We start from the raw sequence: 914682 nt of genomic DNA on the forward strand, positions 1-914682 counted from the left end.
CGCGTACAACTCCGTTGTGGAGGAGCGGGAGCAGGGGGTTCGGTGAGCGTCGGTACTTGGGTGCTCCGGGTTGGTGTGAACCTCTGGGGGCTGGGCCCCCAGGCCCCCCTTCGGCCCTGAAGGGGCCTCGTCCTCAAACGCCGGACGGGCTGGATCGTCGGCGGCGTTGCAGGGTCGCGGTATGCCGAGTGCCGGACGGGCTGGGTGTCGGGCGGTGTTGGAAAGACGCGGTATGCAGAGGGGCCCACGCGTCGTGTCCGACGCGTGGGCCCCTCTGTGGTGCGGCTGCGAACTCAGTCGTTGAGGCAGGTGTTGCCGAACGCCGGGTTCAGGGCGCCGATCGCGTTGATCGTGTTGCCACAGAGGTTGATCGGGATGTTGATCGGCACCTGGACGACGTTGCCCGAGATGACGCCCGGCGACTTCACGGCCGCGCCTTCGGCACCCGCGTCGGCGACGGCGGCACCGGCCGAGGCGCCCGCGGCGATGCCCGCGACGGTGAGGGCCACGGCAGCCTTTTTGGCGATGTTCATGGGAAGTGTTCCTCCTGCGTTTGCGTGTCCGACCCGGCCGCGGGTCGTGCGCTGCCCAACGCGGGAGTGATCGGGAACGATGCGGGGCCCGCCGCGAAGACACCTCGTTCGGATCATTGGAGCGACAAACAGACCGGCCTCCCTCGGTGGGGGCCGAGGAAGGCCGGAGGTCACCGCGGGTGCGGGCGGGACCTCAGTGGTTGAGACCCAGGTTGCCGAAGGCCGGGTTCAGCACGCCGATGACGTTCACGCTGTTGCCGACCACGTTGACCGGGACGTGCACCGGGGCCTGGACGAGATTGCCCGAGACGACGCCCGGCGAGCCCTTGGCCTCGCCGAGGGCGGTGGCGCCGTCGGTGGCGGAGGCCATGCCGGCACCCGCGGCCATCAGCCCGCCGGCCACCATCGTCACGGCCGCTGCCTTCTTCAGGTTCTTCACTTCTGACCCCTCCTAGCGATTGCCGCGGCAGTCGCCGCGGCACGCACTGGAGAACGGCGGCGAGCCACGAAGGATGCGCCATCCGGGGGACATTCCCACGACGGTATGAATCTCGGATCGGAAGATGACCTTCCGCGTTGCCTCAGCGGGTCACGCCATGGCGTACGGCCCAGAGCGCGGCCTGGGTGCGGTCCGCGAGGTCGAGCTTCATCAGGATGTTCGAGACGTGTGTCTTGACCGTCTTCTCGGAGAGGACCAGGGCCCGGGCGATCTCGCGGTTCGAGCGGCCGTCCGCTATCAGGCCGAGCACCTCGCGCTCGCGTTCCGTGAGCGCGCCGCCTCTGCCCTGGCCCGAGGTGCCCTCGTCCTGGGAGAGGAGTGCCCCGGCGACCTCCGGCTGGAGCAGGATGTGGCCGGCGTGGACCGAGCGGATGGCGCCGGCGAGCGCGTCGGGGTCCACGTCCTTGTAGACGTACCCGGCGGCACCCGCGCGCAGGGCGGGGACCACCGTGCGCTGTTCGGTGAAGCTGGTGACGATCAGCACGCGCGCGGGGTTGGCGAGGTCGCGGAGTCTGCGGAGGGCCTCGACGCCGTCCATGCCGGGCATCTTGACGTCCATCAGCACGACGTCGGGCTTCAACTCCTCGGCGAGTGAGACTCCTTCGGCGCCGTCGGCGGCCTCTCCGACGACCTCGATGTCGTCCTGCACCTCCAGGAAGGTGCGCAGGCCCCGGCGGACGACCTGATGGTCGTCGACGAGCAGCACCTTGATTGCGTCAGCCACCGGGAGCCTCCATCTCGATCGTGGTGCCCTTGCCGGGCACCGATTCCACTGTGAGCGTGCCACCGACCCCGCTCGCCCGGTCCCGCATCGACACCAGCCCGAGGTGGCGGCCGGCCCGGCGGACCGTCGTCGGGTCGAAGCCGCCGCCGTCGTCCGTGACGCGCAGGACCGTGCCCGGGCCGCGCTTGCCGAGGCTCACCTCGACGTGCTGCGCCCCGGAGTGACGCAGTGCGTTGTGCAGTGCCTCCTGGGCGACCCGCAGCAGGGCCTCCTCCTGCGCGGCGGGCAGCGCGCGGACGCCCCGACTGGTGAACGTCACGCGCGCGGTGTGGGCGCGGTCGAGGACCTGGATGTGGGTGCGGAGGGTGGCGACGAGGCCGTCCTCGTCGAGGGCTGCGGGGCGCAACTCCACGACGGCGGCGCGCAGTTCGTCGGCGGCCTCGGCGGCGAGCACGGCGACCTGCTGGAGTTCGCCCTTCGCGCGGGCGGGGTCGCGGTCGACGAGCGCGGTGGCGGCCTGGGCCGTCAGGCGCAGGGAGAACAGCTTCTGGCTCACCGCGTCGTGCAGTTCGTGGGCCAGCCGGGAGCGTTCCTCGGCGATCGTCAGTTCACGGCTGCGCTCGTACAGGCGGGCGTTGGTGAGGGCTATCGCGGCGTGCTGGGCGAGGATCGAGAGCAGTTCCTCGTCGTCCTCGGTGAAGCCGCAGCCGCCTCGGGGCTTGGCGCAGTTCTTGTTGGCCAGGAACAGGGCGCCGAGGACCTCGTCGCCGTCCCGGACGGGCAGGCCCAGGAAGTCGGACATCTCGGGGTGGGCGGACGGCCAGCCCTCGAAGCGCGGGTCCTTGCGGACGTCGGCGAGGCGCTGGGGCCGCGCCTCCTGGAGCATCGCCGCCAGGATGCCGTGCTGGCGGGGCAGCGGGCCGATGGCCTTCCACTGCTCCTCGCCGACACCGTCGACGACGAACTGGGCGAAGCCGCCGTGGTCGTCGGGGACGCCGAGGGCGGCGTACTGCGCGTCCAGCAGTTCACGGGCGGAGGCGACGATCGTCTTGAGGACGTCGCGGACCTCGAGGTGCCTGCTCATGGCCAGCAGCGCGGAGCTCACCGCGGCGAGGCCGGACCGGGGGCCTTGACTCATGCCCTCACGGTACCGGCGGGGTGTGACAGCGCGGATCGGACCTGTGACGGCCAGGGGCTGGGGCGGAGGACCTAGGTCCGAGGTCCCGGGTACCGCGGCCTAGGGCGAGGGGACCGGGTGCGCGGGCGTACGACGAAGGGCCCGTCCGGCTTGCGTCCCGCGTCCGAGGCGCGGGCCGGGGGCCGGTTCCTACGTTGGGATCACCGCCGGACGGAGGCGGTCGGACGAGGGGACGGTTGTCATGCCGGTTGCGATCATCACGGGTGCGTCGAAGGGGCTGGGGCGGGCGCTGGCCGAGGCACTGGCCGCACGGGGCTGGGATCTGGTGCTCGACGCCAGGACCGCGGAGGTGCTGAAGGAGACGGCGGCGGCCGTGGCGGCGCACGGGACCCGGGTCGAGGCCCGCGCGGGGGACGTCACGGATGCGGCGCACCGGGCCGAGCTGGTGGCGGCCGCGTGGCGGCTCGGAGGCTGCGACCTGCTGGTGAACAACGCGAGCGCGCTGGGCGCCGAGCCGCTGGTGCGGCTGGCCGAGCTGCCCCTGGACGGGCTGCGGCGGGCGCTGGAGGTGAATGTCGTGGCGGCGCTGGGCCTGGTCCAGGAGGCGCTGCCGCTGCTGCACGGGGCGCGGGAGGGCGCGGTCATCACCGTCAGTTCGGACGCGGCCGCCGAGGCGTACGAGACGTGGGGCGGCTACGGGGCGTCCAAGGCGGCCCTGGACCATCTCGCGGCGGTGCTCGGTGCGGAGGAGCCGGGGCTGCGGGTGTGGGCGGTGGACCCCGGGGACATGGCCACGGACCTGTACGCGGCGGCCGTACCGGAGGACGACGATCCGCGGCCGGATCCGGCCGGTGTGGCGCCGGCCTTCCTGCGGCTGCTGGACGAGCGCCCGGCGAGCGGGCGGTACGGGGCTCCGGCCCTGCTGGAGGGACGGCGATGACGCTGGCCGTGCAGCGGGTTCCGGAGGAGCTGTCGGCGCGGGTGCCGGCCGAGCAGCGCGGGCCGGGGCGGGACCGGGACGACGTACGGCTGCTGGTGTCGCGGGGGACGGAGGCGTCGCATCACGCGTTCCGGGAGCTGCCGTGTCTGCTGCGGGCCGGGGACCTGCTCGTGGTGAACACCTCGCCGACGCTGGCGGCGGCCGTGGACGGGCGGGTCGGGCACGCACGCGTGGTGGTGCACTTCTCCACGCGCGGTGACGACGGACGGTGGGCCGTGGAGCTGCGGGACCCGGACGGGAAGGGCACCACCCGCGCGCGTGCGGGCGGGCCCGCGGGGATCGAGGTGCGGCTGGCCGGGGGTGTGCGGCTGGCGCTGGAGGAGCCGCTGAGCCCGGGGAGCGGGCGGCTGTGGTGGGCGCGGGTGTCCCCTGCCGGGGCGGTGCCCGGGCTGCTGCGGGAGTACGGGCGGCCCATCCGTTACTCCTACACGGAGCGGGATCAGCCGCTGTCCGTCTACCAGACGGTGTTCGCGCTGCCCTCGGCCGACGGGTCGGGCAGTGCGGAGATGCCGAGTGCGGCGCGGCCCTTCACCGCGGGGCTGGTGGCGGAGCTGGTGAGCCGGGGGGTGCAGTTCGCGCCGATCACCCTGCACACCGGGGTCGCCTCGGCGGAGGTGCACGAGCCGCCGTACCCGGAGCGGTTCGCGGTGCCCGAGGAGTCGGCGCGGCTGATCAACGCCGTGCGGAGTGGTGGGGGGAGACGGGCCGGCGGGCGGGTGATCGCGGTGGGGACGACCGCCGTGCGGGCCGTGGAGTCGGCGGCCGGGGCGGACGGGGTCGTACGCGCGCGGGCGGGATGGACGGATCTCGTGGTCACCCCCGCGCGCGGGGTGCGGGTGGTGGACGGGCTGCTGACCGGGCTGCACGAGCCGGAGGCCTCGCATCTGCTGATGCTGGAGGCGGTGGCGGGGCGGGCCGCGATCAGCCGTGGCTACGACGAGGCGCTGGGCGGGCGCTATCTGTGGCACGAGTTCGGGGACGTGCACCTCGTCCTTCCGGAGGAGAACACTGACACAGAGCATTGCTCGGGCAACTATCAGTGAGAACAGGGTGGGGCCCGTGTGAGCCCGCACATAGGGCGCGGATCACGTACTACGGGCAATAGGAGATAAAGGGGACGCGGTGAACGGGGCAGATGGTTCCATCTGTCCCGATTTGCCCTTCCCTGATCCACTATCGGGGATCGTACGTCACACCTTTGCCTGCCCTTTTTGCGGCCGCTAACAATGGCTCTCGTCGCTCAGCGCCGTGGGTTCTCCCCCGGCGGCGCCCGTGCCAAAAGCACCCGCTGTCCGCCGTCGGACGAAGAGAGCGACCTCCGCGCTATTCGAAGAGGTCCATCCGCATGCCCAAGAACACTCGCAAGATCGCGATCGCCGGTGCCGCCACGCTCGGTGCCGCTGCCCTCGCCTTCTCCGTGGTGCCGGCCGACGCGCAGACGACCACTACGGACGCCGTCTCCTCGGCCCGGGTCGCCTACAGCTCAGCGCCGGCGCAGGTCGTCAAGGCCAGCGTGACCGACCAACTGGCCGCGACGAGCGTGAAGGTCGACGCCATCGAGGCCAAGAAGAAGGCCGCCGCGGCGGCCGCCGCCAAGAAGAAGGCCGCCGCCGAGGCGGCCGCGAAGGCGGCGGCAGCGAAGAAGAAGGCGGCCGCAGCGGCCGCCGCCAAGAAGGCCGCCGCCGCGCGCAAGGCCAACGAGGCCGCGAGCCGGTCCGCCAAGCGTGTCGCGGTCAAGAAGGTCGCCACCAAGAGCTACGCCAACAACCTCGACGGCTGGATCAAGCAGTCCCTGGACATCATGAAGTCCAAGGGCATCCCGGGCTCCTACAGCGGTCTGCACCGCAACATCATCCGGGAGTCCTCGGGCAACCCGAAGGCGATCAACAACTGGGACATCAACGCCATCAACGGCATCCCGTCCAAGGGTCTGCTCCAGGTGATCCCGCCGACCTTCGCCGCGTACCACGTCGCCGGGACGTCCTGGAACATCTACGACCCGGTCGCCAACATCACCGCCGCCGCGAACTACGCGGCCGACAAGTACGGCACGATCGACAACGTCGACAGCGCGTACTGAGCGACCTCCGCACGCCGATGGGCGGCACCCCGTACCGGGGGTGCCGCCCATCGGCGTACTACGGCAACGACTACTTGCGCATGACCTCGGGCTCGTGGCGGCGCAGGAAGCGGGCCACGAAGAACCCGCAGATCACACCGAGGACGATCAGCGCGGCCATGTCCAGGCCCCAGGCGCCGACGGTGTGCTCCCACAGCGGGTCCGTCTCGCCGCCGTCCTTGGGCGGGCTGATCTTGTTGAAGTCCAGCGTGGCGCCCGCGGCGGCGACCGCCCAGCGTGAGGGCATCAGGTACGAGAACTCGTTGACGCCGACCGCACCGTTCAGGGTGAACAGGCAGCCGGTGAACACGACCTGGATGATCGCGAACATGACCAGCAGCGGCATGGTCTTCTCGGCCGTCTTCACCAGCGACGAGATGACAAGGCCGAACATCATCGAGGTGAAGCCCAGCGCCATGATCGGGATGGAGAGCTCGACCATGGTGGCGCTGCCGAGGACCAGGCCCTCCGTCGGGATCTCCCGGCTCGCGAAGCCGATCACGCCGACCAGCAGGCCCTGGAGCACGGTGACCACACCGAGCACGAACACCTTGGACATCAGGTACGCGGACCGGGACAGACCGGTCGCGCGTTCCCGCTCGTAGATGACCCGTTCCTTGATGAGCTCGCGGACCGAGTTGGCCGCGCCCGCGAAGCAGGCGCCGACCGCGAGGATCAGCAGGACGGTGGTGGCCGTGCCGTTGGGGATGATCCGGCCGGTCTTCGGGTTGACCGGGTTGGGCAGCAGACTGTTCCCGGAGTCGATCAGCAGGCTCACCGCGCCCAGGACGGCCGGCAGGATCACCGTCAGGGCCAGGAAGCCCTTGTCGGAGGCGATCACCGAGACATAGCGGCGCACCAGCGTGACGAACTGGGACATCCAGCCCTGCGGCTTCGGCGGCTTCATCGCCTGCATCGGCGGCATCTGTACGGACTGCGGCGCGATGGCGTCGATGTCCGCGGCGTACATCTGGTAGTGCTGCGAGCCCTTCCAGCGGCCCGCCCAGTCGTAGTCGCGGTAGTTCTCGAAGGCGGAGAAGACGTCGGCCCAGGTGTCGTAGCCGAAGAAGTTCAGCGCCTCCTCGGGCGGGCCGAAGTAGGCGACGGCACCGCCCGGCGCCATCACGAGCAGCTTGTCGCAGATCGCGAGTTCGGCCACCGAGTGGGTGACGACCAGGACCGTGCGGCCGTCGTCGGCGAGGCCGCGCAGCAGCTGCATGACATCGCGGTCCATGCCCGGGTCGAGGCCGGAGGTCGGCTCGTCCAGGAAGATCAGCGACGGCTTGGTGAGCAGCTCCAGGGCCACCGAGACACGCTTGCGCTGGCCGCCCGAGAGAGAGGTGATCTTCTTCTCTTTGTGGATGTCCAGCTTGAGCTCGCGCAGCACCTCGTCGATGCGGGCGTCGCGCTCGGCGCCCGTGGTGTCGGCGGGGAAGCGGAGCTTGGCCGCGTACTTGAGAGCCCTCTTGACGGTCAGTTCCTTGTGCAGGATGTCGTCCTGCGGGACCAGACCGATGCGCTGGCGCAGCTCGGCGAACTGCTTGTACAGGTTCCGGTTGTCGTAGAGGACATCGCCCTGGTTGGCCGGGCGGTAGCCCGTCAGCGCCTTGAGCAGGGTCGACTTGCCGGAACCGGACGGTCCGATGACCGCGATCAGGGACTTCTCCGGGACGCCGAAGGAGACGTCCTTGAGGATCTGCTTGCCGCCGTCGACCGTGACGGTCAGGTGGCGCGCCGAGAAGGAGACCTCACCGGTGTCGACGAACTCCTCGAGCCGGTCGCCGACGATCCGGAACGTCGAGTGGCCGACGCCGACGATGTCGGAGGGCCCCAGCTGGACCGAGCCGCCCTTGGGGATCGGCTGGCCGTTGACGTACGTGCCGTTGTGCGAGCCGAGGTCGCGGATCTCCATGCGGCCGTCGGGCGTCGAGTGGAACTCGGCGTGGTTCCGCGAGACCTGGAGGTCGGAGACGACCAGCTCGTTCTCCAGGGCACGGCCGATGCGCATCACACGGCCGAGGGAGAACTGGTGGAACGTGGTCGGGCTGCGGTCTCCGTAGACCGGCGGCGCCCCCGCGCCTCCACCGGGCACCTTCTGCACGTACGGCTCGCTCGGCCCCTGCTGCTGCGGGACGTGCGGCGCGCCCTGCTGCGGCGGCTGCCATCCGGCCTGCGGTGCCTGCTGCGGCGGGGCCTGCTGGGCCCAGCCCGGGTTCGCGGCCTGCGCGGCGTACGGCTGCTGGGGCTGCGCGGCGGGCGCCTGCGCTCCCGAGAGGTTCACGCGCGGCCCGTCGGTCGCGTTGCCCAGGTGCAGCGCCGAGCCGGGGCCGATCTCCAGCTGATGGATCCGCTGCCCCTGCGCGAACGTGCCGTTGGTGCTCCCGTGGTCCTCGACGACCCAACTGCGCCCGTTGAAGCTGACCGTGGCGTGACGCCAGGAGACCCTGGCGTCGTCGAGGACGATGTCGCCCTGCGGATCACGTCCGAGGGTGTATGGCCTGGACGGATCGAGCGTCCAGGTGCGTCCGTTCAATTCCAGTACGAGTTCCGGCACTCCAGCCCCACTGAGTTGTCCCCCGAGTTAGCCCCATCAACGGGGAGTCTAGGGATGTCGAACATCGGGGGGAACTATTTCAGTAGCGGCCCCCTGATCGAAAGTCGGGCCTTGTGAAGAGCGTGCGCGAGCGTATCGGCCGTTCCCGTTGACGGGGTTGAAACCGGCCCGGAGAGTGGTAAAGGCACGCGAGGGGGACGGAAGCGGCGATCTTCGCCGCTGCGCGCCGCGGATCGGGGGGTCTGCATGAGTGCCGGCACGGGTGTCGAAGGCAGTGGGAGCGCGGCGCGCGGCAGGGGCGTGCCGTGGATCGACGTGCTGCTGGCCGCCGTCGCGGCGGTGAGCTGGGCGCTGATCGGGATGGCCGGGACGGCGGCGCTGGGGCTGCACCTCCTGGAGGCGGACTCCGCGGGCTCGTTGGGCCCGATGACGGCCGCGGTGGTGGCCCTGGCCGCCGGGGGCTCGGTGACTCCGTCGGGCGATGTGTCCGCTTTCGGGCTCACGGGCGCGGAGGCGAACACGGCCATCGAGATCACGCCACTGGGTGTGGGCCTGGTGGGCGCGCTGCTGCTGTCGTGGTTCTTCCTGCGGTCCCTGCGGACGGCGGGAGTTGTGATCGCTCCGGCCGAACTCCTCGCGCGCGTCGGCTCGGTGGTCGCGCTGTACGTGGCGATGCTCGGCGGACTGGCCTGGGCGGGGCACGACGTCATCACGCTCGACGGGGGTGCGCTGGGGTTGGACGACCTGCCCGGCGGCGGTGGGGGCGGTGGCGGTGGCGGCCTGGAGATCCCCGGGCTCGGGGACATCGGCGGACTGCTGCCCGACCGGCTCGGCGACCTCGTCGACGCGAAGGCCGCGGTCGGCTTCACCGTCGACACGGCGCCCACGCTGCTCGGCGGCCTCGGCTGGTCCCTCGGCATCCTGCTGATCGCGCTGCTGGCCTCGCGCCGTACGCCGCTGCCGGGCGGCTGGGAGGCGGTGCACCGTGTGGTGCGGCCGGCGGTGTCCGCCGTGGTGACCGTGCTGCTGGTGGCCGTGGCGGCCGGGTTCGCCGCGGCGGCGTACGCGGCGATCGGCGACGACCATCCCCGGCGGATCGCGGGGGCGGCGCTGCTCGGCGCGCCGAACGGGGTCTGGCTGGGCATCCCGATCGGCCTGTTCGTCCCCTGGGACGGACGGGCGACGGGCGCGCTGACGAGCGTCCTCCCGGACCCGCTGGACGATCTGCTGGGCGTCGGCACCGAGCAGTCGGTGACGCTGGGCCGCCTCGCGGAGCTGGACGGACGGGTGTGGCTGCTGGGTGTGGCGGCGGCGCTGATGATGCTGCTGGCGGGGGTGCTGGCGGCGGTGCGGACGCCGGTGGGGTCGCCGGGGTTTCAGCCGGACTCGAGGGCCGGGTCGGGGGCGGGGTCCGAGGGCCGGGGCGGGCGCGGGGCCGGTGCGGTCGGGTTCGCCGGGCGTTGCGCCGTGCGGTTGGGGGCGGCGACCGCCGTGGCGTTGCCGTTGATCGCCTGGTTGACGAACGTGTCCGTGGACGCCTCGCTGTCCGTGCTGGGGTTCGACGCCTTCGGGGCCGGGATCGAGCTGCACGGGCACCTCGGGGCGGCGTTGCTGCTGGGTGCCGGGTGGGGCGCGGGGGCGGGGGCCGCCGGTGCGCTGCTGGCGTGGGCCACGGGCGCCGCGGGGCGGCGGGCGGCGCCACTGGCACGGAGTGACCCGAGGGGCGCCGCGGGCCCCGGCGAGGGCCGTGGGCCTTCGGGGTACCCGGGCGACCGGGCCGGGCCGTACGCGCCGGGTGCGCCCTCGTACCGGCCGCCGAATCCGGCGACCAATCCCTATCTGCGGGTCCCGGAAGCGTTGCGGGAGTCGCGGGACGCGGGGCCGGAGCGGGCTCGGCCCGAGCGGGCCAGGGGGGACGGGAGCGGGCAGTCGAGGCCCTACGAGAGCTCCCGGCGGGCCGAGCCCCCCTCGGGCGACGGGCGGCCGCCTGCCGGGCCGCCGGGAGCGGACGACGTCTACGGCGCTCCGACGGTGGTCCGGCCGTTCGGGCCGTCTCCCCGCACACCGCGCCGGCCTCCCGGCCCGCGGCCCGGTGAGCGGCCGCCGCCCGGGCCGGAGGAGGGTCCGCCGCCTCCGCCACCGCCCCCTCCCGCTCCTCCGAGGGGCCCCAGGACGCCCGGCGGGCCGCGGTGAGCGGCGGGGTCCGAAACGCCCGCGGAACGCCCGCAGCCGACTGTTGTGGCGCGCGCCACCTCGCTGACATCCACTGTTCCCCGTCCGTCAGGCGGACCTCGGCGGCGCGCGGCACTGGGTGCCGGATACGGTGGGTACACCATGAGCGCTTTGCAGACTTCGTCCTCTGACGTCCCCACGCTCCTTGTCAAGATCTTCGGCAAGGACAGGCCGGGCATCACGGCCGGCCTTTTCGACACCCTCGCCGCCTTCTCCGTCGACGTGGTCGACATCGAGCAGGTCGTCACCCGAGGCCGGATGGTGCTGTGCGCGCTCGTGACCGAGCCGCCGGCCGGCCTCGAGGGAGACCTGCGGTCGACGGTCCACAGCTGGGCCGAGTCGATGAAGATGCAGGCCGAGATCATCTCCGGCATCGGTGACAACCGCCCGCGCGGCCTCGGCCGGTCACTGGTCACCGTGCTCGGGCATCCGCTCACCGCGGAGGCCACGGCAGCCGTGGCCGCGAAGATCACGAAGGCCGGCGGGAACATCGACCGTATCTTCCGGCTCGCCAAGTACCCCGTCACCGCGGTCGAGTTCGCCGTCTCCGGTGTGGAGACCGAGCCCCTGCGCACCGCCCTGGTCACGGGCGCGGCGGCGCTGGGGGTTGACGTCGCGGTGGTGGACGCGGGCCTGTACCGGCGGGCCCAGCGGCTCGTCGTCATGGACGTCGACTCCACCCTGATCCAGGACGAGGTGATCGAGCTCTTCGCCGCGCACGCCGGCTGCGAGGACGAGGTCGCCGAGGTGACGGCGGCCGCGATGCGTGGTGAGCTCGACTTCGAGCAGTCACTGCACGCGCGCGTGGCACTGCTGGCGGGACTGGACGCCTCGGTCGTGGACAAGGTGCGCGCCGAGGTCCGGCTGACGCCGGGTGCGCGCACGTTGATCCGGACGCTGAAGCGGCTCGGATACCAGGTGGGGGTCGTCTCCGGCGGCTTCACGCAGGTGACCGACGATCTTCAGGAGCGGCTCGGGCTGGACTTCGCGCAGGCCAACACGCTGGAGATCGTCGACGGCAAGCTGACGGGCCGGGTCACCGGCGAGATCGTGGACCGTGCGGGGAAGGCGCGGCTGCTGCGCCGGTTCGCGGCCGAGGCGGGCGTACCGCTCTCGCAGACCGTGGCGATCGGCGACGGCGCCAACGACCTCGACATGCTCAACGCGGCCGGTCTCGGGGTCGCCTTCAACGCCAAGCCGGTGGTGCGCGAGGCGGCGCACACGGCGGTGAACGTGCCGTTCCTGGACACCGTCCTGTATCTGCTCGGCATCACCCGTGAAGAGGTCGAGGCCGCGGAGACGCACGACGAGCAGTAGCCCCGCACGGGCGTGGCGAAGACACGGGGGCACCGGCGCACGGCCGCGCGGGCCCCGATGGACGGAGAGGGCCCGGCACCAGAGCGGTGCCGGGCCCTCGCGTGTGCCGGGTGGGTCACTCGGAGGGCGCCCAGTAGTCGATCAGTGTGGCCACACCCGGCTCCAGGGACTTCCAGGAGCCGTCGAAGGAGACGACGGCGAAGGCGGCGGCCGGGAACCCGCGGCGGCGCATCCGCTCGCCGGCGTCGCCGTCGCTGCGGCCGGAGAGGATGTCGGCGAGACCCTGGATGCCCGGGTTGTGGCCGATCAGGACGACGTCACGCACGTCGTCGGGTGTTTCGTTGAGCAGCGCGATCAGCTCACCCGGCGAGGCCTCGTAGATCCGCTCCTCGTAGACGGTTTTCGGCCGCTGTGGGAACTCCTGGACGGCGAGCTTCCACGTCTCGCGGGTGCGGGTCGCGGTGGAGCAGACGGCCAGGTCGATGGGGATGCCGCTGTCGACCAGCTTGCGTCCGGCGACGGCGGCCTCCTTGCGGCCCCGCTCAGCGAGCGGACGCTCATGGTCGGTCACCTGCGGCCAGTCGGCTTTCGCATGGCGGAAGAGGACGATCCTGCGGGGTTCTGCGACGCTCATGAGTCCCAGCTTCGCATGAAACAGGCCATGGGGCGCAGGGAGTTGACATGCGGCTTCACCAGCGGTCCTGAGCTCCGCCCTAGCGGGTGACCAGCTGTTGCACGCGCTCGACGAGGTGGGTGATCGCCGGGTCGCCGGTGGCCGCGTGGGCGTCGGCGGGGTTCAGTATCAGCACCAGCAGGGTGATGAAGGCGAGCGTCGGGAGGGCGAGGGCCCACCAGGGCAGCCAGGTGTCGACGCCGCCCGAGGTGGCCGGGTGGGGCCGGGTGTGCGTAGGGGCCGACATGGGTGCCTCCGCTGTCTTCGAGTGGTCCGTGGACCTTGGCAGGTGATCCGCGTCCTGCGGCCACACCTCGAAGTTACGGAATCGGCGGCCCTCAACCCATCCGGTGATCCACCCACTTGACCCTGACCCTCACCCCCTAGGGGACAGGGGGGTTAACCCCACCCCGGCGCTCGGACGGGATCGCGGCAGGGCCGATTCGGCCGGTCGTCGCGGCCGGGGCGTCACGGCGCCAGGGCGTCAGGACGTCAGGGCGTCACGGCGTCAGGGCGAGGCGATGGTCGCGATGACGGCGATGACGACGAAGATGGCGAAGAACGAGCCGAAGACGATCAGCATCTTCTTCTGACCGTTCTGGGGGTTCGGGTCGAGCAATGGCATACGGCAAGTCTCGCACCCCGCGTCCCCGCGATGCCCCCGGGGGTCAGCGGGCGGCCTCCTCCTCCACCGTGCGGTCCCGGCCGGCCAGGACGCCCACGACCGTCTGGGGGACCATCAGGGCCGCCATGAGCGCGAGGGGCAGGCCCCATCCGCCGCTGTGCTGGTAGAGCACCCCTACGAGGAGCGGGCCGGGGATGGAGATCAGATAGCCGGTGCTCTGCGCGAACGCCGACAGCTGAGCCACACCCGCGCCGGTCCTGGCACGCATCCCGACCATCGTGAGGGCCAGCGGGAAGGCGCAGTTGGCGATGCCGAGCAGCAGGGCCCAGGCCCAGGCGCCGCCGGCCGGCGCGAGGTACAGGCCGGCGTAGCCGACGAGGCCGCAGCCGCCGAGCGCGAGCACGATCGGGCCCTGGTGCGGCAACCGGGTGGCGACGCGCGGGATGACGAAGGCCAGCGGCACGCCCATCGCCATCGTCACGGCGAGGAGCAGCCCGGCCGTGCTCGCGGGCACCCCGGCGTCCCGGAAGATCTGCGGCATCCAGCCCATGGTGATGTACGCGGCGGTGGCCTGGAGGCCGAAGAACACGGCGAGCGCCCAGGCGGTACGGCTGCGGGTGATGCACAGCGGGGCGGCCGACGACTGCGGCACGCGCGCGTGGGCCTGCCGGGCGGGCCGCGGGCCCCGCTCCTGCCGCTCCCCCTCCGTACGCGCGCCGCCCGGTGCCGTCCCGCGGTCCCGCGCGAGCGGCAGCCAGGGCAGGACGGCCGCCGCCGCCAGGCCCGCCCACAGCGCGAGGCCGGTCTGCCAACTGCCGCCCAGCGCCTCGGTCATGGGCACGGTGATCGCGGCGGCGGTGGCGGTGCCGAGGGCGAGGGCCATCGAGTACAGGCCGGTCATGGTGCCGACCCGGTCGGGGAAGTGGCGCTTGACGATGACCGGCATCAGGACGTTGCTGACGGCGATGCCCATGAGGGCGAGGGCGCTGGCGGCGAGGAACCCCGCCGTGCCGCCCGCGTAGGGGCGCAGGAGCAGTCCCGCCGTGATGGCGGTCATGCCGGCGCACACCACCGCGCCCGGCCCGAAGCGGCGGGCGAGACGGGGTGCCATGACGCCGAAGACGGCGAAGCAGAGCGGGGGCACGGAGGTGAGGAGCCCGGCCACGCTGCCGCTCATGCCGAGTCCGTCGCGCACCTCTTCGAGGAGGGCTCCGAGGCTCGTGATGGCGGGCCGGAGGTTGAGGGCGGCCAGCACGATGCCGACGACGAGCAGCCGTGTGCCCCACGCGCGGGTGACCGTTCGCGGGGGCTCGCCCGTCGCCGAGGTGCGTAGGGGCGGGGGTGTCGTCGTCCGGGTCTGCTCGCTGGCCATGCCGACCATCATAGAATCATGGGATGATTGGTTGTCCATGCCCGGGTTCCCCTCGGCCGCCCCACCCGTGCGAAGGTGTGCCATGCCCCTGAGCCATCCCCGCCGCTCGGCGCTGTCCGAGCAGGTCATCGCCGCGCTGCGCACCCAGATCACCTCGGGCGAGTGGCCGGTCGGCGCACGCATCCCCACGGAACCCGAGCTGGTCGAAGAGCTGGGTGTCGCCCGCAACACGGTTCGGGAGGCCGTGCGGGCGCTCGCGCACAACGGACTGCTGGACATCAGGCAGGGCTCGGGGACCTACGTCGTGGCGACCAGCGAGCTGGCGGGCGTGATGCACCGCCGCTTCGCCGACGCCGACCCCGGACACATCGCCGAGCTGCGCGCCACGCTGGAGTCGAGCGCGGCGAAGCTGGCGGCCGGGCGGCGCACGGAGAAGGACCTCAAGCAGCTGGACGCGCTCCTCGTGCGGCGCGAGGAGGCCTGGGACTCGGGCGACACGGAGGCGTTCGTGACAGCGGACGCGACCTTCCACCTGGCGGTGGTGGCGGCCTCCCACAACGACGTCATGACCGCGATGTACGCGGACCTCGGCGACGTGCTGCGGGACTGGCTGCGCGAGGACGTCGGCGAGGAGCTGACGCCGGAGACGTACATGGACCACACCCGGCTGGTGGACGCGATCCGCGCGGGCGACGCGGAGGCCGCCGCCGTCGAGGCGGCCGGCTACCCCCTGCTGTGCCGGCCCGGACGGTTCACAACTTCTGGTGGCTGACCCAGGCCGAGCGGACCTCCTTCCAGCAGCGGCCGGTGAGCCGTACGGTCTGCGCGGGGCCCGCGTCGGCGGGGGTGCCGTCGGTGTCGAGATCCCACCAGCGGTCGCACTCGATGTGCAGGCGGACGCGGTCGGTGTCGGCGTAGGGGTTGTGGCAGTAGGCGACGACGCGGGAACCGCGGACATCGGTGCGGCACTCCGCGCCGAACGGCTCCTCGGGTGCGGCGGTGGCCTGCCGGGCCGCCACGCGCGCGTGGGGCAACGCGTCGTACGGCAGCGACAGGACGAGACAGACGGCGACGGTCACTGGGGCCAGGCTGCGAGACAGGCGCACAAAGGGACCTCCTCGGCCGTGCTGGGGAGGAAAGCGCGGTAAGGAACCCGCACTTCAGAGTGCCTTGCCGGGACACTCCCCCGCCTGGCCGGGTGAGCCGAACGGGTGACGCCCCGCTCCCCGCGCGCGGGCGGAGGAACGGGGCGTCGACGGCGTGTCGGTGATCAGGCTCCGATGGCGTGCAGGCCGCCGTCGACGTGCACGATCTCGCCCGTGGTCTTCGGGAACCAGTCGCTCAGCAGGGCGACCACACCGCGGCCGGCCGGCCCGGGGTCGTTGAGGTCCCACTCCAGCGGGGAGCGGTCGTCCCACACCGAGGCCAGCTCGGAGAAGCCCGGGATGGACTTGGCCGCCATGGAACCGATGGGACCGGCGGAGACCAGGTTGCAGCGGATGTTCTGCTTGCCCAGGTCACGCGCCATGTAGCGGCTGGTGGCCTCCAGGGCCGCCTTGGCGGGGCCCATCCAGTCGTACTGCGGCCAGGCGAACGAGGCGTCGAAGGTGAGGCCGACGACCGAGCCGCCGTTCTGCATCAGCGGCAGACAGGCCATGGTGAGCGACTTCAGGGAGAACGCCGAGACGTGCATGGCCGTGGCGACCGACTCGAACGGCGTGTTGAGGAAGTTGCCGCCCATGGCGTCCTGCGGCGCGAAGCCGATGGAGTGCACGACGCCGTCGAGACCGCCGAGCTCCTCGCCGACGATGTCGGCCAGCCGGCCGAGGTGCTCGTCGTTCGTCACGTCGAGCTCGATGACCTTGGTGGGCTTCGGCAGCTTCTTGGCGATGCGCTCGGTCAGCGTGGGCCGCGGGAACGCGGTCAGGATGATCTCGGCACCCTGCTCCTGGGCCAGCTTGGCGGTGTGGAAGGCGATGGAGGACTCCAGCAGCACGCCGGTGATCAGGACGCGCTTGCCCTCGAGAATTCCGCTCATGGTGATCAGTGACCCATTCCCAGTCCGCCGTCAACGGGAATGACGGCTCCAGTGATGTACGAGGCGTCGTCCGAGGCGAGGAACCGCACCGTCGCGGCGATCTCCTCCGGCTGCGCGTACCGGCCGAGCGGGACCTGCGAGACGATGCCCGCGCGCTGCTCGTCGGTGAGCACCTTGGTCATGTCGGTGTCGACGAAGCCGGGCGCGACGACGTTGAAGGTGATGTTGCGCGAACCCAGCTCACGGGCGAGGGAACGCGCGAAGCCGACCAGGGCGGCCTTGGAGGCGGCGTAGTTCGCCTGCCCGGCGGAGCCGAGCAGTCCCACGACCGAGGAGATCAGGACGACACGGCCCTTCTTGGCGCGCAGCATGGCGCGGTTCGCGCGCTTGACCACGCGGAAGGTACCGGTGAGGTTGGTGTCGATGACCGAGGTGAAGTCCTCCTCGGACATGCGCATCAGGAGCTGGTCCTTGGTGACGCCGGCGTTGGCGATCAGAACCTCGACGGGGCCGTGCTCGGCCTCGATCTCCTTGTAGGCCTGCTCCACCTGCTCGGAGTCGGTGATGTCGCACTTGACCGCGAAGAAGCCGGCCGGTGGCTCGCCCGAGCGGTAAGTGATCGCGACCTTGTCGCCGGCATCGGCGAACGCGCGGGCGATGGCGAGGCCGATGCCCCGGTTTCCTCCGGTGACGAGAACCGAGCGGCTCAACGGATCACCCTTTCGATAGGGGTCTGACGCACCCGCCCGAACACGGAACGGCAGGTGGCTTCCCTCGAAACCTATCGGTCTGCCTCGTCCGACGGACATTCGGGCACCGACAGTGGCTCACCGGACTGGCTGTGGGGTCTCTACAGAAAGTTTGCGGAAGCGGGGCGGAAACGTGTGGTCCGGGGCTGCCGGGCGCGACATGATCGAGGCCTTCACACGTGACGACACCAGGGAGAGACGTAGGTGCCCCACAGCATCGATGAAAGTTTCACGGCCCTACCCCTACGCGCCCTCGCCGACGCCGCTCTCGCACGCGCGCGTGCGCTGGGGGCGGAGCACGCGGACTTCCGGTTCGAGCGGGTGCGCAGCGCGTCCTGGCGGTTGCGGGACGCCAAGCCCTCCGGGTCGTCCGACACGACCGACCTCGGGTACGCGGTCAGGGTGGTGCACGGCGGTACGTGGGGGTTCGCGTCCGGCGTGGATCTCACGATGGACGCCGCGGCCCGGGTCGCCTCGCAGGCCGTGGCGATGGCCAAGCTGTCCGCGCAGGTGATCAAGGCGGCCGGTTCGGACGAGCGGGTGGAACTGGCCGACGAGCCGGTGCACGCCGACAGGACGTGGATCTCGTCCTACGAGATCGACCCGTTCACCGTGCCGGACGAGGAGAAGGCGGCGCTGCTCGCGGACTGGAGCGCGCGGCTGCTGGCGGCGAACGGGATCAACCACGTGGACGCCTCGCTGCTCACCGTCCACGAGAACAAGTTCTACGCAGACACGGCCGGGACGGTGACCACCCAGCAGCGGGTGCGGCTGCACCCGGCGCTGACCGCGGTGTCGGTCGACGAGTCGAGCGGCGAGTTCGACTCGATGCGCACGATCGCGCCGCCCGTCGGACGCGGCTGGGAGTACCTCACGGGCACCGGGTGGGACTGGGACGACGAACTCGACCGGATCCCGGAGCTGCTCGCCGAGAAGATGCGGGCGCCGAGCGTCGAGCCGGGGCTGTACGACCTGGTCGTCGACCCGTCGAACCTGTGGCTGACCATCCACGAGTCCATCGGGCACGCCACCGAGCTGGACCGGGCCCTCGGCTACGAGGCCGCCTACGCCGGCACCTCCTTCGCCACCTTCGACCAGCTCGGCAAGCTGCGTTACGGCTCGGACCTGATGAACGTCACGGGTGACCGCACCGCCGAGCACGGCCTGGCGACCGTCGGCTACGACGACGAGGGCGTCGAGGGCCAGTCCTGGGACCTCGTGAAGGACGGCACGCTCGTCGGCTACCAGCTGGACCGGCGCATCGCGAAGCTGACCGGGTTCGAGCGGTCCAACGGGTGCGCCTTCGCCGACTCCCCCGGCCATGTCCCGGTGCAGCGCATGGCCAACGTGTCGTTGCGGCCGGATCCGGCCGGGATGTCGACCGAGGGTCTCATCGGCAGCGTCGACCGGGGCATCTACGTCGTCGGCGACCGTTCCTGGTCCATCGACATGCAGCGCTACAACTTCCAGTTCACCGGGCAGCGGTTCTTCCGGATCGAGAACGGGCGGATCACCGGCCAGCTGCGGGACGTGGCCTACCAGGCGACGACCACCGACTTCTGGGGGTCGATGGCGGCGGTCGGCGGCCCGCAGACGTACGTCCTCGGCGGCGCCTTCAACTGCGGCAAGGCCCAGCCGGGCCAGGTGGCGGCGGTGTCGCACGGCTGCCCGTCGGCCCTCTTCAAGGGCGTCAACATTCTGAACACCACGCAGGAGGCCGGTCGATGAGCGCGGGCACCAACAAGGCGCAGCAGCCGCACGAGATCGTCGAGCGCGCCCTCGAGCTGTCCCGGGCCGACGGCTGTGTCGTGATCGCCGACGAGCAGTCGACGGCGAACCTGCGCTGGGCCGGCAACGCGCTCACGACCAACGGCGTCACGCGCGGGCGCACGCTCACCGTGATCGCCACGGTCGACGGCAGGGAGGGCACCGCCTCCGGTGTGGTCTCGCGGGCCGCCGTCACCGCGGACGAGCTGGAGTCCCTCGTACGGGCCGCCGAGGCCGCCGCGCGTGGCGCCGGCCCCGCCGAGGACGCGCAGCCCCTGGTCAGCGGTGTGGCTCGGTCCCCCGAGTTCACCGAGGCGCCCGCGGAGACCTCGTCGGCGGTGTTCGCCGACTTCGCGCCCGCCCTGGGTGAGGCGTTCGCCCGCGCGCGGGCGGGCGGTCGCGAGCTGTACGGGTTCGCCAACCACGAGCTCGTCTCGACCTACCTGGGCACGTCGACCGGGCTGCGGCTGCGGCACGACCAGCCGAACGGGACGCTGGAGCTCAACGCCAAGTCCCCGGACCGGACCCGCTCGGCGTGGGCCGGGCGCTCGACCCGGGACTTCAAGGACGTCGACCCGGCGGCGCTCGACGCCGAGCTGGCCGTACGGCTGGGCTGGGCGGAGCGGCGGATCGAGCTGCCCGCCGGGCGGTACGAGACGCTGCTGCCGCCGACCGCGGTGGCCGACCTGATGATCTACCAGCTGTGGTCGGCGTCCGGCCGGGACGCCACCGAGGGCCGGACGGTGTTCTCCCAGCCCGGCGGCGGCACCCGGCTCGGGGAGAAGCTGTCCGACCTGCCGCTGACCCTGCGCAGCGACCCGAACGAGCCGGGCCTGGAGGCGCCGCCGTTCGTCATCGCGCACTCCTCCGGCGGCGACCAGTCGGTCTTCGACAACGGCCTGCCCGTGCGACCCACCGAGTGGATCGGGGCGGGCGAGCTGAAGCACCTGACGACCACCCGGCACAGCGCGGCCCTGACCGGCCTTCCGGTGGCGCCCGGGGCCGACAACCTGATCCTGGACGGCGGCGAGGACCGCTCCCTCGAGGAGATGGTCGCGGCCACCGGACGCGGGCTGCTGCTGACCTGCCTGTGGTACATCCGCGAGGTCGACCCGGCGACCCTGCTCCTCACCGGCCTGACCCGGGACGGCGTCTACCTGGTGGAGAACGGCGAGGTCGTCGGCGAGGTGAACAACTTCCGGTTCAACGAGTCGCCGGTCGGCCTGCTGGGGCGGGCGACGGAGGCGGGGCGTACGGAAAAGACGCTGCCCAGGGAGTGGAGCGACTGGTTCACTAGGGCTGCGATGCCCGCGCTGCGGGTGCCGGACTTCAATATGAGCTCTGTCAGTCAGGGCGTATAACCTCGTAGCCGGTGGTCGCTCGACCGCCCGAACACAGTCTGAAGATCATCAAGGAGATATGAGAACCGTGACGGACATCGTCGACGAACTGAAGTGGCGCGGGCTGATCGCCCTCTCCACTGACGAGGACGCATTGCGCAAGGCGTTCGCGGACGGTCCCGTCACGTTCTATTGCGGCTTCGACCCGACCGCGCCCAGCCTGCACCTCGGCAACCTCGTGCAGATCCTGACGATGCGCCGGATCCAGCAGGCGGGCAACCGTCCGCTGGGCCTGGTCGGCGGCGCCACCGGGCTGATCGGCGACCCGAAGCCCACCGCGGAGCGGACGCTGAACTCTCCCGAGGTCGTCGCCCAGTGGGTCGAGCGGCTGCGCGCGCAGATCGCGCCGCTGCTCGACTTCGAGGGCCCGAACGCGGCGGTCATGGTCAACAACCTGGACTGGACGCAGGGCATGTCGGCCATCGAGTTCCTGCGGGACGTCGGCAAGTACTTCCGCGTCAACAAGATGATCGCCAAGGAGGCCGTCTCCCGGCGGCTCAACTCCGACGCCGGCATCGGCTACACCGAGTTCAGCTACCAGATCCTCCAGGGCATGGACTTCCTGGAGCTGTACCGGCGGCACGGCTGCACGCTCCAGACCGGCGGCAGCGACCAGTGGGGCAACCTGACCTCGGGCACCGAACTGATCCACAAGGTGGAGCCCGACACCGTGGTGCACGCACTGGCCACCCCGCTGATCACCAAGGCGGACGGCACCAAGTTCGGCAAGACGGAGTCCGGCACGATCTGGCTCGACCCCGAGATGACCACGCCGTACGCCTTCTACCAGTTCTGGCTGAACGCGGACGACCGGGACGTGTCGAAGTTCCTGCGCATCTTCAGCTTCCGGTCCCATGCCGAGATCGAGGAGCTGGAGCGGCAGACCGAGGAGCGTCCGCAGGCCCGGGCCGCTCAGCGCGCGCTGGCCGAGGAGCTGACGACGCTGGTCCACAGCGCCGACCAGACGGCCGCCGTGGTCGCCGCGTCCAAGGCCCTCTTCGGCCAGGGCGAGCTCGGTGAGCTCGACGACCGGACGCTGGCCGCGGCCCTCTCCGAGGTGCCGCACATCCAGGTCGCCGAGCTCGGACCGGTCGTGGACCTGTTCGCCGAGGTCGGTCTGGTGGCCAGCAAGTCCGCCGCGCGGCGGACCGTGAAGGAGGGCGGGGCCTACGTGAACAACGTCAAGGTCACCGCGGAGGACGCCGTCCCGGCGAAGGAAGAGCTCATCCACGGGCGGTGGCTGGTGCTGCGGCGCGGGAAGAAGAACCTGGCGGCCGTCGAGGTCACCGACGTCTGAGTGGCGCGCTTCCGCTCCGCGGGTTGCGCGTAGGGGGTGCGCCGTAGGGGTGCGGGTTTCTGCCGGCCGCGGCTTTCGTCGTGGTTTGTCGCGCAGTTCTCCGCGCCCCTCCCGGGCGCCCGGCTCAGGCGCGGGTCTTCCTCTTGCCCAGCGTCGCCATGTAGAGCATGTCGCCCAGGGCGACGATGATGATCGCGGCGATCAGCTGGAACGCGTGGCGGCTCCAGTCGATGCCGGACGTCGACTCGACCCCGGCCGCGCGGGCGATCGAGTTGCCCACGATGGCGCCCAGCATGCCGAAAATGGTGGTCAGCCAGAGCGGGCTGTGCTGCTTGCCCGGGATGATCGCCTTCGCGATCAGGCCCAGCACGAATCCCACGATGATCGCCCACAACCAGCCCATGGCTGCCTCCTTGTACGGCTCTACGTGAGCATTGCCCCCAAGTCTCGGGCCGCTCGCCGTACGGCGCATGTCGGGTGCGGCCATACGCGGCACGGCGCAGAACGTTCGCCCGGACGGCAGGCGACCCGGTCTCGAAGGCGACGCAGTCGCGGCGTAACGTGGACGGTGTCCGGGCCCGGCTCCCCGATCGGGTGCGGTCCGGAGAGGGGCCGGGGCAAGGCCGATGCGGGCGGACGGTGGAATGTGATGCGGAAGCAGGGTGGCGGCGGCAACGTCCAGGTGTTCCGGATCACCGGTGCGCGCCAGGGACTCCAGGACGACGTGCGGGGCCGGCAACGGCGGTACATCATCTCGATGTCGATCCGTACGGTGTCGGTGATCCTCGCGGCGACGTTGTGGAACGTGGAACGGCATGTGGCGATCGTGGCGTTGGTCCTGGGGGTGGTGCTCCCCTATATCTCGGTGGTGATCGCCAACGCGGGTCGGGAGAACGTGCCTTCGCTCCCCTCCACTTTCCTGACCGTGCCGGTGCGAACCATGATCGCTCCGCCGCGGGACGAGGGTGAATCCGCGGGCTCCGTCCCGGAAGAGGAGGGCTTCGCGGAATCCCTCCGGAAGGATCCGGCGCCCGATCCGGCTGAGCGTCAGCCGTGAACAGGCCATGAACAGGCTGTGCTCCAAGCTCAGGAAAAGCTCAGATCAATCATGTTGTTCCAGTGCCGTGCGGACCGTGAGCCATGACATACTTCGTACGCGCTCCGCATCCCCCGTCGGAGCGACGGACCGACGCCGGGCAGCTCCCCCCGTGGCTGCTCGGCGTCGCCTTTGTGTGCGTGTGGTGAGACAAGTCTGTGAGTGACGAGACCCCGATCTGTTCTGCCAAGGGCTGCCGTGTCGACGCGGCGTGGGTACTGGCATGGAACAACCCGAAGCTGCATACGCCGGAGCGACGCAAGACGTGGCTCGCGTGCGAGGAGCACCGGGAGCATCTGTCGCAGTTCCTCGGAGTCCGGGGATTCCTCAAGGACGTCGTCCTGCTGACCGAGTGGCAATCCCCGGAAGCTCCCTAGCCGCCGATCGCCGACATGGGCCTGTCCGGCTGGAGGAACGTCGGGTCGTCCAGGCCCGAACCCGCCTTCTTGCCCCACATCGCCAGTCGCCAGATACGGGCTATCTCCTCGTCGGGGGCACCGGAACGCAGGGCCGCTCGCAGGTCCGTCTCCTCGCGGGCGAAGAGGCAGGTGCGGACCTGGCCGTCGGCCGTGAGGCGGGTGCGGTCGCAGGCGGCGCAGAACGGGCGGGTGACGGAGGCGATGACGCCCACCCGGTGCGGGCCGCCGCCCACCAGCCAGCGTTCGGCCGGGGCGGAGCCGCGCTCCCCCTCGCCCTCGGCGGTGAGGTCGAAGCGGGTGCGCAGGGAGGCCAGGATGTCGCCGGCCGTGACCATGCCCTCGCGCTTCCAGCCGTGCTGGGCGTCCAGGGGCATCTGCTCGATGAAACGCAGCTCGTAGTCGTGCTCGACGGCCCAGGAGAGGAGGTCCGGGGCCTCGTCCTCGTTCAGGCCGGGCATCAGGACCGAGTTGACCTTCACCGGGGTGAGGCCTGCCTCGCGGGCGGCTTCCAGGCCTTCGAGGACGTCCTTGTGGCGGTCCCGGCGGGTGAGGGTCTTGAAGACGTCGGCCCGCAGGGTGTCGAGGGAGACGTTGACCCGGTCCAGGCCCGCCGCCTTGAGCGCGGTGGCGGTGCGGCGCAGGCCGATGCCGTTCGTCGTGAGGGACATCTGGGGGCGGGGCGTCAGGGCCGCGACCCGCTCGACGATGCCGACCAGGCCCGGGCGCAGCAGGGGCTCGCCTCCCGTGAAGCGGACCTCCTCGATGCCGAGCGTGGAGACCGCTATGCCGATCAGACGGACGATCTCGTCGTCGTCGAGCAGGTCGGGCTTGGCGAGCCACTGCAAGCCCTCCTCGGGCATGCAGTACGTACAGCGCAGGTTGCACCGGTCGGTCAGCGAGACCCTCAGGTCGGTGGCCACTCGGCCATAGGTGTCGATGAGCACGTGGGCCCCCTCCCTCGTAGCGATCGCTTGTTCTTCTCCGTCACTTGCGAGCCTACGTGACACCGGTGACAACAACAGGGCCCGATCCCACGAGATCCCATGAGACAGGACGCGGCCGCGTCGTAGGGATCTACGACGCGGCCGCGGGGGGGGGGGGGCGTGGTCAGCGGTTGCTCAGTGGGCTCCGGTGCCGGTCAGGGAGCGGACCTCCAGTTCGGCGTACTTGCCCTTGTCGGGCTCCTCCTTCGACAGCAGGGTGCCTACGACGCCCAGCAGGAAGCCGACCGGGATCGAGATGATGCCGGGGTTCTCCAGCGGGAACCAGTGGAAGTCGACGTCCGGGAACATCGAGGTGGGCTTGCCCGAGACGACCGGCGAGAACAGCACCAGGCCGACCGCGGTGACCAGGCCGCCGTAGATCGACCACAGGGCTCCGGAGGTGGTGAACCGCTTCCAGAAGAGGCTGTAGAGGATCGTCGGGAGGTTGGCGGAGGCGGCGACCGCGAAGGCGAGGGCGACCAGGCCGGCGACGTTCAGGTCGCGGGCGAGGGCGCCCAGGAGGATGGAGACGGCGCCGATGCCCACGGTGGCGTAGCGCGCCGCGTTGATCTCCTGCTTCTCGGTGGCGGTGCCCTTCTTGATGACGTTGGCGTAGATGTCGTGGGCGAACGACGAGGACGACGCCAGGGTGAGGCCCGCGACGACCGCGAGGATGGTGGCGAAGGCGACCGCCGAGATGGTGGCCAGCAGGATCGCGCCCCAGTTGGAGTCGACGCCGCCGAGATGGAGGGCGAGCAGGGGCGCGGCGGTGTTGCCGGCCTTGTTGGAGGCGGTGATCTCGTCCGGTTTGATCAGCGCGGCGGCGCCGAAGCCGAGGGCGAGGGTCATCAGGTAGAAGGCGCCGATCAGGCCGATGGCCCAGAGGACCGACTTACGGGCGGCCTTCGCGGTGGGCACGGTGTAGAAGCGGATCAGGATGTGAGGCAGGCCCGCGGTGCCCAGGACCAGGGCGATGCCGAGCGAGATGAAGTCCAGTTTGGTGGTGCCGGTGGCGCCGTACTTCAGGCCGGGCTCCAGGAAGGCCGCGCCCTTGCCGCTGTTGTCGGCGGCCGAGCCCAGCAGGTCGGAGAGGTTGAAGTCGAACTTCAGCAGGACCAGGAAGGTGAGCAGGAGGGCGCCGGCGATGAGCAGGACCGCCTTGACCATCTGGACCCAGGTGGTGCCCTTCATGCCGCCGATCGTCACGTAGACGATCATCAGTACGCCGACCAGCGCGACGATGCCGATCTTGCCGCTGTCGCTGGTGATGCCCAGCAGCAGGGAGACCAGGACGCCCGCGCCCGCCATCTGGGCCAGCAGGTAGAAGATCGACACCACGATGGTGGAGGTGCCGGCCGCCGTGCGGACGGGCCGCTGGCGCATGCGGTACGCCAGGACGTCGCCCATGGTGTAGCGGCCGGAGTTGCGCAGCGGCTCGGCGACCAGGAGCAGGGCGACCAGCCAGGCGACCAGGAAGCCGATGGAGTACAGGAAGCCGTCGTAGCCGAAGAGGGCGATGGCGCCCGCGATGCCGAGGAAGGACGCGGCGGACATGTAGTCGCCGGAGACGGCGAGGCCGTTCTGGAAGCCGGTGAACTGGCGGCCGCCGGCGTAGAAGTCGGCGGCGTCCTTGGTCTGGCGGCCGGCCCAGACGGTGATGACGAGGGTCGCGGCGACGAACACCGAGAACAGGATGATGATCAGCGTGCGGTGCTCGCTGGCCTCGCCCGCGGCGAGCAGGGTGTGCTGTGCGGGGCTCATGCTCCGCCCTCCATCCGGGACTTGATGGCCTCGGCCTTGGGGTCGAACCGTGCGGCGGCGGTCCGCGCGTACCACCAGGCGATGAGGAAGGTGGTGAGGAACTGGCCGAGGCCGAGGGCCATGGCCACGTTGAAGTTGCCGAAGAGCTTGGTGCCCATGAAGTCGCCCGCGTAGTTGGACAGCAGGACGTACAGCAGGTACCAGGCGATGAAGGCGACCGTCAGCGGGAAGGCGAAGCCGCGGTAGGAGCTGCGCAGTTCACCGAACTCCGCGCTCTCCTGCACCGCGACGAACTCCTCGGTGGACGGGAGTTGGGTTGGGGATTTCGAGGGGGGCGGTGTCTCGGTGGCCACGAAGTCTCCTCGTTGCGGATGCGGGTCGGACGGCGAAAGGAGGCGAGTGTCCTCTCGCTCCCTGCCCAAGGTCACGGCGCCGCACAGGGACGGGTTCAACGCGTCGGGCGGGTTTGTCGAAGTGGCCTTCGGCAGGTCATGACCAACGAGCGGGGGCCGCGTCAGGTCATGGGTCGGCAAACTCGCCGCCTGGAAGTCATTGCTGGCCGGTGAGTCAGGGAGATAGCTTCGGGCGAGTACCACCCGTCATGTACCTGCCCAAGCAGCACCTGCGCTTGGGTCAGGTCCCGTTTCCGGATGATGTGGAGACCCCATGGCTCATCTGCCTTCCAGACGCCGCCTCGCGCTCGCGGTGCCCGTCGTGCTGTCGCTGACCGCTTCCCTCGGCTTCCTGCCGACGGCGGCCTCCGCGGCACCCGTCACGACTTCCGCCACCCAGACGGCCGACGCCGGAACCCTGGCGTACGTCGTCAACACGAAGGTGGACCACCGCACGATCGGGTCGGTGAAGAAGGCGATCGCCGCGGCCGGCGGCACCGTCGTCGCGGCGTACGAGAAGATCGGCGTGCTCGTCGTCCATTCGGCGAACCCCGACTTCGGGCCCCGGATACGCGCGGTGCGCGGCGTGCAGTCGGCGGGTGCGACCCGTACCGCGCCGCTGAGCGCCGCGGGGACCACCGACGAGGGGGCCGCGCAGGTCCTCTCCAAGGCGGAGGCCGCGAAGATCGAGAAGGCGTCCGACGCGGCGGGCCAGAGCGAGCCGCTCGAGGCCGACCAGTGGGACCTGCGCGCGATCGGCGCCGACAAGGCCGCCACGATCAACCCGGGCAGCAAGAAGGTGACGGTCGCTGTCATCGACACCGGCGTCGACGACACCCACCCTGACCTCGCGCCGAACTTCTCCGCGTCCCAGTCGGCGAACTGCGTCGGCGGCGTCGCGGACACCAGCGAGGGCGCCTGGCGCCCGTACACCGCTGACGACTACCACGGCACCCATGTCGCGGGTGAGATCGCCGCGGCCCGCAACGGCATCGGCGTGGCGGGCGTCGCGCCCGGTGTGAAGGTCGCCGGCATCAAGGTGAGCGACCCCAAGGACGGCCTCTTCTACCCGGAGAACGTCGTCTGCGCCTTCGTGTTCGCCGCCGACCACGGCGTCGAGGTCACGAACAACAGCTACTACGTCGACCCGTGGCTGTACAACTGCATGGACGACCCCGACCAGAAGGCGATCGTCGACGCGGTCAACAGGGCCCAGCTGTACGCCCAGAAGAAGGGCACGATCAACGTCGCCTCGGCGGGCAACTCCAACCACGACCTGGACTCCGACTCCCTGGTCGACGCCTCCAGCCCGGACGACTCCACGCCGGTCGAGCGGACCGTCGACCCGCACGAGTGCTTCGACGTCCCGACCCAGCTGCCGGGTGTCGTCACGGTGAGCGCGACGGGCGTCAAGGGCACCAAGTCGTACTACTCCACGTACGGCCTGGGCGCGATCGACGTCGCGGCTCCGGGCGGCGACAAGTACCAGATCCCGGACACCCCGTCCGCCAACGGCCGCATCCTGTCGACGCTGCCGAACAACACGTACGGCTTCCTCCAGGGCACCTCGATGGCGTCCCCGCACGTCGCCGGTGTGGCCGCGCTGCTGAAGTCGACCCACCCGCACGCGAGCCCGGCCCAGCTCCAGGCGCTGCTCAAGCTCCAGGCCGACAGCACGGCGTGCCCGACCGAGCCGTACGACGGCGACGGCAACGGGGTCGTGGACGCGACCTGCGTGGGCGGCAAGCGCCTCAACGGCTTCTTCGGCTTCGGCGTCGTGAACGCGCTGCGTGCCGTGAAGTAGTCGCCTGAAGGGCGGTTCGAGGGCCGGGCGGACATCCGCCCGGCCCTTCGTGCGTGCGAGCGCGCGTGTGTGCGTGCGGTGATGAATCCGGTGGTGCTTCCCGCGTGCGTACTGCCGTGCATATGTTGATTGAATCAATAATGCATAGTGCAGTCATGACTGGAATCAAGTTCGCCTGGTCGGAGCTGGGCGGCGATCCCGCCCTCCTCGCGCGCGTGTCGACCGTCGTCCGGGAGGGCGCCCTGCCGGCGCGCCTCCCCGTGCGGGAGCTGGCGCGCGCCTGTGTGGGCGTGTGCGCGCTGGCCGGCGCCGAACTGGGGGCGCGACGGGCCGGCCTGACGGAGGTGCCCGGGGTGCGGGTGGACGACGCGGCGGTGGCCACCGCGTTCGTCAGCGAGCGACGGCTGCTGGTCGACGGGCGGGCGCCGGTCGCCTTCGCCCCGCTGTCACGGTTCTGGCGGACGGCCGACGGATGGGTGCGCACCCACGCCAACTACCCGCATCACCGTGAGCGGTTGCTCAAGGCGCTGGCGCTGCCGGAGGGCGCCGACGCGGCCGCCGTCGAGGCGTCGCTCGCGGAGCGCTCCGCCCTGGACATCGAGGACGCGGTGTACGCGGCCGGGGGCCTGGCCGTCGCGTCGCGCACGCCCGCGGAGTGGGCGGCGCAGGAGCAGGCGGCCATGATCACCGCTCGCCCCCTGGTGGAGCGGGGCCGGTCGGACGAGGCACGCGCGCGTACGTTCACGCCGCCGACGGGTGGCCCGCTGCTGCCCGCCGCCGGGCTGCGCGTCCTGGACCTGACCCGGGTCCTGGCCGGGCCGGTCGCCACCCGCACCCTCGCCCTGCTGGGCGCGGACGTCCTGCGGGTCGACGCACCCCATCTGCCCGAGCTGCCCGACCAGCACGCCGACACGGGGTTCGGCAAGCGCTCGACACTGCTCGACCTGGCATCGGACCGGCGCACCTTCGAGGAGTTGCTCGCGACGGCGGACGTCGTGGTCACCGGCTACCGGCCGGGCACCCTGGACCGGTTCGGGCTCTCCCCCGAGGCACTGGCCGAGCGTCGGCCCGGGCTGGTCGTGGCGCAGGTGTCGGCATGGGGCGCGTACGGGCCGTGGGGCGGGCGGCGCGGCTTCGACAGCCTGGTCCAGGCGGCCACCGGCATCGCGACCGTCGAAGGCTCCGCCGAGCGGCCGGGCGCGCTGCCCGCACAGGCCCTCGACCACGGCACGGGCTATCTGCTGGCGGCGGCAGTACTGCGGGCGCTGACCGAGCAGTCGTACGACGGCGGCAGCCGGTTCGTACGGCTGGCGCTGGCCCGGACCGCGGCATGGCTCACCGAGGGAGCCTGGGCGAGCGAGGGCGAGGACGCCCACGGCGGGGACGCCGGGAACGGGGGCGCCGGGAACGGGGGCGCCGGGAACGGGGACGACCGTCGTGAGGGCGTCCGGATGGGCGAAGGGGAGGGCAAAGGGATGACCAAGGCGCGGAACCGGGAGGTGAGCGGGGGCGGGAGCGTCGACCCCGGCCCCTGGCTCGCGGAGACCGGCAGCCCTCTCGGGCGGCTGCGCTACGCCCTTCCGCCGGTGTCGTTCGACGGCGGGCCGGGCGACTGGGCACGGCCGCCGGGGCCTTGGGGAGCCGATCCGGCGCGCTGGCTCTGAACCCCCGGACGATCCGCTCCTGTACCGGCACCGCACCGCCCTCGACCGCTTCAGGATGAGTTGCTCGGATTTGCCGGGAATGGTGAAGATCCTGGCATGACCCTCATACGACCGACCGACGCAACCGAATCCATACGCCGTACCGGCCCCGGCCGGGCGGTGGCGCTGCTCGTCCTGGTGGGGCTCGCGGCCCTGATCCCCTTGCTCGGGCCCTCCGTCGCCGCGCACGGCACCGGGGAGGCCGCGGACTCCGGGGTGGTCGCGCTGCTGCGGACGCTGCTGTTCGCGGCGCTGTGCGTGCAGGTGGGTGAGCTGTTCGCGGCCGGTCTCACCCGATGGGTGCCCGCCGCCCCGCCCGGCCGACCGGTCAGCTGGGCGCCGTACGCGGCGGTGGTGGGGTTCTCGGCCGCGGCGGCCGCCGGTGAGCTGGCGCCGCACGGTCATGGCTCGCGGGGCGGCGTTCTCGCGCTGCTGGAGGCGATCGCGTTCGCCGTGGCGGGGCTGTGCGCGCTCACGCGCCGGCCGAACCGTCAGGTGTGGCCGCTCACGGCGGTGATCCTGGCGGAGGCGCTGCGCGCGCATCCGCCGACCGAGTCCATGCCGCTGATCGGCTCCGGGCTGACGATGGTGCATCTGACGTGCTCGGCACTGTGGGCGGGCGGGCTGCTGAACGTGCTCCGCACGCTGCGGAGGTGGGACGACACCGAGGCGGGCGCCGCGCTGCTCGGGCTCTACGCGCGCGTGGCGGCCGTCCTGTTCGCCGGGGTCACGGCGACCGGGCTGTGCAGTTCACTGCGCCGGATGCCGTCGGAGGCGGCGCTCGACCAGCTGACGACGACGGCGTACGGGCGCGTGCTGCTCGCCAAGGTGCTTGTCGTGGGCGCGGTCGCGCTGCTCGCCGTGTGGGCGCGGACACGGCTGCGCCGGGCTCCCGACCCGCTGGCCGCCTGCTCCCCCGCGCGCGTGGAGATCGTCGCGCTCGGGGTGGTGGTCGCGGTGTCGGGACTGTTGACGGCGTTGCCGCTGCCGATCAAGGGTTGAGGATCACGGCCTGAGGATCAATGGTTGAAGCACATGGGCTGAGGATCAAGGGTTGAGGATCAAGGGCCGAGGGTCAACCGTCGGGTGACGGCGGCTTGTTGCGCCGAGGACCAGCAGGACCTGTGCGGCGAGGTAGGTGAGCATGATCCACAGGTCGGGACGCGGGGGCTGCGGCCAGTCGGCGACGCCGGTGGCGATGAGGGTGTCGGAGAGCAGGAACAGCGCGCCGCCGACACCGGCGACCGGGCCGAGCCGGGTGGTGGCGGCGTACGCCATGGCCGTGAGCAGGGTGCTGTAGACGGCGACGGGGAGGCGCAGGTCCGCGGGGAGGTCGGGCCACAGCAGGGCGACGGTGGCGATCAGGGCGGTGGCGTAGCAGGGGGCGAGGAGGGCGCCGCGCGCGTGGGGTCGGCCGATGCGGGCGAACAGCGCCAGGTAGCAGACGTGACCGGCGGCGAAGGACGCCATGCCGGCGAGGAAGGCGGGGTCGGCGTCGAGCAGCAGGAGGGTGTCGCCGCCCCAGCCGCACAGGAGGGCGGCGACCAGGAGCCGGGGCGCGCCGCGCAGGGCCGCCCAGGCGGCGAGGAGGGGCATCAGAAGGGGCTTGGCCACCGTGTGCCCGGCGTCGAAGCCGAGCGCGAGGCTGAGCAGGTCGACGACTGCGGCGAGGACGAACAGGGCGAGGAAGGCGCGGGAGCGGGTCACGCGGCCGTGGTCTCCTCGACCGCGGTGGCGGTGGCGGTGGCGGTGGTGGCTTCCGGAGCGGACGCGGGTTGCCAGCCCGGCCCGCGGAACACGCGTCCCGTCCGCTCGCGCCAACCGCCCGCCGCCTTCACGTCCTTGACGATCGCGACGTACTCATGCGTGGCCACCTTGATCGGGTTGAACGTGTTGATGTTCTTGGTCAACCCGTAGACGGGCCGGTCGACCTCGGGCACGAACGACCCGAAGAGCCGGTCCCAGACGATGAGGATGCCGCCGAAGTTGCGGTCCAGGTAGCCGCCCTGGGAGGCGTGGTGGACGCGGTGGTGGGAGGGCGTGTTGAACACGAACTCGAACCACCGGGGCATCCTGTCGATCCGCTCGGTGTGGATCCAGAACTGGTAGACGAGGTTGGCCGAGGAGCAGAACGCGAGCGCGGCCGGGTGGACGCCGAGGGCGATGAGCGGAACGTAGAACGGCCAGACGGTCAGCGTGGTCCAGGGCTGGCGCAGGGCGGTGGTGAGGTTGAACTTCTCGCTGGAGTGATGGACGACGTGACAGGCCCACAGCACGCGGATGACGTGGTGTCCGCGGTGGGACCAGTAGTAGAAGAAGTCCTGCGCGAGCAGCATCAGCGGGAGTGTCCACCACAGGACCGGGACACGGAGCGGGGTCAGCTCGTAGATCGCGGTGTAGATCGCGACGATCGGGATCTTCCAGACGAAGTCGAACACGAGACTCCCGAGCCCCATGCCGACGCTCGTCGCGGCGTCCTTCGTCTCGTACCCGGCCGCATCCTCGTCGGGATGGAGCCGGACGCCGATCACCTCGACCACGGTGAGCAGCACGAATGCGGGTATCGACCACAGCACGACATCGGGCAGGTTCGGCATGGGGGCACCGTAGAACGGCTGATGGGCTGCGGCTAGACGTTGTTACCCACAAGTATTACCGACGGTACGCGCTTGCTTGTTGGCGATCTCCGCCAATCGGCGCCGAGGGCGGACGCGACTTCGCGCCATGATGTTCGCCGGTAACCCTCTCGATGCCGTCGGCGGGCGTGGCCACACTGAAGGATCGTTTCGGCAGTCGGACAGGGGAGGGTGTCGACGGCGAGCAAGACGTTGCCGGGCGACGGAGTGCACGGCAGGGGCAGCAAGGGCCTGCCGGTCGGGGAACCGCACCGTGGCGCCGTCACCTTCGTGAAGGAGCTGGCCCGCGGTGTGCTCGCACTGCGGCGCAGGTGAGAGTGGCTCCACTGTTCGCGGACAAGGCCGGCCGGAGGTCGGCGGACCCGCTGCGGCTGACCGGGCCCGCTCCGGTCGTCGACCTGCATGCTCTCGCGCTGCTGCCGGCGCCGCCCGCATTGTGGGGTGAGTTCGTCCCCCGCTCCCCCTGGCAGGGGATCGAGCGTGTCCCGGCTGGATCCGGTGGCGCTGGCCGCCGAGACCGATACGGCTGTGCTGCTGACGGTGGGCGCCCTGGAGCGGTGGCCGGCCGGGGCGGAGCGGGAGGCCGCGGTGGTCACGGCGGGCTGATCCGCCGTCAGAAGCCCACCCATTGAGTACAGGGCGGCGTCGTCTCCGTCCTGCCCCTCACACCCCCGCTGCCCCCAGCAGCGATCCGACGAGATACGTCACCCCCATCGCCAGTGCCCCGCCCCCCACGTTGCGCAGTACCGCGCGTCCCGGTGCCGCTGCTCCCAGGTGGGCGCTGCTCCATCCGGTGCAGGCCAGGGCCGCCAGGACCGATGCGACGGTCACCGGGAGGCGCCAGTCCGTCGGGGGCAGCACGATGGCGAGCAGGGGGAGCAGGGCGCCGGCCGTGAAGGCGAGGAAGCTGGCCCAGGCCGCGTGCCAGGGGTTGGTGAGGTCGTCGGGGTCGATGCCGAGCTCCACGCGCGCGTGGGCCTTCAGGGCGTCCCGTTCGGTGAGCTGGACGGCGGCCTCGCGGGCCACGTCCCGGGACAGCCCGCGTTCCTCCAGCAGCCCGGTCAGCTCCGCCAGCTCGGCCTCCGGCTGCTCGCGCAGCTCCCGCCGCTCCAGCGCGAGGGCGGCCTTCTCGGAGTCCCGTTGGGTCGACACGGAGACGTACTCCCCCGCCGCCATGGACATCGACCCGGCGAGCAGACCGGCGAGGCCGGCCGTCAGCAGGGCCGAGCGGTCGTCCGTGGCACCGGCCACGCCGACGACGAGGCCGGCGGTGGAGACGATGCCGTCGTTGGCGCCGAGGACCGCGGCGCGCAGCCAGTTCAGCCGGGATCCGAGCGAGCCTCCGTGGGCCTCGGCGTGGGTGGGTTCCGTCACAGCACGGAGGATGGCACCCCGGGAGGCGCGTACCCCGTACCGACGCTCGTCGTCGCGGGAGCGGGCGTGGGACCGGGGCGCGACCGGTCGGGTGGACCCGGGCGTGAACCGTCGCCCGGCAGGTCGGAGTTGGCCGGGCCTCAGCCGACGTCCGCAGGCACACGCGCGTGCGCTCCGCGAACTCCCGTACGGTCCGAAGGGCTTCGCACGCCCTCTCTTCGGGGCGGGTGCGGCGAGGTGTCAGTGGGGGCCCGTATCCTCAGTGACCATGCTCGAAGACCACACGACGACAGCGTCCTCCCCCACGGAGTGGCCGACCGCGTATCCCCAGGGGTACGCGGTCGTTGACGTGGAGACCACCGGCCTGGCCCGGGACGACCGGATCATCTCCGCCGCCGTCTACCGGCTGGACGCACGCGGTGAGGTGGAGGACCACTGGTACACGCTGGTCAACCCGGAGCGCGACCCGGGCCCGGTGTGGATCCACGGTCTGACGAGCGACGTGCTCGAGGGCGCGCCCCTCTTCCAGGAGGTGGCCGCGGAGTTCGCCGCCCGGCTCGACGGGCGGGTGCTCGTCGCGCACAACGCGGTCTTCGACTGGCAGATGATCGCGCGGGAGTACGCGCGCGCGGAGCGCGAGGCGCCGGTGCGGCAGCGGCTGTGCACCATCGCGCTCTCCAAGGAGCTCGGCCTGCCGCTGCCCAACCACAAGCTGGAGTCGCTGGCGGCCCACTTCGGCGTGGTGCAGCAGCGGGCGCACCACGCGCTGGACGACGCGCGCGTGCTCGCGGAGGCGTTCCGGCCGAGTCTGCGGGCCGCGGCGGCGGGCGGTGTCCGGCTGCCGCTGCTCGAGTGCCGGCCGCTGACCGAGTGGGCCGACCGGCCCGCGCCCCTGATCGGCCGGCAGGCGGGCGGTTCGGGCGGCGGCTACGGCAGCTATCGGCCCGGCAGTTGGCGACCGTCCCGCAAAAGGCCCGCATGCCCCCATCCCAACCCCGGTCGGTACGAAGACGGCAAAAGGCTCAAGCAGGGCATGCGGGTCGCCTTCTCGGGCGACACGTCGGTCGAGCGGGAGCTGCTGGAGGACCGCGCAGCCGAGGCGGGGCTGCACGTCGCCACGAGCCTTTCCCGACTGACCAGCCTGCTGGTCACCAACGACCCCGACTCGGGTACCTCGAAGGTGGTCAAGGCGCGGCAGTTCGGGACGCCCGTCGTCGACGAGGCCGCCTTCGGGCAACTCCTGCGGGATGTGGAGCCCGCCGACGAGTGACCCGTGCGTACGGGTGATTGCCACGCGACTCGCCCGCCGTCCGCTCGCCCGCGCGCGGGTGACGGCTCACCCTGTGGCGCATGGCGAGATGCGAAGTTTGCGGCAATGACTACGGAATGACCTTCGAAGTGCACGCGCAGGGCGCGATCCACGTCTTCGACTGCTTCTCCTGTGCGATCCACCGCATGGCCCCCATCTGCGAGCACTGCCGGGTGCAGATCATCGGCCAGGGCGTCGAGGTGGAGGGCCACTGGTACTGCGGCGCGCACTGCGCCCGCGCGGAGGGCAGGGTGGGCATCATCGACAAGGTGTGAGCCGACCCGACATCCGACGGCTTCCGGGGACCGACACCTGACGGCACCGCCTTCCGGTACCCGGCCGAATGCGCCCCACGACCGAGTTGTACGGTCGTGGGGTGTACCGCTTCCTGTTGTCCCGGCAGTGGGTGATCCTCACGCTGGTCTCCCTCCTCCTCATCCCCACGATGATCAGGCTGGGCTTCTGGCAGATGCATCGCTACGACGAGCGCACCGCGCGCAACCAGCTGGTCTCCGACGCGCTGACCGCCGAGGCGGTGCCCGTGGAGCAGCTGACCACCCCGGGGCACGCCGTCACCCGCGGCGAGCGGTACCGAAGCGTCACCGCCACCGGCTCCTTCGACACCGAGCGCGAAGTCGTCGTCAGGCGCCGGGTCAACGCCGACGAGACGGTCGGCTTCCACGTCCTCACCCCGTTCGTCCTGACGGACGGCAAGGTGCTGCTGGTCGACCGGGGCTGGATCCCGGCGGACGCCCCGAGTCAGACCTCGTTCCCCAAGGTCCCCGCGCCGCCCGCCGGCCGGGTCACCGTCACCGGGCGGCTGATGCCCGACGAGACGACCGCCGCGAGCGGCATCAAGGACCTCAAGGGACTGCCGGACCGGCAGGTCATGCTGATCAACAGCGAGCAGGAGGCCCAACGGCTCGGCGCGCAGGTGCTCGGCGGCTACATCGCGCAGACCGCGCCCGAGCCGAAGGGCGACAGCCCCGAGCTGGTCGGCCGGCCCGGCAGCGAGGACGCGGCCCTCAACTACGCGTACGCCATCCAGTGGTGGCTGTTCTCCGTGGGCGTCCCCGTCGGCTGGGTGATCCTGGTCCGCCGCGAGACCCGCGACCGGGCCCAGGCCGCCGTACGAGAGGCCGAGCAGGCCGAGCCGGCGACGGTCTGACGGACGCGCCACGCGGACACGGGCGCGGCCCCAAGCCCGGGCCCAGGCGCGGACACGGCCCCAGGCGCCGGCCCGGACACGGGCGCCGGCGCGACCCCAGGCGCCGGCACGGACACGGGCGCGGCCCCAGGCGCGGGCGCGACCCCAGGCGCCGGCACGGACACGGGCGCGGGCGCGACCCCAGGCGCCGGCACGGACACGGGCGCGGGCGCGACCCCAGGCGCGGGCGCGCCCCCAGGCGCCGGCACGGACACGGGCGCCGGCCCGGGCAGCGGCGCGGGCGCGACCCCAGGCGCCGGCACGGACACGGGCGCCGACACGGCCCCAGGCGCGGGCGCGACCCCAGGCGCCGGCACGGACACGGGCGCCGGCCCGGACAGCGGCGCGGGCGAGGCCCGGGAGCTCGCACACGCCCGCCGCCCACCCGCCTGTCCACCGGTCCACCGGGCGGCCGAAGTCCGGTGACGGCACCCCGACCGCCCGACGGCTGTCTGCCCGACTGCTCGACGCCCGGGCCGCCCGACTGCCGACTGCCCGACGCCCCAGCCGCCCGCCTGTCCGGCTGCCCACTCACCGGGCCACGCCGGGTGGCCGGACACCGGCGACGGCACCCCGTCCGCCCGGAACTCCGGCCACCCAGCCACCTCGTCACCTCGTCACCTCGTCACCTCGGCACCCGGTCACCCGGCCACCCGGCCACCCGGCCACCCGGCGGTTCAGCAGCAGCGGCTCTGCGGGTGTTCCTCGCGGTGCAGGCTGCGCAGCGTCTGGTACTCGCGCCGGGTCGGGATCGGAGCGAGCGGGTGGTGGCGCCGGTGCCGCTCGCAGTAGCGGTCGTACTCCGCCTCCCCGGTCAACTCCCGTAGATACCAGCGCACGGCCCGCAGCCAGCGCACGCCCCGCGCCCCACGCATGCCCCGCGCCCCGTCGGCGGCGGCCGTCACAGGTGGGCCTCTGTCAGGAGTTCTGTTTCCGTCTCCCTCGCGGGTACGTCGATACGGGACTCGACATAGGGCGCCTCGGTCGTCGGCAGCGGAGCCGGCGATCGTACGGCTCCTACGCACACCACCGCCGCGTTCACGATCACCACGGCGACCAGCAGCAGGAACACGGCGATCAGCACGCCGTCCACCGTGGAGTTGGTGACCACCGTGTGCATGTCGGCCGGTGACTTGGCGGGCGGCAGCACCTGGCCGACGTCGAGGGCGTCGGCGTACCGCGTGCGCTGGGCGAAGAAGCCGATCCTGGGGTCGTCGGAGAAGATCTTCTGCCAGCCGGCGGTGAAGGTGATCGCGACCACCCAGGCCAGCGGGACACCCGTCACCCAGGCCCAGCGCAGCCGGCCGGACTTGACCAGGACCGTCGTGCAGACGGTCAGGGCGATGGCGGCGAGCAGCTGGTTCGCGATGCCGAAGAGCGGGAAGAGCTGGTTGATCCCGCCGAGCGGGTCGGTGGCGCCGGAGTGCAGGAAGTAGCCCCAGGCGGCGACGACCAGACCGCTGCACAGCCAGATGCCGGGCTTCCAGTTCACGCGGCCGATCGGCTTCCAGACGTTGCCGAGCATGTCCTGGAGCATGAAGCGGCCGACCCGGGTGCCCGCGTCCACGGTGGTCAGGATGAACAGCGCCTCGAACATGATGGCGAAGTGGTACCAGAAGGCCTTCATCGCGGTGCCGCCGAAGATGCCGGAGAAGATCTCCGACATGCCGACGGCAAGGGTCGGCGCGCCACCCGAGCGGGCGATCAGGGTCTGTTCCTCGACCGCTTTCGCGGCCTGGGTGAGCTGGTCGGGGGTGATGGTGAAGCCGAGGCCCGCGACCGCGTGGGACGCCGACTCGGCCGTCGTGCCCAGCAGGCCCGCCGGCGCGTTCATCGCGTAGTACAGGCCGGGCTCCAGGGTGGCGGCCGCGATGAGCGCCATGATCGCGACGAAGGACTCCATCAGCATCGCGCCGTAACCGATCAGCCGGACCTGGGACTCCTTCTGGATCAGCTTGGGGGTGGTCCCGGACGCGACCAGGGCGTGGAAGCCGGACAGCGCGCCGCAGGCGATGGTGATGAAGAGGAAGGGGAACAGGGAGCCGGCGAAGACCGGGCCCGCGCCCGACGACGCGAAGTCGCTCACCGCGTCCGCCCTGAGCACGGGCGCGGCCACGACCACCCCGACGGCCAGCAGGGCGATCGTGCCGATCTTCATGAAGGTGGAGAGGTAGTCGCGCGGGGCGAGGAGCATCCACACCGGCAGGACGGACGCGACGAAGCCGTAGCCGATGAGGCAGAAGACGAGGGTGGTCGGGCTCAGGGTGAAGGTGTCGGCCAGCGAGGAGTTCTGCACCCAGCCGCCGCCGACGATCGCCAGCAGGAGCAGCGCGACGCCGATGAAACTGGTCTCGACGACCCGGCCCGGGCGGATCCGGTGCAGCCAGAAGCCCATGAAGAGGGCGATGGGCACGGTCATCGCGACCGAGAAGGTCCCCCAGGGCGAGTGGGCGAGGGCGTTGACCACGACCAGCGCCAGCACGCCCAGCAGGATGATCATGATGGCGAACACGGCGATCAGGGCGGCCGCACCGCCCGCCCGGCCGATCTCGTCGCGGGCGAGCTGCCCGAGCGACTTGCCGTCCCGGCGCATCGACAGGAACAGCACGACCATGTCCTGCACCGCCCCCGCGAAGATCACGCCGGCGACGATCCACAGGGTGCCGGGCAGGTAGCCCATCTGGGCCGCGAGCACCGGTCCCACCAGCGGGCCGGCGCCGGCGATCGCGGCGAAGTGGTGGCCGAGCAGGACCCGGCGGTCGGTCGGCTGGAAGTCGACGCCGTCCTCGAGGCGTTCGGCGGGGGTGGCGCGGCGGTCGTCCGGCTTCAGGACGCGCCGGGCGATGAGGCGGGCGTAGAAGCGGTAGGCGATGGCGTACGAACCGAGGGCCGCGACCACCAGCCAGACCGCCGATATCCGCTCGCCCCGGGCGAGGGCCAGAACGCCCCAGGCGACGGCGCCGACCAGTGCGACAGCGCTCCACAGCAGGATGGATTTCGGGGTGATACGGGATTTTTCCGGCGCCGGGAGGCCGGTTTCGGGCAGGGCTGACGTACGCATGGCGGCTCCTCGCCGAGCTGACGGAGGTTGCGGGGATCACGGAGATCAGCGGCGGGCGGCTCTCCCGCACGCTGTCGGTCTGTGCAAGAGTTGCCCACCCCCCGGAAGCGGTTGACAGCGAATTTCCAGAGGATTTCCCGCCGGTTCCCCGTCAACCGAAACCGCCGTTCGCGCAACCAACCGGTGAGGGCACAGGCACACCAAGGACGGTGACCCATGGCCGACGGCGCCATGACGACGACGTTCCTCGCCGTGATCGGCGGGGCGTCGCTGCTCGCAGTGACCGCGCGGCGGCTGCGCCCCAGCGACCGGCTGCCCTCCCTGGAGGGCTGGGCACTGGCCGACCGAAGCCTCGGCCCGGTGTGGACCTGGCTGCTGCTCGGCGGCACGATCTTCACCGCGTACACCTTCACGGCCGTCCCGGGGCTGGCGTACGGCAACGGTGCTCCCGCGTTCTTCGCGGTGCCCTACACGGTGATCGTCTGCCCGCTCGCCTTCGTCCTGCTGAGCCGGCTGTGGAGCGTGGCCCGCAGGAACGGCTATGTCACCGCCGCCGACTTCGTGCGGGGACGGTACGGGTCGCCGCCACTGGCCCTGGTGGTGGCGCTCACCGGGATCCTCGCGACGATGCCGTATCTCGCGCTCCAGCTGCTCGGGATACGGGCGGTGCTGACGGCCGGGGGCGTCTATCCGCGGGGCGCGGCCGGGGATCTGGTGATGGTGGCGCTGTTCGCGGGGCTCGCGGTGGCGACGTACCGGCACGGGCTGCGGGCGCCCGCGGTCATCTCGGCGCTGAAGGCGGTGGCGGTGTTCGTGTCACTGACCGCCGTGTGCTGGCTGGTGCTCAGGCGGCTCGGCGGCCCCGGGGCCGTGTTCGAGAGCGCGGCCCACCGGCTCGGCGGGACGGACGTCGCCCACTCCCCGCTGGTCCTCTCCCCCGCGCAGCAACCCGCGTACGCCACGCTCGCGCTCGGCTCCGCGCTGGCGCTGCTGATGTATCCGCATGTGCTCACCGCCGGGTTCGCCGCCGACGGCCCGCGCACCCTGCGCAAGGTCTCCGCGGCGCTGCCCGCCTGGACGGGACTGCTCGCCCTCTTCGGCTTCCTCGGGGTCGCGGCCCTCGCGGCGGGCGTGCGGGCACCGAAGGGGAGCGCCGAGGCCGCCGTGCCGATGCTCGTCGACCGGCTGATGCCGGGGCCGCTGGCCGGTCTGGTGTTCGCCGCGATCACCGTGGGCGCGCTGGTCCCGGCCGCCGTGATGTCGATCGCCGCCGCCACCTGCTTCGTACGGAACGTGTACGTCGAGTACGTGCATCCGACGGCCACGCCCAAGCGTCAGGTGCGGATCGCCAAGGCGGTGTCGCTGACCGCGAAGGCGGGCGCGGTGGCGTTCGTGTTCGGGCTGCGCGACCAGGACGCCGTCAACCTCCAACTGCTGGGCGGGGTGTGGATCCTCCAGATCTTCCCGGCCGTGGCCGTCGGGCTGTTCACCGGGCGGCTGCATCCGCGCGCGCTGCTCGCCGGGTGGGCGGCCGGCATGGCGGCCGGGACCTTCCTGGTGGTGCGTGAGGGGTTCTCGTCCATCGTGACCCTGGGGTTCGGCCCGCTGGAGATCTACGCGGGGATCGTGGCCCTGCTGCTCAACCTGACCGTCGCGACGGCCGGCACCGCTGTCCTCGAACGCCTCGGCGTCCCGCGCGGCGCCGACACGACCGACCTGCCGTCCCGCCTGACCGTCAGGCGGCGCCCCGAGACGGGAGCGAACCACCCGTGAGACGCAGACCCCCGATACCCGTACCGGAGCCGTTCGTCGAGGAGCGGGTCCTCGCCCCCGCGGTGAGCGACCCGGCCGAGCTGGAACGTGAGGCCGGCCTGGCCCGGCTCTTCGAGCTGCACTACTCCTCGATGCTGCGGCTCGCCGTGCTGCTGGGCGCCGACGATCCGGAGAACGTGGTCGCCGAGGCGTACTACCAGATCTACCGGAAGTGGCGGCGGCTGCGGGACGTGGAGGCGGCGGAGGCGTATCTGCGGTCCACCGTCTGCAATCTGACCCGGATGCGGATACGCCATCTCCAGGTGGCCCGCCGGCATGTGGAGAGCCCACCGGAACTCCCGGACGAGACCGTGGCGTCCGCGGAGAGCGCCGCGCTGCTGCGCGACGACCAGCGGGTGCTGATCGACGCCCTCCAGCAGCTGCCGGCCCGGCAGCGCGAGGCGCTCGTGCTGCGGCACTGGCTCGGCCTGAAGGAGAGCGAGATCGCCGCCGCGATGGGCATCTCCTGCGGGTCCGTCAAGACCCACACCTCGCGCGGCCTCGCCGCGCTCACCCAGGCGATGGAGGCCCGGCGATGAACGACACCGGCCCGGACCGCGTCCGGCAGGAACCGCCTCCGCCGTCGGCGGAGGAACGCACCCGGCGTGAGCTGAGCGAGGCCCTGGAGGCGCTGGCCGACGGGGTGCGGCCGGCCCCGGACGCCTATCGCACGGCGCGCGGAGAGTGGCTGCGGCGCGAACGCCGGCGACGGCTCGTCCTCGCCGTGCTGATCGCCGTCGTCTTCGCCCTGGCCACGCTGATCGGCCTGTGGGTGCTGAACCAGGCGCCGTCGGATCCGGGGGTCGTCTTCTCGGGCGCCGGCGCACCGACGGCCTTGCCGTCACTCGCCCGGCCGCAGCCCTGATTGCCCTCAGGGCCCGCCGGGAACCCGGAACTGCGTGCACCCCCGCATCGAGAGCTACGCGCTCATCGGCGACGAACAGACCGCCGCGCTGGTCGGCATCGACGGTTCCGTCGACTGGCTCTGTCTGCCCCGCTTCGACTCCGGAGCCTGCTTCGCGCGCCTCCTCGGCGACGAGGAGAACGGCCACTGGCGCATCGCCCCGCGGGGCGTGCAGGGTCCCTGCACCCGGCGCGCCTACCGGCCCGACACCCTAGTCCTGGACACCGAGTGGGAGACCGACGAGGGCGCGATCCGGGTCACCGACCTGATGCCCCAACGCGACCAGGCCCCCGACGTCGTACGCATCGTCGAGGGGCTGCGCGGCCGGGTCACCGTCCGCAGCACCCTGCGGCTGCGCTTCGACTACGGCTGGATCATCCCGTGGATGCGCCGGGCCGACGGTCATCGCGTGGCGATCGGCGGTCCCGACGCCGTCTGGTTGCGCAGCGAGCCGAAGGTGCGCACCTGGGGCGAGGACTTCACCACCTACTCGGAGTTCACCGTCGCCGAGGGCGAGTCGGTCGCCTTCGTGCTGACCTGGCACCCCTCGCACGAGTCGCGCCCGCCGCTCGTCGACCCGTGGGAGGCGCTGCGGGTCAGCGTCGACGACTGGCAGGCGTGGGCCGCCCGCTGCCGCTACGACGGGCCCCACCGGGACGCCGTCGTCCGCTCCCTGATCACCCTCAAGGCCCTCACGTACGTCCCCACCGGCGGCATCGTCGCCGCGCTCACCACCTCCCTTCCCGAGGAGATGGGCGGGGTCCGCAACTGGGACTACCGCTACTGCTGGCTGCGCGACTCCACCCTCACCCTCGGCGCCCTCCTGGCGGCCGGCTACCAGGACGAGGCCGAGGCCTGGCGCAACTGGCTGCTGCGCGCCGTCGCGGGCGATCCGGCGGACCTCCAGATCATGTACGGGCTGGCGGGCGAGCGCCGGCTGCCCGAGTGCGAGCTGCCCTGGCTGACCGGCTACGCGGACTCCAGGCCCGTACGCATCGGCAACGGCGCCGTGGACCAGCTCCAGCTGGACGTCTACGGCGAGGTCATGGACTCGCTGTCGCTGGCCCGGACCTCGGGCATGTCGCCCCGGCCGCACATGTGGTCGTTGCAGTGCGCGCTGATGAAGTGGCTCTGCGACAACTGGCGGCAGCCGGACGAGGGACTGTGGGAGGTGCGCGGTGGCCGGCGCCAGTTCGTGCACTCCAAGGTGATGGTGTGGGTGGCCGCCGACCGGGCCGTCCGGGCGATGGAGGAGTACCCCGACCTGAGCGGTGACCTGGCGGGCTGGCGGGCGCTGCGCGACGAGGTGCACCGCGAGGTGTGCGAGCGGGGCTACGACCCGGAGCGGGGCACGTTCACCCAGTCCTACGGCTCGCGCGACCTGGACGCCTCCCTGCTGCTCATCCCGCGCGTCGGCTTCCTGCCGCCGGACGACCCGCGCGTGGTCGGGACCGTCGACGCGGTCCGTGCGGAGCTCGGGCGCGGCGGTCTGCTGCGCCGCTACAGCACGGACGGCGCGACCGTCGACGGCCTGCCGGGCGACGAGGGCACCTTCCTGGCCTGCTCGTTCTGGCTCGCGGACGCCCTGCACATGACGGGCCGTACGGAGGAGGCGCGGGAGCTGTTCGAACGGCTCGTGGGCCTGGCCAACGACGTGGGTCTGCTGGCGGAGGAGTACGACCCGACGACCGGCCGGCACCTCGGCAACTTCCCGCAGGCCTTCAGTCACATCGGCCTGGTGAACACCGCCCTCGCCCTGTTCGGCACGAAGGAGGCAGGATAGGGGCCATGGATCTTGGACTGAAGGACCGGGTGTACGTGGTCACCGGGGCGACGCGCGGCCTCGGCAACGCCGCCGCGCGCGAGCTCGTCGCGGACGGCGCGAAGGTGGTGCTCACCGGGCGGGACGAGAAGCGCGTCGCGGACGCCGCCGCCGAGCTGGGGCCGAACGCGGTCGGGCTCGCCGTGGACAACGCCGACCCCGGGGCGGCGGCGCGGCTGATCGCGGCGGCGCGCGATGCCTTCGGCGGCTTCGACGGGGTGCTGGTGAGCGTGGGCGGTCCGCCGCCCGGGTTCGTCGCGGACAACACGGACGAGCAGTGGCAGACCGCGTTCGAGTCGGTGTTCCTCGGGGCGGTCCGGCTGGCGCGGACGGCCGCCGCCGAGCTGGAGGCGGGCGGGGTCATCGGATTCGTCCTGTCGGGGTCGGTGCACGAGCCGATTCCCGGGCTGACCATCTCCAACGGCCTGCGGCCGGGACTGGCCGGGTTCGCGAAGTCGCTCTCCGACGAGTTGGGGCCCCGGGGGATCAGGGTCGTGGGACTGCTGCCGGCCCGTATCGACACCGATCGGGTGCGGGAGCTGGACGGGCTGTCGGCCGACCCCGAGGCCACCCGGGCCGCGAACGAGTCCCGGATTCCGTTGCGGCGGTACGGGACCGCGGCGGAGTTCGGCCGGACGGCCGCGTTCCTGCTGTCGCCGGCTGCCTCTTATCTGACGGGCCTCATGGTGCCGGTCGACGGCGGGATGCGGCACGGGTTCTGACCGGTCCGGCGCCGGGCGGGCGGACCGGTCACGGCCACGCGGCAAAGCCGCGGACCGTCACCGCCCCCGCACTCCCGGGCCGCTCAACTGACCCTTTCGGCCTTGTGCTTGACGCCCTTCATCCGCACCTCCGCGGGCAGTGCCTCGAGCGCCGCCGAATCCCGCGCGTGGGTCAGGGCCTGCGCCGTCAGGTGGTCCAGCGCCGTCGCCGGATCCACGTGGGGCTCCAGCACCAGGCGGACCCGCGCCTCGGGCGCCTCCCTCCTGCCCTTCAGCGCCACATGGGCGTGGGCGACGCCGTCCAGCCGCTCCGCCTCGGCGGCGAGTACGCCCTCCAGGGCGCGGCCCCGCAGCAGCGCGCCCGCGCCGTCGCCCGTGTCGACGAGGAGCTCGCCGAGCCGGCGGCGGCGCAGCACCGCCGTCAGCCACCACAGGGTCAGCAGGACGAGGAGCGCGAGGACCGCGATCACCGTCGGCCACCACCAGGCTTCGTCGCGCCAGCGGGTGCGTTCGGCGGTGGTGAGAAGGGCGTCGTGCGGGCCCTGGTGGAGCCACCAGGAGGGTGCGGAGGCGCCCAGGCCCACGGCCAGCACCGCACCGCCGACGGCGAGCAGCACCAGCCCGACGCCTCCGATGAGCACGCGGTTGACGGTACCGAGCATCGTCCTCACCCCTTCTTCGCGGGTCGCCGCACATGGACCGACAGGGCGAGCGGCCGGACCAGGCCCAGGCCCCGGATCGCGTCGGTGAGGACGGCGTCCAGGTCGGCGTGTACGTCGTCCAGGTCGCGGAAGTGGGACAGCGCGCGGACGTCGGCCTTCCGGCGGCCCGCGCGCACCTTCACCGACTGCACGCCCGCGACCTCCATGGCCCGGTCGCGCAGCACCAAGGCGGCCGCGTCCCGGTCGAGGCCCGCCCGTACGTCCGGGTGGGCGCGGCGCATCGGCAGGACGCCCCTGAGGCCCGGGGTCACGGCCAGGAGTATCAGCCACAGGCCGAGGGCCGCCGCGACCCCGGCGCCGACCAGCACCCAGATGTCGTCGAGGGGGCGCTCGGCGAGCTGCCGGGCGAGTCCGCTCCGCCAGGCCATGGCGGTCCGGTGGGCGCGTACGGCGGCCACGTCGTAGAGGAAGGCAGCCGCGACGACCAGCAGCAGCGCCGCGACGACACCGGCCGGAACGCGGCGCGCCGACCAGAAGCGGTGGTCGGCGGGGGCCGCCGGGCCGGGGCCGTCTTCTTGCGTGGGTTTCTCCAGAACGGGCAGTGTGCTGCCCTGCAAGCCTCCGGGCTCGCTCATCGCGCCCTCCCGTGCGCCACTCCGGGGGCCGCTGTCAGGTGCAGCCGTTCCACCTGGACGGCGACCTCCGGAACCTCCATTCCCACCAACGCGCCTACCCGCTCGGTGACATGTCGACGCACACGGTGACAGCGTCCGCCGATATCGGTCGGGTAGTCGAGTTCGAGATGGACCCGGATGTGCGCGGCCTCATGGTGGACTACGACGGTGGCGTGCGGGCCGGCGGCGTCGGGCGGCAGGGGGCCGACCGCCTCGCGCGCGGCCTGCGCGGCGATCTTCGCCACGACCCGGTCGGCGATGCGGGTCGCGCCGCGTGCACCCGGAGGAACGGCGGACGTGCGCCCGCCGACGGCGACGCCCCCCTCGTCCACGGAGGTCACCGGCGCCGGTCGCCGCGGGTACGGAAGAGGTCGCCGAGTTCCAGGTCCCCCTCCAGGAACCGGCCGACGACGAACCCGACGGCGCCCAGTGCCGCCACCAGGAGGAAGGCCCCGAACCCGCCGAAGTATCCGGCGAAGCCCAGCGCCATGCCGGCGATCATGCCGACCACGGCCATGCTCAAGGTGTTCTCCCCTCGGCGGTCCGGTCACCCGGCCGGCGGTGTGTCACTGGATCCGGGGCTCCGGCTCCTCGTCCTCTTCGTCGGGCAGCTTGACGTCGCTCACCGCGATGTTGACCTCGACGACCTCCAGTCCGGTCATCCGCTCCACGGCCGCGATCACGTTCTCCCGCACGGCCTGCGCCACGTCGGCGATGGCCACGCCGTAGTCGACGACGATCTCCAGGTCGAGCGCGGTCTGTACCTCGCCGACCTCCGCCTTCACGCCTCGGGACACCGACTTCGTGCCGCCGGGCACCCGGTCCCGTACGGCGCCGAAGGTGCGGCTGAGCCCGCTGCCCATCGCGTGGACGCCCAGGACGTCCCGTGCCGCGAGGCCCGCGATCTTCTCGACGACCCCGTCGGCGATGGTGGTCCGCCCTCGGGTCGCCGGATCCCCGCCGCCACGTTTGGTCGTCCTGCGGGTCCCCAGCGGCTCGGTGCCGCCGTCGGGAGTCTGCGTCCGGTGCTGCTCCGCTGCTGCCTCGGTCATCGCCGTACGTCCTTACGTCCGGTTCGTTGTCGTTCCTTCCACCACGGTAAGCGCGGTTGCCGGACCGCGCGCCGGGGATGCGGCAGGCTGGAGCAATGACGGCGGACGGATGGACGAGCGCGGTACGGCATCAGCTGGGCCTCGGCAGGCTGCTCCCGCTGGGCGGGCCGCGGGACGGCGCGTGGATCACGGAGGCGGCGGCCGAGACGGTGCTGCGGCGGGCGGTGCGAGGTGTGGAGGGCGTGCGCATGGGCGCACTGCGGATCGGGGTGGCCGACCCCACAGGGGTGTACGAGTCCGCCGTGCCGGCTCCGCCGAGCGCCCTGCCGCCCGGGCCGCTGCGGGTGACGGCGGACATCGCCGCGTCCTCGTCCGAGCCGCTGCCGACGACGGCGTCCCGCCTGCGCACGGCGCTGGCGGCGGCCTCGACGGATCGCCTCGGCCTGGTGGTGGCGGAGGTGGACCTGCGCGTGACGGCTCTGCTGGACGAGGACCCGCAACCGGAGGCGGTGCCGTCTGTTCCCGAGCCGTCGCACGTGGGGGCGGCACAGCACGGCGACGAGGCACGCGCCACCGTCGCCGCTCTGTCCGTGCCGGGGGTGACCCGATTGACCGACGTCGTCGACAGGGCGGTACGCATCGAGGAACGACAGCACACGACCGCCCTGCCGAACCGCCACGCACGCGTGGAGATCGCGGTGAGTGCGCACCACCGGGCCCTGGAGGTGGCCCGGAAGGTGCGCGGGGTGGTGTCGGAAGCGCTACGGGATCACCCGACGGTTTCCGTCCTGGTCACGGCGGTGGAGTGACCGGGACCCGCGAGGACTCGGCTCATTCACCCACGCCGGCCAGGTCCCGCAGACGGCGGCCCTGGGCGGCGCGCTCGGCGGCGCGCTGCTCGTCGTAGGTGCGATCGCCGGCGCCGCGCAGCAGCGCCTTGGTCTCGATGACGGCCTCCCGGGGCGCGGCCAGGATCGCCGCGGCCAGCTCACGCGTCGCGGTGTCGAGGTCCTGCGCGGGCACGGCGATGTTCGCGAGCCCGGAACTCACCGCCTCCTCGGCGTGCACGAACCGGCCGGTCAGGCAGATCTCGGCCGCGCGGCCGTAGCCGACGAGGGAGACGAGGGGATGCGTGCCCGTCAGGTCCGGTACGAGGCCGAGGCCGGTCTCCCGCATGGCGAACTGCACGTCGTCGGCGACGACGCGCAGGTCACAGGCGAGAGCCAGCTGGAAGCCCGCACCGATGGCGTGGCCCTGGACGGCGGCGATGGACACGAGGTCGTTGCGCCGCCACCAGGTGAAGCCCTCTTGGAACCCGGCGATGGCGGCGTCGAGTTCGGCGTCACCACTGCGTGCGAGATCGATGAAGGACTGCTCGCCCTCGATCCCCTCGGGCGTGAACATCTGCCGGTCGAGCCCCGCGGAGAAGGACTTGCCCTCGCCGCGCAGCACGACCACGCGGACGGAGCCCGGCACCAGCCGCCCGGCCTCGGCGAGCGCCCGCCACATGGCGGGGCTCTGCGCATTGCGCTTGGCCGGGTTGGCCAGCGTCACCGTGGCGAGCGCGTCGTCCACGGTGAGCCGTACGCCGTCCTTGTCGAGCAGGGGAACGAGTTCCTGGTCGGGCTTGGCCATGAGGCGCCTCCGATGTGTGCGGTCAGCCAGCGGTCAGCTAAGTGACTGCACAGTAACCACCCGGCCGGTCGGACAACCGACCGGGTGGCCACCATCGAAAGCGGTGGGGCCGGCCGCCCCGGGTCAGGACGAGGCGGCCTTCTTGCCTCGGGTCGCCCCGCCACGCCCACGCAGCGTGACGCCCGACTCGCTGAGCATCCGGTGGACAAAGCCATACGAGCGACCGGTTTCCTCGGCCAGCGCCCGAATGCTCGCACCGGAGTCGTACTTCTTCTTCAGGTCTGCCGCGAGCTTGTCGCGCGCGGCGCCGGTCACCCGGCTGCCCTTCTTCAGAGTCTCGGCCACCCGTGCCTCCTCATGGGAAGTGCGCTCTGGTCATCCTCATGATCACCCCTCCGGCGCGCGATGGCCACCCATTCGGCAAGGTCCGTGCGACAGGGTTTTGACGACAGGAGCGCGTCCCCACAAGTGGAATATGTGATTCCACGCGGTGGTGTTCGTGGGACCGAACGGGTTGTCGGGCGAAGTGGCAGGTCAGAGACGCGCGACGGCCGATCCCTTGTCGACAAAGGGATCGGCCGCGAAATCGATGTAGGACACACCTCGATACGAGGAGATCTCACACAGATGATGGATCACCGGTGGGCCGAATGATCCAGACGAATGATCCAACATCGTGGATCACGACGTGGATCACCTCCTGGATCACCTCCTGGATCACGCCGTTGGATCACGTCGTGGAGCCCGCGTTCGATCAGGCCAGCGCGACCAGATCCGCGTAGTCGGCGCCCCACAGGTCCTCGACGCCGTCGGGCAGCAGGATGATCCGCTCGGGCTGGAGCGCCTCCACGGCGCCCTCGTCGTGGGTGACCAGGACGACCGCGCCCTTGTAGGTACGCAGCGCGCCGAGGATCTCCTCGCGGCTGGCCGGGTCGAGGTTGTTGGTGGGCTCGTCGAGCAGCAGCACGTTGGCCGAGGAGACCACGAGGGTGGCCAGGGCCAGCCGGGTCTTCTCACCGCCGGAGAGCACACCGGCGGGCTTGTCGACGTCGTCGCCGGAGAACAGGAACGAGCCGAGCGTCTTGCGGACCTCGACCAGATCCAGGTCGGGGGCGGCGGAACGCATGTTCTCCAGGACCGTACGCTCCGGGTCGAGCGTCTCGTGCTCCTGGGCGTAGTAGCCGAGCTTGAGGCCGTGGCCCGCGACGACCTCGCCGGTGTCGGGCTGCTCCGCCCCGCCGAGCAGACGCAGCAGGGTCGTCTTGCCGGCGCCGTTCAGACCGAGGATGACGACCCGGGAGCCCTTGTCGATGGCCAGGTCGACGTCGGTGAAGATCTCCAGCGAGCCGTAGGACTTCGACAGGCCCTCGGCCATCAGGGGCGTCTTGCCGCAGGGCGCGGGCTCGGGGAAGCGGAGCTTGGCGACCTTGTCGGACTGACGGACCGCCTCCAGGCCGGAGAGCAGCTTGTCGGCGCGGCGGGCCATGTTCTGCGCGGCGACCGTCTTGGTGGCCTTGGCGCGCATCTTGTCGGCCTGCGAATGCAGCGCGGCAGCCTTCTTCTCGGCGTTCTGGCGCTCCCGCTTGCGGCGCTTCTCGTCGGACTCGCGCTGCTGCTGGTAGAGCCGCCAGCCCATGTTGTAGACGTCGATCTGGGAGCGGTTGGCGTCCAGGTAGAAGACCTTGTTGACGACCGTCTCGACCAGGTCGACGTCGTGGCTGATGACGATGAAGCCGCCGCGGTAGGTCTTGAGGTAGTCGCGCAGCCAGACGATCGAGTCGGCGTCGAGGTGGTTCGTCGGCTCGTCGAGGAGCAGGGTGTCCGCGTCCGAGAACAGGATGCGGGCCAGCTCGACCCGGCGCCGCTGACCGCCGGAGAGCGTGTGCAGGGGCTGGCCGAGCACCCGGTCGGGCAGGTTGAGCGCGGCGGCGATGGTGGCGGCCTCGGCCTCGGCGGAGTATCCGCCCTTGGTGAGGAACTCCGTCTCCTGGCGCTCGTACTGGCGCATCGCCTTGTCGCGGGTGGCGCCCGAGCCGTTCGCGATCCGCTGTTCGTTCTCGCGCATCTTGCGGATCAGGATGTCCAGGCCGCGCGCGGAGAGGATGCGGTCGCGGGCCAGCACGTCGAGGTCGCCGGTGCGGGGGTCCTGCGGGAGGTAGCCGACCTCGCCGGAGCGGGTGACCTGGCCCGCGGCCGGGATGCCCTCGCCGGCCAGGACCTTGGTCAGCGTGGTCTTGCCGGCGCCGTTGCGCCCGACCAGACCGATGCGGTCACCCTTGGCCACACGGAAGGAGGCGTTCTCGATGAGGATGCGGGCACCGGCGCGCAGCTCGATGCCGGAGGCGGAGATCACGGACAGACTCCAGAGCGGGGGTCGTTGGCGGGATGGACGGCCGAGGACGTTCCCGCCGTCTAATGCGCGAGGAGAATGGCCATGGGGGCCAGTCTAACGGGACCGTGCAAGCATTTTTTCTGGGTTCAGGTGTTCGATCTTCCCGCGCTCCGGCCGGAGCTCCCGCCGGATCTTGCTCCCGGGGGCGCTGTCGGTGGCGGGTGCCAGACTGGGCAGCGGGTGACGAATCCGGCATTGATCACAAGGGAGTGATCGGCATGGCAGGCACGAACAGCGGGCGGCCCAGCATCTATCCGACGGTGCTGTACACGGACGCGAAGGCGGCGATCCGGCAGCTCACGGAGGCCCTGGGGTTCACGGAGCTGTCCGTCTACGAGGGCGAGAACGGCTCGGTCATGCACGCCGAACTGGTGCAGGGCAACGGCGCGGTGATGCTCGGCTCGAAGGGCCGCGGCGGGATCTTCGACACGGCGATGAAGGACGCGGGTCCGACCGGGGTGTACGTCGTGGTGGACGACGTCGACGCACACCACCGGCGGGCCGTGGAGCACGGCGCGGAGATCCTGATGCCTCCGACGGACCAGGACTACGGCTCCCGGGACTACATGGCCCGCGACCTCGAGGGCAACCTCTGGAGCTTCGGCACGTACGCGCCCGAGATACAGGGCTGAGAGCCCCACGGGAACCCGCGCGGGGCCCACGCGGAGCCCCTGGGGATCCCGTGCCGGGCTCGTTCAGCTGCCCCCGGTGTGCACCTGGAAGGCGGCCCGGCGGACGGCCTTGGCCAGCGCCGGGTCGGGGTGCGCGGCGGCGAGCGCCACCAGCACCTGCACGGTGCGCGGATGCCCGACGGCGCGCACCTCGGTCAGCAGGGCGGGGACGGTCGGCTGGAGCGCGGACTCCAGGTGGCGTACGAGCATCGGCGCCTCCCCGTGGTCGGCGACGGCCGCGGCGGTGTCGACCCACAGCCAGGTGGCCTCCCGCCGGGTGAGCACCTCGTGGGCGTCCTCCGGGTCGACGCCGTCGTGCTCGGCGAGCCACAGCAGCGCGTACGGCCGCAGGGCCGGTTCGTCGACGACCGCGCGGACATCGGGCTCGGCGGGGGCGCCGACGACGCGCAGCGCCTCGAAGGCGAGGCCGCGCAGCAGGGCGTCGTCGCCGCGGGCGGCGAACAGCAGCTCGGCGACGGCGCTGCCGACGGTCCGGGCGGCGAGCCAGGCGCGGTACTCGGCGCGGGCCGCGTTCGGGCGCAGCTGGGCGCAGCCGCGGAGCATGGCCTCGGCCGACTGCTCGATGTTGCCGGCGGGGCTCTGCGCGGCGACGCAGATCTGCTCCAGCTTGACCCAGACCGCCCAGCTGCCCAGCGGCGTGAGCGTGGCCTGGCCGGCGCCGTAGGTGAGAGCGCCCACGGCGGCGAGGGCATGCAGGGCCCAGTCGAGAAGGGGGACGAGTTCGGCGTCCTGGGCGGGCTCCGCCGGGTCGGCGTCGGCGGAGAGGACCGGGGCGAGGGGGGTCGCGGGTTCCGAGCCGGCACCGTAGGGCACCTCGCAGCGCTCGGTGCGCAGTTCGGTGACCCGCTGGCGCAGCAGGTCGAGCAGCTGCTCCACGGGGACGGGCCCGGCGGAGAGCTGGAGGAAGGAGAGCACCTGGGGCATGGCCGAGACGACCTCGGCGACGGCGGCGGGCTCCTGGTCCCCGGGTTCCGGGGAGGCGAGCGACCAGGCGTCGAACAGGGCGACCCAGCCGCGCAGGACGGCGCTGTCGTCGCGGTTCCAGGCGCGCAGCCGCCAGCCGGGGCGGGCGCTGTCGCCGTGCACCTCGACGAGGCCGGCGAGACGGGCGGTGTCCCAGTCGGCGCGGATCCGGTCCGTGGTCAGGCCCAGATCACTGGCGGCCCGTTCGGCGGTCACGTCGGAGAGGGTGGCCTTGCCGTCGGTCGTGGCGGCGTCTCGGCCGGGGCCGAGGGCGTTGTCGGCCCAGCGGGCGACACGGGCCGCGGCGGCCAGTCCGGAGCGCGCCATTCTGGCCAGCTCCGCGGGGGCCGGGGTGCCCTCCGGCGGGCGGGGTGCGGGGCGGCGCAGGCGCCGCTCGTTCACAGCTGAGGGGGCGGCGGCCAGGGGTCGCGGGCGGACGAGTCGAAGCCTGGAGTCGCGCGGGATACGGGACGTCACGGGTGCAGTCTTCCGGTTGACGGTCCGAAAACCCAAACGGAATGTCACGGCGGGCTACGGGACTGGCCAAGGCACGGGGTTCCGTGACGGGCGGGGAGGCGCCTTCAGGCCAGTGGTACGGGCTTAAACGGAACCAGCGACACCGTTCCGGCCGCCTGTCGGAGCGCACCTGAGCGGGTCGCATCAGCGCGTCACATCACTGGTCACATCAGCGGGGTCAGGAAGCGGCGCAGGGCCTCCTCGTAGGCCGCGGGGTCGGGATTCCACATGGCGCCGTGCGGGGCGTGCGGGACGGTGTGCAGGGTGACCAGCTCGGGGCGGAGGCGGGCGAGACGGCGGGAGGCGCCCCAGGGGGCGACGGTGTCGTCGGGGCCGTGCAGGACGAGGGTCGGGACCCTCAGCCGGTCCGGATCGGCGGCCGCGTGACCGTGGCCGCCGGGGCCGGCGTGCAGGCCGGTGCGGCCCTCGGCGGCGCGGACGGCGAGCGGCAGCAGCGCGCCCGGGGTGCGCCGGGCGGCGGCGAGGGCGCGCACCGTCGTCCGCCAGTCCAGGACCGGGGAGTCCAGCACCAGCCCGGAGACGAGATCGCGCAGCCCCGAGTCGGCGGCGGCCCGCAGGGCCATGGTCGCGCCGGTGGACCAGCCGAGCAGCACGACGCGTTCGGCGCCGTAGCGCACGGCGTACCGCATCGCCGCGTCCAGGTCGCGCCACTCGGTCTCGCCGAGATGGTTCAGACCGTCCGGGGAGCGGGGCGCGCCGAGGTCGCCGCGATGGGCGAGGGCGAGGACAGGGAAGCGGCGGTGGTGCAGGAAGCCCATGAGGTTCAGGGCGTGTTCCCGGGTGGCGCCCAGGCCGTGCACGGCGATCACCCAGGTGCGGCGCGGGCCGGGCACGAACCAGGCGGGCAGGTTGCCCAGCTCGCCGGGGATGTCGATGTCGGCGTGGTCGAGACCGAGGGCGCTGCCGGGGTTGCCGACATACAGGTTGGGGGTGAGCCAGACCGCGTCGCCGCGGCTCAGGGTGCCGTGGGTGACCCGCTCCAGGCGGCGCACGACGGTGTCGGCGGAGTGTGGGGCGGCGGGCAGGACGGGGCCCACGACCGCGTGGGAGCCGTTGCCGGAGAGGCCATAGGTGCCGGGGCGCAGGGCGGCCAGGTCACGGGTGAGGGTGATCCGGCCGGCGGCCGTGCCGTGCACGGTGAGCCGGGGTTCGGTGGGCAGGGGCCGGCCGGGCGGCGCCTTCAGCGCGGCGTCGCTGGCCATTCGGCCGGCGGCGACACTGACGGCGCCGGCGGCCAGGGCTGCGGTGACGGCGGCGGCCGTCGCTTTGACAGTGCGCACCCGTCCAGTGTCCTGGCCCGCCCTCCTCCCGGCCAGTGGTGGAGCCGGTCGGGGGACGGCGGGTCACTCCCGCTGCCCGTACCCGCGCAGTCGCTCGCCCGCCTCCGCGACCTGTTCCTCCGTCAGGAGCGTGGGGTTCAGGCCGGGTACGGACGAGGCCGTCAGCCACAGGCGGCACATCCACTCCAGCTGGGCCGTCCGGTCGTAGGCCTGGTCGAGGGTGGTGCCGTGGGTGAGGGTGCCGTGGTTGCGTAGGAGACAGCCGCTGCGGTCGACGAGAGCGCGGAGCATGTTCTCGGCCAACTCCTCGGTGCCGTACGTCGCATAGGGGGCGACCCGGACCGGTCCGCCGAGCGCGCCCGCCATGTAGTGGACGTGGGGAAGCTCCGTGACGAGGGTCGAGACGGCGGTCGCGTGCACGGCGTGGGTGTGGACGACCGCCCCGGCGTCCGTGGTGCGGTAGACGGCGAGGTGCATGGGCAGTTCGCTCGTCGGGCGCAGGGTGCCGAGCACCTGTCGGCCGGTGAGGTCGACGCCCGTGACGTCGTCCGGGGTGAGCCGCTCGTAGGGTACGCCCGACGGTGTGACCAGCACGGTGTCGCCGACGCGCACGGAGACGTTGCCGGAGGTGCCGACGACCAGTCCGTCGGTCACGGTGCGGCGGGCCGCCGTCACGAGCGCCTCCCAGGCCCGCGCCTCCTCGAGGACCGCATGCCTCCCCCGCCGCTCCGCCACGTCCTGTACGCCGTCCCGGTGACCCCGGGCGTCCCCCTGCTCGCGTCGCTGCTCAGCCATGCCGCGATCCTGCCAGCAGGTACCGGGGGCCGCCGCCGGGCGCGGGCACTCCAGGCCGGAATCCGCGCCTCCGAAAGACCGCATATCGGCATACATCACCCTCTTGAGGTGATTGGCCGGAGATCGACCGGCATTCACCGATGCCTGTGGACCTTCCCCTAGCCTCTGGACCGCTCACGTGCACGCCGTCGTTCCGGGGGGAATCATGGCCCGCGCCCACACTCCGTCACCGCGTCGCCGCGGCCGCGCCTGGGCGGCCTGCGCCGTGGCGCTCGCCGCGGCGGGCACCGCGCTCGCGCAGCATCCCGCCCACGCGGCCGAGCCGCCGAAGGGGCACGACATCTCGTCCCACCAGAGGACCGTCGACTGGACGAGGGCGAAGGCCGCGGGGGCGAGATTCGTCTACGTCAAGGCGACCGAGTCCACCGCCTACCGCAATCCCTACTTCGCCGCGCAGTACGACGGGGCCGGTGCCGCCGGACTGTTCCGCGGCGCATACCACTTCGCCCTGCCGGACAGGGGTTCGGGCAAGGAGCAGGCCGCGCATTTCGTACACAATGGCGGCGACTGGAGCACCGACGGCCGCACCCTGCCGCCGGCCCTCGACGTCGAGTACAACCCCTACGACCGGGGGCGCCGGTGCTACGGCCTGACGAAGGCCCGGATGGTCGCGTGGATCAGGGCCTTCAGCGACGAGGTGCACCGGCTCACCGGCCGTCGCCCGGTGATCTACACGACGACCCACTGGTGGAATCTCTGCACGGGCGGCAGCGACGCCTTCGCCGCGGATCACGCCCTGTGGATCGCCCGTCACCGGGCGTCCGACGCCGGGACACTGCCCGCCGGATGGCCGACGTGGACCTTCTGGCAGTACGCAGACAGCGGCAGTTTGCCGGGTGACCAGAATCTCTTCAACGGCTCCGGGACGCAGCTGCGCAGGCTCGCCAAAGACCGGTGACCGTACGGCGCTTGACCCCGGTCCCGGCGCCGCGACGGAAGACCGCTCCGACCCCTTCGCACAGACACCCGGATGCCCTCCCCAGTTCATCTTCCGTTCACCCAGATTGCTTACGGTCAACGCGCCAATGACTTCGAACGATTGCCTGGGTAAATGGAAAACTTCTCGCTGATCCTCGCGATTGTGGTAGTAACCGCACTCGCGTTCGATTTCACGAACGGTTTCCACGACACCGCCAACGCGATGGCCACCACCATCTCGACCGGTGCACTCAAGCCCAAGGTTGCGGTGGCCATGTCCGCCGCGCTGAACCTTGTGGGAGCTTTCCTCTCGGTGGAGGTCGCCAACACGATCTCCAAGGGTCTCGTCGACGAGACCGGCATCCGTCCCGAGGTCATCTTCGCCGCCCTGGTCGGCGCGATCCTCTGGAACCTGCTGACCTGGCTGGTGGGCCTGCCCTCCAGTTCCTCGCACGCCCTGATGGGCGGTCTGATCGGCGCCACCATCGCCTCGGCCGGCATGGGCGCGGTGCACGGTGACGCCCTGGTCACCAAGGTGCTGATCCCGGCGATCGCGGCACCGATCGTCGCGGGCGTCGCGGCGATGCTCGCGACCCGCCTGTCCTACACCCTCGGCAAGAAGGCCGACGGCAAGGCGGCGGCCAAGGGCTACCGCGCGGGCCAGATCGCCTCGGCCGGCCTGGTCTCCCTCGCCCACGGCACCAACGACGCGCAGAAGACGATGGGCATCATCACCCTGGCCCTGGTGGCCGGCGGTGCCGTGGCCCCCGACTCCGACCCGCCCACCTGGGTCATCCTCTCCGCCGGCCTGGCCATCGCGCTCGGCACCTACCTCGGCGGCTGGCGCATCATCCGCACCATGGGCAAGGGTCTGACCGACCTCCAGCCGCAGCAGGGCTTCGCCGCCCAGACCAGCGCGGCCACGGTCATCCTGGCCTCCTCGCACCTCGGCTTCTCCCTCTCCACCACCCACTCGGTCTCCGGTGCGGTGATGGGCGCGGGACTGGGCCGCAAGGGCGGTGTGGTCCGCTGGTCGACGGCGACCCGGATGTTCGTCGCCTGGGGCCTGACGCTCCCGGCCGCCGCCCTGGTGGGCGCGCTCGCCGAGTCCGTCACCGGCCTGGGCGACTGGGGCACGGCCCTCGTCGCGGTCTTCCTGATCGCCTCCAGCGCGGCCATCTGGAAGATCTCCCGGCGCGAGGTCGTCGACGCCTCGAACGTCAACGAGCCCGAGGAGCCGGCGGGCGTCGTCACGGCGGCGATCGCCGCCGTCACCCCGCCGCCCGCGGGCACCCTGGCCGAGGACCTCACGGACCTGACGGCCACGATCCCCGCCCCGGCCGCGGAGCCGGCGACCCCCGCCGCTCCCCCGGCCGCGACCGTCTGAGCCCGCGCACCCGGTACGAAGGAAGAGAAGCAGCATGAAGATCGACTGGGCAGCCCTGGGTTCCGTCTTCGGCGTCAGCCTCGTGGTCACCGTAGGCCTCGTCGCCCTGTTCACCCTCGGCGTCATGGGCCTGTCGCGGCAGGAACGCGCGTCGGCGCAGGGCGACTCGGCCACCCTCGCGGTGACCGGCGCGTACGCGTGCTTCGCGGCCTGTGCGGCGGCGGTGGCGTACGGGATCTCACTGATCGTCGCCTGACGCACCATCCGAACACCCCAGGGGTGCGGGACGGAACACCGTCCCGCACCCCTTGTCGTTCGCGGCCCCGTCGCCCGGCCCTGTGTGGGGTTCTGCACACTCCAGCCTCGCAGGTCAACAGCAAGTTGACGGCTCTTGCGGGCCGTGGTGGACTGCCCGAGCCATGTACGGCGGCAGAAGAGGAAGCCGGTGCGAATCCGGCGCGGTCCCGCCACTGTCACCGGGGTAGAAACCCCCGGGAGCCAGGAACTCTCGCCGCCGGTCTCGTCGAACCAGGGCGTGGACACCCTGAGTGAGGACATATCGCCATGCTCGCTCGGCCGTTGAGGTACAACACCAGGTCGCTTCCCGACCCCACGGCCGGCTGAGCCGATGCGTGCCGATCGCCTCTACGCGTACGGCGCCGCCACCGGCCTTCTGGGCGACCTGCTGCTCGGCGATCCGCGCCGAGGGCATCCCGTCGCCGCGTTCGGGCGGGCCGCCGGTGCCGTCGAACGGCTGCTGTGGCGGGACCACCGGGGACGCGGTGCCCTGCACGCCGTCGTGTGCGCCGGCGGGGCCGTGGCCCTGGGGGCCGTCGCCGAGCAGGCCGTACGCCGTTCCCCCGCCGCTACCGTCGCTCTCGTCTCCGCCGCCACCTGGGCCGTCGTCGGGGGCAGTTCCCTGGTCCGTGAGGCCCGGGCCGTCGGGCGGGCGCTCGACGCGGGGGACGTCGAGGCCGCCCGGGAGCGGCTGCCGCATCTGTGCGGGCGGGATCCGCAGGCGCTGGACGCCGACGGGATCGCCCGGGCGGTCGTGGAGTCCGTCGCCGAGAACACCTCCGACGCCGTCGTGGGGGCGCTGGTGTGGGGCGCCGTGGGCGGGGTGCCGGGCCTGGTCGGGTTCCGGGCCGTCAACACCCTGGACGCCATGGTCGGTCACCGGTCGCCGAGGTATCTGCGCTACGGCTGGGCCGCCGCCCGGCTCGACGACGTCGCCGGATGGCCGGGAGCCCGGCTGACCGCCGTGCTCGCCGCCGTCGCGGGGGACGATCCGCGGGGCGCCGTACGGGCCTGGCGGGCCGACGCCCACCGGCATCCGAGCCCCAACGCCGGGCCGGTGGAGGCGTCCTTCGCGGGCGCCCTCGGGGTGCGGCTGGGCGGGACCCTGTCGTACGGCGGGCGGGTCGAGCAACGGCCCGTGCTGAACGGCGCGGCCGGGCGGCCCGTCGTCGCGCGGGACATCGAACGTGCCGCGCGGCTCTCCCGCCGCGTCGGTCTGCTCGCGCTCGGCGTCACGGTCGCCGCGCGCCTCGTCGCCACGAGCGTCGTCGCGAGGAGTCAGAGGAACCAGGGAAACCAGGGGAACCAGCTGAAGGGGCGTACGACATGAGCGGGGGTCTCCTCGTCGCCGGCACCACCTCCGACGCCGGTAAGAGCGTCGTCACGGCCGGGATCTGCCGGTGGCTGGTGCGGCAGGGGGTGAAGGTCGCGCCCTTCAAGGCGCAGAACATGTCCCTCAACTCGTTCGTGACGACGGAGGGCGCCGAGATCGGGCGGGCCCAGGCCATGCAGGCCCAGGCCTGCCGGGTGGAGCCGACCGCGCTGATGAACCCCGTGCTGCTCAAGCCGGGCGGTGAGCAGAGCAGTCAGGTCGTGCTCCTCGGCAAGCCGGTGGGCGAGATGAGCGCCCGTGGGTATCACGGGGGGCGGCAGCAGAAACTCCTCGGAACCGTTCTCGACTGCCTCGCCGAGTTGCGGGGCACGTATGACGCGGTGATCTGTGAGGGGGCGGGCAGTCCGGCCGAGATCAATCTGCGGCGGACCGACATCGTGAACATGGGGATCGCGCGGGGCGCGCGGCTGCCCGTGCTCGTGGTCGGCGACATCGACCGCGGGGGCGTCTTCGCCTCCTTCTTCGGCACCGTCGCCCTGCTCTCGCCCGAGGACCAGGAGCTGGTCGCCGGGTTCCTGGTCAACAAGTTCCGGGGAGACGTCTCCCTGCTGGAGCCGGGCCTGGACATGCTGCACGGGCTCACCGGGCGGCGGACGTACGGCGTGCTGCCGTTCCGGCACGGGCTCGGGATCGACGAGGAGGACGGGCTGCGGGTCTCGCTGCGCGGGACCGTGCGGGAGTCGAACACCGCCCCGCCCGTCGGCGAGGACGTGCTGCGGGTCGCCGTCTGCGCCGTCCCGCTCATGTCCAACTTCACGGACGTGGACGCGCTGGCCGCCGAACCCGGCGTCGTCGTGCGGTTCGTGGACCGGCCGGAGGAACTGGCCGACGCCGACCTGGTGGTGATTCCGGGGACCCGGGGGACCGTGCGCGCCCTGGAGTGGCTCCGCGAGCGGGGATTGGCCGAGGCCATCCTCCGCAGGGCCGCCGAGCAGCGGCCCGTCCTCGGCATCTGCGGTGGCTTCCAGCTCCTCGGCGAGCACATCGAGGACGAGGTCGAGAGCCGGCTCGGACAGGTGGAGGGCCTCGGAGTCCTCCCGGTCCGGGTGCGGTTCGCCCGCGAGAAGACCCTCACCCGGCCGGTGGGCGAAGCCCTCGGCGAGCGGGTCGAGGGGTACGAGATCCATCACGGGGTCGCCGATGTCCAGGGGGGCGAGGCGTTCATCTCCGATGACGACGGACACAGCCTGGACGGCTGCCGGGTCGGACAGACCTGGGGCACGCACTGGCACGGCTCACTGGAGTCCGACGGATTCCGGCGGGCCTTCCTGCGCGAGGTGGCGGCCGCCGCGGGCCGTCGTTTCGTGCCCGCCGCCGACACCTCGTTCGCCGGGCTGCGCGAGGAGCAGCTCGACCGGCTCGGCGACCTGATCGAACAGCACGCGGACACCGACGCGCTCTGGCGGCTCATCGAGTCGGGCGCGCCGCAAGGACTGCCTTTCATTCCACCGGGAGCGCCCGCATGAGCACAGTGTTGTTGTTGTCGACCGCCGACACCGATCTGCTGGCGGCCCGGGCCGCTTCCGGCGCCGCGTACCGGATCGGCAACCCCACCCGGGTGGACGTCGCCGGGGAACTCCCCGCGCTCCTCGACGGCGCCGACATCGCGGTCGTCCGGCTGCTCGGCGGCAAGCGTGCCTGGGAGGACGGGCTCGCCGCGCTCAAGGCGTCCGGCGTGCCCACCGTGCTGCTGGGCGGCGAGACCGTGCCCGACGCGGAGCTGATGGCCGAGTCGTCCGTGCCCGCCGGTGTGGTGGCGGAGGCGCTGCGGTATCTCGTCGAGGGCGGGCCGGCCAACCTGACCGAGCTGGCCCGGTTCCTCTCCGACACCGTGCTGCTGACCGGTGAGGGTTTCGTCGAGCCGCAGAAGATGCCCGAGTACGGCGTCCATGGCGAGCGTGCCTTCGTCGAGGGGCGGCCGACCATCGGGGTGCTCTTCTACCGGGCGCACGAACTGAGCGGCAACACCGCCTTCGTGGACACGCTGTGCGACGCCGTCGAGGCACGCGGTGCCAACGCCCTCCCCGTGTACTGCGGTTCGCTGCGCGGGGCGGACCCGGGGCTGTACGAGATCCTCGGGCGGACCGACACCCTCGTCGCCACCGTCCTCGCCGCCGGCGGCGCGCACGCCTCGCAGGCCTCGGCGGGCGGGGACGAGGAGGCCTGGGACATCGGCGCGCTCGCCGAGCTCGACGTCCCCGTGCTGCAAGGGCTGTGCCTCACCTCGTCGAAGGCCGCCTGGGACGAGTCCGACGCCGCCCTGTCCCCCATGGACGCGGCGATGCAGGTCGCCATCCCGGAGTTCGACGGGCGGATCATCACGGTCCCCTTCTCCTTCAAGGAGCAGGGCCCGGACGACGTGCCGGTGTACATCGCCGATCCCGAGCGGGCCGGACGCGTCGCCGGAATCGCCGTACGGCACGCCCGGTTGCGGTACAAGCCGAACAGCGAGAAGAAGCTCGCGCTCGTCTTCACCGCCTACCCGACCAAGCACTCGCGGGTCGGCAACGCGGTCGGCCTCGACACCCCCGCGTCGGCCATCCGGGTCCTGGACGCGCTGCGGGACGCCGGATACGGGGTCCAGGGGCATCCGGACAACGGCGACGAGCTGATCCACCGGCTCATCAACGCCGGTGGCCACGACGTCGAATGGCTCACCGAGGAGCAGCTGGCCGCCGCGCCCGCCCGGGTCCCGCTGGCCGACTACCGGGCGTGGTTCGACAAGCTCGACCCCGGGCTGCGCGACGGCATGCTTCAGGCGTGGGGCGAGCCGCCGGGTTCGCTGTACGTCGACGGGGACGACGTCGTGCTGGCCTCCCTCCAGTTCGGGAACGTCGTCGTGATGATCCAGCCGCCGCGCGGCTTCGGCGAGAACCCGATCGCGATCTACCACGACCCCGACATGCCGCCGTCGCACCACTACATGGCGGCCTACCGGTGGCTGGAGAACAGTTTCGGCGCCGACGCCGTCGTGCACATGGGCAAGCACGGCACGATGGAGTGGCTGCCGGGCAAGGGGCTCGGGCTGAGCGGGGGCTGTGCCCCGGACGCCGTCCTCGGGGATCTGCCGCTCGTCTACCCGTTCATCGTCAACGACCCCGGCGAGGGCACCCAGGCCAAGCGGCGCGGGCACGCCACCGTCGTCGACCATCTCGTGCCGCCGATGGCACGCGCCGACACCTACGGCGACCTGGCCAAGCTGGAGCAGCTCCTCGACGAGTACGCGCTCGTCTCCGACCTGGATCCGACGAAGGCGCCGGCTGTGCGCGCGCAGATCTGGACGCTGGTCAAGGCGGCCGAGCTGCACCACGACCTGCACGTCGACGACCAGCCGGACGACGACGCGTTCGACGAGTTCGTCATGCACATCGACGGCTATCTGTGCGAGATCAAGGACGTGCAGATCAGGGACGGGCTGCACATCCTCGGCGGCGGCCCGGTCGGCGAGGCGCGGGTGAACCTCGTACTGGCCGTGCTGCGCGCCTCGCAGGTGTGGGGCGGACAGGCGAACGCGCTGCCCGGGCTGCGGGCCGCGCTGGCCACGCACTTCGGGCTGGTCGAGAAGGAGCTGCTCGCCGAGCCGGGTGCGCCCGTGAAGGTGCCGGTCGAGCTGACGGATCTCGTCGAGGGCCCCTCCCGTACCGGCGCCGACGCCATCGACCTGCTGGAGCAGCTGTGCCGGCGGATCGCGGAGGGCGCGGAGGAGCGCGGATGGGCGGTCGACGGGAGCCGGGCGCTCGTCCGTGAGGTCCTGGGCACCGAACTCCCGGACGCCGTCGCGGTGCTGGAGTTCGCGTGCACGGAGGTCGTACCGCGGCTGGAGCGGACCACCGACGAGATCGGGCACATCCTCAAGGCGCTGGACGGCGGTTACGTCCCGGCCGGTCCGTCGGGCTCTCCGACGCGGGGGCTGGTCAACGTCCTGCCGACCGGGCGGAACTTCTACTCGGTCGACCCCAAGGCCATTCCCTCCAGGCTGAGTTGGGAGGTCGGGCAGGCTCTCGCCGACTCCCTCGTGCAGCGGTACCTCCAGGACACGGGCGAGTACCCGAAGTCCGTCGGCCTCACGGTCTGGGGCACGTCCGCGATGCGCACGCAGGGCGACGACATCGCCGAGATCCTGGCGCTGCTCGGCTGCCGTCCGGTGTGGGACGACGCCTCGCGCCGGGTGACGGGCTTCGAGGTCGTGCCCCTGGACGAGCTGGGCCGGCCGCGCATCGACGTGACGGTCCGCATCTCCGGGTTCTTCCGGGACGCGTTCCCGCACGTGGTGGGGCTGATCGACGACGCGGTGCGGGCTGTGGCCGAGCTGGCCGAGCCCGCCGAGTCCAACTTCGTGCGCGCCCACGTGGACGAGGACGCCGCCGCGCACGGCGACCGGCGCCGTGCGACGGCCCGGATCTTCGGCTCCAAGCCGGGGGCCTACGGGGCGGGGCTGCTGCCGCTGATCGACGCCCGCAACTGGCGCTCGGACGCGGACCTCGCCGAGGTGTACGCCGTCTGGGGCGGCTACGCCTACGGGCGCGGGCTCGACGGGCGGGCGGCGCGCGGGGACATGGAGACGGCGTTCAAGCGGATCGCCGTCGCGGCCAAGAACGTGGACACCCGCGAGCACGACCTCGTCGACGCCGACGACTACTTCCAGTACCACGGTGGCATGGTCGCCATGGTGCGGCACCTGACGGGCGCCAACCCCGAGGCGTACGTGGGTGATTCCGCGACACCGGACCAGGTGAAGACGCGAACGCTCGGCGAGGAGACGCATCGCGTGTTCCGGGCCCGGGTGGTCAACCCGCGCTGGATGGCGGCCATGCGCCGGCACGGCTACAAGGGCGCCTTCGAGATGGCGGCGACCGTCGACTACCTCTTCGGGTACGACGCCACCGCCGGAGTCGTCGACGACTGGATGTACGAGAAACTCAGCGCCGAGTACGTCTTCGACGCGGAGAACCGGGACTTCATGAAGAAGTCCAACCCGTGGGCCCTGCGGGGCATCACCGAGCGGCTCCTCGAAGCCGCCGAACGCGGACTGTGGGCCGAGCCGGACGCCGACACGATCGAGCGGCTGCGCGCCACCTATCTGGAGCTGGAAGGCGACTTGGAGGGCGACGAGAAGTGAGTACTCCTTTCCCGTTCACGGCCGTCGTCGGCCAGGACGACCTGCGGCTCGCGCTGCTGCTGAACGCCGTCTCTCCGGCGGTGGGCGGGGTGCTGGTCCGTGGTGAGAAGGGCACCGCCAAGTCCACGGCCGTCCGCGCCCTCGCGGCGCTCATGCCCACCCTGGACGTGGTCTCCGGCTGCCGGTTCTCCTGCGACCCCGACTCCCCCGACCCCGCCTGCCCGGACGGGCCGCACGAGCCGGGGGCGTTCGAGACCCGGCCGGCCCGGATGGTCGAACTGCCCGTCGGCGCCTCCGAGGACCGGCTGGTCGGCGCCCTCGACATCGAGCGGGCGCTCGCCGAGGGCGTCAAGGCCTTCGAGCCGGGCCTCCTCGCGGACGCGCACCGCGGGATCCTGTACGTCGACGAGGTCAACCTCCTCCACGACCACCTCGTCGACCTGCTGCTCGACGCGGCCGCGATGGGTGCCTCGTACGTGGAGCGCGAGGGTGTCTCCGTGCGCCACGCGGCGCGGTTCCTGCTCGTCGGGACGATGAACCCCGAGGAGGGCGAGCTGCGGCCGCAGTTGCTCGACCGGTTCGGCCTGACGGTGGAGGTGGCCGCCTCGCGCGAGCCCGACCAGCGGGTGGAGGTCGTACGGCGCAGGCTCGCACACGACGACGATCCGGCCGGTTTCGCCGAGCGGTGGGCGGACGAGGAGAGCGCCGTACGCGGGCGGATCGTGGCCGCGCGGAAGCTGTTGCCGTCGGTGCGGCTGGGCGACGGGGCGCTGCGCCAGATCGCGGCGACCTGCGCCGCGTTCGAGGTGGACGGTATGCGGGCCGACATCGTGATGGCGCGGACGGCCACCGCGCTGGCCGCCTGGGCCGGGCGCACGGACGTGCTCGCGGAGGACGTACGGCAGGCGGCGCTGCTGGCGCTGCCGCACCGCCGGCGCCGCAACCCCTTCGACGCGCCGGGAATCGACGAGGACAAGCTCGACGAGACGCTGGAGGAGTTCGCCGGCTCGGACGACGAGGATCCCGACCCCGACTCCGACCCCGACGGGCCCGGCGGTGGGGACGGCGGTGAGCCGCCGCCGTCCGACGGTGACGGTCCGCGGGACGACGACACCGCCGCCCGTCCCGAGACGGACGACAGCGGCGCGAGCACGGAGAGCGGCGAGGGCGGGGAGCCGCAGCCCGCCGGTTCCGGTGCCGGGGAGCAGTCCCCCGTACGGGCCGCCGAGCCGTTCCGTACGAAGGTGCTGAGCGTGCCCGGGCTCGGTGAGGGTGCCGCCGGACGGCGCTCACGGGCGCGGACCGAGCACGGGCGCACGACGGGCGCGCGGCGGCCCCGGGGCACGCTGACCAAGCTGCACCTGGCCGCCACGGTGATGGCCGCCGCACCGCACCAGCGGGAGCGGGGGCGGTCCGGGCGCGGGCTCGTCGTGCGCCGGGACGATCTGCGGCAGGCGACCCGGGAGGGGCGTGAGGGGAACCTCGTGCTGTTCGTCGTGGACGCGTCCGGGTCGATGGCGGCCCGGCAGCGGATGAGCGCGGTGAAGGGCGCCGTGCTGTCGCTGCTGCTCGACGCCTATCAGCGGCGCGACAAGGTGGGGCTCGTCAGCTTCCGGGGGACGACCGCGGACGTCGCGCTGCCGCCCACCTCGTCGGTGGACGCCGCCGCCGTACGGCTGGAGTCGCTGCCCACCGGCGGGCGCACGCCGCTCGCCGCCGGGCTGCTCAAGGCGCACGACGTGCTGCGGGTCGAGCGGCTGCGGGATCCGGCACGGCGGGCGCTGGTCGTCGTGGTGACGGACGGCCGGGCCACCGGCGGCCCTGAGCCGGTCGCTCTCGCCGGGCGGGCGGCACGGTTGTTCGCCGCCGAGGGGATCGCGTCGGTGGTCGTCGACTGCGAGTCGGGGCCCGTGCGGCTGGGGCTCGCGGGGCAGCTCGCGGGCGAGCTGGGGGGTACCGCCGTGACGCTGGACGAGTTGCGCGCGGACTCCATCGCCGGGCTGGTCAGGGACGTGCAGGGGACTTCGAGGAGGGCCGCGTAATGCCTCAGGGACAGCCGAGTGTGGTGCCGGACGACGGGCTGACCACGCGTCAGCGACGCAACCGGCCGCTGGTCGTCGTGCACACGGGAGTCGGCAAGGGCAAGTCCACCGCCGCCTTCGGGCTCGCGCTGCGGGCCTGGAACCAGGGGTGGCCCATCGGGGTGTTCCAGTTCGTCAAGTCGGCGAAGTGGAAGGTCGGCGAGGAGAACGCGCTGCGCGTGCTGGGGGCGTCCGGTGAGGGCGGTTCCGTCGACTGGCACAAGATGGGCGAGGGGTGGTCCTGGGTCCAGCGGGACTCCCAGATGGACAACGAGGAGAAGGCCCGGGAGGGCTGGGAGCAGGTCAAGCGGGATCTCGCCGCCGAGACGTACAAGCTGTACGTGCTCGACGAGTTCGCGTATCCGATGCACTGGGGCTGGGTCGACACGGACGAGGTCGTCGACGTGCTGCGCCATCGGCCGGGCAACCAGCACGTCGTGATCACCGGGCGGAACGCGCCGGAGAAGCTCGTCGACGTCGCCGACCTCGTCACCGACATGTCCAAGGTCAAGCATCCGATGGACGCGGGCCAGAAGGGGCAGCGGGGTATCGAGTGGTGACAGCGTGCTGACTTCCCCGTCCTCCGTCCCCCGGCTGGTCATCGCCGCGCCCTCCTCGGGCAGCGGCAAGACCACCGTCGCCACCGGGCTGATGGCCGCGCTCACCGCGCGGGGGTTCGCCGTGTCCCCGCACAAGGTCGGGCCGGACTACATCGACCCCGGGTACCACTCGCTCGCGACCGGGCGGACGGGACGCAACCTCGACGCGTATCTGTGCGGGCCCGGTCTGGTGGGGCCGCTGTTCGCGCACGGCGCGCGCGGATGCGACATCGCCGTGGTCGAGGGGGTCATGGGGATGTTCGACGGGGCCGCCGGGGAGGGTGAGCTGGCGTCCACCGCCCACGTGGCGAAGCTGCTGCGGGCGCCGGTCGTCCTCGTCGTCGACGCGTCGTCGCAGTCGCGGTCCGTGGCCGCGCTCGTGCACGGGTTCGCCTCCTGGGATCCGGAGGTCCGGGTCGGGGGCGTGATCTTGAACAAGGTCGCGTCCGATCGGCACGAGGAGTTGCTGCGGGAGGCTCTCGAGTCGGCCGGGGTGCCGGTGCTGGGTGTGCTGCGGCGGGTGGCTCAGGTGGATACGCCGTCCCGGCATCTGGGGTTGGTGCCGGTCGCCGAGCGGCGGGCTTCTGCGGTGGACTCCGTCGCGGCCATGGGGGCGCAGGTTTCCCAAGGGTGCGATCTTGAGGCGTTGGTTGCGCTGGCGCGGTCCGCGGGGGGCCTGTCGGGTGCGGCCTGGGATGCGGCCGAGGCGCTTGGTACTTCGCCCCCGCCGCCCCTTCCCGTCCCGTCCCTGGGGGCTGCGCCCCCAGACCCCCGCTTTCGGCCTGAACGGCCTCGTCCTCAATCACCGGACGGGCTGAACAGGAAAGTGCGGGTTGCCGTTGCGGGTGGGGCTGCCTTCACCTTCTCCTATGCCGAGCATGCCGAGTTGCTCGGCGCCGCCGGGGCCGAGGTTGTCGTGTTCGATCCGCTTCGGGATGAGGGGCTTCCGGAAGGGACCCGTGGGCTGGTCATCGGGGGTGGGTTTCCCGAGGTGTATGCCGCCGAGCTGTCCGGGAACGAGGCGCTGCGCAAGGAGGTCGTCGCGCTCGCGGAGTCCGGTGCGCCCGTCGCCGCCGAGTGTGCCGGGCTGCTCTATCTGTGCCGGGAGCTGGACGGGCAGCCCATGTGCGGGGTGCTCGACGCCACCGCGCGGATGAGCGAGCGGCTCACGCTCGGGTATCGGGACGCCGTGGCCGTGAGCGACAGTGTGCTGGCCGTGGCCGGGACGCGGATGCGGGGGCACGAGTTCCATCGGACCGTCGTCGAGCCCGGCTCGGGGACGGCTCCCGCCTGGGGTGTGCTGGCCCCGCGGCGGGTCGAAGGTTTTGTGGAGCGCGGTGTGCACGCGAGTTATCTGCACACGCACTGGGCGTCCGAGCCCGGTGTGGCCCGTCGGTTCGTGGAGAGGTGCCGGACGTCATGAGCAGCAAGCTGGTCGGAGTCGGGGTGGGTCCCGGGGATCCGGAGCTGGTGACCGTCAAGGGTGTCAACGCGCTGCGGGCCGCCGAGGTCGTCGTCGTGCCCGTGATGGACAGCGGGGAGCGCGGGCGGGCCGAGGCCACCGTGCTGCACTACGTGCCGGCGGAGAAGATCGTCCGGGTCGTCTTCGCGCTCAACGAGCGGATCGACCGGGCGCGGCGGGAGGCCGCCTGGGACGCCGCCGGGGAGCGGGTCGCCGCGTTGCTGCGGCAGCACGGCGTCGTCGCCTTCGCGACCATCGGCGATCCCAACGTGTACTCCACCTTCACCTACCTCGCGCAGACCATCGTGGAGTCGGTGCCCGGCGTGGTGATCGAGACCGTCCCGGGGATCACCGCCATGCAGGATCTCGCGGCGCGGTCGGGTGCCGTGCTGACCGAGGGCACCGAGCCGTTGACGCTGGTGCCGGTGACCGCGGGTTCGGCCGTGCTGAAGGACGCGCTCGCCGGGCCGGGGACCGTCGTGGCCTACAAGTTCGGACGGCAGGCCGCCGAGGTCGCCGAGGCGCTGCGGGAGACCGGGCGGATCGGGGACGCCGTGTGGGGGTCGGCGCTCGGTCTTGCGGAGGAGTCCATCCGGCCCGCCGGGGAGCTGGACGGCGAGCCGCTGCCGTATCTCTCGACGCTCATCGCGCCCGCGCGGCGCGAGGGCGGCCGGGGCGGCAAGCTGTGAGTCCGTCCGCCGCCCGGTCACGACGCCAGGCCCACCACCAGCCAGATGAAGGCCGCACCCGCGATCGTGCACAGCACGGTCGAGCGGGCGGGGTGTTCGTGGTGCGCCTCGGGGAGGATCTCGGCGGCCGCCAGATACAGCAGCGCGCCGCCGAAGAAGCCCAGGTAGCTGCCGAGCAGCTGCTCGGGGATGGTGACGAAGGACGTCGAGGCCGCGCCCACGACCGGGGCGGCCGCGTCCGCGAACAGCATGAACAGGGCCTTGCGGCGGGCGTTCCCGTACAGGCTCGTGATCGTGTACGTGTTGAAGCCGTCCGCGAAGTCGTGGGCGATGACCGCCAGGGCCACTGCGGTTCCCATGCCGCCGCCCACCTGGAAGGCCGCGCCGATCGCCACGCCGTCCATGGCGCTGTGGCCGACCATGGCCGCGGCCGCCGTCAGGCCGACCTCGGGGGCCCTGCCGTCGTGCTCCTCGGCGCCGTGCGCGGCCTGCCGTACCGCCAGCAGACGTTCCACCAGATGGGCCAGCAGGAAGCCCGCCACGAAGAGCAGCAGCGCGGCCGGGACGCCGAAGACCTCCGTGCCGGCCGCCTCCAGGGCCTCCGGCAGCAGATCCAGGCCGACGACGCCCAGCATCAGGCCGCCGGCCAGGCCCAGCACCAGGTGGCGGCGGTCGGTCACGCGCTGCGCCGTCCAGCCGCCGGCCAGCGTCATGAGGAACGCGCCGAGCGCGACGAAGACCGCCATAGGCCCTTGCTATCCGATCAACCCCCGATCGCGCACATCCGCGTCGCCCGCTGACGCCGGAAAACACGTACAAAGCCCGCTATGAGAGGACCCGAACCCATGGCCGATGCCCCCACCGGCAAGGTGACCTTCGTCGGTGCCGGCCCCGGCGCCGCCGACCTGCTGACGTTCCGTGCCGCGCGTGCCATCGCCGACGCCGACGTCGTGATCTGGGCCGCGAGCCTGGTCCAGGCGGAGGTCCTCGAGCACGCGCGCGAGGGCGCGGAGATCCTCGACTCGGCGACCATGTCCCTGGAGGACGTCGTCGCCGTGTACGAGCGGGCCCGCCGGGAGGGGCTGAAGGTCGCCCGCATCCACTCCGGCGACCCCGCCCTCTGGGGCGGTACGCAGGAGCAGCTCGACCGGTGCGAGGAGATCGGCGTCGAGACCGAGATCGTGCCCGGTGTGTCCTCCTTCTCGGCCGTCGCCGCGCTCGCCCGGCGCGAGCTGACGATCCCCGAGGTCGCGCAGTCGGTCGTCCTCACCCGGCTCGGCGGTGGCAAGACGCCGATGCCGCCCGGCGAGGAGGTGCGGGAGTTCGCCAAGCACGGCACGACCATGGCGATCTTCCTGTCCGCCGCGCGCAGCGGTCAGCTGGTGCGGGAGCTGCTGGAGGGCGGCTACCCGACCGCCACCCCGGTGGTCATCGCCTACCAGGCGACCTGGCCGGAGGAGCTGGTCGTGAAGTGCACGATCGAGACGCTGGAGGAGACCGTCAAGGAGCACAAGCTCTGGAAGCACACCCTCTTCCTGGTCGGCCCGGCCCTCGACGCGCACGGCACCCGCTCGCACCTGTACCACCCCGGTCACTTCCACGGCTATCGCAAGGCCGACCCGGAGGCCCGCCGGGCGCTGCGGACACGGGGTGCCAGTACGTGAACCGACCGATCACCGGCCGACCGATCACCGTCGTCGGTACGGGCACGGGGACGGCGCCCGGCGAGGAGGTCCTCGCCGGCGCCGAGCTCGTCGTGGGCGGACGGCGTCATCTGGACGCCGCGGGGCTGCCCGCGACCGTCGAGCGGATCGTGCTCGGTCCGCTCGCGCCGGCCCTCGACGCCATGGAGGAGTACGTCGGCAAGGACCGGCGCGTGGTCGTGCTGGCCTCCGGCGACCCCGGGTTCTTCGGGATCGTACGGGCGCTGGCCGAACGGTTCGGGGCGCACCGGCTGGACGTCCGGCCCGGTGTCTCCTCCGTGGCCACCGCCTTCGCACGGCTCGGGCTGACCTGGGACGACGCCGTCGTCGTCAGCGCGCACGGGCGCGATCCACGGACGGCCGTCAACGTGTGCCGGGCGCACCCGAAGGTCGCCGTCCTGACCGGGCCGGGCGCCGGACCCGCCGAACTGGGCGCCGCGCTCGCGCGCAGCGCGCCCGGGCGGGTGCTCGTCGTGGCCTCCGCGCTGGGCGACCCGTCGGGCGAGCACGTGGAGCGCGTCTCCCCCGACGAGGCCGCCGGACGCGACTGGGGTACGACGGTGAGTGTCGTCCTGTGCCTGGACGAGGCACGGACGCTCGGTCCGGTACGGACGCTGGCCGGGCCCGGGGTCCGGCCCGCCGGGTGGGCGCTGGACGAGGGCGACTTCGCCCACCGCGACTCGATGATCACCAAGTTCGAGGTGCGGGCGCTGGCCCTGGCCCGGCTCGGGCCGCGCTCCGGCGACCTGGTCTGGGACGTGGGCTCCGGATCGGGGTCCGTGGCCGTGGAGTGCGCGCGGCTCGGCGCCGCCGTCAGCGCCGTCGAGAAGGCGGCGGACGGGGTCGCACGGATCCGCGCCAACGCCGAGGCGCACGGCGTCGACGTGCACGTGGTGCACGGCAGCGCGCCCGACGCGCTGGCCGGACTCGACGATCCCGACGCCGTGTTCGTCGGCGGGGGCGGGCGCGAACTGCCCGCCATCGTCGGCGGGTGCGCGCGGCGGGCCCGGCGGACCGTGGTCGTCGCGATGGCCGCGCTGGACCGGGTCCCGGCGGTACGCGCCGCGCTCGGCGACGCCGGGTTCGACTGCGACGGTGTGCTGCTGCACTCCTCACGGCTCGCGCCGCTGCCGGGTGACGTGACCCGGCTGGCCGCGACCAATCCCGTTTTCCTGCTGTGGGGTGTCAGAAACGCCGTCGGCGCGCACCCTGTTCATCGAGAAGGAGTAGCCCTGTGATCGGCCTCATTTCCGCCACCGCGGCGGGGGCGGCGGCGCGCGACCGGCTGGCCGCGGCCTGGCCGGACCGCACGCGCGTGTACGACGGCCCGGTCGGGGACGCCGTCCGGCGGGCGTTCGCCGAGTGCGAGCAGCTCGTGTGCTTCCTGGCGACCGGGGCGGTCGTCCGGCTGGTCGCGCCCCTGCTGTCCGACAAGACGTCCGACCCGGGTGTGGTGTGTGTCGACGAGGCCGGGCGGTTCGCCGTCCCGGTGGTCGGCGGGCACGCCGGCGGCGCCAACGAACTCGCGCTGGCCGTCGGTGAGTTGCTGGGTGCGCAGCCGGTGGTGACCACGGCCACGGACGCCGTCGGCATCCCCGGTCTCGACACGCTCGGCCTTCCCGTGGAGGGCGATGTGGCCGGCGTGACGCGGGCCCTGCTGGACGGCGAGCCGGTCGCGCTGGCCGCCGAGGTGGCGTGGCCGCTGCCGCCGGTGCCGTTCGCGGAGCGGGGGTCGTACACCGTGCGGCTGACGGATCGTGCGGTCGCGCCCGCGTCCGGGGAGGTGCTGCTGCGTCCGCCGTCGCTCGTCGTCGGTGTCGGCGCGTCCAGGGGCGCCCCGGTCGACGAGGTGCTCGACCTGGTCGAGGGCGTGCTGCGGGAGGCGGGACTGTCCGTCCGGAGTCTCGCCGAGCTCGCCACCGTCGACGCCAAGGCGGACGAGCCGGGCATCGTCGAGGCCGCCCGGCGGCTCGGCGTGCCCGTGGTGACGTACTCCGCCGAGGAGCTGGCGGGCGTCGAGGTGCCGAACCCGTCCGACGCGCCGCTCGCCGCCGTCGGCACACCGTCCGTGGCGGAGGCGGCGGCGCTGATCGGCGGGGGCGAACTCCTGGTCCCCAAGCGGAAGTCGGAGCGCGCGGACGGGCGGCCCGCGATGGCCACCTGTGCCGTCGTACGGCGCCCCGCGCGCGGGCGGCTCGCGGTCGTCGGGCTCGGGCCCGGCGCCCGGGACCTGCTGACGCCGCGCGCGAAGGCGGAGCTGCGGCGCGCCTCGGTGCTCGTCGGCCTCGACCAGTACGTCGACCAGATCCGCGACCTGCTGCGGCCCGGCACCCGGATCCTGGAGTCGGGGCTCGGCGCCGAGGAGGAGCGGGCCCGGACCGCCGTCGAGGAGGCCCGGCGCGGGCAGAGCGTCGCGCTGATCGGCAGCGGGGACGCGGGCGTGTACGCGATGGCCTCCCCCGCCCTCGCCGAGGCGTCCGACGACATCGACGTGGTCGGGGTGCCGGGGGTGACCGCCGCGCTCGCGGCCGGTGCGATCCTCGGCGCGCCGCTGGGCCACGACCATGTGTCGATCAGCCTGTCCGATCTGCACACGCCGTGGGAGGTCATCGAGCGGCGGGTGCGGGCGGCGGCCGAGGCGGACATCGTCGTCACCTTCTACAACCCCCGTTCCCGGGGCCGCGACTGGCAGCTCCCCAAGGCGCTCTCGATCCTCGCCGAACACCGGGAGCCGACGACACCGGTGGGTGTCGTGCGCAACGCCTCGCGCCCGGACGGCACCGCGCGGCTGACGACGCTCACGGAACTCGACCCGGCCTGGGTCGACATGATGACGGTCGTGACCGTGGGCAACACGGCGACCCGGAACATCGCGGGGCGCATGGTGACGCCCCGCGGCTACCGCTGGCAGGAGAACTCCCCGGAGAGCTCCCGGGAAGGCTCCCAGGAGGGCGCCCTGTGAACCGTGTGGTCCATCCCATCGAGCAGGAGTCCTTCCGGCGGCTGCGTGCCCGCCTGGACACCTCGCACTTCGCGCCGCTGAGCCGGGCGGTGGTGGAACGGGTCATCCACTCCGCCGCCGATCTGGAGTACGGACACGATCTCGTGCTGGACGAGGGCGAGTTGACGAAGGCGCACACCGCGCTGCACGCCGGGGCGCCGGTCGTCGTCGACGTGGAGATGGTGGCCGCGGGGATCACCCGGCGGGAGACCGTCTGCCGTCTCAAGGACGCCAGGTCCGGCCCCGGTCTCACCCGGTCCGCCCACGCGATCCGGCTGGCGTACGAGGAGGTCGGGCCCGGCGCCCTCTGGGTGATCGGCTGCGCGCCGACCGCCCTGGAGGAGCTGCTGACGCTGGACGCCTCCCCCGCGCTGGTCATCGGCCTGCCCGTCGGCTTCGTCGGGGCGGCCGAGTCGAAGGCCGCGTTGCGCGAGAGCGGGCTGCCCGCCGTGAGCAACGTGTCCGAGAAGGGCGGGTCGGCGGTCGCCGCCGCCGCGCTCAACGCCCTGCTGTACACCCCCCTTTCGCCCTCCGAGGAGAAACAGTGATCACCCCGCCGCCCGCCCTGCTCATCGCCGGCCATGGCACCCGGGACGAGGCCGGAGCCGAGGCGTTCCGTGACTTCGTACGGGAGTTGGGCCGCCGCCACCCCGAACTGCCCGTCGCGGGTGGCTTCATCGAGCTGTCCCCGCCGCCGCTGGGCGACGCGGTGACGGAACTGGTGGAACGTGGCGTACGGCGGTTCGCCGCCGTACCGCTGATGCTGGTCTCCGCCGGGCACGCCAAGGGCGACATCCCCGCGGCGCTGTCCCGCGAGAAGGAGCGGCACCCGGGGATCTCCTACACGTACGGGCGTCCGCTGGGCCCGCACCCGGCGCTGCTGAAGGTGCTGGAGCGGCGGCTGGACGAGGCGCTGGGCACCGTGGGACGCACCCCCGAGGATCTGGCCGACGTGACCGTGCTGCTGGTCGGGCGCGGGTCGACGGACCCGGACGCCAACGCCGAGGTGTACAAGGCGGCGCGGCTGCTGTGGGAGGGACGCGGATACGCCGGCGTGGAGACCGCGTTCGTGTCGCTGGCCGCGCCGGACGTGCCGAGCGGGCTCGACCGGTGCGTGAGGCTGGGGGCGAAGCGGATCGTCGTGCTCCCTTACTTCCTGTTCACCGGGATCCTGCCCGAGCGGGTACGGCACCAGACCGAGGGCTGGGCGGCCGCGCATCCGGAGGTCGAGGTGCGCTCGGCCGACGTCATCGGTCCCGAGCCGGAGCTGCTCGACCTGGTGATGGAGCGGTACGAGGAGGCCGTCAAGGGCGACCTGCGGATGAACTGCGACTCGTGCGTGTACCGGATCGCGCTGCCGGGCTTCGAGGACAAGGTGGGGGCGCCGCAGCAGCCGCACTTCCACCCGGACGACGAGGGCCACCACCACGACGGCCACCACCATCACGGCCACGCGCACTCCCATGCGCACTGAGGGACCCGCCGACGGGCCCGCCGAAGAACACGCCGACGGCCACGACCTGCGCCACCACGGGGACGCCGAGGTGCGCGACGACGGCTCGGCGCTCGTCGACCTCGCGGTGAACGTCCGCGCGGACACCCCTCCGCGCTGGCTGCGGGAGCGCGTCGCCGCGTCCCTGGGCGGCCTGGCGGCCTACCCGGACGGGCGGGCCGCGCGGGCGGCGGTCGCGGCGCGGCACGGGCTGCCCGTCGAGCGGGTGCTGCTGACGGCGGGTGCGGCGGAGGCGTTCGTCCTGCTGGCGCGCGCCCTGAAGGTCCGGCGGCCCGTCGTCGTGCACCCGCAGTTCACGGAGCCGGAGGCGGCGCTGCGGGACGCCGGGCACAGCGTGGACCGGGTGGTACTGCGCGCCGAGGACGGCTTCCGGCTGGATCCGGCGGCCGTTCCGGAGACGGCCGACCTGGTGGTCATCGGCAATCCGACGAACCCCACGTCGGTGTTGCACCCGGCGGAGACGATCCGGCGGCTGGCCCGGCCCGGACGGACGCTGGTGGTCGACGAGGCGTTCATGGACGCGGTGCCGGGCGAGCGGGAGGCCCTCGCCGGACACACGGACGTGCCCGGCCTGGTGGTGCTGCGCAGTCTGACCAAGACCTGGGGGCTGGCCGGGCTGCGGATCGGCTACGTGCTCGCCGCCCCGGAGACCGTCGCCGACCTGGAGCGGGCACAGCCGCTGTGGCCGGTGTCCACGCCGGCGCTGGTGGCGGCGGAGGCGTGCATGGGGGCACAGGCACTGGCGGAGGCCGCCCACGCCGCCCACCGCGTCGCCGCGGACCGTGCGCATCTCGTGGCCGGTCTCGAGGAGTTCGCCGTCGACGGGGTGCGGGTCGTGGGGCCCGCGGAGGGGCCGTTCGTCCTGGTGCGGCTGCCCGGGGCCGACGCCGTCCGCCGGCAGCTGCGCAGCCTGGGCTTCGCGGTCCGGCGCGGTGACACCTTCCCGGGGCTGGACGAGGAGTGGCTGCGGCTGGCGGTCCGGGACCGGGTGACGGTGAACCGTTTCCTCCAGGCGCTGGACCAGGCGTTGGCCCTGACTCGGGGATGAGGGCGGGGTACGGACCCGGGCGGGACGTCCCGGGTCCGTACCCCGCGCTCCGTCCGGTCAGCCGCGGCGGCGGGCCAGTACCACCGCTCCCCCGCCCGCCGCCAGCAGCGCCACCGCGCCGCCCGCGATGTACGGGGTCGTGGAGCTGCCGCCGGTCCGGGCCAGGTCGGCCTGGGCGGGCGCGCCCTGTGCCTTGACGTCACCCGCCGGGGCGGCGCTCGGCTCGGCGGCCTGCTCCTGTCCCTGGTCCTGTTCCTCGCCCTGCTCCTGTCCCTGGTCCTGTTCCTCGCCCTGCTCCTGTCCCTGGCCCTCACCCTGGTCCTGGTCCTGGCCCTGGTCCTGGCCCTGGTCCTGGCCCTGCTCGGCGGGGGCTTCGCAGGTGGCCTTCGCGAGGGTCAGGGTGCCTGTCACCTCAGGCGACGTTGAGGCTCAACGGGTTGACGGAGACGGTGAGTTCGAGGGCGGTGGCGGCGGCCGTGCGGGAGGTGGTCTCGCGCTTCGACAGGTCCAGGCGGACTTCGCCCACGCCCGGTACCTTCACGTCCGTCGTGCCGCCGGTGCTGACCGACACCTTCTGTGTCACAGCGCTTTCAGCTCACCACCGTGCCGTTCAGTACCACCCGGCGCGGTGCCGCCAGCACCCGCACGTCGGCGCGCGGGTCCGTCTCGTAGACCACCAGGTCCGCCGGAGCACCCTCGACCAGACCGGGGCGCCCGAGCCACTCGCGCGCGCCCCAGGTCGTCGCCGAGAGCGCCGCCAGCGGCGGGATGCCCGCCGTCACCAGTTCAGCGACCTCCGCGGCCACCAGACCGTGCGGCAGCGTGCCGCCGGCGTCCGTGCCGACGAAGACCGGGATACCGGCGTCGTAGGCGGAGCGGACCGTGTCGTAACGGCGTTCGTGGAGCCGGCGCATATGGGCCGACCAGCGCGGGAACCGGGACTCGCCGCCGGCCGCGAGACCCGGGAAGGTGGCGATGTTGACGAGGGTCGGCACGATCGCCACGCCTCGTGACACGAACAGCGGGATCAGCTCGTCCGTCAGGCCCGTCGCGTGCTCGACGCAGTCGATGCCCGACTCGACGAGGTCGCGGAGCGAGTTCTCGGCGAAGCAGTGCGCCGTGACCCGCGCGCCCAGGCGGTGGGCCTCCGCGATGGCCGCCTCGGCCGCCTCCCGTGGCCAGCTGGGGGCCAGATCGCCCACCTCGCGGTCGATCCAGTCGCCGACCAGCTTGACCCAGCCGTCGCCGCGCCGGGCCTCCCGCGCGACGTACACGACCAGGTCGTCGGGCTCGACCTCGTGCGCGTAGCCGCGGATGTAGCGGCGGGTGCGGGCGATGTGCCGGCCCGCGCGGATGATCTTCGGGAGGTCCTCGCGGTCGTCGATCCAGCGGGTGTCCGAGGGCGAGCCGGCGTCGCGGATCAGCAGGGTGCCCACCTCGCGGTCGGTCAGCGCCTGCTTCTCGGCGACGTCCGGGTCGACCGGGCCGTGCGCGCCCAGGCCGACATGGCAGTGGGCGTCGACCAGGCCGGGCAGCGCCCAGCCCTCGACGGTCCGCACGTCGCGGGCGCCGACGGGACGGTCGTAGGAGATCCGGCCGTCGACGACCCACAGCCCGTCGCGGACTTCGTCGGATCCGGTCAGGATCCGGCCCTTCACGTGCAGCACCGCGCGATCGCTCATGCAGTGCACCCTAGCTACTGCCCCGGCTCGCCCTTCCGGTCCCCCACCTGGCCACCCACCTGGTCGGAGGCGCCCTCCCCGTCTTCGGCCAACTCGGCCATCGCCGGGTCGAGGAGGCGGGAGAGGAAGTGACGGGTGCGCTCGTGGCTCGGGTTCCCGATCACCTCGGCCGGGGTGCCGTCCTCCACGATCACACCGCCGTCCATGAAGACGACCCGGTCGGCGACCTCGCGGGCGAAGGTCATCTCGTGGGTGACGACCATCATCGTCATGCCCTCGTCGGCGAGCATCCGCATGACCGCGAGGACATCGCCGACCAGCTCCGGGTCGAGCGCCGACGTCGGCTCGTCGAACAGCATCACCTCGGGGCCCATGGCCAGCGCGCGGGCAATCGCGACGCGCTGCTGCTGGCCGCCGGAGAGGGAGGCGGGGTAGGCGGCCGCCTTCTCCGACAGCCCCACCCGCTCCAGGTTCTCGGCGGCCACCCTCCCCGCCTCCGCCTTGCCGCGCCTGAGCACCCGGCGCTGCGGCAGCGTGAGGTTCTCGGTCACCGACAGGTGCGGGAAGAGGTTGAACTGCTGGAAGACCATCCCGATACGGCGGCGGACGGCGTCGATGTCGACGTCGGGGTCGGTGAGTTCGGTGCCGCCGACGAAGACCTGGCCCTTGGTGGGCTCCTCCAGCAGGTTCACACAGCGCAGCAGCGTCGACTTGCCGGAGCCGGACGGGCCGATCACACAGACGACCTCGCCCTGGCCGATCTCCAGGTCGATGCCGCGCAGCACCTCGTTGGTTCCGAACGACTTGTGCAGGTCGCGGACTTCGATCTCCGGTCGGCTCATTTCACGGCCTCCTGGGCCTTGGCCTCCATGCGCCGCACGACGAAGCCGAGCGGGATGGTCACCAGCAGGTAGCACAGGCCGGCGACCAGGATCGGCGTGGAGTTGGCGGTCGTGCTGGCCAGGTCACGGCCGTACTTGGACAGTTCGCGCTCCTCCAGCGTCACCCCGAGGAGCAGGACCAGGGAGGAGTCCTTGAAGAGCATGATCAGCTCGTTGGTGAGCGGCGGGAGGATGATCCGGAACGCCTGCGGGATGATGACCGAGACCATCGCGCGGGCGGGCGAGAAGCCCAGCGACCGGGCCGCCTCCAGCTGTCCCTTGGGGACGGCCTGGATGCCCGCGCGGAACGTCTCCGCCATGTACGCGGCCCCGATCAGGCCGAGCCCGAGGGCCGCCTTGCCGTAGGTGCCGCCGACGATCTCCGTGCCGGGGAAGGCCAGCGGCACGGCCACGCCGATGAAGACGAAGATCAGCAGGGCGGGCAGACCGCGGAAGATCTCGATGTAGACACCGGCCACCCAGCGGTACGGGCCCACGGAGGACAGCCGCATCAGGGCGATGACCAGACCGAGCACCAGGCCGAGGACGAAGCCGGACGCCGTGTACAGCACGGTGTTCTTCAACGCCAGCGTGATGACGTCCGGGAACATCTCCTTCGCGATGTCCCACTGGGCGAACTGGTTCTTCAGCCTGCCCCAGTCCGCCGTGACCGCGAAGACGATCACGGCGGCGCCGAAGACGACGTACTGCGCGCCGCGCGAGAGGCTGCGCTTCTGCCGCCGGGTCAGGCCCTTCTTCTTCGGTTGGAGTCGTACGTCGCTGTCGGCCATGGGGTCAGGAGGCCGAGGCGGCGGCCGACGGGGACGCGGCCGACGCGTCGTACGGACCGATCCACTTCTCGTACAGCTTCTTGTAGGTGCCGTCGGCCTTCGCGTCCGCCAGCGCCTTGTTGATCGCGGCGACCAGCTTGGTGTTGCCCTTCTTCACCGTGAAGCCGTACTGCTCACCGGTGTTGAGGTTGTCGACGACCTTGAAGGCGTCGGCGTTGGCCTTGTCCTTCAGCCAGCCCTGGACGACCGGGAAGTCGATGATGACGGCCTTGACCTGGCCGGTGCGCAGACCGTTGAGGACGGCGTCGGAGGACTCGAAGGAGACCGGGTCGAAGCCCTGCTTCTTGGCGTAGTCCTCGCCGGTGGTCTGCGCCTGGGCGCCGAGCTTGACGTCCTTGGACTTCACGTCGGCGAGCGAGGTGACACCCGCGCCCTTGTCGACCAGGACGGCCTGGGTGGCCTCGAAGTACGGGTCGGAGAAGTCGACGTTCTTCTTGCGCTCGTCGGTGATGGTCATGCCGGCCGCGGCCAGGTCGCACTCGCCGGAGTTCAGGAAGGCACCGGTCTTGAAGTTCTCGAACGGCGTGTCGAGGATCTCCTGCTTCACGCCCAGGTCCTTGGCGGCCAGGTCGATCAGGGCCACGTCGAAGCCCTGCACCTTGCCGTCGATCTCCGACTGGAAGGGCGGGTAGGGCAGATGGGTGCAGGTGGTGAGCTGGCCCGCCTTGACGAGCTCGACCCCGCCGGCGGCGGTCTTGGAGCCGCTGCCGCCGTCATCGGTGGAGGTGCAGGCGGCGACGAGCATCAGCCCGGCCGTCACGGTGGTGGCGGCCAGGACGCGGGTCCGGCGGCCGGGGAGGGTGTTCACGGCGGGCCTTCCTGTAAGGGAACTGTGGGTTCCGATTATAAGGAGAAGTTTGAGGCTCTCAAATCAAACTGATGGTTACGGGGCCGCGCGACCTACGAAGTCACCGGTGGGGAGGACGAGGGGGGTGGGACACGTGCCGGTTAGTCTCGTCACCTCTACCCCGTGAGTGAAGAGAGCACCGCCGTGACACACCCGTTCCTGGACCTCGCCCCGCTGAGTGCCGCACGCTTCGCCTCGATCGAGGACCGGGTGGCACGGCTGCTGGACACCCGGCAGGACGTCGTGATCATGCAGGGCGAGGCGCTGCTGCCGCTCGAGGGCGCGATCCGCGGTACGGCCGGTCCGGGCACGACCGCGCTGAACGTGATCACCGGTCCGTACGGGCAGACCTTCGGGGACTGGCTGCGGGACTGCGGCGCCACGGTGATCGATCTGGCGGTGCCCTTCCACACGGCGGTGACGGCCGCGCAGATCCGGGAGGCGTTCGCCGAGCACCCCGGGATCGACTTCGTGTCCCTGGTGCACGCGGAGGCGGCGACCGGCAACACCAACCCGGTCGCGGAGATCGGCGAGGTGGTGCGGGAGCACGGCGCGCTGTTCTACCTGGACGCGGTCGCCTCGATCGGCGCGGAGCCGGTGCTGCCGGACGCGTGGGGCGTGGACCTGTGCGTGATCGGCGCGCAGAAGGCGATGGGCGGCCCGGCGGGCGTCTCGGCGGTGTCGGTGAGCGAGCGGGCGTGGGCGCGGATGGCCGCGAACCCGAGGGCGCCGCGCCGGTCGTACCTGTCCCTGCTGGACTGGAAGGAGCGGTGGGTCGACGGCGGTCGCAAGGCGCTGCTGCACGCGCCGGCGCAGCTGGAGATGCTGGCGCTGGAGGCGTGCGTCGAGCGGATCGAGGCGGAGCGGCCGGAGACGGTGATGGCGCGGCACGCGTCCGCCGCCGCCGCGACGCGCGCGGGTGCGGTCGCGCTGGGCGGCGGGCTGGAGCCGTATGTGCGTGACGCGGCGGAGGCCGCGCCGGTCGCCACGACGCTGCGGACGCCGTCGGGGGTGGCGGCGTCGGAGCTGGTGGCCCGGGCGCTGGCGAGCGACCCCGCGCTGCCGCTGGCCGCGGGTGGGGGCGCGCTGGCCAAGGAGATGATCCGGGTCAACCACTACGGGGGCGACGCGACCGTCGGCGTGGTGCAGGGGTGTCTGGCGGCGTTGGGCGCCGCGCTGGCGGAGAAGGGGCTGGACGTCGACCTGGAAGGGGCGCGGCGGGCCGTGGAGGGCGTCTGGCGGTAGGTGCGCCGGTTCGCCGCCGGTTCGCCGCCGGACCGACTGACGAGACCCGTTGTCGGTGCCGCCTGTCATGCTGCCCCGCATGACCACCGACACTCCCCTCACCCTCCCCGACGGCCGCCCCGTCCCCCTGCTGACCGGTGACGAACTCCCCATGCTGGAGAGCTGGTTGGCGTTCCACCGGGCCACGCTCGAGCTGAAGTGCGCGGGGCTGGACGACGAGCAGCTGCGGCAACCGGCGGCCGAGCCGTCCGAGTTGACCCTGCTCGGTCTCGTCCAGCATCTCGCCGAGGTCGAACGCAACTGGTTCCAGCGGGCGTTCGCCGGGCTCGACGTGCCGCCCGTCTTCGGGGAGGAGACCGGGTACGTCCTCGACTCCGGGCGGGGCCTCGGCGAGGCGCTGACCGTCTGGCGGCGGGAGATCGCGCGCGGGCGTGAGCTGATCGCCGGGCGGCCGCTCGAGGCCACCGGGCGGATCGCCGACGGGCCGATGGCCGGGCTCGAGGTCAGCCTGCGCTGGGTGCTGATCCACATGATCGAGGAGTACGCCCGGCACAACGGCCACGCGGACATTCTCCGGGAGCGTATCGACGGGGTTACCGGAGCCTGAATTCCAGGTAATTCGCGAATTCCCGTCGAGTCCCCGTCGAGTTCCCGTCGGGCCTTTTCTCGGCTTCCTTCTCGACGATCTTCTCGACCATAGGTTTCCTGAGTTCTTCTGCCCGGATTCCCCGCACCTAAACGCGGGGAATTTCGGGCAGGTTTCGAGTGCGTGACGCATTGCACAAGCAGGGCGATATGCCCCATTCGCGGGGTGCAAAAGCGGATGAAACGGCAACCCATCCCGGTGGCATCACGGAATCACCACGGCCTCTCCATGCGTTTTTGAATTTCCCTGGGTAAGTTCAATCCGCATGACTGCCGCACAAGCAGACCTACGTATCGACCGCCCGTCGGTGGAAGACGGCGCAGCGCTCTGGCGTCTCGCGAAGGAATCCGGGACGCTCGACCTGAACTCGTCCTACAGCTATCTGCTGTGGTGTCGCGACTTCGCCGCCACCTCGGCGGTGGCCCGCGCGGAGAGCGGCGAGCCGATCGGGTTCGTCACCGGGTACGTACGGCCGGAGGACCCGCAGACCCTGCTGGTCTGGCAGGTGGCCGTCGACGCCGCGCACCAAGGCCGCGGCCTCGCCGCCGCCCTGCTGGACGGGCTGACCGCGCGGATCGCCGCCGAACGCCCGCTCACCGCCGTGGAGACCACGATCACGCCGGGCAACACCGCCTCCGAGCGGTTGTTCACCTCGTACGCCGACCGGCACGGGGCGACCGTCACCCGTGAGGTGCTGTTCGACGCCGGTCTGTTCCCCGACGGCCCGCACGACCCCGAGGTGCTGTACCGGATCGGCCCCCTCGCCTTCTGACCCGCCCGCCCCGCCTCCGCCCGCCTCTCCTTCCGACCCCCACTCCGAGGAGCGTTTCGTCGTGACCATCACCCAGCCCGACCTCAGCGTGTTCGAGACCCTCGAGTCCGAGGTGCGCAGCTACTGCCGCAGCTGGCCCGCGGTCTTCGACCGCGCGCAGGGCAGCCGTATGTACGACGAGGACGGTCACCGCTACCTGGACTTCTTCGCCGGTGCCGGATCTCTCAACTACGGTCACAACAACCCCGTGCTGAAACGGGCGTTGGTCGACTACCTGATGCGGGACGGCGTCACGCACGGGCTCGACATGTCGACCGTGGCCAAGCGGACCTTCCTCCAGACCTTCCAGGATCTGGTGCTGCGGCCGCGCGACCTGCCCTACAAGGTGATGTTCCCGGGCCCGACCGGCACCAACGCCGTGGAGTCGGCCCTGAAGCTGGCGCGGAAGGTGAAGGGACGCGAGGCCATCGTGTCGTTCACCAACGCCTTCCACGGGATGTCCCTCGGGTCGCTCGCCGTGACCGGCAACGCCTTCAAGCGGGCCGGTGCCGGGGTACCGCTGGTGCACGGCACGCCGATGCCGTTCGACAACTACTTCGAGGGCCAGGTCCCCGACTTCCTGTGGTTCGAGCGGCTGCTCGAGGACCAGGGGTCCGGCCTCAACAAGCCCGCCGCCGTGATCGTCGAGACCGTACAGGGCGAGGGCGGCATCAACGTCGCGCGTCCGGAGTGGCTGCGGGCGCTCAAGGCGCTGTGCGAGCGCCAGGACATGCTGCTGATCGTCGACGACATCCAGATGGGCTGCGGGCGCACCGGGGCCTTCTTCTCCTTCGAGGAGGCCGGGATCGTCCCGGACATCGTGACCGTCTCCAAGTCGATCAGCGGCTACGGACTGCCCATGTCGCTCTGCCTGTTCAAGCCCGAGCTGGACGTGTGGGAGCCGGGTGAGCACAACGGCACCTTCCGCGGCAACAACCCGGCCTTCGTCACCGCCACCGCGGCCCTCGAGACGTACTGGGCCGACGGGTCCGCGATGGAGAAGCAGACCCGGGCTCGGGGTGAGCAGATCGAGCAGGGGCTCATCTCGATCACCGAGGAGAACCTCGCCGACGTCAAGGAGTACCGCGGCCGCGGTCTGGTGTGGGGCCTGGAGTTCCACGAGAAGGCGCGGGCCGGACGGGTCGCCGAGCGAGCGTTCGAGCTCGGGCTGCTGATCGAGACGTCGGGTCCGGAGAGCGAGGTCGTCAAACTGCTGCCGGCCCTGACCATCACCCCCGAGGAACTGGACGAGGGCCTCAGCGTCATCGCCCGCGCCGTACGGGAGACCGTCTGACGCCCTCGGGCACCTGTCCCTTCCCCCTACCTAGGAGGCATCGCACCACCGTGATCGTCCGTTCGTTCAAGGACATCGAAGGCACCGACCGGCATGTGCGGGCGGCGTCCGGCACCTGGGAGAGCAAGCGCATCGTGCTCGCCCAGGAACGGGTCGGGTTCTCGCTGCACGAAACGATTCTGTACGCGGGCACCGAGACGTCGATGTGGTACGCGAACCACATCGAGGCCGTCGTCTGCGTCGAGGGCGCGGCCGAACTGACCGACCACGAGACCGGGCGGACGCACACCATCACGCCCGGCACCATGTACCTCCTCGACGGGCACGAGCGGCACACGCTCCGCGTCAAGGAGGACTTCCGCTGCATCTGCGTGTTCAACCCGCCCGTCACGGGGCGGGAGGACCACGACGAGAACGGCGTGTACCCCCTGTTGACCGAGCCCGAGGAGGTGTAAGCATCGTGACCACCCTCACCGATCTCTACCCCACCCGTGGCACCACCGAGGTGTCCGTACCCCGCCAGGACCCCGTCGTCTGGGGCTCCCCCGACACGCCGGGCCCGATCCCGGCGGCCGGCCTCCAGGAGTACGAGCGCGACGGCTTCCTCGCCGTCGACCAGCTGATCAGCGACGACGAGGTCACCGTCTGCCGACGGGAGCTGGAGCGGCTGGTCGCCGACCCGGAGATCCGGACCGACGGGCGGTCGATCGTCGAGCCGAAGTCCAAGGAGATCCGCTCCGTCTTCGAGGTGCACAAGCTCAGTCCCGTGTTCGCCGCGCTCGTCCGCGACGAGCGGGTCGTGGGGCGGGCCCGGCAGATCCTGGGCTCGGACGTGTACGTCCACCAGTCGCGGATCAACGTCAAGCCGGGCTTCGGGGCAGGGGGCTTCTACTGGCACTCCGACTTCGAGACCTGGCACGCCGAGGACGGTCTGCCGAACATGCGGACGGTGTCCGTGTCGATCGCGCTGACCGAGAACCTGGAAACCAACGGCGGGCTCATGATCATGCCGGGCTCGCACCGGACGTTCCTCGGCTGCGCCGGGGCGACGCCCGAGGACAACTACAAGAAGTCGCTCCAGATGCAGGACGCGGGCACGCCGTCGGACGAGGCGCTGACCGCGATGGCCGGCGACTACGGCATCAAGCTGTTCACGGGCAAGGCCGGTTCGGCGACCTGGTTCGACTGCAACTGCATGCACGGGTCCGGCGACAACATCACTCCGTTCCCGCGCAGCAACGTGTTCATCGTGTTCAACAGCGTGGAGAACACGGCCGTGGAGCCGTTCGCCGCGCCGGTCCGCAGGCCTGAGTACATCGGCGCGCGGGACTTCACACCCGTGCGGTGAACCGTCTTCCCCCCGCCGGCCGCGTCGGCAGGCCCGGACGCCCCCACCCGGATCGGGTGGGGGCGTCCGGGCCTGCCGGGCGTCGGGAGCCTCAGGCCGACAGAGCGTTCAGCAGACGGTCGACGTCGGCAGGCGTGTTGAACAGGTGGAAGGAGGCGCGCAGATGGCCGGAGCGGTCGGAGACCTGGATGCCGGCGGCGGCCAGCTCGGGCTGGCGGAAGCCGAGTCCGGGCACCGAGACGATCGCGGAGCCGGGCGCGTCGACGGGGCGATGACCGAGCCCGGCGAGTCCGGCGCGGAAGCGGTCGGCGAGGGAGAGGTCGTGGGCGCCGATCGCCTCCACGCCGAGTTCCTCGACCAGTTCGAGGGAGCGGCGCAGTCCGGCGTAGGTGAACAGGGCGTGGGTCAGGTCGAACCGCCGTGCCGAGTGGGCGAGTTCGGCCACCGGGCCGTAACAGCTGTCCCAGGGCTTTTCGCCGGCCACCCATCCCGCGAGGACCGGTGACAGCCCGCCGAAGTCCTCCGGGACCACCAGGAAGGCCGCACCGTGCGGGCCGAGCAGCCACTTGAAGGAGACGGCGGCGGAGAAGTCGTGGGCGTCGGCGTCCGCCGGAAGCCAGCCGGCGGACTGCGAGAAGTCGACGTAGGTGCGGGCGCCGTGCGTCCGGGCCGCCTCCCGCAGGGCGGGCAGGTCGGCGATCCGGCCGTCGGCGGACTGGGCGGCGCTCACCGCGACCAGCGCCGTGCCTGGGCGGACGGACTCGGCGATCCGCTCCAGCGGCACGGCGCGGACCTTGAGGTCCCCGCGGACGTGGAACGGGTTGAGCACGGAGGTGAAGTCGTCCTCGGCGGTGAGCACTTCCGCGCCCGCGGGGAGCGCGGCGGCGATCACACCGGTGTGCGCGGCGACCGAGGCGCCCAGCGCCACCCGGGTGACCGGGACGCCGGCCAGCCGGGCGTACGCGGCCCGGCATGCCTCCACGTCCTCGTACAGCGGGGTCAGCGGTCTGCCCTCGGCGCGCAGTACCGCCGCCTCGTGCAGGGCGGCGACCGTACGGGCCGGCAGCAGGCCGTTGCTCGCCGTGTTCAGGTACGTGGTCTTCGGGGTGAACTCGGCGCGGACGAGGCTCTCGAAGGTCTCCATGGGTCCACTCTGCGACCCCGGGAACCCCTCGTCCATTGCCGATCTTTACGTGATTCCGCTAAGGAGAACTTATAGATCGGCTCTCACCTGCGGGTTTCACTGCTGCGGGACCGCGCATCCGTCCGGGCCGCAGGCCTCCGCGCCGCCGTCGTCGATCAGCTTCAGCGGGGAGCGGTCGCCCCAGGCCTGGGTGAGGGCCTGGGTGAAGACCTCGGCGGGCTGGGCCCCGGAGACGCCGTAGGCGCGGTCGAGGACGAAGAAGGGCACGCCGTTGGCACCGAGCTGGGCGGCCTCGCGCTCGTCGGCGCGGACCTCGTCGGCGTAGCGGGCAGGGTCGGCGAGGACCTCGCGGGCGGCCTCGGCGTCGAGACCGGCCTCGGCGGCCAGTTCCACGAGCCGCTCGTCGCCCTCGGAGAAGACGGACCGCTCCTCGGCGAAGTTCGCCCGGTAGAGGATCTGGATCAGCTCGTCCTGCCGACCGTGCTCCTTGGCGAAGTGCAGCAGGCGGTGCATGTCGAAGGTGTTGCCGTGGTCGCGGTCCCGGGTGCGGTAGTCGAGGCCCTCGGCGGCGGCCTGGGCGCCCAGGTTCTCCTCGCCGGACTGCGCCTGCGCCTGGCTCATCCCGTACTTCTTGGTGAGCATGGCCAGTACGGGCTGGACGTCGCCCTTGGCGCGGCCCGGGTCCAGCTCGAAGGAACGGTGCACCACCTCGACCTGGTCACGGTGCGGGAAGGCCTCGAGCGCCTTCTCGAAGCGGGCCTTGCCCACGTAGCACCAGGGGCAGGCGATGTCGCTCCAGATCTCGACGCGCATGTCTCGGCTCTCTCCAGGTCGTGCGGCTGGTACGGAGCTCCCCCGCGGGAGGTCCGCACGGAGGTTCCCTCCGGCGAGTGCATGAACGTTCAAGCAGGGCGTTTCATTCCCCGGTCGTTCCCCGCTCCTTCCCGGGTCGTTCCCCGGGCACCGCGTACCTCAGCCAGAGGTGGTGGTCGCCCTCGGCGGGCGGGTTCTCCGGGTCCGGGCTCCAGCCCTGCCGGGCGTAGAAGGCCTGGGCCCGCCGGTTGTCGACGTGCACGTCGAGTACGGCCGTGTGCCGCCCGTCCGCCCGCCACTGCTCGACGCAGGCCGTGTGCAGGGCCGTACCGATCCCCGAACGCCAGTGGTCGGGGTCGACATGGAACTGGAACAGCTTGACCGTGTGCACGGGCGCGCCCTCCGGCGTACGGAAGGACGCGAGGCCGACGAGCCGTCCCTGCTCGACGACGCACAGCACATGGCCGTCGGGCCGCTCGATGGCCGAGCGCCAGGCGGCCAGCCAGTCGGTGCCGTCCTGCGGGGCACCGTCGGGGTAGTACGTCGCCCGGGCGCGCGCGTGCAGCGCGACGACCCTCTCCGCCTCGGCGGGGACGGCGGTGCGGATCACCCGGTGTCCCATGACACGATCTCCGATCATGCAGGAGAGGACGAGCGGGCCCTCTTTGCGGTTCCGGCCGGCTAGCTTCCGTCGCGCAGGTCGTCCGGCCACTCGGTCCTGAACTCGAGATGGTCGTACGTCACGACGCACCCCTCGCCCATCGGCGACTGCGTCATGAAGCCGACCAGGGCCGCGCCGGTCTCCTTCTCCTCACCCAGCGTGAACAGGCGGACGAAGGTCCACCGTCTGCCGTCCCGGGAGGCGTGGAAGGCGAAGGCACGACCGGTCCTGCTCACCCGGAGCCAGACCGAACTTCCGTCCACGGTGAAGGAGTTGGCGTCGTCGGAGTGTCCCCGGGTGACCACCGTGCAGACGGTGGCCACGTCCGGGGAGTACTCCAGACACAGCTTGGCCCAGGCCCGCTCGCCCACGTGGACGTACAACACCCCCGCGTCGAAGGCCGAGTTGAACCCGACGGTGACGCGTGCGATGAGCTGGAAGTCGCCCTCCGGCGCCCCCAGCAGCCGGGGCGCGTCGGCGGCGGATTCCACGCCGTCACCGGTGGGCGGCACGAACCGGTCCTGCCGGGCCCCGGCCCACCCGGTGAGCACCCCGTCCTCATGGAACCAGTGCCCGTCGGGTCCGTAAGTACGGAGGGGAAAGGGCAGTTCGGGAAGCGAGACGTCCATGACCTCATCATCTCAGGGGAGCCGCGCCCCGAGGGGCGCGGGCCTGCATCGATGTGCGGCTCCGCCGCGTGGGCGCGACAAGCCACGACGGACGTGCACGCACCGATCCACCGCACCCCACGACGGCACCCGAGCGGAGCGCTACCGCTCCAGACGCCCGTTGAACCGGCGAGGCAGCCCCAGCTCGTTCTCGTCCCGCAGCTCCACGGGCAGCAGCGCCGCGGGAGCGTTCTGGTAGGCGACCGGCCGCAGCCACCGCTCGATGGCCGTCCCGCCCACAGAGGTGGACGTGGAGGTGGTGGCCGGGTACGGCCCGCCGTGATGCTGGGCCGGCGCGACGGCGACACCCGTGGGCCAGCCGTTCACCAGCACGCGTCCGGCCAGCGGGGTCAGCTCGGCGAGGATCTCCCCGCCCCGGCCCTCGCCCGCGGCCTCCCCCTCGGACAGCTGGACGGTCGCCGTGAGGTTTCCGGGCAGGCGCGACAGCACCGCCTTGACCTCGCCCTCGTCGTCGTAGCGGACCACGACGGTGACCGGCCCGAAGCACTCCTCGAGGAGCAGGTCGTGCGCGCCCTCGGCGGCCAGCCGGGAGGCCGGCACGGTCAGGAAGCCCGCGCTGACGGTGTGCTCCCCGCCCGCACCGGGTGTCACCGGCGACTCCACGTCGGGCAGCTCGGCCCGCTCGGCGACCCCGGCGATGAAGTTGTCGCGCATCCGGTGGTCGAGCAGCACGCCCGCGTCGGTGTCGCTCACCGCGTCCGTGAGCGACTTGACCAACCCGTCGCCGGCCGCGCCGGACGGCACCAGGACCAGCCCCGGCTTCACACAGAACTGGCCGACACCCAGCGTCATGGACCCGGCGAGGCCGGTGCCGATCGCCTCGGCCCGCTCGGCCGCGGCCGCCTCGGTCACCACGACGGGGTTCAGCGACCCCAGCTCGCCGTGGAACGGGATCGGCACCGGACGGGCCGCCGCCGCGTCGAACAGCGCGCGCCCGCCCCGGATCGACCCGGTGAAACCGGCCGCGGCGACCAGCGGGTGCTTGATCAGCTCGACGCCGGCCTCGAAGCCGTGGAGCAGACCCAGCACACCCGCCGGGATGCCGTGCTCGGCGGCGGCCGTGCGCAGCACCTTGGCGACCAGCTCGGACAGGCCCGGGTGGTCGGGGTGGGACTTGACGACGACCGGGTTGCCCGCCGCGAGCGCGCTGGCGGTGTCACCGCCCGCCACGGAGAACGCGAAGGGGAAGTTGGACGCCGAGTACACGGCCACCACCCCGAGCGGCACCTTGTAGCGGCGCAGGTCGGGGATGGGCGGGGTTGCGGTGTCGTCGGGGTGGCTGATGACGACGTCGAGGAACGCTCCCTCGTCGACGATGTCGGCGAACGCGCGCAGCTGGTAGCAGGTGCGGGCGAGCTCGCCGGTCAGCCGGACCGGGCCGAGCGCGGTCTCGGCGTCGGCCACCTCCACGAGCGTGTCCTTGGCCGCCTGGAGCCGGTCGGCGGCGGAACGCAGGAAAGCGGCGCGGACGGTACGGTCGGCGAGGAAGCCGCGCGCCTCATGGGCGGCGCGGACGACGGCGTCGACCTCCTGGGCCGTGGCCTCCACCGCAACCTGCTCACGCTGCTTCCCGGTTCGGGGGTCGACACTCCAGACTGGTGCTGCTGCCACCGCGGGTCCCTCCACGCTTGGTTCTGACCACGTTTGGTACTGGCTCATCCACCAGGGTCGTTCGATATACTGAACGCTGTCTCTGATGATGAATATGCTGTCGGAGAGTATTTCCCGTCGAACGAAGGGGTCAAGGGCGATGTCGGCTGGCGAGACGGGGGGCGGGGCGCAGGTCAAGTCCGCGGTGCGGACGGTTGAGCTGCTGGAATACTTCGCCGGCCGCCCCGGAATGCACTCTCTGGCGTCGGTCCAGGAGGCCGTCGGCTATCCCAAGTCCAGTCTCTACATGCTGCTGCGCACGCTGGTGGAGCTGGGCTGGGTGGAGACGGACGCGACGGGCACGCGGTACGGCATCGGGGTACGGGCGCTGCTCGTCGGCACCTCCTACATCGACGGCGACGAGGTGGTCGCGGCCGCCCGCCCCACCCTGGACCGGCTCTCGGACGACACCACCGAGACCATCCACCTGGCCCGGCTCGACGGCACGAACGTCGTGTACCTCGCCACCCGCCAGTCCCAGCACTACCTGCGCCCCTTCACCCGGGTCGGACGCCGCCTCCCCGCCCACTCCACCTCCCTGGGCAAGGCGCTGCTGAGCACCTACACCGACGAGCAGGTCCGCAAGCTGCTGCCGGAGACGCTCCCCGCGCTGACCGAGCACACGATCACGGACCGCGAGAAGCTCATCGAGGAGCTGCATCAGATCCGCGAGCAGGGCTTCTCGGTGGACCGCGAGGAGAACACGCTGGGCCTGCGCTGCTTCGGCGTGGCGATCCCGTACCGCACGCCGGCCCGGGACGCGATCAGCTGCTCGGTGCCGGTGGCGAGGCTCACCCCCGCGCACGAGCAGCTGGTGAAGGACGCGCTGTTCGACGCACGCGACCGGCTCACGCTGGCCACCCGTAGGCTCTGAGGCATGCTGATCTCCCTGCGCCAGGTCCACGACAGCGATCTGCCGGTGTTCTTCCGGCAGATGAACGACCCCGAGTCCCTGCGGATGGCCGCGTTCACCGCGAAGGATCCGGCCGACCGGGACGCGTTCGACGCCCACTGGTCGAGGATCCGCGCCTCGTCCGCCGTGCCGCGCACGATCCTGGCCGACGGGGACGTCGTCGGCAGCGCGGCGGTGTACGGGGAGCCGGGCGAGCGCGAGGTGACGTACTGGGTGGACCGCGCCTACTGGGGCCGGGGCATCGCCACGGAGGCGCTGCGGGCGCTGGTGTCCGAGGTCCGGGAACGGCCGCTGTTCGCGCGGGCGGCGGCCGACAACGCGGGCTCCCTGCGGGTCCTGGAGAAGTGCGGCTTCCGGTCCACCGCCCGGGCCACCGGCTACGCGAACGCGCGGGGCGGGGAGATCGAGGAGATCGTGCTGCGGCTGGAGACCTGAGCCCCGCCGGAGCGCACGGACCCCGGGTGAACCGGCCTCAGTGAACCGGCTTCAGGTGAACCGGCCTCAGATGAACGGTCGATGAGAAATCGGGGCGGATGGGAACGATTGCCTCCGTCCCGTTCGTCTTTCTGTTCGCAATGAACAAGACGATCAGGCGCGCCTCGGTCTTCGCGCTGCTGCTGGTGTTCGCCCTGCTGCTCCGGGCGACCTGGGTGCAGTTCTACGAGGGCCAGGCACTCGCGGACGACAAGGACAACCGGCGCAACGCGATCGAGACGTACGCGGAGCCGCTCGGGAACATCATCGTGGCCGGAAAGGCGATCACCGGCTCGGCCGTCACCACGGGCGGCGACCTCAGATACAAGCGCACGTATACGAACGGCGAGCTGTACGCGGCGGTGACGGGCTACGCCTCGCAGAGCTACGCCCCCACGCAGCTGGAGGGCATCTACGCGGACCTGCTCAACGGCACGGACACCCGTCTGAAGACCGCGCTGGACACGGTCACCGACAAGCGGGCGGACCCGGGCACCGTGATCACCACGATCGACCCGGACGTGCAGAAGGCGGCGTACGACGCGCTCGGCGACAAGAAGGGCGCGGCCGTCGCGGTCGACCCGACGACCGGCCAGATCCTCGCGGTGGTGTCGACCCCGTCGTACGACCCGTCGACGCTGACCGACGCCAACACCGCCGGGACGGCCTGGAAGAAGCTCAACGCGGACTCCGACAAGCCGCTCACCAACCGGGCGCTGCGGCAGCCGCTGGCACCGGGCTCGACGTTCAAACTGGTCGTGGCGGCGGCCGCGCTGGAGGACGGGCTGTACTCGTCGGTGGACGAGAAGACCGACAGCCAGGACCCGTACACCCTGCCGGGCACGCGCACCGTCCTGAAGAACGAGAACACGTCCGCGCCCTGCGAGAACGCCACGATCCGGGTCGCGTTGCAGTACTCCTGCAACAACGTGTTCGCGCACATGGCCGTCCAGCTCGGACAGGACAAGCTGAGGGCGACGGCCGAGAAGTTCGGCTTCAACGACACCGGCCAGGACGTGCCGGTGCGGGCGTACCCGAGCGTGTACCCGTCCGACATGGACGAGTCGTCCACCGCCCTGACCGGCATCGGCCAGTTCGACGTGACCGCGACGCCGTTGCAGATGGCCATGGTGTCGGCCGCCATAGCCAACGGCGGCAAGCTCGTCTCGCCGCACATGGTCTCGCAGATCACCGACGGCGGCGGCGACGTCCTCGAGGACTACGACGAGGAGGCGTCGGCCACGCAGATCGTCAGCTCCTCCACCGCCGAGCAGCTTCAGTCGGCGATGCAGACGGTCGTCGAGAAGGGCACGGGCACGAACGCGATCATCGACGGCGTCACCGTCGGCGGCAAGACGGGCACGGCCCAGAACGGCGAGAACAACAGCAAGGCGCCGTACGCCTGGTTCACGTCGTACGGGAAGTCCGACTCCTCCGGCAAGGAGGTCGCCGTGGCGGTCGTGGTCGAGCAGTCCGACGCCGCGCGGTCCGAGGTCAGCGGGAACGGACTGGCCGCGCCGGTCGCGAAGGCGATGATGGAAGCGGCGTTGAAGAGCTGAGGTCGACTGCGCGACCGGTGGGCGGGTCCGCCGGCCGGTCGCGCAGTTCCCCGCGCCCCTTCGGGGCGCTCTACTTCACGCCGAGGATCTGCTCGATGGGGTCGATCGCGAAGTACACCACGAACAGCGCCGAGGCCCCCCACAGCAGCCAGTGGACCTCCTTCGCCTTGCCGAGCACCGTCTTGATGACGACGTACGCGAGGAAGCCCGCGCCGATGCCGTTGGTGATCGAGTAGGTGAACGGCATCACGGCGATGGTGAGGAACGCCGGGATCGCGATCTCGTACTTGTCCCAGTCGATGCTCTTGACCTGGGTCATCATCAGGAAGCCGACGGCGACCAGGGCGGGGGCGGCCGCCTGGAGCGGGACGATGGTGAGGAGCGGGGTCAGGAACAGGGCGAGCGTGAACAGTCCGCCGGTGACCAGGTTGGAGAAGCCGGTGCGCGACCCCTCGCCGACGCCGGCGGCCGACTCGATGTAGGAGGTCGCGGAGGACGACGAGGCCGCGCCGCCCGCGACGGCCGCCGCGCCGTCGATGAGCAGCACCCGGCCGAGGTTGGGCACATCGCCCTTCTCGTCCAGCAGTCCGGCCTCCGCGCTGATGCCGACGACGGTGCCCATGGTGTCGAAGAAGTCGGACAGGATCAGGGTGAAGATCAGCAGGACGACGGTGATGACGCTGGTCTCGCCGAAGGCGCCGAACAGACTGAAGTGACCGATCAGCCCGAAGTCGGGGGTGTCGACGATCTTGTCGGGCCAGGAGGGCGTGGTCAGGCCCCAGGACTTGATGTCCGCGATCGAGTTGATGACGATCGCGAGGACCGTCATCGTCACGATGCTGATCAGGATCGCGCCCTTGACCTTGCGGGCCAGCAGACCGATCGTCAGCAGCACACCGAGGCAGAAGACGAGCACCGGCCAGCCGGTGAGGGTGCCGGTGCCGCCGAGCTGCACGGGGACGGTCGTGTTCGCGACGTCGGGGATGCGGCTGACGAAGCCGGCGTCGACGAAGCCGATGAAGGCGATGAACAGGCCGATGCCGACACTGATCGCCTGCTTCAGCGGTTGCGGGATGGCGTGCATGACGGCCTCGCGCAGACCGGTCACCACCAGCACACAGATCAGCAGGCCTTCGAGCACGATGAGGCCCATCGCGTCGTCCCAGCTCATCAGCGGGGCGATCTGGAAGGCGACGACCGCGTTCAGGCCGAGGCCCGCGGCGAGGGCGAGGGGCAGGTTGCCGCCGACGCCCATGATGATCGTCATCACCGCGGCCACCAGGGCGGTGGCGGTGGTGAGTTGGACGGCGTCGAGCTGGTGCCCGAACTTGTCCTTGGCGCTGCCCAGGATGATGGGATTCAGGACAAGGATGTAGGCCATGGTGAAGAACGTGGCGAAGCCGCCGCGTATCTCCCGGCCGAAGGTGGACCCCCGCTCGGAGATCCTGAAGTACCGGTCGACGCTGTTCGCCGCGGGTGGCGCGGTACCTGGCCGGTCGGCCGTCTTCTGGGTCTCGGACATGGCTGGTGCTCCTCATTGCCTGAATGATCTGTGTGCGGATGCTGGCTGGATTGTTCCTGCGTTGAACCGTCTTCAGGTTTTCGTCGTGTTACGGAATCGGACTCCGGAGTCGTTCGGCCTGCCACATGATGTTCGAACCCCTGTACAAGAGCCAGTAGTCGATCACTGCTACGCTTCCCGATCTCGCCCCGGCCACCTCCTCGGGGCATCCCCATGTCATTCACATGACACGCACAGGCACACCAGTCGTTCCGAGAAGAGGTCAACCCGTGGGCACAGTCGTCGACGACGCCGCCTCCGTGGAATTCCATGCCTTCTTCGACCGCCACTACGCCGAACTGTCCCGTCTCGCCCACCTGCTGACCGGTGAGGCGGACGCCGCCGACGATCTCGCGGCGGACGCGCTGCTCGCGCTGTGGAACCGCTGGGACCGGGTACGCGCGGCCGACCATCCGGTGGCGTACGCCCGCGGTGTCGTCGCCAACCTCGCCCGCACCCGCATCCGCAGCGCCGTCCGGGAGCGCCGCAGGATCGCGCTGTTCTGGTCACAGCGCGAGGAGAAGACGGAGAACCCCGACATCGCGGGCGTGGTGGACGTCCAGTCGGCGCTGCGTAGACTTCCGTTCCGCAAACGGGCCTGTGTGGTGCTGCGGCACGCCTTCGACCTCTCGGAGAAGGACACGGCGCTCGCCCTGGGGGTCTCGGTGGGTACGGTGAAGAGCCAGACCTCCAAGGGGATGGCCGAGCTCCAGAAGCTGCTCGGCCCCAAGGGAGCACCGCTCAAGGTGCCCGCGATGGTGCGCACCGGTGAGGCCTCGGCCTCAGGAAGGGACCGATGACGATGCAGCGGGACGTGCACGACGAGCTGCGCGCCCGGCTGCACGGGGCGGCCGAGGCACACGAACCCGACCGGGCGCGCATCCTGGCCCGTGTCGAGCGCGGCATGGCGGGACAGGGACAGGGACTGGAACGGTCCGATCACCGGGCGAGCCGTCCGGTCCTGTGGGGCTGGGCACGGATCGTGGGCGCCACGGCCGCGGTCGCGGGCATGCTCGCGGTCGGCGGCTACGCGGTGGCGTCCGCCGTGAAGGACGACACCCCGGCGCAGCAGACGGTCTCCGTCTCCTCGCCGCCGGTGGAGTCCCCGGACGCGACGAGCCGGCCGCCGGCCTCGCCGAAGGCCACGCCGAGCTCCGGCGGCGGCGCGAAGGACCCGGCGAAGCCGAGCACCTCCCCGTCGCGGAGCTCCGCGGCGACGCCCTCCGCGCCCGCGGCCACGCTGCTGCCGGCGACGAACGACGACGAGGACGGCCCGCTGTGGTCGGACGGTTCGGTCGACCCGCACAGCAACGACTTCTGGGCACAGAGCAACATCACGATCAAGGCGTCCGAGGCGCTCACCGGACTGACCGTGCAGTTGAAGGTCGCACAGACCGGCGGGGTCTCGTCGGCGGGCGCCTGGCGCTCACTGCCCGAGGACGACTTCACGTTCTCGGTGGCCGAGCAGGACGGCTTCCTGGTCTACACCTGGGTGCTCAAGGAGGGCCGTACGGTCGCCAAGGGCGAGTGGGTGTTCGCCGGGCAGTACGACCATGACCGCGGCGGCCGCGACGCCAAGGACGACACCTACGCGGTCACGGGCCGGTCGGACCGGCAACAGGGCGCCGTGGGCGGCGACTTCGCCTCCGCCGAGGACGACGAAGGCGACTCCTGACCGCCGGGACCCGGGCCTAGTTCATCGTCGAGCCGATGGTGGTCGAGCCCGTGGTCAGGAAGGTCGTCGCGGGCAGCGAGCCGTCCGTCTTCCGGGCGCCGTACGCCGTCGTCGCGTCCGTCGAGGTGAACGCCGGCGTGGACACCCCGCTGTCCCAGCTGTTCGCCGCGGAGACCGCCCGCGAACCCAGCTTGTCCGGCCCGCCCTTGTTGCCCACCGCGAGATTCCGGGCGAGCCTGGCCTTGCCGGTGGCGAAGTAGAACCCCGCCTCGGTGTTGGCGTAGGCGGTGTTGCGGTTCAGCACGATCGCCCCGGTGTTGGAGTTCTCGGTGAACCCGTTCAGCGTGTTGTCCCAGGCCGCGTTGTTGTTCACGACATGCGCGACCGCCACGCCCCCGCCGCCCAGCTTGAAGCCGTTGCCGTTGCCCTCGAACGCGGAGTCGCTCCACCGGTTCTTGCCGTTGCCGAAGGCCCACGAGTGCTCGATGGTGACCGCCGTGGAGAACTGCCACAGGTCGAGGCCGTCGTCCGAGTTGTTGTACAGACGGGCGCCGGTGATCCTGTTGCCCGTCCCGGAGCCGAACTTGATGGCGATGCCGTCCGCGTTCTGGCCGTGTCCGGCGGCGTCGTAGTTGCCGTGACTGTCCAGGTTCTGGACGAGGTTGTTCACCGTGTTGTCGCCGCGCAGGGTGAAGCCGGAGTCGCCGTTGTTACCGGTGACCAGGTTCTTGAAGATGCCGCCGGTCGACGAGGTGACGACGAAGCCCTGGGCCGGGGAGGACTGGAAGGTGAGGTTCTGCACGGTCCAGTAGCTGCCGTAGATCCCGGCGAGCCAGGAGCCGGCGGGCAGCTTGGAGCCGTCGATCCTCACCTTCTCGGCGCCGTACGCCTGGAGCGTGATCCGGGCCGAACTCGTGCCGCTCGCCGTCGACTTGAGGGTGGCCGTCGGGTAGTACGTGCCGCCGCGGACCTGGATGACGGTGCCGGCGACCGCGTTGCGCACGGCCGACTCCAGCTGGGCGGTGGTGGAGACGGTGACCGTCGAGGAGGCGGCTTCGGCACCGCCGCGGGACAGGCCGAGGTAGACGCCGCCCGCCCCCGCCGAGACCGCCACCGCGGCGGCGATCGAGAGGGTGCGGGTCCTGCGGTGGCGTCCGGTGCTCATGCGCACGGGGCGTTCCTTTCGGTGAGGGAGTGAGAGAGGAAACGGGCCGGAGGGGCCGCCCCGGCCCGTTTCCGCACCTCAGTCGTCACCGTGACCGCAGCAGGTTGCCGCGCCACCGAAAGAGATCGAAAAAGTTGCGTCAGCTCACGTAGTACGTCGGGTTCGGCAGCTTGTACGTCCGGTCGGCGTAGCCGCCCTCGAGGTCGGAGTACTGGTCGCCGAAGTTCGCGATGATCTCGTAACCGAGGTCGCGCTCGATGTGCTTGCGGGTGCCGGACTTGTACTGGACGGTCGTGCAGGTCCAGGTGCCCGGGGTGGCGCAGCCGCTCAGGTACGACGGCGGGGTGGCCGCGTTCTTGAGGAACATGTGGTCGGCGTCGAGGTTGATGTCGGCGCCGACCTTCTTCAGGTTCTCCACGGCGGCGGAGCGCTGCGCCTCGGCGAGGCCCGAGTTGTAGAAGACCTCGACGCCCTTCTTCTCGGCGTACTGCACGAGTTCGGGGCTGCCGAACACCGCCGGGCGGTCGGCCTTGTTCACGTACGCCGCCCAAGTGGCGGAGTTGTACGTGTAGTTGTACCGCTTCTCGTAGTCGAGGCTGAGCAGCAGCGTGTCGTCGATGTCGAAGACGACCGCGGGCTTCTCGCCCTTCCTGACCGCCTTGCGGGCGGCCTGGTCGATGTACTTCTTCGCGGCCTTGTCGATGCTCGCGAGGTCCTTGGCGTACGGGCTGGTCGAAGACGCCTGGTACACGCCGTTCGCGTCCGGCGCGGTGCCGTAGTAGGTGTCGATGTCCTTCACCAGGAGCCCGATGTTGTAGGGCTCGTGGGTGGAGTTGGCCGTGGACTGGCCGGCCGTGGCCGCGCCGGCGCCGTAGAGGGCGGCGCCGGCGACGGCGCAGGCCGCGGCGACGGCCGCGATGCGCTGTGGCTTATGCATGACACGTTTTCTACGCGCGTCACGCGGCCGAGCGCGAGACCCGTTGCCCGATCGATACCCGTTCACGGGCAAAAATCGGGTCAAGCGAACGGGTCGGGCGCCCGGACGGCTCGGTGGGTACCCGGCCGGTCAGTCCATGGTCGCTCCGATGGTCGTCGAACCCGTCGTCAGGAACGTGGTCGTGGGCAGGGTGCCGCTCGAGCTGCGCGCGTTGTACGTGGAGCTCGCGTCGGTGGACCTGAAGGCGGGCGTGGAGATGCCGGAGTCCCAGTTGTTGCCGGCCGAGGTGACCGACGACCCCTTGCTCACCGAGCCACTTCCGTTGCTGACGGCCAGGTTCTTGCCGAGCTTGGCGGAGCTGGTGGCGAAGTAGTAGCCCCACTTGCTGTTGGCGTACGCGGTGGTGCGGTTGATGACAATGGCACCGGTGTTGGAGTTCTCGGTGAAACCGTTTCCGGCGTTGCCCCAGGCGGCCGAGTTGTTGACGACGTGCGCGACCACCTCGCCGTCGCCGCCCAGCTTGTAGCCGTTGCCGTCGCCCGCGAAGGCCGAGTCGGACCAGCGGTTGACGCCGTTGCCGAAGGACCAGGTGTGCTCGATGGTGACGGGCGAGGAGAAGGACCAGAAGTCGATGCCGTCGTCCGAGTTGTTGTAGAGACGGGCGCCGGTGATGAGGTTGCCGGTGCCGGAGCCGTACTTCACGGCGACGCCGTCGGCGTTCTCCCCGTGGTTGGCGGCGTCGTAATGGCCGTAGGAGTCGATGTTCCTGACGGTGTTGTTGACCGTGCCGTCCCCGGTGAGGGTGAAGCCGGAGTCGCCGCCGTTGATGGTCTTGATGTTGTTCCAGTTGGTGCCGGTGCAGGACTGGCAGACGACCGCGCTGTCCGGGGAGTTCTGGAAGGTGATGTTGGAGACGTTCCAGTAGTCGGCGGTCAGCTTGAAGATCCAGTCCCCGTCGGGCAGCGAAGAGCCGTCGATCTTCACGGTCTCCGAGCCGTACGCCGTGAGGGTGACGGGCGACGAGGAGGTGCCGTTGGCCGTGGACTGGAGGGTGGCCGTCGGGTAGTAGGTGCCGGCGCGGACCTGGATGACCGTGCCGGCGGTGGCGTTCTTGATGGCGTTGGACAGGTCGGTGGAGTTGCTGACCACCACGGTGGCGGCCTGCGCCTGGGTGGGCAGGACGGCGAGCCCGGCGCCCAGGGTGAGGGCGGCGACGGCCGTGAGAGCGGTACGACGAGACATGGAGTGCGGGTCCTTTCCGTCGTTCAGGGGGATGGGACGAGGGAGCGGTTCACAGGACGGTGTCGAGCCAGCTGAAGACCTCGTCCTGCATGCGGTCGACGAAGACATGGCCGAGGTCGGGCCAGCTCTTCAGGTGCAACCGCTCCTCGGCGTGACGGGAGCGCCAGACGCTGCGCAGCCGGTCGTGGGCCGCGCGGACGCCGTCGGCGGGGAACAGCAGGTCGAGCCCGCCGTCGAAGAACAGCATCGGCCTGGGTGCGGCGATGCTCGCCACGTCGGGGAAGTCGAGGAACCGGGGAAGCCCGGGGTGGAGCATGTAGTACGAGGACTGCCCGCGCAGGGTGTTGTTGCCGGGCACCATCATTTCCTTCAGGCCGGTCATCCAGCAGACGGCCGCCGCGGCGGCGAGGTCGTCGCTGAGCGCGGCCGCCTGCCAGGCGCGGAAGGCGCCCATGGAGAATCCGACGGCCGCGACCCGGCCCCGGTCGACCCGGTCGAGGCCGGCCAGGAATCCGGCGGCCCGGGCGTCCTCGCGGGCCATGAGTCCGGCGAGCGAGGAGCCGAGGTTGTAGAAGTTGGAGGCGAGGGCCTGCTGCTGGTCGTAGGCGAGGGGCCCTCGGTCGCCCCAGCCGAGGGCGTCCGCGCACAGCACGACATACCCCCGACGGGCCAGCTCGTCGCCGACGAACCGTCCGCTGAAGTACCGCTCCGACCAGCCCTGCGCGGAGGCGAGCCGGGTGTCGTCGTACCAGGGCCGGACCAGTTTCTCCTTCCCGATGTCGAACTTCGCCCCGTGGTCGTGCAGGAGCAGTACGGCGGGGAAGGGGCCGGGGCCGTCCGGGGTGAGGAGTGCGGCACGGACGCGTTCGTGGCGGGTGAGGGAGAGCGTCACCAACTCGCCGGTGTAGCCGTCCTGTCGGCGCCGGTCGGTGAACTCGGGGGCGTACGGGGTCCGGTCCTGCGGTCCGACGACCAGCAGCTCCTCGACCTTGGCGCGGGCGGCCCGACGCCAGGCGCGGAAGTCGCGGATCGGGGACTTTCCCCAGGCCAGGGGGAAGGTCAGCTCGGCTTTGAGCGCGGGGTGGAAGTCGGGCAGCGGCCCGTCCACGACGGCTGCCTGTCCGTCCACGGCGGCTGCCCGCGCGTCGGTGGTGGCGGCTGCCCCGGTCAGGAGCGCGGCCCCGGTGCCGGCCACGAACGCCCGCCGGCCCACCGCCGGGTCACGGGCGCCCATACGGCCTCCAGTCCCCGAGATACGTCCGCCGGGTGTGGGTGGCCGCCTCCCCGGTGGTCAGCTGCGGCCGGTTCTCCGGCACCGAGATCACCGCGCCGGGGCCGGAGTTGGCGTGTTCGCGGAAGCGCATGGTCTGCCAGGGGTAGGCGTCGCGCATGTTGGTGTACGGGGTCACCGCGTCGATGCCGGGGCCGATCCAGGTGTCCCGTACGACCAGCGAGGGCCAGGCGGTCGTCTCGTACGAGGGCACCCAGGGGCGGGCGATCTTGTACGCCGCGTCCTCGGCGCCGGAGGTGATCCGGCCGCGCAGGGCGAGGAAGCCGTAGGGGTTGGCCCGGGCGGTGGCGGGGGCGAAGACCATGCCCTTGGGGGTGAAGGTCACGTCCCGCTGGAGGGTGTGGAAGTGGCAGGCGTCGAAGACGGCCCTGCCCCGCCCGAAGACGAAGTCGACGTCTCCCTCGATGTAGCAGCGGTGGAAGTACTGCCGGTCGAAGGCGTCCAGCGCGGTGGTGTCGGCGAACAGGGTGTCCTGGTGGGCCAGGAGGCGCACGTTGTCGAAGTGCGTGCGGTCGCCGGTGACGTAGGCGGCCACCGCCTGGGTGCCGGTGATCTCCGGGTGGTCGGCGCGCAGCCAGTCGTTGGCGAGGGTGAGGTCGCGGACGGTGAGGCCGGGCGCGGCGGAGGTGAAGGTGGCGGAGCCCGCGGTGCCGTAGGTACCGGACCCGTCGGGCTTGGCGGTCCCGTTGGCGTTGTCGTACACGAGCACGGCGGCGCGCGGGTCGCGGGAGGCGCCGCGTATCGTCAACTCACCTTTTTCCGCCGGTACGTCGACGACTTCACGGTACGTACCCGGGTGCACGACGATCGTCCCGCCGGGGCCGTCGACGGCGTCCACGGCGGCCTGGAGGGAGTCGCCGGGGCGGACGTGCACGATGCGGCGGGACCGGGCGTGGGCCGGGGTCGCGGTGATCAGGGCAGCGCCCGTGATACCCGCGAGGAGGGTGCGTCGGCGCAGCATCTCAGCACTCCCCCTTCCAGGGCTCCCAGTCGCCCAGGTAGGCCCCGCGGGTCGCCGACCGGGCCTGTTCGGCGGTGAGTTGCGGGCGGTTCGCGGAGACGGTGATCCGGGCTCCCGGCCCGGTGTTGCGGTACTCGGCGAACCGCTGGTTCTGCCAGGGGAAGGAGGCCGACATGTCGGTGTACGGCGCGACGGCGTCGATCCCGGCATCCAGACGGGTGTCGCGGACGGTGAGCATCGGGCGGGCGGTGGTGTCGGAGCTGGGGACCCAGGGGCGGGCCAGCTTGTAGAAGGCGTCGGGCGCCTCGCTGCTGATCCGGCTCCGGACGACCAGGAAGCCGAGCGGGTTGGCGCCCGCCGTCGAGGGGGCGAAGACGAAGCCGTAGGGGGCCGCGGCCAGGTCGGTGCGGTTCAGGGTGCGGAAGTGGCAGTGCTCGTGGACGGCCGTCGCCCGGCCGAAGACGAAGTCGACGTCTCCCTCGACGTAGCAGTGCGCGTAGTACTGCCGGGCGAAGGTGCCGAGGGCGAGGGAGTCGGCGTACAGGGTGTCCTGGTGGCCGAGGAAACGGCAGTGGTGGAAGGCGGAGCGGTCGCCCTGGACCTTGATGGCGACGGCCTGGGTGCCGGTGATGTCGGGGTGGTCGGCGCGCAGCCAGTCGTTGGCGAAGGTGATCCAGCGGGCGGTGAAGCCGTCGGCCTGCACGGTGGTGGTGGCCGACCCGGTGGTGCCGTAGGTGCCGCCGCCGGGCTTGGCGGTGCCGGCCGCGTTGTCGTAGACGATCACGACGTCACGGGGGTCCTCGGAGGCGCCGATCCAGGTGGCCTCGGTGCGGGTGACGTCGAGGGCGACGGTCTCCCGGTAGGTGCCGGGGGCGAGGACCAGGGTCCAGCCGCTGCCGGTGGTGGCGGCGACGGCGTCCCGGACGCCGGTGAAGTCGCCCCGGCCCAGCGGGTCGACGTACAGGGTCTGCGGGGTGAGGCGGGCGGCCGGCGAGCCGTGGCGGCCGAACGGGCCGCGTCGGGCGGTCGCGGCCCGCGCGGGTGCGGTGGCGAGGCCGAGGGCGGCGACCGTGCCGGCGGTCGCCGTCAGGAATCCTCGTCTGGAGAGCGGGAGTCGGGGGTGTCGGGGATCTCGGGGGTGTCGGGGCGAGGACATGCGGGTGCTCCTTGGCAGTGCGGCTCTGCTGAGGGGGCCGGGGCGGCGACGGGTGCCGCCCGCCCCGGCCGTCGTAGGAGGGGTCAGCCCAGGCGTCCGGCGCCCGCGCCGCAGTCGACGATCCGGGGGACCGCCTTCGCCGGGTCGACCTTGGTGCGCAGGGTCGGCGTCCAGCCCGCGCCGGACTCCAGGACCTCGGCCGGGATCTCCGCGTTGTGCACGGCGATCAGGTCCGTGAGCCTGCCGTTGACGTAGTTGTCGTCGGCGGTGAGCGGCGCCACGTTCCACCGCTTCAGCACCTTGGCCGCGCTGACCCCTGCCGGCAGCGTGAACGCGTTGTGCTGGGCGACGAGTTGGGACTCCTTGCCGATGCCGAAGCTGTAGGCGAAGGAGTCGTCGCCGACGAAGTGGTTGTTGTAGGAGTCGACCTGTCCGAAGCGGACCCGGGGGGCGCGCTCGACCAGGTCGGAGAACTGGTTGTGGTGGAAGGTCACCTTCAGGTGCCCCCGGTCGCCTACGGCCGTCGACTCGCTGTCGCTGTTGCCGATGAGGATCGTCTTGTCGTGCTCGGTGAAGACGTTCCAGGAGGCGGTGACGTAGTCGGCGCCCCGCACGATGTCCAGCTCGCCGTCGTGCTGCTGGTACAGCATGCCGAAGTAGGTCGGCGCGGCGCTGTCCGGGTGCGATCCGTCGGTGAACGTGTTGTGGTCCAGCCACACGTGCGTCGAGCCGTAGACGACGGCCGTGTCGTACTCGGAGTTCCAGTTGCCGTTCGTGCCGTCGGTCGGGTCCCACTGCGGGAAGCAGTCGATGGGCGACTCGAAGGCCAGGTTCCGGATGATCACGTTGTCGACGGCCTTGATCTGAAGGCTGACGCCCTTGAATCCGGCGTTCTTCCCGATGCCGACGATGGTGGTGTTGGCGGGGATGTTCGCCTTGATGGCGGTGTCCTGGGCGGCGGCGGAGGCGCGCCGCAGTCCCTCCGGGCTGTCGGCGGGCTCGGCGCTCAGGTCGGTGTCGAGACCCCAGGTCTCGGGCGCGTACTTGGCGAGGTAGGCGTCGAAGTCGTAGCCGGGGGCGGCGAAGGCGTCACATCCCTCGGCGACGGCGTCGATGACGCCCTTCACCTTGATGATCTTCGGCGCGCTGCCGCCGGCGGCGAGGGCGGCCTTGAACTCGGTCCAGGTGGTGACGGTGTACACGTGGTCGGCGTCGGCGGCCGACCCGCCCGTGGTTCCGGTCCCGTAGGAGGCCCAGCCGTCGTTCGCGCCCAGGACCTGCCGGCCGAGGTCGCGGGACGAGGAGCGGGAGTGGGCGTCGGCCTGGGCGGACGCCGTGCCGGTGACGGACAGCACCAGCGCGGTGCACCCCACCAGGGCAGCTATGACGCGTCCATGACATATCTGTGTACGCACTGTACGGGTCTCCTCTTGTGGCGAAAGGCGTGCGGGTCCTGCGCAAGCGGTACGGGTGCTACGCGAGCGGTGCGGGCCAGGTGATCCAGGACGTGGGGATCTCGTCGTGCAGCCGGACCACGTCACGCGGCCCGAGCACCCGCGTCCGCAGCAACTCCCCCACGACGAGCCGCGCCACGGCGATCGCGCCCGGCGGATTGAAGTGCGTGTTGTCCTGCTCGGACTCGGTCCAGTTGAAGTACGTCTTCGTCTCCTCGACGCCGAGTCGCTGCCACAGCGCGAGCGACAGCGCCTGCACGTCGAGCAACGCCACCCGCTCCGCCTCGGCGAGCGCGCGCATGGCGGCCGGGTACTCGCCGTGCGTCGGCACGGCGTTCCCCTCGGCGTCGAACCTGCGGCGCTCGACGGGCGTGGCGAACACCGGCCGCGCGCCCTTCGCACGGGCGCCGTCCACGTACATCCGCAGGTAGTCCTGGTAGGTGGTCCAGGGCTCGGTGTAGCGGGTCGGATCGGTGGTCTTCTCGTCGTTGTGCGCGAACTGGACGAGGAGCAGGTCCCCCGGCCGGATCGCGGCGAGGACGGCGTCGAGCCGGCCCTCGTCGATGAAGCTCTTCGAACTGCGCCCGTTCACCGCGTGGTTGGCGACGGGCCGGTTTTTGTGCAGGAAGAAGGGGAGCGCCATGCCCCACCCGGTCTCGGGAGCGGCGTCGGAGTACTTCTGGGCGGCGGTGGAATCACCGGCGATGAAGAGCGTGCGGGGCCGACGGGCCCCGGCCTGGGCGGGCGCGGCTGCCGCCGCACCCAGCGGAACGGCGGCGAGCGCCGCCGAAGTGACCTGTCTGCGGCTGAGGGACACGAAGTGCACCTTTCAACAGAGGTTCAGGGGATTCCCTAGGGGCGCGGGGAACTGCGCGACCGGCCCCGACCGGCCGGCAGCCCCCCGCAACCGAAACCGCGAACTACGCGTGGTTCTTCTTCCAGTCGGCCTGCGCGGCGTTCAGCTGCTCGGCCAACGTGTCCAGGAAGTCCTTCGCGCTGAGCTTCCCGAGCAGCACCTTCTGGAAGTTCGGCTCGTTGTCCGCCTTGGAGATGGTGTTCCAGTCGGGCAGGTAGTAGGGCAGCTGCACGATCTTGGTGGTGGTGCCCGCCAGCGCCTCGGCGGCCAGCTTCGTCGGCTCCGACGACTGCACCCAGCTGTCCTGCGCCGCCTCGGAGTTCGCCGGCACCTGCCCCGCCGTCTCGTTCCACTTGCTGTTGGACGCGTGCGACGCGGCGAACTCGATGAACTTCCAGGCGGCGGTCTTGTTCTTGCTCGCCTTGAACAGCCCGAGCCCGTCGACCGGGTTGGACACCTGCACCCGCGTGCCGTCGTCCTGCGTCGGCGCCGGAATGCCCTTGAACTTGCCGGCCAGCGCCTTCTGGTGGTCGCCGTACGAGCCCAGGTTGTGGCTCAGCATGCCGATGGTGCCGGAGTCCCACTGGGCGACCATCTTGGTGAAGTCGTTGTTGACGTCGGCGGACGGGGTGTCCTTCTTGAACAGGCCGACGTACTTCTCCAGCGCGGCCACGTTCTTCGGGTCGTTGACCGTGGTCTTCTCGCCGTTCCAGAACTCGGTGATGCCGCTCTGCCCATAGGTGGCGTCCAGCGCCTGGGCGATGGACCCCGCGCCGCCACGGATGGTGTACCCGAACGCGTTCTTGTCCTTGTTCGTGAGCTTGTCGGCGGCCGCGTAGAACTTCGTCCAGGTCGTCGGCGCGTCGAGACCGGCCTGCTGGAACAGATCGGTCCGGTACCAGAGCGTGCCGTTGTTCGCGGAGGTCGGCACCGAGTACGTCTTGCCGTCGATGCCCGCCGCCTTGACGCCGTCCAGGAACTTCTGGTTGAGCTTGCCGTTCAGCGTGCTCTTGGAGATCCGGCTGTCCAGCGGTTCGAGGGCGCCCTGGGCCGCGACCTCGGCGAGCATCGCGGTGCCCACGCCGCCGACGTCGGGCAGACCGCCGCCCTGGATGGCGGTGTCGTACTTGGACTGGACGCTGTCGGCCGGCACACCGACGTAGTTGACCTTGATGTCGGGGTTCGCCTTCTCGAAGTCGGCGATGATCTCCTTCCAGACGTCGGTACGCACACCGCCGTTGTTGTCCCAGAAGGTGATCTCCCCCTTGCCGGAGCCCTCGCCTCCCTTGTCCCCCGCGCCGCCGCTGCCGTCGTCGCCGCAGGCGGTGGCGGTCAGCGCGAGCACGGAGCCCAGGGCGACGGCCAGGGCGGCGCGCCTGCTTCTGCGGATGCTGCTCTTCATGTGGTCGGCTCTCTTCTTCTGGATCCCAACGGAGATATGAAGTTGTGGGGGGTCAGTGGGTGGTGGCGGCACGGGCGTACGGTTCCCAGCCGTCCGCGCCTGCGAGGTAGTCGGCGACGGTGCGGGCCTCGGCGTCGGCGTCGCTCAGCTGCGGCCGGTCGGCCGAGGCCGCCGCCCCCGGCCCGTGGTTGCGGTACTCCGCGAACCGGGCGTCCCGCCACGAGAACCCGCTCATGTCGGTCCACGGCGAGGACTTGACCGCCGCCGGCAGCTCGGTGTCGCGGATCAGCACCTGCGCGACCGCAGCCGGCTCCCCGCCCGGGTGCCACGGGCGCCCCAGGTGGAAGGACTGCTCCGGCGCGTCGCTGACGACCTTCGACCGGGTGATCAGGAACCCGTGGGGATTGCCCGTCCATGTGGAAGCGGCCGTCAGATAGCCGTTGTCGGTGGTCGACCCCCGGCTCAGCAACCGGATCACCGACCGCTCGATCACGGTGGTGGCCCGCCCGTAGACGAAGTCGACGTCGCCCTCGATGTAGGAGTCACGGACGTACACCCGGCTGACGGCCGTCAGCTTGGGGCTGTCGGTCATCAACGTGTCCTGGTTGCCCAGGAAGGCGGTGTTCTCGAAGACGATCCGGTCTCCGGTGGTCTTCATGGCGAGGGCCTGCTCGCCGTTCAGTTCGACCGCGGCCTCGTCGAAGTCGTTGCTGAAGGTGAGGTTGCGGGCGGTGACGTCGTTCGCGGCGATCCTGACCGTGGCACTCCCCGTCGAACCCCCGTACGCGGCGGGCGTGTCGTAGACGATGACGGTGTCCGAGCGATCGTGCCCGGTCCCCCGCAACAGGATGTTCGGCTTGGTGGCGGGGATGAGGACCTTCTCGCGGTACGTGCCCGGCGCGACGGCGATGGTGACGTCGTCGGAGTTCCCGTCGGGCACGGCGTCGACGGCGGCCTGGACGGTCGGGTAGTCGCCCGGTACGTGCAGCGCGACCGCGTCACCGATCTGCTTCTGCGGCCCGGAGAACCGGGTGACCAGCGCGGGAACGGCGGCCGCGGGATCCAGCCGGTAGGTGTAGAAGTCCCGCGGGTCGAAGGCCGTACCCCACGCGTCGGTGCGCCCGCTCGTGTTCCGCAGGATCGACCCGCGCTGCACCAGCTCGGCGGTGGCGTCGGCCTGGTAGGGATGCTGGATCCCGTCGAAGTAACTGTTCTCGATGACCATCTTCGTGTGGCCGCGCGACCAGTTCCCGTACGTCCACACCGGGTCCCCGTCGGCCACCTGAGCCGAGAGGTAGTTGTTGTAGAGGTGGGCGTACGCGCAGTTGTCCGCGGAGGGGTTGCGCTGCTTGGTGCCCGTGAACCAGTTGTGGTCGATGGTGATCTGGGTCAGGACGTTGGTCGTCCAGCCGATGCCGAACGCCTTGTTGTGGTCGTCGAACCGGTTGGCGGAGACGGTGATGTACTGGCTGTCCTTGCGGATGTCGAGCAGCCCGTCGCCCATGTGTGTGAAGCGGTTGTGGTCGATCCACACGTGGTCGACGGTGTCCATCTGGATCGCGTCGAAGTCGGTCGTCTTGCCGTCCCAGTCGCCCTCGACGTACGAGTCCCGGATCGTCAGATTGCGGATGATCACGTTGTGCGTACCGGGGTTCAGGTGCAGCTCCCCGTGCACGATCTCGCCGGTGTCGCCGGCGCCGATGATCGTCTTGTTCGAGGTCACGACGATGTCGGAGCCGAAGGGCTCGACGGCCACGGCGCCCTTGACCCGGATGACGTACGGCTCCTCGGCCGCCGCGTATCTCGCGAGCGAGGCCTGGTCGGTGACGGTGACGACCCTGCCGCCGGCGCCTCCGGTGGTGCCGCCGGCGAGCGAGGCGAAGCCGTGGGCCCGGTCGGTCCAGGGCGAAGCCGAGGAGGCCGGGGCGACGGCGGCCGTCCCCGGTTCGACGGCGGCCTTCGCCTGCCCCGCGGCACCGAGGCCGAGAGCGGCCAACAGGCCGGCGACGGCCGCCAGGACCACACCCGGTCTCGGCAAGCGCTTGCTAGGGAAGTGCGTCATTGCGGCTCCCAACAGGCGTACGGAAGTGATGAGTCAGAGCGGTCGGAGCGGGCTGATCCGGAACTCGCCGAACGTGGCCGCTCCCGCGTGCCCGGTTCCGGTGGGCGCGAGCGCGAAGAGGCCGAGCAGGGCACCGACCCAGCGCCAGGGCGTGGCGGCGAACACGGGACCCGACCAGCGCATGCCGTCACCGGTGTCGTACGCGAAACGGCAACGTGCTCCGGTGCCGATCTCGATCCGCAGACGCGCCCGTCCCCGGGGGGCGAGCCGCGGGTGGGCGGCGTCCCGTTCCCGATCGGCGACCGGTTCGGCGAACCGGTGCACGAGGTGGACGGCCCCGTCCGTACCTCGCTGGAGCCCTATCCAGCCGAAGGCGTCCCCGAGGACCGCGAGCCCGGCGCGGGCTCCCGGCTCCTCGCTGTGCAGCTCCAGCTCCACCTCCACGGCCGACGGGAGCCCGGGCAGCCGTTGCGTGAGGATGCTCGGCAGCCTGCGCAGGTCGTGCGCGTCGGCCGTCCGCACGCAGGTCAGGCGCAGTCCGTCGGCGGAGTGCTGGGTGGCGAGGCCGTCCTGCGGGTTGGCCGTCCACGACCACTGGCGGCCGAAGCGCCCGCCGGGGAAGTCGTCGTCGGTGGCGGGTGCGGCGGGCGGTCCCGCGGGCAGGTCGGGCCGCCGGTGCTCCGCCACCGGGGCGCCCTCGTCGCCGATCACCGGCCAGGTGTCCGCACCCCAGCGCATCGGCTGGAGGTGGACGACACGGCCGTACGCGCCGCGCTGCTGGAAGTGAAGGAACCAGTCCTCGCCGGACCGGGTGCGCACCCACCCGCCCTGGTGCGGGCCGTTGACCTCGGTGTCCCGCTGCTCCAGGACGATCCGTTCCTCGTACGGGCCGAAGAAGTCCCGGGACCGGAAGGCACCCTGCCAGCCGGTCTCCACTCCCCCGGCGGGCGCGAAAATCCAGAACCAGCCGTCGTGCCGGTAGAGCTTCGGCCCTTCGAGGGTGAACCAGCCGGGTATCCGGTCCCCGTCGACGATCACCTTGCCCTCGTCGAGGACGGCCGTCCCCTCGGGGTGCATCCGGTGGCCGGTGAGCCGGTTCTTGACGCCCGCGCGGGACTTGGCCCAGGCGTGGACCAGATAGGCCTCGCCGGTCTCGTCGTCCCAGAGGGGACAGGGGTCGATGAGCCCCTTGCCCTCCTTCACCAGGTACGGGCGGGACCAAGGCCCCCTGATCTGCGGGGCGTTGACCTGGAAGATGCCCTGGTCGGGGTCGCCCCAGAAGATCCAGAAGCGGTCGTCGTGGTGCCTCAGGGAGGGCGCCCACACCCCGCAGTCGTGCCGCGGAGACCTGAACTCGCCCGCCGGTTCGAGGCGTTCGAGGGCGTGGCCGATCAGCGTCCAGTTGACCAGGTCGCGTGAGTGCAGCAGGGGCAGGCCGGGGGCGCGGCCGAAGCTGGAGGCGGTGAGGTAGAAGTCGTCGCCGACCCGCACGACGTCCGGGTCGGACCAGTCGGCGTTCAGGACGGGGTTGGTGTACGTCTCGTACGTCACTGGCTGACCGCCTTCCGTACCAGTGCCGCCGCCTCGCCCCGGTCCGGGCGGCCGTCGGCGACGACGGTGACGATCCGGCGTACGGCCGTCTCGCCGGGCGGAATCCGCAGCCTCTCCTCCGAGGCCAGCGAGGAGCCGACGCCCGGGTACTCGCCGGTGCGGACGAACCAGGGGTCTCGGCGGGTGGCGGCGGTGGCCCCGGCGAAGACGAGCGTCCAGCCGGCGCCGGCCAGGGCGAGCCAGTCGGCGCGGGCGCCGTGGACGGACGCCTCGCCCTCCGTGCCGGCGGTGAAGACCTCGGGGGCCGCGTCCTCCTTCCGGGCCCGCCAGAAGAAGCCGCCGTAGGCCGCTCCGGGGCGCCCGTTCGTCGCCGGGCTGCCGATGGACAGCGGGCCGGAGGTGACGTTGGTCAGGGAGAAGGTGAAGTCCAGCGCCCAGGCGGTGTCGGTGAGTTCGGTGGCCGCGACCGTACGGCGCTCGCGCAGCAGCTCCGTTCCCGAGGCGACCCAGCGCAGCTCCTCCACGAAGCCGTCCGGGTCGCGGAGCTGGAAGGAGCTGTGCCGCTGGGCACCGTGGTTGTCGAGCTCGGTCGGGCCCAGGTCACGGACGTAGGTGCGTCCGCCCCAGAAGTTGTGCCCCTCGACGTCGGGTACGGCTACACCGACGCCGAGGTGGTGTGTGTGGTCGGCCGGGCTCAGTTCGGTGACCGCCGTGCCGGCCAGGGTGGTGACGGGGTGCAGATAGGGCCGCGGGGAGAGCCGGGCGGGCAGCTCGGGCCTGGTGACGTAGCGGGCGACCGGGCGGCCGGCGACTCGCAGGACGACCGGTGCGTCGGGTGCGGTTGCGGTCATCAGGGGCTCACCTCTTTCGGATGCGCGGTCGTGAACGCCCAGGGGGCGCCCAGTTCGGAGTAGAGGGCGAGGGTGTCGGCGGCGGCCGCGACGAGGCCGTCGATGCCGGGGACGACCCGCCGCTCCTCGTCGGGCAGCAGGCGCCAGGCGTCGTCGGGCACCCGCACCGGGTCGGGGGCGACCCGGATCGCCTCGACGACCCGCATGAACGACTCGGTCACGGCGGGCGGGACCAGCAGTTCCGTTCCGTCGGTGAGGTGCTCGACGAGGTTCTCCAGCAGATCGGTGCGACCGTACTCGAACTCCTCGGGGCCGTGGCCGGCCCGCTGGAGCAGGACCCGGTCCTGCTTGTACCAGTAGGTGATCCGGCCGCGGTCGCCGTGCACGATGACGTACGGGTCGTCGGGGTCCTCGGCGCACAGCGTGGCCGCGACGACGATCTCGCGGCCGTCGACCGTGGTGACGCGGACACAGGAGGTGTCGTCGGACTCGATGGCGTTGGCGTGCGCCAGCTCGGTCTCGATGCCGGTGACATCGGTGGCGCGGGTGGCGCCGGCCAGCGCGAGGGCGGTGGCGACGGCGTGCGCGAGCGGGTTGGTGAGCGCCCCGTCGATCACGTCGACGCCGTTCAGCCGTCGCCTGCCCGCCCAGGGCGCCCGCCGGTAGTACGCCTCGGGCCGGGCCCAGGCCCCGGCACCGCCGACCCCGGAGATCTCGCCGATCACCCCGTCGTCGATCAGCTCGCGGATCGCGGGCACGGCGTGCGAGCCCAGCGACTGGAAGCCGATCTGGCAGACCACTCCCGCCTCGGCGACCCCGTCCGCCATCCGGCGGAACTCCGCGTAGGAGGGCGCGGGCGGCTTCTCCAGGAGCAGGTGCACACCCTTGCGCGCCGCGATCAGGGCCAGGTCGGTGTGGGTGGGGATCGGGGTGCAGATGACGGCGATCCGGGCGCCGGTCGTGTCCAGCAGCGCGCCGAAGTCGGCGGACTGCTCGGGCGTGCCGAGGCCCTCGGGGATCTCCACCGGGGTCAGCGGGGTCAGCTCGCAGACGCCCGCCAGGCGGACGATGCCCTTGTCCTGGAGCCGGCGGATGTTGTCCAGGTGCCAGCGGCCGTGGCCGCGCGCGCCCGCGAGGACGATCGGGACCGGGCTGCTCATCGGTTCGGCGGTGCTCATGGGATCCTCCCTGCGCCCGCGCCGCGTGCCACCTCGCGGTCGGCCACCGCGGCGCTGTCGATCTTTCCGTGCAGGGTAGGCGTCCAGCCGACGTCCGCCGTGAGGTCGCGCTCGCTGCCGCTGTTGTAGGCGTTGTGGATCGCGAGGAGGTCCACGGGCCAGCCGTTGAAGAGGGTGCCGCTCTGGTGCAGGGCGGTGCCGTTCCAGCTCTTGACCAGGTCGGCGATCTCCACGTGGCCGGGGGTGTGGAAGGCGTTGTTCTCGGCGTACACGGCCGACTCGGTCGACACACCCAGCGAGTAGCGGTACTCGGCGCCCTCGGGGACGACGTACCGGTTGTCGTAGACGTGCACCTGCCCGAAGCGGACGCGCGGCGCGCGCTGTACGACGGACTCGAACTGGTTGTGGTGCAGCGTGACCCGGAGCTTCCCGCGGTCGCCGGTGGCCGTGTCGCCGCTGCCGATGAGCATTGCCTTGTCGTGTCCCGCGAACCGGCTCCAGGAGACGGTGATCAGGTCGGAGCCGTTGGTGATGTCCAGCAGTCCGTCGTGGCGCAGGTAGTTGCGGGCGAACCAGGTGGGCTCGGCGGAGTCGGGGTGGCCCTGGTCGGAGGCGGTGACGTGGTCGACCCAGACGTGTGTCGCGCCGGTCAGCCAGATGTTGTCGTACGCCGTCTTCCAGTCGCCGAGGCCGCCGGTGTTGGGCTGCCAGACGGGGAAGCAGTCGTAGGCGTCGCGCAGGTCGAGGTTGCGGAGGATGACGTTGTCCGCGTTCTTCACCTGGAGGCTTGCGCCCTTGAGGCCGGCTCCCTCGCCGAGGCCGACGATGGTGGTGTGGGAGCCGACGGGGAGGACGATCCGCTCGGCCTGCGCGGCCGCCGACGCCTGGCGGGCCTCCTCCTGCGCGCCGCTCGGCTTGGCGGCGCCCCAGGTGCGCGGGTCGTAGGCGGCCAGGTACTTCTTCAGGCCGTAGCCGTCGGTGGCGTAGTCGGCGCAGTCCAGGTGGTCGCCGTCGTCGTCGGTGTTGGCGTCGATCGTCCCGGCGATCTTGATGATCTTCGGGGTGTCGCTGCCGCCGTCGAGGGCGCGGACGAGTCCGGCGCGGTCGGTGACGGTGGTGACGTGTGCGTCGTCGGCGGCCGCGCCTCCGGTGGTGCCGGTGCCGTAGGCCGCCCAGCCGTCGTCGGCGGCGAGGGTGTCACGGGAGATGTCCCGGGCCTCGGCCTGCGCGGGGACGCAGAGCAGCCCCAACGCGGCCGCTACCACCGTGATCTGACGGAGTCTCATCCCTTCACCGCCCCCGCGCTGAAGCCGGTGATCAGCCACTTCTGGATGAAGGCGAAGACGAGCACCACGGGGACGGCGGCGATGATGCCGCCCGCGGCCAGCGCGCCCAGGTCGACGCTGTCCGCGCTCATCAGGGTGTTGAGGCCGACGGGGATCGTCTGCTTGGTCTGGTCGGACAGGAACATCAGGGCGAACAGGAAGTGGTTCCAGGCGTGCACGAAGGCGAAGGAACCGACGGCGATCAACCCGGGCCGCAGCAGGGGAAGGACGACGATCCGGAAGGCGGTGAGCCGGTTGCACCCGTCGACCCAGGCGGCCTCCTCCAGGGAGTACGGCACGTTCCGGATGAAGCCACTGATCAGGATCATCGACAGCGGCAGCTGGAAGACCGTCTCGGCGATGATGACGCTGCCGAGCGAGTTGATCATCTTGAGCTCGGCGAAGATCTGGAAGAGCGGCACGAGAAGCAGCGCGCCCGGCACGAACTGCGTGCACAGCAGGGCGAGCATGAAGCCGCGTTTGATCTTGAAGTCGAAGCGGGCGAGGGCGTAGCCGCCGGCCAGGGCGACGCCGGTGGTGAGCAGCAGGGTCGCCACGCCGGTGAGCACGCTGTTCTGGAAGTAGACGGCGAAGTCCCGCTCGTTCCAGACCTTCTCGAAGTGCTCGAAGGTCATCGGCCAGGGCACGAGCGAGGTCGAGCCGGCCGGGCGCAGCGCGAAGAGGAGGATCCAGTAGAAGGGGACGAGGGTGAAGACCAGGTAGATCCCCAGCGGGATGTAGATCTGCCAGCGGGGGGCCTCGTCCCAGGCACGCTTGTGCCGGGACGGGCGCCGGTCGGGCGCGCCGGTCACGCGCACGGGGACGGGTGTGACCTCGGTGGCCTCCTTGGTGATCACTTGTCGCCTCCTCCGAACTTGCTCAGCCGCAGATAGACCATCGAGCAGAAGAGCAGGATCACGAACGCGACCGTGGTGAGGGCGGACGCGTAGCCGAAGTTGTGTGCGTCGACGCTGGTGTTGGCGATGTAGAGCGGGAGGGTGGTGGTCTCCCCCGCCGGGCCGCCGCCGGTGAGCGTGTAGAGCAGGTCGACGTTGTTGAACTCCCACACCGCGCGCAGCAGCGTGGACAGGACGATGGCGTCCTTCAGGTGGGGCAGGGTGATGTGCCAGAACTGCTTGATCCGGCTCGCGCCGTCGACCTCGGCGGCCTCGTACAGGTCCTTGGAGACGGACTGGAGGTCGGCGAGGATGAGGATCGCGAAGAAGGGGACACCGCGCCACAGGTCGGCGACGATCGCCGCCGGGAAGACGGTGGAGGTGTCCGACAGCCAGCTGGTGCCGTACTCGCCGATTCCCATGTCCGCGAGGTAACGGGTGATGCCGGTCTGGGAGTTGTAGAGCAGCACCCAGATCGCGGAGGTCAGTACCCCGGAGACGGCCCACGGCGAGAAGACCAGCGCCCGGCCGAGCGAGCGCCCCACGAAGGTCTGGTTGACGATCAGCGCGAGCGCCAGGCCGAACAGCAGCTGGAGGCCGACCTCGACGAAGACCCACTTGGCGCTGAAGGTCAGCGTGTCCCAGAACTGCGGGTCGTCGGTGAAGGCGTGGACGAAGTTGTCGAAGCCCGCGAAGCCGTTCCGCCACGGTTTGGTGGGGTTGTAGTTCTGGAGGCTGTAGTAGAAGACGCTGATGACCGGGTAGGCGATGAAGCCCAGCATCAGCAGGGCCGCCGGCGCGATCAGCAGGTACGGCAGTCTGCGGGGCGTGGCGGAGGCACGGCGCCGCCGGGGTGGCGCGGGCGGCTTCGCCACGGCTGCGGCTTGGGCCATGACTGTTCTCCGTTCTCGGTGTACGTCGTGCGGGAAGCGCTTTCTCTCCGTGCGCGGTGCGTTCTTGGCCGTGCCGGACGTGCGGTGGTTCAGCCCGCGTACGGGTCCGCGACCTTGCCCGGGCGGGCCAGGAACTCGAAGTCGCAGCCGGTGTCGGCCTGGGTGATCTGCTCGTTGTAGAGCGCGCCGTAGCCGCGCTCGTACCGGACGGGCGGCGGCGTCCACTCCGCCCGACGCCGCTCCAGCTCCTCGTCGTCCACGTTGAGCCGGAGCGAGCGGGCCTCGACGTCGAGGGTGATGGAGTCTCCCGTGCGCACCAGGGCGAGCGGGCCGCCGACGTACGACTCGGGTGCCACGTGCAGGACGCACGCGCCGTAACTCGTCCCGCTCATCCGGGCGTCGGAGATCCGCACCATGTCCCGCACCCCCTGCTTGAGCAGGTGGTCGGGGATGGGCAGCATGCCGTACTCGGGCATGCCCGGGCCGCCCTTGGGGCCGGAGCCCCGCAGCACCAGGACGGTGTCGGCGGTGATCCCCAACTCCGGTTCGTTGATGGTGCGTTGCATGGTCCGGTAGTCGTCGAAGACGACCGCGGGACCGGTGTGCCTCAGCAGGTGCGGCTCGGCGGAGATGTGCTTGATGACGGCGCCGTCCGGGCAGAGGTTGCCGCGCAGGACGGCGACCCCGCCCTCGCTCGCGACCGGGTCGTCCCGGCGGCGGATGACGTCGTCGTCGTGCACCTGGGCGCCGGCGAGCTGCTCGCGCAGCGTGTCGTACGAGACGGTCGGGCGGTCCAGGTGGAGCAGGTCCGGGATCCGGGAGAGGAAGCCGGGGAGTCCGCCCGCGAAGTGGAAGTCCTCCATGAGGTACTTCTGGCCGCCGGGCCGCACGTTGGCGAGCACGGGGACGGTCCGGGCGACGCGGTCGAAGTCGTCGAGGGTGAGCTTGACGCCGGCGCGGCCCGCCATGGCGATGAGGTGGATCACGGCGTTCGTCGAACCGCCGAGACCGAGGACGGTCGTCACCGCGTCCTCGAACGCGTCCCGGGTGAGGATCTCGCTCAGCCTGCGGTCCCGGTGGACCAGTTCGACGATGCGCAGGCCCGCGGCGGCCGCCATCCGGTCGTGCCCGGAGTCCACGGCCGGGATGCTCGACGCGCCCGGAACCGTGACACCCAGCGCCTCCGCGGCGGCCGTCAGCGTGGACGCCGTACCCATCGTCATGCAGTGGCCCGGCGAGCGCGCGAGGCCGCTCTCCAGCTCGGCCAGCTCGCAGTCGCCGATGAGGCCGGCCCGCTTGTCGTCCCAGTACTTCCACATGTCGGTGCCCGAACCGAGGACCTCGTTGCGCCAGTGGCCCGGCAGCATGGGCCCGGCGGGGACGAAGACCGTCGGCAGGTCGACGCTGGCCGCGCCCATGAGCAGCGCGGGTGTCGTCTTGTCGCAGCCGCCCATCAGCACGGCCCCGTCGACGGGATAGGAGCGCAGCAGCTCCTCGGTCTCCATCGCGAGCAGGTTGCGGTAGAGCATCGGGGTCGGCTTCTGGAAGGTCTCGCTCAGCGTGGAGACCGGGAACTCCAGCGGGAAGCCGCCCGCCTGCCACACGCCCCGCTTCACGGCCTGCGCGCGGTCGCGCAGGTGGACGTGGCAGGGGTTGATGTCCGACCAGGTGTTGAGGACGGCGATGACCGGCTTGCCGAGGTGCTCCTCGGGGAGGTAACCGAGCTGGCGGGTGCGGGCGCGGTGGCTGAAGGAGCGCAGGCCCTCGGCGCCGTACCACTGGTGGCTTCTGAGGTCCTCCGGGCGCTTGCGAGCTTGATCTTCGAAGCGCTTCATATGGACCATCCGGCGGCTATCGCGGCGACCTCGGCCCGCTCTTCCTCGGGCAGCGGCCGGCTCGGCGGGCGGACCTCGCGACGGCACAGGCCAAGGGAGGCAAGGGCTTCCTTGACGACGGTGACGTTGTTGGCGGAACCGTTGGCCGCGCGGAGCTCCTCGAAGCGTCTGATCTGTTCCCACACCTTCATCGCGGCCGGATAGTCCCCTGATCGAAGCGCTTCGATCATGTTCAGCGAAACGGCCGGGGCGACGTTCACGAGCCCGGAGGTGAAGCCGGTGGCGCCCGCGGAGAAGTAGGAGGGGGCGTACGGCTCGGCGAGGCCGGCCACCCAGACGAAGCGCTCCAGGCCCGCGTCCCGCGCGAACGCGGCGAAGCGCGAGGCGTCCGGGACGGCGTATTTGACGCCGATGACGTTCGGACAGGCGTCGGCGAGTTCGGCGAGGCGTTCGCCGCGCAGCTGCGCGTTGCGGATGTACGGGACGACGCCCAGCTCGGGCACCGCCGCGGCGATCTCCCGGTGGTAGTCGACCCAGCCGCTCTGCGACACGTACGGGTGGACGGGCTGATGGACCATCACCATCTGCGCGCCCAGCTCACGGGCGTGCCGGGCGGAGGCGACGGCGGTCGGTACGTCGTGTCCGACGCCGACCAGGATCGCCGCCCGTCCGCCGGCCACCTCGACGGTCAGCTCCGTGACCAGGCGGCGCTCTTCGGGGGTCAGGGCGTAGAACTCGCCGGTGTTGCCGTTCGGGGTGAGGGTGGTGATCCCGCCGTCGAGCAGCCGGCGCAGCAGGGCCCGGTGGACTTCGCCGTCGACGGAGCCGTCCTCGGCGAACGGGGTCACCGGGATGGCCACCACGTCGGCCAGGGCCGCACGCTGGGTCTCGAACGCCACGCTGCTCATTCCTGACCTTTCTCTGCCCGGGGCCCTTCATGGGCCTCCTGGGCGGTCTCGGGGAACGCCCGGTGCACGAACGACGCGATGTGGGCGTGCAGGGCGCCGGCCGCTCCGTCGGAGTCGCCGGCCAGGGCGAGCCGGAGGATCTCGCGGTGCTCACCGGCCTCCCGTTCCCAGGAGGGCGAGGCGGCCCAGGCGACGGCGGAGACCAGAGCGGCCTGGTCGCGCACCTCGTCGAGCATCCGGCCGAGCAGCGGGTTGCCGCACGGCAGGTACAGGGCGCGGTGGAACTCACGGTTGGCCAGCGACCGTTCGGCGGTGTCGGTCGCCTGGTCGGCCCTGGTCAGCGCCTCGCGGGCGGCGTCCAGGGAGGCTCCCCGCCGTACGGCCCGCTTGAGCGCCTCGGGCTCGAGGAGCAGGCGTACGTCGTAGACCTCGCGCGCCATGTCCGCGTCCACCATGCGCACCGTGACGCCCTTGTACTGGCTCATCACGACCAGTCCGGTGCCGGCCAGGGTCTTGAGCGCCTCGCGCACCGGGGTCTTGGAGACCCCGAACTGTGCGGCGAGCTCCGTCTCGACCAGGGCCTGGCCGGGCGTGAGCCGACCGGTGAGGATGCGGCGTTTGATCTCCTCCAGCACGTACTGCGTGCGGGACGGGATCGGCGTGGGCACAGAGGTCATGCGCGCCTCTCGGATGTCGCGTATCTGATCTCGGATCTCGCGTATCGCGTCTCATATATGACGTACGAAGTACGACGCGTTGAAGGTAGGAGGGCCCCTGTGTTTCGTCAATGCTTCTGACAAAGGAAGTTGAGGTTGCCGAAGTGAGGCTGCCGGGACGGACGCGCCCCGAGTGGGGTCAGAAGGGGAGGGTCTCGCCCTCGCGAGCGGTCCGGGCGGGGCCCCCGAAGGCGACGGCGGCCCGGGCGGTCGCGGCCTCCCGGGTCAGCGTGGGCCCGACGTGGGTGATGTACAGCTCGCGCACCCCTGCCCTGCGGGCGGCGTCGCCGGCCTCCTCCGGCGTGAGATGCACCTGCTGCTCCCGTTCGCCTTCGCGATGGCTGTCGATGTCCGCCTCGCACAGGAACAGATCGGCGCCGGAGGCCAGTTCGGTGAGGGCCTCGCACGGTCCGGTGTCGCCCGAGTACGCGAGAACGCTCCCCTGGCACTCGGCCCGCAGTCCGTAGGCCTCGGTGTCGTGCACCACCGCGCGCGAGCTGAGGCGCAGGTTCCAGTGCCGCACGGTGTGCCCGTCGAACAGGGCCCGGAAGTCGAAGACCCCGCTCAGGAACCGTACGTCCGGCCGGCCGAAGAAGCCTGCGAGACGCCGGGCGCAGTCGAGCGGCGCGTAGACCGGGATCGGGGCCGGCGGGGTCATCCCTCCGTAGGCGAGGGCGTAGGCGGCGGCGAGCAGGTCGGCGCTGTGGTCGGCGTGCAGGTGCGAGATCCAGATCGCCGTGAGCCGGTCCGGATCCGTGTGCCGCTGCAACTCCGCGAACGTCCCGGGCCCCGCGTCCACCCACACCTCCGCCCCCGCACCGCGCAGCAGATAGCCGGAGCAGGGGCGGCCCGGCCTCGGGTGCGGAGAGGCGGTACCGAGGACGGTGAGGCTCAGGGGCATGGTGGGGAGCGTACGTTTCGGGGCCGCGGGACGCGCTGTGATTACGTTTGTCCACGGCAACCGCAGGGGCCGTCCACGCCCCGGCTAGCGGGTCCACCCCGGATCACGTCCGCTCAGTCCGACCGCCCGGTCGAGCAGCGGGGCGTCCGCCGGCACGGGCACGACGGGGCCGAAGATGCCGTCCCCACGGTCCGACTCCTCGGCGGCCGCCCGCAGGAAGCCGTGCGAGACCCGCAGCGCGGCCGGGTCGGGCGTGTACTCCTGGCCCGTGGCCCGGGCCAGGTCCCAGCCGTGGATCACCAACTCGTCGGCGGCGACGGCGCCCCCGACCGCGCCGGGCAGGTCCACGGCGCCCGCGCGGGTCATGCCGGTCCAGGCGGCCGGGTCGCGCCAGGCCTCGGCGAGTTCGTCGAGCACCTTGGGCAGCTCCTCGCGCCAGCCGGGGCCGATGTCCGGCGCGGCGGCGTCCGGCGCGGTGTCGGTCGTGGGGCCCAGGTCCTTGCGGGCGGCGTCCCGGAAGGCGACGGCGAGGCCGGTGAGGTGCCCGAGCATGTTGCGGACGGCGCAGCCCGGGCAGGGCGTCCCGTCCGCGAGCTGCTCGTCGCGGACGCCCTCCGCGAGACGCGCCACGATCAGGGTCTGCGGGCCGAGGTCGAGTGTGCTTGTCGTGTCGGTCATGAAGGGTGGACCGGTCGTGTCCTTGAAACTCATCGCACCCCGGCCTGCACGGGCGGTCCATGGTCTCGGCCCCAGGGCGGATGCCCTAGGCGCCCCAGGGGCGTGACCGACAGACTCCCGCGGATTCCGCCCCGCGGACGGTCGCGTACGGGGCAGTTGCCCGATGCCCGGGTGGCCGCCTCAGATCCACGATGACCAGGTATGACGAAGAACTGGTCCGTGGTGCGTGTCCTGCGGGACCGCGACGCGGCGCTCTACCTGGCCGCGTCGTCGGTATCCGGTTTCGGCACCTCGGCGCTCTGGCTGGCGTCCGGGGTGTGGGTCAAGGACCTCACCGGCTCGAACGGGCTCGCGGCGCTGTGCATGCTCGCCCTGTGGGCGCCCACCCTGCTCGGCCCGCTGCTGGGCACCCTCGCCGACCGGGTCCGCCGCAAGCCCCTGCTGATCGCGCTCGATCTGCTTCCGGCGGCCCTCCTGCCCACCCTCCTCGCCGTCGACTCCCCCGACGGGGTGTGGCTCCTGTTCGCGGTGCTGTTCGTGTACGGGGCGGCCTCGGTCGTGCACGACGCGGCCGAGTCCGCGCTCGTCGCCGCCGCCGTCGCCCCCGGCCTGCTCGGCGACTTCAACGGGCTGCGCTTCACGGCCGCCGAGGGCATGAAGCTGGTGGCCCCCCTGGCGGGCGCCGGCGTGTACGCGGTCTACGGCGGCCCCGCCGTGGCGCTCCTGGACGCGGCCTCCTTCGTGTGCGCGGCGGGGCTGTACGCGTGCGTGCGGGTCGGCGAGGAGCGGCCGCGGCCGGCCGGCGGACACTGGCGTGCGCAGACCGCCGAGGGCGCCCGCTTCCTGTGGGGCCACCCCGAGCTGCGCCCGCTGGTCCTGGCGGGCGGTGCGACGATGCTGTTCTCGGGCCTCGGCGGCCCGCTGGTCTACGCCGTCGTCGAGGGCCTCGGCCACTCCCCCGCGTACACGGGCACGCTCTACGCCGTCCAGGGCGCCGGTTCGGTCGTGGTGGGGCTGTTCTCGGGGCCCGCGCTGCGGCGGCTGGGGGAACGCCGGTTCGCCGGATGCGGGATCGCCCTCACCGCCGTCGCGGTCGCCGCACAGGCCGTTGCCTCGGATCCCGTGGCCCTGGTGTGCAGCGCGGCGATCGGGGCGGGGCTGCCCTGTGTGCTGATCGCCGCGCTGACCGCCGTACAGCGGGAGACGCCGGACGCGCTGCTCGGCCGGGCCACCGCGACGGCCGGCACGCTGATGTACGCGCCGACCGCCGTCGGCCTCGCGGCGGGCGCGGGCCTGGTCGAAGTCGTGCCGTACCGGCCACTGCTGGTGCTGCTGGCCCTGGCCCGGCTGACGGTCCTGCCGCTGCTGCGCGGCGCTCAGCGGGCGGCCAGCGCCTCGCGTACGGCCGCCAGGTCCCCGTCCGACGCCAATCCCGCGTGATAGAGCCGGACTTCGGTCGCGCCGAGTTCGCGTGCCCGCGCCATGTCGGCGGTGAGTGTCCCCGGGCTGCCGCCCATGCCGGAGACGACTCCGAAGTTGGCGGCGATGACCGCGCCCGCCCGGCCCTGCCCGGCGAAGGGGGCCAGCAGGCCGGGGCCGCCCGCGCAGGGCACGACGACCCCGTCCGCGACGGACAGGATGTGCGCCGGGTCGACGCCCGGGTTGGCGCCGACGTGGTAGGTCACGGGGTCGGCGTGCAACAGGACCTGGAAGCCGGCGGGCGCGGCGTCCCGTACCGCCCGCACGGCGCTCTCCTGGAGCGTGCGGGCGGTTTCGTCGCGCCACGCGCGCGTGGCCGCCGCCGTCTCCTCCCCGAGCAGCTTCTCGATCTCCGCCCAGCCTCCCCCGCCGTCCGGCGCCCCCTGCCACAGCGGCTCCAGCGCCTCCCGTACGGCGGCGGAGAGCGCCTCGGCGTCCAGGCCCCGCTCGCCGTAGCCGGCCCGGCAGGCGGGGCAGAAGCAGAGCGCCATCAGGTACTGGCCGGCCTCCCCGAGGCCGACGCCGCCGGTCTTGTCGTGGGCGTGCAGGTGCTGGAGCCCGTACCAGCCGAGGGACTCCAGTTCGGTGCCGCCCGCGCCGGGGCGTACGGCGGCCTCGGCGGCGAGGTCGACGAGGTACGCGCGCGTGGCGGGCTGGGCGATGCAGGGGGCCCACGGGTAGCGGTCGCCGTAGGCGTTGACGACCGAGGTGTCCGGATGCTCGGCGCCCAGCCGGGAGTTGTGCGCGAGGACCACCCAGGTGTGCACGTCGAGACCGGCCCGCGCGAGCGCTTCGGCGGCCTCGCCGTAGGCGTCGCCGGGGGCCCAGTCACCGGCCGGGTACGGGTGCAGGGCGCGGCCCTTCCAGCGGTCGCCGGCCGGATCCGTCGGGTACAGCACGGCCGCGTGCTCGGCGGTGACGATGCGGTGGCGCGGGTGGCGGGGGGTGAGGGCGCGGGTGGAGTGGTAGGCGGCGGCGAGGGTCACCTGATCCACGCCGAGCGCGGCGATCCGGGCGGCCGCCTCGGGGTCGCCGGTGACGTCCCAGGGATAGACGAATGTCGACGCCTTCACTTACTTGTCCTCCTCCAGCAGCGCGTAGCCGCGCTCGATCACCTGGGCGAGCTGCTTGACATGATCCTCGCTCGGTTCGTGCAGCGGCGGGCGCACCTCGCCCACGTCGAGGCCGCGCAGCCGGACCCCGGCCTTGACGAGGGAGACGGCGTAACCGCGGCCCTGGGCCCGCAGTTCGACGAACGGCCGGTAGAAGCCGTCGAGGAGTCGGTGGACGGTGGTGTCGTCGCCGGTGGTGAGGGCCCGGTGGAAGGCGAGGGCGATCTCGGGGGCGAAGCAGAACACGGCCGAGGAGTAGAGGGTGACGCCGAGGGCCCGGTAGGCGAGCTGGGTCTGTTCGGCGGTCGGCAGACCGTTGAAGTAGAGGAAGTCGCCGGGGACCTCGGTGCGGACGGCGCTGACGGTCCGCTGCATCAGGTCGAGGTCACCGAGGCCGTCCTTGAGGCCGATGATCCCCTCGGTGCGGGCGAGTTCGACGACGGTCTCGGGGGTGAAGACGGCGTTGTCGCGCTGGTAGACGATGACCGGAAGGGCGGTCGCGGCCGCCACCTCCCGGTAGTGGCGCAGCAGGCCCTCCTGGGCGGCGACGACGAGGTAGGGCGGCATGGCGAGCAGGCCGTCCGCCCCGGCCGACTCGGCCAGCCTCGCGTAGCGCACGGCGAGCGCGGTCCCGTAGCCGGCGCCCGCGACGACCGGCACCCGCCCGGCGGTCTCGGCCACGGCCGCCCGCACACAGGCCTCGAACTCCTCCGGGGCGAGCGCGTGGAACTCCCCGGTCCCGCAGGCCGCGAAGACTGCGGCGGCGCCCGCCTCGACGCCGCGGCGGACGTGCGCGCGGTAGGTGTCGAGGTCGAGGGAGCCGTCGGGGCCGTAGGCGGTGACGGGGAAGAACAGCGGTCCGCTGGGGACGCGCAGACGGTCGGCGAGCGGGGCTGACGTCACGGGCTCTCCCGGGTCCATAACGGGTCCATATTCTTGAGCAGCGTCCATATTCCTGAACGAGCTCACGCTAGGGTGCCCGATCGAGCCGGGTCAAGCGCGCCAACCCGCGAGACACCAGCAGTTTTGCCACTCCTGTAGGACACTTGACGGGCGCCGCCACCGCTCCTTAGCGTGTCCATGCATGTGAACCGTGGCCACACATGCATCCGCTTCTTCCAGTGATCCAAGGAGACCCGAGGATGCCCGCTCCGCGCACCGTCCTGCTCACCGGCGCCGCCGGCGGCCTCGGCACCCTGATGCGGGACCTGCTGCCCGACTACGGCTACGAGCTGCGCCTGCTCGACCTGCGTCCGATCGAGGACGCGCCGGAGGCGATCGTCGCGGACCTGGCCGACAGGGACGCGGTCCGGGAGGCCGTGCGGGGCGTCGACGCGATCATCCACCTCGCGGGCATCTCGCTGGAAGCCCCCTTCGAGAAGATCCTCGGCGCGAACATCGCGGGCACGTACAACCTGTACGAGGCGGCACGCGAGGAGGGCGTGCAGCGCATCGTCTTCGCCTCCTCCAACCACGCGGTCGGCTTCACCCCCCGCCCCCGGGCCGACGTGTCGCCCGACGAGGGTGAGCTGATCCCGATCGACACCCCGCGCCGCCCGGACACCTTCTACGGCCTGTCCAAGTCCTTCGGCGAGGACCTCGCCCAGCTCTACTGGGACAAGCACGGCCTGGAGAGCGTGTCGGTTCGCATCGGCTCCTGCTTCGCCGAGCCCACCAGCGTGCGCATGCTGTCGCTGTGGATGAGCCCGGCCGACGGCGCCCGCCTCTTCCACGCGGCCCTGACCGCCGAGAACGTCGGCCACACCGTCGTCTACGGCTCCTCCGCCAACACCCGGCTGTGGTGGGACCTCGGCACCGCGCGGGCGCTCGGCTACGAGCCGCAGGACGACTCCGAGCCGTACGCCGAGAAGCTGATCGCCGAGCAGGGCGAGCTGGACCCGGAGAACATCGCCCACGCCTACCTGGGCGGCCACTTCGTCAGCGACCCGCCGATCTGGCCGTACTGACCGGAGAACGGACCTCGGCGGGCGGGCACCGAACGGGCCCGCCCGCCGCCGTATCCGGGCACGCGCCCTGCCCTATCCCACCCGCCGCCCGGCTGCCCCGCAGGTCCGAGCCGGGCAGGCCGCACGGCAGACGGGCCCACCCGGGCGGTATCGGGCCCGCAACGGGCCTGGTCAGTGCCGCGCCCCCGCTGTAGAACTTCCCCCATGGGCCCCACCGGGCCCGAACGGGCAGGACAGCGGGAGAGCGAGGTGACGACATGACCCCCAGAACGGCGGAGGAGCGCCAGCGCGAGATCGTGCGCGCCGCGCGCGCCACCGGCGCGGTCGACGTCGCCACGCTCGCCACCGAACTGGGCGTGGCCAGGGAGACCGTACGGCGGGACCTGCGCGCCCTGGAGGAGCACGGCCTGGTACGCCGTACGCACGGCGGCGCCTATCCCGTGGAGAGCGCCGGCTTCGAGACGACGCTGGCCTTCCGCGCCACCAGCCATGTGCCCGAGAAGCGCCGGATCGCCGCCGCGGCGGCCGGGCTGCTCGGGGACGCCGAGACGGTCTTCGTCGACGAGGGCTTCACCCCGCAGCTCATCGCCGAGGCGCTGCCCAGGGACCGGCCGCTGACCGTGGTCACCGCGTCCCTGCCGGTCGCGGGCACGCTCGCCGAGACCGAGAACATGTCCGTACTGCTGCTCGGCGGCCGGGTCCGCTCCGGCACCCTGGCCACCGTCGACCACTGGACGACGAAGATGCTGGCCGGCTTCGTCGTCGACCTCGCCTACATCGGCGCCAACGGCATCTCCCGCGAACACGGTCTGACCACTCCGGACCCGGCCGTCGGCGAGGTCAAGGCGCAGGCCGTGCGGGCGGCCCGCCGGGTGGCCTTCGTGGGCGTGCACACCAAGTTCGGAGCGGTCAGCTTCTGCCGGTTCGCCGAGGTGGGCGCACTGGAGGCGATCGTGACGAGCACGCTGCTGCCGGCGGCCGAGGCCCACCGGTACTCACTGCTGGGGCCTCAGGTCATCCGGGTCTGAACCCCCGGGACCACCGACCCACGCGCGGCTGGAGACCGCGCGCCGGCCGGCCGTCTCCGGGACGGCGGCGAACGCGGACGGGCTGGAGCGGGTGGCGAAGGCGGGGTGCCGTAGGCCCGTGCCCCTGCCATGTCCCTGCCCGGACCCGTTCGGGTCCGGGTAAGGGAACGGCAAAGTGGTCTCGCTCGTTCACCCGGCATGACAGCTATGACCCCCGGCTCGAACATCCCTCTCTCCACCGCGCGCGTGACGGTGGACGTCGCCGCTCCGGTGCGGCTCGACGTTTCGGGCCTGCTGCTCACCGCCGACGGCAAGGTGCGCTCCGACGACGACTTCATCTTCTACAACCAGCCGAGCGGCCCCGGCGTGACCTACCGCTCCGGTGGCGGTGCGGCCCCCGACGCGATCATCGTCGACACCGCCGCGGTCCCGCCGGGCATCGAGAAGATCGTCGTCACCGCCAGCCCGGACGCCGCGGGGCAGACGTTCCAGGGCGTCGAACCGACGGCGACGATCCGCAGCGCGGACGACAACAGCGTGCTGGCCACGTTCACGCCCCCGCAGCTCGGTTCGGAGACAGCTCTGGTCGTCGTGGAGGTCTATCTCCGCAACGGCGCCTGGAAGGCCCGCGCGGTCGGCCAGGGGTACTCCGACGGCCTGGCCGGCATCGCCACCGACTTCGGGGTGACGGTGGAGGAACCGGCACCGGCCGCCCCGCCGCAGCAGGTCGCCGCACCGCCCGTGCCGCAGTCACCGGTGACCCCGGCGGCCCCGCCGATGCCCCCGGCACCGCCCGCCGCGGCACCCGCCGCCACCGGGAAGATCAACCTGGACAAGGGCCGGGTCAGCCTCCAGAAGAACCAGACCGTCTCCCTCGTCAAGGGCGGCCGCCCGCTGCTCTCGCAGGTCAAGATGGGTCTGGGCTGGGAGCCGGCGTTCCGCGGCAAGGACATCGACCTGGACGCCTCGGTCATCGCCTACGGTCCGCAGCGCAACCACATCGACAGCTGCTACTTCGGCAAGCTCTCCATCGTGAACGGCGCGATCAAGCACTCCGGCGACAACCTCACCGGCGAGGGCGGCGGGGACGACGAGGTGATCGTCGTCGACCTCGGCCGTCTCCCGCAGGAGGTGACCGGGCTGGTCTTCACGGTGAACTCCTTCTCCGGCCAGAAGTTCACGGAGGTCGCCAAGGCCTACTGCCGTCTCCTGGACGCCTCGACCGGCGAGGAGCTCGTCCGCTTCGACCTCACCGGCGCCGAACCGCAGACGGGCGTGCTGATGGCCAAGTTGATCAAGCAGTTCTCCGGCGAGTGGGAGATGACGGCCATGGGCGACTTCGTGAAGGCCCGCACCGTACGGAACATGGTGAAGCCGGGCGCCCAGGCCCTCTAGCCGCGCCCGGGCCTGCCCCGGCCCGCAGTCGTTCAGCCACGGGCGCCCGCCACCACGGGGGCGCCCGCTGTCGTCACCGCGCGGGCCGCAGTCCCTCCGTCAGCAGCGACACATACCGGCGGATGGCGCTGCGGTCCCCCTTCGCCAGCTCCGACGCCGTCGCCACCCCGTGCGCGAGGCGCAGTACGTCGATCGGCTCGATGTCCGGCCGCAGGGTGCCCTCCCGCTGCGCCGCCTCCACCAGCCGGGCCGCCGCCTCCTTCATGTTCGTGCCGCAGGCGGTGACCGCGGCCGCGCTGCCGTCCGTGACGGCGGAGCCCAGCAGGGACTTCATTCCGCGGACCTGGATCGTGCCGACGCACAGCTCGTTGAGCCACTCCACCAGCGCCTCGCCCGGCGGGAGCTCCTCGCCGAGTTCGTCGGCCCGCACGGCGAGCGCCTCGATCCGGTCGACGTAGGCCGCCTCCAGCAGCGCCTGACGCGTCGGGAAGTGCCGGTACAGCGTGCCGGATCCGACGCCCGCCCGCTTGGCGATGTCGTCGAGGGAGGCGCCCTCCCCATGCTCAGCGAAGGCCTCCGCCGCCACCTTCAGCAAGCGCTCGTAGTTGCGGCGAGCGTCCGCACGCATGGGCCTGACCTGCGTCATCCAGTTACTCCTTGCAAACCGGGGACTCTCTCCGTATTTTGGCAGACAATAAACGGAGACAGTCCCCGCTTACTGCGCTCGTCTCTGCGGGTCCACGACCAGGGTCTCTTCGTGCTGCCCGCATGTTCCACCACTTGACGCGGGGACACCAGACAGGGAGCACCCCATGTCCACGCCGTCCCCTTCCGCCTCGGCCGCTGACGCCTCGGCCGCTGATGCCTCGGCCGTTTCCGCCTCGGCCGCTTCTTCCCTTCCACCGGCGCCACCCGGACCGGCCGCCCGGCCGGGCGCCGTCCTCCTCGTGATCGTCACCGCCTATCTCATGGTCGGAGTCGACTCCACGGTCGTCAATGTCGCCCTCCCCGACATACGGCGTGACCTCGGCTTCTCCCCCACGGGGCTGTCGTGGGTGCTGAACGCCTACACCCTCGCCTTCGGCGGACTGCTGCTGCTCGGCGGACGCGTCGGCGACCTCCTCGGCCGCCGACGCACGCTCACCCTCGGCGTCCTGCTGTTCGCCGGCTCCTCTCTGCTCGGCGGCCTGGCCGGCGACGGCGGCTGGCTGCTCGCCGCCCGCGCCCTCCAGGGGGCCGGCGCCGCCCTCACCGCGCCCAGCACCCTCGCCCTGATCACCACCAACTTCCCCGAGGGCCCCCGCCGCCACCACGCCCTCGGCGTCTACTCCTCCACGGCCGGGATCGGCGCCTCCCTCGGCCTGGTCCTCGGCGGCATGCTCACCGCCTGGGCGTCCTGGCGCTGGGCCCTGCTGATCAACGTGCCCATCGGGATCGCGGTCGCCCTCGCCCTGCCCCGCTTCGTCACCGAGACCCCGCGCCACGCGGGCCGGTTCGACGCGGCGGGCGCCCTGACCGGCACCGCCGGGACGACCTCACTGGTGTACGCGTTCATCCGGGTCTCGCAGGAGGGGTGGAGCGACACCCTGGCGCTGCTCGGCTTCACCGGCGCGGCCGCCCTGCTCGTCGGTTTCGCCCTGATCGAGGCCCGCGCCGAACAGCCGATCATGCCGCTGGGGCTCTTCGCCGACCGCGACCGGGCGGGCGCCTACCTCGGCGTCCTGATGCTGCCCGCGGGCATGTTCGGCGCCTTCTACTTCCTCACCCTGATCAGTCAGGAGGTGCTGCGCTTCAGCCCCTTGCGCGCCGGTCTCGCCTTTCTGCCGATGACGGCGGTGATGTTCACGACCGTACGGTTCGTGCCGCGACTGCTGGCCCGCCTCGGCGCCAAGCCACTGATCCTGACCGGTATGACGCTGCTCGCCGGCTCGGGAGTCTGGCTGTGGCGGCTCGGCCCCGACGACGGCTATGTGGCGGGTCTGCTCGGCCCGCTGCTGCTGTTGGGCGTCGGCGTCGGCCTGGCCCTGATGCCACTGAACGCCACGATCCTCGCGAAGGTCGGGCCCGCGGAGGCCGGCGCCGCCTCCGGCCTGCTCCAGAGCTTGCAGTGGCTCGGCGGCACGCTCGGTCTGTCCGTGCTGGTCACGGTGTACGGCACGGCCACCCGGCACACGGCGGGCAGCCCTGCCGAGATCCTCACCCACGGCGCGACCCGGGCATTCGGCGCGGCCGCCCTGATCGCGCTGGCGGCCCTGCTGACGGCGGCCCTGGCGATCAGGGGCAGGCGGAGGATCCCGGCCCTGGGCGGCTAGGGGCGGCCGGCCGGACAGACCCTGGGCGGCTAGGGCCGACCGGTCGGACAGACCCTGGCAGAGCGCGCCGTGACAGGTCCTAGAACAGCGCGCTGTACGCGTTCAGTGCCGGCTGCCCGCCCAGGTGCGCGTACAGCACGGTGGAATCGCGGCCGATCTCGCCGCGCGCGACCAGGTCGACGAGCCCGGCCATCGACTTCCCCTCGTAGACGGGGTCGGTGACCATGCCCTCGGTGCGCGCGGCGAGCCGCATCGCCTCCAGGGTCGTCTCGTCCGGGACGCCGTAGACGCCGGCGTGGTACCGCTCGTCCAACTCGACGTCCTCGACGGTCAACTCGCGCTTGAGCCCGATGAGTTGCCCGGTGCGCTGCGCGATGCGGGCGATCTGCCCGCGGGTCTCGGTGGGCTTGGCCGAGGCGTCGATCCCGATGACGCGCCGGGACCGCCCGCCCGTCTCCTCCAGCGCGGCGAACCCGGCGACCATGCCGGCCTGCGTCGACCCGGTCACCGAACAGACGATCACGGTGTCGAAGAAGACGCCCGACTCCCGCTCCTGCTCGGCGACTTCGTACGCCCACCCGGCGAAGCCCAGCCCGCCGAGCGGATGGTCGGAGGCCCCGGCCGGGATGGCGTACGGCTTCCCGCCCGACTCCTCGACCTCCCTGAGCGCCAGCTCCCAGCTCTCCTTGAAGCCGATCCCGAACCCGGCCCGGACCAGGCGCACATCGGCCCCGGCCAGCCGGCTGATCAGGATGTTGCCGACCTTGTCGTACACGGAGTCGGGCCACTCCACCCAACTCTCCTGCACCAGCACGCACTTCAGTCCGGCGCGGGCGGCGACGGCCGCGACCTGACGGGTGTGGTTGGACTGCACCCCGCCGATCGACACGAGTGTGTCGCAGCCCTGCGCGAGGGCGTCGGCGACCAGGTACTCCAGTTTGCGGGTCTTGTTCCCGCCGTACGCGATCCCGGAGTTGCAGTCCTCCCGCTTCGCCCAGAGGGCGGCTCCGCCGAGGTGGGCGGTGAGCCGTTCCATCGGGTGCACCGGGGAGGGACCGAAGAGGAGGGGGTAACGCGCGTACGAGGAGAGGGACATGGGGCCTCCTGGAGCAGTGGGTCGCCTGGAGCAGTGGGTCGGTCGGTCACTCGGTCACTCGACCTCTGGGTCGTGGGAGTCGTCGGAGTCGGCGAGGTCCGCGAGGGTGCGCCAGATCTCCGCCGTGACGCGGACCGCCTCGTCCACGTCGCCGCCGGCGCAGGCCTCGATCAGCCGGCCGTGCAGTCCGGCCGAACGGCAGGTGCCGCCCTCGCCGAAGCGCCGTCGCTCCAGCCGCCGGATGAGGGGGGTGTAGCGGGCGACGGTGGCGGCCGCCGCGCGGTTGCCGGCGGCCCGGACGAGGACGTCGTGCAGCGCGTCGTCGGCGCGCAGGGCGGCGTCCACGTCCCCGGCCCGTACGGCGGCGGCGAACCGCTCGTTGGCCGCGCGCATCCCCTCGACGTCCGCCGCGAACAGCCGGGGTACCGCCACCCGGGTGGCCAGCTCGTGCATCGCGCCGACCACGGCCGCCGCGTCCCGTACGTCGGCGGCCACGACCGGGGTCACCCGTGTGTAGCTCTGCGGCTTGCTCTCCAGCAGCCCCTCGTCGACCAGCCGGGCGAACGCCTCCCGCACCGGCGCCCGCGACAGCCCTAGCCGCTCGGCGAGATCGGCGTCGCGCACCACCGCGCCGGGGGCGATGTCCCCGGCCACGATGGCGTCCCTGATCGCCGCGTAGGCGCGATCCCTGAGCAGAGTGCGTGGCACAGCCTCCATGAACTGAAATGTTAGATATCAGTCCGCCGGGCACGCAAGGCTCCGACGCACCCGGGAAAGTAGACGACCGGTCGTACACTCGGCCTCATGGGACGGACCAGCGATGCACGCGAGAAGATCCTCAGCGCCGCGCGGTCACTGATCGAGCTGCGCGGATACTCGGCGCTGGGTGTGGCCGAGATCTGCAAGACGGCCGGGGTGCCCAAGGGCAGCTTCTACTACTTCTTCGAGTCCAAGGAAGCTCTCGCGCTGACCGTCGTCGACGAGCAGTGGGCGGGCCAGCGACGCGCGTGGGAGCGGGTGCTGCACGGTGGGGCGGCACCGCTGTCCCGGCTGCGCCTGCTGTTCGAGGAGACCGAGGCCGGGCAGCGTGCCGGACAGCAGAGCTGCGGCACCGTGGCGGGGTGTCTGTTCGGGAACCTCACGCTGGAGCTGAGCAACCAGTCCGAGGCCGTCCGCGACCGCCTCCAGGGGATCTTCGAGGCGCAGGTCGAGATGGTCGAGTCGGTCGTCGCCGAGGCCCTCGGGCGCGGCGAGGTCTCCGTGACCGACACCCGGGCGGCCGCGCGGGCCCTGGTCGCGCAGCTCGAGGGGCAGGTCATGTTCGCCAAGCTCTACAACGACACCGACCGGCTCGGCCCCCTGTGGGCCAACTGCCTGGCGCTGCTGGGCGCCCCCGCACCGCGCGTGAGCGCGGCCGGCGCCTGAAAAGTCTCCGGCCCCGCTGCGGTCCGCGGCCACCTCTCCCGAGGCGGACCGCCGCAGCACGGCGGTCGGGTGCCGTCACGGTGTGCCGTCGGCACGGTCCGGGCCCGGGTCGTTGGGGTGGGACTGGAGCGCGGTGACGGTGAGGGTCATCCACGGGCGCAGCGGCAGCGTCCCGAGCACCTTCTCGTGGAGTTCCGCCTCGTCGGCGGCGCGCCAGACACCGATGCTGCGCAGTTCGCCGACCGGCCGCCAGAGCCGGGCCAGATGACCGGAGGCGGCCAGTTCGCGGGCTCGGACGGCTTCGGCGGCGCGCCGTTCGTCGACCTCGTCCTGCCCGGTGCCCTCGGGGACGGTGGTGGTGATCTCGACCAGGAACTCTCGCATGGTCCCGCTCCGCTCGGTGAGGATCGTGGCGGATCTCGGCGGCCGGACGCCGTCGCGCTCGCCCACCTCCATCGTCCGCCCGCCGACGCGCGGGCGACCACGTCCGCCTTTCTCCCGGCTGGTAGGAACAGCCTCCTACCGGCCCGCCCCGGACGTAGCATGGCGGGCGTGGAGCTGCGCCAACTGCGGTACTTCGTCGCGGTCGCCGAGGAACTGAACTTCGGACGGGCCGCCGCGCGGCTCCTGATCGCCGGTCCGTCCCTGTCCCAGCAGATCAAGGCGCTCGAGCGCGACCTCGGCGTACGCCTCTTCGACCGCGACCGCCGGTCGGTCTCGCTCACCCCGGCCGGCGCCGACCTGCTCCCGCACACGCGCGCCCTGCTGGAACGGGCCGACGACCTCCGCGGCCGCGCCCGCCGGCTGTCCGGCTCGCAGGCGGTACGCCTCGGGTACGTCAACTGGCTCCCGGCGGACCTGATCCGGCGCACCGCCGCGGTGGCCCAGGTCCATGTCGACGCCTGGGTCGCGCCCTCGCACACCCAGGCCGCCCGGGTCGCCGACGGCAGTCTCGACCTCGCCGTGTGCTGGGTACGGAACGAGGACCTGAAGCGGCACGGGCTGCGGGCCCGGCTCCTCGGCGCCGACCGGCTGTACGCCGTCGCCAGGAGTACCGACACCGGTGAACCGTCCGCCGCACCCGACGTGTCCACCGTGCCCGTCGGGGACACGGATGTCCTCATCGACGACGACGTCACCTCCTGGGCGTCCTGGAACGAGTACGCCGAAGAACTGACGCGGGCCACCGGCGCCCGTGCGGTGCGCATCGCCGACGGTGCCGTGACCGGTCCCGCCTTCTTCGACCACGTCCGCCGCTGCCGCCGTCCCGTCCTCAACTCGCCCAAGGGGCAGACGACTCCGCTGCCGTCCGACCTGGTCCGCCGCGAGGTCGTCGCGCCGAAGGTGTACTGGACCTGGTCCCTGGTGCGGCGCGAGACCGAGGAGCGCGCCGGGGTCCTCGCCGTCGTCGACGCGCTCTGCGACGGCGTCGGTGCCGACGAGCTCGGGATCCACGCCCCGGACGCCTGGCTGCCCGCCGACGACCCGTACGCGCTCCCCCGCTGACCTGCGCTGGGAGCCTGTTCCTCCCAGGCGGGAGGAAACAGGTCCCGGGGAGGACCCTCCTGACCTTTGACGCCGCCCAGGCGACCGGCCTACCTTCCAAATAGTCGACCGGTCGGCTAGTAACCGGTCATCGTGTCCCCTCGGAGAAGATCACCATGAGCGTTCAGCACCAGAAGGTCGCCGTCGTCACCGGCGCGTCGCAGGGCATCGGCGCCGGGCTGGTCGACGCCTACCGCAAGCTCGGCTACGCCGTCGTCGCCACCTCACGCACCATCGCCCCCTCCGACGACGTCGACCTCGTCACCGTCCAGGGCGACATCGCCGACCCCGCCACCGCCGAACGCGTCGTCGCGGCGGGCATGGAGCGGTTCGGCCGGATCGACACGCTGGTCAACAACGCGGGCGTGTTCGTCGCGAAGCCCTTCACCGACTACACCCCGGACGACTACGCCACCGTGACCGGCGTGAACCTGGCCGGCTTCTTCCACCTCACCCAGCTCGCCGTCGAGCGGATGCTGGCCCAGGGCGGCGGGCACATCGTCAACATCACCACCAGCCTGGTCGACAACGCCGACGCCAACGTGCCCTCCGTGCTGGCCTCGCTGACCAAGGGCGGTCTCCAGTCGGCCACCAAGTCCCTCGCCATCGAGTACGCCACCCGGGGCATCCGGGCCAACGCCGTCTCGCCGGGCACCATCAAGACGCCGATGCACGCCGAGGAGACGCACGACTTCCTCGCCGCCCTGCACCCCGTCGGCCGGATGGGCGAGCAGAGCGACATCGTCGACGCGGTCGTCTACTTGGAGAACGCCCCGTTCGTCACCGGCGAGATCCTCCACGTCGACGGCGGCATGAGCGCCGGCCACTGACCGGCGGACAGGAGCACAGCGATGAGCAGCGGTACGACGGACGACGAGGCGATCCTGCGCGGCGTCCTGGACCGGTGGAAGGCCGCCGTCGACGCGCACGAACCCCGGAAGGTCGCCGCCCTCTTCACCGAGGACGCGATCTTCCAGGGCCTGCACCCCTACAGCGTGGGAAGGCCGGGAGTCGCGGACTACTACGACTCCCAGCCCCTCGGCATGACGGCCGACTACCGGTTCCTCGAGACCAGACGGCTCGCCGACGACCTCGTCCTCGGCTACCTGAACGTGGAGTTCTCGTTCACCGACCGGCCCACGATCGCCGTGTATCTCGGTGTTCTGCTGAGGCGCGAGGCCGAGGACTGGCACATCGGCCACTACCAGGTCTCACGGCTCGGCTAGTCCTGCCGGCTCTCAGGCCGCCCACGGCCAGCGGGTGTCGTCGGCGGCCTCGAGCAGCGGCACCATCCGGAAGGCCGCGTCCGACAGCCCGCCGAAAGTGTGCCGGTTCCCCTTGCCCGACGGGCCGTGGCCCGCGCGGTGGCCGGCCAGGTTCCAGGTGTAGACCGGCACGTTCGCCGGGACCTGGTCGGTCGGGTCGCCGTGGCGGCTCGCCGCGTACTGCTCGTCGGTGACGATCAGCACCCGATCGTGGTCGCGGTAGTGCCGGCGCACGGCCTCGGTGGTGTCCGTACCACCGAGGTCTCCGAAGCGCTCCAGAATCTTCAGCATCGACTCCTCCTCACGGAACTTGATCGTGTTGCTGCTGGTGCCGAACTCGACGAGGTCGGCGTCGGCCGCCCGCAGCGCGAGCGCCGTGCCGAAGATCGCCGCCGCGTCGGCCCGGTTGAGCTCGGAACGGTCCGACAACCGTGCGTAGAACATCGAACCGGACCGGTCGACGAGCACCAGCGTCCGGCCGGGCAGCGCGGGCACGTTGGCCAGCGAGTGGCCGAGCGCCCGCTCCAGCGGGTACGCCCAGCGCAGCGACGGCGCGTGCTGGTACGCGGCGAGGTACCGGAAGGGGAACTGCCGCGAGCGCGCGACCTCCGCCGGATCGCTGATCTTCGCCGCCACCCGCGCCGCGACCTCGTCGCAGACACCGGCCTCGTCGAAGTTGCGCAGGTTGCGGGTCGCGGCCATGGCCCCCATGGAGGGGATGACCGCCTCCCAGGCCGCCTTGTCCATCGGCCCCTGGAGCCAGCCGGCCAGCGCCTCCCAGGTCATCCCGGCCGTCGCGAGCCGCTCGGCCCCGGCTTCCGAGGTGACCACCGCACGCCGGTCCTCGACGGGCAGCGCCATCAGCTCGCGGTGCGCGGTCAGGACGCGGTCCGAGGCGGGCGGCACGGCGGTGTCCGGGTGGTGCCGGCGGTCCAGGGCGTACCGGAACAGCTCGCCCTGCCACGGCTTGTCCGGGTCCGGCGCCGCGTGCACCAGGTTGAGGACGTCACCGAAGCGGTAGCCCTTGGAGGCGGTGTCGTACTTCAGCAGCGACCTGCCGTTGTACAGCCGCCGTACGGCGTCGGCGATCCCGCGCTTGACGGGCTTGGGGATGTTGCGGCCGTACGTCGCCGTCCAGTACGCGAGGAGCTCGCCGGGCTCGTCCGGCCGCTGGAGCACGGAGTCCACGACCTGCCGGTTCGACGGGCCGTCGGTCGTGCCCGCGGCCAGGCGCGCGCTGACGTACCCGGCGGCGCCGACGAGCGCGGCGGTACGGAGGTTTCCCTCGCCGCGCAGCCAGCCGAGCAGGCCGGCCGTCCAGGACGGGTCGCTGACGGCGAGTTCGCGCACCAGCTTCGTGAAGCGGTCGTCGCGGGCGGCGCCGGTCTCGTAGAAGGTCTGCTGGGAGACGAAGTTGGCCACCGCCAGCAGAAAGAGCTCGGAGCGGGCGTCCCGCTCATGTCCTCGGCCGCCCTGGTGGGTGCGGAGCGTACGGACCGTGGTGGTCACGGGCGAGGTGGGCTGCGATTTACGGGCACGGACATTGAAGCGCGCCATCATGAATTCCCCCGAATTCAATGCTGATTCAGTCGTGTATCGGGGAGTGGCGCAGCATGGGGAAGGTGCCCGAGATCAGGAGTCGGCGACGGACTTAGCCAGATGCTCTACCGACTGAGCTACATCGACCCTGAGTCGATGACGGGACTCGAACCCGCGACCGTCCGATCCAATGAAGTAACCGTTGCCTGCGCACCGGGCACCCACCGCATGCTGCGCCTCCCGAGATCGAGTCGGCGGCGGCGTCAATTTCTGTTACAAAGAAGTAGCCGCAGCCTGCGCACCGGGAGGTGCGTTGTCGTGATCTCAATCTAGGAGACGCAGCACGGAAGTCGCGAGCGAATTAACGGGTGCCGGTGAATTACCGCTTCTGGCGCTTCCAGGGCCCGGTGATGGCGAGCATGATGCCCGGGGTCTGGATGTTGGCGAACAGGGTGTGGCCGTCGGGCGAGAAGGTGACGCCGGTGAACTCGCTGTACTCCGGCTCGTCCGCGGTGCCGATGTTCAGTTCGTTGCGGGCGATGGGGTAGGTGCGGCCGCTGTCGGTGGCGCCGAACAGGTGCTGGACGCCCTCGCCGTCCTCGGCGATGACGAGACCGCCGTACGGGGAGACGGTGATGTTGTCGGGGCCGTCGAAGGCGCCGTCGACGGACGGGTCGGGGTTCACGCCGAGCAGGACCTTCAGGGTCAGGGTGCGGCGCTTGGGGTCGTAGAACCAGACGGCGCCGTCGTGCTGGACGGGGCTCTCGTCACGGGCGTAGGAGGAGACGATGTAGGTGCCGCCGTCGCCCCACCACATGCCCTCCAGCTTGCGGGCGCGGGTGACCTGGCCGTCGGTGAACTGCTTGCGGACGGGCACCGTCCTGGCGTCGCGGTCGGGGACGTCGATCCAGTCGACGCCGTAGACCGTGCCGATCTTCGTGGCGCGGGAGAGGTCGTCGACGAACTTGCCGCCGGAGTCGAAGCACTTGAAGGCCTGGAGGACGCCGGCGTCGTCGGCGAGGGTGCGCAGCTTGCCGCGCCCGTGGCGGAAGCCCGCCGGCGGGGTCCAGCGGAAGAGCAGGCCGTTGGGGCCGGAGGCGTCCTCGGTGAGGTAGGCGTGGCCGCGCTTGGGGTCGATGACGACCGCCTCGTGGGCGTACCGGCCGAACGCCTTGATCGGCTTGGGGTCGCGGTTGGCGCGGCGGTCCTCGGGGTCGACCTCGAAGATGTAGCCGTGGTCCTTGGTCATGCCGTTCTGGCCGGCCTTGTCCTCGGTCTCCTCGCCGGTGAGCCAGGTGTCCCAAGGGGTGGTGCCGCCCGCGCAGTTGGTGGAGGTGCCGGCGATGCCGACCCACTCGGCGACATGGCCGCCGGGGCGCACCTCGACGACCGTGCAGCCGCCGGCCGCCGCCGGGTCGTAGACCAGGCCCTCGGTGAGCGGGACCGGGTACGGCCAGCTCGCGCGCGGGCCCTTCAGCTCGTGGTTGTTGACGAGCAGGGTCGCGCCGCGCGGGCCGCAGAAGGTGGCGGTGCCGTCGTGGTTGGACGGGGTGATCTCGCCGGACTCCAGCTTGGTCCTGCCGCTGTAGGTGATGACGCGGTACTTGAACCCGGCGGGCAGCGCGAGGAGGCCGTCCGGGTCGGGCAGCAGCGGTCCGTAGCCGACGCCGTGGTGCCCGGCGGCGGACGCCTGTTTCGCGTCGGCGGTGTCCGCCGCGGACTCGGTCTCCGTGGACGCGAGGGCGTTCGGCGCGGTGGCGAGGGCACCTACGCTGCCCGCCAGCGCGACCCCGGCACCGGTGATCGCGGATTGTCTGGCGAAGTCCCTGCGGGTGAGCGACATGGTGTCTCCTGAGACGCGGTGGAAGTGCCGTGGAGGGTGGCGGACCTCGGTTCGGCGTCACCGTCCCGCCCACGCCTGAACGGGAGTTGAACGGAGGGCGACTTCAGGGGACCCCCTTCCATGAATCCGTACGGATCAGGCCACGGGAACCCCAAGGCGTCCGCGCCGCGGGAGACTCATCCGCCCTGCTGCGACCTCGCCTTGAACGCGGCCTTGCGTGCTTCCTTCGCGATGCGCTTGTCCGGATGCAGACGCCCCATCGCCTCCAGGACGTCCGGGGTCGCCGGGTGGTCGACGCGCCAGGCCGCCGAGAAGAATCCGCTGTGCTGCTGGGCCAGCCCCTCGACGAGGGCCTGGAGCTCCTCGGAGTTGCCCTCCGCGGCGAGCTGCGCCGCCACCGTGTCGATGGTGAGCCAGAAGACCAGGTCCTCGGAGGGTGCCGGTACGTCCGTCGCGCCGAGTTCGCTGAGCCACACGCGGGCGAGGCCGCCGAGTTCGGCGTCGTCGAGGACCTCACGGACGGCGGGTTCGGCCTGGCCGCCGACGAGGGAGAGGGCCTGCTGGCAGCGCAGTCGACGCAGCGGGGCGCCGGGGTCCGAGCCGCGGGCGGCGGCCAGCAACTCCCGTGCGGCGTCGAGGGGTTCGCGGCGCACCAGCCATTGCTCGGTCTCGGCGAGGGCGGCGCCCGAGCCGTAGCCGGAGCTGCCGTCGAGGAGGACGTCGGCGCCCTTGTCGGCGAGGTCGCCGACGGCCGGGGCGTGGAAGCCGGCCTCCAGCAGCCGGGCCCGCAGCCCGTACACGCCGAGGGGGGTGAGCCGGACCATGCCGTAGCGGGAGACGTCGGTCTCGTCGACGGGGGCGGCGGGCTCCTCCTCGGGGTCCGCCATCAGGTCCTCGTCGACGGGCCGGTAGGCGACGATCCCGATCGGCTCCAGGAGCCGGAACTGGTCGTCGAGCCGCATCATCGCGTCGGAGACCTGTTCCAGGACGTCGTTGGTGGGCTCGTCCATGTCACCGGGGATGATCATCGACGCGGCGAGGGCGGGCAGCGGGACCGGGGCGTCGCCGGGGCCGTCCTCGCTGGCGGTGAGCAGGTAGAGGTTGCCGAGGACACCGTCGAGGAACTCGGCCTCGGCCTCGGGGTTCCAGTCGAGCCGGGAGAAGTCGACCTCGCCGCCCTCGTCCATCGCCTCCATCAGCTCGTCCAGGTCGGGGACGGACGCGTCGGCGAGCACGGTCTCCAGGGCGCCGAGCCAGACGGCGAGGATGTCGTGCGGGGAACCGCCGGTCAGCAGGGCCAGGTCCTCGCCGGCCGTGACGGTGCCGGCCTCCTCGTCGACGACCTCCACGAGCCCGGCGTCCAGGGCGACCCGCCAGGCCTCGCTCGCGTAGGCGGCGGCGTCCTCCCCGGTCAGCCCCAGTACCTCGGCGGCGGGCGCCAGCTGGCCCTCGACGAGTCCGCCCCCGGCGTCGACCCGGGTGTCGGGGCCGGCCCAGCGGGCGAGCAGGGCGGCCCGGGAGAGCAACGGCGTGGACAGCGCGTCGCGCGCCAGCTCCGCTTCGGGGTGCAGCCGCACCGGCGGGAGGGGGGAGCTGTCTGACATCGGCTGGTTCTCCTAGGGCGCGTGGTGCCACCGGCCCGCTGGGGGCACTGGGCCACTCAGCCTAGACGGGTATGGACCCATGCCGCCCGGTTCATCTCCCCGCCGGGCTGCGTACATGGCCGAAACCTTGACAAGTGGCGTGACCAGGCAGGAGATTGACGCGCGTAGAAATCCGATGGACATGTGTTCACTGTATTTTCTACGCGCGTCGCGTCCGCCCCGCGGACCGCGACCCCTCGTTGCACGCTCCACCCTCGTTCCACGCTCCACCCTCGTCCCGGCGCTCATGTACGTCCCCGGAGGGATTCCGTTGCCGAGCAAGAAGTCCGCGCGTCTCGCCGCGCTCACCGTCGCCGCCGTCTGTTCCGCGGCCTCCACCGTCGCGCTGTCCGCGCCCGCGCACGCGGAGACGGTGGCCATTCACGACATCCAGGGCACGACCCGGCTGTCGCCGTACGCCGGCCAGGCCGTCACGGGTGTGGCCGGAATCGTCACCGGTGTGCGCACCTACGGCTCCTCCAGAGGCTTCTGGATCCAGGATCCGAACCCGGACGCCGACCCGGCCACCAGTGAGGGCGTCTTCGTCTTCACCAGCTCCACTCCGAAGGTCGCCGTCGGTGACTCGGTCACGGTCACCGGCACGGTCTCGGAGTTCGTCCCGGGCGGTGCCTCGACCGGCAACCAGACCGTCACGGAGATCACCAAGCCGACGGTGACGGTCGTCTCCAGCGGCAACGCGGTCCCGGCCGCGACGGTCGTGAACGCCAAGTCGGTCCCGGCCGCCTACACCCCGGCCGGCGACACCGCCGCGAGCAACTCGGTCAACGGCCTCACCCTGCGGCCCGGCAAGTACGCCCTGGACTACTACGAGTCCCTCGAGGGCATGAACGTCCAGGTCGCCGACGCCCGCGTGGTCACCGCCACCGACCCGTACACCGAGCTGTGGGTCACGGTGAAGCCGCGCGAGAACACCAGCAGCCGCGGCGGCGCGCTGTACGGCTCCTACACCTCGCAGAACACCGGCCGACTCCAGATCCAGTCGCTCGGCGCGACGGCGGACTTCCCCGTCGCGAACGTCGGCGACTCCCTCACCGGCGTCACCGCGGGCCCGCTCGACTACAACCAGTTCGGCGGCTACACCCTCGTCGCGAACCGGCTCGGCACGCTGAAGAGCGGCGGCCTGGAGCGGGAGACGACGCAGAAGCAGAAGAAGGGCGAGCTGGCGGTCGCGACGTACAACGTCGAGAACCTCGACCCGTCCGACGCCACGTTCGAGGAGCACGCCTCCGCGATCGTGAACAACCTGAAGTCGCCCGACATCGTGTCCCTGGAGGAGATCCAGGACAACAACGGCGCGACCAACGACGGTACCGTCGCCGCCGATGTGACGGTCGGTAAGCTGATCGACGCGATCGTGGCCGCGGGCGGCCCGAAGTACGACTGGCGCTCGATCGACCCGACGAACAACACCGACGGCGGCGAGCCGGGCGGGAACATCCGTCAGGTGTTCCTGTTCAACCCGGAGCGGGTCTCCTTCACCGACCGCGCGGGCGGCGACGCGAGCACGGCCGTCGGTGTCACCAAGGTGCGCGGCAAGGCCCAGCTCACCGCCTCCCCCGGCCGCATCGACCCGGCCGACGCGGCCTGGGCGAGCAGCCGCAAGCCGCTGGTCGGCGAGTTCGTCTTCCGTGGCCGCACGGTCTTCGTGATCGCCAACCACTTCAACTCCAAGGGCGGCGACCAGGGTCTGACCGCGCAGTACCAGCCGGTGGTGCGCAGCTCGGAGACCCAGCGCCACCAGCAGGCGACGCTGGTCAACGCGTTCGTCAAGGGCATCCTCGACACGCAGAAGAACGCGGACGTCATCGCGCTGGGCGACATCAACGACTTCGAGTTCTCCGGCACCGCGCAGCTCCTCGAGGGTGACGGCGAGCTGTGGTCGGCGATCAAGTCGCTGCCGAAGAGCGAGCGTTACACCTACGACTACCAGGGCAACCAGCAGGTCCTGGACCAGATCCTGGTGAGCCCGTCGATCCGGCGCGGCTGCGACTTCGAGTACGACAGCGTGCACATCAACTCGGAGTTCCACGACCAGATCAGCGACCACGACCCGCAGGTGCTGCGCTTCGAGCCGTAACACCTCCGGCCGCGGTCAGCGGGGCCGGCTGAACACTCCGTCCAGCCAGCCCCGCCAGGCGGTCTCGTTCGCCTTGGCGTCGGCGTCCGGTGCGAAGTCATGGACGCTGACGCCGACCGGGTAGCCCCAGTGGTTGCGGCCGAAGAAGCGGACGAGGGCGCTGTCGCCGCGCAGTCCGACGAAGTACGGGTTGCGGAAGTCGACCACGGCCTCGAGGAGCCGCCCCTCGGGGGCGCCGGCCCGGACGCGCGCGCCCTCGGCCGTGTCGTCCGCGAGGCCGAGCGCCCGTGCCACGGCGGTGAGGGCGTCGGGCGCCTTGGACGCGTCGGGCCCGTCGAAGGTGACGAAGGCGACCGGACGGCCGTCGAAGTGCGTCAGGTACTCGCGCAGTGTGTGCAGGTAGAAATCGGTGTGCCGGCCCGCCGCGTCGTACTGGTTGTCCCAGTCGTCGACGAAGATGCCGCTGTGCACATAGCGCACCCACGCGCGCCGGCCCTCGTCGCGCGGCTCGACGGTGTAGTCGAGCTGGTTGAGGGTCTGCTCGGAGATGCCGTCGACGTTCTCGACCCGGTTGGTGTAGCGGTGGGGCGGGTCCCAGACGGTGACCGTGGAGCCGAAGGGGCCCTTGCCGCCCTCGCGCGGCTCCGGCTCCTCCATCGGCCACAGCCAGCCGCCGGTCCCGGCGGTGAAGGCGTCCCACACCTGCTGTGGCGTGGCGTCGACCTCGAACTCGCGGGCGATCTCGAATTCCTTGGACATGGTTGGCTCCTGTTACCGACTGTCTGGTTCCTGGGTCTGGGTCTGCGTCTGCTTCTCGGTCTGCGGCTGCGGCTGGGGCAGGGGCAGGGCCTGCGGCTTGACCGTGGGATGGACGGCCACGACGATCCGGTGGTCGCGGCCGCTCTCGGCGTCGGGGGCGTCGTACTTGTGGATGAGCGCGCCGACGCCCGCCGTCAGCTCCTGGATGAACGCGGCCCGGTCCGCGGCCGAGGCGAAGCGCACCTCGCCGTCCAGCGCGTATGTCGCCAGGCCCTTGCGGGCCTTCGCGGCACCGGTGATCAGCGAGCCGACATCGCGCACCAGCCGGGCGCCGAGCGCGAGCAGCCAGCGCGCGGACAGCTGGTCCCGGAAGCGGTCCGGGTCCGGCTGCACCGCGGCGAGCGCGAGCGGCGAGATCACGTACGACGCCGCGGTCGCCCGCATCAGCCGCTCGGTCACGTTGCCCTTGCGGCGCTCACCGGCCAGCTCGACCAGACCGTGCCGCTCCAGCGCCTTGAGGTGGTAGTTCACCTTCTGCCTCGGCAGCCCGACCTTGCCGGCCAGCATCGCCGCCGACGCGGGTCCGGCCGCCAGCTCGGCGAGCAGCCTGGCCCGTATGGGGTCCAGGGAGACGGCGGCGGCCTCGGGGTCCTCGATCACGGTGACGTCCAGCATGCGTCCACCGTCCCACCGAAAACTTTTTTTGTCCAGGACAATCGAGTTTTCGGTATCGGGTCTTCTCGGTATCGGGTCTTCGGGGAGGCGGCGGCAGCCTCGGTCAGTCTCCGGTGGGGCCGACGCCGTGGCCCAGCCGGTCCGCGAGACAGGCGAGGTAGAGGGCCATGGCGGACCGGTGGTCGCGCAGGGGACGGCCGGTGATCTGCTCGATCTTGTTCATCCGGTAGACGACCGTGTTGCGGTGGATGTGCAGGGCCGTGGACGCCCGTACGAGGTTGAACCCGCTCTCGCACCAGGCGGTGATCGTGTCGCGGAGCACCGGCCAGTCCGGCTGGGTGCGCAGGTCCGCGGCGGTGCGCGCCAGCAGGCGGTTGCGGGTGGGCTGGCCGACCGCGGCCAGGAGCTGGTGGACGCGCAGGTCCGTGATCAGGTGGACCGGGATGTCGGCGGCCTGGCGGGCGGCGGGAGCGTCGCCCGCCAGACGGGCGCCCAGGCGGAGCGCGTCGCACGCGTCCTGGTAGGAGTCGTGCAGACCGCCGACGGACGCCGCCGGTTCGCCGATCCCCACGCGGGTGCGCAGGCCGTCCTGGGCGGCGATGACGTCGACGAGGCGCCGGCAGTCGTCGGCCAGGGAGGCGGCCGGGGAGGTCGCCGGGGAGCCGGCCGGGCTCCGGGTCGGGAGCCGGTGCAGTACGCCGATCCAGCCCGGCGCGGTACCGGCGACGATGTCCTGGGGGTCGGCGAAGACCTCGCGGATCGTACGGAGCAGTTCCGAGCGGACCAGCGCCATGTCGTGCACGGCGGGAGCGGCGTGCCGGCGGGCGCCCGGCTCGGGCACGGGCGGCACGGTCACCTCGAACGCCACCGCGACCCGCGGCAGTCGCAGGTCGAAGCCCAGTTCGGCCGCCCGGAACTCGAGGAAGTCGCCTTCGACGACATGGGGGTCGTACGAGGCGATGTCGGCGAGCAGTTTCTCGGCCGCCCGTTCGCCGAGCAGGCGGGAGCGCAGCATCACGGACTCCCTCAGCAGGATCTCCGTCTGGCGCTTCACCAGCAGCCCGAAGCGGCGCACCTGGGCGGGGGTGCCGGTGATGCCGACCGTGCCGACCGCCTGTCCGTCGGTGATCAGCGGCAGGGTGACCCCGGGGCGCACTCCGCGCAGCAGCTGTGCCTGCGACGCGCTGTGGGTGGCGGGCTCCTTGGTGCGGATCACCTCGACGGACGCCTCGTGGAAGGTCCCGACCCGACTGCTGTCGCCACTGCCGATGACCGTGCCTTCGGCGTCGGTGATCAGCACGTTGAAGCCGATGACCGCGGAGGTGTCTCCGGCGATCTCCTGAGCGAGCGACGGACTCAGCATCTGCGTTCCTTCCGCCCCCGGGGCTGGACGCACCGTACAGCCGGGCAGGCGATTCCAGCCATAAGTCCGTACGAAGTGACCGGTGACGTACAGCGGGCGTGTCCCTAGCGTATGAGCCCATCACCTCCCCGCCGGGCGCACATCGTCGTGAACGGGCGGGTTCGTTCAGCGCCGTTCCGGAAGGCCCAAGCCGATGACCCGTGTGCGTTCGCTCCTTGCCGCTTTGTCGGCAGTCCTCCTGATACCGACCGCCGCCGCCTGTGGTTCGGGCGACGACGACGCCCCGAAGAACGTGTCCGCGAAGACCGCCGCGCTGGGCACCCTCACGCCCGGCGTGATCAAGGTGGCCGTCCAGCCGTACGCCCCGTACACCAGCGTCGAGGGTGGCAAGATCGTCGGCCTGGACGGCGACATCCTGAACTACGTGGCCGAAAAGCTCGGCCTCGAGGTCAAGCCCGAGGTGACCGATTTCGCGGGCATGCTCGCCGGGGTGCAGTCCCGCCGGGTGGACATCACCATCGGCGGCGTCGCCTGGTCCGCCGACCGGCAGAAGCAGGGGCTGTTCACGGATCCCCCCTACTACTCGCCGCCGGCCATGGCCGTCCGGTCCGGGAAGACCTACAAGACGGTCGACGATCTGAAGGGGCTGAGCCTCGGAACCGTCGAGGGCTACGTCTGGGTCAAGTCCATCCAGTCCGTCCCCGACGCCGAGCTGCACGCCTACCCCGACGCCAACGGCGTCTTCGACGACCTCGGCGCCGGCCGGGTCGACGTCGGGTTCCTCGACCCGCTGCTCATCATCGCGGCACAGAAGGAACGGCCGGAACTGAAGATCGAGACGGAGTACCTCACGCCGCCGACCGCCGCACAGGTCGAGGCGAAGCCCGCCTACCAGTACTTCCAGCCGTACCAGACCGGCTTCTACCTGCCCAAGAAGGCCACCAGGCTGGAGAAGGCCGTCTCCGCAGAGATCGACGCCATGTACACCGACGGCGAGATGGCGAAGCTCGTCGAGAAGTACGGCGGTGACCCCGGGCAGTTCCTCGAGCCCTCCGCCGACGTCGCCACCGCGCGCCGGGGCGTGGACCGGCCCCAGGACTGGACGCCGCCGTCCATCGCGCAGTGAGGGGATGAACCGTGATGCATGACATGTCGTCAGCCGTCTTCCAGGTCCCCTGGTCCGACTACCGTCCCGACCTGCTCGACGCGCTCGGGCGCACCGTCTCCTACACGGTGGTGAGCTTCGTCGGCGCGGTGGTCCTCGGCCTGGCCGTGGCGCTGCTCCGGCTGAGCCGGGCCTGGCCGGCCCGCGCCGTCGCCGCCGTCTACACCGAGGTGTTCAAGAACGTCCCGCTGCTGGCCATCATCTTCCTGACGTACTTCGGCCTGGCCTCCGCGGGCATCCGGCTGGATGTGTTCACGGCCGGCTGCCTCAGCCTCGTCGTCTTCTACGCCGCCTACCTGTCCGAGATCTTCCGCTCCGCGATCAGCGGGGTGCACGCCGGACAGACCGAGGCGGGCGAGGCGCTGGGCCTGGGCAGGGTGGGCATCTTCGGCCACATCATCCTGCCGCAGGCCCTCCGGCAGGCGCTGCCCGGGACCAACACCATGCTGGTCGACCTGCTGAAATCCACCTCGCTGCTGGTCACCGTCTCCGCCGCCGAGCTGATGTCCGAGGGACGGCTCATCACCTCGGCCACCTTCCGGGCACTGGAGGTGTACCTGGTCATCTCGGCCGTCTACTTCGCCCTGTGCTACCCCCTCTCCCAGCTCCTTCTGCTGCTGGAGCGGAAGGTACGGGCGGGCGTGCCGTTGTCTCCGTGGCGACGGCGCCGGGTGCGCGCCGCACGCGCCCTGCTCGCCGGCGACGCCGGCCGGGACGTCCGAGTGAAGGAGGCGGCATGACCGAGCCCGTCACCACGGCGAAGGCCCCGGCCGAAACAGCCGGACCGGCGCCCGCCGAAGCCGCCGAAGCGGTCGTACGGATCGAGGGGCTCAGCAAGTCCTTCGACGGCCGGCTGGTTCTCGACGATGTGCACCTCGAGGTCGGCCGCGGCCGCATCGTGAGCGTCATCGGGCAGAGCGGCGGCGGGAAGACGACCCTGATGCGCTGCGTCAACCTGCTGGAACGCCCGGACCTGGGCACGGTCGAGGTCGCCGGGCAGGTCGTGCACAGCGGCGGCCGACTGGTCTGCCGCGACCTGCCCGCGCTGCGCCGCACCGTGGGCATGGTCTTCCAGCGCTTCAACCTGTTCCCGCATCTCACGGCCGTGGAGAACGTCGTGCTGGCGCAACGCAAGGCGGGCGTGCCCGAGCAGGAGGCGCTGGAGCGGGCCGTCGCCCTGCTGCGCCGGGTCGGGGTGGCCCACCGCGGTCTCGCCCAGCCCGACCAGCTCTCCGGCGGCGAGCAGCAGCGGGTCGCGATCGCCCGGGCCCTCGCCCTGCGACCCGAGGTGCTGCTCTTCGACGAGCCCACGTCCTCCCTCGACCCGGAGGCCACCCGGGAGGTGCTGAGCGTGATGCGGGAACTCGCCGCGGAGGGAATGACGATGCTGCTGGTCACCCACGAACTGCCCTTCGCCCGCGAGGTGTCCGACCACGTCGTCTTCGTCGACGGCGGCCGGATCGTGGAGGAGGGCAGGCCCGAGCAGGTCCTCGACGACCCCGGGCAGGCCCGCACCCGCGCGTTCCTCGCCTCGTACGGATCAGCGTCATGAACCGTGGCCTGGTTGCCGGTGCGGGACCCGTCGTGGTCGTCGGGGGTGGCGTCGTGGGGCTCTGCACCGCGTACTACCTGGCGGCGGCCGGTGTGCCGGTGGAGATCGTCGAGCGCCGCGGCCTCGGCTCCGGGGCGTCCCGGGGCAACGCCGGCTGGGTCTGCCTCAGCCATTCGACGCCCGTACCGGCACCGGGAGTCGTGCGCTACGCCCTGCGCTCGCTGGGCCGCCCGGACTCGCCGCTCTATCTCCGGCCGCTGCCGGACCCCGCGTTCGTACGGTGGATGTGGCGGTTCTGGCGCAGCAGCACACCGGCCGCCTTCCGGCGCGGGTACGCGGCCGTCGCCGAGCTGAACCGGGACACCTTCGCCCTCTTCGACGGTCTGCGCGAGGCCGGGGTCGACACCACGCTGACCCGGCCCGGCATGGTGCACGCCTTCCTGTCGGAGGCCGAGGCCCGTCATCACCTCGCGATCCAGCGGGAGATGGCGGACGGCCACTACCCGATGCCGGCCGATGTGACCACGGGTGCCGAGGCCCGTCTCCTCGACGACGCGCTGTCGCCCGGGGTGCGCGCGGCATACCTGGTCGAGGGAGAGGGCGTGGTCGACCCGGAGGCGTTCGCCCAGGCGCTCGGGGAGGCACTCGCCGCCCAGGGTGTGAAGGTCCACGAGAACGCGGAGGCCATCGGTTTCCGGTCCTCGGCCGGCCGGGTCACCGCGCTGCGCACCACGCAGGGCGAGATTCCCTGCGGGGGTGTCGTCATCGCCGCCGGAACACGCTCCCCGGCGCTGCTTCAGTCGCTGGGCCGGTCACTGCCGCTCCAGGCGGGCAAGGGCTACAGCTTCTCGGTGGACCTGGATCCGGCGCCCCGGCACACGCTGTACTTCGGGGAGCGCAGGGCCGTCGCCTCACCGATCGGCGGCACCACGCGGATCGGCGGCACGATGGAGTTGAGCGGCAACAACAACCGCCTCGACTGGCGCCGCATCGTGGCCGTCGCCCTCGCCAGCCGGCACTACCTGGGCCGCTGGTTCGACGATCCGGACGACCTGGTCGGTCTGATCCGGGACCCCTGGGTCGGCGGACGGCCGTTCCTCCCCGACGGGCTCCCGGTGATCGACCGCGTCCCAGGACACGACAACGCCTTCGCGGCCACCGGCCACGGCATGCTCGGCGTCACGCTGGGCCCGGTCACCGGGCACCGACTGGCCCAGTACGTCGTCACCGGCGAGCGGCCCGAGGTACTGGCACCCTTCCGCTTCGACCGACTCCGACGCTGAACGTGCCGGTCACGAGCGTGCTCGACGCTCGTGACCGGCACACCTACTGCTGCGACACCTACTGCTTCGCCCTGCGTCGGCCGATCACCCCGGCCACCACCAGTGCCACCGCCGCCGCGCCCACGATCACCACCGGCCGCGGGTGCCGGAGGGCGAACCGCACGGGTACGCGGACCGGGGCGGGCGCCGAGCGCTCCGCGGTGCGACCCGCGCGGGCCGCGTTGTCCCGGAGGTCGTGGCGGGCGGGCAGCGCGTGGTCCTGGGCGGTGCGGCCGACGCGAGCGGCGGCGTCCCGCACGGCGTGCCTCGCCCGACCCCCTCGCCCCTGAGCCGTATGGCCCGCCCTTGCCTGCGCCGCGTGCCCCGCACGGCCCGCCCGTTCCTGAACCGCGTGCCCCGCACGGCCGGCCCGTTCCTGCACCGCGTGCCCCGCACGGCCGGCCCGTTCCTGCACGTGATAGCTCGCCTGGGACGCCGTGCTGCGCAGTTGTACGGTCATCGCGCCGGCGCGGTCCATGAGGTCGGCGGCGCGGGCCCGGGTGCGGCCGCGGACGTCCGCCCTGGCCGCCAACTCCTCGACCGTGGCCCCCAGCCGGTGCCGGGTCCGCTCGATCTGCCGACGCAGGTCGGCCGCTGTCCTGTCCGTCATCGGTGTGCCCTTTCCCTGATCTCCTCGACATCGGCCCGGACGCTGCCGAGGGTCTCCTCGGGGGTGGGCGGCGCGGCCCGGCGCAGTTGGCCACGGCCGACCGCGGCCAGCACGCCGGCGATCGCGAAGAGCACCGCCGTCACGATGAGCGCCGCCGCCCAGACCGGCAGCGTCAGCGAGAGGGCGGCGACGGCCGTACCGGCGAGCGCGAGCAGTCCGGCGTACGCGAACCCGCCCGCGGCGCCGAGCAGACCTCCGCCGCGCCCGGCACGCCGTCCCTTCTCGGTGAACTCATGCTTGGCGAGGGCCAGTTCCTGCCGTACGAGCCGGGAGAGCTGTTCGGTGGCCTGGCCGACGAGTTCGCCGGTGCTGTGGTGCCCGTCGCTGTGGCGCCCGTTGCGGACGGGCCGGATGTCGGTGGTCCCGGTCACGGTGTTCCGCCTCCTCTCGGTTCCGGAACACCGGGTACCCCGGCCGGTCCCCGCTACCCCCACGGCGGGCCTTCCTCACAGGAACACTTACCTGTATCCCGTAGAAGAATTAAGTAGAGCTTCACTGTCGTACGCCCGACACTACCCGTATGACGACAGCTCTCACCTCACCCCCGAGTCCGACCACCACCCCGCCCCCCGCCCCGGCCTTCGGCCGCGCGCTCTGCGCGATGGTCACGCCGTTCACCGGCGCCGGCGCGCTGGACCTCGACGGGGCGCGGCGGCTCGCCGACCGGCTGGTGTCCGCCGGCTGCGACGGACTGGTGCTCTCCGGTACGACGGGTGAGTCGCCGACCACGTCGGACGCCGAGAAGGCGGAACTGGTGGCCGCGGTACGGGAGGCGGTGGGCGGCCGGGCGTCGATCGTGGCCGGGGTGGGCACCTCCGACACCCGGCACACCGTGGAACTCGCCCGGGCCGCCGAGAGGGCGGGCGCGGACGGGGTGCTCGTCGTCAGCCCGTACTACAGCAGGCCTCCGCAGGACGCCCTGGAGGCGCACTTCCGGGAGGTGGCGGACGCGTCCGGGCTGCCGGTGATGCTGTACGACATCCCCGGCCGCACGGGCACCCGGATCGAGCCGGACACCATGCTCCGGCTCGCCGAGCACCCGCGGATCGTCGCGGTCAAGGACTGTTCCTACGACTTCCTCGGCGCCCAGAAGGTGCTCTCCCGCACCGAGTTGGCGTACTACGCGGGCTGCGAGGAACACAACCTCGCGCTGTACGCGGTGGGCGGGGCCGGCTACGTCAGCACGGTCGCGAACGTGGTGCCGGACCGACTCCGGTCCGTCCTGGACGCGTTCGACGCGGGCGACTCCACCCAGGCCGCGAGACTCCAGCAACAGGCAACGGAACTGGTCGAGTCGATGATGGCCTCGGGCCTGCCCGGAACCGTCACCACCAAGGGGCTCCTGGGCGACCTGGGCCTGCCGGCCGGCCCGGTCCGGGCACCGCTGCGACCCGCCGACCGCGAGACGGTCGACGGGCTGCGCGCGGCCTACGAGCGGCTCGTGGCCCGACCGGCTTCCTGAGCGCCGGGCGAGGGCCAGTCAGCGGTCCGCAAAGATCGGCGTCCAGCGTCCGAGGGTGTCGTCCTTGGTCGCCCGGAAGTCGCTGAGCGGGACGACCTTGTCGCTGTCGAGGGTGACCAGCACCAACCGTTGGTGGTACTCGTTGCCGTCCGGGCCGATGTCCCAGGCGACGAGGGTGGAGTCGCCGGCCCAGGCGAGCAGTTGCTGACCGTGCGTCTCGACGAGGTTCTTGCCGGTGCGGGGGTCGACGATCCAGGAGGACGTCTTGTACTTCTTGCCCGCGAAGTCACCGGCGAGCTTCTTGCCGTCGGGCGAGAGACCCGCGTCGACGAACCACGACAGGTACTTCTCGCGCGCGGGCGGGTCGACCTTCCTGCCCTGCCGGTCGTAGAACTGGTAGCCGGGCTCCGAGGGCATACCGGACCAGATGCGGCTGCCGTCGTGACTGAAGGCGAAGTCCTGGCGGCTGTTGAGGAAGGCGGTGGGGTCGTTCATGTCCGTGCCGGCCTTCACCTCGCTCCAGGAGCCGCTCCCGGAGGCCACGTCGAAGACGTAGAACCCGGTGCGGTACGACTGCTCGATGTTCGCGTCCCAGCCCCCGGTGCCGCCCTCGGACTTCACCCTCAGGTCCGGGTTCGCGTTGTACGCCGTCGCGACCAGCTCACGGCCGTCCGGCGAGAACGCGAGCCCGCCGACGGCCCGCTCGACCGGGATCCACCGCTTGACCTCGCCACTGGCCAGGTCGAGCAGGCCGATCCGGCGGACGGGCAGGTCCTGCTCCAGGACGGCGGCGGTCCGCAGCCCCGGCGCGACGGCGACCCACGACCACTTGGTGGTCTTCACGTACTTCTGCGTCGTCGGGTTCAGCAGCCAGTAGGTGCGCGTCGACACCGCCCGGTCGGCGCTCTGCGGGACGACGGTCGTCGCGTAGTACGCGGCCAGCGCCGTCCGCCCGGCGGCGATCAGATCGCGCGGCGGCGACTGGTCCGGGTGCGCGGTGATCCGGGTGGGCTCCGTGACGTCGGCGGGGCGCACATCGGTCGTGCCGCCGGAGTCCAGCCTCGGCACCACCACGGCCACGGCCACCACGGCGACGGTCGCGGCCGCCACGGACACGAACCGCCGGGCGCGGCGCCGCCGGCGCAGGGCGAGAACCCGGTCGGCCAGTCCGGCCCCGGCCGGCGGCTGCTCGTCGGCCTGCTCGCGCAGGGAGTCGCGTACGAGTTCGTCGACGTTCACGGACGCACCTCCACAGGCGAGAAGTCACTGGACGGCGCCTGTTCGGCGTCCGCGGGGCCGAGGGCGGCCAGTTCCGGCGCGAGGGTGCGCAGCCGGGCGAGGGACCGGTGAGTGGTGGACCGTACGGTGCCCACGGAGCAGCCGAGGAGTCCGGCCACCTCGGCCTCCGGCAGATCCTCGAAGTAGCGCAGCACGAGCACGGTGCGCTGGCGCGCGGTCAGCCGGGACAGAGCCGCGCGCATCACGACCCGCAGTTCGGCGGCCGAGGACGCGTCGAGTCCGGCCCCGCTGTCCGGCGGCTCGGCCACACTCACCTCACGCCGGGGCCACTTCAGACGCCAGCGGCTGATCTGCTGCCGATAGAGAACCTGACGGACGTAGGCCTCGGGTTCCTCGATGCGGTGCCAGCGGCCGGCCGCCTTCGCCAGGGCGTTCTGGAGCAGATCCTCACCGGCGTGCCGGTCGCCGCCACTGAGCAGGACGGCCGTCCTCAGCAGCGCCGACGACCTGCTGTCCACGAAATGTCGGAAGCTCTCCAGCGCCTCGGCATCCATCGTCACCTTCTCTTCCCCCGGAACCGGACCCGCTGCCCGCCCCTGTACCTCTTGAGACGCGGACCCCCCGCCCCCGCTATGCCGACGACCCCCCACGAAATTCCACCGGCCACCCGACCGTGCTCACGTACGGTGAGTGCATGAGCCGGCCCCTGCTCTACCTCGACGTCGACGGCCCCCTCAACCCGTACGCCGCCAAGCCTTCGAAGCGCCCTGCGGGCTATACGACCATCAGGGCGTCCGTGGGCCGTGAGCGGCCGCTGCGGGTCTGGCTGCACCCCGGGCACGGCGCCGCCCTGCTCCGCCTTCCCTACGACCTGTGCTGGGCGACCACCTGGATGGCCCAGGCCAACCGCTGGATCGCGCCGGTGGTGGGGCTGCCCGAGCTTCCGTACGTCGACTTCGGCGAGACGCTCTTCGCGCACCGGGCCGACGGGGTCCACTGGAAGACGGAGGCGATCGTCGCCCACGCGGCAGGCCGCCCCTTCGCCTGGGTGGACGACGAACAGTCCCCCGCCGACACGGCCTACGTCACCGCCCACCACCCGGCACCGGCCCTCCTGCACCACGTCAGCCCCCGACTCGGCCTACGCGAGCAGGACTTCACGACACTGACGGAATTCGCGGCAACACTGCCCGCATGAGGAAGCATTGTTCCGGGGCACCTCTGCGTGGTTGGGCTTCTGCACGGATGGTGACGCGCGGCCGGCGCTGGCAGGTCACCCTGCTTGGCCATCGACGAAGCCCGACCGTCGGTTAGGTCCCGGACATGATTCCGGGCCGCCCCCAGACAGGCCGGGGATGCAACCATTCCCTTCAGAGCTGGAACCCCCGGAAGCCGACCGCGCGCTCGCGACCATATCCGCACCCACTGACAACGAACCTGCCGGTGTCCCTCCGCCCGCCGCAGTCCCGACCATGGTTGGGCCATGGGGGCCCGGCTTGGCAGGGAGGGGTCAGCCATGGGGCTGTTCCAGAAGTGGGCGCGCAAGCGCATGACTCAAGGGGATCCATGAAGATCCCTCACGCCCCGAGGAGCGCTGGGTGATGACCTTCGAGCGCACAGGCGAGGCGAGTGGGACAACTACCCGATCCTCCGGGCACGCCTGGTACACCCTCCTGACCTAGAAAAGGCCCCTGGAGAATCCCAGGGGCCTCAGGCGCAAGCAAGGAGCAACAACCGTCGACGGCTGAGAGTTACAACTTTTCTCTACGGGTTCGAGGCGGCTCGCTCCGCTCCCCGCGCGGCCCGGCCGACGCCCGTGCCGCACACAGCACTCAGGTGCTGACGAGTACCGGCCAGTCGTCGTCGTACCAAGCGTTGACGGTGTTGAGCTTCAACATCGCGTTGCCTACGGCGTAGCCACCAGCGGCGTAGTGATCCGTCTTCCCGTAACAGCCGCGCGTGAACCCGGGGTTCAGAGGGGAATCGGCGCACGTCACAGTGCTGAATTGGGATTTGACTTGCCCCCCGATCGCCACTGCTACGGTCGCTACGTTTTGCACAACCAAGACCGTTTGTGCGTCGTTGTTCTCATTGAGAACGACGCACACCTTGAAGTTGACGTAATCAGACACCGGGTGGTGCTTGTAAGAGGTGCAGGCCCACTCAGAGTTGGTACTGACCGTCTTCCACCCTTCCGCCGCATTGGCTGGCGTGGAGGCGAATGCAAGGGTGCTGACGGCAGCGGTAGCCACTGCCAGGGCTTTGTAGCGCACTGGGATAATTACCCTTCACTCATGACTCCCGCACCGAGGTTGCGGGGCGGGATGCGCACGGGACAGAAGGCGCTTGTCGCGCAATCGATCTCGACCTTAGACGTGACTGAGCGCAATCGTCCAGTCACTTGTTCGACTGGAGGCCGGGGCCGGCTCCCACGACATCAGTGGGGCGCCGACAGCCGTCAATGGCCGACTGACCAGCCCACCAGACCCCGACAACCTCCCAGCCGAGAGTTCGGGACGAAGTGGCCGTGCCGGACGTGTGCCAGATCGTGCGGGGAACCGGGGGGAACACCGGGGAACCAGAGGACCCACCTACCGGCCGCCAGCACCTTCCATCGCAGGTCAGGTCACGGCAGGTCCCGGATCACCTCAGCTACCCAAGCCGAGGTCCCCGATACGTCGGCGCCGCCGGCACTCGTATAGTCGCTGCATGGTGACTGCGACTGTCCGTGAGTGGCACGACGAGGAAGGGTGGGGGGTACTCGACTCTCCCGAGACACCCGGCGGTTGCTGGGGCCACTACTCCGTCATCCAGACGAAGGGCTTCCATACGCTGTCGCCGGGACAACGTGTAGACCTCCGGTGGGAAGCCCCTGGCTACAAGCAGGACGGCTACACCTACCGCGCAGTGAACATAGTGCCTCGGCCGGCCTGACATCCACATCTGACATCAACAACGGCAGACAGCAGCAGCTACGAGCGGCCCCTGACGGCCATGCCTTCCGGACATTCGAAGCTCCTGAAGCCCCGTTGATCGAACTCCTGAAGCGGGTGTCGCAGGTTCGAATCCTGCCGGGCCCAACCTGCACAGCAGGTCAGAGGATCGAGCCTGGGCCTCCCCATCCCAGCTTCCGAACTCAGCTTTGTGCAGAGGCGTTGGGGTGTCGCCCTCGCCGCTTCTCCTGGGGGACCCGTGAAGCTCATCTGGCTACTGCTTGGTCTGCTCCTCGCCGGTCTCGCAATCGGGGGTGTCGTCAGCGCCACCAACGTGGCCGACACCGTCTCCGTCGTCGGCGACCTGTTCATAGCCACCCTCCTCGGCGGGGCGGCGATCGCTGCCTTGAAACGCGCCCGCTGAGGCGGCGCGGGCCGTCGCCACAGAGGTGTTGACGGGCGGGCCCACGTTGCTCACCAGTTGACAGCCAACCCGGCCTCGACAGCGAGGGCGGCCACGAAGACCGCCCGACCGGCCAGCAGCGGTCGCCGCCGTATCAGCGTCCGCGCCGGCCGACGCCAGTCGCTCGTGTCGCGATCACCCAGCCTTCCGACCGGACTTGCCCGCACCGGGTGCAGCGCGAAAGCGGTCGGCCTTCGCCACCGTGGACGTCGTGTCTGCCATCCCCGGAGGCGGCCGGCACGCCTACCGGAAAGACGAGGGACCGGACAACGGCTCCTTGACCGAGCAGGTGCTTGCACGGCTGGTCACGTCCGAGGGACGAGCCACCCCGATCACTGTCGACCACGGGGAGTTCGCGACAGCAGCCTACGTCTGCCCCGGCTACGCTCCTGCCTTGTCATGCCCGCCGCCACTCGCGGGCAGACTCGAACAATTGACCGAGTTTTTGGAGGTTTGATGAAGTCCGTCATCCGGAAGGTTGCAAGCTTCGCGGGGGTGAGCGTGGCCGTCGCAGCCATCTCCGTGACCGGCGCATCCGCAGCCCATGCGGAGGCCCCCACCCACGGCTGTCCGTACCCCTACGTCTGCTTCTACGTGGACAACAACGCCCTGCTCGCGGGCACGCCGATCTCGAAGTACAAGGACGTCACCAGTACCTACCAGGCCGTCACGCCCCGGCCGCACTACGGGGTCATGAACACCCGGAACGACGACGTGGTGTACCTGCGGCTCCAGGACGGCACCTCGATCTGCCTTCCGCCGAACAACTCAACCGTGTTTGCCAACGCCTACAGTGTCACCGGAATAAAGATCTCCAGCAGGTCCACCTGCTGATTCGCTGGAAAGGCCAGCAGGCGCGCCTGATCGCGCCCGCTGGCCGGACGACGGGCAGGGCTGCGTCGTTCTCGCGATTTCACCCGGTTTGATCACGTGATGTCTGGAGTGGTGAGCAAGTAGGCGGGGTTGCGGGCGCGGTAGCGAAGGCCTCCGATGTCGGTGCGGCCGGCGAGTCGGAGTGCGCCGATGGCCAGGCGCCTCAAGGCGGCCATCGCCCGGGACGGGGCGCCGGTTCTCACGCGGGAGGCAACCTTCTCCGTAGTTGGCGTCTCTGGCGTGACGGAGATTTGGGGTACTGCCGCCGACCCTGCACACCTCATGCACCACCCATGACAGTGGCGCCATGGTCTCTGTTCCGGCCGTGGGCTATCCGTGGACTCGTCCCGCCCGATCCGGCGCACGCAGGGCCGTGACCTGCCGCGTTGCCCGGCTACCAACAGGCCTCCGGAGCCGTTGCAGTACAGCACCGGAGTGCAGCAACCACCGCAACCGCAGCCGACCGTCAGAAGCCGTCGATGGCCGGCTGTCCAGCCCACGCACCTCAATGACCACTCAGCCGAGAGTTCGGGACGAAGAGGTCGTGCCAGACCGTGCGGGGAACCACGGGGAACACCGGGGAACCAGCCAGCCTCGCTCCAGACGCCGATTCCGCTCAGCAGCAGGTCAGCCACGGAGTAGGCCCCAGATCACCTCAGCTTCCCAAGCTCAGGCTCTCTCCCGAGAATGCTGCGGCCCAGCACTTAACGAGTCCGTGAGTAGTCACCGGAGCAGGCCGTAGCGGAAGCGGTGGTCCACGGCACCCCTGTTGCCCTCCAGAACACGAAGCAGCATCCACCGACCGGAGGTGGTGCGTACGCAGACGCTGTGGGTTTTCCAGTCGTGATCCTCGTCGTGCAGGGAGATTCGCTGCCCCAGCTTTTCTCCGAAGTCCGCCCTTCCGGCACAGTCGGGCAGATCATCATTATTAATCCATCCCACGCGAACTGTATCGTCCATTCGGTACTGCCTCCCGTACTGCAGAGAAGCAAAGCTCAGCCATACATCATTGTCGGTGTCTGCCTGGTTCAGACGGCCGCTGTCGAGGTCGAACTTGTTGCCGTCTCCGATGGTGATCTCGTCGACGCCCGTGACGAACTTGTCGAAGTCGTCATGCCGGACCGCATCGGCGTTCACCTCGGAAGCGGGCGGCGAGCTGGTCACCTCAGCGGTCGGCTGCTCGGGTGCCGGCTGCGACCAGGATGGCTCCGGGGGCTTGCGGTCCGCCGAAGCGCCGTCCCCTCCAGGTAGGAAGACCGCACAGATCAGACCGGTCAGAATCGCCAGTGCGTTCCCTCCGATGATGATGATTCGATCAACGACAACGCTCGCCGGACGCATCCGGCGCACGATGAGCCACATGGCGAAGCTTGTCGCGATCAGGCCGACGCAGACGACCGCTCCGATGAGCCAAGGTTCCACTTCCCGCCCCCCAGGGTAGTTGTGCAGCTACCGTCAGTATGGACTGTTCTCGTGGCTCTTCAGTTCCCTGCCTCCAATCACCTCATTGTTTCGCGATCGTGCGGCCGCACCCGGTCTGGAACGTGTACGGCACCGCGTGATCATCGATTGCTGGTGTGGACAAACGAAGATCGTGCGGTAGCCGCAGCCTTGCGGTGTTCCGCACCTGTGGTGCCTGGTGCTACCGCCTTCCCACTGAGGTGACCGGAACGGGAAAACATCGCTGCTGTGGCTGACTGTCATCGGCCGAGGCTCAGGGCGGCGGTTCTCAACCAAGGCACGAGGCTAGTGACGTCGGCGTGAGCGATGACCACAAGGAAGAGCTACGCAGTTTCGTCAGTCACTTGGGTGCGCCGGCATCCGTGACTCGCACTATCGACCCGCGTTCGACGCAGCCGCGAACGTCCGCTCCGGCATCTTCGACACGATCACGACGTCGTATCCGAGGCGGTCATGGCCGGATACGCAGCTGCACTGAGCGACCTGGAGGAAGGCAAGCTGGATGACCAGGTTCGAGAGCGGTCCGAGATCATCGAGTGAGACTCCACGCTGCGGGCCGTCTCAGTTGCCGTCTCATTCAGCACCGTTCACGATCGTTCAGGCGAGACCCGGAGCCGTCCCCACGCTAGTGGTCAACCGCGGTTGAACCCAGGTGAACGGCCCCGACCGACGCCCACCGCCCCACCACCACAGTTGGAAATCGTGCGCCGTGTCTGGACAGCACACCTAGGCCGCCGCTTCCAGGACAGGTACGCGGCTAGGGTTGCCCGGTCGCGGCCGGATCGGGATGGGGGTACACAAGTGCCAGGGCTGGATGAGTTGACACGGTTGCTGGGTACGCCGTCTCCACATGCCTACGCCCCACCTGACTGGAGCGAAGTCGAACGCTACGTCGGATCTTCGCTGCCCAGGGACTTCAAGATATTCCTAGACTCCTACGGCCCCGGAGTCATCGCAGACGAGCTCGTTGTCTTCCACCCACAGGGGCGCACTCCGCTCCTGGAGCGCATGCATCGGATCCACAACACCTGAACCGAAGCACGGTCTCAATATTCGGATGGCTTCCCCTACCCGTTCCACCCGCAGCCTGGCGGTCTCATCTCGTGGGGCTATGACTACGGCGGTGACGAGCACTTCTTCCTTCCCTGCGACCACCACCCCGACAGTTGGAAGATCGTGACGATGGCCCACGAGGAAGGCTGCGAAGTCTTCGATGGACCCTTCTCAGACTTCGTCATCGCGTTCATGAACCGACTACAAGTCATGGACGAGGCCGACGACATCAGGCCCGCGGTCCCCGGCTTCGAGCCGTACTGAGCGCCATAGTCGTTCTCGTCGCTGCGGCGGCCACCCAACGCCCAGGCCCACACCACAAGCGCACCAGATAGGGCGGGGAACAGCGGGGAATCACGGTGAGGGCCGCCGAGAGCGGCATGGCAGTGCCCAGGCCATGTGCCCAGGTCAGCCCTTGAACCGCCCCACATGCTCGCAGCTTCCCAAGCTGATGTCACGAGCCACACAGGCTAGGGACGCTCAGCCAGCGTCGACCAGTAACCTGCGACGATCAATCGTGGCACCTCTGGAGGCTTCGTGGAAGCTACCGCGCTCGTCAGTCCCGATCGGTTGTGGTCGGCGCAAGAGATCCTGGTGCGTCCGAGCCCTGTCCCGGCGGCGGCAGGGGTCTACGGGTGGCACTTCAAGCAGCCGCCCCACCCGGACCTGGACGCTGGGCGCCTGCTCTACGTCGGGATAGCCCCGCGGTACATGGCGAATCGAACAAGCGCGCAGAACCTGCGCAAGCGGGTGCGCTACCACTACCGGGGCAACGCGGCCGGCTCGACGCTGCGGCTCACCCTCGGATGTCTGCTCGGACTCGATCTGCGCCGCGTGGGCAGCGGCAAGCGGATGACCTTTGGCAAGGCCGGCGAAGCAAAGCTGAGCCAGTGGATGGCGGACAACGCGCGGGTGTCTTGGATCGAGCAGAGCGAACCGTGGGACCTGGAGTCGCAGCTCATCTCCCAGCTCGACCTCCCGCTGAACCTCGACCAGAACCACCACAACGCGTTTCACAGCCGCTTGAAGGAGCTACGGGCCCAAGCACGTCAGCGAGCGCGGGAGTTGCCTATCAGCTCGTAACGGGCCGATGTCTGGGCCGTCCCTGGGCCGTCCGACGTCCCTCAACAGCGGCCAATGACGACCAACGACGACCACCAGGCGCACGATCCCACCGCCCCTGACCAGCAAAAACCCAGCCCATCAAGATCCCCGGCAAGACCCAGGGCAAGAAGAAGCAACCCGGTTGCATCTGACATGCAAACGCAAAGCGTCAAGCGTGGAACCGCGGCTGGCGGTTTAGCCGTTTTGTACTCACAGAGCATCTTCGGTTCCTACGCTAGGTCACCCGAAGAAGCAGGGTGACGTGTAGTCAGGAGTGTTTGTGAGTACCGAGATCGTCGATTTGGTGGAGCAGGCCACGCCGTATCTGTCGGCCGCGTTGACCGCGTACGGGGCGGCGGTCCTCAGTCGGGCCGAGGACACGGCGGTGAGTGCCGCGGTCGAGGGGACAGCAGGTCTGGGTCAGCGGATTCTGCAGCTTGTGTGGCGCCGACGGGACGAGGAGGGCCGGGCGGCCCTGGAAGAGGCAGTGCAGACGGCTGCTGAGGAGCCGGACGACACGGACGCGGCGGGGGCGTTGCGGCATCAGCTCAAGCGGGCGTTGCGGGAGGAGGCGGAGCTGGTGCGTGAGCTGGCGGCTTTGCTGCCGGAGCAGGCCTCGGTGACGGTGAACGTGTCGGGGACGCGGGCGATCGGCGCGCAGCACATCGGCATCGCGGCTTCCGGCGACAACACCACCATCCACCCGCCACAGCAGTGAGCCAGCAGGGCCCGCAGGAGCGGGTGCGGGTGGAGGCGACCGGGGATCGGCCGGTGGGAGCGGGGTCGATCGGGGTGGCGATCAGCGGTGACAACGCGCGGATCGTGGTGCTGCCGAACGAGGCCGTGCACTGGGCGCACGCCGTTGAGGCCCCGGCGGAGGCCGGGTTCCTGCCGGCATCGGCGTCGGGGGTCTTCGTCGGCCGCGAGCAGGAACTAACCGGGCTGCGGGAGATGCTGACGGGCGCAGGGTCGGCTGCGGTGGTGCAGCCGTCCCAGGTGCGGGCGCGGGCGATCCACGGGCTGGGTGGGGTAGGGAAAAGTGCTCTTGCGCTGCACTACGCCGACCGTTACCGCAGCGCTTACACATTGGTGTGGTGGATCACCGCCGAGTCCCCCGAAGCGATCGTGAACGGTCTCGCCGGCATCGCGGCGCAGTTGTGCCCGGAGTGGGCGCAGGCGGTCGGGCCGGACGAACGTGCGGCGTGGGCGATCACCTGGCTCCAGGCCCACCCCGGTTGGCTGCTGATCTTCGACAACGTCGAGACTCCCGCCGACTTGCGCCCCTACCTGGGCACCCTGAACCGCGGGCACCACCTGGCCACCAGCCGCAAGTCCACCGGATGGCACAAACTGGCCCCCAAAATGGCCCTGGGCCTGCTCCCCCTGGACGAGGCCACCGACCTGCTCTGCGCCATCGCCTTCCAGGACTGCGCCCCCACCGGTGAGCAGCGGAATGCGGCGCGGCAGCTCGCCGCGGACCTCGGATGCCTGCCACTGGCCCTGGAACAGGCCGGCGCCTACGCCTACCGGACCGGCACCGACCTCGACACCTACCGCCAGTCCCTTGCACTCGTCCTAGACGAAGGCGACGACGTCGACGACCGCGAACGCACCATCGCCCGGATCTGGGACCACACCCTCACCGCAATCAACGCCCGCAAGCCCCTGGCGGTCACCCTCCTGCACACCATGGCCTGGCTGGCCCCCGACGAGATTCCCGTACTCCAGGGATGCCGGGCCACGGCGCCCAACCCGCTTGACATGGTTGGGGTGTCGTGAGGTGATCCACACACCGTAATTCCATGGGGGAAATGTTGTGTCGTACGTGGCCGTGACGCTCGCTGGTGCCGACTCGCCGGGTGAGCATCTCCAACTCGCGGCCTTCACGGCCGCGGCTGCGGTCTTCTTCATCTGGGTGGGGCGAAGGCAACGCAGCACCGGGCGCAGCCTGATCGCTCCGAACGAGACGACGAGAACCGCCGATCGGCTGGTTCCACCGCCGCCGCCGACCCGCGGTCACCGAACCGCAGGGTGCGTGTGGATCGGCGTGGGGGGCGTCTTCGTCCTGCCGGCAGTGTTCAACGTCGTGGCGGCGATCCGGGGACTCATCGGCTAGAGGTTGTCCGGTATTTGCCGAGGTCCCTGTCCGGCCCAGGCGCAGCGACCGCGCAAACGCGGGAGCGCCCTCCCGAGCCGCACCAGGGCGGCTCGGGAGGGCGCTCGAGGGTGATCTAGTTGTGGCTGTGCAGGATTTCGTTCAGGCCGCCCCATACCGCGTTGTTCGGGCGGGCCTCGACCGCGCCGGTGACCGAGTTGCGGCGGAAGAGGATGTTCGAGGCGCCGGAGAGCTCGCGGGCCTTGACGATCTGGCCGTCGGGCATGGTGACCCGGGTGCCCGCGGTGACGTACAGGCCCGCCTCGACCACGCACTCGTCGCCGAGGGCGATGCCGACGCCCGCCTCGGCGCCGATGAGGCAGCGCTCGCCGATGGAGATGATCACGTTGCCGCCGCCGGACAGCGTGCCCATCGTGGAGGCGCCGCCGCCGATGTCCGAGCCGTCGCCGACGATGACGCCCGCGGAGATGCGACCCTCGACCATCGAGGTGCCGAGCGTGCCGGCGTTGAAGTTCACGAAGCCCTCGTGCATGACCGTCGTGCCCTCGGCGAGGTGGGCGCCGAGGCGGACCCGGTCGGCGTCGGCGATCCGGACGCCCTTCGGAGCGACGTAGTCCGTCATGCGCGGGAACTTGTCGATGGACGTGACCTGGAGGTGCAGGCCCTCCGCGCGCGCGTTCAGGCGGACCTTCTCGACGTCGTCCACGGCGACCGGACCGAGCGAGGTCCAGGCGACGTTGGCGAGGTGGCCGAACATGCCGTCCAGGCTCTGCCCGTGCGGCTTCACGAGCCGGTGGGAGAGCAGGTGCAGGCGCAGGTAGACGTCGTGCGCGTCGAGCGGCTTGTCGTCGAGCGAGGCGATGACCGTGCGGACCGCGACCACCTCGACGCCCCGGCGGGCGTCCGGACCGATCGCCTTCGCCGCGCCCTCGCCGAGCAGCTCCACGGCCTTCTCGGCGGACAGGCGCTCGGTGCCGGACGGGCCGGGCTCGGCGACGAGCGCGGGCGCGGGGAACCAGGTGTCGAGAACAGTGCCGTCGGTGGCGATCGTTGCGAGGCCGGCGGCCGCGGCGCCGGTGGTGCGGGGAACAGTCGTGTCGGTCATGAGGGCAACCTAACCGGCAGGGGGCCGCAGAGGCCAACCCGCACAGCGGTGTCTCAGGGGACGGGCCGCGCGCCCCCGCCGACCTGGTGAGTTTCTCTTGGGAACCAACTGTGTCAGCATGGCTGTCAGCGACGGGAGGAGGCCCATGGCCCGCAGGACGAGCCTGGAGGATTCCGGCTGCGCCATCGCGCAGGCACTGGATGTCGTCGGGGACTGGTGGACCCTGCTGATCGTCCGGGACACCGCGCGCGGAGTGCACCGGTTCGACGAGCTCCAGCGCGAACTCGGCCTGTCCCGGAAGGTGTTGACCGAGCGGCTGCGGCTTCTCGTCGAGGCGGAGGTGCTCGCGCGGGTGCCGTACCAGGAGCGCCCGGTGCGCCACGAGTACCGCCTCACCCCGCGCGGCCGGGCCCTGCTGCCCGTGCTGGTCGCTCTCCAGGACTGGGGCGACGCCTGGGTCCTGGGTGACGGCAGCACCACGGCCACGGCCGAGCAGGCGTCCGCGGAGGCCCGGCGCGTGCACGCGCTGGCGGGCACCCGGCTGCCCGGGCTCCGGCTGGTCGACGACCAGGGCTCGCCGCGCGATCCGGTCGCCGACGACGCGCTCCACACCGTTCTCTACTGCTTCCCCGGCGCCTACGCCCGCCCCGACGCCTACCCACCGGGCTGGGCGGACATCCCGGGCACACCGGGCTGCACGCTGGAGTCCCGCACCTACCGCGACCGGCTCGCCGGGTTCCGCGCGGCGGGCGCGGCGGTGCACGGTGTGTCCACCCAACGCCCGGACGAGCAGCGCGCGTTCGCGCAGGACGAGCGGCTGGGCTTTCCGCTGCTGTCCGACGCCGAGTTGACGTTGATCACCGCGCTGCGGCTGCCGACGTTCCGGGCGGCGGGGGCGAGCCGGCTGAAACGGCTGACCCTGGTCGTGGACCGGGAGCGGGTCGTACGGCATGTGCAGTATCCGGTGACGGACGTGGCGGGCAGTGTCGAGGAGGCGCTCAGCGTCGTCCGGCGTCTGGGCGGGGACGCCGATCCGGAGCGGAACCAGGGGTAGCGGGGGAACCAGGGGTAGCGGGGGCAGCGGGGGGACAGGGGGCGGCGGGGATGAGCCGTGTCAGTGCTTCTCGCGCGTACTCCTCGTCGTAGGGCGCGTCCGTCAGCAGCACCTGGAGACAGATCCCGTCCATCAGCGCGACCAACGCGCGGGCGGTCAGGGGGTCGACGCGCTCGGCGAGGAGGATGGCGAGGTTCTCGGCCCACTCGGCGGCGACGGGGCGCAGCGCGGGCCGCCGCAGGGCGGCCAGGTACAGCTCGCACTCCAGCTCGACGCCGGTGCGCTCGCCGGCCAGCCATTCGCCGAGCAGTCCGGCCAGTTCGGCGGCCAGGTCGAGGCGGGTGTCCGTCAGCCCGCCGTGCGCCGCGACCGCCTTGGCGAAGCCCTCGTTGGCCTGCCGCAGGGCGGCGGTCATCAGTTCGTCGAGGGTGGCGAAGTGGTAGGTGGTGGAGCCGAGGGGCACGTCCGCCTCGGCGGCGACCGAGCGGTGACTCAGCCCGGCCAGCCCCTTCTCCCCGACGACCCGGATCGCCGCGTCGATGATCCGCTGCCGTCGCTCGGGGTCGTGGCGCCGGGGCATCAGTGCGCACCTCCCAGGTTCAGTACGACCACTCCCCCGACGATCAGCAGGATGCCGACGGCCTTGGTGGGCGTCAGGGACTCCCCGAACAGGGCCAGCCCTATGACGGCGATGACCGCGGTGCCGACCCCGGCCCAGATCGCGTACGCCGTGCCGATGCCGACGGTCTTCAGGGTCTGGGCGAGAAGCAGGAAGGAGACGACATAGCCGGAGGCCGTCAGCAGCGAGGGCCAGAGCCTGCTGAAGCCGTCGCTGTACTTCATGGCGGTCGTCGCGGCCACCTCGGCGGCGATGGCGCCGGCGAGCGTCAGGTATCCCATGCGTACAAGCGTACACAGTGATGCGTACGACCGTACACATCGACGCCCGATCACCCCTTCACCCACCCCTCCGCCCGGCCCTCCGACCACCCCTTCACCCGCCCCTTCACCCGCCCCTTCGCCCGACTCTCCGACCACCCCTCCCTCTGCCCGCCCCCTACGATCCCCGCCGCCCTCCTCATCCCAAGTCGCCCCAAGTCGCCGCGAAGTCGGCAGTGTTGTCGCCGTGGAGTCGAAAGCGTTATGGAAAGCGCTCACCCAAACGGCTGAACCTGAGCCACAGGTTCCACTACTGTTTCACCGTTCACACACCGGGTCATCGCAGCCGCGGCCGCCGTCAGGGGCGCCGCTGGAGGAACAGCGCATGCCAGACAACAAGTCCCGGCCCTCTCAGGAACAGCCCTGGGAGAACGGCTGGGCCCCGGACACCTCCCGGGCACCCGGAACACGGCGCCTCTGGCTGGCCGGCGGTCTCGCCGTGGCCACCATCGTGGCGTGCGTGACCGCAATCGCCTTGAACGACAAGCCCGTTGACGACAAGTCGGAGGCCGGTCAGGGACAGACGCTGTCGGACGACGAGACGGGGGGCGGCCTGATCTCCTTCGCCACCCCCTCCGCGAGCGGGTCGACGACACCGACAGGGAAGAAGAGCACGACCGCGTCCGCGTCCGCGTCGCCGAAGACCTCCTCCTCCCCCGAGGCGCAGGGCAGTTCGACACCGCACGCCCCGGCCTCGCCCGCCGCGTCATCGACGACGAAGCCGTCCACCCCCAAGCCGGCCGCCACCCAGCGCTCGGTCCGCTCGGTCAACTACCCCGACCGCTACTGGCACGTGAGCGGCGGCCTGGTGAAACTCGACCAGGTCGGCGGCTCGGAGTCCCGTGAGGACTCCACCTTCACCGTGGTGAAGGGCCTGGCCGACAGCTCCTGCTCCACCTTCGTCACGGCGGACGGAAGGTACCTGCGCCACCGCGACTTCGTCCTGCGCGCCGAACGCAACGACGGCTCGACCCTCTTCAAGCAGGACGCCACCTTCTGTGCCGTCCCCTCCTCCTACTCCTCCGGCGCGGTCATGCTGGAGTCGGTGAACTACCCCGGCCGTTTCCTGCGCCACAAGAACTTCGCACTGCGCCTGGACGCGTACGGCTACGGCTCCAACCACCGCGAGGACTTCTCGTTCAACCTGGTGGACGGGCTGGCCTGAGCACACACGAAAGCGGCGGCACCCGGTGGGTGCCGCCGCTTTCGTGTACAGGGAAGATCTCGGGCGAGATCTCGGGCGAGATCTCAGACGTTGAACCCGAGCGCGCGAAGCTGCTCGCGGCCGTCGTCCGTGATCTTGTCCGGGCCCCACGGCGGCATCCAGACCCAGTTGATGCGCAGCTCGTTGACCAGGCCGTCCGTGGCGGACTTCGCCTGGTCCTCGATCACGTCCGTCAGCGGACAGGCCGCCGAGGTCAGGGTCATGTCGATCGTCGCGATGTTCGCGTCGTCGATGTGAATGCCGTAGATCAGCCCGAGGTTGACGACGTCGATGCCCAGTTCGGGGTCGACGACGTCGTACAGCGCCTCGCGGACTTCCTCTTCGGAGGCCGGCTTCATCTCAAGGGTCTCGCTCATGCCGTCTTCCTTTCGGCGTCGGCTCCGCCCAGGGCTTGGGCCGTCGCGTCCTTCCACGCCATCCAGCTCAGGAGGGCGCACTTGACCCGGGCCGGGTACTTGGAGACACCGGCGAACGCGATCGCGTCCTCCAGCACCTCCTCCATCGCGTCGTCGGGTTCGATCCTGCCCTTGGACTGCATCAGCTCCAGGAAGGTCTCCTGGATCTTCTGCGCCTCGGCCAGGTCCTTGCCGACCAGGAGGTCGTTCAGGACGGACGCGCTCGCCTGGCTGATGGAGCAGCCCTGGCCCTCGTAGCTGACGTCCTCGATCTTCGTGCCGTCGTACTTCACACGGAGGGTGATCTCATCGCCGCAGGTCGGGTTCACATGGTGCACCTCGGCGTCGCCGTCGCGCAGACCACGCCCGTGCGGGTGCTTGTAGTGATCCAGGATGACTTCCTGGTACATCGAGTCCAGCTTCACGGTCTCAGCTCACGCCCCTCAGCCGAAGAAGTTCCGTACGTGCTCCAGACCGTCGACCAGAGCATCGATCTCGGCCGGCGTGGAGTACAGATAGAACGACGCTCGCGTGGTCGCCGGAATTCCGTAGCGCAGGCAGACGGGCCGGGCGCAGTGATGCCCCACCCGGACCGCGATGCCCTGCTCGTCCAGCACCTGGCCCACGTCGTGCGGGTGGATGTCGCCGAGCGTGAAGGAGATCGCCGCGCCCCGGTCCTCGGCCGTCGCCGGGCCGATGATCCGCAGGTCGGGGACCTCCGTCAGGCGACGCACCGCGTACTCGGTGATCGCGTGCTCATGGGCGAGGATCTTGTCCATGCCGATCGCGGACAGGTAGTCGATGGCCGCGCCCAGACCGACCGCCTGCGCGATCGGCGGGGTGCCCGCCTCGAACTTGTGGGGCGCCGGGGCGTACGTCGACGAGTGCATCGACACCGTCTCGATCATCTCGCCGCCGCCGAGGAACGGGGGGAGGTCCTCGAGCAGCTCCTGGCGGCCCCAGAGGACGCCGATGCCGGTCGGGCCGCACATCTTGTGGCCGGTGAAGGCCACGAAGTCGGCCTGGAGGGCCTGCACGTCCATCGGCATGTGCGGCGCGGCCTGCGAGGCGTCGATCAGGACCAGGGCCCCGACCTCCTGCGCACGGCGCACTATCGCCTCGACCGGGTTCACGGTGCCGAGGATGTTCGACACCAGCACGAAGGAGACGATCTTCGTCTTCTCGGTGATGATCTCGTCGATGTTGGAGAGGTCGAGCCGGCCGTCGTCGGTCAGGCCGAACCACTTCAGCTTCGCGCCGGTGCGCTGCGACAGCAGCTGCCACGGCACGATGTTGGAGTGGTGCTCCATCTCCGTGATGACGATCTCGGTCTCGGAGTCCACCCGGTAGGGCTCGTCGGCCCAGCCGAGCATGTTCGCCACGAGGTTGAGCGACTCGGAGGCGTTCTTGGTGAAGATCACCTCGTCGCGGCTCGGTGCGTTGATGAACGCGGCGACCTTGTCGCGCGCGCCCTCGTACAGCGCCGTGGCCTCCTCGGCGAGCACATGCACACCGCGGTGGACGTTGGCGTTGTAGCGCTCGTAGTACTCGTTCAGGGCGTCCAGTACCTGGCGCGGCTTCTGCGAAGTCGCGGCGTTGTCCAGGTACACGAGCTTCCGGCCGTCGTGGACCTGTCGGTCCAGGATGGGGAAGTCCTTGCGGATCGCCTCGGTGTCGAGGAGGCCCGGCAGCTGCGTCACGCGGATACGCCACCCTTCGTGTATGCCTCGTAGCCCTCGTTCTCCAGCTTGTCGGCGAGCTCGGCGCCGCCGGACTCGACGATGCGGCCGGCCGAGAAGACGTGGACGAAGTCGGGCTTGATGTAGCGCAGGATGCGCGTGTAGTGCGTGATCAGCAGGGTGCCGACCTCGCCGGTCTCGCGAACGCGGTTGACGCCCTCGGAGACGATGCGAAGGGCATCGACGTCCAGACCGGAGTCCGTCTCGTCGAGGATCGCGACCTTCGGCCTGAGCAGCTCCAGCTGGAGGATCTCGTGGCGCTTCTTCTCACCGCCGGAGAAGCCCTCGTTGACGTTGCGCTCGGCGAAGGAGGTGTCCATGTGGAGACGCTCCATGGCCTCCTTGACCTCCTTCACCCAGGTGCGCAGCTTGGGGGCCTCGCCGCGGATGGCGGTGGCGGAGGTACGCAGGAAGTTCGACACGGAGACGCCGGGCACCTCGACCGGGTACTGCATGGCGAGGAACAGGCCCGCGCGGGCGCGCTCGTCGACGGACATCTCCAGGACGTCCTCGCCGTCGAGCAGCACGGTGCCGCCGGTGATCGTGTACTTCGGGTGGCCCGCGAGCGAGTAGGCGAGGGTCGACTTGCCGGAGCCGTTCGGGCCCATGATGGCGTGCGTCTCGCCCTGCTTCACGGTGAGGTCGACGCCCTTGAGGATCTCCTTCGTGGCGTTGTCGGCCTCGACGGTGACGTGCAGGTCTCGGATTTCAAGCGTTGCCATGGGTGCCTCAGGACTCCTGGGTGAGGGAGACGAGCACGTCGTCCCCTTCGATCTTTACGGGGTATACGGGGACGGGGCGCGTCGCGGGAAGGCCGGACGGCTTGCCGGTGCGGAGGTCGAAGCTGGAGCCGTGCAGCCAGCACTCGATCTGACAGTCCTCCACCTCGCCCTCGGAGAGCGAGACGTTCGCGTGGGAGCAGATGTCGTGGATGGCGAACACCTCCCCCTCGGTACGGACGACCGAGACCGGCGTGCCGTCGAGTTCCACCCGCGTCGGGGTGTCCTCTTCCAGCTCGCTCAGCCCACAGGCGCGTACGTAGGCCATCAGACGGTGGCCTCCAGCTCGGTCTCGATCCTGGCGAGCAGGCGCTCCTCGATGTCGTCGACGCCGATCTGCTGGACCAGCTCGGCGAAGAAGCCGCGGACCACCAGGCGACGGGCCTCGTCGGCCGGGATGCCGCGGGCCATCAGGTAGAAGAGCTGCTCGTCGTCGAAACGGCCGGTGGCGGAGGCGTGCCCGGCGCCGACGATCTCGCCGGTCTCGATCTCCAGGTTCGGCACCGAGTCGACCCGCGCGCCGTCCGTGAGGACCAGGTTGCGGTTCATCTCGTAGGTGTCCGTGCCCTCGGCCTTGGCCTCGATGAGCACGTCACCGATCCACACGGCGTGCGCGCCCTCGCCCTGGAGAGCGCCCTTGTAGACGACGTTGGACTTGCAGTGCGGGACGTTGTGGTCGACCAGGAGGCGGTGCTCCTGGTGCTGACCGGCGTCCGTGAAGTACAGACCGAACAGCTCGGCCTCGGCGCCGGGGCCGGCGTACGCCACCCGCGGGTGGAGGCGGACGAGGTCGCCGCCGAAGGTCACCACGACCGACTTGAAGGTCGCGTCGCGGCCGACGAGGGCGTTGTGCTGGGCCACGTGCACGGCCTTGTCGTCCCAGTCCTGGACGGAGACGACGGTCAGCTTCGCGCCGTCCCCGAGGACGTAGTCGACGTTGGCGGCGAGCACGGCGTCACCGGTGTGGTCGATGACGACGACGGCCTCGGCGAAGGCACCCAGCTCGATGACCTGGTGGCCGTAGGAGACCCCGCCCTCGCCGTGCACCGCGATGCGGATCGGCTCGGTGAGCACCGTCTCCTTGGGGACGGTGACCACGCCGGCCTTCTCGAACGCGGAGTACGCCTGGGCGGCGACCCGGTCCACCGGGGTACCCGCCTTCCCGAGGCGCGGGTCGTCGCGGTCCACGAGTTCGACGGTGACGCCCTCGGGCGCCTCGACGGCGACCTTCACGCCCTCGCCGGTCGCGACGGCGGTGCCGTCGTGCAGCCCGCGCAGCCGCTCCAGCGGCGTGAACCGCCACTCCTCCTCGCGACCGTGGGGGACCGGGAAGTCCGCCACGTCGAAGGACGCGGGCGCGCTCATGCGCGTGGCGACGGTCGACTCGGCGGCCACCGCGATCTGGCCCGCGGTGGTGGAGCCCACGGGGATGTTCTGAGCCTCAGCCATGGCTGTCGGTCTGCTCGCTTTCTTGCGTGAGTGGCTTGACGGGGGTCGGCGGTCGCTTAACCGACCGCGCCCTCCATCTGGAGCTCGATCAGCCGGTTGAGCTCGAGGGCGTACTCCATGGGCAGCTCCTTCGCGATGGGCTCGACGAAGCCGCGCACGATCATCGCCATCGCCTCGAACTCGGTCATGCCCCGGCTCATCAGGTAGAAGAGCTGGTCGTCGCTGACCTTGGAGACGGTGGCCTCGTGGCCCATGGACACGTCGTCCTCGCGGACGTCCACGTAGGGGTACGTGTCGGAGCGGGAGATGGTGTCGACGAGCAGCGCGTCGCACAGCACGTTGGACTTGGAGCCGTGGGCGCCCTCACCGATCTCGACGAGACCGCGGTAGGACGTCCGGCCGCCACCGCGCGCCACCGACTTGGACACGATGTTCGACGAGGTGTTCGGCGCCATGTGGACCATCTTGGAGCCGGCGTCCTGGTGCTGGCCCTCGCCCGCGAAGGCGATGGAGAGGGTCTCGCCCTTGGCGTGCTCGCCCATCAGGTAGACGGCCGGGTACTTCATCGTCACCTTGGAGCCGATGTTGCCGTCGATCCACTCCATGGTCGCGCCCTCGTACGCCACGGCGCGCTTGGTGACCAGGTTGTAGACGTTGTTCGACCAGTTCTGGATGGTCGTGTAACGGCAGCGGGCGTTCTTCTTGACGATGATCTCGACCACGGCGCTGTGCAGCGAGTCCGACTTGTAGATCGGGGCCGTACAACCCTCGACGTAGTGCACGTAGGCGCCCTCGTCGACGATGATCAGGGTCCGCTCGAACTGGCCCATGTTCTCCGTGTTGATACGGAAGTAGGCCTGGAGCGGGATCTCCACGTGCACGCCCTTCGGCACGTAGATGAAGGAGCCGCCGGACCACACCGCGGTGTTCAGCGACGCGAACTTGTTGTCGCCGACCGGGATGACGGTGCCGAAGTACTCCTTGAAGAGCTCCGGGTGCTCCTTCAGCGCGGTGTCGGTGTCGAGGAAGATGACACCCTGCTCCTCCAGGTCCTCACGGATCTGGTGGTAGACGACCTCGGACTCGTACTGGGCCGCGACACCGGCGACGAGGCGCTGCTTCTCCGCCTCCGGGATGCCGAGCTTGTCGTACGTGTTCTTGATGTCCTCGGGCAGGTCCTCCCAGGACTCCGCCTGCTTCTCCGTGGAGCGCACGAAGTACTTGATGTTGTCGAAGTCGATGCCCGAGAGGTCGGAGCCCCAGTTGGGCATGGGCTTCTTGCCGAAGAGCCGCAGTCCCTTGAGACGCAGCTTCGTCATCCACTCCGGCTCGGACTTCTTGGCCGAGATGTCCTTGACGACGTCCTCGTTGATGCCGCGCTTCGCAGAGGCGCCGGCCGTGTCGGAGTCGGCCCAGCCGTATTCGTACTTACCCAGGCCCTCGAGTTCGGGGTGGGCAGTCTCCGTGGGGAGAGTCATGCGGGGTTCCTCCCGGCCGTGCTTGCAGATGCGTTGTGGGTGGCTGTGGAAACTTTGGGGATGAACGTCGTGCAGACGCCGTCGCCGTGGGCGATGGTCGCCAGTCGCTGGACGTGTGTCCCGAGCAGCTGGGAGAAGATCTCGGTCTCCGCCTCGCAGAGCTGCGGGAACTTCTCGGCGACATGGGCGACGGGGCAGTGGTGCTGGCACAGCTGCTCGCCGACCGGTGCGCTGCGCGCCGTAGCAGCGTACCCGTCCGCGCTCAGGGCCTTGGCCAGGGCTTCGGTCCGCTCTTCCGGGGCGGCCGCCTCGATCGCCTCGCGGTACCCGGCGGCCTGTTCGGCGATGCGCGCGCGGGCGAAGGCCACGACGGCCTCGTCCCCGCCGAAGCGCTCCTGGATCCAGCGCAGGGCGTCCGCGGCGAGCTTGTCGTAGGACTGGTCGAAGGCGTCCCGGCCGCAGTCGGTGAGGGCGAAGGCCTTGGCGGGGCGCCCGCGTGTCCTGGCTCCGTACACCCGCTGCTCGCGGGCCGCCACGACGTCGTCGGCGACCAGCGCGTCGAGGTGGCGGCGTACGGCGGCCTGGGTGAGGCCCAGCCGGCCGGCCAGCTCGGCGACGGTCGACGGCCCGTGGTCCAGGATGGACCGCGCGACCCGGTTGCGCGTCGAGCGCTCACCGGTCGCGATCTCCTCCTGGGGGGTCCCCGTGGGGGTCTCCCGAGCCTCGCCGACGTATTTCACAACGCCATTGTTGCGTAATTCCTCAGAGACAGGCAAGCCGCGTCCGGACCGGCGGGCGGTGCCCTACGTCACTTAGGTAAACCTAATCTGACCTGCGGAAACGATCTTTGATCGATCACGCGAAGACGGTGTTGCGATAAAATCACTGGTCTCCACAGCCCCCTTCCAGGACACTGCCGGACCATGCCCACACCCCCTCCCACCGGCCCACTTGTCACCCGCGACACCCTCGCCGCGGAGCTTCGCGCGCTGGGTGTCGAACCCGGAGAAATCCTCCTCGTGCACTCCTCGCTCAGTTCGCTCGGCTGGGTCTGCGGAGGCGCCGTCGCGGTCGTGCGGGGACTGCTCGACGCGGTCGGTCCGGACGGCACACTCGTGGTCCCCACCCAGTCCGGCGACCTGTCCGACCCGGCCCTGTGGAGCAATCCGCCGGTCCCCGCGGACTGGTGGGAGCGGATCCGGGCGACCATGCCCGCCTACGACCCCCTCATCACCCCCGCCCTCGGCGTCGGCGTGATCCCCGAGACGGTCCGCACCTGGCCCGGCGCCCTGCGCAGCGCCCACCCGCAGACCTCGTTCGCGGCGCTCGGGGCGCGGGCGGCGGAACTGGTCGAGGGGCACGCCCCCGACTGCCGGCTCGGCGAGCACAGCCCGCTGGCCCGGCTGGAGAAGGCGGGGGCGCGGGTCCTGCTGCTCGGCGCCGGCTACGCCACCTGCACCAGCTTCCACCTGGCCGAGTACCGGATCCCGGCCCCGCTCGTCGCGGTGGGCCGGCCGGGTCCCGGCGGGACGTGGGAGGTCGTGACCGAGGTGTCGATCGACTCCGATCGCTTCGACGAGCTGGGCCACGACTTCGAACGCGACCGGGACGTCGTACGGGGCACCGTCGGGGCGGCCGACGTGCGGCTGTTTCCGGTCGCGGACGCCGTGGCCTACGCGCAGCGGTGGCTGCCGCTACACCGGTCCCGCGAGGAGGAACTCTGAATCCGCCCGCCCTCCGCCCGCCCCAGCCGCCGTCGCGTCCGGCCGGTTCCCGCACCCCCCGGTCAGAGCCCCCACCCGCGAACCTAGACTCTTGAGCCATGCGAAGTGAGCCTGTCGTCCGGGTCGAGGCCCTGGTGAAGCGGTACGGGACGAAGACCGCGGTGAACGGCCTCGATCTGACGGCCCGGGCGGGCGTCACCGCCGTCCTCGGACCCAACGGCGCCGGCAAGACGACCACCGTCGAGACCTGCGAGGGGTACCGCCGGCCGGACGCCGGCACGGTGCGCGTCCTCGGCCTCGACCCGCAGAGACAGGCCTCCGACCTGCGCCCCCGGATCGGCGTGATGCTCCAGTCGGGGGGCGTGTACTCCGGCGCCCGGGCCGACGAGATGCTCCGGCACGTGGCCGGGCTGCACGCCCACCCGCTGGACGTCGACGCCCTCGTCGAGCGCCTCGGCCTCGGCTCCTGCGGCCGGACGACGTACCGCCGTCTCTCCGGCGGCCAGCAGCAGCGGCTCGCACTGGCGATGGCCGTCGTCGGCCGCCCGGAGCTGGTGTTCCTGGACGAGCCGACGGCCGGCCTCGACCCGCAGGCCCGCCGCGCCACCTGGGAGCTCGTACGGGACCTGCGGGCGGACGGCGTCTCCGTCATCCTGACCACCCACTACATGGACGAGGCCGAGCAGCTCTCCGACGACGTCGCGATCATCGACGCGGGCCGGGTCATCGCCCAGGGCTCCCCCGAGGAGCTGTGCCGCGGCGGCGCCGAGAACACCCTGCGCTTCACCGGCCGGCCCGGCCTCGACGTGACCTCCCTGCTCAAGGCCCTGCCCGCCGACAGCTCGGCCGCCGAGCTGACTCCGGGCTCCTACCGGGTGATGGGCAAGGTCGACCCGCAGCTGCTGGCGACGGTCACCTCGTGGTGCGCCCAGCACGGGGTGATGCCGGACCGGATCTCGGTCGAACGGCACACCCTGGAGGACGTCTTCCTCGAACTGACCGGCAAGGAGCTGCGCTGATGATCCCGGCTCACACACGGACCCGCTGGGGGTCCGGGGGTCGCCCCCCGGGAAGACACAGTCTCGAACTGACCGGCAAGGAGCTGCGCCGATGACCGCCACGGGTACCTACACCCCCCGGCCCGGCGCGGCCCCGCTGCCCCGCATGATCGGGGCGCAGGCGGCGCTGGAGACGAAGATGCTCCTGCGCAACGGCGAGCAGCTGCTGCTCACCGTCGTGATCCCCACGCTGCTGCTGGTGCTGTTCAGCACCGTGGACATCGTCGACACCGGCGCGGGCGAGGCGGTGGACTTCCTCACGCCCGGCATCCTCGCGCTCGCCGTGGTGTCGACGGCCTTCACCGGCCAGGCCATCGCGACCGGCTTCGAACGCCGCTACGGGGTGCTGAAGCGGCTCGCCTCCTCCCCCCTCCCCCGCTGGGGCCTGATGGCGGCGAAGACGCTGTCGGTGCTGGTCACGGAGATCCTCCAGGTGATCCTCCTGACGGCGATCGCCTTCGCCCTCGGCTGGAACCCGCACGGCAACCCGGCGGCCGTCCTGCTGCTCCTGGTCCTGGGCACGGCCGCCTTCTCGGGCCTCGGCCTGCTGATGGCGGGCACCCTGAAGGCGGAGGCGACGCTGGCCGCGGCCAACCTGGTCTTCCTGCTGCTGCTGGTGGGCGGCGGGGTGATCGTCCCGCTCGACAAGTTCCCGTCCGGCGCCCAGGACGTGCTCGGTCTGCTGCCCGTCTCGGCCCTCTCGGACGGCCTGCGGGACGTGCTCCAGCACGGCGCGGGCATGCCCTGGGGCGACCTGGGGATCCTGGCGGTGTGGGCGGTCGTGGGACTCGCGGCGGCCGGCCGGTTCTTCCGCTGGGAGTAGCCGGACGCGCGGACCCGGGGGGACCCTCGTGAACGCGTGCACAAGCGGACGCCTACGATGGGACGCGTGCCAAACGTGACCCGTGCCGACGCCGTAGCAGCCGTGCGCAACCCGCTCGCCTTCATCGCCGAACGCTGGACCCCCACCCGCCGGACCGTCCAGCGGGCGGCGCTGTACCCGCTCGTGATGTCGGTGGTCATCGTGGTCACCGGCGGTGCCGTGCGGCTCACGGGCTCCGGCCTGGGCTGCCCGACCTGGCCCAAGTGCACCGACGACTCGCTCACCGCGACCGGCGCGATGGGCTTCCACGGCGCCATCGAGTTCGGCAACCGCATGCTGACGTACGTGCTGTGCGCGGCCGTCGGCTGGGCGATCATCGCCGCGCGCTCCGAGAAGCCGTACCGGCGGAGCCTGACCCGGCTGGGCTGGGCGCAGTTCTGGCTGGTGATGAGCAACGCCGTACTCGGCGGGATCGTGGTGCTCGTCGGCCTCAACCCCTACACGGTCGCGGCGCACTTCCTGGCCGCCACGGCGCTCCTCGCGGTCGCCGCGGTGATGTGGCAGCGCGCCCGGGAGGGCGACGGGGAGCCCCGGCCGCTGGTCGGCAAGCCCGTGCAGCAGCTGGTGTGGTTCCTGGTCGTCGCCTCGACGCTGCTGATCGCCGTCGGCACGGTGGTCACCGGCGCGGGCCCGCACGCCGGTGACTCCAGCGAGGTCGAGCGGATGCCGCTGGACTGGGAGACGATCGCCAAGCTGCACGCCGTGCTCGCCTGGATCGTGGTGACGCTGACCTTCGCCCTGTGGTTCATCCTCAAGGCGGTGGACGCGCCGAAGAACCCGCTGGACCGTACCCGGGACCTGTTCCTGGTGCTGCTCGGACAGGGTGTCATCGGCTACGTCCAGTACTTCACGGACCTTCCCGAGGCCCTGGTCGGGCTGCACATGTTCGGCTCCTGCCTGGTGTGGATCGCGGTGCTGCGGGTGCTGCTGGCGCTGCGCGAGCGCCCCGAGACGACGATCGACCTGCCGGGCCCGGCGGCCGAGGTGACGGTCGGCACGCGCGCGTAGGTCACCCGTACGACGTGAGTCAGCCGTACGACGTGAGTCACCCGTACGACGTGAGTCACCTGTACGAGGTGACCAGCCCGTCGATCACCGGCCCCAGGTAGTCCCGGGTCAACTCGGCGCGGCGGGCCGGCCACCCTTCGTCGGCAGGCGCGCCCCCCTCGTCGTAGCGGCGGCGCGCGATGTCCGACACGACCTCCGACGGCGCCCCCAGCGCGGGCAGTTCGTCGAGGGCCTCGCGCTTGGAGATCAGCCGGCCGTCCCGGACGGTCACCGTCGCCCGCGCGAAGGTCAGCAGTCCCAGATCGACCCAGACGTTCTGATGCCACAGGTGGGCCTTGTCGACGGCGGGCCGCCAGAAGTCCCTCTGGTCGCGGACGACGAAGTCGCCGAGTGCGCGGTCCGGCACGGGCGGCAGCAGCGCGCCGGGCGGCTTCCCGTACAGCACCCGGCCGAAGTCGTGCAGTTCGCGCCGGGTCACCGGGGTGACCGTCCGCCGGAACAGCCGGCTGTGCGCCCAGGTGAGGTGCCGACGCTCCGGATCGGCCGCCCGGTCGGGGGTGAGATAGGTGCAGTGCAGCAGCGGGGCGAGCGGCTCGTTCCGCAGGCGGGCGTGCAGCCGGCCCAGGTGCCACACCGCGCGCGGTGTGAGGGGCCCCGCCAGGACCGCGATGAGGTCCAGGTCGCTGCGCCCCTCCTGGTAGTCGCCCCCGGCGAGCGAACCGTGGGCCCACAGGGCGACGGGGTCCAGGGCCGGGAGTCCGGCGAGGAAACGGTCCAGTAAGGATTCCGTGCGGCTGGTCATGCGCCCAGTCTGTCCACCTCAGCCGAGCCCGTACACCCGGCGCGCGTTGCCCGCCGCGATCAGTCCCGCCACCCGTTGCGCGTCCCCGGGCGACCACGCGCCCTCCGCGACCCAGGTGCCGAGCACCCGCGCCAGTGCCTCGCGGAACAGCCGTGCCCCGACCACGTGCAGCTCGGGCAGTCCTCCGGCCCCGCTGGAGAAGAGGATCTTGCCGAAGGGGGCCAGCTCCAGGATCTCCGCGAGGATCGTCGCGGCTCGCGCGCCGGTCCGTACGAGCGCGGCGCCGGAGTCGGCGTACACGTGCGGGAAGACGCCCGCGAGGTGGGCGGCGTGCCGGTGGTAGGGGTAGCCGTGCAGCAGGACGAGGTCGGTGCCGAGGCCGGCCGTGGCCCGGACGAAGTCCGTCAGCAGCACCGGATCCGTGCGGTCGACGCGCGCCCCCGGCTCGCCGAGTCCCGCGTGCAGCTGAAGGGGCAGCCCCGAGGCGACGGCGATCCACAGCAGGTGCCGCAGCAGCACCGGATCGCTCAGCTCGCCGCCGACCCTGCGACCCGCCAGCCAGCGGCCCGCGGCGCCCCGCACCTCCCCGGGGCCGGGCGGCTCGGGCGCGAGGGCGAGGCCGTGCCGGACACCCGCGACGGAGGTGAAGGCCACGGCGTTCGCGGCGGCCCCGTGCACCGACTCGGCGAGGTTGGCGAGGAAGGACTCGACGGTGCCTGAGGTGTCGGCGACCTGTTCGGCGAGGGGTTCCAGACGCACGATCTCCCGGGCCTCGGCGGCGCCGGCCGAGGCGAGCTCGCTCGGTCCGGTGAGGTCGCCGGGCAGGCCCGTGTCGACCAGGTACGTCGTGATGCCGCTGCCGCGCAGCAGCCGGCGGCCCGCTTCCAGTACGCCGAGTTCACGACGCCGGGCGAGATAACGGGCGGGTGGCGCGTGCGGTTCCAGACCGAGGAGCGGGGGACACCAGCGGCGTACCGCGAACCCCGTCTGGGTGTCGAACAGCGTCGTGCCCGGGGCCGGCGGGCCCTCGGTGCGGGCCAACTGGGCCTCGAACGTACCGAGACCCAGCTCCGTTCTGAGGACGCCGTGGCAGTACTGGTCCACCAAGGACGGCGTTTCGATCATCCGGACTCCCGGGAGACGGACCACGTGGTTCCTACGGGGTCCTAACGGGTGACCGGGGTGTCAGGTTGTTGCTGCTCAGCCGTTCTTCGGTCCGCCGACCTGGATCCCGGCCATCCGCGTCCACTCGTACGGCCCCGTCTTCACCTTCGCGGCGAACTCGCCGTCGAAGGTCTCGTGGACGGTGATGCCGGCCTTCCCGACGGCCAGCTCGGCGACGGCGACCGAGGGGGCCACCAGGTCGCCCCAGCCGCCGTCCTCGCCGACGAGGACGATACGGGCGCCGCGTTCGCCGATGTACGCGATCTGGCCCTCGGCCCCGCCGTGCCGCTTGGCGAAGGCGCTGATCCGCTTGGCGAGCCGGGCCGCCTTGCGCTCGGCCTTCGCGGCCTGCTTGGCGTCGGCGGTCTCGTCAACCTGCTTGGTGTCTGCCATGGCCAGGATGCTACCGACGGGTAGATCGAACGGCGACGGCCGGGGTGCGTGGTGTTGACCACGCACCCCGGCCGTCGAAGCCGTACCGAGCCGTCGACTCAGCGCAGGAAGGGGTCCACCGCGACCGCCACGAACAGCAGCGACACATAGGTGATGGACCAGTGGAACAGCCGCATCTCCTTCAGCTTCCCGCCCGTCACCTCCGCCTTCGCGCGGCTCTGGAGCCCGTGCGCCTCCCACAGCCACCAGCCGCCGGCCACCAGCGCGACCGAGGTGTAGAACCACCCGGTGTAGCCCAGCGGGGTCAGCAGCAGCGAGACGGCGACCATCACCCAGCTGTAGAGGACGATCTGCTTGGCGACGGTCTTGTTGGAGGCGACCACCGGCAGCATCGGCACGCCCACGCGCGCGTAGTCGTCCTTGACCTTCATGGAGAGCGGCCAGTAGTGCGGCGGCGTCCAGAAGAACATGACGAGGAAGAGGACGACCGGCGCCCAGGACACCGAGTCCGTCACGGCCGACCAGCCGATCAGTACCGGCATACAGCCGGCGATGCCGCCCCACACGATGTTCTGCGAGGTACGGCGCTTGAGGATCATCGTGTAGACGACGACGTAGAAGAGGAGCGCGCCGAGGGCGAGCCAGGCCGACAGCCAGTTGACGGTCAGACCGAACAGGAGTGTCGAGACCACCGCGAGGGTGATGCCGAAGGCGAGGCATTCACGCGGGCTGACCATTCCCGTGACCAGCGGACGCTGCGAGGTTCGGTCCATCAGCGCGTCGATGTCGCGGTCGATGTACATGTTCAGCGCGTTGGCGCCGCCCGCGGACAGATAGCCACCGAGGCAGGTCAGGACCACCAGGCCGAGGTCCGGAACACCTTGCTGCGCCAGGAACATCACCGGGACGGTGGTGATCAGCAGCAGCTCGATGATCCGCGGCTTGGTCAGCGCCACGAACGCCTTCACCCGGGCCCCGAACGGCCGCCGGCTCGGGCTCTGGCTCGTCCCGATCTCCCCCACTGCCCAATGGGCGTGGGCGGTACCCCCACCTACTGGACGGGATTCAACGGCCGTCACGCACACCCCTGACAGAGACTCCCAGCAAGCCTCCCCATGTGAATGCGGGGTAAAGGCTCGCGCGTACCACGCCACTGTAGACGTTGCCCAGACCCCGACATTCGCGGGGGTGGGGTCGTGTTGGACGGCACCTGCGGAAGAGCCGGAGGGCACTCTGTTGAGCACTCGTACGAGCGGCTCCGTATTCACTTGCCGAACAGGGAACACACCGGTCGGGAGGCGGACCACCAAGTCTCCCGGCAGTCTGGAATGACTCGAAAAAATGCACGTTCTCACGGGGGTAGGCTCGACAACGGCCGGTGGGCGCCGCGTGCACCGGCATTCGACATGCGTGACATGTGGAGAGGAGCCCTGACCCAGGGTGAGCACCAAGCCGACCACCACAGACCTCGAGTGGACCGAGTTGGACCAGCGGGCCGTGGACACCGCCCGCGTCCTGGCCGCCGACGCCGTACAGAAGGTCGGCAACGGCCATCCCGGTACGGCGATGAGCCTGGCGCCTGCCGCGTACACCCTCTTCCAGAAGGTGATGCGGCACGACCCGGCGGACGCCGACTGGGTCGGCCGCGACCGGTTCGTGCTGTCCGCGGGCCACTCGTCCCTGACGCTCTACACCCAGCTGTACCTGGCCGGCTTCGGCCTGGAGCTGGACGACCTGAAGTCGTTCCGTACCTGGGGTTCGAAGACGCCGGGTCACCCGGAGTACGGCCACACCACGGGCGTCGAGACGACGACCGGCCCGCTGGGCCAGGGTGTCGCCAACGCCGTGGGCATGGCCATGGCCGCCCGCTACGAGCGCGGTCTGTTCGACCCGGAGACCCCGGCCGGCGAGTCGCCGTTCGACCACTTCGTGTACGCGATCGCCGGTGACGGCTGCCTCCAGGAGGGCATCTCCGCCGAGGCGTCCTCGCTGGCCGGTCACCAGAAGCTCGGCAACCTGGTCCTGCTGTGGGACGACAACCACATCTCGATCGAGGGCGACACCGAGACGGCCGTCTCCGAGGACACCGCCAAGCGCTACGAGGCGTACGGCTGGCACGTGCAGCGCGTCGCCCCCAAGCCGGACGGCGACCTGGACCCGCACGCCCTCTACGACGCGATCGAGGCCGCGAAGCAGGTGACGGACAAGCCGTCCTTCATCGCGATGCGCTCGATCATCGCCTGGCCCGCGCCGAACGCGCAGAACACCGAGGCCGCCCACGGCTCGGCGCTCGGCGACGACGAGGTCGCGGCCACCAAGCGCGTCCTCGGCTTCGACCCGGAGAAGTCCTTCGAGGTCGCGGACGAGGTCATCGCCCACACCAGGGGCGCCCTGGAGCGTGGCCAGGCGGCCCGCGCCGTGTGGGAGAAGTCCTTCCAGCAGTGGCGGGACAACAACCCCGACCGCGCCGCCGAGTTCGAGCGCGTCGCCGCGGGCGAGCTGCCCACCGGCTGGGAGGAGAAGCTCCCGGTCTTCGAGCCCGGCAAGGGCGTCGCCACCCGTGCCGCGTCCGGCAAGGTGCTCCAGGCGCTCGGCGCGGTCATCCCCGAGCTGTGGGGCGGCTCCGCCGACCTCGCGGGTTCCAACAACACGACGATCGACAAGACGTCGTCGTTCCTCCCGGCGGACAACCCGCTGCCGGAGGCGGACCCGTACGGCCGCACCGTCCACTTCGGCATCCGCGAGCACTCGATGGCCGCGGAGATGAACGGCATCGCGCTGCACGGCAACACGCGCATCTACGGCGGCACGTTCCTCGTGTTCTCCGACTACATGCGCAACGCCGTGCGGCTGTCCGCCCTGATGCACGTGCCGGTGACGTACGTGTGGACGCACGACTCCATCGGTCTCGGCGAGGACGGCCCGACCCACCAGCCGGTCGAGCACCTGGCCTCGCTGCGCGCGATCCCGGGCCTGAACATCGTCCGCCCGGCCGACGCCAACGAGACGACGATCGCCTGGCGCGAGATCCTCAAGCGCTGGACGAAGGTCTTCGGCAAGGGCGCCCCGCACGGTCTGGTCCTCACCCGCCAGGGCGTGCCGACGTACGAGCCCGACGAGAACGCGGCCAAGGGCGGGTACGTCCTGTTCGAGGCCTCCACGGGGACGCCGGAGGTGCTCCTCATCGCGACCGGCTCCGAGGTGCACGTCGCCGTCGAGGCGCGCGAGCGGCTGGAAGCCGACGGTGTGCCCACGCGCGTGGTGTCCATGCCGTCCGTGGAGTGGTTCGAGGAGCAGGACCAGGGGTACCGGGACAGCGTCCTGCCCCCGTCCGTCAAGGCCCGCGTCTCGGTCGAGGCGGGCATCGGTCTCACCTGGCACAAGTACGTCGGGGACGCCGGCCGCATCGTTTCCCTGGAGCACTTCGGTGCTTCCGCCGATGGCAAGGTCCTCTTCCAGGAGTACGGCTTCACTGCGGAGAACGTGGCCGACAAGGCCCGGGAATCCCTCGCCGCCGCCCAGCGCTGACGCTCACATACGACACGTAGGAGATGTAATTCCATGACAGACGCACTCAAGCGCCTCTCCGAAGAAGGCGTCGCGATCTGGCTGGACGACCTGTCGCGCAAGCGGATCACGTCCGGCAACCTGGCCGAACTGATCGACCAGCAGCACGTCGTGGGCGTCACCACCAACCCGTCGATCTTCCAGAAGGCGATCTCGCAGGGCGACGGCTACGACCAGCAGCTGTCGGACCTCGCCGCCCGCAAGGTCACCGTCGAAGAGGCCATCCGCATGATCACGACGGCGGACGTCCGCGACGCCGCCGACATCCTGCGCCCGGTCTTCGACGCCACCGGCGGCCAGGACGGCCGGGTCTCGATCGAGGTCGACCCGCGCCTGGCGCACCACACCAAGCCGACGGTCGCCGAGGCCAAGCAGCTCGCCTGGCTGGTCGACCGCCCCAACACGCTCATCAAGATCCCGGCCACGATGGGCGGCCTGCCGGCGATCACCGAGGTCATCGGCCTCGGTATCAGCGTCAACGTCACGCTGATCTTCTCCCTGGAGCGCTACCGCCAGGTCATGGACGCCTACCTGGCCGGCCTGGAGCAGGCCAAGGAGCGCGGCCTGGACCTGTCGAAGATCCACTCCGTGGCGTCCTTCTTCGTGTCCCGCGTGGACACCGAGATCGACAAGCGGCTCGACGCGCTCGGCACCGACGAGGCCAAGGCCGCCCGCGGCAAGGCGGGCCTCGCCAACGCCCGGCTCGCCTACCAGGCGTACGAGGAGGTCTTCGCCGGCGAGCGCTGGGCCGCGCTGGAGAAGGCGGGCGCCAACAAGCAGCGTCCGCTGTGGGCCTCCACCGGCGTGAAGGACCCCGCCTACAAGGACACCCTGTACGTGGACGACCTGGTGGCGCCGAACACGGTGAACACCATGCCGGAGGCGACCCTGTTCGCCACCGAGGACCACGGGCAGATCACCGGCAACACCGTCGCCGGCACCTACGAGCAGGCCCGCGCCGAGATCGACGCCGTCGAGAAGCTCGGCATCTCCTACGACGACGTGGTCCAGCTCCTCGAGGACGAGGGCGTGGACAAGTTCGAGGCGTCCTGGAACGACCTGCTCAAGTCGACCGAGGCGGAGCTCCAGCGCCTCGCCCCCTCGGAGGGCTGAACTCTGTCGAGCAGCAACCCGCTGCGTGACCCCGCCGACCGACGGCTCCCGCGTATCGCGGGGCCGTCGGGCCTGGTCATCTTCGGCGTCACGGGCGATTTGTCCCGGAAGAAGCTCATGCCCGCCGTGTACGACCTCGCCAACCGGGGTCTGCTGCCGCCGGGCTTCTCGCTGGTCGGCTTCGCCCGCCGCGAGTGGGAGCACGAGGACTTCGCACAAGAGGTCCACGACGCCGTCAAGGAGCACGCCCGCACGCCCTTCCGCGAGGAGGTCTGGCAGCAGCTCGTCCAGGGCATGCGCTTCGTGCAGGGCACCTTCGACGACGACGACGCCTTCGAGCGGCTGCGCGGCACGATCGAGGAACTCGACAAGGCGCAGGGCACGGGCGGCAACTTCGCCTTCTACCTCTCCGTGCCGCCGCGCTCCTTCCCGGTGGTCATCCAGCAGCTGAAGAAGCACGGGCTGGCCGACCAGAAGAACGGCTCCTGGCGACGCGCGGTCATCGAGAAGCCCTTCGGCCACGACCTCGCCTCCGCCGAGGAGCTCAACAAGGTCGTCCACGAGGTCTTCGGCTCGGACCAGGTCTTCCGCATCGACCACTACCTGGGCAAGGAGACCGTCCAGAACATCATGGCGCTGCGCTTCGCCAACACGATGTTCGAGCCGATCTGGAACCGGTCCTTCGTGGACCACGTCCAGATCACGATGGCCGAGGACATCGGCATCGGCGGCCGGGCCGGCTACTACGACGGCATCGGCGCCGCCCGTGACGTCATCCAGAACCACCTGCTCCAGCTCATGGCCCTCACGGCCATGGAGGAGCCGGCCTCCTTCGACGCGGACGCGCTGGCCGCCGAGAAGACCAAGGTGCTCGGTGCCGTGCGGCTGCCGAAGGACCTGGGCCGCGCCACCGTGCGCGCCCAGTACGCGGCCGGGTGGCAGGGCGGCGAGAAGGCCGTCGGCTACCTCGAAGAGGACGGCATCGACCCCAAGTCGAAGACCGACACCTACGCGGCCGTCAAGCTGGAGGTCGACAACCGCCGCTGGGCGGGCGTCCCCTTCTATCTGCGCACCGGCAAGCGCCTGGGCCGCCGGGTCACCGAGATCGCGGTCGTCTTCCAGCGGGCCCCGCACTCCCCCTTCGACTCCACGGCCACCGAGGAGCTCGGCGCGAACGCGATCGTCATCCGCGTCCAGCCCGACGAGGGCATCACGGTCCGCTTCGGCTCGAAGGTGCCCGGCACCTCGATGGAGATCCGGGACGTGTCGATGGACTTCGCCTACGGCGAGTCCTTCACGGAGTCCTCGCCCGAGGCGTACGAGCGCCTCATCCTCGATGTGCTGCTGGGCGACTCGAACCTCTTCCCCCGCACGGAAGAGGTGGAGCTGTCCTGGAAGATCCTCGACCCGATCGAGCAGTACTGGGACAAGAACGGCAAGCCCGCGCAGTACCCGTCGGGCACGTGGGGGCCCGTCGAGGCCGACGAGATGCTCGAGCGAGACGGACGGAGCTGGCGCCGGCCATGAAGACAGACCTCACGGACACCACTGCCAGCAAGATCAACAAGGCGTTGGTGCAGGGCAGGCGTGCGATAGGCACACCCGCCGTCGGCATGGTGCTCACCCTCGTCGTCGTCACGGACGAGGAGAACGCCTACGACGCCCTGAAGGCCGCCAACGACGCGTCGCACGAGCACCCCTCGCGCACGCTCGTGGTCATCAAGCGCGTCTCGCGGTCCCCCCGGGGCCGCACCCAGTCCCGCCTCGACGCCGAGGTACGGCTGGGCGCGGACGCGGGCAGCGGCGAGACGGTGATCCTCCGGCTGTACGGCGAGGTCTCCGACCACGCCCAGTCCGTCGTCCTGCCGCTGCTGCTGCCGGATGCGCCGGTGGTGGTCTGGTGGTCGGTGGACGCCCCGCGCGACCCGGCGGGCGACCCGCTGGGCGCCCTGGGCCAGCGCCGGGTCACCGACAGCTACGCGGCCGAGAAGCCCATCAACGAACTGCGAGCCCGTGCCGAGAGCTACGAGCCGGGCGACACCGACCTGGCGTGGGCCCGGATCACACCGTGGCGCTCGATGCTGGCCGCCGCCCTCGACCAGGTCAGCTGCGAGATCGTCTCCGCCGAAGTGGCGGGCGAGGAGGCCAACCCGAGCGTCGAGCTGCTCGCCATGTGGCTCGCCGACCGGCTCCATGTGCACGTCCGCCGCGCGATCTCGGCCGGTCCCGGTCTGACCCAGGTCCGGATGGAGACGACCGGCGGTCCGATCACGCTGCACCGGTCGGACGGTGCGATGGCCACGCTGGCGCTGCCGGGCCAGCCGGACCGCGCGGTGGCGCTCAAGCGCCGCGAGACGTCCGAGCTGCTCGCGGAGGAGCTGCGCAGGCTCGACCCCGACGACACGTACGCGTCCGCCCTGCGGTTCGGCGTGGACCGGCTGGGCGGGATCCAGTCGGCCGCCGAGCGGGAGGCGGAGCGGGCCGAGGCCGCCGGCCAGCCCACGCCGTCCCTCCCCGTCCGCGCGGTGCCGGAACCGGCGGCCACGGGCCCCGACTCCGCGTCGGCTCCGCCGGCCACCGCCCCGGCGGGTCACGGCGACGCCGACCGGCCGACTCCGGCGCAGATGCCCCCGGTCAGGAAAGCGGATCCGCAGTGAGCACTCCCCAGCTGGTCGTGCACCACGACAAGGAACTGATGGCGCAGGCCGCCGCGGCCCGTCTCATCACGAAGATCGTGGACGCCCAGGCCTCCCGGGGCCAGGCGTCCGTGGTCCTCACGGGCGGCCGCAACGGCAACGGTCTGCTGGCCGCGCTGGCCACCGCGCCCGCCCGCGACGCCGTCGACTGGGCCCGGCTGGACCTGTGGTGGGGCGACGAGCGCTTCGTGCCCGAGGGCGACCCGGAGCGCAATGTCACGCAGGCGCGTGAGGCCCTGCTGGACTCCGTCCCGGTGGACCCGAAGCGCGTACACGCCATGCCCGCGTCCGACGGTCCGTACGGCGCCGACGTGGAGGCGGCCGCGGCCGCCTACGCGGAGGAGCTGGCCCGCGCGGCCGGCCCCGAGAACCATGGCAACGTGCCCGCCTTCGACGTCCTGATGCTGGGCGTCGGCCCGGACACCCATGTGGCCTCGCTCTTCCCGGAGCTGCCGGCCGTGCGGGAGACCGAGCGCACGGTGGTGGGCGTGCGCGGCGCGCCCAAGCCCCCGCCGACCCGGGTCACCCTCACCCTCCCGGCGATCCGGGCGGCCCGTGAGGTGTGGCTGCTCGCGGCGGGCGAGGACAAGGCGCAGGCCGCGGCGATCGCCCTGTCCGGCGCGGGCGAGATCCAGGCCCCCGCGGCGGGCGCCCGGGGCCGCTCCCGCACCCTGTGGCTGCTGGACACCGCGGCGGCCTCCCGGCTCCCGCGGTCGCTGTACCCTCCGGCATCCGCCTGACGCGGTCGCCGCTCCACAGAACCCGTACGGTCAACCGCCGTACGGGTTCTGCCCGTTGTGGGCCCGGTAGCCCCCGTACGGGTTGCCCTGGGGATACGGCTGCCCCGGGCCCGGTGCGTGCGGGTGTCCGTACGGCTGTCCGTGCGGGTGTCCGGGCTGCCCGTACTGCTGTCCGTACGGGTTTCCCTGCGGCGGGACCTGGGAGGGCGCCCAGGCCGGTGTCGGCGGCAGGGTGGCCGGGTGGGCCGCCAGTCGGATGCCGTACCGCCGCTTGAGGCGGCGCATCTCCAGCAACGCGATCCCCGTGACCGTCACCGGTGCGCCCAGGATGAAGACGATGCCCATGGTGAGGCTGAGGCCGTGCAGGTCACCGGTGATCAGATCGGGGACGGCCATCAGCCAGGTCGTCACCGTGGCGAGCAGCGGCGGCAGACAGCGGTGCACCGCTGCGGAACCGAAGAAGTTCCCGGAGAGCCGGACGGCGCCGGCCATCACGAAGAAGGCCATCCAGAGGCCCACGAGGCTGAGCAGCATCCTCGGCACCAGCCCGACCAGCTCGCTCGACTGGAAGATCCCCACGGTCGTCAGGACACAGCCGATGAAGAGCAGCAGCAGCTTGAGCGAGTCGAGGAGCGGCCGCTTCAGCTGCCGGACGGTGCCGGTGCGCCGCCAGACGAAGAGCATCACGCCGACCGTCACCGGGGTGAGGAAGAACAGCACGGCAGAGGCGATCGCCGTGTTCTCCAGCATCTCCTCGAAGGCGAAGCCGCCCTCGACGAAGGTGTAGACGCCGACGGCCGCGACCGCCCCGGCGAGGACCCTGCCGCGCTTGAGCCGTTCCACCGTCGGATCGAGCGCTTCGGGTATCCACGCCGGATGGAACACCGCCCACGCCACCTTGTGGGGCTTCAGGAACGAGCGGACGGACAGCGAGCCGTCGGTCCAACTCCTGCGTGCACTGGTCACGTTGCTCTCCCCCGAGAGATCGGCCTCATGATCGCCGGGGAGTCTACGGGAAGCGGACGACCACCCGCCGCCCGCTTCCCGCTCCTCCCGTCCGGTGACCGCTACCGGCCGCGCAGCTCCCGGTACTTGGCGACCAGGGCCTTGGTGGACGCGTCCAGGCCGGGGACCTCGGCGCCCTCGGTGAGGGCGGGTTCGACGCGCTTGGCGAGCACCTTGCCGAGCTCCACGCCCCACTGGTCGAAGGAGTCGATGTTCCACACCGCGCCCTGCACGAACACCTTGTGCTCATAGAGCGCGACGAGCTGGCCGAGGACCGAGGGGGTCAGCTCACGGGCCAGGATCGTGGTCGTGGGGTGGTCGCCCTTGAACGTCTTGTGGGCCACCAGCTCCTCCGGCACGCCCTCGGCGCGCACCTCCTCGGGCGTCTTGCCGAAGGCCAGCGCCTGGGTCTGGGCGAAGAAGTTGGCCATGAGCAGGTCGTGCTGTGCCTTGAGTTCGTCGCTCAGCTCGGCGGCCGGCTCGGCGAAGCCGATGAAGTCGGCAGGGATGAGCTTCGTGCCCTGGTGGATGAGCTGGTAGTAGGCGTGCTGCCCGTTGGTGCCCGGCGTGCCCCAGACGATCGGGCCGGTCTGCCAGTCGACCTGCTCGCCGTCCCGGTCGACGGACTTGCCGTTGGACTCCATGTCCAGCTGCTGGAGGTAGGCGGCGAACTTGGACAGATAGTGGCTGTAGGGCAGCACGGCGTGCGACTGCGCGTCGTGGAAGTTGCCGTACCAGATGCCCAACAGGCCCAGCAGCAACGGCACGTTGGACTCGGCGGGCTCGGTCCTGAAGTGCTCGTCGACGAGGTGGAAGCCGTCGAGCATCTCGCGGAAGCGGTCCGGGCCGATGGCGATCATCAGCGACAGGCCGATCGCCGAGTCGAACGAGTAACGACCGCCGACCCAGTCCCAGAACTCGAACATGTTGGCCGTGTCGATGCCGAAGTCGGCGACCTTCTCGGCGTTCGTCGACAGCGCGACGAAGTGCTTGGCGACGGCCTGGTCGTCGCCGTCCAGCCCCTTCAGCAGCCAGGTGCGGGCCGAGGTGGCGTTGGTGATCGTCTCGATGGTGGTGAAGGTCTTCGACGCGATGATGAACAGCGTCTCCGCCGGGTCCAGGTCGCGGGTGGCCTCGTGCAGGTCGGCGCCGTCCACGTTGGACACGAAACGGACCGTGAGGTCGCGGTCGGTGTAGCCGCGCAGCACCTCGTAGGCCATCGCCGGGCCCAGGTCGGAGCCGCCGATGCCGATGTTCACCACGTTCCGGATGCGCCGGCCGGTGTGACCGGTCCAGACGCCGGAGCGTACGCGGTCGGCGAAGCCGGCCATCTTGTCGAGGACGGCGTGCACCGCCGGGACGACGTTCTCCCCGTCGACCTCGATCACCGCGTCGCGCGGGGCGCGCAGGGCGGTGTGCAGGACGGCGCGGTCCTCGGTGGTGTTGATCTTCTCGCCGCGGAACAGGGCGTCCCTGAGGCCGAAGACGTCGGTGGCGACGGCCAGTTCACGCAGGTGCCGCAGTGTCTCGTCGGTGACGAGGTGCTTGGAGTAGTCGATGTGCAGGTCACCGACCCGTAGCGTGTATCCCGCGCCGCGCTCGGGGTCGGCGGCGAACAGCTCCCGCAGCCGCACCTCGCCGAGTTCCTCGCGGTGTTTGGCCAGCGCGGCCCACTCGGGCGTCTGGTTGAGCCTCGTACGGCCGTCTGCGTTCATGTCGGACTTCAGCCCTCTTTCCTCATCTGTCCGTGCTGCGCACGCCTTGCCCCGCCGGTTCCAACCTAGTTGATCAGCACGTCGGGTGAGCGGACGTGCCGGAGTCCTACGGGGCAACAACAGGTACGTGCGGCCGGCCCACGGGTATCAACGCGACAACGGCGAGTGCGCACTACGCGCGTGGGGCCGCGTCGCCGTGTCGGCGCGGCACGAACGGGCCGACCGGCAGTCCGCCGGCGGCCGGGTAACGGTCATCGGGCAGGCGTCGGCCCCGCCGAGGGCCTCGAGGTCCACAGGGGCGCGCCGAACGGGCGCGTGGAGGGCACCACTGACACACGGCCCGCGGGCGACCATGCGCCCGTGCGTGGAACACGTCCGGCCAGGCACCCTCGGGCACCCGGCCGGTCTCGGTTCGTCAGATCTCGCCCCGCAGTTTGGCGAGCGCCTCGGCGAGGATCGCCTCGCCGTCCGCGTCGCTGCGCCGCTCCCGCACATAGGCGAGGTGCGTCTTGTAGGGCTCGGTTCGCGGCGGGGCCGGGGGGTTGTCCCGGTCCTGCCCGGCGGGAAAGCCGCAGCGCGGGCAGTCCCAGGTCTCGGGAACCTGCGCGTCGCTGGCGAAGCTGGGCACCGTCTCGTGTCCGTTGGAGCACCAGAAGGAGATGCGCAGACGCGGCGCGGACTCGCCCCGCTCGGCCTCGCCCATCGGCCCCGCCCCGACCCGGCTTCCTCGGATCGCGTTGCCACTTGCCACGGTCGTAACTCCCTGCGTGATGGTGCCGCAAAGCGAGTCGGCGTTTCGCTTCGCTGCGAGCGCCTCAGTCTACGTAAGGCCCAACGCGCGTCCAGTGATTGGAGTTACAGCTTCCACACCTAGACGCAAGCCCCATGATAGGCCGCGCTCAGCTGCGCGTACCGAACATGGGGCCTTACGTACCGGAATGTGCGTGACTGTGCGAAGCTGATCAGCTGTTCGTCTTCATGACGATGCCGAGAACGATGATGCAGGCGAACCACAGCAGACCGATCACGACGGTGATGCGGTCGAGGTTGCGCTCGGCGACCGAGGAGCCGCCGACGGAGGACTGCATGCCGCCACCGAACATGTCGGAGAGGCCGCCGCCCTTCCCCTTGTGCATCAGCACCAGCAGCATCAGCAGCAGGCTGAAGACGATCAGGGCGATCGAGAACCCCAAAACCACGGCTGGACCAACTTCCTCGGATTCGGATGACGCGGACGAACGACGGGGGCATAGCGACAACCGCTATGCCCCCGCAAGGGTACGACGGATCGCCGCTACCGCATACTCACAGCTCGGATCACTGGTCGCGGAAGCGCACGATCTTGACGAACTCGTCGGCGTCCAGCGAGGCACCGCCGACCAGCGCGCCGTCGATGTCGGCCTGCGCCATGATCTCGGCGACGTTGCCGGACTTCACGGAGCCGCCGTACTGGATGCGGACCTTGTCGGCCAGCTCCTGGGTGTAGAGCTCGGCGAGCTTGCCGCGGATGGCGGCGCAGACCTCCTGCGCGTCCTCGGCGCCGCAGACCTTGCCGGTGCCGATGGCCCAGACGGGCTCGTAGGCGATCACGATCGTCTCGGCCTGCTCGGCCGGAAGATCCTTCAGACCGCCCTCGACCTGGGTGAGGGTGTGGGAGACGTGGTTGCCCGCCTCGCGGACGTCCAGCTCCTCACCGACGCACAGGATCGGGGTCAGGCCGTGCTTGTAGGCGGCCTTGACCTTGGCGTTCACGAGCTCGTCGGTCTCGTTGTGGTACTGGCGGCGCTCGGAGTGGCCGATCGCCACGAACGTGCACTTCAGCTTGGCGAGCATCGGGCCGGAGATCTCGCCGGTGTAGGCGCCGGAATCCTGCGCCGAGATGTCCTGGGCGCCGTACTTGATCTTCAGCTTGTCGCCGTCGACCAGGGTCTGTACGGAGCGCAGGTCGGTGAAGGGCGGCAGGACGGCGACCTCGACGGCCTCGTGGTCCTTGTCGGCCAGGGCGAAGGCGAGCTTCTGGACGTGGGCGATGGCCTCGAGGTGGTTGAGGTTCATCTTCCAGTTGCCCGCCATCAGCGGCGTGCGAGTGGTCATGCGGGGTCAGCCCTCCAGTGCGGCGAGGCCGGGGAGCGTCTTGCCCTCGAGGTATTCGAGGGAGGCGCCACCACCGGTCGAGATGTGGCCGAATGCGTTCTCGTCGAAGCCCAGGAGGCGGACGGCCGCGGCGGAGTCGCCGCCGCCGACGACCGTGAAGGCCGGGGAGTCGATGAGGGCCTGGGCGACCGCCTTGGTGCCCTCGGCGTAGTCGGGGTGCTCGAAGACGCCCATGGGGCCGTTCCAGAAGACGGTGCCGGCGTCGGCGAGCTTCGAGGCGTACAGCTTGCGGGACTCGGGACCGATGTCCAGCCCCATCTGGTCACCGGGGATCGCGCCCGCGGTGACGGTGGTGGGGTTCGTCGGGGCCTTGGCCTTCAGGTCCGGGAACCCGGTGGAGACGAGGACGTCGACGGGCAGGACCAGCTCGACGCCGGTCTTCTCCGCGCGCTCGATGTACTCCCGTACGGCCGGGAGCTGGTCCTCCTGGAGGAGCGAGACGCCGATCTCGTGGCCCTGGGCCTTGAGGAAGGTGTAGGCCATGCCGCCGCCGATCAGGATGCGGTCGGCCTTGCCGAGCAGCTGGTCGATGACGGCGAGCTTGTCGGAGACCTTGGCGCCGCCGAGGGCGACGACGTAGGGCCGCTTGACGTCCTCGGTGAGCTTCTTCAGGACGCCGACCTCGGTGGCGATCAGGAAGCCGGCCGCGTGCGGCAGCCGCGCCGGGAGGTCGTAGACGGAGGCGTGCTTGCGGTGCACCGCCCCGAACCCGTCACCGACGTAGAGGTCGGCGAGTTCGGCGAGCCGGTCGGCGAAGGCGCCGCGCTCGGCGTCGTCCTTGCTGGTCTCGCCCGCGTTGAAGCGCAGGTTCTCGATGACGGCGACCTGGCCGTCGGTGAGGCCCGCGACCGTGGACCGCGCGGACTCGCCGACCGTGTCGGTCGCGAAGGCCACGGCGGAGCCGAGGAGTTCACCCAGCCGGGCGGCGGCGGAGGCGAGGGAGAAGGCCGGGTCCGGCGCACCCTTGGGACGGCCGAGGTGCGAGGCGACGACCACCTTGGCGCCCGCGTCCGCGAGGGCCTTGACGGTGGGCAGGACGGCGCGGATACGACCGTCGTCGGTGATGGTGGCGCCGTCGAGCGGCACATTGAGGTCGGCGCGGACGAAGACCCGCTTGCCTGCGACGCCTTCGGCGAGAAGTTCGTCGATCGTCTTCATTACGGGGGCTCCTGAGGAGGGCTCGTGGTGCTCGTGATCGCTCGTGCTCGCCGGCGACCAGGAGGAAGGCTGATCCGTACGTGCGTCAGGGCTCGGGCGGCGCGTCCCTGCGCCGCCCGAGCCCTGCACTCACATCAAGGTGCCTGATCCGACGATCAGAGCTGGCCGCCGACGAAGACCGTCAGGTCGACGAGGCGGTTGGAGTAGCCCCACTCGTTGTCGTACCAGCCGAGGATCTTCACCGTGTTGCCCTCCTGGACCATGGTCAGGGAGGAGTCGAAGGTGCAGGAGGCCGGGTCGCCGACGATGTCCGAGGAGACGATCTGGTCCTCGGTGTACGACAGGTAGCCCTTGAGGTCGCCGTCGTCGGAGGCCTTCTTGAACGCGGCGTTGACCTCGTCCTTGGTGACCTCGCGCTGGAGCGTCACGACCAGGTCGGTGGCCGAGCCGGTCGGGACCGGGACGCGCATGGCGATGCCGTCCAGCTTGCCCTTGAGCTGCGGGAGGACCAGGGCGGTGGCCTTGGCGGCACCCGTCGTGGTCGGGATGATGTTCTCGGCGGCGGCGCGGGCGCGGCGCAGGTCCGAGTGCGGGAAGTCCAGGATGCGCTGGTCGTTGGTGTACGCGTGGACCGTCGTCATCAGACCCTTGACGATGCCGAAGTTCTCGTCGAGGACCTTGGCCATCGGCGCCACACAGTTGGTGGTGCAGGAGGCGTTGGAGATGACGTGGTGGTTGGCCGCGTCGTACTTGTCCTGGTTGACGCCCATCACGATGGTGATGTCCTCGTCCTTGGCCGGAGCCGAGATGAGGACCTTCTTGGCGCCGCCGGCGATGTGCTTCTCGGCGTCGGCCTTCTTGGTGAAGATGCCGGTCGACTCGATCACGATGTCGACGCCCAGGTCGCCCCACGGGATGTCCGCCGGGTTGCGCTCGGACAGCACCTTGATGGTGTGACCGTCGACGGTGATCGTGTCGGCGGTGTGCGACACCTCGGCCTTGAGGCGGCCCAGGATGGTGTCGTACTTGAGCAGATGTGCGGTGGTCGCGGTGTCACCCAGGTCGTTGACAGCCACGATCTCGATGTCAGCACCCTGCTCCAGCAGCGCGCGGAAGTAGTTACGACCGATGCGGCCAAAGCCGTTGATGCCTACGCGGATCGTCACGAACCGATCTCCTCGTTGGTACGCCGGCTATGCGGTGCCGGCGAGCTGTATTTGGGATGTCCCCGACCAACCCCGACCCTACCTCTCCGAGGCCGCCGGAGTGACATCGACTTCGCCCATACACGGCAGGGCGGTCCGTACCCGCCAGTAGGGGTACGGACCGCCCGGACCGGAAGGCCCGATCGCTCGATGTGATTACGAACTGTCACACGGAGTTGACAGCCGTTCTTCAGCTCTCAAGTGAGGCGAGTGCCTTTCCGATGAGCGCGACACGGTCGGCCGCCGCGGTGACGTGCTCCAGACCGAAGCCCAGCAGCACGGTGTCGTCGGTGGTGACCGCTCCGTACGTCTGGAAGAGGGCGCCGGTGCGCGTCCAGTCCTTCAGGACGGCCGGGCTGCCCGCGGGCGGACCCACGACCTGCCAGGCGCCGAGCGACGTCTCGAAGCCCTCGGTCCCGGTGGCGGAGCCGCCGACGACCAGCGAGGTGTCGTCCACGAGGACGCCGTGGCCGCCGCTGCCGGGGTCGGTGACGTAGGCGATCGAGACCTCGACCTGCTTGCCCGCGTAACCGCTCAGGTCGAAGTTCACCTGCTGCCAGCCGCTGGAGGCGCCGGTGAGGGCGTTCCAGGAGCCGGTGCTGCCGGTCGCGGTGCAGTCGCCCGCACCGAGGGTGAGGTAGTGCCGCAGCCACGGGTGCTCGCCGATGTAGAAGCCGCCGCCGCACTCCGCGGGGACGGCGGTGCTGGTGGCGCCGCCCGCCTCGGGGAGCGTCGTCCAGTCGTCGGCGCCGACCGTGTGGATCTCGACGATCGCGTTGTCGTAGCCGGGCTCGGTGTCCCACAGCAGCTGGGTGCGCAGGGCCGGCTTGCTCGCCGCGCCGACCCCGGTGAGGTCGATGGTGCGGGTGAGACGCTTGTAGCCGTCGTCGGTGTGCACGGCGGCGGCCATGTACGAGCCCGTGAACGGCCCGTACGGGTTGACCGTCCCGGCGAACCGACCGGCTCCCGCGCTGGCGAACTGCGGGTACGCGCCCGCCGGCAGCTCGTCCGAGGTGACGCCGTACGTGCCCGCCCTGTCGAGCGGGTTGCCGGTCGCCGGGCCGAGGGCCCCGCCGGCACCGCCGAGCTTGCCGGAGCCGGTGAAGCCGGTGGCGCCGGGGGTCGACGTACGGGAGTAGGCGCCCAGGTAGTACTGGCTGAAGTCGTTCGACGGGGTGCCGTCACCGAGGTCGACGTTGCCGCCGGCCAGCTCGCCCGCCTCGATCAGCTTGCCGCCCTCGTTGAGGAAGGCGCGCAGTTCGAGCTGGGTCGGATTGCCGGGGACGCTCGCGCCCGTGTAGTGGACGACGGTGTCGAAGTGGCTCAGCACGCCGAGCGCGTCGGGTGCGCCCTGAGAGGCGACGTCCCAGACGATCGCCTTGCGGCCGTTGGCCTTCAGCGCGTCGACGTAGGTCTGCGCCTGTGTGGCGGCCGTGCCTTCCTCGGCCACGACGAGGGTGTCGGCCTTGGGCCGCGCGGCGATCGTGTAGGTGAAGTGCGCGCTGGAGACCTTCTTGCCGTTCTTGGTCTCGCCGGTGAACCACACCTCGACCTTGTCGCCCGGTTCGCCGTCCTGCACCTTGGCCCGGTACTCGTCGTAGTAGAGGTTGTCGTCACCGCCGAAGATCTCGCCGCCCTTCCAGGCCTTGAGCGCCTGGTCCCAGGTACGGCCGCCGTTGACGCGGTACTTGAGCTCCTTGTCGCGGATCGCCTTGCGGGCGACGACGGAGACCTCCTGGTCGGCGCCGCGCGAGTACGAGGTGGTGAACGGCGCCGGGGTGAAGTCGGCGGCGGCCAGACCGACCGAGGACTTCGGCTGGTCGGGCTGCGCGGCGGACTCCGCGACGGAGAGCGCGAAGGGCACGTTCTTGGCGAACTCGTCCTGGATCAGCTTCTCGTCGTCGGGGAAGTTGAAGCCCGACTGGCAGTCGGCGGCGTTCCACTGGTCGTTCGGGTCGATGTTCGACGCGGTCTGGCAGGTCGACATCTCGGGGGTGAACATCGCCGCGCCGTTGACGTTCGCCGCGTGCCCGTCGGCCTCGCCGTTGGTCGTGTACAACTCCGAGGAGACCTGCGGGTGGTAGCCCGGGATCGCGGAGTTGTCGGGGGTGCCGGCGAGCGCCTTGTAGACGACGTCGTCGGGGGTGTCGGTCGCAACCTGCCAGCCGACGCCGTAGAGCAGCAGCTCGGCGGCGGAGTGGTAGTTGATGCCGTACGTGAACCCGATCCGCTTCTCGAAGGCGTCGAGCGCCCGGGTCTCGGGTTCGGAGCCGGGGCTCGCGCCGCGGTAGGTCTGGCTGGTGGGGTTCGGGGACGAACCCTCGTCGTCGTAGCCCCACTTGTAGGGGAAGTTGCGGTTGAGGTCGACGCCGTCGCCGGTGGAGATCACGCCGTCGCCGTTGACGTCCCGCAGGTTCTTGCGCCAGAGGCGGTTGTCGGTGTTCTCGAAGGTGTAGTCGTAGCCGTCGGGGTTGGCCGACAGGACGAACCACAGCTCGCTGGAGTCGACGATCTTCTTGACGCGCTGGTCGGTCTTGTAGGTGTCCAGGTAGTAGTGCATCAGCCGCCGGGTCATCTCCGGGGTGATCCACTCCCGCGCGTGCTGGTTGGACATGTAGAGGACCGAGGGCTTGGAACCGTCCTCGGACTTCTTCGCGTTCTTGGTCAGTTTGAGCGCGAGGATGTCCTGGCCTTCGACCGTCTTGCCGATGGAGACGACCTTGGTGAGGCCCGGGTTCTCCTGGGCGGTGCGGAGGATCTCCTCCTGGAGACCGCCGCTGCCGCTGTACGGCCGGAACACACCGTCGGCGGCGGCCTCGACGCGGTTCTCCGCCTTGGCCGAAAGAGTGTGCTCGGTGAGGGCGACGCCCTGCTTCTCGAGCTTCTTCGCCTGCTTGTCGGTGAGGTAGACCTCGACCGTCGCGGTGCCCTTCTCGGGCGCCTGCTCGCTGAGTTCGTGACCGTCCTGGCCGGCCGCCAGCAGCAGGGGTACCTGCTGCTTGGTGACCTCGGCGCGGAAGACCTTGACCTCGTCCGCGTCGGGTTTCGGTGTGGTGCCGGGCTGTGCCTGGGCGATGGGTGCGAGTGCCGCTCCGCCGAGCAGCAGCGCGCCGACAGCGAGGATCGATCTCGCTCTTCGTCTCATGAACCCCCCTAGCGTGAGTTCGCCCCAGCAGCGAACTCTGCCAGGCTCATGACAGTTCATGATCCAGTCAAGAGCGCCTCAAAGCCACGCAAACGCCGGTGGTGTCACCCAAAGGGGTGACACCACCGGCGTTCTGAAGAGCCATCAGCAGGGCCGTCGGTCAGCCGACCAGATTGTCGGCGAGCTCGTCGCTGAGGTTGGCGTCCGTGCCCGCGATGCCGAGGTCGGAGGCCCGCTTGTCGGCCATCGCCAGCAGCCGGCGGATCCGTCCGGCGACCGCGTCCTTCGTCAGCGGCGGGTCGGCGAGCGCGCCCAGCTCCTCCAGGGAGGCCTGCTTGTGGTCCATACGGAGCCGGCCGGCCGCCGCGAGGTGCTCGGGCACCTCGTCACCGAGGATCTCCAGGGCGCGCTGGACACGGGCCCCGGCGGCGACGGCCGCACGCGCCGAGCGGCGCAGGTTGGCGTCGTCGAAGTTCGCGAGACGGTTCGCCGTGGCCCGCACCTCGCGGCGCATCCGGCGCTCCTCCCAGGCCAGCACCGACTCGTGCGCGCCCAGCCGGGTGAGCAGCGCGCCGATCGCGTCGCCGTCACGGACCACGACCCGGTCGACCCCGCGCACCTCACGGGCCTTCGCCGCGATGGACAGCCGGCGGGCGGCGCCGACCAGCGCCAGCGCGGCCTCCGGGCCAGGGCAGGTCACCTCCAGGGAGGACGAGCGGCCGGGCTCGGTGAGCGAGCCGTGCGCCAGGAAGGCCCCGCGCCAGGCCGCCTCCGCGTCACAGGTCGCGCCGGAGACCACCTGCGGGGGCAGACCCCGGATCGGACGGCCACGGCCGTCGACGAGTCCCGTCTGCCGGGCCAGCTGGTCACCGCCCGCGACCACCCGCACCACATAGCGCGAGCCGCGGCGCAGACCGCCCGGGGCCATCACGATCAGCTCCGAGCTGTGGCCGAAGATCTCCAGGATGTCCCGCTTGAGCCGGCGGGCCGCCATCGCGGTGTCCAGCTCCGCCTCGATCACGATCCGCCCGCTCACCAGGTGGAGGCCGCCGGCGAACCGCAGAACGGCGGAGACCTCCGCCTTTCTACAGCAGGTCCGGGTGACGGGGAGCCGGGAAATCTCGTCCTTCACCGCTGCCGTCATCGCCATGGGCCGATCCTTCCATGCATCCGAAAAATACGGTCGTACGCGGCAGCCAACAGCTCCGGGTCATGCCTCGGGGTGCCGTCGGGCCGGGCCACCGGCGCCAGCTCGACCGCGGCCCCGAACCGTTTGGCGGCGTCGGTCAGCGAGTCGCGGTCGGGCACGGCGGCCACGTCGGCCAGCACCACGTCCAGGGCGAGTTTAGGGGCGTGTCGTCCCAAAACCTCCAAATGACGCTGCGGGGAGAAGCCGTCGGTTTCTCCGGGCTGCGGGGCGAGGTTCAGGGAGAGCACCCGGCGCGCCTTCGTCTCCATGAGGGCGTCCAGCAGATCGGGCACCAGCAGGTGCGGCATGACCGAGGAGAACCAGGAACCGGGCCCGAGCACCACCCAGTCGGCGTCCAGGACGGCGTCGACCGCCTCCGGGACGGCCGGCGGGTCGTTCGGCACCAGGTGCACGGACTGCACCTCGCCGGGCGTCAACGCCACCGTCGCCTGTCCCCGGACCGTGTCGACGTCGTCCGGCCGCTCCGGATCGTGCCCCTTGACCAGCGCCTGGAGCTCCAGCGGTACGGCGGACATGGGCAGCACGCGCCCCTGCGCGCCCAGCAGCTTGCCGACCAGGTCCAGAGCCTGGACATGGTCGCCGAGCTGCTCCCACAGGGCGACGATCAGCAGATTGCCCACCGCGTGGCCGTTGATCTCGCCCTGCGACTGGAAACGGTGCTGGATGACCCGGGCCCAGGTCTGGCCCCAGTCGTCGTCACCGCACAGCGCGGCCAGCGCCTTGCGCAGGTCACCGGGCGGCAGTACGCCCAGCTCCTCACGCAGCCGGCCGCTGGAACCACCGTCGTCGGCCACCGTGACGACGCCGGTGAGGTCGCCCGTGATCCGGCGCAGCGCGGTGAGCGAGGCGGACAGTCCCATGCCGCCGCCGAGGGCGACGACCTTGGGCTGGGTGCCGCGGCGGCGCGGTTTCCCGCCGCGTGCCTCGACCGGCCGGACCACACGCCCGTCGTGGGCGCCCCTGCGCAGTCGGCCGAGCCGTGGAGAACGTCCTGTCATTCCCGTCCCATGTCCCGGTGCACGACCACCGTCTCCACGCCCTCGGCCGCGAGACGCGCGGCGAGCTTCTCCGACATGGCCACCGAGCGGTGCTTGCCGCCCGTACAGCCGACCGCGATGGTCACATAGCGCTTGCCCTCCCGGCGGTAGCCCGCGGCGACCAGCTGGAGGAGCTCGGCGTACCGGTCGAGGAACTCCTTGGCGCCGGGCTGGTTGAGGACGTACGCGGACACCTCCTCGTTCAGGCCGGTGTAGGGGCGCAGCTCCGGGACCCAGTGCGGGTTGGGCAGGAAGCGCATGTCCACGACCAGGTCGGCGTCGACCGGCAGGCCGTACTTGAAGCCGAAGGACATCACGGTGGCCCGCAGCTCGGGCTCCTCGTCACCGGCGAACTGGGCGTCCATCTTGGCGCGCAGTTCGTGCACGTTGAGGCTGGAGGTGTCGATCACCAGGTCGGCGTCGCCGCGCAGCTCCCGCAGCAGCTCGCGCTCGGCGTCGATACCGTCGACGATGCGGCCGTCGCCCTGGAGGGGGTGCGGGCGGCGCACGGACTCGAAGCGGCGCACCAGGGCGTCGTCGGAGGACTCCAGGAAGACGATCCGCCGGGTGACGCTCCTCGACTCGAGGTCGGCGAGGGACTCGCGGAGGTTGTCGAAGAAGCGCCGGCCGCGGACGTCGACGACGACCGCGATCCGCGCCACGTTGCCCTGGGAGCGGGCGCCCAGCTCCACCATGGTGGGGATCAGGGCGGGCGGGAGGTTGTCGACGACGAACCAGCCGAGGTCCTCCAGACACTTGGCTGCCGTCGAGCGGCCGGCCCCGGACATGCCGGAGATGATCACCAGCTCGGGGATGGCCGCATCGGGGATCCCGGGCGGCGTGACGTCCGTACTCACCTGTGCTCCGTCTTCCTGACGTACTTCTTGCTGAGGGCTGTCGGGGACCGCGGGGTGCGTGGTGGAATCCTCGCCTGGTTCCCTGGGTCCCTGCTGGGGCGCGGCTGTGGGCACAGTAGTGGGCGCCTGTTCCTGGTCCGCTGTGGGGTGTGCGTCGTGCTCGGTCATGTCTCCTGCCCCCGTCGTTCTTCCGGGGCGCCCGTCGTCACGGGATCTCCGGGGGAACCCGCCGTCGTATCGGGTTCCTCATCATCAATGATCTCTCCGGTCGCCGTGTTCACGGCGGGGGCGGGCGATGCCGCCCGGGCGAGGGCCGCGGCGATGGTCTCGGCCGTCTTGCGGCCTATGCCCGGAACCTCGCAGATCTGGTCGATCGTCGCGGCCCGGAGCCTCTTCACCGAGCCGAAGTGCTTGATCAGTGCCTGTTTGCGTGTCTCGCCGAGGCCGGGCACCTCGTCCAGGGGGCCGGCACGGAAGCGCTTGGCCCGCTTGGTGCGCTGGTAGGTGATGGCGAAGCGGTGCGCCTCGTCGCGGACGCGCTGGAGCAGATAGAGACCCTCGCTGCTGCGGGGCAGGACGACCGGGTCGTCGTCGTCCGGCACCCAGACCTCTTCCAGGCGCTTGGCGAGGCCGCAGACGGCGATGTCGTCGATGCCCAGCTCGTCCAGCGCCCGCTTGGCCGCCGCGACCTGCGGCTGTCCACCGTCGACGACGACGAGCTGAGGCGGGTAGGCGAAGCGCTTGGGGCGGCCGTCATCGTCCTTGAGGCTGCTGGTGAGGGGCGCTTCGGTGGCGTCGGTGAGGGGCGCATCGGTGAGGGGCGTCCCGTTGGTGTCGGCGAGCGGGTTCTCGCCGTCGGTCCACTCCCCCGTCCGCTCCTTCTCGGCGATGTAGCGCCTGAAGCGGCGGGTGATCACCTCATGCATGGAGCGGACGTCGTCCTGGCCCTCGAAGCCCTTGATCTGGAAGCGGCGGTACTCGCTCTTGCGCTGGAGGCCGTCCTCGAAGACGACCATGGAGGCCACCACGTCGTCGCCCTGGAGGTGCGAGATGTCGTAGCACTCGATCCGGAGCGGCGCGCTGTCCAGGTCGAGGGCCTCGGCGATCTCCTCCAGGGCACGCGAGCGCGTGGTCAGGTCGGAGGCGCGCCTGGTCTTGTGCAGGACGAGCGCCTGCTGCGCGTTGCGCTCGACGGTCTCCATCAGGGCCTTCTTGTCGCCCCGCTGCGGGATACGCAGCGACACGTTGGACCCGCGGCGCTCGGTGAGCCACTCCTGCACGGGTTCGACAGGCTCGGGAAGGGCCGGGACCAGGACCTCCTTGGGGACGGAGTCGCCCCGCTCCTCGCCGTACAGCTGCTGGAGGGCGTGCTCGACGAGGGCGCCGGTCGTGACGTCCTCGACCTTGTCGGTCACCCAGCCGCGCTGGCCGCGGACTCGTCCGCCGCGGACGTGGAAGATCTGGACGGCCGCCTCCAGCTCGTCCTCGGCGACCGCGATCAGATCGGCGTCGGTCGCGTCCGCGAGCACGACCGCGTTCTTCTCCATGGCCTTCTTCAGGGCCTCGATGTCGTCGCGCAGACGGGCGGCCCGCTCGTACTCCATCTCCTCGGCCGCCTCCATCATCTGCTTCTCCAGCCGACGGAGGTAGGTCCCGGTGCGGCCGGCCATGAAGTCGCAGAACTCCTCGGAGAGTTCGCCGTGCTCCTCGGCGGAGACCCGGCCGACGCACGGCGCGGAGCACTTGCCGATGTAGCCGAGCAGACAGGGCCGGCCGGTGCGGGCGGCGTTCTTGAAGACGCCGGCGGAGCAGGTGCGCACGGGGAAGACCCGCAGCAGCAGGTCGACGGTGTCCCGGATCGCCCACGCGTGCGCGTACGGCCCGAAATACCTGACGCCCTTCTTCTTGTGCCCGCGCATCACCTGGACGCGCGGGAACTCCTCGTTCATCGTCACCGCGAGGTAGGGATAGCTCTTGTCGTCGCGGTACTTGACGTTGAACCGGGGGTCGTACTCCTTGATCCAGGAGTACTCCAGCTGGAGCGCCTCGACCTCCGTGGACACCACCGTCCACTCCACCGACGCGGCCGTGGTCACCATGGTGCGGGTGCGCGGGTGGAGGCCGGAGAGGTCCTGGAAGTAGTTCGCCAGGCGCTGGCGCAGGCTCTTCGCCTTCCCGACGTAGATCACCCGGCGGTGCTCGTCGCGGAATCGGTACACCCCGGGGGAGTCCGGGATCTGTCCCGGCTTGGGGCGGTAGCTGGAGGGGTCGGCCATGTCTCACACCCTACTGGCGCGGGGTGACACTCCGGCGGGCTGTGGACAACGGCCGGGTGTCCGAAGGGGCTGTGGACAAGCGGGGCACGGAGGGCGGGACCCGGAGGCATCGACTCGGCCACACGCACGTGCCACTCGGGCATCAGGTGTTGTCGGGACTTGGTCAACACGCTTCAATGCGGGGGGACTCGGGCCCTGAGGGCCGCCCTACGGATGTGAAGGAGCTCCGGCGACGCCGGAAAGGCCCCGACCACCCACACGAACGGTCCGACCAGCCGTCGTGAGCATTCACAGAAAGGCCCCTGCATGCCGCACGCCACACAGCACGCGGACGCCGCCGTCGACGCCGCCTCCGCGGAATTGGACACGGCCCTGCGAGGCGGTCCTTTCCATGTGGCGTTGCGTGCCGCGATCGCCGCCCGTGGCCTGCCCCTCCAGCGCGTCCAGCACCATCTGTCGCGGTACGGGGTGAAGGTGGGCGTGACCAGTCTGAGCTACTGGCAGCAGGGCGCCCGGCGGCCGCAGCGCCCCGAGTCGCTGCGCGCCGTGCGTGCGCTGGAGGAGATCCTGCACCTGCCGGACGAGTCCCTGATCCGTCTGCTCGCGGAGCCCGACGGCGGGGACGGCGGCACGGCGACCGGGCAGTCCGTGGGCCGCTCCTACCGCTCACTCCTGGAGGCCTCCGGCATTCTCGAACAGTTGCTCGGCGAACTGGAGTGCCCCGTCGACGGGGGGCTGCACACCCTGGGCCACCACGAGCGGGTCCGCATCGGGTCGCGCCGCGAGCTGCTGGGACGCGAGTCGCAGCACATCGTGCGCGCCCACCGCGACGGCGTCGACCGCTTCGTGGCCGTGCATCACGGCGACCCCGGCTGCGCACCGGAACGGATGACGGTGCACGCCCTGGAGAACTGCCGGGCCGGCCGTGTCCGCAGCCACCACGACACCGGCGTGCTCGTGGCCGAGCTCTTCTTCGACACCCGGCTGAGGGCCGGCGACACCTTCCTCTTCCGCTACGCCGTCGAGGACGGCACCGCCGATGTGTCCCGTGAGTACGTCCGCGGCTTCGGCGCGGCGGGCGGCCAGTACGCCCTCCAGATCCGCTTCGCCGAGAACGCCCTGCCCGTGCGCTGCCATCGGTTCACCCAGCACTCGGCGGCGGCCCCGCGCGGCGGCCGTCAGGAGCTGCCGCTCAGTGGCCGGCACCGTTCGGTACACCTCGTCGAGCCGCGGGTGCGGTCGGGCATGGTCGGCATCGGCTGGGACTGGGAGTGAACGGCGGCCGTCGGCGGCCCTCGACAGTCTTCGGCGGCCTTTGACGCCCCTTGACGCCCCTTGACGCCAGCTTTTACGCGCGGCTCCGAAATGGGGTAGCTTCCCGGCCGGCGGCTCACCTGCTCCTGCGTCCGTCGCACCTCGTGCGGCTGCCCCGCGGGCACGGTCCGAGCGGTCGCAGGCAGCCAGAGAAAGGAACCGCTCCGTGATCGTCGTCGCCGGTGAGGCCCTGATCGACCTGGTACCGCAGGGCGCGGGCGCCCTCGCGGGTCTCCGGCCGGCGCCCGGCGGCGGCCCCTACAACACGGCTGTCGCCCTCGGCCGCCTGGGCTCCCCCACGGCCTTCTGTTCCCGCACCTCGCAGGACGCCTTCGGCGAGGCGCTGCTCGCCGGGCTGCGGGACTCGGGCGTGGACGTGTCCGCGGTGCAGCGGGGTACGGAACCGACCACGCTCGCGGTCGCCACCCTCGACGGGAACGGTTCGGCCGCCTACTCCTTCTACGTCGACGGCACCGCCGACCGCCTGTTCACGGCCCCGGACACCCTGCCGGCGGGCACGCGCGCGGTGTCCTTCGGCACCTGCTCCCTCATCCTCGAACCGGGTGCGAGCGCGTACGAGGAGCTGATGCGGACCGCCGCGGCGCAGGGACTGTTCACGGCGCTCGACCCGAACATCCGGGCCGGGCTGATCCCCGACGCCGACGCCTACCGGGCCCGCTTCAAGAGCTGGCTGCCCTCGGTGTCCCTGCTCAAGCTCTCCGAGGAGGACGCCGAGTGGCTGGGCGGCACCCCGCGCGAGTGGCTGTCCGCCGGCCCCTCGGCGGTCGTGATCACCCAGGGCGGCGACGGACTGACCGCCTTCACCCAGGGCGGGGCCGTGTACTCGGTGCCGGGCGAGCGGGTGGACGTCGTGGACACCATCGGCGCCGGGGACACCGTGAACGCGGCTCTGCTGCACGGCCTCTCGGTGCGGGACGCCCTGTCCCCGGCGGGCCTCGCGGGCCTGGGCGCCGCCGGCTGGGAACAGTTGCTGCGGTTCGCCGCCCGCGCAGCGGCGATCACCTGCTCCCGGGCCGGCGCGGAGCCGCCGTACGCCTCCGAGCTGGGCGGCTTCTAGGGGCTGTCGGGGCAGTTCGTCGGCACGGTCGGGAGAGCGGTGGCCGCCGGTCAGCCGCTCACCGCGCGCAGCCCCCCGGGCTTGCGCCCGTTGAGATGGTCCAGCGCCATGGCGGTGCTCTCGTCCGCCGGGAGGTGGACCACCAGGCGCTGACCCTCCTCCGGGAGGGACAGGGTCTCGTAGGACAGGCGCAGTCGTCCCGCCTCCGGGTGGTCGACGGTGTCGGTGCCGAACCGGGCCGGCATGGCCGGCACCGCGGCCAGCCGCTCGGTGAACGGGGCCCCCGCGGTGACCGTGAGCTCGTCGGCCAGCGCGGCGACGCTCGGGTCGTGCAAGGAGGCCTCCTGTCGCAGATGGGCGACCTGCTCGTCGGCGAGGCGGTCCCAGCCGGGGTACACGGCCCGGGCCCGCTCGTCGGTGAACAGGTACCGCATCAGGTTGGGTGCGCTGCCGTCGAGCAGGCCGAGCGGGCGGGCGATCCGCTCATAGCCCGAGGTGTGGGCGACGATGTCGCCGACCCAGTTGAGCAGGACGGCCGGTGTCGGCTCCAGGCGGTCGAGCAGGGCCCGCACGGTGGGACGGACCGTGCGGGCGGGTGGTGCCGCCGAGGTGCAGAGCACCCGGTCGACGCCGGCCTCCTTGGCGAGGCGGCGCAGGAGGATCCGGTCCGGTACGCGCAGGCTCAGCGCGTCTCCCAGGGCTCCGAGCACCTGGGGTGAGGGGTTGCGGTCGCGCCCCTGTTCCAGGCGGGTGATGTACTCGACGCTGACGCCGGCCAGCGTGGCCAGCTCGGCACGCCGCAGTCCTGGTGTGCGACGCCGAGGCCCTGTGGGCAGGCCGACCTCGGCCGGCGTGACGGCTTCGCGGCGGGTGCGCAGGAAGGTACCCAACTCGTTGTCGCTCACCCACCGAACGTACAACGGTGCGGCCCCGGGAGGGTGGCCCTCTCACTACCACCATCGGCCCGGCCTCCCTCCCGTCCGCCGGTGCGCGGAGGGTGGGGGCATGACTCAGGACAACGCCTCGCGCACGCCGACCGCCACGACCCTGCCGCTGTCTTCCGGCGACTGGGAGCTCGACCCGCTGCACTCGGCGGTCAACTTCACCATCCGTCACCTCGGCATCGCCAAGGTGCGCGGCCGCTTCACGAAGATCGAGGCCGAGCTGTACGTCGGTGAGACGGCCGACGACGTGCGGGTGAGCGCCGAGATCGCTCTGACCTCCATCGACACGGGCAACCCCGACCGGGACGCGCACACCCGCTCGGCGGACCTGCTCGATGTGGAGAAGCGTCCGACGATGGCCTTCCACTCGACACGTGTCTCGGGCCAGGGCGAGGACTGGACGATGGAAGGGGACCTGACCATCGGGGACGTGACTCGCCCGCTGACGCTCGCCGTCGACTTCGGCGGGGTGGTGGACTCCCCGGTGGATCAGAGGAGGCACGCCGGTTTCGAGGCGACGGGAGAGATCCGGCGCAGCGACTTCGGGCTGGACTTCGGAGCCGGGTTTCTCGGTGATGTTGTCAAGGTTCAGCTGGACATGCAGTTCGTGGAGCCGGGCGAACCGCAGGGCCAGGGTGGCTGATGGTGGAACGAGCGGCGCCCCGCGGGAAGTTCCCGCGGGGCGCCGCTTTTTGATGACTTGTCAGGCCTTGGGGGCCCGGGTCGTCTTCTTCGCGGGAGCCGCCTTCTTCGTGGCTCCCGCGGCCTTCTTGGTCGCGACGCTGTTGGCGACAGTCGTCGCCTTGGCGGTCGCGGTCTTGGCGGTCGCGGTCTTGCGCGCCGTCGTCTTCGCCGCGACCGTCTTCTTCGCCGCCGCCTTGCGCGGGGCCTTCACCGGAGCCGCGTCGCTGATCCGGTCGGCGCCGAGAACCTCCCGCAGGAACTTGCCGGTGTGGCTGGTCGACACTCCGGCGATCTCCTCCGGCGTGCCCTCGGCGATGACGAGGCCACCGCCGGCGCCGCCCTCGGGACCCATGTCGACGACCCAGTCGGCGGTCTTGATCACGTCGAGGTTGTGCTCGATGACGATGACCGTGTTGCCCTTGTCGACCAGGCCGGCGAGCACCTTCAGGAGCTTGCTGATGTCCTCGAAGTGCAGGCCCGTCGTCGGCTCGTCCAGGACGTAGACCGTGCGGCCGGTGGAGCGGCGCTGGAGCTCGCTGGCGAGCTTCACACGCTGGGCCTCACCGCCGGACAGGGTGGTCGCGGACTGGCCGAGCCGGACGTAGCCGAGGCCGACGTCCTTCAGGGTGTTGAGGTGCCGGGCGATCGCGGGGACGGCCTCGAAGAACTCCGTCGCCTCCTCGATCGGCATGTTCAGGACGTCGGCGATGGACTTGCCCTTGTAGTGGACCTCCAGGGTCTCCCGGTTGTAGCGGGCGCCGTGGCAGACCTCGCACGGGACGTAGACGTCCGGGAGGAAGTTCATCTCGATCTTGATCGTGCCGTCGCCCGCGCAGTTCTCGCAGCGGCCGCCCTTGACGTTGAAGGAGAAGCGGCCGGGCAGATAGCCGCGGACCTTCGCCTCGGTGGTCTCCGCGAACAGCTTGCGGACGTGGTCGAAGACACCGGTGTACGTGGCCGGGTTGGACCGCGGGGTGCGGCCGATCGGCGACTGGTCGACGTGCACGACCTTGTCGACGAGGTCGTCACCGTCCACGCGCGTGTGCCGCCCCGGCACGCTCCTCGCGCCGTTCAGTTCGCGGGCCAGGTGCGTGTACAGGATGTCGTTGACCAGCGTCGACTTGCCGGAGCCGGACACGCCGGTGACCGCGGTGAACACGCCCAGCGGGAAGGACACGTCGATGTCCTGGAGGTTGTTCTCGCGGGCGCCGTGGACGGTGAGCCTGCGGGACGGGTCCTGCGGGCGCCGGATGTCGGGCACCGGGATGGCCTTCTTGCCGGACAGGTACTGACCGGTCTGCGACTCCGGGTTGGCGAGCAGTTCCTTCAGGCCGCCGCTGTGCACGACCTTGCCGCCGTGCTCGCCGGCGCCGGGACCGATGTCGACGATCCAGTCGGCGACCTTGATGGTGTCCTCGTCGTGCTCGACGACGATCAGCGTGTTGCCCATGTCCCGCAGCCGGACCAGGGTCTCGATCAGCCGGTGGTTGTCGCGCTGGTGCAGGCCGATGGACGGCTCGTCGAGGACGTACAGGACGCCGACGAGGCCGGAGCCGATCTGGGTGGCCAGGCGGATGCGCTGGGCCTCGCCGCCGGAGAGCGTGCCGGCCGCGCGGTTGAGCGAGAGGTAGTCCAGACCGACGTCGACGAGGAACCGCAGTCGCTCGTTGACCTCCTTCAGAACCCGCTCGGCGATCTTCTTGTCACGGGCGTCGAGCTTCAGCTCGCCCAGGAAGTCCGCGCAGTCGCTGATGGACATCCCGGAGACCTCGGCGATGGACTTCCCCATGACCGTGACCGCGAGGACGAGCGGCTTCAGGCGCGTGCCCTCACAGGTGGGGCAGGGCACCTCGCGCATGTAGCCCTCGAAGCGCTCACGGCTGGCGTCGCTCTCGGCCTCGCCGTGCCGGCGCTTCACGAACGGAAGGGCGCCCTCGAACGGGGTCGTGTAGAGGCGCTCGCGCCCGTACCTGTTGCGGTAGCGGACCTCGATCTGCGTCTTGTGGCCGTGCAGCAGGGCCTTCCTGGCGCGCAGCGGCAGCCCCGCGAAGGGGATGTCCGTACGGAAGCCGAGCGCGTCCGCGAGGGCGCCGATCAGCCGGCCGAAGTAGTCCTTGGTGTGGCCGTGCGACCAGGGGTGGATGGCGCCCTCGTCGAGGGACTTGTCCTCGTCCGGGACGATCAGCTCGGGGTCGACCTCCATGCGCGTGCCGATGCCGGAGCACTCGGGGCAGGCGCCGAAGGGCGAGTTGAAGGAGAAGGAGCGGGGCTCCAGCTCCTCGAAGGACAGGTCGTCGTACGGGCAGTACAGGTGCTCCGAGTACATGCGCTCGCGCTCGGGGTCGTCCTCGGGGAGGTCGACGAAGTCGAGCACGACCATGCCGCCGGCGAGGCCGAGGGCGGTCTCCACCGAGTCGGTGAGCCGGCGCTTGGCGGACTCCTTCACCGTGAGGCGGTCGATGACCACCTCGATGGTGTGCTTCTCCTGCTTCTTCAGCGTGGGCGGGCTGGACAGCTGGATCGTCTCGCCGTCGACCCGCGCGCGGGAGTAGCCCTTGGTCTGGAGGTCGGCGAACAGGTCGACGAACTCTCCCTTGCGCTCGCGCACCAGTGGCGACAGCACCTGGAAGCGGCTTCCCTCGGGCAGCTCCAGGACCCTGTCGACGATGGCCTGCGGCGACTGGCGCGTGATCGGCCGGGAGCACTCGGGGCAGTGCGGCTTGCCGATGCGCGCGAAGAGCAGGCGCAGGTAGTCGTAGACCTCGGTGATGGTGCCGACCGTGGAGCGCGGGTTGCGCGAGGTCGACTTCTGGTCGATGGAGACGGCCGGGGAGAGGCCCTCGATGAAGTCGACGTCCGGCTTGTCCATCTGTCCGAGGAACTGGCGGGCGTACGAGGAGAGGGACTCGACGTAGCGCCGCTGGCCCTCGGCGAAGATGGTGTCGAAGGCCAGCGAGGACTTGCCCGACCCCGACAGGCCCGTGAAGACGATGAGCGAGTCGCGTGGCAGGTCGAGCGAGACATTCTTGAGGTTGTGCTCGCGCGCGCCACGGACGATGAGACGGTCGGCCACGCCGGTCCGCACCTTTCTTGAGAGAAGTGACAGGGGCGGGGCCCCCGTCTTTCTCAGACTAGGGCGAGCCACTGACAACGCCGGTCGGGATTCACCGGTTCACAACAATCCCCGGCCTTCCAGCATGCCCGACGCCGCCAACGACCATATAGCACGCGCATTCGATTTGCGGGCTCGGTCGACCACCTTCACCCGAAGGGGTGGCAAGGCTAGGGTCAGCACCATGATTGATCACGCTCATGACCTGGAGTCTGTACGTGACGCGACCGAGCGGCTCCTCACCGCAGTCGCCAAACTGGACAACGCGTCGGCGGCCGAGCCGTCACGCCTGCCCGGCTGGAGCCGCGGACATGTCCTGGCTCACATCGCCCGCAACGCGGACGCCCTCGTGAACGTCCTCGAGGGCCGACCCATGTACGCCGACGCACACGTCCGCGACGCCGACATCGAGCGGGACGCCCCGCGCCCCCTGGACGTCCAGCTCACGGACGTACGGGAGAGCGCGGCCCGCTTCCAGGCGACGGGAGCCGCACCCGCGGACTGGTCGCGCACGGTGGAGCTGCGCAACGGCGTCGTCGACGCGGCGGCCCGCGTGCCGTTCCGGCGGTGGGTGGAGGTGGAGCTGCACGCCGTGGACCTCGGCATCGGCTACGAGCTGGAGGACCTCCCGGAGGAGTTCACCGCGCGGGAGATCGAGTTCCTCGCGGAGCGGTTCACCGGGCGTGCCGACGTGCCGCCGACGCGCCTCACGGACGGCACCCGCGCGTGGCACACGGGCCGCGCGGCCGACCGCCCCGAGGTGACCGTCACCGGCACCCCGGCGGACCTCCTGGGCTGGCTCGCCGGGCGTCGCGACGGTTCCGGACTGACGGCGGACGGCGGGCCGCTGCCGGCCCTTCCGCCGCTATAGGCTGCCGCCATGACGTACAGCGGAGAGGTGACGGTCGGCGGACCGGCGGACGTGCACGAGCTCAAGGACCTGATGATCACCAAGATCGCGGTCGGCCCGATGAACAACAACGCCTATCTGCTGCGCTGCCGGGCCACGGACGAGCAGTTGTTGATCGACGCGGCCAACGACGCGCACGCCCTGCTCGGCACGATCGGTGACGACGGCATCACGTCCGTCGTCACCACCCATCAGCACGGCGACCACTGGCAGGCGCTCGCCGAGGTCGTGGCGGCCACACGCGCGCGTACCTACGCCGGCCGGGAGGACGCCGAGGGCATCCCCGTGGCGACCGACGTCCCGGTCGACGACGGTGACGTCATCCGGGTGGGGAACGTGGAGCTCACCGCGCGCCATCTGGTGGGGCACACGCCCGGCTCGATCGCCCTGGTCTACGACGACCCGCACGGCCACCCCCACGTGTTCACCGGCGACTGCCTCTTCCCCGGCGGCGTGGGCAACACCCGTAAGGACCCGGAGGCGTTCGCCAGTCTGATCCGCGATGTCGAGACGAAGATCTTCGACGTGCTGCCGGACGAGACCTGGGTCTATCCGGGCCACGGCAACGACACCACGCTGGGCGCGGAGCGGCCGCACCTTCCGGAGTGGCACGCGCGCGGGTGGTGAGTTCTCACGGCACGGGGCGCGCGTTGCCGAACGCGCGCCCCGTGTGAATCGCGCGCACGCGCCGGTCCCTCGCACGCGCTCCCCGCAGTCGTGGTTGCGCGGTCAACTGATAGCGGTTCCGCGCGGGATGACGGCTCCGGCGCGGATCGGGCCGCCGGTCTACGATCCCCGCCCTCGGCCGGCGGCCCAGGCGGGTCCGCCGAGCCTGTTCACGAGAACGCAACACCAGTTCCCAGTATGCGGACAAGTCATGGTGTGACCTCGACAAACAGGGGTTTGCGCTGCCACTCTCCCGCCATGCACCTCGCCCCTCGTGTACTGCGCCGCGCCGTCGCCGGCGCCACCGTGGCCCTCCTCGCGACCGCCGTCGGCTGTGCCCCGCAGCCGGAGGACAAGGCGGCTTCGACGCCGTCCGGTTCGAGCGCGAACACCTGCGCCAAGGGCAAACTGGCCACCGAGGCCTCCGGCAAGCTGACGATCGCGACCGACGAGCCCGCGTACGAGCCGTGGTTCAAGGACGACAAGCCTGCCAACGGCGAGGGCTTCGAGTCGGCGGTGGCGTACGCCGTGGCGGAGCAGCTCGGCTACGACAAGAGCGCCGTGGTCTGGCAGAGCGTGCCGTTCAACAAGGCCTTCGCACCGGGCGAGAAGACCTTCGACTTCGACATCAACCAGGTGTCGATCAGCGACGAGCGCAAGAAGGCCGTGGACTTCTCGTCCGGCTACTACGACGTGCGCCAGGCCGTCATCGCCCTGAAGGGCACGAAGGCCGCCAAGGCGACGAGCATCGCGGACCTCAAGGGCCTCAAGCTGGGCGCCCAGGTCGGCACGACCAGCCTCGACTACATCGACGACGTGGTGAAGCCGACCGCGGCCGCGGCCGTCTACGCCAAGAACGACCAGGCCAAGTCCGCGCTGAAGAACGGCCAGGTCGACGCCATCGTCACCGACCTGCCGACCGCCTTCTACATCACGGCCGCCGAGGTCACGGACGCCGAGATCGTCGGCCAGTTCGAGAACCGGGGCGGCGCTCCCGAGCAGTTCGGGCTCGTGCTCGACAAGGGCAGCGCGCTCACCTCCTGCGTGACCGGCGCCGTGGACGCGCTCCGCGAGAACGGCACCCTGGCGAAGATCGAGCAGCAGTGGCTCTCCGACGCCGTCGACGCGCCGGTGCTCAAGTGACGGTCACCAAGGACGAGTCCGGCCGGGAAGGCGCGGACGACGAGGACAACGTAGACAACGCGGACGGCGAGGACGACATGTCCGGGGGCGACAAGGGCGCCCCCGACGACGGCTACGTCCCCTCACAGCGGCGGCTGGAGCGCGAGCGCTACAAGCGCACGCGTGCCCGCCGCGCCACCGCGATCGCCGCGCTGTCGACCCTGGTCACGGGTGCCGTCCTCTACCTGGTCGTCGTCGGCGCGCCCGGCTGGCCGCGCACCAAGGAGACCTTCTTCGACGGGCAGTACGCGCGCGAGGCGTTCCCCAAGGTCCTCGAAGGACTCTGGCTGAACGTCAGACTGCTGCTGATCTGCGGCGTCGCCGTGCTCGTCCTCGGCATGCTCATCGCCGTGGCCCGCACCCTGCGCGGGCCCGTGTTCTTCCCGCTGCGGGTGCTGGCGGCGGCGTACACGGACTTCTTCCGCGGGCTGCCGCTGATCATCAACCTGATGATCGTGGTGCTGGGCGTCCCGGCACTGCGGCTCCAGGGCGTGACCGTCGACCCCGTACTGCTGGGCGGCACGGCACTGACACTGACGTACTCGGCGTACGTCGCCGAGGTGTTCCGCGCGGGCATCGAGTCCGTGCACCCCTCCCAGCGCGCCGCGGCCCGCTCGCTGGGCCTGAACAACCGGCAGGCGCTGCGTTTCGTGGTGCTCCCCCAGGCCGTGCGCCGCCAGGTGCCGCCGCTGCTGAACGACCTGGTGTCGCTCCAGAAGGACACCGGTCTCGTCTCGATCGGCGGCGCGATCGACGCCGTCCGCGCGGCGGACATCATCGTGGGCCGCAGCCTGAACTACACGCCGTACATCGTCGCCGGACTGGTCTTCGTGGCCCTGACCATCCCGATGACCCGCTTCACGGACTGGGTGACGGCCCGGATGGACCGTCAGCGGGCCCAGGGAGGAACGACATGAGCGACGATCCGGCGCTGCGGACTCCGGCACCACCGACTCCGGCACCACCGACTCCGGTGCTGCGGATGGAGTCCGTCCGCAAGACCTTCGGCGGGTCCGTCGTCCTGCGGGACGTCGACCTGGAGGTCGCCCCGCACACGGTGACGGCGCTGATCGGCGCCTCCGGCTCCGGCAAGTCCACGCTGCTGCGCTGCGCCAACCTGCTGGAGGACATCGACGACGGCGCGATCTGGCTGGACGACGAGGAGATCACCGATCCGCGCGTCGACCAGGACGCGGTACGGCGCCGGATCGGCGTGGTCTTCCAGGCGTACAACCTGTTCCCGCACATGACGGTGCTGGAGAACATCACGCTCGCCCCGCGCCGGGTCCACGGCGTCGCCCGCGCACAGGCCGAGAAACACGCCAGGGAGCTCCTGGAGCGGCTCGGGCTGGCCGGTAAGGCCGGCGAGTATCCCGACCGGCTCAGCGGCGGCCAGCAGCAGCGTGTCGCGATCGTGCGCGCGCTGGCCGTGCGTCCCCGGCTGCTGCTGCTCGACGAGATCACGGCGGCCCTCGACCCGGAGCTGGTGGGCGAGGTCCTGAACGTCGTGCGCGATCTGAAGGCCGACGGCATGACCATGGTGCTCGCCACCCATGAGATGGGCTTCGCGCGCGAGGTCGCCGACCAGGTCTGTTTTCTGGACGGAGGCGTCGTGCTGGAACGGGGCACCGCCGAGCAGCTCTTCGGTGACCCGCAGCAGGAGCGCACACAGCGCTTCCTGCGGCGGATCGTGGAGGCGGGCCGCCTCTGAGGGGCGCGGTAAGGGGCTCCGGCCTGGAGAGCGACGCTTACGCGTCCGCCTTGCCCGACCCCGCCAGCGCGGCGACGCGCTCCACGCCGAACACGTATCCCTGGACCCCGCAGCCCGCGATGACGCCGTCGGCGCGCAGCGAGACGTACGAGTGGTGCCGGAAGGACTCGCGCTGGTGGATGTTGGAGATGTGGACCTCCAGCACCGGCAGGCCGTCACAGGTGTTGAGGGCGTCCAGGATCGCGACCGACGTGTGCGAGTAGGCGCCCGGGTTGATCACGATGCCGCAGTGGTTCAGCCGCGCCTCGTGGATCCAGTCGACCAGTTGCCCCTCGTGGTTGGACTGCCGGAAGTCCACGGTGCCGCCGTGCGCGGCCGCCGCCTTGACGCACAGCGCCTCGACGTCGGCGAGCGTGTCGGAACCGTAGATCTCCGGCTGACGCTGGCCCAGGAGGTTCAGGTTGGGGCCGTTCAGGATCATGATCGGGGCGTTGGCCAGGCTGCGGGGCACGGTTCCTCCGGTCCGTTCGTGGGCGGCCCGTCGGAGGCCGCCGCTCGGACCGGTTTATCACGGTGAAACCGCAGGGCAGCAGCCCGTACCCTCCCGGCATGACGACGCCCTCGTATCCCCCGAAGCCCGCGCCCGGCGACCGCATAGCCGTCATCTCGCCCTCCGCGGGCCTGCCCGGACTCTTCCCGCGCCCCTACGAACTGGGCCTGGAGCGGCTGCGCGAGGAGTTCGGTCTGGAGCCCGTCGAGTACCCGACGACACGCAGGATGGGGGCGACGCCGCAGGAGCGCGCCGACGACATCCACGCCGCGTTCGCCGACCCGGGCGTACGGGCGGTCATCGCGTCGATCGGCGGCGAGGACCAGATCACCGTACTGCCGCTGCTGGACCGGGAGTTGCTGCGCGCCGACCCGAAGCCGTTCTTCGGGTGGAGCGACAACACCAACCTGCTGGCGTTCCTGTACAACTCCGGTGTCGTCGGCTACCACGGCGCGAGCGTGATGTGCGAACTGGGACGCCCCGGAGCCATGCACCCGCTGACCGCCGACTCGCTGCGCGCCGCGCTGTTCACCTCGGGCCCCTACGAGCTGCGGCCCGCCGAGCGGTGGAACGACGTCAGCGGCGACTGGGCCGACCCGGCGACCTTCGCGGCGGAGCCCGGCAGCCGGCCCGGCGCCGGCTGGAGCTGGGTCAACGCCGACCGCGTGGTGGAGGGCCGCAGTTGGGGCGGCAACCTGGAGATCCTCTCCTGGCTGCTGATGGCCGACCGCGAGATCGCCCGCGACCCTGCGGCGTACGACGGCGGGGTGCTGCTCCTGGAGACGTCGGAGGAACTGCCGAGCGCCACGGAGGTCTTCCGGATCCTGCGCAACATGGGCGAGCGCGGTCTGCTGCGGCGCTTCCCCGCACTGCTGATGGCCCGGGCCAAGAGCTGGTCCTTCGAGCGCCCCAACGGCCCGGAGGAGGCCGCCCGTTACGCGGCCGAGCAGCGCGCGGCGGTGGAGCGCGCACTGCGGGCGTACGCGCCCGACACCCTGGCCGTCTTCGACGTGGACTTCGGCCACACCGACCCGCAACTCGTCGTCCCCTACGGCGGCACGATCCGCGTCGACGGTCCCGCACGGCGTATCACCGTGACCTACTGAGCCCCCCTCGCGGCGGTCCGCGCCCCCGCACGCCCCCGTAACCCGCCATCACTGTGGGTAGTTGACGCGGCATGCACGACGTACACACCGTGAAGGCGCCCTCCATGCCGCGGCTCGCAGCCGCCTCGCTCGCCGGGACGGCCATCGAGTTCTACGACTTCTTCGTCTACGGGACCGCGGCCGCGCTGGTTCTGGGGCCGCTGTTCTTCCCGACGTTCTCGCCGCTGGCCGGGACACTGGCCGCGTTCGCGACGTTCGGCGTGGGGTTCGTGGCGCGGCCGCTGGGCTCGGTGCTGTTCGGGCACATCGGGGACCGGCGCGGGCGCCGGCCGGTCCTGGTCGTCTCCCTGCTGCTGACCGGTGCCTCGACGGTCGCGGTCGGCTGCGTGCCGACGTACGACACGATCGGGGTGGCCGCTCCCCTGCTGCTGCTCGTCCTGCGTTTCCTCCAGGGGCTGGGGCTCGGCGGGGAATGGGGCGGCGCGGTGCTGCTGACCGCGGAACACGCGCCCGCCGAGCGGCGCGGGCTGTGGTCGAGCTTCCCGCAGGTCGGGCCCGCGGTGGGCTTCGTGCTCGCCAACGGGGTGGTGCTGGTCCTGTCGGTGACGCTGACGGAGGCGCAGTTCGCGCAGTGGGGGTGGCGGGTGCCCTTCTGGGCGGCCGGGGCGCTGGCCGTGCTCGGGCTGTGGCTCCGGTCGTCGCTGCCCGAGAGCCCCCGGTTCCTGGAGATCGACGACCACGCGCGTGTGCCGCTCGCCGAGGTCGTACGCGACCACTGGCGGCTCGTCCTGCTGACCGCCGGCGCGCTCGCCGCCGGGTACGCGATCTTCTACGCCGTGACGACCTGGTCCCTTGCGTACGCGACGGAACGGCTCGGGGTCAGCCGTACGGTCATGCTGGTCTGCATCATGGCCGCCGTGGTGGTGAAGGGTTCGCTGACTCCCGTGATGGCGATGCTCGGCGACCGCTTCGGCCGCCGACCGTTGTGCCTCGTGGGCTGCGCGGCGGCCGCACTGTGGATGTTCCCGCTGGTCGCGCTGCTCTCGACAGGCGAGCCGCTGCCGATGTTCCTCGGCTTTCTGGGGGCACTGCTCGCCTTCGTCACGATGTTCGCGGTGATCTCGGCGTATCTGCCGGAGCTCTACGCGCCGCGTGTGCGCTGTACCGGTGCGGCGGTCGGCTACAACCTGGGCGGAGTCCTCGGGGGCGCGCTCACGCCGATCGTGGCGACCGCCCTCGCCGAGCGCTCGGGGCGTGTCCCGTGGGGTGTGGGCGCCTATCTGACCGGGATCGCGCTGCTCAGCCTGGGCTGCTTCGCGCTGCTGCCGGAGACCCGGCCGGTACGGGTGGCCGCCGTGCGGCCGGCTACGGATTGATCGCCAGCTCCAGGTAGGCCGCGAACAGCACGAGGTGGACGCCGCCCTGCAACGGCGTGGCCCGTCCCGGGACCACCGTCAGCGAGCTGACCACGACGGTCAGCGCGAGCAGCACCATATGGGTGGGGCCGAGGCCGAGGACGAGCGGCCCGGAGAGCCAGATGGAGGCCAGGGCGACCGCGGGGATGGTGAGACCGATGCTGGCCATCGCGGAGCCGAGCGCGAGGTTGAGGCTGGTCTGCACCCGGTCGCGGCGGGCGGAGCGCAGCGCGGCGATCGTCTCGGGGAGCAGCACGAGCAGCGCGATGATCACACCGACCACCGCCTGGGGCAGTCCGGCGGCCTCCACTCCGGACTCGATCGTGGGCGAGACGCCCTTGGCGAGGCCCACCACACCGATCAGGGCCAGGCCGAGCAGCCCGAGGCTGATCCAGGCGGTCCGGGACGTGGGGGCGCCGGCGTGGTCGTCTGCGGTGATCACGTCTCCCTGCCGGGTGACCGGCAGGAAGTAGTCGCGGTGCCGGATGGTCTGGGTCGCCACGAACAGGCCGTACAGAATCAGTGAGGACAGTGCGGCGAAGGTGAGCTGGACGGAGGAGAACTCCGGGCCCGGTTTGCTGGTGGTGAAGGTCGGCAGGACCAGACTGAGCGTGGCCAGGGTCGCGACGGTCGCCAGTGCCGCGCCGGTGCCCTCCGGGTTGAAGATCGCCGTGCCGTGGCGCAGCGAGGCGACCAGGAGGCACAGGCCGACGATGCCGTTGCAGGTGATCATCACGGCCGCGAAGACCGTGTCCCTGGCCAGGGTCGAGCTCTTGTCCCCGCCGTCCGCCATCAGCGTGACGATCAGGGCGACCTCGATGATCGTCACGGCGACCGCGAGGACGAGGGATCCGAAGGGTTCACCGACCCGGTGGGCGACGACCTCCGCGTGGTGCACGGCGGCCAGGACCGCTCCGGCGAGGACCAGCGTCACCACGGCGACGACCGCGCCGGGCAGGTCGCGTCCCCAGGTCAGGGCCAGCAGGACGACCGCGAGCGCCGGCACGAGCGCTGTCCACCGGGTCGTGACCGACCTGAGCCGAGCGATCATGCAGCGATCGTCGCAGAGCCGTAGGGGCTCCGCATTCCGGCCCGTCCGGCCCGGAACACGCGCCCCTGGGTGGAAACGCGCAGCTCCCGACGAAGCACCGGGAGCGGTGCTCGGCAATTCACCGCGCACCGCTCCCGGGGGTGGTTGTTCCTACGTCCTCCGTGGTCAGGCCTCGATGCTGTCCTTCGGAGCGCCTTCGCTCTCCGTCCGCGCCGCCTCGGCCGCCGCCTGCTTCCTCGAAGCCCGCAGGCTGGTGATCGTGGTGACGATCAGGACGGAGCAGATGACGCCGAGCGAGACCGGGATGCTGATCTCGGGGACGTGGACCCCGGACTCGTGCAGGGCGTGCAGCACCAGCTTCACGCCGATGAAGCCGAGGATGACCGACAGGCCGTAGCTGAGGTGGACCAGCTTCCTCAGCAGGCCACCGATGAGGAAGTAGAGCTGTCGCAGCCCCATCAGGGCGAACGCGTTGGCGGTGAAGACGATGTACGGATCCTGCGTCAGGCCGAAGATCGCGGGGATCGAGTCGAGCGCGAAGAGCACGTCGGTGGTGCCGATCGCGAGCATCACGACCAGCATCGGGGTCATGACCCGCTTGCCGTTCTGCTCGATCCACAGCTTCGTGCCGTGATAGCGGTCGGCGACGCCGAACCGCTTCTCCACGGCCTTGAGCAGCTTGTTCTCCTCGAACTCCTCGTCCTCCTCGTCGGCACGGGCCTCCTGGATGAGCTTCCAGGCGGTCCAGATCAGGAAGGCGCCGAAGAGGTAGAACACCCACGCGAAGCTGGCGAGGATCGCGGCGCCCGCGGCGATGAAGATCGCCCGCAGGACCAGGGCTATGAGGACACCGACGAGCAGGACCCGCTGCTGGTACTGCGACGGGACCGAGAACTTCGCCATGATCAGGACGAAGACGAAGAGGTTGTCGACACTGAGCGACTTCTCGGTGATGAAGCCCGCGAAGAACTCGCCGGCCGGCTCACCGCCGCTGAACACGAGCAGCCCGACTCCGAAGAGCCCGGCCAGCGCGATCCAGACGACGGTCCAGATCCCCGCTTCCTTGATCGACACGTCGTGCGGCTTGCGGCCGATGAAGAAGTCGACCGCGATGAGGGCGGCAAGGCCCACGATGGTGAGGCCCCATAGGGCCAGGGAAACATTCACTGCGCCTCCGACAGTACGTAACGGCAGGTAATCAGCGTCGTCGCGCTGCCGGAGGTCTCTTCCACCCGGAATGGGCCGACGCCCCGGGATCAGGCCTGATCCGTATTGACGGGTACGCCGCAGCAGGGAGTACTCCCCTCCGTGAGGAAAACAGTACCCCAACCACCAAGAAAAGGTAAAGCGCTTGGCAAAAGAAAGACCAAGTCCGCTGGTCAGAAGCCTTTACTAGTACTTGGCGCGAGCCGCCGCGACCTGAGCGAGGACCTGCTGGAGCACCTGGCTGCCGGGCGGCACGAGACTCGGTTCATACGTCCACGCATGCCCCACCCAGGGGTCGGCGAGGTGGTCCTCGGGCACGGGCGTCAGCCGCAGCAGCGCACGCCACAGCGGGTCCAGCAACGGACCGTAACTGTCGGCATCCTCCCGGTCGGCGACCATCATCAGGTGGACGCCGACGCCGGGCCCCTCGTCCGCGAGGTAACGCAGCTGGGTCACGGCACGGTCGTCGAAGCCGTGCGGGAAGTCATTGACGACCAGGAGCTGCTGGGCCGTGTCGAAGCCGGGCGGCAGCGAGTCGGCCATGCCACCACGCACCGCCATCTGCACCAGGTCGACCCGCTCCGTGAGCCCGCCCAGGACCGCCGCGACACCTGCCGCACCGACCGCGGGCGGGGCCGCGAGCACGCCGCTCCGCACCAGCGGCGCGAGTTCCCGGGCGCCCGAGCCGGCCGGATCGACGACGTGCACGGTGAACTCGTCCGCCGGATGCACCGCCAGCAGCCGGGCCGTGTGCGCCACGGCCGACTCCATGGCGAGGCGGCGCAGTTCGTGGGAGTCGGCGAACGACCCGTCGGACAAGCCCGACCGCCCGCTGTCGATCCACAGACCGCGTTCGAGCGGGAGCCTGACCAGCATCGGGATGCGCAGCGGGTCGCTCTCGGGAAGGTGGAGGTCGCCCAGCCGCACGGCCATGGGCATCTCCATGGGGACGCGGTAGGCGTGCCAGACGGGGTTGTCCCAGCGCGCGTACGCCGCGGGCAGCGCCGGCTCGACCACGTCGGCCTCGGCGCCGAGCTGGACGAGATCCCGGTCCAGGGCCTCCCGGGCCTGGTCGACGAGCTGGATGTGCTTGGCCTGGGCCGCCTCGCGGGCGGCGTCGCCCTGGCCGCCCATCCTGCTGCGCGGGTCGGACAGGACCTGGTCCAGCTCCTTCTCCATCCGCGTATCGGCGAAGTCGACGGCGCTGCGGTACGCGGCCGTGCTGCGGGCCAGGTCCTCGAACATGCCCCAGACCTGGTTGTAGAGCCGCTCCTCCATGGACCAGCCGGTCGCGTCACCCGCGACGGGCCGGGCGGGCCGGCCGGGCTGGGCCGGAGGCGCGGTGGGCGGAGGCGGGGGCGGAGCGGCGTTCTGCCGACGCGGGTGGCTGTAGTCGATCGAGCCACCGGTGGTGGGTGTCGTCGGCGTCGGCTGGGTGGCGTCGGGATCCGTCGGTGTGGTGCCCGCCGGGTAGCCCGTACCCGAGGGACCCTGAGGGTTCTGGGTCGCCCCGTACGGACCGGCGGCGCCCTGGGTGCCCTGCGCGCCGTACGGCGAGCCGCTCTGGTCCGGGCCGAGGGCGGACGCGGCCGCCTGCCGGGAGCGGTCGCCGTCGGCCGTACGCGGCGGCGCCTGCACCGAGCGGGCCAGGCCCTGGACCACGGCTTCGTTGATGCCGGCCGCGAGTCGGTGCGCCTGCGACAGACCCTGGTCGGTGAGGAGTTCGGCGAGGCCGCCCGCGTAGCCCTGGCCGACGGCGCGCACCTTCCAGGCGCCCTGACGCCGGTACAGCTCCAGCGCGACGACCGCCGACTCCGCCTCCAGGCCGGTGATGGTGTAGGTGGCGACCTCGGTGCCGTCGAGGCCGGTGACCGCGATGAAGGGGGCCGCGACCGAGCCGAAGCTGACCGGCCCGCCGACGCCCGCGGGCAGGGCGAGCAGCACGCTGACCCGGTGCACGGCCGCCGACACGGCGTCCAGGTCCACCGCGAGACGGTGGTCGGCGGCCGCCTGCCGGGAGACCTCCAGGCCGGGCAGTGTGGGTACGCCGGGGTGGGCCACCCACTCGACGCCGGGGACCTTGCCGCTCTCGTCACCGAGTGTGGCAACCGCCATGACCGGCCGGCCGGCCGAGACCCGGATCTCGAGGCGGACCTGGGAGAGCGGGTGGTTCTGCCCCCGCACCAGCTCGGCCGTCATCGCCTGTCGTCCCCCTGCGTCGCGTGTGGTGTTGTCTTGGGTGCCGCTCTCCGCCCTAGAGCGCGGGCAGGATCGCGGGCATCAGGTCCTGGAAGGTACGGCCGTTGGCCGGCGCGCCGAGGGCCGTCATGTTCCAGCCGCCGCCCACCCGGTGCACCTTCGCCATGATCTGGGCCGTGTAGGCGCCGCCGCCCGCCAGCGTGTAGCGCGCGAGCTCCTGGCCGTTGGTCTCGTCGACCAGACGGCAGAAGGCGTTCTGCACTTCCTGGAACGTCTGGCCGGTGAAGGAGTTCACCGTGAAGATGATCTGGTCGATGTGGACCGGCACGCGCGCGAGGTCGACGAGGATCGCCTCGTCGTCGCCGCCCTGACCGACACCGCCGACGAGGTTGTCACCGGTGTGACGGACCGAGCCGTCGTCACTCACCAGGTGGCGGAAGAAGACGACGTCGACCGGCTGCTTGTCGGCGAAGAGAACGGCGGAGGCGTCGAGGTCGATCTCCCGGGTCCGGGAGCCGAACAGGCCACGCCGCGGGGCCGCCTGCCAGCCGAGACCCATGCGCACCGCGGTCAGGCTGCCCCCGTCGTTCTTCTGAAGACTGATGGCCTGACCCTTGGTCATGTTGACGGTCACGCGCTGATTCCCCTCTCGAGCTGTCCCCTGTTGCCGCGAGCCCGCGGTTGACGGAAACCCTACGCAAAGGCACTGACACTGCCGTACCCAGGCCCGCACTTTGTGTCGGTCTTGCAACACAGCCGGTGCGGGGCGAGGGCACAGCTGCCGCAGGGGTCCGTCAGGCCAGACCCGCCTCCCTCATCTGGCGCAGTTCCTTCTTCATTTCGGAGACCTCGTCGCGGATCCGGGCGGCGACCTCGAACTGGAGGTCGGCGGCGGCGGCCCGCATACGCTCCGTCATCTCCTCGATCTGCTCGGTGAGTTCGGCCGCGGGACGGTCCGTCGGCACCGTCTCCTTGGACTTGCCCTTGGCCGACCTGGACTTGGCGCCCTTGGCCGCCTTGTCGCCGAGGGAGGGCACAGGGGCCTTGGTGCCCCGCCCGTCCTTCTTCGCGCGGTAGCCCGAGCCGAGCAGCTGCTCCGTGTCGACCTCCTCGCGGGAGATCTGGGCGACGATGTCGTTGATCTTCTTGCGGAGCGGTTGCGGGTCGATGCCGTTCGCCGTGTTGTAGGCGACCTGCTTCTCCCGGCGGCGGTTGGTCTCCTCGATGGCCCGCTCCATGCCCGGGGTGATCTTGTCGGCGTACATGTGGACCTGACCGGAGACATTGCGCGCCGCGCGGCCGATGGTCTGGATCAGCGAGGTGCCGGAGCGCAGGAAGCCCTCCTTGTCGGCGTCGAGGATCGCCACCAGGGACACCTCGGGCAGGTCGAGCCCCTCCCGCAGGAGGTTGATGCCGACCAGGACGTCGAACTCGCCGGCGCGCAGCTCGCGCAGCAGCTCGATCCGGCGCAGCGTGTCGACGTCGCTGTGCAGGTAGCGCACCTGGATGCCGAGTTCCAGGAAGTAGTCCGTGAGGTCCTCGGCCATCTTCTTGGTGAGCGTGGTGACCAGGACGCGCTCGTCCTTCTCCACGCGCGTGCGGATCTCGTGCACCAGGTCGTCGATCTGGCCCTCGGTGGGCTTGACCACGACCTCCGGGTCGATCAGGCCGGTGGGGCGGATGATCTGCTCGACGGTGCCGTCCCCGCGGGAGAGCTCGTACTTGCCGGGGGTCGCCGACAGGTAGACGGTCTGCCCGATGCGCTCCTGGAACTCCTCCCACTTCAGGGGGCGGTTGTCGAGGGCGGAGGGCAGCCGGAAGCCGTGGTCGACGAGGGTGCGCTTGCGGGAGGCGTCCCCCTCGTACATGGCGCCGATCTGCGGGACGGTGACATGGGACTCGTCGATGACGAGCAGGAAGTCGTCCGGGAAGTAGTCGAGCAGGGTGTTCGGCGGGGAGCCGGGCGAGCGCCCGTCGAAGTGCATCGAGTAGTTCTCGACACCGGAGCAGGAGCCGATCTGGCGGAGCATCTCCAGGTCGTACGTGGTGCGCATGCGCAGGCGCTGGGCCTCCAGGAGCTTGCCCTGCTTCTCCAGGTCGGCCAGGCGCTCGCCCAACTCCTTCTCGATGTCGTTGGCGGCCCGCTCCAGGCGCTCGGGGCCCGCCACGTAGTGCGTGGCCGGGAAGATGTACAGCTGCTGGTCGTCGCTGATGATCTCGCCGGTGAGCGGGTGCAGCGTGGACAGGGCCTCGATCTCGTCGCCGAACATCTCGATGCGGACGGCGAGCTCCTCGTAGACCGGGAAGATCTCGATGGTGTCGCCGCGCACCCGGAAGGTGCCTCGGCTGAACGCCAGGTCGTTGCGCGTGTACTGGATGTCGACGAAGCGGCGCAGCAGCTGGTCCCGGTCGAGCTCGTCGCCGACGCGGAGCGGGACCATGCGGTCCACGTACTCCTGCGGGGTGCCGAGGCCGTAGATGCAGGAGACCGAGGCGACCACGACGACGTCACGGCGGGTGAGGAGCGAGTTGGTCGCGGAGTGCCGCAGGCGCTCGACCTCCTCGTTGATCGAGGAGTCCTTCTCGATGTAGGTGTCCGACTGCGGGACGTACGCCTCGGGCTGGTAGTAGTCGTAGTACGAGACGAAGTACTCGACCGCGTTGTTCGGCAGCAGTTCGCGGAACTCGTTCGCCAGCTGGGCGGCCAGGGTCTTGTTCGGCGCCATCACCAGGGTGGGGCGCTGGAGCTTCTCGATCATCCACGCGGTGGTCGCGGACTTTCCGGTGCCGGTCGCGCCGAGCAGGACGACGTCCTTCTCACCTGCCTCGACGCGCTTGGCCAGCTCGGCGATGGCCGCCGGCTGGTCGCCACTGGGCTGGTAGGGGCTGACGACCTCGAAAGGCGCCACCGTGCGTTCGATGTGAGAAACGGGCCGCATGTCATCCACCGTACGGCCCCCCACTGACAACGGGGTCCGATCAGGGGTTTCGCGGGGGCCGGCCCCGGGGTCCCGGGTACGGGAGTCAGCGGTTCTGCGGGGTCCGGAACTCCCGGTGCGTCACCTTCCGGCGGCTGCGGAGCCGGGAGCGGCGCGACGGGTGCGGGGCCGGCGGGTGCGCCGGGACGCCGGGTTTGTGCTCGGCGGGCGTCCAGTCGGGCTTGCCCATGACCATCAACGGGTCGAACATCACGACCACACCCGCGAGGCAGAGGAAGGCGAGCGGGCCGATCAGCATCGGCGCGAGGAGGGCGGCGGGAGAGTCGCCCGCGGTCGGGGCGCCCGTGTGCAGATGGACGCTCAGGGCGGCCATCCCGGTGTAGTGCATGCCGGTCACGGCCAGCCCCATGACCAGGCTGGCGCCCACGCTCCACAGGAAGCCCCTGACCTGTCCCGCGGCCCACAGGGCGGCGGTGGCGGCACCCATGGCGATGGCGACGGAGGTGGCGACGGTGAACGTGTTGTACTGCAAAGTTCCGTTGAAGCGCATTCCGGCCATGCCCAGGTAGTGCATCGACGCGATGCCCAGGCCGGTGATGGTGCCCCCGGTGAACAGCGCCGTTCCGGTCGCGCCCCGGTAGCCGACTATGAAGATCCCCACGCCCACCATGACGATGGCGACGCCCAGGCTCGCGTACGTCATCGGCTTGTCGTAGTGGATCGGGGCGCCGTCGACCGTGAAGCCGATCATCGCGATGAAGTGCATGGTCCAGATGCCGGAGCCGATCGCCGCCGAGCCGAGGGCGAGCCATCCCGGGCGCCAGGACTGGGCGACGAGCAGGGCTCTGGTGGTGCAGCGCAGACCGAGAGCACCGCCGAGGCAGGCCATGAGGTAGGCCACCAGCGGTGTGACGAGTCCGTAGCTGAAACCGTCGACCGTGCCTTGCATGCGCGGTTGCCCTTCGCCCTGTTTGCTTGATCTTCCTGAAACTCGCCCCTCTCCAGGACCGCTGAGCGCGGTCAAGGCTGAGAGAGAGTATGACCCCCACCGGAATGGTCGAACGATTTTCCGGCAAAGAAACACGCCCTTGTCGCACATGTGCGGCACCAGTGAGCGGCCTCCGAAGTCTCCTTTCATTCTGTGGTCATCCTGCACACCCCCGCTGTCGACCCTCTGCTGTCACTGTTGAGCTGTATGTGATGGCCCGACGCGAGGAGTACGCATGCACGCGCGCGTAGTTGCCGCCACGACCACCGCCGTCCTGGGCACCGTCGCCCTCCTGCTCCCCGTTCACGACGCCCGGGCGGGCAGCGCTTTCCGGCCGTCGGTGATCGCCCACCGGGGAGCCTCCGCCCACGCCCCCGAGAACACCCTGGACGCCGTCGACGAGGCGGCCTCGCTGGGCATCCTGTGGGTGGAGAACGACGTCCAGCGCACCAGGGACGGCGAGCTCGTGGTGATCCACGACGACAGTCTCCGCCGCACGACCGACGCCGAGGAGGTCTTTCCCGGCCGGGCCCCGTGGAAGGTGCGGGACTTCACGGCGGCCGAGATAGCCCTGCTCGACGCGGGGAGCTGGTTCGGCGCCGCCTACACGGGCGTGCGTGTGCCGACGCTCAAGGAGTACGTCGACCGGGTCGAGCATCACCACCAGAAGCTGCTCCTGGAGGTCAAGAACCCCGAGCTGTATCCGGGGATCGAGCAGCAGACCCTGAAGCTGCTGAGCAACGAGGGCTGGCTGGACCGCCGGCACCTCACGAACCGGCTGATCGTGCAGAGTTTCAGCGCCGACAGCCTGCGGACCGTCCACGAACTGAAGCCGGGGGTGCGGACCGGTCTGCTCGGGATGCCGGCCCTCGCGGACCTGCCCCGGTACACGGGCTTCGCCGACCTGATCAACCCGTCGTACGCCGCCCTCTCCCCCGCGTACGTCTCCGCCGTGCACGCGCTCACCGGACCGCACGGCAAGCCGATGAAGGTCTTCGTCTGGACCGTCGACGACCCCGCGACCGCCGAGGCCGTCGCGGGGTACGACGTCGACGGCGTGATCACCAACAAGCCCGACGTGGTGCGGCGGGCCCTGTACGGGTACTGACGCCCGGCGGCCCCGGGGCGCGGTGCGGGAGCGGGCCGTGCCGCCGCCCAGGGGCGTTGTCAGTGGCCGGCCGTACGGTGGGCGCATGGACAGCAATGGGCAGGACGAGCAGCGGGTCGTGTGGACCGTCGTCGGTACCGACATCGGTCCGCTGTTGCTGGCCGCGACGGGTGAGGGCCTGCTCAACGTCGTGTTCCACGCCACCGACGCGGTACGCGACCAGGCGCTCGGCCGGCTCGCGGCCCGACTGGGCACGGAGCCCGTCGAGGCGCCCGACTCCCCGCTGCTGGCCGAGGCGATACGCCAGGTGGAGGCCTACTTCGCCGGTGAGCGGCGGGCCTTCGAGCTGCCGCTGGACTGGTCGCTGATCTCGGGCTTCAACCGCCAGGTGCTCCGCGAACTGGCGTCCGGCGTCCCGTACGGGAAGGTCGTCGGCTACGGCGATCTCGCCAGGCGGGTGGGACAGCCGCTGGCGGCGCAGGCGGTCGGGGTGGCGATGGGCGCCAATCCGCTGCCGGTCGTCGTGCCCTGCCACCGGGTGGTGGAGAGCGACGGCGGCATCGGCGGGTTCGGGGGCGGTCTGGAGACCAAGCGGAAGCTGCTCGCGCTGGAAGGGGTACTACCCGAGCCGCTGTTCTGAGGGGACACTGCGCCGGTGACCACATCTCCCGGTCGTCGCCACGGCCGCGCGACGGTCCGGCGCGGGCCGTGACCGCCGTCGAGCGCGCCGCCGCCGCGCCCGTCGACGCCGCTCTCCTGCCCACGCTGCGGCGCCGCACGACCGCGGTGCTGGTCGCGAGCCAGATCCTCGGCGGGCTCGGCGTCGCCACCGGCATCGCGCTGTCCGCTGTACTGGCCCGGCAGGTCAGCGGCACCGAGGCGCTGTCCGGGCTCGCGCCCACCGCCACCGTCGCCGGTACGGCCGTGCTGTCGATGCCGATGGCCGCGCTGATGACCGCGCGCGGGCGTCGGCCGGGGCTGGTACTGGCCTATCTGGTGGGCGCCCTGGGCGCCTGTGTCGTCGTGGTGGCGGCGCGGGGCGGGAACTACCCGCTGCTGCTGTGCGGCATGGCCGCTTTCGGCGCGGCGTCCTCGGCGAACCTCCAGGCGCGGTTCGCCGCCGCCGACCTGGCCGAGCCGCAGCGGCGTGCCCGGGCCATCTCGAACGTGGTGTGGGCGACCACCATCGGCGCGGTCCTGGGCCCGAACATCGCCGCGCCGGCCGGCCGGAGCGTCGCCGGACTCGGGATACCCGCGGCGGCGGGCCCCTTCCTGTGGGCGGCCGGGATCTTCGTCATGGCCGCGGTCCTGGTGGCCGTGCTGCTGCGCCCCGACCCGCTGCTGACGGCCCGCGCGCTCGCGCCGCAGGAGGATCGGTCCCCGGAGGCCCGTTCCCTGCATGCCGGTCTGGCGGCCGTCGCCGCCTCGCCCCGCGCGCGGCTCGCGCTCGTGACGGTGGCCGTGTCGCACACGGCGATGGTCTCGGTCATGTCGATGACCCCGCTCGACCTCACCCACCACGGCGCGAGCATCGATCTGATCGGGCTGGTCATCAGCGGGCACATCGCGGGCATGTACGCGTTCGCGCCGCTGATGGGACGGCTGGCGGACCGGGTGGGGCGGCTCTCGGTGGCGGGACTCGCGGCCGGGCTGCTGGCCGTCGCGATGTTCCTGGCGGGGACGGCGGGCGACAGCCACGGACAGACCGCCGCCGGGCTCTTCGTGCTCGGGCTGGGCTGGTCGGCCGGGCTCGTGTCGGGTTCCGCGCTGCTGACGGACTCGGTGCCGCAGTCCGCGCGTGCCGCCGCCCAGGGGATCTCCGACCTCACCATGAACACCTCGGCGGGGTTCGGCGGAGCGATCGCCGGGCTGATCGTCGCGCAGGCGAGCTACGCGTGGCTCAATGTCGCCGCGGCGAGTCTGCTCGTCCCGCTGGCCGCCCTGGTGCTGTTCACCCGGACCCGTAACAGGAACGGGGACAGGACCAGGACGGCAGCGGACAGCCCGCCGGGCGTACAACAGTCCTAGCAACACCGGCCGTCGGCACCACAGTGGTAAATACGTCGGCCGTAGCCAGGTCAGTCGTAGTGCCGTGCCTCGATGACGTTGCCGTCCGGGTCGCGGAAGTAGAAGCTGCGCGTGGCCTCGCCGCGGGCGCCGAAGGAGCCCTGCGAGACGTCCGACACGGGGACGGCGCGCTCCTCCAGGCGGGCGAGCAGCGTGTCGAAGTCGCCCTGCGGCAGGGCGAGGCAGACATGGTTCACGGGGTGCCCCGCGCTCTCGGCGGCGCCGGGGAGCATCTTCATCCGCTCGGCCATCGACAACGGCATGAGGTCGAGGAGGGCCTCCTCGTTGACGCGTACGGAGGGAAACGGTTCCTCGCCTGCGGCGAACTCGGGGAGCCGTACGGGCTCCAGGCCGACGGCCTTCTCGTAGAAGTCGGCGGCGGCGACCGGGTCGCGTACCCACAGGACGACGTGGTCGAGACGTGTCATGTTGTCCGTCATACGTCCCAGGCTGGTGTCCTGCCCCACAGGCCGCAAGGGTTTGACCGGGCGCGCCGCCCGCCAGAGATGAGGGGGAGACCGACGGACAGGAGGCGGGCGCGTGGTGCTGGTGGTGTCGGAAGAGGTGCGGGACGCGGTCGACGCGCGTCGACCCGTGGTGGCCCTGGAGTCCACGATCATCTCGCACGGGCTGCCCCGCCCGCGCAACCTCCAGGTGGCGCTGGAACTGGAGGCGGTCGTACGCGCGGAGGGCGCCGTACCGGCGACGATCGCCGTGCTGGACGGGCGGCCCCATGTGGGCCTGGACAAGGAGCAGTTGGAGCGCGTCGCCAACGAGGACGGCTTCCGCAAGCTGGGCCATCGCGACCTGCCGCTCGCCGTGGCCTCGGGGGCGAGCGGGGCGACCACCGTCTCGGCCACGGCGCTCCTGGCGGCGCTCGCGGGGGTGCGGGTGTTCGCGACGGGCGGGCTCGGCGGGGTGCACCGGGAGTGGACGGTCACCCAGGACGAGTCGGCCGACCTGGGCCTGCTGGCGAGCACCCGGATCACGGTGGTGTGCGCGGGCGTGAAGTCGATTCTGGACGTGCCGGCGACCCTCCAGCGGCTGGAGACGCTGGGCGTCGCAGTCGCCGGGTACGGCACCGAGCGCTTCCCGGGGTTCTACCTCTCCGACTCGGGGCATCCCGTGGACTGGACGGTGCGGACCCCGGGGCAGGTGGCCGACGTGATGCGGGCTCAGGACGCGCTCGGCGTTCCGGAGTCCGCGCTGATCGTCGCCAATCCGGTTCCCGAGGAGGAGCAGCTGGATCCCGAGCTGCACGCGCGTGTGCTCGCCGACGCGCTGCACGCGTGCGAGGAGGCCGGCGTCACCGGCCAGGGCGTCACGCCGTTCCTGCTCGACTACCTGGTCCGGCACACCGACGGCGCGTCCCTGAGCGCCAATCTGGCGGCGGTGCGCGGCAATGTGCGGCTGGCGGCACGGATCGCGACGGCGTGGGCCGAGGCATGACCGCCCGACCGGACGGGACGGACGGCGGTCAAGGCGACCCCGGCGAGCCGATCCGGGATGCGGGATCGGGGGCGGGGCGGGGCTCGGGCTCGGGCTCGGGCTCGGGATCAGGATCGAGCTCAGGATCGCGCTCAGGCCCAGGATCAGGCTCAGGATCGAGCTCAGGCTCAGGCCCAGGCCCAGGATCGAGCTCAGGCTCAGGCCCAGGCCCAGGATCGAGCTCAGGCCCAGGCCCAGGCCAGGGATCGAGCTCAGGCCCAGGCCCAGGCCAGGGATCGAGCTCGGGCTCGGGCTCGGGATCAGGCCCAGGATCGAGCTCGGGCTCAGGATCGAGCTCGGGCTCAGGATCGAGCTCGGGCTCAGGATCGAGCTCGGGCTCAGGATCGGGATCGGGCTCGGGATCGGGATCGAGCTTCGAGCCCGGCGGAAGGGCACCCGCGGGCGGTGGCTCGGGAAGTGGGGCGCTGCTGGTCGTCGGAGACGTCGTGACGGACGTCGTCGCCCGGCATCGGGGTCCACTCGCCTCGGGCACGGACACGGCCTCCGTGATCCGGACCCTGCCGGGCGGGGCGGGCGCCAACGTGGCGTGCTGGGCGGCGCACTGGGGGTGCGCGGACGTGCGGCTCCTCGGCCGGGTGGGCGCGGAGTCGGCGGCCTGGCACGAACGGGAGCTGACCGCCTGCGGGGTGCGGCCGCGGCTCGTCGTCGACCCGCAGGCGACCACGGGGACGGTGATCTGCCTGGTCGACACCGGTGCCGCGGCCGAGCGGACGTTCCTCACCGACAGCGGCGCGTCCCTGCGGCTCGACCCCGGCGACTGGTCGGACGCTCTCCTGGACGGGGTCGGCCGGCTGCACCTGTCGGGCTACCTGCTGTTCTCGGAGTCCGGGCGCGCGCTGGTGGGCACGGCGTCGGCGGCGGCACGCGCGCGTGGGGTGCCGGTGAGTCTCGATCCGGCGTCGGCGGGCTTCCTGGTGGACCTGGGCGTCGACCGCTTCCTGTCCCTCGTCGAGGGAGTGGACGTGCTGCTGCCCAGCCGTGCCGAGGCCTGTCTGCTGACCGGGCTGCTCGACGGGGCGGGCGCGGCGGCCGCGCTGAGCCGCCTGGTCCCGCTGGTGGTGTCCAAGGAGGGTGCCGACGGCGCGCTGGTGGCCCGTGACGGCACTGTGCTCGTCCGCGTCCCCGCCGCTCCGGCGACGCCCCTGGACACCACGGGCGCCGGCGACGCCTTCACCGGAGCCTTCCTCGCCGCGCTGCTCGCGGGCGCCGATGCGGGGGCCGCGGCGACCGAGGGGTGCCGGGCGGGGGCCCGGGCGGTGGAACGCGTGGGCGGCAGACCCCCCGCGCGGCGCGACGGCGCGGAGTCGACGACGTACCGTGCCCACGCCGGCTGAGGGCACCACGCCGGGCGGACTCCCACCGCCGGCGGGCCCACGCCCGTTCTACCGCTCACATCTCCTACCCGCTCACGCCTTCTGGTCCTTGCGTCCCCAAGCCGAGATCAGCGGCGCCGTGGCCAGGTCCATGTCTCCGGAGGCGACGTTCGCCAGGTGCCGGTCGATGTCCTCGTCGGTCGCGAGGCCCGCTCCGACGAGTTCGCCGCGGATCTGGCGGACCGTCGCGGACTCCAGGGCCGCGCAGGCGGGTGAGGTGACGGGGAAGTAGGCGTCGGCCTCGACCCGGCGCAGCCCGGCCTCGCGGAGCAGACGCGGGAGCTTACGACCGTAGGAGAGGTCGGCGCCCCGGCCGGCCAGGAGCTTGCGGAAGCCGTGCCGCAAGCGGTTCGCCAGCTGCTGTTCGGGGCCGTGTTCGTCGGGGCAGAGCAGGGGCTGGAGGGCCGGGTCGGCGTCCTCGATCAGGAGCCGTCCGCCCGGTCGCAGCGCCTTGACCATCGATCGCAACGCCCGCTCCCGGTCCGGCACATGGACCAGCACGAGCCGGGCGTGCACCAGGTCGAAGCCCTCCATCGGCGGCTCCTCGGCGCCGAGGTCGTGGACGCGCACCTCGACCGGTGGGCGGGCGACCGACGTCAGCCGGGAGGTGTCGATGTCGGTCGCGAGGACCTTGCCCGTCGGACCGACCTTCTTCGCCAGCCAGGACACCACGGAGGTACCGCCGGCGCCGGCCTCCCAGCAGCGCCAGCCGGGGCCTACCTCGAACGCCTCGAAGTGACGGAGCGTCGTGGCGTCGAAGAGGGCGGCGAAGGCGTCGAAGCGTTCCCCCGCCTCGGGCTGCCGGTTGTCGAGGAGGTACCCGTCGGATCGCGTCATGCGGCGATCATCCCAGTTGTCCCGCTCGCCGGAGGTCGTCGACGCGGCCGGGCCGGGCGTAGGGGACGGCCCGGCCCGGATGCGGTCGGCGACGCCGTGAACCCGTGCCGCAACGGGCGGCCACGGTCTCGCGAACGGTCCGCGGTATCCGTCGTCCACAGGCGGGAACAAAGCGGAAGCGGCCCTTTCCACAGGCTTACCCTCGGCCTACGCGGGCCTGGCAGACTGGCGCGCCAGGACGCGGGAGCGCGGCCCGCGGAGATATACGCAAGGAGACCCAGATGACCATGGCGGGGAATCTGCGGAAGGTCACCGGCCTCGGAAGGGTCGGCGGCCTGCGCAGGGTGGCGCGGCTGGCCCGGCGACGGCCGCGGGTCGACCTGAGTCACCCGGCGCGGTCCCCGCTGGGTTCCTCGGTGGTGAACTGTGTGACGTACCGGGACGGCGTGCGGGCCCCGCGCGGCGGCGATCTGGTCGACACGGTGGAACGTGTGCGCAAGCACGGTCACGGTTTCGTCTGGCTCGGCCTGCACGAGCCGACGAACGACGAGTTCGCAGGGATCGCCGAGCTCTTCGACCTGCATCCGCTGGCCGTCGAGGACGCCGTCGAGGCCCATCAGCGGCCGAAGGTCGAGCGGTACGGGGAGACCTTGTTCGCGGTGTTCAAGACCGTCTGCTACGTCGAGCACGAGGAGCTCACGGCGACCAGCGAGGTGGTCAACACCGGCGAGATCATGGTGTTCGTCGGCCGGGACTTCGTGATCACGGTGCGCCACGGCCGGCACGGATCGCTGGGCCCGCTGCGCGAGGAGCTGGAGTCCGACACCACTCAGCTGGCCAAGGGGCCGTCGGCGGTGCTGCACGCGATCGCGGACCATGTGGTGGACGACTACCTCAATGTCATCGACTCCGTGCAGGAGGACATCGACCAGGTCGAGACGGATGTCTTCGCGGCGAACGGCGCACGGGCGGATCCGGGTCGCATCTACCAGCTCAAGCGTGAACTCCTCGAGCTGAAGCGGGCGGTGGTGCCGCTCGGTCGTCCGCTCCTGGACCTCTCGGACCGGCCGGTCCGGGTGATCGATCCGGAGATACAGGCCTACTTCCGGGACGTCTCCGACCACCTGCTGCGCGCCACGGAGCAGATCGCCGCCTTCGACGAGCTGCTCAACTCGATCCTTCAGGCGCATCTGGCGCAGGTCACGGTCGCGCAGAACGAGGACATGCGGAAGATCACGGCCTGGGCCGCGGTGATCGCCGTGCCGACGATGGTGTGCGGGGTGTACGGCATGAACTTCGACCACATGCCGGAGCTGCACTGGAGGTTCGGCTATCCCCTGGTCCTCGGCGTGATCTCTGTCGCCTGCTGGGTCCTGTACCGCGGCTTCCGGCGCAACGGCTGGCTCTGAACGACCGCTCCGGTCCGGGCAACCGCCACCACCGCCGCCACGGCCGCCAGTACGGTCACCGCTGTCAGTGCCGGTCGGGTCAGGACCTCGCGTAGACGGTCTCGGCCCAGGTGGCGATCTGCTCCTCGGGCAGGTGCCGGGCGAGGTCGGCCTCACTGATCATGCCCACCAGGCGCTTGTTCTCGATGACGGGCAACCGGCGGATCCGGTGTTCCTGCATCTCGTGGAGCACCTCGCCGACGTCGGCGCCCGCGTCGATCCAGCGCGGTGTGCCCTGGGCCATCTCGCCGGCGGTGACCTTGGCGGGGTCGTGCCCCATGGCCACGCAGCCGACGACGATGTCCCGGTCGGTGAGGATCCCGCAGAGCCGCTCGTTCTCGTCGCTGATGGGCAGCGCGCCGACGTTCAGTTCGCGCATCAGCTGGGCGGCGCGGTCGAGGGTCTCGTGGGCGGGGATCCACTGGGCGCCCCGGTGCATGATGTCTCCGGCGGTGGTCATGCGGTACCTCCCGGTGCCGGACGGCCGGCGCGGCGCGGGGAGGGGCACCGCTAGTCCCGGCGCCCTACATTCTTGCCGCGCCACCCGGCGCCCGCACCCGGAGCACGTTCGCCGGCGTGGGATCAGCCGCCCCAGGCCGGATGGCGGGGGTCGTCCGCGCGGACGAGGACGTCGGCCGCGTCGGCCGGATCGGTCTCCTGGACGTATCGCTCGAAGGCGGGCAGCGTCCAGTGGTCGGCTTCGGGGGTGCGCCGGCGCAGGGCCGGCGGGGAGAGGAGGACGTGGACGGTCAGGTCGAAGGGGAACCAGTGCCGCAGCAGAAAGGGGCCGTGCAGCAGCAGGAAGCCGCCGGGAGCGAGCGGGACATAGGGGCTACGGGTGGCGCGGTCGGTGACAGGGTCCCGGAGATCGGGCAGGATCCGTCCGTCGCCGCCGGGTTCGAGGGGATCGAACACCTCGCGCCACAGGGCGCCGGTGTCGAACCAGCCGTCGTAGTAGGCGTCCACATCGTGATGGCCGTACTCCAGGCGGAGGGAGGCGGGGCGCAGGAAGCCGTGCGTGTCCACGACCCGGGAGGGGTGGCCGCGGGTGCGCAGGGCCTCGGCGACCCGCTCGGCGAGGTCTCCGGGACGGGCTGCCGGGGCGCCGTCGAAGGCGATGCGTGGCCAACGGATGCCGTCGGCGGGCTTCAGGTCGAGCAGCCGCTCGGCGAGGAGGTCGCCGAGCCGTTCCCAGGTGATCGCTTCGAGTCGCACACGGCCATGATGCGTCAGGCGCCGGTCCGGCCGCCTCGCCCTGGTGCGACCTGAGCCCGTCCGCGACCGTCCGTCCGCCCACGGGCCGGTGACCAGGTGCTGCCGCGTCCACCAGGGGGCATGAAGGCCCTATGGCAGCCGTATCCCTCACCGTTCCCGCGCCCCGCACCGGGTTTCTCGTCGTCCAGCCGCTCCGGCGGAAGTACTGCGCCGGGTGCCGTCGTGGGCCGCTGCCGATGCTGGTCCTGGAGGACGCCGCGCCGCGCTGCCTCGACTGCGCCGATCTCGGGCACCTGGTGTTCCTGCCGCGCGGTGACACGGCACTGACCCGCAGGTCGCGGGAGGAGAGCGGGCTGTCGGCGGTGGTGGTCCGGTTCAACCGGCGCAAGGGGCGTTACGAGCGCCAGGGCGTCCTGGTCGAGGAGGCGGCGCTCACCCGGGCCGAGGAGCGGTGCCTGGCGGACGCCGAGGCACGGCGGCGGCGCCGGACCCGGGACGCGCGGCACCGGGCGGCACAGGACGAGCGCTTCGCGGAGACGTTCGCGGCGGAGATCCTGCGGCTGCTCCCCGGCTGCCCGGCAGGCCGGGCGCGCGGGATCGCCGCGCACGCCTCCCTGCGGGGCAGTGGCCGGGTGGGACGCAGCGCCGCCGGGCGGGCGCTGTCCGAGGGGGCCGTCGTCTCCGCCGTCGTGGCGTCCGTACGGCATCTGGACACGCCGTACGACCGGCTGCTGATGAGCGGCGTGCCCCGGCACGAGGCACGTCGGCGGATCGCGGCGGACATGGAGGCCCGGATACGGACGTGGCGGGAGGGAGGCGACGGGACGGACGAGACGGTTCCGTAGCGCGGACGGCAACAGCCTGGCCGGCCTGGTGGACGTCCGCACATGTCGCCGCGCGTTTCGGCCATGGTGACCGATCATGAACGGGATTTCACTTGAGGTGAGGCACGGACCCGGGGAAGATCTCCGCACCAAGGGTGGGAGTTGACGTTGTCATGATCGATGGACCCTATGAGGTGCTCGCGGTGGTGGGCACGCTGACCACGGGGCTGATGGCCGGGGTCTTCTGCGCCTTCTCGGTCCTGGTGATGCGGGGACTCGCCGCGCTGCCGCCCGCCCAGGGCGTCGCGGCGATGAACGCGATCAACTCCTCCGCGCTGACACCGGCGTTCATGGTCCTGTTCCTCGGTGCGGCGGCGGTGTGCGCGGTGATCGCCGTGGTGACCTTCGTGCTGTGGCCGGACGACGGGACGGTCCACCTGCTGCTGGGCAGCGCGCTGTACCTGTGCGGCGCGTTCGGGGTGACCGTGACGGGCAACGTGCCGCGCAACGAGGTACTGGCGAAGCTGGAACCGGGCTCGCCGGAGGCCGTCACGTACTGGCCGACCTACCTGCGTGAGTGGACGCGGTGGAACCACCTGCGCGCGGTCGCGTCCGCGGCCTCGGCGGTCGTGTACGTCCTGGCCCTGGTCTGACCGGACACGGACACCCTGCGGGGCACCGGACGCCCACCGCGGAAAGCGCTGTCCGCCACTCTGCATGGGTGGCCGACGCGACGTATCGTGGCCGAAAGAGTGCCGCCCGATGACGCTCGGCCTGTCGTACGCGTACGCGAGGAAGACGCCCATGGCCGATCCCAAGGGATTCATGACCACACCCCGCGAGGACTGGCCCCGGCGGCCGGTCGAGGAGCGGGTGCGGGACTGGGACGAGGTGTACGTCCCCGGGGCGCTGCTGCCCATCGTCAGCAAGCAGGCGGACCGCTGCATGGACTGCGGCGTCCCGTTCTGTCACGAGGCCTGTCCGCTCGGCAACCTGATCCCCGAGTGGAACGACCTGGTGTCCCGGGAGGACTGGCGGGCGGCGAGCGACCGGCTGCACGCGACGAACAACTTCCCCGAGTTCACCGGCCGGTTGTGCCCTGCTCCGTGCGAGGCCGGGTGCGTCCTCGCCATCAACCAGCCGGCCGTCACCATCAAGAACGTCGAGGCCGCCATCGCCGACCGGGCCTGGGCGGACGGTCTCACGCCGCCGCGACCGCCGGACCGGCTGTCCGGCAAGACGGTCGCGGTGATCGGTTCCGGGCCCACCGGGCTGGCCGCGGCACAGCAGTTGACCCGGGCCGGGCACACCGTCGCCGTCTACGAGAAGGACGACCGGATCGGCGGACTGATGCGGTACGGGATCCCCTCCTTCAAGATGGAGAAGCACCACCTGGAGCGGCGGATCGAGCAGATGCGGGCCGAGGGCACGAAGTTCCGCACCTCGACCACCATCGGGCGGGACGTCATGGCCGCGGATCTGCGGGTCCGCTACGACGCCGTGGTGATCGCCACCGGGGCGACCGAATGGCGGGAACTGCACGTTCCGGGGCGGGAGTTGACCGGCATACAGCAGGCGATGGAGTATCTGCCGCTGGCCAACCGGGTGGGCGAGGGCGACCTGGAGTCGTCCCCGATGTCCGCCGCCGGAAAGCACGTCGTCATCGTCGGCGGTGGCGACACGGGCGCCGACTGTCTGGGCACGGCGGTGCGCGAGGGCGCCGCGTCCGTGACCCAGCTGGACATCTACGCGCAGCCCGGTCCTGAACGCGACGAGGACACCGACCCCTGGCCGACGTATCCGAAGATCTACCGGCTCTCGGCGGCGCACGAGGAGGCGCGCGATCTGGAGTCCGCTCCGGCGGCGGACGCGGACGCGCGGCTGTTCGCGGCGTCCACGCTCCGCTTCACCGGCGACGAAACCGGGCACGTACGGTCGCTGCACCTCGTCGAGGTCGACGCGCGGCGCAGGCCGGTGGAGGGCACCGCGCGGGCGCTCCCCGCCGACCTCGTGCTGCTGGCCCTCGGCTTCTCCGGGCCCGACCGGGAGGACGGGCTCGTCGAGCAGCTGGGGCTGACGCTGGAGCCGCGGGGCACGATCGCGCGGGACGCCGACTTCGCGACGAACGTGCCCGGCGTGTTCGCCGCGGGGGACGCGGCGCGCGGGCAGTCGCTGATCGTGTGGGCCATCGCGGAGGGGCGGGCGGTGGCGTCGGCCGTCGACCGCCATCTGACGGGGAGTTCACGGCTGCCGTCGCCGATCGGCCCGTACGACCGTCCGATGAGCAGCTAGGCCGGGACGTCCAGGACAGGGCACCGGACAGGGCACGAACGTGGCGTCGGGACAGCACGCGGGGCCGGATCGTTTCAGCGGCGCTCGTCCGTCCCGGCCACCTTCCCCGTCGCCAGGGCCACCCTGTTCCAGGTGTTGATCGTGCAGATCAGGGCCAGCACCTGCGCCAGCTCCTGCTCGTCGAAGCGGGCGGCGGCCTCGGCGTAGACGTCGTCCGGGACGCCGCCGTCGGCCACCAGTGTGACGGCCTCCGTCAGGGCCAGGGCCGCCTGCTCCTTCTCGGTGAAGAAGTGGCGGGCCTCGCGCCAGACGGCGACCATGTGCAGCCGCTCCTCGCTCTCGCCGGCCTTGCGGGCGTCGCCCGTGTGCATGTGAAGGCAGTACGCGCAGTGGTTGAGGTGCGAGGCGCGGATCTGGATCAGTTCGACGAGGGCCGGGTCGAGGCCCTCGCGGGCGGCGGCGTCGAAGCCGATCAGGGCGCGGAACGCCTTGCCGGCGGTCTTCCCGAAGTCGAGGCGGGACCGTCCTGCCACCGCTGCCGCCCCATCCGTACCCGTCGTGTTCGTTGTCATGTCCCTCAACCTACGGGTCGGAAAGGACCCCTGTAGGGTGCATTTTCATGGTGGATTCGTGGGTCAATTCCGCGGAGCGGATCGGCGCCGACCTGCATGTGGAGCTGGCCGGTCCGGGCGGTCGGCGGGCCGCCCTGATCCGGGCGCTGCGCGAGGCCGTGCGCGGCGGACGCCTGCCTCCCGGCACCCGGCTGCCGCCGTACCGTTCACTCGCCGCCGACCTCGGCGTCGCCCGCAACACGGTGGCCGACGCGTACGCCGAGCTCGTCGCGGAGGGCTGGCTGACCGCCCGGCAGGGATCCGGTACGCGGGTCGCCGACCGGACCGAACCCCTGCGGCCCGTACAGCGCACGCCCGTCAAGGCACCGCCCCGCGCGCGTGGCCCCCGGCACGACCTGCGGCAGGGCACCCCGGACGCGTCGTCGTTCCCGCGCGCGGCCTGGCTGACCTCCTACCGGCGGGCCGTCCAGCAGGCACCCAACGAGGTGTTCGGTCCCGGTGACCCGGCCGGCCGCCGGGAACTGCGGGAGGCCCTCACCGAGTACCTGGCACGCGCGCGTGGCGTGCGCACCGAGCCCGAGCGCATCGTGATCTGCTCGGGCTTCGCCCATGCGCTGCGGCTCCTGTTCGGCCCGGGCAGCGGGCTCCCGCGCGGTCCGCTGGCCGTGGAGGCGTACGGCCTGGACTTCCACCGGGGGCTGCTGGCGGCGGCGGGCGTGCGGACGACTCCGCTGCCCCTGGACGCGGACGGGGCGCGCGTGGAGCGGCTGGATCGCGAGCGGGCGGTGCTGCTCACTCCCGCGCACCAGTTCCCGACCGGTGGTCCCCTGCACGCGAGCCGCCGGACCGCCGTGATCGACTGGGCACGCGCGCGTGGCGGGGTTCTCCTCGAGGACGACTACGACGGGGAGTTCCGCTACGACCGCAAGCCCGTCGGCGCCGTTCAGGGGCTCGATCCCGAGCGGGTGATCTACCTCGGCTCGGTCAGCAAGAGCCTGTCGCCCGCGCTGCGGCTGGGCTGGATGGTGCTGCCCGAGCGGTACGTCGACGGTGTCCTCGCGGCCAAGGGCGAGCGGGAGGCCTGGGCGAGTGTCCTGGATCAGCTGAGTCTGGCCGACCTCATCGTGTCCGGGGCGTACGACCGTCATGTACGGCGCATGCGGCAGCGTTACCGCGGTCGCCGGGACCGGCTGGTCGAGGCGCTCACCGCGCAGGCGCCGCATGTCGAGGTCACCGGCGTCGCGGCCGGTCTCCACGCGGTGCTGCGGCTGCCGCCCGGCACCGAGCGGTCCGCGCTCAAGGCGGCCGCCTGGCAGGGCGTGGCGCTGGACGGCCTGGCCTCCTTCCGGCATCCGGCGACCGACATGACGCCGGAGGACGGGCTCGTCGTCGGCTACGCGACGCCGCCGGAGCACGCCTACGCGGCGGCGCTGGACGCGCTGTGCCGGATCCTGCCGCCGCCGAACGGGCGGCGGCGCCCCGCCCTCGAATGGGGCGCGCCGTAGGGCGTCCCACGGACGTCCCACGGCGCGCATGCCCCCGGATACGGCGGCCTCAGAGCTTGCGGGCCACCGCCCCGTACCCCGGGATCACGCCGTCGTCCTGTCCCGGCACCGGTTCACCGAGCTCGGGGTGCCACTCGGGCACCACCGCGACGCCGGGTTCGACCAGGTCGAGCCCGTCGAAGAAGCGGGTGAACTCCTCGCGGGACCGCAGGGCGAGGGTGACGCCCGCCGCCTTCAGCTTCGCCGTGGCCGCCGCCGACTCCTCCGGGGAGAAGTCCGCGGTGGCGTGGGTCATCATCAGGTAGCTGCCGGAGGGCAGTGCGGCGAGCAGCCGGTCCACCAGCTCGTGCGCGCCGTCCTCGTCGGAGACGAAGTGCAGCAGCGCGACCAGTGACAGCGCCACCGGCCGGCTGAGGTCCAGGATCTTCCGGGCCCCCTCGATGATGGCGTCCGGATCACGGACGTCCGCCTGGAGGTACTCCGTGACGCCCTCCGACGTGCTGCGCAGCAGGGCGGCCGCGTGGGCCAGGACGATCGGGTCGTTGTCGCAGTAGACCACCCGGGCGTCCGGCGCGATCTGCTGAGCGACCTGGTGCAGGTTGGGCTCGGTCGGGATGCCCGTGCCGACGTCCAGGAACTGCCGTACGCCGTTCCTGGCCAGCCAGCGGGTGGAGCGGTGCATGAAGGCCCGGTTGACTCGTGCCATCACCGGCACGCGCGGGTCGAGGGCGAGCATCTGCCGGCCCTCCCCCACTGCCTTAAGGGCGTGGGCGGTACCCCCACTCGTCGACGGGGTAGTTGTCCTTCCCGCCGAGGTACCAGTCGTACATCCGTGCGGGATGGGGCTTGCTGGTGTCGATCTCGACGGCTCCGGTGGGGTCCTGCCCGGTCATGAGGCACTCCGTAAGCATGTGACGGGAATGGTGTTCAAGTCAGTACCAAATTAAGGAAGTTGAGCAAAGCAAGGGCGGGTGGGCGAAGACGGGCGGGCGAAGACGGGTGGGCGAAGACGGGTGGGGGGTGAGCTGAGCAAGAAGTGCCAGGCAGGTCCGTTCAGGACAGCAGGAAGTCCGCCTCCCCCGCCTTGGCTCCCTCGATGAAGGCCGTCATCTCGTCGGAGGTGTAGATCAGCGCCGGTCCGTCGGGATCGGTGGACTGCCGGACGGCGATCCGGCCGTCGGCGAGCTTCATCGCTTCCAGGCAGTTGCCTCCGTTGCCGCCGCTCCACGGCTTGTGCCAGCCCTCGCTGCCCAGCTCCCGGGCGGGCATGCCGTTGTAGATCCGCTGAGCGCGGACCCTCGGCCTGGACTGGGTCCTGATGTGATTCATTCACAACTCCTTGCGGAGATCCCGGAGGATCTCCTTCGTGCGATGTGCAGTAGCGGCCTGCGCCGCCATGCGGTCCATGACCTCGAGGTGGGTCGCCACCTCGGTGCGGGCGTCGAGATAGACGGCGCCGGTCAGGTACTCGCTGTAGACCATGTCCGGAAGCTCCGGCATGGCGAATCGGAACAGCACGAAGGGCCCGTACGTGCCCGGATGCGGCCCGTTCTCGAACGGGGCGACCTGCAACGTCACATTGGGCAGCTTCGCGACCTCGAGCAGGGTGTCGATCTGCGCGCGCATCACCTCCGGGCCGCCGACCGGGCGACGCAGCACCGTCTCGTCCATCACGACCCACAGTCGGGGGGCGTCCTGACGAGTGAGCAGGTCCTGGCGTTGTATGCGCAGGTCGACGAGGCGCTCGATGTCCTCCGGGCGGGTCTGGCCGATGGCGCCGGACCTCAGGACACCGCGCGCGTAGTCCTTGGTCTGGAGCAGGCCGGGCACGAAGTGGGGCTCGTACTGGCGGATCAGGGCGGCGGCGCCCTCGAGGCTGACGTGCATCGAGAACCAGCCGGGCAGGACGTCGTGGAACCGCTGCCACCAGCCCGGCTTGTTCGCGTCCTCGGCGAGCTGGACGAAGCCCTCGGCCTCCTCGTCGGTGACCCCGTAGGCCTTCAGCAGCAGCTGGAGGTACGGAATCTTGAGGCTGACCTCGGCCATCTCCATACGACGGACCGTGGCGGGCGCGACACGCAGGATGCGGGCGGCTTCCTCGCGCTTGAGCCCGGCGCGTTCCCGCAGGTCCAGCAGGCGCCGACCGAGGACTACCTGTCCGACCGTCGGCGCGGACCGCGGTTCGCTCACGCTCCACCTCCACGAAGAGCCCGGCCGGTCACGCGGAGGCCGCACGAGCCCCGACCCGGCCGGTCACGAAAAGAATCCCGACAGCCCTACGGCGCCGCTCGAAGATCAATTCGAAGGTCTGTACGAATCCGTACGGATCTTCACCGATCCCAATTGGCGCCGTTCAACGTGCTGTTGCGAGCAGTGTGCCACGGCCCCCCACCGCGTCACACAGCACTCTGCATTTTTCAGAGTGACACTTGCCAAGTGTTCACGGCGGGGAGATAGTGGCAAGCGTGATTCCGTCCGCGCCCTTAGGAACAGACGCCGCCGCAGGCCGCCCCCAGGGTCTCGGTGCCAGCGCGGGAGCAGGCCCAGACCAGGCCGCTGCCGAGCGCCGGTTCCGATTCGAACTGGCCGCCCATCCGGGTTCCCCCGCCCAGGCCAGACGCCTGACGAGGGCCCGGCTGACCGGCTGGTCGGTGTGCGAGGACACCTGCGACACCGCCGCCCTGGTCATATCCGAGCTGGTCACCAACGCCATCGTGCACACCGCGAGCGACGTCGTCGTCTGCGAGCTGCACGACGGCGACGACCTGGTCCGCATAGCCGTGCGCGACGAGGGGTGCGCGCCGGGTGAGCCCCATCCCTCCCCGCAGCGCCCCGAGGAGGAGCACGGGAGGGGACTGCTCCTCGTCGAAGCCCTCTGTCACGCCTGGGGCGCCCATGAGCACGGGCCCGGCCTGCTGGTCTGGGCCGACCTGACCCGCAAGGCCGACGCTCTCCGCGATCCCGCCGAGCCCTGCAACAGCCTGGACACGGCCGAGCCGCACCACGCCGACCTGGGCGAGCTGCTCGACACGCTGGACGAGTTCCACGACGGTCCCGCCCAGCCGCACACCGGTCCGGCCGGGCCCCGCAACGACCTCGGCTGGGGCTCCCGCCCGAAGCCCGGACCGTCCGACGGCCCGGGCGACGAGGACGAGCAGGCCGAGCAGTGGTACCGCGCCATGGCCGGCCGGGCCGCCGGCCGGCCCCACCCCGTGCCGCCGGCCGTACCCGCCGCGACCTCCGCCAAGCCCGCACCCGCCGCCGACGGTCCGGCCCCCCGCGTTGCGCCGCAGTGGCACCGCGCCGCCGGCGGCCACGGCGGGTACGAGGGCGGCCGCGACGGACGACCGGCCGGCCACTCCGCCGGACCCCTCCCGCTCGAGCACGGGCGCGAGCGGGGAAGGGCATGAGCGCGGTCTACGGTCGGGCTCCGCTGCTGACCCTCGACACACTCGTCCGCCTCCAGCGCGGGCCGGGCGGTGCGCACACCCCCGAGCCGCCGCGCCGGCTGGCCGTGCCCGACGGCATGACGGCCCCGCTGGGCTGCGACGCCGTCTCCGTCCCCGCCCGCCTCGGCCCGCTGCTCATGCCGCGCCTGCCGCGCGTGGGGTGCGTCTACGCCGACGAGGCGCGCTGGTGGTGGCTGGTGCCCTCCGACTCCGACTACGCCCTGGAGTGGCCCGCCCCCGCGCACTACGCCACAGGCGCCCTCCTGCCGGACTCACCGCACGTCCCCGGCCTCGTCCACCGGCCGGACGGCACGCTTCCGTACACCCCGCCGATCCCCCTCTACCTGGCCCTGTGCCGCCTCACGGGCACGACGCCCACCTGGTCACGGGCGATCAGCGCCTAGGCCGCGTCTGACAATTCCCGCCGGGCCTCCGCGAGCCGGTCCCGGAGCCGTCCCGGCGCACGCCCGCGCGTCCCGGCTCTCCCGCCCCGCGCCCTGCCCTCACCCGTCTCGTCCCGCGATAGTGGCCCTTCGTCGACTATCGCGATCGGGGGAGGCCGACGGTGGGAGAGGCACGAGAGGCGGGCACGGCACAGGAGGCGGGGAAGGCACGGAAACCGCCGGGTCCCGACGAGCGTGACGTGTCCGAGTCGGAACGGCTCCTCTTCGGCGGCCCGCTCCGCTACGACATGGGCTGGAACCAGCACCGGGACGCCTTTCTGGAGCTGAACTTCCGCGCCATGGTCACCCGGCTGCCGTCCCTCCTGCGCACCAGCCTCCGGCTGGCCCGGCAGGCCGACCCGAAAGCCGCCCGGATCGTGCTGTCCGCCGAGATCGCCCGGGGCGTGGCGCAGGCGATCGGTCTGCTCGCGATGAACACCGTGCTGGGCCGGCTCATCACCGGCGGCCCGATCGAGGACCGACTGCGCGGCGCCGCCCCCGCACTGGCCGCCATGGCCGTCGTCCTCCTGATCGGGGCGCTGCTGCGGGCCGCGTCGACGTATGCCACCGGGCGGCTCGAGCCCAAGGTGGAGCGGGTGGCGACCGAGCTGTACCTGGAGCGGGCGGCCGCGGTCGAGCTCGCCGCGATCGAGGACCACGCCTTCCACAAGCTGCTGGACACCGCGCAGTACGGGGCCCGGTCCAGCCGTTACATGATCAGTCACGGCACGCGCGTGGTGAACGCGATGATCTCGCTGGCCGCGTCGGCCGGGGTCCTCACCGTGCTGCACCCGCTCCTGCTGCCGCTGCTGGTCACGATGACGCTGCCGAGCGCCTGGAGCGCCCTGACCAACGCCCGGCGCCGCTACGAGTCGTTCCACACCTGGGTGCAGCACGCGCGCGCGGGTCACCTGATCGCCGGTCTCCTCACCGAGCCGGCGGCCGCGCCCGAGATCCGCGTCCACGGCGTCGGCCCCTTCCTGCTGCGCCACTTCCGCGCGATGTCGGAGACGGCGGAGGCGGAGCAGGCCCGGCTGGCCCGGCTCGCGGCCCGCACCGGACTGTTCGCGGCGACCTGGACGGGCCTCGCGACGCTGGCGACGTACGCCACGCTGGGCGGGCTGCTGCTCACCGGGACGATGGCGCTGGCGGTGGCGGGCACGGCCGTGATCGCGATCCGCAGCGGCTCCGCGAGCCTGAACACCCTCGTCCTGGAGGTCAACCAGCTGCACGAGGAGGCCCTGTTCGTGGGCGACCTCCAGCGCCTCTACGTGGAGGCGGCCGAACGGGCGATCCCGGTGGGCGGCGCGGCCCTGCCGGAGGAGCCACGGGAGATCCGTTTCGAGAACGTCACGTTCGGCTATCCGGGCGAGTCGGCGCGTCCCGCCCTCGACGACGTCAGCCTCTCGCTCCCCCTCGGCCGGATCGTCGCGCTCGTCGGCGAGAACGGCTCCGGCAAGACGACCCTGGTGAAGCTGCTGGCGGGGCTGTACAGGCCGGACCGGGGGCGGATCCTGTGGGACGACGTGGACGCGGCGGACGCGGACCGGCACCAGCTGGCCGAGCGCATCGCGATGGTGGCGCAGGACTTCAAGCGGTGGCCGTTCACGGCCCGGGTCAACGTCGCGATCGGCCGTTCCGCCGCGCCGCTCACCGAGGAACGGCTGGCCGCGTCGATCGCGGAGGCGGGCGCCCAGGAAGTGGTCGAGGACCTGCCGCGCGGTCTGGACACCCTGCTGGCCCGGCACTTCAGCGGCGGTCACGAGCTGTCCGGCGGCCAGTGGCAGCGGCTCGGCATCGCCCGGGCGGCGTACCGGCGCGGGCGCATCCTGATCGTGGACGAGCCGACGGCGGCCCTGGACGCCCGGGCCGAGCTGGAGGTCTTCGAGAAGATCCGCGCGCTGGCCGACAGCGGCCAGACGGTCGTGCTGATCACCCATCGGCTGGCGTCGGTCCGGCACGCGGACCTGGTGCACGTCCTGGACCAGGGCCGGCTGGTGGAGTCCGGAACCCCGGACGAGCTGCTGGCGGGCGGTGGCGTCTACGCCGAGCTGTACACGCTTCAGGCCGAGCAGTTCACGGCGCAGGTGCCCGCCCCGTCACAGGCGGGCTGACGGCTCACCGCGCGCTGTCGCCGCCCCGGACGACCACCAGGAACGTGTCCGTGGCGAGGTCCATGACGACCTCGGCGGCCAGCCCCTCCATGCGTCGCGCCTGCGCGAACTCCTCCGCCGGCCACGAGCCCCGCGGCCCACCCGCGGGAAAGCGCTCGAGCACGGTCCGCCCGTTCACCATCTCGCACCTCCGTTCAGCGTCGTACTTGTAGGAGTTAACGCTCTTGGGAGGTCGAAGGCCTCGGCCGGTTGCGGGACTGAGACGTAGTTGACACGCGTTCAACGCAGAGTGTGAGAATCCGGTCACCTTACGAACATCTCGGGCACGCTCCGTGTCAGGACTCGTACTCGTCGTGGTAACGCGCCCGCGCATCGCTCGGCGGCCCCAGCGCCGTCAGGTCCAGGAAGCTCATCGCCGGGCCGAGCCGGTCGAGCTCGCGGTCGAACACCGAGTAGGTGTGGAAGACCCGGTCGCCCTCCCGGAGGAAGCAGCTGACCCCGGGCCGCTCGGCGAAGCCGCCGGGCTGCCCCACCGTCGCTTCGAAGTCGCCGTTGAAGTCGTCGTCGTACGAGGAGTACCAGGGCACCGTCCAGCCCATGCGCGCCTTGAACGGCAGGATCCTCGTGAACGGCGCCCTGCACACCACGGCGAACGAGGTGCCGTACGCGTTCAGGTGCGCGAGACGACCGACCTGGTCGAGGAAGGCCGCGACGCGTCTGCCGTGGCTGCGGTCGAGGAGCGCGGGTATCCGCCGCCCCAGCTCGCGCACGACCTCCGGTACGTCGATCGTCAACAGCTCGCGGTCGCGCATCAGGACACGTCCGTCGACGATCGTGGTGCGCACGCGCTCGCAGGCGGGCGGCCCGGCCGCCTCGGCGGTGCTCGTGACCTCGTCCACGGCCCCGTCCCGGACCACGATCGCGGCGTCCTCCCGGAACGTGGCGCGTTCTTCCGCGTCGTGCGTGAGGACGGTGCAGCCGGTGATGACGAGATCGGCGGTACGGAAAGGCTCCGAGGACTCCGAGGACTCCGAGGACTCCGAGGAGGGCGGCGGAGAAGGCGTCATCGCGTCAACGTACGACGGTGTCGTGCCCGCGGGTGAGCCGTGGCGCGCATCTTGTCCCGAACCTGTCGCCGGCCGCCGCGGACGGGCACCCTGGCGCCACGACACCTCCTGGAGGGAGCCCGGCATGCTCCTCGGCACCTGGAACCTCGAGAACCTGTACCGGCCCGGAGGACCGTTCGGCCCGAAGGACAAGGCCGCCTACGAGGCGAAGCTCGCCGCGCTCGCCGCCGTCGTCACCGCGCTCGACCCGGGCGTGCTCGGCGTCCAGGAGGTCGGGGAGCCCGAGGCGCTGGCGGACCTGCTGGAGACGGTGGGCGGCACCTGGCACGCGGCGCTGTCCGCGCATCCCGACAGCCGGGGCATCCGGGTCGGCGTGATCAGCCGTACGCCTCTGGAGGTACTGGCCGACACGCGCGCGTACCCGGCCGGACTGCGGCCCGTGCAGGCCGACGACTCGGGGGCCACCTCGGACGGGTCGGGCCGCGGCTTCCTCGCGGTGGAGACGGTCACGCCCTCCGGGCCGCTGCGGGTGGCGGTGGCCCATCTGAAGTCGAAGCTGCTGTCGTACCCGGGTGATCGTTTCTTCCCGCGCGACGAGGGCGAACGGGCCCGCTACGGCGCCTACGCCCTCTACCGTCGGGCGGCCGAGGCGACGGCGCTGCGCGCCCTGGCCGACGTTCTCCTGGCCGGGGACGGCCGCGAGCGGGACGTGGCGGTGCTGGGCGACCTGAACGACGAGGTCCAGGCGGCGACCACGCAGATCCTGCTCGGCCCGCCCGGCTCGGAGCTCGGCACCCGCGGGTTCGAGACGCCCGACCAGGGCGACGCGGCCCGCCTGTGGGACGTGGCCCCGCTGATCCCCGCCGACCGCCGCTACTCGCGGATCAACTCCGGTCGCCGCGAGCTGATCGACCACGTACTGACGAGCCACCGCCTGGTCCACCGGCTGACGTCGGCGGGCACGGGTGCGGATGCGGGGCCGGGGTCGCAGGAGGAGTTGCGGCTCCCGTCGGTGGGGCTCGATCCGGCGGCACGCAGGAACGAACCGGGGTCGGACCACGCGCCGGTGTGGGTGCGGATCGACTGACAGGCGGGCAGGACAGGGCAGGACAGGAAGGGGCAGGGCAGGGAGGGGCTACCCGGCCACCGGCAGATCCGGCACGGGCGCCCGCAGCCCCACCCGGTCCCGTCCCGCCGCGAGTTCGTCGAGGAGTTCGGCGAGCCGCTCCCGGTGCCGTGCGGTGAGCCGTCCGGTGTCGTCGAGGTGGACGGCGCAGGCGGTGGTCGTGTCGACGAGCCGTTCGAGTACGGCGGCGACCTCGTCGGTGCCCTCCGTGTGCCGGGCGACGGCGGGCAGTTCGTGGGCCGCGAGGGCGATGGCGGTGCGGGCCTCGGCGAGGGCGCGGTAGGCCTCGCGGCGCAGGGTCCAGCGGGCGGCGCGGTCGTCGGAGCCGTCGAGTACATGGGTGAGGTAGGCGTGCGCGGCGGCCGCGGCGACGGCGAGCCGGGCGCGTACCTGACCGCCGCGCTCCCCCGGCATCGGCAGATGCCCGACGATCAGCACGATCGCGCAGGCCAGCAGGGTTTCCGTGATCCGGCTGACGGAGGCCTGGGGCTCTCCGCCGACCATCACCAGGGACAGCACGAGGACGGTGACGACGGCCGTCTGGGCGGCGAAGTGCCGGGTGGACACGGGGATGAGCGCTCCGCACAGGGCGACCAGCGCCACGAGCCCCTCCGGCCGGGGCAGCACGGCGGCGAAGCCGGCGAAGAGCAGCGCCCCGAGCACGGTCCCGGCGGCCCGGCACAGCACCCGGGACACCAGGGGCCCGAGGTCGGGCTTGACCAGGAAGACGGCCGTGGCGGGCAGCCAGTACCAGTGCGTGTGCCGGCCGTACCACTGCGAGTGGTAGAGGGCCTGCGCGACGGCGGCGCTGGCCCCGAAGGAGAGGGCGACCCGCAGCCCGTACTCGCGGCCCCCCGCGCCGAACCCGGTGCGCAGCAGGTCCCGGACGCCGCGCCGGCGGGCGTGCAGGTCACCGCCGCCGCCCTGGTCGAAGGCGTCGGCGGCGTGCAGCAGGGCGTCGTCGAGGGCGCGCAGCGCGGGGGCGGACCGGGAGGGCGCGGGCAGCGGCCCGGTGTGGGTGTTCTCGCGGACCGCGGCGGCGAGCCGTCGGGGCCCGGCCGAGGCCCGTTCGGAGAGGCGTTCCGCGGCCCAGGCGAGGGCGGTCGCGGCCTCGGCGAGGGGCAGCGCGGCCGCGTACTGGGCGTGCAGCCGCCGTTCGGAGGCGGAGCTGGCGTAGCGCCGGAGCCGGGGCCCGGCGAGGGCGTCCTGGGCGTGGTCGAGGGCTGCGGTGAGCGCGGCGCGGCGGGCGGTGGCGTGCTCGGTCCCCGTGGCGTCGAGCAGCTCCGCGACGGCGTCGTACACGCGGGCCACCGCGTCCCGTTCACCGTCGAACCGGAAGTCGCCGGTCATCGCGCCGGGCGTGGGCAGGACGAGCCGCAGCGCGAGCAGCCATCCGGCGCCGGCGAGGAAGGCGAGGGCGCGCGTCCACCCGGCGTCCGCTGCCGGCATCCCGGCCCCGATCGCCGAGGCGACGAGCAGCTGCGTCCCGGCGCCGGACGCGACGGGCCCGACGGCGCTCATCCCGCCGGCGAGGAGCCCGAGCCCGGTGAGGACGGCCGTCAGCGCGACGGCCCCGACGTGATCCCCGACGTAGGTCCCGACGAGCAGCCCACCCGCACCCACGAGCGCGGGCGCCCCGAGCCGCTTCACGGCGGTCCGCCTGCTGCCGGGCCGGTCGTTGATCCCGGCGAGCATCGCCGCGATGGCCGCGACCACCCCGAGTGAGATCCGGCCCAGGAGGACGGACGCGAGGAGCAGCGGCCCGGCGGCCAGCGCCCCCCGCGTGACCGCGCTCCAGGGGACGGGTCCGCGCTGGGCGCGCAGGGCGTGGGCGAGCCAGGGCGGAAGAGCGGCGAGCGGACGGAATGCGCGAGCGGGAATGTGCGGGCGCGGGGACACGGAGCTCCTGTCGGGGCGAGGGCGGGGGTGTGCCTTCGGGCGACGGTGGCCGGGGCTTGTCAGCTGTGAGCTGTGGTGTCCACGGTACGGGGCGGTCTTGGAGAGGTGGGGGCGGTTACGTTTCAGCGAGGTGACGGCCGGCCCGAATCCCGCGTTCTTTATGAACGCAAGGCCGGAAACGGGAGCGGGACCGGGGGCGTAGCCTGCCCCCGGCCCCTGTGGAGCCACCCATGTCACACGCCGGCGCACTTGAGGACCCAGGTCAGTCGTGATGTCGTCGCGTCCTGCCTTTGGACCACCGCGCATCGAGCTGCGCGGGCCGGACTTGAACCGGCATTTCGACGTCCGGGGGCCTGGGCCCGGTCGCTCCGGCGATCGGCGGCGAATGCTGAGTCTGGAGCGAGAGTCTGAGATTCATCGCGATCCGTCCCTGAATTGCTCGGCGGGTACGGTTCGCTCGTCACGACAAGCTTCAGCTTCAGCTTGCGCTCCTCGCGCACCCCGGTCACTGAGGACCGGGGAGTCTCGAAGGCTACCCGAACAGATAGCCGAACACGGCGTCACCGACCCGCTGGTCGACGACGTCGGCGCCGTTCGCCTCCTCCCGGGCGAACTTCACCGCCTGCTGGACCTTCTCCAGGCGCGCCAGGAGTTCGTTGACCCGGCGGGCGGGAAGGGCCCCCGAGAACTTCACGGTCGTCCAGTAACCGACCGGCACGTCCTCGTAGTACACCTCGACCTGCGCCGGGTGCTTGTCGGTCGCCTCCGCCTTCACATGGTTGCGCGGCACCTTCTTGGTGCGCAGCGTCCGTACCGGCTCGGTCTTCCACGCGTCGGTGGACGGGTCCTGCGCCCAGGACTCGGAGGCGTCGAGCACGGGCAGCCTGCGCACGAAGGCGCTCAGATCGACGAGCTGCTTCTCGAGGAAGAGCAGGTAGGACACCGGTACTTCGGCGACGAGAACACGGCCGTCGACCTTCACATCGGCGCGGGCGGTGCAGTTGGCCCAGTCCTTCGTGGCGGTCACGTCGAACAGCCGGGTCAGCGTGGCCGCGGTCTCCCGCAGCACGTCCTCGGCCTTCACCTGCACCCGTGTCGACTCGGGCGGCAGCTGCTCGCCCTCCTCGTCCTTGGGCTGGTAGCTCCGCGAGATACCGGCCAGCAGCGCGGGCTTCTGGAGTCCGTGCTGAGCCGTGCTCAGGTCCTGGTGGGCCTTGGACTTGATGCCCTTCTCGACTGCGATGATCTGATTGAGTTTCGCCACGACGAGGACGGTAGCGGCTCCGACGGCATCACCCCAAAGGGTTATTGACCGAAGAGACGGCCGGCCCTTCCCAACGCCTCCCCCAGTTCGCCGGGACCGGACCCGCGGAGTTCCGCGACGATGCCGTCGACACCCCGCAGTCCGGCCCGCTCCAGCAACCGCTTCTCGTTCGTCACCCACTCCCCCCGCGCCGCGAGCACGCCGTGGCCCGCCTGTACGGCGGCGGTGACGAGGGCGCCGGCGACCTCCGCGAGACGGCCTGCCGGGGCATGGTTGGCCAGGGCGTAGTCGAGGGTGGCGCGGGCCGTCCCGTGCCAGCGCTCGGCCGCCGTCCGGCGCAACCTGTCCGGATACCTTTCCGGGCGCGGGAGTTCACCGCTGAGCACCTGGTTGATCGCCAGCTCGGCGACCACGAGATAGCTCGGGATCCCCGCGAGATGGAACAGCAACGGCTCCACCCGGAACCGCCCCTCGGCCGCCTCCGCCCACTCGTGTTCGACGACGTCGAGATCCCGGTAGTGCACGTCGACCCGCCGCCCCTCGATCGTCAGCCAGGCACCCCCGTTGAACACCCCGCCACCCCAGCCGCCGACCTCCGACACCTCCCCCTCCCAGCCGAGCGCCCGCAGGCCGGCCGGATCGAAGGAACCCCGGTAGTAGACGGCCAGGTCCCAGTCGCTGTCGGGACGGTGGGTGCCCTGGGCACGGGAACCGCCGAGGGCGACTGCGCGGACGTGAGGGAGACCGGCGAGGCGGAGAGTCACGTCGCCGAGGAAGTCCCGGTCGTCACCGCAGAGGGAAAGGGCGGAGGCGGGGGTCATGAGCGAATTCCGATCAGCAGTCCCACACGTTCCGGTGACGGTGGCGGGTCGGCGGGTGATCCAGGTCCTCGGCCGCGGAGAGCAGCGCGCCCGACGGGGCGGCGCGGAGCTCATTGCGGGCGGTCGAGCGGAACACGGACAGCGCGGCACGCGCACGGGACTCGTACGGGCCGTCGATCCGCGCGTTCAGGGACCGGGGAAAGGTGTAGGAGCGGAACGCGCACACCAGCGGGACGGGTACCGGCCGACGCCGCTCGCGCCGCGCCCGGGCCAGCTCCCGTGCGCTGTAACGGAGTTCGCCGAGACGGTGGCCGGTGCTCCAGCCCCAGCGCTGGGACGGTCGGTCATCAGGCCGGACGCGGTGCCGCAGACGGACGTGGTGGACGGTACGGGACATGGCAGACCTCCGCGGGCCCGCCGGAACTTCCGGCGAGGCCCCTAAGAAGTCCGCCGCCGTGAATCGGCCCAGGTGCTTGCTCCGCATGGCCAGCAGCGTGGCGAGTACGGCCCGGGGTTGTCCAACGGATATCCGCCGCACGGCGATTGTCAGTGGGGCGCGCTTCAATGGGAGGTGTCGTGACAGAGCGTCACAGCCGGAGTGCGGCGGGGGAGCGGGCCTTGGTGAGGTACAGGGAGGACGGGCGGCAGTACGTGTCGCTGGCCGGACTGCGGATGCGGGGGTGGACGGGCCCGCTGGTGCTCCGGCTGCTCGGGCCGCCGGACCGGCTCGGCATCGATCCCCGCGCGCGGGCCGCGCCGCAGCTGCGCCTCTACCGCGTCGAGCGGGTCGAAGCGGCCGAGCGCAGCGAGGAGTTCCTGACACAGTGCGCCCCACGGATACGCGGACCCGAGGAATCCCCCTGATCCGCGGCCCCGCCGTCCCGGGAGTCCCGCCGCCCGGCTACTCGGCCCCCCACACCCTCCGTTTCGGCACCGGCTTCGCGAAACTCCCCGCCCGGCTGGTCGTCAGGCCCAGCCCGACCAGCCCCTCGGCCAGCTTCACCGCCGCGCCCACCCCGTCGACGACCGGAAGGCCCAGCTTGTCCCCCACCATCCGCTCCAGCCCCGTCATCCCCGCACACCCCAGGACCAGCACCTCGGCCCCCGCAGCCCGGATCTGCTCGGCGGCCGCCAGAAAGGCCGCCTCGGTGCGGTCGCGGTCGCCCAGATCGAGGACGCCGAGCCCGGTGCCGACGACGGCGGCGCAGTTGCGGCCCACCCCGGCGAGCTCCAGGCTGTCCTCGATCTGGCCGCAGGACCGCTCCAGCGTGGTCACGACCCCGTACCGGCGCCCCAGCAGACACGCCAGATGCGCCGCGGCCTCGGTGATGTCGACGACGGGCACGTCCACCAACTCCCGTACGCCCTCCCGTCCGTGCTCACCGAAGCCGGCCATGACGACGGCGTCGTAGGGCGCCCCGTCGTAGGTCCGCAGCGCGTCCATGACCGCCGCCGCGGAGAGAAAGCTGTCGAGCCAGCCCTCCGCCGACTCGGGCCCCCAGCCGGGGGTCAGTCCGGTCACGGTGGTGCCCGGGCCTGCCGCGGCCCGGGCACCTCGCACGATCTCCTCGGTCATCTCCTGCGTGGTGTTGCAGTTGGTGACGACGATCCGCACGTTCCGCACGCTCCTCAGACCTCCACGGGCTTCTCGGCGGCGACCACGGAACCGGCGGTCCGCTCACTGCGGCACAGCAGCACGTACAGTCCGGCCCCCAGGGCCGTCCCGATGAACCAGGAGTACGGCGCCACATCGCTGAAGGTCTTCACCAGCGCGAGCACCGCCGCGACCGCCGCGGAGGGGAGGAACGCCCACAGCGCCTTGGGGTTGACGCCCTTGCGGTAGTAGTAGCGGGAGCCGGGGGTGGCGTCGAACAGCTCGTTCACGTCGACGCGGCCGCGCTTGACCCAGTAGTAGTCCACCATGATCACGCCGAACAGTGGGCCGAGGAAGGCGCCGAGGCCGCCGAGGAAGTAGTTGACGACCGTGGGGTTGGAGAACAGGTTCCACGGGGTGACCACGAGCGCCGCGACCGTGCTGATCATGCCGCCGACCTTGAAGGTGATCTTCTGCGGCCAGACGTTGGCGAGGTCGTACGCCGGCGACACGAAGTTGGCGACGATGTTGACGCCCATGGTGGCGACGGCGAAGGTGAGCGCGCCCAGGACGAGCACCCAGGTGTTGCCGACCTTCGCGACCAGCTCCGCCGGGTCGGTGATGGCCTCGCCGAACACCTCGAGCGAGCCGGCGGTGACGATCACGGAGACGACCACGAAAGCCGTCGAGTTGAGGGGCAGCCCCCAGAAGTTGCCGCGGCGGACCGTCCGGTAGTCGGGCGCGAAGCGGGAGAAGTCGCAGAAGTTCAGCATCAGCGTGCCGTACGTGGCGAGGATCAGGCCGATCGCGCCGAACCACTGCCGCCACTGCTCCCCCACGGAGACCGGGTGCGGGGTGGAGGTGAGCGAGATGGTCCAGCCCGCCTTGGACAGCACCCACACCGCCAGCGCGATCATCACGAGCCAGATCGCCGGGCCGCAGAAGTCCTGGAACTTGCGCACGGACTCCATGCCCTGGCTGATGATCATCGCCTGGACCAGCCAGAGGGACACGAAGGAGAGCCAGCCCAGCGCGTCGAGGCCCAGGAAGGAGCTGTGGGTCCAGGACTCCAGGCCCGGCCAGGCCGCCAGCAGCATCACATTGACGGCGACGGAGGCGAGGTAGGTCTGGATGCCGTACCACATGATGGCGATCACGGCGCGGATCAGGGCCGGGATGTTGGCGCCCCAGACACCGAAGCTGATGCGGCTGACCACCGGGAAGGGCACACCGTGGCGCTGGCCGATCCGGCCCATCCAGTTCATGCCGACGTAGATGAGCACGAAGCCGACGAGGAGGGACGTGAAGATCTGCCACACGTTCATACCGAGGACCAGCAGTCCGGCGGCGAAGGTGTAGTTGCCGAGGTTGTGGACGTCCGACATCCACATGGCGAAGAGGTCGAAGACCTTCCAGTTCCGCTTCTCGGCGGGCGCGAGATCTTCGTTGGTGAGCCGGGGGTCGGGGACGAACGCTGGTGCGCCGGTGGCTTCGGCGCTGTCGGCGAGGGACACGGGGCCTCCATGGGCAAGGGGACGGAGGAGGACTACTGACCGGACCGTTTGGTATACCAAACTGCGGACATGGTCCCGTCGTCAAGCGTTCTGACCGATGTCCGTCCCGTTACGGCTCCGTAAAAGCCCCCTCGCATCGGCGAAGATGGGCCCATGACGAAGATCGAACCCCTCGGAGCGGTGCGCGAGCGCGTCCTGGGGTCCCTGCGGCAGGAGATCATCGCCGGCAGGCTGCGTCCCGGAGACCGGCTCGTCGAGCGCGAGCTGGCCGACCGGTTCGGCGTCTCCAGGGTCCCGGTCCGAGAGGCCATCCGGGCACTCGTCGCCGAGGGCTTCGTCCTGTTCGAGACCCCACGCCGGACGGTCGTAAGGCCCCTGAGCCCCACCGATGTGAAGGAACTCTTCGAGCTGCGCGAGGCGTTGGAGGTGTACGCGGCCGGACTGGCCGCCGCCCGGGCCACCCCGGAGGACCTCGCGGAACTACGGGAACTCCTGGCGAGCGCGGCGCGCGCCACCGACGCCGGGGACGCCGAGGCGATCACCGACATCAACACCCACTTCCACGACCGGCTCCTCGCGATGGCCGGCAACACCCTGTTGATCTCGGTCATGGAACCGGTCGCAGGCCGCCTCCAGTGGCTCACCCGGCGCAACGAGGAATGGCCCCAACTCCTCACCGAACACCAGGACCTCTACGACGCCATCGCCTCCGGCGACCCGGCCCGCGCCCGCGCCCACGCCCTGGACCACGTACAGGCCAACTACCGCTCCACGGTCCGGCACCTGTTCGGGGAAACGAACTCTCCGGAAGCGCCACCCCTCCCCGATCACGCTCCGCCTAGAATCCCCTGACCCTTCGGACAGGTGCCCGAAGGCGCACTCGCAGCGAACGGGACGGGGAGAACGACCATGGTGAGCAGACGCAGACTGCTGAGCGGAGCCGCACTCGTGGGGGCGGGCGCGGTGACCGGCGTACTCGGCGCCGCCGGAAGCGCGGCCGCCGACGCCTCACTGGACACCCCGTTCACACCGGTCGCCGCACCCCATCTCGCCCAGGCCGAGCAGATGGTCCGGTATCAGCGCCTTCTGGCAGCCGGCTACCTGCCCACCGGCCTCACCGGACACTGGCCACTGGACGGCTCCGGCGCCGACCGCTCCGGCCGCGACCACCCCGTCTCCCCCGGCACCGGCGCGAGCTGGACCACCCTGCGGGCGGGCGGCGAACTGACCCTGGACGCGGCCTACGCCGCCACGGCCTCCGTGCTCGACACCACCACCCCGTTCACGGTCTCCGCCTGGGTACGCCTCGCGGACGACGCCACCCTGACCACCATGTACACGGCGGTCAGCCAGGACGGCACCGGGTGCAGCCGCTTCCTGCTCCAGTACGACGACACCGCCGGCGCCTGGGCGTTCAAGGTGCGCGCCGAGGACCAGAGCGTCAAGATCTCCGCCCTCGCCACCACCGCCCCCGTGCCGGGCAAGTGGACCCACCTGACCGGAGTGTGGGACGGCACCCGCGTCCACCTGTACGTGAACGGCGTGCCGGAAGGCACCGCCGACGCCACCCTCTCCTGGGCCGCCACCCAGGGCTTCAACATAGGCCGGGCCCGCTGGAACGGCGCCTACGTGAACCACTTCAAGGGCTCTGTCGACGATGTGCGCGCCTACGGCCGCGCCCTGAGCGCCGACGAGATCTCCCTGATCAGCGGCCGCACGGCCCGCCTGAACAACGTCTACCTGATCGGCTCCCCGTCGACCGTCACCTGGGGCACACCCGACGACCTGTCGAGCTGGATCGCCCGGGCCCGCTGCTCGTCCTTCGTCACCTGGGTGCTGAAACACACCTACGGATGGGCCACCGACGCCTACTTCACCCAGTACTTCGAGGACCGCGTCCCCGAGGCCGCCGACTACCGCCAGGCCTTCGCCGACGGCACCGCAGGCCCGCGCTTCCAGCAGATCCGCAAGGTCGCCGACCTCCGGCCGGGCGATCTGATCGCGGTGGACTACAGCGGTCAGGTCGAGGGCAACACCGGCCACATCGTCATGGTCCGCGAGGTCAAGGGCGTCTTCAGCGGGGTCGCCGACTTCACCGGCGAGACCCAGTACGCCGTCGAGGTCGTCGACTGCACGGCCGAGCCGCACGGCGTGTACGCCCTGACCAACTACCCCAAGTATCCCGACACCCGCATGGTCAGCCTTGCGGCGGAGGAGCAGTTCGAGGGCGTCGGCATCGGCCACATGATGTTCTACGCCTCCAGCACCACCGGGGAATTCTCCCGCTACCGCTGGAGCGTCAACACCGCCCGGGACAAGGCCTACCCGGTCGCGTCCCGACCGGTCACCGCGGCACGCATCGTCTGACCGGCGCTCATCGCAGCCCCGCTGCCCCCGCGGCCGTGCGCAGCACATCGCGCAGCATCTCGGGGGTGAGCCGGCCGGTGAAGGTGTTGCGCTGACTGACGTGGAAGCAGCCGAAGACATCGAGGCCATCGGCGCCGCCCGGGCCACCCGGGCCGCCCTGGCCGCCCGGCCGATCCGGCCCGTCGAGCTGCACCCGGGTCCCGTGCCCGAAGGCGGGCCGCGGCCGGGGCACGGTCCAGCCCGCCTCGGCGAACGCGGGCAGCGCGGCCTGCCAACCGAAAGCGCCGAGTACGACGACCGCGCGCAAGGTCGGCCGCAGCAGCCTCAGCTCCTGCACGAGCCATGGCCGGCAGGTGTCCCGCTCCCCCGGGGTGGGCTTGTTGGCGGGCGGCGCACAGTGCACGGGCGAGGTGATCCGCACGCCGTACAGCTCCAGCCCGTCGTCCACTGACACGGCGGTGGGCTGCGACGCCAGCCCCACGTCGTACAACGCCTGGTACAGCACATCGCCGGAACGGTCCCCGGTGAACATCCGCCCCGTACGGTTCCCACCATGCGCGGCCGGGGCCAGCCCGACGATCAGCAGCCGGGCGTCCGACGGGCCGAAACCGGGTACGGGCCGACCCCAGTACGTCCAGTCCGCGAAGGCCGCCCGCTTGGTACGAGCCACCTCCTCACGCCAGTCCACCAACCGAGGACACGCCCGACAGCCCCCGACCCGCCGGTCGAGCACGACCAGGGCGGAGGCGGAGGCTGCGGAGCCGGAGGGGGAGGCTGAGGAGGGGGAGGCTGAGGAGGGGGAGGTCGCGGAGGGGGAGGTCGCGGAGTCGGAAGGGGCCTTGGAGGCGTCCATGTCTCCACCGTAAGACCGCGCCGGACGGATCCGAGCCGGATGGGTCCGAAGGGGCTGGGAGCTGGGGTCCCCTTGCCGGGGCTGGGGCCCCCTCCCCCCTCCCCCCCTCCCCTCCCCTCCCCGACTCGTCACGCCCCTCGCCGCGCCAACCGCAGCAGCTCCACGTTCGACTCCCGTCGCTTCCAGGCTATGAGCGCCAGGGGTACGAGCAGGATGAGCGGCGTCGCCGCGTTCTGGCCGTCGAAGACGACGACCTGGACGACGAACGCGCCCACCATCAGCGCCCCCAGCGCCACCGCCGCCACGGACTGGAGCACCGGAATGAGCAGGGCGACCGCACCGGCGAGTTCCAAGGCGCCGATGGTGTACATGCCCCCGCTGCCCCAGCCCATCTCGTCGAAGGCGTCGGCGGCCGACGGGTGCGCGATCAGCTTCGGCAGCGCGCTGACGATGCCGTAGAAGAGCGCGAGGAGCACCTGCAAGCCTCGCAGGGCGATCCGGGCGCGGCGGCCTCGGGTGCTCGCGGCAGCGGAAGTGGTGGCGGCGAGGGAAGCCGTGGTCTCGGACATGAAGGTCTCCTGCGGTGAGCGGTCCGTCGTGCTGTCGGAGAGGTAGACCGACCTCCGTCAGCGAACTCATCGCAATCCGCCGGGCCTTCTCACGCCACCGCTCTATCCGTCCCTGCCGCCCCGCCGCCCCTTCCCGCTCCCTCCCGCTCCCTCCCGTCTTCTCCGGCCGCTGCCGTCCCTCCCCTCTCTACTCCGTCACCGGCACCGCCCTCACCCACATCCGGTCCTCCGTCAGATAGCGCTCCACCCTCAGACCCGCCTCCGCCAGGGCCTCCTCGAACTGGTCCTTGGTCAGTGGCCGGGACCGGAAGGTCTGGGTCCACACCGCGTCCGGGAAGTCGTACTCCGCGCGGACGGAGTGGACGCCGTCCCCGACGGGCTCGTCCGAGACGATCCGGATCGTGAAGCCGCTCGGGTCGACGCGCTCGCGCGGCACGTTCGAGTGGTAGTCCTCTCCTTCCCGTTGGATCAGCACGCAGCCGCCCTTCGCGACGTGCCGTGCGCAGGCCCGCAACATCCTTCGCCGTAACTCGACGTCGCCGTTGTGCACGAGGAACGACGCGAGCATCACCACGTCGAACGTCTCTGCCAGGGCGAGGTCCTCGATGGGGCTGCATATCGTGCGGGCCCCGCGGACGCGCTCCAGCATCTCGGCGGACTCGTCCACCGCCGTGACCGTGAACCCGCGCTCCAGCAGGGCGTGGGTCACTCGGCCGACCCCGCTGCCCAGCTCGAGGATGTGCGCGCCCGCCGGCACCGCCTCGGCGATGACTTCCGGCTCGTTCCCCACCGGCAGGCGCGAGTAGAGCTCGACCGCGCAGCCGTCCGGGGTGATCGCACCGGGACCGGTTCCCTTGTATCCGTCTCGCATTTCCAGCTTCATGCCCGTTCAACGGCTCGTCCCCGTGCGGCCGTTCCCCATCTTCACCGGTTCACCCGTTCGAGGGATGACCACTCTGTTCGAGCGGTGTCGGAGGCGAGAACACCGGCCCTCTGGAGAACGTCCGGACCGGGGAGTACGTTGCAGGGAGGAGCGGTGATCGGGATGCGTACGGGCAGTGAGCCGGTGACAGCGCGCAGTGCGCTGCGGATGCGTCTGTGGCTGACCCTGTGGGGCCTGGCCTGGGCGATCTTCGGGACGGCCGCGTTCGCTCTCGTGGGGCGTCCGGGGTGGGCGGCCGCGTGCGGGGTGCTGTGGCTGGTGATCACGGTCGATCTGACGATGATCCTCAGGCATCGGCGGCAGGGCCCCCACTATCAGCCGGGCCGCGACATCCCGCCGTACCGGCCTCCCGAGCACCGCCACCCTTGAGGCCCACAGGCCCACAGGCCCGGAAGCCCAGAGGTCCAGCGGCACGGAGGTCCAGCGGCACGGAGGTCCAGCGGCCCGGAGGTCCAGCGGCCCGGAAGCCCGGAAGGTCACAGGTCCAGCGGCACGGAGGTCCAGCGGCCTCGAGGCCGGCCGTTCTCAGCTTTCGAAGCGTGCCGCTTTGAGGTACTGCGGGTTCGGGTCCAGTGCCGCGGCCAGCCGGAAGTGCCGCTTGGCCTGGTCGCCCCGGCCCTGCCGCTCATAGGTACGGCCGAGCGCGAAGTGCGCGAAGGCGTTGTCCGGTTCGCGCTCCAGGACGATGGTGAACTCCAGCTCGGCAGGCCGTAGTTGGGCGGCGGCGAAGAAGGCACGCGCGCGCAGCAGCCGGGCGGCGGTGTTCTCGGGGTGCGCGGCGATGACTCCGTCGAGCAACTTCACCGCGCCCCGCGGGTCCCGTGCGGCGAGCAGATGCTCCGCGGCACGGAAGTCGATGACGTGTGTCTCCGGAGTACGTCCGGTCGAACCGCTGGTATCGGGCACGGAAAAATCCTTCCCTTGCTCAATGGGTTCAACGCGCGGAGCGAGGGCCGCTATTCCGGAGAGGTCCCGTGCGGCGCGTGCGCTCTGCGCGTGAGGTCGGCCCATACGTCCTTCACTCGCCGGTGGAGTTCCGCGAGCGGTACGTCGTTGTCGATCACGATGTCCGCGATGTCCCGGCGCTTGTCGCGGGTCGCCTGGGCGGCCATCCGCGCGCGTGCGTCCTCCTCCGTCATGCCGCGGAGCCGGACGAGCCGGTCGAGCTGGGTCTCGGGGGCCGCGTCGACGACGACCACGACGTCGTACAGGGGGCCGAGGGCGTTCTCGGTGAGGAGGGGGACGTCGTGGACGACGACGGCGTCCTCGGGGGCGGCCGCCTCGAGTTCGCGGGAGCGGGCGCCGACCAGGGGATGCACGATCGAGTTGAGGACTGCCAGTTTCGCGGGGTCGGCGAAGACGACCGAGCCCAGGCGGGGGCGGTCGAGGCTGCCGTCCGGGGCGAGGACGTCCGCGCCGAACGCGTCCACGACCGCCGCGAGTCCCGGGGTGCCCGGCGCGACGACCTCGCGTGCGATGCGGTCCGCGTCGATCAGTACGGCCCCGCACTCGACGAGCAGCCGTGACACCTCGCTCTTGCCGGCGCCGATCCCGCCGGTCAGGCCCACTTTCAGCATGAGCGGAAGCTTAGGGCCTGTCGGTGACGATGCACCCGACAGGCCCCTGTGTGCTGCTCCTTCGGCTTGCGCAGCCGGAATGCCCAGTTGGAACGCTCGGCTGGGAGCGTTCAGCCTTCGCCCTCGCGCTCGGCGAGGAATCGCTCGAACTCCTGCCCGATCTCGTCCGCCGACGGGATGTCGACGGGCTCGGCGAGCATGTTGCCGCGGGTCTCGGCGCCGGCGGCGGCGTCGTACTGGTGCTCCAGGCCCTGGACGAGGGAGGTGAGTTCCTCGTCCCCCTCCTGGATCTGGCGGTCGATCTCGGTCTGCGTCCGGTGGGCGTCCGTGCGCAGGGCGTGCGCGATGCCCGGCAGGACCAGGCCGGTGGCCGCCGTGATCGCTTCCAGGACGGTCAGGGCCGCGTCCGGGTACGCCGAGCGGGCGATGTAGTGGGGGACGTGCGCGGCGACGCCCAGGATGTCGTGTCCGGCTTCCATGAGGCGGTACTCGACGAGCGCCTCGGCGCTGCCGGGGACCTGGGCCTCGTCGAAGGGGCTGCGGTGGCCCGGCATGAGGTCCGTGCGGTTGCCGTGCGGGGTGAGGCCCACGGGGCGGGTGTGCGGGACTCCCATGGGGATGCCGTGGAAGTTCACCGAGAGCCGGACGCCGAGCCGCTCCACGATCTGCTTGACGGCGACGGCGAAGCGTTCCCATTCCACGTCCGGTTCGGGTCCGGACAGGAGCAGGAAGGGTGCACCGGTGGTGTCCTGTACCAGCCGCACCTCGATGGTCGGCTCCTCGTACTCGGTCCACCGGTCGCGCTTGAAGGTCAGCAGCGGGCGGCGGGCGCGGTAGTCGACCAGCCGGTCGTGGTCGAAGCGGGCGACGACTTGGTGGGGCAGCGAGTCGAGGAGCCGGTCGACGATCTGGTCGCCGGTCTCGCCCGCGTCGATGTATCCGTCGAAGTGGTAGAGCATGACAAGTCCGGCCGACTCCTGGGCCAGCGCCATGTCGACGACTGCCAGGCCCTTCGGCTCCCATGCGTACAAACCCTGCGGATCAAGCACTTGGACCGCTCCCCTCGTGTTCCTACTGTCCAACGCGCTCCGGACCGTGGGCATTCCCGGTCCACGCGCCTTGATCGAATGACTCCGGCCGGCTTCTCACGGGTGGTGGGAGGAGCGGGTGAGGGGAGCGAGTGAGGCCGGGTCGAGGGCGCGCGCGAGGGTGGTCACAGGTGGTCACGGGGTGAACGGCGATCCCGCGTCCGGGCAGCACCGAGGGCCCGCACCTCGAAAGGTGCGGGCCCTCGACACACTGCTAAACCTCAGCGGCTGGGGTTACCCCGCCGGGGGAGTTCAGCTCTGGCCGCCGGCCAGCTTCTCGCGCAGAGCGGCGAGCGCCTCGTCCGAGGCCAGCGCGCCGGACGTGTCGGCACCCTCGGAGGAGTAGGAGCCACCGCCACTGCCACCGGACGCGGCCGGAGCCGCACCCGCGGTGTCGCCACCCTCGGCAGCGGCCTTCTCGTCCGCCTCGCGGGACTTGATGACCTGAGCCTGGTGCTGCTCGAAGCGCGTCTGCGCCTCGGCGTACTGGTTCTCCCAGACCTCACGCTGCGACTCGAAGCCCTCGAGCCAGTCGTTGGTCTCGGGGTCGAAGCCCTCGGGGTAGATGTAGTTGCCCTGGTCGTCGTACGACGCGGCCATGCCGTACAGGGTCGGGTCGAACTCGACCGAGGCCGGGTCGGCACCGAAGGACTCGTTGGCCTGCTTCAGCGAGAGGCTGATGCGGCGGCGCTCGAGGTCGATGTCGATGACCTTGACGAAGATCTCGTCGTTGACCTGGACGACCTGCTCCGGGATCTCCACGTGGCGCTCGGCCAGCTCGGAGATGTGGACCAGACCCTCGATGCCCTCGTCGACGCGCACGAACGCACCGAACGGAACGAGCTTCGTGACCTTACCGGGAACAACCTGCCCGATCTGGTGCGTGCGGGCGAACTGCTGCCACGGGTCTTCCTGGGTCGCCTTCAGCGACAGGGAGACGCGCTCGCGGTCCATGTCGACGTCGAGGACCTCGACGGTGACTTCCTGGCCGACCTCGACAACCTCGGAGGGGTGGTCGATGTGCTTCCAGGAGAGCTCGGAGACGTGAACCAGACCGTCGACGCCACCCAGGTCCACGAACGCACCGAAGTTGACGATCGAGGAGACGACGCCGGAGCGGACCTGACCCTTCTGGAGGGTCGTGAGGAACGTCTGGCGGACCTCGGACTGGGTCTGCTCGAGCCAGGCACGGCGGGACAGGACCACGTTGTTGCGGTTCTTGTCCAGCTCGATGATCTTGGCCTCGAGCTCCTTGCCCACGTAAGGCTGGAGGTCGCGAACGCGGCGCATCTCGACGAGAGAGGCCGGCAGGAAGCCACGGAGGCCGATGTCGAGGATGAGACCACCCTTGACGACCTCGATGACGGTACCGGTGACGATCCCGTCTTCTTCCTTGATCTTCTCGATGGTGCCCCAGGCACGCTCGTACTGGGCGCGCTTCTTCGAGAGGATCAGGCGGCCTTCCTTGTCCTCCTTCTGGAGAACAAGGGCCTCGATCTCGTCACCGACGGCGACGACCTCGTTGGGGTCGACGTCGTGCTTGATGGAGAGCTCGCGGCTCGGGATAACGCCTTCGGTCTTGTAACCGATGTCGAGCAGGACCTCGTCCCGGTCGACCTTCACGATGACGCCGTCGACGATGTCGCCGTCGTTGAAGTACTTGATCGTCTCGTCGATCGCGGCGAGGAAGGCTTCCTCGTTACCGATGTCGTTGACCGCTACCTGCGGCGTGGTAGAGGTGGTCTCGGTGCTGCTCGTCATGTGGGAAAGGGCTCCGGTACGGACAGTGAGTCGTAGGTACTGCTACGCCGGGAGCCCGTGATCGCTCTGAAGAAGCCGGACAGCTTAGGAAGCACCTCACCGGATGACCGGTGATGGCACCTCGAGAACCGAGGGGACAACAACAGATGCGAGCGCAGCCTGCTACGTCTGAGGTGCGCAGGCCCGCAGCGCAACTTGTAGCATACGGGGGCAGCCGGGCAGGGTCAATGCGCGAAGGCGCACACCCGGGGCGGATCGCCGCATACCCGGCACACAACCTTTCTCCTGAGGTCACGCAGGCCGCAGGAAGCCTCACCGGTGACACCTCGGGTGACACCGCAGGGCGGGTTGCACGGAAGAGTACGACGAGGGAGCCGATCATCCAAGAGCCTGAATCGTCCGAGCCGGCCTTCGAGCCGGAAGCCACCCGACGTGACGCCGACGTCACCGAGAGCTCCCGGGCCAACCGGGGCTGGTGGGACCGCAACGCGGACGAATACCAGATCGAGCACGGCACCTTCCTCGGCGACGACCGCTTCGTGTGGGGTCCCGAGGGCCTGGACGAGGTGGAGGCGGAGCTGCTCGGGCCGCCGGAGGAACTGAAGGGCAAGTCGGTCCTGGAGATCGGCGCCGGCGCGGCGCAGTGCGCGCGCTGGCTGACCGCGCAGGGCGCGCGTCCGGTCGCCCTGGACCTCTCGCACCGCCAGCTCCAGCACGCGCTGCGCATCGGTGGCTCGTTCCCGCTGGTGTGCGCCGACGCGGGCGCGCTGCCCTTCGCGGACGCGTCCTTCGACCTGGCCTGCTCGGCGTACGGGGCGCTGCCCTTCGTCGCCGACCCGGTGCTGGTCCTGAAGGAGGTGCGGCGGGTGCTGCGGCCCGGGGGCCGTTTCGTGTTCTCGGTGACCCACCCGATCCGCTGGGCGTTCCCGGACGAGCCCGGCCCGGAGGGGCTGACCGTGTCCTCGTCCTATTTCGACCGCACTCCTTATGTCGAGCAGGACGACCAGGGCCGCGCGGTGTACGTGGAGCACCACCGGACGCTGGGTGACCGGGTCCGCGACATCGTGGCGGGCGGTTTCCGGCTGGTGGACCTGGTCGAGCCGGAGTGGCCTGCCTGGAACTCCTCGGAGTGGGGCGGCTGGTCCCCGCTGCGCGGGAACCTGATTCCGGGTACGGCCGTCTTCGTCTGCGAGCGGGACTGACCGGTTCCGTTCCCGCCCGCTCCGCCCTCGTCCTAACACCCTGCACGCGCACGCGCGCGTGCAGGGTGTTTTCGGCGGCGTACGACACTAGGGGCGTGATCCCCCGTTACGACGCCCTGGACGCGCTGCCCGTGCGGTCCGCCCTGCCCGCCCTGAACGACGCCCTGGACGGGCACGGCACGGCCGTCCTCGCCGCGCCGCCCGGTACGGGCAAGACGACGCTGGTGCCGCTCGCGCTGGCCGGGCTGCTGGGCGAGGGGCCGGCGCGGCGGGTGCTCGTGGCCGAGCCGCGGCGGATCGCGGCACGGGCGGCGGCCCGGCGGATGGCGTGGCTGCTGGGTGAGCGGCCCGGGGAGAGCGTGGGCCACACCGTGCGCGGGGAGCGGGTCGTCGGGCGGCACACGCGCGTGGAGGTCGTCACGACCGGTGTGCTGCTCCAGCGTCTTCAGCGCGACCAGGAGCTGTCGGGCGTCGATGTGGTGGTGCTGGACGAGTGTCACGAGCGGCACCTCGACGCGGACACCTCGGCCGCCTTCCTGTGGGACGTGCGCGAGACGCTGCGGCCCGAGCTGCGGCTGGTGGCGGCCTCGGCGACGACGGACACGGCCGGCTGGTCGCGGCTGCTGGGCGGGGCGCCGGTGGTGGAGGCCCGTGGTTCCGTCTTCGGCGTCGAGGTGGTCTGGGCGCCTCCGGCCCGTCCCGTGCGGCCGCCGCACGGTATGCGGGTGGATCCCGCGTTGCTGGCACACGTCGCGTCGGTGGTGCGGCGGGCGTTGGCCGAGCGGTCGGGGGACGTGCTGTGCTTCCTGCCGGGCGTCGGGGAGATCGCGCGGGTCGCGGGGCTCCTGGGCGAGCCGGCCGGGGTGGATGTGCTCCAGGTGCACGGGCGGGCGCCGGCGGCCGTGCAGGACGCGGTGCTGGCTCCCGGACAGCGGCGCCGGGTGGTCCTGGCGACCTCCGTAGCGGAGTCCTCGCTGACGGTGCCGGGGGTGCGGGTGGTCGTCGACTCGGGGCTGGCGCGGGAGCCGCGGGTGGATCACGCGCGCGGGCTGAGCGCGCTCGCGACGGTGCGTGCCTCGCAGGCGGCGGGCCGGCAGCGGGCGGGGCGGGCCGGGCGGGAGGCGCCGGGTGCGGTGTACCGGTGCTGGGCGGAGGCGGAGGATGCCCGTCTGCCGTCGTTCCCGGCCCCGGAGATCAGGGTGGCCGACCTGACGGCGTTCGCCCTTCAGGCGGCGTGCTGGGGGGATCCGGACGCTTCCGGGCTGGCGTTGCTGGATCCGCCGCCGGGTGGGGCGATGGCGGCGGCGAGGTCTCTGCTGACGGCGATCGGGGCGGTGGACTCCAGCGGTCGGGCCACCGCGCGGGGGTTGCGGCTGGCGCGGCTGGGTCTGCACCCCAGGTTGGGCCGGGCTCTGCTGGACGGGGCCGCGTCGGTGGGGGTGGAGCGGGCCGTCGAGGTGGTGGCGCTGTTGAGCGAGGAGGCTCCGCGGGAGTACGGCGACGATCTGGCGGCCGCTCTGCGGTCCGCCCGGCGCGGGGGTGACGCCTACGGTGCGCGGTGGCGGGCGGAGGTGCGCCGGCTGCGGGCCGTCGTCGAGGACTCGGCGCCGACCGGGCCCGCCGGCGCCGGAGGGAAAGGGAACAGGAGCGGAGATGCTGCCGGTTCGGACGCCCGCGCCGGGCTGGTCGTCGCCCTGGCCTTCCCGGAGCGGCTCGCCAGGGCCGATGGGGGTTCCTACCTCATGGTCTCCGGCACCCGGGCCGAGGTCCGCGAGGGCACCGATCTGCGTGGGGCCTCCTGGCTCGCCGTGGCCGTCGCCGACCGGCCGGTGGGGAAGGGGCACGCGCGTGTGCAGCTCGCGGCGGTGGTGGACGAGGAGGTCGCCCGGTTCGCGGCCGGCGCGCTGCTCGGCGAGGGGGACGAGGTCCACTGGGCCGACGGGGATGTCGTGGCGCGCCGGGTGGAGCGCTTGGGGGCCGTGGAGCTGGCGGTGCGTCCGCTCCGGGACGCCGACGCCGGGCTCGTACGCGGTGCGCTGGTCGAGGGGTTGGAGAAGGACGGGCTGCGGTTGCTGCGGTGGTCGCCCGAGGCGGACGTCCTGCGGCAGCGGCTGGCGTTCCTGCGGTGGCATCTGGGGGAGCCGTGGCCCGACGTCTCCGACGCGTCGCTGCACGCGCGTGTGGACGAGTGGCTGGAGCCCGAGCTGAGCCGGGCCCGGCGGCGGAGCGATCTCGGGCGGATCGCTGCCGGGGAGGCGCTCGGGCGGCTGTTGCCCTGGGCCTCCGGCGAGGCGGCCCGGCTGGAGGAGTTGGCGCCGGAGCGGATCGCCGTGCCGAGCGGGTCCAGGATCCGGATCGACTATGCCGACCCTGAGCGGCCGGTCCTCGCGGTGAAGTTGCAGGAGATGTTCGGGCTCCAGGAGTCGCCGCGGGTCGCCGGGGTGCCGTTGCTGGTGCATCTGCTGTCGCCCGCCGGGCGGCCCGCGGCCGTCACCGCCGACCTCGCCTCCTTCTGGAAGGACGGCTACAAGGGGGTGCGGGCGGAGTTGCGCGGCCGGTATCCGAAGCATCCCTGGCCCGAGGATCCGGCCGGTGCCGAGCCGACCCGGTTCACCAACGCGCGGCTCAGGCGGTGACGGGCTGCGGAGCGGCGGGCTCGGCGGCGGTGGGTTCGTCCGGGCGGCGGGCGCGGGCCTCCAGGTAGAGGGAGAGGGACATCAGGAGGGCGCCGAGCAGGAGGAAGCCCCAGGGCAGGTAGGCGGTGAGCAGCAGGACCAGGGTGCGGTTGGACTTGATCACGGACACCGTGTGCTCGATGTAGTCCTCGCGCATCTTCACGTGCCCGGCGAAGGCGGTGACCTTCGCCCGGCCGCCGAGCAGGGTGCCGCCGCGGAGTTCCTCCTTGTGGATCTCCTCGCCGTAGACGGGCGCGCCGGTGACGGGTTCGACCCAGAACTTGCGGACCGTGGTGTACCAGCGGGTGGTGCCGGTCTTGGCGATGTCCTGCGGAGTGATGCCCTTGACCGGCATCGTCCTGGGCATGGCGACCTTGGTCCAGGGGACGGTCTGCTCGAAGTAGTAGACCTCCAGGCCGCGGAAGTTCTGGGTGCCCTTGTAGTGGATGGGGGCCGTGGTGCGGGTCTGCGCGTCGAAGTACTCGTAGTCCCGTTTCTCCGTCAGGAACGGCCACTTGAACTCGATGCCCTCGCGGCGCACCGGGTCGCCGTCGACCATCTCGCCGGTGGCGTGCACGGGTTCCTGGGTGTGGGCGTCGAAGATGTACCGCTCGGGGACCTTGGAGACCATCTTGCCGTCGGGCCCCTGGACGTAGGACAGGCCGTCCCAGACGACGACGTCCCGGCCGGCTGTCTTCTCGATCTTTTCGGAGGCCTCCACGTCGCCCTTGAGGGTCTGCACGATGGTGACCTTGGGGACGGTGCGGGCGACCAGGCCGTCGTAGTCGAGGAGGGTGGCGTTCTTCGCCTCCAGGACCATGGTCTGGTACTCGTTCGCCGGGATCTTGGCCAGGTGCGGGAAGGCGTACCAGCGCAGCAGGGGGGAGAGCGCCGCGAAGAACACGGCGAGGGCGAGCAGGATCAGGCTGGCCTTGCGGCGCATCTCGGCCTCCTTCGCGGGCGGAACCCGGCGGGCGGGGCGGTCAGGGGTGTGCGGGGACCGTCGTCAGCAGTGGCTTCGGGGAGGTCTTGCCGGCCGGTGTGCCCAGCGCGGCGAGTGTGAGGACCAGGGCGAGCGCGACGGCGAGACCGGTCGCGGCGGCGATCAGGGCACGCATACGGTCCTCCCGGAGCTGACGGGACGTCAGATCGGGCACGGTAGCAACGGGCGGGCGAGATGAGAACACGTCGCACACGACGGCGGCGCCCCTGTGGAGAGAGGGGCGCCGCCGTCGTCGTTCGGGAGGAGGTCGGAGAGGAGTGCGGAGCAGGGTCCGCGGCAGGGTCACGAGCCGGTGGTCGTCGACTCCGACTCGCTGGGCGTGGGGCTGGGCGTCGAGGTCTCGGCGGCCGTGACGGTGAGTTCGACCGTCAGGGTCGCTCCGCCCGTGGTGGTGATGCGGAGCAGATAGGTGCCGGCGGTGTCGTCCGCGTACAGCTTGGGCAGCTCCAGCAGGCCGTTCGCGTCCGTCTGGAGGTCCAGGGTGCGGACGGGGTTGCCGGCGGCGTCCTTGAAGTAGGGGCCCTTGTCGTTCGTGGTCGCGTCGTCGGCAGACTTGATCAGGGTGGCGGTGGCCGCGACCTTGTCCGCCACGGCGCCCTTGTAGGTGGCCTTCACCTCGACCTGGTCGGCGAACTCGCCGCCTGCGGTGCAGGTCAGCGCGGTGGCGCTGGTGCGGGCGAGGGTGTCGGCGGCGCGGGCGGTGACGGTGGCCTTGTAGTCGAGGGCGGAGAGCGTGCGACCGAGGACCGTGGCGCGGACGGTGAAGCCGCCGGTCTTCTCGCCCGCCACGAGGGCGGGCGCGAGGGCGACGCCGTTGGCGCCGGTGGAGATCGTGGCGACGCTCTCGCCGCCCGTGAACGTCGCGTCGGTGTCGCCGACGATGGTGAAGCGGATCCGGACCTTGGCGACGGCCTTGCCGGCCGCCGTCTCCGCGCGGGTGCTGATGCGTTCCGTGAATGTGTCGCCCGCCATGGCGGTGAGGCTCGCCGTGCCCGCGTCCTCGAGGTGACCGACCGTCTCGGTCGGCGTCGGGGTCGGGGTCGGCGTCGGGGTGCTGGGCGTCGACGGGGTGTTGGGCGTGCTGGGTTTCGACGGCTTGCTCGGCGTACTCGGCGTGCTGGGCGTGCTGGGCGTCGACGGGGTGGACGGCGAGGCGGGCGTGGAGCCGGTGCCGTCGTCGCTGCGGTTGTCCGGCACGGTGCCGGTGCCGTCGGCGATCTCGTGCGTGCCCTTGCGGTAGTACTCCAGCCACGACAGGACGGTGTTCAGGTAGTCCGTCGAGTTGTTGTAGCTGAGGATCGCGCTGCGCATCCCGGACGTGGCCGACATGTCCCAGTCGTAACGGCACAGGTAGTGGCCGGCGGCGAGCGCGGCGTCGTAGATGTTGTTGGGGTCCTTCTTGCCGTCGGCGTTGCCGTCGCGGCCCGCCCACGCCCAGGTGGACGGGATGAACTGCATGGGGCCCACGGCACGGTCGTAGGTGCTGTCGCCGTCGTACGCGCCGTTGTCGGTGTCGCTGATGTTCGCGAAGCCGACGCCGTTGAGGACCGGGCCGAGGATCGGCGAGACGGTGGTGCCGTCGGCGGTCACGTTGCCGCCGCGGGCCTGGCCCGACTCGACCTTGCCGATGGCGGCCAGGAGTTGCCAGGGCAGGTTGCAGCCGGGCTTGGACTGCGCCAGCTCCGCCTCGGCCTTCTTGTAGGCGTCCAGGACGGTCGCCGGGATGCCCGCCTCCGTGGTGCCGGTGGCGGCCGGGGTGGTGGAGGAGCTCTCGCTCGGCGCGGGGAGCGGGCTGTTCAGCGGCGGCAGGTCCGTGTAGTACGGCGAGTTGCCGGTGGCGCTGTCACCGATGCCGCTGCCGTCGTCGGCGGCGGACGGGGTGTCGGCGGCGGTCTGTCTGCCGTGGCCGTCGGCCGTGACGTCCGGTGCCTGGGACGCGGCCAGAGCCGCCACCGCCAGTGCGGCCACGGTCGTGTTGACCGCTCCCTTGCGCAGCCTCGTGCCGAAATGCGCCGACATGAAGTGAAACCCTCCCGTGGACGCGGTACGCCCGTCTTCGCCTGCACCCTGCTGTTGCGGCTGTTGCCACTGTTGTGGCCGTTGCCGCTACTGCCGCCGTCACCGGTGTGACGATCAACCCGCCCCGAGGGTTGCACTCATGGGCGGTTTGCCCTGCTCTGTTCTTCCGTATCGACGCGCCCTCGGGCACACCGACCCAGGCGACCCTACGACAACTTCTTTTGCACCGGCACCCGTTCGGGTGCCGTTTTCACCAGCCGGCCATGTGCCGTTGGCCGGGAACCGTGCCCCGCATACTGGACGTCGTAGATCACCGGGCCGCCCGGCCCGTCAACATCCGCCCCGGGGAGCCCCGTTGCCGTTCACGCTGAGTCACGCGGCGGCCGTGCTGCCCGCCGTGCGCGCCGACGGCACCGGCCGCGGGTCCCTCGTCCCGGGCGCCCTGGTGGCGGGTTCCCTTGCTCCCGACATGACCTACTACGCGGCGAGCGTCGTCTCCGGGGCCATGGAGTTCGGCGACGTCACGCACTCCCTGCCCGGTGTGTTCACGGTGGACGTGCTCGTCGCCTGGGTGCTGGTGGGGCTCTGGCTGCTGGTGCGCGAGCCGCTGGTGGCGCTGCTGCCGCGGTCCCGGCAGGGCCGCACGGCCGCGCTGACCCGCTGCGGGGTGCCACGCGCGCGTGTACGGCCGTCCACCGCCCTGTGGTGGTACGTCTCCGCGGCGCTCGGCGCGCTGACCCATGTGGTGTGGGACGCGTTCACGCACCTCGACCGCTGGGGCATGCGGCTGTTCCCCGTCCTCGGCGAGGACATCGCCGGCTCGCCTCTGTACTGGTACCTCCAGTACGGGGGTTCGGCCGTGGCCGCGGTCGTGCTCGCCGCGTTCGTGACGCACGCGCTGCGCCGGGCGCCGGCCGGCGAGCCGGTGGGGGTCGCGGTGCTGTCGGTGCGGGACCGATGGTGGGCGGGTGCCGTGATCGGCGGTTGCGCGCTGGTCGCGGCGGTGCGGCGGGCGATGCGGTGGTGGGAGTACTGGGGGGCGCGCGAGGCGAAGCCGTGGGAGCTCGTCCCGACGCTGTGCTTCGGGGCGGGCGCGGGGCTGGTGCTGGGGGTGCTGCTCTACGCGGTCGGCGTGCGGCTGTGGCGTCCGGCCCGCCCGGCTCATCCGGCTCATCCGGCCGCGCTGGATGCCCGCGCCGGGCAGCCGGAAGCGGGAGCGGGAGCCGACGGGGTCAGTGTGCGGCGGAGTCGCCCGGGCGTTCGGTGAGAGGGGTCGCCGTCGCGACGAAGAGGGGGATGCGCCGGACGGTACGGGGTCCGCGGAGGCGGTCGAGAACGCCGAGGGCCAGGGCCAGGTGACCGCGTACCGCATCGCCCCACAGGCGCAGCCGGCCGTCGTCCCGGGGAACGAACCCGGCGAGAAACCGGGCCAGGACCCGGTGCAGAACCCGAGCCGGGACCCGGGCCAGGAACCAGGCCAGGACCCAGGCCAGGAACCAGGCCAGGACCCAGGCCAGAACCCGGGCCGGGGACCGGGCCGGGAACCAGGTCAGGGACCGGGCCGGGAACCAGGTCAGGGACCGGGCCGGGAACCAGGTCAGGGACCGGGCCGGGAACCAGGTCAGGGACCGGGCCGGGAACCAGGTCAGGGACCGGGTGGCAGCCGGACCGCGTTGCCGTGCGGCGGCCGCACGCAGGGCCGTGCCGGGGGCCCACGGGATGCGGGGGGTGGCGGCGCCGGGGGCGAGGGCGGGGCGCGGCCGCGTCCGGGAAGCCGCGCCGGGCCCGGACCGCGTGTCCGCGGCCGCCGTGGCGTGAACGCGTGCGTGGGCCTTCCTGCGGTGGAGCATGCGTATACCCATGGCGGCATCCTGGTGGCCCGGACCCGGCCGGGGCCTGTTCTCGGGGGCCACGCGGGTGAGGGCCCTTCGGGGGAGGTACCGGCGGTGACCGAGCCCCTCGCGACGGCACCGGCGCCCACGGCACCTGCTCACACCAGGCATGCGAAGGGGCCCTGCCGGTGCCGGCAGAGCCCCTTCCAGCTGTTCCGGGTCGCGGCCTGCCGCTCCCCCGCCGGAGGCTAGTGCGCCGCCGACTCCCAGTCCGCGCCCGCGCCGACCGACACGTCCAGCGGGGCCCTGAGCTGGACGGCGCCGGCCATCTCACGGCGGACCAGCTCCTCGACCGCCGCCCGCTCGCCGGGGGCGATCTCCAGGACGATTTCGTCGTGGACCTGGAGCAGCATGCGGGACTTGAGGTCCGCCGCGCGCAGGGCCGCGTCCACCTTGAGCATGGCGATCTTGACGATGTCCGCCGCCGTGCCCTGGATCGGCGCGTTGAGGGCCATGCGCTCGGCCGCCTCGCGGCGCTGACGGTTGTCGCTGTTGAGGTCGGGCAGATAGCGGCGGCGGCCGAAGAGCGTCGCCGTGTAGCCGGTCGCCCGTGCCTCGTCGACCGCGCGGCGCAGATAGTCCCGTACGCCGCCGAAGCGCTCGAAGTAGGCGTCCATCAGGCCACGGGCCTCACCCGCGTCGATGTTCAGCTGCTGGGACAGGCCGAACGCCGACAGGCCGTACGCGAGGCCGTAGGACATCGCCTTGATCTTGCGCCGCATCTCCGCGTCCACCGCGCCGGGCTCGACGGCGAACACCTGGGAGGCGGCCGTGGTGTGCAGGTCCTCGCCGGAGGTGAACGCCTCGATGAGGCCCGCGTCCTCCGACAGGTGGGCCATCACGCGCAGTTCGATCTGGCTGTAGTCGGCGGTCATCAGGGACTCGAAGCCCTCGCCGACGACGAAGCCGCGGCGGATCGCCCGGCCCTCGTCGGTGCGGACGGGGATGTTCTGGAGGTTCGGGTCGGTGGAGGACAGCCGGCCGGTCGCGGCGACCGTCTGGTTGAACGTGGTGTGGATGCGGCCGTCCGCGGCGATCGTCTTGATCAGGCCCTCGACGGTGACTCGCAGCTTCGCCTGTTCGCGGTGGCGGAGCATGATGACCGGCAGTTCGTTGTCCGTCTGGCCGGCGAGCCAGGCCAGGGCGTCGGCGTCGGTGGTGTAGCCGGTCTTGGTCTTCTTCGTCTTCGGCAGGCCCAGTTCGCCGAAGAGGACCTCCTGGAGCTGCTTGGGCGAGCCCAGGTTGAACTCGTGCCCGGCCGCCGCGTGCGCCTCCTTCACGGCCTGCTGGACGGCTCCCGCGAACATCTGCTCCATGGCCTCCAGGTGGGCGCGGTCGGCGGCGATGCCGTGCCGCTCCAGGCGGGCCAGGAGGGCGGAGGTCGGCAGCTCCATGTCGCGCAGCAGGTCGGCCGCGCCGACCTCCTCCAGCCGGCCGCGGAACGCCTCGCCGAGGTCGACGATCGTGCGGGCCTGCACCATGAGTGCCTCGGCCTCGGCGCCGTCGTCCGCGCCGAAGGCGAGCTGGCCGTCGGCCGCGGCGGCCGGGGCCAGCTCACGGCCCAGGTACTCCAGGGACAGCGCGTCCAGGTCGAAGGAGCGGCGGCCCGGCTTGACCAGGTAGGCGGCGAGCGCCGTGTCCATCCCGACGCCGGCGACGGACCAGCCGTGCTCGGCGAAGACACGCATGGCGCCCTTGGCGTTGTGCAGGACCTTGGGGTGGTCCTCGGCGGCGATCCAGGTCGCCCACGCGTTCTCGTCGGCCTCGTCGAGCTCCGCCGGGTCGAACCAGGCGGCCGCTCCCCCGGCGGCGGCGAGCGCGATCTCGGCGACCGAGCCGGCGCCCAGCGCCCAGGCGCCGACGGTGGCGACGCCGAGGGTGTCGGTGCCGTGCTCCGCGAGCCAGCCGGCCAGCTCGCCGGTGCCCAGCACCGTGCCGTCCAGCTCCACCCCGCCGGTGATCACCGGCGTGGCCTCGGCCTCCTCGCCGCCGGGGTCGACGGCGAACAGCCGCTCACGCAGGGACGGGTTCCTGATCTCCAGGGTGTCCAGGATCATCACGACGGCCGTGCGGTCGTACTGGGCGCGCTCCAGCTCGACGACCGTCTTCGGCAGCTCGACGGTACGGACCATCTCGGTGAGGCGACGGTTGAGCTTGACGGCCTCCAGGTGGTCGCGCAGGTTCTGCCCGGCCTTGCCCTTGACCTCCTCGACGCGCTCGACGAGCTCGGCGAACGAACCGAACTGGTTGATCCACTTCGCGGCCGTCTTCTCACCGACCCCGGGGATGCCCGGCAGGTTGTCGGACGGGTCGCCGCGCAGCGCCGCGAAGTCGGGGTACTGGGCGGGCGTCAACCCGTACTTCTCGACGACCTTCTCCGGTGTGAACCGGGTCAGCTCCGAGACGCCCTTCGTCGGATACAGCACCGTGGTGTGCTCGGAGACCAGCTGGAAGGAGTCACGGTCGCCGGTGACGATCAGCACCTCGAAGCCCTCGGCCTCGGCCTGGGTGGCGAGGGTGGCGATGACGTCGTCCGCCTCGAAGCCGTCCACCGCGAACCGGGACACGTGCATCGCGTCGAGCAGCTCGCCGATCAGCTCGACCTGGCCCTTGAACTCGTCCGGCGTCTTGGAGCGGTTCGCCTTGTACTCGGTGAACTCCTCGGAGCGCCAGGTCTTGCGGGACACGTCGAACGCGACCGCGAAGTGCGTGGGCGCCTCGTCACGCAGGGTGTTGGCCAGCATCGACGCGAAGCCGTAGATCGCGTTCGTCGGCTGGCCCGTCGCGGTGGTGAAGTTCTCCGCGGGCAGCGCGAAGAACGCGCGGTAGGCCAGCGAGTGCCCGTCCATGAGCATCAGGCGGGGCCGGCTGCCGGCGGGGGTGTCGGTCTTCTTCGCTGCTGTCTCTGCCACGCCCCCGATCCTGCCACGCCCCACTGACACTCGGTCCCGGCCGCCACGGTTCACGGGGTTCCGCGGCCGCCCGCCGTCCGCCGCAAGCTGTGCTCCCGCCCGCCGACCGGCCCGCGCGTCCACACTGTCGGCGCCTCGTGCGAGGATCCATGCGGTGTGTGGCGCAGGCGAGCGAAGGAGAGCGCGCGATGGCAACGAAGCCGCCCAAGGCCGATCCGGTCCAGGACGCTCCGCAGGTCGCCGAGCCGAAGCAGGTGGCGGCGGGCCTGCCGGCCGTCGGGCATTCCCTGCGGATCGCCCATCAGCAGATGGGTGTGAGGCGCACCGCGCTGACCCTGCTGCGCGTCAACCAGAAGGACGGCTTCGACTGTCCCGGCTGCGCCTGGCCCGAACCCGAGCACCGGCACACCGCGGAGTTCTGTGAGAACGGCGCGAAGGCGGTCGCCGAGGAGGCGACCCTGCGCCGGGTCACCCCCGAGTTCTTCGCCGCGCACCCGGTCGCCGACCTCGCCGGCCGCAGCGGCTACTGGCTCGGCCAGCAGGGCCGCCTCACGCACCCCATGTACCTCCCCGAAGGCGGGGAGCGCTACGAACCGGTGACCTGGGAGCGCGCCTTCGACATCATCGCCGAGGAGACCGCCGCCCTCGCCTCTCCCGACGAGGCCGTCTTCTACACCTCGGGCCGCACCAGCAACGAGGCCGCGTTCCTCTACCAGCTGTTCGCCCGCGAACTCGGCACGAACAACCTCCCGGACTGCTCCAACATGTGCCACGAGTCGTCCGGCTCGGCCCTGTCGGAGACCATCGGCATCGGCAAGGGCAGCGTCCTGCTCGAGGACCTCTACCAGGCCGACCTGATCATCGTCGCCGGGCAGAACCCGGGCACCAACCACCCGCGCATGCTGTCCGCCCTGGAGAAGGCCAAGGCGGGCGGCGCGAAGATCATCAGCGTCAACCCGCTGCCCGAGGCGGGCCTGGAACGCTTCAAGAACCCGCAGACCCCCAAGGGTCTCGCCAAGGGCGCCGCGCTCACCGACCTCTTCCTCCAGATCCGTATCGGCGGCGACCAGGCCCTCTTCCGCCTCCTCAACAAGCTCGTCCTCGACACCGACGGCGCGCTCGACGAGGCGTTCATCGCCGAACACACCCACGGCTTCGAGGAGTTCGCCGACGCGGCCCGCACCGCCGACTGGGACGAGACGCTCACCGCGACCGGCCTCACGCGCGCGGAGATCGAGGAAACCCTGCGCATGGTGCTCGCCTCCGAGCGCACCATCGTCTGCTGGGCCATGGGTCTCACCCAGCACAAGCACTCCGTGCCGACGATCCGCGAGGTCGTCAACTTCCTTCTGCTGCGCGGCAACATCGGCCGTCCGGGCGCGGGCGTGTGCCCGGTGCGCGGCCACTCGAACGTGCAGGGCGACCGCACCATGGGCATCTTCGAACGGCCCGCGCCCGCCTTCCTGGACGCCCTGGAGAAGGAGTTCGGCTTCGCGCCCCCGCGCGAGCACGGCTTCGACGTCGTCCGCGCCATCCGCGCACTGCGCGACGGCGAGGCGAAGCTGTTCTTCGCGATGGGCGGCAACTTCGTCTCCGCCTCCCCGGACACCGAGGTCACCGAGGCGGCCATGCGGCGCGCCCGGCTGACGGTGCACGTGTCGACGAAGCTCAACCGCTCGCACGTGGTGACGGGCGCGCGGGCGCTGATCCTGCCGACGCTCGGCCGCACCGAGCGCGACCTCCAGGTCGGCCCGAACGGGAAGAGCACAGAGCAGTTCGTGACCGTCGAGGACTCCATGGGCATGGTGCACGCCTCACGCGGCCGCCTCGCGCCCGCGAGCGCGCACCTGCTGTCCGAGCCCGCCATCGTCTGCCGCCTCGCACGCCGCGTGCTCGGCGGGGACAGCAAGGTGCCGTGGGAGGAGTTCGAGAAGGACTACGCGACGATCCGTGACCGCATCGCGCGTGTGATCCCCGGCTTCGACGACTTCAACGCGCGCGTGGCCCGCCCCGAGGGCTTCACCCTCCCGCACGCCCCGCGCGACGAGCGCCGCTTCCCCACCACGACCGGCAAGGCCAACTTCACCGCGGCCCCCGTCGAGTACCCCCGGCTGCCCGAGGGCCGGCTGCTCCTCCAGACGCTGCGCTCGCACGACCAGTACAACACCACGATCTACGGCCTCGACGACCGCTACCGGGGCATCAAGAACGGCCGCCGGGTCGTCCTGGTGAACGCCGAGGACGCGCGCGCGTTCGGGCTCTCCGAGGGCTCCTACGTGGACCTGGTGAGCGAATGGCGGGACGGCGTGGAGCGGCGGGCGCCCGGCTTCCGGGTCGTGCTCTACCCGACCAGCCGGGGCTGCGCCGCCGCGTACTACCCGGAGACCAACGTCCTGGTCCCGCTGGACGCCACCGCCGACACCAGCAACACCCCGGCCAGCAAGTCCGTCGTCGTCCGTCTGGAACAATCGGCAACCGACTGAGCGTTTGCTTAAGTCACGCCGGACTGTGATCGACGAACGGAGCCAGGCCCATGGGCGAGCAGCAGCATGTGAAGTTCCCGCAAGAGGTCATCGACGAGTACGCGGCCCTCGGCATCGACATCCTGGCCCTGTTCTCCGCCGGACACCTCGGCACCCGGATGGGCGTGGAGATCGTCGAGGCCTCCGCGGACCGGGTCGTCGGCACCATGCCGGTCGAGGGCAACACCCAGCCCTACGGCCTGCTGCACGGCGGCGCCTCCGCGGTCCTCGCCGAGACCCTCGGCTCGGTCGGCTCCATGCTGCACGGCGGCAGCACCAAGATCGCCGTCGGTGTCGACCTGAACTGCACCCACCACCGCGGAGTCCGCTCCGGCCTGGTCACCGGCGTGGCCACACCCGTGCACCAGGGGCGCTCCACGGCGACGTACGAGATCGTGATCAGCGACCAGGAGGGGCGGCGCGTGTGCACCGCCCGGCTCACCTGTCTGCTGCGGGACGTACGGGCCGGCGACGGGGCGCAGGCGCGCACCGCGAGCTGACGGCACCGGCACCGGCGCGCCGGAGAGTCACGCGCGCGCGGCCGTTGCCCACCGCCACCGCGGCGGCCTAGCGTCGGGGCATGACCACGGGAGGAGCCCCACGGGCGGGGGCGGCGGGGCGGCTGCTCGGACCGGTGTTACCGGCGGCCTTGTTGACGGGCCTGCTGACGGTCGGCTGCGGAGCCTCCGGGAGCGCCGGCGCGAACGGCACCCCGTCCCCACCCCCGTCCCCGTCCACCACCTCGCCCGAGGAGCTGTGCACCCGCATCGTCGCCCACTGGTCGCGCCAGGTCCTCGACAGCACCACCTACGGGGACTACCAGTCGATGGGGCTGTCCAACGGACAGTACGAGATCCTGCGGACCGTCGTGGACGCCGCGCGGGCCGCGAAGAAACGCCAAGGGGCCGACGCGGCGGACGAGTTGATCGACCGCGAGGCGGCCGGGGGCTGCGCGGACCGGTACCGCTCCGGCGGCCCGACCGAAGGTCCCTGGCGGTGAGCGGCGTCGGCCCCGTGGAGCCCGGCGAGGGCACCCACGCGTGGGAGGCCCCCGACGCCGGCCGCACCACCGAAGCCGCCCACACCCCCGGCCCCGCCGACGCCCTCGACGCGGACGCCCCAACTCCCGCCGCCCGCCTGCTCCGTAGGCTCGCCCGCCTCCATGCCGCCCACCGCCGGGCCGTGTCGGCCGCCCTCGCCGCGGCGGTCCTCCTCGCGGGCGGCGGCTACCTCTACGCGACCCGGCCGCACGACGCCGAACCGGCGGCCCCCGCACCGCCGTTCCCGTCCCAGGTGGTGGACGTCAGCTACCTCGGCGAGGTCGCCGTACCGCCCGGCACCCGCCCTCGCACGTTCGCCTTCGAAGTGCTGCTCGGCGTGGAGTCAGGCCCGCCGGTCACCGTGACGCGACTGTCCCAGCCGTACACCGGGCTTTCCCTGACCTCGACCCCCCGGGCCCCCTTCGGGACAAAAGCGGGTTCCGTCCGCAAGGTCGTCATCACCATGCATGTATCGGAATGCGGAAAAGTGCCGAAGAACGTCGGACTCCCTTTCGTGGACGTAACTCTACGTAATGCGCGCGCAATACAAGTCCACAGTTTCATCCTCGGCACTCGCTATGCGCACGACCTCTCCGAGGCCCTACAAGTCGCCTGTAGCAACGAATCGCGTCATCACCAAAACGCCTGAGACGCCTGAACATACCCGGGATCGTCCTGCACGTTCTCACCATGCGGACAGGGCGAATCGGCCTGAATTCAGCTGTTCCACCCACCAAGTACCGCTCTGCATTACCTCGTGTCATAACAAGAGCGTCACAGCATCGGTCAGACCCTCCTCCCCGTCAGCTTCACCCGCTTAGAGTCACGCCCAGTCACCGCGCGGCTGGAATACCCCTTCGGCCCAGCGCTCGACTCGGCCTCTTCCAGGGGGGAGGGCCGCCCAGGGAAAGGACTGGAACGTGCGTCAACGTTCGCTCATCGCCATTACCGCCGCGCTGTCCGCAGGAGCACTCACCCTCACCGCTTGCGGTTCGCGCGACAGCGACGACAAGGGCTCCGACAGCGGTGGCACCACCGTCACCATCGGTATCGACGCCCCGCTGACCGGCGACCTGTCCGCGCTGGGCCTCGGCATCAAGAACTCCGTCGACCTCGCCGCCAAGACGGCCAACAAGCAGAAGTACGTCGACGGCATCACCTTCAAGGTCGAGGCGCTCGACGACCAGGCCCAGCCGTCCTCGGGCCAGCAGAACGCCACCAAGCTCGTCGCCGACAAGTCCGTCCTCGGCGTGGTCGGCCCGCTGAACTCCTCCGTCGCCGAGTCGATGCAGAAGGTCTTCGACGACGCCAAGCTCGTCGAGGTCTCCCCGGCCAACACCAACCCGGCGCTCACCCAGGGCACCGACTGGGCGACCTCCAAGAAGCGCGTCTACAAGTCGTACTTCCGCACCGCGACCACGGACGCCATCCAGGGCCCGTTCGCCGCGCAGTACCTGATCAACGACGCCAAGAAGAAGAAGGTCTTCGTCATCGACGACAAGAAGACCTACGGCGCCGGCCTCGCCGGAACCTTCACCGAGGAGTTCAAGAAGCTCGGCGGCACGGTGGCCGGCACCGAGCACATCAACCCGGACAGCAAGGACTTCTCGGCCATCGCCACCAAGGTCAAGACCTCCGGCGCCGACGTCGTCTACTACGGCGGCGAATACCCGCAGGCCGGCCCCCTCAGCAAGCAGATCAAGGCCGCCGGCGCCAAGATCCCCGTGGTCGGCGGTGACGGCATCTACAGCGCCGACTTCATCAAGCTGGCCGGCGCCACCGCCGCCGGCGACCTCGCCACCTCCGTCGGCGCACCGGTCGAGCAGCTCCCCTCCGCCAAGGAGTTCGTCGCCAACTACAAGACCGAGGGCTACAAGGAGGCCTACGAGGCCTACGGCGGCTACTCCTACGACTCGGCCTGGGCGATCATCGAGGCCGTGAAGAAGGTCGTCGACGACAACGACGGCAAGCTTCCCGACGACGCCCGCGCCAAGGTCACCGCCGCCATGCAGAACGTCTCCTTCGACGGTGTGACCGGCAAGGTCTCCTTCGACGAGTTCGGTGACGCCACCAACAAGCAGCTCACCGTCTACGCCGTCGAGAACGGTGCCTGGAAGCCGGTCAAGTCCGGCACCTACTCCGGCTGACCCACCCCGCATCACATGAGCCGCGCGGGGCGCTGTTCCACTGGCGCCCCGCGCGAACTCACATCCGGACACACACGTCGAAATTATCCGAACGTCTCGGAGGACATGCGGTGAACGAACTGCCGCAGCAGCTGGTCAACGGCCTGCTACTGGGATCCATGTACGGGCTGGTCGCCATTGGCTACACAATGGTCTACGGCATCGTCCAGCTCATCAACTTCGCCCACGGCGAGATCTTCATGACGGGCGCATTCGGGGCTCTCTCCGTCTACCTCTGGGTACTGCCCAACGGCACGACCATGTGGATAGCCCTGCCGCTCATGCTCATCGGCGCCATCCTGGTCGCCGTCCTCGTCGCCATCGGAGCGGAACGGTTCGCCTACCGCCCCCTGCGCGGCGCACCCCGCCTCGCCCCCCTCATCACCGCCATCGGCCTCTCCCTGGCCCTCCAGCAGGCGGTCTGGGCCTGGTACCCGGAAGCCACCTCGGCCCGCACCTTCCCCCAGATCGAGGGCGGCCCCTTCCACATCGGTGACGTCACCATCCAGACCGGCGACATCTTCCTCCTCGCCGCCGCCCCCATCAGCATGGCCGTCCTCGCCTACTTCGTCATGAAGACCCGCACCGGACGCGGCATGCAGGCCACCGCGCAGGACCCGGACACCGCCAAGCTCATGGGCGTCAACACCGACCGCATCATCGTGATCGCCTTCGCCCTCGGCGCCGTCTTCGCCGCCATCGGCGGTGTCGCCTACGGCCTGAAGTACGGCCAGATCGACTACCGCATGGGCTTCATCCTCGGCCTCAAGGCCTTCACCGCGGCCGTCCTCGGCGGCATCGGCAACATCTACGGCGCCATGATCGGCGGCGTGGTCCTCGGCATCGCCGAAACCCTGGCCACCGCCTACATCGCCGACATCCCCGGCATGGACAAGTTCGGCAGCCAGTCCTGGGCCGACGTCTGGGCCTTCGTACTTCTCATCCTCGTACTGCTGTTCAGGCCACAGGGCCTGCTCGGCGAGCGCGTCGCGGACAGGGCGTGACACCGATGACCACACAGACCACCACCCCCGAGATCCCCGGCGCCCCCAGCTCGGACACCACGACCGACACCCTGGGCATACCGCCCCACATCGGCCGCGCCCTCGCCACCGGCGGCGGCGCCCTCACCGTCGTCTCCGCCTTCCTCGCCTGGACCTGGACCTCCGCCTTCCCCGGCGACCTCACCGTCTACGGCTACCCCGGCGGCCTCCAGGTCCTCGTCCTCATCGGCGGCGCCCTCACCACCCTCTTCGGCCTCTCCTCCTACGGCGTCAAGGGCCTGCGCTGGCTCACCCCCGCCGGCGGCGACGGCGCCATCAAGTTCGCCGCACTCGCGACCTTCTACACCACCTGGTACACGGTCATCGCGATCACCGCCGACCTCGGCGGCATCGTCAACCTCGAGCCCGGCGGCTACATCGCCGCCATCGCCTCCGCCGTCACCTACCTCGGCGCCCGCGCACTCCCCTTCGAGCGGCCCGAACCCGACCCGATCGACCCCGACGACACCCGCTGGGAACACGTCAAGCACGCCTACGCGTACCGCTGGCAGACCATCAAAGCCGCCTACGCGGGCGGCAAGCCCAGCACCCTCGGCGCCCTGCCCTCCTACGTCGAGATCCTGATCATCGTCGCCATCCTCGGCCTCGGCCTCACCGTCTTCACCTACGGCATCGGCACCGAGTACGACGAACTCTTCATCGGCTTCCTGATCACCGCCGCCTTCGGCTTCGCCGCACTCAACAAGTCCGGCCTCGTCGCCCAGGCCAGCCAGATCACCGCCCGACACCAGAACATCACCATCTGCGGCGCCTTCGTCGCCGCCGCGATGTTCCCCTTCACCCAGACCGACGACCAGTACGCCACCGTCGGCGTCTACATCCTCATCTTCGGCACCGTCGCCCTCGGCCTCAACATCGTCGTCGGCCTCGCCGGCCTCCTCGACCTCGGCTACGTCGCCTTCCTCGGCGTCGGCGCCTACGCCGCCGCCATGGTCTCCGGCTCCCCCAGCTCCCCCTTCGACGTGCACTTCCCGTTCTGGGCCGCCGTCCTCGTCGGAGCCGCCGCATCCCTCGTCTTCGGCGTCCTCATCGGCGCCCCGACCCTGCGACTGCGCGGCGACTACCTCGCCATCGTCACCCTCGGCTTCGGCGAGATCTTCCGCATCACCGCCAACAACCTCGACGGCACCTCCGGCCCCGACATCACCAACGGCTCCAACGGCATCTCCTCCATCCCGAACCTCAACATCCTCGGGTTCGACTTCGGAGCCGAACACGCCATCGCCGGATTCACCATCGGCCGGTTCGCCAACTACTTCTTCCTGATGCTCGTCATCACCGCCGTCGTCGTCCTGGTCTTCCGACGCAGCGGCGACTCCCGCATCGGCCGCGCCTGGGTCGCCATCCGCGAAGACGAGACCGCCGCCCTCGCCATGGGCATCAACGGCTTCCGCGTCAAGCTCATCGCCTTCGCCGTCGGCGCCTCCCTCGCCGGCCTCGCCGGCACCGTCCAGGCCCACGTCACCTACACCGTGACCCCCGAGCAGTACCTCTTCGCCGGCCCCATCCCGCCCAACTCCGCCTTCCTGCTCGCCGCAGTCGTCCTCGGCGGCATGGGCACCATCAGCGGCCCCCTCATCGGCGCGGCACTGCTCTTCCTCATCCCCAACAAGCTCCAGTTCCTCGGCGACTACCAGCTCTTCGCCTTCGGCCTCGCCCTCATCCTGCTGATGCGCTTCCGACCGGAAGGCCTCATCCCCAACCGGCGCCGCCAGCTCGAGTTCCACGAGGACGCGGAAGCTCCCACCGTCCTGACCAAGGCAGGGGCCTGACCACCATGACCACCGACACCACCACCAAGGACGCCCCTGTCGCCCCTGTCGGCGAGACGGTGCTCGACGCCCGCGGCGTCACCATGCGCTTCGGCGGCCTCACCGCCGTCCGCGACGTCAACCTCCACGTCAACGCCGGAGAAATCGTCGGCCTCATCGGCCCCAACGGCGCCGGCAAGACCACCTTCTTCAACTGCCTCACCGGCCTCTACATCCCCACCGAGGGCGAAGTCCGCTACAAGGGCACCGTCCTGCCGCCCAAGTCCTTCAAGGTCACGGCCGCAGGCATCGCCCGCACCTTCCAGAACATCCGTCTGTTCTCCAACATGACCGTCCTGGAAAACGTCCTCGTCGGCCGCCACACCCGCACCAAGGAAGGCTTCTGGTCGGCCGTCCTGCGCCTCCCCTCCTTCCACCGCGCCGAAGCAGCCAGCCGCGAACGCGCCATGGAACTCCTGGAGTTCATCGGCCTGGAGAAGAAGGCCGACCACCTCGCCCGCAACCTGCCCTACGGCGAACAGCGCAAGCTCGAAATCGCCCGCGCACTCGCCAGCGAGCCCGGCCTCCTCCTCCTGGACGAGCCCACCGCAGGCATGAACCCCCAGGAAACCCGCGCGACCGAAGAACTCGTCTTCGCCATCCGCGACAAGGGCATCGCCGTCCTCGTCATCGAGCACGACATGCGCTTCATCTTCAACCTCTGCGACCGAGTCGCCGTACTCGTCCAGGGCGAAAAGCTCGTCGAAGGCGACAGCGCGACCGTCCAGGGCGACGAACGAGTGGTCGCCGCCTACCTCGGCGAACCCTTCGAAAACGCCCCCGGCGACGAAGAAATAGCCGAAGTCGAGGCCGCCGAAGCGAAAGCCGAGAGCGCCGCCACCCCGACGGACGCCGCGCCCGGCAAGGAGAACGACCGATGACCGCACTGCTCGAAGTCGAGGACCTCCGGGTCGCCTACGGCAAGATCGAGGCCGTCAAAGGCATCTCGTTCAAGGTCGAGGCCGGCGAGGTCGTCACCCTGATCGGCACCAACGGCGCCGGCAAGACCACCACCCTGCGCACCCTGTCCGGCCTGCTCAAGCCCGTCGGCGGCCAGATCAAATTCAACGGCAAATCGCTGAAGAAGATCCCCGCCCACGACATCGTCTCGCTCGGACTCGCCCACTCCCCCGAGGGGCGGCACATCTTCCCGCGCATGACGATCGAGGACAACCTCCGCCTCGGCGCCTTCCTCCGCAACGACAAGCCCGGCATCGAGAAGGACATCCAGCGCGCCTACGACCTCTTCCCCATCCTGGGAGAGCGCCGCAAGCAGGCCGCCGGCACCCTGTCCGGCGGCGAACAGCAGATGCTCGCCATGGGCCGCGCCCTGATGTCCCAGCCCAAACTGCTCATGCTGGACGAGCCCTCCATGGGCCTCTCCCCCATCATGATGCAGAAGATCATGTCCACCATCGTCGAGCTCAAGGCCCAGGGCATGACCATCCTGCTCATCGAGCAGAACGCCCAGGCCGCCCTGTCGCTCGCCGACCACGGCCACGTCATGGAGATCGGCAAGATCGTGCTCTCCGGCACCGGCCAGCACCTCCTCCACGACGAGTCCGTCCGCAAGGCGTACCTCGGCGAGGACTGAGCACCCCCTCGCACACGACGAGGCCCGCGCCCCTTCTCCGGGCGCGGGCCTCGTCTTTTGCTCTACCGTGCTTGCTCAGCCCTTGGACGACTTCTTCTCGTCCGCGTCCAGGATGACCGCCTCCGCCACCTGCTGCATCGACATCCGCCGGTCCATCGACGTCTTCTGGATCCACCGGAACGCCGCCGGCTCCGTCAGCCCGTACTCCGTCTGGAGAATCGACTTCGCCCGGTCCACCAACTTGCGGGTCTCCAGCCGCAGCGTCAGGTCCGCGACCTCGTTCTCCAGCTCCCGCAGCTCCGTGAACCGCGAGACGGCCATCTCGATCGCCGGGACGACGTCACTCTTGCTGAACGGCTTCACCAGGTACGCCATCGCACCGGCGTCCCGCGCCCGCTCGACGAGATCGCGCTGCGAGAACGCCGTCAGCATCAGCACCGGCGCGATGCGCTCCTCGGCGATCTTCTCGGCGGCGGAGATGCCGTCCAGCTTGGGCATCTTCACGTCGAGGATGACCAGGTCCGGCTTGTGCTCGCGGGCGAGCTCGATCGCCTGCTCACCGTCACCGGCCTCGCCGACGACGCTGTAGCCCTCCTCCTCCAGCATCTCTTTGAGGTCGAGGCGGATCAGGGCCTCGTCCTCGGCGATGACGACACGGGTCGTCAGCGGAGGTACGTGCGACTTGTCGTCGTCGGGCGCGTCCACGGGCTGGGGCGACTCGGGGGCGGTCACGGGGGCTCCTCGTTCAGGGCAGGGGTGCTGCTGACAAGAGCCTACCTAGCTGCGGTAAGGTAGTGACACAGCGGGTGACCGCTGACCTTCGTTTCGAAGGGGCCCCGGTAGCCCAGCGGTAGAGGCCATGGATTCAAAACCCATACAGCGTCGGTTCGAATCCGACTCGGGGCACTTTTCCTTGGTTCCCAAGGTCACGAAAGAAAAGCGGATGTTCCCGTTCTCGTGAACATCCGCTTTTTGCTGCGTGTCGTCGCGGCCTCCCGCTCAAAGTGGCGGCATGGAACAGCACAGTCCTTCGATTCGCGCCCAAGCCGTCGCACTCATGCGCCAAGGTGCTCCCAATCGTCTCGTGGCTGAGCATCTGAACATTCCGCGCGGCACCGTCGGCTGGTGGCGCAGCGAGGACCGCAAAGCCCGTGGCGAGAGATACGAACAGCCGACGGACTGCCCCAATTGCACCGGCCGCGAGTTCGATGAGATCGCATACGCCTACCTGCTCGGCCTGTACCTCGGCGACGGCCACATCGTCTCGAAAACCAAGCAGCACCACCTCTCCATCTTCTGCAACGCCACGCAGACCGGCCTGATCGCGGCAGCCGAAGAAGCCATGCGCAAGGTGATGCCGCTCCCGAACGTCAGCCAGCGTCACAAGACTGGCTGCGTCGAGGTGAAGTCGTACACAAGGCACTGGACTTGTATGTTTCCCCAGCACGGCCCCGGCAAGAAGCACGAGCGGCCCATCGTCCTCGAACCCTGGCAACAGGGCATCGTCGACGCCCACCCCTGGGAGTTCGTCCGGGGTCTCATCCACTCCGACGGGTGCCGCATCACCAACTGGACGACCCGCATCGTTGCCGGTGAACCCAAGCGCTACGAATACCCCCGGTACTTCTTCACCAACGTCTCCGACGACATCCGGCGGCTCTTCACCGACACCCTCGAAAAGCTGGGCATCGAGTGGACGCACTGCACCCGCAACGGGAACCCCTACAACATCTCCGTCGCCAAGAAGGCGCACGTCGCCCTACTCGACACCCACGTAGGCCCCAAGTACTGACCCGGTCCCCCTACTTCGGGCTGTCGTCCTCTCCGACGTGGTGGACGCGGACCAGGTTGGTCGAGCCCGAGACGCCGGTGAGCGAACCCGCCGTGATGACCACCACGTCGCCCTTCTCGCAGCGGCCGTACCTCAGCAGCAGCTCGTCCACCTGGTCGACCATCGCGTCCGTGGAGTCCGCGTGGGGGCCGAGGAACGTCTCGACGCCCCAGGTCAGGCTCAGCTGGGAGCGGGTCGCCGGTTCCGGGGTGAAGGCGAGGAGGGGGATCGGGGAGCGGTAGCGGGAGAGGCGGCGGACGGTGTCGCCGCTCTGGGTGAAGGCGACGAGGAACTTGGCGTCGAGGAAGTCGCCGATCTCGGCGGCGGCTCGGGCGACGGCGCCGCCCTGGGTGCGGGGTTTGTTGTTGGCGGTGAGGTCGGGCAGGCCCTTGGCGAGGATGTCCTCTTCGGCAGCTTCGACGATCTTCGCCATGGTGCGAACGGTCTGGATGGCGTATTTGCCGACGCTGGTCTCGCCGGAGAGCATCACCGCGTCGGTGCCGTCGATGACGGCGTTGGCGACGTCGGAGGCTTCGGCGCGGGTGGGGCGGGAGTTCTCGATCATGGAGTCGAGCATCTGGGTGGCGACGATGACGGGCTTGGCGTTGCGCTTCGCCAGCTTGATCGCGCGCTTTTGGACGATGGGGACCTGTTCGAGGGGCATCTCGACGCCGAGGTCGCCGCGGGCCACCATGATTCCGTCGAAGGCGGCGACGATGTCGTCGATGTTCTCGACGGCCTGGGGCTTCTCGATCTTGGCGATGACGGGGAGGCGGCGGCCTTCGTCGTCCATGATCCGGTGGACGTCCACGATGTCGCGGCCGCTGCGGACGAAGGAGAGGGCGATGACGTCGAAGCCGGTGCGGAGCGCCCAGCGGAGGTCGTCCTCGTCCTTCTTGGAGAGGGCGGGGACGGAGACGGCGACGCCGGGGAGGTTGAGGCCTTTGTGGTCGGAGATCACGCCGCCTTCGATGACGCGGGTGTGGACGCGTGGTCCGTCGACGTCGGTGACCTCCAGGCAGACCTTGCCGTCGTCGACGAGGATGCGTTCGCCGGTGGTGACGTCGGCTGCGAGGCCGGCGTAGGTGGTGCCGCAGCTGTTGCGGTCGCCTTCTGTGCCTTCTTCGACGGTGATGGTGAAGGTGTCGCCGCGTTCAAGGAGTACGGGGCCTTCCGCGAAGTTGCCGAGGCGGATCTTCGGGCCCTGAAGGTCGGCGAGGAGGCCAACGCTGCGGCCGGTTTCGTCGGAGGCCTTGCGGACGCGCTGGTAGCGCTCCTCGTGCTCGGCGTGGCCGCCGTGGCTGAGGTTGAAGCGGGCTACGTCCATTCCGGCGTCGACCAGGGCTTTGATCTGGTCGTATGTGTCGGTGGCGGGGCCCAGGGTGCAGACGATTTTTGCTCGGCGCATGTTTCGAGCTTATGTCTTACCGGTGGGTAGGGAATTCGGAGGGCATGGCCGTCCAACCACCTTTGGGTGAAGGGTTGTTGTCGACTGCCGTCAATTAATAAATTGTGCGGGCGGCCGCTCTGATGAGCACTTTTCGGTTTTACTCCGGTTCTTGCTGCGACTCCTGCCGCGGCTTCCCCGAATGGGTGAATTCACCGGCTCGGTGGATTCATCGTGAACTGCGCGCTGACCTCGGCGTGGACCTGGATGCGCTGTGGTTCGAGGTCGAGGGGTTCGGGGGCCTCGGTGTCGGCTTCGGTGGCGGCCATGGAGAAGCGGACGGCGCGGCGGCCGAAGGCGGCGCGGGGGCGTCCGCCGGCTGTGCCGGTGTCGGCGAGTTCGAGGAGGGCGGCGACGGTGGTGCCGAGTGCCTCGGCGTATTCGTCGGCTCGCTGTACGGCTTCGCGTACGGCTTGTTGCCGGGCTTGGCGGTGGACGGGTGAGGTGGGGCGGAGTTCCCAGGTGGGGCCGTCGATCCTGGTGAGGTCGAGGTCGGCGAGGCGGGTGGTGAGTTCGCCGAGGGCGGTGAAGTCGGTGAGTTCGGCGGTGAGGTGGATGGTGCCGTGGTAGGTGCGGACGCGTTCGCTTCGGCCTCGTGGGGCGAGTTCGGGGGTGAGGGAGACGGCGCCGGTGGAGAGGTTCTCGACCGCGTCGCCGTAGGACTTGAGGAGGTCGAGGGCGGTGGTGTTGCGGCGGGTGAGGTCGTCGAGGGTGGTGCGGCGGTCGCGGCCGCGGGCGGTGAGGGTGATGCCGATGCGGGCGATCTCGGGGTCGACTTCGAGTTCGGCCTCGCCGCGGACCGTGAGGAGGGGGGCGTCGGGTGTGCCGTAGGGGGGATTCTGCGGGGAGGTCATACGTCCTACCTTGTCATGGCTTTCCCTGGTCCCTGGGGGGAGTTGACCGTGCTGGTCATCAGATCGCAACCTCCTGGACCTGTTGCCGTCGGTCGTGTCCGGGTCAGAATCTACGCGCGTCGTTGACCTTTCCCCGAGGAGCATGAGACATGCCGTTGAATCGCCGGAAGTTCCTGAAGAAGTCCGCTGTGACCGGGGCGGGGGTGGCGATCGCGGGTGCTGCGGCGGCTCCGGCGCAGGCCGCCGAGGCGAAGAAGCCGGGGAAGCCGGTCAAGCAGCCGAAGCGGTATGCGCTGACGGTGCTGGGGACGACGGACCTGCATGGTCACGTGTTCAACTGGGACTACTTCAAGGACGCGGAGTACAAGGACGCGGCCGGTAACGCGCAGGGACTGGCGCGCATCTCGACGCTGGTGAACCAGATCCGTAAGGAGAAGGGGCGCGAGAACACGCTGCTGCTGGACGCGGGTGACACGATCCAGGGCACTCCGCTGACGTACTACTACGCGAAGGTGGACCCGATCACCGCCAAGGGTGGTCCGGTGCATCCGATGGCGCAGGCGATGAACGCGATCGGGTATGACGCGGCGGCGCTGGGCAACCACGAGTTCAACTACGGCATCGAGACGCTGCGGAAGTTCGAGTCGCAGTTGCGGTTCCCGCTGCTGGGTGCGAACGCGGTGGACGCGAAGACGCTGAAGCCGGCGTTCCAGCCCTATGTGATCAAGACGTTCTGCGTGAAGGGTGCGCCGCCGGTGAAGGTGGCCGTCCTGGGGCTGACGAACCCGGGTATCGCGATCTGGGACAAGGCGTATGTGCAGGGCAAGCTGGCGTTCCCGGGGCTGGAGGAGCAGGCGGCGAAGTGGGTGCCGAAGCTGAAGTCGCTGGGTGCGGATGTGGTGATCGTGTCGGCGCACTCGGGTTCGTCGGGTACGTCGTCGTACGGTGACCAGCTGCCGTATGTGGAGAACTCGGCGGCGTTGGTGGCGCAGCAGGTGCCGGACATCGACGCGGTTCTGGTGGGTCACGCGCATGTGGAGATTCCGGAGCTGAAGGTCGTCAACGCGAAGACCGGGAAGACGGTCGTGTTGTCGGAGCCGTTGGCGTATGCGGAGCGGCTGTCGGTGTTCGATGTGGAGCTGGTGTTCGAGAAGGGGCGGTGGACGGTCGAGTCCGTTGCCTCGAAGGTGTTGAACTCCAACACGGTCGCGGACGACCCGAAGATCACGAAGTTGCTGGGTGACGAGCACGCGAAGGTCGTGGCGTACGTCAACCAGGTGGTCGGTTCGGCGACGGAGACGTTGACGACGGTGGAGGCGCGGTACAAGGACGCTCCGATCATCGACCTGATCACGAAGGTGCAGGAGGATGTCGTCAAGGCGGCGCTGGCGGGTACGTCGTACGCCTCGCTGCCGGTGATCGCGCAGGCGTCGCCGTTCTCGCGGACGTCGGAGATCCCGGCCGGTCAGGTGACGATCCGGGATCTGTCGAGCCTGTACGTGTACGACAACACGCTGGTGGCGAAGTTGATGACGGGTGCGCAGGTGCGGGCGTACCTGGAGTACTCGGCGCAGTACTTCGTGCAGACGGCTGCGGGTGCGGTGGTCGACACGGAGAAGCTGACGAACGCGGCGGGGCGTCCGGACTACAACTACGACTATGTGTCGGGTCTGGTGTACGAGATCGACATCGCTCAGGCGGCGGGTTCGCGGATCAAGAACCTGACGTTCAACGGGGTGGCGTTGGACGATGCGCAGCAGTTCGTGCTTGCGGTGAACAACTACCGGGCCAATGGTGGTGGCGCGTTCCCGCATGTGGCGTCGGCGCAGGAGCTGTGGTCGGAGTCGACGGAGATCCGTACGCGGATTTCGGAGTGGGTGACGGCGAAGGGTGTGCTGGACCCGAAGGACTTCGCGTCGGTGGACTGGAAGCTGACGCGTGACGGTACGCCGGTGTTCTAGGGCTTCTTCGGTCGTGTAGTCCCGCGGGGCGGTGGGCGGTGTTTCGTGCGGTGGCCGGGTCGGTCACTGTGGGAGCACCGCCTTTCGCGTGCGTGGGCCGGGGGCCGTCGGGTGTCGGGTGTCGGGTGTGGCTTTTCAGCGTCGGTCGACGAGGGGGGTGAGGGTGGGTGCTGCCTGTCGGGCGGCGGGGACTCGGGGTTGTGGTCGTTCGAGTCCGAAGGTGGTGAAGGCGGTGCGGGTGGGGAGGGGGTAGGTCTCTTTGCCGGTGAGGGTGTTGAGGATGGTGGCGGCGCGCCAGGCGGCGAGGCCGAGGTCGGGGGCGCCTACGCCGTGGGTGTGGCGTTCGGCGTTCTGGAGGTAGATGTTGCACCCGGTGGCGGTGACGGAGGGGTCGAGGACGAGGCGGAAGTGTTCGTCGACGCGGGGGCGTTCGCTGTTGTCGCGGCGGATGTAGGGGTCGAGGCCGACGAGGATGCGGTCGAGGGAGCGTTCGCGGTGGCCGGTGGCGAGGACGACGGCGTCGGTGGTGAGGCGGGTGCGGGTGTTCTGCTGGATGTGTTCGAGGTGGAGTTCGATCTTGGTGGTGGCGATGCGTCCTGCGGTGCGGACGCGGACGCCGGGGGTGAGGACGGTGTCGGGCCAGCCGCCGCCCAGGGTGCGGTGGTAGAGCTCGTCGTGGATGGCGGCGAGGGTGGTGGCGTCGATGCCTTTGTGGAGTTGCCATTGGGCGGTGGTGAGGCGGTCGCGGGTGTTTTCGGGGAGGGCGTGGAAGTAGCGGGTGTAGTCGGGGGTGAAGTGTTCGAGGCCGAGTTTGGAGTACTCCATGGGGGCGAAGGCGTCGGTGCGGCCGATCCAGTGGAGTTGTTCGTGGCCGGTGGGGCGGTGGCGGAGGAGGTCGAGGAAGACTTCGGCGCCGGACTGTCCTGATCCGACGACGGTGATGTGGCCGGCGGTGAGGAGGGTGTCGCGGTGGGTGAGGTAGTCGGCGGCGTGGACGACGGGTACGCCGGGGGCGTCGACGAGGGGGCGCAGGGCGTCGGGGATGTAGGGCTCGGTCCCGATGCCGAGGACGACGTTGCGGGTGTGGGTGCGGCCGAGGGCTTCGGCTTCGCCGTGGGTGTCGAGTTGGGTGTGGTCGACTTCGAAGACGTCGTGTTCGGGGTTCCAGCGGACGGCGTCGACCTGGTGGCGGAAGTGGAGTCCGGGGAGTTGGTCGGCGACCCAGCGGCAGTAGGTGTCGTATTCGGCGCGTTGCATGTGGAAGCGCTCGGCGAAGTAGAAGGGGTAGAGGCGGTGGTGGGTTCTGAGGTAGTTGAGGAAGGTCCAGGGGCTGGTGGGGTCGGCGAGGGTGACGAGGTCGGCGAGGAAGGGGACTTGGATGCGGGCGCCGTCGATGAGGAGGCCGGGGTGCCAGTCGAAGCGGGGGCGTTGTTCGTAGAAGACGGCGTCGAGTTCGGCGAGGGGGTGGGCGAGGGCGGCCAGGGAGAGGTTGCAGGGGCCGATGCCGATGCCGACGAGGTCGCGGGGGGTGTCGGTGCCGAAGTGTGGGGGTGTGTTCATCGGGGGGTGTTTCCTTCCACCAGGTCGAGGAGGGTGGCCAGGTCGTGGGGGTGGGTGTGGGGGTTGAGGAGGGTGGCTTTGAGCCAGAGCCGGCCGTCGAGGCGGGCTCGGCCGAGGACGGCGTGGCCGTGGGTGAGGAGGCGGCGGCGTATCTCGGCCACGGTTTCGTCGGTGGCGCCGGTGGGGCGGAAGAGGACGGTGCTGATGGTGGGTGGGGCGTGGAGTTCGAAGCCGGGGTGTGCGGTGATGAGGTCGGCGAACTCGTGGGCGTGGGCGCAGACTTGGTCGACGAGGGCGCCGAGGCCGGTGCGGCCGAGGGTTTTGAGGGTGACGGCGATCTTGAGGGCGTCGGGGCGTCGGGTGGTGCGCAGGGAGCGGCCGAGGAGGTCGGGGAGGCCGGCTTCGGTGTCGTCGTCGGCGTTGAGGTAGTCGGCGTGGTGGTGGAGTGCGGTGAGGTCGTGTGCGTCGCGGACGGCGAGGAGTCCGGCGGCTACCGGTTGCCAGCCGAGTTTGTGCAGGTCGAGGGTGACTGTGTGGGCGGTGTCGAGGCCGGTGAGGAGGTGGCGGTGGCGGTTGCTGAAGAGGAGGCCGCCTCCGTAGGCGGCGTCGATGTGGAGGCGGGCGCCGTGGGTGGTGGTCAGGGCGGCGATGGCGGGGAGGGGGTCGATGAGTCCGGCGTCGGTGGTGCCGGCGGTGGCGGCGACGATGAGGGGGCCGGGCAGGGTGGTGAGGGTGTGGGTGAGGGCGGTGGGGTCGAGGGTGCCGGTGGGGGTGGGGATGATCACGGGTTCGGGGAGGCCGAGGAGCCAGGCGGCGCGGGGCAGGGAGTGGTGGGCGTTGGCGCCGCAGACGAGCCTGAGGGTGGGGCCGTGGGTTTCGCGGGCGAGGAGGAGGGCGAGTTGGTTGGCTTCGGTGCCGCCGGTGGTGACGAGTGCGTCGGCCATGCCGGCTTGTGCGGCGAGTGCCCGCGTCACGAGTGCCTCCAGTTCGGAGGCGGCCGGTGCCTGGTCCCAGGAGTCGAGGGAGGGGTTGAGGGCGGAGACGGCGAGGTCTGCGGCGGTGGCGACGGCGAGGGGTGGGCAGTGCAGGTGGGCGGCGCAGAGGGGGTGGGCGGGGTCGGCGGCGCCTTCGGCGAGGGTGTGGACGAGGGTGGTGAGGGCGGTGGGGTCGCCGTGTTCGGGGAGTACGTCCCCCATCGCGTGGCGTACGCGGGTGGCGACGGCTTGGGGTCCGCCTGCGGGCAGTGGTCCTCCGCGGGCCCGGGTGCCGGTGGCGAGGGCGTCGAGGACGGTTGTGAGCAACGGCCGTAGGGCGTCGGGGCCTTCGGGTCCTGAGGCGAGGGGCGGGATGCTCACGGGGGCTCCTCCGGGGCGCGGGGGCGGGTGCCCGCAGCGGGGAGTGCCAGCTTGTCGGGGATTGCGGGGGCGCGTCCGGAACATCCGGTGAGGGAACCCTAACGGGGGACGTGTGTTTTCAGCCCCGGTGCGGGAGATGGCACCGGGGCTGGTGTGGGCGCTGCTGGGGGCTGCCGCCCCCGGGCCCCCGCTTCGGCCCTGAACGGGCCTTGTCCTCAATCGCCGGACGGGCTGGATGTGCGGACCGGCGCTGAAAAGTGCGGCGACCGGGACCTCCCGGCTCCACCGGGGAGGCTCCCGGGAGAACCGGGGCCGGGGCCGGGGCCGGTGGTCCTACGCCTCCCTCACCCGCAGTGCGCGTGCCAGGTCGTCGAGTTGGTCGACGAGTTTGCGGCGTAGGGCGGGGATGGGGTCGGCGTCGGTGAGGCAGGCTTCGCCCAGGCGCAGGGTGTCGGGGTCGACGGCGTGGGCGGGGAAGGCCCAGCGGCCGGAGGCTTCGGCGATGGCGGGGCCGCGGCGGGCGGCGACGGCGACGGCGTCCTGGTAGAAGCGGGGGACGTAGTCGGCGACGAGGTCGGTCTGTTCGGGTTGCCAGAAGCCCTGGGCGGTGGCGGTGAAGAGGTAGTTGGAGAGGTTGTCGTCGTCGAACATGGCGGCCCAGGCGGTGCGTTTGGCGTCCGCGTCGGGGAGGGCGGCGCGGCAGCGGGCGGCGCCTTCCTGGCCGGTGGCGGAGGGGTCGCGGTCGAGTTCGGCGGCGATGGCGCGCTCGTCGGTGGCGCCGAGGACGGCGAGCCGGGCGAGGACGCGCCAGCGCAGGTCGGGGTCGAGTTCGGGGCCGCCGGGCACGGTGCCGTCGGCGAGCCAGGCGGCGATGGTGTCGGGGTGGGCGGCGACGTCGATGAAGTGGCGTACGGCGATGAGGCGCAGGCCGGGGTGGTCGCCGTCCTCGGTGCGGCGGATGAGGTCGCGGCAGAGGGCGGAGAGGGTGGCGACGGCGGCGGGGCGCTGCTCGGGGGTGACGTAGCGGTCGGCGAGGGGTCCGCAGGCGTAGGCGAGGACGCCTTGGACGAGGGCGAGGTCGGTCTCCCGGGGGAGGTGGGCGCGGGCTGTGTCGAGGTAGGCGGTGGGGGCGAGGTCTCCGTCGCGGACGGCGTCGCGCAGGGCGTTCCAGACGACGGCGCGGGTGAGCGGGTCGGGCAGGCCGGAGAGGCTGGTGCGGACGGTTTCGAAGGAGGCGGGGTCGAAGCGGACCTTGGCGTAGGTGAGGTCGCCGTCGTTGAGGAGCACCAGGGCGGGGCGCTTGCCGATGGGCTGGGGTGCGCTCTGCGGGATGTCGACTTCGAGGCGTTGGCGCAGGGTGAGGCTGCCTTCGTCGGCGAGGTCGAGGTCGTAGAGGCCGGCGGCGACGCGGTGCGGGCGGCTGCCGTGGTGGGTGATGGTGAGGGTGTGGTCGCCGTTGCTGCCGTTGAGGGTGGGGGTGAGGGTGTCGACGCCGGTGGTGCGCAGCCAGGCGTCGGCCCAGGCGTGGACGTCTCGGTCGGTGTGGGCGGCGAGGGAGTCGATGAAGTCGGCGAGGGTGGCGTTGGCGAAGCGGTGGCGGGCGAAGTGGGTGTTGATGCCGGCGAGGAAGTCCTTCTCGCCGAGCCAGGTGACGAGTTGCCGTAGTGCGGAGGCGCCCTTGGCGTAGGAGATGCCGTCGAAGTTGAGGAGGGCGGAGGCGGTGTCGTCGACGTTCTCGGGGGCGACGGGGTGGGTGGAGGGGCGCTGGTCGGCGTCGTAGCCCCAGGCTTTGCGGACGACGCCGAAGTCGGTCCAGGTGTCGGTGAAGCGGGTGGCTTCGGTGAGGGTCTGGTAGCCCATGTATTCGGCGAAGGACTCGTTGAGCCAGATGTCGTCCCACCACTGGAGGGTGACGAGGTCGCCGAACCACATGTGGGCCATCTCGTGGGCGATGACCATGGCGCGGGTCTGGCGTTCGGTGTCGGTGACGGCGGAGCGGTAGACGAACTCGTCGCGGAAGGTGACGAGGCCGGGGTTCTCCATGGCGCCGGCGTTGAACTCGGGGACGAACGCCTGGTCGTAGGAGTCGAAGGGGTAGGGCTCCTCGAACTTCTCGTGGTAGCGGTCGTAGCACTGCTGGGTGATCTCGAGGAGTTCGTCGGCGTCGGCGTCGAGGTGGGGGGCGAGTGAGCGGCGGCAGTGGAGGCCGAAGGGGAGTCCCTGGTGTTCGGTGCGTACGGAGTGCCAGGGGCCGGCGGCGACGGCGACGAGGTAGGTGGAGATGAGGGGGGTGGGGGCGGCCTGCCAGCGGCCTTCGCCGAGGTGTTCGGTGATGCTGTTGGCGAGGACGGTCCAGGCTTCGGGGGCCGTGACGGTCAGCTCGAAGACGGACTTGAGGTCGGGCTGGTCGAAGGCGGCGAAGACGCGTTGGACGTCTTCCATGAAGAGCTGGGTGTAGAGGTAGGTCTCGCCGTCGGTGGGGTCGGTGAAGCGGTGCATGCCTTCGCCGGTGCGGGAGTAGCGCATGCTCGCCCGGACGCGCAGTTCGTGGTCTCCGGCGGTGAGGTTCTTGAGGGGGAGCCGGTTGCCGTCGAGGGTCTCCGGGTCGAGGGGCTCACCGTCGAGGGTGACGGAGTGCAGTGCTGCGGGCCTGACCTCGACGAAGGTGTCCCCGTTGGCGCGCGCGGCGAACCGGATGACGGTGCTGGACTCGAAGGTCTCGTCGCCGGTCGTCAGGTCGAGCTCGATGGTGTAGCGGTGGACGTCGAGGAGCTTGGCACGGCTCTGCGCTTCGTCGCGCGTCAGTACGGACATGAACGACATGCTGCCTGATACCGCTGGCCGGGCACAGGGGCGGATCGGTACGTGCCCTATGTCCCTTCTCGCGCCGGAGCGCCTTTCCGGTCGCGTGACGCGGTGGGTGCGGTGGGTGCGGCGGGCGGTACTGACGGGCTGTGTCCGGTCGGTCACCGGCAGCAGCGCCCGGCTCGCGGGTCAGTTCGGTGTGGGGGCCGGGCCGTTGACGGTGTCCTCGGCGATGCGCTCGTGGTGGCGGATGACCTCGGCGATGATGAAGGTGAGGAACTTCTCGGCGAACGCGGGGTCGAGTTTGGCGTCCTCGGCGAGGGAGCGCAGCCGGGCGATCTGGCGGGCCTCGCGGGCCTGGTCGGCGGGCGGCAGCTGGTGGCGGGCCTTGAGGTGGCCGACCTGCTGGGTGGCCTTGAAGCGCTCGGCGAGCATGTGGACGACGGCCGCGTCGATGTTGTCGATGCTGTTGCGCAGCCGGTCGAGCTCCTCGCGGACGGCGGGGTCGACGTCTCCGGGTCCGGGGGTGTTGCTGGTGGTCATGGGCGTTCACCCTAGTGCGTCCGCGGGACCCGCCCTGGGGGTGGCCTGCCCTTACAGTGGAATCGGGTCTCGGCGTCTTGGGGGTGCGGGCGTGGCGAACGGCGGGCCGGTCGAGCACGGGTACCCGCACCTGGAGACGGTGCGGGCGGCTGTCACGGCGTTGTACAGGCGGTTGTCGTACGACACCATCCATCAGTTCACGTCCAGTGTGGTCCCGGCGGACGTGGCGTTCTGCGACACCGACGATCTGCATCTGGGGGTGCAGCGGGTGGCGCGTGAGCTGGTGCGGCACTACCGGTTGCCGGAGGCGCGGATGATCGTCGCGTTCCGTGCGATGGAGCATGCGGCGAATGTGGAACTCACGGCGGGTCCGGAGTACTTCGTCGAGTTGAACGACCGGTTCCGTACGCATCGGCGGGACATCGGTGCGGCGCTGGCGCACGAGATCATGCATGTCTATCTGCATCGGGTGGGTCTGTCGTTCCCGGGCACGCGGGACAACGAGATCCTGACGGACACGGCGACGACGTATCTGGGGGCGGGCTGGCTGCTGCTGGACGCGTACCGGGAGGACGCGGCGTCCTCGCAGAAGCTGGGGTATCTGACTCCGGAGGAGTTCGGGTATGTGCTGGCGAAGCGGTCGCTGGTCTTCGGTGAGGATCCGTCGGTGTGGTTCACGAGTGCGCAGGCGTACACGGCGTACGGGCGGGGTCTTGAGCGGGCCCGGCATGACGAGCGGCAGCCTCCGCTGACGGCGGCGGGCTGGGCGGGGCGGCGGCGGTACGCGCGCGATCGCCGGCATGCCCAGGACTCCCAGGACCACCAGGACCACCAGGACCACCGGGACCGTCGGTCGGTGGCGGCCCCGGACAGTCCGTACAGCTTCGCTCCGGACTCGCCGGGGGCGCTGCGGGTGACGTTTCCGTGTCCCACCTGTCATCAGCGGATCAGGGTGCCGGTCCGGGGGCGGGTCCGCGCCCGGTGCGCGCTGTGCCGGACGGTGCTGGAGTGCGACACGTAGGCGGGTTCTCGGGAGGCTCGCGTCCGGTACCCGTGGGTTTTGGGGAGGCCTACGCCCCGTACACCGTGCCCGGTGGCGTCGCGTGCGTCAGTAGCTTCTGTACGGCTTCCCCAGCCTCGGCGGGGGTCCACCGTGTTCCTTTGTCCGTGGTGGGTCCCGGCCGCCAGCCCTCCATGACGGTGATCCGTCCGCCGTCCGCCTCGAAGACGCGTCCGGTGACGCCCTGGCTCGCGGCGGAGCCGAGCCAGACGACCAGCGGGGAGACGTTCTCGGGGGCCATGGTGTCGAAGCCGTTCTCGGGGGCGGCCATGGTCGCGGCGAAGGTGCGCTCGGTCATGCGGGTGCGGGCGGCGGGTGCGATCGCGTTGACCTGGACGCCGTAGCGGGCGAGTTCGGCGGCGGCGACGAGGGTCAGGGCGACGATCCCGGCTTTCGCGGCGCTGTAGTTGCCCTGTCCGACGGAGCCGAGCAGGCCCGCGCCGCTGCTGGTGTTGATGATGCGGGCGGCGGGCGGGCGGGCCGCCTTGGTCTCGGCGCGCCAGTGTGCGGCGGCGTGCTTGAGGGTGAGGAAGTGGCCTTTGAGGTGGACGCGCAGGACGGCGTCCCAGTCGTCGTCGGCCAGGTTGACGAGCATGCGGTCGCGCAGGAAGCCGGCGTTGTTGACGAGGGTGTCGAGGCGGCCGTAGGTGTCCAGGGCGGCGTCGATGAGGGTTGCGGCGCCTTCGGGGGTGGCGATGTCCCCGCCGTGTGCGACCGCTTCGCCGCCGGCGGCGCGGATCTCGTCCACGACCTGTCCGGCGGGGCTGTGGGGGCCGGGTGTGCCGTCGAGGCCGACGCCGAGGTCGTTGACGACGACACGGGCGCCCTCGGCGGCGAACGCGAGCGCGTGGGCGCGCCCGAGGCCGCGTCCCGCGCCGGTGACGACGACGACGCGCCGGTGGCAGATTCCGCTCATCTCACGTCTCCTTGTTGACGGTTGCGGCGTCGAGGAAGGCGGGCCGTTCGCCGCCTCCGTGCAGGAGCAGGCTCGCCCCGCTGATGTAGCGGGCCGCGTCGGAGGCGAGGAAGACGGCTGCCGCGCCCACGTCGGCGGGGAGGGCGAGCCGGCCGAGCGGGACGGTGCGGGCGACGGCTTCGACGCCGTCGTCGCCGCCGTAGTGGAGGTGGGTCAGTTCGGTGCGGACCATGCCGACGACGAGGGTGTTCACGCGTACCTCCGGGGCCCATTCGACGGCCATGGAGCGGGCGAGGTTCTCCAGGCCGGCCTTGGCCGCGCCGTAGGCGGCCGAACCGGGCGAGGGGCGGCTGCCGCTGACGCTGCCGATCATCACGATCGAGCCGTTCGCGTGCTTGAGGTGGTCGTACGCGGCGAGGGAGACGGTCAGTGGTGCGAGGAGGTTGAGTTCGATCACGCGCGCGTGCCGTGCGGCGTCGGCGTGCGCGAGGGGGCGGTAGGGGGCGCCGCCCGCGTTGTTGACGAGGACGTCGAGCCGGGGCAGCTCGGCGAAGAAGCGCCGTACGGCGTCGGTGTCGCGTACGTCGAGCGGCATGAACTCGGCTGTGCCGAGGGGGTGTTCCGGTGGTCGGCGGGCGCAGACCACGACCTGGGCGCCCGCGCGTGCGAGGGAGCGTGCGATACCGGCGCCCACTCCGCGGGTGCCGCCGGTGACGACGGCGACCTTCCCGTCCAGCTCCATTCGCTGCTACCTTCCACCTAACAAACGTTTGGTGGAAAGGTAGCTGATGCTTCCATGGGTGTCTCCACCTCGTCCCCGGAAAAGGGACCGGAAAAGGGAATCGCGCTCGTCACGGTCGACTTCCCGCCGGTGAACGCGCTGCCGGTGAGCGGCTGGTTCGCCCTGGCCGACGCCCTGCGCGCGGCCGGCCGCGATCCCGGTACCCGGTGTGTGGTGCTGGCCGCCGAGGGGCGCGGGTTCAACGCGGGCGTGGACATCAAGGAGATCCAGGCGCAGGGGCCGAGCGCGCTCGTCGGCGCCAACCGCGGCTGCTTCGAGGCCTTCGCGGCGGTGTACGAGTGCGAGGTCCCGGTGGTGGCGGCGGTGCAGGGCTTCTGTCTGGGCGGCGGCGTCGGCCTGGTGGGGAACGCGGACGTGATCGTGGCGAGCGAGGACGCCGTGTTCGGGCTGCCCGAGCTGGACCGGGGCGCCCTGGGCGCGGCCACCCATCTGGCCCGGCTGGTCCCCCAGCACCTGCTGCGCGCCCTGTACTACACCTCGCGCACGGTCACGGCGGCCGAACTGCACGGGCACGGCTCGGTGTGGCGGGTGGTGCCGCCGGGCGAACTCCGCGCGGCGGCCCTGGAGCTGGCCGGCGAGATCGCCGCGAAGGACGGTGAGCTGCTGCGCCTGGCCAAGGCGGCCATCAACGGCATCGACCCGGTCGACGTGCGGCGCAGTTACCGCTTCGAGCAGGGCTTCACCTACGAGGCGAGCGTCGGCGGGGTGGCCGACCGGGTCCGTGACACCTTCGGAAGGGACGGTGACTGAGTGAGCGCCGACGCCGACAGGCCCACCGGCACGAGCGGGGCCGACGGGACCGATAGAACCGACATGACCGACAGAGCCGACAAGCTGCTGTCCGCGGACGAGGCGGTGTCCCGGCTGCGCAGCGGCATGACCCTCGGCATCGGCGGCTGGGGCTCCCGCCGTAAGCCGATGGCGCTGGTCAGGGCGCTGCTCCGGTCGGAGGTCACCGACCTCACCGTCGTGTCGTACGGCGGCCCGGACGTCGGGATGCTCGCCGCGGCCGGCCGGATCCGGAAGCTGGTCACCGCGTTCGTCACCCTCGACTCGATCCCCTTGGAGCCGCACTACCGCGCCGCCCGCGAGCGCGGGGCCTTCGAGCTGACGGAGGTCGACGAGGCGATGTTCATGTGGGGTCTGCACGCGGCCGCGAACCGGCTGCCCTTCCTGCCCGTGCGGGCGGGGATCGGTTCGGACGTGATGCGGGTCAACCCCGGTCTGCGGACGGTGACTTCGCCGTACGAGGACCAGGAGACGTTCGTGGCCATGCCGGCGCTGCGGCTGGACGCGGCCCTGGTGCACGTCAACCGGGCCGACCGGCTGGGCAACGGGCAGTACCTGGGCCCGGATCCGTACTTCGACGACCTGTTCTGCGAGGCGGCGGACGCGGCGTACGTCAGCTGCGAACGGGTCGTCGACACCGCCGAGTTGACGAAGGCGGCGGCGCCGCAGTCGCTGCTGGTCAAGCGGCACACGGTGACGGGTGTGATCGAGGCCCCGAACGGGGCGCACTTCACGTCCTGCGCCCCCGACTACGGCCGGGACGAGGCGTTCCAGAAGCGGTACGCGACGACGCCCTGGCCCGAGTTCGCGGCGCGGTTCCTCGCCGGGGACGAGCAGGCGTACCGGTCGGCCGTCGGGGAGGAGTCATGAGCGAGGTGACGCGCGCCGAGTACTGCGTGATCGCCTGTGCGGAGGCGTGGCGCGGCGCGGGCGAGATCCTGGCGAGCCCCATGGGTCTGATCCCCTCCGTCGGCGCCCGCCTCGCCCGGCACACCTTCGCGCCGGACCTGCTGCTGACCGACGGGGAGGCGCTGCTCGTCGGTCTCGACGGCACCGTCGAGGGCTGGCTGCCGTACCGGCAGCATCTGGCGCTGGTCACCGGGGGGCGGCGGCACGTGATGATGGGCGCGAGCCAGATCGACCGGTACGGCAACCAGAACATCGCGTGCATCGGCGACTGGGCGAAGCCCACGCGGCAGCTGCTCGGGGTGCGGGGCGCGCCGGTCAACACGCTCAACAACCCGACGAGTTACTGGGTTCCGAGGCACTCCCGGCGGGTCTTCGTCGAGCGGGTCGACATGGTGTGCGGGGTCGGGTACGACCGTGCGGCCGGCGCGCGCCACCACCGCATCCCGCGGGTCGTCTCCGACCTCGGTGTCTTCGACTTCGCCACCCCCGACCGGTCGATGCGGCTGGCCTCGCTGCATCCCGGGGTGAGTGTCGAGCAGGTCCGGGAGGCGACGGGGTTCGACCTCGTGGTCCCGGACGAGGTGTCGCGCACCCGTGAGCCGACGGCGGGCGAACTGCGTCTGATCCGCGAGGTGATCGACCCGGAGGACACCCGGGCGCGGGAGGTCGCCTGCTGATGGAAACGGCGCTCACCCGGCTGGTCGGGGTCCGTCACCCGATCGTGCAGACCGGGATGGGATGGGTGGCGGGCCCGCGCCTGGTGTCGGCGGCGGCGGACGCGGGGGCGCTGGGTGTCCTGGCCTCCGCGACCATGACCGTCGACCGGTTGCGGGCGGCGGTGCGCGAGGTGAGGTCGCGGACGCCGGCGCCGTTCGGGGTCAATCTGCGGGCCGACGCGGCGGACGCCGGCGATCGGGTGCGGATCATCCTCGACGAGGGGGTGCGGGTCGCGTCCTTCGCGCTCGCGCCGTCCCCGGAGCTGATCGCCGAGCTCAAGGAGGGGGGTGTCGTCGTCATCCCGTCCATCGGGGCCCGCCGGCATGCCGAGAAGGTCGCCGCGTGGGGTGCGGACGCGGTGATCGTGCAGGGTGGGGAGGGCGGTGGTCACACCGGGGACGTGGCGACGACGGTACTGCTGCCGCAGGTGGTGGACGCCGTGGACATCCCGGTCGTGGCGGCGGGCGGCTTCTTCGACGGGCGCGGGCTGGTGTCGGCGCTGGCGTACGGGGCGGCCGGGGTCGCGATGGGCACCCGGTTCCTGCTCACCTCGGACTCGCCGGTCCCGGACGCGGTGAAGGCGCGGTACCTGGCGGCGACGGTCCGGGACGTCACCGTCACCCGGGCGGTGGACGGCCTCCCGCACCGCATGCTGCGCACCGCTCTGGTCGACGCCCTTGAGGACGCCGGCCGGGCCAGGGCCCTGTTGCGGGCGGTGCGTCACGCGGCCGGCTTCCGGAAGCTGTCCGGCCTCACCTGGCGGGAGATGGTCCGCGACGGCCTGGCGCTGCGCCACGGCAAGGACCTCGCCTGGAGTCAGGTACTGCTCGCCGCGAACACGCCGATGATGCTCAGGTCCGCGATGGTGGAGGGGCGTACGGACGCGGGGGTGATGGCCGCCGGGCAGGTCGCCGGGGTGATCGACGACCTGCCGTCCTGCGCGGAACTGGTGGCGCGGATCATGAAGGAGGCGGACGAGACGCTCGTCTCCCTGGACCGCCTCAGAGCCTCTCGATGATCGTCACGTTGGCCTGACCCCCGCCCTCGCACATCGTTTGCAGGCCGAACCGGCCGCCGGTGCGTTCCAGTTCGTGCAGGAGGGTGGTCATCAGCTTGGCGCCGGTCGCGCCGAGCGGGTGGCCGAGGGCGATCGCGCCGCCGTTGGCGTTGACCTTCTCCGGGTCCGCGCCGGTCTCCTTCAGCCAGGCCAGGACGACGGGCGCGAACGCCTCGTTGATCTCGACGAGGTCGATGTCGTGGATCGACAGCCCGGTCTTCTTCAGGGCGTGCGCGGTGGCCGGGATCGGCGCCGTCAGCATGCGGATCGGGTCCTCGCCGCGGACGGAGAGGTGGTGCACGCGCGCGCGTGGCGTCAGGCCGTGCTCGCGCACCGCCCGTTCCGAGGCCAGCAGCAGGGCCGCCGCGCCGTCGGAGACCTGAGAGGAACAGGCGGCGGTGACGGTCCCGCCGTCGATGACGGGCTTCAGCGCGGCCATCTTCTCCAGGGAGGTGTCCCGGCGCGGTCCCTCGTCGGCGGTGACCTGCCCGTGGGCGACGGTCTCGCGGGCGAAGCGTCCCTCGTCGATCGCCCGCACCGCCCGCAGGTGCGAGCGCAGGGCGAACTCCTCCTGGTCCTGGCGGCTGATGCCCCACTTCGCGGCGATCATCTCGGCGCCGGCGAACTGGTTCACCGGCCGGTCCCCGTACCGCGCGCGCCAGCCCTCGCTGCCCGCGAAGGGGCCCTGGGTGAAGCCGAGGGGCTCGGCGGCCTGCCGGGTGGCGTAGGCGATCGGGATCTGCGACATGTTCTGCACGCCGCCCGCGACCACCAGGTCCTGGGTCCCGGACAGCACGCCCTGCGCGGCGAAGTGCACGGCCTGCTGCGAGGAGCCGCACTGCCGGTCCACGGTCACGCCCGGCACCTCCTCGGGCAGCCCGGCGGCCAGCCAGCAGGTCCGTGCGATGTCCCCGGCCTGCGGCCCGACCGTGTCCAGGCAGCCGAAGACGACGTCCTCGACGGCGGCCGGGTCGACCCCGGCCCGTGCGACGAGTTCCTTGAGCACATGTGCGCCCAGGTCGGCCGGATGGACCTTGCTCAGTCCTCCTCCGCGCCGCCCGACGGGCGTACGGACCGCTTCGACGATGTAGGCCTCGGCCATGGCAACTCCCTCACAGGAAAGGGCTATTCACGTACGGCGATCCCGTCCAGCACCATCGACAGGTACTGCCGGGCGATCTCCTCCGGGCTGTGCTGTCCGCCGGGCCGGTACCAGGACGCGGCGACCCACACGGTGTCGCGGACGAACCGGTAGGCGAGGCGGATGTCGAGGTCGGTGCGGAAGACCCGGTCCGTGACGCCGCGTTCCAGCGTGGACAGCCACGCCTTCTCGAACCGGCGCTGTGACTCGGCGAGGAACGCGAACCGTTCCTGCGCCACGAGCTGTTTGCTCTCCTTCTGGTAGATCGCGACGGCGGCGCGGTGCCGGTCGATCTCCCGGAAGGACTCGGTGACCAGGGCCGCGAGTGTCTCCCGGGGTCCGAGCTCGGCGCCCAGGACGGTGTCGTAGCCGTCCCAGAGCTCGTCGAGGAAGGTCCGCAGGATCTCCTCCAGCATCGATTCCTTGGAGTCGAAGTGGTAGTAGAGGCTGCCCGCGAGCATGCCCGCGTGGTCGGCGATCTTCCGGACGGTGGTGGCGTTGTAGCCCTGTTCGGCGAAGACCTCGGCGGCGGTGTCGAGGAGTTCACGGCGACGCGCGGGCGCCGCGGTCACCTGGGGCTTCTTCTTGGTCGGCACGAACACATTGTGGTCTGCTCCGGTCGTCAGGCGTGCTGGCCGCTGACGGAGACGACCTCGCCCGTCATGTACGAGGAGTAGCCCGATGCCAGGAACACGATCACGTTGGCCACCTCCCAGGGTTCGGCGTACCGCCCGAAGGCCTCCCGGGCGGTGAGCTCCTCGAGCAGTTCGGCCGAGGTCACCTTCACCAGGTGCGGGTGCATGGCGAGGCTCGGCGAGACGGCGTTGACCCGTACGCCGTACCCGGCCGCCTCGATCGCCGCGCAGCGGGTCAGCGCCATCACGCCCGCCTTCGCGGCGGCGTAGTGCGCCTGTCCGGCCTGGGCGCGCCAGCCGACGACGGAGGCGTTGTTGACGACGACTCCCCCGCCGGTCTCCCGCATCAGCCGCAGGGCGGCCCGGGTGCACCGGAAGGTTCCGTTGAGCGTGACGTCCAGGACGCGTGACCACTGCTCGTCGGTCATGTCGACGAGTTCCGAGGTCCCGCCGAGGCCCGCGTTGTTGACGACGACGTCCAGCCGCCCGTGTTCCCGCACGGCCGTCTCGAACAGGGCCCGCACCTGGCTCTCGTCGGTGACGTCGCACGGCAGGGCGGCCACCGACGCCTCGCCGAACTCCGCGGCCAGTTCGGCCTGGTAGGCCTTGAGCCGCCGCGCGTGGGTGTCGCTGATCAGCACGCGCGCGCCCTCCTCCAGGAAGCGGCGCGCGGTCGCTCCGCCGATGCCCGCGCCGGCCGCCGCGGTGATCACGGCGCTGCGGCCGTCGAGCAGCGCGTGCCCGGGAACGTACGGCGGACCCTCGACGTTCTTCATGACGGCACGCTAACCTACCAAACACTTGTTAGGGAAGAACGCACGCGAAGAGGCACGCGAAGACGCACACGAAGGTCGTACGTCAAGGACGCACCCGAAGGACCCGCACCAAGGTCGCGCACACGAGGAGGGACCCGTGGACCTCGCACACTCCCCCGCCGACGAGGCGTTCCGCGCCGAGGCCCGGGCCTGGCTGCGCGCGCGGGTGCCGTCCGAGCCGTTGCCCTCCCTGGAGACCGCCGAGGGCTTCGCCGCGCACCGCGCGTGGGAGGCCGAACTGGCCGCGGCCGGCTGGTCGGTGGTGAACTGGCCGACGCGCTACGGCGGGCGGGACTGCGGGCTGATGCGCTGGCTGGTCTTCGAGGAGGAGTACTACGCGGCGGGCGCCCCGGGCCGCGTCAACCAGAACGGGGTGAGCCTCCTCGCCCCGACGCTGCTCGACCACGGCACCGAGGAACAGCGGGCCCGGGTCCTGCCCTCGATGGCCACCGGCGAGGTCGTCTGGGCGCAGGCCTGGTCGGAGCCCGAGGCCGGCTCGGACCTGGCCGCGCTGCGCGCCAGGGCGGTCCGCGTGGCCGGCGGCTGGCGGCTGAGCGGCGAGAAGACCTGGTCCTCGCGCGCGGCCTTCGCCGACCGCGCCTTCGGCCTGTTCCGCACCGACCCCGACACCCCGAAACCCCATCAGGGGCTCACCTACGTCATGTTCGACCTGCGGGCCCCCGGAGTCACCGTCCGCCCCATCGGCCGCCTGGACGGGAAGCCGGCGTTCGCCGAACTGTTCCTGGACGAGGTGTTCGTGCCGGACGAGGACGTGATCGGGGAGCCGGGCCAGGGCTGGCGGATCGCGATGTCGACGGCGGCCAACGAACGCGGGCTCACCCTGCGCTCCCCCGGCCGCTTCCTCTCCTCGGCCGACCGCCTGCACGCCCTCTGGGCGGACCGGGGCAGCCCGGAGGCCGCCGCGGCCCGCGTCGCCGACGCGCTGATCGGCGCCCGCGCCTACCAGCTGTTCACCTACGCGGCCGCCTCCCGCTTCCTCGCCGGGGAGCGGCTCGGCCCGGAGTCGAGCCTGAACAAGGTCTTCTGGTCGGAGTACGACATCGCGCTGCACGAGACGGCGCTGGATCTCCTCGGCGCGCAAGGAGCGGAAGGCGAGGCGGCCGACACCGACTGGTCGGAGGGTTACGTCTTCTCCCTGGCCGGCCCGATCTACGCGGGCACGAACGAGATCCAGCGCGACATCGTCGCCGAGCGGCTGCTCGGCCTGCCGAGGGGACGCCGTCGATGACTTCGCCCAGGCCGGCTCCGCCGGCGATGCGTTTCCTCCTGGACGCCGAACAGCGGGAGTTCGCCCGGTCGTTGGACGCGATGCTGAGCGCGGCCGACACCCCCGCGGTGATCCGCGACTGGAGCCGGGGCGAGCGGGCGGGCGGCCTCGCCCTGTGGTCGCGGATCGCCGAGGCGGGCGTGTTCGCCCTGGCGGTCCCGGAGGCGTACGAGGGGCTGGGGCCCCGGCCGGTGGACCTGGCCGTCGCCTTCGTGGAGCTGGGACGGCACGCGGTGCCGGGCCCGCTGGTGGAGACGGTCGCCGCGGCGGCCCTGCTGCGCGATCCGGGCCCCGCCAAGCGGTTCCTCCCCGCTCTGGCCGCGGGCGAGTCGATGGCCACACTGGCACCCGAGGGCTCGTACGCCGTGGACGGTGACGCGGCGGCCCTACGGCTGACGCTGGCCGCCGACGGTCTGCGGCTGGCTCCGGGGCACGGCCCGGTGCGTCCTTCCCTCGACCCCGCCCGTCGTCTCACCCGCCTGCTGCCGGGCGGCGAACTCCTCGTCCCGGACCCTTCCGCGGACCGTGCGCTGCGCTGGGCCCGCCTGGCCACCGCCGCGCAGGCTCTCGGGGTGGGTCTGGCGCTGCTGGAGCGGACCGTGGCGTACGTCGGGCAGCGCGTCCAGTTCGGCGTCCCCGTCGGCTCGTTCCAGGCGGTCAAGCACCGGCTGGCGGACGCGAAGATCGCGTTGGAGTTCGCCCGTCCCCTGGTACTGGGCGCCGCCGTGACGATGAGCCCGGCGGATGTCGCCGCCGCGAAGGTGAGCGCCTGCGAGGCGGCGTACACGACCGCGCGCACCGCACTCCAACTGCACGGCGCGATCGGCTACACGGCGGAGTACGACCTGTCGCTCTGGCTCACCAAGGCCCGCGCCCTGCGCACGGCCTGGGGCACCCCGGACGACTGCCGGGCGGAGGTCCTGCGCGGCCGCGCGTAGCCTCAGCCGGTCACCTTGGCGACGAACGCGGCGAGGTTCGCCACGGTCCGCCCGATCTTCTCCTCCAGCGTGATCGTCTCGGGCAGCCGGGCGCCGACGCCCGCGTCCCGCTTGCCCCGCACATACAGAGAGCAGGCGAGGTCGCTACAGATGTAGGCCCCCACCGAGTTGCCCTGCTGGCCGGCCCTGCCCGCCTTCGGCGCGACCATCAGCGAGACACCGCCGGAGTGGGTGGTCAGGCACATCGTGCACATGCTGCGCCGCGCCTGCCACGAGCCGGAGGTGGAGGAGCGCAGCGCGAGGGCCTTCGGCCGGCCGTCCAGCTCGACGGCGAGGTAGGCCCGGTCGGGGGCCTGGGGGTCCCGCCAGCCGAGGTAGTCCAGTTCTTCCCAGGGCCGGTCGGCCAGGTCGCGGGGGACGGCCAGGCGCTTGGCCTCACCCTTGGTGCAGTTGACGAACGCGGCACGGATCTCTTGCTCGGTGAGCGGCTTCATATAACGCAGGCTAATTTGCCTAAAGCTTTTAGGCAAACGCATAATGGCTGTCGGCGGAGAGGTGCGGGGCGATACGCAGGAGGAAGACCATGGGGCGTGTGGGGCTGAGCACGGATCGGCTGGTCCGGGCGGGCGCGGAACTGGCCGACGAGGTCGGCTTCGACCAGGTGACCGTCTCGGCGCTCGCCCGGCGCTTCGACGTCAAGGTCGCGAGCCTGTACTCGCACGTGAAGAACTCCGACGACCTCAGCACCCGGATCGCCCTGCTCGCCCTGGAGGAGCTCGCCGACCGGGGCGACCTCGCGCTCGCCGGGCGGGCCGGCAAGGACGCCCTGACCGCCCTGGCCGACGTCTACCGCGACTACGCCCGCGAACACCCCGGCCGCTACGCCGCGGCCCAGCTGCGACTCGACCCCGAGGCGGCGGCCGCGAGCGCCGGACCGCGGCACGCCCGCATGACCCGGGCGATCCTGCGCGGCTACGACCTCACCGAGCCGGACCAGACCCATGCCGTCCGGCTCCTGGGCAGCGTCTTCCACGGCTACGTCAGCCTGGAGCTCGGCGGCGGATTCAGCCACAGCGCCCCCGACACCCAGGAGACCTGGACCCGCATCCTCGACGCCCTCGACGCCCTGCTGCGCAACTGGCCGCCCAAGACCTGACCAGCAGGCAGCAGAGCCGACGTCAGCGCCCGGGCCCGCCGGTCAGTTCGCGATGCTCCTCCGGCGTCGGCTTCGGGATGTGAGTGTCCGCCCCGAACATGGCACGCGCCAGCCGCGCCCGTACCCGCTGGGACACCGTGACCGGCCGCCGCACGCCGTTGTGGTCGACGAGCGGCCCGATCTCGTACGGCGGATGCTGCTCGTGCTGGGTCAGGGTGAACAACTGGGCCTGGTTCAGGGGTTCGTGGACCTCCACGTACTCGCCGTGCGGAAGGCGCTTGATGGTCCCCGTCTCGCGGCCGTGCAGCACCTTGTCCCGGTCCCGGCGCTGGAGGCCCAGACAGATCCGCTTGGTGACCATGAAGGCGACGACCGGGGCGGCGAACACGGAGACCCGTACGAACCAGGTGATCGCGTTGATGGACAGATGCAGCTGCGTGGCCACGATGTCGTTGCCGCCGCCGATCAGCAGCACCACGTACAGGGCCAGCCAGGCCACCCCGAGGCCGGTGCGCACGGGCGCGTTGCGCGGGCGGTCGAGGATGTGGTGCTCCCGTCTGTCACCGGTGATCCACGCCTCGACGAACGGGTAGATCCCGATGGCGAGCAGGATCAACGGGAACAGCGTGAAGGGGATGAGGACACCGGGCACCAGGGTGTGGCCCCAGACGTTGATCTCCCATCCCGGCATCACCCGGATCAGCCCCTCGGAGAAACCGAGGTACCAGTCCGGCTGCGCGCCCGTCGTCACCAGGTCCGGACGGTACGGTCCGAACGCCCACACCGGGTTGATGCTCGCGATGCCGCCCATGACCGTCAGCACGCCGAAGACCAGGAAGAAGAATCCGCCCGCCTTCGCCATGTAGACGGGCATGAAGGGCATGCCGACGACCGACTTCCGGTCGCGTCCGGGCCCGGGGTACTGCGTGTGCTTGTGGAAGAACACCAGGATGAGATGGGCGACCACGAGCCCCAGCATGATCCCGGGCAGCAGCAGCACGTGGATCGGGAAGAACCGGGAGATGATGTCGTGCCCCGGGAACTCCCCGCCGAAGAGGAAGAACGACACGTACGTCCCGATGATCGGGATGGACAGGATCGCGCCGTCGGCGAACCGGACGCCGGTGCCGGAGAGCAGGTCGTCGGGGAGCGAGTAGCCGGTCAGTCCGGTGAGGATGCCGAGGAACAACAGGGTCCAGCCGAACAGCCAGTTGACCTCGCGCGGCTTGCGGAACGCGCCGGTGAAGAACACCCGCATCATGTGCACGAGCATGCCGGTGACGAAGACCAGAGCCGCCCAGTGGTGGATCTGCCGGATCAGCAGCCCGCCGCGCACGTCGAAGCTGATGTCGAGCGTCGACTCGTACGCCTTAGTCATCGTGACGCCGTTGAGCGGGACGTAACTGCCGTCGTAGACGACCTCGGCGCTGCTCGGCTCGAAGAACAGCGTGAGATAGACGCCGGTGAGGAGGAGGACCAGAAAGCTGTAGAGGCAGATCTCGCCCAGCATGAAGGACCAGTGGTCCGGGAACACCTTGCGCAGGTTGGCCTTCGCCAGCGCGTACAGCCCCAGCCGCTCGTCGGCCCAGTCGGCGAGCCGCTCGCCCTTGCCGGACTCGCCGGGCCTCGAAGTCCCGCTGTCCGCCGTCCCGTTCACCGATCGCGCGTCGTCACCCATACGTCGCCGCCTCCCGTGGGATCAACCCCAGAGTGGCACGGCGGCCCGGCTGAGCCAACGGTGCGGACAGCCCGCAGTGAGCGGCACCCGGGCCCCCGGACGGGCGCCTTGCTCGACGGCGGCGGTTCGAGCGGCCGGCGGGGCCTCGAAGGCCGCCGTCACGGGGTGAGACCGACGACCGCCGTCGGGCCGTGCGCGTACAGAGTCGCGTCCTCCCCGGTCAGCAGGAGGGCGTCGTGGCGGGCGAGCCGCACCCCGTCGACGTCGGCGGACCCGTCCTCGTCGAGGGCGACGATCAGGGCGTGCGCCGCCCGCAGGCCGAGCCGGCCGCGTACGACCGCGACGGTCGGAGCCGAAGCGCCCCTGCGCCACATCACGTTGAGGTTGACGACGGGCCCGTCCAACAGCCGGCAGTCGGTGGGCTCGTCACCGGGGAGGTCCTGGGGCACGTGCCGTGCGTCGACGAGCCGTCGCCGCCCGCCCACGGTCAGGTCCATGCCCGCGCCCTCGACCAGCGTCAGGGTCCGCTCCACCTCGGGGAACACGGAGAACGGGCCGTCCGCGGCGACCTCGGCGAGGCTGACCCGCCAGGTGAAGGCGGCCATGCCCGCGCCCGCCGGGGAGCAGGCGATCTCACGGGTCACCCCGCCGCCGTTCTTCCAGGCCATGGCCGCACGCCCGGCAGCGGGCAGCAGGACGGTCACCGGATGATCCCCTGCGCCCGGGCCGCCCCCAGCCACGCCGGGAACTCCCCGACCAGCCGGTCGTACAGCTCCGCGTCCGACACCTTCCGCGGATCCGAACCGGCGTGGAAGAAACCGGCGTTGTCGACCGCCCGCTTCACCGGCACGGGCAGCTCGTCGAGCTTGCGCAGGAAGTCGAACTGCTTGCTGCCCCGGTCGCCGAAGCCGATGAACTGCCAGAACAGGGGCAGTTTCGACGCCTTGCACAGGTAGCGTTCGGCGGCGAGCTTGTTGATCGGGCCGCCGTCGGTCTGGAAGACGACGAGCGCGGGGTCCTTCGACCCGCTGTCGAGGTAGTGGTCGATGACGGCGTCCATGGCGAGGTGGTAACTGGTCTTGCCCATGTGCCCGAGCCCGGCCACGATCCGGTCCACCCGCCCCTGGTGGTCGGCGAGGACGATGTCGGTGACGGCGTCGACGTCGGTGGAGAAGAAGACGACCGGTACCCGGCCGTCGTCGTCGAGGTGCGCGGACAGGCCCAACACCCGGTCGGCGAGCGCCTGGACACTGCCGTCCTGGTAGTACGGCTTCATCGACCCCGAATAGTCGACGACGAGGTAGACGGCGGCCCGCTGCCCGTCGAGACCGTGCTTGGTGAGGGACACCCCGGCGCTCTTGTAGAGGTTGACCAGCGCGGGTGCGGTCTCCTGGACCTTGGTGAGACTGATCGCGACCATGGCGCACAGCCTCCCACACCCACCGCCCTTCGCCCTTTTGTTCGTTCGCCGACTAATTAGGATGGAATGACAAGGAACGCGACATTCCCGCTCTAGGGTGTGCGGCATGAAACGTGCCGCCGCCCTGGTCTGCGCCGCCGTAGCGTCGACGGTGTATCTGTTCGCTCCCGCCCAGCCCGCCCAGCCGACAACCGATGTCCAGGCGTCCCCGCCGGGCCTCGCCGCCCCGACCCAGAAGGAACTGGCCCAGAAGATCGTGGCGAGCGCCGAGAACGGGACCCTGGACTGGCGCAGCGCGTACGGCTATGTCGAGGACATCGGTGACGGACAGGGCTACACGGCGGGCCTGATCGGCTTCTGCACCGGCACCCACGATCTGCTCACCCTGGTCGAGCGCTACACGCGCGACCACCCGGGCAACGCCCTCGCCCGTTATCTCCCCGCCCTGCGCCGGGTCGACGGCACCGCCTCGCACGCCGGTCTGGACCCCGGCTTCCCGGCCGCCTGGCGGACGGAGTCGAGGGTGCCGGCCTTCCGCGCCGCCCAGGACGTCGAGCGCGACCGTGTCTACTTCGCCCCGGCGGTCCACCGGGGCCGGGTCGACGGCCTGGGCGCGCTGGGCCAGTTCATCTACTACGACGCCCTGGTCTTCCACGGCCCCGGCGCGGGCCCGACCAGCTTCGACGGCATCCGTGCCCGCGCGATGCGGCAGGCCCGCACCCCCGCGCAGGGCGGCAAGGAGACCGACTACCTCGACGCCTTCCTGGACGCCCGCCGCCGGGCCATGCTGACCCGGCACCCCGGCGTCGACACCTCGCGCGTCGACACCACCCAGCGCCGATTCCTGAACGAGGGCAACCTCGGCCTGCGCCCGCCGCTGCGGTGGCAGGTGTACGGGGAGACGTACCGGGTGCCGTAGAGCAGTCGTGCGGACATGCGGCGGCGCCTGCCCAGTCGTCCGGTCGGGGACTGTGGGGCAGGCGCCGTCTGTGTTCCGTACGCCTTTGTACGGGACGTATGGGGGGCCTCGGGGCCGTCAGACCAGCAGCGAGCGGTCCGTCGGGCGGATCGGGGCCGGCAGCTCGCTCGCGCCGGTCAGGAACCGGTCGACGCCGCGGGCGGCCGAGCGGCCCTCCGCGATCGCCCACACGATGAGCGACTGGCCGCGGCCGGCGTCACCGGCGACGTACACGCCCGGGACGTTGGTGCGGAAGTCGGCGTCGCGGGCGATGTTGCCGCGCTCGTCGAGCTCCAGACCGAACTGCTCCACCACGCCGTTCTCACGGTCGGTGCCGGTGAAGCCCATGGCGAGGGTGACCAGCTGGGCGGGGATCTTGCGCTCCGTGCCCGGCTTCGGGGTCAGCCTGCCCTCGATGAACTCGACCTCGCTGAGGTGCAGCCACTGGACGTTTCCGTCCTCGTCGCCCTCGAAGTGGGTGGTGGAGACGGAGTAGACCCGCTCGCCGCCCTCCTCGTGCGCGCTCGTGACCTTGTAGAGCATCGGGAAGGTCGGCCACGGCTGGGAGACCGCGTCCCGCTCCTCGCCCGGGCGGGGCATGATCTCCAGCTGGGTGACCGAGGCCGCGCCCTGACGGTGGGCGGTGCCCACGCAGTCGGCGCCGGTGTCGCCACCGCCGATGACCACGACGTGCTTGCCCTCGGCCGAGATCGGGGGCGCCACGAAGTCGCCCTCCTGGACCTTGTTGGCCAGCGGCAGGTACTCCATCGCCTGGTAGACGCCCTTGAGCTCACGGCCGGGGACCGGAAGGTCACGGGCGGTCGTGGCGCCGGCGGCGATGACGATGGCGTCGTAGCGCTTCTTCAGGTCGGTCGCCTTGAGGTCGCGGCCGATCTCGATACCGGTACGGAAGCGGGTGCCCTCCGCGCGCATCTGCTCGATACGGCGGTTGATGTGCCGCTTCTCCATCTTGAACTCGGGGATGCCGTACCGGAGGAGGCCTCCGATGCGGTCCGCGCGCTCGTAGACGGCGACGGTGTGGCCGGCCCGGGTGAGCTGCTGGGCGGCGGCCAGGCCCGCCGGGCCCGAGCCGATGACCGCGACGGTCTTGCCGGACAGGCGCTCGGGCGCCTGCGGGGCGACGTCACCGGTCTCCCACGCCTTGTCGATGATCGAGACCTCGACGTTCTTGATGGTGACGGCCGGCTGGTTGATGCCCAGCACACACGCCGACTCGCACGGAGCGGGGCACAGGCGGCCCGTGAACTCCGGGAAGTTGTTCGTGGCGTGCAGGCGCTCGGAGGCCGCCGTCCAGTCCTCGCGGTAGGCGAAGTCGTTCCACTCGGGGATCAGGTTCCCCAGCGGACAGCCGTTGTGGCAGAACGGGATGCCGCAGTCCATGCACCGGCCGGCCTGCTTGCCGATGATCGGCAGCAGCGAACCGGGGACGTAGACCTCGTTCCAGTCCTTCAGACGCACGTCGACCGGACGGGACTTGGCGACCTCACGGCCGTGGTTCAGGAAGCCCTTCGGGTCAGCCATTGGTCGCCGCCTCCATCATCTTCTCGGTGATCTCGGACTCGGAGAGTCCCGCCTGCTCGGCGGCGTCCTTGGCGGCGAGCACTGCCTTGTACGTGCTGGGGATGATCTTGCTGAAGCGCTCCGCGGCGGCGTCCCAGTCGACGAGCAGCTTCGCGGCGACCGTCGAACCGGTCTCCTCGGCGTGGCGGCGCACCACGTCGTGCAGCCACTGCTTGTCGGCCTCGTCCGGCGCCTCGACGGCGCCGAGGTTGCCGGCGTTGACGTTGTCGCGGTTCAGGTCGATCACGTAGGCGATGCCGCCCGACATACCGGCCGCGAAGTTGCGGCCCGTCTCGCCGAGGACCACCGCGTGACCGCCGGTCATGTACTCGCAGCCGTGGTCGCCCACGCCCTCGGAGACGACCGTCGCGCCGGAGTTGCGGACGCAGAACCGCTCACCGGTACGGCCGCGCAGGAACAGCTCGCCGCCGGTCGCGCCGTAGGCGATGGTGTTGCCCGCGATCGTCGAGTACTCGGCGAGGTGGTCGGCGCCCCGGTCCGGGCGGACGACGACACGGCCACCCGAAAGGCCCTTGCCGACGTAGTCGTTGGCGTCGCCCTCCAGACGCAGCGTGACACCGCGCGGGAGGAAGGCGCCGAAGGACTGGCCGGCGGAACCGGTGAAGGTGATGTCGATGGTGTCCTCGGGCAGGCCCGCGCCACCGAACTTCTTCGTCACCTCGTGGCCGAGCATGGTGCCGACCGTGCGGTTGATGTTGCGGATGGCGACCTGGGCGCGCACCGGCTGGGCGTCGGTCGCGGAGTCCGCGGCCAGGGCGTCGGCGGCGAGCTTGATCAGCTCGTTGTCGAGCGCCTTCTCCAGGCCGTGGTCCTGCGAGATGACCTGGTGCAGCGCCGCACCCTCGGGCAGGGCGGGCACGTGGAACAGCGGGGCCAGGTTCAGGCCCTGTGCCTTCCAGTGGTCGACGGCGCGCTCGACGTCCAGCACCTCGGCGTGGCCGACGGCCTCCTCGATGGTGCGGAAGCCCAGCTCGGCGAGGATCTCGCGGACCTCCTCGGCGATGAACTTGAAGAAGTTCACCACGTACTCCGCCTTGCCGGCGAAGCGGTCGCGGAGCACCGGGTTCTGGGTGGCGATGCCGACCGGGCAGGTGTCCAGGTGGCAGACGCGCATCATGACGCAGCCGGAGACGACGAGCGGCGCGGTCGCGAAACCGAACTCCTCGGCGCCGAGCAGCGCGGCGATGATCACGTCACGGCCGGTCTTCAGCTGGCCGTCGGTCTGCACGACGATCCGGTCGCGCAGGCCGTTGAGCAGCAGCGTCTGCTGGGTCTCGGCCAGGCCGAGCTCCCAGGGGCCGCCCGCGTGCTTGAGCGAGGTGAGCGGGGAGGCGCCGGTGCCGCCGTCGTGGCCGGAGATGAGCACGACGTCCGCGTGCGCCTTGGACACACCGGCCGCGACCGTGCCGACGCCGACCTCGGAGACCAGCTTCACGTGAATCCGCGCCTGCGGGTTCGCGTTCTTCAGGTCGTGGATCAGCTGGGCGAGGTCCTCGATGGAGTAGATGTCGTGGTGCGGCGGCGGGGAGATCAGACCGACACCGGGGGTGCTGTGCCGGGTCTTGGCGACCCACGGGTAGACCTTGTGGCCGGGCAGCTGGCCGCCCTCGCCGGGCTTGGCGCCCTGGGCCATCTTGATCTGGATGTCGTCGGCGTTGACCAGGTACTCGGACGTGACGCCGAAGCGGCCGGAGGCGACCTGCTTGATCGACGAACGGCGCGCCGGGTCGTAGAGCCGGTCCGCGTCCTCGCCGCCCTCACCGGTGTTGGACTTGCCGCCCAGCTGGTTCATGGCGATGGCGAGGGTCTCGTGCGCCTCCTTGGAGATGGAGCCGTACGACATGGCGCCGGTGGAGAAGCGCTTGACGATCTCCTCGACCGACTCGACCTCGTCGATGGAGATCGGCTGACGGCCGTCGGCACCGGTCTTGAAGCCGAAGAGGCCGCGCAGCGTCATGAGGCGCTCGGACTGCTCGTTCACGCGGTCCGTGTACTTCTTGAAGATGTCGTAGCGGGCCGTGCGCGTCGAGTGCTGGAGGCGGAAGACCGTCTCCGGGTCGAACAGGTGCGGCTCACCCTCGCGGCGCCACTGGTACTCGCCGCCTATCTCCAGGGCGCGGTGGGCCGGCGCGATGCCGCTGGCCGGGTACGCCTTGGCGTGGCGGGCGGCGACCTCCTTGGCGATGACGTCGATGCCGACGCCGCCGATCTTGGTGGCCGTGCCGCTGAAGTACTTGGTGACGAAGGCGTCGTCGAGACCGACGGCCTCGAAGACCTGGGCGCCGCGGTAGGAGGCGACGGTCGAGATGCCCATCTTGGACATGACCTTCAGGACGCCCTTGCCCAGCGCGTAGATCAGGTTGCGGATCGCCTGCTCGGGCTCCATGCCGCCCAGGAAGGTGCCCGCGCGCAGCAGGTCCTCGACGGACTCCATCGCCAGGTACGGGTTGACGGCGGCGGCGCCGAAGCCGATCAGCAGGGCGACGTGGTGGACTTCGCGGACGTCGCCGGCCTCGACGAGGAGGCCCACCTCGGTGCGCTGCTTGGTGCGGATGAGGTGGTGGTGGACGGCCGCGGTGAGCAGCAGCGACGGGATCGGGGCGTGCTCGGCGTCCGAGTGGCGGTCCGACAGGACGATGAGGCGGGCGCCGTTGTCGATGGCGGCGTCGGCCTCGGCGCAGATCTCCTCGATGCGCGCGGCGAGCGCGTCACCGCCGCCGTGCACCCGGTACAGACCGGAGAGCGTCGCGGCCTTGAAGCCGGGCATGTCGCCGTCGGCGTTGATGTGGATGAGCTTGGCCAGCTCGTCGTTGTCGATGACGGGGAACGGCAGGGTGACCGTCCGGCACGACGCGGCGCTCGGCTCGAGCAGGTTGCCCTGCGGGCCGAGCGAGGAGCGCAGCGAGGTCACGAGCTCCTCGCGGATCGCGTCCAGCGGCGGGTTGGTGACCTGCGCGAACAGCTGGGTGAAGTAGTCGAAGAGCAGCCGCGGGCGCGCGGAGAGCGCGGCGATCGGCGAGTCCGTGCCCATGGAACCGAGCGGCTCGCCGGCGGTCTTGGCCATCGGCGCGAGGATGACGCGCAGCTCTTCCTCGGTGTAGCCGAAGGTCTGCTGGCGGCGGGTGACCGAGGCGTGGGTGTGCACGATGTGCTCGCGCTCGGGCAGGTCGACCAGCTCGATCTCGCCGGCCTCCAGCCACTCCGCGTAGGGCTTCTCGGCGGCGAGGCCGGCCTTGATCTCGTCGTCCTCGATGATGCGGTGCTCGGCGGTGTCGACGAGGAACATCCGGCCGGGCTGGAGGCGGCCCTTGCGGACGACCTTGGCCGGGTCGATGTCGAGGACGCCGACCTCGGAGCCGAGGACGACGAGGCCGTCGTCGGTGACCCAGTAGCGGCCGGGACGCAGACCGTTGCGGTCGAGCACGGCGCCGACCTGGACGCCGTCGGTGAAGGTGACACAGGCCGGGCCGTCCCAGGGCTCCATCATCGTGGAGTGGAACTCGTAGAAGGCGCGCCGGGCCGGGTCCATGGAGTCGTGGTTCTCCCACGCCTCCGGGATCATCATCAGCACGGAGTGCGGCAGCGAGCGGCCACCGAGGTGGAGCAGCTCGAGCACCTCGTCGAAGGACGCCGAGTCGGAGGCGTCCGGCGTACACACGGGGAAGATCCGCTCGATGGACTTCCCGTCGGAGCCGAACAGGTCCGAGACCAGCTGCGACTCGCGGGCGGTCATCCAGTTGCGGTTGCCCTTGACGGTGTTGATCTCACCGTTGTGCGCGACGAAGCGGTACGGGTGCGCGAGCGGCCACGAGGGGAAGGTGTTCGTGGAGAAGCGCGAGTGGACGAGCGACACGGCCGAGGCGAAGCGGCGGTCGGACAGGTCCGGGAAGAAGGGCTCGAGCTGGCCGGTGGTCAGCATGCCCTTGTAGACGATGGTCCGCGCGGACAGCGACGGGAAGTAGACGCCGGCCTCGCGCTCGGCGCGCTTGCGCAGCACGAACGCCTTGCGGTCGAGGTCGATGCCGGTACTCGCGCCGTCCGTGACGAAGATCTGGCGGAAGGCCGGCATCGTCGAGCGGGCGGTGGCGCCGAGCAGCCCGGGGGCGACCGGGACCTCGCGCCAGCCGAGGACGGTGAGGTTCTCGTCGGCGGCGATCGTCTCGATCTGTGAGACGACGTCCTGGAGGCCTTCCTCCGGGAGGAAGGCGATACCGACGGCGTAGCCACCGGCCTCGGGGAGCTCGAATCCGGCCACCTCGCGGAGGAAGGCGTCCGGGACCTGGGTCAGGATGCCCGCGCCGTCGCCGGAGTCCGGCTCGGAGCCGGTGGCGCCGCGGTGCTCGAGGTTACGCAGAACGGTGAGCGCCTGCTCGACCAGCGTATGGCTCGCCTCGCCGGTGAGGTTGGCAACGAAACCGACGCCACAGGCGTCGTGCTCGTTGCGGGGGTCGTACATACCCTGCGCAGCAGGGCGAGCATCCATGAAAGACCAGTTCTGGCCATTCGCGGAATGCTGGGACGGCTGGCGCGGCGTACGCATCGGCTCTCCCGTCGTCGTCTCAAGTGGCATATCTGCTGGCGAAGGGACGACGTTGGCCCTCTGCGTAACGCAAAATTTCGTGCAGGTTACATGATGGAGCGGTTCTCGGGAACCGGATACTCCGTTCCAGCATGCGGACGCCACGCAGTCGCGACGGGGGTCTCGCGCACGTGGCTGAAAGTGTGTGGGGACCGAACAGGACAAGATCGATCAGATCACTGCCCGTTGACCCGGAAGGCGAGGGGAGCGGCGTCGTTCACCTCGCGAGTGCGCCGGAGGCGTCATTGCCCACAGCGCTTACGGCTCATGCCCGCTGGTTAAGCACTCGAAACCAGTCAGTAACGGCTACTTATGCGGCCCAACGCATAAGTAGCATTCGCACTATCCTACGGCCGTTCCGAACCAACTGCCCAGGGCGTACGTCACACCGGCCGCCGCGCCACCGAGGGCGAGCTGCCGCAGTCCGCTGTACCACCAGGTGCGCGCGGTCACCCGAGCCACCACGGCCCCGCAGCCGAACAGCCCGAACAGTGCGAGCAGCACGGCCGGCCAGAGCGAAGCGGCCCCCAGGAGATAAGGGAGTACGGGCAGCAGCGCGCCCAGCGCGAACGCGCCGAAGCTCGACACGGCGGCGATCAGCGGCGAGGGCAGATCGGAGGGATCGATGCCCAGCTCCTCACGGGCGTGGATCTCCAGGGCCTGCTCGGGATCGCGCGACAGCTGCTGGGCGACCCGCCGGGCCAGCTCGGGCTCGACGCCCCGGACCTCGTACAGCGCGGCCAGCTCGGCCTCCTCGTCCTTGGGGTGCTTTCTCAGCTCCCTGCGCTCGACGTCGAGTTCGGCCTCCACGAGCTCGCGCTGCGAGGCGACGGAGGTGTACTCGCCGGCGGCCATGGAGAAGGCGCCCGCGGCGAGACCGGCAAGTCCGGTGATGACGACGGTCTGGTGACCCACCGAACCGCCGGCGACACCGGTCATCAGGGCGAGGTTGGAGACCAGGCCGTCCATCGCGCCGAAGACGGCGGGCCGCAGCCAGCCCCCGTTGACATCCCGGTGGGTGTGGTTGTCGCGGTGCGCCTCGTGCAGTGCGGCTTCGGTTTCGATGATGGCCACGAGATCCCCCAGGGTGTTCGGAGCGCCTCAAGCAAGCTGAGGCAAAGCTAAGTCTGGACTGATTCCACTTTTCGACAACAACAAAGATACGCCGGGAGATTCCCACCCGCCAGGAAGGAAAGGCTCCGCTAACCTGCGGCTTTACCTTCGAATGCTCATACGATCAGGGACCTGCACAGATGTCGACCGGGTGACATGGGAGCCTCCGAGGCTGAGGTCAACCGCCGATGGTGGGACACATCCGCAAAGTGCTCCGCGCCCCGTGCGGAGCCCCTTGAGGAGAGGCCGCGTATGGCATCGATCGCCTGCATCCCCTCGGTCCCGGCACCGGGGGACGCCGCCGCACTCCGCGAACGGGCCCGCGGCGCCCTGCTCGGCCTGGCCGTGGGAGACGCCCTGGGAGCCCCCGCGGAGAACATGAAGCCCTCCGAGATCCGCGCCCGCTGGGGCCGCATCACCGGGTACGTCACCGACCGGCCGGCCGGCACCGACGACACCGAGTACGCGATCTTCTCGGGCCTGCTGCTGGCCCGCCACGGCTCCGCGCTCACCCCGGCCCATGTCGAGGCGGCCTGGCACCAGTGGATCGCCGACCGCGACGAGGGCCCCTTCCGGGGCGCCGGCTTCAGCGAACGCGGCACCCTGGAGAACCTCCGCCGAGGCCTGGCGGCGCCGATCTCGGCGCAGCACCGGCACGCCTGGAGCGACGGCCTGGCCATGCGCGCGGCCCCCTTCGGCGTCTTCGCCGCGGGCCGCCCGGCGGAAGCGGCCCGCCTGGTCGCGATCGACGGCGCGGTGAGCCACGACGGCGAGGGCATCTACGGCGGCCAGGCGGTCGCCGCGGGAGTGGCGGCGGCGATGGCGGGAGCGCCGGCGATCTCGGTGGTCGCCTCCGCCCTGGCCGTGGTCCCCGAGGACTCCTGGACGGCGCGTTCCCTGCGCCGGGCGGTGGCGGTGGCCCACCGGGGCGAACGGGCGGTCCGCTCCGCCGTCGTCATCGGTGGCTACCCCTGGACCGACCTCGCCCCCGAGGCCGTCGCCCTCGCCTTCGGCGCCTACGCGGCCGCCGACGGCGACTTCCGCGAAGCCGTCCTCACGGCGGTGAACATGGGCCGCGACGCGGACACGACGGCCGCGGTGGCGGGCGCCCTGGCCGGTGCGACGCAGGGCGTGTCGGCGATCCCGGCGGAGTGGGCGGCGGCGATCGGCCCGGCACGGGGAAGCTGCCTGCCGTCCATGGCGGGCCACCACGTGCTGGACGTGGCCGAGTTGCTGGTGCCGGGCGAGGGCGGCAAGTGGGGCGAGGGGATGGTCATGGAGGAACTCGTGCCCAACCTGATGGGCCTGGCCCGGTTCCCCCTGCCGGACCCGACCGCCTTCACCCTGACGGCGAACGACGGCGCAAAGGCGGGCTCATGAGACCGCCCGCACCGTGGGACGAGGGAGCGGCGGGGTCGGAGTCCGTCGGTGCCTCGACGAGCACCGCACTGGCGCCCGGCACCACCGAGCGGCCCACGGCGGAACCGCACGCACCCGCGGCCGCCGACGGCGAGCACGCTCGGCAGGGGCCACCCGCAGCGGACAACGAAAGCCGCACGGGTGGTGCGGGTGGTGCGGGTGGGAACGACAAGGCTGAAGGCGCAGCAGAGGCCATGGGGACCGCCCACCCGCGGGACGCGCGCCGCATCGAAGGCCTCCTTCTCGGCCTCGCCGCAGGCGACGCCGCCGGCTGGCCCGCCGCCCGCCACCGAGCCGCCCGTATGCCGGAGTGGACCCGCCGCCTGACCCGCGAACTCGACACCTTCGCCGAACACAACGCGACGACCACCCTCCCCGTCCCCATCGCCCTCAACCAACCCCCCGAACCCCTCCGCCTCGGCCCCTCCGACGACGCCGAGTGGGCGGCCTTCGCGGCCGAGGCGGTCCTGCGGGCCGGAGACGACACCGCCCTCGGCGACCTCAGCCGAGAACGCCGGATGCGCGCCGCCATCGACCTCACCTGGAACGCCATCGCCTGCGAGGTCGCGGCGGCCGCCGACCGCGCGCCCGAGATCGAGTCCGCCGTTCTCCCCCTGCGTGCCCGGATCTCCGTGCGCGCCGGTCTCGGCAACCTCGCCGCCGGCCTGCGGCCGCCCGCCACCGGCCACGACAACCCCCACTACTTCGACGACGCGGCCTGTGTGCGCGCCTGCGTCCTGGCCGTGGCCCACCCCGGCGACCCCCGACTCGCCGCCGAACTCGCCGAGTTCGACGCCCGCTACACGCAGGACGGCGACGGCGTGCACGGCGCACGCGCGATGGCGGCGGCCCTCGCGCTGGCCCTCGTCGGCGCGGACCCCGACGCCTGCGTGACGGCGGCGCTCGCCGAACTCCCCGAGCACACCGAGATCGGCCGCAACGCCCGTCACGCCCTCGAACTGGCCCGCGGTGCCGACAGCGCCTTCGCGCTCATCCCCCTCCTGGAGCACCAGATCGTCGACCACGTCTACAGCTACGGCATCGCGGCGGCGGAGACGGTCCCGGTGGCCCTGGCCCTGGTGACGGCGTCCGGCGGCCGTATCGGCGAAGCGGTACCGGCGGCGGCCTGTCTCTCCCGGGTCGCGGACTCGGCGCCGGCCCTGGCGGGCGCGCTGACCGGCGCGTTGGGCGGCGGCGCCGCGATCCCCGTCTCCTGGCGGGACAGCTGCCGCGTCCTCTCCGGCTGTGTACTGCCCCGGCTCACCGGCACCGATCTGGTGGAACTCGCCGAACTCCTGGAAGCCACGCAACCGGCCCCTCCAGGAGGATGATTCGGGGCATGACGCCCAAAGCACAAGAAAGCAACGGCGGAACCCTGGAAGAGCGCATCACCGCCGCACTCGTCGGCGCGGCCGTCGGCGACGCGCTCGGCGGCCCCGTCGAGGGCTACTCCCCCGAGCAGATCCTCCAGCGCCACGGCAGCCGGGTCCACGGCGTCGTCGGTCCCTGGAACGGCGACGACTGGCGCACCGCCCGCCCCATCGCCCCGTACCACAAGGGCGACGGCCACGTCACCGACGACACCTTGATGACCCACGCGCTGGTCAGGGTCTACGCCACGGTCCGCGATCACCTGGACGCCTACGCGATCGCCGACCACCTGGTCCCGGACCTGCTGACGACACCCCGCTGGATCCCGGAGCTGGAGGCGGAGGCACTCCCCCTCCAGCGGATCTTCCTGGCGGAGAAATGGCTGGTGGCAAGGCTGCACTACGGCCATGTGGACCCTCGTGAGGCAGGCGTCGGCAACATCGTCAACTGCGGTGCGGCGATGTACATGGCCCCGGTGGGCCTGGTCAACGCGGCCAACCCGGCGGGCGCGTACGCCGAGGCGCTGGACATCGCCGGCGCCCACCAGTCGTCGTACGGCCGTGAGGCGGCGGGAGTCTTCGCAGCGGCGGTGGCGGCCGCGTGCACGCCGGGCGCGACGGCGGACTCCGTTGTCACGGCCTGTCTGGCCCTGGCACAGGACGGGACCCGCACGGCGATCGAGAAGGTCTGCGAAACGGCGGCCCGGCACACCGACTTCGAGTCGGCGCTGGTGCCGCTCCGGGAGGCGGTGACGCCGTACGACACCGTCGGCCCCGACTACCGCCGGCCCTCCCTGGCCGCCCGCCGCCCGTCCCGCCTGCACGCGATCGAGGAACTCCCGGTCGCCCTGGGCATGTTGCTGGTGGCCGACGGCGACTACCGGCAGGCGGTCCTGGGCGCGGTCAACTACGGCCGCGACTGCGATTCGATCGCGACGATGGCGGGAGCGGTGGCCGGCGCCCTCGGCTCGCCGGTCCCCGACGAGTGGGCGAAGCAGGTCGCCGAGGCCAGCCGCCTCGACCTCTGGCAGCCCGCGGCGACGCTCACCGAGGTCACCCGGGAGATCTTCGACCGCGACGTCCACCACCGCCGCACCCACGAGCGGGCGTTCTCCGCGATCGGAGGTCCGCGATGCTCCGACTGACCTGGGTCCAGCCCGAGGACCTCCTCGGCCACGAACTGCACCAGGCGGCCCAGGACGGCCGGGAGCCGTGGGCGATCGCCGCACGCTGGAAAGCGGCCGGCGGCTGCGAGGCCTCGGCCCGGGCCGGCGCGTCCCCCCAGCGCGCCTCGCGCTATCTGCGCCTCCTCGCGGACGACCTCCTGGACGAACTGGCCGACCTGCCCAGCAGGTTGGCGGAACAGGAGCCGACCGCACTGGAGAAGATCAGGGCCCTGTGTCCGCAGTGGCCGAGCCGGCCGGCCGGTGCGCACGCGCAGGCCCCCACCCGGGCCGCCCTGGAAGCGGCCTGGCTGGGCCGGGCCGTCGGCTGCCTGCTGGGCAAACCGGTGGAGAAACTCCCCCTGGACGCTGTCCGCCAACTCGCCCGGTCCACCGGCAACTGGCCCCTCACCGGCTACTTCACCGCCCGCGGAGTCCCCGAGCCCCTCCTCGAGGCGCACCCCTGGAACCGCCGCTCGGCGACCACCTCCCTCGCCGAGAACATCGACGGCATGCCCGAGGACGACGACCTCAACTACCCGCTCCTCAACCTCCTCCTGCTCCAACGCCACGGCAGAGACTTCACCACCACCGACGTGGCCCGGCTCTGGCTGGACGAACTCCCGGCGGGCCGCACCTTCACCGCCGAACGCCTCGCCCTGCGCAACCTCCTCTCCGGCATCGAGCCCCCGCTCACCGCCCGCCACCGCAACCCCTTCCGCGAGTGGATCGGCGCCCTCATCCGCGCCGACGTCCACGGCTGGACCAACCCCGGGGACCCGGCCGCCGCCGCCGAGCAGGCGCACCGCGACGCCACCCTCACGCACACCGCCAACGGCGTCTACGCGGCGATGTTCACGGCGGCCACCATCGCCGCCGCCGCGACCGGCGCCCATGACATCCACGCCTGTCTGCGCACCGGCCTGAGCGTCGTCCCGCCCCGCTCCCGCCTCGCGCGGGCCGTCACCCACGCCGTCCGGCTCGCCGGAGAACACCCCGACTTCGACACCGTGGTGGACGAACTCCACGCCACCCACAAGGCGCACCACTGGGTCCACGCCATCCCCAACACCGCCCTGATCGCCGCCGCCCTCACCCACGCCGACGGCGACTTCACCGGCTCCATCGGCCGTGCCGTGTCCGGCGGCCTGGACACCGACTCGGCCGGCGCGACGGCCGGCGGGATCGCCGCCCTGCTCACCGGCGACCCGGCCGCCCTGCCCGACCACTGGACGGCCCCCCTCAAGAACCGCCTGGCCACCTCCGTCGCCGACCTCAACGGCATCGGCTTCGACACCCTGGCCCACCTCACCTGGTCCCTCATCCCCCGGGAGGCTTCCCAGCCATGACCGACATCGTCGTGCTCGGCAGCACGAACATGGACCTCGTCGCCTACGTCGAGAAGCCCCCGCAGCGCGGGGAGACCGTGACGGGACGGGAGTTCCGTACGATCCCCGGCGGCAAGGGCGCCAACCAGGCGGTCGCCGCCGCCCACGCGGGCGGCACCGTCTCGATGATCGGCGCCGTCGGCAACGACGCCTTCGGCACCCGGCTGCGCTCCACCCTGGAGCACTCCGGCGTGAACACCGACCACCTGCGCACCGTCGAGGGCCCCTCCGGCACCGCGCACATCGTCGTGGACGACGAGGGCGGCAACGCGATCGTGGTCGTCCCCGGCGCGAACGCCACCGTCGACCACCTCGTCCCCGGCGACGAGGTCCTCATCTCCTCCGCCGACGCCCTCCTGCTCCAGCTCGAAGTCCCCCTCGCCGCGGTCGTCGCGAGCGCCCGGGCGGCCCGCGCCCACGGCGTCCGGACGATCCTCACCCCGGCCCCCGCCCAACCACTCCCGCCCGAACTCCTCGCGGTCACCGACCTGTTGGTCCCCAACGAGCACGAGGCGGCCACGCTCACCGGCCGCACCGACCCGCGCGAGGCGGCCACCGCCCTGCTGGACAGCGTGCCGGAGGTGGTCATCACGCTCGGCTCGTCCGGCAGCCTGTACGCGACCCGGGGAGCGCAGCCGCTGACCGTGCCCGCCCCGCGCGTCACCGCCGTCGACTCGACCGGGGCGGGCGACACCTTCGTCGGCGCCCTCGCGGTCGCGCTCGGCGAGGGGCGGCCCGTACGGGAGGCGCTGGCCTGGGCGTCCGCGGCGGCGGCCCTGTCGGTCCAACGGCCGGGCGCCTCCGCCTCGATGCCCTACCGCTCCGAGATCGAGACGCAGTACGCGTCATGACCGAGAAGACCACCGAGAAGACCACCGGGAAGACCACTCCCCTGCACGGTGTCCGCGTCCTCGACCTGGCCACCCTCTTCGCCGGCCCCCTCGCCGCCACCATGCTCGGCGACTTCGGCGCGGAGGTCATCAAGGTCGAGCACCCCACCCAGCCGGACCCCTCCCGGGGCCACGGCCCGTCGAAGGACGGCGTGGGCCTGTGGTGGAAGCTCCTCGGCCGCAACAAGCGCACCATCACCCTCAACCTCTCCAGGCCCGGCGGCCGCGCCACGCTGCTGCGCCTCGCCGCCACCGCCGACGTGATCATCGAGAACTTCCGCCCCGGCACTCTGGAGAAGTGGGACCTCGGCTGGGACGCGCTGTCGGCGGCCAACCCCCGCCTGGTCCTCACCCGGGTCACCGCCTTCGGCCAGTTCGGCCCCTACGCGCACCGCCCCGGCTTCGGCACCCTCGCCGAGGCGATGAGCGGATTCGCGGCGATCACCGGAGAACCGGACGCGTCCCCGACCCTTCCGCCCTTCGGCCTGGCCGACTCGATCGCCGGACTGGCCACCGCCTACGCCGTCATGACGGCCCTCGCCGCCCGCGACCGCACCGGCGAGGGTCAGGTCGTCGACATGGCGATCATCGAACCCATCCTCACCGTCCTCGGCCCCCAGCCGCTCTGGTACGACCAGTTGGGATACGTCCAGGCCCGCACCGGCAACCGGTCCGCGAACAACGCCCCGCGCAACACCTACCGCACGGCCGACGGAAACTGGGTCGCCGTCTCGACATCGGCCCAGTCGATCGCGGAACGCGTCATGCACCTGGTCGGCCGCCCCGACCTGATCGACGAGCCCTGGTTCGCGACCGGCGCCGACCGTGCCGCCCACGCCGACCTGCTCGACGAGGTGGTCGGCAGCTGGATCGCCGCCCGCAGCCGCACCGACGTCCTCGCCGCCTTCGAGAAGGCGGAGGCGGCGATCGCCCCGATCCAGGACGTACGGGACGTGATGGCGGACCCCCAGTACCAGGCCCTCGACACGATCACCGCCGTCGAAGACCCGGAGCTGGGCCGGATCCGCATGCAGAACGTCCTCTTCCGGCTCTCCTCGACCCCCGGCGCGATCCGCTGGACCGGCCGCCCGCACGGCGCCGACACGGAGGAGGTCCTGACCGAACTGGGCCTGACCACGGCCGAGCTGACGTCCCTCCGCGAGGCGGGCGCCCTATGACGAAGACCCCTCTGACCTGGCTCTACGTCCCCGGCGACCGCCCACAGACCGTCACCAAGGCCCTGGCCTGCGGCGCCGACGTCGTCATCGTCGACCTCGAGGACGCGGTCGCCCCGGACCGCAAGGAGTACGCCCGCGCGGCCACCGCCGAACGCCTCCGCGAGCCCCAGCCGGTCCCGGTCCACATCCGGGTGAACGCCCTGGACAGCCCCTTCGCCGCGGCGGACCTCCGCACGATGGCCGCCCTCCCCGGGGTCTCCGCCCTGCGGCTGCCGAAAGTGACGTCCCCGCACCAGATCACCCGCGTCGCCGAGACCGTGCCGCCCGCGGACCGTGGAACCACCCCCCTCCACGCCCTCCTGGAAACAGCCCTCGGCATCGAACACGCCTACGCCATCGCCTGCGCCCACCCCTCGCTGCGCGGCATCGCCCTCGGCGAGGCGGACCTACGAGCCGACCTGGGCGTCCGCGACGACGCGGGCCTCGACTGGTCCCGCGCCCGGGTCGTGGTCGCCGCCCGGGCCGCGGGACTGGCGCCCCCACCCCAGTCGGTGCACCCCGACATCCGTGACCTGGAGGGCCTGGCCACCAGCTGCGCCCACGGCCGCACCCTCGGCTTCCTGGGTCGCGCCGCCATCCACCCCCGCCAGCTCCCGATCATCGAACGGGCCTATCTGCCCACCCAGCACGAGCTGGAGGAGGCCGAGACGATCGTGAAAGCGGCGGCCACCGAGCAGGGCGCCCAGGCCCTGCCGGACGGCCGCTTCGTCGACGCGGCCGTGGTGGCGATGGCGCAACGCACCCTGTCCCTGGCAGCCCGCGGGGACTGAACCCTCCCCGTCGCGCACAGACGACGAGGGCGCCCGGCAGACCCCGGGCGCCCTCGTCGTCGTACGAACAACCAGCCGTCAGCTCTTCTTACCGGCCGACTCGGCCCCGCCCTTGACCTCGGCCGTGTCCTCGGCCGTGTCCTCGGCCTTCACCGCAGCGGGCTTCCCGGCCCCACCCTTCGGGCTCGCGTCGGCCTTGGCGTCGGCGGCAGAGACCTTCGTGTCGGCAGACACTTTCGCGTCGGCGGAGGCCTCGGCCTCAGCGTCGGTCGTGGCGTCCGCCTCGCTCTTCGCTTCGACGTCGGCCGCGGCCTTCGCTTCGCCGTCACCCTTCGCGTCGGTCTTCGCGTCGGCGCCGGACTCGGTCTCGTCCTTGGCCTCGGCCGCGTCCTCCGACGCGCCCTCGCCGTCGGCTTCCGTCCCGCCGTCGGAAGCACCCGCACCCGGCTCGACCACCGCTTCGCGCCCCGGCCGCTTCTTCGCCGAGATCACGATGTAGATCACCGCGAGCAGGAACACGACCATCGCGGTCCAGTCGTTCAACCGCAGGCCCAGGATGTGGTGGGCGTCGTCGACCCGCATGTACTCGATCCACGCGCGGCCCACGCAGTACGCGGCGACGTACAGCGCGAAGGCCCGCCCGTGCCCGAGCTTGAAGCGGCGGTCTGCCCAGATGACGAGGAGCGCGACGCCGATGCACCACAGCGACTCGTACAGGAACGTCGGGTGGTAGTAGCCGGGCACCCGGCCGTCCGCCGAGGACGTGATGTGCAGCGCCCACGGGAGGTCGGTCTGCTTGCCGTACAGCTCCTGGTTGAACCAGTTGCCCCAGCGGCCGATCGCCTGGGCGAGGGCGATGCCGGGCGCGATGGCGTCGGCGTACGCGGGCAGGGCGATGCCCCGGCGGCGACAGCCGATCCACGCGCCCACCGCGCCGAGCGCGATCGCGCCCCAGATACCGAGGCCGCCCTCCCAGACCTTGAAGGCGTCCACCCAGTCACGGCCCTCGCTGAAGTACAGCTCGTAGTCCGTGATCACGTGGTAGAGCCGACCGCCGACCAGGCCGAAGGGCACCGCCCAGACGGAGATGTCGGCCACCGTGCCGGCCTGTCCGCCGCGGGCGACCCAGCGCCTGTTGCCGAGCCAGACCGCGACGAAGACGCCGATGATGATGCAGAACGCGTAGCCGCGCAGCGGAACGGGGCCGAGATACAGCACCCCGTGCGACGGGCTGGGAATGTAGGCAAGTTCCATGGCAGGGTCGACGCTACCGTGCCGGACCGGGCCGACGACGGGCAGCCCGGCTACGGCTCCATAACGGGCGGGTGTGCAGGGCCTCAGCCCTGGTCACCCTTTGTCGGCTTCCTCCACCATCTGCTTCAGCTTGGCCGGCGTCATCGACTGGTCGGCGTAGATGTTCTTGCCGTTGAACAGCACGGTCGGAGTGCCGCCGAAATGGCCGTTCTGGAAGGCCTGGTTGGACTTGGCGACCCAGCTGTTGTGCGTGCCGTCCTCGACACAGGTGCGGAACGCGGGCGTGTCGAGGCCGTCGACCTTGGCCGCGAGCCCGATCAGCTTGCTGTTCTCGGCGAAGGCGTCGTCCGTCTCGTTCGGCTGGTTCTCGTACAGCACGTCGTGGTACGCGGGGAACTTCCCGGCGTCCTGCGCGCACGCCGCCGCGTTGGCCGCGTTACGGGAGCCGCTGCCGCCCATGTTGCCGTCGATGAGCGTGGCCAGGTGGTACTCGACCCTGAGCTTCCCGGCGTCCGTCAGCTCATGGATCGTGGGGCGGTACGCCGCCTCGAAGGCCCTGCACGCCGGGCAGCGGAAGTCCTCCCACACGGTGAGCGTGGACTTGGCGCCGTCCTTGCCGACGGGGATCGCGAGCGCGTCCTCGCCCTGCGCCCCCGAGGGGGCCACGACCGGGCCCGCCTTGTCGCTGCTGTCGTCCTTGCCCGAGTTCGCCGCGACGACCCCGATCACCGCCGCCAGACCCAGGACGCAGACGACGCTCGACGCGACGATCAGCGTCCGCCGTCGCCGCTCCGCGGCCTTCTGTTTCTCTCGCTCGTCCGCCAGCCGCTCCCTGGCGGTGCGCTTTCCCGCACGATTCTTCTCGCTCACACCCCCAGAACGAACCGGGGAGGCGCATTGCGCCTCCCCGACCCCAGGTCCACCCGTTCGAGTGACCCGGAGAAAATGTCCCGCTCTGTTACGCCTGTCCCGCCTACGCCTGTCGGCGCACGCCCTTCGCCAGCTCGCCCGCGAGCTCGCGGACCGCCTCGACACCGGCCGCGTCGTCCGGCGCGTCCAGCATCCGCTTGACGAAGGCCGAGCCGACGATCACGCCGTCGGCGAAGCCGGCCACCTCGGCGGCCTGCGTGGCGTTGGAGACGCCGAGGCCGACGCAGACGGGCAGGCCGGTGCCGGTCGCCCGGGTCCGCTCGACCAGGTCATGGGCCTGCGCGCCCACCGACTCACGGGTGCCGGTGACCCCCATCAGCGAGGCGGCGTAGACGAAGCCGCTGCCCGCCTCGGTGATCTGCGCGAGCCGGGCGTCCTTGCTGCTCGGCGCCACCACGAAGACCGTCGCGAGGCCGTGCTTCTGCGCGTGCTCCCTCCACAGCGCCGACTCCTGGACGGGCAGGTCGGGCAGGATGCAGCCCGCGCCGCCCGCCTCGGCCAGCTCGGCGGTGAAGCGCTCGACGCCGTAGCGGTCGATCGGGTTCCAGTACGTCATGACGAGGATCGGCTTCCCGGTGGCCTCGAAGGCCTCCCGGACCGTCCGCATCACGTCCGCGATCCGCACCCCGCCGCGCAGGGCGATGTCGTCGGCGGTCTGGATGACCGGGCCGTCGAGGACGGGGTCGCTGTGCGGCAGACCCACCTCGACGATGTCCGCGCCGCCCTCGATGACGGCCTTGATCGCCTCGATGCCGCCGTCCACGGTCGGGAACCCGGCCGGGAGGTAGGCGATGAGCGCGGCGCGGCCCTCCGCCTTGGCGTCGGCGAGGGTGTCCGACAGCAGCCCGCTGTTCCCACCGGTGAATTCGGCCCCGCTCACTTGGCGTCCCCTTCGATCTCGGCGGTGTCTGCCGCGTTGGCGGCGACCTCGGCGTCGGTGTCGTACAGGCCGAAGTACCGGGCGGCCGTGTCCATGTCCTTGTCGCCGCGACCGGACAGGTTGACGACGATCAGCCCGTCCTTGCCGAGCTCCTTGCCGACCTCCAGGGCCCCGGCCAGCGCGTGCGCGCTCTCGATGGCCGGGATGATGCCCTCGGTGCGCGACAGCAGACGCAGCGCCTGCATGGCAGCGTCGTCGGTGACCGCGCGGTACTCGCCGCGGCCGCTGTCCTTGAGGTAGGAGTGCTCGGGGCCGATGCCCGGGTAGTCCAGGCCCGCCGAGATGGAGTACGGCTCGGTGATCTGGCCCTCGTCGTCCTGGAGGACGTACGAGCGCGAGCCGTGCAGGATGCCGGGCTCGCCCGCGGTCAGGGTCGCCGCGTGCTCGCCGGTGTCGATGCCGTGACCGGCCGGCTCGCAGCCGATGAGCCGGACGCCGGCGTCCGGGATGAAGGCGTGGAAGAGGCCGATGGCGTTGGAGCCGCCGCCGACACAGGCGACCGCCGCGTCGGGGAGGCGGCCGGCGCGCTCCAGGATCTGGCGGCGGGCCTCGACGCCGATGACGCGGTGGAAGTCGCGCACCATCGCCGGGAAGGGGTGCGGTCCGGCGACCGTGCCGAACAGGTAGTGGGTGTGGTCGACGTTGGCGACCCAGTCGCGGAAGGCCTCGTTGATGGCGTCCTTCAGCGTGCGGCTGCCGGACTTCACGGACACGACCTCGGCGCCCAGCATGCGCATGCGCGCCACGTTGAGTGCCTGGCGCTGGGTGTCGATCTCGCCCATGTAGATGGTGCACTCGAGCCCGAAGAGGGCGCAGGCGGTGGCCGTCGCCACGCCGTGCTGGCCGGCGCCGGTCTCGGCGATCACGCGCGTCTTGCCCATGCGCCGGGTGAGCAGCGCCTGCCCGAGCACGTTGTTGATCTTGTGGGAGCCGGTGTGGTTGAGGTCCTCGCGCTTGAGGAACACCCGGGCACCGCCGGCGTGTTCGGCGAACCTCGGCACCTCGGTGAGGGAGCTGGGCCGGCCGGTGTAGTGCACGAGCAGGTCGTCGAGCTCGCGGGCGAACTCGGGGTCGTGCTTCGCCTTGTCGTACTCGACGGCGACCTCGTCCACGGCGGCGACGAGGGCCTCCGGGATGAACTTGCCGCCGAACGCGCCGAAGTAGCCTTCGGCGCTGGGGACCTGACCCTCGGGGTCGGGAATGAAGAACTCGCTGGGCATGCGGAAACCTCACGGTGAGTGTGTGTCGGACACTGTCGCCGTGGGGGCAGGGATGGTCAGTCGGCTGCGGGACCGTTGTGGCTGGTCGCGCCCGCGCGGCGGTGGCCGCACATCCGAAAGAGCCCCGCGCCCCTGACGGGGCGCTGCCATCGCATGCCGTTCACCTGGCCGGGCTCGTCCCCGATGACGTACCGCACGCGCCTGCCGTGCACCCGGCGTGCGGGCGCGCGGCAGCCACGGGGGCGGCAGCCGCGCGCGAGGCGGGCGTACCTGTCCATGGCCGTCGTCGTGGGTGTCATCGGGGCCGATCCTACCGGGAGATCAGCCGCGACCGTGCCGGAGTGCGGGGTGCTCGCCCGCCGCCACCAGGTCGGCCACGGCCGTCTTCGGGTCGCGGCCCGTCACCAGGGACTCGCCGACCAGGACCGCGTCGGCGCCGGCGTTGGCGTACGCGATGAGGTCGTGCGGGCCCCGGACGCCGGACTCGGCGACGCTGACGACGTGGGCCGGGATCTCGGGGGCGACGCGCTCGAAGGTGTTCCGGTCGACCTCGAGGGTCTTCAGGTTGCGCGCGTTGACGCCGATCACCTTGGCGCCCGCGTCGACCGCGCGCTCCACCTCGTCCTCGTCGTGGACCTCGACGAGCGGGGTGAGGCCGATGGAGACGGCGCGCTCGATCAGCGACTCGAGGGCCGGCTGCTCGAGGGCGGCCACGATCAGCAGCGCGAGGTCGGCGCCGTACGCGCGGGCCTCCCACAGCTGGTACGAGGTGACGATGAAGTCCTTGCGCAGCACGGGAATGTCGACCCGCGCGCGGACCGCCTCGAGGTCGGCGAGGGAGCCGCCGAAGCGGCGCTGTTCGGTGAGGACGGAGATGACGGCCGCGCCGCCCGCCTCGTAGTCCGCGGCCAGTCCGGCCGGATCGGCGATCGCGGCCAGCGCGCCCTTGGACGGGCTGGAGCGCTTGACCTCGCAGATCACCTTGACGCCGTCGCCCCGGAGCGCGGCCACCCCGTCCTTGGCGGCGGGGGCCTTAGCCGCGCGCTCCTTGAGCTCGTCGAGGCTGACGCGCGCCTGCCGCTCCGCGAGGTCGGCACGGACTCCGTCGATGATCTCGTCGAGCACACTCACGCGAGCGGCCCCCTTCCAGCGGTTGAGAGACGGTTGACAGTTCCAGCGACCAGTAGAAAAGAGGTGGTCACTGCGATGGTATCCGGAGGAAGGCGAAGGCCTCACATCCGGTTGACGGCGGTCCCACTACCTGGACATTCCTCCGCTGATCAAGGATGCAGCCAGCCACCGAACGGCAGGTTCCGGACAACCGTGAAGACCAGCAGGAACGCGCCCAGCGTCCACAGCTGCACCGAGGTGGGTTCCACGCGCGCGGGGCGTCCGCGCACCGCACGGACCACCCAGACGGTCCACACCACCGCGAAGGCCAGATAGCCGACGACGGCCAGTGCGTTGTCGTGCAGGGCGGCGGCGAAGTCCCCGTGCACGAAGGCGTGCGCGCTGCGCAGTCCGCCGCAGCCCGGGCAGTACAGGCCGGTGAGACGCAGGAGGGGGCAGACCGGGTAGTGGCCGGGCTCGTTGGGGTCGACGGTCCCGACGTAGGCGAAGGCCCCGGCGACGGCCGCGAGGACCCCGGCGGGCACCGCGAGTCGTCCGAGCACGGTTTCCGGGGGTGTCCGGGGTGTCCGGGGTGGCCGGGGTGTCACCCGCTGGCTGTCGGCGTTCACGCCTCGCATTGTGCCCCGCCGGGGCACCACGCGCGCGTGAGGGGCGGCCGGTGTGCACCGGCCGCCCCTCACGAGGTCCTGCGGAAGTCCTGCCGAAGTCGTACGGGGCTCAGGCCTCGGCGGCCGCCGGCTCGCGGGTGGCCGTGACCTGGTGCACGGGGTGGGCTTCCTTCGGCATGCCGAGGCCCATCGCGCGCATGATGCCGCCGACGACACCACCGAGGGCCACGATCGCCATGCCGGCCCAGAAGCCGAGCGGCTCGGCCATCACCATGAAAGCGCCCGCGACGGTGAAGCCGATGAAGACGATGGTGACACCGGTCCAGGCGGCCGGGGTGTGTCCGTGGCTGCTGCCCGCCATGACTTGCTCCTCATTGCTGTCTCTGTGTCCGTCCGAGCCGGACGCTCGTCGTCCATTGTCCCGTACCCGCGCGCGTCACGGACGCGGGGGTGGCCTCCGGTCACGTCTGATTCACCACATCGGGAACCGCGCGACCGGACGTGGACCGGGCTCCGCGCGCGGTCGTGTTCAGGCGGGACCCGCGCCCGTCGGGTCCTCGCCCCGATCCAGGGCCTTCCAGATGTCCTCGGGCCGGTCCGGGTCGAGGGGCCTGGCCGCGCGTCGGGGGCGCGGGGTGCCGTCGCGTTCGTAGCGGCCGGACATCGCGGGCCACAGGCGGCCGTAGCGCAGGGCGAGCAGGCCGGCCAGGAGGATCAGGGCGCCGCCCGCGGCCGCGGCGTAGGGCCAGCCGGTGTGGGTGAAGGAGGCGACGGTCGCCGAGGTGTCGCCGGAGGCCCGGGCGGCCTGATCGTCGAGCGCGGAGCCGTCGGAGGCGCCGAGCAGGGCGGCGGCCATGATGCCGGCGCCGGAGAGCGCGAGCAGCGCGGAGACCGCGAAGCGGCCCGCCCTGCGGACGGCGAAGACGGCGACGAGCGCGGCGAGGCCCGCTATGGCGAGCGCCGCGGGCACGCCCGTGACGTCGCTGCCCTTGGCGGTCAGCGGGAAGGCGCCGCCGGCCACCGTGGCCGTGCCCTCCGACCAGCGCTGCCGGGTGGACAGCAGGGTCACGGCCGAGCCCAGCGCGCCGAACAGCAGGGCGAGCGCGAGGCTTCGGCGGCCGGACCCGGGGGCGGCGGCTTCGGATCGGGGGTGCGGAACGGCAGTCACGTACTCCACTATCGCCTGAACCCCGGGCGAACCGTCACCCGGGGTTCACGTGAGACGCGTCCTATCTTCGAAATGTGCCCCGGCCGTCTGTCCGGAAGCGCCCTATTTCGCCAGTCGGTTGGCGGTGTGGACGGCGCGCAGGACCGCCGCCGCCTTGTTGCGGCACTCCTGGTCCTCGGCGACCGGGTCGGAGTCGGCGACGATGCCCGCGCCGGCCTGGACGTAGGCGGTGCCGTCGCGCAGCAGGGCGGTGCGGATGGCGATGGCGGTGTCGGAGTCGCCGGCGAAGTCCAGGTAGCCGACGCAGCCGCCGTACAGGCCGCGTCGGGACGGCTCCAGTTCGTCGATGATCTGCATGGCGCGCGGCTTGGGGGCGCCGGAGAGGGTGCCGGCGGGGAAGCAGGCGGTGAGGACGTCGAAGGCGGTGCGGCCCGCCGCGACCTTCCCGGTGACCGTCGAGACGATGTGCATCACGTGCGAGTACCGCTCGACGGACATGAAGTCGACGACCTCGACCGAGCCCGGTTCGCAGACCCGGCCCAGGTCGTTGCGGCCGAGGTCGACGAGCATGAGGTGCTCGGCGCGCTCCTTGGGGTCGGCGAGCAGTTCGTCGGCGAGGGCCTGGTCCTCCTGCGGGGTGGCCCCGCGGTGCCGGGTGCCGGCGATGGGGTGGACCATGGCGTGCCCGTCCTCGACCTTGACGAGGGCTTCCGGGGAGGACCCCACGACGTCGAAGCCGTCGAAGCGGAACAGGTACATGTACGGGGAGGGGTTCGTCGCCCGCAGCACCCGGTAGACGTCCAGCGCGCTCGCCGTGCACGCCGTCTCGAAGCGCTGGGAGGGGACGACCTGGAAGGCCTCGCCCGCGCGGATGCGCTCCTTGATGTCCTCGACGGCCTCCTGGAAGTCGGGGCCGCCCCACAGGGCGCTGTACTCGGGGAGTTCGGAGGGCGGGAGGACGGCGGGGGGCTGGACGACCGGGCGGGAGAGGTCGGCCTCCATGGCGTCCAGCCGGGCCACCGCGTCCGTGTAGGCCTCGTCGACGCCCGTGTCGAGGTCGTTGTGGTTGATCGCGTTGGCGATCAGCAGGACGGAGCCCTCCCAGTGGTCCATGACGGCGAGGTCGCTGGTCAGGAGCATGGTCAGCTCGGGCAGCCGCAGGTCGTCGCGGTCGCCGGGGCCGATCTTCTCCAGGCGGCGCACGATGTCGTAGCCGAGGTAGCCGACCATGCCGCCGGTGAAGGGCGGCAGGCCCTCCTCGTGGGGGGTGTGGAGGGTCTCGATGGTGGCGCGCAGGGCGGCGAGCGGATCGCCGTCCACCGGGACGCCGACGGGCGGGGTGCCGTGCCAGTGCGCCTGGCCGTCGCGCGCGGTGAGGGTGGCGGCGGAGCGTACGCCCACGAAGGAGTATCGAGACCATTGAAATGCCGTGCGGCCGTTCTCCGCGGACTCCAGCAGGAAGGTGCCGGTGCGCTCGGCGGCGAGCTTGCGGTAGAGCGCGACCGGGGTGTCGCCGTCGGCGAGGAGCTTGCGGGTGACCGGAATGACGCGGCGGTCGGTGGCCAGCTTGCGGAACGTCTCGAGGTCCATGGCGGCTGACCTTACTGATCCGTGGCGGGTACGCCGGAATCGGCGTTCTCGACCAGTACGTCGGCGTCGAAGCAGGTGCGCGCGCCGGTGTGGCAGGCGGCGCCCACCTGGTCGACCTTGACGAGCAGCGTGTCGGCGTCGCAGTCGAGGGCCACGGACCTGACCCACTGGAAGTGGCCGGAGGTGTCGCCCTTGACCCAGTACTCCCGGCGGCTGCGCGACCAGTAGGTGCAACGGCCGGTGGTGAGCGTGCGGTGCAGCGCCTCGTCGTCCATCCAGCCGAGCATGAGCACCTCACCGGTGTCGTACTGCTGGGCGATGGCGGGGACGAGCCCGTCGGCGCTGCGCTTGAGGCGCGCGGCGATCCGGGGGTCGAGATTGCTGGGCGGGGGCGTGCTGGTCATGTCTGCCATTGTGCCGCGCGCCACTGACAGTGACGGGTCGCGTCCACTGGATGGGAAGGAGCGGCGCGAAGCGACTCGGTGAGGGGTGGTGGTCGGGCGACGGGTGGGCGGACCTTCCGCGCAGTCGTAGGCTGACGGCATGTCGACTTTCGCCAAGCGTGAACGACTTCTCCTCGCCGACCTCTTGGAAACGGCGGGCCCCGAGGCCCCGACCCTCTGCGAGGGCTGGCAGACCCGGGATCTGGCGGCGCACGTGGTGGTGCGCGAGCGCCGCCCGGACGCCGCCGGGGGCATTCTGATCAAGCAGCTCGCGTCCCGCCTGGACAAGGTGATGGAGGAGTTCGCCGCCAAGCCGTACGAGGAGTTGCTCCAGCTGATCCGCACGGGTCCGCCACGCTTCTCGCCCTTCCAGCTCAAGCAGCTCGACGAGGCGTCCAACACGATCGAGTTCTACGTCCACACCGAGGACGTCCGCCGCGCCCGGCCCGACTGGACGCCGCGCGCGCTCGACCCGGTCTTCCAGGACGCCCTGTGGTCCCGCCTGGAGCGCACCGCCCGTCTGATGGGCCGCGGCACCCCGACCGGCCTGGTGCTGCGGCGCCCGGACGGCCGTACGGCGGTCGCCAACCGGGGCACGCCGGTCGTGACGGCCACCGGGGAGCCGTCGGAGCTGCTGCTGTTCCTGTACGGCCGGCAGAGCGCCGCGGAGGTGGAGCTGGACGGCGAGAAGGAAGCGATCACCAGGCTGCACAGCGGAAAGCAGCTCGGGATCTGAGAGGACCGGCCATGATCAAGGTCGCCATGACCAGCGTGTACGTCGACGATGTCACGAAGGCCCACGCGTTCTACACCGAGGTCCTGGGCTTCGAGACGCGTCTGCACATGGATCTCGGCGGGGGCACGCTGTTCGTCACCGTGGGCGCGGCGGAAGGGGCCCAGCGGGATCTCCAGCTGCTGCTGGAGCCCGGCCACGGCCCCATCGCGGAGCCGTACCGGGCAGCCCTGCGGGAGGCGGGGCTGCCGTGCATCGTCTTCTCGGTCGACGACCTCGACGCGGAGTACGAGCGGCTGCGGAGGCTGGGGGTGCGTTTCACCCATCCTCCGCAGGACCAGGGCCCGGTCGTCGCGGCCGTCCTGGACGACACGGTGGGCAACTTCGTACAGCTGACTCAGCCGAAGGAGTGAGGGGGATCAGCGGGGCAGTTCGGCGCGGCGCAGGTGCCCGAAGCACAGGATCACCACGCCTCCGAGCCCGCAGACCACCGCGCTGACGACGAAGACCGGGCCGGTGCCCCAGGCGCCGATGGCCGCGGCGGACAACGGCATGCCGAGGGGAGCGAGTCCGAGGCTGACCAGACTCGCGACGGCGGTGACGCGACCCAGGTACGCGGGGTCCGACTGGGTCTGGAGCAAGGCCGCGCACAGGGCGCCGCCGAGTCCGGCGAGCAGCCCGACGAGTACGGCGGTGCCGACAGCCGCGGGAACGCCCGGCGCGTGGGCGAGGGCGCCGATCGCGACGGAGCCCGCGAGGATCGCGTACGCCGCGACCTGCCCGGCGTGCGGCAGGCGCCCGCGCACGGCCAGCAGCAGGGAGGCGACACCCGCGCCGGTGCCGAACCCGGCGAGCGTCCAGCCCATCCCTGAGGCGCCCCAGCCGCGTTCGTCGGCGAGCAGGGCCAGGCCCACGTTGAGCGGTCCGACGAAGCCGAGGTCTCCGAGCGCGATGGCGAGCATCAGCGGGGCGAGAACACGGTGACCGCGGATGTAGCGCAGACCGCCCACCAGATCCCGCCAGGCGGTACCGCCGCGGGCCTCCGCCGACCCGCCGGACGGATTCCGAGACCCGACGGCCACCGGCTGGTCCTCGGCGGACGGTCCGCGCGGATCAACAGCCTCCGCCCGGTCGTCGGCCGACGACTCCCACACTCCGACACCACTCGCCCTACCGTCCCCCGCCGTGTCCCCGACGGACAGCTCCCCCATCCCGACGGCCCCCGCCGCGTCCCCCACCGGCAGCTCCCCCGTCCCTACGGCATCCGCCTCGTCGGCGCCGGACAGCTCCCTCCTCCCGCCGGCCCCCGCCTTCTCCTCGGCGGGCAGCTCCCCCATCCCGACAACCCCCGCTGTGCCCCCGCCGGACAGCTCCCCCGTCCCGACGGCCCCCGCCCTGTCGTCCGCCGGTAGCTCACGTATGCGCACGGACATCAGCAGCGGTATCGACACGGCGATCAGCAGCGCGGCCAGTCCGAAGGCGGTCGCCGTACCGCCCAGAGCCACACCGAGACCGCCGAGCGGGCCTCCGACGACACTCGCCAACCGGGCCCCGAGGCCCCGCATGCCCTGCACGCGCGCAAGTTGGCCCCGGCTGGTCACGCGCGCGGGGAGAGCGCCCACGGCCGGTATGAACACGGCGTCGACCGTGCCGAAGACCACGGCGAGCGCAGCCAGCGGCCACAGCCCGGGGTCGGTGACGAAGAACAGGACGGCCACGGTGAGGGCCGCCGCGCAGCGCGTGGCGTCGCTGCCGATGACCACCCGGCGCGGCCCGAACCGGTCGGCGATCACTCCCCCGCCCAGCATCAGCAGCGCCCGCGGCACGGCACTCACCGTCATCACCAGGCCCGCCTGTGCGGGGGAACCGGCTCGTACGGCCGCCCAGGACAGCGCGAGGTAGTAGACGTTGTCGCCGATCATCGAGGCCGTGTAGGCGGCGAGCCAGCGCAGCACGTCACCGTCGCGGTGGGCGGGGCGCTCGACGTCGGCCCGTGCAGGTGCGACGGACGCGGTGGTGGTCACGGAGGTGGCCTTCCTCAGGTGCGGAACGGGAATCCGTACACGTGCAGCGCGACGTTCTCCCGCCCCTCGGTGTCGCCTGCGGCGTCGGCGGCCCGGCCCTTCTCGTCGTACTTCTTGGCGAGAGCCAGCAACTCCTCGCCCAGTTCGGCAAGTTCGGCCGCGGTCAGGCGCAGGAGGGACTCGTTGTCGGGGGCGGCGGCGTTCCACTCGGGTCGCCAGGTGGGCCGCTCGTCGAGGTACCGGCGGTACATGTCGGCCCGCTGCTCGTGGAAGAGCCGGGTGGCCGCCAGGTGCGCCGCCGCGCGCTCAGGCGCGTCCCGGAAGTCCTTGTCGCGGATGCTCACGCCGTCCGACGAAGGCTGCCACCAGCGTTCCCGGCCGTCCGCGCTCTGCGTCCCGGCCTCCTCGATGAGACCGTGCTCGGCGAGTTTGCGCAGGTGGTAGCTGACCAGGGACACGGCCTCGTCCACCTGGTCGGCCAGCTGCGAGGCGGTGGCCTTACGGGCCACGCACAGTCCCCGGTACAGCTGCATGCGCAACGGGTGGGCCAGGGCCTTCAGTGTTCCCAGGTCCGTGATGGGCCGGTTCTCTTCGCGAGCCATGCCTCCAGCCTAGATACAAAAGAAAAGTTGCACAATAAATTTTGCGCAATTTTCCCTTCGCAACTCCGGAAGCAAGAGCCCCGGTACCCCTCGGGCGACCGGGGCTCACTCCGAAGCCGACGGCGTCACCTCACCGGGTGACCCGCCCCCCGCAGCGCGTTCTTGACCTGGCCGATCCGCAGGTCGCCGAAGTGGAACACCGACGCGGCGAGCACCGCGTCCGCGCCCGCCTCGACGGCCGGCGGGAAGTCGGCGAGCTTGCCGGCGCCGCCGGAGGCGATCACCGGGACCGTCACGTGCTTGCGCACGGCGGCGATCATCTCCAGGTCGTAGCCGTCCTTGGTGCCGTCCGCGTCCATCGAGTTGAGCAGGATCTCGCCCGCGCCCAGCTCGGCCGCGCGGTGCGCCCACTCGATGGCGTCGATGCCGGTGCCCTGACGGCCGCCGTGCGTCGTCACCTCGAAGGTCCCCACGGGGGTCCGCCGGGCGTCCACCGAGAGCACCAGCACCTGGCTGCCGAACCGCTCGGCGATCTCCTTGATCAGTTCCGGGCGGGCGATGGCGGCCGTGTTGACGCCCACCTTGTCCGCGCCGGCCCGCAGCAGCTTGTCGACGTCCTCGGGGGTGCGTACCCCGCCGCCGACGGTCAGGGGGATGAACACCTGCTCGGCGGTGCGGCGCACCACGTCGTAGGTCGTCTCGCGGTTGCCCGACGAGGCGGTGATGTCCAGGAACGTCAGCTCGTCGGCACCTTCGGCGTCGTACACCTTGGCCATCTCGACGGGGTCGCCCGCGTCGCGCAGGTTCTGGAAGTTGACGCCCTTGACGACCCGGCCGTTGTCCACGTCCAGGCAGGGGATGACTCGTACGGCAAGGGTCATGCCGAGGACCCTCCTCGATAGGCCTCCACCTCGACCTCGACGACCAGGCTGGGGTCCACGAGGCCGGAGACGATGAGCATGGATGCGGCGGGCCGGACGGAGTCGAACAGCTCCTTGTGGGCGCGTCCGACGTCGTCCACGTCCCGCGCGTGGGTGAGGTACATGCGCGTGCGCACCACGTCGTCCCGCCCGAGGCCCAGCTGCTCCAGCGCCGCGAACGCGACGCCGAAGGCGTTGACCGTCTGCTCATAGGGGCCGCCGCCGGCGATCTCGCCGTCCACGATCGATGTGCACCCGGAGACCAGCACCAGGCCGTTCGGCAGCTCCACCGCGCGGGAGTACCCGAAGGTCTCCTCCCAGGGCGCGCCGGTCGCGACGCGTCGTACATCGCTCACTGGGCGACCGCCTCCAGAGCCTCTTCCAGGGTGAACGCCTTGGCGTACAGGGCCTTGCCGACGATGGAGCCCTCGACACCGAGGGGCACCAGCTCGGCGATGGCCCGCAGGTCGTCGAGGGAGGACACTCCGCCCGACGCCACGACCGGCCGGTCCGTCACGGCGCACACGTTCTTCAGCAGCTCCAGGTTCGGGCCCTGGAGCGTGCCGTCCTTGGCGATGTCGGTGACGACGTAGCGCGCGCAGCCCTCCTTGTCGAGACGCGCCAGCGTCTCGTAGAGGTCGCCGCCGTCGCGGGTCCAGCCGCGGCCGCGCAGGGTCGTGCCCCGTACGTCCAGACCGACCGCGATCTTGTCGCCGTGCTCGGCGATGACCTTGGCGACCCACTCGGGGGTCTCCAGGGCGGCCGTGCCCAGGTTCACCCGGGTGCAGCCGGTGGCCAGGGCGGCGGCGAGGGTGTCGTCGTCGCGGATGCCGCCGGACAGCTCCACCTTGATGTGCAGTTCCTTCATGCGTTCGGCCACCCCGGCGATCAGGGCCCGGTTGTCGCCGGTGCCGAACGCCGCGTCCAGGTCGACCAGGTGCAGCCACTCGGCGCCCGAGCGCTGCCAGGCGAGGGCGGCCTCGAGCGGGGAGCCGTAGGAGGTCTCGGTGCCCGACTCGCCGTGCACGAGGCGGACGGCCTGGCCGTCGCGGACGTCGACGGCGGGGAGGAGTTCGAGCTTGCTCACAGTGTTCCGATCCAGTTGGTGAGGAGCTGGGCTCCGGCGTCGCCGGACTTCTCGGGGTGGAACTGCGTGGCCCACAGGGCGCCGTTCTCCACGGCGGCCACGAACGGCTTGCCGTGCGTGGACCAGGTCACCTTCGGCGCCCGCAGCAGCGGGTTGTGCACGTCGAGGGACCAGTCCTGCACGGCGTAGGAGTGCACGAAGTAGAAGCGCGCGTCCGCGTCCAGTCCGGCGAACAGCTCGGAGTCGGCCGGGGCGTCGACGGTGTTCCAGCCCATGTGGGGCACGATCTCGGCCTGGAGCGGCTCGACCGCGCCGGGCCACTCGTCGAGGCCCTCGGTCTCCACGCCGTGCTCGATGCCCCGCGCGAACAGGATCTGCATGCCGACGCAGATGCCCATCACGGGGCGGCCGCCGGACAGCCTGCGGCCGATGATCCAGTCGCCGCGGGCCTCCTTGAGGCCTCGCATGCAGGCGGCGAAGGCGCCGACGCCCGGCACCAGCAGTCCGTCGGCGTTCATGGCCGTGTCGAAGTCACGCGTGATCTCGACGTCGGCCCCGGCGCGCGCGAGGGCCCGCTCGGCGGAACGGACGTTGCCGAAGCCGTAGTCGAAGACGACGACCTTCTTCGGGCTGTTCGGGGCGCTGCTCAATTCCACACCTCCAGCCGCACGACGCCGGCGACGAGGCACATCGCGGCGCCGATCGAGAGCAGCACGATCAGGCTCTTCGGCATCTGTTGCTTGACGAAGGAGTAGATGCCGCCGACCAGGAAGAGGCCGACGACGATCAGGATGGTCGACAGTCCGCTCATGGTTCTACAGGGCGCCCTTCGTGGAGGGGAGGATGCCGGCCGCGCGCGGGTCGCGCTCGGAGGCGTAGCGCAGGGCCCGGGCCAGCGCCTTGAACTGGCACTCCACGATGTGGTGCGCGTTGCGCCCGTAGGGCACGTGCACGTGCAGCGCGATCTGCGCCTGGGCGACGAAGGACTCCAGGATGTGCCGGGTCATCGTGGTGTCGTACTCGCCGATCATCGGCGCCATCTTCTCGGGCTCGGTGTGCACGAGGTAGGGCCGGCCGGAGAGGTCGACGGTGACCTGGGCGAGGGACTCGTCCAGCGGGACCGTGCAGTTGCCGAACCGGTAGATGCCCACCTTGTCGCCGAGGGCCTGCTTGAAGGCGGCGCCGAGCGCGAGGGCGGTGTCCTCGATGGTGTGGTGGGAGTCGATGTGCAGGTCGCCGTCGGTCTTCACGGTCAGGTCGAACAGACCGTGCCGGCCGAGCTGGTCGAGCATGTGGTCGTAGAAGCCGACGCCGGTCGACACATCGACCTTGCCGGTGCCGTCGAGGTTGATCTCGACGAGGACCGACGTCTCCTTCGTCGTGCGCTCTGTGCGTCCTACGCGGTTCATGGCCTCTGCTCCTTCTTCACATCACGAACCGCGTCGAGGAACGCGTCGTTCTCTTCGGGGGTTCCGGCGGTGACGCGCAGCCAGCCGGGCACGCCGTTGTCCCGGACCAGGACGCCCCGGTCGAGGATCTGCCGCCAGACGGTGTGGGCGTCTTCGAACCGCCCGAACTGCACGAAGTTGGCGTCGGACGCCGTGACCTCGTAGCCGATCGCGAGCAGCTCGCGTACCAGCCGGTCCCGCTCCGACTTGAGCTGCTCGACGTACTTCAGCAGCGTGTCGGTGTGTTCCAGGGCGGCCAGCGCGGTCGCCTGGGTGACGGCCGACAGGTGGTACGGCAGCCGGACGAGCTGGACGGCGTCCACGACCGCCGGGTGCGCGGCGAGGTAGCCGAGGCGCAGGCCGGCCGCGCCGAAGGCCTTCGACATGGTGCGCGAGACGACGAGATTCGGCCGACCTTCGAGCAGCGGCAGCAGTGATTCGCCGTGGCTGAACTCGATGTACGCCTCGTCCACGACCACCATCGACGGCTTGGCGCGCTGCGCGGCCTCGTACAGCGCGAGGACCGTCTCGGCCGGGACCGCGGTGCCGGTGGGGTTGTTGGGGGTGGTGATGAAGACGACGTCGGGCCGGTGCTCGGCGATGGCCCGCTCGGCGGCGGCCAGGTCGATGGTGAAGTCCTCGCGCCGCGGACCGGAGATCCAGCCGGTTCCCGTGCCGCGCGCGATGAGCCCGTGCATCGAGTACGACGGCTCGAAGCCGATCGCGGTACGGCCCGGTCCGCCGAAGGTCTGGAGCAGCTGCTGGATGACCTCGTTGGAGCCGTTGGCAGCCCACACGTTCGCCAGGCCGACCGCGTGTCCGGAGGTGTCCGTCAGGTACTGCGCGAGCCGCGTGCGCAGCTCCACGGCGTCCCGGTCCGGGTAGCGGTTGAGATTGCGGGCCGCCTCGCGCACCCGCTCCGCGATCCGCTCGACGAGCGGCTCGGGCAGCGGGTAGGGGTTCTCGTTGGTGTTCAGCCGTACGGGGACGTCCAACTGGGGCGCGCCGTAGGGGGACTTGCCGCGCAGCTCGTCCCGTACGGGGAGATCGTCGATTCCGAAGCTCACTTGCTCGCCGGTACCTTCCAGTCGAACCGCGCCTTGATCGCCGCGCCGTGCGCGGGCAGGTCCTCCGCCTCCGCCAGCGTCACCACGTGCTGCGCGACCTCGGCCAGCGCGTCCCGCGTGTAGTCGACGATGTGGATGCCCCGCAGGAAGGACTGCACGGACAGCCCGGAGGAGTGGCAGGCGCAGCCGCCCGTCGGCAGCACGTGGTTGGACCCGGCCGCGTAGTCGCCCAGGGACACCGGCGCCCAGGGGCCGACGAAGATCGCGCCCGCGTTCTTCACCCGGTCGGCCACGGCGGCGGCGTCGGCCGTCTGGATCTCCAGGTGCTCGGCGCCGTACGCGTCGACCACCCGCAGGCCCTCGTCGACGCCGTCGACCAGCACGATCGCCGACTGACGGCCGGCGAGCGCCGGGACGATCCGGTCCTCGACGTGCTTGGTGGCCGCGACCTGCGGCTCCAGTTCCTTCGCGACGGCGTCCGCCAGCTCGACGGAGTCGGTGACCAGGACGGCGGCCGCCAGCGGATCGTGTTCGGCCTGGCTGATCAGGTCGGCGGCGACGTGCGCCGGGTCGGCGCTCTCGTCGGCGAGGACCGCGATCTCGGTCGGGCCGGCCTCCGCGTCGATGCCGATCTTGCCGGCGAAGTAGCGCTTGGCGGCGGCGACCCAGATGTTGCCGGGGCCGGTCACCATGTTGGCGGGCGCGCAGGACTCGGTGCCGTAGGCGAACATCGCGACGGCGGTGGCGCCACCGGCCGCGTACACCTCGTCGACGCCCAGCAGCGCGCACGCGGCGAGGATCGTCGGGTGCGGCAGACCGTCGAACTCGGCCTGCGCCGGAGAGGCGAGCGCGATGGACTCGACTCCGGCCTCCTGGGCCGGTACGACGTTCATGACCACGGAGGACGGGTAGACCGACCGGCCGCCGGGCGCGTACAGCCCGACCCGCTCGACCGGCACCCACTTCTCGGTCACCGATCCGCCGGGCACGACCTGGGTCGTGTGCGTCGTACGGCGCTGCTCGCGGTGGACGAGACGGGCGCGGCGGATGGACTCCTCCAGGGCCGCGCGGACGGCCGGGTCGAGCCGCTCGAGCGCGTCGGCGATCGCCCGCGCCGGCACCCGTACGGACTCCAGCCGCACCCCGTCGAACTTCTCGGCGAAGTCGATCAGCGCCGCGTCGCCCCGATGATGCACGGCCTCGCAGATCGGACGCACCTTCTCGAGGGCGGCCGAGACGTCGAAGTCGGCTCGGGGCAGCAGGTCGCGCAGGGCGGGTCCCTCGGGGAGGGCGTCGCCGCGCAGATCGATTCGGGAGATCACGCCGTCAATTCTCTCAGACCGGGATCGGGCGTCGTCCGCGCGTATCAATGGCTGATACAGAACCTGACCGGAATCCGGAGGATCACCTTCACGTCTAGCGTTCGGGGGGTCACTCACCGGGCATGAACAGCTGTGCGAAATCTGTGGGTGACGAAGGGGGTGAATGGTGTGACCGAGGGGGCGGGCATCCGCGCGGGAGACGATCCGGGAGATCTGCCGGACGACCTGACCGCCGCCGAGGCCGGCATGTGGCAGGCCTTCCGCAACGGCAGCGTGTACGACCTGAGCAGCGGGGACAGTGTCGTCGACGACCCGCACGGCGGGCATCCGTGGGGCGGGTCGCGGACCGTACGGGCGCGGATCGTCGCCTGGCTGCTGCTGGCCGGGCCGCCCGCGCTGGCCGGCCGGGTCGCCTCGCTGAAACTGGCGGGCGTGCAGATCAGCGGCACCCTGGACCTCGCGGGCGGCACGGTGGTGCCGTACCTGGAGATGAAGCGCTGCCGCTTCGAGCGGGAGGTGCTGCTGCCGGAGGCACGGTTCACGACCCTGCGGATGGTGGACTGCTCGGTGCCGCGCCTGGAGGCGGCCCGGGTGCACACCGAGGGGGATCTGCACCTCCCCCGCTGCCGCTTCCACAACGGCGTCCGGCTCACCGACGCGCACATCGGCACGGACCTGCTGCTCAACCAGGCGATCGTCTACCGCGACCGCAGCGGCCGCTCGATCGCCGCCGACGGCCTGACGGTCGGCCAGGACCTCCAGGCCGAGCTGCTCGAATCGCACGGCGAGCTGAGCCTGCGCAGCGCCAAGATCGGCGTGTCGCTGAGCCTGCGCGGGGCGCGGCTGGCCAACCCGTACACGCGGCTCGCGCTGAACGCGCCCCAGCTGACGGTGGAGCGCTCGCTGTACCTGACCCCGGCCGGTGTCGGCGGCCAGGCGCTGAGCGGCACGACACCCGCGCGCGGGACCCGCATCCAGCGCTTCGAGTGCCGGGGCGGGGTGCGTCTGGACGACGGGCGGTTCGGGGACGCCGTGGACCTGGAGCGGGCCCGGTTCGTGTTCACGGAGGACCAGGAGCTGTCGCTGCGCCGGGTGCAGACGCCCGAGCTGCGCTTCCTCGGGGAGCGGCCGCCGCGCGGCAAGGTGGTCCTGTCGGGCGCCCGGGTGATCAACCTCGTGGACCGGGCGAGCGCGTGGCCGGGCCCCGGCAGTGTGCACATGGGCGGCTTCGCGTACGAGAACCTGGTGCCGCAGGGCCCGTTCCCGCTGGCCGAGCGGCTGCGCTGGGTGGCGGCGGCGACCGCCGAGTACGCCCCGGAGCCGTACGAACGGCTGGCCACCGTGCTGCGGGCCGGCGGCGAGGACGAGGACGCCCGCGAGGTGCTGCTGGCCAAGCAGCGGCGGCGCCGCGAGACCCTGCCGCCGGCCGCGAAGCTCTGGGGCTACGTCCAGGACTGGACGGTCGCCTACGGGTACCGGCCGGGCCGGGCGGCCGTCTGGATGGCGGTGCTGTGGGCGGCGAGCTCACTGGCCTTCGCGCATGCCGCGCATCCGCCCGTCCACCGGGACGGGCACCCGCCCTGGAATCCCGCACTCTTCGCCCTCGACCTGCTGCTGCCGGTCATCGACCTCGGGCAGGTCGGCGAGTGGCAGCTGCGCGGCGGCTGGCAGTGGCTGTCGTCGGCGCTGATCCTGCTGGGCTGGATCCTGGCGACGACGGTGGCGGCGGGGGCCACGCGACTGCTGCGCCGGGGGTGACCGGCGGGCGGCGGGCTCACGTACAGTCGCGGCGCGGTCACCTTTTACCGCCCCTTGACCGTCGGGTGTACAACTTTCGTGAAGGTACCCGAACCCTCTGGCGCAATCTGAACCCGCGGCTTTTCAATGGTCGGCACCATGGCTCTGCTGCCCCCGTTCATCCGCGCCTCCCGGACATCCCGGACGGCACGGAACGCCGCCGCCCCCCACAGCGCCGCCGGGCTCCCCGCCGACGACGAGGTGCTCCTCGACGTGCCCGACGACCGACTCGGCCCCGCCCTGGTCGCCGCCGGGCTGGGCGCCTACGCGCCCGCCGCCCAGCTCATGGCCCGGACCCGGGAACGGGCCGAGTGGGAGTACCGCGACCGGTACGCAACCCGGCTGGCGGCCTTCGCGCACTCACGGTCGGAGTGGTTCGAGGAGTGGTGCGCCGCCGCCCCGCGCGACCCGGACGTGCTGCTCGTCGCCGCCCAGCTCGCGGTGGACCGGGCTTGGCGCTCCCCGGCCCGGGCCGAGCTGCTGCGCGAGGTGAGCCCGCTGATCACGGCCGCCGCGCAGAGCGACGTCCGCGACCCGGTGCCGTGGCGGATCGCCCTGGACCACGCGCGCGGCACCCGTGCCGGACACAAGTACTTCGGCGAACTGTGGTCGGCCGCGGTCCGCCGCGCCCCGCACCACTACGGCTGCCATGTGGCCGCCAAGCGCTATCTGGCCGAGTCGTGGCACGGCTCCCACCGGGAGTGCTTCGACTTCGCCGACCGGGCCGCACAGGACGCGCCGGCCGGCTCCCTCGTCCAGGCGCTGCCGACGCGGGCCGCATTCGCGTACCTGACCGACGGCTGCGGACCCGAGGTGCCGCGCGAGCGACTGGACGCGGCGGCCGACCGTGCCATCGCGCTCTCCGCCCGTTTCCCGTCCGTCGACCCGTGGCCGGCCGAGATCCGCAACGTGCTGACGTACGTCCTGGTCCGCCTGGACCGCCACGACGACGCCCTCGCGCAACTGCGCCTGATCGGCCCGTACGCCACGTCCTTCCCCTGGGGCCGGCTGTCGGACGACCCGCTCGGCCACTTCCTGGCGGTACGCGAGGAAGTGCGCTCGGGACCGTCCGAGCGGCCCCCCTGGCGTCCGGGGATCGGGCACGGCGAACGAGCCCACTCCACGGACCACTAGGCTTCTGCGTCGTGACCACCGTCCGTCTGCCGCTCTTCCCCCTGAACTCGGCGTTGTTCCCGGGGCTCGTGCTCCCGCTCAACGTCTTCGAGGAGCGCTATCGCGCCATGATGCGCGACCTGTTGAAGACCCCCGAGGACGAATCGCGCCGGTTCGCCGTCGTGGCGATCCGCGACGGCCATGAGGTGGCCCCCAGCTCCCACGGCCTGCCCGACCAGACCGCGCTGCCCGAGCGCGGCCCCGCGGCCGGCTTCGGCGACGCCCCGCTCAAGGCGTTCCACGACGTCGGCTGCGTGGCCGACGCGGCGACGATCCGCGAGCGCGCCGACGGCACCTTCGAGGTGCTGGCGACGGGCACGACCCGCGTGAAGCTGCTGTCGGTGGACGCGTCGGGCCCGTTCCTGACCGCCGAGCTCCAGGAACTGCCCGAGGACCCGGGCGACGAGGCGGGCGCCCTCTCGGAAGGCGTGCTGCGCGCCTTCCGCCAGTACCAGAAGCGCCTGGCGGGCGCCCGCGAGCGCTCGCTGACCACCGGCGCGGATCTCCCGGACGACCCGTCGGTGGTGTCGTACCTGGTGGCGGCCGCGATGATGCTGGACACCCCGACCAAGCAGCGCCTGCTCCAGGCCCCCGACACGGCCTCCCGCCTGCGGGACGAGCTGAAGCTGCTGCGCGCGGAGACGGCGATCATCCGCAGCCTGCCCTCGCTGCCCGCGTCGGACCTGACGCGCGGCCCGACCAGTCTCAACTGAAGGCCCGCATGGCGAAGAAGCCGAAGAAGCAGCAGCAGCCCGGCGGCACGCCCGCGACGGTGGCCCTGACTGCGGCGGGCGTGGACTTCACGGTTCACGCCTACGACCACGACCCGAGCCACCCGTCCTACGGCGAGGAGGCGGCCGAGGCGATGGGCGTCTCCCCCGACCGGGTCTTCAAGACCCTGGTCGCGGACGTGGACGGCACCCTGACGGTGGCCGTGGTCCCGGTGGCCGGCTCCCTGGACCTGAAGGCCCTGGCGTCGGCGGTGGGCGGAAAACGGGCGGCGATGGCCGACCCGACCCTCGCGGAACGCACCACGGGCTACGTCCGAGGCGGCATCTCCCCCCTGGGCCAGCGCAAGAAGCTCCCCACGGTCCTGGACGCCTCGGCCTCGACCCACCCCACGATCTGCGTCTCGGCAGGCCGCAGAGGCCTGGAGGTAGAACTCTCCCCGACAGACCTGGCCGGCCTCACGGGAGCGGTCCTGTCGGAGATCGCCCGCGCATAGACAGCCCGTCCGGCGCTCGAGGACAAGGCCCGTCCGGGACCTGAACAGCCCGTCCCGGCGCTCGAGGACAAGGCCCGTCCGGGACCTGAACAGCCCGTCCCGGCGCTCGAGGACAAGACCCGTCCGGGACCTGAACAGCCCGTCCCGGCGCTCGAGGACGAGGCCCGTCCGGGACCTGAACAGCCCGTCCCGGCGCTCGAGGACAAGACCCGTCCGGGACCTGAACAGCCCGTCCCGGCGCTCGAGGACAAGGCCCGTTCGGGACCTGAACAGCCCGTCCGGCGCTTGAGGACGAGGCCGTCCAGGCCGAAAGCGGGGGTCTGGGGGCGCGGCCCCCAGGGTCGGGACGGGAAGGGGCGGCGGGGGCGAGAAAAGCCCCGCTAGCCCATCGGCGCCCCGTACCCGTCCTTGGGCGCACCCATATGCGCCAGATACGGATCCGGATCCCGAGGCCCGAACAACGACGTGAGCCCCAGATGCACCAGCGCCGCGGCGAACGACCACGCCAACAACGCCCCCTTCGCCCCGAGCTTCAGCGGAGCGGAGAACGTGACCCCCTTGCCCGCCGACCGCGCATGCGCGATCACGTCGGAGTCGGGCCCCAGCCACACCCCCAGCCGCCACGCCAGCAACGACCCGAGGAACCCCCCGACGGCGAGAGCGATCACCAGCGGCACTCCACCACGCCGCCGCCACAGGAACACGGCCGCGGCGCTCACGGCCCCGCACGCCAGGGCCAGCAGCGTGAACGTCCCGTCCACGCCGATCGCCTGCTCCCCCTCGGTGTCCTTGAAGTAGACGACCCAGTTGTCGTCCACCAGGTCACCGACGAGCGGCACCTTCGGCGCCAGCCACACCCACAGCAGGCCGAGCAGCGCCCCGGCGAGCGCGACCGCCACCGTGATGACGGCGGCTTCGCGCAGTTCGGTCTTCATGCCGGGCCCGTCCTGTCCGTACGCGACGTCATGGGGCGCGGTGGCCACCCCCGCGTACCCGCCGGGCGACGGCGGCCAGGCCGTGTGCGGGGAGGGCTCGTGCGGCGGCGGAGGCGGAGTCAGCGGTGCGGTCACCCTGACATCGTGCCAGGCGCGCCTGTGCCGCGCGTCACCGGACGGCGGCCCGACGGTACGCCCAGGTGGCGACGGCCAGCGAAACGACGCCGACCCCGGCGCACACGGCGAGGTCGCCGAGGACGAACGCCCAGTCGGGACTGGCCCGGAAGGTCCGGGCGAACGCCTCGACCCCGTACGTCGACGGCAGAAGATCGCGGGCGAAGCGCACCGCCTCCGGCATCCGGTCCGGCGGCAGCACGCCCAGCAGCAGCGCCGCCGACATGCCGAGCTGCCCCAGCACGGTGGCCAGCTCCGGCCGCGGCGCGAGCAGCCCGAAGGCCGCGCCCAGCCCGGACAGCGCGGCGCCGGCCAGCGGGATCACGGCCGCGAGCACCCACAGATGGGTGAACGGCAGCCCGAACAGCACACATCCGAAGACCGCGGTCACCAGGGTCCCCGGCACGGTGAAGGACGCGTACGCGCCCGCCGCCCCGAGCACCACGGCCGCCGGCGGCACCGGAAGGGTCGCGTAGTGGTCCAGCCCGCCGCTCGCCCGCAGCTGTCCGAAGTACTGCGCGAGCAGGTTCAGCGCGACGAACGCGACAACGAGGACCGCGGAGCCCGCCACCACGGCCTCCGCCTCGCGGCCCCCGTCCACCACGCCCCGCATCATGATCAGGATGCCGACCGACTGGAAGGTCGCCACGAACAGCAGCGGGATGCGCGCCACCCGGGCCCGGGACAGCTGCGCCCGGTACACGGCCACCAGCGACGGCCACAGCCGCGCGCGGGGGGCCAGCTCGGCGGCGGCGGCGCGGGGCACCGTCTGTGTGACGGCCCGGGCGCTTCCCGGCAGAACCTCGGCGGGTACGACACTCACGTGACGTTGCTCCTCTTCCCTACGGTTCCCCTACCGTCCCATACGGGCCCGGAGGCTCGCGCGCTCACCTCGGCGCCCCGCGCTCTCGCCGCCCTCATGCCCGCACCAGCCCCTGCCGTGCCGCCCCGCCCAGCGCCAGATAGACGTCCTCCAGGCTCGGTGTGGCCAGCGTGAAGTCGTCCAGGGCGGCGAAGGCGGCTCCGCCGGTGACGGTGGCGACGACCGCGCGGGCCTCGTCGGGAGCCAGCCGCAGTGTCCAGCGGCGGCCCGACTCCACGGCCCGCTCGCGCAGCGCGGCGACCTCGGGCACGTCCAGCGGCGCCCGCTCCCGCCACACCAGTTCGACCCGCACCTCGTCGGCGACCTGCTCCTTGAGCCCCGTGGGGGTGTCGCAGGCGATGACCCGGCCCTGGTCGATGACGGCGACCCGGTCGAGGACGGTCTCCGCCTCGATGACGTTGTGGGTGACGAGCAGCACGGTCGTCCCACGCTCGGCCCGCCGCCGGTCCACGGAGGCCCACACGGCCCGCCGGGCCACCGGATCCATCCCGGTGGTCGGTTCGTCCAGCACGAGCAGGGGCCGCTCCCCCACCAGCGCGGTCGCGAAGCAGGCCAGCCGCCGCTGTCCGCCGGACAGCTTGCGCAGCGGCCGTCCGGCGATCGGCGTGAGACCCAGCTCGTCGAGGACGGCGTCCCGCTCCCGGCGCGCCGCGCGCACGTCGAGGCCGCGCAGCCGTCCGGTGGTCTCGGCGGCCAGCGAGACGGTGAGTTCGTCGAGGGCGCTGGACTCCTGCCCGAGGTAGGCGAGGATCCGCGCGGCCCGCTCGGGGTGGCGCACGATGTCGTGCCCGAGGATCTCCACACTGCCCGTGTCGGGCCGCATCAGCCCGGTCATCTGCCGTACGAGGGTGGTCTTCCCGGCGCCGTTCGGCCCGAGCAGGCCGAAGATCTCACCGCGCCGGATGTCCAGCCGTACGTCGTCGGTGGCCCGGACCTCGGGTGTCGCGGGAGTGCCGCGCCGGCCCCGGACCGCCGGATAGGTCTTGGTCAGCCCGCGCACGGCACACACGACCTCGTCCCTGTGCCGAATGGGCGGTGCCGCGCGCGTACTCACAAAGAACGAGACTACGGGGTCACGGACCGTCGCTCGCCGTCGGGGCGTCCCGGGCGGCCGGTTCAGTCCCCGGCCGGAGCGTGCTCGGCGGCCGTCCGTACGTCGATCTCCCGCCAGAATCCCGCCCGGATGGCGTACCGGTCGTGTTCGTCGATCTGGTCGTCCTTGTGCGCGAGCAGTCCGAAGCGGGCCGCGTACCTCAGCAGCTCGCCGTCGATGCGGTGCGGGATCCGCGGGTACATGCCCGACAGGTTCTGGAGCTGGCCCTGCTCGCCGAGGCGCCCCATCCACCGGCGCGCGAAGACCTGCCCCACCTCGTACGGGTCGCCGCCGACGGTGGTGATGTCCTCCTCGCGGTCGGCCCACCGCTGCTCCGCCGTGGTGAGCTGCGCGAGCGTCGGCATCGCGGCGACCTCGGAGGGTTCGGCGGCGATCCCGGGGCGGTCGACCCAGCCCTTGTCGGAGGACCAGCGCAGAGTCGCGGTGGTGGGGTGCTGGACGGCCTGGGCGCCGGGTGCGCGCAGGGCGGCCAGGTCCTTGGGAGTCGGCACGCCCCCCTTGGGTGCGGGAACGCGCTCCTCGGCGCCGTTCTCGGAGGCGCCGGCCGCGGAGGCGTGCTCGGTCTCCTCGGCGGTCCGCTCGGCGGGGCGGGCGAGGCCGGAGTCGGGCAGCGGCGCGGAGAGGATCGCGGCGATCTCGGGCCGGGGCGCGGGCGGCGACGCGCAGGTCCCGCCGACCTCCTTCGCGCGTACGGCCTTGGTGATCCAGGTGCGGTCCAGGACGCGCCGTTCGTCGGCCTCGGCGACCAGGTCCTCGGACTGGTTGTAGTCGCCGTCGGCGGCCTGGACGGCCCACAGGTGGACGGCGACGCCGTGCTCCTTGGCGGCCATCATGCCGGGCAGCAGATCGCCGTCGCCGGTGACGAGGACGACGTCGGAGCAGGCGCGGTTGCGGGCCAGCTCGGTGAGCTCGGCGTGCATGGCGGCGTCGACGCCCTTCTGGGCCCAGCGGCCGTCACTGCGGGTCAGTGCGCCCAGCCGGACGGTCACCCGTGGCATCACACGCAGTCTGCGGTGTTCGGGCTGGGGGACGCGGTCCGGGGCGCCGTCGAACCAGTAGATGCGCAGCAGCGGCCGCTCGGTCTCGGACTCGGCCTGTTCGCGCAGGCCCTGGACGAGGGCGGCGTGGTCGACGGTGATTTTCGATCGCGAGGGCTCTCCGGCGAGGAGGCTGGCGGCGGCCCCCAGCAGATACCCGGCGTCCACCAGGACGATGCAGCGGTCCACACGACTCACCCTCTTTCCGGGAGGTTTGCATCGGGCTTTCTTCGAGTCTGCCCGACCACGCGGAGGTTAACGGCCGGAACTCGATCTTCGGCGTGGCGTTTCGGGGGCTTGCGCTCCGACAACCCCTGTTACAGACGGTAATTATCCGAAATGCGTTGTAAGTCAGCCTATGTGAGTCTGGTCCCGTCGATGGCCCCCAGATCCCCCCAGGAGGCAGATCACCATGGCCAAGAACAAGAAGCAGGAGCGTAAACAGCCGCAGTCCGAGCGTGGTCAGCAGGCGGCCCAGCAGTCCTCGATGGAGTCGCAGGCCGAGCAGCGCATCGCACAGGTGACGCCGGCCGATGTCGCCCGCAAGGGCAGGCAGAAGCGCTTCGGCCACAACTGACATCCGGGCGACGGGCCGTTGCGGCTCGGACGCACCGAGGGGCGCATCCGGTACCGGATGCGCCCCTCGTACGTGTCTTCCCCGTCTTCCCCCGTCGTCTCCCGCTTTCCGCCGCGCTCAGCCGGCCAGGCAGGAGGGGCCGAGCAGCACCTTCAGATCACCGAACAGCGCGGGATCGGGCTTGACCCGGTGCCGGTCCAGACGCAGGACGGTCGTCTTGGTCGGGCCCTGGAGCCTGATCCGGACCTCGCTGTCACCCCGGTGGTGCGTGAGGATCTCCCCCAGGCGGTTGATCATCGGCGGGGTGACCCGGGTGGCCGGGATGGTGAGGATCACGGGGGCGTTGGTGCCCGCGTTCGACAGGTCGGGGACCTGGAGCTCCATGGCGACGAGCCGCGGCACGTCCTCCCGCTTGTCGAGGCGGCCCTTGACGAAGACGACGGCGTCCTCGACGAGTTGGGTCGAGACGAGCTGGTAGGTCGCCGGGAAGAACATGCACTCGATGGAACCCGCGAGGTCCTCGACGGTGGCGATCGCCCAGGCGTTGCCCTGCTTGGTCATCTTCCGCTGGAGGCCGGAGATGATGCCGCCGATGGTGACGACCGCGCCGTCCGCGTGCTCACCGCCGGTGAGCTGGGCGATGCCCGCGTCGGCCTTGTCGGACAGCACGTGCTCCAGGCCGAAGAGCGGGTGGTCGGAGACGTACAGACCGAGCATCTCCCGCTCCTGGGCGAGCAGATACGTCTTCTCCCACTCGTCGGTCGTGAACTCGACGTCGAGTCCGAAACCGGGCTCGCTCGTCTCCTCCTCGCCCATGCCGCCGAAGAGGTCGAACTGGCCCTCGGCCTCCTTGCGCTTGACCGCGACCACGTTGTCGATCATCGGCTCGAAGTGCGCGGTGAGGCCCTTGCGGGTGTGCCCCAGGGTGTCGAACGCGCCCGCCTTGATCAGCGACTCCGTGGTGCGCTTGTTGCACGCGACCGCCTCGACCTTGTCGAGGTAGTCGGGGAACGAGCCGTACTTGCCCTTGGCCTTGCGGCTCCTGATGATCGACTCCACCACGTTCGTACCGACGTTGCGCACGGCTTCGAGGCCGAAGAGGATCACGTCGTCGCCCTGCGCGGCGAAGTTGTGCACCGACTCGTTGACGTTCGGCGGGAGCACCTTGATGCCCATGCGCCGGCACTCGTTGAGGTAGACGGCCGACTTGTCCTTGTCGTCCTTGACCGAGGTGAGCAGTCCGGCCATGTACTCGGCGGGGTGGTTTGCCTTCAGGTAGGCGGTCCAGTACGAGACCAGGCCGTACGCGGCGGAGTGCGCCTTGTTGAAGGCGTAGCCGGCGAAGGGGACCAGCACGTCCCACAGGGCCTTGATCGCCTCGTCGCTGTAGCCGTTCTTCTTGGCGCCGGCCTGGAAGATGGTGAAGTTCTTCGCCAGCTCGTCGGGCTTCTTCTTGCCCATCACGCGGCGCAGGATGTCGGCCTCGCCCAGCGAGTACCCGGCGATGATCTGGGCGGCCTTCTGCACCTGCTCCTGGTAGACGATCAGGCCGTAGGTGACCGCCAGGACCTCTTCGAGCGGCTCCTCGAGCTCCTTGTGGATCGGGGTGATCTCCTGGAGCTTGTTCTTGCGGAGCGCGTAGTTGGTGTGCGAGTCCATGCCCATCGGGCCGGGACGGTAGAGCGCGGAGACGGCGGAGATGTCTTCGAAGTTGTCGGGCTTCATCAGGCGCAGCAGCGAGCGCATGGGGCCGCCGTCGAACTGGAAGACGCCGAGGGTCTCACCGCGCTGGAGCAGTTCGAAGGTCGTCGGATCGTCGAGCGGCAGGGCCAGCAGGTCGAGGTCGATGCCCTTGTTGGACTTCACCATCTTGACGGCGTCGTCCATGATCGTCAGGTTGCGCAGGCCGAGGAAGTCCATCTTCAGCAGGCCGAGCGACTCGCACTGCGGGTAGTCCCACTGGGTGATGGTCACGCCGTCCGTGTGCCGCACCCAGATGGGGGCGTGGTCGACGATGGGCTCGCTGGACATGATCACGCCGGCCGCGTGCACACCCATCTGCCGGACCAGGCCCTCGACGCCCTTGGCGGTGTCGATGACCTTCTTCACGTCCGGTTCGTTCTCGTACATCGCGCGGATCTCGCCCGCCTCGCTGTAGCGCGGGTGCGAGGGGTCGGTGATGCCGTTGAGGTCGATGCCCTTGCCCAGGACGTCGGCGGGCATGGCCTTGGTGAGGCGGTCGCCCATCGCGTACGGGTAGCCCAGCACGCGCGCGGAGTCCTTGATGGCGTTCTTCGCCTTGATCTTGCCGTAGGTGCCGATCATGGCGACCTTGTCGGCGCCGTACTTCTCCGTCACGTACCGGATCACCTCGACGCGCCTGCGCTCGTCGAAGTCGATGTCGACATCGGGCATGGAGACGCGCTCGGGGTTGAGGAACCGCTCGAAGATCAGGCCGTGCGGGATCGGGTCGAGGTCGGTGATGCCCATCGCGTAGGCGACGATCGAGCCGGCCGCGGATCCACGCCCCGGACCGACCGCGATGCCCTGGTTCTTCGCCCACATGATGAAGTCGGCGACGACGAGGAAGTAGCCCGGGAACCCCATCTGGATGATGACGTCCATCTCGTACTCGACCTGCTTCTGCCGGTCGTCGGGGACGCCGCCCGGGAAGCGGCGGTCCATCCCCCGGCGGACCTCCTCCTTGAACCAGGTGACCTCGGTGAAGCCGTCGGGGATGTCGAACTTCGGCATGAGGTTCTTCGCCTCGAACATGCCGGTGGTGTCGATCTGCTCGGCCACCAGGAGGGTGTTGGCGCAGCCCTCCTGCCAGGCGTCCGAGGAGTCGATGGCGTACATCTCGTCCGTGGACTTCAGGTAGTAGCCGGTGCCGTCGAAGCGGAAACGGTCCGGGTCGGAGAGGTTCTTGCCGGTCTGGATGCACAGCAGCGCGTCGTGCGCGGTCGCCTCGTGCGCGTACGTGTAGTGCGAGTCGTTGGTGACCAGCGGCGGGATGCCGAGCTTCTTGCCGATCTCCAGGAGGCCGTCGCGGACCCGGCTCTCGATCTCGATGCCGTGGTCCATCAGCTCCAGGAAGTACCGGTCCTTGCCGAAGATGTCCTGGTAGTCGGCCGCCGCCTTCAGCGCCTCCTCCTTCTGGCCGAGGCGCAGCCGGGTCTGGAGCTCGCCGGAGGGGCAGCCGGTGGAGGCGATCAGCCCCTCGGACCACTGGGAGATGGTCTCCTTGTCCATCCGGGGCCACTTCTGGAGCCAGCCCTCGGCGTACGCGTCCGAAGAGAGCTTGAAGAGGTTGTGCAGGCCCGTCGCGTTGGCCGCCCAGATCGTCTTGTGGGTGTAGCCACCGGAACCGGAGACGTCGTCGCGCTTCTGGTGCGGCTGGCCCCACTGGATCTTGCGCTTGTTGCGCCGCGACTCGGGGGCGACATACGCCTCGATCCCGATGATCGGGGTGACTCCGGCCTTCTTCGCGGTGTGGAAGAAGTCGTACGCCCCGTGCAGGTTGCCGTGGTCGGACATGGCGATGTGGGTCATGCCCATCTCGTTGCACGCGTCGAACATGTCCTTCAGCCGCGCGGCACCGTCCAGCAGCGAGTACTGGGTGTGGACGTGCAGGTGCGTGAACGGCGGCTTTGACACGGCTGCGGCCTCCAAGGGAAACAAACGGCGACGGGTGTCCCACCGGTTACGGACGGATCGGGGGACAGCGTCGAAGTCTATGCCTCGCGACTGACACCCGGGCTCGTTCCCCACGTACCTTCACGGGTGAGGCCGCGGGCACTTTCGTCCGGCCCCGCCCGTTGGATGCGACAGAAACGCTGTCGTACATGTCATGCACCAGGAGGCACCCAGCGATGTCGGTTCAGCAGCTCAACGACGAGCACCGCGGCGAGGAGATCCTCGCCGTCTTCGACACCGCGTTCGGCGAGCTCCTGGCCGCCGACCCGGCCGCGTTCCGGGTGAAGTTCCGGAAGATGGCGGCCTCGGCGTTCGCGTTCTACCGGGGTACCGCGGGCCTCTTCTACCACGATCTCGACGCCGAGAAGCGGGGCGGCCCGTTCCTGGACGAGCGCACCTCGCGCGTGTGGATCCACGGCGACCTGCACGCGGAGAACTTCGGCACCTACATGGACGCGACAGGCCGGCTGATCTTCAACGTCAACGACTTCGACGAGGCGTATGTCGGCCCCTTCACCTGGGACCTGAAGCGCCTCTCCGCCTCCATCGCCCTCATCGGGTACGCCAAGGCGCTCGGCGACGATCAGATCAGCGAGCTGGTGGAGGTGTACGCGGGCGCGTACCGGGAGCGGATCCACGCGCTGGCCACCGGCGCCAAGAGCGACGAGGTGCCGCCCTTCACCCTGGACACCGCGCAGGGCCCGCTGCTCGACGCGCTGCGCGACGCCCGCTCGCTGACCCGCTTCGGGCTGCTGGACTCGATGACGGAGATCCGTGACTTCGAGCGCCGCTTCGCCCCCGGCGGCGGCTCCATCGAGCTGGACGCCGCCACCCGCTACAAGGTGCTCGCGGCCTTCGACGGCTACCTGGAGACGCTGCCGGAGACCTCCCTGGCCCGCCCGGACTCCTACCGCGTGAAGGACGTCGTCGGCCGCCGGGGCATCGGCATCGGCTCGGCCGGTCTGCCGTCGTACAACATCCTCCTCGAGGGCCACAGCGACGCCCTGGAGAACGACGTCGTGATCTACATCAAGCAGGCCCAGACGCCGGCCGTCTCCCGGCACATCACGGACCCGGCGATCCGCGACTACTTCCAGCACGAGGGCCACCGCACGGTGATCTCCCAGCGCGCCCTCCAGCAGCACGCCGACCCGTGGCTGGGCTGGACCGAGCTGGGCGGCGCGGGGCAGCTGGTCGCCGAGGTCTCGCCGTACGCGGTCGACCTGGACTGGGGCGACATCGACGACCCGGAGGAGATCGCCGGCGTCGTCGCCGACCTGGGCCGGGCCACGGCCACGATGCACGCGGCGGCGGACGACACCTCCGGCGAGTCCCTGGTGCCCTTCTCCACCGAGCGGGCCATCGACGCGGCGATCGCGGCCGACGAGGACGGCTTCGCGCCGCTCCTGGTCGACTTCGCGCACACGTACGGCGCACGCGCGCGTACCGACCACCAGATCTTCGTCGACCTGTTCCGCAACGGCCGGATTCCAGGTCTCTAACGGTCCGCCTTCTCACAGGGACCCTTTAGGGGTCTCCTACGGGAGCACGTGACACACTCTCCTCCGCTATGGACATATCCGGGACCCGACTCAGAGCCGTACGCGCGGCGCTGTTCACGGCATGCGTCGTGACGCTCAGCACCGCGTCGCACGTGCTGCTGTCCCGGGCCCCGCTGCCGCTCAACACGGTGGCCGCCGTCGCGGCCGCCGTGTTCGCCCTCGCGTACGTCCTCGCCGGCCGCGAGTGCGGCTTCGGGCGGATCGCCGCCCTGCTGATCCCACTGGAGCTGGCGGCCGACACCGTCTTCACCACCGGCCAGCACGTCTGCTACGGCCGTGCGGGCGGCCCGGTCGCCGGCCCGCTGGCCTCGGTCGGCTGGGACGTGCTGTGCGGCGACGGTACCCCCGTCGGCACCCCGCTGGCCCGGGTCACCGGCACCGACACCGACCAGCTGGGCGGGCTCCTCGCCCACCCCGACCCGGCCGCCGCGTGGCTGCTGCTCGCCGCGCACGTCTGCGTCGGCCTGATCGCGGCCGCCTGGCTGCGCCGGGGCGAGCGGGCGCTGGCCCAGCTGCTGCGGGCGGCGACCGCGACCACCTTCCGGCCGCTGCTGCTGGCCGTCGCCGCGGTGACCGTACGACGCGCCCCGGCGGCCCGCCGCCTGCCGCGGCCCACCCGCCGGTCGACCACCGTCCGCGAGCGGATTCTCGTGCACTCCTTGGGACGGCGTGGACCGCCGTGCTCGCTCGCCGCGGTCTGAACAGGCCCTCACGTCTGCGCAGGCCCGGCCACCCGAGCACCACTTCAGTCCCTCAGTCCCCACACGAACTTCCGCGTACGACGTGTGCGCGTCCCTTTTGGAGAACACCATGAGCAAGCGGAACAGCGCGCAGGCGAAGACGGCGGCCCGGGAGCGGCTGCGCGTCGAGCGTGAGCGCGAGGCCAAGCGGGCCAAGGTCAGGCGGCAGATCATCGTCGCCTGCTCGGTCGTCGGCGTGCTCGCGATAGCCGGCGGCATAGGTTACGCCGTCGTCCAGGCCAACAAGCCCGGCTACTGGGAGGACGCGGCGAAGGCCAAGCTGGTCGCGCCGGCCAACACCAGCGGCAAGAACGGCACGACGGTCGTCATGGGCAAGGCGAGCGCCAAGAAGACGCTCGTGATGTACGAGGACCCGCGCTGCCCGGTCTGCGCCCAGTTCGAGCAGACCGTCGGCGCGACGGTGAAGAGCGACTACGACGCCGGCAAGTTCAAGATCGAGTACGTCGGCGCGACCTTCCTCGACCGCAGCCTGACCGGCGAGGGTTCCAAGAACGCGCTCAGCGCTCTGGGCGCCGCGCTCAACGTCAGCCCCGAGGCGTTCCTCGAGTACAAGACCGCGATGTACTCGGCGAAGTACCACCCCGAGGAGACCGAGGACAAGTTCAAGGACGACTCCTACCTGATCAAGGTGGCGGACACGGTCTCGGCGCTGAAGGGCAACGCCAAGTTCCAGAGCGCCGTGAAGAACGGCACCTACGACCGGTGGGCGCTGGAGATGTCCAAGACGTTCGACAAGAGCGGCGTCTCGGGTACCCCGACCCTGAAGATGGACGGCAAGACGCTGACCGGCTCCGACGGGCAGGGCAACGCCCCGATGACGGTCGCCGACTTCACCACGGCGATCGACGCGGCTCTCAAGGGCTGACCGGCTTCTGATCCGACACTCCGAGGAAGAGCGGGCGAACTTTTGGGAGTTCGCCCGCTCTTTTGTCGTACTGGTCAGTAATCTGATCGTCCGTGACCAGTCGATACAGATCCTCCGAGAGCGCCGACACCTCGTCAGAGCGCCCCAACTCGCTGTCGCCGCGCCGCCGTACGGCGCTCAAGGCCGTGGCCGCCACCGCCGTACTGGCCGGCCCGCTCGCCGCCGCCCTGCCGGCCCGTGCCGCCGAGGCCCCCGTCTTCCTGCACGGCCTCGCCTCCGGCGACCCGCTGCCCGACGGCGTCCTGCTGTGGACCCGGGTGACGCCCACCGCCGAGGCGATACCCGGCTCCGGGCTCGGTCCGGACACCGCCGTGAGCTGGGTCGTCGCCACGGACAAGGCACTGACGAACGTGGTCGCCAAGGGCTCCACCACCGCCTCCGCCGCGACCGACCACACCGTCAAGGCCGACATCCGCGGTCTCGCGCCCGCCACCGACTACTGGTTCCGCTTCTCGGCCGGCGGCACGGACTCCCCGGTGGCGCGCACCCGCACCGCGCCTGCGGCGGACGCCGCCGTGCCGGGCCTGCGCTTCGGCGTGGTCTCCTGCGCCAACTGGGAGGCCGGCTACTTCTCCTCGTACCGTCACCTCGCGGCCCGGGGCGACCTGGACGCCTGGCTGCACCTCGGCGACTACATCTACGAGTACGGCACCGGCGAGTACGGCACGCGCGGGACCGTCGTACGGCAGACGGCGCCCACGCACGAGATCCTCACCCTCGCCGACTACCGCACCCGGCACGGCAAGTACAAGACGGACCCGGACCTCCAGGCCCTGCACGCGAAGGCGCCGGTCGTCGCGATCTGGGACGACCACGAGTTCGCCAACGACACCTGGTCGGGTGGCGCCGAGAACCACACCGAGGGCGCCGAGGGCGCCTGGTCGGCCCGTCAGGCGGCCGCCAAGCAGGCCTACTTCGAGTGGATGCCGGTCCGGCCGGCCATCGCCGGCACAACCTACCGTCGGCTGCGCTTCGGCAAGCTCGCCGATCTGTCCCTGCTGGACCTGCGGTCCTTCCGCTCGCAGCAGGCCGCCGTCGGCAACGGCACCGTCGACGACCCGGACCGCACGCTCACCGGCCGCGCCCAGCTCGACTGGCTGAAGGCCGGGCTGAAGGCGTCCGACACCACCTGGCGGCTGGTCGGCAACTCGGTGATGATCTCGCCGTTCGCCATCGGCTCGCTCTCCGCGGACCTGTTCAAGCCGCTGGCCAAGCTGCTCGGCCTGCCCCAGGAGGGCATCGCCCTCAACACCGACCAGTGGGACGGCTACACCGACGACCGCCGTGAACTCCTCGCCCACCTGCGCTCCAACGCCATCCGCAACACCGTCTTCCTGACCGGTGACATCCACATGGCGTGGGCCAACGACGTGCCGGTGGACGCCGGGACGTACCCGCTGTCGGCCTCGGCCGCCACGGAGTTCGTGGTCACCTCGGTGACCTCCGACAACCTCGACGACATCGTGAAGGTCCCGGAGGGCACGCTCACCGCGATCGCCTCCCCGATCATCCGGGCCGCGAACCGGCACGTCCACTTCGTCGACACCGACCGGCACGGCTACGGCGTCCTGGACATCACCGCCGAGCGCGCGCAGATGGACTACTACGTGCTGTCCGACCGCACCAGCACCACCGCGACCTCCGCCTGGTCCCGCTCGTACCGCACGCGCAGCGGCACACAGAAGGTGGAACGGACCTACGACCCGGTCTAGGTCCAGGTCCGGGTCGTCCAGGTCCGGGTCCCGTCCCGCCTAGAGCGTCTCGAGGAAGCCGAGTGCCACCCTCCAGGTGGCCTCGGCCGCCTCCTCGTCGTAGTCGGGCAGGTCGGGGTCGGTGTAGAGGTGACCGGCTCCCGCGTACCGGTAGACCTCCACGTCGGCGCCCGCTCTGCCCATCTGGAGATACCAGGCGCTCAGCCAGTCGTCGGTCTCGAACTGGTCCGGCTCCGCGACATGCAGCTGCACCGGAAGGTCGTCCACCGAGACGTTCGGCGCGAGGTCCGAGGTGCCGTGCAGGAGGAGCAGGCCACGCGCCCTGGCGTCGCCGAGGGCGAGGGTCTGCGCGATCGACGCGCCGAGCGAGAACCCGGCGTACACCAGCCCGCGCTCCGAGTAGGGCGCGGCGGCCAGGACGGCTCTCTTCAGCAGCTCGTCCTTGCCGATCTCCTCGTTGTACGCCATGCCCTCCTCGACCGTGTCGAACGTGCGTCCCTCGAAGAGGTCCGGCGTCCACACCTCGTGCCCGGCGGCGCGCAGCCGGTCCGCCGCGGCGCGCACCGCGGGCCGCGGACCATAGGTCGAGTGAAAGAGCATGATGTTCATGTGCCCATGGTGCCAGCCTGCACTGACAACACCGTGCGTGCGCCTCCTCACAGAAACCGCATGTTCAGGACCCCTCCGACCCGGTTACGTTCGAAGGCATGGAGAACCTGCTCCGCCCCGTGATCGTGGTCGGCGGCTCGGTCGTGCTGACAGTCCTCATCGGCTGGGCCACCGACCGCCTGCTGTCCAAGGCCGACCTACGGCACCCCGAGACCCCGCTGTGGGGTCTGCTGCGCCGTGGCCGCATCCCCTATCAGCTCGTGCTGTGCGCGGCGATGCTGAGAGGGTCGTACGACGCCGCGCAGTTGCTGGAGGACCATCGGACCGGCATCGGCCAGTTCCTCACCCTGGTGCTGATCGGCTCGGCGGCCTGGCTGGTGATCAGGATCGCGGCGGCGATCGTCGAGACGTCGTACTCGCGCTACGCGCGCGTGCACCGCGATCCGGCCCGGGTCCGGCGGGTGCGGACCCAGGTGTCGCTGATCATGCGGGTGGTGGCGGCCGTCGTCGGGGTGGTCGCGGCGGCCTCGATGCTGCTGACGTTCCCCGCCATGCGCGCGGCGGGCGCCTCCCTGCTGGCCTCGGCCGGGATCCTCGGCATCGTCGCCGGTGTGGCCGCCCAGTCGACGCTGAGCAACATGTTCGCCGGCTTCCAGATCGCCTTCGGCGACATGGTGCGTATCGGCGACACGGTCGTGGTGGACGGCGAGTGGGGCACGGTCGAGGAGATCACCCTGACCTTCCTGACCGTGCGGACCTGGGACGAGCGCCGGATCACGATGCCGGTCTCGTACTTCACCTCGAAGCCCTTCGAGAACTGGTCGCGCGGCACCCCGCAGATGACCGGCATCGTCTACTGGCACGTCGACCACGCGGCGCCGGTGGAGGCGATGCGCGAGAAGCTGCGCGACATCCTGCGCGACTGCCCGGCCTGGGACGGCCGTGCCTGCGGGCTCGACGTCACCGACACCACGCCCAACACCATGCAGGTGCGGGCCCTGGTCACGGCGAAGGACGCCGACGACATCTGGACGGTGCGGGTGAAGGTCCGCGAGGAGATGATCCGCTGGCTGTCGAAGGACCACCCGTACGCGCTCCCGAGGGTCAACACGGCGGACGCGGCGCTGCCCCCGGGCCGTCTGCCCGGCCAGTCCCACTCCCCCGACGGTGCGGCCCGTCGCGTCCACGAGCCGCCGCGGACGGGCCGCTGACCGTCAGTTCCCGCGCTCCGCGCCCCCGTTCACCTGGACGACCTGCGAAGTGACGTGACCGGCGCCCGGGGATGCCAGCCAGTGCAGTGTGGCGGCGATGTCCCCGGGCGTCCCGGCGCGCCCGGTGAAGGTCTCGCCGACGAGCCGCTCGCGCCGCGCGGGCTCGATGGCGTCCCCGAAGAACCCGGTGTCCTCGACATACCCCGGGGCGACGAGGTTCGCGGTGATGCCCCGGGGCCCCAGCTCCCGGGCGAGATCACGGGCGTACGGGTGCAGCGCGGCCTTGGCGCCGCCGTAGGCCCCGCTGCCGGACCCCCGGTAGGCGGCGATCGAGCTGACGAACAGCACCCGCCCGCCCGGCGAGGCGAGCCGGTCCTTCAGGGCCTCGGTGAGCAGGGCGGCGCTGAGGGTGTTGCTGCGGAAGTTGACGGTCCAGTTGTGCGCGACACGGTCCAGCGGATCCTCACTGTCGCTCGGCGGCTCCAGATGTCCGGCGCCCCCGGCGCTGTGGACCAGCACGTCCACGGTCCCGAACTCCGCCTCGACGAACCGGGCGACTTCCCGCACCTGCTCCGGCTCGCTCAGATCCGCGGCGTAGGTGAGCGCCCCGGCCACCCCGGCCTTCTCGAGCACCTCCGCCCGCCGCCCGAGCAGCAGCACCCGATCCCCGTCCGCGGCGAAGACCTGCGCCGCGGCGAGCCCGATTCCTGTTCCGCCTCCACTGATCACCACATTGCGTGCCATGGCCCGAGCGTAACGAGGAGTGCCGACAGGGGTCATGGCGGTTTACGCGACTGCCATGAACCGGGTGACTGCGGAAGGCGGGCCCGGTCACCTCAGCGGAGGCTGCGCACGTCCAGATGCCGCAGCACGCGGTCCACGATCTCGGGATCGGCGCCCGGCTCGCTGCGCGCCGCGACCACCTCGTGCCGGGCCGCGCTCAGCATCTCCCCCTGGATCCGCCGCACCCGCTTCAGCCTGCGCACCCGCTGATCGTGGCCCTCCCGCCGTTCGTCCTCCCCGACGTCGGGGCTGATCCGCAACCCGATGTCGAAGGCCCGCCGCAGCATCTGCTCGGACAGCTCCTCCGGCAGGTCCTCCTCGGCCTCGATCTCCCGCAGCCGCTGCTTAGCCGCCTTCGCGGCCCGCACCGCGAGCTCCTTCTCGAACTCCTTCTCGCGGTCGCTGTCCGCCTGCACGTCGAGGCGCTTCACCAGCCACGGCAGGGTCAGTCCCTGAAGGACCAGCGTCGCCATGATCACGCCGAACGCGATGAAGATGATCTCGTCCCGGTCGGGGAAGGGCCCGCCGTCGTCGGTCTTCAGCGGCACGGCCAGCGCCAGCGCCACCGAGGCCACCCCGCGCATCCCGGCCCACCACATGACGAGGGTCTCCCGCCAGTTCGTCGGAATGTCCTCGAGGTGGTCCTGTCTGGCGTGCAGCCGTTGCGTCAGCCAGGTCGCCGGCAGCAGCCACAGCAGCCGTACGACGACTACCACGACCACGATCACCCCGGCCCAGCCCAGCATCTCCCCCCACCGCCCGGACGCCGTCCGGATCGCGTTGTGCAGCTCCAGGCCGATCAGCCCGAACGCGACGCCCGTGACGAGGGTGTCGATGATGTCCCAGAAGGTGTGGCCGGCCAGCCGGGTCAGCACGTCGTCGGGGTCCGTGGCGTACTCGGCGAGGAACATGGCCGTGGTCAGGACGGCCAGCACCCCCGACCCGTGGAACTCCTCCGCCAGCACGTACGAGGCGTACGGCACCAGGAGCGTCAGTCCGATCTGCAACGTCGTGTCCCCGAGGACGTCCAGCAGCCTGTTCGCGCCCCAGCCGAGCGCGACGCCCACCGCCACCGCCACCACCGCGGACAGCACCAGGTCGAGTCCGGCCTGCCACGGCGAGAACGAGCCGCTCACGGCCGCGGCGATCGCGACGTGGTAGAGCACGATGGCCGTCACATCGTTGAACAGCCCCTCGCCCTCCAGGATGGACACCAGCCGGCGGGGAAGGCCGAGCTGTCCGGCCACGGCGGTGGCGGCCACCGGATCGGGCGGCGCGACCAGCGCGCCCAGCGCCACGGCCGCGGCGATCGGCAGCCCCGGCACGATCGTGTGGGCCACGGCCGCCACGCACACCGTCGTGACGAACACCAGCGCCACGGCCAGCAGGAAGATCGGCCGCACGTTCGACGCGAACTGCCGCCACGAGGTCCGCCGCACCGCCGCGTACAGGAGGGGCGGCAGCAGGAGGGGCAGGATCAGGTCCGGCGGGATGTCCACGTTGGGCACGAAGTCGAGCACGGCGAGGACGATCCCGAGCAGGGTCATGAGCACCGGCGCCGGCAACCCGAACCGGTCCCCGACCGGGACGCTCACCACGGCCCCGAGCAACAGGACGAACAACAGGGCCAGTTGGTCCACGGTCAGCGCTCCGGGTCTAGACGATCAAGAACATCCAGACCTCCAGCGTCGCACGACCACCGTCCGCTACAGAGAACGCCGCATGGACCGGTGCGGAATCCCCGCCTCCATGTCCTGCGGCCCGTACGCCACGTACCCCAGCCGCTCGTAGAACCCCAGCGCCTGCGTCTGTGCGTGCAGGTCCACCGCCGCGAGTCCCCGCGCGCGTGCCGCCTCCTCGATGGCCCGCACCAGCGCGACCCCGACGCCCAGCCCACGCGCCTCGCGTGTCACGGCGAGCCGCCCCAGCGAGCCCACCGACGGGTCGCCGCCGGTCCTGTCGGCGGCCGCCTCGCCGTACAGCAGCCGCCCGGTGCCGAGCGGCAGCCCGTCCTCCCGGACCGCCAGCACATGGACGGCGCCCGCGTCGTGCGCGTCGTACTCCAGGTCCTCGGGCACGCCCTGCTCGCCGACGAAGACCTCCTTGCGCACCGCGAAGCACGCCTCCAGGTCGGCGGGGTCCTCGGCGACCCGCACCGCGTACCCGTGCGGGCCGCTCATCCGTAGGTCTCCTCGCGGACCTGCTCCAGGGCCTTGGCCAGGTCCTCGGGGTAGTCACTGGCGAACTCCGCCCACTGCCCGTCCCCGGGGTGCTCGAAGCCCAGCCGCACCGCGTGCAGCCACTGCCGGGTCAGGCCCAGCCGCTTGGACAGCGTGGGGTCGGCGCCGTACGTCAGGTCGCCGACGCAGGGGTGGCGGTGGGCGGCCATGTGGACGCGGATCTGGTGCGTACGGCCCGTCTCCAGCTTCACGTCCAGCAGGGAGGCCGCGCGGAAGGCCTCGATCAGGTCGTAGTGCGTGACGGACGGCTTGCCCTCGGCCGTGACCGCCCACTTGTAGTCGTGGTGCGGGTGCCGGCCGATGGGCGCGTCGATCGTGCCGCTGGTCGGGTCGGGGTGGCCCTGGACGAGCGTGTGGTAGCGCTTGTCGACCGTGCGCTCCTTGAACTGGCGCTTCAGCGACGTGTACGCCCGCTCCGACTTGGCGACCACCATCAGCCCCGAGGTGCCGACGTCCAGCCGGTGCACGATGCCCTGGCGCTCGGCGGCACCGGAGGTGGAGATGCGGTACCCGGCGGCGGCGAGCCCGCCGATGACGGTCGTCCCGCTCCAGCCGGGCGACGGGTGCGCGGCCACGCCGACCGGCTTGACGATCACGACCACGTCGTCGTCGTCGTGCACGATCTCCATGCCTTCGACCGGCTCGGCGACGATCTGCACCGGCGCCGGTGCCTGCGGCATCTCGACCTCCAGCCAGGCCCCGCCGATCACCCGCTCGGATTTGCCGACCACCGAGCCGTCGACCGTGACCTTCCCCGCCGCAGCCAGCTCGGCGGCCTTCGTACGGGAGAAGCCGAACATGCGGGAGATGGCGGCGTCTACGCGCTCGCCCTCCAGGCCGTCCGGCACGGGCAGGGTACGGGTCTCGGGAATCGTGCTCACCCGTCGAGTATGCCGGACGGCTCCGGTACCGCCGTACGGCCCTGTGGACAACCGCCGGGCGGTCAGTCCTTGTGGACGGTCCCGTCCGGGTCCAGGCCCTTGAAGGACAGCAGCACGATCAGGATGCCGCCGCAGACGATCGCCGAGTCCGCGAGGTTGAAGACCGCGAAGTGCTTCGGGGCGATGAAGTCCACCACCGCGCCCTCGAAGACGCCCGGCGCGCGGAAGATCCGGTCGGTGAGGTTGCCCAGCGCGCCGCCCAGCAGCAGCCCCAGGGCGATCGCCCAGGGCAGGCTGTAGAGCTTGCGGGCGAGCCGGGCGATCACCACGATCACGGCCGTCGCGATCACCGTGAAAATGATGGTGAACGCCTCACCGAAGCCGAAGGCCGCCCCCGCGTTGCGGATGGCCTCGAACTTCAGCCAGTCCCCGACGATCTCGATCGGCGCCTGGTGCTCCAGCTTGGCGACCACGATCATCTTGCTCACCAGGTCGATCACGTACGCGAACGTGGCGACGGTGAAGAGCACGGCGATCCGGCGCTTGCCCCTGGGCCGCGCCTCGGTGCTCTCCTGCCCGTCCGGGCCGGACGACTGCTCCGGCTCGGATCCCGCCTCTGGGATGTCCGGCGTACCGATGACGCGCTCCGCCTCTGCCACGTGAGTCCCTCAACCTAGGTACCTGACTGAGGACGAGGGTACGGCACACCCCCCGACCGCCAGGTGATCAGTACCGGCGCTCCTGCTTCTGCTTGCACTCGACACACAGCGTGGCCCTCGGGAAGGCCTGCATCCGGGCCTTGCCGATGGCCTGGCCACAGTTCTCGCACAGGCCGTACGTGCCGGCGTCCAGCCGCTCCAGGGCGTGCTCGGTCTGGATCAGCATCTCGCGCGCGTTGGCGGCCAGCGCCAGTTCGTGTTCACGCGTGATGTTCTTCGTCCCGGTGTCCGCCTGGTCGTCGCCCGCGCCGTCCCCCGAGTCCCGCATCAGCCCCGTCAGGGCCGCCTCGGACGAGGCGAGCTCCGCCCGCAGCCGCCCCTGCTCGGACTGGAGCTCCGCACGGGCCTCCTCGACCTCCTCCGGCGTCCACGGCTCCTCGCCGGGGCGCACCGCGAGCTCGCCTGGCTCCACCGCCGCGAGGCGTGCCTTGGGAACAGCGGTCTTCGCCGCCGTGGCCGTACCCGGAGTCTTCTTCGCAACCACAGTCGTGGCTCCCGTCTGCTCCGCGGCCGAGGCCGCGCCCACCTTCTTGGCCGTGCTCTTCCTGCCCGCACTCGTCCCGGTCACGCCTTCGGCGGCGGCGATCTTCTCGGCCACCGCCTCCTCGGCGGTGACCTTCTTGGCACCCGCCTTCTTGGCAGCCGCCTTCTTCGCGCTCGTCGCCTCCGCCGGGGCCGCCTTCTTCGCGCTCGTCGCCTCCGCCGGGGCCGCCTTCTTCGCGCTCGTCGCCTCCGCCGGGGCCGCCTTCTTGACGACTGCCTTCTTGGCGGCTGTCTTCTTGGCAACCGCCTTCGTGGCCACCGCCGCCTCCGTGGCCGCCTTCTTCACCGTGCTCTTCGCGGCGCCCTTCTTCGCGGCGGCCGACTTCTTGGCCGCAACCTTCCTCGGTGCCCCGGCCGCAGCGGACCGCACCGTCTTCACGGCCTTGGCGTCCTTGGCCGCGCCGCCGGAGGCAGAGGCACCTGAGGCACCGGAGGCACTCGTGGAGCTGCCGGACGCCGACTGCTGTACGGCGGTCTTCTTCGCCACCATGGCCGCGGCCCCTTCACATATTGTGATCTTGCACGCGAATCGTGCTGGGACGATAAATCGACTTGGAGCCCGCGGCAACGGGGCGCACCGCCCGATTCGCCCGCCTCGCGCACGCCACGCGCACGCCACGCGGCAAGCCTGCATCCGTTGTGCCCAGCTCCATGCCGGGTAATCCGCCGAGCCGGGCATCCCGGAATCTGAACGCCCACACCATCCCACAAAGCCACCATTCGGGTTATTTCGGACCGAGTCATCGGCCGGGCCCCGCGCCCCCGAAAACCCGTCGGCCGCTGTCGCCGGGGAGCCGTACACTGAGCGGAGCGAAAAGTGTGGATGGGGACGAGTAGCGGCGTACGCAGCCCAGAGCGACCCGGGGTCGGTGGAAGCCCGGGGGCGAGCGCGACGTGAAGATCACCCCGGAGCCGCCGGAGGAAAGCCGCAGCCGACAGGCAAGGGTCAGTAGAACCGGCATCGCGACCCCAATGAGGGGGCTCACCGGCGCGTAGAGCGCACCGGAGGGCCAAGGAGGGTGGTACCGCGGGAGCGCGCCGCACATGGCGTAGACAGGCAAGTCGGCTCTCGTCCCTCCGACGGAAGGCAGTATGTCCGCCGGAGGAAGCTCGTTGAATACGCAGCCGCAGTATCGCCAGGTGCCCGCCCAGGTCGACCTGCCCGCCCTCGAGCACGCGGTGCTCGACTTCTGGCGCGAGCAGAAGATCTTCGCCAAGAGCCTGGAGCAGTCCGAGGGCCGCCCCGAATGGGTGTTCTACGAGGGCCCGCCCACCGCCAACGGCATGCCGGGCGCCCACCACATCGAGGCGCGCGTCTTCAAGGACGTCTTCCCCCGCTTCCGCACCATGCGTGGCTACCACGTGGCCCGCAAGGCCGGCTGGGACTGCCACGGCCTCCCGGTGGAGCTGGCGGTCGAGAAGGAGCTCGGCTTCTCCGGCAAGCAGGACATCGAGGCGTACGGCATCGCCGCCTTCAACGACAAGTGCCGCGAGTCCGTGCTCCGCCACACCGACGCGTTCTCCGAGCTGACGACCCGCATGGGCTACTGGGTCGACCTCGACGACGCCTACGTCACGATGGACCCCGAGTACATCGAGTCGGTCTGGTGGTCGCTGAAGGAGATCTTCAACAAGGGCCTGCTGGTCCAGGACCACCGCGTCGCCCCCTGGTGTCCCCGCTGCGGCACGGGTCTGTCCGACCACGAGCTGGCCCAGGGCTACGAGACGGTCGTCGACCCGTCCGTGTACGTCCGTTTCCCACTCACCTCCGGTCCGCTCGCCGGCGAAGCCGCCCTCCTGGTCTGGACGACGACGCCCTGGACCCTGGTCTCCAACACGGCCGTGGCCGCGCACCCCGAGGTCCCCTACGTCGTGGCGACCAACGGCGAGGAGAAGCTCGTCGTCGCCGAGCCGCTGGTCGCCAAGGCGCTCGGCGAGGGCTGGGAGACCACCGGCCAGACCTTCACCGGCGCCGAAATGGAGCGCTGGACCTATCAACGTCCGTTCGAGCTGGTGGAGTTCCCGGAGCCCGCCCACTACGTGGTGAACGCCGAGTACGTCACCACCGAGGACGGCACCGGTCTGGTCCACCAGTCCCCCGCCTTCGGTGAGGACGACCTCAAGGTCTGCCGCTCCTACGGCCTGCCCGTCGTCAACCCGGTGCGCCCGGACGGCACCTTCGAGGAGTCCGTCCCGATGGTCGGCGGCGTCTTCTTCAAGAAGGCGGACGAAAAGCTCACCGAGGACCTCCAGCAGCGCGGCCTCCTCTTCAAGCACATTCCGTACGAGCACAGCTACCCGCACTGCTGGCGCTGCCACACCGCGCTCCTCTACTACGCGCAGCCGTCCTGGTACATCCGCACGACGGCCGTCAAGGACCGCCTCATCCAGGAGAACGAGAAGACCAACTGGTTCCCGGACACGGTCAAGCACGGCCGGTACGGCGACTGGCTGAACAACAACATCGACTGGGCGCTCTCCCGCAACCGCTACTGGGGCACCCCGCTGCCGATCTGGCGCTGCGAGGACGACCACCTCACCGTCGCCGGCTCCCGCGCGGAGCTCACCGAGCTGACCGGCACCGACCAGTCCGAGCTGGACCCGCACCGCCCGTACATCGACGCGGTCACCTTCGCCTGCCCCCACGACGACTGCGGGCGAACGGCCACGCGCGTGCCGGAGGTCATCGACGCCTGGTACGACTCGGGTTCGATGCCGTTCGCGCAGTGGGGCTACCCGTACAAGAACAAGGACCTCTTCGAGTCCCGCTACCCGGCGCAGTTCATCAGCGAGGCCATCGACCAGACCCGCGGCTGGTTCTACACGCTGATGGCCGTCGGCACGCTGGTCTTCGACAAGTCGTCGTACGAGAACGTCGTCTGCCTGGGCCACATCCTCGCCGAGGACGGCCGCAAGATGTCCAAGCACCTGGGCAACATCCTTCAGCCGATCCCGCTGATGGACCAGCACGGCGCCGACGCGGTCCGCTGGTTCATGGCGGCCGGCGGCTCCCCGTGGGCGGCCCGCCGCGTGGGCCACAACACCATCCAGGAGGTCGTCCGCAAGACGCTCCTGACGTACTGGAACACGGTCGCCTTCCAGGCCCTGTACGCCCGTACGTCGGGCTGGGCGCCGAGCGAGGCCGACCCGGCCCCGGCCGACCGCCCGGTCCTGGACCGCTGGCTGCTCTCCGAACTCCACGCGCTCACCGACCAGGTGACGCAGGCTCTGGAGGCGTACGACACCCAGCGTGCCGGCAAGCTGCTCTCCGCGTTCGTCGACGACCTGTCCAACTGGTACGTCCGCCGCTCCCGTCGCCGCTTCTGGCAGGGCGACAAGGCCGCGCTGCGCACCCTGCACGAGGTCGTGGAGACGGTCACCAAGCTGATGGCCCCGCTGACGCCGTTCATCACCGAGCGGGTCTGGCAGGACCTCGTGGTGCCGGTCACCCCGGGCGCCCCGGACTCCGTCCACCTGGCCGCCTGGCCGGAGGCCGACCTCTCCGCGATCGACCCGGAGCTGTCGAAGCAGATGGTCCTGGTCCGCCGCCTGGTGGAGCTGGGCCGCGCCACGCGCGCGGAGTCGGGCGTGAAGACCCGCCAGCCCCTGAAGCGCGCCCTGATCGCCGCGAGCGGCTTCGACGCCCTCGACCGCGAGCTGCACGGGCAGATCACGGAGGAGCTCAACGTCGAGTCGCTGGCGTCCCTCTCCGAGGTAGGCGGCAGCCTGGTCGACACGACCGCCAAGGCCAACTTCCGCGCCCTCGGCAAGCGGTTCGGCAAGCGCGTCCAGGACGTGGCCAAGGCCGTCGCGAACGCCGACGCGGCCGCGCTCTCCCTCGCCCTGCGCGAGGGCACGGCCTCGGTGGAGGTCGACGGCGAGACGATCACCCTGGCCCCCGACGAGGTCATCATCACGGAGACCCCGCGCGAGGGCTGGTCGGTCGCCTCCGACTCCGGTGCGACGGTCGCCCTCGACCTGGAGATCACCGAGGAGCTGCGCCGCGCGGGCCTGGCCCGGGACGCGATCCGGCTGATCCAGGAGGCCCGCAAGAACAGCGGCCTCGACGTCGCCGACCGCATCGCGCTGCGCTGGACCGCGACCGACCCGGCGACCGCCGACGCCCTGTCCGGGCACGCCGGCCTCATCGCCGACGAGGTCCTCGCCACGGACTTCGCCCAGGGTGAGGCGGACGACACGTACGGCGCCCCGTTCACGGACGACGGCCTGACGCTGACGTTCCGCCTGCGCAAGGCGTAAGGCATATCCGAGAGGGCCCGGTTCCCCCGAGGGGGGCCGGGCCCTCCGCATGTCCGGCGTGCGTGCTCACGCCGGGCTCAGGAGGCAGGGCGCGCGCATGATCGCCGTCAACACGCGTAAAAGGGCGGGACCCCGGATGGTGATCCGGGGTCCCGCCCTTTGAACGCTGCCGACGCCTAAGGCGTACTACAGGCCGTCAGTTGTCATCCTCGTCGATGAGGAAGCCACGCATCGGCGAGGGAGCCTGGCCCATCGGCGACGGGCCCTGCGGCCGCACCGGCGCCATCGGCTGGGTCATCGCCGGGGACATCTGCTGCTGCCCGCCGTAGGACGGAGCGGCCGGGCTGGGAGCGCCCATGCCCGGGTTGCTGCCGTAGGACGGAGCACCCGCACCGGCCGGAGCCATGGAAGGCGCCGGGGACGGCGGCAGGGACGCAGTGGCCGGTGTACGCGGCGGAGCGAGGGAGTCGTCGGCCTGGGTCTCCAGCTGACGCAGCTGGGACTCGAGGTAGGACTTCAGTCGCGTGCGGTACTCGCGCTCGAAGCCACGCAGGTCCTCGACCTTGCGCTCCAGCGTGGCGCGGGCGGACTCCAGGGAGCCCATCGCGACGCGGTGCTTCTCCTGCGCGTCCCGCTCCAGGGCGTCGGCCTTGGCACGGGCGTCCCGCTCGAGACCCTCGGCACGCGAACGCGCCTCACCGACGATCTTGTTGGCCTCGGAACGGGCCTCGGCGATCGCCTGGTCGGCGGTCTGCTGGGCCAGCGAGAGGACACGGGCGGCGCTGTCGCCACCGGGGCCCTGACCGGGGCCGCCCATCGGACCGCCCATGGGGCCGCCCATCGGGCCACCCATCTGCTGCTGCATGGGGTTCTGACCCATCGGACCCTGACCCATCGGACCCTGGCCCATGGGGCCCTGACCCATCGGACCCTGACCCATGGGGTTCTGGCCCATCGGACCCTGGCCCATCGGACCCTGGCCCTGCGGACCACCCTGACCGCCGCCGGGACCGGCGGGCAGCTGCGGCGCACCGCTCGGCAGCTGGGGCGGGCCACCCATGGGGCCACCCATCTGCTGCTGCGGCGGGCCCGATATGCCGGCGGGCACCGGGGCGCCCGGGCCTCGCATGCCCTGCTGCGGCATGCCCTGCGGAGGCATCCCCTGCTGGGGCATGCCCTGCTGCTGCATACCGCCCTGCTGCATGCCACCCTGCTGCTGCATGCCGCCCTGCTGGGGCATGCCACCCTGCTGCTGGTCCTGTTCGGGCGGCTTGCGCATGTTCTGCTGGTTCTGGGCAGCAGCGCGCGTGGCCGCGGCCAGTTTGGCCCGCAGGTCCTCGTTCTCACGAAGCAGGCGGGTCAGTTCGGCTTCGACCTCATCGAGGAAGGCATCGACCTCGTCCTCGTCATAGCCTTCTCGGAGGCGGACGGTCGTGAACTGCTTGTTCCGCACGTCCTCGGGGGTCAACGGCATCTCTTCACCTCAACGTAGTCGTCGGCATCGGCAAGACGGTAGTTCACATCGCTCACAGCCGGCTCACGATCGAGATCAGGATGTAGACGATGATCATCAGTACGAAGAAGGACAGGTCGAGCGCCACGCCCCCGAGACGCAACGGCGGGATTACCCGCCGCAGAAGCTTGAGCGGTGGATCGGTGACAGTGTAGGTGGCCTCCAGAACGACCACCATCGCCTTGCCGGGCTGCCATGAGCGGGCGAACTGGAAGACGTAGTCCATGACCAACCGGAAGATGAGCACGATGAGGAAGACCATCAGCGCGATGTAGACGACATCCAGGACCACGCTCATGTTCGGTGCTTCCCTCTCCCCTGTTCCGTGCTTCTCTGTACTGCCGTTTCCGGTCTTGCGTCTCAGCTCTGGTTGAAGAACCCGCCCTCTGCGATGCGGGCCTTGTCCTCCGCCGTGACATCGACGTTAGCAGGCGACAACAGGAACACCTTCTGCGTCACCCGCTCGATGCTGCCGTGAAGACCAAACACCAAACCGGCCGCAAAGTCGACAAGTCGCTTCGCGTCTGTGTCATCCATCTCAGTCAGATTCATGATCACCGGGGTGCCCTCACGGAAGTGTTCCCCGATGGTACGGGCCTCGTTGTAGGTCCGGGGGTGAAGCGTGGTGATCCGGTACGGCTCTCGTTCCGACACGACCTTGGGCATGATCACCGGTGCGTTCTTCTCCAGGGACTGACGTTCTTGTGTGATGGATGCCACGGGCGCGATGCGCGCCGGGCGCCCGGATTCCGCGCCTAGCGAAGCGGAACGAGCCACCGGCTCACGCGGCGCCGGTGGCTGCACGATTCGCACCTCTTCGTCCCTTTGGGACTGATGCGCACCATGTGACTGGTGGGACGGCTCGTGTCGCCGGTGGTCCCGCTCGGGTTCCGGGTCGAGCTCGGGTTCGAAGTCGTCGTCGGGGTCGAATCCCCGGCCGTCGTACCCATCGTCCTCCACGAGGCCGAGGTAGACCGCCATCTTGCGCATCGCGCCGGCCATTCTCTGAGTCCTCCGCTCTGTGGTGGATCGACTTTCAACTGCCAAGTCCCGCGATCCACGTGGCCCTTGTGTCCGCCCTTCGGCGGTAATGACCATATTTTCTGCTGTGGTCCGACTTCCTGGCGACGTTACCCGAGCCTGGGGCGGACTCCGAGTACCGCAGTGCCGACGCGTACATGTGTCGCTCCGGCGGCCACTGCATCCTCGAGGTCCGCACTCATCCCTGCCGACACCATGTTCGCAGCCGGATGAGCTCGGCGCAGGTCAGTCGACAAATCCATCAACCGCCCGAAGGCCTCGCGTTGGCGCCCGGCGTACTCCCCGGTCAGAGGTGCGACGGTCATCAGTCCGTCAAGTCGCAGCCCCGGGGATCCGGCGACCAGAGCGGCCAACTCCTCGACGCCGCCCGGGGCCACACCGCCCCGCTCACCGCGCTCGCTCGCCCCGGCGTCGAGCGCCACCTGAAGCAGACAGCCCACCTCGCGCCCGGCCCGTACAGCCTCCTTCGACAGGGCCGTCACCAGCCTGGCCCGGTCGACGGACTGCACCACGTCCGCGTAACCGACCACGGAGCGCACCTTGTTGGTCTGGAGCTGGCCGACGAAGTGCCACCGCAGCGGCAGCCCGGCGCACTCGGCCGCCTTGGGCGCCGCGTCCTGGTCCTTGTTCTCGGCGACATGGCGCACGCCGAGTTCCGACAGGAGCCGCACATCGCTCGCCGGGTAGGTCTTGGTGACCACGATCAGGGTCACCTCCTCCCGCGCACGGCCCGCGGCCGTGCATGCGGCGGCGATCCGATCCTCCACCTTCGCCAGGTTTGCGGCGAGTTCGTGCTTACGGTCCGTCATGCCCTATCAGTCCAGCCAGACATATCCCGCGAGTCGCCCCGTGGAGCGGTCGCGGCGATACGAGAAGTGATCGTTCGACTCCCGTGTGCACACCGGCGACCGCTCCCGGTCGTGCACCCCGAGCCGGTCGAGCTGCGCGTGCACCCCGGCGATCACGTCGACGGCGGGAGTGCCCCAGCTCGTCTCGGCGCTCGCCGCCGGCTCGACGGCGGCCACCTCGGCGCGCATCGCCTCCGGCACTTCGTAGCACCGCCCGCACACGGCGGGTCCGGTGCGGGCGACGATCCGGGAGGGGTCGGCGCCGAGCGACTCCATCGCGTCGATCGCGGCGGGCACGATCCCCTTGACCATGCCGGGCCGCCCGGCGTGGGCGGCCGCGACCACTCCGGCGACGGGGTCGGCGAGCAGCACGGGCACGCAGTCCGCCGTCAGCACGGCGAGGGCGAGTCCGCGTGTCGCGGTCACCAGACCGTCGACCGGCGGGGTGGGCCGGGTGGTCCACGGTCCGTCGACCTCGGCGACGTCATTGCCGTGCACCTGGTTCATCCAGACGACCAGGGCGGGGTCCAGGTCCAGCGACTTGGCGGCCAGCTCCCGATTGGCGCGTACGGCGTCGGGGTCGTCGCCGACCGCTCCGCCGAGGTTGAGCTCCTCATACGGAGCGGCGCTCACCCCGCCCCACCGGTCGGTGAAGGCGAAGTGCGCGCCGCTCACGCTCTCGCGCTGTCCTATCACTTCAGGAAGTCCGGCACGTCCAGCTCCTCGGCCGCGCTGTCCGAGTAGGACCGCGACGGCGGCACCGGCGGCGAGACCGGAAGGTCGGCCACCGGCTCGGGCGCCGGCTGCGGGTCCTCCTTGGGGGTCACGCTGCCGAGCGAGCCGAAGGACGGCCGGCTCTCGGGCTGCCGTACCGGAGTGGGCTCCTCGCGGCGTGCCGAGGACGACGACGAGCCCATGACGGTCTCCCGGCGGGCCGGGGGCTGGCCCCCGTCGAAGCCGGCCGCGATGACGGTGACCCGCACCTCGTCGCCGAGGGCGTCGTCGATGACCGCACCGAAGATGATGTTGGCCTCCGGGTGCGCGGCCTCGCTGACCAGCTGGGCGGCCTCGTTGATCTCGAACAGGCCGAGGTCGGAGCCGCCGGAGATGGAGAGCAGGACGCCCCGGGCGCCGTCGATGGAGGCCTCCAGGAGTGGCGAGGAGATCGCCATCTCGGCGGCGGCCACCGCGCGGTCGTCGCCGCGGGCCGAACCGATGCCCATGAGGGCCGAACCGGCCTCGGACATGACCGACTTCACGTCGGCGAAGTCGAGGTTGATCAGACCGGGGGTGGTGATCAGGTCGGTGATGCCCTGGACACCGGAGAGCAGGACCTGGTCGGCCGACTTGAAGGCGTCGAGGACCGAGACCTGGCGGTCCGAGATGGAGAGCAGTCGGTCGTTGGGGATGACAATAAGGGTGTCGACCTCTTCGCGGAGTTCGGCGATGCCGTCCTCGGCCTGGTTGGCGCGGCGCCGGCCCTCGAAGGTGAAGGGGCGGGTGACCACGCCGATGGTGAGGGCGCCGAGGTTGCGCGCGATGTTGGCCACGACGGGCGCGCCGCCGGTGCCGGTGCCGCCCCCCTCGCCGGCCGTCACGAAGACCATGTCGGCCCCCTTGAGGACCTCCTCGATCTCCTCGCGGTGGTCCTCGGCGGCCTTGCGGCCCACGGCCGGGTTGGCGCCGGCGCCGAGTCCGCGCGTGAGTTCACGGCCGACGTCGAGCTTGACGTCGGCGTCGCTCATCAACAGCGCCTGCGCGTCGGTGTTGATGGCGATGAACTCGACGCCCTTGAGACCGACCTCGATCATCCGGTTGATGGCATTGACACCACCGCCGCCGACACCGATGACTTTGATGACTGCGAGGTAGTTCTGCGGTGCTGCCACGTCGAAGGCCTCTCGCCTCGAGTTACGTGTCGTCGCCTCGCAGGTGATGCGATCCGACGACTGATGCCGAATGGGACGGTCCGTTTCGCCGACCCGAACCCTAACGCTGAAGTTTAGGGTTACCAGTGTGTCTGTTCCTTGGAGTCTTCTGAACAGGACACTAAGTCGACAAGTGGCGCCCGTTCAACGAACACGCCGAACCTCCCGTTTTTCTTTTCACCCTATGTGATCAGGCGTGTCACTGCCCAACCAGGGTGCTGGCCTGCGCGGATGTGCGTCAACTCCCCGCTGACGCAGGGGCGGTGGGAGCGCTGACATCGAAGTGCCGCGCAGCCGGGGCGGCTTTCATGAGAGCGGTGAGTGTACGACCCTTCGCCGCGGCCTTCTCCGCGCTCCCCCACGCGACTGTGCGGCCGCCGCTCAACTCCAGCGAGATGTCGTCGTAGGAACGGACCTTGACGACCCGGGTGGCCCGCGCGACCGCGGCGGGCAGGGAACCGGCGGCCTTCACGGCCTCCCGCACCAGCCGGGCCTCGCCGAAGCGGCGCAGGCTCGCGGCGGCCGAACGCGACGAGGAAACGGCCATTTCCAGCAGCGGAACGCCTTTCGGAGCCTTGGAAACCGTGGCGAAACGGACGCCTTCATCGTCCACTTCCACGAAGTTCGACCCCTTTTGCACGAGCAGAACCGGCGTACGCTCTGTCACTTTCAGGCCGATTCCATGGGGCCACGAACGTTCCACGTCGACCGAGTGGATGCGGGGCAATTCCGTACGCAGCCGGGTCTCGATCGCGTCGATGTCGACCGAGACCAACGGCGATCCGATCGGTACGGCGGCGGCTTCGCGCACCTGCTGCGGTGTCAGCACGTCGGTGCCGGACACGGAGACACGCTCCACGCGCAGCCACTGCGAGCCGTACAGCACCCAGCCGGTGCCAGCGGCGAGGAGGACGACGGCCAGCGCGAGAATGATGATCGTACGAAGTCGGCGCGGCCCCAACCACCGGACGAGGGGCGGGCCGGACGACTCCTGCTGGCGTGCACCGCGCTCGGCGGTGGCGGATCCGGCCACGCTCCCTGCCCTTTCGTCAAACGTGCCTAACGGCGTGCACGGGAGGCGGCGATCGCCTCGTACACCATGCCGACGAGCAGCTCGTCGGCGTCCCGGCGGCCGAACTCGCTGGCGGCGCGGGACATCTCGTACAGCCGGTGCGGGTCGGCGAGGACGGGCAGGACGGTCTCCCGGACCCACTCGGGGGTCAGTTCCGCGTCGTCGACCAGCAGTCCGCCGCCCGCCTTGACCACCGGCTGGGCGTTCAGCCGCTGTTCGCCGTTGCCGATGGGCAGCGGGACATAGGCGGCCGGGAGCCCGACGGCGGAGAGTTCGGCGACGGTCATCGCGCCCGCGCGGCAGAGCATCATGTCGGCGGCGGCGTACGCGAGGTCCATCCGGTCCACGTACGGTACCGGGATGTAGGGGGGCATCCCCGGCATCTGCTGCACCTGCGGCAGTTCGTTCTTCGGACCGACCGCGTGCAGGATCTGGATACCGGCCTGCTGGAGCCAGGGCGCGACCTGCTGGACGACCTCGTTGAGGCGGCGGGCGCCCTGCGAACCGCCGGAGACCAGCAGGGTGGGCAGGTTGGGGTCGAGGCCGAACATGTGCCGGGCCTCGGGGCGCATGGCGGCGCGGTCCAGGGTGGCGATGGAGCGGCGCAGCGGGATACCGATGTAGCGGGCGTCCCGCAGCTTGCTGTCGGGCGTGGAGACGGCCACCCGGGCCGCGTAGCGCGAGCCGATCTTGTTGGCCAGGCCGGGGCGGGCGTTCGCCTCGTGGACGACGATCGGGACGCCGAGGCGCTTGGCGGCCAGGTAACCGGGCAGGGCCACGTAGCCGCCGAAGCCGACGACGGCGTCCGCCTTGGTGCGCTCCAGGATCTGCTCGGCGGCCTTGATCGTGCCGCGCAGCCGGCCCGGGACGGTGATCAGTTCGGGGGTGGGCTTGCGCGGCAGCGGCACGGCGGGGATCAGCGCGAGGTCGTAGCCCCGCTGCGGAACGAGCGTGGTCTCCAGGCCGCGCTCCGTGCCCAGGGCCGTGATCCCCACAGTGGGGTCCTGCCTGCGCAGGGCGTCCGCGAGGGCGAGCGCGGGCTCGATGTGGCCGGCGGTCCCCCCACCAGCGAGTACGACATGCACCGAAATTCACCGCTCTCCGGACGGACGCGCCGCCGAGGCACGCCGTCGCATCGTGTTCCATCTCCGGGGTCTCCGGTCGAACGCGGAGCCCCCGGCCCCCAGCTTTCTACCAAAGCGGGGGTGCCGCATCGCCAGCGCCGCCCGCGCACCGGGCTCGTCGCGTGCGAAAGCGATCAGCAGCCCGATGGCGAACATGGTCGGCAGCAGGGCGGAACCCCCGTAGGAGAACAGCGGGAGCGGGACGCCGGCGATCGGCAGCAGGCCGAGCACCGCACCGATGTTGATCACCGCCTGAGCGGTGATCCAGGTGGTCACGCCTCCCGCGGCATACCTCACGAAGGGGTCCTCCGTGCGTCCGGCCACGCGGATACCCGCATAGCCTAGAGCCGCGAACAGGGCGAGTACCGACAGCGTCCCCGCGAGACCCAGTTCCTCACCGGTGACGGCGAAGATGAAGTCGGTGTGGGCTTCGGGGAGTTGGCCCCATTTCTCCACACTCGCGCCGAGTCCCGAGCCGAAGATCCCGCCGGAGGCCAGGGCGTAGATCCCGTGCACGGCCTGCCAGCAGGCGTCGCCGGGGCCGGGGTCGGTCGCGCCGATGCACTGAAGCCGGGCCATCCGGTTCGGGCTGGTCTTGATAAGGATCACACCGAGGGTGGCGGCGATCGACAGCACCCCGACGAAGAGCCGGGTGGGCGCCCCCGCCAGCCACAGCAGCCCGAACAGGATCGCCGTCAGGATGATCGCCGTGCCCATGTCGCCGCCGAGCATGATCAGCCCGAGCAGCATGAACGCGACCGGCACCAGCGGCACCAGCATGTGTTTCCACTGCGCGAGCAGCTTCTTGTCCTGTTTGCGGGCGAGCAGATCGGCACCCCACAGCACCAGCGCGAGCTTGCCGAACTCGCTGGGCTGGATCTGGAAGGAGCCGCCGAGCGAGATCCAGTTCTGGTTGCCGTTGACCGACATGCCTATCCCCGGCACCTGCACCAGCGCCATCATGAAGACGGCGCCGGCGAGGATGGGGTAGGCGAGCCCCCGGTGCAGTTTCACCGGCATCCGGGAGGCGACCAGCAGCAGCGCGGCCCCGATGGAGGCGGCCAGGAACTGTTTGCGGAAGAAGAACGATCCCGGCAACGACATCTGGAGCGCGGTGATCTGGGAGGCCGAGTAGACCATCACGAGGCCCAGGACGGTGATCAGCAGGCTGCCGCCGAAGATCAGGTAGTACGCGGTCAGCGGCCGGTCCCAGGCCTTCTGCGCACGCGTGTGGAGCCGTCGTACGGGGTTGTCGCGGAACGGCCGGGAGACAGCCGCGGGTCTGCGGACGGTCCGCTGGACAGGCGGACGCCCGGTACGGCTACCTGGCATCAGCTGCTCCCCGGAGCGCGGCGCAGCCGCTGTACTCGGCTGCCGCGCCGTACGTCGGCCGTGACGGTCCCACGCGTCCCTCCCAAGGTCGCCCGGCAGGCGGCCGGGTCAGGTTCCGAGTTCGCCAACCGCCTGGGCGAACATGTCACCGCGCTGGTTGTAGTTGACGAACATGTCCATGGAGGCGCAGGCCGGGGCGAGGAGCACCGTGTCGCCTTCGACGGCGAGGCGCCGAGCCTCCTGGACAGCCGCGAGCATCGCCCCAGTGTCCGTCCGCTCGAGGTCGACGACGGGTACTTTCGGGGCGTGTCGCGCCAGGGCTTCACGGATCAGGGCGCGATCGGCGCCGATGAGCACAGCCGCGCGAAGCCGCTTCGCCGACTTGGCGACCAGCTCGTCGAAGGTGGCGCCCTTCGCCAGTCCGCCCGCGATCCAGACGATCGACTCGTAGGCCGCCAACGAGGCTTCCGCGGCGTGCGTGTTGGTCGCCTTGGAGTCGTCGATGTACGCGACGCCGTCCACGTCCGCCACGTGGGCGATGCGGTGGGCGTCCGGCGTGAAGGCCCGCAGGCCGTCCCGTACGGCCTTGGCGGGCACCCCGAAGGCGCGCGCGAGGGCCGCCGCGGCAAGGGCGTTGGCGATGTTGTGCGGGGCGGGCGGGTTGACGTCGGAGACCTCGGCGAGCTCCTGGGCGTTCTGCTGCCGGTTCTCGACGAAGGCGCGGTCGACCAGGATGCCGTCCACGACGCCGAGTTGGGACGGCGCGGGGGCGGCGAGGGTGAAACCGATGGCCCGGCAGCCCTCCTCGACATCCGCTTCCCGCACCAGGTCCTCGGTGGCCTTGTCGGCCACGTTGTAGACGCAGGCGACCTGATTGCCCTCGTAGACACGGCCCTTGTCCTTGGCGTACGCCTCCATGGAGCCGTGCCAGTCGAGGTGGTCGGGGGCGAGGTTCAGGACGGTGGCCGAGTGGGCGCGCAGCGAGGGCGCCCAGTGCAGCTGGTAGCTGGAGAGCTCCACGGCGAGGACGTCGTACGGCTCCTCGCCGAGGACGGCGTCCAGCAGGGAGACGCCGATGTTGCCGACGGCCGCCGTGCGCAGGCCGGCCGCCTTCAGGATGGACGCCAGCATCTGGGTGGTGGTCGTCTTGCCGTTGGTGCCGGTGACGCACAGCCAGGGCGCGGCCTTCCTGCCGTCCAGTTCCCTGAGCCGCCAGGCGAGTTCGACGTCGCCCCAGACCGGTACCCCGGCCTCGTGGGCCGCCGTGAACAGCGGCTTGTCGGGCTTCCAGCCGGGTGCGGTGACGATGAGTTCGGTGCCCTCGGGCAGGGTCGCCCCGTCACCGAGGCGCACGGTGACGCCCAGCGCCTCCAGCTCGGCGGCCTGCTCACGCGCGCGTGCGTCGTCGCCGTCGTTGACGACGGTGACCTTCGCGCCGAGCCCGTGCAGCACCTTGGCCGCCGGGATCCCGGAGACGCCGAGCCCGGCGACGGTGACGTTCTTCCCCTGCCAGTCGGTCACTTGTCCGCTGCCCATCCCGCGTAGAAGATGCCCAGTCCGACGATCACACAGATGCCCTGGATGATCCAGAAACGGACCACCACCAGGACTTCGGACCAGCCCTTGAGTTCGAAGTGGTGCTGGAGTGGCGCCATTCGGAAGACGCGCTTGCCGGTGAGCTTGAAGGAGCCGACCTGGATGACGACCGACATCGTGATCAGCACGAACAGGCCGCCCAGGAGGGCGATCAGCAGCTCGGTGCGGGAGCAGATCGCGAGACCCGCGAGCACGCCGCCGAGCGCCAGCGAACCGGTGTCGCCCATGAAGATCTTGGCCGGCGAGGTGTTCCACCACAGGAAGCCGAGGCAGGCGCCCATCAGCGCGGACGCGATGACCGCGAGGTCCAGCGGATCGCGCACCTCGTAACAGGCGCTGGGGTTGGTCAGGGTCTCGCCGTTGGCGCAGGACTCCTGGAACTGCCAGACACCGATGAAGGTGTAGGCGCCGAAGACGAGGACGGAGGCGCCGGTGGCCAGGCCGTCCAGACCGTCCGTCAGGTTCACGCCGTTGGACATCGCGAGGATCATGAACAGCGCCCAGACGACGAACAGCACCGGGCCGATCGTCCAGCCGAAGTCCGTGATGAACGACAGCTTCGTGGAGGCCGGGGTGTTGCCGCGCGAGTCGGAGAACTGGAGCGAGAGCACCGCGAAGGCGATACCGACGATCAGCTGGCCGGCCATCTTCGCCTTGGCCCGCAGACCCAGCGAACGCCGCTTGACGATCTTGATGTAGTCGTCGAGGAAGCCGACCAGACCCATGCCCGTCATCAGGCCGAGCACCAGCAGACCCGAGTAGGTCGGGGGCTTGCCGGTGATCACCTTGGACAGGAAGTACGCGGCGATCGTCGCGAAGATGAAGGCGATACCGCCCATGGTCGGCGTACCGCGCTTGCTGGCGTGCTCGCGCGGGCCGTCGTCGCGGATGTACTGGCCGTAGCCCTTGCGCGCCAGCAGCTTGATCAGCAGCGGCGTACCGACCAGCGTCAGGAAGAGGCCGATCACACCCGCGAACAGGATCTGATTCATCATCGGGCGGCGACCTCACCCTCGGTGCCGGTCGCGAGCAACGCCTGCGCGACGCTCTCGAGGCCGACCGAACGGGACGCCTTCACGAGTACGACGTCCCCCGGGCGCAACTCGCTGCGCAACAGGTCGACCGCCGCCTGTGCGTCGGACACGTGCACCGACTCCTCACCCCACGAACCCTCGTTATATGCGCCCAGTTGCAGCCAGGCGGCTTCCCTGCCCCCGACCGCGACGAGCTTGCCGACATTGAGCCGGACGGCGAGCCGTCCGACCGCGTCGTGCTCGGCGAGCGCCTCGTCCCCGAGCTCGGCCATCTTGCCGAGCACCGCCCACGTCCGGCCCCCCTTGCCCATGGCCGCGAGCGCGCGCAGAGCGGCTCGCATGGACTCGGGGTTCGCGTTGTAGGCGTCGTTGACGATCGTCACGCCGTCCGGGCGCTCGGTGACCTCCATCCGCCAGTGGGAGAGGGAGCCCGCCTCGGAGAGCGCGGTGGCGATCTCTTCCGCGGACATGCCCAGCTCATGGGCGACGGCGGCCGCTGCGAGCGCGTTCGACACGTGGTGCTCACCGTACAGGCGCATGGTCACGTCGCTGCACCCGGAGGGTGTGTGAAGGCTGAAGGCGGGCTGTCCGCTGTCCGTGAGTCGCACGTTCTCGGCCCGAACGTCCGCTTCGTCGGACTCTCCGAAAAAGACCACCTTCGCCTTCGTACGGGAGGCCATGGCCCGTACCAACGGGTCGTCGGCGTTGAGGATCGCGGCGCCGCCCTCACTGGCCGGCGGCAGGCTCTCGACGAGCTCGCCCTTTGCCTGTGCGATCTGTTCGCGGCCGCCGAACTCGCCGATGTGCGCGGTGCCGACGTTGAGGACGAGGCCGATCTTCGGGGGCGTCAGATCGGCGAGGTAGCGGATGTGGCCGATCCCGCGGGCGCCCATCTCGAGCACGAGGAACTTCGTCTCCTCGGTCGCGGACAGGGCGGTCAGCGGCAGCCCGATCTCGTTGTTGAGCGAGCCCGGCGTGAAGACGGTGGGCGCCTTGCGCCGCAGGACCTGCGCGATGAGGTCCTTGGTGCTGGTCTTGCCGGCCGAGCCGGTGAGCGCGACGAGGGTCGCGCCGAGCTTGCGTACGACGTGCCGGGCGAGGGCGCCCAGCGCCGTCTGAACGTCGTCCACGACGATCGCGGGGACGCCGACGGGGCGCGAGGCCAGTACGGCCGCCGCGCCCGCCTCGACGACCGCGGCCGCGTAGTCGTGGCCGTCCACGCGTTCGCCGACGAAGGCGACGAAGAGGCTGCCGGGCACCACCTCACGGGAGTCCCGGACGACCGGTCCGGTGACTTCCGTGGACGGATCCGGTATGTCGTGCGTCTGCCCGCCGACGACTGCTGCGATCTCGGCGAGGGAGAGGGCGATCACAAGTTCATCCCTGGGTCTGCTGGATAGCTTCGCGAAGCACCTGGCGGTCGTCGAACGGACGGACCACCCCGGCGATGTCCTGGCCCTGCTCATGGCCCTTGCCCGCGACCAGCACGGTGTCCCCGGCGTGCGCGCGGGCGACGACCGCGGCGATCGCGGCGGCCCGGTCCTCGAACAGCAGGACGTCGCCGCGCTCGTGCGCGGGCACGGACGCCGCGCCCTGGAGCATCGTCGCGAGGATCGCGAGGGGGTCCTCGGAGCGGGGGTTGTCGGAGGTCAGTACGGCGGTGTCGGCGAGCCGGGCCACGGCGGCGCCCATCGGGACACGCTTGGTGCGGTCCCGGTCGCCGCCGCAGCCGAGGACGACGTGCAGCCGGCCCTTGGTGACCTTGCGCAGCGCCTTCAGGACCGACTCGACGGCGTCCGTCTTGTGGGCGTAGTCGACGACCGCGAGATAGGACTGCCCGACGTCCACGCGCTCCAGCCGGCCCGGCACACCCGGCACCGCGGCGACACCGTCGGCGGCGGTCCGCGGGTCGATGCCGGCGGCGGCGAGGGAGACGATCGCGGCGAGGGTGTTCGCCACGTTGAAGGAACCCGGCAGCGGCGACCTGGCGGCGACCCGTACCCCGTCCGGGCCCAGGACGGTGAACGTCGAGTCCAGGGGGCCGATCTCGACGTCGACCGCGCGCCAGTCGGCGTCCGGGTGGCCCTCGGCGGAGAAGCTGACGACCGGGACCTCCGCCTCCCGGATCAGCCGGCGGCCGTACTCGTCGTCGAAGTTGACCACGCCGAGTTTGCTGCGTTTCCGTGTGAACAGCTGCGCCTTGGCCTGGAAGTAGTCCTCCATGCCGGAGTGGAACTCCATGTGTTCCGGGCTGAGGTTGTTGAAGACGGCGATGTCGAAGACGCAGCCGTCGACCCGGCCGAGGACCAGCGCGTGGCTGGAAACCTCCATGGCGACCGCCTCGACACCGCGCTCGCGCATGACCGCGAACAGCGCCTGGAGGTCGGTGGCTTCGGGGGTGGTGCGCTCGGACTTGATCCGCTCGTCGCCGATGCGCATCTCGACGGTGCCGATCAGTCCGGTGGACCTGACCGGCTTGAGGCCGCCCTCGATGAGGTACGCGGTGGTGGTCTTGCCGGAGGTGCCGGTGATGCCGATCTGGAGCAGGTCGCGGCCCGGGGCGCCGTAGATCGTGGCCGCCAGCTCGCCCATCCGTCCGCGCGGGTCGTCGGCCACCAGGACCGGCAGGCCTGTCGCGGCGGCGCGTTCCGCGCCGGCGGGGTCGGTCAGGACGGCGACCGCGCCCAGGCCAGCGGCCTGGGTGACGAAGTCGGCGCCGTGCAGGCGGGCGCCCGGCAGGGCGGCGTACAGGTCGCCGGGGCGGACCGCGCGCGAGTCGTGGGTGATGCCCGTGACCTCGACGGCGGTGCTCCCCGGCTGCTCGGCACCCAGCTGATCGGCGAGCTCCGCGAGGGGTGTGGCGGAGACCTGGGCCGGTCGCGGCGGTCCCGGATATGTCACGGAAGCGCCCTTCTGGGTGGTTTGGGACTGATCAGCGTGTGGCACGGCGGTGAGCGTACCGGGCGTACCCGCCTGCGGGCGAAGCGAGGGCGGGGCCGCGGACGACGATGCGGGCGGTACGGGGTTCCCGGGGTCGGGAGTGATCATGGTCACGGGCTGGTTCCTGGCTTGTTCGGCGCTGAACAGTGACGGGGCGGGGGTCGGAGGCGGGCGGTGCGGGACGGTCAGGGGGTGAAGGAGACCGGGAGGCTCGCGGCCTTGGCGCCGGTCGGTGGGATCTGGAGGGTCTTCAGGGCGAACTCCATGACCTGCTTGAAGACGGGACCGCAGATCTGGCCGCCGAAGTAGCTGCCCTCGGTGGCGTTCTGGATGGCGCAGTACACGGTGACCCGGGGGTTGTCGGCGGGCGCGAACCCGGCGAACGAGGAGGTGTAGCCCTTGTAGGTGCCGGTGGCCGGGTCAACCCGGTTGGCGGTACCGGTCTTACCCGCGACGCGGTAGCCGGGGATACGCGCCTTGGCGCCGGTGCCCTCCTGGTCGTCCACGACCGACTCCAGCATCTGGGCGAGGGTCTTCGCCGTCTTCTGGCTGACGACCCGGGTCTTCGCGGGTGCCTCGGCGGGGGTGAAGCGTCCGTCCGGGCCCTTGGTGCCGCGCACCAGGGTGGGCTCGACACGGACCCCGCCGTTGGCGATCGTCGAGTACACGGAGGCCGCCTGGAGGGCGTTGAGGGACATGCCCTGGCCGAAGGGGATCGTGTACTGCTGCGAGGTCGACCACTTGCCGGGCTGGGCCAGGATGCCCTTCGTCTCGCCGGGGAAGCCGAGTCCGGTGTGGCTGCCGATGCCGAACTTGCGCAGGTACGAGTAGAGCACCTGGTTGGCCTGGGCCTGTGTCTTGCCGAGCTGGCCGGTGGCCAGGATGGTGCCGATGTTGCTGGACTTGGCGAGCACGCCGTTGAGCGTGAGGTACCAGGTGGCGTGGTCGATGTCGTCCTGGAAGAGCCGGTCGCCGCGGTGCAGCCGGTTGGGCACGGTGACATGCGTCAGCGGGGTGGCGGCGTTCTCCTCCAGCACGGCGGCCATCGACATGACCTTGGCCGTGGAGCCGGGTTCGTAGGCGTCCTGGACGGAGGCGTTGCCCATGTCCGCGGACTTGGCCTGCGAGAGGTCGCCCGGGTCGAAGCCGGGCGAGTTGGCCATGGCGAGGATCTCGCCGGTGCGGTTGTCCTGGACGATGACGTAGCCGCGGTCCGCCCGGGACTCCTTCACCTGCTCGGTGATGGCGTTCTGCGCGGCCCACTGGATGTCGCGGTCGATCGTCAGCTCGACGTCGGAGCCGGGCACCGCGGGGGTCTCGGTGGAGCCCACGGTGGGCACCTGGCGGCCGCCGGACTGGGCGTAGCGGATCTTGCCGTCCTTGCCGGTCAGGGTCGCGTTCAGCTGCTGCTCGACACCGCCGCCGCCCTTGCCGTCGGCGTTGACCCAGCCCAGTATCCCGGCGGCGAGGTTGCCGTTGGGGTACACGCGCTTGCTGCTGGGAACGGAGAAGACGCCGGCGAGGACGTTGACGGTGGACTTGTCCGTCTCCGCCTTGGTGGACAGGGCGGACCTCAGGTCCTTGATCTGCTTCCAGACCTGCGGCGTCTGCCGGCCGGCCAGTTTGACGTAGCGCAGGCTCGCGTCCTTCGGCCGCAGCTTCTTGACGAGCGCGGACTGCTCCTGGCCGAGGATCGGCGCGAGGAGGGCGGCCGCCTGCTCGGGGGCGTCGTCGACCTTCAGCTGCCCGCGCGTGAACATCGTGGGGTCGGCCGTGATGTCGTAGGCGTCCACGCTGGTCGCGAAGGCCACGCCGGCGCGGTCGGTGATCTCGCCGCGTTCGGCGGCCAGCACCTGACCGACGTACCTGTTCTGCTCGGCCTTGGCGGTGTAGGCGCTCGCGTCGACGGCCTGCACCTGGAGCAGACGGACGACGAAGGCGATCAGCACCAGGGTCAGCGCGAGGCCGACCATCCGCAGGCGGGGGCGGGGGTTGCCGAGCCGGATGGCACGCGGGGCCGCGGTGCGTGGAGCGGGTGCGGTCGGGCGGCGGGCGGGACGGGCGCCGGGGCCCGGGCGCCGCTGGGCGGACACCGGGCGGGAGGGCCGGGCGGGGCCGGGCACGCGCCGGCGCGGCGGTTCCCTGTCGGACACTTCCGTCACCTGCCGGGGGTCTCGGGGATGGCTTCGGTCGGGGCGGCGCTCGGGGCCGGGGCCTCGGTCGGCTCGGAAAGGGTGCTCGGCGTGGGTGTCGCGGAGGACGGCGGCGCCTCGATCGTCCGGGAGAGCGGGATGGCCTCCGGCGGCCCCACGGCGGCCGGAGCGTCCTCCAGGGACTGCTGGGCGGCGGGCGAGGGGACGCCCTTCACGGTGCCGTCGGGGTTCAGGAAGGCCGGGTCTCCGCCCGGGACCATGCCGAGTTCGCGCGCGCGGCGCTGGAGGGCGTCGGGGGCGGAGTAGGAGTCGATGTCCCGCTGGAGCGCCTGCTCCTCGTCGGTGAGGCTCTTGGTGTCCTTCTGGAGGTCGTCCATCTTGAACGAGCCCTCGCTGAGCGCGGAGTTCAGCACGAGCAGTCCGATGAGACCGCCGCCCAGGAGGAGCACGACGAGAAGGACGAACGGGGTACGGGCCGCCTGCCGCGGGCCGGCCGGGAAAAGCCGCGCGAGCCGGGCAGCCCTCCCCTTCAGTTCGGGTTTCCTACTCACTCGGCCTCCCCCGGGTCGGAATTCCGAACCCTCGGCTCACGCCCGTCATTCGATGGACTCCCTGATTCGCTCGGCCCCGCGCAGGCGCGCCGGGGCGGCACGCCGGTTCTCGGCGACCTCTTCCTCGGAGGGAAGTTCGGCACCGCGGGTGAGCAGCTTGAGCCGGGGCTGGTAGCGCTCGGGGACGACCGGCAGCCCGGGCGGCGCGGTGTTGGCGGCACCGGCCGCGAACACCTGCTTCACGAGCCGGTCTTCGAGCGAGTGGTACGACAGGACGGCGATCCGCCCGCCCACGTCGATCGTCTCCACCGCGGCCGGGATCGCCTGCTCCAGGACGGAGAGTTCGCCGTTGACCTCGATGCGCAGCGCCTGGAAGGTGCGCTTGGCCGGGTTGCCGCCGGTGCGCTTGGCCGCCTGGGGAAGGGCGTTGCGGATCAGCTCGACGAGCCGCGCGCTGTTGGTGAACGGCTCCTTGTCGCGCTCGCGCACCACCGCGGAGACGATCCGCTTGGCCTGCTTCTCCTCGCCGTACGCCCGCAGGATCCGCACCAGTTCACCGGGCGGGTACGTGTTGAGGACCTCGGCGGCGCTGACGCCGGTCGTCTGGTCCATCCGCATGTCGAGCGGGGCGTCCTGGGCGTAGGCGAAACCGCGGTCGGCCTCGTCGAGTTGCATGGAGGAGACGCCGAGGTCGAACAGGACGCCCTGCACGCGCGCGATGCCGAGCCGGTCCAGTACGTCGGGCAGCTCGTCGTAGACGGCGTGCACGAGGGTGGCGCGGTCGCCGAACGGGGCGAGGCGCTCGCCGGACAGGCGCAGTGCCTCCTTGTCGCGGTCGAGGGCGACGAGCCGGGCCTCGGGGAACTGCGTCAGCAGCGCCTCGCTGTGGCCGCCGAGGCCGAGCGTGCAGTCGACGACCACCGAGCCCGGCCGCTGGAGGGCGGGGGCCAACAGGTCCAGGCACCGCTGGAGCATCACCGGGACGTGTCGACTGTGACTCAAGGGGCCCTCTCAGATCCGGCGGGTGTACGCATCGCCGGGTCCCCGCCCCTGAGGAAGGGAAGGCCTGCCGGCGCCGCGGGGAGATCTCCGGCGGCCGGGCCGGGGTCTCACGGGGTTCAGTCCAGCAGGGAGATCGTCGCCTCCCGCTTCGCGTCACTTTAGTCCACGGTGTCTCGCGGTCAATCAACCGGCCTGCGCGGCGCGGCCCGACGGGAGCCCCCTCCCCGCCTCCTCTGTGGCTTACCTCACAAAGAGCACGTGATGACACTCTTTTTCCGTTCTCACAGCAGGCCCGGAACGCACGTGACCAGTACCGTCATCGGTATGACGACTTCTGCATCGGTTCCCGCACGGCCCGAAGGCGCCATAACCGACGACACCGTCACCGACCGCCTCGTCGAGGCGAACGAGCGGTACGCGGCCGCCTTCTCCGACCCCGGCATGGACGCCCGCCCTGTCCTGCACGTCGCGGTCGTGGCCTGCATGGACGCCCGCCTCGACCTGCACGCGGCGCTCGGCCTCGAGCTCGGCGACTGCCACACGATCCGTAACGCCGGCGGTGTGGTCACCGACGACGTGATCCGCTCGCTCACCATCAGCCAGCGCAAGCTGGGCACGCGCAGCGTCGTCCTCATCCACCACACCGGCTGTGGCCTCGAGGCGATCACCGAGGACTTCCGCACCGAGCTGGAGATGGAGGTCGGCCAGCGTCCGGCCTGGGCGGTGGAGGCCTTCCGGGACGTCGACCAGGACGTACGGCAGTCGATGCAGCGGGTGCGCACCTCACCGTTCCTGGTGCACGCCGACGACGTGCGCGGCTTCGTGTTCGACGTGAAGACGGGCCTGCTGCGCGAGATCGACCCCGCGTAATCGCTCCCGCGGCCCTGTGCGACCGTTCACGGACGCCATCGTTCGCTGTCGTTTCGCTGTTGATTTCCGCACCCTGGACGCCCAAATAGTCATAACACCGACATATCGCGGACAGTTGTCCACAGGCGAGTGACACGAATCGGTAACGGCAGCAAGAATGCGGGTGTGACGCCACGCTGAGCAGTTCGCGCACGGCGTCCGTGATTCGGGGTGGGCCGGTTTGCCGCACAGAGCGTCGGCCCGGAGAAAGTTTGGGCCGAGGAGGGCCGGGTGACGACCTATGACGAGCGAGCGAGCCTCACAGATCTGACCGCCACTGTGGAGCGTGTCCGCAGTTCGGTGGAGGGAGTGATCGAGGGCAAGCCCGAGGTCGTACGGCTTTCGCTGACCGTGCTCCTCGCCGAGGGGCACCTGCTGATCGAGGACGTGCCGGGCGTCGGCAAGACGATGCTCGCCAAGGCGCTGGCGAAGTCCATCGACTGCTCGGTGCGCCGTATCCAGTTCACGCCCGACCTGCTGCCCTCGGACATCACCGGGGTGTCCATCTGGGACCAGCAGCGCCGGGAATTCGAGTTCAAGCCGGGCGCGATCTTCTCGCAGATCGTGATCGGCGACGAGATCAACCGCGCCTCGCCCAAGACGCAGTCCGCGCTCCTGGAGTCGCTGGAGGAGCGCCAGGTCACCATCGACGGGACGACGTACGAGCTGCCCAGTCCCTTCATGGTGGTGGCCACCCAGAACCCGGTCGAGATGGAGGGCACCTACCCGCTGCCCGAGGCCCAGCGCGACCGTTTCATGGCCCGGGTCTCCATCGGCTACCCGAGCCCGGAGGCCGAGCTCCAGATGCTCGACGTGCACGGCGGGGTCAGCCCGCTGGACGACCTCCAGCCGGTCGCGCACGCCCACGAGATCGTGAAGCTGATCGACGCCGTCCGCGGTGTCCATGTCGCCGAGTCGGTCCGCCGCTACGCGGTCGACCTGGTCTCCGCCACGCGCACCCACCCGGACCTCAGACTCGGCGCCTCCCCGCGCGCGACGCTGCACCTCGTGCGCGCGGCCAAGGCGACCGCCGCCCTCAGCGGCCGGGACTACGCGCTCCCGGACGACGTGCAGAACCTCGCCGTGGCCGTCCTGGCCCACCGTCTGCTGCCCACCGCGCAGGCGCAGCTGAACCGCCGCACGGCGGAGCAGGTCGTCGAGGAGATCATCCAGCGCACCTCGGTGCCCGCGAGCCCCCAGCAGCACGGGTACGGACTGGGCCACGGCACACAGGCGTACGGCCAGCAGCAGTCGCGGAGGCTGTGATGGCCGCCGGGGGGACCGGGCAGCCGTCCACGGGCCACGGGGAGAAGGGCGAGAAGGGCGGCGCACGCACGGCCCTGGCCGGTCTGACCACCCGCGGCCGCTCCTTCCTCGCCGCCGGCATCGCCGCCGCCATCTGCGCCTATGTGCTCGGACAGCCCGACCTGCTGCGGGTCGGGCTGCTGCTGGCCGCGCTGCCGCTGATCTGCGCGGCCGTCGTCTACCGCACCCGCTACCGGGTCGCCGGCAGCCGCCGGCTCTCTCCCGCGCGGGTGCCCGCCGGCAGCGAGGCCCGGGTCCACCTGCGGATGGACAACGTCTCGCGGCTGCCCACCGGCCTGCTGATGCTCCAGGACCGGGTGCCGTACGTGCTCGGCCCGCGCCCCCGCTTCGTCCTGGACCGGGTCGAGGCGGGTGGCCGCCGCGAGGTGTCCTACCGGGTCCGCTCCGACCTGCGCGGCCGCTACCCGCTGGGCCCGCTCCAGCTGCGCCTGAGCGACCCCTTCGGCATGTGCGAACTCACCAGGGCCTTCTCCACCTACGACACGCTGACGGTGATCCCGCGCGTGGAGCCGCTGCCCCCGGTCCGCCTGAGCGGCGAGGCCAAGGGATACGGCGACGGACGGCTGCGCGCGCTGGCGCTGGCCGGCGAGGACGACGTCATCCCGCGCGGCTACCGCTACGGCGACGACCTGCGCCGGGTGCACTGGCGTCTGACCGCCCGCTACGGCGAGCTGATGGTGCGCCGCGAGGAGCAGCCGCAACGCTCCCGCTGCACGGTGCTGCTGGACACCCGGGGCCTCGCCTATCAGGGCGCGGGCCCGGACTCCGCCTTCGAATGGGCGGTCTCGGGCGCCGCGTCCGTGCTGGTGCACATGCTGGAGCGGGGCTTCTCGGTGCGGCTGCTGACGGACACGGGCAACTCGGTGCCCGGTGAGGGCTCCGACGGGTTCGCCGGCGCGAGCCAGGAGTCGGCGGACGCGGCCGGACTGATGATGGACACCCTGGCGGTGGTCGACCACTCCGACGGCACCGGCCTGTCCCGGGCCTACGACGTGCTGCGCGGCGGCAACGAGGGACTGCTGGTGGCCTTCCTCGGCGATCTCGACGAGGAGCAGGCGGCGGTGGCCGCGAAGATGCGCCAGCGCAGCGGAGGCGCGGTCGCCTTCCTGCTGGACGGCGACAGCTGGGCGCGTGAACCGAACGGCGTGCCCGATCCCATGAACAGGCAGGAGGAGCGGCTGCGGATGCTGCGCGAGGCGGGCTGGACGGCCCTGAGCGTGCCGCGGGGCGCTTCGCTGAACGAGTTGTGGCGCCAGGCGGACCGCGAGCGGGCGGGCGTGATGACGGGGAGCGGGACGAGCGGCGGGGAGGGATGGTCATGAGCGGGCGGGCTCGACTGACGCTGTGCTCGGCGGCGGCGACACTGATGGCCTCGTGCGCCCTGCTGCCCCTCGTCACCCCGGCGACATGGCTCCTCCAGGCGGCGTTCCTGCTGGCGATCCAGTCCGGGGTGGGCGCGGCGACCCGGCGGGTGCCGCTGGCCCGGCCGCTGACCGTGGCCGCCCAGACCCTGGTCACGCTGGTGCTGCTGACCCTGCTCTTCGCCCGTGAGCACGCCCTCGCCGGCCTGATCCCCGGCCCGGAGGCCTTCCGCCACTTCGGCGACCTGCTCCAGGCGGGCACCGACGACGTGGGGCGGTACGCGATACCGGCCCCGCTGTCCGACGGCATCCGGCTGATGGTGATCGGCGGGGTGCTGGTGATCGGTCTGGCGGTGGACACCCTCGCGGTGACCTACCGCAACGCGGCCCCGGCCGGCCTGCCGCTGCTGGCGCTGTACTCGGTCGCCGCGGGTCTGTCCGACGGGGCGACCGACTGGCTGTGGTTCCTGGTCGCCGCGGCCGGCTATCTGATGCTGCTGCTCGCCGAGGGCCGGGAGCGGCTCTCGCAGTGGGGCCGGGTCTTCGGCGGGGCACCGCGCGGTGCGGGCGGACAGCCCGGCCCGGTGGCCCCGGTGCGCACCGGCCGCCGCATCGGCATGGCCGCGCTCGGCGTCGCCCTGGTCGTGCCGCTGCTGCCGCTGCCGGCGATACAGGGCGGCCTGCTGGACGGAGCGGGCACCGGCGTCGGCGCGGGCAACGGCAGCGGGGGCACCATCTCCGCGGTCAACCCGCTGGTGTCGCTGCGCGACAGCCTGAACGTGGACGAGGACCGCACGGTCCTGACCCTGCGCACCACCACCAGCAACATCTCGGACATGTACCTGCGGATCGTGTCGCTGGACGACTTCGACGGCACGACGTGGAAGCCGGCGAAGCGTCACATCATCGCCGTGCCGGACGAGTTCCCCACGCCCACCGGTCTGGGCCAGGACGTCAAGCGCACGGAGGTCACGACCCGGATCGCGGCCGACGCCGGTTACGGCCAGGACTGGCTGCCGATGCCGTACCCGCCCAGCAGCGTGCAGATCAAGGGCAACTGGCGGTACGAGCCGGTCGGCATGACCCTGGTCGGCGACCACGGCCAGAAGACCAGCGGCAAGACGTACCAGGTGACGAGCCTCGACGTGCAGCCGACGGCGGAGCAGCTGGCCTCGGCGCCCGAGGCGCCCGGCTCCGTGAAGAGCACCTACACCAAGGTCCCGGACTCCCTGCCCGCGGTGGTGGCACAGCAGGCCCGGGAGATCACCAAGGGCGCCACCAGCGACTACGAGAAGGCCGTCGAGCTCCAGGACTACTTCGCGGTGACGGGCGGCTTCGAGTACGACACCGAGGTCGAGGTCGGCAGCGGCCCCAACGCGATCGCCCGCTTCCTGAAGGACAAGCAGGGCTTCTGCGTCCACTTCTCGTTCGCGATGGCCGCGATGGCCCGCACGCTGGGCATACCGGCGCGGGTCGCGGTGGGCTTCGCGCCGGGTTCCCCGCAGGCCGACGGTTCGGTCGCGGTGGGCCTGAAGGACGCGCACGCCTGGCCGGAGCTGTACTTCGAGGGCGTCGGCTGGACCCGTTTCGAGCCGACCCCGACCCGGGGCACGACGCCCACGTACACGCTGCCGGACAGTTCGGGCGAGACCGTGCCCGACCTGCCGCAGGCCTCCCGCTCGGCGGACGCGGCGCCTTCGACCGAGCCCTCGGCGAGCACCAGCTGCTCGGCCCAGGACAAGAAGCTCGAGGGCTGCGCCGCCGCGCTGCCGCTGGACCCGACGGAGCAGGACGGCGCCGGTACCCCCTGGTACGCGATCGCCGGATGGACGCTGCTGGGGGCGGCGGCACTCGCCCTGCCGCTGCTGCCGATGCTGTGGCGGCTGAGACGGCGTTCGGTGCGGCTGGCGTCCGCCCAGCACTCCGCGTCCTCGCCCGCCGGGGCACCCCCGGGCCGGCGCAAGGACGGCGACGACGGCCGGCAACCGGGCGATCCCGGTCCTGCGGTGCTGCTGGACGTGCCGCCGCAGGAGGCCGGTGAGGCGACCGTCGGGCATGTGCTGGCGGTGTGGCGCGAGCTCACCGACACGGCCTGGGACTACGGCATCGAGCCGGACGACGCGCTGACCCCGCGGCGGGCCGCCGCGCGGATCGTCCGGATCGGGGAGCTGGACGAGACGGTGGGTCGTTCGGTGCACCGGGTCGCGGGCGCCGTGGAGCAGGTGCTGTTCGCTCCGCAGCCGAGGGCCGAGGCCGGCCTGGCGGACGACGTGCGCAAGGTGCGGGGGGCCCTGCGCGAGCGGGTCGGCTGGACCACGCGCGTGCGTGCCGTCGTGGCGCCGCGTTCGGCCATCCGCGCGGTCTGGGACCTCAACGACCGCTGGACGGCCCTCAAGGCGTCCTGGGCGGCCCGTCTGGCGACTCTCGTGCGCCGCCCGTCCGGGCAACAGGGCCAGCAGCAGAGCGGCTGAGCGAAGGGCCGAGCCGGCGTCCGGCTGGAGCCGAGCTCGGCCCGAGCCGGGGCTGAGCGGAGACCGAGCACGTGCCGAGGCCCACCCGGGCCCACCCGGGCCCACCCGGGCCCACCCGGGCTGGGCACGGCCGAGCCGAGCCGGGGCCGCGTAGGGGCCCGTCGGGGCTCTCCGAAGGTGCCTCCGAAGGCCGGGGACGCGCGCGGCTGTGTCAGCACAACGTTGAGGGGCGACCACCCGGCCGGGTGGTCGCCCCTCAACGTTTCTTCGCATGGGGTGGTGCTGCGGTGTCAGTGACCGCCCTGCTCGTCACGGCGGCGCTGCCAGCGCTGTTCGATCCGGTCCATCATGGAGCGCTTCTGCCGACCCTGACCACGACTGTGCGGGGTGCCTGGGGAGCCCGCGGCTCCTGCCGCGGGTTGCTCGCCCGGCTTGGGCGCCTTGCGCCAGCCGGTCACGGCGAGAACCGCGCAGCCCAGCATGACGAGGAAGCCCACCACGCTCAGCCAGACCTGCTTGGCGACCATACCGGCCATGAGGAGCGCGATACCCACGAGGAAGCCTGCGACCGCCTGGTAGACCCGCCGCCGGGTGTACGTACGCAGCCCGCTTCCCTCGAGCGCCGACGCGAACTTGGGATCTTCGGCGTACAGCGCTCGCTCCATCTGCTCGAGCATGCGCTGCTCGTGCTCCGAGAGCGGCACGGAGTCCTCCTCATCGTGCAGTCGCCGGGGCGACCCGGGGGGTCCCTTCAGGATAGGCAGGGAATCGCCCCCGTGAAACCCGCCCCTCTACGCCAATTGGCCAACCGGAGCCCGTCATGGACGTCCCGGCCCGCTGAGGATTCCATTCCCCAGGAGCCGACCCGTCATGCCGGGCGGTCTCCCTCGATCATACGGCGCACTGCGCCCGAACGGGGGGCCTGTGGCGTACTCCATGCGCCGCCAAGGCCCTGATCAGCGGTGCGCCCCAGGAGGCGCTCAGGTCCCGTCGGCCCCCCGCGCCTCCCCCAACACGTGAAGCTGGGTCGCCACGGCGTGGAAGGCGGCGAGTTCGGCGGCGGCCTCCTCGAGCTTGAGCAGGGCTTCCAGGGCGCCGGGCTCGGTGTCCACGAGCACACCGGGGACGAGGTCGGCGAAGACGCGCACGCCGTGCACCGACCCGACCCGCAGGCCCGCGCCCTCGATCAGTGCGGTGAGCTGCTCGGCGGTGAAGCGGCGCGGCACGGGGTCGCCCTCGCCCCAGCGGCCGTCCGGGCCGGTGAGGGCCTGCCGGGCCTCCTTGAAGCGGCCGGCGAGGGCACGTGCGAGCACGGCTCCGCCGAGGCCGGCGGCGAGCAGGCTGAGGACGCCTCCGGAGCGCAGCGCGGCCACCACGTTGCGGACGCCCTCGGCCGGGTCGTCCACGTACTCCAGGACGCCGTGGCACAGGACCGCGTCGTAGCCGCCCCGCTCGACCACGTCGAAGAGCCCGTGGGCGTCGCCCTGGACGCCCTTCACGCGATCGGCGACGCCGGCTTCGGCGGTGCGGCGCTCCAGGGCGAACAGCGCGTTGGGGCTGGGGTCGACCACGGTGACCCGGTGCCCGAGAAGGGCGACGGGCACCGCGAAGTTGCCGCTGCCGCCGCCGGTGTCGAGGACGTCGAGCGACTCACGTCCGGTCGCCTTGACCCGGCGCTCGAGGGCCTCCTGAAGGACCTCCCAGACCACGGCCGTACGGAGAGCGGCACGGGGCCGAGGGGGGTCGGAGCGTAGCGGCGTCGGGTGCGGGCTGTGGTGGGAGACGGGCGGGCGCATCGGGTCCGACACGGCAGTTGACTCCTCGGCGCGGCACCGCCTCTTGCGCGGCGGAGCGAACGGGCTGCCTTCCCGGCCCGATCCGACCCGGCCCGGGAGCGGGCGGGACGGGGTGGGCGGAGGGAAGACTTCAGGCGTCTTCCACCCTATTGCCTCCGGCGCCTTTGCCCGGTCACGGTGGTGCGCCCCGGCGGCGGCGCACGTCAGCCCGCGTCCGGCAGGTCGCGCCCCGCACCGGGGCCGTCCGGGTCGTCCCCCTCCTGGCGCGGCTGCGGGAGGACCGGCTGGAGCACCAGCATCCGTTCGACGAGGCGGAGGAACATCGCCACGTCGCGTATCAGGTCGTCGGCGTCCCGGCGGGTGGCCGCGCCCTGGATGCCCGCCTCGGCCCGGGCGCGGCGCCGGGCCCCGGAGGCGAACAGAGCGCTCCACTCGGTGAGTTCGGGCGCTATCTCGGGGAGCACTTCCCAGGCGCTCCGGATGCGGGCCCGGCGGCGCGGGGCGGGATCCGGGCGGCCCCGGGCGGCGAGCACGGCCGCCGCGGTGCGCAGGGCCGCCAGATGGGCCGTGGCGTAGCGCTCGTTGGGGGTTTCGAGGACGGCCGCCTCGTCCAGCCCGGCGCGGGCCTGGGAGAGCAGGTCGAGGGCGGCGGGTGGGGCCGTGGTGCGCCGCAGCACGGGGTGCACGTCGCTCGCCGGGCCGTTCAGTGAGGGGGCAGGGCCGGTGGCGCGGCGCCGGTTTGCGGCGGCTGCGTGGTAGGTGGCCATGACGAACCTCCTGTCGTCTGTGTGACGGCACGCCCCGATACGGGTTGCCGTATGTGCCCATCGTGGGGTATGGCACTGACAATCCGTTCTGACCTGGGCTTTTGCTTCGATCGAAGGTTCGGGCTAGTTTTTGCACTGACCAGTCAGTTCAAATAGTCGTCAATCAGGGGGACCTGTGGACGGAGTCGGTGTCACCGCCGACGGCTTCGGGCTCCGAGGCCCTCGCGGATGGGCGTTCCGGGGCATCGGCATCGATGCGGAGCCGGGCTCGTTGATCGCCGTCGAGGGGCCGTCCGGCTCCGGGCGGACCAGCCTGCTGCTCGCCCTCACCGGGCGGATGAAAGCCACCGAGGGGACGGCGACCGTGGGCGGGGCACGGCTGCCGAAGCAACTGGCGCCCGTGCGGCGCGTCAGCGCGCTCGCACACGTCGCCGGCGTGACCGACCTCGACCCGGCCCTGACCGTCGGGGAGCACCTGCGCGAACGGGCGCTGCTGGAGCGGCGGTTCGGCGGCCCCGTACGGGAGCTGCTGCGGCCGCGCGCGGAGCGGGCGGCCGAGGTGGGGCTGCGGATCGACTCCGCGCTCTCCACCGCCGGGCTCGACCGGGAGGCCCTGCCCAAGGGGTCACGGACCGCCGTCCGCGATCTGGAGCGCCTCGAAGCGCTGCGGCTGTCCGTGGCGTTGGCGCTCATCGGACGTCCCGGGCTGCTCGGTGTCGACGACATCGACCTGAAGCTGACGGACGCCGAGCGGGAGGAGGTCTGGGCGCTGCTCAGGTCCCTCGCCGAGGCGGGGACGACAGTCCTCGCGGTGTGCGGCGAGGCCCCCGAGGGCACGGTCACGGTCTCCACGGGCCCGGAGGCCGTCCCGCTCCACCGGGAGGACGCCGTCGAGGCCGATGACCGGGAGGAAGCCGTCGAAGCCTCTGACGAGCCCGCCGCCGAATCCGCCCGGGAGCCCGCCAAGTCCGCTGAGTCCACCGGGCCGACCGGGACCGAGCAGGAAGAGGAGAAGACGGATGCGATCGCCGAGACTGGCCGCGCTTGAGCTGCGGCGGTTCGGCCGGGGCAAACTTCCCCGGGCCGCCCTCGTCGCCCTCCTGCTGCTGCCCCTGCTGTACGGCGCGCTGTACCTGTGGTCCTTCTGGGACCCGTACGGCCGCCTCGACCGCATCCCCGTGGCGCTCGTGAACGACGACAAGGGAGCCACCGCCGACGGCAAGAGGATCAGCGCCGGGGACGACATCACCAAGGGCCTGCGCGACAGCGAGGTCTTCGACTGGCACGAGGTGAGTGCCGCCGAGGCACGCGCGGGCGTGGAGGACGGCAGGTACTACCTGTCGCTGACCATGCCGGCCGACTTCAGCGGGCGGATCGCCTCCAGCTCGGGCGACTCCCCCGAGACGAGCGCCCTCCAGGTGCGCACCAACGACGCCAACAACTACATCGTCGGGCAGATCTCGCGCACGGTCTTCAGTGAGGTACGCACGGCCGCGTCCACGAAGACCTCACGGTCCTTCCTGGACAAGATCTTCGTCTCCTTCTCCGACATCCACGGAGCGACCGCGAAGGCCGCCGACGGGGCCGACGACCTCACCGGCGGCATCGGGAAGGCCGAGAAGGGCTCCAAGGACCTCGCCGACGGGCTGAGCGACGCCAAGGACGGCAGCGGCAAGCTGGCGAAGGGCCTGAAGAAGCTCGACAAGGGCGCCGACGACCTGGAGGACGGTTCGCAGAAGGTCGCGGACGGCACCCAGACGCTCGCCGACAAGGTCAACGGGGTCGCCGACGCGCTGGGGCCCTTCGTCGAGGACAACGAGAAGACCATCGGGGACACGGCCCAACTGGTCGCCGACTCGGCCAAGGTGGTCCGCGACAACCTCGCCACGCTGGTGAAGAAGGCACCGACCGCCGCCGAGAACGCCCAGACCGACGCGGACACCCTCGCCGCCGTCCACCAGGCGCGCTGCGAGACGCCGGTACTGCCCGACCCCGCGTGCGCCGACCTCAAGAAGGCCAAGGACTCGGCCGCCGACGTGGCGAAGGTCGCCGACGACCTCAACACGCTGATCGCCGACCAGGACGGCGACCTGAAGACGCTCCGCACGAACCTCGCCGCCCTCCAGAAGCAGGCGCAGTCGCTCGCCGACAGCGCCCCGCACCTCTCCGAGGACCTCGACGACGCGGTGACCAAGGTCAACGCGCTCAACACGGGCGCCGCGAAGGTCGCCAAGGGCGCCAAGAAGCTGCACACCGGCCTCGGCACGGCCAAGACGGGTTCGGTCGACCTCGACGAGGGCGTCACCAAGCTCGAGACGGGCGCCCAGGACCTCAACGGCGGCATCTTCAAGCTCTCCGACGGCTCCGGAAAGCTCGCCGACGGCCTGCACGACGGCGCCGAGCAGATCCCCGACTACGACGCACAGCAGCGCGACGCGCGCACCGCCGTCATGGCCGACCCGGTGCAGCTCGCCTCCAAGGACCTGCACAAGGCGCCCAACTACGGCACCGGCTTCGCCCCGTACTTCATCCCGCTGTCGCTGTGGGTGGGCGCGATGGTGGCGTACATGCTGATCGCGCCGATGAACCGGCGCGCGCTCGCCGCGGGCGCCCCGGCGTGGCGGATCGCGCTGGCGGGCTGGCTGCCGGTGGTCGCGATCGGAGTGCTCCAGACGACGGCCCTGATGGCCGTGCTGCACTGGGCGATCGGCCTGGAGATGGCGCGGGCGGCCGGCACGGTGGGCTTCCTGTTCCTGGTGACGGCGTGCTTCGCGGCCCTCGTCCAGTGGCTCAACGCGCGCTTCGGGGCAGCGGGCCGGATCCTCGTACTCGCTCTGCTCATGTTGCAGTTGACGTCGGCGGGCGGCACCTATCCGGTGCAGACCAGCCCCGGCTTCTTCAACGCGATCCACCCCTACCTGCCGATGAGTCACGTCGTCGACGCGCTCAGGAGGCTCATCACGGGCGGCGGCCTGACACCGGTGTGGCACGCGTGCGTGGTGCTCGTCGCCTTCACCGTGGGCGCCCTCGCGCTGACCGCCCTGTCGGCGCGCCGCCGCCAGGTGTGGACACTGGACCGGCTGCACCCGGAGCTGAGCCTGTGAGGATCCGGCGTCCGGCAGGCCGGGTTCCTGTGACAATCAGGACCATGGAAAGCAGCACCACCCCGGGCGGCCGTACCCGCCGCGAGGCCACCCGGCAGAAGCTCTACGAGGCAGCCGTCACGCTCATCGCCGAGCAGGGCTTCTCCGCGACGACAGTGGACGAGATCGCCGAACGGGCCGGAGTCGCGAAGGGCACGGTCTACTACAACTTCGCGAGCAAGTCCGTCCTCTTCGAGGAGCTGCTGAGGCACGGCGTGGGCCTCCTCACCGCCTCGCTGCGGGAGGCGGCCGAGCGCACCGCGCGGGAGGGCGGCAGCAAGGTCGACGCCCTGGACGCGATGGTCCGCGCGGGCCTCGTCTTCATCGACCGCTACCCGTCCTTCACCCAGCTCTACGTGGCCGAGCTGTGGCGCACCAACCGGGCCTGGCAGTCCACCCTCATGGTGGTCCGGCAGGAGGCGGTGGCCGTCGTCGAGGGGGTGCTGCGCGAGGGCGTCGAGAACGGCGAGTTCAGCGACGAGATCGATGTCCCGCTGACGGCCGCCGCCCTGGTGGGCATGGTGCTGGTGGCCGCGCTGGACTGGCAGGCCTTCCAGCCGGAGCGGTCCCTGGACGACGTCCACTCGGCACTGTCCCGGCTGCTCCAGGGGAGGGTGAGCGGTCACCGGTAGCACGCACGCGCGTGTGGTGCGGCGCTGAACCGCACCGCGCGCGTGGGCACACGAAAGCGCCGGTCCGCGGTGGCCACGTCCCCCGTGGGCCGCCTCGAACCGGCGCTTCCTCGTGCTCCCCCGTTCCCCCTGTTCCCCCGTTCCCTCCCCCGTTGTTCCCCCGTTCGGTCGTTCCCCCGGGGTGCCCCCCGCGCCTCACTCCCGCCGAACCGGCCGGCGGAAGGAGCGGATCGAGGGCCGCTCCGTTCCGGCGCCCCGTGTCGCCGGTGCCGGAGCCGCGCCCCTTTCCGTGCCACCACTCTCTCGTTCGCGCAGGTCCGCCCCCATCCGCGCGCGTACTCAACTCACCCACTAGGTGCGCGTACTCAGCTCTGCGCACTCATCCCCAGGACGCCGCGCGGCCGACTGGTTACGATCGCGTCCGTGTCCGTACTCCCCCTTGTGTTCACCAGCGGCTGGGCCAGCGGCATCAACGCCTACGCGGTGGTGCTGCTGCTCGGCGTGTTCGGCGCGACCGGCCTGAGCGACGACGTCCCCGAGACGCTCCAGCGTCCCGAGGTGCTCATCGCCGCCGGCCTCCTGTTCCTGTGCGAGGCGGTCGCCGACAAGATCCCGTACGTGGACTCCGCGTGGGACACCGTGCACACGGTCGTCCGCCCGGCGGCGGGAGCCTGGGTCGGGGCGGTGCTCGCCGGGCAGAGCGGTTCACTCTCCGACGTGACGGCCGGCCTGCTCGGCGGTTCGACGGCGCTGGCCAGCCACGCCGTCAAGGCCGGCACCCGGATGGCGGTGAACTCCTCGCCGGAGCCGTTCAGCAACGTGATCGTGAGCCTGGCCGAGGATCTCGGGGTCGCCGGGATCGTGACGTTCGCGATGTTCCACCCGGGGGCGGCCGCGGCCATCGCGGGGGCCCTGCTGCTGGCCGGTCTGACGGTCCTGCTCTTCCTCGTCTCGCGGATCCGCCGGTTCCTGCGGCGCAGGGCGCAGCGGCGGGAGGAACGTCGGCTCGCCCGGCTCCCGTGGCCGCCGCCACCGGGCTGACGGCGTGACTGTCGGTGGCGGCCGATAAAGTCGCGGGCATGGCAGGGATTGCGGTGATCGGCGCCGGGATGGGCGCGCTGACGGCGGCCGCCCGGCTGGCCGTCGCGGGCCACCGGGTGACGGTGTACGAGCGTACGCAGACGTACGGCGGAGCGGTGCGCCGCTTCGAGCGGGACGGGTTCGGTTTCGACACCGGTCCCGGTCTGCTGCCCCTCCCCGCCGTCTACCGCGACCTCTTCGTCAAGACCGGCAAGGAGCCGCTGGAGGCCCGCGTCGAGCTGGTCCAGGTCGATCCGTCCGCACGGCACGTCTTCGCGGACGGCACCGAGGTCGCGCTGCCGAACGCCTCGCGCGCGGGGGTCGTCACGGCGCTGGACGAGGCGCTCGGGGCGCCGGCCGGGCAGCGCTGGGGCGACTTCCTGGTCCGGGCCCGCGAGGCCTGGGACCGCACCCGTCGTCCGCTCCTGGAGGAGCCCCTGTGGGACGACTGGTCGGTGCTGGCCGCCCGCGAGCCCTACCCGGCGGTCCCGCACAAGCGCCTGCTGCGCACCCGTCGGGCGGGCACCCTCGCCGAGGTCGGCGCCTGGGAGCTGCGTGACCCCCGGCTCACCGCGCTGCTCGAGGGCCACGCACTCGCGTACGGCCTGGACCCGCGGGTCACCCCGGCGAGCGCGGCCGTGCTGCCGTACATGGAGCACGCCTTCGGCACCTGGTATGTGCGCGGGGGGATGCGGGAGCTGGCCCGCGCGGTCCACGAGCGGTGTCTGGCCCGCCGGGTGGAGTTCGTCTTCGGCGCCGAGGTCACCCGGATCCTGGAGAAGGACGGCCGGGCGGTGGGCGTGGAACTCGCCGAAGGCGAGGTGCGGGAGGCGGACTTCGTGGTCGCTCCCGGCAGTGCCCGCGGTCTGCCCGCCCGCGCGGACGGCGAGGTCGCCCCCCAGCGGGGCCTGCCGAGCCGACTGACCGTACTGCTCGCGCTGCGCGGCGCCCGGCCGGAGGGGACCGCGCACCGCACGGTGGTGCACTCGGTGGACCGCGACGGCGAGTTGGAGAGCCTCTTCGGTACGGCGCCGTCGGTGCCCACGCGGCCGACGGTCACGGTGCTACGGCCCGGCGACCCGGCCCTGGTCCCGGACGGCGACCACGAGGCCGTCACGCTCGGTGCCGTGGTCCCCGCGGGTGCGGAGATCCACGAGGAGCATGTGGACGCGCTGGTCGCGGTCGCCGAGCGAGCCGTCCCCGGTCTGCGCGACCGTGTCCTGTGGCGCGAGGTGCGCACCCCCGCCGACATCGCGCGGGAGACCGGCGCGGCGGGCGGGGCAATCCCGGCGCCGGCGCTGGCCGCGGCCGGGGGGCGGCTGCTTCATCCCGCCAACTCCACCGGCGTGCAGGGGCTGTTCACCGTCGGCGGCTGGTCGCACCCGGGCGGCGGACTGCCGCACGCGGGCATGTCGGGCGCGCTGGTGTCCGGGCTGATCGTGGAGGGCCCGCGGTTCCGGGGCTCGCAGTGAGCGAGTGAGCCACCGAGGTTCCAGGCGCCCCCGGCAGGAGGCGTCCCCGGGGATACGCGGCCGTCAGAACCGATACTGCTCGTCGTAGCCGGTGCCCTGGCCGTGCCCCTGCTGCTGCCCGTCGCCCTGGTAGGGGTACTGCTGCTCGGGCGGGAGTTCGCCGCCCAGCGGGTCGTCGGTGCTGCGCTGCTGCGGGACCCAGACGCCGCCGGCCGGGGTCTCCCCGTAGCCGCCGGTGCCGTACTGCTCCTGGCCGTAGCCCTGCTGCCCGTACTGCTGCTGGCCGTAGCCGGCGTCGTAGGAGCCGCCGCCGTAGGTCTGGGTGCCGATGTACGGGTCGGAGTAGGCGGCGTACTGCTGCTCGCCGGTGGCGTCGTAGCCGTACTGCTGCTGGTGGTACCCGGAGTACGTGTCGTACCCGTAGTTCTGGTCCGTGCCCTGGGCGGCCGTCGCGTACTGGTCCTGGGGCTGGTCCTGCGACTGGCCCTGGCCGCCCGCGGCCGCGTACGCGGCGTCGCTGTATATGCCGTAGGAGCCGGTGTCGTCGGGCAGGGGCTGCGGCTCGTACACGGACGTGGTCTCGGCGGCCGAGGGGTCGGCGCTGCGGGCCGCGGGCGTGAAGACGTCGTCGCGGTCGTAGTCGTCGTCGCCGAAGGCGCTCTTGTCGCCGAAGGCGTTCCTGCCCTGGCCGAACGGCACGTCGTCGGTGCCGTACTGCGAGTCGGAGCCGAACCCGGCCTCGCCCGCCTCCAGGCCGGAGACCTCGAGCGTCGGGTCCTTGCGCTCGGCCTTGCCGCGGCGCCGCTTGCTGACGGTCCCGGCCTCACCGTCCGTGTCCGCGTCCCCGCGCCGGAAGGCCCAGCCCTCCGCGAAGCCGCGCCGGAACGACAGCGTGACGTAGGTCTGGCCGACCGCGAAGGCGGCCGCGCCCAGCGCGATGACGACGACCGACGGGATCAGGACACCGAGAACGACACCGAGGAAGCCGACGAAGGCCAACAGCCGCCAGCGCAGCCGCGCCTTGTACTGAAGCAGAACCTCGCCGAGCAGCCACAGCGCGACAAAGCCAAACGCGATGTAGAGGACCGTCCAGCCCATGTACGCCCCTCTCCCAGTGGCCGCTACGCAGTGTGTCGTATGTGAATGCGACCGGTCTAGGCCTGCGGCGGATGGTGCAGGCCCAGGTTCTCGTAGATTTCCAGCGTCGCCGTGGAGTTGTTGAGCGTGATGAAGTGCAGTCCGGGCACTCCCTCGGCCAGCAGCCGTGCGCAGAACTCCGTGGCGAAGTCGATGCCAATGGAGCGTACAGCGGCCGGATCGTCTTTGGCTGTGAGGATCCGCTCTTTCAGGGCGGCCGGGAAGTGGGCGTTGCTGAGCTTGGGCAGGCTCTCCAGCATCTTCACACTCGTCACCGGCAGGACCTCGGGGATGACCGGAGTCACACAGCCGGCCGCCTCGACCCGGTCGCGCAGCCGCAGATAGGACTCGGGCTCGAAGAACATCTGCGTGATGGCGTAGTCGGCGCCGGCCCGGCACTTGTCGACGAAGTGCGCGACGTCCGTGTCCCAGTCGCCGGAGCGCGGGTGCATCTCGGGGAAGGCGGCGACACCCACGCAGAAGTCGCCCGACTCCTTGATGAGCCGGACGAGTTCGGCGGCGTACGTCAGGCCCTGGGGGTGCGGCACCCACGTGCCCATGGGGTCGCCGGGCGGGTCGCCGCGCACGGCGAGCATGTTGCGGATCCCGGCGTCGGCGTACTGGCCGATGATGTTGCGCAGCTCGGCGATGGAGTGGTCCACGGCGGTGAGGTGCGCGACCGGCGTGAGGGTGGTGTCGACGACGATCTGCTGGGTCTCCCTGACCGTGGTCGCCCGGGTGGAGCCGCCGGCACCGTACGTCACCGAGACGAAGTCGGGGGCAACCGCCTCGACCCGGCGCAGCGCGTTCCACAGGCTCCGCTCACCCTTGGGCGTCTTCGGCGCGTAGAACTCGAACGAGTACGTCTTCTTGCCGGTCGCCAGGATGTCGCGCACGGTGCGCGCGCGGTCCGTCCTGGTGGATGCGGTTCCTAGGGCCATACCCGCAGGTTAGCCAGGGGTGGGCGGTCCCCCAACCCGATGCGGGAAATTTGCCCGGTTTGTCGACTTGTTGTCCATCCCTTGGACAGCCGTACCAGAAGTACCAGCCGCGCCGGAAGTATCAGCCGCGCCGGAAGACCGGCCGGGGCCGGCCGGGTCACGCCTCGCGCAGCCGCTTCGCGAACTCCGCCGCCGCGGCACCCGGGTCGTCCGCGTCCGTGATCGCCCGGACGACGACGACCCGGCGGGCGCCCGCCGCCCGTACCTCGTCCAGGTTGCCGAGGTCGATACCGCCGATGGCGAACCACGGGCGGTCGGTGCCGAGGGCGGCCGTGTGCCGGACCAGGTCGAGGCCGGGGGCGGGCCGGCCGGGCTTGGTGGGGGTGGGCCAGCAGGGGCCGGTGCAGAAGTAGTCGACACCCTCCTGGAGGGCGGCGGCCTCGGCTTCCGCCTCCGTGTGCGTGGAGCGGCCGATGAGGACGTCCTCGCCGAGGATCGCGCGGGCCGCGGGGACCGGCAGGTCGCCCTGTCCGAGGTGGAGCACGCCGGCGGCGGCCGCGTGCGCGACGTCCGCGCGGTCGTTGACCGCGAGCAGTCTGCCGTGCCGGGCGCAGGCGTCGGCGAACACCTCGAGGTGCTCCAGCTCCTCGGCCGCCTCGATGCCCTTGTCACGCAGCTGGACGATGTCGACGCCGCCCGCGAGGACCGCGTCCAGGAACTCCGGGAGGTCGCCCTGTCGGGTGCGGGCGTCCGTGCAGAGGTACAGCAGGGCGTCGGCCAGGCCGGTGCGGGCGGTGTCGGGCATACGAAAGGTCCCCCCAGGGCGGTGGCGTACGGGAGCGAGCGCCCCCGTACGCCGGGTGTGTCGGTTCGAATACGCGGATCAGACGGCGAGCGCCTGGGCGCGGCGCTTCACCTCCGTGCCGCGATTCTCACTCAGGGCCTGCGCGGGGGTGCCGGGCAGGCTCGGGTCGGGGGTGAAGAGCCACTCGAGCATCTCTTCGTCCTTGAAGCCGTCGTCCCGCAGCAGGGTCAGGGTCCCGACCAGGCCCTTCACCACCTTGTCCCCGTCGATGAAGGCGGCGGGGATGTGCAGCGCGCGGTTCTCGCCTCGGCGTACGGCGATGAGCTGGCCGTCCTTGATCAGCTGCCGGACGCGGATCACGTCGACATCGAGCATCTCCGCGATGTCGGGCACGGTGAGCCAGGCGGGGACGAGAGCATCGGTCTTTGCGTCAATCTCGGTCACGGGAACAAGCCTGCCATCTGCCGCTGACAGTCGGAAACCGGGCCGGTCCGACCAGGCGCTCAGGCCGCCGCCGTCGCCGCCTTCAGAGGCCTCGCCGGGTCCGCGAGAAGCCGCGGGTTCATGGGCGTGCCCGCCTGGATCAGCCGCTTGCCCTGGGCGAGGTCGCGCGCCCGGCCCACGGCCAGCAGGGCGACCAGCCGGTCCGCGCGCAGCCAGCACACCGACCAGGCCGGTCCCGACGGATCGCCGCGCCACAGGACGCGGTCGGCGTCGGCGTGGTGTCCGGCGTACTGGACGAAGCGGCCGAACTGCTCGGACCAGAAGTACGGGACGGGGTCGTAGACGGCCAGGGGTTCGTCGGTGGCGGCGCCGACGATGTTCGCCGCGACCGTGCGCGGCCCCTGGAGGGCGTTGTCCCAGTGATGGACGAGGAGCCGCTCGCCGTACCGCCCGGAAGGGAAGGAGGCGCAGTCGCCGACCGCGTACACATCGGGCACGGAGGTCCGCAGATGAGCGTCGGCCACGACCTCACGGTGAGCGCCGAGCGCGACACCGGAGCCGGCCAGCCAGGCGGTGGCGGGGCGGGCGCCGATGCCCACCACGACGGCGCCCGCGGGCAGCCGGGAGCCGTCGTCCAGGACGACCGCGCCGGGCTCGACGCGCTCCACACGCGCGTGGGTGCGCAGATCGATGCCGCTGTCGGCGTACCAGGCGGTCATCGGGGCGGCGACCTCGGCGGGCAGGGCCCCGGCCAGCGGCCGGTCGGCGGCCTCGACGACGGTGACCGCGCAGCCGGCCTCCCGCGCGGCCGTGGCGAACTCGGCGCCGATCCAGCCGGCGCCGACGACCACGACGTCATGCTGCCGGGCGAGTACGGGCCGCAGCCGTTCGGCGTCGTCCAGGGTGCGCAGCAGATGCACGCCGGGCACGCCCTCGGCGCCGGGCAGCCGGATGGGTTCGGCGCCGGTGGCGAGGACGAGGACGTCGTACGCGACGGGCCCGGCCTCGGTGTCCAGTTCATGGTCGGCGGGGCGAAGGCCGCTGACCTCGCGGCCGAGCACCAACTCGATGCCGAGACCCTCGAAGTCGACGTCGAAGGCGGAACCCTCGGCGTTGCCGAGCAGGACGGCCTTGGACAGCGGGGGCCGGTCGTAGGGCTGGTGGGGCTCCGCGCCGATCAGCGTCACCGTGCCGTCGAAGCCCTGTTCACGCAGCGCGACGGCGGTCTGCACCCCGGCCATGCCCGCGCCCACGACCACCACGCGCCGCCCGGACGGGCCGCCTTCTTCCTGCCTATGCTCGCTCACCTGATCACCTTAGGCGGCTGACAATCCGTCAGTCAGCTGTCGTGCGCCGTGACCTGCTCCACAACGCTGGTGCCGCTGCCCTCCTGCGACTCCCACGCCCAGCTCTCCTCGAGCCGCACCCGTCCGTCCGCGAGCTCCACGACCGTCGAGACGCAGTGCCCCGAGGACGTCGTCCCGTCGTGCTTGAGCTGTACGTACCGGAAGTCGAGCCGGTCCCCTTCCCGGGTACCCACCAGATGCCCGCGTACGACGTCACCACCCGCGTACTCCGCCCAGATCTCGCCGCCGCGCTCGTGGTACGTGAAGCGGGTGCGGGTGCCGACCTGGCCCGGGGCCTGGTCGGCGACGGGTGCGAGGACGAGGCCGTCCAGCGAGCGGGGCATGACGAAAGGCTCCCTTACAGAGGCGCCGGACCACGGGCTAGGGTGGCCAACCTAGAGCACACGCGGGAGTCCGGACGCACCGGGCTGAGAGGGAGGCTGGCGGCCTCCGACCGTCGAACCTGATCCGGGTCATGCCGGCGAAGGGAGGGGCTGGACGCCCATGTCGTCTCCACGTACGTCAGACGTCCTCGTCATCGGGGGCGGGATCATCGGCCTTGTCACGGCCTGGCGGGCCGCGCAGCGCGGCTTCGCCACGGCGGTGGTCGACCCGGCACCGGGCGGCGGGGCCGCCCAGGTGGCGGCCGGGATGCTGGCCGCCGTCACGGAACTGCACCACGGCGAGCAGACCCTGCTCGGCCTCAACCTGGCCTCCGCCCGCCGCTATCCGGAGTTCGCGGCCGAGCTGACGGAGCTGACCGGGCACGACCTCGGCTACCGGCGCTGCGGCACGCTCGCGGTCGCGCTGGACTCCGACGACCGCGCCCATCTGCGCGAACTGCACGCCCTCCAGCAGCAGTCGGGGCTGGAGTCCGAGTGGCTGTCCGGGCGCGAGTGCCGGCGCCTGGAGCCACTGCTGGCGCCCGGGGTGCGGGGCGGGCTGCGGGTGGACGGCGACCACCAGATCGACCCGCGGCGGCTGACCGGGGCGCTGGTGGCCGCGTGCGAGCGGGTCGGCGTGACCTTCCACCGCGTGCGGGCCGAGCGGCTGTCCGTCGTGGGCGAGCGTGCCGCGGGGGTCGTCACGCGGGACGGTTCGGCCCTGGACGCGGGGCAGGTGGTGCTCGCCGGCGGCAGCCTGAGCGGACGGCTCGCGGGGGTGCCGCAGGACGTGCTGCCTCCCGTACGGCCGGTGAAGGGCCAGGTGCTGCGGCTGACCGTGCCGCCGCGGTACGCACCGTTCCTGAGCCGGACCGTGCGGGCCGTGGTGCGCGGCAGCCAGGTCTACCTGGTCCCCCGGGAGAACGGCGAGCTGGTCGTGGGCGCGACCAGCGAGGAGCTGGGCTGGGACACCACGGTGACGGCGGGGGGCGTGTACGGGTTGCTGCGCGACGCCCATGAGCTGGTCCCGGGGATCACCGAGCTGCCGCTCACGGAGACGCGCGCGGGGCTGCGGCCCGGGTCCCCGGACAACGCGCCGCTGCTCGGGCCGACGGAGCTGGCGGGGTTGCTGCTGGCCACCGGCCACTACCGCAACGGCGTGCTGCTGACGCCGGTGACGGGTGACGCGATGGCGCACGCCCTGGCCACCGGGGAGCTCCCGGACGAGGCCCGTCCCTTCACGCCCCGGCGCTTCGGCGCCACCGCACTCTCGGAGCAGCCCGCATGAACACCCACACGAACACCCATACGGAAGCCCATGGAAACGCCCACGGGAACGCCCGCGTGAACGTCTCGGTGAACGGAGAGCGGCGGGAGTTCGCTCCCGGTACGGCCCTCGACAGCGTCGTTCGGTCCCTCACGCCGGCGCCCTCCGGGGTGGCCGCCGCGCTCAACGAGACCGTCGTCCCGCGCGCGCAGTGGCCGTCCACGGCTCTGCGCGACGGTGACCGGGTGGAAGTCCTCACCGCGGTCCAGGGAGGCTGAGCCATGGCCGACGATCCCTTCGTCCTCGGCGGCAGGTCCTTCTCGTCCCGTCTGATCATGGGCACGGGGGGTGCGCCCAGCCTGGAGGTGCTGGAGCGGGCGCTGATGGCGTCCGGGACCGAGCTGACGACGGTCGCGATGCGCCGGGTGGACCCCTCGGTGCACGGTTCCGTGCTGTCGGTGCTGGAGCGGCTCGGTATCCGGGTGCTGCCGAACACGGCGGGCTGTTTCACCGCAGGAGAGGCCGTGCTGACGGCTCGGCTGGCGCGGGAGGCGCTGGGCACCGATCTGATCAAGCTGGAGGTCATCGCCGACGAGCGCACGCTGCTGCCGGACCCGATCGAACTGCTGGAGGCGGCGGAGACACTGGTGGACGACGGGTTCACGGTGCTGCCGTACACGAACGACGATCCGGTGCTGGCCAGGAAGCTGGAGGACGTGGGGTGCGCGGCGGTGATGCCGCTGGGCTCTCCGATCGGCTCCGGTCTGGGCATCCGCAACCCGCACAACTTCCAGCTGATCGTCGAGCACGCGCGCGTGCCGGTGATTCTGGACGCGGGGGCGGGCACCGCGTCGGACGTGGCGCTGGCGATGGAGCTGGGGTGTGCGGGGGTGATGCTGGCGTCGGCGGTGACGCGGGCGCGGGAACCCGAGCGGATGGCGTCGGCCATGCGGGCCGGCGTGGAGGCGGGAAGGCTGGCCCGGCTGGCCGGACGGATCCCGCCCCGCTACTTCGCGGAGGCGTCCTCGCCCGTGGAGGGCCGGGCCGTGCTGGACCCCGAGCGCCCCGCGTTCTGACCGCCGCTCCGTTACCGTCCGGTCTGCGGATACGGGAGTCGTGGGACCCGTGGGTTGCGTCACAGGTCGGCTCCAGTCGCGCTGCGATCGCGATGGAACCGGCGGAGGTGTCAGCGGCGGCTCGTAGACTCACCTGCGTGGACACGACCCTTCAGGACCCTCTGGTCGGGCAGCTGCTCGACGGCCGGTATCGCGTAGAGGCGCGGATCGCGGTCGGCGGGATGGCCACGGTCTACCGGGCCGTGGACACCCGCCTGGACCGCGTGCTCGCGCTCAAGGTGATGCACCCGGCGCTCGCCGCCGACGGGGCGTTCGTCGAGCGGTTCATCCGGGAGGCGAAGTCCGTCGCCCGGCTCGCCCACCCGAACGTCGTTCAGGTGTTCGACCAGGGTGCCGATGGGTCGTACGTCTATCTCGCCATGGAGTACATCGCGGGGTGCACGCTGCGTGACGTGCTGCGGGAGCGCGGGGCGCTCCAGCCGCGGGCCGCGCTGGACATCCTGGAGCCCGTGCTGGCCGCCCTCGGCGCCGCGCACCGGGCCGGGTTCGTGCACCGGGACATGAAACCCGAGAACGTGCTGATAGGGGATGACGGGCGGGTCAAGGTCGCGGACTTCGGTCTGGTGCGGTCCGTCGACACCGTGACCACCACCACCGGCGCAGTGCTCGGCACCGTCGCCTATCTCGCTCCCGAGCAGATCGAGCAGCCCGGCGCCGCCGACCCCCGCGTCGACGTGTACGCGTGCGGGGTGGTGCTCTACGAGATGCTCACCGGTGAGAAACCTCACGACGGCGACTCCCCCGCGATCGTGCTCTACAAGCACCTCCACGAGGACGTTCCGCCGCCGTCCGCCCTCGTCCCCGGGATGCCGTTCGAGCTGGACGAGCTCGTGGCGTCGGCCACCGCCCGCACCCCCGACGTCCGGCCGTACGACGCCGTCGCGCTGCTCGGGCAGGTACGGGAGGCGCGCGCTCCGCTCAGCGTGGACCAGCTGGACGCGATGCCGCCGCAGGCCGTCTCCGGCGGACACGACAACGCCGAGGACCGGACGAGCGTGATCCCGCGCTCGCTCACCGTGCCCCGTCCGCTGCCGGTCAACGACGACGACCCCGCCGACGGCGAGGACCCGCTCAACCGCACCTCTCGCTTCCAGAGCGGACCGCCCCTGCCGCCCCGACGCCGTTCCGCACGGCCCCGGCGCGGGGTGCTCGCGCTCATCGCCGCCGTCCTGCTGGTGTTCGGCGTGGGCGCCGGTGTCTGGTACATCAACTCCGGCCAGTTCACCAAGGTCCCCGCGGTGCTGACGCAGAAGGAGGCGGAGGCCAGGACACGGCTGGAGGCCGCCGGCCTCGAGGTCGGCAAGGTGCGGCACCAGCACAGCGACACCGTGAAGCGCGGCACCGTCATGGACACCGACCCCGATCCGGGCGCCCGGATCCGCAAGCACGACTCCGTGACGCTCACCGTCTCCGACGGCCCGGAGATCGTGAAGGTGCCGGATGTGACGGGCTCCCGGCAGGACAAGGCCGAGGAGCTGCTGAAGACGGACGGCCTGGAGCCGGGTCTGGTCACCCAGGAGTTCAGCGAGGACGTCATCAAGGGCTTCGTGATCAGCACCGACCCGGAGGCGGGCACGAAGCGCCGCGCGGGCACCGCGGTGTCGATCGTGGTCAGCAAGGGCGCCCCGGTCGACATCCCGGACGTCACCGGCGATGCCCTGAACGACGCCAGGGCCGAGCTGGAGGAGGCCGGCCTGAAGGTGAAGGTCGCCACCGAGCAGGTCAACTCCGAGTTCGACAAGGGCCTGGTCGCGACCCAGACCCCGGAGGAGGGCAGCGAGGCCGCCGAGGGCGACACGGTGACGCTGACGGTGTCCAAGGGACCGGAGATGGTCGAGGTGCCGGACGTGGTCGGCGCGAGCGTCGACGACGCCAAGTCGCTCCTGGAGCAGTCCGGGTTCGAGGTCGAGGAGGACCGGGGGCTGCTCGGGATCTTCGGCGACACCGTGAAGAGCCAGTCCGTGGACGGCGGCGACACGGCACCCAAGGGATCGACGATCACGATCACCATCCGGTGACCGGGCGGTGCCGGGGCGGTGCGCGGGGCATGACACCCTGAACGGGTGAGTTCTCGAGCCCCCCTCCCCTCCCGCAACCCCATCGGCGGTCACGTCCCCGTGGCCGGCGGTCTGCACGACGTGGGCATGTCGTACGCGCACGACCTCGAGGCCGAGACGGTCCAGGTCTTCGTCGCCAACCCGCGCGGCTGGGCCACTCCGGTCGGCAACCCGCGACAGGACGAGGCCTTCCGGGAGGCGTGCGCGGCGCAGGCGGTCCCGGCGTACGTACACGCCCCGTACCTGATCAACTTCGGCTCGCACACCGAGGCGACGGCCGAGAGGTCGGTGGAGTCGATGCGGCACTCACTGCGCCGCGGGCGGGAGATCGGCGCACTGGGTGTGGTCGTGCACACGGGGAGCGCGACGGGCGGGCGGGACCGGTCCGTGGCGCTGAAGCAGGTGCGGGAGTATCTGCTACCGCTGCTGGACGAGCTGACCCACGACGACGACCCGTTCCTGCTGCTCGAGTCCACCGCCGGCCAGGGCGCCTCGCTCTGCTCCCGGACCTGGGACTTCGGGCCGTACTTCGAGGCGCTGGACGCCCATCCCAAGCTGGGCGTCTGCCTCGACACCTGCCACATCTTCGCGGCCGGGCACGATCTGACCGGCCCGGCCGGTATGCACCAGACCCTCGATCTGCTGGTGGACACGGTCGGCGAGGGCCGGCTGAAGCTGATCCACGCCAATGACTCCAAGGACGTGGTCGGCGCCCACAAGGACCGGCACGAGAACATCGGCGCGGGTCACATCGGCGAGGACCCGTTCCGGGCGCTGATGACCCACCCGGCCACCGCGGGCGTACCGCTGATCATCGAGACGCCCGGCGGCAAGGAGGGGCACGCGGCGGACGTGGAGCGGCTGAAGAAGCTCCGGGACGGCTGACGCCGTACCGGGGAGATCAGAGTTCCGGGCCGTCCCCCGGCCCCTCCTGGTACGAGTAGCGCTGTTCCTTCCAGGGGTCGCCGAGGTTGTGGTAGCCGCGCTCCTCCCAGAAACCGCGGCGGTCGGCGGTCATGTACTCGACGCCGCGGACCCACTTGGGGCCCTTCCAGGCGTAGAGGTGCGGAACGACCAGCCGCAGCGGGAAGCCGTGCTCGGCGGTGAGCAGCTCGCCGTCCTTGTGGGTGGCGAAGATCGTGCGCTCGGCGGCGAAGTCGGACAGGCGCAGGTTCGAGCTGAAGCCGTACTCGGCCCACACCATCACATGGGTGACGTTCGGGGCGGGCGGAGCGCTCTCCAGGATGGTGCGGGCGGGGATCCCGCCCCACTCGGCGCCGAGCATGCTGAACTTCGTCACGCAGTGCAGATCGGCCACGACGGACGCGTACGGAAGGGCCGTGAACTCCTCGTGGTTCCAGCAGCGCTTCTCACCGTCGGCGGTGGCGCCGAAGACCCTGAACTCCCAGCGTTCGGGCCGGAACTTGGGCACCGGACCGTAGTGCGTGACGGGCCATCCCCGCTGAAGTCGCTGTCCCGGCGGAAGCTCGGACACTGCTTCTTCTCCAGATTCGCGCTCCACCGGCTGACCCATGACTCCATCCTGACAGACCCTGGACGGTGCACATGACCAGCCATGACCGGGCATATCCCGAATCGGGCAACTGCTACTAAGCATGCACTAACTTACTAAGTACGCACTTACTGGACGATCTTCGACACCGGTGCAATCATTCGGCGGCAGCCTCCCCGATTCCCCGTCCCGATTCCCCATGTGGAAGGAGCCTCTCCGATGCAGGGCGACCCCGAGGTCATCGAGTTCCTCAACGAGCAGCTCACCGGCGAGCTCACCGCGATCAACCAGTACTTCCTCCACGCCAAGATGCAGGAGAACTTCGGCTGGACGAAGCTCGCGAAGTACACCCGGCACGAGTCGTTCGACGAGATGAAGCACGCCGAGGTGCTCACCGACCGGATCCTGTTCCTGGACGGGCTGCCGAACTACCAGCGGCTCTTCCATGTCCGGGTCGGGCAGACGGTCAAGGAGATGTTCGAGGCCGACCGTCAGGTCGAGGTCGAGGCGATCGACCGGCTGAAGCGCGGAATCAAGGTGATGCGCGAAAAGGGTGACATCACGTCCGCGAACATCTTCGAATCGATCCTCGAGGACGAGGAGCACCACATCGACTACCTCGACACGCAGCTCGACCTGGTGGAGAAGCTCGGTGAGGCGCTGTACCTCGCGCAGCTGATCGAACAGCCGGAGAGCTGAGCCTCTGGCTAGGCGGCTTCCTCGAGGCCTTCGTACTCCTCGAGTCCGGCGAGGACCGGCCTGCCCTGGCCGGCGAGGTCGCGGCGCGGCAAGGCGCCCCGGCCGAGGATCGCCTGGATACGACGGACGCACGACCCGCAGTCCGTGCCCGCCTTGCAGGCGGAGGCGATCTGGCGGGGGGTGCAGGCTCCGTTGTCCGCGTGCTGCTGGACCTGCGCCTCGGTCACACCGAAGCAGCTGCATACGAACACGCGGATTCACCTCCCGCCGAGATCAATAAGGCTAACCTAACCTTACCCGGCGGTCGACGGACGCAAAAGTGGAGTGGGGCGCGGATCGTATGTGATCCGCGCCCCACCTCCATGACCGGAAGGTCACTGGTCCCGGTACATCTCCGCCACCAGGAAGGCCAGGTCCAGGGACTGGCTGCGGTTCAGGCGGGGGTCACAGGCCGTCTCGTAGCGCTGGTGCAGGTCGTCGACGAAGATCTCGTCGCCGCCGCCCACGCACTCGGTGACATCGTCGCCGGTCAGCTCCACGTGGATACCGCCCGGGTGGGTGCCGAGGCCCTTGTGGACCTCGAAGAAGCCCTTGACCTCGTCGAGCACGTCGTCGAACCGGCGGGTCTTGTGACCCGAGGCCGCCTCGTAGGTGTTGCCGTGCATCGGGTCGGTGATCCAGGCGACGGTCGCACCCGAGGCGCTGACCTTCTCGACCAGCTCGGGCAGCTTGTCGCGGACCTTGTCGGCGCCCATGCGGACGATGAAGGTCAGCCGGCCCGGCTCACGGTCGGGGTCGAGGCGCTCGATGTACTTCAGCGCCTCCTCGGCCGTGGTCGTCGGGCCGAGCTTGATGCCGATCGGGTTACGGATCTTCGAGGCGAACTCGACGTGCGCGTGGTCCAGCTGCCGGGTGCGCTCGCCGATCCACACCATGTGCGCCGAGACGTCGTACAGCCGCCCGGTGCGGGAGTCGACCCTGGTCAGGGCGGACTCGTAGTCGAGCAGCAGCGCCTCGTGCGAGGAGAAGAACTCGACCGTCTTGAACTCCTCCGGGTCGGCCCCGCAGGCGTGCATGAAGTTCAGCGCGTTGTCGATCTCACGAGCGAGCTGCTCGTAGCGCTGACCGGACGGGGACTGCTTCACGAAGTCCTGGTTCCAGGCGTGCACCTGGCGCAGGTCGGCGTAGCCGCCGGTGGTGAAGGCACGCACCAGGTTGAGCGTGGAGGCGGACGCGTTGTACATCCGCTTCAGCCGCTCGGGGTCCGGGATCCGGGACGCCTCGTCGAAGTCGAAGCCGTTGACCGAGTCGCCGCGGTACGTCGGCAGGGTCACGCCGTCGCGGGTCTCGGTGCCCTTGGAGCGCGGCTTGGAGTACTGGCCGGCGATCCGGCCGACCTTGACGACCGGCACCGAGGCCGCGTACGTGAGCACGGCGCCCATCTGGAGCAGCGTCTTGAGCTTGTTGCGGATCTGATCGGCGGACACCCCGTCGAACGCCTCGGCGCAGTCGCCGCCCTGGAGAAGGAACGCCTCTCCCTTGGCGACGGCCGCCATCCGGGCGCGCAGCTGGTCGCACTCGCCCGCGAAGACGAGCGGCGGATACGACTCGAGGTCCGCGATCACTGCGCGCAGAGCCTCGGTGTCGGGGTACTCGGGCTGCTGCGCCGCGGGCAGGTCTCGCCAGGTGTTGCCAGCGCTCGCGCTGGTCTTAGCGTTCACGGTCACGCCCTCAACATTACGGGGTCGTGTCGAGTCGTTTTCTCCCGGCTCGACAGGTGAGACGCCCCTGCGCTCAGGTGCGCGTGGGGTAGGGTGCGTCGCATGTTCGCGCTTTCGACCCAGAACTGGTGGTGGACCGCTCATCCGGCGGCCCACTGAACTGCGCGTACGCAAGACTTCGCGAAGGCCGCCCGAGGGGCGGCCTTCGGCGTGTCCGGGGCCGTTCCTCACCGATACCGACATCGATCGAGATCGAGATCGAGATCGACGGAAGAGGAACCCCATGGACCTGGCACGGCTGCTCCACGACGACCGCCCGTTCGCCCTGCTCCGCCGCCGCACTCCCGGTCATGACGCGGACACGGTGGAGGTGCTGCTCGGCCCGGTCGCCACGTACGACCGGCTCGCCGACCTGCCCGAGGAGGGCCTGGCGCTCGTCCCCTTCCGGCAGATCCGCGAGCGCGGCTTCGACGTCCGCGACGACGGCACCCCGCTGGCCGTGCTGGTTCCCGAGGAGCGTCACGTCCTGCCTCTGGCGGACGCCCTCGCTCAGCTGCCGGAAGGGGACGTGCGCGTCGAGGACGGCGGCTTCGACGTGGCCGACGAGGAGTACGCGGAGATCGTCGGGCGGGTGCTGCGGGACGAGATCGGCCGGGGCGAGGGTGCCAACTTCGTGATCCGGCGGACGTACCGGGGGCGGATCCCGGGATTCGGCCGGGCCGACGCGCTGGCCCTCTTCCGACGGCTCCTCGAAGGCGAGCGGGGCGCCTACTGGACGTTCGTCGTGCACACCGGGGACCGGACGCTGGTGGGCGCCAGCCCCGAGGTGCATGTGCGGATGTCCGGCGGCACGGTCGTGATGAACCCGATCAGCGGGACGTACCGATATCCGGCGGAGGGTCCGACGCCCGAGCGGCTGCTGGACTTCCTCGCCGACGGCAAGGAGATCGAGGAGCTGTCGATGGTCGTCGACGAGGAGCTCAAGATGATGTGCACCGTCGGTGACATGGGCGGGGTGGTGATCGGACCCCGGCTGAAGGAGATGGCGCATCTCGCGCACACGGAGTACGAGCTGCGCGGCAGGTCCTCGCTGGATGTGCGGGAGGTGCTGAAGGAGACCATGTTCGCGGCGACCGTCACCGGCTCGCCCGTGCAGAACGCCTGCCGGGTCATCGAGCGGTACGAGCCCCTCGGGCGGGACGGTGTCGGGCGGGGCTACTACGCCGGCGCCCTGGCACTGCTGGGCCGGGACCCTGGCGGGGCGCAGACCCTCGACTCCCCCATTCTCATCCGCACCGCCGACATCGACGCGGCCGGGCGGCTGCGGGTGCCGGTGGGCGCCACGCTCGTCCGCGGGTCGGATCCGGCGGGCGAGGTCGCGGAGACGCACGCGAAGGCGGCGGGCGTGCTGGCCGCGCTCGGTGTCCGGCCGGCCAGGCCCCGGACGGACGGCGCGCGGCCCCGGCTGGCCGACGACCCCCGGGTGCGGGCGGCGCTGGACGGACGGCGGGCCTCGCTGGCGCCGTTCTGGCTGCGGATGCAGGAGCGGACGGAGGAGCTGACCGGGCACGCGCTCGTCGTCGACGGCGAGGACACCTTCACCGCGATGCTCGCGCATGTGCTGCGCTCGAGCGGTCTCGAGGTGAGCGTCCGGCGCTACGACGAGCCCGGGCTGACGGCCTCGGTGCTCGCTCACGAGGGGCCGGTCGTGCTGGGCCCCGGCCCCGGCGACCCCTCCGATCTGACCGACCCGAAGATGCGGTTGCTGCGGGAGCTGACCGCGCGGGTGATCCGGGAGCACCGGCACGGTGTCCTCGGGGTCTGCCTCGGGCACGAGCTGATCGCGGCGGAGCTGGGGCTGGACATCGTACGGAAGGAGGTGCCGTACCAGGGGGCGCAGACGACCGTGGACCTGTTCGGGCGGGCGGAGACCGTCGGGTTCTACAACAGCTTCGTGGCGCTGTGCGACGACGAGGCGCTGCGCGAGCTGGCCGCGCACGGGGTGGAGGTGAGCCGGGCCGCGAACGGCGAGGTGCACGCGCTGCGCGGGCCGCGGCGGGCCGAAGGCGCGCCGATGAACGCGCTCGCCGGGGTCCAGTTCCATCCGGAGTCCGTGCTGACGCTGAACGGGGCTGCCGTGGTGCGGGAGTTGGTGGCCCGGGTGTGCGCCGAGCCGCGGCCGGCCCGTTAGCGGTCCGTCAGCCGAAGAACACGCCGACCTCCGTGTACAGCTTCGGGTCCACCGTCTTCAGTTTCGCGGTGGCCTCGGCGATCGGTACGCGGACGATGTCCGTGCCGCGCAGGGCGACCATCGTGCCGAAGTCGCCCTCGTGGACGGCGTCGATGGCGTGCAGGCCGAAGCGGGTGGCGAGCCAGCGGTCGAAGGCACTCGGCGTGCCGCCGCACTGGACGTGACCGAGGACCGTGGTGCGGGCCTCCTTCCCCGTCCGCCGCTCGATCTCCTTGGCGAGCCACTCTCCGACGCCGGACAGCCGGACGTGTCCGAAGGAGTCCAGCGTCCCGTCCTTCAGCACCACGTCACCGTCCCTCGGCATCGCGCCCTCGGCGACGACCACGATCGGGGCGTAGGACGCCCGGAAGCGGGAGGTCACCCAGGCGCAGACCTGCTCGATGTCGAAGCGCTGTTCGGGGATGAGGATGACGTTGGCGCCGCCGGCCAGGCCCGAGTGCAGGGCGATCCAGCCGGCGTGCCGGCCCATCACCTCGACGACGAGGACGCGCATATGGGACTCGGCGGTGGTGTGCAGCCGGTCGATGGCCTCGGTCGCGATGCCCACGGCGGTGTCGAAGCCGAAGGTGTAGTCGGTGGCGGACAGGTCGTTGTCTATGGTCTTCGGGACGCCGACGCAGGGCACCTGGTACTCGTCGGAGAGGCGGGCGGCGACCCCGAGGGTGTCCTCGCCGCCGATGGTGATGAGGGCTCCGATCTTCTGCCGGGCCAGGGTGTCCTTGATCCGGCGGATACCGTCCTCCTCCTTGAGGGGGTTGGTCCGCGAGGAGCCGAGAATCGTGCCGCCGCGGGGCAGGATGCCGCGCACGGCGGGGATGCCGAGGCGGATCGACCTCCCTTCCAGGGGGCCCCGCCAGCCGTCGCGGAACCCGACGAATTCATGGCCGTACTCCTGGACGCCCTTGCGGACGACCGCCCGGATGACGGCGTTGAGGCCGGGGCAGTCCCCGCCTCCGGTCAGTACTCCGACGCGCATGGAAGTGTCCCTTCGCCGCGGTTGGCCGACGAAGGTCACGGTAATGGTGATCCAGGTCACACAGATACGCCTGGGCGGGTCCAATTCCGGTGAATCGACCGGGGATTGGCCGCGGCGCCCTCACTCGTCGTCGAGGCCGCGCTCTATCGCGTACCGGACCAGTTCCACCCGGTTGTGGAGCTGGAGCTTGCCGAGGGTGTTCTGGACGTGGTTCTGGACCGTGCGGTGCGAGATGACGAGTCGTTCGGCGATCTGCTTGTAGCTCAGGCCCTTGGCCACCAGCCGCAGCACCTCGGTCTCCCGGTCGGTCAGCCGGGGCGCGTTCGGTTCGTCGCCCCCGCCGGCGGCGGGGCCGGGGTCGGAGGCCAGCCGGCGGTACTCGCCGAGGACCAGTCCGGCCAGGCCCGGGGTGAACACCGGGTCGCCGACGGCCGTGCGGCGCACCGCGTCCAGCAACTCCTCCGTGGACGCCGACTTCAGCAGATAGCCGGTCGCGCCGGACTTCACCGCCTCCAGCACGTCGGCGTGCTCACCGCTCGCCGACAGCACCAGGACCCGCAGGGCCGGGTTGGCCGCCACGACCTCCCTGCACACCTGGACGCCGGGCTTGGCCGGCAGGTTCAGGTCCAGCACCAGCACATCGGGCGTGGTGGCCTTGGCTCGGCGCACGGCCTGCTCCCCGTCGCCGGCGGTGGCGACCACGTCGAGGCCGGCCTCGGCGAGGTCCCGGGCGACGGCGTCGCGCCACATGGGGTGGTCGTCGACCACCATGACCCTGATCGGATCCTGCTGCCTGCTCATCGCTGTCCCGCTTTCCCCCGCCGCACGTTCTTCTCCTTCGGCACCGTCAGTTCGACCTCCGTGCCCTGCCCCGGGGTGGAGATCAGCTCGGCGCTGCCGCCGAGGTCCCGCAGCCGGCCCCGGATCGACTGGGCGACCCCGAGCCGCCCCTCGCCCTCGGCCTGCGCGAGCCGGCCCTCGGGGATGCCGGGCCCGTCGTCCCGCACGGTGATGATCACCTCGCCGGGCTCGTCCTCCACCAGGATCCAGGCCCGGGCGTCCTCCCCTGCGTGTCTGCGTACGTTGTCCAGGGCGGCCCCGACCGCCGCGGCCAGCTCCCTCGCGGCGGGCGCGGGCAGCAGCACCGGGGCGCCCGGCTCGGCGAGGTTGACGCGGGCGGCGGCGAAGGGGGCGAGCAGCGAGCGCAGGTCGACCGGACCGGTCTGCTCCGCCGGCTCCTCCACCACCCGCACGACGGCCCCCTCGGCCGCGTCCTGCGACACCCGCGAGACGGGTACGAGGCCGCCGGCGACCAGGGTGCGCAGCGCGACCTCCTGCTCGCCGGCCATCCGGCCCAGTTCGCCCGCCTCACCGCCGAGGACCGCACCGCGCCGCTGCACCATGGCCAGCACCTGGAGCACGCCGTCGTGGATGTCCCGGGCGAGCCGCTCCCGCTCCCGGGTCGCGGCCTCGATCTCCAGCGCGCGGGCGAGGGTGCGCTCGGAGGCGCGGGCGACCTCGACGACGTAGCCGATGGCGATGGAGGCGACCCAGACGAGGATCACGTTGTGGATGGTGTCGCGGGCCGGGGTACCGCGCTCGACCAGGTTGGTGACCGCGACAGCCGTGGACGCGAACGCCGCCCAGCGCCAGCCGCCCTTGATGGCGAACGCCAGGACGGAGCCGGCGGTCCATATCGACGGCAGCGTCGGGCCGCCCGACTGGATGCGCTCGTGGGTGTCGGCCACGGTCGTGAGCAGGATGCCGGTGAGCGCGATGGTGAGGTCGGCGGCGAGGAAGCGCTTGGTGCAGCTCGCCGCGCTCGCGACCTTGGGCAGGGTGGCCACGGTCCAGACGAACAGGACGCAGTAGTAGCCGACGGCGACCCAGGGCCGGGCGAACCCGTCGTAGGCGGTGGCGAAGAAACCCACCGCGTACAGCATGGTGAGCACCCGGTAGCCGGCGAGCGCACGCCACAGCGGCAGCTCGACCGACATCCTCATGACTTGCTCGCGCCTGGCCATCCGTCCCCCGCCCCCGGGCCCCGACTACTGACTGCCGTCCACTGACCTACTACTGCTCTTTGTCCTTCTTCGCCTGGTCCTTCTCGGCCTGCGCGAGCGCCGCCTTCGCGGCCTTCTCCGCCTCCTTGTCGGCCTTCGCCGCCTCGGTGATCTGCCGCTTGGCGGCGGTCGCGTAGATGTCGACGTACTCCTGGCCGGAGAGCTTCATGATCTCGTACATGACCTCGTCGGTCACGGCGCGCAGCACGAAGCGGTCGTGGTCCATGCCCTGGTACCGGGCGAAGTCCAGCGGCTTGCCGATGCGGATGCCGGGCCGCATGACCTTCGGCAGCACCTTCCCGGGCGGCTGGATCTTCTCGGTGTCGATCATCGCGACCGGGATCACGGGCGCGCCGGTGGCGAGCGCCACGCGCGCGAGGCCGCCCGGCTTGCCGCGGTAGAGCCGGCCGTCGGGCGAGCGCGTGCCCTCCGGGTAGATGCCGAACAGCTCGCCCCGCTCGAGCACCTCCATGCCGCTCCGGATCGCCGCCTCGCCGGCCCCGCGACCGCCGGAGCGGTCCACCGGGAGCTGGCCGACGCCCTTGAAGAAGGCCGCCGTCAGCCGGCCCTTCACACCGGGCGTGGTGAAGTACTCGGCCTTCGCGATGAAGGTCACCTTGCGGTCGAGGACCGCGGGCAGGAAGAACGAGTCCGAGAAGGACAGGTGGTTGCTCGCCAGGATCGCGGGGCCCTCGGCGGGAATGTTCTCGAGGCCTTCCACCCAGGGCCTGAAGGTGACCTTCAGCGGTCCCCCGATAGCGACCTTCATCGCGCCGTACAACAAGCGAGTGCCTCCTGATTGTGTCGGTCAGACCTTAACCCGGAGTGGCCGCAAAGGCTCCGACGACCCTGGTCGGTGTCAGTGCGGTCGCGTACGGTGAAGCACACGTCCCTCCCATGAAGAACAGACGAAGACAGGAGACCGAAGGTGCCGGTCCTTCCTGGAGCCGAGCCGTACCGCCATGAGGGCGGAGAGGTCGGGGTGCTCCTCTGTCACGGCTTCACCGGTTCCCCGCAGTCGCTGCGCCCCTGGGCCCGGTACCTGGCCGGGCAGGGTCTGACCGTCTCGCTGCCGCTGTTGCCGGGACACGGCACGCGCTGGGAGGACATGGCGCTGACCGGCTGGCCGGACTGGTACGCGGAGGTGGACCGTGAGCTGCGCGCGCTGCGCGACCGGTGCTCCCGGGTGTTCGTGGCCGGTCTGTCGATGGGCGGCGCACTGGCCCTGCGGCTCGCCGCGAAGCACGGGGACGGGGTGGAGGGCGTCATCGTCGTCAACCCGGCGAACCGGGTGCACGGCCTGTCCGCGTACGCCCTTCCGGTGGCCCGCCATCTCGTCCGGACGACGAAGGGGATCACCAGCGACATCGCGAAGGAGGGCGTGCTGGAGAGCGGGTACGACCGGGTGCCGCTGCACTCGGCGCACTCCCTGCGCACCTTCCTGCGGATGATCGACGGCGAACTGCCGCAGGTCACCCAGCCGCTGCTGCTTCTGCACAGCGTCCAGGACCATGTCGTGCCGGCCGCCGACTCGGCCCGGGTCCTCGGCCGGGTGTCGTCGACCGACGTGACCGAGATCCTGCTGGAACAGAGCTACCACGTGGCAACGTTGGACCACGATGCGGACCGGATCTTCGAGGAGAGCTACGCGTTCATCGCCCGGATCGCGTCCAGTGTCGGCAAGGAAGGGACGGCCGTAGGTGGCTGAGCACGACTCCGACCGTGAGGACCGGGAGAACCGGGACGAGCGGGACGGCCCGGAGGGCCGGGAGGGCCGCGCGTCGGAGGAGCAGAGCGTGCCCTTCGACGAGGCCGCCGCGTGGGCGGCGATCGTCGCGGGATACGGCGAGGAGCCGGCGGACCCGCCGGGCGCCAAGCCGTTCAAGTCGGTCGAGGACCTGGCGCTGCTCGAGGTCGAGACGAACGACGAGGAGTCCGGGGCGGAATCCGGCCAGGACTCCGCGAAGGACTCCGCCAAGGACCCCGCCAAGGAGCCCGGCGAGGAGAAGGAACCGGCCAAGCCGCTGGGCAGCTCGATCGCCTTCGCGCCCGGTGTCGGCCCGCGCGACTACACCGCGCCCGAGCCCGCGGAGGAGGACTTCGACGGCGACGACGAGGGTCACTTCGTCCCGCCGGAGCCGCCGCCGCTGCCCGCCGCCGACACCACGGCCAAGTTCGCCTGGCTCGGGGTGATCGGCGGGCCGCTGCTGCTCCTGCTCGCGGTGCTGCTGGGCTGGGAGATGACGTGGTGGCTGTCGACCGTCGGCATCGGCGGCTTCCTCGGCGGTTTCGCCACGCTGGTGATGCGGATGCGCACGGACGACGAGGAGGACGGGGATCCGGGACGGGGAGCGGTCGTTTAGGGCCTAGGCCGTGTCCGCGGGGATCCTGAGGGCGGCGAGGACCGGAAGGTGGTCCGTGGCCGCCCTCAAGTCGCTCTCGGTGACTCCGGGGAGGCCGATCGGCACCCCGCAGCCCAGCACCTCCACGCCCTTCGTCACGAAGATCCCGTCGATGCGACGGTTCGGCCCGGTGGACGGGAAGCTGTCCTCGGCGCCCCAGGGGGCGGCGGTGCGGCAGTCCTGGAGGGCGGTGGCCAGGCGGCCGAAGGTGCGGCCACCGGGGCTCTCGTTGATGTCGCCACCCGCGACCGCGTGCTCCACGCCCATCCCGGCGAGGCGGTCGAGCAGCATGCCCGCCTGCTCGTAGCGCTCGGCGGCCGTCAGACCGAGGTGGCAGCCGACCACACCGAGCCGGGCACCGGCGAAGCGGACCACGGCGGTCGCGAGGCCCCGGCGGTGCTGGCCGGGGGTGAGCGGCAACAGGACGTCCTCGGTGCGTTCGACGGTCGCCCGCAGCGAGCACAGGACGGCCGGGCCGGCCGCCGTGCCGCCGCCGGTGAGGATCACCTGGCCGGAGGCGGCCGCGAGTCGGGCGAGCTTCTTGCGCCAGCGGAAGAAGAGGGGGGCCTCCTGGACGAGGGTCAGATCGGGGGCGCAGGCCGTGATGACCCGGGCCAGGGCGTCGGTGTCGTCCCGCATGGAGCGGATGTTGTAGCTGAGGACCCGGATGACGGCCGAACCGTCGGGCTCGGTGCGGGAGTTGGGTAGCGGCGAGGTCGTCGGCATAGCGATCAAGATACGCCGCCGCGTCCGCTACGTCCGGAAAAGCGAACGGGGGCCGCGAGCGGCCCCCGTGTTGACGCGATATGCAGCAATGCGCAGTACGACTACATGATCGGGTCGGGCTCTCTCGCCAGGTCCGCCGCCCCCACCAGGCCCGCCTTGTTGCCCAGCTGGGCCGCGATGACATCGGCCACCGGGCGCCAGTTGCCGCCGACCAGCCAGCGCTTGTAGGACTTCCGGATCGGGTCGAGGACCAGCTCGCCCTCGTCGGAGAGGCCGCCGCCGACGATGAAGGCGGAGGGGTCGAAGAGGGAGGCGAGGTCGGCGAGGCCGGCGCCGGCCCAGCGGGCGAGCTCGCGATAGGAGTCGACCGCGACGGGGTCGCCCTGGCGGGCGGCCATGGAGATGTGCTTGCCCTCGATGCCGTCGGGGTTGCCGTCGCCCAGCGACAGCAGGATCTCGGCGTTCTCGGGGGTCGCGTTGGCGCGCTGCTTGGCGTAGCGCACGAGGGCGCGGCCGGAGGCGTACTGCTCCCAGCAGCCCTGCGAGCCGCAGCCGCACAGCAGGCCGTCCGGCACCATGCGGATGTGGCCGAACTCTGCGGCGACGCCGAAGTGGCCGCGGCGCAGCTTGTTGCCGATGATGATGCCGCCGCCGAGGCCGGTGCCGAGGGTGATGCAGATGACGTTGCGGTGGCCCTTGCCCGCGCCGAACTTGTACTCGCCCCACGCCGCGGCGTTGGCGTCGTTCTCCACCACGACGGGGAGACCCACGCGGGCCTCGACCTCGTCCTTCAGCGGCTCCTGGCGCCAGTCGATGTTGGGCGCGAAGTAGACCGTCGAGCGCTGGCGGTTGACATAGCCGGCGGCGCCGATGCCCACACCGACGATGTCGTGCCCGGCGCGCGCGCCCTCTACTGCGGAGGCGATGGCGTCCACGATGCCCTCGGGCGTGCCCGGGGTCGGCACCTTGTAGGTCGAGAGGATGTTGCCTTCCTCGTCGACCACGCCGGCCGCGATCTTCGTGCCGCCGATGTCGACGCCGATGGTGAGTCCCATGAATCCCTCAGTTTCGGTCGAGCCCCGCTACGGCCAACCGTACCCGAGGCCCTGCCCCCGGAGGGCTTCAGTCCAAGTCGATGCGCTGGCCGGGACCGGTGTCGTCACCGTCGCGACCTTGGTCGCGCGGGGGGTTCCCCGGGTCGTTCGCTCCCGTCGTCCAGCGTTGTTCCTGGGTCTGGACGGCGGAGCGGTAGGCGGCGAGGAGTTCGGTGCCGGCGGCCGCGAGGTGGTCGAAGACGTCCGGGTTGCGCTCGATGACGGGCTCGACGGCGGCCTTGGCCTGCTGGACGACCTGGCGGACCACCTGCTGGGCGGCGGGTCCGGCGACCGCCCCGAGCAGCGGGGACTGGAGCGAGGACAGCTTGTCGCCGACGGCGTCGACGAGCTTGCGCAGTTCCTCGGCGGCCGAGCCCGGGGGCCGGTCGTCCTGGGTGCGGCGGCGGGCCCTCTCCGCCGCCAGGTCCTCGGCGGCGGCGGTGGCCCAGGCGTCGGCGTCGGTCGCGCGGGGCTGCTCGTCGAAGCCTGACGTCCCGGCGGGCTCCCCGGCGGCGTCGGGCGTGGGGCGCTCTTCGCTCATGGCGGACTCCTGATGACTCCTGGTCGACGACGCCTGATGACGGCTCGTCCCTACGACGTTACCCGAACGGCGGAACGTCGCTCAGTAGGTCCGTGGCCAGAGCCCGGGATCCGGCGCGAACCGCACGCACAGCTCGCCGTCGCGCAGCGCGGCGCCGTCGACGGTGCAGCGGCGCAGCACGGAGGGCAGCGCGACGATACGACGGAACGGCCCGGCGGTGACGACCAGTTCGTCGCCGCGCCGGATGAGGTCGAGCTCGTCGCGTATGGCGCCGGGCAGCGGGAGGTGCCAGACGAGCACGCCGTCCTGGGCGAGCCGGTCGGCCACGGGCCACTCGACCGGGGAGGTCGCCGGGTTGACGGCGGGCACGGTGAGCGCGGCGAGGTCGTCGGCGCCGCGGGGGTCGTGGCCAAGGTGGGCGACGGGACGGGCCGCCTCGCCCCACTCCTCCAGGGCCTTGCGCTGCTGGGTGACGAGCCGGCCGAGCAGGCCGTCGTCGGCGGCCGCCTCGGGCAGGACGCGGTTGGCGACGAGCGACTCGACGGGCAGGGCGCGCAGGGCGAGGCCGAGGCGGGCGTCACGGACGGCATCGGCGCCGGCCGGTCCCGGCTCGGCGACCAGGCGTACGGCGGTGCCGGGGTCGGCGAGGACGGCCTCGACGGCGGCCAGCTCCATGTCCCAGCGGGCGGTCGTCTCGTACAGCCACTCGGCGGGCATCGGCACCCCGGCGAGCCGGCCGAGCATCGGGCGCAGGGCCCGGGCGGCCTGTCGTTCCGGCGGGAGCAGACGCCGCAGGTAGCGGCGCAGCTCCTCCGGGAGGGCCAACAGGGCGAGGGCCTGTGAGACGGGCGGCAGGTCGACGACAAGGAGTTCGTGCAGCTCACCGCCGTCGGCGAGGGCGGCGTCCCGCAGCGCGCGCAGCAGCGTCAGCTCCTCGGCGCCTGGGAGGGGGGTGACCTCTTCGGGGTCGAGCCGGGAGGCGCCGAGCAGGTCGAGGACGGTGGAGGCACGGTCCTGGAAACCGGCGAGGTCGTCCCGGAAGCCGGCGGTGGCGTCGGGACGCCAGGCGGTGAGGCACGGGGCGACCGGGACGGGGCTCGCCCCGGTCCGCACTCCGAGCGCCGCGCCGAGGGTGTCGGTGCGGTCGGCGCTGAGGACGAGGGTGCGGGTGCCTTCCGCTGCCGCGCGCTGTGCGGTGGCGGCCGCCACGGTCGTGCGTCCGCTGCCGCCAGGGCCGGTGATCAGGATGGTGCGCATGAGGGTGAACCGTAACGGAGGTCGGAGCAGCCCCCCGACCTCCTCACCCCGCCCCCGGACCTGCCGACTCCCGGGTCCCGTGGCCGGCGCTACTTCTCGGGCGCCTCGAGGTCGGCCTCTCCCGACTCCACTCGCTTCTTCAGGCCGGCGAGTGCGCGGTCGATGATGACCTTCTCGGCCTTGCGCTTGATCATGCCCAGCATGGGGATCTTGACGTCCACGGTCAGCTGGTAGGTGACCTCGGTCGCGCCCGCGCCGGCCGGCTTGAGGAGGTAGGAGCCGTCGAGCTGGCGCAGCATCTGGGACTTCACCAGCGTCCAGGACACCTCGTGCTCGCCGGTCCAGGTGTAGCCGAGGACCTGGTCGTCCTTGATGGCGCCGGCGTCCATGACCAGGCGGACCTGCCCGGCGCGGCCCTGCCCGTCCGTCTCGAGGACCTCCGCCTGCTTCACCTCTCCGGTCCAGTCCGGGTAGCGGGCGAAGTCGGCGATCACCGCCATGACCTCAGCCGGTGCCGCCTCGATCGTGATGCTCGAGCTGGTGTGTTCCGCCATCGCTGTGGCTCCTCCAGATGCGGGCCGGTAAAGGTAGAGAAGAGGACACCGTGCGCCAGCCGCCGCGCACGTGTGTGCAGCGTGAAGGCTACCGCGCGCCCGACCTGCCGCCTTCACCCGGAGTCAGGACACCGTCCGGGCGGCGTCGGGTCACCGCCCGGTCACCACTCCAGCGCCCACGGCTTCCCGCTTCCCGCGAAGTGCCCCACGTTCACGCACTCGGTCGCGCCGACCCGCATCCGGCGGGCGAGCGGCTGGTGGACGTGCCCGAAGAGCGCGTAGCGGGGCCGGGTGCGGCGGATGGCGTCCAGCAGCGCCCGGCTGCCCCGCTCGAAGCGGCGGGCCACGGTGTCGTAGACGAGTTCCGGCACCTCCGGCGGGATGTGGGTGCACAGCACGTCCACCTCGCCCACGGCCTCGATCTTCGCCGCGTACTCCTCGTCGCTGATCTCGTACGGCGTGCGCATGGGGGTCTTCAGGCCGCCGCCCACGAAGCCGAAGACCCGGCCGCCGATCTCCACCCGCTCCCCGTCCAGGACGGTCGTGCCGGGCCCGGCGAACTCGGGCCACAGCCGCGGCATGTCGACGTTGCCGTAGGTGGCGTACGTCGGGGTCGGGAACGCCGGGAACAGCTCGGCGTACTGCTTGCGGACCGCCTGCTCGATCAGCGCCGCCCGGTCGCCGCCGATGCCGCCCCACAGCCGGGCGCCGAGCTCGCGGGCCTCCTCGAAGCGGCGGGCGGTGCGCAGTTCGACGATGAGGTCGGCGTTGTCCACCCCGAAGAGGTCGGGGAAGATCCCGCGGGAGTGGTCGGCGTAGTCCAGGAACAGGACCAGGTCGCCCAGACAGATCAGTGCGTCCGCGCCCTCTCCGGCCCGGGCCAGGTCGCGCGCGTTGCCGTGCACGTCGCTGACCACGTGGATGCGTGTCCGGCGGTTTCCGGGCGGTGTGGATGCCATGTCGATCAAGGGTAGGCGTGTGCGGCATACGTGAACAGTGGCGATCGGGATACCGGTTACTGGCCAGTCAGTAAAGCGGTGGACTACTGTCGGCCGGGAAACACCAATCTGTGTGACGCAGCGAACATCTCGTCGGACCCCCCTGTCGAAGACGCCATACCGACGGGTAACGTCCGGGCAGTCCAGTCGTGCTCAGGATTTCAACCATCGAGATCCACCGAGGTCCCGAGCACAGTCCCGAGCCTTGGACCGCATCGTCGCAGCACACAACGTCGTGGCGCCGGCGCCCTATGAGGAGCAGCAGTCTTGCGCGAGTTCAGCCTTCCGGCTTTGTACGAGGTCCCTGCGGACGGCAATCTGACCGACATCGTCCGCAGAAACGCCGCGCAGCATCCCGACGTCGCCGTCATCGCCCGCAAGGTGGGCGGCGCCTGGCAGGACGTGACGGCCACGGCCTTCCTGGCCGAGGTGCACGCCGCGGCCAAGGGCCTCATCGCCTCCGGCGTCCAGCCCGGCGACCGGGTCGGCCTGATGTCGCGCACCCGCTACGAGTGGACGCTGCTCGACTTCGCGATCTGGTGCGCCGGCGCGGTCACCGTGCCGGTGTACGAGACCAGCTCCCCGGAGCAGGTGCAGTGGATCCTCTCCGACTCGGGCGCGACCGCCGTCGTCGTCGAGCTGGACAGCCACACGGCGGCCGTGGAGTCGGTGCGCGAGTCGCTGCCGGCGCTCAAGCACGTCTGGCAGATCGAGGCCGGGGGTGTCGAGGAGCTCGGGCGGCTCGGCAGGGACGTCTCCGACGCGGTCGTCGAGGAGCGCAGCTCGCAGGCCAAGGCCGACGACCCGGCGACCATCGTGTACACGTCCGGTACGACCGGCCGCCCCAAGGGCTGTGTGCTGACCCACCGCAGCTTCTTCGCCGAGTGCGGGAACGTCGTGGAGCGGCTGCGGCCGCTGTTCCGCACGGGCGAGTGCAGCGTGCTGCTCTTCCTCCCGCTCGCGCACGTCTTCGGCCGGCTGGTGCAGATCGCCCCGATGATGGCGCCGATCAAGCTGGGCACCGTCCCGGACATCAAGAACCTCACCGACGAGCTGGCCGCCTTCCGCCCGACGCTCATCCTGGGCGTGCCGCGGGTCTTCGAGAAGGTCTACAACTCGGCGCGCGCCAAGGCGCAGGCGGACGGCAAGGGCGCGATCTTCGACAAGGCGGCCGACACCGCGATCGCCTACAGCAAGGCGCTGGAGCTCCCGGCCGGCCCGCCGCTGAAACTGAAGATCAAACACAAGGTCTTCGACCGGCTGGTCTACAGCAAGCTGCGCGCGGTCCTCGGCGGCAAGGGCGAGTACGCGATCTCCGGCGGCGCCCCGCTGGGCGAGCGCCTCGGTCACTTCTTCCGCGGCATCGGCTTCACCGTCCTCGAGGGTTACGGCCTGACGGAGTCCTGCGCCGCCACCGCCTTCAACCCCTGGGACCGGCAGAAGATCGGCACGGTCGGTCAGCCGCTGCCCGGCTCGGTCGTGCGGATCGCGGACGACGGGGAGGTGCTGCTGCACGGCGAGCACCTGTTCAAGGAGTACTGGAACAACCCGGTCGCGACCGCCGAGGCGCTGGCCGACGGCTGGTTCCACACCGGTGACATCGGCACCCTCGACGAGGACGGCTACCTCCGGATCACCGGGCGCAAGAAGGAGATCATCGTCACCGCGGGCGGCAAGAACGTCGCACCGGCCGTGATCGAGGACCGGATCCGGGCGCACGCGCTGGTCGCGGAGTGCATGGTGGTGGGCGACGGGCGGCCGTTCGTGGGCGCGCTGGTCACCATCGACGAGGAGTTCCTGGGCCGCTGGGCTTCCGACCACGGCAAGCCGGCGGGTTCGACCGCGGCGTCGCTGCGCGAGGACGTCGACCTCCAGGCCGCCATCCAGTCGGCGATCGACGACGGCAACGCCGCGGTCTCGAAGGCGGAATCGGTGCGGAAGTTCCGCATTCTCTCCTCCCAGTTCACAGAGGACTCGGGCCACCTCACGCCGTCGCTGAAGCTCAAGCGCAATGTCGTGGCGAAGGACTACGCGGGCGAGATCGAGGCGATCTACGCCAAGTAGCGGCTGTTCAAGACCTCCTGACGGAGCGTCATGGCGCGGTGTCCTCCACGAGGACCCGCGCCATCGTGCGTTCGGCGAGGACGGTGACGTTGACGAACGGGTTCACCCCGATGCCGCCCGGCACCGGCGAGCCGTCGGTGACGTAGGTAGCTGGTGGAGTTCGCCGCGCGGAGGGAAAAGCTAGAGCAACGTCTTCAACTTCTCCGCCAGCAGGTCCCACCGCCACTTCTCCTCCACCCAGCCGCGCCCGCGCTCCCCCATCCGGCGGCGCAGCTCCGCGTCCCCGAGCAGGGCGACGATGCGCTCGGCAGCGTCGGCCGGGGAACCGCCCCGCACGACCCACCCCGTCTCCCCGTCGAGCACCGCGTCGGGCGCCCCGCCCGAGTCCCCGGCGACGACGGGCAGCCCGGTCGCCGACGCCTCCAGGTAGACGATCCCGAGCCCCTCGACGTCGAGTCCGCCCCGCCGCGTCCGGCACGGCATCGCGAACACGTCCCCGGCGCCGTAGTGGGCGGGCAGCTCCGACCAGGGCACCGCCCCGGTGAAGCGCACCGCGTCCGCCACCCCGCGCTCATGGGCGAGCCTGCGCAGGTCCTTCTCGTACGGCCCGCCCCCGACGATCAGCAGGACCGCCTCCGGCTCGGCGGCCAGGATCCGCGGCATGGCGAGGATCAGCGTGTCCTGGCCCTTGCGCGGCACGAGCCGCGAGACGCACACCACCACCGGCCGGTCGGTCAGCCCGAGCCGCGCCCGCACCTCCTCGCCGCCCGATCCCGGGTGGAAGGTCTTCTCGTCGACGCCCGGCGGCAGCTGCACCATCCGCCCGGCCGCCCCGGCGCTCAGCGCGGTCGCGATCCGCGAACGGGTGTACTCGCCGAGATAGGTGATCGTGTCCGTGCTCTCGCCGATCCGGCCGAGCAGCTGCCGGGCGGCGGGCAGCTGCGCCCACCCGGCCTCGTGCCCGTGGGTGGTGGCCACCAGCCGCTCGGCGCCCGCCCTGCGCAGCGCCGGCGCCATCAGCCCGAGCGGCGCCGCCGCCCCGAACCACACCGACGTGCACCCGTGCTCCCGCAGCAGCCCGACGGCCCGGCGGGTCGCCCCGGGCGTCGGCAGCAGCATCGTCGTGGAGTCCCGTACGACGGTGAAGGGCTGCTCGGCGTCGAAGGCGGCCGTCGCCTCGACACCCTCGCGGGAACGCTTCCAGGTGGACGCGTAGACGACGAGTCGGTCGGGGTCGAGCCGGAGCGCCATGTTGTGCAGGAACGCCTGGATGCCGCCCGGGCGGGGCGGGAAGTCGTTCGTCACGATCAGGGTCTTGTGCATCGCAGCCGACCCTATCCAAACGCCATTCACAGCCGCGCCCGACCGCGCTTCACAGCCCTGCGGGAGATCATGTCCGCCATGGAGACGACGGCCGCGGGGCGGCCCCTGACGTGCCTGCTGACGACCTGGGGCGTGACCCGGCTCGCGCTGCTGCTCTTCGTCTTCAAGGTGTTCCTCTTCCCCGGCCCGGACGTCACCAGCGACATCTCCGTCACCTACCAGGGCTGGTACGAGGTGCTGAGCGGCGGCACGTTCCCGGCCGCCGACGTCACCTGGCAGTACCCGCCCGCCGCCGCGCTCGCGATCCTCTCCCCCGGTCTGCTGCCCTTCCTCGACTACGCGTCGGCCTTCTTCGTCCTGGCCTTCCTCGCCGACCTGGCCGTCCTCATGCTGCTGCTGAACACGGGCCTGCGCCCCGGGCGGTCGCCGCGCGGCGCCTGGATGTGGGTGGCGGGCGTGCCCCTGCTCGGTCCCACCGTCTACTCCCGCTACGACGTGATGGTGACGGCGGTCGCGGTCGCCGCGCTGGTCGCCGGCGTCCGGCGGCCCCGGGTGATGGGCGCGCTGACGGGTCTCGCGGTGCTGCTGAAGGTGTGGCCCGTACTGCTGCTGGCGGGCGCCGTGCGCAAGCGGGCCTGGGGCGCGGCGGCGCTGACCGTCGGCGCGCTGGCCGCGCTGTTCGCCCTGGCCATGCCCGGCGCCTTCGCCTTCCTGACCTTCCAGCGCGACCGGGGCACCGAGGTGGAGTCACTGGGCGCGCTCGCCCTGCATGTGGCCCGGCAGTTCGGCTGGCGGGGCCAGGTGCTGCTCCACTACGGCTCCCTGGAGTTCCTCGGCCCGTACGTCGGCGTGGTGAGCGACGTGGCCCTGGGGCTGACGGCGGTCGCGTTCGGCTGGCTGCTGCTGTGGCGGCTGACGGCGAGGCGCTTCGCGCCGCAGACGCTCGCGGAGGCGGCGTTCACGGCGGTCCTGCTGTTCACCGTCACCAGCCGGGTGATCAGCCCGCAGTACCTGGTGTGGCTGATCGGCCTCGCGGCGGTCTGCCTGTGCTTCCGTGCCGGCTGTATGGCCCTGCCCGCCGTCCTGGTCCTGGCCGCGTCCTTCGTGACGGTGCTGGAGTTCCCCGTCTTCTTCGCGGACGTCGTCGCGAGCAGCCCGCTCGGCCTCACCCTCCTGTTCCTGCGCAACGGCCTGCTGATGGCCGCCGCGCTCACCGCGGCCGTACGACTGTGGCGCTCGACGGTGCCGGCGGCCGCCCCCGCTCCCCCTACCGGTCAGGCCGCCCGCACCAGCGAGCCCGCGGTCTCGCCCTGACGCCCGGGCCACGCCCGCCGCAGCACCACCCCCACCACCAGGCACTGCACCGTCATCCCGAGCGCCAGCGCCAGACACACCCCCGGCAGCCCGAGCCCCGAGAGCGCGTACGCCAGCGGCAGCTGGACGGCCGTGCCGAGCACGGTCACCCGCAGCAGCACGGGCGCGCCCCCGCTTCCCTCGAAGACCCCGCCCAGTGCGATGAACCCGGCCATGAGCAGCAGATACGGCCCGACGCAGCGCAGGAACAGCACGCCCTCACGGGCCACGGCGGGCCCGGCGCCGAAGGCGGCCATGACCCAGGGGGCCGTCGCGCACAGCAGCACGGCGGCGACGAGACCGACGCTCCCGGAGACGAGCACGGCCTGCCGCCCGATCGCCCGGCGCTCCTCCCGGCCCTCGCCCCGGGTGTGCGCGGTGTGGATGGAGGCGGCCTGGCGGACGGCGTAGAAGGCCATGGTCGCCACGTACATGACCTTGTACGCGATCGAGTAGGCGGCCACCGCCGTCACCCCGAGCCGAGCCACCACGGCGACCAGGGCGAGCGCGCCGCCCTGGCGCAGGGTGAAGTCGGCGGCCATCGGCAGCCCGGTCGTCAGGGTGCGGCGCAGCGAGGCGCCGGTGGAGAGCGTGGGCGCCACCCGGGTGGCCGCCCGCAGCACGGCGTCGCGCCGCAGGGCCGACAGTCCGGCCCCGAGCGCCACGCACCGGCACAGCACCGTGGAGACGGCGGCGCCCCGGACGCCGTGGTGATGGATGAACAGCGGGTCGCAGACCAGGATCAGACCGTTGGCGAGCAGCGCCAGACGCATCGGGGTCCTGGTGTCGCCGGCCCCCTTGAGGATGCCGTCGACGAGCTGCTGGCCGAAGAAGACGGCGATGCCCGGCATCGAGATCGCGAAGTAGGAGACGGCGAGGGGCAGGGCGGGGCCGCCGTGCCCGCCGAGGACCAGCCGGGCCAGCGGCTCACGCAGCAGGAAGCCCCCCGCCGCGACGACCGGCGTGACCACCGCGCACAGCGCCCAGCCGCCCCGCACGGCCGCGCGCAGGGCCCCCGGATCCCGGGCCCCTCTGGCGTGCGCGACCAGCACCGTCGTGCCGGAGGCGAAGACCAGCGCGACACCGAGCAGCACGTTCTCGACGTTGGTGGCGACCGCGACGGCGGCCACCGCGGGCCCGCCGAGCCGGGACACCCAGACCGTGTTGATGATCCCGGCGCCGACGGAGGCGAGGAGCGAGAAGTAGACGGGGCGGGCGAGCGATACGAGCTGTGTGCGATGACCGGCCATGACGGATCCCCCTCGAACGAACCACCTGTGAACACGCCACCTCGAAGCGAGCTACCTCTAAACGAGGTAGCTCGATAAGAGGTAGCATGGCGACATCGCGTCCGCAAGGGAGGGCCATGCTCGAGCTGTCGATCCTCGGCTTCCTGGCCGAAGAGCCGTTGCACGGCTACGAGTTGAAGGAACGGATCAAGGCGCTGACCGGCCATGTCCGTCCGGTCAGCGACGGCGCGCTCTATCCGGCGATCACCCGTCTCGTCACCGCCGGCAAGCTCGACCAGCACCGGGAGGACGGCGCGGGCGCGGCCCCCCGCCGGGTGCTCTCCCTCACCGACGAGGGCCGGGCGGACCTGCTGGAGCGTCTCCGCCACCCCCGGCAGCCGGAGATCACCGACCACGTCCGCTTCAACACGGTCCTCGCGTTCCTGCGGCACCTGCCCGACCGCCGGGAGCAGGCAGCCGTCCTGCGCCGCCGTCTGGACTTCCTCGAGACGCCCACGAGCTTCTTCTACGCCGAGGGGAAGCCCGTACGGGCGGAGGAGACCGGGGACCTGTTCCGGCAGGGCATGCTGCGGGTCGCCCGGGCGACGGGCGAGGCGGAGCGGACCTGGCTGCGCGAGGCGATCGAGCAGCTGACTCAGGCGAGCTGAGCCTTCAGGTAGCCCTGCCAGTCCGCCGTGAACTCCGCGAGAGAGGTGCCCAGCACGCTCTTCAGCGCGCCCTCCACAGCCCCCGGCCTCTTCCGGTGCTCCCCCACGGCCCGGTAGAACGCGTCCAGCTTCACCTCGCCCCACCGCTCGGCGATCATCCGGCAGGCCAGCCAGCCGCTCTCGTACGCCTGGGCCAGCCGGTCGGCGTCGCCGGAGAAGCCGAAATCGCCGTCGGCGGGCAGCGCCGCCGGGACGGTGCCGTCCGTGACGGCGTGCTGGAGCTCCGGGGCGACCTCGGCGGGGGTGCGGCCGGTGCCGCGGTAGCCCACCCAGTCGGCGTACCCCTCGGACAGCCACAGCGGGGTGGCCGCGTTGGTGTGGGCGCGCGTCGCGACATGGGTGGCCTCGTGGGTGAGGACCACCTGCCGGCCGACCCGGCCGAGCATGCCGTAGGCGTCCGGGTTGACGATGATCCGGTCCGCGGGCGTCCTGGCCCCGCCGCCCGTCTCGCCCGTGGTGACCGCGGCGATCCCCCGGTAGGAGGAGGCGGGCGAGCCGAGCAGCCCCGCCATGCCCTCCAGCGACTTCGGTACGAGGACGACGAGGTGCCCCGCCCAGCCGGTGCCCCAGGCCGCCGAGACCTCCGGGACGGCGTCGTCGGCCAGCTCGGCGAAGGAGCGCAGCCGCGCGTCGGACTGCCCGACCCCCAGCACGAGACTGTGCGCGCCCCGCACGACGCTCACCGTGCCCTGGTCCCACAGCTGCTCGCCGACTTTCGTCGCGGGCTTGTCCGAGGCCACCGACCACCGGCCGGACCCGTCACGGGTCAGGCGCAGCACGCGGGCCGTGGTCACCGGGGCCTTGTCGTAGCCGTCGACGCGGTAGCTCAGTTCGGCGTCGGCGGTGGCGGTGTCCCCGCTGCGGTGGAGCGCCGTCACGCGGTACGACCAGGCCGCCAGCGGAACGGCCCGCACCGCGGCGTACCCGGTGGCGGCGCCGGTGGCCGCGTAGGCGCCCTGGTCATGGCCGAGGACCGCGGCGGCCCGCCGGTCGAGGACCCGCTGCACGTCGGCCTTCGCGTCGTCCGCAGTGGCCCGTCCGCCGCAGCCGACCAGACAACCGAGGAGCGAGACGAGCAGCAGACAGAGCCCCAGGACCCCGGGTCCGCGCGCCCGCCCTCGACCAGCCATCCTCCCGATCGTACGGCGGCGGCCCCGCGCGGGCGCCGCTCAGGGCCGGGTGACGGACGAGACCGGCATCATCCCGACCGGGTCGTAGCGCACCGGCGCGCCCGGATAGGGGGCGTGGATGACCTGCCCGTTGCCGACGTACATGCCGACATGGCTGGCGTCGGAGCGGTAGGTGACGATGTCACCGGGCTGGGCCTGGGACAGCGGCACCCGCCGGCCCGCGTGCGCCTGGGCCTGCGAGGTGCGCGGCAGCGAGATCCCGGCCTGCGCGTACGACCACTGCACGAGGCCCGAACAGTCGAACCCGGTGGGCCCGTTGGCGCCCCAGACGTACGGCCTGCCCAGCGCGGAGCGCACGGCGGCCACGGCGGCACCCGCGCGGCCGGAGGCCGGGACGGCGCCCGAGAGGCCGGGCATGGTGTCGCGGCCGGAGCGGGAGGCCCGGTCGAAGGCGGCCCGCTCGGCGGACGGCAGGGCGTTGAGCAGCTGCCGCGCCTTGGCGAGCTTCTGTTCCACGGTCCGCTTGTGCCGCGCCACGGCCTTGCGGCTCTTCTCCAGCTCGGCGAGCTTGCCCGCGGCCTCGGCGCGCTCCTGGGTGAGTTCCCGCATGGCGCCCTGGAGCTCCCTCAGCTCGCCGGCCTGGTGGGCGGTGATCCGGTCGAGGACGGACGCCTTGGCGAGGTAGTCCTCCGGGTCGTCGGAGAACAGCAGCGCCAGGGAGGGGTCGAGACCGCCGGAGCGGTACTGGGCCCCGGCCAGCGAACCGAGCTGCTCGCGAAGGCCGTTGATGCGCTCCTGCTGCCGGGCGATGTGGTCCTGGGCCACGCCGACCTGCCCCCGCAGGGTGTCGGCGCGCTCGTCGGCCGTGTTGTAGGCCTCGGTGGCCTTCTCGGCCTCCTCGTAGAGACGGTCCACCTCGGCACGGGTGTCGTCGTGCGGAGCGGCCGTGGCCGGTACGGCGGACACGGCGCCGAGTGCGGCGGCCGCGACGGACAGCACGCTCAGGGCGCTACTGGCGCCCCGGTCGAACCCGGACTGTGCATGGCGGCGATGGGACCCCACGGGATGCCGCGCTCCTTCCGCTGGCGGACAGGGAAACGCGGCAGACAGTAGCCCCGCGGTGGGGGGTCGGCCAAAGACCTCGGCGGCAACACACAGTGACGCCCCGCCGCTGACGCAGGTCACCGGCGGGGCGTGGGGTCACTTCTCGTTGTCGTAATTCGCCCGTTCGGGCGGCGTGGTGTCCCGATCTCGGGACGGATCAGATCCGGACGCCGAACTGGAACGGCATGTTGTTGATCGACTCGTAGCGCACGACGGTGCCGGTGCGCGGGGCGTGCAGCACCTGGCCGTTGCCCGCGTAGAAGCCGACGTGGTGCTGGTCGCCGTAGAAGATGACCAGGTCGCCGACCTTGAGGGCGCTCTGCGAGTAGATGCGCGTGCCGGCGTTGGCCTGGGCCTGCGAGGTACGCGGGATGGAGACGCCGGCCTGGGCGTAGGCCCAGGAGGTCAGGCCCGAGCAGTCGTACGTGGCGGTGCCGGTGGCGCCGTACTGGTAGGGCTTGCCGAGCTGGCTCTGCGCGGCCTGGAAGGCGGCCATGGCCCGGCCGGAACCCGCCGGGGCGTCGCCGAGGTCCACGCGCTCGCCGGCGTCGCGGCTGGCGCGGTCGTCGGCGGCGGCGAGGGACGCCTGCTCCTTGGCCGTCAGCGTGTTGAGGAGCTTGCGCGCCTCGGTGAGCTTGGCCTGGACTTCCTTCTTCTTCTTGCCCAGTTCGGTGCGGGTGGTGGCGAGGTCCTTGAGCTTGGTGGAGGCCTCGCTGCGCTCCTGGGCGAGCTCGCGCTGCTTCTCCTGGATCTTCTTCAGCGCCTCGACCTGCTGGGCGCTGAGCTGGTCGGCGGCGGACGCCTTGTCCAGGTAGTCGTCCGGGTTCGAGGAGAGGAGCAGCTGGAGGGAGGGGTCTATGGACCCGGTGCGGTACTGGGCCGCGGCCGCCAGGCCCATGGAGTCGCGCAGCTCGTTGAGGTCGGCCTGACCGCGGGCGACGTTGTCCTGGATGGTGGAGATCTCCTTCTGGAGCTTCTCCTGCTTCTCCTTGGCACCGTTGTACTTCTCGGTGGCCTGCTCCGCGTCTTCGTAGAGCTTGTCGACCTTGGTCTTGACCTCGTCCTTCGTGAGCTTCTCGCTGGGCGCCGCGTTGGCGGCCTGTGAGCTCAGTACGACGGCAGCGGCGGCTGCGGTGGTCAGCACGGTCACGCGCGCGCGACTCGGCTGCTTCGGTCGACGATGGGACGCCACGGAGACGGGCTCCTTCTTTTGAGTGATCACCCGTTTGGAGATTCGAGCCCTGACCTTAGTGACCTCGCCGTGATCAGTTCAAATCCTCAGGAGAAAAAAACCCATCACGCAACGCAGTTTTTTCAATCAACTCACGTGTAGTCATGCTCGATTGACGCTACGTTGCGTGACGATCCCGCCAATTCGGGCAATAAACCTGGAACTTCGACGTTTAGGACAGTCGCTTCAGAAGTACCGCGGAAGCCACCGGTCGGGCACCCGCCTTGGCGATCCCGTCGGCCACCTCGCGATCGGTCGAGGCGACGATGACCGGCCGGCCCGGCGGCTCGGCCCGCACCAGCTGACGGATCAGCTCGTCGGCCGTGACACCCGGCCTGGAGAACAGCACCCGCACCCCGCGCGGCGGCGCGAGCAGCACCGGAGCGGCCAGTTCGGCGCCATCGAAGACACAGGTGACCTCGGCGCCGGTCTGCGCGGCGAGCTGCGAGAGCTGCCCGAGGAGCCTGAGCCGCTGCTTCTCCAACGGCATCTGCGGATAACCGGTCTTGGTGACGTTGTAGCCGTCGACGACGAGATGGGCCTGGGGCAGCGCGAGCAACTGGTCGAGAATGGCCGGATCGTTCTCCGACAGGGCGCGCGTGGCGATGTCCTTCGGGGTCATTCGTCCCGGTTCGACCGCGTCGACGGTCTCCGCCGGACGCACCGACACCGGCGGCAACGCCAGCTCCCGCCGCAGCCCTTGGGCCGCGTCGAGCACCGTGTCCAGCAGCAGCCGCACCCGCATGTCCTCGACGCTGCGGCCCTCGCGCGCCGCCCGCCGGGTGGCCTCCAGCGCCGCCTCCACCTCGCCGAGCCGCGCCTTCAGCCGCCGGGCATCGCTCTCCGCGGCCGACACCTGGGTCTGCCCCTCGGCGCGCACGGTGTCCAGCTCGCCGCGCACCTTGCGCAGCGCGGCCTCGCCCCGCTTGACGTCGCTGAGGGCCGAACGCAGCTTGCGATGGAGCGATTCCGCTTCCTTCTTCGCGGCGTCCAGTTCGGCGCGCAGCCCCTCGGTGCCGACCCGGGACTGCTCACGGACCCGGTCGAGCTCCTCGCGCAGCCGCTCCAGTTCGGCCCGGCTCTCCTCGTCGGCCCGCTCGGCGTCCGCCCGCTGGGCCTCCTCGCCGGCCGCGGTGACCAGCTTCACCCAGCCGGTGGGCCGCAGCACATAGGCCGCGGCCGCCACTTCGTGCGGGTCCGCGGCCGGGGTCGGCGAGCCGGAGTCGAGAGCGCCGGCCAGTTCCGGCTGGGCCTCTCTGAACTTCTCGGCGATGCGCTGCCGGAAGAGCGGATCGGTTTCCAGCGCGGCCGCCATCGCGTTGCCCGCGAACTTCGCCCGCCGGTTCGGTGCGAACCGGGCGTACTGCCGCAACTGAACGGGCAGTTCGCCGACGGTCAGCCCACCGAAGCCGTCGGAGACGATCTGTACGACCCTGCGCCGCACGCCGTCCGGCAGCGGACGGTCGAGCATCTCGGCGGCGCCGTCGCCCGGCCCCCCGCCTGCGCTCTCCACCATCCGTCACACCCCAATACCTGTGCGCGGCCGCCTCCCGTCAGGAGCCGGCGCCCGGCCGATCCACGAGTTCCACCTGGTCCACGGCGTTGCACCAGCGGCACCGCACCGACTCGATGGTCTCACTGACCACCTCGCGCTCCTCGACCTTCGGCTCACCGGCGAGGTCGAGGTGTACGTACTCGACGACCTTCGACGAGCGCGTCACGTCGAACCGCGTGAGGTTGCCGCAGAGCGTGCAGCGCCACCGCGTCGCGGCGGTCGGCAGGGGAACCGTCATCGTTGGCTTTCCGCTTCCTTCTAGTGTCGTGCTTCCGGTTGCCGGGGTCGGGCCGGAGGCTCCCCCGCGCGTATGGCTCGTAACCCTACGGCCTGGCGGGTACTCGCCGCCCATCCGTCCGCGGCGGCGAGGCGGTCCGGGAGAGTGCGTCCGGTTACGCCATGCTTTGTTCCCATGATCGGCAACTGGAACGGGACGGTCGGCAGGGTGGTCCGCAACCGCCCGGCGCCGGTGACCTACGCACTGATCGCCCTGTGCTGCCTGATCTTCCTGATCGGGCCCGCCTCGGGCTTCAATCCGGGGTACGGCTCCGGCGACGAGCTGCTGGCCGCGCAGCGCGCCTACTTCCGGCGCTGGGGCGTGGTGCCCGGCGAGCTCTTCGAGGGTGCGCCACGGGCCGTCCTGACCCCGGCCACGGCCCTCTTCGTCCACGGCAGCTGGGTGCACCTGCTGGGCAACATGCTCTTCCTCTACGTCTTCGGGACGATGACCGAGGACCGGATGGGCCGCGTCGAGTTCACGCTCTTCTACCTCGGCTGCGGCTACCTGGCCCTGCTGGGCTACGCCGCCGCCAACGCCGAGTCGTCGCAGTCCCTGGTCGGCGCCTCCGGGGCGATCTCCGCGGTCCTCGGCGCGTTTCTGTACCTGTTCCCCCGGGCGCGGGTGACCAGTCTCCTGCCGTTCCTGTTCTTTCTGCCGCTGCGCTTTCCCGCCTGGGTCGTGCTGCCCTTCTGGGCGGCCCTCCAGTGGGTGGCGGCGGGGCGGGCCGCCCAGGGGCCGGGGGTGGCCTATCTGGCGCACCTGGTGGGCTTCGGCCTGGGGCTCCTCTACGCCTGGGCCCGTTTCGGAACCGAGCAAGGCCCGAAGGGCGGCCCCGGAAGGGCGGCGGTGGGAGACGGGCGGGCGGCTAGAGTGAAGGCCGCCCCAGCTCCGGCCCCCGAGGGAGAGAACCAGCCGTGATCACCGCGATCGTCCTCATCAAGACCAGCGTGGACCGGATTCCCGAGATCGCGGAGCGGATCGCCTCGCTGGACTCCGTCAGCGAGGTCTTCTCCGTCACCGGGACGTACGACCTGATCGCCATGGTGCGGGTGAAGGAGCACGAGGACCTGGCGGAGGTCATCCCGGGCAGCATCAGCAAGATCCCCGGGGTGGAGGGCACGGACACGCACGTCGCCTTCCGTACCTACTCGCAGCACGACCTGGAGGCGGCGTTCGCGATCGGGCTGGACTCCTGACCGACTGAACACCGCCTCCGGCGGCCCGTCGCTCAGACCGCGGGCACGCAGCGGCCGTCTTCCGTCCGGTACTGCCACTGCGCGCCCTCGCTCACCAGTTCGCGCACCGCGTTCACGAAGCGCTCCACGTGCTCGTCCGGGGTTCCCGCGCCGAAGCTGACCCGGATGGCGTTGAGGGACTTCTCGCCGGGAGCCGCCTCGGGGGCGCCGCACTCGCCCTGGGTCTGGGGGTCGCTGCCCAGCAGCGTGCGGACCAGGGGGTGGGCGCAGAAGAGGCCGTCGCGGACCCCGATGCCGTACTCGGCGGAGAGGGCGGCGGCGAAGTGGGAGCTGTTCCAGCCCTCGACGACGAAGGAGATCACGCCGACCCGCGGGGCGTCGTCGCCGAACAGGGACAGCACCCTCACCTGCGGGACCTCGGCCAGACCGGCCCGCACCTTCGCGATCAGGTACTCCTCCCGGGCGACCAGGCTGTCGAAGCCCGCCTCGGTGAGGGCCTTGCACGCCGAGGCGATGGAGTAGGCGCCGATCACGTTCGGGGAGCCGGCCTCGTGGCGGGCGGCGCTCTCGTGCCACTCCACGTCCACTCCCCCGTCCTCGCGCCGCGTGACCTTGCGGCTGGCGCCGCCGCCCGCGAGGTACGGGTCGGCCTCCACCAGCCAGTCGGCGCGGCCGGCCAGCACCCCGGAGCCGAAGGGCGCGTACAGCTTGTGACCGGAGAAGGCGACCCAGTCGACGTCGAGCTCCTGCACGGAGACCGGGTGGTGCGGGGCCAGCTGGGCCGCGTCCAGGACGATCCGGGCCCCGTGCGCGTGTGCGGCGGCCGCCAGCTCGCGTACCGGCCACAGCTCGCCGGTGACGTTCGAGGCACCGGTGACACAGACCAGGGCCGGGCCGTAGGGGTCACGGTCGGCGAGGGCCCGCTCCAGCGCCTCGACGGCCTGGCGCGGGGTGCGCGGGGCGTTGAGGTAGGTGACCCGGGCGTCCTGCCAGGGCAGCAGCGAGGCGTGGTGCTCGGTCTCGAAGACGAAGACCTGGCAGCCGGCGGGCAGGGCCCGCGCCAGCAGGTTGAGGGAGTCCGTCGTCGAGCGGGTGAAGACCAGCTGGTCGTCGGGGCGGCAGTCCAGGAACTCGGCCACCGTCCTGCGGGCGTTCTCGAAGAGGTCCGTGGACAGCTGCGAGAGGTAGCCGGCGCCCCGGTGGACGCTGCCGTAGTACGGGGCGTAGGCCGCCACGTCGTCCCAGACGCGCTGGAGGGCGGGGGCGCTGGCCGCGTAGTCGAGCGCCGCGTAGCTGACCTCGCCGCCCGTCACGAGCGGGACCGTGACATCCCGGCCGAGAACGGGCAGCGGTGCACAAACGGTACGGGCGGTGGCAGCGGTGGAGACAGACATGGCGAACTCCCGTGAGAGGCAAGGGGGAACCACCGTGCGAGCGGGCATGGCTCGAGCACGGGGGAAGGTGAAAGGGGTATGCGGAGGCGGGGCTCTACGCCCTATCGCATTCGCTTGCTCACGGAAGGCTCCCTCGAACGACCAGGACCCCTGGCGGTACTCACTCAGAAGAGTGCGAGGGGTCCGCGCTTGCCGTAGACCTCGCTGCCTACGGCCTGGTCTTCACCCGGGGCACCCCGCCACGGACGGAGGGTTGCCGGACAGTCGGCCGGGGCCTCATGACTGTCACTCATGACCTGACACAGGAACGTACGTGAAGTGATCGCCGTCCCGCAACCCGTGTCCGGATCGCGGGACGGCCATCAGCGGTGAGGCGTCACGCGTTGGTGGCGGCGACCCAGCGGTCCAGCGCCCGCTTGGCCGCACCCGAGTCGATCGACTCGGCCGCCTTGTCCATGCCGACGCGCAGTTGCTCGGCAAGGGTGCCGGAGCCCGGCTCCAGGGCCACCAGGGCTGCCGCCGAGTTCAGCAGCACGGCGTCCCGCACCGGGCCGGACTCGCCCTCCAGGAGACGGCGGGCGACCTCCGCGTTGTACGACGGGTCGCCGCCCCGCAGGGCCTCGACCGGGACCAGCTCGAGCCCGACGTCACGCGGGTCGAAGGTCTCCTCGGTGACCTTGCCGTCACGGACGACCCACACATGGGACGTGGCCGTCGTGGTCAGCTCGTCGAGACCGTCGTCGCCCCGGAAGACCAGGGACGAGTTGCCGCGCTCGGCGAAGACGCCGGCGACGACCGGCGCCATCCGCGGGTCCGCGACCCCGACCGCCTGGGCCCGTACCTTGGCGGGGTTGGTCAGCGGGCCGAGCACGTTGAACACCGTGCGGATGCCCAACTGGCCGCGCGCGGCGCCCACATGACGCAGCGCCGGGTGGAACTTGATCGCGAAGCAGAAGGTGATCCCGGCCTCCTGGGCCACCTCGGCAACGCGCCGCGGGGTCAGCTCCAGATTGACGCCGAGCTTCTCCAGGACGTCCGAGGCGCCGGACGCGGAGGACGCGGCCCGGTTGCCGTGCTTGACGACCGTGGCACCCGTGCCGGCCACGACGATCGCGGACATCGTGGAGATGTTGACCGTCTTCGCGCCGTCGCCGCCCGTGCCGACGATGTCGACGGTCGGGCCGGGCACCTCGATCAGGTTGGCGTGCTCGTACATCGCCCGGACGAGCCCGTTGATCTCCGCGACGGTCTCGCCCTTGGCCCGCAGCGCCACCACGAACCCGGCGATCTGCGCGTCGGTGGCCTCGCCGCGCATGATCCGGTCCAGCGCCCAGAACGTGGCGTCGGCGTCCTGGTCGCGACCGTACAGCAGGCCGTTCAGCACCTCGGGCCAGGAACGGCCCGCCGCGGTGTCGCCTCCAGCGGGGGTCACAGCGCTCATAGCCGCTCCTGCGTGTGTCGTCGTGTGCGTCGTGTGTCGTCGTGCGCCTCATGACAAGGTGCACCCCACCCTATCCAGCCCGTGGGCACGGCAAAGGGCCCCGTCCGAAGACCGGACGAGGCCCTTTCCCGTGGCGTGGCGACGCCTCAGCGATCAGTGGTGGCCGTGGCCGCTCGTGATCTCCTTGTACTCCTCCGCGGTGGGCTTCGGAATCTGCTGGTCCTCACCGAAGTACGCCCCGCTGATCTTGGCGCGGAGCTTCTCCTTGCCCTTCACCTTGCGCTCGACGCCGTTCTCGTCGACGGCGGCGCCGATCGCGGCCGGCTCGTACTGCTCGTGCGCCGTGAGGGTGTGCAGCTGCTCCTGGCTGAGCGGCTCGTGGATCTCGATGAACTCACCGTGCGGCAGGCGCTTGATGGTGCCGGTCTCGCGACCGTGCAGCACCTTGTCCCGGTCCCGGCGCTGGAGGCCGAGGCAGATCCGCTTGGTGACGATGTACGCGATGACCGGTCCGGCGATGAAGAAGATCCGGACGAACCAGGTGATCGAGTTGATCGACAGGTGGAGGTGGGTGGCCCACAGGTCGTTGCCACCGCCGACCAGCATGATCATGTACATCGTGACCCAGGCGACGCCCAGCGCGGTGCGCGTCGGGGCGTTGCGCGGCCGGTCCAGGATGTGGTGCTCGCGCTTGTCGCCCGTGACCCACGACTCGATGAAGGGGTAGAGCGCGAGGATCGCGAGCAGAACACCGAACAGGACCAGCGGGATGAACACACCCAGGACCAGGGTGTGGCCCCAGATGTTGACCTCCCAGCCCGGCATGAAGCGGATCAGGCCCTCGGCGAAGCCCATGTACCAGTCGGGCTGGGCACCGGTGGACACCTGGTCCGGACGGTAGGGGCCCATGGCCCAGATCGGGTTGATCTGGGCGATGCCCGCGATGACCGCGATCACACCGAAGACCAGGAAGAAGAAGCCTCCGGCCTTGGCCATGTACACCGGCAGCAGCGGCATGCCGACGACGTTCTTGTTGCTCTTTCCGGGGCCCGCGAACTGCGTGTGCTTGTGGTAGAAGACCAGGATCAGGTGGCCGACCACCAGGCCGAGCATGATGCCCGGCAGCAGCAGGATGTGGATCGAGTAGAACCGCGCCACGAAGTCGTGGCCCGGGAACTCCCCGCCGAACAGGAACATCGAGATGTACGTGCCGACGATCGGCATCGACAGGATCGCGCCCTGGGTGAAGCGGACACCGGTGCCGGAGAGCAGGTCGTCCGGGAGCGAGTAACCGGTGAAACCGGTGAACATGCCCAGGACGAACAACAGGAAGCCGAACAGCCAGTTGACCTCACGGGGCTTGCGGAACGCGCCCGTGAAGAACACCCGCATCATGTGCACGAACATGCCGGCGAGGAAGATCAGCGCCGCCCAGTGGTGGATCTGCCGGATGAGCAGACCGCCGCGCACGTCGAAGGAGATGTGCAGGGTCGAGCTGAACGCCTCGGACATCAGCTGTCCCTGGAGCGGGACGTAGCTGCCGTGGTACTCCACCTCGTTCATCGACGGGTGGAAGAACAGCGTCAGGTACACACCCGTGAGGATGATGATGATGAAGCTGTAGAGGCAGATCTCACCCAGCATGAACGACCAGTGGTCGGGGAAGATCTTGCGCATGTTGGCCTTGGCCAGGGAGTAGATCCCCAGCCGGCCGTCGGCCCAGTCGGCGATCCGCTCGCCGGCCGGCGCCTTCCCGCGTTCACGGGACTCGTTGCTCTCGGTGTTTACGTTCGTGCTCATCCGCGCTCCCAGAAAGCAGGACCGACGGGCTCTTCGAAGTCGCCGAGCGCCTCGAGATAGCCCTCGTCGTTCACACCGATGCGCAGCTGCGGCAGGGCGTGGCCGGCGGGGCCGAAGATCACTCGGGCACCGTCGGAGAGGTCGAAGGTGGACTGGTGGCAGGGGCACAGCACGTGGTGCGTCTGCTGCTCGTACAGCGAGATCGGGCAACCGACGTGGGTGCAGATCTTCGAGTACGCCACGATGCCCTGGTAGGACCAGTCGAGTTCCTGCTTGTCCTTGATGTTGTCCGGCTGGAGCCGGACGATCATCAGGGCCGCCTTGGCGATCTCGTTCTGGAACTCCTCGTCGTGCTCCTCCAGGCCCTCGGGCTTGGCGAAGGTGAGCGAACCGACGGCGACGTCCGAGGGACGCAGCGGCTCGTTCGTGTTCATGTTGACGAGCAGCTTGCCCTTGGCCCACAGCGTGTGACGCAGCTTGTCCTCGGGCAGCGGGCCGAGGTCGCGCAGCAGCACGACACCGGACAGCGGCACCAGGGTGAGCGCGCCGAACATCGTGTTGCGGATCAGCTTGCGACGGCCGAGCGCGGACTCCTTGGCACCCTGCTTGAAGTCCGCGTGGACCTTCGCACGGACCTCGGGGGGCGCGGCGATCGCGTGCCGCTCGTCGGCGACCTCCACGTCGGACATCAGGGTGCGGGCCCAGTGGACCGCGCCGGCGCCGATGGTGAACAGCGCCGTGCCCAGCGTCAGACCCAGCGCGAAGTTCAGCGCGCTGAGGTGGCCGATCGGGAACACGAAGATCGACTTGTCGGCGGGGATCGCCACGTACGCGGCGATGAAGCCGACCGTGGCGAGCATCGACAGCGTGAACAGGAAGGCGACCGCACGCTCGGACCGCTTGGCGGCCCGCTCGTCGATGTCCTGGACGCGGTGCTCGTGGGGCGGCAGCCCCGGGTCGGCGAACGGGTTCTGCTCGTCCGCGATGCCTACGGCGCTGCCGTGTGCGTGGTCCTGCTCAGCGGGCAGGTTCTCTTCTGGAATGTCTTGGCTACTCATGACTTCTTGGCCTTTGCGGTCCGAGCGGCGACCCAGACGGCGACCGCGATCAGGGCACCGAGACCGAAGATCCAGGCGAACAGGCCCTCACTGACCGGCCCGAGGCCGCCCAGCTCCAGACCACCGGGGTTGTTCGTCTCGTCGCTGTTGACCGCGTGCAGGTACGCGATGATGTCCTTCTTGTTCTGCTCCGACAGGGTGGTGTCGGGGAAGGAAGGCATGTTCTGCGGGCCGGTCTGCATGGCCTCGTAGATGTGCTTCGGGTCCACGCCCTCGAGGGTCGGGGCGTACTTGCCCTTGGTGAGGGCACCGCCCTTGCCGGTGAAGTTGTGGCACTGCGCGCAGTTGGTGCGGAACAGCTCGCCACCCTTGGCGATGTCCGCGCCCTCCGGGCCGTACTCGGCGTCGGTCGGGACGGACGGGCCGGCGCCCAGGGAGGAGATGAACGCGGCGAGCTGGTCGATCTCGGCCTGCGTGTAGATGACCTTCTTCGCGGGCACCTGGGCGCCCTGCGAGGTAGCCGCGGGCATACGCCCGGTGCCGACCTGGAAGTCGACGGCCGCGGCGCCCACGCCGACCAGGCTCGGGCCGTCGGAGGTCCCCTGACCGCCGGTGCCGTGGCAGCTTGCGCAGCCAACGGCGTAGAGCTTCTTGCCCTCGTCGATGGCGAGGGACTGGGCGGTGTCGTCTGCCTGTGCCTTGCTCGCGGGCGCGAACGCGGCGTACAGCCCCCCGGTAGCCGCCAGCGCGAGGAGTAGGACGACGAGCGCCGCCAGCGGATGGCGTCGTCGTACGGAGAGCTTTTTCACGGATTACCCCGGTGTCAGGATCTTCTGCGTCGATGCTTGGGATGTGCGGGAGCGAGCGTGCCCGGCTACTTGATCATGTAGATCGTGGCGAAGAGGCCGATCCAGACGACGTCGACGAAGTGCCAGTAGTAGGACACGACGATGGCCGCGGTCGCCTGCTCGTGGGTGAACCTCTTGGCCGCGTAGGTGCGCCCGAGGACGAACAGGAAGGCGATGAGGCCGCCCGTCACGTGCATGCCGTGGAAGCCGGTGGTCAGGTAGAACACCGAGCCGTACGGGTCGGAGGAGAGCGAGAGCCCGTCCTTCTTCACCAGCTCCGTGTACTCGAAGATCTGACCGCCGATGAAGATCGCACCCATGATGAAGGTGACGATGAACCACATCCTGAGCTTCTTCACGTCACCGCGCTCGGCGGCGAAGACGCCGAGCTGGCAGGTGAGGGAGGAGAGCACCAGGATCGTGGTGTTGGTGGCCGAGAACGGGAAGTTCAGGGCCTCGGCCATTTCCTTCCAGTGATCAGGACCCGTCACCGATCGCAGGGTGAAGTACATCGCGAAGAGGGCCGCGAAGAACATCAGCTCGGAGCTCAGCCAGATGATGGTTCCGACGCTGGTGAGGTTCGGCCGATTGACCGACGGGTGCGCGTGCCCGGTTTCTACTGTCGTTGCTGTCGCCACGACCGACATTATGTCGGTCCCTTATCCCGCCCTCACTCCGGGGGGTGCCGTTCGGAGTGTTCGCACCGTGTGTACTGCCCGTATGGCCCATCGAAGTGGTGTTCCAACCGGTGTTGACGACGTGTTCAAGGGAGTAGCATCCGCGACATCGGTTCTGTCCGTACGACGCTGATGTCACGGAGGAAGCATGCAGGCGACCGCCACGGTGCTGGTCTACAGCGACGACTCCAACACCCGCGAGCAGGTCCGGCTCGCGACGGGGCGCAGGCCCGCGCCGGACGTCCCCGTGGTGGAGTTCCTGGAGTGCGCGACGCCTGCGGCGGTGGTGCGAGAGCTGGACAGGGGCGGCATCGACGTCGTCGTCCTGGACGGCGAGGCCGCGCCCATGGGAGGCATGGGGCTGTGCCGGCAGATCAAGGACGAGGTGTTCCAGTGCCCGCCGGTGCTTCTGCTCATCGGGCGGCCCCAGGACGCCTGGCTCGCCACCTGGAGCCGCGCTGACGCGGCTGTGACGCTGCCTGTGGAGCCCGTGGAGTTCGCTTCGGCCCTGGCGTCCCTGCTGCGGCGCAAGAGCCTTCAGCAGAGCGCCTGACGGGGGCGGAGGGGCGTGGGGTTCCCCGCGCCCCCGGCCATGCCTACACCGCCGCAGGCCGCAGCCTCGACGTGTCCTGCTCCGTCTTCTGCTTGCCGCCCGTCAGCGCGCTGCCCTTGGTCCACTTCTTCCAGTCCAGGTTCCAGTCGCCGAAGCCGTTGCCGAAGGTCTCCATCGTGTCGCCGTAGCTGTTGACGACCTGGACGACGTCGCCCTGGCGGATGTTGTCGAAGAACCACTCGGCGTTGGACGTGCTCATGCCGGTGCAGCCGTGGCTGACGTTCGCGTACCCCTGGGAGCCCACGGACCAGGGGGCGGCGTGCACGTACTCGCCGCTCCAGGTGACGCGGGTGGCGTAGTACACGGGCAGGTCGTAGGACTCCGAGGAGCCCTCCGCGATGCCGACGGAGGTGCCGCGCATCCGTACGAAGTACTCCTTGCCCAGGACGACCTTGACGCCGTTGCGGGTCTCGAAGCCGGGCTTGCCGGTGGTGACGGGGATCTGGTTGATCTCCTCGTTGTTCTTGAAGACCGTCATGGAGTGCGACGACGCGTCCGTGACGGCGATGACCCGGTCGCCGATCGTGAGCTTGAGGTCCTTCGTGGGACCGCCCCACAGCCGGTCGCTGATCTTGATGCCGTCCAGGTTGCTGTGCACCCGGAGGGTGGCGTGGGCGGGCCAGTACTCCTGGGGCCGGTAGTGGAGTTCCTTGTCGTCCACCCAGTGCCAGCCGCCCTGCACGGACGGCGTCGAGTCGACCTTGAGGGCGCGTTCGACGACGGCCCGCTGGGCAGGGTCCTTGATGGGCTGGTCCAGCTTGGCGGTGACGGGCTGGCCGACGCCGTACTCGCCCGCCTGGGGGCCGAACTCGACCCCCAGGCGCTTCTTCGAGGTGGGCTTGCCGGTGTCGAAGGTGAGCACCCGGCGGCCGGGGGCGCCGTCGTCGTCCTCGGTGCTCACGCGGACCGTGTAGTGGGCGCTCGCGGCCAGCGGCTCGGTGCTGTGCCAGCGGCTGCCGTCGGCGGCGAGTTCGCCCGCCACGTAACGGCCTGCGTCGTCCACGGCGGTGACGTCCGTGATGCGGTCGTCGTCCTCCGCGATGACCTCCAGGGGCTTGTCCGGGTCGGACTTCTTCCCGTCGCCACCGAGGTTGTTGAAGGAGATCTGGTCCGTCGCGTCGTAGGGGCGCGCGGAGAGCGGGTTGCCGTCCGAGCCGCAGGCGCTTGCGACCGCGCCCAGGGCGATCACCAGCAGGGTGCAGCCCACGACGGTACGAGGGCGGGGTACGTGGCTCATGGCTTCACGCTAGGGAGCCGCGTCGGCCGCGGCGCGCTGAGTGACACGGACGGAGGAGCTCCGTTGCGGCAAAAGCATGAGCCCGGACCCTCCTGACGGAGTGTCCGGGCTCAGCCTGCGTTCAGCACGTGCTACTGGGTGCGGCTCTCACCGCGGTAGTACTCGAAGACCCAGCCCCAGAGACCGATGAGGATCAGCGGCAGGGAGAAGTACAGCAGCCACCAGCCGACAGCGACCCCGAGGAAGGCCAGGGCGCCGCCGATGCCCAGCGACAGCGGCTGCCAGCTGTGCGGGCTGAAGAAGCCCAGCTCGCCGGCGTCGTCCGCGACGTCCGCCTCCTTGTTGTCCTGCGCGCCCGCGTCGACCCGCCGGGCGGTGAAGCCCAGGTAGAAGCCGATCATGATGCACAGGCCGAAGGCCAGGAAGAGGGCCGTGGTACCGGCCGGCTCCTTCGACCACACGCCATAGACGATCGCCATGACGAGGACGAAGACGCTCAGCCAGACGAACATCTTGCCCTGGATCTTCACTTGCCGGCCTCCTTGCTGCCCGAGATGGCACTGGCACCGTGGCCGGCGTGCTCCAGCTGCTCGAGCGCGGCGATCTCGGGGTGGTGCAGGTCGAACGCCGGGGATTCACTGCGGATCCGCGGCAGGGTGAGGAAGTTGTGGCGCGGCGGCGGGCAGGAGGTGGCCCACTCCAGGGAGCGGCCGTAGCCCCACGGGTCGTCGACGCCGACCGGCTTGCCGTACTTGGCGGTCTTCCACACGTTGTAGAAGAACGGCAGGACGGACAGACCGAGGACGAACGAGCTGATCGTCGAGATCGTGTTCAGGGCGGTGAAGCCGTCGGCCGCCAGGTAGTCGGCGTACCGACGCGGCATGCCCTCCGCGCCCAGCCAGTGCTGGACCAGGAAGGTGCCGTGGAAGCCGACGAACAGCGTCCAGAAGGTGATCTTGCCGAGGCGCTCGTCGAGCATCTTGCCGGTGAACTTCGGCCACCAGAAGTGGAAGCCGGAGAACATCGCGAAGACGACGGTGCCGAAGACGACGTAGTGGAAGTGCGCCACCACGAAGTACGAGTCGGACACATGGAAGTCCATCGGCGGCGAGGCCAGGATGACGCCGGTCAGACCACCGAAGGTGAAGGTGATGAGGAAGCCCGTCGCCCACAGCATCGGTGTCTCGAAGGACAGCGAGCCCTTCCACATCGTTCCGATCCAGTTGAAGAACTTCACACCGGTAGGCACGGCGATGAGGAACGTCATGAAGGAGAAGAACGGGAGCAGCACGCCACCCGTGACGTACATGTGGTGCGCCCACACCGTCACGGACAGACCGGCGATCGAGATGGTCGCGGCGATCAGGCCCATGTAGCCGAACATCGGCTTGCGGGAGAACACCGGGATCACTTCGGAAATGATTCCGAAGAATGGTAGGGCGATGATGTACACCTCTGGATGGCCGAAGAACCAGAAGAGGTGTTGCCACAGCAACGCGCCGCCGTTGGCCGCGTCGAAGACATGGGCACCGAACTTGCGGTCCGCCTCCAGGGCGAACAGCGCGGCCGCGAGGACCGGGAAGGCCAGCAGGACCAGGACACCGGTCAGCAGGACGTTCCAGGTGAAGATCGGCATCCGGAACATCGTCATGCCGGGCGCGCGCATGCAGATGATCGTGGTGATGAAGTTGACCGAGCCGAGGATGGTGCCGAAGCCGGAGAAGGCCAGACCCATGATCCACATGTCGGCGCCGATGCCGGGGCTGCGGACCGCGTCCGACAGCGGGGCGTAGGCGAACCAGCCGAAGTCGGCCGCACCCTGCGGGGTGAGGAAGCCTGCCACCGCGATCAGCGAGCCGAACAGGTAGAGCCAGTAGGCGAACATGTTCAGCCGCGGGAAGGCGACGTCCGGCGCGCCGATCTGGAGCGGCATGATCCAGTTCGTGAAGCCGGCGAACAGCGGCGTCGCGAACATCAGCAGCATGATCGTGCCGTGCATCGTGAACGCCTGGTTGAACTGCTCGTTCGACATGATCTGCAAGCCCGGTCGGGCGAGCTCGGCGCGCATGAGGAGCGCCATGACGCCACCGATGCAGAAGAACGCGAACGACGTGACCAGGTACAACGTACCGATGGTCTTGTGGTCGGTGGTCGTCAGCCACTTCACCACGACGTTGCCGGGCTGCTTGCGCCTGACCGGCAGCTCGTTCTCGTACGAGTCCTCAGCTGCGGAGGCACCCTGGGGTTCGTTGAGGATGCTCACAGGTTGTTCGTCTCCCGGTTCTTCTCGTGGCTCGTCTGCTCGATGCCCGCGGGAACGTAACCGGTCTGCCCCTTCTTCACGAGGTCCTTGAGGTGCTGCTCGTAGCGCTCCTGGGAGACGACCTTCACGTTGAAGAGCATCCGGGAGTGGTCGACGCCGCAAAGCTCGGCGCACTTGCCCAGGTAGGTGCCCTCCTTGTTGGGGGTCACCTGGAAGGAGTTGGTGTGGCCCGGGATGACGTCCTGCTTCATCAGGAACGGCACCACCCAGAAGGAGTGGATGACGTCACGCGAGGTGAGGACGAAGCGGACCGTCTTGCCCTCAGGGAGCCAGAGGGTCGGGCCGGGGTTGTTGGTCTGCGGGTTCCGCTCACCGGGAGTACCGCAGGTGTAGACGCCGCCGGCGTTGTCGGGGAAGTCCGTCTTGAACCGGTCCGGGATCGCGGCCAGGTTCTTGTCGGTCTTCGCGTCCCCGTCGGAACCGTCGACGCTCTCGATGTAGTTGAAGCACCAGCTCCACTGGAAGCCGACCACGTTCACCGTGACGTCGGGCTTCTTGTCGAGGCTCAGCAGCTTCGACTCGTCACGGGCCGTGAAGTAGAACAGCACCGAGACGATGATGATCGGAACCACCGTGTACAGCGCCTCGATGGGCATGTTGTACCGGGTCTGCGGAGGAACTTCGACCTTTGTGCGGCTGCGCCGGTGGAAGAAAGCACTCCACAGGATCAGGCCCCACACCAGCACGCCGGTGGCCAGCGCGGCTGCCCATGAGCCCTGCCACAGGGAGAGGATCCGCGGAGCCTCTTCTGTGACCGGGGTGGGCATACCAAGGCGGGGGAAGTCCTTGTATGTGCAACCGGTGGCGGTCGCCAGGACCAGGCCCGCGGTCATTGCCTGGAGCAGCTTCCGCCGCATCGGGCGCCGCGGCGAGCGGTCGGAGCCGTTGGGACTCACGTAGCGCCTTCCCGAGAGTCTCGCCCGCGCGGTTGGCTGCGGCCTGCCTTCTCGCGGGTCGGTCGCCGCCCTGCGTCGGGCAGGGGTTTGGATGTTTATGCGGACCAAACCCTAGCCGACGCCCTCCGGGGGTTCGCGGGGAGGGTGGCATACGCGCCGCGGGTCACCCCGAAGGGGTGGGGAGGGGCGCCTAATAGGTCGTCAATGCGGGTTGTGTGGTGACTCCGGGCCGGTGGGGGCCATTCGCACCCACGCGGCGGAGCCGCTGGTCGAAACAGTCCCGAGCGCCCTGGGTGGGTCACCGGCGTTCTAACGTTGGGGTGTGTCCTACTTCGACGCCGCATCCGCCGCTCCCCTGCACCCCGTCGCCCGTCAGGCCCTGTTGGCATCGCTCGACGAGGGGTGGGCCGATCCTGCTCGGCTGTACCGCGAGGGGCGGCGGGCACGGATGCTGTTGGACGCCGCCCGTGAGGCGGCCGCCGAGGCGGTGGGTTGCCGACCGGACGAACTGGTCTTCACCTCCTCGGGAACGCGGGCCGTTCACAGCGGGATCGCGGGCGCGCTGGCCGGGCGCCGACGGGTCGGACGTCACCTGATCGTGTCAGCCGTCGAACACTCCTCGGTACTCCATTCGGCCGAGGCGTTCGAGGCGGAGGGCGGGACGGCGACCCGGGTGCCGGTGGCCCGGACCGGTGCGGTCGCCGTCGAGTCGTACGCCGACGCCCTGCGCCCGGACAGCGCGCTCGCCTGTCTCCAGTCGGCCAACCACGAGGTGGGGACCGAGCAGCCGGTGGCGGCCGTGGCCGAGCTGTGCCGGGAGGCGGGGGTGCCGCTGCTGGTGGACGCGGCGCAGTCGCTCGGCTGGGGGCCGGTGGAGGGGCCCTGGTCGCTGCTGGCGGCGAGCGCGCACAAGTGGGGCGGGCCCTCCGGGGTGGGGGTGCTCGCGGTGCGCAAGGGGGTGCGCTTCGCCGTCCAAGGGCCGGTGGACGAGCGGGAGTCGGGGCGAGCGGCCGGGTTCGAGAACATTCCGGCGATCGTGGCCGCGGCGGCCTCGCTGCGGGCGGTGCGGGCGGAGGCGGCGGCCGAGGCGGTACGGCTGCGGGAGCTGACGGCGCGGATCCGGGCGCGGGTGGCGGCCGTCGTACCGGACGTGGAGGTCGTCGGGGATCCGCTACGGCGGCTGCCGGGGATCGTCACCTTCTCCTGTCTGTACGTCGACGGGGAGGCGCTGCTGCACGAGTTGGACCGGGAGGGGTTCTCCGTCTCCTCCGGGTCGTCCTGCACCAGCAGCACGCTGACGCCCAGCCATGTGCTGAGGGCGATGGGGGTGCTGAGTGAGGGAAACGTGCGGGTTTCGTTGCCGACGGGAGTCGCCGAGGAGGATGTCGAGCGGTTCCTCGCCGTGCTGCCGGGGGCGGTGGCGGGGGTGCGGGAGAAGCTCGGGGCGCCCGTCGCGGTGACCGATGCCGATGTACGCGGCGACGAGCTCGTCGTGGACGCGCTGGGCAAGCGGTGTCCGATTCCCGTCATCGAGCTGGCGAAGGTCATCGGGGAGGTGCCGGTCGGGGGCACGGTGCGGGTGCTGTCCGACGACGAGGCGGCCCGGCTGGACATCCCCGCATGGTGCGAGATGCGGGAACAGGAGTACGTCGGTGAGCAGCCGGCGGACCGAGGCTCGGCCTATGTGGTCCGCCGGCTGTCCTGAGTCACGCCAGGTGCTTGCGGACCTCGGTGGCGGCCTCGTCGCCGTAGGCCTTGGTGAAGCGGTCCATGAAGTGGGCGCGGCGCAGCTGGTACTCCTGGGTGCCGACCGTCTCGATCACGAGGGTGGCGAGCATGCAGCCGATCTGCGCGGCGCGCTCGTGGGAGACGCCCCAGGCCAGGCCGGAGAGGAAGCCGGCGCGGAAGGCGTCGCCGACGCCCGTGGGCTCGACCTTGGCCTCCTCCTCCGGGCAGCCGACCTCGATCGGGTCCTCGCCGGCCCGCTCGATACGGACGCCGCGCGAGCCGAGGGTGGTGACGCGGTGGCCGACCCTGGAGAGGATCTCGGCGTCCGTCCAGCCCGTCTTGGACTCGATGAGGCCCTTCTCGTACTCGTTGGAGAACAGGTACGTCGCGCCGTCCAGCAGTATCCGGATCTCGTCGCCGTTCATACGGGCGATCTGCTGGGAGAAGTCGGCCGCGAAGGGGATCGAGCGGGTACGGCACTCCTCGGTGTGGCGGAGCATCGCCTCCGGGTCGTCGGCGCCGATCAGGACCAGGTCCAGGCCGCCCACCCGGTCGGCGACGGTCTTCAGCTCGATGAGGCGGGCCTCGCTCATCGCGCCGGTGTAGAAGGAGCCGATCTGGTTGTGGTCGGCGTCGGTGGTGCACACGAAGCGGGCCGTGTGCAGGGTCTCGGAGATACGGACCGACCCGGTGTCGACGCCGTGCCGGTCGAGCCAGGCCCGGTACTCGTCGAAGTCCGCGCCCGCGGCGCCGACCAGGATCGGGTCGGTCCCCAGCTGGCCCATGCCGAAGGCGATGTTCGCGCCCACGCCGCCCCGGCGCACGTCCAGGTTGTCGACCAGGAAGGAGAGCGAGACCGTGTGCAGCTGGTCCGCGACGAGCTGGTCGGCGAAGCGGCCGGGGAACGTCATGAGGTGGTCGGTGGCGATGGAGCCGGTGACTGCGATGCGCACGGCGTGGACTCTCCTGAGGGGAGGGGGATTGACAGTTCACGCTACCCGGTCCACCCGCGCCACTGAAGCAGCCGAAACTACCCGATAGTAGATCTTTCTTCGCGGGCTCCGGCGTGCATACGGTTCGGCTATGACGAACCTCAAGGTCCACGCCCCCGCTCCGGCCGACCTCGACGGCGACCTGGCGTCGCTGCGTGGTGACTGCGCCCGGATGGCTCGGCACTGGGCGGCCCCGGAGAAGATCACTTCCCGTCCGGTCTCCCCGTCACTCATCCTCGGCGTGACCGTTCCGGCGACGTCCGCGCGGCTCCTGGAGGCGATGCCGGACTACGGCAACTAGGGGTAATCCCTCGATTTCCTTCGGTACGGCGCTCGGGAGGGAACCGTGCGCTCCCCCGTCGCGTCCCATCGCCGTCCCCCGTAAAGGGGATGTGGGGTACGCCAGCAGGGCAGCCGAAGGAGCGATGCGGTGAACACCGAGCGACCCGAGAACGACGACGCCGCGCGCGAGCCGGAAGAGACGGGTTCGGAGACGGCCAAGGCCGAGGAGGCCGAGGCCCAGGAGGCGCGGGCCGAGGACGCGCCGGCCGAAGAGGCCGGCGTTCCGGACGAGGAGGCCGGCCTCACCGACACTCCCGTCGGCTCCGATGCCGAGGCTCCCGCCGTTTCCGAGGCCGACGCCACCGCGGACGCCGACACCGACATCGACACCGGTCAGCGGACCCCCGCGTCCGAGGCCGTCGTCGACGCCACCGCCGACGCAGGCGGGACAGCCGCCGATCCCGGCTCCGGCGCGGACGAGCACCTCGTCGGGCCGGTGGCCGACGACGTGCCCCCGGCCGGCCCGCGGCGCCGCTCCCCCGTTCTCATCGCCTCCGTCGCGGCCGCCGTGCTGCTGGTGGGCGGGGGTGGGGCCTATCTGACCTCCAGCGCGGTCGGCGGCTCCGGTGGGGGCGCCGGCTCCGGGTCACCGTCCGGGGACGGCACGCCCGCGGCGCTCCTCCTGGACGACTACTCCGGGGGTACGGGTGCCCCCGAGGGCGGCACGAGCGGCATCGCACCCGGTGAGCCGAACCCCTACGGGGTGACCTACAAGGCCGACGGCACCCTTCCCGACGGTCCCGGCTCCGCGCCCGTGTACTGGGCGAAGGGCGAGGTCACGAAGGACGAGGTGGCCCGGCTGGCGAAGGCGCTGGGGGCCGAGGGGACGCCGGTCGTCGACGGGGAGGCCTGGAAGGTCGGCGCCGGGAACGACGGCTCGGGCCCGGTGCTGCGGGTGAACCGTCAGGCGCCGGGGATGTGGACGTTCACCCGGTACGCGCCCGGCACCGACAACTGCACGGCCGGCACCGACAAGTGCACCGTGACTCCCCCGGCCCGGTCCGGCGACCCGGTGAGCGAGGCGGCCGCGAAGAAGGCGGCGGCGCCGGTCCTGAAGGCGGTCGGGCAGGACGGCGCCGAGGTGGACGCGAGTCAGGTCATGGGCAGCCAACGGGTGGTGAACGCCGACCCCGTGTTCGGCGAGCTGCCCACCTACGGCTGGACGACCGGGATCAGCGTCGACGCCCAGGGCGAGGTGGTCGGCGGGAACGGGCAGCTGGAAACGCCGGTGAAGGGCGACACGTACCCCCTGCTGAGCGCGCAGGAGGCGCTGGAGGCGTTGAACGCGGCGCCGGGGACGGACCACCGGATGGGCATCGGCGGCTGTGCCAGTCCGGTGCCGCTGAAGGACCGGCTGGAGAGTCCGTGCGGTTCGTCGACGGCCGCCCCCCAGGCGCAGACGGCGACGGTCGAGGACGCGGTGCTCGGGCTCGCCCCGCACACCTCGGGCGGACGGCAGGTGCTCGTACCGTCCTGGCTGTTCGACGTGACGGCTTCAGGGGTCGCGGGCGGCTACACGGTGACGCAGCCGGCCGTCGAGCCGGCGTATCTGAAGTCCGCCGCCACGCCCACGCCGACCCCGACCGCCTCCTCGGGGACGCGGAACGTGAAGGTGGACGGCTACACCGCCGAGGGCAAGGAGCTGACCGTGAGCTTCACCGGCGGGGTGTGTGGCGACTACAAGGCCACGGCGACGGAGAGCGGCGGCGAGGTGAAGGTCACCGTCACCGAGACGCCCTGGCCGGACAAGGTCTGCATCCTGATCGCCAAGGAGTACCACCAGACCGTGCAGCTGGCCGAGTCGCTGGGCAGCCGGAAGGTGGTCGGGTCGGACGGCGGCGCGATCCCGCTGGAGAAGGCGGGCGCGCGGCTGCCGCAGGCGCAGTAGCGCCCGGCGGCAGCGGTTCGCGCGGCGCGAACGCGAAGGCGGCGGCCCCGTTGGAGGGGGCCGCCGCCTTCATGTCGTTCAGTGGTGCGAACGGGCGACCTAGCTGAAGGAGTCGCCGCAGGCGCAGGAGCCCGTCGCGTTCGGGTTGTCGATGGTGAAGCCCTGCTTCTCGATGGTGTCGACGAAGTCGATGGAGGCGCCGCCCAGGTACGGGGCGCTCATACGGTCGGTGACGACCTTGACGCCGTCGAAGTCCTTCACCACGTCACCGTCGAGCGAACGCTCGTCGAAGAAGAGCTGGTAGCGCAGGCCGGAGCAGCCGCCGGGCTGAACGGCGACGCGCAGAGCCAGGTCCTCGCGGCCTTCCTGGTCGAGCAGGGCCTTGACCTTCGCCGCGGCGGCGTCGGACAGGAGGATGCCGTCGCTGACAGTGGTCTTCTCGTCCGATACGGACATCTACATCTCTCCCGGGTTGTACGGAGACTGCTTGCCGACGTCTTCAACCGTCGGGGCCGCGGATTCATTCCGGGCCGAGGAGTCGTGTTTCCACTTCTTTCCTCTTCTTGCCTTTCATGCTCGCACACGTGCGATGCGGCGAACAGCGACCTTCGGAGCGGCGCCGACCGGGTCGCGGGATTCACGTCACATCGACGCGATGACCATCGTCAAAGTGACGTGAAGCGGGTTATGATAGATAACGTCAGATCGACGAAAAGTAGAAAGGGTGCGTGCCGTGACCACCGCCCAGACCACGGAGCTCGACGTACAGCCGACTCCGCTCGCCCTGTTGCTGCTCGGCCGTGAGGCCGACCCGAAGAGCGAGCGGGGCGTCGAGTGCCCGGGCGACCTGCCCTCGCCCTCGGACCCGGACCTGGTCGCGCGGGCCCGCGCCGCCAAGGAGAAGCTCGGTGACAAGGTGTTCGTGCTCGGCCACCACTACCAGCGCGACGAGGTCATCCAGTTCGCCGACGTCACGGGCGACTCCTTCAAGCTGGCCAAGGACGCGGCCGCCCGCCCGGAGGCCGAGTACATCGTGTTCTGCGGTGTGCACTTCATGGCCGAGTCCGCGGACATCCTGACGTCCGACGACCAGAAGGTGGTCCTCCCCGACCTCGCCGCCGGGTGCTCGATGGCCGACATGGCCACCGCCGAGCAGGTCGCCGAGTGCTGGGACGTGCTGACCGAGGCCGGCATAGCCGAGCAGGTCGTGCCCGTCTCGTACATGAACTCGTCCGCGGACATCAAGGCGTTCACGGGCAAGCACGGCGGCACGATCTGCACCTCCTCCAACGCCCAGCGGGCCCTGGAGTGGGCCTTCGAGCAGGGCGAGAAGATCCTGTTCCTGCCGGACCAGCACCTCGGCCGCAACACCGCCGTACGGGACCTGGGCCTGTCCCTCGAGGACTGCGTCCTGTACAACCCGCACAAGCCGAACGGCGGGCTGACCGCCGAGCAGCTGCGTGACGCGAAGATGATCCTGTGGCGGGGCCACTGCTCGGTGCACGGCCGCTTCAGCCTGGAGTCGGTCGAGGACGTCCGCGCCCGGATCCCCGGCGTGAACGTGCTCGTGCACCCCGAGTGCCGACACGAGGTCGTGGCCGCGGCGGACTACGTCGGCTCGACCGAGTACATCATCAAGGCGCTGGAGGCGGCCCCGGCCGGCTCGAAGTGGGCCATCGGCACGGAGCTGAACCTGGTGCGCCGGCTGGCGAACCGTTTCGCGCCCGAGGGCAAGGAGATCGTCTTCCTCGACAAGACGGTCTGCTTCTGCTCGACGATGAACCGGATCGACCTCCCCCACCTGGTCTGGACCCTGGAGTCCCTCGCCGAGGGCAAGCTGGTCAACCGCATCGAGGTCGACCAGGAGACCGAGGCGTTCGCGAAGCTGGCGCTGGAGCGGATGCTGGCGCTTCCGTAGCCGCACCGCCGTGGGCCCGGATCACCCCGACAGCGGCTCCTGGTCGGGGTGGCCCGGGTCCAGCGTGAAGACGGTCCCGTCGGGGCTGAGCACCACCAGGGCGCCTTCGTCGAGGAACACCCGTGCCGCGGCATAGCCGGCCCCGACGACCTGCTCGGCCCGTGCGGGGGACTCCCACAACAGGCTGCCCGTCTCGATGTCGAGGGCGGCGACCCGTCCGGAGGCGCTGGCCGCGAACACCGCACGCCCCTGCCCGTCGGCGACGGGAGTGCCTGGCTGCTGAAGGGTCGTCGAGGTCTGCCACAGTTGCTCGCCCGTCTCGGGCGAGTGGGCGACCAGCTGCCCTGCGGAGGAGGCGAAACAGAGCACTCCGCCCACCAGCGCCACCTCGCCGCGCGGGTCGCCCGCCAGCTTCCTCCTGCGTACGGCGCCGGTGTCCGGGTCGATCAGCAGGACCTCGCCGTACGCCGACTCCGCGGAACTCTGGGCGTCCCTCGGGATGAACATCACGAAGGCCAGATCGCCGCCGACAGCGCCGACGTGGACGGCGTCGCCGTCCGGCACGCTCACCTTCCGGGTCGAGCCGTCGGCCGGGTCGACGGCGTAGAACACGGTGCGCGACGGTGTACCCGCGTCGGTGCAGCCGGCGTACGGGACGCCGTCGACGTCGTAGAACTGGCAGCCGTAGGTGGGCCCGGCGGGCAGGGTGGCCGTCCAGCGCGCGGTTCCGTCGCGCGGGTCGCGGGCGATCACCCGGTCGCCGTCCGGGGTCATCAGCAGGTCGCCCACGAGGGCGGCGGTGACGCCGGTCGCGCTCATCGGGCGCGACCAGAGCCGCTTGCCGGTGGCGGAGTCGCGGGCGACGACGGTCATGGTCTCGTCGTCGCCCGCGCTGTTCATGACCGACTGGGAGACCAGCAGCACGCCGTCGTGCACCCCGAGGACCACGCTGCCGTATGCCTTCTGTGCCACGCCCGGGGGCACGGAGTCGGCCCGCCAGGCGAGCCGGCCCGTCGCCCCGTCGACACGGACCGGGAGGGTGCCGTTGCCGCCGCAGTACAGGGCGCCCTCGCCCATGGCACAGGACAGGGAGGTGCTGGTGTCGGAGGCCCCGCCGCCCAGCGGCTTCGTCACCCCGCTCGCGGCGGTCCCGAACACCGAGGTCCGCCAGGGCTCCCAGCCGTCGGGCAGGGGATCCCAGCCGGGGGACTCGGAGCCGGTGGTGTCCGACTCCGCCGTGTCGTTCCCCTTGAAGGGGTCGAACAGGAGGTAGCCGGTGAGCGCCAGGGCCAGGACGCCCGCCACCCCGGCCAGGACCGGCCACCGGCGCAGCCGGGAGCGACGGCCCGTGCGGGGCGGAGCGGCGGCCGGTCCGGGCTCCTCGCTCGCCGCGGGCGGGGGCGGCAGACGCAGGGTCACCGTCTCCATGTCGCCCGCCGCGGGTTCGGGCAGCGCCTCCGCGAACTCCCCGGCCAGCTCGTCGAGTCCGGGCCGGTCGGCGGCGTCCTTGGCCAGGCAGCGGGTCAGGATCGCGCGCAGCGGCTCGGCCACAGAGTCCACCGCCGGTTCCTCGTGCATCACCCGCCACGCCGTCAGGTAGGGGCTGTCGGCGTCGAAGGGTCCGCGTCCGGTCACGGCGAACACCAGCAGCGCGCCGAGGGAGAAGACGTCAGAGGCGGGGCCGACCGACCGGGCGTCCTTGAACTGCTCCGGGGACATGAACGGCGGGGTGCCGATCGCGTGGCCGGTCTCGGTGAGGGTCTGGTTCTCGGTGGCGCGGGAGATGCCGAAGTCGATGACCCGGGGGCCGTCCTCGGCCATCAGGACGTTGGCGGGCTTCAGGTCGCGGTGCACGACCCCGGCCCGGTGGATGTCCCGCAGCGCCTCCACCAGCCCCAGGGCCAGCAGCCGCAGCTCCGCCCCCTTCAGCGGGCCGGCGCCCCGGATCCGGGCGGAGAGCGCCGGTCCGGGCACGTACTGGGTGGCCATCCAGGGCCGGACGGCCTCGGGGTCGGCGTCCACGACCGGGGCGGTGAAGGCGCCGCTCACCTTGCGGACAACCTCGATCTCCTGCCGGAAGCGGGCCCGGAAGACCTTGTCCTCCGCGTACTGGGCGTGCACCACCTTGACGGCGACCTCACGCCCCGAACGGGACCGGCCCAGGTAGACGACGCCCATGCCCCCGGTTCCGATCCGGTCGACGATCCGGTATCCGCCGAGCGCCCTCGGGTCGTCCTTGTGCAGCGGCAACGCGCCGGTTCCCTTCCCCCGCCGAGCAGTTCGAGCTCACAGGATATGAAACCCGTACGGGGGAAGGGACACCGGCGCGGCGCGTCAGACCCCGGCCGGTTCCGGGGTCTTCTCGGGCTGTGCCGGCTGCCGCTTCGCGGCGCGCTTCTTCGCCCGGCGCTCCTTACGGAGTTCGAGCATCGCGTACAGCGTCGGGACGAGCAGCAGGGTGAGCAGGGTCGAGGTGATCAGACCGCCGATCACGACCACCGCCAGCGGCTGGGCGATGAAGCCGCCCTCGCCGGTGACGCCCAGGGCCATCGGGAGCAGGGCGAAGATGGTCGCCAGCGCCGTCATGAGGATGGGGCGCAGCCGGTGCCGCCCGCCCTCGACCACGGCCTCGACAACGCCGTACCCCTGCTTGCGGTACTGGTTGACGAGGTCGATCAGGACGATCGCGTTGGTCACCACGATGCCGATGAGCATCAGCATGCCGATCATCGCCGGGACGCCCATCGGGGTGCCGGTGGCGAGCAGCAGCCCGATCGCGCCGGTCGCCGCGAAGGGGATGGAGACCAGCAGGATCAGCGGCTGGGCCAGCGACCTGAAGGTCGCCACCAACAGCATGAAGACGATCGCGATCGCCGCGAGCATCGCCAGGGCGAGGTTCTTGAACGCGTCGTCCTGGTCCTGCGAGACCCCGCCGATCTCGGCCGTGGCGCCCGCCGGGAGCTTCAGCGCGTCGAGCTTCGCGGTGAGGTCGGTGCTCACCGCGCCGGTGTTGTCGCCGGTCGGCTTCGCGGTGACGGTGGCCGCCCGACGGCCGTCGATGCGGGTCATAGAGACCGGGCCGTCGACCAGTTCCACGGTGGCGATGTCACCGAGCTTCACCGCGCCCAGGGGCAGGGCCTCGAGCTGGGCGAGCGTCGCGGCGGGCTTCGCCGAGGTGATGACGACATCGCGCTCGGTGTCGTCCAGGACCGCCTTCGCGGCCGCCGTCCCGCGGACCGCCTGGGCGACCGCCGCGCCCAGCGTCTGGTCGTCGAAGCCGGCCGCGGCGGCCTTGGCGTTGGCCTTGACCGAGATGCGCGGCACGCTCTGCGAGAGGTCGCTGGTCACGTCCGTGACGTCGTCGAGGCCGGCCACGGCCGCGCGGACCTGCTCGGTGGCCGTGCGCAGCACACCCGCGTCGGCCGCCTTCACGACGACGCTCAGGTCCTGGCTGCCGAAGCCGTCACCGGCGGCGACGGTGGTCGTGCCGATGCCGTCGAGCTTCTTCAGCCCGTCCTCGACCCGCTTCTGGACGTCCTTGTACGAGGCGGAGTCCTCGATCATCACCTGGTAGGAGGCCTGGTTGGTGTCGGTGCCGCCGCCGAAGGCCGCCATGAAGCCGGACGAGCCGATGGTGACCTGGTAGTCCTTCACGCCCTCGGTGTCGGCGAGCAGTTGCTCGACCTTCTTCGCCTGGGCGTCGGTCGCGGCCAGGCTGGTGCCCGGCTTCAGCTCCTGCTTGACCGTCAGGACCTGCTGCTCGCCCTGGTCGAAGAAGTTGGTCTTCAGCAGGGGTGCCATGGCGAAGGTGGCGATCAGCACGACGACCGCGATCGCCACGCTGGTGAGTCGGCGCCGGGTGGCGAAGCGCAGCACGGGGACGTAGAAGCGCTGGAGGCGGCTCTTCGCCTCCTTCTCCTCGGCCGCGCGGCGGGCTTCCTCGGCGTCCTCGGGGGTGCCCTTGGGGGCGCGCAGGAACCAGTACGACAGGACGGGGACGACCGTCAGCGAGACCAGCAGGGAGGCCAGCAGGGCGGCCGTCACGGTGAGGGAGAACGCGCCGAACAGGGCGCCCACCATGCCGCCGACCAGGCCGATCGGCAGGAACACGGCGACCGTGGTGAGGGTGGAGGAGGTGACCGCCCCGGCCACCTCGCGGACGGCCGTGATGATCGCGGACTGCCGCTCCTCGCCGTAGCCGAGGTGGCGCTTGATGTTCTCCAGGACGACGATCGAGTCGTCGACGACCCGGCCGATCGCGATGGTCAGCGCGCCCAGCGTCAGCATGTTCAGCGAGAGGTCCCGCGTCCACAGGACGATCAGCGCCAGCACCACGGAGAGCGGGATGCTGACCGCCGTCACCAGCGTCGAGCGGATCGACGCCAGGAAGACCAGGATGACGAGGACGGCGAAGAGCAGACCGAGGGCGCCCTCCGTGGTCAGGCCCTCGATGGCCTTCGCGACGGCCGGACCGCTGTCGCTGACGACGGTGATCGTCGCGCCCGGGCCGAGGTCCTGGCGCAGGTCGGCCAGCCTGGCGTCGACGGCGTCGGAGATGGCGACCGCGCTGCCGTCGTGGTCCATGGTGACCATCACGGCGAGGCTGGGCTTGCCGTCGGTGCGGGTGAGGGAGTCGGCCGGGGCCTCCTGCTGCCGCACCGCGGCCACGTCACCGAGCCGGACCGGCTTCCCGCCGGCGGTACCCGGGATCCGCAGGTCCTCGATCTGCGCGACGGACGTGTAGCCGCCGCCGACCCGGACCGTGCGGTTGCTGCCCGCCTCGTCGAAGGAGCCCGCCGGGACGGTCGCTCCGCCCGCCTGGAGGGCCTGGGCGAGGGACTGCGTGGTCAGACCGGCCTTCGCCAGCTTCGCGTCGTCCGGGGTGACGGAGACCTGGAGATCCCGGACACCGGTGACGGTGACCTGGCCGACGCCGTCGATGTCGCGCAGCGCCGGGACGACGCTCCGGTCGAGCCGGTCGGCGAGGGCCTGCTGGTCCTGGTCGGAGGTGACCGCGAGGACGACGGTCGGCATGTCGTCGGTGGAACCGGCGACGACCTGCGGGTCCACGGCGTCGGGGAGCTGGACGCGGGCCCGGTTGACGGCCTGCTGTACGTCGGCGACGAGCTGCTTGGTGTCGTTGCCGTAGTCGAAGGAGGCCACGATGAGGGCGTTGCCCTCGCTCGCCGTGGAGGTCACGCCGGTGATGCCGTCGACGCCCTCGAGGTTGTCCTCGATCGGCTCGATGACCTGCTTCTCGACGACGTCCGGGGAAGCGCCCTGGTAGGGCGCGAGGACGGAGACCATCGGGAGTTCGATGGTGGGCAGGAGCTGCTGTTTCAGTTGCGGGATCGCGATCGCGCCGAAGGCGATCGCGACGACGGACATGAGGCCTATCAGGGCCCGTTGCGCGAGGCTGAAGCGGGACAGCCAGGACATGGGTACGGGTCTCGTCTCTGTGAGCGGCAGAAGCGGTGCCAGGCGTGGCAGGTGAGTGACACGTGTGACACGTGGTGCACCTGTGTCAGCTGTGGCCTCTTCACCCTGGGCCATACCGGTACGGCGATCCGTACGCTCCAGGTCCATTTACTTATCCCGCGCCTACTCCGGGCGCAGTACGCAAGGGCCGGGCTCACTCCACCCTCGGACGTACCAGTCCCGACTCGTACGCAATCACCACGAGCTGGGCCCGGTCGCGCGCGCCCAGCTTGGCCATGGCCCGGTTGACGTGCGTCTTCACGGTGAGCGGGCTGACCTCGAGGCGCTCGGCGATCTCGTCGTTGGAGTGGCCGCCGGCGACCTGCACGAGGACCTCGCGCTCGCGCACGGTGAGCGCGTCCAGCCGGGCGGAGCGGGCCGGGTCGTGGTCGTCGTCCATCGCGCCGCCCTGGGCCAGGAAGCGGGCGATCAGGCCCTTGGTGGCGGTCGGCGAGAGCAGGGCCTCCCCGCCGGCGGCGACCCGTATGGCGCTCAGCAGTTCCTCCGGCTCGCTGCCCTTGCCGAGGAAACCGGAGGCGCCGGCCCGCAGCGACTGCACCACGTAGTCGTCGACCTCGAACGTCGTCAGGATGACCACCCTGACGTGCGCCAGGGAGGAATCGGCGCTGATCAGCCGGGTCGCGGCGAGACCGTCCGTGCCGGGCATGCGGATGTCCATCAGGACGACGTCGGCGCGCTGCTCCCTGGCCAGCCGGACCGCCTCGGCGCCGTCGGACGCCTCGCCGACCACCTCCATGTCGGGCTCCGAGTCGACGAGCACGCGGAACGCGCTGCGCAGCAGCGCCTGGTCGTCGGCGAGCAGGACACGGATGGTCATGCGTTCTCCCCCGTGGTGGCCGTGCGGGTCTTGACCGGCAGGATCGCATGGACGCGGAAGCCGCCTCCGTAGCGGGGACCGGTGGTGAGGGTGCCGCGCAGAGCGGTGACGCGCTCGCGCATGCCGAGCAGACCGTGGCCGCCGCCGGCCGCCGGGGGCCCGTCGTCCGCGGGATGCCCGTTGTCGAGGACCGTGACCTCGATGTTCGGTCCTACGCGTACGACGCTGACCTCGGCCTTCGCCTCGGATCCCGCGTGTTTCTGGACGTTGGTGAGGGCTTCCTGGATGACCCGGTAGGCGGCCAGGTCGACGGCGGCCGGGAGCTTGGTCCCGTGGTCGGTACGGGCCACCTCGACCTGGAGGCCGGCGCTGCGGAAGGTGCCGGCCAGTTCGTCGAGCCGGTCCAGGCCGGGTGCGGGTTCGGTGGGGGCCTCGGGATCGCCGGACTGGCGCAGCAGGCCGACGGTGGCCCGCAGTTCGTTGAGCGCGGAACGGCTGGCCTCGCGGACGTGGGCGAGGGCCTCCTTGGCCTGGTCGGGCCGCTTGTCCATGACATGCGCGGCGACTCCGGCCTGGACGTTGACCAGGGCGATGTGGTGGGCGACGACGTCGTGCAGGTCGCGGGCGATGCGCAGACGCTCCTCGGCGACCCGGCGGCGGGCCTCCTCCTCCCGGGTGCGCTCCGCGCGCTCGGCGCGGTCCCGGATGGCCTGGACGACGGCCCGGCGGCTGCGTACCGCGTCACCCGCGGTGGCGCCGATGCCCGTCCAGGCGAGGATCCCGAGGTTCTCCTGGGCGTACCAGGGCAGCGGTCCGGCGAGCATGGCCGCGCCGGTGAGGATCGTCATGGTGAGCAGACCGGCGCGCACCGTGGTGGCGCGGTCGGTGGAGGCGGCGACGGTGAACAGGGCGATCACGGCGGACATGGCGACGGGGGCCCGGGGATCGCCGGTGACGGACTCGATCACGGAGGCGGCGCCGGTGAGGGCGAGGACCGTCATGGGGGCGCTGCGGCGGAAGACGAGGGCGACGGCGGAGAGGGTCATCAGCAGCAGGCTGAGCGGGTCCGGGCTGCGGATGCGCCAGCTGACGCCGTGCCCTCCGTGCGGGTCGACGAAGGAGCCGGCCAGCATGCAGAGCAGTACGCCTGCGGCGAGCGCGGCGTCCAGGGCCAGGGGGTGGGCGTGCAGTTGGCGCTGGGCGCGGGCAAGGGAGGTCACTTTTTAGTTACCGTCGCTTTCCGTGCCGTGGCGGGGGCTGCCGCCCCCGCACCCCCGCTGTCGGCCGGCCCTGAAACGGGCCTCGTCCTCAAATCGCCGGACGGGCTGGAAGGTCAGCCCGGGATCAGGCCGTCGTCGCTCAGCATCTCCCTGACCTCGTCCAGGCTCGCTTCCGGGGCCGGGAGGATCAGTTCCGAGGGTTCCAGGGCGTCGTCCGGCAGCGGGTCGCCGAGGCGGCGGACGGCGTCCAGGAGGGCGCCGAGGGTGCGGTGGAAGCCGTCCTCGTCGCCGCTCTCCATCTCCGCGAGCAGCTCGTCGTCCAGCCTGTTCAGTTCGACGAAGTGGGAGTCGGCCAGTGTCCACTGGCCCTCCCCCATGATCCGTACGATCATGCGCCCTCCTCGGCTCCGGTCCCCGGCGCCGGGCTACTGCTTGTCGAAGCGCGGGGTGTCCTGCGGCTGCTGCTGGGACTGCGACTGGCCCGTGCCACCTTCGATGGCCTGCTGGCCGGCCGAGCTGCCTCCGGCGAGCTCGGCCTTCATGCGCTGGAGTTCCAGCTCTACATCCGTACCACCGGAGAGCCGGTCCAGCTCGGCCTGGAGGTCGTCCTTCGCGATGCCGGTCGGGTCGTCCAGGGCGCCGGACGCCATGAGCTCGTCGAGGGCGCCCGCGCGGGCCTGGAGCTGGGCGGTCTTGTCCTCGGCGCGCTGGATGGCCAGGCCGACGTCGCCCATCTCCTCGGAGATGCCGGAGAAGGCCTCGCCGATGCGGGTCTGGGCCTGGGCGGCGGTGTAGGTGGCCTTGATGGTCTCCTTCTTCGTACGGAAGGCGTCCACCTTGGCCTGGAGGCGCTGGGCCGCGAGGGTGAGCTTCTCCTCCTCGCCCTGGAGCGTGGAGTGCTGCGTCTCGAGGTCGGTGACCTGCTGCTGGAGGGCCGCACGGCGGGAGAGCGCCTCGCGGGCGAGGTCCTCACGGCCGAGCGCGAGCGCCTTGCGGCCCTGGTCCTCCAGCTTGGAGGACTGCGACTGCAACTGGTTCAGCTGGAGTTCCAGGCGCTTGCGGGAGGTCGCGACGTCGGCGACGCCGCGGCGGACCTTCTGGAGAAGCTCCAGCTGCTTCTGGTACGAGTAGTCGAGGGTTTCGCGCGGGTCCTCGGCCCGGTCAAGGGCCTTGTTCGCCTTCGCGCGGAAGATCATCCCCATACGCTTCATGACACCGCTCATGGGCTTCGCGCGCCCCCTTCTGACGTCCAGCTCCAGCTCTGCGACAGAACCCACAGTACGGGCCCTGCATCCATTGACGCACTGTTCGGGGACGGATGCGCTCATCCCCAAGGACGACTGACCAAGACCTTGCTCCGGCGTAGGGAGTAGGTGACCTTCAGGGTGAGCGATCGGTCACCCTGCGCCCCCTCTTTCCCGCTCCTGTCCCGGTCTGTCCCCTCTACAGACGACTGGTGTTGCCGGATCGTTCCCCTCCGGGCTGGGGTCCATGCCCGCGAGCGCTTACCCTTGGGTTTTGTGTTCCGTAGCCGTGCCAAGGAAGAGAAGGCCCCCGCCGACAAGGCCGTGGTGACCGACTCCATGCAGCCCCGTGACCCGCAGGCCAAGAAGGGCAGGCCCACGCCCAAGCGCAGTGAGGCCCAGTCCCAGCGCCGCAGCGTCGCCAACACCTCGACGTCCCGCAAGGACGCCGCCAAGCGTCAGCGCAGCGAGCGCCGCGCCCAGATGGACAGGCAGCGCCAGGCGCTGGCCGGCGGGGACGAGCGGTATCTGCCGGTCCGTGACAAGGGCCCCGTCCGCAAGTTCGCGCGCGACTTCATCGACTCCCGGTTCAACGTGGCGGAGTTCTTCCTGCCGATGGCCGTGGTCATCCTCGTGCTGAGCATGGTGCGGGTGGGCTCGCTCCAGACCATCGCGCTGCTGCTGTGGCTGGTCGTGATCGTGCTGATCGTGCTGGACTCGTTCGTCACCAGCTTCCGGCTGCGCAAGCAGCTCGCCGAGCGCTTCCCCGACCAGAACCGGCGGGGCGCGGTGGCGTACGCGCTGATGCGCTCCCTCCAGATGCGTCGGCTCCGGCTGCCCAAGCCGCAGGTCAAGCGCGGAGCACGGCCCTGAGCACTGCGGCTTTCTCCGGGGGAGCGGCCGAGGCCTGGTTGAACAGGCTGGGTGGGCTGCGTGACGTCGTACGACAGGAGCTGGTGGCCCGGCAGCTCGACGAGCAGATAACGGGGCGCTACCCGGTCGGGCAGCGGCTGCGGGTGCTGGACGTGGGGATGGGCCAGGGCACGCAGGCGCTGCGGCTGGCCCGGCTCGGGCATCAGGTGACCGGGCTCGAGCGGGACGCGACGATGATCGCCGCTGCCCGGGAGGCCCTGTGCGGCGAGCCCGAGGGCATCCGGGAGCGGATGCGGATCATCGAGGGCGACGGCCGGGACACCGGGGTGCACTTCCTGCCCGGCAGTTTCGACGTGGTGCTGTGCCATGGCGTGCTCATGTACGTCGAGGAGCCGGACGCGCTGCTCGCGGGGCTGGCGCGGATGTTGGCCCCGGGCGGGCTGCTGTCGCTGCTCGTGCGCAACGCGGACGCGCTGGCCATGCGACCGGGTCTGTCCGGCGACTGGACGGGCGCGCTCGGCGCCTTCGACACCGTCGCCTACCGCAACCGGCTGGGGCTCGACGTACGGGCGGACCGGCTGGCGACGCTGACCGGCGCGCTGGCCGGGATCGGGGCGCCGCTCCAGGCCTGGTACGGAGTGCGGGTCTTCACGGACACCGCGGCGGACGGGACGGAGATCCCGCAGGACCCGCGGCAGCGGGAGAGCCTGCTGTCCGCCGAGGAGCGGGCCGGGCGGACCGACCCCTACCGGCAGGTGGCGGCGCTGCTGCATCTGTGCGGGGTGCGCGGCTGAGCCGGACCGGCGTTCTTCACTCGTCCGGGTGAGCGGTGGCCGGGGTGGCCGTGCGGCGACCACCCCGACGGAGGGCTACGCCTCGTTCGCGTGCAGGCTCATCGGGCCGTAGATCTCGGCGGAGTCCTCGAAGAGCCGCACCTGGTCCGCGCCGCCTTCGAGGAGGTCCTTCCACACTTCCCCGATCCAGGACTCGGCGTCCCCCTGCGTGGTGAACTCCTCGGGCTGTACCGCTGGTTGGACCTCCGTCCCGTCGGCCTTCTCGAACCGCCACGTCCATGCCGCCATGTACGCCTCCCAGCTGTGACCACGTGCAGAGCAGAAGCCGGATCTTGGTCCGGCTTCTGCTGTGCAGCCTAGTCGGATGCGCAAGAGCTGGTCAGACGCGCGAAAATCAGCTCCGTGGAAGTCACTCTGCTCGGTACCGGTGCCCCCGCGGGACTGCCCCGCCCCGACTGCTCCTGCGCCGTGTGCGCGACCTCGCTCGGGGCTGACGCGCGGGCGGCGACCGCACTGCTCGTCGACGGCGCCCTGTTGCTCGATCTGACGCCGGGTGCGGCGTTCGCGGCCGCCCGGGCCGGGCATTCGCTGGGCGGGGTGCGGCAGGTGCTGCTGACGCATCCGCACGACGGTCCCCCGGTGGAGGTGCCGGCCGGGCTGCCGCAGCCCGGCCGGGTGCCGGACTGGCGGGAGTCGACGCTGGTGACGGGGCATCGGGTGCGGGCGGTGGCGATGGACGCGCCCGGCACCGGGTACGCGGTGGCCGGCCCGGACGGGCAGCGGCTGCTGTATCTGCCGCCCGGCGGCGCGCCGGCCGGCCTCGAGGAGGGGTCGAAGTCCGCCGAGCGGTACGACATGGTCCTGGCGGATCTGGTGGGGCGCCCGGACGCGCTGGCGAAGCTGCGGGCGGTGGGCGCGGTGGGGCCGACGACCGACGTGGTCGCCGTCCACCTGGACCATGACGTGCCACCGGGCGCGGAGTTGCGCCGGCGGCTCGCGGCGGCCGGGGCGCGGGCGGTGCCGGACGGCTCGACTCTGGTCGTGGGGGTGTACGAGGACGTGCCGGACGTGTCGCGGCGGACGCTGGTGCTGGGCGGGGCCCGGTCGGGGAAGTCGGTGGAGGCGGAGCGGCGGCTGGAGTCCTTCCCGGACGTGCTGTACGTCGCCACCGGCGGGACCCGGGGCGGCGACACCGAGTGGGCGTCCCGGGTCGCCGCGCACCGCGACCGCCGGCCGGGGTCGTGGCGGACCGTGGAGACCTGCGACCTCGTGCCGTTGCTGGCGCAGGACGGCGCCCCGCTGCTGATCGACTGTCTGTCGTTGTGGCTGACGGACGTCATGGACTCCGTCGGGGCGTGGGACGACGCGCAGTGGGCGGACGGCGGCGAACGGGCGCTGCGCGCGCGGGTGGTGGAACTGGCGGAGGCGGTGCGCTCGGCCCGGCGGACCGTCGTCCTGGTCTCCAACGAGGTGGGTTCGGGGATCGTGCCGGCCACGGCGTCGGGCCGGCGGTACCGGGACGAGCTGGGGCGGCTGAACGCGGCCGTCGCCGCCGAGTGCGAGGAGGTGGTGCTGGTGGTGGCGGGCCAGGCACTGGTGTTGCGGGGTCCGGTGGCCGGCGCCTGACGGTCAGTTCCTGCGCGCGATGACCTGGTACGCGTTCGAGAAGCGGGTGCGGCGCAGGGCGGGGGCCAGCAGGTGGTCGAGTACGGCGGCCAGGGCGGTCAGCGGCCGGGCCGTCCGGTGCAGCCGGGTCCTGTTCAGGTAGAGCGAGGCCGCCGTCGCCAGGTCGTGCGGGGTGTGCGGCGTCCGGCGGTCCGTCACGACGATCTCGCAGCCCTGGGCCTCGAGTTCGGCCCGCAGGTTGGCCGGCGGGATCAGGTGGAGGTGGCGGGGCTGGTCGTAGGAGGTCCACCACTTGCCCAGCACGGCCGCGGACGCGCTGGCCGGGTCCGGGAGCTGTACGAGGAGGTGGCCGCCCGGCCGCAGGGCCGTCAGCGCCGCCGCGAGTTCCCGCCTCGGGTCCCGGATGTGTTCCAGGTGGTGGAGCATGCTGACCACGTCGTAGCGGCCGCGCAGGCGGGACAGGACCTCCGGTGCCGTCAGCCGGCCCAGGTGGGCCTCGTCGAGCCGGCCCGCCGCTCTCGCCCACTCCACCCTCGGGGTCGGGTCCACCCCGTCGAACGCCGTGTAGGCGAACAGCTCCTTCGCCGCCGCCGGGAAGGACGCGTCCCCCGTACCCACGTCCAGCCAGCTCTCCGGCTCGGGGAAGGGCAGCATCGACCGGGCCGTCGCCCTGAGGTGCCCGCGGTCGGACCGCTCCTCGCCCTCGGCGCCGTACAGCGCCAGCCCCTCGGCGGTCAGGCGGGGGTTCTGGAAGGCGTGCGCGCAGTCCAGGCACTCGTCGACCACGAAGGTGCCCGGCCTGCGGTGGCGCAGGTCCGGTGCGCGCAGCCGGGTGCGCAGGCGCTTCGAGCCGCACCAGGGGCAGTCGTCGCGGCGCGGCTCGTGGACGGGCCTGGGGGGCATGAGCGGCTCCGGGGATGGCATCGAGAGCGAACGACAATTAGCGGCAAAACGGAACGTATGGGATACCGATCTTGGGCGCAATGACGTCACGCGGGTGTGGTGGCGATGTGGCGCGGAACTGTTCGATCGGTGCCGGTACTGTTCGGCGAATGAGCCCGCTTAATCTCGACGACTTCACCGATCTGATCGAGCGCCCCGACGGTGGGGTGCGCCGCGACGCGGAGGCGCGCCGGGAACGTCAGATCGTGCCGCCCGGATCGCTGGGGCGCCTGGACGACCTGGGTGAGTGGCTGGCGGCGGCACAGGGCTCGTCGCCCGTGCGGCCGGTCGAGCGGCCGCGGGTGGTGCTGTTCGCCGGCGACCACGGCATCGCCGAGCTCGGCGTCTCCGCCCGACCGGCGGGCAGCGCCTCGGAGTTGGTGCGGGAGGTCATCGAGGGCGGCCGTCCGGTCTCCGTGCTCGCCCGCCGCCTCGGCGTGCCCGTGCGCGTCGTGGACATGGCGCTGGACTGCGATCCGGACACGTTCCCCGAGGACGTCGTACGGCACCGGGTGCGGCGCGGCAGCGGCCGTATCGACATCGAGGACGCGCTGACGCTCGAGGAGGCCGAGGCGGCCTTCCGGGCGGGCGTGGCCGTCGCGGACGAGGAGGCCGACTCCGGCACGGACCTGGTCGTGCTCGGCGACATCAGCGTCGGCGGGACGACGGCCGCGGGTGCGCTGGTGGCCGCGCTGTGCGGGACCGACGCGTCCGTGGTGACCGGGCGGGGCGGCGAGGCGATCGACGACCTGGCGTGGATGCGCAAGTGCGCGGCCGTCCGGGACGCGCTCAGGCGGGCGCGGCCGGTGCTCGGGGAGCAGTTGCAACTGCTGGCGACGGTGGGCGGGGCCGACCTCGCCGCCATGACGGGCTTTCTGCTCCAGTGCGCGGTACGGAAGTTGCCCGTCGTGCTGGACGGCGTGGTGGCGGCCGCCTGTGCGCTCGTCGGGCAGCGGGTCGCGTTCCGGGCGCCGGACTGGTGGCTGGCCGCGCACAAGAGCGGTGAACCGGGACAGGCGAAGGCACTCGATCGGATGGCCCTGGAACCGCTGCTGGACCAGGGCGTGAAGGTCGGAGAGGGCGCCGGGGCCCTGCTCGCGCTCCCGTTGGTGCAGGCCGCCGCCGCACTGGCGGCGGAGCTCCCCGAGAAGCCCGAGAAGCCGGAAGAGCCGGAAGCAGCCGAGGCACCCGGAGCTTCCGAAGCCCTGGAGGCACCCGAAGCCGCCGACGAGCAGCAGCAGGAGAAGCAGGAGAAGCAGGGAACGGAGTAGCTAAGCGGCTTAAAGGGACAGGCGGCGCCAAAAGAGCGGATTCCCTGAAGTGCACCCATATGATCACCGCTCATGGGCAACACCCGGGGCGCCGCCGCCTTCGCCGTCTGGTACCTGCGTGCCGTCGCGTTCGTCAACTTCCTCAGTGCGGTGTGGGTCTCCCTGGGGCAGGACGTCCGGCGGCACAACCAGGAGAACCTCTTCACGCCGTATCTGCTGACGGCCGGCTTCGCCTCCGGGGTCTTCACCGCGTTCCTGGCTGTCACGATGCGGCGGCGCAAACGGGCCGCGTGGATCCTGAACCTCGGTCTGAGCGGGGCGTTCCTGGGGCTGTTCACGCCGGCCATGGTGTTCCCGGAGGTCCGGCGGCACCCGCAGAACTGGGTCTCGCTCGCGCTGACCGCCGCCTTCGTCGTGGCGTTGCTCGCCGGCCGGCGGGAGTTCTACGCGAAGGGCGACCGGTCCAATCCGAGGCTCGCGGCGGCCGTCGGCGCCGGCGGGCTGCTGGGCGCCTCGCTGCTGGCCGCGCTGCTGGTGACGGTCACCAACCGGGCGTCCGCCCCCTCCACCTTCCTCGAACGCTGGCGCTACGGCACGCTGCGGCTCGTCTCCGTGGCGGGCGACGAGTACCACGTCCCCGGGATCGCCCCGCCCACCTGGGTCGACGTCGCCGTCAACGTGCTGAGCACCGCGCTCGTCCTCGCCGTGCTGTACGCCGCGTTCCGCTCCCGGCGGGCCGTCGACCCGCTCACCGAGGACGACGAGAAACGGCTGCGGGAGCTCCTCGACCGGCACGGTGAGCGGGACTCGCTCGGTTACTTCGCGCTGCGGCGGGAGAAGAGCGTGTGCTGGTCGCCGACCGGGAAGGCGGCCGTCGCCTACCGCGTCGTCGGCGGGGTGTCACTGGCGTCCGGGGACCCGCTCGGGGATCCCGAGGCCTGGCCGGGGGCGATCGGGCCGTGGCTCGCCGAGGCGCGGGCGCACGGGTGGATCCCGGCGGTGATGGGCGCGAGCGAGGAGGCCGGGACCGTGTACGCCCGGCACGGGCTGGACGCGCTGGAGCTCGGCGACGAGGCCCTGGTCGAGGTCGCCGAGTTCACCCTCGAGGGGCGGGCCATGCGGACCGTCCGGCAGGCCTGCAACCGGATCCGCCGGGCCGGGTACACGGTGCGGGTACGACGGCACGAGGACATCCCGGCCGACGAGATGACGTCCCTGCTCCGGCGCGCCGACGACTGGCGCGACGGGGCCACCGAGCGCGGGTTCAGCATGGCGCTGGGGCGACTCGGGGACCCGGAGGACGGCCGCTGCGTGATGCTGGAGTGCGCCGACGCCGACGGTGAACTGCGGGCCCTGCTCTCCTTCGTGCCCTGGGGACCGCACGGGCTCTCCCTCGACCTGATGCGGCGGGACCGCGACTGCGACAACGGGCTGATGGAGTTCATGGTCATCGAACTGCTCCGGCACGCCCGCGAGGAGCGGGACGACCGGGCGGCCCGGATCACGCAGGTCTCGCTGAACTTCGCCGTGTTCCGCTCGGTCTTCGAAAGGGGCGCGCGCCTCGGCGCCGGACCGGTGCTGAGGCTGTGGCGGTCGCTGCTCTGCTTCTTCTCCCGCTGGTGGCAGATCGAGTCGCTGTACCGCGCCAACGCCAAGTACCGGCCCATCTGGGAGCCCCGTTTCCTGCTCTTCGAGAAGAGCGCCGACCTGCCCCGCATCGGTGTCGCGTCGGCGCGGGCGGAGGGGTTCCTGGAGGCGCCGGGGCTGCCGAAGTGGCTGCGCCGGGGGCGTCTGGAGACGCACCGGTGAACGCGGTCGCCCGCGGGGCCCGCGCCGAATGGAAACCGCTGTACGAGGCCGTGCGCGACCCCTGGGCGCGGCGGCGGTGGCGGGCGGTCCCGATGACCCTCGGGGCGGTGTGTCTGACGTCGGTGACCCAGGTCGTGCAGAACCGGTCGTGGGGCTACGGTCCGGTCCAGGCCCTCGGAGCGGTACGGGCCGAGGACCCGCTCGGGCTCGCCCTGCTGCGCACTCCGCTGTCCCTGTTCGTGCCCGCGCTGGACCTGCCGGTCTGGGGCGCCCTCGCACAGATCCTGCTGGTGTTCGGGATCGCGGAGCTCTGCCTGGGCTGGTGGCGGACCCTCGTCATCGCCTACGCCGCCACGCTCGCGGGCACCCTGTACGCGCGCGTGGGCATCGCCCTCGGCCCCGGCAGCCCGCTCGGCCTGCCCGCCGCCGACGCCCGGATCGTGGACACCGGCCCGTCGGCGGCCGTGGTCGGCCTCGCGGTGTTCCTGGGCTGGCGCTACCGCGCGTACGTGACGGCGGCGGCGGTGATCGTCGCGATGGTGGTGGAGGTACTGCTGAAGGACAACCTGGCGGGCAAGGAGCATCTGGCGGCGATCGCGGCGGTAGTGGTGCTGTGCGCGGTGGCGGAGATCCGCGGGCGCACCCGAGGGCCGGGGCGGCCCGCCCGGGGGCCGCGGGGCGGTACGGGTGCACGGCTGCGCCGGGGGACGCGGGGCGGTACCGGTCCGCGGCCGCGCCGCGGGGCGCGATCGGCCACGAAGCCCCGCAGCCGCCGTACGGCCCACGCACCCGGTCCGGACCGGGCCCCTCAGTTCCGCTCCTCGGACTGAGCGAGCTCCGCGGTCGTCTTCCCGCCCAGCCAGTCCCCCACCATCCGGCGCGGCCCGGCCCAGCGGCGGTCGTGGCGGTAGGCCCGCAGCACCGCCTTCGCCCGGGCGCGCGGCCGCCGCCGGTAGAACCGGCGGGCCCACGGCGAGCCGGGCCGGGCCACCCGTACCAGGCCCACCAGCCCGAGGAACGGGATGAAGACACTGAACACGGCCATCTTGGCCTTGCCCTTGCTCAGCACGGCCAGGGAGAACGCGAAGTTGAGCACGACGGTCGAGATGACACCGCCCCGGTCCTGGAGCTCGTCCTGGCTCATGTCGTTGACCCCGAACGGCGAGAAGCCCACCAGCAGCAGCCCGACCAGCGCCGCCGTCAGGACCACGGCCTCCACGCTCTTGCGGCCCGCCTCCGTCCAGTAGACGTCGTCGAGATGCAGGATCAGCGCGAACTCGTCGAGGACCAGGCCCGTGCCGATGCCGAAGACCACCGCGAAGGCGCCCGCCCCGAAGCCGTGCCGGCCGCTCGCCACCGCGCCGAAGCCGCCCGCGACGGTCAGCACGACGCCGGGGACCACGTGGTGGATGTGCACCCCGCCGGAGCTGATGTTGCCGAAGGGGCCCTTGCCCGCCCGGATGAGGCGCGTGATGACCCGGGTGATCAGGAAGGTGAGGACCATCGCGGTCAGGGCGATGAGCAGCGGGACCTTGCCCGGTTCGACGATGTTGCGCTGCACCCACTGGCCCATGTCACCAGTCTCCCGGGGCGGGGGGTGGGCTGCCTCGTGGACGGGGCGTCCGGGCTAGTCTGCCGCCGTGTCCACGACCTCGCCCTTCGACGGCCTCCGCTTCGCCTTCGGCACCCTCACCGTGCTCCCGGTCCGGGTGACCCGCTGGGACCGGGAGGCCGCGCGCGGGGGCATGCTCAACGCCCCCGTGGTCGGGCTGGTCGTCGGCGGCTGCGCGGCCGGGCTCGGCCTGCTGCTGCTGTACCTGGGCGCGAGCCCGCTGCTCGCCGCCGTCGCCTCCGCCGCCGTGCCCGCGGTCCTCACCCGCGGTCTGCACCTGGACGGGCTGGCCGACACCGCGGACGGACTCGGCAGCGGCAAGCCCGCCGAGGACGCGCTACGGATCATGAAGCAGTCCGACATCGGCCCGTTCGGCGTGCTCACGCTCGTCCTCGTGCTGCTCGCCCAGGTGGCCGCGCTGACACAGCTCTACGACACCTCGTGGGCGCTGGGCGCGGTGGCCGCCGTCGTCTCGGCGGCCACCGCCCGGCTCGCGCTGACCCTGGCGGCACGCGCCGGGGTGCCGGCCGCGCGGCCGGAAGGGCTGGGGGCGGCGGTCGCCGGTGTGGCCCCGGGGCGGGGCGCGGTGCTCGTCGCGGTCGCCGTCACGCTGGCGGCGGCGGTCGCGGGAGCGTGGTGCGGACCGTACGAGGGCGGCGTCGTCGTCCTGATCGGGCACGTCGAGCCGGGCGCCCTGTTCGAGCCGTACGACGCCGTCCAGCCGGCGCTCGCGGTCCTCGCCGCCCTGGGCGTCGCCGAACTGCTGCTGCGGCACTGCGTGCGGCGCTTCGGCGGGGTCACCGGGGACGTCTTCGGCGGCCTGGCGGAGACGGCGGCGACCACCGCGCTCGTGGTGTTCTGCCTGGGCCGTTAGACGGCTAACAGGCTTCCCGCCACACCCCCAGCTCGTACTTCTTCAGCAGTGAACTCAGGCGCAGCCGACGGGAGTCGGCGCAGAACTCGCTCGTGGGAAGTTCGTACTCGACGTGGAAGACGGCCTTGCCCGCCTCGATGAAGGGGGTCAGGTCCGCGCACTCGTCGTACTGGGCGCACTGTTCGTTGACCGCGAAGTCGAAGTCGTCGACGAGTTCGGGGATCTGGTCGAGGTCGTTCTTCAGTCCGACCGACATGCCCCGGTCGTGGGCGAGTTCGGCGATGAGGCGGTTGTAGCGGAGCTGATCGGCGGCCTCGACCGGGAAGCCGGTGGTGTTCTTGTAGCCGTCCATGTTGTCCGGCTCGACCGCGTCGAAGCCCTTCTCGCGGCACATGTCGAGACGGGCCGCCATCAGGGGTTCCAGGACGTCCAACGCGCGGATGTCGAGCCAGCGTTCGCCCTCCCAGCCGTTGCCCTTGCCGATCACGGACGCGGGGAACTTCGCCGCGTCGGGGCGCCAGTCCTCCCAGGCGCCGGTGGAGAGGTAGCAGATGACCTTGCGGCCGTCGTCGTGCAGGCCGGCGACCGTGGCCGCGGTGTGGTCGAAGCCGTCGATGTCGTAGACCGGCACGTCGACGGCGGTGTCCAGACGGCCGCTCAGCTGCCACTGCCAGTCGATACCGGGAGCCGGCTGCCAGATCCTGCCGTCCGTCGCCTCGACGCCCGCCTCGTCGTCCGGTTGCTCGTCCCGGCCACCGTCCGGCGCGGAGGCACAGCCCGTCAGCAGCAGGGCGAGCAGGGGCAGCAGCGGGATCGGGCGTCTCACCGGGCGGGCTCCAGGATGTGCGGCGACGTATCCGACGATGATCGCCCATGTCTCCCGCGGGCCGTCTGCGCACCCCGACGCACCCCGACCCGAAGGGTGTGACCCGGTTCATGGAGTGCGAGGATCGAGAAGTGGCTACGACGCCACCGACAGGTGAACACGCGCGTGCATGAGCGACCGCACACGCACGCGTACGCTCATTCCGGGATCCGCCACGCCGGTTCGCCGCGCCGGTGAGGCACACCCCCGGATACGACCGCACCCACGACCCGGATCTAGGGTCGGCTGTCGGGCCCGGTCGACCCACACATTCCGGCCACCGCAACTCCACATCGGAAGCGAGATTTCACCACCGTGACTGCTCTCACTCTCAGCACCGCCGCGGCGCCCGGCCTCCGGGCCGACGCGATCGTGATCGGTGTCGCCAAGGGCGCGAAAGGCCCGATCGTTGCCCCAGGCGCCGAAGCCGTCGACAAGGCCTACGACGGCAGGCTCGCCGGCATCCTGGAAACCCTCGGTGCCTCCGGGGCCGAGGGCGAGGTGACCAAGCTGCCCGCGCCGGCCGGTTTCAAGGCACCGCTCGTGCTCGCGGTGGGGCTCGGCCAGGAGCCCGAGAAGGACGCCGGCTTCGACCCCGAGGCGCTGCGCAAGGCGGCCGGTGCGGCCGCCCGCACCCTCACCGGCGCCAAGAAGGCCGTCTTCGCCCTGCCGGTGACCGACGCCGCCGACATCGGCGCGATCGGCGAGGGCGTGGTGCTCGGCGCGTACTCCTTCGACGCGTACAAGCACAACGGCGACGACGCCAAGGCCAAGAACGGCAAGGCGCCGCTCGCCGAGGCCGCCCTGCTCGGCGGGAAGCCGCGCGACGCCGCCCACAAGGCCGCGGTGCTGCGTGCCGCCGCCGTCGGCGAGGAGCTCAACCGCGCCCGCGACCTGATCAACATGCCGCCGAACGACCTCGACCCCGAGGCGTTCGCCGCTCTCGCCCAGACGGCGGCCAAGGAGCACGGCATCAAGGTGCAGGTGCTCGACGAGAAGGCCCTCGCCAAGGGCGGCTACGGCGGCATCCTCGGCGTCGGCTCCGGCTCGGCCTCGGCCCCGCGCCTGGTGAAGCTGTCCTACACCTCCTCCAAGGCCAAGAAGAGCCTCGCCTTCGTCGGCAAGGGCATCACCTACGACTCGGGCGGCATCTCGCTGAAGCCGGCCGGGCACAACGAGACGATGAAGTGCGACATGAGCGGTGCCGCGGCGGTCTTCGCCGCGGTCGTCGCCGCCGCGCGGCTCGGACTCGAGGTGAACGTCACCGGGTGGCTGGCGCTGGCCGAGAACATGCCGTCCGGCTCCGCCACCCGCCCGGGTGACGTGCTGCGCATGTACAGCGGCAAGACCGTCGAGGTCCTCAACACGGACGCCGAGGGCCGGCTGGTCCTCGCGGACGCGCTGTGGGCGGCCTCCGCGGAGAAGCCGGACGCGATCGTCGACGTGGCGACCCTGACCGGCGCGATGATGCTGGCGCTGGGCAGCCGGACCTTCGGGATCATGGCGAACGACGACGCGTTCCGCTCCGCGCTGCACGAGGCCGCCGAGGAGGTCGGTGAGCCGGCGTGGCCGATGCCGCTGCCGGAGCACCTGCGCAAGGGCATGGACTCCACCGTCGCGGACATCGCCAACATGGGTGAGCGGATGGGCGGCGGACTGGTGGCCGGTCTCTTCCTGCGCGAGTTCGTGGGCGAGGGGATCACCTGGGCGCACCTGGACATCGCCGGGCCGGCGTTCAACGAGGGCGGCCCGTTCGGGTACACGCCCAAGGGTGGCACCGGGACCGCGGTGCGGACGCTGGTGCGGCTGGCCGAGCTGACCGCCTCCGGCGATCTCGGCTAGTCCCTCCGGCAGAGGGGGACTGTGCGCCTGGTCACTCGGGTCCGTCCGTCATGTGACGGGTGCGGGCCGAATGTGGCCGGTCGCGCAGTTCCCCGCGCCCCTGGGCGGGGCCGGTCCCCCATGCCACAAGTGAGCGTGGGGTGTCTCACACCCCGGCCCCGCGTCTCGTTCGCCTCCCGCAAGTGCGAAGATGGGCCTCGGCAGGACAGGGCCCCCACCACAGGGCCGAAGAAAGAGCGGCCGGACACCAGCCGCCGGCGGTCAGCGACGACCGGCGCACGGCGCACATGCATGGAGGACGTGACGTGGCGAACGACGCCAGCACCGTTTTCGACCTAGTGATCCTCGGCGGTGGTAGTGGCGGTTACGCCGCGGCCCTGCGCGGGGCGCAGCTGGGCCTGGACGTCGCCCTGATCGAGAAGGACAAGGTCGGCGGCACCTGCCTGCACCGGGGTTGCATCCCCACCAAGGCCCTGCTGCACGCGGGTGAGATCGCCGACCAGGCCCGCGAGAGCGAGCAGTTCGGCGTCAAGGCCACCTTCGAGGGCATCGACGTCCCCGCCGTCCACAAGTACAAGGACGGTGTCATCTCCGGTCTGTACAAGGGCCTTCAGGGGCTGATCGCCTCCCGCAAGGTGACGTACATCGAGGGTGAGGGCCGCCTGTCCTCCCCGACCTCCGTCGACGTGGGCGGACAGCGTGTCCAGGGCCGCCATGTGCTGCTCGCGACCGGCTCGGTGCCGAAGTCGCTGCCGGGCCTGGAGATCGACGGCAACCGGATCATCTCCTCGGACCACGCCCTCGTACTGGACCGCGTACCGAAGTCCGCGATCATCCTCGGCGGCGGCGTCATCGGCGTCGAGTTCGCCTCGGCGTGGAAGTCCTTCGGCTCCGACGTGACGGTGATCGAGGGCCTGAAGCACCTCGTCCCGGTCGAGGACGAGAACTCCTCCAAGCTTCTTGAGCGCGCGTTCCGCAAGCGCGGCATCAAGTTCAACCTGGGCACCTTCTTCTCCAAGGCCGAGTACACCGCCGACGGCGTCAAGGTCACGCTGGCCGACGGCAAGGAGTTCGAGGCCGAGGTCCTGCTGGTCGCGGTGGGCCGCGGGCCCGTCTCCGCCGGTCTCGGCTACGAGGAGCAGGGCGTCGCCACGGACCGCGGCTACGTCCTGGTCGACGAGTACATGCGCACCAACGTCCCGACCATCTCCGCCGTCGGCGACCTGGTCCCGACCCTCCAGCTCGCGCACGTCGGCTTCGCCGAGGGCATGCTGGTCGCGGAGCGTCTGGCCGGTCAGAAGGTCGTCCCGATCGACTACGACGGTGTCCCCCGGGTGACGTACTGCCACCCCGAGGTCGCCTCCGTGGGTATCACCGAGGCCAAGGCCAAGGAGATCTACGGCGCGGACAAGGTCGTCGCTCTGAAGTACAACCTCGCGGGCAACGGCAAGAGCAAGATCCTCAACACCGCGGGCGAGATCAAGCTCGTCCAGGTGAAGGACGGTGCCGTGGTCGGCGTCCACATGGTCGGCGACCGCATGGGCGAGCAGGTCGGCGAAGCCCAGCTGATCTACAACTGGGAGGCGCTGCCCGCAGAGGTCGCCCAGCTCATCCACGCCCACCCGACGCAGAACGAGGCGCTCGGCGAGGCCCACCTGGCCCTGGCGGGCAAGCCGCTGCACTCGCACGACTGACCCTCGGTCGACGAAGCGACGACTCAGACTTCCGCAATTCGTAAGGAGCAACCGAAACCATGGCGGTTTCCGTAACCCTTCCGGCGCTCGGCGAGAGCGTCACCGAGGGCACTGTCACCCGCTGGCTGAAGGCCGAGGGTGAGCGCGTCGAGGCCGACGAGCCCCTGCTCGAGGTCTCGACCGACAAGGTCGACACCGAGATCCCCTCCCCCGCCGCCGGCATCCTGGCCTCCATCAAGGTCGCCGAGGACGAGACGGTCGAGGTCGGTGCCGAGCTCGCCGTCATCGACGACGGCACCGGCGCTCCCGCCGCCGCTCCGGCTCCGGCCGCCGAGCCGGTCGCCGAGCCCGCACCGGAGCCGGCCGCTGCCGCGCCGTCCACCGAGCAGCCGGCCCCGGCCCCCGCTCCCACCGCCGAGTCCGCCACCGGCGGCGGCTCCGCCGAGGGCACGGACGTCGTCCTGCCCGCGCTCGGCGAGTCCGTCACCGAGGGCACCGTCACCCGCTGGCTGAAGCAGGTCGGCGAGGAGGTCACCGAGGACGAGCCGCTGCTCGAGGTCTCGACCGACAAGGTCGACACCGAGATCCCGGCGCCCGTCTCCGGTGTGCTGCTCGAGATCACGGTCGGCGAGGACGAGACCGCCGAGGTCGGCGCCAAGCTCGCCGTCATCGGCGCCCCGGGCGCGGCTCCGGCCGCCGCCCCGGCCCCCGCCGCCCCGGCCCCGGCGCCCGCCGCCGCTGCCCCGGCTCCGGCCGCCCCCGCCCCGGCTCCGGCCGCCCCCGCCCCGGCTCCGGCCGCTCCGGCGCCCGCCCCGGTCGCCGCCGCTCCGGCTCCGGCCGCCCCGGCCCCCGCGCCGGTCGCCCCGGCTCCGGTCGCCCCGGCCGCCCCCGCGCCCGCCGCTCCCGCGGGTGACGACGGCGCCTACGTGACCCCGCTGGTGCGCAAGCTCGCCTCCGAGAACGGCGTCGACCTGGCCGCCGTCAAGGGCACCGGCGTCGGCGGTCGTATCCGCAAGCAGGACGTCCTCGCCGCCGCCGAGGCCGCGAAGGCCGCCGCCGCCGCTCCGGCTCCGGCCGCCGCAGCCCCGGCCGCGGGCGCCGCGAAGAAGACCCCGGCGCTCGAGGTCTCCCCGCTGCGTGGCCAGACCGTCAAGATGCCCCGCATCCGCAAGGTCATCGGCGACAACATGGTCAAGGCGCTGCACGAGCAGGCGCAGCTGTCCTCGGTCGTCGAGGTCGACATCACCCGGCTGATGAAGCTCCGCGCGCAGGCGAAGGACTCCTTCGCGGCCCGCGAGGGCGTCAAGCTCTCCCCGATGCCGTTCTTCGTGAAGGCGGCGGCCCAGGCGCTGAAGGCCCACCCGGCCGTCAACGCCCGGATCAACGTGGACGAGGGCACCATCACCTACTTCGACACCGAGAGCATCGGTATCGCGGTGGACTCCGAGAAGGGCCTGATGACCCCGGTCATCAAGCACGCGGGCGACCTGAACATCGCCGGCATCGCCAAGGCCACGGCCGACCTGGCGGGCAAGGTCCGCGCGAACAAGATCACCCCGGACGAGCTGTCCGGCGCGACCTTCACCATCAGCAACACCGGCTCGCGCGGCGCGCTGTTCGACACGATCATCGTGCCGCCGAACCAGGTCGCGATCCTCGGCATCGGTGCCACGGTCAAGCGTCCGGCCGTCATCGAGACGGAGGAGGGCACGGTCATCGGCGTCCGCGACATGACGTACCTGACCCTGTCCTACGACCACCGTCTGGTCGACGGCGCCGACGCGGCCCGTTACCTGACCGCGGTCAAGGCGATCCTGGAAGCCGGCGAGTTCGAGGTCGAACTCGGCCTCTGACCTCTCAGGGCTCGACAGCGGAAGCCCCCGTCCGGAACTCTCCGGGCGGGGGCTTCCGGCTGCCGGCTCCGAGGACGGCGGCGAGCGGGACCTGTCCGGTACCGGTCTTTACAGGCGAGCTCCGGTGTGGGCGTGTAAGTCTCGTCTCACCTGCTTGAAAGCGCCCCCGTGCGCCTCTCCTCCGCGGGCCCCCGGCCGTATTGTCTAAACGTCAAACGCCCCCGGGGGCCCGTGCGGCCCCTCCTCAAAGGAGCCCTCATGACCGCGCCCGTCGTCCACTCGCTGCGCGAACAGATCCGCGAGCACATCGTGGAGGGGATCGTCAGCGGGCGCTGGAAGCCGGGCGAGCGGATCGTGGAGCGCCGGATCGCGACCGAGCTGGAGGTCAGCCAGACGCCGGTGCGGGAGGCGCTGCGCGAGCTGGAGTCGCTGCGGTTGATCGAGTCCGCGCCGAACAAGGGCGTGCGGGTGCGCAACCTCACGGCCGCGGACCTGGAGGAGAGTTACCCCGTCCGGGCCGGCCTGGAGGCGATCGCGGCGGAGCTGGCCGCACAGCGGCTCGCGGAGGACTGCTCGGCCCTCGAACCGCATGTCGCCGCGCTCTACGAGGCGGACCGCGACGCGGACGGCACCGCCCAGGTGCGGCACACCGTCGGTTTCCACCGGGAGCTGGTCCGGGCGGCCGGCAACTCGGTGCTGCTGCACACCTGGGAGGGTCTCGGCATCGAGGTGTTCACGGCGCTGTCGATCCGCTGGCTGGGGACCGTGCAGCAGTCGTACGCGGAGGAGCACGAGGAGCTCGTCCAGGCGTTCCGGCGGCGGGACCCGAGGATCGCCGAGCTGGTGAAGGCGCATGTCCTCGGGTGTGCCCCCCGGGCGTAGTTCAGTGGAGCGTACACGCGCTCATACGTGGGCTCCGACCTGCGAAAACCCCGAAATTACGCGGCACGGGGTGCCTGCCCGAAAGGCACCCCGTGCCTACTTTCTCGCAATCGAGAGGTTTTGCCCTTCAACCCTTTGATCGATCATCGATCAGGGGGTTACAGTCGCCGACGGGCCGCGCACGGAGCCACCCATGGCACCGCACCGCAGCCCCACGCCCTGTCCTGCCAAAGACCAAGGGCACCCCCGGAACACCCTCACAGGGAACCCCCTTCGACTGAGGAAGGCGGCGACATGACCGACCCCCAGGCCATCCAGCCGAGCGCGCTCGACCAGCTCCCCGACCGGGACCCGGAGGAGACCGCCGAATGGCAGGCCTCCCTGGACGCGGTCGCCAAGGCGGCCGGGCCGCACCGTGCCGCATACCTGATGCGCCGCACGCTGGAGCGTGCCGAGGGCAACGGCATCGCGCTGCCCAAGCTGCTCGAGACGGACTACGTCAACACCATCCCCACCGCCGCCGAGCCGTCCGCGCCCGGTGACGAGGAGATGGAGCGGAAGATCACCGCGTGGAACCGCTGGAACGCGGCCGCGATGGTGACCCGGGGCGCGAAACACGGCGTCGGCGGCCACATCGCCACCTTCGCCTCCGCCGCGTGGCTCTACGAGACCGGCTTCAACCACTTCTTCAAGGGCAAGGAGGCCGACGGCTCGGGCGACCAGCTCTACATCCAGGGCCACGCCTCCCCCGGTATCTACGCCCGCGCCTTCCTCGACGGCCGGCTGACCGAGCAGCACCTCGACAACTTCCGCCAGGAGGCGGGCGGCGACGGACTCCCGTCGTACCCGCACCCGCGCCGGCTGCCCTGGCTGTGGGAGTTCCCGACGGTGTCGATGGGTCTCGGCCCGCTCTCCGCCATCTACCAGGCGCGCTTCAACCGCTATCTCACCAACCGCGGCATCAAGGACGTCTCCGCGTCCCACGTGTGGGCGTTCCTCGGTGACGGCGAGATGGACGAGCCCGAGTCGACGGCGGCACTCGCACTCGCCTCCCGCGAGGGTCTCGACAACCTGACCTTCGTCATCAACTGCAACCTCCAGCGCCTCGACGGCCCGGTCCGCGCGAACTTCAAGATCGTGCAGGAGCTGGAGGCCCAGTTCCGCGGTGCGGGCTGGAACGTCGTCAAGTCGCTGTGGGGCTCCGCCTGGGACGAGCTGTTCCAGCTCGACACCACGGGCGCGCTCGTCCGCCGGCTGCGCGAGGTACCGGACGCCCAGGTGCAGACGTACCAGACGCGTGGCGCCGCCTACATCCGCGAGGACTTCTTCGGCAAGGACCCGGCGCTCGCCGAGCTGGCGAAGCTGCTGAGCGACGACAAGATCCTCGAGTGTTTCCACCTCTCCCGCGGTGGTCACGAGGCGCGCAAGGTGTTCGCGGCCTACAAGGCGGCGGTGGAGTTCAAGGGCGCCCCGACGGTCATCCTGGCCCAGACGGTCAAGGGCCACACCCTCGGCGAGGGCTTCGCGTCGAAGAACGCCAACCACCAGATGAAGAAGCTCTCGGTGGACGAGTTCAAGACGATGCGCGACCTGCTGGAGCTGCCGATCTCGGACAGCCAGTTCGTCGACGGCGTGGTCCCCTACGGCCACCCGGGCGCCGACTCCCCCGAGGTCCGCTACCTCCAGGAGCGCCGCGCGGCCCTCGGCGGCCCGGCCCCGGCCCGCCGTACGCACGCCCTGGCCCCGCTGCCGGCCTCCGCCGACAAGACGTTCGCCTCCTTCGACAAGGGCTCCGGCTCGCAGAACGTGGCGACCACCATGGCCTTCGTCCGGCTGGTAAAGGACCTGGTCCGCGACAAGGAGACCGGCAAGCGCTGGGTGCCGATCGTCCCGGACGAGGCGCGCACGTTCGGCATGGAGAGCCTGTTCCCGTCGCTCGGGATCTACTCCCCCAAGGGCCAGACGTACGAGCCGGTCGACCGCGACCAGCTGATGTACTACAAGGAGGCCAAGAACGGCCAGATCCTCAACGAGGGGATCACCGAGGCCGGTTCGATGGCCGACTTCATCGCCGCGTCCACCGCGTACTCCACGCACGGTGAGGCGATGATCCCGTTCTACATCTTCTACTCGATGTTCGGCTGGCAGCGCACGGCCGACCAGATGTGGCAGCTCGGCGACCAGCTCGGCCGCGGCTTCCTGGTCGGCGCCACGGCCGGCCGTACGACCCTGACGGGCGAGGGCCTCCAGCACGCCGACGGCCACTCCCCGGTCATCGCCGCGACCAACCCGGCCGCCCTCAGCTACGACCCGGCGTTCGCCTACGAGATCGCGACGATCGTCAAGGACGGTCTGCGCCGGATGTACGGCGAGGCGGCCCCGGGCGAGGACCCGAACGTCTTCTACTACCTGACCGTCTACAACGAGCCGATGCCGCAGCCGGCCAAGCCGTCCGCCCCCGGCGTGGACGAGGGCATCCTCAAGGGCCTGTACCGCTTCAACACGGCGGAGTCGGCGGGCGTGGACGTGGCGGCGGCCAACGCCCCGCGCATCCAGCTCCTGGGTTCCGGCACGGCGATCCACTGGGTCCTGAAGGCACAGCGGCTGCTCGCCGAGGAGTGGGGTGTGGCCTCCGACGTGTGGTCCGCGACCTCCTGGACCGAGCTGCGCCGCGACGCGCTGGAGGCCGACGCGGCCCTTCTGCGCGGCGAGGAGCGCCTGCCGTACGTCCGTCAGGCCCTCCAGGGCGCCGAGGGCCCGGTCCTCGCGGTCTCCGACTACATGCGCCAGGTCCCGGACCAGATCGCGCAGTGGGTCGAGCAGGACTGGTCCTCGCTGGGCGCGGACGGTTTCGGCCTCTCCGACACCCGTGAGGCGGCCCGCCGCCACTTCGGCGTCGACGCCGAGTCGATCGTCGTCGCGGCCCTGGCGCAGCTCGCCCGCCGCGGCGAGGTCAAGGCGACCGCGGTGAAGGAAGCGCGCGAGCGTTACGGGCTGTAAGCCCGGGATTCGACGGTGAGGGGGTCCGGCGGCCGATGCCTGCCGGGCCCCTTTCGCCGTCCTCGGACCCTACGACGCCCGTGGCCGCACGGCCGTGGCGGCACGGCCGTGGCCGGTCGCGCGGTTCCCCGTGCCCTTGGCGGACCCGATCCGGCGCCGCCACGAGCCGGCGTATCCGGACCCGGGCCGCCCCGCCCGCGGCGCGCCCCCCATCATGTCCCCATGCGCGCTGCCCGCCTCATCAAGATGGTGCTCCTTCTCCAGTCCCGGCCCACCATGACCGCGGCCGAGCTGGCCCGGGAACTGGAGGTGTCGGAGCGGACCGTCACGCGGGACGCGCAGGCGCTGTCCGAGGCGGGCGTGCCGGTGTACGCCGAGCGGGGGCGGGCGGGGGGTTACCGGCTCGTCGGGGGATATCGGACGCGGCTGACGGGGCTGGGGCGCGGTGAGGCCGAGGCGCTGTTCCTGAGCGGGGTGCCGGGGGCGCTGCGGGAGATGGGTCTCGAGGACATCGCGTCGGCCGCGCGGCTGAAGGTGTCGGCGGCTCTGCTGCCCTCCCTGCGGGACGCCCCGCGTACGGCGGCGCAGCGGTTCCATCTGGACGCGCCCGCCTGGTTCCGGGAGCCGGCGGCGCCGGCCCTGCTGCCGGCCATCGCGGACGCGGTGTGGGACGACCGGTGCGTGAGTGCCCGCTACCGGCGCGCGGAGAGCGAGGTGGTGCGGGAGCTGGAGCCGTACGGCCTCGTGCTCAAGGCAGGGATCTGGTACCTGTGCGCCCGAGTCTGCGGGACAGGGACGGGCGCGGGCGCGGGGACGGGGACGGCAGCGGGGGCCGGGGCGTTCCGGACCTACCGCATCGACCGGTTCGTCGGCGTCGACGTCCTGGAGGATCGTTTCAGCAGGGACGAGGACTTCGATCTGCCCGGGTTCTGGAGCGCGCAGGCCGAGCGGTTCGCGCGGTCGATCCTGCGGGCCGAGGTGGTCCTGCGCCTCTCCGCGACGGGGGTGCGCAACCTGCCGTACGCCGTGGATCCGGTGGCCGCCCGGGACGCGCTGACGGGTGTCCCGGAGCCGGACGGGACGGGCTGGGTGACGGTCACCCTGCGGGTCGAGTCGGAGGAGGTGGCGCACACGCAGCTCGCGGCGCTGGGGCCGGAGGCCGAGGTGCTCTCCCCGGCCACGCTGCGGGAGCGGTTCGCCGCGGAGGCGATACGACTGACGGAGCTCTACGGGCGTCGGGAAGGGTGAGGATTGCGCTGGAATCCCCGGCACTCCGGGTGCGTCGCGCACTTCGAGGCACGATGCTGGACGCGTGATGGACGAGACGGAGTTCTGGGAGCTGGTGGACGCCTCCCGCGAGGCCGCCGAGGGCGATCCTGAGGAGCAGGCCGACCAGCTTGTGGAGCGGCTGCTCCGGCTGGACCCGGATTCCGTGCTCGACTTCGCCCGGCACTTCGAGTCCCGCTACAACCGCGCCTACCGCTGGGACCTGTGGGGCGCTGCCTGGCTGCTGCTGGACGGGGCCAGCGACGACGCCTTCGACTTCTTCCGGTGCTGGCTGATCGGACAGGGCCGCGAGGTCTTCGAGGGCGCCCTGCACGGCGACCCGGACTCGCTCGCCGATCTGCTGGACGACTTCGACGAGGAGATCGACGGGGACGGCGAGGAACTCGGCTACGCGGCCGACGAGGCCTACGAGCAGCTCACCGGGACCGTCGCCCCGGACCTCGGCATTCCGCCCGCGCCCACCGAACCCGAGGGCACACCGGTCGCCTTCGAGAACGAGGGGGCGCTGGCCGAGCGGTATCCCCGGCTGTGGCAGCGCTTCAAGGAGTGACCCGCGCCGGCGGTCACACCGCCAGCTTGCGACGGGTGCTGTCCGTCGGGATGTACGCCTGCGACTGATCGACCCGCACCGCGTGGTGCATCGGCGCCTTGTTGGCCTGCTCCAGGGCGGAGGCGGTGGTCGCGGCCGGGCCCAGGACGACCGCGGCGACGGCGCAGAGCACGGTCCAGGGGCTGCGGGCGGCCTTGGTCCAGGCCGGGCTCGGCTCCGTGGTGCCCGCGTTGCCCGTGACTCCTGTGGTTTCGGTGTTCCCCGCGTTCTCCGCGTTGCCCGAGTTGTCCGTGCTTCCCGCGTTCCCCGTGTTTCCCGTGTTTCCCGTGTTTCCCGTGTTTCCCGTGTTTCCCGTGTTTCCCGTGGACCGGTTACGACTGCCGTTCATGATCCCCGCCTCCAGTCGGCTTGTGTTGTGCATGACCGTAGGACGCGGGAATGGGAGAACCCTGAACGCCGCCTAAGGCGTTCCTGTGAGACTCCGGGCGGCCTTGGCGGCCGTTCTGCCCTGGAGCCGGGCCGCCGTTTCGCGGATCTCCGGCAGACGCGCGGTGAGGGCGGCGCCGGGGCAGCTGGTCATGTAGCCGTCTTTGTGGCCGGCCAGCGCGGGGAGGGTGGCGGTGGCGCCGGCGGCGTACCGGCTGCGGCTGTTGCTGGAGGTGAGCCGGACGTCCGTGCGCGGGTCGATGTCGGACAGCCCGAGCTTCCAGGCGGTCAGGGCGGCGATCGCGTCGACCATCGCCTGCGGCACCGGCACCCCGGCGGTGAACGTGCCGAGTGCGGCGATGCCGGCCGTGCGGTGGTTGAAGCCCTGGGTGTGGGCGCCGGTGACGGGCCGGTCGACGCCGCCCGCGCGGCCCTCGTAGATCGTGCCGCAGCGGTCGACGAGGAAGTTGTAGCCGATGTCGTCCCAGTCCCGGGCGCCGATCTGGCCCGCGTACAGGTAGCGGATGATGCGGGGCGCGTCGGCGCAGGAGTAGCCGTTGGGCGAGTCGGTGTGGTGCACGAAGACGGCGACGACCTTGTCGTCGTAGCGCGGGGGCGGCTGCGCGTGCCGGGCGAGGTCGTCCAGCCAGGCGGCGCGGGGCACGACGGGCGGCCGGACCGCCGGGTGGACGGCGGCGGGCCGGGCGGCCGGCGGGCGGCTGCCCGACGCGGCCGTGGCGGCGTGGTCGACGCCGCCCGCGCACAGCCCCAGGGCGGTCACGGCGGCGAGCCCGGGCAGGCAGCCCAGGAGCACGAGGAGCGGGCCCGGTATCCGCGCCGGGCGCCGTCCTCGGGTTCCCCGCGCGCCGCGGGCGGCCGGTCGGAGGGCACACATAAGGCCACTGTCGACCGGTTCCGGTCCGTCCGCGATGTGTGCTGTGCCACCTGGTGGAACCATCCTCCCGGTCCACGACGTTTTCCGGGGTATCACGCATGCGTGGCCGGTTCGGTCGGTCACGCGCGCGTGATCGACGGGTAGCTGATCACTGGGCCCTTCCCGCACGTACTCACCGACCAGGGGTTCCAACAGAAAGGCGGCCGTGTGGACCTGCTCGACATCCTGCTGGTGCTGGTGATCCTGGCCTACGCCGGCTCCGGCTACCGGCGCGGACTGGTGGCCGGCTGTGTCTCGCTCGCCGGGTTCGTGGGCGGCGCGGTGATCGGCGTGTGGGTCCTGCCGTGGCTGATGGACCTGGTGACACCGGCGACCACGGCGGCGACGGTGACGGCGGTGCTCACGGTCCTCCTCCCCGCGGTGGCCGGACACGAGCTGGCGGGGCGGCTGGCGCTGCGGCTGCGACGTGAGCTGGACCGCGGGCCGCTCAGGGTGGCCGACGGGGTCGGCGGGGCGGCGGCGAACGCGGTGGCGGTGCTCATCGTGGCGTGGGTGGCGGCGAGCGTGCTGGGCGCGTCCTCGTCCCCGGTGGTCACGTCGTCGATACGGGACTCCCGGCTGCTGGGGGCCGTGCAGGACGCCATGCCGGACACCACGCCCACCTGGTTCTCGCGGGCCACCTCGGCACTGACCCAGGCGGGCTTCCCGCAGGTCTTCAACCCGTTCGAGAACGAGTCGACGGCCGAGGTCGCCAAGCCCACCGGCGACAGCGTCACCCCGAGCGCGACCGACGCGGCCAAGCTGAGCACGGTGAAGATCGAGGGTGTCTCGGGCGACCAGGGCCGCGAGGGCAGCGGCTTCGTGTACGCGAGCGAGCATGTGATGACCAACGCGCACGTGGTGGCGGGCATCGACGACCCGACCGTACGGATCGGCGGCGTGGGCCGGTCGTACGACGCGCGCGTGGTGCTCTTCGACCCGGACAAGGACGTGGCCGTGCTGTACGTGCCGGACCTGAGGGCGCCGGTCCTGAGTTTCGACGACGACGCCTCGCGCGGGGACTCGGCGGTCGTCGCCGGCTATCCGCAGGACGGCGACCTGAACCTCCAGGCGGCGACGGTAGCGAACCGGGTGAAGGCGACCGGCCGGAACATCTACAACGACGAGATCGTCACCCGGGAGATCTACTCGATCCGCTCCACCGTCCGCCCCGGCAACTCCGGCGGCCCGCTGCTGACCACCGCGGGCCGGGTCTACGGCGTCGTCTTCGCCCGCTCCACCTCCGACGACGAGACGGGGTACGTGCTCACGGCGGCCGAGGTGGCCGGCGACGCCGAGCGGGCGGCGAAGGCGACGGAGCCGGTGGACACGGGGAAGCTGGCGACCTCCTGAGCCCCGCGGCGCTCTACAACGGGCGCCCCATGAACACGTCGTCCACGTACTCCCCACCCAGCAGGAACTCCTCCGGCAGGACGCCCTCCACCACGAAACCCTCGGACTCGTAGAGCTTGCGGGCCGGGGTGTTGTGACCGAGGACGCGCAGGGTGATCCGCCGGGCGCCCTGTCGGCGGGCCTCCTCGAGGGCGGCGCGGATCAGCGCCCGCCCGACGCCCCGGCCGCGCCCCTCGTCGAGGACGGCGAGGCCCTGTATCTGCCGCACGTGGGCGTTGCAGGCGAGCGAGGTGGGCAGGGCGAGGCGGACGTAGCCGATGACTCGATCGTCCAGTTCGGCGACCAGATGGTCCGCGGGGACGTGGCGCTCGTCGAAGAAGGGCTTGTACGGCGGCTCCGGCTCGGGCGTGACCGCGTGCAGAGGGGACCAGGTCAGACGGTCGACGAGGGCCAGCGCCTCCGCGTCGGCGGACCGTGCGGTGCGGATGCGGGGTGCGGAAAGTTCGGGCATGGCCGTCACCCTATGGCGGGGAGACGGCGCCCAGACCGGGGTTTTATCGGGTCACCGGGCAGGATGGCCGCATGGAACGTGAGCGAATCGCGGTGGCCGGTGCCTCCGGCCTGATCGGCAGTGCCCTGGTGCGGTCCCTGACCGCGGACGGGCACCGGGTGGTACGCCTCGTGCGCCATGCGCCCCGGGGCGCGGACGAGGTGCGCTGGGACCCCGAACGGGGGCAGGTGGACACGGCCGGGCTCGCCGGATGCGACGCCGTGGTCAATCTGGCCGGGGCGGGGGTCGGCGACCGGCGCTGGAGCGAGGCGTACAAGAAGCGGATCCACGACAGCCGGGTACACGGTACGACGGCGCTGGCGAAGGCCGTCGCCTCGCTCGACGAACGGCCGCGGGTGTTCGTGAACGGCAGCGCGATGGGTCTGTACGGCGAGACGGGCGAGCGGGTCGTGGACGAGGGCTCGCCCGCCGGGAGCGGCTTCCTGCCGGAGCTGTGCGTGGAGTGGGAGGCGGCCGCGGGTCCCGCCCAGGAGGCGGGCGTCCGTACCGTCTTCACCCGGACCGGGCTGGTCGTGGCGCGCGGCGGCGGGGCCTGGGGCAAGCTGTTCCCCCTCTTCACGGCCGGGCTCGGGGGGCGGATGGGCGACGGCCGGCAGTACTGGTCGTACATCGCGCTGCACGACGAGGTGGCGGCGATCCGGCATCTACTCGACCGGGACGACCTGTCGGGGCCGTTCAATCTGACCGCGCCCGAGCCGCTGACGAACCGGGAGATCACCGAGGCGATGGGGCGGGTGCTGCACCGGCCGACGCTGTTCGCGGTGCCGGCTCCGGTGCTGCGCTCGGTGCTGGGCGAGATGGCCGGGGACGTGCTGGGCAGCGCGCGGGTGGTGCCGAAGCGGCTGCTGGAGTCCGGGTTCACCTTCGCGTTCCCTGGGATCGAGGACGCCATCCGGGCAGCCTGATCCTTCACGTGACCGTATGCGACCGCCGTGCGACCGTGCCCTGCCCATGCGCGACTGTTCCTGACCGATCACGGCCCTAACCTCGACCCGAACTCGGGTATCCGGGACGGCTGTTGGGGGCATGACGTCTCCACCGGCCGCGCAACCTCGAGGAGGGGCACGTGCTTGAGCCCGCGTACCAGGCAGACGTCGTCGTGGTGGGAGCCGGTGTCGCCGGACTCTCCGCCGCGCATCGGCTGGCCAGCGCAGGAGTAACGACCGCAGTCCTGGAGGCCGCTCCTTACGTGGGCGGCCGCATGTCGACGGAGAAGGTCGACGGTTTCCGGCTCGACCGCATCGGGCAGCTGCTGTCCACGGCGTATCCGGAACTGGACCTGACACCGGGGCTGGACGCGCTCGTCCTGCGTCCGTTCGCGCCGGGGGTCCTGCTGCACAGCGACGGGCGCCATCACCGCGCGGGCGCGCAGGCCGGCGCGGGGAGCGCAAGGGGCGCACTGCACGCCGTACGCGCCCTGGCGAGCGTTCCCCGGCCGGGCGCGCTGCCCAGGCCGCGCGCCGGCGGCTCCCCGGCCACGCAGGTGCGTCCGGCGCCGCCGCCCAGGGTCCGGGCGGGGGCGCCGCTGGGCACCGCCGTGGACCAGGCCCGGCTGGGCGCCGCGCTCACCCGGCTCGCGGTCACCCCCGCCGAACGGCTGATGCGCCGCCCGGAGTCGCCGGCCGCCCAGGCCCTCGCAGCCCGTGGTCTGCCCGCCCGCACGATCGACGGCTTCCTGCGTCCGCTGCTCGCCGCGCTGCTCTGCGACCCCGACCTCACCACCTCCAGCCGGTGCGCGGACCTCGCGCTGCGCGCCTTCGCGGCCGGCCGGCTGTCGCTGCCGGAGGGCGGGGCCGAGGTACTGCCCGAGCTGCTCGCGCGGACGCTGCCGCCGGGCACCGTGCACACCGGGGTGCGGGTCACCTCGGTCTCCACGACCTCGGTGACCACCGCCGAGCACGGTGAGTTCCGCTGCCGCGCCGTGCTGGTCGCCACCGACGCGCGCACCGCGGCGGAGCTGCTGCCCGGGCTGCGGGTGCCCGACTTCCATCCGGTGACGGTCGTCCACCACACGACGGACGACCCGCCCGGGACCGGAGCCTCGCTGCTCCTCGACGCCGACCGGGGCGGGCCGGTCGCGCACACGGCCGTGGTCAGCCGGGTCGATCCCAGCCGCGCGCCCGCGGGACGTGCGCTGATCTCGTCCACGGTCCTCGGCACACCGCCGCCGGGCGTCGACACCGCCGTACGCATGCATCTGTCCCGGCTGTACGGCACCTCGACCGCGCGCTGGGAGACGCTGGCCGTGCATCACACAGCCGAGGCCGTGCCGGCGATGCGGGCGCCGCACGATCTGCGGCGGGCGGTGCGGTTGCTGGCGGGCCTGTACGTGTGCGGTGACCATCGGGACACCAGCACCGTGCAGGGCGCGCTGCACTCGGCGCACCGGGCCGCGTCGGCGATCGTCTCCGATCTGGGCGCCGCCGGTTCACTGCGCCTGGCCGACCCGCGCCCGACGGCCCGCGAGGAGCAGGCGGCGGCGTGAGCGATGGGCCGGGGTACCCCTGGGGCCCCGCCCCCAGACCCCCGGCCTGTGCCCACCCACCACCATGTCGGTCAGTGGAAAGGCGACGGCCGGGCACTTCAGCCCGTCCGGCGTTCGAGGACGAGGCCCGTTCAGGGCCGATAGGGGGTCCGGGGCGGCAGCCCCCAGGGGCCGGGGTCAGCCCAGCGCCGACACCTTGTCGCGGTAGGTGCGGGCCGGCGCCGCGTCCTTGTACGGCTCGAGTCGGCGTTCGAAGTCCCGGACGTACTCCAGTGCGCGGACGGACCGCATCTCCGCCGCCTGCCCGGCGGCCTCCGCGGCCAGTTGGCAGGCCTGGTCGAGTTCGCCGAGGCCCAGCCGGGCGGAGGCGAGGACGACCCGGCAGAACACCCGACTGCGGGCATGCGCGGCGGGACGCAGCTGGAGGGAGCGTTCGGCGTGCTGGGCGGCCGCCCGGAACTGCTGGAGGTCGCGGTGGCAGTGCCCGAACTCGTCGGCGAGCTGCGCCTCGTCGAAGAAGCGCGCCCAGTGCGGCACCTCGTCGCCGGACTTGGCCGCCTCCAGCGCGCGTTCGGCGCGGACGAGGGCGGCGGTCGAGGCACGCACCTCGCCGAGCACCCCGTGCCCGCGCGCCTCCGCCGAGTGCAGCAGCGCCTGCACGACGGCCGGGGCGCCCGTGCCGACCCCCTGCTGGGCCACCCGCGCGAGCTGCACGGCCTCGCGCCCGTGGCCGAGATAGACGGCCTGGCGGCTCATGGTGACGAGGACGAAGGAGCCGTACGCCCGGTCCCCGGCCGCCTGGGAGAGGCGCAGGGCCTGGACGAAGTAGCGCTGGGCCAGGCCGTGCGCGGCGATGTCGAAGGAGGTCCAGCCCGCGAGGCGGGTCAGGTCCGCGGCCGCGCCGAACAGCCGGCGGCCGGTCTGCTCGCCGTACGCGCCACGCAGCATCGGCTCGCACTCGTGCTCCAGGTAGCGCACGAGGGCCTGGCGGGCGTGACCGCCGCCGTACCGGTCGTCGAGGGTGCGGAAGAGCTCGCCGACCGAGCGGAGCGCGGAGATGTCGCCGCCGGTGACCCGCTGGCCGAGGCCCCGCTCACCGCCCTGGCCGCGCTGCCGGGGGACGGCCGCCGGACCGGGCAGCACCTGGGCCGGCGCCACCATGGGCGGCGTGGACGCGGGCTGCTGGGGCACGGCGGGCCGGGGCGCCGAACGGCCCTGGACGGGCACCCGGGCGGGCGGCTCGCTGCGGGCGACCTTCTCGTCGGCCCGCCCGATCAGCCAGTCACGGCTCGGCACGACGAGCCCCGCCGGGGTGAAGGCGATCTTGCGGAGCTCCGCATGACTGCCGGAGTCCTTGCGCCAGAGCCCGCCGACGATGTCGATGGCCTCCTCGGGGGTACCGGCGAACTCCAGGCCCGCGTAGACGGGGGCACAGGCGTCCAGGCCGAGGTCCTGGGCGGTGAGACGACGGCCCAGGCGCCGGGTGAAGACCTCGGCGATGAGCGCGGGGGTGGTGCCCCGGGGCTGCTGCCCACGCAGCCAGCGGGTGACGGACGTCTTGTCGTATCTGAGATCCAGCCCGTGTTCGAGGCCGAGCTGATCGACGCGACGGGCCAGTCCCGCGTTGGAGAAGCCCGCTTCTGCGATGAGCGCGGCGAGCTGGCGGTTGGGAGTGCGCTGCGCGGGTCGTTCCGTCATCTGCGGTGCGGTCTCCTGCCTGCCGGGCCTTTGACGTGCCCGGATGAAGTGCCCTGCTGCTGTGAGCAGCCCTTTTGGCCTCGTGAACGGCGCGAATGTAGCGGAGCGTAAGCAGCCGGTCGCACATATCGACGTTCATTCATCCGATCGTGTGAGGATTGACCCCAGGGCTGACGCGGAACGCGCGGACGTACAGTGGCTTGGGCGCGTTTCGTGCCTGACGACTTTCCAGGGAGGCGCTTGCCGTGAGCGAGCTGCGGTTCGTCCGGATGGGGTTCGGCGGAGACGCCGTCGAGTACCAGGAGGCGTGGGACGAGCAACGCCGCGTGCACGCGGCGCGGTTCACCGACGAGGTTCCGGACACCGTGCTGCTCCTGGAGCACCCCCCGGTGTACACCGCGGGCCGGCGCACCGCCGATGACGAGCGCCCCCTGGACGGCACCCCGGTCGTGGACGTGGACCGCGGCGGCAAGATCACCTGGCACGGGCCGGGACAGCTGGTGGGCTACCCGATCCTGAAGCTGCCGCGCCCGGTGGACGTCGTGGCGCACGTACGTCGTCTGGAAGAGGCCCTGATCCGTGCCTGCGCGGAGTTCGGCCTGGAGACCACGCGGGTCGAGGGCCGCAGCGGGGTGTGGGTGCTCGGCGATCCGGTGGAACGGCGCCCGTCGCTCGGCGGCCTGTCGCTGGACTTCGACCCCCGGCTCACGGACGACCAGTTCGACCCGCGCCTGAACGGTCCCGAGTACGCCCCCTCCAACGCCGGCCAGCGCCGCGAGGACCGCAAGCTCGCCCAGATCGGCATCCGGGTCGCCAAGGGCGTCACGATGCACGGCTTCGCGCTCAACGTGAACCCGGACAACAAGTGGTTCGACCGGATCATCCCGTGCGGGATCCGGGACGCGGGTGTCGCCTCGCTGGCGAACGAGCTGGGCCGCGACGTCACGATCGACGAGGTGCTGCCGGTGGTCGAGCGGCAGCTGAAGGAGGTCCTCGAGACCGCGGAACCGAAGCCGCGGGAGATCGAGAAGGCGACCGCCTGACCGGGAATGGGCCCCTCGGCTCTGAGGTTGGCCTCACAGCAGAACCCGGTAAACACGGGCGTACCCTGGTGTACGCCGAAGAATCGAAAGTCTACGCAGACAGGCAGGGAGCCGACGTGTCCGCAGTCGCACCCGACGGACGCAAGATGCTGCGCCTGGAGGTCCGCAACAGCCAGACCCCCATCGAGCGCAAGCCCGAGTGGATCAAGACCCGGGCGAAAATGGGTCCCGAGTACACCAAGATGCAGAACCTCGTGAAGAGCGAGGGTCTGCACACCGTGTGCCAGGAAGCCGGCTGTCCCAACATCTACGAGTGCTGGGAAGACCGTGAGGCCACCTTCCTGATCGGCGGCGACCAGTGCACCCGGCGCTGCGACTTCTGCCAGATCGACACCGGCAAGCCCGAGGCGCTGGACCGCGACGAGCCGCGGCGCGTCGGTGAGTCCGTCGTCACGATGGACCTGAACTACGCCACCATCACCGGCGTCGCCCGCGACGACCTGGAGGACGGCGGGGCCTGGCTGTACGCCGAGACGGTCCGGCAGATCCACGCGCAGACCGCCGAGCGGGCGGCCGGACGCACGAAGGTGGAGCTGCTCGCCCCCGACTTCAACGCCGTTCCGGAGCAGCTGGCGGAGGTCTTCTCCTCGCGGCCCGAGGTCTTCGCGCACAACGTCGAGACCGTCCCGCGGATCTTCAAGCGGATCCGGCCCGGCTTCCGCTACGAGCGTTCGCTGAACGTCATCACGGCCGCCCGTGACTACGGGCTCGTCACCAAGTCGAACCTGATCCTCGGCATGGGCGAGACCCGCGAGGAGGTCAGTGACGCGCTTCGGCAGCTGCACGAGGCCGGCTGCGAACTGGTCACCATCACGCAGTACCTGCGGCCCTCCGTGCGCCACCACCCGGTGGAGCGCTGGGTCAAGCCGCACGAGTTCGTGGAGCTGAAGGAGGAGGCCGAGCAGATCGGCTTCTCCGGCGTGATGTCGGGCCCGCTGGTACGGTCCTCCTACCGTGCCGGGCGCCTGTACCAGATGGCCGTCGAGAAGCGTGGCGCGTTCATCGCCTCACAGGCTGTCTGACGCGACGTCAGCTTCCTTGCACCGTACGGTCGCAGGCCGACTGTGTGAATTCGCGCACAAGCTGCTACTCGCCAGTAGTGACCGATATGACGCGGCCCCGGCCGTCCTCGCAGATGAGGGCGTACGCCGGGGTCGCGTCAGCGTTTCGGCCCTGCGCATCAAGGCTTCATTCGTGTTTGACCGGTCGGTCACGCCCTGGTAACACCAATCAGTGACGCTGGTATCACATCAGGTGCACCAGACAGCCCCGTACCCGAAGCCGTCCGAGGGGGACACCCACCATGCAGGCCGCGCCCGTTCGCGCCACCGCGATCCCGACCTTCAGCACCGCACTGCGCGCCGTCGAGTCGCTGCTCATGAGCAGCGGCCAGCGCACCGCCCGTCGCAACGCCTGGACCTCCGTGCTGGAGGACCGCCGTCGCGCCAAGGACCGGGTCGAGGCGCAGCGCGTCCTCGAAGCGGTCACCTCCGCCCGCCCCTGACCCACCCCCTCCCCACACCTCCCCTCCTGCCGTCGTAGGCGCCTCCGGGGCCACGTAGACTTTGCGGCATGGCGAGAAGTGACAGCGCGGCGGACGCCGCTAACCCCGGGCGACTGAAGCAGATCGCCCTGACGTTCAAGATGACCCACAAGGCCGACAAGACGATCGGTTTTGTCCTTGCGGGTGTCTTCCTCATCACCTTCGGCGTCTTTCTCGCGATCGGTTTCCTGATCGGCCACCCGGTCTACCTGGGCATCCTGGGCTTCCTGCTCGCCTTCCTCGCGACGGCGATCGTGTTCGGACGCCGGGCCGAGCGGGCCGCCTTCGGTCAGATGGAGGGCCAGCCGGGCGCTGCCGCGGCCGTCCTCGACAACATCGGCCGAGGCTGGACGACGACCCCCGCGGTGGCGATGAACCGCAGCCAGGACGTGGTGCACCGGGCCGTCGGCAAGGCCGGCATCGTCCTGGTCGCCGAGGGCAACCCGAACCGGGTGAAGAGCCTGCTGGCCGCCGAGAAGAAGAAGATGAACCGCATCGTCGCGGACGTGCCGGTGCACGATGTGATCGTCGGTACGGGCGAGGGCCAGGTCGCGCTGAAGAAGCTGCGCACCACCCTGCTGAAGTACCCGCGGGTCCTGGCCGGCCCGCAGGTGACCGCCACCAACGACCGGCTGCGCGCCATGGGCGACCTGATGAGCAACATGCCGCTGCCGAAGGGTCCGATGCCGAAGGGCATGCGCCTGCCGAAGGGCGGCGGCAAGGCCCGCTGAGCCACCTTCCCCACACGTCACGAAGGGGGCGCCCGGATCACTCCGGGCGCCCCCTTCGTCGTACCGGTAGCCCTTGGCCGTACCGGCTGCACTGGCTGCTCGGATCCGGACCTCGTGCCGGAATCTCAGATCCGGACTTCCACCGTGCGGGCCAGGCGGTCGTGCAGGCCACGGCCGTCGCGGTCCCAGATCAGGGCCGGGACGGCCAGGCAGAGCAGGATCGTGCGCGCCACGGCACGCAGGGGGCTGACCGTGCCGGTCTCGACGGACACCACCCGCAGGCCGAACAGGCGCTTGCCCGGGGTGGAGCCGATCGTGCCGACCGTCAGGACGCTCAGCACGAAGAAGACGAGCAGGGCCCAGTTGCTGGTCGCCGGCCGGTAGCCGTCCGTGATCAAGCTGTATGCGATCAAGACGCCGAAGCCCCAGTCCACGGCCAGCGCCCCGAGCCGCCGACCGGGGCGGGCGATCGAGCCCGGCCCGTGCTCCGGCAGACCGAGCTGCTCGCCCCTGTATCCGAAGTCGACACCGGCTTCCTCAGCGGCTGCGCGGGGGCCCGAGAGCCACGAGCCGATTGCATCCCTGTTGTCCACCCGACCACGGTACTGCGCCCGTTTCGCGATACGGACAGGTGGGGTACACCGGGCAGGCTCCGGTTAACTTGTGCGAAACAAATGGGTCACGCCCGAGAAATCACCCGTCCCTAGGGTCGATGACAGCGTGTGCCACCGCACTGGCCGCACGAACGAACTACCACCCCGGCTCGACGGCCGGGAGTAGGAGGAGCTGGATGTTCCAGAACGCCGACGAGGCCAAGAAGTTCATCGCGGACGAGGACGTCAAGTTCGTCGACGTCCGCTTCTGCGACCTGCCGGGCGTCATGCAGCACTTCACGCTGCCCGTCGAGGCGTTCGACCCGGACGAGGAGCTCGCCTTCGACGGCTCGTCGATCCGTGGTTTCCAGGCCATCCACGAGTCCGACATGGCGCTGCGCGCCGACCTGTCGACCTCGCGCGTGGACCCGTTCCGCCGTGACAAGACGCTGAACATCAACTTCTTCATCCACGACCCGATCACGGGCGAGCAGTACTCCCGTGACCCGCGCAACGTGGCGAAGAAGGCGGAGGCGTACCTGGCGTCGACCGGTATCGCCGACACCGCGTACTTCGGCCCCGAGGCCGAGTTCTACGTATTCGACAGCGTGCGCTTCCAGACCTCCGCGAACGAGTCCTTCTACCACATCGACTCCGAGGCCGGCGCCTGGAACACCGGTGCGATCGAGAACAACCGCGGTTACAAGGTCCGCTACAAGGGCGGCTACTTCCCGACCCCGCCGGTCGACCACTTCGCCGACCTGCGTGCGGAGATCTCCCTGGAGCTGGCCGCGTCCGGCCTCCAGGTCGAGCGCCAGCACCACGAGGTGGGCACCGCCGGCCAGGCCGAGATCAACTACAAGTTCAACACGCTGCTCGCCGCGGCCGACGACCTCCAGCTCTTCAAGTACATCGTGAAGAACGTCGCCTGGCGCAACGGCAAGACCGCGACCTTCATGCCGAAGCCGATCTTCGGCGACAACGGCTCGGGCATGCACGTCCACCAGTCGCTGTGGACCGGCGGTTCCCCGCTGTTCTACGACGAGGCCGGCTACGCGGGTCTGTCGGACATGGCCCGCTACTACATCGGCGGCATCCTCAAGCACGCCCCGTCGCTGCTGGCCTTCACCAACCCGACGGTGAACTCCTACCACCGTCTGGTCCCGGGCTTCGAGGCCCCGGTCAACCTGGTGTACTCGCAGCGCAACCGCTCCGCGGCCATGCGTATCCCGATCACGGGCTCCAACCCGAAGGCCAAGCGCGTCGAGTTCCGCGCGCCCGACTCCTCCGGCAACCCGTACCTGGCGTTCTCCGCCCTGCTGCTCGCGGGCCTGGACGGCATCAAGAACAAGATCGAGCCGGCCGAGCCGATCGACAAGGACCTCTACGAGCTGGCCCCCGAGGAGCACGCGGGCGTCGCGCAGGTCCCGACCTCGCTCCCGGCCGTCCTCGACCGCCTCGAGGCGGACCACGAGTTCCTGCTCGCCGGTGACGTCTTCACGTCCGACCTGATCGAGACGTGGATCGACTACAAGCGCACCAACGAGATCGCCCCGCTCCAGCTGCGCCCGCACCCGCACGAGTTCGAGCTCTACTTCGACGTGTGATATCGCCCCAGGTCAGAGCACCTGTTTGCTCTCCTGGGCCGTCTGTGGGCCGTCGGTCGTGCTCTTCCCACTCCGGGAAGCGCGCGGCCGGCGGCCTTTTGCGTTCACGGTCCGGGAGACACTCCCTTTTCGGGGTAGGCACACGGCACACACATGCCGAGGGACGGCGGGATGACGTATCCGGCGTCACGTCGGCACTGAGGGCAGGTGCGGCGGGCGGTGTTGGCCTTGGCCAGAGCCGCCCACCGAGCCGGCGTCATGGGGCGTACCGCTTGGCCAGGTCGACGCGGTAGAGGTAGGCGACCAACGGTTCCCGGCGGCGGGGCCGTTCGAGCTGAGCGGCCACATCCTGACCACCCGGGGTGCAGATTCCGGGCCCGAAGCTGTCGGCGGGTGGCGTAGCCGTCCGGGGCCAGGTGCCACCGGTAGACCGGCAGCGTGCTCATGCCGCGCCGCACCGTCCGGGACGGCGTCCGGCGACCGACCCGAGCAGCCGCCCGAGACGGGCCCGGCGGGGCCCGGACCGGCCGGACCGCTTTGCCGCGTACATGGCCTCGTCAGCGCGGCGCAGCAGCGCGGACAGGTCCTCGCCCGGATGGTCGGCGGCCCGCACCCACCCGAGGGACACCGTGGCGTGCACTTCGGGGTTGGTGTCGACCGGTCGGGCGAGGACGCGGGCGAGGGTGTGAAGCCGGTCGGCCATGGTGCCGTCGCGGTCGACGACGACGGCGGCGAATTCGTCCCCACCGAGCCGTCCTGCGACACCGCCGGGCGTGGTGCCGTGGGCGAGGCGAGCGGCGACCGTGGCGAGCAGGACGTCACCGGCGGCGTGGCCGTGGGTGTCGTTGATCTGCTTGAAGTGGTCGACGTCCGCCAGCACGACCACAGCGCCGGGGTCTCGCAGCAGACGGCGGGCCCGCCGGGCGAACGCGTCCCGCGTCCACAGCCCGGTCAGCGGGTCACGGCGGGCCGAAGTCAGCCGTCCGTGCAGCCACCGGGCGTGTACCGCCCACCCGAGAGCGGGCGGCACGGCCGGTAAGAGCGCGGCGAGGTGCTCACGGCGTCACCGCCGTCGCGGCGCGTTCGGCGAGCAGGGCGTCACGCAGCATCCGCGCGTTCGCCGGCGAGGTGTGCACCTCGCGGCGGATCCCCTCCGCCGTGATCTGCACATCCGTCCAACCGGCCGTGACCGACCGCGCTTCGGCGAGCACCTGATCAGGGGTGCGCTTCGGGCGGGGCGATCGGGCGGCCTGCGGAACCCGACCCGTCGCCCGACGCGTCCGGCCCGATACCGCCGGGACCGACCGAACCACAGGCGCCGGAATCGGCGCGGCGATCGCCCGTACGGGCTTGAGCGACAGAGTCGACTTGCCCAGGTCGACCGCGACCGGATCCGGCACCCTCAGCCGGGTCAGCGTGACCGTGGGCGCCGGGGTCGATTCGAGCAGGTCAGCCGTAGACCGATTCCTCTCGATTTCAGTGGATTCCTCCGCATTCGTGTCTACGGAGGGAATCGGGGCGGGGCGGTGGTGCAGCACCTTCGCGACCAGATCGGATCCGAAGTAGATCGCCCCGACCGGAAGCGACGTCGCCAGCAGCACCAGCGCCCAGTTCGCCGCGTCCCACTCTGCGACTCGACCCAACTCGACCGACCGGCCGTGCAGCTCCGGGACCAGTCCGTGCACGTAGTTCAGGACCAGCGAGGCGATCGTGTAGGTACCCAGCACCCGCAACGCGAACTTGCGGTCGTCGTCCACCAGAACAAGCGTGGCAATCAGCGCCAGCGCCATCAGTCCGTCGACCACGAACGGGTAGAGGATGGCGGCGGCATCATCCGCGCCAATCGCGCCGGCGATGTCCCGCAACGCGTTCCACGAGACGCGGAACGCCATCCCGACCACACCGACCAGCACCAGCACCAGCACGGCACGGCACGGCCCTTGCGGCGAAGGTTCATGCCGCGCCGCCCGCCGTGCTCGCGCCGACCGTGCGGTTGGCCAGGTCCCGCCGCGCGTTCAGCACCCGGTTACGGGCCCGGCGGATCCGGCGGGTGTCGACCTCGTTCTCGGGGTGGTCCATGGCCTTGATCTGCGCGTCGAGTAGGTCAACCTCCGCCAGGATCAGCGGGGACTCCAGCTCGATCGCGTCCAGCTCAGCGTTCGTCGGCTCGATCCAGTCGGCGAACGCGGTAACAGCGGTCTGAACAGTGACGATGTTGTTCATTGGGTCGTGGTCTCGCTAGTAGGTGAAACGGCCCGAACAGCGGTCCCGGGTCTAGCCACCCGGGGCCGCGCGCCGTTTGAGGGGAAGGGCCGCACACGAGGTGTGCGGCGGGCCGCCCGAGGGGCGGCCGGTACCCCGGGCCGGATCCGATCCGGCGCCCTTCACGGCTGGATGCCGGGGCTGTGCTGGTCAGAAACTGCGGGAGATGGTGCCGGAGCTGTCACCCTCGACTACCGTCCTGCCCTTGCCGGAGTAGGTCCGGCGGCCGGTGATCTGCCTGCTCTGGTCGGTGCCGTCGGATGTCGCCGTTGAGGGCTACCGGGCCGGTGGCGCCGGAGATGACGGTTCCGCCGACGTCGCCGGTGTGGTCGCCGGTGACGGTGATCGTGGTCTTGCGGGCCATGTCTGCTCCCGGTCGGCGAGAGCACGGGCGAAGGTGGGGGCGCGGTGGCGTCCTCCGGTTCTCTCGCCCATTGCGAGCTGTTGCTCCAGCGGACCGCGTAGCCGCGGTTCAAGCGGCTGATCAACGCGCAGGGGCAGCACTAGGCCCTGGCTCCGAGGGGGGAGCAGGGCTGTCGGTCAGTGCGGGCTCTCGTGTGAGGTGAACACTTCCAGCAGTTCCCGGACGGGCACGTCTGCCTCTGCTGGATGACGGAGGGTGCCGTCCTGGCAGAGGATGTAGCCGTGCGCCGTCCTTCGCGCTCGCGGCGCATGTAGCCGGCCTGTTCGAGGTCGGTGACGATGCTCAGCGCCGTGCGTTCGGTGATGCGGCAGACCGCGGCGATGTCGCGGAGCCGGGTGGCAGGGTCGCGTGCGATGGCGACCAGTACGCGGGCGTGGTTGGTGAGGAAGTGCCACTGCCCAGCCTGCTCGCTCACGGCTCCGTCCCTTCAGCTCTGCAAACACCGTCAGAGCCATCCTTGCGAAAACCATTGGTGCCCGGCTTGCTCCGCTGATGGACTGACGTCCTACCGTGAGTCTGCCGCGTGACGGAGGTAGTGGTTGTGACAGGCTATGACGTGCTTGCCGAGGTGTACGAATGGCTCATCTCGGATGCAAAGTTGCCTCCAGCCGAGTTCGCTGCGTCGTTCGACGACGTCCTCGATCTCCTGCCGTCGAACGCTCACGTCCTCGACTGTTCGTGCGGAACCGGACAGTTGGCGGTTGGCCTCGCCGGTCGTGGCATGCAGGTTGTCGCAACTGACGCCAGCAAGGCGATGGTTCGTCGGACTAGAGAGTTGTCCGAGGAGTTCGGGGCATCCGTCCGGGCAGTACGGGCGAACTGGGAAGAGTTGCCCGACCATTTCCAGGACAACACGTTCGACATGGTGTTCTGTGTTGGCAACTCGCTTCACCATGCCGCGGGCGCGACAGGCAGGGGTGCTGCTCTGGAGTCGATGTCACGGCTTCTGCGCCCCGGCGGGCGCTTGGTACTCACATCCCGCACTTGGGAACTCGTGAGGGCCAGAGGTTCCCGGCTGGAGATCAGTGACCGACTCGTCCGCCGGAACGGTCGCGATGCCGTCGTGGTCTACCGCTGGGAGATTGCGCCACATTGGGAGGAGGAGCACCACATCGAAATTGCGATCGCGCAAGTTGGTGCGACCGGGTTGGTTCTTGTCCGCTCGGAACTGCTGTCCTGCTGGCCCTACCGGTACGAGGAACTCGAAGTCGAGCTGCACCGGGCCGGACTCCAAACGGAACTGAGCACGTTCGATCTTGAGGCCGAGAACTACATGGTGGTCGCGAGCAAGGTATAAACACCGGACTCCCAGTCCCTGGCCGGACCGCGCGGTTGCTCGGCGGATCACCGCGTCCGTCGTACTCGCCGACGACCCTGGCGGGGACGTCGCCGGTCACCAGTCCCTTTGACGTCCTAGGCATGCCGCGACCGCCTCGCGCATCAGGGGATGCTGGCAGGGAGGCTCCGGAGGGGGCTGCGCTGGGTGCTGTTGTCGGTGCGCCGGTCCAGCTCGGTGCGGAGTTCGTGGATGACCTGGGCATAGACGGCGACGCGCTCGCGAAGCCGGTCGTTGTCCTCCCGCAGGGCCTGGGCGGCGGCTTCGGCATCTACTGCGCGGGCGTGCAGATGCTGGAACGCGGGCGGAATGCCGTTCGCCTCGGACTTCCGGCGGACGAATTCTTCCTTCAGGTCGACGTGCTTGTGCGTGAGGACCCAGCGCTTGACGCCTGCCTCGGCGGCGAGTTGCAGCGTGGTGAGCGCCCCGGTGGACCGGGTTGGACGGCCGTCGAGCAGCCGCTGGATCGCTGCGGATGTCGCCGGCATTCACGCCATCGGAGCGAACGGGGTCGTTCACTTCCTGGAAAACAACCTGGCAGAGCTCTACCGAGAGGTCCGCACGCGCCGCTTCTCCACCCTAATTTCGTGCCGTTACGACCCGAAGACGCTCGAAGTCTTGGAGAGTCGACGCGTCACTCCGCTGTACCGACACGAAGGCTGATCATGCGCGTCGCGATCGACACTCAACCCGGAGGAGCGGCCCCCAATGAGGATTGGGTGGCCGGTACGCCGACTCTTGCCGTCGTGCTGGACGGACTCAGCACGGCGGGCCTGGACACCGGGTGTCGACACGGTGTGCCTTGGTATGTGAGGAACCTCGGCAGTCAGCTTGTCGCCACGCTTGCCGACTCGGAAACCTCGCTCACGACCGGCCTGGCGCGGGCCCTCGAAGGGGTGGCAGTTCTGCACCCTGAATGCGACCTCGGCAACCCCGGAACCCCTTCAGCAACGGTTGCGATCTTGCGGCAGCGGGAGGGGCAGCTAGACCACCTGGTCTTGGCGGACTCCCCCATCGTGCTCGAGGGCCATCAGGGCTATTCCGTGATCACTGACCTGCGGGTGGACCAGATCCTTCCCGAGTTGAAGGCCGAAGTCGCTCGGCACGAGACCCATACGGCAGGACACAAAGAGGCTTTGCGGAACTTGGTGTTCGCGCAGCGGGAGACTCGCAACGCGACGTCTGGATATTGGGTCGCGGCCGCCGGCCCCGAAGCGGCGGAACACGCGCTGACCGGCAGCGTTCCCACCGATGACGTACGCGCCGCCGCCCTGCTGTCCGACGGCGCGGCCTGTCTCGTAACGGACTACGCCATGTCGACCTGGCCCGAAGTCTTCGCGACGCTCCGGGCCGGGGGACCGCGAGGGTTGATCGACACCGTCCGCAAGGTGGAAGCCACAGATCCCAGGGGGCAACGCTGGCCACGCTACAAGTCAGGGGACGACGCTTCCGTCGCCTTCTGTCAGTACGGATAAGGCCTGGTCGGTGCGGGTGGGCTCCGTCTCACTTTCCGTCCCGTTCATTCCCGTTGGGAAGCAAGTACGGAAGCCCGTCTGTCTCGGCCAGACCTTCCCTACCCCATCAAGCACCCGTCGTCACTTCGCTTCTCCGGGCGGGCGCGGGCGGCCGGCGGCGCCCGCGCTCATGTCTCCGCCCCGCTCGGCACCGCCGACCGCCCGCTCTCGCCCAAGAGGCAGGCACACGGGCATGAAGCCAGAACACGTCGTGGCTGGGGCGGTCGGCTCCGCGACTTTAGGCAGCCACTTTCGGGCGAGCCTCGAAGATTGTGGCCCCAACGTCGTGCTTTAACAGGCAGGTCCACAGACTGCCCGACGCGCCGGAAGCTTACGGGGCCATGATCACTCGCCCCAAAGTAGCTCCATCCCAAAGTCGCTCCGCCGACCGCGTGATCAAGGCCACCGAGCGTGCCAGAACGGGGTGGGGAATGCCGGGGAACGGCGGGTACTGACCTAGACCGACAACGAGAACGGCCCCTGACCAAAGTGACTGGTCAGGGGTCGAATCCCACTTGCATGGCGGCGCCAGGATTCGAACCTGGGAAGGCTGAGCCGGCAGATTTAGGAATCTGTCTCACAGAGCGCATATGCTCGAATGTAGGCGGGGTAGCCATCGGCGGCGGCCTTCCAAGTATTCGGCTCATCGGCTGATGGTGCATTTAGGATCACAGGGCCCGATGAAACCAAGTAGTATCCACCCCCGATCAGATGAGTGCCTTCAGGGCAGGTCGCCTCTGAGTGCTGGCCTAGAGGCCCTTCAACCACCGTGGAGCTCACAGCCTCCGCTGTGGACGCGGTTGCCAAACCCAATGCGGTTGTGGTGGCGACCAGTGAACCAACCGCAGCGGCCCGGAACCACCAGATTCTGAGGCTTACTCGATTCATGCGATCGGCCTTCCTCGCGTAACAAGTCTCCCGGTCAGACCACCGTAAGACTGATCACTGCCGCTCGCATCTGCCGACCCAATGCTGGAAATCTTTGGTGATCACAAACCCTCGTGATCGTCGTGATCAAGTGGGGCGTGGCTGCAGAACTCGTCAGTGCTTACGTGGACGTTCTGGCGTTGGTAACCGTCCTTTTCGCAAAGTACGCGGTACAGCAGCGAGGTACATCAACCGCGCTGCCTCGTACCGACCATGAGTGACCCTCATAGACCTTCTGACCGGCCCGAAGAAGCTCAGCAACCTCCGTGCCCGTAGTTCGCATCGAGGGGGAACACCACTACACCGCCGCTCGGGCCGTCCCTGGGCCGTGCGGGGGTGCTCAACGACGACCAACGCTGACAACCACCGACAACCAAGCCTCAGGTCGCAGTGTCGGTCGACTACGTAGCCGCAAGCCAGGAACCCGCCGCTTCACTTCTTCGACGTGTGATCGGCCCCGGGCCGGTAGGTCCGTGAGCTTGTAGGTCCGCAGCCCTCGCCTCTTCGGGCTGTTCCGCCGCCCCCGTTCCTGTTTCTCAGGGACGGGGGCGGCGTCGTATGGTTTCTGGCACTGCTGTTCGACTGGAAGACCTCGACAGAGGTGACGGGGGAGATACGGGCATGCCCGAACAGGACGATGTGGAGCGGGAGTTCGACCTCAAGTGGGCGGACGACGCGGCGCACAAGGAACCCTCGGCGCGGGCCCGGATGCTGGCCGCCCGCTGGAAGGAGAACCCGCCCGAGCCGGTCCCGTTCCGCGGCGACCCGGACCGGGTGGCATCACCCCGGTCGTCATGGCTGTCGACGACGCTCGTACTGGGCTGCGTGGCCGCGGTGATCCTGCTGCTGGGGTACGCGCGGTTCCGGGCTCCGTACTAGGGCGTGTCTGCCAATTCGCGTCGGATCAGCGCGCGGCGTCTGGTGCGGTGCATCGCAAGGCGGAGGATCGCCCGCGTACTGGATGTACTCGGGTGATCCGACAACGCGGCGAGGTGCCGTGCCAGGCGTCGCGCGCCCGGCGGGAATTGTCAGACACGCCCAGGGGGTGGCGAGGGTGAGGGAGAACAGACGAGGCGCGGGAGCGGCGGCGGTGCGGCTCGCCGGGGGCATGCCCCTGGCGGAAGCGGTCGTCGTCGCCGATCCACGGGCCTGGCTCGCGTTGGACGAGGCGGTGCGGGTGGGCCTCCCGTACCACCTCGAAGGTCTGCCGCAGTGGGAGCAAGCCGCTCAGCTGCCGGCCGATCTGTCGCTGCTCGACGAGCCCCGGCTGGCACTCGCCCTCTGCCATCGTGACGGTTGGACGCGTGAGGCGGCGCTGGAGCCGGCGGCTCGGTACCCCGACCTGCTGCCGCTGGTCGTCCTGCGGTGCGCCGACTGGGTGGCACCGGTGCGCGAGCGCGCCCGGAAGGTGCTCCGCGAGGTTCTCGATCCCGGTGCCGCCGTCACGCTCGCGCCGCTGATCCTGCTCCTCGGGCGCCGGGACCAGGGTGCCTTCGCGACGGAGTTGCTCGCCGTGGTGTTCCGCGGGGTGCCCCGCGAACGGCTCGCGTGTCTGTACTCGCACGCCGATCGCACCGTACGCCGGTTCGCGTACCGGCTCGCGGTCGAGCAGCGGCTCCTCTCCCCCGGCCTGCTCGCCCAAGCTGCCGCCCGCGACTTCGACACCGTCGTCCAGAACCTGTGCGCGGACGCCGCCCTGGCCGCCATGACGGACGAGGACCCCGACGACGTGATCCGGCCGTTGCTCACCGCGCGCAACCCGCGGGTCCGTTCCGCCGGGGTGACCGCGCTGCGGCGGGCCGGGCGGGTGGAGCAGTCCGTGGAGTTCCTGGCCGACCGGGCGGGTCTCGTGCGGGCCTGCGCGCGGTATGTCGTACGGCAGTACGGGGGCGATCCGCTGTCCTGGTACCGGGAGCGGTGCGCGGAGCGGGGCGACCCCACCCTGCCGCCGGGTGCCGTCGCCGGGCTCGCGGAGTGCGGGGAGCGGGGTGACGCCGAGGTGCTGTGGTCGCTGGTCCGGCATCCGGCCGCGGGCGTGCGGGCGCAGGCCGTGGCCGGGCTGCGCGTGCTGGACGCGGCCGACGCGCGGCGGCTGTCGCCGTTGCTCGACGATCCGGCGCCGGGAGTGGTGCGGGAGGTGACCGCGGCGGTCCTGCCCTCGGCAGGGCTGTTGCCCGAGGAGTGGCTCGTCGAACGGCTCGGCGCCGGGTGGCCCCGGCCGGTACGGATCGCCGCGTTCCGGCTGCTTGCGGAGCAGGGTGGGGCCGCGGGGCAGCGTGCCCTGATCGCGCTGCGGGGCGATCCCGACGAGGAGCTGCGGCAGCGGGCGACGCGGGCCGTACGACGCTGAGGCCGGGGTGGAGCCGCGCCGGTGTGCGCGCCGGGCGTTCGCGGGGAGCTTTTGCTCCGCCTAGGTCCGTTCGGGGACCGTTCATGGGGGTGGGGCGGTGCACACTTGCAGTGGGGCGAGTGCCTGACTGCGGGGTGATGCAGATGCAGAGCCGTTTCCGGAGCGACCGACGGCTGACCGTGCGGATGACGGTCACGTTGTTCCTGCTCGGGCTGTTGTACGTGGCGTTCGTCGCCGCGTTGATCGTGTTGCTGAAGTCGTGGGTGCTGGTCGCGGTCGTCGCGGTGGCGATGCTGGGCGCGCAGTACTGGTTCTCCGACCGGGTCGCGCTGTTCGCGATGCGCGGGCGGGTCGTGGAGCGCGAGGAGTATCCCGAGCTGCATGCCGTGATCGACCGGCTGTGTGCGATCGCGGACATGCCGAAGCCGGTGGTCGCCGTCTCCGAGATGGGCATGCCTAACGCCTTCGCGACGGGGCGGAACCCCGACCACGCGGTGGTGTGCGTGACGACCGGGCTGCTGGGGCGGCTGGAGCCGGCCGAGCTGGAGGGCGTGCTCGCGCACGAGCTGTCGCATGTGGCGCACAAGGACGTGGCGGTGATCACGGTCGCGTCGTTCCTGGGCGTGATCGCGGGGCTGATCGTGCGCTTCGCGTTCTACTCGCAGGTGTTCGGCGGGGCGCGCAGGGACCAGAACGCCGCGGTCGTCTTCGCCGCCGTGATGGGTGTCTCGGCGGCCGTGTACGCGATCAGTTTCCTGCTCATCCGGGCGCTGTCCCGGTACCGGGAGCTGGCGGCGGACCGGGCGGCGGCGCAGCTGACCGGCCGGCCCTCGGCGCTGGCCTCCGCGCTGACGAAGGTCTCCGGCGACCTGGCCCGTATCCCCTCGAAGGACCTGCGGACGGTCCAGGCCTTCAACGCCTTCTACTTCACCCCGGCGCTGGGCACCGAGCCCGGTGTGGCGGGGCTTTTCTCGACCCACCCGAGCCTGGAGCAGCGGCTCGAGCAGCTGGGACGGATCTCCGTCGAGCTGGGCGAGGCGGCCGCTCCGGGGAAGGCGGGCTGATCATGGGGCTGCTGGACATCCTGCTCGGCCGGACCAAGCCGGTCGTGCCCGACCTGGACCAGCTGTTCGCGCTGCCTTCGGCGGCCGTGACGCTGGAGGCGGCGGCCGGGTTCACCCCGACCGGGCAGGGTGCCGTGTGCTTCGCGACCGTCGAGGGCTCGGCCTTCGAGCAGACACACCGAGAGGTACAGGCGCTCCTCGACGCGGACACCGAGCGCACCGGTCCCCCGGTGCGGCTCGTGCGGGACGACTACGGCTACTCCTGGCTGGTCTCGCAGCGCACCCCCGACCAACTGCCGCTCCTGGTCAACGACCTGCACGCGGTGAACAGCGCGATGGAGGTCAACGGCTTCGGGCCGCAGCTGCTGTGCTCCCTCGCCGGGTTCGAGGACCGGCGCGGCGGGCCGGAGGAGGCGGCCGGCCGCCGGCTGGCGCTCGTGTACCTGTACAAGCGGGGTTCGTTCTACCCGTTCGCGCCGCTGCCCGGTACGGGGCAGCGGCGCGACGGCGCACTGGAGCTTCAGGTGCAGGCCGCCCTCACGGGCGACCTGCGGATCGAGCAGGACCTGGGCCGCTGGTTCCCGGTGTGGGGAGCCCCCGGCCTCTAGGCGGATCGGGCGGCCTACTTGCTGCGCTCGCGCTCCTGACGGCGGGACTCCAGGGGGCGCTCGCGACGGTAGCGGCGCTCCCACTTGGCCTGCTTGTCACGGCGGTCGCGGTACGCCTTGTACGACGTCGGCGCGGTTCCCGCGCTCGGCGCGGGGCCGGGCGCGGACGGCCCGGACGAGTCGAGCCCGTACCGCACGTACAGGAACAGCACGCCGGCCGCGGCGAGCCAGTAGAGCGGGTTCCCGAATCCCAGGACCACCAGGACGACGGCCCCGGAGAGAACGACGGTGCCCATGGTGTACCTCCTTCCTGGGCAGGGACGGGTGACTGAGCGTGGCGAGGGGGGCGGGTTGGTACCTCCAGCGTACGGAGTTCGTCACTCACCGTGCATCTCCTTTTCCGCGGCCCTGTTCGTCCTCCGATCGAGACGGCCCGGGCGCAACCCGCCCGTGAGTGAATGGGGCCCATGAGCGAACTGTCTCCCTTCACGCACGAGTACGACGGTGAACGGCTCAGCGGGGTGCACGGCGGTGGTCCGGGACAGGTCACCGCCGTTCTGCTGCACGGCGCCGGCAACGGCAGCAAGGAGCGACTCCTGCCGCTCGCCCGCGAGTTCACCGCCCACGGCTGCCGCGCCCTCGCCCTCGACTTCTCCGGGCACGGCGAAAGCAGCGGCGAACTCAGGGAGTCGAGCCTGCGTCGACGCTTCGAGCAGGCGGTCTCCGTGATCGACGCGTACGTCCCGGCGGACGGGACGCTGGCGCTCGTCGGGTTCAGCATGAGCGGGCAGACGGTGGCCGACCTGGCCGCGTTCTACCGGGACCGGGTGACGGCCCTGGGCCTGTGCGCGCCCGCCGTGTACGCGGCCCGGGCGTGGGACGTTCCCTTCGGCGAGGGAGACGGGGAGTTCAGCGCGATCATCCGCAGGCCCGGGAGCTGGCGGGAGGCGCCCGCGCTCGACGTGCTGCGCGCGTACGAGGGCCGGGCGGTGCTCGCCGTGCCGGGCACGGACACGGTGATCCCGCCGCAGGTGACCGAGGCGGTCCAGGACGCGCTCGCCACCCGCGCCCGGTACACGAGGTTCGAACTGCCCGCCGCGGGACACCGGCTGGGCCTGTGGTTCCAGGACCACGCGGACGACCGGCGCGAGTTCGTGACCGCCGTGCTGGCCGGCCCGGACGGGCGCGGATGGTCGCCGACGCGTTCCTGACCGGCCGGGCGGCCGACGGCGCTCAGACGCCCGGCGCCGCGCTCACCACGCCCGCCGCGACCGCCGCGCCCAGCATCGCGTGGTCGGCGGCGGTCCGGTCTGCGTAGGCCAGGGCGAAGTCGGCGACGGCGCGTTCGAAGGTGTCGGCGCCGCCGAGGTAGCCGGCGATGGCGATCCGGTCGCCGGACCGTGCGTGGGCACGGGCCAGGGCGGTGCCGCACAGCCGGGCGTACGCCGCGAGGTCGGCCGGGGACATCCCGGCGACGCCGGCGGAGCTCTTCAGGTCGCGCAGCTGACGCCAGTAGAAGGCGCGGCTCTGCGGCCCGGTCATCCAGCCCAGGAAGACGTCCCCGGCGGCCTGGAGCAGCCGCTGCCCGGCGACGACCCGGTGGCCGGGATGGACGTAGGGGCCGCTGGGCAGGTGCTCCTCCAGGACGGACGCGCGGGCCTCCTTGATCTGGAGGAACAGCGGATCGTCGGTGTCGCGCCCGGCGAGCAGCACGATGAAGCAGCGGGTGCCGACGCTGCCGACGCCGACGACCTTGCGGGCGGCGTCGACGAAGCGGTAGCGGTCCAGCAGCAGGCGGCGCTCCTCGGTGAGGGTGGAGCGGTAGTCGCTGAAGATCTTGCGCAGGGCGGCGCTGTCGGAGGCGCCGGCGGGTTCGATCAGCGGTGGGTCGTGGATGATGCGGCGGCGGCCGTCGACGACCTCCGTGAGTTTGCCGAGAGCCTGGAGGCTGGTGCGGCGGCGGGCGCGGGTGAGGCTGCCCCCGGCGCGTCCGCGGCGCCGGGCGGAGCGCAGCAGGGGCAGCAGCAGTTCGGCGTCGATGCGCTCGTACCAGACGGCGAGCTCGTCGAGCCGGGACAGCCGACGTATGGCGGTGCGATAGGCGGCCACGGCCTCCAGGGCGGCGCGGTGCACCCTCGGCTCGGGGTGGCCGTTCTCGCGGGCGGCCACCGCGACGGAGGCGGCGAGCCGTTTGACGTCCCACTCGAAGGGCCCGGGGAAGGTCTCGTCGAAGTCGTTGAGGTCGAAGAGCAGCCCCCGCTCCGGGGAGGCGTACAACCCGAAGTTGAGCAGGTGGGCGTCGCCGCACAGCTGGACCGTCAGCCCGGTGTGCGGCTGCGACGCCAGGTCGGCGGCCATGAGGGCGGCCGAGCCGCGCAGGAAGGCGAAGGGCGAGGCGGCCATCCGCCCGTACCGGATCGGCAGCAGCTCGGGGAGCCGGTCCCGGCCCTGCCGCTCCAGCACGGCGACGGGATCGGGCCGGTCGACGGACGGGAGCCAGAGGGCGTGCGCGGAACGGGAGACGCGCTTGCGGGCGTCCCGGCCGCGCCCGGCACGGTCGGTGGGGGTGGTCATCCGCGTCGCCTTCGCACCACATCCGCCTCCCGGTTCACGACACTTCCCGGTTCACGACACTTCCCGGCCTCCTGTTCGCAGTGAAGGCCGGGAGGGGAGCGTCCGCATGTCGGGTACGTCGAACGGGTGACACCCGGCACTCACGGCAGCCCCGGCCGCCTCGACGGCACCCGAGCGCCCCCGCCGGCCGGCCCGGGTACTCGGGTGCCGTCGGGCGTCACGGGCGTGGGGCCGATTGTCAGTGGTGTCGGGAAGGATGGGGACAGAGACGAGTGCCGGACGGCGACAGGGCGACGGGGCGACGAGAGTGGAGGCCGCCAATGGGTGACGGGCTGCGGTACATCGGTGTGGCGGAGCGGCGGGCGCGGCTGGCCCTGCGGCACCGGCTGGCCCCGCAGGCGCGGGTCGCGACACCCGAGGCGGTGGCCGACGCGCTCCTCGCCCTGCACGGCTCGGACCCGGCGACGGTGTACCTGGCGGTCGGCGCCCGCCTCGCCGACCCGGCGGCGACGGTGGCGGAGACCGACCGGGCGCTGTACGCGGACCGGACCCTCGTCCGGATGCACGGCATGCGGCACACCGTCTTCGTGTTCCCGACGAAGTCGACGGCGGTCGTGCACGCCTCGACCGGCCTCGCGGTCGCCGCGCGGGAGCGGGCCACCCTGGTGAAGGACATGGCGAAGGCCGGCGCACCGGACGCGGCCTGGCTGAAGGAGGTCGAGGAGTCCGCGCTGGCCGCTCTGGCCCGGCTCGGCCAGGCGACGGCGGCCGAACTGGCCCGCGAGGAGCCGCGCCTGCGGGAGCAGTTCGTGTACGCGGCGGGGAAGTCCTACGAGGGCGTCCACACCGTCGTGACGCGGCTGCTGAGGGTGCTGGGGGTGGAGGGCAAGGTGGTCAGGGGGCGCCCCCTGGGCTCGTGGACGTCGAGCCAGTTCCGCTGGGCCCTCGCCCCCGAGCACGCCGAACTGCCGGTGGCGCAGGCCCAGTCGGAGCTGCTGCGGCACTGGCTGACGGCCTGCGGCCCGGCCACGGAGGCCGATCTGAAGTGGTGGACGGGCTGGAAGGTGACGGACGTCCGCCGGGCGCTGACGGCGATCGGGGCACGCACGGTGACCCTGGACGAGGGGGCGGGGTACGTCGTCGAGGACGACGTGGACGCCGTGCCCACCCCCGGCGAACCGTGGGCGGCCCTGCTGCCCGGCCTCGACCCGACGGCCATGGGCTGGCAGGGCCGGGACTGGTATCTGGCCCCGGAACTGCGCCCCGGCCTGTTCGACTACAGCGGGAACGTGGGCCCGACGGTGTGGTGGAACGGGCGGGTGGTGGGGAGTTGGGCCCAGCGGGCCGACGGCGAGATCGTGTGGCGGATCCTGGCCGACGAGGGCAAGGGCGACGGCGAGGGCGTGGGCGGCGAGGCGAAGGCGGCGATCGAGGCGGAGGCGGCGCGGTTGGGAGCGTGGCTGGGCGCGACCCGGGTGACACCGAGGTTCCGCACGCCGGTGGAGAAGGAACTGGTGAGGTGACTCCCCGTCCCTGTGTCCGTACCCCCCTCGGACGCCGACGCCGGGTGCCGTCACCAGGAACGGCACCCGGCGCCCGGTTCATCGTGAGTACCGCAGCAGCGCCCGCACCATGTGGCACGTCGTGTCCGACGGCGAATGAACGCCGATCAGTTCCGCCGTGCTGCGGATCTTCTCGTTGCGGGCCTGGTTCGGCATATACACGCCCAGGTCTAGCAGGGCGATGGCGAGGCGCATCGCCTTGAGGCGACGGTTGTGCATGACGTACCAGTCGCGCGGTCGCCCGGGCGGCAACGGCCGCTTCTCGACGGGCACATAGGGCAGATCGAGCTGGACGGAACGCTTCGCGGTGGACTGGGTCGGCAACGGCTTCGGCTTCAGTGCGGCAGCGGGCACAGGCATCCTCCTGTCGCGGTCAGGGCCCGTCCGGAACCTCCGGCGAACCCTCGAACACTGCTTCTATTCTACTGCCCACCACTGACAATCGCCCCTGATCACAAGGGTTTTCGCCGCCTCGGACCGCTACCGTGTGCCGCATGGAGATCTGGATCAACCCCGCCTGTTCCAAGTGCCGCAGCGCCCTCACGCTCCTCGACGCCGAGGGCGCCGACTACACCGTCCGCCGCTATCTGGAGGACGTGCCGAGCGAGGACGAGATCGCGGCCGTGCTCGACCGGCTCGGGCTGGAACCCTGGGACATCGCCCGCACCCAGGAGGCCGTGGCCGAGGAGCTCGGCCTGAAGGACTGGGCGCGGGACGCGAGCACGCGCGGACGCTGGATCAGCGCGCTCGCCGCGCACCCCCGGCTCATCCAGCGCCCCATCGTCACGGCGGACGACGGCACCGCGCTGGTGGCCCGCACCGACGAGGCCGTACGGGACGCGTTGTCCCGATAGAGGCTCCCTGGTCGGACAGTCGACGATTCGTCCGGCGGCGGGAGTCGGCGCGCCGCGCACTGCTACCCTCCGCCGCCATGACCTTCGGTGATCAAGGACTCGGGTTCCCTCCCGAGCAGGGGCGCATACGACGGCGCCGGCGGGCCAGGCGCTCGGCGGCCGTCGGGTCCGGCGTGGCCCTGGTCGCCGCCGTCGCCGTCGGCACCGTGCTGATCGCGGACGAGGACGAGGGCGACCGGACCACGTCCGCTCCCCCGGCGACGGCGACGGCCACCACGGCCGCCTCGGGTCTCGCGGCCGTACCGTCCGGGGACGCGGGCCTCCCCTCCGGCGCCCCGAGCGCGCTCCCCTCCCTGCTCGCCCGCCCGATCATCCGGCCGGAGCAGGCGTTCCCCTCGACGAGCGTCCGGCTGAAGGACGGCTCCCGGTACGCCCGCGTCGACCTGTCCACCACCGTCGACTGCGCGCGGGGCGTCTCGCCCGAGCTCGCCCGGCTGGTCGAACAGGGCGAGGGGTGCTCCCGGTCGACGGCGGCCCTGTTCACGGACACCGAACGGCGCTCGCAGGTGACGGTCACCGTGCTGAGCTTCGAGCGGGTGGAGGACGCCTCGCGCGTGTTCACGATGACCTCGACGGACCCGGTGGCGTATCAGGTGGACTCGCTGGATCCGCCTGCGGAGGCCGGCCTGCCCACGGTCCCGCCGGGCTCGGCCGGGGTCTCCCGGCGGGCAATGACCGTCCGGTCGGTGGTGTTCGCGAACGGGCGGTGGAGCGACGGCACGAAGACCGGGGAGGCCGAACTCACCGCCCGGACCGAGGGGTTGCTCCAGCGGGTCGACGACACGGTGGCGACGTACGAGGAGGGGAGGAACTGACTCCGCCCCGGCCCCTCCCCCGACTCGGGTGTGACGCCCCCCGACTCGGGTGTGACGCACGCCACTTCGATTGACTCCCGTAACCGCTGAGTAACCTCGTTCGGTATCTCGTACATAGCGGCGTACGCTCCCCTACCCCTCAGGAGGCGCGCATGTCGCGCAGGAGAACTCTCGGCACGAAGAAGAAGATCGCGCTGCTCGTCAGCGCCGCGGCAGTGGCGGGTGCCGGGGCCTTCGCCATGGCGGCCACCTCGAACGCCTCACAGAGCCCGCAGAACGCCAAGACACTGTCCGCCGGGGACTCGACCGTCTGCGGGGGACTGGCCACGGCCCTCGGCAACAACGAGAAGTTCATCGAGGGCCAGAAGACGAACCCGGACGCGCAGTCCGCGGCCCGGATCGCCAACCGCGAGGCGGTCATCGCACAGATCAAGGTCCAGCAGCAGGCGTCCGGCTGCGTCGTTGGGGAGTCGGCTCAGGACTCCCAGGCGACACAGCCCTCGCAGGCCGCTTCCGCACCGGCGGCCTCCGCACCGGCGGCCTCCGCACCGGCGGCCTCCGCACCGGCGGCCTCCGCACCGGCGGCTTCCGCCCCGGCCGGAAACACGGGTAACGCGGGAAACGGCGGCGGTGCCGCCTCCGGCCAGCAGGTCTGCAACGGATCCACGGTGACACTCTCCGGCGAGGGCGGTGCCCCGGCCGCGTCGAGTAACCAGTTCCCGGCGGGGACCAAGCTGAAGGTCACCAACCTGGACAACAACAAGTCCACGACCGTCGAGGTGACCTCGGTCTCCGGCAGCTGCGCCCTGCTCAACAACGCGGCCTTCGAACTGGTCCGTGAGCCCGGCAAGTTCCTGATCCGTCGGGCCCTGATCGAGAAGGTGGGGTGAGGTCCGGCCGCCGGGCACCTCGGTGAACCGGCGGACCTTCCGGAGCATCCCGTAAGGGTGTACGGGTCATCGGTCCTGCTGCTCGCGGCCACGAGCGGCAGGACCGGCGCGTTCGGGGTCCGCGGGTTCGGGGTCCGCGGGTACCTCCATCGCATACGAACCCACCGAACCGCCTCTCACACCGTGAGCCGCACCACAGAACCACCAGGTAACACGGGGTTCACATTCGAGCAATGATCGGGAAATCGCCTGTTGACAAGCTGCCGGGCAAACAGGCGGCGCCCCAGTGCCGCAGCGCCGCAGCACCCGCAAGTGCGTCAGACACACCCCCGAAGGAAGTGGCCCGTGACCTTCAAGGCTGAGTACATCTGGATCGACGGCACCCAGCCGACGGCGAAGCTCCGTTCCAAGACGAAGATCATCGCGGGCGAGCCCGCCGGTCTCGAGTCGCTGGGAATCTGGGGCTTCGACGGGTCCTCCACGAACCAGGCCGAGGGCCACTCCTCGGACCGTGTCCTCAAGCCGGTCTTCACCTGCCCCGACCCGATCCGCGGCGGCGACGACATCCTCGTCCTGTGCGAGGTCCTCAACATCGACATGACGCCGCACGAGTCCAACACGCGTGCCGCGCTCACCGAGGTCTCCGACAAGTTCGCCGCGCAGGAGCCGATCTTCGGCATCGAGCAGGAGTACACGTTCTTCCAGGACGGTTACCCGCTCGGCTTCCCCAAGGGCGGCTTCCCGGCCCCGCAGGGCGGCTACTACTGCGGTGTCGGCGCGGACGAGATCTTCGGCCGTGAGGTCGTCGAGGCGCACCTGGAGAACTGCCTGGCCGCCGGTCTCGCGATCTCCGGCATCAACGCCGAGGTCATGCCCGGCCAGTGGGAGTTCCAGGTCGGCCCGGTCTCCCCGCTCGAGGTCTCCGACCACCTGTGGGTGGCCCGCTGGCTGCTCTACCGCACCGCCGAGGACTTCGGCGTCTCCGCCACCCTCGACCCGAAGCCGGTCAAGGGCGACTGGAACGGCGCCGGCGCGCACACCAACTTCTCCACGAAGGCGATGCGCGAGGGCTACGACGCGATCATCACCGCGTGCGAGTCGCTCGGTGAGGGCTCGAAGCCGCTCGACCACGTCAAGCACTACGGCGCCGGCATCGACGACCGTCTGACGGGCCTGCACGAGACCGCCCCGTGGAACGAGTACTCCTACGGCGTCTCCAACCGTGGCGCCTCGGTCCGTATCCCGTGGCAGGTCGAGCAGGACGGCAAGGGCTACATCGAGGACCGCCGTCCGAACGCCAACGTCGACCCGTACCTGGTGACGCGTCTGATCGTCGACACCTGCTGCTCGGCGCTGGAGAAGGCCGGCCAGGTCTGATCCGCTCCGCGGCTCTCGCGAAGGGGCGCCCGCCGACTCGGCGGGCGCCCCTTCCGCATATCCTGCGCTCCCATGGGGACGGAGAGAGACCGGGCGAACCTCGAACGCGCATACGGCCCTACGGGGGACGTACCCGGACTGCTGCGGGCGCTGGAGTCCGCGGACGAGGCCGTGCGCGAGCGGGCGATGGACCGGCTGCATTCCTCTCTGTGTTTCCGGGAGGAGATCCCCACAGCGCCCGCGGTGCCGCATCTGATCCGGCTCACCCTGCACGGGGCCGGCCCCCGGGCCGAACTGCTCAGGCTGCTGGCGAACCTCGCGAACTGGGCCGGACACCGGGACGAGCAGCGGTGGGCCCGGCGGGCCGTGGCGGGGGCGATGCCGTCCCTGATCCCCTTCGCGCACGACGCCGACCCGGGCGTACGCGAGGCGACGGTGCTGCTGATCGCCGCGTGCGGCCGGGAGTCCGACCCGGCGCCGACTCCCGTGCTGCGGGACCGGCTCGCCGAGGAGACCGACTCGCTGGTGCGCGCCCGGGTCGTGACGGCGCTCGGACTGCTGGAGCCGGGCGACGGAGCCTGGCGGCACGGTCTGCTGGCCGACCCCGAGCCCCGGGTCGCGCTCGCCGCCGCCGAGGACCTGCTGCGCACGACCGAACTGCCCCTGCCGCACCCGCTGGTGGACGCCGGCGCGCGGGCGTACACCGCCGCGGCGGAGCAGCCCGAGGAACCGGAGACCTCCCTGTGGCCCGGGCACTACCAGCCGTTCACCGAACGGCTGCTGGAGGACCCCGGGGCCGCGCTGCGGGCGCTCGCCCAGGGGATGCCGCTCGCTTTCGCGATCACCGAGCACTGGCGGGACCGCGAGGTCGATGTGCTCCCGTGGGCACTGCTCGAGACGGAGGGCGAGGCCTGGCAGCTGTACCGGCTGGCGCAGCTGACCTGCGCGCTGCCGCCGGAGTTGCACGCGCGCGTGCGGGAGCGGGTGCTGCCGTACCTCGCCGACGACAGCCCGGCGGTGCGGGCCGGGGCGGTCACCGCGCTGGCACGCGCGCGCGTGCCGGTGACGGTGGCGGTCGAGGAGGCGCTGCGGCTGATCGGGGAGGCGCCCGGTGCGTACGACACCGTCCGCGTCGTCAAGGCGGTGACCGACGAGTTCGGGACCGCTGCGGCGCCCGTGGCGCGGGCGGTGGCCCGGCAGTTGGGGGACGGTCACTCGGAGCTGGTCAAGGTGTTGACGCGCTACCCCGAGGTGGCGGCGGACGTCGTCGAGGAGCTCGCCGGGCTGCTGACCCGCCACGGCACCGGCTACCCGTCCGTCGCGGTCACGGTGCTGGCGGGGCTGGGGCGCGCCGCGGGTGAGGTGGGCGAGCGGGCGTTGCGGATCTGCGTGAGGGAGGGCGTCCACTCCTCGGTCTCGGCGGAAGCCGCGGTGGCGCTCTGGCCGGTCGCGGCGGACCCCGAGCCGGCGCTGTCCGTCCTCCGCCGGGAACTGAGCACCTCGACCTCCTCCTGGGCGACGACCCTCGCGGGCCGGCTCGGTGCCGCCGCCGCACCGCTGCTGCCGTTCGTCGAGCCGCTTCTCGCACCCCGTACTCCGTCCGGCACCCGGGCCGCGGCCGCACTGGCCGTCTGGCGCATCACCGGCAGGACCGAGGACACCGTGGAACCCCTGGCCCGGGAGGCGCTCGAGTGGAAGCGGTTCTACCCGGGCCCGCCCCACCCGGTGGTGACGCTCACGGAGATGGGGCTCCTCCCCCGCTTCGCCGTGGACCCGCTGCGCCGCGGGGCCGAGACACCGCGGCGGGCCGTGAAGGACCTCATGTACGGCGACGCCGCGCATCCGGACGACGTGCTACGGGCCGCCGTCCGCAAGCTCCTCAGGACGGCGCGAGTGGTCGACTGACGCCGACTTCGCGCCAGGAATCGTCCAAGCAGTGAGAGGAGGCTCCTGTTACGGGCGGGTGTCTGCTTCAATGGGGCCATGGCCAGCTTCCAGAAGTGCACCGCGACGGGTCGGCACGACCTCGAGCCCTTCTGGCCTTCCCGCCAGCACCATGATTTCGACCGGGTGTGTTGCCGCGCGATGAACGCGCCGGCCCTCTAAAGCCGTACACCCCGGCCTTCGGCCAGCGCGCACGACGTACGTCCTCGACGAGCCCGACCACGAATCGCGGCCGTCGTCCTCCCCGACGAACTTCTCGCGCGAAAGAGCTGACCTCTCATGGCGAACACTCGTTCTCTCTCCTCCGCTCCCAGCCTCACCGCCACCACCCCGAACGGCACCGCCCGCCACCGACTGCGGGCCGTCGACCGGGACGAGGTGGTCGACGTCGCCGACTTCCTGCCGCCGGGCGCGACCTGGCTGCCCGCTCCCCCGCACACCCTGCCCACCCTGCCGGGCCAGCCGCCGATGGTCGGCTACCTGGTGCTCGTCCCGGCCGACCAGCAGCCGCCGTTCCTGCCGGTGGCGGTGCCGGACCGGCCGTCGGCCGACGAGGCCGTCGAGGCCGAGGGCGCCGGGCGCCCGCTCGTGCGGATCGACCCCGTGCAGCGCACGGCCGCCGTGGACGGGCAGGAACTCGACCTCACCTACCTGGAGTTCGAGCTGCTCGCGCACCTGGTCGCGCACCCGAACCGGGTGCACACCCGCGACCAGCTCGTCACCACGGTGTGGGGCTACGGGCACGTGGGCGACGGCCGCACGGTCGACGTCCACATCGCCCGGCTGCGCCGCAAGCTGGGCGTGCAGCACCGCCAGTCGATCCAGACGGTGCGCCGGGTCGGCTACAAGTACACCCCGCCGACCGGCCACTGATCCACTCGGTCTGCCGACGGCAGAGCACGGTTCCCGGCCGCGTCCGGACCGGGCACAGTCACCGGTATGAGACTTCTGGTGCTGGGTGGTACGGAGTTCGTGGGACGGGCCGTCGTCGAGGCGGCCCTCGGGCGCGGCTGGGACGTGACGGTCTTCAACCGGGGGCGGCACACCGCCGTCCCCGGTACCCGGTCGCTGACCGGTGACCGCACCGCGCCCGGCGGTCTCGACGCCCTGGCCGAGGGCGACTGGGACGCCGTCGTCGACACCTGGTCGGCGGCGCCCCGCGCGGTGCAGGAGGCGGCGCGGCTGCTGCGGGGCCGCGCCCGCCGGTATGTGTACGTGTCGAGCTGCTCGGTGTACGCCTGGGCCCCGCCCGCCGGGTACGCCGAGGACGCGCCCGTCGTCGAGGGCGCCGAGTCCGACGCCGAACAGAGCGACTACGCCCGGGACAAGCGCGGCGGCGAGCTGGCCGTCGTCGACGCCTTCGGCGCGGAGACTTCCGTCCTCGTACGGGCCGGGCTGATCCTCGGCCCGTACGAGAACGTCGGACGGCTGCCCTGGTGGCTGACCCGGATCGCCCGCGGCGGCCCGGTCCTCGCGCCCGGCCCGCGCGAGCTGCCCTTGCAGTACGTGGACGTCCGCGATCTCGCCGAGTGGATCCTCGGCGCGGTCGAGCAAGAGCTGAGCGGGCCGTACAACCTGATGAGCCCGCAGGGACACGCGACCATGGGCGAGCTGCTGGAGGCGTGCGTGCGAGCCACCGGCTCGGACGCCGAACTGCGGTGGACGGCACCGGAGATCATCCTCGACGCGGGCATCGAGCCGTGGACCGAGCTGCCCGTGTGGGTGCCGCCGGGCACCGACATGCACGACGCCCTGCACGCGGCCGACGTCTCACGGGCGGTGGCGGCGGGGCTGTCCTGCCGTCCCGTCGAGGAGACCGTCGCCGCCACCTGGGGCTGGCTGAGGTCGATCGGCGGTACGGCGCCGCAGCGTCCGGACCGTACCCGCAAGGGCCTGGACCCGGAGGTGGAGGCGAAGGTGCTCGCGGCGGGCACCGGCGGGCCGGGCCCCGGAGGTGTACCTGGCACCACCCTCTGACCGGGGGCGTCGGGCCAGTGACCGCCGGTCCGCGCCTCGGCCAGACTGACGGCATGAACACCAACACGAAGAGTGGCGAAGGCGGTTCGAGGGCGCGCGGGATGGTGCTCGCCGCCGGGCGGGGGCTCGCGCTGGCCGTCGGGTCGCTGCCGCTGAGCATCCTGGGCTTCTGCCTCTCCCTCGTGTCCATGGCCCTGATACCGATCGGGGTCGGGGCCCTCACCACGCCCTACGTGGTGAAGGGGGTACGCGCCTACGCCGAGCGGCGGCGGGCGCTCGCCGAGCGGTGGGGCGGGGTGCACATCCCGTCGGCGTACCGGCCTGCCCCCGAGACCGTCAACCCGTTCAGGCGCACCTACGCGCTGCTGCGCGACCCGGCGACCTGGCGGGACCTGCTGTGGCTCCTGGTGGACATCCCGGCCGGGTTCCTGACCGCCCTGCTGCCGGCCGTCCTGGTCTTCTATCCGATCGAGGGGCTGGCGCTGCCGGCCGGGCTGTGGCGGGTGTACGTCGAGACGCCCGGCGTCGCGTACTGGTACGGCTTCGTGCCGGTCACCGACCGGACGTCCGCGTTCGGCGCCGCCGCCCTGGGCGCCGTCCTCCTCGTCGTCGCCCACCGGTACGCCGTGCGCGTCCACCAGGTCCACTTCCTCCTCACCAAGGCCATGCTCACCCCGAGCCAGGCCGAACTGGCCGAGCGGGTACGGGTGTTGACGGAGACCCGGCGGGACGCCGTGGACACCTCGGCCGCCGAACTGCGTCGCATCGAGCGGGATCTGCACGACGGCGCCCAGGCCCGGCTGGTGGCGATGGGCATGGACCTCGGCACCGTCGAGATGCTCGTCGACAAGGATCCGGAGAAGGCCAAGGCACTGCTCGCGCAGGCCCGCCAGTCGTCCGCCGAGGCGCTCTCCGAGCTGCGCGACCTGGTGCGCGGCATCCACCCGCCGGTGCTGGCCGAGCGTGGACTCGGCGACGCCGTACGGGCGTTGGCGCTGCGGCTGCCGGTCACCACCGAGGTGAGCGTCGAGCTCGAGGGCGGCCGGGTGGACGCGCCCGTGGAGTCGGCGGCCTACTTCGCGGTGAGCGAGCTGCTCACCAACGCGGTCAAGCACTCCGGCGCCGGCCGGATCTGGGTCGACCTCCATCACGGGGCGGGCCGGCTGCGGATCTCGGTCACCGACGACGGCACCGGCGGCGCGGCGATCGGGGCCGGCTCGGGCCTCGCCGGCGTCGAGCGGCGACTGGGTACATTCGACGGCGTCCTGGCCGTCAGCTCCCCTGCCGGCGGTCCCACCATGGTGACCATGGAGATCCCTTGCGTGTTGTCCTAGCCGAGGACCTCTTCCTGCTGCGGGACGGTCTCGTCCGGCTGCTGGAGGCCTACGACTTCGAGATCGCCGCCGCCGTCGAGAGCGGGCCCGAACTGGAGCGGGCGCTCGCCGAACTGGAGCCGGACGTCGCCGTGGTCGACGTCCGGCTCCCGCCCACGCACACGGACGAGGGCCTCCAGTGCGCGCTCCAGGCCCGCCGCAGAAGGCCCGGGCTGCCGGTGCTCGTCCTCTCCCAGCACGTCGAGCAGCTGTACGCGCGCGAGCTGCTCGCCGACGGCACCGGCGGGATCGGCTATCTGCTGAAGGACCGGGTGTTCGACGCGGAGCAGTTCGTGGACGCCGTACGGCGGGTCGCGGCCGGTGGCACGGCGATGGACCCGCAGGTGATCCAGCAGCTGCTGGCCCGGCGCTCGGGTGACGGGCAGGGGCCGGTGGACCGGCTCACTCCGCGCGAGCGGGAGGTGATGGAGCTGATGGCGCAAGGCCGGTCGAACGCGGCGATCGCGGGCAAACTGGTCGTCACCGAGCGAGCGGTCGCCAAACACACCGCGAACATTTTCGTGAAGCTGGGTTTGGAGGTCTCGGACGACGACAACCGCAGGGTGCTGGCGGTGCTGGCCTATCTGGACCGGGATCGCTGACCCAGCCAACTGCTGAGTTTTGTGAGGGTGTTGGGGTTGTTTTGTCGTACGGAGCTCTCATCAATTTCTGAGCGGGCTGAACACCTGTGAGGCGAGGTGCGTAAAGGAGGGGGCAGCTTCAGCTTCACTCCTGTCGGGCGCCTCGATGCTGCCCCGCAAGGAAGTCAGAGGAGTTCCATGGGACGCAACATACGTAAACGCCGTTCGTCGATGGCCACGAAGGCCGTGGCAGCATCGGCGGCCCTAGCGCTCGGCGGGGGCGGGCTGATCTGGGCGAACTTCTACGCTTCGGCGCACGAGTCGAACTCGGGCCAGAACTCGACCAAGGCCGCCACGGCGGCCGCCCAGGTCGCCACCATCTCCTGCCCGGATGTGGGGCAGAAGCTGACGAACGTACCCAACGGGGCGAAACAGGGCGTCGCGACCGAGCTGGCCAACCTCGACAAGCAGATCACCGAGGCCTACACCCGGCTCGCCTCCACGCGTCAGGCCCAGACGAACGACGCCAGCTTCGTGCAGAACGCGATCACCGGCCCCCTCAAGGAGAAGCGCGCCGCCACGATCGACCGGATCCGCATCAACATCCAGCGCTCCGGTGGCCAGTTCAACAGCTCGCTGAGCCAGTTGGCGGCCTGCACCACGCAGGCGGCGAACACCAACGCCGGCCAGGCGGGCAACGGCCAGCAGAACAACAACAACGGCCAGAACAACAATGGCAACCAGAACAACGGTGGCCAGAACAACGGTGGCCAGAACAACGGCGGCCAGCAGAACAACGGCAACGCCGGTCAGGCGCAGAACGGCCAGGGCGGCAACGGCCCGGTCGCCGCGGACTTCGTGGACATCACGAAGGCCCAGGCCAACGCACAGCTGGGCGTGGGCGCGAACGGTGCCGCCGTCAACGGCAACAGCGGTTCCCGGGGCACCTTCACCTCGAGCTGCGGCACCAACGGGAACGACAACCACAACACGGACAACGTGATCGTCGCCCCCGGTGTCACCAACGGCGCGCACCACCTGCACGACTACGTCGGCAACCAGAACAACGACGCGTTCGCGAGCGACCAGGAGCTGGCGGGAGCCGGCACCAGCTGCCAGAACCAGGGCGACAAGTCCTCGTACTTCTGGCCGGTACTGCGTGTCCAGGACGGCTCGCAGGACTTCGACCAGAACAACGACGGCGGTGGCAAGGAAGGCAACGTCGGCAAGATCCTCCAGCCCGCCCAGGCGCAGATCAAGTTCGTCGGCAACAAGAAGGGCAAGGTCGTCGCGATGCCGACGGCCCTGCGCATCATCACCGGTGACGCGAAGGCCTTCGTCAACGGCAACGCCAACGCGAACGTGAACTGGAGCTGCACCGGCTTCGAGAACAAGGTGCAGCTGGAGGCGCAGTACCCGATCTGCCCGCAGGGCAGCCAGGTGGTGCGGACGACCAACTTCCAGAGCTGCTGGGACGGTCAGAACATCGACAGCGCCAACCACCGCACGCACGTGGCCTTCGCCCAGGCCGACGGCACCTGCGCCAACGGCTTCAAGGCGATCCCCCAGCTCCAGGTCCGGCTCGTCTACAACGTTCCGGCCCCGAAGCTCCAGAACGGGACCGTCGTGCAGCCCTACGCGGTGGACAGCTTCCCGGAGAACCTGCACAAGCCGATCACCGACCACAACGACTTCATCAACTTCTTCTCCACGAACCTGATGAACAAGATGGTCAACTGCATCAACACCGGCAAGAAGTGCAAGTGACCCGCTGAGCGGGCCGCCCGGTAAAGCCGACTGAGAAGGCCGGCGGTGAGGATTCCTCACCGCCGGCCTTCTCGTGTTCTCCGCGTGCGCGGGACGCGCTGTGTGCGCGGGATCCGATCGGGTCAGTGACCGGAGTGCGAAGCGCTTTCGGAGGGCTCGCCCGACACATGCGCGGAGTGGTCCGTGCCCTCCTCGATGTCACCGCCGAGGGTCTTCCGCAGCGCCGTCACGGTGCTGGTCTCCTCACCCACGGCGATCCACTTGCGGCCGACCAGGTAGTGGCCGCCGTAGTCCTTGGCCCCGTTGATCCACTCGCGCTGACCGCGGTCGGTGGCGAAGGTCAGCAGGATGAACTTGCCGTCGGCGTTCTTGCAGAGGGCCTGGCGGAGTTCGTCGGCGTCGGTCTGCATGTCGGGCGTGCACTTCACCTCGGCGGCCAGGTGCTCCAGGCTGCCGGTCGCCGTCACCGGGACGGTCTCCTCGGCCCCGTCGGAACCACAGCCCGTCAGCACCAGCGCCGCCGCGGCGGCGGCCACCGCGAGCATCGGTCGGGTCATCATCATCCGTTCCTCCCTGCAAGAGCCTCGCACTGGATACGGCTCTCACGCGCGGTGCGCTCAAAATACCCGGGCCCGGTGGGGACACCCGTGCGAGAGTGTGCCGGTGAACCAAGACTGGGAAGATCGCGTGACCGCCGCCTGGGCCGGCTTCGACGAGTATCCGGAGGAGCGGGCGGCGGAGTTCCGGGCCGTGATCGACAAGCTGGTCGCCGAACTCCCCGAAGACAGTCCGCTGGGCCTGTTCGAGCGGGCCTGCGCCTGGGACTCGACCGGCCACTCGGACCGGGCCGCCCCGCTGTACCGGGACGCGCTCGCGCGCGGGCTGAGCGAGGAGAGCGGCTACAAGGGCAGACGAGCCAAGATCCAACTCTCCAGCTCCCTCCGCAACATCGGCCAGGCGGAAGAGGGCGTCAAGCTGCTGACCCCCGAACTGGACGCCCCCTCCGACGAGTTGGACGACGCCGTACGCGCCTGTCTGGCCCTGTGCCTGTCGAGCCTCGGCCGCGACCGCGAGGGCCTGTCCCTGGTGCTCGGCGCCCTGGCCCCCCATCTGCCGCGCTACCAGCGGTCGATGGCCAACTACGCGAGGGCGCTCCGGGAGGACTGACCCGCCCGGGGTGACCATCCACCGTTTCGCTCGTTCTGCTGGGCGTGCAGTCACAGGATGTCGCCCCGCGCCCCGCACCCGGATCCTCCGCCGACCGGTCCGTCGACGTCGAGCAGGCCGAGGCCGCGCTCGTCGAGCACTACCCGCGGCTCGTCCGGCTCGCCTATCTGGTGCTGCCCCCCGGCCTCGGCCGCAGCCGGCGCGTCCTGACCGCCCACGCCCTCGCCCAGCGCGCCCTGCCCCGCGGCAGCGCCTCGACCCCCGTCATCCCGGCCCAGAACGGGGGCGCGGGAGACGGCCGGGACGGCGACCCCGGGTACGCCTACATCCGCCTCCAGGTGGTGCGCACGGCACTGGAGGCGGGGCTGCCGCTGCGGCTCCGGGCCCGGCCCAAGCGCGCGCAGCTCCCGCCGCTGCTCCCCCAGGTGTGGGGGCTGCGGCTCTTCCCCCGCTCCGGCGGCGCCGACGAGCTCGCCCTGGACCAGCGCCTGGCCACCCTGTCGGGCCCGGCCCGGGCCGCCTACGTGCTGCGCGGTCTGGAGCGGCTCCCCGACGGCGACGTCCGCGAGGTGCTGACCGGGTCCGGCGTCGCGGACGCCGAGGTGACGGCGGCGCTGCGTGAGGCCGACCAGGTCCCGGCCGCCCAGTACGCCCTGCTCGACTCCCCCGAGTTCGACGCCTGCTTGCTCCAGGCCCGGCCCACCGATCTGATGCGCCGCCGCCGGCACACCAGGGCCGCGCTGGCCGCCGCGGCCGCGCTCGCGGTGTGCGGCGCCCTGGTCGCGCTGCCCGGCGGCGGCTGGGGACCCGACGGCGCGGCCGCCCCGCCGTACGCGCAGAACCCGGCCGCCGAGGCCGCCCTCGACCCCGGGCGGCTGGTGAAGGTGTCCCCCGCCGCCTGGAAGACCTCCGCGCGCACCGACTTCTCCGTCTGGCCCGCGCGCGGCCCCCTCATCCGCGACAGCGCGCTGCTGCGCCGCGCCCTCGCCGTCTGGGCCCGTCCCGGGAAGGCCGTGCACGTCTCCGCCACCCCGGACACCCCGTTCGGCGGCCCCGCCGGACCGCCCCAGCTCCTCTACGCGGGCGAGGTCGACAACGCGCGCGTGGTGATCCTCTACGACGGTCTGCGCATCGCCCGCTACGCCGAGCCGAAGGACGGCACCGCCGGGGCGGCCCTCGACTTCGCGCGGGTCGACGGCGCGACCGGCGCCGAGGCGGGCGCGCTGGTGCTGGGCCGGGCGGACGGCAACGTGCGCTATCTGACGGCGCCCTGGGTGACGAAGGCCGGCGAGCGCGACCTGTCGAAGCCGGGCGCCGGGGTGATGGACCTGACGCTGACCGACGGGATCACCTCGCCGCTGGCCAGCCCGGCCACCCACACCGGCACGTGCACGACATGGAACGTGCTCCAGCTGACGGACGCCTCCGGCACCCAGCTGCTCAGCGACCTGGGCGAGCTCGTTCCCGCCCGTCTCACCGCGGGGCGCCCGGCCGCGCCCAAGGAGGCGAGCGGCGCGGCGGCGCTGCGGACCTGGGCGCCGTTCGCCTGCTCGCTGGCCGACGCCCGCGGACAGGGCGTACGGACGGTCAACGCCTGGGGCTACACCCGGCAGCAGCTGCCCGACGCGAGCGGAGCGGCGACCTGGGTGTGCACCCGGGCCGAGACCTGGCGGGGCGACGGAAGCAGGGTGCTGGCCCAGTTCCACACGCCGGGCGGGCTCTTCGGGGCGGCCGTGGCGAAGGCCGGGGACGTACCGGCGTGCGGGCCGCGCGATCCGCATGTGCTGGCCGGGGTGCTGTGGAAGTCGAAGGGCGGCGACTGGTACCTCCTCGCGGCCGGCGACAAGGCGACGGCGTCCGTCCGGGCGACGGGCGGGGTGACCGGGTCCGGGCAGGGCAACCTGCTGGCGGTGCCGACGAAGCAGGGCGCGCAGGCCGGCCTGGAGGGCAGGCTGAAGGACGGGCGGTCGATCAGCGGACTGCGCTGACACATCGGCGGGCACATCGGTCGGGCGAGCCGGGTGGCCGGGTCGGGTGAGCCAAGTCGTGCGGGCGAGTTGTCGCACAGGGGTTCACCCCCGCCCTACCCGTCAGTACATTGACACCATGTCTAACAAGCCCGAGGGGCGGCCGGACGAGCGTGTCACGCTCAAGGCACGCAAGGTGTCCTTCTCCTGGGAGGGCACCCCGCTGCACTGGGTACCGGGGGACCCGTTCGCCACGCACACCATCAACGTGCTGCATCTGCTGCTGCCGGCCGGTGAGCGCTGGTTCGTGCACGTCTACCGGCAGGTGCTGCCGTACATCCGGGACGAGCGGCTGCGCGAGGACGTCATCGGGTTCATCGGGCAGGAGGCGATGCACTCCCAGGCCCACGACGAGGTGCTGCCGCATCTGCGGGAGCAGGGGCTCGACCCGACGCCGTACACCGCGCAGGTCGACTGGTTCTTCGAGAAGCTCCTCGGTGACCGGATCCTGCCGCCCGGCCGGGCCCGGCGCTGGTGGCTGATGGAGCGGGTGGCGCTGATCGCCGCCATCGAGCACTACACCGCGTTCCTCGGCGACTGGGTGCTGAACGCCGGGGAGCTCGACCGGCGGGGCGCCGACCCGACCATGCTGGACCTGCTGCGCTGGCACGGGGCCGAGGAGGTCGAGCACCGCTCCGTCGCCTTCGACCTCTTCACACACGTCGACGGCGGCTACCGGCGGCGGGTGCGGACCTGGGCGACGGCGTTCGCGGCGCTGGTGTTCCTGTGGCAGCGCGGGACCCGCTTCTTCATGGAGAACGACCCGACCCTGACCGACGGCCGCGCCTCCTTCAAGGACTTCTACGTCCGCGGCAGACGGGGCACGCTGCCCGCGACCGGCGACCTGCTGAGGTCGGTCCCGCGCTATCTGAGCCGTGCGTACCACCCCTCGCAGGAGGGCTCCACCGAGCAGGCGGTCGCCTATCTCGCCTCCTCCCCCGCCGCGCTGGCCGCGCTCGCCGCGGAGGAGGGGGCGTCGTGACGCCGAAGCCGCTGACCGCCGTGGCCGTCGCGGGCGCGGCACTGTTCGTCCGGCGGGCGCTGCGCCGCCGGATCCAGGTCTCGCCGCTGTGGCCGATGCCCGCGCTGGCGGAACCGGTCTCCGGCCGGCCCCGGTCACGGGCACTGCGGCTGCTGGTCGCCGCACGGCAGGAGGTCGCCGAGGGGGTCGTCCAACTGCGGCTCGAGGGCCGCGAGTTGCCACGCTGGGAGCCGGGGGCGCACCTCGACCTGGTGCTGCCCTCGGGACTGATACGGCAGTACTCGCTGTGCGGGGACCCGGAGGACACCTCGTCCTACACCGTCGCCACCCGGCTCGTCACGGACGGGCGGGGCGGCTCGCGCGAGGTGCACGAGCAGCTGCGGGAGGGGACGGAGGTCGAGGTGCGGGGGCCCCGGAACCGTTTCCCGCTCGTCGAGGCGCCCTCGTACGTCTTCGTCGCCGGGGGCATCGGCATCACGCCGATCCTGCCCATGCTGCGGGCCCTCGCCGAAGGCGCCGAGTGGCGGCTGCTCTACGCCGGTCGGACACGGGCTTCGATGCCGTTCCTGGAGGAGATCGAGAAGCTCGGCGGGGAGGACCGCGACCGGGTGACGGTGGTGGACGGGCGGCCCGATCTCGACGCGCTGCTCATGGACCTGCCCGAGGGGGCGGTCGTCTACTGCTGCGGCCCGGAGGGGCTCATGGCGGCGGTGGAGGAGCGGGTGCCGCACGTCCGCCTCGAGCGGTTCACGGCGCGTACCGTCCGCGACGGCGACCCCTTCGAGGTCGAACTCAGGCGCACCGGGCGGGTGGTGACGGTCGCGGCCGACTCGACCGTACTGGCCGCCGTCCGCGCCGCACTGCCGAACACCCTCTACTCGTGCGAGCAGGGTTTCTGCGGGACCTGCCAACAGCGGGTGCTGGCGGGCGAGGTGGAGCACCGGGACGAGCTGCTCACCGACGCGGAGCGCGGCGACTCGATGCTGATCTGTGTCTCGCGGGCGCGCAGCGAACGACTGGTGCTGGACATGTGACCCGGCACCCGCTCCTGCACACTGCTCGGCTCACATGACTCGGCACATGACGTGAAAAACGAAGCGAAAGGTGAAACGAAAGTTGACTGACATGTGACCGGACAAATAGCCGGATAAGTGACGGATCAGGTGAACGTCTGTGCCGGTCCGGTCCATTCTGGGCCGGAACCGATCGGTAAGGTGTTCGCATGACTACCGGGGTTCGTCGCAGAATGGGAGTCGAGGAGCGTCGGCAGCAGTTGATCGGCGTCGCCCTCGAACTGTTCGCCCAGCGCTCGCCCGACGAGGTCTCCATCGACGAGATAGCCGCGGCCGCGGGCATCTCGCGCCCCCTCGTCTACCACTACTTCCCCGGCAAACTCAGCCTGTACGAGGCCGCGTTGAAGCGGGCCTCGGAGGATCTGGCGGGCCGGTTCGCCGAGCCGCACGAAGGACCGCTCGGCTCCCGGCTGCTCCGCGTGATGCGCCGCTACTTCGACTTCGTCGACGCGCACGGCCCGGGTTTCTCCGCCCTCATGCGCGGCGGCCCGGCGGTCGGCTCCTCGACCACGAACGCCCTCATCGACGCCGTACGCCAGAACGCCTACGAGCAGATCCTGTCGCACCTGGGCATCACCGACGCACCCCCGCGCCTGGAGCTGATCGTCCGCTCCTGGATCTCGCTCGCCGAGTCGACCGCGCTGATCTGGCTGGACGGGCGGCGCATCCCGCGCGAGGAGCTTGAGGTCCAGCTGGTGCAGGACTTCGCCGCGCTGACGGCCGTCAGCGCGGCCTACGACGACGACCTGCGCACACTGCTGCGCCCGGTGCTCGGCGGCGAGCCGGCCGACGGGCCGTTCGGCGACCTGGTCACCCGGCTCATCGCCCTCGCCTCCTGAGACCGCCCGAGGCTCCCGGGACCTGTCCTAGCTCTCGTACTTGCGGTACGACGGGTCGAGGTCGCGCACCTCGGCGGAGGCGTGCAGCGCGAAACCGTCCTGTGCCACATGCTCGCGCAGCAGCTCCAGTACGGCCTCGGTCAGCTTCGTCTTCGTCTCGTCGGTGCGGCCGGCCAGGAGCCCCAGCGTGACGTGGACGATCGCGTGCCCCCGCTCCTCGGGGTCGTCGTAGCCGAACGCCGTGAACTCGGCCGGGCGGAACAGGGTCTTGCAGGCTTCCGGCTTGGCGGCCGCGATCTCGACGACCGAGGTGTGCAGGGCCCGCGCGAACCCCGTCCGGTCGAAGGCGGACGCCATCGTGGTCGAGTAGTCGACGGTGATCTGCGGCATGGGCACTCCTGTTCCAGGGAAACAAGGATCAGCCTAAGTCGTCAGCCGCAGGGCCAGCATCGCGATGTCGTCCTCCCGGTCGTGGCCGAAGCTGGTGAGGAGGGTGTCGCACAGCGCGTCCAGGCCCGGCATGGCGCCGATGGCCGCCGCGCGAAGCTGCTCCATCGAGACCGCGAGGTCGGTGCCCCGGGTCTCGATCAGACCGTCGGTGACCATGAGGAGCCGGTCGGTGGGCTCGAGGAACAGCTCGGTGGGCGGCGGGTGGGGCACACCCAGGCCGAGCAGCGGGCCGGCCGCCTTGGCGTAGTCGGCGCCGCCGGTGTCCCGGACGATCAGCGGCGGGATGTGCCCCGCGTTGGCGATACGGGTGCGCCCGGTTCCGGGGTCGATCAGCACCAGACAGACGGTCGCCGTGACCTCGGGGTGGTAGAGCTGGAGCATCCGGTCGAGGCGCTCTGCGAGCACGGCCGGGTCGCTCTCGTCGACGCAGTAGGCGCGCAGCGCGTGCCGGATCTCGACCATGACGGTGGCTGCCTCGAGCGAGTGCCCGACCACGTCGCCGACCGCGGCCAGCGCCCCTTCCCCGGTGCGCAGGGCGGCGTAGAAGTCACCGCCGATCTCCGCCTCCCTGGACGCGGGCACATAGCGGACGGCGACGTCGACGCCCGGCAGCTCGGGCAACCGCTGCGGCCGGGGAAGGACGCTGTGCTGAAGGGTGAGCGCGACATGCCGCTCGGCCTGGTACATCAGCAGCGGCTCGGCGGCGAGCGCGGTGGCCTGGGCGAGCCTGGCCAGCCGGGACTCGGTCTCGGGGTCCACCCGGCGGACCTCTCGGGTGGGGGTGGCCAGACACACCGAGGACCTGCCGTCCTGGGTGGGGATCAGCACCAGCCGGGCGTCGTGCGGCACCCCGGGCCGGAAGAACCCGGCGGGCCACAGCGGTGCGGCCACCGTGGTGATCCGCACCCCCGCCTGACCGTGGGTGAGCCGCCGCAGCAGTGCCACGACGGCCTGGTGGGCTTCCTGGTCCGGCAGCGCGAGCGAGGTGCGGTTCCTGGAGGTGCCGCGGTGCAGCACGTCGTCGGGGCCGAGGACGAAGACGGCGGCGGGAGAGCCGGTGAGCCGCGCGGTGCCCTCGGCGGCGGCGTCGGCGAGTTCCTGCGGGGAGCGTGCCGCCTGGATGCCGACGATCGCCTCCGACAGCAGGGACAGCCGCCGTGCCGCCGCCTGGTCGTCGGCCCGCAGCCGCGCGGCCCGTACGGCCGCCCGGACCACGGCGTCTATCTCCTCGGGCTCGGCGGGCATCGCCAGGTGGGCCTCACCGCCCGCGTCCAGCCCCTGCCCGCGGTCGCCCGGGGCCACGTCACCGGCCGAGAAGTGCACGACGGGCAGCCCGGCCATGTGCGGCCGGGCCTTGAGCCGACGGCACAGTTCGAAGCCGCTCATGTCCGGCAGCTCCACGTCGACGAGGGCCACGTCCGGCAGGGCGCCCTTGCGTCGCCGTACGTCCAGTTCGACGAGTGCCTCGTGGCCGGTGCCGACCGCGACGACCTGGTGACCTGCGCGGCGCAGCACCACACCGAGGGCGAACCGGCCGGCCGCCGTACGGTCCACGACCAGCACGGTCGTGTCGGTCCGTCTGTCGTTGCCGTCGGCGTTCATCTGTTGTCGACCCTCGGACTCACCGGTGGAGCAGACCGGATGGAAGGCCTGCTCCACCAAGGTAATGCCCCTGTCTAGGGGGTCGTCCGGGAGAACACTGCGACGGTCCGGCCCGGCACGGCGAACGTGCCGGACTCCGAGACGTACGAAGCGGTCCTGACGGTGGGGTCCGACCCCGCCGCCTGCACCGGGTGCAGCCGGTATCCCGTCCCGGCGAGCGCGTCGACGGTCTGCTTCCGCGCGGTCGGCGTCGCGTTGAACACGACGACCAGGTCATCGAGTTCCATGGTGATCACCCCGGGCGTCTCGTCCTTCCCGGACAGCGGGAAGGAGAGCGCCGACTGCACCCGCTCGGCCGTCCCGAGGGAGAACGCCTTCTCGGTGGTACGGATCCTCAGCAGATCCCGGTAGGCGGAGGAGGCCGAGGTGATCTGCGGGCAGCCGACCCCGACCGTGGTCAACAGGGGCTTGGCGTAAGGCCATTTGGAGGCGTTGTCGACGGCCGGCGGCAGTCCCCGGCCGAAGCCGTTGCCGGCGGCGCAGTTCCAGTGGATCGCGTTGAACCAGTCCCCGCTGTCGTAGGAGTTGCGGTCCAGGGACTTGGAGCGCAGCAGGTCGGTGCCGGCCTGGGACAGGGCCGGGCCCTGGGAGAGCGCGGCGGTGGCCATGGCGAGGACCTGCATACGGGAGCGGTCGGCCGCCGAGGTGTCCCCCGGCAGCTTGTACGCCAGCGCGTCGAACAGCGACTCGTTGTCGTGCGCGTCGACATAGGCGAGGGCGTCGCCGGGCGCGTCCGCGTAGCCGGCCGGGGCGCCGTTGTAGTCGACCTCGGCGCCGGTTACCTCCTTGCCTTCGGTGTCCGTGAAGCCGTACGAGGCGAGGTTGCCGCTCAGCCCCACCTTGATCAGGTCCTGGTAGTGCAGCAGACGGGCCTTCTGCTCGGCCGAAGTGCCGTTGTTGGTGGACGAGTTGGGGTCGGTGTAGAGCCCGGACGCGAAGCCCTGGACGCCCGGGTCCTCGTCGAAGGGACCGCCGCCGCGCACGGCGTCACGCGCCCGGTCGGAGAAGGTCGCGATGCCCGTGCCGGCCATGTTCTTCTGGGTGGCCTGGACGAAGCGGGCGTCGTCGGCGACCTCGCCGAAGTTCCAGCCCTCGCCGTAGAGGATGATCTTCTTGCCGTCGACGCCGTCCTTGGCGAGGGTCAGCGCGTCCAGCGCCTTGCGCACCGCCAGGATGTTGGCCTTGGGGTGGTGCCCCATGAGGTCGAAGCGGAAGCCGTCGACCTTGTACTCCTTGGCCCAGGTGACGATCGAGTCGACGACCAGCTTGCCCATCATCGCGTTCTCGGTCGCGGTGTTCGCACAGCAGGTGCTGTTCGCCACCGAGCCGTCGGCGAGCAGCCGCTGGTAGTAGCCGGGGACGATCCGGTCGAGGACGCTGGTCGCCGCCTGGCCGCTCGCCGCCGTGTGGTTGTAGACCACGTCCATGACGACCCTGAGGCCCTCCTGGTTCAGCGACTTCACCATCCGGCGGAACTCGACGGTACGGGCGGTCCCGTCCGGGTCACCCGCGTAGGAGCCCTCGGGGACCGTGTAGTGGTACGGGTCGTACCCCCAGTTGTAGGCGTCCTTCGCGGCGGTCGCGGCCACGCACTCCTGCTGCTTCTCGGAGTCGGCCGGGTAGGAAGGCAGGTCGCAGCCGGGGGTCGACTGTGCGGCCTTGTCCTCGGCGATGGTGGCGATGTCGAAGACGGGCAGCAGATGGACGTACGACGTGCCCGCCGCCGCCAGCTCCCGCAGATGCTTCGAGCCGTCGCTGCCCCGGTCCGTGAAGGCCAGGTAGGTGCCCCGGTCCTGGGCGGGGACGGTCGTGTCCGCGACGGAGAAGTCCCGGACGTGCAGCTCCTGGATCTGGGCGTCCTTCAGCGGGACGGCCTTCGGCTTGGTGAGCGTGGACCAGCCGCCGGGGGCGAGGGCCTTGTCGTCGAGGTCGACGACGAGACTGCGCCCGGAGTCGGTGGTGAGGGCGACCGAGTAGGGGTCGGTGACCTTGTTGGTGACGACCTTGCCGACGCCGGGCGCCCACACCGTCACGACGTACCGGTAGGGCTTGTTCTTCCAGGACCTGGGGCCGGTGACGGACCAGACGCCGGTGGTGTCGTCGCGCCGCATCTTCACGGTGGAGCCGTCGAGCTCCAGGGAGACCTGCTGTGCCGTGGGGGCCCAGACGGCCAGGGTGGGGCGGCCGTGGTGGAACGTCGGCCCGAGACGGGCCTTGGTCGCACCGGTGTACAGGTCGTCGAGCACGCCCGCGATCTGTACGCCCGTCGCCGCCAGCACCGCGCCGTTCACGGCCCGTTGGGAGGCGACGACCTGTCCGCTCAGCGCCTCGCGCACCCGGTCCCGGTCACGCGCGTCCACGGACCAGGCGGTGTAGGCCTTGAGGTGCGGGAACGCGGCCTTCTGGGCGTCGGTGAGGGTGGTCCTCGTCAGCCGCAGCCACTTGGCGGCCCCGGTGAGCGTGCCGTCGGCGACCGCGATCGAGCCCTTCGCGCTGTACAGCAGCTGGGTCGAGGCGGCGGCCTCGGAGCCGTTCCAGGCGACCGTGTTCCGGTCGATCCAGACCGCCTTGGACGTGGTCAGGTCGAGGGCCGCCGCGGAGCCGGCCGGTTGCGGGAGCAGGTACTTCTCCTGCCCGCTCAGCAGCCACACCTCGTGCCCGTTGCTCGTGAGGTCCAGCGACTGATCGGTCGGGAGGTCCTTGTCGTCGCCCTTGTGGAGGATGTAGCTGAGGCTGGTGGCACCGGCGGTGAGCGGCACCTCGAAGACCGCGCCGTACGCGTCGGTCGTGGTCGGCTTCAGCGGGTTCGACCACTCGGTGGGGTTCGCGGCGCCGGTCCAGGTGTGCAGACCCCAGCCGGTGTAGTCGCCGTCGGTGCGGTGGTAGTGCAGGACGGCCTTGGCGGTGTCCTGGGCCGGGTAGTCGGGCCTCTCGGTGAGGACGCCCTCCTTGCCCTGCTCGATCCAGACCTCGCCGGTCTTCGTGACGTCGATCGTGCGGTCGGCGGAGACGTCCTTGTCGCCCTGCTGGTCGATGACCAGGAACCCGACGGACGAGGCGCCCGGCTTCAGCTTGACGTAGGCGAAGGCCCCGTACGCGTCCCGGCCGACGAAGGGGTGGCTGTCCGGCCAGGTGGTCGCCTCACCGTCGGCCAGGTCGCCCCAGGCGTACAGGCCCCAGTCGGCGTAGTCGCCGTCGGTGCGCTTGTAGTGGACGATCGCGTAGTCGCGGGAGGAGGCGGTGGGGGTCTCCTCGGCGGGCGGGGTGCCGGTGACGGAGGCCGCGGTGGCGCTCGCCGTGCGCCCGGCCGAGTCGACGACGACCGCCTTGTAGCGCAGGGCCGTTCCCGCGGGTACGTCCGCGTCGACGGTCTGCGTGACCCGGTAGGGGGCGTGGTCGGCGGAGCCGAGGGTCTGCCACTTGCCGTTGCCGGTCTGGGCGGCGAAGACGACCCGGTTGAGTCGGCCGCCCGCCACGTCGGCGCTCAGCTCGACGGTGCCGGTGGCGCCGGCGGCGGGGGCGTGCAGGGCGACGGTCGGCCTGGCGGCGGGGGCGGGCAGTTCGCGGGTGGCCTTGAGGACGACGGCCGAGCCGGCGGGAACGGTTACGGTGATTTTCCTGTCGGCACCGGTGGCAACCGTCTTCTCGGTGCCGTAGATCCCGCGGAACGCGGTGTTCACGGAACCGGTTTCGAAGGTCGCTTCCTGCGCCGTGCCGGCGTTGTTGAAGGCGACGATGTACTCGGTCGTGTCCTTGCCGGTGCCGTTGCGGGAGAAGGCGTAGACGCCGGCGCCGTCGGCCGCGTAGCGCTCGGTCTGGACGCCGTCGGTGAGGGCGGGGTTCGCTTTGCGGAGCTTCGCGAGCGCCGCGATCTGCCGGTACAGCGGGGCGCCGGTGTCGTAGGCGTCGCTCGCGTGGGTGCGGTCGGTGCCGATCTCGTCGTCGTCGAGGTAGTCGGCGGTGCGCGAGGCGAACATGGTCTGGCGGGCGTCCTTGTCGCCGCCGGAGCCGGTGAAGCCCTGCTCGTCGCCGTAGTAGACGACCGGGTTGCCGCGGCTGAGGAACATCAGCTCGTTCGCGAGCTTGTCCTTGGCGAGGAGTTCGGCGTCGGTGGCCTTCGGGTTGTCCTGGTTCAGGAAGTACCCGATGCGGCCCATGTCGTGGTTGCCGAGGAAGGTGACCTGCTCGTAGGCGTTGGCCTTGTCGGTCGTGTACTTGTAGTCGTCGGCGAAGACCGAGGCGAGCTTCTGCGCGCTGCCGCCCTGGGAGGCGTACTGGCGGGCCGCCTCCTGGAAGGGGAAGTCGAGCGTGGCGTCGAGGCGGCCCTGGGTGACGTACGGGGACGTGATCGACGTGTCGGCGGAGTACACCTCGCCGAACATGAAGAAGTCGTCCCGGCCCTGCTTGGCCGCGTAGGCGTCGAGGGCCGTCGCCCACTGGGTCCAGAACTCCATGTTCACGTGCTTCACGGTGTCGATCCGGAAGCCGTCGATCCGGAAGTCCCGCACCCAGCGCTGGTAGATCTTCTCCATCCCGCTGACGACCTCGGGGCGCTCGGTCCACAGGTCGTCGAGCCCGGAGAAGTCTCCGTACGTGGTCGACTCACCGGCATAGGTCGAGTCGCCGCGGTTGTGGTACATCGTCGGGTCGTTGAGCCAGGACGGCACCTTGGCGGTCCGCTGCGCGGCGGTGACCGTCGGGGTGCGTGGGAAGGAGCCGACGTCCACGGCCGGGAACTTCGTGGCGCCGTCCGCGTAGTCGGCGTCGTCGAAGGGCTCGCCGTCCTTCGTCAGGTACGGGAACGCGCCCTTGGAGAGGTAGTCGTAGGACTTCTCCTCGTAGTCGACGACATCGGCGGTGTGGTTGGTGATGACGTCGAAGAAGACCTTCATGCCCTTGGCGTGCGCCTTGGAGATGAGGGTCTCCAGGTCCTTGTTGGTGCCGAAGTGCGGGTCGACCTGGGTGAAGTCGGTGATCCAGTAGCCGTGGTAGCCCGCCGAGGCGTTGCTGCCGGTCCCCTGCACGGGCCGGTTCTTGAAGATCGGCGCCATCCAGATGGAGGTCGTGCCGAGGCCCTTGATGTAGTCGAGCCGCTGGGTCAGACCCTTGAGATCGCCACCCTGGTAGAAGCCCTTGTCGGTGGGGTCGTAGCCGGTGGTGAGGCGTGAGCCGGTCAGTCCGCCCTCGTCGTTGGCGGAGCTGCCGTTGGCGAAACGGTCCGGCATGACGAAGTAGAACTGCTCACGGGTGTCGTCGTGGCGGGCCGGGGCGGCGGCCAGCTTCGCGTCGGAGGGCGGTGGGGGCGGGCTGTCCGCGTGCGCCGCGAGGGGCTGCACGAGGGCTGCGGCCAGCGCGGCCACGGCGACGGCCGCGACCCGTCGGGCAGGTGGCGCGGTGCGGCGCGTCGGGGGCGCCGGCCATCTCGGTATCACAGGCGGGAACTCCTTGCGATTACGGCTCTCTTGGGTCCGACCCCAACGCCGCGGGACGGCTTCGTCGCCGGGCGCCCGCGTGACCGTATCGCTCACGAAAGGTTTACAGCAAGAGGCTTGCAACTCACAGCAAGAACTTTCACCAATACCTTGACGTGCCCTTCTCAACTACCCCACGCTCACCCCTTGTTGAATCCCGAACCCCCCGAGGAAACCCCTTTCGGAGCCGCAGATGACCATCAGAGACCACCCCCCGGGTGTCCTACGGCGCACCGCCGGTGCCGCGGCCGCCGCCGCACTGGCCCTGGCCGGAACGATCGCCCTGCCCGCCGGCGCCGCCCACGCGGACGCCACGACCTCCGGCGATGTGATCGCCAACCTGTGGGAGTACAACTGGAACTCGGTCGCGTCCGAGTGCACGGCCGTGCTCGGCCCGGGCGGCTACGGCGCGGTGTGGGTCGCCCCGCCCGCCGAGTCCCTGAAGCAGTCCAGCTCCTACTGGTGGGACGTCTACCAGCCGTACTCCTCCAGCCTGAACGGCCGCTTCGGGACGGCGGCCCAGTTCGCGTCGATGGTCACGGCCTGCCACGACGCAGGACTCAAGGTCTACACGGACGCCGTGGTCAACCACACCGCCGCGCAGACCGGCGTCGGATACAACGGCACGACGATCACCAACAAGTACGACACGCCGGACTGGGACCCGGACGACTACCACACCTCGGCCGAGTGCAACGACTCCGACCTGATCATCGACGACTGGTCGAACCTGAGTGAGATCCAGAACTGCGAGCTGCTGGGTCTGCCCGACCTGGAGACCGAGGACGACGACGTCCGCTCGGGCATCGCCGCCTACCTGAACAAGCAGATCGCCCTGGGTGTCGACGGCTTCCGCATCGACGCCGCCAAGCACATCCCGGTCGCCGACCTCAACGCGATCCGGGCGAAGCTCGACGACACGGCCTCGGGCGTCGACCCGTACGTCTTCCAGGAGGTGTACCCGGGCTCGACCCCGGCGGCCTCCGACTACTACTCCTCGGGCGACGTCCTGGACTTCACCTACGCGAGCAAGTTGAAGTCGGCGTTCCAGGGGAACGTGAGCGACCTGGCCTCCCTGGAGAGCAGCGGCATCCTTCCGGCCGCGAACTCGGTGTCCTTCGTGACCAACCACGACACCGAGCGCAACGGCCTGCACATGAGCTACAAGGACGGCGACACCTACCGGCTCGCCAACGTCTTCGAGCTGGCCTACAAGTGGGCGACCCCGACGATCTACTCGGGCTTCGAGTGGTCCTCCTCCGACCAGGCCCCGCCGAACTCGAACGGCTTCGTCACGGACACGAACTGCTCCTCCGGCTGGTACTGCCTCCAGCGCGACACCGCGATCGCCGGCATGGTGAAGTGGCACAACGCGGTCGGCTCGGCGGCGGTCACCAACTGGTCCACGAAGTCGTCGAACGTGATCGGCTTCGCCCGCGGGACCGGCGGCTACCTCGCGCTCAACAACGGTTCCTCCGCCGCCACTCACACCTTCGCCACCGGCATGGCCGACGGCACGTACGCGAACGTCGTCGACAACGGCGCGACGACGGTGACGGTCTCGGGCGGCAACGCCACGCTCACCGTCCCGGCGAAGAGCGCGATCGCCTTCCACGACGGCGCGTTCACCCCGTGCACCACCTGCGAGCCCGACGACGGCGGATCGACGTCCACGGTGAGCGCGACCTTCAACGCGTACGCGTCGACGACGAGCGGCACGAGCGTCCACGTCGTCGGCTCGATCGCGGCGCTGGGCGGCTGGGACACCTCCAAGGCGGTCCAGCTGTCGTCCGCCGGCTACCCGATCTGGTCGGGGGCGGTGAGCGTGCCGATCAACACGTCCTTCGAGTACAAGTACGTCAAGAAGGACGCGGCCGGGAACGTGACCTGGGAGTCCACCGCCAACAGGTCTGCCACCGGCACGACTTCGGCGCTCACGCTCGACAGCTCCTGGAACGTGGCGAACGCGAGCGCCACCGACGTGACCTTCAACGTCAACGCGACGACGAGCCTGGGCACCGACGTCTACGTCGTCGGGTCCATCGCCTCCCTCGGCTCCTGGAGCACCGCCGACGCCGTCCCGCTGTCATCGGCGTCGTACCCCACCTGGAGCAGGAAGGTGATCGTCCCCAGGAGCACGGCCTTCGAGTACAAGTTCCTCAAGAAGGACGGCTCCGGGAACGTGACCTGGGAGTCCGGGACGAACCGCTCGTACACGACGGGCAGTTCGTCCGGCTACTCCACGAGCGACACCTGGAAGTGAGCGGTCCCGGCCGCCACGGGAGCGTGTGACACGGGCCCGTGGCGGCCGGGGAGGGAACTCAGCAGCTCGACCTGCCCGTGTAGATCGCCAGGGCTGTGTCGGCGCCGAGGGTCGCCGTGAACTGGCCCGATCCGTTCACGGTCACCGTCGTGTTGTTCTGCACGTTGCAGTAGGTGCCGGCGGCGAGGGACGTCTGGTACGTCCGGCTGAGGGAAGAGCTCTCGTGGTTGATCGCGACGTACCCCTTGCTGCCCCGCCCGAAGGCGATCGCGTCGCCCCCGTTGTCCCACCAGTCGGTCATCGCCGCACCCCGCGTGGCGTTGCGGAAGGCCACCATGCGCAGGATCTCCGGCCAGGCGTGCTGGCACTTCCAGCCGTTCTGCCAGCAGGCGCTCACGGCCCCGCCGTCGGGCGGCCCGGCGTCCGCGTCCGACCACTCGTACCCGGAGTTGATGTCCGGGGCCCCGTAGGGATACGCGAGCATGAAGACGTTGGCGAGCGTGTAGTTCGCCCCGTCCTTGTAGGTGAGGGTCGATCCGTTGCGCTCGGTGTCGTGGTTGTCGACGAACACACCGGCGACGGAGCCGCTCAGGTACCCCCAGCCCTCGCCGTAGTTCTTCAGGTAGGCGAGGTTCTCGTTGTTGAAGACCCGCTTGAGGTCGTAGGCGTAACGGAACTCCTGGACGTCCCCGTTGCCGGTGTACTCGGTCGGCTGGACGGCCTCTCCGCTGCCATAGATGACCTCCTGCTTCCAGTACACACCCGGGTTCGTCAGCCGCGACTTGATGTCGGCGAGGTCGGCGGTGTCGATGTGCTTGGCCGCGTCGATGCGGAAGCCGTCGACCCCGAGGGTGAGCAGGTCGTTCATGTACCCGGCGACGGTCTTGCGGACGTACTCCTCGCCGGTGTCCAGGTCGGCGAGGCCGACCAGCTCGCAGTGCTGGACGTTCCAGCGGTCGGCGTAGTTGGTGATCTGGGACGTGCAGTCGTCGAAGTCGTACGAGGAGTACAGGCCCGGGTAGTCGTACTTCGTGTACGAAGAGCCACCGGTGCCGGTGCCGCTGCCCGCCGACATGTGGTTGACGACCGTGTCGACGACGACCTTCACGCCCGCCGCGTGGCAGGTGTTCACCATGGTCTGGAACGCCGCACGGTCGCCCAGCCGGCCCGCGATCTTGTAACTGACGGGCTGGTACGACGTCCACCACTGCGAGCCCTGTATGTGCTCGGCGGGCGGGGAGACCTGGACGTAGCCGTAACCGGCCGGGCCGAGGGTGTTGGTGCACTCCTTGGCGACCGAGGCGAAGTTCCACTCGAAGAGGACGGCGGTGACGTCCTTGGTGCCGGGCGGGGCGGCGGACACGGCTGTGGGGGCCATGACGACGGCTGCGGCGGCCAGGGCGAGGGCGCCCGAAAGGGGTCTGCTGCTTGCCATGTGGGGAAGTCCTTCTCCGTTGAAGGCTCTTGCTGAAACATTTCAGCAAACTTGCGGTGACGGAGATGTTAAAGGCCCGCTGCCTGAAAAGGCAGCGGGCCGTGTGAAGTTGATGCAAGAACTTTCAGAGACGCCGTCAGGCCGTCGTGAACCACACCGTCGTGTCCGCCGGGACCTTGGCCTCGCCGGCGTCTGTCTCGGTCACCTCACCGCTCGCGAGCAGCACCCGCCCGTGGGCCGGGGTCGTCACCGACTCCCCCGTCGTGTTCGCCACACACACGAACTCCCCGCGCCGGAAGGCCAGTACGCCCGCCGGGGCCTTCAGCCACTCCACCGCGTCGCCCGCGCCCAGGTCGGGCCGCGAGCGGCGGATGCCGAGGGCCGAGCGGTACAGCTCCAGCGTGGAACCGGGCACCCCCTGCTGTGCCTCCACACTCGACTCGCCCCACCCGGACGGCTGGGGCAGCCAGCTGCCGCCGTCGCCGAAGCCGTACGACGAGCCCTCGCGCGTCCACGGGATCGGGACGCGGCAGCCGTCACGGAAGCCGTCCTGGCCGGCGCCGCGGAAGTACGCCGGGTCCTGGCGCACCTCGTCGGGCAGGTCGACGACGTCCGGGAGGCCTAGTTCCTCGCCCTGGTAGACGTACGCCGAGCCGGGGAGCGCCAGCATCAGCAGCGTGGCCGCCCGCGCCCGCCGCAGACCGACCTCGCGGTCGCCCGCCGTGCGGATCTGGGTGCCGAGGCCGGGCGGGTTGGCGAAGCGGGTGGCGTGCCGCGTCACGTCGTGGTTGGACAGCACCCAGGTGGCGGGGGCGCCGACCGGGCGCATCGCCTCCAGGGTGCGGTCGACGACCTCGCGCAGCTGCTCCGCGTCCCACTCGGTGGCCAGGTACTGGAAGTTGAAGGCCTGGTGGAGTTCGTCGGGGCGGACGTAGTTCGCGGTGCGCTCGACGGTCGGCGTCCAGGCCTCGGCGACGAAGATGCGCTCGCCCGAGTACTCGTCGAGGATGAGCCGCCACTGGCGGTAGATCTCGTGGACGCCGTCCTGGTCGAAGAACGGCATGACATCGTTGCCCAGCAGCTTGAGTTGGTCGTGGGCGCCGAGGTCCGGCAGACCCGCCGCCTTGACCAGGCCGTGGGCCACGTCGATACGGAAGCCGTCGACGCCCATGTCCAGCCAGAAGCGCAGGACGGAGCGGAACTCGTCCCCCACCGCCGGGTGTTCCCAGTTGAAGTCGGGCTGCTCGGGGGCGAAGAGGTGCAGGTACCACTCGCCGGCGGTACCGTCCGGCTCCGTGATCCGGGTCCAGGCGGGGCCGCCGAAGATGGACTCCCAGTCGTTGGGCGGGAGTTCGCCATTCGCGCCCTTGCCGGGACGGAAGTGGTAGCGGTCCCGCAGGGACGAGCCGGGGCCTTCGCGCAACGCCCGCTTGAACCACTCGTGCTGGTCGGAGGAGTGGTTCGGGACCAGGTCGACGATGATCCTCAGGCCCAGTTCACGGGCGTCCCGGATCAGCGCGTCGGCGTCGAGGAGATTGCCGAACATGGGGTCGACCGCGCGGTAGTCGGCGACGTCGTAACCGGCGTCGGCCTGCGGGGAGGCGTAGAAGGGGCTGAGCCACACGGCGTCCACGCCGAGGTCGCGCAGGTACGGGAGACGGGAGCGTACGCCTTCCAGGTCGCCCATGCCGTCGCCGTTGCTGTCGGCGAAGCTGCGCGGGTACACCTGGTAGATCACCGCGTCCCGCCACCAGTCACGGCGCTTGGCGACGGTGGCGACAGCCGAGGTGGAGGTGGGGGCCGGGGCTGCGGGCTGCTGGCTCATGGCGTCCTTGGTACGTAACGGGGCTGTTGACATGGGGTCTTGGTGCTCGCTTCGGTTGCGAGGGCGAGTGGTCTCGAGGCGGGTCGTCGAGGCGAGTCGATGAGACGGGTGGATGAGGCGGCCGCGGTGCCGGCGGGGTCGGATGGACACCGCGGCCGCCACCCGCGCTCCTTGCGGGGCGCGGGAGTCTCGTACGGGGCTCAGCCCTTCGTGCCGCCCGCGGTGAGGCCGGTCACCAGGTTCTTCTGCACGAGGTAGAAGAACACGGCGGCGGGTATCGCGATCAGCACCGCCGTGGCGGCCATGAGGTTGCGCTGGGCGTCGTGCTCGCTGACGAAGGACTGGAGTCCGACGGCAAGGGTGTACTTGTCGTCGCTGAGCATGAACGTCGAGGCGAAGGCGACCTCGCTGAAGGCGGTGAGGAAGTTGTAGAAGGCGGCCACCGCGAGACCGGGCTTGGCAAGCGGCAGGATCAGCCGGAAGAAGGTGCCGAACGGGGTGAGCCCGTCGACGCGTCCCGCCTCGTCGATCTCGAAGGGGATGGTGTCGAAGTACCCCTTGAGCAGCCAGGCGCTGTACGGGATGACCGTCGTGCAGTAGACGAGGATCAGGCCAAAGTAGTTGTCGATGAGCTGGAGGTCCGAGAGGATCTGGTACATCGGCACCATCAGCACGGCGACCGGGAACATCTGGGTGACCAGCAGCACCCACATGAACTTCTTGTAGCCGGGGAAGCGCATCCGGGAGACGGCGTAGCCGGTGGTGGCGGCGATGAGCACGCCGATGGCCGTGGTGCCGAGCGTGACGATGAGCGAGCTCTTCAACCAGTCGAAGAACTGGGTGTGCTGGAGGACGAACGTGTAGTTGTCGAACGTCATCTTGTCCCAGATGCCGCCCGGGTGCAGATAGTCGTCCGTGTCCGGGCCGAGGGACAGATAGACCAGCCACCCGATCGGGAAGAGCGCGATGACGCTCGCGACGATCAGGATGCCGTGGGAGGCGAGCGAGCCGGCGAGGCTGTTCTCGCCGCGGCGCCGGGCGCGCGGGGTCTTGGAACGCTGCTCGCTCACGGGGGCGGAGGTCTCGGCGGTGGTGCTACTCATGGGAACTCCTGCCTCAGATCGCGAGCTGCTGCTCGTTGCGGTTCAGCCAGCGGCGGTAGAACGAGGTGAAGACGATCAGGATGGCCAGCAGCAGGATGCCGTAGGCGGCGGACTGGGCGAAGTCACGCGGCTGCTGTCCGAATCCGAGGTAGTACGCCCAGGTGACGAGGATCTGCGCGTCGGGGGCGGTGTTGCCGAACAGCAGGAAGATCACGGCGAACTGGTTGAAGGTCCAGATGATGCCCAGCAGGACGACGGTGGAGCTGACGGACCGCAGGCCCGGCAGGGTGACGTACCGGAAGCGCTGCCAGGCGCTGGCGCCGTCCATCTCCGCGGCCTCGTAGAGCGAGGCGTCGATGGCCTGGAGGCCGCCGAGCAGCGAGATCATCATGAACGGCACACCGCACCAGGTGTTGACCATGATCGCGGCGAACCGCTGCCAGAAGGTGTCCTCGAGCCACAGTGGCGAGGGCAGATGCAGGGCGTCGAGCGCGGAGTTGATGATGCCGCCGTCGGCGAGCATGAACCGCCAGCCGAAAACGGTGACGAAGGTGGGCACCGCCCACGGCAGCACCAGGATCAGCCGGTACAGGGTCCGCCCGCGCAGCTTCTGGTTGAGCAGGAGCGCGAGGCCCAGTCCGATGCCGTAGTGCAGGGCGACACAGGCCGCCGTCCAGACGATCGTCCAGATGAAGTGCGACCAGAAGCGGTCGTAGGCCGTCGGGCCCCAGAGGATGTCGGCGTAGTTGTCGAGGCCGATGAACTTGTAGGTGGCGTCGATGTGGTTGACGCCGATCGTGCGCGCGGTGTTCAGGCTGTTGGCGTCGGTCAGCGTCAGGTACAGGCCGTACACCAGGGGGTACAGCACGAGCACGCCGAGGACGACCGCCACCGGGGCGATCATCACGTACGCGTACCAGTGCTTCTGGTAGCCGCGCCTCAGGCGCCCGGCCGGCCCGGGCTTCGGCTCACGGTCACCGCGGCGCTTGCCGGTCGCGCGGTCGATGGCGACTGTCATGGTTCGACACCTTCTGGATCTTCACGCTGGATCTTCGACGGGTGGTACGGCTCACAGGCAGGTGGCCGCCGGATCTCTCCCCCCATGTGTGGGAGATCCGGCGGCCACACCGGCTCACTTGCTGAAGTCCGGCACCAGCTTGGCGATGGCGGTCTCAGCGGTGCTCAGGCCCTTGTCGAGGGTCTCCTTGCCGCCCGCGATCTTGGGCAGTTCGGTGTCGAGCGGGCCCCAGAGGGAGCTGTACTCCGGCAGCGCCGGGCGCGGCTGGGCGGCGGACAGGACCGTCTGGTAGCCGGCGATGCCCGGGTCGGCCTTGACGGCGGCGGTGTAGGCGTCGTCGCGCGTCGGCAGCGTGGAGTTCTTCTGGGCGATGGTCGCCTGGCTCGCAGCGGAGGTCATGAAGTTGACGAACTTCAGCGCGGCGGCCTGGTGGGCCTTGTCCGAGCCGGCGTAGACCGAGAGGTTGTGGCCGCCGGTCGGGGCGCCCGCCTTGCCGGTGGAACCGGCCGGGACGGTGGCGATGCCCAGGTTGTTCTTGTCCGTGAAGGCGCTGCCCTTGTAGAAGTTCGTGATCTCCCACGGGCCCTGGACGATCGCGGCGACCTTGCCGTTGACGAACGCGTCCTGGATGTGGGCGTACGCGTCGGCGGTGGTGTCCGCCTTGTGCAGGCCCTTGCCGTCGAAGAGGCCCAGCCAGGTGCCGTACGCCTTCTGCGCGGCGGCGGAGTTGACGGTGATCTTCTTGGCGTCGGCGTCGACGGTGTCGGTGCCCTCGCCGTAGAGGAAGGACTGGGCGTAGTAGGCCTGGGTGGAGCCCCAGTAGCCGTCGACGCCGGTCTTGGCCTTGACGGTGGCGGCGGCGGTCTTCAGGTCGTCCCAGGTCTTGGGCGCCTCGGTGATGCCGGCCTTCGCGAAGAGCGCCTTGTTGTAGACCAGCGCGAGCGTGTCGGTGACGATCGGCACGCCGTACGTCTTGCCCTCGTACTTGGCCTGCTCGATCAGGTTCGACTTGAACTTGGCCTGGTCCTTGAGGGCCTCGGTGCCGTCCAGCGGCAGGAAGAAGCCCTTCTTGGCGAAGGCGGGGGTCCAGCCGACCTCGGAGCGCAGCACGTCCGGGGCGCCGGAGGCACCGGCGGCCGTGTCGAACTTGTTCTGCGCCTGGTCGAAGGGCACATTGACGTACTTGACCTTGACGTCCTTGTTGGCGGCCTCGAACTGCTTGACCAGGGCCTGGTACGTCGGCGCCTCATTGGTGGCGTTGGAGGTGTCCCACCAGGTGATGGTGACCGGCCCGGACGAGTTGTCGCTGCCGCTGTCGTCTCCGCCGCAGGCCGTCGCCGCGAGGGCGAAGGACGCCACCAGCGCGGTGGCCGCTATGCCACGCCGCATGAGTTTCTCCTTGAGGGTGAGAGCCCGTTTAGCTACAGGAAGCGGTCCCGTCCGCTGTCCTGCCGACTCCGACCGCGCCGTTGCTGCCGTCGGGCGACGTGAACGTAACAGCGATGTAAGCGGCACGAAAGACCTTGCAGAAAAAAAGTGCAAGAGAACTCCGAAGTTATCCGCACGTGACCCGTGCGTGACCTCCCCTCGACCGCTGTGAGACCGTAGTTGTCGTGGTTGGGGGGCCTCACAGCGGGGCAAAGGGCCGCTGTGCAAGACTCTGCAAGCTCTTGCCATCACTTTCATGAGGGAGCGCGATGACGCAGCAGCCCGCGGGCCGTTCAACAGGTCGCCCACGGCGTCCGATTGGTGTGCAAGTCAGCACCCGACCGGTACAGTCCACCCCTGTGACCACACGGCTTGCCGACATCGCTGCGCAGGCGGGGGTGAGCGAAGCGACCGTCAGCCGCGTTCTCAACGGCAAGCCCGGTGTCGCCGCCACCACCCGCCAGTCCGTGCTCGCCGCTCTGGACGTCCTGGGCTACGAGCGCCCCGTCCGCCTGCGCCAGCGCAGCGCGGGTCTGGTCGGCCTCATCACGCCGGAGCTGGAGAACCCGATATTCCCGGCCCTGGCCCAGGTCATCGGCCAGGCGCTGACCCGCCAGGGCTACACCCCGGTCCTCGCCACCCAGACCCCGGGCGGCTCCACGGAGGACGAACTGACCGAGATGCTGGTCGACCGCGGGGTCGCCGGCATCATCTACGTCTCGGGCCTGCACGCGGACACCACGGCCGACATGCAGCGCTACGAGCAGCTGCGGGCGCAGGGCGTCCCCTTCGTGCTGGTGGACGGCTTCTCCCCGAAGGTCCAGGCACCGTTCATCTCCCCCGACGACCGGGCGGCGATGACCCTGGCCGTCACCCACCTCGTCTCGCTCGGCCACACCCGGGTGGGGCTGGCGCTCGGCCCCAAGCGGTTCGTGCCGGTCCAGCGCAAGATCGAGGGCTTCGTCAGGGCGGTCCAGGAACAGCTGGGCCTCAACCCCGAGACGATCGAGAGCGATCTGGTCCAGCACTCCCTCTACACCCTCGAGGGCGGCCAGGCGGCGACCACGGCGCTGATCGACCGGGGCTGTACGGCGATCGTCTGCGCCAGCGACATGATGGCGCTGGGCGCGATACGGGCGGCCAGGCAGCGCGGTCTGGCAGTGCCCCAGGACATCTCGGTGGTCGGCTTCGACGACTCCCCGCTGATCGCCTTCACCGACCCGCCCCTGACGACCGTCCGCAAGCCGGTCCCCGCGATGGGCCAGGCCGCCGTCCGCACGCTCCTCGAGGAGATCGGCGGGACACCGGCGCCCCACAGCGAGTTCGTGTTCATGCCCGAGCTGGTGGTGCGCGGTTCGACCGCTTCGGCGCCCGGGGACCGAAATCGTCCGTAGGGCGGAGACGTCCGGGTTCTCCCCGGTACGACGGCAGTAGCCGGAGGGGTCCGGCCGTCGTAGAAAGTGCGGGCCGAACCCGACCGAGGGATGATCGGGCCAAGAGGTCTTTTCTGGCAGACTTTGTGTCCATGGGTGAATCGACTGTGACGCCATTGGAAGGCCGTGACCAGGCCCTTCCAGACCCCGTCACGGCCCCGCCCCGGCAGCGCCGCCTCGACCGGCTGCGCAGCCCCCGCCGCCCCCGCCTCTGGTTCGAGATCCTCCTCATCGCGGTGAGCTACTGGACGTACTCACTGGTGCGCAACGCGGTCCCGGAACAACGCTCCGAGGCGCTGCGCAACACGGACTGGATCTGGCGCGTGGAGCACAGCCTCGGCATCGCCGTGGAGGAGTCGGTCAATCACACGGTGAACTCGGTGACCTGGCTCATCGTGGGCATGAACTACTACTACGCGACCCTGCACTTCGTCGTCACGCTGGCCGTCCTGGTCTGGCTCTATCGCAGCCACCCGGGGCGCTACGCGGCGACGCGGCTGGCTCTCTTCGCCACCACGGCCGTGGCCCTGGTGGGCTACTACCTGTACCCGCTGGCGCCCCCGCGGCTGATGCCGGGCGGTGACTTCGTGGACACGGTGATGGTCCACCAGACCTGGGGTTCGATGGCGTCCGGCGACCTCAAGCACATGTCGAACCAGTACGCGGCGATGCCGTCCATGCACATCGGCTGGTCCCTGTGGTGCGGTCTGACCGTGTTCGCGCTGGCCGAGCTGCCCTGGGTGCGCATCCTGGGCCTGCTCTACCCGACCGCGACCCTGGTGGTGATCGTCGCGACGGCCAACCACTTCTGGCTGGACGCCGTGGGCGGCCTCCTCTGCCTGGCGTTCGGCTTCGCGGTGGCCCGCGTCTGGTACGGGGCTCTGCCGTACGCCCTGCCCAGACTCGTGCCACCGAAGGAACCGAAGGGGCCACGGGGGCAGGGCAGGCCCCTGCTCCCCACGAAGGCATGACGCTCGGCGGCACGGCTTGACGCTCGCACGCACCACGGCTTGACGCTCAGCGCTCTCCCGTGTGCACCACGTGTCCCCCGGTCACCGTGAGCCGCACCGGCGCCTCGGCCACCTCGTCCGCCGGGGCCCCGACCGGGTCGAGACCGAGCGCGTGAGGTCGGCCCGGAACCCGACGGGGACCCGGCCCGCCGATCCGCTCTCCCCGGCGGCCGGGGCGGCCACCATGACCCGACCGGCGCGGCACAGCCCGGCCGACGACGCTCAGCGCCTCACCGCGCTTCCGCGGCCCCCCTCAGCGCGTCGATGAACGCGTCCAGCGCGGGCTGCGCCGGTGCCGTCTCGCGGACCACCGCCTGGATGGCCCGTACCGGCACCGGATCACGCACCTCCCGTACGACGACCCCCGGATGCCGGCTGCCGAGCCCCAGCCGGGGCACCAGACTCACGCCCAGCCCGGCGGCGACGAACCCCTGGGCGGTCACGTAGTCCTCGCTCTGCACCGCGAACCGGGGCCGGAACCCGACCACCGCACACGCGTCGAGCTGAGCGTCGAGACAGGGTCCCGGCCACTCGCTGCCCACGAACGCCTCCTCGGCCAGCTCCTCCAGCCGCACGCTCCGCCGCCCGGCGAGCCGGTGCCCGCGCGGCAGGACGGCGAGATAGGGATCGTCGAGCAGGTGCAGCAGCCGTACGCCACCGTCCTGCCGCCCCTCCCTGCCCACCCGCAACGCCAGATCGGCCCGCCCTTCCCGCACCTCCGCCAGCGGATCCTCGGGATCGACGGTCAGCTTCAGCTCGATCCGGACGCCGGGATGCGCCTCCCGCAGCCGCGCCACGGCCGGCGCCACCAGCCCGGCCCCCGCGGTGGCGAAGTACCGCACCCCCAGCCGCCCGGTCCGCCCGGCGAGCAGGTCGGCGAGCGCCGTCTCGGCCTCGGCGACCTGCCGTCCGATGGTGTCCGCGTACTCGGTGAGCAGCAGTCCGGCGGCCGTGGGCCGTACGCCCCGCCCGACCCGCTCCAGCAACGCGGCCCCCGCCTCCTTCTCCAGGGCGGCGATCTGCTGACTGACGGCGGACGGCGTGTACCCCAGCACGGCCGCGGCCCCCGTCACGGACCCGTTCCCCACGACCGCCCGCAACACCTGCATCCGCCGCACATCAAGCATGCAGTACAGCTTAACGAACCATCCAGAACATTTCACTTGTCCTCACAGGTCGGGCGGACGACGGTAGGAACATGCCCCTCGCCTCCACGCTCCGCATGGCCGCGCTCGCCCTCTTCTGGGGCTCCGGCTTCCTCTGGATCAAGCTGGCCCTGACCCACGGCCTGACCCCCGCCCAGATCACCATCGCCCGGTGCGCCCTGGGCACGGCCGTCCTGCTGCTCCTGGCCCGTCGGGCAGGCCAGCGCCTCCCCCGGTCCCGGGCCACCTGGGGCCATCTCGCCGTGGCCGCCCTGTTCTGCAACGCGCTGCCCTTCGCCCTCTTCGCCCTGGGCGAGCAGCATCTCGACTCGGGCATCGCGGGCGTGCTCAACGCCACGACCCCCCTCTGGTCCCTCCTCATCGGCATCGGCCTGGGCACGGACCGAGCCCTGCACCCCGTGCGTCTGACCGGTCTCGTCCTGGGCTTCGCCGGTACCGTCCTGATCTTCGCCCCCTGGCACCACGAGGGCCTGCTCAGCCTGCCCGCCCTGTACCTGCTGGCCGCGGCGGCGAGCTACGCGGTGGCCTTCGCCTACATGGCCCGGCACCTGACGGCCTCGGAGACCCCCATGGCCATGTCGGCGGCCCAGCTCCTCACCGCCACGATCTGGAGCACCCTGGCCCTCCCCGCGGCCGGCCCCATCCGTCCGGACGCCACCGCCCTGCTCGCCGTCGCCGCGCTGGGCGTCCTCGGCACGGGCGTGACCTTCTACCTCAACTACCGCCTGATTGCGGACGAGGGCCCCACCACGGCGGCGACGGTCGGCTACCTGCTCCCGGTCGTGTCGGTCGCGCTGGGCGCGGCGGTCCTGGACGAGCAGATAGGCGTACGCGTTCTCGCGGGCATGGCGGTGGTGCTGGTGGGCGTGGGGCTGACCCGGCGGAACACGGCGTCGCGTACGCGCGGGTCGGCGGATGCGCGGCGCGACGGCGCGACACAGCCCGCCTCCTAGCGCCGTCACCGCTGACGGCACCGTGAATGCGGTGGGTGCGGTGAGCGCCGTCAGCGCCCTGAGTGCCGTGCGTGCCGTGCATGCCGTGCATGCCGTGCATGCCGTGCATGCCGTGCATGCCGTGCATGCCGTGCATGCCGACGGCGATCACGACAGGTCCTAGCCGCTGTAGAACAGCTCGTCGACCACGCCCCGCGCCCGGCGCGCGGTCCGCCGGTAGTCGTCGAGCATGTCGCCCACCCGTCCGGGCCCGTACCCCAAGTACCGCCCCACGGCGACCAGTTCCCGGGGGTCGGACGGGAAGGTGTCCCCGGCCCGTCCGCGCACCAGCATCACCGCGTTGCGCACCCGGGTCGCCAGCACCCACGCCTCGTCCAGCGTCGCCGCGTCCTCGTCCGGGATGAGGCCGGCGTCGCGCGCGGCGGCGAGGGCCTCACGGGTGCGCGTGGTGCGCAGCCCCGGATGCGTCGAACCGTGCCGCAGCTGGACCAACTGCACGGTCCACTCGACGTCGGACAGGCCGCCCGGCCCGAGCTTGGTGTGCAGCTTCGGATCGGCGCCCCGGGGCAGGCGCTCCGACTCCATGCGGGCCTTCAGCCGCCGGATCTCCCGCACGGCCTCCTCGCCGAGCCCGTCCGCCGGATACCGCAGGGGGTCGATCAGCTCGATGAACCGACGCCCCAACTCCTCCTCTCCCGCGACGACTTCGGCCCGCAGCAGCGCCTGCGACTCCCAACCGAGCGACCAGCGCCGGTAGTAGGCCTCGTACGACTTCAACGTGCGCACGAGCGGCCCGGACTTGCCCTCCGGACGCAGGTCGGCGTCGATGAGCAGCGGCGGATCGGCACTGGAGATCTGGAGCAGTCGGCGCATCTCGGAGACGACCTTGTTCGCGGCGTCCGCGGCCTCGCGCTCGTCGACGCCGTCCCGGGGCTCGTGCACGAACAGGACGTCGGCGTCGGAGCCGTAGCCCAGTTCATGACCGCCGAAGCGGCCCATACCGATGACGGTGAAGGACGTCGGGAGTGTGTCGCCCCAGCCGTCCCGCACGACCGCGCGCAGAGTACCGGCCAGCGTGGCGGCCGTGATGTCCGACACGGCCCCGCCCACCAGGTCCACGAGGGCGCCCTGATCCGCCTCGACCGGCTGCGCCTCCGTGCCGTAGGAGGCGACGATGTCGGCGGCGGACGTGCGGAACAGCTCACGCCGACGGACCCCACGCGCCGCGGTCACCGCCTGCACCACGCCGTCGGCCCGTCGCACCGCGGCGAGTATCTCCTGCTCCAAATGGGCCCGCCCGCGCGGCTCGAGCCCCCCGCCGTCCCCGTCGCCGAGCAGCGCCACCGCCTCCGGCGCCCGCATCAGCAGATCGGGGGCGAGCCGGCCGGCGGACAGCACCCGGGCGAGGTTCTCCGCCGCGGCGCCCTCGTCCCGCAGCAACCGCAGGTACCAGGGTGTCTTGCCGAGCGCGTCCGACACCTTGCGGAAGTTGAGCAGGCCCGCGTCCGGGTCGGCGGAATCCGCGAACCAGCCGAGCAGAACCGGCAGCAGGGTGCGCTGGATGGCCGCCTTGCGCGTGACGCCGGAGGCCAGCGCCTCCAGGTGGCGCAGCGCGGACGCGGGGTCGGCGTACCCGAGCGCGACCAGCCGCTCCCGGGCCGCCTTCGGGCTCAACCGGGTCTCACCGGGGGCGAGTTGGGCGACGGCGTCGAGCAGCGGCCGGTAGAACAGCTTCTCGTGCAGCCGACGCACCACGGCGGCGTGCCGCTTCCACTCCTGGCCGAGCTCGGCGACCGGGTCGGTGCGCAGTCCGAGTGAGCGGCCCAGCCGCCGCAGGTCGGTCTCGGCCTCCGGGACCAGATGGGTCCGCCGCAGCCGGTAGAGCTGGATCCGATGCTCCATGGACCGCAGGAACCGGTACGCGACGTCCAGTTGTTCGGCGTCGGCGCGCCCGACGTATCCCCCCGCGGCGAGCGCCTGGAGGGCGTCGAGCGTGGTGCCGCTCCGCAACGACGCGTCGGCCCGCCCGTGCACCAGCTGCAACAGCTGCACGGCGAACTCGACGTCCCGCAGCCCCCCGGGTCCGAGTTTCAGTTCACGCTCGACCTCGGCGACCGGGATGTTCTCGACGACCCGCCGCCGCATCTTCTGCACGTCGACGACGAAGTTCTCCCGCTCGGCGGCCTGCCACACCAGGGGCTCGACCGCGGCGACGTACTCGGCCCCGAGTGCCAGGTCGCCGGCCACCGGCCGCGCCTTCAGCAGGGCCTGGAACTCCCAGGTCTTGGCCCACCGCTGGTAGTAGGCGAGATGGCTGGACAGCGTCCGCACCAGCGGTCCGTTGCGCCCCTCGGGCCGCAGATTGGCGTCGACGGGCCAGATGGACCCCTCCACGGTGGTCTCGGAGCAGATCCGCATCAGGTGCGACGCCAGTTTGGCGGCGGCCCGCAGCGCCTTGCCCTCGTCGGCCCCCTCGACGGCCTCCCCCACGAAGATCACGTCGACGTCCGACACGTAGTTCAGCTCATGCCCGCCGCACTTGCCCATCGCGATGACGGCGAGCCGGCACAACGCGGCGTCGTCGGGCGCGGCCGCCCGGGCGAGGCCCAGGGCGGCCCGCAGCGTGGCGGTGGCCAGATCGGCGAGCTCGGCGGCGGTCTCGGCGAGGTCGGTCGTCCCGCACACGTCACGCGCCGCGATGGACAGCAGGCAGCGCCGGTAGGCGACGCGCAGCGACACGGGATCCGTGGCCCCGGCCAGACCCCGCTCGAACTCCTCCACCCCGGGATGCAGATCCCGCGGCTCGTACGTGACCAGCGCCTCCCAGTCCCGCGGATGCCGGGCGAGGTGGTCGGCGAGGGCGGCGGACGCCCCCAGCACCCCCAGCAGCCGGTCGCGCAGCGGCTTGGCCGCTATCAGCGTGTCGAGCAGCTCCCGACGGGCGGTGGGCCCGGGCTGGGCCTCCAGCAGCCGGACGAGACCGTGCAGGGCGAGATCGGGATCGGCGGTGACGCCGAGGGCCTCCAGCAGAACGGGATCGTTGCGCACCGGCGACAGCTCGGGACCGTCCAGGAGCCGCTCGGCGGCGGACGGGTCGGTGAAGCCGTGCCGCAGCAGCCGTGTGAAGGTGCTGCTCCTGCGCCCCGGCGCCATCATCCCCGGCCCTCCCTCGGATCAAGGTCGTACGCACCTGAGCGTAACCCGCGCCTTTCGGTGGCGCCCCGGCCCGGTTTCGGGTTCTGTGGTACCTCGGGTCCTGCGGAGCTTCGGGTTCTGCGCGGGTTCTGCGGGACTTCGGTTGGGTGCAGAGCGACGGCCGCGACAATGGAGTCAAGGGAGTCAAGCCATGGACATGACCCTAGAAGTGATCCTGCTGCCGGTGTCCGACGTGGACCGGGCCAAGGAGTTCTACCGCGACAAGGTCGGCTTCCACGTCGACCTCGACGGCGAGGTCATGGAGGGCGTACGCATCGTCCAGCTCACCCCGCCCGGCTCCGGCTGTTCGATCGCCCTGGTCGACGGCCTCCAGGTCCCGACGGGAACCCCGCAGCCGGGCACCTACCACGGCATGCAGCTCTGCGTGACGGACGCGAAGGCCGCGTACGAGGAACTGACCGCCCGCGGCCTGGACGTCACCGAACCCCAGCAGTTCGCACCGCAGGACGGAGCGACCTTCATGTACTTCAAGGACCCCGACGGCAACGGCTGGGCGATCCAGGAGTACCGCCGCCGCGAAACGGAACCCCTCCACCAGGTCCTGGCGAAACTGTCGGCGGGGCAGGCCGAGAAGTAACCGGCAGCCACGGCGCCCGGGCCGACGCACACCCGGCAACGGCCGCGACGTGGCTGCCCGAGCGGCCCCCGCCCACTCGCGCGCCAAGCGGGGGCCCGCTCACCGATCGTGATCGTTTTCGACAGAACAAATAGATTCGTGACCAATTTCGAACAGAAATTCAGTCACCGTTTATCACTTGGCAAGAGGTATTGGCATGTGACTAAAATTACCGCATGGTCACCTTGGGGGAGGCAGGTCGTTCGGCGACCAGCACCTATCGCGGAATGCGCGCCATCCAGCGCATGGTACATCTGCGGGCGATTCTGACAGACATTCGATACAGGGCCGTTGTCGAGGCGATTCATCCGGGACAAAGAAGGGATGAACCGACGCCTCCGGAAGTCGCACAATCCGCCAGAATCCTTTGCGACGAACTCGATCACACTCCGGTACCCGGCGAAAGAACCCGCGGCATCGTACGGGCCACCACGCGTGCGACGCGCGAGCACGTAGTACTGGGCATTCGCTTTCCGGAGTGGCGCCACGGCACGAACGCAACATTCCTGAACCGATGCACCCTATGGGCGACGAAGGCCGCGGTCGGCGAGAAGGGTGCCGAGGCCCTCGACATGATCGGTCTGGAACGCACTCCCCGACGGGAAGCGCTGTTCGGGGCCAGGTTCGCCGCTGCCGTCCAGGGACTGCTACTGGAACCCCGCGGGATGTCGGAAGGCCAGGAAGCCGTCCGTGTCGACCTGGCCAACGAGATCCAGCACGGCATCTCGGACGAGGCCCGCCTAGCCCGGTACCGCCTCATGCAGGACGGGGTCAACGCCTTCGCCGCAGGCCTCGGAACCTTCGTCACCAGCTATCTGGGATTCAGCCAGCCCATTCAGGACGCTCTGGAATTCGGTGGCGCCAGCTTCGCGGTGGCCGCCGGTGTCGGAGTGGCTCGCCAGTTGGGCATCCAGTTCCTCGGCGAAAAACAGATCGAGGCGCGCAGACAGGCCAAGTACTGGCTTTTCTCTCTACAAGCCTGGATGGTCGGCTACGTCGTATGGGGGCGGGACGCGGTAGGCGCCGGTGAATACCAGGGACTCGACCAGCTCGTCTACATCGCACGCGCGCTCGGCGAAAAGAAGGCGGAAATCCCAGACCTGCCTCGGGACCAGGAGATCCAGGAAGATCTCGCACTGCTGATCGACAACTCCGAGAGAGCGGCGGACGGGGAGTTGACCTCAGCCCTCATGCGCCTCCAGGGAGTGCTCCGCTGGCGCAGCGAACAGTTGGGGCCCGCCATCGGCAATCTGGTGGCCCTGGTGCAGAGCATTCCCGAATCCGGTGAAGACCCTCACGCGCCTGTCTCCCTGCCGAACGGCGGCGCGGGGCCTCCCCTGCTGCCCGGAGCCCGGACGAACCCGGACCCGGATCCGGTGCGGGAACCCGGAGCGGGCAGGGGCGGACCCGGTCAGTGACCTGTCGGCGCCAGATCGGTACGGGTCCCGTCGGTACAGGCCCCCGACGCCAGGGGCGGCCTCCCTGTGGAGACCGCCCCCGTCCCGACGGTCACATCACCGTCGGCCCTTGCGCATCCCGAGGCGAGCAGCCCCGCAGGTCGTTCCCTACAGCACCGGCAGGTTCTTCCGCAGCTCGAACGCGGTGACCTCGCTGCGGTACTCCTCCCACTCCGCCTTCTTGTTGCGCAGGAAGAAGTCGAAGACGTGTTCGCCGAGGGTTTCGGCGACGAGGTCGCTGCGCTCCATCAGGCTCAGGGCCTCACCGAGGTTCTGCGGGAGGGGCTCGATGCCCATCGCGCGGCGCTCGGCGTCGGACAGGGCCCAGACGTCGTCCTCGGCGCCCGGCGGAAGCTCGTAGCCCTCCTCGACGCCCTTGAGGCCGGCGGCGAGGAGCATGGCGTACGCCAGGTACGGGTTGGTGCCGGAGTCGAGGGAGCGGACCTCGATGCGCGCGGAGCCCGTCTTGCCGGGCTTGTACATCGGCACGCGGACCAGCGCGGAGCGGTTGTTGTGGCCCCAGCAGATGTACGACGGCGCCTCGCCGCCCGCGCCGGCCGTGCGCTCGGAGCCGCCCCAGATGCGCTTGTAGGAGTTGACCCACTGGTTGGTGACGGCGGCGATCTCGGCGGCGTGCTTCAGCAGACCGGCGATGAAGGACCGGCCGACCTTGGAGAGCTGGTACTCCGCGCCCGACTCGTAGAACGCGTTGCGGTCGCCCTCGAAAAGGGAGAGGTGCGTGTGCATGCCGCTGCCGGGGTGCTCAGAGAACGGCTTCGGCATGAAGGTCGCGTGGACCCCCTGCTCCAGCGCGACCTGCTTCATGACCAGGCGGAACGTCATGATGTTGTCGGCCGTGGAGAGCGCGTCGGCGTAGCGCAGGTCGATCTCCTGCTGGCCGGGGGCGCCCTCGTGGTGCGAGAACTCGACCGAGATGCCCATCGACTCCAGCATGGTGATCGCCTGGCGGCGGAAGTCCATGCCCACGTTCTGCGGGGTGTGGTCGAAGTAGCCGGAGTTGTCGGCCGGGGTCGGCCGGGAGCCGTCGGTCGGCTTGTTCTTCAGCAGGAAGAACTCGATCTCGGGGTGGGTGTAGAAGGTGAAGCCGAGGTCGGAGGCGCGCGCCAGGGCGCGCTTCAGCACGTACCTCGGGTCGGCGAAGGACGGGGAGCCGTCCGGCATGAGGATGTCGCAGAACATCCGGGCGGTACCGGGGGCCTCCGCACGCCAGGGCAGTACCTGGAAGGTGGACGGATCCGGCTTGGCGATCATGTCGGACTCGTAGACCCGGGCGAAGCCCTCGATCGCGGAGCCGTCGAAGCCGATGCCCTCGTCGAAGGCCTGTTCCAGCTCGGCCGGGGCCACGGCGACGGACTTGAGGAAGCCCAGCACGTCCGTGAACCACAGCCGTACGAACCGGATGTCGCGCTCCTCCAACGTCCGGAGCACGAACTCCTGCTGCTTGTCCATCTTCCGCTTCCCCATCCTTGCTGGTCAGGCCGCCTGTTTCCCGTCCCACGGAGAGGCGGTCGGGCACCCGAGCATCACACCACAACACCATTTCATGCGCGTTGCCGACCATGATCGCCTCGGCGACCCGGGCCTGAACGCCTCACGTCCGGCAGATGTACTGCCTCACGTCCGGCGGGTGTACTGCTCTGCTGACCATCTTGCCTGCTCGCACCGACATCCGTAATGCCCCACCCCCCTCCGTCCCTCCTCGCCCATTTAATTTGCATCTCAGATGCAAGTTTAACTAGCGTGCCGGACAGCAGAACACCGAGTGAGCTTTGAGGAGCCCCGATGCTGTCCGAACAGTCCACTGCCACCGTCCGCGCCACCCTCCCCGCCGTGGGCGCGGCCATCGGTGAGATCACCGAGCGCTTCTACGCCGGCCTCTTCGCGGCGCATCCGGACCTCCTCCGCGACCTGTTCAACCGCGGCAACCAGGCGGCCGGCACCCAGCGCCAGGCCCTGGCCGGGTCCATAGCCGCCTTCGCCACCCGTCTCGTCGAGCCCGCGCCGGACCACCCGCGGGACCACGACCACGTCGAGAGCCGCCCGCAGGACCGCCCACAGGACCGCCCCGACGCGATGCTCACCCGCATCGCCCACAAGCACGCCTCCCTCGGCATCGCGCCCGAGCAGTACAAGGTCGTCCACGAGCACCTCTTCGCCGCCATCGCCGACGTCCTGGGCGAGGCGGTCACCCCCGAGGTCGCGGCGGCCTGGGACGAGGTCTACTGGCTGATGGCGAACGCGCTGATCGCGATCGAGCGCCGCCTGTACGAGGAGAGCGGGGGCGCCGCGTGGCGCGAGTGGGAGGTCGTGGAACGCGTCCGGGAGACCGAGGACGTCGTCACCTTCGGCCTGCGCCCGGTCGACGGCGCCCCGGTACGGGACTTCCGCGCGGGCCAGTACGTGTCCGTCCGCGCCCAACTGTCCGACGGCGCCCGCCAGATACGGCAGTACAGCCTCTCCGGCGCGCCGGGGGCCGACGTACGCCGGATCAGCGTCAAGCGGGTGCCCGGCGGGGCGACGACACCGGAGGGCGAGGTCTCGAACCACCTCCACGCGTGCGTGCGTGAGGGCAGCGTGCTGGAGCTCTCCGAGCCGTACGGCGACCTCGTCCTCGACGACGCCGTGGGCACCCCGCTGCTCCTCGCCTCGGCCGGTATCGGCGTCACCCCGATCGTGGCGATGCTGGCCCACCTCGCCGCCACCGGCCACGATGCGCCGGTCACGGTCGTCCACGCCGACCGCTCCCCCGCGGACCACGCGCTGCGCACGGACCACGAGGCGTACGCGGCGAAGCTGCCGGACGCGTCCGTGCACCTCTGGTACGAGCGGGAGGCCCCGGCACACGCCCGGACGGGCCTGGCCGACCTCGCGGACGTCCCCGTCGCGCCGGGCACGCGCGCGTACCTGTGCGGTCCACTGCCGTTCATGCGGGCGGTGCGGGCGCAGCTGATCGAGAAGGGGGTCGCCCCGGCGGACGTGCACTACGAGGTGTTCGGCCCGGACCTGTGGCTGGCACGGGCCTGAGCCAGGAGAGCGGTAGCCGGCAGCCGGCTACCGGACGGTGTCCCTATAGGGCGGGCCGGATCACGACCGTCGTGGCGCTGACCCCGTGGTAGTACATCTCGTCGGCGGTCCAGAAGCCGTGGAAGGAGTTCGCCCCTCCGTTGACGGTGTACATCCGGGAGGCGGCGGGCTCCAGCCTCTCCGTTGCGCCCGCGAACGCCTCCAGGGTGACGCAGTCGTCGCCGTCCCTGGCGACCACGGCGGCGGCGTGGAACTGGCTCATCTCCCGGTCCCCCGGCTTCAGCGCGACGATCACGAAGGCCTGGCCCACCCCGGGATCGGCCGCCTCGTTCCGGGCGCGGACGAACTCCTTGGCCATCCGGCGGTTGGTCCCGTCGCTCGGAGCACCGAAGTGCTCCGCCCGCTCGCCGTGCTTCTTGCTGTACGTGTCGATCAGGCTGGCGTCGGTGCCGTGTTCCAGGTCGCGGACCCGGTTGTTGATGATCTCCTCGGCCACATGGAGGCACTGGTTGAGGACCTTGCCGCCCAGCGAGTAGCGGTGGTAGGTGGCGTCGCCGATCTGTGTCTGCTTGCCCTCGTCCACCAGAGCGGGCGAGATGGTGCCCAGCGCGTCCTCCCGCACCCAGATGTAGGGACGGCCGTTGGAGATGGCGAACGCGCCGGAGTTCGAGATGCGCAGCGTGCCCAGCTTCGGCACGGCCACGTCGGCGAACCGCTGCACGGACCCCGTCGCGGATTGCGTACGGACAGCGGCCTCACCGGTCCCCTGCCGTGCCCCGGTGTCCGGCGCCGGTCCGGCGAGGACCCGACGGGCGTTCTCCTCCGCGGCCCGCTCGAAGCGGTCGGAGGGGTCGCTGACGCTCAGCCCGTCGGCGGTGGCGGTGCCCGCGACCGGCCCCTGCCGCTGCTGGATGACGTGCGTCAGCTCATGGGCGAGCGTGTGCTTGTCGCCGCCGCCGGGGCCGATCACCACATGACTGCCGGAGGTGTAGGCACGGGCCCCGATGCCGACGGCCGAGGCGCGGGCGGCCGAGTCGTCGTGCACGCGGACGTCGGAGAAGTCCGCGCCCAGACGCGCCTCCATCTCCGCCCGGACCGGCTCCGCGAGTGGCCGTCCGGCCCCGCCCAGAACACCGTGCACGGCCGAACGCTGGACCGCCGCCATCTCGTCGGCGCAGGTACCGCCCGCCGGATCGTGCCGGTGCCCCGCGTGGTCGGCGTCGCGGAGCAGCTGCACCACCGCGGAGTTGCCGGCGGACCGCTGGAGGGCGAGCAGCGCGCCCGGACCGGCGGTCGCGGCGGGAGCCCGCTGCGCGGAAACGGGTACCGGCGGTCGGCGGGTGCCGGTGCGCTCGGACGTCGCGCCGACGGTGTCTCGGGCGTGCATACGGAAACTCCCAGGGCGACGGCGATCTCGACACTCCCTGCCTACGCGTCCGCCCGCACCCGACGCCAGGTACGCGCGGGCAGAACCCGGGTGCACGAAGCGGTGCCCGAAGGGGCACGCACGACACCCGGCCCGCCCTCGCCGTACTCGCCCGGTTCAGCTCAGCCCCACGCGCGCGACAGGCTCCGCGTGACGACCGAGCTGAGGACCCGCACGCCGTGCGTCGATCCCGGGTCGATGCCGGTGAGCTCCCGCACCCGGCGAAGGCGGTAGTCCAGGGTGCGCGGGTGGACGTTGAGGGCGGTCGCCGCGGAGCCGCGGTTCATGTCGTGGCGGTAGTAGGCGTCGAGGGTGACGAGCAGGTCCGGGCCAGGCCGCAGGCTCCGGGCCACCGTGCGGAGCCATTCGTCGACGAACGGCACGTCCGCGACCGTGAGTTCGACGAAGACGTCCGCGAGGGTGTGCGGCCGCAGCCGCGTCGACGCCCGCCGCAGCGGGGCCGCCCTGCTGATCCGCCGGGCCCGGTCGAGGGCGCCGGAGAGCTCGGACAGCGGTACGGCGGCGGTACTGCCGGCGGCGCAGGGGCGGCCGAGAGCCTGGGCGAAGTCCTGCAAGAGATCCGGTACGAGATCCGGGACCAGGTCGGGCCCCGGGGCGGGCGCGGCGTGCAGCCGTGCGGCGCCGGCGGCACCGGGAACCAGGACGATCAGCTCACCACCCCCGCCCCCGCCTCCACCTCCGCCAACTCGCTCCGGGCACCAGGTGGCCGGCACCCCGTACCTCTTCACCAGCGCCTCGATCTCGTTCTCCAGGTCGCGATCGCCGGCGGGGCGGTCCGGCACCCGGATCACCGTCACCGCGTAGTGGTCGGCCAGTTCCATGCCCGCGACCAGGGCGAGCTCCTCCGCGGCGGGGTCCTCCGCCAGCAACGACCGTGCCAGTAGGGCGGCTTGTTCGACGTAGGGCACCTGACGCCGCATCACCGTCACGAAGCCCTCGCGGTAGGCGCCGATGCCGCGCTCGCCCTGCGGGGCGAACCAGCTCATGATCCGCATGAGTTCCTCGACATGGCCGCCGCGCTGGGCTTCCGTCGCCTCGTTGATCTCGCGCAGCATGAGCGCGGTGTGTACGCGCAGCACCCGCTGCCGCGACTCCAGCGACATCCCCGACCCGGCGCGTGACGCACCCATCGACGTGATGTAGCCGAGATCGTCCTCGGTCAACATGTCGTTCTCCGGGGCAAGTTCGACCGTGCGGCGCCTGAACCACACCGCGTACTCCAGCGTCTCGGCCCTGGCCCGGGAGTTCACGTCGAGGGACCCGAGCTCCGGAATCTCGCGCACATAAGTCTCCACCTCGCGACGCGCGTTGGCCGTCGCCTGCCGGGCCAGCTCGCCGAAGAGACTCCCCATGGGCGTGAGCATGCCATCGCGGCCGTGAGCGTCGACAGATGAAAACCGGACGGGCGTTTATCAATCCGGGTGAATTGATGAAGGATGTGCCGACGTCGCGTTTGTCACCCTGCGCAAAGTTCCTGAATCAGGGCGTACTTGTCGCCGGAACCGCTTGTGAGGCCGCTGCGGCCTGGGCTTAATGGGAACCGCGCAGCCATCCACGGGGCGCATTCCCTCGCTGTTCAGCGACGCACAGGACGCCCTATGGCGCTGCCATTCCACTGCCATTCCACGCCATTCCACGCCATTCCGCTCCGCTCCGCTGCGGCGCGAGCAAATGACGTTCTTTCGAACGGGAGGAAGACAACAGTGAGAACAGGGACCAGAAAGAGATTGGCGGCGACGGTCGCCATGATCTCCGCGGCGACCGCGCTCATGGTCGGCGCGCCCGGCTCCGGCTCCGCCGCCACCGCCGTCCCCAGCCTGAGGGCCTTCGGGATCACCGGGGACGGCACGCTGATGGCCACGTTCACCACCGACAAGCCGCAGGTGCTCGACTGGGTCCGGCTCGTCACCGGGCTCAGCGGGGACACCAAACTGCTCGGGATCGACCACCGGGTGCAGAACGGCCTCCTGTACGGCCTCGGTGACAAGGGCGGCATCTACACGATCAAGACCCCGCCGGCCACCACCGACGTCGTCGTCACCAAGGTCTCGCAGCTCCAGGTCGCGCTCTACGGCACGACCTTCGACATCGACTTCAACCCGGCGGCCGACCGGCTCCGGGTGATCAGCGACTACGGCCAGAACCTGCGGCACAACCTCAATGACCACACCACGGCCGCCGACACCGCCCTGAACATCCCGCCGGCCACCACGGCGGTGCAGGGCGTGACCGCCGCCGGGTACACCAACAACGACCTGGTCGGGTCCACCGGGACGACCCTGATCGACATCGACACGCTCAACGACCAGGTCGTCATCCAGTCGCCGCCCAACGAGGGCAACCTCGTCACGACCGGCCTGCTCGGCTTCGACGCCGGCCTCAACGCGGGCCTGGACATCTTCAGCTACCTGACCAACGGCAAGACGACCTCGTACGCCGCCTTCGCCACGCTCACGCCGTACGGCGCGAGCACGCCGTCGCTCTACGGCGTCGACATTCTCACCGGCGACACGACGGCCATCGGCCAGTTCCCCCTGAACATCACGGACCTGGCCATCACCATCTCCGGGACCTGAGCCCGCCCGGACGGCCCGTCCTCGCCGCGGCCCGGCTGCTCCCGGACCGCGGCGAGTCCGGGATCGCGTCGGTCGGGGAACGGCCGGGGCGCGGCGAGGACGGGCCGGCTCAGTACGGCCGCGGTATCTCGTGCTCGTCCAGCGCGGCGCCGTAGCGCTCCAGCATGGCGTCGAGGCCGGCCAGGAGAAGCCCGGCGGCGTCGCGGGCGTCGCCCAGGTCACCGCGGTCGCACGCCTCCACCAGCTCGGCCATGTCGGTGCGGAGGATGTGCAGGGAGTCGCCCTGCACCAGAACCCCGGGGAAGCGTCGGCCGGGCAGGCGGACTACGGCGTTGTTGCCGCCGGCGGTGAACAGCTCTGCTTCGATGCGTTCCATCGGGCCATCCAATCCGGCCCGGCGATGTGGCTACAAGCGCATTGCCAGGGGGGAAGCGTGAAGGATGGGGCAGGCGAGGCCCGGGAACCGTCGCTGACGTGGGGTGAAGACACTGCCCCCTCCGATGCGCGGGCCGACGGCCGGGGGATCTTCGCCCTCGGCGTCGTCGCCGTCCAGCTGCCCTGGACACCGTCCACGGACGCCCCGGAACCGTACGCGGCCGCCCGGCCGGGCGAGGCGGCGGGCATACGACGGCGATCCGCGCGGCAGCCGAGGCGCCCCGCCCTCGTCGCCGACCCACGCGGCACGGGCCCCCACGGCACCGGCGTGAGCAACGCCGACCCACGCGGCACGGACCCGCGCGACGCCGACCCACGCGACGTCGGTGGAATCAGGCGAACCTCGAGATCCCCAGCAGCAGCGGCCCTGTCGGTTCCGCCACGATGTCCGCGACCGTGATGGGGTCCAGGGACGCGAAGAACGCCTCCTGGGCCCGGCGCAGGGCGCCGCGCAGCCGGCAGGCCGAGGCCAGCGGGCAGGGGGTGGCGCCCTCGCAGTCGACGACGTCGCCGTCGCCCTCGAAGGCGCGGACCACCGTACCGACGGACGCCGCGCGACCCCGGTCGGTGAGGGCCAGGCCGCCGCCCCTGCCTCGACGGGCCTCCAGCAGGCCCATGTGCTGGAGCTCGGCCACGACCTTGGCCGCGTGGGTGTAGGGGACCTCCATGGCGGCCGCCACGTCACGGGTCGTGGGGGTGGCCTCCGGGGTGTCGCCCGCCACCGCGAGTCGCATGAGGACGCGCAGTGCCAGGTCGGTGGATCGCAACAGCCGCATGGGAGGAAGCGTAGATAATGCGCATCTACCATTCAAATTATCCGCCCGCTTGGCTGTGAGCGTCACCCCTCTCTTGGCTGTGACCTGTCTACGCCTTTCCCCATCTCCCCCATTACGATCAGCGGACTCGAACACCCCGACCGTCCCGCCCCCGTCCCGCCCCTTTTCCCAGAAGGACAGGCCTCATGGGTTCCGCCAACAAGACCGGCAGCGCGGCGCGCAAGGCGCGCATAGAGGAGATGCGGCGGACCGAGCAGGTCCGGGAGCGGCGAAACCGGTTTCTCGTGATCGGCGGCAGTGTCGTCGCCGTGGTCGCGCTGGTCGCCGGTGGTGTGTTCGTCGTGAAGTCGCAGTCCGGCGACGACAAGGACACCGCCGCCGACGGCAAGGCGGCCTCGGGTCACTTCGTCACCGGTGCGGACGGGGTCAAGACGTGGAAGGGCACGCTCGGGCGTACCCACGTCACCAAGACCGTGAAGTACCCGACCGAGCCGCCCGTCGGCGGGGACCACAACCAGGTCTGGATGAACTGCAACGGCGACGTCTACACCAAGGCCGTCGACAACATGAACGCCGTGCACTCGCTCGAGCACGGCGCGGTCTGGGTGACGTACAACGGCAAGGCGAGCAAGGCCGACGTCGACGCCCTCGCCGCCAAGGTCAAGAAGACGCCCTACACGCTCATGAGCCCGGACGACGCCCAGGCGGACCCGATCATGCTCACCGCGTGGGGCAACCAGCGCACGGTGACGAGTGCGAGCGACCCGAACCTGGACAAGTTCTTCGAGAAGTTCGTGCAGGGCGAGCAGACGCCCGAGCCGGGCGCCGCCTGCACGGGTGGTCTGTCGCAGTGAGGTACGCGGGAGTGGCGGTGGCCGTGGCCGGAGTGCTCGTCGCCGCCGGGGCCATCACCTACTCCGTCGCCGAGGACGGTGCGGCGGGCACCGCACCGCCCGCCGCCGACTCCGCCGACGCCGGGTTCGCCCGGGACATGGCGGTGCACCACCAGCAGGCCGTCGAGATGTCGTACATCGTGCGGGACCGGACGGCCGACGAGGACGTCCGGCGGCTCGCCTACGACATCGCGCAGACGCAGGCCAACCAGCGCGGCATGCTGCTCGGGTGGCTGGATCTCTGGGGCCTGCCGAAGGTGTCGTCCGACGGGCCCATGTCCTGGATGGGCATGGGCGGCATGGGTGACGGCGAGGACGGCGCGCTCATGCCCGGCATGGCCACCGACACCGAGTTGACGAAGCTCGGCACGCTCAACGGCAAGCAGGCCGAGATCTTCTACCTCCAGCTCATGACCGACCACCACAAGGGCGGCATCCACATGGCCGAGGGGTGTGTCGCCAAGTGCTCGGTCGGGGTGGAGAAGCGGCTCGCGCAGGGCATGGTCGAGGCGCAGCAGTCGGAGATCGACCTGATGACGGACATGCTGAAAGCTCGCGGGGCCAAGCCGTAGCCGATCCCCTCGGCCCGATCCATAGGGTTTCCCCTCGATTTCACGGACGTATCCGTCAAATCAGCCCAGCAAGCGGTCACTTGGGCGCTTCTTGGTGTTCGCATTCCCCTGGCATGAACGGTTCATCGCAAGAGTGGCCAGCACGTCGAGTGATCCACTCGCGTCGAACCACATACAGGGGGTCCTATGAGATCCAACCGCGCCGCGCTGCGCGCCGGAGCGAGCATGGCAGCGACACTGCCCATGATCGCCGGCGCGCTGGCGCTCGGCATACCCGCCGCGCACGCGGCGGACAGCCCGACCCGTGACACGCTGGCCGGGACCAAGCCCGCGTGGGCCACGACCAAGGCGGACAAGGGCTCGACCTCGGACAGCGCCCAGGTCTCCGCCCGCGTCTACCTCGCGGGACGTGACGCCACCGGCCTCGCCGCGTACGCGAAGGCCGTGTCCGACCCCGCCTCGCCCGTCTACGGCAAGTACCTCTCCGCCCAGCAGTCCCAGGCCCGCTTCGGCGCGACCGAGGCCCAGGTGGCCGCGGTCAGGTCGTGGCTGACGGCGGCCGGTCTGAAGGTCACCGGCACGACCCGGCACTATGTGTCGGTCAGCGGCGATGTGGCCGCCGTCGAGAAGGCGTTCGGCACCCAGCTGCACAACTACACCAAGGGCAGCCGGACTTACCGCGCGCCGTCGAAGTCGGCCTCGGCTCCCGCGAGCCTGGACGGCGCCGTCCTGACCGTCACCGGCCTGGACAACGCACCGCACAAGGCCGCGTCCAAGGACCAACTCCCGCCGCCGGACGCGGTGTTCAAGAACTCCGGGCCGTTCTCCTCGTACTACGGCTCCAACACCGCGAGCACCCTCCCCTCGGCGTACGGCAAGAAGATCCCGTACGCCGTGCAGGGGTACACCGGCAAGCAGCTGCGGGCCGCGTACGGCGCGGGCGGCTACACCGGCAAGGGGGTGCGCATCGCCATCACCGACGCGTACGCCTCGCCGACGATCGCCTACGACGCGGCCACCTACGCGAAGGCGCACGGCGACGCGCGCTGGAAGACCGGGCAGCTGACCCAGGTCCTGCCGTCGGACTACACCCGGACCGAGGAGTGCGGGGCGGCCGGCTGGTACGGCGAGGAGACCCTCGACGTCGAGGCCGTGCACGCGGTCGCACCGGCCGCGAACGTCACGTACGTGGGCGCCGCGTCCTGCTACGACGACGATCTGCTCGACTCGCTCAGCAAGATCGTCGACAACCACCTGGCCGACATCGTCTCCAACTCGTGGGGCGACATCGAGGCCAACCAGACGCCGGACCTCGCGGCCGCCTACGACCAGGTCTTCCAGTTCGGCGCGGTCGAGGGAATCGGTTTCTACTTCTCCTCCGGCGACAACGGCGACGAGGTCGCCAACACCGGCACGAAGCAGGTCGACACCCCGGCCAACTCGGCGTGGGTGACGGCGGTCGGCGGTACCTCGCTGGCGGTCGGCAAGAACGACAAGTACCTGTGGGAGACCGGCTGGGGCACCGACAAGGCCTCGCTGTCGGCCGACGGCAAGAGCTGGACGGACTTCCCGGGCGCGTACACCTCGGGGGCGGGCGGCGGCACGAGCAGGACGGTCGCCGAGCCGTACTACCAGAAGGGTGTCGTCCCGAAGGCGCTCGCCACGGCCAACAGCGCCGCCGGCAACCGCGTCGTCCCGGACATCTCGGCGATCGCCGACCCGAACACCGGCTTCAGGGTCGGCCAGACCCAGACCTTCCCGGACGGGACCGAGCAGTACAGCGAGTACCGCATCGGCGGCACCTCGCTGGCCGCGCCGGTCATCGCGGCCGTGCAGGCCCTGGGCCAGGAGGCGCGCGGCGGCAAGGCGATCGGCTTCGCCAACCCGACGATCTACTCCAAGTACGGCTCGCGGGTCTACCACGACGTCACGGACAACCCGACCGGGTCCGGGCTCGCGGTCGCGCGTGTCGACTTCGCCAACAGCTACGACGCGGCGGACGGGCTGCTGACCTCCGTCCGCAGCCTCGGCAAGGACAGCTCGCTGTCCGCCGTGAAGGGCTACGACGACGTCACCGGCGTGGGTACGCCCGCAAACGGTTACGTGGAGTCGTACCGCCGGCGCTGAGCAGGTCGTCCGCGTGCCGTGCACACGTCGGACGCGGAGGGGGCGTGGGGTATCCGACACCCCGCGCCCCCCATCGCGTCGCATTGACGATTACACTGATGCGCGTGCCTCAACTTCGTCTCGCTCTGAACCAGATCGACTCGCGCGTCGGCGACCTCGTCGGCAACACCGAAACGATCCTCCGCTGGACCCGGCACTCCGCCGAGCAGGGAGCGCATCTCGTGGCGTTCCCGGAGATGTCGCTGACCGGGTATCCCGTCGAGGACCTCGCCCTGCGCTCCTCCTTCGTCGAGGCCTCCCGCACGGCCCTGCGTGAGCTCGCCGTCCGCCTCGCCGACGAGGGCTTCGGCGAACTGCCGGTGGTCGTCGGCTACCTCGACCGGTCCGAGGGCGGCCGGCCGAAGTTCGGCCGCCCGGCCGGCTCGCCGCGCAACGCTGCGGCGGTGCTGCACGGCGGCGAGGTGATCCTGACCTTCGCCAAGCACCACCTGCCGAACTACGGCGTCTTCGACGAGTTCCGCTACTTCGTGCCGGGCGACACCCTGCCGGTGCTGCGGGTGCGTGGCGTCGACGTGGCCCTCGCGATCTGCGAGGACCTCTGGCAGGACGGCGGCCGGGTCCCCGCGGCGCGCTCCGCCGAGGCCGGTCTGCTGCTCTCCATCAACGCCTCCCCCTACGAGCGCGACAAGGACGACACCCGTCTGGAGCTGGTCCGCAAGCGGGCCCAGGAGGCCGGCTGCACCACCGCCTACCTCGCGATGATCGGCGGGCAGGACGAGCTGGTCTTCGACGGCGACTCGATCGTCGTCGACCGCGACGGCGAGGTCGTGGCGCGGGCGCCGCAGTTCTCCGAAGGGTGTGTGGTCCTGGACCTCGACCTGCCGGCGGCCTCCACCGACGCGCCGACGGGTGTCGTGGACGACGGTCTGCGCATCGACCGCGTCGTGGTGTCGCAGGACCCCGTCCCGGCGTACGAGCCCGAGCTGAGCGGCGGGTACGCGGAGCGACTTGACGACGCCGAGGAGATCTACTCGGCACTGGTCGTGGGCCTGCGCGCGTACGTCGCGAAGAACGGCTTCCGGTCGGTGCTCATCGGGCTGTCGGGCGGTATCGACTCGGCGCTCGTCGCGGCGATCGCGTGCGACGCGGTGGGCGCGCAGAACGTGTACGGCGTGTCGATGCCGTCGAAGTACTCCTCCGAGCACTCGAAGGGCGACGCGGCGGAGCTGGCGCGCCGGACGGGCCTGAACTTCCGCACGGTCCCGATCGAGCCGATGTTCGACGCGTACATGGGCTCGCTCGGTCTGACGGGTCTCGCGGAGGAGAACCTCCAGTCGCGGCTGCGCGGAACCCTGCTGATGGCCGTCTCCAACCAGGAGGGCCATATCGTCCTCGCCCCCGGCAACAAGTCGGAGCTGGCGGTCGGCTACTCGACCCTGTACGGCGACTCGGTCGGCGCGTACGGCCCCATCAAGGACGTCTACAAGACGTGGATCTTCCGGCTCGCGGAGTGGCGCAACCGCGCCGCGGCGGAGCGGGGCCAGACCCCGCCGATCCCCGAGAACTCGATCACCAAGCCGCCGAGCGCGGAGCTGCGCCCCGGCCAGGTCGACACCGACTCGCTCCCGGACTACCCCGTCCTGGACGCGATCCTCGAGCTGTACGTCGACCGGGACCAGGGCGCGGACGCGATCGTCGCGGCGGGCTACGACCGTGAGCTGGTCGTCAAGACCCTCCGCATGGTGGACACCGCCGAGTACAAGCGGCGCCAGTACCCGCCGGGCACGAAGATCTCGGCGAAGGGCTTCGGCAAGGACCGCCGCCTGCCGATCACGAACGGCTGGCGCGAGTCGGTCTGACGGCCGCCCCCCGGGCTCCGAAATACGTTTCGGCCGGGGTGCGCGGCGCCCCTACTGTGGCGCGGTGACAACTCAGGTGAACGTGCTGAACGGCGGCTCCAGCTCGGGCAAGTCCGGGATCGTCCGGTGTCTCCAGGCGGTCCTGCCGGATCCGTGGCTCGCCGTCGGGGTCGACTCGCTGCTCGAAGCCATGCCCGCGTCCCTGCGGACCTCGGACGCGGGCATCGAGTTCGCCGCGGACGGCGGGGTGAGCGTCGGGCCGGAGTTCCGGACGCTCCAGACCGCGTGGCAGGAAGGGGTCGCCGCGACGGTCCGCGCGGGCGCCCGGGTCATCGTCGACGATGTCTTCCTCGGCGGAGCCGCGTCCCAGCAGGAGTGGCGGAAAGTCCTCGGCGGACTGGACGTGCTCTGGGTGGGCGTCAGATGCGAGAGCGCGGTCGCCGCGGGCCGCGAGCTCGCCCGCGGCGACCGGGTCCCGGGCATGGCCGCGTCCCAGGCGGACCTGGTCCACCAGGGCGTGCTCTACGACCTGGAGGTGGACACCACCCACACCGAGTCCCTGGACTGCGCGCGGGCCGTCGCCGCCCGGACCGGGTGACCGACGGCGCCGGATCCGGCCGCAGGCCGATCGCCCGGCGTCAGCGCAGGGCGGCCTCGCCCGCGCGTACGGCACGCAGGGCGCGGTCGACCGTCTCCTGGTTCTCGCCGACCGGAGCCACGTAGTCGAGGACATCGTGCGCGGCGTCCTCGCCGAGCGTTCGCGTGATCACCCACGTGGCGAGATACTGCGACGCCAGGCAGCCGCCCGCCGTGGCGATGTTCCCCTCGGCGTGGAACGGCGCGTCCAGCACGGTGACGCCGCAGGCTTCGACGAAGGGCCGGCTCCTGCTGTCCGTGCAGGCCGGCATGTCACCCAGCAACCCGAGCCGGGCGAGCACCAGCGCGCCGGAGCACTGCGCGCCGATCAGCTGTCGCGAAGGGTCGAGCGGCAGCCTGGAGATCAGCCGCTCGTCGGCGACCACATCCCGTGTCTTCACCCCGCTGCCGATCAGCACGACGTCGGCCTCGGCCACGAACTCCATCGGGCGCTGCCCGCTCACCTCGACGCCGTTCATCGACGTGACCACCGGCGTCGGCGTCGTGACGAAGGCCTCCAAGCCGTCCTTGCGGCACCGGTTGATCAGTGCGGATGCGATGAAGCTGTCGAGCTCGTTGAATCCGTCGAAGGTGACCACGGCTACCTGCATCGCAACTCCTCCACGCCCGGCGACAGACCGCCAGTCTTCCGGGCACGCCGTAACCGGTCGAGAGCCAATCAGCGGCTGGTGGCATGCCTGCCGACGTTCCCGGGTCCGCCGCGATGCGCCGTGCGTGATCGGTCCCGCGCTTCGCCCGTCTGTGGTTCAACGGCACCGCCGGCCCCTATGTCGGCGACCGCAGGACCATCGAGCATCCACTGGTGGGTGACATCTCCCTCGACGTCGATGTCCTGATGCCTGCCGGCACCGACCTCAGGACCATCACGCACGCGACCGCGGCCGAGACCACCGACGCGGAGAAGCTGGATGCGCTGCGTGCGGCCTGCCATCCGCGCCCTGGGCGTGGACACTCCTGACCATCGGATGGTGAAGGCACCGCTCGGGCCGGTGGCGTCGGCGAGGTCGACCAGCAGGCGGATCCGGCACGGCCGACCCCTCCGTGACGTCAGTGACGTACCCCCGCCTCCACCGTCCGCGGCACGTGCGTCGCGACGACGCGCTCGCGGCCGGTGGTCCGCGGGGCCCGGCGGGCGTCGACCACGGCCGCGATGCCCGCCACGACCAGGCCCAGGACCGCCAGTACCGCTCCCGCCAGCGCGGGTGAGGTCACGCCGAGGCCGGCCGTGAGGGCCAGGCCGCCGAGCCAGGCGCCGCCGGCGTTGGCCATGTTGAACGCGGCCTGGTTGGCGGAGGAGGCCAACGACGGGCCTGCGGCGGCCTTCTCCATCACCATCAGGTTGAGCGGCGAACCCGTCACGAACGCCGCCATGCCGAGCAGGACCACGGCCAGCGCACCGCCCCACGCCGTCGTCATCAGCAGCGGGAACAGGGCCAGGACGACCGCCAGGGACGTCAGGCCGCCGAACAGGGTCGGGCGCATCGCGTGGTCGGCGAGGCGGCCGCCCACCAGGTTGCCGATCGTCGCGCCGACACCGAACAGCGCGAGCAGCAGCGTCACGCTGGAGTCGGCGTAGCCGGCGGAGTCCGTCAGCATCGGGGTGATGTAGCTGTAGGCGGAGAAGAGGGCGCCGAAGCCGGCCACCGTCGTGCCGAGGGCCAGCCACACCGGCAGCGAGCGCAGGGCCGCCAGCTCGCGGCGCAGCCCGACGGCGGGCGCGTGGGTGTGGTCGCGCGGGATCAGCAGGGCCAGGGAGGCGATCGCCGCCAGGCCGATCACGCTGACGCCGAGGAAGGTCGCGCGCCAGCCGAGGTTCTGGCCCATGAGGGTGGCGACGGGGACTCCCGCGATGTTGGCGACGGTCAGGCCGAGGAACATCAGCGACACCGAGCGGGCCTTGCGCTCCGGGGCGACCATGTTGGTGGCCACCACCGCGCCGACGCCGAAGAACGCGCCGTGCGGGAGACCGCTGAGGAAGCGGGCGGCCAGCAGTGAGTCGTAGCCGGGGGCGAAGGCCGACAGCGCGTTGCCCACGACGAACAGTCCCATCAGGGAGATCAGGACGGTGCGGCGGGACATCCGTGCCGTCACGGCGGCCAGCAGCGGCGCGCCGATGACGACGCCGAGCGCGTACGCCGAGACCAGATGTCCGGCCGTCGGGATCGAGACGTGGAGGTCGTCCGCGACGTCGGGCAGCAGGCCCATCATCACGAACTCCGTGGTGCCGATTCCGAAGGCACCCACGGCCAGGGCGAGCAGGGCCAGGGGCATGGGGAACTTGCCTTTCAGGGAGAGTGGGATCCGTTCATCATACGTTTCGTATGTTCAAGTACGGAACAAACTCTCCTCGGCCCGCTATTCCAGCGGGTGACCCCCTGATTAAGGTGTGGTGACCTTCACACGCGCCGCCACCGGCAGATGATCACTGCCCGTCTGCGGAAGCGTCCAGGAGGTGACCGGCTCCACGCCCTTCACCATGATCTGGTCGATCCGCGCCATCGGGAACGACGCGGGCCAGCTGAAGCCGAAACCGCTGCCCGCCGCGCCCTGCGTGGAGCGCATCTGGGAGGTCACGGCATTGAGCGAGCGGTCGTTCATGGTGCCGTTGAGGTCACCGAGCAGGACCACCCGGGTCAGCTTCTCGTCGACGATCGCCTCGCCCAGCGCGTCCGCGCTCTTGTCGCGCTGCCGGGCGGTGAACCCGGCCTGGAGCTTCACCCGCACCGACGGGAGGTGGGCGACGTAGACGGCGACCTGTCCCTCCGGCGTCGTGACCGTCGCCCGCATCGCGCGCGTCCAGCCCAGCTTGATGTCGACGGGCTTCACAGCGCTCAGCGGATACCTGCTCCACAGGCCGACCGTGCCCTGCACCGAGTGGTACTTGTAGGTCGCCGCCAGCGCCTTCTCGTACACCGGCACCGCCGTGGCGGTCAGCTCCTCCAGGGCGAGCACATCGGCCTCGGACGCGGCCACGTCACGGGCGGTGCCGGCCGGGTCCGGATTGTCGGCGTTGACGTTGTGGGTGGCGACGGTGAGGTCGCCGCCGCTGCCGGTCCGGTCGACGAGGAGCCCGCCGAAGAGGTTCAGCCAGACCACGGCCGGGAGGACGACGGCGATCAGCGCGGTCGCCGACTTGCGCACCAGCGCCAGCACCAGCAGCACCGGCACGAACAGGCCGATCCAGGGCAGGAACGTCTCCGTGAGACTGCCGAGGTTGCCGTAGCGGTTGGGGATGCGCGAGTGCAGCCCCATCACCAGGGAGAACGCCAGGGCGAACCCGGTCAGGACCAGACCGCGCCGCCAGATGCGCGGATCACCGCGCCAGCCCGCGCGGATCCGGCCGAGCAGAGTGCCGATCAGGCGTCGGAGCCGAACTCCCCGAGGCTCGGGACCCGAGCCTCCGTTGTCGTCCGTCTCCGTCATGTACGCCTGCTGCGCCATACCGTCGCCTCACTGCCTGCCTTGCACACCGTCCGTTTCCCCGGGTACGACCCTAGGGGATGATCGGCTTTGTTCTCGCCGTCCCGTGACGGCCGTACGGGCACGAGGACGACCGGGGTGGTCCCACGGGTTCCGATGCCGGGCCGCAGAGCCCGGTCTGTGACGAAACGCGCACATTGGGGCTACCCGGTCGAGGAACTGACGGGGCGTAGCCCCGCGAGCAGCGTGTCGACGATGCGCGCGGGGAGTTCCTCGGGGAGGTCGGCGTCAGGGCGCATGATCGCGCGGACCAGCATGGGGCCCACGAAGATGTCGTTCAGCAGTTCCACATCCAGGTCGGCGCGCAGTTCGCCGTTCTCCTGACCCCGGCGCAGGACCTCGACGGCCATCCTGCGCCGGGGTTCTATCGCCGTGTTGTGGTACGCCGCCCAGATCTTCGGGCTGCTCTTCATCTGGGCGTGGACGTTGTGCAGGATCGCCGAGGAACGGTTGGCGAGGCCCCGCCGCCGCAGCGCCTCGAGGAGCACGATCAGGTCGTCGCGCATGGAGGTGCCGGGGAGTTCGGGGTCCTGCGGTTCGGCGGCGCGCAGCACGTCGACGAAGAGTTCCTCCTTGCCGCTCCATCGGCGGTAGATGGCGGCCTTGCCGACGCCGGCGGTACGGGCGATGCGCTCGATGGAGATCTCGGCGAGCGAGACGCCGTCCTCCAGCAGCTTCATCGTGCCCTCGATGATGGCCCGTTCGACGGCCTCGCTCCGGGGCCGTCCCCGGACGGGCTGCTCCCCGCCCATGCCGGTCCCCGGGACGGTGGTCCCCCTGTCGGCGAGGCTCACGTGTTCGATCCTTTCGTCGCAGTGGGGGAATTGTCGCCCAAGGGGCGGGTGGGGCGGCAATTCCGGCCGCCCCGGCCACCGCCCCTACGACTTCGTCCGCACCAACTCCCCTTCCTCCGCCGCGTCCTCCGGCGTCGGCTTCGGCCTGCCCGGCAGGAACAGGGCCACCACGACCGCGCCCACGGCCGCCACCCCGGCCCCGCACAGGGCGGTGACGTGCATGGCGTGCAGGAAGGCGTCGTTGGCGGGGGTGATCAGCGACCGGCCCTGGTCGCCGAGTTTCGCGGCGACCCCGAGCGTCGCCTCGATGGACTCGCCCGCCGTGTCGCGCAGACCCGCCGGCAGCGTGCCGAGGTGGCCCTCGATGCCGTCGCGGTACGACGCCGACAGCACCGAGCCGAGTACGGCGATGCCGAGCGCGCCGCCGAGCTGGCGGAAGGTGTTGCTGAGCGCGGAGGCGGAGCCGGCCTTCTCGCGGGGCAGGGCCTGCATGATGACCACGCTGGTGGGGGTCATGACATGGGCCATTCCGGTGCCCATGCAGAAGAAGACGATCTCCAGGAGCCAGATCGGGGTGTCGGCGTCCAGCGTGGCGAAGGCGACCAGGGTCGCCGCGAGGACGACCATCGCCGCGGTGGTCGTGACCCGGACCCCGAAGCGGTCGACGACCAGCCGGGCGCGCGGCGCGAAGATCAGCTGGGCGGCGGCCAGCGGCAGCAGGAGCAGACCGGACTGGAGCGGGGAGTAGCCACGCACGCTCTGGGTGTAGAAGACCGAGAAGAAGGTGACGCCCATCAGCGCGAAGAACACCAGCGTGATGACGGCCATCGCGGCCGAGAACACCTTGTTCTTGAAGTAGTCCATGTCGACGGACGGATGGTCGCTGCGCTTCTCGAACACCACGAACGCGACGAGGACCACCAGGCCGGCCGCTATGGTCGCCAGCACGGTCGGGTCCGTGAAGTCGGCCAGCTCGCCGCCCTTGATGATGCCGTAGACCAGCAGGACCAGGCCGACGACCGACAGGACGACGCCGACGAGGTCGACACGGCCGGGGTTCGGGTCGCGGGACTCGGGCACCAGCCACAGCATCAGCCCGAACGCGAGCAGCACGATCGGCACGTTGATGAGGAAGACCGAGCCCCACCAGAAGTGGTCGAGGAGCAGACCGCCGGTGATGGGTCCGATGGCGATGGCGAGCCCCACGCCGCCCGCCCAGATGCCGATCGCCTTGGGCTGCTCCTCGCGCTCGAAGACGTTCATCAGGACGGCGAGGGTCGCGGGCATCACGAAGGCGGCGCCGACGGCCATCAGCGCACGGAACGCGATGAGCTGGGTCGGCGAGCCGGATTCCGCGGCGAGCGCGGAGCCGATCCCGAACACGGCGAGTCCGCCGAGCAGGACCTTCTTGCGGCCCATCCGGTCACCGAGGAGACCGGCGGTGAACAGCAGTCCCGCGAAGACGAGCGTGTAGGAGTTGATCGCCCACTCCAGCTCGCTCTGGGTGGCACCGAGGCCGGTGGGGGCGGGTGTCGAGATCGTCTTGATCGCGACGTTCAGGATCGAGTTGTCGAGCACCACGATCAGCAGGCTCAGCATCAGGACACCGAGGATCGCCCAACGACGCCGGTGCACCGCTTCCGGTATCCGCGGAGCGGTGGGGACGGCAGGAGTAGTCATGGCGTCGAGCGTAGGGCACTTCCGATACGAGACCGTCTCGTATCGATTCCTCTTACCGTTTTTCTTACTGAGGCTTTACCCACAGGAGGCGGTCTGGCTCTCCCTGGCACGAAGTGCCACCATGGGTGGTGGTCCGGGGACGCCGTGAGGGCGCCTCGAGATGACGTAAGGAGCCGTTGCAATGACGCAGCTTTCGGCTGCCCACACGAATGCCCCCGACGGCAGCAAGGCGCTGTACGGAGGCAAGGGCACACGCCGTATCACCGTCCGCGACATCGCCCTCGCCAAGGAGCGCGGCGAGAAGTGGCCCATGCTCACCGCCTACGACGCGATGACCGCCTCCGTCTTCGACGAGGCCGGGATCCCGGTGATGCTGGTGGGCGACTCGGCGGGCAACTGCCACCTGGGGTACGAGACGACCGTGCCCGTCACCCTCGACGAGATGACCATGCTGTCGGCGGCGGTCGTACGGGGCACCAGCCGTGCGCTGATCGTCGGCGACCTGCCCTTCGGCTCCTACCAGGAGGGACCGGTGCAGGCGCTGCGCTCGGCGACCCGGCTGGTGAAGGAGGCCGGGGTCGGGGCCGTGAAGCTGGAGGGCGGTGAGCGCTCGCACCGCCAGATCGAGCTCCTCGTCGAGTCCGGCATCCCGGTCATGGCGCACATCGGCCTGACCCCGCAGTCCGTGAACGCGATGGGCTACCGCGTGCAGGGACGCGGCGAGGAGGCCGCCCAGCAGTTGCTGCGGGACGCGAAGGCCGTGCAGGACGCGGGCGCGTTCGCGGTGGTGCTGGAGCTGGTTCCGGCCGAGCTGGCCGCCGAGGTCACCCGGGTGCTGCACATCCCGACCGTCGGCATCGGCGCCGGGCCGGAGACGGACGCCCAGGTGCTGGTGTGGACCGACATGCTCGGGCTGACCGGCGGCCGGGTGCCGAAGTTCGTCAAGCAGTACGCGAACCTGCGTGAGGTCATGGGCGACGCGGCGAAGGCGTTCGCCGAGGACGTCGTCGGCGGAACGTTCCCGCTGGACGAGCACAGCGTCCACTGAGCCATTTCCGCACCACCGCAGCCCGCCGATCTTCCCCCGTCGGCGGGCTGCGCTCTTTTGCGTCCGAACCGGCGCCGCTCTCGCGGAGGTGGTTCCTCGCCGTCGTGGTTCCTCGATCGATGGTCGCGGTGATTGTCGGGAGGATGTCGGTGCTGTCGGCGTCCTGTCGGTGGTTTGTCGGTGGGGGTCGGCAGAGTTCCTGTCATGACGCGAATCGACAAGAACCCCAGTGGCGCGGACAGCGCTGTAACCGTTCGGGGGTTGGTCAAGCACTACGGCGAGACCAAGGCACTGGACGGCGTCGACCTTGATGTACGGGCCGGAACCGTGATGGGGGTGCTCGGGCCGAACGGCGCCGGGAAGACGACCCTCGTGCGGATCCTGTCCACCCTGCTGGCCGCCGACAGCGGGCAGGCGACCGTCGCCGGCTACGACGTCGCACGCCAGCCCCGGCAGCTGCGCCGGGTGATCGGGCTCACCGGGCAGTACGCCTCCGTGGACGAGAAGCTCCCCGGCTGGGAGAACCTGTACCTCATCGGACGGCTGCTCGACCTGCCCCGCAAGGAGGCCCGCAACCGCGCCGACGAGCTGCTGGAGCGGTTCTCGCTGACGGACGCCGCCAAGCGGCCCGCGAGCACCTACTCCGGCGGTATGCGGCGGCGGCTCGACCTCGCCGCGTCGATGATCGGCCGGCCGCAGGTGCTGTTCCTGGACGAGCCGACGACCGGGCTCGACCCGCGCACCCGCAACGAGGTGTGGACCGAGGTCAAGGCGATGGTCGGAGACGGGGTCACCGTGCTCCTGACCACCCAGTACATGGAGGAGGCCGAGCAGCTCGCCTCCGAGCTGACCGTCGTCGACCGGGGCAAGGTCATCGCCGGCGGCGGCATCGAGGAGCTGAAGGCCCGGGTCGGCGGCCGGACGCTGCGGGTACGGCCCGCCGACCCGCTTCAGCTGCGGCCGCTGGCGAGCTGGCTCGACGGCCTCGGCATCACCGGGCTCGCCACCACCGTCGTGGACGCCGAGCGCGGTTCCGTGCTGGTGCCGGTGCTCAGCGACGAGCAGCTGACCGCCGTGATCGGCGCGGTCAGCGCGCGCGGCATCACGCTCACCTCCCTCACCACCGAACTGCCCAGCCTGGACGAGGTCTTCCTGTCCCTCACCGGCCACCGGGCGAGTGCCCCGCAGGACGCCCAGCCCACCGAGACCCGCGAGGAGGTCGCCGTATGAGCGCGGCCACGATCGACATCAGCACGACATCCGACGCGCGCATCCCGTTGCGCAGCCACCTCCGGCACACCGGCGCGCTGATCCGCCGCAACCTGCTGTGGATCCGGCAGGACCCCGAGTCGATGTTCGACGCGGTCCTCTTCCCGGTGATCTTCACCCTGCTGTTCGTGTACGTCTTCGGCGGCTCGATCGGGCAGTCGCTGGGCGGCGGGCAGGAGGCGTACGTGCAGTACGTCATCCCCGGGCTGCTGGCCATGATGGGGATGAACATGGCGCAGGGCGTGGGCACCGGCTTCAACACGGACTTCAACTCCGGCGTAATGGACCGCTTCCGGTCACTGCCCATCGGACGGGGCTCGGTGCTCTTCGCCAAGATCGTCGTCGAGCTGATGCGCATGCTGGTCGCGTGCGCGATCCTCGTGGTGGTGGCCGTTCTGGTGGGCTTCGACATCACCCACTGGCCCGGTCTGTTCGCAGCCGTGGGACTGGCCACGGTGTTCGGCTCGGCGCTGATGTGGGTGTTCCTCACCCTCGGCGTGGTGATGAAGAACGCGCAGTCCGTGCAGGCGATGGGCTTCCTGGTGCTGATGCCGCTCCAGTTCGGCTCGTCGATCTTCGCCCCGACCCAGTCGATGCCCGGCTGGCTCCAGAACTTCACCGAGTACAACCCGCTGTCCTCGCTCGCGGACGCGGCGCGCGGACTGATGGTGGGCGGGCCGGTCGCGCACGGACTGTGGGTGACGCTGGCCTGGTCGATAGGGCTCACCGCGGTGATGGCGCCGGTCGCGATCCACAAGTTCCGCACGAAGACCTGAGGCGGGGCGCCGCACGAGTCACGGCAGGACGCGTCAGGACGCGTCAGAACGATTCACACCAGGGCGGTGGCCTCCTCGTAGGAGAGGCCACCGCCCTCGGCGTACGCGCTCTCGAACTCCGCGTCGCCGAGCGCACCGCGGGTCCGGGCCATGGCCAGGTCGCGCGCCTCACGCTCCACCCGCGGGGGTACATGGCTCGGCGGCAGCAGGGTGTCGGCGGCACCGAGGCAGCGGGCGGCGTCAGCGGCGCGGCTGCCGCCGTCGACGCCGGACAGGGCGGTCGCGGCGATGAAGAGATAGAAGGAGCGCATCTGCGGGGCCATGGCCACGGACAGCGGATCCGTGGCCCGGCCCAGGGCGGACCGGATGCCGGTCAGGGCCTGCGCGGACCGGCCGTCGACCGCGTCCAGCCAGCCCTCCGCGCCCAGGATGAAGGCGTCGAAGACCGCGAAGTGACCGAAGTCGAACTGCTCGCGCAGCAGGCGCAGTTGCTCGCGGGCTTCGGTGCGGCGCCCGGTGGCGCCGAGCCAGCCGGCGAGGAAGAGGCGGGCGATGTGCATGGCCTCGTTGACCGCGCGATCCTCGCCGGCGATCACCTCGCGCAGCACGCGTTCGCCCCGCTCCTCGTCACCTGCCTCCAGCAGCGCGCTGCCCAGGCGGGCGGCGAGGACCCCGGACTGGGAGCGGGCGCCGAGCCGTTCGGCCTGCTCGATGGCGTCCTCGTAGTCGGCGGCGGCGTCGCGGTAGGCGCCGAGGCGTTCGTGGGCCTCGGCGCGGGCGGAGAGGGCCTCGGCGGTGCCCCAGGCGTCGCCCATGCGCTGGAAGATCTCCAGGGCCTCGGCCGCGTCACGGAACGCGCTCTCGGCCCAGTCGGCGCGGTTGGCGAGGATGTTGGCGCGCATCTGGAGGCAGGAGGCGAGCTCCCACTCGTAGCCGGGCGTCCGGCGGCAGGTGTCGACGCTGGCGTCGATGATGGTGCGGATGCGGGCCGGGTCACCGGTCATCATCACGGCGAAGAACCAGAGCAGGCCGGGTGCGCGGCAGGTCTGCGGCTGGCCGGGCTCGTAGGTCTCGGCGATGAGACGCAGCTTGGTCTGCGACGTCGAGGTCTGCCAGGCCTCCATCTCGGTGTCCATACAGGCCAGATGAGCCAGGTGCACACCGCGCCGGGCCTCCGTGAGGGTCTCGCCGGTCATCGGCGGCGGGGCATCGGTGCAGGACTTCCACACCGGCGCGGCCGGGCGCAGGGGTTCGGCGAACGGGTCGGGGCCCAGGGCCATGACCTCGACGCACCAGGTGCGGGCCTCGATGCGCAGGTCGCGCATCTGCCAGTACCAGACGAGGGACAGGGTCAGGCAGAGCGCCTCCTGCTCGTCACGTGCCGCGACGGCGCGGCCCAGCGCGGTGCGCAGGTTCTCGTACTCCAGCTGGAAGCGGTCGATGGCGTCCCGCTGCCCGGGGCCGCGCAGCAACGGGTCGGTGGTGCGGGCGAGTTCGCGGTAGTACGTCAGATGCGCACGCTCGGCCGCTTCCCGCCGCCCCGACTCGTCCAGCCGCTCACCCGCGTACTCGGCGACGGTCTCCAGCAGCCGGTAGCGCATGTCACCCCGTGGGTCCGGAGCGGCGACGACGAGCGACTTGTCGACCAGCGAGGCAAGCAGATCGAACGAGGAACGGCCCCCGAGAGACCCACCGAAGACAAGCGGCTCACGGGAATCCAGTGCGTCGCGGGGGCCGTGCCCCTCGCGGGAGTCGTGGCCCGGGCCGGGGGCGGGGGTGGTCGGGGTGGTCGGGGTGCAGACTGCCTCGACTGCGGCGAGGTCGCAGCCGCGGGCGAAGACCGACAGGCGGGCCAGGACGTCGCGTTCGTCCTCGTCGAGCAGGTCCCAGGACCAGTCGACGACGGCCCGCAGGGTCTGCTGGCGGGGCAGGACGGTCCGGCTGCCGGAGGTCAGGAGCCGGAAGCGGTCGTCGAGCCGGTCGGCGATCTGACGGGGCGTCAGCATTCGCAGCCGGGCGGCGGCCAGCTCGATGGCGAGCGGCATACCGTCGAGCCGACGGCAGATCTCCGCACAGGCCGCCGCGGTCTCGTCGTCGGCGTCGGGCCGGAATCCGGGCCGGGCGGCCGCGCCCCGGTCGGCGAGCAGCCGCAGCGCCACCCGCTCCGGCAGCGGATCCAGCGGGCGCAGCACCTCCCCGGGCACACCGAGCGGCTCACGGCTGGTGGCCAGCACCGTCACCTCGGGGCAGCGCGCCAGCAGTTCCTCGACGAGCCGGGCGGCGGCCTCGACCACGTGCTCACAGTTGTCGAGGACGATCAGCATGCGGCGTCGGGCGCAGTGCTCGACCAGACGCTCCAGGGGGTCGTCGTGGCGCTCGGCGGCGACCCGCATCTCCTCGGCGCCGGCACCGTACAGCACGGTCTCGCGGGCTCCCACGGCGGTGAGGACGGCCTGCGGCACGGCGTCCGGGTCGGCGACGGGCGCGAGCTCGGCCAGCCAGACGCCGTCGCGCGCGGTGTCCCGTACGGTCTCGGCGCTCTCCTGCGACAGCCGGGTCTTGCCGGCCCCGCCGGGCCCGAGCAGGGTGACGAGCCGCGCGCTCGCGAGGTCCCCCCGGATCGCCGCGATGTCGGCCTCCCGGCCGACGAAGGAGGTGAGGCGGGCCCGGAGGTTGCCGAGGGGCGGGGGCGGCGGGGCGGGGGCAGCCGGTGAGGGCGCCCGGCCCGGGCCCGCGGGCGGGACGGGACGGGACGGTTCCCCGGGGCTTCCCGGATCGCCGGGGGCGAGCAACTCCGTGTGCAGGGCGCGCAGTTCGGGGCCGGGGTCGGCGCCGAGGCGGTCCGCCAGCAGTCGGCGGACCTCGTCGTACGCGGCCAGCGCCTGAGCGGTGCGGCCCGCCTCGCGCAGGGCGCGCAGCCGCAGGGCCTGGAGGGGCTCGTCCAGCGGGTGGGCGTCGCACAGGGCGGTGAGTTCGGGCAGCGACCGCTCGGCCTGGCCGAGGGCGATCGCGGCGGTGTGCCGGGCGCGCACCGCGTCGAGGCGGCGGGCCTCCCAGCGGGCCGCCTCGGCGGCGCGGTCGGGCAGGTCGGCGAGGGCCGGGCCCTGCCACAGGGCGAGGGCGTCGTCGAGGACGACGGCCGCCTTGGCGGGGTCTTCGTCGGTGAGCGCGCGGATGCCGTCGGCGGTCAGCCGCTCGAAGCGGTGCAGGTCGACGTCGTCCGGGGCGGCGGCCAGCCGGTAGCCGCCCTCGGCGGAGTCGATCGCGCCCGCCCCGAGGGCCCGGCGCAGCCGGCCGACCAGCGCCTGGAGCGCGCCCGGCGCGTCGGCGGGCGGGTCGCCGGCCCACACCTCCTCCACCAGCAGCCCGGCGGGAACGCTCCGGCCGGCCCGCAACGCCAGCACGGCCAGCAGGGCGCGCAGCCGCGCTCCGCCGACGGCGACGGGGACGCCGTCAGGACGGAGTGCCTGGGTGGTGCCGAGGATGCGGTAGCGCACGGGGTCCATTCTCTCCGGTGGGATCGAGGTCGGTCACGGGGTTCCGGCGGGGTGGCGCGAGCCGGTTGCCCGCGCGTTTCGTGTCCCAGGAACCGAGGGTCGGCCACGAGACGTTTTCCCGGTATGCCCGGGCCGGGTACGGTCGGGCAGTTCCACACACGCGTACGAACTCAGGGGGCCCCATGACGACCGCCACCACCCGCAGCGCCGAGCGGCGGATCAGTCCCGTCTTCCTCGGGATCCTGGCCGTGACGGCGGTCACCGGCTGGGCGACCTGGACGGGGTTCGCCGAGCAGCCGGGCGTGGCGGTGTTCCTGTTCGTGACGGCCGCCTGGATCGTGTCCCTGTGTCTGCACGAGTACGCACACGCGCGTACCGCCCTGCACAGCGGTGACATCTCGGTCGGCGCGAAGGGGTATCTCACGCTCAACCCGCTGAAGTACACGCACGCCCTGCTCAGCGTGGTGCTGCCGGTGCTGTTCGTGATCATGGGCGGGATCGGTCTGCCGGGCGGTGCGGTCTTCATCGAGCGCGCGCGGATCCGGGGGCGGTGGCGGCACAGTCTGATCTCGGCGGCCGGTCCGCTGACGAACGTGCTGTTCGCGGTGGTGTGCACGGCGCCGTTCTGGCTGGACGCGCTGGACGGCGTGCCGGCCGACTTCCGGTTCGCGCTCGCCTTCCTCGCCCTGCTCCAGGTCACGGCGGCGATCCTGAACTTCCTTCCGGTGCCCGGTCTGGACGGCTACGGGGTCATCGAGCCCTGGCTGTCGTACAACGTCAAGCGGCAGGTGGAGCCGTTCGCGCCGTTCGGCCTGCTGTTCGTGTTCGCGCTGCTGTGGGTGCCGGCGGTCAACGGAGTCTTCTTCGACATGGTCGACGCGGTGCTGCGCGGTCTCGGGATCGGCGACCTGGAGACGTACTGCGGTCAGTCGCTGTACCGCTTCTGGGAGGGCACGAACGAGTTCTGCGCGGTCAGCGGCTGACGTCGGCCCCCGCGGCCCTGCGCACCTTTTCCCGCTTCACGTAGTACCAGGTCATGTTGGAGGACAGGCCCGCGAGCAGCACCCACACGACGCCCAGGAAACTGCCCTGGACGAAGGAGACGACCGCCGCGGCCACGGCGAGTACGCAGACGACGAGGGTGTAGAGGGCGAGCCGCCGGGTCGAGCTGGGCGGGGGCACGGGGGACATGGGTCCGGTTCTCCTGTCGGGGGGACACTGCCGGGCTGGCTCCGACCAGTGTCCCCCATGCGCTCATACGTCCGTGACGCGCAGCCCCGCGTGGGCCTTGTAGCGGCGGTTGACCGAGATCAGGTTGGCGACCAGGGACTCCACCTGGTGGGCGTTGCGCAGCCGTCCGGCGAAGACACCCCGCATGCCGGGGATCCGGCCGGCCAGCGCCTGCACGAGCTCGACGTCGGCCCGCTCCTCGCCCAGCACCATCACGTCGGTGTCGATCTCGTCGATCTCCGGGTCCTGGAGGAGGACCGCCGAGAGGTGGTGGAAGGCGGCGGCGACGCGGGAGTCCGGCAGCAGGGCGGCGGCCTGCTCGGCGGCGCTGCCCTCCTCCGGCTTCAGCGCGTAGGCGCCCTTCTTGTCGAAGCCGAGCGGGTTGACGCAGTCGACGACCAGTTTGCCGGCCAGCTCCTCGCGCAGGGACTCCAGGGTCTTGCCGTGGCCGTCCCACGGTACGGCGACGATCACGATGTCGCTGCGGCGCGCGGTCTCGGCGTTGTCGGCGCCCTCGACACCGTGCCCGAGCTCGTCGGCGGCGGCCTGGGCGCGGTCGGCGGCACGCGAACCGATGATCACCTTCTGGCCGGCCTTGGCGAGCCGGTAGGCGAGACCCTTGCCCTGCGGGCCGGTCCCACCGAGCACGCCGACGACCAGTCCGGAGACGTCGGGGAGGTCCCAGGGGTCCTTGGCGGGGGCCTTCGCCGGGGCGGCCGCGGAGGTGTTCTGTGCACTGTCGGTAGAGGTCATGGGCCGACTTTACGTGGGCGTGCGGAGCGGTCCTTCGTCATGTCGGGTGAACGAGGGGCGAACCCCGGGCGGGCGGCGGCCGGTTGCGGCACGATGCGGCCGCATGGACGCCGTACGGGTCGCGCTGCTGCGTGAGGTGCTCGCCGGGACCGAGTGGCTGGGGGCCACCCGGAGGTTCGCCGGGGTGCTGCGCGGGTCGGTCGTGTCGCACGGGGGCGGGCTGCTGCTGGTGGGCACGGCGGCGTACGAGCCCTGGCATCTCGCGGCGCATCTGGTGGACGAGGCCGCGTGGTCGGGTACGCCGGAGCTGGCGCCGACCCTGGTAAGGCATGACGCGCGTCCTTCCGACCCGGCGCATCTCGCGGTCGGCCTGGGCCGGATCGAGGCGGCCCGGCGGGGCGAGACGCTGCTGGTGGCGTCGCCGTCGGGGGACGCACCGCTCCTCGAGCGGGTGTCGGACGCCCGGCGGGCCGGCGTCATGATCCTGACCCTCGGCCCGGGCGAGGGGGAGCTGACGGCCCTGGCCCACGAGACGCTGGCCGTGCCGGACGGCTCCGAGCTGGACCTGGACACCGTGCAGCACCTGGTGAGCGCGGCCGCCGGCGAGATGCTGCCTCCGGCGAGAGGGCGCCGACGATTCGCCGACCGTCTCTCCCACCTTGCCGAACGGCTGACGGCACCGCCCCCTCCCCCGTGGTGACCTGCCCGCCTGCCCACCCACCTGCCCGCCGGTCCGCCGGTCCGCCGAAAAGCAGTTGCCCCTCGCTCCGCTCCCGCCCGAGCATGGCCCCTCGTGACCGACAACGATGTCCCCGCTGCCGCGCCGCCCGCTCCCTCCGGTCTGCGTGGCCTGCTCCCCGATCTCGCCCCCTGGCGGGCCTCACGGGACTTCCGGCGGCTCTGGGTGTCGGGCACGGTGTCGAACTTCGGAAGCTTCCTCACCTTCGTGGCGCTGCCGGTGCAGTTGAAGGAGCTGACCGGATCGGCCGCGGCGGTGGGGGCGATCGGGGCCGTGGAGCTGGTGCCGCTCCTGGTGTTCGGCCTGTACGGCGGGGCCCTCGCGGACGCGTGGGACAAGCGGAAGCTCATCGTGTGGACGGAGGCCGGGCAGGGACTGCTCAGCGCGATACTGCTGGTCAACGCGCTGCTGCCGGGGCCGGCGGTCTGGCCGCTGTACCTCGTCGCCGCGCTCTCCTCCGCCCTCGTCTCCGTCCAGCGGCCCGCACTGGACTCGCTCTGGCCGCGGATCGTCGCCCATGAGCAGCTGCCGGCGGCGACCGCGCTGAACTCGCTGCGGTGGACCGTGGGCGGGGTCGCGGGACCGGCACTCGCCGGTGTCGTCGTCGCGTACGCGGGCCTCGGCTGGGCCTACGCCGCCGACCTCCTCACCTTCGTGGCGTCGGTCGCCCTCGTCGTCCCCATCGCCGCCTCACCGGCCGCGCACGAGGCGGCGAAGCCCTCCCTCAAGGCCATCGCCGAGGGCGCCCGGTACGCCTGGGGCCGCAAGGAGCTCCTCGGCACGTACGCCGTCGATCTCGCGGCGATGTTCCTCGCCATGCCGCTCGCCGTGCTGCCGTTCCTCGCCGACGAACTGGACGCCGAGTGGTCGCTGGGCCTGATGTACGCGTCGGTGCCGGCGGGGGCGCTGCTGGTGAGCCTGACCAGCGGCTGGACCTCACGGGTGCACCGGCACGGGCGGATGGTGGTGCTGTCGGCCGCGCTGTGGGGCGGGGCGATCGCCGCCGCCGGGCTCGCCGGGAACGTCTGGCTGGTGCTGTTCTGCCTCGCCCTCGCGGGCGCCTTCGACATGGTCAGCGGCATCTTCCGCGGGGTCATGTGGAACCAGACGATCCCTGACGAGCTGCGCGGACGGCTCGCCGGGATCGAGCTGCTGTCCTACTCCGTGGGGCCGACGGTCGGCCAGGTGCGCAGCGGCGGCCTGGCGGCCTGGCTGGGGGTGCGGACGTCCGTCTGGTCGGGCGGGGTGCTGTGCGTGGGCGCGGTGGGGCTGCTGGCGCTGTGCCTGCCGGGCCTGATGACGTACGACGTGCGCACGAACGAGCACGCGGCGCGGCTGCGCGCCGAGCGGTCGGCAGCCGCACCGGTCATGGACGTGTGATCGATCGCGTGATCGCCGGGGGTGATCAGTCGTCGTCGGGGGCCCCGGCCGCCGGGGCGTCGTGCCACTTGGGGTCGTTCTCCCACTGGAGGTTGCGCTCGCGGGCGGTCTGCATCGCGTGCTCGGCCTCCGCGCGGGTGGCGTACGGGCCGAAACGGTCCTTGGCCGGGCACTCCGGCCCCTCCTCGACCTTCTTGTGCTCCAGGCAGTAGTACCACTCGCCCGGTTTGCCGACGGTCCGCTTCTTGAACAGGGGCATGACGGCTCCTCTCGCCATCGTCATGTTCCCCCATGGCCGCTCGTTAGACTCACTCGCATGTCTGGCCAGTCGCTGCTCGTCCCGGGGGAGCTGTCCCCCCTCCGTTCGGTGCCCGGAAACATCCGCCGCCCCGAGTACGTCGGCAAGCCCGCGCCGACGCCGTACACCGGGCCGGAGGTGCAGACGCCCGAGACGATCGAGGCGATGCGCCGGGCCGGCCGGATCGCCGCGCAGGCGATGGCGGAGGCCGCGAAGCTGATCTCGCCGGGGGTCACCACCGACGAACTGGACCGGGTGGCACACGAGTACATGTGCGACCACGGCGCCTATCCGTCGACGCTGGGCTACCGCGGCTTCCCCAAGTCCCTGTGCACGAGCGTCAACGAGGTCATCTGCCACGGCATCCCGGACTCGACGGTCCTGCGGGACGGCGACATCGTCAACCTCGACGTGACGGCGTACATCGGCGGGGTGCACGGCGACAACAACGCCACGTACCTGGTCGGGGACGTCGACGAGGAGTCGCGGCTGCTGGTGGAGCGGACCCGGGAGTCCCTCGAGCGGGCGATCAAGGCGGTCCGGCCCGGCCGGCAGATCAACATCATCGGGCGGGTCATCGAGTCGTACGCCAAGCGGTTCGGGTACGGCGTGGTGCGGGACTTCACGGGGCACGGGATCAACTCGTCGTTCCACTCCGGGCTGATCGTCCCGCACTACGACAGCCCGCACGCGACGACCGTCATCCAGCCCGGGATGACGTTCACGATCGAGCCGATGCTGACGCTCGGCACGCACGAGTACGACATGTGGGACGACGGCTGGACGGTGCTGACCAAGGACCGCAAGCGGACGGCCCAGTTCGAGCACACGCTGGTGGTGACCGAGACGGGGGCGGACATCCTCACGCTGCCGTAACGGAACCGAAGGCCCGTTCCCTGCTGGGGGCGGGTCTTTTCTTGTACGCTTTTACCGACACGGCGTCGGCAAACCCATTGACTTAGGTAAGCCTTACCTTAAAGGATGTGGGGCATGGACTCGTTCTCGACACTCATCCGCACGGCCTCCCACGAGCAGCACGTGGAGGCCGAGACCTCGACGTTCATGAGTGACCTCCTCGGCGGCAGGCTCGGCGTCGAGGCGTACGCGCGCTACACCGAGCAGCTCTGGTTCGTCTACGAGGCGCTGGAGGCCGGCGCCGGGCGACTGGGCTCGGACCCGGTGGCCGGGCCCTTCATCCAGCCCGGGCTGTTCCGGCTGCCGGCGCTGGAGCGGGACCTGGCGCATCTGCGGGGCGCCGGATGGCGGTCGGGGGTGTCGGCCCTGCCGGCGACCGAGGCGTACGCGGCGCGGGTGCGGGAGTGTGCCGAGCGCTGGCCGGCGGGATACGTCGCCCACCACTACACGCGCTACCTGGGCGATCTCTCCGGCGGGCAGATCATCCGCGACAAGGCGGAGCGGACCTGGGGCTTCGAGCGCAAGGGCGACGGCGTCCGCTTCTACGTCTTCGAGGAGATCGGCAACCCGGCGGCGTTCAAGCGGGGTTACCGGGAACTGCTGGACGGGGTGCGCGCGGACGACCTGGAGAAGCAGCGGATCGTGAGCGAGTGCAAGCGTGCCTTCGCGCTGAACACCGACGTCTTCCGGGCCCTGGGCGAGGAGTTCCCGCTCTCGGCGTGAGCCGGCTTCGCGGACGGACGGAGACGGACCGGGCCCCCTCGCCGCACGGCGAGGGGGCCCGGCGCCGGATCAGAAACGGTCGCAGTGCTTGCCGGCCCAGAAGATGTCGGCCGAGGACGTGTCGATCGCGCCGATGTACGGGCTGCACACGCCCTCGTGCCCGCCGAAGTGGTGGTGCTCGCGAGGACCCTCGTGGTGCTGGCGGGGACCCTCGTCGGCGATGGCGGCCGTCGCGCCGGTGGCGGCGAGGGCGAAGCCCAGGACGGTTGCGGCCAGAACTGAACGGATACGCATGGCGTTCCTCTCACGGGGCTCAGTGGTCACGCCCAGAGGTCCCCGTTCACCCCTTCCCGCACACGCCAGACCACCCGTACGGCCGCGTAAGACTCCGCGGACACCCGCGACCGGCCGTAGGGTTCAGCGTTCCAGGAACACCCGTCCGCCGATCTCCACCCACCCGTACGGCTGCGGGGCCGTCAGGATCTGGGAGCCCGCACCCTGGGTGATGTTCAGGGCGCGGCCGAGCCGCTCGGTGAGCAGCAGCGCCGGCGCGCCCGTCGCCTCGATCTCGTCGATGCCGTCGCCGCGGCCGGGGAAGCCGCGGGCGCGGATCCGGCCGGCCGGCTCGTCCTCCCAGGCCCAGGCGTAGATCCAGTCGCCGGCCGGCGGCACGGGCAGGTCGTCGACCTCGGCGGCGGTGGCGTACCGGTGGAACACGCACGGCGGGGCCCACTCCGCGCGCGCCTCGATCCAGGTGAACTCCCCGTCCAGGCGGGTGCCCACGGCGCCGGCCGGCGTGACGAGTTCGGGCACGTCGAGCAGCCAGGCCACGCCCACGCACGAGTGGTCCGCGAAGGACAGGCGTTGGGTGGGCGTGTAGACGTCGATGATCCCGCGCTCGGGGTCGTCGACGAACACCGTCTCGCCGAAGCCGAGTTTCGCCGCGAGGTCCTGCCGGTCCTCGCGGTCCGGCAGCACCGAACCTTCGCGGACCACGCCCAGTTCATTGCCGTAGCCGCCGTTCGGCGCGCAGAAGACGCGGAGCACGTCGTAATCAGTCACCGGGGAATTGAAGCACCGTCGGGCGGCCGAGCCATGGCGGGTGAAGGTTAGGCTAACCTAAGCTTCGGCCATGACCGTCCTGGACAAGCCCGCCGACACCGGTGGCTCCGCCGGCACCGCCGCCCCCGCTCCCCCGGCCGGCCGGAAGCGACACAGCGCCGTCTGGCTGCTGACCGCCGGGCTGGTCCTGGCGCTTCTGGTGCTCGTGCCGGTGGCCGGCGGGCTCGGCGCCTATCCGGTCCCGATCGGGGACGTGCTCTCCTCCGTGCAGCACCGAACGGGCCTCGGGGGCCACGAATTGGACCGGGTCGCGGAGTCGGTGCTGTGGAACGTACGGTTCCCGCGCATCGTGCTCGCGCTGCTCGTCGGCGCCTCACTGGGGTGCGCGGGCGCGCTGATGCAGGGCGTGTTCGGCAACCCCCTCGCCGAGCCGGGCGTCATCGGGATCTCCTCGGGCGCGGCGGTCGGCGCGGTCGCCTCGATCGCCTTCGGCCTGAACTTCCTCGGCAACTGGACGGTGTCGGCGTTCGCGTTCGCCGCCGGGCTCGGCACGGTCCTGCTGGTGTACGTGATGTCGCGCTCAGGGGGCCGCACCGAGGTGGTGACGCTGATCCTCACCGGGATCGCCGTGAACGCCTTCGCGGGGGCGCTGATCGGGCTGTGCCTCTTCTTCGCGGACACGGCGGCGATCCAGCAGATCACCTTCTGGCAGCTCGGCTCGCTGTCCCAGGCGACCTGGCCGAAAGTGCTCGCCGTGCTGCCCTGTGCGGCGCTCGGGCTCGCGCTCGCGCCCCTGTACTCGCGCCGACTGGACCTGCTGGCGCTCGGCGAGCGGCCGGCCCGGCATCTGGGCGTGGACGTGGAGCGGCTGCGGATCGTGCTGATCCTGGTGGTGGCGTTGCTGACGGCGGCCGCGGTGAGCGTGTCCGGGATCATCAGCTTCGTCGGGCTGGTGGTCCCGCATCTGCTGCGCATGGCGGCGGGGCCGGGGCACCGGTTCCTGGTGCCGGGGAGCGCGTTGCTGGGGGCGGTGGTGCTGCTGGCGGCGGATCTCGCGGCCCGCACGGTCGCCGTGCCGGCGGAGCTTCCGCTCGGCGTCCTGACGGCTCTGCTCGGGAGTCCGTTCTTCTTCTGGCTGTTGCGCAGGACGCGGCGCCGCCAAGGGGGTTGGGCTTGAGGCCCACCCGCCCCTTCCCCGGGGCGCCGCCGCCGGCCGTCCGGTGTGCGCGGATGCGCCGTTGGGGGGTGGGGTCGGGGCGCGTGCCGGTCGGCTGTGGCCGGTCGCGCAGTTCCCCGCGCCTCTGGGGGGGGGGCGGGCTACGCCCTGCCCCCCACCCGGCCGCCGGCCGCCGGCCGTCCAGAGCAACCCGAAGCAACCCCATCCGCCTGTCCGTTCGGCGTTCGTCGTCGCCTTTCGAGGGATCGTCCATGAGACTTCTTCGCCGTCGGTTCTCGCCTCCCGAGGGTGTTGTGCCCGGTGATCTGCTTGCCGAGGCCATGGGGCTTCATGTGCGGCTCGGGGGGCGGGAGGTGCTCCGGGGCGTGGATGTCGAGGTGCGGGCCGGTGAGGTGCTTGCGCTGGTGGGGCCCAACGGGGCCGGGAAGTCGACGGTGCTCGGTGCGCTTGCCGCCGATCTGCCGGCCGCGCGGGGTGTCGTGCGGATCCTGGGCCGTCCCGCCACGGAGTGGAGCGCCCCGGAGCTGGCCCTGCGGCGGGCCGTGCTGCCCCAGGCTGCCGCGCTCTCCTTCCCGTTCACCGTGGTGGAGGTCGTCCGGATGGGGCGCGCCCCGCACGCCCCCTCCCCCGCCGAGGACGACCGCGCGGTCGCCGGGGCGATGGCCGCCACCGAGGTGAGCGGGTTCGCCGAGCGGCCCTTCTCCGCGCTGAGCGGCGGCGAGCGGGCCCGGGTCGCGCTGGCCCGGGTACTGGCGCAGGGCGCGCCGCTGTTGCTGCTCGACGAGCCGACCGCCGCCCTGGACCTGAAACACCAGGAGCTGGTGTTGCGGCTGTGTCGGGAAAGGGCGCACGAGGGGGACGCGGTGGTCGTGGTCCTGCACGATCTGGGGCTCGCCGCCGCCTACGCGCACCGGGTCGCGATCCTGTGCGCCGGGCAGGTGGCGGCGGACGGTCCGCCGGGCGAGGTGTTCACCGAGCGGCTGCTCTCGGAGGTATACGACCAGCCGGTCGAGGTGCTTCCGCACCCCCGGACGGGAGCCGTGCTGGTGACCCCGAAACGGAATCTTTGAATCTCCTTTGACCATCCCATGGGGTCCGTTTTGAGTCACCGTGATCGTCTCGTGCTCATACGGCGTCTATGAGAGGTGAATCACTGCACGGGCGGGTATTACGCAGGTAAGCCTTGGATAAGTTAGGCGAGGCTCACCAACCCTGTGAGCCGCGTCACGCCCTTATTCAGCCATCGCTGGGAGCCCGAATGCGAGCCGCCAGACTGTCCGTCGTCACCGCCGTCACCGCCGTGACCGCACTGACCGCCGTCACCGGCTGCACCTCGAAGAGCGACGCGAAAGACGGCGACCGCGTCATCAGCGTGACCGCCACCGACGCCAAGTGCGTGACCTCCAAGAAGGAGATCTCCGCCGGACACGTCGAGCTCGCCATCGAGAACAAGGGTTCCAAGGTCACCGAGGTCTACATCCTCTTCCCGGACGACCGGATCGTCAGCGAGCGGGAGAACATCGGCCCCGGCACCAAGCAGCGGGTCACCGCCGAGGTGAAGGCCGGTGACTACCAGATCGCCTGCAAGCCCGGCATGAAGGGCACCGGCATCCGCCAGGACCTCAAGGTCACCGGCGGCTCGGTCGCCAAGCGTGACCCGCGCCTGGACAAGGCCGTCGCCGCCTACCGCGAGTACGCGCAGGAGCAGGCCGACGCCACGCTGCCGCTCGTCGCGACCTTCGTGAAGGCGGTCAAGGCCGGGGACCTCGAGGCGGCCAAGGCGGCCTACGCGCCCTCCCGCATCGGCTGGGAGCGCACCGAGCCGGTCGCGGAGTCCTTCGGTGACATCGACCCGAAGGTCGACGTCCGCGCGGACGGCCTGGAGGCCGGTCAGACCTGGACCGGCTGGCACCGGCTGGAGAAGGCCCTCTGGCAGGACAAGAAGATCACCGCCGCCGAGAAGACCCTCGCCGACCAGCTCACCACCGACCTGACCGACTGGCAGAAGCGGGTCGGCAAGGCCGAGATCACCCCGACCTCCATGGCCAACGGCGCCAAGGAGCTCCTCGACGAGGTCGCCACCGGCAAGGTCACCGGCGAGGAGGAGCGCTACTCGCACACCGACCTCGTCGACTTCAAGGCCAACGTCGAGGGCGCCCAGAAGTCCTACGAGCTGCTCAAGCCGGTCGCCCAGGAGAACGACGCGGCCCTGGTCACCGAGCTGGACAAGCAGTTCGCCGCGCTGAACACGCTGCTGGACAAGTACCGCCCGAACACGTCCTCGTACGCGTTCACCGCGTACGACAAGGTCGCCGCCGCGGACCGCAAGGAACTGTCCGACGCGGTCAACGCGCTCGCCGAGCCGCTGTCCAAGCTCGCCGCCGCCGTGGCGAAGTAACCGAGGGGCCAGGACATGACCGAGACCCAGGGCAGCAGTCCCTCCCGGCGCTCGCTGATCGGCTGGGGCGGCGCGGGCCTCGCGCTCGGCGCCGCGGCGGCCGGCGGCGCGGTCGCGATGACCCGCACCGGCGACGACGTCGACCCGGCGGCCGCCGAGGCGGGCGCCGCGGTCGGCTTCCACGGCAGCGTCCAGGCGGGCATCGCCACGCCCGTGCAGGACCGGCTGCACTTCGCCGCGTTCGACGTGACGACCACGGACCGCGCCGAGTTCGTCCAGCTGCTGAAGGACTGGACGGAGGCGGCCCGCCGGATGACGGCCGGGAAGGCGGTCGGCGAGGGCGCGTACGGCGGCCTCGCCGAGGCGCCGCCGGACGACACCGGCGAGGCCCTGGGGCTCAAGCCGTCCCGGCTGACCCTGACGGTCGGCTTCGGGCCGTCGTTGTTCAAGAAGCTCGACCTCGCCGACCGGCGGCCCGACGCGCTCGTCGACCTGCCCACCTTCGCCGGGGACGCGCTCGACGCGGCCCGCAGCAACGGCGACCTGTGTGTCCAGGCCTGCGCGGACGATCCGCAGGTCGCCGTGCACGCGATCCGCAACCTGGCCCGGATCGGCATGGGCAAGGTCGTCATCCGCTGGTCGCAGCTCGGCTTCGGCAAGACCTCGTCCACGACGCCCGACGCGCAGACCCCGCGCAACCTGATGGGCTTCAAGGACGGCACCCGCAACATCGCGGGCACCGAGACCGACCGGCTGAAGAAGTTCGTGTGGGTCGGCGAGAAGGACGGACCCGACTGGATGGTGGGCGGCTCCTATCTCGTCGCCCGCCGGATCCGCATGCACATCGAGACCTGGGACCGCACCTCGCTCCAGGAGCAGGAGGACATCTTCGGCCGCGACAAGGGCGAGGGCGCTCCGGTCGGCAAGGCGAAGGAGCGCGACGAGCCGTTCCTGAAGGCGATGAAGCCCGACGCGCACGTACGGCTCGCGCACCCGGACTCCAACCACGGGGCGACGATCCTGCGCCGCGGCTACTCCTTCACCGACGGCACCGACGGCCTCGGCCGGCTCGAGGCCGGTCTGTTCTTCCTCGCCTACCAGCGCGATGTGCGCGAGGGGTTCGTCCGCGTCCAGCGCAACCTCGCGTCCGACGCGCTCAACGAGTACATCCAGCACGTGGGTTCGGCCGTCTTCGCCGTCCCGCCGGGCGTCCGTGACAAGGACGACTGGTGGGGCCGGACGCTGTTCTCCGAGGAGGCGTAGCCCGTGTTCTCCAACTACCTGATCGGACTGCGCGAGGGCCTGGAGGCCAGCCTCGTCGTCTGCATCCTCATCGCCTACCTGGTGAAGACGGACCGCAGGGACGCCCTCAAGCCGATCTGGATCGGCATCGGCGTCGCGGTCGCGCTCGCGCTCGGCTTCGGCTGCGTCCTCGAATTCGGCTCCCAGGAACTGACGTTCCAGGCGCAGGAGGCGCTCGGCGGCTCCCTGTCGATCCTCGCGGTCGGCCTGGTGACCTGGATGGTCTTCTGGATGCGGCGCACCGCCCGGCATCTGAAGTCGGAGCTGCACGGCAAGCTGGACGCGGCCCTCGCGATGGGCACCGGCGCCCTGGTCGCCACCGCCTTCCTCGCGGTCGGCCGGGAGGGCCTGGAGACCGCCCTGTTCGTCTGGGCGTCGGTGCACGCGGCCGGCGACGGCACCCCGCGCCCGCTGATCGGCGTGGCCCTGGGCCTGGCGACCGCCGTCCTGCTGGGCTGGCTGTTCTACCGCGGGGCACTGAAGATCAACCTCGCCAAGTTCTTCACCTGGACCGGCGGCATGCTCGTCGTGGTGGCCGCGGGCGTGCTGGCGTACGGCGTCCACGACCTCCAGGAGGCCGACCTGGTCCCGGGCCTGAACAGCCTGGCCTTCGACATCAGCGGCACGCTCCCGCCGGACAGCTGGTACGGCACGCTGCTGAAGGGCGTGTTCAACTTCCAGCCCGATCCGACGGTCCTCCAGGTCACGGTGTGGCTGCTGTACCTGGTCCCGACACTCGCGCTGTTCCTCGCCCCGGTAGGGTTCGCCTCCGGGAAGGGGAAGGTGAAGTCGCCTGATGAGCAGGGAACGCAGCCTGACGACCGGGGTTCCGCGCAGTCGAAGGCTCCGCGCACGTGACCGGTACGCACTCGTAGCGGCGTCGCTCACCGCCGTCTCGCTCACGGCGAGCGGCTGCGTGGTGGTCCATGGGGAGCTCGAGTTGCTCCCGGCCGCCACGAAGGCGGAAGCCGTGAAGGCGGTCGAGCAGTTCACGTCCGCCTACAACAAGGCCGACGCGGCGTACGACAGTTCCCTGGACGCCGACTACACCACCGGTGCCCTCGGGATCATCGACGAGGCGCGGCTGAAGGCGGGCCGCGTCAACAACCCGGACGGCAACCCGCAGCACACACCGCTGGTGCTGTCGGACGTGAAGTACACGATCGTCGAGAAGGCGGGCTGGCCGCGCTGGTTCGTCGCCGACGCGAAGGGCAACAAGGGCGGCGACTCACGCTGGCTGATGGTGTTCACCCGGGGCGAGCGGGCGGAGCCGTGGCAGGCGACCTATCTGACGCTGGTGGCGCCGGGCTCGGTACCGGAGTTCAAGCAGTCGGGCAAGGACGGCCACGCCGAGGCCGTGCCGGCCGACTCCGCCGAACTGGCCGTCGCCCCCGAGGACTTGAGCAAGCACTACACGGCGTACCTGCAAAGCGGCAAGGGTGCCTTCGCGGACGGCGCGTACACCGACACGCTGCGCTCCACCCGGGCGAAGAACGCCACCAAGCCGGGCCTGGCCACGCAGTACATCGACGAGCCGCTGACCGGCGGCGACTATGCGCCGCTGGCGCTGCGCACCGCGGACGGCGGGGCGCTGGTCTTCTTCACCACGCACCACTACATGAAGCAGACTGCCGCGACGGGCGCCGCCGTGCCCACCCCGAACAAGAACGTGGGCGCGCTGACGACCGGTGAGATCAAGCAGTCCCTGACGATGGAGTTCGTCGCCAACGACGTCGCCCTGGCCCCGGCGAAGGGTTCGGCGAACGGCAAGGTGTCGATGCTCAGCCGCCTGGAGGGCCTGACCGCGGCGAAGGGCGCGTAGCGCTCCGCGGGCCGCATGGTGAGCCACCACCGAGTGCGTTGGCACCTGCGGGTGCGTCGTGGCCGGTCGCGCAGTTCCCCGCGCCCCTTGCGGGGGCCCGGGCCGGTGTCAGTGGCGCGACGGCCAGGCCGTGCTCGCGTGGTCGGACTCCTGGCCGGCGTGGCGGGCGCAGGCGTCCGTGAGGGTTTCGAGGAGGGTCAGCGGGTCGGGCAGCGCGTGCTCGGGGCCGCGCAGCCAGTGCACGGAACGGCCGTCGTCGCCGGGGAGCCGGGCGGGCGGTACCAGGACGTAGGAGCCGCGGCAGTGCCAGCGCAGGCCGGGGTGCTCGTCCATGGTCTCGGGGTGGCAGTCCAGCTCGCACGGCCACCACTCGTCCTCGTCCTCGGGGGTACCGCGGGTGAGGGTGAAGAACAGCATGCGGCCGTCGTCGCTCTCGGCGACCGGGCCGACCTCGACGCCGGAGTCGAGCAGCCGTTCCAGGGCTTGCCGACCGGCCTCCAGCGGCACGTCGAGGACGTCGTGCGTCATGCCGGTGGCGGTGATGAAGTTGGCCTGCGGCTGGTGGCGGGCCCAGCGCTCGATCTGCGCGCGGTCGGTGGTGGACTGCGTCTGCCAGGCGAAGGACACCGGGTGCCGGGCGGGGGTCGGACAGCCGACCCGGTCGCAGGAGCAGCCGTAGCCGGGGGCCGGGTGCGCGGCGGGCGCGAGCGGGAGTCCCGCTCCGGCGGCGGCCAGCAGCAGGGCCTCACGGTCGCCGTCGTCGGCGCCCTCCGTCGGGCCGCTCGTGCGCAGCCACTCCGAGATCTTGCCCCACAGGCCGGTCCGGCCGCCGAACTCCGCGCTCATCTGTCCCCTCGCCTCGCTGTGGTGCGGACAGCATGCCTCATGGTCCCACCATCCTGCGCATCGGGGGGCCGTAGCCGTGAATCGGGGCAGGTGGGACGAGTGGTGCCAGAGTCACCCATGTGGTGCGCGGTCAGCGCGGGGCGAGGCCGTGGAGGGCGTAGTCGACGAGGGTGTCGGTGTACTCGTAGGAGATCGGGCCGGTGTGCTGGAGCCAGCGCTGGGCGAGCGGGGAGATGAAGAACTCGAGGGCGATGCGCGGGTCGAGGTCGGCACGGACCTGTCCGGCCTCCTGGGCGGCGCGCAGCCGGTCGACGTACAGCTGGATGGACGGTTCCATCAGCTTGGCCGTGAACTCTCGGCTGACCTGTTCGTTGACCAGGCCCTCGGCGGCCAGGGCCCGTGAGGGCGCCTCGAACCTGGGGTCCGTGAGCTGGTCGACGGTGGCCCGCAGGACGGCCTTGATGTCGGCGGCCAGGTCGCCGGTGTCGGGGATGACGTACGGCTCCTGCTCCGTCGCTCCCGCGTCCCGCGCCGCCTGTTCGCTGAGGTCGAGGAAGGCTTCCAGCAGGACGTCGGCCTTCGACCCCCACCAGCGGTAGATGGTCTGCTTGCCGACGCCCGCACGGGCGGCGATGCCCTCGATCGTGGTCTTCGCGTAGCCGGTCTCCGCGACGAGGGCGAGCGCGGCGTCGTAGATGGCGCGCCGGGACCGCTCGCTGCGGCGGGTGGTGTCGGGGGCCGGTTTACCGGACTGGGTGACCATGGGTCGACGGTACCAAGCGGGTGAGACGGGACGTCTCGCGAGCGGTCACGCTTCCTCGCCGGGATAGCGCACGCCGATCCGCTCGCGGACCGTGTCGAGGGTCCGCATCACCGCGAGGCTGCCGTCGAGCGGGACCAGCGGGGACTCGGTCTCGCCCGCCCGCAGCGCGCGCATGACCTCGCGCGCCTCGTGCCGGAACGTCGTCCGGGGTCCGTCGGCCGGGTCGGCGGCGAACTCCTCGGGGTCGCGCCCGTCGCGGTGCAGGACGAGGCGGTCGGGGTGGAAGAAGCCGGACGGGATGTCGATCCGGCCGCGTGAGCCGGTGACGGAGGCGGTGGTGCCCGTACCGCCGACGAGGGAGCAGTGCAGGGCGGCGAGCGCGCCGGAGTCCCAGGACAGGGCCAGGGCCGTCTGGAGGTCGACGCCCTCGGCGGAGAGGACGGCCTGGGCGGCGATGCCCGAGGGCGCGCCGAGCAGGAGGTGGGCGAAGGAGACCGGGTAGACGCCGAGGTCGAGGAGGGCGCCGCCGCCCTGGGCGGGGTCGCGCAGCCGGTGCGAGGGCGGGAAGGGTCCCTCGAGGCCGAAGTCGGCCTGCACGGTGCGGACCTCGCCGATCGCGCCGTCGTCGACGAGGGCCTTGAGGCGACGGATGACCGGGTTGCAGTACATCCACATGGCTTCCATGAGGAAGCGGTCGTGCTCCCGGGCCAGCGCGACCAGTTCCTCGGCCTCGCGCAGGTTCAGCGTGAACGCCTTCTCGCACAGCACGTTCCGCCCGGCCTCCAGGCAGAGTCCGGCGGCGGTGCGGTGGGCGGCGTGCGGGGTGGCGACGTAGACGACATCGATGTCCTCGTCGGCGGCGAGCGCGGCCCAGTCGCCGTAGGCCCGGGGTATGCCGAACCGGTCGGCGAACGCCTTCGCGGAGACCTCGGTGCGCGAGGCGACCGCGACGACCTCCGCGTCGGGCAGGTCGATCAGGTCCGCCGTGAACGCGGCGGCGATCCCGCCGGTCGCCAGGATGCCCCACCGCACCGTGTCCGTCGTCATACCCCGCCCCGCCCTCGTGCCGTCCCAGCAGTGTGTTCGAGCTGAGAGCATAGGCGGCACAGATGTCGGAGAGGGAGGGGCGGCCGGATGCCGGAGGGTGGGGCCATACCTGACGCGGCGCCGAAGGCCGTGACGGACCGGGACACGAGCATCGGCGAGGGAGCGGGGCCGGCGCTCTCCGCCCGGCGCCGGGCGGGGCTGCTCGTCACCCTCGTCCTGGGCGGGCTGACCGCCACTCCCCCGCTCTCGATGGACATGTACCTCCCGGCGCTGCCGGAGGTGACCCGCTCCCTGCACGCGCCCGCCGCGACCGTGCAGCTCACGCTGACCGCGTGCCTGGCCGGTATGGCGCTGGGGCAGCTGGTGGTCGGCCCGATGAGCGACCGGTGGGGGCGCAGGCGCCCGCTGCTGGCCGGACTCGTCGTCTACGTCGTGGCGACCGCCCTGTGCGCCCTCGCGCCCACCGTCGAGCTGCTGGTCGCCTGCCGACTGGTGCAGGGGCTCGCGGGCGCGGCCGGCATCGTGATCGCGCGGGCCGTCGTACGCGATCTGTACGACGGCGTCGCGATGGCCCGGTTCTTCTCCACCCTCATGCTGATCTCCGGGGTCGCCCCGGTCGTGGCGCCGCTGATCGGCGCGCAGATCCTGCGGGCGACGGACTGGCGGGGCGTGTTCGTGCTCCTCACGGGGGTCGGGCTGCTGCTGGCCGTGGCCGTGTGGACCCGGCTGCCGGAGACGCTGCCCGCCGCCGAGCGCCACGCGGGCGGGGTAGGCGAGGCCCTGCGCTCGATGCGCCGACTGCTCGGCGACCTGCCCTTCACCGGCTACATGCTCACGGGCGGTTTCACCTTCGCCGCACTGTTCGCGTACATCAGCGCCTCGCCGTTCGTGGTCCAGGAGATCTACGGCGCCTCCCCGCAGACGTTCGGCCTGCTGTTCGGCGTGAACTCGGTCGGACTGGTACTGATCGGCCAGGTCAACGGCAGGGTGCTGGTGGGCCGCGTCCGGCTGGACCGGGTCCTGGCCGTCGGTCTCTCGGTCGTCGTGCTGGCCGCGACCGCCCTGCTGCTCATGACGACGGGTGTGTTCGGCGAGGTCGGGCTGGCGCCGGTGGCCGCCGCGCTGTTCGTCCTGATGTCCGCGATGGGCGTCACGCTGCCCAACGCGCAGACCCTCGCCCTGATGCGGGTCCGGCACTCCGCCGGGTCCGCCTCCGCGCTCCTCGGTACGTCCTCCTTCCTCATCGGCGCGATCGCCTCGCCGCTCGTCGGGATCGCCGGCGAGCACACGGCCGTCCCGATGGCCGTCGTCCAGTTGGCTGCCGCACTGGTGGCGGTGGCCTGCTTCGTGGGAATGTGCCGTCCCTGGACGAAGACGGGCGCGGAAGGAGCAGTGAGCTGAGCGCACCGAGACTGCGCGTCGACACACCGGAACGGGCCGGGCTCGACCCGGCGGAGACGCGGCTCCTGGTCCGCGACGTCGTGGACCTCACCACCGGCGACCGGCCCTGGGCGGCGGGCGCCGTCGTGGTCGCCGGGCGCGGCCCGGTGATCGCCGTGCGGGAGGCGGTGGGCTGGGCGGTGCGGTACTCGGCGTACGACCCGGCGGCCGACGCGGGGGTGGAGCTCCCGGCCGGGGCGCGGATCCCGATGACCGTCGACACCCCTTTCGACCTGGCCTCCCTCACCAAGCTGTTCACCTCGGTGGCGGCGGTGCAGCAGATCGAGCGCGGCACCCTCGGCATCGACGCGCGGGTGGGCGCCTATCTGCCCGACTTCCACGCGGCCGCCGCCCACGGCATCACCGTCCGCCAGCTCCTCACCCACACCTCCGGGCTGCGCCCCGAGCTGCCCCTGTACGAGTGCGCGGACGACACCCAGCGGTGGGGGCTGCTCCGCGCGGAGGCGCCGATCGGCGCACCGGGCACGTACATGTACTCGGACCTGAACATGCTGCTGCTCCAGCAGCTCCTGGAGCGGCTGACCGGCCGCACCCTCGACGTCCTCGTGCGGGAGGGGATCACCCGTCCGCTGGGCATGGCCTCGACCGACTTCGGCCCCTGCCCCGGCGCGGCGGCGACCGAGGACCAGCGGCGGCCGTGGGCGAAGGCGGACCGGGGGATGCTGCGGGGCGTGGTGCACGACGAGAACGCCTGGGCGCTGGGCGGTGTGGCCGGTCACGCGGGGCTGTTCTCCACGGCCCACGACCTCGCGGTGTTCTGCCGCACCCTGCTGTCGGGCGGTTCGTACGGTCCCGCCCGCATCCTCGGCCCCGACTTCGTGGAACTCCTGCTGACCCCGCCGGGGCTGGGCTTCGCGGTGGACCAGTCGTGGTTCATGGGCGAGCTGGCGGGCGAGGGCGCGGCGGGGCACACGGGGTTCACCGGGACCTCGCTGGTACTGGATCCGGCGACGGACACGTTCATGGTGCTGCTGGCGAACACGGTGCATCCGAGGAGACGGGTGCCGGACAGCGGGCCGCGGGCTCTGGTGGGGACGCGGTTGGCGATGGCGGTGCGGTAAAGGCGGGGCGGTGAGGGCGGTGCGGTGAGGGCAGCCGCCCGGACCTGAGAAAATCCGGGGGTGAACGTCTCCGTATCCGTTTCCGAGACCCTCCGCGGTGCCCTGACGGACCTGCTCGACGGGCTGCCGCCCAAGCAGGCCGGACAGGCCGTCGAGCGGCTCATCGCCAACTACCGGGGCGCCACCCCCACCGACGCCCCCATCCTGCGCGACCGGGCGGACGTGGCCGCGTACGCCGCGTACCGGATGCCGGCGACCTTCGAGGCGGTGCGGTCGGCGCTGGAGGCGTTCGCGGACGCCGTACCGCAGTGGTCGCCGGCCGGTCATGTGGACGTCGGAGGCGGCACGGGTGCGGCGACCTGGGCGGTGAGTTCCACCTGGGACGGGACGCGCCCGGTGACCGTGCTCGACTGGGCGGAGCCCGCCCTGGCCCTCGGCCGCGAGATCGCCGCCGCGAACCCGGCGTTGCGCGACGCCCGCTGGCAGCGCGCCCGCATCGGCACGGCCCTCGCCCTGGACCCCACGGACCTGGTCACCGTCTCCTACGTCCTCAACGAGCTGGCGGCCCCCGACCGGGCCGTGCTGGTGGACGCCGCCGCGTCGGCCGCGCAGGCCGTGGTGATCGTCGAACCGGGCACCCCGGACGGCTACGCCCGGGTGATCGAGGCCCGCGACCGGCTGATCGCCGCCGGGTTCCGGGTCGCCGCGCCCTGCCCGCACAGCGCGGCCTGTCCGATCGTGCCCGGCACGGACTGGTGCCACTTCTCGGCGCGGGTCAGCCGCTCCTCCCTGCACCGGCAGGTCAAGGGCGGCTCGCTGCCCTACGAGGACGAGAAGTTCAGCTATGTCGCGGCCGCCCGCTTCCCCGTCTCCCCCGTCTCCGCCCGGGTGGTCCGGCGGCCGCAGATCCGCAAGGGCCAGGTGCTCCTCGACCTGTGCGAGACCGAGGAGCGGCTGAGCCGTACGACGGTGACGAAGAAGCACGGCGACCTGTACCGGGCGGCCCGGGACGCCGACTGGGGCGACGCCTGGCCGCCGGCCCCGTGAGCTTCGCGGCCCGGGCCCGTCCTAGGCGGGCTTGAGCCCCTGGTCGCCGACCTCCGTCACGAAGGACCCGGCCGTGGTGAGGGGGGCGCCCTGCGTGGTGACGTACGGGACCGTTTTGAAGTCGGCGCGGGCGAGGTCGCGGCCGAGCGAGACGGTCGCGTAGCCGCGCAGGCCGTTGTAGAACTTCAGGTGCGGGTTGGCGGCCATGAAGGTGGCCCAGTTGGCGGGCTTCGCCGAGCCGTTGCCGCCGCTGGAGATCGACGAGGTGACGATCTCCGTGCCGAGCGTCTTCGACGCCGGGTCGGCGAAGTCCCGCTTGATGTCGAAGCCGTAGTGCACATGGACGTCGCCGGTGAGGACCATCAGGTTCTCGACACCGGCGGCCTGCGCGCCGGCCAGGATCCGCTCGCGGGAGGCCGGGTAGCCGTCCCAGGAGTCCATGGAGACCTGGGACGGCACGGCGGTGGAGTTGTACCGCTGGGCGAAGGTGACCTGCTGCGGGACCACGTTCCACAGGGCGCGCGAGCGGTGCCAGCCGTCGATCAGCCACCGCTCCTGGGCACCGCCGGTCAGGGTGCGGGCCGGGTCCTCCGACTCCGGTCCGGGGACCCGCCAGCCGTCGCCGTACGCCTGGTCGGAGCGGTACTGGCGGGTGTCGAGGACGTCGAACTGGGCGAGCCGGCCCCAGTGCAGCCGCCGGTAGAGCCTGAGGTCGGGGCCGTCGGGGAGTTGCGGGCGGCGCAGCGGCTGGTTCTCCCAGTAGGCGCGGTAGGCGGCGGCCCGGCGGATGAGGAACTCCTCGGCGGGGTCGTCGTTCTCCGACACCGCGCCCGCGTAGTTGTTCTCGGTCTCGTGGTCGTCCCAGGTGACGACGAACGGGTGGGCGGCGTGCGCGGCCAGCAGGTCGGGGTCGGACTTGTACAGCGCGTACTTGAGGCGGTAGTCGTCCAGCGTCACCATCTCGTGGCCGTAGACGGTGGGCACGGTCCCGGCCGGGTAGGCGCGGGCGCCGCCGACGCCGCTGACGGCGTACTCGTAGAGGTAGTCGCCGAGGTGCAGGACGAGGTCCACGTCGTCCTCGGCGAGGTGCTTGTACGCGGTGAAGTAGCCCTGGTCGTAGCGCTGGCAGGAGACCACGCCGACGGTGAGGGCGGCCGCCTGGGCGCCGAGGGCGGGGGCGGTGCGGGTGCGGCCGGTGCGGCTGATCCAGGTGCCCGCCTTGAAGCGGTAGTAGTACACGCGGTCGTTCTCGAGGCCGTCGACCTGGACGTGCACGCTGTGGCCGAACTCCGGGTGCGCGAGGGCGGTGCCGCGTCTGACGGGCCGGCGGAAGGTCTCGTCGCGGGCCAGTTCCCAGTGCACGGTGATCCGCTCGGCGGGCAGTCCGCCGTCCGCCTGGTACGGGGCGGGCGCGAGGCGGGTCCAGAGGAGGACGGAGCCGGGCAGCGGGTCGCCGGAGGCGACGCCGAGGGTGAAGGGGTCGTCGGTGAGTCGTGCCGGGTCGAGTTCGGCGGCGGCCGCGGTACCGGCGGCGGGCAGGTTCACCGTGAAGGCGAGCGCGGCGGCGGCCGCGGTGCCGGTGAGGAAGCGACGGCGCCCCAAGTGGCGGGCGGTGGCGCGGAGTTCGGGGGCATGTTGGGACTGGTGGGCTGCGGGTGTCATTCCGGTCCTCCCCAGAAAATGGCGACAGGAGGCATTGCAGTGGCCGGAGACGGCCCGGGGGCATCGCTGGGTTGGCGCGTACACAACAGTCGGATGTCGGACGCGTGAGTTCCGCATGCCGGATCCGAGGGGTGGGGCTCACGTACGCTGCTGGCCCATGAATGCCGAGAACGCCGAAAGCGCCGAGAACGCCGAGGACACCCGGGACGCCCAGGACACCCGGGACACCCGGGCCGCCGGACGATCCGCCGGGCGGACGAAGATCGCGATCGTCACCGGCGCCGGTTCCGGGATCGGACGGGCGGTGTCCGTGGAACTGCTGCGCGCGGGCTGGTCGGTGGCGCTGGCCGGGCGGCGCGCCGAGACCCTGGAGGCGACGGCCGCGCTGGTGCCCGGGGGCACGGGTCTCGCCGTACGGACGGACGTCTCACGCCCCGAGGAGGTGACGGCCCTCTTCGACGCCGTGCGTGACCGCTTCGGGCGGCTGGACCTGCTGTTCAACAACGCGGGCACGTTCGGCCCGGGTGGCGTGCCGTTCGAGGACCTCCCCTACGACGCCTGGCGGCACGTGGTGGACACCAACCTCAACGGGGCGTTCCTGTGCGCGCAGGGGGCGTACCGGCAGATGAAGGAGCAGAACCCCCGAGGCGGCCGGATCATCAACAACGGGTCCATCTCGGCGCACACGCCCCGCCCGCTGTCGGCGCCCTACACGGCGACCAAGCACGCCCTCACCGGCCTGACGAAGTCCCTTTCGCTGGACGGCCGGGCGTACGACATCGCGGTCGGCCAGATCGACATCGGCAACGCGGCCACCGACATGACGGCGCGGATGCAGACGGGCGCGTTGCAGGCGAGCGGCGAGACCGCGCCGGAACCGGTGATGGACGTCGCCGACGTGGCGCGCACGGTGCGGCACATGGCGGAGCTGCCGCTGGAGGCGAACGTGCAGTTCGTGACGGTGCTGGCGACGGCGATGCCGTACGTGGGACGGGGCTGAGGGCGCGCGCCGAGGGCGGGCCGTGGGCGGCACCTCGGCCGCCCACAGGTCGTCAACTCCTCAACCTGCACAAGCGGAGTTTCTCCGTCCGCACCATTGCGGCCGGTAGCGGACTTATGCTCAACTCTTCTCCACGAGAACTTCACACTTGGGGCACGACAGTTCCGCACCGGACGACCGCAAAGCCACACCGAGGGGGGAGGGGCAGCCGTCCCATGGCACCGGGTGGGGGTGGACCTCGCTGGGACCGCGAGGTACGCACCGGCGCCGTGGGACGGCTGCCGCACCATCAACTCGCGGGCGGTACCTCGCCGGAACGGCGCCGACGCCGGCGCAGCGTGTACGCCCCGCCCGCCAGCAGCGCCACCGCTCCCGCGGCCCCGCCGAGCGCGCCCCACCCGTCCGCCCCGCCGCCGTCCCCCGCCGACGAGGCCTCCGCCCCGGCACGCGGCGCCTTCCCCGCGGACGACCCGCCCGCCCTGGTCCCGCCCTCGCTCAACGCCTCGACCAGCGTCCCCACCGCCCGCGCCGAACTCCCCTGCGCGAAGCCCCAGTCGAGCAGCGCGGCCGTCTCCTCGTAGACGGCGTTGTGGCCGCTCTTCGGATGCAGCACGGTGACGACGAGGGTGCGCCCCGCGCGGGTCGCGGCGCCGGTGAAGGTGTTGCCGGCGTTGCTGGTGAAGCCGTTCTTCACGCCGATCATGCCCGGGTACGGCGTCACCCCGTACGTGCCCGACAGCAGCCGGTCGGTGTTCTCGATGCGGAGGGTCTTGCCGCCCCCGGCCGGGAACCGGGCGGCCCTGGTGCCGCAGTAGGCACGGAAGTCGGCGTCGCGCAGGCCGTGCCGGGCGAAGAGGGCGAGGTCGTAGGCGGAGGACAGCTGGCCGTCGTGGTCGTAGCCGTCGGGGCTGACGACATGGGTGTCCAGCGCCTGGAGGTCGACCGCCCTCGCCTGCATCTCGGCGACCGTCTTCGCGACCCCGCCGTTCATCCGGGCGAGCACCTGCACGGCGTCGTTGCCCGAGCGCAGGAACACGCCCTGCCACAACTGCTCGACGGTGTAGGTGATCCCGGCCTCGACGCCGACGAGGCTGGAGCCGGACGGGATGCCGGCCAGGTCCGCGTCGGTCACCAGGTAGCGCTCGGTGCGCTCGAACCTGTCCAGCAGGGTGTCGGCGAACAGCATCTTCAGCGTGGAGGCGGGCGCGACCCGCAGATGCGCACGGTAGGAGGCGAGCACCTCGCCGCTGTCCTGGTCGGCGAGCAGCCAGGCCCGGGCGGTGAGCTTCTTCGGCAGGGCGCCGCCCCCGTTCACCTGGACGCCGTCGGCGACGAGCCGCGCACCGCCGACCACCACGTCGGACGCGGCCGCGGCCGGAGTCGCGGCGAGCGGTGCGGCGGTCAGTGGCGCGGTGGCCGCGAGGGCCAGCAGGGAGCGCCGGGACAGGCGCGGGGAAGGGCGCGAGAATGCGTGCACTGCGGGACCGTACAAGGGGATTCGGGGAAAAGGAAATCCCCAGCCAACCCCTGCCACCTGGGAAAAGCCCCTCCACAGCCTAGGAATCAGCTGTCTCAAGGAATTCTGATCCGGCCGCCCGCATTCTCAGTTCTTACACATCCTTTACTCAGGACGACTCAAAGGTTTCTCCCTAGGTTGTGGCCGCGCCCACAGCGGGCGCCAAGAACCTTAGGGAACGGGATGTTTGGCATCTATCTCAAGCGTGAACTGGGCCGGCGCAAGAAGGCCGCCCTGGTCATCGCACTGGGTCTGGCGCTCGGAATCGCGCTGGTCATCACCGTCAACTCGGTGTCGGCCGGCATGACACAGGCTCAGGACAAGGTCCTTCAGTCGCTCTACGGTCTCGGCACCGACATGACCGTCACCAAGGCCCGCACGGCGCCCACGGCCAACAGTTCCGGCGGCCCCAGATTCGAGTTCGACGCGAAGGGCGAGGACGACGACGACACCGAGCAGAGCTCGGACCGGGTGTCCACGCAGGGCGGCCAGGCCCTGAAGGCGGCGCTCGTCACGCAGGTCGCCGACCAGAAGGGCGTGGCGGCCGCGGTCGGCGCCCTCACCCTGAACGTCACCAAGGTCGACGGCTCCTTCACCCAGGGCAAGGCGCAGAGCTCCACCAGCGGAAGCAGCGGCAACGGCGGCCAGGGCGGTCCCGGCGGCGGCAGCGGCGGCGGGTCCACCGCTGCCCCGCAGGTGCAGGGCGGCGGCGCCTCCTTCGATGTCAACTCGTACTCCGTGGCCGGTGTCGACGTCACCAACCAGGACCTCGGCCCGCTGGCGAGCTCGAAGATCTCCTCGGGCGTGACGTTCACTTCGGCGCAGGCCAACGCCAAGGTCGCCGTCGTCAGCAAGTCGTACGCCAAGGAGAACTCGTACAAGGTCGGTTCGACGCTGACGATCTCCAGCACCAAGTACAAGATCATCGGTATCGCCACCCCCGACAGCAGCGACTCCACCACGGATGTCTACCTGCCGCTGAAGCAGGCGCAGACCCTCGCCGACGCGGCGAACCAGGTCACCACGATCTACGTCAAGGCGACCGACTCCCAGCAGATCGACACCGTCAAGGCGACGATCCAGAAGAACATCTCCGGCACGACCGTGACGACCTCCGCCGACCTCGCGGAGACCGTGTCCGGTTCCCTCTCCACCGCCTCCAACCTGGCGACCAGCGTCGGCAAGTGGCTGTCGATCGCCGTCCTCGTCGCCGCGTTCCTGGTGGCCGCGCTGCTCACCTCCTCGGCCGTGTCCCGCCGGGTGCGCGAGTTCGGCACCCTGAAGGCGCTCGGCTGGCCGAGCCGCCGGGTGACCCGGCAGGTCGTCGGCGAGTCCATGGTCAACGGTCTCCTCGGCGGCGCCCTCGGTATCGGCCTGGGACTGGCGGCCGCGTACACGGTGACCGCGATCAGCCCGAAGCTGACCGCCGAGCTCGGCAACACCGGCGGCGGTGGCGGTGGCGGCATGGGTGGCGGCCCCGGCGGCGGTGGCCCCGGTCAGCAGTCCGCGTCGAACACGATGGAGATCGCCCTCTCGGCCCCGGTCTCCGTCACCACGATCGCGCTCGCGGTGGGCCTGGCGGTCGCCGGCGGTCTGATCGCCGGCGCGATGGGCGGCTGGCGCGCCTCCCGGATGCGCCCGGCGGACGCCCTGCGCAGCGTCTCCTGACCCGCGTCCCGACCAGTCGTCACATCCCTCACGGAGAACACGGAGAACCCGGAGATCCCATGTACAACCTCACCGGCGTCACCAAGCGCTACACGCGCGGCAAGGAGACGGTCGAGGCGCTGCGCGGCATCGACCTCACGATCGCGGACGGCGACCAGCTCGTCATCCAGGGCCCCACGGGCGGCGGCAAGTCGACGCTGCTCCAGATGATCGGCGGCCTCGACCGCCCGACCGAGGGCAGCGTCGAGCTGGACGGCGTCGACCTCGCGCGGATCAGCGAGGCGAAGCTGACCCGGCTGCGCGCCGAGAAGATCGGCATCATCTTCCAGTCGTTCAACCTCATCCCGACGCTGACCGCGCAGGAGAACGTCGAGACGGCGCTCGTCCCGCTCGGGGTGAAGCCCGCGGAGCGGCGCGAGCGCGCGGCGGAGGCCCTGCGCTCGGTCGGCCTGGGCGAGCGCCTCACGCACGCCCCGGCGGAACTCTCCGGCGGTCAGCAGCAGCGCGTGGCGATCGCCCGCGCGCTGGTCAAGAAGCCGAAGGTGCTGCTCGCCGACGAGCCCACCGGCAACCTCGACGAGGGCATGCGCGACGAGATCATGGAGGTGCTCGAAGGGCTGTGGCACGAGTACGGGCTGACCTTCATCATGGTCACCCACGACTCGTCGATCGCCCGCCGGGCCCCGCGCCTGGCCACCATCAAGGCGGGTCAGCTCACCCTGACGGAACAGGCGGCCACCCGCTCCTGGTGAACCGACGCAGCCCGAGGGGCCGTTGACCGCCTGCCCGGCGGTGAACGGCCCCTCGGCCGTGCCCGCCGTGCAGGCCCGGGCCCGACCTAGGCCTGACCGGTCTCGAAGCGGGAGATCCGGCCGTCGTCCTCGACCACGAAGCTCCACCTGGTGCGCATCTCGCCCCAGGTGTCGTTGCGGTAGTCGGCGATGAGGGCACGCCCGCCGGCCGACTCCTTGGTGACGTCCATGTGGCCGTGGGAGGAGAAGATCTCCCGGTCGATCCACTGGGCGAGGTCACGGTCGGAGCCGTCGTCCGCCATGGTCGCGTCGGGGGTGAGCAGGCTGCGGAACGCCTTCTCGTCGTGGGCGTTGACGGCGGCGACGAAGGCCCGCACGGCCGGGTCGCTGAGTCTGTCGATCTGGATCGCCATACGGGCCACCCTCACATCGCGGTCCGGGCCCCGCCACCCGAACGGCGCCCAGGACGGGCCGGACGGGTGTGAGTGGTGCGACGGTGGAAACGCGGAGGGGGCTGTTCCCGTTCCTGTTCCCGTTCCTGTTCCCGTTCCTGTTCCTGTTCCCGTTCTCCTACGTCCGCCGTTCTCTGCTCAGGGAGTCACCGTGACCTGTTACGACCGTCGTGATCTGGGACTGCTGCTGCTCCGGCTCGGCACCGGCGGAGTGCTGGCGGCCCACGGCGCGCAGAAGCTGTTCGGCTGGTTCGGCGGTCACGGTCTGGAGGGGACCGGCCAGTTCATGGAGTCCGTCGGCTACGCCCCCGGCAAGGCCAGTGCGACGGCGGCGGGCCTGGCGGAGGCCGGCGGCGGCACGCTGCTGGCCCTGGGCCTGGCCACCCCGGCGGCGGGTGCGGCGGCGGCCGGCGCGATGGCGGGCGCGTCCGCGGTGCACGTCCCCAACGGCTTCTTCGCGATGAGCGGCGGCTACGAGCACGCGGCCTCCCTGGGCCTGGCCGCCGCGGGCCTCGCCATCACCGGCCCGGGCCGCCTCTCCCTCGACCACGCCCTCGGCCACACGGTCGACCGCGGCTGGATGGTCCCGGTGGCGCTCGGCACGACGGCGGCGGTCACGGCGGTGGTCGTCGGCATGCGGAACAAGCGGCTGCGCAGGCAGGAGGAGGGGGAGCAGGAGGCGCTGTTCGAGGAGTGAGCCCCGGGCGCCGGTCCTGACCTGACACGCTTCGTCCATGAGCACCCAGCCCCAGCCCCGGCCCCCGCGGTCTGCACCCACCGAACCCGATGCCGCCGGCCCCACCGATCTCTGGGCCATCGTCGACGCCCTGTGGACCTGGCTGGACGCCAACGCGGCGCACGGCGGCCGTGAGGGCCTGCTGCTGCGTGTACTGAAGCTGTCGGAGGAGGTCGGCGAGGTCGCGCAGGCAGTCATCGGCGCGACCGGCCAGAACCCCCGCAAGGGCGTCAGCCACACGTGGGAGGACGTGCAGGGCGAACTGTGCGACGTGGCCATCACGGCACTGGTGGCGCTGCGGACCCTCACCCCGGAGGCGGAGGCGGTGTTCGCCGGGCATCTGGCGCGGGTGGCGGAGCGGTCGTCGGGTAGCGCGGGCGCCGGGGCCGACGTTCGCTGATTCCGGCAGATCCCCTGTTCTTCGAACCGCCCGCCCGCTGCCCGCGTCCCTCTGTACGATCACCGCACGCGAGGCGGGGGCCGTAGGCGGAGGGGGCGTGGATGGACGACAACGCTGGTAGAGGCAGGGCGGCTTGGCCATGGCGGGTCATGGCCACTGCGGCCGCGGCAGCCGTGGTGCTGGGCGGCTGCGGTTCCGGGGACGACGACAAGGCGGCCGAGCCGAGCCCTTCGGCATCCTCCCGGTCCGCGACTCCCACCGCATCCGGCTCGCCCTCGTCCTCCTCCTCGGCGGGTGGCGACGCGACGTCGCTGACGCCGTTCCAGGCGGACCCCGCTCAGGTGCCGAAGACGAAGCCGCAGGCCGAGGCGCTGGCAGCGGCCGTCGCGCTGAAACCGGAGGCGTGGGGCGCGGACTTCCGGGCCCAGCAGCCGGCCGCGAGCGCCCCCGGCACCGCCGCCGTCCTCGACGAACAGTGCCGGTGGGAGCGCCGGTCCCTCCCCCAGGGCGTCCTGGCCTCGCTGTCGCGCTACAGCGAGCTTCCCGGCACCACGGGCAAGGGCGAGATCAAGGTGACCGCGGCGGTCACCGTGCACGCCACGGTGCTCGACGCCGACGACCAGCTGTCCACCACGCTGGAGGAGCCGTTGCGCTGCCGCGAGCAGCAGGTCCGCACCGATGAGCGGATATCCGGGCTCATGTCGACCGGCACTCCCTACGGCCAGGGCGAAAACACCTACTCCGACGACCAGGTCGTGGAAATCGGCTCCTACCTCACCGGGACGGCCAAGCAGTCGTACTTCTGGTTCGTCACCCGGCTCGGCACGGTGACCCTGGCGGTGTCGGTGAAGGGCGCCAAGGGTTACACCGACAGCGAGCTGAACCGGTTCGGGTCGCAGGCCACCAGCACGATGCTCAGCCGCGTGGAGTTCGAGCTCGGAGGGAAGAACTGATGGAGGCGCTGCGTTCGTCGGATCCCGCGCGCATCGCGGGACATCGTCTGCTCGGACGGCTCGGTGCCGGCGGCATGGGCGTGGTGTACCTGGCCCGCACACCCGGCGGAGCGCTGGTGGCGCTGAAGGTGCTGCTCGCCGAATACGCCGAGGAGCCGGACTTCAGGGAGCGGTTCCGCCGGGAGGTCGAGGTCGCCCGGCGGGTCGACAGTCCCTGGGCGGTACCGCTGGTGGACGCCGACCCGGACGCCGAGGCGCCCTGGCTGACGACGGCGTTCGTCCCGGCACCATCGCTGGGCGAGGCAGTGGCCGCGTACGGGCCCCTGGCCGAGCACGGGGTACGGCTGCTCGGCGCCCGTCTGGCCGAGGCTCTGGGCGCGGTGCACGGGGTCGGTCTGGTCCACCGGGACCTCAAGCCGGGCAACGTGCTGATCGCCCACGACGGACCCCGGCTCATCGACTTCGGCATAGCCCGGGCGCCGCAGGACACGGCGCTCACGGCGACCGGTCTGGTGGTCGGCACTCCCGGCTATCTGTCGCCCGAGCAGGCCCAGGACGGCGGCGACGGCATCGGCCCGGCGAGCGACGTGTTCGCCCTCGGGTGTGTCCTGGCGTTCGCGACGACCGGCCGGGCGCCGTTCGGCAGCGGACCGGTGGACGCCCTGCTGTACCGGGCCGTGCACGATCCGGCGGACCTCGACGGGGTGCCCCCGGAGCTGCTGACGGTGCTGGAGCGCTGCCTGGAGAAGGACCCGGCCCGGCGGCCGGACGCCGGGGAGCTGGTTCGAGAACTGGCGGCCGACGGCGCTCCGCGGGACGCGGAGACGGCCGAGTGGCTGCCCGAGCCGGTGACCCGGCTGATCGCCGAGCGATCGGCCGCCGCGCTCGCGCTGCCGGACATCGAGCACACGCAGGTGCCGTCGGCCGCGTCGGCCACCTCGGCGCCGACGGATTCCGGGCACGCCGAATCCGGGCCTGCGGACTCCGTGCCGGCCGGCTCGGACCCGGCTGATGCCGACCCGGCGGCCTCCGATACGCACGGCACGTCTGCGTCGCCGGAGCCGCAGGACGCCCGGCCGGCCGGCCGACGCCGCTTCCTCCTGCTCGCCGGCGGGGCCTTGGCGCTGGCGGCGGGCGCGGGCGGAACCTGGTGGGCGGTCGCCCGGGACGGCGACTCGGGAGACGACAGCCCTGCCGCCGCCGCGTCCTCGGGGCGCCCGGTGCACACCGTCGCGCTGCACGGTGACCTCAGCGGCCCGCAGCGGGAGACGGGCCGGGCCCAGGAGCGCGGACTGCGGCTGGCCGTCGCGGAGTTCAACGCGCGCGGCGACGCGCCCTTCACGGTGAAGGTCAGGGCCGTCGACGACGGGGGCGATCCGGCGGCCTCGGCCCGGCTCGCCGCGGAACTCACGGACGACCCGGCGGTCCTCGCCGTGGTCGGCCCGACCACCGACGCCACGGCGCAGTCGGCGCTCGCGAAGTACGATGCCGGGCTGCTGCCGGTCGTCTGCGTGTCCCCCGGCGCGACCGCCCTCTCCATCCAGGGTTTCCGCTCGTTCCTGCACGCACGGCTGCCCGACGCGGTACTGCCCGTCTACGTAAGCAACTACCTGCGCGGCACGGCGCGATCGCGCAAGATCGGCATCGTCGTCGACCGCCCGGCCGGAAACTACGGGACGGATCTGAGCACTTCCCTCAGCAATGTGCTCGGCAACGCACAGCAGCCGTCCGTACCGGAGGTGGTCAGCGCGATGCGCCGCGACTTCGGCAGCGCGGTGGACGCGGTGCTCTCCGCCGGCGCCGACTCCGTGTTCTTCGCCGGCCTGCCCGACCGGGGAGCGTTGATCGCCTCGACGCTGCGCGAACGCGCCTTCCAGGGGGCTCGCATGTCCGGCCCCGCACTGCTCGACGGCCGCTTCCTGACGGAGGCTCAAGAAGCCGCCGAGGGCTGGGTGGTGGTGGCGCCGGTCATCGACGCGACCCGCAAGCCCGAGGCGAAGAAGTTCGCCGCCGCCTACCGCGAGCGCTTCAAGGAGGCGCCGCCCCGGTACGCGGCGGAGGCCTACGACGTGACCGGGATGCTGCTGAAGGCGCTGTCCGGGCTGCCCGCGAAGAGCCGCACCCGGGCGAATCTGCTCGCGGCCGTGCGGGCCGGCAAGTACGAGGGCATCACCAAGACGTTCGCCTTCCAGAAGACCGGCATGATGGTCATCGACGGCACCGGTGGCTTCCTCTGGCGGGTCGAGCAGGGCGACTTCGTGTACGGCGGCCCCGCGCCGATCAGCGTCTGATGGAGCCGCTGCGCACCGGCGACCCGTCCCGGATCGGCCGCTACCGTCTGCTGCGGCGGCTGGGCGCCGGCGGCATGGGCGTGGTCTTCCTGGCCCGTGCGCCGGGCGGAGCGATCGCCGCGGTGAAGACGGTCCGGTCCTCGTACGCCGACGAGACGGGCTTCCGGACCCGTTTCCGCCGCGAGATCGAAGCCGCCCGGCAGGTGCGCAGCCCGTGGGTGGTCCCGTTGCTGGACGCGGACGCCGACGCGGAGACACCGTGGCTGGCGACCTCGTACGTACCGGGACCCTCGCTCGCCGAGACGGTGGACACCTTCGGTCCTCTGTCGCTCGCCTCCGTGCGGATGCTGGGCGTGCGGCTCGCCGAGGCGCTCGAGACGGTGCACGGGGCCGGTCTCGTGCACCGCGACGTGAAGCCGGGGAACGTCCTGCTGGCCCCGGACGGGCCACGGCTCATCGACTTCGGTATCGCCCGCGCGCCGGAGGCCACGGCGCTCACCTCCAGCGGCGTGATCGTCGGCTCGCCCGGCTTCCTGTCCCCGGAGCAGGCGCGGGCCCGGGGCGGCGAGATCGGCCCGCCGAGTGACGTGTTCTCGCTGGGGTGCGTGCTCGCGTTCGCCGCGACCGGCGTCCGGCCGTTCGGCGGCGGCGGGGCGGCCGGCATGCTGCTGCGCACGGTCTACGAGGAACCGGATCCGACGGCGGTCCCGGACAGCCTGGCGCCTCTCCTGCGAGCCTGTCTGGCCAAGGATCCGACCGCCCGTCCCACCGTCGCCCACCTGCGCCGGACACTCGACGAAGAGGTGCCGGAAACCGACTCCGCCGAGCGGTCGGACTGGCTGTCCGCGCCGGTCACCCGGCTGATCAACGACCGGGCCGCCGCCGTGCTCACCCTGGGCACGATCGAGCCGACCCAGGTGTCCGCGTCCGCGAGCACAGTGCCGACGGTGTCGCCCGAGGCCGCGACGCTGACGGCCGTCACCGCTGCCCCGCCCCCCGCCCGCGCCATCGGCCGCCGCGGCTTCCTGCGCCTGGGCTCGACGGCCGGGGTCCTGGCGGCAGGCGGTGGCGGTGCCTGGTGGTGGAGCACCCGCCCGGATCCGGGGACGACGCCTCCGGCCGGAGCGAACCCGCGCCCCGCACTGGTCGTGGCGTTCCACGGCGATCTGACCGGGCCCCGGAAGGAGACCGGGAACGCCCAGCTGAGCGGCGCTCGACTGGCCGTCGAGCAGCTCAACGCCAAGAGCGCGCACCCGTTCCGGCTGAAGCTGCGGACGTACGACGACGGCGGTGACCCGGAACGGGCCGACGAACTGGCCGTCCGGCTGGCGAAGGACGCGGACGTGCTCGCCGTGCTGGGACCCACCACCGATGCCTGCTTCCTCTCGAGCGAGGTCACCTACACCAAGGCGACGATGCCCGTCGTGTCCGTGTCGGTGGGCGCCGACACCCGGAGCAGGACGATCGGAGAGAACGAGTTCCACCACTCCCATGCGGCGCTGCGCGTCGCTGACCCACTCCTCGCCGCCCCTTGTAGCCGCTACCTCGGCAACCACGTCGACGCGCAGAAGGTGTTCCTCATGGACGACCGGGCCCAGGGCGACTTCGCCTGGTCCCTGTGCGACCAGACCCAGCAGGCGCTGCGGCAGGCCGGCCGGGACGCCACGGTGACCCGTGTCGCCGCCGGAAAGATCGACTACGCGTCGCTCGCTACCGCAGTGATGTCCGCCCGCGCGGACGCGGTCGTCTTCACCGGCGACGCGGCCCGGGCCGCCGGACTCGCGTCGGCACTGAGCACCGCCCGGTTCACCGGCACCCGGATGGCGACGGAACGCGCCTTCGACCCACGGTTCCTCACGTCGGCCGGCGCGGCCGCGACCGACTGGGTCTTCGCCACCTCCTTCACCGACCCGACGGCCCGCCCGACCGCCCGCGCCTTCACCAAGGCCTACCGGGCCCGCTTCGGCACCGACCCCGGCTGGTACGCGGCGGAGGCCTACGACGCCGTGATGTTCCTGGCCCAGGCCTGCGTCAAGGACGGCTCGGCACTGACGGAGCGGGGCGCGATCGCCCGCCGGATGCCCGAGATCACGTACGCCGGCATCACCCGGACCGTCAAGTACGAGCAGGGGTACGGCTACAACCACGAAGCGATGTTCCTGTTCCGGGCCGCGGACGGCGCGTTCCGCTACCTGGGGCAGTACCAGGAGGCGGCGGTCTCCTGAGGGGAGCGCCGCTCCCCCGCTCGGCGAGACGACCGGCGGCCGTCACCTCACCGCCGCGTTCACTCCGCGTCGGCGACGACCGACCCGACCCGGTCGGCCAGGCCCGGGTCGCGTCGGACCAGGAGGGTCGCGTAGCAGACGGCTGCGAGCAGGGTGGCCAGAGCCGCGTACGGGAACCAGTTGTACGGGGCGGGCTGGCCGGGCTTGGCGAGGTAGTAGAGGGGGATCAGGACGGCCAGCGCGCCGACCGCGGGCAGCACCAGATGCCGTACGGTCCGGAACTCCTGCGGACGGTATCTGCGGTAGTACAGCGGCAGCGCGATGTTGGACGCGAGGTAGACCAGCAGGATCAGAATCGCGCCCAGGCTCGAGGACTCCGCGAAGAAGACCACCGGGTTCATCTGACCGCCGTCCCCGAGCACATGCCCCAGACCCCAGCCCGCGATGATCAGCAGCGCGGTGACGGTGAAGGTGACGATCGCGTTGTTCGGCGTACGGCGTGTGGGATGGACGTAGCCGAAGAAGGACGGGAGCAGCCCCTCGCGTCCGGCGTTGAACACCAGCCTCGCCTGGGAGTTGATGCCGGCGATCAGCACGCCGAGGGTGGAGGTCAGGCCGCCGACGTAGGCGAGGATCGCCAGCGCCCCCAGGGTGTGCTGGGCGACGTCGATGAAGGGGATCCGGGAGTCGCCGAGCCGCTGCACGTCGTAGCCGAAGCCGGTCACCGTGGCGTAGGAGAAGAGGATGTAGCTCACCGTCATGATCGCCACGGAGGAGAACACGGCGCGGCCGACGTTGCGCCGCGGGTTCTCCGTCTCCTCGGCCAGGGCCGCCGAGTTCTCCCAACCGATGAACAGGTACACCGCCAGCGGGAAGCCCGCCGCGAGGCCTTTGATGCCGTGGGTGAGGTGGGAGGGCAGGAACGGGGCCGCGGAGAGGTCACCCCGGTGCTCGACGATCGCCGCGACCGAGACCACGACCAGCACGAGCATCTCGACGCCGAAGAAGTAGCCGGCCCACTTGGTGGACACCACGATCCCGCGCAGCATCAGCACCACCGACAGCCCGGTCAGGAGCAGCGTCCAGAGGATCCACGGCAGGTCGACGCCGGTGTAGTGGTGCAGGGTGATCTGCATGAACCCGCCCGAGATCGCGATGACGGAGGCCATCGCGATGATGTAGCCGAGTCCGGCGAGCAGGGCTGTGGTCACCGCGCTGACCGGCCCGAAGGTCTTGCCCACGAAGGTGGTGAAGCTGCCCGCCGAGGGGTGCGCCCGGGAGAACTCGGCCAGCGTGTTGCCGAACAGCGCGACCGCCACCCCCGCCGCCACGATGGTCAGCGGGGACGCGACGCCCGCGGTGGTGGCCAGGAAGGCGAAGCCGAAGAAGAAGCTCATGGCCGGGCCGACGTTGGCCATCGTGGCGGCGGCGATGTCCGCCATGCCGAGGACGCCGCCGCGCAGCCGCTGGGGCGTGCCACCGGCGTGGCCCGACGTCGACGACGGTCCGACGGATCCGGACTCAGGCATGGCGACAGCTCCTCGGTATGGAGGGAGGGGGCGGGTCAGCTCGGTCCGGCGTGCCGGTGTGCCTTCACCGCACGTACCGCCGGGTCCATCGCGCCACGGCCGAGTTCGTCCAGCAGGTCGGAATGGCAGCGGTTGCGGGCCCGTACGACCGCGGGCTCCGGCGCGGGCCGCAGCAGGCACTCCTTGCCGAGCAGGTCGGCCGCGAACTCCCGGATCCCGGCGCCGCCGAGCGTCTCCGCGAGGTCGAGGTGGAAGCGGGTCTCCAGTTCGAGCAGCCGGGCCGGGTCGTCGGCCAGGTCCAGCTCCTCGATCAGCGCCCGCAGCCCGTCGAGTCGGCCCTCCGGAAGCTCGCCCGAGGAGTGCGCCACGAGCCCGCACTCGAGCAGCAGATGGAAGGCGTCCAGTGCGGCCGCCTCGTCGGCGTCGTGCAGGACGGCGACGACCGCCGCCCAGTCCGCCGCGACGAAGGTTCCGCCCGCCCGGCCCCGCCGTCGGTCGAGCAGGCCGTCCTGGCACATGGCCTCCAGCGCGCGGCGCACGGTGATCTCACTGATCCCGAGCTCCTCGGCGAGGACACCCGCGTCCGGCAGCCGGTCACCCGGCGACACGGACCTCAGACGCACCCGCAGGGCGATCCTCGACCGGACGAGCTCCGCTCCCGTGGGGCCCCGGCCGGCCAGGACTCGCGTGTCCCAGCCGCTGTAGGGGCCGAACTTGCCCGCTGCATTCACCACGGCGCCACCTTAACGGCCTGCTGAGCGGGGTCACGGTGTGGTCCACAGAGGGCTCCCGGAAGAGAAGGTTCCGCGCTGCACGAAAAATAGAGCAAGGTGAACACTTAAACAAGTCTTGTTCTTTTCGATCGTACTGAACTAATTTCCAGACACCCCTGGTCCGCACTCCCTCCATGGATGTCGAGATGACCACAACCGTCCCCAAAACCCCTCCCGCCGAGTCCGGCGAGTCCGGCGAGTCCGGCGGCCTCCAGGCCGGACTGAAAAACCGCCACCTGTCGATGATCGCGATCGGCGGCGTCATCGGCGCCGGCCTGTTCGTCGGCTCCGGCTCCGGCATCGCCGCCGCCGGTCCCGGCATCCTCGTCTCGTACGCCCTCGTCGGCGTCCTCGTCGTCCTCGTGATGCGGATGCTCGGCGAGATGGCCGCGGCCAACCCCACCTCCGGTTCGTTCTCCGCCTACGCGGACCGCGCGCTGGGTCGGTGGGCCGGCTTCACCATCGGCTGGCTGTACTGGTTCTTCTGGGTCGTGGTGCTCGCCGTCGAGGCGACCGCCGGGGCCAAGATCCTGGCCGGCTGGATCCCCGCGGTGCCCCAATGGGGCTGGGCCCTGATCGTCATGATCGTCCTCACCGCCACCAACCTGGTCTCGGTCAGCTCCTACGGCGAGTTCGAGTTCTGGTTCGCCGGCATCAAGGTCGTCGCCATCGCCGCGTTCATCGTGATCGGCGGCCTCGCGCTCTTCGGGCTGCTGCCCGGCTCCGACCATCCGGCGAGCGGCTTCTCCAACCTCACCGCACACGGCGGCTTCCTACCGAACGGGCCCGGCGCGATCCTCACCGGCGTCCTGATGGTCGTCTTCTCCTTCATGGGCAGCGAGATCGTCACCCTGGCGGCGGGCGAGACCGCCGACCCGCGGGCCGCCGTCACCAAGGCCACCAACAGTGTGATCTGGCGGATCGCGGTGTTCTACCTCGGCTCGATCCTGGTCGTGGTGTCACTGCTGCGCTGGGACGACCCGAACATCCTCAAGGACGGCTCGTACGTCGCCGCCCTGAGCTCCATCGGCATCCCGCACGCCGCGCAGATCATGAACACCATCGTGCTGACCTCGGTGCTGTCCTGTCTCAACTCCGGCCTGTACACGGCCTCCCGCATGGCCTTCTCGCTCGGCCGGCGCAGCGACGCCCCGGCCGCCTTCGGGCGGGCCACGGACCGCGGTGTGCCGCGCGCGGCCATCCTCGCCTCGGTGGCCTTCGGCTTCGTCGCCGTCGCCTTCAACTACCTGTGGCCGGACACCGTCTTCCAGTTCCTGCTCAACGCCTCCGGCGCGATCGCCCTGTTCGTCTGGCTGGTGATCTGCTTCTCTCAGCTGCGGATGCGCAAGATCATCCAGCGGGAGTCGCCGGAGAAGCTGGTCGTCCGGATGTGGCTCTACCCCTACCTCACCTGGGCGACCATCGCCCTCATCACCTTCGTCCTCGGCTACATGCTGACCGACACGGCCGACGGCGGCGGCCGCGACCAGGTGATCCTGTCCACGGCGGTGGCCATCGCCGTGGTGGTCTTCGCGGTACTCCGCGGACGGCTGTCCGGCAGGAACAAGACCCAGGACACGGTTCCCCTGTCCTGAGGATTTCGGGCGGGACGGTCCGGACCGACGACGGTCCGGACCGTCCCGCGGGAAACCGCGGTAAGCATGCGCATGACTCCGCCGACTCCTTCGCGGCCGACTGCCACTGGTACGAACCCCAGGCGGCCGCCGAGGCCGACACGGCACTGACCAGGTGGTTCCACCCGGACACCGCACCGCACGCCGAGACACTCACCGACCTCAACCTGCTCGCGTTCGCCCTGACCCGGATGAAGCGGACCAAGGACGCGACCCCGGTGTTCCACCGCATCGGCCGCCACATGACCAGCCAACCGTGGGACCTCGTCCCCGACGCGGTGAGGACGCTCCAGTACTGGCAGGAACGGGCGCGGGACTGAGCCGCCGCCCCGGGACCGTTTCCCCGGGGCGAAGCCGCGGAGTGGCGGCAGACGAGTCGGGCTGTACGCCGGGTTCTGTCGCCCGGCTGCCTCGCGGCGGCCGGGGAGACGGCCATCCATCTAGGGCCGGCGTTGCCGCCGGCCTCGTGCGGTCTACCCGCGGACTCGGGCGGGCAGCCCTCGGACGTCCGCGCAGAAACACCGGGGTGTTTCCTTTTGACCTTGCTCCAGGTGGGGTTTACCTAGCTGCCCAGGTCACCCTGGGCACTGGTGGTCTCTTACACCACCGTTTCACCCTTACCGAGGACCGAGGTCCCCGGCGGTCTGTTTTCTGTGGCACTGTCCCGCGGGTCACCCCGGGTGGCCGTTAGCCATCACCTTGCCCTGTGGAGCCCGGACGTTCCTCGGGAAGTCCCGTGAGGGACTCCACGCGGCCGTCCGCCCGGCTCGTCTGCCGTGTCGACCATGCTACCGGGCGCGCGTCGCTCTTCGGGCCCGAGGCCGTCGCCAGGACCGAGCCCGCCAGGATCAGGGTGAAGGCGGCCACGATCGTCGCCGTCAGGGGTTCGTCGAGGAACAGGGCGCCCGCCGCCACCGCGACGGCCGGGTTGACGTAGGTGATGACCGTGGCGCGGGTGGGCCCCGCCTCCTTGATCAGCTCCATGAAGGCGACGAAGGCGACCGCCGTGCAGATGACGCCCAGGCCCGCGAGGGCCGCCAGCACGGACGGGGCGGGCAGCTCCGAGGGCCGGGTCACGGCCGCGGCCGGCGCGTAGACCAGGGCGGCCAGGGCCAGGCAGGGGGCCGTGAGGTGGAGGGACGGGACCTCCTTGAGGTGACGGGCGGCTATGAGGGGCGCCGTCGCGTAGCCGAGGACCGTCAGCAGGACCTCGGCCAGGGAGCGGGCGTCGCCGCCCGTGAGGTGCGGGACGGTGAGGACCCCGACCCCGGCCAGGCCCAGCGCCAGGCCCGTCACCCGCCGCACGCCCAGCGTCTCCGTGTCGCCGAAGAAGCGGGAGAGGGTCACTCCGACGATCGGGACGCCCGCGATCAGCAGGCCCGCCGTGGAGCTCGACAGGTGGCGTTCCGCGTCGGTGAGGGTGAACCAGGGGCCGATGATCTCGATGACCGCGAAGGCCAGCATGGGCTTCCAGTGCGCCCGTACCGTCCGCGTCAGGCCCCGTTGCCGTAGCGCGAAGGGGAGCAGGAGGGCTGCGCCCAGCGCGCATCGGGTGAACACGACCATGGACGGGGAGAGGTCCTCCACCGCCACTTTGATCATCAGGTAGGGGATGCCCCACACCACTCCCATCAGGGAGAACAGGAACCAGCCGCGTGCAGTCATACGGGGAGTGTCGGCCGGACCCAGGTCAGGTGTCTTGAACGCTGTTGCGGTACGCCGCCGGGGTCACGCCCAGCACCCGGCGGAACCAGCGGGTGAGGTGGGCCTGGTCCGCGAAGCCGACGAGGCCGGCGACCTCCGCGGGACGCAGCCCGGACTCCAGCAGGCCGCGGGCCCGGGCCACCCGGTACTGGGCCAGCCAGGCGTAGGGCGGCATGCCGGTCGTCGTACGGAAGGCGCGCAGCAGTTGGTAGCGGGACAGTCCCAGGTCGGCGGCGAGGTCGGCCAGGGAGGGCGGGGCGAGGAGTTCGTCGGCGAGACGGGTGCGGACGGCGTGGGTGAGGTGTTCGGCGCCGGGGATCGTGTCGCACACCGGCCGGGCCGTGGAGTGGCGTCGGGCGAGGGCCGTCAGCAGCCACGGGAAGCGGGACTCGGCCTCCAGGGGGTCGGGGCAGGCGGCCAGTTCCGTGTGCGCCCGTCGCAGGGCGGCGGCCAGCTCCGGGTCGTCGAGGAGGGGCTCACGGAAGTGCGGCACACCGCCGAGGGTGCCCTCGGCGAGGAGGGCGGGGCCGGCGTACAGGGCGCGGTAGGCGTAGCCGTCGGTGTCGTTGCCCGGGCCGCCGGTGTGCGTCTCGCCGGGGGCCAGGACGACGATGGAGCCGGGACCGGTACGGATGTGGCCGCCTCGGTAGGCGATGATCTCCGAGCCGCCCACGCAGACGCCGACGGTGAACTCCTCGTGGGCGTGCGGGGCGTAGACGTGCCGGTCGAAGCGCGCGGTGAGCAGGTCCAGGGGCGGGCCGCAGCGCCCCAGTCGGGCTCTGGTCCACAACGCCTGTTCACGACTCACTCGCCACCCCCATGTGACCCCCGTCCGTGCCTCTACGCATGCAACGCCTGCGGACCCCGGTTCATGCCGCCGGGCGGTGCCGGGCGAGCGGACGGGCGGGCGCCGGGCAGGCGGCCGGGTAGGCGCGAACCTCGGCCGGGCCGTGTCGTGGCACGCCGTACGCTGTCGCAGCAGAGCTCTATTGAAGGAGATTTCCCGTGCTTGTCCTGCTGCCGCCCTCCGAAGGCAAGGCGTCCTCCGGGCGTGGCGCCCCGCTCAAGTCGGAGGCGCTCTCCCTGCCGGGGCTCGGCGCCGCCCGCGAGGCCGTCCTCGACGAGTTGGTCGAGCTGTGCGCGGCCGACGAGGACAAGGCGCGCGAGGTGCTCGGGCTGAGTGAGGGGCTGCGCGGCGAGGTCGCGAAGAACACGGAGCTGCGCACGGCGGGAGCCCGGCCCGCCGGGGAGATCTACACGGGCGTCCTGTACGACGCCCTCGACCTGGCCTCCCTCGACGCGGCCGCCAGGAAGCGCGCGGCCAGGTCGCTTCTCGTCTTCTCGGGGCTGTGGGGTGCCGTCCGGGTGACGGACCGGATCCCGTCCTACCGCTGCTCGATGGGTGTGAAACTGCCCGGGCTGGGGGCGCTGGGCGCGCACTGGCGTGCGCCGATGGCGTCCGTGCTGCCCGAGGCGGCCGGGAACGGGCTGGTGCTGGACCTGCGGTCGGCGGCATACGCGGCGCCCTGGAAGCCGAAGGGTGAGGTCGCGGGGCGGACGGCGAGCGTGCGGGTGCTGCACGCGCCGACCCGGAAGGTCGTCAGCCACTTCAACAAGGCGACCAAGGGGCGGATCGTACGGAGTCTGCTGACGGCGGGGATCGCCCCCGCGGGTCCCGCCGAGCTGGTGGAGGCGCTCCGGGACCTCGGATACGTGGTGGAGGAGAAGGCGCCGGCGAAGGCGAAGGCCGGGGCGGCCGCCTGGTCCCTGGATGTGCTGGTGGACGAGGTGCACTGACGCACCACCCCACCGAAGAGTGCTGTTGCAACATACGCAATGACCTTTGCGCATGCTGCGCACCGGGGGCAGGATGAGGCGCATGACCTCACCCCTGCCCTCCTCTTCGGCTGCCTCGGTACTGGATCTGGCCCCGGTCGTACCCGTGGTGGTCGTCGAGGACGCCGCCGACGCCGTACCGCTGGCGCGGGCGCTGGTGGCGGGCGGGCTGCCCGCGATCGAGGTGACCCTGCGGACGCCGGCCGCGCTCGACGCGATCCGGGAGATCTCCGGGTCGGTCCCGGAGGCGGTCGTCGGGGCCGGGACCGTGATCACACCCGAGCAGGTGACGGCGTGCGGGGAGGCCGGCGCGCGGTTCCTGGTGAGCCCCGGCTGGACGGACGCCCTGCTGACGGCGATGCGGACGTCCGGGCTGCCCTTCCTGCCCGGGGTGTCGACCACATCGGAGGTCGTGGCACTGCTGGAGCGCGGAGTGCGGGAGATGAAGTTCTTCCCGGCGCAGGCCGCGGGCGGCACGGCCTACCTCAGGTCACTGGCCGGACCGCTCCCCCAGGCCCGGTTCTGCCCGACCGGCGGAATCGGCCCGGACAACGCGCCGGAGTACCTTTCCCTGCCCAACGTCGGCTGCGTGGGCGGGAGTTGGATGATCCCGGCGGACGCGGTCGCGGCGCGGGACTGGCAGCGGATCGAGGGGCTCGCGCGGACCGCCTCACTGCTCAGGGCCGCAGGTGGGACGTGTCGTTGAACAGGCGGACACTGGCGTTGCCGTCCGCGTAGTAGGCCACCGCCGACAACGAGGCCGCCGACAGTTCCATGCGGAACAGCGACTCGGGCGGGGCGCCCAGGGCGAGCCGTACGAACGTCTTGATCGGCGTCACGTGGGTGACCAGCAGAACCGTGCGGCCCGCGTACGCCGCGGCCAGTCTGTCCCGGGTGGCCGCGATCCGGGTGGCGGTCGCCGCGAAGCTCTCGCCGCCGCCGGTCGGCTCGGCCTCCGGGTCGGCCAGCCAGGCGTTCAGGTCGTCGGGGTGACGCTCGCGGACCTCGCCGAAGGTCAGCCCCTCCCAGGCGCCGAAGTCGGTCTCGATCAGTCCGTCCTCGACGGTCACCTCGAGGCCGAGGCGGGCGGCCACGGCCCCGGCCGTCTCGCGGGTGCGGGCGAGCGGGGAGGCGAGGATGTGCTGGACGGTCCCGCGCCGGGCGAGGGCGGCGGCGACCCGCTCGGCCTGCTCCCGGCCGACGTCCGAGAGGGAGGGATCGGTGCCGCCGCTGCCGGAGAACCGCTTCTGCGGCGTGAGTGGCGTCTCGCCGTGCCGCAACAGCACGAAGGTGGCGGGCGCCCCGAGATCGGGCGCCGCCCCCCAGCCGACGGAGGGGGTGACCGCGGGCGTGACGGCGGCGGAGCCGACGGAAGAGGCCGACGCCGCAGCCGGAGCCACAGCCGGACCCGGAGCCGGGGTGGCGACCGTACGGGCGGCGCGGAGATCGGCGTCGGTATGCGTCGTCGCCTCCTCCTGCGCGGTGTCCGCGGGCGGGTCGGCGGGCGGGCGGGACCGGGCCAGGGCCTCGCGGGCCTTTGCCGCGCCCGCCGTGGCGTCGCCGGGCGGGCCGGACGGCTCGGGTGCGGCCGGGGTCACGGGGACACGGGCGTCGAGTTCGGCCCGCGACGCCCCGGCGTCCCACTGCTCGCCCCGCTTGCCCGCGTCCATCGCCTCGTTCGCCAGACGGTCGGCGTGCTTGTTCCGCTCGCGCGGCATCCACTCGTAGGTGACCTGCCCGGGCGGGAGGATCCGCGCCGCCTCGGCGGCCAGCGGCTTCATGTCGGGGTGCTTGATCTTCCAGCGGCCCGACATCTGCTCGACGACCAGCTTGGAGTCCATGCGCACCCGCACCGTGGCGGACGGGTCGAGCTCGCGGGCGGCGCGCAGGCCGGCCACCAGCCCCCGGTACTCGGCCACGTTGTTGGTGGCGACGCCGATGTACTCGGCGCGCTCGACGAGCGTCTCCCCCGTCGCCGCGTCGATCACCACGCTGCCGTAGCCCGCGGGCCCCGGGTTGCCCCGCGACCCGCCGTCGGCCTCGACGATGAACTCCCGCACGACGTACGCCCCTTACCGACTCCGACTACTGACCACTGACCACCGACTCCGATTGTCGACGGCCGATTTGCCGACTGCCGGCTGCCGGCTGCCGGTCTACCGACGGCCGACTACAGGCCGGACTCGGACGTACGCACGAGGATGCGACGGCAGTTCTCGCACCGTACGACCGTGTCGGACGGTGCCTTGCGGATCTCGGCCAGCTCGGTGATGGCGAGCTCCTGGCGGCAGCCCTGGCAGGTCCGCTGGTAGAGCTTGGCCGCGCCGACGCCACCCTGCTGCTCGCGCAGCTTCTCGTAGAGCTTGAGCAGATCGGCGGGCACGGCGGCCGCGATGACCTCGCGCTCCTTGGAGACGCTGGCGGCCTCGCTGTCGAACGCCTCCAGGGCCGCGTCCCGGCGCGCGAGGGCGTCGTCGATCTTCCCCTGGACGGAGCCGACCCGCTCGGTCAGCTCGGCGGCGCGCTCCTGCGCGCTCTCGCGGCGCTCCATGACCTCCAGGACGATGTCCTCGAGGTCGCCCTGGCGCTTGGCGAGGGAGACGATCTCCTTCTGGAGGTTCTCCAGGTCCTTGGAGGAGGTGACGGCCCCGGAGTCGAGCCGCTGCTGGTCGCGGGCGGCGCGCTGACGGACCTGGTCGACGTCCTGCTCGGCCTTGGTCTGCTCGCGGGCGGTGTCGCTCTCCTCGGTCTGCGCCGCGACAAGGAGGTCGCGCAGCTGCGTGAGGTCCTTGTTCAGCGACTCGATCTCGGCGTGCTCGGGCAGGGACCTCCGCTTGTGGGTGAGCTGCTGGAGACGGGCGTCGAGGGCCTGGACGTCGAGGAGTCGGATCTGGTCGGCGGGCGCGGCGTTCAGTTGGGGGCTCCCATTGAGCTAGAGGTGGCGTTGGACGCCGCGTGGGCCGTCCAGGGGTCGGTGACCGTACGGGAGACGTGGACCCGCAGGTCCCACCCCCGCCGGTCGGAGATCTCGTCGAGCTGGGTGGCGGCCAGCTCGCACCAGGGCCACTCGGTGGCCCAGTGCGCCGCGTCGAGCAGCGCGAGAGGTGAGTGGGCGCCGTGGGCGCGGTCCGCGATGAACTCCGACGCCGGGTGGTGGCGCAGGTCCGCGGTGAGGAAGGCGTCGACGCCGGCCGCACGGACGTGGTCGAACAGGCTGTCGCCGGAGCCGCCGCTGACGGCGACGGTCCGCACCAGCGCCTCCGGGTCCCCCGCCGCCCGGATGCCCTGCGCGGTGGCGGGCAGCCGCTCGGCGGCGCGGGCGGCGAGCTCACGGACGGTGAGCGGGTGGTCGAGCTCGCAGACGCGCCCGAGGCCGCGCCGCCCCTCGGGGTCGCTCGGATCCGGCACGAGAGGCCGTACGACCCGCAGGTCGAGCGCACCGGCGAGGGCGTCGCTCACGCCGGGATCGGCGGTGTCGGCGTTGGTGTGCGCGACGTGCAGGGCGATGTCGTTCTTGATGAGGGTGTGCACGACACGGCCCTTGAAAGTGGAGGCCGCGACGGTCGTCGTCCCGCGCAGATACAGCGGATGATGGGTGACGAGCAGATCGGCGCCGAGCTTCACGGCTTCCTCGACGATCTCCTGGACGGGATCTACGGCGAACAGGACCCGGGAGACCTCCTGCTCGGGTTCGCCCACGACCGTGCCGACCGCGTCCCAGGACTCGGCCCGCTCGGCGGGCCACAGGTTCTCCAGCGCGGCGATGACTTCAGACAGACGGGGCACGGGGAAAGGCTACCTGGCCGTCTCACCGGCACGTACCGGTGCCGCCGATGCCGTCGCGGCCACCCCGGCCGGCGACCGGGAGTGAGCGGGCGGCCGATGCACACGCCTCCCACCACCCTCAGGCGAATCGCTTCTGCACCACTCTTATGAGGGAAGAAGGCCGCCCGGCGGTCCCACGTCCGTGCGTACGAAAACTAGCTTCGTCGCCGGAGGTGACCGAACGATGACGATGCCGGCCTGTGCGATCGAGCCCACCGCTGCGGACGGGAGTGACCCCGAGGACGGCGCCGCCGAGCCCACGCCACACGCGGAGGAGCACGCGGACGAGCACGCGAGCCCCGCGATCACGGCCGATCACGCGATCACGGCGGACCGCATGATCGCGTCGGATCACGTGCCCCCTGAGGACCACGGGATCACGGAGGACCGTGGGATCACGGAGGACCGTGGGATCACGACGGACCGTGGGATCACGACGGACTACGCGATCACGGATTACCCCAGGTTCATGGGAAGCCAAGAGGCCGTTGCGGACCGCGTGCTCGTGGTCGGCCGTGAGAGCGAGGCTGACCGCGTGCTCACGGATGGCCGTGGAAGCGAGGCGGACCGCGTGATCACCGGTGGCCGTGGAAGTGACACCGACCGTGTGCTCGCGGTCGGCCGGGGAAGCGTGGCGGACTGTGTGATCACGGCCGGTGGTGCCTACGCCGCGCGGCTCGCCCGGGCCGGCGACTCCTGGTTCCCCGAGCGCTGGACCCTGGACGGCCCCGAGCCGTACGCCGTACCGCTGCCCGGCAACCAGCCGGAGGAACCCGGCACGGAGGTGCAGCCGATGGCCGACGGCCGGGTCCTGATCCGGCGGCCGATCGAGGGACGGCACACGTTCTCGCTGCTGTATCCGACCGGCCCCGCCACGGGCGAGCTGCCGCTGGGCGCCGTCGAGTGCCCGGACGAGGGCACCCGGCTGCACCTGCTCCCACCGGCCCCGTGCGGCGAACGCGCGTACGCCCTCGCCGTCGGCCCTCACACGACGACCCTGTGGCTGGTCGCGGGCGGCACCTTCGGCCCCGAGTACCTGGCCGAGATCCCCGGCCGCTGCTCGGGCGGTGTCTGGCTGGACCGCACGGGCCGCATGCTCGCACTGGACCGGGAGGTCGGCGGCCGCACGAAGACGATCGTCGTGGACCTGGAGCGCGGCGGCGAGGTGTCGCCCCTGTTGCAGATCGCCGCCGAGAGCGACGACCGCCTGCTGCTCGCCGACTCCGACAGCGGGCTGCTGCTCATCCGCTCGGACGCGCCCTCGCCGGGCGAGGCACGGCTGGGCTGGGGGGTCCTCGGCAGCACGCTGCCGGTCCGCTTCCCGGAGTCGCTGCACCCGCCGGACCTCGCTCTCACCCCCTTCGCGAGCCAGCCGGGCCAGGCGCTCCTCCCCGAGGCCTGCGCGGTGGCGCTCCGCATCGACGGCCCCTTCGGCACCTGGGTGGGCGTATGGCGTCCGGCCGATCGTCGACTGCACCAGCTTCCGGCACCTGACGGGTGGTTGGCGGGCAGTGGGCTGTGGACACCGGAGGGCGTTCTCCGGCTGCCGTACGCCACGGAGGCGGAGCCGTGCGGGGTGGCACCGCTGACGGCACCGATCACCGCACCGCCTTCGTCGGCACCGTCGACGTCGCCGTCCGAAGAGGCCACGCCACTCGAGGAACCGCCGCGGCCGGCGCCCGCCGCCGCCCGTCCGGTCCCCCTTCAGCAAGCCCCCCTCGGCCGACTTGTAACGAAGTAGCAGCGGTTGGCGTGGCCGCCTGGATCAGCCCCTCGGTGTGCCGGATAAAATCGCCCGGCTGTAAAGAAAGATCATGTTGACGGGGTGAATTCTTCCGATGAGCGACACAAGCACCAGGCAGCCGCTGGCCGCCGACTCCCAGGAGACGGCCGGACACGGCCGGCACCGGGGCCCGGTCTCGTCCCAGGACGGCGACTCGGCCCCACACGGCCGGCACCGCAAGCCGGCCGAGAGCAGGGCCGACAGCTGGGCCGGCGGTTGGGTCGAGGACAGGGCCGAGGCAACTGTCTGACGGTACGCCGTACACCGAAGGGGCTCCGGTCGTCGATGGACGACCGGAGCCCCTTCGCACGCGCATCCACCCTTGACCTACTCCTACTCCTCCACCTACGCCTGCCCCCGCCGTAGTCCCAGCACCTCCGCCGCGGCGAACGTCTCCCCCCGGGGCCGGTCCGCGAAGTGCGCGCCGAGGACGGCGTCCAGCTCCTCGTAGCCGAACACGTCCTCCTTGCTGTCGAACTTGGCTCGCACCCGAGGGCGTTCGACGACGGCGACCATGCCACCGTGCGCGACGAGCAGCTGTCCGTTGATCCGGGCGGCGGCCGGCGAGGCCAAGTAGCCGACCAGCGGGGCCACATGCTCGGGTGCGAGTGGGTCGAGTCCGCCCTCGTCCGGCTGTGCGAACCCGGCGAAGACGTCCTCCGTCATCCGGGTGCGGGCGCGCGGGCAGATGGCGTTGGCCGTGACCCCGTACTTGGCGAGCGCGAGTGCCGTGGACGTCGTCAGCCCGACGACTCCCCCTTTGGCCGCCGCGTAGTTGGGCTGCCCGGCCGAGCCCGCGAGGAACGCCTCCGAGGAGGTGTTCACGATCCGCCCGTACACCGGACCGCCCGCCGCCTTGGACCGGTCGCGCCAGTGGGCGGCGGCGAAGCGGGTCGTGTTGAAGTGCCCCTTGAGGTGGACCCGGACGACCGCGTCCCACTCCTCCTCGGCCATCGAGAAGACCATGCGGTCGCGCAGGATGCCCGCGTTGTTGACCAGCACGTCCAGTTTGCCGAACTCGCTGATCGCCAACTCGACGAGCAGACGCGCCTGTTCGAAGTCGGCGACGTCCCCGGTGTGGGCGAGCGCGGTGCCGCCGGCCGACCGGATCTCCCGCGCCACCTCCTCGGCGGGGCCGGCCGACGCCTCGCCCGACCCGTCCCGGCCGGGCTGACCGTAGTCGTTGACGACGACGGCCGCGCCCAGCCGCGCCAGCTCCAGCGCCTCGGCCCGGCCGAGTCCGCGCCCGGCGCCGGTGACGATCGCGGCCAGCCCCTCAAGTGGCAGTGCCATCCGGACGGTCACCCCTCAGATCTCTATGCACGTACGGAGCGCCGCCCCGGTACGCATCTGGTCCAGCGCCTCGTTGATCTCGGTGAGCGCCACGCGGTGGGTGATCAGGCCCGACAGGTCGATCCGGCCGGCCCGCCACAGGGCGATCGTCCGCTCGTAGGAGCGCAGGACGTCCCCGCCGCCGTACATCGAGGGCAGGATCCGCTTCTCGTCGAAGAACAGCTCGAACATGTTGAGCTGGAGGAAGTCGTCCAGGGCACCCGCGCCGACGACGACGAGGGTGCCGCCGCGCCGGGTGTTGTCGTACGCGGTGCGGGCGGTGGCGGAGCGGCCGACGACCTCGAAGACGTAGTCGAAACCCTCGCCGCCGGTGACCAGTTGCTTCGCTCCGGGCAGCTCGTCCGGTGAGACGGCCTTCGTGGCGCCGAAGTCGAGGGCGGCCTCCCGGCGCGAGGCGACCGGGTCGACGGCCACGATCTCGGCGGCGCCCTTGAGCCGCGCGCCCTGGATCGCGGAGATGCCGACGCCTCCGCAGCCGATGACGGCGACCGACGAACCGGCCTCCACCTCGGCCGTGTTGAGGGCGGCGCCCAGACCCGTGGTCACTCCGCAGCCGATGAGCGCGGCGATGTCGAAGGGGACGTCGTCGGGGATCGGGACCGCGCAGCCCGCGTCGACCACCACCTCCTCGGCGAAGGTTCCGGTGCCGGCGAAGCCGAAGACGTCTCCGCCGGGGCGGCGGAAGTTGGGTGTGCCCGCGTTCATGAACCCGGCCAGGCACAGTTCGGTCTGGCCGCGCTTGCACGCGGGACACGCCCCGCAGGCCGGCAACCAGCAGACGACGACCCGGTCTCCGGGCTTCACCCGGGTGACGCCCTCCCCCACCTCCAGGATCTCGCCCGCACCCTCGTGACCGGGCACGAAGGGCGCGGGCTGCGGCAGCACCCCGCCCATCGCGGACAGGTCCGAGTGGCACAGGCCCGTGGCCCGCACCCGGATCCTGACCCGTCCGGGGCCGAAGCCCACCGCCTCGACGTCGTCGAGAACCTCCAGCTTGTCCTGGCCGATCTCGTGCAGTACGGCTGCGCGCATGGTGCGGCTCCCCTCGGGTCCCCTCGGATGCTGGGCGGTTCTGGAGTTCAGGAGTGTTCGACGAGCGTGTCCGCCAGGACGGGCGCGTCGTCCCGTTGTACGGCGCTCACGGCCACCCGGACGGCGCCTTCACCGCGCCACACGCGGATACGCAGGGTCTCTCCCGGGAACACCACGCCGGCGAAGCGCGTGGCGTAGCCGCGCACCCGGCTCACATCGCCGTCGAGCAGCGTGTCGACGACTGCCTTGAGCGTGATGCCGTAGGTGCACAGGCCGTGCAGGATGGGCCGGTCGAATCCGGCGAGTTTCGCGAACTCCGGGTCGGCGTGCAGCGGGTTGTAGTCGCCGGAGAGGCGGTAGAGGAGGGCCTGGTCCTCGCGGACGGTCCGTTCGACCACCTTGTCGGGCGCCCCGGCGGGCGGCTCGAGCCGGGCGGAGGGGCCCCGGTCGCCGCCCCATCCGCCTTCCCCGCGGACGAAGATCTGGGCGTCGTTGGTCCACAACGGCCCGTCCGCGTCGGCGACCTCGGTGCGCATGACGAGGACGGCGGCCTTGCCCTTGTCGTAGACGGCGGCGATGCGTCCGGTGGCGGTCGCCCGGCCGGTCACCGGGATGGGGCGGTGGATCTCCAGGCGCTGGCCGCCGTGCAGGACGCGGGCGAGGTCGACCTCGACGCCGGGCATGGACAGTCCGCTGATCACGCCGGGCGAGCCGGAGCCGGCGACGGTGGCGAAGCTCGGCAGGACGTGGAGCCGGGACTCCAGCGTGTAGCGCAGTTCGTCGGGGTCGGTGGCCGGGACTCCCGCGCCGATGCCGAGGTGGTACAGCTGGACGTCCCGGCGGTCCCAGGTGATCTCGCCGGTCCGAGGTTCGGCGGCGAGCGCCTTGGCTGCGTCGATGGGCATGGAGCTCCTGATCGCTCGGATCGACAGGATCGATCGCATCGTTCAGAGACCTCGGCACGGCCGTCCGCACCGATCGGCCGCACCGAGGCCGCCACGGGGCCGCGGAACCCGCCCTGCCCAGAACGGATCTAGAACGCGTTCCAGTGCGGCGACCCCCTGTATAGCCCAGGCCCCGGAAGTTGTGAAGACACCTGACGGCATGTCAGAAACGGGTGTCGATGACATTTGTACTGCCCGACTGCGTACGTCCCGCACTGCCGCGAGGGGGCCCGGAAACGTAGCGTCGAAGACAGGCACACGACCGTGGAAGATGCAGGAACGGGGGACGGACACATGACCAGGTCATTCGAGGACCGGCGCCGCGCGGCGACCTGCCGGCGGGACGCCTGGCGCTCGGCGTTCCGTACGGCACGAGAGCACCGGCGGCACTGGAGAGCGGACAAGGAACGCTTCAAGGCCGAGTACCGCACCGCCCGCCGGGCCGGGCGGATTCCCGAGGACCCGGGTCCGCCGGCCAGCGGCTTCACGCTGCTGCCGTGGCTGCTGATGGGGATGGGCGCGTTCTCCAACCTCTTCCAGGGCGACGCCAACCCGTGGATCGGCAGCCTGGGCCTGCTGGCGTTCAACTCGCTCTACATCTACGTCGCTTTCCGCGCCTTCGTGAAGGAGGCCCGCGAGGCGACCTCCACGCGGGTGGCGCTGGTGCTGCTGGGCCTCGTGACCTGCGGACTCGCCCTCGGCTACGGCGGCAGCTGGCTGCTCTTCCTCCCGCTGTTCGGCCTCGCGACGGGCGCGGTACTGCGCGGCCCCCAGCTACGGACCATCGGTACCGCCGTCGCCGTCCTGGCGGGCGCGGTCGCCTGTGTCCGCGACGGCTGGGACGGCCTCACCATCGCCTACGCCACCTGGATATCGACGATGGTGACGGCCGCGATCCTCTCCCTCTCCGAGGCCGTACGGGAGCTGCGCGCCGCCCGTGAGGAACTCGCCCGCCGGGCGGTGGAAGAGGAGCGGCTGCGCTTCTCCCGCGATCTGCACGACCTGCTCGGCCACACCCTGTCGGTGATCGTGGTGAAGTCGGAGGCGGCCCGGCGGCTGGCACCGCGCGACATGGACGCGGCCCTCTCCCAGGTCACCGATATCGAGGCGGTGGGCCGCCAGGCGCTGACCGAGATCCGCGAGGCGGTCACCGGCTACCGCGAGGGCAGCCTGGCCGGGGAGCTGGACCGGGCCCGCTCGGCCCTGACGGCGGCGGGCGTCGAACCCTCGGTGAGCCGGTCGGGGCCGCCGCCGGATCCGAGGACCTCGGCCCTGCTCGGCTGGGTGGTGCGCGAGGCGGTCACCAACGTCGTCCGGCACAGCGACGCGAGCCACTGCGGGATCACGGTGTCGGGCACACCGGAGCGGGTCCGGCTGACGGTGACGGACGACGGCGGCAGCGACGACGGGGGAGGAATCAGCAGCGACAGCGGGGACGCGGGCGGTGACAGCTGCTGCGCACCGGGCGGCGGCACCGGCCTCACCGGCCTGCGCGAACGCCTGGCGGCGGCGGGCGGCACCCTGACGGCGGGCCCGGGACCGCGCGGCGGCTTCACGGTCACGGCGGAACTGCCGGTGGAACTCCCGATGCCACACTCGGGAACCGCCACCGACACCATTGCCGGAACCGGAACCGGAACCGGAACCGGGACCGGGACCGGGACCGGGACCATCGCAGGAACCGGAACCGACACCGGGACCATCGCAGGAACCGGAACCGACACCGGGACCACCGCCAGGACCGGGACCGACAGCCGCACCAGCACCAGCACCAGCACCAGCACCGATACCGGTGCCGCCACCGGCGACGGCACCGGCACCATCGCCAGGACCGACACCGGGACCGCCACGCCCACCGGCACCAGCACCGCCACCGAAGGGATACGGTCCCCCGCGGCAGCGCAGTCCCCCGCGGCAGCGCAGTCCGCGGACACCGTGCAGTCCGCGGACACCGTGCCGTCCGTGGCCGCCGGCCCTAACCTGGGCCCGTGACCGAGATGCCGGGTTGGCCCGTGAACGAGATGCCCCGCGACCATCGCCCCGCCAAGTCCATCAGGGTGCTGCTCGCGGAGGACCAGGGCATGATGCGCGGGGCGCTGGCCCTGCTGCTGGGGCTGGAGGCCGACATCGAGGTCGTCGCGCAGGTGGGCACCGGGGACGCGATCGTGGACGCGGCCCTTCTGCACCGGCCGGACGTCGCGCTCCTCGACATCGAACTCCCCGGCATCAGCGGCCTGGACGCGGCCGCCGAGCTGCGCGACCAGGCGCCCGGCTGCCGGGTGCTGATCCTGACCACGTTCGGCCGGCCCGGCTATCTGCGCCGGGCCATGGAGGCCGGGGCCTCGGGGTTCCTGGTCAAGGACGGCCCGGTGGAGGAGCTGGCGGCGGCGATCCGCCGGGTGCTGGCCGGCGAGACGGTCGTGGACCCGGCGCTGGCCACGGCCGCGCTGAGTGCCGGCCCGAACCCGCTCACCGCCCGCGAGTGCGACGTCCTGAAGGCCTCCGTGGACGGCGCGACCGTCTCCGACATCGCCGCCAGGCTGCACCTCTCGGAGTCCACGGTCCGCAACTACCTGTCCTCCGCGATCGGCAAGACGGGCACCCGCAACCGCATGGAGGCGATGCGGGAGGCTCGGCAGCAGGGCTGGCTGTAGAGGTCCGGACCGCCGCTGGCATAGTGCCCGCATGTCCTTACCGATACGGATCCTCAGGCGTCCGGCCGCGCTGGCGGCGAGCGTCGCGGCACTGTTCGCCACGGCGGTGGTGCCCGCCGCGGCCGACGGCACCGAGCAGGTCGCGATGCGGTTCGAGACCGCCGAGAGCTTCGTCATGTACAACGCCGACCAGGGGGCCGGGGCCGCCCCGAACAGCAGCTTCGCCGTCCCGGTCTACGTCGAGCCGAGCAAGGGTGGCGAACCGGCCCGCAACGTCCGGGTCGTCGTGGACGCGTCAGGGCTGAAGGGCATCGCCCGGCTCGCGCACAGCGACACGTGCCCCGTCGAGGGCGCTGTCTACACATGCGACTACGGCACGTTGCAGAACGGCGACGGCGAGAGCTACACGCCGCTCTCCCTCCTCGGGGTGGACGGCGTCGAGCCGGGCGACAGCGGGACGGTGACGTACACCGCGACCGCCGACAACGCGCCCACCATCACCGGCACCACCCGGATGACCGTGGGCGGTCCGACGCTGACCGCGCCCGGGCAGGAGAAGGGCGTGAGCGGGCTGGCTCCGGGAAAGTCCGCGAACGTGACGGCACGGTTGGCCAACAACACCCGTTTCCCCACGAAGGCGGGCGTCGCCCTCCAGGTCAACGTGTCGGAGGGGGTGACGCTGACCGCCCTGCACAGCAACTGCTTCTACGCGGGCCGCGCGCCCACCTCCGCCTGGTGCACCTTCCCCACGAAGGCCGCGGCGGGCGCCGCCTACCGCACCAGCGCGCCGCTGGTCTACACGGTCACGCCGCCCGGGAGACTGAGCGGCGAGGTGACCTACACCTGGTCGTCGCCCTCGGCCCGACCCGCCGATCACACCGTGCGCGGCACCGGCTCCCCGCTCACCCTGGTCCGCACGGCGGCCCAGAACTTCGACGACACTCACGGCAGGCTCGGGATCACCACCACCGTGCAGGTCGACTACCGTCCGGTCACCGCGACCGTGCGGGGCCGGGTCGGTGACACGGTGAAGGTGCGACTCGGGCTGGAGGACCTCGGTCCCGGCCGGGTGCTGGGCGAAGAGGACCAGGGCCGCTTCGAGGTGGTCCCGCCGGACGGCACCACGGTCACCTCGATCCCGTACGTCTTCGAGGGGGACGGTGGGAAGTGGGCCTGCGAGCGACCGGAGAAGCCCGGCGGGGCGTTCGTCTGCGAGATCGGCTCCGACCGCCTTTACGAAGCGCGGCACGAAGGGGGCACCACCGCGATCGACTTCCACATCCGCATCGACCGTCAGGTCCAGGGGGCGGAGGGCACCATCCGCACGTACAACCCGTTCGACCGCACCCCGGCCAACGACGTCGCCGTCATCCCGCTCGACGCCTCGCCCGCCTCGCCCTACCGATTCTCCAGTCACCCCTGGGCCTGGACCGCGGGCGCCCTGGTCCTCGTAGTCCTGGCAGCGGCGTACCTGCGTCGCCGCCGCGACGCGAAACCGTCGTGACCGCGTCCTAGATGCCCTTGCCCGTCCGTCGCAGCACCCGCAGCGAGCCGGTGTCCGAGACCTCGGTGAAGGCCCCGGAGTCCAGCGCGCGGAGGTAGACGCGGTAAGGGGCCTGGCCGGTGAACTCGTCGACCGGGTCGGGGAACACGTCGTGGATGACGAGGAGCCCGCCCTCGGCGACATGCGGCGCCCAGCCCTCGTAGTCGGAGGTGGCGTGCTCGTCGGTGTGGCCGCCGTCGACGAAGACGAGGCCGAGGGGCGAGTTCCAGAACGCGGCGATGCGCGGCGAACGTCCGACCAGGGCGACCACATGCTCCTCCAGGCCCGCGCGGTGCAGGGTCCGGCGGAAGGTGGGCAGGGTGTCCATCAGGCCGACCTCGGGGTCGACGGTCTCCGGGTCGTGGTACTCCCAGCCGGGCTGTTGCTCCTCGCTGCCCCGGTGATGGTCGAGCGTGAGCGCGCTGACCCCGGCCCGGCGGGCCGCGTCCGCGAGCAGGATCGTGGAACGCCCGCAGTAGGTGCCGACCTCGAGCAGCGGCAGCCCGAGCGCACCCGCCTCGACGGCGGCCGCGTACAGCGCGAGCCCCTCGTCGACCGGCATGAACCCCTTCGCCGCCTCGAACGCGGCCAGGATCTCGGGCTTGGGTGCCGCGGGCATGGGGGTCCTCCGGTGGTACGTGCGTATGGGTGTTCCGTGCGTATGGCCGCCCATGCTGCCGCACCCCCCGCCGCCGAGGCGACAGGGGGTGCGGAAACGACGGGCCGACGGGCCGAGGGGCGCGCGGGGTGCGCGGGCCGGGCCCGGCGGGGTCAGGCGCTGACCGTCTCGCCCGGCAGGGCCAGGTCCAGGTCGACCGGACGCTCGTCGCCCGCGTGGGTCGCGGAGCTCGCGAGCGGGCCGTGGCCGGTGGCCTTGGCGGCGAGGACGTAGGCGCCCTGGGCCGGGACGGCGAGGGCGTAGCTGCCGTCCTCCTGCGACAGGGTGGCGCCGGCCTGGCGGCCGCGGCGGTCGATGAGCGTGACCTTGGCGCGGGCGACCGGGACGCCGTCGGCGTCCAGGACCCGGCCGCGGAAGCCCCGCAGGACCTCCTCGGCGTGCTTCAGGTTGGCTTCCTCCTCGCTGCTGGCGCGCAGCTGCGGTACGGCCGACGGGCGCTGCTGCCTGGGCAGGAAGAGGGCGAGGAGCAGGCCGACCGCGACGGCGGCGGTGGCGATCAGGAAGGAGACGCGGAAGCCGTGCATGGTCGGTACGGCGACGCCGCCGACGTTGTTCGCGGTGTTGGCCAGCACCATGCCGATGACGGCGCTGGACACCGAGGTGCCGATGGACCGCATCAGGGTGTTGAGGCCGTTGGCCGCGCCGGTCTCCGAGGCCGGGACCGCGCCGACGATCAGCGCGGGCAGGGAGGAGTACGCGAGGCCGATGCCGGCACCGAGGACGACGGCGATGACGAGGCTCTGCCAGGCGGCGCTCATCAGGCCGAGGCCGGCGCCGTAGCCGATCGCGATGATCAGCATGCCGAGGATCAGGGTGAACTTGGGGCCGTACTTGGCGGACAGCTTGGCGTAGACGGGCGCGGTGAACATCATCGTCAGGCCGAGCGGCGCGACGAGCAGACCGGCGACGACCATCGACTGGCCGAGGCCGTAGCCGGTGGCCTTCGGCAGCTGGAGCAACTGCGGCAGGACCAGGGAGACGACGTAGAACGAGACGCCGACCATGATCGAGGCGAGGTTGGTGAAGAGGACGGCGGGGCGGGCCGTGGTGCGCAGGTCGACGAGCGGGGCCTTCAGCCGCAGCTCCATCACGCCCCACAGGACGAGGACGACGGCCGCGGCGGCGAAGAGGCCGAGGGTGGTGCCGGAGGTCCAGCCCCAGTCGCTGCCCTTGGTGATCGGCAGCAGGAATAGCACCAGACCGGTGGAGAGGCCGATCGCGCCCGCGACGTCGAAGGTGCCCTCGGCGCGCGCCGGGGACTCGGGGACGACGAGGAGGGTGAGGGCGATGGCGAGGGCTCCGAGGCCGGCGGCGCCGTAGAACAGGGCGTGCCAGTCGGCGTGCTGGGCGATCAGGGCCGCGAGCGGCAGGGCGAGGCCGCCGCCGACGCCGATCGAGGAGCTCATCAGGGCCATCGCCGAGCCGAGCTTCTCGCGCGGCAGCATGTCCCGCATCAGGCCGATGCCGAGCGGGATCGCGCCCATCGCGAAGCCCTGGAGGGTGCGGCCGGCGATCATCGTGATCAGGTCGCTGGTGAGGGCGCTGACCAGCGCGCCGACGACCATCACCGCGAGGCTGACTATCAGCATGCGCCGCTTGCCGTACAGGTCGCCGAGGCGGCCCATGATCGGAGTGGCCACGGCGCCCGACAGCAGTGTCGAGGTCAGGACCCAGGTGGCGTTGCTGGGCGCGGTGCCCAGCAGCTGGGGCAGGTCCTTGATGACCGGGACGAGCAGGGTCTGCATCACCGCGACCACGATGCCCGCGAAGGCGAGCACCGGGACGACGGCTCCGCTCGCTTCTCGGGTGGGCGGGCCGGTCGTCGTGTGCGTCATGGGGTGGGGCCTCCGGGGCAGGTCGTTCGGGGATTACATGGGAACTGAACCTGTATGCATGGGCAACTATTCCGATGCTTTGGCGTACTAACGATTTCTTTATCTTCTCTTGAAGAAGTGGCCGGAAGACGGCCTTGCCCCGGCAGCCGGGAGCCCGTCGGCGGGTAGGCGGGCGGGAGTCGGACGACCGGTCAGCGGGCGGGGGTCTGGAGGATGCCGCTGAGCAGCACGTCCAGGCCCCAGGTGTCGCGGTCGCCGGGCGAGAACAGGGCCGGTCGCAGCGCGGTGATCATCGGGTAACGGTCGGCGGGCAGGGCCGCGTAGTGGCGGTCGGCGTCCGCCACTACGGTCTCCTCCTTGCCCCCCTTGGTGAGATAGGCGCTCTGTTCGGCGGCGGCCGCGGCGCTGTGGAGATGGAGCAGGTCGACGGCCCAGGCGGCGGTGATGTCGTCGAGGCCGCCCTGTTTGAGCAGCGCGAGCATGCGGTCGAGGACGAGCAGGGCGTTGGCCCCGGTGGGGATCGCGCCGAGGGCGACGGCGGCCAGCCCCTCGTGCCGGCTCATGGCCTCGACGGTCGCCGCGACCAGCGCGTGCAACTGCTCCCGCCAGGTGCCCTCCGCGGTGAGCGGGACCCGGGCGAGCGCCTCGTCCAGCATCGCGGCCATCAGGTCGTCGCGGTTGGCGACGTAGACGTAGAGCGAGGCCGGCCCGGTGTCGAGTTCCTTGGCGACGCGGCGCATGGTCAGCGCGTCCAGCCCGTCGCGGTCCAGGATGGCCAGCCCGGCCCGCACGATCGCCTCGCGGCTGAGGGGGGCCTTGGCGGGGCGCGCGCGGCGGCTGATCGGCTCGGGGGTCACGGGGAGAGGGTAACGGCCACGAACGCCGGTCGCCACGAACGACGACCGTGACGAACAACGTTTGACACGAACAGCGTTCGCTCCCTAGTGTCTCGACCAAGGCTGCACGAACAGCGTTCGCCACGAACACCGTTCGCAACACCCAGGTCAACACCCAGAACACCGAGTTCGCAGCACCCAGAAAAGGAACCGTCATGATCCTGATCACCGGAGGCCGCGGCGCAGTCGCCACCCGGCTGCTCGCCCTCCTGCACGCCGACGGCATACCCGTGCGGGTCGGCTCCACCGCCCGCGCCGACCTCACCCCGCCCCCCGGCGTCGAGGCGGTCACCCTCGACCTCACCGACCCCGCGACCTTCCCCGCCGCCCTGGCCGGCGTCACCTCCGTCTTCCTCTACGCGACCCCCGACCACATCACCGACTTCGTCGACCACGCCCACCGGGCCGGCGTCACCCATGTCGTGGTGCTGTCCAGCTCGAGCGTCCTGGGCGTCCTCGAGTCCGAGCCGAAGGACGACCCCCTGGCCGGCTCCCATCTGGCCGTGGAGCGGGCGCTGCTCGCCTCCCCGATCGCCACCACCCTCCTGCGGCCGGGTTCCTTCGCCTCCAACGCCGCGTCCTGGGCCTGGTCCATGAGGGCCGGACTTCCCGTCAGCCTGCCCTTCCCCGGCGCCCACACCGACCCCCTCCACGAGATGGACCTGGCCGAGGCCGCCCACGCCGTCCTCACCGACCCCCGGCACCGCGGCGGCCGGTTCACCCTCACCGGACCCGAGTCGCTGACGTTCGCCGAGCAGATCGAGCGGCTCGCCGCCGTCACCGGCCGCGCCATCGCGGTCAAACACGTCACCGCCGAGGAGTGGAAGGAGGAGACCGACGGGCACATCCCCGCCGTCTACGCCGACGCCCTCCTCGCGTGGTGGGCGTCCACGGACGGCAGGCCCGTCCCCCTCACCCGCACCGTCGAGGAACTCACCGGGCACCCCGCCCGCTCCTTCACCGTCTGGGCCACCGACCACATCGCCCACTTCACCGCCTCCTGAGCCACCGACGGCCCGGGACGGCCTCACACCCGCGCCCTAGGTCCAAATCCCGATGCAAGGGGCGCAACTCGGTTGAGACCATGACGCCCATGCTGGAAACCGCCGACACCACCCGCGCCCGGAGATCCCGCCGTCCCACCGCTCCCGCCTGGCTGCTCGTGGCACTCGCCTGCGCCGGACAGTTCCTCGTCGTGCTCGACATGTCCGTGGTGAACGTGGCGCTGCCGTCGATCCGGGCGGATCTCGGAATGAGCGCCTCGGGCCTGCACTGGGTGGTGAACGCCTACTCGATCGCCTTCGCCGGGTTCATGCTGCTCGGCGGCCGGGCGGGCGACCTCTACGGCCGCAAGCGGATGTTCCTCACCGGCCTCGCCCTGTTCACGCTGGCCTCGCTGGCCGGCGGCCTGGCGCAGGACGGCCGGCAGCTGCTGCTCGCGCGGGCCGTGCAGGGGCTGGGCGCGGCGATCCTCGCGCCCGCGACGCTGACGATCGTCACCTCCGCCGTGCCGGAGGGCGCCGCGCGGGCCCGGGCCATCGCCACGTGGACGGCGGTCGGCGCGGGTGGCGGGGCCGCCGGCGGGCTCGTCGGCGGAGCGCTGGTGGACCTCATGTCCTGGCGCTGGGTCCTGTTGATCAACGTCCCCTTCGGTGTGCTGTTGCTGGCCGGCTCGCTGTGGTGGCTGACCGAGAGCCGGGCCGGGGACGGCCGCCGCCCGGACCTGCCGGGCGCGCTGCTGGTCACGGCCGGCCTCGCCACGCTGGCGTACGGCATCTCGCGGACGGAGGCCGAGGGGTGGACGGCGCCGGCCACCCTCGTCCCGCTGGCCGCCGGGCTCGCGTCGATCGGCCTGTTCCTCGCCGTGGAGGCCCGGACGGCGGACCCGTTGATGCCGCTCGGGCTGTTCCGGCTGCGGGCGGTGTCGGCGGCGAACGCGGCGATGTTCGTGAACGGCTCGGCCATGTTCTCCATGTGGTTCTTCATGACGCTGTACGCACAGAACGTCCTGGGCTACACCCCGCTGGAGGCCGGCCTGGCGCTCGTGCCGAGCTCGCTGGCCATCGTCCTCGCCGCGAAACTCGCCCCCCGTCTCATGTACACGGCCGGGGCACGCACCGTGGCCACGCTGGGCACGCTGCTCGCGGCGACCGGCTTCGCCTGGCAGTCGACGATGAGCGCGGACGGCGGGTACGTCACCGGGATCATGCTGCCGGGCGTCCTGATGATGCTGGGCGCCGGCCTGGCCTCGACCCCGCTCGCCTCGCTGGCCGTCTCGGGCGCGGCGCCGGGCGAGACGGGTCTGGTGTCCGGCCTGGTCAACACCTCCCGCACGATGGGCGGCGCGCTGGGCCTGGCGGTGCTGTCGACGCTCGCGTCCGCGCGCACGGCGGGACGCGGCACGCCGGAGGCGCTGACGGAGGGGTACGCCCTGGCCTTCCGCACCGGCACGGGCGTGCTGCTGGCGGGAGCGGTCCTGATACTGACGTGGCTCCCACGCCGGACCTCCGCCCCCTGACAGCCGAGCGGAGGCGACCGGCCGGACGCCCGTCATCCGTCCGGCCGCCGTCCTCGTGAGACCTCGTCGGGGTGGCCGTTAGGGTGGCAGGCGTGTCGTACGCAGGCTCGAACCCCGGTCCCTTCGATCCCTCCGATCCCTTCGGCCCCTCGCGGCCGCGCCGCTCGCCGCTGCGCCGCCCGCTGACCGTGGCGCTCGCCGCGCTCGTGCCCGGGGCGCTGCTGGGCTGGCTGGCGTACGAGGCGCTGGGCGGGACCGGAAGCGGCGGGGCGAACGGGACCGGGGCGGGGGCGGCGCCGAGTGTGCTGAGCTCCCCCGCGGACGGCGCGGGCAGTGCGGGCGGCGACGGGAAGACGGGTGTCGGTACGGGCACCGCCTCCGCCTCCGCCCCGGCCGGTTCCGGCGCAACCTCGCTCCAGGGCAAGGTCGTCGTCATCGACCCCGGCCACAACCCCACCAACTACCAGCACACCGCCGACATCAACCGCAAGGTGGACATCGGCACCAACCGGAAGGAGTGCGACACGACGGGTACGTCCACGAACTCCGGTTACAGCGAGGCGGAGTTCACGCTGGACGTGGCCCACCGGCTGCGCACGCTGCTCCAGGAGCAGGGCGCCACGGTGCGATTGACGCAGGACGGGGACCGGCCGTACGGCCCGTGTGTCGACGAGCGCGCCCGGATCGGGAACGCGGCGCACGCCGACGCGGTCGTCTCGATCCACGCCGACGGCGCCGGGACCGGGCAGCGCGGCTTCCATGTGATCCTGCCGGGCGCGGTGCACGCGGGTGCCGCCGACACCCGCGCCATCGTCGCCCCGTCGAAGGACCTCGGAAAGCTGATCGCGGGCGACTTCACCCGGGCGACGGGCACTTCGCCGTCCAACTACGTCGGCGACGGCACCGGTCTCGTCACGCGTGAGGACCTGGGCGGTCTCAATCTGTCAACGGTTCCCAAGGTGTTCATCGAGTGCGGCAACATGCGCGATACCAAGGACGCGGCGCTGCTGACCAGTGGCGCCTGGCGGCAGAAGGCGGCGCAAGGGATGTCTGAGGGAATCGTGAGTTTCCTGCACGGGTCGTGATCAGGGCACTCATCCCGGCGGACAGCGCGATCGTGGTGACGATAGTGTCGTCCCTACGATGAGGGGCCACCCCCGCGCTTCACACAGGGGCCTGACGGCGACATGGTGACAGCGACGCCTCTACCGATTTGTGCATGCGTGTACCGATGACGAGACGACTGACGAAGGACCTGAAGTGAATATCCGCTCCCTCACTCGAGGCGACGGCGTGGTGATCGGAGCAGCGGTATTGCTGTTCATCGCGTCGTTCCTGGACACGTTCGACGGCTCCGGCAGTGACGTCCCGAACGCCTGGGACAACCTCGGCCTCGTAATGAGCATGTATCTCGGCGGAATCATCGGTGCCGCCCTGATCATCGTCGCCCGCGCGCTTCCGCAGCCGCGCAAGGTGGCCGGCATCGACCTGGGGCAGTTCGGTGTCGCGCTGACCGTCTTCGCCGCGTGGACGGCGTTCTGGACGATCATCGACCCGCTCGGCGCGTTCAGCGACACCTTCGGCAGCGCGGATGTCGACACCGGCTCCGGTCTCATCCTGGGCCTGATCGCCGCGCTGCTGCTGGCCGCCGGCGCGATCGCCACCCCGCTGGTGCCCGCCCTCCAGGCCGCCCTCATCCCGGCGCCCAAGCCGGCGGCCCCGCAGCCGTACGGCGCGCAGCCGCCCGCCGGTTACGGCTACCCGGGCGCGCCGCAGCCGTCGGCGTTCGGCGGTCCGCCGCAGCAGGGCCAGCCGGGCCAGCCGCCGTTCGGCGCCCAGCCGGGTCCGGCGCAGCCGTCGGGCGGGGACTTCTCCCCGTTCTGGTTCGCCGTGCCGGTGCCGCGTCCGCTGTACGCGGAGGACGGCGCACCGATGCCGATCGCCGAACTGGCGCCGGGCACCTGGTACCTCGCGGTCGAGCAGGGCGCCCAGGGTCTGGTCGCCCAGACCCAGGACGGCCGCCGCGGTGTCCTGCGGGACGCCTCCGGCATCCAGCGCGGCTGAGCCCCGGCTCCCGCACAGCCTCATGCACGGCCCCTCGCCCTTCCGGGCGGGGGGCCGTTGTCGTACAGTCGCAGCCTTCCCTTGTCTGACACACCGTCAGGAGGCGGGCATGCGGCTCGGTCTGGCGCTCGGCTACTGGGGCCGCGGCCCCTCCCCCGACCACGTGGAGCTGGCGCGCGAGGCGGAACGGCTCGGTTACGACTCCGTGTGGACGGCGGAGTCCTGGGGCTCGGACGCCTTCACCCCCCTCACCTGGATCGCCGCCCGCACGTCGACGATCGAACTGGGCACGGCGGTCGCGCAGATGGCGGCCCGCTCCCCCACCACCACCGCGATGCACGCCCTGACCCTGGACCATCTCTCCGGCGGCCGGATGACGCTCGGGCTCGGCCTGTCCGGCCCCCAGGTGGTGGAGGGCTGGTACGGCCGGCCGTTCCCCAAGTCCCCCCTGACCGCGACCCGGGAGTACGTGGACGTGGTGCGCCAGGTGCTGCGCCGCCGGGCGCCGGTGGAACTGGACGGCCGCTTCCACTCCCACCCCTATCGCGGCCCGGACGCGACCGGCCTCGGCAGACCGCTCAGGTCCATCACCCACCCCCTGCGCCCCGACCTTCCGGTGCTGCTGGGCGCGGAGGGTCCGCGCAACGTCGCCCAGACGATCCGTATCGCCGACGGCTGGCTGCCGCTGTACTGGTCGCCGAACCGGCCGGACGCGTACGGCCCGGCGGTGGCCGAGCTGCCCGAGGGCTTCCGGGTCGCACCCCTCGCCCAGGCACGGATCTGTGACGACGTCGCCGAGGGCCTGCTCCCCGTGAAGACCATGCTCGGCTTCTACATCGGCGGCATGGGCCACGCCACCCGCAACTTCCACGCCGACCTGATGGCCCGCATGGGATACGAGGAGGAGGCCCGGCACATCCAGGAACTCTTCCTGGCCGGGCGGCGCGAGGAGGCGGTGCTGGCCGTCCCGGACGCCTTCGCCGACGAGATCTCCCTGGTCGGACCGCGTGAACGCGTCGCCGAACGGCTGGAGTCCTGGCGCAAGGGGCCGGTGACGGACCTGCTGGTCGTCGCCCCGGACCGGACGACCCTTCGGGTGCTGGCGGAGCTCAACTCATAGCCACGGGCGCACGGAGAGCGAACACTCCACGTTTCAACCGGGATTCCGGGGCCAGACGGAAGTCATGTCTCGATATCGCAGTGGTTCCAACTCCGCCGGAACGGTCATAGCGGTGGTCGCGGACGTCATGGCCGTCATCCTCGGGCTGTGGATCCTCATGTACCTGCTGGACGCCAACCGGGGCAACGACCTGGTCCAGTTCGTGCATGACGCGGCCAACTGGCTGGCCGGCTGGTCACGTGACCTGTTCACGTTCGACGAGGCGTGGGCGCGGGTGGTGGCAGGGTACGGCCTCGCAGCGGTCGTCTACCTGTTCATCGGCCACGCGATCGCCAACCGGGTCCACCGCCACTAGGGCAGCTCCCGGGGCGGGTCCTGGGACCTGCCCCGGGAACGGGTCAGGCGCAGCAGTCCGCCTCGAGCCCGGACAGCCCGGACGGCAGCTGCTCCCCTCCGAACACGGCGCAGGTGGCCTCGTGACCACCGAGGGCCGCCACGGCGAGCAGCAGCGACCCCGCGGTCCAGGTGGTCAGCTCCCGGGGCCAGATCGCCTCGTCCTCGAACACGAATCCCGTCCAGTACAGTCCCGACTCCGCGTCGCGCAGATGCTGGATCGACTGAAGGATCTCCAGCGCCCGGTCGGATTCGCCCATCGCCCACAGCGCGAGGGCGAGTTCGGCCGACTCGCCGCCCGTCACCCACGGGTTGGGGACGACACAGCGCACGCCAAGACCCGGGACCACGAACCGCTCCCACTCGGCCTCGATCCGGGACTTGGCCTCCGTGCCGGTCAACGCGCCGCCCAGCACCGGGTAGTACCAGTCCATCGAGTAGCGGTCCTTGTCGAGGAACCGCTCGGGGTGCCGCCGGATGGCGTGCCGCAGCGCACCCACCGCCAACTCCCAGTCGGGCTGCGGCTCTTCGCGCTGCTCGGCGATCGCCAGCGCGCAGCGCAGCGCCTGGTGGATGGAGGAGGAGCCGGTGAGCAGCGCGTCGGCGGTCGGGGTGCCGTCGTCCTCGCGCCGCCAGCCGATCTGACCGCCGGGCTGCTGGAGCCGCAGCACGTACTCGACGGCCGCGTAGACGGCCGGCCACATGCGGTCCAGGAAGGTGTCGTCACCGGTGGACAGGTAGTGGTGCCAGACGCCCACGGCGATGTAGGCGACGAAGTTCGTCTCGCGCCCTCGGTCGGTGACGTCGTCGAAGGCGCCGTCCGCGTACGCCGCGAACCAGGAACCGTCGTCGTTCTGGTGCCGGGCCAGCCAGGTGTACGCCCGCTCGGCGGCCTCGTGTTCGCCCGCCGCGTCCAGCGCCATCGCGGCCTCGGTGTGGTCCCACGGGTCGAGGTGGTGGCCACGGAACCACGGGATCGCGCCGTCCTCACGCTGCATGGCGAGGATGCCGGTGACGGTCGCGGCGGCCTGCTCGGCGGTGAGGACCCCGGGCAGGACGAGGTGTTCTGTCCGGGGGGTGGTCACTTGGCGTCCGCCCCGGTCTTCTCGGTCTTCTTGATCTTCTCGGCCTGTTCGGCCTGTTCGGTCTTCTCTGCCTGCTCGGAGAGTCGCGGCAGGTGCGGCTTGGTCGCGTACGCCACGAAGCTCTTGCCGATGAGCGGGTTCAGCGCCTGCTCGGCGACCCGGGTGGCGAGGGGTTTCTTCATGATGTCCCAGACCAGCAGCTTGTGATACGCCCGCACCGGCAGCGCCTTGTCGTTGTCGACGCCGAAGGCGCACTTCAGCCACCAGTACGGCGAGTGCAGCGCGTGGGCGTGGTGGGTGCCGTACGGCTTCAGGCCCGCCTCGCGGATCTTCGTGAGCAGCTCGTCCGCCCGGTAGATGCGGATGTGGCCGCCCTCGACCTCGTGGTAGGCGTCGGAGAGCGTCCAGCAGACCTTCTCGGGGCCGTAGCGCGGGACGGTGATGGCGATCCGGCCGCCCGGCTTGAGCACCCGCACCATCTCCGCGAGGACGCCCTTGTCGTCCGGGATGTGCTCCATGACCTCGGAGATGATCACGACGTCGAAGGACTCGTCGGGGAAGGGCAGGGCGAGGGCGTCGCCCTCCATGGCCGTAGCGGTGGCGCCCTCGGGGGCCTCGCCGGCCTCCTTCATCGCCGCGAACCACTTGGCGACCTCGCGGATCTCCTCGGCGTTCTGGTCGAGGGCCACGACCTGCGCGCCACGCCGGTAACACTCGAAGGCGTGCCGGCCGGCACCGCAGCCCAGGTCCAGGACTCGGTCGCCCGGGGCGAGCGGGAACCGGGAGAAGTCGACGGTCAGCACGTGGCCCTGCTTTCGCGATCGCGATCGGATGCTTCGGATACGGCGTCGATGTCGGCACCGGCCCCGGCACCGACGGACTCGACGGCTTCGGGGGCGGCGGCAGCCGCGGAAGCCTCGGCGACCCGTGGGCGACCGCCGTCGGCTATCGCCTCGCGGTACCGGGCCACGGTCCCCTCGGCGGCCCGCGCCCAGGTGAACCTCTCGAGCACCCGTTGCCGTCCGGCCGCACCGAGCCGGGCCCGCAGCTCCGGGGCGCCCAGCAGCCGTCCGAGACCCGTGGCCAGCGCACCGGAGTCGCCCGGCGGCACGGCCAGGCAGGTCTCGCCGTCGCGCCCGGCGACCTCGGGGATCGCCCCGCCGGTCGTGGCGAGCAGCGGGGTGCCCGTGGCCATGGCCTCGGCGGCCGGCAGGGAGAAGCCCTCGTACAGCGACGGCACGCAGGCGACCTCCGCCGAGCGGACCAGGTCGACCAGTTCGGCGTCGGAGATGCCCTTGACGAACTCGACGGCGCCTTCGAGGCCGTACCGCTCGATCGCCTGCGCGACCGGCCCCTCCTGCGGGCGCTTACCGACGACGACGAGATGGGCGTGCGGGTGCTCGGTGCGCACCTTTGCCAGCGCCTCGACGAGGAAGACCAGTCCCTTGAGCGGGACGTCCGCGCTGGACGTCGTCACGATCCGGCCCGGTACGACGGCCACCGCGGGGTTCGGCGAGAACAGGTCGGTGTCGGCGCCGATGTGGACGACGTGGATGCGGTCGTCGCGGACGCCGAGGTGGTCGATGATCTCCTGGCGGGAGGTGCCGGAGACGGTGAGCACGGACGGCAGCCGGCGCGCGACCCGCTTCTGCATCCGGGTGAACGCGTACCAGCGGCGCACGGAGGCCCGGCGCCGCCACCCCTCGGCGGCGTCCAGCTCCAACTGCCGGTCGACGGTGATGGGGTGGTGGATGGTGGTGACGAGGGGCGCGCCGATGTCCCCCAGCAGCCCGTATCCCAGGGTCTGGTTGTCGTGCACGATGTCGAACTCACCGCTGCGCGCGCGGAGATGGCGGCGGGCCCGCAGCGAGAAGGTCAGCGGCTCGGGGAAGCCGCCGGTCCACATCGTGGCGACCTCGAGGGCGTCGACCCAGTCGCGGTACTCGTCGCGCTTCGGGGTGCGGAAAGGATCCGGCTGACGGTAGAGGTCGAGGCTGGGCAGCTCGGTGAGGGTGAGCCGGTCGTCGTGGCCCGGGTCCAGCACCGGATAGGGCTGGGAGCCGATCACCTCGACGCGGTGACCGAGACGGGCGAGCTCACGCGAGAGATGCCGTACGTAGACACCCTGGCCCCCGCAGAACGGGTTCCCCTTATAGGTGAGGAGAGCGATGTCGAGCGATCTCCCGCCGTCGGCGGCGAGCTCGTGCCGGGGCCCTGCCTGACTGGCCTCAGCGGTCACTCCGGGCCCCCTTCTGCCTGCATTGTCCCGCGAGACTACGACGGGACGCTAATCTAGAACAAGTTTCAGACTTGATCGTTCGGGAGGCTCTGAATCTACCGGCAGGTAGGAGGGCTGTGAGCAGTGGATCAGGTGATTCACGCCACGGCCGACCGCCCCGTCGAGCTGTGCGCCCACTGAGCCTCACCGACTGTCACGGAACGGGACCCATGTCTGCGGAAGCCAGCACTCAGCACCCTGCCCACTCCCCGCTCACCCAGCGGCAGGAGGAGCGTCGGCGCCGCATCCTGCACGCGAGCGCGCAGTTGGCCAGCCGGGGCGGGTTCGACGCGGTGCAGATGCGGGAGGTCGCGGAGTCCTCACAGGTCGCCCTGGGCACGCTCTACCGCTACTTCCCCTCCAAGGTGCACCTGCTGGTCGCCACGATGCAGGACCAGCTGGATCACATGCACGGCACGCTGCGGAAGAAGCCCCCGACGGGCGAGCGGGCGGCGGACCGCGTCGCGGAGACCCTGATGCGCGCCTTCCGCGCCCTCCAGCGCGAGCCGCACCTGGCGGACGCGATGGTCCGCGCGCTCACCTTCGCCGACCGCAGCGTCTCACCGGAGGTCGACCAGGTCTCCCGTCAGACGACGGCGATCATCCTCGACTCGATGGGCCTGACCGATCCCACCCCGGAGCAGCTCTCGGCGGTCCGCGTCATCGAGCACACCTGGCACTCGGCGCTCATCACCTGGCTGTCGGGGCGCGCGTCCATCGCCCAGGTGCGGATCGACATCGAGACGGTGTGCCGACTGATCGACGTGACGGACCCCCGGACCCACGAGTAGGACACGCGAGCGGGACGCAGGAGTGGACGCACGAACGGGACCTACGAGACGACGAGGGCTCCTTCAGATCCTGTCCCGCGACCTTCAGGTCCCTCGGTCCGTCCGTCGACGTCGGCCTCAGCGGATGCCTTCGCGTCACGCAGAAGTCGGCTACTCCGGTCGGACCCCCTCATTCGCCTCGTAGGCCACTACCAGGATAAAACGCCCCAAACGTGACGCAATACCCTATCGGGAAATTTCTTCACTCCTCCGGCGGGAACACCGCCTCACCGCTGCCCACCAGCGTGATCATGATCGCCTCCACCGGGCAGCTCTCCGCCGCCGCCAGCACCCGCTCGTTGGCGTCCATGTCCGGCTCGACCGGATGGGACTGGCGCGCGGTGTCGAGCCGGAAGCCGTCGGGCGCGTGGTGGATGCACTGGGCGGATCCGATGCACAGGGACCGGTCCACCTCGACGCGCCACCGGTCCCCCGCCCCCACGCCCGAATCGGCTCGCGCGGGAGGTACCTCCACCCTGCTCACCCTTCCCACCCCGCCGGCAGGTGGATCATCTTGTGCTCGAGGTACTCGCCGAATCCCTCGGGCCCGAACTCCCGCCCCAGCCCGGAGTTCTTGTAGCCGCCGAACGGGCCGAGCATGTCGAGGCTGAAGGTGTTCACCGAGTACGTCCCGGTACGGACCTGCCGCGCGACCTCGATGCCGTGCTCGACGTCCGCCGTCCACACGCTGCCGCTGAGCCCGTAGTCGGAGTCGTTCGCGATCCTCAGCGCCTCGGACTCGTCGCCGTAGGGCAGCAGGCAGATCACCGGCCCGAAGATCTCCTCGCGGGCGATCCGCATGGAGTTGTCGACGTCGCCGAACAGGGTCGGCTCCACGTACCAGCCGCGGTCCAGGCCCGCCGGACGTCCGCCGCCCGTGAGGATCTTCGCGCCCTCCTCCTGCCCGATCCGGATGTAGTCGAGGTTCCGGCGCTGCTGGCGCCGCGCCACCAGCGGGCCGACCTGGGTCGCCGGGTCCAGCGGGTCGCCGACGACCAGCGCGGCCGCCGCGGCGGCGAAGGCGTCCGCGAACTCGTCGTAGCGCGAGCGCGGCAGGAGGATGCGGGTCTGGGCCACACAGGCCTGCCCGTTGTTCATCCAGGCGGCCGAGACGATCCCGGGGACGGACGTGGCGATGTCCGCGTCCGGCAGGACGACCGCCGCCGACTTGCCGCCGAGTTCCAGGGTCACGCGCGTCAGGTTCCTGGACGCCACCTCCATGACCCGCTTGCCGGCCGCGACCGACCCGGTGAACGACACCTTGTCGACGCCCGGATGCCCGACCAGGTACTCGCTGACCTCGCGATCCGCCGGCAGGATCGACAGCACGCCCTCCGGCAGCCCCGCCTCCCGCGCGATCTCGGCCAGCAGATACGCGTCCAGCGGCGACTCCGGCGACGGCTTCAGCACCACCGTGCAGCCGGTGAGCAGCGCGGGCGCGAGCTTGGCGGCGGCGACGAACTGCGGGACGTTCCAGGGGACGACGGCCGCGACCACCCCCACGGGCTCGCGCCGCACAAGGATCTTCCCGAGCACGCCGTCGCGCCGCTCCTCGTAGGTGAAGCCGCGCGCGACGGTGATCGCCGCGTCCCACACCATCATCGCGCCGAGGGCCTGCGCGAGGACGCTCCAGGAGTACGGCGAGCCGTTCTCGGAGGAGATCACCCGGGCGATCTCCTCGTGCCGCAGCGCGATGCCGTCCTTGATGCGGGTGACGACGGCGATCCGCTCGTCGAGCGACAACCGGGGCCAGGGCCCCTCGTCGAAGGCCCGCCGCGCCGCGGCGACCGCCCGGTCCACGTCGGCGGCCGACGCGTGCGGCACCCGCCCGATGACCTCCTCGGTGTGCGGCGAGACGACCTCGATGACGTCCTTGCCCAGGGGGTCGGTCAGTTCCCCGCCGATGAACAGCTGTCCGTGTTCCACGAGCTCGGCCATGGCCACTGCCTTCGTCTACGTTTCTGACGGTGTTTCAGGAACTGATACCAGTTCTAGTTAAAGTAGTCCACGGACAGCACGAGAATGCCCCTGACCAGCGGTTTCCCGATGATCAGGGGCGGGGTCGAAACCCGTGGGCCGTCAGGGGGCCGTCGGGGGCCTGCGGGCCCTCCGGTACATCTCGTCGACGGCCTTCCGCGTACGCGTCTCGCTGCTCGGCATGAGGTGGGTGTAGGTGCGCAGCGTGAACCCGGCGTCGGCGTGGCCGAGGTAGGCGCTCAGGGCCTTGATGCTCTCCCCGGAGTCGAGGAGCACCGAGGCGTAGAAGTGCCGTAGCGCGTGCATGCCGTCTTCGCGGGACTCCTTGTACCTCTCCCCCGGTCCGGGCTTGGGGATCACTCCCGCCGCAGCGAGCGCAGGCTTCCAGGCGTGTGCGTTGAAGGCGTTGCGCCAGACTGCCCCACCCTCAGCACCCGTGAAATACAGGAGCCTGGTCACCGGCTCTCCGTCGGGGCGCATCCAGGGCAACGTGACTTCGGCCGGCGGGAAGGCCGTCATGTGCTCGGCGAGCGCGGAGGCGACCGAGTCCGGCAGCGGCACGTCACGGAGCTTGCCGTTCTTCGGCGGGGCGAAGACCAGCTTCCGATCCACGATCTTGACCTGCTGGGTGACGTGCAGGACGCCGGACAGCGGATCCACCTCGTCGACGGGGAAGTGGCGTTCGTCGACCCGAGCAGGCTGGACGAGCTGAACATCCACCCGTCCATGCGGATGCGGATCGAGCACGGGTTGGCCGGCCGGGCAGAGCCCTACATCGGCTGAGGGTGTCGGTAGGGTCCACCCATGAAGGAAACCGACCCGTCAGCGGAAGCGGACAAGGGGCGAGTGCCGCTCTGGTTGGACCCCAACGACCTGCGTTGGCTGGCCGACCACTGCTGTTGCCCTGCGGACGCATCCGATGCGGACAAAGATCGCTGCGGACGGTTGCGATTCCGCGCCAGCGCCGCGCTGCACAAGCACGGACACTCCCGTTTGACCGAGTGATCAGGTACTGACTCCCAGGCGGTTCCGCGTCCGCTCAACAGCAGCGCCGAGGTACCGCCGCGCCTTGCTAATCGCGTTGTGCACTTCGCTGCCCGGCTCGTAGCGGACGAGGGTCTCGTCAATGCGAGTGTCGAAGTCGAAGGACTGCCCCGCGGGGCCGGTAGTCATGTCGGCCATGATCAGGGCATCCAGAACCGGCGAGTCTTCCCGCTAGTAGACGGCCAGCTCCGCCGTGAGGCCGCGTTGCTCTGCCTCGTAGACGGCCCCGGAGTGATGGGCGACCAGCCGTACGAGACGCGCAGGCGCACCCAGCGTTTCCAGGTGACGCGCGCCGTCGATGGGGTGGAATCCGGTGTCCCGCAGCTCGGGGGCGTAACCGATGTCGTGCAGCCACGCGGCGGCGACGAGGAGATCCCGATCAGCCTCAGACACAGCCCCGGCAAGCTCTTGCGCCCGAGCGGCCACGGCCTGGGTGTGCAGCCAGCGGTTCCCCAGCGGGGGCAGCAGGGACTCGGCGAGCTCCGCAGCCCCTTGGGGCGTGTCCAGTGCAGAAGGCATGGATGGAACGGTATCCGAGACGAGTACGGAGCCGACAGGCCTCGATCGAGCGGTTCGTGATCACGAGCGCGGTAGAACTTTCCCTACATCATCAAGGCCCGCGCACGGCGCGGGCGCGCGCCGCCTATGCGGCGCGGCCTGCCTCCTGTCTCCGCCCCGGCTGGCCGCGCCCGGCGGCGCGCTCGGCGGCTGCGGTCATGAAGTGGGAGACACCCTCTATGGCTGGGGCGGTCGGCTCCACGGCTTTAGGCAGCCACTTTGGGGCGAGCCTCTAAGATCACGGCCCCAACATCGTGCTTTAACGGGCAGGTCCACAGACTGCCCGACTCGCCGGAAGCTTATGGGGCCATGATCACTCGCCCCAAAGCAGCTCCAGCCCAAAGCCGCTCCACCGACCGCGCGACACCGCACGGCGTCTCCAACCCGCGCTTCCGGTATGGGACTTGACCCACTTTCCCCGAATTGCAATGCCAACAGCAGGGGGTATCGTGGAAATGCGTGCAGCACAGCAGAGTCAAGAGATCGCTTGAACGTAGAAAGAGCTAAGGAAGCTCACGCCACGACTCCTGTCGCACTTCGCGGAAGTGTTGATTTGGCATGCACCAGGGCCCCGCTAAGGCTTAAACGTCGAACCGTTCTCACCGCTCCAACCTCGTACCTAACGAGGCCAGTCGGGCTGTCGGGACAGCGGGTGCCAGGCGTCAGCCGATTACGGGATCATCGTGACACCTGAAGTTCAATCCAATTGACACTGCGGCCACTTCGCTTAGCCGTAGCGTTTCGCCAGCATGAAAACAAAGGGAATTTAGTAATGACTCAGGTACAAGGAACAGGGCAGAACGAAGCCGGAGTGCTGGGAGTCAGCGAGACTGAAGACGGCGTCCTCGGATTCGGCAAGGTCACTGGAAAGGCCGGCGTGGCTGGCGCAAACGACAGCGGCGGGAACGGCGTGTTCGGCAGGGGCCGCAGCGGAGTTGTCGGACACGGAAAGGAGGGGAATGGCGTAATCGGAGTAAGCGAGAACGAAGACGGAGTTCTGGGAATCGGGCAGATCTCTGCCAAGGCGGGCGTGGCTGGCGTCAACGACAAAGGCGGCAACGGCGTGCTCGGCAGGGGGCACAACGGCATTCTCGGAGACGGGAGAGGCGGAGGTGGCAGTGGCGTCGTAGGGGTAAGTGAGACAGGAGACGGCGTTCTGGGGATCGGGAAGATTTCCGCCAAGGCGGGCGTGGCTGGCGTCAACGATAACGGCGGCAACGGCATATTGGGCAGGGGTCGCAACGGCATAGTGGCTCAGACCAACGCCCCCGGGGGAAAGGCGGGCGTCTTCGAGGGAGACGTCGAGGTCTCCGGCAAGCTCAGGGTTGCCGGAACTGATATCAAGCAGGCGATATCTGATCTCCAGCAGCAGACGTCGTCAACATCTGGCCTTCACCAGCTCGTCAACAATCTTCAGCAGCAGCTCTCTTCTCTCCAGCAGAAGCAAGCCAGCGATGTAGAGGGTATTGCTGTTAGCTTGGCGACTCTCGCGGCCCGTATCACTGCTCTCGGAGGCTGACAAGGTTACGTGCCGCAGTCGGGCCAGATCAGACGGTGAGTCAGGGTCGACGACAAGCGCCCCAGTCGAGACCAGCAACGGCCTGGGCTCCCATTGCCCGAGTGACCTGCCTGCGCTCTCAGCCCGTTACGTCCGCTCTTAAAAGGTTGACGTCTCCCCAACGCAAGGAGCGCCCTTCCTGGGCCATCCTTGAGCCGTGGAAGGGCGCTCAACGATGACCAACGTCGACAGCTACCGACAGCTCAGCAGCAGGTCAGGATGCTGATCGTTTAGACGGCCGCAGGTCACGGCCATCGACGATCAGTTGTGGCTGTGCTGAGCGATTGGCCCGCGGCAAGACTTGCAGACTCGTTTGGCGAGGCCCCGGGGCCTCGCCAAGACAGAGGGACAGCGTGGCTGAGGCCGGTGGGGGTGCGGCGAGGCATACGCGCGCCTGGTCGGTTGGCCGGCCCGGCGTCGTGGCGGGCTTTCGTCGGCTGAGGTTCACGCGGGTGTTCTCGATGGAGCCACCAGCGGGCGGGCGAGCGATTCGCGACGATCAACGCTGGGCCGTCTCTGGGCCGTCCGGCAGTGACCAACGTCGACAGCCAGCGACAGCTAGCGCCCACATCAGCGCAGGTCAGCCCAACGCCGCACGTCAGCAGTCGACTTGGGCACCTATTGAAACCAGTTCTAGTTATAGTGGACAATGGCCGTGTGACGGAGGGCAGATGAAGAGCAGTCAGGGCGAACCCACCACGTACGACCACGGCGGCGGTGTCCGCTCGCTCCGGGTGCCCATCCCGGACAACCCGCTGGGCCACACCCTGGTGTACGTCGTCGACACCGACCGTGGGCCGGTCCTGATCGACACGGGCTGGGACGACCCGGCGTCCTGGGAGGCGCTGACCGCCGGGCTGACCTCGTGCGGCACGTCCGTCGCGGAGCTGTACGGAGTCGTGATCACCCACCACCACCCCGACCACCACGGCCTGTCCGGCCAGGTGCGGGAGGCCTCCGGGGCGTGGGTGGCGATGCACGCGGCGGACACCTCGATCGTGCGGCGGACCCGCGAGACGAGGCCCGAGCGCTGGTACACGTACATGGCGGCCAAGCTCACCGCCGCCGGCGCGCCGGAGGAGCACATCGCCCCGCTCCGTACGCCCCCCGCCCGTCGTCGCCCCTTCCCCGGTCTGGCGCCCGCCCTCCCCGACCGCGAGATCGTCCCCGGCGAGCTCCTCGACCTGCCCGGCCGCCGTCTGCGCGCGATCTGGACGCCGGGCCACACCCCCGGCCATGTCTGCCTGCACCTGGAGGAGGACCACCCCTCTCGACTCCCGGGCCACGGACGCCTGTTCTCCGGCGACCACCTGCTGCCGGAGATCACCCCGCACATCGGCCTGTACGAGGATCCCGACGACGCCACCGTCACCGACCCCCTCGGCGACTACCTCGACTCCCTCGAACGCGTCGGCCGGCTCGCCCCAGCGGAGATTCTCCCTGCCCACCAGTACGCCTTCACCGACGCGCCTTTCCGGGTACGGGAGTTGCTCACCCACCACGAGGACCGTCTCACCGGTCTGCTCGCCCTCCTCGCCACCCCGCTCACCCCGTGGCAGCTCGCGGAACGCATGGAGTGGAACCGCCCCTGGCCGCAAATCCCCTACGGTTCACGGAACATCGCGGTCTCGGAGGCCGAGGCCCATCTACGGCGGCTGGTGAAGCAGGGACGCGCGGAGGCGGTGACCGGGAGCGATCCGGTGACCTACGTGGCGGTGTAGATCGCTCGCGGCGGGCGAGGGCCCCTTGATACCAACGCGGACATCGCCTTCGTGACCGCGGACATGACGGTCTGGCGGGCGGCCTAGTCAGCGGCCCGCCGTCGACCTGATCAACTCGGCTGCCGGTACGAGGAGTTCCGTCTCCTCGCGGCTCATCGTCGGGTTGGCCGCCCGCCTCCGCAGGGCCTCCGCCAGGCCCTCCTCGGTGAGGTCGGAGGGGTCGGCGAGCAGCGCGGTCAGCATCGCCCGCGCCGGATCGGCGATGGGCTGGGGAGAGACGGCCACCTGGGCGAGGATCACCGCGGACATGCCCCAGTCGAGCCCGGGGTGGCCCTCCTCCGCGTTGGCCCAGTCGATGACCCGGGGGCCGTCGGGAGTGAGGATCACGTTGTCCGGGTGGAGGTCCAGGTGCAGGATGCCGGCGTCGGCCGAGATCCGTCCCGGCAGGGCGTGCAGCTCGCGCAGCAGCCGGGCGAGGACGGCCCCCGCCTCCTCGGCGTCCAGCGTGCCCGCCCCGAACGCCTGGAGCATCGTCGGCCCGTCCAGCCGCTCCATCACCAGGTCGGAGCGGGAGCCGGAGGGCCGTACGGCGGGCGCCGGGTAGCCGTGCTCGCGCACGTGCGTCATCACCGCCGCGAGGGCGGCCGAGTCCTCCCAGCCCTCCCGGTCGCGGCGCAGCACCCACGCGTCGTCGATCTCGTACACGTCGGCCGTTCGGCCCGAGCCGAGCAGCCGGCCCGGCGGCCCGCCCGGCACCGCGGCCGGGAGCCCGCCCGGCGCTCTCCCCGTATCGGTCATGGTCAGAACATATCGGGGGCTCCCGCCCCGTCAGGGGCGCTTTCACAACCGCCCCTCAGGCGCCCGGCTACCTGCCGGTAGAGTGGCCGCGTCGTCATCACGCCCGTACAGGGGGAAGCCGGTGCAATTCCGGCGCTGACCCGCAACCGTCACAGCCGGATCGCCCGGTACGGGACCGTGACCGGCTCACGTGCGTCGGCAGGCCCGCCGGCGCACGGCACCGTCGAGGTATACGGAGCCGAGCCGCCGGGATGTCCCGTGCTGCCCGCTGCGTGACCTCCCCGACCGGGAGAGGCACCCGCCGATCATGAACATCCGCCGCAGCGCCGCTGCTCTGGCAGCCGCCACCGTCGTGCTGGGTGCCGCCGTCCCCGCCGTCGCCGCCACCCCGTCCCCCACCCCGTCGGTGGCGATACCCGACGGGCTGTACGGCACCACCGACCCGACGTACGACGGTGTCTGGCGCCAGTCGCTGGCCCTGCTCGCGCAGCGGACCACGGGTGTCACCCCCGCCGACCGGGCCGTGGCCTGGCTGACCGGGCAACAGTGCGCGACCGGCGCCTTCGCCGCGTTCCGCGCGGACACCGCCAAGGCGTGCGACGCCAAGCTGATGGTGGACACCAACAGCACGGCGGCGGCCGTCCAGGCGCTGGCCGCGCTGGGTGGCCACCAGGCCGAGACCGGGAAGGCCGTCACCTGGCTGAAGTCGGTCCAGAACGCCGACGGCGGCTGGGGCTACACCCCCGGCGGCGCGAGCGACGCGAACTCGACCTCCGTCGTGGCGGGCGCGCTGGCGGCGGCCGGGCAGCAGCCCGCGCAGGTGAAGAAGGCCGGCAAGTCGCCGTACGACGCTCTCGTGAAGCTCTCCGTCCCGTGCGACAAGGACGGCGGCGGCGCGTTCGCGTACCAGCCGGACAAGAAGGGCGGCCTCGCGGCCAACGCGGACGCGACGGCGGCGGGCGTGCTCGGCGCCCTCGGCAAGGGGTTCGTGACGACGGCCGGCAAGACGTCGGCGGCCCCCACCTGCGACTCCGCCGCCGCGGCCACCCCGAGCGGACTCGCCCGCAACGGCGCGGCCTACCTCGCCGGAGCGGTCGCCGACAACGGTTACCTGAAGTCCGCCCTCCCCGGCGCCGAGGACCAGCCCGACTACGGCAACACCGCCGACGCCGTCGTCGCCCTCGCCGCGCAGGGTGCGACCGAGCAGGCGGCGAAGCCCCTCGCCTGGCTCGAGCAGAACTCCGCGGCCTGGGCGAAGCAGAGCGGCCCCGCCGCCTACGCCCAGCTGGTCTTCGCGGCACACGCCACGGGCGCCGACCCCCGCCACTTCGGCGGCGCCGACCTCGTCGCGCAGCTCAACGCGACGGGCCCGACCCCGCAGGCCACGACGAAGGCCACCGATCAGGCCGCCGACGCCGACGCCGACAAGAAGGACGACTCGGATTCCGGTTACGGCGTCTGGTGGATCGTCGGCGTCTTCCTCGTAGCCGGTGTCGGCATCGGCTTCCTGATCAGCGGCCGTGGCAGGAAGCAGCAGCCGTGACGCGCCGGTGCGCCGCCCTCGTCCTGGCCGCGCTGCTGCTGTCGCTGACCGGCGCGGTGCAGTCGGCCCAGGCGGCCGGCTACCGCTACTGGTCCTTCTGGGACCGCTCCGGCGACGGCTGGACGTACGCCACCCAGGGCCCGTCCACCGCCCGCCCCGCCGACGGCGACGTCCAGGGCTTCCGGTTCGCGGTGAGCGCGGACTCCCAGGACGCCTCGCAGCCGCGCGGCGCGGCCTCCTTCACGGCGATCTGCGCGAAGACGCCCGCCCGGGACGACACGAAGCGGGTGGCCCTGGTCATCGACTTCGGCACGGCGGCGGACGCGCCGAGCGGCGAGACCCCGCCGTCACCGCGCACGGCCTGCGCCCGGGTCTCGCCCGACGCGACGACGGCCGAGGCCCTCGCCTCGGTCGCCAGACCCCTGCGCTACGACACGAACGCCCTGCTGTGCGCGATCGCGGGATATCCGCGGACGGGCTGCGGCGAGCAGGTGTCCGGGCAGGCGCCGGGGACGGACGAGCCGACGTCCGCCGCGCAGCCGGAACCGGCGAAGGAAGCGGCGAAGGAAGCGGCGAAGAAGGACGACGGCGGGCCGTCCCTGGGCCTGTACGCGGGCGCGGCGGCGGTGGCGGTACTGGGCGCGGCGGCGGTCCGGCAGGCCCGGCGGCGAGGGTCCCGCAGGAATGGCTGACGGCCGCCCCCGCACACAACGCACCCCACTCCACCCCGCCGCCTGGTGGCTGTGGGCCCTCGGTCTCGGCACCGCCGCGACCCGCACCACCAACCCGCTCCTCCTCGGTCTCCTCCTCACCGTCTCCGCGTACGTCGTCACCACGTGCCGCCCGGACACCCCCTGGTCCCGTTCCTACTCCGCGTTCCTCAAGCTCGCGCTCGCCGTCCTCGTCATCCGTCTTGTCTTCGTCGTCGCGCTGGGCTCCCCGATCCCGGGCACGCATGTGCTCGTCACGCTTCCCGAAGTCCCGCTCCCCCACTGGGCGCAGGGCATCCGGCTCGGCGGCGCGGTCACGGCCGAGGGCCTGCTCTTCGCGTTCTACGACGGCCTGAAACTGGCGACCCTTCTCGTCTGCGTGGGTGCCGCCAACGCCCTGGCCAGCCCCTCCCGCCTCCTCAAGACGCTCCCCGGCGCCCTGTACGAGACGGGGGTGGCGGTGGTCGTGGCCCTCACCTTCGCCCCGAACCTCATCGCGGACGTCCACCGCCTGCGCGCCGCCCGCCGTCTCCGGGGCCGCCCCGACACAGGCCTGCGCGGCCTGCTCCAGGTGGGCCTGCCGGTCCTGGAGGGCGCCCTGGAACGCTCCGTCGCCCTCGCCGCCGCGATGGACGCCCGCGGCTACGGCCGTACCGCCGACGTCCCCGCCCCCGTCCGCCGAACGACCGCCGCCCTCACGCTCGGCGGTCTGCTCGGCGTCTGCGCGGGAACGTACGGCCTGCTCACCGCGGCGGGCGGCGCCTACGGCCTCCCGGTGCTGTTCGCCGGGGTCGTCGCGGCCCTCGCCGGGCTGCGACTGGGCGGCCGCCGCTCCCCGCGCACCCGCTACCGCCCGGACCGCTGGACCCCGCGGGCCTGGCTGACCGCCGCCTCCGGTGTCGCGGTCGCGGCCCTCCTCACCGTCGCCGCGTCCGCCGACCCGGCTGCCCTGCACCCCGGTGTCGTCCCGCTGACTGCCCCCGCCCTCCCGCTCTGGCCGGCGGCGGCCGTACTCCTCGGCCTGCTGCCCGCGTTCCTCGCCCCCGAAAACCCTCCGAAAGATCCAGCAGATACCGAGGAGCCGTCGTGATCCGCTTCGAGAGCGTCTCCGTGACGTACGACGGCGCCACCGAACCCACCGTCCAGGACGTCGACTTCACCGTCCCCGAGGGTGAACTCGTGCTCCTGGCGGGCCCGTCGGGGGTGGGCAAGTCGACGCTCCTCGGCACGGTGTCCGGCCTGGTCCCGCACTTCACCGGCGGCACCCTGCGCGGCCGCGTCACGGTCGCCGGCCGCGACACCCGCACCCACAAGCCGCGCGAACTCGCCGACGTCGTGGGGACGGTGGGGCAGGATCCCCTCTCGCACTTCGTGACGGACACGGTCGAGGAGGAACTCGCCTACGGCATGGAGTCGTTGGGCCTGCCGCCGGAGGTGATGCGCCGCCGCGTCGAGGAGACCCTCGACCTGCTCGGTCTGGCCGCCCTCCGCGACCGCCCCATCGCCACCCTCTCCGGCGGTCAGCAGCAGCGGGTCGCGATCGGCTCGGTCCTCACCCCGCACCCGCGCGTCCTCGTCCTGGACGAGCCGACCTCCGCGCTCGACCCGGCGGCCGCCGAGGAGGTCCTCGCCGTCCTCCTCCGCCTCGTCCACGACCTCGGTACGACGGTGCTGCTGGCGGAGCACCGTCTGGAACGCGTCCTCCAGTACGCCGACCAGGTCGCCCTGCTGCCCTCCCCGGGAGCGGCCCCGCTGCTCGGCACCCCGGCGGACATCATGGCCGTGTCCCCGGTGTTCCCGCCGGTGGTGAGCCTGGGCCGGCTGGCGGGCTGGTCCCCACTGCCACTGACCGTCCGGGACGCCCGCCGACGCGCCGGCGACCTGCGGGAACGCCTGGAACTCCTGGAACGCCTGGAAAAGCGGGAAGAGCGGGAAGGGCGGGAAGAGCGGGAAGAGCGGGAAGGGCGGGCAACTCCCCGGAGGGGGGACACGCCCCCGGCGCCCCCCGCGGGGCTCCCCGCCGAGCCCCCGGCGGATCCTCCCGCCCGCCGTCGCTTCCGCCGTCCTCCCCCCACGCCGTCCGCCTCCGCGGCCCCCGCCGAGGCCCGCTCCCTCTCCGTGCGCCGGGCCCGGGTCCAGGCGCTGCGCGAGGTGGACCTCACCGTCCTGCCCGGCGAGACAGTGGCCCTCATGGGCCGCAACGGCGCCGGGAAGTCGACGCTGCTCAACACCTTCGTGGGCCTCGTCGAGCCGTCGGCGGGAACGGTCCACGTGGGCGGTCTCGTGCCGCACCGCACCGCGCCCCGGGACCTGGTCCGCCGCGCCGGTCTGGTCCCGCAGGAGCCGCGCGACCTGCTGTACGCCGACACGGTCGCCGCCGAGTGCACGGCCGCCGACCGGGACGCGGGGGCCGCCCCCGGCACCTGCCGGGCCCTGGTCTCGGACCTCCTCCCCGGCATCACGGACGACACCCACCCCCGCGACCTCTCCGAGGGCCAGCGCCTCACCCTCGCGCTGGCGGTCGTCCTCACCGCCCACCCGCCTCTCCTCCTCCTGGACGAGCCGACCCGGGGCCTGGACTACGCGGCGAAGGCGCGCCTGGTCGCCCTCCTGCGCGGACTCGCCGCCGCCGGGCACGCGATCGTCCTGGCCACCCACGATGTGGAGCTGGCCGCGGAACTGGCCCACCGGGTGGTGCTGCTCGCGGAGGGCGAGGTGATCGCCGACGGCCCGACGGCGGAGGTGGTGGTCTCCTCCCCCTCCTTCGCCCCACAGGTGACGAAGATCCTGGCCCCGCAGGAGTGGCTCACGGTCGCGCAGGTGCGCGAGGCATTGCGGGAGGCGCAGCGATGACGATGCCCAGGCGGCGTCCCGTACACCTGGGCCCCCGCTCGCTCGCCGCGTTGGCGCTGGTCAGCGCGGTGGGCGTGATCGCGTTCGGCTGGCCTTTCCTCGCCCCGCCCACCTCCGCGCTGAACGCGCACGCCCAGGACGCCCCCTGGCTGTTCGCGGGCCTGCTGGTGCTGCTGGTCGCGGTGGTGGCGGCGACGATCTCGGAGTCGGGGCTCGGCGCGAAGGCGGTGGCGATGCTGGGCGTCCTTGCGGCGACGGGCGCGGCCCTGCGTCCGATCGGCGCGGGGACGGCGGGCATCGAGCCGATGTTCTTCCTGATGGTGCTGAGCGGCCGGGTTCTCGGCCCGGGCTTCGGCTTCGTCCTCGGCTCGGTCACGATGTTCGCGTCCGCACTGCTCACGGGCGGGGTGGGCCCGTGGATGCCGTTCCAGATGCTGGCGATGGGCTGGTTCACGATGGGCGCGGGCCTGCTGCCGGGCGGCGACCGGCTCCGTGGCCGTGCCGAACTGGCCCTGCTCGCGGCCTACGGCTTTGTGGCCGCCTTCGCCTACGGCACGGCGATGAACATGGCCGGGTGGCCCTTCATGGGCGCGCTGGCCTCGGGCGTCGCCTTCGACCCGGACGGGACGGTGCCCGCGAATCTGGCCCGCTTCGCCGCGTACTGCGTGGCGACCTCGCTGGGCTGGGACCTGGGCAGGGCGGTGGTCACGGTCCTGCTGACCCTGACGCTCGGCCCGGCGGTGCTCAAGGCGCTACGCAGAGCCACCCGCCGCGCGGCCTTCGAGACCGCGGTCACATTCGAGGCCCCGCGGAAGGCCCCAGAAGGCCGTTGACCGGTGAACCACCCCACATGACTCACATCACCTACTACCCGACCTAGTCGGACAAATCGGACGCCATGTCCATGCCATTACCGCCTCTGACCTGGGCATTGAGAGCCAGCTCACACGGAGCGCCGACCCCCCGAATACGACCACAACTAGCAAAAGGGGTCTTTGCGGACGGCGCTCGATCCTGTTTCTCTGGATGACGTCGCAGGGTGCCACCGAGTCCACGGGCTCAGGCACCACGGCATGCAGCCACCCACCGCAACCACACGGTGCGGCCACGCACCGCGTGACTCCGGCATGCAAGCGACCGCCATCGTCCCCAAAGAAAAAGGTTCTCTGTGTCCGTCTCCGTCATCCGTCGCATCGCTTCCCCGAAGAAGGCCCTCACCGGCATCGCCGTGGCTGCCGCCACCGCGGGGATGGCGCTGTCCGCCGCCCCCGCCCACGCCGCGACGACCTCCTCCGCCGCCCAGGCCCAGGCGATCGCGCACAAGATGATCCCGAACGCGGCTCAGTACAAGGCCTTCTCCAACATCGTGAAGCACGAGAGCGGCTGGAACGTCAGCGCCACCAACGCCTCCTCCGGCGCCTACGGCCTCGTCCAGGCCCTGCCCGCCTCCAAGATGGCCTCGGCCGGTTCCGACTGGAAGAGCAACGCCAAGACCCAGATCAAGTGGGGTCTGGACTACATGAACTCCCGTTACGGCAGCCCGGTCGCCGCCTGGAACTTCTGGCAGGCCAACGGCTGGTACTGAGCCACGCCACCGCGCTGACCAGCGCCCCCACACCCGTCGAAGGCGGCGGCCCCCGATCCCCGGGGCCGCCGCCTTCGGCGTTTCCTCACCTTGCCGTGCTCCACTGAGCGGATGACCGGCACCGAGCACCCGATCGAGTCCTCAGAGCCCTCAGAACCTTCAGAGCCCTCAGAGCCCTCGCGGGACCCGGAAGCACGCGGCGTCCGCCTGGTCCCCACCCTCCTGGCCCTGACCGCCCTGAGCGGCCTGATCGACGCGGTCACCTATCTCGGCCTGGGGCATGTCTTCACCGCCAACATGACCGGCAACGTCGTCGTCCTCGGTTTCGCCGCCGCCGGCGCCCCGGGTTTCTCGGTCCCCCACACGGCGACCTCGCTCGTCTGCTTCCTGGCGGGCGCGGTGACCGGTGGCCGGGTCGTGCGGCGGGTGGGCGAGGGCTCACGCCGCACACCGGCCCGCGTGATGCTGGCCGCCGAGGCGCTCCTCCTGGGCATCTCAGCGGCCGTGGCGTTCGCCACCTCGGACGACGCCCCGGCCACGGTCTACACGATCATCGCCCTGACCGCTTTCGCGATGGGCCTGCGCAACGCGACGGTCCGCAAACTGGCGGTGCGCGACTTCACCACGACCACCGTCGTCACGATGACCCTGACCGGCCTGGCCTCCGACTCCCGGGCGGGCGGCGGCACGGGCCGGCGATCGCCACGCCGTACGGCAGCCGTGACCGCCATGTTCTCGGGCGCGGTGCTGGGCGCGGTCCTGGTACTCCACAACGACCTGGCGATCCCGCTGCTGCTGGCCGCCACGACCTCGGCGGTCCTGGCACTGACGGTCTCCGGCAAGGAATGATCGGCCTGCCCTCACCCTGAGCCCGTCGGCGTCACTTGCTGTAGTTCTTCCCGATGGGCCTTCCGGGGATCGGCTTGGCGATGAGGGCGACCGGGACGAACAGGCTGAAGTGGCCGATCGCCATGGTGAGCGTCCAGAGCGCATCCTCGTCGTAGAGCGCGGACGCCCTGGCGAACAGCTCGTCGGAGACACGTTCCCCGTACGGGTTCGGGGTGAGGACGGCCTCCACGAGCTCCAGTGCGATCCGTTCGGCGTCGGTGAAGTAAGGGGCGCTCTGCCATGTCGCCACGGCGGTGATGCGCTTCTCGCTCTCCCCCGCTTTACGGAGTTGGTCGGTCAGCGAGACGGCGTGGTACGTGCTGCCGACGATCTGCGCGCCACGGAACAGCATCAGGCTGATGGTGGTCTTCGAGACCGGCCCGTTCCAGACGGCGTTACGCACGGCTCCGGAGAGTTTCGACAGATCGGGGAAGAGGTGGGTGAGGTCGGGGAGCCGCGACTTGATGCCGTCCTGCTCGGTCGTCGCGTCGGTCGTCGTCGCGTCGGTCGTCGTCGTAGACGTGGACATGGCGAGGTCGTCCTTCCTTCGTCCTGATGGGTGTCTCACCAGTCCGACAACACAGGCGCTCGAAATGTGAGGCGGGGCGCCGACGTCACGTTCGAGAGCGCTGTCTCGTCGAACTGGTGACGGCGGAGGACGCGACCGAGGGAGCCGACGACACCATGACCACCCCATCCGAGTCGGAAGACGGCCGATCCGACCCGAGCCTGAGCGCGATCATGAGCGAGCGGCGTCAGCTGATCAACCTCGCCTACCGGCTCCTCGGCTCCCTCGCCGAGGCCGAGGACGCCGTGCAGGAGACCTACGCCCGCTGGTACACCCTGTCCCCACAGCAGCAGCGAGCCATCGACTCCCCCGGCGCCTGGCTGACCAGGGTCGCCGGCCGTATCTGCCTCAACCTGCTCAACTCGGCACGAGCCCGACGGGAGAACTACGTCGGCGACTGGCTCCCCGAGCCCCTGCCCGAACCCGCGGAGTGGTCGGGCGGTCGGGCGGGCGGCACGACCATCGACCCGGCCGACCGCGTCACCCTCGACGAGTCGATCAACATGGCCTTCCTCGTCGTACTCGAATCGATGACCCCGGCCGAACGCGTCGCGTTCATCCTCCACGACGTCTTCCGCTACCCCTTCGCCGAGGTCGCCGACATCGTCGGCCGCACGCCGGCGGCCTGCCGTCAGCTGGCCTCATCGGCCCGCCGGCGCATCCGCACCGCACAGACACCGGCGCCCCCGACCGCCCGGCAGGCCGCCATCGTCAGGAACTTCAAGCAGGCCTGGGAGGCCAAGGACATCGACGCCCTCATCGGCCTCCTCGACCCGGACGTCATGGCGACCGGCGACGACGGCGGCCTCGCCACCACCGTGCGCCTCCCGCTCGAAGGCGCCGAGCAGCTCGCGCGCGGCCTCGTCGATCTCGCCGGCAGGCTGGCCGACCTGACGATCCTGGAGCGCACCGTCAACGGCCGGCCCGGCCTGGTCGCCCGACAGAACGGCGTCGTCGTGACCGTGTACGCGTTCGACATCGCGGACGACCGGATCACGCACATCTGGGCCGTACGCAACCCCGAGAAGCTCCGGCCGTGGACGAGCCGTCCGCCCCGACCACTCGACGGAGCCGAGAGCCGATCGGGGCATCCCGAGGGCCGCCGGGAACCCTCACCCCGCGCTGACCCGAAGCTCCTTCACCCCGTTGATCCAGGCGGACCGCAGCCGCCGGGGATCGCTCACGAGCCTCAGGTCGGGCATGGCATCGGCGATGGCGTTGAAGATGAGGTTGATCTCGAGCACGGCGAGTGACTTGCCGAGGCAGAAGTGGGGACCGCCGCCGCCGAAGCCGAGGTGCGGATTCGGATCCCGGGTGACATCGAACTCGTCGGGCCGCTCGAACACCTCGGGGTCACGATTGGCGGAGGAGTAGAACAGTCCGACCCGGTCCCCCTTCCTGATCAGCTTCCCGCCGAGTTCGGTGTCCTGGGTGGCGGTCCGCTGGAAGGCGATGATGGGCGTGGCCCAGCGCACGATCTCCTCGGCGGCGGTGCCGGGCCGTTGGGTCTTGTACAACTCCCACTGCTCGGGATGGGTGAGGAAGGCGTGCATCCCATGGGTCGTGGCGTTCCGGGTCGTCTCGTTCCCTGCCACGGCCAGCATCAGTACGAAGAACCCGAACTCGTCGGAGTTGAGGTTGCCCTCGTTCTCGGCGGCCACGAGCGTCGAGACGATGTCGTGCGCGGGGCACTGCTTCCGCTCGGCGGCCATGTTCATGGCGTACGCGAGAATCTCGGCTGCGGACTGCTGCCCGACCTCGGCGGTGATGGCGAACTCGGGATCGTCGTACCCGATCATCTTGTTGGACCAGTCGAAGATCTTGGAGCGGTCGTCCTGGGGCACGCCGATCAGCTCGGCGATGGCCTGGAGGGGCAGCTCCGAGGCGATGGACGTGACGAAGTCGAAGGAACCGTCCTGCGCGCGGGCGCGGTCCACGATCGCCGTGGCCCGGTTGCGCAGCCGCTCCTCCAACGCCCGGATGGCCCGCGGCGTGAACCCGCGCTGCACGATCTGCCGCACGCGCGTGTGCTCGGGCGGATCCATGTTCAGCAGGATGAACCGCTGAGCGTCAATCGAATCCCGTTCGATGTGCTCGTTGAACCGGATGATCGCGGTGTTGAGGTAGGAGGAGAAGAGCTCGGGGTGGGTGGAGACGTACCGGACGTCGGCGTGCCGGGTCACGGCCCAGTAGCCGTCGTCCTGGAAGCCGGCCACATTGCCCGTCTGAGGGATCCAGCGGACCGGTTCGGCGAGCCGCAACTCGGCGAACTCCGGTAGCGGCACTTGGTGTTGCAGCAGGTCGGGATCGGTGAAGTCGAACCCGTCGGGAAGCGCTGGACAGGGCATCGGCGGCTCCAGCCATCTGACGATGCGATCTGACGGTTCATCAGAAATAGATTGCCGTGAAGGTAGTTCAGGACCCTCGAGCCTGCAAGACCCTTGCGGTGACGCACATCACGTAAGCAGACTGCATGCAGCGCAGAACTAGAACACGTACTAGTTCCGAAGGGATCCGCACCCATGGCCGCCGAACCCGTGATCGTGGAAGCAGTCCGCACCCCCATCGGCAAGCGCGGCGGCGCGCTCGCCAACCTGCACCCCGCCTATCTCCTGGGCGAGACCTACCGCGAACTCCTCGGCCGCACCGGCATCCCCGCCGACGCCGTGGAACAGATAGTCGGCGGCACGGTGACCCACGCCGGCGAACAGTCCATGAACCCCGCCCGCACGGCCTGGCTGACCGTGGGCCTCCCGTACGAGACGGCCGCGACGACGGTCGACTGCCAGTGCGGCTCCTCGCAGCAGGCGAGCCACATGGCGGCGAACATGATCGCGGCGGGCGTCATCGACGTCGGCATCAGCTGCGGAGTCGAAGCGATGTCGAGGGTCCCCCTCGGCTCGGGCTCGAAGCACGGCCCCGGCAAACCGTTCCCGGACGAGTGGAACGTGGACCTCCCGAACCAGTTCGAGGCGGCGGAACGCATCGCGCGCAACCGGGGGTTGAGCCGGTCGGAGGTCGACGCCCTGGGCCTGCTCTCCCAGGAACGAGCGGCGACGGCCTGGTCGGAGGAACGCTTCAAGCGCGAGACGTTCGCCGTCCAGGTCCCGACGACGGAGGAGGAACAGGCGGCGGGCCAGGGCATGTGGCGCCTGGTCGACCGCGACGAGGGCCTGCGCGACACCTCCCTCGACGCCCTGTCCCGCCTGAAGCCGGTCATGCCGACGGCGATCCACACGGCCGGCAACTCGTCCCAGATCAGCGACGGCGCAGCGGCGATCATGTGGGCGTCGAAACGCATGGCCCGCGCCCTGAAGCTGAAGCCGAGGGCGAGGATCGTCGCCCAGGCCCTGGTGGGCGCGAACCCGCACTTCCACCTGGACGGCCCGATCGACGCGACCCGCGCCGTCCTCGGCAAGGCGGGCATGTCCCTGAAGGACATCGACCTCGTCGAGATCAACGAGGCCTTCGCGTCAGTGGTGTTGAGCTGGACAAAGGTCTTCGACCAGGACCTGACCAAGGTCAACGTCAACGGCGGCGCGATCGCCCTCGGCCACCCGGTAGGAGCGACGGGCGCCCGCCTCATCACGACGGCCCTGCACGAACTGGAGCGCACGGACAAGGAGTTCGCCCTGATCACCATGTGCGCGGGTGGCGCACTGGCAACCGGGACGATCATTCAGCGCCTGTAGCGCCACCGCCGGTCCAGGCGAGGAACGTCGAGAACGCGGCGGGCTCGATGGTGAGGATCGGGCCCGCCGGGGTCTTGGAGTCGCGGATGGCGATGGTGGCGGGGCTCTCGGCGATCTCGACACAATCACCGCCCTGGTCACCGCTGTACGACGACTTACGCCAGACGGTGCTCCCCATAGCGCTCCTCCATCACTCGCCGGATCAGCTCCGCCGAATCCTTGAGGGAGAGAGCGGCGGCCCGCAGATGATCGTAACGGAGTGAACAGTCCTTGACAGTGTCCGGGTTCGCACTGGGATGCCCGCTGCCGTACCCCTCGGTATAGACGATGGTGGGGTCGCTTCCGAAGCGGTAGACGTTGAACGAGCCTTGTGTACCTGCGTGCGCTCCGACCAAGAACGGCAGCACTTGGATGTTGATCCGAGGATTCCGCTCGAACGACAACAGGTGGGCGAGTTGTTCGCGCATGACTTCCCTGCCGCCGATCTCTTGGTGCAGCACACCCTCGGTGAGCACGATCCAGAAGACCGGAGGCTCGGACTTCTCGAAGATGCGCTGACGAGCGAGCCGGACTGCGGTTCGGTCCTCAAGGTCGGTCTCGTCGAGCACTCCAAGGACGGCGCGCGCGTAAGCCGGGGTCTGGAGCAGGCCGTGAACGATGCCGGCCTGGAAGACACAGATCTCGGTGGCCCGCGCCTCCAGCTCGGCGACCTCCCTGAACCAGGTCGGAAGTTGACTACGCAGCACGAGTACGACGAGCCGCGAGAAGAGACCACCGGTCCCGAGAGCCGCATCCACCCGCTCGCTGAACTCTGGGGTGGGCACCTTCCGGGCGGTCTCGACCTGCCCAACCAGCGAGCCGGTGTAGTTGAGGATGTCCCCGAGCTGCTTCTGCGTAAGCCCAGCCGCCTCCCGCAACCGCCGAAGCTCGAACCCGTAGTAGTCGAGCGGCGAAGCTCCCGGGTCGAGAACATTGATATGCGTCACGCATGCCCTCCCACGACACAACGGGTTGTATTCAATGCATAGCCCAGAGTAGTTGACGCAGGTCACCCTCGTACCGTGAACGGATACTTCCCCTCGATCTACGCCTCCCCCATCCCCACGCAGTACCGCATGACCCTGACGGTCGGCGAACACTCAGCCCGCCACATCCGCAGAATCGCCCGCATACACCTGGAGAACTGGGAGCTGCGACACCTGACGGACTCGGTAGAGCTGGCCCTGACGGAACTGATCGCCAACGTGGTGCGCCACGTCCCGGACAGCCGCTGCACGCTGCTGCTCCTGAAGCAGCCGACAGGGGTCAGAGCGGAGGTGACGGACGCCTACGGCCAACTACTCCCGACTCCGGCGAAGTTGGACCGGGAGTCGGAACGCGGCCGAGGCCTGCTCCTCCTGGACGCGTTGGTCGACAAGTGGGGGGTGTCACCGACCGCCGCCGGCGGAAAGACGGTGTGGTTCGAGTGCGCTACTCCGCACTTCAGGGCAACAACCCCCGATAACTGCGAGCAAGTTCCTCGCCGATCTCCCTGACTTCCGCATCGTCGCTCCGACCGGCCTGGGCGATCAGTTCACCCAGAGCCGGCCAAGCTTCGATGTAGGTCAGGGTGTCGGCCAGAAGGCGGTAGTCCTCGACGTCACCGTCAGCCAGGTAGCGCAGTACGACGTCACCGAGCACTTGCGCGTCGATGTCGTAACGCGCGGACCACAGCGCTTCTCGGGCCGAGGGAGCCCACCTCGACGAGAGGCAGAGATCGACCAGCAGTTCCAGCAGCCTCGGAACTTCTTCCGGAAAGTCCTGCAGGAAGGTCAGAGCAGTTGAGCGTTCCCAGGGCGCAGTGCACTTGACCGCTCGTTCAATAACTTCGGCTCGCATGGGCAGCTGATTGACGTCGACACGTAGTCGCGCAATCTCAGTTTCCGCAGCCACCAGAGCATCCCACTTCTCCCAGGACAACATCGCTCCCTCACTCACAGCGGAACCGATCGAGTGCCGCTACGACTCATTCGTATATTCGCGCCGCCATGACCATGGCGGCCAGGAGATGCCAGTCAGGCTGCTCCGGGACCGCCTCACCGCGGTTTGCGCACCATCCAGGCATATCGCCCACCCAGGCCCCCCACGCATCAAGGAAGTTCTCGAGCGTGCGGTTCTCCCACTCCTCAGGTCGATCCCGAAGGTCAGCCAGAGCGGCAGCGAGGAATACGACGAAGTCCTCACGCGTCACGACTCGATCCGCTTGATCATCCAAACTCATAGTCATGTCCGGAAACATAGTCAGCGAGATAGCTTCTGCATCAGCCAGGTTGTCGCGTAGGAGATCGCCAGGAGCCCGGCCCCGAAAGCGGGAGACCACAGCCAACCCTCTGGAATTTCCTGACGAGGAGCTATCAGCCAGAACATCCCTGATGCGACCGCCCACGCGCTAAGCAACCGTAGAATCATCGCGCGCCGCGAGAGAGGCTCTGCCCGTATTGCCTTCTGCCACGCCTCCTCATATCTGCCCGACCTCGCGTAATAGGCATGCAGTCATCGAGCATTGCGGCACGCCGCCCAGGCGAGCAGCCCAAACCCCGCGCCTGTCAGGGTCGCCTGAGACAGAATCACTGGGTCGTCGAATCCGGAACAGGCCGCAGCGATCGCCAGAGTTCCGCTCGTCGCCCCCACGCGCACGGGATGGCGAGCCGCCGCCACTTCCAGCCGGGAAGGAGGCTCACCCGTCCCCAAGACCCGGTCGACCGCCAGCAACGCCTTCTCCCAGCGACGCATGTCCACCCCCCATGGAATCCCGCCAGGGGGCCGACACCCAGACACCTCAGACGCGACCACCCACCCGCCGAGCAACAGCAACACGGCCGCACTCGGCGAAAGGGGCTCCACTCGGTTCCGCGTGGCGGCTTGTCGCGCTTCCTCGGCCCTGCCTGCTCTCGTCATAGGCATGCTGCCACCGCACACGTCGACACGCGCCCCAGCAAAGGATCCCCATACCCAACAGGGACGCTTGAATCCAAACATCGGGATCGCCGAATCCGGTCAACGCCCAGACGAACGTCACCGCCAGCACACTGCCGCAGACCACCCCGGCACGGACGGGATGACGGGCCACCGCCACCTCCACCCGGGAAGGAAGATCACCCGCCCTCAAGCGACGTTCAACCGCCAGCGACACCCTTTGCCAGCCCCGCATGGCCGCCCCTCCTTGAGCGCCGTCCTCACGGCCCTGTGCACGATCGGTGAATCATCCTCATTCCGCACATAGAAAGTACGGAATCTCTCCCGGGGTGACGATCCTCCAAAAAACTACTCCCGACCCCAGCGGAGTTGCAGTCGGAGTCCGAAAGCGGCCCGGCTTGTTCCTCCCGCACGCACTGGTCGACCAGTGGGTTGTGACGCCGGCGTCCGGAGGCGTGTCGAGCCAAGGGCCAATCAGGATCATCCTGCTCACTGCCGGCGCACGCTTGGTTTCCAGAGCAACCGTGCCCGGCTCTGGTTGATTTACAACCACAGCCGGGCACGGCAGGAGCACGGCGCTCGGTCCGTGGAACTAAGAGTGACGCTGCGGTCTATTCATAGATTCGTGCCGCCATCACCATGGCGGCCAGGAGATTCCAGTCAGGTTGATCCGGAAGCTCCTTGCCCTGATTCTTGCACCATCCCGGCATGGAACCGACCCAGGCACCCCATGCCTCGAGAAAGTTCTCAAGCGTGACGTTCTCCCAGTCCTCAGGTCGATTTTGGAGATCAGCCAGAGCATCGGCGAGGAATTGGACGAAGTCCTCGCGAGTCCTCACGCTATCCGCTTGATCATCCAAGTCCATAATCACTTCCCCCTGACCACGATAGATGTGCCGTCATTCTCCGTAGTGAACTTTCTAGGCGTCTCTCGTTGCACCTCTGCGGGACTGGCGCGAACGAAACGGATATTCACACCGGCCTGTTGAGCAGCGTAGAGTCTGCGATTGTCGAGACTGTAGATCTTGCCATCTTTCTGGAAAACACGGATCGGCGGGATTTCAGATATTCCAACCTTTCCGGACTTAAGACCGTCGATGAGCCCCTGAAGTGATCTCCCGTCGGAGAATTGGGCCTTGATGTTGTCCTGAGTGAACCGCACCGCCCCGGGAGCGATCGTACCCTGGGCGGGAAGCCCGCCCATTCCGGGGCCAGGCCTGGGTCCTCTGAGGCCGCCGCCCCCCACGCCCATCGCCATGGCGGTAGCGCTACCGAGGGCCTCCGCCAGCGACGAAATTGATTTCGGACAGTGGCCTTCCATGCGCCCGCAGGCCCGCCACTTGGCCAGCGAAAGAGTCTGGTAGCCGCCGGAGAGTTGCTCCGAGTCTGCCGGATTGGTTATCCAGCCGGCGACGCATTCCAGCCCGCAGTAGGTGGTGGCCAGATCATCCCGAAGTTCCTGCTTGAATTCACGGACACCATCCCACTGCTTGGAAACCTGGACACCCGGAAATACCGTGATGAGACCGGGATTCAATTCCGGACCGGTAGCCGCTTCACTCCATCCGCTTGTCGTCCACCAGCCGTCGTCGTAACTGTTCCCGTCACATCCGTTGCAACCCCAGGACGGGTCGTTGAGCGCCTTTCCCCCGCTCTTCTTCGTCGGAGTGTTGTTGCCGTACTGCGCCCCGCCCCCGCATTCGTCAGGCGATGCGCACGCCATGAGACCAGTGGCGTCACTCAGAGTAACGGGGCTATTTTCAGCGTACGTGTACCCGTTCGCCTGCTGCGAGTCAGCCGGATCCAGAATCGGGTCGACACTGATAAAGCGGCCGGTATTCGGCTCATACTCTCGGGCACCGAGGTGGGTCAAACCTGTGTCGACGTCCTTGGTGCCGCCGACGAAGCCCTTGTCGCCAGCCCAGGGCGCCGACTGGCTGCCTCGAGGAGTACCGAAGATGCCCGTCTTACGACGTGTGATGGCCTGGGTGGCGTCAGCGGTGACCTGGGTCGTGGTCGTGCCGTGGTGATCGGCAAGCAGGAAGGTCAGTTTTCCGCCGGTACGCATGGCAAGGGTCTGGGTGTCGGTGCCGTAGTAACGGGTACCGGTGGCCTTGCCGGCCTTGTCGACGTTGAGCTCGTTGCCACCGGGGAGGTAGAGCGTCGTACCCGTGGAGTCGGTGCGGGTCAGGCGTTGGCCGTCGGTGTCATAGGTGTAGCTCGTGGTCTGGCCGTTGCTGGTGACGGTCTTGAGGTGGTCTTCGTCGTCCCAGACCAGCTCTTGGTTGAGCGTGGTCGTAGTGCCCTGCTTGAAAGTGCGGGTCTTCGTGTCGCCGGTCTCGGTGTAGCTGTAGGACTCGGTGCGCGGATCGGTGCCGGTCTGGGTGACGCTGGGCAGGTTGTGCTTGCCCGTGTCGGGTGCGGCGTAGGTACGGACCGTGTCGGCGGTGGGACCCGCGGCGGTCTGGTGCTGGGTTTCGGTCTTTCGATTGCCCACCGCGTCGTACGAGTAGCTGGTCCAGTACGGGTCCTGGCCGCCGACCACGTCACCGGAAGGAGCAGCGGCGCACGTACTACCCGTGTTCGTCCAGGCTTCGGTGATGCGCGTGAGCGCGTCGAGGTTGAAGCACTGGGTGTCGGTCGTGCGGGCCGCGTCCTGACCGTAGTTGGAGGTGATCTGGGTGATGTTGCCGGCCGGATCGTAGGTGTAGTGGGAGTCCTCGATCCTCTGTGGCGCGGTGTCCCGGTCGGTGTAGGCGTCGGTCAGCGCGCCGGTGTGGTCGTCGTACACGCTGGTGGTCCGCAGGTGCTGACCGAACTCGCCGTATTCGAGGAGGGTATTGCGGCCGTAGTGGTCGTAGACGGTTTCCGAGATCAGCGGATCGCTGTCGGCGTTGAACCCCGCCAACAGACCTGCGGTGTCGTAGTCGGTGCTGACGAACTCGTAGGGCAGGTCGCCGATTTCAGGCTGCTCGGTGGCCTTGAGCAGGCCGGTGTTCTCGTCGTAGAAGTTGAACCACTCGTAGCTTCCGGCGGGCACTCCCAGGCCGTCGGGGACGGTGACCTTGGTTCCGAGCGGCTGGTAGTAGGCGTTGTACTCGGTGATCTCGGTGGTGTACGCCTTGTCGCCGATGTAGCGGGTGGTCGTGGCGGGCTGGCCCTTGGCTACGGCGTCGTAGGTCCAGGCCGACAGCGTGGTGGTGCCCTTCTTCACCGCGGTGCGGCGGCCGAGTGCGTCGTAGTCGGTGTGCAGGGTGACGTTGCGGGCGTCGGTGACATCGGTGACGCGGTCGCCTTGGTCGTAGGTGGTGTGGGACTCGCCCGTGTCCGGGTCGACGACGTCCGTCTTGCGGCCGCGGACGTCGTAGACGTACTCCCACTTGGCCGCGGAGGCATCGGTGATCTGGTCTATGCGGCCTTGGCTGTCGTAGTGGTAGCGCATGGACTGCGACGACGTGCGTGCGGCGTCCGTGTACTGCTTGAGTTCCACCGTGCGGCCGAGTGCGTCCACCACCGTGGTGGTCGCGGTTCCGCCCTTGGGCGGCACCACCGTGGTGGTGTCACCGGTGTAGCTGGTGGTGGTGCGCTTGGTCTCGTCGCCGAACTTCCTCGCGATGACCACTGTGGGCCGGCCCGCGCCGTCGAAGACGGTCTCAGTGGAGGACGGGTACTTCGTCTCCTCCCCGGTCACGAGTACCGGCTCGGGGGTACCCGTCGTGAAGTAGGTTCCCGACGAACGCCACGCATCACCTCGGGTGTTGTAGAACGACTCCGACACCAGGCGTCCGGCACTGTCGGGAGACGCCGCCTGGGTCTGGCGCTCGCGCAGCAGGCCGTCGTAGAAGGCGTAGCTGGTCTGGTATTTGGAGTTGTGGTCGAGGTACTTGCTCGTGACCACGGCGGGGCCGTCGGTACGGACCAGGTACGCGTACGAGTGGTTCGGCGCGTTGGGGAAGCTCGCGGCCGAGCGGGTCGGCAGCCACACCTTGCTGACGCGGCCGAGACCGTCGTAAGCGATGGACGTGACCCTTTCGTTGGCGTCCGTCGACTCGGTCGGCTGACCACGCAGTGGGTCGAGCTTGGTCTTGGTGGCGTGGCCGAGGGGGTTGGTCAGCGTCGTGGCGGTCGGGTTCTCGCCTGTGACGGGAACGTACGTGGTGTACGTGATCTTGCCGTAGGCGTCCGCCGCCGCCTGCGCACGACCGTACTGGTCGTAACAGAGCTGGTTCTTGGCCGTGCCGCAGACGCTGGGGACGGAACTGGTGACGTCGTAGCCGGTGCCGGTGCCGTTGATCCGCTCGGTCTTCGTGACCAGACCCTTGGTGGGGGCCACTCCGAAGACCGCGTTGTCGTAGGAGATGCGGACGTCGTCGATGACGTCGTCGGGGCGGTTGGCGGTGACGTTGCACAGACGGGCCACGGTCTCCGCACGGGAGACGGCGTTGAGTATCCATCCGGTGGCGTTGCGGGCGTACGTCGTGGTCGTGCACTTCTCGTCGCCGACGACGGTGTCGCTGCCGGTCTTGGAGGTGTCGCCGTGTTCGGAGACCTGGGTGACCATGCCGTAGGTGTCGAACCCGCGAGTGGTCTTGGTCGTGCGGGTGCCACCGGTGACCGTGGTGCGGCTCTCCTCCGCCGCGATGCCTGTGTGGTAGGCCGTCAGGGCGGGCAGCTCGGCCTCGGTGCGGTCTCGTGTCGCGGTCGCCGCCGAGCGCCAGGGGGTGTAGGAGGTGGCCGAGAGGAGCGCACCCCCGTCGCCGTTGTAGGTCGCGGTCTCGCGGACCACCCCGGCGAACTGTTCGCGGTCGGTGACCGCTGTCCCCGCCGAGTCCTCCACCTCGGCACCGTCGATGCCGCGGAAGTAGCGGGACTCGGTCAGGGTTCGGGCATCCAGGCCGGCGCCCTTACGGGTCTGCACGCGCCCGTAGCCGCGGGCGACGGAGTAGGTGCGGTCCTTCGGCTTGGTGAACTCGTCCGTGCCCTTGACCCACTTGGCGCCACCCACGTACGTGTACTCGGTGACCGTGTCGGGAGACTCGACGAGGTTGTCGCCCTCGATGACACGCTTGACCGGGTAGATGTTGAACCAGTCCTGCTTGGCCGTCTCTCCCTCGAAAGGCCACTTGACCGGGTAGCAGCGTGTGGTGTTGGTTCCGTCGGCCGGGGGCAGGGTGGTGGCGGTGCAGTCGGGGTCGTAGTAGTCGACGCCGATGGTGCCGCCGCTCTCGGTCCTGACCTGTGACATGCGCAGGCGGATGAACGGGGCCAGGCCGTCACCCAGCTTGTCGACCCGGTTGGGCTTCTGCACGCCCGTGAAAGTGACCGCCGGCAGGGTCTCGGTGGTCCCGACCTTCCCGCTGTGCTGAATCGACTTCAGCCACATCGGCGTGGAGATGCCGTCCCCGGAGGCGGGGAAGTCCTGTGCCAGGGTCCAGGTGTCGACGTCCTTGTACACACCGCCGGTCAGGATCTTGGTCGTGATGGTGGACAGGCGCTTCTGCGACCAGAACGTCGGGGAGTACTGGTCCTTGCACTCGGTCGCGCCGTCCTTGCAGTACTGGTCGTACGGGACGTCGGGCCAGTTGGTGGCGTTGGCCTCGTCGAAGGTGCAGCCGCTCAGGCAACGAGAGGACACCCCGAACTGGACCTGGCCCATCGCCTTGCCCGAGTAGACCGCGTCGTCGCGCAGACCGTAGTCGATACGGTCCAGCCAGCCGCCGCGCACGTAGGGGGTGACGGTGGCCTTGCCGGTGGTCTCGGAGACGTTGCGACCGTAGTTGTTGGACTCCTTGGACCAGTAGTAGGCCATCGCGTTGCCGCGCGGGTCGACGACGTAGTCCAGCTGCCAGCGCCAGGCCTGCTGGCACCAGCCCGAAGCGAAGGAGGAGTTGTAGCAGGGCTCGCCGGAGTGGTTGCCGAAGACCGGGGTCGTCCAAGCCGAGTTGGTCACCGGGTCGTCGGCGGCGGTGCCGTTGTCGCTCCAGCCCGGAAGCCTGTTGCGGCCGAAGAAGTACTGGGTGCCGTCAGCCGTGGTGACCTTCCAGTACTCGCCCTTCCCGTCGACGCCTGCCGTTCCGTCGTCGCCGTTGGTCGCTCCGGTGAGCTTCTCCACCTTCTCGGCCGAGTCGTCAGCCGGGTGCCAGCCCTCGGTCTTGTCGTAGACCAGCTCGATGGTCTTGCCACCCAGGGACATGACGGCGTTGTCGTTGTACCAGCACTGGTCGCCGACCTTGGTGGTATTGGTGGCGCCGCTCTTGTCCTTGTCGTCCTCGCAGGACTTGTAGCGGCGCTCGATGTAGCCGGGCTGCCAGTCCCAGCCGTCGCCGATCCAGGAGGGCTGGTTGTTGGAGGCCGAGGTCCGGCCGTCGACGGCCTGGGAGCTGTAGCCGAGTGAGACGTTGGGCGTCAGGCCGCCGGGTACGGCTGGTGCTTCGATCGGGTACGACCAGGAGAAGCCCCCGGTCGCGCCGCCCGCCGTCCACGAGCCGGAGGGCTGGAGGGACGTTGCCTTGTAGTCACCGCCGGCACCGGAGGCCGCGGCGGCGGCTGCCAGTACCGTCACGCTCGTGGATGTACTCGAGGCCGCGGACAAGGGGGCGGTCGCGGTGAGCGTTCCGGCCTTCGTGTCGTTCGTCGTGGCCAGTGGCTCGGCAGCGCGGCAGGCCGGCTTGTCCGGGGTGGTCAGCGCGCAGGCGGGCAGTTGCACCAGTCGCAGACGGGCTGCCCAATCCCCGCCGTAGGCGCCCTTGAAGGAGTTGTAGTCCACCTGTACGGAGGTGGTGCTGGCCGACTTGCTGCCGTCTGCTCTGGTGACGGAGAACAGCAGACCGTCGACACCGGCCTTGCGGGCGGTCTTCTGGTCGGCGAGTTGGACGGTCGCCTTCGTGGGCGGAGTGGTGCCACTCAGCAGCTGCTGGGCGCGTGGTGCCGCCGCAAGGGCGACTGGGAGCGAGCCCGCCTTTTTCGCGACGGAGTTTGACTCCGACGGGGTCAACTTGACGGTGGCGGTGCCTGCTTCCGGCCAGGTGACCTTCGGCGCTTTCCAAGGTCGCGCGGCATTGGACCGCTTGTCCGTGCTGCCGACGTCCATTCGCTTCACTGCCACGGTCGGTGGCTGCTTCGGCTTGGGAGACTCGACTCCCTTGCTGGACGGTATTGCTGCCACGCTGTTTGCGGGAAGCAGCCCCAGTATGAGGGCAGCGGAAATAAGGCCGCCCCATCTACGCGCGCCGTACCGGCTCACGCCCCACCCCTCATGACGGTAAACAGATCTTCAGGACAACAGCGAAGTGATCAGCCGCGAATGCGCTGCTTCGAGCGCTCGTCGGCAGCGAGGCCGGAACCGGTGGAACAGCCACCGATTCCAGCCTCAGGCCCACTCAGGGGGTGTTGCGCATGATGACGGAGGTGTTGACCCAGTCCCACGTACCGACCCAACTGGCAACGCCTGCCATCGTGCTGTCGGACCGGCCCAGGTAGGTGAGCATCTTCACCGTGCCGTCGCCCATGTCGTGCATGGCGCCCAGGTCATCACGTCCGTCGCCGCTGTAGTCACCGGAAGTGCTCTTCATCTTCTGGTAGTTCAGCTTGCCCGAGTCCGCGCTGAAGGCTTCCTTGGGGGCGGCGAACGTGCTGTTGCCCGTGGAGAGGCTGACGTATGTGTGGATCTTGTCGCTGGCGTCGGGATAGTCGTACCAGGTGGCGACGTCATCCAGCCCGTCGCCGTTGAAGTCACCGGCATAGAAGCCGGTGCGGCTCCAGTCGCCCCAGTTCGCGTTGTAGAAAGCCTGGACAGGCGCTTTGAAACCGCCGTTGGGCTCGCCCTGGAATTGCCAGAACCTCACCGCGGTGTCCGGAGCGTCGGCGAGTGCGGCGATGTCGTCCCGTCCGTCGCCGTTGAAGTCACCGGTCGTCAGCTTCATGATGCTGCGATTCCATGTGCCGGTCCAGCTGGGGAAAAGATTGTTGAAGCCACCCTGCACATTTGCGGTGAAGGTGTAGAGGGTGTCGCTGCCGTCGGGTGAGGCGTACCAGGCGGCGATGTCGTCGCGGCCGTCGCCGTTGAAGTCGCCGGCCTGAAGGGTGGCGTTGGCGAAGCCCCACTTGCCCGGGTTGGCTCCCCAGGACACGAACGGCGAGCGGAAGGTGCCGTCGGACTGGCCGAGCAGTGTCCACAGCTTGGTGGACTTGTCCGGGTAGTAGTACATGGCGGCGACGTCCATGTGCCCGTCACCGTTGAAGTCACCGGACACCTTCTTCAGGCTGTTCTCGGTCCAGCCGCTGAAGGTGAAGGCGTCGTGTGGTGCCTTGATGGAACCGTCGGACGTGCCCGAGAGCGTGTGGATCTTGTCGCTGCCGTCGGCGTACTCACGCCAGGTGAGCATGTCGCCGTAGCCGTCACCGTCGACGTCGCCTCGCACAGAGCTGTTGCTCGTCCACTGTGACTGGCCCTTGGCGTTGTAGACGACCAGGCTTCCGCGGTCCTGGAGCAGCGCGTATCCCTCGCCGGTGGCGCCGGACGCGGCATCGGGGCGCCACAGCACGGTGCTGCCGTCGGCGGAGTAGACCGCCGGGTAGCCGTTGGCGAGGACACGTGCGGTCGCTCCGTTGTTGCCGGCGGTGCCGCTGGACCAGACGACCTTGTTGGCGTTGGAGGTGATGACCAGGTTGCCGTCGGCCTGCATGGTGAGTTTGGCCGAGTTCGACGAGAGGGTCTGGCCGCTGGTGAGGGTGGTGCCTGCCGTGATCCGTTGGCCGCCGCTGGCTCCGTCGATGAGGAAGCCGGTGCCGATACCCGTGAAGTCGCCGCCGGTCTTGCGTCCGGCCCAGCCGACGAGGGTGTTGTCGTTCTTGCGGCCCCAGAGGTCGGGGATACCGTCAGTGCCGAGGTCGCCGGAGGAGCCGATGACGGGATAGAGACTCTGGGGCAGGGTTCCGGTGACGATCTTTACGCGGCTCGCGGCGTTGCCCCACGTCGCGGCGTCGAGGACGCCGTTGGGGTCGGCCTTGCCGTACGCGCGGTAGAGGTCGCCGGTGGCGTTGTCGCGCAGAAGCAGATCGGGGATGGTGTCGGCGTTGAGGTCACCGGGGACGACGACGGTGAACTTGTCCCAGTCGGCTCCGCCGGCGAGCACCGGATGGGGGCGGACCATGTCCAGCCACGTGATGGAGCGTTTGCCGTAATAGACCCAGAGGTACTTGCCCTGCTTGACCAGGAGGTCCGGGTTCGAATCGGCATTGAGGTCAGCGCTTGTGGCGATCTGCTCCGCGTTGGACCAGTGGTCGTCGCCGGTCCAGTCCGTCTCGCCCTTGCACCTACCGCTCGTGGTCGCGACGGGGCACCTGACATTCAGCAAGAGAGCGGAGTCTCGGTCGATGACCCCTGTTCCGTTGTTGGCGTACACGCGCAGTTGGTTCTTGCCACCACTTCCGTCGTTCTCCAGTGAGACGAGGTCGTTGTACCCGTCCTGCCTCCAGTCGCCGCTGAACGCGACCCGCTGCGTGGGGAACGCTCCGCCGCCGTTCGTGGCGGAGGAGAACTGGCCGTTGCCCTGGCCCGCGTACGTGAGCAGCGTGCCGTTGGTGTCCGTGTTCCAGATGTCCTTGAATCCGTCACCGTTGAGGTCACCGGGCTCGTCCCTCTCCTGGGAACGGGTGGCGTAGTACAGGTAGGTGGCCGTGTCGGATCGGTTGCCTGCCGCGTCGACGCTGTACGCGTAGATCAAGTGCGGACCGTAGGAAGGCGGCGTGACCAGGGCTTCGGGCGCGCTCGCGGGGGTGTCGTGCACCTCCGCGTCGCTGTCGGTCCACCAGTGGTAGGAGACGACGTCCGTGACGCCGTTGGGGGCCAGGAGGAACTTGCCCTCGGACCTGGCCGGGCCGGTCTGCGCGGGCCAGCCCTGGTCACCGTTCGGGTACGTGTTGCCCTGTGAGGTGATGACGGGTGGTTGGCTCGGGCGGGTGCGGTCGAGGGTGAACTTGCAGGTGGCGCTCCAGCCCGAGTAGACCCCGTCCGGGTCCTTGGCGCGCACCTTCCAGGTGTACTCGCCCGTGGGCGTACTGGCGGCGGGCAGCATCAGCGTGGTGACCTGGCCCTTGAGCGCGGGCACGGACGTGTCCACAACCGCGGCCGACGTGCCGGTCTTGAAGACCTGGAACTGGGCGGTGAGGTTACCGCCGTCCGGGTCGTCGATCTTCGCGTGGACGCTGACGGCGGTGTTGCCGATGGTGCCGCCCGCGGTGCAACTGGTTCGTGGGTTGGTGCCAAGACCGGTGGGGGTCTTGGGCGGGTTGTTGTACTTGATCTCGAGGGTGGCGGTCTTCGGGTCGAACCGCTTCCAGCCGAAGGTGTCCGCCTCGTTGCTCGCGTAGAGCCCGAGAGTCACGCTCGGCTCACCCTTCGAGGCGGCTTTGGCGACCGCGCTGGTCGCGTCGAACTCGAGGTTTCCGGCGGCGCAGTCCTTGCTCCACCCCTTGGAGTCGTTCACCGTGGCCAGCGCGGAGCCGATCTTGCCGGGCTGGTTGTCCCAGGTGGTCTTCTTGGAGATGTCGCCGACCTCGTACAGCTGCACCGGACGGGCTTGGCAGGACCAGGACCAGGTGTTGCGTACGCGGAAGGTGGCGCTCTTGACCTGTGCGCCGACGACGTCCCCTGTATCGAGCTGGAAGAAGGAGCGGGAGATCCGGTTCTGGCCGCCGGTCTCCGCTTCGTAGCCGACGCGTACGTCTCCCTTGGCGTCCCAGTAGGAGTTCTTCGGGTAGGCCTGGTAGACGCGGGTCCAGTGCTGCCACTCCCCCCACGCCCAACTGGGGTCGATGTACACCGGGTAGGTCGTCCCCGTACCGGTCAGGAGTTCCTGGTCCGGGGTGATCGTGAGAGCGTCACCGGTGACCTCGGTCTGCATCTGCGCTTCCTGCGCGCCGGCACCGGGTTCGAAGACGTTCCCGGATGCGGGGGTTTCGTCCTCGGTCGTGGCGGCGGTGTCTGCGGTGGCCGCCATGGTGCGCAGCGCGGGGGCGGCCGGGGCACTGGAGTCCCACATCGAAGGGGCCGGACTCGTGAAAACGGTCTGTCCCGCCTGATCCGTGGCCGCGAGCATGCCGGTGTCGGCGTCCTCGGCCACGTTCAGACCCACAGTGCTCATCGTGAACCGCAGCGCGGCCAGCTCCGGGTTGTCGGCGGCTTCGGCGGTCTTGACCACGAGCAGTTGCGAGAAGCCTTCCACCTCCGCCTTCAGCTGGAGGTCGACTCCGGGCAGGACCTCGGCGTACGTGGCCACGTTGGCGTCGAGTGTCGGGGCGGGCAGGGCCTTGGGCCAGGCCAGGGACAGGGTGCGGCCGTCCTTGACGCCGGTCAACATCGGTCCCGTACCGCCGCCGGAGAACTTCACCGAGACCGACGTCGCCTTCGGTACCACAGACCTGTCGGCCGCGAAGGCGAGGGTCGGGTCGGCGGCCACCCAAGCGCCGTCGCGCCACAGGCGCACCACGGTGCCGTGCCGCTTCACCGAGAACGATCCGTCCGGCAACGCCCAGGTGTCGCTGGCCTCCGTGCGCGCGGAGATCAGTTCCGCGGGTTGGCCGGAGGTCTGGGCGTCCTGGAGGGCCTTGTCCTCCTCGCTCATCGACCCATCGGCAACAGGATCGGCCGAGGTCAGGGCTGTTGAATCCGCCTCCGAAGGAAACGCTGCGGCCTGGTGGGCGGGCAGCGCCGACATTCCCAGCAGGACGGCCAAAGCGGCAGTCGTCGCTCCCGTTGCCCCGCGTCTTCCGCTTCTGCCTCGTCTACGACGTCCGGCCGTGCCTGCCCCACCCCGCGTGAAACGCACAGAACTCCGCCCCCAGAGTTACAAGATCTTCAAAAAAGTAAGCGCATTCAAAACCTTCCTTTCACATTGCGTCAAGGATTTATCACCTAGCGCATTCGCCCCTTGAAACCCAATTGGCTTGTTTGCAATGCCTGCCGAAGGCGCGAGTACCCAGGCCAATCCCGGGCGGGCGTTGGTGCGCGCCACCAGGCGCTCCGCCGGTAGCGACCCCAAGCCATGCGCCGCATGGTCACCGATGCGGCCCCTTGGCTGAAAACAATCATCTGTGATCGCCGGTGAACAGGTTGCCTGCCCCGGGTGACCTTGCGGTGGCGCCGTCAGCGGGTAGGTGCGGCCAGGTCCCAAGCTGCACGCCGCCCGTTCAGCGCGTCGCAGCCAATCGCCCGCGGCTCATCCGATAGCGGGCAACTGCCGAGACGACGGCGGCGATCAGACACCCCACCGCGAGCAACGCCAGGAGGACCAGCATGGGGTTGATCCAGAACGGAACGAGGTCGTAGGAGGCGTTGCACTTGTTGTGCAGCGGGAAGAGCTGCGACGGCTCGCGCCAGTGCTCTGTGCGGTAGCTGCCGTCGTAGACCTGGCCTTTGATCAGCACGCAGGTCTCACGTACGTCCAGGCCGCCGGAGAACGCTCCCCAGAACCAGGTGAAGAACGTCCCGCCGCACGCCAGTACCGAGACCGCGAGCCAGAAGGACGGCTTTCGCCGCTTGAGGCCCCTGACAGCGTTCCCAGCCATGATCCGAATCTCGCCTTCCGTCCCAACTCCCTTCTGTACCATACCTTTTGCCCCAGGCAGCCCCATGCAGCACCGGGCAGGGCAGGGCGGCACCCGGCAAGGCAGGGCGCCAGAGGTAACCACGGGGAGGGGACCCGGAATGCTCGGTGAGGCGTTGACCGCGGCTGCGGCCGGTGGGGGGATGGCCGTCGTGCAGTCGGCCGGGGCGGACAGCTGGGCCTGGTTCCGGGTGCGGTGTGCTCGGCTCGTCGGACGGGGGGACGCCGACGCCGAGCGTGAGGCGCTGGACCGGCTCGACCGGACCGCGGCCGTGCTCGGCGCCGTCGACGAGGGTGAGCGGGAGCGGGTGCGGGCGGTGCACGCGGTGTTGTGGCAAGGGGAGTTCGCCTCGCTGCTGGAGTCCCTCGCCCAGGAGGAACGGGATCGGCTCGTCGAGCAACTCGTCCAGCTGACGGAGGAGTTCGGCACCGGTGACGGGCCCAAGGGCGGCGCCGTCACCGGCAACACCTTTCACGGGCCCACCGCCGTCCAGACCGGCGATCACAACCGGCAGGAGAACCACTTCGGGTCCGGCAGATGACCGACCCCGGCAGTGCCGAGTCGGACACCGGCGACAGAGAGTCCGGCGACAGAGACTCCGTCTCCGGCAACTCCGTCTCCGGTAATGCCTTCCACGGGTCCGCCGCCTTCCAGGTCGGTGACCAGAACATCCAGAACATCCATCACCACATCACCACCCACAGCGCCCCCACCACCGTGGACCCCCTCGACACCACCGACGAACTCGCCCGTGTCGTCGGCGCCCAGTGGCAGGAGGAGGCCGGGCTGCGGCGGCTGCTCGAGCCCGCGCCGCTGCCCGTGCGGTGGCGGTTGAGTGAGCGGAAGGTGGCGGGGCGGGTCGTCGGGGCGACGGGGGAGGGAGCGGGGCGGGCGCGGTTCGGGCCGCTGCCGGGGATCGGACCGGCCACCCAGGCACAGCTCCGTGACGGCGGCGGGATGGTCGAACTGCACGCCGTCTACGGCGGGTTGGCCTCGGGCCGACTGCTGCTCGTCGGGGCGCCGGCCGCCGGCAAGACCGCCGCCGCCGTGTTGCTGCTCCTCGACGCGCTGGCCCATCGGGCCGCGCAGCCCGCACCCGCGGACCGGGCCCGCGTGCCCGTCCCCGTGCTGCTCTCCCTCGACGGGTGGAACCCCGGCGAGGACACCGCCACCGACTGGGCCGCCGACCGGCTCACCCGCGAGTACACCCTCTTCCACGGGAGAGGCGGACGCGCCCGCGCCCGGCAACTGCTCGAACAAGGACGCATCTCCCTCTTCCTCGACGGCCTCGACGAGGTCACCGGCAAGCTGCGCGGGGCCATGGTCAGCGCACTGGAGACGGCGCCGTTCCGGCTGGTGCTCGTCTCGCGGGCCAAGGAGGCCGTGCTCACCGCGAGGAAGGCGCGGCTGGGCGGTGCTCTCGCGGTGGAGATCCAGCCGGTCCGGCCCGCCGACGCCGCCGGGTATCTGCTGAACCGGCTGCCCTCCGTCCCCTCCCCCGCTTGGCAGGAGGTCACCGGGCGGCTGCTCACGGAGACCGGACCACTCGCCGGCGCCCTGGCCGGACCGCTCGCCATCGCCCTGCTCCGCGACGTCTACGGCGACGACGACCCGGTCGACGAACTGCTCGACACCGCGCGCTTTCCCACCCCGGCAGCCGTCGAGAACCACCTCCTCGATCACGCGGTCGTCGCCGCCTACACCCGGCGCCCCGGACACCCCCGCCCGCGCTACTCCGCCAGGACGGCCGAACGCACGCTCCGGTACCTCGCCGCCCGGCTCACCCAGGAGGGTGCCCGCGATCTGCGCTGGTGGCACATTTCCGGCTGGACGGACCACCGGCCGCGTCTGATCGCCGTATGGATCGTCTGCACGGTCGTGTGCGGGCCGCCCGGCGTGGTCATGGCCTGGAGTCTGCACGCGACTCCGCTGATAAACGTGATCGATGTCCTCGCGGCGATCGCGGGCGGCTACGGCGTCGCCCGCCGGGTCGCGGAGTTCAGCGAGCCGCAGCCGTTGTCGAGTGCCGGCTGGCGCGACATCTTCACCCCGGAGACGGTCCGGTCCGGCATCAGGCAGTGGCTTTTCGTGGGTACCGGGCTCTGCCTCCTGCTGCCGCTGGTCATCGACCCCGGCCCGCCGATCTGGCTGCTGTACCTGGTGACGCTGCCCATCGGCTTCTCAGAGCTGCTGGTGACAGGCCGAGGACACAAGATCCTCTCCGGCACCCCGTTCCTCTCCGCCGGCTCGGGCCGTAGCTACGACAAGGTGCGGGAGGAGTTCGCCCGGCCCCAGGTGGTGGACACCCGGTCAGTGGGCCCGGTGGACGTATGGAGGCACCACATAGGGCTGCGGCTCTTCCTGGGGCTGCTGACCGGATTCGCCCTCGCCCTGTACATCGGCCCGATCATCGCCTGGGCGCAGTACCCGCTCCTCGGAGCGATGTTCGCGCTGACGGCCGCCCTGTGGACCGGCGCCACCTCGGTCCTCGTCGGCAACCTCGCCGTCACCACCACCCTCACCGCCGTACAGCTCCACTTCGAGGAGGGCACCCCCGTACGGTTGATGCACTTCCTGGAGGACGCCCGCCGCCGCAACCTGCTGCGGGCGACGGGCCCCGTCTACCAGTTCCGGCACGCGCGACTCCAGGAGCGGCTGACCGCGAGAAGCGCGCCGGAGTGATCAGTTCGGCGCGGGGTTCTTCCCACCGATGAGGACCCTCTGGGCGACCCTCCGGAGGACCCTCTAATTGATGGCCATCACAACGAAGAGGCCCGCGATGACCGCGAGTACGCAGAGAACGGTCAGGACGATCAGCACGAGGCCGAGCAGCCCTGTCGTGCCGGCGATCGCCATCCACCCGGCCCGTTCCGCGCGTTCGGCCCGCTGGACCGCCTCGCGGTAGTCACTGTCGTCGTCCCAGTCGCGATCAGTCACGGTCTCCCCGTCTCCAGCCGCTGTCGGTCCCACTGCGCCGGTCGCGCCTGGGCCCCAAGAGTGATCAGCTCGGTGCCGGGTCCTTCTCATGCACCTCGGGCACCGCGGGCTCGACGGCCCTCGCCGTCACCGCCGTCGCCGTGGCGAACCGCGCCCGCGGTCCCATGAACAGGTACGACAGGCCGAAGCCGCCGCCCACCACCAGCGCGCCGCCGGCCGCGTCCAGCACCCAGTGGTTGCCGGTCGCCACGATCGCCGACACCGTGAAGAACGGGTGCAGCAGGCCCAGTGCCTTCATCCACCACTTCGGGGCGACGATCGCGATGACCAGCCCGCACCACAGCGACCAGCCGAAGTGCAGCGACGGCATCGCCGCGTACTGGTTCGTCAGGGCCGTCAGCGTCCCGTAGTCCGGCTTGGAGAAGTCCTGGACGCCGTGGACCGTGTCGATGACGCCCAGGTTCGGCATCAGACGGGGCGGGGCCAGCGGGTAGAGCCAGAAGCCGACCAGGGCCAGCAGGGTCGCGAAGCCCAGGGAGGCGCGGGCCCAGCGGTAGTCGACCGGGCGGCGCCAGTACAGGAGGGCGAGGACCGACAGGGGCACCACGAAGTGGAAGGATTCGTAATAGAAGTCGAAGAAGTCCCGCAGCCACCCGACCTTCACCACCGTGTGGTTGGCCCAGTGCTCGATGTCGATGTGCAGGAACCGCTCGATGTCGAGGATCTGGTGGCCGTGGGCCTCCGCGCGGGCCCGTCCGCCGGTGTTCGTGCCGCCGGTCGCGCCCAGCCGGACCTGCTGGTACGCGGCGTACGTCACGCGGATCAGCAGCAGCTCGAGGAGGAGGTTCGGGCGGGTCAGGACCCGCTTCAGGAAGGGAAGCAGCGGTACGTGCTTCCAGCGCGTGGGGACCGGACGCGCGTACTCCGTCGGGATGGGCGCGCGGTAGTACGGGGACGTGCGCGGCAGGAACGGGACGACCGTGGCCGCCGCGATCGCCGCCAGCAGCACCGCGTTGTCGCGCAGGGGGTACAGGGCCGCCATGTTCGGCAGCATCATCTTCGCCGGGAGGGTCATCACGAGGATCACCGCCACCGGCCACACATACCGGTCGGAGGCGCGCTTGCCGACCCGCCCCACCACCGCCAGCAGGACCCACAGCAGCTGGTGCTGCCAGGTCGTGGGCGAGACGACGATCGCCGCGCAGCCCGTGAGGGCCACCGCCAGCAGCAGCTGGCCGTCACCGGCGTAGCGGACCGCCCGGCGGACGCCCAGCACGGCGACGGCCGCGCCGAGCGACAGGAACAAGCCGATCTCCAGCGGGCCGGAGAGACCGAGGCGGAGCAGGGCGCCGTGCAGGGACTGATTGGCGAGCGCGTCGGCCTCGCCGCCGAGTCCGACGCCCGCCATGTGGTGCACCCAGTAGGTGTACGAGTCGTGCGGCATCGCCGCCCAGGCGAGCGCGGTGACCGCGGCGAACGAGGCGCCGGTGGCGGCCGCGGCGCGGCGGCGGCCGGTGAACCACAGCAGCGCGGCGAAGAGCAGGACCGTGGGCTGGAGGGCCGCCGCCAGGCCGATCAGGGCGCCGGCCGCCCGCCAGTCCCGTACGACGAAGCAGCCGAGCAGGACCAGCAGGACCGGGATGATGCTGGTCTGGCCGAGCCAGAGCGTGTTGCGCACCGGCAGCGACAGCATCAGCAGGCTGATCGCGACGGGCGCGGCGAGCAGCGCCGTCCGTCTGCTGACCGGGTGGGGCAGCGCACGCGCCACGACCAGGCCGAGGGCGGCGACCAGCAGCAGGGTGCCGAAGGTCCAGCCCCAGCCCAGGGCCTGTTCGGCCGCCCGGGTGAGGGGCTTGAGGACGAGCCCGCCGAAGGGGGTGCCCGTGAAGCGCGTGGAGTCGTAGAGCGAACCGTTGACGTGCAGCACGCCGTTCGGTCCGACCCAGGTCTCCAGGTCCGTCAGCCGTTCTCCGCGCGGCGTGCCGAGGACGACGGCCACCTGGCGTACGGCGAGGACCGCCGCCAGCAGCCAGAGGCCGAGGCGGGCCGCGCGCAGACGTGCCCTCGCCGTGTCGGCCGCCGTCGGCCCGAAAGCCTCCGTCGGCCGCCCGCTGTGCTCCGCATTCGCCACGCCTCGCCGGCCTCCCGCCGCGTTCGTCCCACGTCCCGTGCGCGAAGTTTCCTATCGCACCCTATGAGGCTCGCACCGCCCCCGGACAGAGACGCAGGCCACCCCCACTTCACCTGACGTCCGCTCTCCTTTTGTCCGGAAGACGATAGTGGTCCCGGGGCGCGACCGTTTCCACGGGCCGGGATACGAGACGGGACACGGGGCGGGACCTGGGACGGTCAAGGGGCTGCCGAGGGGCGGGATTTGGATCAGGCCTCGAACGGAACAGTGGCTTCAGCCGTACCGTCGTTGCCACCACAATGCGCGCTGGCGGGTACGGAGAGTGCTGGAGGGGATACGAGGCATGGTCGGTTTCCTGCGGGGACGGCAGGCGCGGCGGAATCGGTTGCGCGGGCGGATCACGGCCGTACTGCTGGCTCTGCTGGCGATCCAGCTCGGTTCGCTCGTCGCGCCGGCCTACGCCTGCGGCTGCGGTGCGCTGCTCCCCGGTGACCAGCGGCAGGTCGTGGTCGGCCGGGAGGTCTCCGTCGTGCGCTGGGACGGCGCGCAGGAACAGATCGTGATGCGGCTGACGGTCGACGGGGACGCCGACCGGGCCGCCTGGATCATGCCCGTGCCGCATCGGGCGACGGTCGAACTCGGCGATCCGGAGCTGTTCGACCAGCTGGCCGCGGCCACGGCCCCCGTGCACCGCACCCGCCACCACTTCTGGCCGCAGGACGGCGACTGGCCGCTGACCACGGGCGGCGACACTGCGGGCCCGCCGCCGCCCGGGGCGGGGCCCGGCGTCGGCGTGATCGGACGCGAGCGGCTCGGCCCGTTCGACGTGGCCCGGCTCACCGCCACCGACCCGGCCGACCTCGACGACTGGCTGCGCGCCAACGACTTCACCCTCCCGGGCCGCCTCGAGACCGCGCTCCAGCCGTACGTCGACCGGCGCTGGGAGTACGTGGCGGTCCGGCTCACCCCCGAGAGCACCGGGACCGAGCTGCGCGGCGAGCTCGAGCCGCTGCACCTCACGTTCGCCGCCGACACCCTCGTCTACCCGATGCGGCTGTCCCGGCTGGCGGCCGTCCCGCAGTCGCTCGGCCTGTACGTCCTCGCCGCCCACCGCATGGAGCCGGCCTCGCCGATCGGCGGCGAACGGCCCCGGGTGACGTTCGCCGGGCCGCTCGGCAAGGCGACGGGGCCGCTGGCCGAGCTGGCGAAGGGCACGCCGTTCCTGACGGCCGTCGCCCAGGAGTTCCCGCGGCCTTCGGAGATCTCCGGGGACCATGAGCTGCGCCGGGCGGCGACGGACGCCGCGTACCGGCAGGTGATCTACGAGGACCGGCTGCTCGCGCTGGCCGGGATCCCGGTGTGGTTGCTGACGGTCGTCGGCGGACTGGCCGTCCTGAACACGGTCGCGGTCGTGCTGGGGGTCCGCTGGGGCCGGGCCCGCCGGGCGACCATGCCCCGCCCCCGCCACGCCTCGGGCTTCCAGCCGACCCCCACCACCGAAACCGGACCGACGCCGACGCCGACGCCGGTACCGAGCCCGGCGGTACGGGGGCCGGGTACGGTACCGGGCTCGGCGGTACAGGGGCGGAGGACGATGCCCGGGTCGGCGGTACCGGGGCCGGGTGCGGCACCAGGGTCGGCGGCAGGGCCGGGGTCGTCGGTACCGCCGGGGTCGTCGGTACCGGGGCCGGGTGCGGCACCGGGGTCGGCGGCGGGGCCGGGCTCGGCGGTACCGGCGCCGGGGTCGTCGGCAGCACCGGGGTCAGCGGTACCGGGGCCGGGTGCGGCACCGGGGTCGTCGGGGGCGCCAAGGGCGGCAGCGCCGGGGTCGGCGGCAGGGCCAGGGGCTGCGGGGGTAGCGGGGACGGCTGCCGGCGGCCGCACCGCATCGTCCGCGCCTACCGGTGTGTCCTCGGCGCCCACTGCGCCTCCCGTGCCGCCCGTGCCCCCGCGGCCGCCGTCCCTCCGCCGCACTCCCCCGCGGCCCGCGCGACCGCCCGCCCCGGCCGCTCCTCCCGCCCATCCCCCCACTCCGCCGAAACCGACCGCGCCGCCCCGGATGCCCCCCATGCCTTCCGCACGCCCCACGCCGCCCACGCCCCCCGCGCCCCGTACGGCGCCTTCCGGCTCTTTCGCGCCTCCCGCCGGGCCCCCTGCCCCGAACGGCTGAAAGCCCCGGCCGGAGATCCGTGGGGCTCGACTTAGCATTCCTGACTAGACATACCGCCGGATATGTCAGGTATACGAGAGGCAGAGCGCATGAGCGAGTCGCAGGCCTGGGACGCCGTCGACGCCTACTTCACCGACCATCTCGCCCCGGACGACGAGGTGACGACGGCCGCGCTGCGCGACAGCGAGGCCGCCGAGCTGCCGCACGTCAACGTCACGGCGAACCAGGGCAAGCTGCTCCAGCTGCTCGCCGAGATCCAGGGGGCCCGTACGGTCCTGGAGATCGGCACGCTCGGCGGTTACAGCACGATCTGGCTGGCCCGCGCGCTCCCGGCCGACGGCCGGCTGATCTCGCTGGAGTACGACCCCCGGCACGCGGAGGTCGCCACCCGCAACATCGCCCGCGCGGGCCTCGACAAGCTGGTCGAGGTGCGGGTCGGGGCGGCCCTGGAGTCGCTGCCGCTGCTGGCCGACGAGAACCCGCCGCCGTTCGACCTCGTCTTCATCGACGCCGACAAGGTCAACAACGCCCGCTACCTGGAGTGGGCGCTGAGGCTCACGAGCGTGGGCAGCCTGATCGTCGTCGACAACGTCGTACGGGGCGGCCGGGTCGCGGACGCGGACAGCGACGCGGGAGACGTGGTCGGCACCCGCGCCGCGATCGAACTGATCGGCTCGCACCCGAGACTGAGCGGCACGGCCATCCAGACGGTGGGGGCGAAGGGCTACGACGGCTTCGCGCTGGCGCGCGTGCTGGCCTAGGCCTGCCCGGCGGACAGACCCCGGCCGCACCGCCCTCCCCCGGAGGCTGTCACGCCTCGTGATAGAAGCCCACGTTGACGCTGCGCGGCCCGGTGCGGTCGAGGACGATGATCTCGCCGGAGCCGCCGCGCGCCAGCGGCATGGTCCCGCCGTAGGCGAGCGGCTGGGCGTACTGGCCGCTCACCAGCCGCACCTCGGAGGACGGCTCGTCCTGCGAGCCGCGCAGCCACGAGACCTGCCAGGTGCCCTCGGGGCCGCACAGGAACTCCAGGTGCACCCGGGAGACGAACAGCCAGTCGTCGGGGGTCGCGAGGCGGCACACGGACTTGTCCCGGCCCACCCGGAGCACGGCACCCGGGTCGCTGGGCGAGTCGGCCATCAGCATGCCGGCCGTGGCGCCCTCTTCCGTCCCGGAGACGGTGGCCATGGTGAGTTCGAGCACGTGCGCTCCCCTTGCGGTGTCTTTGACATGCCTGTCGGCGTCCTGGGTCCTAAGTGTGCTTGTACAGCGGCCGCATGATAAATCGCCCGGCCCCACCGCGTCCGGCACAATGGACGCATGACCGAGCGAAAGCCACCGGGTGTCCCGTTCGAGTCCTGGGTCGACAAGCAGATCCGTGACGCGGAGCGACGCGGCGAGTTCGCCCAACTGGCAGGCGCGGGAAAGCCGTTGCCGACGGGTGCGGACACCACGTACGACGAACTCTGGTGGATCAAGCGCAAGATGGCCCGTGAGGGCCTCTCCGTCCTGCCACCGACGCTCGCTTTGCGCAAGGAGGCGGAGGACGCGCTCGCGGCGGCGTACGCGGCGCCTTCGGAACGCCTCGTCCGGAAGATCATCACGGACGTCAACGTCAAACTGCGCGAGATGATGTTCAAGCCGCCGCCCGGCCCCCCGCTGGGCATGAAGCCGTACGACGTCGAAACGGTCGTACGAGAGTGGCGGGAGCGCCGGGCGACGGCAGGTGGGTCGGCCGCAAGGGCCGCAGGGACAGAAGGCGCCGAAGGGGCCGAGGGCTCAGAGGTGTAGCAGCCGCTCGGTCAGTTCGCGGTAGTCGCGCAGGGCCAGCCGGAGCTGTTCGGTGTCGGTGGCCGCCGCGGCCGCCGCGGAGCGGTCCTTGCCGCCCTCTCCCGACTGCCAGGCCCCGCGCAGGGTACGGCGTCGCCGGTCCACGGCGTCCGTGAACTGCGCGGCGAGTTCCTCCAGCACCTGGTCGGCCTCCGCGACGGCGTCGCGCGGGCCGTCGACGAACCCGACGACCGCGTGCCGCATGCGGGAGGCGATCCGGTCGCACTCGTCGTCCGGCAGGAGGAACATGCCGTGACCGCCGTGCAGGGCGGCGGCTGTCGTCGGTTCACGGCCCGTGGCGGTGTCCACCGCGCCCGTGTCCCGGTGCCGGGGCGACGCCCCTTCGCCGGAGGCGCTGAGCGGGCCCGCGTCCCGGCCGGCGCCGGCCGCCCGGCCGCGCGCCGCTCCGCCGGCACCGTTGTCGGAGCCGAACGGCGTCGGCTCCTCCACGGCTGTCGTACCGCGCGGCTCCGCCGACGTCCGTCCCCTCTCCCCCGGCAGGACGGCCTCACCCGGCAGAGCGGCCGCACCCGGCGAGGCAGCCTCACCGGTCCGTGCTGCGGCTTCGCCGGGCCGTACGGCTTCACCGGTGCGTGCCGTCTCGCCGGTGCGTGCGGCCCCGCCGGTCTGTGCGGCCTCGCCGGGCCGTACGGCTTCACCGGTGCGTGCCGTCTCGCCGGTGCGTGCGGCCCCGCCGGTCTGTGCGGCCTCGCCGGGCCGTACGGTTTCGGCGGCCCGTGCGGTGTCGCCGGGCTTCGCCGCGCGGGCTCGGTCGGCCGCCGGTCGGCGGTTCTCCGGAGCCCCGCCCGGGATCGCGTCCGTGTCACGCGTCGTGTCACGCGTCGTTTCGGGCGTCTTGTTCGGTGTCAGGTCGGGCATGGCGGTCAGCTCTCCTTCGCCTGGTGACGGTGGAAGCCCCGCGGCAGGTGGTGGCCGGAGCGGGAGCCGTTCTGGCTCACGCGCTCCTGCGGGCGACGGCGGCCGGCGTCGTGGGAGGCCTCGCCGACCAGGTCGTCGAAGAGGGCGCGCGCCTCGACCATGGCGGCCCGCATGTCCTCCGTGCCGGGTGCGCCGGACGTGCCGGTCGCGCTCGCGTCGTGCGTGCCGACGCCGTTGACGCGTACCCGTGCCACACGGTGGACGCGTCGGTAGCCGTGGACATGATCCGCGTGGTGGACGGAGAGTGCGGCGAGCTGCTCCTCGTACTGGTCGCCGTCCGGGAAGCCCCGGGCGCCCGCCACTTCCGCGAGCAGGCGGTCGGCCTCGGTGACCGCCTGCTGGGGCGAGTCGACGAACCGCTCCTGCGCGGCCGTCCAGCGGGCCTCGAACCTCTCACGCTCCGCGGGTTCCAGCGGGCGCTCGCGCAGCCCGCCGTGCCGCTCCACGAGGGCGTCGAGCTCGCGCTCGGCGGCCTTGACGTCCCCGTCGTGCCGGGCCACGGCACGGTCGTACTCGGGCCCGAAGCGACGCTTCAGACCGTGTCCGCCGTGCGACCCGCGGGCCCGCACGGCCAGAACGGCCGCGACGGCGACGATGGCCGCCACGATCACGATCAGAGCGATGATCACTCCTGTGGACATGCCTTGCCTTCCGGTGTGTCGGCCCCACGGGCCGGTTCACGCATCGGGTTGCCCGGACTGCCCCTCCCAAACGGCCTGCGCAGTTCCCGGGACGAAGGTGCCGACGAAGGTGCCGCCGCAAATTCGGTTGCGGGGCCGCCGGGCCACCTTCGGACAATGTCCGCATGACGACGTCGCCGACCTGGACCATCACCGCCGAACCCTTCGACGCCCCGGTCGCCCGCGCCCTCTGGCGGGCGTACTACACCGAGGTCAGCGACCGCTACTACCTGCTGCACGAGGGGCGCAGGACCGACCCGGTCGAGCTGGAGCGGGAGATCGCCGCCCGTACCGGCGCCGAACTCGCCCCGCCCGGCGGACGGTTGCTCGTCGGGCGGTACAGCGGTGAGCCGGCCGGCACCGCGGGCGTGCGGCTACGGGACGCCGGCACCGCCGAGCTCACCCGGGTGTTCGTCCGGGCGGAGCTGCGCGGCCGGGGCGGAGCCGCGCTCCTCGTCCGGGGCGCCGAGGACGCCGCCCGCGCGCTCGGCGCCGGCCGGATGATCCTCGACACCCGCGGCGACCTCGTCGAGGCCCGTGCCCTGTACGCCCGGCTGGGCTACACCGAGACCGAGCCGCACAACGCGGACCCGTACGCCGACCACTGGTTCGGCAAGTCGCTCGGCCAGGACCTCAGGTGAGCCGGTGGTCGGGCACCACCCGCCCGCCGTACGGCCGTTCCCGGTCCGAGCCACACAGCTCGTCGTTCAGCTCCTTCACCAGCTGGACGAGGTCGGTGGGCCGGTCCGGCCCCCACCAGTCGCCGAGCAGCTCGGCCAGCGACTCCTCGCGGACCTGCGCGAGCCGGTCGGCGACCACGCGCCCCTCGTCGGTCAGCATCATGTCGAGTCCCTCGCGTACGGCGAGCCCGCGCCCCTCCATCTGACGGACGGCCTCGATGACCACCGGCAGCGGGACCGTGCTGTGCTCGGCGAGCACGCTCGGCTCGACCCTGCCGTACCGCTTGATCCGCAGCAGCAGCCAGCTCGCCGCCGGGAGGAGGTCGTAGCCGGCCCGCGCGGTGATCTTCCGGTAGATCTCGCGGCGGCCCTCGCGGGTGCCGAGGACGGACAGCGCCCGGCACACCTCGTCGTACGAGGACCGTTCCACCGGGTTGCTGGCGAGGGTCTCCGTCACGTCGGGAGCGGTGACCGAGCCGCGCAGCGGGTCCTCCTTGAGGAACCACGCCAGGACGAAGCCGACGAGGGCGACGGGGGCGGCGTACAGGAAGACGTCGGTGATGGCGGACGCGTACGCGTCCAGGGCCTGCGGTCGCAGGGTCGACGGCAGTTCGGCGATGCCGCGCGGGTCGGACTCGAGCCCGTCCACCGAGACCCCGGACGGGAGTTGCACGCCCAGGAAGGCGTCCGTGAGCTTGTCGCCGAGGCGGCCCGAGAAGATCGTGCCGAAGATCGCGACGCCGAAGGAGGCGCCGATCGAGCGGAAGAAGGTCGCGCCGGAGGTGGCGACGCCGAGGTCCTCGTACGCGACGGCGTTCTGCACGATCAGCACCAGCACCTGCATGACCAGGCCGAGGCCGAGACCGAACACGAAGAAGCAGGCGCTCATCGCGCCCGTGGAGCTGTGCTCGTCGAGCCGGTGCAGGAGGAGCAGGCCGAGCGTGGTGACGCCGGTGCCGGCGACCGGGAACACCTTCCAGCGGCCGGTGCGGCTGACGATCTGCCCGGAGACGGTGGACGCCAGCAGCAGGCCCGCCACCATCGGCAGCATGTGCACGCCGGACAGGGTCGGCGACACGCCCTGCACCACCTGGAGGAAGGTCGGCAGGTACGTCATCGCTCCGAACATCGCGAAGCCGACGATGAAGCTGATCACCGCGGAGAGGGTGAAGGTGCGGATGCGGAACAGTTTCAGCGGGAGCACCGGTTCGGCCGCCCGCCGTTCCACGGCCACGAACGCCACGGCCAGGAGCACGCCCAGCACCGCCAGGCCGACGATCTGCGGCGAGGCCCAGTCCCAGGTGGTGCCGCCGAGCGAGGCCACCAGGACCAGGCAGGTGGCGACCGCGGCGATGAGGAAGGTGCCGAGGTAGTCGATGACGTGCTTCGTCGACTTGCGCGGGATGCGCAGGACGGTCGCGATGACGGCGAGGGCGACCACGCCGACGGGCAGGTTGACGTAGAACACCCAGCGCCAGCTCAGATGCTCGGTGAACAGGCCACCCAGCAGCGGGCCGAGGACGCTAGTGGCGCCGAACACCGCGCCGAACAGGCCCTGGTAGCGGCCGCGGTCGCGCGGCGGGACGAGGTCGCCGACGATCGCCATCGACAGCACCATCAGGCCGCCGCCGCCCAGGCCCTGGAGCGCGCGGAAGGCGATCAGCTGCGGCATGTTTTGCGCCATTCCGCACAGCGCCGAACCGATCAGGAAGATGACGATCGCGGTCTGGAAGAGCCTCTTGCGCCCGTACAGGTCACCGAGTTTGCCCCACAGCGGGGTCGCGGCCGTCGACGCCAGCAGGTACGCGGTGACCACCCACGACAGGTGCTCCATACCACCGAGCTCGCTGACGATCGTGGGCAGGGCGGTCGACACGATCGTCTGGTCCAGGGCGGCGAGCAGCATGCCGAGCAGGAGGGCGCCGATGGAGACGAGAACGTTTCCGGACACGTGTTCCGCACGCGGATCCGCCGCCCTGCTGTGCGCGTCCAAGACCATGGATGCCTCCTGAGGCTCTGGTGACCCCCTCCATCGTGATCGGTGTGACCCGTTATGGCCTCTTGTAGTCCTCTTGCGCCTTGACGGAATACGACATTCCGGGGGTCGCGGGCGGCGGGGCATGTGAAGGATCTGCATAATCTCTGGAGTTTGAATGGGGAGGGACGAACACGTGATCGATCCGACGGGGCACCAGGGGCACCAGGGGCATTCGGGGCAGCAGGGGCTGCCGTGCCCGGAGTGCGGAGCGCTGCGCGCGCTCGACAACACCCCGTCCTGCGCCTGCGCCCGGCGCGCCTCCGAGGCCCAGCGCGACACGCGCACGACGGAGGCGGCCGCCGCGGAGGACTTCGATCCGTTGCGGATACGGCCCTACGTCGAGCTGGGAACCGAGGCCGGGGGCGAGCCCGCGGGCGCGTTCGGGAGCGAGCCCGAGGGCGGGGCGAAGGGTCCCGCCGGCGCGGCCGACGTGACCATGCCGCTGCCGACCGTTCCGGGCGTGCAGGGCGTTCCGGGCGTTCCGGGCGTTCCGGCAGACGCGACGATGCCCCTGCGCACCGTGCACCCCGCCGGGCCGGCGCCGGACATGACGACGGCGCTGCCCACCCCCCTGGCGTCGACCGCCTCCGAGCCCAGCACGACCGACCTGAACCTGTTCGAGGCGACGGACGTCGGCGCCGTACACCACGACGACGAGGAACCGCACCGCCCGCGCCGTCGCCGCACGCTGCTGATCGCGACGACCGCGGCCGTCGTGGCCGTGGTGGCGGCGGCCGGATTCGCCTCCGGGCTGTTCACCTACGAGAAGCCGACGCGGGACGGGGCCACCCCCGAGGACGTACGGGCGGCCGTGCCGGACGCCTCGACCAGCGCCGCCTCGGCATCGGCCTCGCCGAGTCGCTCCGCGTCCCCGTCGGCCTCCGAGGCCTCGCCGTCGCCCTCCGAGAGCGAGAGTCCGTCGCCGTCCGCGTCGGAGTCGAGCGCCTCACCCTCGGCGTCCCCGTCCGCCGACGCCGGGCAGGCCACGCCGACCGCCCGCGTGACCGGCTCCCTGGCGCCCGGCAACGGGGCGGACAACGACGACGACTCCGGCGAGGCGGTCGTCCTGCGGCGCGGCGACAAGGGCGCCGAGGTGACCGAACTCCAGCTGCGGCTGCGCCAGCTGTTCCTCTACAACGGCGAGGCCGACGGCACGTTCACCAGCGAGGTCGAGGACGCCCTGCGCAACTACCAGTGGTCACGCGGCACGACGGAGGACGGCATGGGCGTCTACGGGGCCCTGACCCGGACCCGCCTGGAGTCGGAGACGACGGAGCCTTAGCCCCCGGGAGCCCGAACCCACAGCCCCCACAGCCCCGCGACACCCGGACACCACGGCACGACAGCTCCCCCGGCGCTCACGCCACAAGGATCCGCACCCCGGACTCCGCCGCCTCCACCCGAGCGGACCCGGAGCCCGGAGCCACGGGATCACGACTCCACCCGAGCCGGCCCGCAGCCCGCAGCCCGGAAGCACAGGACGGCAGAACCAGAACCGCAGCCCCGCGGCGCCTCACGCCACGTGAATCCGCACGCCGGACCCATCCGCTTCCACCCGCACCTGCCGCAGATCACGGACCACCACGTCGGGTCCGTGCGCGGCAGCCCGTGGTCCCACTCCCACGACCCGCATCCCGGCGGCCCGGCCGGCCGCGATGCCCGCCCCGGAGTCCTCGAACACCACACATTCGGCCGGGGCGATCCCCAGCTCGGCCGCGCCCTTCAGGAAGCCCTCGGGGTCCGGCTTGCTCGCGCCGACCGACTCCGCGGTGACGCGCACGTCCGGGAGGCCCAGTCCGGCCGCGGCCATCCGGGCCGTCGACAGGGGCACGTCCGCCGAGGTGACCAGCGCGTGCGGGACGCCCCGCAGGGAGGCGAGGAACTCCGGCGCGCCGGGCACCGGCACGACGCCGTCCATGTCGGCGGTCTCCTCCGCCAGCATCCGCGCGTTGTCCGCGTGGTTCAGGTGCACGGGCCGGCTGGGCAGCAGCACGGCCATCGAGGCGTACCCCTGGCGGCCGTGGACGACCTTCATGACCTCCTCCCCGTCGAGCCCGTGCGCGTCGGCCCAGCGCCGCCAGACCCGCTCCACGACGGCGTCGGAGTTCACGAGGGTGCCGTCCATGTCGAGCAGGAGGGCGCGGGCGGTCAGGACCGGCATCAGCAGCTCCAGGTAGGAAGAGACAAGGCGGCCCCGCCCGCCGGTCAGGGAAAACGAGCGGGAGCCACTTTGTTTCTCTACGGTACAAAACAATCGGGGTCCACCGCCACCCCGGCCACGAGGTGCCGGCGAGCGTTCACCCGCCGTTCAGCTCGGCCCCCGGCCTCAGCCGGCGATCGCCTCCCACAGGCTCCACACCCCGAGCGCCAGCATCAGCAGCGCCGCGATCTGCGTGATCAGCTTCAGCGGCACCCGCTTCATCAGCGCCTTTCCGCCGATGATGCCGAGTCCGGCCACCGCCCACAGCGCCAGCACGGCGCCCAGTCCGACCGAGAGCGGATCGTCGTAGCGGGCGGCGAGGTTCGCCGTCATGATCTGGGTGAGATCGCCGAACTCGGCGACGAGGATCAGCATGAAGCCCGCGCCCGCGACCTTCCAGAAGGACTGGTTCTCCGGCCGCCGGACCTCCTCCTCGGCCTCGTCCTTCTTCAGCAGCAGCACCGCCGCGCCGCCCAGGAACAGGACACCGGTCAGCGCGTGCACGAGCTGCTGCGGGAGCAGGGTCAGCACGCTGCCCGCCGCGACGGCCAGCGCGACATGCAGCGCGAAGGCGGCGGCGACCCCGGCGAAGACGTACGAGGCGCGGTAGCGGGTGCCGAGGACGAGGCCGGCGAGCGCGGTCTTGTCCGGCAGCTCGGCCAGGAAGACGACGCCGAAGACGAGCGCCGTCACGGTGATGCTGATCAAGGTTCCTCAATCGGTCGGGGGCCGCCCCGCCGAGAGTCCTGACACTTCAGGAAAAAAAAGACACCTCGGCACGGCAGCACACATGTCATCCCTGCCGTGGGGCACGGATGTGCACTGCTTGCCGAAGGTCTCGCTGGCCGACCCTGTGACGGGTCCGCCTCCGGGCGCCGGCTCAGACGAGCTGAGCAGTATGTCGACGGTCCGGCGAAGAGCTACTCCCCTTCTGCGTTCCCCATTGTACGAGATCGTTCTGCAATAAACCTTGTCGTGTCATGCACGCGTCACTAACTTCTCACCGGGCGCACATCTCCCCGCAATGTGCGGCCGCGAGCATTCCCTCGCTCGCGCTCCAACATCCCGCCTCCCCCATGGAGTTCGCATGTCGAAGTTCTACGCGCGTGGACGGCTGAGCATACTCGCCGCCCTCACCGGCCTCATAGCCTCGGTCGGGCTGCTCAACTCCCCGACCGCCTCCGCCGCTCTCCCCACCCCGGTCAGCGCCGCCACCGCCCGCACCTACCTCGCCTCGCTCACCGTGGCGACCGAGGTCCGCACCGGCTACAGCCGTGACCTCTTCCCGCACTGGATCACCATCTCCGGCACCTGCAACACCCGGGAGACGGTCCTCAAGCGCGACGGTACGAACGTCGTCACCAGCTCCGCCTGCGCCGCCACCAGCGGCAGCTGGTTCTCCCCCTACGACGGCGCCACCTGGACCGCCGCCGCCGACGTCGACATCGACCACATGGTCCCGCTCGCCGAGGCCTGGGACTCCGGCGCCCGCAACTGGACCACCGCCCAGCGCCAGGCCTTCGCCAACGACCTGACCCGCCCGCAGCTCATCGCCGTCACGGACAACGTGAACCAGTCCAAGGGCGACCAGGACCCGGCCGAGTGGATGCCGTCGGTCACCTCGTACCGCTGCACCTACGTCCGCGCCTGGGTCCAGGTGAAGTACTACTACGACCTGTCGGTGGACTCCGCCGAGAAGAGCGCGCTCACCAGCTACCTGTCGAGCTGCTGATCGACTCGTGTCCGCAGAGATCTCCCCACTCTCCTCCGTCGTTCCGTACCGTACGGGGCGACGGAGGAGGGCGATCGCGTGGCCGAACTGCGGCTGGGACCACTGCTGAGATACGCCGACGGCTCGACGGCGACCGTATGGGTCGAGGCGAGCCGCCCGTGCGCCACCGAGGTGCGGTGCGCGGACGGCGCGAGCGGCACGGCCCACACCTTCCAGGTGGCGGGCCACCACTACGCCCTCGTCCAGGTGACGGGCCTGACGGCGGGCACGGCCACGGGATACGAGGTGTTCCTCGACGGCACCCGCGTGTGGCCGCTGCCCGACTCCCGCTTCCCGCCCTCGGAGATCCGCACCCCCGCCGCGGTCGGCGCCGGCGGTGACGGTGACGAGGTCCGGGTGGCGTTCGGCTCCTGCCGCTGGGCGGCGCCCCCGGCCGGCGGGCACGACCCCGTGGGGCCCGACGCCCTGGACAGCCTCGCGGCGCGCCTCGCCGCCGATCCGGCGGCCGAACGGCCCGACGTACTGCTGCTCCTCGGCGACCAGGTCTACGCCGACGAGGTCTCCGACGCGACCCGGGAGCGGATCGCCGCCCGCCGCGGCCTCACCGATGCGCCGGGCGCCGAGGTCGCGGACTTCGAGGAGTACACCTGGCTCTACTACGAGTCCTGGCTCGACCCCGAGGTGCGCTGGCTGCTGTCCACCGTGCCCAGCTGCATGGTCTTCGACGACCATGACGTCATCGACGACTGGAACACCTCCGCCTCCTGGCTGGCCGACATGCGGGCCACCCCGTGGTGGCGCGAGCGGCTGCTGAGCGGCCTGATGTCGTACTGGGTGCACCAGCACCTCGGCAACCTCTCCCCGGCCGAGCTGGCCACCGACCCGCTCTACGCCGCCGTACGCGAGGCCCCCGACGGCACCGACGCGCTGCGTGCCTTCGCCTGCCGTGCCGACGCGGACCCGGCGTCCGTGCGGTGGAGCTACCGGCGCGACTTCGGGCGCGTGCGGCTGCTGATGGTCGACAGCAGGGCGGCGCGGGTCCTCGACGAGGACGGGCGCTCGATGCTCCACCCGGGCGAGTGGACCTGGCTGCGCGAACAGACCCTCGACGCTCCCGGCTCCTACGACCACCTCCTGATCGGCACCTCGCTGCCCTGGCTGCTGCCGCATCTGGTGCACGACGCCGAGGAGTGGGACGCGGCGCTGTGCCGGGGCGAGCGCGGGGCGCGCTGGGCCCGCACCGGGGAGAAGGTGCGGCGGGGGGCGGATCTGGAGCACTGGGCGGCCTTCCCGGAGTCCTTCGCCGCGCTGGCGGAGCTGATCGTCGAGACGGGGACGGGGGCGCGGGCACCGGCGAGCGTGCTCGTGCTCTCCGGGGACGTGCACCACGCGTACGTGGCCGAGCCGTACTGGCACGAGGGCGGCGGCCCCGACGCGCGGGTGCTCCAGCTCACCTGCTCCCCCGTGCACAACTCGGTCCCCCTGTCGATCCGGATGGGCTTCCGCTTCGGCTGGAGTGCCGTGGCCCGGGCGCTCGGCCGCCGTCTGCGCCGGCACGGCCGCTGTTCCCGGCCGCCCGTCGGCTGGCGCAAGAAGGGCGGGCCGTGGTTCGGCAACCAGCTCATGTTCCTCACCCTGCGCGGGCGTTCGGCCCGGCTGCGGCTGGAGCAGGCGCAGGCTGACGGGTCGCTCACGACGCTGCGGGAGTCCGAACTGACTCCCTGAGGCGGGGCAACCGGGACAACCGGGGCACCTGGGGCCCGCGTTGGCTTCCGTGACGGCCGACGGCATGATGATGCGGACCGTCCGCTTCCACCGCGGTCCCGTGGACGGTCCGCTCCATCGCGCCCCACACGCCCGGGAGTCACCCTCTTGCCCTCAGTGAACGCAGACCAAGCCGGCGTCGGAGAGCCCACGCCGGACGCGAACGCGACACCGTCGGTCACCGTTTCCGTCGCCCTCGTCGGCGCCGGGCCGCGCGGCACCAGCGTCCTGGAACGCCTCTGCGCCTCCGCGCCCGACCTCCTTCCGCCCGGGGCGCGACTGACGGTCCACGTCGTCGATCCCGCCCCGCCGGGACCGGGTCGCGTCTGGCGCACCGCGCAGTCGCGGGAGCTGCTGATGAACACCGTGGCCTCACAGGTGACCCTGTTCACCGACGACAGCGTGGACTGCGCGGGCCCGATCCGTCCGGGTCCGAGTCTGCACGTGTGGGCGGCCGGGGAGCTGGGCCCGGACGAGTACCCGACCCGCGCGCACTACGGCCGCTATCTGGAGTGGGTGTTCGCCCGGACCGTGCGTCAGGCCCCGCCGTCGGTGCGCGTCGAGACGCACGCGGCCCGCGCGGTCCGGCTCGACGACGCCGCCGACGGCCGCCAGGTCCTCACCCTGGACGACGGCCGGATCCTGCTCGGCCTGTCCGCCGTCGTCCTCGCCCAGGGGCATCTGCCGGTGGTCGCCGACACCGCCCAGCGACGCCACACCGCCTACGCGCGACGGCACGGCCTGCGGCACGTCCCGCCCGCCAACCCGGCCGACGTCGACCTCGCCGCGCTCGCCCCCGGCGAACCGGTGCTGCTGCGCGGTCTGGGCCTGAACTTCTTCGACCACCTGGCCCTGCTGACCACCGGCCGGGGCGGCCGTTTCGTCCCCGCCCGCACCGGCGCCGGCACCGATAGGAGCACCGGCACGAGCACCGGCACCGGGCGGGCGGCCCTGCGCTATCTGCCCTCCGGTCACGAGCCACGCCTGTACGCCGGCTCCCGGCGTGGCATCCCGTACCAGGCGCGTGGCGACAACGCCAAGGGGCCGTACGGCCGTCACCGCCCGCTCGTGCTGACCCCGGAGGTGATCGCGGGTTTCCGCAAGCGCGCGGACTCCGGTGAGGCGCCCGACTTCCTGGCCGAGATATGGCCGTTGGTGGCGAAGGAGGTGGAGACGGTCTACTACGCGGCCCTGCTGCGGGAGCCGGCGCGGCCCGGCCTCGACGAGAGTTTCGTGCGGGAGTTCTCGGCCGTCCCGCACCGCGACGCCCAGGAGGCCGTGCTGCTCGACCGGTTCGGGATACCGCGGGCCGACCGCTGGAGCTGGGACCGGATCTCCCGGCCGTACACGGGACGGCGGTTCGCGCATCCGGGGCAGTGGCGGGACTGGCTGCTCGGGTATCTGCGCAGGGACGCGGAGGAGGCCGCCCGGGGCAATGTGGACGGCCCCGCGAAGGCGGCCCTGGACGTCCTGCGCGACCTGCGCAACGAGCTGCGGCTGGTCGTCGACCACGCCGGTCTGACCGGCGCCTCCCGCCGGGACCACCTGGACCGCTGGTACACCCCGCTCAACGCCTTCCTGTCCATCGGCCCGCCGCGCCGCCGCGTCGAGGAACTGGCCGCTCTGGTGGAGGCGGGGGTGGTGGAGGTGCTCGGGCCCCGGCTGGAGGTGCGGGAGGAGGACGGGGCCTGGCGGGCGCACGCGCCGGAGGTGCCGGGGTCGGCCGTCCGGGTGACGACGCTCATCGAGGCGCGGCTTCCGGAACCGGACGTGCGACGCAGCGCCGACGGCCTGCTGGCGCGGCTGCTGAAGACCGGGCAGTGCCGTCCCCACACGGTGGACGGCTATGTGACCGGGGGCCTGGACGTGACCCCGCGCCCCTACCACCTGATCGACCGTCAAGGACGGCCGCACACAAGGCGGTTGGCCTTCGGAGTGCCCACGGAGGGCGTGCACTGGGTCACCGCGGCGGGCGCCCGCCCAGGGGTGGATTCGGTCACACTTTCGGATGCGGACGCGGTGGCGAGAGCCGCCCTGCGCACGGCGATCAGGGAGGTCGAACCCCAGGCGGAACCCCAGGCGGAACCCTGGAAGAAACCGCAAACGGAAGGCCAAGCGGAACCCCGTACGGGACCCGAGCCGTGGCTAAAAGTTGAACTTGCAAGCATAGATTAGGTGCGCCTAACGTGTGTCGCTCATTCGGTACCGCCGCCCCCACCGGCCGGTCCTTCCCCCATCCGGGACCGGCATGAACCGACACCGAAGGAGCACCCCCCACCATGTCCGCTCGCCTCAACACCGCACAGCCGTACGCGGTCGGCCTCTTCCGCATCGTCGTAGGCCTGCTCTTCGCCTGCCACGGCGCGGCCTCGCTCTTCGGCGTCCTCGGCGGCGCCGCGGGCACCGACGGCGGCACGCTCGACGCCGGCACCTGGCCCGGCTGGTACGCGGCCGCGATCCAGCTGGTCTGCGGCAGCCTGGTGCTGCTCGGTCTCGGCACCCGGGCCGCCGCGTTCCTGGCCTCGGGCTCCATGGCGTACGCCTACTTCGACGTGCACCAGCCGAGCGCCCTGTGGCCGATCCAGAACGGCGGCGAGGCCTCCGCGATGTTCTGCTGGGCCTTCCTGCTGCTGGTGTTCACCGGTTCCGGCGCCCTCGGCCTGGACCGCCTGTTCGCCGGCCGCCCGGTCACCGAGCGGGAACCCGCGGCGCAGAAGGCCACGGTTTCCGCCTGACCTCGTTCCGACAGCACCGTGATCCGCGGCCATCCGGGCTCCACCGACGCCCGGGTGACCGCGGATCAGCACGTGGTGCACACCCTCGGTGAACGTCCTGCACCGAACACATGAGCCCCCAGTGAATCTACTGTCACACCCCGCGCGTACGCTGTATGGCTGTCATTGGCCGCACCTGCCGCTCCCCCGCGACACAGCGGCAAACGGTCGGCCGTCACGGGGGAGACACGGGGAGTCAGTGGTGTTCGACAGTGTGGGGGCTTTGCTCGGCAGCCCATGGATCTACGCGGTGGTGGGCCTGTCGGTCCTCCTCGACGTGTTCCTGCCGGTGCTGCCCAGCGGGGTGCTCGTCATCACGGCGGCGACGGCCGCGGCGGCGGGCTCGGGCGCGGCGACCGGTCAGGTGCCGCACGACGTACCGGACATCATGGTCCTGATCCTCTCCGCGACGACCGCCTCGGTGCTGGGCGACCTGGTGGCCTACCGGCTGGCCTGGCGCGGCGGCGAGCGCCTGGACCGGGCGATCTCCCGCTCCCGACGGCTGACCACCGCGCAGGAACGTCTCGGCGAGGCGCTGGCCCGGGGCGGCGGCCCCCTGGTCGTGCTGGCCCGCTTCGCCCCCGCCGGCCGTTCCGTCGTCTCCCTCATCGCGGGCGCCGCCCATCGCCGCCCCCGCGAGTTCCTCCCCTGGTCCGCCCTGGCCGGCCTCTCCTGGGCGGGCTACAGCGCCGCCCTCGGTTACTTCGGCGCGCACTGGCTGGGCACGACGTGGCTGGCGACGGGGGTGTCGGTGCTCGCGCTGTTCGGCGCGGGGGCCGGTGCGGCGTACGTCATGCGACGACAGCCGGCGGCGTAGCCGGCCCGGACCCTACGTGCGCGCTGCCGCGCCCCGGCCGGCCCCGCGCACCTCCAGACCGTCCAGCAACTCCGCCGTGGCCGCGGCGATGACCTCGACCGCTCGCTCGAACACCTCCCGGTTGTGCTCGGCCGGTGCCCGGAAGCCGGACACCTTACGGACGTACTGAAGGGCTGCGGCGCGCATGTCGTCCTCCGTCGCCTTCTCGGGCAGGGCGGGGGGACGCAGCGTCTTGATGCTCCGGCACATGTCTCCCAGTCTCCCCCGGCACCCCGCCCTCGTGCCATGATCACCTCCGAGGCGGCCACCGCACCCGCGGGGCCGACCGACGAGAGGGACAACAGCACATGACGAAGGACATACTCAGCGTCGCCGTTCTCGGCCCCGGCGGGGTGGGCGGCCTGCTCGCGGCCCTGCTGTCCCGCGCCGGCCACCGGGTGACCTGCCTGGCAGGCGAGCAGACGGCGGCGTCCCTGCGCGCCGACGGCATCCGCGTCCGCAGCACCCCGTTCGGCGACTTCACGGCCCGGGTCGCGGCGGACACCGAGCTGCGCGCGCCCGTCGACGCGGTGCTGATCACCGTCAAGCACACCGCCCTCGACGCGGCCCTGGCCCGGGTCCCCGCCTCGGCGCTCGGCGAGGACACCCTCCTCGTGCCGTTCCTGAACGGCGTCGAGCACCCGGCGGTCCTGCGCGCCCGGTACCGCCCGGACCGGGTCGCCCCGGCCGTCGTCCGGGTCGAGTCGACCCGGGTCGCGCCGGGCGTGATCGAGCACGGGAGCGGCTTCGCGGAGATCGACCTGACCGGCGACGCCGTGCCGCGCCCGAGCCTCGACGCGCTCGCGCGGGTGCTGGAGGCGGCCGGCCCGACCGTCCGGGTCCTGCCGGACGAGACGGCCGCCCTGTGGGCGAAGATGGCCTTCCTCGCGCCCTTCGCCCTGCTCACCACCCGGCACGGTCTGCCGCTGGGCGAGGTCCGCACCCGGCACCGCGAGGAACTGACCGCCCTGGTCGAGGAGACCGCCGCCGTCAGCCGCGCCTGCGGCGCCCCCGTCGACCCGGCCCAGGCACTCGCCCGCTACGACTCCTTCGCCCCCGGCACGAAGTCCTCCATGCAGCGGGACGCCGAGGCAGGGCGGCCCCTCGAACTCGACGCGATCGGCGGAGGGTTGCTGCGCGCGGCCGAGCGGCACGGGGTTCCGGTGCCGGTGGCCACGCGCCTGGTGCGGGAGTTGTTGTTGTTGGCGGACACTACCCGTTGACATGCTCCTCGCCCTGAAGGGCGAGGATTCTGGCCTTCCTTGACTGGCTGCCGTGCCGCTACGCGGCACGGTTTCCGGTTGGGAATCCGTGGCTTCCTGTTTCTTCGCGCTGTGTCGGGATTGCTCCTGGTCTTACCGGCGCTCCGCAGGCCGATACCGCCAGTCCGGCGGCCGTTTTCACGTTGATCGCGGCGTTGATGTCCCGGTCGTGGACGGTGCCGCAGGCGGCACAGGTCCATTCCCGGATGTTGAGGGGTTTGGGCCCGTCCACGGCACCGCAGGCGTGGCAGGTCTGGGAGGTCGGTGTGAACCGGCCGATCTTGACCAGGGTGCGGCCGTACCGTTCTGCTTTGTATTCCAGCATGCTGATGAACGAGGACCATCCGGCGTCGTGCACGGACTTGGCCAGTCTGGTGCGGGCCAGTCCCGCCACCGACAGGTCCTCCACGGCGATCCCTTGGTTCTCGGAGATCAGCTTCGTGGAGAGCTGGTGGTGGAACTCACGGCGTGCGTCAGCAACTTTGGCGTGAGCGCGGGCGACCTTCAGGCGGGCTTTGGCCCGGTTCTTCGATCCCTTCTGCTTGCGGGACAGCTCCTTCTGGGTCTTCTTCAGCTTCTTCTCCGCGCGCCGCAGGAAGCGCGGGGAGTCGATCTTCGTGCCGTCGGAGAGGACCGCGAAGTGGGTGAGGCCGAGATCGATGCCGATGATGCGGTCGGTCTCCGGCATCCGAGCCTTGTCGGCGTCCGGGTCGGTGTCGATGACGAAGGAGGCGAAATATCTGCCGGCCGCGTCCCTGATGACGGTGACGGAGGTCGGGACGGCGGGCAGGGTGCGGGACCATTTCACCTTCACCGCGCCGATCTTCGGCAGGCTCAGACGGCCACTACCGGTGATGCTCCAGCGGGCGTTGGCGGTGAACCGGACCGACTGCCGGGCGTCCTTGCGAGACTTGAAACGGGGCGGGCCTGTTTTCGGCCCCTTCCGAGCGCCCTTGAGAGAGGCGAAGAAGTTGCGGTAGGCGCTCTCGGCGTCCCGCAGGGACTGCTGGAGCACCACCGCGGAGACCTCACCCAGCCAGGACCGCTCGGCAGTCCGTTTCGCCTCCGTGATCAGCCGCGTTGACAGCTGACCGGCCGTCGGGAAAGGCTGCCCGGCCTTACGGGCGTCCTCGCGGGCACGCACCGCGTCGTTGAACACAACACGGGCGCACCCGAACGCCCGGGCCAGCGCGGCCTGCTGAGTGGCGTCGGGGTACAACCTGAAGGCGTACCGCAGCTGCATGACGATCACACTAGGCACGTCGAACCCGCGTCGCCACCGGGAACGTGTGAACGATCCGTCACCGTCGCGAGCAGTCCGGCTCCGCCGCAACGAGACCGCAACGCTCCGCGTCGCAACCACAAGATTCGCTTCACCCCCGGCCTGAAGGCCGGTGCACTGCGCATGATGTCCGGTAGCCGGTCGACCCGGTGCGCAGGTCGACGTACCAGTCGTTGGATCGGATCGGGTTCCCCTTCGGGTACTCGAAGTCGGCCTGCCCGAGCAGGGTGAACCCGGCCTTGCGGCACACTCCGTTGGACGCGGCGTGCTCCACCTTGGGGAATGCGTGCAGGGCCGGGTGGCCGCCGTGTCCGGCCCGCTGCCGTACGACGTCGACGAGCGCCCGGGCCGCCGTCGCGGCGAGCCCTCTGCCCTGGAACTCGGGCAGGATCCCCCAGCCCGTCTCCCACACCTGCTCGCCCCGCCAGTCGCGCTCCCAGTACCCGATCGAGCCGACGGTCTCGCCGGTGTCCGCGAGCGTGACCCGGTACATGCGCCCGGCGAACGGCTCGACATAGCGCCGATGCCGGTCGGCGAGTTCCTCCTCGCTCTCCGGCCCGCCCAACTGCTCCGTCATCGCGGGGCTGTTGGCCCGCTGGAGCAGCCAGAAGTCGCCCTCCGCCCAGGGCACCAACCGCACCTGTTCCAAATCGCGTTCATCCATGCGCGTCACCCTAGGGCCAGGGTCCGACACCGGCGGTGGCCCGCCGTCGTGCGAGGCTGCGGGGAGGAACCAGTCAGCACCCCCACCGTGGGTGGGGGGGAGGGAAAACCAGTGATCAGCCCCGCTCCGCACGGCCCGCGCTCCGTGCCCCCGGTACTCGCCTACGACGGGGACTGCGGCTTCTGCCAGGCGTCCGTCGACCGTATCCGCGACCTCGCCGCACCGGCGCTGGAAGCGGTTCCGTGGCAGTTCCTGCCCGCGGAGTCGACCGCGCCGCATCTCGAACGGCTGGACCGGGAGGTGTTGTTGCTGCGTGGCGGCACGGTCCTCGCGGGCGGGGCCGACGCGCTGGCCCGCTGGCTCGCCACCTCGCCGTCCGCCGCGTACCGCACGCTCTCCGCCGTCCTCCGGCTGCCCGGCGTCCGGGTCTGCGCCCGCGTGGTCTACCGCTGGGTGTCGCGCAACCGTCACCGCCTGCCCGGCGCCACCCCGGCGTGCGCGGTCCCGCCGCGCGGCGAGTGAGGCCCCTCGTGCGTCGTCGCGTCCCGACCTGCGTCCTCACCCACGCGGACCCGCCCGCCCTCGCCGACGGTCACGCCGTCGACCGTTACGTCGAGATCGGCTCGCTCACCAAGGTCGTCACGGGCACGGCGCTGACCCGGATGGCCGCGGCCGGGGTGCTCGCGCTCGACGACCCGGTCGAACGGTGGCTGCCCGAAGCCCCCGCGACCGGGATCACTCTCCTGCACCTGGCGCGGCACACCTCCGGCCTCCCGCGGCTGCCACCGGGCCGCCTCCCGCCCCGGGACCCGTACGCGGCGTTCGACCACTCCGCGCTGCACGCGCTGCTCCCCGGCCTGGACACGCTCGCCACCCGGCCCCCGGGCCAGGAGGAGGAGTACTCCAACCTCGGGTACGCCGTCCTGGGAGCGGCCTTGGCCGCCGCGGCCGCCACGACCTACGAGGAACTGGTGACCGCGTACGTGCTGCGTCCGCTGGACATCACGGAGATGACCGCGCGCCCCGTCCCGGCACGCCGGCTGCCTGCCCCGGGCCTGTTCGGCAGGCCGCGCAGGCCGTGGACGATGGACGGCGCGATGCTCCCGGCGGGCGGGCTGTGGGCCACGCCCCGCGCGGTGGCCGACCTGGTCGTCCGGCTGCTGGTGGAACGCCGACTGGGGGACCCCGCGCCCACCTGGGCGACGGCCGGTCCGCTGCGCTGGCACAACGGGGCGACACGCCACGCCTCGCTCTTCACCGGGGCGACGGCGGACGGCAGTTGGGTGGTCGTCCACCGCCTCAACGCCGACCCGGACGGCACGGACCAGCTGGGCGTCGCCGTCCTCGAACGGAGCCGGACGGACACCTGAGACCCACCCGAGAACAATCGAACGTACGTTCACAGGAACACCCCGAAGGAGCTCGCCACCCAAATTCGAACAGGCGTACCATTGCCGCGTGGCTACGACCTATGACTTTCCCAGCGACCTGCGCGCCGGTCAGGAGGAGCTGCATCAGGTCAGGGCCGAGCTGTCGGCCCTGCTGAAGCGGCTTCCCTGGTCGGTCGAGCCCCTGGACGGCTTCAGTGACGACGCGGGCTGGCGCAAGACCGAACGCCCCGCGTCCCCCGGCTGGACGGCCGACGAGCAGGCCGAGGTGGAGAAGCTCCGGCAGCGGGAGCACGAGCTCGCGGTGTTCGTGACCTGCCACCGCTTCTGGGCGGAGGTCGCGGCCCCGGACCGGGTGGCAGCCCGCATGAGCCTCAAACACACCCACGAGCCCCCACCGGGGGACGGCGGCTAGCCAGCCGGCCGAGCCGGTCCCATCCCGACTCACGGGACAGGACCGCCATGACACTCGGCTTCAGGAAGCCGATCCCTGCCGACGCCTCCGACCGAGGGCCGCGAGACGACGTACAGCGGGTCGCGCGACGGCTGGGTCGAGGCCGCGAAGAAGCCCGTCCCAGGCACCCTGAAGGAGCAGCCGCGCGACTGTCCCAGCCCGCTGTCACACCCTCAGAGCAGGACGGCCACAGAGCCCCGCCGAAATCCCCCCGGCAGGGCCCTTATTTAACACGATCGGGTGATCTTTCCGGTTCTGCCGCAACCGCACAGCACCCGCACCAGTCACACACCAGCAATACGCAGACGATCCCTCGGGGGAACACGTGAGCCAGCAGTATCCGCCGCACCAGCCACACCAGCCCGGATGGGAAGGCTCTCAACCCCCGGCAGGCTTCCCTCTGCCGCCGAAGAAGAACAACGTCGGCAAGTTCATCGGGCTCGGCTGCGCCGGCATCATCGGCCTGTTCATCGTGATCGGCATCATCGGCGCGATCACCGGCACTGGCGGCAGCAGTGACGAGACCGGCAGTTCCACCGACTCGACACCGGCGGCTTCCTCTCCCAAGAGCGAACGGCCTGCCGCCGCCGGCGACCCGAGCGAGGCCGCGAAGAGCGAGGCCAAGACCGAGAAACCGAAGAAGAAGGTCGTCACCTTCAAGGTGTGGGGCGCCGCCCCCGCCGGCGCGCTGGGCCCGCTCGACATCACCTACGGCTCGGACAGCGACAACCGCAAGGGCACTTTCAAGAACGGCAAGTTCGAGGCCACATTGCCCCTGGACGACGACGCGATGTACTACAACGTGATGGCCCAGCTCCAGGGCTCGGGAGACATCAACTGCTCGGTCACGGTCGACGGCCACACCGAGAAGGGCCATGCGTCCGGCGGCTACAACATCTGTAACGCGCAGGCCAACGCCGGACTCCTCGGCGGCTGGGACTGACGGAGCCACGCCCGGACCGGAGCCCTCGGAAGCCACCTTGGCCCCCGGGGGCTCTTGCATTCACCCAACACGTCCGCGCAGACCACACCCCGATCACTCAAGCCATGCGGATTGCCTCTGGCCGCTCCCCTGCGCGAGCCTCCCACCAGCCCGGCCGATCCCCCCCCGGCCTGGGCTTCGCGCGCCCTGAGGTGACCGGCGTCCGTCGGTGAAATTGCACGAACCCGCAGACCTCAAGTCGGCCTGGACAGCGTGACCTTGAGGTGGCGGGCTCCGACACACAGCCCTCGGTGATTGAGGTGATGCCGTATGTCCAAAAACCGTAGTGCCCTCACCGCCATTCCCCAAGAGTCGAAATCGCGATGGGGTGTTCTGCTTGCCGGGCTCTCCGCTCGGGCGAACGCCGCCCGCCTGATACGCGAGTTCGTCCAGCACTGAAAACGGCCCCCGCCGCTGCGGTGGGGGCCGCTTGGTCAGCCTGGATATCGTCGTCCGCATGATTCGCGCTGTGATCTTCGACGTCGGCGAGTGCCTCGTAGACGAGACCACCGAGTACGGCACCTGGGCCGACTGGCTCCAGGTGCCTCGCCACACCTTCCACGCCATGTTCGGAGCGGTCATCGCCCAAGGCCGCGACTACCGAGAGACCTTCCAGGAGTTTCGGCCCGGATTCGACCTGTACGCCGAGCGTGAGCGCCGCGCCGAGGCCGGGAAGCCGGAGACGTTCGGGGAGGCAGACCTGTACCCGGACGTCCGCGACACGTTGGCGGCCCTGCGCGCGGACGGCCTGTGGCTGGGCATCGCCGGGAACCAGACCGTGAGGGCGGGGAAGATCCTGCGCGAGCTGTTCGCGCCGGACGTCGACCTGATCGGCACCTCCGACGACTGGGGCGCTTCGAAGCCTGACCGTGCCTTCTTCGACCGCGTCGCCGAGGTCGTCCCCGCACAGGTTGACGAGATGCTGTACGTCGGCGACCGCGTCGACAACGACATCCGCCCGGCCGCCGCGGCAGGGATGCACACTGCCCTTGTGCGCCGCGGCCCCTGGGCAACGATCCAGTGGCACATCGAAGAAGCCGAGGCGCTTCCCACCTTCCGGGTGGAAAGCCTCCTCGAGTTGTCCCCTCGGCTCGCCCGCTTCAACGAGCGAGCGCGCTGACCGTCGTCGACCAGCCGTACAGCCGGTCGTCCAGCTCGCGCACACATGCCTCGTCCTGGTGCGGCGCGAGCTGCCGACGTACCTCCCGAACCCGGTCCATTCCCGTCGCGTACCAGGTCCGCTCCAGCTGATCGAGGGCGCGGACGGCGTACGCGCACGCTGCCTCGGCGTCGCCCACCGCGGCCTCGACGGCGGCCAGGTCGCCGAGGATGACCGACTGCTGCTTCTCCTCGGTCGGCTCCAGAGCGCCGAGGACGCCGAGGAGCGTCTCGCGGGCCTGCGGCAGGTGCCCCGCCCTGATCTGCGTGTTTCCCTTGAACGCCGCGAGCCTTACGGGCGAGAACCAGTCCAGCCACTCCGGGCTGTCGTACCGGCTGCCCCTCGCGAGGAGGTCCTCAGCGTGCCCGATCAGATGCAGCGCTGTCCGCGTGTGCCCGCAGCGGGTCTCGCACTCCGCCTCGACAGCGTCCAGCCACGCGAGCAGCTCGGCGGAGGCCGGGCCCCGGCGGCCGTACGTCCGTGCGGCGACCATCCGTTCTACGGCCGCCTCCCGCTCGCCCTCCCATGCCGGAATGAACGCGGTGTGCGCGAGCACCGCGGCGCCAAGAAGGTGATCATCGGCTTCACCCGCGGCTTGGAGCGCCCTGAGCAAAGTCTGCTGCGCGCGCAGGGCGTCGCGCAGGTCGAAGAACTCAATTCGTCCGGTTAGCAGCCAGGTCTCTGCGAGGGCTGACGCGACGCGGCGCCTCGTCTGCCCAGCGGTCTCCGGCAGCAGCGCGCAGCCGAGGGCTGCGTGGGAGAGCGCGGCAGGGTGCAGGGTGGCCGGCGCCACGGACCAGTACAGGCGCCGGTGTGAGCGGGTCACGGCCTCGAAGTCGGCGGCGACTGAGGCCGAGGAGTCACGATGCCGAGCACACAGCTGCCGTCCGCCGCAGGATGCGTCCTGCAAGACGTCGGTCTGGAGTGGGACGCCATCCGCGTACCGCGTCAGACCGGGCTCGCCGCGGTGGCCGTCCTCGGCCCGCAATGCGGCGCCGTCGTCGAATCCGGCGACTCCCGCTCGGTCGTGTACTTCTTCGTGCCGCGCGGAACCGCAAACGACTGGGAGCTGGAGAACACGAAGGCCCTCGGCCGCGGCAGCTCGGTGACAATTCCTCCGCCCCGCCGAACGCAGGGGCCGGGCCCGCACTGGCGCATGTGCCCGGACCCCCACCGGCTCATGACCGACGCGAACGCGCTGCACACCGCTCTCACGGACGCGTTCGGCCCGCGACTCGGCGAGGAACGGGCCGGATGAAGGTCGCAGGAAAGCGCAGGTTTCTCGTTTACCGGGTCGATGTCTGGTATCGGGCACTGATGGATCACTGTCTCGGCTGCAAGGACTGCCGGGCCGACACGAACACGGAGTGCCCGGAGGCCAGGAGGCTACGGAGGGCGTGGCAGCATGCGCGAGGAGGCGAGACGGTATGACCGCCAATCTGGAACGGCCCCAGCCCGTACCCGGCTGCTCGGTCTGCGCGGCCTTGGCCGAGCAGCGGACGGCCGCAGCCGCAGAGTGCGACTACTCCCGGGTGTCCGACTGCGACGTCCGCATGCGCCGTCACCCGCATCAGAAGGGCCCCGATATCTCCCTGACTGCGGCCGCCGCCCGCGGACCGGGTCTCCCCACCGGAACGCCGCAGGATGCAGACGAGAGCGTTTTCCTTGCGCGCAAGAAGACGTGGAAGTCTTGATCGTTTGGCGTTGTGGGCTCCATGCGGACTCCGGACGCAGGAGCGGCCTCCCAGGGTTTCTCCCGGAAGGCCGCTGACCTGCTGTTCAACCCTGGTGGGCGCGGACGGTTTCGAACCGCCGACATCCTGCTTGTAAGGCAGGCGCTCTACCCCTGAGCTACGCACCCGGGACGAGTCGACAGCCTACATTGCCCGGGGCCGTGCCCCGCAAACCCGTATCCGGGGGTTAGCCCCACCCCGGATACGGGAGCGCGCCGGATCCTCCGGCGGTCGGCGGCTCCCTAGTGTCGTCAGGGCAACGCCAAGCAGCCCAGGGGGAGATCACCATGGCACGTACGTCACTTTCGGTCCGCGCGGTCCTCGTCACCGGGGCCGTCGTGGTCCTGGCCGCCGGCACGACCGCCTGCGGCGCCGCCGCCGACGACGAGCATCCCGATCACCGGTCCTTCGCCCTCCAGGGCAGCACGCTCACCATCGACTCCGACGACTCGGCGCTCGAGATCGTCGCGTCGGACACGGCCGAGGCGGGCAAGGTCGACGTCACCCGCTGGTTCCAGGGGTCGGTCACCATCGGCAAGGAGCCGAAGGTGACCTGGTCGATGAAGGACGACCGGCTGACGCTGCGGCTGCACTGCTCCGGCCTGGTCGCCGACTGCGCCGCCAAACACCGTGTCGAGGTGCCCCGGGGCGCCGCCGTGAAGGTCGAGGACGACGACGGCAGCGTCCGGGCACGGGGCTTCCGGGACGCGCTGAGCGTGCACGCCGAGGACGGCTCCGTGCAGGTCACCGACTCCAGCGGGCCGCTGGAGCTGCGCACCGAGGACGGTTCCGTACGCGCCGAGGTCTCCTCGCGCTCGGTGGACACCCGTACCGAGGACGGCTCGGTCCACCTCACCCTGGCCGCCGTACCGGACCGGGTGGAGTCCGTCAGCGAGGACGGCTCGGTGACGATCACACTGCCCGAGGCGACCTACCGGGTGACCACGAAGACCGACGACGGCGGGGTGGACGTGTCCGTGCCACGCGACGAGTCCAGCGCGCATGTCGTCAGCGCACGCACCACCGACGGCAAAGTCACCGTCAGGAACGCGAACTAACCGACCCGTGTGTTCGTCCTTAACCGGTGGGAGAATGACACCGGGCAGGGCGGATCACAGCACGGGAGAGGGATGTGACGGCGACACCAGCGCAGCCGTATTCGCCGTTGGTGCCGTCGCGCGCACAGCGCCGCCGTGCGCGCCGGGGACCGCATGCGCTCCGGGACACCCTCACCCTCGTCGCCCTTCCCCTCGTGGCCGCCCTCGCGCTGCCCGCCGCGTTCGCCGGCGGCGGCACACGGCGCTGGTTCGGCGGGCGGGCGGAGGGACAGCGGGCCGAGGCCCAGGCCGCCAAGGACGCGGCGGCGGCCGCCTTCTACGAGCTGGACACCGCCCAGCGCGACCTGCGGATCTCGATCGAGACGATCAGGGCCGTGGACGACTCGCCGGCCGCCCGGCGCGCCGTCTCCGACTTCGAGGCCGTCGGCCGGCGGATCGACGAGGCCAGCCACCAGTACATCGACGCCGTCGACGCCCATGACCTCGACCGGGACGACCTGGAGGCCTCGGCGGCCTCCCAGGCGCGCACCGAGCTGACCCGCGCCAAGGACGAGCTGGGCCGCGTCAAACAGGAGCTGGACAGGTTCGCCGACGGGCTGGGACCGCTGCTCGGCAAGGCCGAGACCCAGCTGGCCCGCCTCGCGCCCGCCGTGGAGAGGGCCCGGCAGGCGCTGCTGGCCGCCTCGAACGCGCTGGACGCCGTGCGGGAGAGCGGGCTGCGGGCGGACGGTCTCGCGGCGCGGCTGGCGGCGCTGGCGCCCGAGCTGACGAAGCTGAACCAGGGCGCGGGGCAGCACGGCGTGCCGCAGACGCTGGAGCGGGCGGAGCGGGTGGCGCGGGAGGCCGAGGCGGTCCGGGTGGAGGCGGAGCGGCTGCCCGAGCAGGCCGCCGAGATCGACCACCGGCTGGTCTCCCTGCGGACCCGCGCCCAGGCGCTGACGACCCGCTCGGGGCAGGTGGAGCCGATCCTGAGCGAGCTGCGGCGGCGGTTCTCGGCCGCCTGCTGGCAGGACCTCCAGCACGTCCCCGACCAGGCCGGGGAGCACGTCCGGCAGGCCGAGGCGAAGCTCGCGGAGGCGCGCGTCGCGCGGGACGCGCAGCGCTGGCCGGACGCCACCGCGCTGCTGTCGACGGTGCGCGCCCTGCTGAACAGCACGGACGAGGCGGTCTCGGCCGCCGGTGACCGGCTGACCAGGCTGAACGCCGTGCAGAAGGATCCGCAGGCGGAGATCGACCGGACCCGGTTCGCGATCCGGGACGCCCAGCGGCTGGCGATGGCGGGGCGCAACACCCCCGATCCCCGGCACGCGCGCCCGCTGGACGACTCGGTGGCCCGGCTGGAGCGGGCGATCGCCTCGCTGGAGGGCCGGCACCCCGACTACTGGCACTTCCTGACCGAGACGGAGGCCGTCCGGCGGGCGGTGGCGGATGTGGTGGCCGGGATCCGTGAGGAGCGCGGCACGGGCCACTGACATTGCCGTGGGCGCCCGGCGGGCGGATATTGAAGGTACGTACGGCCTCCATCGGCGCATCCACCCTCAGGGAGGCGGAGATGGCCACACACGCAGTGCACGGCCGGTCCAGGCGGCGCATCAGGTTCGACGAGCACCTGCCCGTCGACCACCGTCTGAACCTGGTCTACCGGATCGGCGCCGGGCTGATGGGCCTGGGTCTGATCGCCTTCGGGATCTTCGGCATCGTCCACAACATCGGCTTCTTCGACACCGGCGGGGACGAGGTGTGGAGTCTCAACACCAACGGGGCGCTCAGCTGGCTGTCGGTCGCCGTCGGGCTGCTGCTGCTCGTGGGCATGGTGATCGGCGGGAACTTCGCCTCCACGCTGAACATGACCCTCGGTGTCCTGTTCGTCGTGAGCGGCTTTTTGAACATGGCCCTGCTGGAGACGGACTACAACTTCCTGGCCTTCGAGATCCAGAACTGCATGCTCAGCTTCGTGATCGGGATCCTGCTGCTCGTGTTCGGGATGTACGGCAGGGTGGGGTCCGCCCTGCCGCACGACAACCCGTACTGGCGGGCCCGCCACCCCGAGGAGTGACGGGCCGGCGGGATCAGGTGCGGTAGGCGTAGAAGTACGCCGTCGGGTACGACGAGACGAGGCTCGCCACCGACCTGCGCAGGGTGTTGTTCGAGTGGTAGGTCACGTACGGCACGCCGCCGCTCTTGGCGGTGACGATCATCGTGTGGTCCTTGGACCCGTCGCGGTCGAAGTCCATCTGGAGGACGTCGCCGACCTCGAGCTGGTAGACGTTGGCGAGCGCGGTGGTCCGCTTGGAGTTCTGGGCGAACCAGGACCACTCGTTGACGCCGACGAACGAGTCCGACTGGATGTCGGCGTTGCCGAACCACCTGGTGTAGTCGTACACGTAGCCGGGGACGTGCTTCCAGCCGCCCGCCTTCAGCGACTGGCTGACGAAGTTGGTGCAGTCGCCGCCGGCGCCGTGGCCGTTGTAGTCCGGATAGTCCTTGTTGTAGACGTTCCAGTACTTCTCGGCGTAGGTCGCCATCGCCTTGTAGTCATAGGCGGTGCCGGTCTTCGGGACGGCGGCCGGATTGCGGGTGGTCGCCGCGCGCGCGGCGTTCGGCATGGTGTCGTCCGCAGTCGTGGCCACCTTGACGGACGTCGGCTTGGTGAGCGCGTTCACCGCGAGACCGCCCTGGTCGGTGTCGCGAATGTCCGTCAGCTGCCAGTTGCCCTGCCGGTCGGCCTTGAACGTCAGCTCGTGGTGGGCCTCGAAGCCGGTGCTCTTCGGCTCGTTGCCGCGGACCTTCTCGTAGGTCAGCGTCGTGCTCTCGGTGACCGCGGCCTTGGCGGTACGGCCGGTCACCCGCGTGGCGTTCAGGGTGACGGTGGTGCTGGCCTTGCTGTACTTCTCGCCGGCCTTCGCCAGCTTGTCCTTGCGGTCACCCAGCGTGGACAGAGCGGCGTCCTCGGTGCGGGCCGTGCCGGAGGACAGCTTGACGTCACCGGAGAAGCCGTCGGTCAGCGGCTTCGTCCGGTCTCCCTGCTTGCCGGCGACCAGGGCGTCGGTGCGGTCGGTGAAGACCGCGTCCGCCAGCCGCTGGAAGGTGGCCTTGGTCCCGGCGTCGACCTTGGGGTCGTCGACGACGGCGGCACCGGCGGACCAGTTCGGCAGCAGAGCCACTCCGGCGACGACCGAGGTGGCGGCTGCCCCGAGTATCGCGACGCGACGGCGAGTCGCGCTCAATTTCCTTGACTTCACGGATGTTTCCCCTCTTGCCCCGGCGGAGGGATGCCGGGAAGGGCATCTTTGCATGGCGTGTGTGGCCGTTGTGAAGAGGGGACTCGGTTGAGGTTTGGTTACTTCACGACGGTCGACCAGTCCGGATTCTGCGCCGGATCCAGGGTGCGCAGCCGCTCGAGCGTCGCCGGCGTCTGCACGTCCATCCAGTCGGCCAACTCCTGGAAGGACACGCACTTGACGTCCTTCTTGGTGCACACGTTCTCGATGACCTGGTCGACGGACTTCATGTAGATGCCGCCGTTCCACTCCTCGAAGTGGTTGCCGATGAACAGGGGGGCCCGGCTGCCGTAGTACACGCGGTTGAAGCCGGCCATGTAGGCGTCGACGGTCTCCTGCTCCCACGTCGGGTACTGGGCCGGGTCGCCCTCGACCTCGCCGTCGGACTGGTTGTAGAGGAAGTTGAAGTCCATGGACAGGCCCTGGTACTTGCCGCCGTCGTAGGGGAGCAGCTGGAGCGGGAAGTCCCAGATGCCGTTCTTCTTCGTCGGCCAGATCTGGAAGTCGCCGGTGGAGCTGGCGTCGTAGCGCCAGCCGTAGCTCTTGGCGGCCTTCAGCAGGTTCGCCTGGCCCTCAAGGCAGGGCGCGCGGCCGCCGACGACGGCCTTCTTGAAGTCGAAGGGCAGCGGGTCGATGTCCTTGTAGCCGGTGTTGGTCTTCCAGTTCTCCACGAAGGAGTAGAACTGGTCGATCTCGCTCTTCCACTCCTCGACGCTCCAGTCGGCGCCGCCCTTGGCGCCGCAGAAGTGGCCGTTGAAGTGGGTGCCGATCTCGTTCCCCTCCTTCCACGCCTCGCCGAGCTGCTCCAGCGTGGTGCGGATGTGGTCGTCGGTGGGGAAGCTGATGGCCGCCGTGCCCTTGGGGTGCTGGGGCGGGGAGTACAGGTCCTTCTTGCTCTTGGGCAGCAGGTAGATGCCGGTGAGGAAGAAGGTCATGTGGGCGTTGTACTCCTCGGCCATCTTCCGGTAGTGCTCGAAGAGGCCGTCGTCGCCCATGAGCGCGCCGTCCCAGGAGAAGACCACGAACTGGGGCGGCTTCTCACCGGGCTTGAGCGGAACCGCTTTCAACTGCCCCGTCTGCGGTCCGGTGTACGAGGTGGAGCCGTCCCCCAGGACCTTCGTCTTGCCGTCCCACTCCGGCTCCTTGGTGGCCCCCGCCGACGCCTTCTTGTTCTCCCCCGAGGACGCGGTCGGCGCGGTGTTCGTCGTGCGGTTGAGCACCAGGTAGCCGGCCACCAGGGACGCGACGACGAGGAGCGCCGCCAGCGTCAGGAACCCCGGATGCGTGGTGGCGGGGTGGCGCGTTGCCGGAGCCTTGCGGCGGCGGCCCGACGGTGACTTCATGTGCGGATCATTCTCCGGATTTCGGGGACGCGGGTGCCCGTTTCGGTGGTCAGCCGAGCGGGCTCATGGCACCTGACCAGATGCCGTAGGGAACGCTGTCGTCGGTCGTGCCGGCGATGCCCTTCAGTGGAAGTGGTTGGAGGCTCTTGCCGAGGTCGATGCGGTAGACGACGACCGCCGTGGACACGGCCTTGGCCGTGCCGACGTACCAGGCCGCGGTGTCGTCCTGGGTGGTGCCCGCCTTCCCGGCCACCTGACCGAGCGAGCCGGCCCGGGCCGCCGCCTGCTGCGAGGAGGGCACGTCGTCCGGGTGGGCGGTGCGGAAGGAGTCCGCGAGCGCGGAGTTGACCTCCTCGGCCACGTCGGCGCCGAACGCGCGGTCGGTGTCCGGGGTGTCCAGGACGACCTTGGTGCCGTTCTTGGTGATCAGGCGCACCGAGTACGGCTCGGTGTGCTTGCCGCCCGCGGCGAAGGTGGAATAGCCGCTCGCCATACGGATCGCGCTGGGCGTCGAACTGCCCATGGACAGCGCGGGCACCTGCGCCCCGAGGCTGGAGGAGAGCAACCCGGACTTCTCGGCGGTGGTGCGCACCACGTCGAGCCCGGCGTCCATGCCGAGCTGCATGAACGGCGTGTTCACCGACAGCTCCAGCGCCCGGTGCAGGGAGATCTGCCCGTACGACTCGCCGTCGTCGTTCTTCGCGGCCACCACCTTGCCGCTGCGGTCCCAGTAGGGCCCCTCGGGCGTCGTCACCGGCACCTTGTCGTCGCCGTCGTACAGCGTCTCCCCGGTGACCGGTGTGGTGTCCCCGTCGCGGGTCTTGTGGATCCCGTTCTCCAGACCGGCGGCGTACACGAACGGCAGGAACGCGCTGCCGGCCGAGACGGTGGTGGCGTTGGACTCGTTGTAGCCCTGCGTACGGTGGTCGGGACCGCCGTAGACGGCGAGGATCCGCCCGTCGGAGGCCACCGAGGAGGCGCCGTAGTGGGCGGTCTTCGCGTTCTCGGGGTCGTCCTTCAGGGCGTCCTTGCGGGCCTTGGTGACGGCGTCGGTGAGCTGGGCCTGGCGCTTCTTGTCGAAGGTCGTGTAGATCTGGTAGCCGCCGAGGTCGAAGTCCTTGTCGGAGATGTTCCCGGCCTTCTTGGCGTACGAGGAGGCGAGTTCCACCAGGTAGTCGCTCTGCTCACCGGTGTCGTACAGCGGGTTGGCCTTGAGCGGCTCGGGGAACTTCGTGTACTTGGCGCGCTCGGCCTTCGACAGTTTGCCGATGTCGACCATCCGGTCCAGGGTCCACGACCAGCGCTCCACGGCCCGGGCGCGGTTGGCCGAGTTCAGGGTCGGGTCGTACAGGCCCGCGCCCTTGAGCAGGGAGGCGAGGAACGCGGCCTCGCTGGCGTTGAGTTCGCCGACGTCCTTGCCGTAATAGGCCTGGGCGGCGCGCTGGATGCCGTAGGTGCCGCGGCCGAACCAGCTGGTGTTGAGGTAGCCCTCGAGGATGTCGTCCTTGCTCATCTGGTTGTCGAGCTTGAGGGCGATCATGGCCTCGGTGAACTTGCGGCTGACCGTCTGGTTCTGGTTCAGGTAGACGTTCTTGACGTACTGCTGGGTGATCGTGGAGCCGCCCTGGGTGTCGCCCTGACCGATGGTGCGGAACAGGGCACGACTGATGCCCTTGAAGGAGATGCCGGGGTCGCTGTAGAAGCTGGCGTTCTCGGCGGCGAGCACCGCCCAGCGGACGTCCTCGGGGATGTCCTTCAGCGGCATCGCCTGCCGCTGCACCCAGCCGGTGCGGGCCATCGGCGTCCCGTCGGCCCAGAAGTACACGTTGTCCTGCTGGGTGGCGTACGAGTTGATGTTGTCCGGGATGTCGGTGGCCGCGTAGGCGACGACCAGGAGCATGCCGCTCAGGCCTATGGAGGTCAGGACGCCGCCGAGGCACTGCCGCCAGGAGGGTATCCAGCGCCGCCAGTCGGTACGGCCCGGACGCGGGTACTGCGGGCGCAGCTTGCGGGCGTAGGGCGTGACACGAGCCACATACGGGGCCAGTACGGCGAGGAGCGGGGCGAGCCGGGGACCCAGGAAAGAAGAAATTCGGGCAAAAAGGGAAGGCTGGGGTGCTTTTCGTCGATTTTTCGACGAACGCTGCTTTCCTCCGCCTTCATCCTCGCCCTCGGACATATCCGGCACAGCCGGTATATCCGATACCCGCAGCTGCATGGTCTCGTCCGCCCGGAAAGACGGAGGAACCTTCAACTGCATGGTTTCGTCAGGCTGTTGGGGCTTGTCCCCCTGCCCCGCCTCACTCACGACGCGTCTCCCTCCGCACTCCGTATTGCTCGCAGGCAGACGTACAGACTTACGAGGGCCTGACATGGTTGCCGTTGACGCGGCCGCAAACCTTGAACCCTCCCGACCTTGGGGTTCAATGCGGCGCTCTCAAATTACCAGCGCTCTTCGCAAATTCTCCACAGAAGAAATCGACAGAAGTGAACAGAGGTGAAACTGCTGACATCACGTCCGAGCATAGGGGCTTAGTCTGGCGCCATGCCTCGCTACGAGTACCGCTGCCGGACCTGCGGCGACACCTTCGAACTGAGCCGCCCGATGGCGCAGTCCGCCGACCCCGCCGACTGCCCCGCGGGCCACGACGACACCGTCAAACTGCTCTCCACGGTGGCCGTGGGCGGCACGAAGTCCGCCCCCGCGCCCAAGGCGGGCGGCGGGGGCGGATGCTGCGGCGGCGGTTGCTGCGGCTGACCGCCGCCCGCAACTTCTCAGGAATTCTTCAGGAACTCCCGCAGGATGCGCTCCCCGGCCAGCACGCCCCGCTCGGGCAGGGCGGTGATCGCCGGGGCCGTCCAGGCGGCCTCGGCCAGCTCGCCGTGCCCGGGACGCCAGCCCCGGTCGGCGACCAGCAGCAGGTCGGCGTCGAGCAGCGAGTCGCCCGCCGCCAGCGTCAGTTCGGCGCCGGTGCGGCGGGCCACCTCGCGCACGGCCGCGCTCTTGGTCAGCGGCTTCGGCACGGCGTAGATCTTGCGGCCCTGGAGCGACACGGTCCAGCCGCGGTTCTCCGCCCAGACCGCGAGCTCCTTCACCCACTCCTCGGGCAGCAGCTCGCGCTCCACGACGAGATAGGCGAACAGGTCCTCGGCGACCCGCTGCTTGCGCAGCCAGAACGGGTCCGCCGTCTTCGCCAGGTGCTCCTCCACCTCCGCGAGCGGCGCGCACTCGTCGGCCAGCCTGGCCAGCACGCTCGCGTGCCAGTCCTGATCGGTCGCGCCGTCGACCAGCAGATGGCCGCCGTTCGCGCAGATCGCGTACTTCGGCTCCGGGCCGGGCAGGTTGATGCGCTGGTACTGCTTGCGCGTCCGGGTGGTCGTCGGCACGAACACCGCCCGGTCGCCGAGGTCGGTCAGCAGCTGCGCCGACGTCTCCGTCATGAACGACAGCGGCCTGGCCTCGTGCACCTCCACGCACAGCAGCCGCGGCGCCCGCGCGTCCGGCATGGTCAGCGCCAGGGCGGCCGCCGAGTAGATGAGCGTACGGTCGAGATCGCTCGCCACCAGAACCGGCATCAGACCGTCACCGCCTTGCCGTCGGCGCCGGTCGCGCCCCGGGTGAACTGCGGGTGGATCAGCCCCACACAGGTGTACGGCAGGTCGCCGACCTCCTCGACGGGCACCCCTCGCTGTCCGGCGAGCAGCCGTACGTGGTCCAGGTCGGCGCCCGCTCCGGCCCGCGCCAGGATCTTCCAGGGCACCCGGCGCAGCAGCACCCGGGTGGTCTCGCCGACCCCGGGCTTGACCAGGTTCACGTCGTGGATGCCGTACTCCTCGCTGATCCGCTCGACGGCCCGCCAGCCCTCCCAGCTCGGCGTGCGGTCACTGGCCAGCAGCTCCTTCACCGCGCCGCCGACCGCGTCCGCGACCTCGGGGAAGCGGGCGGCGACGGCGTCCAGGAAGGCCACCGAGACGTCCGTGCCGGCGAGCTCGCGGTAGAACTTCGCGCCGTGGAAGTCGTTCGGCCCGACCAGGTCGGCCCGCAGCACGGTCCGCGAGATGAGCCCCGAGACGGTCGAGTTGAGGCAGGCGGACGGGATCAGGAAGTCGTCGCGGGTGCCGTACGTCCGCACGCACGAGCCCGGGTCGGCCAGCACCGCGATCTCCGCGTCGAAGCCGGCCGCTCCGCCGCCCGCCTCGAACTCCTCGATCGCCGCGGCCAGTTCCCGGGTGATCGCGCCCTTGCCGGTCCAGCCGTCGACGAAGACGACGTCACGCGGGTCGTGGTGGGCGGCCAGCCAGCGCAGCGCGTTGGCGTCGATGCCCCGCCCGCGCACGATCGACACGGCGTAGTGCGGCAGGTCGAGGCCGTGCCGGAACTGTGCCCAGCGGCGCATCAGGACACCGACCGGGGTGCCGGCCCGGGCGAGCGAGACGAGCACGGGCCGGGGTGACCGCTCGGCGATCACCGTCTCCGTGACCACGCCCACGGCCTGCGCGATCCGCGCCGCCGAAGTCTCGAGCGCCGCGTGGAACAGCTCCTGGTACTGCTCGCTGGGCTGGTACTCGACGGGCAGCGACTCGGCGTAGTGCGCGCCGCCGCTCTGGATGGCCTCCTCCCGCTCCTCGGTCGGCGCCTCCAGCGTCACGTCCGAGAGGTCCTGGAGCAGCCAGCCGACCTCCTCGGGCGGGTACGACGAGAAGGCGGGGCCGCGGAGGGGCTCGGGCAGCATGGCGGGTCTCTCTTCCGACAAGGCGGCTGCGTACAGCGGCTCGGGGACGTACGACGGCACGACCGCGAGGACGACGTGCGGGGTGTGTGCGGCGAGCTGGGACAGGAGGCCGTCGGGAGCGTGCAGCTCCCGGGTGTCGGCCACGGAGTCCACGACGGCGACGACGGCGTCGAAGCCACCGCCCGCGACGTTATAGGCATAGCGCTCGCCGGGGCCGTCGGCCGGGGCGTCGTGCGCGGGGAAAACGATTCGGCTGCGTATCGCGTAGCCGGGGTCGTCCACCGCGAGGACGGGTGAGCGGGTGGTGGTCGAGTAGCGCACCTCGGCGGCCACCACCTGCTCCAGCTCACGGGCCAGCCTGAGCGGCGCGTACATCAGCTCCTCGAAACCGAGCACGAGGACGCGTTCGACGCCGTCGGGTATCGCCTCGGCGAGACGGGCCGTCATGGCGGGGAGGGCGGCCTCCAGCCGGGCCCGGTGCTTGGGTGTGAACCCGTGCCGACCGCCGTCGGGGAGGCCGCGGGGCCAGACGAGGTCCACGCGGGATATGTGGCCGGGGGGCCGCGTCTGCCCGGTGCGGTCGGCTTCCGGGTGCGGGTCGTGGGGGGCTTGTCGCGCAGTTCCCCGCGCCCCTGAGGCGTCGAAGCGGGCGTCGGCTGCAACGTCCCCCAGGGCCGCGGGGAACTGCGCCTCGTAGCGGGCGACCAGTTCCTGGCCCTTCTCCAGCACGCCCTCGGGGAGCCGTACCGTGCCGGAGGCGGCGGTGATGAGGTCGACGCGGGCGCCGATCTCGCGGGCGAAGTCGTCCAGGCGGCCCGCATCGGCCGCCGAGCGCATGTCGACGAGGGCGACGACGACGTAGCGCCGCCGCGGATAGCGCTCGTGCAGGGCCCGGATGGTGTTCAGGACCGTGTTGCCGGTCGAGAACTCGTCGTCGACCAGGACCAGCGGCCCGTCGCCGACCAGCAGCGCCGGGTCCTCCGGCAGCAGCAGGTGCGAGGTCGCGTGCGAGTGGGACTCCTCGAAGCCGCCCGCCTGCGCGACCCCGGCGACCGGGCGGCGGGTGGAGTGCAGGTAGGGGGCGGTGCCGAGGCCGTCGGCGACCGAGTGGCCGAGGCCGGTGGCGGTCTCCGCGTAGCCCAGGACGACCGCCTCGGCCGCCTCCTCGGCGCCGAGCAGCTCACGCACCCGGCGGCCGAGGGCGAACCCGTGGCCGTGCACCACGGACGGCGACTGCGGGACGTGCTTGCCGAGGACGTTGGAGACCAGCAGATGCGCCCGCTTGGGGTTGCGGCGCAGGGCCAGCCCCAGCAGGCCCGTCAGCGTGTCGTCGCCCACGAGCTCGACACCGAGCCGCTCGGCGACCCACGTCCCGGACCAGATCCCGTCGTCCCCGTTGTTCACTGCGTTGTTCATGCGTCCCTTGTGAGTGAGGTGGTTCTTCAGCCGGGTATTCCGGCGGCGAGCAGGTCGACGAAGCTGACGTCCTCGTGCGCGACACCGAAGACCTCGGCGCGGAGCATGGTGCGCTCGGCCCAGGCGCGGTGCGGCTTCACCTCGTTCATCTTGTTCGTGTACTGCGACCGCAGCACACCCCCGCCGCCGCGTTCCGGCCGCAGGATGTCCGCCGCGTCGCTGTACTCCTCGTGACTGACGACGGACAGCGCGTGCACGGCCGGTACGTGCGAGGGGTGGATGCAGGTCTTGCCCAGCAGACCGTTGGCGTGATCCAGGGAGATCTCGCGCAGCAGCCCGTCCATCGCGTGCTCTATCAGCTTCTCGCGCAGCTCGACGGCCTGCCCCTCCAGGAAGGGGCTGTGCCGCAGCATCGGCTTGAACATGCGCTCGGGGACCCGGAAGTACTCCCACACGGGACCGGTCACCGTGAACCCGGTGCCGTCGGCCCGGCCCAGCATGTTCACCACGTCGGCGATCACCGAGGCGACGATCTGGACGTCGTAGGCGGTCATGTCGGGCGCTCTGCGCAGCCCGTACGAGGAGCAGAAGTCCGTCACGCCGAGGCGCAGCGCGAGGACCCGGCTGCGGTACTTGTCGACGGCGCGGGCGATGCCCTCCAGGGCGTCCACCCGCGACTCGCGGTACATCAGCTCGGGCGTCTCCAGGACGGGCATGCCGAACAGCCGCCGCCCGCTCGCCGTCTCGGCGCCCGCCAGCGCCTCCAGGAAGGGGATGCCCCGCTCCTCGGTGAACTTCGGGAAGACGAACCCGCTCAGCAGCTCCACGGTGGGCCCGAGCCGCCGGACCAGGTCGGGGATCTGCTCGGGCGTCCGCACCCGGATGAAGAGCAGCGGCAGCTCCGCTCCCTCCACGTCCCTGCGCCCCGCCAGGTCGGCGAACTGCCGGACCAGGTTCTCCTCGCCGGCCTCGACGTCCTCGTCGCCGATGGAGTCCTCCAGGCACAGCACCATCGACACCACGCCGCGCCCGGTCTGCTTGACGATGTCGTCCGCCAGCCGGGGCCGCGTGGCCGGGCTGTACAGCGTGGCGCCCAGGGCCGCGGAGAGCAGCCTGGCCGGGGCGTCCGTGTCGAAGACACACGGCTCCCGGTAGAAGAGGCGCTGTCGCACCTCAGGGGCGAGGTGCCCGAAATGACGCATAAATCTCCCCCGTGGTGCAAGGTAACTCTGTGGATTCGGTATGAGGTGGCCGGTAATAGTACGTAGGGATCCATGTCAGAGGTTCCCACCCGGCATGAATTTCAGGTAACTCGCGGATGAGACTTGCCGTGTACCCCGCGTTGTCGTGAGCAGGCCCGAGAAGGCAGGATGACCGCATGACGCACGCGATGCTGAAGGGGTCGAACGTCCCGCTGAAAGCCACCACGGTACGCGCCGTGCTGCGCTGGACCCCCGGGCAGGGGGTCCCGGACGTCGACGCCTCGGCGCTGCTCCTCGGTCTCGACGGCCGTGTGCGCTCCGACGAGGACTTCGTCTTCTACAACCAGCCCCGGCACCCTTCCGGGAAGGTGTGGCGGCTCGGCAAGAAGCGCGTCGCCGAGGGCCTCACGGACACCATCCAGACAGATCTGTCCGGTGTCGAGTCCGGCGTCGGCCAGATTCTCCTGGTCGCTTCGGCGGACGGTGTGACGTTCGACCGCGTACGTTCCCTCACCATCGTGCTGTACGACGCGGCAGCCGACGGCGAGCCGCTGGCCACGTTCGACATCCGCCCCGAGACGGGCGAGGAGACGGCGCTGATCTGCGGCGAGCTGTACCGGCGCGGCGAGGGCTGGAAGTTCCGCGCCCTGGGCGAGGGCTACTCCAACGGTCTCAAGGGCCTGGCCACCGACTTCGGCATCTCGGTGGACGAGTCGGAGGAGGCGTCGGCCGCGGCCCCCGAGCCGGCCCCCCAGACGCCCAGCCTCTCCCAGCCCCTGCCGCCCGAGCAGCCGACCTCGGCCGTCCCCCAGCAGCCGGCGTACGGCTACCCGGCCAGTCTCCCGACCTACGGCTACGGCTATCCGGACGGTTCCTTCCGGCTCCCCCCGCAGGGCCCCCAGTTCGTCGGACGGTGAGCCGCCGGGGGGCTCGGGCGCTACTTCTCGACCTTCGTCTTGTAGCCCCGGCCCCACTGCAACCCCCAGCCGTACAGACGATCCAGCTCCGCCTGGAACCCGTACACGAACCGCACCTCACGCCGCACCATGAGCTCGTCCTTCACGTTCTCGATCATCACCACCGCGCAGGACCGGGCCTGTGGGTGCCGCTCGTCGAGGCCTATCTCGATCCGCGGCCCGTTGCTCGGGTACAGCGTGACGATCGCGTGTGTACGGTCGAACGCCGGCGTCTGGTCGTAGATGTAGACGAAGACGAGCAGCCGCTTGATCTGTTCCCGGTGGTCGAGGTTGACGTACATCGTCTCGCCGGACGCCGACCCGAACCGGTCGTCCCCGCTCAGCTTCACGTACGGCGCCGCGTTCACGTCCCCCAGCAGGCCCCCGAGCGGCTGCACGACCCCCTTCGTCCCGTCGGCCAGCTCGTACAGGCAGCCGAGGTCGAGGTCGACGTTGACCATGCTCTGGCTGTGTCCGACGACCTCCGGCGGCCGCAGCGCCTTGAAGGGGTGCCGCAGCAGGCTCTCCCGCTGCGGTCCGCCGATGTCGGACGTCCGCATCCGCCAGGTCAGGTTGACGCGCAGGTTGCCGGTCGCGGCGCCCTGTTTGGTCAGGGAGACCTGATGATGCCGCTTGGTCAGTTCGATGGCGTTGGTGGCCGCGTTGCCCGAGTCGAAGTCGGCCGCCCGGCTGCCCAGGAGCCCGTCGAAGATGCCCATTCCCGCCCCCACGTCCGCTGATGAAAACCGGCGGGGCGGCCGGTGGAGGACTCGTCCTCACCGGCCGCCCCGCTCAGAGCGTTCCTCGCTCCCAAGGTGATCACACCCCGGACGAGACCTCAGTCTTCTCGTCCGAGCCCTGGGCTTTTCCCTCGGCCGCCGCCAATGCGCGGTTGCGGCGGACGGAGGACCAGAAGGACCAGGCGATCAGGACCACGCCGACGAGGCCGGTGATGACCTCGTTGATCTGGTACTGGATGGTGACCATGAGGATCACGGCCAGCGCGCCGATCGCGTAGTGCGCGCCGTGCTCCAGGTAGACGTAGTCGTCGAGGGTTCCCTGACGGACCAGGTACACGGTGAGCGACCGGACGTACATGGCGCCGACGCCGAGGCCGAGGGCCATCAGGACGATGTCGTTGGTGATGGCGAAGGCGCCGATCACCCCGTCGAAGGAGAAGGACGCGTCGAGCACCTCGAGGTAGAGGAACATGAAGAACGCGGCCTGACCGGCCAGGACGACCGCCGGGCGCTGCTTGCCGGTGCGCGCGGCCTCTTCCTCCTCCTCGTGTTCGCGTTCCTCCTCTTCCTCGAGCTTGTCCTCGAAGTAACCGGAGAGACCGCCGACGACCATGTACGTGATCAGACCGGCGATGCCGGAGATCAGCACCGTCTGCGCCTTGTCGACGTGCGCGCCGCCGTGCTGGTGGGCGTGGGTCGCGAAGGTGAAGGAGGTGATCAGCAGGACGATCAGCGCGATGCAGACCGACAGCATGTCGACCTTGCCGAGCTTGGACAAGGGCCGCTCGATCCAGCGCAGCCACTGGATGTCCCGGTCCTCGAAGATGAAGTCCAGGAAGATCATCAGCAGGAACATGCCACCGAAGGCGGCGATCGACGGGTGGGCGTCGGTGACCAGCTGCTGGTACTGGTCCTTGTCGTTGAGCGCGAGGTCGACCGCGTCGATCGGACCGATCTTGGCACTGATGGCGACGATGACGACGGGAAAGACCAGCCGCATGCCGAAGACGGCGATCAGCACACCGATCGTGAGGAAGATCTTCTGCCAGAAGGCACTCATCTTCTTCAGGATTCCGGCGTTGACCACCGCGTTGTCGAACGACAGCGAGATCTCGAGGACGCAGAGGATCGCCACGATGCCGAGGGCCTCCCACCCCCCGTAGAAGACCGCTGCGACCAGGCCGAGCGCGGTGACCGCGAACGACCAGCCGAAGGTTTTCAGAAGCACTGGCTACCCAATCGTGTATGTACGGGTCTCCCCCGCGCCGTACTCGGCTTTACTCAAAATTGACGTTGCTTGCAGAGTCTACGGTGAGGCTTACCCGGCCGGGAGCCTGGCCCGGATCCGGCCGGAAAGCCGCAGGTCTTGCGAGGTCAGCCAGGGGAGCGAGGCCGTACCCCCTCGAAGATCACGAGGAACGGGGAGACGTAGCCGGACGCCTCGACCGGCGTGGCACGGCCGGCCACCACCAGCACGACGCCGGCGATCAATGCGGCGCAGTACGGCTCTTTACGAAACGTTGACCCCGAAGTCCAGAGCGATGCCCCGCAGGCCCGACGCGTACCCCTGTCCTACCGCCCTGAACTTCCACTCGCCCTGGTAGCGATAGAGCTCGCCGAAGATCATCGCGGTCTCCGTGCTGGCGTCCTCGCTCAGGTCGTAGCGGGCGAGTTCCTGCCCGTCGGCCTGGTTGACGACGCGGATGAACGCGTTGGAGACCTGGCCGAAGGTCTGGCCCCGCTCGTCGGCCATGTGGATGGAGACCGGGAAGACGATCTTGTCGCACTGGGGTGGCACCTTGGAGAGGTCCACCAGGAGCGACTCGTCGTCGCCTTCGCCCTCACCGGTGAGGTTGTCGCCGGTGTGCTCCACCGAGCCGTCCGGGCTCTTGAGCTGGTTGTAGAAGACGAACCACTCGTCCCCCATCACCCGCCCGCTGTTGCACAGCAGCGCACTGGCGTCGAGGTCGAAGGGGGCTCCGGTGGTGGAGCGCGCGTCCCAGCCGAGTCCGATCATCACCTGAGTGAGGTTCGGCGCGGCCTTGGACAGGGAGACATTGCCTCCCTTGGCGAGCGTGACGCCCATGATTGCTGGTCCTCCCCTAGGTGGTGCTCAGGTGCTTCCTCTTCGGTTGTCCTGCACGTCCGGCGCCGCCCGTAAACGGTGCGGCGCCGGACGGTCGGACCTTCGGGCCCTGCGGGTGGCTCAGACGTTGACGCCGAAGTCCTGCGCGATACCGCGCAGGCCCGACGCGTAGCCCTGTCCGATGGCCCGGAACTTCCACTCCGCACCGTGCCGGTACAGCTCGCCGAAGACCATCGCGGTCTCGGTCGACGCGTCCTCGCTCAGGTCGTAACGGGCGATCTCGGCGCCGCCGGCCTGGTTCACGACGCGGATGAACGCGTTGCGGACCTGACCGAAGGACTGCTGCCGGTTCTCCGCGTCGTAGATCGACACCGGGAAGACGATCTTCTCGATGTCGGCCGGGACTCCGGCGAGGTTGACCTTGATCGCCTCGTCGTCGCCCTCGCCCTCACCGGTGGTGTTGTCACCGGTGTGCTCGACCGAGCCGTCGGGGCTCTTGAGGTTGTTGAAGAAGACGAAGTTGGCGTCGCTGCCGACCTTGCCGGAGCTGTCCAGCAGCAGCGCGCTGGCGTCCAGGTCGAAGTCGGTGCCGGTCGTGGTGCGGACGTCCCACCCCAGACCGACGATGACCGCGGTCAGGCCCGGGGCCTCCTTGGTCAGCGATACGTTGCCGCCCTTGCTGAGGCTGACTCCCACAAGTCCTCCATTGGTGTCCTGGGGCGGGGAGCCCCTGGTGCGTCGGATATCGGATCAACGAGTCGATCCTAGTGACGGGTTCCCGCCCCACGCAGGCCCTGGAGCCGAAGAATCACAGGGTGTCGAGCGCGGCGACGTACTCACCGAGGTCGCGGGCGTCCGGCAGTGCGTTGACGACGGTCCAGCGCACCAGGCCCTCCTTGTCGATGACGAAGGTGCCGCGCACCGCGCAGCCCTTGTCCTCGGCGAAGACGCCGTAGGCACGGCTGACCTCGCCGTGCGGCCAGAAGTCGCTGAGCAGCGGGTACTCCAGGCCCTCCTGCTCGGCGAAGACGCGCAGGGTGTGGATGGAGTCGTTGGAGACGGCGAGCACCTGGGTGTCGCGGTCGGCGAACTTCGGCAGGTTGTCGCGCACCTCGCACAGCTCGCCGGTGCACACGCCGGTGAAGGCGAAGGGGTAGAAGAGCAGGACGACATTCTTGCTCCCGCGGAAGTCGGAGAGCTTCACGGCCCGGCCGTGGTTGTCCTTGAGCTCGAAGTCGGGGGCCTTGTCGCCGACCTGGATCGCCATCGCCTGGTTTTCCCTTCGGTGGGGCTGTCTGGGTGAGTCCACCCTACGCAGCGGCCGCCGAAGGCCGCCGGACGGGCTGAGCACAAGGGCCCAGCCCGTCCGGCGTCACTTCACATCACTTCTTCGGACGTCACTCCCTGGACGTCACTTCTTGGACTTCGCGGCCTTGGGCGTCACCAGCCGGCTGCCACTCCAGTCCTTGCCCACGCTGACGCTCTTGCTGGCCGACAGACCCGCAGTCGTCGAGGCTTCGGAGATGTCGCTCGGCTCCACGTATCCCGTACGGCCGGTCTTCGGCGTCAGGAGGAGGATCGACCCGCCTTCTTCGATGTACGTGGTGGCGTCCACCAGCGCATCCGTCAGGTCTCCGTCATCGTCGCGGAACCAGAGCACCACGGCGTCGGCGACGTCGTCGTAGTCCTCGTCCACCAGATCGCTGCCGATGACTTCCTCAATGGACTCGCGGAGCTCCTGGTCGACGTCGTCGTCGTAGCCGATCTCCTGGACCACCTGCTCGGGCTGGAAACCCAGCCTGACGGCAGGGCTGGTCCGCTCCTCCGCGTGGTCCGCGGTCGCGCTCACGGGTTGCCTCCTGATCATGATTCGGGAATAACTCAGCCACGCGCGTGCGCGAAGCATTGGCCGTAGTCCACACGGGCGGGGCGGATCGCGCAAGTACCCGGCGGTTCGGACCGCCGAAACGGTGACGATCCTGGCCGTGTCGACGCAACTCCAGGCGCACGATTCGGACGGATGGTGACGTACACCACACCTATCTGCCCTGTTTGCGTATTTGAGAACCATCCAAGGGTACGAGATTCGAACGAGTGCCGGTTACCTCGGGGTAGAGATGACGTTTGCGGCCCCTAGGTACACGATGGGGGCGGTGCAGGCACTGGAGAGTCAGCGAGATACCCCGCGAGGCACCCGCGAGGCGCGAACGAGAAACACCGTCCCACACAGCCCTCTGACAGGTAAGGAACAGCGTGGCTTCCGGATCCGATCGCAACCCGATCATCATTGGCGGCCTTCCGAGTCAGGTTCCTGACTTCGACCCCGAGGAAACCCAGGAGTGGCTCGACTCCCTCGACGCCGCCATCGACGAGCGCGGCCGGGAGCGGGCCCGCTATCTGATGCTCCGGCTGATCGAACGAGCCCGCGAGAAGCGCGTGGCCGTGCCCGAGATGCGCAGCACGGACTACGTCAACACCATCCCCACCAGGGCCGAGCCCTTCTTCCCGGGCAACGAGGAGATCGAGCGCCGGATCCTCAACGCGACCCGCTGGAACGCGGCCGTGATGGTGTCCAGGGCCCAGCGGCCGGGCATCGGGGTGGGCGGTCACATCGCCACCTTCGCCTCCTCCGCGTCCCTCTACGACGTCGGCTTCAACCACTTCTTCCGCGGCAAGGACGAGGGCGACGGCGGCGACCAGGTCTTCTTCCAGGGCCACGCCTCCCCGGGCATCTACGCCCGCGCGTTCCTGCTGGACCGGCTGAGCGAGCAGAACCTGGACGCGTTCCGCCAGGAGAAGTCGAAGGCGCCGGACGGGCTGTCCTCGTACCCGCACCCGCGTCTGATGCCGGACTTCTGGGAGTTCCCGACCGTGTCGATGGGTCTCGGCCCGATCGGCGCGATCTACCAGGCGCGGATGAACCGCTACATGCACGCGCGCGGGATCGCCGACACGTCGAAGTCGCATGTGTGGGCGTTCCTCGGCGACGGCGAGATGGACGAGCCGGAGTCGCTCGGCCAGCTGACCATCGCGGCACGTGAGGGCCTGGACAACCTGACCTTCGTCGTCAACTGCAACCTCCAGCGGCTGGACGGCCCGGTGCGCGGCAACGGCAAGGTCATCCAGGAGCTGGAGTCGGTCTTCCGGGGCGCCGGCTGGAACGTGATCAAGCTGATCTGGGACCGCTCCTGGGACCCGCTGCTCGCCCAGGACCGCGACGGCACCCTCGTCAACCGGATGAACACGACGCCGGACGGCCAGTACCAGACCTACGCCACCGAGTCCGGCGCCTACATCCGCGACCACTTCTTCGGCGACGACCAGCGGCTGCGCGCGATGGTCGAGGGCATGACCGACGACCAGATCCTGCACCTGGGCCGCGGCGGTCACGACCACCGGAAGATCTACGCGGCGTTCAAGGCGGCCGTGGAGCACACCGGCCAGCCGACGGTCATCCTCGCCAAGACGGTCAAGGGCTGGACGCTGGGGCCGAACTTCGAGGGCCGCAACGCCACCCACCAGATGAAGAAGCTGACGGTCTCCGACCTCAAGGGCTTCCGCGACCGGCTGCACCTGCCGATCTCCGACAAGGAGCTGGAGGGCGGCCTCCCGCCGTACTTCCACCCCGGGCGGAACTCGGAGGAGATCCAGTACATGCACGACCGCCGCAAGGGTCTCGGCGGTTATGTCCCGACCCGTGTCGTGCGCTCGAAGCCGCTCACGCTGCCGGACGACAAGACGTACGCGAGTGTGAAGAAGGGCTCGGGCCAGCAGTCCATCGCGACGACCATGGCCTTTGTGCGTCTCCTCAAGGACCTCATGCGGGACAAGGAGCTCGGCAAACGCTTCGTGCTGATCGCGCCGGACGAGTACCGCACGTTCGGCATGGACTCCTTCTTCCCGAGTGCGAAGATCTACAACCCGCTCGGCCAGCAGTACGAGGCGGTGGACCGGGATCTGCTGCTCGCCTACAAGGAGTCGCCGACCGGGCAGATGCTGCACGACGGCATCTCGGAGGCCGGCTGTACGGCGTCCCTGATCGCGGCGGGCTCGGCGTACGCCACCCATGGCGAGCCGCTGATCCCGGTCTACGTCTTCTACTCGATGTTCGGTTTCCAGCGCACCGGCGACCAGTTCTGGCAGATGTCGGACCAGCTGGCGCGCGGTTTCGTCCTGGGTGCGACCGCCGGCCGTACGACCCTGACCGGTGAGGGGCTCCAGCACGCGGACGGCCACTCGCAGCTGCTCGCCTCGACCAACCCGGGCTGTGTCGCCTACGACCCGGCGTTCGGTTTCGAGATCGCGCACATCGTGCGGGACGGTCTGCGCAGGATGTACGGCAGTTCCACCGAGCACCCGCACGGTGAGGACGTCTTCTACTACCTGACCGTCTACAACGAGCCGATCCAGCACCCGGCCGAGCCGGACGACGTGGACGTCGAGGGCATCCTCAAGGGCGTCCACCGCTTCAGCGAGGGCACCTCCGGGTCGATCCCGGCGCAGATCCTCGCGTCCGGCGTGGCCGTCCCCTGGGCCGTCGAGGCGCAGAAGATCCTCGCCGAGGACTGGAACGTCAAGGCCGACGTCTGGTCCGCGACCTCCTGGAACGAGCTGCGGCGCGAGGCCGTCGAGGTCGAGCGGCACAACCTGCTGCACCCGGAGGAGGAGCAGCGGGTGCCGTACGTGACGCGGAAGCTGGCCGGGGCCGAGGGGCCGTTCGTGGCCGTCTCGGACTGGATGCGGTCGGTGCCCGACCAGATCGCGCGCTGGGTGCCGGGCACGTACCAGTCGCTGGGCGCGGACGGCTTCGGCTTCGCGGACACCCGGGGAGCGGCTCGCCGCTTCTTCCACATCGACGCCCAGTCGATCGTCGTGGGGGTGCTGACCGAGCTGGCGAAGGAGGGCAAGGTCGACCGGTCGCTGCTGAAGCAGGCCATCGACCGGTACCAACTGCTGGACGTGTCGGCGGCGGACCCGGGTGCCGCGGGCGGCGACGCGTAGCACGGGGCGTACGCAGGGGTGGTGGAGCCGCGGCTCCACCACCCCTTACTCGTTCTTTACGATGCGGGCATGCAAGAACAATCGGCGCAGAACCGGTGGGAGCTCTGGACCCAGCGGCCGTTGCTGGCCCTCGCCGTGGTGTTCGCCGTCGCCTACGCCGTCCCGATCGTGGACACCTCGGCCGACCACACGCTGACCACCGCCTGCACCGCGGTCGAGTGGGTGGTGTGGGGGGCGTTCGCCGCGGACTACGTGGTCCGGCTGGCGCTGACGTCCGACCGGCGGCGGTTCGTGCGCACGCACTGGCTGGACCTGTGCGCGGTGTTGCTGCCGCTGGCGCAGCAGCTCAAGCTGCTGCGGCTGGTCTCGACGCTGCTGCTGGTGGGGCGGCGGGCGCGGATGGCCTCGCAGATCCGGATGACGACGTATGTCGTGGGGGCGGTCGTCGGGCTGCTGATGTTCGGCTCGCTCGCCGTGCTCTCGGTGGAGCGGGAGTCGCCGGACGGGAACATCCGCACGCTGGGTGACGCGCTGTGGTGGTCGTTCACGACGATGACGACCGTGGGGTACGGGGACCACGCGCCGACCACCGGGCTGGGGCGGATCATCGCCGTCGGGCTGATGCTCTCCGGGATCGCGCTGCTCGGTGTCGTGACCGCGAACATCGCCGCGTGGTTCATCGCCCGGTTCGACAAGGACGACGTCGAGGAACGCGCCCAGACGGAGGCGATCCTGGCCCTGACGCAGGAGGTACGGGCGCTGCGGGCGGAGGTGGCGGCGCTGCGGGACAGGCCCGAAGGGGCGCTGCCCCCCGGAGCCCCGCCCAGGCCGGCCCCCCACCCGTCCAGGTAGCCGAGGGGCGACGGCCGGCGCTAGAGCAGCCCGTTGCCCGAACCTGTCGCTCCCGCCAGCCAGATGATCGCCAGCAGGGTGTCGATCGCGCCGAGGGCGACGGCGACCAGGGCCGGTACCGGACGGGAACCCGCCCAGCTACGGCCCATGGCCAGCCAGCCGCAGACGATCGCCGCCGGGCCGAGGACGATCCCCAGCGCGAAGAATCCGGCGACCGCGCAGACGAGGCCGACGATGCCGAGCGTCGCGCGATCCGGCCCGGTCCGTGACCCCATGCGGCCACGTGAGCGGGGGTACCTGCGCGTGCCGTTTCCGAAGCCGGCCATCGAACAACTCCCTGGATTCCGGGGATGTGTTGTTCTTCGGGTACCCGCGACACGCGGAACATTCCCCGCAGTTGCCGGGCAGTCGGCGCGCTGTCCCCCTCCGGCAGCGCGCCGCGGCCCTGGCCGCCCTCCCATCCGGAGGGCTTGACTAACTGTGACCTGCGACGCGTGTCGGATGCGAGGAGCCTTTAGCGTTGTCACCCTGATAGGGGAAACTTGTTGAAGTTCCGTCAGATGTGACCCACGCCCGCGCCCGCCTCCGCGTTCTCGCCCCGCTTGGTGAGCAGCGCGACGAACACGGCGACGACCGCCACCCCGGCGGCGACCAGGGAGGCGAGACTCATCCCGGAGATGAACGTGTCATGGGCGACGTCCGTGATCTTCGCGGCGATCGCTTCGGGGGTGCCCTTGGCCACCGGCGCCACGCCGACCTGAACCGCCTCGGAGGCCTGGTCCAGCTGGGCGGGGGTGAGCTCGGGCAGGCCCGCGCCCTTCCAGTTGGCGGGCAGGTCACCGTCGACCTTGGAGGCCATCACGGCGCCCAGGACGGCCGTACCGAGGCTGCCGCCGATCTGCATGGCCGCCTGCTGGAGACCGCCCGCGACGCCGGACAGCTCCATGGGGGCGTTGCCGACGATGACCTCCGTCGCGCCGACCATGACCGGGGCGAGACCGAAGCCCAGCAGGGCGAACCAGATCGACATGAGACCGCTGCCGGTGTCCGTCTCCAGCGTGGACATGCCGTACATGGCGATCGCGGTGGCGGCCATACCGCCCGCCAGCGGGATGCGCGGGCCCAGCTTGGTGATCGCCGCGCCCGCGAGCGGGGAGCCGACGATCATCATGCCGGTCAGCGGAAGAAGGTGCAGGCCCGCGTCGATCGGGCTCATGCCGTGCACGTTCTGGAGGTAGAACGTCACGAAGAACAGGCCGCCCATGAAGGCGATCGCCATCAGCACCATGAGGACCACACCCGCCGACAGCGGGACCGAGCGGAACAGCGCCAGCGGGATGAGCGGCTCCTTGACCTTCGTCTCCCAGAAGGCGAAGGCCGCGAAGAGCACCGCGGAGCCGACGAGGAACGCCCAGGTCAGACCGTCGGCCCAGCCCCAGGTCGGCGCCTTGATCAGGGCCCAGACCAGGCAGAACATCGCGCCCGAGAGGAAGGCGATGCCGAGGAGGTCGAAGGAGCGCGGGGCGTTCTCGGCGCGGTGGTCGAGCAGGATCACCACGCCCAGGACGAGGGCGAGGGCGCCGACCGGCACGTTGATGAAGAACACCGACTGCCAGTTGACGTGCTCGACCAGGACGCCGCCGAGGATCGGGCCGCCGGCGGTGGACGCGCCGATGACCATGCCCCACAGGCCGATGGCCATGTTGAGCTTCTCGGCCGGGAAGGTCGCGCGCAGCAGACCGAGCGCGGCCGGCATCAGCAGGGCGCCGAAGAGGCCCTGGAAGACGCGGAAGGTGACGACCAGCGCGATGCTGTCGGAGAGGCCGATCGCGCCGGAGGCGGCCGCGAAGCCGACGACGCCTATCAGGAACGTCTGACGGTGGCCGAAGCGGTCACCGAGCTTGCCCGCGGTGATCAGGGAGACCGCGAGGGCGAGGAAGTAGGCGTTGGTGATCCACTGGACCTCGGCGAAGGTGGCGCCCAGGTCGCTGGCGATGGCCGGGTTGGCGATGGCCACGATGGTGCCGTCGAGGGCCACCATCATGACGCCGACGGCGACGGTGATGAGGGTGAACCACGGGTGGCCGCGCAGCCCCTTGGCGGGCGGCCCGTCCGACGGGTCCGCCGGTGCCTTGCCGCCCGGTCCCGTCGCGTCGATGGTGGTCTGACTGGTCATGCGTTCGAGGTTAGTGACAGCCGCTGACAATTGACAAACGAGTTCAGAAGTCGGTAACTGACACATCATGGAAACTCTGCGTGAGCGCAAGAAGCAGCGCACCCGGGACGCGCTGCTGCGCGCCGCGATGGAGCTGTTCACCTCGCAGGGATACGAGCGGACCACCGTCGACGAGATCGCCGCCGCCGTCGACGTCTCGCAGCGCACCTTCTTCCGCTACTTCGCGGGCAAGGACGAGGCCGCGCTGGCCCTGGTGGAGCTGACGGTGGAGCGGTTCGTCGAGGCGGTGCGCGCGCGTCCACCGCACGAGCCGCCGATGGAGGCGCTGCGCCAGGCGGTACTGGACGGCTGGTACTCGATCAACGAGGTCGTCGAGTCCGTCGTACCCGTGGAGCTGTATCTGCGCATGTACCGGGTGATCGAGTCGACGCCGGTGCTGCTCGCCGCGCATCTGCGGCGCTCGGTGGAGGTGGAGGAGGACCTCACGCGGGTGATCGCCGAGCGTGAGGGGCTCGACGTGGACGCCGATCCGCGGCCGCGGCTGGCGGTGGCCGTGTTCAGCGGGGTGATGCGGGTGACGGAACGGCAGTGGTCCACGGGCGCGGACTTCAGCCTGGACCGGATCCGCGCGCTGACATCCCTCTACCTCGACGGGGTGGGCCCCGCCCTGCTGGGAGACTGGCGCGAGACCTGACGGACATACGCCGGGCCTGGCGGACATAGAGGCCTAAAAGGTTTTATGACCCTTGCCACGCCCACTGAAACGTGATCCCCGTCACTTGGGTCACCCGAGACCCTCCCGTTCTCCTAGTGTGTCCTTTCAGTGACTTCCTTCGACACCTCCCCGCAACTCAACGTCTGGCGCGCACTGGCCGCCCTGGCCGTCGTGTTCGTGATGCTGGCGACCACCGGCTGGACGGCGCTGCGCCACCAGCGGGAGACCACCGCCCTCCAGACCTCGCGCTCGGAGTGGGAGCACGGCCGGCTGGCCGGGCACCGGTTGCCGGACCCCGGCTCCGCCCCCGCCCGGCTCGCCCGCTTCTTCGCCTCGCTGACCGCCCCGCAGCGCACCGCGCTCGTGCGCGACTACCCGCTCGCGGTGGGCAACATGAACGGCGCCCCCGCCGAACTGCGCTACCGCGCCAACCGGGTGGCGCTGCTCCAGCAGGTGCGGCTCGAGCGCACCCGCATGCACGACAACCGGCTCACCTCCTCGGGGCAGCAGCTGGCCGGTCGGCGCATGCACCGCTACGAGTCGATGAGCACCGACGGCCGGCAGATCCTCGCCTTCGACCCGGAGGGCTCCGGCCGGGTCGCCGAGGTGTTCGGCAGCCTGGACAAGGCCGAGCGGATCTCCGTCGTCGTCCCCGGCGTCGACACCGACCTGCTCACCTTCCAGCGCACGAACCGCAAGTACTCGGCGCCGGTCGGCATGGCCCAGGCCCTCTACTCGGCCGAGCGCGAGGCGAGCCCCTCGACGCGTACGGCCGTGATCGCCTGGGCCGACTACACCTCCCCCGACGGCCTCGGCATCGACTCGGCCACCGCGATGCGCGCCGAGAGCGGCGCCGTCCGGCTGAACGCCCTGCTGACCGCCCTGCCGGGCAGCGCGCCCGTCTCGATGTTCTGCCACAGCTACGGCTCGGTGGTGTGCGGGGTCGCCGCGCACTCGATGCCGGACCGGGTGGCCGACATCGCGGTGGCCGGCAGCCCCGGGATGCGGGTGGAGAACGCGGCCCAGCTGGACACCGACGCCCGGGTGTGGGCGATGCGGGACGCCGACGACTGGATCCAGGACGTGCCGCACCTGGAGGTCGGCGGTCTCGGGCACGGCGAGGACCCGATGGCGCAGGAGTTCGGCGCGCGGGTGCTGTCGGCCCGGGAGGCCAAGGGCCACGGCGGCTACTTCGAACCGGGTACCGACAGCCTGCGCAACTTCGCCGAGATCGGCACTGGCGCGTACCGCTCGGTGGAGTGCGCCCACGATGATGCCGCCTGCACGGCGGGTTTGTCCGATACGACAGAGGCCGGACGCGCGTAGAGACGCAGGAATTGCGGGGCGCGCGGGGAGGGGACGAAGAATGGGTGTCCCGCATACGATGAGCCGCATGGGTGACGTACTGGCCGGATTTCATGCCGCCTGGGAGTTCGAGTCCGACTCCGTCCTCATCCGCTACGAACGGGGGCTGCGCACGCCCAAGCTGCTGTCGGCACTGGGCGAGCGCCGGATTCCGCTGGCGGCCATCGGTCGGGTGACCCTGACCGCCGGCAAGCGCGGGACGGTCGTGCTCCAGGCGGAGCCGAGGCCGGGAGCCGATCCGTTGATGGAGGCGGCCGCGGGACAGCTCAAGGAAGGGTGCGACCCGTACCGGCTGGTCCTGCCCGCCCAACGGGAGACGCTCGCCGAGTACTACGCCGACGAGCTGCGGGCGCGGTTGACCGACTCCGGGCCGGCGGAACGGTTCCTGGTGGACGCGCCCGAGGCGCCGCTGTCGTTCAAGGCGTACGACGGGAAGGCCTCGTTCGACGGGCGCACCGTACGGTTCCGGTGGTTCTGGACGGGTGCCTCGTCGGCGAAGTGGAAGGCCGGCGACCAGAGTTTCGCCGTGTCCGCGCTGAGCGGGGTCGAATGGCGGTCGCCCGAGGTGTTCGAGGGGCATCTGCGGCTGCTGCGCGGCGAGGCCGCTCCGGCCCAGGCCGACCAGGATCCGGCGACCGTCGTCTTCGGGCTGGGGTACGGGCCGGTGCACGAATCACTGCCGTTCGCGGCGGCGGTCCTCGCGGCGGTCCGCGGACGCGGATCCGCGGCGGCTGTCCCGGCAGCGGCTGCGGTTACGCCACGCCGGGACCCCGCCGACATCGCCGAGCGGATCCGGCATCTCGGGGAGCTGCACCTGGCCGGGTTGGTCACCGACGAGGAGTTCTCCGCCAAGAAGGCCGAGTTGCTGGCCGAGCTCTAGGCCTCACTCGCGTCCGGCGGAGGTGAACCTCATGTCCGTGTACCGGTCGCCCGCCACCTTGCCCGCGATGGGCTCCAGCAACGCCAGTTCCTCCGGCGTCAGTTCGATGTTCGTCGCCGCCGCGTTCTCCTCGACCCGGGTGGGCTTGCGGGTGCCCGGGATCGGGACCACCGACAGGCCGTGGACCTGGGACTGCTGCTGGACCCAGGCCAGGGCGATCTGGCCGAGCGTCGCCCCGTGGGCCTCGGCGATCGCGCGGATCGGGTCCAGGAGGGCCCCGTTGGCGGCGGCGTTGTCGCCGGTGAAACGGGGCTGCTGACGGCGGAAGTCGTCGGCGGTGAGGTCCTGGTCGGCGTTGGCGAAGGAGCCGGTGAGGAAGCCCCGGCCGAGCGGGGAGTACGCGACGAGGGTCACGCCCAGTTCGCGGGCCGCCGGGACCACCTGGGCCTCGATGTCACGGCTGAACAGCGACCACTCCGACTGCACCGCGGCGATGGGGTGGACCTCCTGGGCGGCGCGCAGTTCGGCGGCCGTCACCTCGCTCAGGCCCAGCTGCTTGACCTTGCCCTCGCGCACCAGTTCGGCCATCACACCGACGGTGTCCTCGATCGGCACGTTCACATCGCGCCGGTGCATGTAGTAGAGGTCGATGACGTCGACGTCCAGCCGCGTCAGGCTCGCCTCGACGGACTGCCGGATGTACGGCGCGTCGTTGCGGATGATCCGCCGGGTCGGGTCGTCCGGCGGGACCGCCAGGGCGAACTTGGTCGCGATCACGACCTCGTCGCGGTGGGCCTTGAAGAACGGGGAGAGGAACTTCTCGTTCTCGCCCGCGCCGTACGCGTCCGCCGTGTCGTACATCGTGACGCCGAGCTCCAGGGCGCGTTCCAGGGTGGCCTGGGACTCCTTCGCGTCCGTGGGGCCGTAGGCGAAGCTCATGCCCATGCAGCCGAGGCCCTGGGCGCCGATCTCGGGGCCTTGTCCGCCGAGTCGTGCCGTCGGGATCCTGTGGTCGGTCATCGGGCGGTCCTTTCCGCTTCGTGGTACTGGACGCCGGTGGCGTCCGCATAGAAATTGATCTTGCGGTCGAGCACGGCGAGGGTGTCCTGGAGTTCGGCGATCCGGGCCCGGACGTCCCGCCGGGTCGCCTCCAGCAGCTCGTACCGCTCGCGGAACGTGCTCTCGCCCTCCCGCACCAGCTCGGCGTACCGCACCATGTCGGCGACCGGCATACCGGTCAGCCGCAGCTTCCCGACGAGGTCGAGCCAGTCCAGGTCACGGTTGCTGTAGCGGCGCTGGCCGGTGTGCGAGCGGTCGATGTGGGACATCAGCCCGATCCGCTCGTACCAGCGCAGGGTGTGGGCGGTGAGGCCGGTGAAGGCGACGACCTCGCTGATCGTGTAGCTGTCCTGCCCGTCCGGACGAGGGTGCCGCGGGGGTGGCGCGGAGCAGACGTCCGGGGGGTTCGGGGTTTGCTCGATGGTCACGGGCGTGGTCTGCAACACCGTCATGTCCTCCACGCTATGGCCTTGGAGTGCGCTCCAAGCAAGCGGAAACGGTAAGAAAACCGGGGGACGCGGCTTGATCACGATAGTTGGCGTGCGGAACATGGGTCTCGTACGCCGTGCCCTGCCCGAGGATGCCGCCGAAGTGCTGCGGCTGCGCCAAGTGATGATCGACTCGATATGAACCCGCGGGGATCATCCCGTCGATGGAGCCGGTGCTCCGAGCGGCATAGGCTCGACGTCATGTCGCTCAAGAGCCTCACGTCGATCGAGAACTGGCCGGTTTCCTCCGCCTCGGCGGCTGTCGTACGGGCCGACGGTACGGTCCTGGGGACCCATGGCCCGGTCGGCCGGCGCTTCCCACTGGCCTCGGTCACCAAGCCGCTCGCCGCGTACGCCGCCCTCGTCGCGTACGAGGAGGGGGCGATCGAGCTGGACGAACCGGCCGGGCCGCCCGAGGCCACGGTCCGCCATCTCCTCGCGCACACCTCCGGGCTGGCCTTCGACGAGCACCGGGTGACGGCGCCTCCCGGGGAGCGGCGGCTGTACTCCAACGCCGGGTTCGAGCAGCTCGGCGACCACCTGGCGAAGGCGACGGAGATCCCGTTCGCGGAGTATCTGCGTCAGGCGGTGCTGGAGCCGCTGGGGATGACCGGCACCTCCCTGGAGGGCTCCCCGGCGAAGGACGGCGTCTCGACGGTCGAGGACCTGCTGCGGTTCGCGGCGGAGGTGCAGGCGCCCTGGCTGCTGGATCCGCGGACGGTGGCGGCGGCGATGACCGTGCAGTACCCGGGGACGAAGGGCGTGCTGCCGGGATACGGGCACCAGAACCCCAACGACTGGGGGCTCGGCTTCGAGATCCGCGACTCCAAGTCGCCGCACTGGACGGGGAGTTCCTCCTCGCCGCGCACCTTCGGGCACTTCGGGCAGTCCGGTACGTTCCTGTGGGTCGACCCCGAGGCGGGCGTCGCCGGGGTCGCCCTGACGGACCGGGCGTTCGGACCGTGGGCGGTCGAGGCGTGGCCCGCGTTCACGGACGCGGTGCTGGCCGAGGTGCGGGGCTGAACTACTGGCCTCCCGGGCTGAAGACCCACATCAGCAGTTCCGCGTCGGTCACGCCCACCGCCTCCACGTCCTTCGCGTCCGTGATGCGTGCCGCGTCCCCCGGCGCCAGCTCCTCGCCGTCCAGGCGGGCTTCGCCGCGTACGACGTGGACGTAGACGTGCGGCGCGTCCGGCACCGCCGTCCGCTCCCCCGCGCCCAGGCGCCGTACGTGCAGCATCGCGCCCGCCTCGGGGACGGCGTACGGGGTGGAGTCGGCGATGCCGCGGACCGTCTCGTAGGACGGGTCGCCGCCGGGGTCGATGGGGGCCAGCCACATCTGGACGAAGGCCAGGGGCACGTCGGCGTCGTTGCGTTCCACGTGCCGTACGCCGCCCGCGGAGCTGAGCCGCTGCACGTCCCCGGGGCGGACCACGCTCTCGTGGCCGGCCGAGTCACGGTGCGTGAGCTCGCCCTCGACCACCCAGGTCACGATCTCGGTGTGGCTGTGGGGATGTTCGTCGAAGCCGGCGCCGGGCGCGAGGCGCTCCTCGTTGCAGGCGATCAGCGGGCCGAATCGGAGGTTGCCGGGGTCGTAGTGGGGGCCGAAGGAGAAGGCGTGCCGGGTGTCGATCCCGGCGGCCGGGTCCCCGCCTCGGTAGCGCTCGTCGGCGCGCCGTACGTCCATCACGCGTCCACGGTAGTCCCGCCGCCGCCCCTGCGATGACCGTGTGAGGACCGCGTGCCGGCCCGTCCCGCGACCCGGCGGCGCACGCCCCCGTCCCGATAAGGCAGTCTTGTCCCGTGCCCGAACCCGAAACCAGTCACCCCGATCCCGCGGCGCACGCCGTCCACCCCCACCCCGCGACGCTGAAGCGGCTGGAGAAGTCCTCCGGAAGTCTCGCCGCCCAGGCCATCGCGCGGATGGACGAGACACTGTCGTGGTACCGGGCGATGCCCCCGGAGAACCGTTCCTGGATCGGGCTGGTCGCCCAGGCGGGCATCGCCGCCTTCACCGAGTGGTTCCGGCATCCGGACGCCCCGCAGGCCATCTCCACGGATGTGTTCGGGACCGCGCCGCGTGAGCTGACCCGGGCCATCACGCTGCGCCAGACCGTCGAGATGGTGCGCACCACCATCGAGGTCATGGAGTCCGCGATCGACGAGGTCGCGGCCCCCGGTGACGAGAACGTGCTGCGCGAGGCGCTCCTCGTGTACGCCCGGGAGATCGCCTTCGCCACCGCCCAGGTCTACGCCCAGGCCGCCGAGGCACGCGGCGCCTGGGACGCCCGGCTGGAGTCGCTCGTCGTGAACGCCGTGCTGAGCGGTGAGGCCGACGAGGGGGCGGTGAGCCGGGCCGCGGCCCTGGGGTGGAACGCGCCCGAGCATGTGTGTGTGGTCCTCGGGACCGCGCCCGACGGGGACTCCGAACTGACCGTAGAGGCGATCCGGCGGGCCGCGCGACACGCCAAGCTCCAGGTCCTCACCGGGGTGCTCGGCTCCCGGCTGGTAGTGATCGCCGGTGGCAGCGACAACCCGCTCGCCGTCGCCAGGTCGCTGATCGGGCCGTTCGCCGCGGGACCCGTGGTGGCCGGACCCGTCGTACCCGACCTGCTCGCCGCGACCCGGTCCGCACAGGCCGCCGCGGCCGGACTCAAGGCCGGTTCCGCCTGGCAGGACGCACCCCGGCCGGTGCTGGCGGACGATCTGCTGCCGGAACGCGCGATCGCCGGTGATCCCGGTGCGCGTGAGCAGTTGGTGGAGGAGATCTACAGACCGCTCGAAGAGGCCGGGTCGGCGCTCCTGGAGACGCTCGCCGTCTATCTCGAACAGGCGTCCAGTCTCGAGGGGGCCGCCCGGATGCTCTTCGTTCATCCGAACACCGTGCGCTACCGGCTTCGACGTGTGACTGACGTCACCGGTTGGTCGCCTTCGGATGTACGCTCCGCGTTCACGCTCCGGATCGCGCTGATCCTGGGGCGCCTGGTCGACGGCGATCCCCAGACCTAGGCTTTTGTCGGGGCTCCACAAAACCCCCTGCCGTTCTTCGTCCCTGTCCCCACGGGCGGCTTTGGCCGTCCACAAGAGAGAGTGTGAGAGTGCTCGTACTCGTCGCTCCCGGCCAGGGCGCCCAGACGCCCGGCTTCCTGACCCCCTGGCTCGAACTCCCCGGTGCCGCCGCCCGCGTCGCCGCGTGGTCGAACGCCATCGGCCTGGACCTCGCCCACTACGGCACCCAGGCCGACGCGGACGAGATCCGTGACACCTCGGTGGCCCAGCCGCTGCTGGTGGCCGCCGGAATCCTGTCCGCCGCGGCGCTCGGTGACGTCCGCGACATCGCGCCCGGCGCGGTCGCCGGCCACAGCGTCGGCGAGATCACCGCCGCCACCTTCGCCGGAGTCCTCGACGACACCGCCGCGTTGACCCTCGTCCGCAAGCGCGGCCTGGCCATGGCCGACGCCGCCACGATCACCGAGACCGGTATGTCCGCGCTGCTCGGCGGCGACCCCGAGGTCTCCGTCGCGCACCTGGAGAAGCTGGGGCTGACCCCGGCGAACATCAACGGCGCGGGCCAGATCGTCGCCGCGGGCACGCTGGAGCAGCTCGCCGCGCTGAACGAGGACAAGCCCGAGGGCGTCCGCAAGGTCGTCCCGCTGAAGGTCGCCGGCGCCTTCCACACGCGTCACATGGCCCCCGCCGTCGAGGCCCTCGCCAAGGCCGCCGTGGAGCTCACGCCGGCCGACCCGAAGATCCGTTACGTCTCCAACCGCGACGGGCAGTCCGTCGCCACCGGCGCCGAGATCCTGGAGCGGCTGGTCGGCCAGGTCGCCAACCCGGTCCGCTGGGACCTGTGCATGGAGACCTTCAAGGAGCTCGGCGCGACCGCGCTGATCGAGGTCTCCCCCGGCGGCACCCTGGTCGGCCTCGCCAAGCGCGCCCTGCCCGGTGTGAAGACGCTGGCGCTGAAGACCCCCGACGACCTCGACGCCGCTCGCGAGCTCATCGCCGAGCACGGCGTCGCCTGAGGAGCCCTGATGGCGAAGATCAAGCCCAGCAAGGGCTCCCCGTACGCGCGGATCCTCGGGGTCGGCGGCTACCGGCCCGTCCGGGTCGTCCCCAACGAGGTGATCCTCGAGACGATCGACTCGTCCGACGAGTGGATCCGCTCGCGCTCCGGCATCGAGACCCGGCACTGGGCGAACGACGAGGAGACCGTCGCCGCCATGTCCGTGGAGGCGTCCGGCAAGGCCATCGCCGACGCCGGGATCAACGCCGCGCAGATCGGCGCGGTGGTCGTGGCGACCGTCTCGCACTTCAAGCAGACGCCGGCCGTCGCCACCGAGATCGCCGACAAGCTCGGCACGAACAAGGCCGCCGCCTTCGACATCTCGGCCGGCTGCGCGGGCTTCGGCTACGGCCTGACCCTCGCCAAGGGCATGGTCGTCGAGGGCTCCGCGGAGTACGTCCTCGTGATCGGCGTCGAGCGGCTGTCCGACCTCACCGACCTGGAGGACCGCGCGACGGCCTTCCTGTTCGGCGACGGCGCGGGCGCGGTCGTGGTCGGCCCGTCCAAGGAGCCGGCGATCGGCCCGACGGTCTGGGGTTCCGAGGGCGACAAGTCGGAGACCATCAAGCAGACCGTGCCGTGGACGGACTACCGCGACGGCGAGGTCGCCAAGTTCCCCGCGATCACGCAGGAGGGCCAGGCGGTGTTCCGCTGGGCCGTCTTCGAGATGGCGAAGGTCGCCAAGGAGGCGCTGGACGCCGCCGGCATCACCGCCGACGAACTCGACGTCTTCATCCCGCACCAGGCCAACGAGCGGATCATCGACTCGATGGTGAAGACTCTCAAGCTGCCGGAGTCCGTCATGGTCGCCCGTGACGTGCGCACCACCGGCAACACCTCGGCCGCCTCGATCCCGCTCGCGATGGAGCGGCTCCTGGCGACCGGCGAGGCGAAGAGCGGCGACACCGCGCTCGTCATCGGATTCGGGGCGGGTCTCGTCTACGCCGCCACTGTCGTTACCCTCCCCTAGGCACTCCGTGCCGGATCATCCGGTCCGGTGCGGGAGACACCCCATGCCACACCCTCTGGAATATCAAAGAAGGAGCGCCAAATGGCCGCCACTCAGGAAGAGATCGTCGCCGGTCTCGCCGACATCGTGAACGAGATCGCCGGCATCCCGGTTGAGGACGTCCAGCTGGACAAGTCCTTCACCGACGACCTGGACGTCGACTCGCTGTCCATGGTCGAGGTCGTCGTCGCCGCCGAGGAGCGCTTCGAGGTCAAGATCCCGGACGAGGACGTCAAGAACCTCAAGACCGTCGGCGACGCGACGAACTACATCCTCAAGAACCAGGCCTGATCCATCGGCCCCCTGGGCTGAACTGCCCCGCCACCCGGCGGTGGCGCCGCTGAATCCTCGTAACGTTGGAGAAAGAATCCGTGAGCCCGACCAATCGCACCGTGGTCGTCACCGGTATCGGCGCAACCACACCGCTGGGTGGCGACGCAGCCTCTACCTGGGAGGGTCTGGTCGCCGGTAAGTCCGGTGTCAAGGTCCTGGAGCATGAGTGGGCGGCCGAGCAGGCCGTCCGTATCGCGGCCCGCGTCGCGGTGGAACCCCTCGAGGTCCTCCCGCGGCCGCAGGCCCGCAAGCTGGACCGCTCGGCGCAGTTCGCGCTGATCGCGGCCCAGGAAGCCTGGAAGGACGCCGGTTTCTCCGGCAAGGCCGGTGAGGACGGCAGCGAGGGCGACGTCGACCCCGACCGGCTCGGCGCGGTCATCGCCTCCGGCATCGGCGGCGTCACCACCCTGCTCGACCAGTACGACGTGCTGAAGGAGAAGGGCGTCCGCCGCGTCTCCCCGCACACCGTGCCCATGCTGATGCCGAACAGCCCCTCCGCCAACGTGGGTCTGCTCGTGGGCGCCCGCGCGGGCGTGCACACGCCGGTCTCGGCGTGCGCGTCGGGCGCGGAGGCCATCGGCTACGCCATCGAGATGATCCGCACGGGCCGCGCCGACATCGTGGTCGCCGGCGGTACGGAGGCGGCGATCCACCCGCTGCCCATCGCCGCGTTCGGCAACATGATGGCGATGTCCAAGAACAACGACGACCCGCAGGGCGCCTCGCGTCCCTACGACGTCGCCCGCGACGGTTTCGTCATGGGCGAGGGGGCCGGCGTGATCGTCCTGGAGTCCGCCGAGCACGCCGCGCAGCGCGGGGCCCGGGTGTACGCGGAGGCGGTCGGCCAGGGCATCTCCTCCGACGCCCACGACATCGTGCAGCCGGAGCCCGAGGGCCGCGGTATCGCGCACGCCCTCCAGAACCTGCTGGACAGCACCGACCTGAACCCGGCGGAGATCGTGCACGTCAACGCGCACGCCACCTCGACGCCGGCCGGTGACGTGGCCGAACTGAAGGCACTGCGCAAGGTGTTCGGTGACGACACCGACCACATGGCGATCTCCGCGACCAAGTCGATGACCGGTCATCTGCTGGGTGGCGCGGGCGGCGTGGAGTCCGTCGCGACGGTCCTCGCGCTGTACAACCGGGTCGCTCCGCCGACCATCAACGTCGAGAACCTCGACCCCGAGGCCGAGGCCGCCGCGGACATCGTGCGGGGCGAGGCGCGCAAGCTGCCCGTCGAGGGCCGTATCGCCGCCCTGAACGACTCGTTCGGGTTCGGTGGGCACAACGTGGTGCTGGCGTTCCGCACGGTCTGAGCAGCGCCTGTGGACGACCGAAGGGGCCCCACCTGCGAAGGTGGGGCCCCTTCGGGCTTTTCCGCTCTCACACGACCTGGTGCAGCCAGCGCACCGGAGCTCCTTCGCCCGCGTATCTGAAGGGCTCCAGTTCGTCGTCCCACGGCTTGCCGAGGAGCTTGGAGAGTTCGGCCTCCAGGTCCGTCTCGCCGCGCTGGCTGCGCAGCAGGGCCGCGCGCAGCCGGTCCTCGGGGATGAGGATGTCGCCGTGGATGCCGGTGACGGCGTGGAAGATGCCCAGGTCGGGTGTGCAGCTGTAGCGCTCGCCCTCGGCGGTGGCGCAGGGCTCGGCGGTGACCTCGAAGCGCAGCAGGTGCCAGCCGCGCAGCGCGGAGGCCAGCTTGGACGCCGTGCCGGCCTCGCCCTTCCAGGAGAACTCCGAGCGCCAGGTGCCGGGTGCGGCGGGCTGCCGGATCCAGTCGAGGTTGACGCGCGTGCCGAGCACCCCGGCGACGGCCCACTCGACGTGCGGGCACAGCGCGCGCGGCGCGGAGTGCACGTACAGAACTCCACGTGTCGTCACCGGGACCTCCGGGCAGAGCGGGACAGTCTTGCAGGCCGGCATGGCTGCGGTGGCAGGCAGCCGCGTTGATGGCGAGGCTACCGTGCGGCGGCGCAAGGAGTGTGACGTACCGTCGGTCCCAGTGCCGTGAAACCTCCGCCATTCACTCGGCAGGACGCCTGTACGGGCGTGAGGCGTTCCATCTTGTGGGTGTGATTCGCCGGGAACTCCCGTGCGTTGTCATAGGGGGCGTTGTTCGAGGAGTGAGGGGAACACCAGCGGATGCGGAAACGGAACCGGCACGCGCGGGCCGTGCTCGCGGGCACGACGGCGGCCGTCCTGGGCCTGGCCGGCTGTGACGCGATGGGGGGCGGCGACGCCGAGGGGTCCTCGGGCACCCACGCCCGGGAGGCGAAGCCTTCGCCGTCGCCGACCCCGTTGTGGGACTCCAGCCCGTCCTCGGTGGCGGCGGTGGGCGACTCCATCACGCGTGGCTTCGACGCGTGTACGGTGCTCGCGGACTGCCCCGAGGTGTCCTGGGCCACCGGCGCCAGCACCGAGGTGAACAGCCTCGCCGTCCGGCTGCTGGGCGCGGCGAAGGCGGCCACGCACAGCTGGAACTACGCGGCGACCGGGGCGCGGATGGCGGACCTGCCGGCCCAGATGGCCCAGGCGGCGGCCGAGAAACCGCAGTTGGTGACGGTGATGGCGGGGGCGAACGACGCGTGCCGGGAGTCGGCGGCGGCGATGACGTCGGTGGCCGACTTCCGCGCGGAGTTCCAGGACGCGCTGAGCACGCTGCGCCGCGCGCTGCCGAAGACGCAGGTGTATGTGACGAGTGTGCCGAACCTGAAGCGGCTGTGGTCGCAGGGGCGGACGAACGTGCTGGGCAAGCAGGTGTGGAAGCTGGGTCTGTGCCCGTCGATGCTGGGCGACGCGGACGCGCTGGACGCGGCGGCGACCGCGCGGCGGGAGACCGTGCAGAAGCGGGTGGAGGACTACAACTCGGTGCTGGCGGAGGTCTGCGCGAAGGACGTGCGGTGCCGGTTCGACGGCGGGGCGGTGTACGACTTCAGGTTCGGCACCGACCAGTTGAGCCACTGGGACTGGTTCCACCCGAGCAAGGACGGGCAGGCGCGGCTCGCTGAGCTGGCCTATCAGGGGGTCACGGCGAAGGCGTCGTGATTTATGGTTTCGCTCATGAGCGAACACTTCGGAACACTTTCCGACGGCACTGAGGTGCACCGCTGGACTTTGGAGCGGGCGGGCACGCGGGTGCGGGTCCTTTCGTACGGCGGGATCGTGCAGTCCGTCGAGGTCCCGGACCGGGACGGGCGCGCGGCGAACGTGGTGTTGGGGTTCGCGGACCTGGAGGGCTATCTCGCGCACCCGGAGCCCTTCCTCGGCGCGCTGATCGGCCGGTACGCCAACCGGATCGCGCACGCGCGCTTCCCGCTGGACGACGTGACGTACGCGCTGGAGCCGAACAACGCGCCGAACTCCCTGCACGGCGGCGCGCACGGCTTCGACAAGCGGGTGTGGGACGTCCGGCCGGTCGAGCACGGGCTGCGGCTCAGCCGGGTCGCGCCGCACGGCGAGGAGGGCTTCCCGGGCCGCCTCGAGGTCACGGCGACGTACACGCTCGACGCGTCGGGGGCGCTGCGGTTCGTGTACGAGGCGGTCACGGACGCGCCGACGGTGGTGAACCTGACCAACCACAGCTACTTCAACCTGGGCGGTCCGGGGAGCGGCGGCGCGGGCGGCCACGAGCTGCGGCTGGCCGCCTCCCGGTACACGCCGGTGGACGCGGACCTGATCCCGACGGGTGAGCTCGCGCAGGTGGCGGACGGCCGCTTCGACTTCCGTTCGGCCCGCAAGGTCGGCGCCGGCTACGACCACAACTTCGTGCTCGACAAGGGCGTCACGGACACCCCGGTCGAGGTGGCCGAGCTGCACGATCCGGCGTCCGGGCGGGTGCTGACGGTGGCGACGACCGAGCCGGGGCTCCAGCTGTACACCGCCGACCACCTGGGCGAGCCCTTCGAGCCCGGCGAGGGCGTCGCGCTGGAGACCCAGCACTTCCCCGACTCGCCGAACCGGCCGGAGTTCCCGAGCACCGAGCTGCGGCCGGGGGCCGCGTACCGGTCGGAGACGGTGTACGGCTTCTCGGTCCGGTAGGGCCGCGGGCGCCCGGCGTGGCGCGCGGTGGAAAAGATCGCGGTGGAAAAGATGTTGCCCCGGTCCAGGGGTCAGGTCCCGGACCGGGGCTGTCGGTGGGGCGACGGGCGCCGGTTCACACGTTAATCGTCGCGGTGATCCTGCGGTCGGCGATCGAGCGGCCCACCTGGATTTCGTACGAACCTTTCACAAAGGACCAACGGTGGTCCGCCTCGTCCCACACCTCGAAGGCGCGGTCCGGGATCTCCACGGTGACCTCGGCGCTCTCCCCCGGGCCCGCCTCGACACCGGCGAAGCCGGCCAGCCAGCGGGCCGGGCGTTCGGGCGCCGGGGCCGTCCCGGTGGGGGCGAGGTAGACCTGCACGACCTCGCGCCCCGGGCGCGCGCCGCTGTTGCGGATCCGCACGGTGACCGTGGAGCCCGTGATGTCGACCGACTCGTACGTCCAGTCGGTGTAGCCGAGGCCGTGGCCGAAGGGGTGGACCGGGGTGCGGTGTGCCTTCTCCCAGGCGCGGTAGCCGATGAAGACGCCCTCGGTGTAGGCGAGTTCGCCGTCGGTGGGGGTGACCTCGGTGACGGGGGCGTCGTCGAGGGAGCCCCAGGTGGTGGGGAGCCGGCCGCCGGGTTCGTGGGCGCCCGTCAGGACGTCCGCCAGGGCCGCTCCGCCCTCCTGGCCGGGGAACCAGGTGAGCAGGACGGCCGCGACGTCCTCGCGCCACGGCAGCTCCACCGGGGAGCCCGCGTTGACGACCACGACGGTGTTCGGGTTGGCGGCGGCGACGGCACGGACCAGGTCGTCCTGCCGGCCGGGGAGGCGGAGGTCCTTGCGGTCGAAGCCCTCGGACTCGACGCGTTCGGTGGTGGCGACCACGACGACGGCCGTGTCGGCGGCCCGCGCCGCCTCGACCGCCTCGGCGATCAGCTCGTCGGGGTCGCGCTGCGGCTCCTGGTGGGCCAGGGCGAAGGCGATGGCCTTGAAGGGGACGCCTTCGGGGAGCGCGAAGACGTGGGTGAGCGAGACCTCGACCGGTTCACCGGCGGTCAGTCGGGCCTCGGCGCGGGGCACCGGGGCGCCGAAGAACGCCTCGAAGGGGTCGCTGTCGTCGGCGGGACGCTGGACGTCGTCGTAGTACGTCGTCCCGGCGACGGTGAGGGTGAAGCCGCCCGTGCCCTTGATGCCGAAGGTGTGCGGGCCGCTCTCGCGCGGGGTGAAGGTGCCGGTCAGTCGGACCGTGTGGACGGTGTCGTGGGTGACGCCCTCGGGGAGGTCGGTGCCCATCCACTGGATCTGGCCGTTCGGCGCGGACCGGGTGCCGATGACGTTGCCGGCGGCGTCGCGGCAGACCGCCCGCAGCGCGAAGCCCTTGTCGGCGACGGCGAGTTCGGTGGTGGGGTCGGCACCGACGGCATAGCCGAGGGTGCCTTCGGGGAGCGCGGCGGTGAGGCCGTCGAGCGGGGAGACCGTGCGGGCCGGGAAGACGGTCGCGGAGCCGCCGCCGAGGATCCGGGCGTCGCGGGCGGCCGCGCCGATGAGGGCGACGGTGCCGGGCCTGAGCGGCAGCGCGCCGTCCTCGTTGCGGACCAGGACGAAGGAGCGGCGGGCCAGTTCGCGGGCCAGGGCCTCGCCGTCGACGGGGGCGGGCGGGCGGGTGACGGCCGGTTCGACGTTCGCGAGGGCGCCGACGCGGGCGGCCAGGCGCAGGACGCGGCGTACGGCCTCGTCGACCTCGGACTCGTCGAGCCGGCCGTCGCGTACCGCCTCCGCGAGGGCCTCGCCGTAGACGGTCCGCGGTCCGGGCATGGCGACGTCGAGGCCGCCCCTCAACGCGCCCACGGTGTCGCGGGCGGCCATCCAGTCGGAGACGTTGATGCCGTCGAAGCCCCATGCGTCGCGCAGGACCTCGTTCACGAGGTGGTGGTGCTCGGTCATCGTCGTGCCGTTGACCGTGTTGTAGGCGGTCATGATGCCCCAGGGGCGGGCGTTCTCGACGATGGCCTCGAAGGGGGCCAGGTACAGCTCGCGCAGGGCGCGTTCACCGACCACGTTGTTCACGGTGAAGCGGTCGGTCTCGGCGTCGTTGGCGACGAAGTGCTTGACGGTGGTGCCGACACCGCCGGACTGGACGCCGTTCACATAGCCCGCGCCGATCACCCCCGTCAGACAGGGATCCTCGCTGTAGGCCTCGAAGTGACGGCCGCCGAGCGGGGAGCGGTGCAGGTTGATCGTGGGGGCCAGCAGGACGTGGACGCCCTTGCGGCGGGCCTCCTGGGCCAGGAGGACGCCGGCGCGGTGGGCGAGTTCCGGGTCCCAGGTGGCCGCGAGGGCGGTCGGGGAGGGCAGCGCGACGGAGGGGTCGTCGGCGGTCCAGCGCACACCCCGGACGCCCACGGGGCCGTCGGACATGACGAGGGACTTCAGTCCGATCTCCGGCAGCTCGGGCAGCGACCACGAGTCCTGGCCGGCCAGCAGCCGGGTCTTGGCGTCCAGATCGAGTGTGCCGAGGGCCGTCTCGACGGCCGTCTCCACTTCCGCCATCGCGGCGCCTCCTCGTTCGCAATTCACGGACGCTTCCATCCTGCCCTCGGCGGCCTGCGAGCGAATCAAAGGCGCAACCACCGATCGAGCACCCCCGCGGCGAGCAACCACGTCCCCGTGGCTGCCGGGTGAGGACGACCCCGACCGGTCGGCCTGGGGCGCGGGTACCGCCGCCACCTCCACCCCCACCTCGATCCGCGCCTCGGGGCGGACGTTCGTCACCGCACTGCGGGAGGCGGCGACCACGATCCCAGGCGCCATGGCGTAGACCACTTCCGGCACGGGATACTTCCGCCGTCCCACCCCACGCTCTCCCCCACAGCGACGGAAGGACCCGCACCCCGTGCATCCCGCATACTCCGCGCATTCCATACGCGTGCGCGTCGGCGTTCTCGCTCTGGCCCTGTCGGCCGGGCTCGCCTTTCCCACCGCCGCCACCGCGACCGAGGCGGTGCCCGCCCCCACGGTCGAGGAACAGCGCCTGACGCAGGCCGTTCCCCAGGAGATCCTCGCCCGGTCCGGGTTCGACGCGGTGGCTCCGCGTTTCGCCCGGCTGTTGGAGGCCTCGCACTCCTACGCCCGGGCCCGCCAGATCGTCACCCGCGAGGGCGCGGCCCTGTGGCGGCGGGCGGTGGACCGGGTCCAGGGGCGCGGGCCCGCCGGCGGCGACCTCAGCCGGGACGACGACCGGCCGCTGTACTGGGCGCGGCTCGGCATGACGAGCGAAGTGCGCACCTGGCAGCCCGGCTTCGCGGTCACCGACGGCCAACGCACCGCTCTGCTCGACACCTTGGAGCGCACCTCGCGCGGGCAGACCGACCTGCACTATCCGCGGCACGCCAAGGGGCTGAAGCGCGTTCTGGTCACCGGCTTCGACCCGTTCACCCTGGACCGGGACATCCGGATCTCCAACCCCTCGGGGGCGACCGCGCTCGCCCTCGACGGCACGGTGATCCAGACCGCGGACGGCCCGGCGCGGGTGGAGACCGCCATGTTCCCGGTGCGCTGGCAGGACTTCGCGGAGCAATCGGTGGAGCGCGCTCTGCGGCCGTATCTGCCGCACGTCGATCTGTTCACCACCGTCAGCCAGGGCCGCGTCGGCCGCTTCGACGTGGAGCGCACCAACGGGGCCTGGCGCGGCGGCTTCCCCGACAACGAGAACATCGGCCGGACGGAGACCGTCCCGGTCGCCGACCCCGCCACACAGCCGCAGTGGACGACCACGACCCTGCCGTACGCGGCGATCGTGGCGGCGGACACGGGCCGGTTCCCGGTGTACGACAACACGAGCGTCACCGAGATCCCGGCGGGAGGCGCCGAGCCCGTCGTGCGACCGGAGGGGCCGACGGCGGGGTCGACCGCACGGGCCGGGGGCGGCGGGAACTACCTCTCCAACGAGATCGCCTACCGGGCCACCCTGCTGCGCGACCGGCTGGGGCTGCACGCCAGCCTGCCGGGCGGGCATGTGCACACGCCGGTCCTCCAGTTCGCGGCGGGCAACACCCAGGACGTGACCGATCCGGAGTTCGTGCGGAACCGGCTGGACATCGTCGCCCAGGTACGGGCGATCCTGGCCGTGGCCGTGGCGGCCGGGCGGTAGGCGCGCGCGGCCGTCGAGGCTCGGGTCAGTGCGAGGGCGCCAGCGCCAGGCTGACGCCCAGGCCCGCCAGGACCGAGCCGATGACCTTGTTGAGGACCTTCTGGCCGCGCAGCATCAGCGTGCGCATGCGGTCGTGGGAGAAGAAGACGGCGACCACGCCGAACCACAGCAGATGCGCCAGCGACATGAACAGGCCGTAGCCGACCTGCTGCCGGACCGGCGTGCCGGGGCTGACCACCTGGGAGAACGTGGAGACGACGAAGAGGGTCGTCTTCGGGTTGAGGACGTTGGTCAGGAACCCGGCGCGCAGGGCCGCGAGCGGGGTCAGTTCCGTCTTGCCGGTGAGGTCGACCTCGACCTCGCCCTTGGTGCGGAAGGTACGGACGCCGATGTAGATCAGGTACGCCGCGCCGACCAGCTTGATGACGGTGAAGAGGAACGTGGACGACGCGATCAGCAGTCCCACGCCGAGCATCGTGTACGTGACGTGGACGAGGACGCCCGCGGCGACTCCGGTCGCCGCGAGCAGTCCGGTACGGCGGCCGTAGAGGTAGCTGTTGCGGACGATCATCGCGAAGTCGGCGCCGGGGGCGATGACGGCCAGCACGGTGATGAGGGCGACGGCGAGCAACTCGGTCATGAGGTGGCGTTCTCCTCTTTCGGGGTGTCGGCCCCGTCGGCCCCGTCACCCTCGGAGATCTCCTCGCCGAGCAGCTCACGGGCCAGCAGGGTGGCGCCCGCGACCGCGCCCGGCATCAGGAACACCGCGACGACCGGCACCAGGAAGGCCAGCCCCAGGGGGGTGCCGAAGCCCCAGACCAGGGTCTTGCGGGAGCGGAGCAGGGCGAGCCGGGCCCGTAGGTCGACGCCCCTGCGCTGGAGGGCGACGGAGACGAGTTCCTCGGTGAGGAAGAAGCCGGTGACGAAGAAACCGATCACCGGGACCACCGTCTGCCCGACGACCGGGATGAACCCGAGGGCGAACAGCAGCACAGCCCACAGCAGCGCGCGGCCGAGGATGCGGAGGCTGTCGCGGGCGGAGATCCACAGTTCGCGCCAGAGCGACAGCCCGGACTCGGGGGCCGTGCCGTCGGGCGAGACGTCCCGGTCGACCTTCTCGGAGAGGCTCTCGTAGAACGGCTGCCCGATGAGCAGGGTGACCGCGGTGAAGGTGAGGACGGCGAGCAGCAGGCCGAGAGCGAACAGCACGACGACGAGGAAGCCGCGGAACAGTCCGCGCCAGGGGCTCGTCCAGTCGTCGGCGAACGGCGTCGACCACCCGACGAAGTCCTCGCCCCACACCGCGAGCGACACCAGGGCCGCCGCGTAGAGGACAAGGGTGATCAGGCCGGGAACGAGCCCGAACCCGTACTGCTTGCCGTGCCGGGCCACCCACCGCTGGCCCTTCAGGAGGTACGTGAACCCCACCCCAAGATCGCGCATGGCCGAACTCTATCGGTCGTGCACATTTCACGGATCCCGACCGCGTGCCCCGCACCGCACGCCTCGGGCGGCCCTCGTAGGCCATCCGGCGTATCGGTGACACCAACACCTGCTTGATGCAGTTGAGTCGAACAGGTACACCTCGCCGTACCGATCTACAGAGGCAACGGTCTCGGCAGGTCCGGAAGGTGTTTCGGTGCGATGGCGTAGTACGGGATGGCGTAGTACGGGGAGCAGCCGAGCTTGAGGGACCTGTCGGCACACGCGAGCAGTGGGCTGGTTGAGGAGAGCGGATGACTCGATTGACTGGGACGACGAGGGAGATCCACGGCACTGTCGCCGACGGATTCGAAGCGGTGCGGGAGGCGTTCGCCGCGTTCGTGGCGGAGGAACGGCCCGACTACGAGGGCCAGTTGTGCGCCCATGTGCACGGTCGGCGGGTGGTCGACCTGTGGGTGCCCGGCGACGGCGCCGGCCCCGACTCGCTCTACGGCGTCTACTCCTCGACCAAGGGCGCCGCCCACCTGGTGGTCGCGCTCCTCGTCCAGGAGGGCACCCTGGAGCTGGACCGGAAAGTCACCTACTACTGGCCTGAGTTCGCGGCCGAGGGCAAGGGCGCGCTGACCCTGCGCGAGCTGCTCGCCCACCGGGCCGGGGTGATCGGCACGGACAGCGGGTTCTCGCCGCAGGAGCTGGCCGACGACCGGCAGATCGCCGAACGCCTCGCCGACCAGCGGCCGTTCTGGCGACCGGGCACCGCCTTCGGCTACCACGGGCTGGTCCTCGGGGCGCTCACCGGCGAGGTCGTACGGCGGGCCACGGGCCGTACGCTCCAGGAGGTGTACGAGGAGCGGGTGCGCGTCCCGTACGGGCTGGACTTCTTCCTGGGGCTGCCCGCGGCGCACGAGCCTCGGTTCCGCACCGCGCAGCCGATGGCGCCGACCGCCGAGCAGCGGGCGCTGCTGGACTCCCTGCCGGGCGGGCCGCACACGCTCGCCGCCGTCGCCTTCAACCGGCACACCGCCGAGCCGACCGATCTGGAACTCCTGCCGAACGATCCCCTGATCCGGGCCAAGGGGCCGGCCTCGGTGGGCGGGGTGGCCTCGGCGCGCGGACTGGCCGGGCTGTACGCGGCGGCGATCAGCGAGGTCGGCGGGAAGGCGCCGCTGCTGAAGGAGGACACGGCGGCGGAGTTCGGGCAGCTGCACTCGGTGGGCTACGACGTGGTGGCGCGCTCGCACAAGTCGTACGGGCTGGGCTTCCAGGCGACCGCCGACACCTGGCACCCGTTCCTCGGCGCCGGGGCGTTCGGGCACAGCGGGGCGGGCGGCTGCCAGGCGTTCGCGGATCCGCGCAGCGGGCTCGCCTACGGCTACACACGGCGCCGGTTCGCCTTCCCGGGCGGGTCCGCGCCGGAGAACGACCGGCTGGCGGCGGCGGTGCACGGCGCGGCCCTGTCCGCCGGCTGACTCCGGCGCGAGAGCGGACGCGAGCGAAGGCCGCACCCCACGTCCAGGGGTGCGGCCTTCGCCGTCCGCGACGACCGGTGTCAGGGCGGTGTCACGGGCCGGGGGTCAGAGCTTGACGATCATCTTTCCGGTGTTGTCGCCGCGCAGCACCCCGAGGAACGCCTCCAGGTTGTTCTCGATGCCCTCGACGACCGTCTCGCGGTACTTCAGCTCGCCGGAGCGGACCCAGCCTCCGACCTCCTGGACGAACTCCTGCTGGAGGTCGTAGTGGTCGCCGACCAGGAAGCCCTCGATACGGCCACGGGTCGCGATGAGGCGGGCGAGGTTCTTCGGGCCGGGAGCGGCCTCGGTGTTGTTGTAGACGGAGATCATGCCGCAGATCACGATGCGGCCCTTCTCGTTGAGCGAGCCGATGGCCGCCTCGAGGTGGTCGCCGCCGACGTTGTCGAAGTAGACGTCGACACCGTCGGGAGCGGCCTCGCGGAGCTGCGCGGCGACCGAGCCGTTCTTGTAGTTGAAGGCGGCGTCGAAGCCGTACTCCTCGACGAGCAGCTTGACCTTCTCGTCGGAGCCGGCCGAGCCGATGACCCGGGAGGCGCCCTTCAGCCTGGCGATCTGGCCGACCTGGCTGCCGACGGCGCCGGCCGCGCCGGACACGAAGACGGAGTCGCCCTCCTTGAAGGAGCCGGTGCGCAGAAGGCCCGCGTAGGCGGTGAGACCGGTCATCCCGAGGACGCCGAGGTAGGTGGAGAGGGGCGCGGCCTCGGGGTCGACCTTGACGGCCTGCTTGGCGTCGAAGGTGGCGTACTCGCGCCAGCCGCCGAAGTGCAGGACGTGATCGCCGACGGAGACGCCCTCGGCGGCGGAGGCGACGACCTCGCCGACCGCCCCGCCCTGCATGGCCTTGCCCAGCTCGAAGGGGGCCACGTACGACTTGGCCGCGCTCATCCGGCCGCGCATGTAGGGGTCGACGGAGACGTAGGCGTTGCGCACCAGCACCTCACCCGGGCCGGGCTGCCGGATCTCCGCCTCGGCCAGCTCGAAGTCCTCGGGCTTCGGCCAGCCGACGGGGCGGCTGAGCAGACGCCATTCGCGGCTCGTGGTGGGGAGGGCCGACTCGGTCATGGGGGGCTGCCTTTCCTGCGCTCAAAAATGCTTCACTACCTGAAACAACCATGCTCCTGAATATTTCAGGATGTCAAGTAACGGGGTACCCTGCATCCATGCCCACCCCACATCCGGCCCCTCTCCCCGATGCCCTGACCATGGAGGTCGTCGGCCTGATCGGCGAGGTCGTGGCCCGCTACTACGAGGACTACGAGGAAGCCGCGGCAGGTCACGCCCTCACCGGCGCGCAGGCCCGGCTGCTGAGCCTGCTCTCGCTGGAGCCGCTGCCGATGCGGAAGCTGGCGCAGAAACTGAAGTGCGAGCCGTCCAACGTGACCGGCATCGTCGACCGACTGGAGTCCCGCGGTCTGGTCGAGCGGCGTCCCGATCCGGCCGACCGCCGGGTGAAGCTGGCGGCGGCCACGACCGAGGGCCGGAAGATCGCCAAGGGGCTGCGCGAGTCGCTGCGGTTCGCCCGGGAGCCGCTGGCGGGGCTGGCGGAGGAGGAGCGGGTGGTGCTGCGGGGACTCCTGCGGCGCATGCTGGGCACGGAGGACGGCGCGGCCTGACCCCGCCGGACCCGACCGGCTCCGCCTCCGCCCGGCCCGAGTCCGACGCGCCTGACCCCCACGGGCCCGCTCGTGCGCGCGTGCGGCTCAGTCGTCCGAGCCGGACTTCCCGCCCGTACGGTCCGAGCGGCTCGCGCCGCGGACCAGTTCGCCTGCCGCGAGGGTCACGACCGCCACGGCTCGTGCCCAGCGCGGGCCGCCTCGCGCCGCCCACCAGACACAGGCACAGCCACCGAGGACGAGTACCAGGATCCCCGTCAGGACCGGCACGATCATGTTCCTTCCTCCTCTTCCCCCGTGAACTCGTACTGCAATTCGTAGAGATGGCCCGCCTTCACCATCACGGTGACCTCGACGGGGCGGTCGCCGTCGCTGTGGATCACGCGCAGGGTGCGCAGGACCGGCATACCACTGGTGAGGCGGAGGGCATGGTACTGGGCCTGGGTGGGGACCCGGGCGGAGACCCGGTCCGTGCTGCGGCGGGGCGGGTGGCCGAGTCCGGTCAGCAGGGCGGGGGTGCCGCCCCTGATCCTGCGGCGCTCGGCCAGGGGGGTGTCCCGGGCGATGTCCAGCGGATAGTAGGACTCGACGAGTTCGGCGGGCTCGTCGTCGACGAGGAGTATCTGGCCGCGGAGCAGCGCGATGCCGTCCGCCGGGAGGTCGAGGGCGGTGCGCACGTCGGCGGGCGGGTGGCTCTCGGCCACGTCGAGAAGCTGTATGCGGGCGTGTCTGCCGTGTTTGGCCGCCTCGGCGAGCCAGCGGTAGGGCGCTCCGGGACTGCCCGGCCTCATGAGCGCGGCGGGCCGGACGGTGCGCTGGCGGTGCTCGCGGACGGTGACGGCGGCGCCCGCCCTGCCGACCACCAGGCGTTCGTCCTTGAGGAGCTGGAGGGCCTTCTGGACCGTGGCGCTCGACGCCTCGAAGCGCGCCTTGAGCTGGGCGGTGGTGGGCAGGTTGGCGCCGGGGGCGAGCTCTCCGCTCATGATGTCGTCGCGCAGATCGGCCGCGATCCGCTCGTGCAGGGAGCGGCGGTCGACGGCTTCCGGGTCTGCCTTGGGCACGGTCATCCGATCCTGATCTGGTAGCGCAGCCTCTGCCGTAGGGCAGGCATCACCATACGGTCGACCTGGATCGGCCGGTCGGCGTGGTCCAGCGTGAGCCGGACGAGCCGCAGGACCGGTTCGTCAGGGGTGGTCCGCAGGGCCTGGCGCTCCTCCTCGTCCGGCATCCCGGCCGTCACGTCCTCCCGCACGAGGACGCCGATGTGACCGAGCTCGGCGAGCAGGGTGAGGGCTCCGCCGGGGATCTTGGCGGTCCCGGCGAGCCGGGTGCCTCCGGCTATGGCCGTCGGGTAGTACGAGTCGGTCAGCTCGCTGGGCTCCTCGTCGAGGAGGATCAGCCGCCGGCGTACGACGACCGGCTCGCCCTCGGGGACGCCGAGCAGCGCCGCCACGTCGGCGGGAGCGGGCACCTCACCGGCGTGCAGGATGCGCTGGCTGCCGCGCCGCCCCGCCGCCGCGGCCTCGGCCGCCCAGGCGTCGCCCTGCCCGGTGCCCCGTGGCGTCAGATACGGCAACGATGTGCTGACCCATCCGCTCGCACCCACGACTCCTCCTGTACGGCCGACCGTTCTTTCGACCCTGCCGCCCTACACGGTAGGCGACTTGGTTCATCCGCCAACCGCCACCCTCAGCCACCCTCAGCCACCCTTCACTACCTTGTTACCTTTCACGAATAACAGTAAGGTTTCGCCGCAGGACGCCCCAGAACCACCGGAGGTGCCCCCGTGCCCCTGTCACGGCAACGTCGTTTCCCCCGCTCGCGCGCGTCCGTGCGAGCCGCCCGGATCTTCGTCCACCAGGTGCTGAGCGACTGGGACCGCGTCGACCGGCTGGACGACATAGAGCTGTGTGTGTCGGAACTCGCCACCAACGCCCTGCTGCACGGGGTGCCCCCCGGCAGGCAGTACTGCGTGACCCTCACCCTCGACGGCCCCCTGGTCCGCCTCGCCGTACGCGACACCGGTGACCATCCCGTGCCCGCGTGCCCGCCGACCCCCGACGCCTGCTCGGGCCGGGGCCTCTTCCTGGCCCGAGAACTGGCGGACGACCTGGGCATCACCGAACATCCCGTCGGCAAGACGGTGTGGGTGACCTTCAAGACGGAGTACCGGCCCGGCACACCCTGACGACGGCTCCCGGCCCCAGGGCCGGGATCGTCGCTTCGGCTCAGGTCTTCTTGCGGGTCGTCATGAAGCGCTGGACCAGGATGAACGCGCACAGCAGCACACCGGTGGCGATCTTCGTCCACCAGGAGCTGAGGGTGCCCTCGAACTGGATGATGCTCTTGATCAGGCCCAGCACCAGCACACCGAACAGGGTGCCCAGCACATATCCGGAGCCACCCGTCAGCAGCGTGCCGCCGATGACCACCGCGGCGATCGCGTCGAGTTCCATGCCGGTCGCGTGCAGCGGGTCACCGGACTGGATGTACAGGGTGAAGAGCAGTCCGGCCAGCGCCGAGCAGAACCCGCTCACGGTGTACACGGCGATCTTCGTGCCGCCCTGCGGGAGACCCATCAGCATGGCCGACTGTTCGTTGCCGCCGATGGCGTACACCCGGCGCCCGAAGCGGGTGTAGTGCAGGACGTAGAACGCCACGGCGAGGACGACCAGCGAGACGATCGCGCCGATCGAGAGGAAGCCCATCCCCAGCGACACCTGCGCCTGGGCCATGCTGCTCACCGAGGAGTCGCTGATGGAGATCGACTCCTTGCTGATGACCAGGCACAGGCCGCGGAAGAGGAAGAGGCCGGCGAGGGTCACGATGAACGGCTGGATCTCGAAGTTGTGGATCACATAGCCCATCAGGAAGCCGCCGAAGGCGCCCACGGCCAGCGCCATGGGTATCACGACCACGATCGGCAGCCCCTGGCGCTCCACCAGCCAGGCCGTGAACATCGTCGTGAAGCCGATCATCGAGCCGACGGACAGGTCGATGCCGCCGGACAGGATGACGAAGGTGACTCCGACCGCGGCGACCAGCAGATAGCCGTTGTCGATGAACAGGTTCAGGAAGACCTGCGGCTCGCCGAACCCGTAGTTCTGGTACCGGCTCAGGCCCACGCCGTACATCAGCAGGAAGAGCAGGGCCGTCACCGCGACGGGCAGACGCCGGTCGCCGAGCAGACGCGCGGCCTTGGACGGGGTACGGCTGTCGGAGGCCGTGGGGCTCTGGGTGGTCGCGCTCATCACGACACCTCCATCTTGGGGGCGGCCTCGGACGCCGCGGCGGGGTCCGCCGGGGCCGCGGCCGTCTTGCCGCTTCCCTTCGCCCCGGATCCGGCGCCGAACCTGGCGCCGAACACCTTGGCGCGGAACTTCGGGGACTGGAGCAGGCAGACGACGATGACGACGGCGGCCTTGAAGACCAGGTTGGTCTGGGTCGGCACGCCGATGGTGTAGATCGTGGTGGTCAGGGTCTGGATGACGAGGGCTCCGACCACCGTGCCGCCGACGGAGAACCGGCCGCCCAGGAGCGAGGTGCCGCCGATCACCACGGCGAGGATCGCGTCGAGTTCGATCCACAGGCCGGCGTTGTTGCCGTCCGCGGCCGAGGTGTTGGAGCTGATCATCAGGCCGGCGATGCCCGCGCAGAGCGCGCAGAACGCGTACACCATGATCTTGATGCGCCGGGACCTGATGCCCACCAGACGGCTTGCCTCGGCGTTGCCGCCGACCGCCTCGACCAGCAGGCCGAGCGCCGTACGGCGGGTCAGCACCACGGTGACGGCCACGACCACGGCCACCACGAAGATGGAGAACGGCAGGGTCAGCCAGTAGCCGCCGCCGATCAGCTTGTACGGCTCGCTGTTGATGGTGATGATCTGGCCGTCGGTGATCAGCTGGGCGACACCGCGCCCGGCGACCATGATGATCAGGGTCGCGATGATCGGCTGGATACCCATCCTGGCGACCAGGAAGCCGTTCCACAGTCCGCAGACGACCGCGGCCAGCAGGCCCAGGCCCATGGCGAGCAGCACCCCGGACAGGGCGCCCTGGTCGGACTGGTCGCTGATGTACGAGCAGGCCAGTGCTCCGGTGATGGCGACCACGGCGCCGACGGAGAGGTCGATGCCGCCGGTGGCGATGACCAGGGTCATGCCGACCGCCACCAGGATGAGGGGCGATCCGAACAGCACGATCGAGACGAGGCTGCCGTAGAGGTGGCCGTCCGCCATCTTGATCGAGAAGAAGTCGGGGGTGAAGGGAACGTTGACGAGCAGCAGGAGGACCAGGACCGCCACCGGCCAGAACAGGTGGTGGTGGGTCAGCGCTCGCCACCGGGAAGAGGTGGTCGAAGAGGTGGTCACTGGTGCTCTCCGCTCGCGATGGTCTCCAGGATCCGGCTGGTGGTGATCTCGGGCCCGTTGGCGATCTGCGCCACCAGCCGGCGGTCGCGCAGCACTCCGATGGTGTGACTGAGCCGGAGTACCTCCTCCAGCTCGGCCGCGATGTACAGCACCGACATGCCGTCCTCGGAGAGCGATACGACGAGCTTCTGGATCTCGGCCTTGGCTCCGATGTCGATGCCGCGCGTCGGCTCGTCCAGGATCAGCAGCTTCGGCTGGGTGATCAGCCAGCGGGCCAGCAGCACCTTCTGCTGGTTGCCGCCGCTGAGCTGGCCCACCCTGGCCTCGGGGTTGGCGGGGCGGATGTCCAGCGCCTTGATGTACTTGGCGACGAGTTCGTCGCGCTGGGCGACCGGGATGGGCCGGGTCCAGCCGCGCGCGGCCTGGAGGGCCAGGATGATGTTCTCCCGCACCGTCAGATCGGGCACCAGGCCCTCGCTCTTGCGGTTCTCGGAGCAGAAGGCGACACCGGCGTTGATCGCGTCGTTCGGGGCGCTCATCGAGACCTGCTTGCCACCGATGGACACCTTGCCGGTGTCCGGCTGGTCGGCGCCGAAGAGCAGCCGGGCGAGTTCGGTCCGGCCCGATCCGAGCAGGCCGGCGAGCCCGATCACCTCGCCCTTCTTGATCTCCATGTCGAACGGGGCGATGCCCCCGGTCCGGCCGAGGCCGTCCGCCTCGAGCAGGGTCTCGCCCGCGTCGGAGTGCAGCTGGTGTTCGTGGAGCTCGTCCAGCTGGCCCATGGCCTTGCCGAGCATGAGCTGGACGAGGCCGACCTGGTCGAGGTCGCGCACCAAGTGCTCACCGACGAGGGTGCCGTTGCGCAGTACGGTCATCCGGTCGCAGACCTCGTAGATCTGGTCCAGGAAGTGCGAGACGAACAGGATCGCGACGCCTTCGTCCTTCAACCGCCGCATCAACGCGAACAGTTGGAGGACCTCGTCGCGGTCGAGGCTGGAGGTCGGCTCGTCGAGGATCAGCACCTTGGTGCCCGGCCCCTCGCCGCCGCCCGCGCCGTCGCCGGTGCCCAACGACCGGACGATCGCGACCAGTTGCTGCACGGCCAGCGGGTACGAGGACAGGGGGGCGGTGACGTCGATGTCGAGTCCGAGCCGGTCCACCAGCTCCGCCGCCTGCCGGCGCAGTTGCTTCCACTGGATGCGGCCCAGACGGGTCGGTTCACGCCCGATGAAGATGTTCTCCGCCACCGACAGGTTGGGGCAGAGGTTGACCTCCTGGTAGACGGTGCTGATGCCGGCCTGCTGGGCCTCCAGCGGGCTGGCGATCCGCACGGCCTTGCCGTCCAGCGTGATCGTGCCGCCGTCCAGGGAGTAGACCCCCGTGAGCACCTTGATGAGGGTGGACTTGCCCGCGCCGTTCTCGCCCATCAGGGCGTGGATCTCGCCGGGGAAGAGCCGGAAGTCGACGTCCGACAGAGCCCGTACCCCCGGAAACTCCTTGACTATGCCCGTCATTTCCAGGACGGGCCGTGGCTCTGCCATGGCAGCGCTCCTCATGAGATTCGTTCAGGCCCGCAGGGAGCCCCGGGACCGAAGGCTCGGTCGGCCGGAGGCTCCCTGCCGGTGGGTGCGGTCGGTCAGTACTTGCGGCTCGGGAGCGCGGCCGCGGCCTGGTCCTGCATGAAGTCGCCCTCCTCGGTCTTGATCCAGCGCTCGACCGTCTCGCCGTCCTTGACCTTCTTGACGACGTCCATGAGCTGCGGGCCGAGGAGCGGGTTGCACTCGACGATGGCGTTGATCTTGCCCTCGGACATGGCCACGAAGCCGTCCTTCACGCCGTCGATCGAGACGATCAGGATGTCCTTGCCGGGCTTCTTGCCGGCCGCCTCGATGGACTGGATGGCACCGATGGCCATGTCGTCGTTGTGCGCGAAGAGGACGTTGATGTCCGGGTTGGACTGGAGGAAGGCCGCCATGACCTGCTTGCCGCCGGCGCGGGTGAAGTCACCGGTCTGGCTGACGACGACCTTCCAGTCGTCCTTGTGGTCCGCGTCCATGACCTCCTTGAAGCCCTTGGCGCGCTCGATCGCCGGGGCGGCGCCGGTGGTGCCCTCCAGCTGGGCGATCTTCACCGCGCCCTTGAGGCCGGCCTTCGCGATGACCTTCTCGAGGATCTTGGCGGCGCGGCGGCCCTCGTCGGTGAAGTCGGAGCCGACCAGGGTCACGTACAGGGACTCGTCGGAGGTCTCGACGGAGCGGTCGGTGAGGACCACCGGGATCTTCTTGGCCTTGGCCTCCTTCAGCACCGCGTCCCAGCCGGTGACGACCACCGGCGAGAAGGCGATGACGTCGACCCCCTGGGTGATGTAGCTGCGGATCGCGGAGATCTGGTTCTCCTGCTTCTGCTGGGCGTCGGAGAACTTGAGGGTGTAACCCGCCTCCTTGGCCGCCGCCTTCACCGAGTCCGTGTTGGCGCTGCGCCAGCCGCTCTCCGAGCCGACCTGGGAGAAGCCGAGCGTGATCGCCTTGCCGCCGTCCCCGGAGGAGCTGCTGGACGCGCTGTCGTCCTCCTTGGCACAGGCCGCCAGGCCACCCGCCGCCGCCACGCCGACCGCCGCGGTGAGGAAGTTCCTTCTGCTGAGCATGTTCTTCTCCTTTGAAGAGCCGGCCCGGGGATGGACCTGCTGGTACTCGATGGACCGGCCGCACTGCGTCCAGCCTGTCGATCACTGTTCGGTATCTCGGCCACACTGCTGGTCAGGGGGCGTCCGACGGGTCCGTCAGAGGGGTGCGCCCTCCGGTTGAGCGGCACTCGGGAACGTACTTGCGCGTACGACGAGTTGGGGTTCGATCGCGATCCGGGGCGGGTCGGCGGCCGGCCGGCCCTCGATCTGCTCCAGGAGCAGCGCGATGCCTCGCTGGCCCACCGTCGCGAAGTCCTGCCGGACGGTGGTGAGCGGCGGAGCGAAGAACTCCGACTCCGGGATGTCGTCGAAGCCGACCACCGCGACGTCCTGGGGAGTCCGGACGCCCGCCTCCCGCAGGGCCCGCAACACCCCCAGTGCCATCTGGTCGTTGGCGACGAAGACGGCGGTCAGCCCGCGGCCCACCCAGCCGGCCAGTTCCTGGCCCGCGCGGTAGCCCGACAGCGGACTCCAGTCCCCCCGCAGCAGCATGGGCGGCTCGACGCCCGCCGCTTCGAGGGTCGCCCGCCAGCCGGCGGCCCGGTCGGCCGCCTCCTGCCAGTCCTCGGGTCCGGCGAGGTGCCAGACCGTGCGGTGGCCGGCGGCCAGCAGGTGACCGGTCGCCAGCCGTGCCCCCAGGTGCTGGTCCACACCGACCCGGGGGATGTCCATGCCCGGCTCGCCGCCCACGACCACCACCGGGAAGGGATGGCGCAGTTCGGCCAGGGCGTCCACCGCCGACCGCTGCGGGGCGATGGCGACCACTCCCTCCACCCCGCCCTCGCTGAGGTGGTCCAGGGCCTCGGAGAGCTTCTCCATGGTCAGTTCGCGCAGACTGACCGTCGAGACGAGATATCCCTCGGCCCGCGCCGCCTCCTCGAGCGCGAACAGTGTGCTGGCCGGCCCGTAGAGGGTGGTGTCGGAGGCGACCACGCCCAGCGTCCGGGTGCGCCGGGTCGCCAGGGCCCGTGCGGAGAAGTTGCGGCGGTAGCCCATCTCCTCGATCGCCCGCAGCACCCTGGCCCGTGTCTCGTCCCGCACGTTGGGGTGCTCCCCCAGCACGCGGGACACGGTCTGGTGGGACACGCCGGCCAGGCGCGCCACGTCGGCCATGGTGGGCGGCCGGAGCCGGGTGTGTGTCACGGCCGCACCTCCTTGGCGCTCGTCTGCCGACAATTGCGGTAAGTCCTGTGGTGTGGGCGGATGGTTCCGCGCCACCGGCTTCACTCCGGGGCCCCGGTGGACCCGACGACACCGGTGGGAAACGCGAAGGGGGACGCTGCGGGCACGACGCTCGTACCTCCCCGTGCTGACGTCGTCGCCGACTGGTGAATGCGGAGGTCATTGTGAGCGCTAACAATTCATGGCGGTCAAGGGGGTTGCACGGGAAGCTCGTCACGGTTCCATAACGCGCTTGGCGGGGGCGGCACATCAGCCCTGGTCACAGGCCGGAAGGCCGGGCGAGGCCGCCCACCGGACCGCGACCCGACGACGGGCCCCGCGACCGGAACATGCCCAACCCGCTTCACCGCCCGGCAATTTCGGCCATACCGGGGCGCCCGGCCAGCCGTCCTGGACGGCCCACATGGCGACCGCTCAGCGGGATCGGGGGCCGGACCGGTCGCTCCGGAGGAGCCCTACGAGCACCACCACAGGAACCGCGTGCACGTCTCCGAGGGCGACGGATCCGGGGACGCGTCCGGCGCCGAGGGGTCGGCGGTCGGGGTGGAGTCCGAGCCCGAGTCCGAGTCGGACGGGGTCGATCCGGAGGTGGACCCGGAGGAGCCGGGGAGGGTGGCCGACTGGGCCTCCTTGTCCGGGCTCGGCGAGGCCGACTCGTCCTTCGCGGACTCCGAGGCCGACGGGGAGGCGGAGGGGCTCGGGGAGGTCGAGGCCTTGTCCCCGCCCGTGTCGGTCCTGTCGTCCAGGGGCCGCGCCGACGCACTCGGTCCCGACGACGACCCGTCGACCTCGGACGCCTCTCCCCCGGCCGCCGCCGGGTTCCCCGGGGAGGTGAACCCCGGTGCGTCCACGCCGAGTTCGGCCAGACTCAGGCCGCCGGCGGCGAGCGCGAAGCCGACGGTGATCAGTACGATGCGTTTGCGGCGCCTGCGGTGCGCCGAGGCCTTGCGGTCGCGGCGACTCGCGTCCGGTGCGGCGGCCGCGCCCTGGGGACCACGCCGACCGCCCCGGCCCTGCTCCCGGCGGCGCGCGGCCCGGCCCTGCGGCTCACCGCCCCCGGCTTCGTGATCGTCGTGACCGTCGTGCTCGTCGCGCCCTTCGTGAGCGCCGTGATCGTCTCGGTCGCCGTGAGCGCCGTGATCGTCCGAGTCGCCGGGCATCTGGTGCGCCGACGGGTCCTGCGCGTAGGGCTCCGGCTCGGGCGGGCCGGGCGGATACGCGCGTAGCTGTTGAGCAGGCGCGCCGCACCCCGGGCAGGCGAGGGCGCCGTTGAGGTGCCGTCGGCACGGGTGGCAGTAGTCCATGACGCGGGAAGACTAAGTTCCAGGACGGGCGCGCTCCCGGGTTCGCCTGTGAAAGTTGTGTGGGAAACCGGCCATACCGCGCGACAGCCCGAGTGACCTGGCCCACACCACGACAGGCCAACTTTCGAAAGGAGTACCGAAACTGTCGAAACCGTTACCTGTTCGACCCATTGACACTCCCCTCGCGCAATCCTTACTGTCTGGCCAGCATTTCGAACATGTGACGAAATCTCGAACAGCCGAAGGGTAACTTCCGTGCGCATCACCGGAATCAGCACGCACGTGGTCGGGACGCCGTGGCGCAACCTGACCTACGTCCTGGTGCACACCGACGAGGGCATCACCGGAGTCGGAGAGACCCGCATGCTGGGTCACACCGACGCGCTGCTCGGCTACCTGAAGGAGGCCGAGGCCAACCACATTCTCGGCTCCGACCCATTCGCTGTCGAGGACCTCGTGCGCCGGATGAAGTACGGCGACTACGGGCGGGCCGGCGAGATCGTGATGTCGGGCATCGCCGTCGTCGAGATGGCCTGCTGGGACATCAAGGGCAAGGCCCTGGGCGTGCCCGTCTGGCAGCTCCTCGGCGGCAAGGTCACCGACAAGGTCAAGGCCTACGCCAATGGCTGGTACACCACCGAGCGGACCCCGGAGGCCTACCACAAGGCCGCCCAGGGGGTCATGGAGCGCGGCTACAAGGCGCTCAAGATCGACCCCTTCGGCACCGGGCACTTCGAGCTGGACCACCAGCAGACCCTGTACGCGGTGTCCCTCATCGAGGCCGTGCGCGACGCCATCGGGCCGGACGCCGAGCTGATGCTGGAGATGCACGGCCGCTTCTCCCCCGCCACCGCCGTCCGGCTCGCGAACGAGCTCGCGCCCTTCAAGCCCGCGTGGCTCGAGGAGCCGTGTCCGCCCGAGAACCTGAAGGCCCTCGAGAAGGTCGCCGCGAAGGTCGACATCCCCGTCGCCACCGGTGAGCGCATCCACGACCGCGTCGAGTTCCGTGAGCTCTTCGAGAGCCAGGCCGTGGACATCATCCAGCCGGACGTCGGCCACATCGGCGGCATCTGGGAGACCAGGAAGCTGGCCGCCACCGCCGAGGCGCACTACGTGCTCGTCGCCCCGCACAACGTCGGCGGCCCGGTCCTCACCGCCGCCTCGCTCCAGGTCGGGTTCACCTCCCCGAACTTCAAGATCCTGGAGCACTTCAACGACTTCGCCGACTCGGAGATCAAGAAGGTCGTCAAGGGGGCTCCCCAGGTCGTCGACGGCTACTTCGAGCTGTCCCACGCGCCCGGTCTCGGTGTCGAGCTCGACGTGGACGCCGCCGCCGAGTTCCCGCAGCAGCAGGCCCGTTTCGACCTCTGGGCCGAGGGCTGGGAGCAGCGCAAGCCGAAGGGCAGCGACAAGTGAGCACAGCCGTCGTCGTCGAGGCGCCGGGCGAGCACCGGCTCGTCCCGCACGAGCCGCGGCGGCCGGAACCCGGCGAGGCGCTGGTCCGCGTCCACGCCACCGGCATCTGCGGCAGCGACCGCGAGGTGTACCAGGGCAACCGGCCCGAGGGGTACGTCCGCTACCCGCTGACCCCCGGCCACGAGTGGTCCGGGACGGTCGAGGCGGTCGGCGCCGGGGTCCCCGCGTCGCTCGTCGGCCGCAAGGTCGTCGGTGAGGGCTTCCGCAACTGCCAGGTCTGCGACCGCTGCCACGCGGGCGAGACGACGCTGTGCACGGACGGGTACGAGGAGACCGGCTTCACCCAGCCGGGGGCCATGGCGGCCACCCTCACCCTCCCGGCCCGGCTGCTGCACGTCCTGGCGGACGACGCCGACCTCACCGCCGCCGCCCTGCTGGAGCCCGCCGCCTGTATCGCGGCCGCCGCGATCAAGGCGCACGCGCTGCCGGGCGAGAAGGTGGCCGTCGTCGGCACCGGGACGCTGGGCATGTTCGCCGTGCAGTTCCTGAAGGCGGGATCGCCCGCCGAACTGCTGGTCGTCGGCACCCGGAACGACCGGGAGGCGCTCTCCCGGCAGTTCGGGGCCACCGACTTCCGGACCAGGGACCAGGAGCTCCCGGACGACTTCGACGTCGTCATCGAGACCGCCGGGTCCGCGTCCGCCGCGCGGACCGCCGCCTCGCTGCTCCGGCGCGGTGGCCGGCTGGTCCTCACCGGGATCCCGGCGCCGGGCGCCGACGGTCTCGACCCGACGGACCTGGTCGTACGACAGCTGGAGGTGCACACCGTCTTCGGCGCGCCGCCGGACGCCTGGTCGCACACCGTCCGGGTGTTCGGAGCCGGGCTGCTGGATCCGCTGCCGCTGGTCACGCACGAACTGCCGCTCGCCGAGTTCTCCGCGGCCATCGACCTGGTGGGATCAGGCGATCCGAAGGTGGGCAAGGTGCTGCTCAAGCCGTAAGCCCCTGAGCCGTACGCCGGTGCGGGGGCGACCTGACCGCCCCCGCACCGGTGTACACCCAAACCCCGCACGACCTGAGCCGCGAACCTTGACCGAAATATCGAACACGAAGGACGGCATGTGACCACCGACGCTTCCGCCACGGCAGCCCGTCGACCCGGTGAGCAGGCGCTCACCGCGCTCGGCCTGGGCGCGCCCGCCCTCGATCCCGCCGACACCTCCGCCCACACCTTTCCGGGTGGCGGCCGCTGGCGCACCGAGGTCCCTTCGTGCGAGGGTCCCGAAGCGCTGGCCGTCATCCTCAAGGAGGCCTCGCGCCTCGACGTGCCGATCCACCGGATCAGCCAGGGCAGCGGCGTGTGGATGCTGACCGACGCCGAGATCACCGAGATGGTCGACGCCACCGGCGAGCGTGACATCGAGCTCTGCCTGTTCACCGGGCCGCGCGGCACCTGGGACATCGGCGGCTCGACCCGGACCGACTCCCGGGGCGGCGGGCTGCGCGCCCGCGGTCACGACGCCGTCGCCGGGTGCGTCGAGGACGCCGTCCGGGCGACGGAACTGGGCGTCAAGTGCCTGCTCGTCGCCGACGAGGGCGTGCTGTGGACGCTGCACCGCGCCCGTGCGGCCGGCATCATCCCGGCCGACACCACGCTGAAGGTGTCGGCGCTCATCGGCCCCGTGAACCCGGCGGCGTACGCGGTGTACGAGCAGCTCGGCGCCGACTCGGTCAACGTGCCCAGCGACCTCACCCTGGACCACCTCACCGAGATCCGCCGGGTGTCCGGCGCCCCCATGGACATGTACATCGAGGCCCCCGACGATCTCGGCGGCTACATCCGGATGTACGAGGTCGCCGAGCTGATCCGGCGCGGCGCACCGCTCTATCTGAAGTTCGGCCTGTCCAAGGCCCCGGCGATCTACCCGTACGGCCATCACCTGCGGGATCTGACGCTCTCCACGGCCCGGGAACGGGTGCGGCGTGGACGGCTCGCCCTCGACCTGCTCGCCCGTCATGGCGCGGACGGTGACATGGCTCCGCTCGGCTCGCGTCTGCCGGGTGAACTCAAGCGGTTTGACATCCAGTCATAACGTTCCGGAAACCCCGCTTCACAGAAGCCGACACAGGCGCGCAGAATCCCACACACCGCTTCTTCACTTCTTCACTTCTTCCCGGCGTCGCTCCGGGAGCGTCCTTCGCACCGCGATACCGACCCCTGCACACACATCAAGGATGATGATCATGCGCAACCGTAGAGTCTCCCTCGCCGCCATAGCCGGAGCCGCCTCCCTCGCCCTGACCCTGTCCGCCTGCGGCCAGAGCGGCGACGGTGGCAGCAAGGACGAGGGCTCGGACAGCGCCAAGGGCGGGACCATCGGTATCGCGATGCCGACCAAGTCCTCCGAGCGCTGGATCTCCGACGGCGCCAACGTCGTCAAGGACCTCGAGGCCAAGGGCTACAAGACCAAGCTGGTCTACGGCGAGGACGACCCCGACCAGCAGGTCTCGCAGATCGAGAACCTGATCACGCAGGGCGTCAAGGCGCTGATCGTCGCGGCCATCGACAACAAGTCGCTGAACAACGTCCTCCAGCAGGCCGCCGACGCCAAGATTCCGGTCATCTCCTACGACCGGCTGATCCTCGGCACGAAGAACGTCGACTACTACGCGTCCTTCGACAACAGCAAGGTCGGCGAGCTCCAGGCCAACTACATCGTCGACAAGCTCGGCCTGAAGTCCGGCAAGGGCCCGTTCAACATCGAGCTGTTCGCCGGCTCCAACGACGACAACAACACCAAGTACTTCTTCAACGGCGCGATGAGCGTGCTCCAGCCGTACATCGACAGCAAGAAGCTCGTCGTCCAGTCCGGCCAGACCGGCCTCACCCAGGTCACCACCCTGCGCTGGGACGGCGCGACCGCGCAGAAGCGCATGGACGACATCCTCACCAAGTCGTACGGCAGCAAGAAGGTCGACGCGGTCCTCTCGCCGTACGACGGCATCTCCATCGGCATCCTGTCGGCGCTGAAGTCGGACGACTACGGCTCCGCGAGCAAGCCGCTGCCGGTCCTCACCGGCCAGGACGCCGAGCTGGCCTCGGTGAAGTCGATCATCGCGGGCGGCCAGACCCAGACCGTCTACAAGGACCTCCGTGAGCTGGCCAAGGTCGCCACGACCATGGTCGACGACGTCCTCAACGACAAGAAGCCCGAGACGAACGACACCAAGACCTACGACAACGGCACCAAGGTCGTCCCGGCCTACCTGCTCCAGCCGGTGAGCGTGGACAAGACCAACTACGAGAAGGTCCTCGTCGAGGGCGGCTACTACACGGCCGACCAGCTCAAGTAAGCGTCGACCCTCAAGGATTGGAAGGCACGACCATGGCGGGACCCGTCCTGGAAATGCGCTCGATCGTCAAGACCTTTCCCGGTGTGAAAGCGCTGTCGGACGTCACTCTGACCGTCCGCCAGGGCGAGGTCCATGCCATCTGCGGTGAGAACGGCGCCGGAAAGTCCACCCTGATGAAGGTGCTCTCCGGCGTCCATCCGCACGGCACGTACGAGGGCGAGATCCTGTTCGAGGGAGAGACCGTCTCCTTCAAGGACATCCGGGCCAGCGAGCAGCGCGGCATCGTCATCATCCACCAGGAGCTGGCGCTGGTGCCGTACCTCTCCCTCGCGGAGAACATCTTCCTCGGCAACGAGCACGCCACGCGTGGGCTGATCAACTGGAACGACACCCTGCGGCACGCCTCCGAGCTGCTGCGCCGGGTCGGTCTCAGCGATCACCCCGAGACCCGCGTCGCCGACATCGGCGTCGGCAAGCAGCAGCTCGTGGAGATCGCGAAGGCGCTCTCGAAGAAGGTGAAGCTGCTCATCCTGGATGAGCCGACCGCGGCCCTCAACGACGAGGACAGCGACAAACTCCTGGATCTCATCCTGGAGTTGAAGAAGCAGGGCATCACCGCGATCATCATCTCCCACAAGCTCAACGAGATCCGCAAGGTCGCGGACTCGGTGACGATCATTCGCGACGGGCAGTCCATCGAGACGCTCGACGTGAAGTCGGCGGAGACGACCGAGGACCGGATCATCAGCGGCATGGTCGGCCGCGACCTGGACAACCGCTTCCCCGAGCGCACCCCGCACGAGGCGGAGTCGGGCGCGGCCCCGGCCCTGGAGATCCGCAACTGGACCGTGCACCACCCGATCGACCAGCAGCGCAAGGTCGTCGACGACGTGTCGGTCCAGGTGCGGCGCGGGGAGATCGTCGGCATCGCGGGCCTGATGGGCGCCGGCCGCACCGAGCTCGCGATGAGCGTCTTCGGGCGCTCCTACGGCCGGCACGCGGGCGGCACCGTCCTCAAGGACGGCAAGGAGATCCGTACGAAGACCGTCGCGGAGGCGGTCGGCCACGGAATCGCCTATGTCACGGAGGACCGCAAGCACTACGGCCTCAACCTCATCGACACGATCAACCGCAACATCTCGCTGACCGCGCTGGACAAGGTGGCCAAGCGGGGGATCGTCGACGAGCACGAGGAGCGGCAGGTCTCCGAGGGCTACCGCAAGTCCATGAACATCAAGGCGCCGACCGTCTTCGAGCCGGTGGGCAAGCTGTCCGGCGGCAACCAGCAGAAGGTCGTCCTCAGCAAGTGGATCTTCGCGGGTCCGGACGTGCTGATCCTGGACGAGCCCACGCGCGGTATCGACGTCGGTGCCAAGTACGAGATCTACACGGTCATCGACCAGCTGGCGGCCCAGGGCAAGGCGGTCGTCTTCATATCCTCCGAGCTGCCCGAACTGCTCGGTATGTGCGACCGCATCTACACCATGGCCGCCGGGCGGCTCACGGGCGAGTTCCCGCGGGCCGAGGCCACGCAGGAAGTGCTGATGCGTCAGATGACGAAGGACAAAGAGGTAACGCGATGAGCACCGACGTGACCAAGAGCCCGGCTGCCGCGCCGCCCGGCAAGAGCGGCGGACCGGCGGCCGGCGGCGGCCTGCTCCAGCTGGTGCTGGACGGCCTGCGCCGCAACATGCGCCAGTACGGCATGCTGATCGCCCTCGGCCTGATCGTCGCCCTCTTCGCGGTCTGGACCGACGGCGACCTGCTGCTGCCGCGCAACGTCTCCAACCTGGTCCTCCAGAACAGCTATGTGCTGATCCTCGCGATCGGCATGATGCTGGTGATCATCGCGGGCCACATCGACCTGTCGGTCGGTTCACTGACGGCGTTCATCGGCGCGTTCGCGGCGGTGCTGACGGTGCAGCACGACGTCTCGTGGCCCGTCGCGGTGGTGCTGTGCCTGATCGTGGGCGCGATCGCGGGCTCGGTGCAGGGCTTCTTCATCGCGTATCTCGGCATACCGTCGTTCATCGTCACCCTCGCCGGCATGCTGATCTTCCGCGGCATGACGGAGATCTTCCTGGAGGGCCAGACCCTCGGCCCGTTCCCGGACGGTCTCCAGAAGATGGGCAACGGCTTCCTCCCGGAGGTCGGCCCGACCACGAACTATCACAACATCACGCTGCTGCTGGGCCTCGCCGTGATCGTCATGGTGGTGCTCCAGGAGGTGCGCGACCGCAAGCGCCAGCAGGAGTTCTCGCTGGACGTCGTGCCGCGCAACCTGTTCCTGCTCAAGATCGTCGCCATCGTCGCCGCGGTGCTCACCGTCACGATGCTGCTCGCCAGCTACAAGGGCGCGCCGATCATCCTGCTGGTCCTGGGCGCGCTGGTGGTCGGCTACGGCTACGTCATGCGCAACGCCGTCTTCGGCCGCCACATCTACGCGATCGGCGGCAACCTGCCGGCCGCGAAGCTGTCCGGCGTCAAGGACAAGAAGGTCACCTTCCTCGTCTTCCTGAACATGGGCGCGCTCGCCGCCCTGGCGGGCCTGGTGGTCGCGGCCCGGCTGAACGCGGCCGGCCCCAAGGCGGGTCTGAACTTCGAACTCGAGGCGATCGCCTCGGCGTTCATCGGTGGCGCGTCCATGAGCGGCGGTGTCGGTACCGTCCTCGGCGCGATCATCGGTGGTCTCGTCCTCGGTGTGCTGAACAACGGCATGAACCTGCTCGGCGTCGGCAGCGACTGGCAGCAGGTCATCAAGGGCCTGGCGCTGCTCGCCGCGGTCGGTTTCGACGTCTGGAACAAGCGCAAGTCCGGTTCGTGACCCGTCCGCGGCCCAGGACAGGTCCGTAGCTCAGGGACAGGTCCGCAGCCACCCAGGACAGGTCCGTAGCCCAGGACAGGAAGGGCCCCGCCGGCAACGGTGGGGCCCTTTCCGATGAGCCCCGGATGCCGCGGTCACGACTGCTTCACAGGTGCCCCACAAGTTCTTACCGATTCCTCAGCGGTTGAACAGCGCCACCCAAACCTTCGTATGTAAGGGCGGCCCGCGCTCCCCCGCGCGGGCCACCCAATGACGACGGGCCCGGTCGTCCCCGCCGGGCCCGCCCCATACGGAGGTTCCATGGCCGACAACGTCTCCTCGTTGTTCCGCAACACCGCGGCGCACAGCCCGTCGATGGCGGCGCTGACGCGAGAGGGCGGCGAGGGAGTCGGCCCGGTGGACTTCTGTATCCCCTGCAACCCCTACTTCCCCACGCCGGCGATGATGGACACCATGGCCGCGCGGCTGCGGGACATCATCACGTTCTACCCGAGCGGCGCCGACACGATCACGGCCGAACTGTGCAACCTGCTCCAGCTCCCGCCGCAGGCCGTGGCGATGGGCAACGGCTCGACCGAGCTGATCACCTGGATCGACCATCTGCTGGTCCGTGAGTCCCTCGCCGTCCCCGTCCCCACCTTCGGCCGCTGGACCGACCAGCCCATGGAGACCGGCAAGCGGGTCGACATGTTCCCGCTCCAGGAGTCGAGCGGCTTCGCCCTGGACCTCGCGCAGTACGCCGAGTTCATCCGGACCCGCGGCACCAAGGTCGCCGTCATCTGCAACCCGAACAACCCCGACGGCGGCTTCCTGCACAAGCACGCGCTCGTGCAGTTCATGGACGCGATGGCCGACCTGGACCTGATCGTCATCGACGAGTCGTTCCTGGAGTTCGCGGACGCGGAGCAGGAACCGAGCGTCGTGCAGGAGGCGATGATCCGGCCGAACGTCATCGTGCTGCGCAGCCTCGGCAAGAACTTCGGTCTGCACGGCATCCGGTTCGGCTACATGGTCTCCAACCCGTCGCTCGCCGGCCGGGTCCGCTCGATGCTGCCGAAGTGGAACCTCAACGCCTTCGCCGAGTACGTGGTGTTCATGCTGAAGGAGCACGGCCCCGAGTACGCGCAGAGCCTGATGCAGGTGCGCCGGGACCGTCTCGACATGGCGAGTCAGCTCAGCGCGCTGCCCGGGCTGACCGTCTACCCCTCCCAGGGGAACTTCCTCTTCGTGCGCCTTCCCGTCGGCGCCGAGGGCACCGTGGTCCGCGACCGGCTGCTCGCCGAGCACCGCATCCTGGTCCGCGAGTGCGGCAACAAGATCGGTTCGTCCAGCCGCTTCCTGCGGCTCGTGGTGCGCCCCCAGGTGGACGTTCGTCGCCTGGTGTCCGGCCTGGAACAGGTGCTCTACGGGACCAGGAGGGGAGCCGCCGTGCCCGAGCTGAGCACCGGGACCAGCTACAGCTCGGGCACGCCGGCGGTGGACCGGCTGGTCACCAACGGGGCCGGCATGCCGGGCCTCGCCGCTCAGGCCATGGGCATGGCGATGCCGGGGCTGGTCGCGGCCGCCCCGTCCGTCGGCGCCCCGATGGCGATGCCCGCCCCCGCGATGGCCCCGGCGATGGCCCCGGCGATGGCGCAGTCCACGCCGTCCGACGGCGTCGGGATGCCGCTGCCGGCCGCGGCCCAGATCTTCCCCCAGCAGGTGCCCGCGCCGGCCCCGATGCCGACTCCCACCCCCGTCCCGGCCGCGGCCCCGCCGATGGCCCCGGCGGCCGCGATGGCACCGGCGGCGATGGCACCGGCCGCCATGGCCCCCGCGGCGATGGCGCCCGCGATGGCTCCGGCCGCCGCCCCGCCGATGGGCCCGACCCCGCCCGGCGTCCCCGCCCGCGGCGGCCTCACGGCCGCCCAGGTCCGGGGCACCAACGGCCTCTCCCCCGCCGCGGCGACGGGCTGGCCGAACGCCCAGAGCTGGCCCAACGCGGCGGGCATGGGCCAGGCGGGATAGCGCCACCCGCACGATGACGCCCCGTCAGGCCGATGGCCTCACGGGGCGTCGTGCGTCCGCGCGGCGCGGTCGACGGGTCAGTAGGCGACCGGCCAACCGCTGCTCCAGTTCAGGAGGTTGATGCCGAGCTTGGGTGTGCCGTTGTCGTTGCCGTCGTAGTAGTGGTAGACGATCAGATCGCCGTCGGTGTCGTGCAGGATCGACTGGCCGCCGGGGCCGATGACGCTGCCGTGCGACTCCAGGACGGGCGTGCCGCCGTTGTTCGTCATCGCGACGCCGCTCTTGTCGTAGTACGGCCCGGTGACGGCGGTGGCGCGGCCGACCTTGACCTTGTAGGTGGAGCCGGTGCCGGCGCAGCAGGTGTCGTAGGAGGCGAAGAGGTAGTAGTAGCCGCCCCGCTTGACGACGTACGGCGCCTCGACGGCCTTGGTCCCGGTGGGGCGGGAGGCGATCGAGCGCCGGGCGGTGTCGGACGCGAGCTGCTTTCCGGTGGACGGATCGATCCGGATCATCTTGATCCCCGTCCACCAACTCCCGAACGACAGCCACCACTTGCCGTCGTCGTCCACGAAGAGGTTCGGGTCGATGGCGTTGTAGTCGCTGGACGTGGTGGAGGTGTAGACGGTGCCGTAGTCGGTCCAGGAGCCGGGGAGTCCGGTACTCGAACCGGCCAGTCCGATCGCGGACTTGTTGGATCCGAAGGTGGAGACGGCGTAGTACATCAGGTACTTGCCGCCCTGGTACGAGATGTCGGGCGCCCAGGCCTCGTTGGTGCCGTAGGAGGACCACCAGCTCGGCCGGGCGGAGAAGGCGTCGCCGCCCGCGCTGAACGCGATGCGGTCGGTGGAGGTGCGGTAGGACAGGCCGCCGCCGGTGGCGTAGAGGAGGTAGCGGCCGGCCGAGGTGCGGATCATCGTCGGGTCGTGCACGACCGTGGAGCCGGTGACCGTACCGGGGTTGGGGTACGCGGAGGCGGTGGAGGGGGTCAGGGCGAGGAGAACCGCTGCCGGGACGGCGAGCAGCGCGGCCCTTCGGGACGTGCGGGGCGTGCGGAACCTACGGGGTATGCGGGGCGTGCGGGGCGTGCGAGAGGTGCGGCTCATGCGGACGCTCCTTCAGTGGGGTTTCGTCGTTCGTGATTCCGAACAACAGTCGCGTCGTCGGACGGGACCGTAGAATCGAACCCCTTGCGCGTCAATGGCCCGCGCGCGCACCCGAAAGTCTTCGAGAAGCGGCACGCGCCCCCGCGACGCGGCATGACGGCGCTCCCGCGGCCGCGGTGACCGGCACTCCTCCCGTCCGAGAAGTTCCCAGCTCAACCCACTTATCTGCATATGACACACGAAAGTGTGTGGAGCGGCGATTCAACCAGTTCGCGGCGATTCGTTCTGATTCCCTCATGGACTGTGCCGTCCGGCACGCACCCCCGGGACACGGAGTGAACATGGCAGCCCTGACCAACGGCATCTACCAGATCTCCTTCACCAACGAGCAACTCCTCACCTCGGTCGACGCCCGGCCGGGCGCGCCGCTGATGCTCCTGCCGCAGGAGAACGGGGTCCATCAGGGGTGGAAGGTGACCGGCAAGGGCGGAAACGCCTACACCATCAGCCTCCCCGACGGGTTGATGCATGTGAGCTACGACGGCGACCCCGACATGCACGAGCCGGCCATCCTGCACCTCGAGCCCCGCGAGTGGAACCTCATCCCCGGCGAGGAGCCCGACACCTTCCAGATCGCCGTCGTGAACGCCCCCATGCGTCTGGGCCTGAGCCTGCTGCGGATCTACCCGCCGCGCGTCGCCCTGGCTCCCGAGTACGGCGACCGGTACCAGGCCTGGACCTTCAAGAACATCGGCTAGCCCTTCCGGGCCCGAGCCGCTTCGCCACCCCGCCGCCTGTCGGTCCCGCCGACAGGCGGCACTCTTGTGTCGACACTTGCCTTGCAAGTAACTTGACGGGACCTCATTTTGCCGAACTGACAGCCTTCCTACAGGAACCGTTTCTACGGTGTCGTGCTCATGACAGACACCTCAGATGCGCGTCCCTCTGTAGCGCGCCGTACCGTACTCGTCGCCTCGGGCGCGACCGCAGCGGCCCTGGCCGTAGGCGCCGCTGCCACGCCCGAGGCCCCCACCGCCGACGCGGCCGACACCGCCCCCGTCGCCGCCGCGGCCGTCTGCACCCTCACGAAGGAGATGACCGAAGGCCCCTACTACCTCGACGGACAGTACGTCCGCGCCGACATCACCGAGGGCAAGGCGGGCATCCCGCTGAAGCTGACCCTCACGGTCGTCGACGACGACACCTGCGTGCCCCTCTCCAACGCCCTCGTGGAGATCTGGCACGCCGACGCCCTCGGCGAGTACTCCGGCTTCGTCGGCAGCAACGGCCACAGCGAACCGGACAGCGGCACCTTCCTGCGCGGCGGCGTCCTCACGAACTCCAGCGGCGTCGCGGCGATCACCACGGTCTACCCGGGCTGGTACCGGGGCCGCTGCATCCACATCCACATCAAGGTCCACACGAACGTCACCCTGACCTCGGACGGCTCCTTCACCGGCGGCCAGGAACTCCACACCGGTCAGCTCTTCTTCAACGAGACGATCACGACGGCCGTCGCGAGGGTCTCCCCGTACTCGACCAACACGGTCACCCGCACCACCCTCGCCCAGGACTCCATCTACGACGAGGGAGGCGCCGCTTCGGGCCTGCTGACCCTGACGGCCCTGGGCAGCTCGACGTCCTCCGGGTACGCGGGAACGCTGACGCTCGGGGTCGAGAACTGACCTCGGGAGCACCCCGTACGACCCGTACGACCCGTACCGCATGACCCTCCCCTGTTCGACTGGGCGTCACCGCAGCCGCGGTGGCGTCCAGTCGGCGTGCCGGAGGGCGGCCCGCAGGGTCGCTCCGGAGGGCGCCAGCCACAGGGCGCCGTTGCGGAGCGCCACGGCGAGGGGGTGGGTCAGCCCGTGCCCCATCCGGCCGGCTTGGCGGGCGGCGCGGGCCACGGACCGGCTGCGCGGCCGGCGGACCGCGTCGTAGCGTCGCAGCGCGGCCGCCGTGGTGGGTTCGGTCGCGAGACAGGAGGCGAGTACGGTCGCGTCCTCCAGCGCCTGACTGGCGCCCTGCCCGAGGTTCGGGGTCATGGCGTGGGCGGCGTCGCCGAGCAGCGCGACCCGGCCGACGGTGAACGTGGGCAGAGGGGTGACCAGTTCGTGGATGTCGTGGTGCAGGACGTCCTCCGGCCGGGTCGCGTCCAGCAGCGCGGGGATGGGGTCGTGCCAGCCCTGGAAGCGCCGGCGCATCGCGGCGAGGGGGTCGGAGTGCCTGACGCCCGGCGGCGCGGTGAGCACCGCGTGCCACTCGGCCCGTCCGTCGACGAAGCGGATGTGCCCGAACTCGGCGCCCCTGCCCCAGGTCAGCTCGAGGTCGGAGGGCAGGTCGTGGAGCGGGCGCTCGGTGACGGCCCGCAGGACCGTCGAACCGCTGTAGACGGCTCCGGGGTGCCGGGGGAACAGCTCGGCGCGCAGCCGACTGTCGACACCGTCGGCGGCGACGACGAGATCGGCGTCGCCGCCCGCACCGCCGACGCCGGTCACCTCCACCCCGGTCCTCACCCACCCGGCGGGCAGTGCCTCGCGCAGGACACGGTGCAGGTCGGCGCGGAGGATGCCGACGACGGGCGTACCGAGCCGGCGCTCCAGGGCCGCGCCGTCCATCCGGGACAGCATGCGGCCGTCGGGGGTGAGGGTGCCGCCCGTGTACACCGGCCGCACGGTGGCCCGGATCGCCTCGCCGACGCCGAGCGCGTCCAGCGCCCGCATCCCGTTGGCGTGCAGGGAGATCCCCGCGCCCACGTCGGCGAAGGCGGAGGCGCGTTCGAGGACCGTCACGTTCCAGCCGATCCGGCTCAGTCCGATCGCGGCGGCCAGCCCGCCGATGCCTCCGCCGACGACCACCGCGCTGCGACTGCGGCCCATCCCCCACGCTCCCTCTGTCCGCCGGCGGGGCGAGCCTCCGTGCTCACCGAGGGCGGCACCGCGTGGGCCGAATTCGTGGCCCACGCGGCGAGGTGACCCGAGGGTCGGAACCGGCTCACTTGCCCGGGCACTCCTGCCAGGCCATGTGGTAGATCGTACTGAGGTCGCCGTCGGTCGAGTCCATGGTCATGAAGCTGACCTTGCTCGGCGACGATGTGCCCGCGTTCACCCGGAGCTCGGTGTTGATGTTGAAGTTGCGCTGAACTCCACAGGGCGCCCAGACCAGTTGGGCCCAGTCGGTGCTGTCGGTCGCCTGCCAGCTGTCGTTGTAGGAGCCGCTGAAGTTGTGGTTCTTGAACACCGTCTGCGACGAGCCCTGGAAGTAGTACGAGGCCCGCTGCACGGCGTTCGCGCCGGACTGGAGCGAGGCGTAGCCGCGGTAGTCCGCCTTGGCGATGGCGTACGTGAAGCCCGAAGGGACGTGGACGATCAGATTGAGCTGGCAGTTCTTGCGGAACGCGGTGGGGTTGGAGCCCCCGCCGACCTGGGCGAGGTAGTCGCTGTAGGTCACGGTGAAGGCGGTGTTGTCCTCGGAGACGGCGACGGCCGCCGTACCCGCGGGACAGCCGGAGCCGTTCACCGTGGCGACATCGATGACGATCTTGTCCGGAGGCGGGTTGTCGAACACGGGGGACGAGTTGTGCGCGGGTATCGCCGCGGTGATGAGAGCGGCGACCGCACCGCCCAGGAGCAGCCCACTTGCCATGATCTCTGTCCTTCGTTCGGATCGGTGGGGGGTGGATGCGCGTCCGGCTCCGCACGGCAACTCTGTGAAGAATCAATGGAGTTGCTGTGAAGAACCGGGGCGATCGCATCGTAGGGAGAGCACTGGGGCCCGCCCAGGCCGAACTCCGGCCATTCACCACGGCCCGTTCACACCCGGTCGCTCCGGGTCAGGACACGAGGGGCTGCTCCTCCGATTCGGCCAGCTTCACGGTGCACAGACCGCCGCGCTCGGTCGTCACGTCCACCACCTCCAGCTGGGTGCCCGGCAGCAGGATGAACTCCTCCTCGCCGGTGAACGCGGAGAAATTGCGGATGCCCACCGCCCGGACGGGCTGCACCTCGAAGAGCGTCCGCTTGCCGCGGCTGCCGAGGAACGCCCGCGCCACGCCGAACTCGGACGTGCACGAGGACACGCCCCACCAGGTCACGGTCCGTCCGAGCGGATACTGCGCACGCAGGTCCAGTGCGACACCGCGCCACAACGACCCGCTACGGGCGGGGAGTTGCGATGGTTCCAGGCGATGCTTACCCAGGGTCTCGACGCCGACGATGGAACAGTCCTCGCAGAACGTGAGCGAGACCCTGAACGTGGCGCCGGCCTGCGCTGCCGCGTTCCAGGCGATCCACCGGCAGAACAGGGAGTCGCCCGGCAGTATCGCGTCGGTGGCGCTGGTCGGCATGGGCGCCCACACCGGCCGGGTACCGGCACGGGTGTGCGCCAATCTGATGTGGACGGGCCACACCTTGTTCCACGACCACCGCTTCGAGGACTACGACGACCTGCGCGACACGATCGTCGCCCAGCTCGACGACATCGAGAGCGCGCCGGCCGAGCGGCGGGTGCGCATCGCGCCGCCCAGCCGTCGTGCCGCCCGCCGCTGACCGGTCTGCGTCGGCGGGATGCCCGAACTCGCGTGGAAACAGCGGCGGTTGACCGTTGCATCCCCAGGCCCCGCACAGCCCGGCATTAAGGATTTCCTCAGATACGCCCCTAACTTCACTCGACATGACGGGAAACACCGAGCACCACAACGAGACCATCAACTCCGACGACAACCAGCAGCCCGGCAAGCACCGGCTGGACAAGTCCATGAAGCGGCGCCGCGTCCTGATCGGCGGCACCGCGGTCGCCGCCGCCGGCGGACTCGCCGTCGCCGGGTTCGCCTCGGCCGACACCACGAGCGGTGAGACGGCGTCGTCCGCCGAGGCCGAGACCGCGGCCGGCACCTCCACCACCAGCGGCGTCTGCACCCTCAACGCCGAGGTCACCGAAGGCCCCTACTCCCTCGACGGCGCCCTCGTCCGCGAGGACATCAGGGAGGACAAGGAGGGCTTCGAGGTCCAGTACACCTTCACCGTGGTCGACCAGGCGAACGACTGTGCACCGCTCGCCGACGCCCTGGTCGAGATCTGGCACTGCGACGCCCTGGGCGAGTACTCCGGCTTCGTCGGCGGCAACGGACACCAGGAGGAGGACAACGGCACCTTCCTGCGCGGCGGGCAGCTGACCGACGCGAACGGCCAGTGCAGCATCACCTCGATATGGCCCGGCCACTACGTCTCCCGGGCCGTGCACGTCCATATGCGGGTGCACACCGAGGTGACGCTCACCGACGACTCGTACACCGGCGGCGAGGTCATCCACACCGGTCAGCTCTTCTTCGACGCCGACATCAACGAAGAGATCCAGGCCACCTCGCCGTACTCCGCGAACACCACCAAGGAGACGACCCTCGCCAACGACAGCATCTACGACGACGGGGGCGCCTCCTCCGGCCTGCTCACCCTGACCGCCCTCGGCTCCAGCGTGTCCGACGGCTACAAGGCGACGATCACCGTCGGCGTCGACTCCGCCTGATCACACCAGGACGGGCCGGCGCTCCTCGGCGGAGGAGCGCCGGCCCGTCACCGTGTCGAGCACTACGGGTATTGCGGGTATTACGGGTTCTCCCAGGCCGCCGGTTCCGCGGCCAGCGCCTGGACCGGATCCGGCAGGGCGTCCGCCGCGATGTCGGCGATCGTGACGCCCTCCAGGATCCGCCGCACATTCGCCCGCAGAGCGATCCAGAGCGGGAGCAGGGGCTGCGCCGAGCCCGTGTAGGTCAGGCCGGTCGGGCGTTCGCCGCGTACGGACACGATCGGGCCGTCCACCGCCCGGATCACGTCCGCGACCGTGATCGCCGCCGGGTCGCGGGCCAGCCGGTAGCCGCCGCCCCCGCCGCGCCGGCTGTCGACGATCCCGCCGCGCCGCAGGTCGCCGAGGATCCCCTCGAGGAACTTGTGCGGAATGTCCTGCACGGCGGCGATCGACTCGGCCTTCACCGGGTCGCCGCCCTGCCGTACGGCGAGCTCCAGTACCGCCCGCACCGCATAGTCCGCCCGTGCCGAGATCCTCATGAGCCCATTGTGCCGTCAGCCGCCCACCGTCACGGGTCGGGCGTCACCCGGCGCCCGGCGCCGGACCGTTTCTCCCGTGCCCGCAGGACCGCCCACAGCAGCGCCCACGCGGGGAGCAGGTACCACGGCAGTGGCCAGGCCGTGCGCCACCAGCCGGCGCTCGGCGAGAAGACTGCTTCGACGGCGGCGGACGCCATGGCTGCGGCCAGGGTCCAGCACAGGAGGCTTCCCGCCCACCGTGCCCCCGTGCCCGGACGGTTCATGCGGCCAGTGTGCCGCCGACCGAGGGGTGATCGGAAGAGATCGCCGGTCGGCAGGCCGGTCGCCCGGCCGGTTGCGCCCGACCGACCGGCGATCGCCCTCGTACGTCCGGCCGCACCCGGCCGCTTCCGGTCACGCCAGCCTGATCATGTTCCACGACAGCGGCTCCAGCGTCGCCGTCAGCGCGCCGTCCGCCAGCACCGTGCCCTCGGCCGGGTGCGGGGCGACCCGCTCGGGGTCGGCGAGGGTGTTGCGGGCGTCCGGGTCGGCGTCCGCGAGCACACTGTGTTCGACGACCGACGTCAGGCCGAGGCCGGTCAGTCCGATGTGGAGGGGCAGCGCCTCGGTGCGGCTGCGGTTGACGGCGAACACGGTGACCGTGCCGTCGTCGGCGCGGACGGCGGTGGCGTGCAGGAGGTCCGCCTCGCCGTACTTGGCCGTCACGTACGTCGGTGAGTCCACCCGCACGTCGAGGACCGTGCCCCGGCCGTGCTTCGACGCCTGCGCGAACGGGAAGAACGTCGTCTGCCGCCAGGCCGGGCCGCCCGGCTCGGTGAGGATCGGCGCGATGACGTTGACGAGCTGGGCGAGACAGGCGACCGTCACCCGGTCGGCGTGCCGCAGCAGCGCGATGAGGAGCGAGCCGAAGACGACCGCGTCCATGACGCTGTAGTTGTCCTCCAGCAGACGGGGCGCTTCCGCCCAGTCCCGCGCGCCGGAGTTCTCGATCGCGTGCCACCCCGAGATGTACCAGACGTTCCACTCGTCGAAGGAGAGGTTGATCTTCTTCTTCGACTTGAGCTTCGCGCCGATGTGGTCGCAGGTGGCGACGACGTTCTCGATGAACGACTCCATGTCCACGGCGGAGGCCAGGAAGGAGTCGACGTCGCCGTCCTGGGGCTCGTAGTAGGCGTGCAGGGAGATGTAGTCGACCAGGTCGTAGGTCTCCGCGAGGACCTTCGCCTCCCAGTCGGCGAACGTCGGCATGGACTGGCTGGAGGAGCCGCAGGCGACCAGTTCCACCGTCGGGTCGATCTGGCGCATCGCGCGGGCCGTCTCGGCGGCGAGACGGCCGTACTCCTCGGCCGTCTTGTGGCCGGTCTGCCAGGGTCCGTCCATCTCGTTGCCCAGGCACCAGAGCCGGATGTCGAACGGGTCCTTGTCGCCGTGCGCGATGCGCTGCTCCGCGAGGGTCGTGCCGGACGGGTGGTTGGCGTACTCCTGGAGCTCCAGGGTCTCGGCCACGCCTCGGGTGCCGAGGTTGACCGCCATCATCGGCTCGGCCTGCGGGCCGATCTTGCGCAGGAAGGCGATGTACTCGGAGAGACCGAAGCGGTTGGTCTCCGTCGAGCGCCAGGCCAGGTCGAGGCGGCGCGGGCGGTCCTCGGCGGGGCCGACCGAGTCCTCCCACTTGTAGCCCGAGACGAAGTTGCCGCCGGGGTAGCGGATGGCGGTGACGCCGAGTTCGCGGACCAGGTCCAGGACGTCGGTCCGCAGTCCCGCCTCGTCGGCGGACGGGTGGCCGGGCTCGAAGACGCCGGTGTAGACGCAGCGGCCGAGGTGTTCCACGAAGCTGCCGAAGAGACGGGGGTTGACTTCGCCGATGGTGAAGGCGGGGTCGAGGGTGAGACGTGCGGTGTGCATGTACGCCTTTCGAAGAGGGGGTGCTGGTCCGTTGGCGGCTGCGGAAACCATTCCGGAATCACTGGCCCGCCAGACCCGTGTGGGCCACGCCCCGCACGATCTGGCTCTGGAAGAAGACGAACACGAGGATCAGCGGGAGGCCGGCCAGCAGGCCGCCGGCCATGAGCTGGGGCCAGACGATGCCGAAGGCGTTCTGCACGGTGGCGATGCCGTTCGGCATGGTCATCAGGTCGGGGTTGTTGGTCACCATGTAGGGCCACATGAAGTTGTTCCAGGAGGCGATGAAGGTGAAGATGCCGACCGCCGAGAGGGAGGGCTTCGACAGGGGCAGGACGATCGTGAAGAAGATCCGCCAGCGGCCCGCGCCGTCGATGAAGGCCGCCTCCTCCAGTTCCTTCGGCAGTGACTGGAAGAACTTGTAGAGGATGTAGACCATCGCCGCCGGCGCGCACTGCGGAAGGATCATGCCCCAGTACGTGTCCACCATGCCGAGCGACTGGACCGTGGTGAAGAGCGGGACGCCGAGGATGGCCGGGGAGAACATCAGGCCCGCCATCGTCAGCGCCATCAGCGCCGACTTGCCCCGGAACTCCGTGCGCGCGAAGCCGTATCCCGCGAGGGAGGCGACCGCGAGGACGATGAAGGTGACGCAGACGGACACGACGACCGAGTTCACGAACCAGTTGGGGATGTTGCCGGCCTCGATCACCGCCTTCCAGGACTCCCCGGTGAAGTTTTGCGGGATCCAGTGCGGGGACGTCACCGACTCGGTGGGGGTCTTGAGGGACGTCGACAGCGCCCAGGCGAGCGGAGCCAGCCAGACCAGGGAGAGGGCCGCCGCCACCAGCGTGAGGGCGATCTGGGCCGGGGTCCAGGTGCCGCGCGGCTTGCGCAGCGAGGGAGTCGGGGGCGTCGGCGGCGTGGTCGGCGTGGGCAGCGTCGTCATCGGGTCGCGACCTCCTCGCGGTTGCGCAGCAGCCACATCCGCCCGAGGGCGACGGCCGCGACGATGATGAAGAGGATGAAGGAGATCGCGGAGGCGTAGCCCACGCGGTAGCTGGTGAAGCCCTGTTCGAGGGTGTACTGGACGAAGGTGCGGGTCGATTCCTCGGGGCCCGGGGTGAACTGGTACATCACCACGGCCTGGTCGAAGACCTGGAGCGAGGCGAGGATCTGTAGGGCGAAGACCAGGCCGGTGATGTTGCGCAGGTTGGGCACGGTGATGTGCAGCATCCGCTGGAAGGCGTTCGCCCCGTCCAGCTCGGCGGCCTCGTAGAGGTGGTGGGGGATGTTCTGGAGCGCGGCCAGGTAGAGGAGGAAGGAGAAGCCGACCGTCCACCACAGGGTCGCGACGACGACCGCGAGCATCGCCGTGGACTTCTGGGTGAGCCACGGGGTGTCCAGGCCGAGGACGTGGTTGACCATGCCGTTGGTGGGCTGGAACAGCCACCACCACAGGTTGCCGATGACCGCGGAGGGAAGCAGGAAGGGCGCGAAGAAGCACAGCCGCCACAGCCACTTGAAGTGCACGGTGTGGTGGGCGATGAGCGCCATCAGCAGGGCCGCGACGACGATCACCGGGACCACGTAGAGCGTGAACTGCACGCTGTGCCAGAGGGAGTCCCAGACCAGGTCGTCCTTCAGGGCCTCGCGGTAGTTGTCGAGGCCGACGAAGCCGGTGTGGTCTCCGGAGATATTGGCGTCGGTGAAGCTGAGGTAGAGGCCGCGGACGACCGGCAGCACGACGAACAGTCCGTAGAGGACGAAGAACGGGGCCACGAACCAGCCGCCGTGCTGGAAGCGGCGGCCCCAGCGGGCGCGGGCGGAGTCGGCGGCGACCGCGGTGCGCGGCGGCAGCGTCCCGGCGTGCGCGAGCGTGCTCATGCGCCGGCTCCCTTCAGCTCCTGGGCTGCCGTGCGGCCGTCCATCGGGTTCTTCATCGCCAGCAGTTGCGCCAGCGCGGACTTCATCCGGCGGGCCGCCGCGTCCGGGGTGGCGGAGCCCAGGTTGGAGGCGGCCACGATCGGGCCGACGCGCTGGGCGAGGACGCCGGTGGAGCCGGCGAACCAGATGTGGGGTTCGTTGGCCTGGTGGTCCATGGCGGGGCGTGAGTACTCGTCCTGGGGGGCCAGTTTCAGATAGGCCGGGTCCTTGAAGGTGGGCAGATATGCCGGGACATGGCCGCCGTTGGCCCAGGTGGTGGCGTGGGTGACCATGTAGGCGGCGAGCCGGTAGGCGCCCTCGTCGGCGTCGCCGCCGCGGTCGGCCTGGTGCGGCAGGACGAAGGAGTGCGACTCGGCGTGGGTGGCCGGGGTACCGAAGACCGGGGGCAGCGGCTGAGCGCCGTACTCGACCTTCTCGCCGTTGAAGTACGGCACCGACCAGTTGCCCTCCCAGGTGAACGGCGAACCGGCGAGGAACGCCTCGCCGTCCGCCTCGCCGACGGTGACGTAGCCGTCGGTGACGTGTTTGCGGAGGAACTCCAGGACCTGGGTGGCCTTGTCGGTGTCGAAGGTGACGGTCGTGTGGTCGTCGTCGAAGTAGGTGCCGCCGAGCTGCTGGTAGAAGGCGACGAAGAACCACCAGCAGAAGTTCTGGTCGTTGGCGTGCAGGCCGAGCGTCTGCTGCCCCTTCTTCAGCTGCCCCTTGGCCGCCTCCAGGATGTCGAACCACTCGTCGGTGGAGCCGGCGGCGGGGAGGCGGCCGGCGGTGTCGAGGAGTCCCGCCTTCTCGCAGACGTCCTTGCGGTAGAAGTTCAGCTGGACATGGATGTCCAGCGGCAGCGCGTACAGCTCGCCGTCGACGATGCCTCGTTGCCACAGCACCGGGTTGAAGTCGGCCTCGCGTACGCCGTACTCGGCGAGGAGGTTCACGTCCCAGGGGTCCAGGAGGCGGCCGGGCGCGAAGCCGGGGATGCGGCCCTGGTGCATGACCCCGAGGTCGGGCGCGCGATTGCCGGCGGCGGCCATGGCGAGCTTGGTGTAGTAGGGGCCGCCCCAGGCGAGGGTGGAGTCCTTCACGGCGATGTCCGGGTGCCCGTCGCGGAAGGCGTCCACCATCGCGACCTGGTTGGCGCCGTCGCCGCCCTGGAAGAGGTTCCAGTAGCGGACGCGGGTGCGTGCCCCGGCGGCGAGCGCGTCGGCTCCCGTACCGAGGGCGGCGAAGCCGAAACTCCCCGCCACCGCCAACCCGCCCGCGGCGGCGAGAAGCTGCCTGCGATTCAGGCCAGGTTGTCCCATACCTTGCCCCTGTCGTTCAACTGGTTCGACATTTCGAATTCTGCTCGCAACTTCGAACGGGACCGTAAAATCGATGCGCCTGCACGTCAATGGTTTTGACGGGATCTATGACAGCGCTTTCTATCGGCGGCCCCCGGTGACCCCGTGAAGACTTCCCGTGACGTGGGCACAACCGGCCGCGTAGGCTCGAACGGGCTGCCGTACGGCGGTTGAGAAGGGGGAGCGGATGGACATCGCGGGCGCGCGCGGGAGGGCGGCCCGGATCGGCTCGGCGCTGCGGCGCGCGAGGACCGGACCGGCCATGCGCGAGCTGACCGGCGATCTCTCCGCCGCGCTACGGGCGCGCCCCGGCCGGCCGGCCGGTGTGCGGGACGTGTGCCGGGCGCTGTGCGAGGAGATGTCCGCGCGGCGCGGCGGGCGCCCCGTCGAGGTGCGGTTCGAGCGGTTCCCCGACGAGATCGAGGTGACCGGGCTCTGGGTGGAGTTCCAGGACTTCGACCTGGTCATCGTCGAGGAGCGGGCCGAGGACGTGCAACAGCTGGTCATACTCGGCCATGAGTTGTGGCATCTGCACGCCGGTCACCGGCATCACCACCACGGCGTCGGCACGGTGGCGGCGGGCGTGCTGGCCGGACAGTCCGGCTGGGACTCCCTCGCGCTGACCGTCGCCGCCCGCAACGGCTCCCGGGAGGACGACGAGGCCGAGGCCGACGACTTCGGCCACCGTCTCGCCGCCCGCTTCCGGCGCTACCTGTCCGACTCGGGACCGGCCGCCGCCGGACCGGGCGGGGAGACCGCCGCCGTCCAGCGGACGCTGGGCTATCGCGGGCGCAGGGACACGGCGCGGTGAGCCACGGGCTGTACGTCTCCTTCTGGCTGCCCACCGTGGTCCTGGGCGCGGCCCTCGCCATCAAGCTGCCCAGCATCCTCAAGCTCTGGCGGGACCCGCTGCTGCGCGCCGTCGGCGGTCTGCTGGTCTTCGCCTGCGCCGTGTTCGTCTTCGCGGCCCCCAAGACCATCGCCTGGACCAACCGGGTCACCGGCGTGCCGAACATCGCGGCGCCCTGGGTGTACTCGCTGCTCACCGCGCTCTCCGCGTCCTGGCTGCTGCTGATCATCGCCTGGCGCAACGGCCGTACCGAGCGCTCGGCCCAGACCCGCCGGGCGACCCGCTGGGTGGTCTCCGTCTACGCGGGGGTGGTCGTCGCGCTGTGGGTGCTCTTCGCGCTCGCCGACGTCCCCGTGGAACAGATCCGGGACCTGGACACGTACTACGCCAACACGCCCTTCATGCGCGAGGAGATCCTGCTCTACCTGGTCGCGCACACGGTGGCCTGCTCGGTCACCGCCCGGCTCGTCTGGAACTGGAGCCGCACCGAGGGCCTCGACGCCTGGCTGCGCTGGGGACTCCGGTTCCTGGGGGCCGGCTATGTGACGAACCTGCTGTTCAGCGCGGCCAAGCTGACGGCCGTCGGGGCCCGCTGGACCGGGCACGACCTGGACTGGCTGAACACCAACATCGCCCCGTCGGCCGCGTGCATCGCCGCCACCCTGGTCGCGATCGGCTTCATCGTCCCGCACGCCGGCCAGTACCTCCAGGAACGGTGGCGGATCCGCCGCCGGCACCGGAGCCTGCGGCCCCTGTCCCGGCTGATGCGGAGCGTCACCGGCGCCCGCGAGCCCTTCGACCTGCGCGCCACGCCGGAACTGCGGCTGATCCGGCGCGAGACGTTCATCCGCGACGCGCTGCTCCAGCTCGCCCGGCACCTCGACGACGACCTGCGCGCGCGGTCCTACGACGCCGGCGTCGCCCTCGGCTTCGAGCGCGGCCGGGCGCAGGCCCTCGCCGCCGCCGTGACGCTCCTGGACGCGGTCGAGGCCCGGGCACGGGCGCTGCGGCACCCGGAGCCCCCGGAGGCCGCCGCCGCCCCCACGCCCCCCACCTCCCCCACCGCCTCGTCCGACCCGTCCGGGTCCTCCTCCTCCCGTCCGGACACCACCTATCTCCTGCGGGAGATCCAGGCCGTGTCCCGCGTCCTTCGCCACCCCGTCGACATCCAGGCGGTCCGCGCTCACGCGGCCGCCCCGGCAGAGAGCATGTCCACGCATGAGTGAACCCTCCAACCCCGCCAGAACCGCCGTAGTCCTGGGGGGATCCCATGCGGGCATGCTCGCGGCACGCGCCCTGGCCGGCCTCGCCGACCGGGTCGTCGTCGTCGAGCGGGACGTACTGCCCGACGGCCCCGCCCCGCGTAAGGGACTGCCGCAGGCCCGCCACGCCCACATGCTGTGGTCGGGCGGGGTGCGGGCGGTGGAGGAACTGCTGCCGGGCGTCACCGAGGCCCTCCTGGCCGCCGGGGCACGCCGGGCGCCGGTCACCACGGACATGGTCGTCATGGGCGCACGGGGCTGGTTCCGACGGTGGCCCGAGTCGCACCACGTGATCCTGGCCGGCCGCGACCTCCTGGACGCGACGATCCGCGCGCAGGTCCTCGCGGACGACCGGATCGAACTGCTCTCCGGCGTAGAGGTACTGGGCCTGACGGGCGACGCGGGGACGGTCACGGGGGTGCGGGTGAGAGCCCGGACCGGCACCGCGCCGGGAGCCGCCGCGGTGCCGGACGCGAGGACGGGGGCTGCGGGCGGAGACGCCCGTTCGTCGACGGGCTCGAACACAGCCGCAGACCCGGCCCCGGACTCCGGCTCGGCTACGAGCGCAGGGCCGGACGCGGGCGCGGGTACGGCTCCGGACGCGGACGCGGGCGCGGGCGCGGGCCCGGGCCCGGAGGCGGGTGCGGAGTGGGTGGTTTCCGGGGGGCTGGTGGTCGACGCGACCGGGCGCGGGTCGCGGGTCGGCCGGTGGCTGACCGAGCTGGGGCTGCCCGAGGTGGAGCGGCGGGAGGTGGACTCCGGGCTGGCGTACGCCAGTCGTCTCTATCGCGCGCCCGAGCAGGCCCGGTCCGGGTATCCGATCGTCAACGTGCAGCCCGACCCGCGTGCCGAGGGGCCGGGACGGGCGGGGTTTCTGCTGCCCATCGAGGACGGGCACTGGATCGTCACGCTCAACGGCACCCGGGGCGGCGAACCCTCCACCGAGAGCGACGACTTCGTCCGCTTCGCCCGCGAGGAACTGCGCCACCCCGTCATCGGTGAGCTCATCGAGCAGGCCGAGCCGGTCTCCGACGTGGCGTACACCCGGGCCACCGTCAACCGTCGCCACTTCTACGAGCGGATGCCGGTCTGGCCGGAGAACCTCACCGTCGTCGGCGACGCCCTCGCCGCGTACAACCCGCTCTACGGCCACGGTCTGGCCGTAGCCGCCCAGAGCGCGGTGATCCTGCGGGACGTGGTGCGCCGACGGGGATGGGGCTCCGCGGGGCTGTCCCGGCGGGTGCAGAAGGCGGTGGCCCGGCCCGTGAGCACCGCGTGGGACCTCGCCGTCGGCCAGGACGTGTTCTGTCCGGGCGCGACGGAGGACGGGCCCACCCTCCGCGACCGGCTCGTGGCCGCGTATGTCGGCCGCCTGATGCTCACGGCCACCGGCAACGGACGGATCGCCCGCCGGGTGACGGACGTGACGTCGCTGGAGCGGGGGCCTGAGGTGCTGCTGGCTCCGTCGGTGCTGCTGGCGGCCGCGATGGGGCCGTGGAAACCGGCGTTGACCGGACCGCCGTTGACCGGGGACGAGTTGAAGCGGGCGGGGCTGGAGTAGCCCCGGGCGCCGGGCGGACGGCCGGTGCCGAGCGGACGGGCGGCACGGGCCGTCCACCTGCCCTGCACCGGACCGCCCGCGCGCACCGGGCCGTCGGCCCGCCCTGCGCCGATCCGGCTACCCGCACCGCCCTGAACCGGGCCGCCCGCGCCGCACCGGGCGCTCGGCCCGTCCTGCCGAGCCGGCTACCCGCACCGAGCCGCCCACGCCCCACCAGGCCGTCGGCCCGCCCTGCGCCGATCCGGCCCCGTCCGTGCCGCCTTGCACCGAGCCGCCCGCGCCGCACAGGGCCCGTCGGGCCGCCCTGCACCTAGCCGCCCGCGCCGCGCAGGGCCGCCCGCGCCCCACCAGGCCGTCGGCGCGCCCTGCGCCGGGCCGAGTGCCCGGGTTCGTCTGCCCGTCGGGCCCGGGTTCAGCCCGCGAACGCCGGTTGGGGCAGTCCCTTCCCGGCGCTCGGTACCACCAGCAGCGATCCCGCCACCGGGTGCGGTGATTCCAGGCCCACCCGGGCGGTGGTGATGTACAGGTCGGTCAGGTCGGCCCCGCCGAACGCGCAGGCCGTGACCCTCGGGGTCGGGAGGGTGAGCACCCGGTCAAGTTCGCCCGCCGGGGTGTAGCGGCGTACCGCTCCCCCGTCCCACAGCGCCACCCACACACAGCCGTCGGCGTCCACGGTGAGGCCGTCGGGGAAGCCGGCGCCGTCCTCGATCTCGACGAGGGTGCGGCGGTCGCTCACCCGCCCGTCCGCCGAGTACGCGAAGACGTCGACCCGGCGCGTCGGCGAGTCGATGTAGTACATCAGCGTCCCGTCCGGGCTCCAGCCCGTGCCGTTGCTGACCGCCACGTCGTCGAGGACCGGCTGGGCCGAGCCGTCGCCGGTGACCCGGAACAGGGTGCCGCCGCCCGGGGCCTCGTCGTAGCGCATGGTGCCGGCCCAGAGGGAGCCGTCGGGCGCTACGGCGGCGTCGTTGGCGCGGCGGCCGGGGACCGGCTCGTGGTGCAGCCAGCGAAAGCTGCCGTCCGGGTCGAGCAGGCCCACGCCGTCCCGGAGGTTGAGGACCAGGCCGCCCCCGGCGCGGGGCTTGGCCGCGCCCACGTGCTGGTCGGTCACCCGGACCGTGCGGTGGCCGGTCGAGGGGTCGTAGCCGTGCAGGCGGGAGCCGAGTATGTCGAGCCAGAGGAGCCGGCCGGTGGCCGGGTCCCAGGTCGGTCCCTCGCCGAGGGTCGCCTCGGCCCGCACGGCCACCTCGTACGACGTCGTCATGCCACGCTCCGGTAGCCCAGCAGCTCGGACAGCTCGGCGGCGCCCTTCGCGGCGAGCTGCTCCAGTTCCACGCGGCGCTCGTCGCTCCAGCGGATCATCGGCACGGAGATGGACAGGGCGGCGACGACCTGGCCCGTGCGGTCGCGCACCGGCGCCGCCACACAGCTGACGTCCGGGTTGGACTCGCGGCTCTCCACCGCGACGCCCCGCTCCCGGATCTCCGCCAGGGCCTCGCGCAGGGCGCCGGGCTCGGTGATGCTGTTCGGGGTCATCCGGATCAGGTCGGCGTCGTCGGGGATGCGTGCGCTGAGCTCCGGCTCGGAGAGCGAGGCCAGCAGCATCTTGCCGACGGAGGTGCAGTGGGCCGGAAGACGACGGCCGGCGGCCGACACCATCCGGACCGCGTGCGTGGAGTCGACCTTGGCGATGTAGATGACGTCCGTGCCCTCCAGGATCGCCACGTGGACCGTCTCGTCACACGTCTCAGCGACGGTGCGCGCAACCTGCTGACCCTCGGCGGCGAGGTCGAGCTGCTCGGCGTAGCGGCTGCCGAGCTGGTAAGGACGTACGCCCAGGCGGTACCGTCCGGGCTGTCCCGGTACGGCCACGATGTACGACCGCGCCGAGAGCGTGGTCACCAATTCGTGCACGGTGGTGCGCGGAAGCTGGAGCTTGCGCACGATGTCGGGGGCGGAGAGCGAACCGTCCCCGTCGAGGAAGAGCTCGAGAATGTCGAGAGCTCGGGTCACGGCAGGTACGAGGCGTCCCACAACCGGCCCCCTCCCTTAGGTAGTCGTTCTCAGTGCCTGTGTTCGAGATTTCAACAGGCGATCGGCATGACGAACACAGGCTGTCATAACGCGTTGCGCCGGGCAATGGTCGGGAAACGCACAGTGGCCCGGGACGGGCCGCCGAGTGGGCCAGGATGGAGAGCATGCCGACCCAGAAACGCCTCACCGGCTCCTTCACGGCGCTCGATTTCCAACAGGTCCTGCTGCGCCGCATGGCCGATCACAACCCTGATCAGGTGGAGGACGCCCGCCATGCGCTGGGCATCTCCCTCGCACAGATGCGGGAGGCCAACAAGCGTTGGCAGGCGATGCTCCACTCTCCGCACGCCCGGGGCGCGCTGGCCCGCTACCGATCGGTCCTCGGCGAACCGGAGTCCCGGGCGCCCCGCCGTGTCGGGGACCTCGACTGCGAGGCCTGGCTCTGGCCGCTGCCCCTCTGGCCCGACCTGCGCTTCGAGGTGCTCCTCGCACCGAACGGCGGCGTCTGGAACGAGTGGCTGGTCCGCGCCCCGGGAGCCGCGCCGCCGCGCCTGACGAGCCTCGACGACCTCACCCCCTGGTCCTGCACGGTCGACGAGGCCGCGACCGCCTTCGCCCCGGCCCGCCCGCTGGAGGGCACCGCCCCCACCCGCTGGGGACTGGCCTTCACGGCCCCGGACGGCTGGGGCGTGCGACGGGAGGTCGTCGCCGAGTTCACCTGGGGGCTGCTCCAGCGGACGGGGGTCCGGGAGTAGGGGCCGGCCGGTGGGGGCTCGGGAGCGGGGGCGGTCGTCAGGCGGTGGCGGCCGCCGCCAGGATCGCCGCCACGACGGCCGACACCGACTCCGGGTGCAGGAACAGGAACAGGTTCGGCTCGACCAGTTCCAGTTCCATCACGCGCGGCTCCCCGTCGTCGCCGTCCACGACGTCGACCCGGGCGTAGAGCAGCTCCGGCGCGTCCGGTACGGCGGCCAGGGCGCGTTCGGCGACCGCGAGCTCGGCCGGGGTCGGGGTCCACGGCTCCAGACCGGGGTGGGCGACCTTGTCCGCGTCGAAGGCGGTGCCGGGGGCCAGTACGGCCCGCTTGCGGCTGGCGTGCAGCAGGCGCCCGCCGAAGAACTGGAGGGCCCGCTCGCCGCCGGTGTCGATGCTCCGCATGTACGGCTGCACCATCGCCGTCAGCCCCTCGGCGTGCATCCGCGCGAGGTGCCGTACGGCCGCCTCGTGCTGGTCGGGCGTGTAGCGGGCCGCGTACCGTGCGCCGGCGCCGGAGGTGGGCTTGACGACGTACTCGTGGTCGCCCGGCAGCCCCGCGGGGGCGTCGGCGTCACCCGGGGCGAGATAGCGGGTGGGGACCGTGGGCACCCCGGCCGCCGCGAGCTCCCCGATGTACCGCTTGTCGGTGTTCCAGCGCACGACGGAGGCCGGGTTGGCCAGCCGCGTCAGCTTGCCGCACCGCTCCGCCCAGGCCGTGAACTCGGCGGCACGCCAGCTGTAGTCCCAGGTCGAGCGGATGACGGCGAGGTCGTAGGAGGCCCAGTCGGCGTCGGCGTCGTCCCAGCACACGACGTCCGCCTCGGCCCCGGCCGCCGCCAGCGCCGCCCGCAGCCCGGGCAGGTCGCTGTCCTTGCTCGGCTCCGGCCGGGGGTCGTAGGTGACGAGGGCGACTCGGGGCACGGCGGGACTCCGTTCTCGTACATCTGTACATCCGTACGTCGGTATTCGTACGTCTGTGTAGTACCACCGCAGGTTAACGGCCCTCCCCGCGACCGGGACAACCCGTTTGACCCTCCCCTTCGGGGAGGCCCCAGCATCGGTGGCGGGAACACGGAAGCGGCAGCGACAGCAACAGCAACGGGGAGACCGGGATGGGCATACGGACGCTGACGATCGGCGCCTTCGCACGGGCCTGCCGGCTGTCGCCGAAGGCACTGCGTCTGTACGACGAGCTGGACCTGCTGCGGCCCGCCCGGGTCGACCCGGACACCGGGTACCGCCACTACGCGGTGGAGCAGCTGGAACAGGCCCGGCTCGTGGCGTGGCTGCGACGACTCGGCATGCCGCTGGCCCGGATCCGGGAGATCCGCGCCCTCGACGATCCGGCCGCCGCCCGGGAGATCCGCGCGTACTGGGCGCGGGTCGAGGCGGAGACGGCCGTACGACGGGATCTCGCCGCGTTCCTCGTGGACCACCTCTCGGACACCTCACGAAGGGACACCGCCATGCTCGAACTCCGTTACTCCGCCCACTCCGACCGGGGCCTGGTCCGGCCCGCCAACCAGGACACCGCCTACGCGGGCGCCCGGCTCCTCGCCGTCGCCGACGGATTCGGGACGGCCGGCGGGCCCGCGAGCAGCGCCGCCGTCGAGGCGCTGAAGTTCCTCGACACCGAGGAGGCGCCGGCGGGCGGGGTGCTCAACCTGCTGGAGGACGCGGTGCGGGGCGCGAGCGACGCCGTGCGGGACGTGTCCGACGGCACCGACGAGACCGGCACCACGCTGACCGCGCTGCTGTGGACGGGATCGCGCCTGGCCCTCGTCCACATCGGGGACTCCCGCGCCTACCTGCTGCGCGACGGCGGCCTGTTCCGCATCACCCACGACCACACGGTCGTCCAGTCTCTGCTCGACGAGGGCCGGCTGACCCCCGAGGAGGCCCTGAGCCACCCCCAGCCCGCCCTGCTCCTGAAGGCCCTGTCCGGCGGCAGCCACGGCACCCCCGACCTCCGTCTGCACGACGCCCGCCCCGGCGACCGCTACCTCCTGTGCTCCGACGGCCTCTCGACCGTCGTCCCCGACGAGGACATCCACGCCCTCCTCGGCACGACCCCGGCCCCGGACGCCGCCGTGCACGCGCTGGTGAGCGCCGCGAACGGCGCCGGCGGGCCGGACAACGTCAGCTGCGTCGTCGCGGACGTGGTGGAGGCGGCGGCCTGACAGGTGAGGGCCGGGCGCGTGGGGTATGAACGGGTTTGTTGTGTCCCGCAGCCACTCAAGGAGCCCGTTCCGTGTCCTCTCTCTTCCCGGCCCTGACGGACGATCCGTCCGGGCGCCCCGCCCTGCGGTTCGGCGAGCGTTCCCTGACGTACGCGCAGCTCGCCTCGGCGGCCGGTGCCGTCGGCGAACGGGTGCGGGGGGAGGGGAGGGTCGCCGTGTGGGCGACTCCGTCGCTGGAGACCGCCGTCGCGGTGGTGGGCGCGCTGCTCGCCGGGGTGGCCGCCGTGCCGCTGAACCCGAAGTCGGGCGACAAGGAGCTCGGGCACATTCTGGGCGACAGCGCGCCGCGGGTGGTGCTGGCGGCTCCGGGCGACGAACTGCCCGCCGCGCTACGGGAGCTGGAACGGATCGACGTCGACGGGCACGGTGTCGGGGCGCCGGTCGGGGTGCCCGTGGGTGACGATGACCCCGCCCTCGTCGTCTACACCTCCGGCACCACCGGGCCGCCCAAGGGCGCGGTGATCCCGCGTCGCGCGATCGCCACGACCCTGGACGCGCTCGCCGACGCCTGGCAGTGGACCGGTGAGGACGTCCTCGTGCACGGGCTGCCGCTGTTCCATGTGCACGGGCTGGTGCTGGGGATCCTCGGGCCGCTGCGGCGCGGCGGGTCCGTACGGCATCTCGGGCGGTTCGGCACGGAGGGCGTGACGCGGGAGCTGAGCACCGGGGCGAGCATGCTCTTCGGGGTGCCGACGATGTACCACCGCATCGCCGAGGCGCTGCCCGACGACCCCGCACTGGCCAAGGCGCTCGCCGGGGCGCGGCTGCTGGTGTCCGGTTCGGCCGCGCTGCCCGTGCACGACCACGAGCGGATCGCGGCCGCGACCGGGCGGCGGGTGATCGAGCGGTACGGGATGACGGAGACGCTGATGAACACCAGTGTCCGGGCGGACGGGGAGGCGCGGGCGGGGACCGTCGGGGTGCCGCTGCCCGGCGTGGAGCTGCGGCTGGTGGACGAGGACGGGTCGGCCGTCGAGGCGTACGACGGGGAGCGCGTCGGGGAGATCCAGGTGCGCGGGCCGAACCTGTTCACCGAGTACCTCAACCGGCCGGACGCGACAGCCGCCGCCTTCACCTCCGACGGCTGGTTCCGGACGGGTGATGTGGCCGTGCGCGATCCCGACGGCTATGTCCGGATCGTCGGGCGCAAGGCGACCGACCTCATCAAGAGCGGTGGGTACAAGATCGGGGCCGGTGAGATCGAGAACGCCCTGCTGGAGCATCCGGGGGTGCGCGAGGCCGCCGTCACCGGGGAGCCGGACGCGGACCTCGGGGAGCGGATCGTCGCGTGGGTCGTGCCGGCGGATCCCGGAGCCCCGCCGGCCGAGGGCGAGTTGGCCGACCATGTGGCCCGTCGGCTGGCGCCGCACAAGCGGCCCCGCGTGGTGCGCTACCTCGACGCGCTGCCCCGCAACGACATGGGGAAGATCATGAAGCGGGCGCTGCCCTCATGACGACGCGGCGGGCGAGCGCGCGCGAGATCATCGCCCTCGTCGCCGACGACTTCGACCGGTTCCCCGACCCGCCCGGCGGGGAGCGGGCGTCCGCTCCCGACGGGCCCCTCGGCTGGCCCGGCTACGACGCCTCGCGCGAGCGCGCCGTCCGGCGCACCGGTGAGTCGGAGTCCGTCGTCTGCGGCACGGCGAGCGTCCGGGGCACCCGGGCCGTGCTGATCGCCTTCGAGTTCGGCTTCCTGGGCGGTTCGCTGGGCGAGCGCACCGGTGACCGGCTGGAGGCGGCGTACACGTACGCCCGTGAACACCGGTTGCCGGTCGTGCCGTTGGTCGCCACGGGGGGCAGCCGGATGCAGGAGGGCATGCTCGCCCTCACCCAACTCCAGCGGGTGGCGCGGCAGTCGGCGCTCACCCGGGAGGCCGGGCTGCCGCAGATCGCGGTCCTGCGGGATCCGACGACCGGCGGGGGCTGGGCCACCCTGGGCGCGGGCGCCGACGTGGTGCTCGCGCTGCCGGACGCCCAGGTCGGTTTCGCGGGCTCGCGGGTCCGGCCGCCGGACGCCGACCCGGCCGCCTACACGGCTCGGGCCCAGGTCGCGGCGGGAGCGGCGGACGCGGTGGTGCCCCCGGCGGAGCTGCGGGACGTACTGGGCCGGTGGCTGCGGCTGTTGACCGACGGAACGCCGCGAGCGCATCGTCCGGCGGAGACCCCCGGCACCCCCGACGAGCCGGGCCCGGCACAGGAGGCGACGGCTCCCGGGGCCGATCCCCGACCGGAATCGCATCGCGAGGCCGCAGCACGGCAGGCCGAGACCCACGGCACCCCCGGCGGACCGGCCGCCGCCGAGACACGCGCCGTGCCCGGCGCGGGTGGCTCCCCGACCGAGCCCCCGCCGGGGTCGCTTCGCGAACCCGCGCCCGTTCCCGTCGCTCTCGGTGTCGCGGATCTGCCTCGCAGCGGGTGGGAGGCGGTTCGGCGGGCTCGGGCGGTGGAACGGCCGCGCGCCCGGGCCTACTTGGACGCCTACTTCACCCACCGTCTCGCGATCTCCGGGGACCGGTGCGGCGGCGTCGACCCGGACGGGATGCTGTGCGGCTTCGGCGTCCACCGGGGCCGTACGGTCGCCTACGCCGCCCAGACCGGGGCGGCGACCCGGCCCTCCGGGTACCGCACGGCCGCCCGGCTGATCCGCCTCGCGGACCGGCTCGGCATCCCGGTGCTGACCCTGGTGGACACCCCGGGCGCGGCCAACGACGCCGAGGCGGAACGGCAGGGGGCGGGCGCGGCGATCGCGGAGCTGTTCGGCGTGGTCGCCACCGCCCGCACGCCGATCACCACCCTGGTCATCGGCGAGGGCGGTTCCGGCGGCGCGCTGGCCCTGGCCGCGCCCGGCCGCACCTGGGCCACCCCGGACAGCTACTTCTCGGTCATCGCACCGGAGTCGGCGGCGGCGATCCTCAAGCGGCCCCCGGGGGAGGTGGAGGCGACGGCCGATCAACTCCGTATCCGGCCGCAGGACTTGGTGGAGCTGGGGGTGATCCGGATCACGGAGGCGCACTGAACGCAGGACAATCTCCAGTACCGTCCGTGACAATGGATGCGCGTAGAGCCGCAGGAGTACCGGAAAGGGGTTACGGGGGCACCGTGGACGGACTGGTGGAGTTCAGGACCGACGACGGTGCCGTGGTCGCCGTCGAGGCGGTCACGGAGGCGCGGCCCGGTTCCCGGCTGGTGGCCCGCGACGGGACGGTCCAGGCGGCCCGCACCTTCGAGGGCGCCCTGGAAGGCGTGCGCGCGGCCGCCGAGTCCGCGCTGCGGGTGTTCCGCGACGGGACGTTACGGCCCGACGGGGTGGAGATCGAGTTCGGTGTGAAGCTGTCGGCGGAGACCGGCGCGATCATCGCCAAGGGCACGGCGGAGGGCCACCTCGTCGTGCGGCTGACCTGGTCGCCCGCCTCCCCCACCGTATGAACAGCGCCGAATGGCACGCCCGGATCGAGAGCGCGGGCCAGGTGGCGGGCGCGGGCTTCCTCGTCACCCCGCGGCGGGTGCTGACCTGCGCCCATGTCGTGCGGCAGGCCGACCCGGACGCTCTGACGGTGACCTTCACCGAACGCCCCGGCGCCCCCGCCGTACCGGCCCGGGTGGTCGCCGACGGCGGCTGGGGCGGCGGCACCACCGACCTCGGCGACCTGGCCGTCCTGGAGCTGGCGCACGAGGTGCCGATCGCCCCGGCCGCGCTGGCCCCCGTGGACGCCGCCCACGACCGGCGGCCCGACCGGCCCCGCAAGCTCGTCGTCTACGGCTTCCCGGTCGGTTTCGACGAGGGCACCCTCGCCGAGTACCGCATCACCGCCACCCAGTTGCTCAACCGCGAGTGGATCCAGCTGGAGGCCTGGCAGCCCGGCGGCCAGCCGCTCGCCCCGGGGTTCAGCGGGGCCGCGGTCACCCTCGTGGACACCGGTGAGGTCGTCGGCATGGTCACCGCGGCCGCCGGTGACCGGGGTGTGCACAACGGGCGGATGATGCCCACCGAGGTCATGGCCCGCTACTGGCCCGATCTGGAGGGCCTGGTCCCCACCTCCGACCACCGCACCGCCGACCGCGCCCGGCTGCGCGAGCTGGTCGAACGCGCCGTCCGCGCGGGCCTGGACGGCGATCCGGGGCGGCGCGTGCGGCTCTACGAGTCCGCGCGGGGCCCGCTGGACCCGGACGCGCCCGAGGAGGGGTTCGACTCGCTGTGGTCGGCGGCCCTGTTCGTGCTGTGCGAGGTCGACGGCGCCGACGCGGCGGTCACCGTCGCGCGCTTCACCGCCCATGTGGAGGCGCTGTTCCAGGCGCCGGTCGAGACGGCCGCCGAGACGGCCGCGGCACCCGACTGGTCGCCCATCCTCGTCGACCTCCAGCACAGCGGCGCGGGCGACGGACACGTCCGCGTCGAGGTGTCCGCGTACAGCGGGGGCCGCCGGCATCCGGTCGGCTCCGGCACCGTCCCGCGGGCCGGGTTGCGCGCCTTCGTGCAGGACCGGATCGAGGCCGCCTTCCGGTATCTGACGCCCGGCTGCGACGAGTTGCTCGCGTTCGCGCTGCCCCGCGACTGGATCGACCTGCCCGTCGACCGCTGGGCGAGCACGCCCGACGACGACACACCGCTCGGCTGTGTGTATCCGCTCGTCGTCACCGACCAGGCGCGCCGCCGGGCGGGTGTCCGGCACCAGCTGACCCGGGTGTGGAACCGGCTCGACGCGACGCCCGGCGCCCGGGTGCACCGGGTCGAGTGCGGCAGCCCCGAGGAACCCCGCCGGCTCCGGGTGCGGCTGCGCCGGGACGACGCCTGTCTCGCCGGCTTCGCGACCGCCCCGGCCGCGTCCCACACCCGCCCGCACTTCGACACCTCGCTCAACGCGCCCGCCCCGATGGTCATCTGGTCGCGTGAGGGCTGCGCCGGCGGTCCCGACGCGTCCTGCGCCGGCGGGGACGGCTGCGCGGGCAAGACGTTCCTGGACGAGCTCGACACCAGTGTGTCGGGCGTATCGCCCGCCGAACTCCCGCGCCGGGTACTGGCGCTGCGCGAGGAGGCCGACGCGGAGGACGGCCACTGGGCGCACGACATCCAGCTGCTGTGGGACGACCCGCGCCTCTTCGCCGACCCGCACGGCGACGCGGCCGGCCACCCCCACTCCCCCGTGACCTGAGCCGCGTCCGCCCCCGCCACCGCCCCCGCCACCGAGCCGCACGAGTCACACCAGAGTTTCGGAGAACCATGCCGCACTGGTCCGTCTACACCGGGAACAGCGAGCCGCACGACGGCATCGACCGGCTGCCCGCGCCGCCGCCCTGGCGGGCGTTCGACGGCGAACCCGTCGTGCCGCCGCCCCGGGACGCCGACGACGAGGCGGCCGTCTCCCCCGACCGCGTCCACCGCGCCCGCTCGTACGTCGCCACCCCGGAGAGCGTAGAACTCGTCAACGCGGCCCTGGTGCTGCGCCGCCCGCTGCTGGTCACCGGTCCACCGGGCACCGGCAAGTCCTCCCTGGCGTACGCGGTGGCGCGCGAGCTGGGTCTCGGCCCGGTGCTGCGCTGGAACATCACCAGCCGCTCCACGCTGGCCGACGGCCTCTACCAGTACGACCCGCTGTCCCGGCTGTACGCCGCCCGGCAGGCGGCGTTGCGTGAACGGGACGGGGACGCCGGGGGCGGGGTCGAGGACCATCTGCGCCTCGGCCCCCTCGGCACGGCCCTGCTGCCCTACGAGCGCCCCCGCGCGCTCCTCGTCGACGAGGTCGACAAGAGCGACCTCGACCTGCCCAACGACCTGCTGAACGTCCTGGAGGAGGGCCAGTACGAGATCCCCGAACTCATGCGCGCGGCCCGGCACTCCGCCGAGGACGTCACCGCCGGGGTCCTGGCCGACGGCTCGGACGACCCGGTCGCCGTCACCCGGGGCCGGGTGCGCTGCCGCGCCTTCCCGTTCGTCGTCCTGACCAGCAACGGCGAGCGTGAGTTCCCGCCCGCCTTCCTGCGCCGCTGTGTCCGGCTGAAGCTGCGCCGCCCCGGCCGCGAACAGCTCACCGAGATCGTCCGGGCCCACCTCGACACCCCGCCGGGCGAGGCGGAACACCTCATCGACCGCTTCCTGACCCGCGCCGCCGACGGCGAACTCGCCACCGACCAGCTGCTGAACGCGCTCTACCTCACCGGAGTCGCCGGTCTGGACGCCGCCTCCCGCGACGCACTGGCGGAGCGACTGATGCCGTACCTCAGCGCCACGGCGGACGGCGATGGCTTCTGAGGAGACACCGGGGGGTGACATGTCCGCCCTGGACCGGCTGACCGCGCTGCTGACGGCCGCGGCGGACACCACGCCCACCCCCCGCGAGCTGGCCGAACTGCTGTGGCTCGCCGGGCTGTCGAGCGACCCGGAGGAGCCGTCGGAACCGATACAGCCGGCAGCGCCGGACGCGGCGGCCGCGCAGGCCGATCGGGACACCGGCGGTACGCCTGACGACGCGGCCGGCAGCACGCCCGACAGCGCGGCCGACCGTACGGCCGGGAGTGCGTCGCCCAAGTCCGCGCCCGCCGACCCGGCCGACCGTGTCCCCCTCCACCTCCCCACGCCCGCGCCGGCCGCCGGTTCCGGTGGCGACGCCGGTGGCGGCGGCGCCGGGAGCCGTCCCGTCCTCGCGCCCGCGCCCGCGATGCTCCCGCACCCCCTCGCCCTCCAGCGGGCCCTGCGCCCGCTGAAGCGCACGGTGCCCTCGGCGCGCGCCCGCCTCCTCGACGAGCGGGCGACGGCCGACCGCATCGCGCGGCTGGGCGCCCACCCGGACGTCTGGCTGCCCGTGCTGCGTCCCGCGCGCGACCGCTGGCTGCGGCTCAACCTCGTCCACGACACCGGCCCGACGATGCCGGTCTGGCGGCCCCTGGTCCGTGAACTGCACACCGTCCTCGCCCAGTCGGGCGTCTTCCGGACGGTCACCTCGCACCCGGCCACGCCCGACGGCGAGGCCCGGCAGGTGCCCGCCCCGGCGGACGGCCGGACGGTCACCCTGATCGTGAGCGACTGCATGGGCCCGCAATGGCGCCCCGGCCCGGCGGGCGAGCGCTGGTACCGGACCCTGCGGCACTGGGCGACCCGGATGCCGCTGGCCGTCGTACAGCCGCTCCCGGAGCACCTGTGGCCCACGACGGCCCTCCCGGCCGAGCCGGGTCTGCTCTTCTCCGCGACCCGGGCGGCCCCGCTCTCCGCGCTCACGTTCACGCCGTACGACCCGGAGACCGCGCCCCGGCCCGGCGCGGCCCTCCCGCTCCCCGTCCTGGAGCCGGGCGCGCCCTGGCTGGCCAACTGGGCGGCGCTGGTCGCGAGTCCGGGCGGGGCGCACACCCCGGGTGCGGTGGCCTGGCTGCCGCCGGCGCCCGTCCCGCCCGGGTCCGCCGGGCCGGAGGCCGCCGACCCGGCCTCCCTGCCCGCCCAGGACCTGGTGCTGCGTTTCCGCGCCACCGCCTCCCGGGAGGCCTTCCGGCTGGCCGGCCACCTGGCTCTGGCCGTCCCCTCGGTTCCGGTGATGCGCCTCGTCCAACGTGCCGTGAACCGCGACCCGCGCCCCCAGCACCTGGCCGAGGTGATCCTCAGCGGCATGCTGACCACCGTCCCGGGTCCGCCCGGCTCGTACGACTTCCGCCCCGGCGTACGCGACCTGCTGCTGCGTACCCTGCCGCGCACGACACGCGGCCGCACCCGCGAACTCCTGGACCGGATCGGCGGGTTGATCGACGAACGGGCGGGCCGCACGACGGGCGGGTTCCGCGCGGAGGCGGGCGGGGCCGACGGCACGGCCGGTGCGTTCGCGACGGTGAGCGCGGAGACGGTACGCAGGCTGGGCGGGGGCGTCGAGGAACCCCCGCGACAGCCCGCCGGGACGGCCACCCTGCTCTTCGAGACCGCCACCGACCTCACCGCCCGCCCCGAAACCCGTATCACCCTCGAATACGCCGTCCACGAGGTCCTCGCCCGTGGCGATCTCACGCCCCAGCAGTACGAGGTCCACGTACGCGCGAACGGGTACGTCGTCCGGATCCAGCCCGAGGCGTATCTCCTCCCGGTGCTGGCCGCCGCCCTGCGCTGGCTCCCCGGCCCGCTCGCCGAGCCGGCCGAACAGCCGCGTCTGCGGGTGACGTTCCAGGACGGGCCCGAGTCCCCCGCGCCCCCGCAGGGCGCCGCCCCCGTCCTCCTCACCGTCCCCCCGGCCCTCTACGCGGCCTTCGCCGACAGCTCCGCCGCCTCCGGCCCGCACCGCTTCCGGCCCCTGTTCGGCGACGCCCCGGACGCCCCGCCGCTCGCCTGGTACTGCCCGCTGCCACCGGAGGAGGGCACGGCGGACCCGGCGGACGACCGGAACGGCGGCCGGAACCTGGTGCGCGGCCCTTTCCTCACCCGCGACCTCCGCCAGCTGGGCATCCCCGCGCCCGGCCGCACCGCGATCGTGCACACCCGTCCCGACAGCCCGCTCACCCTCCTCGACCCCGTCCTGCCCTACGGGGGCCGCCCGCCGCGTCCGGCGACGTACTACGAGGTCGACCTGACCCCGCAGCACGCCGTCGACCGGATCTCCCTGCCGAGCTCCGGGAAGGGCGTCTTCACCGCCGCCGTCGAGCTGACCTGGCGGGTCGACGACCCGGTGGCGTTCGTGCGGGCGGAGACCGCGGGCGTGCCCGAGCGGCTGCTGGCGCATCTGCTGGCAGCGGGCTCGCGCATCACCCGCCACCACTCCGTCCGCCGGGCGGCCGGCGCGCAGCGGGCCGTCAACTCCCAGCTCGGCAGGTGGCCGGTGCCAGGTCTGGCGGTGACCTGCGCGGTCACGCTCGCGCCGGACTACGCCCCGCCCCCCGAGGTGCGCCGGCCGGCCGGCCGCTCCGCACGCCCGCTCCAGGACCTGCTCGCCGACGCCGAGACCGTGCTGTTCGGCTTCGACGGCCCGCTGACCCGGCTGTTCACGGCGACGACCGCCCGTGCGGCCGCCCTCGACCTGCTCGGCGTCGTCGCCGAACACCGCGACCCCGAGGACGCGCTGGCGGGCCGTCCGCTGGGCGACCCGGGCGCCACGGGCCGGGAGCTGTTCGTGCACCCGCTGGACGTGCTGCGGGCCTTCGCCCAGGACCGGCTGGGCCCTCTGCTGCGGGACCGTCTCGACCGGCTGGAGCTGAGCGCCGTACCGGACGCGCCCACGACGCACCACTCCGTCGTCCTCGTCCGCACCCTCCACGACACCGGGCGCCGGGTCGGGGTGGCCACGGACGTCTGTGAAGCGGCCGTCCACCGCTACCTGGAGTCCTACCGGCTTCCGCTGCCGGCCGGCGTCCACGGCCGCGACGACGACCTCGGCCGGCTCACGCCGAATCCGCACCGTCTGCTGCACGCCCTGCGGCCGCTCGACGCGCCCGCCGCCACCGGCGTCCTGATCGGCTCCACGCTCGCCGAGCTCGCCGCCGCCCGGGCGGCGGGTGTGCGCTTCCTCGGCCTCGCGCGCAATCCCACCGTCGAGCAGGCGCTGCACGGGGCGGGCTGTGACGCGGTGGTCACCTCCCTCACCCCGGTGCTGGAAGCGGCCCGCGCGCTGTAGCGCCGGCCGAACCGGGCGATGCACCGTCACGGGCGGCGGTACCGACGAATCTCGACACGGGGCGTGGCCAACTGACCTACGCTGACGGGGATTTGACGATCTCATGGAGATTTCTGGGGGGAAATACGCATGTCCATCACACCGTCAAGACGTACCGTCCTGCGCGGACTCACGGTCACCGGAGCCGCGGTGATCGGCTTCGATCCCGGCGCCCGCAGCTGGGCCGCGACCACGGCCGAGGCGGACTCCGAGGCCGTCACCGAACTGGCCAGGGTTCCCCGGCTGGACGGCACGCTCGTCACGGACGACCTCACACTCACGGCGGCGGCCGACGACTACGGACACATCGTGCACCGGCGCCCGTCGGCGGTCCTGCGCCCGGGCTCGGTCCGTGACGTCGTCGCCATGGTCCGCTTCTGCAACGACCACTGTCTGCCGGTCGCGCCGCGCGGCCAGGGACACGCCCCGTTCGGTCAGGCGCAGGTGGAAGGCGGTCTGGTCATCGAGACCGCGACACTCGCGGACATCGGCCCGCTGGGCCCCGACAGCACCACCGTCACCGTCGGCGCGGGCGCCAGGTGGAGCACGGTCGCCCAGGCCACGCTCGCGCACGGCCTCACCCCGCCCGTCTTCACCGACTACCTCGAGCTCTCCGTCGGCGGCACCCTGTCGGTGGGCGGTCTGGGCGGCCAGGCCCACCGGTACGGCGCCCAGGTCGACAACGTGACCGAACTGCGGGTCGTCACCGGGGCGGGCGAGCTGGTGCGCTGTTCCCCGTCCCGGCGCGCCGACCTCTTCCACGCCGTCCTGGCCGGCCTCGGCCAGTGCGCCGTCATCGTCGAGGCCACCCTGCGCCTGGTCCCCGCACCCGAGACCGTACGGCGCTACCAGCTGACCTACGACGACCTGGCGGTCTTCCTCGACGACCAGCGCCTCCTGGTCCAGGACGGCCGTTTCGACTACGTCGAGGGACAGGTCCACGCGGACGCCGCCGGAGCGTTCGGGGTCTACGTCCTGGAGGCGGTGGCCTACGGTCCGCCGGTGGGGCCCGCGCCGGACGACACGGCGCTGCTGCGCGGTCTGCGCCACGACCCCGCGAGCGCCCAGTCCACCGACCAGCCCTACTACGACTTCCTCGACCGGCTGGCCCCCGTCATCGCCGCCATGAAGGCGGCCGGCATCTGGACGTACGCCCACCCCTGGCTCAACCTCATGCTGCCCGGCGCCTCCGCCGCGGCCCTCGGCGCGCGGATCCTGGGCGGGCTCACCCCGGCCGACGCGGGCCCCGGGGCCGTCATCCTCTTCTACCCCCTGCGCGGCGACCGCCTCACCACCCCGCTGCTGCGTACCTCCGACGACGCCGTGTCGTACCTCTTCGACGTGCTGAGCGCCGCTCCGCCGGACGACACCGCCGCCGTCGACCGTCTCCTGGCGACCAACCGCGCCGCCTACGAGGCCACCGCCGCGGCCGGCGGCACCCACTACCCCGTCGGCAGCATCCCCTTCACGCCCGCCGACTGGCGCACCCACTTCGGCCCGGCCTGGCCGGCACTGGAGTCGGCGAAGCGGACGTACGACCCGCAAGGGATCCTCGTCCCGGGTCAGGGCATCTTCGGCTGATCCGGCCGCGCGCCTCCCCGGCCTGACTGTATTTCATACTTACGTTGGGCAGGTGAGACAAAACCCCCATACGGGCGCGCCTCGCCCGGCCCACCAGAACAGGCGGCCCCCTCCCCGCCCGCGCACTATGCGAAGGAGGCCGACCGCCCGGCGGCCCACACGCGAGGGGCCCTCCGGCCCGGCGAGCCCCCACGGTCTGTGCTCTCGGGAGGATCTGCCATGACCGCCAGTCTGGAGCAGCTGCGCCGCTGCCACTTCGCCGTCGACCTGGGAGCGGCGCGGACGCGGGTGTACGTGAAGGGGGCCGGGCTCGTCGTCGACCAGCCGTCGGCCGCCGCGGTGAACACCCGCACGGGCGCCCTGATCGCGGTCGGCGAGTTCGCAGAGAAGATGACCGGGCGCACGCCGCACTACATCCGCGTCGTGCGCCCGGTCTCCGGCGGCACGGTCGTCGACATCGAGATGGCGCAGCGCATGCTGCGCCATCTCCTCGGCGACAAGATCCGCCGCCAGCTGCGCCGCAAGCCGTTCCTGCGTGCCGCCGCCTGCACCCCGCACGACGCCGACCCGCTCGCCCAGCGCGCCGCGATCGAGACCCTGGTGGGCCTCGGCGCCCGCCGCGTGGAACTCGTCGACACCCTGATCGCCGCCGCCGTCGGCTGCGGGCTGCCCGTCGAACGCCCCGAGGCCACCATGATCATGGTGTGCGGGGCGGCCGCCACCCAGGTCGCCGTACTCTCCCTCGGCTCGATCGTGACCGCAGAGCGGATCCCGGTGGGCGGTGAGGCCGTGGACCACGCGATCGTCCAGCACCTGCGCCACGAGCACGAGTTGATGCTGCCCAGCCAGTCCGTCCGGCCCTTGCAGGTCGCCCTCTCCGGCAACGGCCTCACCTCGCAGGGCCCCGCGTCCACCGAGATCCACGGGCGGGACGTCGCCACCGGCCTCGCCCGTTCCGTGCAGGTCGACACCGCGGCCGTACGGGACGCCATCGAGACCCCGCTGACCGCCGTGCTCGACGGCATCGGCAGGGTGCTGCGCGAGTGCCCGCCCGACCTGGTCGCCGACCTCGCCGACCGCGGGATCATGATGGTCGGCGGTTCCGCCCTGCTGCCGGGCTTCGACCAGATGCTGCGTCAGGCCACCGGGATGCCGGTGCACATCGCGGATCGGCCCGACATCTGCGCCGCGCAGGGCCTGGGCGCCATGCTGGAGGGCAAGATCGAGCCGCTGACCCTGGACCCGCTGGGCGCCTGAGCCCGGGGACCGGCCGCCGCGGGCGCCGGTGTGAGCGCGGCCTGCGTCCCTTGCCACCCCAGAACTCCTTCGTTAAAATACGATTGCTGTATGCAAATAGAATTTCGATCGGCACATCGCGGTTACGCGGGTCACGCGGAGCTTCGCTCAGAGCGTTTATCGGAACACCGGGGGGATTTAATTGGGGGGTTTCCGCAGAGCCGACCGCGATCGGACCGTGTGCATCACCGGAATGAGCTGGACCACAGCACTGGGTGACGGTCTCGACGAGGTGTGGCAGCAGCTGACGAGCGGCCGCGTCGGCATCCGGGAGTCGGCGGGTGACGGCCGTCCGCCCGCCGCCCTCCTGACGGACGGCGGACCGTCCGGACCTCCGTCCGAGCGGCAGATCTCGCTCGCCGTGACCACCGCGTCCGCCGCCCTGCGCGACGCCGACTGCCCGGCCGGGGACGTCGAGACGCTGGTGCTCGGCAGCAGCCTCGGCCCGCACCTGGACGACGCCGCCGAGACCTCGCCGCACACCCTGACGTCCGCCGTCGCCGACCGGCTGGGGGTGGCCGGGTCCGCCTCGGTGAGCACCGCCTGCTCCTCCGGCGCCGACGCCGTCCTGGCCGGCGCGGCCCTGCTCACCGGCGGCGAGGCGGAACGCTGTCTGTGCGGCGGCATCGACCTGCTCACCGACGGCAAGCTCCTCGGACACCGGGCGCTCGGCACCCTCGCGGCGTCCGGCACCGTCCGCCCCTTCGACATCGACCGCGACGGCACCCTCTTCGGCGAGGGCGCCGGCTTCCTGCTGCTGGAGACCCGGGCCGCGGCCACGGCGCGCGGCGCCCGGATCCTGGGCGAGCTGCGCGGCTGGGGCGCGTCCAACGACGGCACAGGGCCGACCGCCCCCGACGAGACCGGGGCCGGCGCGGTCCTCGCCGTGCGGCGCGCCCTGGCCAGGGCCGGGGCCGACGCCCGGGACATCGCGGTGATCAACGCCCACGGCACCGGCACCCGCGCCAACGACACGGCGGAGGCGGCCTGCTACAGCAGCGTCTTCGGCCCGGAGTCGGAGGCGGTCGTGTTCGCCACCAAGCCGGCCTTCGGCCACACCCTCGGCGCCACCGGCGCCCTGGAGGCCATCGCCACGCTCCTCGCACTGCGGCACGGCACCGTGCCCCCGCTCCCGCACACCCGCAAGGTCATGCCGGAACTGGCCCTGCCGCTGGCCGCGGACGGCCCCCGGGAGTTCACCGGCTCCCTCGGCATCAGCCTCACCCTCGGCTTCGGCGGCTTCAACACCTGCCTGCTGCTGGCGGCTGCCGAGCCGCGGACCGCGGTCGGGGGCGCCGCGTGAACCCGGCCCAGTGGTGCCCCGCGGGAGCCGTGATCACCGGCTCCGCCCTGGTCGAGGCCGACGACCCGGGCACGGTCGCGCGCCGCGTCCCCGGGGTGTACGCCGACCCCGTGGCCTGGCTGATGGCCGAGACCGTGGCGGCCGCGCTGGAGAACTGCGGCGGTGCCGCGCCGAGCCGTCCCGAGGAGGTCGGGGTGATCGGGGTGAGCGAGCAGTCCACGCGCCACACCCTGCGCGCGCTCGCCGAGTCGGTCTCCCGCGGCCGGGTCTCCCCCATGCGGTTCGCGGGCGCCGGAGCGGGCTCGCTCGTCGGCGTCGTCTGCTCGGCGTTCGGCTTCCACGGGCCGGTGTCGATGCTGCCCATGCCCCTCACCCCGGCCGTGCCGCTCACCAGAGCACTGTGCGGCGACTGGCTGCTCGGCGACCCGCCGAGCGCCGCACACGTCCTGGTCGTCACCCACGAAGTCGACGACGAAGGCAAGCACCGGGCGCACTGCCTGGTCGTCAGTGGGCCGACGCCCACGCGGAGGCCCCGGAGAACATGACCTCGCAGAACACCACCTCGCGGAACATGACGTCACCGAGCGCGACGTCACCGAACCTGGCCGACCCGCTCCTCGACCCCGCCGTCGTCGGCGACTTCCTGGGCCGTGTCGAGGAGCTGTCCCGTACCGAGGATCCGGGCGGCCCGGTCGGGCTGCCCGCCCTGATCGACCGGTTCGCGGCCCTGCCGGCCCCGCCCGGCGCCGTCGTCGTCATCGCGCTGCCGAACGGCATCCGGGCGCTGCGGTTCTTCTTCGCCGTCGCGCTGGCCGGACACACCCCCGTGCTGCTCTCCCCGTCGACCCCGGTGTCCCGGGTCCGCGAGGTGGCCCGCGAGCTGGGCGCCTGCGCACTGGTCCGGGCGGCCGTCCGGGCCGACGCGTACGGCGTCACCGACGTCACCCGCACCGGCGGCGCCGACCTCGGCCTCTTCACCGGCCGGCCGTATCTGCACCACGGGCCGGGCCACGTGATCCTGATGAGCTCCGGCACCTCCGGCATGGCCACCGGATGCCTGCACGGCATCGACGCCCTGCTGCGCAACGCCCGCCGCCACGGCCGCTCCCTCGGCCAGCGCCCCACCGACACCGCCCTGGTCAGCCTGCCCGTCTACTACTCCTACGCGCTGGTCGCCCAGGTCCTCGGCGGCCTCGTGCACGGCTCGCGGCTGGTCATGGCCGGACCGCCGTTCTCGGTGGCCGACTATCTGGCCACGGTCGCCGGCCGGGGCGTCACCCTCTCCTCGCTCACCCCGAGCCTGGTCAAGTCCGTCGTCACCGCGGGCGGTGAACTGCCCGCGCCGCTGCGCACGCTGACCGTGGGCGGCCAGGCCCTCGACCCGTCGTACGTCTCCCGCCTGCTGAAACTCAACCCCGAGCTGGGCCTGTACATCACCTACGGGCTGACCGAGGCCGGACCACGGGTGTCCACCCTCGCCGCGCACCGGGAGCCCCCGCACCGGCACGGCTCGGTGGGGGTGCCGCTGGACGGCGTCGAGGTGCTCACCCGGCCCACCGACACCGGGGAACGGGAGCTGCTCGTGCGCTCCGACACCGTCTACCGCAGGCGGGTCGGCGAGCCCGCGCCGTCCAAGCGCGGCGATCTGGTCGAGCCCGGCCTGCTGGCCACCGGCGACATCGGACATGTCGACGACGACGGGTACGTGTACGTGCACGGCCGCTCGTCGGACTTCGCGATGGTGCGCGGCGAGAAGGTGTCGACGGCGACGGTGCGCCGGGCCGCCGAGTCGCTGCCCGGTGTGGTCCGTGCCGCGACCAGGATCGCCGTCGTGGACGACGACTCCGCCGTCCTCGAGCTCGACGTCTTCGTCGACGACGCCGTACCGCCCTCCGAGGCGGAGATGCGGCGGCACCTGCGGTCCCTGCTGACCCGTAACGAACTGCCGCTGACGGTCCGGATCCGGTCGCTGCGCGCGGGCGAGCACCACAAGTGACGGGCCCGGAACCGCTCACCCTGTACTGCGTGCCGCACGCCGGCGGCTCCGCGCGCAGCTTCGTGCGCTGGCGGCGCGAGCTGCCGGCCGGGCTGCGCGCCCGGCCGCTGGAGATCGCGGGCAAGGGCCTGCGCTCCCGTGAGCCGCGGGCGGCGACCCTGCGGGCGGCCGCCGCCGACCTCGCCCTCCACCTGGACCCGTCCGGCCGGTACGCGCTCCTCGGGCACAGCATGGGCGGCCTGCTCGCCCACGAGACGGCCCTCGCCCTGCACGCCCTGGGCCGCCCCGCGCCCGAGTTCGTCGTGGTCGCCGCCGCCCGGCCGCCCCATCTCCTCGGCACCTCCGCCTACGGCCCCCTGCTCGCCCTGGACGACGACGCCCTGCTCGACGCGCTCGCGGAGAACGGCCGGATCCCGATGGAGGTACGCCGGTCACCGATGCGGCACCAGTTCGTGCCGGTCATCCGCGGCGACCTCGCGCTGCTCGCCGGCCACCGCCCCGACCCCGAGCCGCGACCCCTCCCGAGCGACCTCGTCGCCTGGTACGGCGACGACGACGCGGACACCCCACCCGACGTGATGGCCGACTGGCAGCACTACACCCGGCGCACACACGTCGGCGAGGCCTTCACCGGCGGCCACTTCTTCCTCCACGAACACTTCGAGGAGATCGTGCCCCGACTCCTGAAACTGGCCGCACAGCAACGCGCGGACCACTGACCGAAATCGGAGTCGGCCAGCGACCCACCCATCGAACGGCAACACCAGAGAAACGGCCACAGGCCGAAGCGCGGGGCGCGGGGCGCGGGGCGCGGGGCGCGGGGCGCGGGGCGCGGCCTACCGTAGGCCGGTGGCCGGTGGCGGAAGACCGACGCCCGGGGCCAGTGCGGAAAGCCGGTGCGCGGTGGCCGGGGGCCGGGGCGGTGGCCGCAGGCCGGAGGCGGTGCGCGGTGGCCGGGGCGGTGGCCGGAGGCGGTGCGCGGTGGCCGGGGGCCCGAGGCGGTGGCCGCAGGCCGCGGGCCGGAGGCGGTGGCCGCAGGCCGCGGGCCGGAGGCGGTGGCCGCAGGCCGCGGGCCGGAGGCGGTGGCCGCAGGCCAGTGCCAGAAAGCCGGGGCCCGGTGGCCGGTGCGCCGTGGCCGCAGGCCGGGGCCCGGGGCCACGGGGCCGTGCCCGGTGGCCGGGGGCCGGTGCACGGTGGCAGGTGGCCGGTGCGCGGTGGCCGCAGGCCGGGGCCCGGGGCCGTGCGCGGTGGCCGTAGGCCGGGGCCAATGGCCGGTGGCGGAAAGCCGGCCCGGGCCGGTGCACGGTGGCCGGTGCGCGGTGGCCGCGGGCCGGGGCCCGGGGCCGTGCGCGGTGGCCGCAGGCCGGGGCCAGTGGCCGGTGGCGGAAAGCCGGCCCGGGCCGGTGCACGGTGGCCGGTGCGCGGTGGCCGTAGGCCGGGGCCAGTGGCCGGTGGCGGAAGACCGGTGCCCGGGGCCAGTGCCGGAAAGCCGGCCCGGGGCCGGTGCCCGGGGCCGGTGCCCGGGGTCGGAAGGCCGGTGCCCGGGGTCGGAAGGCCGGTTGGGTGGGGTCGGGTCGGGTGGGGTCGGGTCAGTGCTGCACGGGGCAGCCGTTGCCGCCGCCGCGTACCGGGGCGTCGGTGTCGTGCCGGGTGCCCAGCAGCCAGTACGCGTCCTCCGCCGCCCGCCACAGTTCCGGGAAGAGCGCCAGCTGCGAGCGGGCCTCCAGCGTCGCCAGGGACCGGCCGCCCAGGCTCTGCGGCAGCTCGAGCTCGTCGTCGCCCTCCTCGTTCCCCTTGCGCAGCCCGGGCTGGCCGCCCAGCTGCGACCAGACCATGATCAGGTGGTGCTGCTTCCAGCCGAGGACACTGCCGTCCAGCCGCAGCATCGCCTCCCGCACCAGGGCCAGCGACTGCGACCCGGCCGAGCGCGGGCCGTCGTAGCCGTCGTCCTGCTGGGCGATCACGTCCTGGAGGGACAGCCCGGCGCGCTCCACCGCCTGCTCGTAGGCCTTCCAGACCGGACGGGCCACCCGCCGCAGATTGCGGTAGCCGGGCGAGTCCAGGCCGGTGGCGTCCTCGGGGAGCGCGTTGCGCATCATCAGCAGGCTGTGCTGCGGCAGGTGGTCGGTGAGCAGCCGCACCGCCTGGACGGTGACCTCGCTGAGCCCGGTGGCCCGGTCGAACATGCGGACCGCCTGGTGGTACCGGTCCTGGTCCAGATGTCCGATCGCCCGGCGCAGCTCGTAGTGGACCTGCACCCAGGCGTACTCGGTGATGAGGTGGGTGACCTGGAAGAAGCGCTGGTCGGGGTGTTCCGTCTCGCTCTCCGGGACCAGTGCGCCGAGGGCGTCGGTGAGATGCAGGACGTTCTCGTAGTTGCTGCCCCGGTCGAAGTCGTAGGAGAGCAGGGCGTTGGGCTCGTCCGGGTTCAGCGAGCGCTTCACCGGGTCTCCTCTTTGGTGTACTCGACCAGCCAGTGGCCGGGCAGCTCGAACTTCGTGGAGTCCGTGAGGGTGAGCCCGACGCCGGCGCCGAGGTCGCGCAGGTCGTCCATGCTGCGTTCACGGCCGCCGAGCAGGACCAGCATCAGCAGGTCGGCGTAGCTCGCCATGACAGGGTCCTTGCCGCTGTCCAGCAGCCGTTCGACGACCACGACCCGCCCGCCGGGGGCGAGCGCCGCCGAGCAACGGCCGAGGATGCGGGCGGCGTCCCGGTCGCTCCAGTTGTGCAGGGTGTTGGCGATCAGGTAGACGTCACCGCCGGCCGGCATCGGCTCGAAGAAGCTGCCCGCGACCAGCTCGCAGCGGTCGGACACCGGGGCGGTGATCCCGCCGGCCTCGTCGATGACGCTCGGCAGCTCCAGCAGCGTGCCGCGCAGCGCCGGGTGCTCGGTGAGCAGCTTCAGCAGCAGGGAGCCGTTGCCGCCGCCGACGTCCACGACGTGCCCCACCGACGCCCAGTCGTAGATACGGGCCAGTTCCGGCACGAGCCGGTCCGCGATCCGGGCGATGCCCGCGTTGAAGGACTTCTCGATGTCGGGGTGCGCCTCCAGGTCCTTCCAGAAGGGCCGCCCGTGCGCCTGCTCGTACACCGGCAGACCGGTGCGTACGGCGTCCATGAGCCGGCCGACGGCCGGTTCGAAGCGGGCCTCCATGGGCCGGCTGGGGTCCTCGTAGTCCAGCCAGCGGCGCAGATTGCTCGGGTGGTCGCCGAGCAGTACCCGCCCCACGTCGGTGAGCGCGTACGTCCGCTGCTTCGACGCGGTGTCGGTCGTCTCCTCGAAGAGGCCGAGGAGGCTGACGTAGTGCAGGACGCGGCCCAGCGACTGCTCGTCGGTGCCGGTCTCGGCGGCCAGGGCGGCCGCGGTCCGGTGCCCCTGCTCGACCAGGTCGGGCAGGCGGAGGGTCGCGGTCACCCGCACGGCGGTGGGGGTGAACCCGGAGCCCAGGGCGAGGATCGTGTTCAACGGGTCTTGGCGGAACACCAAAAGCCTCCAGTCGTTCTCGTTCGGTAGGTCGTTCGCCGGGCGTTCCGGTGGAAATTCAGGGGTTCTTCTCGATCTCTTCCAGGGCGTCGAGGAACCGCACGAGGTCCTTTTGTTCGCCGAGTGATGTGCGCAGGTATCCGGGAAATCCGAACAGCCCGGCATTGCGAACGAGAATGCCGAAATCGGCGGCGAGACGATCCTGCGCGCGGGCGCAGTCCCGGGCCGCGACGGCGACGAAGTTGGTCACGGAGGGCAGATGGGCGCGCCCCCGCCGGTCCAACTCGCCGACGAACCAGCGCCGCCGCTCGGCGGTGGACCGGCGTACCCCGTCGACGAAGTCCCGGTCGCCGAGGGCGGCGGTCGCGGCCGCCTGCGCGAGCCGGTTCACGCTGAAGGGCAGGGCGCGCAGGGTCCCCCGCAGCCCGGCGATCAGCTCGGGCCGGCCGACGGCGTAGCCGACGCGCAGCGCGGCCAGGCCGTAGGCCTTGGAGAAGGTGCGCAGCGCGACGACCGGCGCGTCCCCGTCCAGCAGGTCGCGGGTCTGCGGGGTGTCCGGGTCGGCGAACTCCATGTACGCCTCGTCGAACACCAGCGGGACCCCGCTGCGGCCGGAGGCGTCGACCAGCGAGGCCAGCTCCTGCCGGGTGAGGGCCGCGCCGCTGGGGTTGTGCGGGTTGCACAGATAGCCGATGCCGTGTCCGGGCAGCCGCGCGGCGAAGGCGGCGGTGTCGACGGCCGTGCCGGCCGGCGGTACGGCGGTGCAGCCGCGCCCGATGAGCTCCAGACAGGCCCGGTAGCCGGGGAACGTACCGTCGGTGACGAGCCCGGGAAGGCTCCGGTCGCCGAGGGTGAGGGCGGTGGCCAGGACGAGTTCGTCACTCCCGTTGGCGACGGCGATGTGGTCCGGGCCGACACCCCAGTGCGCGGCGAGCGCCTGCACCAGCTCCTGCCGCTCGGGGTCCGGATAGACGTTGACCCGCCCCAGCTCCCGCTCGGCCGCCCGCACGGCCGCCTTGCTGGCGCCGTGGGGACTCTCGCTCAGGTGCAGCCGGATGAGGTCGTCGGCGCCGGGGACACTCGTGTTGAACGCCTTCCCGGTGGCCGGGGCGGCCTGTCCCGCGGCCGGGGTCACAGGCTGTCCCCCAGGAGGACGCCGAAGCAGTAGCTGCCGACCTCCGCCTCGAGGGTCAGGAAGCAGTGTTCGCTGCCGGCCGGGATCCGCATGACGGCCGGGGAGAGCAGTTCATGGCGTCTGCCGTCGAGTTGGACCTCGATGCGGGCGCCGCCCTTGTTCGGGGAGACCAGCAGGTAGAGCTCGTCGACCGGGTGGGTGTGCGGCGCGGCGACCGGCTTGCCGACCAGGGTGCTGAGTTCACCGCCGGCGAGCTGCACGGGCAGACCGCCGAACATGTCCGCGGTGAGGTAGAAGGGCGCGGGCTGGTGATGTCCGGCCACGGCGAGGGGGATGGGCAGATCCTCCACGATCTCGGGGTCGGCGGGACATCGCTCGCTCATCACTGGGCCTCCAGGACGAACAGGTAGGTGTGGGGAGCGCCGAAGGGAACCGTGCGGCGCAGGTGCAGCCCGCCCTCGTGGAAGAGGTTCTCGTACTCCTCGCGCGTGTAGATCGGGACGCCCATCAGCGCGTGGGCGAGCTCGAAGCCGCTGGAGAAGACGGGCAGCGTGTCCTTCTCGCCGCGCGGCCGGACGGTGGTGTCGGCGAGCAGGAAGGTGTGCGCGCGCGGGAACGCCTTGCGCAGCGCCGGTATGACGTCCGTCCGGGTGGTGGGGTCGACGAGCAGGTCGTGCAGGAACATGAAGCTCATCGCGACGTCCACCTGGTCGGCGCCCTCGATGCGGCGGCCCCGGAAGAGGACGTCGAGGACGTCGGCGCAGATCGGCTGGACCCGGTCGGCCAGCTCGTGGCGCTCGACGGTGCCGGCCGCCAGCGCGGTGGCCGAGGCGCTGATGTCCAGGCCCAGACCGCGGGCGCCGGGACGGGACTTGACGAGGCGGCACACGCGCTCGCTGATCCCGCTGCCGAGGTCGGCGATGACGGAGAAGTCGAGTGCGGCGATCTGCTCGTCGAGCAGGTTCCGCATCAGCGCCATGTCGGCCTGGGCCGAACCGAGCGCCACCATGGCCTCGTCGCGCAACACGTCCTTGCCGAAAGCGCGTTCCCCTCGCGCGATGGACGCGGCATTGGCGAAAACGTCGTGGTATCCACCTACGCCCCAGGTGAAGAACCCTATTTTCCGGCGGAGTTCACCCCAGGCCGGCGTGGGTGTCACCCGGTCGTCGCGGACGTCGAGATACCCGAAGGCCTCCGCCGCCGACACCAACTGACGGAAAACGCTTTCGTCCAACTGTCGGCGCCAACAGTACTCGGGCACGTCGAGCCGGTCGGCCTCGTCGAACCAGGCGAACAGCCCCAATTGCTCCAAGGCGAAAACGACATGCGTGGAGATGAATCCGTTGAACGCGGTGTCGGCATCGAGCGGGGTGTTCGCGGCGCCCTGCCATTCGGCGGGACGGAAAACGCTTTCACCTAACTCCTGGAGGCCGTCACGGGAAAGGGGAGCAGTCACGAGAAGTGCCTTCCTTGTTTCGGTCGAATGCCGAGCTCCGGTCGAGCCGACGTTTGAACCGGTATTGATTCGACGTCGAGCCGATGCCGACGTTCGAATCGGCGGCGACCGGTTTACACGCGGGGCGAGGTGGCGGCGACATGTTCCACCGCCACCGCCAGTTCGCGCACGGTGGGGTGGTCGAAGAACAGCCGGTTGGGCAGCCGGACACCGAGCCGCCGGCGCAGCCGCATGAGCACCTGCGTGGCTTTCAGGGAATGACCGCCCGCCTCGAGAAAGGGGGTGTCGTCATCGAAGTCGTCATGCCCGAGCACCTCGACCCACGCGGCTCTGACCTGGTCCTCCATGGCCTGCGCAGGCGGTGTCACGGGCGGTTCGGAAGCCGACCCGGAAGCCGAGCCGGAAGCCGACCCGGAAGGCAGTCCGGAAGACGGCCCGGCATACGGCCCGGCATACGGATCCGGGCGTGTTTTCACGCCGTCGTCGCTCAAAGGAATTCCCCCGTGTCATGACGGATCACGGTCGATCGCCCCGGATGCGGAGCAGCCGCGGAACGGCCACACCCAAGGGCGTGGCTAGGTGAAGCTTCAATTGTTTTCCCCCGTAGAAACGGACGCTCCACCGGTCGGTCAAACCGGTTCGGTCCCTGAGGTGATCGCTCACCCTGGCGGCAGATTGCCGATATCGGAGAGTAGGCAGCGGCCATCGAGCCAGTCAAGGGTCGAATGTCGGCCAGCGTTCACCGGATCACCTATGGCCAACGCTTCAACTCTGCGTGTGAACCCGCCCCGACAATCACATGCATCAGCCATCCGGTTGGCCGAAAAGCGGGTTGACGGCCGAAACTTGGCACCTCTACGGTCGATGAGTCGATTGTGAACGCAGTATTTCAAGGGTTGCGTTCGAGGCCGACACCAACCGGCGTGACAGGGGGAATGATGTACGCCGCAACGGGGGAGACAGAACCGGTCGACCAACCGGTTCCATATTCCGTCAGAGTCCTTTTCGAACTCCGATGATTCTTGGATCGGCGACCACCTGACCCGTGGCCGCCTGATCTCTCAAAGGCCGTAGCCGGCCTTTCTCCATCATTCACACGGTGCTGTCTACCGCTGCCCGCCGCACAGCGCACACCTGTGCGCACACCGCTGCACGGGCAGCGGCATTCGTCACGAGATCCATCAAGGAAGCGTGTTGAGGCATGCGATTCTGGGCGCCGGGGGAGTCGGGCTCGCCCTCGGAGCGGCGCTGGCCCGCGCGGGCCACGAGGTCGTGCTGGTGATGCGGGAGTCCTCACGAGCCCGCTACCGCGGCGTGATCGACGTCCACAGCAAACTGCACGGCGACCTCGCCGTCGAGGCACGCGCGGTGGAGCGGCTCGACGAGCCGGTCGACGTCCTCTGGGTGACGGTGAAGGCCCCCGCGCTGGATGCCGCCCTGGCCCGGGTCGCCCCACGGCTGACCCCGGGCTCGGTCGTCCCCCTGCTCAACGGACTCGACCATCCGCGATCGCTGCGGGCCAGGTTCGGACCCCGCCAGCTCGTCGGCGCGATCCTCATCGAGGCGGAACGCACCGCACCCGGCCGGGTCACCTGGAACTCCCTGTACGCGGAGGTCAGCCTCGCGACCGACGGCGACTGCGACGGCCACGGCAACAGCGACTGCGCCGGGGACGTTCCTGGAGGAGGCGCGGCCGGAGCCGGTGGCCGGCGTCTCGGCGGGCTCGCCGAGGTCCTCGCCGACGCGGGTCTCGGCTGTACCCCGGAGCGGGATCCGGCGAGCGTCCTCTGGCGCAAGCTGGTCCTCCTGCTGCCGTTGGCGCTGGCCACCACCGCGGCCGACGGCCCCCTCGGCATCGTCCGCCGACGGCCCGAACTGTCCGCCCTGCTGCGCGACGCGGCCCGGGAAGCCTGTGCCGTCGCCGCGGCGGACACCGTCGCCGTCGACGACCGGAACCTGCTGCACACCCTGGACACCCTGCCCGGCCGCACCGACACCTCCCTGCACCGGGACGTCACCGCCGGGGTCCGGCCGACCGAACTCGCCGCGCTCACCGAGCCGGTGCTGCGCCGCGCCCGGGACCACCACGTGGCCGTACCCGCGCTGGCCGAACTGGCGCGCAGGGCCGCGGAGCGGGAGCGGCAGGCGGAGATACCCGCACCGCACCGATCCACCTACCGCAAGGGAGAAACGTCATGACAGTCGGTTCGGGCGAGACACTGGACGAAACCCTGGAAGCGACCCTCAAGGAGATCCTCGTCGAGGACCTCTTCCTGGACGTGCCCACCGAACGCATCGGGGACGACGACGGCCTCCAGGACGTGCTGGGCCTGGACTCCCTCGGCTTCGTGGAGCTGCGCGCCCAGTGCGAGCAGCGCTTCGGTGTGTCCATCACGGACGCCGAGTTCACCCCGCTCCACTTCCACTCGGTGCGCACGGTGGCCAACCTGGTGCGCACCCTGCGTACGGGCGCCGCCGGCGAGCACCTGGCGGTCCCGCAGTGAGAGAACCGGCCTCCTCCGAGCAGATGGACGTCTGGCTCGCCTGTCAGCGCGAACCGGAGTCCGACCGCTACAACGTCACCGTCGACCTGGAGTTCACCCCGACCGTCGACATACCGGCGCTGCGCGCCGCACTCGGCGATGTGCTGACCGCCCACCCGGCCCTGCGCTGCGCCTTCGCCACCGAGGGCGGCGAGCTGTGGCGCACCGCCGAGACCGACCCGCCGATGGCGTTCGTCACCGACCGGCTCCCCGGCCGCTACGACCGTGCGCAGGCCCTTGCCCGCGCGGTCGTCGCCGGCCGCGCACCCTTCGACCTGGCCACCGCGCCACTGCTGCGGGCGACACTGCTGGCCGGGGAGGGCGGCGCGCTGCTCGCCGTCACCATGCACCACATCGTCTCCGACGGCTGGTCCAGCCGGATCCTCGCCGAGGACCTGGTGACGGCGTACCGCTCCCGGACGACGGGCGGCCCGGACCCGGCGCCGAGCACATCGTCCGACATCGATGCCGACACGGATGCCGAGACCGGTACGGATGCCGGTGCGGGTGCCGGTGCCGCCGTTGCTGCTGCCGCTGCCGGGACCGACGCCCAGGGCGATCGCGACGCCGACGCCGATATCGACGCCGATATTGACGCCGACGCCGACGCCGAGAAGTACTGGACCTCCGTCCTGCGCGACGCCCCCGCCTCCCTCGCGCCCCCGCACGACCTGGTGCCGGAGGACGGTTTCCCCGGTCCCTCCGGCCGGGTGGAGGTGCTCCTGCCCGCCGAGGTGCACGCGGACGTCCAGGCGCTGGCCGCCGCCGAACGCGGCTCCCCCGCCGTCGTGTTGCTCGCCGCCTGGTCGGTGCTGCTGCACGCGTGGGCCGGGGAGTCCGAGGGCACCTTCGGCATGGTCTTCGCCGGCCGCCGGTACGCCGACGCCGAGCGTGTCGACCTGTTCAGCCGCGCGCTGCCGATACGCGACCGGATATCCCTCGACGACCGCTTCCTGGAGGTGGCGGCCCGGCTGCGCGAGCAGATGCTCGACGCGATGGAGCACGCCCACCTCCCCGTGCGGCGGCTGCGGGCGATCCGCAGCGCGCAGGCGAACGGGCCGGGCGTCGAGCGGACGGTGTTCATGTACACCCCCGCCTACGAGGACGAGTGGCAGGCCGGAGAGGTGACCGTCCGCCGCTTCGACCACCCGGACGAGACGACGAAGTACGAGTTCTCGGTCAACGTGCTGGAGGGCTCGGCCGGCACCCGGCTGTGCGTCTACTACGACACGGCCCGCTACCTCCCCGCCACCGCCGAACTCTTCGCCGAGGAACTGCGCGAGCTGCTGGCCCGCGCGGTGGCCGCCCCGGACAGCACCTGCGGCGACCTGCTCGCCGCCTGCGACCCGGGCCTGTCCGAGGTCGCCGCGCACGGCGCGCCCGTCGCGTCACCGGCGCCGAGCATCCCCGAGCTGGTCCTGCGGCACGCCGCCGCCCGACCCGACGCCATCGCCGTACGCCACGGCGAGCGCACCCTCGACTACGGCGAACTCGCCGTCCGCGCGGGCGAGGTGGCCGGCTGGCTGCGCGACCGGGGTGTCGGCCCCGGCGACACCGTGGCGCTGCTGCTCGCCCCCGGCGTCGAGACCCCGGTGTTCTGGCTGGCGTCCGCCCTGGCCGGCGCCGCCTACCTCCCCCTCGACCCCGCCTATCCACAGGCCCAGCTCCAGCTGATCGTGGACGACGCCCGTCCCGCGGTCCTCGTCGTCGACCGGGACTGCGGACAGTCCCTCGACGTGCCGGAGGACACCGCCGTACCGGTCGACGAGGCGCTCGCGCGCTCCCGCGGCCGGTCCGCCCCCGAGATCGCGTACGACGACACCGCGACCCTCTGCGTGCTCTACACCTCCGGCACCACCGGCCGGCCCAAGGGGGTCGTCCTGCCGCACCGCGGCCTGGCCCGGCTCTTCGTACGGCCCGACTTCCTGCCGCTGGACGAGACGGACGTCGTCGCGCAGCTGTGCCCGCTCAACTTCGACGGCGCCAGCTACGAGATCTGGGGCGCCCTCACGCACGGCGCGCAGCTGGTCGTCCTCGACAAGCACCTGGTGCTCAGCCCCCGTGAGATGCGGACGGTGGTCCGCGAGCGCGGGGTGACCACACTGCTCGTGACGACACCGCTGCTCAACCGGATCATCGAGGACGCGCCGGATCTGCTCCAGTCGCTGCGGCGGGTGTACTTCGGCGGCGAGCTGATCTCCGTACGGCACATGCGCCGTGCGCTGCGCTGGTCCCGGCCGGGCGTCCTGCTGCACAGCTACGGCCCCACCGAGAACTCCTTCACCTCGACCTGGTTCCCGATCACCGACCTCGCGCCGAACGCCAGGACGGTCCCCATCGGCCGGCCGGTGCCCGGCACCGAGGTACGGGTGGTCCAGGAGGGCGGCACCCGTCCGGTGCCGCGCGGGGTTCCGGGCGAACTCCTGCTCGGCGGCGCGGGGTTGGCCGACGGCTATCTGAACGCACCCGGGATGACGGCGGACCGGTTCGTCACCGACGGCACGACCCGCCTCTACCGGACCGGTGACCGGGTGCGCTGGCGCCCCGACGGCCTGCTGGAGTTCATCGGCCGCAACGACAACCAGGTGAAGATCCGCAGCCAGCGCGTCGAACTCGGCGAGGTGGAGGCGGTGTTGGACGCGCATCCGGCCGTCGAGTCGGTCTTCGTCACGACGCGCGTCAACCGGCGCGGCGAGAAGGAGATCGTCGCCTACGCGGTGGCCGCGCCCGGCACGGACGCCGACGAGCTCGGCCGGCACGCCAGACTTCGGTTGCCCGCGTTCGCCGTACCCAGCCATCTGCTGCTGGTCGAGGAGCTGCCGCTCACCCCGACCGGCAAGATCGACCGGCGCCGGCTGCCGGACCCGGAGCAGGTGACCCGGTCCGTCCGGCCCGACCCCGCTCCGGCCCTCGCACCGGAACCGCCTTCCGCGGCTTCCGTGCCTTCCATGACCTCCGTGAACTCCGTGACGGAAGGTGTGCGGGCCGCCTGGCGGGCGGTGCTGGAGCACGACGGCTTCGGGCCCGACCGCAACTTCTTCGACGCCGGCGGCCATTCGCTGCTGCTGGTGAAGCTGCGGGAGCAGCTGCGGCTGACGACCGGCGCCGACGTCCCGGTCATCGACCTGCTGCGCCATGTCACGGTCCGCGACCAGGCCCGCCTGATCGCAGCGACCACGACCACGGCCGGCGTCACCACCACCACCAGCGCCACTCCCACCACCGCCCCCACCGTCGTACCCCGACGGACCGACACACAGGCGCCCTCGAGGCCGGCCGCACCGGCGCCGGTGTCGGTGTCGCCTCCCGGTCCGCGGATCGTCGCCCTCTCCGCCGCCACCGCCGAGGCCCTGCTCGTCGCCCGGGAGCGGCTGGCCGCCCATCTGGAGGCGAGCCCGGACCTGGCACTGGCGGACGTGGCCCACACACTGGAGGTGGGCCGGCGGCACTTCGGTCACCGATGTGCCGTCGTGGCGTCCGACCTGGCCGAGGCGGTACGCGCCCTGCGTGCCCCGCACACCGCGACGCCCGCCGCCCCCGGTTCGCCCCCGGCCGTGGTGTTCGCCTTCGCGGACGGCTCGCCGGACGGCCCCGACCGGGCCGCCGGACCGCTCACCCGCCAGCTGCGCCTGGCCGGTCGGTTCGCCGAACGGGGCGTGACCCCGGCGGCGGTGTACGGCGTGGGAACGGGACGGTTCGCGGCCGCGGTGGTGAGCGGCGCGCTCACGGCCGAGGAAGGCGTACGGCTGGCTGCCGACGGGGCATCCGCGCGCGTCCCCGTACCTCGCCGTCCCGCACTGCTGTGGTCCACCGCGCTGGGTCCGCTGCTCCCCGACGGGCCCGCCCCGCAGGAACAGCACCTGTCGGCCGAGGCCGAGCCGGCCAAGCTGCTCCGGACGGCCGGTGACCGGCTCGGCGAGGTGGCCGTCCTCGACCTCGTGGCCGAGCACCTCGACGAGCGGGCCCTGCTGACGGCCCTCGCGGCCCTGTGGTGCCAGGGCGCCGAGGTGCGGCTGACACCGGCCGGCCCGGCCCGTCGGCTGCGGCTGCCCGGCCACCCCCTGTCGTGGGCGTGTTCCACGCCCCTACTCCCCGCACAGTCCTGAAGGAAGGTCCGCATGCCGCACGTACGTGGCGAAGCCGCCGTTCTCGTCGAACCCGGGCGCCTGGAGGTGGCGGAGGTCGCCTTCCGGGAGCCGGCCGAGGGCGAGGTCCTCGTCCGCAACACCGTCGCCGCCATCTGCGGCAGCGATGTGCACCGGGTGCGCGCCGAGTCCCCCTTCTTCCGGGACATGCGCGACCACCCCTACCCCTGCCCGGCGGGCTACCCGGGGCACGAAGGCGTCGGGGAGGTCGTCGAGAGCCGGTCGGCCCGCTTCTCGCCGGGCGACCTGGTGCTCACCGTGCCCAACCACGCCTACATGGCGTCGTTCGCCCGCTACCAGACGATCGCCGACCGGTTCCTGCTGCCGGTGAAGGGCACCGGGGCGCCGACCGTCCAGCTGATGGCGCAGCAGCTCGGGACGGTCGTCTTCGCGCTGAAGCGGTTCTGGCCGGAGCCCGTGCCGGAGGGATCGACGGCCGCCGTCGTCGGCGTCGGCTCGGCGGGGCTGCTGTTCCAGCAACTGCTCAAGCACCGCGGGTTCGAGAAGGTCGTCGCGGTCGACCTGGAGCCGGGGCGGCTGGCGGTGGCCCGTTCTCTGGGCGCGGACGCGACCGTGCACGTGCCCGGGCAGAGCGCCGAGGAGGTCGTCATGGAGGCGACCGGCGGCAAGGGCGCCGACCTGGTGGTCGAGGCGGCCGGCACCGACGGAGCGCGCGAGCACGCGATGCGGATGGTCGGCCAGCACGGCCGGCTGGGCTTCTTCGGCATGCCAGAGGACTACGACATGCGCATCCCGTACGCCCATCTCTTCGTCCGCCAGGCGCAGTTGATCACCGCGGTCGGCGGCGCCCAGCTGGAACCCGGGCTCCCCTCCTTCCGGACCGCGCTGGAGCTGATCGGGGACGGCTCGATCCGGGTCGACGACCACATCACCCACACCTTCGACATCAAGAACATCGCCGACGCCTTCGACCTCGCGCACAACCGGCAGGACGACGTCGTCAAGATCGCGCTCACTTTCGGCTGACGGGAGGACAGGCATGTCGGAACTCGCCAAGCACTCGGCCCCGGTGGCCGCCATCGGCGTCGGCGGCCGCTTCGCCGAGGCGCCCGACGTAGGGGCGTTCTGGGACAACCTCGTGGCGGGCCGGGACTGCTTCCGACGGGAGCCGGTCCCGGTCGTGGAGGACCTGGGCGAGGACCGGCTGCGGGTCCACTCGTGGGGGATCGCCCCGCACCGGGACACCTACGACCACACGCTCGTCGGCGTCGAGGGCCTGGACCCGCAGCACGGCATCCTCCAGGAGTCGCTGTGGCAGGCGGCGGAGGACGCCGGGGTCAGGCTGTCGGCGATCGCCGACCGGACCGCCGTCTACGCCGGCTGCGCCCGCACCAAGCATGTGCCGCGGGCCGCCTTCGACGACGTGGTGCACGTCGACCCGACGTTCGCCGGGCCCTACTTCTCCTATCTCCAGGACCTGTGGGGCGAGTCGCTGATGCTGGACTCGGCGTGCGCCACCTCCACGGTGGCCGTCCAGCTCGCCTGCCAGAGCCTGCGGGCGCACGCCTGCGACTACGCGCTGGCCGGGGCGGTGGCGATCCAGGAGGACGCCGACGGCTCCTATCTGCGGACCCCGCGCAGCATCTACTCCACCGAGGGCATCGTGCGCCCCTTCGACCGCCGTCACAACGGCGTGGTGCCCGGCGACGGCTCCGGGGCCGTCCTGCTGCGCAGACTGGACGACGCCCTGCGCGACGGCGATCCGGTCTACGCCGTCATCCGGGGCGGCGCCGTCACCAACGACGGGCGGGCCAAGCCCGGTTTCGTCATCCCCGGTGTCGACGGCAAGGTCCGCGCGGTGCGCCGGGCGCTGGAGGCGGCGGGGCTGACCGGGGCCGACGTCGACTACGTCGAGACGCACGGCGTCGGCATCCCGCTGAACGACCAGATCGAGGCGACCGCGCTGATCGAGGCCCTCGGCACCGACGGGCCGCCGGTGGCGGTCGGCTCGGTGAAGGCCTCCGTCGGCCACTGCGACACCGCCGCCGGCATGGCGGCCCTGATCAAGACGTGCCTCGCGATCGACCGCGGCTTCCTGCCCGCGACCCCGAACACCGAGGTCCCCATCGAGGAGTTCACCGGGCGCGGCGAGCGCTTCGGCATCCTCCCCGAAGGCCGCGCCTGGCCCACGAACGGCCGCCCACGCACGGCCGGCCTGATGTCGGCCGGCGTGGGCGGCACCAACGCCTTCCTCGTCCTCGAGGAAGCCCCGGCTCACTGACGCCGACCCACCGACCACTCATCGGTTTCCGTTTCCCTTTTCGAGGAGCACGCATGTCCGTCACCGCCGACCTCTACATCGAGGTCAAGAACTTCTACGCCCGCCAGATGCGCGTCCTGGACGACCTGGACATCGAGCGTTTCACCGCGACCTTCACCGAGGACGGCTCGGTGGCCCACCCGCACCGCGGCGAGAAGGTGGAGGGCCGCGAGGCGATGCGCACCAAGATGAAGAGCATGCTCCCGATGTACGAGGGGCTGGTCACCCGGCACTGGTTCGACCACTTCCTGATCGAGCAGGCCGAGGGCGACGGCCTGCGCGTCACCTACTACTCGCTGGTGACCCAGACGAACACGCAGGACGAGGTGCACTTCTTCTCCTCCTCCAGCGTCGAGGACCAGATGGTGCGCGAGGAGGGTGAACTGCGCATCCGGGAGCGGGTCATCCACCGCGACAACCCCAAGTACGGCCGAGTGATCTGACCCCCGCCCGCGCATCCGTGAACCGCTGAAGGAGGGCAGAGCAGATGGCAGAGCAGCCCGCAGAGCAACTGGCGGAGCAGCCCACGGAGTCCTGGGAACCGCCGCCGGCCGAGTGGAACGACACCGCGCGGCCGTTCGAGGACCAGGTGAGCATGATCGACCTGATCGAGCGGCGCGTCCGGGAGTCCCCCGACGCTCCCGCCGTCCGCCTCGGCGAGGGGGAGGTCAGGACGTACGGGGAACTGTGGGCCGACTCGGGCCTGCTCGCCCGTTTCCTCGCCGGTCACGGGGTGGGCCGGGGTGCGTTCGTGGGCATCCTGCACGAGAACTCGTGGGACAGCGTGCTGGCGGTCGTCGGTGTGCTGCGCACCGGCGCCGCCTATGTGCCGCTGGACGCGCGCTGGCCGGCCTCCCGGATCGCGGCGCCCGTACGCCAGTCGGGGATCGGCTGGATCGTCACCGGCCATGCGCTGGCGCGCCGCGCGGAGGAGGCCGGGCAGCTCGCGGGCTCCGGCGTGCGGCTGGTCTGCACGGATCTGCGGGCCGCGGCCCCGGACCCGCTGGACACGGAGGCGGTGGGCCTGCTGTGGGACGCCGTCGCCGAGGACGAGGACCTGGGCCGGGCCTCGGGCTTCAACCAGAACCCCGGCGACGGGATCTCCGCCGCGCAGATCGACACCTACGTCTCGCACGTGCGCGACCTGGTGCTGTCGGCCGCTCCGGCGGAACGGCGGCCCCGGGTCGTCGAGGTGGGCTGCGGTGCCGGTCTGATCGCGGGGGCGCTCCGGGACCGGGTGGCCGGCTACACGGGCGTCGACGTGTCGGCCGTCGCGCTGGAGCGGGCGGGGCGGGAGGCCGGCGAGGGGGCGCGGTTCGTGCGGGCCGCGGCCGCCGACCTCGGGCGGGTGGTGGCCCCGGCGAGCGCGGACGTCGTCCTCCTCGCGAGCGTCGCGCAGTTCTTCCCCGGGTTCGAGTACCTGCGGTCCGTGCTCCGGGACGCCGTGGGTGTCCTGGCGCCGGGCGGAGCGGTGGTCCTCGCGGACCTCGCCGACCTCGCGGAGCCGGGCGAGGGCCCCGACTCCGGTCATCTGCGGATGCCCGCCGAGTGGTTCGGGCACCTCGCCGCCCAACTCGGCCTGCCGGTGCGGGCGGAGATCCACCGGCGCGGCGGGGACGACTGGCCGCCGGTCCTGCGGGACCGGTACGACGTCGTCCTGCGCCTGGCGCCGCACGGCACGACCACCCCGTACACGCCGGTGATCAGCGCCTGGAGCGACGTCGAGGAGGCCCGCGCCCTGCCGCTGCCGGCCGGCCCCGGCGCCGACGACACCGCGTACGTCATCTTCACCTCGGGCTCCACCGGCGTGCCGAAGGGCGTGTCGGTGCGCCACCGCAGTGCCGTCAACGTCATCCAGTGGGTGAACGAGACCTACGCGGTGGGTCCGGACGACTGTCTGCTGTGGGTCACCGCGCTCACCTTCGACCTGTCCGTCTACGACCTGCTCGGCGTGCTCGCCGCGGGCGCCAGCCTGCGCGTGGTTCCCGCCGCCGAACTGTCCGACGGGGAGCAGCTGCTGGACATCATGCTGAGCGAGCCGATCACCTTCTGGGACTCGGCGCCGGCCGCGCTCGGCATGGTGATGTCCTTCGCCGACGAGTCGTACGGGACCGGTGAGCCGGACGGGACCGGTGAGTCGGGCGGGACCGGTGAGCCGGGCGGGACGGCGGTGGGCGCCCGGGTGCCGAGCCTGCGCCTGGTCTTCCTCAGCGGCGACTGGGTGCCGCTGGCCCTGCCCGGCCGGGTCCGGGCCCGCTTCCCGCGGGCCCACGTCGTGGCGCTGGGCGGCGCGACCGAGGCGACGATCTGGTCCAACCACTTCGACGTCGGCGAGATCGACCCGGCCTGGACGAGCGTCCCGTACGGCAAGCCGATCCAGAACGCCCGCTACTACGTCCTGGACGGCGACCGCAAACCGTGTCCGATCGGCGTCGAGGGCGATCTCCACATCGCGGGCGTGGTCGTGGCCGACGGGTATGTCGGCGATCCGGAGCTGTCGGCCGCGAAGTTCACGGCCGACACCGTGAGCGGCCTGGTGGACGAGTCCATGTACGCCACGGGCGACCGGGCGCGCTGGATGGCCGACGGCAACCTGGAGTTCCGGGGCCGCCGGGACGACCAGGTCAAGGTCCGCGGCTACCGGATCGAGCTGGGCGAGGTGCTGGCCGCCCTGCGTCAGGTGCCGGGGGTGGTGGACTGCGCGGTCACCACGCTGCGGGGCGACGACGGACCGCAGATCGTGGCGGCCGTGGCCGTGGGCGGCTCGGAGCCGTCGCCGGGCGGCGGGTTCGTCCGCCGCCACCTCGCGCAGTGCCTGCCCAGCTACATGCTTCCGGAGCATGTCCTCGTCCTGCCGGCCCTGCCGGTCGGCCCCACGGGCAAGGTCGACCGGGAGCGGCTGGCCCGCCTGGCCGCCCGCCCCCGGAACCGCCGACGCACCTGAGAGCCGAGGGGGGACACCCGGCAGGCGCCGGATGTCCCCCCTCGCGGCCGCACAGGTCCTAGCCGCGCACGCCCAGCTTCCACACCATCGCGGCGACGGCGTCGCTGTTGACGTCCAGGGCCCGCCGGTCGATGTTGGCGGGGGTGTCGCAGGCCTGGTGGTAGCACTTGTCCATGGCCTCACCGGCGGTGCCGCCCCACTTCGCGGCCTGCTCCGGGGTCTTGATCTCGGCGGATCCGGTGAAGATTCCGCCCACCGCGACCCCCTTGGCCAGGAACGGCTCGTGATCGCTGCGGCCGTTGAGGGCGGTCGCGGGCTCGGTGGGGATGCCCTTGGCGCTGAAGTACCGGTCGAAGTGCCGGGCGACCTCCGGGCTCTGGTCATAGACGAAGTACCCGGGGTTCGGTGAGCCGATCATGTCGAAGTTCAGATAGGCGGTGATCTTCGACAGTTCGGCCGCCGGCAGGGTGTTCACGTAGTGCGTGGACCCGATGTAGGTCTCCTCCTCCGTTCCCCAGAAGCCGAAACGGAGGTGCTGGGAAGGGTTGACGTTCTTCGCGGAAACCGTCAGCGCGGTCTCCAGGATCGCGGCGACGCTGGATCCGTTGTCGTTGATTCCGGGGCTTGTGTCCACCGAGTCGAGGTGCGCCCCGACCATGAGGACTTTCCCGGTCCGACCGCCCCTGGGCCAGTCGGCGATCAGATTCCAGCTCTTCTTTCCGCCGAACTCGAATTCCTGGAGCGAGGTGGTGAATCCGGCGGCGTCCAGCGTCTTCTTCACATAATCGACGGAGGCCTGATAACCGGCCGTGCCATGGGCGCGGTTTCCGTTGTTCGCGTCGGAGATCCGCTGGAGCGCGTCCAGGTGCCGCATCACTCTGGAGACCGAGATGTCGGGCGCCGCACCTGCCTGAGCAGGCTCTTCCGCATGCACACCGACCGTTGTCAGGAGCAGGACGGACAGTGTGGACGCCGCAACGACGGCCGGACGGGACGGCTTGAAAGGCACAGCTGATTCCCTTCTCGGTGCAAGCAATTGATCTTCCTGAATGCTTCCACGAAGCCCGTACCAAAGCCAACAGACTTCAACAGACTTCACAAACGGAACCGTCCGGACGCTCCTTTTCCGCCAGGTCGGCCACAACGGCTTTCTTTCCAGAAAGCCCACCGGAAATCACCTGTCAACGAACGCCGCCACGCCGAAAAAGCGCGTGAATTCATGACGCGTTTCGCACGGTCGAGAACAGACCCGGCAGAACCGCGGAACCGAACCGCGGAACCGAAGCTCGGACTCCACCGGGCTCGTTCGCGGGACCGGAACGCCGGACACGGCACCGCACCGCACCGCACCACACCGACGGCCGACGGCCGACAGTCGACCCTGCCCCGTCGGGCCCGCCGCCCCGCCCCACCCGCCACCGGGGGCAACGGACGTTACGCGCCCGAAACCTTGACGATCACATCGCCGGGTGCCACGATTCCGGCGCCGCCATGTTTACGTAAACATCAGCCACCTCGGGACTGTGATGTTTACGCAAACATCGCGTGGCGGCCGCCGCCCAGCCCGCGCGTCCCCCAGCGCCGAGCCGCCTCTCCTGAAAGGGCACGTCATGCGCAAGACCCCCACCAGAGCCTCCCGCACCCCCCGCCTGCGCGCCGCCCTCGTCGCGGTCGCCGTCGCCGCCGTCACCGGCACGACCCTGGCCGGCAGTCCGGCCGTCGCCTCCTCCGGCGCCGCGCCGACCACCGACACGACCCAGTTCAAGGGCGTGAACTGGGCCGACCCGCGCGACAACTTCGCCGACGACCTCCTCCAGCTGTCCGGTCTGTCGACCACGGACACCTACCGGCAGACCTACGCGAAGGCGACCCGGATCATCGCGGCGTTCCGCGCGAACCTCGGCGCCAACACCGTGCGGCTGCCCATCAACCCGTACACGGTCAACGGCGCCTACTGGAAGTCCTACCGCGGGGTCATCGACGCGGCCTCGGACCAGGGCTTCAAGGTCATCGTCTCCTACTGGGAGGGCACGGGCGCCCAGAAGGACGGCTACATCGACGACACGGCCACGTACTGGCCGATGTGGGACACCGTCGTCAAGGCGTACAAGAACGACAAGCGCGTCTACTTCGAGCCGATGAACGAGCCGCACGGCTACACCGACACCGAGTGGGCCGACATAGCGGCCAAGTGGCTGTCGACGTACTCGAAGGTCCCGCGCAACCGGGTGTTCGTCAGCGGCGCCGGCTACAACGACCACGTCACCTCGGTCTGCGCCGACCCGCGGCTGAAGGGCACGTACCTCTCCCTGCACCACTACGGGTTCTGGAAGGACTACGCGACCTACGACCAGTGGGTGGCCGACCTGAAGGTGCGCATCGGCGACTGCGCGAACCGGACCGTCGCGGACGAGTTCGGCGCTCCGATGACGACCGGCCTGAACTACAACGTGAAGACCCCGGACGACAACTTCGTCAACTACGTCCAGGCCGTCACCGACACCTTCCGCGAGCTGAAGATGGGCTCCGTGTACTGGCCGGGTCTGCGCACCGACGACACGTACTCGGTGCAGACCCTCACCGGCACCACCGCCCGCCCCTGGCTGGCCACCACCAACCAGTCCGGCGCCGACCGCCTCGCCTGGGCGTGGGGCCGCGGCAAGCCCGTCAAGGGCTGAGGCGCTCGAGCGTCCGGGCGTGAGCCGCCTCCCGTGACCGGTCCCCGGTAGCGGCTCCCAGCGCGCCCGGCGCGCCCGGCCCGACCGATCACCGTCACCGGGCCGACCGACCTGACTCGGCCGGCCCGGTGACGGCTTCCTCGTCTACATCGACGGTTCCCCGCCGGGGCCCGCGTCGACGTAGTCGGCGACGAGAGCGGCGAACTCGTCGGGCGCGGCGAGCCGGACGCCGAGGGTCTCGGCCTTGGTCCGCTTGGATCCGGCGCCCTCGCCCGCGACGACCAGGCTGGTCTTCTTGGAGACGCTGGACGAGGAGCGGCCCCCGGCACGCTCGATGAGTTCGTTCATCTGGTTGCGGCTGAGCTTCTCCAGCGCCCCGGTCATCGCGCCGGTGACGACCACGGTCATCCCGGCCAGCGGCCCGGCAGCGGCGACGGCCTGCGCGCTCTCGCCGTCTCCCTCGCCGTCGGCCGCGTCGGGTGTCACCGGTGCGGGCGGGGTGGCGCCGGGCTCGGTCATGTTCACCCCGGCGGCGACGAGTCTGTCGATGAGCGGGGCGAGTTCGGCGAGTTCGGCGACGATGGACGGGGCCTTCTCGGTGCCGATGCCTTCGACCTGCTGGATCGCTTCGGCGTCGGCGGCGCGCAGCAGGTCCATGGTGGCGAAGTGGCGTGCGATCCGGCGGGACATGGAGCGGCCGGTGCCGCGGACGCCGAGGGCGCACAGGACGCGGGACAGCGGCTGGTTCTTGGCCGCGGCGAGCGCCGCGAGGAGGTTGTCGGTGCTGGTCTCCCCCATTCGCTCCAGGCCGAGGAGCTGGTCGCGGGTGAGCGCGAACAGGCCGGCGAGGTCGGTGACCAGTCCGGCTTCGACGAGCTGGACGACCCGGGTGTGGCCGAGGCCCTCGATGTCGAGCTGGTCGCGTCCGGCGGCGTAGGAGAGGGAGGCGACCAGGTGGCAGTCGCGGCCGTTGACGCAGCGCCAGCGCTGCTCGCTGGTGTCGATGCCCGATCCGCAGCGCGGACACGCCTCGGGGAAGACGATGGGCTGTTCGTCGCCGGTGCGCAGATGGGCGACGGGCGCCTCGATGCGGGGGATGACGTCTCCGGCCCGGTGGACCATGACGTGGTCGCCGAGGCGCAGGTCTCGGCGGGTGATGTCGGCCGGGTTGTGGAGGGTGGCGTAGGTGATGGTGGAACCGTCGATCTCGACCGGCTCCAGGACGGCGCGCGGGGCGATGATGCCGGTGCGGCCCACGTTCCACTCCACCGCCAGCAGCCGGGTGATCTTCTCGACGGCGGGCAGTTTGTAGGCGGTCGCCCAGCGCGGGGCGCGTGAACCCGAGCCGGCGGCCCGCTGGTCGGCGGCGAGGTCGGCCTTGACGACGATCCCGTCGATCCCGAACGGCAGCGAGGCGCGCAGCCCGGCGATCTCGGCCACCCGGGCCAGGACCTCCTCGACGGTGCTCGCGGTGATGCCGGGCACGGCCGTGGTCGCGGTGGTGTTCACGCCGTAGCCGCCGGACCGGGTCATGAGGTCGCTGTGCGCGCTCTCCTCCAGCAGCGCGGCCAGCGCCGGTTCGGTGTCGTCCAGGGGCAGCAGGCCGTAGCCGAAGAAGGTCATCGGCACGGTGTACGCGCGTTCCCTGGCGCGCAGGGTGCCCGCCGCGGCGTTGCGCGGGTTGGCGAACGGCGCGCCGCCGTGCGCGGTGCGTACCTCGTTGGCGTGCTCGAACTGGGCGGTCGTCATCAGGACTTCGCCGCGCACCTCGACGGTGACGGGCTCCGCCAGCTCGTCCGGCAGGCCCTCGACGGTGCCGATCGCGTGCGAGACGTCCTCCCCGGCCGTCCCGTCGCCGCGGGTGATCAGCCGCGTCAGGCGGCCGCGGGTGTAGCGGGCCGCGATCGCCAGACCGTCCAGCTTCGGCTCGACACTGAACCGGGTGACGTCGTGGCCGACGCGCCGGGTGAGCGAGGCGGTCCACGCGGTGAACTCCTCCGCGGAGAACACGTTGTCCAGGCTCAGCATCGCTCTCGTGTGCGGGACATCGCCCTCGACCGCTCCGCCGGCGACCTTGCCGGTCGGCGAGTCGGGCAGCACCTGCTCCGGGTTCTCGTCCTCCCACGCCGCGATGGCGCGCACCAGCCGGTCGTAGGCGTCGTCGTCCAGCACCGAAGTGCCACCCGCGTAGTAGGCGGCCGACGCCTTCACCGCGTCCTCGATCGCCTGCGCGTAGGCGACGGCGTCCACAATCACTGCACCGGGTGTTGTCATGCCTCACATCCTGCCTGCCACCACTGACAACGCCCGGATACGCCGTTGATCCACCCGCCGCCCACCCCATAGGTTCCGGGGCATGACGAACGTGACGAACGTACGGGTCGGTGTCATGTACGACCGCGACTGGGCTCCCGAGGAGTTGCCCGGGTTCGCGCGGCGGGCCGAGGCGCTCGGGGTGGACGACCTGTGGGTGGTCGAGGATCTCGGCTGGAACGGCGGGGTGTCGGCGGCGGCCGTCGCGCTGGGGGCGACCGAGCGGCTGCGGGTGGGTATCGGGATCGCACCGGCGCCGTTGCGCAGTCCGGCGTTGCTGGCGATGGAACTGGCCACGCTGGCCCGGGTGTTCCCCGGGCGGCTGGTGGCCGGGATCGGGCACGGGGTGCGGGAGTGGATGGAGTCGGTCGGTGTCGCTCCCCGGTCGCCGCTGGCTCTCCTGGAGGAGACGATCACCTCCGTGCGCGCGCTGCTGCGCGGTGAGCGGGTCGAACTGGAGGGGCGTGAAGTACGGCTGGACGGCGTGCGGTTGGTGCATCCTCCGGTCCAGGTGCCGCCGGTGGTGGCGGGCGTGGTCCGTCCCCGCTCCCTCGAACTGTCCGGCCGGGTCGCGGACGGCACCCTGATCGCCGAGGGGCACGGCCCGCGGGACCTGGAGAACACCCGGGCCCTCACCGCCAAGGGCGGAGCCGGCCCCGACCACACGCTGACCGTGCTGTCCTTCGCCTGTGTGGGCGACGACCCCGAGCAGGTCGCGCGGATCCTGCACCCGCACACCGAGGGCCACGGCGCCTGGCTGGGCCGTCCGCAGGACGAGGTGTTCACCGTCTCGGGCACCCCCGCGCAGGCCGTCGCCGACATCCACGCCCTGAGGGACTCCGGCGCCGACACCGTCGTCCTGCGCATCGTCGGTCCCGAGCCGCTGCGCCAGCTCGAAGCCGTCCTGACGGCTTTCGGACGCTGAACGGGTGAACGGGCGGCCCGGATCGGCCATGTGGTGCCCGGCCGGAACTCCGGGCCACCGTCCGGGCGTTCTCCCGTGGGTGGCGTACGACGACGGGGCCGTGCGCCCGTGAGCGGAACAGCGGGGTGAGCCATGGCGCGCCTACTGGTCATCGGCGGCGGGATCGCCGGCACGGCGGCGGCTCTGGCGCTGCACAAGGCGGGGCAGGAGGTCGCCGTGTACGAGGCGCATCCCGACTCCGCCGAGGACATCGGCGCGTTCCTCACCCTCGCGAGCAACGGCCTGCGGGCCCTCGCGCAGCTCGACGCGACCCCCGCGGTCACCGCGATCGGCTTCCCGCTCACCACCATGCGGCTGCTGGACGCCGAGGGCGGCGAGGTGGCCCGCGCTCCGCTCGGCGAGGCCGACGACCCCGGGCTGCGGTACCGGTGCCTGCGCCGCGGCGAACTCAACACGGCCCTCCAGGCGGAGGCCGCCCGCCGCGGCATCGGTGTCGTCCACGGTGCCCGGCTCGCCTCCGTCGAGAGCGGTTCCGAAGGCGTCACCGCGCACTTCACCGACGGCAGCACGGCGACGGGCGACCTGCTGCTCGGCGCCGACGGCCTGAACTCCACGGTCCGCCGGGTCACCGCCCCCGCCGCACAGCCCCGATATGCGGGACAGCGCGTCTTCTACGGCTACACCGCCCTCGGGCCGGCGGCCGGGGAGGACGAGGCCGCGTGCATCACGATGATCCGTGGCAGCGCGGCCGCCTTCGGCCACACGACGTCACCGGACGGGGAGACGTACTGGTTCGCCCGGGTCACCGCCGACGTCCCGCTGACCGCCGACGAGATCGCGCACGCCACCCCCACCCAATGGCGTGACCTGCTCGTTCCGTTGCTGCGCAAGGACGCCACGCCCGCCGCGGACATCGTCGCGGCCACCACGGCCCCCGTCCTGGTCACCAACGCGACCGAGATGCCGTGCGGCACGCCCTGGCGCTCCGGCCGGACCCTGCTCATCGGCGACGCGGCCCACGCGGCCTCCCCCGCCACCGGGCAGGGCGCCTCCATGGCCCTGGAGGACGCGGTGATCCTCGCCAAGTGCCTGCGCGACGCCCCGGACACCGAGTCCGCGCTCACCCACTACGAGGCGCTCCGGCGCCCCCGCGTGGAACACAACACGACCGTCAGCGGCAACATCTCCCGCGGCGTCCACACCCCACCGCCCCGCACCCCCGGGAACGCGCCCCCGGCCCGGCCCGTCGAGGAGCTCACCCGACAACTGGAGTGGACCGCCGCCCTCCGCTGACCGGCACCGGCACGAACTCCCGCCGCCGCAAGGCGACTTACCCCGGTGCCGGTTCGGGCGCTCGCTACGATCCTCGGCGTGTGCGCAAACATCATGGTCGCCGAAGACGACGCGAAGCAGGCAGAACTGGTGCGTCGCTACCTCGAGCACGAGGGACACGCGGTCACGGTCGTCGAGGACGGCCGTGCGGCTCTCGAGGAGGTCCGGCACCGGGAACCCGACCTGCTCGTCCTCGACGTGATGATGCCCCGGGCCGACGGCCTCGACGTGGTGCGGATCCTGCGCGCCGAGGACCGGGAGATACCGGTCCTGATGCTGACGGCCCGCAGTACGGAGGACGATCTCCTGCTCGGGCTCGATCTCGGCGCCGACGACTACATGACCAAGCCGTTCAGCCCCCGTGAGCTGGTGGCCCGGGTCCGCACACTGCTGCGCCGCAACCGGCGCACCGCGGCCCCCTCCCCCGCCGCCGACCCCGCACCCACGCCCGGCCCCGCGCCCGCCGAGGCCGACGACGCGCTGACGGTCGGCACGCTCAGGGTCGATCCCGTCCGGCACGAGGTGTCGGTCGGCGGTACACCGGTCGTGTGCACGCCCGGCGAGTTCCGCATCCTCGCCGCGATGGCGGCGGAGCCCGACCGGGTGTTCACCAGGCAGCGGCTCCTGGCGGAGCTGCACGGCTTCGACAAGTACATCAGCGGCCGCACCGTCGATGTGCACGTCATGCATCTGCGCAAGAAGATCGAGCGGGCCCCGCGGCGGCCGGTCCGCCTGCTCACCGTCTTCGGCGTCGGCTACAAGCTGACCGACCCCGCCAAGGGAGCACCCCGTGCGTCGTCGTGACGAGCGGGCGGGACGGGCGGGACAGGCGGGGTCGACGGGGCGGACACGGCTGCCGCTCCGCAGGAGCCTGCTCGGCCGGCTGCTCACCGTTTCGGCGCTGGTGGCCTCCTGCTCGGTCGCCGCCACCGCCTGGCTCGCCGTACAGACGACCTCCGTCGCGATCCGTCAGGAGCAGGGCCGCAACCTCAGCACCGACGCGAGGATCTACGACACCCTGCTGGGTTACGCGGCCGGCCATCCCGACTGGACGGGCGTCGCCGGCACCGTACGGGAACTGGCCCGGGAGTCCGGGCGCCGGATCGTGCTGACCACCGAGGACCGGCAGCCGCTCCTCGACTCCGCCGCCGGCTCCTCGCCCGCCGCAGAGCTGCCGACGCAGGCCTCGGCGGTCGTCGACCCGCTGTCGGTCGACACCGTGCTGGTGCCCGATGCCGTTCCGGTCGGCACGGACCGCGTCGACCCACGGGCCGTCGGGCCGTTCCTGCTGCCGGCGAAGGAACGAACGGTCCTGCGCAGGGCCTACGCCCGCAGCGCGGAGTGCCTCGCGGGGATGGGGATCGCCGCGGATGTCGTCGACAGCCCCAGCGGGCGGCCCTGGGTCCGGTTCGTGAGCGACGGCGCCGACCGCGACAGGGAGCTGAAGTGTCTGTCCGTCGGCGGTGCCGCGACCACCGCGACCGAGGACAAGGCCCTGCGCGCGCTGGAGCAGCTCGCCGACGCCTGTCTGAAGCGGCAGGGCCGTACGGGCGTGAAACTGAACCTGGATCTGTCCTGGGACCGGGGATACGGACAGGAAGGCGCGGATGTCGGCTCGTCGGCGCCCGTCCCCGTGCCCGAGACCGGCATCACCGAGGCAGAGGCGATCGAGCGGCGCATGGCAGAGAAGAAGGCGGCCGCGGCGGGTGTTCCCACCGACGGCGCGGCACAGGCCCGCGGCAGCGGGTACGACCGGGCCGTGGCCGCCTGCGTCGGCAGCGCCCGCCGTGAACAGCTCACGGCCTATGTCGCCGCGCCCGCCCTGCTGTTCATCGACGGCCCCGGCGCCGTCAGCGTGCCCGGTTTCGACCTCTCACCGGCCAACACCGCACGCATCGCCGGGGTCACGGCCCTCGTCCTCGCCCTCACCGTCGGCGCCTCGGTGATCGCCGGAACCCGGCTGGTACGCCCGCTGCACGCGCTCACCGGCGCCGCCCAGCGGATGCGGGACGGCCTGGACTCGGCGCCCGTGCCGGTCGGTCCGGACAACGAGATCGGACGGCTGGCGCTGGCCTTCAACGACATGGCCGCGCACCGGACCCGGCTCGAGGAACAGCGCAAGGTGATGGTCAGCGACGTCGCCCACGAGCTGCGCACCCCGCTGAGCAACATCCGTGGCTGGCTGGAGGCCGCGCACGACGGTCTGGCCGAGCCGGACCCGGCGTTCGTCTCCTCGCTCCTCGACGAGGCGATACAGCTCCAGCACCTCATCAACGATCTACAGGACCTGGGGGCGGCCGACGCGGGCGCGCTGCGGCTGCACCTGGAGCCGGTGTCCGTCGACGACCTGCTCGGCCAGGTCGCCGCGGCACACCAGGGGCCGGCCGAGACCGCGGGCGTGACCCTGGAGGTCGCCACGGCGCCCGGCTCCCCTCCCCCGCCGCCGGTCGAGGCCGACCCGGTCCGGCTGCGCCAGGCCGTCAGCAACCTGCTCTCCAACGCGGTACGCCACACCCCGCCCGGTGGCCGGGTGACGCTGCGTTCGTATGTCACCGAGGGCGGGGACGAGGTGGCCGTGGAGGTGGCCGACACCGGCAGCGGCATCCCGGCGGGCGATGTCCCGCATGTGTTCGACCGCTTCTGGCGGGCGGAGAAGTCCCGCAACCGCAGCACCGGCGGCAGCGGCCTCGGGCTGGCGATCGTGCTCAAGCTCGCCGAGGCGCACGGGGGCACGGCGAGCGTGACGAGCACCGAGGGACAGGGCTCGGTCTTCACCCTGCGGTTGCCGGCCATGACCGGCGGGGACGCCGAGCGGCCGAGGGGCGGCGAGGAGACCGCCGTCCGACCCTGATGCGACGAGGTGATGCTCTGACCCTGATGGGATGACCACGACGATCTGACAGCTTCTTCACAAGTGACGGCAAGTCTTCGGTCATGCCCGCGGTCACCGAGGCCGGGCTGGAACTGGAGTCCTACATGTCCCGCCGTCCCACCCTGCGTCTCGCCGTACTGACCGCCCCTCGCGGCCGGTGCCCTGCTCGCCCCCGCCACCGCGGCCGTCGCCGCCGACCCGTCCCCGGCGGCGTCCGCGCCGACGGACGGCGCGGACTCGGCCCTGGCCGAGAAGAAGGCCGAAGACGCCAAGACGGCCAAGGCGGCCAAGGCGAAGGAGGAAGCGGCGGCCGCCGCCAGGAAGGCCGAGGCCGCCAAGCAGCTGCCGCGGGGCGGCGTCGACGCGGGCGAGGCCACGGCCGGTGACAGCGGCTCCGGCACCACCGCTCTCGTCGGTTCCGCCGCCGGCGCCCTGCTGCTCGCGGGCGCGGGCACCTTCGTCATACGCCGCCGCGCCGCCGGTCGCCCCAACGGCTGACCCGCACCCCGCCCGACCGACACACCATGGCGCCGCCCCTCACGGGCGGCGCCATCGCATATCGCCGTATGCCGTCACGCACCTCCGCGGGCGTCCGCGGGCGTCAGCGCAACGCCGCAGACCTCCGCTCACCTCCGCGCAACGCCGCAGGCCTCCGCGTATCGCCGCGGACCTCCACTCACCTCCGCGGGCGTCTTCGCATCTCCGCGAGCGTCTTCGCACCTCCGCGAGCGTCTCGCACCTCCACGGGCGCCCGCGCAACGCCACAGACCTCCGCATATCGCCGCGAACCTCCACCCACCTCCGCGAGCGTCTCGCACCTCCGCGGGCGCCCGCGCAACGCCACAGACCTCCGCATATCGCCGCGAACCTCCACCCACCTCCGCGAGCGTCTCGCACCTCCGCGGGCGCCCGCGCAACGCCGCGGGCGTCCGCGAATCGCCGCGCATGCACCCACCCTGCTTGGAGCCCGTCATGTCCCCCGTACACCGTCCGGTACGGCGCCGCGCCACCCTGCCGGCCCCGCCCGCTGTCCGTCTCGTCCGCGCCGCCCTCGTCGTACCAGTAGCGCTGGCCTTGCTCACCGGCTGCTCGTCCGCCCCCGAGAAGGCCGCTGCCGCGGCCACCCCGGGTTCCTCCGCCGCCGCGGGCACCCCCGCGTCCGGCGGCGCGTCGCGGACCGAGCAGCCCCCGGCCCCCGCCGAGGTGGCCATCCCCTCGCTCGGGATCACCAGTTCCCTGATGGAGCTCGGCCTCAACACGGACGGCACCGTCGAGGTCCCACCGGCCGACAAGGGCATGACCGCGGGCTGGTACACCGGCGGTGCCGTGCCCGGTGAGCCCGGTGCCGCCGTCATCATCGGCCACAACGACACCCGGTTCGGCAAGGCCGTCTTCCATGACCTCGACAAGATCACCGAGGGCGCGGACATCACCGTCACCGACGCCCAGGGGGATGCGGCGCACTTCTCCGTCACGGGCACCGAGAGCGTCAGCAAGAGCTCCTTCCCCACCGAGAAGGTCTACGGCCCGACGGCGGACCGCGCCCTGCGGCTGATCACCTGCGACGGCGACTTCGACGCCGACGGACACCCGGTGAACAACCTCATCGTCTACGCGACACGGGACTGACCGCCGGACCGGGACCGGCGGGACGGGCGGGCGCCTCGCTCAGCTGTCGCGGAGGCGGGTCGCCAGGGCGGCCAGGGTCTGGGCGGTGTCGGTCAGGGACTGGACGGCCGCCTCCAGGTCCGCGGCCAGAAGGGGCGCCGGGATGGCGAGGGACTCGGGTGCGGACCCGGGTGTGGGGACCTCCGTACCGCGATAGCCGATGGGGCCCTCGTTGTAACGCTGGTAGTAACCGGTGAACGCCACCCCGCCGGTGGGGTGTTCGACGAAGCGGACCCGGGCGAGCTGGGTCTGCGTCGAGCCGGAATTGCGGGTGATGTCGAGGCGGTAGTGGCGGTAGCGGCGGTGGGCCGAGGCGGGGACGCGGAGGCGGAACTCCCTGGTCTCGAAGCGGCCGTTGAAGGTTTCCCCGGCGCGGGAGTCCAGGGGGGTCCAGGTGCGGCCGTCGGACGAGCCGTGGAGGGTCCAGTCACGCGGGTCGCGTTCGGGGCAGTCGTTCGCGGACCTCAGGGCGTACGAGGTGACGGCGGCGGGGCGGGCGAGGGTGAAGAAGAGCTGGGCGGTGTCGTCGTCCGCCAGCCACTTGGTCCGGGAGCCGTTCAACAGGTTGTCCGCCGTCTCCCCCGCTTCCTCGAACTCGTCGCTCGCCTCGACGTCGGTCACCTGGACGTCGTTGGCCTCGGCTTCGGCCGACTCGGTCTGGAGCATGGCCACGCCGGAGTTGCCTCGCTGGTCACGCCAGGTCACCCGCTCCACGGGGGCCCCGCCGTCGTCCACCAGCAACCGCAGTTCATGGGAGCGGTGCCAGCCACCGCCGTATCCCTCCTCCGTGCGGAAGCGGTACAGCCCGGACGCCGACGTCTCCTCGAGACCCTCCGGAAAGGCCCAGCCGCCGGTGAGGCGGCCGCGGTACTCGTAGGCCGTACCGTCGGCGGCGCGGTGGGAGCCGTGGAAGTCGGACATGTTCGACTGGAAGCTGATGGCCGATTCGGCCCCGTCCGCCCCTCGCCAGCCGAGCTGCGCGGGCAGCGAGTGCTCGTCCCGGTCGAGGTGGAACACCAGCCGCGGGGCCTCGTGCCAGGACGTGGTCGAGGAGGCGTGGGCGGCGCGGATTTCCGTCCGGAAGGCGAACACCGAGTTCCGGGCCGCCTGCGCGGCCAGCGCGCGCTCCGAGCGGCCCCGCTCGTCCACGGAGTCCAGGGTGATCCGGTAGAGCCGGAGCGTGCTGCGCGCCTCGGCCGAAACACGTATCTCCAGGGTGTTGGTCCCCGGCTTCAGCATGAGGGCCGGCACCGCGAACACGTTGTCCTGCGGAAGGTCCCCGCCGCCGGGCACGGTGAGCTCCTCGGCCAGCGCCTCACCCTGGAGCAGTACGTCGATCGGGGCGTGGCCCGGGGCGGAGCCGAGCCGGGAGACGAGGGCCGTGACGGTGAGCGTCGCCTCGGGGATGTCCTCCGGGTCCGCCACCTCGAAGTCAAGCGTCACCGTTCCGCCCGCGTTCAGTGCCAGGTGGTTTCCGCCGAATCCGGCCCGGTCATGCCTGACCTCGGCGTTGGACAACCCGGCCGGGTCGACGGAGAAGTCGGCGAAGGTGGCTTGCATACTCATGGCGCTCAACTCCTGATAGACAGTCAACACCGCTGCCACCAAAGGGCGGTGACGCGATCAGGGGGACCCTAGTGCCTCCCTCTGACAGTGCCGATCGCCCAAGTCGCCTCCCTCGCACCGTGGTTCACCGATCCGATGACCTCCGCGCAGGCCGAGGACGCGCCGGCCCGCGCGGGAAGACGATGACGCACGTGACCGGCCGGTCAGGGGTGCGACGGCAAGCCGTCCGGCCGTGACGACGCCACGTCGAGGCGGAGCAGCACGGCGGTACCGGGGCGTGGCAGGGAGACGGTGAGCTGCCCGCCGACGGCGTCCCAGGTCGTGGTCGAGTCGGCGGTGACGGGGTAGAGCGGCGTGGGGTGAACGTAGGCGCCGCGCAGGTGGGGGACCGTGACGGTGCAGGTGCTGTCGTCGGCCGGGTGCCGGTCGCGGGGGCGCGGGGCTCCCCCTTGCCCCCCGGCGGCGGGCTCCCGTCGCCACAGTGCGAGCCAGGTGGCGGTGGGACCGCGCCAGCCGTAGGCGAGCCAGGTGTCCTCCCAGGAGGGCAGCCCGAGCGGCCAGAACGGCAGGCTGCCGGGGATCTCCGCACGGAGGGCCTTGTAGACGGAGAGACCCGAGCGGACGAGGTCGAACTGCTCCGGACTCATGCGGTCGAGGAACCCGGACAGGTGGATGCGGCCCGGCAGCGCGCCGGTGAGGGTGAAGGCGATCTCGTCGAGGCCGAAGTGCGGCTGGGGGTAGGCCCACACGGCGGCTTGCTCGGGGGTCGCCGCGGTGGCGGCTGCTGCGGCGATGGGCGGGTAGCGCAGGGGGTCCTGCTGGTCGCTGGTGGACTGGATCTGGACGACGGCGAGCTGCGCGTAGTCCATGCGCAGTCCGCCCGACGCGCAGTTCTCCAGGACGAGGCCGGGGTGCCGGTCGAGGAGGGAGCCGAGCCAGTCGAGGTGCGCGCGGTGGTGCCCGAGCAGCCCGGCGCCGGCGCTTTCGCCGCCGTGCTCGGTGCCGGGACCGATGTTGATGTTGTAGTCGAGCTTCAGATAGCCCACCCCCCACTCCCCCACGAGCCGGTCGACGACCCGGTCGAGGTGGGCGCGGGCCGCGGGGTGGCGCAGGTCCAGGTGGTGACGGCCGTGTTCGGTGACGCGGATCCCGCCCCGGCGGAAGAACGCCTCGGGCGGCAGGGTGTCGGCCAACGGGCTGCGCACGCCGACCACTTCGGGCTCCAGCCACAGTCCCGGGGTCATCCCATGCCGCTTGATGGCGTCCAGGACCTGCTGGATGCCGCCGGGAAAGCGCCTGTCGGAGGCGTCCCAGGCGCCGACGGCGTCCCACCAGCCCTGGGCGTCGTCGTCGTACCAGCCGGCGTCGATGACGAAGACCTCGGCGCCGGCGGCTCCCGCCGCTTCGACGAGCGGCTGGAGTCTGTCGGCGGTGGGGTCGCCCATCAGGGTGTTCATGTAGTCGTTGTAGATCACCGGGAGCGCCGTGTGGTCCGGGTGACGGCGGCGGATCCGGCGCCGGTAGGCGGTGAGTTCGCCGAACGCGGCGTCCAGGCCGCCGGTTTCGACGCCGACGAGGACGGCCGGCACGGTGGTGAACTCCTGGCCGGGCTCGAGGAGTTGGTGCCACTGGTGATGGGCGTCGTCGGGTCCGAAGAGGGCGAGGTAGGCGGCGCCCTCCCGTTCGCCGGTCTCGTAGCGCCAGCCCGCGCTGGACTCGATCTGCCAGAGCCAGGCCCGGCCCGTCCGGTCGTCGGTGAGCGCGGCCATCGGCAGGTGCCGGCCCGAGGACCAACTGCCCTGCGAGTACCGCTCGAAGCAGCCGCGCCCTTCGTGGCCGTGGGCGGCCCGGCTCAGCTGGACGACGTGGTCGCGGAGCGCGCTGTGCCGCCAACGGCACTCGGCGAGCCAGTCGTTGTCCGCCCAGTGCAGGGTCAGGCCGTCCGGCGCGCCCGAGCCGTCCACGATGCCGCCGACGGCCAGGGTCGACACGCTCTCCAGCCGGAGCGGCGCGCCGCCCTCGTTGACCAGGCGCACCTGCGAGCGGAGGAAGCGAGTGCCCGGGCAGGTCCGCAGGGTGATCTCGGCGGCGAGGCCGGTCGTCGGATCCGCCAGCCCGATCGTCGTGCGCTGCCAGTCCCCCTCGTCGACCGTCTCGTGCTCCCGGTAGGCCAGGCGGTCGCCGATGGCGGTGTCGATGAAGCGTTCGCCCGACCAGGTGCGGCCGTGGCCGGTGGCCGTGACCTCGACCAGGGGAAGCAGGGCGGGCCAGTCCCGGCCCGGCGCGCCCAGCCTGACCGACCCGGCGGAATCCGCGACGGCGTACAGCCCAAGAGCCTCGTGGGACCAGAGAAGAGATCTCTCGACTGCTTCGACAGCGACGGTCAACGCGGTTCCCCCTTCTGCGATGTGCGGTCTCCCGCGTACGCCGCGGTGTGCGGTCTCCCGCGTACGCCTCGGTGTACGCCTCGATGTGCGCCTCGGTGGCGCCTCGATGTGCGCCTCGGTGGCGCCTCGATGTGCGCCTCGGTGGCGCCTCGATGTGCGCCTCGGTGTGCGATATCTGATGCGCTGTGGTGTGCGATTTTCCGATGCGCCGCAGCGCGTGACGTCCGATGCGCCGCCCTGTGCGATCTCGCGCGGATTCCGCCTGGTCGTCCGCCGGTCCCGCCCGGCTCCGCGCCCGTCGGCGCGCGATGTGCGCTGATACGATCGCCGGGCACATCCCGGGTTCCTGTTGACGGTCGACGTTGTGACCGCTCACAATCGTGACATGGATGTGACCGGTCACACAAGCCCCGGCAGCCCCTCGGATCCCGGGCCGGAACCGCGCTCGGATCCCGGGCCGGAACCGCGCAAGGCCGCCAGCATTCGCGACGTCGCCCAAGCGGCGGGCGTCTCGTACCAGACCGTTTCGAGGGTCATCAACAGCCACCCGAACGTCCGCGAGGAGACCCGCAAGCGGGTCGAGGCGGCCATCGGGACACTGGGGTTCCGACGCAACGCCACCGCGTTCGCGCTGGCCAGCGGCGTCACCCGGTCGGTCACCGTACTGACGTCGAACACCACCCTCTACGGCTACGCGGCCACCCTCCAGGGCCTGGAGGAAGCGGCCCGCGCCGCGGGTTACTCGCTGGGCGTGAAACTGCTGACGCCCGAGGAGGACCTGGACCGCACCGTCTCCTCGGCCGCGGCCGACGGTGGCGGACTGATGGTCATCGGCTTCGACCGGCTCGCCGCTTCGGCCCTGGACCGCGTCCCGGAGAACGTGCCGTGCGCCGCGGTCGTCGAAGCGCCCTCACACGGCCGGACCCCTCCCCGCCCGGCCGTGTGGGCCGACGACCGTGAAGCGGCCCGCGCCGCCACCGCGCATCTGCTGGAGCTCGGACACCGGACCGTGCACTACGTCGCGATCCCGACGTCGGTGGGCACCCGGCGCTCGGAAGGGCCGCGAGCGCAGGGCTGGCGGGGAGCCCTGGAAGCGGCCGGCGTCACCCCGCCCGAACCCCACGGCGGCAAGGGCTGGGACGCGCGGGTCGGCTACGACGAGGGACGGGAACTCGCCCGCGACCCGGGCGTCACGGCGATCCTGTGCGGCAACGACGACCTGGCGCTGGGCGTGCTGCGCGCACTGCACCACGCCGGACGGTCGGTACCGGGAGACGTCAGCGTCATCGGCTTCGACGACGCCCCGCACTCGGAGTTCGTCACCCCGTCCCTCACCACCGTCCGGATGGACTTCCAGGGCCTGGGCCGCGACGCCTTCGCCCTCCTGCGCAGCCAACTGGAGAACGACTACCGGCCCCCCGCTCCGACGTTCGCCGGCACGGACCTGATCATCCGCGAAAGCACGGGACCCACCGCCGTGTGACACCGGGCGGACCATCACCTTTCGTCGCTGCCGTGGCCCAGCCGCCGGACCCCAACGCCAACCCGCTTCAGCCATCCCCATCCCCAGTCGGACGAGACGGACCTGGTCCGGCAAGGCCGGCTGATGGCGTTCGTGCGGTCACAGACGTTCCAGCCGCGGACCGACCTGGACATGCTGTTCGTCGCCGTGGACGTGGAGCGCGGGGCGATCATGACGGCCCGGCTGATACCGAGCGCCACCTTCGAAGCGATGGTGACCGAGCCCAACAGCGGAGGGCGCTACCGGTTCTCGGCTTCCATGAAGCCTGACTCCAAGGACCGTTGGACCCCGTTCCGGCTGACAGCGGCCGAGCTTCCCAGGCGCATCCTCGCTCGGCTCGCCGAACTGTGAGCACGACGTCCACCGAGCCGACCGCGTCAGCAGCGCCTGAAACCCCATGCCGGATTGAGTACCCGTACTCAACCCTGAATGCGGGCCCTGATCCATCGTGGAGATCACCGACCCGGATCGACCCGGCCCGACCCGAAGGAACCCACGATGACCGATGCGCGTATCTCGAACCCCGTTGAGCGCCCCCGGCTGCGGAGGACTCGGGCCCTGCTGGCGCCCGCGGTGGACAACTGGCTCGCGCGTGGGTATCTCGTCGTGGTCGCGGCAGCGCTGGGGTTCTTCCTCTGCGCCGTGTACGTGCTCCCGGACCCCGGGTTCGCCGGGATCTGGCCGCTCATGGCCACGGCGCCGACCAGCATGCTCGCCTTGCTGTTGTCGACACCCGCGGGGTACTCCTCGCTCACCTGGCTGAGCCCGTTGACCTTCGCCGCCGGTACGGCCCTGGCCGGGCTGTTCAACGCCGTACTGCTCGGCCGGCTCGTGCGCCGGCTGCGGGTGCGGCAACCGCGTCCGGCCGTCTGAGATCGGCGCCTTGCGGACTCCCGACGCCTGGTCAGTGGCCGGGCACGGGGCGGACGGTGAGGATCTGCTCTGCCTGTCCAACCGAGCCGGCGATGTCGTGCAGAACGGTGTTGGTGAGGACGTCAGCCGACCTCCTTGGCGGCCTGTTGGGCGGCCTTGTCGACGTCCTTCGCGCTCACGTCGAGTTCGTTGGCGATCTGCCTCTCCGCTTTGAGCCGGGCCTTGTCCAACGCCTGCGAGAGCGTGCTTTCGCCGACAATCACCAGGGCGGCCTGTCCCTCGTCGATGAGGTCGCCGAACTCCTTGACGTCAGCCCGGGACATGCCGCGTGACGGTGGACCTCCTGCTGATCGGCGTGGCGGCCCGGCTCCTGGTGAACGCGGTTGAGGAAGGCGACAGCGGGACCGGCCGACCACCGGCGGCGAGAACGGCACCACGTCCACCGCCCGGTGACCCAGGAACTCATTTCGGTCGTCGACTGTGTCGGCTGGAGCGTCGACGCACGGTGAAGGCGCAGGCAAGCATGCCGAGGCCCCAGGCGATCAGAAGGGCGCCCCACAGCGGCATCGTCACCTCTGGAATGAGAAGGCGGATCCTGACGCTGCCTCGGTTCTCGAAGATGAAGACCAGGGCGATCGCGGTGATCACGACGAAAGGCAAGAGCCGGCGGACACCAGGGCGGGAGAGGAACGACGTGTGCGCCTTGTGGTCTGTGCTGGTCCCGGCCATGGTTTCCTCCCGATCACGGTGCCCCTGGCCCGACTGCGGCAGCCCGTCCCGCCGGCTGCCGATGAGGGAGCGGGAGGGTGTTGATCGCCAGGCCGGTGCCCTCGGTGCAGGCGGGCGGATCGGCGGGGGGGCGACCGGCGTGAGGGGCGCCTTGCCCGCGAGGAACGACCCGATCCCGTCTCCGTCACGTCAGGGGTCGTCACCGACGAGGGCATCTTCGCCGAATCAACCCATGTCACCACTCTGCGCGCCTCATGGATCATCCGCATCCGCCGCGGAGCGCAGTGGTCGGCGTGGAACACAGGTGCCGCGTGTCGGTGCCGTACTTCACCGACCGCTACGGGGACCGGTACGACGCCGTAAAAGCCACCACCCCGACCTGCGCGAGGCCCAGAACGCGCCGCGAGGCGCCGGGAAAGCAGCGCAGCGGGCTGCGGCGCCTGCGCTGAACCGGGCGGATCGCCGTCACGGTCCGCCACAGCCCCTGGCCCCCCTGCCCGACGAACCGCTCACTCGCCGCCCTTAGGGCGCGAGGGTGCCGCCCGCTCGGCATCGACGGTGGCGCGGCCGGTGGCGGCGAGGAGTGCGAGCAGTGCGAGCACGGCCAGCAGGATGACGACCAGCAGCACGATGGTCAGAGCCGTCGGGTGGTTCCAGAGCGCGAAGACCAGGGCCACGATCAGCAGGGCGGCCAGAGCGATCCACCGGCGGTGGGCCTGGGTCCAGGTGCCCACCCGGCCGGTGCGGACCTGGTGGGTGTAGGCCCACCGGGCCGTGGAGTCCGCGGCGCGCTCGGATGTGCCACGTACAGCGCGCGGCAGTCGTCCGGGGCCGATCAGATAGGCGCCCAGCGCGATGACCAGACCGAGCACGATCGCCGTGCGCAGGCTGACCCTCAGGAAGTGCACCAGGGTGTCGAAGACGGCTGCCGCGGCGGCCTCCGACTGGACCTGGGGCGGGAGGTGGTCCAGGTAGTAGCGGCGGGCGACGACCAGGACGATGGCCACGACCAGGCAGGCGAAGGCCGCGCCGAGAGCCGTACGGGCCAGGGCCCGGCGGCGCCGGTGGGCCAGCAGCACACCGGCCGCGCCGATCACCACGACGATCACGGGAAACCAGTTGCCGACCACGTCCAGCAGATGGGCGCCCTTGCGGATCTTCTCCAGCTGCTCGGACTGGAAGAGCACCATCTGCTTGTCGACCTCGGGGATCTTGGCGGCCGGGGACAACCCGGCGTCCACGAGCGCCTGTTTGACCTGGTCGACGGCTTCGCCGACGTCGAGGGTGACCGTCCCGCCGTCCACCCCCACGGCGCCCCGGCCCTCGCCGGTGAGCGCGTGCACGACCGCGGCGTGGGCGCGCCGGTTGGCGTTCGTCCAGATCCGCTCGAAGCGGTCGCTCTCTACGAAGCGGGTGGCCACCTTCTCCACCGTGTCGGTGACCGCGGAGTCGAGCTGCGGGCCCAGCCCCTTCACGGCCTGCGCGGCGCGCGGCGGCAACCCCTGCGCCTGGAGCCAGGCGGCGATGTCCGCGGCGGCCCGGCTGCCGTCCACGCGTACGTCCGCGGCATGGGTGATGCGCTTGACCGCCGCGTCCTCGATCGCCGGATCCGAGGCGAGCGGCGAGACGGTCGCCACGTACCGGTCGGTGTCCAGCGCGATGTCGTGCACCCACACCGTGAGCAGCGCGACCGGCACCAGGATGCAGGTGAGCACGATGAGCACCGCCGAGACGGTGTTCCGCGCGATCCGCGTGGCCGCCGAGCCGTGCTTGGTCCCGCTCCCCGCCGCGCCACCCGCGCCACCCTCCGGGGCGGCAGCGGGCTCGGACGGCTCGTGCTCGTGCGGGCTGGTCATGGGGGCTCCAGGGCTCCTGGGGGATGGGCCTGCCTCCATTTCCGCCGCTCCACGGCGAGACTGCCCGCCCAGGCGGTCCGTACGGGCGAGCCGCGGTCGACCGCCCGCCGCCGGGAGTGGCAGCGCCGGCCCGCAGGCGACCTGAAGGCTCGACAGCGAGGGGATCCGCGCCGTGTCGGCGTGTCGATCGCTTCGGGCGGGGGATCACCGCGGTGCATCGTGCCGCGGCGGCGGCGATGGTGAGCATGCGGCGCACACCGCCGAGTGGTGCAATGGACAGGTGGTGGCGGGAGTGCGCTTGCGCGGAGCTGCACCGCATCGAGTCCGGCCCCGTCGCAGCCGTACCCGGTCGCGGCCGTCGACAGACCGCACCGCTGCCGAGGTGCTTCCCCGTGGGGTGGCGAACGAGGCGGACGCAAAGACGCCCGAATCGAGGCCCGGACAGCCCCGGACCGGGCGCGTTCGCCGTCGACCCGCGCCCCTCCGCTCGGACAACGGTGGGGATCGCCGCTGGACACCACTGGACGCGGTGCCACGCACAGTCGCGCCGGCCGTGCCCCCCGACCGGGCAGGAGGCTCCATGCACAGGGACTCCGGGGCGCGCGGTCGCCTCGTACAGCGTTGGTCCGCACGGCTTGCCCTCGTGGCCGGGCTTGCCGCGGTGGTGATCCTGATCGTGTTCGCGGGAATCCAGAGCATCGTGCTCCTGGCCACCGGTCTGGCCGGGCTGGCCATATCGGGAGCGAGCCTGTGGTGGGCACTGACCCTGCGTGGCATCGGCAGGCTGCTCGCCTTCACCCTGGCCGCCGTCACCCCGCTCGCGGTGCTGGCGCTCTACGCATGGGCGGAGCTGCTGTGGGTCGTACTCGCTTCCCTTGCCCTGTGGGCCCTCGCGGTCTCCGTCGGCGGAGCGGCGCTCAGCAGGGACGCCGAGCCGACCGGGCCCCCGGAAACGCGGACTGCTCCTCCCCAGCACCCCTTCCTCATCATGAATCCACGATCAGGCGGGGGAAAGGTGGGGAAGTTCCACCTCAAGGAGAAGGCCGAGGCGCTCGACGCCGACGTCCTCCTGCTGGACACGGCTGATCAGCAGGACGTGGTCGCGCTCGCCGACAAGGCAGTCGAAGACGGTGCCGACCTCCTCGGAGTCGCAGGCGGTGACGGCACACAGGCCCTGGTCGCCGGAGTCGCCGCCAGGCACGGCATTCCCTTCATGGTGATCTCGGCCGGAACCCGCAACCACTTCGCCCTCGACCTCGGCCTGGACCGGGACGACCCGTCGACCTGCCTGGACGCGCTCGCCGACGGCGTCGAACTCCGGGTCGACATCGGTTTCGTCGGTGAGCGAGCCTTTGTCAACAACGCGTCCTTCGGCACCTACGCGGCCGTGGTGCAGAGTCCCGCCTACCGCGACGACAAGGTCGGCACCATCCTCCAGACGCTTCCCGACCTGCTGACCCACCGACGCGGTCCCCGGCTGGCCGTCCGTACCGCGGACGTGGCCTTCGACGGGCCCCAGGCCGTGCTCGTCAGCAACAACCCCTACCGGATGGGCGACCTCGCCGGCCTCGGACGCCGCGAGGTCCTGGATTCAGGTGCCCTCGGCGTCCTGGGCGTCAATGTCGACAACGCCGCGCAGGCAGCCGAGTTGCTCGCGGGGAGGCACGCGCCCGGCCTCACCAGCCTGACCGCCCAGGAGGTCGTCATCGATGCGGACGAGCCCGAGATCGAGGCCGGGGTCGACGGTGAGGCACTGACCCTGCCGACGCCCGTACAGTGCACGATCCACCCCCGGGCTCTGCGCGTCCGCGTACCACGCCACCGCCCCGGCGTGCCCCGGACGAGGGCCCCCATGAACTGGCGGCAACTGCGAAAGCTGGCCCTGAGCTGAGAGACCGTCGTCCGTGAGCGGACCGCTTCGCGCTCTTGCTCCCCTCCGCCGGCGCCGGAACGGGCGGGACCTGTCGGCTCGGCCGCCATGGCGCGGCTGACCACGAGCGCGCCATGCGCGAGGCCCGGATGGGTTCTACGGTTGAGGGGAACCCCACCTTCGCGGAACTCGGTTCCTTCCGCCCTACATCTCCCTCGGGCTCGAAACTCACCAGGAGGGCATGCGCCATGTCCACTGCATCCGACACCCCTGTCCTGGACACCCTCGCCGCCATGACGGTCGACTCGATCGAACGATGCGGGCTGGCCCCGGACATGCTTCTGCTCACCCGCATCGCGGCACTCGCCGCCTCGGACGCCCCGCCCATCTCCTACGCGGCCCACATCGACCCCGCCCTCAGGGCGGGCATGACCGCAGACCAGCTTCAGGACGTCCTGGTCGCCATCGCGCCCATCGTGGGCACCGCCCGCGTTATGACGGCAGCGGGCAACATCGCCGCGGCACTCGGCATCGCCATCGCCGTCGCCGATGCCGAGATCGAGGCGCGGGGCTGAGAGCAGACGCCCACCCGGCATCATCGACGATCCGCGCGGCCGACCTCGGGCAGAAGGCCACGGAGCTGCCCTTCTGTTCCGTGGTGCCCCGTGCCTGGCGACGTGTCCGGTGCCGGGGCGTCCCCACGGCCGCAGGGCCAGGCAGGAGGGTCTTCGATGTCCCAGAACGCGACCACGGCCATGCGCGCCGCACCCCACACCACGCCCGCGGACCGCGTGGCTCTCGGCAAGGAGGCGCGGCGCATCTCACCGCGGTCGGGCCACGCCGTGTACCGGCCGTCTCCCGACCGGCCGGACCCGCTGGCGATCCTGGAGGCGCAGTCCGCGGCACGGGTGCCCGAACTCGTCCCGATCCGCTACGGCCGGATGATGGAGTCCCCGTTCCGCTTCTACCGGGGCGCCGCCGCGATCATGGCATCCGACCTGGCCGACAGCCCGGTCTCGGGAATCTCGGCCCAACTGTGCGGAGACGCACACCTGCTGAACTTCCGTCTGCTCGCCTCGCCGGAGCGACAGTTGATGTTCGACATCAACGACTTCGACGAGACACTGCCGGGCCCCTGGGAGTGGGACGTCAAACGGCTCTCGGCGAGTCTCGTCATCGCGGGCCGGGCGAACGGCTTCGACGACGACGAACGCGCCCGCGTCGTGAGCTCCACGGTCCGTTCGTACCGCGAGGCGATGATCCGCTTCGCGGGCACGGGAAACCTCGACGTCTGGTACGCGAAGATCGACGCGGACCTCCTCGAGACCCTGGCCACGGGCCGACTCCACGGAACGAAGCGCGGTCAGAAGAACCTGGCCCGCGCCATGGCGAAGGCCCGCACCCGCGACAGCCTCCAGGCCTTCGACAAGCTCACCGAGACGGTCGACGGCCGGCCCAGGATCGCGGCGGATCCCCCGCTGCTCGTCCCGGCCGGCGACCTGCTGCCGGACATCGAACGCAGCGCGCTGGAGCGCCAGTTCCGCTCTCTCATCGAGCGGTACGGCCGCACTCTCGCCTCCGACCGGCGCACGCTCCTGGAGGACTACCGACTCGCGGACGTCGCCCGCAAGGTGGTCGGCGTCGGCAGCGTCGGCACCCGATGCTGGATCTTCCTCCTGCTCGGCCGGAACGACCAGGACCCGCTCTTCCTCCAGGCCAAGGAGGCCGACACCTCCGTACTGGCCGCACACGTCGGCACGAGCCGGTACCGCAACCAGGGCGAGCGGGTGGTCTCGGGCCAGCGGCTGATGCAGGCCACGAGCGACATCTTCCTCGGCTGGGAACGGGTGGACGGCATCGACGGCAAGCAGCGCGACTTCTACGTCCGCCAACTGCGCGACTGGAAGGGCATCGCCATGCCGGAGCGGATGCGGCCGAAGGACATGCAGGCGTTCGGCGAACTGTGCGGGGCCACCCTGGCTCGCGCGCACGCCCGGTCCGGCGACCGCATCGCGATCGCCGCCTACCTGGGCGGCGGCGACTCGTTCGACCGAGCACTCACCACCTTCGCCGAGGCCTACGCCGACCAGAACGAACGCGACCACCAGGCCCTGGTCGACGCGGTACGCGCGGGCCGCCTCCCCGCGGAGGAACTGCCGACGACCTGACCCAGGAGGGAGCCTCGCCTCACAGGGGCCGGTCACGCCGTGACGGGGCCGGGCCGCTGCTCTCCCGCACGATCAGCTCCGGCTCGGCCCACAGGGGCAGGGCCGGGGCGGTATCGGGCTCGAGGAGCCGGTGGAGCAGGCCGAAGCAGCCCCGGCCGAGGCCTTCGAAGTCGAGGCGGACGGTAGTCAGGGCGGGGTGCGCGTAGGCGGAATGGGGGGCGTCGTCGAAGCCCACCACGCTCAGGTCGCCCGGCACGTCCCGGCCCGCCTCCCTGGCCGCGCGCAGTACGCCGAGTGCCAGGTCGTCGTTGCCGCAGAGCACGGCCGTGACCGACGGGTCGACCAGCAGCGAGCGGGCGACGAGGTAGCCGGAGCGAGGGCTCCAGCCGGCGTCGAGCGGTTCCGGCAGGGGCCTGCCGGCCGCCCGCAGGGCGTCGCGCCAGCCCTCGGTGCGCTGGCCGATGCGGGTGGTGGAGGACGGGATCGCCAGGTAGTGCACGGTCTCGTGGCCGAGGCCGATGAGATAACGGGTGGCCTGGGCCGCGGCCGCCCGGTCGTCCAGCCAGAGCTGGGGCCGGCCGCCCGGGCTGCCGTCCTCGGGCCGTTCCACCGCCGCCGCAGCCGGGAACCCGGCCGGCAGCGCCTGCCATGCCCGTACGCCCGCCGCGTCGAAGGCGATCACCAGCACCGCCTCCCCCGGCCGGCTGACCCGGGCCGCGACATCCGCGGGCTGCTGGGCCGAGCCGGTGTCGAGCACGCTGATCCCCACCGCGAAGTCAGCCGCCCTCGCCGCCTCCTCGATGCCCTTCAGAGTCGCCGAGGCACCGTACAAAGAGGTGTCGGAGGTCAGCACGGTCACCGAGCGCACCGCACCGCCGGCCAGCGCCCTGGCCATCCGGTTGGGTGTGTAGCCCATCTCGGCGATGACGTCCAGGACCCGGGCCCGGGTCGAGTCCTTGACCCGGGGGTGGCCGTTGACGACCCGGGAGACGGTCTGGTGGGACACGCCCGCCTCCTTGGCGACGTCCCGGATGCTGACGGTCTTCGGAGCCTGCGGTCCCCCGGCGGAGCGGGGGGCGGGGGTCGCTTCCTGCATGGTGGGGACGGCTCCTCGTCGGTACTGGCCAGGCAACGGTGACGGCGGCGTTGGACCAGGGAGTCGGGATCGACGGCCATACCGTACCCGCAGCGGTGCTGATCTTCTTCGACAGCCCGAGGCCACCTTCTGCGCGCCCTGGAAGCCTCCCGACCGCCCTCCCCTGACGCGAAGCGAAGAGAAAAGTTCCACGCGGAGTATTGCGGGGGCCAAATGTTACCGTTCACACTTCTCCCTGCGTCACCGACGCGTCAACGCCCGATGTCGGGGGCGCGCAGGGGTCCACTTACGGGGTTCACCTCGGAGCTCTCCCCGTGCAAGCCCTGCCGCACCTTCTCCGCCACGCCATCTGCCGCTGTCGCCGAGTCCTGTGGAGCAAAAATGTGAACGTTAACATTTCCCGGCCCATACGTCCGCATCTGCTGCCGTTCGTTCGCATCAGGAAAGGGTTGATTCCATGTCTTCAGGGAGAACCGCCGCGACCCACTGGACAAGGCGTATCGCCGTCCAGGTGTTGGTCCTGAGCCTGGCTCTCGCCGGGTTCGTGGCCATGGGCGGTGGCCCGACACCGTCGGCGGACCTCGGCCGGACCGAGCCGGTCGCGGTGACCACCAACCAGGTCGCGGTTCCGCCGGCACCAATGGGCTGGGCCTCCTGGAACAGCTTCGCCAGCAGCATCGACCACAACACCATCAAGGCCCAGGCCGACGCACTTGTCTCGTCCGGAATGGCCGCCGCCGGCTACAAGTACGTCAACATCGACGACGGCTGGTGGCAGGGCGCCCGCGACAGCAACGGCAAGATCGTCACCGACGAAAGCCTGTTCCCCGGCGGCATGAAGGCCATGGCCGACTACATCCACGGCAAGGGCCTGAAGGCGGGCATCTACACCGACGCGGGCAAGCAGGGCTGCGGCTACTACTACCCCACCACCAGGCCCGCGGCGCCCAACACCGGCAGTGAGGGCCATTACCAGCAGGACATGCAGACGTTCCAGGAGTGGGGCTACGACTTCGTCAAGATCGACTGGTGCGGCGGCAACGCCGAGGGCCTCGATCAGGAGACCACCTACAAGGCGATCAGCGCAGCCAACGACGCCGCGACCTCGATCACCGGCCGCAAGCTGGTCCTGTCGTTCTGCGAGTGGGGCACCGGCAACCCCTGGAACTGGGGCGCGGGCACGGCCCCGATGTGGCGCACCAGCACGGACATCCTCTTCTGGGGCAACAGTCCGTCCACGGCCAACATGCTGGCCAACTTCGACAAGACGCTGCACCCCTCGTCCCAGCACACCGGTTACTACAACGACCCGGACATGCTCATGGTCGGCATAAGCGGCTTCACAGCCGCCCAGAACCGCACGCACATGGGCCTGTGGGCGATCTCCGGCGCCCCGCTGCTGGCCGGCAACAACCTCACCACCATGAGCTCCACCACCGCGTCGATCCTCAAGAACTCCGAGGTCATCGCCATCGACCAGGACGCCCGCGGCCTCCAGGGCGTCAAGGTCGCCGAGGACACCAAGGGCCTGGAGGTCTACAGCAAGGTCCTTTCGGGCACCGGCAAGCGTGCGGTGCTGCTGCTCAACCGCACCTCCTCCGCCGCCTCCATCACGGCCCGCTGGTCCGACCTGGGCCTGACCACGGCCTCCGCCTCCGTGCGCGACGTATGGACGGCGACGAACACGGGCAGCTCCGCGACGAGCTACACCGCCGGCGTCCCGGCCGGCGAAGCGGTGCTGCTCACCGTCTCCGGCACCGAGGCCTCGGGCACCACCTACGAGGCGGAGTCCTCGTCCAACACCCATGCCGGTACCGCCGCGACCGACTCCTGCGCGAACTGCTCGGGCGGCTCGCTGGTCGACTGGATCGGCAACGGCTCCGCCAACACCCTGACGTTCAACGGCGTCAACGCCTCGGCCTCCGGCGTGAAGCTCGCCACCATCGCCTACGTGAACGGCGACAGCACCGCCCGTAAGGCGACGCTCCAGGTCAACGGCCAGCAGCCCACGGTGGTCTCGTTCCCGCCGACCGGCTCCTGGACCACTCCCGGCACCGTCTCCGTGCTGGTCGGTATGGCCAAGGGCGCCAACACCATGAAGTTCTCCAACAGCGGCGCCTGGTCGCCCAACCTCGACGCCGTCCTCCTCCAGGGCATCGCGGGCACCAACGGCAACGCGATCATCGGGGCCGGCTCCAGCCGCTGCCTCGACATCGCCAAGAATTCGATCACCAACGGCACCCAGCTCACCTTCTGGGACTGCGTCGGCGGACACAACCAGACCTTCACGTCCACGTCGCGCGGCGAGCTCGTGGCCTACGGCAACAAGTGCCTCGACGCCGACAACAGCGGCACCACCAACGGTACGAAGGTCATCATCTGGGACTGCACCGGCGGCACCAACCAGAAGTGGACCGTCAACTCCAACGGCACCATCACCAACAACCAGTCCGGGCTCTGCCTCGACGCCGTCAGCAGCGGCACGACCAACGGGACCAAGATCGACCTGTGGACGTGCAACAGCGGGACCAACCAGAAGTGGACGCTCAACTGACGGCCAACTGACGGCGCTGCCCTCGGAGACCGGTCCCACGAGACGACGCACCGGGAAGTAGCTGCCACAGCACCGAGAAAGGAACGTTTCCGCAGGTCGGAGGAGTGCAAAGGTGGGGCGGGTGGGACTCGAACCCACGGCCGACGGATTATGAGTCCTTCGAGGATCTTGGCGGCCCTTGCCGATCAGTGCCGGTTCACGCCGTTCTTGCAGGTCAGACATGCTGATCTATGTCAGCCCTGTACAGTGCTTGTCGGCCTGTTCCTGTCCTTGTGGCCCCTCAATGACCCCTGAGGGTCGATGAGTTGGACGCTTGCCACAGCAGCAGCCGCCTCCGCCCAGTTCAGTCGAGGGGCTGGAACCCTTCGCGCAGCGAAGTCCCTTACCGACGCGATGATGCTCCATCCCAGGCACCGGGGTGGAGCATCGTCCCGGACGTCAAGAGGCGGTCCCGTCCACCGGACTGCGCATCGACCTGGGCAGCGGCGCGTCGATCGGGTCAGCCGAGTACGTAGCTCTCATCGCCGAAGTCAGCAACGATCTTCAACTTGCCGCCGAGCGCCTTGACGTAGGCGGCGAGGGTGTCGACCTCACTGCGCTCCAGTTGACCCTTCTCGATGCGTGAGACGCGGGCCTGGGTAACACCCATGGCTTCGGCAACCTGAACCTGTGTGGTGTGCTGCCGCTTCCGCAATTCGGCGAGGCGATGTACACGGGAGGCCAGGACCATCGCCTGCGCCCCCTTCTGGATCTGGTCCTTTTCGGCATCGGTGAAAGCGAAATCCTCGGCCAGGCCTCCCCAGGAGACGGCCTGCGGATCCTTGAGGTGATCAGTCATCGTGCCCCGTCCTCTCCATCGATTCGCTTCAGATGCTCCGCGTACGCCTGCTCCGCCTGGGGCACCGCGACGCCGTACCAGCCGGACCAGTTACCCGCCTTGTCACCGCCGACCAGGATCACGGCCTGGCGGTCCGGGTCGAACACGAACAGCAACCGCACTTCCGTGGCCCCTGCCGAGCCGGGGCGGAGCTCCTTGAGGCTCGGCAGCACCGAGCCCTTGATCGTGTCCACCAGGGGCCGACCCAGCGCGGGACCTTCCTCCTGAAGGGCAGTGACAGCCTGGCTGACCTGAATCAGCGTTTCGCGGTCGGTGCGGCGCAGTCCGTGAAGCCACGAAAGAGCCGGTTCGACCACGACGATCCTCCAAGCCATGCAGGCGTCCCCATCTGCAATTTATTACACTGACAGCATACACCACTGACGTTATAATGGCAGATGCGCGACCGGGCCGGTCAGGTTGGCCAGCCCTCGGGTCTTCAGAAACACGTCCCGTCACGATGCCCTGGGTGGCGACGGGAAGACGGAACGGGTCAGTTCTCGAACAGGCTTCGGTTCGACTGGCTCCAGACCACCCTGCCGTCAAGTTCCTGGAGCAAGCCCTCAGCGACCCAGGTCGCCTGGGGTTCATGGCCTTGCCCTGCCAAGCAGCGTACGAGTTCGATGTTCTCCTGCTGCCTGGCGATGACGGCATCAACCATGCCGGGCGCCGCGGGAAGGCCGTAGGCGGTGCAGAACAGTTCCAGGCGCCTACGGCGGTCGGGCGGTTCCGGGAAGCGCAGCCACCTCAGGCACTCGGCGTCGCTGCGGAAGGGGGCAACGTACTCGAGCGCGTAGGCCACATCGTGCAGTCGCGGAGCCGGGCGTGCGAAGTCCCAGTCGATGATCCCCACGGGCCGGTGATCCTGCCACACGACGTTCCACGGGCCGAAGTCTCCGTGGCAGATCGCCTCGCCTTCGACGGACTCGCCGCCCGCGCCGACGGCCCAGGCCGCTCCCTCCGGCGGGGAGAAGCCCACGGTCGCGTCATGGAATTCACGCAGCAGCCGGGCAAACGCAGACAGACCTCGCTCGTTCACCACCTTGGCCCAGCCCGCCGACCCTGACTCCCCTTCGAGATAACTCAGGACCTCGCGGCCCTGCTCGTCGAACCCCAGGGCTCGGGGCGCGTACGGAAAACCCACCGCTTCCAGATGTCGCAGCAGTGAATGAACCGTCACAGTCCATGGCTGAACGGGCCTGCGGATCGTGTCACCGATACGCACGATCTGCCGATGAGGGTGATCTTGCACAACGTCTTCGCTCGCCACCCGCATGACGCTACCCACGTCGCGAGCAGCGCAGCACATGGGCAACTGCGAGCAACGACCAGCGGCCGGATACCTCCCCGCTTATTGGCCGCCGCCGGGGATTCTCAACTGGCCCCTGAACGACATCGAGGATCGAGCGGCACGAAGGCGACAGTCTCTCCACAGCGCAGGCAGGCCAGGTCTCGCCGTACGCCGGCCTGCGCACGAGAGGTGCCGGCATCTGCGCCGCCTCCGCTGCTGGCCCGATACTCCACTGACCACGCCGTGGACGGCAGCCCCACGCCCCCACAACAAGCAGATGGGACAACGAACCTGCCCGGGGACACCGTCGGCCTGGACACGTCGGCGTCGCCCCGGCCCCTGCCCGGCCCCTGGATCTTGGCATCGAGCCCCAGAGCGGCCGTCCCGGCAGCCGGCAACAACCTTGATCTCCCACTCCACCGCAGGTCAGAGGAGTTGGAGGTGCCCCGAGCGCCGCCGGACCCCAAACCCCCGAGCAGCGGATTCAGTCCGTTCAGGCAAAGTTGACGGTCCGGCACCCAAAAATGAACGTTTCCGCAGGTCAGAAGCCTGCACAGGTGGGGCGGGTGGGACTCGAACCCACGGCCGACGGATTATGAGTCCTTCGAGGATCTTGGCGGCCCTTGTCGATCTACGCTCATCCTTGACGTTTTTGCAGCTCAGAGAGGGTTCGGGGCATCTCCCCTTCTCAGTCTTTGTCAGCCTGTTCCTATCCTTGTGTCCAACCAGCGTCCCGAACACGTCCCGGATGGACAAGCGCCCCCAGCTCAAACGGAGTCTGCACAGTTGGGGACCGGGACCGGAAACCATGCGCAGCGGATTTCCATTCATACCGGCACGTTGAAGCTGCCCCTGACTGCGCTGCACTAGAGCACCGGCCCACTCGAGCCGCACGGCTTCAGGAGACACGAGCGCCATTTTGCGCCACCCGCTACGACTGAGCGCGACGACGAAAAGGGCAGGGCGCGACAGCAAGATAGGGATTCTCAGGGCCCAAAACCCCCCGGTCAGCCCATAATAGGTCAGCAGGATGCATCTCCACCAAAAACGAACAGCGATTCGAAGGGTCCCGCACATGGCGTTACCGATGGGGGGCGGCGGATCCGCTCAACGGCCGGGACACAGTCACTGGCCGACGGCGAGCCTTCTCGGCGGACTCTCCGAGGAGCCCCGCGAGCAGATGATCCGGCTCGGGCGGCGGGTGCGCTTCGAGCGGGGCGAACGGCTGCTACGGGAGGGCGAGTACGGCTCGTACGTGTTCCTCCTGCTGAGCGGTTGGTACAAGGTGCTTGCCAGGACGCAGGACGATCGCGAGGCACTGTTGGCCGTCCGGGCCGGTGGTGACCTCGTCGGCGAGCTGGCCTGTTTCGACGCCCAGCCCCGGGTCGCCACCGTTGTGGCCGCCGGTACGGGCAGCGCGAAGCTGATAGGCCGCCAGCAGTTCCTGGACTTCCTCGCGGCGTACGAGGAGTCGGCGCAGGCCGTGATGTGCGCAGTGGCCGGGAAGCTGCGCTGGGCGACACGGCGACGGCAGGACTTCGGCAGTTGCCCGGTGGGGACGCGGGTGGCCCGGGTCCTGCTGGAGTTGGCCAGGGCCTACGGGCGCCCCTGCGCGACCGGGGTCTCGATCGGAGTGGCGCTGACCCAGCCCGAGTTGGCGGAACTGGTCGGCGCCTCCGAACCGAGTGTGCACCGGGTACTGCGTTCCTTGCGCGAGCGGGGCGTCGTCGAAACCGGCTACCGCCGGGTCCTCGTCAGGGACCTACCCGAACTCACGATCGCCGCCGACTCCGCTCAACGGACCGTCCCCGCGAACACCAGCCACAGGGCCGCCGCGACAACCATCGCGCCCAACCAGCCGACGGCGCGGCTGGTGTAGACGTTCTTCAAGGCGGCGATCCTCGCGATGGCGTGCGCGGTCGCCCATGCCTGGGCCGCCAGCCGCTCGCTGTCGGCACCCTCGTGGTCCGCCGCGTCCAGGGAGAACCTGTTCGGCTCCGAGTGCCGCCCCGTACGCGGCCGGATGACCTGCACCAGCAGGTATCCGGACACAGTGAAGGTGAGCACGTAGGCGAGGCAAGCCAGCCAGAACAGTACGGCCGGCAGATCCGTCGGCGCCGGAGCGCCGACCGACCCGATCTGCGCGGACACCACTGCCGCGAGCCCCACGTGCACCGTGACCAGGGTCCCCGCCTTGGTATCCGCCTGCTGCGTGACCTGCTGGAACGACGCCATCGCGGCAACCGCTGCCGCCAACTCCCTTGCAGTCGCGTCATGTTCGGCCATCACTCAGTGCCCGCCGTGGTGGAAGTGGTGGCCGGGGTCGTGGTCGACGGGGTCGTGGTGTCCCGGATCGTCGCGATGGGGGTCGGGGTGGTAAGGATCCTGGTGGTACGGGTCGCCGTGGTACGGAGCAGGGTGATGCACCTCGTCGTGATGCGCGTCGGCGTAATCCGCGTCCTGGTGGTACAGGTCGGCATGGTACGGAGCAGGGTGATGCACCTCGTCGTGATGCGCGTCCTGATGGTGCGGACCCGTGCCATGGGAATCGGGATGGTGCAGGTCCCCGTAATGCGGGGCGGTGTGATGCACGTCAGCGTGATGCGGGCCCGGGAGCCGGGGGGTTCCGGGGTGCCCGCTCCCGTGATGGCCGCTCCCCAGGTGGGCACTCCCCTGGTGGGCGCCCCAGTGGTGGGCGCCCGGCTGCTGGCCTCCCGTGCGGTGGCCGTCTGCGCTATCACCGTCGCGCGCATCCATCTCGTCCGGGCCGTCGAAGTCCTCATTGCCGCCCCCGTACGAGACGCCCGTGTCAGGGACGGCCAGCGCCCACTCCCGCAGCGTCTGACCGTGAGAAATCACCGCGGCCGCCACGTGCGCGACACCCAGTGCCGGTACGACGAACTCACGCATCGCCGTATGGGCCGGCGAATGCCCCCAGATCACCGGCTCCGGCCGGGAATCCCGGACCGGAGCCGAGGGCGGCACATACAGCCAGGCACCGCAGGCGAACTCCTTCTTCACGACGGCCACGTCGATCCGGTGGAACTCGGCGGCCAGACCACGCCCGTCGGGCAGGATCACGTCCCGGTACATCTCGTCCGGCACGGCCAGCGCCAAGTCGCTGCCGTCTTCGTTTTCGAGAGCGTCGCGCAGTCCGTCCGCGTCGGCTAGCCGGTTGACCAGCACCACGGAGTCGCCCAGGTAACCGCGGTCGGCCCGGGAGACCGATCCCAGCGCGAGAGCGGCCCGCATTCGCATCCGGCCGAAAGCACCGGGTGTGCGGTTCGCCTGGTAGAGGCCGTCACGCAGGCCGAGGATCAGCGCCGGGACCACGCGTACGGCGTCGATCCTGGCCGGGAAGACCACCAGTTGGCCATCCCCCTGCACCTGCTGCTGGGCACGGACGCGCAGCACCCGGGCCCGGCGCAGCGCGTGCTCGACCACGAGCCGGAGCCGGTACTGCGCGTCCTCCTGCGCGCGGTAGCCGTGACGGCTGTATTGGCGCAGGTCCACGGCCAGGCACAGCCGTCTGCGGTAACGGGCCATCACATCCTCGTCAACTCAGCGACCATGTCACTGATCTCGTCGTCGGCGCGGCTCAGGAGCCCGTCCAGCCGGTTCAGTTCGCCGCGGCGCCGCTCGACCGCCTCCTCGCCCTGGTCCAGGGCCTGACGGGCGGAAACCACACTGCGGGTGAGTTCCTCGATCCGGGAGGACATGCCCTGCGTGATCTCCCGCTGCATGGGCTCCATGGTGTCCGCGGCGAAGGCCCGGGCGGCCTTCTGGGCCTCCTTCGGCGCGGTCAACCGCAACTGGGTGGCCATCGCGCGGCCGATCTCCTCCCGCATCTTCTTCTCCACGCGCTCACCGGCGCCTTTGCCTTGGAGGAAACCCTGACCGATCAGGGCCGCCACCAGCACGGGCAACCCGAACGGGGTGAGCGCCCAGGCCGCGCCGATGGCGAAGGCGGGCAGGAAGGTACGCAGCGCCTCCTTCGCCCCGAACCGCGCTCCGACCAGGGCACCCGCCGGCCCGCTGAGCACGAACCCGCCCAAGCCCGCCAGGAACTTGGTCAGCGGCTCGTCCTCCCGGCCTTCGCCCGCGTCGGCCGCCCCGGACGCCCCGTGCAGGTCGATCCGGAGTTTCTCCAGGGCCGCCTCGAAGGAGGTCAGTTCGGCGTTCATCCGTTCGGCGAGCCGTTCCAGGTCCTGCTCGATCACGGGTTTCAGCGACTCGCCCACCCAGAGGGCGACCTTCTCCTCCATCGCCTTCGCCGTGCCGCCGGCGATCTCCTCCGCCACCTGCTGGGCTCGCACCTTGGCTTTCAGGGGGTTCATGCCGAGCGTGGTGGTGATCTCTACGTCCTGTGCGACCAGCGGCGCCTCGTCGGCGACGGCCGCGAGGAAGCCCCCGAGCAGGGTCTCCACCCGGTCCTGCAGCGCCCGGGTCTCGTTGCGGATGTCCAGGGTGATCTGCTGCGCCTGCGCCTCCAGTTCCCTGAGGGGCTGTTGGGCGGCAGCCCAGCTCCGTTCCAGGTCACCGCTCTCCACTTCGAGCATCTGGAGCTCGGAGGGGATGTTGCGGCGCAGTTCCCGTGCGACGCCGCGCAGAGAGCGGGCCGGGGCGAGCAGCTTGACCTTGTGCCGCTCGGTCACGAGATACCGTTCCAGCTCCTGCTCCAGCACGTCCACACCAGTGCGGCGGAACGCCTCGTCGTCCTCAGCCATCCGGGCGCGCAACGCCGACTTGCCGTCGACGAAGAAGAACCGGCTCCGGTCCCGGTCCTCGCCCCGCAGATCGGTGACGCGGCGCCGGGCGGAGGCCATGACGTCGTCGCGCTCGTGATCGTCGATGGCGTCGAAGTAGGTGAAGACGAAGAACGGGTCGTGCGCGCTCAGGTACTTCTTCAGGAACGTGGACTCGCTGATGCTCATCGGGGCGATCGCGTGCTGCAGGAAGATCACCGCGTCGGCCTTGCTGAGATGCGTGAGGGTGATGTCGTCGTGGGTCTCGTACGCGTTGAGGCCGGGCGAGTCGATCAGTACGACGTTGTGGCGGCACAGCTCCAGCGGCCAGACCACCTCGGCCTTGACGTACGGACTGCGCTCGTCGCCGGACTTGTGGTTCACCGTGATGAGGTCGATGAGCCGGTCCGGGTCGACGGCTTCGGGCTCGGCCGCGTCCGCTGTCCACAGCAGCGCGGCCGGCGACTCGCCGAACCTAACCTCGGTGACCACGGCAGTGGCGGGAACCGCCTTCACAGGCAGAACGGAGTCTCCCAGCAGGGCGTTGACGAAGGTGGATTTCCCGCGTTTGAAGTCGCCGACCACCATCACGCGGAAGACCTCGTTCTCGATCCGTTCGAGCAACGCCGTCACATTCCTGACGGCGCCGTCGTTGCCGATCTGCTCGGCGACCTTCTCCGTCCGGCGGCACATCTCGGCCAGCCGCAGCCGCTGCTCGGCGGCGGCAGCGTACCCGCCCTCTTCGGTCGTCATGAGCAGGCCGTCCTCTCCTTGGTTCATTCCTGTTCCTCCTCGGCCCGCACGCCGTCGGCGAGTGCGGAGCGGATGCGGGCGGCCAACTCCGCCGCCGCGCTCGCCAGGCGCGGCCAGTCCGTACCGGATGCCGATGTCGCTTCGACCGCCACCCGCCGGGCGTCCGCCCAGGCCCGGTGGGATTCGCGGAGCCGGGCGAACATGTCCGCGTAGACATCACCGAGCGCGTCGACGGCCCGCCGCTGGAAGACCCCCGCGCTCTCGTCGACCGCTCGCACCAGGACGGCGTCGACCTGGCGGCGCTGCTCCTCGGTGGCGTTCCTGATGTACGCCTCGGCCAGCAGCCCGCCGACCAGGCTGAGGGCGCTGCTGTAGATCATCGGTGGCGGGCCGAACCGGTCAAGGCCCGATCGCCGGCGCTGGCGGTCGGCAGCGATCAGGCAACCAAGGATCGAACCGCCCTGCGCGCCCAGCCGGGTGACCAGCCGAGTCCTGGACAGGCTGGAGACCTCGCCGGAGATGTCCGGATCGGTGGACAGCTCCAGCGTGGCGGGCAGCGGGCTGCGTGCCGCGCCCGGCAGCCTGCGTGCCACTTCCCTGTCCAGCCAGTCGGTGTCGGCCGCCATGGCCGGCAGCAGGACCGTGCGCTCGGAGCTCCGGGCCAGCAGCGACAGTTCGTGCCCCAGCCGGACCGGCAGGTCGCGTTCCCACCAGGTTCCCGGTTCGGAGGCGCGCTCCAGTTCCCAGCGCAACCGTTCGATGATGCCGTCGCGCCCCTTGTGGACATGTTCACGCAGCCGGACGCCCAAATGGAGCTGACGGCCCGTCATGTCGATCCGGAGCTGCTCCCACTGCCTGTCTTCGCTCTCCCGCAGCGCCTGCACCAGCTTGGCCCGTTCCGCCGCCTCCTCTTCCGGCAGCCGGCCGACCGCGTCGGCCTCGGCGGCGATCCGGGCCATGGCCTCGCAGTGGTCCGCCACCTGGGCGGCGATGCCCCGGTCGCGCCACAGCGCCCGTTCGCTGTCCCGCGCGTAGCCCTCCAACAGCGAGCGCAGGGCGGCAAGTTCGGACTCTCCGCCGCCTGACTCCGGGGCGGTCAGCACGGGCAGGCCGGCCAGACCGGACAGCCGCTTCCTGAGGTCTTGCACGGACTCCTCGCGGTCGTCGCCGTCCACCAGGTCCAGCATGGTCACGACGACGGCGACGAAGGGTACGTGCCGACACAGGACCTCCTCCTCCAGGAGGCGCCGCTCCGTGATGCTCATCGGGGAAAGGGCTGAGACGACGAACAGCACGGCGTCGCTTCCGGCCGCGGTCCGGCGTACTTGCTCGAACTGCTCCTCCGTACCGGAGTTGACCCCCGGCGTGTCGACAACTTCGGCGTCCAGACCGGCGAGCCAGTCGTCGGCCACCGTCACGGTCATGGCCGGTTCGGGGGGCCCGGCGGGAGTACCCGGCTCCCGTTCCGCCGGGGGGCCGGTCAGCCCGTCCCAAAGGGTGCCGTCGTCGAGCTTGCGCAGTTCACGGCGGCCGTCCGGCCAGCCGAGGGTCAGCCCCTCCTCGTCGGAGACCCGGATCACCACAGGCGCCCGCGTGACCGGGAGGGGCCCCGTCGGCAGGAGGTCACGGCCCAGGAGCCGGTTGATCAGGGTGGACTTGCCGCGGTTGAACTCGCCCACCACCGCGATCCGGAACGCGGGACGGCCGCGTCCGGCGGCTAGCAGGGCCAGGGCCTCCCGGATGTGGTCCTGCCCGTGGTCCTCGGCGAGCCGACGGGCCTCCCGGAGCCACCCGGGGGCGGCGGTGCCGGCATCGGTGAGATGGGCGGTGGCTTCGGCCTCCGGCGGAGGGCCTGCCTCGGGTTGGGATGTGCTGCTCACGGTCATGGCTCCTCGACATCGGGGACGGTCCGGCTGGTCTCCCTGCGCAGGGCGGCGACTTCGTCGCGGCGTCGCCGGGCGGCCGTCGCGGTCTTCTCGGTGTAGGCGATCCCGGCGGCCAGTTCGGCCCGCCGCCGGGCATGGGCCGCGGCGAGGCGGGCGATCTCGTCGCGCCACTCGTCGTCGTACTGTCGGCGGAGTGCGGCGATGCTGTCGCCGAGACCCTCCGCGACGCTCGGCAGGCAGGCGGCGGCGAGAGTGTCGATCTCATCGTGCGCGGCGGCGATGATGGGACGGGCCTGCCACAGGAACTGCTCCCGGGTCGCGTCGGGGCCGCGGCGCCCGACGAGTGCGCCGAGCGCGCCGCCGATGACGGTGCCGATGCCCGGGGCGACCAGACTGCCCGCCAGGGCACCGGCCATCGCGCCCCCACCGGCGCGCCAGTTGCCGCTGGTGGTCAGCTGGGTGCCGATCGCGGTGAGTCCCCGGTCGATGCCGGCCATGTCCGGGGCGAGGGGCTCCGGCCACACCACCTGGGGCACCGGGGGCGCCGTCCGAGCCTCGCCGGCCAGGTCGGTCAGTGCGCTGTACTGGGCCGCGAAGTCCCGGGCGAGTTCCTCGGCGGCGGCGGTCAGTACCTCGCCGGTCCGTTTCGCCGCCGTGCGGACGGCGTGTTCGGCGTCCCGCCGCAGGTGGCGCCGGACCAGCCGGGACACCGCCTCCGCGACACCGGGCAGGTCGTTGATCTTTTCGCCCCCCACCGCGTTCTGGACCTTCACCTCGAGCGTCGCGCGGGACTGCGCCGAAGTCCGGGCCAGGGCGGCGGCGTTCAACTCGGTCCCGGCCCGCGCCCGGGTGCGCGCGGCCCAGGCATCGAGGAAGGCGGGGAAGTCCGGGAGTGTCAGGGCCGCCAGTTCGCGCTCGCCACGGCTGAGCGCGGCGCGCCTGACCTCGGCGGTCTCCTCCACCGCCGACAGCAGCTCCGAGAGCAACCCGAGCACCGTGGCGGCGACAGCCGACCGCCGGCGGTCCGCGGCGAGCCGAGCGATGCGCGCCTCCACCTCGCGGAACGACGCGAGATGGCCGGACCCGCCCGGCTCCCGGACGCCGACAGCGGCGACCTCGTCCAGCGCCTTGCCTGGGGAGCAGGGCAGCAGCAGCGGATCCGCGCATCCCAGCTCCCTCAGCCGCCTCTCGACCACCTCGACGGCTTCGGGGCGTTCGTCATCGTCGAGCAGGTCGAGCTTGGTGATGACGAACGCGCACCGGTCGTGGTGGTCGCGCAGCGGCCCGGTGAGGAAGTCCACCAGGGTCAGCGACATCGCCGCGACGGCGGGCACCACCACGAGCGCCACGTCCGCCTGCCGCGCCGCGGCCTCGGCGAGGTCCCGGTGCCCCCGTTCTGTGACGCTGAACCCCGGGGTGTCGATCAGCGTGACGCCGTCGCCCAGCAGCCGGACCGGCGAGAGCACCCGCAGGCTGCCCACCTCGTCCGCCAGTGCCGTGGTCAGGACCAGCCGCAGTGCCTGCTCCAAGGTGTCAGCCGACGCCCCTCTCTCCCGCCCCGCCCACCCGGCGAACGGCACGGACGGCCACTCCAGTAACAAGTCGTCCGCGGTGCTCACCCTCAGGCCCTCGGTGTCCTCGCGGTATTCCAGCACCGTGGTCGTACGGGTCGTCACGAGCGCGGAGGAGGGCAGCAATCGGCGCCGCAAAAAGGCGTTGAGCAGCGTGCTCTTGCCGCTGGACGTCTCCCCGAAGACCGCCACTCGCAAGTGCGGGTCGGCTGCCCGCGCCCGGACCGCGAGAAGCCGGGCTCGCAGCTCGTCGGAGCGTTCGGCCGGAAGACCGAGACTGTCGAGCAGCCCCTCGATCCACCGCAGATGCCCGGTGACCACCGAGGTCCAACCCGCTCCGGGACCACCGTCCACTACCAGCTGTTCCGTCACGGCGTCAGCGTACGAACGACTGAATGGTCAGCTCCTCGTCACATGATGGGATCGGCGGCAGCAGTTCCCGGCGCGACGAAATTCCCGGCGTGTGGTGAGCAGCTACGCGAAGGCGACAAGCCGCCGACTGTCACACATCGACAGTGACCGAGCATCGGAACGCACTCAGCTACCAGCGGTCCGTAACCCGAGCACCTGGGCTGGACGAGACCCGTCTTCGACCGCCCCGACGCCCTGCCCGCATGAACCACGGGGCACCACACGAGAGGGCCGAGTGACCACCCGGGACCGTTTCCTCTTGGGACAGTTCCTGGCACCCAGGGGAGTGCGCGGGAGGGACCGAACCATCCCGGCCCACAACACTGACACCGGTGGACGATCCCGTAGTCGACCACCGACTTGTCACACCTCGTGGCCACGTCTCGGAGCCTCGCCACGCGACTCATCAAAAAGTCCCTGGGCCGTTTCCCGCACCTCCGGCCGACCTCAGCAGCGGCTCTGTGATCCAAGGGCTCAGGCCCAGCCTCCTGCCGCCTCACCGCGCCGATTTCCCTACCCACCCATGGCGCACGTCGACTAGACGGCTGACGGAACAGCCCGGTCCGTTTCCCTGCGTCCTGCGAGCGTCCCGAATCAAGGCCCCGCCCAGCCACAGGAGCCATGCGCGGCGAGCTCACCGCATGCAGACTGGAACATCAGTGCTGGTCAGAGCCGCCCGAACACGAGCGTCGGCCACGAGGTTGGACTCACGAGCAGCGGATTCAATCCGTTCAGGCAAAGTTGACGATCCCGCAGGACAAAATGAACGTTTCCGCAGGTCAGACCACGTGAAAGGTGGGGCGGGTGGGACTCGAACCCACGGCCGACGGATTATGAGTCCGCTGCTCTAACCGGCTGAGCTACCGCCCCATAGCGGCGTGTCGCGTACATGTGTGCGCGCCGTCTGCCGCAGCATAGCCGCTCATACGATCTCACGCTTCGGCTGGTGGACCTTGCACGACCATGGGGACAGCGCCCCTGGCCTGCACGGTTCCCGCCGACATGAAAAAGGACCCCCATGGGGTCCTCGTTCACGATGCTCCCCCGACTGGACTCGAACCAGTAACCTGCCGGTTAACAGCCGGCTGCTCTGCCAATTGAGCTACGGAGGACCGAGCTCCCCCGACTGGACTCGAACCAGTAACCTGCCGGTTAACAGCCGGCTGCTCTGCCAATTGAGCTACAGGGGAATGCCTCGTTTGCATCGAACGTACTCACCTGGGTATTCGCCAGGAAGCGCTCGCTCGCTGCGACACATACATTAGCGCAAGCAGGGGGGTGCTCCGCCAATCGGTTCCCCCCGGCGCCCATGTCGTGCCAGGGACCACGCAAGGAGAGGATGGCCGTCATGCGCTACAAGCTCACGTTCGTCGTCGGGCTGGCACTGGGGTACGTACTGGGCACGCGTGCCGGGCGCGAGCGCTACGAGCAGTTGAAGAAGTCCGCGCGGCAGGTCGCCCAGAACCCCGCCGTGCGCAACACCGCCGAGACCGCCGCCCAGCAGGGCCGCCAGTACGCGGGCAAGGCGTACCACGCGGTCAGCGACAAGGTCGGCGACCGGATGCCCGAATCGGTGGCGGGCCGGGTGCGGTCCCTGCGTGACCGCAACAGCAACGGCGCGGGTGGGGACGACTGGGGCACCAGCAACACCTAGCGGGGCCTTCGAGGCGCCGGGAGGGTCGTCCCGGCGCCGCGGTGATGTGACATATGCGGTGCCGTCACGGGGGCTCGACCAGCGACAACGCCCCGCGCTGGGCAGGAGCGGGGCACCCCGGCGCTCTCCGCGGCCCAACCCGAGCGGCGCGTGCGGCAGAATTTTCGTCATGGGGATAGTCGCCGGGTTGGACAGTTCACCCGATTTCACTCGTATCGTCGTCTGCGACGCGGACACCGGAGCCGTGCTCCGGCAGGGGTATGCGCCGCATCCGATGGAAGGCGCCGAGAGTGCGGGAGGGCGGCCCTCCGATGTCGATCCGCAGGCCTGGCTGCTGTCCCTGGGCGAGGCCGCGGGCGGTGGGCTGCTCGAAGGCGTGCAGGCCATCGGTGTGTCCTCGCAGCAGAACGCCGTCGTGCCGCTGGACTCGCAGGGCAACACCGTGCGGCCGGCGATGGTCGGCGGGGACAAGCGGGCGCAGGTCGCGGCGGCCGATCTGATCGACGCGGTCGGCGGGCGCGAGGCATGGGCGCAGGCGGTGGGATGCGTCCCGCAGGCCGCCCAGCCGGTGACCAAGCTGCGCTGGCTGGCGAAGAACGAACCGGACGCCGCCGCCCGGACCGCCGTACTGCTCCAGGCCCACGACTGGCTGGTGTGGCAGCTCCTCGGGAGGCCCGTGCGTAGGACCACCGATCGCGGCGGGGCCTCCGGGACCGGGTACTGGTCCGCCGCCACCGGCGCTTATCGGCCAGATCTCGTCGAGCTGGCGCTCGGTCACCAGGCCATGCTTCCCGAGGTGATCGGACCGTCCGACGCGGCCGGTACGACGCCGGAGGGGCTGCTGATCTCCGCCGGGACCGGCGAGACCATGGCCGCGGCCCTGGGGCTGGGAATCGGACACGGGGACGCGGTCGTCTCCCTCGGCGCCTCCGGGTCCGTGATGGCCGTGCACCACGAGGCGCTCGTCGACCAGAGCGGGATGATCACCTCGCTGGCCGACGCGACGGGCATGCACCTGCCGGTCGTCACCACCCTGAACGCCGTACGGACCCTGCGCGGGGCCGCCGAGCTGATCGGGGCGCCCGATCTGGAGGCGCTGTCGGACCTGGCGATGAAGTCGACGCCGGGGTCGCACGGGCTGGTCATGCTGCCCTATCTGGAGGGCGAGCGGACGCCCAACCTGCCGCACACGGCCGGGACGCTGGCGGGCCTGCGCCGCGAGTCGATGAAGCCCGAGCACTTCGCGCGGGCCGCCTTCGAGGGCATGCTGTGCGGGCTCGCGGACGCGCTCGACGTGCTGCGCGGCCGGGGCGTGGAGGTGCGGCGCATCTTCCTGCTCGGGGCGGCGGCCGAGCTGTCGGCCGTGCAGGCGGCGGCACCCGCGCTGTTCGGCGCGCAGGTCGTCGTACCGCAGCCGGCGGACTACGCGGCGATCGGGGCGGCCCGGCAGGCCGCGTGGGCGCTCGGAGCGTCGCAGGGCACCCTCGACCCGCGGACCCCGCCGGCCTGGCAGGGGGCGGCCGCGCAGGTCCTGGATCCGGGCGAGGAGCTGGCCGTCGGGCAGGCGGTGCGGCAGCAGTACGTGTCGGTGCGGGAGCAGACGCACCCGGGAGCGTTCCGCGGATAGGAGCGAAGGTTCCGCGGACAGGGGCGCACGGGGCGTACAGGGCGTATCGGGTGCGTGGAGCGCATCGGGTGTACAGGTGCGCATCGGGCGTACACAGACGGCCGTAAAAGCACTGCTCTCAGCTTAATCAGTTGAGGTAACGCGGGTGGAGTGTTCGACGATAGGGGCCAGGGGCAACCAATGTCCCTCCCCGCCGACTCCGAGAGACGTGGCGTGCTCATACGACTACTGCGGACCTATCTCAGGCCCTACAAGAAACCCATCGCCCTGCTCGTGGCGCTCCAGTTCCTCCAGACCTGCGCCACCCTCTACCTGCCCACGCTGAACGCGCACATCATCGACAACGGCGTCGTCGAGGGAGACACCGGATACATCCTGTCCTTCGGCGGCGTGATGATCGGCATCTCGCTGGCGCAGGTCGTGTGCAACATCGGCGCCGTGTACTACGGCGCCAGAACCGCTTCCGCGCTCGGCCGGGACGTGCGGGCGGCCGTCTTCGACCGGGTGCAGTCCTTCTCCGCCCGCGAGGTCGGCCAGTTCGGCGCCCCCTCGCTGATCACTCGGACGACGAACGACGTCCAGCAGATCCAGATGCTGGCCCTGATGACGTTCACGCTGATGGTGTCGGCGCCCATCATGTGCGTGGGCGGGGTCGTGCTGGCGCTCGGCCTGGACGTGCCGCTGTCCGCGGTGCTCGTCGCCGTGGTGCCGGTGCTGGGCATCTGCGTGACGCTGATCGTGCGCCGGCTGCGGCCGCTGTTCCGGTCCATGCAGGTGAAGCTGGACACCGTGAACCGGGTGCTGCGTGAGCAGATCACCGGCAACCGGGTGATCCGCGCCTTCGTCCGGGACGAGTTCGAACAGCAGCGGTTCCGCAAGGCCAACGCCGACCTCACCGACGTCTCGCTGAAGAGCGGCAACCTGCTCGCGCTGATGTTCCCGGTGGTCATGACCACGGTGAACCTGTCGTCGATCGCCGTGGTGTGGTTCGGTGCCCATCGGATCGACAGCGGCGGGATGCAGATCGGTGATCTGACCGCCTTCCTCGCCTACCTCATGCAGATCGTCATGTCCGTGATGATGGCCACCTTCATGTTCATGATGGTGCCGCGCGCGGAGGTGTGTGCCGAGCGCATTCAGGAGGTGCTGGACACCTCGTCGTCGGTGGTTCCACCGGTGGCGCCCGTCACCGAGCTGCGCCGGCACGGGCATCTGGAGATCCGGGGGGCCGGGTTCCGTTACCCCGGCGCCGAGGAGCCCGTCCTGAAGTCCATCGAGCTCGTGGCGCGGCCGGGCGAGACGACGGCCGTGATCGGCTCGACCGGCAGCGGCAAGTCCACGCTGCTCGGGCTGGTGCCCCGGCTGTTCGACGCCACCGAGGGCGAGGTGCTCGTCGACGGGGTGGCCGTCGCCGAGGTCGACCCGGTGCTGCTGGCGAAGACCGTCGGTCTCGTACCGCAGAGGCCGTACCTGTTCGCGGGCACGGTCGCCACCAACCTGCGCTACGGCAATCCGGACGCCACCGACGAGGAGCTGTGGCACGCGCTGGAGGTGGCGCAGGCCAAGGACTTCGTGAGCAAACTGGAGAACGGGCTCGACTCCCCCATCGCGCAGGGCGGGACGAATGTCTCCGGTGGTCAGCGGCAGCGGCTCGCGATCGCCCGGACGCTCGTGCAGCGGCCGGAGATCTACCTCTTCGACGACTCCTTCTCCGCACTCGACTACGCCACCGACGCGGCACTGCGGGCGGCTCTCGGACGGGAGACCGCCGAGGCGACCGTGGTGATCGTCGCCCAGCGGGTGGCCACCATCCGCGAGGCCGACCGGATCATCGTCCTCGACGAGGGTCTGGTCGTCGGCACGGGTACCCACCGCGAGCTGATGGCGGACAACGAGACCTACCGGGAGATCGTGCTCTCCCAGCTCACGGAAGCGGAGGCTGCCTGATGGCCGGGCCCATGGGACGCATGATGGCCGGCACCGGTCCCGACAACCACTCGCTGGACTTCAAGGTGTCCGGCAGGCGGCTGCTCGCCCAGTTCAAGCCGGAGCGGTTCACCCTCTACGCCATGCTGGCCTGCGTGACGCTGAGCGTCGGCCTCAGCGTGGTCGGGCCGAAGATCCTCGGCAAGGCCACCGACCTGGTCTTCGCGGGCATCGTCGGACGGCAGATGCCGGCCGGGTCGAGCAAGGAGCAGGTCCTCGACTCGATGCGGGAGCGCGGCGAGGGCAGCGTCGCCGACATGCTCAGGAGCACCGACTTCACGCCCGGCAAGGGCATCGACTTCGGCTCGGTCGGCGAGATCCTGCTGTTCGCGCTCGGGGTCTTCCTGGTCGCCGGTCTGCTGATGGCGGTGGCGACGCGGCTGGTCAACAAGTCCGTCAACCGCACCATGTTCCGGATGCGCGAGGACGTGCAGACGAAGCTGTCCCGGCTGCCGCTGTCGTACTTCGACAAGCGTCAGCGCGGCGAGGTGCTGTCCCGCGCCACCAACGACATCGACAACATCGGGCAGACGCTCCAGCAGTCGATGGGCCAGCTGATCAACTCGCTGCTGACCGTCATCGGTGTGCTGGCGATGATGTTCTGGGTGTCGTGGATCCTGGCGCTGGTCGCGCTGGTGACCGTGCCGCTGTCGTTCGTCGTCGCCACCCGCGTGGGCAAGCGGTCGCAGCCGCACTTCGTGCAGCAGTGGCGCACCACCGGCAAGCTCAACGCCCACATCGAGGAGATGTACACCGGCCACACGCTGGTGAAGGTGTTCGGCCGCCAGCAGGAGTCGGCGCGGCAGTTCGCCGAGCAGAACGACGCGCTGTACGAGGCCGGGTTCAAGGCGCAGTTCAACAGCGGGGTCATGCAGCCGCTGATGATGTTCGTGTCGAACATCAACTACGTGCTGGTCGCGGTGGTCGGCGGGCTGCGCGTCGCGTCGGGTTCCCTGTCCATCGGTGACGTGCAGGCGTTCATCCAGTACTCGCGCCAGTTCTCGATGCCGCTGACGCAGGTCGCGTCGATGGCGAACCTGGTGCAGTCCGGCGTCGCCTCGGCCGAGCGGGTCTTCGAACTCCTGGACGCGGAGGAGCAGGAGGCGGACCCGGTGGCGGCCGAGCAGCCCGCGGAGCTGCGCGGGCGGGTGGCGCTGGAGGGCGTGTCCTTCCGGTACGACCCGGAGAAGCCGCTGATCGAGGACCTGTCCCTGACGGTGGAGCCCGGCCACACGGTCGCCATCGTCGGCCCGACGGGCGCCGGCAAGACGACGCTCGTGAACCTGCTCATGCGGTTCTACGACGTCTCCGGCGGGCGGATCACCCTCGACGGCGTAGACATAGCGCGGATGTCCCGCGACGAACTGCGCGCCGGCATCGGCATGGTGCTCCAGGACACCTGGCTGTTCGGCGGCACCATCGCGGAGAACATCGCGTACGGGGCGTCGGGTGAGGTCACCCGCGGCGAGATCGAGGAGGCGGCGCGGGCCGCGCACGCCGACCGGTTCGTCCGTACCCTTCCCGACGGCTACGACACCGTGATCGACGACGAGGGCAGCGGGGTCAGCGCCGGTGAGAAGCAGCTGATCACCATCGCGCGGGCGTTCCTGTCCGACCCGACGATCCTGGTGCTCGACGAGGCCACCAGCTCCGTCGACACCCGCACCGAGGTGCTGATCCAGAAGGCGATGGCCAAGCTGGCGCACGGGCGTACGTCGTTCGTCATCGCGCACCGGCTGTCGACCATCCGGGACGCCGACACGATCCTGGTGATGGAGAACGGCTCGATCGTCGAGCAGGGCGCGCACACCGACCTGCTGGCGGCGGACGGGGCCTACGCGCGGCTGTACAAGGCACAGTTCGCGCAGGCACTGGCCGAGGTCGACTGACGGTCCCTTCCCGGAGGCGTCTCAGGGAGGTCTCCGGGGCGTCTCCGGGACTGTTCGGGGGCCGCTCGCACCGGGGTGACGGCGAGCGGCTCCGCTCAGTCGAGATAGCCCCTCAGCTGGTCCGCGAAGGCGTGGTCGCGGAGTTTGTTGAGGGTCTTCGACTCGATCTGCCGGATCCGCTCGCGCGTCACGCCGAAGATGCGGCCGATCTCCTCCAGCGTGCGCGGCCGGCCGTCCGCCAGCCCGTAGCGCAGTTGGACGACCTTCCGCTCGCGTTCGCCGAGGGTGGAGAGCACGGCTTCCAGGTGCTCGCGCAGCAGCAGGAAGGCCGCCGACTCGACGGGGCTGGCCGCGTCGCCGTCCTCGATGAGGTCGCCGAGGGCCACGTCGTCCTCCTCGCCCACCGGGGCGTGCAGCGAGACCGGCTCCTGGGCCAGCCGCAGGACCTCGCCGACGCGTTCCGGCAGGAGGTCGAGCTGGGCGGCGACCTCTTCCGGGGTCGGCTCGTAGCCGCGCTCCTGGAGCATCCGGCGCTGGACGCGGACGACCCGGTTGATGAGCTCGACGACATGGACCGGGACACGGATGGTGCGGGCCTGGTCGGCCAGCGCTCGGGACATGGCCTGGCGGATCCACCAGGTCGCGTACGTGGAGAACTTGTAGCCGCGGGCGTAGTCGAACTTCTCGACCGCCCGGATCAGACCGAGGTTGCCCTCCTGGACGAGGTCGAGCATGGTGAGCCCGCGCCCGACGTACCGCTTGGCGACGGAGACCACGAGCCGCAGGTTGGCCTCGATCAGCCGGCGCTTGGCCATGCGGCCCATGACGACCAACCGGTCGAGGTCGAGGGCCAGTTGACCTTCCAGGTCGGTCGCGCCGCTCAGCTTCTCCTCGGCGAACAGGCCGGCCTCCACGCACCGGGCCAGCTCGACCTCCTCGGCCGCGGTGAGCAGGGGGATGCGGCCGATCTCCCGCAGGTACTGCCGGAACAGGTCCGAGGAGGGGCTGCCGCTGTCGGTGGCCCGGGCGCGGGGCGGCAGAACGGGCTCGGGGGCGTCCTCGGGAGCTTCCTCCAGAGCCTCGGCGGGCGGCTCGGGCTCGGGCTCGACCTGCGTCTCCGGGTGCGCTTCCGGGTGGGGTTCGGGGTGGGTCTCGGGGTGGTGCGCGGCACGGTTCTGCGGCGGGACGGCGGCCAGGACGTCCGTCTCGGCGTCCGGTTCCGTGCCGTCGGCCGCGCCGGCACCGGTGGTACCGGCCGTACTCTCGGCAGTGCTGACGGTCTGGGTCAGGGTCTGGGTCTGCACGGGGGCGACCTCCAGGATGATCGCTGCTGAGGTGAGCAGCAGCGGTACTTCGGGGGCGGAGTCGGCGGCCACGCCGCGTCCGTCCGGGATCGGCCGCGCTCCGAGGACTCAGGCACCGCACCCCAGTGTGGAGTACGACACACAGCCGCCACGAGGGGCGTGCGGCGACTTTTTGAGTCCGGTGCGTGACCGCGTGGTTACCCTGCCGCGGACGGCGGCTCAGAGAGCGGACGGGCCTTCGTGCTGCAACGCCCTGTCGTACCTGGTCAGGATCATCATCTCGTTCTGGACGGCGGCCGACTGGGCCGGGTCCGTGTGGCCGAGACGGGTCAGCGTGCCCTGGAGATCGGTGAGCCTGCGGGTCACGGCCCTGCGGCGGACCGTCACCAACTGCTCCCCCGCGTAGTTCTCGTCGACCGTGCGGCGCATGATCGCCTCGACCGCGAGCTCCGTCACCATCGCGCGGACCGCGTCGTCGGGCGCGGCCTCCCGGACCCGGACGAGGTACTCCTGCCCGTCCTTGATGCCGTACTCGGCGCCGCCCGCGTCCTGGATCGCCTGGCGTACGGCGGCGTAGGGGGCGGCGGTGAACTCGTCGATCCCGTACGCGTCGAAGGCCGGGGAGACCAGTTCGGGGCGCTGGAGGGCGAGCTTCAGCAGCTCGCGTTCGGTGGCGTAGACGGCGTTGCGGAGATTGAGGGCGGGGCCGCCCGCGGTGGGCCGGGAGGCGGACTCGTACGGCTGGGGGCCACGGGCCGGCGCCGGACCCTTGCCGCCCCGGTCGCGGGCCCAACGGGCCAGCTGGGCAACCCTCTTGACGACGAACTGGGTGTCCAGGATGCCGAGCATGCCGGCCAGCTGGACGGCGACCTCGTGCTGGGCGCCGCTGTTCTTGATGCGGGCGACGATGGGCGCGGCCTCGTCGAGGGCGGCGGCGCGGCCCGCCGGGGTGTCGAGGTCGTAGCGGACGACGATCTGGCGGAGCGCGAACTCGAAGAGCGGCGTGCGTGGTTCGACCAGGTCGGCGACCGCCTCGTCGCCCTTCGCCAGGCGCAGGTCGCAGGGGTCCATGTTGTCCGGCGCGATGGCGATGTACGTCTCGGCGGCGAACTTCTGGTCGTCCTCGAAGGCGCGCAGGGCCGCCTTCTGGCCGGCCGCGTCGCCGTCGAAGGTGAAGATGACGCGGGCGCTGCCGTTGTCCATGAGGAGCCGACGGAGGATCTTGATGTGGTCGCCGCCGAAGGCCGTGCCGCAGGTCGCGATGGCAGTGGTGACGCCGGCCAGGTGGCAGGCCATGACGTCGGTGTAGCCCTCGACGACGACCGCGCGGCTGGCCTTGGCGATGTCCTTCTTCGCGAGGTCGATGCCGTAGAGGACCTGGGACTTCTTGTAGATCGCCGTGTCGGGCGTGTTGAGGTACTTGGGCCCGTTGTCGGTCTCGTAGAGCTTGCGCGCGCCGAAGCCGACGACCTCTCCGCCGATGTCGCGGATGGGCCACATCAGGCGGCCCCGGAAGCGGTCGATGGGCCCGCGGCGCCCCTCCTGGGACAGCCCGGAGAGGATCAGCTCCTTGTCGGTGAAGCCCTTGCCGCGCAGGAAGCGGGTGAGGTGGTCCCAGCCCTGGGGGCTGTAGCCGACGCCGAAGTGGACGGCCGCGGCCTGGTCGAAGCCGCGCTCGGCGAGGAAGATCCGGCCGGTGTCGGCCTCGGGGCCGGTGGCGAGCTGTTCCGCGTACCACTCGGCGGCGACCTTGTGCGCCTCGACCAGCCGGATGCGTTCGCCGCGCTGGTGGGCGGGGTTGTAGCCGCCCTCCTCGTAGCGCAGGGTGATGCCGGCCTGGGCGGCGAGCCGCTCGACCACCTCGGAGAAGGTGAGGTGGTCGACCTTCATCACGAACGTGATGGTGTCGCCGCCCTCCTGGCAGCCGAAGCAGTGGAAGAGTCCCTTGCTCGGGCTGACCTGGAAGGACGGCGACTTCTCGTCGTGGAACGGGCAGAGGCCCTTGAGGTTGCCGCCGCCCGCGTTGCGCAGCTGGAGGTACTCGGACACCACGGCGTCGATCGGGACCGCGTCCCGTACCGCCTTCACGTCCTCGTCGTTGATCCGTCCTGCCACGAGGTGATTCTACGGGGGCGCGCCGACATCTCCGGCGGGCCGTGGTGCCCTTGGGGTGCGAGGGGCGGTGACCTGTGCGGCTCGCCCGCGGGGGCGCGACCGGCCGCACACGCCCCGCGGCCGCCGGCCCACAGCCCCGCGGACGACCGGAACCCCGTCTAGGCGCCGAGGCCGTCCAGCGGCACCCGGGGGTCCGCCAGGGCCTCCGGGTCGATCCGCTCGCGCGAGCGGATCAGCTTCTGGATGGGCTCTGTGACGTCCCACACGTTCACGTTCATCCCGGCGAGGACGCGGCCCTCCTTCAGCCAGAACGCGACGAACTCCCGCTTGCCCGCGTCGCCGCGGATCACCACCTCGTCGTACGTTCCCGGCGGGGCCCAGCCGCTGTACTCCATGCCCAGGTCGTACTGGTCGGAGAAGAAGTAGGGCACGCGGTCGTAGGTGACGTCCTGGCCGAGCATCGCGCGGGCGGCCGCCGGGCCGCCGTTCAGGGCGTTGGCCCAGTGCTCGACGCGCAGCCGGGTGTCGAAGAGGCCGTGCGGGAAGGACGCGACGTCGCCGGCCGCGTAGATGTCGGGGTCGGAGGTGCGCAGCCGGGCGTCGACCGCGATCCCGCCGCCGTGCGCGCGGTCGGCGAGGGTGAGGCCCGCCGCCTCCGCGAGGCTCGTGCGGGGGGCCGCGCCGATCGCCGCGAGGACGTCGTGCGCCGGGTGCTCCTCGCCGTCGTCGGTGCGGACGGCGAGAACCATGCCGTCCTGGCCGACGATCTCGGTGAGCCGGGCGCCGAAGTGGAAACGGACGCCGTGCTCGCGGTGCAGGTCGGCGAAGACGCTCCCGAGCTCCGGGCCGAGGACGCCGTGCAGCGGGGTGGGCTCCGGTTCGACGACGGTGACCTCGGCGCCGTACTCGCGGGCCGCCGCCGCGATCTCCAGGCCGATCCAGCCGCCGCCGGCGATCACGATGTGGCCGTTGTCACGGCCGAGGGCGGCCAGGACGCCCTTGAGGCGCTCGGCGTGCGCGAGCCGGCGCAGATGGTGCACGCCCGCGAGGTCGGTGCCGGGGATGTCCAGCCGGCGGGGCTCCGCGCCGGTGACGAGGAGCAGCTTGTCGTAGTGGACGAGCGTGCCGTCGTCACCGAAGCGGACCGTCTTCGCGGTGCGGTCGATCGCGTCGACGGTCTGGCCGAGGTGCAGCTCGATGTCGTTCTGCGCGTACCAGGCGGGCTCGTGCACGAAGACGCTCTCCCGCGTCTCCTTGCCGAGCAGGAAGCCCTTGGAGAGCGGCGGCCGCTCGTAGGGGTGGTCGCGTTCGTCGCAGATCAGTATCACGCGGCCGGTGAAGCCCTCCGCCCTCAGCGTCTCGGCCGCCTTGGCGCCGGCCAGGCCTCCTCCGACGATGACAAATGTCTGATCCGCGTCGACCACGTGATGCCTCCTACCGGGGGTCTGGGGGGTGGTCCCCCAGATAACACTGTGCGAACCGCCACATGCGAGCGTCCCGCACGCAGCGTGATGGGGGAAGGGGGACGTGCCCGATCAGGGCACGTCGGGTCACGTTCCGGGCCCGTTCGGGCGCACCCGGTCCGCACTTGTCAGGATCTCGGCCGCCCCGTCAGACGGCTGTGAAGCGAGCGGGCCGAGGCGTCGGTCAGAGAGCCGATCTGGTCGACGACGACCCGCTTGCGGGCGCGGTCGTCGGGCGCCTGGTCGAACAGGGCGCGGAACTGGGGGTCGAGGCCGTCGGGGGCGCGGGCGGTGAGCGCCTCGGCGAGCTCGCTGATGACGATGCGCTGGTCGGCGCGCAGGACTTCCTGTTCGGCGCGCTGCATGACGTACCGGTCGGCGACCGCCTTGAGGACCGCGCACTCCAGCCGCGCCTCTTCGGGTACGACGAGCTCGGCGCCGTAACGGGTGAGACTCCCGGTACCGTACCGCGCGCGCGTGGCGCCCTCGGCGGCCAGGCAGAAGCGGCCGATGAGCTGGCTGGTGGCGTCCTTCAGGCGGGCCTGGGCGGCCGCCGTGCCGTCGTAGCCGTGCGGCCACCAGTCCTGGTCCTGGAGGCGGTCGAGGGCGGCGGCGAGTTCGGCCGGATCGGTACCCGCGGGGACGTAGCGGCCGACGGCGACCCGGAAGATCTCCTGGCGCTCCGGTTCGGCGTGCAGGCAGTTGGGGTCGATGTGCCCCGCGTGCAGGCCGTCCTCCACGTCGTGCACCGAGTACGCCACGTCGTCGGCCCAGTCCATGACCTGTGCCTCGAAGCACGTACGGGTACCGGGCGCCGTTTCGCGGACCCAGTCGAAGACGGGCCTGTCGTCCTCGTAGACGCCGAACTTGGGGGACGCCGGGTCGGTGGGACGGGCGCCCCTGGGCCAGGGGTACTTGGTCGCGGCGTCGAGGGTGGCCCGGGTGAGGTTGAGGCCCACCGGGCCTTCGGCGGTGAAGCGTTTGGGTTCGATGCGGGTGAGGAGCCTCAGCGACTGGGCGTTGCCCTCGAAGCCGCCGCAGTCGCGCGCGAACTCGTTCAGTGCCTGTTCGCCGTTGTGACCGAACGGGGGGTGTCCCAGGTCGTGGGAGAGACAGGCCGCCTCGACCAGGTCGGGGTCGCAGCCGAGGGCGGCGCCGAGCTCACGGCCCACCTGGGCGCACTCGAGGGAGTGGGTGAGGCGGGTACGGGGAGTGGCGTCCCAGGCGTCGGTGCGGGTGCCCGGCGTGACCACCTGGGTCTTGCCGGAGAGCCTTCTCAGGGCCGAGGAGTGCAGGACGCGGGCGCGGTCACGTTGGAAGGCGGTCCGGCCGGGGCGTTTGTCCGGCTCGGGGGCCCAGCGGGCGACTGACGTCGGGTCATAGGCGGTGTCGAGGTGTGCGGTGCCTTCCATGTCTCGACAGTAAGCGGCGGGGGTGACAATCGGGTGGTACCGGGCGCCTGCCCGGCCTTCGGGTCCGGCGCGTCGGCGGGTACGGGCCGCCCCGCGGGTCTCAGGCCGACGCCAGTTCGGGGGCCGTGCTCGCCGGGGTCGCCCATGCCTGGTCGTAGCGGTGCAGGAGCAGGCTCGCCATCGCCGGGTGGGTGCCCAGCGGGGCGGACGCGATCCAGGGGGCCGCCTGCGCGGACTCGGTCGCGAAGCGGCCGGGGGCCGTGAAGTAGGAGGCGACCGCCACCCGATCGCGGCCTCGCGCGGCCAGGGCCCGCACCGCCGTGGGGACGGTCGGGGTCGCCGTGGAGGCGTACGCGGGGACCACCGGGACGCCCAGTCGGCGGGCCAGCAGACGGGCCGTACGGCGGGTGTCGAGGGCCGAGTCGGGGTCGCGGGAGCCCGCCGCCGCGAGGACGACCGCACTCGTGCGGCGTTCCTCCTGCGTCAGGTCCGTGCGCCAGCCCGCCTCCACCAGGCGGGTGTACAGGGTCTCCACGAGGAACGGGTGCGGGCCGAGCGGTGCGGCCACGCGCGTGTGCACCCGCGCCTTCGCGGCCATCTCGGGGATGTCCCGCTTGACGTGGTAGCCGCGGGCCAGGAGGAGCGGGACCAGGACGGCGTCCGTCGTGCCCTGGGCGTCGAGGTCGGCGAGGGTGTCCGTCAGCAGCGGCTCGTTGAGCTCGATGTGGCCGAGGTGCACCGGCAGACCGGGGCGCTGCTCGCGGACGCGGTCCAGGAGCGTGCGGACGGTGCTCAGGGCGCGCGGGTCGCGGCTGCCGTGGGCGACGACGACCAGCGCGGGCGGGCCGGGACGCCGGCGGCCGTCGAGCTGGACGAGGCTGAGCTGGCTGGCGAGCTGGGAGCTGATCCGGTTCATGATGTGCGCCGTACTGTCGAGGTGGACTTCGGACTCGTCGTGGACTTCGGACTCGTCGTGGACTTCGGACTCGTCGTACTGAGCGGGCGACGCCTTCATGAACAGATCCTGACGGCACGAGGTTGCACCCCCGTTGCCTGACCGTCACGAGTGTTTTCGGGTCGTTCACGCCGGGCCCGGGGGCGGTGTGAGATGTGGCGCGCGGCACGGGGGCGAACCGGATCACCGTCGGCTGCGTCTTCCCGGGCCGAAGGGGCTTTCGACCTGTTCGACCTGGGGGGAACACCATATGGACATCCGTCGACCGCGGCTGCCGCGCACTCGAGCCGGTCGGCGGCGGCTGGTGCAGGCCGTGATGGCCGGGTGCGTGCTCGCGCTGCTGCCGGCCACCTGGCTGTACGTGTCCACGGCCGACCGGCTCGGTACGACCGCCGACGCGCCGCGCACCGAGGTCGCCGTCGTGTTCGGCGCCGGTCTGTGGGACGGCGAGCCCTCGCCGTATCTCGCGCACCGGCTGGACGCGGCGGCGAGACTGTACCGGGAGGGCCGTATCGAGGTCGTGCTCGTGACGGGGGACAACAGTCGCGAGGACTACGACGAGCCCGACGCCATGCGCACCTATCTGACCGGGCACGGGGTGCCCGGCGCGCGGATCGTCAGCGACTACGCCGGTTTCGACACCTGGGACTCCTGCGTCCGCGCCAAGAAGATCTTCGGCGTCGACAAGGCCGTGCTGATCAGCCAGGACTTCCACATCCGGCGGGCCGTCGCCCTGTGCGAGGCGGCGGGGGTGGACTCGTACGGGGTCGGGGTCGCCGCCAAGCACGACGTGACCTGGTACTACGGGGGCGCCCGGGAGGTTCTCGCGGCCGGCAAGGCGGCCCTGGACGCGGTGTTCGAGCCGGACCCCAGGTTCCTCGGGCCGAAGGAACCAGGAGTGACGAGGGCCCTCGCCGACGACCGGTGAGGCGACGGGGCGGCGACAGGTGAGGCTGCGGATGCGGCGGCGGGTGCGGCGGTCCCGCCCCGGCGGGCGCCTCACGGTGGGCCCGGTCCGGCGGGCGCCTCACGGTGGGCCCGGTCCGGCGAGGAGGGCACCACCACATCGCCGTAACAGGAGACCGCACGGCGCGTAACACGGCCGAAGCACGCTGGAGCGTATGCCGACCACTTCGACGCCCACCCACTGCCCGTACTGCGCCTTGCAGTGCGGGATGGCCCTGTCGCCCCTGCCCACGGGGGGCGTCGAGGTGGTCGAGCGCCCTGACTTCCCGGTGAACCGGGGCGCGCTGTGCGGCAAGGGCCGTACGGCGCCCGCGGTGCTCTCCTCCCGGGTGCGGCTGACCTCCCCGTTGGTGCGGTCCGGCGGTTCGCTCGTGCCGGCCACGTGGGAGGAGGCGCTGGACCGGATCGCCGGGGAGTTCGGCAGGGTGCGGTCCGAGCACGGGGCCGACGCGCTCGGTGTCTTCGGCGGGGGCGGGCTGACGAACGAGAAGGCGTACACGCTCGGCAAGTTCGCGCGGGTCGTGCTCGGCACCTCGCAGATCGACTACAACGGCCGCTTCTGCATGTCGTCGGCGGCGGCGGCCGGCATCAAGGCGTTCGGGCTCGACCGGGGGCTCCCCTTCCCGCTGGAGGACATCCCGAGGACGGGGTGCGTGATCCTGGTCGGATCCAACCTCGCGGAGACCATGCCGCCCGCTCTGCGGTTCTTCAACGAGCTGCGGGAGAACGGCGGCACACTGATCGTGATCGACCCGCGCCGCACGAAGACCGCCGAGCAGGCCGACCTGCACCTCGCGCCCCGGCCGGGAACGGATCTCGCGCTGGCGCTGGGTCTGCTGCACCTGATCGTCGCCGAGGGGCGGGTCGACGAGGAGTACGTGCGGGAGCGGACCACCGGCTGGGAGGACGCGCGGGCGGCCGCCATGGCTCACTGGCCGGAGTACGTGGAGCGGATCACGGGGGTGTCCGTTCCTCAACTCCGGGAGACCGTAAGGCTGTTCTGCGAACCCGAGGCCGCGATGGTGCTCACCGCGCGCGGGCCCGAGCAGCACTCCAAGGGCACCGACACGGTCGGCGCGTGGATCAACCTCTGCCTGGCGACGGGGCGGGCCGGGCGGCCGCTCAGCGGCTACGGCTGTCTGACCGGGCAGGGCAACGGGCAGGGCGGGCGCGAGCACGGCCAGAAGGCCGACCAGCTGCCCGGCTACCGCAAGCTGGACGACCCGGCCGCCCGACGGCACGTCGCCGAGGTGTGGGGCGTGGACCCGGACTCGCTGCCCGGGCCCGGGCGCAGCGCGTACGAACTGCTCGACGCCCTGGGGTCCGACGTCCGGTCGCTGCTGCTGATGGGGTCGAACCCGGTGGTGTCGGC

At 71.2% G+C, this 914682-nt stretch carries 819 protein-coding genes, 6 tRNA genes, 1 other RNA gene, 12 pseudogenes and 3 riboswitches (2 of these 841 running past the window's edge); of the genes and pseudogenes, 403 read left to right on the plus strand and 435 right to left on the minus strand.

Going from position 1 to position 914682, the window contains the following annotated elements; translation table 11 throughout:
- On the plus strand, nt 1-46 hold the end of the coding sequence (locus tag G9272_RS11170) for a hypothetical protein (protein WP_171396413.1). It extends 743 nt beyond the left edge of the window; 46 of the gene's 789 nt are visible here — the last part of the coding sequence; its start codon lies beyond the left edge, outside the window; the stop codon is at nt 44-46.
- Between the two features lie 247 nt (nt 47-293).
- On the opposite strand, the gene G9272_RS11175 is transcribed toward G9272_RS11170, so the two are convergent.
- The 4 genes from G9272_RS11175 to G9272_RS11190 form a co-directional block, all read right to left on the minus strand.
- Nucleotides 294-533 (minus strand): chaplin, encoded by a 240-nt coding sequence (locus G9272_RS11175; RefSeq protein WP_171396414.1) that lies wholly within the window; start codon nt 531-533, stop codon nt 294-296.
- A 193-nt stretch (nt 534-726) separates the two neighbouring features.
- Complete coding sequence (chpE, locus tag G9272_RS11180) at nt 727-972, minus strand: chaplin ChpE (RefSeq protein ID WP_057599241.1); 246 nt, start codon at nt 970-972, stop codon at nt 727-729.
- 142 nt (nt 973-1114) lie between these two features.
- Nucleotides 1115-1756 (minus strand): response regulator, encoded by a 642-nt coding sequence (locus tag G9272_RS11185; RefSeq protein WP_171396415.1) that lies wholly within the window; start codon nt 1754-1756, stop codon nt 1115-1117.
- Nucleotides 1749-2894: a GAF domain-containing sensor histidine kinase gene (locus G9272_RS11190; protein ID WP_171396416.1), complete on the minus strand. Its 1146-nt coding sequence runs from the start codon at nt 2892-2894 to the stop codon at nt 1749-1751. The genes G9272_RS11185 and G9272_RS11190 overlap by 8 nt, the downstream gene beginning before the upstream one ends.
- 241 nt (nt 2895-3135) lie before the next feature.
- Between G9272_RS11190 and G9272_RS11195 the strand changes: the two genes are divergently transcribed.
- The 3 genes from G9272_RS11195 (at nt 3136) to G9272_RS11205 (ending at nt 5974) form a co-directional block, all read left to right on the plus strand.
- On the plus strand, nt 3136-3834 hold the full coding sequence (locus tag G9272_RS11195) for an SDR family NAD(P)-dependent oxidoreductase (protein WP_171396417.1): 699 nt from the start codon (nt 3136-3138) through the stop codon (nt 3832-3834).
- Complete coding sequence (locus tag G9272_RS11200; RefSeq protein ID WP_171396418.1) at nt 3831-4937, plus strand: S-adenosylmethionine:tRNA ribosyltransferase-isomerase; 1107 nt, start codon at nt 3831-3833, stop codon at nt 4935-4937. Before G9272_RS11195 ends, G9272_RS11200 begins: the two co-directional genes overlap by 4 nt.
- Before the next feature lie 302 nt (nt 4938-5239).
- Nucleotides 5240-5974 (plus strand): transglycosylase SLT domain-containing protein, encoded by a 735-nt coding sequence (locus tag G9272_RS11205; RefSeq protein WP_171396419.1) that lies wholly within the window; start codon nt 5240-5242, stop codon nt 5972-5974.
- A gap of 70 nt (nt 5975-6044) precedes the next feature.
- Here G9272_RS11205 and G9272_RS11210 read toward each other — a convergent pair whose 3' ends face one another.
- Nucleotides 6045-8567, minus strand: coding sequence for an ABC transporter ATP-binding protein/permease (locus G9272_RS11210; RefSeq protein ID WP_171396420.1), 2523 nt, complete (start codon nt 8565-8567; stop codon nt 6045-6047).
- 246 nt (nt 8568-8813) lie between these two features.
- Here G9272_RS11210 and G9272_RS11215 point away from each other — a divergent pair, with 246 nt between their 5' ends.
- Both G9272_RS11215 and serB read left to right on the plus strand, forming a co-directional pair.
- A complete protein-coding gene (locus G9272_RS11215) occupies nt 8814-10760 on the plus strand; it encodes a streptophobe family protein (protein ID WP_171396421.1) in 1947 nt (648 codons plus the stop codon).
- Nucleotides 10761-10901: 141 nt separating this feature from the next.
- Nucleotides 10902-12116 (plus strand): phosphoserine phosphatase SerB, encoded by a 1215-nt coding sequence (serB, locus tag G9272_RS11220; protein ID WP_171396422.1) that lies wholly within the window; start codon nt 10902-10904, stop codon nt 12114-12116.
- 115 nt (nt 12117-12231) lie between these two features.
- Here the strand turns inward: serB and G9272_RS11225 are convergent, their stop codons facing one another.
- The 4 genes from G9272_RS11225 to G9272_RS11235 all read right to left on the minus strand — a co-directional run bounded on the left by G9272_RS11225 (nt 12232) and on the right by G9272_RS11235 (nt 14798).
- The gene (locus G9272_RS11225) at nt 12232-12750 is read right to left on the minus strand and encodes a SixA phosphatase family protein (RefSeq protein WP_171396423.1); all 519 of its coding nucleotides are present in this window, start codon (nt 12748-12750) and stop codon (nt 12232-12234) included.
- A 79-nt stretch (nt 12751-12829) separates the two neighbouring features.
- Entirely contained in the window at nt 12830-13036 is a 207-nt protein-coding gene (locus G9272_RS11230) for a hypothetical protein (protein ID WP_020130396.1), read from the minus strand.
- 261 nt (nt 13037-13297) lie between these two features.
- Nucleotides 13298-13414, minus strand: a complete 117-nt coding sequence (locus G9272_RS45220; RefSeq protein WP_253267775.1) for an SGM_5486 family transporter-associated protein — start codon at nt 13412-13414, stop codon at nt 13298-13300.
- 43 nt (nt 13415-13457) lie between these two features.
- A complete protein-coding gene (locus G9272_RS11235) occupies nt 13458-14798 on the minus strand; it encodes a CynX/NimT family MFS transporter (protein WP_171396424.1) in 1341 nt (446 codons plus the stop codon).
- A 70-nt stretch (nt 14799-14868) separates the two neighbouring features.
- Between G9272_RS11235 and G9272_RS11240 the strand changes: the two genes are divergently transcribed.
- Entirely contained in the window at nt 14869-15558 is a 690-nt protein-coding gene (locus tag G9272_RS11240) for a FadR/GntR family transcriptional regulator (protein WP_171396425.1), read from the plus strand.
- Here G9272_RS11240 and G9272_RS11245 read toward each other — a convergent pair.
- From G9272_RS11245 to fabG, 3 genes are all read right to left on the minus strand, one after another.
- A complete protein-coding gene (locus G9272_RS11245) occupies nt 15539-15892 on the minus strand; it encodes a hypothetical protein (RefSeq protein ID WP_171396426.1) in 354 nt (117 codons plus the stop codon). The genes G9272_RS11240 and G9272_RS11245 overlap by 20 nt on opposite strands.
- Before the next feature lie 164 nt (nt 15893-16056).
- On the minus strand, nt 16057-16824 hold the full coding sequence (fabI, locus tag G9272_RS11250) for an enoyl-ACP reductase FabI (RefSeq protein ID WP_020130401.1): 768 nt from the start codon (nt 16822-16824) through the stop codon (nt 16057-16059).
- A 5-nt stretch (nt 16825-16829) separates the two neighbouring features.
- Complete coding sequence (gene fabG / locus G9272_RS11255; protein WP_020130402.1) at nt 16830-17534, minus strand: 3-oxoacyl-[acyl-carrier-protein] reductase; 705 nt, start codon at nt 17532-17534, stop codon at nt 16830-16832.
- A gap of 243 nt (nt 17535-17777) precedes the next feature.
- Between fabG and G9272_RS11260 the strand changes: the two genes are divergently transcribed.
- From G9272_RS11260 to tyrS, 3 genes are all read left to right on the plus strand, one after another.
- On the plus strand, nt 17778-19301 hold the full coding sequence (locus G9272_RS11260) for a TldD/PmbA family protein (RefSeq protein WP_171396427.1): 1524 nt from the start codon (nt 17778-17780) through the stop codon (nt 19299-19301).
- The gene (locus G9272_RS11265; RefSeq protein WP_171396428.1) at nt 19298-20701 is read left to right on the plus strand and encodes a metallopeptidase TldD-related protein; all 1404 of its coding nucleotides are present in this window, start codon (nt 19298-19300) and stop codon (nt 20699-20701) included. The genes G9272_RS11260 and G9272_RS11265 overlap by 4 nt, the downstream gene beginning before the upstream one ends.
- A 67-nt stretch (nt 20702-20768) precedes the next feature.
- On the plus strand, nt 20769-22037 hold the full coding sequence (tyrS, locus tag G9272_RS11270) for a tyrosine--tRNA ligase (protein ID WP_171396429.1): 1269 nt from the start codon (nt 20769-20771) through the stop codon (nt 22035-22037).
- Between the two features lie 124 nt (nt 22038-22161).
- Here tyrS and G9272_RS11275 read toward each other — a convergent pair whose 3' ends face one another.
- The gene (locus tag G9272_RS11275) at nt 22162-22440 is read right to left on the minus strand and encodes a GlsB/YeaQ/YmgE family stress response membrane protein (RefSeq protein ID WP_171396430.1); all 279 of its coding nucleotides are present in this window, start codon (nt 22438-22440) and stop codon (nt 22162-22164) included.
- Nucleotides 22441-22686: 246 nt separating this feature from the next.
- Here G9272_RS11275 and G9272_RS11280 point away from each other — a divergent pair, with 246 nt between their 5' ends.
- Together G9272_RS11280 and G9272_RS11285 are read left to right on the plus strand one after the other, a co-directional pair.
- Nucleotides 22687-23094, plus strand: a complete 408-nt coding sequence (locus G9272_RS11280) for a DUF3099 domain-containing protein (protein WP_171396431.1) — start codon at nt 22687-22689, stop codon at nt 23092-23094.
- 197 nt (nt 23095-23291) lie between these two features.
- Nucleotides 23292-23510: a hypothetical protein gene (locus G9272_RS11285; protein ID WP_171396432.1), complete on the plus strand. Its 219-nt coding sequence runs from the start codon at nt 23292-23294 to the stop codon at nt 23508-23510.
- Here the strand turns inward: G9272_RS11285 and moaA are convergent.
- The 3 genes from moaA to G9272_RS11300 all read right to left on the minus strand — a co-directional run bounded on the left by moaA (nt 23507) and on the right by G9272_RS11300 (nt 26649).
- Nucleotides 23507-24496: a GTP 3',8-cyclase MoaA gene (moaA, locus tag G9272_RS11290; RefSeq protein ID WP_216377814.1), complete on the minus strand. Its 990-nt coding sequence runs from the start codon at nt 24494-24496 to the stop codon at nt 23507-23509. The genes G9272_RS11285 and moaA overlap by 4 nt on opposite strands.
- Before the next feature lie 174 nt (nt 24497-24670).
- Nucleotides 24671-26296, minus strand: a complete 1626-nt coding sequence (locus G9272_RS11295) for a solute symporter family protein (RefSeq protein WP_057599261.1) — start codon at nt 26294-26296, stop codon at nt 24671-24673.
- Nucleotides 26293-26649 (minus strand): DUF485 domain-containing protein, encoded by a 357-nt coding sequence (locus G9272_RS11300; protein WP_171396433.1) that lies wholly within the window; start codon nt 26647-26649, stop codon nt 26293-26295. The genes G9272_RS11295 and G9272_RS11300 overlap by 4 nt, the downstream gene beginning before the upstream one ends.
- A 313-nt stretch (nt 26650-26962) precedes the next feature.
- On the opposite strand from G9272_RS11300, the gene G9272_RS11305 reads away from it, so the two are divergent.
- The 3 genes from G9272_RS11305 (at nt 26963) to G9272_RS11315 (ending at nt 31197) form a co-directional block, all read left to right on the plus strand.
- Nucleotides 26963-28492 carry a S8 family peptidase gene (locus G9272_RS11305; RefSeq protein WP_171396434.1) on the plus strand — a complete coding sequence of 510 codons (1530 nt, stop codon included), beginning with the start codon at nt 26963-26965 and terminating at the stop codon, nt 28490-28492.
- A gap of 155 nt (nt 28493-28647) precedes the next feature.
- Nucleotides 28648-30156, plus strand: a complete 1509-nt coding sequence (locus G9272_RS11310; protein WP_171396435.1) for a CoA transferase — start codon at nt 28648-28650, stop codon at nt 30154-30156.
- A gap of 96 nt (nt 30157-30252) precedes the next feature.
- Nucleotides 30253-31197 carry a copper resistance D family protein gene (locus G9272_RS11315; RefSeq protein ID WP_171396436.1) on the plus strand — a complete coding sequence of 315 codons (945 nt, stop codon included), beginning with the start codon at nt 30253-30255 and terminating at the stop codon, nt 31195-31197.
- Between the two features lie 45 nt (nt 31198-31242).
- Here G9272_RS11315 and G9272_RS11320 read toward each other — a convergent pair whose 3' ends face one another.
- Together G9272_RS11320 and G9272_RS11325 are read right to left on the minus strand one after the other, a co-directional pair.
- The gene (locus G9272_RS11320) at nt 31243-31902 is read right to left on the minus strand and encodes a lysoplasmalogenase (protein WP_171396437.1); all 660 of its coding nucleotides are present in this window, start codon (nt 31900-31902) and stop codon (nt 31243-31245) included.
- The gene (locus G9272_RS11325) at nt 31899-32792 is read right to left on the minus strand and encodes a sterol desaturase family protein (RefSeq protein WP_171396438.1); all 894 of its coding nucleotides are present in this window, start codon (nt 32790-32792) and stop codon (nt 31899-31901) included. The genes G9272_RS11320 and G9272_RS11325 overlap by 4 nt, the downstream gene beginning before the upstream one ends.
- Nucleotides 32793-33002: 210 nt before the next feature.
- Here G9272_RS11325 and G9272_RS11330 point away from each other — a divergent pair, with 210 nt between their 5' ends.
- Together G9272_RS11330 and G9272_RS45905 are read left to right on the plus strand one after the other, a co-directional pair.
- Complete coding sequence (locus tag G9272_RS11330) at nt 33003-33146, plus strand: hypothetical protein (protein ID WP_171396439.1); 144 nt, start codon at nt 33003-33005, stop codon at nt 33144-33146.
- A gap of 165 nt (nt 33147-33311) precedes the next feature.
- Nucleotides 33312-33437 (plus strand): hypothetical protein, encoded by a 126-nt coding sequence (locus tag G9272_RS45905; RefSeq protein WP_301272126.1) that lies wholly within the window; start codon nt 33312-33314, stop codon nt 33435-33437.
- 57 nt (nt 33438-33494) lie between these two features.
- Here G9272_RS45905 and G9272_RS11335 read toward each other — a convergent pair whose 3' ends face one another.
- Nucleotides 33495-34205, minus strand: coding sequence for a VIT1/CCC1 transporter family protein (locus tag G9272_RS11335; RefSeq protein WP_171396440.1), 711 nt, complete (start codon nt 34203-34205; stop codon nt 33495-33497).
- A 268-nt stretch (nt 34206-34473) separates the two neighbouring features.
- Between G9272_RS11335 and G9272_RS11340 the strand changes: the two genes are divergently transcribed.
- From G9272_RS11340 to G9272_RS11350, 3 genes are all read left to right on the plus strand, one after another.
- Complete coding sequence (locus tag G9272_RS11340) at nt 34474-35475, plus strand: DEDDh family exonuclease (RefSeq protein ID WP_171396441.1); 1002 nt, start codon at nt 34474-34476, stop codon at nt 35473-35475.
- 80 nt (nt 35476-35555) lie between these two features.
- A complete protein-coding gene (locus G9272_RS11345) occupies nt 35556-35789 on the plus strand; it encodes a hypothetical protein (RefSeq protein WP_171396442.1) in 234 nt (77 codons plus the stop codon).
- A gap of 101 nt (nt 35790-35890) precedes the next feature.
- Nucleotides 35891-36682, plus strand: a complete 792-nt coding sequence (locus G9272_RS11350) for an SURF1 family cytochrome oxidase biogenesis protein (protein ID WP_253267776.1) — start codon at nt 35891-35893, stop codon at nt 36680-36682.
- A gap of 716 nt (nt 36683-37398) precedes the next feature.
- Here G9272_RS11350 and G9272_RS11355 read toward each other — a convergent pair.
- Both G9272_RS11355 and G9272_RS11360 read right to left on the minus strand, forming a co-directional pair.
- On the minus strand, nt 37399-37596 hold the full coding sequence (locus G9272_RS11355) for a YbdD/YjiX family protein (RefSeq protein ID WP_171396444.1): 198 nt from the start codon (nt 37594-37596) through the stop codon (nt 37399-37401).
- Between the two features lie 26 nt (nt 37597-37622).
- Entirely contained in the window at nt 37623-39782 is a 2160-nt protein-coding gene (locus tag G9272_RS11360) for a carbon starvation CstA family protein (RefSeq protein ID WP_171396445.1), read from the minus strand.
- A gap of 216 nt (nt 39783-39998) precedes the next feature.
- Here G9272_RS11360 and G9272_RS11365 point away from each other — a divergent pair, with 216 nt between their 5' ends.
- From G9272_RS11365 to G9272_RS11385, 5 genes are read left to right on the plus strand one after another with little or no spacing between them, the layout of a single operon-like run.
- Nucleotides 39999-41555 (plus strand): sodium:solute symporter family protein, encoded by a 1557-nt coding sequence (locus G9272_RS11365; RefSeq protein ID WP_171396446.1) that lies wholly within the window; start codon nt 39999-40001, stop codon nt 41553-41555.
- 14 nt (nt 41556-41569) lie between these two features.
- Nucleotides 41570-42133 (plus strand): SigE family RNA polymerase sigma factor, encoded by a 564-nt coding sequence (locus G9272_RS11370; RefSeq protein WP_052183833.1) that lies wholly within the window; start codon nt 41570-41572, stop codon nt 42131-42133.
- Nucleotides 42130-42459, plus strand: coding sequence for a hypothetical protein (locus G9272_RS11375; RefSeq protein WP_171396447.1), 330 nt, complete (start codon nt 42130-42132; stop codon nt 42457-42459). The genes G9272_RS11370 and G9272_RS11375 overlap by 4 nt, the downstream gene beginning before the upstream one ends.
- 34 nt (nt 42460-42493) lie before the next feature.
- Entirely contained in the window at nt 42494-44281 is a 1788-nt protein-coding gene (locus tag G9272_RS11380; RefSeq protein ID WP_171396448.1) for a glycoside hydrolase family 15 protein, read from the plus strand.
- Between the two features lie 5 nt (nt 44282-44286).
- Nucleotides 44287-45042 (plus strand): SDR family oxidoreductase, encoded by a 756-nt coding sequence (locus G9272_RS11385; protein WP_171396449.1) that lies wholly within the window; start codon nt 44287-44289, stop codon nt 45040-45042.
- A gap of 83 nt (nt 45043-45125) precedes the next feature.
- On the opposite strand, the gene amaP is transcribed toward G9272_RS11385, so the two are convergent.
- From amaP to G9272_RS11410, 5 genes are read right to left on the minus strand one after another with little or no spacing between them, the layout of a single operon-like run.
- Nucleotides 45126-45704, minus strand: coding sequence for an alkaline shock response membrane anchor protein AmaP (gene amaP, locus G9272_RS11390; RefSeq protein WP_171396450.1), 579 nt, complete (start codon nt 45702-45704; stop codon nt 45126-45128).
- A 5-nt stretch (nt 45705-45709) separates the two neighbouring features.
- Nucleotides 45710-46339: a DUF6286 domain-containing protein gene (locus tag G9272_RS11395; RefSeq protein ID WP_171396451.1), complete on the minus strand. Its 630-nt coding sequence runs from the start codon at nt 46337-46339 to the stop codon at nt 45710-45712.
- Entirely contained in the window at nt 46336-46719 is a 384-nt protein-coding gene (locus tag G9272_RS11400; protein WP_171396452.1) for an Asp23/Gls24 family envelope stress response protein, read from the minus strand. The genes G9272_RS11395 and G9272_RS11400 overlap by 4 nt, the downstream gene beginning before the upstream one ends.
- Entirely contained in the window at nt 46716-46901 is a 186-nt protein-coding gene (locus G9272_RS11405; protein ID WP_171396453.1) for a hypothetical protein, read from the minus strand. The genes G9272_RS11400 and G9272_RS11405 overlap by 4 nt, the downstream gene beginning before the upstream one ends.
- Before the next feature lie 43 nt (nt 46902-46944).
- The gene (locus G9272_RS11410) at nt 46945-47430 is read right to left on the minus strand and encodes an Asp23/Gls24 family envelope stress response protein (RefSeq protein ID WP_171396454.1); all 486 of its coding nucleotides are present in this window, start codon (nt 47428-47430) and stop codon (nt 46945-46947) included.
- A gap of 95 nt (nt 47431-47525) precedes the next feature.
- Between G9272_RS11410 and G9272_RS11415 the strand changes: the two genes are divergently transcribed.
- A complete protein-coding gene (locus tag G9272_RS11415) occupies nt 47526-48239 on the plus strand; it encodes a nucleopolyhedrovirus P10 family protein (protein WP_171396455.1) in 714 nt (237 codons plus the stop codon).
- Between the two features lie 22 nt (nt 48240-48261).
- Here G9272_RS11415 and G9272_RS11420 read toward each other — a convergent pair whose 3' ends face one another.
- The 3 genes from G9272_RS11420 to G9272_RS11430 form a co-directional block, all read right to left on the minus strand.
- Complete coding sequence (locus G9272_RS11420) at nt 48262-49065, minus strand: enoyl-CoA hydratase/isomerase family protein (RefSeq protein ID WP_171396456.1); 804 nt, start codon at nt 49063-49065, stop codon at nt 48262-48264.
- A 123-nt stretch (nt 49066-49188) separates the two neighbouring features.
- Complete coding sequence (locus G9272_RS11425; protein WP_004002281.1) at nt 49189-49410, minus strand: helix-turn-helix domain-containing protein; 222 nt, start codon at nt 49408-49410, stop codon at nt 49189-49191.
- Nucleotides 49411-49819: 409 nt separating this feature from the next.
- Nucleotides 49820-51418 carry an ABC-F family ATP-binding cassette domain-containing protein gene (locus G9272_RS11430; RefSeq protein WP_171396457.1) on the minus strand — a complete coding sequence of 533 codons (1599 nt, stop codon included), beginning with the start codon at nt 51416-51418 and terminating at the stop codon, nt 49820-49822.
- 257 nt (nt 51419-51675) lie between these two features.
- Between G9272_RS11430 and G9272_RS11435 the strand changes: the two genes are divergently transcribed.
- Entirely contained in the window at nt 51676-52089 is a 414-nt protein-coding gene (locus G9272_RS11435; protein WP_171396458.1) for a VOC family protein, read from the plus strand.
- A gap of 63 nt (nt 52090-52152) precedes the next feature.
- Here G9272_RS11435 and G9272_RS11440 read toward each other — a convergent pair whose 3' ends face one another.
- From G9272_RS11440 to G9272_RS11450, 3 genes are all read right to left on the minus strand, one after another.
- Complete coding sequence (locus tag G9272_RS11440; protein ID WP_171396459.1) at nt 52153-53589, minus strand: hypothetical protein; 1437 nt, start codon at nt 53587-53589, stop codon at nt 52153-52155.
- A 203-nt stretch (nt 53590-53792) separates the two neighbouring features.
- Nucleotides 53793-54929 carry an alpha/beta hydrolase gene (locus G9272_RS11445; protein ID WP_171396460.1) on the minus strand — a complete coding sequence of 379 codons (1137 nt, stop codon included), beginning with the start codon at nt 54927-54929 and terminating at the stop codon, nt 53793-53795.
- A gap of 63 nt (nt 54930-54992) precedes the next feature.
- Nucleotides 54993-55724, minus strand: a complete 732-nt coding sequence (locus G9272_RS11450; protein WP_171396461.1) for a class II aldolase/adducin family protein — start codon at nt 55722-55724, stop codon at nt 54993-54995.
- A gap of 205 nt (nt 55725-55929) precedes the next feature.
- On the opposite strand from G9272_RS11450, the gene G9272_RS11455 reads away from it, so the two are divergent.
- The 10 genes from G9272_RS11455 to cobI all read left to right on the plus strand — a co-directional run bounded on the left by G9272_RS11455 (nt 55930) and on the right by cobI (nt 69729).
- The gene (locus G9272_RS11455) at nt 55930-56682 is read left to right on the plus strand and encodes a lysozyme (RefSeq protein ID WP_171396462.1); all 753 of its coding nucleotides are present in this window, start codon (nt 55930-55932) and stop codon (nt 56680-56682) included.
- A 153-nt stretch (nt 56683-56835) separates the two neighbouring features.
- Complete coding sequence (locus G9272_RS11460) at nt 56836-58089, plus strand: inorganic phosphate transporter (RefSeq protein ID WP_171396463.1); 1254 nt, start codon at nt 56836-56838, stop codon at nt 58087-58089.
- A gap of 34 nt (nt 58090-58123) precedes the next feature.
- The gene (locus G9272_RS11465) at nt 58124-58345 is read left to right on the plus strand and encodes a hypothetical protein (RefSeq protein WP_171396464.1); all 222 of its coding nucleotides are present in this window, start codon (nt 58124-58126) and stop codon (nt 58343-58345) included.
- A 131-nt stretch (nt 58346-58476) separates the two neighbouring features.
- A riboswitch (cobalamin riboswitch) is annotated at nt 58477-58616 on the plus strand.
- 101 nt (nt 58617-58717) lie between these two features.
- The gene (locus G9272_RS11470; protein WP_171396465.1) at nt 58718-59716 is read left to right on the plus strand and encodes a cobalamin biosynthesis protein; all 999 of its coding nucleotides are present in this window, start codon (nt 58718-58720) and stop codon (nt 59714-59716) included.
- Nucleotides 59713-61245, plus strand: a complete 1533-nt coding sequence (locus tag G9272_RS11475; RefSeq protein ID WP_171396466.1) for a cobyric acid synthase — start codon at nt 59713-59715, stop codon at nt 61243-61245. The genes G9272_RS11470 and G9272_RS11475 overlap by 4 nt, the downstream gene beginning before the upstream one ends.
- Entirely contained in the window at nt 61242-64898 is a 3657-nt protein-coding gene (cobN, locus tag G9272_RS11480) for a cobaltochelatase subunit CobN (protein WP_171396467.1), read from the plus strand. Before G9272_RS11475 ends, cobN begins: the two co-directional genes overlap by 4 nt.
- Nucleotides 64895-66940: a putative cobaltochelatase gene (locus G9272_RS11485; RefSeq protein WP_171396468.1), complete on the plus strand. Its 2046-nt coding sequence runs from the start codon at nt 64895-64897 to the stop codon at nt 66938-66940. Before cobN ends, G9272_RS11485 begins: the two co-directional genes overlap by 4 nt.
- Nucleotides 66940-67539 (plus strand): cob(I)yrinic acid a,c-diamide adenosyltransferase, encoded by a 600-nt coding sequence (gene cobO / locus G9272_RS11490; protein ID WP_171396469.1) that lies wholly within the window; start codon nt 66940-66942, stop codon nt 67537-67539. Before G9272_RS11485 ends, cobO begins: the two co-directional genes overlap by 1 nt.
- 4 nt (nt 67540-67543) lie before the next feature.
- The gene (locus G9272_RS11495; RefSeq protein WP_171396470.1) at nt 67544-69001 is read left to right on the plus strand and encodes a cobyrinate a,c-diamide synthase; all 1458 of its coding nucleotides are present in this window, start codon (nt 67544-67546) and stop codon (nt 68999-69001) included.
- Entirely contained in the window at nt 68998-69729 is a 732-nt protein-coding gene (gene cobI, locus G9272_RS11500) for a precorrin-2 C(20)-methyltransferase (protein ID WP_171396471.1), read from the plus strand. The genes G9272_RS11495 and cobI overlap by 4 nt, the downstream gene beginning before the upstream one ends.
- 17 nt (nt 69730-69746) lie before the next feature.
- Here the strand turns inward: cobI and G9272_RS11505 are convergent, their stop codons facing one another.
- Nucleotides 69747-70475, minus strand: a complete 729-nt coding sequence (locus tag G9272_RS11505; RefSeq protein ID WP_171396472.1) for a ZIP family metal transporter — start codon at nt 70473-70475, stop codon at nt 69747-69749.
- A gap of 99 nt (nt 70476-70574) precedes the next feature.
- Here G9272_RS11505 and cobM point away from each other — a divergent pair, with 99 nt between their 5' ends.
- The 6 genes from cobM to cobC are packed head-to-tail and all read left to right on the plus strand — an operon-like array spanning nt 70575 to nt 76994.
- Nucleotides 70575-71393: a precorrin-4 C(11)-methyltransferase gene (gene cobM / locus G9272_RS11510; RefSeq protein WP_054239231.1), complete on the plus strand. Its 819-nt coding sequence runs from the start codon at nt 70575-70577 to the stop codon at nt 71391-71393.
- Nucleotides 71390-72670 (plus strand): precorrin-6y C5,15-methyltransferase (decarboxylating) subunit CbiE, encoded by a 1281-nt coding sequence (cbiE, locus tag G9272_RS11515; RefSeq protein WP_171396473.1) that lies wholly within the window; start codon nt 71390-71392, stop codon nt 72668-72670. Before cobM ends, cbiE begins: the two co-directional genes overlap by 4 nt.
- Nucleotides 72667-74394, plus strand: a complete 1728-nt coding sequence (gene cobJ / locus G9272_RS11520; protein ID WP_171396474.1) for a precorrin-3B C(17)-methyltransferase — start codon at nt 72667-72669, stop codon at nt 74392-74394. The genes cbiE and cobJ overlap by 4 nt, the downstream gene beginning before the upstream one ends.
- Nucleotides 74391-74981 (plus strand): precorrin-8X methylmutase, encoded by a 591-nt coding sequence (locus tag G9272_RS11525; RefSeq protein ID WP_171396475.1) that lies wholly within the window; start codon nt 74391-74393, stop codon nt 74979-74981. The genes cobJ and G9272_RS11525 overlap by 4 nt, the downstream gene beginning before the upstream one ends.
- A complete protein-coding gene (locus G9272_RS11530) occupies nt 74978-75907 on the plus strand; it encodes a sirohydrochlorin chelatase (protein ID WP_171396476.1) in 930 nt (309 codons plus the stop codon). Before G9272_RS11525 ends, G9272_RS11530 begins: the two co-directional genes overlap by 4 nt.
- On the plus strand, nt 75897-76994 hold the full coding sequence (cobC, locus tag G9272_RS11535) for an Rv2231c family pyridoxal phosphate-dependent protein CobC (protein ID WP_171396477.1): 1098 nt from the start codon (nt 75897-75899) through the stop codon (nt 76992-76994). Before G9272_RS11530 ends, cobC begins: the two co-directional genes overlap by 11 nt.
- 57 nt (nt 76995-77051) lie before the next feature.
- On the opposite strand, the pseudogene G9272_RS11540 reads toward cobC, so the two are convergent.
- The 5 genes and pseudogenes from G9272_RS11540 to G9272_RS11560 form a co-directional block, all read right to left on the minus strand.
- Nucleotides 77052-77559, minus strand: a pseudogene (locus G9272_RS11540) (LAETG motif-containing sortase-dependent surface protein); the annotation flags it as partial.
- Nucleotides 77560-77584: 25 nt separating this feature from the next.
- The gene (locus tag G9272_RS11545; protein ID WP_171396478.1) at nt 77585-78676 is read right to left on the minus strand and encodes an amidohydrolase family protein; all 1092 of its coding nucleotides are present in this window, start codon (nt 78674-78676) and stop codon (nt 77585-77587) included.
- A gap of 14 nt (nt 78677-78690) precedes the next feature.
- Complete coding sequence (locus G9272_RS11550) at nt 78691-79518, minus strand: amino acid ABC transporter ATP-binding protein (protein ID WP_171396479.1); 828 nt, start codon at nt 79516-79518, stop codon at nt 78691-78693.
- The gene (locus G9272_RS11555) at nt 79515-80348 is read right to left on the minus strand and encodes an amino acid ABC transporter permease (RefSeq protein WP_171396480.1); all 834 of its coding nucleotides are present in this window, start codon (nt 80346-80348) and stop codon (nt 79515-79517) included. The genes G9272_RS11550 and G9272_RS11555 overlap by 4 nt, the downstream gene beginning before the upstream one ends.
- Nucleotides 80349-80352: 4 nt before the next feature.
- Nucleotides 80353-81216, minus strand: coding sequence for a transporter substrate-binding domain-containing protein (locus G9272_RS11560; RefSeq protein ID WP_171396481.1), 864 nt, complete (start codon nt 81214-81216; stop codon nt 80353-80355).
- Nucleotides 81217-81399: 183 nt separating this feature from the next.
- Between G9272_RS11560 and G9272_RS11565 the strand changes: the two genes are divergently transcribed.
- The 6 genes from G9272_RS11565 (at nt 81400) to thpD (ending at nt 86599) form a co-directional block, all read left to right on the plus strand.
- The gene (locus tag G9272_RS11565) at nt 81400-82500 is read left to right on the plus strand and encodes a pyridoxal-phosphate-dependent aminotransferase family protein (protein ID WP_171401943.1); all 1101 of its coding nucleotides are present in this window, start codon (nt 81400-81402) and stop codon (nt 82498-82500) included.
- 79 nt (nt 82501-82579) lie between these two features.
- Entirely contained in the window at nt 82580-83107 is a 528-nt protein-coding gene (locus G9272_RS11570; RefSeq protein ID WP_171396482.1) for a DinB family protein, read from the plus strand.
- 304 nt (nt 83108-83411) lie between these two features.
- A complete protein-coding gene (ectA, locus tag G9272_RS11575; RefSeq protein ID WP_171396483.1) occupies nt 83412-83918 on the plus strand; it encodes a diaminobutyrate acetyltransferase in 507 nt (168 codons plus the stop codon).
- Between the two features lie 61 nt (nt 83919-83979).
- On the plus strand, nt 83980-85251 hold the full coding sequence (gene ectB, locus G9272_RS11580; RefSeq protein ID WP_171396484.1) for a diaminobutyrate--2-oxoglutarate transaminase: 1272 nt from the start codon (nt 83980-83982) through the stop codon (nt 85249-85251).
- A 50-nt stretch (nt 85252-85301) separates the two neighbouring features.
- Nucleotides 85302-85706: an ectoine synthase gene (locus G9272_RS11585; protein WP_020130464.1), complete on the plus strand. Its 405-nt coding sequence runs from the start codon at nt 85302-85304 to the stop codon at nt 85704-85706.
- A gap of 5 nt (nt 85707-85711) precedes the next feature.
- Entirely contained in the window at nt 85712-86599 is an 888-nt protein-coding gene (gene thpD / locus G9272_RS11590) for an ectoine hydroxylase (RefSeq protein WP_171396485.1), read from the plus strand.
- 91 nt (nt 86600-86690) lie between these two features.
- Here thpD and G9272_RS11595 read toward each other — a convergent pair whose 3' ends face one another.
- The 5 genes from G9272_RS11595 to G9272_RS11615 all read right to left on the minus strand — a co-directional run bounded on the left by G9272_RS11595 (nt 86691) and on the right by G9272_RS11615 (nt 91517).
- Nucleotides 86691-87743: an aminotransferase class V-fold PLP-dependent enzyme gene (locus tag G9272_RS11595; RefSeq protein WP_171396486.1), complete on the minus strand. Its 1053-nt coding sequence runs from the start codon at nt 87741-87743 to the stop codon at nt 86691-86693.
- A gap of 96 nt (nt 87744-87839) precedes the next feature.
- Complete coding sequence (locus G9272_RS11600) at nt 87840-88556, minus strand: DsbA family oxidoreductase (protein WP_171396487.1); 717 nt, start codon at nt 88554-88556, stop codon at nt 87840-87842.
- Nucleotides 88557-88659: 103 nt separating this feature from the next.
- Complete coding sequence (locus G9272_RS11605; RefSeq protein WP_171396488.1) at nt 88660-89196, minus strand: GNAT family N-acetyltransferase; 537 nt, start codon at nt 89194-89196, stop codon at nt 88660-88662.
- A gap of 41 nt (nt 89197-89237) precedes the next feature.
- Entirely contained in the window at nt 89238-89846 is a 609-nt protein-coding gene (locus G9272_RS11610; RefSeq protein ID WP_171396489.1) for a DUF1349 domain-containing protein, read from the minus strand.
- A 141-nt stretch (nt 89847-89987) separates the two neighbouring features.
- A complete protein-coding gene (locus G9272_RS11615) occupies nt 89988-91517 on the minus strand; it encodes an aldehyde dehydrogenase (NADP(+)) (protein WP_171396490.1) in 1530 nt (509 codons plus the stop codon).
- A 139-nt stretch (nt 91518-91656) separates the two neighbouring features.
- Between G9272_RS11615 and G9272_RS11620 the strand changes: the two genes are divergently transcribed.
- The 3 genes from G9272_RS11620 (at nt 91657) to G9272_RS11630 (ending at nt 94502) form a co-directional block, all read left to right on the plus strand.
- Nucleotides 91657-92430 carry an IclR family transcriptional regulator gene (locus G9272_RS11620; RefSeq protein WP_020130471.1) on the plus strand — a complete coding sequence of 258 codons (774 nt, stop codon included), beginning with the start codon at nt 91657-91659 and terminating at the stop codon, nt 92428-92430.
- A 3-nt stretch (nt 92431-92433) separates the two neighbouring features.
- Nucleotides 92434-92904: a GNAT family N-acetyltransferase gene (locus G9272_RS11625; protein WP_171396491.1), complete on the plus strand. Its 471-nt coding sequence runs from the start codon at nt 92434-92436 to the stop codon at nt 92902-92904.
- 140 nt (nt 92905-93044) lie between these two features.
- Nucleotides 93045-94502, plus strand: a complete 1458-nt coding sequence (locus G9272_RS11630; RefSeq protein ID WP_171396492.1) for a peptidoglycan D,D-transpeptidase FtsI family protein — start codon at nt 93045-93047, stop codon at nt 94500-94502.
- A gap of 70 nt (nt 94503-94572) precedes the next feature.
- Here the strand turns inward: G9272_RS11630 and G9272_RS11635 are convergent, their stop codons facing one another.
- The gene (locus G9272_RS11635) at nt 94573-96024 is read right to left on the minus strand and encodes an NCS2 family permease (RefSeq protein WP_171396493.1); all 1452 of its coding nucleotides are present in this window, start codon (nt 96022-96024) and stop codon (nt 94573-94575) included.
- Between the two features lie 269 nt (nt 96025-96293).
- On the opposite strand from G9272_RS11635, the gene G9272_RS11640 reads away from it, so the two are divergent.
- Nucleotides 96294-96863 (plus strand): SigE family RNA polymerase sigma factor, encoded by a 570-nt coding sequence (locus G9272_RS11640; protein WP_171396494.1) that lies wholly within the window; start codon nt 96294-96296, stop codon nt 96861-96863.
- A complete protein-coding gene (locus tag G9272_RS11645; RefSeq protein ID WP_171396495.1) occupies nt 96860-97738 on the plus strand; it encodes a hypothetical protein in 879 nt (292 codons plus the stop codon). Before G9272_RS11640 ends, G9272_RS11645 begins: the two co-directional genes overlap by 4 nt.
- Nucleotides 97739-97754: 16 nt before the next feature.
- Here the strand turns inward: G9272_RS11645 and G9272_RS11650 are convergent, their stop codons facing one another.
- The 21 genes from G9272_RS11650 to G9272_RS11750 form a co-directional block, all read right to left on the minus strand.
- Nucleotides 97755-98909, minus strand: coding sequence for a right-handed parallel beta-helix repeat-containing protein (locus G9272_RS11650; protein ID WP_171396496.1), 1155 nt, complete (start codon nt 98907-98909; stop codon nt 97755-97757).
- A 133-nt stretch (nt 98910-99042) separates the two neighbouring features.
- On the minus strand, nt 99043-99840 hold the full coding sequence (locus G9272_RS11655; protein ID WP_171396497.1) for an HAD family acid phosphatase: 798 nt from the start codon (nt 99838-99840) through the stop codon (nt 99043-99045).
- Between the two features lie 129 nt (nt 99841-99969).
- On the minus strand, nt 99970-101082 hold the full coding sequence (locus G9272_RS11660) for a right-handed parallel beta-helix repeat-containing protein (protein WP_171396498.1): 1113 nt from the start codon (nt 101080-101082) through the stop codon (nt 99970-99972).
- Nucleotides 101083-101131: 49 nt separating this feature from the next.
- On the minus strand, nt 101132-102316 hold the full coding sequence (locus tag G9272_RS11665) for a dienelactone hydrolase family protein (RefSeq protein WP_171396499.1): 1185 nt from the start codon (nt 102314-102316) through the stop codon (nt 101132-101134).
- Complete coding sequence (locus tag G9272_RS11670) at nt 102303-103331, minus strand: pectinesterase family protein (protein ID WP_171401944.1); 1029 nt, start codon at nt 103329-103331, stop codon at nt 102303-102305. Before G9272_RS11670 ends, G9272_RS11665 begins: the two co-directional genes overlap by 14 nt.
- Nucleotides 103332-103335: 4 nt before the next feature.
- Nucleotides 103336-104490 (minus strand): pectinesterase family protein, encoded by a 1155-nt coding sequence (locus tag G9272_RS11675; protein ID WP_171396500.1) that lies wholly within the window; start codon nt 104488-104490, stop codon nt 103336-103338.
- An 83-nt stretch (nt 104491-104573) separates the two neighbouring features.
- Nucleotides 104574-105905, minus strand: coding sequence for a pectate lyase family protein (locus tag G9272_RS11680; RefSeq protein WP_171396501.1), 1332 nt, complete (start codon nt 105903-105905; stop codon nt 104574-104576).
- A gap of 58 nt (nt 105906-105963) precedes the next feature.
- Nucleotides 105964-106761: a rhamnogalacturonan acetylesterase gene (locus G9272_RS11685; RefSeq protein ID WP_171396502.1), complete on the minus strand. Its 798-nt coding sequence runs from the start codon at nt 106759-106761 to the stop codon at nt 105964-105966.
- Between the two features lie 103 nt (nt 106762-106864).
- Nucleotides 106865-108202 (minus strand): ABC transporter substrate-binding protein, encoded by a 1338-nt coding sequence (locus G9272_RS11690; protein ID WP_171396503.1) that lies wholly within the window; start codon nt 108200-108202, stop codon nt 106865-106867.
- A 52-nt stretch (nt 108203-108254) separates the two neighbouring features.
- Nucleotides 108255-110264, minus strand: a complete 2010-nt coding sequence (locus G9272_RS11695; protein WP_171396504.1) for a pectinesterase family protein — start codon at nt 110262-110264, stop codon at nt 108255-108257.
- Nucleotides 110265-110297: 33 nt separating this feature from the next.
- Nucleotides 110298-111815: a glycoside hydrolase family 43 protein gene (locus tag G9272_RS11700; RefSeq protein ID WP_171396505.1), complete on the minus strand. Its 1518-nt coding sequence runs from the start codon at nt 111813-111815 to the stop codon at nt 110298-110300.
- On the minus strand, nt 111812-112666 hold the full coding sequence (locus G9272_RS11705; protein WP_171396506.1) for a PmoA family protein: 855 nt from the start codon (nt 112664-112666) through the stop codon (nt 111812-111814). Before G9272_RS11705 ends, G9272_RS11700 begins: the two co-directional genes overlap by 4 nt.
- Nucleotides 112666-113844 (minus strand): Gfo/Idh/MocA family protein, encoded by a 1179-nt coding sequence (locus G9272_RS11710; RefSeq protein ID WP_171396507.1) that lies wholly within the window; start codon nt 113842-113844, stop codon nt 112666-112668. The genes G9272_RS11705 and G9272_RS11710 overlap by 1 nt, the downstream gene beginning before the upstream one ends.
- On the minus strand, nt 113841-115130 hold the full coding sequence (locus tag G9272_RS11715) for a pectate lyase family protein (RefSeq protein WP_171396508.1): 1290 nt from the start codon (nt 115128-115130) through the stop codon (nt 113841-113843). The genes G9272_RS11710 and G9272_RS11715 overlap by 4 nt, the downstream gene beginning before the upstream one ends.
- Nucleotides 115127-116026 (minus strand): carbohydrate ABC transporter permease, encoded by a 900-nt coding sequence (locus G9272_RS11720; protein WP_171396509.1) that lies wholly within the window; start codon nt 116024-116026, stop codon nt 115127-115129. The genes G9272_RS11715 and G9272_RS11720 overlap by 4 nt, the downstream gene beginning before the upstream one ends.
- Nucleotides 116023-116958, minus strand: coding sequence for a carbohydrate ABC transporter permease (locus G9272_RS11725; RefSeq protein WP_171396510.1), 936 nt, complete (start codon nt 116956-116958; stop codon nt 116023-116025). The genes G9272_RS11720 and G9272_RS11725 overlap by 4 nt, the downstream gene beginning before the upstream one ends.
- 89 nt (nt 116959-117047) lie before the next feature.
- Nucleotides 117048-118793 carry an L-arabinonate dehydratase gene (gene araD / locus G9272_RS11730; protein WP_171396511.1) on the minus strand — a complete coding sequence of 582 codons (1746 nt, stop codon included), beginning with the start codon at nt 118791-118793 and terminating at the stop codon, nt 117048-117050.
- Complete coding sequence (locus tag G9272_RS11735) at nt 118790-119701, minus strand: dihydrodipicolinate synthase family protein (protein ID WP_171396512.1); 912 nt, start codon at nt 119699-119701, stop codon at nt 118790-118792. Before G9272_RS11735 ends, araD begins: the two co-directional genes overlap by 4 nt.
- Entirely contained in the window at nt 119698-120378 is a 681-nt protein-coding gene (locus G9272_RS11740) for a GntR family transcriptional regulator (RefSeq protein ID WP_171396513.1), read from the minus strand. Before G9272_RS11740 ends, G9272_RS11735 begins: the two co-directional genes overlap by 4 nt.
- A gap of 178 nt (nt 120379-120556) precedes the next feature.
- Nucleotides 120557-121318, minus strand: coding sequence for an MBL fold metallo-hydrolase (locus G9272_RS11745; RefSeq protein ID WP_171396514.1), 762 nt, complete (start codon nt 121316-121318; stop codon nt 120557-120559).
- Between the two features lie 84 nt (nt 121319-121402).
- The gene (locus G9272_RS11750; protein WP_171396515.1) at nt 121403-121996 is read right to left on the minus strand and encodes a TIGR03086 family metal-binding protein; all 594 of its coding nucleotides are present in this window, start codon (nt 121994-121996) and stop codon (nt 121403-121405) included.
- 201 nt (nt 121997-122197) lie between these two features.
- On the opposite strand from G9272_RS11750, the gene G9272_RS11755 reads away from it, so the two are divergent.
- Complete coding sequence (locus G9272_RS11755; protein ID WP_171396516.1) at nt 122198-123436, plus strand: MFS transporter; 1239 nt, start codon at nt 122198-122200, stop codon at nt 123434-123436.
- Here the strand turns inward: G9272_RS11755 and G9272_RS11760 are convergent.
- Together G9272_RS11760 and G9272_RS11765 are read right to left on the minus strand one after the other, a co-directional pair.
- Nucleotides 123373-124548: a hypothetical protein gene (locus tag G9272_RS11760; RefSeq protein ID WP_171396517.1), complete on the minus strand. Its 1176-nt coding sequence runs from the start codon at nt 124546-124548 to the stop codon at nt 123373-123375. The genes G9272_RS11755 and G9272_RS11760 overlap by 64 nt on opposite strands.
- Nucleotides 124549-125490: a 5-dehydro-4-deoxyglucarate dehydratase gene (locus G9272_RS11765; RefSeq protein ID WP_253267777.1), complete on the minus strand. Its 942-nt coding sequence runs from the start codon at nt 125488-125490 to the stop codon at nt 124549-124551.
- 239 nt (nt 125491-125729) lie between these two features.
- Between G9272_RS11765 and G9272_RS11770 the strand changes: the two genes are divergently transcribed.
- The 3 genes from G9272_RS11770 to G9272_RS11780 all read left to right on the plus strand — a co-directional run bounded on the left by G9272_RS11770 (nt 125730) and on the right by G9272_RS11780 (nt 128977).
- Nucleotides 125730-126554, plus strand: coding sequence for an NAD-dependent epimerase/dehydratase family protein (locus G9272_RS11770; RefSeq protein ID WP_171396519.1), 825 nt, complete (start codon nt 125730-125732; stop codon nt 126552-126554).
- A gap of 257 nt (nt 126555-126811) precedes the next feature.
- Nucleotides 126812-127582, plus strand: coding sequence for a DeoR/GlpR family DNA-binding transcription regulator (locus G9272_RS11775; RefSeq protein ID WP_171396520.1), 771 nt, complete (start codon nt 126812-126814; stop codon nt 127580-127582).
- Between the two features lie 207 nt (nt 127583-127789).
- Nucleotides 127790-128977, plus strand: coding sequence for a TerD family protein (locus G9272_RS11780; protein ID WP_171401945.1), 1188 nt, complete (start codon nt 127790-127792; stop codon nt 128975-128977).
- Between the two features lie 73 nt (nt 128978-129050).
- Here the strand turns inward: G9272_RS11780 and G9272_RS11785 are convergent, their stop codons facing one another.
- A complete protein-coding gene (locus G9272_RS11785; RefSeq protein ID WP_171396521.1) occupies nt 129051-129623 on the minus strand; it encodes a TetR/AcrR family transcriptional regulator in 573 nt (190 codons plus the stop codon).
- Between the two features lie 166 nt (nt 129624-129789).
- Between G9272_RS11785 and G9272_RS11790 the strand changes: the two genes are divergently transcribed.
- Nucleotides 129790-131289, plus strand: a complete 1500-nt coding sequence (locus G9272_RS11790; protein ID WP_171396522.1) for an MFS transporter — start codon at nt 129790-129792, stop codon at nt 131287-131289.
- A gap of 79 nt (nt 131290-131368) precedes the next feature.
- Here the strand turns inward: G9272_RS11790 and G9272_RS11795 are convergent, their stop codons facing one another.
- Together G9272_RS11795 and G9272_RS11800 are read right to left on the minus strand one after the other, a co-directional pair.
- Nucleotides 131369-132385, minus strand: a complete 1017-nt coding sequence (locus G9272_RS11795; RefSeq protein ID WP_171396523.1) for a 1-aminocyclopropane-1-carboxylate deaminase — start codon at nt 132383-132385, stop codon at nt 131369-131371.
- 54 nt (nt 132386-132439) lie between these two features.
- Nucleotides 132440-133102: a GntR family transcriptional regulator gene (locus G9272_RS11800; RefSeq protein ID WP_171396524.1), complete on the minus strand. Its 663-nt coding sequence runs from the start codon at nt 133100-133102 to the stop codon at nt 132440-132442.
- Between the two features lie 87 nt (nt 133103-133189).
- Between G9272_RS11800 and G9272_RS11805 the strand changes: the two genes are divergently transcribed.
- The gene (locus G9272_RS11805; protein ID WP_171396525.1) at nt 133190-133810 is read left to right on the plus strand and encodes a TetR/AcrR family transcriptional regulator; all 621 of its coding nucleotides are present in this window, start codon (nt 133190-133192) and stop codon (nt 133808-133810) included.
- Between the two features lie 75 nt (nt 133811-133885).
- Here G9272_RS11805 and G9272_RS11810 read toward each other — a convergent pair whose 3' ends face one another.
- Complete coding sequence (locus tag G9272_RS11810) at nt 133886-134194, minus strand: muconolactone Delta-isomerase family protein (RefSeq protein ID WP_171396526.1); 309 nt, start codon at nt 134192-134194, stop codon at nt 133886-133888.
- 159 nt (nt 134195-134353) lie between these two features.
- Between G9272_RS11810 and G9272_RS11815 the strand changes: the two genes are divergently transcribed.
- The 3 genes from G9272_RS11815 (at nt 134354) to G9272_RS11825 (ending at nt 136581) form a co-directional block, all read left to right on the plus strand.
- On the plus strand, nt 134354-135316 hold the full coding sequence (locus G9272_RS11815; RefSeq protein WP_171396527.1) for a LysR family transcriptional regulator: 963 nt from the start codon (nt 134354-134356) through the stop codon (nt 135314-135316).
- A 155-nt stretch (nt 135317-135471) separates the two neighbouring features.
- Nucleotides 135472-136185 (plus strand): SDR family NAD(P)-dependent oxidoreductase, encoded by a 714-nt coding sequence (locus G9272_RS11820; RefSeq protein WP_171396528.1) that lies wholly within the window; start codon nt 135472-135474, stop codon nt 136183-136185.
- 21 nt (nt 136186-136206) lie between these two features.
- Nucleotides 136207-136581, plus strand: coding sequence for a YybH family protein (locus G9272_RS11825; protein WP_171396529.1), 375 nt, complete (start codon nt 136207-136209; stop codon nt 136579-136581).
- Between the two features lie 12 nt (nt 136582-136593).
- On the opposite strand, the gene G9272_RS11830 is transcribed toward G9272_RS11825, so the two are convergent.
- The 3 genes from G9272_RS11830 to G9272_RS11840 all read right to left on the minus strand — a co-directional run bounded on the left by G9272_RS11830 (nt 136594) and on the right by G9272_RS11840 (nt 141606).
- Nucleotides 136594-138177 (minus strand): TROVE domain-containing protein, encoded by a 1584-nt coding sequence (locus G9272_RS11830; RefSeq protein ID WP_171396530.1) that lies wholly within the window; start codon nt 138175-138177, stop codon nt 136594-136596.
- Nucleotides 138178-138538: 361 nt separating this feature from the next.
- On the minus strand, nt 138539-140002 hold the full coding sequence (locus tag G9272_RS11835) for an alkaline phosphatase PhoX (RefSeq protein ID WP_171396531.1): 1464 nt from the start codon (nt 140000-140002) through the stop codon (nt 138539-138541).
- 176 nt (nt 140003-140178) lie between these two features.
- Complete coding sequence (locus G9272_RS11840) at nt 140179-141606, minus strand: hypothetical protein (RefSeq protein WP_171396532.1); 1428 nt, start codon at nt 141604-141606, stop codon at nt 140179-140181.
- A 310-nt stretch (nt 141607-141916) separates the two neighbouring features.
- Here G9272_RS11840 and G9272_RS11845 point away from each other — a divergent pair, with 310 nt between their 5' ends.
- A complete protein-coding gene (locus G9272_RS11845; protein ID WP_171401946.1) occupies nt 141917-143743 on the plus strand; it encodes an endonuclease/exonuclease/phosphatase family protein in 1827 nt (608 codons plus the stop codon).
- A gap of 15 nt (nt 143744-143758) precedes the next feature.
- On the opposite strand, the gene G9272_RS11850 is transcribed toward G9272_RS11845, so the two are convergent.
- The 3 genes from G9272_RS11850 to G9272_RS11860 all read right to left on the minus strand — a co-directional run bounded on the left by G9272_RS11850 (nt 143759) and on the right by G9272_RS11860 (nt 146540).
- The gene (locus G9272_RS11850) at nt 143759-144502 is read right to left on the minus strand and encodes an SRPBCC family protein (RefSeq protein ID WP_171396533.1); all 744 of its coding nucleotides are present in this window, start codon (nt 144500-144502) and stop codon (nt 143759-143761) included.
- 12 nt (nt 144503-144514) lie between these two features.
- Nucleotides 144515-145177, minus strand: coding sequence for an ArsR/SmtB family transcription factor (locus G9272_RS11855; protein ID WP_171396534.1), 663 nt, complete (start codon nt 145175-145177; stop codon nt 144515-144517).
- Between the two features lie 103 nt (nt 145178-145280).
- Complete coding sequence (locus G9272_RS11860) at nt 145281-146540, minus strand: CdaR family transcriptional regulator (RefSeq protein ID WP_171396536.1); 1260 nt, start codon at nt 146538-146540, stop codon at nt 145281-145283.
- A 193-nt stretch (nt 146541-146733) separates the two neighbouring features.
- Here G9272_RS11860 and G9272_RS11865 point away from each other — a divergent pair, with 193 nt between their 5' ends.
- Genes G9272_RS11865 through G9272_RS11880 form a run of 4 tightly spaced genes read left to right on the plus strand, consistent with a single transcriptional unit; the run spans nt 146734 to nt 150540 of the window.
- Nucleotides 146734-147666 (plus strand): substrate-binding periplasmic protein, encoded by a 933-nt coding sequence (locus G9272_RS11865; RefSeq protein ID WP_171396538.1) that lies wholly within the window; start codon nt 146734-146736, stop codon nt 147664-147666.
- A gap of 23 nt (nt 147667-147689) precedes the next feature.
- Nucleotides 147690-148445 carry an amino acid ABC transporter permease gene (locus tag G9272_RS11870; protein WP_216377815.1) on the plus strand — a complete coding sequence of 252 codons (756 nt, stop codon included), beginning with the start codon at nt 147690-147692 and terminating at the stop codon, nt 148443-148445.
- Nucleotides 148442-149257: an amino acid ABC transporter ATP-binding protein gene (locus G9272_RS11875; protein ID WP_171396539.1), complete on the plus strand. Its 816-nt coding sequence runs from the start codon at nt 148442-148444 to the stop codon at nt 149255-149257. Before G9272_RS11870 ends, G9272_RS11875 begins: the two co-directional genes overlap by 4 nt.
- Nucleotides 149254-150540, plus strand: a complete 1287-nt coding sequence (locus G9272_RS11880) for an NAD(P)/FAD-dependent oxidoreductase (protein WP_253267778.1) — start codon at nt 149254-149256, stop codon at nt 150538-150540. The genes G9272_RS11875 and G9272_RS11880 overlap by 4 nt, the downstream gene beginning before the upstream one ends.
- Before the next feature lie 58 nt (nt 150541-150598).
- On the opposite strand, the gene G9272_RS11885 is transcribed toward G9272_RS11880, so the two are convergent.
- Entirely contained in the window at nt 150599-151189 is a 591-nt protein-coding gene (locus G9272_RS11885; RefSeq protein ID WP_171396540.1) for a DUF3618 domain-containing protein, read from the minus strand.
- Entirely contained in the window at nt 151186-151620 is a 435-nt protein-coding gene (locus tag G9272_RS11890) for a phage holin family protein (RefSeq protein WP_171396541.1), read from the minus strand. The genes G9272_RS11885 and G9272_RS11890 overlap by 4 nt, the downstream gene beginning before the upstream one ends.
- A 149-nt stretch (nt 151621-151769) precedes the next feature.
- Between G9272_RS11890 and dapA the strand changes: the two genes are divergently transcribed.
- Nucleotides 151770-152711: a 4-hydroxy-tetrahydrodipicolinate synthase gene (gene dapA / locus G9272_RS11895; RefSeq protein WP_171396542.1), complete on the plus strand. Its 942-nt coding sequence runs from the start codon at nt 151770-151772 to the stop codon at nt 152709-152711.
- An 18-nt stretch (nt 152712-152729) separates the two neighbouring features.
- Here dapA and G9272_RS11900 read toward each other — a convergent pair whose 3' ends face one another.
- On the minus strand, nt 152730-153950 hold the full coding sequence (locus G9272_RS11900) for a WD40 repeat domain-containing protein (RefSeq protein ID WP_171396544.1): 1221 nt from the start codon (nt 153948-153950) through the stop codon (nt 152730-152732).
- Nucleotides 153947-154504, minus strand: a complete 558-nt coding sequence (locus G9272_RS11905; RefSeq protein ID WP_171401949.1) for a SigE family RNA polymerase sigma factor — start codon at nt 154502-154504, stop codon at nt 153947-153949. The genes G9272_RS11900 and G9272_RS11905 overlap by 4 nt, the downstream gene beginning before the upstream one ends.
- Before the next feature lie 140 nt (nt 154505-154644).
- Between G9272_RS11905 and G9272_RS11910 the strand changes: the two genes are divergently transcribed.
- A complete protein-coding gene (locus G9272_RS11910) occupies nt 154645-155148 on the plus strand; it encodes a hypothetical protein (protein ID WP_171396545.1) in 504 nt (167 codons plus the stop codon).
- 634 nt (nt 155149-155782) lie between these two features.
- On the opposite strand, the gene G9272_RS11915 is transcribed toward G9272_RS11910, so the two are convergent.
- A complete protein-coding gene (locus G9272_RS11915) occupies nt 155783-156223 on the minus strand; it encodes a hypothetical protein (protein ID WP_171396546.1) in 441 nt (146 codons plus the stop codon).
- 436 nt (nt 156224-156659) lie between these two features.
- On the opposite strand from G9272_RS11915, the gene G9272_RS45225 reads away from it, so the two are divergent.
- The 3 genes from G9272_RS45225 to G9272_RS11925 all read left to right on the plus strand — a co-directional run bounded on the left by G9272_RS45225 (nt 156660) and on the right by G9272_RS11925 (nt 158180).
- The gene (locus G9272_RS45225) at nt 156660-156884 is read left to right on the plus strand and encodes a cold-shock protein (protein ID WP_253267779.1); all 225 of its coding nucleotides are present in this window, start codon (nt 156660-156662) and stop codon (nt 156882-156884) included.
- Between the two features lie 258 nt (nt 156885-157142).
- Nucleotides 157143-157307, plus strand: a complete 165-nt coding sequence (locus G9272_RS11920; protein WP_171396548.1) for a hypothetical protein — start codon at nt 157143-157145, stop codon at nt 157305-157307.
- A gap of 495 nt (nt 157308-157802) precedes the next feature.
- On the plus strand, nt 157803-158180 hold the full coding sequence (locus tag G9272_RS11925; protein ID WP_171396549.1) for a hypothetical protein: 378 nt from the start codon (nt 157803-157805) through the stop codon (nt 158178-158180).
- Nucleotides 158181-158942: 762 nt separating this feature from the next.
- Here the strand turns inward: G9272_RS11925 and G9272_RS11930 are convergent.
- The gene (locus G9272_RS11930; RefSeq protein ID WP_171396551.1) at nt 158943-159641 is read right to left on the minus strand and encodes a hypothetical protein; all 699 of its coding nucleotides are present in this window, start codon (nt 159639-159641) and stop codon (nt 158943-158945) included.
- A gap of 1221 nt (nt 159642-160862) precedes the next feature.
- On the opposite strand from G9272_RS11930, the gene G9272_RS45910 reads away from it, so the two are divergent.
- From G9272_RS45910 to G9272_RS11950, 5 genes are all read left to right on the plus strand, one after another.
- Nucleotides 160863-160997 carry a hypothetical protein gene (locus tag G9272_RS45910; RefSeq protein ID WP_301272127.1) on the plus strand — a complete coding sequence of 45 codons (135 nt, stop codon included), beginning with the start codon at nt 160863-160865 and terminating at the stop codon, nt 160995-160997.
- Nucleotides 160998-161444: 447 nt separating this feature from the next.
- Nucleotides 161445-161816, plus strand: a complete 372-nt coding sequence (locus tag G9272_RS11935; RefSeq protein WP_253267780.1) for a GIY-YIG nuclease family protein — start codon at nt 161445-161447, stop codon at nt 161814-161816.
- Between the two features lie 301 nt (nt 161817-162117).
- Entirely contained in the window at nt 162118-162555 is a 438-nt protein-coding gene (locus G9272_RS11940; protein WP_171396553.1) for a hypothetical protein, read from the plus strand.
- The gene (locus G9272_RS11945; RefSeq protein ID WP_171396554.1) at nt 162552-163616 is read left to right on the plus strand and encodes an NB-ARC domain-containing protein; all 1065 of its coding nucleotides are present in this window, start codon (nt 162552-162554) and stop codon (nt 163614-163616) included. The genes G9272_RS11940 and G9272_RS11945 overlap by 4 nt, the downstream gene beginning before the upstream one ends.
- 46 nt (nt 163617-163662) lie before the next feature.
- Nucleotides 163663-163953, plus strand: a complete 291-nt coding sequence (locus G9272_RS11950; protein ID WP_253267781.1) for a hypothetical protein — start codon at nt 163663-163665, stop codon at nt 163951-163953.
- Between the two features lie 115 nt (nt 163954-164068).
- On the opposite strand, the gene dapD is transcribed toward G9272_RS11950, so the two are convergent.
- Nucleotides 164069-165058, minus strand: coding sequence for a 2,3,4,5-tetrahydropyridine-2,6-dicarboxylate N-succinyltransferase (dapD, locus tag G9272_RS11955; RefSeq protein WP_171396556.1), 990 nt, complete (start codon nt 165056-165058; stop codon nt 164069-164071).
- Nucleotides 165059-165203: 145 nt separating this feature from the next.
- Here dapD and G9272_RS11960 point away from each other — a divergent pair, with 145 nt between their 5' ends.
- The gene (locus G9272_RS11960; protein WP_171396557.1) at nt 165204-166112 is read left to right on the plus strand and encodes a winged helix-turn-helix transcriptional regulator; all 909 of its coding nucleotides are present in this window, start codon (nt 165204-165206) and stop codon (nt 166110-166112) included.
- Here the strand turns inward: G9272_RS11960 and G9272_RS11965 are convergent.
- Entirely contained in the window at nt 166057-166692 is a 636-nt protein-coding gene (locus G9272_RS11965) for a TetR/AcrR family transcriptional regulator (protein ID WP_253267782.1), read from the minus strand. The genes G9272_RS11960 and G9272_RS11965 overlap by 56 nt on opposite strands.
- Nucleotides 166692-167012 (minus strand): DMT family transporter, encoded by a 321-nt coding sequence (locus G9272_RS11970; protein WP_171396558.1) that lies wholly within the window; start codon nt 167010-167012, stop codon nt 166692-166694. The genes G9272_RS11965 and G9272_RS11970 overlap by 1 nt, the downstream gene beginning before the upstream one ends.
- A 364-nt stretch (nt 167013-167376) precedes the next feature.
- On the opposite strand from G9272_RS11970, the gene G9272_RS11975 reads away from it, so the two are divergent.
- Nucleotides 167377-168216 (plus strand): AbfB domain-containing protein, encoded by an 840-nt coding sequence (locus tag G9272_RS11975; protein ID WP_171396559.1) that lies wholly within the window; start codon nt 167377-167379, stop codon nt 168214-168216.
- 83 nt (nt 168217-168299) lie between these two features.
- Here the strand turns inward: G9272_RS11975 and G9272_RS11980 are convergent, their stop codons facing one another.
- Genes G9272_RS11980 through G9272_RS12015 form a run of 8 tightly spaced genes read right to left on the minus strand, consistent with a single transcriptional unit; the run spans nt 168300 to nt 174856 of the window.
- Nucleotides 168300-168632 carry a metal-sulfur cluster assembly factor gene (locus G9272_RS11980; protein WP_020130530.1) on the minus strand — a complete coding sequence of 111 codons (333 nt, stop codon included), beginning with the start codon at nt 168630-168632 and terminating at the stop codon, nt 168300-168302.
- Entirely contained in the window at nt 168629-169096 is a 468-nt protein-coding gene (gene sufU / locus G9272_RS11985) for a Fe-S cluster assembly sulfur transfer protein SufU (RefSeq protein WP_062649697.1), read from the minus strand. Before sufU ends, G9272_RS11980 begins: the two co-directional genes overlap by 4 nt.
- Nucleotides 169097-169114: 18 nt before the next feature.
- Nucleotides 169115-170371, minus strand: coding sequence for a cysteine desulfurase (locus tag G9272_RS11990; RefSeq protein WP_171396560.1), 1257 nt, complete (start codon nt 170369-170371; stop codon nt 169115-169117).
- On the minus strand, nt 170368-171132 hold the full coding sequence (gene sufC, locus G9272_RS11995) for a Fe-S cluster assembly ATPase SufC (RefSeq protein WP_020130533.1): 765 nt from the start codon (nt 171130-171132) through the stop codon (nt 170368-170370). Before sufC ends, G9272_RS11990 begins: the two co-directional genes overlap by 4 nt.
- 7 nt (nt 171133-171139) lie before the next feature.
- Entirely contained in the window at nt 171140-171457 is a 318-nt protein-coding gene (locus G9272_RS12000) for a non-heme iron oxygenase ferredoxin subunit (protein WP_020130534.1), read from the minus strand.
- Complete coding sequence (gene sufD, locus G9272_RS12005; RefSeq protein WP_171396561.1) at nt 171457-172638, minus strand: Fe-S cluster assembly protein SufD; 1182 nt, start codon at nt 172636-172638, stop codon at nt 171457-171459. The genes G9272_RS12000 and sufD overlap by 1 nt, the downstream gene beginning before the upstream one ends.
- Nucleotides 172639-172694: 56 nt before the next feature.
- Entirely contained in the window at nt 172695-174116 is a 1422-nt protein-coding gene (gene sufB / locus G9272_RS12010; protein ID WP_171396562.1) for a Fe-S cluster assembly protein SufB, read from the minus strand.
- Entirely contained in the window at nt 174113-174856 is a 744-nt protein-coding gene (locus tag G9272_RS12015) for a helix-turn-helix transcriptional regulator (RefSeq protein ID WP_171396563.1), read from the minus strand. The genes sufB and G9272_RS12015 overlap by 4 nt, the downstream gene beginning before the upstream one ends.
- A gap of 183 nt (nt 174857-175039) precedes the next feature.
- Between G9272_RS12015 and G9272_RS12020 the strand changes: the two genes are divergently transcribed.
- The 4 genes from G9272_RS12020 (at nt 175040) to G9272_RS12035 (ending at nt 178789) form a co-directional block, all read left to right on the plus strand.
- Nucleotides 175040-175840, plus strand: coding sequence for an aminoglycoside N(3)-acetyltransferase (locus G9272_RS12020; RefSeq protein WP_171396564.1), 801 nt, complete (start codon nt 175040-175042; stop codon nt 175838-175840).
- Between the two features lie 98 nt (nt 175841-175938).
- Nucleotides 175939-176859, plus strand: coding sequence for an ABC transporter ATP-binding protein (locus tag G9272_RS12025; protein WP_171396565.1), 921 nt, complete (start codon nt 175939-175941; stop codon nt 176857-176859).
- A gap of 91 nt (nt 176860-176950) precedes the next feature.
- On the plus strand, nt 176951-177721 hold the full coding sequence (locus tag G9272_RS12030) for an ABC transporter permease (protein ID WP_171396566.1): 771 nt from the start codon (nt 176951-176953) through the stop codon (nt 177719-177721).
- Nucleotides 177722-177778: 57 nt separating this feature from the next.
- On the plus strand, nt 177779-178789 hold the full coding sequence (locus G9272_RS12035) for a COX15/CtaA family protein (RefSeq protein ID WP_171396567.1): 1011 nt from the start codon (nt 177779-177781) through the stop codon (nt 178787-178789).
- A 55-nt stretch (nt 178790-178844) separates the two neighbouring features.
- Here G9272_RS12035 and G9272_RS12040 read toward each other — a convergent pair whose 3' ends face one another.
- The 4 genes from G9272_RS12040 to G9272_RS12055 form a co-directional block, all read right to left on the minus strand.
- Nucleotides 178845-179591, minus strand: a complete 747-nt coding sequence (locus tag G9272_RS12040; RefSeq protein ID WP_171396568.1) for a nucleotidyltransferase — start codon at nt 179589-179591, stop codon at nt 178845-178847.
- Nucleotides 179592-179609: 18 nt separating this feature from the next.
- Nucleotides 179610-180716, minus strand: coding sequence for an amidohydrolase family protein (locus G9272_RS12045; RefSeq protein ID WP_171396569.1), 1107 nt, complete (start codon nt 180714-180716; stop codon nt 179610-179612).
- Between the two features lie 75 nt (nt 180717-180791).
- Entirely contained in the window at nt 180792-181148 is a 357-nt protein-coding gene (locus G9272_RS12050; RefSeq protein ID WP_171396570.1) for a hypothetical protein, read from the minus strand.
- A 98-nt stretch (nt 181149-181246) separates the two neighbouring features.
- Nucleotides 181247-182233, minus strand: a complete 987-nt coding sequence (locus G9272_RS12055; protein WP_394645004.1) for a heme o synthase — start codon at nt 182231-182233, stop codon at nt 181247-181249.
- Nucleotides 182234-182588: 355 nt separating this feature from the next.
- Here G9272_RS12055 and tkt point away from each other — a divergent pair, with 355 nt between their 5' ends.
- From tkt to pgl, 5 genes are read left to right on the plus strand one after another with little or no spacing between them, the layout of a single operon-like run.
- Entirely contained in the window at nt 182589-184676 is a 2088-nt protein-coding gene (gene tkt, locus G9272_RS12060; protein ID WP_171396572.1) for a transketolase, read from the plus strand.
- A 33-nt stretch (nt 184677-184709) separates the two neighbouring features.
- Nucleotides 184710-185828 carry a transaldolase gene (tal, locus tag G9272_RS12065; protein WP_171396573.1) on the plus strand — a complete coding sequence of 373 codons (1119 nt, stop codon included), beginning with the start codon at nt 184710-184712 and terminating at the stop codon, nt 185826-185828.
- A 3-nt stretch (nt 185829-185831) separates the two neighbouring features.
- Nucleotides 185832-187355, plus strand: coding sequence for a glucose-6-phosphate dehydrogenase (gene zwf, locus G9272_RS12070; protein ID WP_171401950.1), 1524 nt, complete (start codon nt 185832-185834; stop codon nt 187353-187355).
- On the plus strand, nt 187352-188485 hold the full coding sequence (gene opcA / locus G9272_RS12075; protein ID WP_171396574.1) for a glucose-6-phosphate dehydrogenase assembly protein OpcA: 1134 nt from the start codon (nt 187352-187354) through the stop codon (nt 188483-188485). The genes zwf and opcA overlap by 4 nt, the downstream gene beginning before the upstream one ends.
- Nucleotides 188482-189264, plus strand: a complete 783-nt coding sequence (gene pgl, locus G9272_RS12080) for a 6-phosphogluconolactonase (protein WP_171396575.1) — start codon at nt 188482-188484, stop codon at nt 189262-189264. The genes opcA and pgl overlap by 4 nt, the downstream gene beginning before the upstream one ends.
- Before the next feature lie 30 nt (nt 189265-189294).
- Here the strand turns inward: pgl and G9272_RS12085 are convergent, their stop codons facing one another.
- The 12 genes from G9272_RS12085 to uvrC form a co-directional block, all read right to left on the minus strand.
- Nucleotides 189295-190230 (minus strand): hypothetical protein, encoded by a 936-nt coding sequence (locus G9272_RS12085; protein ID WP_171396576.1) that lies wholly within the window; start codon nt 190228-190230, stop codon nt 189295-189297.
- Nucleotides 190231-190331: 101 nt separating this feature from the next.
- On the minus strand, nt 190332-191984 hold the full coding sequence (gene pgi / locus G9272_RS12090) for a glucose-6-phosphate isomerase (protein WP_171396577.1): 1653 nt from the start codon (nt 191982-191984) through the stop codon (nt 190332-190334).
- Nucleotides 191985-192399: 415 nt separating this feature from the next.
- A complete protein-coding gene (locus tag G9272_RS12095) occupies nt 192400-192735 on the minus strand; it encodes an RNA polymerase-binding protein RbpA (protein ID WP_082412914.1) in 336 nt (111 codons plus the stop codon).
- A 211-nt stretch (nt 192736-192946) separates the two neighbouring features.
- Nucleotides 192947-193177 (minus strand): preprotein translocase subunit SecG, encoded by a 231-nt coding sequence (gene secG, locus G9272_RS12100; RefSeq protein ID WP_020131907.1) that lies wholly within the window; start codon nt 193175-193177, stop codon nt 192947-192949.
- 124 nt (nt 193178-193301) lie between these two features.
- Entirely contained in the window at nt 193302-194078 is a 777-nt protein-coding gene (gene tpiA, locus G9272_RS12105) for a triose-phosphate isomerase (protein ID WP_171396578.1), read from the minus strand.
- 6 nt (nt 194079-194084) lie between these two features.
- Nucleotides 194085-195296, minus strand: a complete 1212-nt coding sequence (locus G9272_RS12110; RefSeq protein WP_171396579.1) for a phosphoglycerate kinase — start codon at nt 195294-195296, stop codon at nt 194085-194087.
- Between the two features lie 155 nt (nt 195297-195451).
- The gene (gap, locus tag G9272_RS12115; RefSeq protein ID WP_171396580.1) at nt 195452-196462 is read right to left on the minus strand and encodes a type I glyceraldehyde-3-phosphate dehydrogenase; all 1011 of its coding nucleotides are present in this window, start codon (nt 196460-196462) and stop codon (nt 195452-195454) included.
- Between the two features lie 229 nt (nt 196463-196691).
- On the minus strand, nt 196692-199646 hold the full coding sequence (locus tag G9272_RS12120) for a M14 family metallopeptidase (protein WP_171396581.1): 2955 nt from the start codon (nt 199644-199646) through the stop codon (nt 196692-196694).
- Between the two features lie 160 nt (nt 199647-199806).
- Nucleotides 199807-200796: a DNA-binding protein WhiA gene (gene whiA, locus G9272_RS12125; RefSeq protein WP_020131902.1), complete on the minus strand. Its 990-nt coding sequence runs from the start codon at nt 200794-200796 to the stop codon at nt 199807-199809.
- Nucleotides 200787-201854 carry a gluconeogenesis factor YvcK family protein gene (locus G9272_RS12130; RefSeq protein WP_171396582.1) on the minus strand — a complete coding sequence of 356 codons (1068 nt, stop codon included), beginning with the start codon at nt 201852-201854 and terminating at the stop codon, nt 200787-200789. The genes whiA and G9272_RS12130 overlap by 10 nt, the downstream gene beginning before the upstream one ends.
- On the minus strand, nt 201851-202918 hold the full coding sequence (gene rapZ / locus G9272_RS12135) for an RNase adapter RapZ (RefSeq protein WP_171396583.1): 1068 nt from the start codon (nt 202916-202918) through the stop codon (nt 201851-201853). The genes G9272_RS12130 and rapZ overlap by 4 nt, the downstream gene beginning before the upstream one ends.
- Complete coding sequence (gene uvrC, locus G9272_RS12140) at nt 202915-205026, minus strand: excinuclease ABC subunit UvrC (protein ID WP_171396584.1); 2112 nt, start codon at nt 205024-205026, stop codon at nt 202915-202917. Before uvrC ends, rapZ begins: the two co-directional genes overlap by 4 nt.
- Before the next feature lie 306 nt (nt 205027-205332).
- On the opposite strand from uvrC, the gene G9272_RS12145 reads away from it, so the two are divergent.
- Both G9272_RS12145 and G9272_RS12150 read left to right on the plus strand, forming a co-directional pair.
- A complete protein-coding gene (locus G9272_RS12145) occupies nt 205333-206301 on the plus strand; it encodes a hypothetical protein (protein WP_171396585.1) in 969 nt (322 codons plus the stop codon).
- Nucleotides 206302-206506: 205 nt separating this feature from the next.
- The gene (locus tag G9272_RS12150) at nt 206507-207418 is read left to right on the plus strand and encodes a carbohydrate kinase family protein (RefSeq protein ID WP_171396586.1); all 912 of its coding nucleotides are present in this window, start codon (nt 206507-206509) and stop codon (nt 207416-207418) included.
- A gap of 50 nt (nt 207419-207468) precedes the next feature.
- Here the strand turns inward: G9272_RS12150 and G9272_RS12155 are convergent, their stop codons facing one another.
- Nucleotides 207469-208323 (minus strand): helix-turn-helix domain-containing protein, encoded by an 855-nt coding sequence (locus G9272_RS12155; RefSeq protein WP_171396587.1) that lies wholly within the window; start codon nt 208321-208323, stop codon nt 207469-207471.
- Nucleotides 208324-208423: 100 nt separating this feature from the next.
- Here G9272_RS12155 and G9272_RS12160 point away from each other — a divergent pair, with 100 nt between their 5' ends.
- Nucleotides 208424-209005 carry a YceI family protein gene (locus G9272_RS12160; RefSeq protein ID WP_171396588.1) on the plus strand — a complete coding sequence of 194 codons (582 nt, stop codon included), beginning with the start codon at nt 208424-208426 and terminating at the stop codon, nt 209003-209005.
- A gap of 60 nt (nt 209006-209065) precedes the next feature.
- Here the strand turns inward: G9272_RS12160 and uvrA are convergent, their stop codons facing one another.
- Nucleotides 209066-212119: an excinuclease ABC subunit UvrA gene (gene uvrA, locus G9272_RS12165; RefSeq protein WP_171396589.1), complete on the minus strand. Its 3054-nt coding sequence runs from the start codon at nt 212117-212119 to the stop codon at nt 209066-209068.
- A gap of 223 nt (nt 212120-212342) precedes the next feature.
- Between uvrA and G9272_RS12170 the strand changes: the two genes are divergently transcribed.
- The 5 genes from G9272_RS12170 to G9272_RS12190 all read left to right on the plus strand — a co-directional run bounded on the left by G9272_RS12170 (nt 212343) and on the right by G9272_RS12190 (nt 216627).
- The gene (locus G9272_RS12170) at nt 212343-213029 is read left to right on the plus strand and encodes a maleylpyruvate isomerase family mycothiol-dependent enzyme (protein WP_171396590.1); all 687 of its coding nucleotides are present in this window, start codon (nt 212343-212345) and stop codon (nt 213027-213029) included.
- Nucleotides 213030-213038: 9 nt separating this feature from the next.
- Complete coding sequence (locus G9272_RS12175; RefSeq protein ID WP_171396591.1) at nt 213039-213695, plus strand: MBL fold metallo-hydrolase; 657 nt, start codon at nt 213039-213041, stop codon at nt 213693-213695.
- A 297-nt stretch (nt 213696-213992) separates the two neighbouring features.
- Complete coding sequence (locus tag G9272_RS12180; protein WP_171396592.1) at nt 213993-214877, plus strand: ABC transporter substrate-binding protein; 885 nt, start codon at nt 213993-213995, stop codon at nt 214875-214877.
- On the plus strand, nt 214874-215833 hold the full coding sequence (locus G9272_RS12185; RefSeq protein ID WP_171396593.1) for an amino acid ABC transporter permease: 960 nt from the start codon (nt 214874-214876) through the stop codon (nt 215831-215833). Before G9272_RS12180 ends, G9272_RS12185 begins: the two co-directional genes overlap by 4 nt.
- Nucleotides 215834-215898: 65 nt before the next feature.
- Complete coding sequence (locus G9272_RS12190; protein ID WP_301272171.1) at nt 215899-216627, plus strand: amino acid ABC transporter ATP-binding protein; 729 nt, start codon at nt 215899-215901, stop codon at nt 216625-216627.
- A gap of 37 nt (nt 216628-216664) precedes the next feature.
- On the opposite strand, the gene aroQ is transcribed toward G9272_RS12190, so the two are convergent.
- Nucleotides 216665-217138 carry a type II 3-dehydroquinate dehydratase gene (aroQ, locus tag G9272_RS12195; RefSeq protein WP_171396594.1) on the minus strand — a complete coding sequence of 158 codons (474 nt, stop codon included), beginning with the start codon at nt 217136-217138 and terminating at the stop codon, nt 216665-216667.
- A gap of 98 nt (nt 217139-217236) precedes the next feature.
- Between aroQ and G9272_RS12200 the strand changes: the two genes are divergently transcribed.
- Complete coding sequence (locus tag G9272_RS12200; protein WP_171396595.1) at nt 217237-218283, plus strand: S66 family peptidase; 1047 nt, start codon at nt 217237-217239, stop codon at nt 218281-218283.
- Nucleotides 218284-218387: 104 nt separating this feature from the next.
- A complete protein-coding gene (locus G9272_RS12205; protein WP_171396596.1) occupies nt 218388-219659 on the plus strand; it encodes an MFS transporter in 1272 nt (423 codons plus the stop codon).
- Here G9272_RS12205 and G9272_RS12210 read toward each other — a convergent pair.
- The 6 genes from G9272_RS12210 to G9272_RS12235 form a co-directional block, all read right to left on the minus strand.
- Nucleotides 219649-220749: a calcium:proton antiporter gene (locus G9272_RS12210; protein WP_171396597.1), complete on the minus strand. Its 1101-nt coding sequence runs from the start codon at nt 220747-220749 to the stop codon at nt 219649-219651. The two genes, G9272_RS12205 and G9272_RS12210, sit on opposite strands and share 11 nt — an antisense overlap.
- 165 nt (nt 220750-220914) lie before the next feature.
- Entirely contained in the window at nt 220915-221916 is a 1002-nt protein-coding gene (locus G9272_RS12215; protein WP_171396598.1) for a TerC family protein, read from the minus strand.
- A 225-nt stretch (nt 221917-222141) separates the two neighbouring features.
- Nucleotides 222142-224154 carry a TerD family protein gene (locus G9272_RS12220; RefSeq protein ID WP_171396599.1) on the minus strand — a complete coding sequence of 671 codons (2013 nt, stop codon included), beginning with the start codon at nt 224152-224154 and terminating at the stop codon, nt 222142-222144.
- A 55-nt stretch (nt 224155-224209) separates the two neighbouring features.
- Nucleotides 224210-224788, minus strand: a complete 579-nt coding sequence (locus G9272_RS12225; protein WP_057599421.1) for a TerD family protein — start codon at nt 224786-224788, stop codon at nt 224210-224212.
- 160 nt (nt 224789-224948) lie between these two features.
- Nucleotides 224949-227093 (minus strand): excinuclease ABC subunit UvrB, encoded by a 2145-nt coding sequence (gene uvrB / locus G9272_RS12230; RefSeq protein ID WP_171396600.1) that lies wholly within the window; start codon nt 227091-227093, stop codon nt 224949-224951.
- An 85-nt stretch (nt 227094-227178) separates the two neighbouring features.
- Nucleotides 227179-228042 carry an MHYT domain-containing protein gene (locus G9272_RS12235; RefSeq protein ID WP_171396601.1) on the minus strand — a complete coding sequence of 288 codons (864 nt, stop codon included), beginning with the start codon at nt 228040-228042 and terminating at the stop codon, nt 227179-227181.
- Between the two features lie 274 nt (nt 228043-228316).
- On the opposite strand from G9272_RS12235, the gene G9272_RS12240 reads away from it, so the two are divergent.
- The 3 genes from G9272_RS12240 to G9272_RS12250 all read left to right on the plus strand — a co-directional run bounded on the left by G9272_RS12240 (nt 228317) and on the right by G9272_RS12250 (nt 231217).
- A complete protein-coding gene (locus tag G9272_RS12240; protein ID WP_171396602.1) occupies nt 228317-229189 on the plus strand; it encodes a glycerophosphodiester phosphodiesterase in 873 nt (290 codons plus the stop codon).
- Between the two features lie 85 nt (nt 229190-229274).
- The gene (locus tag G9272_RS12245; protein WP_171396603.1) at nt 229275-229829 is read left to right on the plus strand and encodes a methylated-DNA--[protein]-cysteine S-methyltransferase; all 555 of its coding nucleotides are present in this window, start codon (nt 229275-229277) and stop codon (nt 229827-229829) included.
- Between the two features lie 68 nt (nt 229830-229897).
- Nucleotides 229898-231217, plus strand: a complete 1320-nt coding sequence (locus G9272_RS12250; RefSeq protein WP_171396604.1) for an MFS transporter — start codon at nt 229898-229900, stop codon at nt 231215-231217.
- Between the two features lie 50 nt (nt 231218-231267).
- On the opposite strand, the gene G9272_RS12255 is transcribed toward G9272_RS12250, so the two are convergent.
- Nucleotides 231268-231696 (minus strand): VOC family protein, encoded by a 429-nt coding sequence (locus G9272_RS12255; protein WP_171396605.1) that lies wholly within the window; start codon nt 231694-231696, stop codon nt 231268-231270.
- A gap of 100 nt (nt 231697-231796) precedes the next feature.
- Between G9272_RS12255 and G9272_RS12260 the strand changes: the two genes are divergently transcribed.
- Together G9272_RS12260 and G9272_RS12265 are read left to right on the plus strand one after the other, a co-directional pair.
- Nucleotides 231797-232705: a pseudouridine-5'-phosphate glycosidase gene (locus G9272_RS12260; protein ID WP_171396606.1), complete on the plus strand. Its 909-nt coding sequence runs from the start codon at nt 231797-231799 to the stop codon at nt 232703-232705.
- A gap of 464 nt (nt 232706-233169) precedes the next feature.
- Complete coding sequence (locus G9272_RS12265) at nt 233170-234099, plus strand: carbohydrate kinase family protein (protein ID WP_171401952.1); 930 nt, start codon at nt 233170-233172, stop codon at nt 234097-234099.
- Between the two features lie 72 nt (nt 234100-234171).
- Here the strand turns inward: G9272_RS12265 and G9272_RS12270 are convergent, their stop codons facing one another.
- On the minus strand, nt 234172-234975 hold the full coding sequence (locus tag G9272_RS12270) for a methyltransferase (protein WP_171396607.1): 804 nt from the start codon (nt 234973-234975) through the stop codon (nt 234172-234174).
- Nucleotides 234976-235256: 281 nt separating this feature from the next.
- Here G9272_RS12270 and G9272_RS12275 point away from each other — a divergent pair, with 281 nt between their 5' ends.
- Nucleotides 235257-236384 carry a magnesium and cobalt transport protein CorA gene (locus G9272_RS12275; RefSeq protein WP_171396608.1) on the plus strand — a complete coding sequence of 376 codons (1128 nt, stop codon included), beginning with the start codon at nt 235257-235259 and terminating at the stop codon, nt 236382-236384.
- Between the two features lie 79 nt (nt 236385-236463).
- Here the strand turns inward: G9272_RS12275 and G9272_RS12280 are convergent, their stop codons facing one another.
- The gene (locus G9272_RS12280; RefSeq protein WP_020131872.1) at nt 236464-236883 is read right to left on the minus strand and encodes a CBS domain-containing protein; all 420 of its coding nucleotides are present in this window, start codon (nt 236881-236883) and stop codon (nt 236464-236466) included.
- 122 nt (nt 236884-237005) lie between these two features.
- A complete protein-coding gene (locus G9272_RS12285; protein WP_171396609.1) occupies nt 237006-237638 on the minus strand; it encodes a uridine kinase in 633 nt (210 codons plus the stop codon).
- A gap of 131 nt (nt 237639-237769) precedes the next feature.
- Here G9272_RS12285 and G9272_RS12290 point away from each other — a divergent pair, with 131 nt between their 5' ends.
- The 3 genes from G9272_RS12290 (at nt 237770) to G9272_RS12300 (ending at nt 240754) form a co-directional block, all read left to right on the plus strand.
- Nucleotides 237770-238483 (plus strand): DUF2293 domain-containing protein, encoded by a 714-nt coding sequence (locus tag G9272_RS12290; protein ID WP_171396610.1) that lies wholly within the window; start codon nt 237770-237772, stop codon nt 238481-238483.
- A 152-nt stretch (nt 238484-238635) separates the two neighbouring features.
- Nucleotides 238636-239115, plus strand: a complete 480-nt coding sequence (locus G9272_RS12295) for an anthrone oxygenase family protein (RefSeq protein ID WP_171396611.1) — start codon at nt 238636-238638, stop codon at nt 239113-239115.
- A gap of 151 nt (nt 239116-239266) precedes the next feature.
- Nucleotides 239267-240754: a glutamate synthase subunit beta gene (locus G9272_RS12300; RefSeq protein WP_171401953.1), complete on the plus strand. Its 1488-nt coding sequence runs from the start codon at nt 239267-239269 to the stop codon at nt 240752-240754.
- A 74-nt stretch (nt 240755-240828) separates the two neighbouring features.
- On the opposite strand, the gene G9272_RS12305 is transcribed toward G9272_RS12300, so the two are convergent.
- Nucleotides 240829-241326, minus strand: coding sequence for a carboxymuconolactone decarboxylase family protein (locus G9272_RS12305; RefSeq protein ID WP_171396612.1), 498 nt, complete (start codon nt 241324-241326; stop codon nt 240829-240831).
- 47 nt (nt 241327-241373) lie between these two features.
- Here G9272_RS12305 and G9272_RS12310 point away from each other — a divergent pair, with 47 nt between their 5' ends.
- Complete coding sequence (locus G9272_RS12310) at nt 241374-242831, plus strand: PLP-dependent aminotransferase family protein (RefSeq protein WP_171396613.1); 1458 nt, start codon at nt 241374-241376, stop codon at nt 242829-242831.
- Between the two features lie 49 nt (nt 242832-242880).
- Here G9272_RS12310 and G9272_RS12315 read toward each other — a convergent pair.
- From G9272_RS12315 to G9272_RS12325, 3 genes and pseudogenes are all read right to left on the minus strand, one after another.
- Nucleotides 242881-243724, minus strand: a pseudogene (locus tag G9272_RS12315) (SAM-dependent methyltransferase).
- A 160-nt stretch (nt 243725-243884) separates the two neighbouring features.
- Nucleotides 243885-244160: a DUF397 domain-containing protein gene (locus tag G9272_RS12320; protein ID WP_020131864.1), complete on the minus strand. Its 276-nt coding sequence runs from the start codon at nt 244158-244160 to the stop codon at nt 243885-243887.
- Nucleotides 244161-245021 (minus strand): helix-turn-helix domain-containing protein, encoded by an 861-nt coding sequence (locus G9272_RS12325; protein WP_171396614.1) that lies wholly within the window; start codon nt 245019-245021, stop codon nt 244161-244163.
- A 239-nt stretch (nt 245022-245260) separates the two neighbouring features.
- Between G9272_RS12325 and G9272_RS45230 the strand changes: the two are divergent.
- The 3 genes and pseudogenes from G9272_RS45230 to G9272_RS12340 form a co-directional block, all read left to right on the plus strand.
- A pseudogene (locus tag G9272_RS45230) lies at nt 245261-245986 on the plus strand (ATP-binding protein); the annotation flags it as partial.
- 251 nt (nt 245987-246237) lie between these two features.
- The gene (locus G9272_RS12335; protein WP_171396615.1) at nt 246238-246684 is read left to right on the plus strand and encodes a hypothetical protein; all 447 of its coding nucleotides are present in this window, start codon (nt 246238-246240) and stop codon (nt 246682-246684) included.
- Between the two features lie 287 nt (nt 246685-246971).
- Nucleotides 246972-248837 carry an ABC transporter ATP-binding protein gene (locus G9272_RS12340; RefSeq protein ID WP_253268193.1) on the plus strand — a complete coding sequence of 622 codons (1866 nt, stop codon included), beginning with the start codon at nt 246972-246974 and terminating at the stop codon, nt 248835-248837.
- Between the two features lie 4 nt (nt 248838-248841).
- Here G9272_RS12340 and G9272_RS12345 read toward each other — a convergent pair whose 3' ends face one another.
- Complete coding sequence (locus G9272_RS12345; RefSeq protein WP_171396616.1) at nt 248842-249018, minus strand: hypothetical protein; 177 nt, start codon at nt 249016-249018, stop codon at nt 248842-248844.
- Nucleotides 249019-249172: 154 nt separating this feature from the next.
- Nucleotides 249173-249904, minus strand: coding sequence for a DUF899 family protein (locus G9272_RS45235; RefSeq protein WP_253267783.1), 732 nt, complete (start codon nt 249902-249904; stop codon nt 249173-249175).
- Between the two features lie 124 nt (nt 249905-250028).
- On the opposite strand from G9272_RS45235, the gene G9272_RS12360 reads away from it, so the two are divergent.
- Nucleotides 250029-250991: an endonuclease/exonuclease/phosphatase family protein gene (locus G9272_RS12360; RefSeq protein ID WP_171396617.1), complete on the plus strand. Its 963-nt coding sequence runs from the start codon at nt 250029-250031 to the stop codon at nt 250989-250991.
- A gap of 48 nt (nt 250992-251039) precedes the next feature.
- Here G9272_RS12360 and G9272_RS12365 read toward each other — a convergent pair whose 3' ends face one another.
- From G9272_RS12365 to G9272_RS12380, 4 genes are all read right to left on the minus strand, one after another.
- The gene (locus tag G9272_RS12365; RefSeq protein ID WP_171396618.1) at nt 251040-252929 is read right to left on the minus strand and encodes an FUSC family protein; all 1890 of its coding nucleotides are present in this window, start codon (nt 252927-252929) and stop codon (nt 251040-251042) included.
- A gap of 532 nt (nt 252930-253461) precedes the next feature.
- Nucleotides 253462-254193: a DUF7873 family protein gene (locus G9272_RS12370; RefSeq protein WP_171396619.1), complete on the minus strand. Its 732-nt coding sequence runs from the start codon at nt 254191-254193 to the stop codon at nt 253462-253464.
- A gap of 41 nt (nt 254194-254234) precedes the next feature.
- Nucleotides 254235-255014: a nucleotidyltransferase domain-containing protein gene (locus tag G9272_RS12375; protein ID WP_171396620.1), complete on the minus strand. Its 780-nt coding sequence runs from the start codon at nt 255012-255014 to the stop codon at nt 254235-254237.
- Nucleotides 255015-255027: 13 nt separating this feature from the next.
- Complete coding sequence (locus tag G9272_RS12380; RefSeq protein WP_171396621.1) at nt 255028-255411, minus strand: hypothetical protein; 384 nt, start codon at nt 255409-255411, stop codon at nt 255028-255030.
- A 221-nt stretch (nt 255412-255632) separates the two neighbouring features.
- Between G9272_RS12380 and G9272_RS12385 the strand changes: the two genes are divergently transcribed.
- Nucleotides 255633-255878, plus strand: coding sequence for a hypothetical protein (locus G9272_RS12385; RefSeq protein ID WP_171396622.1), 246 nt, complete (start codon nt 255633-255635; stop codon nt 255876-255878).
- A 37-nt stretch (nt 255879-255915) separates the two neighbouring features.
- On the opposite strand, the gene G9272_RS12390 is transcribed toward G9272_RS12385, so the two are convergent.
- Together G9272_RS12390 and G9272_RS12395 are read right to left on the minus strand one after the other, a co-directional pair.
- A complete protein-coding gene (locus G9272_RS12390) occupies nt 255916-256629 on the minus strand; it encodes an aspartate/glutamate racemase family protein (protein ID WP_171396623.1) in 714 nt (237 codons plus the stop codon).
- A gap of 14 nt (nt 256630-256643) precedes the next feature.
- Nucleotides 256644-258122: an NCS1 family nucleobase:cation symporter-1 gene (locus G9272_RS12395; protein ID WP_171396624.1), complete on the minus strand. Its 1479-nt coding sequence runs from the start codon at nt 258120-258122 to the stop codon at nt 256644-256646.
- A gap of 153 nt (nt 258123-258275) precedes the next feature.
- On the opposite strand from G9272_RS12395, the gene G9272_RS12400 reads away from it, so the two are divergent.
- Both G9272_RS12400 and G9272_RS12405 read left to right on the plus strand, forming a co-directional pair.
- Nucleotides 258276-258974, plus strand: coding sequence for a GntR family transcriptional regulator (locus G9272_RS12400; RefSeq protein ID WP_171396625.1), 699 nt, complete (start codon nt 258276-258278; stop codon nt 258972-258974).
- 57 nt (nt 258975-259031) lie between these two features.
- Nucleotides 259032-260489, plus strand: a complete 1458-nt coding sequence (locus G9272_RS12405) for a LamG domain-containing protein (protein ID WP_171396626.1) — start codon at nt 259032-259034, stop codon at nt 260487-260489.
- Between the two features lie 7 nt (nt 260490-260496).
- On the opposite strand, the gene G9272_RS12410 is transcribed toward G9272_RS12405, so the two are convergent.
- The 3 genes from G9272_RS12410 to G9272_RS12425 all read right to left on the minus strand — a co-directional run bounded on the left by G9272_RS12410 (nt 260497) and on the right by G9272_RS12425 (nt 262782).
- On the minus strand, nt 260497-261342 hold the full coding sequence (locus G9272_RS12410) for a uracil-DNA glycosylase (RefSeq protein WP_437184267.1): 846 nt from the start codon (nt 261340-261342) through the stop codon (nt 260497-260499).
- A 128-nt stretch (nt 261343-261470) separates the two neighbouring features.
- Nucleotides 261471-261911 (minus strand): DoxX family protein, encoded by a 441-nt coding sequence (locus tag G9272_RS12420; RefSeq protein ID WP_171396627.1) that lies wholly within the window; start codon nt 261909-261911, stop codon nt 261471-261473.
- Nucleotides 261912-262098: 187 nt separating this feature from the next.
- Nucleotides 262099-262782 carry a class I SAM-dependent methyltransferase gene (locus G9272_RS12425; RefSeq protein ID WP_171396628.1) on the minus strand — a complete coding sequence of 228 codons (684 nt, stop codon included), beginning with the start codon at nt 262780-262782 and terminating at the stop codon, nt 262099-262101.
- A gap of 174 nt (nt 262783-262956) precedes the next feature.
- Here G9272_RS12425 and G9272_RS12430 point away from each other — a divergent pair, with 174 nt between their 5' ends.
- A complete protein-coding gene (locus tag G9272_RS12430) occupies nt 262957-263223 on the plus strand; it encodes a DUF6343 family protein (RefSeq protein WP_171396629.1) in 267 nt (88 codons plus the stop codon).
- Nucleotides 263224-263379: 156 nt separating this feature from the next.
- On the opposite strand, the gene G9272_RS12435 is transcribed toward G9272_RS12430, so the two are convergent.
- The 4 genes from G9272_RS12435 to rpsA form a co-directional block, all read right to left on the minus strand.
- Nucleotides 263380-263760 (minus strand): tetratricopeptide repeat protein, encoded by a 381-nt coding sequence (locus tag G9272_RS12435; RefSeq protein ID WP_171396630.1) that lies wholly within the window; start codon nt 263758-263760, stop codon nt 263380-263382.
- A gap of 50 nt (nt 263761-263810) precedes the next feature.
- Entirely contained in the window at nt 263811-264431 is a 621-nt protein-coding gene (coaE, locus tag G9272_RS12440; protein WP_171396631.1) for a dephospho-CoA kinase, read from the minus strand.
- A 110-nt stretch (nt 264432-264541) separates the two neighbouring features.
- Entirely contained in the window at nt 264542-265480 is a 939-nt protein-coding gene (locus G9272_RS12445; protein WP_171396632.1) for a PAC2 family protein, read from the minus strand.
- A gap of 291 nt (nt 265481-265771) precedes the next feature.
- A complete protein-coding gene (gene rpsA / locus G9272_RS12450; protein ID WP_054242950.1) occupies nt 265772-267280 on the minus strand; it encodes a 30S ribosomal protein S1 in 1509 nt (502 codons plus the stop codon).
- 227 nt (nt 267281-267507) lie between these two features.
- Here rpsA and G9272_RS12455 point away from each other — a divergent pair, with 227 nt between their 5' ends.
- Both G9272_RS12455 and hrpB read left to right on the plus strand, forming a co-directional pair.
- Nucleotides 267508-268482, plus strand: coding sequence for a class I SAM-dependent methyltransferase (locus G9272_RS12455; RefSeq protein WP_253267784.1), 975 nt, complete (start codon nt 267508-267510; stop codon nt 268480-268482).
- A 98-nt stretch (nt 268483-268580) separates the two neighbouring features.
- A complete protein-coding gene (gene hrpB, locus G9272_RS12460; RefSeq protein WP_171401958.1) occupies nt 268581-271118 on the plus strand; it encodes an ATP-dependent helicase HrpB in 2538 nt (845 codons plus the stop codon).
- On the opposite strand, the gene G9272_RS12465 is transcribed toward hrpB, so the two are convergent.
- The 3 genes from G9272_RS12465 to G9272_RS12475 form a co-directional block, all read right to left on the minus strand.
- Entirely contained in the window at nt 271108-272100 is a 993-nt protein-coding gene (locus tag G9272_RS12465) for a DUF3068 domain-containing protein (RefSeq protein ID WP_171396633.1), read from the minus strand. The two genes, hrpB and G9272_RS12465, sit on opposite strands and share 11 nt — an antisense overlap.
- 40 nt (nt 272101-272140) lie before the next feature.
- Nucleotides 272141-272275: an SPW_0924 family protein gene (locus G9272_RS12470; protein ID WP_171396634.1), complete on the minus strand. Its 135-nt coding sequence runs from the start codon at nt 272273-272275 to the stop codon at nt 272141-272143.
- 167 nt (nt 272276-272442) lie between these two features.
- Entirely contained in the window at nt 272443-274179 is a 1737-nt protein-coding gene (locus tag G9272_RS12475; protein WP_171396635.1) for a lytic transglycosylase domain-containing protein, read from the minus strand.
- 355 nt (nt 274180-274534) lie between these two features.
- Between G9272_RS12475 and G9272_RS12480 the strand changes: the two genes are divergently transcribed.
- On the plus strand, nt 274535-275446 hold the full coding sequence (locus G9272_RS12480; RefSeq protein WP_171396636.1) for a DUF4184 family protein: 912 nt from the start codon (nt 274535-274537) through the stop codon (nt 275444-275446).
- Here G9272_RS12480 and G9272_RS12485 read toward each other — a convergent pair.
- Together G9272_RS12485 and polA are read right to left on the minus strand one after the other, a co-directional pair.
- Nucleotides 275412-276041, minus strand: coding sequence for a hypothetical protein (locus G9272_RS12485; RefSeq protein WP_171396637.1), 630 nt, complete (start codon nt 276039-276041; stop codon nt 275412-275414). The two genes, G9272_RS12480 and G9272_RS12485, sit on opposite strands and share 35 nt — an antisense overlap.
- Before the next feature lie 218 nt (nt 276042-276259).
- A complete protein-coding gene (gene polA, locus G9272_RS12490) occupies nt 276260-278983 on the minus strand; it encodes a DNA polymerase I (protein WP_171396638.1) in 2724 nt (907 codons plus the stop codon).
- Between the two features lie 188 nt (nt 278984-279171).
- Here polA and G9272_RS12495 point away from each other — a divergent pair, with 188 nt between their 5' ends.
- The 9 genes from G9272_RS12495 to G9272_RS12535 all read left to right on the plus strand — a co-directional run bounded on the left by G9272_RS12495 (nt 279172) and on the right by G9272_RS12535 (nt 289200).
- On the plus strand, nt 279172-281466 hold the full coding sequence (locus tag G9272_RS12495; RefSeq protein WP_171396639.1) for an FdhF/YdeP family oxidoreductase: 2295 nt from the start codon (nt 279172-279174) through the stop codon (nt 281464-281466).
- 50 nt (nt 281467-281516) lie between these two features.
- A complete protein-coding gene (locus G9272_RS12500) occupies nt 281517-282005 on the plus strand; it encodes a PaaI family thioesterase (RefSeq protein ID WP_171396640.1) in 489 nt (162 codons plus the stop codon).
- A gap of 80 nt (nt 282006-282085) precedes the next feature.
- Entirely contained in the window at nt 282086-282505 is a 420-nt protein-coding gene (locus tag G9272_RS12505; RefSeq protein WP_171396641.1) for a hypothetical protein, read from the plus strand.
- The gene (locus G9272_RS12510; RefSeq protein WP_171396642.1) at nt 282502-283194 is read left to right on the plus strand and encodes a Tat pathway signal sequence domain protein; all 693 of its coding nucleotides are present in this window, start codon (nt 282502-282504) and stop codon (nt 283192-283194) included. The genes G9272_RS12505 and G9272_RS12510 overlap by 4 nt, the downstream gene beginning before the upstream one ends.
- Before the next feature lie 271 nt (nt 283195-283465).
- Nucleotides 283466-284692 carry a branched-chain amino acid ABC transporter substrate-binding protein gene (locus G9272_RS12515; protein ID WP_171396643.1) on the plus strand — a complete coding sequence of 409 codons (1227 nt, stop codon included), beginning with the start codon at nt 283466-283468 and terminating at the stop codon, nt 284690-284692.
- A 110-nt stretch (nt 284693-284802) separates the two neighbouring features.
- The gene (locus tag G9272_RS12520) at nt 284803-285735 is read left to right on the plus strand and encodes a branched-chain amino acid ABC transporter permease (protein ID WP_020131828.1); all 933 of its coding nucleotides are present in this window, start codon (nt 284803-284805) and stop codon (nt 285733-285735) included.
- 5 nt (nt 285736-285740) lie between these two features.
- On the plus strand, nt 285741-287567 hold the full coding sequence (locus tag G9272_RS12525) for a branched-chain amino acid ABC transporter permease (RefSeq protein ID WP_171396644.1): 1827 nt from the start codon (nt 285741-285743) through the stop codon (nt 287565-287567).
- Nucleotides 287568-287572: 5 nt separating this feature from the next.
- A complete protein-coding gene (locus tag G9272_RS12530) occupies nt 287573-288487 on the plus strand; it encodes an ABC transporter ATP-binding protein (RefSeq protein WP_020131826.1) in 915 nt (304 codons plus the stop codon).
- Nucleotides 288484-289200 (plus strand): ABC transporter ATP-binding protein, encoded by a 717-nt coding sequence (locus G9272_RS12535; RefSeq protein WP_171396645.1) that lies wholly within the window; start codon nt 288484-288486, stop codon nt 289198-289200. Before G9272_RS12530 ends, G9272_RS12535 begins: the two co-directional genes overlap by 4 nt.
- 75 nt (nt 289201-289275) lie before the next feature.
- On the opposite strand, the gene G9272_RS12540 is transcribed toward G9272_RS12535, so the two are convergent.
- The gene (locus G9272_RS12540) at nt 289276-289932 is read right to left on the minus strand and encodes an ANTAR domain-containing response regulator (RefSeq protein ID WP_171396646.1); all 657 of its coding nucleotides are present in this window, start codon (nt 289930-289932) and stop codon (nt 289276-289278) included.
- A 101-nt stretch (nt 289933-290033) separates the two neighbouring features.
- On the opposite strand from G9272_RS12540, the gene G9272_RS12545 reads away from it, so the two are divergent.
- Nucleotides 290034-290106 (plus strand) — tRNA-Leu (locus G9272_RS12545).
- 106 nt (nt 290107-290212) lie between these two features.
- Nucleotides 290213-290992 (plus strand): helix-turn-helix domain-containing protein, encoded by a 780-nt coding sequence (locus G9272_RS12550; RefSeq protein ID WP_171396647.1) that lies wholly within the window; start codon nt 290213-290215, stop codon nt 290990-290992.
- A gap of 10 nt (nt 290993-291002) precedes the next feature.
- Here G9272_RS12550 and pyk read toward each other — a convergent pair whose 3' ends face one another.
- Both pyk and G9272_RS12560 read right to left on the minus strand, forming a co-directional pair.
- Nucleotides 291003-292439 (minus strand): pyruvate kinase, encoded by a 1437-nt coding sequence (gene pyk / locus G9272_RS12555; protein WP_171396648.1) that lies wholly within the window; start codon nt 292437-292439, stop codon nt 291003-291005.
- A gap of 191 nt (nt 292440-292630) precedes the next feature.
- Nucleotides 292631-293332 carry an SIMPL domain-containing protein gene (locus G9272_RS12560; RefSeq protein ID WP_171396649.1) on the minus strand — a complete coding sequence of 234 codons (702 nt, stop codon included), beginning with the start codon at nt 293330-293332 and terminating at the stop codon, nt 292631-292633.
- Between the two features lie 149 nt (nt 293333-293481).
- Here G9272_RS12560 and G9272_RS12565 point away from each other — a divergent pair, with 149 nt between their 5' ends.
- Nucleotides 293482-295293, plus strand: coding sequence for a bifunctional metallophosphatase/5'-nucleotidase (locus tag G9272_RS12565; RefSeq protein ID WP_171396650.1), 1812 nt, complete (start codon nt 293482-293484; stop codon nt 295291-295293).
- Between the two features lie 135 nt (nt 295294-295428).
- On the opposite strand, the gene G9272_RS12570 is transcribed toward G9272_RS12565, so the two are convergent.
- From G9272_RS12570 to G9272_RS12585, 4 genes are all read right to left on the minus strand, one after another.
- A complete protein-coding gene (locus tag G9272_RS12570) occupies nt 295429-296853 on the minus strand; it encodes a lysine N(6)-hydroxylase/L-ornithine N(5)-oxygenase family protein (RefSeq protein ID WP_171396651.1) in 1425 nt (474 codons plus the stop codon).
- Complete coding sequence (locus G9272_RS12575; protein WP_171396652.1) at nt 296850-298208, minus strand: pyridoxal phosphate-dependent decarboxylase family protein; 1359 nt, start codon at nt 298206-298208, stop codon at nt 296850-296852. Before G9272_RS12575 ends, G9272_RS12570 begins: the two co-directional genes overlap by 4 nt.
- Nucleotides 298209-298541: 333 nt before the next feature.
- Complete coding sequence (pepN, locus tag G9272_RS12580) at nt 298542-301022, minus strand: aminopeptidase N (RefSeq protein WP_171396653.1); 2481 nt, start codon at nt 301020-301022, stop codon at nt 298542-298544.
- Nucleotides 301023-301202: 180 nt separating this feature from the next.
- Nucleotides 301203-301556 carry a chorismate mutase gene (locus G9272_RS12585; protein ID WP_171396654.1) on the minus strand — a complete coding sequence of 118 codons (354 nt, stop codon included), beginning with the start codon at nt 301554-301556 and terminating at the stop codon, nt 301203-301205.
- A 91-nt stretch (nt 301557-301647) separates the two neighbouring features.
- Between G9272_RS12585 and G9272_RS12590 the strand changes: the two genes are divergently transcribed.
- Nucleotides 301648-302577: a hypothetical protein gene (locus tag G9272_RS12590; protein ID WP_171396655.1), complete on the plus strand. Its 930-nt coding sequence runs from the start codon at nt 301648-301650 to the stop codon at nt 302575-302577.
- A gap of 49 nt (nt 302578-302626) precedes the next feature.
- On the opposite strand, the gene G9272_RS12595 is transcribed toward G9272_RS12590, so the two are convergent.
- Both G9272_RS12595 and G9272_RS12600 read right to left on the minus strand, forming a co-directional pair.
- The gene (locus tag G9272_RS12595; protein ID WP_171396656.1) at nt 302627-303532 is read right to left on the minus strand and encodes an SDR family oxidoreductase; all 906 of its coding nucleotides are present in this window, start codon (nt 303530-303532) and stop codon (nt 302627-302629) included.
- Between the two features lies 1 nt (nt 303533).
- Complete coding sequence (locus G9272_RS12600) at nt 303534-304274, minus strand: SDR family oxidoreductase (protein WP_171396657.1); 741 nt, start codon at nt 304272-304274, stop codon at nt 303534-303536.
- 54 nt (nt 304275-304328) lie between these two features.
- Here G9272_RS12600 and G9272_RS12605 point away from each other — a divergent pair, with 54 nt between their 5' ends.
- The 4 genes from G9272_RS12605 (at nt 304329) to G9272_RS12620 (ending at nt 307767) form a co-directional block, all read left to right on the plus strand.
- Nucleotides 304329-305084, plus strand: coding sequence for an enoyl-CoA hydratase family protein (locus G9272_RS12605; RefSeq protein ID WP_171396658.1), 756 nt, complete (start codon nt 304329-304331; stop codon nt 305082-305084).
- A 63-nt stretch (nt 305085-305147) separates the two neighbouring features.
- Nucleotides 305148-305993 carry a CoA transferase subunit A gene (locus tag G9272_RS12610; protein WP_171396659.1) on the plus strand — a complete coding sequence of 282 codons (846 nt, stop codon included), beginning with the start codon at nt 305148-305150 and terminating at the stop codon, nt 305991-305993.
- Nucleotides 305990-306709 (plus strand): CoA-transferase subunit beta, encoded by a 720-nt coding sequence (locus tag G9272_RS12615; RefSeq protein WP_171396660.1) that lies wholly within the window; start codon nt 305990-305992, stop codon nt 306707-306709. The genes G9272_RS12610 and G9272_RS12615 overlap by 4 nt, the downstream gene beginning before the upstream one ends.
- Entirely contained in the window at nt 306709-307767 is a 1059-nt protein-coding gene (locus G9272_RS12620) for an NAD(P)H-dependent flavin oxidoreductase (RefSeq protein WP_171396661.1), read from the plus strand. The genes G9272_RS12615 and G9272_RS12620 overlap by 1 nt, the downstream gene beginning before the upstream one ends.
- On the opposite strand, the gene G9272_RS12625 is transcribed toward G9272_RS12620, so the two are convergent.
- Genes G9272_RS12625 through G9272_RS12635 form a run of 3 tightly spaced genes read right to left on the minus strand, consistent with a single transcriptional unit; the run spans nt 307751 to nt 310358 of the window.
- Nucleotides 307751-308908, minus strand: coding sequence for an acetyl-CoA C-acetyltransferase (locus G9272_RS12625; protein ID WP_171396662.1), 1158 nt, complete (start codon nt 308906-308908; stop codon nt 307751-307753). The genes G9272_RS12620 and G9272_RS12625 overlap by 17 nt on opposite strands.
- 23 nt (nt 308909-308931) lie before the next feature.
- On the minus strand, nt 308932-309543 hold the full coding sequence (locus tag G9272_RS12630) for a TetR/AcrR family transcriptional regulator (protein WP_171396663.1): 612 nt from the start codon (nt 309541-309543) through the stop codon (nt 308932-308934).
- Nucleotides 309544-309569: 26 nt separating this feature from the next.
- Nucleotides 309570-310358: an SDR family oxidoreductase gene (locus tag G9272_RS12635; RefSeq protein WP_171396664.1), complete on the minus strand. Its 789-nt coding sequence runs from the start codon at nt 310356-310358 to the stop codon at nt 309570-309572.
- 136 nt (nt 310359-310494) lie between these two features.
- Between G9272_RS12635 and G9272_RS12640 the strand changes: the two genes are divergently transcribed.
- Both G9272_RS12640 and G9272_RS12645 read left to right on the plus strand, forming a co-directional pair.
- Nucleotides 310495-311646: an acyl-CoA dehydrogenase family protein gene (locus G9272_RS12640; RefSeq protein WP_171396665.1), complete on the plus strand. Its 1152-nt coding sequence runs from the start codon at nt 310495-310497 to the stop codon at nt 311644-311646.
- A gap of 26 nt (nt 311647-311672) precedes the next feature.
- On the plus strand, nt 311673-312623 hold the full coding sequence (locus G9272_RS12645; RefSeq protein WP_171401959.1) for an acyl-CoA dehydrogenase family protein: 951 nt from the start codon (nt 311673-311675) through the stop codon (nt 312621-312623).
- A 2-nt stretch (nt 312624-312625) separates the two neighbouring features.
- Here the strand turns inward: G9272_RS12645 and G9272_RS12650 are convergent, their stop codons facing one another.
- On the minus strand, nt 312626-313117 hold the full coding sequence (locus tag G9272_RS12650) for an FBP domain-containing protein (RefSeq protein WP_171396666.1): 492 nt from the start codon (nt 313115-313117) through the stop codon (nt 312626-312628).
- A gap of 89 nt (nt 313118-313206) precedes the next feature.
- Here G9272_RS12650 and G9272_RS12655 point away from each other — a divergent pair, with 89 nt between their 5' ends.
- Nucleotides 313207-313779 (plus strand): TetR/AcrR family transcriptional regulator, encoded by a 573-nt coding sequence (locus G9272_RS12655; RefSeq protein WP_171396667.1) that lies wholly within the window; start codon nt 313207-313209, stop codon nt 313777-313779.
- Between the two features lie 22 nt (nt 313780-313801).
- Here the strand turns inward: G9272_RS12655 and qcrB (G9272_RS12660) are convergent, their stop codons facing one another.
- From qcrB (G9272_RS12660) to G9272_RS12670, 3 genes are all read right to left on the minus strand, one after another.
- Complete coding sequence (gene qcrB, locus G9272_RS12660) at nt 313802-315457, minus strand: cytochrome bc1 complex cytochrome b subunit (RefSeq protein WP_171396668.1); 1656 nt, start codon at nt 315455-315457, stop codon at nt 313802-313804.
- A 158-nt stretch (nt 315458-315615) separates the two neighbouring features.
- On the minus strand, nt 315616-316161 hold the full coding sequence (locus G9272_RS12665; RefSeq protein ID WP_171396669.1) for a HutD/Ves family protein: 546 nt from the start codon (nt 316159-316161) through the stop codon (nt 315616-315618).
- Nucleotides 316158-316877, minus strand: a complete 720-nt coding sequence (locus G9272_RS12670; protein WP_171396670.1) for a vWA domain-containing protein — start codon at nt 316875-316877, stop codon at nt 316158-316160. Before G9272_RS12670 ends, G9272_RS12665 begins: the two co-directional genes overlap by 4 nt.
- 106 nt (nt 316878-316983) lie before the next feature.
- Between G9272_RS12670 and G9272_RS12675 the strand changes: the two genes are divergently transcribed.
- A complete protein-coding gene (locus G9272_RS12675; RefSeq protein WP_171396671.1) occupies nt 316984-317796 on the plus strand; it encodes a chitosanase in 813 nt (270 codons plus the stop codon).
- 117 nt (nt 317797-317913) lie between these two features.
- Here G9272_RS12675 and G9272_RS12680 read toward each other — a convergent pair whose 3' ends face one another.
- The 3 genes from G9272_RS12680 to G9272_RS12690 all read right to left on the minus strand — a co-directional run bounded on the left by G9272_RS12680 (nt 317914) and on the right by G9272_RS12690 (nt 325090).
- A complete protein-coding gene (locus G9272_RS12680; protein WP_171396672.1) occupies nt 317914-319377 on the minus strand; it encodes a glutamate synthase subunit beta in 1464 nt (487 codons plus the stop codon).
- Nucleotides 319370-323977: a glutamate synthase large subunit gene (gltB, locus tag G9272_RS12685; RefSeq protein WP_171396673.1), complete on the minus strand. Its 4608-nt coding sequence runs from the start codon at nt 323975-323977 to the stop codon at nt 319370-319372. Before gltB ends, G9272_RS12680 begins: the two co-directional genes overlap by 8 nt.
- Before the next feature lie 381 nt (nt 323978-324358).
- On the minus strand, nt 324359-325090 hold the full coding sequence (locus G9272_RS12690; protein ID WP_171396674.1) for a VIT1/CCC1 transporter family protein: 732 nt from the start codon (nt 325088-325090) through the stop codon (nt 324359-324361).
- A 291-nt stretch (nt 325091-325381) separates the two neighbouring features.
- On the opposite strand from G9272_RS12690, the gene G9272_RS12695 reads away from it, so the two are divergent.
- Genes G9272_RS12695 through G9272_RS12725 form a run of 7 tightly spaced genes read left to right on the plus strand, consistent with a single transcriptional unit; the run spans nt 325382 to nt 333367 of the window.
- Nucleotides 325382-326509, plus strand: a complete 1128-nt coding sequence (locus G9272_RS12695; RefSeq protein ID WP_171396675.1) for an ADP-ribosylglycohydrolase family protein — start codon at nt 325382-325384, stop codon at nt 326507-326509.
- Nucleotides 326506-327879 (plus strand): ADP-ribosylglycohydrolase family protein, encoded by a 1374-nt coding sequence (locus G9272_RS12700; protein ID WP_253267785.1) that lies wholly within the window; start codon nt 326506-326508, stop codon nt 327877-327879. The genes G9272_RS12695 and G9272_RS12700 overlap by 4 nt, the downstream gene beginning before the upstream one ends.
- 8 nt (nt 327880-327887) lie before the next feature.
- Nucleotides 327888-329063 (plus strand): ADP-ribosylglycohydrolase family protein, encoded by a 1176-nt coding sequence (locus G9272_RS12705; RefSeq protein ID WP_171396676.1) that lies wholly within the window; start codon nt 327888-327890, stop codon nt 329061-329063.
- A complete protein-coding gene (locus G9272_RS12710) occupies nt 329051-330430 on the plus strand; it encodes an ADP-ribosylglycohydrolase family protein (RefSeq protein ID WP_171396677.1) in 1380 nt (459 codons plus the stop codon). The genes G9272_RS12705 and G9272_RS12710 overlap by 13 nt, the downstream gene beginning before the upstream one ends.
- Nucleotides 330427-331320, plus strand: a complete 894-nt coding sequence (rbsK, locus tag G9272_RS12715) for a ribokinase (protein ID WP_171396678.1) — start codon at nt 330427-330429, stop codon at nt 331318-331320. The genes G9272_RS12710 and rbsK overlap by 4 nt, the downstream gene beginning before the upstream one ends.
- The gene (locus G9272_RS12720) at nt 331317-332537 is read left to right on the plus strand and encodes a CaiB/BaiF CoA transferase family protein (protein ID WP_171396679.1); all 1221 of its coding nucleotides are present in this window, start codon (nt 331317-331319) and stop codon (nt 332535-332537) included. The genes rbsK and G9272_RS12720 overlap by 4 nt, the downstream gene beginning before the upstream one ends.
- Nucleotides 332534-333367 (plus strand): HpcH/HpaI aldolase/citrate lyase family protein, encoded by an 834-nt coding sequence (locus G9272_RS12725; protein WP_171396680.1) that lies wholly within the window; start codon nt 332534-332536, stop codon nt 333365-333367. The genes G9272_RS12720 and G9272_RS12725 overlap by 4 nt, the downstream gene beginning before the upstream one ends.
- A 78-nt stretch (nt 333368-333445) precedes the next feature.
- Here the strand turns inward: G9272_RS12725 and lgt are convergent, their stop codons facing one another.
- The 11 genes from lgt to hisI form a co-directional block, all read right to left on the minus strand.
- Nucleotides 333446-334621 carry a prolipoprotein diacylglyceryl transferase gene (gene lgt, locus G9272_RS12730; RefSeq protein ID WP_171396681.1) on the minus strand — a complete coding sequence of 392 codons (1176 nt, stop codon included), beginning with the start codon at nt 334619-334621 and terminating at the stop codon, nt 333446-333448.
- Nucleotides 334622-334714: 93 nt separating this feature from the next.
- On the minus strand, nt 334715-335491 hold the full coding sequence (locus G9272_RS12735) for a thioredoxin domain-containing protein (protein WP_171396682.1): 777 nt from the start codon (nt 335489-335491) through the stop codon (nt 334715-334717).
- A 103-nt stretch (nt 335492-335594) separates the two neighbouring features.
- A complete protein-coding gene (trpA, locus tag G9272_RS12740) occupies nt 335595-336431 on the minus strand; it encodes a tryptophan synthase subunit alpha (RefSeq protein WP_171396683.1) in 837 nt (278 codons plus the stop codon).
- Nucleotides 336428-337711, minus strand: coding sequence for a tryptophan synthase subunit beta (gene trpB / locus G9272_RS12745; protein ID WP_171396684.1), 1284 nt, complete (start codon nt 337709-337711; stop codon nt 336428-336430). The genes trpA and trpB overlap by 4 nt, the downstream gene beginning before the upstream one ends.
- A 56-nt stretch (nt 337712-337767) precedes the next feature.
- The gene (trpM, locus tag G9272_RS12750; RefSeq protein ID WP_142263752.1) at nt 337768-338010 is read right to left on the minus strand and encodes a tryptophan biosynthesis modulator TrpM; all 243 of its coding nucleotides are present in this window, start codon (nt 338008-338010) and stop codon (nt 337768-337770) included.
- Between the two features lie 22 nt (nt 338011-338032).
- Nucleotides 338033-338842 carry an indole-3-glycerol phosphate synthase TrpC gene (gene trpC / locus G9272_RS12755; RefSeq protein ID WP_171396685.1) on the minus strand — a complete coding sequence of 270 codons (810 nt, stop codon included), beginning with the start codon at nt 338840-338842 and terminating at the stop codon, nt 338033-338035.
- Between the two features lie 149 nt (nt 338843-338991).
- Nucleotides 338992-339459: a DUF2752 domain-containing protein gene (locus G9272_RS12760; protein WP_171396686.1), complete on the minus strand. Its 468-nt coding sequence runs from the start codon at nt 339457-339459 to the stop codon at nt 338992-338994.
- Between the two features lie 100 nt (nt 339460-339559).
- A complete protein-coding gene (locus tag G9272_RS12765) occupies nt 339560-339811 on the minus strand; it encodes an HGxxPAAW family protein (protein WP_171396687.1) in 252 nt (83 codons plus the stop codon).
- A gap of 168 nt (nt 339812-339979) precedes the next feature.
- Nucleotides 339980-340627, minus strand: coding sequence for a TIGR02234 family membrane protein (locus tag G9272_RS12770; protein ID WP_171396688.1), 648 nt, complete (start codon nt 340625-340627; stop codon nt 339980-339982).
- A gap of 93 nt (nt 340628-340720) precedes the next feature.
- A complete protein-coding gene (locus G9272_RS12775; RefSeq protein ID WP_171396689.1) occupies nt 340721-342208 on the minus strand; it encodes an anthranilate synthase component I in 1488 nt (495 codons plus the stop codon).
- 11 nt (nt 342209-342219) lie between these two features.
- Nucleotides 342220-342612: a phosphoribosyl-AMP cyclohydrolase gene (gene hisI / locus G9272_RS12780; protein WP_171396690.1), complete on the minus strand. Its 393-nt coding sequence runs from the start codon at nt 342610-342612 to the stop codon at nt 342220-342222.
- A 139-nt stretch (nt 342613-342751) separates the two neighbouring features.
- On the opposite strand from hisI, the gene G9272_RS12785 reads away from it, so the two are divergent.
- A complete protein-coding gene (locus tag G9272_RS12785; protein WP_171396691.1) occupies nt 342752-343387 on the plus strand; it encodes a TIGR03085 family metal-binding protein in 636 nt (211 codons plus the stop codon).
- A gap of 11 nt (nt 343388-343398) precedes the next feature.
- On the plus strand, nt 343399-343797 hold the full coding sequence (locus G9272_RS12790; RefSeq protein ID WP_171396692.1) for a VOC family protein: 399 nt from the start codon (nt 343399-343401) through the stop codon (nt 343795-343797).
- A gap of 6 nt (nt 343798-343803) precedes the next feature.
- On the opposite strand, the gene G9272_RS12795 is transcribed toward G9272_RS12790, so the two are convergent.
- The 10 genes from G9272_RS12795 to hisD all read right to left on the minus strand — a co-directional run bounded on the left by G9272_RS12795 (nt 343804) and on the right by hisD (nt 351854).
- Nucleotides 343804-345408, minus strand: a complete 1605-nt coding sequence (locus tag G9272_RS12795) for an MFS transporter (RefSeq protein WP_171396693.1) — start codon at nt 345406-345408, stop codon at nt 343804-343806.
- Nucleotides 345409-345422: 14 nt separating this feature from the next.
- Nucleotides 345423-346010 carry an ArsR/SmtB family transcription factor gene (locus G9272_RS12800; protein WP_171396694.1) on the minus strand — a complete coding sequence of 196 codons (588 nt, stop codon included), beginning with the start codon at nt 346008-346010 and terminating at the stop codon, nt 345423-345425.
- A gap of 125 nt (nt 346011-346135) precedes the next feature.
- Nucleotides 346136-346891, minus strand: coding sequence for an imidazole glycerol phosphate synthase subunit HisF (gene hisF, locus G9272_RS12805; protein WP_171396695.1), 756 nt, complete (start codon nt 346889-346891; stop codon nt 346136-346138).
- Complete coding sequence (locus tag G9272_RS12810; RefSeq protein WP_171396696.1) at nt 346888-347286, minus strand: RidA family protein; 399 nt, start codon at nt 347284-347286, stop codon at nt 346888-346890. The genes hisF and G9272_RS12810 overlap by 4 nt, the downstream gene beginning before the upstream one ends.
- Complete coding sequence (priA, locus tag G9272_RS12815; RefSeq protein WP_171396697.1) at nt 347283-348017, minus strand: bifunctional 1-(5-phosphoribosyl)-5-((5-phosphoribosylamino)methylideneamino)imidazole-4-carboxamide isomerase/phosphoribosylanthranilate isomerase PriA; 735 nt, start codon at nt 348015-348017, stop codon at nt 347283-347285. The genes G9272_RS12810 and priA overlap by 4 nt, the downstream gene beginning before the upstream one ends.
- Nucleotides 348014-348667, minus strand: a complete 654-nt coding sequence (gene hisH / locus G9272_RS12820) for an imidazole glycerol phosphate synthase subunit HisH (RefSeq protein WP_437184268.1) — start codon at nt 348665-348667, stop codon at nt 348014-348016. The genes priA and hisH overlap by 4 nt, the downstream gene beginning before the upstream one ends.
- Nucleotides 348664-348828 (minus strand): hypothetical protein, encoded by a 165-nt coding sequence (locus tag G9272_RS12825; RefSeq protein ID WP_020129896.1) that lies wholly within the window; start codon nt 348826-348828, stop codon nt 348664-348666. Before G9272_RS12825 ends, hisH begins: the two co-directional genes overlap by 4 nt.
- A 4-nt stretch (nt 348829-348832) precedes the next feature.
- Nucleotides 348833-349426, minus strand: a complete 594-nt coding sequence (gene hisB / locus G9272_RS12830) for an imidazoleglycerol-phosphate dehydratase HisB (RefSeq protein WP_171396699.1) — start codon at nt 349424-349426, stop codon at nt 348833-348835.
- Nucleotides 349423-350532 (minus strand): histidinol-phosphate transaminase, encoded by a 1110-nt coding sequence (locus tag G9272_RS12835; protein ID WP_171396700.1) that lies wholly within the window; start codon nt 350530-350532, stop codon nt 349423-349425. Before G9272_RS12835 ends, hisB begins: the two co-directional genes overlap by 4 nt.
- Complete coding sequence (hisD, locus tag G9272_RS12840; protein WP_171396701.1) at nt 350529-351854, minus strand: histidinol dehydrogenase; 1326 nt, start codon at nt 351852-351854, stop codon at nt 350529-350531. Before hisD ends, G9272_RS12835 begins: the two co-directional genes overlap by 4 nt.
- Before the next feature lie 168 nt (nt 351855-352022).
- Between hisD and G9272_RS12845 the strand changes: the two genes are divergently transcribed.
- From G9272_RS12845 to ybaK, 4 genes are all read left to right on the plus strand, one after another.
- Nucleotides 352023-353612, plus strand: a complete 1590-nt coding sequence (locus G9272_RS12845) for an oxidoreductase (RefSeq protein ID WP_171396702.1) — start codon at nt 352023-352025, stop codon at nt 353610-353612.
- 126 nt (nt 353613-353738) lie between these two features.
- A complete protein-coding gene (locus G9272_RS12850; protein ID WP_171396703.1) occupies nt 353739-354785 on the plus strand; it encodes a hypothetical protein in 1047 nt (348 codons plus the stop codon).
- Nucleotides 354786-354796: 11 nt separating this feature from the next.
- A complete protein-coding gene (locus tag G9272_RS12855) occupies nt 354797-355537 on the plus strand; it encodes an LON peptidase substrate-binding domain-containing protein (protein ID WP_171396704.1) in 741 nt (246 codons plus the stop codon).
- An 8-nt stretch (nt 355538-355545) separates the two neighbouring features.
- A complete protein-coding gene (ybaK, locus tag G9272_RS12860; protein WP_171396705.1) occupies nt 355546-356049 on the plus strand; it encodes a Cys-tRNA(Pro) deacylase in 504 nt (167 codons plus the stop codon).
- 380 nt (nt 356050-356429) lie between these two features.
- Here the strand turns inward: ybaK and G9272_RS12865 are convergent, their stop codons facing one another.
- The 4 genes from G9272_RS12865 to G9272_RS12880 all read right to left on the minus strand — a co-directional run bounded on the left by G9272_RS12865 (nt 356430) and on the right by G9272_RS12880 (nt 360381).
- On the minus strand, nt 356430-357119 hold the full coding sequence (locus tag G9272_RS12865) for a DUF2567 domain-containing protein (RefSeq protein WP_171396706.1): 690 nt from the start codon (nt 357117-357119) through the stop codon (nt 356430-356432).
- Between the two features lie 34 nt (nt 357120-357153).
- Complete coding sequence (locus G9272_RS12870) at nt 357154-357981, minus strand: ABC transporter permease (protein ID WP_171396707.1); 828 nt, start codon at nt 357979-357981, stop codon at nt 357154-357156.
- A 94-nt stretch (nt 357982-358075) separates the two neighbouring features.
- Nucleotides 358076-359095, minus strand: a complete 1020-nt coding sequence (locus tag G9272_RS12875) for an ABC transporter ATP-binding protein (protein WP_171396708.1) — start codon at nt 359093-359095, stop codon at nt 358076-358078.
- A 62-nt stretch (nt 359096-359157) separates the two neighbouring features.
- Nucleotides 359158-360381, minus strand: coding sequence for an NYN domain-containing protein (locus G9272_RS12880; RefSeq protein ID WP_171396709.1), 1224 nt, complete (start codon nt 360379-360381; stop codon nt 359158-359160).
- 223 nt (nt 360382-360604) lie between these two features.
- Between G9272_RS12880 and G9272_RS12885 the strand changes: the two genes are divergently transcribed.
- On the plus strand, nt 360605-360769 hold the full coding sequence (locus tag G9272_RS12885; protein WP_020129908.1) for a hypothetical protein: 165 nt from the start codon (nt 360605-360607) through the stop codon (nt 360767-360769).
- Nucleotides 360770-360886: 117 nt separating this feature from the next.
- On the opposite strand, the gene dnaE is transcribed toward G9272_RS12885, so the two are convergent.
- Entirely contained in the window at nt 360887-364426 is a 3540-nt protein-coding gene (gene dnaE, locus G9272_RS12890; protein WP_171396710.1) for a DNA polymerase III subunit alpha, read from the minus strand.
- Between the two features lie 215 nt (nt 364427-364641).
- On the opposite strand from dnaE, the gene G9272_RS12895 reads away from it, so the two are divergent.
- The 4 genes from G9272_RS12895 (at nt 364642) to G9272_RS12910 (ending at nt 369425) form a co-directional block, all read left to right on the plus strand.
- Nucleotides 364642-365967, plus strand: coding sequence for a DUF2252 domain-containing protein (locus G9272_RS12895; protein WP_171396711.1), 1326 nt, complete (start codon nt 364642-364644; stop codon nt 365965-365967).
- A 68-nt stretch (nt 365968-366035) separates the two neighbouring features.
- The gene (locus G9272_RS12900) at nt 366036-366728 is read left to right on the plus strand and encodes a hypothetical protein (RefSeq protein ID WP_171396712.1); all 693 of its coding nucleotides are present in this window, start codon (nt 366036-366038) and stop codon (nt 366726-366728) included.
- A 109-nt stretch (nt 366729-366837) separates the two neighbouring features.
- Nucleotides 366838-367653 carry a DsbA family protein gene (locus G9272_RS12905; protein WP_171396713.1) on the plus strand — a complete coding sequence of 272 codons (816 nt, stop codon included), beginning with the start codon at nt 366838-366840 and terminating at the stop codon, nt 367651-367653.
- A 92-nt stretch (nt 367654-367745) separates the two neighbouring features.
- Entirely contained in the window at nt 367746-369425 is a 1680-nt protein-coding gene (locus G9272_RS12910) for an alkaline phosphatase D family protein (RefSeq protein ID WP_171396714.1), read from the plus strand.
- A gap of 39 nt (nt 369426-369464) precedes the next feature.
- On the opposite strand, the gene G9272_RS12915 is transcribed toward G9272_RS12910, so the two are convergent.
- Nucleotides 369465-370034, minus strand: a complete 570-nt coding sequence (locus G9272_RS12915; RefSeq protein WP_171396715.1) for a dienelactone hydrolase family protein — start codon at nt 370032-370034, stop codon at nt 369465-369467.
- Nucleotides 370035-370132: 98 nt separating this feature from the next.
- Here G9272_RS12915 and G9272_RS12920 point away from each other — a divergent pair, with 98 nt between their 5' ends.
- Nucleotides 370133-371245, plus strand: coding sequence for a mechanosensitive ion channel family protein (locus G9272_RS12920; protein WP_171396716.1), 1113 nt, complete (start codon nt 370133-370135; stop codon nt 371243-371245).
- 3 nt (nt 371246-371248) lie between these two features.
- Here the strand turns inward: G9272_RS12920 and G9272_RS12925 are convergent, their stop codons facing one another.
- The 6 genes from G9272_RS12925 to G9272_RS12950 all read right to left on the minus strand — a co-directional run bounded on the left by G9272_RS12925 (nt 371249) and on the right by G9272_RS12950 (nt 376901).
- Nucleotides 371249-371989, minus strand: coding sequence for an SDR family NAD(P)-dependent oxidoreductase (locus tag G9272_RS12925; RefSeq protein ID WP_171396717.1), 741 nt, complete (start codon nt 371987-371989; stop codon nt 371249-371251).
- 92 nt (nt 371990-372081) lie between these two features.
- Nucleotides 372082-373668: a Na+/H+ antiporter gene (locus tag G9272_RS12930; RefSeq protein ID WP_171396718.1), complete on the minus strand. Its 1587-nt coding sequence runs from the start codon at nt 373666-373668 to the stop codon at nt 372082-372084.
- Between the two features lie 66 nt (nt 373669-373734).
- Nucleotides 373735-374208, minus strand: coding sequence for a GNAT family N-acetyltransferase (locus G9272_RS12935; protein WP_171396719.1), 474 nt, complete (start codon nt 374206-374208; stop codon nt 373735-373737).
- A complete protein-coding gene (locus tag G9272_RS12940; RefSeq protein ID WP_020129920.1) occupies nt 374205-375149 on the minus strand; it encodes an RluA family pseudouridine synthase in 945 nt (314 codons plus the stop codon). The genes G9272_RS12935 and G9272_RS12940 overlap by 4 nt, the downstream gene beginning before the upstream one ends.
- Before the next feature lie 62 nt (nt 375150-375211).
- The gene (gene lspA / locus G9272_RS12945) at nt 375212-375808 is read right to left on the minus strand and encodes a signal peptidase II (protein WP_171396720.1); all 597 of its coding nucleotides are present in this window, start codon (nt 375806-375808) and stop codon (nt 375212-375214) included.
- A gap of 67 nt (nt 375809-375875) precedes the next feature.
- On the minus strand, nt 375876-376901 hold the full coding sequence (locus G9272_RS12950; protein WP_171396721.1) for a TraR/DksA family transcriptional regulator: 1026 nt from the start codon (nt 376899-376901) through the stop codon (nt 375876-375878).
- Between the two features lie 602 nt (nt 376902-377503).
- Between G9272_RS12950 and ileS the strand changes: the two genes are divergently transcribed.
- Nucleotides 377504-380671 carry an isoleucine--tRNA ligase gene (gene ileS / locus G9272_RS12955; RefSeq protein WP_171396722.1) on the plus strand — a complete coding sequence of 1056 codons (3168 nt, stop codon included), beginning with the start codon at nt 377504-377506 and terminating at the stop codon, nt 380669-380671.
- 196 nt (nt 380672-380867) lie between these two features.
- Here ileS and G9272_RS12960 read toward each other — a convergent pair whose 3' ends face one another.
- From G9272_RS12960 to rsmH, 16 genes are all read right to left on the minus strand, one after another.
- Complete coding sequence (locus G9272_RS12960) at nt 380868-382145, minus strand: DivIVA domain-containing protein (RefSeq protein ID WP_171396723.1); 1278 nt, start codon at nt 382143-382145, stop codon at nt 380868-380870.
- 52 nt (nt 382146-382197) lie between these two features.
- Nucleotides 382198-382482 carry a YggT family protein gene (locus G9272_RS12965; protein WP_020129925.1) on the minus strand — a complete coding sequence of 95 codons (285 nt, stop codon included), beginning with the start codon at nt 382480-382482 and terminating at the stop codon, nt 382198-382200.
- A gap of 62 nt (nt 382483-382544) precedes the next feature.
- Nucleotides 382545-383186 (minus strand): cell division protein SepF, encoded by a 642-nt coding sequence (locus tag G9272_RS12970; RefSeq protein WP_020129926.1) that lies wholly within the window; start codon nt 383184-383186, stop codon nt 382545-382547.
- Between the two features lie 128 nt (nt 383187-383314).
- Nucleotides 383315-384034: a YggS family pyridoxal phosphate-dependent enzyme gene (locus G9272_RS12975; RefSeq protein ID WP_171396724.1), complete on the minus strand. Its 720-nt coding sequence runs from the start codon at nt 384032-384034 to the stop codon at nt 383315-383317.
- Between the two features lie 6 nt (nt 384035-384040).
- Entirely contained in the window at nt 384041-384769 is a 729-nt protein-coding gene (gene pgeF, locus G9272_RS12980; RefSeq protein ID WP_171396725.1) for a peptidoglycan editing factor PgeF, read from the minus strand.
- Nucleotides 384766-385962, minus strand: a complete 1197-nt coding sequence (ftsZ, locus tag G9272_RS12985) for a cell division protein FtsZ (protein WP_171396726.1) — start codon at nt 385960-385962, stop codon at nt 384766-384768. The genes pgeF and ftsZ overlap by 4 nt, the downstream gene beginning before the upstream one ends.
- 277 nt (nt 385963-386239) lie before the next feature.
- Nucleotides 386240-387034 (minus strand): cell division protein FtsQ/DivIB, encoded by a 795-nt coding sequence (locus G9272_RS12990; RefSeq protein WP_171396727.1) that lies wholly within the window; start codon nt 387032-387034, stop codon nt 386240-386242.
- Nucleotides 387035-387060: 26 nt separating this feature from the next.
- Nucleotides 387061-388158, minus strand: coding sequence for an undecaprenyldiphospho-muramoylpentapeptide beta-N-acetylglucosaminyltransferase (gene murG / locus G9272_RS12995; RefSeq protein ID WP_028806861.1), 1098 nt, complete (start codon nt 388156-388158; stop codon nt 387061-387063).
- A 6-nt stretch (nt 388159-388164) separates the two neighbouring features.
- Nucleotides 388165-389529, minus strand: a complete 1365-nt coding sequence (gene ftsW / locus G9272_RS13000) for a putative lipid II flippase FtsW (RefSeq protein ID WP_171396728.1) — start codon at nt 389527-389529, stop codon at nt 388165-388167.
- Nucleotides 389530-389637: 108 nt separating this feature from the next.
- The gene (gene murD / locus G9272_RS13005) at nt 389638-391065 is read right to left on the minus strand and encodes a UDP-N-acetylmuramoyl-L-alanine--D-glutamate ligase (protein ID WP_171396729.1); all 1428 of its coding nucleotides are present in this window, start codon (nt 391063-391065) and stop codon (nt 389638-389640) included.
- On the minus strand, nt 391047-392120 hold the full coding sequence (mraY, locus tag G9272_RS13010) for a phospho-N-acetylmuramoyl-pentapeptide-transferase (protein ID WP_020129934.1): 1074 nt from the start codon (nt 392118-392120) through the stop codon (nt 391047-391049). The genes murD and mraY overlap by 19 nt, the downstream gene beginning before the upstream one ends.
- Nucleotides 392117-393532, minus strand: coding sequence for a UDP-N-acetylmuramoyl-tripeptide--D-alanyl-D-alanine ligase (locus G9272_RS13015; protein ID WP_171396730.1), 1416 nt, complete (start codon nt 393530-393532; stop codon nt 392117-392119). Before G9272_RS13015 ends, mraY begins: the two co-directional genes overlap by 4 nt.
- A 4-nt stretch (nt 393533-393536) precedes the next feature.
- Nucleotides 393537-395213, minus strand: a complete 1677-nt coding sequence (locus G9272_RS13020; RefSeq protein ID WP_437184269.1) for a UDP-N-acetylmuramoyl-L-alanyl-D-glutamate--2,6-diaminopimelate ligase — start codon at nt 395211-395213, stop codon at nt 393537-393539.
- 71 nt (nt 395214-395284) lie between these two features.
- Nucleotides 395285-397252: a peptidoglycan D,D-transpeptidase FtsI family protein gene (locus G9272_RS13025; protein WP_301272128.1), complete on the minus strand. Its 1968-nt coding sequence runs from the start codon at nt 397250-397252 to the stop codon at nt 395285-395287.
- A 5-nt stretch (nt 397253-397257) separates the two neighbouring features.
- Nucleotides 397258-397803 (minus strand): septum formation initiator family protein, encoded by a 546-nt coding sequence (locus G9272_RS13030; RefSeq protein ID WP_171396733.1) that lies wholly within the window; start codon nt 397801-397803, stop codon nt 397258-397260.
- A gap of 45 nt (nt 397804-397848) precedes the next feature.
- Nucleotides 397849-398805 carry a 16S rRNA (cytosine(1402)-N(4))-methyltransferase RsmH gene (gene rsmH, locus G9272_RS13035; protein ID WP_171396734.1) on the minus strand — a complete coding sequence of 319 codons (957 nt, stop codon included), beginning with the start codon at nt 398803-398805 and terminating at the stop codon, nt 397849-397851.
- 261 nt (nt 398806-399066) lie between these two features.
- Between rsmH and G9272_RS13040 the strand changes: the two genes are divergently transcribed.
- The 4 genes from G9272_RS13040 (at nt 399067) to G9272_RS13055 (ending at nt 404872) form a co-directional block, all read left to right on the plus strand.
- Nucleotides 399067-399675, plus strand: a complete 609-nt coding sequence (locus tag G9272_RS13040; protein WP_171396735.1) for a carbonic anhydrase — start codon at nt 399067-399069, stop codon at nt 399673-399675.
- Nucleotides 399676-399945: 270 nt separating this feature from the next.
- Nucleotides 399946-400980 (plus strand): AAA family ATPase, encoded by a 1035-nt coding sequence (locus G9272_RS13045; RefSeq protein WP_171396736.1) that lies wholly within the window; start codon nt 399946-399948, stop codon nt 400978-400980.
- Complete coding sequence (locus tag G9272_RS13050) at nt 400980-402362, plus strand: DUF58 domain-containing protein (protein WP_171396737.1); 1383 nt, start codon at nt 400980-400982, stop codon at nt 402360-402362. The genes G9272_RS13045 and G9272_RS13050 overlap by 1 nt, the downstream gene beginning before the upstream one ends.
- The gene (locus tag G9272_RS13055; RefSeq protein WP_171396738.1) at nt 402359-404872 is read left to right on the plus strand and encodes a transglutaminase TgpA family protein; all 2514 of its coding nucleotides are present in this window, start codon (nt 402359-402361) and stop codon (nt 404870-404872) included. The genes G9272_RS13050 and G9272_RS13055 overlap by 4 nt, the downstream gene beginning before the upstream one ends.
- Nucleotides 404873-405162: 290 nt before the next feature.
- On the opposite strand, the gene G9272_RS13060 is transcribed toward G9272_RS13055, so the two are convergent.
- The 3 genes from G9272_RS13060 to G9272_RS13070 all read right to left on the minus strand — a co-directional run bounded on the left by G9272_RS13060 (nt 405163) and on the right by G9272_RS13070 (nt 407435).
- Entirely contained in the window at nt 405163-405576 is a 414-nt protein-coding gene (locus G9272_RS13060; protein WP_171396739.1) for a DUF3040 domain-containing protein, read from the minus strand.
- A 276-nt stretch (nt 405577-405852) separates the two neighbouring features.
- Nucleotides 405853-406680, minus strand: coding sequence for a methyltransferase (locus G9272_RS13065; protein WP_171396740.1), 828 nt, complete (start codon nt 406678-406680; stop codon nt 405853-405855).
- 191 nt (nt 406681-406871) lie between these two features.
- A complete protein-coding gene (locus tag G9272_RS13070; protein WP_171396741.1) occupies nt 406872-407435 on the minus strand; it encodes an SAV_6107 family HEPN domain-containing protein in 564 nt (187 codons plus the stop codon).
- Between the two features lie 175 nt (nt 407436-407610).
- On the opposite strand from G9272_RS13070, the gene G9272_RS13075 reads away from it, so the two are divergent.
- From G9272_RS13075 to G9272_RS13095, 5 genes are all read left to right on the plus strand, one after another.
- Nucleotides 407611-408483 (plus strand): ATP-binding cassette domain-containing protein, encoded by an 873-nt coding sequence (locus tag G9272_RS13075; protein WP_171396742.1) that lies wholly within the window; start codon nt 407611-407613, stop codon nt 408481-408483.
- The gene (locus G9272_RS13080) at nt 408455-410539 is read left to right on the plus strand and encodes a YhgE/Pip domain-containing protein (RefSeq protein ID WP_171396743.1); all 2085 of its coding nucleotides are present in this window, start codon (nt 408455-408457) and stop codon (nt 410537-410539) included. Before G9272_RS13075 ends, G9272_RS13080 begins: the two co-directional genes overlap by 29 nt.
- Before the next feature lie 44 nt (nt 410540-410583).
- A complete protein-coding gene (locus G9272_RS13085) occupies nt 410584-411210 on the plus strand; it encodes a TetR/AcrR family transcriptional regulator (RefSeq protein ID WP_171396744.1) in 627 nt (208 codons plus the stop codon).
- A gap of 423 nt (nt 411211-411633) precedes the next feature.
- On the plus strand, nt 411634-412251 hold the full coding sequence (locus tag G9272_RS13090; protein ID WP_171396745.1) for a DUF4126 domain-containing protein: 618 nt from the start codon (nt 411634-411636) through the stop codon (nt 412249-412251).
- Between the two features lie 38 nt (nt 412252-412289).
- Entirely contained in the window at nt 412290-413762 is a 1473-nt protein-coding gene (locus G9272_RS13095; RefSeq protein ID WP_171396746.1) for a phytoene desaturase family protein, read from the plus strand.
- Nucleotides 413763-413825: 63 nt separating this feature from the next.
- On the opposite strand, the gene G9272_RS13100 is transcribed toward G9272_RS13095, so the two are convergent.
- The 6 genes from G9272_RS13100 to G9272_RS13125 form a co-directional block, all read right to left on the minus strand.
- Entirely contained in the window at nt 413826-414860 is a 1035-nt protein-coding gene (locus G9272_RS13100; RefSeq protein WP_171396747.1) for a hypothetical protein, read from the minus strand.
- A gap of 56 nt (nt 414861-414916) precedes the next feature.
- The gene (gene metF / locus G9272_RS13105; protein WP_171396748.1) at nt 414917-415840 is read right to left on the minus strand and encodes a methylenetetrahydrofolate reductase [NAD(P)H]; all 924 of its coding nucleotides are present in this window, start codon (nt 415838-415840) and stop codon (nt 414917-414919) included.
- 157 nt (nt 415841-415997) lie between these two features.
- Nucleotides 415998-416645 carry a thiamine phosphate synthase gene (gene thiE / locus G9272_RS13110; protein ID WP_171396749.1) on the minus strand — a complete coding sequence of 216 codons (648 nt, stop codon included), beginning with the start codon at nt 416643-416645 and terminating at the stop codon, nt 415998-416000.
- 78 nt (nt 416646-416723) lie between these two features.
- Nucleotides 416724-417089 (minus strand): Rv2175c family DNA-binding protein, encoded by a 366-nt coding sequence (locus G9272_RS13115; RefSeq protein ID WP_020129955.1) that lies wholly within the window; start codon nt 417087-417089, stop codon nt 416724-416726.
- A 59-nt stretch (nt 417090-417148) separates the two neighbouring features.
- Nucleotides 417149-418396 carry an NAD(P)/FAD-dependent oxidoreductase gene (locus G9272_RS13120; protein WP_437184270.1) on the minus strand — a complete coding sequence of 416 codons (1248 nt, stop codon included), beginning with the start codon at nt 418394-418396 and terminating at the stop codon, nt 417149-417151.
- 32 nt (nt 418397-418428) lie between these two features.
- Nucleotides 418429-418779 carry a hypothetical protein gene (locus G9272_RS13125; RefSeq protein WP_171396750.1) on the minus strand — a complete coding sequence of 117 codons (351 nt, stop codon included), beginning with the start codon at nt 418777-418779 and terminating at the stop codon, nt 418429-418431.
- 160 nt (nt 418780-418939) lie between these two features.
- On the opposite strand from G9272_RS13125, the gene thiO reads away from it, so the two are divergent.
- The 5 genes from thiO to G9272_RS13150 all read left to right on the plus strand — a co-directional run bounded on the left by thiO (nt 418940) and on the right by G9272_RS13150 (nt 424163).
- Nucleotides 418940-420106 (plus strand): glycine oxidase ThiO, encoded by a 1167-nt coding sequence (gene thiO / locus G9272_RS13130; protein WP_171396751.1) that lies wholly within the window; start codon nt 418940-418942, stop codon nt 420104-420106.
- 56 nt (nt 420107-420162) lie between these two features.
- Nucleotides 420163-420363 carry a sulfur carrier protein ThiS gene (gene thiS, locus G9272_RS13135; RefSeq protein ID WP_171401962.1) on the plus strand — a complete coding sequence of 67 codons (201 nt, stop codon included), beginning with the start codon at nt 420163-420165 and terminating at the stop codon, nt 420361-420363.
- A gap of 3 nt (nt 420364-420366) precedes the next feature.
- A complete protein-coding gene (locus tag G9272_RS13140; RefSeq protein WP_171396752.1) occupies nt 420367-421161 on the plus strand; it encodes a thiazole synthase in 795 nt (264 codons plus the stop codon).
- 137 nt (nt 421162-421298) lie between these two features.
- A complete protein-coding gene (gene pknB, locus G9272_RS13145) occupies nt 421299-423239 on the plus strand; it encodes a Stk1 family PASTA domain-containing Ser/Thr kinase (RefSeq protein ID WP_171396753.1) in 1941 nt (646 codons plus the stop codon).
- 45 nt (nt 423240-423284) lie between these two features.
- Nucleotides 423285-424163, plus strand: coding sequence for a deoxyribonuclease IV (locus tag G9272_RS13150; RefSeq protein ID WP_171396754.1), 879 nt, complete (start codon nt 423285-423287; stop codon nt 424161-424163).
- Nucleotides 424164-424179: 16 nt separating this feature from the next.
- Here G9272_RS13150 and G9272_RS13155 read toward each other — a convergent pair whose 3' ends face one another.
- A complete protein-coding gene (locus G9272_RS13155; RefSeq protein ID WP_171396755.1) occupies nt 424180-424812 on the minus strand; it encodes a sulfite oxidase-like oxidoreductase in 633 nt (210 codons plus the stop codon).
- Between the two features lie 198 nt (nt 424813-425010).
- Between G9272_RS13155 and bfr the strand changes: the two genes are divergently transcribed.
- The gene (gene bfr / locus G9272_RS13160; protein WP_020129964.1) at nt 425011-425490 is read left to right on the plus strand and encodes a bacterioferritin; all 480 of its coding nucleotides are present in this window, start codon (nt 425011-425013) and stop codon (nt 425488-425490) included.
- A gap of 8 nt (nt 425491-425498) precedes the next feature.
- On the opposite strand, the gene G9272_RS13165 is transcribed toward bfr, so the two are convergent.
- Together G9272_RS13165 and G9272_RS13170 are read right to left on the minus strand one after the other, a co-directional pair.
- Nucleotides 425499-425741, minus strand: coding sequence for a (2Fe-2S)-binding protein (locus G9272_RS13165; protein WP_171396756.1), 243 nt, complete (start codon nt 425739-425741; stop codon nt 425499-425501).
- Nucleotides 425742-425864: 123 nt separating this feature from the next.
- Nucleotides 425865-427217, minus strand: a complete 1353-nt coding sequence (locus tag G9272_RS13170) for a class II 3-deoxy-7-phosphoheptulonate synthase (RefSeq protein ID WP_171396757.1) — start codon at nt 427215-427217, stop codon at nt 425865-425867.
- A gap of 96 nt (nt 427218-427313) precedes the next feature.
- On the opposite strand from G9272_RS13170, the gene G9272_RS46170 reads away from it, so the two are divergent.
- On the plus strand, nt 427314-427370 hold the full coding sequence (locus G9272_RS46170) for a trp operon leader peptide (protein WP_078912442.1): 57 nt from the start codon (nt 427314-427316) through the stop codon (nt 427368-427370).
- 124 nt (nt 427371-427494) lie between these two features.
- Nucleotides 427495-429402, plus strand: coding sequence for an anthranilate synthase family protein (locus tag G9272_RS13180; RefSeq protein WP_171396758.1), 1908 nt, complete (start codon nt 427495-427497; stop codon nt 429400-429402).
- Nucleotides 429403-429409: 7 nt separating this feature from the next.
- Here the strand turns inward: G9272_RS13180 and G9272_RS13185 are convergent, their stop codons facing one another.
- The 4 genes from G9272_RS13185 to G9272_RS13200 all read right to left on the minus strand — a co-directional run bounded on the left by G9272_RS13185 (nt 429410) and on the right by G9272_RS13200 (nt 433270).
- Complete coding sequence (locus G9272_RS13185; RefSeq protein WP_171396759.1) at nt 429410-430438, minus strand: 6-phosphofructokinase; 1029 nt, start codon at nt 430436-430438, stop codon at nt 429410-429412.
- A 120-nt stretch (nt 430439-430558) separates the two neighbouring features.
- Complete coding sequence (locus G9272_RS13190) at nt 430559-431239, minus strand: response regulator (RefSeq protein WP_171396760.1); 681 nt, start codon at nt 431237-431239, stop codon at nt 430559-430561.
- On the minus strand, nt 431236-432462 hold the full coding sequence (macS, locus tag G9272_RS13195) for a MacS family sensor histidine kinase (RefSeq protein WP_171396761.1): 1227 nt from the start codon (nt 432460-432462) through the stop codon (nt 431236-431238). The genes G9272_RS13190 and macS overlap by 4 nt, the downstream gene beginning before the upstream one ends.
- A 49-nt stretch (nt 432463-432511) precedes the next feature.
- Nucleotides 432512-433270 carry a lysophospholipid acyltransferase family protein gene (locus G9272_RS13200; RefSeq protein WP_171396762.1) on the minus strand — a complete coding sequence of 253 codons (759 nt, stop codon included), beginning with the start codon at nt 433268-433270 and terminating at the stop codon, nt 432512-432514.
- A gap of 159 nt (nt 433271-433429) precedes the next feature.
- Between G9272_RS13200 and G9272_RS13205 the strand changes: the two genes are divergently transcribed.
- Nucleotides 433430-434209, plus strand: coding sequence for an alpha/beta hydrolase (locus tag G9272_RS13205; protein WP_171396763.1), 780 nt, complete (start codon nt 433430-433432; stop codon nt 434207-434209).
- The gene (locus G9272_RS13210) at nt 434202-434864 is read left to right on the plus strand and encodes a hypothetical protein (protein ID WP_171396764.1); all 663 of its coding nucleotides are present in this window, start codon (nt 434202-434204) and stop codon (nt 434862-434864) included. The genes G9272_RS13205 and G9272_RS13210 overlap by 8 nt, the downstream gene beginning before the upstream one ends.
- Before the next feature lie 3 nt (nt 434865-434867).
- Here G9272_RS13210 and G9272_RS13215 read toward each other — a convergent pair whose 3' ends face one another.
- The 6 genes from G9272_RS13215 to G9272_RS13240 all read right to left on the minus strand — a co-directional run bounded on the left by G9272_RS13215 (nt 434868) and on the right by G9272_RS13240 (nt 439992).
- Complete coding sequence (locus G9272_RS13215; protein ID WP_171396765.1) at nt 434868-435629, minus strand: endonuclease/exonuclease/phosphatase family protein; 762 nt, start codon at nt 435627-435629, stop codon at nt 434868-434870.
- Nucleotides 435630-435730: 101 nt separating this feature from the next.
- Nucleotides 435731-436684 carry an ROK family glucokinase gene (locus G9272_RS13220; RefSeq protein ID WP_171396766.1) on the minus strand — a complete coding sequence of 318 codons (954 nt, stop codon included), beginning with the start codon at nt 436682-436684 and terminating at the stop codon, nt 435731-435733.
- A gap of 67 nt (nt 436685-436751) precedes the next feature.
- Nucleotides 436752-437264: a DUF5304 domain-containing protein gene (locus G9272_RS13225; RefSeq protein WP_171396767.1), complete on the minus strand. Its 513-nt coding sequence runs from the start codon at nt 437262-437264 to the stop codon at nt 436752-436754.
- A gap of 81 nt (nt 437265-437345) precedes the next feature.
- Complete coding sequence (locus G9272_RS13230) at nt 437346-438521, minus strand: ArsA family ATPase (RefSeq protein ID WP_171396768.1); 1176 nt, start codon at nt 438519-438521, stop codon at nt 437346-437348.
- Between the two features lie 89 nt (nt 438522-438610).
- Nucleotides 438611-439075 carry an SRPBCC family protein gene (locus G9272_RS13235; RefSeq protein WP_171396769.1) on the minus strand — a complete coding sequence of 155 codons (465 nt, stop codon included), beginning with the start codon at nt 439073-439075 and terminating at the stop codon, nt 438611-438613.
- Between the two features lie 161 nt (nt 439076-439236).
- Nucleotides 439237-439992 (minus strand): metallophosphoesterase family protein, encoded by a 756-nt coding sequence (locus G9272_RS13240; protein WP_171401963.1) that lies wholly within the window; start codon nt 439990-439992, stop codon nt 439237-439239.
- Between the two features lie 348 nt (nt 439993-440340).
- On the opposite strand from G9272_RS13240, the gene G9272_RS13245 reads away from it, so the two are divergent.
- On the plus strand, nt 440341-442137 hold the full coding sequence (locus G9272_RS13245) for an AMP-dependent synthetase/ligase (RefSeq protein WP_171396770.1): 1797 nt from the start codon (nt 440341-440343) through the stop codon (nt 442135-442137).
- Nucleotides 442138-442317: 180 nt separating this feature from the next.
- On the opposite strand, the gene G9272_RS13250 is transcribed toward G9272_RS13245, so the two are convergent.
- On the minus strand, nt 442318-443460 hold the full coding sequence (locus tag G9272_RS13250; RefSeq protein ID WP_171396771.1) for a glycosyltransferase family 4 protein: 1143 nt from the start codon (nt 443458-443460) through the stop codon (nt 442318-442320).
- A 78-nt stretch (nt 443461-443538) separates the two neighbouring features.
- On the opposite strand from G9272_RS13250, the gene G9272_RS13255 reads away from it, so the two are divergent.
- A complete protein-coding gene (locus G9272_RS13255) occupies nt 443539-444774 on the plus strand; it encodes a glycosyltransferase family 87 protein (protein ID WP_171396772.1) in 1236 nt (411 codons plus the stop codon).
- On the opposite strand, the gene G9272_RS13260 is transcribed toward G9272_RS13255, so the two are convergent.
- Complete coding sequence (locus tag G9272_RS13260; protein WP_171396773.1) at nt 444735-446063, minus strand: MATE family efflux transporter; 1329 nt, start codon at nt 446061-446063, stop codon at nt 444735-444737. The genes G9272_RS13255 and G9272_RS13260 overlap by 40 nt on opposite strands.
- 116 nt (nt 446064-446179) lie before the next feature.
- Between G9272_RS13260 and G9272_RS13265 the strand changes: the two genes are divergently transcribed.
- A complete protein-coding gene (locus G9272_RS13265) occupies nt 446180-446710 on the plus strand; it encodes a PadR family transcriptional regulator (RefSeq protein ID WP_171396774.1) in 531 nt (176 codons plus the stop codon).
- Here G9272_RS13265 and G9272_RS13270 read toward each other — a convergent pair.
- The 5 genes from G9272_RS13270 to G9272_RS13290 form a co-directional block, all read right to left on the minus strand.
- The gene (locus G9272_RS13270) at nt 446698-447900 is read right to left on the minus strand and encodes a hypothetical protein (RefSeq protein ID WP_171396775.1); all 1203 of its coding nucleotides are present in this window, start codon (nt 447898-447900) and stop codon (nt 446698-446700) included. The two genes, G9272_RS13265 and G9272_RS13270, sit on opposite strands and share 13 nt — an antisense overlap.
- A gap of 39 nt (nt 447901-447939) precedes the next feature.
- Complete coding sequence (locus G9272_RS13275) at nt 447940-448962, minus strand: C40 family peptidase (protein WP_171396776.1); 1023 nt, start codon at nt 448960-448962, stop codon at nt 447940-447942.
- 199 nt (nt 448963-449161) lie between these two features.
- Nucleotides 449162-450196, minus strand: a complete 1035-nt coding sequence (locus G9272_RS13280) for a C40 family peptidase (protein WP_171396777.1) — start codon at nt 450194-450196, stop codon at nt 449162-449164.
- Nucleotides 450197-450407: 211 nt separating this feature from the next.
- On the minus strand, nt 450408-451751 hold the full coding sequence (locus G9272_RS13285; protein WP_171396778.1) for an NYN domain-containing protein: 1344 nt from the start codon (nt 451749-451751) through the stop codon (nt 450408-450410).
- Nucleotides 451752-451788: 37 nt separating this feature from the next.
- Complete coding sequence (locus tag G9272_RS13290; RefSeq protein WP_020129990.1) at nt 451789-452028, minus strand: hypothetical protein; 240 nt, start codon at nt 452026-452028, stop codon at nt 451789-451791.
- Between the two features lie 174 nt (nt 452029-452202).
- Here G9272_RS13290 and G9272_RS13295 point away from each other — a divergent pair, with 174 nt between their 5' ends.
- Together G9272_RS13295 and G9272_RS13300 are read left to right on the plus strand one after the other, a co-directional pair.
- On the plus strand, nt 452203-452988 hold the full coding sequence (locus tag G9272_RS13295; RefSeq protein ID WP_171396779.1) for a rhomboid family intramembrane serine protease: 786 nt from the start codon (nt 452203-452205) through the stop codon (nt 452986-452988).
- The gene (locus tag G9272_RS13300; RefSeq protein WP_020129992.1) at nt 452985-453266 is read left to right on the plus strand and encodes an Lrp/AsnC family transcriptional regulator; all 282 of its coding nucleotides are present in this window, start codon (nt 452985-452987) and stop codon (nt 453264-453266) included. Before G9272_RS13295 ends, G9272_RS13300 begins: the two co-directional genes overlap by 4 nt.
- Nucleotides 453267-453298: 32 nt before the next feature.
- On the opposite strand, the gene G9272_RS13305 is transcribed toward G9272_RS13300, so the two are convergent.
- From G9272_RS13305 to ctaE, 6 genes are all read right to left on the minus strand, one after another.
- Nucleotides 453299-454660, minus strand: coding sequence for an aminotransferase class V-fold PLP-dependent enzyme (locus G9272_RS13305; protein ID WP_171396780.1), 1362 nt, complete (start codon nt 454658-454660; stop codon nt 453299-453301).
- A gap of 180 nt (nt 454661-454840) precedes the next feature.
- Nucleotides 454841-454957, minus strand: a riboswitch (SAM riboswitch).
- A 79-nt stretch (nt 454958-455036) separates the two neighbouring features.
- Nucleotides 455037-456101, minus strand: coding sequence for an anthranilate phosphoribosyltransferase (gene trpD, locus G9272_RS13310; protein ID WP_171396781.1), 1065 nt, complete (start codon nt 456099-456101; stop codon nt 455037-455039).
- Nucleotides 456102-456254: 153 nt separating this feature from the next.
- On the minus strand, nt 456255-457901 hold the full coding sequence (gene qcrB, locus G9272_RS13315; protein WP_171396782.1) for a cytochrome bc1 complex cytochrome b subunit: 1647 nt from the start codon (nt 457899-457901) through the stop codon (nt 456255-456257).
- Entirely contained in the window at nt 457898-458959 is a 1062-nt protein-coding gene (qcrA, locus tag G9272_RS13320) for a cytochrome bc1 complex Rieske iron-sulfur subunit (RefSeq protein WP_171396783.1), read from the minus strand. The genes qcrB (G9272_RS13315) and qcrA overlap by 4 nt, the downstream gene beginning before the upstream one ends.
- A complete protein-coding gene (qcrC, locus tag G9272_RS13325) occupies nt 458956-459768 on the minus strand; it encodes a cytochrome bc1 complex diheme cytochrome c subunit (protein WP_171396784.1) in 813 nt (270 codons plus the stop codon). The genes qcrA and qcrC overlap by 4 nt, the downstream gene beginning before the upstream one ends.
- A 65-nt stretch (nt 459769-459833) precedes the next feature.
- Entirely contained in the window at nt 459834-460454 is a 621-nt protein-coding gene (gene ctaE / locus G9272_RS13330) for an aa3-type cytochrome oxidase subunit III (protein WP_020129998.1), read from the minus strand.
- Nucleotides 460455-460632: 178 nt separating this feature from the next.
- Between ctaE and G9272_RS13335 the strand changes: the two genes are divergently transcribed.
- Nucleotides 460633-461037, plus strand: a complete 405-nt coding sequence (locus G9272_RS13335) for a hypothetical protein (protein WP_171396785.1) — start codon at nt 460633-460635, stop codon at nt 461035-461037.
- Nucleotides 461038-461080: 43 nt separating this feature from the next.
- Here the strand turns inward: G9272_RS13335 and G9272_RS13340 are convergent, their stop codons facing one another.
- The 4 genes from G9272_RS13340 to ctaC all read right to left on the minus strand — a co-directional run bounded on the left by G9272_RS13340 (nt 461081) and on the right by ctaC (nt 465553).
- Nucleotides 461081-462334 (minus strand): L,D-transpeptidase, encoded by a 1254-nt coding sequence (locus tag G9272_RS13340; RefSeq protein WP_171396786.1) that lies wholly within the window; start codon nt 462332-462334, stop codon nt 461081-461083.
- Between the two features lie 131 nt (nt 462335-462465).
- On the minus strand, nt 462466-462864 hold the full coding sequence (locus G9272_RS13345) for a cytochrome c oxidase subunit 4 (RefSeq protein WP_020130001.1): 399 nt from the start codon (nt 462862-462864) through the stop codon (nt 462466-462468).
- Complete coding sequence (gene ctaD / locus G9272_RS13350) at nt 462861-464597, minus strand: aa3-type cytochrome oxidase subunit I (protein WP_054242816.1); 1737 nt, start codon at nt 464595-464597, stop codon at nt 462861-462863. The genes G9272_RS13345 and ctaD overlap by 4 nt, the downstream gene beginning before the upstream one ends.
- Nucleotides 464594-465553: an aa3-type cytochrome oxidase subunit II gene (ctaC, locus tag G9272_RS13355; protein ID WP_171396787.1), complete on the minus strand. Its 960-nt coding sequence runs from the start codon at nt 465551-465553 to the stop codon at nt 464594-464596. Before ctaC ends, ctaD begins: the two co-directional genes overlap by 4 nt.
- Before the next feature lie 322 nt (nt 465554-465875).
- Between ctaC and G9272_RS13360 the strand changes: the two genes are divergently transcribed.
- Nucleotides 465876-467258 carry a cysteine desulfurase/sulfurtransferase TusA family protein gene (locus G9272_RS13360; protein WP_171396788.1) on the plus strand — a complete coding sequence of 461 codons (1383 nt, stop codon included), beginning with the start codon at nt 465876-465878 and terminating at the stop codon, nt 467256-467258.
- A 1-nt stretch (nt 467259) separates the two neighbouring features.
- Here the strand turns inward: G9272_RS13360 and G9272_RS13365 are convergent, their stop codons facing one another.
- Nucleotides 467260-468234, minus strand: a complete 975-nt coding sequence (locus G9272_RS13365) for a carbohydrate kinase family protein (protein WP_171396789.1) — start codon at nt 468232-468234, stop codon at nt 467260-467262.
- A 130-nt stretch (nt 468235-468364) separates the two neighbouring features.
- Here G9272_RS13365 and G9272_RS13370 point away from each other — a divergent pair, with 130 nt between their 5' ends.
- Both G9272_RS13370 and G9272_RS13375 read left to right on the plus strand, forming a co-directional pair.
- Nucleotides 468365-468574: a hypothetical protein gene (locus G9272_RS13370; protein WP_171396790.1), complete on the plus strand. Its 210-nt coding sequence runs from the start codon at nt 468365-468367 to the stop codon at nt 468572-468574.
- Between the two features lie 129 nt (nt 468575-468703).
- Nucleotides 468704-470503, plus strand: a complete 1800-nt coding sequence (locus G9272_RS13375) for a hypothetical protein (protein WP_171396791.1) — start codon at nt 468704-468706, stop codon at nt 470501-470503.
- A 99-nt stretch (nt 470504-470602) separates the two neighbouring features.
- Here G9272_RS13375 and G9272_RS13380 read toward each other — a convergent pair whose 3' ends face one another.
- The gene (locus tag G9272_RS13380; protein WP_015033024.1) at nt 470603-470959 is read right to left on the minus strand and encodes a HesB/IscA family protein; all 357 of its coding nucleotides are present in this window, start codon (nt 470957-470959) and stop codon (nt 470603-470605) included.
- 277 nt (nt 470960-471236) lie between these two features.
- Here G9272_RS13380 and nadA point away from each other — a divergent pair, with 277 nt between their 5' ends.
- Nucleotides 471237-472421, plus strand: coding sequence for a quinolinate synthase NadA (gene nadA / locus G9272_RS13385; protein WP_171396792.1), 1185 nt, complete (start codon nt 471237-471239; stop codon nt 472419-472421).
- Nucleotides 472422-472442: 21 nt separating this feature from the next.
- On the opposite strand, the gene G9272_RS13390 is transcribed toward nadA, so the two are convergent.
- The 6 genes from G9272_RS13390 to G9272_RS13415 all read right to left on the minus strand — a co-directional run bounded on the left by G9272_RS13390 (nt 472443) and on the right by G9272_RS13415 (nt 481153).
- Nucleotides 472443-474671 (minus strand): protein kinase domain-containing protein, encoded by a 2229-nt coding sequence (locus tag G9272_RS13390; RefSeq protein WP_171396793.1) that lies wholly within the window; start codon nt 474669-474671, stop codon nt 472443-472445.
- 84 nt (nt 474672-474755) lie between these two features.
- Nucleotides 474756-477860, minus strand: a complete 3105-nt coding sequence (locus G9272_RS13395) for an efflux RND transporter permease subunit (protein ID WP_171396794.1) — start codon at nt 477858-477860, stop codon at nt 474756-474758.
- Nucleotides 477861-478053: 193 nt separating this feature from the next.
- Nucleotides 478054-478737 carry a response regulator gene (locus G9272_RS13400; protein WP_171396795.1) on the minus strand — a complete coding sequence of 228 codons (684 nt, stop codon included), beginning with the start codon at nt 478735-478737 and terminating at the stop codon, nt 478054-478056.
- Complete coding sequence (locus G9272_RS13405) at nt 478734-479957, minus strand: sensor histidine kinase (protein WP_171396796.1); 1224 nt, start codon at nt 479955-479957, stop codon at nt 478734-478736. The genes G9272_RS13400 and G9272_RS13405 overlap by 4 nt, the downstream gene beginning before the upstream one ends.
- A 113-nt stretch (nt 479958-480070) precedes the next feature.
- Nucleotides 480071-480349 carry a PspA-associated protein PspAA gene (gene pspAA, locus G9272_RS13410; protein WP_171396797.1) on the minus strand — a complete coding sequence of 93 codons (279 nt, stop codon included), beginning with the start codon at nt 480347-480349 and terminating at the stop codon, nt 480071-480073.
- 33 nt (nt 480350-480382) lie between these two features.
- Nucleotides 480383-481153: a PspA/IM30 family protein gene (locus G9272_RS13415; RefSeq protein ID WP_253268195.1), complete on the minus strand. Its 771-nt coding sequence runs from the start codon at nt 481151-481153 to the stop codon at nt 480383-480385.
- Nucleotides 481154-481477: 324 nt separating this feature from the next.
- On the opposite strand from G9272_RS13415, the gene G9272_RS13420 reads away from it, so the two are divergent.
- Nucleotides 481478-482074: a DUF3043 domain-containing protein gene (locus tag G9272_RS13420; RefSeq protein WP_171396799.1), complete on the plus strand. Its 597-nt coding sequence runs from the start codon at nt 481478-481480 to the stop codon at nt 482072-482074.
- Nucleotides 482075-482157: 83 nt separating this feature from the next.
- Nucleotides 482158-482868, plus strand: coding sequence for a class I SAM-dependent methyltransferase (locus tag G9272_RS13425; RefSeq protein WP_171401964.1), 711 nt, complete (start codon nt 482158-482160; stop codon nt 482866-482868).
- A 75-nt stretch (nt 482869-482943) separates the two neighbouring features.
- Here G9272_RS13425 and G9272_RS13430 read toward each other — a convergent pair whose 3' ends face one another.
- Nucleotides 482944-483156 carry a hypothetical protein gene (locus G9272_RS13430; protein ID WP_020130018.1) on the minus strand — a complete coding sequence of 71 codons (213 nt, stop codon included), beginning with the start codon at nt 483154-483156 and terminating at the stop codon, nt 482944-482946.
- A 114-nt stretch (nt 483157-483270) separates the two neighbouring features.
- Between G9272_RS13430 and G9272_RS13435 the strand changes: the two genes are divergently transcribed.
- Nucleotides 483271-484494: a bifunctional adenosylcobinamide kinase/adenosylcobinamide-phosphate guanylyltransferase gene (locus G9272_RS13435; RefSeq protein WP_171396800.1), complete on the plus strand. Its 1224-nt coding sequence runs from the start codon at nt 483271-483273 to the stop codon at nt 484492-484494.
- A gap of 3 nt (nt 484495-484497) precedes the next feature.
- Here the strand turns inward: G9272_RS13435 and G9272_RS13440 are convergent, their stop codons facing one another.
- Nucleotides 484498-485397, minus strand: a complete 900-nt coding sequence (locus G9272_RS13440) for a class I SAM-dependent methyltransferase (protein WP_171396801.1) — start codon at nt 485395-485397, stop codon at nt 484498-484500.
- 149 nt (nt 485398-485546) lie between these two features.
- Here G9272_RS13440 and cobT point away from each other — a divergent pair, with 149 nt between their 5' ends.
- From cobT to G9272_RS13455, 3 genes are all read left to right on the plus strand, one after another.
- Nucleotides 485547-486707 (plus strand): nicotinate-nucleotide--dimethylbenzimidazole phosphoribosyltransferase, encoded by a 1161-nt coding sequence (gene cobT / locus G9272_RS13445; protein ID WP_171396802.1) that lies wholly within the window; start codon nt 485547-485549, stop codon nt 486705-486707.
- A 72-nt stretch (nt 486708-486779) separates the two neighbouring features.
- Nucleotides 486780-488516, plus strand: a complete 1737-nt coding sequence (locus G9272_RS13450; RefSeq protein WP_171396803.1) for a phosphatidylglycerol lysyltransferase domain-containing protein — start codon at nt 486780-486782, stop codon at nt 488514-488516.
- Nucleotides 488513-489346 (plus strand): hypothetical protein, encoded by an 834-nt coding sequence (locus G9272_RS13455; RefSeq protein ID WP_171396804.1) that lies wholly within the window; start codon nt 488513-488515, stop codon nt 489344-489346. Before G9272_RS13450 ends, G9272_RS13455 begins: the two co-directional genes overlap by 4 nt.
- On the opposite strand, the gene G9272_RS13460 is transcribed toward G9272_RS13455, so the two are convergent.
- Nucleotides 489325-490089 (minus strand): hypothetical protein, encoded by a 765-nt coding sequence (locus tag G9272_RS13460; protein WP_171396805.1) that lies wholly within the window; start codon nt 490087-490089, stop codon nt 489325-489327. The two genes, G9272_RS13455 and G9272_RS13460, sit on opposite strands and share 22 nt — an antisense overlap.
- Nucleotides 490090-490156: 67 nt before the next feature.
- Here G9272_RS13460 and G9272_RS13465 point away from each other — a divergent pair, with 67 nt between their 5' ends.
- Complete coding sequence (locus G9272_RS13465; protein ID WP_171396806.1) at nt 490157-491002, plus strand: adenosylcobinamide-GDP ribazoletransferase; 846 nt, start codon at nt 490157-490159, stop codon at nt 491000-491002.
- A 4-nt stretch (nt 491003-491006) separates the two neighbouring features.
- Here G9272_RS13465 and G9272_RS13470 read toward each other — a convergent pair whose 3' ends face one another.
- Nucleotides 491007-491828 carry an endo alpha-1,4 polygalactosaminidase gene (locus G9272_RS13470; protein WP_171396807.1) on the minus strand — a complete coding sequence of 274 codons (822 nt, stop codon included), beginning with the start codon at nt 491826-491828 and terminating at the stop codon, nt 491007-491009.
- Nucleotides 491829-492182: 354 nt separating this feature from the next.
- Here G9272_RS13470 and G9272_RS13475 point away from each other — a divergent pair, with 354 nt between their 5' ends.
- The 7 genes from G9272_RS13475 (at nt 492183) to G9272_RS13505 (ending at nt 502975) form a co-directional block, all read left to right on the plus strand.
- Complete coding sequence (locus G9272_RS13475; RefSeq protein WP_171396808.1) at nt 492183-493709, plus strand: leucyl aminopeptidase; 1527 nt, start codon at nt 492183-492185, stop codon at nt 493707-493709.
- Nucleotides 493710-494014: 305 nt separating this feature from the next.
- Nucleotides 494015-495403 carry a dihydrolipoyl dehydrogenase gene (gene lpdA / locus G9272_RS13480; protein ID WP_020130028.1) on the plus strand — a complete coding sequence of 463 codons (1389 nt, stop codon included), beginning with the start codon at nt 494015-494017 and terminating at the stop codon, nt 495401-495403.
- 59 nt (nt 495404-495462) lie between these two features.
- Complete coding sequence (gene sucB / locus G9272_RS13485) at nt 495463-497256, plus strand: 2-oxoglutarate dehydrogenase, E2 component, dihydrolipoamide succinyltransferase (RefSeq protein WP_171396809.1); 1794 nt, start codon at nt 495463-495465, stop codon at nt 497254-497256.
- A gap of 258 nt (nt 497257-497514) precedes the next feature.
- Nucleotides 497515-498138, plus strand: coding sequence for a GntR family transcriptional regulator (locus G9272_RS13490; protein WP_062647583.1), 624 nt, complete (start codon nt 497515-497517; stop codon nt 498136-498138).
- Nucleotides 498139-498432: 294 nt separating this feature from the next.
- Nucleotides 498433-501138, plus strand: a complete 2706-nt coding sequence (gene aceE, locus G9272_RS13495; protein WP_171396810.1) for a pyruvate dehydrogenase (acetyl-transferring), homodimeric type — start codon at nt 498433-498435, stop codon at nt 501136-501138.
- 222 nt (nt 501139-501360) lie between these two features.
- On the plus strand, nt 501361-502386 hold the full coding sequence (locus tag G9272_RS13500; protein ID WP_171396811.1) for a helix-turn-helix transcriptional regulator: 1026 nt from the start codon (nt 501361-501363) through the stop codon (nt 502384-502386).
- 67 nt (nt 502387-502453) lie between these two features.
- Nucleotides 502454-502975: a DUF4240 domain-containing protein gene (locus G9272_RS13505; RefSeq protein ID WP_171401965.1), complete on the plus strand. Its 522-nt coding sequence runs from the start codon at nt 502454-502456 to the stop codon at nt 502973-502975.
- Between the two features lie 13 nt (nt 502976-502988).
- On the opposite strand, the gene G9272_RS13510 is transcribed toward G9272_RS13505, so the two are convergent.
- Nucleotides 502989-503363 (minus strand): hypothetical protein, encoded by a 375-nt coding sequence (locus tag G9272_RS13510; RefSeq protein ID WP_171394566.1) that lies wholly within the window; start codon nt 503361-503363, stop codon nt 502989-502991.
- Nucleotides 503364-503435: 72 nt separating this feature from the next.
- The gene (locus tag G9272_RS13515; RefSeq protein ID WP_171401966.1) at nt 503436-504215 is read right to left on the minus strand and encodes a peptidoglycan recognition protein family protein; all 780 of its coding nucleotides are present in this window, start codon (nt 504213-504215) and stop codon (nt 503436-503438) included.
- A gap of 288 nt (nt 504216-504503) precedes the next feature.
- Between G9272_RS13515 and G9272_RS13520 the strand changes: the two genes are divergently transcribed.
- On the plus strand, nt 504504-505688 hold the full coding sequence (locus G9272_RS13520; RefSeq protein ID WP_171396812.1) for a MarP family serine protease: 1185 nt from the start codon (nt 504504-504506) through the stop codon (nt 505686-505688).
- Between the two features lie 13 nt (nt 505689-505701).
- On the opposite strand, the gene G9272_RS13525 is transcribed toward G9272_RS13520, so the two are convergent.
- Nucleotides 505702-506199: a GNAT family N-acetyltransferase gene (locus tag G9272_RS13525; protein WP_171396813.1), complete on the minus strand. Its 498-nt coding sequence runs from the start codon at nt 506197-506199 to the stop codon at nt 505702-505704.
- 71 nt (nt 506200-506270) lie between these two features.
- On the opposite strand from G9272_RS13525, the gene G9272_RS13530 reads away from it, so the two are divergent.
- Together G9272_RS13530 and G9272_RS13535 are read left to right on the plus strand one after the other, a co-directional pair.
- Complete coding sequence (locus tag G9272_RS13530; protein ID WP_171396814.1) at nt 506271-507164, plus strand: TIGR01777 family oxidoreductase; 894 nt, start codon at nt 506271-506273, stop codon at nt 507162-507164.
- A gap of 161 nt (nt 507165-507325) precedes the next feature.
- Entirely contained in the window at nt 507326-508744 is a 1419-nt protein-coding gene (locus G9272_RS13535; protein ID WP_171396815.1) for an NAD(P)/FAD-dependent oxidoreductase, read from the plus strand.
- Between the two features lie 177 nt (nt 508745-508921).
- Here G9272_RS13535 and G9272_RS13540 read toward each other — a convergent pair whose 3' ends face one another.
- Complete coding sequence (locus G9272_RS13540) at nt 508922-510442, minus strand: regulator (protein WP_171396816.1); 1521 nt, start codon at nt 510440-510442, stop codon at nt 508922-508924.
- A 245-nt stretch (nt 510443-510687) separates the two neighbouring features.
- Between G9272_RS13540 and lipB the strand changes: the two genes are divergently transcribed.
- The 4 genes from lipB (at nt 510688) to G9272_RS13560 (ending at nt 513819) form a co-directional block, all read left to right on the plus strand.
- Entirely contained in the window at nt 510688-511485 is a 798-nt protein-coding gene (gene lipB / locus G9272_RS13545) for a lipoyl(octanoyl) transferase LipB (RefSeq protein WP_171396817.1), read from the plus strand.
- Nucleotides 511486-511601: 116 nt separating this feature from the next.
- Nucleotides 511602-512567, plus strand: a complete 966-nt coding sequence (lipA, locus tag G9272_RS13550) for a lipoyl synthase (RefSeq protein WP_171396818.1) — start codon at nt 511602-511604, stop codon at nt 512565-512567.
- Nucleotides 512568-512848: 281 nt separating this feature from the next.
- Nucleotides 512849-513049, plus strand: a complete 201-nt coding sequence (locus tag G9272_RS13555; protein ID WP_171396819.1) for an SCO2195 family GlnR-regulated protein — start codon at nt 512849-512851, stop codon at nt 513047-513049.
- A 68-nt stretch (nt 513050-513117) separates the two neighbouring features.
- Nucleotides 513118-513819 carry a DUF4191 domain-containing protein gene (locus tag G9272_RS13560; RefSeq protein WP_171396820.1) on the plus strand — a complete coding sequence of 234 codons (702 nt, stop codon included), beginning with the start codon at nt 513118-513120 and terminating at the stop codon, nt 513817-513819.
- Between the two features lie 125 nt (nt 513820-513944).
- On the opposite strand, the gene G9272_RS13565 is transcribed toward G9272_RS13560, so the two are convergent.
- Nucleotides 513945-514412: an RDD family protein gene (locus G9272_RS13565; protein WP_171396821.1), complete on the minus strand. Its 468-nt coding sequence runs from the start codon at nt 514410-514412 to the stop codon at nt 513945-513947.
- 197 nt (nt 514413-514609) lie between these two features.
- Between G9272_RS13565 and glnA the strand changes: the two genes are divergently transcribed.
- Complete coding sequence (gene glnA / locus G9272_RS13570; protein ID WP_054237964.1) at nt 514610-516019, plus strand: type I glutamate--ammonia ligase; 1410 nt, start codon at nt 514610-514612, stop codon at nt 516017-516019.
- Nucleotides 516020-516216: 197 nt separating this feature from the next.
- Here the strand turns inward: glnA and G9272_RS13575 are convergent.
- The 6 genes and pseudogenes from G9272_RS13575 to G9272_RS13600 form a co-directional block, all read right to left on the minus strand.
- Nucleotides 516217-516465: pseudogene (locus G9272_RS13575) on the minus strand (RRQRL motif-containing zinc-binding protein); the annotation flags it as partial.
- Complete coding sequence (locus tag G9272_RS13580) at nt 516462-517049, minus strand: GGDEF domain-containing protein (protein ID WP_171396822.1); 588 nt, start codon at nt 517047-517049, stop codon at nt 516462-516464. The gene G9272_RS13580 and the pseudogene G9272_RS13575, both read right to left, overlap by 4 nt.
- 25 nt (nt 517050-517074) lie before the next feature.
- Nucleotides 517075-517911 (minus strand): DUF2637 domain-containing protein, encoded by an 837-nt coding sequence (locus G9272_RS13585; RefSeq protein ID WP_171401967.1) that lies wholly within the window; start codon nt 517909-517911, stop codon nt 517075-517077.
- A 61-nt stretch (nt 517912-517972) separates the two neighbouring features.
- A complete protein-coding gene (locus G9272_RS13590) occupies nt 517973-518242 on the minus strand; it encodes a DUF6284 family protein (protein ID WP_171396823.1) in 270 nt (89 codons plus the stop codon).
- A 220-nt stretch (nt 518243-518462) separates the two neighbouring features.
- On the minus strand, nt 518463-518645 hold the full coding sequence (locus G9272_RS13595) for a hypothetical protein (protein WP_171396824.1): 183 nt from the start codon (nt 518643-518645) through the stop codon (nt 518463-518465).
- A 139-nt stretch (nt 518646-518784) separates the two neighbouring features.
- A complete protein-coding gene (locus G9272_RS13600; RefSeq protein ID WP_253267786.1) occupies nt 518785-519120 on the minus strand; it encodes a MarR family transcriptional regulator in 336 nt (111 codons plus the stop codon).
- 126 nt (nt 519121-519246) lie between these two features.
- Here G9272_RS13600 and G9272_RS13605 point away from each other — a divergent pair, with 126 nt between their 5' ends.
- Nucleotides 519247-520002, plus strand: a complete 756-nt coding sequence (locus G9272_RS13605; protein WP_171401968.1) for a class I SAM-dependent methyltransferase — start codon at nt 519247-519249, stop codon at nt 520000-520002.
- Nucleotides 520003-520145: 143 nt separating this feature from the next.
- On the opposite strand, the gene G9272_RS13610 is transcribed toward G9272_RS13605, so the two are convergent.
- Nucleotides 520146-520529, minus strand: coding sequence for a hypothetical protein (locus G9272_RS13610; RefSeq protein WP_171396825.1), 384 nt, complete (start codon nt 520527-520529; stop codon nt 520146-520148).
- A gap of 177 nt (nt 520530-520706) precedes the next feature.
- Between G9272_RS13610 and G9272_RS13615 the strand changes: the two genes are divergently transcribed.
- The 5 genes from G9272_RS13615 to pspAB all read left to right on the plus strand — a co-directional run bounded on the left by G9272_RS13615 (nt 520707) and on the right by pspAB (nt 526504).
- Nucleotides 520707-521516 carry a protein phosphatase 2C domain-containing protein gene (locus tag G9272_RS13615; RefSeq protein ID WP_171396826.1) on the plus strand — a complete coding sequence of 270 codons (810 nt, stop codon included), beginning with the start codon at nt 520707-520709 and terminating at the stop codon, nt 521514-521516.
- Nucleotides 521517-523103: 1587 nt separating this feature from the next.
- The gene (locus tag G9272_RS13620; protein WP_171396827.1) at nt 523104-523361 is read left to right on the plus strand and encodes a hypothetical protein; all 258 of its coding nucleotides are present in this window, start codon (nt 523104-523106) and stop codon (nt 523359-523361) included.
- Between the two features lie 175 nt (nt 523362-523536).
- On the plus strand, nt 523537-524832 hold the full coding sequence (locus tag G9272_RS13625) for a hypothetical protein (RefSeq protein WP_253267787.1): 1296 nt from the start codon (nt 523537-523539) through the stop codon (nt 524830-524832).
- A gap of 143 nt (nt 524833-524975) precedes the next feature.
- Nucleotides 524976-525896 carry a zinc metalloprotease HtpX gene (htpX, locus tag G9272_RS13630; RefSeq protein WP_171396828.1) on the plus strand — a complete coding sequence of 307 codons (921 nt, stop codon included), beginning with the start codon at nt 524976-524978 and terminating at the stop codon, nt 525894-525896.
- Between the two features lie 2 nt (nt 525897-525898).
- Nucleotides 525899-526504: a PspA-associated protein PspAB gene (gene pspAB, locus G9272_RS13635; RefSeq protein WP_171396829.1), complete on the plus strand. Its 606-nt coding sequence runs from the start codon at nt 525899-525901 to the stop codon at nt 526502-526504.
- Nucleotides 526505-526518: 14 nt separating this feature from the next.
- Here pspAB and G9272_RS13640 read toward each other — a convergent pair whose 3' ends face one another.
- A complete protein-coding gene (locus G9272_RS13640; RefSeq protein WP_062647617.1) occupies nt 526519-526800 on the minus strand; it encodes a hypothetical protein in 282 nt (93 codons plus the stop codon).
- Between the two features lie 171 nt (nt 526801-526971).
- Here G9272_RS13640 and G9272_RS13645 point away from each other — a divergent pair, with 171 nt between their 5' ends.
- The gene (locus G9272_RS13645) at nt 526972-527715 is read left to right on the plus strand and encodes an alpha/beta hydrolase (protein ID WP_171396830.1); all 744 of its coding nucleotides are present in this window, start codon (nt 526972-526974) and stop codon (nt 527713-527715) included.
- 22 nt (nt 527716-527737) lie between these two features.
- Here G9272_RS13645 and G9272_RS13650 read toward each other — a convergent pair whose 3' ends face one another.
- The gene (locus G9272_RS13650; RefSeq protein ID WP_171396831.1) at nt 527738-529078 is read right to left on the minus strand and encodes a DUF2252 domain-containing protein; all 1341 of its coding nucleotides are present in this window, start codon (nt 529076-529078) and stop codon (nt 527738-527740) included.
- 320 nt (nt 529079-529398) lie between these two features.
- On the opposite strand from G9272_RS13650, the gene G9272_RS13655 reads away from it, so the two are divergent.
- Nucleotides 529399-530601 carry a winged helix DNA-binding domain-containing protein gene (locus G9272_RS13655; protein WP_171396832.1) on the plus strand — a complete coding sequence of 401 codons (1203 nt, stop codon included), beginning with the start codon at nt 529399-529401 and terminating at the stop codon, nt 530599-530601.
- A 78-nt stretch (nt 530602-530679) separates the two neighbouring features.
- Here G9272_RS13655 and G9272_RS13660 read toward each other — a convergent pair whose 3' ends face one another.
- Nucleotides 530680-530994, minus strand: a complete 315-nt coding sequence (locus G9272_RS13660; RefSeq protein WP_171396833.1) for a hypothetical protein — start codon at nt 530992-530994, stop codon at nt 530680-530682.
- Between the two features lie 140 nt (nt 530995-531134).
- Between G9272_RS13660 and G9272_RS13665 the strand changes: the two genes are divergently transcribed.
- The 10 genes from G9272_RS13665 (at nt 531135) to G9272_RS13710 (ending at nt 542278) form a co-directional block, all read left to right on the plus strand.
- Nucleotides 531135-531494, plus strand: a complete 360-nt coding sequence (locus G9272_RS13665) for an arsenate reductase family protein (RefSeq protein WP_171396834.1) — start codon at nt 531135-531137, stop codon at nt 531492-531494.
- A 77-nt stretch (nt 531495-531571) separates the two neighbouring features.
- Entirely contained in the window at nt 531572-532369 is a 798-nt protein-coding gene (locus G9272_RS13670; RefSeq protein WP_253267788.1) for a hypothetical protein, read from the plus strand.
- A gap of 152 nt (nt 532370-532521) precedes the next feature.
- Nucleotides 532522-533259, plus strand: a complete 738-nt coding sequence (locus tag G9272_RS13675) for a hypothetical protein (protein WP_171396835.1) — start codon at nt 532522-532524, stop codon at nt 533257-533259.
- A gap of 345 nt (nt 533260-533604) precedes the next feature.
- Nucleotides 533605-534636 (plus strand): glutamine synthetase, encoded by a 1032-nt coding sequence (gene glnII / locus G9272_RS13680; protein ID WP_171396836.1) that lies wholly within the window; start codon nt 533605-533607, stop codon nt 534634-534636.
- A gap of 72 nt (nt 534637-534708) precedes the next feature.
- Nucleotides 534709-536541 (plus strand): HEAT repeat domain-containing protein, encoded by a 1833-nt coding sequence (locus tag G9272_RS13685; protein ID WP_171396837.1) that lies wholly within the window; start codon nt 534709-534711, stop codon nt 536539-536541.
- Nucleotides 536542-536859: 318 nt separating this feature from the next.
- The gene (locus tag G9272_RS13690; protein ID WP_171396838.1) at nt 536860-537453 is read left to right on the plus strand and encodes a winged helix-turn-helix domain-containing protein; all 594 of its coding nucleotides are present in this window, start codon (nt 536860-536862) and stop codon (nt 537451-537453) included.
- A gap of 66 nt (nt 537454-537519) precedes the next feature.
- On the plus strand, nt 537520-538557 hold the full coding sequence (locus G9272_RS13695; protein ID WP_171396839.1) for an NAD-dependent epimerase/dehydratase family protein: 1038 nt from the start codon (nt 537520-537522) through the stop codon (nt 538555-538557).
- Nucleotides 538558-538610: 53 nt separating this feature from the next.
- The gene (locus G9272_RS13700) at nt 538611-539891 is read left to right on the plus strand and encodes a sensor histidine kinase (protein ID WP_171396840.1); all 1281 of its coding nucleotides are present in this window, start codon (nt 538611-538613) and stop codon (nt 539889-539891) included.
- Entirely contained in the window at nt 539876-540532 is a 657-nt protein-coding gene (locus tag G9272_RS13705) for a LuxR C-terminal-related transcriptional regulator (RefSeq protein WP_171396841.1), read from the plus strand. The genes G9272_RS13700 and G9272_RS13705 overlap by 16 nt, the downstream gene beginning before the upstream one ends.
- A gap of 177 nt (nt 540533-540709) precedes the next feature.
- Complete coding sequence (locus G9272_RS13710) at nt 540710-542278, plus strand: DUF1996 domain-containing protein (RefSeq protein ID WP_171396842.1); 1569 nt, start codon at nt 540710-540712, stop codon at nt 542276-542278.
- Nucleotides 542279-542400: 122 nt separating this feature from the next.
- On the opposite strand, the gene G9272_RS13715 is transcribed toward G9272_RS13710, so the two are convergent.
- The gene (locus tag G9272_RS13715) at nt 542401-542841 is read right to left on the minus strand and encodes a hypothetical protein (RefSeq protein WP_171396843.1); all 441 of its coding nucleotides are present in this window, start codon (nt 542839-542841) and stop codon (nt 542401-542403) included.
- A 100-nt stretch (nt 542842-542941) separates the two neighbouring features.
- On the opposite strand from G9272_RS13715, the gene G9272_RS13720 reads away from it, so the two are divergent.
- The 5 genes from G9272_RS13720 (at nt 542942) to G9272_RS13740 (ending at nt 548366) form a co-directional block, all read left to right on the plus strand.
- Nucleotides 542942-543445 carry a tetratricopeptide repeat protein gene (locus G9272_RS13720; RefSeq protein ID WP_171396844.1) on the plus strand — a complete coding sequence of 168 codons (504 nt, stop codon included), beginning with the start codon at nt 542942-542944 and terminating at the stop codon, nt 543443-543445.
- A 44-nt stretch (nt 543446-543489) separates the two neighbouring features.
- Entirely contained in the window at nt 543490-545433 is a 1944-nt protein-coding gene (locus tag G9272_RS13725) for a hypothetical protein (protein WP_171396845.1), read from the plus strand.
- Between the two features lie 118 nt (nt 545434-545551).
- Nucleotides 545552-546454 carry a metal-dependent hydrolase gene (locus G9272_RS13730; RefSeq protein WP_171396846.1) on the plus strand — a complete coding sequence of 301 codons (903 nt, stop codon included), beginning with the start codon at nt 545552-545554 and terminating at the stop codon, nt 546452-546454.
- Nucleotides 546451-547488: a PDR/VanB family oxidoreductase gene (locus G9272_RS13735; RefSeq protein ID WP_171396847.1), complete on the plus strand. Its 1038-nt coding sequence runs from the start codon at nt 546451-546453 to the stop codon at nt 547486-547488. The genes G9272_RS13730 and G9272_RS13735 overlap by 4 nt, the downstream gene beginning before the upstream one ends.
- A gap of 188 nt (nt 547489-547676) precedes the next feature.
- Nucleotides 547677-548366 carry a TetR/AcrR family transcriptional regulator gene (locus G9272_RS13740; protein ID WP_171396848.1) on the plus strand — a complete coding sequence of 230 codons (690 nt, stop codon included), beginning with the start codon at nt 547677-547679 and terminating at the stop codon, nt 548364-548366.
- 27 nt (nt 548367-548393) lie between these two features.
- On the opposite strand, the gene G9272_RS13745 is transcribed toward G9272_RS13740, so the two are convergent.
- From G9272_RS13745 to pulA, 3 genes are all read right to left on the minus strand, one after another.
- A complete protein-coding gene (locus G9272_RS13745; protein ID WP_171396849.1) occupies nt 548394-548756 on the minus strand; it encodes a 5-carboxymethyl-2-hydroxymuconate Delta-isomerase in 363 nt (120 codons plus the stop codon).
- Between the two features lie 33 nt (nt 548757-548789).
- Nucleotides 548790-550418: a fused response regulator/phosphatase gene (locus G9272_RS13750; protein WP_171401971.1), complete on the minus strand. Its 1629-nt coding sequence runs from the start codon at nt 550416-550418 to the stop codon at nt 548790-548792.
- Between the two features lie 74 nt (nt 550419-550492).
- Nucleotides 550493-555910, minus strand: coding sequence for a pullulanase-type alpha-1,6-glucosidase (gene pulA, locus G9272_RS13755; protein WP_171396850.1), 5418 nt, complete (start codon nt 555908-555910; stop codon nt 550493-550495).
- Nucleotides 555911-556142: 232 nt separating this feature from the next.
- On the opposite strand from pulA, the gene G9272_RS13760 reads away from it, so the two are divergent.
- A complete protein-coding gene (locus G9272_RS13760) occupies nt 556143-558212 on the plus strand; it encodes a carbohydrate-binding module family 20 domain-containing protein (RefSeq protein ID WP_171396851.1) in 2070 nt (689 codons plus the stop codon).
- Nucleotides 558213-558270: 58 nt separating this feature from the next.
- Here the strand turns inward: G9272_RS13760 and G9272_RS13765 are convergent, their stop codons facing one another.
- From G9272_RS13765 to G9272_RS13785, 5 genes are all read right to left on the minus strand, one after another.
- Nucleotides 558271-559647 carry an alpha-amylase gene (locus G9272_RS13765; protein WP_171396852.1) on the minus strand — a complete coding sequence of 459 codons (1377 nt, stop codon included), beginning with the start codon at nt 559645-559647 and terminating at the stop codon, nt 558271-558273.
- 136 nt (nt 559648-559783) lie between these two features.
- Complete coding sequence (locus G9272_RS13770) at nt 559784-561472, minus strand: glycoside hydrolase family 13 protein (RefSeq protein WP_171396853.1); 1689 nt, start codon at nt 561470-561472, stop codon at nt 559784-559786.
- 200 nt (nt 561473-561672) lie between these two features.
- Nucleotides 561673-562575 carry a sugar ABC transporter permease gene (locus tag G9272_RS13775; protein ID WP_171396854.1) on the minus strand — a complete coding sequence of 301 codons (903 nt, stop codon included), beginning with the start codon at nt 562573-562575 and terminating at the stop codon, nt 561673-561675.
- 13 nt (nt 562576-562588) lie between these two features.
- A complete protein-coding gene (locus G9272_RS13780; RefSeq protein ID WP_020126748.1) occupies nt 562589-563593 on the minus strand; it encodes a carbohydrate ABC transporter permease in 1005 nt (334 codons plus the stop codon).
- Between the two features lie 114 nt (nt 563594-563707).
- Nucleotides 563708-564982, minus strand: coding sequence for an extracellular solute-binding protein (locus G9272_RS13785; RefSeq protein ID WP_171396855.1), 1275 nt, complete (start codon nt 564980-564982; stop codon nt 563708-563710).
- Between the two features lie 398 nt (nt 564983-565380).
- Between G9272_RS13785 and G9272_RS13790 the strand changes: the two genes are divergently transcribed.
- Complete coding sequence (locus tag G9272_RS13790; RefSeq protein WP_301272129.1) at nt 565381-566415, plus strand: LacI family DNA-binding transcriptional regulator; 1035 nt, start codon at nt 565381-565383, stop codon at nt 566413-566415.
- Between the two features lie 131 nt (nt 566416-566546).
- Complete coding sequence (locus G9272_RS13795) at nt 566547-567425, plus strand: phosphatase PAP2 family protein (RefSeq protein WP_171396857.1); 879 nt, start codon at nt 566547-566549, stop codon at nt 567423-567425.
- A 46-nt stretch (nt 567426-567471) separates the two neighbouring features.
- Here G9272_RS13795 and G9272_RS45240 read toward each other — a convergent pair.
- Together G9272_RS45240 and G9272_RS13800 are read right to left on the minus strand one after the other, a co-directional pair.
- A pseudogene (locus G9272_RS45240) lies at nt 567472-567644 on the minus strand (amidohydrolase); the annotation flags it as partial.
- A 50-nt stretch (nt 567645-567694) separates the two neighbouring features.
- Nucleotides 567695-568591 (minus strand): LysR family transcriptional regulator, encoded by an 897-nt coding sequence (locus G9272_RS13800; protein WP_171396858.1) that lies wholly within the window; start codon nt 568589-568591, stop codon nt 567695-567697.
- 71 nt (nt 568592-568662) lie between these two features.
- Between G9272_RS13800 and G9272_RS13805 the strand changes: the two genes are divergently transcribed.
- Nucleotides 568663-569583, plus strand: a complete 921-nt coding sequence (locus tag G9272_RS13805; RefSeq protein WP_171396859.1) for a DMT family transporter — start codon at nt 568663-568665, stop codon at nt 569581-569583.
- A gap of 159 nt (nt 569584-569742) precedes the next feature.
- Here G9272_RS13805 and G9272_RS13810 read toward each other — a convergent pair whose 3' ends face one another.
- Nucleotides 569743-572739 (minus strand): bifunctional [glutamine synthetase] adenylyltransferase/[glutamine synthetase]-adenylyl-L-tyrosine phosphorylase, encoded by a 2997-nt coding sequence (locus G9272_RS13810; RefSeq protein WP_171396860.1) that lies wholly within the window; start codon nt 572737-572739, stop codon nt 569743-569745.
- A gap of 190 nt (nt 572740-572929) precedes the next feature.
- Between G9272_RS13810 and G9272_RS13815 the strand changes: the two genes are divergently transcribed.
- Nucleotides 572930-573376 carry a VOC family protein gene (locus G9272_RS13815; protein WP_171396861.1) on the plus strand — a complete coding sequence of 149 codons (447 nt, stop codon included), beginning with the start codon at nt 572930-572932 and terminating at the stop codon, nt 573374-573376.
- Nucleotides 573377-573591: 215 nt separating this feature from the next.
- Nucleotides 573592-574833, plus strand: coding sequence for a hypothetical protein (locus G9272_RS13820; protein WP_159051357.1), 1242 nt, complete (start codon nt 573592-573594; stop codon nt 574831-574833).
- Between the two features lie 147 nt (nt 574834-574980).
- Here G9272_RS13820 and G9272_RS13825 read toward each other — a convergent pair whose 3' ends face one another.
- On the minus strand, nt 574981-576342 hold the full coding sequence (locus tag G9272_RS13825) for a glutamine synthetase family protein (RefSeq protein WP_171396862.1): 1362 nt from the start codon (nt 576340-576342) through the stop codon (nt 574981-574983).
- Nucleotides 576343-576675: 333 nt separating this feature from the next.
- On the opposite strand from G9272_RS13825, the gene G9272_RS13830 reads away from it, so the two are divergent.
- Nucleotides 576676-577917 (plus strand): globin domain-containing protein, encoded by a 1242-nt coding sequence (locus tag G9272_RS13830; protein WP_171396863.1) that lies wholly within the window; start codon nt 576676-576678, stop codon nt 577915-577917.
- Between the two features lie 43 nt (nt 577918-577960).
- On the opposite strand, the gene G9272_RS13835 is transcribed toward G9272_RS13830, so the two are convergent.
- Together G9272_RS13835 and G9272_RS13840 are read right to left on the minus strand one after the other, a co-directional pair.
- Entirely contained in the window at nt 577961-579304 is a 1344-nt protein-coding gene (locus G9272_RS13835; RefSeq protein ID WP_171396864.1) for an eCIS core domain-containing protein, read from the minus strand.
- 161 nt (nt 579305-579465) lie between these two features.
- Nucleotides 579466-580716 (minus strand): PucR family transcriptional regulator, encoded by a 1251-nt coding sequence (locus G9272_RS13840; RefSeq protein WP_171396865.1) that lies wholly within the window; start codon nt 580714-580716, stop codon nt 579466-579468.
- Between the two features lie 393 nt (nt 580717-581109).
- Between G9272_RS13840 and G9272_RS13845 the strand changes: the two genes are divergently transcribed.
- Nucleotides 581110-581940: a DUF4394 domain-containing protein gene (locus tag G9272_RS13845; RefSeq protein WP_171401972.1), complete on the plus strand. Its 831-nt coding sequence runs from the start codon at nt 581110-581112 to the stop codon at nt 581938-581940.
- Between the two features lie 109 nt (nt 581941-582049).
- Here G9272_RS13845 and G9272_RS13850 read toward each other — a convergent pair whose 3' ends face one another.
- Entirely contained in the window at nt 582050-582316 is a 267-nt protein-coding gene (locus tag G9272_RS13850) for a DUF6959 family protein (RefSeq protein ID WP_171396866.1), read from the minus strand.
- Between the two features lie 391 nt (nt 582317-582707).
- Complete coding sequence (locus G9272_RS13855; RefSeq protein WP_171396867.1) at nt 582708-583151, minus strand: RrF2 family transcriptional regulator; 444 nt, start codon at nt 583149-583151, stop codon at nt 582708-582710.
- A gap of 185 nt (nt 583152-583336) precedes the next feature.
- Between G9272_RS13855 and G9272_RS13860 the strand changes: the two genes are divergently transcribed.
- From G9272_RS13860 to cpt, 5 genes are all read left to right on the plus strand, one after another.
- A complete protein-coding gene (locus tag G9272_RS13860) occupies nt 583337-584005 on the plus strand; it encodes a DUF3105 domain-containing protein (RefSeq protein ID WP_171396868.1) in 669 nt (222 codons plus the stop codon).
- A gap of 11 nt (nt 584006-584016) precedes the next feature.
- Nucleotides 584017-584616 carry a DUF305 domain-containing protein gene (locus G9272_RS13865; protein ID WP_171396869.1) on the plus strand — a complete coding sequence of 200 codons (600 nt, stop codon included), beginning with the start codon at nt 584017-584019 and terminating at the stop codon, nt 584614-584616.
- Nucleotides 584617-584802: 186 nt separating this feature from the next.
- A complete protein-coding gene (locus G9272_RS13870; protein ID WP_171396870.1) occupies nt 584803-586743 on the plus strand; it encodes a S53 family peptidase in 1941 nt (646 codons plus the stop codon).
- 104 nt (nt 586744-586847) lie between these two features.
- Nucleotides 586848-588602 (plus strand): NAD+ synthase, encoded by a 1755-nt coding sequence (locus G9272_RS13875; protein ID WP_171396871.1) that lies wholly within the window; start codon nt 586848-586850, stop codon nt 588600-588602.
- A gap of 64 nt (nt 588603-588666) precedes the next feature.
- Nucleotides 588667-589200 (plus strand): chloramphenicol phosphotransferase CPT, encoded by a 534-nt coding sequence (gene cpt / locus G9272_RS13880; protein ID WP_171396872.1) that lies wholly within the window; start codon nt 588667-588669, stop codon nt 589198-589200.
- A gap of 40 nt (nt 589201-589240) precedes the next feature.
- Here cpt and G9272_RS13885 read toward each other — a convergent pair whose 3' ends face one another.
- Entirely contained in the window at nt 589241-589849 is a 609-nt protein-coding gene (locus tag G9272_RS13885) for a DJ-1/PfpI family protein (protein ID WP_171396873.1), read from the minus strand.
- Nucleotides 589850-589995: 146 nt separating this feature from the next.
- Between G9272_RS13885 and G9272_RS13890 the strand changes: the two are divergent.
- Nucleotides 589996-590217 (plus strand): annotated as a pseudogene (locus G9272_RS13890) (transcriptional regulator); the annotation flags it as partial.
- 89 nt (nt 590218-590306) lie between these two features.
- Here the strand turns inward: G9272_RS13890 and G9272_RS13895 are convergent.
- The 4 genes from G9272_RS13895 to G9272_RS13910 form a co-directional block, all read right to left on the minus strand.
- Nucleotides 590307-591530 (minus strand): MFS transporter, encoded by a 1224-nt coding sequence (locus G9272_RS13895; protein WP_171396874.1) that lies wholly within the window; start codon nt 591528-591530, stop codon nt 590307-590309.
- A 108-nt stretch (nt 591531-591638) separates the two neighbouring features.
- Complete coding sequence (locus G9272_RS13900) at nt 591639-592700, minus strand: endonuclease/exonuclease/phosphatase family protein (protein ID WP_171396875.1); 1062 nt, start codon at nt 592698-592700, stop codon at nt 591639-591641.
- A gap of 182 nt (nt 592701-592882) precedes the next feature.
- Nucleotides 592883-593491, minus strand: coding sequence for a TetR/AcrR family transcriptional regulator (locus G9272_RS13905; RefSeq protein ID WP_171401974.1), 609 nt, complete (start codon nt 593489-593491; stop codon nt 592883-592885).
- A gap of 126 nt (nt 593492-593617) precedes the next feature.
- A complete protein-coding gene (locus tag G9272_RS13910) occupies nt 593618-595213 on the minus strand; it encodes an MFS transporter (RefSeq protein WP_171396876.1) in 1596 nt (531 codons plus the stop codon).
- 181 nt (nt 595214-595394) lie between these two features.
- On the opposite strand from G9272_RS13910, the gene panB reads away from it, so the two are divergent.
- The 3 genes from panB to G9272_RS13925 all read left to right on the plus strand — a co-directional run bounded on the left by panB (nt 595395) and on the right by G9272_RS13925 (nt 598306).
- A complete protein-coding gene (panB, locus tag G9272_RS13915) occupies nt 595395-596261 on the plus strand; it encodes a 3-methyl-2-oxobutanoate hydroxymethyltransferase (RefSeq protein ID WP_171396877.1) in 867 nt (288 codons plus the stop codon).
- 204 nt (nt 596262-596465) lie between these two features.
- Entirely contained in the window at nt 596466-597491 is a 1026-nt protein-coding gene (locus G9272_RS13920; RefSeq protein ID WP_171396878.1) for an ATP-binding cassette domain-containing protein, read from the plus strand.
- Nucleotides 597488-598306, plus strand: coding sequence for an ABC transporter permease (locus G9272_RS13925; RefSeq protein ID WP_171396879.1), 819 nt, complete (start codon nt 597488-597490; stop codon nt 598304-598306). Before G9272_RS13920 ends, G9272_RS13925 begins: the two co-directional genes overlap by 4 nt.
- A gap of 53 nt (nt 598307-598359) precedes the next feature.
- Here the strand turns inward: G9272_RS13925 and G9272_RS13930 are convergent, their stop codons facing one another.
- Nucleotides 598360-601812, minus strand: coding sequence for an ATP-binding protein (locus tag G9272_RS13930; protein WP_171396880.1), 3453 nt, complete (start codon nt 601810-601812; stop codon nt 598360-598362).
- Between the two features lie 173 nt (nt 601813-601985).
- Here G9272_RS13930 and G9272_RS13935 point away from each other — a divergent pair, with 173 nt between their 5' ends.
- Entirely contained in the window at nt 601986-602786 is an 801-nt protein-coding gene (locus G9272_RS13935) for a site-2 protease family protein (RefSeq protein ID WP_171396881.1), read from the plus strand.
- Here the strand turns inward: G9272_RS13935 and G9272_RS13940 are convergent.
- Together G9272_RS13940 and npdG are read right to left on the minus strand one after the other, a co-directional pair.
- The gene (locus G9272_RS13940; RefSeq protein ID WP_171396882.1) at nt 602776-602994 is read right to left on the minus strand and encodes a hypothetical protein; all 219 of its coding nucleotides are present in this window, start codon (nt 602992-602994) and stop codon (nt 602776-602778) included. The genes G9272_RS13935 and G9272_RS13940 overlap by 11 nt on opposite strands.
- A gap of 63 nt (nt 602995-603057) precedes the next feature.
- Complete coding sequence (npdG, locus tag G9272_RS13945; RefSeq protein WP_171396883.1) at nt 603058-603786, minus strand: NADPH-dependent F420 reductase; 729 nt, start codon at nt 603784-603786, stop codon at nt 603058-603060.
- A gap of 103 nt (nt 603787-603889) precedes the next feature.
- On the opposite strand from npdG, the gene G9272_RS13950 reads away from it, so the two are divergent.
- Both G9272_RS13950 and G9272_RS13955 read left to right on the plus strand, forming a co-directional pair.
- Nucleotides 603890-604486 carry a hypothetical protein gene (locus tag G9272_RS13950; RefSeq protein ID WP_171396884.1) on the plus strand — a complete coding sequence of 199 codons (597 nt, stop codon included), beginning with the start codon at nt 603890-603892 and terminating at the stop codon, nt 604484-604486.
- Between the two features lie 93 nt (nt 604487-604579).
- A complete protein-coding gene (locus G9272_RS13955) occupies nt 604580-605905 on the plus strand; it encodes an MFS transporter (protein ID WP_171396885.1) in 1326 nt (441 codons plus the stop codon).
- Between the two features lie 25 nt (nt 605906-605930).
- Here the strand turns inward: G9272_RS13955 and G9272_RS13960 are convergent, their stop codons facing one another.
- Complete coding sequence (locus G9272_RS13960) at nt 605931-606164, minus strand: hypothetical protein (RefSeq protein ID WP_171396886.1); 234 nt, start codon at nt 606162-606164, stop codon at nt 605931-605933.
- A gap of 57 nt (nt 606165-606221) precedes the next feature.
- Here G9272_RS13960 and map point away from each other — a divergent pair, with 57 nt between their 5' ends.
- Nucleotides 606222-607079: a type I methionyl aminopeptidase gene (map, locus tag G9272_RS13965; protein WP_171396887.1), complete on the plus strand. Its 858-nt coding sequence runs from the start codon at nt 606222-606224 to the stop codon at nt 607077-607079.
- A 114-nt stretch (nt 607080-607193) separates the two neighbouring features.
- On the plus strand, nt 607194-607841 hold the full coding sequence (locus G9272_RS13970; RefSeq protein ID WP_171396888.1) for a heme oxygenase (biliverdin-producing): 648 nt from the start codon (nt 607194-607196) through the stop codon (nt 607839-607841).
- Between the two features lie 69 nt (nt 607842-607910).
- Here G9272_RS13970 and G9272_RS13975 read toward each other — a convergent pair whose 3' ends face one another.
- Both G9272_RS13975 and G9272_RS13980 read right to left on the minus strand, forming a co-directional pair.
- Nucleotides 607911-608135, minus strand: a complete 225-nt coding sequence (locus tag G9272_RS13975; protein WP_171396889.1) for a hypothetical protein — start codon at nt 608133-608135, stop codon at nt 607911-607913.
- Between the two features lie 123 nt (nt 608136-608258).
- A complete protein-coding gene (locus G9272_RS13980) occupies nt 608259-608903 on the minus strand; it encodes a PhzF family phenazine biosynthesis protein (protein WP_171396890.1) in 645 nt (214 codons plus the stop codon).
- 70 nt (nt 608904-608973) lie between these two features.
- Between G9272_RS13980 and G9272_RS13985 the strand changes: the two genes are divergently transcribed.
- From G9272_RS13985 to G9272_RS14010, 6 genes are all read left to right on the plus strand, one after another.
- Nucleotides 608974-610080 (plus strand): FecCD family ABC transporter permease, encoded by a 1107-nt coding sequence (locus G9272_RS13985; protein WP_216377817.1) that lies wholly within the window; start codon nt 608974-608976, stop codon nt 610078-610080.
- 251 nt (nt 610081-610331) lie between these two features.
- On the plus strand, nt 610332-611150 hold the full coding sequence (locus G9272_RS13990; protein ID WP_171396891.1) for a heme ABC transporter ATP-binding protein: 819 nt from the start codon (nt 610332-610334) through the stop codon (nt 611148-611150).
- Nucleotides 611151-611338: 188 nt separating this feature from the next.
- Complete coding sequence (efeO, locus tag G9272_RS13995) at nt 611339-612478, plus strand: iron uptake system protein EfeO (protein WP_171396892.1); 1140 nt, start codon at nt 611339-611341, stop codon at nt 612476-612478.
- A gap of 15 nt (nt 612479-612493) precedes the next feature.
- Nucleotides 612494-613741: an iron uptake transporter deferrochelatase/peroxidase subunit gene (gene efeB, locus G9272_RS14000; protein WP_171396893.1), complete on the plus strand. Its 1248-nt coding sequence runs from the start codon at nt 612494-612496 to the stop codon at nt 613739-613741.
- A 3-nt stretch (nt 613742-613744) separates the two neighbouring features.
- Nucleotides 613745-614638 carry an iron uptake transporter permease EfeU gene (efeU, locus tag G9272_RS14005; RefSeq protein WP_171396894.1) on the plus strand — a complete coding sequence of 298 codons (894 nt, stop codon included), beginning with the start codon at nt 613745-613747 and terminating at the stop codon, nt 614636-614638.
- On the plus strand, nt 614577-615602 hold the full coding sequence (locus G9272_RS14010) for a hypothetical protein (RefSeq protein ID WP_171396895.1): 1026 nt from the start codon (nt 614577-614579) through the stop codon (nt 615600-615602). The genes efeU and G9272_RS14010 overlap by 62 nt, the downstream gene beginning before the upstream one ends.
- 108 nt (nt 615603-615710) lie before the next feature.
- On the opposite strand, the gene G9272_RS14015 is transcribed toward G9272_RS14010, so the two are convergent.
- The 3 genes from G9272_RS14015 to G9272_RS14025 form a co-directional block, all read right to left on the minus strand.
- A complete protein-coding gene (locus tag G9272_RS14015) occupies nt 615711-616448 on the minus strand; it encodes a bifunctional DNA primase/polymerase (protein WP_171396896.1) in 738 nt (245 codons plus the stop codon).
- A 130-nt stretch (nt 616449-616578) separates the two neighbouring features.
- Nucleotides 616579-617211, minus strand: coding sequence for a TetR/AcrR family transcriptional regulator (locus G9272_RS14020; protein ID WP_171396897.1), 633 nt, complete (start codon nt 617209-617211; stop codon nt 616579-616581).
- Nucleotides 617212-617256: 45 nt separating this feature from the next.
- On the minus strand, nt 617257-618258 hold the full coding sequence (locus G9272_RS14025) for a Gfo/Idh/MocA family protein (RefSeq protein ID WP_171396898.1): 1002 nt from the start codon (nt 618256-618258) through the stop codon (nt 617257-617259).
- A gap of 87 nt (nt 618259-618345) precedes the next feature.
- Between G9272_RS14025 and G9272_RS14030 the strand changes: the two genes are divergently transcribed.
- Genes G9272_RS14030 through G9272_RS14040 form a run of 3 tightly spaced genes read left to right on the plus strand, consistent with a single transcriptional unit; the run spans nt 618346 to nt 621827 of the window.
- Nucleotides 618346-619659 carry a multidrug effflux MFS transporter gene (locus tag G9272_RS14030; RefSeq protein ID WP_171396899.1) on the plus strand — a complete coding sequence of 438 codons (1314 nt, stop codon included), beginning with the start codon at nt 618346-618348 and terminating at the stop codon, nt 619657-619659.
- The gene (locus G9272_RS14035; RefSeq protein ID WP_171396900.1) at nt 619614-620780 is read left to right on the plus strand and encodes a serine hydrolase domain-containing protein; all 1167 of its coding nucleotides are present in this window, start codon (nt 619614-619616) and stop codon (nt 620778-620780) included. The genes G9272_RS14030 and G9272_RS14035 overlap by 46 nt, the downstream gene beginning before the upstream one ends.
- Before the next feature lie 60 nt (nt 620781-620840).
- On the plus strand, nt 620841-621827 hold the full coding sequence (locus tag G9272_RS14040) for a small ribosomal subunit Rsm22 family protein (protein WP_171396901.1): 987 nt from the start codon (nt 620841-620843) through the stop codon (nt 621825-621827).
- Nucleotides 621828-621848: 21 nt separating this feature from the next.
- Here G9272_RS14040 and G9272_RS14045 read toward each other — a convergent pair whose 3' ends face one another.
- Nucleotides 621849-623489, minus strand: a complete 1641-nt coding sequence (locus G9272_RS14045; protein ID WP_171396902.1) for an alkaline phosphatase D family protein — start codon at nt 623487-623489, stop codon at nt 621849-621851.
- 157 nt (nt 623490-623646) lie between these two features.
- Between G9272_RS14045 and G9272_RS14050 the strand changes: the two genes are divergently transcribed.
- Complete coding sequence (locus tag G9272_RS14050) at nt 623647-624489, plus strand: SDR family oxidoreductase (protein WP_171396903.1); 843 nt, start codon at nt 623647-623649, stop codon at nt 624487-624489.
- A 289-nt stretch (nt 624490-624778) separates the two neighbouring features.
- Here the strand turns inward: G9272_RS14050 and G9272_RS14055 are convergent, their stop codons facing one another.
- Nucleotides 624779-625966, minus strand: a complete 1188-nt coding sequence (locus G9272_RS14055) for a D-alanyl-D-alanine carboxypeptidase family protein (RefSeq protein WP_171396904.1) — start codon at nt 625964-625966, stop codon at nt 624779-624781.
- A 222-nt stretch (nt 625967-626188) separates the two neighbouring features.
- Between G9272_RS14055 and G9272_RS14060 the strand changes: the two genes are divergently transcribed.
- Nucleotides 626189-627673, plus strand: coding sequence for an ABC transporter permease (locus G9272_RS14060; RefSeq protein ID WP_171396905.1), 1485 nt, complete (start codon nt 626189-626191; stop codon nt 627671-627673).
- A 59-nt stretch (nt 627674-627732) separates the two neighbouring features.
- Nucleotides 627733-628425, plus strand: a complete 693-nt coding sequence (locus tag G9272_RS14065; RefSeq protein WP_171396906.1) for an ABC transporter ATP-binding protein — start codon at nt 627733-627735, stop codon at nt 628423-628425.
- Nucleotides 628426-628511: 86 nt separating this feature from the next.
- On the opposite strand, the gene G9272_RS14070 is transcribed toward G9272_RS14065, so the two are convergent.
- Nucleotides 628512-628838: a nuclear transport factor 2 family protein gene (locus G9272_RS14070; protein ID WP_171396907.1), complete on the minus strand. Its 327-nt coding sequence runs from the start codon at nt 628836-628838 to the stop codon at nt 628512-628514.
- A 190-nt stretch (nt 628839-629028) separates the two neighbouring features.
- On the opposite strand from G9272_RS14070, the gene G9272_RS14075 reads away from it, so the two are divergent.
- From G9272_RS14075 to G9272_RS14095, 5 genes are all read left to right on the plus strand, one after another.
- Nucleotides 629029-629574, plus strand: coding sequence for a DoxX family membrane protein (locus G9272_RS14075; protein ID WP_171396908.1), 546 nt, complete (start codon nt 629029-629031; stop codon nt 629572-629574).
- A gap of 37 nt (nt 629575-629611) precedes the next feature.
- On the plus strand, nt 629612-630013 hold the full coding sequence (locus G9272_RS14080; RefSeq protein ID WP_253267789.1) for a MazG-like family protein: 402 nt from the start codon (nt 629612-629614) through the stop codon (nt 630011-630013).
- Between the two features lie 149 nt (nt 630014-630162).
- Complete coding sequence (locus G9272_RS14085) at nt 630163-630966, plus strand: hypothetical protein (RefSeq protein WP_253267790.1); 804 nt, start codon at nt 630163-630165, stop codon at nt 630964-630966.
- Nucleotides 630966-633257, plus strand: coding sequence for a bifunctional serine/threonine-protein kinase/ABC transporter substrate-binding protein (locus G9272_RS14090; protein WP_171396910.1), 2292 nt, complete (start codon nt 630966-630968; stop codon nt 633255-633257). Before G9272_RS14085 ends, G9272_RS14090 begins: the two co-directional genes overlap by 1 nt.
- Nucleotides 633257-635482: a bifunctional serine/threonine-protein kinase/ABC transporter substrate-binding protein gene (locus tag G9272_RS14095; RefSeq protein WP_171396911.1), complete on the plus strand. Its 2226-nt coding sequence runs from the start codon at nt 633257-633259 to the stop codon at nt 635480-635482. Before G9272_RS14090 ends, G9272_RS14095 begins: the two co-directional genes overlap by 1 nt.
- 59 nt (nt 635483-635541) lie before the next feature.
- Here G9272_RS14095 and G9272_RS14100 read toward each other — a convergent pair whose 3' ends face one another.
- Together G9272_RS14100 and G9272_RS14105 are read right to left on the minus strand one after the other, a co-directional pair.
- Complete coding sequence (locus G9272_RS14100) at nt 635542-637011, minus strand: APC family permease (protein WP_171396912.1); 1470 nt, start codon at nt 637009-637011, stop codon at nt 635542-635544.
- Nucleotides 637012-637046: 35 nt separating this feature from the next.
- The gene (locus tag G9272_RS14105; protein ID WP_171396913.1) at nt 637047-637745 is read right to left on the minus strand and encodes a FadR/GntR family transcriptional regulator; all 699 of its coding nucleotides are present in this window, start codon (nt 637743-637745) and stop codon (nt 637047-637049) included.
- Nucleotides 637746-637930: 185 nt separating this feature from the next.
- Here G9272_RS14105 and G9272_RS14110 point away from each other — a divergent pair, with 185 nt between their 5' ends.
- Nucleotides 637931-639379, plus strand: a complete 1449-nt coding sequence (locus tag G9272_RS14110) for an amino acid permease (RefSeq protein WP_171396914.1) — start codon at nt 637931-637933, stop codon at nt 639377-639379.
- 230 nt (nt 639380-639609) lie between these two features.
- Nucleotides 639610-639738: a hypothetical protein gene (locus tag G9272_RS45915; RefSeq protein WP_301272130.1), complete on the plus strand. Its 129-nt coding sequence runs from the start codon at nt 639610-639612 to the stop codon at nt 639736-639738.
- 48 nt (nt 639739-639786) lie between these two features.
- Here the strand turns inward: G9272_RS45915 and rnpB are convergent.
- From rnpB to G9272_RS14125, 3 genes and pseudogenes are all read right to left on the minus strand, one after another.
- Nucleotides 639787-640188, minus strand: an RNA gene (rnpB, locus tag G9272_RS14115) — RNase P RNA component class A.
- 115 nt (nt 640189-640303) lie between these two features.
- A pseudogene (locus G9272_RS46175) lies at nt 640304-641083 on the minus strand (DMT family transporter); the annotation flags it as partial.
- A 25-nt stretch (nt 641084-641108) separates the two neighbouring features.
- Complete coding sequence (locus G9272_RS14125) at nt 641109-641930, minus strand: helix-turn-helix domain-containing protein (RefSeq protein WP_171396915.1); 822 nt, start codon at nt 641928-641930, stop codon at nt 641109-641111.
- Nucleotides 641931-642127: 197 nt separating this feature from the next.
- On the opposite strand from G9272_RS14125, the gene yaaA reads away from it, so the two are divergent.
- Together yaaA and eda are read left to right on the plus strand one after the other, a co-directional pair.
- Complete coding sequence (gene yaaA, locus G9272_RS14130) at nt 642128-642919, plus strand: peroxide stress protein YaaA (RefSeq protein ID WP_171396916.1); 792 nt, start codon at nt 642128-642130, stop codon at nt 642917-642919.
- An 82-nt stretch (nt 642920-643001) separates the two neighbouring features.
- Complete coding sequence (gene eda / locus G9272_RS14135; RefSeq protein WP_171396917.1) at nt 643002-643664, plus strand: bifunctional 4-hydroxy-2-oxoglutarate aldolase/2-dehydro-3-deoxy-phosphogluconate aldolase; 663 nt, start codon at nt 643002-643004, stop codon at nt 643662-643664.
- Here eda and G9272_RS14140 read toward each other — a convergent pair.
- From G9272_RS14140 to G9272_RS14150, 3 genes are all read right to left on the minus strand, one after another.
- A complete protein-coding gene (locus G9272_RS14140) occupies nt 643636-645018 on the minus strand; it encodes a bifunctional RNase H/acid phosphatase (protein WP_171396918.1) in 1383 nt (460 codons plus the stop codon). The two genes, eda and G9272_RS14140, sit on opposite strands and share 29 nt — an antisense overlap.
- Nucleotides 645019-645128: 110 nt before the next feature.
- The gene (locus tag G9272_RS46180; RefSeq protein ID WP_171401977.1) at nt 645129-645872 is read right to left on the minus strand and encodes a zinc ribbon domain-containing protein; all 744 of its coding nucleotides are present in this window, start codon (nt 645870-645872) and stop codon (nt 645129-645131) included.
- Complete coding sequence (locus tag G9272_RS14150; protein ID WP_171396919.1) at nt 645869-646744, minus strand: Nif3-like dinuclear metal center hexameric protein; 876 nt, start codon at nt 646742-646744, stop codon at nt 645869-645871. The genes G9272_RS46180 and G9272_RS14150 overlap by 4 nt, the downstream gene beginning before the upstream one ends.
- A gap of 508 nt (nt 646745-647252) precedes the next feature.
- Here G9272_RS14150 and G9272_RS14155 point away from each other — a divergent pair.
- Nucleotides 647253-648524 (plus strand): hypothetical protein, encoded by a 1272-nt coding sequence (locus G9272_RS14155; RefSeq protein WP_437184365.1) that lies wholly within the window; start codon nt 647253-647255, stop codon nt 648522-648524.
- A gap of 97 nt (nt 648525-648621) precedes the next feature.
- Complete coding sequence (locus G9272_RS14160) at nt 648622-648816, plus strand: hypothetical protein (protein WP_171396921.1); 195 nt, start codon at nt 648622-648624, stop codon at nt 648814-648816.
- Nucleotides 648817-648911: 95 nt separating this feature from the next.
- Here G9272_RS14160 and G9272_RS14165 read toward each other — a convergent pair whose 3' ends face one another.
- The 3 genes from G9272_RS14165 to G9272_RS14175 are packed head-to-tail and all read right to left on the minus strand — an operon-like array spanning nt 648912 to nt 651856.
- Complete coding sequence (locus G9272_RS14165; RefSeq protein ID WP_171396922.1) at nt 648912-649859, minus strand: 3-oxoacyl-ACP reductase; 948 nt, start codon at nt 649857-649859, stop codon at nt 648912-648914.
- A gap of 15 nt (nt 649860-649874) precedes the next feature.
- On the minus strand, nt 649875-650951 hold the full coding sequence (locus G9272_RS14170; RefSeq protein WP_171396923.1) for a Zn-dependent alcohol dehydrogenase: 1077 nt from the start codon (nt 650949-650951) through the stop codon (nt 649875-649877).
- Between the two features lie 47 nt (nt 650952-650998).
- Nucleotides 650999-651856, minus strand: a complete 858-nt coding sequence (locus tag G9272_RS14175; protein ID WP_171396924.1) for a MaoC/PaaZ C-terminal domain-containing protein — start codon at nt 651854-651856, stop codon at nt 650999-651001.
- A 333-nt stretch (nt 651857-652189) separates the two neighbouring features.
- Here G9272_RS14175 and G9272_RS14180 point away from each other — a divergent pair, with 333 nt between their 5' ends.
- From G9272_RS14180 to G9272_RS14190, 3 genes are read left to right on the plus strand one after another with little or no spacing between them, the layout of a single operon-like run.
- On the plus strand, nt 652190-653887 hold the full coding sequence (locus tag G9272_RS14180) for a sensor histidine kinase (protein WP_437184271.1): 1698 nt from the start codon (nt 652190-652192) through the stop codon (nt 653885-653887).
- Between the two features lie 29 nt (nt 653888-653916).
- Complete coding sequence (locus tag G9272_RS14185; RefSeq protein ID WP_171401978.1) at nt 653917-654549, plus strand: response regulator transcription factor; 633 nt, start codon at nt 653917-653919, stop codon at nt 654547-654549.
- Between the two features lie 31 nt (nt 654550-654580).
- Nucleotides 654581-656053: a hypothetical protein gene (locus G9272_RS14190; protein ID WP_171396925.1), complete on the plus strand. Its 1473-nt coding sequence runs from the start codon at nt 654581-654583 to the stop codon at nt 656051-656053.
- A 7-nt stretch (nt 656054-656060) separates the two neighbouring features.
- On the opposite strand, the gene G9272_RS14195 is transcribed toward G9272_RS14190, so the two are convergent.
- The 3 genes from G9272_RS14195 to G9272_RS14205 all read right to left on the minus strand — a co-directional run bounded on the left by G9272_RS14195 (nt 656061) and on the right by G9272_RS14205 (nt 659463).
- Nucleotides 656061-656711 (minus strand): class I SAM-dependent methyltransferase, encoded by a 651-nt coding sequence (locus G9272_RS14195; RefSeq protein WP_171396926.1) that lies wholly within the window; start codon nt 656709-656711, stop codon nt 656061-656063.
- Between the two features lie 152 nt (nt 656712-656863).
- On the minus strand, nt 656864-658606 hold the full coding sequence (locus G9272_RS14200) for an MFS transporter (protein WP_171396927.1): 1743 nt from the start codon (nt 658604-658606) through the stop codon (nt 656864-656866).
- Between the two features lie 191 nt (nt 658607-658797).
- Complete coding sequence (locus G9272_RS14205) at nt 658798-659463, minus strand: TetR/AcrR family transcriptional regulator (protein ID WP_171396928.1); 666 nt, start codon at nt 659461-659463, stop codon at nt 658798-658800.
- Nucleotides 659464-659657: 194 nt separating this feature from the next.
- Between G9272_RS14205 and G9272_RS14210 the strand changes: the two genes are divergently transcribed.
- The 6 genes from G9272_RS14210 to G9272_RS14235 all read left to right on the plus strand — a co-directional run bounded on the left by G9272_RS14210 (nt 659658) and on the right by G9272_RS14235 (nt 665559).
- On the plus strand, nt 659658-660506 hold the full coding sequence (locus G9272_RS14210) for an NAD(P)H-binding protein (RefSeq protein WP_171396929.1): 849 nt from the start codon (nt 659658-659660) through the stop codon (nt 660504-660506).
- Between the two features lie 80 nt (nt 660507-660586).
- Complete coding sequence (locus tag G9272_RS14215) at nt 660587-662020, plus strand: MFS transporter (RefSeq protein WP_437184272.1); 1434 nt, start codon at nt 660587-660589, stop codon at nt 662018-662020.
- Nucleotides 662021-662112: 92 nt separating this feature from the next.
- Nucleotides 662113-663105, plus strand: a complete 993-nt coding sequence (locus G9272_RS14220) for an N-acetylmuramoyl-L-alanine amidase (RefSeq protein WP_171396931.1) — start codon at nt 662113-662115, stop codon at nt 663103-663105.
- A 175-nt stretch (nt 663106-663280) separates the two neighbouring features.
- Complete coding sequence (locus G9272_RS14225; RefSeq protein ID WP_171396932.1) at nt 663281-664084, plus strand: DUF5336 domain-containing protein; 804 nt, start codon at nt 663281-663283, stop codon at nt 664082-664084.
- Nucleotides 664085-664193: 109 nt separating this feature from the next.
- Nucleotides 664194-665204, plus strand: a complete 1011-nt coding sequence (locus G9272_RS14230) for an LLM class F420-dependent oxidoreductase (RefSeq protein ID WP_171396933.1) — start codon at nt 664194-664196, stop codon at nt 665202-665204.
- A gap of 64 nt (nt 665205-665268) precedes the next feature.
- Nucleotides 665269-665559, plus strand: coding sequence for a hypothetical protein (locus tag G9272_RS14235; protein ID WP_054238057.1), 291 nt, complete (start codon nt 665269-665271; stop codon nt 665557-665559).
- Nucleotides 665560-665602: 43 nt separating this feature from the next.
- Here G9272_RS14235 and G9272_RS14240 read toward each other — a convergent pair whose 3' ends face one another.
- From G9272_RS14240 to G9272_RS14250, 3 genes are read right to left on the minus strand one after another with little or no spacing between them, the layout of a single operon-like run.
- Complete coding sequence (locus G9272_RS14240) at nt 665603-666682, minus strand: prenyltransferase/squalene oxidase repeat-containing protein (protein WP_171396934.1); 1080 nt, start codon at nt 666680-666682, stop codon at nt 665603-665605.
- Nucleotides 666679-667485, minus strand: a complete 807-nt coding sequence (locus tag G9272_RS14245) for a class I SAM-dependent methyltransferase (RefSeq protein ID WP_171396935.1) — start codon at nt 667483-667485, stop codon at nt 666679-666681. Before G9272_RS14245 ends, G9272_RS14240 begins: the two co-directional genes overlap by 4 nt.
- Nucleotides 667479-668921, minus strand: coding sequence for a glycosyltransferase family 4 protein (locus G9272_RS14250; RefSeq protein ID WP_171396936.1), 1443 nt, complete (start codon nt 668919-668921; stop codon nt 667479-667481). The genes G9272_RS14245 and G9272_RS14250 overlap by 7 nt, the downstream gene beginning before the upstream one ends.
- A 209-nt stretch (nt 668922-669130) precedes the next feature.
- On the opposite strand from G9272_RS14250, the gene G9272_RS14255 reads away from it, so the two are divergent.
- Nucleotides 669131-669751, plus strand: a complete 621-nt coding sequence (locus G9272_RS14255) for a TetR family transcriptional regulator (protein WP_171396937.1) — start codon at nt 669131-669133, stop codon at nt 669749-669751.
- Between the two features lie 241 nt (nt 669752-669992).
- Here the strand turns inward: G9272_RS14255 and G9272_RS14260 are convergent, their stop codons facing one another.
- From G9272_RS14260 to G9272_RS14270, 3 genes are all read right to left on the minus strand, one after another.
- Entirely contained in the window at nt 669993-670265 is a 273-nt protein-coding gene (locus G9272_RS14260) for a ferredoxin (RefSeq protein WP_253267792.1), read from the minus strand.
- Nucleotides 670266-670270: 5 nt separating this feature from the next.
- Entirely contained in the window at nt 670271-671728 is a 1458-nt protein-coding gene (locus G9272_RS14265) for an aldehyde dehydrogenase (RefSeq protein ID WP_171396938.1), read from the minus strand.
- A 141-nt stretch (nt 671729-671869) separates the two neighbouring features.
- Nucleotides 671870-672487, minus strand: a complete 618-nt coding sequence (locus G9272_RS14270; RefSeq protein ID WP_367398548.1) for a tyrosine-type recombinase/integrase — start codon at nt 672485-672487, stop codon at nt 671870-671872.
- On the opposite strand from G9272_RS14270, the pseudogene G9272_RS45250 reads away from it, so the two are divergent.
- A pseudogene (locus G9272_RS45250) lies at nt 672440-672550 on the plus strand (NUDIX hydrolase); the annotation flags it as partial. The gene G9272_RS14270 and the pseudogene G9272_RS45250 sit on opposite strands and share 48 nt — an antisense overlap.
- 21 nt (nt 672551-672571) lie before the next feature.
- Nucleotides 672572-672772 (plus strand): hypothetical protein, encoded by a 201-nt coding sequence (locus G9272_RS14275; RefSeq protein ID WP_171396939.1) that lies wholly within the window; start codon nt 672572-672574, stop codon nt 672770-672772.
- 210 nt (nt 672773-672982) lie between these two features.
- Here G9272_RS14275 and G9272_RS45255 read toward each other — a convergent pair whose 3' ends face one another.
- Nucleotides 672983-673330: an HDIG domain-containing metalloprotein gene (locus tag G9272_RS45255; RefSeq protein ID WP_253267793.1), complete on the minus strand. Its 348-nt coding sequence runs from the start codon at nt 673328-673330 to the stop codon at nt 672983-672985.
- Nucleotides 673331-674180: 850 nt separating this feature from the next.
- On the opposite strand from G9272_RS45255, the gene G9272_RS14285 reads away from it, so the two are divergent.
- Nucleotides 674181-674888, plus strand: a complete 708-nt coding sequence (locus G9272_RS14285; protein ID WP_171396940.1) for a hypothetical protein — start codon at nt 674181-674183, stop codon at nt 674886-674888.
- Nucleotides 674889-675598: 710 nt separating this feature from the next.
- The gene (locus G9272_RS14290) at nt 675599-676648 is read left to right on the plus strand and encodes an MBL fold metallo-hydrolase (RefSeq protein WP_171396941.1); all 1050 of its coding nucleotides are present in this window, start codon (nt 675599-675601) and stop codon (nt 676646-676648) included.
- An 87-nt stretch (nt 676649-676735) separates the two neighbouring features.
- Here the strand turns inward: G9272_RS14290 and G9272_RS14295 are convergent, their stop codons facing one another.
- A complete protein-coding gene (locus G9272_RS14295; protein ID WP_171396942.1) occupies nt 676736-677446 on the minus strand; it encodes a phosphotransferase in 711 nt (236 codons plus the stop codon).
- Nucleotides 677447-677548: 102 nt separating this feature from the next.
- Nucleotides 677549-677620, plus strand: a riboswitch (adenosylcobalamin-variant (AdoCbl-variant) riboswitch).
- Nucleotides 677621-677753: 133 nt separating this feature from the next.
- On the opposite strand from G9272_RS14295, the gene G9272_RS14300 reads away from it, so the two are divergent.
- From G9272_RS14300 to G9272_RS14330, 7 genes are all read left to right on the plus strand, one after another.
- Nucleotides 677754-678989 (plus strand): prenyltransferase/squalene oxidase repeat-containing protein, encoded by a 1236-nt coding sequence (locus G9272_RS14300; RefSeq protein WP_171396943.1) that lies wholly within the window; start codon nt 677754-677756, stop codon nt 678987-678989.
- On the plus strand, nt 678986-679681 hold the full coding sequence (locus tag G9272_RS14305; protein WP_171396944.1) for an SCO2322 family protein: 696 nt from the start codon (nt 678986-678988) through the stop codon (nt 679679-679681). Before G9272_RS14300 ends, G9272_RS14305 begins: the two co-directional genes overlap by 4 nt.
- Entirely contained in the window at nt 679674-680789 is a 1116-nt protein-coding gene (locus G9272_RS14310; protein WP_171396945.1) for an energy-coupling factor transporter transmembrane component T, read from the plus strand. Before G9272_RS14305 ends, G9272_RS14310 begins: the two co-directional genes overlap by 8 nt.
- Nucleotides 680786-682552 carry an ABC transporter ATP-binding protein gene (locus tag G9272_RS14315; protein WP_171396946.1) on the plus strand — a complete coding sequence of 589 codons (1767 nt, stop codon included), beginning with the start codon at nt 680786-680788 and terminating at the stop codon, nt 682550-682552. Before G9272_RS14310 ends, G9272_RS14315 begins: the two co-directional genes overlap by 4 nt.
- Nucleotides 682549-683385 carry an ECF transporter S component gene (locus G9272_RS14320; RefSeq protein WP_171396947.1) on the plus strand — a complete coding sequence of 279 codons (837 nt, stop codon included), beginning with the start codon at nt 682549-682551 and terminating at the stop codon, nt 683383-683385. The genes G9272_RS14315 and G9272_RS14320 overlap by 4 nt, the downstream gene beginning before the upstream one ends.
- 335 nt (nt 683386-683720) lie before the next feature.
- Nucleotides 683721-684137 carry a transglycosylase SLT domain-containing protein gene (locus tag G9272_RS14325; RefSeq protein ID WP_171396948.1) on the plus strand — a complete coding sequence of 139 codons (417 nt, stop codon included), beginning with the start codon at nt 683721-683723 and terminating at the stop codon, nt 684135-684137.
- 111 nt (nt 684138-684248) lie between these two features.
- The gene (locus G9272_RS14330; RefSeq protein ID WP_171396949.1) at nt 684249-684986 is read left to right on the plus strand and encodes a YoaK family protein; all 738 of its coding nucleotides are present in this window, start codon (nt 684249-684251) and stop codon (nt 684984-684986) included.
- Nucleotides 684987-685017: 31 nt separating this feature from the next.
- Here G9272_RS14330 and G9272_RS14335 read toward each other — a convergent pair whose 3' ends face one another.
- Nucleotides 685018-685554, minus strand: coding sequence for a carboxymuconolactone decarboxylase family protein (locus G9272_RS14335; RefSeq protein ID WP_171396950.1), 537 nt, complete (start codon nt 685552-685554; stop codon nt 685018-685020).
- Nucleotides 685555-685709: 155 nt separating this feature from the next.
- Between G9272_RS14335 and sigJ the strand changes: the two are divergent.
- Nucleotides 685710-686636, plus strand: a pseudogene (sigJ, locus tag G9272_RS14340) (RNA polymerase sigma factor SigJ); the annotation flags it as partial.
- A 69-nt stretch (nt 686637-686705) separates the two neighbouring features.
- On the opposite strand, the gene G9272_RS14345 reads toward sigJ, so the two are convergent.
- Complete coding sequence (locus G9272_RS14345) at nt 686706-687941, minus strand: cytochrome P450 (RefSeq protein ID WP_171396951.1); 1236 nt, start codon at nt 687939-687941, stop codon at nt 686706-686708.
- A 174-nt stretch (nt 687942-688115) separates the two neighbouring features.
- Between G9272_RS14345 and G9272_RS14350 the strand changes: the two genes are divergently transcribed.
- Nucleotides 688116-689285 carry a steroid 3-ketoacyl-CoA thiolase gene (locus tag G9272_RS14350; protein WP_171396952.1) on the plus strand — a complete coding sequence of 390 codons (1170 nt, stop codon included), beginning with the start codon at nt 688116-688118 and terminating at the stop codon, nt 689283-689285.
- Here the strand turns inward: G9272_RS14350 and G9272_RS14355 are convergent.
- Nucleotides 689269-689463, minus strand: coding sequence for a DUF397 domain-containing protein (locus G9272_RS14355; RefSeq protein WP_171396953.1), 195 nt, complete (start codon nt 689461-689463; stop codon nt 689269-689271). The two genes, G9272_RS14350 and G9272_RS14355, sit on opposite strands and share 17 nt — an antisense overlap.
- Complete coding sequence (locus tag G9272_RS14360; protein WP_171396954.1) at nt 689441-690271, minus strand: helix-turn-helix domain-containing protein; 831 nt, start codon at nt 690269-690271, stop codon at nt 689441-689443. The genes G9272_RS14355 and G9272_RS14360 overlap by 23 nt, the downstream gene beginning before the upstream one ends.
- Nucleotides 690272-690346: 75 nt before the next feature.
- Here G9272_RS14360 and G9272_RS14365 point away from each other — a divergent pair, with 75 nt between their 5' ends.
- Entirely contained in the window at nt 690347-690820 is a 474-nt protein-coding gene (locus G9272_RS14365) for an ATP-binding protein (protein WP_253267794.1), read from the plus strand.
- On the opposite strand, the gene G9272_RS14370 is transcribed toward G9272_RS14365, so the two are convergent.
- The 6 genes from G9272_RS14370 to G9272_RS14395 form a co-directional block, all read right to left on the minus strand.
- The gene (locus G9272_RS14370; RefSeq protein ID WP_171396955.1) at nt 690768-691247 is read right to left on the minus strand and encodes a hypothetical protein; all 480 of its coding nucleotides are present in this window, start codon (nt 691245-691247) and stop codon (nt 690768-690770) included. The genes G9272_RS14365 and G9272_RS14370 overlap by 53 nt on opposite strands.
- A gap of 43 nt (nt 691248-691290) precedes the next feature.
- Nucleotides 691291-691551, minus strand: a complete 261-nt coding sequence (locus G9272_RS14375; protein WP_253267795.1) for a DUF7660 family protein — start codon at nt 691549-691551, stop codon at nt 691291-691293.
- 1300 nt (nt 691552-692851) lie between these two features.
- Nucleotides 692852-693106, minus strand: coding sequence for a DUF7660 family protein (locus tag G9272_RS14380; RefSeq protein WP_253267796.1), 255 nt, complete (start codon nt 693104-693106; stop codon nt 692852-692854).
- Between the two features lie 2 nt (nt 693107-693108).
- Nucleotides 693109-699345, minus strand: coding sequence for an RHS repeat domain-containing protein (locus G9272_RS45920; protein WP_301272131.1), 6237 nt, complete (start codon nt 699343-699345; stop codon nt 693109-693111).
- A 274-nt stretch (nt 699346-699619) separates the two neighbouring features.
- Complete coding sequence (locus G9272_RS14390) at nt 699620-703864, minus strand: FG-GAP-like repeat-containing protein (protein WP_171396957.1); 4245 nt, start codon at nt 703862-703864, stop codon at nt 699620-699622.
- Nucleotides 703865-704429: 565 nt separating this feature from the next.
- The gene (locus G9272_RS14395; RefSeq protein WP_171396958.1) at nt 704430-704807 is read right to left on the minus strand and encodes a hypothetical protein; all 378 of its coding nucleotides are present in this window, start codon (nt 704805-704807) and stop codon (nt 704430-704432) included.
- Nucleotides 704808-704988: 181 nt separating this feature from the next.
- Here G9272_RS14395 and G9272_RS14400 point away from each other — a divergent pair, with 181 nt between their 5' ends.
- Both G9272_RS14400 and G9272_RS14405 read left to right on the plus strand, forming a co-directional pair.
- Nucleotides 704989-705387 (plus strand): hypothetical protein, encoded by a 399-nt coding sequence (locus G9272_RS14400; protein WP_171396959.1) that lies wholly within the window; start codon nt 704989-704991, stop codon nt 705385-705387.
- Complete coding sequence (locus tag G9272_RS14405) at nt 705384-707528, plus strand: hypothetical protein (RefSeq protein WP_171394567.1); 2145 nt, start codon at nt 705384-705386, stop codon at nt 707526-707528. Before G9272_RS14400 ends, G9272_RS14405 begins: the two co-directional genes overlap by 4 nt.
- Nucleotides 707529-707591: 63 nt before the next feature.
- Here the strand turns inward: G9272_RS14405 and G9272_RS14410 are convergent, their stop codons facing one another.
- On the minus strand, nt 707592-707783 hold the full coding sequence (locus G9272_RS14410) for a hypothetical protein (RefSeq protein WP_171396960.1): 192 nt from the start codon (nt 707781-707783) through the stop codon (nt 707592-707594).
- Between the two features lie 64 nt (nt 707784-707847).
- Complete coding sequence (locus G9272_RS14415; protein WP_171396961.1) at nt 707848-709914, minus strand: bifunctional glycosyltransferase 87/phosphatase PAP2 family protein; 2067 nt, start codon at nt 709912-709914, stop codon at nt 707848-707850.
- Nucleotides 709915-710257: 343 nt separating this feature from the next.
- Between G9272_RS14415 and G9272_RS46185 the strand changes: the two genes are divergently transcribed.
- A complete protein-coding gene (locus G9272_RS46185; RefSeq protein ID WP_171396962.1) occupies nt 710258-712084 on the plus strand; it encodes a DUF2330 domain-containing protein in 1827 nt (608 codons plus the stop codon).
- An 89-nt stretch (nt 712085-712173) separates the two neighbouring features.
- Nucleotides 712174-712845, plus strand: a complete 672-nt coding sequence (locus tag G9272_RS14425) for an O-methyltransferase (protein WP_171396963.1) — start codon at nt 712174-712176, stop codon at nt 712843-712845.
- Nucleotides 712846-712894: 49 nt separating this feature from the next.
- On the opposite strand, the gene G9272_RS14430 is transcribed toward G9272_RS14425, so the two are convergent.
- Entirely contained in the window at nt 712895-713287 is a 393-nt protein-coding gene (locus G9272_RS14430) for a hypothetical protein (protein ID WP_020126876.1), read from the minus strand.
- Nucleotides 713288-713404: 117 nt separating this feature from the next.
- Between G9272_RS14430 and G9272_RS14435 the strand changes: the two genes are divergently transcribed.
- Nucleotides 713405-713875, plus strand: a complete 471-nt coding sequence (locus tag G9272_RS14435) for a DUF1992 domain-containing protein (protein WP_171396964.1) — start codon at nt 713405-713407, stop codon at nt 713873-713875.
- On the opposite strand, the gene G9272_RS46190 is transcribed toward G9272_RS14435, so the two are convergent.
- Together G9272_RS46190 and G9272_RS14445 are read right to left on the minus strand one after the other, a co-directional pair.
- Nucleotides 713864-714793 (minus strand): hypothetical protein, encoded by a 930-nt coding sequence (locus G9272_RS46190; RefSeq protein WP_367398549.1) that lies wholly within the window; start codon nt 714791-714793, stop codon nt 713864-713866. The two genes, G9272_RS14435 and G9272_RS46190, sit on opposite strands and share 12 nt — an antisense overlap.
- 5 nt (nt 714794-714798) lie before the next feature.
- Nucleotides 714799-715494: a hypothetical protein gene (locus tag G9272_RS14445; protein ID WP_171396965.1), complete on the minus strand. Its 696-nt coding sequence runs from the start codon at nt 715492-715494 to the stop codon at nt 714799-714801.
- Between the two features lie 164 nt (nt 715495-715658).
- Between G9272_RS14445 and G9272_RS14450 the strand changes: the two genes are divergently transcribed.
- Nucleotides 715659-716174 carry a GNAT family N-acetyltransferase gene (locus G9272_RS14450; RefSeq protein ID WP_171396966.1) on the plus strand — a complete coding sequence of 172 codons (516 nt, stop codon included), beginning with the start codon at nt 715659-715661 and terminating at the stop codon, nt 716172-716174.
- Here G9272_RS14450 and G9272_RS14455 read toward each other — a convergent pair.
- On the minus strand, nt 716167-718212 hold the full coding sequence (locus tag G9272_RS14455) for an MDR family MFS transporter (RefSeq protein ID WP_171396967.1): 2046 nt from the start codon (nt 718210-718212) through the stop codon (nt 716167-716169). The two genes, G9272_RS14450 and G9272_RS14455, sit on opposite strands and share 8 nt — an antisense overlap.
- 172 nt (nt 718213-718384) lie before the next feature.
- Here G9272_RS14455 and G9272_RS14460 point away from each other — a divergent pair, with 172 nt between their 5' ends.
- The gene (locus tag G9272_RS14460) at nt 718385-719533 is read left to right on the plus strand and encodes a peptidoglycan-binding domain-containing protein (RefSeq protein WP_253267797.1); all 1149 of its coding nucleotides are present in this window, start codon (nt 718385-718387) and stop codon (nt 719531-719533) included.
- Between the two features lie 231 nt (nt 719534-719764).
- Here G9272_RS14460 and G9272_RS14465 read toward each other — a convergent pair whose 3' ends face one another.
- Together G9272_RS14465 and G9272_RS14470 are read right to left on the minus strand one after the other, a co-directional pair.
- On the minus strand, nt 719765-720412 hold the full coding sequence (locus tag G9272_RS14465; protein ID WP_171396969.1) for an HAD-IA family hydrolase: 648 nt from the start codon (nt 720410-720412) through the stop codon (nt 719765-719767).
- A gap of 165 nt (nt 720413-720577) precedes the next feature.
- Nucleotides 720578-721159: a TMEM165/GDT1 family protein gene (locus tag G9272_RS14470; RefSeq protein WP_171396970.1), complete on the minus strand. Its 582-nt coding sequence runs from the start codon at nt 721157-721159 to the stop codon at nt 720578-720580.
- Nucleotides 721160-721538: 379 nt separating this feature from the next.
- On the opposite strand from G9272_RS14470, the gene G9272_RS14475 reads away from it, so the two are divergent.
- The 5 genes from G9272_RS14475 to G9272_RS14495 all read left to right on the plus strand — a co-directional run bounded on the left by G9272_RS14475 (nt 721539) and on the right by G9272_RS14495 (nt 727538).
- Nucleotides 721539-722183, plus strand: coding sequence for an HNH endonuclease family protein (locus G9272_RS14475; RefSeq protein WP_054238089.1), 645 nt, complete (start codon nt 721539-721541; stop codon nt 722181-722183).
- 78 nt (nt 722184-722261) lie between these two features.
- Entirely contained in the window at nt 722262-723908 is a 1647-nt protein-coding gene (locus G9272_RS14480) for an alkaline phosphatase D family protein (RefSeq protein WP_171396971.1), read from the plus strand.
- A gap of 156 nt (nt 723909-724064) precedes the next feature.
- Entirely contained in the window at nt 724065-726122 is a 2058-nt protein-coding gene (locus G9272_RS14485; protein ID WP_171396972.1) for an FAD/NAD(P)-binding protein, read from the plus strand.
- A 104-nt stretch (nt 726123-726226) separates the two neighbouring features.
- Nucleotides 726227-726682, plus strand: a complete 456-nt coding sequence (locus G9272_RS14490) for a DoxX family protein (RefSeq protein ID WP_171396973.1) — start codon at nt 726227-726229, stop codon at nt 726680-726682.
- Between the two features lie 241 nt (nt 726683-726923).
- Entirely contained in the window at nt 726924-727538 is a 615-nt protein-coding gene (locus G9272_RS14495) for a DedA family protein (RefSeq protein ID WP_171396974.1), read from the plus strand.
- A gap of 12 nt (nt 727539-727550) precedes the next feature.
- On the opposite strand, the gene G9272_RS14500 is transcribed toward G9272_RS14495, so the two are convergent.
- Nucleotides 727551-727787 carry a DUF2277 domain-containing protein gene (locus G9272_RS14500; RefSeq protein WP_171396975.1) on the minus strand — a complete coding sequence of 79 codons (237 nt, stop codon included), beginning with the start codon at nt 727785-727787 and terminating at the stop codon, nt 727551-727553.
- Nucleotides 727788-727885: 98 nt separating this feature from the next.
- Between G9272_RS14500 and G9272_RS14505 the strand changes: the two genes are divergently transcribed.
- Nucleotides 727886-728800 carry a ketopantoate reductase family protein gene (locus G9272_RS14505; protein ID WP_171396976.1) on the plus strand — a complete coding sequence of 305 codons (915 nt, stop codon included), beginning with the start codon at nt 727886-727888 and terminating at the stop codon, nt 728798-728800.
- Between the two features lie 58 nt (nt 728801-728858).
- Here the strand turns inward: G9272_RS14505 and G9272_RS14510 are convergent, their stop codons facing one another.
- Both G9272_RS14510 and G9272_RS14515 read right to left on the minus strand, forming a co-directional pair.
- Nucleotides 728859-730082 (minus strand): RNA-guided endonuclease InsQ/TnpB family protein, encoded by a 1224-nt coding sequence (locus G9272_RS14510; RefSeq protein WP_171396977.1) that lies wholly within the window; start codon nt 730080-730082, stop codon nt 728859-728861.
- Nucleotides 730083-730212: 130 nt separating this feature from the next.
- Nucleotides 730213-730785 carry a GNAT family N-acetyltransferase gene (locus G9272_RS14515; RefSeq protein ID WP_171396978.1) on the minus strand — a complete coding sequence of 191 codons (573 nt, stop codon included), beginning with the start codon at nt 730783-730785 and terminating at the stop codon, nt 730213-730215.
- A gap of 111 nt (nt 730786-730896) precedes the next feature.
- Between G9272_RS14515 and G9272_RS14520 the strand changes: the two genes are divergently transcribed.
- The 5 genes from G9272_RS14520 to G9272_RS14540 all read left to right on the plus strand — a co-directional run bounded on the left by G9272_RS14520 (nt 730897) and on the right by G9272_RS14540 (nt 734729).
- On the plus strand, nt 730897-731307 hold the full coding sequence (locus G9272_RS14520) for a thiol-disulfide oxidoreductase DCC family protein (protein ID WP_171396979.1): 411 nt from the start codon (nt 730897-730899) through the stop codon (nt 731305-731307).
- Between the two features lie 8 nt (nt 731308-731315).
- A complete protein-coding gene (locus tag G9272_RS14525; protein ID WP_171396980.1) occupies nt 731316-732155 on the plus strand; it encodes a serine hydrolase domain-containing protein in 840 nt (279 codons plus the stop codon).
- Nucleotides 732156-732243: 88 nt separating this feature from the next.
- Nucleotides 732244-732588 carry a hypothetical protein gene (locus G9272_RS14530; RefSeq protein ID WP_171396981.1) on the plus strand — a complete coding sequence of 115 codons (345 nt, stop codon included), beginning with the start codon at nt 732244-732246 and terminating at the stop codon, nt 732586-732588.
- 364 nt (nt 732589-732952) lie between these two features.
- Nucleotides 732953-733570 carry a hypothetical protein gene (locus G9272_RS45270; RefSeq protein WP_253267798.1) on the plus strand — a complete coding sequence of 206 codons (618 nt, stop codon included), beginning with the start codon at nt 732953-732955 and terminating at the stop codon, nt 733568-733570.
- Nucleotides 733571-734066: 496 nt separating this feature from the next.
- Nucleotides 734067-734729, plus strand: a complete 663-nt coding sequence (locus G9272_RS14540) for an HAD family hydrolase (RefSeq protein WP_171396982.1) — start codon at nt 734067-734069, stop codon at nt 734727-734729.
- Here G9272_RS14540 and G9272_RS14545 read toward each other — a convergent pair.
- Nucleotides 734710-735621: pseudogene (locus G9272_RS14545) on the minus strand (transcriptional regulator); the annotation flags it as partial. The gene G9272_RS14540 and the pseudogene G9272_RS14545 overlap by 20 nt on opposite strands.
- Nucleotides 735622-735633: 12 nt before the next feature.
- Here G9272_RS14545 and G9272_RS14550 point away from each other — a divergent pair.
- Nucleotides 735634-736026 (plus strand): hypothetical protein, encoded by a 393-nt coding sequence (locus G9272_RS14550; RefSeq protein WP_171396983.1) that lies wholly within the window; start codon nt 735634-735636, stop codon nt 736024-736026.
- Between the two features lie 169 nt (nt 736027-736195).
- Nucleotides 736196-736462, plus strand: a complete 267-nt coding sequence (locus tag G9272_RS14555; RefSeq protein ID WP_171394568.1) for a hypothetical protein — start codon at nt 736196-736198, stop codon at nt 736460-736462.
- 92 nt (nt 736463-736554) lie between these two features.
- On the opposite strand, the gene G9272_RS14560 is transcribed toward G9272_RS14555, so the two are convergent.
- A tRNA-Val gene (locus G9272_RS14560) sits at nt 736555-736629 on the minus strand.
- Between the two features lie 159 nt (nt 736630-736788).
- On the opposite strand from G9272_RS14560, the gene G9272_RS14565 reads away from it, so the two are divergent.
- The 3 genes from G9272_RS14565 to G9272_RS14575 all read left to right on the plus strand — a co-directional run bounded on the left by G9272_RS14565 (nt 736789) and on the right by G9272_RS14575 (nt 739615).
- The gene (locus G9272_RS14565; RefSeq protein ID WP_171396984.1) at nt 736789-737559 is read left to right on the plus strand and encodes a DUF4097 family beta strand repeat-containing protein; all 771 of its coding nucleotides are present in this window, start codon (nt 736789-736791) and stop codon (nt 737557-737559) included.
- A gap of 74 nt (nt 737560-737633) precedes the next feature.
- Entirely contained in the window at nt 737634-739031 is a 1398-nt protein-coding gene (locus G9272_RS14570; protein ID WP_171396985.1) for a hypothetical protein, read from the plus strand.
- 80 nt (nt 739032-739111) lie between these two features.
- Entirely contained in the window at nt 739112-739615 is a 504-nt protein-coding gene (locus G9272_RS14575; protein ID WP_171396986.1) for a DUF4383 domain-containing protein, read from the plus strand.
- 13 nt (nt 739616-739628) lie between these two features.
- On the opposite strand, the gene G9272_RS14580 is transcribed toward G9272_RS14575, so the two are convergent.
- From G9272_RS14580 to G9272_RS14590, 3 genes are all read right to left on the minus strand, one after another.
- Nucleotides 739629-740801, minus strand: coding sequence for an amidase domain-containing protein (locus G9272_RS14580; protein ID WP_171396987.1), 1173 nt, complete (start codon nt 740799-740801; stop codon nt 739629-739631).
- Nucleotides 740802-740899: 98 nt separating this feature from the next.
- Complete coding sequence (locus tag G9272_RS14585) at nt 740900-742183, minus strand: hypothetical protein (RefSeq protein ID WP_171396988.1); 1284 nt, start codon at nt 742181-742183, stop codon at nt 740900-740902.
- Nucleotides 742184-742232: 49 nt separating this feature from the next.
- Nucleotides 742233-744491 (minus strand): transglycosylase domain-containing protein, encoded by a 2259-nt coding sequence (locus G9272_RS14590; RefSeq protein WP_437184273.1) that lies wholly within the window; start codon nt 744489-744491, stop codon nt 742233-742235.
- 237 nt (nt 744492-744728) lie between these two features.
- Between G9272_RS14590 and G9272_RS14595 the strand changes: the two genes are divergently transcribed.
- Nucleotides 744729-744941 (plus strand): FmdB family zinc ribbon protein, encoded by a 213-nt coding sequence (locus G9272_RS14595; protein ID WP_171396989.1) that lies wholly within the window; start codon nt 744729-744731, stop codon nt 744939-744941.
- A 17-nt stretch (nt 744942-744958) separates the two neighbouring features.
- Here the strand turns inward: G9272_RS14595 and G9272_RS14600 are convergent, their stop codons facing one another.
- The 3 genes from G9272_RS14600 to G9272_RS14610 are packed head-to-tail and all read right to left on the minus strand — an operon-like array spanning nt 744959 to nt 749534.
- The gene (locus G9272_RS14600) at nt 744959-745759 is read right to left on the minus strand and encodes an HAD family hydrolase (protein ID WP_171396990.1); all 801 of its coding nucleotides are present in this window, start codon (nt 745757-745759) and stop codon (nt 744959-744961) included.
- Nucleotides 745759-748332: a phosphoribosyltransferase gene (locus G9272_RS14605; RefSeq protein ID WP_171396991.1), complete on the minus strand. Its 2574-nt coding sequence runs from the start codon at nt 748330-748332 to the stop codon at nt 745759-745761. The genes G9272_RS14600 and G9272_RS14605 overlap by 1 nt, the downstream gene beginning before the upstream one ends.
- A gap of 26 nt (nt 748333-748358) precedes the next feature.
- Nucleotides 748359-749534: an HpcH/HpaI aldolase/citrate lyase family protein gene (locus tag G9272_RS14610; protein WP_171396992.1), complete on the minus strand. Its 1176-nt coding sequence runs from the start codon at nt 749532-749534 to the stop codon at nt 748359-748361.
- Between the two features lie 176 nt (nt 749535-749710).
- Between G9272_RS14610 and G9272_RS14615 the strand changes: the two genes are divergently transcribed.
- Entirely contained in the window at nt 749711-750451 is a 741-nt protein-coding gene (locus tag G9272_RS14615; protein ID WP_171396993.1) for a TerD family protein, read from the plus strand.
- A gap of 20 nt (nt 750452-750471) precedes the next feature.
- On the opposite strand, the gene G9272_RS14620 is transcribed toward G9272_RS14615, so the two are convergent.
- From G9272_RS14620 to G9272_RS14645, 6 genes are all read right to left on the minus strand, one after another.
- Entirely contained in the window at nt 750472-751209 is a 738-nt protein-coding gene (locus G9272_RS14620) for a TerD family protein (protein WP_171396994.1), read from the minus strand.
- 100 nt (nt 751210-751309) lie between these two features.
- Nucleotides 751310-752458, minus strand: a complete 1149-nt coding sequence (locus tag G9272_RS14625) for a DUF475 domain-containing protein (protein WP_171396995.1) — start codon at nt 752456-752458, stop codon at nt 751310-751312.
- A 282-nt stretch (nt 752459-752740) separates the two neighbouring features.
- Nucleotides 752741-753316, minus strand: coding sequence for a TerD family protein (locus tag G9272_RS14630; RefSeq protein ID WP_020126912.1), 576 nt, complete (start codon nt 753314-753316; stop codon nt 752741-752743).
- A gap of 120 nt (nt 753317-753436) precedes the next feature.
- Nucleotides 753437-754012 carry a calcium homeostasis/redox stress adaptation protein gene (locus G9272_RS14635; RefSeq protein ID WP_020126913.1) on the minus strand — a complete coding sequence of 192 codons (576 nt, stop codon included), beginning with the start codon at nt 754010-754012 and terminating at the stop codon, nt 753437-753439.
- A 112-nt stretch (nt 754013-754124) separates the two neighbouring features.
- Nucleotides 754125-754583, minus strand: coding sequence for a peroxiredoxin (locus G9272_RS14640; RefSeq protein WP_020126914.1), 459 nt, complete (start codon nt 754581-754583; stop codon nt 754125-754127).
- Nucleotides 754584-754727: 144 nt separating this feature from the next.
- A complete protein-coding gene (locus G9272_RS14645) occupies nt 754728-755165 on the minus strand; it encodes a DUF3052 domain-containing protein (RefSeq protein ID WP_020126915.1) in 438 nt (145 codons plus the stop codon).
- A gap of 404 nt (nt 755166-755569) precedes the next feature.
- Here G9272_RS14645 and aceE (G9272_RS14650) point away from each other — a divergent pair, with 404 nt between their 5' ends.
- Nucleotides 755570-758317, plus strand: a complete 2748-nt coding sequence (gene aceE / locus G9272_RS14650) for a pyruvate dehydrogenase (acetyl-transferring), homodimeric type (protein ID WP_171396996.1) — start codon at nt 755570-755572, stop codon at nt 758315-758317.
- A gap of 69 nt (nt 758318-758386) precedes the next feature.
- Nucleotides 758387-759169 (plus strand): potassium channel family protein, encoded by a 783-nt coding sequence (locus G9272_RS14655; RefSeq protein ID WP_171396997.1) that lies wholly within the window; start codon nt 758387-758389, stop codon nt 759167-759169.
- A gap of 20 nt (nt 759170-759189) precedes the next feature.
- Here G9272_RS14655 and G9272_RS14660 read toward each other — a convergent pair whose 3' ends face one another.
- Complete coding sequence (locus tag G9272_RS14660) at nt 759190-759495, minus strand: small hydrophobic protein (protein WP_171396998.1); 306 nt, start codon at nt 759493-759495, stop codon at nt 759190-759192.
- A 230-nt stretch (nt 759496-759725) separates the two neighbouring features.
- A complete protein-coding gene (locus tag G9272_RS14665; protein WP_171396999.1) occupies nt 759726-761345 on the minus strand; it encodes an MFS transporter in 1620 nt (539 codons plus the stop codon).
- Nucleotides 761346-761412: 67 nt separating this feature from the next.
- Here G9272_RS14665 and G9272_RS14670 point away from each other — a divergent pair, with 67 nt between their 5' ends.
- From G9272_RS14670 to G9272_RS14680, 3 genes are all read left to right on the plus strand, one after another.
- The gene (locus tag G9272_RS14670; RefSeq protein ID WP_171397000.1) at nt 761413-762039 is read left to right on the plus strand and encodes a TetR family transcriptional regulator; all 627 of its coding nucleotides are present in this window, start codon (nt 761413-761415) and stop codon (nt 762037-762039) included.
- A 129-nt stretch (nt 762040-762168) separates the two neighbouring features.
- Nucleotides 762169-763386, plus strand: a complete 1218-nt coding sequence (locus G9272_RS14675; protein ID WP_171397001.1) for an alpha/beta hydrolase — start codon at nt 762169-762171, stop codon at nt 763384-763386.
- 58 nt (nt 763387-763444) lie between these two features.
- On the plus strand, nt 763445-764305 hold the full coding sequence (locus G9272_RS14680) for a DUF4429 domain-containing protein (RefSeq protein ID WP_171401986.1): 861 nt from the start codon (nt 763445-763447) through the stop codon (nt 764303-764305).
- Between the two features lie 3 nt (nt 764306-764308).
- Here G9272_RS14680 and G9272_RS14685 read toward each other — a convergent pair whose 3' ends face one another.
- Together G9272_RS14685 and G9272_RS14690 are read right to left on the minus strand one after the other, a co-directional pair.
- On the minus strand, nt 764309-765325 hold the full coding sequence (locus tag G9272_RS14685) for an aldo/keto reductase (RefSeq protein ID WP_171397002.1): 1017 nt from the start codon (nt 765323-765325) through the stop codon (nt 764309-764311).
- Nucleotides 765322-765816 (minus strand): MerR family transcriptional regulator, encoded by a 495-nt coding sequence (locus tag G9272_RS14690; RefSeq protein ID WP_171397003.1) that lies wholly within the window; start codon nt 765814-765816, stop codon nt 765322-765324. The genes G9272_RS14685 and G9272_RS14690 overlap by 4 nt, the downstream gene beginning before the upstream one ends.
- A gap of 97 nt (nt 765817-765913) precedes the next feature.
- Between G9272_RS14690 and G9272_RS14695 the strand changes: the two are divergent.
- Nucleotides 765914-765991, plus strand: a pseudogene (locus G9272_RS14695) (GNAT family N-acetyltransferase); the annotation flags it as partial.
- A gap of 62 nt (nt 765992-766053) precedes the next feature.
- Nucleotides 766054-766875, plus strand: a complete 822-nt coding sequence (locus G9272_RS14700) for a serine hydrolase domain-containing protein (protein WP_171397004.1) — start codon at nt 766054-766056, stop codon at nt 766873-766875.
- A 1-nt stretch (nt 766876) separates the two neighbouring features.
- Here G9272_RS14700 and G9272_RS14705 read toward each other — a convergent pair whose 3' ends face one another.
- Nucleotides 766877-767539, minus strand: a complete 663-nt coding sequence (locus G9272_RS14705) for a pirin family protein (RefSeq protein WP_171401987.1) — start codon at nt 767537-767539, stop codon at nt 766877-766879.
- A gap of 116 nt (nt 767540-767655) precedes the next feature.
- On the opposite strand from G9272_RS14705, the gene G9272_RS14710 reads away from it, so the two are divergent.
- From G9272_RS14710 to G9272_RS14730, 5 genes are all read left to right on the plus strand, one after another.
- Nucleotides 767656-768861: a PucR family transcriptional regulator gene (locus G9272_RS14710; RefSeq protein WP_020126928.1), complete on the plus strand. Its 1206-nt coding sequence runs from the start codon at nt 767656-767658 to the stop codon at nt 768859-768861.
- A gap of 89 nt (nt 768862-768950) precedes the next feature.
- The gene (locus G9272_RS14715) at nt 768951-769877 is read left to right on the plus strand and encodes an ACP S-malonyltransferase (RefSeq protein ID WP_171397005.1); all 927 of its coding nucleotides are present in this window, start codon (nt 768951-768953) and stop codon (nt 769875-769877) included.
- 9 nt (nt 769878-769886) lie between these two features.
- Nucleotides 769887-770888, plus strand: a complete 1002-nt coding sequence (locus G9272_RS14720) for a ketoacyl-ACP synthase III (protein ID WP_171397006.1) — start codon at nt 769887-769889, stop codon at nt 770886-770888.
- 81 nt (nt 770889-770969) lie between these two features.
- The gene (locus G9272_RS14725) at nt 770970-771218 is read left to right on the plus strand and encodes an acyl carrier protein (protein ID WP_020126931.1); all 249 of its coding nucleotides are present in this window, start codon (nt 770970-770972) and stop codon (nt 771216-771218) included.
- 80 nt (nt 771219-771298) lie between these two features.
- Nucleotides 771299-772579 carry a beta-ketoacyl-[acyl-carrier-protein] synthase family protein gene (locus G9272_RS14730; RefSeq protein ID WP_020126932.1) on the plus strand — a complete coding sequence of 427 codons (1281 nt, stop codon included), beginning with the start codon at nt 771299-771301 and terminating at the stop codon, nt 772577-772579.
- A gap of 67 nt (nt 772580-772646) precedes the next feature.
- On the opposite strand, the gene G9272_RS14735 is transcribed toward G9272_RS14730, so the two are convergent.
- Nucleotides 772647-773141: a DUF3145 domain-containing protein gene (locus tag G9272_RS14735; protein ID WP_054238125.1), complete on the minus strand. Its 495-nt coding sequence runs from the start codon at nt 773139-773141 to the stop codon at nt 772647-772649.
- A 261-nt stretch (nt 773142-773402) separates the two neighbouring features.
- Here G9272_RS14735 and G9272_RS14740 point away from each other — a divergent pair, with 261 nt between their 5' ends.
- Nucleotides 773403-774305: an SGNH/GDSL hydrolase family protein gene (locus G9272_RS14740; RefSeq protein WP_171397007.1), complete on the plus strand. Its 903-nt coding sequence runs from the start codon at nt 773403-773405 to the stop codon at nt 774303-774305.
- 15 nt (nt 774306-774320) lie between these two features.
- Nucleotides 774321-775298, plus strand: a complete 978-nt coding sequence (locus G9272_RS14745; protein ID WP_171397008.1) for an aldose epimerase family protein — start codon at nt 774321-774323, stop codon at nt 775296-775298.
- 115 nt (nt 775299-775413) lie between these two features.
- Here G9272_RS14745 and G9272_RS14750 read toward each other — a convergent pair whose 3' ends face one another.
- Nucleotides 775414-777834 carry a beta-glucosidase H gene (locus tag G9272_RS14750; protein WP_253267799.1) on the minus strand — a complete coding sequence of 807 codons (2421 nt, stop codon included), beginning with the start codon at nt 777832-777834 and terminating at the stop codon, nt 775414-775416.
- A gap of 343 nt (nt 777835-778177) precedes the next feature.
- On the opposite strand from G9272_RS14750, the gene G9272_RS14755 reads away from it, so the two are divergent.
- Nucleotides 778178-779434 (plus strand): pyroglutamyl peptidase, encoded by a 1257-nt coding sequence (locus tag G9272_RS14755; RefSeq protein ID WP_253267800.1) that lies wholly within the window; start codon nt 778178-778180, stop codon nt 779432-779434.
- 25 nt (nt 779435-779459) lie between these two features.
- Here G9272_RS14755 and G9272_RS14760 read toward each other — a convergent pair whose 3' ends face one another.
- The gene (locus G9272_RS14760) at nt 779460-780074 is read right to left on the minus strand and encodes a LysE family translocator (protein ID WP_171397009.1); all 615 of its coding nucleotides are present in this window, start codon (nt 780072-780074) and stop codon (nt 779460-779462) included.
- Nucleotides 780071-780877, minus strand: coding sequence for an EI24 domain-containing protein (locus G9272_RS14765; protein WP_171397010.1), 807 nt, complete (start codon nt 780875-780877; stop codon nt 780071-780073). The genes G9272_RS14760 and G9272_RS14765 overlap by 4 nt, the downstream gene beginning before the upstream one ends.
- Before the next feature lie 293 nt (nt 780878-781170).
- Between G9272_RS14765 and G9272_RS14770 the strand changes: the two genes are divergently transcribed.
- A complete protein-coding gene (locus tag G9272_RS14770) occupies nt 781171-782346 on the plus strand; it encodes a serine hydrolase domain-containing protein (RefSeq protein ID WP_171397011.1) in 1176 nt (391 codons plus the stop codon).
- Nucleotides 782347-782451: 105 nt separating this feature from the next.
- Here the strand turns inward: G9272_RS14770 and G9272_RS14775 are convergent, their stop codons facing one another.
- Complete coding sequence (locus tag G9272_RS14775) at nt 782452-783471, minus strand: NADP-dependent oxidoreductase (protein WP_171397012.1); 1020 nt, start codon at nt 783469-783471, stop codon at nt 782452-782454.
- Nucleotides 783472-783569: 98 nt separating this feature from the next.
- Between G9272_RS14775 and G9272_RS14780 the strand changes: the two genes are divergently transcribed.
- Nucleotides 783570-784022: a MarR family winged helix-turn-helix transcriptional regulator gene (locus G9272_RS14780; RefSeq protein ID WP_171397013.1), complete on the plus strand. Its 453-nt coding sequence runs from the start codon at nt 783570-783572 to the stop codon at nt 784020-784022.
- A gap of 87 nt (nt 784023-784109) precedes the next feature.
- Here the strand turns inward: G9272_RS14780 and G9272_RS14785 are convergent, their stop codons facing one another.
- The 3 genes from G9272_RS14785 to G9272_RS14795 are packed head-to-tail and all read right to left on the minus strand — an operon-like array spanning nt 784110 to nt 785628.
- Nucleotides 784110-784298: a hypothetical protein gene (locus G9272_RS14785; protein ID WP_171397014.1), complete on the minus strand. Its 189-nt coding sequence runs from the start codon at nt 784296-784298 to the stop codon at nt 784110-784112.
- Nucleotides 784295-785089, minus strand: a complete 795-nt coding sequence (locus tag G9272_RS14790; RefSeq protein ID WP_171397015.1) for a GntR family transcriptional regulator — start codon at nt 785087-785089, stop codon at nt 784295-784297. The genes G9272_RS14785 and G9272_RS14790 overlap by 4 nt, the downstream gene beginning before the upstream one ends.
- Complete coding sequence (locus G9272_RS14795) at nt 785086-785628, minus strand: GntR family transcriptional regulator (protein WP_171397016.1); 543 nt, start codon at nt 785626-785628, stop codon at nt 785086-785088. The genes G9272_RS14790 and G9272_RS14795 overlap by 4 nt, the downstream gene beginning before the upstream one ends.
- Before the next feature lie 180 nt (nt 785629-785808).
- On the opposite strand from G9272_RS14795, the gene G9272_RS14800 reads away from it, so the two are divergent.
- The gene (locus G9272_RS14800) at nt 785809-786210 is read left to right on the plus strand and encodes an ATP-binding protein (protein ID WP_171397017.1); all 402 of its coding nucleotides are present in this window, start codon (nt 785809-785811) and stop codon (nt 786208-786210) included.
- Between the two features lie 40 nt (nt 786211-786250).
- Here G9272_RS14800 and yjfF read toward each other — a convergent pair whose 3' ends face one another.
- The 6 genes from yjfF to G9272_RS14830 all read right to left on the minus strand — a co-directional run bounded on the left by yjfF (nt 786251) and on the right by G9272_RS14830 (nt 793563).
- A complete protein-coding gene (yjfF, locus tag G9272_RS14805) occupies nt 786251-787273 on the minus strand; it encodes a galactofuranose ABC transporter, permease protein YjfF (RefSeq protein WP_171397018.1) in 1023 nt (340 codons plus the stop codon).
- The gene (locus G9272_RS14810) at nt 787273-788394 is read right to left on the minus strand and encodes an ABC transporter permease (RefSeq protein ID WP_171397019.1); all 1122 of its coding nucleotides are present in this window, start codon (nt 788392-788394) and stop codon (nt 787273-787275) included. Before G9272_RS14810 ends, yjfF begins: the two co-directional genes overlap by 1 nt.
- Nucleotides 788391-789935: a sugar ABC transporter ATP-binding protein gene (locus tag G9272_RS14815; protein WP_171397020.1), complete on the minus strand. Its 1545-nt coding sequence runs from the start codon at nt 789933-789935 to the stop codon at nt 788391-788393. The genes G9272_RS14810 and G9272_RS14815 overlap by 4 nt, the downstream gene beginning before the upstream one ends.
- 95 nt (nt 789936-790030) lie before the next feature.
- Nucleotides 790031-791038 carry an ABC transporter substrate-binding protein gene (locus G9272_RS14820; protein ID WP_171397021.1) on the minus strand — a complete coding sequence of 336 codons (1008 nt, stop codon included), beginning with the start codon at nt 791036-791038 and terminating at the stop codon, nt 790031-790033.
- Nucleotides 791039-791173: 135 nt separating this feature from the next.
- Nucleotides 791174-792220 (minus strand): LacI family DNA-binding transcriptional regulator, encoded by a 1047-nt coding sequence (locus tag G9272_RS14825; RefSeq protein WP_171397022.1) that lies wholly within the window; start codon nt 792218-792220, stop codon nt 791174-791176.
- A gap of 494 nt (nt 792221-792714) precedes the next feature.
- Nucleotides 792715-793563, minus strand: a complete 849-nt coding sequence (locus tag G9272_RS14830) for an SCO2400 family protein (protein WP_171397023.1) — start codon at nt 793561-793563, stop codon at nt 792715-792717.
- A 255-nt stretch (nt 793564-793818) separates the two neighbouring features.
- On the opposite strand from G9272_RS14830, the gene G9272_RS14835 reads away from it, so the two are divergent.
- The 7 genes from G9272_RS14835 (at nt 793819) to G9272_RS14865 (ending at nt 803164) form a co-directional block, all read left to right on the plus strand.
- Nucleotides 793819-794979: a mandelate racemase/muconate lactonizing enzyme family protein gene (locus tag G9272_RS14835; RefSeq protein ID WP_171397024.1), complete on the plus strand. Its 1161-nt coding sequence runs from the start codon at nt 793819-793821 to the stop codon at nt 794977-794979.
- The gene (locus G9272_RS14840; protein WP_054238146.1) at nt 794976-795980 is read left to right on the plus strand and encodes a zinc-dependent alcohol dehydrogenase; all 1005 of its coding nucleotides are present in this window, start codon (nt 794976-794978) and stop codon (nt 795978-795980) included. The genes G9272_RS14835 and G9272_RS14840 overlap by 4 nt, the downstream gene beginning before the upstream one ends.
- Nucleotides 795981-796100: 120 nt before the next feature.
- The gene (locus G9272_RS14845; RefSeq protein ID WP_171397025.1) at nt 796101-797072 is read left to right on the plus strand and encodes a hypothetical protein; all 972 of its coding nucleotides are present in this window, start codon (nt 796101-796103) and stop codon (nt 797070-797072) included.
- A 151-nt stretch (nt 797073-797223) separates the two neighbouring features.
- Nucleotides 797224-798333, plus strand: a complete 1110-nt coding sequence (gene chvE / locus G9272_RS14850) for a multiple monosaccharide ABC transporter substrate-binding protein (RefSeq protein WP_171397026.1) — start codon at nt 797224-797226, stop codon at nt 798331-798333.
- Between the two features lie 32 nt (nt 798334-798365).
- Nucleotides 798366-799916 carry a multiple monosaccharide ABC transporter ATP-binding protein gene (mmsA, locus tag G9272_RS14855; RefSeq protein WP_171397027.1) on the plus strand — a complete coding sequence of 517 codons (1551 nt, stop codon included), beginning with the start codon at nt 798366-798368 and terminating at the stop codon, nt 799914-799916.
- A complete protein-coding gene (gene mmsB, locus G9272_RS14860) occupies nt 799913-801157 on the plus strand; it encodes a multiple monosaccharide ABC transporter permease (RefSeq protein WP_020126960.1) in 1245 nt (414 codons plus the stop codon). Before mmsA ends, mmsB begins: the two co-directional genes overlap by 4 nt.
- 300 nt (nt 801158-801457) lie before the next feature.
- Nucleotides 801458-803164, plus strand: a complete 1707-nt coding sequence (locus G9272_RS14865; protein ID WP_171397028.1) for a pyridoxal phosphate-dependent aminotransferase — start codon at nt 801458-801460, stop codon at nt 803162-803164.
- 77 nt (nt 803165-803241) lie between these two features.
- Here G9272_RS14865 and G9272_RS14870 read toward each other — a convergent pair whose 3' ends face one another.
- The gene (locus G9272_RS14870) at nt 803242-804267 is read right to left on the minus strand and encodes an arabinan endo-1,5-alpha-L-arabinosidase (RefSeq protein WP_253267801.1); all 1026 of its coding nucleotides are present in this window, start codon (nt 804265-804267) and stop codon (nt 803242-803244) included.
- A 341-nt stretch (nt 804268-804608) separates the two neighbouring features.
- On the opposite strand from G9272_RS14870, the gene G9272_RS14875 reads away from it, so the two are divergent.
- Nucleotides 804609-805025 carry a hypothetical protein gene (locus G9272_RS14875; RefSeq protein ID WP_171397029.1) on the plus strand — a complete coding sequence of 139 codons (417 nt, stop codon included), beginning with the start codon at nt 804609-804611 and terminating at the stop codon, nt 805023-805025.
- A 159-nt stretch (nt 805026-805184) separates the two neighbouring features.
- Complete coding sequence (locus tag G9272_RS14880; RefSeq protein ID WP_171397030.1) at nt 805185-805952, plus strand: intradiol ring-cleavage dioxygenase; 768 nt, start codon at nt 805185-805187, stop codon at nt 805950-805952.
- 66 nt (nt 805953-806018) lie between these two features.
- Here the strand turns inward: G9272_RS14880 and G9272_RS14885 are convergent, their stop codons facing one another.
- The 3 genes from G9272_RS14885 to G9272_RS14895 form a co-directional block, all read right to left on the minus strand.
- Nucleotides 806019-807149, minus strand: a complete 1131-nt coding sequence (locus G9272_RS14885) for an FAD-dependent monooxygenase (RefSeq protein WP_171397031.1) — start codon at nt 807147-807149, stop codon at nt 806019-806021.
- Between the two features lie 115 nt (nt 807150-807264).
- The gene (locus G9272_RS14890) at nt 807265-807915 is read right to left on the minus strand and encodes a DUF4360 domain-containing protein (RefSeq protein WP_171397032.1); all 651 of its coding nucleotides are present in this window, start codon (nt 807913-807915) and stop codon (nt 807265-807267) included.
- A 187-nt stretch (nt 807916-808102) separates the two neighbouring features.
- Nucleotides 808103-808615: a hypothetical protein gene (locus G9272_RS14895; RefSeq protein WP_253267802.1), complete on the minus strand. Its 513-nt coding sequence runs from the start codon at nt 808613-808615 to the stop codon at nt 808103-808105.
- Between G9272_RS14895 and G9272_RS45275 the strand changes: the two genes are divergently transcribed.
- Both G9272_RS45275 and G9272_RS14905 read left to right on the plus strand, forming a co-directional pair.
- Entirely contained in the window at nt 808599-808817 is a 219-nt protein-coding gene (locus G9272_RS45275; protein ID WP_253267803.1) for a hypothetical protein, read from the plus strand. The genes G9272_RS14895 and G9272_RS45275 overlap by 17 nt on opposite strands.
- 124 nt (nt 808818-808941) lie before the next feature.
- The gene (locus G9272_RS14905; protein WP_171397033.1) at nt 808942-809793 is read left to right on the plus strand and encodes an intradiol ring-cleavage dioxygenase; all 852 of its coding nucleotides are present in this window, start codon (nt 808942-808944) and stop codon (nt 809791-809793) included.
- 80 nt (nt 809794-809873) lie between these two features.
- Here the strand turns inward: G9272_RS14905 and G9272_RS14910 are convergent, their stop codons facing one another.
- The 6 genes from G9272_RS14910 to G9272_RS14935 all read right to left on the minus strand — a co-directional run bounded on the left by G9272_RS14910 (nt 809874) and on the right by G9272_RS14935 (nt 815476).
- Nucleotides 809874-810332 (minus strand): RrF2 family transcriptional regulator, encoded by a 459-nt coding sequence (locus G9272_RS14910; protein ID WP_062649276.1) that lies wholly within the window; start codon nt 810330-810332, stop codon nt 809874-809876.
- A 29-nt stretch (nt 810333-810361) separates the two neighbouring features.
- The gene (locus G9272_RS14915) at nt 810362-810595 is read right to left on the minus strand and encodes a hypothetical protein (RefSeq protein ID WP_171397034.1); all 234 of its coding nucleotides are present in this window, start codon (nt 810593-810595) and stop codon (nt 810362-810364) included.
- 130 nt (nt 810596-810725) lie between these two features.
- Nucleotides 810726-812237 carry an arabinosylfuranosidase ArfA gene (locus G9272_RS14920; protein WP_171397035.1) on the minus strand — a complete coding sequence of 504 codons (1512 nt, stop codon included), beginning with the start codon at nt 812235-812237 and terminating at the stop codon, nt 810726-810728.
- A 58-nt stretch (nt 812238-812295) separates the two neighbouring features.
- A complete protein-coding gene (locus G9272_RS14925) occupies nt 812296-813183 on the minus strand; it encodes a carbohydrate ABC transporter permease (protein WP_171397036.1) in 888 nt (295 codons plus the stop codon).
- Complete coding sequence (locus tag G9272_RS14930) at nt 813180-814121, minus strand: carbohydrate ABC transporter permease (protein ID WP_171397037.1); 942 nt, start codon at nt 814119-814121, stop codon at nt 813180-813182. Before G9272_RS14930 ends, G9272_RS14925 begins: the two co-directional genes overlap by 4 nt.
- Nucleotides 814118-815476: an extracellular solute-binding protein gene (locus tag G9272_RS14935; protein WP_171397038.1), complete on the minus strand. Its 1359-nt coding sequence runs from the start codon at nt 815474-815476 to the stop codon at nt 814118-814120. Before G9272_RS14935 ends, G9272_RS14930 begins: the two co-directional genes overlap by 4 nt.
- Before the next feature lie 226 nt (nt 815477-815702).
- On the opposite strand from G9272_RS14935, the gene G9272_RS14940 reads away from it, so the two are divergent.
- The 3 genes from G9272_RS14940 to G9272_RS14950 are packed head-to-tail and all read left to right on the plus strand — an operon-like array spanning nt 815703 to nt 819188.
- On the plus strand, nt 815703-816326 hold the full coding sequence (locus tag G9272_RS14940) for a toxin-antitoxin system, toxin component family protein (protein WP_171397039.1): 624 nt from the start codon (nt 815703-815705) through the stop codon (nt 816324-816326).
- On the plus strand, nt 816323-817591 hold the full coding sequence (locus tag G9272_RS14945; protein ID WP_171397040.1) for an MAB_1171c family putative transporter: 1269 nt from the start codon (nt 816323-816325) through the stop codon (nt 817589-817591). The genes G9272_RS14940 and G9272_RS14945 overlap by 4 nt, the downstream gene beginning before the upstream one ends.
- A 52-nt stretch (nt 817592-817643) precedes the next feature.
- Nucleotides 817644-819188, plus strand: coding sequence for a pyridine nucleotide-disulfide oxidoreductase (locus G9272_RS14950; RefSeq protein WP_171397041.1), 1545 nt, complete (start codon nt 817644-817646; stop codon nt 819186-819188).
- A gap of 412 nt (nt 819189-819600) precedes the next feature.
- Here the strand turns inward: G9272_RS14950 and G9272_RS14955 are convergent, their stop codons facing one another.
- Both G9272_RS14955 and G9272_RS14960 read right to left on the minus strand, forming a co-directional pair.
- Entirely contained in the window at nt 819601-820452 is an 852-nt protein-coding gene (locus tag G9272_RS14955) for an SMP-30/gluconolactonase/LRE family protein (RefSeq protein ID WP_171397042.1), read from the minus strand.
- The gene (locus G9272_RS14960; RefSeq protein WP_142264099.1) at nt 820449-821222 is read right to left on the minus strand and encodes an IclR family transcriptional regulator; all 774 of its coding nucleotides are present in this window, start codon (nt 821220-821222) and stop codon (nt 820449-820451) included. The genes G9272_RS14955 and G9272_RS14960 overlap by 4 nt, the downstream gene beginning before the upstream one ends.
- Nucleotides 821223-821386: 164 nt before the next feature.
- On the opposite strand from G9272_RS14960, the gene G9272_RS14965 reads away from it, so the two are divergent.
- Nucleotides 821387-821977, plus strand: a complete 591-nt coding sequence (locus G9272_RS14965) for a hypothetical protein (protein WP_171397043.1) — start codon at nt 821387-821389, stop codon at nt 821975-821977.
- Between the two features lie 37 nt (nt 821978-822014).
- Here the strand turns inward: G9272_RS14965 and G9272_RS14970 are convergent, their stop codons facing one another.
- The gene (locus G9272_RS14970; protein WP_171397044.1) at nt 822015-822899 is read right to left on the minus strand and encodes an ATP-grasp domain-containing protein; all 885 of its coding nucleotides are present in this window, start codon (nt 822897-822899) and stop codon (nt 822015-822017) included.
- 197 nt (nt 822900-823096) lie between these two features.
- Between G9272_RS14970 and G9272_RS14975 the strand changes: the two genes are divergently transcribed.
- The 13 genes from G9272_RS14975 (at nt 823097) to G9272_RS15035 (ending at nt 840727) form a co-directional block, all read left to right on the plus strand.
- Nucleotides 823097-824158 carry a MerR family transcriptional regulator gene (locus tag G9272_RS14975; RefSeq protein WP_437184366.1) on the plus strand — a complete coding sequence of 354 codons (1062 nt, stop codon included), beginning with the start codon at nt 823097-823099 and terminating at the stop codon, nt 824156-824158.
- 71 nt (nt 824159-824229) lie between these two features.
- Complete coding sequence (locus G9272_RS14980) at nt 824230-825672, plus strand: acyl-CoA synthetase (protein ID WP_171397046.1); 1443 nt, start codon at nt 824230-824232, stop codon at nt 825670-825672.
- Nucleotides 825669-827234, plus strand: coding sequence for a carboxyl transferase domain-containing protein (locus G9272_RS14985; RefSeq protein ID WP_171397047.1), 1566 nt, complete (start codon nt 825669-825671; stop codon nt 827232-827234). Before G9272_RS14980 ends, G9272_RS14985 begins: the two co-directional genes overlap by 4 nt.
- Before the next feature lie 83 nt (nt 827235-827317).
- Nucleotides 827318-827644, plus strand: a complete 327-nt coding sequence (locus tag G9272_RS14990; protein WP_171397048.1) for a CU044_2847 family protein — start codon at nt 827318-827320, stop codon at nt 827642-827644.
- Nucleotides 827641-829368: a trypsin-like peptidase domain-containing protein gene (locus G9272_RS14995; protein ID WP_171397049.1), complete on the plus strand. Its 1728-nt coding sequence runs from the start codon at nt 827641-827643 to the stop codon at nt 829366-829368. Before G9272_RS14990 ends, G9272_RS14995 begins: the two co-directional genes overlap by 4 nt.
- Before the next feature lie 68 nt (nt 829369-829436).
- Complete coding sequence (locus tag G9272_RS15000; RefSeq protein WP_171397050.1) at nt 829437-830465, plus strand: AAA family ATPase; 1029 nt, start codon at nt 829437-829439, stop codon at nt 830463-830465.
- 19 nt (nt 830466-830484) lie between these two features.
- A complete protein-coding gene (locus G9272_RS15005) occupies nt 830485-833793 on the plus strand; it encodes an SAV_2336 N-terminal domain-related protein (RefSeq protein WP_216377907.1) in 3309 nt (1102 codons plus the stop codon).
- 129 nt (nt 833794-833922) lie between these two features.
- Nucleotides 833923-835413, plus strand: coding sequence for an FAD-binding protein (locus tag G9272_RS15010; protein ID WP_171397052.1), 1491 nt, complete (start codon nt 833923-833925; stop codon nt 835411-835413).
- 219 nt (nt 835414-835632) lie between these two features.
- Nucleotides 835633-836670 carry a rod shape-determining protein gene (locus G9272_RS15015; protein WP_171397053.1) on the plus strand — a complete coding sequence of 346 codons (1038 nt, stop codon included), beginning with the start codon at nt 835633-835635 and terminating at the stop codon, nt 836668-836670.
- 232 nt (nt 836671-836902) lie between these two features.
- Nucleotides 836903-838012 carry a beta-ketoacyl synthase N-terminal-like domain-containing protein gene (locus G9272_RS15020; RefSeq protein WP_171397054.1) on the plus strand — a complete coding sequence of 370 codons (1110 nt, stop codon included), beginning with the start codon at nt 836903-836905 and terminating at the stop codon, nt 838010-838012.
- Between the two features lie 29 nt (nt 838013-838041).
- Nucleotides 838042-838557 (plus strand): hypothetical protein, encoded by a 516-nt coding sequence (locus tag G9272_RS15025; protein WP_171397055.1) that lies wholly within the window; start codon nt 838042-838044, stop codon nt 838555-838557.
- Complete coding sequence (locus G9272_RS15030) at nt 838554-840008, plus strand: class I adenylate-forming enzyme family protein (RefSeq protein WP_171397056.1); 1455 nt, start codon at nt 838554-838556, stop codon at nt 840006-840008. The genes G9272_RS15025 and G9272_RS15030 overlap by 4 nt, the downstream gene beginning before the upstream one ends.
- Before the next feature lie 29 nt (nt 840009-840037).
- A complete protein-coding gene (locus G9272_RS15035) occupies nt 840038-840727 on the plus strand; it encodes a thioesterase II family protein (protein ID WP_216377818.1) in 690 nt (229 codons plus the stop codon).
- Between the two features lie 870 nt (nt 840728-841597).
- Here the strand turns inward: G9272_RS15035 and G9272_RS15040 are convergent.
- The 6 genes from G9272_RS15040 to G9272_RS15065 form a co-directional block, all read right to left on the minus strand.
- A complete protein-coding gene (locus tag G9272_RS15040) occupies nt 841598-842452 on the minus strand; it encodes a hypothetical protein (RefSeq protein WP_171397058.1) in 855 nt (284 codons plus the stop codon).
- Complete coding sequence (locus tag G9272_RS15045) at nt 842449-843492, minus strand: methyltransferase (RefSeq protein WP_171397059.1); 1044 nt, start codon at nt 843490-843492, stop codon at nt 842449-842451. Before G9272_RS15045 ends, G9272_RS15040 begins: the two co-directional genes overlap by 4 nt.
- Nucleotides 843493-843550: 58 nt before the next feature.
- Nucleotides 843551-844627 (minus strand): pyridoxal phosphate-dependent aminotransferase, encoded by a 1077-nt coding sequence (locus G9272_RS15050; protein WP_171397060.1) that lies wholly within the window; start codon nt 844625-844627, stop codon nt 843551-843553.
- Nucleotides 844624-845010 carry a cupin domain-containing protein gene (locus G9272_RS15055; RefSeq protein WP_171397061.1) on the minus strand — a complete coding sequence of 129 codons (387 nt, stop codon included), beginning with the start codon at nt 845008-845010 and terminating at the stop codon, nt 844624-844626. Before G9272_RS15055 ends, G9272_RS15050 begins: the two co-directional genes overlap by 4 nt.
- Entirely contained in the window at nt 845010-846083 is a 1074-nt protein-coding gene (locus G9272_RS15060; RefSeq protein ID WP_171397062.1) for an SAM-dependent methyltransferase, read from the minus strand. Before G9272_RS15060 ends, G9272_RS15055 begins: the two co-directional genes overlap by 1 nt.
- Before the next feature lie 113 nt (nt 846084-846196).
- Entirely contained in the window at nt 846197-846451 is a 255-nt protein-coding gene (locus tag G9272_RS15065) for an acyl carrier protein (protein WP_216377819.1), read from the minus strand.
- Between the two features lie 826 nt (nt 846452-847277).
- Between G9272_RS15065 and G9272_RS15070 the strand changes: the two genes are divergently transcribed.
- The 7 genes from G9272_RS15070 to G9272_RS15100 are packed head-to-tail and all read left to right on the plus strand — an operon-like array spanning nt 847278 to nt 857996.
- The gene (locus G9272_RS15070; RefSeq protein WP_171397064.1) at nt 847278-848282 is read left to right on the plus strand and encodes a ketopantoate reductase family protein; all 1005 of its coding nucleotides are present in this window, start codon (nt 847278-847280) and stop codon (nt 848280-848282) included.
- The gene (locus tag G9272_RS15075) at nt 848279-848587 is read left to right on the plus strand and encodes an acyl carrier protein (protein WP_171397065.1); all 309 of its coding nucleotides are present in this window, start codon (nt 848279-848281) and stop codon (nt 848585-848587) included. Before G9272_RS15070 ends, G9272_RS15075 begins: the two co-directional genes overlap by 4 nt.
- Nucleotides 848584-852732, plus strand: a complete 4149-nt coding sequence (locus tag G9272_RS15080) for a non-ribosomal peptide synthetase (protein ID WP_171397066.1) — start codon at nt 848584-848586, stop codon at nt 852730-852732. Before G9272_RS15075 ends, G9272_RS15080 begins: the two co-directional genes overlap by 4 nt.
- 12 nt (nt 852733-852744) lie before the next feature.
- Nucleotides 852745-853758, plus strand: a complete 1014-nt coding sequence (locus G9272_RS15085; protein ID WP_171397067.1) for a zinc-binding dehydrogenase — start codon at nt 852745-852747, stop codon at nt 853756-853758.
- A 13-nt stretch (nt 853759-853771) separates the two neighbouring features.
- Nucleotides 853772-855013 (plus strand): polyketide synthase, encoded by a 1242-nt coding sequence (locus G9272_RS15090; protein ID WP_171397068.1) that lies wholly within the window; start codon nt 853772-853774, stop codon nt 855011-855013.
- 53 nt (nt 855014-855066) lie between these two features.
- Nucleotides 855067-855495, plus strand: coding sequence for a nuclear transport factor 2 family protein (locus G9272_RS15095; protein WP_171397069.1), 429 nt, complete (start codon nt 855067-855069; stop codon nt 855493-855495).
- 44 nt (nt 855496-855539) lie between these two features.
- Entirely contained in the window at nt 855540-857996 is a 2457-nt protein-coding gene (locus G9272_RS15100) for an AMP-binding protein (protein ID WP_171397070.1), read from the plus strand.
- A gap of 58 nt (nt 857997-858054) precedes the next feature.
- Here the strand turns inward: G9272_RS15100 and G9272_RS15105 are convergent, their stop codons facing one another.
- A complete protein-coding gene (locus tag G9272_RS15105) occupies nt 858055-859005 on the minus strand; it encodes a M28 family metallopeptidase (protein ID WP_171397071.1) in 951 nt (316 codons plus the stop codon).
- A gap of 601 nt (nt 859006-859606) precedes the next feature.
- On the opposite strand from G9272_RS15105, the gene G9272_RS15110 reads away from it, so the two are divergent.
- Nucleotides 859607-860674 carry a glycoside hydrolase family 5 protein gene (locus tag G9272_RS15110; RefSeq protein ID WP_171397072.1) on the plus strand — a complete coding sequence of 356 codons (1068 nt, stop codon included), beginning with the start codon at nt 859607-859609 and terminating at the stop codon, nt 860672-860674.
- 144 nt (nt 860675-860818) lie between these two features.
- Here G9272_RS15110 and ligA read toward each other — a convergent pair whose 3' ends face one another.
- On the minus strand, nt 860819-862948 hold the full coding sequence (gene ligA / locus G9272_RS15115; RefSeq protein WP_253267804.1) for an NAD-dependent DNA ligase LigA: 2130 nt from the start codon (nt 862946-862948) through the stop codon (nt 860819-860821).
- A 91-nt stretch (nt 862949-863039) separates the two neighbouring features.
- Here ligA and G9272_RS15120 point away from each other — a divergent pair, with 91 nt between their 5' ends.
- The 5 genes from G9272_RS15120 to G9272_RS15140 all read left to right on the plus strand — a co-directional run bounded on the left by G9272_RS15120 (nt 863040) and on the right by G9272_RS15140 (nt 869745).
- Nucleotides 863040-863912, plus strand: coding sequence for an LLM class flavin-dependent oxidoreductase (locus tag G9272_RS15120; protein WP_171401992.1), 873 nt, complete (start codon nt 863040-863042; stop codon nt 863910-863912).
- A gap of 132 nt (nt 863913-864044) precedes the next feature.
- Nucleotides 864045-865205 carry an FAD-dependent oxidoreductase gene (locus G9272_RS15125; protein ID WP_171397073.1) on the plus strand — a complete coding sequence of 387 codons (1161 nt, stop codon included), beginning with the start codon at nt 864045-864047 and terminating at the stop codon, nt 865203-865205.
- A 93-nt stretch (nt 865206-865298) separates the two neighbouring features.
- Nucleotides 865299-866048, plus strand: coding sequence for a response regulator transcription factor (locus G9272_RS15130; RefSeq protein ID WP_171401993.1), 750 nt, complete (start codon nt 865299-865301; stop codon nt 866046-866048).
- A complete protein-coding gene (locus G9272_RS15135; protein WP_171397074.1) occupies nt 866035-868095 on the plus strand; it encodes a sensor histidine kinase in 2061 nt (686 codons plus the stop codon). Before G9272_RS15130 ends, G9272_RS15135 begins: the two co-directional genes overlap by 14 nt.
- Nucleotides 868096-869088: 993 nt before the next feature.
- On the plus strand, nt 869089-869745 hold the full coding sequence (locus G9272_RS15140) for a class F sortase (protein WP_171397075.1): 657 nt from the start codon (nt 869089-869091) through the stop codon (nt 869743-869745).
- Between the two features lie 39 nt (nt 869746-869784).
- Here G9272_RS15140 and G9272_RS15145 read toward each other — a convergent pair whose 3' ends face one another.
- Together G9272_RS15145 and G9272_RS15150 are read right to left on the minus strand one after the other, a co-directional pair.
- Nucleotides 869785-871350, minus strand: coding sequence for a discoidin domain-containing protein (locus G9272_RS15145; protein ID WP_171397076.1), 1566 nt, complete (start codon nt 871348-871350; stop codon nt 869785-869787).
- A gap of 203 nt (nt 871351-871553) precedes the next feature.
- Nucleotides 871554-873737, minus strand: coding sequence for an alpha-galactosidase (locus G9272_RS15150; RefSeq protein WP_253267805.1), 2184 nt, complete (start codon nt 873735-873737; stop codon nt 871554-871556).
- A 385-nt stretch (nt 873738-874122) separates the two neighbouring features.
- On the opposite strand from G9272_RS15150, the gene G9272_RS15155 reads away from it, so the two are divergent.
- The 3 genes from G9272_RS15155 (at nt 874123) to G9272_RS15165 (ending at nt 876132) form a co-directional block, all read left to right on the plus strand.
- Nucleotides 874123-875220: a LacI family DNA-binding transcriptional regulator gene (locus G9272_RS15155; RefSeq protein ID WP_253267806.1), complete on the plus strand. Its 1098-nt coding sequence runs from the start codon at nt 874123-874125 to the stop codon at nt 875218-875220.
- A 123-nt stretch (nt 875221-875343) separates the two neighbouring features.
- The gene (locus G9272_RS15160; RefSeq protein WP_253267807.1) at nt 875344-875610 is read left to right on the plus strand and encodes a hypothetical protein; all 267 of its coding nucleotides are present in this window, start codon (nt 875344-875346) and stop codon (nt 875608-875610) included.
- Nucleotides 875611-875757: 147 nt separating this feature from the next.
- Nucleotides 875758-876132, plus strand: coding sequence for an SCO4225 family membrane protein (locus tag G9272_RS15165; RefSeq protein WP_253267808.1), 375 nt, complete (start codon nt 875758-875760; stop codon nt 876130-876132).
- Between the two features lie 122 nt (nt 876133-876254).
- Here G9272_RS15165 and G9272_RS15170 read toward each other — a convergent pair whose 3' ends face one another.
- Complete coding sequence (locus G9272_RS15170; protein ID WP_171397078.1) at nt 876255-876455, minus strand: hypothetical protein; 201 nt, start codon at nt 876453-876455, stop codon at nt 876255-876257.
- Nucleotides 876456-876594: 139 nt separating this feature from the next.
- Nucleotides 876595-876861, minus strand: a complete 267-nt coding sequence (locus G9272_RS15175) for a hypothetical protein (RefSeq protein ID WP_171397079.1) — start codon at nt 876859-876861, stop codon at nt 876595-876597.
- A 311-nt stretch (nt 876862-877172) separates the two neighbouring features.
- On the opposite strand from G9272_RS15175, the gene G9272_RS15180 reads away from it, so the two are divergent.
- Nucleotides 877173-877310 (plus strand): hypothetical protein, encoded by a 138-nt coding sequence (locus G9272_RS15180; RefSeq protein WP_171397080.1) that lies wholly within the window; start codon nt 877173-877175, stop codon nt 877308-877310.
- Nucleotides 877311-877370: 60 nt separating this feature from the next.
- Here G9272_RS15180 and G9272_RS15185 read toward each other — a convergent pair whose 3' ends face one another.
- Nucleotides 877371-878717 carry a hypothetical protein gene (locus G9272_RS15185; RefSeq protein WP_171397081.1) on the minus strand — a complete coding sequence of 449 codons (1347 nt, stop codon included), beginning with the start codon at nt 878715-878717 and terminating at the stop codon, nt 877371-877373.
- Nucleotides 878718-879297: 580 nt separating this feature from the next.
- Between G9272_RS15185 and G9272_RS15190 the strand changes: the two genes are divergently transcribed.
- From G9272_RS15190 to G9272_RS15200, 3 genes are all read left to right on the plus strand, one after another.
- Nucleotides 879298-880608, plus strand: coding sequence for a diacylglycerol/lipid kinase family protein (locus tag G9272_RS15190; RefSeq protein WP_171397082.1), 1311 nt, complete (start codon nt 879298-879300; stop codon nt 880606-880608).
- Between the two features lie 227 nt (nt 880609-880835).
- Nucleotides 880836-881162 carry a carboxymuconolactone decarboxylase family protein gene (locus tag G9272_RS15195; RefSeq protein WP_171397083.1) on the plus strand — a complete coding sequence of 109 codons (327 nt, stop codon included), beginning with the start codon at nt 880836-880838 and terminating at the stop codon, nt 881160-881162.
- Between the two features lie 156 nt (nt 881163-881318).
- On the plus strand, nt 881319-882755 hold the full coding sequence (locus tag G9272_RS15200; RefSeq protein WP_171397084.1) for a DUF2252 domain-containing protein: 1437 nt from the start codon (nt 881319-881321) through the stop codon (nt 882753-882755).
- Nucleotides 882756-882774: 19 nt separating this feature from the next.
- On the opposite strand, the gene G9272_RS15205 is transcribed toward G9272_RS15200, so the two are convergent.
- Complete coding sequence (locus tag G9272_RS15205) at nt 882775-883851, minus strand: LacI family DNA-binding transcriptional regulator (RefSeq protein WP_171397085.1); 1077 nt, start codon at nt 883849-883851, stop codon at nt 882775-882777.
- Between the two features lie 457 nt (nt 883852-884308).
- Here G9272_RS15205 and G9272_RS15210 point away from each other — a divergent pair, with 457 nt between their 5' ends.
- Nucleotides 884309-886405 carry an RICIN domain-containing protein gene (locus G9272_RS15210; RefSeq protein ID WP_171397086.1) on the plus strand — a complete coding sequence of 699 codons (2097 nt, stop codon included), beginning with the start codon at nt 884309-884311 and terminating at the stop codon, nt 886403-886405.
- A gap of 499 nt (nt 886406-886904) precedes the next feature.
- Here G9272_RS15210 and G9272_RS15215 read toward each other — a convergent pair whose 3' ends face one another.
- The 4 genes from G9272_RS15215 to G9272_RS15230 all read right to left on the minus strand — a co-directional run bounded on the left by G9272_RS15215 (nt 886905) and on the right by G9272_RS15230 (nt 889208).
- The gene (locus G9272_RS15215; protein ID WP_171397087.1) at nt 886905-887243 is read right to left on the minus strand and encodes an XRE family transcriptional regulator; all 339 of its coding nucleotides are present in this window, start codon (nt 887241-887243) and stop codon (nt 886905-886907) included.
- Nucleotides 887240-887617 (minus strand): type II toxin-antitoxin system RelE/ParE family toxin, encoded by a 378-nt coding sequence (locus G9272_RS15220; protein WP_171397088.1) that lies wholly within the window; start codon nt 887615-887617, stop codon nt 887240-887242. The genes G9272_RS15215 and G9272_RS15220 overlap by 4 nt, the downstream gene beginning before the upstream one ends.
- A gap of 158 nt (nt 887618-887775) precedes the next feature.
- Nucleotides 887776-888552 carry an aminoglycoside phosphotransferase family protein gene (locus G9272_RS15225; RefSeq protein ID WP_253267809.1) on the minus strand — a complete coding sequence of 259 codons (777 nt, stop codon included), beginning with the start codon at nt 888550-888552 and terminating at the stop codon, nt 887776-887778.
- Nucleotides 888553-889131: 579 nt separating this feature from the next.
- Nucleotides 889132-889208: transfer RNA gene (locus G9272_RS15230), tRNA-Met, on the minus strand.
- A 440-nt stretch (nt 889209-889648) separates the two neighbouring features.
- Between G9272_RS15230 and G9272_RS15235 the strand changes: the two genes are divergently transcribed.
- Nucleotides 889649-890452, plus strand: a complete 804-nt coding sequence (locus tag G9272_RS15235; protein ID WP_253267810.1) for a Crp/Fnr family transcriptional regulator — start codon at nt 889649-889651, stop codon at nt 890450-890452.
- Here G9272_RS15235 and G9272_RS15240 read toward each other — a convergent pair.
- The 8 genes from G9272_RS15240 to G9272_RS15275 all read right to left on the minus strand — a co-directional run bounded on the left by G9272_RS15240 (nt 890368) and on the right by G9272_RS15275 (nt 899129).
- Nucleotides 890368-890859, minus strand: coding sequence for a hypothetical protein (locus tag G9272_RS15240; protein ID WP_171397090.1), 492 nt, complete (start codon nt 890857-890859; stop codon nt 890368-890370). The genes G9272_RS15235 and G9272_RS15240 overlap by 85 nt on opposite strands.
- Nucleotides 890860-890862: 3 nt before the next feature.
- A complete protein-coding gene (locus G9272_RS15245) occupies nt 890863-892119 on the minus strand; it encodes a hypothetical protein (RefSeq protein WP_171397091.1) in 1257 nt (418 codons plus the stop codon).
- A complete protein-coding gene (locus tag G9272_RS15250; RefSeq protein WP_171397092.1) occupies nt 892119-894098 on the minus strand; it encodes a dynamin family protein in 1980 nt (659 codons plus the stop codon). Before G9272_RS15250 ends, G9272_RS15245 begins: the two co-directional genes overlap by 1 nt.
- On the minus strand, nt 894095-895951 hold the full coding sequence (locus G9272_RS15255) for a dynamin family protein (protein WP_171397093.1): 1857 nt from the start codon (nt 895949-895951) through the stop codon (nt 894095-894097). The genes G9272_RS15250 and G9272_RS15255 overlap by 4 nt, the downstream gene beginning before the upstream one ends.
- A gap of 2 nt (nt 895952-895953) precedes the next feature.
- A complete protein-coding gene (locus G9272_RS15260; protein WP_171397094.1) occupies nt 895954-897900 on the minus strand; it encodes a dynamin family protein in 1947 nt (648 codons plus the stop codon).
- 835 nt (nt 897901-898735) lie between these two features.
- Nucleotides 898736-898809: transfer RNA gene (locus G9272_RS15265), tRNA-Ile, on the minus strand.
- 169 nt (nt 898810-898978) lie between these two features.
- Nucleotides 898979-899051, minus strand: a tRNA-Asn gene (locus tag G9272_RS15270).
- A 5-nt stretch (nt 899052-899056) separates the two neighbouring features.
- Nucleotides 899057-899129: transfer RNA gene (locus G9272_RS15275), tRNA-Asn, on the minus strand.
- Between the two features lie 158 nt (nt 899130-899287).
- Here G9272_RS15275 and G9272_RS15280 point away from each other — a divergent pair.
- From G9272_RS15280 to G9272_RS15295, 4 genes are all read left to right on the plus strand, one after another.
- The gene (locus G9272_RS15280; protein WP_171397095.1) at nt 899288-899593 is read left to right on the plus strand and encodes a YtxH domain-containing protein; all 306 of its coding nucleotides are present in this window, start codon (nt 899288-899290) and stop codon (nt 899591-899593) included.
- Between the two features lie 169 nt (nt 899594-899762).
- Nucleotides 899763-901220 carry a xylulokinase gene (locus G9272_RS15285; RefSeq protein ID WP_171397096.1) on the plus strand — a complete coding sequence of 486 codons (1458 nt, stop codon included), beginning with the start codon at nt 899763-899765 and terminating at the stop codon, nt 901218-901220.
- A 213-nt stretch (nt 901221-901433) separates the two neighbouring features.
- Nucleotides 901434-903167 (plus strand): ABC transporter ATP-binding protein, encoded by a 1734-nt coding sequence (locus G9272_RS15290; protein WP_171397097.1) that lies wholly within the window; start codon nt 901434-901436, stop codon nt 903165-903167.
- Nucleotides 903167-905095: an ABC transporter ATP-binding protein gene (locus tag G9272_RS15295; protein ID WP_171397098.1), complete on the plus strand. Its 1929-nt coding sequence runs from the start codon at nt 903167-903169 to the stop codon at nt 905093-905095. Before G9272_RS15290 ends, G9272_RS15295 begins: the two co-directional genes overlap by 1 nt.
- A gap of 95 nt (nt 905096-905190) precedes the next feature.
- Here G9272_RS15295 and G9272_RS15300 read toward each other — a convergent pair.
- From G9272_RS15300 to G9272_RS15320, 5 genes and pseudogenes are all read right to left on the minus strand, one after another.
- A pseudogene (locus G9272_RS15300) lies at nt 905191-906515 on the minus strand (RNA polymerase sigma factor).
- Between the two features lie 103 nt (nt 906516-906618).
- The gene (gene dnaG / locus G9272_RS15305; protein WP_171397099.1) at nt 906619-908514 is read right to left on the minus strand and encodes a DNA primase; all 1896 of its coding nucleotides are present in this window, start codon (nt 908512-908514) and stop codon (nt 906619-906621) included.
- 158 nt (nt 908515-908672) lie between these two features.
- On the minus strand, nt 908673-909938 hold the full coding sequence (locus G9272_RS15310) for an NAD(P)/FAD-dependent oxidoreductase (protein WP_171397100.1): 1266 nt from the start codon (nt 909936-909938) through the stop codon (nt 908673-908675).
- A 167-nt stretch (nt 909939-910105) separates the two neighbouring features.
- Nucleotides 910106-911389: a deoxyguanosinetriphosphate triphosphohydrolase gene (locus G9272_RS15315; RefSeq protein ID WP_171397101.1), complete on the minus strand. Its 1284-nt coding sequence runs from the start codon at nt 911387-911389 to the stop codon at nt 910106-910108.
- A gap of 100 nt (nt 911390-911489) precedes the next feature.
- A complete protein-coding gene (locus tag G9272_RS15320) occupies nt 911490-912404 on the minus strand; it encodes a sirohydrochlorin chelatase (protein WP_253267812.1) in 915 nt (304 codons plus the stop codon).
- Nucleotides 912405-912594: 190 nt separating this feature from the next.
- On the opposite strand from G9272_RS15320, the gene G9272_RS15325 reads away from it, so the two are divergent.
- Both G9272_RS15325 and G9272_RS15330 read left to right on the plus strand, forming a co-directional pair.
- Nucleotides 912595-913272: a SanA/YdcF family protein gene (locus G9272_RS15325; RefSeq protein WP_171397102.1), complete on the plus strand. Its 678-nt coding sequence runs from the start codon at nt 912595-912597 to the stop codon at nt 913270-913272.
- Nucleotides 913273-913465: 193 nt separating this feature from the next.
- Nucleotides 913466-914682: the 5' portion of a molybdopterin oxidoreductase family protein gene (locus G9272_RS15330; protein WP_171397103.1), read on the plus strand. Its footprint extends 1156 nt past the window's final position; 1217 of the gene's 2373 nt are visible here — the first part of the coding sequence; the start codon lies at nt 913466-913468; its stop codon lies off the right edge, out of view.

Origin of the sequence: Streptomyces asoensis, from assembly GCF_013085465.1 — a bacterium.
Classification (GTDB): domain Bacteria; phylum Actinomycetota; class Actinomycetes; order Streptomycetales; family Streptomycetaceae; genus Streptomyces; species Streptomyces cacaoi_A.

What these genes read in the sequence shown, in the direction of transcription:
- G9272_RS11705 (WP_171396506.1), bottom strand. Translation starts at nt 112,666, where the DNA reads ATGACCGCAACCGCACCCGACGCACCGGTCGTCCTGCGAGTCGCCGGC.
- G9272_RS13235 (WP_171396769.1), bottom strand. Translation starts at nt 439,075, where the DNA reads ATGGCGGAACACACCAGCTCGAGCATCACGATCGAGGCGGCACCGGCT.
- G9272_RS14195 (WP_171396926.1), bottom strand. Translation starts at nt 656,711, where the DNA reads ATGCCCGCGGCACCCAAGCCCGAGATCCTGGCCGCGTTCGAGGCGGCG.
- G9272_RS14070 (WP_171396907.1), bottom strand. Translation starts at nt 628,838, where the DNA reads ATGGCGATCCAGATCGACAGACTCAGCGACCCGGCCGTGCGGGCCTTC.
- G9272_RS15200 (WP_171397084.1), top strand. Translation starts at nt 881,319, where the DNA reads ATGTCCCAGAACGCGACCACGGCCATGCGCGCCGCACCCCACACCACG.
- chvE (WP_171397026.1), top strand. Translation starts at nt 797,224, where the DNA reads ATGCGCAACCGTAGAGTCTCCCTCGCCGCCATAGCCGGAGCCGCCTCC.
- G9272_RS13510 (WP_171394566.1), bottom strand. Translation starts at nt 503,363, where the DNA reads ATGAACGGCAGTCGTAACCGGTCCACGGGAAACACGGGAAACACGGGA.
- G9272_RS11375 (WP_171396447.1), top strand. Translation starts at nt 42,130, where the DNA reads ATGAACGACACCGGCCCGGACCGCGTCCGGCAGGAACCGCCTCCGCCG.
- mraY (WP_020129934.1), bottom strand. Translation starts at nt 392,120, where the DNA reads ATGATGAATCAGATCCTGTTCGCGGGTGTGATCGGCCTCTTCCTGACG.
- G9272_RS14750 (WP_253267799.1), bottom strand. Translation starts at nt 777,834, where the DNA reads ATGGCGGAAGTGGAGACGGCCGTCGAGACGGCCCTCGGCACACTCGAT.
- G9272_RS11735 (WP_171396512.1), bottom strand. Translation starts at nt 119,701, where the DNA reads ATGAGCAGCGTGGCGTTCGAGACCCAGCGTGCGGCCCTGGCCGACGTG.
- G9272_RS14955 (WP_171397042.1), bottom strand. Translation starts at nt 820,452, where the DNA reads ATGACGACGTCGTACGAGGTGGCCGTGCGGGCCGAGGCGACCCTCGGC.
- G9272_RS13225 (WP_171396767.1), bottom strand. Translation starts at nt 437,264, where the DNA reads ATGAGCGAAGAGCGCCCCACGCCCGACGCCGCCGGGGAGCCCGCCGGG.
- G9272_RS12635 (WP_171396664.1), bottom strand. Translation starts at nt 310,358, where the DNA reads ATGAAGAACGTCGAGGGTCCGCCGTACGTTCCCGGGCACGCGCTGCTC.
- G9272_RS15145 (WP_171397076.1), bottom strand. Translation starts at nt 871,350, where the DNA reads ATGAGTATGCAAGCCACCTTCGCCGACTTCTCCGTCGACCCGGCCGGG.
- G9272_RS15110 (WP_171397072.1), top strand. Translation starts at nt 859,607, where the DNA reads ATGCGCAAGACCCCCACCAGAGCCTCCCGCACCCCCCGCCTGCGCGCC.
- G9272_RS14180 (WP_437184271.1), top strand. Translation starts at nt 652,190, where the DNA reads ATGACCAGGTCATTCGAGGACCGGCGCCGCGCGGCGACCTGCCGGCGG.
- G9272_RS11450 (WP_171396461.1), bottom strand. Translation starts at nt 55,724, where the DNA reads ATGGCTGAGCAGCGACGCGAGCAGGGGGACGCCCGGGGTCACCGGGAC.
- G9272_RS15295 (WP_171397098.1), top strand. Translation starts at nt 903,167, where the DNA reads ATGGCCGGGCCCATGGGACGCATGATGGCCGGCACCGGTCCCGACAAC.
- G9272_RS14345 (WP_171396951.1), bottom strand. Translation starts at nt 687,941, where the DNA reads ATGCCCTGTCCAGCGCTTCCCGACGGGTTCGACTTCACCGATCCCGAC.
- G9272_RS11420 (WP_171396456.1), bottom strand. Translation starts at nt 49,065, where the DNA reads ATGGCCAAGCCCGACCAGGAACTCGTTCCCCTGCTCGACAAGGACGGC.
- G9272_RS14100 (WP_171396912.1), bottom strand. Translation starts at nt 637,011, where the DNA reads ATGCCTGAGTCCGGATCCGTCGGACCGTCGTCGACGTCGGGCCACGCC.
- G9272_RS13215 (WP_171396765.1), bottom strand. Translation starts at nt 435,629, where the DNA reads ATGCCGACGACCTCGCCGCTACCCAACTCCCGCACCGAGCCCGACGGT.
- G9272_RS13860 (WP_171396868.1), top strand. Translation starts at nt 583,337, where the DNA reads ATGGGTTCCGCCAACAAGACCGGCAGCGCGGCGCGCAAGGCGCGCATA.
- G9272_RS14465 (WP_171396969.1), bottom strand. Translation starts at nt 720,412, where the DNA reads ATGCCGGTCCTGACCGCCCGCGCCCTCCTGCTCGACATGGACGGCACC.
- G9272_RS14670 (WP_171397000.1), top strand. Translation starts at nt 761,413, where the DNA reads ATGGAAACTCTGCGTGAGCGCAAGAAGCAGCGCACCCGGGACGCGCTG.
- G9272_RS15320 (WP_253267812.1), bottom strand. Translation starts at nt 912,404, where the DNA reads ATGAAGGCGTCGCCCGCTCAGTACGACGAGTCCGAAGTCCACGACGAG.
- G9272_RS14230 (WP_171396933.1), top strand. Translation starts at nt 664,194, where the DNA reads ATGCGGCTCGGTCTGGCGCTCGGCTACTGGGGCCGCGGCCCCTCCCCC.
- G9272_RS14705 (WP_171401987.1), bottom strand. Translation starts at nt 767,539, where the DNA reads ATGGACGTACGGCGCGCCGACGAGCGCTACCGAGGCGGGGACCCGGCC.
- G9272_RS13080 (WP_171396743.1), top strand. Translation starts at nt 408,455, where the DNA reads ATGCGATCGCCGAGACTGGCCGCGCTTGAGCTGCGGCGGTTCGGCCGG.
- cobO (WP_171396469.1), top strand. Translation starts at nt 66,940, where the DNA reads ATGCCTCAGGGACAGCCGAGTGTGGTGCCGGACGACGGGCTGACCACG.
- G9272_RS11595 (WP_171396486.1), bottom strand. Translation starts at nt 87,743, where the DNA reads ATGGAGACCTTCGAGAGCCTCGTCCGCGCCGAGTTCACCCCGAAGACC.
- G9272_RS11830 (WP_171396530.1), bottom strand. Translation starts at nt 138,177, where the DNA reads ATGGCGCGCTTCAATGTCCGTGCCCGTAAATCGCAGCCCACCTCGCCC.
- G9272_RS11415 (WP_171396455.1), top strand. Translation starts at nt 47,526, where the DNA reads ATGACGGCGGACGGATGGACGAGCGCGGTACGGCATCAGCTGGGCCTC.
- G9272_RS13820 (WP_159051357.1), top strand. Translation starts at nt 573,592, where the DNA reads ATGGTCACCTTGGGGGAGGCAGGTCGTTCGGCGACCAGCACCTATCGC.
- whiA (WP_020131902.1), bottom strand. Translation starts at nt 200,796, where the DNA reads ATGGCGATGACGGCAGCGGTGAAGGACGAGATTTCCCGGCTCCCCGTC.
- panB (WP_171396877.1), top strand. Translation starts at nt 595,395, where the DNA reads ATGACGCAGCTTTCGGCTGCCCACACGAATGCCCCCGACGGCAGCAAG.
- G9272_RS13440 (WP_171396801.1), bottom strand. Translation starts at nt 485,397, where the DNA reads ATGCCCCCCAGGCCCGTCCACGAGCCGCGCCGCGACGACTGCCCCTGG.
- G9272_RS11305 (WP_171396434.1), top strand. Translation starts at nt 26,963, where the DNA reads ATGGCTCATCTGCCTTCCAGACGCCGCCTCGCGCTCGCGGTGCCCGTC.
- G9272_RS11550 (WP_171396479.1), bottom strand. Translation starts at nt 79,518, where the DNA reads ATGAGCCGACCGGAGATCGAAGTCCGCGACCTGCACAAGTCGTTCGGA.
- G9272_RS12050 (WP_171396570.1), bottom strand. Translation starts at nt 181,148, where the DNA reads ATGGCAGACACCAAGCAGGTTGACGAGACCGCCGACGCCAAGCAGGCC.
- G9272_RS11850 (WP_171396533.1), bottom strand. Translation starts at nt 144,502, where the DNA reads ATGTCCAAGGAATTCGAGATCGCCCGCGAGTTCGAGGTCGACGCCACG.
- dapA (WP_171396542.1), top strand. Translation starts at nt 151,770, where the DNA reads ATGACGACAGCTCTCACCTCACCCCCGAGTCCGACCACCACCCCGCCC.
- G9272_RS14820 (WP_171397021.1), bottom strand. Translation starts at nt 791,038, where the DNA reads ATGCTCAGCAGAAGGAACTTCCTCACCGCGGCGGTCGGCGTGGCGGCG.
- G9272_RS11645 (WP_171396495.1), top strand. Translation starts at nt 96,860, where the DNA reads ATGACGATGCAGCGGGACGTGCACGACGAGCTGCGCGCCCGGCTGCAC.
- pspAA (WP_171396797.1), bottom strand. Translation starts at nt 480,349, where the DNA reads ATGATCGTACGGATCATGGGGGAGGGCCAGTGGACACTGGCCGACTCC.
- G9272_RS14665 (WP_171396999.1), bottom strand. Translation starts at nt 761,345, where the DNA reads ATGACCAGTCAGACCACCATCGACGCGACGGGACCGGGCGGCAAGGCA.
- G9272_RS15215 (WP_171397087.1), bottom strand. Translation starts at nt 887,243, where the DNA reads ATGACTGATCACCTCAAGGATCCGCAGGCCGTCTCCTGGGGAGGCCTG.
- G9272_RS11600 (WP_171396487.1), bottom strand. Translation starts at nt 88,556, where the DNA reads ATGCGCGTCGAGATCTGGAGCGACATCGCCTGCCCCTGGTGCTACGTG.
- G9272_RS12495 (WP_171396639.1), top strand. Translation starts at nt 279,172, where the DNA reads ATGGCAACGAAGCCGCCCAAGGCCGATCCGGTCCAGGACGCTCCGCAG.
- G9272_RS11630 (WP_171396492.1), top strand. Translation starts at nt 93,045, where the DNA reads ATGAACAAGACGATCAGGCGCGCCTCGGTCTTCGCGCTGCTGCTGGTG.
- G9272_RS11910 (WP_171396545.1), top strand. Translation starts at nt 154,645, where the DNA reads ATGAGCCGGCCCCTGCTCTACCTCGACGTCGACGGCCCCCTCAACCCG.
- G9272_RS11655 (WP_171396497.1), bottom strand. Translation starts at nt 99,840, where the DNA reads ATGCATAAGCCACAGCGCATCGCGGCCGTCGCCGCGGCCTGCGCCGTC.
- G9272_RS12360 (WP_171396617.1), top strand. Translation starts at nt 250,029, where the DNA reads ATGCTCCTCGGCACCTGGAACCTCGAGAACCTGTACCGGCCCGGAGGA.
- tpiA (WP_171396578.1), bottom strand. Translation starts at nt 194,078, where the DNA reads ATGACCACTCGCACGCCGCTGATGGCGGGCAACTGGAAGATGAACCTC.
- G9272_RS12850 (WP_171396703.1), top strand. Translation starts at nt 353,739, where the DNA reads ATGGTCGGCACCATGGCTCTGCTGCCCCCGTTCATCCGCGCCTCCCGG.
- G9272_RS12455 (WP_253267784.1), top strand. Translation starts at nt 267,508, where the DNA reads ATGCGCGAAGGCGCACACCCGGGGCGGATCGCCGCATACCCGGCACAC.
- G9272_RS13040 (WP_171396735.1), top strand. Translation starts at nt 399,067, where the DNA reads ATGACACTCTTTTTCCGTTCTCACAGCAGGCCCGGAACGCACGTGACC.
- murD (WP_171396729.1), bottom strand. Translation starts at nt 391,065, where the DNA reads ATGGGCAGCGGACAAGTGACCGACTGGCAGGGGAAGAACGTCACCGTC.
- mmsA (WP_171397027.1), top strand. Translation starts at nt 798,366, where the DNA reads ATGGCGGGACCCGTCCTGGAAATGCGCTCGATCGTCAAGACCTTTCCC.
- G9272_RS13295 (WP_171396779.1), top strand. Translation starts at nt 452,203, where the DNA reads ATGATCGGCAACTGGAACGGGACGGTCGGCAGGGTGGTCCGCAACCGC.
- G9272_RS13230 (WP_171396768.1), bottom strand. Translation starts at nt 438,521, where the DNA reads ATGCGCACCATCCTGATCACCGGCCCTGGCGGCAGCGGACGCACGACC.
- G9272_RS11340 (WP_171396441.1), top strand. Translation starts at nt 34,474, where the DNA reads ATGCTCGAAGACCACACGACGACAGCGTCCTCCCCCACGGAGTGGCCG.
- G9272_RS14375 (WP_253267795.1), bottom strand. Translation starts at nt 691,551, where the DNA reads ATGACTATGAGTTTGGATGATCAAGCGGATCGAGTCGTGACGCGTGAG.
- glnA (WP_054237964.1), top strand. Translation starts at nt 514,610, where the DNA reads ATGTTCCAGAACGCCGACGAGGCCAAGAAGTTCATCGCGGACGAGGAC.
- thiE (WP_171396749.1), bottom strand. Translation starts at nt 416,645, where the DNA reads ATGCCCGACACCGCCCGCACCGGCCTGGCCGACGCCCTGCTGTACCTC.
- thiO (WP_171396751.1), top strand. Translation starts at nt 418,940, where the DNA reads ATGTCGTCTCCACGTACGTCAGACGTCCTCGTCATCGGGGGCGGGATC.
- G9272_RS12145 (WP_171396585.1), top strand. Translation starts at nt 205,333, where the DNA reads ATGCCGCACGCCACACAGCACGCGGACGCCGCCGTCGACGCCGCCTCC.
- G9272_RS11475 (WP_171396466.1), top strand. Translation starts at nt 59,713, where the DNA reads ATGAGCGGGGGTCTCCTCGTCGCCGGCACCACCTCCGACGCCGGTAAG.
- G9272_RS12975 (WP_171396724.1), bottom strand. Translation starts at nt 384,034, where the DNA reads ATGACGGACCGTAAGCACGAACTCGCCGCAAACCTGGCGAAGGTGGAG.
- G9272_RS11235 (WP_171396424.1), bottom strand. Translation starts at nt 14,798, where the DNA reads ATGATGGTCGGCATGGCCAGCGAGCAGACCCGGACGACGACACCCCCG.
- G9272_RS13125 (WP_171396750.1), bottom strand. Translation starts at nt 418,779, where the DNA reads ATGCCCCGCTCGCTGGACGGCCTCGTCCTCGCACCCGTCGCCGACCAG.
- G9272_RS14050 (WP_171396903.1), top strand. Translation starts at nt 623,647, where the DNA reads ATGAATGCCGAGAACGCCGAAAGCGCCGAGAACGCCGAGGACACCCGG.
- G9272_RS13935 (WP_171396881.1), top strand. Translation starts at nt 601,986, where the DNA reads ATGACGACCGCCACCACCCGCAGCGCCGAGCGGCGGATCAGTCCCGTC.
- G9272_RS12530 (WP_020131826.1), top strand. Translation starts at nt 287,573, where the DNA reads ATGACCACCGACACCACCACCAAGGACGCCCCTGTCGCCCCTGTCGGC.
- G9272_RS12570 (WP_171396651.1), bottom strand. Translation starts at nt 296,853, where the DNA reads ATGAACACACCCCCACACTTCGGCACCGACACCCCCCGCGACCTCGTC.
- G9272_RS12245 (WP_171396603.1), top strand. Translation starts at nt 229,275, where the DNA reads ATGGACAGCAATGGGCAGGACGAGCAGCGGGTCGTGTGGACCGTCGTC.
- G9272_RS14875 (WP_171397029.1), top strand. Translation starts at nt 804,609, where the DNA reads ATGGCAGCCCTGACCAACGGCATCTACCAGATCTCCTTCACCAACGAG.
- G9272_RS13525 (WP_171396813.1), bottom strand. Translation starts at nt 506,199, where the DNA reads ATGCCCGAACTTTCCGCACCCCGCATCCGCACCGCACGGTCCGCCGAC.
- G9272_RS15325 (WP_171397102.1), top strand. Translation starts at nt 912,595, where the DNA reads ATGGACATCCGTCGACCGCGGCTGCCGCGCACTCGAGCCGGTCGGCGG.
- G9272_RS14685 (WP_171397002.1), bottom strand. Translation starts at nt 765,325, where the DNA reads ATGACCGACCACAGGATCCCGACGGCACGACTCGGCGGACAAGGCCCC.
- G9272_RS12645 (WP_171401959.1), top strand. Translation starts at nt 311,673, where the DNA reads ATGCGTTTCCTCCTGGACGCCGAACAGCGGGAGTTCGCCCGGTCGTTG.
- G9272_RS13180 (WP_171396758.1), top strand. Translation starts at nt 427,495, where the DNA reads ATGGACCTGGCACGGCTGCTCCACGACGACCGCCCGTTCGCCCTGCTC.
- G9272_RS15280 (WP_171397095.1), top strand. Translation starts at nt 899,288, where the DNA reads ATGCGCTACAAGCTCACGTTCGTCGTCGGGCTGGCACTGGGGTACGTA.
- qcrB (WP_171396668.1), bottom strand. Translation starts at nt 315,457, where the DNA reads ATGGGTGACGACGCGCGATCGGTGAACGGGACGGCGGACAGCGGGACT.
- G9272_RS12290 (WP_171396610.1), top strand. Translation starts at nt 237,770, where the DNA reads ATGGCAGCCGTATCCCTCACCGTTCCCGCGCCCCGCACCGGGTTTCTC.
- G9272_RS13765 (WP_171396852.1), bottom strand. Translation starts at nt 559,647, where the DNA reads ATGGCAAGCAGCAGACCCCTTTCGGGCGCCCTCGCCCTGGCCGCCGCA.
- G9272_RS14920 (WP_171397035.1), bottom strand. Translation starts at nt 812,237, where the DNA reads ATGCACACCGCACGTCTCACCCTCGACCCCGCCTTCACCATCGGCGAA.
- G9272_RS15085 (WP_171397067.1), top strand. Translation starts at nt 852,745, where the DNA reads ATGCCGCACGTACGTGGCGAAGCCGCCGTTCTCGTCGAACCCGGGCGC.
- G9272_RS46190 (WP_367398549.1), bottom strand. Translation starts at nt 714,793, where the DNA reads ATGCCCGACCTGACACCGAACAAGACGCCCGAAACGACGCGTGACACG.
- G9272_RS11310 (WP_171396435.1), top strand. Translation starts at nt 28,648, where the DNA reads ATGACTGGAATCAAGTTCGCCTGGTCGGAGCTGGGCGGCGATCCCGCC.
- G9272_RS13085 (WP_171396744.1), top strand. Translation starts at nt 410,584, where the DNA reads ATGGAAAGCAGCACCACCCCGGGCGGCCGTACCCGCCGCGAGGCCACC.
- G9272_RS13675 (WP_171396835.1), top strand. Translation starts at nt 532,522, where the DNA reads ATGTCGCGCAGGAGAACTCTCGGCACGAAGAAGAAGATCGCGCTGCTC.
- G9272_RS12190 (WP_301272171.1), top strand. Translation starts at nt 215,899, where the DNA reads ATGGAGTCCGTCCGCAAGACCTTCGGCGGGTCCGTCGTCCTGCGGGAC.
- G9272_RS13560 (WP_171396820.1), top strand. Translation starts at nt 513,118, where the DNA reads ATGGCGAGAAGTGACAGCGCGGCGGACGCCGCTAACCCCGGGCGACTG.
- G9272_RS14585 (WP_171396988.1), bottom strand. Translation starts at nt 742,183, where the DNA reads ATGAAGTCACCGTCGGGCCGCCGCCGCAAGGCTCCGGCAACGCGCCAC.
- G9272_RS11785 (WP_171396521.1), bottom strand. Translation starts at nt 129,623, where the DNA reads ATGACGCAGGTCAGGCCCATGCGTGCGGACGCTCGCCGCAACTACGAG.
- G9272_RS14330 (WP_171396949.1), top strand. Translation starts at nt 684,249, where the DNA reads ATGACCGGCACCGAGCACCCGATCGAGTCCTCAGAGCCCTCAGAACCT.
- G9272_RS14085 (WP_253267790.1), top strand. Translation starts at nt 630,163, where the DNA reads ATGGCCACTGCGGCCGCGGCAGCCGTGGTGCTGGGCGGCTGCGGTTCC.
- G9272_RS14010 (WP_171396895.1), top strand. Translation starts at nt 614,577, where the DNA reads ATGAGCAGGGAACGCAGCCTGACGACCGGGGTTCCGCGCAGTCGAAGG.
- G9272_RS15165 (WP_253267808.1), top strand. Translation starts at nt 875,758, where the DNA reads ATGACCGATGCGCGTATCTCGAACCCCGTTGAGCGCCCCCGGCTGCGG.
- G9272_RS11925 (WP_171396549.1), top strand. Translation starts at nt 157,803, where the DNA reads ATGAAGTCCGTCATCCGGAAGGTTGCAAGCTTCGCGGGGGTGAGCGTG.
- G9272_RS15185 (WP_171397081.1), bottom strand. Translation starts at nt 878,717, where the DNA reads ATGACCAGCCCGCACGAGCACGAGCCGTCCGAGCCCGCTGCCGCCCCG.
- G9272_RS11225 (WP_171396423.1), bottom strand. Translation starts at nt 12,750, where the DNA reads ATGAGCGTCGCAGAACCCCGCAGGATCGTCCTCTTCCGCCATGCGAAA.
- G9272_RS13250 (WP_171396771.1), bottom strand. Translation starts at nt 443,460, where the DNA reads ATGCACAAGACCCTGATCGTGACGAACGACTTCCCGCCCCGCCCGGGC.
- bfr (WP_020129964.1), top strand. Translation starts at nt 425,011, where the DNA reads ATGCAGGGCGACCCCGAGGTCATCGAGTTCCTCAACGAGCAGCTCACC.
- G9272_RS12465 (WP_171396633.1), bottom strand. Translation starts at nt 272,100, where the DNA reads ATGCGCCGCAAGGCCAGCCTGATCCTGCTCGCCCTCGCCGTGTTCTTC.
- fabI (WP_020130401.1), bottom strand. Translation starts at nt 16,824, where the DNA reads ATGAGCGGAATTCTCGAGGGCAAGCGCGTCCTGATCACCGGCGTGCTG.
- G9272_RS11470 (WP_171396465.1), top strand. Translation starts at nt 58,718, where the DNA reads ATGCGTGCCGATCGCCTCTACGCGTACGGCGCCGCCACCGGCCTTCTG.
- G9272_RS13460 (WP_171396805.1), bottom strand. Translation starts at nt 490,089, where the DNA reads ATGGGCCAGTGGGTGCAGCGCAACATCGTCGAACCGGGCAAGGTCCCG.
- G9272_RS13640 (WP_062647617.1), bottom strand. Translation starts at nt 526,800, where the DNA reads ATGGGCACCGTCGTTCTCTCCGGGGCCGTCGTCCTGGTGGTCCTGGGA.
- G9272_RS13970 (WP_171396888.1), top strand. Translation starts at nt 607,194, where the DNA reads ATGGACTCGTTCTCGACACTCATCCGCACGGCCTCCCACGAGCAGCAC.
- macS (WP_171396761.1), bottom strand. Translation starts at nt 432,462, where the DNA reads ATGGCCAGGCGCGAGCAAGTCATGAGGATGTCGGTCGAGCTGCCGCTG.
- G9272_RS14455 (WP_171396967.1), bottom strand. Translation starts at nt 718,212, where the DNA reads ATGGTCTTGGACGCGCACAGCAGGGCGGCGGATCCGCGTGCGGAACAC.
- G9272_RS13895 (WP_171396874.1), bottom strand. Translation starts at nt 591,530, where the DNA reads ATGCCCCTGGCCCTGCTCGCCCTGGCCGTGGGTGCCTTCGGAATCGGC.
- sufB (WP_171396562.1), bottom strand. Translation starts at nt 174,116, where the DNA reads ATGACTCTCCCCACGGAGACTGCCCACCCCGAACTCGAGGGCCTGGGT.
- pspAB (WP_171396829.1), top strand. Translation starts at nt 525,899, where the DNA reads ATGGGGCTGCTGGACATCCTGCTCGGCCGGACCAAGCCGGTCGTGCCC.
- G9272_RS15030 (WP_171397056.1), top strand. Translation starts at nt 838,554, where the DNA reads ATGACCTCGCAGAACACCACCTCGCGGAACATGACGTCACCGAGCGCG.
- G9272_RS15190 (WP_171397082.1), top strand. Translation starts at nt 879,298, where the DNA reads ATGCACAGGGACTCCGGGGCGCGCGGTCGCCTCGTACAGCGTTGGTCC.
- G9272_RS11275 (WP_171396430.1), bottom strand. Translation starts at nt 22,440, where the DNA reads ATGGGCTGGTTGTGGGCGATCATCGTGGGATTCGTGCTGGGCCTGATC.
- G9272_RS11455 (WP_171396462.1), top strand. Translation starts at nt 55,930, where the DNA reads ATGGCCCGCGCCCACACTCCGTCACCGCGTCGCCGCGGCCGCGCCTGG.
- G9272_RS13530 (WP_171396814.1), top strand. Translation starts at nt 506,271, where the DNA reads ATGGAACGTGAGCGAATCGCGGTGGCCGGTGCCTCCGGCCTGATCGGC.
- G9272_RS11755 (WP_171396516.1), top strand. Translation starts at nt 122,198, where the DNA reads ATGACGAAGAACTGGTCCGTGGTGCGTGTCCTGCGGGACCGCGACGCG.
- dapD (WP_171396556.1), bottom strand. Translation starts at nt 165,058, where the DNA reads ATGACCGACACGACTGTTCCCCGCACCACCGGCGCCGCGGCCGCCGGC.
- G9272_RS14775 (WP_171397012.1), bottom strand. Translation starts at nt 783,471, where the DNA reads ATGACCGAGTCGGCCCTCCCCACCACGAGCCGCGAATGGCGTCTGCTC.
- coaE (WP_171396631.1), bottom strand. Translation starts at nt 264,431, where the DNA reads ATGCTGAAAGTGGGCCTGACCGGCGGGATCGGCGCCGGCAAGAGCGAG.
- G9272_RS12965 (WP_020129925.1), bottom strand. Translation starts at nt 382,482, where the DNA reads ATGAGCGTGGTCCTGGATGTCGTCTACATCGCGCTGATGGTCTTCCTC.
- G9272_RS12425 (WP_171396628.1), bottom strand. Translation starts at nt 262,782, where the DNA reads ATGCGAGACGGATACAAGGGAACCGGTCCCGGTGCGATCACCCCGGAC.
- G9272_RS13220 (WP_171396766.1), bottom strand. Translation starts at nt 436,684, where the DNA reads ATGGGACTCACCATCGGCGTCGACATCGGCGGCACGAAGATCGCGGCC.
- G9272_RS14680 (WP_171401986.1), top strand. Translation starts at nt 763,445, where the DNA reads ATGAGCCGCATGGGTGACGTACTGGCCGGATTTCATGCCGCCTGGGAG.
- G9272_RS14690 (WP_171397003.1), bottom strand. Translation starts at nt 765,816, where the DNA reads ATGACGGTGTTGCAGACCACGCCCGTGACCATCGAGCAAACCCCGAAC.
- G9272_RS14880 (WP_171397030.1), top strand. Translation starts at nt 805,185, where the DNA reads ATGACAGACACCTCAGATGCGCGTCCCTCTGTAGCGCGCCGTACCGTA.
- G9272_RS11345 (WP_171396442.1), top strand. Translation starts at nt 35,556, where the DNA reads ATGGCGAGATGCGAAGTTTGCGGCAATGACTACGGAATGACCTTCGAA.
- G9272_RS14110 (WP_171396914.1), top strand. Translation starts at nt 637,931, where the DNA reads ATGACCACAACCGTCCCCAAAACCCCTCCCGCCGAGTCCGGCGAGTCC.
- G9272_RS15235 (WP_253267810.1), top strand. Translation starts at nt 889,649, where the DNA reads ATGGCGTTACCGATGGGGGGCGGCGGATCCGCTCAACGGCCGGGACAC.
- G9272_RS12970 (WP_020129926.1), bottom strand. Translation starts at nt 383,186, where the DNA reads ATGGCCGGCGCGATGCGCAAGATGGCGGTCTACCTCGGCCTCGTGGAG.
- G9272_RS13775 (WP_171396854.1), bottom strand. Translation starts at nt 562,575, where the DNA reads ATGAGTAGCACCACCGCCGAGACCTCCGCCCCCGTGAGCGAGCAGCGT.
- G9272_RS14600 (WP_171396990.1), bottom strand. Translation starts at nt 745,759, where the DNA reads ATGCCGGTTCTGGTGGCGAGCGATCTCGACCGTACGCTCATCTACTCG.
- G9272_RS13055 (WP_171396738.1), top strand. Translation starts at nt 402,359, where the DNA reads ATGAGCGGGCGGGCTCGACTGACGCTGTGCTCGGCGGCGGCGACACTG.
- G9272_RS11970 (WP_171396558.1), bottom strand. Translation starts at nt 167,012, where the DNA reads ATGGGATACCTGACGCTCGCCGGCGCCATCGCCGCCGAGGTGGCCGCG.
- uvrC (WP_171396584.1), bottom strand. Translation starts at nt 205,026, where the DNA reads ATGGCCGACCCCTCCAGCTACCGCCCCAAGCCGGGACAGATCCCGGAC.
- G9272_RS13265 (WP_171396774.1), top strand. Translation starts at nt 446,180, where the DNA reads ATGCTCGAGCTGTCGATCCTCGGCTTCCTGGCCGAAGAGCCGTTGCAC.
- G9272_RS14540 (WP_171396982.1), top strand. Translation starts at nt 734,067, where the DNA reads ATGATTCGCGCTGTGATCTTCGACGTCGGCGAGTGCCTCGTAGACGAG.
- G9272_RS12605 (WP_171396658.1), top strand. Translation starts at nt 304,329, where the DNA reads ATGGGTGTCTCCACCTCGTCCCCGGAAAAGGGACCGGAAAAGGGAATC.
- G9272_RS11770 (WP_171396519.1), top strand. Translation starts at nt 125,730, where the DNA reads ATGCCCGCTCCGCGCACCGTCCTGCTCACCGGCGCCGCCGGCGGCCTC.
- G9272_RS13095 (WP_171396746.1), top strand. Translation starts at nt 412,290, where the DNA reads ATGGCAGGGATTGCGGTGATCGGCGCCGGGATGGGCGCGCTGACGGCG.
- G9272_RS13910 (WP_171396876.1), bottom strand. Translation starts at nt 595,213, where the DNA reads ATGACTACTCCTGCCGTCCCCACCGCTCCGCGGATACCGGAAGCGGTG.
- G9272_RS14255 (WP_171396937.1), top strand. Translation starts at nt 669,131, where the DNA reads ATGTCTGCGGAAGCCAGCACTCAGCACCCTGCCCACTCCCCGCTCACC.
- G9272_RS13340 (WP_171396786.1), bottom strand. Translation starts at nt 462,334, where the DNA reads ATGAGCCACGTACCCCGCCCTCGTACCGTCGTGGGCTGCACCCTGCTG.
- G9272_RS12500 (WP_171396640.1), top strand. Translation starts at nt 281,517, where the DNA reads ATGGGCGAGCAGCAGCATGTGAAGTTCCCGCAAGAGGTCATCGACGAG.
- G9272_RS14595 (WP_171396989.1), top strand. Translation starts at nt 744,729, where the DNA reads ATGCCTCGCTACGAGTACCGCTGCCGGACCTGCGGCGACACCTTCGAA.
- G9272_RS14910 (WP_062649276.1), bottom strand. Translation starts at nt 810,332, where the DNA reads ATGAGGATCTCGGCACGGGCGGACTATGCGGTGCGGGCGGTACTGGAG.
- G9272_RS11385 (WP_171396449.1), top strand. Translation starts at nt 44,287, where the DNA reads ATGGATCTTGGACTGAAGGACCGGGTGTACGTGGTCACCGGGGCGACG.
- G9272_RS13745 (WP_171396849.1), bottom strand. Translation starts at nt 548,756, where the DNA reads ATGCCGCAGATCACCGTCGACTACTCGACCACGATGGCGTCCGCCTTC.
- G9272_RS11870 (WP_216377815.1), top strand. Translation starts at nt 147,690, where the DNA reads ATGTCGTCAGCCGTCTTCCAGGTCCCCTGGTCCGACTACCGTCCCGAC.
- G9272_RS14630 (WP_020126912.1), bottom strand. Translation starts at nt 753,316, where the DNA reads ATGGGCGTCACGCTCGCCAAGGGAGGCAATGTCTCCCTGTCCAAGGCC.
- cobN (WP_171396467.1), top strand. Translation starts at nt 61,242, where the DNA reads ATGAGCACAGTGTTGTTGTTGTCGACCGCCGACACCGATCTGCTGGCG.
- G9272_RS13695 (WP_171396839.1), top strand. Translation starts at nt 537,520, where the DNA reads ATGAGACTTCTGGTGCTGGGTGGTACGGAGTTCGTGGGACGGGCCGTC.
- hisF (WP_171396695.1), bottom strand. Translation starts at nt 346,891, where the DNA reads ATGACCCTTGCCGTACGAGTCATCCCCTGCCTGGACGTGGACAACGGC.
- G9272_RS11505 (WP_171396472.1), bottom strand. Translation starts at nt 70,475, where the DNA reads ATGGCGGTCTTCGTCGCGCTCGGCGCGTTCCTCATGACGCTGGCCGGC.
- G9272_RS12800 (WP_171396694.1), bottom strand. Translation starts at nt 346,010, where the DNA reads ATGGCTCGCGAAGAGAACCGGCCCATCACGGACCTGGGAACACTGAAG.
- G9272_RS12905 (WP_171396713.1), top strand. Translation starts at nt 366,838, where the DNA reads ATGAGCAAGCGGAACAGCGCGCAGGCGAAGACGGCGGCCCGGGAGCGG.
- G9272_RS12885 (WP_020129908.1), top strand. Translation starts at nt 360,605, where the DNA reads ATGGCCAAGAACAAGAAGCAGGAGCGTAAACAGCCGCAGTCCGAGCGT.
- pgi (WP_171396577.1), bottom strand. Translation starts at nt 191,984, where the DNA reads ATGAACGCAGACGGCCGTACGAGGCTCAACCAGACGCCCGAGTGGGCC.
- G9272_RS12585 (WP_171396654.1), bottom strand. Translation starts at nt 301,556, where the DNA reads ATGACCACCAGCAACACCCCCGGACCCGGAGACGTCGACCCCGCCGTC.
- G9272_RS12170 (WP_171396590.1), top strand. Translation starts at nt 212,343, where the DNA reads ATGATTGATCACGCTCATGACCTGGAGTCTGTACGTGACGCGACCGAG.
- ectA (WP_171396483.1), top strand. Translation starts at nt 83,412, where the DNA reads ATGACTGCCGCACAAGCAGACCTACGTATCGACCGCCCGTCGGTGGAA.
- lgt (WP_171396681.1), bottom strand. Translation starts at nt 334,621, where the DNA reads ATGGAACTTGCCTACATTCCCAGCCCGTCGCACGGGGTGCTGTATCTC.
- G9272_RS15240 (WP_171397090.1), bottom strand. Translation starts at nt 890,859, where the DNA reads ATGGCCGAACATGACGCGACTGCAAGGGAGTTGGCGGCAGCGGTTGCC.
- G9272_RS13155 (WP_171396755.1), bottom strand. Translation starts at nt 424,812, where the DNA reads ATGGGTCAGCCGGTGGAGCGCGAATCTGGAGAAGAAGCAGTGTCCGAG.
- G9272_RS12475 (WP_171396635.1), bottom strand. Translation starts at nt 274,179, where the DNA reads ATGTCGGCGCATTTCGGCACGAGGCTGCGCAAGGGAGCGGTCAACACG.
- G9272_RS13255 (WP_171396772.1), top strand. Translation starts at nt 443,539, where the DNA reads ATGGAGACGACGGCCGCGGGGCGGCCCCTGACGTGCCTGCTGACGACC.
- G9272_RS11410 (WP_171396454.1), bottom strand. Translation starts at nt 47,430, where the DNA reads ATGACCGAGGCAGCAGCGGAGCAGCACCGGACGCAGACTCCCGACGGC.
- G9272_RS14925 (WP_171397036.1), bottom strand. Translation starts at nt 813,183, where the DNA reads ATGACGACGCTGCCCACGCCGACCACGCCGCCGACGCCCCCGACTCCC.
- G9272_RS14915 (WP_171397034.1), bottom strand. Translation starts at nt 810,595, where the DNA reads ATGAACCGTCCGGGCACGGGGGCACGGTGGGCGGGAAGCCTCCTGTGC.
- G9272_RS14725 (WP_020126931.1), top strand. Translation starts at nt 770,970, where the DNA reads ATGGCCGCCACTCAGGAAGAGATCGTCGCCGGTCTCGCCGACATCGTG.
- G9272_RS12935 (WP_171396719.1), bottom strand. Translation starts at nt 374,208, where the DNA reads ATGAGCGGCCCGCACGGGTACGCGGTGCGGGTCGCCGAGGACCCCGCC.
- G9272_RS13615 (WP_171396826.1), top strand. Translation starts at nt 520,707, where the DNA reads ATGCGCGTCGCGATCGACACTCAACCCGGAGGAGCGGCCCCCAATGAG.
- G9272_RS45255 (WP_253267793.1), bottom strand. Translation starts at nt 673,330, where the DNA reads ATGCCTTCTGCACTGGACACGCCCCAAGGGGCTGCGGAGCTCGCCGAG.
- G9272_RS11265 (WP_171396428.1), top strand. Translation starts at nt 19,298, where the DNA reads ATGAGCGCGGGCACCAACAAGGCGCAGCAGCCGCACGAGATCGTCGAG.
- G9272_RS14770 (WP_171397011.1), top strand. Translation starts at nt 781,171, where the DNA reads ATGACTCGATTGACTGGGACGACGAGGGAGATCCACGGCACTGTCGCC.
- eda (WP_171396917.1), top strand. Translation starts at nt 643,002, where the DNA reads ATGACCTCACCCCTGCCCTCCTCTTCGGCTGCCTCGGTACTGGATCTG.
- G9272_RS12695 (WP_171396675.1), top strand. Translation starts at nt 325,382, where the DNA reads ATGGCATCGATCGCCTGCATCCCCTCGGTCCCGGCACCGGGGGACGCC.
- G9272_RS13270 (WP_171396775.1), bottom strand. Translation starts at nt 447,900, where the DNA reads ATGGCTGGTCGAGGGCGGGCGCGCGGACCCGGGGTCCTGGGGCTCTGT.
- G9272_RS12785 (WP_171396691.1), top strand. Translation starts at nt 342,752, where the DNA reads ATGTCGACTTTCGCCAAGCGTGAACGACTTCTCCTCGCCGACCTCTTG.
- G9272_RS12760 (WP_171396686.1), bottom strand. Translation starts at nt 339,459, where the DNA reads ATGCGAGGCGTGAACGCCGACAGCCAGCGGGTGACACCCCGGCCACCC.
- efeB (WP_171396893.1), top strand. Translation starts at nt 612,494, where the DNA reads ATGACCGAGACCCAGGGCAGCAGTCCCTCCCGGCGCTCGCTGATCGGC.
- G9272_RS11605 (WP_171396488.1), bottom strand. Translation starts at nt 89,196, where the DNA reads ATGATCGGAGATCGTGTCATGGGACACCGGGTGATCCGCACCGCCGTC.
- G9272_RS45910 (WP_301272127.1), top strand. Translation starts at nt 160,863, where the DNA reads ATGGCCCACGAGGAAGGCTGCGAAGTCTTCGATGGACCCTTCTCAGAC.
- G9272_RS14610 (WP_171396992.1), bottom strand. Translation starts at nt 749,534, where the DNA reads ATGCGTCATTTCGGGCACCTCGCCCCTGAGGTGCGACAGCGCCTCTTC.
- G9272_RS13950 (WP_171396884.1), top strand. Translation starts at nt 603,890, where the DNA reads ATGGACGCCGTACGGGTCGCGCTGCTGCGTGAGGTGCTCGCCGGGACC.
- G9272_RS13645 (WP_171396830.1), top strand. Translation starts at nt 526,972, where the DNA reads ATGAGCGAACTGTCTCCCTTCACGCACGAGTACGACGGTGAACGGCTC.
- G9272_RS14210 (WP_171396929.1), top strand. Translation starts at nt 659,658, where the DNA reads ATGATCCTGATCACCGGAGGCCGCGGCGCAGTCGCCACCCGGCTGCTC.
- G9272_RS12650 (WP_171396666.1), bottom strand. Translation starts at nt 313,117, where the DNA reads ATGAAGCCGCTCACCGAGCAAGAGATCCGTGCCGCGTTCGTCAACTGC.
- G9272_RS14615 (WP_171396993.1), top strand. Translation starts at nt 749,711, where the DNA reads ATGACGCACGCGATGCTGAAGGGGTCGAACGTCCCGCTGAAAGCCACC.
- G9272_RS11965 (WP_253267782.1), bottom strand. Translation starts at nt 166,692, where the DNA reads ATGCCCCGGCGCCACGACCCCGAGCGACGGCAGCGGATCATCGACGCG.
- G9272_RS12380 (WP_171396621.1), bottom strand. Translation starts at nt 255,411, where the DNA reads ATGTCCCGTACCGTCCACCACGTCCGTCTGCGGCACCGCGTCCGGCCT.
- G9272_RS13975 (WP_171396889.1), bottom strand. Translation starts at nt 608,135, where the DNA reads ATGCGTATCCGTTCAGTTCTGGCCGCAACCGTCCTGGGCTTCGCCCTC.
- G9272_RS15100 (WP_171397070.1), top strand. Translation starts at nt 855,540, where the DNA reads ATGGCAGAGCAGCCCGCAGAGCAACTGGCGGAGCAGCCCACGGAGTCC.
- G9272_RS13185 (WP_171396759.1), bottom strand. Translation starts at nt 430,438, where the DNA reads ATGCGCGTCGGAGTACTGACCGGAGGCGGGGACTGCCCCGGCCTCAAC.
- G9272_RS12045 (WP_171396569.1), bottom strand. Translation starts at nt 180,716, where the DNA reads ATGATCGAAACGCCGTCCTTGGTGGACCAGTACTGCCACGGCGTCCTC.
- efeO (WP_171396892.1), top strand. Translation starts at nt 611,339, where the DNA reads ATGCGAGCCGCCAGACTGTCCGTCGTCACCGCCGTCACCGCCGTGACC.
- G9272_RS14940 (WP_171397039.1), top strand. Translation starts at nt 815,703, where the DNA reads ATGGACATCGCGGGCGCGCGCGGGAGGGCGGCCCGGATCGGCTCGGCG.
- G9272_RS11620 (WP_020130471.1), top strand. Translation starts at nt 91,657, where the DNA reads ATGTCGGCTGGCGAGACGGGGGGCGGGGCGCAGGTCAAGTCCGCGGTG.
- G9272_RS12710 (WP_171396677.1), top strand. Translation starts at nt 329,051, where the DNA reads ATGCTCCGACTGACCTGGGTCCAGCCCGAGGACCTCCTCGGCCACGAA.
- G9272_RS12405 (WP_171396626.1), top strand. Translation starts at nt 259,032, where the DNA reads ATGGTGAGCAGACGCAGACTGCTGAGCGGAGCCGCACTCGTGGGGGCG.
- G9272_RS12525 (WP_171396644.1), top strand. Translation starts at nt 285,741, where the DNA reads ATGACCACACAGACCACCACCCCCGAGATCCCCGGCGCCCCCAGCTCG.
- G9272_RS13780 (WP_020126748.1), bottom strand. Translation starts at nt 563,593, where the DNA reads ATGACAGTCGCCATCGACCGCGCGACCGGCAAGCGCCGCGGTGACCGT.
- G9272_RS14295 (WP_171396942.1), bottom strand. Translation starts at nt 677,446, where the DNA reads ATGACCGATACGGGGAGAGCGCCGGGCGGGCTCCCGGCCGCGGTGCCG.
- G9272_RS11805 (WP_171396525.1), top strand. Translation starts at nt 133,190, where the DNA reads ATGGGACGGACCAGCGATGCACGCGAGAAGATCCTCAGCGCCGCGCGG.
- G9272_RS15160 (WP_253267807.1), top strand. Translation starts at nt 875,344, where the DNA reads ATGGCGTTCGTGCGGTCACAGACGTTCCAGCCGCGGACCGACCTGGAC.
- G9272_RS14045 (WP_171396902.1), bottom strand. Translation starts at nt 623,489, where the DNA reads ATGACACCCGCAGCCCACCAGTCCCAACATGCCCCCGAACTCCGCGCC.
- G9272_RS13925 (WP_171396879.1), top strand. Translation starts at nt 597,488, where the DNA reads ATGAGCGCGGCCACGATCGACATCAGCACGACATCCGACGCGCGCATC.
- G9272_RS14995 (WP_171397049.1), top strand. Translation starts at nt 827,641, where the DNA reads ATGAACAGCGCCGAATGGCACGCCCGGATCGAGAGCGCGGGCCAGGTG.
- G9272_RS11200 (WP_171396418.1), top strand. Translation starts at nt 3,831, where the DNA reads ATGACGCTGGCCGTGCAGCGGGTTCCGGAGGAGCTGTCGGCGCGGGTG.
- G9272_RS13190 (WP_171396760.1), bottom strand. Translation starts at nt 431,239, where the DNA reads ATGAGCAGGCAGCAGGATCCGATCAGGGTCATGGTGGTCGACGACCAC.
- G9272_RS14700 (WP_171397004.1), top strand. Translation starts at nt 766,054, where the DNA reads ATGTCGCTCAAGAGCCTCACGTCGATCGAGAACTGGCCGGTTTCCTCC.
- G9272_RS13825 (WP_171396862.1), bottom strand. Translation starts at nt 576,342, where the DNA reads ATGGACAAGCAGCAGGAGTTCGTGCTCCGGACGTTGGAGGAGCGCGAC.
- G9272_RS14160 (WP_171396921.1), top strand. Translation starts at nt 648,622, where the DNA reads ATGAGCGACACAAGCACCAGGCAGCCGCTGGCCGCCGACTCCCAGGAG.
- G9272_RS11325 (WP_171396438.1), bottom strand. Translation starts at nt 32,792, where the DNA reads ATGCCGAACCTGCCCGATGTCGTGCTGTGGTCGATACCCGCATTCGTG.
- G9272_RS14030 (WP_171396899.1), top strand. Translation starts at nt 618,346, where the DNA reads ATGCCGGAGGGTGGGGCCATACCTGACGCGGCGCCGAAGGCCGTGACG.
- G9272_RS12895 (WP_171396711.1), top strand. Translation starts at nt 364,642, where the DNA reads ATGTCGGTTCAGCAGCTCAACGACGAGCACCGCGGCGAGGAGATCCTC.
- G9272_RS12120 (WP_171396581.1), bottom strand. Translation starts at nt 199,646, where the DNA reads ATGAGACGAAGAGCGAGATCGATCCTCGCTGTCGGCGCGCTGCTGCTC.
- G9272_RS14565 (WP_171396984.1), top strand. Translation starts at nt 736,789, where the DNA reads ATGGCACGTACGTCACTTTCGGTCCGCGCGGTCCTCGTCACCGGGGCC.
- G9272_RS14500 (WP_171396975.1), bottom strand. Translation starts at nt 727,787, where the DNA reads ATGTGCCGGAGCATCAAGACGCTGCGTCCCCCCGCCCTGCCCGAGAAG.
- G9272_RS13050 (WP_171396737.1), top strand. Translation starts at nt 400,980, where the DNA reads ATGGCCGCCGGGGGGACCGGGCAGCCGTCCACGGGCCACGGGGAGAAG.
- G9272_RS14550 (WP_171396983.1), top strand. Translation starts at nt 735,634, where the DNA reads ATGCCGAGCACACAGCTGCCGTCCGCCGCAGGATGCGTCCTGCAAGAC.
- G9272_RS15130 (WP_171401993.1), top strand. Translation starts at nt 865,299, where the DNA reads ATGGTCGCCGAAGACGACGCGAAGCAGGCAGAACTGGTGCGTCGCTAC.
- G9272_RS14155 (WP_437184365.1), top strand. Translation starts at nt 647,253, where the DNA reads ATGGGAAGCCAAGAGGCCGTTGCGGACCGCGTGCTCGTGGTCGGCCGT.
- trpB (WP_171396684.1), bottom strand. Translation starts at nt 337,711, where the DNA reads ATGCCCAGCGAGTTCTTCATTCCCGACCCCGAGGGTCAGGTCCCCAGC.
- G9272_RS12560 (WP_171396649.1), bottom strand. Translation starts at nt 293,332, where the DNA reads ATGACCTCCCCGCAGAATCCCCCCTACGGCACACCCGACGCCCCCCTC.
- G9272_RS13835 (WP_171396864.1), bottom strand. Translation starts at nt 579,304, where the DNA reads ATGCACGCCCGAGACACCGTCGGCGCGACGTCCGAGCGCACCGGCACC.
- G9272_RS14905 (WP_171397033.1), top strand. Translation starts at nt 808,942, where the DNA reads ATGACGGGAAACACCGAGCACCACAACGAGACCATCAACTCCGACGAC.
- G9272_RS12175 (WP_171396591.1), top strand. Translation starts at nt 213,039, where the DNA reads ATGACGTACAGCGGAGAGGTGACGGTCGGCGGACCGGCGGACGTGCAC.
- G9272_RS13540 (WP_171396816.1), bottom strand. Translation starts at nt 510,442, where the DNA reads ATGACGGAACGACCCGCGCAGCGCACTCCCAACCGCCAGCTCGCCGCG.
- G9272_RS13430 (WP_020130018.1), bottom strand. Translation starts at nt 483,156, where the DNA reads ATGGCGGCATGGACGTGGCGGTTCGAGAAGGCCGACGGGACGGAGGTC.
- htpX (WP_171396828.1), top strand. Translation starts at nt 524,976, where the DNA reads ATGCAGAGCCGTTTCCGGAGCGACCGACGGCTGACCGTGCGGATGACG.
- G9272_RS11555 (WP_171396480.1), bottom strand. Translation starts at nt 80,348, where the DNA reads ATGGCCGACAGCGACGTACGACTCCAACCGAAGAAGAAGGGCCTGACC.
- G9272_RS12300 (WP_171401953.1), top strand. Translation starts at nt 239,267, where the DNA reads ATGGCCGATCCCAAGGGATTCATGACCACACCCCGCGAGGACTGGCCC.
- G9272_RS11675 (WP_171396500.1), bottom strand. Translation starts at nt 104,490, where the DNA reads ATGTCCTCGCCCCGACACCCCCGAGATCCCCGACACCCCCGACTCCCG.
- G9272_RS12275 (WP_171396608.1), top strand. Translation starts at nt 235,257, where the DNA reads ATGACCATGGCGGGGAATCTGCGGAAGGTCACCGGCCTCGGAAGGGTC.
- G9272_RS14300 (WP_171396943.1), top strand. Translation starts at nt 677,754, where the DNA reads ATGAACATCCGCCGCAGCGCCGCTGCTCTGGCAGCCGCCACCGTCGTG.
- G9272_RS13960 (WP_171396886.1), bottom strand. Translation starts at nt 606,164, where the DNA reads ATGCCCCTGTTCAAGAAGCGGACCGTCGGCAAACCGGGCGAGTGGTAC.
- G9272_RS11980 (WP_020130530.1), bottom strand. Translation starts at nt 168,632, where the DNA reads ATGAGCGAGACCCTTGAGATGAAGCCGGCCTCCGAAGAGGAAGTCCGC.
- G9272_RS14450 (WP_171396966.1), top strand. Translation starts at nt 715,659, where the DNA reads ATGACGACGTCGCCGACCTGGACCATCACCGCCGAACCCTTCGACGCC.
- G9272_RS14175 (WP_171396924.1), bottom strand. Translation starts at nt 651,856, where the DNA reads ATGCCCATCGACGCAGCCAAGGCGCTCGCCGCCGAACCTCGGACCGGC.
- G9272_RS14390 (WP_171396957.1), bottom strand. Translation starts at nt 703,864, where the DNA reads ATGAGCGAGGAGGACAAGGCCCTCCAGGACGCCCAGACCTCCGGCCAA.
- G9272_RS14575 (WP_171396986.1), top strand. Translation starts at nt 739,112, where the DNA reads ATGGCCACACACGCAGTGCACGGCCGGTCCAGGCGGCGCATCAGGTTC.
- G9272_RS14425 (WP_171396963.1), top strand. Translation starts at nt 712,174, where the DNA reads ATGAGCGAGTCGCAGGCCTGGGACGCCGTCGACGCCTACTTCACCGAC.
- G9272_RS14475 (WP_054238089.1), top strand. Translation starts at nt 721,539, where the DNA reads ATGTCGAAGTTCTACGCGCGTGGACGGCTGAGCATACTCGCCGCCCTC.
- G9272_RS11465 (WP_171396464.1), top strand. Translation starts at nt 58,124, where the DNA reads ATGAAGATCGACTGGGCAGCCCTGGGTTCCGTCTTCGGCGTCAGCCTC.
- G9272_RS11715 (WP_171396508.1), bottom strand. Translation starts at nt 115,130, where the DNA reads ATGAGACTCCGTCAGATCACGGTGGTAGCGGCCGCGTTGGGGCTGCTC.
- G9272_RS14370 (WP_171396955.1), bottom strand. Translation starts at nt 691,247, where the DNA reads ATGTTGTCCTGGGAGAAGTGGGATGCTCTGGTGGCTGCGGAAACTGAG.
- G9272_RS12270 (WP_171396607.1), bottom strand. Translation starts at nt 234,975, where the DNA reads ATGACGCGATCCGACGGGTACCTCCTCGACAACCGGCAGCCCGAGGCG.
- G9272_RS14780 (WP_171397013.1), top strand. Translation starts at nt 783,570, where the DNA reads ATGCCCACCCCACATCCGGCCCCTCTCCCCGATGCCCTGACCATGGAG.
- G9272_RS15245 (WP_171397091.1), bottom strand. Translation starts at nt 892,119, where the DNA reads ATGGCCCGTTACCGCAGACGGCTGTGCCTGGCCGTGGACCTGCGCCAA.
- G9272_RS12025 (WP_171396565.1), top strand. Translation starts at nt 175,939, where the DNA reads ATGCGAAGTGAGCCTGTCGTCCGGGTCGAGGCCCTGGTGAAGCGGTAC.
- G9272_RS13585 (WP_171401967.1), bottom strand. Translation starts at nt 517,911, where the DNA reads ATGGCGTTCCGCGTCTCGTGGAACGCGTTGCGGGACATCGCCGGCGCG.
- G9272_RS12655 (WP_171396667.1), top strand. Translation starts at nt 313,207, where the DNA reads ATGGGGCGTGTGGGGCTGAGCACGGATCGGCTGGTCCGGGCGGGCGCG.
- G9272_RS14890 (WP_171397032.1), bottom strand. Translation starts at nt 807,915, where the DNA reads ATGGCAAGTGGGCTGCTCCTGGGCGGTGCGGTCGCCGCTCTCATCACC.
- G9272_RS11695 (WP_171396504.1), bottom strand. Translation starts at nt 110,264, where the DNA reads ATGACGCACTTCCCTAGCAAGCGCTTGCCGAGACCGGGTGTGGTCCTG.
- ctaE (WP_020129998.1), bottom strand. Translation starts at nt 460,454, where the DNA reads ATGTCGGTCGTGGCGACAGCAACGACAGTAGAAACCGGGCACGCGCAC.
- G9272_RS14380 (WP_253267796.1), bottom strand. Translation starts at nt 693,106, where the DNA reads ATGGACTTGGATGATCAAGCGGATAGCGTGAGGACTCGCGAGGACTTC.
- G9272_RS12110 (WP_171396579.1), bottom strand. Translation starts at nt 195,296, where the DNA reads ATGAAGACGATCGACGAACTTCTCGCCGAAGGCGTCGCAGGCAAGCGG.
- G9272_RS14335 (WP_171396950.1), bottom strand. Translation starts at nt 685,554, where the DNA reads ATGTCCACGTCTACGACGACGACCGACGCGACGACGACCGACGCGACG.
- G9272_RS13730 (WP_171396846.1), top strand. Translation starts at nt 545,552, where the DNA reads ATGTCTAACAAGCCCGAGGGGCGGCCGGACGAGCGTGTCACGCTCAAG.
- sufC (WP_020130533.1), bottom strand. Translation starts at nt 171,132, where the DNA reads ATGGCAACGCTTGAAATCCGAGACCTGCACGTCACCGTCGAGGCCGAC.
- G9272_RS13400 (WP_171396795.1), bottom strand. Translation starts at nt 478,737, where the DNA reads ATGACCATCCGTGTCCTGCTCGCCGACGACCAGGCGCTGCTGCGCAGC.
- G9272_RS12775 (WP_171396689.1), bottom strand. Translation starts at nt 342,208, where the DNA reads ATGGACCTCGAGACGTTCCGCAAGCTGGCCACCGACCGCCGCGTCATT.
- G9272_RS11745 (WP_171396514.1), bottom strand. Translation starts at nt 121,318, where the DNA reads ATGCCCCTGAGCCTCACCGTCCTCGGTACCGCCTCTCCGCACCCGAGG.
- G9272_RS12130 (WP_171396582.1), bottom strand. Translation starts at nt 201,854, where the DNA reads ATGACAGGACGTTCTCCACGGCTCGGCCGACTGCGCAGGGGCGCCCAC.
- G9272_RS14310 (WP_171396945.1), top strand. Translation starts at nt 679,674, where the DNA reads ATGGCTGACGGCCGCCCCCGCACACAACGCACCCCACTCCACCCCGCC.
- G9272_RS12420 (WP_171396627.1), bottom strand. Translation starts at nt 261,911, where the DNA reads ATGTCCGAGACCACGGCTTCCCTCGCCGCCACCACTTCCGCTGCCGCG.
- G9272_RS11820 (WP_171396528.1), top strand. Translation starts at nt 135,472, where the DNA reads ATGAGCGTTCAGCACCAGAAGGTCGCCGTCGTCACCGGCGCGTCGCAG.
- pepN (WP_171396653.1), bottom strand. Translation starts at nt 301,022, where the DNA reads ATGTCCGTACTGACGCGCGACGAAGCGCAGAGCCGTGCCAAGCTCCTC.
- tal (WP_171396573.1), top strand. Translation starts at nt 184,710, where the DNA reads ATGACAGACGCACTCAAGCGCCTCTCCGAAGAAGGCGTCGCGATCTGG.
- G9272_RS14765 (WP_171397010.1), bottom strand. Translation starts at nt 780,877, where the DNA reads ATGCGCGATCTTGGGGTGGGGTTCACGTACCTCCTGAAGGGCCAGCGG.
- G9272_RS12340 (WP_253268193.1), top strand. Translation starts at nt 246,972, where the DNA reads ATGGGCTGGAACCAGCACCGGGACGCCTTTCTGGAGCTGAACTTCCGC.
- serB (WP_171396422.1), top strand. Translation starts at nt 10,902, where the DNA reads ATGAGCGCTTTGCAGACTTCGTCCTCTGACGTCCCCACGCTCCTTGTC.
- G9272_RS13700 (WP_171396840.1), top strand. Translation starts at nt 538,611, where the DNA reads ATGAACACCAACACGAAGAGTGGCGAAGGCGGTTCGAGGGCGCGCGGG.
- G9272_RS11725 (WP_171396510.1), bottom strand. Translation starts at nt 116,958, where the DNA reads ATGGCCCAAGCCGCAGCCGTGGCGAAGCCGCCCGCGCCACCCCGGCGG.
- G9272_RS11710 (WP_171396507.1), bottom strand. Translation starts at nt 113,844, where the DNA reads ATGAGCACCGCCGAACCGATGAGCAGCCCGGTCCCGATCGTCCTCGCG.
- G9272_RS12470 (WP_171396634.1), bottom strand. Translation starts at nt 272,275, where the DNA reads ATGCGTGCCCTGATCGCCGCCGCGACCGGTCTCGCCGTCGCGCTCGCC.
- yjfF (WP_171397018.1), bottom strand. Translation starts at nt 787,273, where the DNA reads ATGAGCGCGACCACCCAGAGCCCCACGGCCTCCGACAGCCGTACCCCG.
- G9272_RS14935 (WP_171397038.1), bottom strand. Translation starts at nt 815,476, where the DNA reads ATGGGACAACCTGGCCTGAATCGCAGGCAGCTTCTCGCCGCCGCGGGC.
- G9272_RS11435 (WP_171396458.1), top strand. Translation starts at nt 51,676, where the DNA reads ATGGCAGGCACGAACAGCGGGCGGCCCAGCATCTATCCGACGGTGCTG.
- G9272_RS45220 (WP_253267775.1), bottom strand. Translation starts at nt 13,414, where the DNA reads ATGCCATTGCTCGACCCGAACCCCCAGAACGGTCAGAAGAAGATGCTG.
- G9272_RS15140 (WP_171397075.1), top strand. Translation starts at nt 869,089, where the DNA reads ATGTCCCCCGTACACCGTCCGGTACGGCGCCGCGCCACCCTGCCGGCC.
- G9272_RS12375 (WP_171396620.1), bottom strand. Translation starts at nt 255,014, where the DNA reads ATGACCCCCGCCTCCGCCCTTTCCCTCTGCGGTGACGACCGGGACTTC.
- G9272_RS12680 (WP_171396672.1), bottom strand. Translation starts at nt 319,377, where the DNA reads ATGGCTGACCCGAAGGGCTTCCTGAACCACGGCCGTGAGGTCGCCAAG.
- G9272_RS13985 (WP_216377817.1), top strand. Translation starts at nt 608,974, where the DNA reads ATGACCGTCCTGGACAAGCCCGCCGACACCGGTGGCTCCGCCGGCACC.
- G9272_RS14185 (WP_171401978.1), top strand. Translation starts at nt 653,917, where the DNA reads ATGCCCCGCGACCATCGCCCCGCCAAGTCCATCAGGGTGCTGCTCGCG.
- G9272_RS13590 (WP_171396823.1), bottom strand. Translation starts at nt 518,242, where the DNA reads ATGAACAACATCGTCACTGTTCAGACCGCTGTTACCGCGTTCGCCGAC.
- G9272_RS12160 (WP_171396588.1), top strand. Translation starts at nt 208,424, where the DNA reads ATGACTCAGGACAACGCCTCGCGCACGCCGACCGCCACGACCCTGCCG.
- G9272_RS11865 (WP_171396538.1), top strand. Translation starts at nt 146,734, where the DNA reads ATGACCCGTGTGCGTTCGCTCCTTGCCGCTTTGTCGGCAGTCCTCCTG.
- G9272_RS11660 (WP_171396498.1), bottom strand. Translation starts at nt 101,082, where the DNA reads ATGTCTCGTCGTACCGCTCTCACGGCCGTCGCCGCCCTCACCCTGGGC.
- ybaK (WP_171396705.1), top strand. Translation starts at nt 355,546, where the DNA reads ATGGCGAAGAAGCCGAAGAAGCAGCAGCAGCCCGGCGGCACGCCCGCG.
- G9272_RS13370 (WP_171396790.1), top strand. Translation starts at nt 468,365, where the DNA reads ATGACGAACCTCAAGGTCCACGCCCCCGCTCCGGCCGACCTCGACGGC.
- G9272_RS13100 (WP_171396747.1), bottom strand. Translation starts at nt 414,860, where the DNA reads ATGGGCTGGACGGTCCTCTACATCGCGTTTGGCTTTGTCGCGCTGTGG.
- metF (WP_171396748.1), bottom strand. Translation starts at nt 415,840, where the DNA reads ATGGCCCTAGGAACCGCATCCACCAGGACGGACCGCGCGCGCACCGTG.
- G9272_RS15155 (WP_253267806.1), top strand. Translation starts at nt 874,123, where the DNA reads ATGGATGTGACCGGTCACACAAGCCCCGGCAGCCCCTCGGATCCCGGG.
- G9272_RS13715 (WP_171396843.1), bottom strand. Translation starts at nt 542,841, where the DNA reads ATGATGATGACCCGACCGATGCTCGCGGTGGCCGCCGCCGCGGCGGCG.
- G9272_RS15175 (WP_171397079.1), bottom strand. Translation starts at nt 876,861, where the DNA reads ATGGCCGGGACCAGCACAGACCACAAGGCGCACACGTCGTTCCTCTCC.
- G9272_RS12345 (WP_171396616.1), bottom strand. Translation starts at nt 249,018, where the DNA reads ATGGTGAACGGGCGGACCGTGCTCGAGCGCTTTCCCGCGGGTGGGCCG.
- G9272_RS13795 (WP_171396857.1), top strand. Translation starts at nt 566,547, where the DNA reads ATGGGTGAATCGACTGTGACGCCATTGGAAGGCCGTGACCAGGCCCTT.
- G9272_RS11885 (WP_171396540.1), bottom strand. Translation starts at nt 151,189, where the DNA reads ATGACGGACAGGACAGCGGCCGACCTGCGTCGGCAGATCGAGCGGACC.
- G9272_RS14290 (WP_171396941.1), top strand. Translation starts at nt 675,599, where the DNA reads ATGAAGAGCAGTCAGGGCGAACCCACCACGTACGACCACGGCGGCGGT.
- G9272_RS13815 (WP_171396861.1), top strand. Translation starts at nt 572,930, where the DNA reads ATGGACATGACCCTAGAAGTGATCCTGCTGCCGGTGTCCGACGTGGAC.
- cobI (WP_171396471.1), top strand. Translation starts at nt 68,998, where the DNA reads ATGAGCAGCAAGCTGGTCGGAGTCGGGGTGGGTCCCGGGGATCCGGAG.
- G9272_RS13800 (WP_171396858.1), bottom strand. Translation starts at nt 568,591, where the DNA reads ATGCTTGATGTGCGGCGGATGCAGGTGTTGCGGGCGGTCGTGGGGAAC.
- G9272_RS13770 (WP_171396853.1), bottom strand. Translation starts at nt 561,472, where the DNA reads ATGAGCCAGCAGCCCGCAGCCCCGGCCCCCACCTCCACCTCGGCTGTC.
- G9272_RS11610 (WP_171396489.1), bottom strand. Translation starts at nt 89,846, where the DNA reads ATGGACGTCTCGCTTCCCGAACTGCCCTTTCCCCTCCGTACTTACGGA.
- G9272_RS14080 (WP_253267789.1), top strand. Translation starts at nt 629,612, where the DNA reads ATGAGCACCCAGCCCCAGCCCCGGCCCCCGCGGTCTGCACCCACCGAA.
- G9272_RS11790 (WP_171396522.1), top strand. Translation starts at nt 129,790, where the DNA reads ATGTCCACGCCGTCCCCTTCCGCCTCGGCCGCTGACGCCTCGGCCGCT.
- G9272_RS12595 (WP_171396656.1), bottom strand. Translation starts at nt 303,532, where the DNA reads ATGAGCGGAATCTGCCACCGGCGCGTCGTCGTCGTCACCGGCGCGGGA.
- G9272_RS14355 (WP_171396953.1), bottom strand. Translation starts at nt 689,463, where the DNA reads ATGGGGAGCACCGTCTGGCGTAAGTCGTCGTACAGCGGTGACCAGGGC.
- G9272_RS13665 (WP_171396834.1), top strand. Translation starts at nt 531,135, where the DNA reads ATGGAGATCTGGATCAACCCCGCCTGTTCCAAGTGCCGCAGCGCCCTC.
- G9272_RS13685 (WP_171396837.1), top strand. Translation starts at nt 534,709, where the DNA reads ATGGGGACGGAGAGAGACCGGGCGAACCTCGAACGCGCATACGGCCCT.
- G9272_RS13450 (WP_171396803.1), top strand. Translation starts at nt 486,780, where the DNA reads ATGGGCAACACCCGGGGCGCCGCCGCCTTCGCCGTCTGGTACCTGCGT.
- G9272_RS14790 (WP_171397015.1), bottom strand. Translation starts at nt 785,089, where the DNA reads ATGACCGTGCCCAAGGCAGACCCGGAAGCCGTCGACCGCCGCTCCCTG.
- G9272_RS14320 (WP_171396947.1), top strand. Translation starts at nt 682,549, where the DNA reads ATGACGATGCCCAGGCGGCGTCCCGTACACCTGGGCCCCCGCTCGCTC.
- G9272_RS11835 (WP_171396531.1), bottom strand. Translation starts at nt 140,002, where the DNA reads ATGTCGCTCACCCGCAGGGACTTCGCCAGACAATCCGCGATCACCGGT.
- G9272_RS15170 (WP_171397078.1), bottom strand. Translation starts at nt 876,455, where the DNA reads ATGTCCCGGGCTGACGTCAAGGAGTTCGGCGACCTCATCGACGAGGGA.
- G9272_RS14065 (WP_171396906.1), top strand. Translation starts at nt 627,733, where the DNA reads ATGTACAACCTCACCGGCGTCACCAAGCGCTACACGCGCGGCAAGGAG.
- G9272_RS11740 (WP_171396513.1), bottom strand. Translation starts at nt 120,378, where the DNA reads ATGACCTCTGTGCCCACGCCGATCCCGTCCCGCACGCAGTACGTGCTG.
- G9272_RS14640 (WP_020126914.1), bottom strand. Translation starts at nt 754,583, where the DNA reads ATGGCGATCCAGGTCGGCGACAAGGCCCCCGACTTCGAGCTCAAGGAC.
- G9272_RS11190 (WP_171396416.1), bottom strand. Translation starts at nt 2,894, where the DNA reads ATGAGTCAAGGCCCCCGGTCCGGCCTCGCCGCGGTGAGCTCCGCGCTG.
- G9272_RS12335 (WP_171396615.1), top strand. Translation starts at nt 246,238, where the DNA reads ATGAGCGCGGTCTACGGTCGGGCTCCGCTGCTGACCCTCGACACACTC.
- G9272_RS13380 (WP_015033024.1), bottom strand. Translation starts at nt 470,959, where the DNA reads ATGTCCGTATCGGACGAGAAGACCACTGTCAGCGACGGCATCCTCCTG.
- G9272_RS12950 (WP_171396721.1), bottom strand. Translation starts at nt 376,901, where the DNA reads ATGGTGGCGAAGAAGACCGCCGTACAGCAGTCGGCGTCCGGCAGCTCC.
- ligA (WP_253267804.1), bottom strand. Translation starts at nt 862,948, where the DNA reads ATGACAACACCCGGTGCAGTGATTGTGGACGCCGTCGCCTACGCGCAG.
- G9272_RS11960 (WP_171396557.1), top strand. Translation starts at nt 165,204, where the DNA reads ATGGCCCGCAGGACGAGCCTGGAGGATTCCGGCTGCGCCATCGCGCAG.
- G9272_RS15055 (WP_171397061.1), bottom strand. Translation starts at nt 845,010, where the DNA reads ATGAGCGAGCGATGTCCCGCCGACCCCGAGATCGTGGAGGATCTGCCC.
- G9272_RS15075 (WP_171397065.1), top strand. Translation starts at nt 848,279, where the DNA reads ATGACAGTCGGTTCGGGCGAGACACTGGACGAAACCCTGGAAGCGACC.
- G9272_RS12960 (WP_171396723.1), bottom strand. Translation starts at nt 382,145, where the DNA reads ATGCCGTTGACCCCCGAGGACGTGCGGAACAAGCAGTTCACGACCGTC.
- G9272_RS11280 (WP_171396431.1), top strand. Translation starts at nt 22,687, where the DNA reads ATGCGGAAGCAGGGTGGCGGCGGCAACGTCCAGGTGTTCCGGATCACC.
- uvrB (WP_171396600.1), bottom strand. Translation starts at nt 227,093, where the DNA reads ATGCGGCCCGTTTCTCACATCGAACGCACGGTGGCGCCTTTCGAGGTC.
- G9272_RS14060 (WP_171396905.1), top strand. Translation starts at nt 626,189, where the DNA reads ATGTTTGGCATCTATCTCAAGCGTGAACTGGGCCGGCGCAAGAAGGCC.
- map (WP_171396887.1), top strand. Translation starts at nt 606,222, where the DNA reads ATGTCTGGCCAGTCGCTGCTCGTCCCGGGGGAGCTGTCCCCCCTCCGT.
- G9272_RS14015 (WP_171396896.1), bottom strand. Translation starts at nt 616,448, where the DNA reads ATGAGCGCGGAGTTCGGCGGCCGGACCGGCCTGTGGGGCAAGATCTCG.
- G9272_RS11775 (WP_171396520.1), top strand. Translation starts at nt 126,812, where the DNA reads ATGACCCCCAGAACGGCGGAGGAGCGCCAGCGCGAGATCGTGCGCGCC.
- G9272_RS14235 (WP_054238057.1), top strand. Translation starts at nt 665,269, where the DNA reads ATGTCTCGATATCGCAGTGGTTCCAACTCCGCCGGAACGGTCATAGCG.
- G9272_RS14405 (WP_171394567.1), top strand. Translation starts at nt 705,384, where the DNA reads ATGACCGACCCCGGCAGTGCCGAGTCGGACACCGGCGACAGAGAGTCC.
- G9272_RS45915 (WP_301272130.1), top strand. Translation starts at nt 639,610, where the DNA reads ATGAAGCGGACCAAGGACGCGACCCCGGTGTTCCACCGCATCGGCCGC.
- G9272_RS14965 (WP_171397043.1), top strand. Translation starts at nt 821,387, where the DNA reads ATGCCGACCCAGAAACGCCTCACCGGCTCCTTCACGGCGCTCGATTTC.
- aceE (WP_171396810.1), top strand. Translation starts at nt 498,433, where the DNA reads ATGACCGACCCCCAGGCCATCCAGCCGAGCGCGCTCGACCAGCTCCCC.
- G9272_RS12565 (WP_171396650.1), top strand. Translation starts at nt 293,482, where the DNA reads ATGCCGTTGAATCGCCGGAAGTTCCTGAAGAAGTCCGCTGTGACCGGG.
- G9272_RS14555 (WP_171394568.1), top strand. Translation starts at nt 736,196, where the DNA reads ATGACCGCCAATCTGGAACGGCCCCAGCCCGTACCCGGCTGCTCGGTC.
- G9272_RS13140 (WP_171396752.1), top strand. Translation starts at nt 420,367, where the DNA reads ATGGCCGACGATCCCTTCGTCCTCGGCGGCAGGTCCTTCTCGTCCCGT.
- G9272_RS14505 (WP_171396976.1), top strand. Translation starts at nt 727,886, where the DNA reads ATGACGAAGGACATACTCAGCGTCGCCGTTCTCGGCCCCGGCGGGGTG.
- G9272_RS12295 (WP_171396611.1), top strand. Translation starts at nt 238,636, where the DNA reads ATGATCGATGGACCCTATGAGGTGCTCGCGGTGGTGGGCACGCTGACC.
- G9272_RS13850 (WP_171396866.1), bottom strand. Translation starts at nt 582,316, where the DNA reads ATGGAACGCATCGAAGCAGAGCTGTTCACCGCCGGCGGCAACAACGCC.
- G9272_RS13840 (WP_171396865.1), bottom strand. Translation starts at nt 580,716, where the DNA reads ATGGGGAGTCTCTTCGGCGAGCTGGCCCGGCAGGCGACGGCCAACGCG.
- G9272_RS14510 (WP_171396977.1), bottom strand. Translation starts at nt 730,082, where the DNA reads ATGCAGCTGCGGTACGCCTTCAGGTTGTACCCCGACGCCACTCAGCAG.
- G9272_RS11215 (WP_171396421.1), top strand. Translation starts at nt 8,814, where the DNA reads ATGAGTGCCGGCACGGGTGTCGAAGGCAGTGGGAGCGCGGCGCGCGGC.
- rapZ (WP_171396583.1), bottom strand. Translation starts at nt 202,918, where the DNA reads ATGACCGAGCACGACGCACACCCCACAGCGGACCAGGAACAGGCGCCC.
- G9272_RS14885 (WP_171397031.1), bottom strand. Translation starts at nt 807,149, where the DNA reads ATGGGCCGCAGTCGCAGCGCGGTGGTCGTCGGCGGAGGCATCGGCGGG.
- G9272_RS11750 (WP_171396515.1), bottom strand. Translation starts at nt 121,996, where the DNA reads ATGACCGACACGACAAGCACACTCGACCTCGGCCCGCAGACCCTGATC.
- G9272_RS14435 (WP_171396964.1), top strand. Translation starts at nt 713,405, where the DNA reads ATGACCGAGCGAAAGCCACCGGGTGTCCCGTTCGAGTCCTGGGTCGAC.
- G9272_RS15005 (WP_216377907.1), top strand. Translation starts at nt 830,485, where the DNA reads ATGTCCGCCCTGGACCGGCTGACCGCGCTGCTGACGGCCGCGGCGGAC.
- G9272_RS12620 (WP_171396661.1), top strand. Translation starts at nt 306,709, where the DNA reads ATGGAAACGGCGCTCACCCGGCTGGTCGGGGTCCGTCACCCGATCGTG.
- G9272_RS13260 (WP_171396773.1), bottom strand. Translation starts at nt 446,063, where the DNA reads ATGGCCGGTCATCGCACACAGCTCGTATCGCTCGCCCGCCCCGTCTAC.
- G9272_RS12180 (WP_171396592.1), top strand. Translation starts at nt 213,993, where the DNA reads ATGCACCTCGCCCCTCGTGTACTGCGCCGCGCCGTCGCCGGCGCCACC.
- qcrB (WP_171396782.1), bottom strand. Translation starts at nt 457,901, where the DNA reads ATGAGCACGAACGTAAACACCGAGAGCAACGAGTCCCGTGAACGCGGG.
- G9272_RS13750 (WP_171401971.1), bottom strand. Translation starts at nt 550,418, where the DNA reads ATGAACGCCGACGGCAACGACAGACGGACCGACACGACCGTGCTGGTC.
- gltB (WP_171396673.1), bottom strand. Translation starts at nt 323,977, where the DNA reads ATGCGTACGCCGCGCCAGCCGTCCCAGCATTCCGCGAATGGCCAGAAC.
- G9272_RS12400 (WP_171396625.1), top strand. Translation starts at nt 258,276, where the DNA reads ATGACGAAGATCGAACCCCTCGGAGCGGTGCGCGAGCGCGTCCTGGGG.
- G9272_RS15220 (WP_171397088.1), bottom strand. Translation starts at nt 887,617, where the DNA reads ATGGCTTGGAGGATCGTCGTGGTCGAACCGGCTCTTTCGTGGCTTCAC.
- G9272_RS13070 (WP_171396741.1), bottom strand. Translation starts at nt 407,435, where the DNA reads ATGGCCACCTACCACGCAGCCGCCGCAAACCGGCGCCGCGCCACCGGC.
- G9272_RS11860 (WP_171396536.1), bottom strand. Translation starts at nt 146,540, where the DNA reads ATGCTGAGTCCGTCGCTCGCTCAGGAGATCGCCGGAGACACCTCCGCG.
- G9272_RS14605 (WP_171396991.1), bottom strand. Translation starts at nt 748,332, where the DNA reads ATGAACAACGCAGTGAACAACGGGGACGACGGGATCTGGTCCGGGACG.
- G9272_RS12765 (WP_171396687.1), bottom strand. Translation starts at nt 339,811, where the DNA reads ATGGCGGGCAGCAGCCACGGACACACCCCGGCCGCCTGGACCGGTGTC.
- G9272_RS15015 (WP_171397053.1), top strand. Translation starts at nt 835,633, where the DNA reads ATGACCGCCAGTCTGGAGCAGCTGCGCCGCTGCCACTTCGCCGTCGAC.
- hisI (WP_171396690.1), bottom strand. Translation starts at nt 342,612, where the DNA reads ATGACCAGCACGCCCCCGCCCAGCAATCTCGACCCCCGGATCGCCGCG.
- G9272_RS46185 (WP_171396962.1), top strand. Translation starts at nt 710,258, where the DNA reads ATGGTCGGTTTCCTGCGGGGACGGCAGGCGCGGCGGAATCGGTTGCGC.
- G9272_RS15095 (WP_171397069.1), top strand. Translation starts at nt 855,067, where the DNA reads ATGTCCGTCACCGCCGACCTCTACATCGAGGTCAAGAACTTCTACGCC.
- G9272_RS15125 (WP_171397073.1), top strand. Translation starts at nt 864,045, where the DNA reads ATGGCGCGCCTACTGGTCATCGGCGGCGGGATCGCCGGCACGGCGGCG.
- G9272_RS12240 (WP_171396602.1), top strand. Translation starts at nt 228,317, where the DNA reads ATGCACGCGCGCGTAGTTGCCGCCACGACCACCGCCGTCCTGGGCACC.
- G9272_RS11935 (WP_253267780.1), top strand. Translation starts at nt 161,445, where the DNA reads ATGGCGAATCGAACAAGCGCGCAGAACCTGCGCAAGCGGGTGCGCTAC.
- G9272_RS13885 (WP_171396873.1), bottom strand. Translation starts at nt 589,849, where the DNA reads ATGCAGGTAGCCGTGGTCACCTTCGACGGATTCAACGAGCTCGACAGC.
- G9272_RS13395 (WP_171396794.1), bottom strand. Translation starts at nt 477,860, where the DNA reads ATGTCCTGGCTGTCCCGCTTCAGCCTCGCGCAACGGGCCCTGATAGGC.
- G9272_RS14620 (WP_171396994.1), bottom strand. Translation starts at nt 751,209, where the DNA reads ATGGGCATCTTCGACGGGCTCCTGGGCAGCCGGGCGGCCGACTTCGAC.
- G9272_RS13505 (WP_171401965.1), top strand. Translation starts at nt 502,454, where the DNA reads ATGGACGAGACGGAGTTCTGGGAGCTGGTGGACGCCTCCCGCGAGGCC.
- G9272_RS45225 (WP_253267779.1), top strand. Translation starts at nt 156,660, where the DNA reads ATGGTGACTGCGACTGTCCGTGAGTGGCACGACGAGGAAGGGTGGGGG.
- mmsB (WP_020126960.1), top strand. Translation starts at nt 799,913, where the DNA reads ATGAGCACCGACGTGACCAAGAGCCCGGCTGCCGCGCCGCCCGGCAAG.
- G9272_RS11460 (WP_171396463.1), top strand. Translation starts at nt 56,836, where the DNA reads ATGGAAAACTTCTCGCTGATCCTCGCGATTGTGGTAGTAACCGCACTC.
- G9272_RS13500 (WP_171396811.1), top strand. Translation starts at nt 501,361, where the DNA reads ATGCGCGCTGCCCGCCTCATCAAGATGGTGCTCCTTCTCCAGTCCCGG.
- G9272_RS12925 (WP_171396717.1), bottom strand. Translation starts at nt 371,989, where the DNA reads ATGGCACGCAATGTGGTGATCAGTGGAGGCGGAACAGGAATCGGGCTC.
- G9272_RS12205 (WP_171396596.1), top strand. Translation starts at nt 218,388, where the DNA reads ATGCCGCGGCTCGCAGCCGCCTCGCTCGCCGGGACGGCCATCGAGTTC.
- G9272_RS12790 (WP_171396692.1), top strand. Translation starts at nt 343,399, where the DNA reads ATGATCAAGGTCGCCATGACCAGCGTGTACGTCGACGATGTCACGAAG.
- ileS (WP_171396722.1), top strand. Translation starts at nt 377,504, where the DNA reads ATGTCCGCCGGAGGAAGCTCGTTGAATACGCAGCCGCAGTATCGCCAG.
- trpD (WP_171396781.1), bottom strand. Translation starts at nt 456,101, where the DNA reads ATGAGCGCTGTGACCCCCGCTGGAGGCGACACCGCGGCGGGCCGTTCC.
- G9272_RS12220 (WP_171396599.1), bottom strand. Translation starts at nt 224,154, where the DNA reads ATGACGGCCGAGCTGGTGCGGGGGCAGAACCACCCGCTCTCCCAGGTC.
- G9272_RS12280 (WP_020131872.1), bottom strand. Translation starts at nt 236,883, where the DNA reads ATGACCACCGCCGGAGACATCATGCACCGGGGCGCCCAGTGGATCCCC.
- G9272_RS12035 (WP_171396567.1), top strand. Translation starts at nt 177,779, where the DNA reads ATGGGACGCGTGCCAAACGTGACCCGTGCCGACGCCGTAGCAGCCGTG.
- G9272_RS11240 (WP_171396425.1), top strand. Translation starts at nt 14,869, where the DNA reads ATGCCCCTGAGCCATCCCCGCCGCTCGGCGCTGTCCGAGCAGGTCATC.
- G9272_RS12255 (WP_171396605.1), bottom strand. Translation starts at nt 231,696, where the DNA reads ATGACGGACAACATGACACGTCTCGACCACGTCGTCCTGTGGGTACGC.
- G9272_RS12040 (WP_171396568.1), bottom strand. Translation starts at nt 179,591, where the DNA reads ATGACCAGCCGCACGGAATCCTTACTGGACCGTTTCCTCGCCGGACTC.
- G9272_RS11905 (WP_171401949.1), bottom strand. Translation starts at nt 154,504, where the DNA reads ATGGATGCCGAGGCGCTGGAGAGCTTCCGACATTTCGTGGACAGCAGG.
- G9272_RS15195 (WP_171397083.1), top strand. Translation starts at nt 880,836, where the DNA reads ATGTCCACTGCATCCGACACCCCTGTCCTGGACACCCTCGCCGCCATG.
- G9272_RS11395 (WP_171396451.1), bottom strand. Translation starts at nt 46,339, where the DNA reads ATGAGCGAGCCCGGAGGCTTGCAGGGCAGCACACTGCCCGTTCTGGAG.
- G9272_RS13305 (WP_171396780.1), bottom strand. Translation starts at nt 454,660, where the DNA reads ATGTCTGTCTCCACCGCTGCCACCGCCCGTACCGTTTGTGCACCGCTG.
- G9272_RS13620 (WP_171396827.1), top strand. Translation starts at nt 523,104, where the DNA reads ATGCCCGAACAGGACGATGTGGAGCGGGAGTTCGACCTCAAGTGGGCG.
- G9272_RS13650 (WP_171396831.1), bottom strand. Translation starts at nt 529,078, where the DNA reads ATGACCACCCCCACCGACCGTGCCGGGCGCGGCCGGGACGCCCGCAAG.
- G9272_RS12675 (WP_171396671.1), top strand. Translation starts at nt 316,984, where the DNA reads ATGAAACGTGCCGCCGCCCTGGTCTGCGCCGCCGTAGCGTCGACGGTG.
- G9272_RS11815 (WP_171396527.1), top strand. Translation starts at nt 134,354, where the DNA reads ATGGCGGGCGTGGAGCTGCGCCAACTGCGGTACTTCGTCGCGGTCGCC.
- G9272_RS11175 (WP_171396414.1), bottom strand. Translation starts at nt 533, where the DNA reads ATGAACATCGCCAAAAAGGCTGCCGTGGCCCTCACCGTCGCGGGCATC.
- G9272_RS13610 (WP_171396825.1), bottom strand. Translation starts at nt 520,529, where the DNA reads ATGCCGGCGACATCCGCAGCGATCCAGCGGCTGCTCGACGGCCGTCCA.
- G9272_RS14490 (WP_171396973.1), top strand. Translation starts at nt 726,227, where the DNA reads ATGTCCGCTCGCCTCAACACCGCACAGCCGTACGCGGTCGGCCTCTTC.
- G9272_RS13990 (WP_171396891.1), top strand. Translation starts at nt 610,332, where the DNA reads ATGAGACTTCTTCGCCGTCGGTTCTCGCCTCCCGAGGGTGTTGTGCCC.
- G9272_RS12600 (WP_171396657.1), bottom strand. Translation starts at nt 304,274, where the DNA reads ATGGAGCTGGACGGGAAGGTCGCCGTCGTCACCGGCGGCACCCGCGGA.
- G9272_RS13690 (WP_171396838.1), top strand. Translation starts at nt 536,860, where the DNA reads ATGGCGAACACTCGTTCTCTCTCCTCCGCTCCCAGCCTCACCGCCACC.
- G9272_RS14830 (WP_171397023.1), bottom strand. Translation starts at nt 793,563, where the DNA reads ATGGACTACTGCCACCCGTGCCGACGGCACCTCAACGGCGCCCTCGCC.
- opcA (WP_171396574.1), top strand. Translation starts at nt 187,352, where the DNA reads ATGAAGACAGACCTCACGGACACCACTGCCAGCAAGATCAACAAGGCG.
- G9272_RS12210 (WP_171396597.1), bottom strand. Translation starts at nt 220,749, where the DNA reads ATGATCGCTCGGCTCAGGTCGGTCACGACCCGGTGGACAGCGCTCGTG.
- G9272_RS14870 (WP_253267801.1), bottom strand. Translation starts at nt 804,267, where the DNA reads ATGAGCCGCACCTCTCGCACGCCCCGCACGCCCCGCATACCCCGTAGG.
- G9272_RS11665 (WP_171396499.1), bottom strand. Translation starts at nt 102,316, where the DNA reads ATGGGCGCCCGTGACCCGGCGGTGGGCCGGCGGGCGTTCGTGGCCGGC.
- G9272_RS13870 (WP_171396870.1), top strand. Translation starts at nt 584,803, where the DNA reads ATGAGATCCAACCGCGCCGCGCTGCGCGCCGGAGCGAGCATGGCAGCG.
- G9272_RS12610 (WP_171396659.1), top strand. Translation starts at nt 305,148, where the DNA reads ATGACCGACAGAGCCGACAAGCTGCTGTCCGCGGACGAGGCGGTGTCC.
- G9272_RS12410 (WP_437184267.1), bottom strand. Translation starts at nt 261,342, where the DNA reads ATGGACGCCTCCAAGGCCCCTTCCGACTCCGCGACCTCCCCCTCCGCG.
- amaP (WP_171396450.1), bottom strand. Translation starts at nt 45,704, where the DNA reads ATGCTCGGTACCGTCAACCGCGTGCTCATCGGAGGCGTCGGGCTGGTG.
- G9272_RS12615 (WP_171396660.1), top strand. Translation starts at nt 305,990, where the DNA reads ATGAGCGAGGTGACGCGCGCCGAGTACTGCGTGATCGCCTGTGCGGAG.
- G9272_RS14660 (WP_171396998.1), bottom strand. Translation starts at nt 759,495, where the DNA reads ATGGCCGGCTTCGGAAACGGCACGCGCAGGTACCCCCGCTCACGTGGC.
- G9272_RS13920 (WP_171396878.1), top strand. Translation starts at nt 596,466, where the DNA reads ATGACGCGAATCGACAAGAACCCCAGTGGCGCGGACAGCGCTGTAACC.
- G9272_RS13845 (WP_171401972.1), top strand. Translation starts at nt 581,110, where the DNA reads ATGATCTCCGCGGCGACCGCGCTCATGGTCGGCGCGCCCGGCTCCGGC.
- rbsK (WP_171396678.1), top strand. Translation starts at nt 330,427, where the DNA reads ATGACCGACATCGTCGTGCTCGGCAGCACGAACATGGACCTCGTCGCC.
- G9272_RS12625 (WP_171396662.1), bottom strand. Translation starts at nt 308,908, where the DNA reads ATGGCCGAGGCCTACATCGTCGAAGCGGTCCGTACGCCCGTCGGGCGG.
- G9272_RS11205 (WP_171396419.1), top strand. Translation starts at nt 5,240, where the DNA reads ATGCCCAAGAACACTCGCAAGATCGCGATCGCCGGTGCCGCCACGCTC.
- G9272_RS15315 (WP_171397101.1), bottom strand. Translation starts at nt 911,389, where the DNA reads ATGGAAGGCACCGCACACCTCGACACCGCCTATGACCCGACGTCAGTC.
- pyk (WP_171396648.1), bottom strand. Translation starts at nt 292,439, where the DNA reads ATGCGCCGAGCAAAAATCGTCTGCACCCTGGGCCCCGCCACCGACACA.
- G9272_RS11875 (WP_171396539.1), top strand. Translation starts at nt 148,442, where the DNA reads ATGACCGAGCCCGTCACCACGGCGAAGGCCCCGGCCGAAACAGCCGGA.
- G9272_RS14815 (WP_171397020.1), bottom strand. Translation starts at nt 789,935, where the DNA reads ATGGCAGAGCCACGGCCCGTCCTGGAAATGACGGGCATAGTCAAGGAG.
- rpsA (WP_054242950.1), bottom strand. Translation starts at nt 267,280, where the DNA reads ATGACGAGCAGCACCGAGACCACCTCTACCACGCCGCAGGTAGCGGTC.
- sucB (WP_171396809.1), top strand. Translation starts at nt 495,463, where the DNA reads ATGGCGGTTTCCGTAACCCTTCCGGCGCTCGGCGAGAGCGTCACCGAG.
- G9272_RS14395 (WP_171396958.1), bottom strand. Translation starts at nt 704,807, where the DNA reads ATGGCTGGGAACGCTGTCAGGGGCCTCAAGCGGCGAAAGCCGTCCTTC.
- G9272_RS12320 (WP_020131864.1), bottom strand. Translation starts at nt 244,160, where the DNA reads ATGAATCACATCAGGACCCAGTCCAGGCCGAGGGTCCGCGCTCAGCGG.
- G9272_RS14400 (WP_171396959.1), top strand. Translation starts at nt 704,989, where the DNA reads ATGGCCGTCGTGCAGTCGGCCGGGGCGGACAGCTGGGCCTGGTTCCGG.
- G9272_RS14200 (WP_171396927.1), bottom strand. Translation starts at nt 658,606, where the DNA reads ATGACGCACACGACGACCGGCCCGCCCACCCGAGAAGCGAGCGGAGCC.
- trpM (WP_142263752.1), bottom strand. Translation starts at nt 338,010, where the DNA reads ATGACACCCACGACGACGGCCATGGACAGGTACGCCCGCCTCGCGCGC.
- G9272_RS13595 (WP_171396824.1), bottom strand. Translation starts at nt 518,645, where the DNA reads ATGGCCCGCAAGACCACGATCACCGTCACCGGCGACCACACCGGCGAC.
- G9272_RS11840 (WP_171396532.1), bottom strand. Translation starts at nt 141,606, where the DNA reads ATGTCAGACAGCTCCCCCCTCCCGCCGGTGCGGCTGCACCCCGAAGCG.
- G9272_RS12430 (WP_171396629.1), top strand. Translation starts at nt 262,957, where the DNA reads ATGCGTACGGGCAGTGAGCCGGTGACAGCGCGCAGTGCGCTGCGGATG.
- G9272_RS13555 (WP_171396819.1), top strand. Translation starts at nt 512,849, where the DNA reads ATGCAGGCCGCGCCCGTTCGCGCCACCGCGATCCCGACCTTCAGCACC.
- G9272_RS14720 (WP_171397006.1), top strand. Translation starts at nt 769,887, where the DNA reads ATGGCGAAGATCAAGCCCAGCAAGGGCTCCCCGTACGCGCGGATCCTC.
- G9272_RS12550 (WP_171396647.1), top strand. Translation starts at nt 290,213, where the DNA reads ATGGAACAGCACAGTCCTTCGATTCGCGCCCAAGCCGTCGCACTCATG.
- G9272_RS14215 (WP_437184272.1), top strand. Translation starts at nt 660,587, where the DNA reads ATGACGCCCATGCTGGAAACCGCCGACACCACCCGCGCCCGGAGATCC.
- qcrA (WP_171396783.1), bottom strand. Translation starts at nt 458,959, where the DNA reads ATGAGTAGCCAAGACATTCCAGAAGAGAACCTGCCCGCTGAGCAGGAC.
- G9272_RS14265 (WP_171396938.1), bottom strand. Translation starts at nt 671,728, where the DNA reads ATGGCCGAGCTCGTGGAACACGGACAGCTGTTCATCGGCGGGGAACTG.
- G9272_RS11365 (WP_171396446.1), top strand. Translation starts at nt 39,999, where the DNA reads ATGGCCGACGGCGCCATGACGACGACGTTCCTCGCCGTGATCGGCGGG.
- G9272_RS14170 (WP_171396923.1), bottom strand. Translation starts at nt 650,951, where the DNA reads ATGCGCGCAGCCGTACTGCACGAGATCGGCCAGGACAAGCTGGAGGTT.
- G9272_RS13905 (WP_171401974.1), bottom strand. Translation starts at nt 593,491, where the DNA reads ATGGGCGGGGAGCAGCCCGTCCGGGGACGGCCCCGGAGCGAGGCCGTC.
- G9272_RS12485 (WP_171396637.1), bottom strand. Translation starts at nt 276,041, where the DNA reads ATGGGTATACGCATGCTCCACCGCAGGAAGGCCCACGCACGCGTTCAC.
- G9272_RS14740 (WP_171397007.1), top strand. Translation starts at nt 773,403, where the DNA reads ATGCGGAAACGGAACCGGCACGCGCGGGCCGTGCTCGCGGGCACGACG.
- G9272_RS13290 (WP_020129990.1), bottom strand. Translation starts at nt 452,028, where the DNA reads ATGACGGTTCCCCTGCCGACCGCCGCGACGCGGTGGCGCTGCACGCTC.
- G9272_RS13285 (WP_171396778.1), bottom strand. Translation starts at nt 451,751, where the DNA reads ATGGTGGAGAGCGCAGGCGGGGGGCCGGGCGACGGCGCCGCCGAGATG.
- G9272_RS12200 (WP_171396595.1), top strand. Translation starts at nt 217,237, where the DNA reads ATGACGACGCCCTCGTATCCCCCGAAGCCCGCGCCCGGCGACCGCATA.
- G9272_RS15010 (WP_171397052.1), top strand. Translation starts at nt 833,923, where the DNA reads ATGTCCATCACACCGTCAAGACGTACCGTCCTGCGCGGACTCACGGTC.
- G9272_RS11635 (WP_171396493.1), bottom strand. Translation starts at nt 96,024, where the DNA reads ATGTCCGAGACCCAGAAGACGGCCGACCGGCCAGGTACCGCGCCACCC.
- G9272_RS11315 (WP_171396436.1), top strand. Translation starts at nt 30,253, where the DNA reads ATGACCCTCATACGACCGACCGACGCAACCGAATCCATACGCCGTACC.
- G9272_RS11800 (WP_171396524.1), bottom strand. Translation starts at nt 133,102, where the DNA reads ATGGAGGCTGTGCCACGCACTCTGCTCAGGGATCGCGCCTACGCGGCG.
- G9272_RS11880 (WP_253267778.1), top strand. Translation starts at nt 149,254, where the DNA reads ATGAACCGTGGCCTGGTTGCCGGTGCGGGACCCGTCGTGGTCGTCGGG.
- G9272_RS13810 (WP_171396860.1), bottom strand. Translation starts at nt 572,739, where the DNA reads ATGATGGCGCCGGGGCGCAGGAGCAGCACCTTCACACGGCTGCTGCGG.
- G9272_RS12310 (WP_171396613.1), top strand. Translation starts at nt 241,374, where the DNA reads ATGGTGGATTCGTGGGTCAATTCCGCGGAGCGGATCGGCGCCGACCTG.
- G9272_RS13710 (WP_171396842.1), top strand. Translation starts at nt 540,710, where the DNA reads ATGGGACGCAACATACGTAAACGCCGTTCGTCGATGGCCACGAAGGCC.
- G9272_RS13335 (WP_171396785.1), top strand. Translation starts at nt 460,633, where the DNA reads ATGCAGGCGACCGCCACGGTGCTGGTCTACAGCGACGACTCCAACACC.
- G9272_RS15250 (WP_171397092.1), bottom strand. Translation starts at nt 894,098, where the DNA reads ATGAACCAAGGAGAGGACGGCCTGCTCATGACGACCGAAGAGGGCGGG.
- G9272_RS11195 (WP_171396417.1), top strand. Translation starts at nt 3,136, where the DNA reads ATGCCGGTTGCGATCATCACGGGTGCGTCGAAGGGGCTGGGGCGGGCG.
- araD (WP_171396511.1), bottom strand. Translation starts at nt 118,793, where the DNA reads ATGAAGCGCTTCGAAGATCAAGCTCGCAAGCGCCCGGAGGACCTCAGA.
- G9272_RS12825 (WP_020129896.1), bottom strand. Translation starts at nt 348,828, where the DNA reads ATGAGCGGACTGTCGACCATCCTGATCGTCGTCGGCCTCTTCCTGGTC.
- G9272_RS12535 (WP_171396645.1), top strand. Translation starts at nt 288,484, where the DNA reads ATGACCGCACTGCTCGAAGTCGAGGACCTCCGGGTCGCCTACGGCAAG.
- G9272_RS11355 (WP_171396444.1), bottom strand. Translation starts at nt 37,596, where the DNA reads ATGCGTGGGGCGCGGGGCGTGCGCTGGCTGCGGGCCGTGCGCTGGTAT.
- cobT (WP_171396802.1), top strand. Translation starts at nt 485,547, where the DNA reads ATGAGCCCGCTTAATCTCGACGACTTCACCGATCTGATCGAGCGCCCC.
- G9272_RS14350 (WP_171396952.1), top strand. Translation starts at nt 688,116, where the DNA reads ATGGCCGCCGAACCCGTGATCGTGGAAGCAGTCCGCACCCCCATCGGC.
- G9272_RS12670 (WP_171396670.1), bottom strand. Translation starts at nt 316,877, where the DNA reads ATGGTCGCGATCAGTCTCACCAAGGTCCAGGAGACCGCACCCGCGCTG.
- G9272_RS13830 (WP_171396863.1), top strand. Translation starts at nt 576,676, where the DNA reads ATGCTGTCCGAACAGTCCACTGCCACCGTCCGCGCCACCCTCCCCGCC.
- G9272_RS12505 (WP_171396641.1), top strand. Translation starts at nt 282,086, where the DNA reads ATGACCACGGGAGGAGCCCCACGGGCGGGGGCGGCGGGGCGGCTGCTC.
- G9272_RS45235 (WP_253267783.1), bottom strand. Translation starts at nt 249,904, where the DNA reads ATGACGCCTTCTCCGCCGCCCTCCTCGGAGTCCTCGGAGTCCTCGGAG.
- cobM (WP_054239231.1), top strand. Translation starts at nt 70,575, where the DNA reads ATGGCCGATGCCCCCACCGGCAAGGTGACCTTCGTCGGTGCCGGCCCC.
- G9272_RS14090 (WP_171396910.1), top strand. Translation starts at nt 630,966, where the DNA reads ATGGAGGCGCTGCGTTCGTCGGATCCCGCGCGCATCGCGGGACATCGT.
- G9272_RS13740 (WP_171396848.1), top strand. Translation starts at nt 547,677, where the DNA reads ATGACTACCGGGGTTCGTCGCAGAATGGGAGTCGAGGAGCGTCGGCAG.
- G9272_RS13490 (WP_062647583.1), top strand. Translation starts at nt 497,515, where the DNA reads ATGACCGCGCCCGTCGTCCACTCGCTGCGCGAACAGATCCGCGAGCAC.
- G9272_RS12720 (WP_171396679.1), top strand. Translation starts at nt 331,317, where the DNA reads ATGACCGAGAAGACCACCGAGAAGACCACCGGGAAGACCACTCCCCTG.
- G9272_RS14445 (WP_171396965.1), bottom strand. Translation starts at nt 715,494, where the DNA reads ATGTCCACAGGAGTGATCATCGCTCTGATCGTGATCGTGGCGGCCATC.
- G9272_RS13415 (WP_253268195.1), bottom strand. Translation starts at nt 481,153, where the DNA reads ATGATCTTCCGCGCGAAGGCGAACAAGGCCCTTGACCGGGCCGAGGAC.
- G9272_RS11855 (WP_171396534.1), bottom strand. Translation starts at nt 145,177, where the DNA reads ATGCTGGACGTCACCGTGATCGAGGACCCCGAGGCCGCCGCCGTCTCC.
- G9272_RS15020 (WP_171397054.1), top strand. Translation starts at nt 836,903, where the DNA reads ATGAGCTGGACCACAGCACTGGGTGACGGTCTCGACGAGGTGTGGCAG.
- G9272_RS14095 (WP_171396911.1), top strand. Translation starts at nt 633,257, where the DNA reads ATGGAGCCGCTGCGCACCGGCGACCCGTCCCGGATCGGCCGCTACCGT.
- G9272_RS11795 (WP_171396523.1), bottom strand. Translation starts at nt 132,385, where the DNA reads ATGTCCCTCTCCTCGTACGCGCGTTACCCCCTCCTCTTCGGTCCCTCC.
- G9272_RS14190 (WP_171396925.1), top strand. Translation starts at nt 654,581, where the DNA reads ATGTCCTTACCGATACGGATCCTCAGGCGTCCGGCCGCGCTGGCGGCG.
- G9272_RS13930 (WP_171396880.1), bottom strand. Translation starts at nt 601,812, where the DNA reads ATGGACCCCGTGCGCTACCGCATCCTCGGCACCACCCAGGCACTCCGT.
- G9272_RS12900 (WP_171396712.1), top strand. Translation starts at nt 366,036, where the DNA reads ATGGACATATCCGGGACCCGACTCAGAGCCGTACGCGCGGCGCTGTTC.
- G9272_RS12030 (WP_171396566.1), top strand. Translation starts at nt 176,951, where the DNA reads ATGACCGCCACGGGTACCTACACCCCCCGGCCCGGCGCGGCCCCGCTG.
- G9272_RS13655 (WP_171396832.1), top strand. Translation starts at nt 529,399, where the DNA reads ATGGGTGACGGGCTGCGGTACATCGGTGTGGCGGAGCGGCGGGCGCGG.
- G9272_RS14745 (WP_171397008.1), top strand. Translation starts at nt 774,321, where the DNA reads ATGAGCGAACACTTCGGAACACTTTCCGACGGCACTGAGGTGCACCGC.
- cobC (WP_171396477.1), top strand. Translation starts at nt 75,897, where the DNA reads ATGCGCACTGAGGGACCCGCCGACGGGCCCGCCGAAGAACACGCCGAC.
- G9272_RS14930 (WP_171397037.1), bottom strand. Translation starts at nt 814,121, where the DNA reads ATGAGCACGCTCGCGCACGCCGGGACGCTGCCGCCGCGCACCGCGGTC.
- G9272_RS12725 (WP_171396680.1), top strand. Translation starts at nt 332,534, where the DNA reads ATGACGAAGACCCCTCTGACCTGGCTCTACGTCCCCGGCGACCGCCCA.
- G9272_RS13900 (WP_171396875.1), bottom strand. Translation starts at nt 592,700, where the DNA reads ATGGCGCAGCAGGCGTACATGACGGAGACGGACGACAACGGAGGCTCG.
- G9272_RS11570 (WP_171396482.1), top strand. Translation starts at nt 82,580, where the DNA reads ATGACCACCGACACTCCCCTCACCCTCCCCGACGGCCGCCCCGTCCCC.
- npdG (WP_171396883.1), bottom strand. Translation starts at nt 603,786, where the DNA reads ATGACCTCTACCGACAGTGCACAGAACACCTCCGCGGCCGCCCCGGCG.
- G9272_RS13785 (WP_171396855.1), bottom strand. Translation starts at nt 564,982, where the DNA reads ATGCGGCGTGGCATAGCGGCCACCGCGCTGGTGGCGTCCTTCGCCCTC.
- G9272_RS11230 (WP_020130396.1), bottom strand. Translation starts at nt 13,036, where the DNA reads ATGTCGGCCCCTACGCACACCCGGCCCCACCCGGCCACCTCGGGCGGC.
- G9272_RS12305 (WP_171396612.1), bottom strand. Translation starts at nt 241,326, where the DNA reads ATGACAACGAACACGACGGGTACGGATGGGGCGGCAGCGGTGGCAGGA.
- G9272_RS11295 (WP_057599261.1), bottom strand. Translation starts at nt 26,296, where the DNA reads ATGAGCCCCGCACAGCACACCCTGCTCGCCGCGGGCGAGGCCAGCGAG.
- G9272_RS14025 (WP_171396898.1), bottom strand. Translation starts at nt 618,258, where the DNA reads ATGACGACGGACACGGTGCGGTGGGGCATCCTGGCGACCGGCGGGATC.
- G9272_RS14020 (WP_171396897.1), bottom strand. Translation starts at nt 617,211, where the DNA reads ATGGTCACCCAGTCCGGTAAACCGGCCCCCGACACCACCCGCCGCAGC.
- G9272_RS15000 (WP_171397050.1), top strand. Translation starts at nt 829,437, where the DNA reads ATGCCGCACTGGTCCGTCTACACCGGGAACAGCGAGCCGCACGACGGC.
- G9272_RS12235 (WP_171396601.1), bottom strand. Translation starts at nt 228,042, where the DNA reads ATGCAAGGCACGGTCGACGGTTTCAGCTACGGACTCGTCACACCGCTG.
- G9272_RS11625 (WP_171396491.1), top strand. Translation starts at nt 92,434, where the DNA reads ATGCTGATCTCCCTGCGCCAGGTCCACGACAGCGATCTGCCGGTGTTC.
- G9272_RS11780 (WP_171401945.1), top strand. Translation starts at nt 127,790, where the DNA reads ATGACCCCCGGCTCGAACATCCCTCTCTCCACCGCGCGCGTGACGGTG.
- G9272_RS13805 (WP_171396859.1), top strand. Translation starts at nt 568,663, where the DNA reads ATGCCCCTCGCCTCCACGCTCCGCATGGCCGCGCTCGCCCTCTTCTGG.
- G9272_RS12020 (WP_171396564.1), top strand. Translation starts at nt 175,040, where the DNA reads ATGCCCACACCCCCTCCCACCGGCCCACTTGTCACCCGCGACACCCTC.
- ftsW (WP_171396728.1), bottom strand. Translation starts at nt 389,529, where the DNA reads ATGCCAGGTAGCCGTACCGGGCGTCCGCCTGTCCAGCGGACCGTCCGC.
- G9272_RS15210 (WP_171397086.1), top strand. Translation starts at nt 884,309, where the DNA reads ATGTCTTCAGGGAGAACCGCCGCGACCCACTGGACAAGGCGTATCGCC.
- G9272_RS11825 (WP_171396529.1), top strand. Translation starts at nt 136,207, where the DNA reads ATGAGCAGCGGTACGACGGACGACGAGGCGATCCTGCGCGGCGTCCTG.
- G9272_RS14865 (WP_171397028.1), top strand. Translation starts at nt 801,458, where the DNA reads ATGGCCGACAACGTCTCCTCGTTGTTCCGCAACACCGCGGCGCACAGC.
- G9272_RS14655 (WP_171396997.1), top strand. Translation starts at nt 758,387, where the DNA reads ATGCAAGAACAATCGGCGCAGAACCGGTGGGAGCTCTGGACCCAGCGG.
- G9272_RS11975 (WP_171396559.1), top strand. Translation starts at nt 167,377, where the DNA reads ATGCCAGACAACAAGTCCCGGCCCTCTCAGGAACAGCCCTGGGAGAAC.
- G9272_RS14760 (WP_171397009.1), bottom strand. Translation starts at nt 780,074, where the DNA reads ATGACCGAGTTGCTCGCCGTCGCCCTCATCACCGTGCTGGCCGTCATC.
- G9272_RS15205 (WP_171397085.1), bottom strand. Translation starts at nt 883,851, where the DNA reads ATGCAGGAAGCGACCCCCGCCCCCCGCTCCGCCGGGGGACCGCAGGCT.
- G9272_RS13855 (WP_171396867.1), bottom strand. Translation starts at nt 583,151, where the DNA reads ATGCGGCTGTTGCGATCCACCGACCTGGCACTGCGCGTCCTCATGCGA.
- G9272_RS14165 (WP_171396922.1), bottom strand. Translation starts at nt 649,859, where the DNA reads ATGGCACTGCCACTTGAGGGGCTGGCCGCGATCGTCACCGGCGCCGGG.
- G9272_RS15285 (WP_171397096.1), top strand. Translation starts at nt 899,763, where the DNA reads ATGGGGATAGTCGCCGGGTTGGACAGTTCACCCGATTTCACTCGTATC.
- hisB (WP_171396699.1), bottom strand. Translation starts at nt 349,426, where the DNA reads ATGAACCGCGTAGGACGCACAGAGCGCACGACGAAGGAGACGTCGGTC.
- G9272_RS13940 (WP_171396882.1), bottom strand. Translation starts at nt 602,994, where the DNA reads ATGTCCCCCGTGCCCCCGCCCAGCTCGACCCGGCGGCTCGCCCTCTAC.
- G9272_RS12915 (WP_171396715.1), bottom strand. Translation starts at nt 370,034, where the DNA reads ATGAACATCATGCTCTTTCACTCGACCTATGGTCCGCGGCCCGCGGTG.
- G9272_RS15090 (WP_171397068.1), top strand. Translation starts at nt 853,772, where the DNA reads ATGTCGGAACTCGCCAAGCACTCGGCCCCGGTGGCCGCCATCGGCGTC.
- G9272_RS11360 (WP_171396445.1), bottom strand. Translation starts at nt 39,782, where the DNA reads ATGCGTACGTCAGCCCTGCCCGAAACCGGCCTCCCGGCGCCGGAAAAA.
- G9272_RS11545 (WP_171396478.1), bottom strand. Translation starts at nt 78,676, where the DNA reads ATGAGCGATCGCGCGGTGCTGCACGTGAAGGGCCGGATCCTGACCGGA.
- G9272_RS12700 (WP_253267785.1), top strand. Translation starts at nt 326,506, where the DNA reads ATGAGACCGCCCGCACCGTGGGACGAGGGAGCGGCGGGGTCGGAGTCC.
- G9272_RS14950 (WP_171397041.1), top strand. Translation starts at nt 817,644, where the DNA reads ATGCTCGCGGCACGCGCCCTGGCCGGCCTCGCCGACCGGGTCGTCGTC.
- G9272_RS14985 (WP_171397047.1), top strand. Translation starts at nt 825,669, where the DNA reads ATGACGACGCGGCGGGCGAGCGCGCGCGAGATCATCGCCCTCGTCGCC.
- G9272_RS14275 (WP_171396939.1), top strand. Translation starts at nt 672,572, where the DNA reads ATGAAGGAAACCGACCCGTCAGCGGAAGCGGACAAGGGGCGAGTGCCG.
- G9272_RS13760 (WP_171396851.1), top strand. Translation starts at nt 556,143, where the DNA reads ATGACCATCAGAGACCACCCCCCGGGTGTCCTACGGCGCACCGCCGGT.
- G9272_RS12705 (WP_171396676.1), top strand. Translation starts at nt 327,888, where the DNA reads ATGACGCCCAAAGCACAAGAAAGCAACGGCGGAACCCTGGAAGAGCGC.
- G9272_RS12920 (WP_171396716.1), top strand. Translation starts at nt 370,133, where the DNA reads ATGGAGAACCTGCTCCGCCCCGTGATCGTGGTCGGCGGCTCGGTCGTG.
- sufD (WP_171396561.1), bottom strand. Translation starts at nt 172,638, where the DNA reads ATGGCTGAGGCTCAGAACATCCCCGTGGGCTCCACCACCGCGGGCCAG.
- G9272_RS12000 (WP_020130534.1), bottom strand. Translation starts at nt 171,457, where the DNA reads ATGGCCTACGTACGCGCCTGTGGGCTGAGCGAGCTGGAAGAGGACACC.
- G9272_RS11810 (WP_171396526.1), bottom strand. Translation starts at nt 134,194, where the DNA reads ATGCGAGAGTTCCTGGTCGAGATCACCACCACCGTCCCCGAGGGCACC.
- G9272_RS11690 (WP_171396503.1), bottom strand. Translation starts at nt 108,202, where the DNA reads ATGAAGAGCAGCATCCGCAGAAGCAGGCGCGCCGCCCTGGCCGTCGCC.
- G9272_RS14515 (WP_171396978.1), bottom strand. Translation starts at nt 730,785, where the DNA reads ATGGATGAACGCGATTTGGAACAGGTGCGGTTGGTGCCCTGGGCGGAG.
- G9272_RS14785 (WP_171397014.1), bottom strand. Translation starts at nt 784,298, where the DNA reads ATGATCGTGCCGGTCCTGACGGGGATCCTGGTACTCGTCCTCGGTGGC.
- G9272_RS13200 (WP_171396762.1), bottom strand. Translation starts at nt 433,270, where the DNA reads ATGAAGGTCGCTATCGGGGGACCGCTGAAGGTCACCTTCAGGCCCTGG.
- G9272_RS14895 (WP_253267802.1), bottom strand. Translation starts at nt 808,615, where the DNA reads ATGCCGACCAGCGCCACCGACGCGATACTGCCGGGCGACTCCCTGTTC.
- G9272_RS13670 (WP_253267788.1), top strand. Translation starts at nt 531,572, where the DNA reads ATGACCTTCGGTGATCAAGGACTCGGGTTCCCTCCCGAGCAGGGGCGC.